General features: G+C 68.2%; 785 protein-coding genes, 8 tRNA genes, 3 rRNA genes, 1 pseudogene and 2 riboswitches (2 of these 799 cut by a window edge). Of the genes and pseudogenes, 425 read left to right on the forward strand and 372 right to left on the reverse strand.

Annotated elements, in window-relative coordinates:
• On the reverse strand, positions 1 to 552 hold the 5' portion of the coding sequence (locus tag ABL843_RS00145; protein WP_375792094.1) for an endonuclease/exonuclease/phosphatase family protein. 288 nt of this gene lie to the left of the window's left edge; only the first 552 of its 840 coding nucleotides appear in the window; it begins with the start codon at positions 550 to 552; its stop codon lies off the left edge, out of view.
• Positions 553 to 773: 221 nt separating this feature from the next.
• On the opposite strand from ABL843_RS00145, the gene ABL843_RS00150 reads away from it, so the two are divergent.
• Positions 774 to 1,205 carry a serine/threonine protein kinase gene (locus ABL843_RS00150; RefSeq protein WP_418118584.1) on the forward strand — a complete coding sequence of 144 codons (432 nt, stop codon included), beginning with the start codon at positions 774 to 776 and terminating at the stop codon, positions 1,203 to 1,205.
• A 90-nt stretch (positions 1,206 to 1,295) separates the two neighbouring features.
• Here ABL843_RS00150 and ABL843_RS00155 read toward each other — a convergent pair whose 3' ends face one another.
• The 8 genes from ABL843_RS00155 to ABL843_RS00190 form a co-directional block, all read right to left on the reverse strand.
• Positions 1,296 to 1,865, reverse strand: coding sequence for a Spy/CpxP family protein refolding chaperone (locus ABL843_RS00155; protein WP_369660211.1), 570 nt, complete (start codon positions 1,863 to 1,865; stop codon positions 1,296 to 1,298).
• 166 nt (positions 1,866 to 2,031) lie between these two features.
• Positions 2,032 to 3,105, reverse strand: a complete 1,074-nt coding sequence (locus ABL843_RS00160) for a flavodoxin family protein (protein ID WP_369660210.1) — start codon at positions 3,103 to 3,105, stop codon at positions 2,032 to 2,034.
• Between the two features lie 81 nt (positions 3,106 to 3,186).
• A complete protein-coding gene (locus ABL843_RS00165; RefSeq protein WP_126020784.1) occupies positions 3,187 to 4,083 on the reverse strand; it encodes a pirin family protein in 897 nt (298 codons plus the stop codon).
• A 75-nt stretch (positions 4,084 to 4,158) separates the two neighbouring features.
• Positions 4,159 to 4,932, reverse strand: a complete 774-nt coding sequence (locus tag ABL843_RS00170; protein ID WP_126020782.1) for a GNAT family N-acetyltransferase — start codon at positions 4,930 to 4,932, stop codon at positions 4,159 to 4,161.
• Positions 4,929 to 6,197: a biosynthetic peptidoglycan transglycosylase gene (locus tag ABL843_RS00175; protein WP_418118585.1), complete on the reverse strand. Its 1,269-nt coding sequence runs from the start codon at positions 6,195 to 6,197 to the stop codon at positions 4,929 to 4,931. The genes ABL843_RS00170 and ABL843_RS00175 overlap by 4 nt, the downstream gene beginning before the upstream one ends.
• An 11-nt stretch (positions 6,198 to 6,208) precedes the next feature.
• Positions 6,209 to 6,781 (reverse strand): hypothetical protein, encoded by a 573-nt coding sequence (locus ABL843_RS00180; RefSeq protein ID WP_418118586.1) that lies wholly within the window; start codon positions 6,779 to 6,781, stop codon positions 6,209 to 6,211.
• Positions 6,762 to 7,691 (reverse strand): exosortase Q, encoded by a 930-nt coding sequence (xrtQ, locus tag ABL843_RS00185; RefSeq protein WP_418118587.1) that lies wholly within the window; start codon positions 7,689 to 7,691, stop codon positions 6,762 to 6,764. The genes ABL843_RS00180 and xrtQ overlap by 20 nt, the downstream gene beginning before the upstream one ends.
• Before the next feature lie 22 nt (positions 7,692 to 7,713).
• Positions 7,714 to 9,774: a VIT and vWA domain-containing protein gene (locus ABL843_RS00190; RefSeq protein ID WP_418118588.1), complete on the reverse strand. Its 2,061-nt coding sequence runs from the start codon at positions 9,772 to 9,774 to the stop codon at positions 7,714 to 7,716.
• A gap of 204 nt (positions 9,775 to 9,978) precedes the next feature.
• Here ABL843_RS00190 and creD point away from each other — a divergent pair, with 204 nt between their 5' ends.
• The 4 genes from creD to ABL843_RS00210 all read left to right on the forward strand — a co-directional run bounded on the left by creD (position 9,979) and on the right by ABL843_RS00210 (position 15,908).
• Positions 9,979 to 11,469 carry a cell envelope integrity protein CreD gene (gene creD, locus ABL843_RS00195; protein WP_418118589.1) on the forward strand — a complete coding sequence of 497 codons (1,491 nt, stop codon included), beginning with the start codon at positions 9,979 to 9,981 and terminating at the stop codon, positions 11,467 to 11,469.
• A gap of 47 nt (positions 11,470 to 11,516) precedes the next feature.
• Positions 11,517 to 12,758 (forward strand): glycoside hydrolase family 3 N-terminal domain-containing protein, encoded by a 1,242-nt coding sequence (locus ABL843_RS00200; protein WP_418118590.1) that lies wholly within the window; start codon positions 11,517 to 11,519, stop codon positions 12,756 to 12,758.
• 17 nt (positions 12,759 to 12,775) lie between these two features.
• The gene (locus ABL843_RS00205) at positions 12,776 to 15,181 is read left to right on the forward strand and encodes a penicillin-binding protein 1A (RefSeq protein WP_418118591.1); all 2,406 of its coding nucleotides are present in this window, start codon (positions 12,776 to 12,778) and stop codon (positions 15,179 to 15,181) included.
• Between the two features lie 97 nt (positions 15,182 to 15,278).
• Positions 15,279 to 15,908 carry a hypothetical protein gene (locus ABL843_RS00210; protein ID WP_418118592.1) on the forward strand — a complete coding sequence of 210 codons (630 nt, stop codon included), beginning with the start codon at positions 15,279 to 15,281 and terminating at the stop codon, positions 15,906 to 15,908.
• Here ABL843_RS00210 and creC read toward each other — a convergent pair.
• Positions 15,894 to 17,336, reverse strand: a complete 1,443-nt coding sequence (gene creC, locus ABL843_RS00215) for a two-component system sensor histidine kinase CreC (RefSeq protein WP_126020762.1) — start codon at positions 17,334 to 17,336, stop codon at positions 15,894 to 15,896. The two genes, ABL843_RS00210 and creC, sit on opposite strands and share 15 nt — an antisense overlap.
• Positions 17,333 to 18,127, reverse strand: a complete 795-nt coding sequence (creB, locus tag ABL843_RS00220; protein WP_418118593.1) for a two-component system response regulator CreB — start codon at positions 18,125 to 18,127, stop codon at positions 17,333 to 17,335. Before creB ends, creC begins: the two co-directional genes overlap by 4 nt.
• Positions 18,128 to 18,693: 566 nt before the next feature.
• Here creB and ABL843_RS00225 point away from each other — a divergent pair.
• Positions 18,694 to 19,635, forward strand: coding sequence for a YcjF family protein (locus tag ABL843_RS00225; RefSeq protein ID WP_126020758.1), 942 nt, complete (start codon positions 18,694 to 18,696; stop codon positions 19,633 to 19,635).
• A gap of 108 nt (positions 19,636 to 19,743) precedes the next feature.
• Here ABL843_RS00225 and cueR read toward each other — a convergent pair whose 3' ends face one another.
• Together cueR and ABL843_RS00235 are read right to left on the reverse strand one after the other, a co-directional pair.
• The gene (gene cueR, locus ABL843_RS00230) at positions 19,744 to 20,145 is read right to left on the reverse strand and encodes a Cu(I)-responsive transcriptional regulator (protein WP_369660200.1); all 402 of its coding nucleotides are present in this window, start codon (positions 20,143 to 20,145) and stop codon (positions 19,744 to 19,746) included.
• On the reverse strand, positions 20,142 to 20,336 hold the full coding sequence (locus tag ABL843_RS00235; RefSeq protein WP_126020754.1) for a heavy-metal-associated domain-containing protein: 195 nt from the start codon (positions 20,334 to 20,336) through the stop codon (positions 20,142 to 20,144). Before ABL843_RS00235 ends, cueR begins: the two co-directional genes overlap by 4 nt.
• A gap of 156 nt (positions 20,337 to 20,492) precedes the next feature.
• On the opposite strand from ABL843_RS00235, the gene ABL843_RS00240 reads away from it, so the two are divergent.
• Positions 20,493 to 22,736, forward strand: a complete 2,244-nt coding sequence (locus tag ABL843_RS00240) for a heavy metal translocating P-type ATPase (protein ID WP_418118594.1) — start codon at positions 20,493 to 20,495, stop codon at positions 22,734 to 22,736.
• 18 nt (positions 22,737 to 22,754) lie between these two features.
• On the opposite strand, the gene ABL843_RS00245 is transcribed toward ABL843_RS00240, so the two are convergent.
• From ABL843_RS00245 to ABL843_RS00265, 5 genes are read right to left on the reverse strand one after another with little or no spacing between them, the layout of a single operon-like run.
• Positions 22,755 to 23,237: an N-acetyltransferase family protein gene (locus ABL843_RS00245; RefSeq protein ID WP_418118595.1), complete on the reverse strand. Its 483-nt coding sequence runs from the start codon at positions 23,235 to 23,237 to the stop codon at positions 22,755 to 22,757.
• Positions 23,238 to 23,295: 58 nt separating this feature from the next.
• On the reverse strand, positions 23,296 to 24,426 hold the full coding sequence (locus tag ABL843_RS00250; protein ID WP_418118596.1) for a sterol desaturase family protein: 1,131 nt from the start codon (positions 24,424 to 24,426) through the stop codon (positions 23,296 to 23,298).
• Positions 24,427 to 24,459: 33 nt separating this feature from the next.
• Entirely contained in the window at positions 24,460 to 25,743 is a 1,284-nt protein-coding gene (locus tag ABL843_RS00255; protein ID WP_418118597.1) for a beta-ketoacyl-[acyl-carrier-protein] synthase family protein, read from the reverse strand.
• Positions 25,740 to 26,036: a phosphopantetheine-binding protein gene (locus ABL843_RS00260; protein WP_126020746.1), complete on the reverse strand. Its 297-nt coding sequence runs from the start codon at positions 26,034 to 26,036 to the stop codon at positions 25,740 to 25,742. Before ABL843_RS00260 ends, ABL843_RS00255 begins: the two co-directional genes overlap by 4 nt.
• A 34-nt stretch (positions 26,037 to 26,070) precedes the next feature.
• Positions 26,071 to 26,931, reverse strand: a complete 861-nt coding sequence (locus ABL843_RS00265) for an alpha/beta hydrolase (protein WP_418118598.1) — start codon at positions 26,929 to 26,931, stop codon at positions 26,071 to 26,073.
• A 137-nt stretch (positions 26,932 to 27,068) separates the two neighbouring features.
• Between ABL843_RS00265 and ABL843_RS00270 the strand changes: the two genes are divergently transcribed.
• A complete protein-coding gene (locus ABL843_RS00270; RefSeq protein ID WP_126020743.1) occupies positions 27,069 to 27,758 on the forward strand; it encodes a response regulator transcription factor in 690 nt (229 codons plus the stop codon).
• Positions 27,759 to 27,799: 41 nt separating this feature from the next.
• A complete protein-coding gene (locus tag ABL843_RS00275; RefSeq protein ID WP_184639810.1) occupies positions 27,800 to 29,182 on the forward strand; it encodes a sensor histidine kinase in 1,383 nt (460 codons plus the stop codon).
• Positions 29,183 to 29,186: 4 nt separating this feature from the next.
• Here the strand turns inward: ABL843_RS00275 and ABL843_RS00280 are convergent, their stop codons facing one another.
• The 7 genes from ABL843_RS00280 to gstA all read right to left on the reverse strand — a co-directional run bounded on the left by ABL843_RS00280 (position 29,187) and on the right by gstA (position 35,538).
• Positions 29,187 to 29,939 carry a VOC family protein gene (locus tag ABL843_RS00280; RefSeq protein ID WP_126020741.1) on the reverse strand — a complete coding sequence of 251 codons (753 nt, stop codon included), beginning with the start codon at positions 29,937 to 29,939 and terminating at the stop codon, positions 29,187 to 29,189.
• Between the two features lie 11 nt (positions 29,940 to 29,950).
• Positions 29,951 to 30,412, reverse strand: coding sequence for a GNAT family N-acetyltransferase (locus ABL843_RS00285; protein ID WP_184639067.1), 462 nt, complete (start codon positions 30,410 to 30,412; stop codon positions 29,951 to 29,953).
• A complete protein-coding gene (locus ABL843_RS00290) occupies positions 30,409 to 30,894 on the reverse strand; it encodes a RidA family protein (RefSeq protein WP_418118599.1) in 486 nt (161 codons plus the stop codon). Before ABL843_RS00290 ends, ABL843_RS00285 begins: the two co-directional genes overlap by 4 nt.
• A 69-nt stretch (positions 30,895 to 30,963) precedes the next feature.
• On the reverse strand, positions 30,964 to 32,067 hold the full coding sequence (locus ABL843_RS00295) for an alkene reductase (RefSeq protein WP_418118600.1): 1,104 nt from the start codon (positions 32,065 to 32,067) through the stop codon (positions 30,964 to 30,966).
• A gap of 85 nt (positions 32,068 to 32,152) precedes the next feature.
• Complete coding sequence (locus ABL843_RS00300) at positions 32,153 to 33,982, reverse strand: acyclic terpene utilization AtuA family protein (RefSeq protein WP_418118601.1); 1,830 nt, start codon at positions 33,980 to 33,982, stop codon at positions 32,153 to 32,155.
• On the reverse strand, positions 33,979 to 34,761 hold the full coding sequence (locus ABL843_RS00305) for an enoyl-CoA hydratase/isomerase family protein (RefSeq protein WP_369660191.1): 783 nt from the start codon (positions 34,759 to 34,761) through the stop codon (positions 33,979 to 33,981). The genes ABL843_RS00300 and ABL843_RS00305 overlap by 4 nt, the downstream gene beginning before the upstream one ends.
• Before the next feature lie 168 nt (positions 34,762 to 34,929).
• Positions 34,930 to 35,538, reverse strand: coding sequence for a glutathione transferase GstA (gene gstA, locus ABL843_RS00310; RefSeq protein ID WP_418118602.1), 609 nt, complete (start codon positions 35,536 to 35,538; stop codon positions 34,930 to 34,932).
• A gap of 185 nt (positions 35,539 to 35,723) precedes the next feature.
• Here gstA and ABL843_RS00315 point away from each other — a divergent pair, with 185 nt between their 5' ends.
• The 9 genes from ABL843_RS00315 to ABL843_RS00355 all read left to right on the forward strand — a co-directional run bounded on the left by ABL843_RS00315 (position 35,724) and on the right by ABL843_RS00355 (position 43,822).
• Positions 35,724 to 35,909 (forward strand): DUF1328 family protein, encoded by a 186-nt coding sequence (locus tag ABL843_RS00315; RefSeq protein WP_126020728.1) that lies wholly within the window; start codon positions 35,724 to 35,726, stop codon positions 35,907 to 35,909.
• Positions 35,909 to 36,796 carry a transglutaminase-like domain-containing protein gene (locus tag ABL843_RS00320; protein ID WP_126020726.1) on the forward strand — a complete coding sequence of 296 codons (888 nt, stop codon included), beginning with the start codon at positions 35,909 to 35,911 and terminating at the stop codon, positions 36,794 to 36,796. Before ABL843_RS00315 ends, ABL843_RS00320 begins: the two co-directional genes overlap by 1 nt.
• A 175-nt stretch (positions 36,797 to 36,971) precedes the next feature.
• Positions 36,972 to 38,915 (forward strand): tRNA uridine-5-carboxymethylaminomethyl(34) synthesis enzyme MnmG, encoded by a 1,944-nt coding sequence (gene mnmG / locus ABL843_RS00325; RefSeq protein ID WP_418118603.1) that lies wholly within the window; start codon positions 36,972 to 36,974, stop codon positions 38,913 to 38,915.
• Positions 38,912 to 39,565: a 16S rRNA (guanine(527)-N(7))-methyltransferase RsmG gene (gene rsmG / locus ABL843_RS00330; RefSeq protein WP_418118604.1), complete on the forward strand. Its 654-nt coding sequence runs from the start codon at positions 38,912 to 38,914 to the stop codon at positions 39,563 to 39,565. Before mnmG ends, rsmG begins: the two co-directional genes overlap by 4 nt.
• Positions 39,566 to 39,690: 125 nt before the next feature.
• On the forward strand, positions 39,691 to 40,305 hold the full coding sequence (locus ABL843_RS00335) for a LysE family transporter (RefSeq protein ID WP_369660187.1): 615 nt from the start codon (positions 39,691 to 39,693) through the stop codon (positions 40,303 to 40,305).
• 22 nt (positions 40,306 to 40,327) lie between these two features.
• The gene (locus ABL843_RS00340; RefSeq protein WP_126020717.1) at positions 40,328 to 41,248 is read left to right on the forward strand and encodes a ParA family protein; all 921 of its coding nucleotides are present in this window, start codon (positions 40,328 to 40,330) and stop codon (positions 41,246 to 41,248) included.
• A 42-nt stretch (positions 41,249 to 41,290) separates the two neighbouring features.
• Positions 41,291 to 41,836, forward strand: a complete 546-nt coding sequence (locus tag ABL843_RS00345; RefSeq protein ID WP_184639051.1) for an RBBP9/YdeN family alpha/beta hydrolase — start codon at positions 41,291 to 41,293, stop codon at positions 41,834 to 41,836.
• A complete protein-coding gene (locus ABL843_RS00350; protein WP_418118605.1) occupies positions 41,836 to 42,807 on the forward strand; it encodes a ParB/RepB/Spo0J family partition protein in 972 nt (323 codons plus the stop codon). The genes ABL843_RS00345 and ABL843_RS00350 overlap by 1 nt, the downstream gene beginning before the upstream one ends.
• Before the next feature lie 118 nt (positions 42,808 to 42,925).
• Positions 42,926 to 43,822, forward strand: coding sequence for a CsgG/HfaB family protein (locus ABL843_RS00355; RefSeq protein ID WP_418118606.1), 897 nt, complete (start codon positions 42,926 to 42,928; stop codon positions 43,820 to 43,822).
• An 80-nt stretch (positions 43,823 to 43,902) separates the two neighbouring features.
• Here the strand turns inward: ABL843_RS00355 and ABL843_RS00360 are convergent, their stop codons facing one another.
• Positions 43,903 to 45,327, reverse strand: coding sequence for an FAD-binding oxidoreductase (locus ABL843_RS00360; protein ID WP_418118607.1), 1,425 nt, complete (start codon positions 45,325 to 45,327; stop codon positions 43,903 to 43,905).
• Between the two features lie 73 nt (positions 45,328 to 45,400).
• Here ABL843_RS00360 and ABL843_RS00365 point away from each other — a divergent pair, with 73 nt between their 5' ends.
• Genes ABL843_RS00365 through ABL843_RS00380 form a run of 4 tightly spaced genes read left to right on the forward strand, consistent with a single transcriptional unit; the run spans position 45,401 to position 47,414 of the window.
• A complete protein-coding gene (locus tag ABL843_RS00365) occupies positions 45,401 to 45,901 on the forward strand; it encodes a DinB family protein (protein WP_126020707.1) in 501 nt (166 codons plus the stop codon).
• Positions 45,902 to 45,920: 19 nt separating this feature from the next.
• Positions 45,921 to 46,520, forward strand: coding sequence for a cob(I)yrinic acid a,c-diamide adenosyltransferase (locus tag ABL843_RS00370; RefSeq protein ID WP_184639041.1), 600 nt, complete (start codon positions 45,921 to 45,923; stop codon positions 46,518 to 46,520).
• The gene (locus ABL843_RS00375; protein WP_418118608.1) at positions 46,517 to 46,876 is read left to right on the forward strand and encodes a hypothetical protein; all 360 of its coding nucleotides are present in this window, start codon (positions 46,517 to 46,519) and stop codon (positions 46,874 to 46,876) included. The genes ABL843_RS00370 and ABL843_RS00375 overlap by 4 nt, the downstream gene beginning before the upstream one ends.
• A 10-nt stretch (positions 46,877 to 46,886) precedes the next feature.
• Positions 46,887 to 47,414, forward strand: a complete 528-nt coding sequence (locus ABL843_RS00380; protein WP_418118609.1) for a class IV adenylate cyclase — start codon at positions 46,887 to 46,889, stop codon at positions 47,412 to 47,414.
• On the opposite strand, the gene ABL843_RS00385 is transcribed toward ABL843_RS00380, so the two are convergent.
• Positions 47,392 to 48,030, reverse strand: coding sequence for a GDSL-type esterase/lipase family protein (locus ABL843_RS00385; RefSeq protein ID WP_418118610.1), 639 nt, complete (start codon positions 48,028 to 48,030; stop codon positions 47,392 to 47,394). The two genes, ABL843_RS00380 and ABL843_RS00385, sit on opposite strands and share 23 nt — an antisense overlap.
• Positions 48,031 to 48,195: 165 nt before the next feature.
• Between ABL843_RS00385 and ABL843_RS00390 the strand changes: the two genes are divergently transcribed.
• The 6 genes from ABL843_RS00390 (at position 48,196) to ABL843_RS00415 (ending at position 54,552) form a co-directional block, all read left to right on the forward strand.
• Positions 48,196 to 49,380, forward strand: coding sequence for an ABC transporter substrate-binding protein (locus tag ABL843_RS00390; RefSeq protein ID WP_418118611.1), 1,185 nt, complete (start codon positions 48,196 to 48,198; stop codon positions 49,378 to 49,380).
• Positions 49,381 to 49,531: 151 nt separating this feature from the next.
• Complete coding sequence (locus tag ABL843_RS00395; protein WP_418118612.1) at positions 49,532 to 51,361, forward strand: ABC transporter permease; 1,830 nt, start codon at positions 49,532 to 49,534, stop codon at positions 51,359 to 51,361.
• A 14-nt stretch (positions 51,362 to 51,375) separates the two neighbouring features.
• Positions 51,376 to 51,945 carry an OsmC family protein gene (locus ABL843_RS00400; protein WP_418118613.1) on the forward strand — a complete coding sequence of 190 codons (570 nt, stop codon included), beginning with the start codon at positions 51,376 to 51,378 and terminating at the stop codon, positions 51,943 to 51,945.
• Complete coding sequence (locus tag ABL843_RS00405) at positions 51,929 to 52,789, forward strand: ABC transporter ATP-binding protein (protein WP_418118614.1); 861 nt, start codon at positions 51,929 to 51,931, stop codon at positions 52,787 to 52,789. The genes ABL843_RS00400 and ABL843_RS00405 overlap by 17 nt, the downstream gene beginning before the upstream one ends.
• On the forward strand, positions 52,786 to 53,637 hold the full coding sequence (locus ABL843_RS00410; RefSeq protein ID WP_418118615.1) for an ABC transporter ATP-binding protein: 852 nt from the start codon (positions 52,786 to 52,788) through the stop codon (positions 53,635 to 53,637). Before ABL843_RS00405 ends, ABL843_RS00410 begins: the two co-directional genes overlap by 4 nt.
• A gap of 27 nt (positions 53,638 to 53,664) precedes the next feature.
• Positions 53,665 to 54,552 (forward strand): VOC family protein, encoded by an 888-nt coding sequence (locus tag ABL843_RS00415; RefSeq protein ID WP_418118616.1) that lies wholly within the window; start codon positions 53,665 to 53,667, stop codon positions 54,550 to 54,552.
• 57 nt (positions 54,553 to 54,609) lie between these two features.
• On the opposite strand, the gene ABL843_RS00420 is transcribed toward ABL843_RS00415, so the two are convergent.
• The gene (locus tag ABL843_RS00420; RefSeq protein WP_126020691.1) at positions 54,610 to 55,032 is read right to left on the reverse strand and encodes a winged helix-turn-helix transcriptional regulator; all 423 of its coding nucleotides are present in this window, start codon (positions 55,030 to 55,032) and stop codon (positions 54,610 to 54,612) included.
• A gap of 114 nt (positions 55,033 to 55,146) precedes the next feature.
• On the opposite strand from ABL843_RS00420, the gene ABL843_RS00425 reads away from it, so the two are divergent.
• From ABL843_RS00425 to ABL843_RS00435, 3 genes are all read left to right on the forward strand, one after another.
• Positions 55,147 to 56,016 (forward strand): NmrA family NAD(P)-binding protein, encoded by an 870-nt coding sequence (locus tag ABL843_RS00425; protein WP_418118617.1) that lies wholly within the window; start codon positions 55,147 to 55,149, stop codon positions 56,014 to 56,016.
• Positions 56,013 to 56,609 (forward strand): dihydrofolate reductase family protein, encoded by a 597-nt coding sequence (locus ABL843_RS00430; protein WP_418118618.1) that lies wholly within the window; start codon positions 56,013 to 56,015, stop codon positions 56,607 to 56,609. Before ABL843_RS00425 ends, ABL843_RS00430 begins: the two co-directional genes overlap by 4 nt.
• Positions 56,610 to 56,733: 124 nt before the next feature.
• Entirely contained in the window at positions 56,734 to 57,159 is a 426-nt protein-coding gene (locus ABL843_RS00435) for an RcnB family protein (RefSeq protein WP_418118619.1), read from the forward strand.
• Positions 57,160 to 57,236: 77 nt separating this feature from the next.
• On the opposite strand, the gene ABL843_RS00440 is transcribed toward ABL843_RS00435, so the two are convergent.
• Positions 57,237 to 57,503 (reverse strand): hypothetical protein, encoded by a 267-nt coding sequence (locus tag ABL843_RS00440; RefSeq protein WP_184639026.1) that lies wholly within the window; start codon positions 57,501 to 57,503, stop codon positions 57,237 to 57,239.
• Positions 57,504 to 57,630: 127 nt separating this feature from the next.
• Entirely contained in the window at positions 57,631 to 58,575 is a 945-nt protein-coding gene (locus ABL843_RS00445; RefSeq protein ID WP_418118620.1) for a CysB family HTH-type transcriptional regulator, read from the reverse strand.
• Between the two features lie 181 nt (positions 58,576 to 58,756).
• Here ABL843_RS00445 and ABL843_RS00450 point away from each other — a divergent pair, with 181 nt between their 5' ends.
• Both ABL843_RS00450 and ABL843_RS00455 read left to right on the forward strand, forming a co-directional pair.
• The gene (locus tag ABL843_RS00450) at positions 58,757 to 59,359 is read left to right on the forward strand and encodes a TetR/AcrR family transcriptional regulator (RefSeq protein WP_126020681.1); all 603 of its coding nucleotides are present in this window, start codon (positions 58,757 to 58,759) and stop codon (positions 59,357 to 59,359) included.
• Between the two features lie 222 nt (positions 59,360 to 59,581).
• Positions 59,582 to 60,499, forward strand: a complete 918-nt coding sequence (locus ABL843_RS00455) for an alpha/beta fold hydrolase (RefSeq protein ID WP_126020679.1) — start codon at positions 59,582 to 59,584, stop codon at positions 60,497 to 60,499.
• A 36-nt stretch (positions 60,500 to 60,535) separates the two neighbouring features.
• Here ABL843_RS00455 and minE read toward each other — a convergent pair whose 3' ends face one another.
• From minE to ABL843_RS00480, 5 genes are all read right to left on the reverse strand, one after another.
• Entirely contained in the window at positions 60,536 to 60,814 is a 279-nt protein-coding gene (minE, locus tag ABL843_RS00460) for a cell division topological specificity factor MinE (protein WP_019653579.1), read from the reverse strand.
• A 3-nt stretch (positions 60,815 to 60,817) separates the two neighbouring features.
• A complete protein-coding gene (gene minD, locus ABL843_RS00465; protein WP_126020677.1) occupies positions 60,818 to 61,633 on the reverse strand; it encodes a septum site-determining protein MinD in 816 nt (271 codons plus the stop codon).
• A 72-nt stretch (positions 61,634 to 61,705) separates the two neighbouring features.
• The gene (gene minC, locus ABL843_RS00470; RefSeq protein WP_418118621.1) at positions 61,706 to 62,464 is read right to left on the reverse strand and encodes a septum site-determining protein MinC; all 759 of its coding nucleotides are present in this window, start codon (positions 62,462 to 62,464) and stop codon (positions 61,706 to 61,708) included.
• 229 nt (positions 62,465 to 62,693) lie between these two features.
• Positions 62,694 to 63,977 carry a solute carrier family 23 protein gene (locus tag ABL843_RS00475; protein WP_418118622.1) on the reverse strand — a complete coding sequence of 428 codons (1,284 nt, stop codon included), beginning with the start codon at positions 63,975 to 63,977 and terminating at the stop codon, positions 62,694 to 62,696.
• A gap of 136 nt (positions 63,978 to 64,113) precedes the next feature.
• A complete protein-coding gene (locus ABL843_RS00480) occupies positions 64,114 to 64,536 on the reverse strand; it encodes a hotdog fold thioesterase (RefSeq protein WP_418118623.1) in 423 nt (140 codons plus the stop codon).
• A gap of 102 nt (positions 64,537 to 64,638) precedes the next feature.
• Between ABL843_RS00480 and ABL843_RS00485 the strand changes: the two genes are divergently transcribed.
• Both ABL843_RS00485 and ABL843_RS00490 read left to right on the forward strand, forming a co-directional pair.
• On the forward strand, positions 64,639 to 65,985 hold the full coding sequence (locus tag ABL843_RS00485; protein WP_418118624.1) for a hypothetical protein: 1,347 nt from the start codon (positions 64,639 to 64,641) through the stop codon (positions 65,983 to 65,985).
• An 87-nt stretch (positions 65,986 to 66,072) separates the two neighbouring features.
• Positions 66,073 to 66,501, forward strand: a complete 429-nt coding sequence (locus ABL843_RS00490; protein WP_418118625.1) for a surface-adhesin E family protein — start codon at positions 66,073 to 66,075, stop codon at positions 66,499 to 66,501.
• 16 nt (positions 66,502 to 66,517) lie between these two features.
• Here ABL843_RS00490 and ABL843_RS00495 read toward each other — a convergent pair whose 3' ends face one another.
• The 3 genes from ABL843_RS00495 to ABL843_RS00505 all read right to left on the reverse strand — a co-directional run bounded on the left by ABL843_RS00495 (position 66,518) and on the right by ABL843_RS00505 (position 69,711).
• Entirely contained in the window at positions 66,518 to 67,906 is a 1,389-nt protein-coding gene (locus ABL843_RS00495) for a tripartite tricarboxylate transporter permease (protein WP_418118626.1), read from the reverse strand.
• Positions 67,903 to 68,355, reverse strand: coding sequence for a hypothetical protein (locus ABL843_RS00500; protein ID WP_418118627.1), 453 nt, complete (start codon positions 68,353 to 68,355; stop codon positions 67,903 to 67,905). The genes ABL843_RS00495 and ABL843_RS00500 overlap by 4 nt, the downstream gene beginning before the upstream one ends.
• Before the next feature lie 63 nt (positions 68,356 to 68,418).
• Positions 68,419 to 69,711 carry a hydroxymethylglutaryl-CoA reductase, degradative gene (locus ABL843_RS00505; RefSeq protein ID WP_418118628.1) on the reverse strand — a complete coding sequence of 431 codons (1,293 nt, stop codon included), beginning with the start codon at positions 69,709 to 69,711 and terminating at the stop codon, positions 68,419 to 68,421.
• Between the two features lie 137 nt (positions 69,712 to 69,848).
• Between ABL843_RS00505 and ABL843_RS00510 the strand changes: the two genes are divergently transcribed.
• Entirely contained in the window at positions 69,849 to 71,240 is a 1,392-nt protein-coding gene (locus ABL843_RS00510; RefSeq protein WP_184639011.1) for a PLP-dependent aminotransferase family protein, read from the forward strand.
• 9 nt (positions 71,241 to 71,249) lie between these two features.
• Here ABL843_RS00510 and ABL843_RS00515 read toward each other — a convergent pair whose 3' ends face one another.
• On the reverse strand, positions 71,250 to 72,032 hold the full coding sequence (locus ABL843_RS00515) for a crotonase/enoyl-CoA hydratase family protein (protein ID WP_369660163.1): 783 nt from the start codon (positions 72,030 to 72,032) through the stop codon (positions 71,250 to 71,252).
• Between the two features lie 77 nt (positions 72,033 to 72,109).
• Between ABL843_RS00515 and ABL843_RS00520 the strand changes: the two genes are divergently transcribed.
• Entirely contained in the window at positions 72,110 to 72,916 is an 807-nt protein-coding gene (locus ABL843_RS00520; RefSeq protein ID WP_418118629.1) for a PaaX family transcriptional regulator, read from the forward strand.
• Between the two features lie 9 nt (positions 72,917 to 72,925).
• On the opposite strand, the gene ABL843_RS00525 is transcribed toward ABL843_RS00520, so the two are convergent.
• The 3 genes from ABL843_RS00525 to ABL843_RS00535 are packed head-to-tail and all read right to left on the reverse strand — an operon-like array spanning position 72,926 to position 76,117.
• Positions 72,926 to 74,185, reverse strand: a complete 1,260-nt coding sequence (locus ABL843_RS00525; RefSeq protein WP_418118630.1) for an amidohydrolase family protein — start codon at positions 74,183 to 74,185, stop codon at positions 72,926 to 72,928.
• Between the two features lie 37 nt (positions 74,186 to 74,222).
• The gene (locus ABL843_RS00530) at positions 74,223 to 74,729 is read right to left on the reverse strand and encodes a GAF domain-containing protein (protein WP_184639003.1); all 507 of its coding nucleotides are present in this window, start codon (positions 74,727 to 74,729) and stop codon (positions 74,223 to 74,225) included.
• 20 nt (positions 74,730 to 74,749) lie between these two features.
• Complete coding sequence (locus ABL843_RS00535) at positions 74,750 to 76,117, reverse strand: MFS transporter (protein ID WP_418118631.1); 1,368 nt, start codon at positions 76,115 to 76,117, stop codon at positions 74,750 to 74,752.
• Between the two features lie 126 nt (positions 76,118 to 76,243).
• Between ABL843_RS00535 and ABL843_RS00540 the strand changes: the two genes are divergently transcribed.
• The gene (locus tag ABL843_RS00540) at positions 76,244 to 77,158 is read left to right on the forward strand and encodes a LysR substrate-binding domain-containing protein (RefSeq protein WP_418118632.1); all 915 of its coding nucleotides are present in this window, start codon (positions 76,244 to 76,246) and stop codon (positions 77,156 to 77,158) included.
• A 21-nt stretch (positions 77,159 to 77,179) separates the two neighbouring features.
• Here ABL843_RS00540 and ABL843_RS00545 read toward each other — a convergent pair whose 3' ends face one another.
• From ABL843_RS00545 to ABL843_RS00560, 4 genes are read right to left on the reverse strand one after another with little or no spacing between them, the layout of a single operon-like run.
• Complete coding sequence (locus ABL843_RS00545) at positions 77,180 to 78,991, reverse strand: feruloyl-CoA synthase (RefSeq protein WP_418118633.1); 1,812 nt, start codon at positions 78,989 to 78,991, stop codon at positions 77,180 to 77,182.
• A gap of 1 nt (position 78,992) precedes the next feature.
• Complete coding sequence (locus ABL843_RS00550; protein ID WP_418120541.1) at positions 78,993 to 79,964, reverse strand: 3-hydroxyacyl-CoA dehydrogenase NAD-binding domain-containing protein; 972 nt, start codon at positions 79,962 to 79,964, stop codon at positions 78,993 to 78,995.
• A gap of 2 nt (positions 79,965 to 79,966) precedes the next feature.
• The gene (locus tag ABL843_RS00555) at positions 79,967 to 81,181 is read right to left on the reverse strand and encodes an ABC transporter substrate-binding protein (RefSeq protein ID WP_418118634.1); all 1,215 of its coding nucleotides are present in this window, start codon (positions 81,179 to 81,181) and stop codon (positions 79,967 to 79,969) included.
• A 40-nt stretch (positions 81,182 to 81,221) separates the two neighbouring features.
• Positions 81,222 to 82,142, reverse strand: a complete 921-nt coding sequence (locus tag ABL843_RS00560; protein WP_126020649.1) for a 3-keto-5-aminohexanoate cleavage protein — start codon at positions 82,140 to 82,142, stop codon at positions 81,222 to 81,224.
• A 126-nt stretch (positions 82,143 to 82,268) separates the two neighbouring features.
• On the opposite strand from ABL843_RS00560, the gene ABL843_RS00565 reads away from it, so the two are divergent.
• Positions 82,269 to 82,979, forward strand: coding sequence for a Crp/Fnr family transcriptional regulator (locus ABL843_RS00565; protein WP_184638991.1), 711 nt, complete (start codon positions 82,269 to 82,271; stop codon positions 82,977 to 82,979).
• Between the two features lie 47 nt (positions 82,980 to 83,026).
• Here the strand turns inward: ABL843_RS00565 and ABL843_RS00570 are convergent, their stop codons facing one another.
• The 13 genes from ABL843_RS00570 to ABL843_RS00630 form a co-directional block, all read right to left on the reverse strand.
• Positions 83,027 to 84,829: an NAD(P)-binding domain-containing protein gene (locus tag ABL843_RS00570; protein ID WP_418118635.1), complete on the reverse strand. Its 1,803-nt coding sequence runs from the start codon at positions 84,827 to 84,829 to the stop codon at positions 83,027 to 83,029.
• A 185-nt stretch (positions 84,830 to 85,014) separates the two neighbouring features.
• Positions 85,015 to 86,979 carry a sigma-54-dependent Fis family transcriptional regulator gene (locus ABL843_RS00575; protein ID WP_418118636.1) on the reverse strand — a complete coding sequence of 655 codons (1,965 nt, stop codon included), beginning with the start codon at positions 86,977 to 86,979 and terminating at the stop codon, positions 85,015 to 85,017.
• Positions 86,980 to 87,128: 149 nt separating this feature from the next.
• Positions 87,129 to 89,021 (reverse strand): tannase/feruloyl esterase family alpha/beta hydrolase, encoded by a 1,893-nt coding sequence (locus ABL843_RS00580; RefSeq protein WP_418118637.1) that lies wholly within the window; start codon positions 89,019 to 89,021, stop codon positions 87,129 to 87,131.
• Between the two features lie 106 nt (positions 89,022 to 89,127).
• Positions 89,128 to 90,006, reverse strand: coding sequence for a helix-turn-helix domain-containing protein (locus tag ABL843_RS00585; RefSeq protein WP_126020630.1), 879 nt, complete (start codon positions 90,004 to 90,006; stop codon positions 89,128 to 89,130).
• A gap of 8 nt (positions 90,007 to 90,014) precedes the next feature.
• Entirely contained in the window at positions 90,015 to 90,716 is a 702-nt protein-coding gene (locus ABL843_RS00590; RefSeq protein WP_126020628.1) for an ABC transporter ATP-binding protein, read from the reverse strand.
• Between the two features lies 1 nt (position 90,717).
• Entirely contained in the window at positions 90,718 to 91,473 is a 756-nt protein-coding gene (locus ABL843_RS00595) for an ABC transporter ATP-binding protein (RefSeq protein ID WP_418118638.1), read from the reverse strand.
• Complete coding sequence (locus ABL843_RS00600; protein ID WP_126020624.1) at positions 91,470 to 92,429, reverse strand: branched-chain amino acid ABC transporter permease; 960 nt, start codon at positions 92,427 to 92,429, stop codon at positions 91,470 to 91,472. Before ABL843_RS00600 ends, ABL843_RS00595 begins: the two co-directional genes overlap by 4 nt.
• Positions 92,426 to 93,298 (reverse strand): branched-chain amino acid ABC transporter permease, encoded by an 873-nt coding sequence (locus ABL843_RS00605; protein ID WP_126020622.1) that lies wholly within the window; start codon positions 93,296 to 93,298, stop codon positions 92,426 to 92,428. Before ABL843_RS00605 ends, ABL843_RS00600 begins: the two co-directional genes overlap by 4 nt.
• 142 nt (positions 93,299 to 93,440) lie before the next feature.
• Complete coding sequence (locus ABL843_RS00610) at positions 93,441 to 94,616, reverse strand: ABC transporter substrate-binding protein (protein WP_184638979.1); 1,176 nt, start codon at positions 94,614 to 94,616, stop codon at positions 93,441 to 93,443.
• Entirely contained in the window at positions 94,613 to 95,416 is an 804-nt protein-coding gene (locus ABL843_RS00615) for an alpha/beta fold hydrolase (protein ID WP_418118639.1), read from the reverse strand. The genes ABL843_RS00610 and ABL843_RS00615 overlap by 4 nt, the downstream gene beginning before the upstream one ends.
• Positions 95,417 to 95,489: 73 nt before the next feature.
• Entirely contained in the window at positions 95,490 to 97,037 is a 1,548-nt protein-coding gene (locus ABL843_RS00620) for a benzoate-CoA ligase family protein (RefSeq protein ID WP_126020615.1), read from the reverse strand.
• A 29-nt stretch (positions 97,038 to 97,066) separates the two neighbouring features.
• On the reverse strand, positions 97,067 to 98,617 hold the full coding sequence (locus tag ABL843_RS00625) for a 3,4-dehydroadipyl-CoA semialdehyde dehydrogenase (RefSeq protein ID WP_418118640.1): 1,551 nt from the start codon (positions 98,615 to 98,617) through the stop codon (positions 97,067 to 97,069).
• Positions 98,614 to 99,102 (reverse strand): DUF4863 family protein, encoded by a 489-nt coding sequence (locus ABL843_RS00630; protein WP_418118641.1) that lies wholly within the window; start codon positions 99,100 to 99,102, stop codon positions 98,614 to 98,616. The genes ABL843_RS00625 and ABL843_RS00630 overlap by 4 nt, the downstream gene beginning before the upstream one ends.
• A gap of 163 nt (positions 99,103 to 99,265) precedes the next feature.
• Here ABL843_RS00630 and ABL843_RS00635 point away from each other — a divergent pair, with 163 nt between their 5' ends.
• The 5 genes from ABL843_RS00635 to ABL843_RS00655 all read left to right on the forward strand — a co-directional run bounded on the left by ABL843_RS00635 (position 99,266) and on the right by ABL843_RS00655 (position 105,554).
• The gene (locus ABL843_RS00635; RefSeq protein ID WP_184638973.1) at positions 99,266 to 100,210 is read left to right on the forward strand and encodes a helix-turn-helix transcriptional regulator; all 945 of its coding nucleotides are present in this window, start codon (positions 99,266 to 99,268) and stop codon (positions 100,208 to 100,210) included.
• 150 nt (positions 100,211 to 100,360) lie between these two features.
• Entirely contained in the window at positions 100,361 to 102,037 is a 1,677-nt protein-coding gene (gene boxC / locus ABL843_RS00640) for a 2,3-epoxybenzoyl-CoA dihydrolase (RefSeq protein ID WP_184638971.1), read from the forward strand.
• A gap of 184 nt (positions 102,038 to 102,221) precedes the next feature.
• Positions 102,222 to 103,649: a benzoyl-CoA 2,3-epoxidase subunit BoxB gene (gene boxB / locus ABL843_RS00645; RefSeq protein WP_418118642.1), complete on the forward strand. Its 1,428-nt coding sequence runs from the start codon at positions 102,222 to 102,224 to the stop codon at positions 103,647 to 103,649.
• Positions 103,650 to 103,780: 131 nt separating this feature from the next.
• Entirely contained in the window at positions 103,781 to 105,073 is a 1,293-nt protein-coding gene (gene boxA, locus ABL843_RS00650) for a benzoyl-CoA 2,3-epoxidase subunit BoxA (protein WP_418118643.1), read from the forward strand.
• Between the two features lie 10 nt (positions 105,074 to 105,083).
• Positions 105,084 to 105,554, forward strand: coding sequence for a MaoC family dehydratase (locus ABL843_RS00655; protein ID WP_418118644.1), 471 nt, complete (start codon positions 105,084 to 105,086; stop codon positions 105,552 to 105,554).
• A 55-nt stretch (positions 105,555 to 105,609) separates the two neighbouring features.
• Here the strand turns inward: ABL843_RS00655 and ABL843_RS00660 are convergent, their stop codons facing one another.
• Positions 105,610 to 106,065 (reverse strand): adhesin, encoded by a 456-nt coding sequence (locus tag ABL843_RS00660; protein WP_418118645.1) that lies wholly within the window; start codon positions 106,063 to 106,065, stop codon positions 105,610 to 105,612.
• 187 nt (positions 106,066 to 106,252) lie between these two features.
• Positions 106,253 to 107,230, reverse strand: a complete 978-nt coding sequence (locus ABL843_RS00665) for an alpha/beta hydrolase family protein (protein WP_418118646.1) — start codon at positions 107,228 to 107,230, stop codon at positions 106,253 to 106,255.
• 96 nt (positions 107,231 to 107,326) lie between these two features.
• Here ABL843_RS00665 and ABL843_RS00670 point away from each other — a divergent pair, with 96 nt between their 5' ends.
• The 3 genes from ABL843_RS00670 to ABL843_RS00680 all read left to right on the forward strand — a co-directional run bounded on the left by ABL843_RS00670 (position 107,327) and on the right by ABL843_RS00680 (position 108,851).
• A complete protein-coding gene (locus tag ABL843_RS00670; protein WP_184638957.1) occupies positions 107,327 to 107,788 on the forward strand; it encodes an RrF2 family transcriptional regulator in 462 nt (153 codons plus the stop codon).
• Positions 107,778 to 108,683 (forward strand): NAD(P)/FAD-dependent oxidoreductase, encoded by a 906-nt coding sequence (locus ABL843_RS00675; RefSeq protein WP_418118647.1) that lies wholly within the window; start codon positions 107,778 to 107,780, stop codon positions 108,681 to 108,683. The genes ABL843_RS00670 and ABL843_RS00675 overlap by 11 nt, the downstream gene beginning before the upstream one ends.
• A 92-nt stretch (positions 108,684 to 108,775) precedes the next feature.
• Positions 108,776 to 108,851, forward strand: a tRNA-Gly gene (locus tag ABL843_RS00680).
• Positions 108,852 to 108,903: 52 nt separating this feature from the next.
• Here ABL843_RS00680 and fahA (ABL843_RS00685) read toward each other — a convergent pair.
• Genes fahA (ABL843_RS00685) through ABL843_RS00715 form a run of 7 tightly spaced genes read right to left on the reverse strand, consistent with a single transcriptional unit; the run spans position 108,904 to position 115,174 of the window.
• Entirely contained in the window at positions 108,904 to 110,229 is a 1,326-nt protein-coding gene (gene fahA / locus ABL843_RS00685) for a fumarylacetoacetase (RefSeq protein ID WP_418118648.1), read from the reverse strand.
• Between the two features lie 10 nt (positions 110,230 to 110,239).
• Positions 110,240 to 111,046: a cyclase family protein gene (locus ABL843_RS00690; RefSeq protein WP_369660136.1), complete on the reverse strand. Its 807-nt coding sequence runs from the start codon at positions 111,044 to 111,046 to the stop codon at positions 110,240 to 110,242.
• A 44-nt stretch (positions 111,047 to 111,090) separates the two neighbouring features.
• Positions 111,091 to 111,876 carry an ABC transporter permease gene (locus ABL843_RS00695; RefSeq protein WP_418118649.1) on the reverse strand — a complete coding sequence of 262 codons (786 nt, stop codon included), beginning with the start codon at positions 111,874 to 111,876 and terminating at the stop codon, positions 111,091 to 111,093.
• Positions 111,873 to 112,643, reverse strand: a complete 771-nt coding sequence (locus ABL843_RS00700) for an ABC transporter permease (RefSeq protein WP_418118650.1) — start codon at positions 112,641 to 112,643, stop codon at positions 111,873 to 111,875. Before ABL843_RS00700 ends, ABL843_RS00695 begins: the two co-directional genes overlap by 4 nt.
• Entirely contained in the window at positions 112,636 to 113,493 is an 858-nt protein-coding gene (locus ABL843_RS00705) for an ABC transporter ATP-binding protein (RefSeq protein ID WP_418118651.1), read from the reverse strand. Before ABL843_RS00705 ends, ABL843_RS00700 begins: the two co-directional genes overlap by 8 nt.
• Complete coding sequence (locus ABL843_RS00710) at positions 113,490 to 114,434, reverse strand: ABC transporter substrate-binding protein (RefSeq protein ID WP_418118652.1); 945 nt, start codon at positions 114,432 to 114,434, stop codon at positions 113,490 to 113,492. Before ABL843_RS00710 ends, ABL843_RS00705 begins: the two co-directional genes overlap by 4 nt.
• A complete protein-coding gene (locus ABL843_RS00715) occupies positions 114,431 to 115,174 on the reverse strand; it encodes a TetR family transcriptional regulator (protein WP_369660132.1) in 744 nt (247 codons plus the stop codon). The genes ABL843_RS00710 and ABL843_RS00715 overlap by 4 nt, the downstream gene beginning before the upstream one ends.
• 101 nt (positions 115,175 to 115,275) lie before the next feature.
• On the opposite strand from ABL843_RS00715, the gene ABL843_RS00720 reads away from it, so the two are divergent.
• Positions 115,276 to 117,270 carry an acetoacetate--CoA ligase gene (locus ABL843_RS00720; RefSeq protein WP_418118653.1) on the forward strand — a complete coding sequence of 665 codons (1,995 nt, stop codon included), beginning with the start codon at positions 115,276 to 115,278 and terminating at the stop codon, positions 117,268 to 117,270.
• 7 nt (positions 117,271 to 117,277) lie between these two features.
• Complete coding sequence (locus tag ABL843_RS00725) at positions 117,278 to 117,721, forward strand: YbaY family lipoprotein (RefSeq protein WP_260319317.1); 444 nt, start codon at positions 117,278 to 117,280, stop codon at positions 117,719 to 117,721.
• On the opposite strand, the gene ABL843_RS00730 is transcribed toward ABL843_RS00725, so the two are convergent.
• Both ABL843_RS00730 and ABL843_RS00735 read right to left on the reverse strand, forming a co-directional pair.
• Positions 117,718 to 119,670 (reverse strand): adenylate/guanylate cyclase domain-containing protein, encoded by a 1,953-nt coding sequence (locus ABL843_RS00730; RefSeq protein WP_418118654.1) that lies wholly within the window; start codon positions 119,668 to 119,670, stop codon positions 117,718 to 117,720. The genes ABL843_RS00725 and ABL843_RS00730 overlap by 4 nt on opposite strands.
• Positions 119,671 to 119,893: 223 nt before the next feature.
• The gene (locus ABL843_RS00735) at positions 119,894 to 120,613 is read right to left on the reverse strand and encodes a 2OG-Fe(II) oxygenase (protein ID WP_418118655.1); all 720 of its coding nucleotides are present in this window, start codon (positions 120,611 to 120,613) and stop codon (positions 119,894 to 119,896) included.
• A 129-nt stretch (positions 120,614 to 120,742) separates the two neighbouring features.
• Between ABL843_RS00735 and ABL843_RS00740 the strand changes: the two genes are divergently transcribed.
• Genes ABL843_RS00740 through ABL843_RS00755 form a run of 4 tightly spaced genes read left to right on the forward strand, consistent with a single transcriptional unit; the run spans position 120,743 to position 123,241 of the window.
• On the forward strand, positions 120,743 to 121,090 hold the full coding sequence (locus tag ABL843_RS00740) for a hypothetical protein (RefSeq protein ID WP_221297555.1): 348 nt from the start codon (positions 120,743 to 120,745) through the stop codon (positions 121,088 to 121,090).
• Positions 121,087 to 121,908, forward strand: coding sequence for a zeta toxin family protein (locus ABL843_RS00745; RefSeq protein ID WP_418118656.1), 822 nt, complete (start codon positions 121,087 to 121,089; stop codon positions 121,906 to 121,908). The genes ABL843_RS00740 and ABL843_RS00745 overlap by 4 nt, the downstream gene beginning before the upstream one ends.
• Positions 121,909 to 121,920: 12 nt before the next feature.
• Positions 121,921 to 122,424: a GFA family protein gene (locus ABL843_RS00750; protein ID WP_418118657.1), complete on the forward strand. Its 504-nt coding sequence runs from the start codon at positions 121,921 to 121,923 to the stop codon at positions 122,422 to 122,424.
• Between the two features lie 16 nt (positions 122,425 to 122,440).
• Complete coding sequence (locus ABL843_RS00755; protein ID WP_418118658.1) at positions 122,441 to 123,241, forward strand: 2-keto-4-pentenoate hydratase; 801 nt, start codon at positions 122,441 to 122,443, stop codon at positions 123,239 to 123,241.
• On the opposite strand, the gene ABL843_RS00760 is transcribed toward ABL843_RS00755, so the two are convergent.
• Positions 123,228 to 124,142: a LysR substrate-binding domain-containing protein gene (locus ABL843_RS00760; protein WP_418118659.1), complete on the reverse strand. Its 915-nt coding sequence runs from the start codon at positions 124,140 to 124,142 to the stop codon at positions 123,228 to 123,230. The genes ABL843_RS00755 and ABL843_RS00760 overlap by 14 nt on opposite strands.
• A 187-nt stretch (positions 124,143 to 124,329) precedes the next feature.
• Here ABL843_RS00760 and ABL843_RS00765 point away from each other — a divergent pair, with 187 nt between their 5' ends.
• The 4 genes from ABL843_RS00765 (at position 124,330) to ABL843_RS00780 (ending at position 127,994) form a co-directional block, all read left to right on the forward strand.
• Positions 124,330 to 125,529, forward strand: a complete 1,200-nt coding sequence (locus ABL843_RS00765) for an acyl-CoA dehydrogenase (protein ID WP_093195687.1) — start codon at positions 124,330 to 124,332, stop codon at positions 125,527 to 125,529.
• Between the two features lie 148 nt (positions 125,530 to 125,677).
• Positions 125,678 to 126,913: a CaiB/BaiF CoA transferase family protein gene (locus ABL843_RS00770; protein ID WP_126020562.1), complete on the forward strand. Its 1,236-nt coding sequence runs from the start codon at positions 125,678 to 125,680 to the stop codon at positions 126,911 to 126,913.
• 16 nt (positions 126,914 to 126,929) lie between these two features.
• Positions 126,930 to 127,364: a VOC family protein gene (locus ABL843_RS00775; protein ID WP_418118660.1), complete on the forward strand. Its 435-nt coding sequence runs from the start codon at positions 126,930 to 126,932 to the stop codon at positions 127,362 to 127,364.
• Positions 127,365 to 127,580: 216 nt separating this feature from the next.
• Complete coding sequence (locus tag ABL843_RS00780; RefSeq protein WP_418118661.1) at positions 127,581 to 127,994, forward strand: organic hydroperoxide resistance protein; 414 nt, start codon at positions 127,581 to 127,583, stop codon at positions 127,992 to 127,994.
• Between the two features lie 42 nt (positions 127,995 to 128,036).
• Here ABL843_RS00780 and ABL843_RS00785 read toward each other — a convergent pair whose 3' ends face one another.
• The gene (locus ABL843_RS00785; RefSeq protein ID WP_418118662.1) at positions 128,037 to 128,498 is read right to left on the reverse strand and encodes a CopD family protein; all 462 of its coding nucleotides are present in this window, start codon (positions 128,496 to 128,498) and stop codon (positions 128,037 to 128,039) included.
• Positions 128,499 to 128,553: 55 nt separating this feature from the next.
• The gene (locus ABL843_RS00790; RefSeq protein ID WP_184638908.1) at positions 128,554 to 129,483 is read right to left on the reverse strand and encodes a LysR family transcriptional regulator; all 930 of its coding nucleotides are present in this window, start codon (positions 129,481 to 129,483) and stop codon (positions 128,554 to 128,556) included.
• A gap of 129 nt (positions 129,484 to 129,612) precedes the next feature.
• Between ABL843_RS00790 and ABL843_RS00795 the strand changes: the two genes are divergently transcribed.
• From ABL843_RS00795 to ABL843_RS00815, 5 genes are all read left to right on the forward strand, one after another.
• Positions 129,613 to 130,959 (forward strand): DUF3100 domain-containing protein, encoded by a 1,347-nt coding sequence (locus tag ABL843_RS00795; protein WP_418118663.1) that lies wholly within the window; start codon positions 129,613 to 129,615, stop codon positions 130,957 to 130,959.
• 29 nt (positions 130,960 to 130,988) lie between these two features.
• Positions 130,989 to 132,179, forward strand: a complete 1,191-nt coding sequence (locus ABL843_RS00800; protein WP_418118664.1) for a M20 aminoacylase family protein — start codon at positions 130,989 to 130,991, stop codon at positions 132,177 to 132,179.
• Positions 132,176 to 133,561 carry an L-serine ammonia-lyase gene (locus tag ABL843_RS00805; protein WP_418120542.1) on the forward strand — a complete coding sequence of 462 codons (1,386 nt, stop codon included), beginning with the start codon at positions 132,176 to 132,178 and terminating at the stop codon, positions 133,559 to 133,561. The genes ABL843_RS00800 and ABL843_RS00805 overlap by 4 nt, the downstream gene beginning before the upstream one ends.
• Positions 133,562 to 133,622: 61 nt before the next feature.
• Positions 133,623 to 134,450: an isocitrate lyase/PEP mutase family protein gene (locus tag ABL843_RS00810; protein WP_418118665.1), complete on the forward strand. Its 828-nt coding sequence runs from the start codon at positions 133,623 to 133,625 to the stop codon at positions 134,448 to 134,450.
• Between the two features lie 4 nt (positions 134,451 to 134,454).
• On the forward strand, positions 134,455 to 135,030 hold the full coding sequence (locus ABL843_RS00815) for a uracil-DNA glycosylase family protein (protein WP_126020545.1): 576 nt from the start codon (positions 134,455 to 134,457) through the stop codon (positions 135,028 to 135,030).
• A 7-nt stretch (positions 135,031 to 135,037) separates the two neighbouring features.
• Here ABL843_RS00815 and ABL843_RS00820 read toward each other — a convergent pair whose 3' ends face one another.
• The 7 genes from ABL843_RS00820 to ABL843_RS00850 form a co-directional block, all read right to left on the reverse strand.
• Entirely contained in the window at positions 135,038 to 136,801 is a 1,764-nt protein-coding gene (locus ABL843_RS00820; protein ID WP_418118666.1) for an amidohydrolase, read from the reverse strand.
• Positions 136,801 to 137,790, reverse strand: a complete 990-nt coding sequence (locus tag ABL843_RS00825) for a tripartite tricarboxylate transporter substrate binding protein (RefSeq protein WP_418118667.1) — start codon at positions 137,788 to 137,790, stop codon at positions 136,801 to 136,803. The genes ABL843_RS00820 and ABL843_RS00825 overlap by 1 nt, the downstream gene beginning before the upstream one ends.
• Before the next feature lie 62 nt (positions 137,791 to 137,852).
• Positions 137,853 to 138,209 (reverse strand): cupin domain-containing protein, encoded by a 357-nt coding sequence (locus ABL843_RS00830; RefSeq protein WP_369660115.1) that lies wholly within the window; start codon positions 138,207 to 138,209, stop codon positions 137,853 to 137,855.
• Between the two features lie 28 nt (positions 138,210 to 138,237).
• Complete coding sequence (locus ABL843_RS00835) at positions 138,238 to 139,236, reverse strand: quinone oxidoreductase family protein (protein ID WP_418118668.1); 999 nt, start codon at positions 139,234 to 139,236, stop codon at positions 138,238 to 138,240.
• Positions 139,237 to 139,239: 3 nt separating this feature from the next.
• Entirely contained in the window at positions 139,240 to 140,130 is an 891-nt protein-coding gene (locus tag ABL843_RS00840) for a 3-keto-5-aminohexanoate cleavage protein (RefSeq protein ID WP_418118669.1), read from the reverse strand.
• Positions 140,127 to 140,891 (reverse strand): SDR family NAD(P)-dependent oxidoreductase, encoded by a 765-nt coding sequence (locus tag ABL843_RS00845; RefSeq protein WP_418118670.1) that lies wholly within the window; start codon positions 140,889 to 140,891, stop codon positions 140,127 to 140,129. The genes ABL843_RS00840 and ABL843_RS00845 overlap by 4 nt, the downstream gene beginning before the upstream one ends.
• A gap of 19 nt (positions 140,892 to 140,910) precedes the next feature.
• On the reverse strand, positions 140,911 to 141,777 hold the full coding sequence (locus ABL843_RS00850) for a dioxygenase (protein WP_418118671.1): 867 nt from the start codon (positions 141,775 to 141,777) through the stop codon (positions 140,911 to 140,913).
• A gap of 130 nt (positions 141,778 to 141,907) precedes the next feature.
• Here ABL843_RS00850 and ABL843_RS00855 point away from each other — a divergent pair, with 130 nt between their 5' ends.
• Complete coding sequence (locus tag ABL843_RS00855) at positions 141,908 to 142,948, forward strand: LacI family DNA-binding transcriptional regulator (protein WP_369660111.1); 1,041 nt, start codon at positions 141,908 to 141,910, stop codon at positions 142,946 to 142,948.
• A 19-nt stretch (positions 142,949 to 142,967) separates the two neighbouring features.
• Here the strand turns inward: ABL843_RS00855 and ABL843_RS00860 are convergent, their stop codons facing one another.
• From ABL843_RS00860 to ABL843_RS00870, 3 genes are all read right to left on the reverse strand, one after another.
• On the reverse strand, positions 142,968 to 143,300 hold the full coding sequence (locus ABL843_RS00860; RefSeq protein WP_184638889.1) for a hypothetical protein: 333 nt from the start codon (positions 143,298 to 143,300) through the stop codon (positions 142,968 to 142,970).
• A 22-nt stretch (positions 143,301 to 143,322) separates the two neighbouring features.
• Complete coding sequence (locus ABL843_RS00865) at positions 143,323 to 145,014, reverse strand: hypothetical protein (protein WP_418118672.1); 1,692 nt, start codon at positions 145,012 to 145,014, stop codon at positions 143,323 to 143,325.
• Positions 145,015 to 145,085: 71 nt separating this feature from the next.
• Complete coding sequence (locus ABL843_RS00870; RefSeq protein ID WP_126021252.1) at positions 145,086 to 145,280, reverse strand: DUF1127 domain-containing protein; 195 nt, start codon at positions 145,278 to 145,280, stop codon at positions 145,086 to 145,088.
• A gap of 104 nt (positions 145,281 to 145,384) precedes the next feature.
• On the opposite strand from ABL843_RS00870, the gene ABL843_RS00875 reads away from it, so the two are divergent.
• The gene (locus ABL843_RS00875; RefSeq protein ID WP_126020525.1) at positions 145,385 to 146,278 is read left to right on the forward strand and encodes a LysR family transcriptional regulator; all 894 of its coding nucleotides are present in this window, start codon (positions 145,385 to 145,387) and stop codon (positions 146,276 to 146,278) included.
• Between the two features lie 19 nt (positions 146,279 to 146,297).
• On the opposite strand, the gene ABL843_RS00880 is transcribed toward ABL843_RS00875, so the two are convergent.
• The 12 genes from ABL843_RS00880 to ABL843_RS00935 all read right to left on the reverse strand — a co-directional run bounded on the left by ABL843_RS00880 (position 146,298) and on the right by ABL843_RS00935 (position 158,279).
• Positions 146,298 to 146,945 carry an ANTAR domain-containing response regulator gene (locus ABL843_RS00880; RefSeq protein ID WP_184638883.1) on the reverse strand — a complete coding sequence of 216 codons (648 nt, stop codon included), beginning with the start codon at positions 146,943 to 146,945 and terminating at the stop codon, positions 146,298 to 146,300.
• 88 nt (positions 146,946 to 147,033) lie between these two features.
• A complete protein-coding gene (locus ABL843_RS00885) occupies positions 147,034 to 148,188 on the reverse strand; it encodes a transporter substrate-binding domain-containing protein (RefSeq protein ID WP_184638881.1) in 1,155 nt (384 codons plus the stop codon).
• Between the two features lie 60 nt (positions 148,189 to 148,248).
• The gene (locus ABL843_RS00890) at positions 148,249 to 149,868 is read right to left on the reverse strand and encodes a nitric oxide reductase activation protein NorD (RefSeq protein ID WP_418118673.1); all 1,620 of its coding nucleotides are present in this window, start codon (positions 149,866 to 149,868) and stop codon (positions 148,249 to 148,251) included.
• Complete coding sequence (locus ABL843_RS00895) at positions 149,865 to 150,683, reverse strand: CbbQ/NirQ/NorQ/GpvN family protein (RefSeq protein WP_418118674.1); 819 nt, start codon at positions 150,681 to 150,683, stop codon at positions 149,865 to 149,867. The genes ABL843_RS00890 and ABL843_RS00895 overlap by 4 nt, the downstream gene beginning before the upstream one ends.
• A 17-nt stretch (positions 150,684 to 150,700) precedes the next feature.
• Positions 150,701 to 151,738 carry an aliphatic amidase gene (locus ABL843_RS00900; RefSeq protein WP_093195659.1) on the reverse strand — a complete coding sequence of 346 codons (1,038 nt, stop codon included), beginning with the start codon at positions 151,736 to 151,738 and terminating at the stop codon, positions 150,701 to 150,703.
• A gap of 41 nt (positions 151,739 to 151,779) precedes the next feature.
• Entirely contained in the window at positions 151,780 to 152,469 is a 690-nt protein-coding gene (urtE, locus tag ABL843_RS00905) for an urea ABC transporter ATP-binding subunit UrtE (RefSeq protein WP_418118675.1), read from the reverse strand.
• Positions 152,470 to 152,489: 20 nt separating this feature from the next.
• Positions 152,490 to 153,284, reverse strand: a complete 795-nt coding sequence (gene urtD, locus ABL843_RS00910; protein WP_418120543.1) for an urea ABC transporter ATP-binding protein UrtD — start codon at positions 153,282 to 153,284, stop codon at positions 152,490 to 152,492.
• Positions 153,285 to 153,298: 14 nt separating this feature from the next.
• A complete protein-coding gene (urtC, locus tag ABL843_RS00915) occupies positions 153,299 to 154,354 on the reverse strand; it encodes an urea ABC transporter permease subunit UrtC (protein ID WP_418118676.1) in 1,056 nt (351 codons plus the stop codon).
• Between the two features lie 2 nt (positions 154,355 to 154,356).
• The gene (gene urtB, locus ABL843_RS00920) at positions 154,357 to 155,259 is read right to left on the reverse strand and encodes an urea ABC transporter permease subunit UrtB (RefSeq protein ID WP_418118677.1); all 903 of its coding nucleotides are present in this window, start codon (positions 155,257 to 155,259) and stop codon (positions 154,357 to 154,359) included.
• A gap of 5 nt (positions 155,260 to 155,264) precedes the next feature.
• Positions 155,265 to 156,458 (reverse strand): urea ABC transporter substrate-binding protein, encoded by a 1,194-nt coding sequence (gene urtA / locus ABL843_RS00925; protein ID WP_418118678.1) that lies wholly within the window; start codon positions 156,456 to 156,458, stop codon positions 155,265 to 155,267.
• Positions 156,459 to 156,840: 382 nt separating this feature from the next.
• Entirely contained in the window at positions 156,841 to 157,335 is a 495-nt protein-coding gene (locus ABL843_RS00930) for a hypothetical protein (protein ID WP_418118679.1), read from the reverse strand.
• Positions 157,332 to 158,279: a LysR family transcriptional regulator gene (locus tag ABL843_RS00935; RefSeq protein ID WP_418118680.1), complete on the reverse strand. Its 948-nt coding sequence runs from the start codon at positions 158,277 to 158,279 to the stop codon at positions 157,332 to 157,334. The genes ABL843_RS00930 and ABL843_RS00935 overlap by 4 nt, the downstream gene beginning before the upstream one ends.
• 95 nt (positions 158,280 to 158,374) lie before the next feature.
• Here ABL843_RS00935 and ABL843_RS00940 point away from each other — a divergent pair, with 95 nt between their 5' ends.
• Positions 158,375 to 159,373 (forward strand): NAD-dependent epimerase/dehydratase family protein, encoded by a 999-nt coding sequence (locus ABL843_RS00940; protein ID WP_418118681.1) that lies wholly within the window; start codon positions 158,375 to 158,377, stop codon positions 159,371 to 159,373.
• Between the two features lie 7 nt (positions 159,374 to 159,380).
• Here ABL843_RS00940 and ABL843_RS00945 read toward each other — a convergent pair whose 3' ends face one another.
• From ABL843_RS00945 to ABL843_RS00965, 5 genes are all read right to left on the reverse strand, one after another.
• A complete protein-coding gene (locus ABL843_RS00945) occupies positions 159,381 to 160,325 on the reverse strand; it encodes a glutaminase (RefSeq protein WP_418118682.1) in 945 nt (314 codons plus the stop codon).
• Complete coding sequence (locus ABL843_RS00950) at positions 160,322 to 161,230, reverse strand: DMT family transporter (protein WP_126020513.1); 909 nt, start codon at positions 161,228 to 161,230, stop codon at positions 160,322 to 160,324. The genes ABL843_RS00945 and ABL843_RS00950 overlap by 4 nt, the downstream gene beginning before the upstream one ends.
• Before the next feature lie 94 nt (positions 161,231 to 161,324).
• Positions 161,325 to 161,828, reverse strand: coding sequence for a BON domain-containing protein (locus ABL843_RS00955; RefSeq protein ID WP_126020511.1), 504 nt, complete (start codon positions 161,826 to 161,828; stop codon positions 161,325 to 161,327).
• Entirely contained in the window at positions 161,825 to 162,334 is a 510-nt protein-coding gene (locus tag ABL843_RS00960; RefSeq protein ID WP_184638853.1) for a flavin reductase family protein, read from the reverse strand. The genes ABL843_RS00955 and ABL843_RS00960 overlap by 4 nt, the downstream gene beginning before the upstream one ends.
• A gap of 43 nt (positions 162,335 to 162,377) precedes the next feature.
• A complete protein-coding gene (locus ABL843_RS00965) occupies positions 162,378 to 163,298 on the reverse strand; it encodes a LysR family transcriptional regulator (protein WP_418118683.1) in 921 nt (306 codons plus the stop codon).
• A 73-nt stretch (positions 163,299 to 163,371) separates the two neighbouring features.
• On the opposite strand from ABL843_RS00965, the gene ABL843_RS00970 reads away from it, so the two are divergent.
• Positions 163,372 to 165,378 (forward strand): alkyl/aryl-sulfatase, encoded by a 2,007-nt coding sequence (locus tag ABL843_RS00970; RefSeq protein WP_418118684.1) that lies wholly within the window; start codon positions 163,372 to 163,374, stop codon positions 165,376 to 165,378.
• Here the strand turns inward: ABL843_RS00970 and ABL843_RS00975 are convergent.
• A complete protein-coding gene (locus ABL843_RS00975; protein ID WP_418118685.1) occupies positions 165,360 to 166,589 on the reverse strand; it encodes a nucleoside recognition domain-containing protein in 1,230 nt (409 codons plus the stop codon). The two genes, ABL843_RS00970 and ABL843_RS00975, sit on opposite strands and share 19 nt — an antisense overlap.
• A 72-nt stretch (positions 166,590 to 166,661) precedes the next feature.
• On the opposite strand from ABL843_RS00975, the gene ABL843_RS00980 reads away from it, so the two are divergent.
• From ABL843_RS00980 to ABL843_RS00995, 4 genes are all read left to right on the forward strand, one after another.
• On the forward strand, positions 166,662 to 168,239 hold the full coding sequence (locus ABL843_RS00980) for a phospholipase D family protein (RefSeq protein WP_184638846.1): 1,578 nt from the start codon (positions 166,662 to 166,664) through the stop codon (positions 168,237 to 168,239).
• Between the two features lie 113 nt (positions 168,240 to 168,352).
• Positions 168,353 to 169,930 (forward strand): metallophosphoesterase, encoded by a 1,578-nt coding sequence (locus tag ABL843_RS00985; protein WP_418118686.1) that lies wholly within the window; start codon positions 168,353 to 168,355, stop codon positions 169,928 to 169,930.
• 2 nt (positions 169,931 to 169,932) lie between these two features.
• Complete coding sequence (locus ABL843_RS00990; protein WP_418120544.1) at positions 169,933 to 171,234, forward strand: cytochrome-c peroxidase; 1,302 nt, start codon at positions 169,933 to 169,935, stop codon at positions 171,232 to 171,234.
• A gap of 96 nt (positions 171,235 to 171,330) precedes the next feature.
• The gene (locus ABL843_RS00995) at positions 171,331 to 172,491 is read left to right on the forward strand and encodes an ABC transporter substrate-binding protein (protein ID WP_184638842.1); all 1,161 of its coding nucleotides are present in this window, start codon (positions 171,331 to 171,333) and stop codon (positions 172,489 to 172,491) included.
• A gap of 157 nt (positions 172,492 to 172,648) precedes the next feature.
• Here the strand turns inward: ABL843_RS00995 and ABL843_RS01000 are convergent, their stop codons facing one another.
• The 8 genes from ABL843_RS01000 to ABL843_RS01035 form a co-directional block, all read right to left on the reverse strand.
• The gene (locus ABL843_RS01000) at positions 172,649 to 173,353 is read right to left on the reverse strand and encodes an ABC transporter ATP-binding protein (protein WP_184638841.1); all 705 of its coding nucleotides are present in this window, start codon (positions 173,351 to 173,353) and stop codon (positions 172,649 to 172,651) included.
• The gene (locus ABL843_RS01005; RefSeq protein ID WP_418118687.1) at positions 173,346 to 174,128 is read right to left on the reverse strand and encodes an ABC transporter ATP-binding protein; all 783 of its coding nucleotides are present in this window, start codon (positions 174,126 to 174,128) and stop codon (positions 173,346 to 173,348) included. Before ABL843_RS01005 ends, ABL843_RS01000 begins: the two co-directional genes overlap by 8 nt.
• Positions 174,125 to 175,087 carry a branched-chain amino acid ABC transporter permease gene (locus ABL843_RS01010; protein ID WP_418118688.1) on the reverse strand — a complete coding sequence of 321 codons (963 nt, stop codon included), beginning with the start codon at positions 175,085 to 175,087 and terminating at the stop codon, positions 174,125 to 174,127. Before ABL843_RS01010 ends, ABL843_RS01005 begins: the two co-directional genes overlap by 4 nt.
• Positions 175,084 to 175,944: a branched-chain amino acid ABC transporter permease gene (locus tag ABL843_RS01015; RefSeq protein ID WP_418118689.1), complete on the reverse strand. Its 861-nt coding sequence runs from the start codon at positions 175,942 to 175,944 to the stop codon at positions 175,084 to 175,086. The genes ABL843_RS01010 and ABL843_RS01015 overlap by 4 nt, the downstream gene beginning before the upstream one ends.
• A gap of 53 nt (positions 175,945 to 175,997) precedes the next feature.
• The gene (locus ABL843_RS01020) at positions 175,998 to 177,200 is read right to left on the reverse strand and encodes an ABC transporter substrate-binding protein (protein ID WP_184638833.1); all 1,203 of its coding nucleotides are present in this window, start codon (positions 177,198 to 177,200) and stop codon (positions 175,998 to 176,000) included.
• Between the two features lie 100 nt (positions 177,201 to 177,300).
• Positions 177,301 to 177,624, reverse strand: a complete 324-nt coding sequence (locus ABL843_RS01025; protein WP_184638831.1) for a 2Fe-2S iron-sulfur cluster-binding protein — start codon at positions 177,622 to 177,624, stop codon at positions 177,301 to 177,303.
• Positions 177,625 to 177,629: 5 nt separating this feature from the next.
• The gene (locus ABL843_RS01030; protein ID WP_184638829.1) at positions 177,630 to 179,078 is read right to left on the reverse strand and encodes a glutamine synthetase family protein; all 1,449 of its coding nucleotides are present in this window, start codon (positions 179,076 to 179,078) and stop codon (positions 177,630 to 177,632) included.
• A gap of 9 nt (positions 179,079 to 179,087) precedes the next feature.
• Entirely contained in the window at positions 179,088 to 180,425 is a 1,338-nt protein-coding gene (locus ABL843_RS01035) for an aromatic ring-hydroxylating dioxygenase subunit alpha (RefSeq protein WP_184638827.1), read from the reverse strand.
• Positions 180,426 to 180,687: 262 nt separating this feature from the next.
• On the opposite strand from ABL843_RS01035, the gene ABL843_RS01040 reads away from it, so the two are divergent.
• Complete coding sequence (locus tag ABL843_RS01040; protein WP_126020480.1) at positions 180,688 to 181,425, forward strand: GntR family transcriptional regulator; 738 nt, start codon at positions 180,688 to 180,690, stop codon at positions 181,423 to 181,425.
• Between the two features lie 26 nt (positions 181,426 to 181,451).
• Here the strand turns inward: ABL843_RS01040 and ABL843_RS01045 are convergent, their stop codons facing one another.
• Both ABL843_RS01045 and ABL843_RS01050 read right to left on the reverse strand, forming a co-directional pair.
• The gene (locus ABL843_RS01045; RefSeq protein ID WP_418118690.1) at positions 181,452 to 182,957 is read right to left on the reverse strand and encodes an amidase; all 1,506 of its coding nucleotides are present in this window, start codon (positions 182,955 to 182,957) and stop codon (positions 181,452 to 181,454) included.
• Positions 182,958 to 183,031: 74 nt separating this feature from the next.
• Positions 183,032 to 183,859, reverse strand: coding sequence for a metallophosphoesterase (locus ABL843_RS01050; RefSeq protein ID WP_418118691.1), 828 nt, complete (start codon positions 183,857 to 183,859; stop codon positions 183,032 to 183,034).
• A gap of 125 nt (positions 183,860 to 183,984) precedes the next feature.
• Between ABL843_RS01050 and ABL843_RS01055 the strand changes: the two genes are divergently transcribed.
• The gene (locus ABL843_RS01055; RefSeq protein WP_165909565.1) at positions 183,985 to 184,158 is read left to right on the forward strand and encodes a hypothetical protein; all 174 of its coding nucleotides are present in this window, start codon (positions 183,985 to 183,987) and stop codon (positions 184,156 to 184,158) included.
• Positions 184,159 to 184,182: 24 nt separating this feature from the next.
• Here the strand turns inward: ABL843_RS01055 and ABL843_RS01060 are convergent, their stop codons facing one another.
• Complete coding sequence (locus ABL843_RS01060; RefSeq protein ID WP_184638823.1) at positions 184,183 to 185,163, reverse strand: LysR family transcriptional regulator; 981 nt, start codon at positions 185,161 to 185,163, stop codon at positions 184,183 to 184,185.
• A gap of 121 nt (positions 185,164 to 185,284) precedes the next feature.
• Here ABL843_RS01060 and ABL843_RS01065 point away from each other — a divergent pair, with 121 nt between their 5' ends.
• From ABL843_RS01065 to rrf, 6 genes are all read left to right on the forward strand, one after another.
• On the forward strand, positions 185,285 to 185,827 hold the full coding sequence (locus ABL843_RS01065) for a hypothetical protein (protein ID WP_418118692.1): 543 nt from the start codon (positions 185,285 to 185,287) through the stop codon (positions 185,825 to 185,827).
• Between the two features lie 709 nt (positions 185,828 to 186,536).
• Positions 186,537 to 188,071 (forward strand): 16S ribosomal RNA (locus ABL843_RS01070).
• A gap of 79 nt (positions 188,072 to 188,150) precedes the next feature.
• Positions 188,151 to 188,227 (forward strand) — tRNA-Ile (locus ABL843_RS01075).
• Between the two features lie 29 nt (positions 188,228 to 188,256).
• Positions 188,257 to 188,332, forward strand: a tRNA-Ala gene (locus tag ABL843_RS01080).
• Positions 188,333 to 188,648: 316 nt separating this feature from the next.
• Positions 188,649 to 191,519: ribosomal RNA gene (locus ABL843_RS01085) — 23S ribosomal RNA — on the forward strand.
• A gap of 127 nt (positions 191,520 to 191,646) precedes the next feature.
• Positions 191,647 to 191,759 (forward strand): 5S ribosomal RNA (gene rrf / locus ABL843_RS01090).
• The 16S, 23S and 5S rRNA genes sit together here with 2 tRNA genes alongside, the layout of an rRNA operon.
• A gap of 258 nt (positions 191,760 to 192,017) precedes the next feature.
• On the opposite strand, the gene ABL843_RS01095 is transcribed toward rrf, so the two are convergent.
• The 3 genes from ABL843_RS01095 to ABL843_RS01105 form a co-directional block, all read right to left on the reverse strand.
• Positions 192,018 to 193,883 (reverse strand): phosphoenolpyruvate carboxykinase (GTP), encoded by a 1,866-nt coding sequence (locus ABL843_RS01095; RefSeq protein ID WP_418118693.1) that lies wholly within the window; start codon positions 193,881 to 193,883, stop codon positions 192,018 to 192,020.
• 153 nt (positions 193,884 to 194,036) lie between these two features.
• Positions 194,037 to 194,189: a hypothetical protein gene (locus ABL843_RS01100; protein WP_165909630.1), complete on the reverse strand. Its 153-nt coding sequence runs from the start codon at positions 194,187 to 194,189 to the stop codon at positions 194,037 to 194,039.
• Between the two features lie 119 nt (positions 194,190 to 194,308).
• Positions 194,309 to 195,508: a threonine ammonia-lyase gene (locus ABL843_RS01105; protein ID WP_184640548.1), complete on the reverse strand. Its 1,200-nt coding sequence runs from the start codon at positions 195,506 to 195,508 to the stop codon at positions 194,309 to 194,311.
• A 116-nt stretch (positions 195,509 to 195,624) separates the two neighbouring features.
• On the opposite strand from ABL843_RS01105, the gene ABL843_RS01110 reads away from it, so the two are divergent.
• The 5 genes from ABL843_RS01110 to ABL843_RS01130 all read left to right on the forward strand — a co-directional run bounded on the left by ABL843_RS01110 (position 195,625) and on the right by ABL843_RS01130 (position 203,023).
• A complete protein-coding gene (locus ABL843_RS01110) occupies positions 195,625 to 197,949 on the forward strand; it encodes an ATP-binding protein (protein ID WP_184640546.1) in 2,325 nt (774 codons plus the stop codon).
• 92 nt (positions 197,950 to 198,041) lie between these two features.
• Positions 198,042 to 199,664 carry a S41 family peptidase gene (locus ABL843_RS01115; protein WP_418118694.1) on the forward strand — a complete coding sequence of 541 codons (1,623 nt, stop codon included), beginning with the start codon at positions 198,042 to 198,044 and terminating at the stop codon, positions 199,662 to 199,664.
• 207 nt (positions 199,665 to 199,871) lie between these two features.
• Complete coding sequence (locus ABL843_RS01120; RefSeq protein ID WP_418118695.1) at positions 199,872 to 201,077, forward strand: nucleoside hydrolase; 1,206 nt, start codon at positions 199,872 to 199,874, stop codon at positions 201,075 to 201,077.
• A gap of 127 nt (positions 201,078 to 201,204) precedes the next feature.
• Entirely contained in the window at positions 201,205 to 202,041 is an 837-nt protein-coding gene (locus ABL843_RS01125) for an amidohydrolase family protein (RefSeq protein WP_418118696.1), read from the forward strand.
• The gene (locus ABL843_RS01130; RefSeq protein ID WP_418118697.1) at positions 202,031 to 203,023 is read left to right on the forward strand and encodes a tripartite tricarboxylate transporter substrate binding protein; all 993 of its coding nucleotides are present in this window, start codon (positions 202,031 to 202,033) and stop codon (positions 203,021 to 203,023) included. Before ABL843_RS01125 ends, ABL843_RS01130 begins: the two co-directional genes overlap by 11 nt.
• 10 nt (positions 203,024 to 203,033) lie before the next feature.
• Here ABL843_RS01130 and ABL843_RS01135 read toward each other — a convergent pair whose 3' ends face one another.
• Both ABL843_RS01135 and recQ read right to left on the reverse strand, forming a co-directional pair.
• The gene (locus tag ABL843_RS01135; protein ID WP_418118698.1) at positions 203,034 to 203,915 is read right to left on the reverse strand and encodes a LysR family transcriptional regulator; all 882 of its coding nucleotides are present in this window, start codon (positions 203,913 to 203,915) and stop codon (positions 203,034 to 203,036) included.
• Between the two features lie 31 nt (positions 203,916 to 203,946).
• Entirely contained in the window at positions 203,947 to 205,839 is a 1,893-nt protein-coding gene (recQ, locus tag ABL843_RS01140; RefSeq protein ID WP_418118699.1) for a DNA helicase RecQ, read from the reverse strand.
• A 295-nt stretch (positions 205,840 to 206,134) separates the two neighbouring features.
• On the opposite strand from recQ, the gene ABL843_RS01145 reads away from it, so the two are divergent.
• From ABL843_RS01145 to ABL843_RS01215, 15 genes are all read left to right on the forward strand, one after another.
• The gene (locus tag ABL843_RS01145; protein WP_126022527.1) at positions 206,135 to 207,106 is read left to right on the forward strand and encodes an ABC transporter substrate-binding protein; all 972 of its coding nucleotides are present in this window, start codon (positions 206,135 to 206,137) and stop codon (positions 207,104 to 207,106) included.
• A 19-nt stretch (positions 207,107 to 207,125) separates the two neighbouring features.
• Positions 207,126 to 207,980 carry an ABC transporter permease gene (locus ABL843_RS01150; RefSeq protein WP_418120425.1) on the forward strand — a complete coding sequence of 285 codons (855 nt, stop codon included), beginning with the start codon at positions 207,126 to 207,128 and terminating at the stop codon, positions 207,978 to 207,980.
• Positions 207,980 to 208,765 carry an ABC transporter ATP-binding protein gene (locus ABL843_RS01155; RefSeq protein WP_418118700.1) on the forward strand — a complete coding sequence of 262 codons (786 nt, stop codon included), beginning with the start codon at positions 207,980 to 207,982 and terminating at the stop codon, positions 208,763 to 208,765. Before ABL843_RS01150 ends, ABL843_RS01155 begins: the two co-directional genes overlap by 1 nt.
• A 10-nt stretch (positions 208,766 to 208,775) precedes the next feature.
• On the forward strand, positions 208,776 to 209,513 hold the full coding sequence (gene hutC / locus ABL843_RS01160; protein ID WP_126022525.1) for a histidine utilization repressor: 738 nt from the start codon (positions 208,776 to 208,778) through the stop codon (positions 209,511 to 209,513).
• A 181-nt stretch (positions 209,514 to 209,694) separates the two neighbouring features.
• Positions 209,695 to 211,254, forward strand: coding sequence for a histidine ammonia-lyase (gene hutH / locus ABL843_RS01165; RefSeq protein WP_418118701.1), 1,560 nt, complete (start codon positions 209,695 to 209,697; stop codon positions 211,252 to 211,254).
• A gap of 27 nt (positions 211,255 to 211,281) precedes the next feature.
• A complete protein-coding gene (hutU, locus tag ABL843_RS01170; RefSeq protein WP_126022523.1) occupies positions 211,282 to 213,003 on the forward strand; it encodes a urocanate hydratase in 1,722 nt (573 codons plus the stop codon).
• Positions 213,004 to 213,152: 149 nt separating this feature from the next.
• Positions 213,153 to 213,884: an IclR family transcriptional regulator gene (locus ABL843_RS01175; protein ID WP_126022522.1), complete on the forward strand. Its 732-nt coding sequence runs from the start codon at positions 213,153 to 213,155 to the stop codon at positions 213,882 to 213,884.
• 65 nt (positions 213,885 to 213,949) lie between these two features.
• On the forward strand, positions 213,950 to 214,702 hold the full coding sequence (locus tag ABL843_RS01180; RefSeq protein ID WP_418118702.1) for a transporter substrate-binding domain-containing protein: 753 nt from the start codon (positions 213,950 to 213,952) through the stop codon (positions 214,700 to 214,702).
• A 7-nt stretch (positions 214,703 to 214,709) separates the two neighbouring features.
• Entirely contained in the window at positions 214,710 to 215,378 is a 669-nt protein-coding gene (locus tag ABL843_RS01185; RefSeq protein ID WP_418118703.1) for an amino acid ABC transporter permease, read from the forward strand.
• Between the two features lie 5 nt (positions 215,379 to 215,383).
• On the forward strand, positions 215,384 to 215,950 hold the full coding sequence (locus ABL843_RS01190) for a HutD family protein (RefSeq protein WP_418120426.1): 567 nt from the start codon (positions 215,384 to 215,386) through the stop codon (positions 215,948 to 215,950).
• 27 nt (positions 215,951 to 215,977) lie between these two features.
• Complete coding sequence (gene hutI / locus ABL843_RS01195; protein WP_418118704.1) at positions 215,978 to 217,204, forward strand: imidazolonepropionase; 1,227 nt, start codon at positions 215,978 to 215,980, stop codon at positions 217,202 to 217,204.
• On the forward strand, positions 217,201 to 218,586 hold the full coding sequence (locus tag ABL843_RS01200; RefSeq protein WP_418118705.1) for a formimidoylglutamate deiminase: 1,386 nt from the start codon (positions 217,201 to 217,203) through the stop codon (positions 218,584 to 218,586). Before hutI ends, ABL843_RS01200 begins: the two co-directional genes overlap by 4 nt.
• 11 nt (positions 218,587 to 218,597) lie before the next feature.
• A complete protein-coding gene (gene hutG, locus ABL843_RS01205) occupies positions 218,598 to 219,422 on the forward strand; it encodes an N-formylglutamate deformylase (protein ID WP_418120427.1) in 825 nt (274 codons plus the stop codon).
• Between the two features lie 41 nt (positions 219,423 to 219,463).
• Entirely contained in the window at positions 219,464 to 220,516 is a 1,053-nt protein-coding gene (locus ABL843_RS01210; RefSeq protein WP_418118706.1) for a homocysteine S-methyltransferase family protein, read from the forward strand.
• Positions 220,517 to 220,590: 74 nt separating this feature from the next.
• Positions 220,591 to 221,295 (forward strand): SH3 domain-containing protein, encoded by a 705-nt coding sequence (locus tag ABL843_RS01215; protein ID WP_418118707.1) that lies wholly within the window; start codon positions 220,591 to 220,593, stop codon positions 221,293 to 221,295.
• 11 nt (positions 221,296 to 221,306) lie between these two features.
• Here the strand turns inward: ABL843_RS01215 and ABL843_RS01220 are convergent, their stop codons facing one another.
• From ABL843_RS01220 to ABL843_RS01230, 3 genes are all read right to left on the reverse strand, one after another.
• Entirely contained in the window at positions 221,307 to 222,356 is a 1,050-nt protein-coding gene (locus ABL843_RS01220) for an NADP-dependent oxidoreductase (protein ID WP_418118708.1), read from the reverse strand.
• 90 nt (positions 222,357 to 222,446) lie between these two features.
• On the reverse strand, positions 222,447 to 223,064 hold the full coding sequence (locus ABL843_RS01225; protein WP_126022513.1) for a TetR/AcrR family transcriptional regulator: 618 nt from the start codon (positions 223,062 to 223,064) through the stop codon (positions 222,447 to 222,449).
• A 33-nt stretch (positions 223,065 to 223,097) separates the two neighbouring features.
• Positions 223,098 to 224,039, reverse strand: coding sequence for a LysR family transcriptional regulator (locus tag ABL843_RS01230; protein ID WP_126022512.1), 942 nt, complete (start codon positions 224,037 to 224,039; stop codon positions 223,098 to 223,100).
• Positions 224,040 to 224,139: 100 nt separating this feature from the next.
• Between ABL843_RS01230 and ABL843_RS01235 the strand changes: the two genes are divergently transcribed.
• Positions 224,140 to 224,580 (forward strand): PACE efflux transporter, encoded by a 441-nt coding sequence (locus ABL843_RS01235; protein WP_126022511.1) that lies wholly within the window; start codon positions 224,140 to 224,142, stop codon positions 224,578 to 224,580.
• Between the two features lie 21 nt (positions 224,581 to 224,601).
• On the opposite strand, the gene ABL843_RS01240 is transcribed toward ABL843_RS01235, so the two are convergent.
• Both ABL843_RS01240 and ABL843_RS01245 read right to left on the reverse strand, forming a co-directional pair.
• Positions 224,602 to 225,534: a lipase secretion chaperone gene (locus ABL843_RS01240; protein ID WP_418118709.1), complete on the reverse strand. Its 933-nt coding sequence runs from the start codon at positions 225,532 to 225,534 to the stop codon at positions 224,602 to 224,604.
• A gap of 7 nt (positions 225,535 to 225,541) precedes the next feature.
• Positions 225,542 to 226,432, reverse strand: coding sequence for an esterase/lipase family protein (locus tag ABL843_RS01245; RefSeq protein WP_418120428.1), 891 nt, complete (start codon positions 226,430 to 226,432; stop codon positions 225,542 to 225,544).
• 334 nt (positions 226,433 to 226,766) lie between these two features.
• On the opposite strand from ABL843_RS01245, the gene metH reads away from it, so the two are divergent.
• The 4 genes from metH to ABL843_RS01265 are packed head-to-tail and all read left to right on the forward strand — an operon-like array spanning position 226,767 to position 232,765.
• Positions 226,767 to 229,481 (forward strand): methionine synthase, encoded by a 2,715-nt coding sequence (gene metH / locus ABL843_RS01250; RefSeq protein WP_418118710.1) that lies wholly within the window; start codon positions 226,767 to 226,769, stop codon positions 229,479 to 229,481.
• Positions 229,482 to 229,533: 52 nt separating this feature from the next.
• The gene (locus ABL843_RS01255) at positions 229,534 to 231,348 is read left to right on the forward strand and encodes an ArnT family glycosyltransferase (RefSeq protein ID WP_418118711.1); all 1,815 of its coding nucleotides are present in this window, start codon (positions 229,534 to 229,536) and stop codon (positions 231,346 to 231,348) included.
• Positions 231,345 to 232,367 (forward strand): glycosyltransferase family 2 protein, encoded by a 1,023-nt coding sequence (locus ABL843_RS01260; RefSeq protein ID WP_369660066.1) that lies wholly within the window; start codon positions 231,345 to 231,347, stop codon positions 232,365 to 232,367. Before ABL843_RS01255 ends, ABL843_RS01260 begins: the two co-directional genes overlap by 4 nt.
• Entirely contained in the window at positions 232,364 to 232,765 is a 402-nt protein-coding gene (locus tag ABL843_RS01265) for a GtrA family protein (protein WP_418118712.1), read from the forward strand. The genes ABL843_RS01260 and ABL843_RS01265 overlap by 4 nt, the downstream gene beginning before the upstream one ends.
• A gap of 19 nt (positions 232,766 to 232,784) precedes the next feature.
• Here ABL843_RS01265 and ABL843_RS01270 read toward each other — a convergent pair whose 3' ends face one another.
• The 3 genes from ABL843_RS01270 to ABL843_RS01280 all read right to left on the reverse strand — a co-directional run bounded on the left by ABL843_RS01270 (position 232,785) and on the right by ABL843_RS01280 (position 235,565).
• Positions 232,785 to 233,984 (reverse strand): amidohydrolase family protein, encoded by a 1,200-nt coding sequence (locus tag ABL843_RS01270; protein WP_126022506.1) that lies wholly within the window; start codon positions 233,982 to 233,984, stop codon positions 232,785 to 232,787.
• Positions 233,939 to 234,685, reverse strand: a complete 747-nt coding sequence (locus ABL843_RS01275; protein WP_418118713.1) for a TetR family transcriptional regulator — start codon at positions 234,683 to 234,685, stop codon at positions 233,939 to 233,941. Before ABL843_RS01275 ends, ABL843_RS01270 begins: the two co-directional genes overlap by 46 nt.
• Positions 234,686 to 234,791: 106 nt before the next feature.
• Positions 234,792 to 235,565, reverse strand: coding sequence for a ferredoxin--NADP reductase (locus ABL843_RS01280; RefSeq protein ID WP_126022504.1), 774 nt, complete (start codon positions 235,563 to 235,565; stop codon positions 234,792 to 234,794).
• A 323-nt stretch (positions 235,566 to 235,888) separates the two neighbouring features.
• On the opposite strand from ABL843_RS01280, the gene ABL843_RS01285 reads away from it, so the two are divergent.
• The 30 genes from ABL843_RS01285 to ABL843_RS01430 all read left to right on the forward strand — a co-directional run bounded on the left by ABL843_RS01285 (position 235,889) and on the right by ABL843_RS01430 (position 276,260).
• The gene (locus ABL843_RS01285) at positions 235,889 to 237,502 is read left to right on the forward strand and encodes a 6-hydroxynicotinate reductase (protein WP_184640495.1); all 1,614 of its coding nucleotides are present in this window, start codon (positions 235,889 to 235,891) and stop codon (positions 237,500 to 237,502) included.
• Positions 237,503 to 237,504: 2 nt separating this feature from the next.
• Positions 237,505 to 238,422 carry a UPF0280 family protein gene (locus tag ABL843_RS01290; RefSeq protein WP_418118714.1) on the forward strand — a complete coding sequence of 306 codons (918 nt, stop codon included), beginning with the start codon at positions 237,505 to 237,507 and terminating at the stop codon, positions 238,420 to 238,422.
• A 21-nt stretch (positions 238,423 to 238,443) separates the two neighbouring features.
• Positions 238,444 to 239,085: an amino acid synthesis family protein gene (locus tag ABL843_RS01295; protein ID WP_126022501.1), complete on the forward strand. Its 642-nt coding sequence runs from the start codon at positions 238,444 to 238,446 to the stop codon at positions 239,083 to 239,085.
• Between the two features lie 44 nt (positions 239,086 to 239,129).
• Positions 239,130 to 239,714, forward strand: coding sequence for an amino acid synthesis family protein (locus tag ABL843_RS01300; RefSeq protein WP_126022500.1), 585 nt, complete (start codon positions 239,130 to 239,132; stop codon positions 239,712 to 239,714).
• A 74-nt stretch (positions 239,715 to 239,788) separates the two neighbouring features.
• Complete coding sequence (locus tag ABL843_RS01305) at positions 239,789 to 240,994, forward strand: ABC transporter substrate-binding protein (RefSeq protein WP_369660063.1); 1,206 nt, start codon at positions 239,789 to 239,791, stop codon at positions 240,992 to 240,994.
• 145 nt (positions 240,995 to 241,139) lie between these two features.
• Positions 241,140 to 243,080, forward strand: coding sequence for an ABC transporter permease (locus ABL843_RS01310; RefSeq protein WP_126022498.1), 1,941 nt, complete (start codon positions 241,140 to 241,142; stop codon positions 243,078 to 243,080).
• Positions 243,077 to 243,877, forward strand: coding sequence for an ABC transporter ATP-binding protein (locus ABL843_RS01315; protein ID WP_126022497.1), 801 nt, complete (start codon positions 243,077 to 243,079; stop codon positions 243,875 to 243,877). The genes ABL843_RS01310 and ABL843_RS01315 overlap by 4 nt, the downstream gene beginning before the upstream one ends.
• Complete coding sequence (locus ABL843_RS01320) at positions 243,874 to 244,608, forward strand: ABC transporter ATP-binding protein (RefSeq protein ID WP_418118715.1); 735 nt, start codon at positions 243,874 to 243,876, stop codon at positions 244,606 to 244,608. The genes ABL843_RS01315 and ABL843_RS01320 overlap by 4 nt, the downstream gene beginning before the upstream one ends.
• Positions 244,609 to 244,771: 163 nt before the next feature.
• Positions 244,772 to 245,497: a bifunctional nicotinamidase/pyrazinamidase gene (gene pncA / locus ABL843_RS01325; protein ID WP_184640486.1), complete on the forward strand. Its 726-nt coding sequence runs from the start codon at positions 244,772 to 244,774 to the stop codon at positions 245,495 to 245,497.
• Between the two features lie 55 nt (positions 245,498 to 245,552).
• A complete protein-coding gene (locus ABL843_RS01330) occupies positions 245,553 to 246,713 on the forward strand; it encodes an ABC transporter substrate-binding protein (RefSeq protein WP_375792100.1) in 1,161 nt (386 codons plus the stop codon).
• Complete coding sequence (locus tag ABL843_RS01335) at positions 246,691 to 247,191, forward strand: (2Fe-2S)-binding protein (protein WP_126022494.1); 501 nt, start codon at positions 246,691 to 246,693, stop codon at positions 247,189 to 247,191. Before ABL843_RS01330 ends, ABL843_RS01335 begins: the two co-directional genes overlap by 23 nt.
• Entirely contained in the window at positions 247,188 to 250,958 is a 3,771-nt protein-coding gene (locus ABL843_RS01340) for a molybdopterin cofactor-binding domain-containing protein (protein ID WP_418118716.1), read from the forward strand. The genes ABL843_RS01335 and ABL843_RS01340 overlap by 4 nt, the downstream gene beginning before the upstream one ends.
• Before the next feature lie 101 nt (positions 250,959 to 251,059).
• Positions 251,060 to 252,247 carry a fumarylacetoacetate hydrolase family protein gene (locus ABL843_RS01345; RefSeq protein WP_418118717.1) on the forward strand — a complete coding sequence of 396 codons (1,188 nt, stop codon included), beginning with the start codon at positions 251,060 to 251,062 and terminating at the stop codon, positions 252,245 to 252,247.
• Positions 252,248 to 252,399: 152 nt separating this feature from the next.
• Positions 252,400 to 253,500 (forward strand): type VI secretion system protein TssA, encoded by a 1,101-nt coding sequence (gene tssA / locus ABL843_RS01350; RefSeq protein ID WP_418118718.1) that lies wholly within the window; start codon positions 252,400 to 252,402, stop codon positions 253,498 to 253,500.
• Positions 253,501 to 253,585: 85 nt separating this feature from the next.
• Positions 253,586 to 254,155 (forward strand): type VI secretion system contractile sheath small subunit, encoded by a 570-nt coding sequence (gene tssB / locus ABL843_RS01355; protein WP_184640478.1) that lies wholly within the window; start codon positions 253,586 to 253,588, stop codon positions 254,153 to 254,155.
• A 30-nt stretch (positions 254,156 to 254,185) separates the two neighbouring features.
• Entirely contained in the window at positions 254,186 to 255,694 is a 1,509-nt protein-coding gene (gene tssC, locus ABL843_RS01360; RefSeq protein WP_019658415.1) for a type VI secretion system contractile sheath large subunit, read from the forward strand.
• Between the two features lie 49 nt (positions 255,695 to 255,743).
• A complete protein-coding gene (locus ABL843_RS01365; protein ID WP_126022489.1) occupies positions 255,744 to 256,226 on the forward strand; it encodes an Hcp family type VI secretion system effector in 483 nt (160 codons plus the stop codon).
• 133 nt (positions 256,227 to 256,359) lie between these two features.
• Positions 256,360 to 257,223, forward strand: coding sequence for a type VI secretion system accessory protein TagJ (locus ABL843_RS01370; RefSeq protein ID WP_418118719.1), 864 nt, complete (start codon positions 256,360 to 256,362; stop codon positions 257,221 to 257,223).
• 8 nt (positions 257,224 to 257,231) lie between these two features.
• Positions 257,232 to 257,759: a type VI secretion system baseplate subunit TssE gene (gene tssE, locus ABL843_RS01375; protein ID WP_126022556.1), complete on the forward strand. Its 528-nt coding sequence runs from the start codon at positions 257,232 to 257,234 to the stop codon at positions 257,757 to 257,759.
• Positions 257,759 to 259,630: a type VI secretion system baseplate subunit TssF gene (gene tssF, locus ABL843_RS01380; protein ID WP_418118720.1), complete on the forward strand. Its 1,872-nt coding sequence runs from the start codon at positions 257,759 to 257,761 to the stop codon at positions 259,628 to 259,630. Before tssE (ABL843_RS01375) ends, tssF (ABL843_RS01380) begins: the two co-directional genes overlap by 1 nt.
• Positions 259,627 to 260,877 carry a type VI secretion system baseplate subunit TssG gene (gene tssG / locus ABL843_RS01385; RefSeq protein ID WP_418118721.1) on the forward strand — a complete coding sequence of 417 codons (1,251 nt, stop codon included), beginning with the start codon at positions 259,627 to 259,629 and terminating at the stop codon, positions 260,875 to 260,877. The genes tssF (ABL843_RS01380) and tssG (ABL843_RS01385) overlap by 4 nt, the downstream gene beginning before the upstream one ends.
• Positions 260,878 to 261,001: 124 nt before the next feature.
• Complete coding sequence (gene tssH, locus ABL843_RS01390; protein WP_418118722.1) at positions 261,002 to 263,752, forward strand: type VI secretion system ATPase TssH; 2,751 nt, start codon at positions 261,002 to 261,004, stop codon at positions 263,750 to 263,752.
• A 23-nt stretch (positions 263,753 to 263,775) separates the two neighbouring features.
• Positions 263,776 to 266,118, forward strand: a complete 2,343-nt coding sequence (locus ABL843_RS01395; protein WP_418118723.1) for a type VI secretion system Vgr family protein — start codon at positions 263,776 to 263,778, stop codon at positions 266,116 to 266,118.
• An 84-nt stretch (positions 266,119 to 266,202) separates the two neighbouring features.
• Positions 266,203 to 268,536 carry a type VI secretion system Vgr family protein gene (locus ABL843_RS01400; RefSeq protein WP_184640466.1) on the forward strand — a complete coding sequence of 778 codons (2,334 nt, stop codon included), beginning with the start codon at positions 266,203 to 266,205 and terminating at the stop codon, positions 268,534 to 268,536.
• A gap of 39 nt (positions 268,537 to 268,575) precedes the next feature.
• Entirely contained in the window at positions 268,576 to 270,903 is a 2,328-nt protein-coding gene (locus ABL843_RS01405; RefSeq protein ID WP_418118724.1) for a type VI secretion system Vgr family protein, read from the forward strand.
• Positions 270,904 to 270,952: 49 nt separating this feature from the next.
• Entirely contained in the window at positions 270,953 to 271,387 is a 435-nt protein-coding gene (locus tag ABL843_RS01410) for a hypothetical protein (protein ID WP_126022481.1), read from the forward strand.
• The gene (locus tag ABL843_RS01415) at positions 271,387 to 274,053 is read left to right on the forward strand and encodes a DUF2169 family type VI secretion system accessory protein (RefSeq protein ID WP_418118725.1); all 2,667 of its coding nucleotides are present in this window, start codon (positions 271,387 to 271,389) and stop codon (positions 274,051 to 274,053) included. The genes ABL843_RS01410 and ABL843_RS01415 overlap by 1 nt, the downstream gene beginning before the upstream one ends.
• Positions 274,050 to 275,138 carry a pentapeptide repeat-containing protein gene (locus ABL843_RS01420; protein ID WP_418118726.1) on the forward strand — a complete coding sequence of 363 codons (1,089 nt, stop codon included), beginning with the start codon at positions 274,050 to 274,052 and terminating at the stop codon, positions 275,136 to 275,138. The genes ABL843_RS01415 and ABL843_RS01420 overlap by 4 nt, the downstream gene beginning before the upstream one ends.
• A complete protein-coding gene (locus tag ABL843_RS01425) occupies positions 275,135 to 275,833 on the forward strand; it encodes a DUF3540 domain-containing protein (protein WP_418118727.1) in 699 nt (232 codons plus the stop codon). Before ABL843_RS01420 ends, ABL843_RS01425 begins: the two co-directional genes overlap by 4 nt.
• Positions 275,834 to 275,876: 43 nt before the next feature.
• Entirely contained in the window at positions 275,877 to 276,260 is a 384-nt protein-coding gene (locus ABL843_RS01430; RefSeq protein WP_126022479.1) for a DUF4150 domain-containing protein, read from the forward strand.
• Between the two features lie 10 nt (positions 276,261 to 276,270).
• Here ABL843_RS01430 and ABL843_RS01435 read toward each other — a convergent pair whose 3' ends face one another.
• The 3 genes from ABL843_RS01435 to ABL843_RS01445 are packed head-to-tail and all read right to left on the reverse strand — an operon-like array spanning position 276,271 to position 279,500.
• On the reverse strand, positions 276,271 to 277,095 hold the full coding sequence (locus tag ABL843_RS01435) for a PP2C family protein-serine/threonine phosphatase (RefSeq protein ID WP_126022478.1): 825 nt from the start codon (positions 277,093 to 277,095) through the stop codon (positions 276,271 to 276,273).
• On the reverse strand, positions 277,088 to 279,142 hold the full coding sequence (gene tagH, locus ABL843_RS01440; RefSeq protein ID WP_418118728.1) for a type VI secretion system-associated FHA domain protein TagH: 2,055 nt from the start codon (positions 279,140 to 279,142) through the stop codon (positions 277,088 to 277,090). Before tagH (ABL843_RS01440) ends, ABL843_RS01435 begins: the two co-directional genes overlap by 8 nt.
• A 58-nt stretch (positions 279,143 to 279,200) precedes the next feature.
• Positions 279,201 to 279,500 carry a TssQ family T6SS-associated lipoprotein gene (locus tag ABL843_RS01445; protein WP_311737037.1) on the reverse strand — a complete coding sequence of 100 codons (300 nt, stop codon included), beginning with the start codon at positions 279,498 to 279,500 and terminating at the stop codon, positions 279,201 to 279,203.
• A gap of 338 nt (positions 279,501 to 279,838) precedes the next feature.
• Here ABL843_RS01445 and tssJ (ABL843_RS01450) point away from each other — a divergent pair, with 338 nt between their 5' ends.
• The 6 genes from tssJ (ABL843_RS01450) (at position 279,839) to ABL843_RS01475 (ending at position 289,883) form a co-directional block, all read left to right on the forward strand.
• Entirely contained in the window at positions 279,839 to 280,267 is a 429-nt protein-coding gene (gene tssJ, locus ABL843_RS01450; protein ID WP_240650660.1) for a type VI secretion system lipoprotein TssJ, read from the forward strand.
• Between the two features lie 256 nt (positions 280,268 to 280,523).
• Positions 280,524 to 281,819: a type VI secretion system baseplate subunit TssK gene (gene tssK / locus ABL843_RS01455; protein WP_240650671.1), complete on the forward strand. Its 1,296-nt coding sequence runs from the start codon at positions 280,524 to 280,526 to the stop codon at positions 281,817 to 281,819.
• 8 nt (positions 281,820 to 281,827) lie between these two features.
• The gene (locus tag ABL843_RS01460; protein ID WP_418118729.1) at positions 281,828 to 283,213 is read left to right on the forward strand and encodes a DotU family type VI secretion system protein; all 1,386 of its coding nucleotides are present in this window, start codon (positions 281,828 to 281,830) and stop codon (positions 283,211 to 283,213) included.
• On the forward strand, positions 283,213 to 286,875 hold the full coding sequence (gene tssM / locus ABL843_RS01465) for a type VI secretion system membrane subunit TssM (RefSeq protein WP_418118730.1): 3,663 nt from the start codon (positions 283,213 to 283,215) through the stop codon (positions 286,873 to 286,875). The genes ABL843_RS01460 and tssM (ABL843_RS01465) overlap by 1 nt, the downstream gene beginning before the upstream one ends.
• Positions 286,876 to 287,005: 130 nt before the next feature.
• Positions 287,006 to 287,719, forward strand: a complete 714-nt coding sequence (tagF, locus tag ABL843_RS01470; protein ID WP_418118731.1) for a type VI secretion system-associated protein TagF — start codon at positions 287,006 to 287,008, stop codon at positions 287,717 to 287,719.
• Between the two features lie 100 nt (positions 287,720 to 287,819).
• Positions 287,820 to 289,883, forward strand: coding sequence for a serine/threonine protein kinase (locus ABL843_RS01475; RefSeq protein WP_418118732.1), 2,064 nt, complete (start codon positions 287,820 to 287,822; stop codon positions 289,881 to 289,883).
• Between the two features lie 88 nt (positions 289,884 to 289,971).
• Here ABL843_RS01475 and ABL843_RS01480 read toward each other — a convergent pair whose 3' ends face one another.
• Positions 289,972 to 291,516 carry a YifB family Mg chelatase-like AAA ATPase gene (locus ABL843_RS01480; protein WP_418118733.1) on the reverse strand — a complete coding sequence of 515 codons (1,545 nt, stop codon included), beginning with the start codon at positions 291,514 to 291,516 and terminating at the stop codon, positions 289,972 to 289,974.
• Positions 291,517 to 291,730: 214 nt separating this feature from the next.
• Here ABL843_RS01480 and ABL843_RS01485 point away from each other — a divergent pair, with 214 nt between their 5' ends.
• The 9 genes from ABL843_RS01485 (at position 291,731) to ABL843_RS01525 (ending at position 301,086) form a co-directional block, all read left to right on the forward strand.
• Entirely contained in the window at positions 291,731 to 292,609 is an 879-nt protein-coding gene (locus tag ABL843_RS01485) for a TorF family putative porin (protein ID WP_019657965.1), read from the forward strand.
• A gap of 67 nt (positions 292,610 to 292,676) precedes the next feature.
• Positions 292,677 to 293,015 carry a P-II family nitrogen regulator gene (gene glnK / locus ABL843_RS01490; RefSeq protein WP_007833403.1) on the forward strand — a complete coding sequence of 113 codons (339 nt, stop codon included), beginning with the start codon at positions 292,677 to 292,679 and terminating at the stop codon, positions 293,013 to 293,015.
• 29 nt (positions 293,016 to 293,044) lie between these two features.
• Positions 293,045 to 294,481: an ammonium transporter gene (locus tag ABL843_RS01495; protein WP_126022468.1), complete on the forward strand. Its 1,437-nt coding sequence runs from the start codon at positions 293,045 to 293,047 to the stop codon at positions 294,479 to 294,481.
• 190 nt (positions 294,482 to 294,671) lie between these two features.
• The gene (locus ABL843_RS01500; RefSeq protein ID WP_418118734.1) at positions 294,672 to 295,604 is read left to right on the forward strand and encodes an SMP-30/gluconolactonase/LRE family protein; all 933 of its coding nucleotides are present in this window, start codon (positions 294,672 to 294,674) and stop codon (positions 295,602 to 295,604) included.
• A 25-nt stretch (positions 295,605 to 295,629) separates the two neighbouring features.
• Entirely contained in the window at positions 295,630 to 296,514 is an 885-nt protein-coding gene (locus tag ABL843_RS01505; protein WP_369660040.1) for a LysR substrate-binding domain-containing protein, read from the forward strand.
• Positions 296,515 to 296,640: 126 nt separating this feature from the next.
• The gene (locus tag ABL843_RS01510) at positions 296,641 to 298,143 is read left to right on the forward strand and encodes an FAD-linked oxidase C-terminal domain-containing protein (protein WP_418118735.1); all 1,503 of its coding nucleotides are present in this window, start codon (positions 296,641 to 296,643) and stop codon (positions 298,141 to 298,143) included.
• 8 nt (positions 298,144 to 298,151) lie between these two features.
• Positions 298,152 to 299,276 (forward strand): glycolate oxidase subunit GlcE, encoded by a 1,125-nt coding sequence (glcE, locus tag ABL843_RS01515; RefSeq protein ID WP_418118736.1) that lies wholly within the window; start codon positions 298,152 to 298,154, stop codon positions 299,274 to 299,276.
• A 17-nt stretch (positions 299,277 to 299,293) separates the two neighbouring features.
• On the forward strand, positions 299,294 to 300,529 hold the full coding sequence (glcF, locus tag ABL843_RS01520; protein ID WP_418118737.1) for a glycolate oxidase subunit GlcF: 1,236 nt from the start codon (positions 299,294 to 299,296) through the stop codon (positions 300,527 to 300,529).
• 101 nt (positions 300,530 to 300,630) lie between these two features.
• A complete protein-coding gene (locus tag ABL843_RS01525) occupies positions 300,631 to 301,086 on the forward strand; it encodes a carboxypeptidase regulatory-like domain-containing protein (protein ID WP_418118738.1) in 456 nt (151 codons plus the stop codon).
• A 22-nt stretch (positions 301,087 to 301,108) separates the two neighbouring features.
• Here the strand turns inward: ABL843_RS01525 and ABL843_RS01530 are convergent, their stop codons facing one another.
• The 3 genes from ABL843_RS01530 to lplT form a co-directional block, all read right to left on the reverse strand.
• Complete coding sequence (locus ABL843_RS01530) at positions 301,109 to 301,597, reverse strand: glutathione peroxidase (protein WP_126022461.1); 489 nt, start codon at positions 301,595 to 301,597, stop codon at positions 301,109 to 301,111.
• 12 nt (positions 301,598 to 301,609) lie between these two features.
• Positions 301,610 to 302,503 (reverse strand): DMT family transporter, encoded by an 894-nt coding sequence (locus ABL843_RS01535; protein ID WP_418118739.1) that lies wholly within the window; start codon positions 302,501 to 302,503, stop codon positions 301,610 to 301,612.
• 110 nt (positions 302,504 to 302,613) lie between these two features.
• Complete coding sequence (gene lplT / locus ABL843_RS01540) at positions 302,614 to 303,918, reverse strand: lysophospholipid transporter LplT (protein WP_126022459.1); 1,305 nt, start codon at positions 303,916 to 303,918, stop codon at positions 302,614 to 302,616.
• Between the two features lie 199 nt (positions 303,919 to 304,117).
• Here lplT and alr point away from each other — a divergent pair, with 199 nt between their 5' ends.
• The 3 genes from alr to ABL843_RS01555 all read left to right on the forward strand — a co-directional run bounded on the left by alr (position 304,118) and on the right by ABL843_RS01555 (position 307,101).
• Positions 304,118 to 305,221: an alanine racemase gene (gene alr, locus ABL843_RS01545; protein ID WP_418118740.1), complete on the forward strand. Its 1,104-nt coding sequence runs from the start codon at positions 304,118 to 304,120 to the stop codon at positions 305,219 to 305,221.
• A 13-nt stretch (positions 305,222 to 305,234) separates the two neighbouring features.
• Positions 305,235 to 305,993 (forward strand): hypothetical protein, encoded by a 759-nt coding sequence (locus tag ABL843_RS01550; RefSeq protein ID WP_418118741.1) that lies wholly within the window; start codon positions 305,235 to 305,237, stop codon positions 305,991 to 305,993.
• 256 nt (positions 305,994 to 306,249) lie between these two features.
• The gene (locus tag ABL843_RS01555; RefSeq protein WP_418118742.1) at positions 306,250 to 307,101 is read left to right on the forward strand and encodes a hypothetical protein; all 852 of its coding nucleotides are present in this window, start codon (positions 306,250 to 306,252) and stop codon (positions 307,099 to 307,101) included.
• Positions 307,102 to 307,108: 7 nt separating this feature from the next.
• On the opposite strand, the gene ABL843_RS01560 is transcribed toward ABL843_RS01555, so the two are convergent.
• From ABL843_RS01560 to ABL843_RS01695, 28 genes are all read right to left on the reverse strand, one after another.
• Entirely contained in the window at positions 307,109 to 307,795 is a 687-nt protein-coding gene (locus ABL843_RS01560) for a phytanoyl-CoA dioxygenase family protein (protein ID WP_418118743.1), read from the reverse strand.
• Positions 307,796 to 307,830: 35 nt separating this feature from the next.
• Complete coding sequence (locus tag ABL843_RS01565; protein ID WP_418118744.1) at positions 307,831 to 309,087, reverse strand: lipopolysaccharide biosynthesis protein; 1,257 nt, start codon at positions 309,085 to 309,087, stop codon at positions 307,831 to 307,833.
• A 4-nt stretch (positions 309,088 to 309,091) separates the two neighbouring features.
• Complete coding sequence (locus ABL843_RS01570) at positions 309,092 to 310,363, reverse strand: hypothetical protein (RefSeq protein ID WP_418118745.1); 1,272 nt, start codon at positions 310,361 to 310,363, stop codon at positions 309,092 to 309,094.
• The gene (locus ABL843_RS01575; protein ID WP_369660025.1) at positions 310,360 to 311,442 is read right to left on the reverse strand and encodes a glycosyltransferase; all 1,083 of its coding nucleotides are present in this window, start codon (positions 311,440 to 311,442) and stop codon (positions 310,360 to 310,362) included. The genes ABL843_RS01570 and ABL843_RS01575 overlap by 4 nt, the downstream gene beginning before the upstream one ends.
• 21 nt (positions 311,443 to 311,463) lie before the next feature.
• Positions 311,464 to 312,612, reverse strand: coding sequence for a polysaccharide pyruvyl transferase family protein (locus tag ABL843_RS01580; RefSeq protein ID WP_126022452.1), 1,149 nt, complete (start codon positions 312,610 to 312,612; stop codon positions 311,464 to 311,466).
• Positions 312,609 to 313,709 (reverse strand): hypothetical protein, encoded by a 1,101-nt coding sequence (locus ABL843_RS01585; RefSeq protein ID WP_418118746.1) that lies wholly within the window; start codon positions 313,707 to 313,709, stop codon positions 312,609 to 312,611. The genes ABL843_RS01580 and ABL843_RS01585 overlap by 4 nt, the downstream gene beginning before the upstream one ends.
• A 131-nt stretch (positions 313,710 to 313,840) precedes the next feature.
• The gene (locus tag ABL843_RS01590; protein ID WP_276312254.1) at positions 313,841 to 314,620 is read right to left on the reverse strand and encodes a sugar transferase; all 780 of its coding nucleotides are present in this window, start codon (positions 314,618 to 314,620) and stop codon (positions 313,841 to 313,843) included.
• Positions 314,621 to 314,889: 269 nt separating this feature from the next.
• On the reverse strand, positions 314,890 to 317,151 hold the full coding sequence (locus ABL843_RS01595) for a polysaccharide biosynthesis tyrosine autokinase (RefSeq protein WP_418118747.1): 2,262 nt from the start codon (positions 317,149 to 317,151) through the stop codon (positions 314,890 to 314,892).
• Positions 317,148 to 317,603 (reverse strand): low molecular weight protein-tyrosine-phosphatase, encoded by a 456-nt coding sequence (locus ABL843_RS01600; protein WP_418118748.1) that lies wholly within the window; start codon positions 317,601 to 317,603, stop codon positions 317,148 to 317,150. The genes ABL843_RS01595 and ABL843_RS01600 overlap by 4 nt, the downstream gene beginning before the upstream one ends.
• The gene (locus ABL843_RS01605) at positions 317,600 to 318,784 is read right to left on the reverse strand and encodes a polysaccharide biosynthesis/export family protein (RefSeq protein ID WP_126022449.1); all 1,185 of its coding nucleotides are present in this window, start codon (positions 318,782 to 318,784) and stop codon (positions 317,600 to 317,602) included. The genes ABL843_RS01600 and ABL843_RS01605 overlap by 4 nt, the downstream gene beginning before the upstream one ends.
• 944 nt (positions 318,785 to 319,728) lie before the next feature.
• Positions 319,729 to 319,932 (reverse strand): hypothetical protein, encoded by a 204-nt coding sequence (locus tag ABL843_RS01610; RefSeq protein ID WP_026346788.1) that lies wholly within the window; start codon positions 319,930 to 319,932, stop codon positions 319,729 to 319,731.
• Positions 319,933 to 320,138: 206 nt separating this feature from the next.
• Complete coding sequence (locus tag ABL843_RS01615) at positions 320,139 to 321,128, reverse strand: 2-dehydropantoate 2-reductase (RefSeq protein ID WP_126022448.1); 990 nt, start codon at positions 321,126 to 321,128, stop codon at positions 320,139 to 320,141.
• An 18-nt stretch (positions 321,129 to 321,146) separates the two neighbouring features.
• A complete protein-coding gene (locus tag ABL843_RS01620) occupies positions 321,147 to 321,947 on the reverse strand; it encodes a class II aldolase/adducin family protein (RefSeq protein WP_418118749.1) in 801 nt (266 codons plus the stop codon).
• A 146-nt stretch (positions 321,948 to 322,093) separates the two neighbouring features.
• A complete protein-coding gene (locus tag ABL843_RS01625; RefSeq protein WP_418118750.1) occupies positions 322,094 to 323,089 on the reverse strand; it encodes a Bug family tripartite tricarboxylate transporter substrate binding protein in 996 nt (331 codons plus the stop codon).
• 37 nt (positions 323,090 to 323,126) lie between these two features.
• A complete protein-coding gene (gene ilvD, locus ABL843_RS01630) occupies positions 323,127 to 324,863 on the reverse strand; it encodes a dihydroxy-acid dehydratase (protein ID WP_418118751.1) in 1,737 nt (578 codons plus the stop codon).
• Between the two features lie 36 nt (positions 324,864 to 324,899).
• On the reverse strand, positions 324,900 to 325,370 hold the full coding sequence (locus ABL843_RS01635; protein ID WP_184640412.1) for an ester cyclase: 471 nt from the start codon (positions 325,368 to 325,370) through the stop codon (positions 324,900 to 324,902).
• A 25-nt stretch (positions 325,371 to 325,395) separates the two neighbouring features.
• Positions 325,396 to 326,217 carry a 4-hydroxy-2-oxoheptanedioate aldolase gene (gene hpaI / locus ABL843_RS01640; protein WP_418118752.1) on the reverse strand — a complete coding sequence of 274 codons (822 nt, stop codon included), beginning with the start codon at positions 326,215 to 326,217 and terminating at the stop codon, positions 325,396 to 325,398.
• A 12-nt stretch (positions 326,218 to 326,229) separates the two neighbouring features.
• Positions 326,230 to 327,033, reverse strand: coding sequence for a 2-oxo-hept-4-ene-1,7-dioate hydratase (gene hpaH, locus ABL843_RS01645; RefSeq protein WP_418118753.1), 804 nt, complete (start codon positions 327,031 to 327,033; stop codon positions 326,230 to 326,232).
• Positions 327,034 to 327,060: 27 nt separating this feature from the next.
• On the reverse strand, positions 327,061 to 327,468 hold the full coding sequence (locus tag ABL843_RS01650; RefSeq protein WP_369660017.1) for a 5-carboxymethyl-2-hydroxymuconate Delta-isomerase: 408 nt from the start codon (positions 327,466 to 327,468) through the stop codon (positions 327,061 to 327,063).
• Positions 327,469 to 327,481: 13 nt separating this feature from the next.
• Complete coding sequence (locus tag ABL843_RS01655; protein WP_418118754.1) at positions 327,482 to 328,309, reverse strand: extradiol ring-cleavage dioxygenase; 828 nt, start codon at positions 328,307 to 328,309, stop codon at positions 327,482 to 327,484.
• The gene (locus tag ABL843_RS01660) at positions 328,306 to 328,641 is read right to left on the reverse strand and encodes an aromatic ring-opening dioxygenase subunit LigA (protein ID WP_184640402.1); all 336 of its coding nucleotides are present in this window, start codon (positions 328,639 to 328,641) and stop codon (positions 328,306 to 328,308) included. The genes ABL843_RS01655 and ABL843_RS01660 overlap by 4 nt, the downstream gene beginning before the upstream one ends.
• Before the next feature lie 3 nt (positions 328,642 to 328,644).
• Positions 328,645 to 329,619, reverse strand: coding sequence for a Bug family tripartite tricarboxylate transporter substrate binding protein (locus ABL843_RS01665; RefSeq protein WP_418118755.1), 975 nt, complete (start codon positions 329,617 to 329,619; stop codon positions 328,645 to 328,647).
• Positions 329,616 to 331,082 (reverse strand): 5-carboxymethyl-2-hydroxymuconate semialdehyde dehydrogenase, encoded by a 1,467-nt coding sequence (hpaE, locus tag ABL843_RS01670; protein ID WP_418118756.1) that lies wholly within the window; start codon positions 331,080 to 331,082, stop codon positions 329,616 to 329,618. The genes ABL843_RS01665 and hpaE overlap by 4 nt, the downstream gene beginning before the upstream one ends.
• A 29-nt stretch (positions 331,083 to 331,111) precedes the next feature.
• The gene (locus ABL843_RS01675; protein ID WP_418118757.1) at positions 331,112 to 332,092 is read right to left on the reverse strand and encodes a Bug family tripartite tricarboxylate transporter substrate binding protein; all 981 of its coding nucleotides are present in this window, start codon (positions 332,090 to 332,092) and stop codon (positions 331,112 to 331,114) included.
• A gap of 69 nt (positions 332,093 to 332,161) precedes the next feature.
• Positions 332,162 to 332,932 carry a fumarylacetoacetate hydrolase family protein gene (locus ABL843_RS01680; RefSeq protein ID WP_418118758.1) on the reverse strand — a complete coding sequence of 257 codons (771 nt, stop codon included), beginning with the start codon at positions 332,930 to 332,932 and terminating at the stop codon, positions 332,162 to 332,164.
• Positions 332,929 to 333,567 carry a fumarylacetoacetate hydrolase family protein gene (locus ABL843_RS01685; RefSeq protein WP_418118759.1) on the reverse strand — a complete coding sequence of 213 codons (639 nt, stop codon included), beginning with the start codon at positions 333,565 to 333,567 and terminating at the stop codon, positions 332,929 to 332,931. The genes ABL843_RS01680 and ABL843_RS01685 overlap by 4 nt, the downstream gene beginning before the upstream one ends.
• Positions 333,564 to 334,001 (reverse strand): homoprotocatechuate degradation operon regulator HpaR, encoded by a 438-nt coding sequence (hpaR, locus tag ABL843_RS01690; protein WP_418118760.1) that lies wholly within the window; start codon positions 333,999 to 334,001, stop codon positions 333,564 to 333,566. The genes ABL843_RS01685 and hpaR overlap by 4 nt, the downstream gene beginning before the upstream one ends.
• 116 nt (positions 334,002 to 334,117) lie before the next feature.
• A complete protein-coding gene (locus tag ABL843_RS01695) occupies positions 334,118 to 334,630 on the reverse strand; it encodes a MarR family winged helix-turn-helix transcriptional regulator (protein ID WP_418118761.1) in 513 nt (170 codons plus the stop codon).
• Between the two features lie 105 nt (positions 334,631 to 334,735).
• On the opposite strand from ABL843_RS01695, the gene ABL843_RS01700 reads away from it, so the two are divergent.
• Together ABL843_RS01700 and radA are read left to right on the forward strand one after the other, a co-directional pair.
• A complete protein-coding gene (locus ABL843_RS01700; RefSeq protein ID WP_369660010.1) occupies positions 334,736 to 335,746 on the forward strand; it encodes a Bug family tripartite tricarboxylate transporter substrate binding protein in 1,011 nt (336 codons plus the stop codon).
• A 35-nt stretch (positions 335,747 to 335,781) separates the two neighbouring features.
• The gene (radA, locus tag ABL843_RS01705) at positions 335,782 to 337,173 is read left to right on the forward strand and encodes a DNA repair protein RadA (protein ID WP_126022430.1); all 1,392 of its coding nucleotides are present in this window, start codon (positions 335,782 to 335,784) and stop codon (positions 337,171 to 337,173) included.
• 52 nt (positions 337,174 to 337,225) lie between these two features.
• On the opposite strand, the gene ABL843_RS01710 is transcribed toward radA, so the two are convergent.
• Entirely contained in the window at positions 337,226 to 337,681 is a 456-nt protein-coding gene (locus ABL843_RS01710) for a hypothetical protein (RefSeq protein ID WP_418118762.1), read from the reverse strand.
• 175 nt (positions 337,682 to 337,856) lie between these two features.
• Here ABL843_RS01710 and ABL843_RS01715 point away from each other — a divergent pair, with 175 nt between their 5' ends.
• Both ABL843_RS01715 and ABL843_RS01720 read left to right on the forward strand, forming a co-directional pair.
• Positions 337,857 to 338,234 carry a VOC family protein gene (locus ABL843_RS01715; protein ID WP_221297599.1) on the forward strand — a complete coding sequence of 126 codons (378 nt, stop codon included), beginning with the start codon at positions 337,857 to 337,859 and terminating at the stop codon, positions 338,232 to 338,234.
• 35 nt (positions 338,235 to 338,269) lie between these two features.
• Positions 338,270 to 338,695, forward strand: a complete 426-nt coding sequence (locus ABL843_RS01720; protein ID WP_184640386.1) for a glycerate kinase — start codon at positions 338,270 to 338,272, stop codon at positions 338,693 to 338,695.
• Here ABL843_RS01720 and ABL843_RS01725 read toward each other — a convergent pair.
• The gene (locus ABL843_RS01725; protein WP_418118763.1) at positions 338,692 to 339,636 is read right to left on the reverse strand and encodes a LysR family transcriptional regulator; all 945 of its coding nucleotides are present in this window, start codon (positions 339,634 to 339,636) and stop codon (positions 338,692 to 338,694) included. The two genes, ABL843_RS01720 and ABL843_RS01725, sit on opposite strands and share 4 nt — an antisense overlap.
• Positions 339,637 to 339,837: 201 nt before the next feature.
• Here ABL843_RS01725 and ABL843_RS01730 point away from each other — a divergent pair, with 201 nt between their 5' ends.
• Positions 339,838 to 341,157, forward strand: coding sequence for an MFS transporter (locus tag ABL843_RS01730; RefSeq protein WP_418118765.1), 1,320 nt, complete (start codon positions 339,838 to 339,840; stop codon positions 341,155 to 341,157).
• 38 nt (positions 341,158 to 341,195) lie between these two features.
• Positions 341,196 to 342,407 (forward strand): M20 aminoacylase family protein, encoded by a 1,212-nt coding sequence (locus ABL843_RS01735; protein WP_418118766.1) that lies wholly within the window; start codon positions 341,196 to 341,198, stop codon positions 342,405 to 342,407.
• 165 nt (positions 342,408 to 342,572) lie between these two features.
• Here ABL843_RS01735 and ABL843_RS01740 read toward each other — a convergent pair whose 3' ends face one another.
• Complete coding sequence (locus ABL843_RS01740; RefSeq protein WP_418118767.1) at positions 342,573 to 343,562, reverse strand: recombination-associated protein RdgC; 990 nt, start codon at positions 343,560 to 343,562, stop codon at positions 342,573 to 342,575.
• 134 nt (positions 343,563 to 343,696) lie between these two features.
• On the opposite strand from ABL843_RS01740, the gene ABL843_RS01745 reads away from it, so the two are divergent.
• Together ABL843_RS01745 and ABL843_RS01750 are read left to right on the forward strand one after the other, a co-directional pair.
• Positions 343,697 to 344,650: a branched-chain amino acid transaminase gene (locus tag ABL843_RS01745; RefSeq protein WP_019658018.1), complete on the forward strand. Its 954-nt coding sequence runs from the start codon at positions 343,697 to 343,699 to the stop codon at positions 344,648 to 344,650.
• Positions 344,651 to 344,687: 37 nt separating this feature from the next.
• Entirely contained in the window at positions 344,688 to 344,897 is a 210-nt protein-coding gene (locus ABL843_RS01750) for a zinc-finger domain-containing protein (protein WP_013538728.1), read from the forward strand.
• Between the two features lie 41 nt (positions 344,898 to 344,938).
• On the opposite strand, the gene ABL843_RS01755 is transcribed toward ABL843_RS01750, so the two are convergent.
• From ABL843_RS01755 to ABL843_RS01780, 6 genes are all read right to left on the reverse strand, one after another.
• Positions 344,939 to 346,210 carry an O-antigen ligase family protein gene (locus ABL843_RS01755; RefSeq protein WP_240650658.1) on the reverse strand — a complete coding sequence of 424 codons (1,272 nt, stop codon included), beginning with the start codon at positions 346,208 to 346,210 and terminating at the stop codon, positions 344,939 to 344,941.
• A gap of 81 nt (positions 346,211 to 346,291) precedes the next feature.
• Complete coding sequence (locus tag ABL843_RS01760) at positions 346,292 to 347,491, reverse strand: ATP-binding protein (RefSeq protein WP_126022423.1); 1,200 nt, start codon at positions 347,489 to 347,491, stop codon at positions 346,292 to 346,294.
• A gap of 11 nt (positions 347,492 to 347,502) precedes the next feature.
• Positions 347,503 to 348,225, reverse strand: coding sequence for a response regulator (locus tag ABL843_RS01765; RefSeq protein WP_418118768.1), 723 nt, complete (start codon positions 348,223 to 348,225; stop codon positions 347,503 to 347,505).
• 117 nt (positions 348,226 to 348,342) lie between these two features.
• Complete coding sequence (locus tag ABL843_RS01770; protein ID WP_418118769.1) at positions 348,343 to 349,209, reverse strand: beta-ketoacyl synthase chain length factor; 867 nt, start codon at positions 349,207 to 349,209, stop codon at positions 348,343 to 348,345.
• The gene (locus ABL843_RS01775) at positions 349,206 to 350,408 is read right to left on the reverse strand and encodes a beta-ketoacyl-[acyl-carrier-protein] synthase family protein (RefSeq protein WP_418118771.1); all 1,203 of its coding nucleotides are present in this window, start codon (positions 350,406 to 350,408) and stop codon (positions 349,206 to 349,208) included. The genes ABL843_RS01770 and ABL843_RS01775 overlap by 4 nt, the downstream gene beginning before the upstream one ends.
• 162 nt (positions 350,409 to 350,570) lie before the next feature.
• Positions 350,571 to 351,956, reverse strand: coding sequence for an AmpG family muropeptide MFS transporter (locus ABL843_RS01780; RefSeq protein WP_126022420.1), 1,386 nt, complete (start codon positions 351,954 to 351,956; stop codon positions 350,571 to 350,573).
• Positions 351,957 to 352,015: 59 nt separating this feature from the next.
• Here ABL843_RS01780 and ABL843_RS01785 point away from each other — a divergent pair, with 59 nt between their 5' ends.
• The 15 genes from ABL843_RS01785 (at position 352,016) to ABL843_RS01855 (ending at position 366,614) form a co-directional block, all read left to right on the forward strand.
• Positions 352,016 to 352,879: a M48 family metallopeptidase gene (locus ABL843_RS01785; RefSeq protein WP_418118772.1), complete on the forward strand. Its 864-nt coding sequence runs from the start codon at positions 352,016 to 352,018 to the stop codon at positions 352,877 to 352,879.
• Positions 352,880 to 353,137: 258 nt separating this feature from the next.
• Positions 353,138 to 354,868: an allophanate hydrolase gene (gene atzF / locus ABL843_RS01790; RefSeq protein WP_418118773.1), complete on the forward strand. Its 1,731-nt coding sequence runs from the start codon at positions 353,138 to 353,140 to the stop codon at positions 354,866 to 354,868.
• 14 nt (positions 354,869 to 354,882) lie between these two features.
• Positions 354,883 to 355,890 (forward strand): ABC transporter substrate-binding protein, encoded by a 1,008-nt coding sequence (locus ABL843_RS01795; protein WP_126022417.1) that lies wholly within the window; start codon positions 354,883 to 354,885, stop codon positions 355,888 to 355,890.
• Between the two features lie 5 nt (positions 355,891 to 355,895).
• Positions 355,896 to 356,723, forward strand: a complete 828-nt coding sequence (locus ABL843_RS01800) for an ABC transporter permease (protein ID WP_418118774.1) — start codon at positions 355,896 to 355,898, stop codon at positions 356,721 to 356,723.
• On the forward strand, positions 356,720 to 357,553 hold the full coding sequence (locus tag ABL843_RS01805; protein WP_184640366.1) for an ABC transporter ATP-binding protein: 834 nt from the start codon (positions 356,720 to 356,722) through the stop codon (positions 357,551 to 357,553). The genes ABL843_RS01800 and ABL843_RS01805 overlap by 4 nt, the downstream gene beginning before the upstream one ends.
• Before the next feature lie 22 nt (positions 357,554 to 357,575).
• Positions 357,576 to 357,782: an AtzG-like protein gene (locus ABL843_RS01810; protein ID WP_126022414.1), complete on the forward strand. Its 207-nt coding sequence runs from the start codon at positions 357,576 to 357,578 to the stop codon at positions 357,780 to 357,782.
• On the forward strand, positions 357,779 to 359,254 hold the full coding sequence (locus tag ABL843_RS01815; RefSeq protein ID WP_418118775.1) for an AtzE family amidohydrolase: 1,476 nt from the start codon (positions 357,779 to 357,781) through the stop codon (positions 359,252 to 359,254). The genes ABL843_RS01810 and ABL843_RS01815 overlap by 4 nt, the downstream gene beginning before the upstream one ends.
• Positions 359,251 to 359,634: an oxalurate catabolism protein HpxZ gene (hpxZ, locus tag ABL843_RS01820; protein WP_369659997.1), complete on the forward strand. Its 384-nt coding sequence runs from the start codon at positions 359,251 to 359,253 to the stop codon at positions 359,632 to 359,634. Before ABL843_RS01815 ends, hpxZ begins: the two co-directional genes overlap by 4 nt.
• 61 nt (positions 359,635 to 359,695) lie before the next feature.
• Positions 359,696 to 360,820: a BMP family ABC transporter substrate-binding protein gene (locus ABL843_RS01825; RefSeq protein WP_418118776.1), complete on the forward strand. Its 1,125-nt coding sequence runs from the start codon at positions 359,696 to 359,698 to the stop codon at positions 360,818 to 360,820.
• A gap of 20 nt (positions 360,821 to 360,840) precedes the next feature.
• Positions 360,841 to 361,908, forward strand: a complete 1,068-nt coding sequence (locus tag ABL843_RS01830) for an ABC transporter permease (RefSeq protein ID WP_418118777.1) — start codon at positions 360,841 to 360,843, stop codon at positions 361,906 to 361,908.
• Positions 361,905 to 362,828: an ABC transporter permease gene (locus ABL843_RS01835; RefSeq protein ID WP_369659995.1), complete on the forward strand. Its 924-nt coding sequence runs from the start codon at positions 361,905 to 361,907 to the stop codon at positions 362,826 to 362,828. The genes ABL843_RS01830 and ABL843_RS01835 overlap by 4 nt, the downstream gene beginning before the upstream one ends.
• 5 nt (positions 362,829 to 362,833) lie before the next feature.
• Positions 362,834 to 363,535, forward strand: a complete 702-nt coding sequence (locus ABL843_RS01840; RefSeq protein ID WP_418118778.1) for a cysteine hydrolase family protein — start codon at positions 362,834 to 362,836, stop codon at positions 363,533 to 363,535.
• Between the two features lie 5 nt (positions 363,536 to 363,540).
• Positions 363,541 to 365,136: an ABC transporter ATP-binding protein gene (locus ABL843_RS01845; protein ID WP_418118779.1), complete on the forward strand. Its 1,596-nt coding sequence runs from the start codon at positions 363,541 to 363,543 to the stop codon at positions 365,134 to 365,136.
• Between the two features lie 36 nt (positions 365,137 to 365,172).
• Positions 365,173 to 365,844, forward strand: a complete 672-nt coding sequence (locus tag ABL843_RS01850) for a cysteine hydrolase family protein (RefSeq protein WP_184640350.1) — start codon at positions 365,173 to 365,175, stop codon at positions 365,842 to 365,844.
• A complete protein-coding gene (locus ABL843_RS01855) occupies positions 365,841 to 366,614 on the forward strand; it encodes a GntR family transcriptional regulator (protein ID WP_221297598.1) in 774 nt (257 codons plus the stop codon). The genes ABL843_RS01850 and ABL843_RS01855 overlap by 4 nt, the downstream gene beginning before the upstream one ends.
• 44 nt (positions 366,615 to 366,658) lie before the next feature.
• On the opposite strand, the gene ABL843_RS01860 is transcribed toward ABL843_RS01855, so the two are convergent.
• The 3 genes from ABL843_RS01860 to ABL843_RS01870 all read right to left on the reverse strand — a co-directional run bounded on the left by ABL843_RS01860 (position 366,659) and on the right by ABL843_RS01870 (position 370,726).
• On the reverse strand, positions 366,659 to 368,275 hold the full coding sequence (locus tag ABL843_RS01860; protein ID WP_418118780.1) for a hypothetical protein: 1,617 nt from the start codon (positions 368,273 to 368,275) through the stop codon (positions 366,659 to 366,661).
• Positions 368,276 to 368,475: 200 nt separating this feature from the next.
• Positions 368,476 to 369,444, reverse strand: coding sequence for a Bug family tripartite tricarboxylate transporter substrate binding protein (locus ABL843_RS01865; protein WP_418118781.1), 969 nt, complete (start codon positions 369,442 to 369,444; stop codon positions 368,476 to 368,478).
• Between the two features lie 43 nt (positions 369,445 to 369,487).
• Positions 369,488 to 370,726, reverse strand: a complete 1,239-nt coding sequence (locus ABL843_RS01870) for a flavin-dependent oxidoreductase (RefSeq protein WP_418118782.1) — start codon at positions 370,724 to 370,726, stop codon at positions 369,488 to 369,490.
• A gap of 104 nt (positions 370,727 to 370,830) precedes the next feature.
• Here ABL843_RS01870 and ABL843_RS01875 point away from each other — a divergent pair, with 104 nt between their 5' ends.
• A complete protein-coding gene (locus ABL843_RS01875) occupies positions 370,831 to 371,724 on the forward strand; it encodes a LysR family transcriptional regulator (protein WP_184640342.1) in 894 nt (297 codons plus the stop codon).
• Between the two features lie 15 nt (positions 371,725 to 371,739).
• Here the strand turns inward: ABL843_RS01875 and ABL843_RS01880 are convergent, their stop codons facing one another.
• The gene (locus ABL843_RS01880; protein ID WP_126022399.1) at positions 371,740 to 372,543 is read right to left on the reverse strand and encodes an exodeoxyribonuclease III; all 804 of its coding nucleotides are present in this window, start codon (positions 372,541 to 372,543) and stop codon (positions 371,740 to 371,742) included.
• A 12-nt stretch (positions 372,544 to 372,555) separates the two neighbouring features.
• On the opposite strand from ABL843_RS01880, the gene pyrE reads away from it, so the two are divergent.
• A complete protein-coding gene (pyrE, locus tag ABL843_RS01885; RefSeq protein WP_184640332.1) occupies positions 372,556 to 373,245 on the forward strand; it encodes an orotate phosphoribosyltransferase in 690 nt (229 codons plus the stop codon).
• 92 nt (positions 373,246 to 373,337) lie between these two features.
• Positions 373,338 to 373,967 carry a DUF4124 domain-containing protein gene (locus ABL843_RS01890; protein ID WP_260319358.1) on the forward strand — a complete coding sequence of 210 codons (630 nt, stop codon included), beginning with the start codon at positions 373,338 to 373,340 and terminating at the stop codon, positions 373,965 to 373,967.
• 101 nt (positions 373,968 to 374,068) lie between these two features.
• On the opposite strand, the gene gatB is transcribed toward ABL843_RS01890, so the two are convergent.
• Genes gatB through gatC form a run of 3 tightly spaced genes read right to left on the reverse strand, consistent with a single transcriptional unit; the run spans position 374,069 to position 377,374 of the window.
• Positions 374,069 to 375,559, reverse strand: a complete 1,491-nt coding sequence (gene gatB / locus ABL843_RS01895) for an Asp-tRNA(Asn)/Glu-tRNA(Gln) amidotransferase subunit GatB (protein ID WP_418118783.1) — start codon at positions 375,557 to 375,559, stop codon at positions 374,069 to 374,071.
• 1 nt (position 375,560) lies between these two features.
• Positions 375,561 to 377,075: an Asp-tRNA(Asn)/Glu-tRNA(Gln) amidotransferase subunit GatA gene (gatA, locus tag ABL843_RS01900; RefSeq protein ID WP_418118784.1), complete on the reverse strand. Its 1,515-nt coding sequence runs from the start codon at positions 377,073 to 377,075 to the stop codon at positions 375,561 to 375,563.
• Positions 377,075 to 377,374, reverse strand: coding sequence for an Asp-tRNA(Asn)/Glu-tRNA(Gln) amidotransferase subunit GatC (gene gatC, locus ABL843_RS01905; RefSeq protein ID WP_126022394.1), 300 nt, complete (start codon positions 377,372 to 377,374; stop codon positions 377,075 to 377,077). The genes gatA and gatC overlap by 1 nt, the downstream gene beginning before the upstream one ends.
• 215 nt (positions 377,375 to 377,589) lie before the next feature.
• Between gatC and ABL843_RS01910 the strand changes: the two genes are divergently transcribed.
• The 4 genes from ABL843_RS01910 (at position 377,590) to mrdA (ending at position 382,224) form a co-directional block, all read left to right on the forward strand.
• The gene (locus ABL843_RS01910) at positions 377,590 to 378,633 is read left to right on the forward strand and encodes a rod shape-determining protein (RefSeq protein ID WP_007833435.1); all 1,044 of its coding nucleotides are present in this window, start codon (positions 377,590 to 377,592) and stop codon (positions 378,631 to 378,633) included.
• Between the two features lie 86 nt (positions 378,634 to 378,719).
• Positions 378,720 to 379,679 carry a rod shape-determining protein MreC gene (mreC, locus tag ABL843_RS01915; protein WP_126022393.1) on the forward strand — a complete coding sequence of 320 codons (960 nt, stop codon included), beginning with the start codon at positions 378,720 to 378,722 and terminating at the stop codon, positions 379,677 to 379,679.
• Entirely contained in the window at positions 379,676 to 380,197 is a 522-nt protein-coding gene (gene mreD / locus ABL843_RS01920) for a rod shape-determining protein MreD (RefSeq protein WP_019655414.1), read from the forward strand. The genes mreC and mreD overlap by 4 nt, the downstream gene beginning before the upstream one ends.
• A 56-nt stretch (positions 380,198 to 380,253) precedes the next feature.
• Entirely contained in the window at positions 380,254 to 382,224 is a 1,971-nt protein-coding gene (gene mrdA, locus ABL843_RS01925; RefSeq protein WP_184640322.1) for a penicillin-binding protein 2, read from the forward strand.
• 131 nt (positions 382,225 to 382,355) lie between these two features.
• Here mrdA and fahA (ABL843_RS01930) read toward each other — a convergent pair whose 3' ends face one another.
• The 6 genes from fahA (ABL843_RS01930) to ABL843_RS01955 all read right to left on the reverse strand — a co-directional run bounded on the left by fahA (ABL843_RS01930) (position 382,356) and on the right by ABL843_RS01955 (position 389,062).
• Entirely contained in the window at positions 382,356 to 383,621 is a 1,266-nt protein-coding gene (gene fahA, locus ABL843_RS01930) for a fumarylacetoacetase (RefSeq protein WP_418118785.1), read from the reverse strand.
• A 31-nt stretch (positions 383,622 to 383,652) separates the two neighbouring features.
• Complete coding sequence (locus ABL843_RS01935) at positions 383,653 to 384,627, reverse strand: Bug family tripartite tricarboxylate transporter substrate binding protein (RefSeq protein ID WP_418118786.1); 975 nt, start codon at positions 384,625 to 384,627, stop codon at positions 383,653 to 383,655.
• Positions 384,624 to 385,937, reverse strand: coding sequence for a homogentisate 1,2-dioxygenase (gene hmgA / locus ABL843_RS01940; RefSeq protein WP_418118787.1), 1,314 nt, complete (start codon positions 385,935 to 385,937; stop codon positions 384,624 to 384,626). The genes ABL843_RS01935 and hmgA overlap by 4 nt, the downstream gene beginning before the upstream one ends.
• Before the next feature lie 173 nt (positions 385,938 to 386,110).
• Positions 386,111 to 386,308 (reverse strand): DUF2783 domain-containing protein, encoded by a 198-nt coding sequence (locus ABL843_RS01945; protein ID WP_126022388.1) that lies wholly within the window; start codon positions 386,306 to 386,308, stop codon positions 386,111 to 386,113.
• A gap of 12 nt (positions 386,309 to 386,320) precedes the next feature.
• Complete coding sequence (locus ABL843_RS01950; protein ID WP_418118788.1) at positions 386,321 to 387,958, reverse strand: FAD-dependent oxidoreductase; 1,638 nt, start codon at positions 387,956 to 387,958, stop codon at positions 386,321 to 386,323.
• 144 nt (positions 387,959 to 388,102) lie between these two features.
• Positions 388,103 to 389,062 (reverse strand): MBL fold metallo-hydrolase, encoded by a 960-nt coding sequence (locus ABL843_RS01955; RefSeq protein ID WP_184640311.1) that lies wholly within the window; start codon positions 389,060 to 389,062, stop codon positions 388,103 to 388,105.
• Between the two features lie 146 nt (positions 389,063 to 389,208).
• Between ABL843_RS01955 and ABL843_RS01960 the strand changes: the two genes are divergently transcribed.
• Both ABL843_RS01960 and ABL843_RS01965 read left to right on the forward strand, forming a co-directional pair.
• Positions 389,209 to 390,066: an IclR family transcriptional regulator gene (locus ABL843_RS01960; RefSeq protein ID WP_184640310.1), complete on the forward strand. Its 858-nt coding sequence runs from the start codon at positions 389,209 to 389,211 to the stop codon at positions 390,064 to 390,066.
• The gene (locus ABL843_RS01965; protein WP_369659977.1) at positions 390,063 to 390,830 is read left to right on the forward strand and encodes an SIR2 family NAD-dependent protein deacylase; all 768 of its coding nucleotides are present in this window, start codon (positions 390,063 to 390,065) and stop codon (positions 390,828 to 390,830) included. The genes ABL843_RS01960 and ABL843_RS01965 overlap by 4 nt, the downstream gene beginning before the upstream one ends.
• Before the next feature lie 5 nt (positions 390,831 to 390,835).
• On the opposite strand, the gene ABL843_RS01970 is transcribed toward ABL843_RS01965, so the two are convergent.
• From ABL843_RS01970 to ABL843_RS01995, 6 genes are all read right to left on the reverse strand, one after another.
• Complete coding sequence (locus tag ABL843_RS01970; protein ID WP_126022383.1) at positions 390,836 to 391,057, reverse strand: hypothetical protein; 222 nt, start codon at positions 391,055 to 391,057, stop codon at positions 390,836 to 390,838.
• A gap of 48 nt (positions 391,058 to 391,105) precedes the next feature.
• The gene (locus ABL843_RS01975) at positions 391,106 to 391,771 is read right to left on the reverse strand and encodes an ABC-type transport auxiliary lipoprotein family protein (RefSeq protein WP_418118789.1); all 666 of its coding nucleotides are present in this window, start codon (positions 391,769 to 391,771) and stop codon (positions 391,106 to 391,108) included.
• A 27-nt stretch (positions 391,772 to 391,798) separates the two neighbouring features.
• Positions 391,799 to 392,758, reverse strand: coding sequence for an MlaD family protein (locus tag ABL843_RS01980; RefSeq protein WP_126022381.1), 960 nt, complete (start codon positions 392,756 to 392,758; stop codon positions 391,799 to 391,801).
• Positions 392,759 to 392,767: 9 nt separating this feature from the next.
• Positions 392,768 to 393,592 (reverse strand): ABC transporter ATP-binding protein, encoded by an 825-nt coding sequence (locus ABL843_RS01985; protein ID WP_126022380.1) that lies wholly within the window; start codon positions 393,590 to 393,592, stop codon positions 392,768 to 392,770.
• 12 nt (positions 393,593 to 393,604) lie between these two features.
• On the reverse strand, positions 393,605 to 394,771 hold the full coding sequence (locus ABL843_RS01990) for an MlaE family ABC transporter permease (protein ID WP_184640303.1): 1,167 nt from the start codon (positions 394,769 to 394,771) through the stop codon (positions 393,605 to 393,607).
• Between the two features lie 148 nt (positions 394,772 to 394,919).
• Positions 394,920 to 395,849 (reverse strand): LysR family transcriptional regulator, encoded by a 930-nt coding sequence (locus tag ABL843_RS01995; RefSeq protein WP_418118790.1) that lies wholly within the window; start codon positions 395,847 to 395,849, stop codon positions 394,920 to 394,922.
• 120 nt (positions 395,850 to 395,969) lie between these two features.
• Between ABL843_RS01995 and ABL843_RS02000 the strand changes: the two genes are divergently transcribed.
• Together ABL843_RS02000 and ABL843_RS02005 are read left to right on the forward strand one after the other, a co-directional pair.
• A complete protein-coding gene (locus ABL843_RS02000) occupies positions 395,970 to 397,478 on the forward strand; it encodes a CoA-acylating methylmalonate-semialdehyde dehydrogenase (protein WP_184640299.1) in 1,509 nt (502 codons plus the stop codon).
• Positions 397,479 to 397,548: 70 nt separating this feature from the next.
• Complete coding sequence (locus ABL843_RS02005; protein ID WP_418118791.1) at positions 397,549 to 399,177, forward strand: GMC family oxidoreductase; 1,629 nt, start codon at positions 397,549 to 397,551, stop codon at positions 399,175 to 399,177.
• A 6-nt stretch (positions 399,178 to 399,183) separates the two neighbouring features.
• Here ABL843_RS02005 and tetR read toward each other — a convergent pair whose 3' ends face one another.
• Positions 399,184 to 399,858: a tetracycline resistance transcriptional repressor TetR gene (tetR, locus tag ABL843_RS02010; RefSeq protein ID WP_019655432.1), complete on the reverse strand. Its 675-nt coding sequence runs from the start codon at positions 399,856 to 399,858 to the stop codon at positions 399,184 to 399,186.
• Positions 399,859 to 399,953: 95 nt separating this feature from the next.
• On the opposite strand from tetR, the gene tet reads away from it, so the two are divergent.
• Positions 399,954 to 401,171, forward strand: coding sequence for a Tet(A)/Tet(B)/Tet(C) family tetracycline efflux MFS transporter (gene tet, locus ABL843_RS02015; protein ID WP_418118792.1), 1,218 nt, complete (start codon positions 399,954 to 399,956; stop codon positions 401,169 to 401,171).
• 123 nt (positions 401,172 to 401,294) lie between these two features.
• Here the strand turns inward: tet and ABL843_RS02020 are convergent, their stop codons facing one another.
• From ABL843_RS02020 to ABL843_RS02050, 7 genes are read right to left on the reverse strand one after another with little or no spacing between them, the layout of a single operon-like run.
• Positions 401,295 to 402,344, reverse strand: coding sequence for an ABC transporter substrate-binding protein (locus ABL843_RS02020; RefSeq protein ID WP_240650655.1), 1,050 nt, complete (start codon positions 402,342 to 402,344; stop codon positions 401,295 to 401,297).
• Positions 402,345 to 402,365: 21 nt separating this feature from the next.
• Positions 402,366 to 403,520, reverse strand: coding sequence for an NAD(P)/FAD-dependent oxidoreductase (locus tag ABL843_RS02025; RefSeq protein ID WP_418118793.1), 1,155 nt, complete (start codon positions 403,518 to 403,520; stop codon positions 402,366 to 402,368).
• Positions 403,517 to 404,938: an FAD-dependent oxidoreductase gene (locus ABL843_RS02030; RefSeq protein ID WP_418118794.1), complete on the reverse strand. Its 1,422-nt coding sequence runs from the start codon at positions 404,936 to 404,938 to the stop codon at positions 403,517 to 403,519. Before ABL843_RS02030 ends, ABL843_RS02025 begins: the two co-directional genes overlap by 4 nt.
• The gene (locus ABL843_RS02035; protein WP_418118795.1) at positions 404,935 to 405,234 is read right to left on the reverse strand and encodes a (2Fe-2S)-binding protein; all 300 of its coding nucleotides are present in this window, start codon (positions 405,232 to 405,234) and stop codon (positions 404,935 to 404,937) included. The genes ABL843_RS02030 and ABL843_RS02035 overlap by 4 nt, the downstream gene beginning before the upstream one ends.
• 6 nt (positions 405,235 to 405,240) lie before the next feature.
• On the reverse strand, positions 405,241 to 406,035 hold the full coding sequence (locus ABL843_RS02040; RefSeq protein ID WP_418118796.1) for an ABC transporter permease: 795 nt from the start codon (positions 406,033 to 406,035) through the stop codon (positions 405,241 to 405,243).
• Between the two features lie 4 nt (positions 406,036 to 406,039).
• Positions 406,040 to 406,903: an ABC transporter permease gene (locus tag ABL843_RS02045; RefSeq protein WP_184640282.1), complete on the reverse strand. Its 864-nt coding sequence runs from the start codon at positions 406,901 to 406,903 to the stop codon at positions 406,040 to 406,042.
• Complete coding sequence (locus tag ABL843_RS02050) at positions 406,900 to 407,973, reverse strand: ABC transporter ATP-binding protein (RefSeq protein WP_418118797.1); 1,074 nt, start codon at positions 407,971 to 407,973, stop codon at positions 406,900 to 406,902. Before ABL843_RS02050 ends, ABL843_RS02045 begins: the two co-directional genes overlap by 4 nt.
• Positions 407,974 to 408,190: 217 nt before the next feature.
• Here ABL843_RS02050 and ABL843_RS02055 point away from each other — a divergent pair, with 217 nt between their 5' ends.
• From ABL843_RS02055 to ABL843_RS02080, 6 genes are all read left to right on the forward strand, one after another.
• On the forward strand, positions 408,191 to 409,081 hold the full coding sequence (locus ABL843_RS02055; protein ID WP_418118798.1) for an IclR family transcriptional regulator: 891 nt from the start codon (positions 408,191 to 408,193) through the stop codon (positions 409,079 to 409,081).
• Between the two features lie 14 nt (positions 409,082 to 409,095).
• Positions 409,096 to 409,515, forward strand: coding sequence for an MAPEG family protein (locus ABL843_RS02060; protein WP_418118799.1), 420 nt, complete (start codon positions 409,096 to 409,098; stop codon positions 409,513 to 409,515).
• A gap of 156 nt (positions 409,516 to 409,671) precedes the next feature.
• Positions 409,672 to 411,210: an aldehyde dehydrogenase family protein gene (locus ABL843_RS02065; protein ID WP_418118800.1), complete on the forward strand. Its 1,539-nt coding sequence runs from the start codon at positions 409,672 to 409,674 to the stop codon at positions 411,208 to 411,210.
• Between the two features lie 171 nt (positions 411,211 to 411,381).
• Complete coding sequence (locus ABL843_RS02070; RefSeq protein ID WP_418118801.1) at positions 411,382 to 412,281, forward strand: amino acid ABC transporter substrate-binding protein; 900 nt, start codon at positions 411,382 to 411,384, stop codon at positions 412,279 to 412,281.
• Entirely contained in the window at positions 412,278 to 413,507 is a 1,230-nt protein-coding gene (locus ABL843_RS02075; RefSeq protein WP_418118802.1) for a pyridoxal phosphate-dependent aminotransferase, read from the forward strand. Before ABL843_RS02070 ends, ABL843_RS02075 begins: the two co-directional genes overlap by 4 nt.
• A 37-nt stretch (positions 413,508 to 413,544) precedes the next feature.
• Positions 413,545 to 415,215 (forward strand): thiamine pyrophosphate-binding protein, encoded by a 1,671-nt coding sequence (locus ABL843_RS02080; protein ID WP_418118803.1) that lies wholly within the window; start codon positions 413,545 to 413,547, stop codon positions 415,213 to 415,215.
• Positions 415,216 to 415,222: 7 nt separating this feature from the next.
• Here ABL843_RS02080 and ABL843_RS02085 read toward each other — a convergent pair whose 3' ends face one another.
• Positions 415,223 to 415,528 carry a hypothetical protein gene (locus tag ABL843_RS02085; protein WP_019655447.1) on the reverse strand — a complete coding sequence of 102 codons (306 nt, stop codon included), beginning with the start codon at positions 415,526 to 415,528 and terminating at the stop codon, positions 415,223 to 415,225.
• A gap of 23 nt (positions 415,529 to 415,551) precedes the next feature.
• Positions 415,552 to 416,808, reverse strand: coding sequence for an ammonium transporter (locus tag ABL843_RS02090; protein ID WP_418118804.1), 1,257 nt, complete (start codon positions 416,806 to 416,808; stop codon positions 415,552 to 415,554).
• A 356-nt stretch (positions 416,809 to 417,164) separates the two neighbouring features.
• On the opposite strand from ABL843_RS02090, the gene ABL843_RS02095 reads away from it, so the two are divergent.
• Both ABL843_RS02095 and chrA read left to right on the forward strand, forming a co-directional pair.
• Positions 417,165 to 417,923 (forward strand): sulfite exporter TauE/SafE family protein, encoded by a 759-nt coding sequence (locus tag ABL843_RS02095; RefSeq protein WP_093206951.1) that lies wholly within the window; start codon positions 417,165 to 417,167, stop codon positions 417,921 to 417,923.
• Between the two features lie 20 nt (positions 417,924 to 417,943).
• Positions 417,944 to 419,308: a chromate efflux transporter gene (gene chrA / locus ABL843_RS02100; protein WP_418118805.1), complete on the forward strand. Its 1,365-nt coding sequence runs from the start codon at positions 417,944 to 417,946 to the stop codon at positions 419,306 to 419,308.
• Positions 419,309 to 419,311: 3 nt separating this feature from the next.
• On the opposite strand, the gene ABL843_RS02105 is transcribed toward chrA, so the two are convergent.
• The 5 genes from ABL843_RS02105 to ABL843_RS02125 form a co-directional block, all read right to left on the reverse strand.
• Positions 419,312 to 420,823, reverse strand: a complete 1,512-nt coding sequence (locus tag ABL843_RS02105) for a tripartite tricarboxylate transporter permease (protein ID WP_126022357.1) — start codon at positions 420,821 to 420,823, stop codon at positions 419,312 to 419,314.
• A gap of 12 nt (positions 420,824 to 420,835) precedes the next feature.
• Positions 420,836 to 421,324 carry a tripartite tricarboxylate transporter TctB family protein gene (locus tag ABL843_RS02110; protein ID WP_126022356.1) on the reverse strand — a complete coding sequence of 163 codons (489 nt, stop codon included), beginning with the start codon at positions 421,322 to 421,324 and terminating at the stop codon, positions 420,836 to 420,838.
• 191 nt (positions 421,325 to 421,515) lie between these two features.
• The gene (locus tag ABL843_RS02115) at positions 421,516 to 421,959 is read right to left on the reverse strand and encodes an RNA recognition motif domain-containing protein (protein WP_418118806.1); all 444 of its coding nucleotides are present in this window, start codon (positions 421,957 to 421,959) and stop codon (positions 421,516 to 421,518) included.
• Between the two features lie 195 nt (positions 421,960 to 422,154).
• Positions 422,155 to 422,391 carry a DUF3820 family protein gene (locus ABL843_RS02120; protein ID WP_126022354.1) on the reverse strand — a complete coding sequence of 79 codons (237 nt, stop codon included), beginning with the start codon at positions 422,389 to 422,391 and terminating at the stop codon, positions 422,155 to 422,157.
• A 7-nt stretch (positions 422,392 to 422,398) separates the two neighbouring features.
• On the reverse strand, positions 422,399 to 422,794 hold the full coding sequence (locus tag ABL843_RS02125; protein ID WP_418118807.1) for a translation initiation factor Sui1: 396 nt from the start codon (positions 422,792 to 422,794) through the stop codon (positions 422,399 to 422,401).
• A 59-nt stretch (positions 422,795 to 422,853) separates the two neighbouring features.
• Between ABL843_RS02125 and ABL843_RS02130 the strand changes: the two genes are divergently transcribed.
• Positions 422,854 to 424,128, forward strand: a complete 1,275-nt coding sequence (locus tag ABL843_RS02130; RefSeq protein WP_126022352.1) for a DEAD/DEAH box helicase — start codon at positions 422,854 to 422,856, stop codon at positions 424,126 to 424,128.
• Positions 424,129 to 424,138: 10 nt separating this feature from the next.
• Here the strand turns inward: ABL843_RS02130 and ABL843_RS02135 are convergent, their stop codons facing one another.
• From ABL843_RS02135 to argE, 11 genes are all read right to left on the reverse strand, one after another.
• Positions 424,139 to 424,441: a Dabb family protein gene (locus ABL843_RS02135; protein ID WP_184640258.1), complete on the reverse strand. Its 303-nt coding sequence runs from the start codon at positions 424,439 to 424,441 to the stop codon at positions 424,139 to 424,141.
• Between the two features lie 171 nt (positions 424,442 to 424,612).
• On the reverse strand, positions 424,613 to 425,779 hold the full coding sequence (locus tag ABL843_RS02140) for an acyl-CoA dehydrogenase family protein (protein ID WP_418118808.1): 1,167 nt from the start codon (positions 425,777 to 425,779) through the stop codon (positions 424,613 to 424,615).
• Positions 425,780 to 425,794: 15 nt separating this feature from the next.
• Positions 425,795 to 426,955: an acyl-CoA dehydrogenase family protein gene (locus ABL843_RS02145; protein WP_418118809.1), complete on the reverse strand. Its 1,161-nt coding sequence runs from the start codon at positions 426,953 to 426,955 to the stop codon at positions 425,795 to 425,797.
• Between the two features lie 38 nt (positions 426,956 to 426,993).
• On the reverse strand, positions 426,994 to 428,304 hold the full coding sequence (locus ABL843_RS02150; RefSeq protein ID WP_418118811.1) for a hypothetical protein: 1,311 nt from the start codon (positions 428,302 to 428,304) through the stop codon (positions 426,994 to 426,996).
• On the reverse strand, positions 428,301 to 429,227 hold the full coding sequence (locus ABL843_RS02155) for an SDR family oxidoreductase (protein ID WP_418118812.1): 927 nt from the start codon (positions 429,225 to 429,227) through the stop codon (positions 428,301 to 428,303). Before ABL843_RS02155 ends, ABL843_RS02150 begins: the two co-directional genes overlap by 4 nt.
• A gap of 36 nt (positions 429,228 to 429,263) precedes the next feature.
• Entirely contained in the window at positions 429,264 to 431,225 is a 1,962-nt protein-coding gene (locus tag ABL843_RS02160; protein WP_418118813.1) for an acetyl/propionyl/methylcrotonyl-CoA carboxylase subunit alpha, read from the reverse strand.
• Positions 431,222 to 432,832, reverse strand: coding sequence for an acyl-CoA carboxylase subunit beta (locus ABL843_RS02165; protein ID WP_418118814.1), 1,611 nt, complete (start codon positions 432,830 to 432,832; stop codon positions 431,222 to 431,224). The genes ABL843_RS02160 and ABL843_RS02165 overlap by 4 nt, the downstream gene beginning before the upstream one ends.
• Before the next feature lie 75 nt (positions 432,833 to 432,907).
• Positions 432,908 to 433,681, reverse strand: a complete 774-nt coding sequence (locus tag ABL843_RS02170) for an MHYT domain-containing protein (RefSeq protein ID WP_126022345.1) — start codon at positions 433,679 to 433,681, stop codon at positions 432,908 to 432,910.
• Between the two features lie 136 nt (positions 433,682 to 433,817).
• On the reverse strand, positions 433,818 to 435,500 hold the full coding sequence (locus ABL843_RS02175) for a hypothetical protein (protein ID WP_418118815.1): 1,683 nt from the start codon (positions 435,498 to 435,500) through the stop codon (positions 433,818 to 433,820).
• A gap of 135 nt (positions 435,501 to 435,635) precedes the next feature.
• Positions 435,636 to 436,898, reverse strand: a complete 1,263-nt coding sequence (locus ABL843_RS02180) for a DUF445 domain-containing protein (RefSeq protein ID WP_418118816.1) — start codon at positions 436,896 to 436,898, stop codon at positions 435,636 to 435,638.
• The gene (gene argE, locus ABL843_RS02185) at positions 436,891 to 438,057 is read right to left on the reverse strand and encodes an acetylornithine deacetylase (protein ID WP_418118817.1); all 1,167 of its coding nucleotides are present in this window, start codon (positions 438,055 to 438,057) and stop codon (positions 436,891 to 436,893) included. The genes ABL843_RS02180 and argE overlap by 8 nt, the downstream gene beginning before the upstream one ends.
• Before the next feature lie 106 nt (positions 438,058 to 438,163).
• Here argE and ABL843_RS02190 point away from each other — a divergent pair, with 106 nt between their 5' ends.
• From ABL843_RS02190 to ABL843_RS02205, 4 genes are all read left to right on the forward strand, one after another.
• Complete coding sequence (locus ABL843_RS02190) at positions 438,164 to 439,363, forward strand: glycerophosphodiester phosphodiesterase (RefSeq protein ID WP_126022545.1); 1,200 nt, start codon at positions 438,164 to 438,166, stop codon at positions 439,361 to 439,363.
• Between the two features lie 22 nt (positions 439,364 to 439,385).
• Entirely contained in the window at positions 439,386 to 439,901 is a 516-nt protein-coding gene (locus tag ABL843_RS02195; RefSeq protein ID WP_418118818.1) for a nucleoside deaminase, read from the forward strand.
• Positions 439,902 to 440,004: 103 nt separating this feature from the next.
• Positions 440,005 to 441,207 (forward strand): M20 aminoacylase family protein, encoded by a 1,203-nt coding sequence (locus ABL843_RS02200; protein WP_184640240.1) that lies wholly within the window; start codon positions 440,005 to 440,007, stop codon positions 441,205 to 441,207.
• Between the two features lie 45 nt (positions 441,208 to 441,252).
• The gene (locus ABL843_RS02205) at positions 441,253 to 442,347 is read left to right on the forward strand and encodes a M14 family metallopeptidase (protein ID WP_418118819.1); all 1,095 of its coding nucleotides are present in this window, start codon (positions 441,253 to 441,255) and stop codon (positions 442,345 to 442,347) included.
• An 18-nt stretch (positions 442,348 to 442,365) separates the two neighbouring features.
• Here the strand turns inward: ABL843_RS02205 and ABL843_RS02210 are convergent, their stop codons facing one another.
• Positions 442,366 to 443,490, reverse strand: coding sequence for an ABC transporter substrate-binding protein (locus tag ABL843_RS02210; protein ID WP_165909629.1), 1,125 nt, complete (start codon positions 443,488 to 443,490; stop codon positions 442,366 to 442,368).
• 51 nt (positions 443,491 to 443,541) lie between these two features.
• Here ABL843_RS02210 and ABL843_RS02215 point away from each other — a divergent pair, with 51 nt between their 5' ends.
• The 3 genes from ABL843_RS02215 to ABL843_RS02225 are packed head-to-tail and all read left to right on the forward strand — an operon-like array spanning position 443,542 to position 447,060.
• A complete protein-coding gene (locus ABL843_RS02215; protein ID WP_418118820.1) occupies positions 443,542 to 445,605 on the forward strand; it encodes a molybdopterin-containing oxidoreductase family protein in 2,064 nt (687 codons plus the stop codon).
• Complete coding sequence (locus tag ABL843_RS02220) at positions 445,602 to 446,750, forward strand: aminopeptidase (RefSeq protein WP_418118821.1); 1,149 nt, start codon at positions 445,602 to 445,604, stop codon at positions 446,748 to 446,750. The genes ABL843_RS02215 and ABL843_RS02220 overlap by 4 nt, the downstream gene beginning before the upstream one ends.
• Positions 446,743 to 447,060 carry a polyhydroxyalkanoic acid system family protein gene (locus ABL843_RS02225; RefSeq protein ID WP_184640232.1) on the forward strand — a complete coding sequence of 106 codons (318 nt, stop codon included), beginning with the start codon at positions 446,743 to 446,745 and terminating at the stop codon, positions 447,058 to 447,060. The genes ABL843_RS02220 and ABL843_RS02225 overlap by 8 nt, the downstream gene beginning before the upstream one ends.
• A 12-nt stretch (positions 447,061 to 447,072) precedes the next feature.
• Here ABL843_RS02225 and ABL843_RS02230 read toward each other — a convergent pair whose 3' ends face one another.
• The 7 genes from ABL843_RS02230 to ABL843_RS02260 all read right to left on the reverse strand — a co-directional run bounded on the left by ABL843_RS02230 (position 447,073) and on the right by ABL843_RS02260 (position 455,010).
• Positions 447,073 to 447,810, reverse strand: coding sequence for an SDR family oxidoreductase (locus ABL843_RS02230; RefSeq protein WP_418118822.1), 738 nt, complete (start codon positions 447,808 to 447,810; stop codon positions 447,073 to 447,075).
• The gene (locus ABL843_RS02235; protein WP_418118824.1) at positions 447,807 to 449,333 is read right to left on the reverse strand and encodes an FGGY-family carbohydrate kinase; all 1,527 of its coding nucleotides are present in this window, start codon (positions 449,331 to 449,333) and stop codon (positions 447,807 to 447,809) included. The genes ABL843_RS02230 and ABL843_RS02235 overlap by 4 nt, the downstream gene beginning before the upstream one ends.
• Positions 449,330 to 450,430: an alcohol dehydrogenase catalytic domain-containing protein gene (locus ABL843_RS02240; RefSeq protein ID WP_418120429.1), complete on the reverse strand. Its 1,101-nt coding sequence runs from the start codon at positions 450,428 to 450,430 to the stop codon at positions 449,330 to 449,332. Before ABL843_RS02240 ends, ABL843_RS02235 begins: the two co-directional genes overlap by 4 nt.
• 121 nt (positions 450,431 to 450,551) lie before the next feature.
• Positions 450,552 to 451,535, reverse strand: coding sequence for an ABC transporter permease (locus ABL843_RS02245; protein ID WP_126022333.1), 984 nt, complete (start codon positions 451,533 to 451,535; stop codon positions 450,552 to 450,554).
• Positions 451,532 to 453,040, reverse strand: a complete 1,509-nt coding sequence (locus ABL843_RS02250; RefSeq protein ID WP_418118825.1) for a sugar ABC transporter ATP-binding protein — start codon at positions 453,038 to 453,040, stop codon at positions 451,532 to 451,534. The genes ABL843_RS02245 and ABL843_RS02250 overlap by 4 nt, the downstream gene beginning before the upstream one ends.
• A gap of 25 nt (positions 453,041 to 453,065) precedes the next feature.
• Complete coding sequence (locus tag ABL843_RS02255) at positions 453,066 to 453,995, reverse strand: substrate-binding domain-containing protein (RefSeq protein WP_184640223.1); 930 nt, start codon at positions 453,993 to 453,995, stop codon at positions 453,066 to 453,068.
• Between the two features lie 124 nt (positions 453,996 to 454,119).
• Positions 454,120 to 455,010, reverse strand: coding sequence for a helix-turn-helix domain-containing protein (locus tag ABL843_RS02260; RefSeq protein ID WP_418118826.1), 891 nt, complete (start codon positions 455,008 to 455,010; stop codon positions 454,120 to 454,122).
• A gap of 264 nt (positions 455,011 to 455,274) precedes the next feature.
• Between ABL843_RS02260 and ABL843_RS02265 the strand changes: the two genes are divergently transcribed.
• The 4 genes from ABL843_RS02265 to ABL843_RS02280 all read left to right on the forward strand — a co-directional run bounded on the left by ABL843_RS02265 (position 455,275) and on the right by ABL843_RS02280 (position 459,472).
• Positions 455,275 to 456,525: a CaiB/BaiF CoA transferase family protein gene (locus tag ABL843_RS02265; protein WP_418118827.1), complete on the forward strand. Its 1,251-nt coding sequence runs from the start codon at positions 455,275 to 455,277 to the stop codon at positions 456,523 to 456,525.
• Between the two features lie 67 nt (positions 456,526 to 456,592).
• On the forward strand, positions 456,593 to 458,224 hold the full coding sequence (locus tag ABL843_RS02270; RefSeq protein WP_418118828.1) for a S8 family peptidase: 1,632 nt from the start codon (positions 456,593 to 456,595) through the stop codon (positions 458,222 to 458,224).
• Entirely contained in the window at positions 458,221 to 458,472 is a 252-nt protein-coding gene (locus ABL843_RS02275) for a hypothetical protein (RefSeq protein WP_418118829.1), read from the forward strand. Before ABL843_RS02270 ends, ABL843_RS02275 begins: the two co-directional genes overlap by 4 nt.
• A gap of 85 nt (positions 458,473 to 458,557) precedes the next feature.
• On the forward strand, positions 458,558 to 459,472 hold the full coding sequence (locus tag ABL843_RS02280) for a DNA/RNA non-specific endonuclease (RefSeq protein WP_418118830.1): 915 nt from the start codon (positions 458,558 to 458,560) through the stop codon (positions 459,470 to 459,472).
• 19 nt (positions 459,473 to 459,491) lie between these two features.
• On the opposite strand, the gene ABL843_RS02285 is transcribed toward ABL843_RS02280, so the two are convergent.
• The 6 genes from ABL843_RS02285 to ABL843_RS02310 form a co-directional block, all read right to left on the reverse strand.
• Complete coding sequence (locus tag ABL843_RS02285; protein ID WP_184640215.1) at positions 459,492 to 459,749, reverse strand: acyl-CoA-binding protein; 258 nt, start codon at positions 459,747 to 459,749, stop codon at positions 459,492 to 459,494.
• A gap of 71 nt (positions 459,750 to 459,820) precedes the next feature.
• Positions 459,821 to 460,663, reverse strand: a complete 843-nt coding sequence (locus ABL843_RS02290; RefSeq protein ID WP_184640213.1) for a hypothetical protein — start codon at positions 460,661 to 460,663, stop codon at positions 459,821 to 459,823.
• A gap of 3 nt (positions 460,664 to 460,666) precedes the next feature.
• A complete protein-coding gene (locus tag ABL843_RS02295; protein WP_184640211.1) occupies positions 460,667 to 461,380 on the reverse strand; it encodes a TetR/AcrR family transcriptional regulator in 714 nt (237 codons plus the stop codon).
• A 148-nt stretch (positions 461,381 to 461,528) separates the two neighbouring features.
• Positions 461,529 to 462,017, reverse strand: coding sequence for a phasin family protein (locus tag ABL843_RS02300; protein ID WP_126022323.1), 489 nt, complete (start codon positions 462,015 to 462,017; stop codon positions 461,529 to 461,531).
• A gap of 108 nt (positions 462,018 to 462,125) precedes the next feature.
• Positions 462,126 to 462,575: an acyl-CoA thioesterase gene (locus ABL843_RS02305; RefSeq protein ID WP_369659931.1), complete on the reverse strand. Its 450-nt coding sequence runs from the start codon at positions 462,573 to 462,575 to the stop codon at positions 462,126 to 462,128.
• A gap of 106 nt (positions 462,576 to 462,681) precedes the next feature.
• A complete protein-coding gene (locus tag ABL843_RS02310; protein ID WP_126184069.1) occupies positions 462,682 to 463,578 on the reverse strand; it encodes a LysR family transcriptional regulator in 897 nt (298 codons plus the stop codon).
• A gap of 122 nt (positions 463,579 to 463,700) precedes the next feature.
• Between ABL843_RS02310 and gtdA the strand changes: the two genes are divergently transcribed.
• The 11 genes from gtdA to ABL843_RS02365 all read left to right on the forward strand — a co-directional run bounded on the left by gtdA (position 463,701) and on the right by ABL843_RS02365 (position 474,322).
• Entirely contained in the window at positions 463,701 to 464,762 is a 1,062-nt protein-coding gene (gtdA, locus tag ABL843_RS02315; RefSeq protein ID WP_369659930.1) for a gentisate 1,2-dioxygenase, read from the forward strand.
• Between the two features lie 64 nt (positions 464,763 to 464,826).
• Positions 464,827 to 465,531 (forward strand): fumarylacetoacetate hydrolase family protein, encoded by a 705-nt coding sequence (locus ABL843_RS02320; RefSeq protein ID WP_418118831.1) that lies wholly within the window; start codon positions 464,827 to 464,829, stop codon positions 465,529 to 465,531.
• Positions 465,532 to 465,558: 27 nt separating this feature from the next.
• Positions 465,559 to 466,824: a 3-hydroxybenzoate 6-monooxygenase gene (locus ABL843_RS02325; RefSeq protein WP_418118832.1), complete on the forward strand. Its 1,266-nt coding sequence runs from the start codon at positions 465,559 to 465,561 to the stop codon at positions 466,822 to 466,824.
• 57 nt (positions 466,825 to 466,881) lie between these two features.
• A complete protein-coding gene (locus tag ABL843_RS02330; protein ID WP_184640201.1) occupies positions 466,882 to 467,859 on the forward strand; it encodes a Bug family tripartite tricarboxylate transporter substrate binding protein in 978 nt (325 codons plus the stop codon).
• A 96-nt stretch (positions 467,860 to 467,955) separates the two neighbouring features.
• Positions 467,956 to 468,933 carry a Bug family tripartite tricarboxylate transporter substrate binding protein gene (locus ABL843_RS02335; RefSeq protein ID WP_369659927.1) on the forward strand — a complete coding sequence of 326 codons (978 nt, stop codon included), beginning with the start codon at positions 467,956 to 467,958 and terminating at the stop codon, positions 468,931 to 468,933.
• A 126-nt stretch (positions 468,934 to 469,059) separates the two neighbouring features.
• Positions 469,060 to 470,406: an FAD-dependent oxidoreductase gene (locus ABL843_RS02340; RefSeq protein ID WP_418118833.1), complete on the forward strand. Its 1,347-nt coding sequence runs from the start codon at positions 469,060 to 469,062 to the stop codon at positions 470,404 to 470,406.
• 41 nt (positions 470,407 to 470,447) lie between these two features.
• Positions 470,448 to 471,161: a hypothetical protein gene (locus ABL843_RS02345; RefSeq protein ID WP_418118834.1), complete on the forward strand. Its 714-nt coding sequence runs from the start codon at positions 470,448 to 470,450 to the stop codon at positions 471,159 to 471,161.
• Positions 471,162 to 471,273: 112 nt separating this feature from the next.
• Positions 471,274 to 472,173 carry an acyl-CoA thioesterase gene (locus ABL843_RS02350; protein ID WP_184640193.1) on the forward strand — a complete coding sequence of 300 codons (900 nt, stop codon included), beginning with the start codon at positions 471,274 to 471,276 and terminating at the stop codon, positions 472,171 to 472,173.
• A 37-nt stretch (positions 472,174 to 472,210) separates the two neighbouring features.
• Positions 472,211 to 472,819 carry a glutathione S-transferase gene (locus ABL843_RS02355; RefSeq protein ID WP_126022312.1) on the forward strand — a complete coding sequence of 203 codons (609 nt, stop codon included), beginning with the start codon at positions 472,211 to 472,213 and terminating at the stop codon, positions 472,817 to 472,819.
• Between the two features lie 164 nt (positions 472,820 to 472,983).
• Positions 472,984 to 473,697, forward strand: a complete 714-nt coding sequence (locus ABL843_RS02360) for an SDR family oxidoreductase (protein WP_418118835.1) — start codon at positions 472,984 to 472,986, stop codon at positions 473,695 to 473,697.
• Positions 473,698 to 473,704: 7 nt separating this feature from the next.
• The gene (locus tag ABL843_RS02365) at positions 473,705 to 474,322 is read left to right on the forward strand and encodes a class I SAM-dependent methyltransferase (protein ID WP_418118836.1); all 618 of its coding nucleotides are present in this window, start codon (positions 473,705 to 473,707) and stop codon (positions 474,320 to 474,322) included.
• 28 nt (positions 474,323 to 474,350) lie between these two features.
• Here the strand turns inward: ABL843_RS02365 and atpE are convergent, their stop codons facing one another.
• The 7 genes from atpE to ABL843_RS02400 form a co-directional block, all read right to left on the reverse strand.
• Positions 474,351 to 474,590, reverse strand: coding sequence for a F0F1 ATP synthase subunit C (atpE, locus tag ABL843_RS02370; RefSeq protein WP_012745530.1), 240 nt, complete (start codon positions 474,588 to 474,590; stop codon positions 474,351 to 474,353).
• 268 nt (positions 474,591 to 474,858) lie between these two features.
• Complete coding sequence (locus ABL843_RS02375; protein WP_418118837.1) at positions 474,859 to 479,565, reverse strand: RICIN domain-containing protein; 4,707 nt, start codon at positions 479,563 to 479,565, stop codon at positions 474,859 to 474,861.
• 229 nt (positions 479,566 to 479,794) lie between these two features.
• Complete coding sequence (locus tag ABL843_RS02380) at positions 479,795 to 480,646, reverse strand: class I fructose-bisphosphate aldolase (RefSeq protein WP_184640186.1); 852 nt, start codon at positions 480,644 to 480,646, stop codon at positions 479,795 to 479,797.
• A gap of 54 nt (positions 480,647 to 480,700) precedes the next feature.
• On the reverse strand, positions 480,701 to 481,714 hold the full coding sequence (locus ABL843_RS02385) for an aldo/keto reductase (protein ID WP_418118838.1): 1,014 nt from the start codon (positions 481,712 to 481,714) through the stop codon (positions 480,701 to 480,703).
• A complete protein-coding gene (locus tag ABL843_RS02390; protein ID WP_126022307.1) occupies positions 481,711 to 482,751 on the reverse strand; it encodes an ABC transporter permease in 1,041 nt (346 codons plus the stop codon). Before ABL843_RS02390 ends, ABL843_RS02385 begins: the two co-directional genes overlap by 4 nt.
• Positions 482,748 to 484,271 (reverse strand): sugar ABC transporter ATP-binding protein, encoded by a 1,524-nt coding sequence (locus ABL843_RS02395; RefSeq protein WP_418118839.1) that lies wholly within the window; start codon positions 484,269 to 484,271, stop codon positions 482,748 to 482,750. Before ABL843_RS02395 ends, ABL843_RS02390 begins: the two co-directional genes overlap by 4 nt.
• Positions 484,268 to 485,314, reverse strand: coding sequence for a substrate-binding domain-containing protein (locus tag ABL843_RS02400; RefSeq protein ID WP_126022306.1), 1,047 nt, complete (start codon positions 485,312 to 485,314; stop codon positions 484,268 to 484,270). Before ABL843_RS02400 ends, ABL843_RS02395 begins: the two co-directional genes overlap by 4 nt.
• Positions 485,315 to 485,494: 180 nt before the next feature.
• On the opposite strand from ABL843_RS02400, the gene ABL843_RS02405 reads away from it, so the two are divergent.
• From ABL843_RS02405 to ABL843_RS02415, 3 genes are read left to right on the forward strand one after another with little or no spacing between them, the layout of a single operon-like run.
• A complete protein-coding gene (locus ABL843_RS02405; protein WP_418118840.1) occupies positions 485,495 to 487,027 on the forward strand; it encodes an FGGY family carbohydrate kinase in 1,533 nt (510 codons plus the stop codon).
• Positions 487,024 to 488,793 (forward strand): glycerol-3-phosphate dehydrogenase/oxidase, encoded by a 1,770-nt coding sequence (locus ABL843_RS02410; protein WP_418118841.1) that lies wholly within the window; start codon positions 487,024 to 487,026, stop codon positions 488,791 to 488,793. Before ABL843_RS02405 ends, ABL843_RS02410 begins: the two co-directional genes overlap by 4 nt.
• Positions 488,790 to 489,545, forward strand: coding sequence for a GntR family transcriptional regulator (locus ABL843_RS02415; protein WP_126022303.1), 756 nt, complete (start codon positions 488,790 to 488,792; stop codon positions 489,543 to 489,545). Before ABL843_RS02410 ends, ABL843_RS02415 begins: the two co-directional genes overlap by 4 nt.
• A 15-nt stretch (positions 489,546 to 489,560) precedes the next feature.
• On the opposite strand, the gene ABL843_RS02420 is transcribed toward ABL843_RS02415, so the two are convergent.
• The 3 genes from ABL843_RS02420 to ABL843_RS02430 are packed head-to-tail and all read right to left on the reverse strand — an operon-like array spanning position 489,561 to position 495,025.
• Positions 489,561 to 490,451 carry a DMT family transporter gene (locus tag ABL843_RS02420; protein WP_418118842.1) on the reverse strand — a complete coding sequence of 297 codons (891 nt, stop codon included), beginning with the start codon at positions 490,449 to 490,451 and terminating at the stop codon, positions 489,561 to 489,563.
• Positions 490,452 to 490,500: 49 nt separating this feature from the next.
• On the reverse strand, positions 490,501 to 493,584 hold the full coding sequence (gene uvrA / locus ABL843_RS02425; protein WP_418118843.1) for an excinuclease ABC subunit UvrA: 3,084 nt from the start codon (positions 493,582 to 493,584) through the stop codon (positions 490,501 to 490,503).
• Positions 493,585 to 493,633: 49 nt separating this feature from the next.
• Positions 493,634 to 495,025, reverse strand: coding sequence for a chloride channel protein (locus ABL843_RS02430; protein WP_418118844.1), 1,392 nt, complete (start codon positions 495,023 to 495,025; stop codon positions 493,634 to 493,636).
• A 108-nt stretch (positions 495,026 to 495,133) separates the two neighbouring features.
• On the opposite strand from ABL843_RS02430, the gene ssb reads away from it, so the two are divergent.
• Positions 495,134 to 495,673: a single-stranded DNA-binding protein gene (ssb, locus tag ABL843_RS02435; RefSeq protein WP_126022297.1), complete on the forward strand. Its 540-nt coding sequence runs from the start codon at positions 495,134 to 495,136 to the stop codon at positions 495,671 to 495,673.
• A gap of 359 nt (positions 495,674 to 496,032) precedes the next feature.
• Here the strand turns inward: ssb and ABL843_RS02440 are convergent, their stop codons facing one another.
• Both ABL843_RS02440 and ABL843_RS02445 read right to left on the reverse strand, forming a co-directional pair.
• Entirely contained in the window at positions 496,033 to 496,686 is a 654-nt protein-coding gene (locus tag ABL843_RS02440; protein WP_418118845.1) for a hypothetical protein, read from the reverse strand.
• The gene (locus tag ABL843_RS02445; RefSeq protein ID WP_184640171.1) at positions 496,683 to 497,054 is read right to left on the reverse strand and encodes a phage integrase family protein; all 372 of its coding nucleotides are present in this window, start codon (positions 497,052 to 497,054) and stop codon (positions 496,683 to 496,685) included. The genes ABL843_RS02440 and ABL843_RS02445 overlap by 4 nt, the downstream gene beginning before the upstream one ends.
• Before the next feature lie 272 nt (positions 497,055 to 497,326).
• Here ABL843_RS02445 and ABL843_RS02450 point away from each other — a divergent pair, with 272 nt between their 5' ends.
• From ABL843_RS02450 to ABL843_RS02480, 7 genes are all read left to right on the forward strand, one after another.
• Entirely contained in the window at positions 497,327 to 498,328 is a 1,002-nt protein-coding gene (locus ABL843_RS02450; protein WP_418118846.1) for a LysR family transcriptional regulator, read from the forward strand.
• A gap of 224 nt (positions 498,329 to 498,552) precedes the next feature.
• Positions 498,553 to 500,034: an AMP-binding protein gene (locus tag ABL843_RS02455; RefSeq protein WP_418120430.1), complete on the forward strand. Its 1,482-nt coding sequence runs from the start codon at positions 498,553 to 498,555 to the stop codon at positions 500,032 to 500,034.
• A gap of 1 nt (position 500,035) precedes the next feature.
• A complete protein-coding gene (locus ABL843_RS02460; RefSeq protein ID WP_418118847.1) occupies positions 500,036 to 501,259 on the forward strand; it encodes an acyl-CoA dehydrogenase family protein in 1,224 nt (407 codons plus the stop codon).
• A 61-nt stretch (positions 501,260 to 501,320) separates the two neighbouring features.
• The gene (locus ABL843_RS02465; RefSeq protein WP_418118848.1) at positions 501,321 to 502,307 is read left to right on the forward strand and encodes a Bug family tripartite tricarboxylate transporter substrate binding protein; all 987 of its coding nucleotides are present in this window, start codon (positions 501,321 to 501,323) and stop codon (positions 502,305 to 502,307) included.
• Positions 502,308 to 502,375: 68 nt separating this feature from the next.
• Complete coding sequence (locus tag ABL843_RS02470) at positions 502,376 to 503,089, forward strand: response regulator transcription factor (RefSeq protein ID WP_418118849.1); 714 nt, start codon at positions 502,376 to 502,378, stop codon at positions 503,087 to 503,089.
• 61 nt (positions 503,090 to 503,150) lie between these two features.
• On the forward strand, positions 503,151 to 504,977 hold the full coding sequence (locus ABL843_RS02475) for a hybrid sensor histidine kinase/response regulator (RefSeq protein ID WP_418118850.1): 1,827 nt from the start codon (positions 503,151 to 503,153) through the stop codon (positions 504,975 to 504,977).
• Between the two features lie 209 nt (positions 504,978 to 505,186).
• Complete coding sequence (locus ABL843_RS02480; RefSeq protein ID WP_418118851.1) at positions 505,187 to 507,436, forward strand: LamG-like jellyroll fold domain-containing protein; 2,250 nt, start codon at positions 505,187 to 505,189, stop codon at positions 507,434 to 507,436.
• Positions 507,437 to 507,461: 25 nt separating this feature from the next.
• On the opposite strand, the gene ABL843_RS02485 is transcribed toward ABL843_RS02480, so the two are convergent.
• The gene (locus ABL843_RS02485; protein ID WP_369659905.1) at positions 507,462 to 508,493 is read right to left on the reverse strand and encodes a LacI family DNA-binding transcriptional regulator; all 1,032 of its coding nucleotides are present in this window, start codon (positions 508,491 to 508,493) and stop codon (positions 507,462 to 507,464) included.
• Between the two features lie 217 nt (positions 508,494 to 508,710).
• Between ABL843_RS02485 and ABL843_RS02490 the strand changes: the two genes are divergently transcribed.
• From ABL843_RS02490 to ABL843_RS02500, 3 genes are all read left to right on the forward strand, one after another.
• Positions 508,711 to 510,063: a GntP family permease gene (locus ABL843_RS02490; RefSeq protein WP_418118852.1), complete on the forward strand. Its 1,353-nt coding sequence runs from the start codon at positions 508,711 to 508,713 to the stop codon at positions 510,061 to 510,063.
• 11 nt (positions 510,064 to 510,074) lie between these two features.
• Positions 510,075 to 511,634, forward strand: coding sequence for a gluconokinase (gene gntK / locus ABL843_RS02495; protein ID WP_369659903.1), 1,560 nt, complete (start codon positions 510,075 to 510,077; stop codon positions 511,632 to 511,634).
• Positions 511,635 to 511,698: 64 nt separating this feature from the next.
• On the forward strand, positions 511,699 to 512,706 hold the full coding sequence (locus tag ABL843_RS02500) for a helix-turn-helix domain-containing protein (RefSeq protein ID WP_418118853.1): 1,008 nt from the start codon (positions 511,699 to 511,701) through the stop codon (positions 512,704 to 512,706).
• Positions 512,707 to 512,743: 37 nt separating this feature from the next.
• Here the strand turns inward: ABL843_RS02500 and ABL843_RS02505 are convergent, their stop codons facing one another.
• Both ABL843_RS02505 and ABL843_RS02510 read right to left on the reverse strand, forming a co-directional pair.
• On the reverse strand, positions 512,744 to 513,145 hold the full coding sequence (locus ABL843_RS02505; RefSeq protein ID WP_418118854.1) for a GFA family protein: 402 nt from the start codon (positions 513,143 to 513,145) through the stop codon (positions 512,744 to 512,746).
• Between the two features lie 5 nt (positions 513,146 to 513,150).
• Positions 513,151 to 513,864: a YebC/PmpR family DNA-binding transcriptional regulator gene (locus ABL843_RS02510; RefSeq protein ID WP_126022283.1), complete on the reverse strand. Its 714-nt coding sequence runs from the start codon at positions 513,862 to 513,864 to the stop codon at positions 513,151 to 513,153.
• A 104-nt stretch (positions 513,865 to 513,968) separates the two neighbouring features.
• Here ABL843_RS02510 and ABL843_RS02515 point away from each other — a divergent pair, with 104 nt between their 5' ends.
• On the forward strand, positions 513,969 to 515,675 hold the full coding sequence (locus ABL843_RS02515; RefSeq protein ID WP_418118855.1) for a M14 family zinc carboxypeptidase: 1,707 nt from the start codon (positions 513,969 to 513,971) through the stop codon (positions 515,673 to 515,675).
• A gap of 27 nt (positions 515,676 to 515,702) precedes the next feature.
• On the opposite strand, the gene ABL843_RS02520 is transcribed toward ABL843_RS02515, so the two are convergent.
• Positions 515,703 to 516,620, reverse strand: coding sequence for a LysR family transcriptional regulator (locus tag ABL843_RS02520; protein WP_126022281.1), 918 nt, complete (start codon positions 516,618 to 516,620; stop codon positions 515,703 to 515,705).
• A 96-nt stretch (positions 516,621 to 516,716) separates the two neighbouring features.
• Between ABL843_RS02520 and ABL843_RS02525 the strand changes: the two genes are divergently transcribed.
• The 7 genes from ABL843_RS02525 (at position 516,717) to ABL843_RS02555 (ending at position 524,685) form a co-directional block, all read left to right on the forward strand.
• On the forward strand, positions 516,717 to 518,129 hold the full coding sequence (locus ABL843_RS02525; RefSeq protein WP_418118856.1) for an aspartate aminotransferase family protein: 1,413 nt from the start codon (positions 516,717 to 516,719) through the stop codon (positions 518,127 to 518,129).
• Positions 518,126 to 520,465: a N,N-dimethylformamidase beta subunit family domain-containing protein gene (locus ABL843_RS02530; RefSeq protein WP_418118857.1), complete on the forward strand. Its 2,340-nt coding sequence runs from the start codon at positions 518,126 to 518,128 to the stop codon at positions 520,463 to 520,465. The genes ABL843_RS02525 and ABL843_RS02530 overlap by 4 nt, the downstream gene beginning before the upstream one ends.
• Positions 520,462 to 521,757 (forward strand): MFS transporter, encoded by a 1,296-nt coding sequence (locus ABL843_RS02535; RefSeq protein ID WP_418118858.1) that lies wholly within the window; start codon positions 520,462 to 520,464, stop codon positions 521,755 to 521,757. The genes ABL843_RS02530 and ABL843_RS02535 overlap by 4 nt, the downstream gene beginning before the upstream one ends.
• 83 nt (positions 521,758 to 521,840) lie before the next feature.
• A complete protein-coding gene (locus ABL843_RS02540; protein WP_418118859.1) occupies positions 521,841 to 522,677 on the forward strand; it encodes an isocitrate lyase/PEP mutase family protein in 837 nt (278 codons plus the stop codon).
• Positions 522,678 to 522,719: 42 nt separating this feature from the next.
• Positions 522,720 to 523,466 carry an energy-coupling factor ABC transporter ATP-binding protein gene (locus ABL843_RS02545; RefSeq protein WP_418118860.1) on the forward strand — a complete coding sequence of 249 codons (747 nt, stop codon included), beginning with the start codon at positions 522,720 to 522,722 and terminating at the stop codon, positions 523,464 to 523,466.
• Positions 523,459 to 524,052: an energy-coupling factor transporter transmembrane component T family protein gene (locus tag ABL843_RS02550; RefSeq protein WP_418118861.1), complete on the forward strand. Its 594-nt coding sequence runs from the start codon at positions 523,459 to 523,461 to the stop codon at positions 524,050 to 524,052. Before ABL843_RS02545 ends, ABL843_RS02550 begins: the two co-directional genes overlap by 8 nt.
• A 39-nt stretch (positions 524,053 to 524,091) precedes the next feature.
• The gene (locus ABL843_RS02555; protein WP_126022274.1) at positions 524,092 to 524,685 is read left to right on the forward strand and encodes a biotin transporter BioY; all 594 of its coding nucleotides are present in this window, start codon (positions 524,092 to 524,094) and stop codon (positions 524,683 to 524,685) included.
• 10 nt (positions 524,686 to 524,695) lie between these two features.
• On the opposite strand, the gene ABL843_RS02560 is transcribed toward ABL843_RS02555, so the two are convergent.
• Positions 524,696 to 525,175, reverse strand: a complete 480-nt coding sequence (locus ABL843_RS02560) for a DUF6314 family protein (protein WP_418118862.1) — start codon at positions 525,173 to 525,175, stop codon at positions 524,696 to 524,698.
• Positions 525,176 to 525,361: 186 nt separating this feature from the next.
• Here ABL843_RS02560 and ABL843_RS02565 point away from each other — a divergent pair, with 186 nt between their 5' ends.
• Positions 525,362 to 525,742 (forward strand): helicase SNF2, encoded by a 381-nt coding sequence (locus ABL843_RS02565; RefSeq protein WP_093203701.1) that lies wholly within the window; start codon positions 525,362 to 525,364, stop codon positions 525,740 to 525,742.
• A gap of 82 nt (positions 525,743 to 525,824) precedes the next feature.
• Here ABL843_RS02565 and ABL843_RS02570 read toward each other — a convergent pair whose 3' ends face one another.
• On the reverse strand, positions 525,825 to 526,481 hold the full coding sequence (locus tag ABL843_RS02570) for a hypothetical protein (protein WP_418118863.1): 657 nt from the start codon (positions 526,479 to 526,481) through the stop codon (positions 525,825 to 525,827).
• 244 nt (positions 526,482 to 526,725) lie between these two features.
• Between ABL843_RS02570 and ABL843_RS02575 the strand changes: the two genes are divergently transcribed.
• The 5 genes from ABL843_RS02575 to ABL843_RS02595 are packed head-to-tail and all read left to right on the forward strand — an operon-like array spanning position 526,726 to position 532,507.
• Positions 526,726 to 527,331: a DUF6891 domain-containing protein gene (locus ABL843_RS02575; protein ID WP_418118864.1), complete on the forward strand. Its 606-nt coding sequence runs from the start codon at positions 526,726 to 526,728 to the stop codon at positions 527,329 to 527,331.
• On the forward strand, positions 527,328 to 529,121 hold the full coding sequence (locus tag ABL843_RS02580) for a VanW family protein (protein WP_418118865.1): 1,794 nt from the start codon (positions 527,328 to 527,330) through the stop codon (positions 529,119 to 529,121). Before ABL843_RS02575 ends, ABL843_RS02580 begins: the two co-directional genes overlap by 4 nt.
• Positions 529,122 to 529,137: 16 nt before the next feature.
• Entirely contained in the window at positions 529,138 to 529,734 is a 597-nt protein-coding gene (locus ABL843_RS02585) for a hypothetical protein (RefSeq protein WP_418118866.1), read from the forward strand.
• A 49-nt stretch (positions 529,735 to 529,783) separates the two neighbouring features.
• A complete protein-coding gene (locus ABL843_RS02590; protein WP_418118867.1) occupies positions 529,784 to 531,469 on the forward strand; it encodes an FxLYD domain-containing protein in 1,686 nt (561 codons plus the stop codon).
• A 45-nt stretch (positions 531,470 to 531,514) separates the two neighbouring features.
• Entirely contained in the window at positions 531,515 to 532,507 is a 993-nt protein-coding gene (locus ABL843_RS02595; RefSeq protein WP_418120431.1) for an LLM class flavin-dependent oxidoreductase, read from the forward strand.
• 12 nt (positions 532,508 to 532,519) lie between these two features.
• Here ABL843_RS02595 and ABL843_RS02600 read toward each other — a convergent pair whose 3' ends face one another.
• Positions 532,520 to 534,250, reverse strand: coding sequence for a long-chain-fatty-acid--CoA ligase (locus ABL843_RS02600; protein ID WP_418118868.1), 1,731 nt, complete (start codon positions 534,248 to 534,250; stop codon positions 532,520 to 532,522).
• 187 nt (positions 534,251 to 534,437) lie between these two features.
• Here ABL843_RS02600 and mnmA point away from each other — a divergent pair, with 187 nt between their 5' ends.
• Positions 534,438 to 535,550, forward strand: coding sequence for a tRNA 2-thiouridine(34) synthase MnmA (mnmA, locus tag ABL843_RS02605; protein ID WP_418118869.1), 1,113 nt, complete (start codon positions 534,438 to 534,440; stop codon positions 535,548 to 535,550).
• A gap of 14 nt (positions 535,551 to 535,564) precedes the next feature.
• On the opposite strand, the gene ABL843_RS02610 is transcribed toward mnmA, so the two are convergent.
• The 3 genes from ABL843_RS02610 to ABL843_RS02620 form a co-directional block, all read right to left on the reverse strand.
• Positions 535,565 to 536,053, reverse strand: a complete 489-nt coding sequence (locus tag ABL843_RS02610) for an NUDIX hydrolase (protein WP_418118870.1) — start codon at positions 536,051 to 536,053, stop codon at positions 535,565 to 535,567.
• Positions 536,054 to 536,064: 11 nt separating this feature from the next.
• Positions 536,065 to 536,499, reverse strand: coding sequence for a DUF4019 domain-containing protein (locus ABL843_RS02615; protein WP_418118872.1), 435 nt, complete (start codon positions 536,497 to 536,499; stop codon positions 536,065 to 536,067).
• 78 nt (positions 536,500 to 536,577) lie between these two features.
• Complete coding sequence (locus tag ABL843_RS02620) at positions 536,578 to 537,294, reverse strand: response regulator transcription factor (RefSeq protein WP_126022262.1); 717 nt, start codon at positions 537,292 to 537,294, stop codon at positions 536,578 to 536,580.
• Positions 537,295 to 537,737: 443 nt separating this feature from the next.
• Between ABL843_RS02620 and ABL843_RS02625 the strand changes: the two genes are divergently transcribed.
• The 10 genes from ABL843_RS02625 to ABL843_RS02670 all read left to right on the forward strand — a co-directional run bounded on the left by ABL843_RS02625 (position 537,738) and on the right by ABL843_RS02670 (position 549,227).
• Positions 537,738 to 538,868, forward strand: coding sequence for a Re/Si-specific NAD(P)(+) transhydrogenase subunit alpha (locus ABL843_RS02625; protein WP_418118874.1), 1,131 nt, complete (start codon positions 537,738 to 537,740; stop codon positions 538,866 to 538,868).
• A gap of 32 nt (positions 538,869 to 538,900) precedes the next feature.
• Positions 538,901 to 539,233: an NAD(P) transhydrogenase subunit alpha gene (locus ABL843_RS02630; RefSeq protein WP_093203732.1), complete on the forward strand. Its 333-nt coding sequence runs from the start codon at positions 538,901 to 538,903 to the stop codon at positions 539,231 to 539,233.
• Positions 539,230 to 540,654 (forward strand): NAD(P)(+) transhydrogenase (Re/Si-specific) subunit beta, encoded by a 1,425-nt coding sequence (locus ABL843_RS02635; RefSeq protein ID WP_126022259.1) that lies wholly within the window; start codon positions 539,230 to 539,232, stop codon positions 540,652 to 540,654. Before ABL843_RS02630 ends, ABL843_RS02635 begins: the two co-directional genes overlap by 4 nt.
• Before the next feature lie 100 nt (positions 540,655 to 540,754).
• On the forward strand, positions 540,755 to 542,434 hold the full coding sequence (locus tag ABL843_RS02640; protein WP_418118875.1) for a long-chain-fatty-acid--CoA ligase: 1,680 nt from the start codon (positions 540,755 to 540,757) through the stop codon (positions 542,432 to 542,434).
• Between the two features lie 75 nt (positions 542,435 to 542,509).
• Entirely contained in the window at positions 542,510 to 543,514 is a 1,005-nt protein-coding gene (locus ABL843_RS02645; protein WP_184640114.1) for an ABC transporter permease subunit, read from the forward strand.
• An 8-nt stretch (positions 543,515 to 543,522) separates the two neighbouring features.
• Positions 543,523 to 544,437 carry an ABC transporter permease subunit gene (locus ABL843_RS02650; protein ID WP_126022256.1) on the forward strand — a complete coding sequence of 305 codons (915 nt, stop codon included), beginning with the start codon at positions 543,523 to 543,525 and terminating at the stop codon, positions 544,435 to 544,437.
• A 132-nt stretch (positions 544,438 to 544,569) separates the two neighbouring features.
• Positions 544,570 to 545,595: an ABC transporter ATP-binding protein gene (locus tag ABL843_RS02655; protein WP_418118876.1), complete on the forward strand. Its 1,026-nt coding sequence runs from the start codon at positions 544,570 to 544,572 to the stop codon at positions 545,593 to 545,595.
• Positions 545,592 to 546,629 (forward strand): dipeptide ABC transporter ATP-binding protein, encoded by a 1,038-nt coding sequence (locus tag ABL843_RS02660; protein ID WP_126022254.1) that lies wholly within the window; start codon positions 545,592 to 545,594, stop codon positions 546,627 to 546,629. The genes ABL843_RS02655 and ABL843_RS02660 overlap by 4 nt, the downstream gene beginning before the upstream one ends.
• A gap of 67 nt (positions 546,630 to 546,696) precedes the next feature.
• Positions 546,697 to 548,328, forward strand: coding sequence for an ABC transporter substrate-binding protein (locus tag ABL843_RS02665; RefSeq protein WP_126022253.1), 1,632 nt, complete (start codon positions 546,697 to 546,699; stop codon positions 548,326 to 548,328).
• A gap of 158 nt (positions 548,329 to 548,486) precedes the next feature.
• Entirely contained in the window at positions 548,487 to 549,227 is a 741-nt protein-coding gene (locus ABL843_RS02670; protein ID WP_240650669.1) for a 5'-methylthioadenosine/adenosylhomocysteine nucleosidase, read from the forward strand.
• Positions 549,228 to 549,229: 2 nt separating this feature from the next.
• Here ABL843_RS02670 and ABL843_RS02675 read toward each other — a convergent pair whose 3' ends face one another.
• Positions 549,230 to 549,994 (reverse strand): YoaK family protein, encoded by a 765-nt coding sequence (locus ABL843_RS02675; protein WP_369659879.1) that lies wholly within the window; start codon positions 549,992 to 549,994, stop codon positions 549,230 to 549,232.
• Positions 549,995 to 550,061: 67 nt separating this feature from the next.
• Entirely contained in the window at positions 550,062 to 551,048 is a 987-nt protein-coding gene (gene corA, locus ABL843_RS02680) for a magnesium/cobalt transporter CorA (RefSeq protein WP_057593823.1), read from the reverse strand.
• 239 nt (positions 551,049 to 551,287) lie between these two features.
• On the opposite strand from corA, the gene ABL843_RS02685 reads away from it, so the two are divergent.
• The 4 genes from ABL843_RS02685 to hprK all read left to right on the forward strand — a co-directional run bounded on the left by ABL843_RS02685 (position 551,288) and on the right by hprK (position 555,805).
• Positions 551,288 to 553,408, forward strand: coding sequence for an ATP-dependent helicase (locus ABL843_RS02685; RefSeq protein WP_418118877.1), 2,121 nt, complete (start codon positions 551,288 to 551,290; stop codon positions 553,406 to 553,408).
• Between the two features lie 350 nt (positions 553,409 to 553,758).
• The gene (gene hpf, locus ABL843_RS02690; protein ID WP_125948955.1) at positions 553,759 to 554,088 is read left to right on the forward strand and encodes a ribosome hibernation-promoting factor, HPF/YfiA family; all 330 of its coding nucleotides are present in this window, start codon (positions 553,759 to 553,761) and stop codon (positions 554,086 to 554,088) included.
• A gap of 191 nt (positions 554,089 to 554,279) precedes the next feature.
• Entirely contained in the window at positions 554,280 to 554,747 is a 468-nt protein-coding gene (locus tag ABL843_RS02695; protein ID WP_019655574.1) for a PTS sugar transporter subunit IIA, read from the forward strand.
• Positions 554,748 to 554,845: 98 nt separating this feature from the next.
• Positions 554,846 to 555,805 (forward strand): HPr(Ser) kinase/phosphatase, encoded by a 960-nt coding sequence (gene hprK, locus ABL843_RS02700; RefSeq protein WP_019655575.1) that lies wholly within the window; start codon positions 554,846 to 554,848, stop codon positions 555,803 to 555,805.
• A gap of 104 nt (positions 555,806 to 555,909) precedes the next feature.
• Here hprK and fur read toward each other — a convergent pair whose 3' ends face one another.
• Complete coding sequence (gene fur / locus ABL843_RS02705) at positions 555,910 to 556,329, reverse strand: ferric iron uptake transcriptional regulator (protein WP_126022248.1); 420 nt, start codon at positions 556,327 to 556,329, stop codon at positions 555,910 to 555,912.
• 95 nt (positions 556,330 to 556,424) lie between these two features.
• Between fur and ABL843_RS02710 the strand changes: the two genes are divergently transcribed.
• From ABL843_RS02710 to ABL843_RS02725, 4 genes are all read left to right on the forward strand, one after another.
• The gene (locus tag ABL843_RS02710; RefSeq protein ID WP_184640104.1) at positions 556,425 to 556,991 is read left to right on the forward strand and encodes an outer membrane protein assembly factor BamE; all 567 of its coding nucleotides are present in this window, start codon (positions 556,425 to 556,427) and stop codon (positions 556,989 to 556,991) included.
• Between the two features lie 224 nt (positions 556,992 to 557,215).
• On the forward strand, positions 557,216 to 557,980 hold the full coding sequence (dapB, locus tag ABL843_RS02715) for a 4-hydroxy-tetrahydrodipicolinate reductase (protein WP_418120432.1): 765 nt from the start codon (positions 557,216 to 557,218) through the stop codon (positions 557,978 to 557,980).
• A gap of 24 nt (positions 557,981 to 558,004) precedes the next feature.
• Positions 558,005 to 558,700, forward strand: coding sequence for a MotA/TolQ/ExbB proton channel family protein (locus ABL843_RS02720; protein ID WP_418118878.1), 696 nt, complete (start codon positions 558,005 to 558,007; stop codon positions 558,698 to 558,700).
• A 27-nt stretch (positions 558,701 to 558,727) separates the two neighbouring features.
• The gene (locus ABL843_RS02725; protein WP_184640097.1) at positions 558,728 to 559,198 is read left to right on the forward strand and encodes an ExbD/TolR family protein; all 471 of its coding nucleotides are present in this window, start codon (positions 558,728 to 558,730) and stop codon (positions 559,196 to 559,198) included.
• A 19-nt stretch (positions 559,199 to 559,217) separates the two neighbouring features.
• Here ABL843_RS02725 and ABL843_RS02730 read toward each other — a convergent pair whose 3' ends face one another.
• The 6 genes from ABL843_RS02730 to ABL843_RS02755 form a co-directional block, all read right to left on the reverse strand.
• On the reverse strand, positions 559,218 to 561,701 hold the full coding sequence (locus tag ABL843_RS02730; protein WP_418118879.1) for a glycogen/starch/alpha-glucan phosphorylase: 2,484 nt from the start codon (positions 561,699 to 561,701) through the stop codon (positions 559,218 to 559,220).
• Between the two features lie 24 nt (positions 561,702 to 561,725).
• Positions 561,726 to 563,195, reverse strand: a complete 1,470-nt coding sequence (gene glgA / locus ABL843_RS02735; protein WP_418118880.1) for a glycogen synthase GlgA — start codon at positions 563,193 to 563,195, stop codon at positions 561,726 to 561,728.
• A gap of 11 nt (positions 563,196 to 563,206) precedes the next feature.
• Positions 563,207 to 564,520 (reverse strand): glucose-1-phosphate adenylyltransferase, encoded by a 1,314-nt coding sequence (gene glgC / locus ABL843_RS02740; RefSeq protein ID WP_418118881.1) that lies wholly within the window; start codon positions 564,518 to 564,520, stop codon positions 563,207 to 563,209.
• Between the two features lie 92 nt (positions 564,521 to 564,612).
• Positions 564,613 to 566,718, reverse strand: coding sequence for a glycogen debranching protein GlgX (glgX, locus tag ABL843_RS02745; protein WP_418118882.1), 2,106 nt, complete (start codon positions 566,716 to 566,718; stop codon positions 564,613 to 564,615).
• Between the two features lie 685 nt (positions 566,719 to 567,403).
• Positions 567,404 to 569,575, reverse strand: coding sequence for a 1,4-alpha-glucan branching protein GlgB (gene glgB / locus ABL843_RS02750; protein WP_418118883.1), 2,172 nt, complete (start codon positions 569,573 to 569,575; stop codon positions 567,404 to 567,406).
• Between the two features lie 17 nt (positions 569,576 to 569,592).
• Positions 569,593 to 571,269 carry an alpha-amylase family glycosyl hydrolase gene (locus tag ABL843_RS02755; RefSeq protein ID WP_418118884.1) on the reverse strand — a complete coding sequence of 559 codons (1,677 nt, stop codon included), beginning with the start codon at positions 571,267 to 571,269 and terminating at the stop codon, positions 569,593 to 569,595.
• Between the two features lie 130 nt (positions 571,270 to 571,399).
• Here ABL843_RS02755 and ABL843_RS02760 point away from each other — a divergent pair, with 130 nt between their 5' ends.
• The 3 genes from ABL843_RS02760 to ABL843_RS02770 are packed head-to-tail and all read left to right on the forward strand — an operon-like array spanning position 571,400 to position 573,989.
• Positions 571,400 to 572,869 (forward strand): NAD(P)-binding domain-containing protein, encoded by a 1,470-nt coding sequence (locus ABL843_RS02760; protein WP_418118885.1) that lies wholly within the window; start codon positions 571,400 to 571,402, stop codon positions 572,867 to 572,869.
• Positions 572,870 to 572,883: 14 nt separating this feature from the next.
• Entirely contained in the window at positions 572,884 to 573,387 is a 504-nt protein-coding gene (locus ABL843_RS02765; protein ID WP_418118886.1) for a CMD domain-containing protein, read from the forward strand.
• A complete protein-coding gene (locus ABL843_RS02770; RefSeq protein WP_418118887.1) occupies positions 573,384 to 573,989 on the forward strand; it encodes a peroxidase-related enzyme in 606 nt (201 codons plus the stop codon). The genes ABL843_RS02765 and ABL843_RS02770 overlap by 4 nt, the downstream gene beginning before the upstream one ends.
• Here ABL843_RS02770 and ABL843_RS02775 read toward each other — a convergent pair.
• A complete protein-coding gene (locus ABL843_RS02775) occupies positions 573,984 to 575,069 on the reverse strand; it encodes an NAD/NADP octopine/nopaline dehydrogenase family protein (protein ID WP_418118888.1) in 1,086 nt (361 codons plus the stop codon). The two genes, ABL843_RS02770 and ABL843_RS02775, sit on opposite strands and share 6 nt — an antisense overlap.
• The gene (locus ABL843_RS02780) at positions 575,062 to 576,045 is read right to left on the reverse strand and encodes a Bug family tripartite tricarboxylate transporter substrate binding protein (RefSeq protein WP_418118889.1); all 984 of its coding nucleotides are present in this window, start codon (positions 576,043 to 576,045) and stop codon (positions 575,062 to 575,064) included. Before ABL843_RS02780 ends, ABL843_RS02775 begins: the two co-directional genes overlap by 8 nt.
• 208 nt (positions 576,046 to 576,253) lie before the next feature.
• Here ABL843_RS02780 and leuS point away from each other — a divergent pair, with 208 nt between their 5' ends.
• The 6 genes from leuS (at position 576,254) to ABL843_RS02810 (ending at position 585,416) form a co-directional block, all read left to right on the forward strand.
• Positions 576,254 to 578,884 carry a leucine--tRNA ligase gene (gene leuS / locus ABL843_RS02785; RefSeq protein WP_418118890.1) on the forward strand — a complete coding sequence of 877 codons (2,631 nt, stop codon included), beginning with the start codon at positions 576,254 to 576,256 and terminating at the stop codon, positions 578,882 to 578,884.
• Between the two features lie 35 nt (positions 578,885 to 578,919).
• A complete protein-coding gene (gene lptE, locus ABL843_RS02790) occupies positions 578,920 to 579,438 on the forward strand; it encodes an LPS assembly lipoprotein LptE (RefSeq protein WP_418118891.1) in 519 nt (172 codons plus the stop codon).
• Positions 579,439 to 579,456: 18 nt separating this feature from the next.
• Positions 579,457 to 580,530 (forward strand): DNA polymerase III subunit delta, encoded by a 1,074-nt coding sequence (gene holA / locus ABL843_RS02795; protein ID WP_418118892.1) that lies wholly within the window; start codon positions 579,457 to 579,459, stop codon positions 580,528 to 580,530.
• A gap of 87 nt (positions 580,531 to 580,617) precedes the next feature.
• Positions 580,618 to 581,919, forward strand: coding sequence for a glutamate-5-semialdehyde dehydrogenase (locus ABL843_RS02800; RefSeq protein WP_418118893.1), 1,302 nt, complete (start codon positions 580,618 to 580,620; stop codon positions 581,917 to 581,919).
• A gap of 119 nt (positions 581,920 to 582,038) precedes the next feature.
• Entirely contained in the window at positions 582,039 to 583,370 is a 1,332-nt protein-coding gene (gene gshA / locus ABL843_RS02805) for a glutamate--cysteine ligase (RefSeq protein ID WP_126022228.1), read from the forward strand.
• A 177-nt stretch (positions 583,371 to 583,547) separates the two neighbouring features.
• On the forward strand, positions 583,548 to 585,416 hold the full coding sequence (locus tag ABL843_RS02810; protein ID WP_126022227.1) for a potassium transporter Kup: 1,869 nt from the start codon (positions 583,548 to 583,550) through the stop codon (positions 585,414 to 585,416).
• A gap of 13 nt (positions 585,417 to 585,429) precedes the next feature.
• Here ABL843_RS02810 and ABL843_RS02815 read toward each other — a convergent pair whose 3' ends face one another.
• Both ABL843_RS02815 and ABL843_RS02820 read right to left on the reverse strand, forming a co-directional pair.
• Positions 585,430 to 586,350: a polysaccharide deacetylase family protein gene (locus ABL843_RS02815; RefSeq protein WP_418118894.1), complete on the reverse strand. Its 921-nt coding sequence runs from the start codon at positions 586,348 to 586,350 to the stop codon at positions 585,430 to 585,432.
• 13 nt (positions 586,351 to 586,363) lie between these two features.
• Complete coding sequence (locus ABL843_RS02820) at positions 586,364 to 586,792, reverse strand: nuclear transport factor 2 family protein (RefSeq protein WP_176665962.1); 429 nt, start codon at positions 586,790 to 586,792, stop codon at positions 586,364 to 586,366.
• Positions 586,793 to 587,067: 275 nt separating this feature from the next.
• Here ABL843_RS02820 and gshB point away from each other — a divergent pair, with 275 nt between their 5' ends.
• Positions 587,068 to 588,027, forward strand: a complete 960-nt coding sequence (gene gshB, locus ABL843_RS02825; RefSeq protein WP_126022224.1) for a glutathione synthase — start codon at positions 587,068 to 587,070, stop codon at positions 588,025 to 588,027.
• A gap of 18 nt (positions 588,028 to 588,045) precedes the next feature.
• Here the strand turns inward: gshB and ABL843_RS02830 are convergent, their stop codons facing one another.
• The 4 genes from ABL843_RS02830 to ABL843_RS02845 all read right to left on the reverse strand — a co-directional run bounded on the left by ABL843_RS02830 (position 588,046) and on the right by ABL843_RS02845 (position 593,893).
• Positions 588,046 to 590,262 (reverse strand): TonB-dependent receptor, encoded by a 2,217-nt coding sequence (locus ABL843_RS02830; RefSeq protein ID WP_418118896.1) that lies wholly within the window; start codon positions 590,260 to 590,262, stop codon positions 588,046 to 588,048.
• A 110-nt stretch (positions 590,263 to 590,372) separates the two neighbouring features.
• On the reverse strand, positions 590,373 to 591,140 hold the full coding sequence (locus ABL843_RS02835; RefSeq protein WP_126022222.1) for a class II glutamine amidotransferase: 768 nt from the start codon (positions 591,138 to 591,140) through the stop codon (positions 590,373 to 590,375).
• Between the two features lie 52 nt (positions 591,141 to 591,192).
• The gene (locus ABL843_RS02840; RefSeq protein ID WP_126022221.1) at positions 591,193 to 592,332 is read right to left on the reverse strand and encodes an ABC transporter substrate-binding protein; all 1,140 of its coding nucleotides are present in this window, start codon (positions 592,330 to 592,332) and stop codon (positions 591,193 to 591,195) included.
• A 73-nt stretch (positions 592,333 to 592,405) separates the two neighbouring features.
• A complete protein-coding gene (locus ABL843_RS02845; protein ID WP_126022220.1) occupies positions 592,406 to 593,893 on the reverse strand; it encodes a DHA2 family efflux MFS transporter permease subunit in 1,488 nt (495 codons plus the stop codon).
• A 134-nt stretch (positions 593,894 to 594,027) separates the two neighbouring features.
• Here ABL843_RS02845 and ABL843_RS02850 point away from each other — a divergent pair, with 134 nt between their 5' ends.
• Entirely contained in the window at positions 594,028 to 595,347 is a 1,320-nt protein-coding gene (locus ABL843_RS02850; RefSeq protein ID WP_418118897.1) for a zinc-binding metallopeptidase family protein, read from the forward strand.
• Here ABL843_RS02850 and ABL843_RS02855 read toward each other — a convergent pair.
• From ABL843_RS02855 to ABL843_RS02870, 4 genes are read right to left on the reverse strand one after another with little or no spacing between them, the layout of a single operon-like run.
• Entirely contained in the window at positions 595,338 to 595,595 is a 258-nt protein-coding gene (locus ABL843_RS02855) for a cysteine-rich CWC family protein (RefSeq protein ID WP_418118898.1), read from the reverse strand. The two genes, ABL843_RS02850 and ABL843_RS02855, sit on opposite strands and share 10 nt — an antisense overlap.
• Complete coding sequence (locus ABL843_RS02860; protein ID WP_418118899.1) at positions 595,592 to 596,848, reverse strand: 6-phosphofructokinase; 1,257 nt, start codon at positions 596,846 to 596,848, stop codon at positions 595,592 to 595,594. Before ABL843_RS02860 ends, ABL843_RS02855 begins: the two co-directional genes overlap by 4 nt.
• A 57-nt stretch (positions 596,849 to 596,905) precedes the next feature.
• A complete protein-coding gene (locus ABL843_RS02865) occupies positions 596,906 to 597,721 on the reverse strand; it encodes an enoyl-CoA hydratase-related protein (RefSeq protein WP_418118901.1) in 816 nt (271 codons plus the stop codon).
• A 32-nt stretch (positions 597,722 to 597,753) separates the two neighbouring features.
• Positions 597,754 to 598,113: a DUF2917 domain-containing protein gene (locus ABL843_RS02870; RefSeq protein ID WP_418118902.1), complete on the reverse strand. Its 360-nt coding sequence runs from the start codon at positions 598,111 to 598,113 to the stop codon at positions 597,754 to 597,756.
• A gap of 82 nt (positions 598,114 to 598,195) precedes the next feature.
• Between ABL843_RS02870 and ABL843_RS02875 the strand changes: the two genes are divergently transcribed.
• Positions 598,196 to 599,131 carry a LysR substrate-binding domain-containing protein gene (locus ABL843_RS02875; RefSeq protein WP_418118903.1) on the forward strand — a complete coding sequence of 312 codons (936 nt, stop codon included), beginning with the start codon at positions 598,196 to 598,198 and terminating at the stop codon, positions 599,129 to 599,131.
• A 16-nt stretch (positions 599,132 to 599,147) separates the two neighbouring features.
• Here the strand turns inward: ABL843_RS02875 and ABL843_RS02880 are convergent, their stop codons facing one another.
• Positions 599,148 to 599,720, reverse strand: coding sequence for a fasciclin domain-containing protein (locus tag ABL843_RS02880; protein ID WP_418118904.1), 573 nt, complete (start codon positions 599,718 to 599,720; stop codon positions 599,148 to 599,150).
• A gap of 408 nt (positions 599,721 to 600,128) precedes the next feature.
• Here ABL843_RS02880 and ABL843_RS02885 point away from each other — a divergent pair, with 408 nt between their 5' ends.
• The 3 genes from ABL843_RS02885 (at position 600,129) to ABL843_RS02895 (ending at position 601,626) form a co-directional block, all read left to right on the forward strand.
• Positions 600,129 to 600,347 (forward strand): hypothetical protein, encoded by a 219-nt coding sequence (locus ABL843_RS02885; RefSeq protein WP_126183986.1) that lies wholly within the window; start codon positions 600,129 to 600,131, stop codon positions 600,345 to 600,347.
• Between the two features lie 2 nt (positions 600,348 to 600,349).
• The gene (locus ABL843_RS02890) at positions 600,350 to 601,111 is read left to right on the forward strand and encodes a hypothetical protein (RefSeq protein WP_369659854.1); all 762 of its coding nucleotides are present in this window, start codon (positions 600,350 to 600,352) and stop codon (positions 601,109 to 601,111) included.
• A 77-nt stretch (positions 601,112 to 601,188) separates the two neighbouring features.
• Positions 601,189 to 601,626: an EamA family transporter gene (locus ABL843_RS02895; RefSeq protein WP_020723164.1), complete on the forward strand. Its 438-nt coding sequence runs from the start codon at positions 601,189 to 601,191 to the stop codon at positions 601,624 to 601,626.
• On the opposite strand, the gene ABL843_RS02900 is transcribed toward ABL843_RS02895, so the two are convergent.
• Positions 601,616 to 602,932: an MFS transporter gene (locus tag ABL843_RS02900; protein ID WP_418118905.1), complete on the reverse strand. Its 1,317-nt coding sequence runs from the start codon at positions 602,930 to 602,932 to the stop codon at positions 601,616 to 601,618. The genes ABL843_RS02895 and ABL843_RS02900 overlap by 11 nt on opposite strands.
• A 143-nt stretch (positions 602,933 to 603,075) precedes the next feature.
• On the opposite strand from ABL843_RS02900, the gene ABL843_RS02905 reads away from it, so the two are divergent.
• Positions 603,076 to 604,290, forward strand: a complete 1,215-nt coding sequence (locus ABL843_RS02905; RefSeq protein WP_221297595.1) for a PDDEXK nuclease domain-containing protein — start codon at positions 603,076 to 603,078, stop codon at positions 604,288 to 604,290.
• 56 nt (positions 604,291 to 604,346) lie between these two features.
• Here the strand turns inward: ABL843_RS02905 and ABL843_RS02910 are convergent, their stop codons facing one another.
• On the reverse strand, positions 604,347 to 606,521 hold the full coding sequence (locus ABL843_RS02910; RefSeq protein WP_369659852.1) for a malate synthase G: 2,175 nt from the start codon (positions 606,519 to 606,521) through the stop codon (positions 604,347 to 604,349).
• A gap of 213 nt (positions 606,522 to 606,734) precedes the next feature.
• Between ABL843_RS02910 and hisC the strand changes: the two are divergent.
• Positions 606,735 to 607,718: pseudogene (gene hisC / locus ABL843_RS02915) on the forward strand (histidinol-phosphate transaminase); the annotation flags it as partial.
• Between the two features lie 12 nt (positions 607,719 to 607,730).
• Here the strand turns inward: hisC and ABL843_RS02920 are convergent.
• Positions 607,731 to 608,471 carry an IclR family transcriptional regulator gene (locus ABL843_RS02920; protein ID WP_418118906.1) on the reverse strand — a complete coding sequence of 247 codons (741 nt, stop codon included), beginning with the start codon at positions 608,469 to 608,471 and terminating at the stop codon, positions 607,731 to 607,733.
• A 120-nt stretch (positions 608,472 to 608,591) separates the two neighbouring features.
• On the opposite strand from ABL843_RS02920, the gene ABL843_RS02925 reads away from it, so the two are divergent.
• The 8 genes from ABL843_RS02925 to ABL843_RS02960 all read left to right on the forward strand — a co-directional run bounded on the left by ABL843_RS02925 (position 608,592) and on the right by ABL843_RS02960 (position 617,208).
• On the forward strand, positions 608,592 to 609,527 hold the full coding sequence (locus ABL843_RS02925) for a hydroxymethylglutaryl-CoA lyase (RefSeq protein ID WP_418118907.1): 936 nt from the start codon (positions 608,592 to 608,594) through the stop codon (positions 609,525 to 609,527).
• On the forward strand, positions 609,520 to 610,722 hold the full coding sequence (locus ABL843_RS02930; protein WP_418118908.1) for a CaiB/BaiF CoA transferase family protein: 1,203 nt from the start codon (positions 609,520 to 609,522) through the stop codon (positions 610,720 to 610,722). Before ABL843_RS02925 ends, ABL843_RS02930 begins: the two co-directional genes overlap by 8 nt.
• Positions 610,723 to 610,726: 4 nt before the next feature.
• Positions 610,727 to 611,707 carry a Bug family tripartite tricarboxylate transporter substrate binding protein gene (locus tag ABL843_RS02935; protein ID WP_418118909.1) on the forward strand — a complete coding sequence of 327 codons (981 nt, stop codon included), beginning with the start codon at positions 610,727 to 610,729 and terminating at the stop codon, positions 611,705 to 611,707.
• A gap of 37 nt (positions 611,708 to 611,744) precedes the next feature.
• Positions 611,745 to 612,716, forward strand: coding sequence for a Bug family tripartite tricarboxylate transporter substrate binding protein (locus ABL843_RS02940; protein ID WP_418118911.1), 972 nt, complete (start codon positions 611,745 to 611,747; stop codon positions 612,714 to 612,716).
• An 8-nt stretch (positions 612,717 to 612,724) separates the two neighbouring features.
• Complete coding sequence (locus ABL843_RS02945) at positions 612,725 to 613,669, forward strand: SMP-30/gluconolactonase/LRE family protein (RefSeq protein ID WP_418118912.1); 945 nt, start codon at positions 612,725 to 612,727, stop codon at positions 613,667 to 613,669.
• Positions 613,670 to 613,717: 48 nt separating this feature from the next.
• Complete coding sequence (locus ABL843_RS02950; RefSeq protein ID WP_126022206.1) at positions 613,718 to 614,644, forward strand: LysR family transcriptional regulator; 927 nt, start codon at positions 613,718 to 613,720, stop codon at positions 614,642 to 614,644.
• Positions 614,645 to 614,705: 61 nt separating this feature from the next.
• On the forward strand, positions 614,706 to 615,158 hold the full coding sequence (locus ABL843_RS02955) for a DUF2214 family protein (RefSeq protein WP_093203932.1): 453 nt from the start codon (positions 614,706 to 614,708) through the stop codon (positions 615,156 to 615,158).
• Positions 615,159 to 615,165: 7 nt separating this feature from the next.
• Positions 615,166 to 617,208, forward strand: coding sequence for a spermidine synthase (locus ABL843_RS02960; RefSeq protein WP_418118913.1), 2,043 nt, complete (start codon positions 615,166 to 615,168; stop codon positions 617,206 to 617,208).
• 111 nt (positions 617,209 to 617,319) lie between these two features.
• On the opposite strand, the gene ABL843_RS02965 is transcribed toward ABL843_RS02960, so the two are convergent.
• Positions 617,320 to 618,765, reverse strand: a complete 1,446-nt coding sequence (locus ABL843_RS02965; RefSeq protein WP_418118384.1) for an IS1182 family transposase — start codon at positions 618,763 to 618,765, stop codon at positions 617,320 to 617,322.
• Positions 618,766 to 618,897: 132 nt separating this feature from the next.
• The gene (locus ABL843_RS02970; RefSeq protein ID WP_184640027.1) at positions 618,898 to 619,242 is read right to left on the reverse strand and encodes a hypothetical protein; all 345 of its coding nucleotides are present in this window, start codon (positions 619,240 to 619,242) and stop codon (positions 618,898 to 618,900) included.
• 131 nt (positions 619,243 to 619,373) lie between these two features.
• Here ABL843_RS02970 and argS point away from each other — a divergent pair, with 131 nt between their 5' ends.
• The 7 genes from argS to ABL843_RS03005 all read left to right on the forward strand — a co-directional run bounded on the left by argS (position 619,374) and on the right by ABL843_RS03005 (position 627,579).
• The gene (gene argS, locus ABL843_RS02975; RefSeq protein WP_418118914.1) at positions 619,374 to 621,059 is read left to right on the forward strand and encodes an arginine--tRNA ligase; all 1,686 of its coding nucleotides are present in this window, start codon (positions 619,374 to 619,376) and stop codon (positions 621,057 to 621,059) included.
• Between the two features lie 11 nt (positions 621,060 to 621,070).
• Complete coding sequence (locus ABL843_RS02980) at positions 621,071 to 621,850, forward strand: SPOR domain-containing protein (RefSeq protein ID WP_418118915.1); 780 nt, start codon at positions 621,071 to 621,073, stop codon at positions 621,848 to 621,850.
• Between the two features lie 175 nt (positions 621,851 to 622,025).
• Positions 622,026 to 622,673 (forward strand): thiol:disulfide interchange protein DsbA/DsbL, encoded by a 648-nt coding sequence (locus ABL843_RS02985; RefSeq protein WP_126022201.1) that lies wholly within the window; start codon positions 622,026 to 622,028, stop codon positions 622,671 to 622,673.
• A gap of 151 nt (positions 622,674 to 622,824) precedes the next feature.
• Positions 622,825 to 623,550, forward strand: a complete 726-nt coding sequence (lptA, locus tag ABL843_RS02990) for a lipopolysaccharide transport periplasmic protein LptA (protein WP_418118916.1) — start codon at positions 622,825 to 622,827, stop codon at positions 623,548 to 623,550.
• Positions 623,547 to 624,341, forward strand: coding sequence for an LPS export ABC transporter ATP-binding protein (gene lptB / locus ABL843_RS02995; RefSeq protein WP_184640021.1), 795 nt, complete (start codon positions 623,547 to 623,549; stop codon positions 624,339 to 624,341). The genes lptA and lptB overlap by 4 nt, the downstream gene beginning before the upstream one ends.
• Before the next feature lie 21 nt (positions 624,342 to 624,362).
• Complete coding sequence (gene rpoN / locus ABL843_RS03000; protein WP_418118917.1) at positions 624,363 to 625,964, forward strand: RNA polymerase factor sigma-54; 1,602 nt, start codon at positions 624,363 to 624,365, stop codon at positions 625,962 to 625,964.
• Positions 625,965 to 625,974: 10 nt separating this feature from the next.
• Complete coding sequence (locus tag ABL843_RS03005; protein WP_418118918.1) at positions 625,975 to 627,579, forward strand: phospholipase D family protein; 1,605 nt, start codon at positions 625,975 to 625,977, stop codon at positions 627,577 to 627,579.
• A 10-nt stretch (positions 627,580 to 627,589) separates the two neighbouring features.
• Here the strand turns inward: ABL843_RS03005 and ABL843_RS03010 are convergent, their stop codons facing one another.
• From ABL843_RS03010 to ABL843_RS03030, 5 genes are all read right to left on the reverse strand, one after another.
• The gene (locus ABL843_RS03010) at positions 627,590 to 628,237 is read right to left on the reverse strand and encodes a LysE family translocator (RefSeq protein ID WP_418118919.1); all 648 of its coding nucleotides are present in this window, start codon (positions 628,235 to 628,237) and stop codon (positions 627,590 to 627,592) included.
• Positions 628,238 to 628,253: 16 nt separating this feature from the next.
• Positions 628,254 to 628,901, reverse strand: a complete 648-nt coding sequence (locus ABL843_RS03015; protein ID WP_184640015.1) for a YceI family protein — start codon at positions 628,899 to 628,901, stop codon at positions 628,254 to 628,256.
• 79 nt (positions 628,902 to 628,980) lie between these two features.
• Entirely contained in the window at positions 628,981 to 629,586 is a 606-nt protein-coding gene (locus ABL843_RS03020) for a YceI family protein (protein ID WP_184640013.1), read from the reverse strand.
• Positions 629,583 to 630,179, reverse strand: coding sequence for a cytochrome b (locus ABL843_RS03025; RefSeq protein ID WP_418118920.1), 597 nt, complete (start codon positions 630,177 to 630,179; stop codon positions 629,583 to 629,585). Before ABL843_RS03025 ends, ABL843_RS03020 begins: the two co-directional genes overlap by 4 nt.
• Before the next feature lie 87 nt (positions 630,180 to 630,266).
• Positions 630,267 to 632,084 (reverse strand): hybrid sensor histidine kinase/response regulator, encoded by a 1,818-nt coding sequence (locus ABL843_RS03030; RefSeq protein WP_418118921.1) that lies wholly within the window; start codon positions 632,082 to 632,084, stop codon positions 630,267 to 630,269.
• Between the two features lie 91 nt (positions 632,085 to 632,175).
• Between ABL843_RS03030 and ABL843_RS03035 the strand changes: the two genes are divergently transcribed.
• Positions 632,176 to 633,420, forward strand: coding sequence for a THUMP domain-containing class I SAM-dependent RNA methyltransferase (locus ABL843_RS03035; protein WP_418118923.1), 1,245 nt, complete (start codon positions 632,176 to 632,178; stop codon positions 633,418 to 633,420).
• Here ABL843_RS03035 and ABL843_RS03040 read toward each other — a convergent pair.
• Positions 633,406 to 633,888 carry a surface-adhesin E family protein gene (locus tag ABL843_RS03040; RefSeq protein ID WP_418118924.1) on the reverse strand — a complete coding sequence of 161 codons (483 nt, stop codon included), beginning with the start codon at positions 633,886 to 633,888 and terminating at the stop codon, positions 633,406 to 633,408. The genes ABL843_RS03035 and ABL843_RS03040 overlap by 15 nt on opposite strands.
• 127 nt (positions 633,889 to 634,015) lie before the next feature.
• Here ABL843_RS03040 and ABL843_RS03045 point away from each other — a divergent pair, with 127 nt between their 5' ends.
• From ABL843_RS03045 to ABL843_RS03060, 4 genes are all read left to right on the forward strand, one after another.
• Positions 634,016 to 634,450 carry a PIN domain-containing protein gene (locus ABL843_RS03045; protein WP_418118925.1) on the forward strand — a complete coding sequence of 145 codons (435 nt, stop codon included), beginning with the start codon at positions 634,016 to 634,018 and terminating at the stop codon, positions 634,448 to 634,450.
• 145 nt (positions 634,451 to 634,595) lie between these two features.
• Positions 634,596 to 635,078, forward strand: a complete 483-nt coding sequence (locus ABL843_RS03050) for a T6SS effector amidase Tae4 family protein (protein WP_418118927.1) — start codon at positions 634,596 to 634,598, stop codon at positions 635,076 to 635,078.
• Positions 635,075 to 635,314, forward strand: a complete 240-nt coding sequence (locus ABL843_RS03055; RefSeq protein WP_418118928.1) for a hypothetical protein — start codon at positions 635,075 to 635,077, stop codon at positions 635,312 to 635,314. The genes ABL843_RS03050 and ABL843_RS03055 overlap by 4 nt, the downstream gene beginning before the upstream one ends.
• Positions 635,311 to 635,583 (forward strand): hypothetical protein, encoded by a 273-nt coding sequence (locus tag ABL843_RS03060; RefSeq protein WP_418118929.1) that lies wholly within the window; start codon positions 635,311 to 635,313, stop codon positions 635,581 to 635,583. Before ABL843_RS03055 ends, ABL843_RS03060 begins: the two co-directional genes overlap by 4 nt.
• Here ABL843_RS03060 and ABL843_RS03065 read toward each other — a convergent pair.
• Both ABL843_RS03065 and ABL843_RS03070 read right to left on the reverse strand, forming a co-directional pair.
• On the reverse strand, positions 635,580 to 636,500 hold the full coding sequence (locus ABL843_RS03065) for a hypothetical protein (RefSeq protein WP_369659834.1): 921 nt from the start codon (positions 636,498 to 636,500) through the stop codon (positions 635,580 to 635,582). The genes ABL843_RS03060 and ABL843_RS03065 overlap by 4 nt on opposite strands.
• Positions 636,497 to 638,194: an FMN-binding glutamate synthase family protein gene (locus tag ABL843_RS03070; protein ID WP_418118930.1), complete on the reverse strand. Its 1,698-nt coding sequence runs from the start codon at positions 638,192 to 638,194 to the stop codon at positions 636,497 to 636,499. The genes ABL843_RS03065 and ABL843_RS03070 overlap by 4 nt, the downstream gene beginning before the upstream one ends.
• Before the next feature lie 58 nt (positions 638,195 to 638,252).
• Between ABL843_RS03070 and ABL843_RS03075 the strand changes: the two genes are divergently transcribed.
• Positions 638,253 to 639,047 (forward strand): UPF0149 family protein, encoded by a 795-nt coding sequence (locus tag ABL843_RS03075; RefSeq protein ID WP_184639993.1) that lies wholly within the window; start codon positions 638,253 to 638,255, stop codon positions 639,045 to 639,047.
• Between the two features lie 52 nt (positions 639,048 to 639,099).
• Positions 639,100 to 640,284 carry an MFS transporter gene (locus ABL843_RS03080; protein WP_184640564.1) on the forward strand — a complete coding sequence of 395 codons (1,185 nt, stop codon included), beginning with the start codon at positions 639,100 to 639,102 and terminating at the stop codon, positions 640,282 to 640,284.
• 103 nt (positions 640,285 to 640,387) lie between these two features.
• Here the strand turns inward: ABL843_RS03080 and ABL843_RS03085 are convergent, their stop codons facing one another.
• Genes ABL843_RS03085 through ABL843_RS03095 form a run of 3 tightly spaced genes read right to left on the reverse strand, consistent with a single transcriptional unit; the run spans position 640,388 to position 642,137 of the window.
• A complete protein-coding gene (locus tag ABL843_RS03085) occupies positions 640,388 to 640,711 on the reverse strand; it encodes a GNAT family N-acetyltransferase (protein ID WP_126022184.1) in 324 nt (107 codons plus the stop codon).
• On the reverse strand, positions 640,708 to 641,202 hold the full coding sequence (locus tag ABL843_RS03090) for a nuclear transport factor 2 family protein (RefSeq protein WP_184639991.1): 495 nt from the start codon (positions 641,200 to 641,202) through the stop codon (positions 640,708 to 640,710). The genes ABL843_RS03085 and ABL843_RS03090 overlap by 4 nt, the downstream gene beginning before the upstream one ends.
• A gap of 38 nt (positions 641,203 to 641,240) precedes the next feature.
• The gene (locus tag ABL843_RS03095; protein ID WP_126022182.1) at positions 641,241 to 642,137 is read right to left on the reverse strand and encodes a LysR family transcriptional regulator; all 897 of its coding nucleotides are present in this window, start codon (positions 642,135 to 642,137) and stop codon (positions 641,241 to 641,243) included.
• A gap of 78 nt (positions 642,138 to 642,215) precedes the next feature.
• Here ABL843_RS03095 and ABL843_RS03100 point away from each other — a divergent pair, with 78 nt between their 5' ends.
• Positions 642,216 to 643,400: an Acg family FMN-binding oxidoreductase gene (locus ABL843_RS03100; RefSeq protein ID WP_418118931.1), complete on the forward strand. Its 1,185-nt coding sequence runs from the start codon at positions 642,216 to 642,218 to the stop codon at positions 643,398 to 643,400.
• A 9-nt stretch (positions 643,401 to 643,409) separates the two neighbouring features.
• On the opposite strand, the gene ABL843_RS03105 is transcribed toward ABL843_RS03100, so the two are convergent.
• Together ABL843_RS03105 and ABL843_RS03110 are read right to left on the reverse strand one after the other, a co-directional pair.
• Positions 643,410 to 643,922: a CinA family protein gene (locus ABL843_RS03105; RefSeq protein WP_418118933.1), complete on the reverse strand. Its 513-nt coding sequence runs from the start codon at positions 643,920 to 643,922 to the stop codon at positions 643,410 to 643,412.
• 37 nt (positions 643,923 to 643,959) lie between these two features.
• Positions 643,960 to 644,487 (reverse strand): phosphatidylglycerophosphatase A, encoded by a 528-nt coding sequence (locus ABL843_RS03110; protein WP_184639985.1) that lies wholly within the window; start codon positions 644,485 to 644,487, stop codon positions 643,960 to 643,962.
• Between the two features lie 203 nt (positions 644,488 to 644,690).
• Between ABL843_RS03110 and ABL843_RS03115 the strand changes: the two genes are divergently transcribed.
• On the forward strand, positions 644,691 to 646,166 hold the full coding sequence (locus tag ABL843_RS03115; protein ID WP_418118935.1) for an MFS transporter: 1,476 nt from the start codon (positions 644,691 to 644,693) through the stop codon (positions 646,164 to 646,166).
• 10 nt (positions 646,167 to 646,176) lie between these two features.
• On the opposite strand, the gene ABL843_RS03120 is transcribed toward ABL843_RS03115, so the two are convergent.
• A complete protein-coding gene (locus ABL843_RS03120; RefSeq protein ID WP_418118936.1) occupies positions 646,177 to 647,892 on the reverse strand; it encodes an FAD-dependent oxidoreductase in 1,716 nt (571 codons plus the stop codon).
• 18 nt (positions 647,893 to 647,910) lie between these two features.
• A complete protein-coding gene (locus ABL843_RS03125) occupies positions 647,911 to 648,954 on the reverse strand; it encodes a tripartite tricarboxylate transporter substrate binding protein (protein ID WP_418118937.1) in 1,044 nt (347 codons plus the stop codon).
• A gap of 97 nt (positions 648,955 to 649,051) precedes the next feature.
• On the opposite strand from ABL843_RS03125, the gene ABL843_RS03130 reads away from it, so the two are divergent.
• Positions 649,052 to 649,948, forward strand: a complete 897-nt coding sequence (locus ABL843_RS03130; protein WP_126022175.1) for a LysR family transcriptional regulator — start codon at positions 649,052 to 649,054, stop codon at positions 649,946 to 649,948.
• A 34-nt stretch (positions 649,949 to 649,982) separates the two neighbouring features.
• Entirely contained in the window at positions 649,983 to 650,693 is a 711-nt protein-coding gene (locus ABL843_RS03135; protein ID WP_418118938.1) for a DUF3053 domain-containing protein, read from the forward strand.
• A gap of 120 nt (positions 650,694 to 650,813) precedes the next feature.
• On the opposite strand, the gene thiL is transcribed toward ABL843_RS03135, so the two are convergent.
• From thiL to apaG, 5 genes are all read right to left on the reverse strand, one after another.
• Positions 650,814 to 651,770, reverse strand: coding sequence for a thiamine-phosphate kinase (gene thiL / locus ABL843_RS03140; protein WP_418118939.1), 957 nt, complete (start codon positions 651,768 to 651,770; stop codon positions 650,814 to 650,816).
• Between the two features lie 31 nt (positions 651,771 to 651,801).
• Complete coding sequence (locus ABL843_RS03145) at positions 651,802 to 653,010, reverse strand: YbdK family carboxylate-amine ligase (protein WP_184639976.1); 1,209 nt, start codon at positions 653,008 to 653,010, stop codon at positions 651,802 to 651,804.
• Entirely contained in the window at positions 653,007 to 654,278 is a 1,272-nt protein-coding gene (locus tag ABL843_RS03150; protein ID WP_126022169.1) for a cation:proton antiporter, read from the reverse strand. The genes ABL843_RS03145 and ABL843_RS03150 overlap by 4 nt, the downstream gene beginning before the upstream one ends.
• Positions 654,275 to 656,260 (reverse strand): site-specific recombinase, encoded by a 1,986-nt coding sequence (locus ABL843_RS03155; protein ID WP_418118940.1) that lies wholly within the window; start codon positions 656,258 to 656,260, stop codon positions 654,275 to 654,277. The genes ABL843_RS03150 and ABL843_RS03155 overlap by 4 nt, the downstream gene beginning before the upstream one ends.
• 128 nt (positions 656,261 to 656,388) lie before the next feature.
• Positions 656,389 to 656,784: a Co2+/Mg2+ efflux protein ApaG gene (apaG, locus tag ABL843_RS03160; protein ID WP_184639972.1), complete on the reverse strand. Its 396-nt coding sequence runs from the start codon at positions 656,782 to 656,784 to the stop codon at positions 656,389 to 656,391.
• A gap of 69 nt (positions 656,785 to 656,853) precedes the next feature.
• Here apaG and rpe point away from each other — a divergent pair, with 69 nt between their 5' ends.
• A complete protein-coding gene (gene rpe, locus ABL843_RS03165) occupies positions 656,854 to 657,549 on the forward strand; it encodes a ribulose-phosphate 3-epimerase (protein ID WP_418118941.1) in 696 nt (231 codons plus the stop codon).
• Here rpe and ABL843_RS03170 read toward each other — a convergent pair.
• Positions 657,539 to 657,805, reverse strand: coding sequence for a hypothetical protein (locus ABL843_RS03170; protein ID WP_418118942.1), 267 nt, complete (start codon positions 657,803 to 657,805; stop codon positions 657,539 to 657,541). The genes rpe and ABL843_RS03170 overlap by 11 nt on opposite strands.
• Positions 657,806 to 657,977: 172 nt before the next feature.
• Between ABL843_RS03170 and ABL843_RS03175 the strand changes: the two genes are divergently transcribed.
• The 3 genes from ABL843_RS03175 (at position 657,978) to ligD (ending at position 662,678) form a co-directional block, all read left to right on the forward strand.
• Positions 657,978 to 658,997, forward strand: a complete 1,020-nt coding sequence (locus ABL843_RS03175) for a succinylglutamate desuccinylase/aspartoacylase family protein (RefSeq protein ID WP_418118944.1) — start codon at positions 657,978 to 657,980, stop codon at positions 658,995 to 658,997.
• Positions 658,998 to 659,072: 75 nt separating this feature from the next.
• Positions 659,073 to 660,074, forward strand: coding sequence for a Ku protein (locus ABL843_RS03180; protein WP_418118945.1), 1,002 nt, complete (start codon positions 659,073 to 659,075; stop codon positions 660,072 to 660,074).
• A 21-nt stretch (positions 660,075 to 660,095) separates the two neighbouring features.
• Positions 660,096 to 662,678 carry a DNA ligase D gene (ligD, locus tag ABL843_RS03185; protein WP_418118946.1) on the forward strand — a complete coding sequence of 861 codons (2,583 nt, stop codon included), beginning with the start codon at positions 660,096 to 660,098 and terminating at the stop codon, positions 662,676 to 662,678.
• Between the two features lie 37 nt (positions 662,679 to 662,715).
• Here the strand turns inward: ligD and ABL843_RS03190 are convergent, their stop codons facing one another.
• The gene (locus tag ABL843_RS03190) at positions 662,716 to 663,534 is read right to left on the reverse strand and encodes a transglutaminase-like domain-containing protein (RefSeq protein ID WP_418118947.1); all 819 of its coding nucleotides are present in this window, start codon (positions 663,532 to 663,534) and stop codon (positions 662,716 to 662,718) included.
• A gap of 224 nt (positions 663,535 to 663,758) precedes the next feature.
• Between ABL843_RS03190 and ABL843_RS03195 the strand changes: the two genes are divergently transcribed.
• Both ABL843_RS03195 and katE read left to right on the forward strand, forming a co-directional pair.
• On the forward strand, positions 663,759 to 663,908 hold the full coding sequence (locus ABL843_RS03195) for a hypothetical protein (RefSeq protein WP_019655668.1): 150 nt from the start codon (positions 663,759 to 663,761) through the stop codon (positions 663,906 to 663,908).
• Positions 663,909 to 663,965: 57 nt separating this feature from the next.
• Positions 663,966 to 666,167, forward strand: a complete 2,202-nt coding sequence (gene katE / locus ABL843_RS03200; protein ID WP_418118948.1) for a catalase HPII — start codon at positions 663,966 to 663,968, stop codon at positions 666,165 to 666,167.
• Between the two features lie 12 nt (positions 666,168 to 666,179).
• Here the strand turns inward: katE and ABL843_RS03205 are convergent, their stop codons facing one another.
• Positions 666,180 to 666,407, reverse strand: coding sequence for a hypothetical protein (locus ABL843_RS03205; protein ID WP_184639960.1), 228 nt, complete (start codon positions 666,405 to 666,407; stop codon positions 666,180 to 666,182).
• Between the two features lie 434 nt (positions 666,408 to 666,841).
• On the opposite strand from ABL843_RS03205, the gene ABL843_RS03210 reads away from it, so the two are divergent.
• The 3 genes from ABL843_RS03210 (at position 666,842) to ABL843_RS03220 (ending at position 676,205) form a co-directional block, all read left to right on the forward strand.
• The gene (locus ABL843_RS03210; protein WP_369659818.1) at positions 666,842 to 668,896 is read left to right on the forward strand and encodes a CHAT domain-containing protein; all 2,055 of its coding nucleotides are present in this window, start codon (positions 666,842 to 666,844) and stop codon (positions 668,894 to 668,896) included.
• A gap of 1 nt (position 668,897) precedes the next feature.
• A complete protein-coding gene (locus ABL843_RS03215) occupies positions 668,898 to 670,637 on the forward strand; it encodes a ShlB/FhaC/HecB family hemolysin secretion/activation protein (RefSeq protein WP_418118950.1) in 1,740 nt (579 codons plus the stop codon).
• A gap of 162 nt (positions 670,638 to 670,799) precedes the next feature.
• Positions 670,800 to 676,205 (forward strand): filamentous hemagglutinin N-terminal domain-containing protein, encoded by a 5,406-nt coding sequence (locus tag ABL843_RS03220; protein WP_418118951.1) that lies wholly within the window; start codon positions 670,800 to 670,802, stop codon positions 676,203 to 676,205.
• A gap of 15 nt (positions 676,206 to 676,220) precedes the next feature.
• Here the strand turns inward: ABL843_RS03220 and ABL843_RS03225 are convergent, their stop codons facing one another.
• Positions 676,221 to 676,859, reverse strand: a complete 639-nt coding sequence (locus ABL843_RS03225; RefSeq protein WP_418118952.1) for a cysteine hydrolase family protein — start codon at positions 676,857 to 676,859, stop codon at positions 676,221 to 676,223.
• 100 nt (positions 676,860 to 676,959) lie between these two features.
• Between ABL843_RS03225 and ABL843_RS03230 the strand changes: the two genes are divergently transcribed.
• Positions 676,960 to 677,934 carry a GlxA family transcriptional regulator gene (locus ABL843_RS03230; RefSeq protein WP_126025711.1) on the forward strand — a complete coding sequence of 325 codons (975 nt, stop codon included), beginning with the start codon at positions 676,960 to 676,962 and terminating at the stop codon, positions 677,932 to 677,934.
• 13 nt (positions 677,935 to 677,947) lie between these two features.
• On the opposite strand, the gene ABL843_RS03235 is transcribed toward ABL843_RS03230, so the two are convergent.
• From ABL843_RS03235 to ABL843_RS03245, 3 genes are all read right to left on the reverse strand, one after another.
• Complete coding sequence (locus ABL843_RS03235; RefSeq protein WP_418118953.1) at positions 677,948 to 679,951, reverse strand: ATP-binding protein; 2,004 nt, start codon at positions 679,949 to 679,951, stop codon at positions 677,948 to 677,950.
• Positions 679,948 to 681,006, reverse strand: a complete 1,059-nt coding sequence (locus ABL843_RS03240; protein WP_418118954.1) for an ABC transporter substrate binding protein — start codon at positions 681,004 to 681,006, stop codon at positions 679,948 to 679,950. The genes ABL843_RS03235 and ABL843_RS03240 overlap by 4 nt, the downstream gene beginning before the upstream one ends.
• A 186-nt stretch (positions 681,007 to 681,192) precedes the next feature.
• A complete protein-coding gene (locus ABL843_RS03245; protein ID WP_126025713.1) occupies positions 681,193 to 683,082 on the reverse strand; it encodes a hybrid sensor histidine kinase/response regulator in 1,890 nt (629 codons plus the stop codon).
• Positions 683,083 to 683,243: 161 nt separating this feature from the next.
• Between ABL843_RS03245 and phnD (ABL843_RS03250) the strand changes: the two genes are divergently transcribed.
• The 32 genes from phnD (ABL843_RS03250) (at position 683,244) to ABL843_RS03405 (ending at position 727,938) form a co-directional block, all read left to right on the forward strand.
• A complete protein-coding gene (gene phnD / locus ABL843_RS03250) occupies positions 683,244 to 684,281 on the forward strand; it encodes a phosphate/phosphite/phosphonate ABC transporter substrate-binding protein (protein WP_369662489.1) in 1,038 nt (345 codons plus the stop codon).
• Positions 684,278 to 685,333, forward strand: coding sequence for a phosphate/phosphite/phosphonate ABC transporter substrate-binding protein (gene phnD / locus ABL843_RS03255; RefSeq protein ID WP_418118955.1), 1,056 nt, complete (start codon positions 684,278 to 684,280; stop codon positions 685,331 to 685,333). The genes phnD (ABL843_RS03250) and phnD (ABL843_RS03255) overlap by 4 nt, the downstream gene beginning before the upstream one ends.
• Positions 685,334 to 685,496: 163 nt before the next feature.
• Positions 685,497 to 686,828 carry a type VI secretion system baseplate subunit TssK gene (gene tssK, locus ABL843_RS03260; RefSeq protein ID WP_184639943.1) on the forward strand — a complete coding sequence of 444 codons (1,332 nt, stop codon included), beginning with the start codon at positions 685,497 to 685,499 and terminating at the stop codon, positions 686,826 to 686,828.
• Between the two features lie 31 nt (positions 686,829 to 686,859).
• Positions 686,860 to 688,224: a DotU family type VI secretion system protein gene (locus ABL843_RS03265; protein ID WP_418118956.1), complete on the forward strand. Its 1,365-nt coding sequence runs from the start codon at positions 686,860 to 686,862 to the stop codon at positions 688,222 to 688,224.
• Positions 688,221 to 691,823 (forward strand): type VI secretion system membrane subunit TssM, encoded by a 3,603-nt coding sequence (tssM, locus tag ABL843_RS03270; protein WP_418118957.1) that lies wholly within the window; start codon positions 688,221 to 688,223, stop codon positions 691,821 to 691,823. Before ABL843_RS03265 ends, tssM (ABL843_RS03270) begins: the two co-directional genes overlap by 4 nt.
• Positions 691,820 to 692,464, forward strand: a complete 645-nt coding sequence (gene tagF / locus ABL843_RS03275; RefSeq protein WP_418118958.1) for a type VI secretion system-associated protein TagF — start codon at positions 691,820 to 691,822, stop codon at positions 692,462 to 692,464. Before tssM (ABL843_RS03270) ends, tagF (ABL843_RS03275) begins: the two co-directional genes overlap by 4 nt.
• Positions 692,465 to 693,151: 687 nt before the next feature.
• Entirely contained in the window at positions 693,152 to 695,086 is a 1,935-nt protein-coding gene (locus ABL843_RS03280) for a protein kinase domain-containing protein (protein WP_418118959.1), read from the forward strand.
• Positions 695,087 to 695,140: 54 nt separating this feature from the next.
• The gene (locus ABL843_RS03285; RefSeq protein ID WP_418118960.1) at positions 695,141 to 696,769 is read left to right on the forward strand and encodes a murein transglycosylase A; all 1,629 of its coding nucleotides are present in this window, start codon (positions 695,141 to 695,143) and stop codon (positions 696,767 to 696,769) included.
• Positions 696,770 to 696,935: 166 nt separating this feature from the next.
• Positions 696,936 to 697,685 (forward strand): hypothetical protein, encoded by a 750-nt coding sequence (locus ABL843_RS03290; RefSeq protein ID WP_126025720.1) that lies wholly within the window; start codon positions 696,936 to 696,938, stop codon positions 697,683 to 697,685.
• Between the two features lie 27 nt (positions 697,686 to 697,712).
• Positions 697,713 to 698,894 carry a hypothetical protein gene (locus ABL843_RS03295; protein WP_418118961.1) on the forward strand — a complete coding sequence of 394 codons (1,182 nt, stop codon included), beginning with the start codon at positions 697,713 to 697,715 and terminating at the stop codon, positions 698,892 to 698,894.
• Positions 698,891 to 700,951 (forward strand): caspase family protein, encoded by a 2,061-nt coding sequence (locus tag ABL843_RS03300; protein WP_418118962.1) that lies wholly within the window; start codon positions 698,891 to 698,893, stop codon positions 700,949 to 700,951. The genes ABL843_RS03295 and ABL843_RS03300 overlap by 4 nt, the downstream gene beginning before the upstream one ends.
• A gap of 62 nt (positions 700,952 to 701,013) precedes the next feature.
• A complete protein-coding gene (locus ABL843_RS03305; protein WP_126025723.1) occupies positions 701,014 to 701,571 on the forward strand; it encodes a type VI secretion system tube protein Hcp in 558 nt (185 codons plus the stop codon).
• Between the two features lie 37 nt (positions 701,572 to 701,608).
• Positions 701,609 to 702,448, forward strand: a complete 840-nt coding sequence (locus ABL843_RS03310) for a type VI secretion system accessory protein TagJ (RefSeq protein WP_418118963.1) — start codon at positions 701,609 to 701,611, stop codon at positions 702,446 to 702,448.
• Positions 702,441 to 702,956, forward strand: a complete 516-nt coding sequence (gene tssE / locus ABL843_RS03315; RefSeq protein ID WP_126025725.1) for a type VI secretion system baseplate subunit TssE — start codon at positions 702,441 to 702,443, stop codon at positions 702,954 to 702,956. Before ABL843_RS03310 ends, tssE (ABL843_RS03315) begins: the two co-directional genes overlap by 8 nt.
• A 7-nt stretch (positions 702,957 to 702,963) precedes the next feature.
• A complete protein-coding gene (gene tssF, locus ABL843_RS03320) occupies positions 702,964 to 704,856 on the forward strand; it encodes a type VI secretion system baseplate subunit TssF (protein ID WP_418118964.1) in 1,893 nt (630 codons plus the stop codon).
• Complete coding sequence (gene tssG / locus ABL843_RS03325; protein ID WP_418118965.1) at positions 704,853 to 705,971, forward strand: type VI secretion system baseplate subunit TssG; 1,119 nt, start codon at positions 704,853 to 704,855, stop codon at positions 705,969 to 705,971. The genes tssF (ABL843_RS03320) and tssG (ABL843_RS03325) overlap by 4 nt, the downstream gene beginning before the upstream one ends.
• On the forward strand, positions 705,968 to 708,682 hold the full coding sequence (tssH, locus tag ABL843_RS03330) for a type VI secretion system ATPase TssH (RefSeq protein ID WP_418118966.1): 2,715 nt from the start codon (positions 705,968 to 705,970) through the stop codon (positions 708,680 to 708,682). Before tssG (ABL843_RS03325) ends, tssH (ABL843_RS03330) begins: the two co-directional genes overlap by 4 nt.
• A gap of 25 nt (positions 708,683 to 708,707) precedes the next feature.
• Complete coding sequence (locus ABL843_RS03335) at positions 708,708 to 711,827, forward strand: type VI secretion system Vgr family protein (protein ID WP_418118967.1); 3,120 nt, start codon at positions 708,708 to 708,710, stop codon at positions 711,825 to 711,827.
• Positions 711,828 to 711,846: 19 nt separating this feature from the next.
• Positions 711,847 to 714,441 (forward strand): DUF2169 family type VI secretion system accessory protein, encoded by a 2,595-nt coding sequence (locus tag ABL843_RS03340; RefSeq protein ID WP_418118968.1) that lies wholly within the window; start codon positions 711,847 to 711,849, stop codon positions 714,439 to 714,441.
• The gene (locus ABL843_RS03345; RefSeq protein WP_418118969.1) at positions 714,438 to 715,490 is read left to right on the forward strand and encodes a pentapeptide repeat-containing protein; all 1,053 of its coding nucleotides are present in this window, start codon (positions 714,438 to 714,440) and stop codon (positions 715,488 to 715,490) included. The genes ABL843_RS03340 and ABL843_RS03345 overlap by 4 nt, the downstream gene beginning before the upstream one ends.
• Positions 715,491 to 715,516: 26 nt before the next feature.
• Positions 715,517 to 716,161, forward strand: coding sequence for a DUF3540 domain-containing protein (locus ABL843_RS03350; protein ID WP_418118970.1), 645 nt, complete (start codon positions 715,517 to 715,519; stop codon positions 716,159 to 716,161).
• A gap of 21 nt (positions 716,162 to 716,182) precedes the next feature.
• Positions 716,183 to 716,578: a DUF4150 domain-containing protein gene (locus tag ABL843_RS03355; RefSeq protein WP_126025731.1), complete on the forward strand. Its 396-nt coding sequence runs from the start codon at positions 716,183 to 716,185 to the stop codon at positions 716,576 to 716,578.
• Between the two features lie 69 nt (positions 716,579 to 716,647).
• Complete coding sequence (locus ABL843_RS03360; RefSeq protein ID WP_418118971.1) at positions 716,648 to 719,026, forward strand: type VI secretion system Vgr family protein; 2,379 nt, start codon at positions 716,648 to 716,650, stop codon at positions 719,024 to 719,026.
• Positions 719,027 to 719,044: 18 nt separating this feature from the next.
• Positions 719,045 to 719,536, forward strand: a complete 492-nt coding sequence (locus ABL843_RS03365) for a DUF6484 domain-containing protein (protein ID WP_184639910.1) — start codon at positions 719,045 to 719,047, stop codon at positions 719,534 to 719,536.
• Between the two features lie 20 nt (positions 719,537 to 719,556).
• The gene (locus ABL843_RS03370) at positions 719,557 to 720,648 is read left to right on the forward strand and encodes a DUF2169 family type VI secretion system accessory protein (protein ID WP_184639908.1); all 1,092 of its coding nucleotides are present in this window, start codon (positions 719,557 to 719,559) and stop codon (positions 720,646 to 720,648) included.
• A gap of 2 nt (positions 720,649 to 720,650) precedes the next feature.
• Positions 720,651 to 721,703, forward strand: coding sequence for a hypothetical protein (locus tag ABL843_RS03375; RefSeq protein WP_184639907.1), 1,053 nt, complete (start codon positions 720,651 to 720,653; stop codon positions 721,701 to 721,703).
• 1 nt (position 721,704) lies between these two features.
• Complete coding sequence (locus ABL843_RS03380; protein WP_184639905.1) at positions 721,705 to 722,886, forward strand: PAAR-like domain-containing protein; 1,182 nt, start codon at positions 721,705 to 721,707, stop codon at positions 722,884 to 722,886.
• Positions 722,887 to 722,915: 29 nt separating this feature from the next.
• A complete protein-coding gene (locus ABL843_RS03385; RefSeq protein ID WP_221297593.1) occupies positions 722,916 to 723,842 on the forward strand; it encodes a hypothetical protein in 927 nt (308 codons plus the stop codon).
• Between the two features lie 12 nt (positions 723,843 to 723,854).
• Complete coding sequence (locus ABL843_RS03390; protein WP_418118972.1) at positions 723,855 to 725,129, forward strand: TIGR02270 family protein; 1,275 nt, start codon at positions 723,855 to 723,857, stop codon at positions 725,127 to 725,129.
• Between the two features lie 13 nt (positions 725,130 to 725,142).
• Entirely contained in the window at positions 725,143 to 725,310 is a 168-nt protein-coding gene (locus ABL843_RS03395) for a hypothetical protein (protein ID WP_184639903.1), read from the forward strand.
• An 89-nt stretch (positions 725,311 to 725,399) separates the two neighbouring features.
• A complete protein-coding gene (tagH, locus tag ABL843_RS03400) occupies positions 725,400 to 727,064 on the forward strand; it encodes a type VI secretion system-associated FHA domain protein TagH (RefSeq protein ID WP_418118973.1) in 1,665 nt (554 codons plus the stop codon).
• A 79-nt stretch (positions 727,065 to 727,143) separates the two neighbouring features.
• On the forward strand, positions 727,144 to 727,938 hold the full coding sequence (locus ABL843_RS03405) for a PP2C family protein-serine/threonine phosphatase (protein ID WP_126025739.1): 795 nt from the start codon (positions 727,144 to 727,146) through the stop codon (positions 727,936 to 727,938).
• 94 nt (positions 727,939 to 728,032) lie between these two features.
• Here ABL843_RS03405 and ABL843_RS03410 read toward each other — a convergent pair whose 3' ends face one another.
• The 5 genes from ABL843_RS03410 to tssA (ABL843_RS03430) form a co-directional block, all read right to left on the reverse strand.
• Positions 728,033 to 728,572, reverse strand: coding sequence for a peptidoglycan-binding domain-containing protein (locus ABL843_RS03410; RefSeq protein WP_126025740.1), 540 nt, complete (start codon positions 728,570 to 728,572; stop codon positions 728,033 to 728,035).
• An 81-nt stretch (positions 728,573 to 728,653) separates the two neighbouring features.
• A complete protein-coding gene (locus ABL843_RS03415; protein WP_126025741.1) occupies positions 728,654 to 729,133 on the reverse strand; it encodes an Hcp family type VI secretion system effector in 480 nt (159 codons plus the stop codon).
• A gap of 206 nt (positions 729,134 to 729,339) precedes the next feature.
• Complete coding sequence (gene tssC / locus ABL843_RS03420) at positions 729,340 to 730,833, reverse strand: type VI secretion system contractile sheath large subunit (protein ID WP_126025742.1); 1,494 nt, start codon at positions 730,831 to 730,833, stop codon at positions 729,340 to 729,342.
• A 37-nt stretch (positions 730,834 to 730,870) separates the two neighbouring features.
• Positions 730,871 to 731,386: a type VI secretion system contractile sheath small subunit gene (gene tssB / locus ABL843_RS03425; RefSeq protein WP_108142618.1), complete on the reverse strand. Its 516-nt coding sequence runs from the start codon at positions 731,384 to 731,386 to the stop codon at positions 730,871 to 730,873.
• Positions 731,387 to 731,440: 54 nt separating this feature from the next.
• The gene (tssA, locus tag ABL843_RS03430; protein ID WP_418118974.1) at positions 731,441 to 732,484 is read right to left on the reverse strand and encodes a type VI secretion system protein TssA; all 1,044 of its coding nucleotides are present in this window, start codon (positions 732,482 to 732,484) and stop codon (positions 731,441 to 731,443) included.
• Positions 732,485 to 732,555: 71 nt separating this feature from the next.
• Between tssA (ABL843_RS03430) and tssJ (ABL843_RS03435) the strand changes: the two genes are divergently transcribed.
• Positions 732,556 to 733,068: a type VI secretion system lipoprotein TssJ gene (gene tssJ / locus ABL843_RS03435; RefSeq protein WP_184639897.1), complete on the forward strand. Its 513-nt coding sequence runs from the start codon at positions 732,556 to 732,558 to the stop codon at positions 733,066 to 733,068.
• 15 nt (positions 733,069 to 733,083) lie between these two features.
• Here the strand turns inward: tssJ (ABL843_RS03435) and ABL843_RS03440 are convergent, their stop codons facing one another.
• A complete protein-coding gene (locus ABL843_RS03440; protein WP_418118975.1) occupies positions 733,084 to 734,184 on the reverse strand; it encodes a type VI secretion system protein in 1,101 nt (366 codons plus the stop codon).
• Positions 734,181 to 735,515: a DotU family type IV/VI secretion system protein gene (locus ABL843_RS03445; RefSeq protein WP_418118976.1), complete on the reverse strand. Its 1,335-nt coding sequence runs from the start codon at positions 735,513 to 735,515 to the stop codon at positions 734,181 to 734,183. Before ABL843_RS03445 ends, ABL843_RS03440 begins: the two co-directional genes overlap by 4 nt.
• A gap of 243 nt (positions 735,516 to 735,758) precedes the next feature.
• On the opposite strand from ABL843_RS03445, the gene ABL843_RS03450 reads away from it, so the two are divergent.
• Positions 735,759 to 736,460, forward strand: a complete 702-nt coding sequence (locus ABL843_RS03450) for a response regulator (protein WP_418118977.1) — start codon at positions 735,759 to 735,761, stop codon at positions 736,458 to 736,460.
• A 32-nt stretch (positions 736,461 to 736,492) separates the two neighbouring features.
• Here the strand turns inward: ABL843_RS03450 and ABL843_RS03455 are convergent, their stop codons facing one another.
• The 12 genes from ABL843_RS03455 to ABL843_RS03510 form a co-directional block, all read right to left on the reverse strand.
• Positions 736,493 to 739,477: a GH92 family glycosyl hydrolase gene (locus ABL843_RS03455; protein ID WP_418118978.1), complete on the reverse strand. Its 2,985-nt coding sequence runs from the start codon at positions 739,475 to 739,477 to the stop codon at positions 736,493 to 736,495.
• A 136-nt stretch (positions 739,478 to 739,613) separates the two neighbouring features.
• Positions 739,614 to 741,929, reverse strand: a complete 2,316-nt coding sequence (locus ABL843_RS03460; RefSeq protein WP_418118979.1) for a TonB-dependent siderophore receptor — start codon at positions 741,927 to 741,929, stop codon at positions 739,614 to 739,616.
• A gap of 107 nt (positions 741,930 to 742,036) precedes the next feature.
• Positions 742,037 to 743,086 (reverse strand): FecR family protein, encoded by a 1,050-nt coding sequence (locus tag ABL843_RS03465; protein WP_184639887.1) that lies wholly within the window; start codon positions 743,084 to 743,086, stop codon positions 742,037 to 742,039.
• Positions 743,087 to 743,246: 160 nt separating this feature from the next.
• The gene (locus ABL843_RS03470) at positions 743,247 to 743,750 is read right to left on the reverse strand and encodes a sigma-70 family RNA polymerase sigma factor (protein WP_184640552.1); all 504 of its coding nucleotides are present in this window, start codon (positions 743,748 to 743,750) and stop codon (positions 743,247 to 743,249) included.
• 60 nt (positions 743,751 to 743,810) lie between these two features.
• Entirely contained in the window at positions 743,811 to 744,044 is a 234-nt protein-coding gene (locus ABL843_RS03475; protein WP_418118980.1) for a hypothetical protein, read from the reverse strand.
• 32 nt (positions 744,045 to 744,076) lie between these two features.
• Positions 744,077 to 744,697, reverse strand: coding sequence for a hypothetical protein (locus ABL843_RS03480; RefSeq protein WP_418118981.1), 621 nt, complete (start codon positions 744,695 to 744,697; stop codon positions 744,077 to 744,079).
• Between the two features lie 164 nt (positions 744,698 to 744,861).
• Positions 744,862 to 745,602 (reverse strand): SGNH/GDSL hydrolase family protein, encoded by a 741-nt coding sequence (locus tag ABL843_RS03485; RefSeq protein WP_418118982.1) that lies wholly within the window; start codon positions 745,600 to 745,602, stop codon positions 744,862 to 744,864.
• Between the two features lie 99 nt (positions 745,603 to 745,701).
• The gene (locus ABL843_RS03490; protein WP_418118983.1) at positions 745,702 to 746,151 is read right to left on the reverse strand and encodes a hypothetical protein; all 450 of its coding nucleotides are present in this window, start codon (positions 746,149 to 746,151) and stop codon (positions 745,702 to 745,704) included.
• Complete coding sequence (locus ABL843_RS03495) at positions 746,148 to 746,303, reverse strand: hypothetical protein (protein WP_184639877.1); 156 nt, start codon at positions 746,301 to 746,303, stop codon at positions 746,148 to 746,150. Before ABL843_RS03495 ends, ABL843_RS03490 begins: the two co-directional genes overlap by 4 nt.
• Before the next feature lie 171 nt (positions 746,304 to 746,474).
• Positions 746,475 to 746,819, reverse strand: coding sequence for a hypothetical protein (locus ABL843_RS03500; RefSeq protein WP_418118984.1), 345 nt, complete (start codon positions 746,817 to 746,819; stop codon positions 746,475 to 746,477).
• A 28-nt stretch (positions 746,820 to 746,847) separates the two neighbouring features.
• On the reverse strand, positions 746,848 to 747,393 hold the full coding sequence (locus ABL843_RS03505) for an Rrf2 family transcriptional regulator (RefSeq protein WP_184639874.1): 546 nt from the start codon (positions 747,391 to 747,393) through the stop codon (positions 746,848 to 746,850).
• A 173-nt stretch (positions 747,394 to 747,566) separates the two neighbouring features.
• Positions 747,567 to 747,983 (reverse strand): MarR family winged helix-turn-helix transcriptional regulator, encoded by a 417-nt coding sequence (locus ABL843_RS03510; protein WP_369659777.1) that lies wholly within the window; start codon positions 747,981 to 747,983, stop codon positions 747,567 to 747,569.
• Here ABL843_RS03510 and ABL843_RS03515 point away from each other — a divergent pair.
• From ABL843_RS03515 to gph, 3 genes are all read left to right on the forward strand, one after another.
• Positions 747,961 to 748,443 (forward strand): tripartite tricarboxylate transporter TctB family protein, encoded by a 483-nt coding sequence (locus ABL843_RS03515; RefSeq protein WP_418118985.1) that lies wholly within the window; start codon positions 747,961 to 747,963, stop codon positions 748,441 to 748,443. The genes ABL843_RS03510 and ABL843_RS03515 overlap by 23 nt on opposite strands.
• 14 nt (positions 748,444 to 748,457) lie before the next feature.
• A complete protein-coding gene (locus ABL843_RS03520) occupies positions 748,458 to 749,978 on the forward strand; it encodes a tripartite tricarboxylate transporter permease (protein WP_126025758.1) in 1,521 nt (506 codons plus the stop codon).
• A gap of 190 nt (positions 749,979 to 750,168) precedes the next feature.
• Positions 750,169 to 750,822: a phosphoglycolate phosphatase gene (gene gph, locus ABL843_RS03525; RefSeq protein ID WP_418120433.1), complete on the forward strand. Its 654-nt coding sequence runs from the start codon at positions 750,169 to 750,171 to the stop codon at positions 750,820 to 750,822.
• Between the two features lie 9 nt (positions 750,823 to 750,831).
• Here the strand turns inward: gph and ABL843_RS03530 are convergent, their stop codons facing one another.
• Positions 750,832 to 751,434, reverse strand: coding sequence for a chalcone isomerase family protein (locus ABL843_RS03530; RefSeq protein WP_418118986.1), 603 nt, complete (start codon positions 751,432 to 751,434; stop codon positions 750,832 to 750,834).
• Positions 751,435 to 751,784: 350 nt separating this feature from the next.
• Here ABL843_RS03530 and trpE point away from each other — a divergent pair, with 350 nt between their 5' ends.
• The 27 genes from trpE (at position 751,785) to ABL843_RS03665 (ending at position 778,869) form a co-directional block, all read left to right on the forward strand.
• On the forward strand, positions 751,785 to 753,287 hold the full coding sequence (gene trpE / locus ABL843_RS03535) for an anthranilate synthase component I (RefSeq protein WP_418118987.1): 1,503 nt from the start codon (positions 751,785 to 751,787) through the stop codon (positions 753,285 to 753,287).
• Positions 753,284 to 753,736, forward strand: coding sequence for a GxxExxY protein (locus tag ABL843_RS03540; protein ID WP_369659772.1), 453 nt, complete (start codon positions 753,284 to 753,286; stop codon positions 753,734 to 753,736). The genes trpE and ABL843_RS03540 overlap by 4 nt, the downstream gene beginning before the upstream one ends.
• Positions 753,737 to 753,824: 88 nt before the next feature.
• Complete coding sequence (locus ABL843_RS03545; protein ID WP_418118988.1) at positions 753,825 to 754,409, forward strand: aminodeoxychorismate/anthranilate synthase component II; 585 nt, start codon at positions 753,825 to 753,827, stop codon at positions 754,407 to 754,409.
• Between the two features lie 8 nt (positions 754,410 to 754,417).
• A complete protein-coding gene (gene ltaE, locus ABL843_RS03550; protein WP_418118989.1) occupies positions 754,418 to 755,482 on the forward strand; it encodes a low-specificity L-threonine aldolase in 1,065 nt (354 codons plus the stop codon).
• Between the two features lie 16 nt (positions 755,483 to 755,498).
• Positions 755,499 to 756,164 carry a LysE family translocator gene (locus tag ABL843_RS03555; RefSeq protein WP_418118990.1) on the forward strand — a complete coding sequence of 222 codons (666 nt, stop codon included), beginning with the start codon at positions 755,499 to 755,501 and terminating at the stop codon, positions 756,162 to 756,164.
• A gap of 21 nt (positions 756,165 to 756,185) precedes the next feature.
• A complete protein-coding gene (trpD, locus tag ABL843_RS03560) occupies positions 756,186 to 757,208 on the forward strand; it encodes an anthranilate phosphoribosyltransferase (protein ID WP_126025765.1) in 1,023 nt (340 codons plus the stop codon).
• A gap of 29 nt (positions 757,209 to 757,237) precedes the next feature.
• Entirely contained in the window at positions 757,238 to 758,038 is an 801-nt protein-coding gene (trpC, locus tag ABL843_RS03565) for an indole-3-glycerol phosphate synthase TrpC (RefSeq protein WP_418118991.1), read from the forward strand.
• Positions 758,035 to 758,742 carry a uracil-DNA glycosylase gene (locus tag ABL843_RS03570; protein ID WP_418118992.1) on the forward strand — a complete coding sequence of 236 codons (708 nt, stop codon included), beginning with the start codon at positions 758,035 to 758,037 and terminating at the stop codon, positions 758,740 to 758,742. Before trpC ends, ABL843_RS03570 begins: the two co-directional genes overlap by 4 nt.
• A gap of 109 nt (positions 758,743 to 758,851) precedes the next feature.
• A tRNA-Tyr gene (locus tag ABL843_RS03575) sits at positions 758,852 to 758,937 on the forward strand.
• A 64-nt stretch (positions 758,938 to 759,001) separates the two neighbouring features.
• A tRNA-Gly gene (locus tag ABL843_RS03580) sits at positions 759,002 to 759,075 on the forward strand.
• 39 nt (positions 759,076 to 759,114) lie between these two features.
• A tRNA-Thr gene (locus ABL843_RS03585) sits at positions 759,115 to 759,189 on the forward strand.
• Positions 759,190 to 759,262: 73 nt separating this feature from the next.
• Complete coding sequence (tuf, locus tag ABL843_RS03590; protein WP_093210122.1) at positions 759,263 to 760,456, forward strand: elongation factor Tu; 1,194 nt, start codon at positions 759,263 to 759,265, stop codon at positions 760,454 to 760,456.
• A 24-nt stretch (positions 760,457 to 760,480) separates the two neighbouring features.
• Positions 760,481 to 760,556, forward strand: a tRNA-Trp gene (locus ABL843_RS03595).
• 103 nt (positions 760,557 to 760,659) lie between these two features.
• Positions 760,660 to 761,043 carry a preprotein translocase subunit SecE gene (gene secE, locus ABL843_RS03600; protein ID WP_126021694.1) on the forward strand — a complete coding sequence of 128 codons (384 nt, stop codon included), beginning with the start codon at positions 760,660 to 760,662 and terminating at the stop codon, positions 761,041 to 761,043.
• Positions 761,044 to 761,655, forward strand: coding sequence for a transcription termination/antitermination protein NusG (gene nusG, locus ABL843_RS03605; RefSeq protein WP_418118993.1), 612 nt, complete (start codon positions 761,044 to 761,046; stop codon positions 761,653 to 761,655).
• Positions 761,656 to 761,792: 137 nt separating this feature from the next.
• On the forward strand, positions 761,793 to 762,224 hold the full coding sequence (gene rplK, locus ABL843_RS03610) for a 50S ribosomal protein L11 (RefSeq protein WP_093206996.1): 432 nt from the start codon (positions 761,793 to 761,795) through the stop codon (positions 762,222 to 762,224).
• A complete protein-coding gene (gene rplA / locus ABL843_RS03615) occupies positions 762,225 to 762,923 on the forward strand; it encodes a 50S ribosomal protein L1 (RefSeq protein ID WP_126021692.1) in 699 nt (232 codons plus the stop codon). It begins immediately after the preceding gene.
• 253 nt (positions 762,924 to 763,176) lie between these two features.
• Positions 763,177 to 763,710, forward strand: coding sequence for a 50S ribosomal protein L10 (gene rplJ / locus ABL843_RS03620; RefSeq protein ID WP_126021691.1), 534 nt, complete (start codon positions 763,177 to 763,179; stop codon positions 763,708 to 763,710).
• Between the two features lie 45 nt (positions 763,711 to 763,755).
• The gene (rplL, locus tag ABL843_RS03625) at positions 763,756 to 764,133 is read left to right on the forward strand and encodes a 50S ribosomal protein L7/L12 (RefSeq protein ID WP_126021690.1); all 378 of its coding nucleotides are present in this window, start codon (positions 763,756 to 763,758) and stop codon (positions 764,131 to 764,133) included.
• Positions 764,134 to 764,429: 296 nt separating this feature from the next.
• Positions 764,430 to 768,554 carry a DNA-directed RNA polymerase subunit beta gene (gene rpoB, locus ABL843_RS03630; protein ID WP_418118994.1) on the forward strand — a complete coding sequence of 1,375 codons (4,125 nt, stop codon included), beginning with the start codon at positions 764,430 to 764,432 and terminating at the stop codon, positions 768,552 to 768,554.
• Between the two features lie 21 nt (positions 768,555 to 768,575).
• Positions 768,576 to 772,811 (forward strand): DNA-directed RNA polymerase subunit beta', encoded by a 4,236-nt coding sequence (gene rpoC / locus ABL843_RS03635; protein WP_184642748.1) that lies wholly within the window; start codon positions 768,576 to 768,578, stop codon positions 772,809 to 772,811.
• 112 nt (positions 772,812 to 772,923) lie between these two features.
• Complete coding sequence (locus ABL843_RS03640; RefSeq protein ID WP_184642749.1) at positions 772,924 to 773,532, forward strand: lema family protein; 609 nt, start codon at positions 772,924 to 772,926, stop codon at positions 773,530 to 773,532.
• Between the two features lie 110 nt (positions 773,533 to 773,642).
• Complete coding sequence (rsmB, locus tag ABL843_RS03645) at positions 773,643 to 775,025, forward strand: 16S rRNA (cytosine(967)-C(5))-methyltransferase RsmB (RefSeq protein WP_184642750.1); 1,383 nt, start codon at positions 773,643 to 773,645, stop codon at positions 775,023 to 775,025.
• Between the two features lie 58 nt (positions 775,026 to 775,083).
• Positions 775,084 to 775,650, forward strand: coding sequence for a DUF4390 domain-containing protein (locus tag ABL843_RS03650; protein WP_184642751.1), 567 nt, complete (start codon positions 775,084 to 775,086; stop codon positions 775,648 to 775,650).
• Entirely contained in the window at positions 775,647 to 777,980 is a 2,334-nt protein-coding gene (locus ABL843_RS03655; protein ID WP_418118995.1) for an ATP-binding protein, read from the forward strand. The genes ABL843_RS03650 and ABL843_RS03655 overlap by 4 nt, the downstream gene beginning before the upstream one ends.
• A gap of 90 nt (positions 777,981 to 778,070) precedes the next feature.
• Positions 778,071 to 778,772: a response regulator gene (locus ABL843_RS03660; protein WP_126021684.1), complete on the forward strand. Its 702-nt coding sequence runs from the start codon at positions 778,071 to 778,073 to the stop codon at positions 778,770 to 778,772.
• Between the two features lie 21 nt (positions 778,773 to 778,793).
• Positions 778,794 to 778,869: transfer RNA gene (locus ABL843_RS03665), tRNA-Phe, on the forward strand.
• A 104-nt stretch (positions 778,870 to 778,973) separates the two neighbouring features.
• On the opposite strand, the gene ABL843_RS03670 is transcribed toward ABL843_RS03665, so the two are convergent.
• The gene (locus ABL843_RS03670) at positions 778,974 to 779,354 is read right to left on the reverse strand and encodes a hypothetical protein (protein WP_418118996.1); all 381 of its coding nucleotides are present in this window, start codon (positions 779,352 to 779,354) and stop codon (positions 778,974 to 778,976) included.
• A gap of 95 nt (positions 779,355 to 779,449) precedes the next feature.
• Positions 779,450 to 779,803: a hypothetical protein gene (locus ABL843_RS03675; protein WP_418118997.1), complete on the reverse strand. Its 354-nt coding sequence runs from the start codon at positions 779,801 to 779,803 to the stop codon at positions 779,450 to 779,452.
• Between the two features lie 398 nt (positions 779,804 to 780,201).
• Here ABL843_RS03675 and ABL843_RS03680 point away from each other — a divergent pair, with 398 nt between their 5' ends.
• Positions 780,202 to 780,558 (forward strand): hypothetical protein, encoded by a 357-nt coding sequence (locus tag ABL843_RS03680; RefSeq protein ID WP_126021626.1) that lies wholly within the window; start codon positions 780,202 to 780,204, stop codon positions 780,556 to 780,558.
• A gap of 39 nt (positions 780,559 to 780,597) precedes the next feature.
• Here the strand turns inward: ABL843_RS03680 and ABL843_RS03685 are convergent, their stop codons facing one another.
• From ABL843_RS03685 to ABL843_RS03695, 3 genes are read right to left on the reverse strand one after another with little or no spacing between them, the layout of a single operon-like run.
• Complete coding sequence (locus ABL843_RS03685) at positions 780,598 to 780,999, reverse strand: PaaI family thioesterase (RefSeq protein ID WP_126021625.1); 402 nt, start codon at positions 780,997 to 780,999, stop codon at positions 780,598 to 780,600.
• A 34-nt stretch (positions 781,000 to 781,033) separates the two neighbouring features.
• Entirely contained in the window at positions 781,034 to 781,732 is a 699-nt protein-coding gene (locus tag ABL843_RS03690) for an aspartate/glutamate racemase family protein (protein WP_418118998.1), read from the reverse strand.
• 40 nt (positions 781,733 to 781,772) lie between these two features.
• A complete protein-coding gene (locus tag ABL843_RS03695; protein ID WP_418118999.1) occupies positions 781,773 to 783,191 on the reverse strand; it encodes an MFS transporter in 1,419 nt (472 codons plus the stop codon).
• Positions 783,192 to 783,452: 261 nt separating this feature from the next.
• Here ABL843_RS03695 and ABL843_RS03700 point away from each other — a divergent pair, with 261 nt between their 5' ends.
• The 3 genes from ABL843_RS03700 to ABL843_RS03710 all read left to right on the forward strand — a co-directional run bounded on the left by ABL843_RS03700 (position 783,453) and on the right by ABL843_RS03710 (position 788,123).
• Positions 783,453 to 784,805 carry a dicarboxylate/amino acid:cation symporter gene (locus ABL843_RS03700; RefSeq protein ID WP_126021728.1) on the forward strand — a complete coding sequence of 451 codons (1,353 nt, stop codon included), beginning with the start codon at positions 783,453 to 783,455 and terminating at the stop codon, positions 784,803 to 784,805.
• A gap of 86 nt (positions 784,806 to 784,891) precedes the next feature.
• Positions 784,892 to 786,754 (forward strand): sensor histidine kinase, encoded by a 1,863-nt coding sequence (locus tag ABL843_RS03705; protein ID WP_418119000.1) that lies wholly within the window; start codon positions 784,892 to 784,894, stop codon positions 786,752 to 786,754.
• A gap of 7 nt (positions 786,755 to 786,761) precedes the next feature.
• Complete coding sequence (locus ABL843_RS03710) at positions 786,762 to 788,123, forward strand: sigma-54-dependent transcriptional regulator (protein ID WP_184634370.1); 1,362 nt, start codon at positions 786,762 to 786,764, stop codon at positions 788,121 to 788,123.
• 38 nt (positions 788,124 to 788,161) lie between these two features.
• Here the strand turns inward: ABL843_RS03710 and ABL843_RS03715 are convergent, their stop codons facing one another.
• Positions 788,162 to 788,902 (reverse strand): response regulator transcription factor, encoded by a 741-nt coding sequence (locus tag ABL843_RS03715; RefSeq protein WP_418119001.1) that lies wholly within the window; start codon positions 788,900 to 788,902, stop codon positions 788,162 to 788,164.
• Between the two features lie 71 nt (positions 788,903 to 788,973).
• Between ABL843_RS03715 and ABL843_RS03720 the strand changes: the two genes are divergently transcribed.
• The 8 genes from ABL843_RS03720 (at position 788,974) to ABL843_RS03755 (ending at position 821,447) form a co-directional block, all read left to right on the forward strand.
• On the forward strand, positions 788,974 to 790,923 hold the full coding sequence (locus ABL843_RS03720; RefSeq protein ID WP_418119002.1) for an ATP-binding protein: 1,950 nt from the start codon (positions 788,974 to 788,976) through the stop codon (positions 790,921 to 790,923).
• 370 nt (positions 790,924 to 791,293) lie between these two features.
• Entirely contained in the window at positions 791,294 to 792,019 is a 726-nt protein-coding gene (locus ABL843_RS03725) for a winged helix-turn-helix domain-containing protein (protein WP_418119003.1), read from the forward strand.
• 156 nt (positions 792,020 to 792,175) lie between these two features.
• On the forward strand, positions 792,176 to 813,622 hold the full coding sequence (locus tag ABL843_RS03730; protein WP_418119004.1) for an Ig-like domain-containing protein: 21,447 nt from the start codon (positions 792,176 to 792,178) through the stop codon (positions 813,620 to 813,622).
• 75 nt (positions 813,623 to 813,697) lie between these two features.
• Entirely contained in the window at positions 813,698 to 815,233 is a 1,536-nt protein-coding gene (locus ABL843_RS03735) for a tryptophan halogenase family protein (protein WP_418119005.1), read from the forward strand.
• Positions 815,230 to 816,681, forward strand: a complete 1,452-nt coding sequence (locus ABL843_RS03740; RefSeq protein WP_418119006.1) for a TolC family outer membrane protein — start codon at positions 815,230 to 815,232, stop codon at positions 816,679 to 816,681. Before ABL843_RS03735 ends, ABL843_RS03740 begins: the two co-directional genes overlap by 4 nt.
• Positions 816,678 to 818,801 (forward strand): type I secretion system permease/ATPase, encoded by a 2,124-nt coding sequence (locus ABL843_RS03745; protein WP_418119007.1) that lies wholly within the window; start codon positions 816,678 to 816,680, stop codon positions 818,799 to 818,801. The genes ABL843_RS03740 and ABL843_RS03745 overlap by 4 nt, the downstream gene beginning before the upstream one ends.
• Positions 818,782 to 820,152: an HlyD family efflux transporter periplasmic adaptor subunit gene (locus ABL843_RS03750; protein WP_418119008.1), complete on the forward strand. Its 1,371-nt coding sequence runs from the start codon at positions 818,782 to 818,784 to the stop codon at positions 820,150 to 820,152. The genes ABL843_RS03745 and ABL843_RS03750 overlap by 20 nt, the downstream gene beginning before the upstream one ends.
• A 26-nt stretch (positions 820,153 to 820,178) precedes the next feature.
• Complete coding sequence (locus ABL843_RS03755) at positions 820,179 to 821,447, forward strand: tetratricopeptide repeat protein (protein ID WP_418119009.1); 1,269 nt, start codon at positions 820,179 to 820,181, stop codon at positions 821,445 to 821,447.
• A gap of 27 nt (positions 821,448 to 821,474) precedes the next feature.
• Here the strand turns inward: ABL843_RS03755 and nadE are convergent, their stop codons facing one another.
• From nadE to ABL843_RS03775, 4 genes are read right to left on the reverse strand one after another with little or no spacing between them, the layout of a single operon-like run.
• Entirely contained in the window at positions 821,475 to 822,314 is an 840-nt protein-coding gene (gene nadE, locus ABL843_RS03760; protein ID WP_418119010.1) for an ammonia-dependent NAD(+) synthetase, read from the reverse strand.
• A gap of 23 nt (positions 822,315 to 822,337) precedes the next feature.
• Entirely contained in the window at positions 822,338 to 823,525 is a 1,188-nt protein-coding gene (locus ABL843_RS03765; RefSeq protein ID WP_418119011.1) for a phospholipase A, read from the reverse strand.
• A complete protein-coding gene (locus ABL843_RS03770; RefSeq protein ID WP_418119012.1) occupies positions 823,522 to 824,025 on the reverse strand; it encodes a hypothetical protein in 504 nt (167 codons plus the stop codon). The genes ABL843_RS03765 and ABL843_RS03770 overlap by 4 nt, the downstream gene beginning before the upstream one ends.
• Complete coding sequence (locus ABL843_RS03775) at positions 824,022 to 826,130, reverse strand: ATP-dependent helicase (RefSeq protein ID WP_126021612.1); 2,109 nt, start codon at positions 826,128 to 826,130, stop codon at positions 824,022 to 824,024. The genes ABL843_RS03770 and ABL843_RS03775 overlap by 4 nt, the downstream gene beginning before the upstream one ends.
• A gap of 155 nt (positions 826,131 to 826,285) precedes the next feature.
• Here ABL843_RS03775 and ABL843_RS03780 point away from each other — a divergent pair, with 155 nt between their 5' ends.
• The gene (locus ABL843_RS03780) at positions 826,286 to 827,320 is read left to right on the forward strand and encodes an AEC family transporter (protein WP_418119013.1); all 1,035 of its coding nucleotides are present in this window, start codon (positions 826,286 to 826,288) and stop codon (positions 827,318 to 827,320) included.
• Here the strand turns inward: ABL843_RS03780 and ABL843_RS03785 are convergent.
• Positions 827,309 to 827,995 (reverse strand): hypothetical protein, encoded by a 687-nt coding sequence (locus ABL843_RS03785; RefSeq protein WP_418119014.1) that lies wholly within the window; start codon positions 827,993 to 827,995, stop codon positions 827,309 to 827,311. The two genes, ABL843_RS03780 and ABL843_RS03785, sit on opposite strands and share 12 nt — an antisense overlap.
• A gap of 238 nt (positions 827,996 to 828,233) precedes the next feature.
• On the opposite strand from ABL843_RS03785, the gene ABL843_RS03790 reads away from it, so the two are divergent.
• Positions 828,234 to 828,443 (forward strand): hypothetical protein, encoded by a 210-nt coding sequence (locus ABL843_RS03790; RefSeq protein ID WP_418119015.1) that lies wholly within the window; start codon positions 828,234 to 828,236, stop codon positions 828,441 to 828,443.
• A 34-nt stretch (positions 828,444 to 828,477) separates the two neighbouring features.
• On the opposite strand, the gene ABL843_RS03795 is transcribed toward ABL843_RS03790, so the two are convergent.
• The 4 genes from ABL843_RS03795 to ABL843_RS03810 all read right to left on the reverse strand — a co-directional run bounded on the left by ABL843_RS03795 (position 828,478) and on the right by ABL843_RS03810 (position 834,488).
• Entirely contained in the window at positions 828,478 to 830,553 is a 2,076-nt protein-coding gene (locus ABL843_RS03795) for a primosomal protein N' (RefSeq protein ID WP_418119016.1), read from the reverse strand.
• A gap of 477 nt (positions 830,554 to 831,030) precedes the next feature.
• The gene (hemE, locus tag ABL843_RS03800; protein ID WP_418119017.1) at positions 831,031 to 832,140 is read right to left on the reverse strand and encodes a uroporphyrinogen decarboxylase; all 1,110 of its coding nucleotides are present in this window, start codon (positions 832,138 to 832,140) and stop codon (positions 831,031 to 831,033) included.
• A gap of 64 nt (positions 832,141 to 832,204) precedes the next feature.
• Entirely contained in the window at positions 832,205 to 833,470 is a 1,266-nt protein-coding gene (locus ABL843_RS03805; protein ID WP_418119018.1) for a hypothetical protein, read from the reverse strand.
• Positions 833,471 to 833,492: 22 nt separating this feature from the next.
• A complete protein-coding gene (locus ABL843_RS03810; protein WP_418119019.1) occupies positions 833,493 to 834,488 on the reverse strand; it encodes a tripartite tricarboxylate transporter substrate binding protein in 996 nt (331 codons plus the stop codon).
• A 173-nt stretch (positions 834,489 to 834,661) separates the two neighbouring features.
• On the opposite strand from ABL843_RS03810, the gene ABL843_RS03815 reads away from it, so the two are divergent.
• Positions 834,662 to 835,573, forward strand: a complete 912-nt coding sequence (locus ABL843_RS03815) for a LysR substrate-binding domain-containing protein (RefSeq protein WP_418119020.1) — start codon at positions 834,662 to 834,664, stop codon at positions 835,571 to 835,573.
• A gap of 12 nt (positions 835,574 to 835,585) precedes the next feature.
• Here ABL843_RS03815 and ABL843_RS03820 read toward each other — a convergent pair whose 3' ends face one another.
• Positions 835,586 to 836,515, reverse strand: coding sequence for a LysR family transcriptional regulator (locus ABL843_RS03820; RefSeq protein ID WP_418119021.1), 930 nt, complete (start codon positions 836,513 to 836,515; stop codon positions 835,586 to 835,588).
• Positions 836,516 to 836,600: 85 nt separating this feature from the next.
• Between ABL843_RS03820 and ABL843_RS03825 the strand changes: the two genes are divergently transcribed.
• A complete protein-coding gene (locus ABL843_RS03825; RefSeq protein ID WP_418119022.1) occupies positions 836,601 to 837,323 on the forward strand; it encodes an SDR family oxidoreductase in 723 nt (240 codons plus the stop codon).
• 47 nt (positions 837,324 to 837,370) lie between these two features.
• On the opposite strand, the gene ABL843_RS03830 is transcribed toward ABL843_RS03825, so the two are convergent.
• From ABL843_RS03830 to ABL843_RS03850, 5 genes are read right to left on the reverse strand one after another with little or no spacing between them, the layout of a single operon-like run.
• Positions 837,371 to 838,381 carry a UDP-glucuronic acid decarboxylase family protein gene (locus tag ABL843_RS03830; protein WP_418119023.1) on the reverse strand — a complete coding sequence of 337 codons (1,011 nt, stop codon included), beginning with the start codon at positions 838,379 to 838,381 and terminating at the stop codon, positions 837,371 to 837,373.
• A 5-nt stretch (positions 838,382 to 838,386) separates the two neighbouring features.
• Entirely contained in the window at positions 838,387 to 839,772 is a 1,386-nt protein-coding gene (locus tag ABL843_RS03835; protein WP_418119024.1) for a UDP-glucose dehydrogenase family protein, read from the reverse strand.
• On the reverse strand, positions 839,769 to 840,590 hold the full coding sequence (locus ABL843_RS03840; protein WP_418119025.1) for a glycosyltransferase family 2 protein: 822 nt from the start codon (positions 840,588 to 840,590) through the stop codon (positions 839,769 to 839,771). Before ABL843_RS03840 ends, ABL843_RS03835 begins: the two co-directional genes overlap by 4 nt.
• Positions 840,591 to 840,642: 52 nt before the next feature.
• Positions 840,643 to 841,527, reverse strand: a complete 885-nt coding sequence (locus ABL843_RS03845; protein ID WP_418119026.1) for a UbiA family prenyltransferase — start codon at positions 841,525 to 841,527, stop codon at positions 840,643 to 840,645.
• A gap of 20 nt (positions 841,528 to 841,547) precedes the next feature.
• The gene (locus tag ABL843_RS03850; RefSeq protein ID WP_418119027.1) at positions 841,548 to 844,307 is read right to left on the reverse strand and encodes a hypothetical protein; all 2,760 of its coding nucleotides are present in this window, start codon (positions 844,305 to 844,307) and stop codon (positions 841,548 to 841,550) included.
• Positions 844,308 to 844,635: 328 nt separating this feature from the next.
• On the opposite strand from ABL843_RS03850, the gene ABL843_RS03855 reads away from it, so the two are divergent.
• From ABL843_RS03855 to ABL843_RS03875, 5 genes are all read left to right on the forward strand, one after another.
• Entirely contained in the window at positions 844,636 to 847,038 is a 2,403-nt protein-coding gene (locus ABL843_RS03855; RefSeq protein WP_418119028.1) for a glycosyltransferase, read from the forward strand.
• A gap of 83 nt (positions 847,039 to 847,121) precedes the next feature.
• Entirely contained in the window at positions 847,122 to 849,608 is a 2,487-nt protein-coding gene (locus ABL843_RS03860; protein ID WP_418119029.1) for a phytanoyl-CoA dioxygenase family protein, read from the forward strand.
• A gap of 274 nt (positions 849,609 to 849,882) precedes the next feature.
• Entirely contained in the window at positions 849,883 to 850,905 is a 1,023-nt protein-coding gene (locus ABL843_RS03865; protein ID WP_418119030.1) for an alpha/beta fold hydrolase, read from the forward strand.
• A gap of 28 nt (positions 850,906 to 850,933) precedes the next feature.
• The gene (locus tag ABL843_RS03870) at positions 850,934 to 852,361 is read left to right on the forward strand and encodes an aldehyde dehydrogenase family protein (RefSeq protein WP_418119031.1); all 1,428 of its coding nucleotides are present in this window, start codon (positions 850,934 to 850,936) and stop codon (positions 852,359 to 852,361) included.
• 79 nt (positions 852,362 to 852,440) lie between these two features.
• Complete coding sequence (locus ABL843_RS03875; RefSeq protein ID WP_418119032.1) at positions 852,441 to 853,928, forward strand: TPM domain-containing protein; 1,488 nt, start codon at positions 852,441 to 852,443, stop codon at positions 853,926 to 853,928.
• A 10-nt stretch (positions 853,929 to 853,938) separates the two neighbouring features.
• Here ABL843_RS03875 and ABL843_RS03880 read toward each other — a convergent pair whose 3' ends face one another.
• The 4 genes from ABL843_RS03880 to ABL843_RS03895 all read right to left on the reverse strand — a co-directional run bounded on the left by ABL843_RS03880 (position 853,939) and on the right by ABL843_RS03895 (position 859,294).
• Entirely contained in the window at positions 853,939 to 855,276 is a 1,338-nt protein-coding gene (locus ABL843_RS03880; RefSeq protein ID WP_418119033.1) for an MFS transporter, read from the reverse strand.
• Between the two features lie 131 nt (positions 855,277 to 855,407).
• Entirely contained in the window at positions 855,408 to 856,100 is a 693-nt protein-coding gene (locus ABL843_RS03885) for a thioredoxin family protein (RefSeq protein ID WP_184634398.1), read from the reverse strand.
• A gap of 133 nt (positions 856,101 to 856,233) precedes the next feature.
• Positions 856,234 to 858,474: a protein-disulfide reductase DsbD family protein gene (locus ABL843_RS03890; protein WP_418119034.1), complete on the reverse strand. Its 2,241-nt coding sequence runs from the start codon at positions 858,472 to 858,474 to the stop codon at positions 856,234 to 856,236.
• 46 nt (positions 858,475 to 858,520) lie between these two features.
• Entirely contained in the window at positions 858,521 to 859,294 is a 774-nt protein-coding gene (locus ABL843_RS03895) for an alanyl-tRNA editing protein (protein ID WP_418119035.1), read from the reverse strand.
• Between the two features lie 130 nt (positions 859,295 to 859,424).
• Here ABL843_RS03895 and ABL843_RS03900 point away from each other — a divergent pair, with 130 nt between their 5' ends.
• On the forward strand, positions 859,425 to 860,798 hold the full coding sequence (locus ABL843_RS03900; protein ID WP_418119036.1) for a PQQ-dependent sugar dehydrogenase: 1,374 nt from the start codon (positions 859,425 to 859,427) through the stop codon (positions 860,796 to 860,798).
• Positions 860,799 to 860,807: 9 nt separating this feature from the next.
• On the opposite strand, the gene ABL843_RS03905 is transcribed toward ABL843_RS03900, so the two are convergent.
• Positions 860,808 to 861,857 carry a LacI family DNA-binding transcriptional regulator gene (locus ABL843_RS03905; RefSeq protein ID WP_418119037.1) on the reverse strand — a complete coding sequence of 350 codons (1,050 nt, stop codon included), beginning with the start codon at positions 861,855 to 861,857 and terminating at the stop codon, positions 860,808 to 860,810.
• 146 nt (positions 861,858 to 862,003) lie between these two features.
• On the opposite strand from ABL843_RS03905, the gene ABL843_RS03910 reads away from it, so the two are divergent.
• Genes ABL843_RS03910 through ABL843_RS03920 form a run of 3 tightly spaced genes read left to right on the forward strand, consistent with a single transcriptional unit; the run spans position 862,004 to position 865,523 of the window.
• A complete protein-coding gene (locus ABL843_RS03910; protein ID WP_369659742.1) occupies positions 862,004 to 863,338 on the forward strand; it encodes a uracil-xanthine permease family protein in 1,335 nt (444 codons plus the stop codon).
• 41 nt (positions 863,339 to 863,379) lie between these two features.
• Entirely contained in the window at positions 863,380 to 864,813 is a 1,434-nt protein-coding gene (locus ABL843_RS03915) for an amidohydrolase family protein (RefSeq protein WP_418119038.1), read from the forward strand.
• Positions 864,810 to 865,523, forward strand: a complete 714-nt coding sequence (locus ABL843_RS03920) for a sulfite exporter TauE/SafE family protein (RefSeq protein ID WP_418119039.1) — start codon at positions 864,810 to 864,812, stop codon at positions 865,521 to 865,523. Before ABL843_RS03915 ends, ABL843_RS03920 begins: the two co-directional genes overlap by 4 nt.
• Here the strand turns inward: ABL843_RS03920 and ABL843_RS03925 are convergent.
• Positions 865,515 to 866,093, reverse strand: a complete 579-nt coding sequence (locus ABL843_RS03925) for a GNAT family N-acetyltransferase (protein ID WP_418119040.1) — start codon at positions 866,091 to 866,093, stop codon at positions 865,515 to 865,517. The two genes, ABL843_RS03920 and ABL843_RS03925, sit on opposite strands and share 9 nt — an antisense overlap.
• 73 nt (positions 866,094 to 866,166) lie before the next feature.
• Here ABL843_RS03925 and ABL843_RS03930 point away from each other — a divergent pair, with 73 nt between their 5' ends.
• Both ABL843_RS03930 and ABL843_RS03935 read left to right on the forward strand, forming a co-directional pair.
• Positions 866,167 to 866,592 (forward strand): MarR family winged helix-turn-helix transcriptional regulator, encoded by a 426-nt coding sequence (locus ABL843_RS03930; RefSeq protein ID WP_418119041.1) that lies wholly within the window; start codon positions 866,167 to 866,169, stop codon positions 866,590 to 866,592.
• Complete coding sequence (locus ABL843_RS03935) at positions 866,589 to 868,352, forward strand: chloride channel protein (RefSeq protein WP_418119042.1); 1,764 nt, start codon at positions 866,589 to 866,591, stop codon at positions 868,350 to 868,352. The genes ABL843_RS03930 and ABL843_RS03935 overlap by 4 nt, the downstream gene beginning before the upstream one ends.
• 4 nt (positions 868,353 to 868,356) lie before the next feature.
• Here ABL843_RS03935 and ABL843_RS03940 read toward each other — a convergent pair whose 3' ends face one another.
• Positions 868,357 to 869,367, reverse strand: a complete 1,011-nt coding sequence (locus ABL843_RS03940) for a zinc-binding alcohol dehydrogenase family protein (RefSeq protein ID WP_418119043.1) — start codon at positions 869,365 to 869,367, stop codon at positions 868,357 to 868,359.
• A gap of 85 nt (positions 869,368 to 869,452) precedes the next feature.
• Between ABL843_RS03940 and ABL843_RS03945 the strand changes: the two genes are divergently transcribed.
• The gene (locus tag ABL843_RS03945; RefSeq protein WP_418119044.1) at positions 869,453 to 870,361 is read left to right on the forward strand and encodes a LysR family transcriptional regulator; all 909 of its coding nucleotides are present in this window, start codon (positions 869,453 to 869,455) and stop codon (positions 870,359 to 870,361) included.
• Between the two features lie 344 nt (positions 870,362 to 870,705).
• On the opposite strand, the gene ABL843_RS03950 is transcribed toward ABL843_RS03945, so the two are convergent.
• The 5 genes from ABL843_RS03950 to pgaA all read right to left on the reverse strand — a co-directional run bounded on the left by ABL843_RS03950 (position 870,706) and on the right by pgaA (position 877,972).
• Complete coding sequence (locus ABL843_RS03950) at positions 870,706 to 871,503, reverse strand: SDR family oxidoreductase (RefSeq protein ID WP_418119045.1); 798 nt, start codon at positions 871,501 to 871,503, stop codon at positions 870,706 to 870,708.
• Positions 871,504 to 871,577: 74 nt separating this feature from the next.
• The gene (gene pgaD / locus ABL843_RS03955; protein ID WP_240650581.1) at positions 871,578 to 872,159 is read right to left on the reverse strand and encodes a poly-beta-1,6-N-acetyl-D-glucosamine biosynthesis protein PgaD; all 582 of its coding nucleotides are present in this window, start codon (positions 872,157 to 872,159) and stop codon (positions 871,578 to 871,580) included.
• Entirely contained in the window at positions 872,149 to 873,429 is a 1,281-nt protein-coding gene (pgaC, locus tag ABL843_RS03960; protein WP_184634419.1) for a poly-beta-1,6-N-acetyl-D-glucosamine synthase, read from the reverse strand. The genes pgaD and pgaC overlap by 11 nt, the downstream gene beginning before the upstream one ends.
• Entirely contained in the window at positions 873,426 to 875,507 is a 2,082-nt protein-coding gene (gene pgaB / locus ABL843_RS03965) for a poly-beta-1,6-N-acetyl-D-glucosamine N-deacetylase PgaB (RefSeq protein WP_418119046.1), read from the reverse strand. The genes pgaC and pgaB overlap by 4 nt, the downstream gene beginning before the upstream one ends.
• The gene (gene pgaA, locus ABL843_RS03970) at positions 875,507 to 877,972 is read right to left on the reverse strand and encodes a poly-beta-1,6 N-acetyl-D-glucosamine export porin PgaA (RefSeq protein ID WP_418119047.1); all 2,466 of its coding nucleotides are present in this window, start codon (positions 877,970 to 877,972) and stop codon (positions 875,507 to 875,509) included. The genes pgaB and pgaA overlap by 1 nt, the downstream gene beginning before the upstream one ends.
• 452 nt (positions 877,973 to 878,424) lie before the next feature.
• On the opposite strand from pgaA, the gene ABL843_RS03975 reads away from it, so the two are divergent.
• Entirely contained in the window at positions 878,425 to 879,273 is an 849-nt protein-coding gene (locus ABL843_RS03975; RefSeq protein ID WP_418119048.1) for a creatininase family protein, read from the forward strand.
• Positions 879,274 to 879,280: 7 nt separating this feature from the next.
• On the opposite strand, the gene ABL843_RS03980 is transcribed toward ABL843_RS03975, so the two are convergent.
• From ABL843_RS03980 to ABL843_RS04020, 9 genes are all read right to left on the reverse strand, one after another.
• Positions 879,281 to 880,243, reverse strand: a complete 963-nt coding sequence (locus ABL843_RS03980) for a threonine dehydratase (protein ID WP_418119049.1) — start codon at positions 880,241 to 880,243, stop codon at positions 879,281 to 879,283.
• 23 nt (positions 880,244 to 880,266) lie between these two features.
• The gene (locus ABL843_RS03985; protein WP_418119050.1) at positions 880,267 to 880,899 is read right to left on the reverse strand and encodes a LysE family translocator; all 633 of its coding nucleotides are present in this window, start codon (positions 880,897 to 880,899) and stop codon (positions 880,267 to 880,269) included.
• A 1-nt stretch (position 880,900) separates the two neighbouring features.
• Positions 880,901 to 881,593 (reverse strand): VOC family protein, encoded by a 693-nt coding sequence (locus tag ABL843_RS03990; protein ID WP_418119051.1) that lies wholly within the window; start codon positions 881,591 to 881,593, stop codon positions 880,901 to 880,903.
• Positions 881,594 to 881,607: 14 nt separating this feature from the next.
• Entirely contained in the window at positions 881,608 to 882,531 is a 924-nt protein-coding gene (locus ABL843_RS03995) for a PhzF family phenazine biosynthesis protein (RefSeq protein WP_418119052.1), read from the reverse strand.
• Between the two features lie 5 nt (positions 882,532 to 882,536).
• Positions 882,537 to 883,178 (reverse strand): glutathione S-transferase family protein, encoded by a 642-nt coding sequence (locus tag ABL843_RS04000; RefSeq protein WP_418119053.1) that lies wholly within the window; start codon positions 883,176 to 883,178, stop codon positions 882,537 to 882,539.
• A gap of 38 nt (positions 883,179 to 883,216) precedes the next feature.
• Positions 883,217 to 883,858, reverse strand: a complete 642-nt coding sequence (locus tag ABL843_RS04005; RefSeq protein ID WP_369659727.1) for a LysE family translocator — start codon at positions 883,856 to 883,858, stop codon at positions 883,217 to 883,219.
• A 39-nt stretch (positions 883,859 to 883,897) separates the two neighbouring features.
• A complete protein-coding gene (locus ABL843_RS04010) occupies positions 883,898 to 885,100 on the reverse strand; it encodes a PLP-dependent aminotransferase family protein (protein WP_418119054.1) in 1,203 nt (400 codons plus the stop codon).
• A gap of 62 nt (positions 885,101 to 885,162) precedes the next feature.
• Positions 885,163 to 886,128, reverse strand: a complete 966-nt coding sequence (locus ABL843_RS04015) for a DMT family transporter (protein WP_418119055.1) — start codon at positions 886,126 to 886,128, stop codon at positions 885,163 to 885,165.
• The gene (locus ABL843_RS04020; protein WP_418119056.1) at positions 886,125 to 886,724 is read right to left on the reverse strand and encodes a LysE family translocator; all 600 of its coding nucleotides are present in this window, start codon (positions 886,722 to 886,724) and stop codon (positions 886,125 to 886,127) included. The genes ABL843_RS04015 and ABL843_RS04020 overlap by 4 nt, the downstream gene beginning before the upstream one ends.
• Before the next feature lie 122 nt (positions 886,725 to 886,846).
• Here ABL843_RS04020 and ABL843_RS04025 point away from each other — a divergent pair, with 122 nt between their 5' ends.
• The 4 genes from ABL843_RS04025 to ABL843_RS04040 all read left to right on the forward strand — a co-directional run bounded on the left by ABL843_RS04025 (position 886,847) and on the right by ABL843_RS04040 (position 892,070).
• Positions 886,847 to 888,283, forward strand: a complete 1,437-nt coding sequence (locus ABL843_RS04025; protein ID WP_418119057.1) for a PLP-dependent aminotransferase family protein — start codon at positions 886,847 to 886,849, stop codon at positions 888,281 to 888,283.
• Between the two features lie 80 nt (positions 888,284 to 888,363).
• A complete protein-coding gene (locus ABL843_RS04030; RefSeq protein WP_418119058.1) occupies positions 888,364 to 889,128 on the forward strand; it encodes a PhaM family polyhydroxyalkanoate granule multifunctional regulatory protein in 765 nt (254 codons plus the stop codon).
• A 45-nt stretch (positions 889,129 to 889,173) separates the two neighbouring features.
• On the forward strand, positions 889,174 to 890,454 hold the full coding sequence (locus ABL843_RS04035) for an FIST signal transduction protein (protein ID WP_418119059.1): 1,281 nt from the start codon (positions 889,174 to 889,176) through the stop codon (positions 890,452 to 890,454).
• Positions 890,455 to 890,663: 209 nt separating this feature from the next.
• The gene (locus tag ABL843_RS04040; protein ID WP_418119060.1) at positions 890,664 to 892,070 is read left to right on the forward strand and encodes an RtcB family protein; all 1,407 of its coding nucleotides are present in this window, start codon (positions 890,664 to 890,666) and stop codon (positions 892,068 to 892,070) included.
• Between the two features lie 19 nt (positions 892,071 to 892,089).
• Here the strand turns inward: ABL843_RS04040 and ABL843_RS04045 are convergent, their stop codons facing one another.
• On the reverse strand, positions 892,090 to 893,397 hold the full coding sequence (locus tag ABL843_RS04045; RefSeq protein WP_418119061.1) for a D-amino acid dehydrogenase: 1,308 nt from the start codon (positions 893,395 to 893,397) through the stop codon (positions 892,090 to 892,092).
• Positions 893,398 to 893,489: 92 nt separating this feature from the next.
• Positions 893,490 to 893,595: riboswitch (glycine riboswitch) on the reverse strand.
• A gap of 3 nt (positions 893,596 to 893,598) precedes the next feature.
• Positions 893,599 to 893,696: riboswitch (glycine riboswitch) on the reverse strand.
• A gap of 117 nt (positions 893,697 to 893,813) precedes the next feature.
• Here ABL843_RS04045 and rfbB point away from each other — a divergent pair.
• The 10 genes from rfbB to ABL843_RS04095 are packed head-to-tail and all read left to right on the forward strand — an operon-like array spanning position 893,814 to position 903,623.
• The gene (rfbB, locus tag ABL843_RS04050; protein ID WP_418119062.1) at positions 893,814 to 894,890 is read left to right on the forward strand and encodes a dTDP-glucose 4,6-dehydratase; all 1,077 of its coding nucleotides are present in this window, start codon (positions 893,814 to 893,816) and stop codon (positions 894,888 to 894,890) included.
• Entirely contained in the window at positions 894,887 to 895,777 is an 891-nt protein-coding gene (rfbD, locus tag ABL843_RS04055) for a dTDP-4-dehydrorhamnose reductase (RefSeq protein ID WP_418119063.1), read from the forward strand. Before rfbB ends, rfbD begins: the two co-directional genes overlap by 4 nt.
• Positions 895,778 to 895,800: 23 nt before the next feature.
• Positions 895,801 to 896,697: a glucose-1-phosphate thymidylyltransferase RfbA gene (gene rfbA, locus ABL843_RS04060; RefSeq protein WP_418119064.1), complete on the forward strand. Its 897-nt coding sequence runs from the start codon at positions 895,801 to 895,803 to the stop codon at positions 896,695 to 896,697.
• Complete coding sequence (gene rfbC, locus ABL843_RS04065) at positions 896,694 to 897,245, forward strand: dTDP-4-dehydrorhamnose 3,5-epimerase (protein WP_418119065.1); 552 nt, start codon at positions 896,694 to 896,696, stop codon at positions 897,243 to 897,245. The genes rfbA and rfbC overlap by 4 nt, the downstream gene beginning before the upstream one ends.
• 49 nt (positions 897,246 to 897,294) lie before the next feature.
• Positions 897,295 to 898,389, forward strand: a complete 1,095-nt coding sequence (gene rfbG, locus ABL843_RS04070; RefSeq protein ID WP_418119066.1) for a CDP-glucose 4,6-dehydratase — start codon at positions 897,295 to 897,297, stop codon at positions 898,387 to 898,389.
• A complete protein-coding gene (locus ABL843_RS04075; RefSeq protein WP_418120434.1) occupies positions 898,389 to 899,219 on the forward strand; it encodes an NAD-dependent epimerase/dehydratase family protein in 831 nt (276 codons plus the stop codon). The genes rfbG and ABL843_RS04075 overlap by 1 nt, the downstream gene beginning before the upstream one ends.
• Positions 899,220 to 899,254: 35 nt before the next feature.
• Entirely contained in the window at positions 899,255 to 900,196 is a 942-nt protein-coding gene (locus ABL843_RS04080; RefSeq protein WP_418119067.1) for a glycosyltransferase family 2 protein, read from the forward strand.
• 14 nt (positions 900,197 to 900,210) lie between these two features.
• The gene (gene rfbF, locus ABL843_RS04085; RefSeq protein WP_418119068.1) at positions 900,211 to 900,984 is read left to right on the forward strand and encodes a glucose-1-phosphate cytidylyltransferase; all 774 of its coding nucleotides are present in this window, start codon (positions 900,211 to 900,213) and stop codon (positions 900,982 to 900,984) included.
• The gene (locus tag ABL843_RS04090; protein WP_418119069.1) at positions 900,981 to 901,373 is read left to right on the forward strand and encodes a GtrA family protein; all 393 of its coding nucleotides are present in this window, start codon (positions 900,981 to 900,983) and stop codon (positions 901,371 to 901,373) included. Before rfbF ends, ABL843_RS04090 begins: the two co-directional genes overlap by 4 nt.
• 39 nt (positions 901,374 to 901,412) lie before the next feature.
• Entirely contained in the window at positions 901,413 to 903,623 is a 2,211-nt protein-coding gene (locus tag ABL843_RS04095; RefSeq protein WP_418119070.1) for a hypothetical protein, read from the forward strand.
• Positions 903,624 to 903,653: 30 nt separating this feature from the next.
• On the opposite strand, the gene ABL843_RS04100 is transcribed toward ABL843_RS04095, so the two are convergent.
• From ABL843_RS04100 to ABL843_RS04115, 4 genes are all read right to left on the reverse strand, one after another.
• Positions 903,654 to 904,526 (reverse strand): GDP-mannose 4,6-dehydratase, encoded by an 873-nt coding sequence (locus tag ABL843_RS04100; RefSeq protein WP_418119071.1) that lies wholly within the window; start codon positions 904,524 to 904,526, stop codon positions 903,654 to 903,656.
• Positions 904,523 to 905,560: a GDP-mannose 4,6-dehydratase gene (gmd, locus tag ABL843_RS04105; protein ID WP_176667695.1), complete on the reverse strand. Its 1,038-nt coding sequence runs from the start codon at positions 905,558 to 905,560 to the stop codon at positions 904,523 to 904,525. Before gmd ends, ABL843_RS04100 begins: the two co-directional genes overlap by 4 nt.
• Positions 905,561 to 905,649: 89 nt before the next feature.
• Positions 905,650 to 908,637 carry a glycosyltransferase gene (locus tag ABL843_RS04110; protein ID WP_418119072.1) on the reverse strand — a complete coding sequence of 996 codons (2,988 nt, stop codon included), beginning with the start codon at positions 908,635 to 908,637 and terminating at the stop codon, positions 905,650 to 905,652.
• Complete coding sequence (locus ABL843_RS04115) at positions 908,637 to 909,899, reverse strand: class I SAM-dependent methyltransferase (RefSeq protein WP_418119073.1); 1,263 nt, start codon at positions 909,897 to 909,899, stop codon at positions 908,637 to 908,639. The genes ABL843_RS04110 and ABL843_RS04115 overlap by 1 nt, the downstream gene beginning before the upstream one ends.
• 535 nt (positions 909,900 to 910,434) lie before the next feature.
• Between ABL843_RS04115 and ABL843_RS04120 the strand changes: the two genes are divergently transcribed.
• Complete coding sequence (locus ABL843_RS04120) at positions 910,435 to 912,444, forward strand: glycosyltransferase family 4 protein (RefSeq protein ID WP_418119074.1); 2,010 nt, start codon at positions 910,435 to 910,437, stop codon at positions 912,442 to 912,444.
• Between the two features lie 44 nt (positions 912,445 to 912,488).
• Here ABL843_RS04120 and ABL843_RS04125 read toward each other — a convergent pair whose 3' ends face one another.
• Positions 912,489 to 913,115, reverse strand: the 3' portion of a protein-coding gene (locus tag ABL843_RS04125; RefSeq protein WP_418119075.1) for an ABC transporter ATP-binding protein. 75 nt of this gene lie beyond the right edge of the window; 627 of the gene's 702 nt are visible here — the last part of the coding sequence; its start codon lies beyond the right edge, outside the window — the gene reads right to left on this strand; it ends in the stop codon at positions 912,489 to 912,491.

Genomic DNA, 913,115 nt, shown 5'->3' on the forward strand with positions numbered 1-913,115 from the left:
GTGGCACAGCAACTCCAGCTGCTGCTGCCGGTGCGCCTCGGCCAGGCCGAGGTGGGTGCAGATCACGTGCACGTCGACCACGCGGCCCGGCAGCCGCAGCACGCAGTGCAGCAGGCCGCGCTTCTCGGGGCCGCTGACCGACACGTCGTGATTGCGGAAATGCACGATGGGGAATTTGGAAAGCACCGCATTGCCGTGGTGCCCCTTCGGATACACCGCGTTGCGGCCGTAGGCGAACTGCGGCCACATGGTGTCGGCCAGGAACTCGTAGTGCGGCGCCTCGGGCCAGTTGCTCACCCGGCGCGAATGGCGCGAGTGCGTGCCCAGCACCTCCTGCAGGAACACCACGTCCGCGCCCACGGTGCGCACGGCGTCGCGCAACTCGGGAAGGATGAACCTGCGGTTGAGCGCGGTGAAGCCCTTGTGGGTGTTCACCGTCATGACCTTGAGCGAGGTCGGCGTGACCTGCGCTGCCGGCTGGCCATTGGCGACATCGGCCGCGTCGGCGGCATCGGGCATGGTGGCGTCGGGAATGATGGGCGTGGAGGACATCGTCATGCACGTTGTACGTGGCCGCGCCCGTGCTGACTGTAGGAACGCGCCAACTTCTTCCCGCCGCCATCCCCCCGCCGCCTTCGTGCCCGGACGGCCGGCTCCTACAGGCACGCCTGCCGCACCCCCACACGGGCGGAATTTCGAGGCTTCTACGGTGAATTCACGGTTCGGAAAAAAGGCAGCCCGCCTTTCAAGGAACAAGCCACAAGGAGTACCCCATGAGACACCAGACAGCTTTCCACGCCACCGTTCTCGCCGCGCTGCTGGGCGCGGCGGGCATCGCGATGGCGCAGACCACGTCCATTCCCGCCCAGCCCGATCCCTCGGTCGGCGGCGAAGCCAGCACCATGACGCCGGCCGGCGTCGCCAATCCGCCGCAGCGGCCCGACAACTCGATGCCGCTGTCGCGTGAATCGGTGAAGGCAGAGGCCCGCGCGCACAACCGCAACAACGCCAACAACCCGGTGCCCAAGGGCGAGGTGACCACCACGGTCAACAGCCAGCCCAACGCCATGCCGCCGCCCACCGGCGAGATATCGCGCGCCGAAGTGAGCCAGACCGGGCGCAAGGTGAAGCCGCAGTTCGGCCAGAAGGGCGAGCGCCCCGACGTGGTGACGAACCCCACGGACAAGACGGGTACGCCGAAGTAGGCACAAAAGTCCATGAGCCCATGAGGCAAAAAGCCCGCAGCGCTTTTCGCGTTGCGGGCTTTTTTGTTGCTGCCTCCGGGCAGCGATCGATCAGCTCTTGGCGGGAGCCGGCGGCGCGCCGCGATGGCCGCCGTCATGGCCACGGTGACCGCGCGGGCCGCCGAAGTGGGCGGTCTCGGCGTCGAAGGTCTTCTGCTGGTCGGGAGACAGCGTGGCGTAGAAGGTCTTCGTGGCTTCGGCGCGCTTGGCGAACATCGCGCTGCGCTCGGCCTGGCGGGCCTGCATGCGTTCCAGGCGCTCCGGCGTGGTCAGCTTGGCGAACTCGGCGCGGTCCATGTGCGGACGCGGACCGGCGGGCGGCTGCGTCGCGCTGGTGAAGGTGCTCCATGCGCCTTCCTGGGCCGAGGTGAGCTTGAGCTTTTCCTTCAGGGCGGCAAGACGCTTGGCGCGGTGTTCCTTCATGCGCTCCATGCGCTGGGCCGGATCCATGCGCTTGTGCTGCGCCTTGGGCGCGGCGGCGTTGTCGGCCTGGGCCACCGCGGCGGTGGGCGCGGCTGCGGAGGGAACGGCAGCCGGCGCTTGAGCGAAGGCGCCCGAGGAGGCGAGGGCGGCCGAACCGAGCAGGCTGGCCCAGACGATGCGTTGGCGAAGAGAAATCATGAGAAGTGCTTCCTTTCGAAGAAGCCCGCCGCCGATGGGCAGCAGGTGAGAGGAAGTGTGGAAGAGCTCTGTATCGCATCCGTTAGCCCGGCGTGAGCTTGCGTAAAGAATGATGAACAGGGCCCGTGGAAGCCGCCTCCTGCGTGATTTATCGACTCTTTTCCTCCTACTTGGGCCGGGGCCGCTTCAGTCCGCGGTCGGGAGGCTGCAGCCTGCCCGCGCGCAGTTCGGCGACCGCGTTGACCATGGAGCGGGCCACCTGGCGCACTTCCTCCTGCACGTCGGCATCGGCGTCGAGCGCCTCATGGCTGGTGGCGTAGGGCTCGTAGTAGCCGATGTAGCGGTCCAGCCGCGATTGCGTGCCGGCCTCGATGAGGCCCATCCAGTCGAGCCAGTCGCAGAGATTGCGGCGCACGCTCTCCACGCCGGCCACGTCGCCGTGCACCACCACGCCGTAGGCGCGGCCGTCGAGGTGCCTGGGATAGCCCCAGCCCTCCAGCTCCAGCGCCTTGGCCTCATCGGGCTTCTTGCCGTGGGTGCTGGTGGGGTCGGGGTTGCCTCCGTCCGCGCACACCAGCCGGTCGATCATGAGCTTCAGCGGGCTCGCGGCCTGGTACCAGTGCGTGGGCGTGAGCAGGATCACGCCGTGCGCGGACACCCAGCGCTCGTAGATCTCGTTCATCCAGTCGCCGGTCTGGCGCAGCGAGTGGTTCGGATAGCAGCTGCAGGGCCAGTGGCACAAGGGCATGGCGGTGGAGACGCAGCCCTTGCACGGGTGGATCTGCCGGCCGTACTCGGAAGTCAGCAGGCTCAGGTCGAGCAGGTCGGTCTCGATGCCGCTGCCGTCCAGCACCTCGCGCGCGATCTGCGCCAGCCGCCAGGTCTTGGAAACCTCGCCGGGGCAGGTACCGTCATTGCGCGGCGAGCCGATCACCAGCAGCACTCGCGACGCCGTCTGCGGCTGGCTCCAGGCCGACTGCGCGGCGTCGATGCGCGCCTTGGCCTCGAGCCAGTCGACCGAAAGTTCGTACTCGGGGTCCGCATAGCCGGGCCCGGCCTTGCGGGTGACGGGCGACTTGCGGCCTTCCTCGTAGGCCTCCCAGGCGATGAGTTCGATGCGCCGCAGCGAATCGGCCTCGGCGCGGAAGGCCGGGTCTTGAAAGGGCTGCATGAAACGTTCATGGAACTCGGCGCGCTGCAGCGTCTTCGGCGCCTGTCCTTTCCGGATCGTGGGAGGCATGGTCGCAATCTAGGCTGCCCGCGCGACAACCGGAGCCCGTGCCCGATGCCGTCTTCCGGTAGGCGGGCGACTACAGCAGCCTCAGCCCAGCTTCCCGTTCTGGAAGTCGTGCACCGCCTGCCGGATCTGCTCGGGCGTGTTCATCACGAAGGGGCCGTACTGCGCGATGGGTTCGTTGAGCGGCCTGCCGGCAATGAGCAGCGCGCGCGCCGGGCTGTGGTTGGTCGCGCCGGCGCGCAGCACCACGCCGTCGCTGCCCGGGTCGTTGGCGAGGATGGCCATGCGCCGCGTCGGGATCTCGCTGCCCGCGATCCACAGCGATTCGCGGAACACGTAGACCAGGGCGTTGTGGTCCTGCGGCAGCGGCTGCGCGAATTCGGCGTTTGGCGGCAGCTCGATGTCCAGGTAGAGCGGCTCGGTGTGCTCGCGCCGCACGGCACCTTCGATGCCGTGGCTCGCGCCCGCGATCACGCGCACGCGCGCGCCGCCGGTGGTGGTGAATTCGGGAATCTCCGCGCTCTGGATGTCGCGATACCAGGGCTCGCGCATCTTGTCTTTCGCGGGCAGGTTCAGCCAGAGCTGGAAGCCTTCCATCAGCCCTTCTTCCTGCTCGGGCAGTTCGCTGTGCACGAGGCCGCGGCCGGCGGTCATCCACTGCACGCCGCCGTTTTCCAGCAGTCCTTCGTGGCCCGCACTGTCGCGGTGGCGCATGCGCCCGGCGATCATGTACGTGACGGTCTCGAAGCCGCGGTGCGGATGGTTGGGAAAGCCGCCGATGTAGTCGCCCGGGTTGTCGCTGCCGAAGGCGTCGAGCATGAGATACGGGTCGAGCCGCTTCTGCAGGGGCTGCTGCAGCACGCGGGTGAGCTTCACGCCGTCGCCATCGCTGGTGGAAACACCGGCCACGATGTGGTCGATGCCGCGCGGCGTGGCGACGGGATCGGTGGGGTGATTGGCGTGGTGGTTGGCGTTCGTCATGCGTCCATGGTGGCACTAACGCCCGCGCCGCGCCACCCGCGCGCTGTCAGCCGACGGCTCGTGCGGCCTGCAGCTTCAGGGCCATTGCTGGCGCTGCCAGTAGCTGTATTTCCACTGCGTCCCGAAGCCGGCGCGGCGGTACAGCGACAGCGCCGCCTGGTTGTTCGCATCGACCTGCAGGAACACGCGCTCGAAGCCCCGCTCCGACGCGGCCTGCGCCAGCCCGGCCAGCACGCGCCCCGCGAGGCCCCGGCCGCGCTGCGCCTGGTCGGTGCGCATGCCGTGCACGCTGGCCCAGCCGTGGCCGAAGGCCATCGCGCCGGCGGCCACGGTGCGGCCGCCCTCGCGCACGCTGGCGTAGAGCGTGCCCTTGGCGCGCGAGAGCATGCGCACGCGATGGGCGCCGTCCACGGGGTCGAAGCCCTCGCCGAGGAACAGGGCCGACCAGGCGTTGTCGGGCGCGCGGTCGACGTCGGCCAATGCGCCGCCCGGCGCGGCCACCTGCCGCATGCGCTGCACCGAGCCGATCTGCACGCAGGTGGGGCTGTCGGCCATGTAGTGCCTGCGCTCCAGCTCGGCGCGCAGGCTGTCGAAGCAGGATGCGTCGGCAAGCCGCAGCGCGGGCGCGGCCTTGCGGCTGTCGTAGCGGTCCTCGATGCGGTCGAGCGTGGCGGCCTCGACCGCGCCGCGATGCAGCGGCACGGCCGACTTGGCGCGCTTGACGGTGCCGCTGGCGAAAGGCAGCAGCCAGCCGTCGATTTCCTCGGTCAGGTCAGGCGACACCGCCGCGATGGTGGCGCGTTCGATGGCTTCGATATCGGTGGCGCCCAGCACGGCTGTGTTCGTCATTGCGTTGCGGCCTCCGGCGCCATGAATTTCGCCGCGGCCACGCTCTTGAGCAGGGCCTCGCGCTGGTTGCGGCTGATTCCGCGGATGCCTTCGGCGATCCATTTGACGCGGTCGGCGTCGATCTGGCCGTCGCGGCGCCATTGCTCGAGCACGGCCTGCGGCTTGTGCAGCATGGCGGCGAGCCACACGGCCTGTGCCGGCTCCAGCGTGCGCGCGCTGCGCTTGAAGTAGCGCCTGGCCGCAGCCTCGGCGCCGCAGAGATTGCCGCCCCAGGGCGCGTTGTCCAGGTACAGCTGCAGGATGCGGGCCTTGCCCAGCGTCTGCTCCATCTCGACCGCGTAGAGCAGCTCGCGCAGCTTGCGCTCGGCCGTGCGGTCGCTGCCCGTCACCAGCAGCTTGGCGAGCTGTTGCGTGAGCGTGCTGCCGCCGCGCCGCGTCTGGCCGGGCTTCTGGTTGTTGTCGATGGAGGCGAGGATTTCCGTGAGGTCGTAGCCGCCATGGGTGAAGAAGCGCTGGTCTTCGGCGGCGATGACGGCGCGCGCCAGCCAGCTGTCGTTGGCCAGCTTCGCCGAGGGGCCGCAGCTGGTGCGCGCGCCCAGCATGGCCTCGGTGCCCAGCCCTTCCACGGTGAACTGGCTGATGGCCGGCTGCACCGCGAAGGTGGCTTCGGGCAGCACGAGCTGGCCGCGCAGCGCCAGCGTGCCGCCGATGCGCGCGCGCTGCAGCTCCGGCAGGGCGGGCACCAGCACCGCGTACCAGCGGGCGATGGGCGCGTCCTGCACGCTGGCGTTGAGGTGGATGTTCTTCGGCATAAGCCTGCCGTCCCAGTGGCCTTGGAGCTGGCTCGCGTCGTTGCTCTGCGGCGTGGCCTCGAAGGTGCCGTTGAGCGTGTTGCCGTCGCGCTTCACCGTGGCGACCAGGCGATCGACGCGGATCGGCTGGGTGCCCAGCGCCGGCACCTCGGCGCTGCAGGGCGCGCACTGCATTTCCAGCAGTTCGCCGGCCGGCTTCCAAGCGAAGCGCACGGTGCCGAATCGGGTGCCGAACGAGCGGCCGTCGAGATACGGCGCGAACCATGTCGAGGTGGCCACGCGCACCGCCGTCGGCACGCCGATCTCGAAATTCAGCGGCCCCGCCTTCACCGTGGTGCTCCATTCGCCGGCCGCCGGCGCGAGCGCCAGCTTGACTATCAAAAAGATAGCTACACAGGCCGTAATGACCAGGGCCAGCAGGCCATAGAGCACGAATCGCAGGGTCTTCTTCACAGGCAGGTTTCTCAGATCGGTCTCGCTACGGTGACAGCTTGCCACGGCCCATGCGATTGGCCGCTGGCTGCTGCCCAGTACCAGCTTGAAGTGTCAGTGAAAGCCGTGCCCCGGGCGTCGACGATGCGCTCGCAGACGCGGATTTTTTGCGCTCCGTGCCGTTGAGCAACAAAACAGCGCCACATGCGCTCGCGCGCGTCGCGCTCCAGGCGCGCCTGCTCGATGCGGTAGCCCAGTGCGCGGTAGCAGTCGGCGGCCGGATGCAGCATGCGCGTGGGCTGGCTGACCTCGCGCATCACCAGCGTCTGGGTGCCGTCGGTCATGCGGCCGATGGCGCCGGGGAAGCGGTCCGCGAAACGCTGCTCCACGTCGCTGAGCGCCAGCGGGCGCAGCGCGGCGCCGTCCCATTCGCTGGGCCATTCGTGCGACACGACGGCGGGTGCCATCGGTTCGGCCGGCGTGCGCAGGGCCGCCGTGGCCGACCACAGCATGCACAGCAGCATCGCCAGCGCGAAAGCGGTCTTGTGGCCGATGCGGTTGATGAAATGGTTTGCGAACCAGCGCTCAAAGAACGGTGTCGACATGGCGGCCTCCGTGGGTGGTGATCAGGCCTGGAATGGGCAGTTCGGCGGCTTCGGGCTCGGGACGTGCGGGCACCATCAGCCGGGCGATGGAGCCGCAGACCACCGCCAGCACCACGAGGCCCAGCGTGTTGTGCGCCCACGGGGCGAGCGGATGGCCGGCGCCCTCGAAGGCGATCAGCACGCTATTGCGCACGATGTTCCCGGCAAGCACCAGCAGGCCGACCATCGGCAGCCGCGCCATGAAGTCCCGGCCGCTGCGCGATGCCCACAGCGCGACCGCGCAGGCCGTGAAGTAGCCCAGCCACACCATCTGCACGCCCGAGCAGGGCGCATCGACGATCACGAGGCGGCCGTCGACCGCAAGGCTCGCGCCTTCGCGCGCCACCTCGAAGCCCGGCGACAGCAGCCAGCGGCTGACCTCGGCCGTCACCACGCGCAGCGGGTAGCCCGCATAGAACTGCAGCGAGGAGAGCAGCGGCAGCGCGAGCACCGCGAGGCCGGCCACCGGCAGTGCCGCTACCTTGCGCGGCAGGAAGGCCAGCAGCCCGCAGGCCAGCGCCAGCACCGCGACCAGCCCGGCCGCGAGCGGCGGCAGCGCGGGCATGAGGCCGAGCCCCGTGCGCATCAGCGTCGCGAGCACGGTGCCCGCGCCGGCCAGCGCGAGCCAGCCCAGCCGGGGCGACGCGCGCAACTCGCGCCGGCGGCTCCAGGCCAGCGCCGCGAGCGCGACCAGCGCCAACAGGCCCAACGGATCGTCGGAGCCGTCGCGCATGCGCTGGGCCATCCAGACCCAGGTGGGCATCAGCGCGATGAACTGCAGGCCGATCCAGCCGGCAGCCGGCGTGCGGTCGATGTGGATGCCCCAGTCCACGATGCGCGGATGGCGGTGGGCAAGCATTGCCAAAGACATTCTTTTCTTTCTTATGGACAAGTCAGGCGGTGAAGCGGCGCGCGTCGTTGCGGCGCGCGCGGCGGCGCAGCATGGCGAGCATCGACAGCACCACGACGATGGCACCCAGCGATTCGGGCTCGGGCGTGCTCGGCACCTCGGCGCCGAGCGCCAGCTCGCTCACGCCTTGCGGCAGGGGCAGCGGCTGGTTCACGTCCACGCTGTCCTGCGGCGCCACGTTGCGCACCACCTTGTCGACGGCGATGAAGCTCGTGTATTGGGTGAGCAGGCTGTACCTCAGGCCCAGCTCGGTGATGCGGTCCTTCAGGGCCGTGCCGCCTTCCAGCGTCTCCTGGTCGCTCAGGCTCTGGATGCGGTGGCGCGCCCACAGCGTGCGCAGCGCGGCCGTGTCCTGGCGGGTGCTGCCATCGATGCGCACTTCCTGGCGGTAGGGGCCGCTGGCGCCCTGGCCTTCGATGATCACGCGGCCTTTTGCCTCGCCGCGCCACTTGCCGAACACGATCACCGGGCGCTCGCCCAGCACGTCGGGCAGCGCCTGCGGCTCCACGTCGTACACATCGAGGCCGCCGAAGGTGGCCTTCACGTTCGTGAGCACCGGCGACTCGACCATGCGGCGGAAGCGCGCGGCCTGCTCGGGGGCCTGGACCGGGTCGGTGATGATGAAGGGCTCGCCCATGCCGGCGCGCGCAATGCCTTCCATCAGGCTGCGGTTGACCGAGGAGCCGATGCCGAAGGCGAACACGTTGGCCTTCGACAGGTTGTTGCGCACCAGCTCGAAGGCTTCGCGCTCGACCGTCACGTAGCCGTCGGTCACCACTACCACGGTGCGCGACACGTTCTCTTCCTTGGGTTCTGCATACACGCGCTTGAGCGCCGGAATGAGCTCGGTGCTTCCGCTGCCGCTGTAGTTCTTGATGGTGGCCAGCGCCTGCTCGATGTTGGCGCGCGTGGCCGGCACCGATCTGGGCGACAGCATCTTGTTGCTGCCGGAAAAGAGCAGCACGTTGAAGGTATCGCTCGGGCGCAGGCCGCCGATCAGGCGTTCGAGCACCGTCTTCGCGGTGTCGAGCGGAAAGCCGTGCATCGAGCCCGAGATGTCGACCACGAAGATGTAGTCGCGCGGCGAGATCGCGCTGGCGGCCACGGCCTTGGGCGGCTCGACCATGGCGAGGAAGAAGTTCTCGGCGTTCTCCCCCTGGCCCTTGTAGAGCATCAGGCCCGATTCGATCTTCTCGCCTGCGAGGCGGTAGTCGAGCACGAAGTCGCGGTTGTCGGCGGGACGGCCGTCGGCGGCGAGTGCGATGTCGGCGTGCTGGTCCTCGTCGCTCTTCTTCACGTCGATGGTGTGCGTGGCCGAGCGGATCTCCTTGATGCCCATCGGCGTGTCGATGATGGCCTTGAGCCTGAAGCTGGTGCCGGCGGCGGTGCCCGCGGGCAGCGTGGGCTGCGCGACCCACTTGGCCTGCGCGTTCTCCGATTGCGGCGAGTTGTAGCGCGGGCCGACCACGGTCGGGAACACGAACTGGTAGTTGCCCGACTGCGGCACCAGCAGCTCGGTGTAGCGCAGCTCCACCTTCACGTCGTCGCCCGGCAGGATGTTGGCGACGTTCATCTGGAACACGTTGGGCAGGTGCTGCTCGAGCAGCGCGGCGGTCTTGCCTTCCTTCTTGGCCGTGTCGTACTCGATCTGCGCCTGCTGCTTCTCGCGGATCTGCGCGGTGATGAGCCGGTCGGCCAGCCGTACGTTGAGGCCGCTCACCGCGGCCTTGGTCGAGCCGGGGAACACGTACTTCGCCTCGATGGCGCGCTGGCCTTCGTTGCGGTAGGTCTGCGTGACCGTCACATCGGCAATCACGCCCGAGATCTTCACCGAGACCTCGGTGCCCTTGAGCGGCAGGCGGTCGACCGAAGGGTCGTCGCTCTTTACGAAGAAATAGGGGCTCTCGGTCTTCAGGCGCGGACCGGCGGGCGCTTCCTGAGCGTGCGCCGGGCGCACGCCCATGGCGATGAAGCCCGCGGTCGCCAGGCTCACGGTGGCGAGCCAGAGCCAGCGGCCGGGACGTGGGGTGGTTTGGGCATCCATGGCGGGGGTCCTTGTCCGTGCGAACTTGCACGGCCGCAACTTTCTCCAGCGCGCGAGAAGCCAGTTGGAAGGCGTCTTGAAGTCGCCGACAGCCCGCATCCGCTGTGTGAAGTCTGTGTGAAGCGAGGCGGCCCGGGCCCTTCACACGGCCTTCGGGTCGCGCGGCGAGCATCGCGGCCACCGCTACAGACGAGGAGAGAAAAAATGCTTCAGTTGCTCAGGGTCGTGATGAGTTCCATGCTGGCCAAGGTCGCCGGCCTGCTGTTCCTGCTGCTGCTGCTGTGCATTCCGCTGGGAGAGATCGATTCGATCAACCGCGCACGCGGCGAGAGCCAGCGAGAGGCGGCCAGCGAACTCGCCGCCACCTACGCCGGGCGCCAGACCATGGTCGGCCCGCTGCTGCTGGTGCCCTACGTGGAGCGCTGGATGGAACCGCTGCGCAACGCGCAAGGCAAGGTGATCGGCCAGGAACCGCGCAGCAAGGAAATGGCCCACGTGGTGTTCCCCGACAAGCTGCACATCGAGGGCACGATGGCGCCGCAGGAACGCTATCGCGGCATCTTCAGGATTCCCTTCTACACGCTCGACGCCACGCTCAGCGGCGGCTTTGCCGCCTTCGACCCGAAGGCCGTGTCGCACAGCGAGACCGACTCGAAGATCGAATTCAAGGCCCCGCTCATCGCCTTCAACGTGAGCGACCTGCGCGGCCTCGATGGCTCGCCGACCATGACCATGGGCAGCGAAGCCCTGCGCTTCAGGCAGCGCGTGCCCGGCCTGGATGACGATGCCTGGTTCGCCAACGGCATCCATGCCCCCGTCACCGGCGCCGCGCTCGCCGCGTGGCAGGCCGGCACGCCGATTCCCTTCGAGATGAAGCTGGGCCTGGTCGGACAGGACACGCTCGCCATCGCACCCATCGCCGAAGAAACGACCGCGCACCTGAGCTCGCCCTGGGCACACCCCAGCTTCGGCGGCCGCTTTCTCGCGGCCCAGCGCAGCGTGACGCCGCAGGGCTTCGATGCCCACTGGCGCGTTTCCTCGCTCGTGACCTCGGCGCGCGAACAGGTTCGCGCAGGCCTCTCGGGCCGTGGCGGCGCAGTGGATGTGGCCAGCAGCGCCGACGTGGCAGCGACGGCTGCCCCCGCTGTCCCGGCACGTCGCAACCTGGGCCCTTTGCAGACCTTCGACGTATCGCTCGCTCAGCCCATCAACGTCTATTCGATGAGCACGCGCGCGGGCAAGTACGGCGTGCTCTTCATCGGCCTGGTGCTGATGGCCGCCTTCATGTTCGAGTTGTTCCGCAAGCTGCGCCTGCATCCGATCCAGTACGGCCTGGTGGGCCTGTCGATCGCGCTCTTCTTCCTGCTGCTGCTGGCGCTGTCCGAGAAGTTCGCCTTCTGGATGGCGTACGCGGGCGCCGCCTCGGCAAGCGTCGCGCTGCTGGCCGTGTACTTCAGCGCGGTGCTCGGCGGCTGGCAGCGCGGCCTCTCGTTCGGCGCGTTCGTGGCGCTGCTGTATGGCGCGCTCTACGGCCTGCTGGCTTCGGAAAGCAATGCGCTGCTGCTGGGCGCGCTGCTGATCTTCGGCATGCTGGCCACCTTGATGCTCGTGACGCGCAAGGTCGACTGGTACGCGCTCTCGCGCCGCAGCGAAGCCGCGCCCGTGGCAGTGCCCGAGGCGCAGACGGCCGCATGAGGCTGCTGCGGGTCATCGCTGGTGCATCGGGCTGGCTGGCGCTGGCCGTGCTGTGGTTCTGGGCCTGGCACCTGAAGGACCCGCACCTGCGCTTCATGCGTGCCTGGGAACTGCCGCTGCTGCTGGCTTTTCTTCTTGCGGGCATCGCGCTCGCATGGCGCTACGCACGAGGCAGGCTGCGGCCCGTGGCACTGGGACTGGCATTCGCAGCCCTGCTCACGGCGCTGTGCAACGAAGCGATGTCGCGCCAGCATCGCGCCAAGGTGAATGCGATGGAGGGCCCGCTCGCGCAGGCGGTGGGTGCGCATTTCATCGTCGGCTATGACGACGCGAGGGATCTGCGCGAACTGGCACGCAAGGGGCTGATCGGCGGCATCTTCGTCACCGGCCGCAATGTCAGGGGCCGCACGGCCGAAGAACTGCGCGACGAGATCGCGGGCCTGCAGGCGCTGCGCCGTTCGGCCGGCCTGCCGCCGCTGGTCGTCGCGACCGACCAGGAAGGCGGCGCTGTCTCCCGCCTGTCCCCATTGATCGAACGCCAGCCCGCGCTCGCCTCGCTTCTCGATGCCGATCTGCCAGAAGACGAACTCGCCCAGCGCGCCCATGCCTACGGCGCGCAACAGGGCAGGGCCCTCGCCGCGCTGGGCGTCACGCTCAACTTCAGCCCGGTGGTGGACCTGCGCACCGGCCGTGCGCCGGGCCCCTGGGACTTCCACACCCGCATCGACGAACGCGCCATCTCGGCCGACCCGGCGGTCACCGCGCAGGTGGCGCTCGCTTACGAACTGGGCCTCGAATCGGCAGGCGTGCGAGGCACGCTCAAGCACTTTCCCGGCCTGGCCGGCGTGACCGAGGACACCCACCATTTCGCCGCCGAACTGCGCACGCCGGTCGCCCGGCTTGCGGCGCACGACTGGAAGCCGTTTCAAGACGTATCGAAACATTCGGATGCGGCCATCATGCTGGGCCATGTCATCCTTGAGGAACTCGACGCCGCTTATCCAGTCTCTTTCTCGCGCAAAATCGTACAGCGGGTGATCCGAGGCGAATGGGGCTACCAGGGCCTGCTCGTCACCGACGATCTCACGATGGCCGCGGCCTACAACCGCGGTCTTTGCGACGCCACCGTCCGTGCCCTCGACGCCGGGGTGGATCTTCTTCTTATCGCCTTCGACCACGACAAGTACTTCGACGCGATGCATTGCGCGCAGCGTGCTGCGCGGCAAGGCACGTTCGAGCTCCGGGAGCCGGAACGCGCAGGCGCGCCGCGGCTCCAACCCTTTCGCTAGCCAAACAGGCATTTCCCATGTTCAAACGCTCAAACTCCAAGGCCCCCGGCGACGACGGCGCGGCGCCGCGCGATTCCCGCCTCGACTGGAAGCGCATCGCCGGCTGGGGCGCCATCGGTGTCGGCTCCGGCGCGCTGGTGGTGCTGGTCGCGGCCATCGTCGCGGTCGTCACCATCTATCCGAAGCTGCCCGACGTCTCGGAGCTTTCCGACTACCGTCCCAAGCTGCCGCTTCGCGTGTACTCGACCGAAGGCCAGCTGATCGGCGAGTTCGGTGAGGAGCGCCGCAACCTCACGCCTTTCGCCAACATTCCCAAGGTGATGAAGGACGCCGTGCTGGCCGTGGAGGACGCGCGCTTCTACGACCACGGCGGCGTGGACTACAAGGGCTTCCTGCGTGCGGCGGTCGCCAGCCTGAAGGGCGGCCGCAAGCAGGGTGCCTCGACCATCACCATGCAGGTGGCGCGCAACGTGTACCTGACATCCGAGCGGACCATGAGCCGCAAGACCTACGAGATCCTGCTGGCCATGCGGCTGGAGCAGCAGCTCACGAAGGACCAGATCCTCGAGATCTACCTGAACCAGATCTACCTCGGCAACCGCGCCTACGGTTTCGCCGCCGCGGCCGAAACCTACTTCGGCAAGCCGCTGCAGAACATCACCATCGCCGAGGCCGCGATGCTCGCCGGCCTGCCGAAGGCGCCCGGTGCGAACAACCCGGTGGCCAACCCGCGCCGCGCGCGAGCGCGCCAGCTGTACGTGATCGACCGCATGCAGGAGACCGGCTTCATCACCGCCGAGCAGGCGGCGGCCGCGAAGAAGGAAGAGCTGCACCTGCGCGATGCGGCCGACCCCAACCGGCTGCATGCCGAGTACGTTGCCGAGACGGTGCGCCAGATGATGTACGCGCAGTACGGCGACAGCATCTACACCAGCGGCATGAAGGTCTACACCTCCATCGTGGCTGCCGACCAGGCTGCGGCGTACAGGTCGCTGCGCAAGGGCATCATGGACTACGAACGCCGCCAGCCTTACCGCGGGCCCGAGAAGTTCGTCGACCTGCCGAGCGAGCAGAAGGAAATCGACGAAGCGGTGGACGACGCGCTGGCCGAGCATCCCGACAACGGCGACGTGATCGCGGCCGTGGTGCTCGATGCGAGCGCGAAGGAAATCAGCGCGGTGCGCGCGAACGGCGAAACCATCCAGATCACGGGCGATGGTTTGAAACCGGCGCAGTCGGGCCTTGCCGCGAAAGCGCCGCCCAATATCAAGATCCGCCGCGGCGCGGTCATCCGCGTGGCGAAGACGCCGAAGAACACCTGGGAAATCACCCAGCTGCCCGAGGTGGAGGGCGCCTTCATCGGCATGGATCCGCGCAGCGGCGCCATCAAGGCGCTGGTGGGCGGCTTCGACTACGGCAAGAACAAGTTCAACCACGTGACGCAGGCCTGGCGCCAGCCGGGTTCGAGCTTCAAGCCCTTCATCTACTCGGCCGCGCTCGAGAAGGGCTTCACGCCCGCCACCGTGGTGAACGACGCGCCGCTGTACTTCGACGCCAGTGCCAACGGCGGCCAGGCCTGGGAACCCAAGAACTTCGAGGGCACCTACGAAGGCCCGATGCCGCTGCGCAACGCGCTGATGAAGTCGAAGAACCTCGTCACGCTGCGCGTGCTGCAGTCCATCGGCACTCCCTATGCGCAGGACTGGGTCACCAGGTTCGGCTTCGACAAGGACAAGCAGCCCGCCAACCTGCCGATGGGTCTGGGCGCGGGCTCGGTCACGCCGATGCAGATGGCGGTGGGCTACTCGGTGTTCGCCAACGGCGGCTACCGCGTCAATCCCTACCTCGTCACGCGCGTCACCGACCTGCGCGACAAGGTCATCATGGAGACCGAGCCGCCGGTGCTCGACGAATCGCGCCGCGCCATCCCGCAGCGCAACGCCTTCATCATGGATTCGCTGCTGCAGAGCGTGGTGCGAAACGGCACCGGCTTCAAGGCCTACCAGGCACTCAAGCGCGACGACCTCTACGGCAAGACCGGCACCACCAACGATTCCTTCGACACCTGGTTCGCCGGCTTCCAGCCGACGATGGTCGGCATCGCATGGGTCGGCTACGACACGCCGCGCCAGCTCGGCGTGCGCGGCGAGACCGGCGGCAGCCTGAGCCTGCCGATCTGGACCGGCTACATGCAGACCGCGCTGCAGGGCGTGCCGGTGACGCTGCCGGCCCAGCCCGCCGGCGTGGTGAGCATCGACGGCGAATGGTACTTCGACGATTTCACGCCGGGCCACAACGTGGCGAGCCTGGGCCTGGAGAGCAGCGACACGCTGCCGCCGCCGGTCGAGCAGCTCACCGGCGCGCCCGTCGGTGCGCCGCCCCCGCCGGAGGAACGCAACCGGATCCTCGATTTCTTCCGGTAGCCGGACTTCTTCGAGAAACCGGAAGCGAAGGCGGGTTCGCGGTGCCTACACTCGGTACCGCTTCCCGCCTTTTCCTTTTTCTCCTTCTCCCGCATCCATGGAAATCCTCACCCTGGTGGCCCTCGTCGCCGCCGGCTTCTACATCCTCAAGTCCAGGGAACAACGCCTGCGCATCGCCCTGCTGGCGAGCCACCTCGGCCGCTATCAGATCGAAAAACTGATGGAGAGCCTCACATCCGGCTACATGCGCTGCCTCGGCGAGGACGACGCCGAGCGCCGCCGCCAGATCTGGCAGATCCTGGACAGCACAGAAGAAAAACTCTCCGGCCAGATCGATGGCTTCGCAGCCGAGTTCTCGCGCATGCCCGAACCCGTCACCCGCGTGAGCAAGCTGCCCGTGGCCATTCCGCTCTTCACCCAGTTCTTTCCGTCGGCGGCCTTCGACATGCGCCAGGCGTTGCTCATCCACGCACGCGGCATCGCCGGCGTGATGCGCAACGAAGCAGGCCGCACACCCAAGTCCAAGGCCTACATGATGTCGGCCGAGTTGTTCCTGCTGCAGCACACCTGCCACTGGTATTGCCGATCGAAGACGGTGGCGTCGGCGCGCATGATCGGGCAGCACCAGACGCAGTACCTGCAGGCACTGCGCGCGGTGAGCCCGCAGACGCGCGAAGCCTATTGCGCGCTGATCGGCGCGGACCAGCTTTCCTCAGTGATGCGATGACGACAACGGCAACGTCAGCGTAGCCACCGCCCCGCCGCGCGATGCGTTGCCCAGGTCGATGCGGCCATGGTGCAAGGCCGCGATCTCCTTGACGAAGGCAAGGCCCAGCCCGGTGCTCTTCTTCTGGCTGTGCGGCCTGGCGAGCGAATAGAACTTCTCGAAGACTTTTTCCTGCGCGTAATCCGGAATGCCGGGGCCATGGTCGCGCACGCTCACGCGGGCCAGCTTGGAAGTGGTTTCGAGGGTGAGCAGCACCTCGCTGTCCAGCGGCGAGAAGTCGATGGCGTTGTCGAGCAGGTTGCTGATGGCGCGGCGCAGCAGGAAGGGGTCGCCTTCGGTGCGGGCTTCGTTGCGGATGTTCACGAGCAGCCTGATGTTGCGCTTCGCGGCCGCAGGCTGCGCGCTCGCGGCGATGTCTTCGATCAGCGCGGCGAGCGACACCGGCTCCGTGCGGTCGAGCGCGCGCCGGGTCTCCAGCGCGGTGAGCTCCATCATGCGGTCGACGATTTCCTGGATGCGTTGGGTCTCGCGCTCGATGTTCTTCAGGAACCGTTCGCGCTCGGCGTGCGGCATCGACGGCTCCTGCAGCAGCTCGGCCGCACCGCGGATGGCGGAGAGCGGGCTCTTCACTTCGTGCGTGAAGGTCTGGACGTAGTCGGCCACGTAGTTGCGGCCGGTGAGCGCGTCGCGCATTTCGCTGAAACCTGTGCGCACGCCGTCGATAGCGCGCCTCACCATGCGTGAAAGGCTCAGGCTGCGCTGTGCGCGCACCCAGGTCCAGTAGTCGCGGATCAGGCCGAAGGGCCGCACCAGCCAGACCGAGACGATCAAGGTGAGCAGCAGCAGCGCGAGCGCCGAACCCACGCCGACCCAGATGGTGCGCCCGCGCGCGTCTTCCACGAACTGGCCGAAGCTTTGCACCGGCTTGCCGACGCTGACCATGCCGACGATCTCGTTGTTCCAGCGGATCGGCGCGCCCACGTACATGACCGAGGTGCGCGGATCGCCGTCGACGTCGCGCGACGTGCGCGCGCCGTAAAGGCCGGCGAGCGTGCGGCTCACGTCGCTCCACTTCGAATAGTCGGCGCCGAGATGCCTGCCGAGCGAGTCGAACATGACGCGGCCGTTGCGGTCGGTGACGTACACGCGCAATTCGACGCGGCTCTTGTGCAGGTTGTAGATCTGCGCCGAGAACTCGCGCGCGTAGACGGTGCGGAACAAAGGCTCCAGCCGCGCGGTGTTGATGGCGCCGGCGATCACGTCCTGCTCGACCAGGCTGGCCACGAGCTGCGAGGTTTCTACCAGCGATTCCTCGGCGGATTCGCGATAGCGGGGATCGATATCGGAGACGACGCGATAGAGAAGGAAGGCGATGCCCGCCGTGTAGATCAGCAGGATCCCGATGAAGATGCGCGTGCGCCGTGTCACGACGCCTTGGCGGGCAGTTCTTCGTTCAGCGCGTAGCCGGTGCCGCGCAGCGTGCGGATCGGCTCCACTTCCGGCGCGATCGCCTTGAGCTTGGCGCGCAGGGTCTTGATGTGGGCGTCGACGGTGCGGTCGAAGCTGTCGCTGGAGTCGTCCCAGACGAGTTCGAGCATTTCATCGCGCGTGAAGACGCGGCCGGGGCGCTGCACCAGGAGTCTCAGCAGGCCGTATTCATAGCGCGAGAGTTCGAGCAGCCGGCCGTAGTAGCGGATCTGCATGCGCTCGGTATCCAGTGCGAAGGGCGATACGGGGGCCTGGGAGCCCGCAGGAGCGCCGTTCGCGGCTGTCTGATGCCCCCCCACGTGATTCGTGCCCGCGGCGCCTTGGGGGGTGCCTGAGCCGCTCCTGGCACTGCGTCGCAGGATGGTCCGCACGCGCGCGACCAGTTCCCTTGGAGAAAAGGGCTTGGCGATGTAGTCGTCGGCGCCCAGTTCGAGGCCCACCACGCGGTCTATTTCGTCGCTGCGGGCCGTGAGGAACACCATGGGCACCTCCGGTCCTCCCATGGACTGGTTGAGCGCCTGCAGGCGCTTGAAGAGCTCGAAACCGTTGAGATCGGGCAGTCCGATGTCCAGGATTGCCAGCGCCGGTGGTTCCTGCGCGAACTGGGCGATCGCTTCCTCGGCCGTGGCGCACCAGACAGGGATGAATCCGTCGCTTTTCAGGACGTATTGCAGCGTGTCGGCGATGCCCGACTCGTCTTCGGCGATCAGGATCCGGGGTTTGAAGCTCATCCACGGATGTTACCGAGGGGAGGACCGGCCGGGAGGGCCGGTTCGCCCCCGGCTTCCGGGACCGGCGCGGCCATTCGCGGCGTTTTTTTCGGGCGCGGCTTTTCCTCTTCTTGTCTTCTTGTTTTTCTTATTCAAATTAGTAGTAGTAGATAAGGGTCGCCCCCCTCTGTGGACATGCCCTTTTTTTCGTTATGCGACAAGCACTTGTCATGCCGCTGTCACTGTGTGCAGCCGCGCTTCCGGTTTGTACCCGCGACATGGACAACATTGGGTAACCCTTCGGGCCTGTGGATAAACCATGCCTTGTTCAAGAAATGTCCCCAGACTTGTCCTTTGACGGCACTTCAGAAATCTGCGAAAGACGGTTTTCGCCCGGAGAAATTCATTGCTGAAAATTTGTGCAAACCGTAGATTTCCATTTGAAATCAACGACTTGCAAGACCCCTACACAGAAGTGCCGACGTTATCCACAGAGTTGCCCAAGGTTTGTGGGGAGAACGCCCGACGGAACCTTCGGACCGCAGCCACGACCCCACCGGATCATTGAAATTGCGGAAATATCGAACATGACACCTTCTGAAACAAAGTCGATCGTTACCCTGAGCCTGCTGGCCGCCTTCGTGGACGGCGAGAAGCACGAGCGCGAGCGCGCCGAGATCAAGCGCATCGCGGAAGGCCTGTCGCAGGCCGACGGGCTGAACCTGCCGACGCTCTACCAGGACGTGCTGATGAAGCGGGTGTCGCTGGCGTCGGTGGCGGGCGAGCTCAAGAGTCCGGAAGCGAGGCAGCTCGCCTACGAAATGGCGGTGTGCGTCTGCGACGCGGACGGCACGCAGTCGGAGGCGGAGCGGATGTTCCTGGCGGACGTGCGCACCTCGCTGGGCCTGGACGCCTCGGCGGCCGCGTTCTCGCAGCAGGCGGAGGAAATCGCCGCGGTGCCGGTGGCCGCCACTGCGGCGGCCGCATCGGTGCCTGCAGCGCCGAAGAGTCCCGACACGGCGGAGCTGGACAAGTCGATCCTCAACGCCTCCATCCTCAACGGCGCGCTCGAGCTGCTGCCCGAGACGCTATCGACCATGGCGATCATTCCGCTGCAGATGAAGCTGGTCTACCGCATCGGCCAGGCCTACGGCTACCAGCTGGACAGCGGACACATCAAGGATTTCCTCGCGACCGTCGGCGTTGGCCTTACCTCGCAGTACCTGGAGCAGGCCGGGCGCAAGCTGCTCGGCGGCTTGCTCGGCAAGGTCGGCGGCGGCCTGCTGCGCGGCCTCGGCAACCAGGCGGTGAGCTCGGGGATGAGCTTCGCGTCGACCTACGCGCTGGGACACGTGGCAAAACGCTATTACGCCGGTGGCCGCACGCTCTCGGCGCAGATGCTGAAGGACGCGTTCTCGGGCGTGGTGAAGGAAGGGCAGAGCCTGCAGACGCAGTACCTGCCGGCGATCCAGGAAAAGGCCCGCACGCTGGATGCGGGCAAGGTCTTGTCCTTGGTGCGCGGCGCTTGAAGGACTTGTTCCAGGAACACCATGGAACCGGCTTCGCCGGGCCACAGGTGTTGCCCCCGGCGAGGGGGTAGGCGAAGCGACACGAAGTGCGCGAAGCCTGGGGGGTACCTAATTCGCCAGGTCGTCGAGGATCGGGCATTCGGGGCGCGCGTCCCCGTGGCAGCAGTGCACCAGGTGCGCCAGCGTGCTGCGCATGGACTGCATGTCGGCGATGCGCTGCTCCAGTTCGCCAAGGTGCTTCTCGGCGATGCGCTTCACGCTCGAGCTGGCGCGGCGCCGGTTGTTCCACAGCCCGACCAATTCGGCGATTTCCTCCATCGAGAAGCCGAGGTCGCGCGAGCGCTTGATGAAGCGCAGCGTGTGGATGTCGGCCTCGCCGTACTGGCGATAGCCGCTTTCGGTGCGCGCCACCGCCGGCAGCAGGCCCAGGCTCTCGTAGTGGCGGACCATGCGGGCCGACACGCCCGAGCGCTGCGCGGCTTCGCCGATGGAAACCTGGCTCATCGTCATTGAACCGCATACCCCGCGTTCTCGATCGCGGCCACGATGTCCTTGCGCGGCTGCTCGCTCAGCACGTCGACATGGCCCGTTTCCAGATCGACCGTGACCTGCGCTTCGGGATCCACCGTTTGCACCGCGTTCTGCACTGCGTTCGCGCAGTGGCCGCAGCTCATGCCCGTGACCTGGAATTTCTGGCTCATCGTGTTGCTCCTTGAAAGTAGCTGGTAAAGAGAAGTGGCCGGCCTGACGACCGGGGAACCCGCAGTTTGAACCCTCTCACGATGTCAATGTCCAGCGCAGGGGCTCTGAATTTTTCCGCTTGACCTTGACATGGTGTGAGGCTTTAGCCTCGGCACATGGAAAAACTTCAGCTCCAGCAAACCCCCGGTACCGCCACGCTCGACCTGTCCGTCGGCGGGATGACCTGCGCCTCCTGCGTCATGCGAGTCGAGCGTGCCTTGAAGAACGTGCCCGGCGTGCAGGACGTGAGCGTGAATCTCGCGACCGAATCGGCCCGCGTGGTGACGTCCGGCGACGATGACATGGATGTCCGGCTGCGCCGCGCCGTGCGCGCCGCCGGTTACGAGCCTCGAGCGGCGAGCGAGGCCGCGGACGAAGCAACGCTGTCGCCCTGGGCCGGCTTCGCCCCGGTCGCCATCGGCCTTGCGCTGTCGATTCCGCTGATGGCGCCGATGCTGGGCGACCTCATCGGGCTCGACTGGATGCTGCCGCCGTGGGTGCAACTGCTGCTCGCGACGCCGGTGCAGTTCTGGCTGGGCGCGCGCTTCTATCGCGCGGGCTGGCATGCAGTGAAGGCGCGCACCGGTAACATGGATCTGCTGGTCGCACTTGGCACCAGCGCGGCCTTCGGGCTTTCGCTATGGCTCTGGTGGCGTGCGACCACCGGCGAGCATGCGGGCCACGGCATGGTGCCGCACCTGTACTTCGAGGCTTCGGCGGTGGTGATCACGCTGGTTCTGCTCGGCAAGTGGCTGGAGGCGCGCGCCAAGCGCCAGGCCACGTCCGCGATCCGCGCGCTGCAGCAATTGCGGCCCGAGGTGGCGCACCTGCTCGACGCACGCGGCAAGGAAAGCGACGTGCCGCTGGCCGAGGTTATGGTGGGCGACCGTCTCGCGGTGCGTCCCGGCGAGCGCGTACCGGCCGACGCGAAGGTGGTCGAAGGACATTCCGAAGTCGACGAATCGATGCTCACCGGCGAGCCGCTGCCTGTGGCCAAGGGCCCGGGCGATGCGCTGACCGGTGGCGCGGTGAACGGTGACGGCCGCATGGTCGTCGAGGTGAGCGCGGTCGGCGCCGAGAGCGTGCTGGCGCGCATCATCCGCCTGGTCGAGGACGCGCAGGCCGCGAAGGCGCCCATCCAGCGCCTGGTGGACAAGGTCGCCGCCGTGTTCGTGCCGGTTGTGCTGCTGATCGCGCTGGCCACCTTCGCGGGCTGGATGCTGGCGGGTGCCAGCATCGAGACCGCGCTGATCCATGCGGTGGCGGTGCTCGTCATCGCCTGTCCATGTGCGCTGGGCCTTGCAACGCCCGTGGCTGTGATGGCGGGCACCGGCGTGGCGGCTCGGCATGGCGTTCTGATCAAGGATGCGCGTGCCCTGGAGATCGCCCACCGCGTCGATACCGTCGCCTTCGACAAGACCGGCACGCTGACCATCGGCCGTCCGGTGCTCACCGCGCTGGTGCCCGTGGCCGGCGCCTCGGCCTCGCAAGACCAGTTGCTGGCCACCGCCGCGAGCCTGCAAGGCGGCAGCGAGCATCCGCTGGCCAAGGCCGTGCTGTCGGCCGCCGCGCAGCGCAACCTGCAGGTGCCAGCGCTGGGTGCGATGCAGGCTTCGCCGGGCCGTGGCGTGCGCGGCGAAGTCGAGGGCGTCCAATGGGCCATCGCCAGCCTGCGCTGGTGCCGTGAGCTCGATGTGATGCCAAATGCCGAAGAAGTGGAGCGCCTGCAATCGCAAGGCGCGACGGTTTCCGCGCTGCTGCGCTTCGACGAAGCCGGTGCCGCGCAGGTGCAGGCCCTGCTCGCCTTCGCCGACGAGCCCAAGCCACAGGCCGCCGAAGCCATCCGCACGTTGCGGGCGCGCGGCCTGCGGGTGGTGATGATCTCGGGCGACAACCTGCGCGCGGCGCAGGCCATGGCTGCACGGCTGGGCATCGCGGCCGAGGATGTGCGCGCCGATGTGCTGCCTGCAGACAAGGCCGCGCAGGTCGCCGCGCTCAGGAGCAACGGACATGTCGTCGCGATGGTCGGCGATGGCGCCAACGATGCACCCGCACTGGCAGCGGCCGATGTCGGCATCGCGATGGCGCCTTCGGGCGGCGGCACCGACGTGGCGATGGAAGCAGCCGGCATCACGCTCATGCGTGGCGATCTCGCGCTGGTCGCGCAGGCCTTCGAGCTTTCGGGCCGCACGGTGGCGAAGATCAGGCAGAACCTGTTCTGGGCCTTCGCCTACAACGTCGCCGGCATTCCGCTCGCCGCCTTCGGCCTGCTGAGCCCGGTGGTGGCCGGCGCGGCGATGGCGCTGTCGAGCGTGAGCGTGATGGCGAATGCGCTGCTGCTGCGGCGCTGGAAGCCCTGAGCCTGTTGCGCCTGCCGCTCAGTCGAGCAGCAGCGCCATGATGTGGTCGTCGATGGCCTGTGCATCCGTGGCGCGCTTGTAGAACCTGCGCAGCGTGCCTTCGCGTTCGAAGCCGAGCTTTTCGTAGAAGCGCAGCGCCGGTGCGTTGTCGCTTTCCACGATGAGCTCGATGCGCCTGACGCCGTCCGCTTTCAGCCGCTCGATTGCATCCGTGACCATTGCCAGCGCGATGCCCTGGCCATGCAGTGCGGGGTTTACAGCCAGCGTGCCGAGGCTGGCCACGTGCCGCACACGGCCCGGGTAGCGCGAGGCGCGGTAGAAGCCGGCGATGTGGCCGTCGCGTTCGTAGACGAAGAAGTCGCCACCATCGAGCAGCTGCCGGTAGATCGGCTTGAAATCTTCCAGCGGCATCGGGTCGTAGCCCAGGTAGAGCACGACCTTCTCGTGCATGTAGAGGGCGAAGACGGTGTCGATGTCTTCGGAAGTGGCCAGCCTGCGCATGATGGGTGCCCCGCAACGGTGAAGGCGCCGAGCATAGCGGGCGGCGTATGCATGGCGGTCAGCCGAAGAGCAGTACCGCCGAGATGGCGAGAAGCGCTGCCTGCGCGCACCAGGCCCATCGCAGACGCAGCCGCGAATCGAGCACTGCGCCGATGGACCAGAAGCCGCCGACCGAGAGTGCAAGAAGCGTCAGCCCGGTGTGGAAGGCGAGATCGTCCGCGCGCCAGAGAAAGGCCAGCGTCACGCCGACCCAGCATGCGAAGTGGAGGGCGGCCGACGCGACCTGTGGACGCGTGAGCACGGGGGCGTGGATGTGCATGGCTTCTTCCAGCGAGAACGCGGGTTCCGGAAAGCGCGCAGCCACGTCGGCCGGCCGCCAGCCCGGCGGCTTGAACCACACGGCGATCTTGTCTTGCCAGCGCTTCGTGTGCCAGGCATCGCGCAGCAGCGGCATGTAGGGACCGAGGATCGCGCGCACCGGGTCGAAGCTCGCGAGCGCCTTGCGCGTGCCGTAGACGCAGCGTTCGGTTTCCTCTGCGAAGGTGCCGAACATGCGGTCCCACACCACGAGCATGCCGCCGTAGTTGCGGTCGATGTACTGGTCGTTCACCGCGTGATGCACGCGGTGGTTCGAAGGTGAGGAGAACACGCGGTCGAACCAGCCCAGCTTGCCGATGTGCTCGGTGTGGATCCAGAACTGGTAGACCAGCACGATCAGCCCCGCGAGCCCGAACTGCTCCGGCGGCACGCCGATCACCGCCATCGGCAGGTAGAAGGCCCAGCCGAGAAAGGCCACCGTGCTTTCCTGCCGCAGCGCGGTGGAGAAGTTGAAGTGCTGGCTCTGGTGGTGCACGGAGTGCGCGGCCCAGAAGACGGCCGACTCGTGCCCCGCGCGATGCAGCCAGTAGTCGAAGAAGTCGAACAGCAGCACCGCAGCGATCCAGCCCATGGCGCTGTCCCAGAAGGCGGGCCGCGTCCAGATCACGACCAGCGGATAGATCAGCGCGTAGAGGCCGATCTGGAAGAGCTGCGTGCACACCGAGAGCGCCTGGCTCAGCAGCCCCTGGCTCAGGCTGCCGATGGTGTCGCTGAAGCGGTAGGTGTTGCGCCGCTTCAGCCAGCCCCATGCGAACTCGCAGGCGATGAGCAGCGCGAACACCGGCACGACGAAAACAACCAGCCGGTGCACCGCGCGATTTTTCAGGAAGCGTTCAGTGAATCTTCAGCGATCGGACGCGCGGCCGGCCACGATGACGGCGTTGGTGCCGCCAAAAGCGAAGGAATTGGACAGTGCGTAACGCATGCCCTTGGCCTCGCGAGCCTCGCCTTGCACGAAGTCGAGATCGAAGGCGGCGTCGGGCGTCTGCAGATTGGCGATGGGCGGCAGCGCTTCGCGTGCCAGCGCGCGCAGCGTCGCGACGAGCTCGATCGCACCGCCGCCGCCGAGCACGTGGCCGTGGATCGCCTTGGTCGCGCTCACCGGCACGGTGTTGCCGAACACTTCGCGGATCGACGCGGCCTCGGCTGCATCGCCGGCCGAGGTGGCCGTGCCGTGCGCGTTGATGTGGCCGATCTCGGAAGGCTCGATGCCCGCGTCGCGCAGCGCGGCGCGCATCACGCGCACCTGGCCCGCCGTGTCGGGGTTGGTGATGTGCGTGCCGTCGCAGTTGGTGGCGTAGCCCGCGAGCACGAAGGGCGCGGCTCCGGCGCCGCGGGCGGCGGCGTGCGCTTCGGATTCGAGCACCAGCGCGGCGGCGCCCTCGCCGATGGCGAAGCCCGCGCGGTCGCCCGAGAAGGGGCGGCAGGCGGTCGAAGGCGCATCCGCCGGCGGCGGCGCCATCACGCGCATGGCGTGCCAGCTGGCCATCACGCCGGGCGTGAGCATGGCGTCGTGGCCGCCGACGATGGCGACGTCGATCCAGCCGCCGCGGATGGCGCGCATCGCTTCGCCGATGGCCACGGCCGAGGAGGCGCAGGCACAGGCATAGGCGATGGCCGAGCCGCGCGCGCCGAAGTGCAGGGCGAGCTCGGCCACGGCGGCGTTGGGCATCACGGTGAGCACGGTGGTCGGGCGCATGCGGCGCTGCTCGCCGTAGAGCGTGCTGGTGGTGTTGTCGAAGGTGCCGGCGCCCGCGAGCCCGCTGCCCCAGAAGATGCCGAGACGGTCGCGGTCGATGGTGTCGAGGTCGATCTTCGCTTCGCCGGCGGCGTCCTGCGCGGCGGCCAGTGCCATGGCGGTGCCGCGGTCCAGTGGCAGGCGGGAGGTGCTGCGTACGCCGTTCGAGTCGAAGTCGCAGGCCGCGACAGCCAGCGTCATCGGGTCCATGCCCTTGATCTCCAGCGTCTGCGCGCGCACGGCAGAGCGCCCCGCGAACAGGGCCTCGTCGAAGGCCTCCACGGTGCGGCCGATGGGCGTGACGAAGCCGATGCCGCTCACACGCACGGGTGCGGATGCGGCGCGCGCGGCGGAGGCCGCGAGCACGGAGTGAGCGGCGCCGCTGCTCATGCGGTTGCTTCGGCGGGCTGGGCCGCAACAGCGCCCGCGCTCTCCGCGTCGATCACTTCGCACAGGCGCTGCAGCGTGATGCCGGCTTCGCGCGGGTCGAGACGCTCTTCGGGAATGCGCAGGTGGAAAGCGTCCTCGACGGCGAAGACGAACTCCATCAGCGCGAGCGAGTCGAGGCCGAGGTCGGTCAGCGCGGTGGCGGGCGAGATGGCTGCGGGGTCGACGCGGAAGTCGGTCTGCAGGATCGCCGCGATGCTGTTGAAGGTGGGCGAGGAGAGATCGGAAGAAGACATGGAAATGCTTTCCTTTCGGACGTGGTCGAAGTTGTCAGGCGTACAGCGGATGCTCGGGCATCGTGCCATGCGCCACCGCGTCGACGAATGACACTGTTTCGCTCACGACCTGTTGACGATCGTTGTCGATGGTGATCATGTGGTAGCTGTTGGCGACCACGACGGCACGGAACGCGCGGCAGCGCAGGCCGCGCGCGAGGATGCCCAGGTTGGCCACGCTGGCCACCTCGTCCTGCTGGGCGTGCAGCGCCAGCACGTTGCCGCACTGCACGCCGTGCAGGTTGCGGCGCACATGGCGGATGAGCCTGTCGTGCTCGCGCAGGTGGCTCACGCCGATGACCGAGCTGCCTGCGCGCGAGATCTTGCGGTGGCGCAGCTCGCGCTCGATCCAGGCGCGCACGCGCTCGTTCTTCACGCCATAGGGCGGGCGCTCGCGGTATTGCCAGAGCCTGCCCAGCGGCGTGTAGAAGGCCAGCGGCAGCAGGAACTGCGTGCGCGGAATGGCCCAGCCGTCGAAGCGCAGCGTGGTCGACATGAGCACCAGCGCATCGACTTCGCTGCCGCAGCGGATGGCCGCGCCCAGTGCCAGCGAGGAGCCTGCCGAGATGCCGACCAGCATCACGCGGTCGTGCCGCTCGCGCAGCGACTTCACCTGTGCCTGGATCGCATCGAGCCAGCGTTCGTACGGCGCCGCGCGCTGCATCGGCGCGCTGGCGTCGAACGAGTAACCCTCGATCGACAGCGGATAGACCGGATAGCCCCGGCTGCGCAGTGCGGACTGCACGGTCAGCAACTCGTCAGGCGTGCTGCATAAACCATGCAGCAGGACCACGGCGGTGCGCTGCACCTCCGGAGGAACCAGGCTCAGCAGATCGGAGGGTTCGCGCGCACTCATCGTGTGGCGCAGGCCATGAAAGTGGCCCGTGATTCATCGTGCTGTCGTATGCTCATGTTGCGTTTATCGCTTGGAGCGACTGACCGGCCGCTGACCCGTCGTTCGCAAGGCAGATTACCCCCAACCATTCAAAGACCATGCGAATTCTGCTTGTCGAAGACGACACCGTTCTGCGCGACGTGATGGTGCGCAGCCTTGCCGATGCAGGCCACCGTGTCGACGTTTCCACCAACGTGGAAGACGCCGATCACCTGTGGCGCGTGCAGCCCTTCGATGCGGTGCTGCTCGACCTCAACCTGCCCGCTACGGCGAGCCCGACCAGCGGCCTTGCGAGCGGCCTCACCGCGCTTCGGCAGGCACGCGCGCGCGGCGACCGCACGCCCGTGCTCGTGCTCACGGCGCGAGGGCGCACCGAGGAACGCATCGCCGGCCTCGACGCGGGTGCCGACGACTACCTCGGCAAGCCCTTCGACCTGGCGGAGGTCGAAGCACGCCTTCGTGCACTGGTGCGCCGTGCCAAGGGCACGGAAGACATCGTGCTGCTGGGCCAGCTCAAGCTCGACCGCAAGGCACGCCGCTTCTCCACCGCGAGCGGGCCGCTCGACCTGCCCGCGCGCGAGTTCGAGGTGCTCTGGGAGCTCATGAGCCCGCCGGGCCGTACGGTGAGCAAGCGTGCGCTGTCCGACAAGCTGTCCAGCTTCGATGAGTCGCTCGGCGACAACGCGCTCGAGGCCTTCATCTCGCGCCTGCGCAAGAAGCTGCAGGGCACGGGCGCGAGCATCCGCACGCTGCGCGGCATCGGCTACCTGCTCGAAGCCGAGGTGTGATCGACGCCGGTCCGCGCGTGAACGGGCAGCAGCAACAGACCATCGCCGAATCGCAGCCGGCTGCGGTGCGCGCGCCTTCGCTCACGCAGCGCGTGCTGCGCAACGTGCTGGTGCCGCTGGCGCTCACGTGGATGGTGGGTGCGGTCATCGCGCTGGTCATCGCCAACTACTTCTCCGAACAGGCCTTCGACCGAGGCATGCTCGACGACGCCTATGCGCTGTCGGCCAACGTGCAGGCGGGCGAGCGCGGCATCGAGCTGATGCTCACGCCGCGCGAAGTGGCCACCGTGCTCTTCGACCAAGTCGACAAGGTGTACTTCGCGGTGCAGCGGCTCGACGGCTCGCTGATCTCCGGCCAGGCGGGCCTGCAGGCGCCGCTGCCGGTGGACGGCTCGCGCTACCGCTTCTCCGACGTGAACTACGAGGGCAGCACGCTGCGCGCGGTGGTGCTCGAGCATGACGCCGAGCCCGACATCAGCATGCCCTATCGCGTGATCATTGCGCAGACCACGCTGAGCCGCGCCGCGCTCGTGCGGCAGCTGCTGGGCTATGCGCTCGCGCCGCAGATCGTGCTGCTGATACTGCTCGCGATATGGCTCTGGTACGGCATCCGCAGCGACCTGCGGCCGCTGGGCGACCTGCAGCGCGCGCTCGACCGGCGCGACGTGCGCGACCTCTCTCCGGTGGCGGTGGCGCAGACTTCGCGCGAGATCCAGCGCCTGGGCAATGCGGTCAACTCGCTGTTCGAGCGCCTGGGCAACAGCGTGCAGGCGCAGCGCGAGTTCGTCGGCAACGTGGCGCATGAGCTGCGCACGCCGCTGGCGGGCATCCGCGCACTGGCCGAATACGGGCTGGCGCAGCAGGACACCCATGTGTGGCGCGAGCAGCTCGAGCGCGTGTCGGAGCGGCAGGCGCGCGCCAGCCACCTCATCGACCAGTTGCTGGCGCTCGCATTGGCCGAGGAGGCCCGCACCGAGCTCAAGCGCGTGCCTGTGCGGCTCGACGTGCTGGCCGAGCAGACGGTGCTTCGGCACCTGGGGCGTGCCGATGCGCGCGGCGTCGACCTGGGCGCGCGCGGCCTCGACGACGTCGTGGTGGTGCAGGCCAACGAGGCGCTGGTCGAGGGCATCCTCGACAACCTGATCGACAACGCGCTGCGCTATGGAGGCCGCACCATCACCGTAGAGCTCGCGGGCCACACGCTGAGCGTGATCGACGACGGGCCCGGCATTCCGCTCGAAGCCCAGCGCGCCTTGATGCAGCGGTGGGCGCAAGGCCCTGCAGGAGAGAAGCTGGGGCAAGGTTCCGGGCTGGGCCTGTCGATCGTCTCGCGCTATGCGGAGCTGCTGGGGGCCGAGCTGCGGCTCGAAGCGGCGGAGCCCACGGGCCTGCGGGTGAGCGTGGCGTTCGGTGAAGTCGCCTGAGCGCTCAGGCGAGCGGCGTGCCCTGGTGGAAGGCCATGCGCCAGCGGCCCGCGCGCCGCTTCCATAGCGAGCTGCGCAGGGAGTCGGCCGCCGGGCGCTGTGGAATGGCTTCCCGGTGCGCGCGGTAGGTGACCAGAGCCACATCGAGGGCCATGCGCAGCACGCGGAAGTCCGAGATCGTGCGTTCGGAGAAGGCTTCGTCGCGCAGCGCCTCGATGATGGCGGCGCGTGTCCATACAGTGCCCGAGACGCCGAGCTCGTGGAAGTCGTCGTCGAGCAGTTCTTCCAGCCGTGCAGCGCTCGCGCGCACCTCGCGCAGATGCAGCGCGCCTTCGAGCTCCAGCAGCAGCGCTTCGAGTTCCTTGCCCGGCGCGGCCTCGTAGAGTTCGAGCGGCAGCCCATCGGGATCGGCGAAGAAGGTGAAGCGCCGGCCGGTGTATTCGTCGATGCGCAAGGGCTCCACCGCAATGCCCTGCGCCGCGAGTTCGTCGGCGGCGGCTTGCACATCGTGCACTTCGAAGGACAGGTGCCGCAGTCCCTGTGCCTCGGGCCGGGTAGGCCGCGCGGGCGCGCCGGGGAAGGAGAAGAGCTCGATCTGCGAGCCGTCGGGCAGGGCGAGATCGAGCTTGTACGAATCGCGCGCGGCGCGGTAGTTCTCGGCCACCACGCGCAGGCCCAGCACCTCGGTGTAGAAGCGCTTCGACACCGCGTAGTCGGCGCAGATGATGGCGACGTGATGAATGCGTTCCAGCTGCATCGCAGAAGACCTCACTTCAACGGCTTGCGCATGAACACGCGGGTGCGCTGCGCGAGCGCGAGGCGCTTGTATTCGACGTAGCCGATGCGCTCGTAGAGCGCGCGGTTCTCGGTCATCTTCTCGTTGGTGAAGAGATGGATGGAGTCATGGCCCTGCCGCAGCGCCTCCTGTTCCGCCAGTTCGAGCAACGCGCGGCCCACGCCCGTGCCCTGCTGCGCGGGGCGCACCGCGATCACGTCGATCAGGAAGCCCTCTTCGGTGATGTCGAGCACCAGCGCTGCGACGATGCGCTTCTCCTGTTGCGCCACCCAGACCTGCGCGTTCGCGATTGCCGCGCCATAGTCCTTCGTCATCGGAATGGGCGTGAGGCCGAGGCGCGGAATGTAGTGGCGAAAGGCTTCCACGGCGCATTCGGTGATGGCCGTGGCATCAGCGGCATCGGCACGCCGCAGTGTCCAGGGCGTGGTGCTCATGCGTCGAACTCCACCTCGCCTTCGATCTCCACCGGAATGTTGAAAGGCAGCTCCGCCATGCCCACCGCGCTGCGCGAATGCGCTCCGATGTCGGGGCCGAAGACTTCGAGGATGAGATCGGAGAAGCCGTTGATGACGGCCGGCTGTTTGTCGAAGCCCGGTGCGCAGGCGACCATGCCGAACACGCGCGTCCATGCGGTGATGCGGTCCAGGTCGCCGAGGGCGCGCTGCAGGCTGCCCAGCATTGCGAGCGCGGTGAGCCGCGCGGCGGTGTAGTCCTGTTCGACGCTCAGCTCGCGGCCCAGCTTGCCCAGCGGCGCGGCGATGGTGCCGTCGGCATTGAGCGGGCCATGGCCCGAGATCAGTGCGCGCCGGCCGACGATGCGCACGAACCGGAAGGGCAGCACGACGCCGGGAGGCGGCGTGACTGCGGGTGGCAATACGAGGCCTGAATCGGCCAGTCGTTGCGCGATGCGGGCCATGGCATTTCTCCTTCCTTGCTAGCGGCGGACGAACGGGTCCGCCGCATCTTGCCATGGCCGCTTCCGGCTTCAGGCCAGCGCCGGATAGTCCGTGTAGCCCTTGGCGCCGCCGCCGTACATGGTGGCCTTGTCGAGCGGATTCAGCGGCGCGTTCTCGCGCAGGCGGCGCACGAGGTCGGGGTTGGAGATGAAGGGCTTTCCGAAGGCCACGAGGTCGTCGCCTTCCTTCAGCGCTTCCTCGGCCAGCGGCTTGTCGTAGCCGTTGTTGACCATCCATGCGCCCTTGCCGCCGGCTTCGCGGTACGCGGCCTTGAGGGCCTCGTAGTCGAAGGGGCGGTCCTCGATCTCGCGCGGGCCGCCGGTGGCGCCTTCGATGATGTGGATGTAGGCCAGGCCGAGCGTGGCGAGCTGCTTCACCACGTAGTTGAAGAGCGGCTGCGGGTCGCTGTCGTGCGCGTCGTTGGCGGGCGTGACGGGCGACAGGCGGATGCAGGTCTTGCCGCCGCCGACGGCGTCGACCACGGCGCGCGTGACCTCGAGCAGCAGGCGGGCGCGGTTCTCGATGCTGCCGCCGTAATCGTCGGTGCGCTTGTTGCTGCCGTCCTTCAGGAACTGGTCGAGCAGGTAGCCGTTGGCGCCGTGGACTTCCACGCCGTCGAAGCCTGCGGTTTCCACGGCGCTGCGGGCGGCAACCGCGTAGGAGTGGACGATGCCCGGCAGTTCGCCGGCGTCCAGCGCGCGCGGCTCGGAGGTGTCGACGAAGGTAGGCACGCCGTCCTTGATGAGCACGGTCTTGGTCTTGGCGGTGATGGCCGAGGGGGCGACGGGCTTTCCGCCACCGGGTTGCAGTTCGTTGTGCGAGACACGGCCCACGTGCCACAGCTGCACCACGATCTTGCCGCCCTTGGCGTGCACGGCTTCGGTCACGCGCTTCCAGCTGTCGAGCTGCTCGGTGCCGTAGAGGCCGGGCACGTCGGAGTAGCCCTGGCCCTGGTGGCTGATGGCGGTGGCTTCTGTGATGAGCAGGCCCGCGCTGGCGCGCTGCGCATAGTAGGTGGCGGCGATGTCGGGCGGAATGGCGTTCGGCGAGCGGTTGCGCGTGAGCGGCGCCATGACGATGCGGTTGGCGAGCTTCAGGTCGCCGGCCTGTACGGGGTCGAAAAGGGTGGACATCGTGCGATCGAAAGCAGAGTTGGTACGGGGCGCAAGGCTAAGCGCGCCGCCTCAACCCTGCTGTCGCACGGTTGACGGATTGGTGCTAGGCGAGCAGCGCCAGCAGTGCCGGGCTCACGCGCACCGGCATGGCCAGCAGGATCTGGCCCATGCCCTTGCCGAGCGGATCGTTGCGCAGCGAGGCCATGCCGCCGCCGCCCAGCGCCCGCTCGCAGACGAAGTTGTAGGCGTCGATGCCGGGCACCTCGTAGCGCGTGATTTGCCCCTTGACGAGGTGCGCGAGCCAATCGGCCACGCGTGCTTCGGTGAGTTGATCGCTCAACAGCGGTAGCAGGGCAGGGTGACGTGCGATGACGCCGATGTTCGAGGTGTCGCCCTTGTCGCCGCTGCGGGCCCAGGCCAGGCGCAGCAGCGGTACTTCGATGCTGTCGGCATCGGAAGCCGTGATCTCCGTCTTGATGGCTCTGGCAGGCGAAGAGGTGGGCTTGGCCACCTCGGCTGGCGATGGGACTTGGGCGCGGGGAACATCGATGCGCTTTCCATCGATGACCACCGATGCCTCGACCAGTGATTTGTCGAGCAGGAACGCGTACTGACGGATCGATGGGGAAACCGAGGCGCGTCCGCCACCCGCGCCGGTGGTGCCCGGGGCCCACGATGTACCGGCCGGAGCGACCTCACGCGCGAACAGTTCCAGAGCTTCTTTGCGCGGGTGCGTCACCGCAAGCCGCAGCACCGTTTCGCGCGTCTGCGATGCGCGCGCGTGCGGTCCGTAGCAGGACTCCGCGCCCAGCACTTCGAGCTGCGTGCCGCTGTAGGGGCCAAGGCCATGCTGCGAGAAAAGCGCGCCGGTGCGCGCGAGGATGGCTTCGCCCGTTCGCTTCGCCTTGGCCACCGCGTCGAAGCCCACGATGGTGAGCTGCGCCGCCGTCTTGAAGCCGTCGACGTAGGTGGCGCAGACCTTGTAGCTCGCAGTCGGTGCATGGCCGCGAGCGCCGTGCACGCGCACGCGGTGCTCGCCGGCCTGCTCGATGCGCACCTGCGTGAAGTCGGCCACCACGTCGGGCAGCAGGTAGGCGGCGGGGTCGCCGATCTCGTAGAGCATCTGCTCGCCCACCACCGCGGGCGTGACCTTGCCGCCGGTGCCCGCGGGCTTGGTGACGACGAAGCTGCCGTCGGCGCTGCATTCGACGATGGGGTAGCCGATGTCGGGCCAGTCGGGCACGGTGTCCCAGTCGGTGTGCAGGCCGCCGGTGGCCTGGCAGCCGCATTCGATGATGTGGCCGGCGAGGCTGCCGGCGGCGAGCAGGTCGAGATCGTCCGGCTGCCACTCGAATTCATGCATGAGCACGCCGAGCGTGACGGCCGAGTCGACACAGCGGCCGGTGATGACGACCTGCGCGCCCGCATCGAGCGCGGCCCTTATGGGCTGCGCGCCAAGGTAGGCGTTGGCGGTGAGCACGCGCTCGGGCAGCGCGGCGCCGCTCTGAAGTTCGCGCACCGGCGGTTGCGACTTGCGCAGCCCGGGCAGCAGCGGCGACACGTCGTCGCCGCTCACCACGGCGATCTTCAGCGCGATGCCCTGTTCGGCCGCGAGCGCGGCCAATGCATCGGCGCAGCCTTGCGGGTTGACGCCGCCCGCGTTGCTCACCACGCGGATGCCCTGTTCCACGACGTCTTTCAGCACGGCCTTCATCGCCACCGAGACGAAGTCGGTGGCGTAGCCGAGCTCCGGCTTCTTGAGCCGCGCGCCCGCGAGGATCGACATGGTGAGTTCGGCGAGGTAGTCGAACACGAGGTAGTCGATCCGGCCGCTGGCCACGAGCTGCGGCGCGCCCACGCTGCTGTCGCCCCAGAAGCCGGAGGCGCCGCCGATGCGGACGATGCGTTCGTCGATGTTGCCGCTGCCGCTCATCGTCCGCTCCACTGCGGCTTGCGTTTCTCGCGGAAGGCGAGCTGTCCTTCGGCCGCGTCCTCGGTGAGCGCGAACAGGCCGATCTGGCTTTCGGTGAAGGCCATCGATTCCTCGAAGGCCATGGCCTCGATCTTCTTCATGGTGTAGAGGCCGCGGCGGATGGCTGCGGGCGACTTGTCGAGCATGCGGCCGAGCAGCCAGTCGACGCTCTCGTCGACGTCGTCGCTTACGCGGTTGACGAGATTCAGTTCCAGCGCCTGTGCCGCGTCGATGGGCTCGCCGGTGATGCACATCTCGGCCAGCACGCGGCGCGGCAGCAGGCCGCCGAGCACGCTGAGCACCTGCGCGGGAAAGAGGCCGACCTTCACTTCGGGCAAGCCGAACACCGCGTGGCTGCTGGCCACCGCCATGTCGCACATCGCCATGAGGCCCATGCCGCCCGCCATGCAGGCGCCGTTGACGCGCGCGATCAGCGGCACGGTCGACTGCCGGGCCTGGCGGAAGAGATTGGCGAAGCCCTGGTAGGGCGCGGCGTAGTCGAACTTGAAGGAGGTGCCGCTCTGCAGGTCGGCGCCCGCGCAGAAGGCACGTGTGCCCGCGCCGGTGATGACTACCGCGCGCACCGCGCTGTCGTTGTTGGCACGTGCGATGGCATCGCCCAGGCCGGCGAGTACGGCGCCGCTGATGGCGTTGCGGCGCTCCTCGCGCTCGATGGTGAGCCACATGACGGGCCCGCGCATCTCTTCGCGCAGTTCGGTGGACGGAGGTGTTTCGGGCATGGCGCGGGTCCTTGTGCTTCGGTGTCCGGAGGCGTTGTTCTCTACTGCCTCTAGCGTGGCCCGAAAAAAAAGCCGCATCGTGCGGCTTGTGGCTGAAGCGGTTCGGGTTTTCCCTGAAAGAGCCAGATCCGCGCGCTGCTGCTTCTGCACGCTTTGGCGTGCTTCGGCTTACTTCAGAAGACCTTCGGCCTTCATCGCTTCCTGCACGGCGGGGCGGGCACCCACGCGGGCATGCCAGGCCAGCAGATTGGGGAAGTCGGAGATGTCCACGCCCGTGGGCTTGGTCCAGTTGGTCACGGTGAACAGGTAGCCGTCGGCCACGCTGAAGTGATCGCCCATCAGGTATTCCTTGCTGGCGAGTTCGCCGTCGAGCCACTGGAAGCGCGACTTGAGCTTGTCCTTGAAGATGGTCTTGGCTTCCTCGGGCATGTTCGGGTTGAACAGCGGGCTGAAGCCCTTGTGCACTTCGGTGCCGATGAAGGTCAGCCATTCCTGCAGGCGGTAGCGCTGCATGGTGCCGGCGGCCGGCGCGAGGTTCTTGGTGGGGGCGAGGTCGGCGATGTACTGGAGGATGGCGGGGCCTTCGCGCAGGCGGGTGCCGTCGTCGAGTTCGAGCATCGGCACGTAGCCCAGCGGGTTGATGCCGTAGTAGTCGGTGCCGTCCTGCAGCTTGTGGCTCTTGGTGCTGGCCAGCACGGGTTCGGCGGCGATGCCCGCTTCATGCAGCGCGATGTGGGGGGACAGCGAGCAGGCGCCGGGCGAGTAGTACAGCTTCATTCGAGAACTCCAGTGAATGTCGAGGTTGGTTGGATTCTTTGGGTAAACCGCAGCGGATGCTAGCGGGTTTGGAGGCGTCGCGTTTTTGTCCTACGGCCGCACGCGCGGGGCGACTATCGGGCTGGAAGACGGCGCTTCCTAAGCTGCGTTCCACGGCGGGCAGGGCCTGCTGCAAGGAGAAACGCATGTTGAAGTACGCCATCATTTTTGCAGTCATCTCGCTCGTGGCCGCGCTGCTCGGCTTCGGCGGCATCGCGGCGGGTGCGGCCGGCATCGCCAAGTTCCTGTTCGGCCTGTTCCTGGTGCTGGCGCTGCTGTTCGTGGTGCTGGCGGTCCTGGGCGTGGGCGCGGTGAAAAAAGCGATCGACTGATGCACCTCTCGCACATCGAGGCGCAGCTCGACTACGAAGTTGCCGCCCCGGCGCACATGCTGCTGAACATCGAAGCAGCGCGCTCGGGCATGCAGAGCGTGGTCGGGGAGGAACTGGTCGTGGAGCCGCCGACGCCTTTGCGGCTTTTCTGCGACGAGGGAAGCGGCAACCGCTTCGTCCGTTTCGATGCGAAGCCGGGGCCGCTGAAGATCGCCTACAAGGCCAGCGTGAGGCGCGCTCACGTGGTGGTGCCGAACGACCTGGCCGAGATGCCGGTGACCGAGGTGCCCGACGAGGTGCTGCACTACATGATGCCGACGCGCTACTGCGAATCGGACCTGATGTCGCGCTGTGCCCAGCAGCTCTTCGGCGACCTGCCGCCCGGCATCGGCCGGGTGCAGGCCATCGTCGACTGGATCCACGACAGCATCACCTACGAGCCGGGCAGCAGCGACTCGACCACTACCGCGCGCGAGGTGTTCGTGGAACGCGCGGGGGTGTGCCGCGACTTCGCGCACCTGGGCATCACCTTCTGCCGCGCGCTGAACATTCCGGCGCGGTTGGTGGTCGGCTACGTGTGGTTCGACGAGCCTCCGCAGGATTTCCATGCCGTGTTCGAGGCGTGGCTGGGCGGGCGCTGGGTGCTGTTCGATCCGACCCGCATGGCGCCGGTCGACCGGCTGGTGCGCGTGGGTACGGGGCGCGACGCGAAGGACGTGGCCTTCTGCACGATCTTCGGCGACGTGCGGATGACCGGGAAGAAGCTCGTCGTGCGCGAGCTGCAGGACGAGAGCCTGCAGCCGTCGATGCCGCCTTCGCCCACCGGCGAGGTGATGGGCATCGAGAAGCCGGTGCCTTTGGGACAGGTCGACGAAGCCGCGGCCTGACGGATTCATTTGCTATAAAAAATATAGCAAACTATCAAGCGACGGCCTTGGAAGCAGCCCTTAGGCGTCGCTCTCCAAGCTTATCCACACAAGGGACGCAAGAGGGTCGCGCCGATTAAAATTGGTGCCCCTTTTTGCGCCGCGCACGCGTCAGTTGTGCGCTCCCCATTTTCAAATGCTGTACCCCGAAGAATTCGACGTGATCGTCGTCGGCGGTGGCCATGCCGGCACCGAAGCCGCGCTCGCCGCTGCACGCATGGGCGCCAAGACGCTGCTGCTCTCCCACAACATCGAGACGCTGGGGCAGATGAGCTGCAACCCGTCGATCGGCGGCATCGGCAAGGGCCACCTGGTGAAGGAGGTGGACGCCCTCGGCGGTGCGATGGCGATCGCGACCGACGAGGCCGGCATCCAGTTCCGCATCCTCAATTCGAGCAAGGGCCCGGCCGTGCGCGCGACCCGCGCCCAGGCGGACCGTGTCCTGTACAAGGCGGCCATTCGCCGCAGGCTGGAGAACCAGCCGAACCTGAGCCTGTTCCAGCAGGCGGTCGACGACCTGATGGTGGAGGGCGATCGCGTGGTCGGCGCCGTCACGCAGGTCGGCATCGCTTTCCGTGCGCGGACCGTGGTGCTGACTGCGGGCACTTTCCTCGACGGGCGCATCCACGTCGGCCTCGACAACTACCAGGCCGGCCGCGCGGGCGATCCGCCGGCGGTCAGCCTTTCTGCGCGGCTCAAGGAACTGAAGCTGCCGCAGGGCCGGCTCAAGACCGGCACGCCGCCGCGGCTCGACGGGCGCAGCATCGATTTCTCCAAATGCACCGAGCAGCCGGGTGACGGCATGCCCGGTGGGGCAGGGCCGATGCCGGTCTTCAGCTTCATGGGGCGCGCCGACATGCACCCGCAGCAGATGCCCTGCTGGATCACCCATACCAATGCGCGCACGCACGAGATCATCCGTTCGGGCTTCGACCGCAGCCCGATGTTCACCGGCAAGATCGATGGCGTGGGGCCGCGCTACTGCCCGAGCGTGGAGGACAAGATCAACCGCTTCGCCGACAAGGAAAGCCACCAGATCTTCCTCGAGCCCGAAGGGCTGACGACCAACGAGTACTACCCGAACGGGATCTCGACCAGCCTGCCCTTCGACATCCAGTACCAGCTCGTGCGCTCGATGCCCGGGCTGGAGAACGCACACATCCTGCGGCCTGGCTATGCCATCGAATACGACTACTTCGATCCGCGCGAGCTCAAGAGCAGTTTCGAGACACGCTCGGTCAAGGGACTGTTCTTTGCCGGGCAGATCAACGGCACGACCGGCTACGAAGAGGCGGCGGCTCAGGGTCTGTTCGCCGGCATCAACGCCGCGCTGCAATGCCGCGGCGAAGACGCTTGGCTGCCGCGCCGCGACGAAGCCTATCTGGGCGTGCTTGTTGATGACCTCATCACCAAGGGAGTGACCGAGCCATACCGCATGTTCACCAGCCGCGCCGAGTTCCGGCTGCAGCTGCGCGAGGACAACGCCGATATGCGCCTGACGGAAATCGGACGAAAGCTGGGCCTGGTGGACGACGAGCGCTGGGACGCCTTCAGCCGAAAGCGCGACGCTGTTTCACGTGAAACAGAACGCCTCAAGTCGATCTGGGTGAACCCGCGCAACCTGCCGGCTTCGGAATCGGAGCGGGTGCTGGGCAAGGCCATCGACCACGAATACAACCTGGCTGACTTGTTGCGTCGGCCCGATGTGAGCTACGAAACGTTGATGACGCTCGATGGCGGCAAATACAGCGCCCAGGCTCCGCTGAGCGAGACCGAGATCGAGCAGATCGAGATCTCAGCCAAGTACTCCGGATACATCGAGCGCCAGCATGACGAAGTGGAGCGCGCGGCGCACTTCGAGAATCTGAAGCTCCCGGCCGATTTCGACTACAGCCAGGTCAAGGCGCTGAGCTTCGAGGTGCGACAGAAGCTCAACAAGCACCGGCCGGAAACGCTGGGACTGGCTTCGCGCATCTCCGGTGTGACGCCGGCTGCCATTTCCCTGCTGATGATCCATCTGCGAAAGGGCGGCCATAAGGCCTTTGCCCGCGACGCTGCAACGGAAGCTGCCGCCGAATGACGGCGCCGATCGACACGCTGCGCGCAGGCGCAGCCGACATGGGCGTGGCGCTGTCCGATTCCCAAGCCGAGCGGCTGCTGGCCTACGGCACGCTGATGCTCAAGTGGAACAAGGTCTACAACCTCACGGCACTGCGCGATCCGGCCAGCGTGCTGACGCACCACCTGCTCGACAGTCTCGCGGCGGTCGCGCCGCTGCGGCGCGAATGGGCAGGGAAGGGGAAGCTGCTGGATGTAGGTTCCGGTGGCGGCTTGCCTGGGGTGGTGATCGCGATCATGCGACCCGATCTTGAAGTGAGTTGCCTTGATGCGGTGGCCAAGAAGGCCGCCTTTGTCCAGCAGGTCGCAGCTGAACTGGAACTGCCGAACCTTCGCGGGCTGCATGCCCGGGTCGAATCGCTGGTCGGCAGCTATGAAATCATCAGTTCCCGCGCCTTCGCGTCGCTGCCCGATTTCTTCAACGGCTCGATGAATCTGCTCGCACCCGGCGGTGTTTGGCTCGCCATGAAGGGCAAGGTGCCGGTCGACGAACTCGCTGTATTGCCCAAGGGCGTGTCTGTGTTTCACGTGGAACAACTGACGGTTCCGGGCTTGGATGCCGAGCGCTGCATTGTCTGGGCACGCAAGGCTCCCGCCGAAATCAGCGCCTGATTCACGAAAAGAGGGGGCGACACCGGTAAAAGCCGGTGTCCGAACGATCTTCGCGGCAGTGTGCTCGCTTAGACTCGATGCCTCCCTCTGGTCTCCTTCCTGGCTCGCTTTTTCGAGGCAAACCCATGTTCGGCATCGCTGACTACGGCGCATTCGTCGCCGCCATCATCCTGTTCCTCTTGATTCCCGGCCCGGGCAATCTGGCGCTGATCACCTCGACGAGCAAGGGCGGCATCCGTGGCGGTCTCGCCGCGACGGCCGGAGTGATCGTCGGCGACCAGTTCCTCCTCTGGGCAGCGGTGGCCGGCGTGTCGGCCGTCATGGCTGCCTACCCGGCTGCGTTCAAGGCAGTGCAATGGCTGGGCGCAGCCTATCTGGCCTGGATGGGCATCAAGATGCTGATGGCGAAGCCCGGCTCGGCCCCGATCCTCAACATCAAGCCCAGCCACTTCATGCGCCAGGCATTCACGATCACGCTGCTGAATCCGAAGGCGATCGTGTTCTACATGGCCTTCTTCCCGCTGTTCGTGGACCCGGCCCGGCATCAGGGCGTGATCACTTTCGGCGCGATGGCCGTGACCATCGCCGCGCTGACCTTCCTGTACGGCCTGACCTCGACGTTGCTCACGCACTTCCTGGCCGAGCGCATCCGCGCGAATCCCCGCATTTCCACCACGCTCGAAAAGCTTGCCGGCAGCTTCCTGATCGCCTTCGGCGTCAAGCTCGCAATCTCGCGCTGATCGATCGACCCCCGGTACTCACATGGCCAAGATTTTCTGCATCGCCAACCAGAAGGGCGGCGTCGGCAAGACCACCACCACCGTCAATCTCGCCGCCGGTCTGGCAAAGGTAGGCCAGCGCGTGCTGATGATCGACCTCGACCCGCAGGGCAATGCCACCATGGGTTCGGGCATCGACAAGCGCGAGCTGGAGTTGACGGTGTACGACGTGCTGCTCGAATCGGCCTCGGTGGCCGAGGCGCGGGTCAAGGCCGACAAGCTGGTGGAAGGCGGTTGCGGCTACGACGTGCTGGGCGCCAACCGCGAGTTGGCAGGTGCCGAAGTCGAAATGGTTGCGCTCGACCGCCGCGAGAAGCGCCTGCGCACCGCGCTGGCAGCCGTCGGTGCCGAGTACGACTTCGTGCTGATCGACTGCCCGCCCAGCCTGAGCCTGCTGACGCTGAACGGGCTGTGCGCCGCTCACGGCGTGATCGTGCCGATGCAGTGCGAGTACTTCGCGCTCGAAGGCCTGACCGACCTGGTCAACACCATTAAGCAGGTGCACGCCAACCTCAACAAGAACCTGCAGATCATCGGCCTGCTGCGCGTGATGTTCGATCCGCGCATCACGCTGCAGCAGCAGGTGAGCGAGCAGCTCAAGTCCCACTTCGGCGACAAGGTGTTCGACACCGTCATCCCGCGCAACGTACGGCTGGCCGAGGCGCCAAGCTACGGGCTGCCCGGCGTGGTGTTCGACCCGGCCGCGCGCGGCAGCCAGGCCTTCATCGCCTTTGCGCAGGAACTGGTCGACAAGATGCCGCCCGCGAGCGCCTTTGCCTCCGGCGCGGTGGCTCCGCCGATCGCACCGGTTGCGCGGATTACGCCGGACCTGCCGATTCCCGACGACGTCATGGCGCCGGCAGCCGCGCCGGCTACCGACTCGACAAGTGAGAACAATGCCTGACGGCCGCATGCGACCCGCAGGATGCTATCAAATCCGTAGCAAATGACAGAGCCTCGCATCCTGCTGTTGCCCGGTTGGCAGAACAGCGGCCCCGGCCATTGGCAGACCCGCTGGGAATCGGTCCATGGCGATCACCGCGTCGAGCAGCACGAGTGGATGCGCCCGCTGCGTGGCGACTGGTCCGCGCGGCTCGAAGAAGAAGTGCTGGCGTCGCCCGGCCAGGTGGTCTTCGCGGCGCACAGCCTGGGCTGCATCCTCGTTGCCGCCTGGGCCGCGCATTCGCGCAACACGCACAAGGTGCGCGGCGCGCTGCTGGTCGCACCCGGAGACGTGGAGAGCGACAACCTGCGCCAGCAGATTCCCGGCTGGGCGCCCATCGTGCGCGAGCCGCTGCCGTTCCCGGCGGTGCTGATCGCCGCCAACGACGACCCTTACTGCGAAGCTTCGCGCTCCCGCCAGCTTGCCGCCGACTGGGGTGCGCGCTTCGTCGATGCCGGCGCGGGCGGTCATCTGAATGCCGAATCGGGCCTGGGCGACTGGCCCGAGGGCCGGAAACTCCTGAACGAAATCTCGAAAGAAAAGAACTGATGGCGACCAAGAAACCCAAGGGACTGGGCCGCGGCCTCGAAGCGCTGCTGGGCCCGACGGCCGCCCCATCCGCCGACAACACAAGCGGCGGCAGTGGCAGCGTCAACGATGCGGAGGAGGGCGGCGCGCAACGCAACCCGAGCACGCTGATGCTCGACCAGATGGTCGCCGGCGTCTACCAGCCGCGCACGCGCATGGACGAGGGCGCGCTCTACGAGCTGGCCGAGAGCATCAAGGTGCAGGGCATCATGCAGCCGATCCTGGTGCGCCGGCTCGATCCCGACTCGGCGGCGGCCAAGAACGCCGAGTACGAAATCATCGCGGGCGAGCGGCGCTTCCGTGCCGCGAAGCTCGCCGGCCTCGACAGCGTGCCGGTGCTGGTGCGCGACGTGCCCAACGAGGCCGCTGCGGCGATGTCGCTCATCGAGAACATCCAGCGCGAGGATCTCAATCCGCTCGAAGAGGCCCAAGGTTTGCAACGCCTGGTGACCGAGTTTGGGCTCACTCACGAGCAGGCCGCGCAAGCCGTGGGCCGCTCGCGCAGTGCGGCCAGCAACCTGCTGCGCCTGCTGAACCTGGCCGAGCCCGCGCAGCAGATGCTGATGGCCGGCGACATCGACATGGGCCACGCCCGCGCGTTGCTGTCGCTCGACCGCGGCACCCAGATCACGGCCGCCAACCAGATCGCGGCCAAGAAGATGTCGGTGCGCGAGGCCGAGTCGCTGGTGAAGAAGCTCGCGGCCGAGTTCACGCTCACGCCTTCGCGCCGCAGCAATGATGGCGAGAAGTCGCGCGACCTGCTGCGCGTGGAAGAAGAACTGGCCGACCTGCTCACGGCCGAGGTCGAGGTCCGCATCAAGAAGCGCACCAAGCGCGGCGGCCGCGTCGAGGAAAGCGGCGAGCTCGCGATCCACTTCGGCTCCATCGAGGCGCTCAACGGACTGATCGAACGCATCCGCCGAACGGCCTAGTGTTGTGAATCAGGGCTCCGGCATTCGTTTGATTGATTCCTGCAATCCTTTGCGCGTATCCTCGACCGCTGGTTTTTCCAACCCCAGTTCTCTGAACAAACAGAGGGAGTAGTCCACCATGCAGCTCACCAGGTTTCCGCTCGCGGCCATCGCCGCCGGCGCACTTCTTCTCACCGGTTGCGCCGCGACCGACATGCAAATGGGCAGCCAGTCGGCCAAGACCATGGCCACCGGCAGCGCGGCGGGTGGCGCCACCGACAACGCCAGCAGCCAGCTCGAGCGCTGCGAATCGCCGCTCGGCACCGTCTCCCTGATCGAGAACCAGAACGCGGGCTGGTACACCATCCTCACCGGCGAATACCGCCTGCCTCCCACTGCCAACCTGCTGCGCCTGCTGGTGCAGCAATCGAACTGCTTCATCGTGGTCGAACGCGGCGCTGCAGGCATGAATGCCATGACGCGCGAACGCGCGCTGATGCAGTCGGGCGAAATGCGCGGCGGCAGCAACTTCGGCCGCGGCCAGATGGTCGCTTCCGATTACGGCCTGTCGCCCGAAATCGTGTTCAGCAACAGCGACGCTGGCGGCGTCGGCGGCGCGCTCGGCGGCCTGGTGGGTGGCGGCCGTGGCCGTGCGCTCGCTGCCCTGGGCGGCAGCATGCAGACCAAGGAAGCCAGCGCGATGTTGACCCTGATCGACAACCGCTCCGGTGTGCAGGTCGCCGCTTCCGAAGGCAGCGCCTCCAAGACCGACTTCGGCGCCTTCGGTGCACTCGCTGGTCGCAGCGCGGGCGGCGGCCTCGGTGGCTACACCAACACCGCCCAGGGCAAGGTGATCGCCGCGGCCTTCATGGACGCCTTCAACCAGATGGTCCGCTCGCTGCGCAACTACAAGGCGCAGACCGTGCGCGGCCAGGGCCTCGGCGGCGGCGGCCGCCTGGGCGTGGACGGTGGTGCGGCACCCTCGCAGACCTACGTGCCGGCAGAGAAGGCACCAGCCCGTCGCCGCAGCAACTGATCGATCGATCGGTCATCGCACAACAAAAAGCCCGGCGGCTCGCAAGAGCCCCGGGCTTTTTCGTTGAGTGCTGAGCGGAATCAGAGGCTGAAGATCTTCCCCGGATTCATGATGTTCTTCGGGTCGAGCGCGCGCTTGATCGTGCGCATCATGTCGATGGCGCCCGCGCCAGCCTCGTTCACCAGGAACTCCATCTTGTGCAGTCCCACGCCGTGCTCGCCGGTGCAGGTGCCTTCGAGCGCCAGCGCGCGGCTCACCAGCGCGTGGTTCAGCTCCTCGGCCTTCACGCGCTCCTCGGGGATGTTCGGGTCGAGCAGGTAGCCGAAGTGGAAGTTGCCGTCGCCCACGTGGCCGACGAGGAAGTAGGGGATGCCGCTGGCATCGGCCTCGGCCACCGAGTCGAGCAGGCAGTCGGCCAGGCGCGAGATCGGCACGCAGGTGTCGGTCGAGATCACGCGGCAGCCGGGACGCGACTGCACCGCCGCGAAGTAACTGTTGTGCCGCGCCGTCCACAGGCGCGTGCGCTCTTCCGGCGTGCTCGCCCATTCGAAGGCATTGCCGCCATGGCCGCTCGCGATTTCCTGCACCGTCTCGGCCTGCTCCTTCACGCCGGCGGGCGAGCCGTGGAACTCCATCAGCAGCATCGGTTCCTCGCGCAGGTTGAGCTTGGCGTAGGCGTTCACCATGCGCACCGTGTTCACGTCGATCAGCTCCACGCGCGCGATCGGCACGCCGAGCTGGATGGTTTCGATGGTGGTGCGCACCGCGGCCTCGATGCTCGGGAACGAGCAGATCGCCGCGGACACCGCCTCAGGCAGCGGGTAGATGCGCAGCGTGATCTCGGTGACCACGCCCAGCGTGCCTTCGCTGCCCACCATGAGGCGCGTGAGGTCGTAGCCGGCCGACGACTTCTTCGCGCGCGTGCCGGTGCGGATGACGTCGCCCGCGGCCGTCACCACCTCGAGCGCCAGCACGTTCTCGCGCATCGTGCCGTAGCGCACCGCGTTCGTGCCGCTGGCGCGCGTGGCCGTCATGCCGCCGATGGATGCGTCGGCACCCGGGTCGATGGGGAAGAAAAGGCCCGTGCTCTTGATCTCTTCGTTGAGCTGCTTGCGCGTGACGCCGGGCTGCACCGTCACCGTGAGGTCGTCGGCATTCACCGACAGCACCTTGTTCATGCGCGAGACGTCGATGCTGATGCCGCCCTGCACCGCCAGCAGGTGGCCTTCGAGCGAGGAGCCCACGCCGAAGGGGATGACCGGCACGCTGTGCTCGCTCGCGAGCTTCACCGCGTCTGCAACATCCTGCGTGCTCTCGGCGAACACCACGGCGGAGGGGGGCGGCGCGTCGAAGGAAGACTCGTCGCGCCCGTGCTGCGTGCGCACCGCCATCGCCGTGGAACAGTTGGCGCCGAAGCGTGCCTTCAGCGCCTCGATCAGGCTGTCGGGCACGTCGCGCAGATGAAGCTCCGGCATCAGGTGCGAGGTTTGGGTCGGGGCGTTCATCGGCTGTCTCCTGGCGGGGTGGGGGTGATCGGCCATTCTACGGAGCGAGCACCATAATGCGCTTCGGAAAAACATGAACCCCACCACACTCAGCGCCCTTGCGGCCTTCCCCTCGCAGCTGGAGGCCCACTACGCGGCCATTCCCTTCGCCTTCAGGCACTGGACGCCGCCTTCATGGGAAGGCGTGCCCAGCGAGGCCTTCACCGCCATCGAGCAGCTCTGCCATGTGCGCGACATCGAGATCGAGGGCTACCACGTGCGCTTCCGGCGCACGCTGGCCGAATCGCATCCCACGCTCGCATCCATCGACAGCGAGCCGCTGGCCATCGAGCGCAACTACGGCGCGGCCGATGCGGCGCAGGTGCTGGCCGATTTCCGCATGGCGCGCGCGCAGACGATGGAGATCATCTCCAGCCTGAGCGACGCGCAGCTCGCGCGCACGGCAGTGTTCGAAGGCTACGGCCCGCTCACGATGCGCAGCCTCATCCACTACCTCTGCAGCCATGACCAGCAGCACCTCGCCGGTCTGCAATGGCTGGCGGGCAAGATCGACGCGTCGACCGTCGCGCAGTAAGAAAGAAGCAGGAGCGCCCATGGGCAACCGACTTTCCCAGATCGCCACCCGCACCGGCGACGACGGCACCACTGGCCTCGGCGACAACACGCGCGTGTCGAAGGACAACCTGCGCGTGCACGCGATGGGCGACGTGGACGAACTCAACTCGAACATCGGCGTGCTGCTGTGCGAGCCCATGCCGGAGCCCGTGCGCGAGCTGCTGGTCGACGTGCAGCACCAGCTCTTCAACCTCGGCGGCGAACTCTCCATGCCGGGCTTCACGCTGCTGAAGTCCGAGGCCCTGCTGCAGCTGGACAACGCACTTGCCGAACACAACGCAGCGCTGCCGCGCCTGGCCGAATTCATCCTTCCCGCCGGCACACGCGCGGCCTCGCTCGCGCATGTGTGCCGTACGGTGGCGCGCAGGGCCGAGCGTGCCGTGGTGGCGCTGGGCGCCGTCGAACAACTCAACGACGCGCTGCGCCAATACCTCAACCGGCTCAGCGACCTGCTCTTCGTGCTCGCGCGCGTGCTCAACCGCATGGACGGCGGCGACGACGTCTACTGGAAGAGCGAGCGCATGGCGCGTGCTGCCGCTGTGGCAGCGGAAGACACAGACACCAAGGAGGCTCCATGAAACTTTCCTTCTCTTTCCACGCGTCGCTTGCCGTGGCTATGTCCGCCATGCTGTGCCTGCCCGGTCTCGCGCAGGCCCAGAGTGCCGACAACCCGCCGAAGGCGCAGCGCGCCCATACGCTCAAGCAACCCTCGCGCGGCGGCAAGGTGGTGGGCAGCGTGCAGCGCGGCACCAACGCCGCCGGCCGCAGCATCGACCGCGCCGACGCGGCTACGCGGCGCGGCGTCAACAACGTGTCGGAAAAGGCCAGCCGGCCCGTGCGCCGGGTGGGCGAGGCCTTCGGGCGCAAGCTCTCGCCAGGATCGAGCGGACGCGCTGCACCGCCGTCCGTGGGCCCGCAAGGCAGCGCGCCTTGAGCTTCCCGAGATGTCTAGAAACATAGAGATCAAGGCCCGCATCGACAGCGTGGAACGCGTTGCAGCCATCGCTGCGACACTGGCCGACAAGGGCCCCATCGAGATCGCCCAGGACGACATCTTCTTCCGCTGCACCGACGGCGCCGACCGCCTCAAGCTGCGCACCTTCGCGCCCGACCGCGCGGAGCTGATCTTCTATCGTCGCGCCAACAGCAGCGGTCCGAAGGAATTGTTCTACCTGATCACGCCCTGCGCCACGCCCGACGTGCTGCGCGAATCGCTCACGCTCGCCTGGGGCCAGGCGGGCCGGGTGCGCAAGCAGCGCCGGCTGTTCCTCGCGGGCCGCACGCGCATCCACCTCGATCGCGTGGAAGGGCTTGGCGAATTCCTCGAGCTCGAAGTGGTGTTGGAGGAGGGCGAGTCGGCCGAGGCCGGCATCGCCGAGGCGCATGCACTCATGGCGCAATTGGGCGTGCGCACCGATCAGCTGGTGCAGGGCGCCTACGTCGACCTGCTCAACGCCAGCCAGCGGACTTGAGCTGATCCGCCAGGAGCTGCGCGACCGTCTCGTAGCCTCGCGCATTCGCATGGATGCGGTCGGAGCGCAGCGACGAATCCGAGAGCACGCTCGAATACACGTTGGCGACCAGCAGCGCCTGCTGCGCCTTCGCCACCTCTTCGTAGAACGGCGCATCGCTGAGCGACCCCACCGCCGCGCGCATCGCGTCGGGCGCGGGCGTCGCCAGCACGGCCACGTAGGGCGTGTGCGCGCGCGCCTGGGTGACGAGCTCCACGAGGTTGTCGCGCGTGGATGCGGCCGACACGCCACGCAGCATGTCGTTGCCGCCGATGCCGATCAGGATCGCGTCGTAGCTCGCGCCGCCCAGCAGACCTGGCAGGCGCTGCAGCGCGCCCGCCGAGGTGTCGCCGTTGACGCCCGCGTTCTCGACCTGCCAGCCAGTGAGCTCGCCCAGCTTCACCGGCCATGACGCCTCGGGCGGCGCGCCGTAGCCGAAGGTCAGGCTGTCGCCCAGGGCCAGCACGTGGGCTCCGGACTTCAGCGCCGCCGTCGAGGGCTTGCGCCTGCCGCATGCCGCCAGGAGGCTCGCAGCGGATACGCCCGCCAGCAGATGGAGAAGGTGTCGTCGCTTCATGTGGCGCGCAGCTTAAACGCAGCCCGAAGCCGCGCGAGCGCTTGTCCCTTTGCTCGGAAAGCGCATAAGCCTCCCCGTTTTTGTTCGTTCCCCGGTGTGGAGCGCGGGCGAAGAATGACTGGCTCCCCGCACCTCTCCCATCCATCACCGGACCCGAACGACACCATGCCGCTGCTCTTGAACCGCCACCGCTTCCTGCGTCATGTGACCGCACTCTCCATGGCCCTGCTGGTCGTGCCTTTTGCCGCATTGGCCGCACCTGCCACCGGCGAGCCGGTGTGGTTCGGCGTGAGCGGGCCCGTCACCGGACAGAACGCGCAGTACGGTGCGCAGTGGAAGGCCGGCTTCGACCTCGCGCTGGAGCACATCAACGCGCAGGGCGGCATCCACGGCCGTCCGCTGGCCTACAACTTCGAAGACAGCCAGAGCGACCCGCGCCAGTCGGTGGCCATCGCGCAGAAGCTGGTGAACGACAAGCGCGTGCTCATCGAGCTCGGCGACTTCTCCAGCCCGGCCTCGATGGCCGCCTCGCCCATCTACCAGCGCGCGGGCCTGGTGCAGCTGGGCTTCACCAACTCGCACCCCGACTTCACCAAGGGCGGCGACTACATCTGGAGCCCCTCCATCAGCCAGGCCGACGCGCAGCCACTGCTGGCCGAGCTCGCGGTGAAGACGCTGGGCTTCAAGCGCATCGCCGTGCTGTATCTGAACACCGACTGGGGCCGCACCAGCAAGGACGTGCTCGTGAAGGCCGCGCAGGAGCGCGGCGCGCAGGTCGCCATCGCCGAGGGCTACCAGCCCGACGAAAAAGACTTCCGCTCGACCCTGGTGCGCGTGCGCGACGCCAACCCCGACGGGCTGGTGCTCATCTCCTACTACCCCGACGGCGCTCTCATCGCGGGCCAGGTGCGCAGCGTGGGGCTGAAGCAGCCCATCGCCGCGGTGGGCTCGGTGTATTCGCCGAAGTTCATCGAGCTCGGCGGCGCGGCGGTGAACGGCATCTACACCAACACCGCGTTCTATCCCGACGAGCCGCGCGCCGAGGTGCAGGACTTCGTGAAGAGCTTCCGCGCCAAGTACGGCAAGGAGCCCGACGCCTTCAACGCCTACGCCTACGACGCGGTGGTGTACGCAGCCGCCGCGCTGCGCCAGGCAGGCCCCAATGCCGACCGCAAGGCCGTGCGCGATGCGTTCTACAAGATCAAGGACGTGCCCAGCGTGATCTTCGGCAAGGCCAGCTTCGATGCGCAGACGCGGCGGATCATCGGCGTGAAGAGCGTCAACCTCGTCGTGAAGGACGGCAGGTGGGCGCAGCTGGACGAGAGGGCGGCGGTGGCTGCATCGAAATGAGCAGTCTCGCGCGTCGTTCCCTCTCCCGCTTGCGGGAGAGGGCCAGGGTGAGGGCAGGGGCCTTCGCAAAACAGCAGTCCCTCGCATCGGCCGCTGCACCCTCACCCCAACCCTCTCCCGCACGCGGGAGAGGGGGCAAAGCCGGCATGCCATGAGCTTCACCTCATTCTTCGACTACACCGTCAACGGCCTGATCATCGGCAACATCTATGCGCTGCTGGCGGTGGGGCTCGCGCTGATCTTCGGCGTCTCGCATCTCATCAACTTCGCGCACGGCTCGGTGTACACCGTGGGCGCGTACATCGGCTGGGCGTCGATCACGTACCTGCACGCGCCGCTGCCCGTGACCATCGCGCTGGTGGTGATCGGCTCGGGCGCGCTCGGCATGCTGATCGAGCGCGTGGGCCTGCGGCCGCTGCAGGGCTCGGCGCGCATCGCGCCGCTGCTGGCCACCATCGGCATCAGCTTCGTGCTCGACATCCTGGTGCAGCTGGTGTTCAGCCCCGACCCGCGCTCGCTGCCCACGCAGCTGCCCGACTGGCGCCTGCAGATCGGCACCGGCACCATCGGCGCGCTCGACATCCTCATTGCCGGCATCGGCCTCGCGAGCGCGGCCGTGCTGTTCGGCTTCCTGCGTTTCACGAAACTCGGCTGGGCCGTGCGCGCCACCGCGCAAGATCGCGACGCGGCGCAGCAGATGGGCGTGGACGTGGATCGCGTGAACCAGACCGTGTTCGCCATCGCCGCCGCGCTGGGTGGGCTCTCGGGCCTGCTGGTGGGCATGTACTACAACAACATCAGCCCGGCGATGAGCTTCCAGGCCACGCTCAAGGGCGTGGTGGCTACCGTGGTCGGCGGCGTGGGCAACGTGCCCGGCGCCATCGCGGGCAGTTTGCTGCTGGGGCTGATCGAGAGCTACGGCGTGGCGATCCTCGGTACGCCGTACCGCAATCTCTTCGCCTTCGCGCTGCTGCTTGTGATCCTGCTGTGGAAGCCCAACGGGCTGTTCGGACGCAAGCGCGCGTTGCCGCCCGAGCCGCTCACAGGCACCTTCATCGCGCCGAGCAAACCTTGGCACGTGCCGCGCAGCCTGCTGCTCGCGCTGTTCGCAGCGGCGGTGGCGCTGCCACTGTTCGACCCGTCTCCGTACCTGCTGCAGACGCTCACCAACGCGTGGCTCTACGGCGCGCTCGCGCTGAGCCTCACGCTGGTGGCCGGCACCATCGGGCAGATCTCGCTGGGCCATGCGGGGCTGCTGGCCATCGGCGCCTATGCATCGTCGCTGCTGGTGCTCGACCTGCGCCTGCCGGTGGGAACGGGCATCGTGCTCGCGGGCCTTCTCACTTCGCTGATCGGCACGGCGCTGATCTTCCCGGCCTTCAGGCTGCGCGGCCACTACGTGTCGATCGCCACGCTGGGCATCGGCGAGATCGTGGCGCTCACCATCCTCAACTGGGAAAGCCTCACGCACGGGCCCATCGGCGTGTCGGGCATTCCGCCGCTGTCGCTCTTCGGGCGCGATGCCTCGTCGAACGAGGCGCTCTACTGGGCTTCGTTCGGCGCGATGGTGCTGCTCGCGCTGCTGCAGTGGCGCCTTCTGCGCTCGCACCTGGGCCGCACCTTCCGCGCGGTGCGCGAGGACGAGGTGGCCGCGCGCGCCTATGGCGTGAGCCCCGACCGCTACAAGGCGCTGGCCTTCGGCTTCGGCGGCTTCGCAGCCGGCGTGAGCGGCGCCTTCACCGCGCACATGTACTCGTACATCAACCACGAGACCTTCGGCTCGCAGATCTCGATCCTGGCGCTGACGATGGTCATCCTCGGCGGGCTCGGGAACATCAGCGGCGCGCTGCTGGGCGCGGTGGCGCTCGTGAGCCTGCCGGAGCTGTTCCGCGTGACGGCGGAGTACCGGATGCTGATCTACGGCGTCGCACTGCTTCTCCTGATCCGATTCCGCCCGCAGGGTTTGCTGGGCACTGTCTGAAGGAACACACCACCATGAGCCACCTCAACGACTACCTCGCCGAGAAGCGCGCCGCCGTGCTGGCGCGCAATGCCGCCATCGAAGCCGGCACAGCGCGGCCCGTGCAACTCAAAGCAAGCGTGAAAGCCGAGGGCCGCAGCGGCGTGCGCCGGCTGCGCATCCGCGAACATCAGGTCATCAGCGACAGCCCGCCGGACTTCGCCGGCTACGAACTCGGGCCCAGCTCGCCCGAGCTGCAGCTGGGCGTGCTGGGCACCTGCGTCACGCACATCTTCCTGATCCAGGCGGCCGAGCGGCAGGTTCCGCTCGAGAGCCTCGAGGTGGAGGTGACGGGCATCATCGATCCGCGCGGCGGCAAGCCGGGCCACGAGAAGACGCCCATCTGGCCGCACGAGATCGGCTACACGGTGCACATCGACTCGCCCGCGAGCCGCGAGGAGATCGATGCGCTTTTCGAGGCGGTGGAGCGCAACTGCCCCATCCTCAATCTGCTGCGCAATCCGCAGACCATCCGTGCCGAGGTGAAGCACGTCGACTCGAAGGCTAGGGCGGGGGAGAAAACGGTCGATGCCGTCGCTGCTTGAGATACGCAGCCTCGTGCGCCGCTTCGGCGGGCTCACGGCCGTCAACGCGGTCGACCTGCACGTGGGCGAGGGCGAGCTGCTGAGCGTGATCGGGCCGAACGGCGCGGGCAAGACCACGCTGTTCAACCTCGTCACCGGCCTCGACCGGCCCGACGAAGGGCTGGTGCTGTTCGACGGGAACGACATCACCGGCCTGCCTGCGCAGCAGCTCGCGCAACGCGGGCTCGCGCGCACCTTCCAGCATGGGCGCGTGTTCGCGAATCTGACTGTGCTCGACAACGTGCTGGTCGGCGCGCACACGCGGCTGCGCGCCGTGAAACCGCGCCTGGGCGGTGTGCCCGGGTTGGGCGCCATCGCCGAGCTGGCGCTCGCGCTGGCGCAGCCCGGCGCGGTGCGCCGCGAGGAAGATGCGCTGCGCGAGGAAGCGCGCGAGATCATCGCGCTCTTCGGCCAGCGCCTTGCCCCGCGCATCGACCACCCGGCCTACAGCCTCTCCTACGCCAACCGCCGCCGCGTGGAGATCGCACGCGCGCTCGCGCTGAAGCCGCGCCTGCTGCTGCTGGACGAGCCCACCGCCGGCATGAACGAGAGCGAGACGGCCGAGATGCTGGAGATCATCCGCGGCCTGAGGGCGCGCGGCCAGGCCATCCTGCTGATCGAGCACAAGCTCGACCTGGTGATGCAGCTGTCTGACCGCGTGGCTGTGCTCGACGATGGCCGCAAGATCGCCGAAGGGCTGCCGGACGAGGTGCGCAACGATCCGGCGGTGATCGAGGCGTATCTCGGCCATCGCCATGTGGGCTCGGTGGAAACACCGAATGAAGAAGAGGCGGTGCCCGCATGATCGCCACCGTCGCCCGCACAGGCCTCGCTCCCTCGCCCCTCTGGGGAGAGGGTCGAGATGAGGGGCAGCCCGAACGCAGCGCGGCACCTGCCTTCCATGAGCCGCAGCAGGAGCAAGCGCTGCTCCAGCTGCGCAAGATCAACAGCTTCTACGGCCCCGTGCAGGCGCACTTCGATCTCGACATCGAAGTGCGCAAGGGCCGGATCGTCAGCCTGCTCGGCGGCAACGCGAGCGGCAAGTCGACCACGATGAAGATCGTGCTGGGCCTGCTCAAGCCGCGCTCGGGCGAGGTGCTCTTCAACGGCGAATCGACGCTGGGCCTGAGCACGCCGCAGATCGTGCGCAAGGGCATAGGCTCGGTGCCCGAGGCGCGCCGCCTGTTCCCCGCGATGACGGTGCGCGAGAACCTGCTGATGGGCGCCTATGCGCGCAGCGACCGCAAGGCCGTGGCGCAGGACCTGGAGCGCATGCTGGAGCTGTTCCCGCGCGTGGCCGAGCGCATCGAGTTCCAGGCCGGCACGCTCTCGGGCGGCGAGCAGCAGATGGTGGCGATGGCGCGCGCGCTCATGGGCCGGCCGCAGCTCATCTGCATGGACGAGCCGACCATGGGCCTGTCGCCGCTGTACGTCGACAAGGTGCTGGAGCTCATCGCGCGCATCAACGCGCAGGGCGTGTCGGTGTTCATGGTCGAGCAGAACGCGAGCCTCGCGCTGCAGATCGCGCACCACGGCTACGTGCTGCAGACCGGGCGCATCGTGCTGTCGGGTCCGGCGCGCGAGCTGCTGGCCGACACGCGCATCCGCGACGCCTACCTCGGCGGCGGCGGCGCGGCGCGCACCGCATCCTGAACCCGGAAATCCACGGAGAACGCATTCATGGCACTCAGGCTCGACCACATCGTCGTCGCGGTCCACGACCTCGAACGCACCATCGCCGACTACGGCGCGCTCGGATTCCACGTGCTGCGCGGCGGCGAGCATCCGGGCCGCGCCACGCACAACGCGCTGGTGGTGTTCGGCGACGGCAGCTACCTCGAGCTGATCGCGTGGCGCGAGCCTTCGCCCGGCGAGCGCTGGTGGCAGCTGCTGCACAAGCACGGCGAAGGCATCGTCGACTTCGCATTGCTGCCGCGCGACACCGCCGCCACCGTGGACGATGCGAAGGGGCGGGGGCTCGTGCTCGAAGGTCCGCTCGACGGCGGCCGCGTGCGGCCCGACGGCGAACGCCTGCGCTGGCAGACCGCGCGCCCGCTTTCTGCCGACCTGCCTTTCCTGTGCGGCGATCTCACGCCGCGCGCCTTGCGAGTGCCTGAAGGCGAGGTGCGAGTGCACGCCAACGGCGCCCTGGGCGTTGCGAGCCTGGCGGTGGCGGTCGTCGACCTCGATGCCACGCTGGCGCGCTACCGCGCCCTGCTCGGCAGCAGCATCGCCGCCGATGCCGACACTCACGTCGGCGAACCCGTGGCCGTGCCCGGCAGCAACGTGCGCATGGCCGTCATCGCGCTGGGACGCAGCGTGCTGGTGCTCTCCTCGCCGAGAGAGAACGGCGGCGGCGGGGGCAGGCTCGGCCAGCGCCTCGCGGCGCGCGGCGAAGGTCCCTATGCGCTCGTGCTGCACACCGACAGGCCGCAGTCCACGGGCAGCTTCGACCTGGCGAAGGCGCACGGCGCGTTGATCGAACTCGACCTGCCGCCGGTGGACCGCGATGCGAGGCGCGGCAGCGGCTCGCGCGTGCACCAGGCCCACAACACGGTCGGCGGCTGAGTCTTCGCTCCACCAGCCAGGGCTGAGTGCCGGCCCGTTGGCCGCCGCGTTCTGGCTCTAGTGCGAGTCGAGGTGCGTCTTGCGCAACTCGGCCTGCATCTTCTTCTGCAGGGCGGCGCCGCCCTTTTCGAGGGCCACGGAAGGCGCTGCACTTTCCTCGGTCACCGGCCGGTACTTGCGGCCCCAGATGCCGATCTGCGTGACCACCGGCAGCAGGTCGATGCCCGTCGGCGTGAGGCTGTAGACGGCTTTCTGCTTGTGGCTGGGATCGTCGGCCTTCGAGAGCACGCCGTACTCGACCAGCTTGTTCAGCCGCTCCGCGAGGATGTTGGAGGAGATGCCTTCTTCCGACTGCAGGAACTCGCGGAAGTGCCGCTTGCCCGCGAACATCATGTCGCGAACGATCAGCAGGCTCCACCGGTCGCCGAAGACTTCGAGCGCGAGGTTGATCGGGCATGCCGACTTTTCGCTGGAGGCCATGGTCTTTCCGATCTCTTTCAAAAACTGCTTGCATTTTTGCATCATTCACCGAATACTGCAACTGCTTGCATTTGACAAGCAGTTATTCCAGCCCCAACCGAATGGAGAGACAAGATGCCAACGACTCGAAAGACAAGCACGTACGCGGTGGTCGGAGCGACGAGCGACGTGGGAAAAGCAGTAGTCCGGGGCCTGCAGGCCGCGGGTCATCATGTACGGCCGGTCTCGCGCAGCGCGGGCGTTTCGCTGGATGACGCCGCTGCGCTGAGGCAGGTGTTCGCCGGCGTGGACGGCGCGTTTCTCATGGTCCCGTTCGACCTGCAGGCGGCGGACCTGCATGCCCGCGAGCGCGAGATCGGCGCCAACCTGGCGCGGGCGGTGAAGGAAGCCTCGGTGCGCCGCGTGGTGCTGCTGAGTGGCCTCAGCGCGCATCTGCGCAAGGGCAGTTCGCTGGGCGCCGCGCTGCTGGAGCAGGGCCTCGACGAGCTGCACATTCCCGAACTGGTCCATCTGCGCGCCGGCTTCTTCATGGAGAACTTCCGAAAGGGCCTCGACTTCGCATCGCAGGCTGGCACCGGCTTCTTCGGCACGCTGTTTCGCGGCGACCTTCCGATGCCGATGGTCTCCGCCGCAGACGTCGGCGATCGCGCGGTGCGGCTGCTGACCGACGAAACCGCCACCCTCACGCGCGTGCACGAACTGCACGGCGGTGGCGACTACACGATGGCGCAAGCCACCGCCATCCTCGGCGCAGCCATCGGCAAGCCCAAGGTGCAGTACGTGCAGGTGCCTCACCAGGACGCACTGGCGAGCATGCTCGGCGCCGGCATGTCGCCGAGCTTTGCCGAAGCGGTGCTCGAAACCGCACGCAGCTTCAACGAACAGGAAGGATGGGCTCTGGAAGCCCGTTCGCCACGCAACACGTCGTCCACCACGCTGGAGCAATGGGCGAAGGCCATACTGCCCGAAGGAGAACGCGCATGACCAGAAAGCTCATCCTGCAAATGCAGATGTCGGTCGACGGCTATGTGTCGCCGGCCGATGGCAGCCTCGACTGGCAACTCTGGGGCTGGGGCGATCGCTGGGGTTGGGACGACAGGCTGAAGCGCGACTTCAACGCCGTCTTCGAAGGCATCGACACCATCCTGCTGAGCCGGCTCATCGTGCAGGAGGGCTACCTCGATCACTGGGGCCGTGCCGCGAAGAGATTCCCCGCGGATCCGCACTACGCCTTCGCGCAGAAGATCGTCGAGGCGCGCAAGGTCGTGCTCACCGACAAGCTCGAGTCTTCGCGGTGGGAGCGCACCGTCATCGCAAGGGGCGGCATGGCGGAAGAAGTGAACGCGCTGAAGCGCGAACAGGGCAAGGACATCATCACCATCGGTGGCGTGGGCTTCGCGTCGGCGCTCGTGGCGGCGGGGCTGGTCGACGAGTTCCAGTTCTTCGTGAACCCCACGGCCGTGGGCGCGGGGCGCTCGGTGTTCCACGATCCCCACAAGGGCCACAAGCTGCGGCTGCTGGGCTCGACGGCCTACGAGAGCGGCATGGTGGTCAACCGCTACGTGCCAGTCACATGAAGGACAAGGCGCCGCGCGGATACCAGCGCTTACCTGATTTCACCTGACCGCGACCTGAAGCGGCCGAATCGGACACACGCGCGGCACACAATGAACTCGTCATCAACGCATGAAGGAGTTCCGGATGAAGACCAACTCGAAGATCATGGCCATGGGCGCCGCGGCACTCGCGATGTGCATGGCCGCAGGGAGTGCCTTTGCGCAGGATCGGCGCTTCGACAACAACGGCCGTCCCGGCGATGGCCGCTATGAGCAGCGCGACCGCAATTTCGATCGGCGCGGCCCGCACGGCGACCACTACCGCGGCAACCAGGACTTCCGGGATGGCCGCCAGTTCGACCGCCGCGGCTTCCCGCAGCCGCATACGGAATGGCGTCGTGGCGGCCGCGTGCCGCCGGAGTACCGTGGCCGCAACTACGTGGTGCAGGACTGGCGCGCCTACAGGCTGCAGCAGCCGCCCCGCGGCTATCAGTGGGTGGGCGTGGGCGGCGACTTCGTGCTCGCGGCCATCGCCACGGGCGTGATCGCGAACATCATCGCCGGCCAGTAAGCGGAACCGGCACGTGTCGCAAGGCCGCCGCAAGCAACCGCGGCGGCTTTTTTCGTTTGCGCGGAGAAGGAAGGCCCTCAGGCCAATGCCGCGGGTATTGACTGGGCGCAGACGTTGCGCCCCGTGATGGTCAGGCGCAGGCCACCGCCGTGCCACTCGAGCCAGTTGAGGCTCACGTACGCGTCGATGTCGGCGTCGTCGATGCGGTCGGCCTGTCGGCTCTGCAGCAGTTCAACCGTGGCGGGCAGGTTCCGTCTCAGGCGTTCTCGCCGCTCCGCTGCATCGGCCGCCCTCCGGGAGGCCTTTGTTTGCTGTTGCTGCTGCTGCGAGGTCGACGATGCCATTGCTGATCCATTTCCAGGAAGCCAAGGAATTAACCCGAATGTACGCCGCCTGCGTGAAGCTTCAGACTTCTTTTTTAACCATTCTGTCGTCCCCGGTACACAACCGCTTCCAGCTTCTGGACAAAGCCTAGATTTCGTAGTGGGAGGCCTTCTCCTGGTCTCCCAGAGCCCCTTCGACGACCGCGCGTGTCAGCGTGGGCGCGAAAGATTCGATGAAAGCGTAGACATATTTGCGCAGGTAAGTGCCGCGCCGCACGGCCAGCTTGGTGAGGTTGATGCCGAAGAGCCGCCCTGCGTCGATCGCGCGCAGCTGCGTGTCGCGCTCGGCCTCGTAGGCCACGCCGGCCACGATGCCGATGCCCAGGCCCAGCTGCACGTAGGTCTTGATCACGTCGGCGTCCATCGCGGCCAGCACGATGTTGGGCTGCAGTCCGCGCTGCTCGAAGGCCTCGTCGATGCGCGAGCGGCCGGTGAAGCCCGTGTCGTAGGTGATGAGCGGATAGCGCGCGAGCGCCTCCAGCGTGAGCGGCGCGTCGAGCAGCGGATGCCCCGGCGGCACTATTACCGAGTGCGTCCAGCGGTAGCAGGGCAGGGCGACCAGCTGCGGATAGTCGCCCAGCGCCTCTGTGGCGATGCCCACGTCGGCCTCGCCGTCCAGCAGCATCTGCGCGATCTGCTTGGGCGAGCCCTGGTGCAGGTGCAGCTTCACGTTCGGGAAATGCGCGCGGAATTCCTGCACGGCCACCGGCATCGCGTAGCGCGCCTGCGAGTGCGTGGCCGCCACCGAGAGCAGGCCGCTTTGCTGCGCGACGAACTCCTGGCCCGCGTGCTTGAGGTTGCTGCTCTCCATCAGCATGCGCTCGATGATCGGCAGCACGTGCCCGCCAGGTTCGGTGAGCCCCGTGAGCCGCTTGCCGGCGCGCACGAAGAGTTCTATGCCGAGCTCTTCCTCGAGCTCGCGGATCTGCCGGCTCACGCCGGGCTGGGAGGTGTGTAGTGTGTGGGCGACTTCGGTCAGGTTGAAGCCGCAACGAACGGCCTCGCGTACCGAGCGCAGTTGTTGGAAGTTCATCTGGCGCGGAGGAGTCATCGAAGCCCCGGGCTGGGGCCGACCGGCGATTCTCGGCAGAAGCGCTTATTCGGGGAACGATGCGTTTGTTGGTTTCACATGAGCAAAACATCTTTAAGGCGCTCCAGCAGCGGCCTATCTCCGGGCACTTGTGATTTCGCACGGCTGTGCTAAAGTTCGCCGCATGGACGCCAAGACCCAGAAAAGCGAACTCACCCGCGCCGCCATCGTCGGCGCGGCAATGAACCTCGCGCTGGCAGAAGGCCTGGAAGCGATCACGCTGCAGGCGGTGGCCAGCAGGCTGGGCCTGTCCAAGAGCGGCGTGTTCTCGCGCGTGGGTTCGCGCGAGGCGCTGCAGAAGGCCGTCATCGAGGAGTACGGCCGCGGCTTCCTGGCCGATGTGTTCGTGCCCGCCATGCAGAAGCCCAAGGGCCTGGCCCGGCTCAACGATATCGTGTCGCGCTGGATCGCCCGCACGCGCGATGTCGAGATGCACACCGGCTGCCTCTACATGGCCGGCGCCTTCGAGTTCGACGACCGCGAGGGCGAGCTGCGCGACGTGCTGCTCGGCGAAATCACCCGCTGGCGCGCCGCGCTGCGCCGCACCGTGCTGCAGGCCATCGAGACGGGCGAGCTCAAGGCAGACACCGATCCGGCGCAGCTCGTGAGCGAGCTCAACGGCGTGACCATGACCCAGCTGCACGACGCGCGCTTCCTGCGCGACCCGCAGGCCGCCGACCGCGCCACCCAGACCTGGCAGCGGCTTCTTTCCAGCTACCTCGCCTGAGCGAGGCCCCTTCAAGAACCAGGCGGATTCCCTGCGTTCGATTTGCCAAAATTTCGCACAGCCGTGCGATAAACAGGAGAAGCACCATGCTGATCATTGCCCTCTTTCTAGCCGCCTACGCGGCCGTCCTTGGCATCAAGGGCCTTCGCGACACCCTGCGCAGCCTGCCGCGCAGCAACCGCGACTGGGTCTGGTACTGAAGCCCGGAAGGACCACCGACCCATGACAAGCACTTCCCCTCCGGCAGCCGGCCACGCCGCGCAGTCCAACTACTACCGGCCCAGCCGCACGATGCGCGCGCTGCGCTTCGGCCTCACCACCTCGCAGCGCTTCTGGCCGGCGCTGGCGGTGCGCGCCGCCTACCGCGTCTTCGGCACGCCGCTGCCGCCCAAGTGGCTCTATCGCGGGCAGGGCCCCGGTGCCGAATGGCGGCGCGAGGACTGGTCCTTCGAAGAGGCCAGCGTCGGCATCTACCACCTCGCCGCGCAGGACTCGGGCGCCGAGTCGGCACCGGTGGTGCTGCTTGTGCATGGCTGGGGCGGCCATGCGGGCCAGATGCTGCCGCTCGCGCAGGCCGTGGCCGCCGCAGGGCTGCGGCCCGTGCTGCTCGAGCTGCCGGCCCATGGCCGCAGCGCCGGCACGATGAGCAATTCGCCGCAGTTCGCGCGCGCCATCGCCTACGTCGCGGCCCGGCTGGCGGCCGATGGCCATGCACTGCGCGCCGCCGTCGCGCATTCGCTGGGCGCCAACGGGCTGGCCCTGGCTGCCGCACGCGGGCTACCGGCCGAGCGCCTCGTGCTGCTCGCTCCGCCCGCTTCGCCGCGCGAATACACGCGTTACTTCGCCCACACCTTCGGGCTGAGCGAAGCCACGCGCCTCGCGATGCAGCGGCGCTTCGAATCGCGCGAGGGCGTGCTGATGCCGCAGCTCGAACCGGCGGCGGTGGGCCCGCGCATCGCGCAGCCCACGCTGATCGTTCATGACCGCGACGACCGCGTGAACCGCTTCGCCGACGCGCAGGCGTATCGCGATGCGATCCGCGGTGCGCAGCTCGTCGCCACGCAGGGATGGGGACATCGCCGCATCCTCAAGGAAGCCGAGGTGCTGACGCAGGTGGCGCGCTTCGTGGCGCAGCGCTGAACGCGGGCCCGGCGCTGCGCTTCAGGTCCTTCGCGCTCAGCGCGCCGGCGTCGGAGCCGGGTCGGGCAGCTCGATCTTGATGTCGAGCACTTCGAGGTTGTCCTGGGTCTCCAGGTTGACCTTGATGTCGTCCGCGTTGATCGACACGTACTTGGAAATCACCGCCACCAGCTCGCGCTGGAGTTCGGGCAGGTAGTCGGGCCGCTTCTTGCCGCTGAGGCTCGAGCGCTCGTGGGCGAGGATGATCTGCAGCCGCTCTTTCGCGACGCTGGCAGTCTTCTTCTTTTCGCCCAGCAGGAACGAGAGGAAGGACATGGGCTACTTGCTCCCGAAGATTCGCTTGAAGAAGCCCGGCTTCTCCGCCTCGACGAAGCGCATCGGCCGGTCCTCGCCGAGGAAGCGGGCCACCACGTCGGTGTAGGCCTGGGCCACGTCGGTTTCCTTGTCGTGGATCGCCGGCACGCCCTGGTTGGAGGCGTGCAGCACGCTCTCCGACTCGGGGATCACGCCGATCAGCTTGATGCGCAGGATGTCCTGAATGTCCTCCAGCGAGAGCATCTGGCCGCCCGCCACCCGGTTGGGGTTGTAGCGGGTGATCAGCAGGTGCTCCTTGATGGGCTCGCCGCCTTCCTTGGCGCGCTTGGTCTTGCTGCTGAGCATGCCCAGGATGCGGTCGGAGTCGCGCACCGAGGACACCTCGGGGTTGGTCACCACCAGCGCCTCGTCGGCGAAGTGCATGGCCATCATGGCGCCGGTCTCGATGCCCGCGGGCGAGTCGCAGACGATGTATTCGAAGTCCATTGCGGCGAGGTCGGCCAGCACCTTCTCGACGCCTTCCTGCGTGAGCGCTTCCTTGTCGCGCGTCTGCGAGGCGGCCAGCACGAACAGGTTGTCGCACTGCTTGTCCTTGATGAGCGCCTGGCTCAGGTTGGCCTCGCCCTGGATGACGTTGATCAGGTCGTACACCACTCGGCGTTCGCAGCCCATGATCAGGTCGAGGTTGCGCAGGCCCACGTCGAAGTCGATCACCGCCGTCTTCTTGCCCGCGAGCGCGAGGCCCGACGCGAAGCTGGCGCTCGTCGTCGTCTTGCCGACGCCGCCCTTGCCCGAAGTCACCACCACAATTTTGGCCATGGCCATTCCTTCTTGTTTCGATTCAGTTGTTGCTTGTCAGGGTCGCCGCATTCCGTGATCGGGTTCGCCCGGTCAGGGAATAGGGTCGATGGAAATCTTCTTGCCGTCCAGGCGCACCTGGGCCGGCTTGCCCAGCACCGTGTCGGGCAGCGGCACCTCGTTGGTCCGGTAGATGCCGGCCACGGCTACCAGCTGGGCCTCCATGCAGGTCGAGAAGATCCGCGCCTCGGTGTTGCCGCGCGCGCCGGCAATGGCCTTGCCGCGCAGCGGCGCGTACACGTGCACGTTGCCGTCGGCGATGACTTCCGCGCCGAAACTCACGATGGCAGTCACCACCACGTCGCCGCCGCGGGCGTAGACCTGCTGGCCCGAGCGCAGCGGCTTGTCGATCAGCAGCGTGCCGTTGGTTGGCACCGGCACCTCGCGCACGATCTGCGGGGCCTCGGAGGCCGGGGGCTCGGCCGGCGGGGCCGGGGCGCGGGGCGCCGGGGCCGCGGGCATGGCCGCCACCGAGAGGCCGGCCGCGCGCGCTGCGGCGTGCTGGGTGTCGTTGCCGCCGCGCACCGCGATGGGCTGCGTCTGGTGGCGTGCCAGCAGGCCGCGCAGGGCGGCGAAGTCGATGTCGCCGTCATCCTGCGACTCCTGCAGCAGCGAGAGGTCGATCACCACCGGCTCCTGCTCGAAGAAGTCGGGCGAATCCGCCAGCTGGGCGTCGAGCGCCTCGGCCAGCACGTCCAGGTCGGACGTCTTGAGGATCACTGCGATCAGCGGCAGCGTGGCGCTCTTGAATTCGAAAACCGCCTTGGTGCGCGCGGCGGAGACATCGGCCATTGGGAAAACGTCGGTGCGAAAAGCGTTGGAGTCTAACGGGCGCGGGCCAAAGGCCGGTGAAGGGCCCCCGCCTCAGGCCCTCCGGCAAACACTTCTTTCATGAGGTTACCAAGCTAACCCCCAGGCTTCGCGGCACTTCGTGTCGCTTCGCCAACCCCCTTGCAGGGGGCGATACCGGTGGCCCGGCAAAGCCGGTTCCACGGTATCCCTGGAAGGGCTCGCTCGCAGTTCAATTCCTGGAGCGGCCCAGCAGCGCGTAAAGAATGATCGCGCCGAAGGTCGCGCAGCCGATGCCGCCCAGGGCGAAATCGCCGAACTTCAGCGTGAAGTCGCCCGTGCCGATGATCAGCGTGATGGCCGCCACGATCAGGTTCCTGTTCTGCGAGAAGTCGACCTTGTTGTCGACCCAGATCTTGGCGCCCGCGATGGCGATCAGGCCGAACACCACGATGCTCACGCCGCCCATCACCGGCAGCGGAATGGCCTGGATCAGCGCTCCGAACTTGGGGCTGAATCCCAGCACCAGCGCGATGACGGCGGCCACCACGAACACGGCGGTGGAATAGATGCGCGTGGCCGCCATCACGCCGATGTTCTCGGCATAGGTGGTCACGCCGGTGCCGCCTGCGGCGCCGCTCACCACGGTGGCGATGCCGTCGCCGATGAAGGCGCGGCCCATGTACGGGTCGAGGTTGCGGCCGGTCATGGCCGTCACCGCTTTCAGGTGGCCGAGGTTCTCGGCCACCAGGATGATCGCCACGGGCGCGATCAGCAGCATCGCGTTGGCCGTGAACACCGGCGCGGTGAAGGTCGGCATGCCGAACCAGGCCGCGTTGGCGATGCCGCTCAGGTCCACCGGCTTGCCCATGCCCATGCCATTGGTCAGCGCGGCGTAGACCAGCGTCGCCAGAATGAGCCCCACCAGGATCAGCAGGCGCTGCAGCATGCCGCGGGTGAACACCGCCACCAGGCCCACGCAGAGGAAGGTCACGGCCTGCATCCAGGCGTCGAAGTTGCCTGCCGCCATGTTCTTGACGGGCACGCCCGCCAGGTTGAGCCCGATCACCGCCACCACCGCGCCCGTGACCACGGGCGGCATGAAGCGCTCGATCCAGCCCGTGCCGATGGCCTGCACGATGGCCCCGATCAGGATGTACACCACCCCGCAGGCCACGATGCCCCCCAGCGCCACCGCGATGTTGGCGTTGGGCCCCTTGCCCGCGTAGCCGCTGGCGGCGATCACCACGCCGATGAAAGCGAAGCTCGAGCCCAGGTAGCTGGGCACCTTGCCGCCGGTGACGAAGTAGAAGATGAGCGTGCCGATGCCGCTCATCAGGATCGCGATGTTGGGGTTGAAGCCCATAAGGATCGGCGCCAGCACCGTGGCGCCGAACATCGCGATGACGTGCTGCACGCCCATCGCGCCGGTCTGCAGCCAGGGCAGCCGCTCGTCGGGCGCGATCACCGCGCCGTTGGCCAGCGCGGACGCGGGCCGTTCAGTCCAGTTGAACATTCTTCTATCTCCTCTTGTTGGATGTAGTGCTCGGTGGCCGGGACGTCCCGGCTTTCCCGGGGCGTGATTGTGGGTGATGAACCCCGCCCTGAACACCGGCATGCACCCTGCCGCAGGAGAAAGAAAGCCGCCGCCTTCAGCGCGCCTGCAGCACCGCCATCGTGATGCGCGATACGCAGGTCAGCTCGCCCGCCTCGTTGGTCAGGTCGATCTGCCAGACCTGCGTGGTGCGCCCCCGGTGCACCGGCCGCGCCGTGCCGATCACCCAGCCGCTGGTCACCGAGCGGATGTGGTTGGCGTTGATGTCCAGGCCCACGGCGCGGTCGCCCTCGGGGGCCGAGTAGTGGGCGCCGCAGGAGCCCAGCGTCTCGGCCAGCACCACCGACACGCCGCCGTGCAGGATGCCGTAGGGCTGGCGGGTGCGCTCGTCCACGGGGCAGCGGGCGCGGATGAAGTCGTCGCCCACCTCCAGGAACTCGATGCCCAGCGCGGAGACGGCGGTGCCCACGTGGTTGCTCGTCAGGGTCTCGACGGAGACCTCTTTCTTCCAGATACGCATTCGGTGCTTCCTTCTTTCTTTTCTCTTGCCTGTAACAGGTGGTCAAAACTATAGCGATGGCGGCTGACAAACCGAGTCGCCTTTGCGTGCTACCTTGCGCCGATGAAGCTCCCCCTGCGCCGCTGGCTCCTCGGCATCGCCGTTGCATTGCTGCTGGGCGTGGGCGCGCTGGTGTGGGTGGTGAGCGCGCGCCTGCCCACCGACGACGAGGTGGCCGCGAAGATCGCCGAGGCCTTCGAGAAGCGCTTCGGCGTGGCCCTGAAGGTGGGTGGCGCCCATTGGGCGCTGGTGCCGGTACCCGTGCTCGTGCTGTCCGACATCGCCACCGACCAGCCCCGCCCCATCACCCTGCGCCGCGTGAGCGTGCAGCTGCAGCTTGCGCCGCTGCTGCAGCGCGTCATTGCGGTGGACGAGATCGAGGTCGACGGCCTGGTGTTGCCGCGCGCCTCGGTGCGTGCCTTCCGGGGCAAGGGGCCCAAGCCGCGGGAGAGCGGGGAGGGCGTCATCGCGTTGCCGGCGCCATGGACGCTCGCGCCCGTCCCCGTGGAACAGCTGCGCTGGCGCGACGTGAGCTGGATCGACAGGCGCGACATCTCCCTGGCCTACGACGGCGACATCCGCTTCGACCCCGGCTGGCGCCCGCGTCAGGCCCGCATCGAGCGCGCCGGCACCCCTTCGCCCGTGCGCCTGCGGCTGGACCGCCAGGCCGGGCAGGACCGCTGGCGCACCCGCATCGACGTGGGCGGCGGCACCTGGAACGGCGTCTCCCGCCTCGAGACGCAGCCCGACGGCAAGCTCCAGCTCTCGGCCGACCTGGAGCCGCGCCAGATCGACATCGAGAGCCTGGTGCAGGCCTTCGGCCGCCGCACCTCGGTGGCCGGCAAGTTCTCGGGCACCACCACGCTCGCGGCCGAGGCGGCGAGCGCCGAGGATCTCGGCGCGCTCATCCGCAGCCTGCACACCCGCACCACCTTCTCGGTCCAACCGGCCACGCTCACCAGGCTGGACGTGGCCAAGGCCGTCACCACCGCAGGCATCAGCCGAGGAGGCACCACCGCACTGGACGAACTCACCGGCACCCTCGACACCCAGGGCACCGAGGACGGCGTGGTGATGCAGTACAGCAACCTCAAGGCCCGCTCGGGCGTGCTCACCGCCAGCGGCAACCTGAAGCTCTTCAACCGCAAGCTCGACGGCGAGATCGCGGTCGACCTCGTCGACGGCGTGGTCGGCGTGCCGCTGAAGGTGGGCGGCAGCATGAGCGACCCCGAACTCTCGCTGACCGGCGCCGCGCTCACCGGCGCGGCCATCGGCAGCGCGGTGCTGCCGGGTGTGGGCACCGCCATCGGGGCGCGCGTGGGGCAGCAGGTGGAAAAGCTGTTCGGCGGCGACAAGCCGAAGCCTGCGCCGAAGCCGACCCCGAAGAAGACCCAGCCGAAGCCGCGCTGAGCTGCCCTGGGCCTGCTTTGATATCTTCCGGCTGCCGGCCGGCGCCGGCCCATGCAGACATACAGAACCACACAGGGAGCCCGAGCCGTGAACCCGTTCCTTCGCCTGATCCCCGCCGTCGGCGTCCTTGCGCTGGTGGCCGCCGTCCCTTGTGTCTCCGCGCAGCCCCAGCCGAAACAGCAGGAGTGGACACAGCTCATGACCACGGCCCGCAAGAAGGTGTCGCTGAAGATCCCGTCGATCCGCCCCCACGGCGAATTCGTCGAGGCCTGGACCCGCTACGACTACTTCGAGCTCCAGAACGACGTGGGCAAGCAGCCCTTCCGCGCGTCCAACTACCTGGGCGACTACGACTGCAAGGGCCGCCGCGAGAAGATGCGCCGTGTTGTCAGCTACAACGGGCCGCTCGAGGTGCACGACCTCGACATCGGCCGCCACACCCAGTGGTCGCCCGTCGGCAAGCCCGAGACGGTGAGCGGCGCGGTGTTCGAGGCGGTCTGCGCGAAGATGCGCTGACCGCCTCTTTCTCCGATCAGCCGAAGGCCTTGACCACCGCAGGCACCGTCAGCACGGCCGTGTAGTAACCCATGAACTGCACGCCGGTGTTGAAGCCGATGGCGCGCGACAGCAGCCCGCCCAGCAGCCCCATCGTCAGGATCACCAGCAGCCCGAGCAACTGGCCTTCCCACACGCTGATCACCACGATCAGCCCCACGAAGGTCGCGATGATCGCCTCGTGGCTGACCTTGCGCGAGACGAAGAGCGCCGCGCGGCGCGCGAAGTTCATCGTGAACGGATAGGCCACCAGCGCCGCCAGCACCACCGCCAGCATCCCGTAGCCCAGGAACTCCCAGTGGCTCAGCAGGTTGTGCAGGTTGTGGGTCTGGCCGCTGGCCGCGTCGATGGTGAAGACCGGCGGCGCGTTGAAGAGCGGCGCGGCCGGCCCCGCGGCCACCGGGCTCAGCGGCAGGCCGATGGCGATCAGCGGAATCAGCGCCTCGGCGATGTAGGTGGCCTCGGTCACGCCGTTGCGCGCGGCCAGCGTGGTCGTGAGCCGGTGGTAGGCGTGCTTCACGCGCGAACCCACCAGCTCGCCGAGCACCACCGTCATCGCGACCGGGCTGAACACGAAGGTGGCGCTGGAGACGGCCGCCGTCGCGAAGGTCCACTTCACCTGCCCGCGGTCGAGCACCTTGAACGGGTTCGGGAAGTAGCCCGACCAGCCCTTCACGTCGGGCGCCAGCGAGAAGGTGCGCACCTTCTCGCGCTTCATGCGCCCACGCGCGGCCGGCGAGATCACCGAGAACAGGTCGGCCACCAGCGGCCCGATGGCGATGCCCAGGAAGTAGCTGATGCTGAGCTTCACGCCGTACTTGCCCGTGAGCGCCTGCAGCGCCACGATCACTACCACGAAGGGCACCAGCGTCGCCACCGAGGCCCAGCGCCCGCTCGAGAAATACGCGATGGCCACGGCCGCCACCACGAAGATCCACGGCGCCGCCTTGGTGATGGCTGCGCCGTAGGGCGCCAGCAGCACCGCGAACAGCACGGCCAGCGGCACTGCGATGAAGGCCGCGATGATCGCGCCCGACACCATCTTGCGCAGCGCGATGTGCGGCACGCCGAGGTTGCGCAGCACGTTGGCGTCCTGCAGCAGCGGCGTGGCCATGGTGTCGCCCGGGATGCCCAGCAGCGCCGTGGGCACCGCGTGCGTCATGTGCTTGGCCACGGCCGCGGCCAGGAAGAAGGTGAAGACGCCCTCGGGCGGCACGCCCAGCAGCACCACCAGCAGCGTCAGCGGCGCGAGCGTGGTGGTCTCGTCGGTGCCCGAGACGAGGCCGATGGCGGCGAACACCACGGCGCCGACGAGGCCCATGCCGGTGGCGACGAGGATCTGGTCGAGCAGCGATGCGTCGATCATGGCGCACCGCCTTCCTGCCGTGCGGCGCGCGGCCGGTACGAGGCGAACAGGTCGTGGATTTCGAGTTCCTTCATCTCGCGCACCACCGCGGGCGGCAGGTCGGCCATCGAGCCCAGGCCGCCGTGCTCGCCGGCCAGTTCGGCCAGCACTTCCTCGCGCCAGCGCGGATCGGCGCCCGTGCCCTCGATCACCTCGCGCTTGGGCGCGAAGAGCCAGGCGCAGATCAGGCCCGACAGCACGCAGCCGCCCAGGCCCGCGAGCATGGCGTAGGCCCGCGCCAGCTCGGGCGTGCCCACCGTGCTCGCGAGCACGCGGTTGGCCACCAGGAAGCCTGCGAGGCTCACGACGAGGCCGATGGCGATCGACCACGCGAGGTGGCCCAGGTCGGCGGTGTCGCCCCATATTTCAACCAGCCGCCATCTCGCGCGGCCTGCACTGTCCGTCTTCATGCTGTCGTCTCCGTCGTTGTTGTTGATGCGGGCGCGGCCCGCAACGCCTTCCTGTCTGCCTGCCTACTTCTTGTTCTTGCGCAGCGCTTCGAGCAGCGCCACCGCGCGGTCGGTGCGCACGTCGTGCTCGGCCGCCATCTGCTTCGCGACGGCGTCGATCTCCTCGCCGGCGGCACCGGCCACCAGCGCGATGTTGCGTGCGTGCAGTGCCATGTGGCCGCGCTGGATGCCTTCGGTGGCCAGCGCGCGCAGGGCGCCCAGGTTCTGTGCAAGGCCCACCGCAGCGGCCACTTCGCCGAGCTCCTGTGCCGACCGCACGCCGAGGACCTTCAGCGCCAGCCGCGCCAGCGGATGCGTCTTGGTGGCGCCGCCCACCAGCCCCACCGGCATCGGCAGCTCGATGGTGCCGACCAGCGCGCCGGTGTTGTCCTTCTCCCAGGTGGTGAGCGAGGTGTAGCGGCCATGGCGGCAGGCGTACGCGTGTGCGCCGGCTTCGACCGCGCGCCAGTCGTTGCCGGTGGCGACGATCACCGGGTCGATGCCGTTCATGATTCCCTTGTTGTGCGTGGCCGCTCGGTAGGGGTCGACGGCCGCGAAGGTGTAGGCGTCGATCACGCCTTCCACCACTTCCTCGCCGCTGCGCTCGCGCGTGGCCAGCACGGCCGGTGCGAGCCGCACTCGGGCGCGCGCCAGCCGCAGGTCCGCGAGGTTCGACAGGATGCGCAGCCGCACCGTGCCGCCGGTGAGCTCCTCGACCAGCGGCGACACCGCTTCGGCCATGGTGTTGACCGTGTTCGCGCCCATCGCGTCGCGCACGTCGACGATCAGGTGCATCACCACCATCGCGCCGCGTGGCGTGCTTTCGAAGACGTGCACCTCGATGTCGCGGCAGCCGCCGCCCAGGCCGATCAGCACCTTGTCGCGGCTGTTCGCCACCTCCAGGATGCGCTCGCGCGCCCGCAGCAGTGCGAGCCGTGCCCCCTGCGGATCGCCGATGCCCACCACCTGCACCTGCGCGCGCATCAGCGGTCCGGTGCTCGATGCCTCGAAGCCGCCGGCTTCGCGCGCCAGCTTGGCCATGAACGAGGCCGCGGCCACCACCGAGGGTTCTTCCACCACCATCGGCACCAGGTACTCGCGGCCGTTCACCACGAAATTGCCGGCTACGCCCAGCGGCAGCTCGAAGGTGCCGATGACGTTCTCGATCATGCCGTTGGCGCGGTCCATGCCCAGGGCGCCGGGCCGGGAGAGCAGGGCGGTCTCGTCGGCGGTGAGCGAGGCGATGCCCGCGATGTGTTCGAGGCGCTGCGCGGGTGTCAGTGCGCGGAAGTTGGGAAGGCGGGAATCGGCGACCATCGTTGCGTGTCTCTTCTGAATGCGAGTTCGGGAGCAGGCAATTTAGGTTGGCTGTACCGCCGCCGGAAGGCACAGTTTGGCGGGACAGTGAGGACAGTGGGTGGCCGTTCGCACCCGCTGTGTCACAGTCGCAGGTCATGACCACCATCGCCGATTCGCTCGCCAACGCCATCGAACGCCAGATCGCGAGCGGCGCCTACAAGGCCGGCGACAAGCTCCCCTCGCTGCGCGAACTGGCGCAGCTGCACGGCTATGCGAAGAACACCGTGGTCGCCGCCTTCGAGCTGCTGGTGTCGCGCGGGCTGGTCGAGCCCAGGCGCGGCTCGGGCTACTTCGTGTGCGCGCGGCCCTCGGCCCCCGGGCCCGCGGAGGAAGACGCCGGCAGCCTCGGCCGCGCGATGGACATCGTGTGGCTCATGCGCGAGCAGCTCAAGACCGAGCCCGACGCGATCGCCGTGGGCGACGGCTTTCCGCCGGTCGAGTGGCTGGCCGACGTGCGGCTCGACAAGTACCACCCCAAGGTCGTGCGCACGGGGCTCGGTGCGCTCTTTCGCTACGGCAGCCGCTTCGGCTACGCGCCGCTGCGCGATCACCTCGTGCGCAAGCTGGCCGACTTCGGCATCGGCGCCGAACCGCGGCAGATCGTGCTCACGCACGGCGCCAACGAGGCCATGGACATCGTCATCCGCTATTTCGTGCCGCCCGGCGGCAAGGTGCTGGTGGACGACCCCGGCTACTACCCGCTGTTCGGCAAGCTCAAGCTCGCGGGCGCGCAGGTGCTGGGCGTGCCGCGCCTGGCCGACGGGCCCGACCTGGAAGCGCTGGAGCGCCTGCTCGTTGCCGAGCGGCCGCGCCTCTTCTTCACCCAGTCGATCGCGCACAACCCCACCGGCTCCGACATCTCGCCCGCCAAGGCATTCCGAGTGCTCCAGCTCGCGCAGAAGCACGACCTGCTGATCGTCGAGAACGATCCGCTGGCCGACTTCAAGCCCACGGCGCTGCCCCGGCTGGCCGCGCTCGACCAGCTGGAACGCACGATCTACATCGGCAGCTTCTCCAAGTCGTTCTCGGCCGCGCTGCGCGTGGGCTTCATCGCATGCGGCGCCGATCTCGCGAGCGATCTCGCCGACCTGAAGGCGCTGATCCACGTGAGCAGTTCGGAGTACGCCGAGCGCACTGTCGACGTCATCCTCAGCGAGGGCCACTACCAGCGGCACCTGAACCGGCTGCAGACGCGGCTGGGCGAGGCCACGCGCAACGCCATCAAGCTGCTGGAGTCGGTCGACGCCGAAGTGTTCGCGCGCAGCCCGCAGTCGCTCTACGTGTGGGCCGCGCTGCCCGGCGTGGCCGACTCGCTGGCCTTCGCCAAGGAGCTGCTGCCGCGCAAGATCGTGATGGCGCCGGGGCGCATCTTCGCCGTCGATTCGACGCAGGTGTCGCGCTGGTCGCGCTTCAACGTCGGCGCCATGGCCGACCCGCGCTTCGCGAAGGCGCTGCGGACCACGCTGCGCCGCATCGGCCAGGGGTAGGCCGGGTTTTCAGCTTCCGAACTCGCCGTGGCGCCCGGCGCCGCCGGCAAAGCGCGCGGCGCCGGCCTGGCCCTCGGCGAAGACCACCGGCACGCCCAGCGCGCCTTCGCGGCGCAGGGCCTCGGCCAGCGGCATGTCCCATTGCTCGTAGGCGGAGCGCCGGTCGGCCAGCATGCAACGCTGCGGAAAGGCGGCGATCTCGCGCGCCAGCTGCTGCGCGGCGGCCAGCGCGCCGCCGGGCGGCGTCATGCGGTTGACCAGGCCCATCGTGAGCGCCTCGGGCGCGCCCACCGGACGGCCCGAGAGGATCATGTCGAGCGCTCGCCCCATGCCCACGATGCGCGGCAGCCGCACCGTGCCTCCGTCGATCAGCGGCACGCCCCAGCGGCGGCAGAACACGCCGAACACCGCGTCCTCGTCGGCCACGCGCAGGTCGGCCAGCAGCGCGAGCTCGAGGCCGCCGGCCACCGCGAAGCCGTTCACCGCCGCGATCAGCGGCTTCGACAGCGCCATGCGCGTGGGCCCCATCGGGCCGCTGCCGCCGCCTTCGGGGTCGAGCTCGTTGCGGCGGGCGGGGTCGCCCACGGCGGAGAGGTCGGCGCCCGCGCAGAAGTTGCCGCCCGCGCCGGTGAGCACCGCGACGCGCAGGGCCTCTTCGGCCTCGAACCGGCCGAAGGCCTCTCGCAGTTCGGCCGCTACCAGACCGTCGACCGCGTTGCGCTTGTCGGGCCGGTTCAGGGTGATGGTGCAGACGGCGCCGTCTGTATCGCAGCTCACGTATTGCATGGCCATGCGCGCATCCTTCCGGGCAAAATTACATGCTCGATCGCTCACGATGATCGTAGGAAATATTTCTCTCTCCTGCAAACATGGACAAAGTATGTAATGTGCCGGTCGCCGTCCCCAGCGCGCCCGACCTGATCCTCGACCTTTTGGTGGCCGACGGCGGCACGCTGAGCGCGCAGGCGCTGTGCCGTGCGGGCGCGCTCATGGGCATCGGCGAATCGACCCTGCGCGTGGGCCTGACGCGGCTCGCGGCCGAGGGCAAGATCGCGCGCGGCGAGCGCGGCAGCTACATGCTCGACCGCAAGGGCGCGGCGCTGTCGCGCACCGTCGATGCCTGGCGCAACCGGCAGGCGCAGACCGTCGCATGGCGCGGCGACTGGCTGGCGGTGCACGACGCCGGCGTGCCGCGCGCCGACAAGACCGCGTGGCGCCATCACGCGCTCGCGCTGTCGCTGCGCGGTTTCGCCGCGCTGCACCCGGGCCTGCACGTCCGGCCCGACAACCTCTCGGGCGGCCTCGCGGCCGAGCGCAAGCACCTGGCGGCACTGGGGCTGTCCTCCGACGCGCTGGTGTTCCGCATCGCCGACCTCGACGATGCGGCTCAGGCGGCCGCGCGCAAGCTGTGGAATGTGCGCGCCATGGAGGCCGACTACCGCCGCCTGCAGACGGGCGTGGAACGCAGCGAGAAGCGGCTCGCCACCCAGAAGCTCGAGACCGCGACGCGCGAGTCGCTGCTGCTGGGCCGTGCCGTGATCGCGCACATCATCCGCGACCCGCTGCTGCCGGCCGAGCTCATGTCGACCGCGCCGCGCACCGCGCTGCTCGCCGCCACCCGGCGCTACCAGGACAAGGCGCTGGTGCTGTGGCGCAAGTGGCTGGCGCAGCCGTAGCGTTCTCGTTCAGTGCAGGGTGGCGAGTTCGTCGAACTGCACCACGCCTTCCTTCATGACGATCGGAATGCGCTCGCCCTGGCCCAGCAGGCAGCCGATGTCGCGCAGCGGGTTGCCGTCCACCACCAGCAGGTCGGCCAGTGCGCCGGGCACCAGCCGGCCCAGGCGGTCGCTCATGCCCAGAATCTCGGCGCCCACCGTGGTCGCGCTGGCGATGGCCTCGGCCGGCGACAGCACCTCGGCGCGCAGGCGAAACTCGTCGCTCTGCAGCCGCTGCGATTCGCCCAGCAGGTCGGAGCCGTAGCCCATCTTCACGCCTGCCGCCTTGTAGATTTCCAGCGAGCGCAGGCCGGCCTCGCGCACGCTCGCCACCTTCGCCACGCTCTCGGCCGGCAGGCCCAGGCTCTCGCCCTCGGTGGCCAGCGCGTCGTAGGTGACGAGCGTGGGCACCACGTAGGCGCCCAGCTGCGCCATGAGCGTGGCGGTGGGCGCGTCGACGAGGTTGCCGTGCTCGATGGTGCGCACGCCGCAGCGCACGGCACGCGCGATGGCGGCTGCCGTGTAGGCGTGCGCCATCACGTAGGTGTCGCGCCCCTGTGCCTCGGCCACGATGGCGCGGATCTCGTCCTCGCTGTAGCCGAAGGCACCCACCGGGTCGGTGGGCGAGGCCACGCCGCCGGAGGCCATGATCTTGATCTGGTCCGCGCCCATCTGAAGCTCCTCGCGCACCGCCTTGCGCACCGCGTCCACGCCGTCGGCCACGCGCGCCAGCGCGCCTACGCGCACGCACGTGGCGCACACGCCGTCGCCGTTGCCCATGTAGTCGGAGCGCGCGCGCATGTCGCCGTGGCCACCGGTCTGGCTCAATGCGCGGCCCGAGACGAAGAGGCGCGGGCCCTGCGCCAGCCCCGAGTCGACTGCCTGCTTGAAGGCGAAGCCCGCGCCGCCCGCGTCGCGCACCGTGGTGAAGCCACGTCGCAGCATGCCGCGCAAAATCGGTACGCTGCGCAGCGTCACCAGCACGTTGGGCATGTGCACCTGCCGCGCGAGGTTGAGCTCCACCGCGATCACGTGCACGTGCAGGTCGATGAGGCCCGGCATCACCGTCTTGCCCTTCACGTCGATGGCGCGGGCCGAGGGGCTGTGGATCGGCTTGTCGGAAACCTCGCGCACCACGCCGTCCTCCACGAGGATGTGGTGGTCTTCCAGCAGCTCGGCGCGCTGCGGATCGAGCAGATTGGCGTTCTGGAACAGTACGGCGTTCGTCATGATGAAGGGTCTCCTGCGAAGGCGTTCATTCAGGCATTCAGTCGGCGGCGGCCATCAGGGCCGGCACCGCGAGTTGCGCGAACACGCGCGCGGTCTCGACGTGCTGCGTGCCGTACCAGTTCTCCTGGTGCAGCAGGTTCAGCGTGCCCAGCGTCTCGCCGCGCCAGCGCAGCGGAATGTTCAGCACGCTGCGGCAGCCCAGCGACTCGATGAGCGCGTGGTCGAAGAACACGTCGCGTATGTCGTCGGCCGTGCGGCCGATGTAGGGCTGGCCTTGGTGCATCACCTGCTGCATCCAGGGCGAATCTGTGATCGGCTTGCGCCCGCCCACCGGGTAGGCATCGCGCATGTTGGTGTAAATGCGCTCCGACTCGCGCGCCGCGCGGTGATGGACCAGGATGGTGAAGAGCCGGTGGCCCACGGTGGCGGCCAGCGCCTTGTCGATGGCGTCGAAGGTGGCCTGCGGCTGTTGCGTGTCGGCGTGCGCGCGCGCCACGGCCGAGAGCGATTCGTCGATGAGATGGCTGTTCGTGTTGGGTTGCATGGGTGTCTGGTCGATGTCTCTCAGGAAAGCTCCGCCGCCGCGATGTCTTCCAGCGAACGGCCGCGCGTGGGAATGCCCATGAAGGTGACGGCCGCCGCGCCCAGCAGCAGCACGGCGGTCGTCATGCCGAACACGCCCGCGAAGCCCAGCGACGGATAGATGAAGCCCACCAGGATCGGCGCCGTGATGCCGCCGATGCGCCCGATGGCCGAGGCCAGGCCGGAGCCTGTGGCGCGCACCTGCGTCGGGAACACTTCGGGCGTGTAGGCATAGACGCCCGCATAGGTGCCGTTCATGAAGAAGGAAAGCAGCACGCCCGCGGCCATGATCTGCGTGTCGCTGTGCGTGAAGGCCAGGCCCAGTGCCGCGATGCCGCCCAGCAGCATGTAGCCCACGATGGTGGCCTGCCGGCCGATCTTCTCGTTGAGCCATGCGGCGGAGAAGTAGCCCGGGATCTGCGCGAGGTACATCACCAGCGAATAGCCGAAGCTCTTGGTGATGGTCATGCCGTTCTGTATCAGCAGGCTCGGAATCCACGTGAAGAAGGAGTAGTAGCTGAAGGTGATCGACAGCCACATCAGCCACGTCATGACGCTGATGCGCATCAGCTTGCGCGAGACCAGCGTGGCGTAGTTCTTCAGCAGGCCGCCGCGGCTGTTGCTGGGCGGCGGCGCGGCCACGTCTTCCTCGTTGAGCGCGGGCAGCGCGAGGCCTCGGCGAACGGTGTCGGATTCCATCGCGTCCACGATCGCGCCGGCTTCGGCCTGCCGCCCTTGGCTTTCGAGCCAGCGCGGCGACTCGGGCAGCGCACGGCGCCACCACAGGAGCAGCAGCACCGGCATCGCGGTGATGAAGATCACGATGCGCCAACCTTGTGCATGCGCCGGCACGATGAAGTAGCCCAGCAGCGCGGCGGCCACGAAGCCGAAGGAGAAGAAGCCCGCGAGCGCGCCGGTGAAGGTGCCGCGATAGCGGCGCGCGACGAACTCCGAGAGGTAGGGCGCGATGATCGCGCTCTCGGCGCCGGCGCCGAAGCCGGCCACGATGCGCAGGCCGAGGAACAGCGTCCAGCTGTCGACCATGCCGCTGAAGAGCGAGGCCACGCAGTAGATGGCAAGGGCCGACATCATCACCCTGCGCCGCCCGAACAGGTCGCCGCAGGTGCCGGCCGCGAGCGCGCCGAAGAAGAAGCCGATGAAATTCGCGCTGGCCAGCACGCCGATCTGCACGCTGCTGAGCCCCCATTCGGTGCGCAGCACCGGCAGCACGAAGGCGATCACGGCCGCGTCCATCGCGTCGAAGGTGTAGCCCAACCCTCCCATGAAGAGCAGGCGCCGATGGAAACCGGAGAACGGCAGGCGCTCGATGCGGCCCGACAGCATGGTCATGTGAATCCCTCGACTTCGGTGGTGCGGAGAAGCGGCAGATCGTAGGATCGCTGGGATATCACGACAAATTTATATGCGTGATTGTGTTTATTGACCTTGTGAATGAATGGACGAAGAGGAAGTGCGATGAACTACCGCAATGCCGACCTCAACCTGCTGAAGGTGTTCGAGGCCCTCATGACCGAGGGCAACGTCACGCGCGCGGCCAGCAAGCTGTCGCTGACGCAGCCCGCGGTGAGCAATGCGCTGCGCCGGCTGCGCGACACCTTCGACGATCCGCTCTTCGTGCGCAGCGGCGCGGGCGTCAACCCGACGCGGCGCGCCATCGACCTGTGGGAGTCGCTGTCGATGGCGCTGCATGCGATCCGCGCGACGATGGACGTCGAGCAGTTCGACGCGCTGCGCAGCACGGCGAGCGTGAGCATCGCGATGTCCGACTACGTGTCGTCCATCGTGGTGCCGCGGCTGGCGCAACGGCTCGGCAAGGTCGCGCCGTCGATGCAGGTCCATGCCATTCCCAACACGCTGGTCGACTTCGGCCCGGTGCTGGCAGACAACAAGGCCGACTTCGCGATCAGCGTCTACAACGAGGAAGTGCGGCGGCCGGCGTTCCTCAAGTCACGGGCGCTGTGGTCGCCGGACTTCGTCTGCATCATGCGTGCCGGCCATCCGCTGGCGCGGGCCGAGAGAATTCCGCTGAAGAAATTCCTTGCCGCACGCCACGTGGACGTGAGCCTGGTCGGCAAGACCACGCCGACCTACGACCTGTTCCTGCGCAGCCGCGGATTGCAGCGCAACCTGGTCGCGACGGTCAACCACTACGGCGCGGCATACGAGGTGGTGCGCCGCTCCGACCTGATCGCGGTGCTGCCCTGGTCCGAGAAGTTCGAGCCCCCGCGCCTGACGGGCCTGCGCAAGATGCCCGTGCCGCTGGAGGCGCCACCGCGCATCATCGAACTCTTCTGGCACCAGCGCCACGAGACCTCGGGGCTGCACCGGTGGCTCAAGAACACGCTGCTGGAGCTGTTCGAGCAGGCCTGAGCGCCCGAGGGGAAGGAAGCGTCAGCCTTCCAGCCGCACCACCTGCGCATCGCCTGGCGTGCGCGCATGCAGCCGCTGCACCTCGGCGGCGCGGCGCGTCAGCACCGCGCGCTGGTTGATGTAGCCCTTGTCGGTGATCTCGCCCGCGTCGAGGCTGGGCGGCTCGGCGAGCACCAGCGCGCAGGCGGGGCACTGCGAGGAGCCCGCGCCCTCGTCGCGCAGCGCGCGCAGCACGCCGGCGATGCGTTCGCCCATGGCCTGCGGCGCGAGCGCGGCGCCCTGGGGGCTCGCGAACACCAGCATGCCGATCTCGTCGCGGTCGTGGCCGGTGAGCACGATGTCCTGCACGTGCGGCGCGAGCATCGACACCAGCTTCACGCGCAGCGTGCCCACCGACACCCAGGTGCCGGTGGAAAGCTTGAAGTCCTCCGCCACGCGGCCGTTGAAGATCACGCCCTGCGCAGGCTGCGCCGGGTCGGCCAGGAAGCCGGCGTCGCCGATGCGGTAGTAGCCTTCTTCGTCGAAGGCCTGCGCGGTCTCGCGCGGCGCATCGCGATAGCCGGGGAACACCGAGACGCCCTTGACGCGCATCTCCAGCTTCTCGCCGTTGGGCACGAACTTCAGCTCCAGCCCCGGCAGCGGCGCACCGATGCAGCCGGCGCCATCGAGCTTCCAGTGCGCGGAGGTAATGGCGGGCGATGTCTCCGTCGCGCCCCACGAGGTGGTGAGCCACAGCGGCCGCGCAGGGCGCACGCGCACGGCCACCGCCTCGAGCCGCTTCCACGTGGAGGGCGCGAGTGCCGCCGCCGCGTAGAAGGCCAGCCGCAGGCGCGAGAGCACGTCGGCGGCCAGCGCCTCGTCGGCCTCCAGGAAGGGCAGCAGCATGTCGAAGCCGCGCGGCACGTTGAACAGCAGCGTGGGCTTCACCTCGCGCAGGTTGCGCACCGTCTTCTCGATCAGCCCCGGGGCGGGCCGGCCCTCGTCGATGTAGAGCGCGCCGCCGTGGCACAGCACCATGTGCAGGTTGTGATTCGCGCCGAAGGTGTGGCTCCAGGGCAGCCAGTCGACCAGCACCGGCTTCTCTTGTGCGAGGAAGCGCCAGGTCTGCGCGATCATCTGCTGGTTGGCGCACAGCATGCGGTGCGTGTTGATGACCACCTTGGGCCTGCCGGTGGAGCCGGAGGTCAGCAGGTACTTGGCGTGCGTGTCGGGCAGCACGCTCGCGAAGGCTTCCATGACGGCGGGCGTTTCCTTCGCCGCGAGCAGGCTGTCGAAGGCGATGGCGCCCGGGTGCGCGTCGGCATTGCGGCTGAACACCGCGACGGCCTCCACCCCGCTGCCCCCGAGCGAGCCGCCGTACACCTTCGCGTCGGAGGCGTAGATCAGCGCGGGCCTCAGCGCCTGCAGCATGCCGTGGAGCCGCGATGTGTCCTTCGCCATGCGCGAATACGCACTCGAAAGCGAGCAGGCGGCGCGCCCGATGTGCATGGCCGCGAGCATCAGCACCACGTGGTCGATGGCGTTGTCCGAAAGAATCACCACCGGCTGGCCCGCCGGCAGCTTCATGTCGAGCAACGCCTGCGCCACCGAGCCCACGGCCTGGCGCAGCGCGCGGTAGTCCAGCTTGCGCCAGCCTTCGCCGCTCTCGTCGCGCTCCGCGAAGGCCAGCGCGTCGGGCGTCTCGCGCGCCCAGCGCTCCAGCCATTCGCCGATGCAGCGTGCATAGGGCTTCAGCGCCATCGGAGAACGCAGCGCGAAGGAGCCGTCGTCGAAGTCGATGCGCACCGTGCGGGGCGGGGCGATCAGGTTTTCATCGAGGAGGAAGTCGGTCATTTCAGTCGAGTCTGCCGGTGTCGGATTTGGCGCGAATCAGGTTTAACAGCAGGGTGTCGCGGGCGGATTCGAGGCCGCCGGTGCGACGATCGCCCAGTTCCTCATCGACGCCATCCTTCACCTTCCGCTTGAGCTCCGCCGTCATCGACGGCACTCCGAGGTCCTTCCACCAGTCCTCGATCGGCCCGCCCAGATGCGCGAGCACATGCTCGATTCCACCGTCACCGCCCGACAGATGCAGGTTCATGAACGGCCCCATCACCGCCCAGCGCAGACCGGGCCCGTGCGCGATGGCCGCGTCGATGTCGGCCACGCTCGCCACGCCCTGGTCGACGAGGTGGAAGGCTTCGCGCCACAGTGCCGCCTGCAGCCGGTTCGCGATGTGGCCTTTCACCTCGCGCTTCACGTGGATCGGCCGCTTGCCGATGGCCGCGTAGAACGCCATCGTGCGTTCGATGACATCGGCCGAGGTCTGCTCGCCGCCGATCACTTCCACCAGCGGAATCAGGTGCGGCGGGTTGAACGGATGCCCCAGCACCACGCGCTGCGGATGCGCGCAGCCCGACTGCATGCCGCTGATCGCGAGGCCGGAGGAGCTGGAGGCGAGGATGGTGTTCGGCGGCGCCGCTGCGTCCATGCGGCGGAACAGGTCGATCTTGAAGTCCATGCGCTCGGGGCCGTTCTCCTGAACGAAGTCGGCCACCGAGACGGCGTCTTCCAGGCTGTCGTGGAAGCGCAGGCGGTCGACGGACGCACCGGGCGCGAGGCCGAAGCGCTCCAGCGTGGGCCAGTGCTTCACCACGGCTTCGCGCAGCCGCTCTTCCGCGCCGGGCGAGGGGTCGGTCGCGTTCACGTCGAGTCCATGCGCGAGGAAGTGCGCGACCCAACTCGCACCGATCACGCCGGTGCCGACCACCGCCACGCGTTTCACGCCGGTCGAGGAAGACGAGGAAGAAGATGCAGATGCGTTCATGCTCATGACGATTTCCACCGCGCGCAGCGGCTCTCGGCCCTGGTCGTCCATGCGGCCTCGCCGCGGATCGGCTCGACCACCTTGTAGTAGTCCCAGGGTTCCTTCGATTCGGCCGGCGTCTTCACCTGCATCAGGTGCATGTCGTGCACCATCAGCCCGTCGTCGCGCAGCCAGCCGCCCTTGACGAACATGTCATTGAACTTCGTCTTGCGCAACTGGGCCATCACCTTGTCGGCGTCGTCGCTGCCCGCGGCCTTCACCGCCTGCAGGTACTGCAGCGCGGCCGAGTAGTCGCCGGCATGGAACGAGGAGGGCTTGCGCTTGTGCCTGTCGAAGAAGCGGCGCGCCCATTCGCGCGACTCGGGGCTCTGGTTCCAGTACCAGCTGTCGGTGAGGTACATGCCCTGCGATGCCTTCAGGCCCAGCGCGTGCACGTCGTTGATGGTGATGATCATGCCGGCCAGCTTCATGTTCTTGCCGACGCCGAACTCCGCCGCCGACTTGATGGCGTTGACCGTGTCGCCGCCCGCGTTGGCCAGTGCCAGCACCTGCGCCTTGGAGCCCTGCGCCTGCAGCATGAACGACGAGAAGTCGCTCGCGCCCAGCGGATGCTTGACCGAGCCCGCCACCGTGCCGCCCGCGGCCTGCACCGTCCTGGTGGCGTCGTTCTGCAGCGCCGCGCCGAAGGCGTAGTCGGCCGTCACGAAGTACCAGCTCTTGCCGCCGGCCTTGACCACCGCGCTCGCGGTGCCGCGCGCCATGGCCACCGTGTCGTAGGCGTAGTGCACCGTGTAGGGCGAGCAGTATTCGTTGGTGAGGCCCGAGGCGCCCGAGCCCACCACGAAGTACGGTTTCTTCTTGTCGGCCGCCACGCCCGCCATGGCGATGGCCGCGCCCGAGTTGACGCCGGCGACCAGCATGTCGACCTTCTGCACGTCGAACCACTCGCGCGCCTTGGCGGCGGCGATGTCGGGCTTGTTCTGGTGGTCGGCCGTGACCAGTTCGATCTTCCTGCCGCCGATGGCGCCGCCCATGTCGGCGATCGCCATGCGGATGGCCTCGGCTCCGCCCGGGCCGTCGTAGTCGCGGTAGATGCCCGACATGTCGCTGATGAAGCCGATGCGGATCACGTCATCGGACACCTGCGCCGATGCGCCCGTTGCTGCGAATGCCGCGCCGAGCGCGGCGGCCAGGGCGGTGCGGGAAAGCTTGCTCATGTATTCGTCTCCGTTCGTCTTTTCCTGCTGCGTGCCGCTGTCAGCCCAATGCGAACTCGGGCCTCGGCGTGCCCACCCGCGGCAGGCCCATCATCTGCCGCGCCTCGGCGGGCGTCGCCACTTCCATGTCGAGTTCGCGGATCACGCGCACGATGCGCTCGGTGAGCTGCACGTTGGTGGCCAGCTCGCCCTGGCGGAAGTAGAGGTTGTCTTCCAGGCCCACGCGCGCATGGCCACCCAGCAGCAGCGCCGCGACGTTGGCCTCCAGCTGCGAGGGGCCGATGCCGCTCACGCAGAAGATGCTGCCCTTGGGCAGGGTGTCGACCATCATCTGCAGGAAGCGCGGCGAGTACGGCATCGCATTCTGGAAGTTGCGGTGCACGTTCATCACCAGGTTGATGAAGTAGGGCTCGTCGTCGTGGCCCTCGCCGATCAGCGTGGTCGTGTCCTGCAGGATGTGCGTGGGGCTAAACACTTCCCACTCGGGCTTGATGCCGCGCGCCTTCATGCCGGCGGCCAGCTCTCGGCCACGGGTGATGGGCGTGTCCATCAGGATCTGCTTGCCCTCGAAGCTCAGGTTGAGCGTGGTGGCGTCGAGCGTGCACATCTCGGCGCCGGCGTCCATGCCCTTGATGCGCTCCTCCCAGGCGATCTCCCAGCGGTCGCCGGCCAGCGGCTTCACCATGTCGCCATGCACGCCGCCGCCGGTGGAGTTGTTGATGACGATGTCGCAGCCGCCTGCGCGGATGCGGCTGTTGATGTCGCGGTACACGTCGGCGTCGCAGGTGGCGCCGTCGTCCGGGCGGCGCGCGTGGATGGCGACCACGCTGGCGCCGGCGTTCCAGCAGCGCAGCACGTCGGCCGCGATCTCGGCGGGTTGGGTGGGGAGGTGGGGGTTCTGCGACTTGTGCGCCATGCCGCCGGTGGGGGCGATGGTCACGATCACTTTGCGCTTCGACATGGTCGGGGCTCCTGGTGTCTTTCAAGGGGGCCGCGCTATTATTTTTGGGTGCGCAGGCACACTCAGTCATCGCGACGACATTTGGGCTCAGGGTTTACGCACCCGGCCTTCAGGAGCTTTCATTCCATGCCCACGACGAAGCCGGCCCCCAGAGCGGCATCGCTGACGATCCCGCAACTGCTGCAAGGTTCGGCCTGGTTCCCCCTGCTCGACGTGAGCGCGGGCGAGCGCGTGCTCGACGAGATGCGCGAGGTGGAGGTGGCGGCGGGCGCCGCGCTGTGCCGGCGCGGCGACACGCCGATGCACTGGTACGGCACCCTCGAGGGGCTGCTCAAGTGGTCGATCACCTCCAGCGATGGCCGCTCCGTGACCTTCGGCGGGCTCTCGGTGGGCAGCTGGTTCGGCGAAGGCACGCTGTTGCGCGCTCTCCCGCGCTCGGCCGACATCATCGCCCTGCGGCCGAGCAGGGTGGCGGCGCTGCCGCTGGAAACCTTCGAGTGGCTGCACCGCACGCAGCGCGGCTTCGATCACTTCCTTCTGCAGCAGATCAACGAGCGGCTGCACTGGTTCATGGGCAACTACGCGGCGCATCGCCTGCTCGATGCCGACAGCCAGGTGGCGCGGGCGCTGGCGGGGCTATTCCATCCCTGGCTGCACCCGGGCAGCGAGCCGCATCTTCAGACCTCGCAGGAGGAGATCGCGAACCTTTCGGGCGTGTCACGCCAGCGGTGCAATGCGGCGTTGAACCGGCTGAAGGAAGCCGGCTTCCTGCGCATCGAGTACGGCGGCATCACCGTGATCGACCTGGAAGGGCTGCGGCGGTTCATCAGCGAGTGAGCGGACTCGCTCCCTCTCCCGCTTGCGGGAGAGGGGACAACACCAAGTCAGCGCACGTGGTGCGACGCGGCCCGCTCGTACACGGGCGTGTCGATCCCTTCCATGCGCGCCTTCAACTGCAGCGCCAGGAACTGCGAGTAGTGCCGCGACTGGTGCAGGTTGCCGCCGTGGAACCACAGGTTGTCCACCTGCGTGGGCTTCCACATGTTGCGCAGCTCGCCTTCCCACGGCCCCGGGTCCTTCGGCGTGTCGGAGCCCAGGCCCCAGCACTTGCCGACCTTGTCGGCGATCTCGGGCGAGATCAGGTCTGCCAGCCAGCCGTTCATCGAGCCGTAGCCGGTGGCGTACACCAGCAGGTCGGCCGGCAGCTCGGTGCCATCGGTGAGCGTCACCGAGCGCTCGTTCACCCGCTCGATGTTCACGCCGCTCTTCAGGTGGATGCTGCCGTTGGCCACCAGCTCCGAGGCGCCGACGTCGATGTAGTAGCCCGAACCGCGGCGCAGGTACTTCATGAAGAGCCCTGATCCGTCGGCGCCGAAGTCGAGCATGAAGCCTGCCTTTTCGAGCCGCGCGTACAGGTCGGCGTCGCGCTTCTTCATCTCCTCGTACACCGGGATGTGGAAGGTGTGCATGATCCTGTAGGGCACCGACGCGAAGATCAGGTCGGCCTTGTGGTGGTCGATGCCGTTCTTCATCGCCTGCTCCGAATAGAGCCCGCCCAGCGCCAATTCCATCAGCGACTGGGAGGGCGCGATGTGCGTCGACGAGCGCTGGATCATCGTCACGTCGGCGCCGTGCTCCCACAGGGCGGCGCAGATGTCGTGCGCCGAGTTGTTGGAGCCCAGCACCACGCACTTCTTGCCGGCATAGGCCTCGGGCCCGGGGTGCTGGCTGGAGTGGTGCTGGTCGCCCTTGAAGTTCTCCGCGCCAGCCACCTTCGGCACATTCGGGTAGCCCGACACGCCCAGCGCGAAAACCAGTTGCCTCGGTCGCAGCACCACCGGCTTGCCCTCGCGCTCAACCGTCACCTCCCAGCGCTGCGCGGCTTCGTCGAAGCGTGCCTTCTTCGCGGTGGTGGAGCTCCAGTAGTTGAGCTCCATGATCTTGGTGTACATCTCCAGCCAGTCGCCGATCTTGTCCTTGGGCGCGAACACCGGCCAGTCGTCGGGGAAGGGCATGTAGGGCAGGTGGTCGTACCAGACCGGGTCGTGCAGGCACAGCGACTTGTAGCGCTTGCGCCAGGAGTCGCCGGCCTTTGCGTTGCGCTCCACGATGATGGTCGGCACGCCCAGCCGCCGCAGCCGCGCGCCGAGCGCGATGCCGCCCTGGCCGCCGCCGATGATCACCACCTCGGGCTGCTCGGTGTAGCCCAGCGACGCTTCTTCGTCGCGGCGCTTCTCCAGCCAGTTCTTGCGGCCCTTGTGCACGCCGTGCTCGGCGCCCTTGATGCGGTTGTCGCCCGTCTTCTCCTCGAAGCCCTTCAGCTCCGTCATGGTGGTGAGCAGCGTCCAGGCCTTGCCGTTGCGCAGCCGCAGATGGCCGCGTCCGCGCGCCACGCGCGTCTCGAAGGTGAACCACGCATCGACCACGCCATCGGCCTCGGTCGCCTCGCCCTCCACCGCGAAGGCCGTGGGCTGCACGTCGGCCAGCCGCGCCTGCAGCATCGCGCGGATGGCATCGGGGCCTTCCTGCGTGCGGATGTTCCAGGTGAAGGCGACGAGGTCGCGCCAGAAGCTGTCGGCCTCGAACAGCGAGACGGCCGCGTCTATGTCGTTGCGCGCGAGCGCGGCGGCGAAGTCGGCGAGCCATTGAGCCGCGGCCCGGGTAGGGGCGGTGGTGGGGTCTGTCATTGCGTGTCTCCGTTGCGTCGTTGATGGATGCGCGGCGCCTTGGGGGCGGCGCGGCATGCGTTGCGCAGCTTTCGTGCCGCGCGCGGGGCGACGATGGATCAATGACTTGGGCGGGCTTTTGTCGCAGCGCAAGCGTTTGTCGCACGCTGCATGCGACGAAGCCGAGACAACTGTCGCAGCGCGTCTCAGTCGTCCGCCAACGGCCGGCTGCGCGGCGGCGCGATGCCGTGGCGCTTCATGTGCCGGTACACCGTGGCACGGCTCAGGCCAAGTTCGTCGGCCGCGCGTGCCACGTGCCATCGGTGGCGCCTGAGCAGTTCGACCAGCTCGGTGGCGGCGATGCCATCTGGGTCGTCGGCCGAAGAAGCGGCGACACGGGCCACGTTGGCCGGGGTGACGTGGCCCGATCGTGCGGGCAGCTGTAGCTGGATGTCTTCCACGCCAACCCGGCCGTCGCTGCACAGCGCCAACGCCAGCCTCAACACATTGCGCAGCTCCCGCAGATTCCCCGGCCAGTCGTGCGCCAGCAGTTTCTGCATCGCCTCTCCCGACAGCCGCGCCGGCGAAGACATCGCCGCGGCTTCCTCGTTGAACATTCCCTCGATCAGGTAGCGCATGTCGCCGCGTTCGCGCAGCGGCGGCAGCTTCAGCACCGCGCCGCACAGGCGGTAGTAGAGGTCCTCGCGAAAGCGACCCGAGGCCACGAGCCCGGGCAGGTGGCGGTGCGTGGCCGCCACCACCGCGATGTCCACGCGCTGCGGCGACTCAGCGCCCAGAGGCAGAACCTCGCCCTCGGAGAGCACGCGCAGCAGCCGCGTCTGCAGCGCCATCGGCATGTCGCCGATCTCGTCGAGGAACAGCGTGCCCCGGTCGGCCTGCGCGATCAGGCCCTTCATGCCCTTGGCGCGGCCGCCGGTGAAGCTGCCGGGCGTGTAGCCGAACAGCTCGCTCTCGATCAGCGAATCGGGAATGGCCGCGCAGTTCACCGCCACGAAGGGCATCGCCGCGCGGCCGCTGGCGCCGTGCAGTGCGCGGGCAAGCACTTCCTTTCCGCTGCCGGTCTCGCCCTCGACCAGCACGTGGATGCCGCGGTCCACCAGCCGGCGCGCCTGCGCAAGCAGTTTCTGCATCTGCGGATCGTCGCCCGCGATGCGTTCCAGCGGCGGCAGGCGGTCGTTCGGGCGTGCGGCGGGCGCCGCAGGGGTTGCGACCGAAGGCCTGCGCACGCGCGGCGCCAGCAGCGACGCGTGGTACTCGCCGCCACCGGGCAGCAGCACCGTGTGGGCAAAGGGCATGGCCGACGCGCCGCCGTTGCCGATGCGCCAGATCGCATCCATCGGCATGTGCAGCCATTCGGAGATCGCGCCGCCCAGCGCACGCCCCGCAAAGGCCTGCCGCGCGCCGCCGTTCGCGCCCACCACCGTGCCGCCTTCGTCGAAGGCCAGCATCACCTCGCCCGCCACGTCGACCAGTCCGAAGGCGCTGCCCAGCCGCAGGATCCAGTGGCCGCGGAAGCTGCGCAGGAAGTCGGCGTCCTCGATCATCCGCGCGTAGATGGCCACCAGGTGCCGCACGAGATGCTGGCTCTCCCTGGCTTCTGGCGAGCGCAGGGCAGACACGTCGAGGATGGCCGTGAGCTTGCCGCTGTGGTCGAACAGCGGCGCGGTGGTGCAGGTGAGCGCGATGTGCGTGGCGTCGAAGTGCTCGGTCTGGTGGCAGGTCATCGGCTGGCGCTCGACCAGGCAGGTGCCCACGCCGCAGGTGCCCGCGTGCGCCTCGTTCCAGTCGGCGCCGAGGTAGAGGCCGGCCTTGCGCAGCTGGTCGTCCCACGCGGGGTTGCCGATGTAGTCGACCGTGATGCCTTCCGCGTCGGTCAGCAGCACCATGTAGCCCAGGTCGGCCACGCGGCGGTAGATGTCTTCCATGCCCGAGCGCGCGGCGCGCAGGAAATGCTCCAGCTGCTGCTGGTGCGCGCGCACTTCCTGCGCCGGCAGGATGCGCGCGGGGCTCGGCCTCGACGGATCGAGCCCGTGGTCGCGCACGCAGCGCGCCCACGACTTGTGGACCAGGCTCGCCGCCGGATCGGCCAGCGCCGCGCCGGTGGTGATGGAGTAGACGTTGTCGATGTGACGCGATTGCAGGGACGTCATGCGCAGCCTCGCGGATGGGTGGGCACGGCCACGCCGGGCCGTGCAGCCGACCATCATTCGGCTGTCGCGCTGTCGCAGCACAGAGGTGAAACCCGGTGAAGTCCGAAGACCGCCTTCGTGCTTTGCAACAGAGTGTGCCGCCGGTTCGCTCAGCGGCAGGCGAAGCTCTCGGCCTTGCTCACGTCGCCGCCGAGGTAGGCGATCTTCTTCGGGTAGGTGCACAGCGGCCGCGCGAGCGACCTGTCGGCGTTCTGCATCACCATGCTGTCGGGCGCGATGCCTTTCTCGACCCAGTCGGTCAGCGCCGCGAACAGCTGGTTCTGCGCCGGCAGCGGCGGGTTGGCCGTGGGGCTGGTGCCGGCGAGGCCGTTGACAGAGCCCACGCCCGCGCAGTGGCCCATCGCCGGGATCTCCACGTAGCGGTAGAACTTCTGCAGTGCATCGATGCCGCCCATCGCCTTTGCCGCGCGCTCGTAGTAGTTGGCGGTACCCGAGCTCGGAATCAGCTGGTCGGCCAACCCGTGGTACGTCAGCAGCTTGGCGCCGCGGTCGCGGAAGCGCGCGAGGTCGGGGTTGTCGGCGTTGATGTTCGCGAAGGCCGTCTGCAACGCCTTGCCGCGGTCGCTCGCGTTGGCGAGCTGGGCGTAAGACAGGCCCTTCCACTTGTCCGCGCCGTTGCCCGTGGCGTTGATGAAGTCCGGCGTTGCGATCGTCGGGTCCTGCAGGTTCAGCGCCACCTGGTGCGCGGCGATGTGGAAGGGCATGGGCACGCCGGCCACCGAGTCGGCCAGCGAGAAGCCTGGCGCGCCGGGGCTGTTGAGCGCGGTGCCGCGCGTGAGGCCGTACCAGAGCTGGTTCGATGCCAGCGTGGCGCCGTAGCCGATGTCGCTGGCGGGCGCGGGCGCGCTGCCGTCGCGTGTCTGGCCGTACCAGATCTTGTTGACGGCCTGCGCCTGCGCGGTGCTCAGGCATGCGGCGGTGGCGTTGGTGCCGCCGCTGGCGGTGCAAAGCACGGTCTTGTCCTGAGCGGGGTCGTACTTGCAGGCGGCGGGGTCGCTGATGAAGCCGTCGTGCTGGCCCGTGAGCGCGCTGTCGCAGGCGCTCACCGCCGACGAGGACACCAGCGAAAGCTGGTCGGCCGTGAGCGGCGTGCCGCCAAGGTCGCGCTGCATCACCACCTGCGGATACAGCTCGGCGGTGATGAAGCTGGTCCAGTTGATCGCGCTGTTGCCGGCCAGGATGCCGTCGAAGTCGTCGGGGTTCACCTGCGCCTGCATGTGGCCCTGGCGGCCGCCGGTGGAGCAGCCGTCCCAGTAGGCGTACTTCGCGTCGCGCTGGTAGAAGCCGGCGGCGAGTGCCTTGGCCTTGACGGCCATCTGGTGAATGCCGCGGCTCGCGAAGTCGGTCCACAGCGTGGTATTGACGGTGCCGTCGGGGTTCATCGCGAACGAGCCGTCCACCGAAGGCAGCGGCGCCTTCGATGCATGCCCGGCGTCGGTCACGGCGCTCACCGAGCCTTCGCCCGCCGCGATGGCGGCTGCATTCGCCCCACCGATCTGCGTCTTCGCGCCGATGCCCGCGTCGCCGACGAAGCCGCCGCCGCCGAGCACGCGGATGCGGCTGTTCCACGAGGCCTGCGAAGGCAGCCACACCTCGATGCCGATGCCTGGCGAGGTCGATGGCGCATCGGCCGGGCCCGCATGGCCGGGTCCCACGTTGAGCTTGACCATGCACACGTCGCTGGCCGCCACCGTGCCCGAGGCCTTGCCGTCGAGGTTCAGGTCGTCGCCTTTCCTGAACTGTTTCACCACCGTCACGGTGGTGTCGGCGTCGGGCTTGAACGCGGTCTTCAGGCTTTCATCGCAGGCCAGGGCCAGCGGCGCGCCGGCGGGTGGAGCCGTGGCTGGCGCCGGAACGAGAGGCAGCACGGCAGGGCCTGAGGAGCTGCTGCCGCCGCAGGCCGTGAGCACGGCTGCCGCGGCGAGGCTCAGGCAGAGGACGGCGGAAATGGGGATCGGCGGGGTAGGCAATGGCTTGGGCATCTTCTCGTCTCCTGTTGTGTAGAGACATGAATTTGCCCGCGCCCCCCGCCGCGGTATATCGACATGCGATCACCGCTTGCAGGATTCCTTCACCCTCCACCGGGACTTACCCGCGCCGCGCGCGCGCCGGCGTGGTGCCGACCAGCTGGCGGAACACCTGCGTGAAATGCGCCTGGCTCGAAAAGCCCACGGCCTGCGCGATCTCCGCGAGCGACTGGTTGCCGCGCAGCAGCGACAGCGCGTGGCGCACGCGCTGCTCCATCACGTAGCGGTACGGCGTCGCGCCGGTGCTGGCGCGGAAGAGCCGCGTGAAATGCACCGCGCTCAGGTGCAGCTCGGCCGCGAGTTCGTCGATGCCGAAGTCCTCGGACAGATGCTGCATGACCCAGTCGTACACCCTGCGCAGGTCGTTCTGCGAGAGCCGTCCGCGCGGGCGCCGGGTGTTGCCCGTGGCTCCGTAGCGGTTGCGCAGGTAGCTCGCGAGCGCCATCGACAGGCCCTGCGCATGCAGGCGGCCCGAGCTGCAGCCGCGCTCCACCTCGTCGCGCATGGCGATGACCAGGGCCGACAGCGTCGCGTCGGTGGTCGACAGATGCGTCTGCAGGTGCAGCTCGCCGTCGCCCTCGGGCATGAGGCTGCGCAGTGCCTCGGGGCGGATCTCCAGCACGATGGTCTCGGCGAGCTCGCCGGTCCAGGTTGCGCGCTCGACCTCGTAGCCCTGCTCGAAGATGAAGATCCCGCCGGCGTTCGACTCGAAGGGATGCTGGCGCCGCCCCCGCGTCATCGCGCCTTTCACATGGCCGCGCACGCACAGGCCGATCAGCGGATGCGGGTTGTAGCAGGCGGGGTTCTCGCCATCGCCGGACATCGCGCGCACCTCCAGCGCGAAGCCCTGCCACGCCGTGGCCTGCGCGTTCATCAGCATCCTGCCGTCGAAGGGCAGGGGCTTGCCCGATGTGTCGAGGAGGCTGATCTCGCGCGTCATCGCGTGGCCTACACGCCGAGCAGTTCCTCCAGCGCGTGCGGCTCGGCCAGCAGGTCGGCCGAGGCACCGTGCCGCACGATCTGTCCCTTCTCCATCACCACCGCGAGGTCGGTGTGCGCGAGCACCTTGCGGTAGTCGCGGTCGACGATCAGCGTGGCGATGCCGGTGGCGCGGATCTCGCCGATCACGCGCCAGATCTCGGCCACGATCAGCGGCGCGAGGCCTTCGGTGGCCTCGTCGAGGATCAGCAGGCGCGGGTTGGTCATGAGCGCGCGGCCGATGGAGAGCATCTGCTGCTCGCCGCCCGACAGCTGCTGGCCGCCGTTCGACAGGCGCTCCGCCAGGCGCGGGAAGGTGGCCATCACGCGGTCGAAGGTCCATTCGCGCCGGCCGTCGATGCCCGCGCGCTCGCTCATCACGAGGTTCTCGCGCACCGACAGGTTCGGGAAGATGCCGCGCCCCTCGGGCACGTAGCCGATGCCCAGGCGCGCCATCTTCTCGGGCGGCAAGCCGGTGACGGTGCGGCCGTCGACCTGCACTTCGCCCGACGCGGGGCGCACGTAGCCCATCATGGTGCGGATCAGCGTGGTCTTGCCCATGCCGTTGCGCCCGAGCAGGCCGACCGAGGTGGCCGCGGGAATGCCGGCATGCACGCCGCGCAGGATGTGGCTGTTGCCGTAGTAGGTGTTGAGGTCGCGCACGAGCAGCATGTCAGTGGTCTCCGAGATAGGCCGTGCGCACTTCCGGGTTCTCGCGGATTTCCTGAGGCGTGCCCGTGGCGATGACCGCACCGTTCACCATCACGGTGATGCGGTCGGCGATGCGGAACACGGCGTCCATGTCGTGCTCCACCAGCAGGATCGCGTGCGTGGCCTTCAGCCGCGCGAGCAGCGTGAGCATGCGGTCGGTTTCCTCGGCGCCCATGCCGGCGAGGGGTTCGTCGAGCAGCAGCACGCGCGGGTTGGTGGCCAGGCACATCGCCACTTCGAGCTGGCGCTGCGCACCGTGGCTCATGGTGCCGGCGATGCGCTGCGCCTCGTGCGCGAGGCCGGCGGCCTCCAGCGCAGCGTCGGCCGGGGCACTACTGGTCGCGCAGCCGCGCGACGACTCCCAGATGGCCCAGGGCTTCGGCGTGGCGGCCTGCGCGGCGAGCCGGCAGTTCTCGTGCACGCTGAACTCCGGGAAGATGGTGGTGCGCTGGTAGCTGCGGCCCACGCCGTCGCGCGCGCGCTTCCATTGCGCGCGGCCGGTGATGTCCGTGCCGTCGAGCGTGATGCGGCCCTCGCTGGCCTCGATCTCGCCCGAGAGCATGTTGATGAGCGTGGACTTGCCGGCGCCGTTGGTGCCGATCACGGCATGCACCTCGCCCACGTGCAGGTCGAGCGTGACGCCGTTGACGGCCGTGAGGCCGCCGAAGCGGCGCGTGAGCTTCTCGACGGAGAGCAGTGCGTTGGTGGTCGTCGTCATGCGGCTCCCTTCGGCGACAAACGTTGCACCAGGCCGATCAGGCCCTTGGGCAGCAGCGCCACGAACACGATGATCGTGAGCCCCAGCGTCAGCTGCCAGTGGTCGGCCAGCGGGCCCATCACCGCGTGCGTGGAGAAGATTTCCTTCAGCAGCGTGAACGCCACGGCACCGATCACCGCGCCGCGCAGGTGACCGAGACCGCCGAGGATCACCATCAGCAGCACCTCGCCCGAGTTGTGCCAGGCCATCAGCTCGGGGTTGACCACGCCGTCGCGCGAGGCGAGCAGGAAGCCCGCGAGCCCGGCCAGCGCGCCCGCCAGCACGAAGGCCGCGAGCTTGTAGCCGTACACAGCGAAGCCGGCGGCGCGCATGCGCTGCTCGTTCACGCGGATGCCCGCCAGCGCCGCGCCGAAGCGCGATCGCCGGATGAGCGCCAGCAGGGCGTAGGTGAACACCAGCGAGGCCAGCACCACGTAGAACAGCACCGTGCGGTTCTCCATGTCGAGCGCGCCGATGGCGGGCCGCACGTACATGTAGATGCCGTCGCTGCCGCCGCCCACCTTGGTGTCGTGGAACACGAAGAAGGCCATCTGCGCGAAGGCGAGCGTCACCATGATGAAGTACACGCCGCGCGTGCGCAGGCTCAGGGCGCCGACGAAGAGCGCATAGAGCGCCGCAACGCCCATGGCGGCCGGCAGCAGCAGCGCGAAGTTGCCACCCTCGTTGCCCGAGGCCAGCACCGTCACGTAGGCACCGATGCCGTAGAAGGCCGCGTGGCCCAGGCTCACGAGGCCGGTCATGCCCACCAGCAGCTCCAGGCTCAGCGCGAAGATCGAGAGGATCATCACCTTCACGATGAAGTCCGATGCGTAGTTGCCCATGAACGGGCCGGCGATGCCGACGGCGACCGCGCAAGCCACGGGCAGCAGGAAGGCGCTTTTCTTCATGGCTGTCATGGCCGCCTCCCCATCAGCCCCTCGGGCTTCCAGATGAGCACGATGGCCATCAGCAGGTAGATGCCGATGCCGCTCAAGTCGGCGAAGAACACCTTGCCGAAGGTGTCGACGAAGCCCACCAGCAGCGAGGCCACCAGCGCGCCGGTGATGGAGCCGATGCCGCCGATCACCACCAGCACGAAGCAGATGATGAGCACGCTCGCTCCCATGTTCGGATACACCGAGGACATCGGCGCGGCGATCATGCCGGCCAGCGCGGCGAGCGCCACACCGGCGGCGAACACGATGCGGTAGAGCCGCTTCACGTCGATGCCCAGGCCGCGCACCATGTCGCGGTTGCTCGCGCCGGCGCGGATCATCATGCCCAGGCGCGTGCGGTTCACCACCCAGTACAGGCCCACGGCCAGCACGATGCAAGCGGCCGACGCGAAGAGCCGGTACCACGGGTAGCTCATGACGCTGCCCAGCGCGAAGCTGCCGTCGAGCCACGCGGGCACCTTCACGCCATGCACGTCGTTGCCCACGAGGATGGAGCGCAGCTCCTCGAACACCAGGATCAGGCCGTAGGTCATGAGCACCTGCTGCAGGTGGTCACGCTGGTAGAGGTAGCTGAAGAAGGCCCATTCGAGCAGGTAGCCGAACACGGCCGCCAGCACCACGCCGGCCACCAGCATCAGCAGGAACTGGTCGCCGAACAGTGGCGCGAGCGAGAACGCCATGTACGCGCCGATCATGTAGAAGCTCCCGTGGGCGAGGTTGATGACGCCCATGATCCCGAAGATCAGCGTCAGCCCCGAGGCCACGAGGAAGAGAAGCAGTCCGTACTGAACCGAGTTCAGGCACTGGACCAGGAAGGTTCCGAAATCCACGAGGGGGTTCTCTCTGGGCGGGATCGTTGTTCAATAGGCGTGCGTTGCGCGGGACACCGCGGAACCGGCTTGGCCGGGCCGCAGGTGTCGCCCCCAGCAAGGGGGTTGGCGCAGCACACGAAGTGCGCGAAGCCTGGGGTGCTTACATCCTGCAGCCGCGGGCCGGATCGGCGAGGCCCTTGATGGCCGTGCTCACCAGCTTGTTCTCCTTGCCCTCCACCTTGCGCAGGTAGATGTCCTGCACCGGGTTGTGCGACTTGCTCACGGTGAACGCGCCGCGCGGGCTGTCGATCTTGGCCTTCTCGACGGCGGCCGCGAACTCGGCCTTCTTCGAGATGTCGCCCTTGGTCGCGTTCAGGCCAACGCCCAGCATCTGGGCGGCGTCGTAGCCCTGCACGGCGTACACGTCGGGCTGCAGCTTGAACGACTTGGCATACGCCACGCGGAAGGCGTTGTCGCGAGCGGTGTTCAGGCCGTCGGCGTAGTGCAGCGTGGTCAGCATGCCCTGGGCCGAGTCGCCCTGCGCGTCGAGCGTGCCGTCGGTCAGGAAGCCGGGGCCGTACAGCGGGATGGTCTTGTTCAGGCCGGCGGCCTGGTAGTCCTTGACGAACTTCACCGCGCCGCCGCCCGCGAAGAAGGCGTACACCGCATCGGGCTTGGCGGCCGCGATCTCGGTCAGCAGCGCCTGGAACTCCACGTTGGGGAAGGGCAGGGTGAGCTGCTTGTCGACCTTGCCGCCGTTCTTCTCGAAGCCTTCCTTGAAGCCGTTGACCGACTCGTCGCCCGCGGCGTACTTCCAGGTGATGGTCATCGCCTTCTTCTTGCCCTGCTGCTTGGCCGCCACCTCGCCCATGGCGTAGGCCGGCTGCCAGTTGCTGAACGAGCTGCGGAAGATGTTGGGCGCGCACATCGGGCCCGTCACTGCGTCGGCGCCGGCATTGGGCACGATCAGCACGGTGCCGCTTTCCTTGGCGGCCTTGGCCATGGCCATGGCCACGCCGGAGTGCACGGTGCCGACGATCACGTCGACGTTGTCGCGCTTGATGAGCTTGTTGACGTTGTCGGTGGCCTTGGCCGGGTCGGACTCGTCGTCGACCTTGAAGTATTCGATCTCGCGGCCGGCGAGCTTGCCGCCCTGCTCGTCGACGTACAGCTTGAAGCCGTTCTCGATGGCCACGCCCAGGGCGGTGTAGGTGCCGCTGTAGGGCAGCATCAGGCCGACCTTGAGCTTGCCCGTGCCCTGGGCGCCGGCGGCCGCCGCCAGCGAGGCGAGGGCGATGGCCGTGAAGGCGAGGCGGGCGGTGCTGCGAATGGTCATGGTGTCTCTCTCCGATTTCTGGTGATGAAGGAAGTGGCCGCGACGATGACACGATCCGGCTGATCGCGATGCGGGGAATGCCCGCATTGAGGGATTTCCAGCAGCTCGCATCCATCCACGCGCGCGGCGATGCCGCGGATCTGCGCGAGGGTGCCGTACTCGTCGTCGATGCCCTGCACGGCGAGCACGGGGCAGCGGATGGTGTCGAGTTCGCTCTCGATGTTCCAGTCGCGGAATGGCGGGTGCAGCCAGATGCGGTTCCAGCCCCAGAAGGCGGAGTCGGCGCTGTCGTGGTAGCGGCCCAGCTTCTGCGGCAGGTCGGTGCCGAGATAGGCGGTGCGCGCGTTCTCGATGTTCGCCACCGTCACGTCCTCCACGAAGATGTGCGGCGCTAGCACGACGAGGCCCGCCACCTTTTCGGGAAAGCGCGAGGCATGCAGCAGCGAGATCGAGCCGCCGTCGCTGTGGCCGAAGAGCCAGGGTTTCTGGTCGCCGAGGCCGAGCGCGGCGAAGAGGGCGGGCAGCACCTCGTGCGCCTGGCGGTGCATGAAGTCGACGTCCCAGATCTCGTCGTCCGCGCGCGGCGTGGAGCGGCCGTAGCCGGGGCGCGAGAACACGAGGCCGCGCACGCCGGCGGCTTCGCACAGCCGCGCGGGAAAGTCTTTCCACATCGCGACCGAGCCCAGGCCCTCGTGCAGGAACACGACGAGCGGCGCAGTGGTGCGCTCGGGCGCGATCCACTGGCATTCGATGCGCACCTCGCGGTTGCGCCAGGTGATGGTGGCGAAGTCGGTGCTCATGGTTGCTGCGCCTTCCCCCTTTGGAGGAAGGTCGGGATGGGGGCAGGCTGCGCCTGCAAAGGCCGTGCCCGCATCACGCCTGCTTTTCCTTCTCGCGCAGCCGGAAGCGCTGGATCTTCCCCGTCGCCGTCTTGGGCAGCTCGCCCACGAATTCGAGAAAACGCGGGTACTTGTAGGGCGCCAGGCGTTCCTTGACGAAGGCCTTGAGCTCGTCCTCGGTGGCCGCGCTCCCGTCCTTCAGCACCACGAAGGCCTTGGTCTTGGTCAGGCCGTCGGCGTCTTCCTTGCCGATCACCGCCGCCTCGAGCACGGCCGGGTGCTGCATCAGCGTGGCCTCGACCTCGAAGGGCGAGACGTAGATGCCGCTGACCTTGAGCATGTCGTCGCTGCGCCCGGCGTAGGTGAAATAGCCGTCGGCGTCGCGGGTGTACTTGTCGCCGCTCTTGGTCCAGCCGCCCTGGAAGGTCTCGCGCGACTTCTCGCGGTTGGCCCAGTACATCAGCGCCGAACTCGGGCCGCGGATGTAGAGGTCGCCTACCTCGCCGTCGGGCACGGGGCGGCCGTCCTCGCCGCGCAGCTCGACCTCGTAGCCTTCCACCGGCCGGCCGGTGGTGCCGTAGCGCACGTCGCCTGGGCGGTTGGAGATGAAGATGTGCAGCATCTCGGTGGAGCCGATGCCGTCGATGATCTCGCAGCCGAAGTGCTGCTTGAAGCGCTGCGCGATCTCGCCCGGCAGCGCCTCGCCGGCCGAGGAGCACATGCGCAGCGCCACCGCCTCGCGCGCGGGCAGCCTGGGCGAGGCGAGCATGCCGGCGAAGCCCGTGGGTGCGCCGAAGAACACGGTCGGCTTGTGTTCCACCCAGCGGCGGAAGGTGGCGTCGGGCGTGGGGCGCTCGGCCATCAGCACCACGGTGGCGCCCACCGAGAGCGGAAAGGTCAGCGCATTGCCCAGGCCGTAGGCGAAGTACATCTTGGCGGCCGAGAAGCAGACGTCGTCCTCGGTGAGGCCGAGCACCGGCTTGCCGTAGAGCTCGGCCGTCCACCACAGGTTGGCGTGCGTGTGGACCGTGCCCTTCGGCTTGCCGGTGGAGCCGGAGGAATACAGCCAGAAGCCCGGGTCGTCCGAAGCCGTGGTCACCGGCGCCGCGAGCGGTTCGACGGCGGCGAGCGCGGCGTCGAATTCCTGTGCGCCTTCGGGCAGCGCGCCGGCGGGCTGCGACACGAAGAGCGCGCGCACCTCGTGCCCGCCGCGCGACATCGCCTCCTGCAGCGTGGGCAGTAGCGCGCCCGACACCAGCACCGCCTGCGCGCGGCTGTGGTCGAGCATGTAGGCGTAGTCGTCGGGCGTGAGCAGGGTGTTGACCGCCACCGGCACCGCGCCGGCATAGAGGCTGCCGAGGAAGCTCACGGGCCAGTCGTTGCCGTCGAGCATGAGCAGCAGCACGCGCTCTTCGCGCCGGATGCCGGCGGCCTGCAGCGCGGCGGCCAGGCGGCGCGAGCGCTCCTCGAGCTGGCCGTAGCTCAGCGTGCCGCGGTCGTCGATGTAGGCGGTGCGCGCGGCGCGTTCGCGGTTGAGGTCGAACAGGTGTCCGGCGAAGTTGAATCGTGGGGGCGGGGTCATGGTCTTGTCTCCTTCGGCCGTGTTCTTTTCTAGAGGCCGAGCGCGGCGATCACGCCGGGGCTCGCCTGCACCGCGGCGCGGCGGTGATAGAAGTCGAGCGCGCGCAGCCCGCCCAGCTCGGCGCCGCCGCCCGCGCGGCCGGGGCCGCCGTGCAGCGACATCGGCATCACGTTGCCGTGGCCGGTGTGGGCCTGCGCCACTTCGGGGCTGACGACGTGCACGCGGCCGTGGCTAGGGGCCACCGCGAGCGCGGCCTGCGCCAGCGCCGCGTCGTCGCTTCCATATATGGAGGTGACGAGCGAGCCCTGGCCGCGATGCGCCAGTGCGATGCCGTGCGCGAGGTCGCGGTAGGGCAGCAGCGTGGCGACGGGGCCGAACACTTCCACGTCGTGCACCTGCTGCGCTGCGTCGGCGTCGCGCGCGCCCAGCAGCACGGGGCCGATGCAGGCGGCAATGGCCGGGTCGGCGTCGACCAGGGGCTTGTCGCGGCCGTCGTGCAGCACGGTGGCCTGCGCGGACAGCGCAGCCAGTCCTTCACGCACCGAATCCAGCTGCGCGCGGCTCACCAGCGAACCCATGCGCACGCTCTCGTTGCGCGGATTGCCGACGGTGATGCCCGCGAGCCTGGCGCCGATGGCCTCGGCCGCCGCGTCATAGAGCTCCGCCGGCACCAGGATGCGGCGGATGGCGGTGCACTTCTGGCCCGACTTCACCGTCATCTCGCGCACCACTTCGCGCACGAGCAGGTTGAAGGCGTCGCTGCCGGGCGCGGCGCCGGGCAGCAGCAGGGCGCTGTTGAGGCTGTCGGCCTCGATGTTCACGCGCGCCGAGCGCTGGGCCACGGCCGGGTGCGAGCGGATCACCGCCGCCGTTTCAGCCGAGCCGGTGAAGGAGGCCACGTCGAAGGGCTGCAGCGCATCCATCAGGCCGGCCGAGCTGCCGCACACGATGGAAAGCGCGCCGGCCGGCAGCACGCCCGCGTCGACCACGTCCTTCACCATGCGCTGCGTGAGCCAGGCGGTGGCCGTGGCGGGCTTCACGATCACCGGCACGCCGGAGAGCAGCGCGGGCGCGGCCTTCTCCCACAGGCCCCAGGAGGGGAAGTTGAATGCGTTGATGAAGAGCGCCACGCCCCGCGTCGGCACCTGCAGGTGCTGCGACTGGAACACCGGCTCCTTGCCGAGCTTCACCGCGTCGCCGTCGCGCAGCGCGCGCACGTCGCCGAGCGCATCGCCCCACTTGGCGTACTGGCCGAGCGTGAAGATCGCGCCGTCGATGTCCACGGCCGAGTCGTTCTTCACCGTGCCGGAGTTGGCGGTGGCGATCTCGTAATACGCGTCGCGGTTGGCCTGCAGCACCTTCACCACGGCCACAAGCAGCCCCGCGCGCTGGCGGTAGGTGAGGGCGCGCAACGCGCTGCCGCCCTGTTCGCGTGCGAAGGCGAAGGCGGCCGGCAGGTCCAGGCCGGTGGCATCGACGCGCGCGAGCTCGGTGCCCAGCACCGGGTCGAACAGGGGCGTGCCGGCCCCCGATCCGCTTTGCCAGCGGCCGGAGACGTAGTTGGGAAGAAGCTCGGTCATTGGGTGAACCTGATCTGCCCCTCGGGCAGGAGATATAGAACGAGCGCGCGGCCGCTGGCCACGGTCGGGCGATGCGCGGTGCCGGGGCCGTAGACGCACCAGCCCGCGGGCCGTCCGTCGAAGGTGGCGGCGCCGTCGAGCGGCATGATCAGGTCGATCTCACCGTTGGGATGCGTGTGGTGCGGGCCGGCGATGTCCTGCATGTCGACCACGTCGACCGAGAAGCGGTGCAGCGCGTCTTCGGCCTTGAAGACGCGGCCGTACCTGATGCCGCCGCCTTCGCGCTCGCAGAGCCAGCCTTCGGCGACGCCGCCGATGCAGGCCTGGCGCAGCTGCTCGAAGCTGGCGCTGCCGGCGCCGTGGTGGGTGTTGAGCCACCGGTCGAGCTCGCCGTCGAGCGGTTTGCCGGCGATCTGGGCGGTCAGGCCGGCGATCAGCTGGTGAAATGCTTCCTTGCCGGTGGCGGGAGTGCTGCTGTCGGACATCGTGGGGCCTCGAACTTTGGAACTACCTTGCAGGATCACTGAGTGTGCAGTATCTTGCGTGTGGCCGAACAATAAGCATCGAGACAATGAGTGTCAAGCAATATAGTGCATCTATGGTGTTTACCCTGAGCGCGCACAATCCCGGCGAAGAACGAGGAATTGCATGAACGAGCATGTAGACGCGGCGCTGGCCGCCGCGCCTGAAAGCGGCAACGGCGCGCCGGGCCAGGCCGTCGCCGGGGAGGCGAAGAATCCGCTGCTGTCGGCGCTGGGCGACCGCGTGCGCAACCTGCGCGCGCAGCGCGGGCTCACGCGCAAGGCGGTGGCTGTCGCGGCCGACGTGTCGGAGCGCCATCTGGCCAATCTCGAATACGGCATCGGCAACGCGTCGATCCTGGTGTTGCAACAGGTGGCTGGCGCGCTGCACTGCTCGCTGGCCGAGCTGGTGGGCGACGTGACCACCAGCTCGCCAGAGTGGCTGCTCATCCGGGAACTGCTCGAAAACCGCAGCGAGGCCGACCTGCGCCGCGTGCGCGTGGCCATCGGCGAGCTGCTGGGCACCGCCTCGGTCGACCCGGCGCGGCACCGGCGCATCGCGCTCGTGGGCCTGCGCGGCGCGGGCAAGTCGACGCTGGGGCAGATGCTGGCGGAAGACCTGGAAATCCCGTTCATCGAGCTCAGCCGCGAGATCGAAAAGCTCGCCGGCTGCAGCGTGCGCGAGATCCACGACCTGTACGGCACCAACGCCTACCGCCGCTACGAGCGCCGCGCGCTCGAAGAAGCGGTGCAGATCTACAGCGAGGTGGTGATCGCCACGCCCGGCGGCATCGTCTCCGACCCGGCCACCTTCAACGAGCTGCTCGCGCACTGCACCACCGTGTGGCTGCAGGCCGCGCCGGAGGAGCACATGGGCCGCGTGGCCGCGCAGGGCGACACCCGCCCGATGGCCGCCAGCAAGGAAGCGATGGAAGACCTGCGCCGCATCCTGAACGGCCGCGCCGCCTTCTATTCGAAGGCCGACCTGTCGGTGGACACCAGCGGCAAGACGCTCCCGCAGAGCTTCCAGGCCCTGCGTGCGGCCGTCCGCCAGTCCATGGGACTGGTCTAGGCGCCTTCCGGACTCCTCAAATCTGAAAAAAAGTGCAGCAGGCATTGACTTGCCTGTGTGCATGCAGCATGATGCATGTCATCGGAGCAAGAAAGTGCATTATCTTTCCTGTTCACGGTTTCCGAACACTGCCCCACAGGAGACTTCCGCATGACCGACACCACCACGCTCCAGGCGCCCCAGCGCGTCGACTACCGCACCGAACCCGGCCAGTACCGCCACTGGTCGCTGAGCTTCGACGGCGCCATCGCGCGCCTCGTGCTCGACATCGCGGAAGACGGCGGCATCCGCCCCGGCTACAAGCTCAAGCTCAACAGCTACGACCTGGGCGTGGACGTGGAGCTGAACGACGCGCTCAACCGCGTGCGCTTCGAGCACCCCGAGGTGCGCAGCGTGATCGTCACCAGCGGCAAGGACCGCATCTTCTGCTCCGGCGCCAACATCTTCATGCTGGGCGTTTCCAGCCACGCCTGGAAGGTGAACTTCTGCAAGTTCACCAACGAGACGCGCAACGGCATCGAAGACTCGTCGAAGCACTCGGGCCTGAAGTTCCTGGCGGCCGTCAACGGCGCCTGCGCGGGTGGCGGCTACGAGCTGGCGCTGGCCTGCGACGAGATCCTGCTGGTGGACGACCGCTCCTCCGCCGTCTCGCTGCCCGAAGTGCCGCTGCTGGGCGTGCTGCCCGGCACCGGCGGCCTGACCCGCGTGACCGACAAGCGCCACGTGCGCCATGACCTCGCCGACATCTTCTGCACCAGCGTCGAAGGCGTGCGCGGCCAGCGCGCGGTCGACTGGCGCCTGGTCGACGCCGTGGCCAAGCCCGCGCAGTTCGCGGCAGCCGTGCAGGAGCGCGCTTCGCAGCTCGCCGCCGGCAGCGACCGCCCGGCCAACGGCAAGGGCGTGGCGCTGACCCGCCTGGAGCGCACCGACAGCGCCGACGGCATCTCGTACGCGAACGTCGATGTGCGGATCGACCGCAGCAAGCGCACCGCCACCATCACAGTGAAGGCGCCCACCGGCGCGCAGCCGTCGGACATCGCCGCCATCGAGGCAGCCGGCGCCGCATGGTGGCCGCTGGCGATGTGCCGCGAACTCGACGACGCCATCCTGAACCTGCGCACCAACGAGCTCGACATCGGCACCTGGCTGCTCAAGACCGAGGGCGACGCTGCCGCCGTGCTCGCGTCGGACGCCGTGATGCTCGCCAACAAGGACCACTGGCTGGTGCGCGAGACCATCGGCGCGCTGCGCCGCACGCTGGCGCGCCTGGACGTGTCCTCGCGCAGCCTGTTCGCGCTGATCGAAGCCGGCTCCTGCTTCGCCGGCACGCTGGCCGAACTGGCCTTCGCGGCCGACCGCGCCTACATGCTCGCGCTGCCCGACGATGCCGAGCGCGCGCCCAGGCTCACGCTGGACGAGTTCAACTTCGGCTTCTTCCCGATGGTGAACGACCAGAGCCGCCTGCAGCGCCGCTTCTATGAAGAGGCCGCGCCGCTGGAAGCCGCTCGCGCCGCCGCCGGCAAGGCGCTCGATGCCGACGAGGCGCTGAAGCTGGGCCTGGTGACCGCCGCGCCCGACGACATCGACTGGGACGACGAAATCCGCATCGCCATCGAGGAACGCGCCGCGATGTCGCCCGACTCCCTGACCGGCCTGGAAGCCAACCTGCGCTTCGCGAGCAAGGAGAACATGGTCACCCGCATCTTCGGCCGCCTCTCGGCCTGGCAGAACTGGATCTTCAACCGCCCCAACGCCGTCGGCGAGAAGGGCGCGCTGAAGGTCTACGGCACCGGCCAGAAAGCCGGCTTCGATTTGAACCGGGTCTGAGGCAAATACAGGACCACAGGAAGAGACAAGAACAGCCGAACGCAGAAGGAAGACAAAAGCTACGCAGAAGCCGCAGAAGAAGAATCACGAGAACCTTCCCTGGTTTTTCTTCTGCGGCTTCTGCGAAACCTTCGCGACTTCTGCGTTCGGTCCCGAGTTTGTGTGTATTCGGAAGGAACCCCCCATGAGCACGATCAACTACAGCGAGAAGATCCCCAACAACGTCAACCTCGGCGAAGACCGCACGCTGCAGCGTGCGCTCGAAGGCTGGCAGCCGAACTTCATCAACTGGTGGGACGACGTGGGCCCCGAGGGCTCCACCAACCACGAGGTGTACCTGCGCACGGCGGTGAGCGTCGATCCGCAGGGCTGGGCGCAGTTCGGCCACGTGAAGATGCGCGACTACCGCTGGGGCATCTTCCTGAACCCGGGCGACGCCAACCGCGAGATCCACTTCGGCGACCACAAGGGCGAGAAGGCCTGGCAGGACGTGCCCGGCGAGCACCGCGCCAACCTGCGCCGCATCATCGTGACGCAGGGCGACACCGAGCCCGCGTCGGTGGAGCAGCAGCGCCACCTGGGCCTCACCGCGCCCAGCATGTACGACCTGCGCAACCTGTTCCAGATCAACGTGGAAGAGGGCCGCCACCTGTGGGCCATGGTCTACCTGCTGCACAAGCACTTCGGCCGCGATGGCCGCGAGGAAGCCGAGGCGCTGCTGCAGCGCACCTCGGGCGACGAGAACAACCCGCGCATCCTGGGCGCCTTCAACGAGCGCACGCCCGACTGGCTCGCGTTCTTCATGTTCACGTACTTCACCGACCGCGACGGCAAGTTCCAGCTGTCGGCGCTGGCCGAGAGCGCCTTCGACCCGCTGGCGCGCACTACGAAGTTCATGCTGACCGAGGAAGCGCACCACATGTTCGTGGGCGAGAGCGGCGTGTCGCGCGTCATCGCACGCACCGCGCAGGTCATGAACGAGCTGAAGACCGACGACCCGCAGAAGGTGCGCGCGGCCGGCTGCATCGACCTGGGCACCATCCAGCGCTACCTGAACTTCCACTACAGCGTGACCATCGACCTGTTCGGCGCCGACCAGTCGAGCAACGCCGCCATCTTCTACAGCTCGGGCCTGAAGGGCCGCTACGAAGAAGGCAAGCGCACCGACGACCACGTGCTCAAGGGCCAGACCTACAAGGTGCTCGAGGTGAAGGACGGCCAGTTCGTCGAGAAGGAAGTGCCGATGCTCAACGCGCTGAACGAAGTGCTGCGCGACGACTTCATCAAGGACTCGGTGGCCGGCGTGGGCCGCTGGAACAAGGTGCTGGAAAAAGCTGGCATCCCGACCCGCCTGGTGGTGCCGCACAAGGCGTTCAACCGCCAGATCGGCGCGCTCGCCGGCATCAAGATGTCGCCCGAGGGCCGCGTGGTGAACGACGTGGAATGGGCCGCCAAGCGCGACGAGTGGTTGCCCAGTGCCGAAGACTTCGCTTTCGTGGCATCGTTGATGGGCCGCGTGGTGGAGCCGGGCAAGTTCGCCGGCTGGATCTCGCCGCCGGTGATGGGCATCAACCGCCAGCCGGTGGATTTCGAGTACGTGCGGTTCGGTTGATCTGCAATTGGGGTATGACTCCCTCTCCCCTCGGGGAGAGGGCGGGGGTGAGGGTGGCAGCGTCCCCACGACAAGCTGCTGCCCCCTCACCCTGACCCTCTCCCCAAGGGGAGAGGGAAAGGAGAAAGAACATGGACATGGCCGTCGAAGCCGGAGTCATCAAGCAGCACCTGATCGACCCCGAGATCTGCATCCGCTGCAACACCTGCGAGGCCACCTGCCCGGTCAACGCGATCACGCACGACGACAACAACTACGTCGTGCGCGCCGACGTCTGCAATGGCTGCATGGCCTGCATCTCGCCGTGCCCCACGGGCTCGATCGACAACTGGCGCACCATGCCGCTGGTGCGCGCGTACTCCATCGAGGAGCAGTTCACCTGGGAATCGCTGCCCGCCGAACTCTCGCCCGAGGAGCTCGAAGCGGCCGGCGTGTCGGCCGAGGTCGCCGGCGGCGCCGAGGCTGCCGTGCCCGCGCAGACCCAGGCGCAGGCCCAGGCAGCGGTCGAGTCGCTGGAGCCGGCCTTCAACTCCGCGCAGTACGGCGCCACCGTGCCGCCCTGGTCGGCCGCGCACGCCTACACCAACCTCTTTCCGCCGAAGACACCGACCACCGCCACCGTGGTGGGCAACTACAACTGCACCGAGGCTGGCTTCGACAGCGAGACGCACCACATCGTGCTCGACTTCGGCGCGCTGCCGTTCCCGGTGCTCGAAGGCCAGTCGATCGGCATCGTGCCGCCCGGCACCGACGCCATGGGCAAGCGCCACCATGCGCGCCAATACTCGGTGGCCAGCCCGCGCAACGGCGAGCGGCCCGGCTACAACAACGTCTCGCTCACCGTGAAACGCGTCACCGAAGACCACGACGGAACGCCCGTGCGCGGCGTGTGCTCCAACTACGTGTGCGACCTGAAGGTGGGCGACACGGTGCAGGTGGTGGGGCCCTTCGGCGCCTCGTTCCTGATGCCGAACCATCCGAAGTCGCACATCGTGATGATCTGCACCGGCACCGGCAGCGCCCCGATGCGCGCCATGACCGAGTGGCGCCGCCGGCTGCGCAAGAGCGGCAAGTTCGAAGGCGGCAAGCTGATGCTGTTCTTCGGCGCGCGCACGCAGCAGGAGCTGCCGTACTTCGGCCCGCTGCAGTCGCTGCCCAAGGACTTCATCGACATCAACCTCGCGTTCTCGCGCACGCCGGGGCAACCCAAGCGCTACGTGCAGGACCTGATGCGCGAGCGCGCCGCCGACCTGGCCGCGCTGCTGAAGGATGGCGCCAGCCACTTCTACGTGTGCGGGCTCAAGAGCATGGAAGAAGGCGTGGTGCTCGCGCTGCGCGACGTGGCGAAGGAAGCCGGACTCGACTGGGACACGGTGGGCGCGGCGCTCAAGCGCGAAGGCCGCCTGCACCTCGAGACCTACTGAGCCCCGGCGGATGAAGTTCGCCGACTTCCATGCGGGCCAGGTCATCGAGGCCGGGCCCTATGTGCTCACAGAGGCCGAGCTTCTGCAGTTCGCGCGGGCCTACGACCCGCAGTGGTTCCACACCGATGCGCAAGCGGCGGCCGACAGCCCCTTCGGCGGGCTCATCGCAAGCGGCTGGCATACCTGCTCCATCGCGATGCGGCTGGTGGTGGAGGCGGCGTTGGCCGGTTCCGAATCTTTCGCGTCACCTGGGCTGGAGCATGTGCGCTGGCCCAACCCGGTCCGCCCGGGAGACGCGCTGCGGCTGGTGGCCGACGTGATCGAGGTGCGCCGCTCAGAGAAGCGCCCGACGTTGGGCATCCTGCGCTGGCGCTGGCGGCTCTTCAACCAGCGCGAGCTGATGGTGCTCGACGCCGGAGTCACGAGCCTGTTCAAGCTCAAGCCGGCCGACCAGGCGACGGAATCAGGCGACAGAACGTGAAAAGGCCCGCGGCGCTCCGGCGCCGCGGGCCTTTGTCATCGGGCTGCCGCCGTCGTTACTTCTTGATGTCGACAGCGCCCGAACCCTGGGCCTTGCCGTGAGCCTTCGCGCCTACGGCAGGTGCCTTCACCGCGCCGCCGGCCGAGCCGACAGCCCCTGTCGCGCCTTCGAGCGTACCGCCCACCGTGTTGGTCACGCCGCCCACGGCGTTCGTCGCTCCGCCGACCGCGTTCGTGGCGCCGCCCAGAACGCCGCCGACAGCATTGCCGGCCGTGCCCGTGGCGCCGCTCGCCGCGCCGCCGGCATTGGTGTTCGCGCCGGCACCGGCGTTGGCACCGGTTGCCGCACCCGCACCGCCGCGTGTGCCTGCGGTGGAGCCCGAGGCATTCACGTCGGCATTGACCCCTACGCCCACCCCGACGCCTTGCGCCTGGGCGACGCCGCCGATGGCCAGCATGCCTGCGAGCAGGGTGCCGAGGACGATGCGCTTGTGTTGATGCTGTTGCTTCATGGGTGACTGTTCCTTTCGTTGCATGGTCACGGTTTCATGGATCGATCGGGTTCGATCGATCCGGGTGCAACCATGGCTGTGCCGCGATCTGTCGCCATGTGCGCCGCTTTCGCCCGCTCGCGTGGGAATCGGCCGTCGGCGAAATCGGGGGCTCGTGCGTTAGGCCCCCGGATCGACGTTCGGCCCATCAAGGCAACAGATGCTTACGGAAGAAAGCCGTTGTCTTCGTGTTCACATCCGGCAACACGTTCTGGCGGTCGAAGCCCGGTGGGTCGTCGAGCATGTCGCTGATCAGCCCGCTCAGTCCTGGCGGGGGTGGCGAGAGCAGCGCGCCGTGGCCGCCGGTGGGCATGCCGGCGATCAGCACGCAGCGCGGCAGGCAGGCCGCGAGCACGCGGTCGCTGTGAAAGCGCGGGATCAGCCAGCGGTCCTGCCGGGCGGTGATGAGGCCCAGCGGCATGCGCGGATCGGCCAGCGAGGCCATGTCGAAATCGGCCGAGGAAGGCACGCCCGCCACGATGGCCGCGATTCGTGGATCGGTGTGCTCGCGCGGCGCGGCGTCATCGCCGAAGCGGTGGCGGATGACGAAGAGCGCCGCCCATTTCCTGACGCCGTCGAGCGGGCCACCGGTCAGCCGCGTGATGAGGCCGACGCAGGACTGGAAGTCGTCCACCAGGTTCGCCTCGCAATGCCGCGCGAAGGCGGCCGGCGACCAGCGCCCGCCGGCCAGGCTCAGGGCCGTGTGGCCGCCCGCCGACATGCCGTACATCCCGACCTTGTCGAGCCGCAGCATCGGCGCGAAGCGCGGGTCGCGTGCCACCGCGTCGATGGCGCGCGAAACCTCGGCTGGGCGCATCGTCCAGCTGTCGGGGCCGGGGGCACTGTCGTCCTTGTAGTTGTCGGCCTTGTGCTCGGGCATGGCGACGACGAAGCCGGCCTCGACCAGGCTGCGCGCGATGTCCGCATGCACCCACGGCGCACCGCCCGAGCCGTGAGAGACGATCACCAGCCGGCCATTGCCGGGCACTGGCGCGCCTTGCACGGCCAAGTCGAGCGTGAAGCGGGCGCGCTGGGTCGGTCGGGCTGCGTCGGCCGAGGGATAGAACACCGTGACCGGGCCGTCGCCGGGCGCGGCGTCGAGCAGGGTGATCGGGGCGGGTGTCATGGCAGGGGGCAGTGCAGCCGGGCCGATTCTCGCCGCCCGGGGCGATGCAAGACCCTTTCGCTCGTCATGGCAAACACACGCAACTCATAATGTTGCATGAAACGCGACAGCAAGCTCTCCGCCGTTCTCCACGTGCTGTTGCACATGGCCGAAATGAAGACGCCCGTCACCTCCGAGTCGCTCGCGGTTGCGATGCAGACCAACCCGGTGGTCGTGCGCCGACTCATGGCCGGCCTGCGGCAGGCGGGGTTCGTGAGTTCGGCCAAGGGGCATGGCGGCGGGTGGGTGCTGTCGTGCACCTTGTCGGCGGTGACGCTGGGCGACGTCCACAACGCGGTGGGCGCGCCCGCGCTGCTGGCCATGGGCAACCGCACCGAGAGCCCGGGGTGCATCGTCGAGCAGGCGGTGAACGCGGCGCTCGACGGCGTCTGCGACGAGGCCGAGGCGCTGCTGCTCAGGCGCTTCAACAGCATCACGCTGGCCGATCTTTCCAGGGACTTTCATCGTCGCATGACAGGCGGCGGCTTCACATCGAAGGACATCGAACATGCGTCATGACGCTCTGATCGTGGGCGGCAGCTTTGCCGGCCTTTCCGCTGCGATGCAGCTTGCACGGGCGCGGCGCAAGGTCTGCGTCGTCGACACCGGCGCGCCGCGCAACCGCTTCGCGGCCGCGTCGCACGGCTTCTTCGGGCAGGACGGCGTGCCGCCCCTGAAGATGATTGCGGATGCGCGCGAGAAGCTGCTTGCGTATCCCAGCGTCGAGTTCGTCGAGGCGGCCGTGGTGGATGCGGGTGCCGAGGAGGCAGGTGGATTCACCGTATCGCTGAGCAACGGCGAGCGCCGCTCGGCCGGCAAGCTGCTGCTGGCCTATGGCGTGCAGGACGGCCTGCCGGAGATTTCCGGCATCGGCGAACGCTGGGGCTCGAGCGTGCTGCACTGTCCCTATTGCCACGGCTACGAGTTCAGCGGGCGCCAACTGGGCGTGCTCTATCACCACGGCGCGCAGCCGCCGGACCATGCGCTGCTGATCGCCGAATGGGGCCCGACCACGCTCTTCCTGCATGGCGGCGAAGGGCCCGATGCCGAGGCGCGCGCGAAGCTGCAGGCGCGTGGCGTGATCATCGAACCCGGGCGCATCGCCGGCTTTGAAGGCGAGGGGCAAGAATTGACCGGTGCGCGCATCGGTGACGGCAGGCTGGTGCCCATCGAGGCGCTCTACGTGGCGCCGCGCACGCGGCCCGCGAGTCCGCTGGCCGAGCGGCTGGGCTGCGCCTTCGACAACGGCCCGCTCGGCAAGGTGCTGCGCGTCGACGCGATGAAGATGACGACCGTGCCCGGCGTCTACGGCGCGGGCGATCTGGCGATGATGTTCTCCAACGCCACGATGGCATCGGCGGACGGGCTGATGGCGGGCGTGTCGATGCACCGCTCGATGGTGTTCGACGCCTGAAATCACTCCGGCAAGGGAAAAAGGGGAAAAAAGAACTTTTTTCCGGGACCCAGGCAAATCCGTCAAAGATCGCTATATAATCTGAGGCTCACGCGGGAATAGCTCAGTTGGTAGAGCGCAACCTTGCCAAGGTTGAGGTCGAGAGTTCGAGACTCTTTTCCCGCTCCAGATCGCAGAAAAGGCCACCTCATCAGGTGGCCTTTTTCTTTGGCGCTTCAGCTCAGCCTTTTGCCGCCAACACCATCCCCCGGCTCTCCCCGAACCCGATGCGCGCATGCCCCGGCTTCTCGCACCAGCCGCGCAGCAGCACCGCGTCGCCGTCTTCCAGGAAGCCGCGCTGTTCGCCGTTGGCCAGCTTCACCGGGCTTTGCCCAGCGCGCGTCAGCTCGATGATCGCGCCGGCTTCGCCCTCACCGGGACCGGAGATCGTGCCGCTGCCGAACAGGTCGCCGGGGTTCAGGCTGCAGCCGCCCATGGTGTGGTGCGCCACCATCTGGGCGACGGTCCAGTACTGATGCCTGAAGCTGGTGGAGGACAGGCGCGAGGGCCCGGTCTTCTCCCTGCGTGCCTTTTCGCTTTCGAGCCACACCTCCAGCCGGATGTCGAGCGCGCCGCTCTCGCGGTTCGTCGCGTGCTCCAGGTAGGCCAGCGGCTGGGGCTCGTTCGACGGGCGGGTCCATGCCTGGCGGTAGGGCGCGAGCGCTTCCATGGTCACGATCCACGGCGAAATGGTGGTGGCGAAGTTCTTTGCGAGGAAGGGCCCGAGCGGCGCCATTTCCCAGAACTGGATGTCGCGCGCCGACCAGTCGTTGAGCAGGCAGATGCCGAAGATGTGTTCGTCCGCGTGTTCGAGCGCAATCGCGTCGCCCTGTGCGTTGCCCTTGCCGATCCACACGCCGAGTTCCAGTTCGTAGTCGAGCCGCGCGCATGCCTGACAGGTGGGCGCTTTCGCGCCGGGCGCCATCGCCTGCCCCATCGGCCGATGGAAGCGCTGGCCGCTCACGCCGATGGTCGACACGCGCCCGTGGTACGCGATCGGAATCCATCGGAAGTTGGGCGTCACATCGCCGTCCGGGTTCATCAGGCGGCTGATGTTCAGCGCGTGGTCGATCGAGGTGTAGAAGTCGGTGTAGTCGCCGATGCGCGCGGGCACGGTGTATTCGGCTTCGGCCTGCGGCACGAGGCATTCGCGCACGGCCTGCACTGCGGCGATGGGCGCGTCGTTCTTCAGCAGATCGAAGAGCGCGTGGCGCAGCGCCTTCCATGCGGGGTTGCCGAGCGCGAAGAAGTCGTTGAGCGCCGGCAGTGCGGCCGCCTCCGCAGCGTCGAGCGCGAGGTCGTCGAGCTGCTGCTTGGTGACGAGCGCGGCCAGGTCCAGCACCTGGTCGCCGATCGCGACGCCGCCGCGAAATGCCTCGGTGGCGCCTGCGCGGCGGAACACCGCATGCGGCAGGTTCTGGATCGGAAAGTCGCTGTCCGTCGCATTGGCCGATTCGACCCAGCTGCGCGCGTGAACGTCGTGCGTGTGGTTGAGTGCAATGCTCATGAGCCGTGCCTCATGCCGACGCCATCAGCGCGTCGTCGAAGATGGCGACCGCGCGCGTCCATCCGGCCGAAGCGCCGCGGATCTTGTGTGGAAAGCAGCTGATGTAGAAGCCCGTGGGCGGCAGCGCCTCCAGGTTGTGCAGCTTCTCGATGTGGCAGTAGCCGATGTCGCGGCCGGCCTTGTGGCCTTCCCAGATCAGCGAGGCGTCCTGCGTCTCGCCGTACTTCTTCGCGGTGTGCACGAAGGGTGCGTCCCAGCTCCATGCGTCGGTTCCCGTGAGGCGAACGCCGCGCTCCAGCAGGTACATCGTCGCCTCGTAGCCCATGCCGGCGCCGGCCGACACGTAGTCGGGGTGGCCGTAGCGCGAGCCCGCGCGGGTGTTGACCACTACGATCTCCAGCGGGCTCAGCGTGTGGCCGATGCGCTTGAGTTCGGCCTCGACGTCGGCGGCCGTCACTACATAGCCGTCGGCGAAGTGGCGGAAGTCGAGCTTCACGCCGGGCTGGAAGCACCACTCGAGCGGCACGTCGTGGATCGCGATGGCGGGCTTCTTCTCGCCCAGCGCCTTGTCCATGGTCGAGTGGAAGTGATAGGGCGCGTCGAGGTGCGTGCCGTTGTGTGTCGACAGCTGCACCAGCTCCACGGCCCAGCCTTCGCCGTCGGGCAGGTCTTCCTTTTTCAGGCCGGGAAAGAAGGGCTCGATCTGCTCGTAGGTCTGCTCGTGCGTGAAGTACTGGATCTTCGGCGCGAAGGCCGGTGGGTCGGAGAGCACATCGTTCTCGAGAAAGATCGAGAGATCGACGAATTTGCGTGGCATGGGAACTCCTTGTGGGGTGTACGTGTTGGAAGAAGACGAAGGAATCAGGGGCGCTGCCAGCGCAGCAGGCGTTGTTCCGCGAAGGCCAGCAGCGCATTGCTCACGAAGCCGATGAGGCCGAGCAGCACGATGCCGGCGAACAGGTCGCTTGCGCGGAAGGCGCGCGCGGCCAGCAGGATGGCCTGGCCCAGGCCGCTTTGCGAGGCGATCATCTCGCCCACCACCGCGACGATCAGCGCGATGGTCAGCGCCAGCCGCATGCCGGCCAGGATGTCGGGCATCGCGTTGGGAAGGCCCATCTTCCAGATGTACGCCGCGCGCGACATCTGCAGGCAGCGCGCCACTTCCGCGAGGCGCGGCTCCACGGCCGCGAAGCCGTGCACCGTGGCCAGCAGCACCGGCCACATCGCGCCGAAAGCCACCACGAAGAGCACCATGCCGGGGTTCAGCCCGAAGATGGAGATGGCCAGCGGCAGCAGCGCGGAGGCGGGCAGGGGGCGGATGAACTCGAGCGTCGGCTGCACCCACGCGCGCACCTGGGGCGACACGCCGATGGCCGCGCCCAGCAGCACGCCGAAGAGCGAGGCGAGCAGCCAGCCTTCGATCATCCGGCCCACCGTGGCGCGCGTGAAGCCGAGCAGCTCGCCGCCGCCATCGCCGCTTCCCGAGAGATTCAGTCCTTCGAGCAGGCTCGCGAAGGTGGCCTGCGGCGTCGGCAGGAACACGCGGCTCACCCAGCCGGCATTGCTCGCGACCCACCACAGCGCGACCAGCCCCAGCAGCACGCCCAGTGAGCCAAACCTGTACAGGCCGATGCGGTTGTCGTTCATGACGGCACCCCCATGCGCCGCGACACCGCGCGCTGCAGCATCAGCATGCCCGCGTTGACCGCGAAGCCCACGACGCCGATCCAGCCCAGCCAGGCGAGCATCAGCGCGGGGTCGAAGCTCTGCTGCGCGATCATCATCGCGTAGCCCATGCCGTTGGGGTTGGCCGCGATCTCCACCGTCACGGCCACCACCAGCGCCACCGCCACACCCAGCCGCAGCGCGACGAAAAGGCGCGGCACGATGGCCGGCAGCACGATCTTGAACGCGCGCTCGCGCGCCGAAAGCCCCAGCACGCGGCTGACCTCGAGCAGCCGCGGCTCGACCTGCTGCACCGCCGCCTGCACCAGCACCAGCAGCGGCCAGAAGGTGGCGAAGGCGACGATGGCCAGTTCCATGCGCACGCCGAAGCCGAAGCCCAGCATCGCGAGCGGAATCAGCGCGACGGATGGCACGGGCCGCAGCACTTCGATGGAGACGGAGCCCAACTGCGCCGCGCGGCGCGAGAGCCCGAGCACCACCCCCAATGCGATGCCGAGCACCGCGCCCAGCAGCAGCCCGAGCGCGGCAGTGCCCAGCGTGAAGCCGGTGGCGGTCCAGAGCGAGCCGTCCATGGCCGCACCCACGAAAGCCTTTGCCGCTGCGCTGGGCGGCGCGAGCGCGTCGCTGCCGAGAGCGGCCGCGCGCCGCGCGTACCACTCGAAGGCGCCGATCAGCACGATGGGAAATACCCACGGCCGTAGCCAACGGAAGAGGCGGCCGTCAGTCATGGCCCTGCTCGATGAAGGCGAAGAGTTCGCGGCGCAGGTGCAGGTATTCCGGATGCTCCTTGGTCGAGAGCTGGTCGCGCGGGCGCGGGATCTTCACGTCGATCATCCGCGCGAGGCTGGGCCGGCCCGGCCCCGGGTTGGCCTGCAGCGCGATCACGCGGTCGCCGAGGTAGATGGCCTCTTCGAGATCGTGCGTGACGAAGAGGACGGTGAGCCCGTCCTCGCGCACCAGCCGCGCGAGCTCGTCCTGCAGGCTCTGGCGGGTGAGCGCGTCCAGCGCGCCGAAGGGCTCGTCCATCATCATCAGCTCGGGCTTCTGCGCGAGGCAGCGGGCGATCTGCGCGCGCTGCTGCATGCCGCCCGACAGCTGCACCGGGAACTTGTGCGCATGCTTCGCGAGGCCGACCTTGCCGAGCACGTCGGCGATGCGTGGCGCGCGCTGCGCGGCGGGCACGCCGGCCGCTTCCAGCGCCAGGCTCACGTTGCCCTCGACCGTGCGCCAGGGCAGCAGGGCGCGTCCGTAGTCCTGGAACACGAAGGCCACCTCGCGCGAGGGCTCGGTCATCTTCACGCCGTTGCGCCGCACCTCGCCAGCGCTGGCCGTGACCAGCCCGCTGGCCGCGCGCAGCAGCGTGGTCTTGCCGCAGCCGCTGGGGCCGACGATGCAGACGAACTCGCCGCGCGCCACGTCGAACGAGGTGGGCGAAAGAATCTCACGCCCGCCGAGGCGGATGGTCACGCCGTCGAAGCGCAGGAAGGGCACGGCCTGCGCCGCGGTGCCGGCCGGTGCGCGAAAGGCGCCCGCCTGCAATGCGGCACGCGCGGTGACTGGAGCGGGTGCTGCGATCACTTCGCCACCAGCTTCGCCACGTCGATGTTCGTCTTGAGCATCTCCTGCTCCTTCATCAGCCCGGTCCAGTAGGACAGTTGTTTGTCCGTCACCACGGGGCCGGGCGGCGAGACCTGCACCTTGGCGAGCACGTCGGGCGGCAGCTTGATGTACTTGCCGATGGATGCGCGCACCTTGGCGTCGTTCTTCGGCTGCTGCATGAACGCGGCGGCTTCCACCAGCGCTTCGCGGAAGGCGCGCGCCGCCGCCGGGTTCTTCGCCACCCACTCGCGCTTGGCCGCGTGCACGATGGTCTGGTTGTTCTCGGGCAGGAAGGTCGAGTAGTACGAGGCCACGTAGCCCGCGCCGCTCTCGGTGATGCGGCTCATGAACGGATCGGCCGACACCACCGCGTCGACCGAGCCACCGCGCAGCAGGTCGGCATGCTGCGGGAACGCGGCTTCGACGAAGTTGACCTTGCGGTAGTCCACGCCGCTGTCCTTCAGCCATGCGCGGAAGGTCACGTGCAGGAATGCGCCCAGGCCCGGCACGCCGATCTTCTTGCCCACGCAGTCCTGCGCGCTCTTGATGCCCGAGCCCGCACGCGCCACCAGCCCGAAGCCGGTGATGGTCTTCGAGGTGAGGCCGCCGCCGGCCACCAGCACCAGGTCCAGTCCGCCGTCCACCGCCTGCAGGAACACCGAGGGCGTGGGGCCGCCGATCTGCAGCGAATCGGACTGCAGCGCGGCCGGAATCGTCGAGTTCAGCGGGATGAACTTGAACTCCACGTCGAGGCCGCGCTTCTTGAAGTAGCCCTCCTCGGCGGCCACGAACACCGATGCGAAGTCGGTCACGGCCGTGTAGCCGAACACGATCTTCGTGGTGGACTGGGCGCGCGAAGGCAGCGCCGCGGCAGCCGACGCCGCGGCGAGCGCCGACAGCAGGGTGCGTCGTTTCATCATGTCTTCTGTCTCCTGGGAGTGGTTTTCTTGCGTGGGGTCTTGGGCCGCGGCAGGGCAGCGCGCAGGCCGCCGACGATGAAGCTCACCAGCATCGGTGCCACGGCCGGGTCGGCGCGCGTGTTCTCGCCGCGCGAGAGCCGTTCGATGCGGCTGTCGTTCAGGTGGTGCAACAGCGAGCCCAGCGCGAACTGGTAGCCCCAGGCGGCCTGGCTGCGCGTGGCGTGCGGCATCGCGAGATGCAGCGCGTCGATGTAGGCCTCGGCCAGCGGATCGAAGTAGGCGCGCAGCACGCGGTCGGCTTCCTCGGTGGCGTGGTAGAGCTCGCGCGCCACCAGCAGCGCGTAGTACTCGCCCTCGGCGCTCGCGCGCAGCGCCAGCACGGGTGCGGTGAAGGCGTCGATGATGCGCGGCAGCGTGCGTGCGTCGTCGGGGTCGATGTCGACCGCGGCCAGGCCGGCCAGCCGCGCCTCGATGGAATGGCCCCAGTGCTCGAAGATCGCGTGGAAGAGCTCGTGCTTCTGCCCGTAGTAGTAGCCCACTAGCGCCAGCGGCACGCCGGCCTCCTCGGCGATCTGGCGGATCGTCACCACGTGGTAGCCGTGCTGCGAAAAAAGCTTCTCGGCCGCCAACAGGATCGCCTGCTTGCGGTCGGGCCGCGCAGTCTCGATGGCGACTGCTGCCGCGGCCTGTGCCGGGGCGCGCGAGACCTGGCGCTTTGCGGTGGGTGTGCGGGTACTCATCGGGGCCGTATTGAACGCTTGTACAAAAACATTGAACACGCGTACAAACCCTGAGGTCAACCCTCATTGAGCACGGTCGTTCGCGGCGCTACGCTCGTGCAATGCCCGCTCCCAACATCCCCCAGATCCGCCTCTACCAGGACTGGCTGCGCGAGACGCGCGGCCTCGCATTCGACAGCTACGACGCCCTGTGGCGCTGGTCCGTCACCGAGCTCGATGCCTTCTGGCAGAGCATCTGGGACTACGCCCGCATCGAGTCGCCCACGCCGCACACGGCGGTGCTCGCCGAATCGCGCATGCCCGGCGCGCGCTGGTTCCCCGGTGCACAGGTCAACTACGCGCGCGAGGTGCTGCGCCACGTCGACGCGGCCCATGCGGCAGGCATGCCCGCCATCGTGAGCGACAACGAACTGGGCCAGGTGCGCGAGATGTCGTGGCCCGAGATGCGCCGCCAGGTGGCATCGGTGGCGCTCACGCTGAAGTCGCTCGGCGTGAAGCGCGGCGACCGCGTCGCGGCCTACATGCCCAACGTGCCCGAGACCATGGTGGCCTTTCTCGCATGCTCCAGCATCGGCGCGATCTGGAGCGTGTGCGCGCCCGACATGGGCACGGCCGCCGTGGCCGACCGCTTCAGGCAGATCGAGCCTAAGGTGCTGATCGCCGTCGATGGCGTGCACTACGGCGGCAAGCCGTTGGACCGCAGCGCGGTGCTTGGGGAGCTGCGCGGGCAGCTGCCCAGCGCGCAGAAGCTGCTGCTCGTGAAGTCGCCCTATGCCGCGAGCTCGGTGCCGCACGACGTCGAATGGACGCAGGCCATCGCGCGCGACGACGCCGAGGTCGCCGCCTTCGAGCCCGAATGGCTGCCCTTCGACCACCCGATCTGGATCGTCTATTCGAGCGGCACCACCGGCCTGCCCAAGCCCATCGTGCACGGGCAGGGCGGCATCATCCTCACCATGCATGCCTGCGGGCTGCACAACGACGTGGGCGCGAGCTACGGCGCCAACAACTTCGGCGAGCGCTACCACTGGTTCAGCTCCACCGGCTGGGTGATGTGGAACTCGCAGCTCTCGGGCATGGCCTTCGGCGCCACCATCTGCATCTACGACGGCAACCCGGCGGGCAGCAAGGAGAAGCCCGACTGGGGCGTGCTGTGGCGCTTCGTGGCGCGCCACAAGGTCACCTTCTTCGGCGCGGGCGCGGCCTACTTCACCAACTGCATGAAGGCCGGGCTCGTCGCGAAGGAGTGCGGCGATCTCTCGCGCGTGCGCGCCCTGGGCAGCACCGGCTCGCCACTGCCAGAGGAAGTGCAGCGCTGGGGCTCGAGGCAGATCCTCGACGCGGGTTCGAAGGAGGTGTGGTGGTGCAACATTTCGGGCGGCACCGATTTCTGCGGCGCCTTCGTCGGCGGCAACCGCGACCTGCCCGAAGTGCCGGGCCAGATGCAGTGCCGCGAGCTCGGCCACGCGGTCGAAGCCTGGAACGAACAGGGCCAGCCCGTGATCGGCGAGGTCGGCGAGCTGGTCTGCACCCGGCCCATTCCGTCGATGCCCCTGTACTTCTGGGGCGACGAGGGCAACGCGCGCTACGTGTCGAGCTACTTCGACACCTACCCCGGCGTCTGGCGCCACGGCGACTGGATCAGGATCGGCACCGATGGCGGCTGCATCATCTACGGCCGCAGCGACGCCACCATCAACCGCCAGGGCCTGCGCATGGGCACCAGCGAGATATACAGCGCCGTCGAGGGGCTGCCCGAGGTGCTCGACTCGATGGTGGTCGACCTCGAATACCTGGGCCGCGACAGCTACATGCCGCTGTTCGTGGTGCTGCGCCCCGGCGTGGCGCTCGACGACGCCATGCGCGCGAGGATCAACAACGCCATCAAGACATCGCTGTCGCCCCGCTTCGTGCCCAACGACATCTTCCAGGTGGCCGAGATACCGCGCACGCTCTCGGGCAAGAAGCAGGAGCTGCCGATCAAGAAGCTGCTGCTGGGCCAGCCTATAGAAAAGGTTGTCAACCGTGAAGCAATGGCGAACCCCGGCAGCCTCGACTGGTACGTGGCCTTTGCCGCGCAGCGTGCCTCCGCATAATGGGCGGATGAAAAGACGCACCAGCCTCCTCATGTTCTCCGCCATCGCGGGCGCCTCGCTGCTGAGCGCCTGCGCAGTGCCTTCTTCTCCCGCAGCGGGCGGCACCGCGCAGCTGCGCGTGACCGGTACCGTCACCTACCGCGAACGCATCGCGCTCGACCCCGCGGCCGACATCGTGGTGCAGCTGCTCGACGTGTCGCTCATGGACGCGCCCTCGAAGGTTCTCGCCGAGCAGCGCATCAAGGCCAACGGCAGGCAGGTGCCTTTCGCCTACGAGTTGAAGGTGGATGCCGCGCGCATCGAACCGCGCATGCGCTACGCGGTATCGGCGCGCATCACGCGCGGCGACCAGCTCCTCTTCATCAACGACACGCAGTACCCGGTGCTCACCCAGGGCGGTGCCACCAGCGCCGATCTCGTGCTGGTGCGCGTCACCCAGGCTCCCCGCTAGGACATCACCAGCTCGTAGAGCACCATGCGCGTCTGCCGGCCGCGCAGTTCCACCTGTTCCTCGATGCGCCGCGCATGCAGCCGGCCGTCGAGGCCGGCAAAAGTGGTTTCCGAGATCAGCGCCAGCGTGCCCAGCTGCTTGTTGATGCCCTCGATGCGGCTCGCCACGTTGATCGCATCGCCGAACGCGGTGTACGAGAGCCGGTCGTTCGAGCCCAGCACCCCCGCGATCACCGTGCCCGTGTGAATGCCCACGCGCGTGCGGAACTCGGGCAGGCCCTGCTCGGCCCACTTGCGGTTGAGCTCGTCCATCTCCACGTGCAGCTCCAGCGTGGCCAGGCAGGCCTTGTACTCCGCGTCCTTGAGGTCGGAGGGCGCGCCCCACAGCACCATGATGCCGTCGCCGATGAACTTGTCGATCACGCCGCCGTGCCGCGAGAAAACGCCGGTCGCGAGGTTGAAGTATTCGGTGAGCATGCCCACCAGAACGTCGGTGTCCAGCGACTCCGAGATCGAGGTGAAGCCTTCCACGTCGGTGAACATCACCGTCACGCGGCGCGGCGAACCCGAAGGAGCGAGCGCGTGGCCTTCGTCGATGAGCTGGTTGATCACGTCCACCGGCACGAACTTGCTGAAGGCCTTGAGGCTGCGCGCCGAATCGTCCAGCGCCTGGTCCAGGTGCTGTATCTCGAGCACGCGGCTAGGTTCGCGCGGCAGGTTGTCGAGCTCCAGCAGGCCGATGCGGCGCGCGATGTGCGAGAGGTTCTCCACCGGCGCGGTCACCAGCTTCGAGAGCTTCAGCGACATGAACAGCGCGATCACCAGGAAGGCCGTCGCCAGCCCGAGGCCCCAGAGCACGGCGCGGCGCAAGTCGCCCAGCAGCACGTCTTCGGGCACCCAGCTCACCAGCTGCCAGCCGGTGCTCGGGATGAGCGAGGTCTGTACCAGGTAGCGGCGGCCTTCGTAGGTGAAGGAGAACGCCGTGTCGCTGCCGCTGCCCGCGGTGCCGGCAGTGAGCATGTGGGCATGCAGCGCGCCCAGCACGCCGCTGGGCGGCTCCAGCTTGTGAAGCACGCCGGGCATGTCGCTGCGCGCGAGCACCCGGAAGTCGGCGCTCAGCAGCGCGCTGTCGCCGTAGCCGTCGCTGTTGAACTGGCGCACGAATTCCGAGAGCCGGCCGAGCGAAACGTCGCCCGCCACCACCAGCTTCTGCGCACCGCCCGGGTAGCTGCGCTGGCTGGGCAGCGCGTATGTCACACCGAGTTCCTGCGCGGCGGCGAACACATAGGGCTGCGTCCAGACCGGGCCGCCCGCCTTCGAGGCCTGCAGGTACCAGCTGCGCCTGGTCGGGTCGTAGTCGCTGCGGAATGCGCCCAGGCGCTGGGTGGCGTAGCGCTGCTGCACGTTGGCCTCGGCGCCCAGCGGCAGCTTGTACTGCCAGGTCTCGGTGGTGAAGCCTTCGTCGAGCTCGATGTGGCGCATGGCCGGCACCGGGTAGCGCAGGGCCATCAGCATCTGGCCCCTCTCGTTGCTCACGTAGATGCTGTCGAGCTCGGGCGACTGCTGCAGCAGTGTCCAGAGCAGCTCCGCCGTCTTCTCCGATTGTTCGCCCGCTGGGCGCAGGCTGGGCGCGGAGCCCACTGCGTTGATGACCGATTCCGCCTTCTGCAGGAAGGCCAGCACCTTGTCCTCGGTGCGGTCGTGGTTCGACTTGTGCGCCGACACGCCGATGCGCGACACCAGCCTCTGCGAGCCCCAGTAGCCCAGCGACACCAGCAGCAGCGACTGCGCCAGCGCCACCGCGCTCACGATGGTGCCCACGTCCACCCGAAAGCGGCGCGAGCGCCCGGGAGGTGCGACGAGCGCCGGCGTGGGGGGCGACGCTCCCGTGACAGATTTGACCGGCGGCTTTCCAGCCGCTTCCGGATTTCCGGACGAGTTCTTGTTCATACAGCTCCCTGACAACCACTCGACGCCACAAGGCCGAAGCCGCGGGCCGGCTTCCGTCAGGCCCGCGGCGCCGATCGTTGGTGTCGGGGTCCGTGGCTGCGCGGAAGCGGGCGTGATTTTCGCTCGACTTCGGCTTGCCGTGCGGTATTGCACGGCGCGGCGGTGGCTCGAACCTGTCTAGACCAGTCCGGGGAAGATGCTGAAAAAAGAGGCGGCTCGTCCGTCAGCGCGCGTCGTGGAAGATGATGCCCAGCGTATGCCGGCGCCCCGAGCGTACGCGGCTCACCCCGTGGCGCATCGTCACGCGATAGCTGCCGCGCGTGCCGGCCACCGGCCGCTGGTTGACCGCGAAGATCACCGCCTCGCCCCGCGAGAGCGACACCACCTCGGCGCGCGACTGCATGCGCGGGCGCTGTTCGGTCAGCACGAACTCGCCGCCGGCGAATTCGCTGCCGGGCTCGCTCAGCAGCACCGTGAGCTGCAACGGGAATTGCAGGTCGCCGTACAGGTCCTGGTGCAGGCAGTTGTAGTCGCCCTCGCCGTAGCGCAGCAGCAGCGGGGTGGGGCGCTCCTGGCCGGCGGCGTGGCAGCGCGCCAGGTACGCGGCGTGTTCCGCCGGATAGTCGGCCGGCTGGCCCATTGCCGCCGCCCACGCGTTGGCCAGCGGCGCGAGGCGCTCGTACAGCGCGGCGCGCCACGCCGCCAGCTTCGGCGGCAGCGGATAGGCGAAGTACTGGTACTCGCCCTGGCCGAAGCCGTGGCGCTGCATCACCACGCGGCTGCGGAAATGACGGGGCCGGTCGTACATCGCCACGAGCGCGGCGCATTCCGTCGGGGTGAAAAGCGGTGTGCCGGTGGTGGCGCAGCCGCGGGCGGCGATGTCGGCTTCGATGCGGGGCCAGTCGAGGGCTTCGACCAGGGAGGCTGGGGTTGCTGCTGTCATGCGTGCAGTGTCCCGTCTTCGGCGCCGAGCGGCTGGCCGTTTCCGGACGCGGCTTTCCGCACCGGTTCGCATCGCGGGCTTTGGAGGGCCAAGCGGAGGCTGTCCGGGGTTTTGAGCGATCATCCCCTCATGGCAAGAGAAAAAACCACCTCGCGCGAAGGCTCCACGGGGCAGCTGGTGCAAGGCCGGCCGGTGGCCGTGCTGGGGCGCGGCATGGCGCTGGTCAAGGTCGGCAAGGCGCCGCGTCCGCAGGTGCGGCCCGAGGACAACACCACGGCGCTGATGAAGAAGGCGGCCCGTGCGCTGGGCAAGCCCGGCATCGACAGGTCGGTGGTCTTCCGCGGACCCAACGCGGCCAAGGTGTACGCCTACTCGGCCTATCCGCCGGACCCGAGCAAGATCGTGCGCGAAGCGGCCGACGGCACCAAGGTCATCGGCCGCATGGTCGACGGCAGGTTCCGCGCGAGCAAGGCGTGAGCATCAGCCGCCCGCCGAAGCTCGAGAAACTGCTGGAGCAGACGCAGGGCCCGCGTCCCGTGGCCTTCGTGCTGGCCGGCCACAACGGCTCCGGCAAATCCACCCTCTGGTATTCGCGCCTGGCGCCCTCGCTGCGCCTGCCGCTGGTCAATGCCGACCGGATGATGATGTCCATCCTGCCCGACGCAGACCCCGCCACCGGACACATCCCCGCCTGGGCCCAGCGCCTGCGCGACGACGACGAGCGCTGGCAGATCCTTTCGCAGAAGGGCGTGCGCGCCTTCAAGAGCCTGGTGATGGACCAGCGCATGCCCTTCGCCTTCGAGACCGTCTTCTCGCACTGGAAGCCGCTGCCCGGCGGCGGCCACGAGTCGAAGGCCGACGACATCCGCGCGATGCAGGAAGCCGGCTACTTCGTCGTGCTGCTCTTCGTGGGGCTGGTGTCGGTGGACATGTCGGTCTTCCGCGTGAGCACGCGCAGGCAGCAGGGCGGCCACGGCGTGGACCGCAAGAAGCTCATCGAGCGCTTTCCCCGCACGCAGGCGGCGGTCGGCCACGCGGCGCAGATCGCGAACATGACGCTCATGTTCGACAACAGCCGCTCGGAAAAGGACGCCTTCTCGCTGGTGCGCGCGCAGGCGAAGAAGTCGGTGCTGTTCGACGCGCGCGACCCGCAGTTCGACGTCGACCCGCAGCTGCGCGCCGTCTGCGACCCGTGGCTGGAGAAGGTCACGGGGCCGTTCAGGCCGCCGCGCGCTTCGCCGCCGAAGAAGAACAGCGCGGCATCGGCAGCGCCGGCGACCACATCGACAACCTGAGCGGAGACCTTTGTGAGCACCTCGAATCCATCCCCCGATCAAGCCGGCGACTGGCAACTTCCCTGGACCGGCGGCTGCCGCTGCGGCCGAGTGCGCCTGCGCATCAGCGCGCCGCCGCTGCTGTCGATGGCTTGCCACTGCACCGGCTGCCAGACCATGAGCGCGAGCGCCTTCTCGCTCTCCATCGCCATTCCCACGCAGGGCTTCGAGGTGGTGTCGGGCGAGCCCGTCATCGGCGGGCTGCACGGCGCCGATTCGCATCACTACTTCTGCCCGCACTGCAAGAGCTGGATATTCACGCGCGCCGAAGGCCTCGACCAGTTCGTCAACCTCCGGCCGTCGATGCTCGACAGCCACGCATGGGTCGAGCCCTTCGTCGAGACCTGGACCGACGAGAAGCTGCCCTGGGCCAATACGCCCGCGAAGCACAGCTTCGGCGCCCTGCCCGAGATGGACGCCTTCCCGGCGCTCATCGAAGCCTATGCCCGGGAAGGCTCCCGGCCCCCGAAGCGCTGACGGAAGGGCTGGCGCCATGACGCCCCAGGCCGTTCTCGACCACTACGACCAGGGCCTGCTGTGGCCCGCCGATCGCCCGCTCCCGATCGCCGCCGACCTGGACGCCGCCTACCAGCAGGCACTGGCCCTGCGCGCGCTTCGCGCCGCTCGCGGCGAACGCGCAGTGGGCTACAAGATCGGCTTCACCAACCGCACGATCTGGCCCCGCTACGAGGTCTACGCGCCCATCTGGGGCACCGTGTGGAACACCACGCTCACGCGCAGCAGCGGCGGCACCGGCGAAGTGAGCCTCGACAGGCTGTGCCAGCCGCGCCTCGAACCGGAGATCGTGTTCGGCATGGCCGCCACCCCGCCGCGCGACGCCACGCTGGAAGACCTCTTCGGCTGCATCGCGTGGCTCGCGCCGGGTTTCGAGATCGTGCAGTCGCACCTGCCCGGCTGGAAATTCAGCGCCGCTGACACCGTGGCCGACGGCGGCCTGCACGCGCGCCTGCTGATCGGGCGCGAAACGCCCGTCGGCCACTTCGCCACCAGCGCCCATGCGCTCGACGAACTGCTCGGCCGCACGCGCGTGAGGCTCCGTCGCGGCGATGAACTCGTCGAGGAAGGCAAGGGTGCCAACGTGCTCGACGGCCCGCTGCATGCCTTGCACCACTTCAACCATGAGCTCCAGCGCTGCGCCGGCGCACCGGCCTTGATGCCCGGCGACGTGGTCACCACCGGCACATGGACTGACGCCTGGCCGCTGGAGCCCGGCCAGTCGTGGCGCGCCGAATTCGACGCGCCCTTCGATTCGCTCGGGATCACGCTGCGCTAGCGGCGGCCCGCGCCTGCTCCAGCAGCCACTCGCTGAAGAACTTCAACAACGGCCGCTGGTCGGCCCGTTCGGGCGTCACGAGGTAGTAGTTGCGCTCGCCCGAGAGCGGCCGCGCGCAGGCCACCACCAGTTCGCCGCGCGCGAGCTCGTCGGCCACCAGCATGGTCGGCATCAGCGCCACGCCGAGCCCGTGCGACGCGGCAGCGGCGAGGATGGAGAACAGCTCGTAGCGCGGGCCGCCGCGTGCGTTGGGCGCGTCGATCTGCTGCGCGTCGAACCACTGGCGCCAGCCGTCGGGGCGCGTGCTCTGCTGCAGCAGCGGCATCCTGACGATGGCAGCGGGCGTCACGGCCTTGCCGCGCGGAAGAAGGGCGGGGCTGCACACCGGCACCACGTCCTCGTGCATCAGCAGCAGCGCGCGCGTGCCGGCCCAGTTCTCGACTTGCGCGGGCGTGCCGGCATAGAGCGCGGCGTCGAACTCCGCGTCGGCGAAGAGAAAGGGGCGGGTGCGCGTCTCGATGTGCACCACCACGTCGGGCTGCAGCGCCGCGAAGCCCTTCAGGCGCGGCATCAGCCAGCGGGTGGCGAAGGTGGGCACGGCAGCGAGCGAGAGCGAGCCGCCCTCGCCCTGGTGCGCCATGGCGTCGAGCGTGTCGCGCTCCATCGCTTCGAGCCGTTTGCTGATCTGCCGCGCATAGGCCGCGCCGCTGGCCGTGAGCGCCACGCCGTGCCGCGTGCGGCGGAACAGCGCCACGCCCAGGAAGGTCTCGAGCGTGCCTATCTGGCGCGACACCGCGCTCTGCGTGAGGGCCAGTTCCTGCGCGGCGCGGGTGTAGCTCTCGTGGCGCGCGGCGGCGTCGAAGCACACCAGGGTCTGCAGGGGTGGGATCTTGCGGCGCATGTATGCCTCGGCTGTATGTATGGATCCGATGGCTCGTCAATGGAGAAGCCGCTCGAACATCTTGCAAGACATTCTACGAACGCATATCTGGGTGCGGAATCATCGTTTGCGTCATGGCCCCCGCGTGGCTAGCATCGGCCGATCCCCCTCGTTTTTCTTTCTTCCCCCCTTTTCCGGAGACAGCCACATGGCCGCCAAAGCGCAATTCCACTGGGACGACCCCCTTCTTCTCGACCAGCAGCTGACCGACGAAGAACGCATGATCCGCGACGCGGCCAATGCCTACTGCCAGGAGCGCCTCGCACCCCGCGTGCTCGAAGGCTTCCGCACCGGCGAGACCGACCCCGCCATCTTTCGCGAAATGGGCGCCCTCGGCCTGCTGGGCCCGACCATCCCCGAGCAGTACGGCGGCCCCGGCCTCAACTACGTGGCCTACGGCCTGATCGCCCGCGAAGTCGAGCGCGTCGATTCGGGCTACCGCTCGATGGCCAGCGTGCAGAGCTCGCTGGTGATGGTGCCGATCTTCGAATTCGGCTCCGAGGGCCAGAAGCAGAAGTTCCTGCCCAAGCTCGCCACCGGCGAATGGATCGGCTGCTTCGGCCTGACCGAACCCGACCACGGCTCCGACCCCGGCAGCATGGCCACGCGCGCCAAGAAGGTGCCGGGCGGCTACTCGCTCACCGGCTCGAAGATGTGGATCAGCAACTCGCCCATCGCCGACGTGTTCGTGGTGTGGGCCAAGGAAGTCAGCGAGAGCGGCGCCGTCGGCCCGATCCGCGGCTTCGTGCTCGAGAAGGGCATGAAGGGCCTGAGCGCTCCCGCCATCCACGGCAAGGTCGGCCTGCGCGCCAGCATCACCGGCGAGATCGTGATGGACGGCGTGTTCTGCCCCGAAGAGAACGCCTTCCCCGAAGTGCAAGGTCTCAAGGGCCCCTTCACCTGCCTCAACAGCGCCCGCTACGGCATCTCGTGGGGCGCGCTCGGCGCCGCCGAAGACTGCTGGCACCGCGCCCGCCAGTACACGCTGGACCGCAAGCAGTTCGGCCGCCCGCTGGCCGCCAACCAGCTCATCCAGAAGAAGCTGGCCGACATGCAGACCGAGATCACGCTGGGCCTGCAGGGCAGCCTGCGCCTGGGCCGCATGAAGGACGAAGGCATCGCCGCGGTGGAAATCACCTCGATCATGAAGCGCAACAACTGCGGCAAGTCGCTCGACATCGCCCGCATGGCGCGCGACATGATGGGCGGCAACGGCATCAGCGACGAATTCGGCGTGGCCCGCCACCTGGTGAACCTCGAAGTGGTCAACACCTACGAAGGCACGCACGACATCCATGCGCTGATCCTGGGCCGCGCGATCACGGGCATCGCGGCGTTCTCGAACTGAAAGCGGACAGCCGAACGCAGAAGAAATACAAAAGGCACGCAGAAGTCGCAGAAGGAAACCGAAGCAATTCCTGGGTTTTACTTCTGCGACCTTTGCGTGGCCTTCGCGACTTCTGCGTTCTGTCCCCGTATTCCTTCTCGATAGACCCATGACCCCTCAAGCAGCCCTGGACGGCATCAAAGTCCTCGATCTCTCCCGCGTGCTCGCCGGCCCGTGGTGCACGCAGATCCTCGCGGACCTGGGCGCCGACGTCGTCAAGATCGAGCGCCCCGGCGTCGGCGACGACACGCGCACCTGGGGCCCGCCCTTCATCAAGGACGCGGACGGCAACGACACCGACCAGGCCAGCTACTTCACCGCCTGCAACCGCAACAAGCGCTCCGTCACGGTCGACATGGCCACGCCCGACGGGCAGGCGCTGCTCAGGCAGATGGCGGCGCAGGCCGACATCGTGGTGGAGAACTTCAAGACCGGCGGCCTGAAGCAGTACGGCCTCGACCACGAGAGCCTGCGCGCGGCCAACCCGCGCCTCATCTACTGCAGCGTGACCGGCTTCGGCCACGACGGCCCGTACGCCGAGCGCGCGGGCTACGACCTGATGATCCAGGCCATGACCGGCATGATGAGCATCACCGGCCGTCCCGACGACGTGCCCGGCGGCGGCCCGCTGCGCGTGGGCGTGGCGCTGACCGACCTGTTCACCGGCGTCTACGCCAGCACCGCGATCCTCGCGGCGCTGCAGGTGCGCGAGCGCACCGGCGAAGGCCAGCACATCGACATGGCGCTGCTCGACGTGGGCATGGCCATCCTCGCCAACCAGGCCAGCGCCTTCCTCAATACCGGCAAGGCGCCCGGACGCCAGGGCAACACGCACCCCAGCCTCGCGCCGTACCAGGACTTTCCGACGCAGGACGGCGCGATGCTGCTGGCCATCGGCAACAACGGCCAGTTCGCGCGCTTCTGCGAGGCCGGCGGCCACCCCGAGTGGGCGACCGACGCGCGCTTCGCCACCAACACCCTGCGCGTGAAGCACCGCGGCGTGCTCATTCCGATGATGGAAGAGCTCACCCGCACCCGCACCACCGCCGCGTGGGTCACGCTGCTCGAAGACAAGGCCGTGCCCTGCGGCCCGATCAACGACATCGCGCAGGCCTTCGACGACGCGCAGGTCAAGGCGCGCGGCCTCGCGGTCACGCTGCCGCGCGATGCGGGTGACGGCATCGCCAGCATCACCGGCGTGGCGAGCCCGTTGCGCCTGTCGGCCACGCCGCCCGTGCTTCGCCACGCGCCCCCGGCGCTGGGCCAGCACACGCAGGAGGTGCTGGCGGAAATGGGCATCGACGCCGCCCGCTTCGAGGCGCTGCGTTCGGCCGGCGTGGTCTGACGAAGAGGCAAGCGGCATGACGAAACCGATGCGCCGGCCGCCGTTCTCGGTGCTGCGCATCGACCACGTCGTGCTGCGCGTGAAGGACGCCGAACGCGCCATCGCCTTCTACTGCGGCGTGCTGGGCTGCACCGTCGAGAAGCGCCGCGACGACCTGGGGCTCGTGCACCTGCGCGCGGGCGCCAGCCTGATCGACCTCGTCACGCCCGACGGCCCGCTGGGCAGGCAGGGCGGGGCGCTCGCCGGTACCGAGGGCCGCAACGTCGATCACTTCTGCCTGCGCATCGAGCCTTTCGACGAAGCCGCCATCCGCGTGTTGATGGCGGCGAATGGCGTGACGGTGCACGGCGATGTACAGAACAACTTCGGCGCCGAGGGCAACGGCCCCTCGATCTACATCGCCGACCCCGACGGCAACAGCGTCGAGCTCAAGGGCCCCGCGGCGGCCTGAGCGTTCCTCTCTTTCTTCTTTCTCCGCCGATTTGTACGCCACTGTGTCTGCCCGACGCAGTGAACACACGCGCATGCAAATCGGCAGGTGGTTCGACACATCGCGGATACAGCCCGCCGATGTAATTCCTGCATCGCTTCAGATGCACGTCACACGAGGCGATGGGGCCCGAGACGGGGCCTCATTCCGAACCACCTTCCATCCAAAGGAACCACCATGACCGACAAGCAAGTCCTCTACACCGGCAAGACCCACACCACCGGCGGCCGCCTCGGCGCATCGCGCAGCAGCGACGGCCACCTCGACATCCAGCTGTCGCCCCCCGGCGGCAATGGCACCGGCACCAATCCCGAGCAGCTGTTCGCCGCCGGCTGGTCGGCCTGCTTCATCGGCGCCATGGGCAAGGCCGCGGGCACGCTGAAGGTCAAGCTGCCGGCCGACCTTTCGGTGGATGCCGAGGTCGACCTGGTCCTGCAGGAAGGCCAGTATTTCCTGCAGGCCCGACTGGACGTGAGCCTGCCCGGCCTCGACCGCGAGACTGCTCGCGCCGTGGTCGATACCGCGCACCAGACCTGCCCGTACTCCAAGCTCACGCGGGGCAACATCGAGGTGGAGTTGAATCTGGTCTGACAGGCGCGGCGGCCGTCAGCCGGATCAAAGACGCGGGCTCGTTCAGCCCGCGCGCCCGATGGTCGCCACGCCGAACACGATCACGCCCAGCGCCAGGTTCACCGTCACCAGCTTGCGCACCGTGTTCAGCCGCGCGGCAGCCATCGGCCAGGCGCTTTCATCCACCGCGCGGCGCATCGCCCTGAACACCGAGGCGCGGATGTAGGTGTAGATGGCGGCCATCACGATCGCGATGCTCATCATGGCCTCGATGCGCCAGTGCAGGCCGCGGAAGCCGCCGCCAGCCAGGATCATCGCCACGCCGGTCGCGAAGAGCAGCGTGACCGATGCGTCCACCCCCACGAAGAAGCGCCTGAGCGCCGCGGCCATCATGCGCAGGCGCTGCGGCGGTTGTTCGAGCGCGGCGACGGCCGAAGGGCGCACCGCGAAGTGCATGGTGGCCATGCCGCCGACCCAGAAGGCGGCGCACAGCAGGTGGATGAAGAGGGCGGTGACGTAGAGCATGTTGGGCCCGATCAGAACACCGAAGGGCCCCGGCGCGCAACGAAGCCCTTCATCGTCATCCGGAGGGCTTGGTTTCCGCGAAACGCCGCATGTCCACCACCACCTGCCGCAGCAACTCCGATGCGGCCGGCGAGAGCATGCGCCCGTGTCGCGAGACGATGTGCGAGCGGCCCTGCGACAGCAGCGGGTTCTTCATCGGCAGTTCCACCAGTTCGGGGTTGCTCGCGTTCGGCGTGAGCGAGATGCGCGTGCCCAGCGCATAGCCCAGCCCCGCCGACACGAAGTGCCCGAGCGCGCTGAAGGAGGTGGTGGTCAGGAGCGAGGCCAGGCGAACGCCCTCGCTGATCTCGGCGGCCTCGATGTGCTGGCGCACGCCGAAATTGCGGTGCAGCGTGGCGCCCGGGTAGGGCTGCAGGTCGGCGAGCGTCAGAGGGCGGTCGAGCTGCGCGAGCGGGTGCGAGCGCAGCACCATTGCCTGGATCGGCTGCGGGTGGGAATGGTGCGAGGTCAGCCGCTCGTCCTTCGGCGGCTGGAACAGCAGGCCGACGTGGGCGCGCTCCTCCACCACCCGCTGCACGATCTCGTCGGTGCTGGCCACGTCGAGATCGATCGTGATCTTCGGGTGCGAGATCATGAAGTCGCGCAGGCTGTGGCGCATTAGCCAGTCCACGTAGCCCTCGCCGGCCACGATGTCGATGTGGCCGCGCTCGATCTTGCGGATGCTGTCGAGCTGCGCCATCAGGTGCTGCTTCTGGCTGTGCTGGCGCCGCACGTAGCCGGCCAGCATCTGGCCCGCGTCGGTGGGCACCACGCCGCGCCCGTGGCGCTCCAGCAGCGGCAGGCCGCACTCCTGCTCCAGGATGCCGATGGCGCGGCTGACGGCCGAGGGGTCCATGTCGAGCACCTCGGCGGCGCCGCGCACGGAGCCGCTGTCCAGCACCTGCATGAAGTAGCGCACGCGGCGCGTGTCGAGCCTGTCGTCCATGGCCCTGTCTCCTGAGTGTTGCATCCAATGCAACAAATATGTCAATTCGCGGTCATTGATGCAAGAGGCGGGCGATCCGAAACTCCCCGGCACCCCGCAGCCGCTGCTGCGCCACACGATGCCCACCCGATGACATCCGCCGCCTCAACCACCTCCACGCTGCCCTCCGTCGCTTCTTCCTCGGCTTCCGGAAAACTCAGGCTCCTGCTCGTCACCCTGGCCGTCGTGGCCGCCGCCGAGCTCATCGGCCCGGTGCAGTTCAGCGTCGGTCCGGGCAAGGTGGCGCTGCTGCCGATGCTGTGGGCGCTGCTGATCGCGGCCGCATGGGGCATCGCGCATCGCCGCCTGCCGGGCGCGGTGCGCGTGGCGACGGCCGAGCAGTCCTTCGCGGGCGGCCTGCTGAACGCGGGCCTGCTGCTGTTCGTGGTGAAGCTGGGCCTCACGGTGGGTGCCGCGCTGCCGCAGGTCAAGCAGGCGGGCTGGGCGCTGCTCTTCCAGGAGTTCGGCCATGCGCTGGGCACCCTGGCGCTGGGCCTGCCGCTGGCGCTGCTGCTGGGCATCAAGCGCGAGGCAGTGGGCGCCACCTTCTCGGTGGGGCGCGAGGGCAACCTGGTGATCATCGGAGAGAAGTACGGCATGGCCTCGCCAGAAGGCCGCGGCGTGCTGGCCGAGTACATCACCGGCACGGTGCTGGGTGCGCTCTTCATCGCGGTGCTGGCGGGCTTCATCGCCAGCCTGCACATCTTCGACCCGCGCTCGCTGGCCATGGGCGCCGGCGTGGGCTCGGGCAGCCTGATGGCGGCGGCACTGGGTGCCATCGCGGCGCAGCAGCCGGCCGAGATGCTGCCGCAGCTCACCGCCATCGCCGCCGCGTCGAACCTGCTGACGACGGTGGTGGGCTTCTATTTCACGCTGTTCCTGTCGCTGCCGCTGTGCTCGTGGCTCTACGGCAAGCTGGAGCCGGTTCTGGGCCGCTTCTCGAAGCGCGGCGCGCAGGACGCCGGCACGGGCGCCGTGTCGCAGGTCAGCGTCGGCCACGGCGGGGCGCTGCCGCTGCGCGACACGCTCATCGCCTGGGCGGTGGTCAGCGGCGGCGTGCTCATCGGCAACTCGCTGACCTACAAGGTGCCGGTGCTGGTGTCGCTCGAAGGCCTGGCGGCTGTCGCGTTGATCGCGCTGATCGTCGAGGGCATCAAGCGCCTGGTGCCGCGCCTGCCGATGGTGCTGGTGCTGTCGGTGGTGGCCACGGTGGCCGGCATCCCGGGGCTGTTCCCGTTCTCCGACGCGCTGATCGCGATCACCGCCAAGCTCAACTTCCTGGCCTTCACCACCCCCGTGCTCGCGCTGGCCGGCTTCTCGGTCGCGAAGGACCTGCCGGTGTTCCGCCAGCTCGGGTGGCGCATCGTGGTGGTGTCGCTCACCGCGACCGCCGGCACTTTCCTCGGCGCCACCGTGATCGCAGAATTCTTCCACTGAACCCGTCCCACGAGAGAACCCCAAAAGCCATGTACCGCGACCCCGAAATCGCCGAAGACACCCGCGCCCGCATGCTGGCCTGGCGCCGCGACATCCACGCCAACCCCGAGACCGCCTTCGAGGAGCACCGCACCGCCAACGTCGTCGCCAACGCGCTGATGCTGATGGGCCTGCCGGTGCATCGCGGCCTGGCCGGCACCGGCGTGGTGGGCACGCTGAAGAACGGCGAGGGCCCGAGCATCGCGTTGCGTGCCGACCTCGACGCGCTCAACATGCAGGAGCTGGGCACCCAGCCGCACGCCTCGAAGTGCGCCGGCAAGATGCACGCCTGCGGCCACGACGGCCACACTGCCATGCTGTTGGGCGCGGCCGAGCATCTCTCGCGCCACAGGCCCTTCAAGGGCACGGTGCACTTCGTGTTCCAGCCCGCCGAGGAGAACGAGGGCGGCGGCCGCGTGATGGTGGACGAGGGCCTGTTCGAGCAGTTCCCGGCCGACGCCGTCTACGGCATGCACAACTTCCCCAGCCTGCCGCGCGGCCAGTTCGCGATCCGCAAGGGCACGATGACGGCCTTTCTCGACACCTTCGAGATCGTCGTCACCGGCAAGGGCAGCCATGGCGCGATGCCCGAGACCGGCATCGACTCGGTGGTGGTCTCGGCCCAACTGGTCAACGCGCTGCAGACCATCGTGAGCCGCCGCACCGGCGCCACCGATTCGGCGGTGGTGAGCGTCACGCAGATCCATGGCGGCGACACCTGGAACGTGATCCCCGAGACCGTGGTGCTGCGCGGCACCGTGCGCACGCTGGACCCGGCCATCCAGGACAAGACCCAGGCCGCCATGCAGCAGATCTGCGACGGCGTGGCCGCCACACACGGTGCGAAGGTGGCGCTGGACTACCGCCGCGGCTACCCCGGCGTGGTCAACACCCCCGCCGAGACCGACGCCGCCATCGCCGCCGCCGCCAGCCTGGTCGAGCGCGCGCAGGTGCACACCGACATCCCGCCCGCCATGGGCTCGGAAGACTTCGCCTTCATGCTGCAGAAGCGCCCGGGCGCCTACATCGGCATCGGCGCGGGCGAGGGCCCGAACGACCCGAACGTGCACAACCCGTACTACGACTTCAACGACAACATCCTGCCGCTGGGCGCCGCCTACTGGGTGGCACTGGTCAAACAGCAGCTTCCTGCATCGAGAGATGAGAGCATGATGCGCTGATGCTCTCCGCCTTCGACATCTTCAAGATCGGCATCGGCCCATCCAGCTCGCACACCGTGGGGCCGATGCGCGCCGCGCTCATGTTCGCGCGCTCGCTCGAAGCGCGCGGCCTGCTCGCGCAGGTGGCGCGGCTGCGCGTTGACCTTTTCGGCTCGCTCGGCGCCACCGGCCACGGCCACGCGACCGACCAGGGCGTGATCCTCGGCCTCTTCGGCGACGCGCCCGACACCGTGCGGCCCGAGACCGTGCAGCCCCGGCTGGAGGCGCTGCGCCGCACCGGCCGCCTCGAGCTGCTGGGCACCACGCCCATCGCCTTCGACCGCGTGCGAGACATCGCCTTCAGGGGCGAGGAATCGCTGGCCGAGCATCCCAACGCGATGCGCTTCACTGCCTTCGCGGCCGATGGCGGCACGCTGGCCGAGGGCACGTATTTCTCGGTCGGCGGCGGCTTCGTCGTCGAGGGCGGGCAGGCCGTGGCCCAGACGGCTGCGGCGACATCCGCCGTGCCGCATCCCTTCAGCACCGGCGACGAGCTCATGGCGCAGTGCCGCGACCACTGCCTCTCGGTCGCCGCGCTCGTCATGCGCAACGAATGCGCGTGGCGGCCCGAGGCCGAGGTGCGCGCCGGCCTGCTGCGCGTCTGGCAGGTGATGCAGCAGTGCGTGCAGCGCGGATTCGGCATCGACAACCCGCTGGCCGCGCAGGCGCTTCCCGGCCCGCTGCGCATGCGCCGCCGCGCGCCCGAGCTGCACCGCGAGCTGCTCGCGCAGGCCGGCGCGGCCGATCCGCTCGCGGCCATGGACTGGGTTAACGCCTTCGCGATGGCGGTGAACGAGGAGAACGCCGCCGGCGGCCGCGTGGTCACCGCACCCACCAACGGCGCGGCCGGCGTGGTGCCCGCGGTGATGCACTACTACCAGCGCTTCGTGCCGCAGGCGAGCGACGAAGGCATCGTCGACTTCCTGCTCACCGCCGCGGCCATCGGCATGCTCTACAAGACCAATGCCTCCATCTCGGGCGCCGAGGTCGGCTGCCAGGGCGAGGTGGGCGTGGCCTGCTCGATGGCGGCCGGCGCGCTGGCCGCCGTGCTCGGCGCCACGCCGGCGCAGGTCGAGAACGCGGCCGAGATCGGCATGGAGCACAACCTCGGCCTCACCTGCGACCCGGTCGGCGGCATGGTGCAGATTCCCTGCGTGGAGCGCAACGCGATGGGCGCCGTGAAGGCCATCAACGCGGCGCGCATGGCGCTGCGCGGCGACGGCAGCCACTATGTGTCGCTCGATGCCGTGATCCGCACCATGAAGCAGACCGGCGAGGACATGAAGGCCACCTACAAGGAAACCTCGCTGGGCGGACTGGCAGTGAACGTCGTGGAGTGCTGAGGGCGCGAGGCTGCGTCAGAATGGCCGGCCCACCGTCTTGAACATTCAAAGCCGAGGCCCCATGATCCGCACCATCGCCGAAAAACGCGCCGATTTCCGCGCGCTCCATCAACAAGGCTGCTTCGTCATTCCGAACCCGTGGGACACGGGCAGCGCGCGTTATCTCGAAGGCCTGGGCTTCAAGGCGCTGGCCACCACCAGCTCCGGCTTCGCCTGGTCGCAGGGGCAGGCGGACGGCGCGATGTCGCGCGAGCACATCCTCGCGCACCTGCGCGAACTGGTGGAAGCCACCGACCTGCCGGTGAACGCCGACTTCGAGAACGGCTTCGCCGCCGATGCGCAGGGCGTGGCCGAAAGCGTGAGCCTGGCCATCGAGATGGGCGTGGCGGGCCTGTCCATCGAGGACTCGACGGGCAATGCCGACGATCCGCTCTTTCCGCTCGACATGGCGGTCGAGCGCCTGCGTGCCGCGCGCAAGGCCATCGACGCATCGGGCGCCGACGTGCTGCTGGTCGGCCGCGCCGAGAACTTCTTCGCCGGCCGCCCCGACCTGGACGATGCCGTCGCGCGCATCAAGGCGTATGCGAATGCGGGCGCCGACTGCCTCTACGCCCCCGGCATCAAGACCCGCGAGCAGATCGCCGCCGTGGTCGCCGCCGCGGGAGGCAAGCCGGTCAACCTGCTGGTGGGTGCGCCCAGCGAACTCACGTTGAAGGACATCGCCGAACTCGGCGTGCGCCGCGTCAGCGTGGGCGGCGGGCTGGCGCGCGCGGCGTGGGGCGGCTTCATCCGGGCCGCGCGCACGCTGGCCGACGGGCGCTTCGACGGCTTTGCCGATGCCGCGCCGGGTGCCGAGCTCAACGCCTTCTTCAAACCCTTCGCAGACTGAGGCCGTGGAGGCGCTGCTCGCCGAGGTCCGCGCCTGCCGTGCGTGCGCGGTGCACCTGCCGCTGGGCCCCAGGCCGGTGGTGCAGGCCAGCGCGAGCGCGAGGCTGCTCATCGTCGGCCAGGCGCCCAGCCTCACGGTGCACCAGACCGGCGTACCGTGGAACGACCGCAGCGGCGACCAGCTGCGCCGCTGGCTCGGCATCGAGCGCGAGGTGTTCTACGACGCCGCGCGCGTGGCGATCGTGCCGATGGGCTACTGCTACCCCGGCCGAGGCAAGAGCGGCGACCTGCCGCCGCGCAGGGAATGCGCCGAGTTGTGGCACGAGAAGCTGTTCGCGCAGATGAAGCAGGTGGAGCTGACATTACTCATCGGCCAGTACGCGCAGCGCCATTTCCTCGGCAGGAAGGCGCACGCGGGCGTCACCGAGACCGTGCAGGCCTTCGCCGACTATGCGCCGCGCTTCGTTCCGCTGCCGCATCCGTCGCCGCGAAACACGGGCTGGCTCAAGCACCACCCGTGGTTCGAGAGCGACGTGCTGCCGGTGCTGCGCGAGCGCGTGCGGCACGCGCTCGGGCTCTGAGTGGGTTTCAGGGCGCCGAGGCGACCGAAGCACCCGTGGCGTTGAAGGGCCGCGCCGCATACACGATGCGCCCGCCCACCACCGTCATCAGCGATGTTGTCTTGCCTATGCGCTCCAGCGGCACGCTGAAGAAGTCCTGGTCGAGCACGGCGAAGTCGGCGAGCTTGCCCACCTCCAGCGTGCCGCGTCTGCCCTCGTCGAAGCTGAACCACGCGCTGCCCTGCGTGTACAGGCGCAGCGCCTGCTCGCGCGTGGGCGTCTCGTCGGCGCCGCGCATGGCCTTGCCGCTCACCGTCCTGCCGTCGAGCATCCACTGCAGCGCAACGAAGGGGTTGTAAGAGGCCACGCGGTGCGCGTCTGTGCCCGCGCCCACGTTCACGCCGGTGCGCAGCGCGGTGCCGATGGGCGGCATGCGTCGCGCCGCGTCGCCGCGCACGGCGAGCGCGCGGTCGCCCTGGAAGTACATCGCGTCCTGCATGGTCCAGCCGATGCCCAGCGCCTTCATGCGCGCGAGCGTCTCGGGCGAGGCGTCGTCCAGGTGGGCGATGGACCAGCGCAGGTCCTTGATCGGCACCTCGGCGTTCAGCTTCTCGTACAGCCCGAGCAGGTGGTCGACCGAGCCGTTCTCCTGCCAGTGGATGGTGACGGCCATCTTCTTCGTGGCGGCCCACTTGACGAGTTCGTAGAACTTCGCCTTCGCGGCCTCGTCGGGGAAGTTGTTGTTGTACATGGCGAGCGTCACGCGTTCGCCCAATCCGTTGAACTTGAGCATGTCGTCGCCGAAGCCCATCGGCAGCATCTGCGTGAGGTCGCGGAACTCCTGCAGCTCCGCACCGGGCTTCTGCGCGAACACGCTGTAGGCCACGCGCAGCGTCAGCGCCTTCTCGCGCCACAGCTGGAAGAGCGCGGCGTACTGCGAGGGCGCGATGCTGAAGCCGCCCGGGTCCACCAGCCCGGTGATGCCCAGGCGGTTGAGCTCGGTGAAGAAGGCGCGCGTGCCGGCGACGTTGTCGTCGTAGGTGGGCTTGGGCAGCTTGTCGAAGAGCGCCGAGATGCCGACGATGTCGCCGCTCATCCAGCCGGGTGCGCCGTCGGGTGTCGGCTTCATGCCGGCGGGCAGCGTGCCGGGTGCGACGCCCAGCGCTTCCAGCGCCTTGGGCGTCATCACCACCGCCTCGTAGAAGAGCTGCACGTACACCGGGTTGTTCGGCGCCGCTTCCTGCAGCTCGGCCAGCGTGGGGCGGCGGCGCTCGGCGAACTGCTGCTCGGTCCAGCCGCCGGCCACGATCAGCCAGCCGCCGGGCCGCGCATTGGCGGCGGCGGAGCGGATGCGCGCCATCGCCTCGGCGATGGTGCCTGCGCCGATCCAGTTGACCTCGGTGGAGTAGCTCAGCGCGGCGCGCACCGCGTGCATATGGGAGTCGATCAGGCCGGGAACGACGGTGCGTCCGCCCGCGTCGACAGTGCGCGTGGCGGGGCTCGTGAAAGCGCCCATCTGCGCCGCGCTGCCGACGGCCACGATGCGGCCATCGCGCACAGCGATCGCCTGGGCCATGGTGCCGGCGGCGTCGAGCGTGGCGATCTTCGCGTTGGTGACGACGAGGTCGGCCGGTTGCGCCTGCGCGGCAAAGCTCAGGGCGAAGAGGCTGGTAAGCAGCAGCGCTCTGCCAGGGACACCGCGGAACCGGCTTTGCCGGGCCGCAGGTGTCGCCCCCGGAGAAGGGGTTGGCGAAGCGACACGAAGTGCGCGAAGACTGGGGGTGAGTTTCATCAGTCGACCTTGATGCTGGCGGCCTTCACGACCTGTTGAGCCTTCGCCGTCTCGTCGACGATGAACTTGTTGAACTGAGCCGAAGGCATGGTGAACGGCTCCGCACCCAGCTTCTCCAGCCGCTCCTTCAGCTCTGGCGACACCATGATCTTCGCGACCTCGGCCTGCAGCCGGTCGACCACCGGCTGCGGCGTCTTCGCCGGCGCGAACAGGCCGACCCAGAACAGGTACTCCGAGCCCGGCACGCCGGCCTCCACCGTGGTGGGTGCACTGGGCAGTGCCGACGAGCGCTTGCCCGTGCCCACCGCGAGCGCCTGCAGCTTGCCGGTCTGTATCAGCGGCAGGGCAGACACCATGGGCGCGAAGAACCAGTCGACGCGCCCGGCCATCACCTCGGTCATCGCCTCGGGCGTGCCGCGGAAGGGAACATGCTGGGCATCGACGCCGGCCGCGAGCCGGAACACCTCGGCGTTCATGTGCGTGGCCGATCCGTTGCCGGCCGAGCCGTAGTTCAGGCCACCGGGCTTGGCCTTCGCCTTGGCCACCAGGTCCTTCACGTCGGCGAAGCGCGAGGGCGCGGTCACCAGCACGTTGGGCAGGCTGGCCATCGGCGTGATGCCGGTGAAGTCCTTGAGGGTGTCGTACGACAGGCCCTTGTAGATCCACGGGTTCACGAGGTGGCCGGCCGAGTGCACCAGCAGCGTGTAGCCGTCGGCCGGCGACTTGGCCACGATGGCCGCGCCCAGCGTGCCGCCCGCGCCGGGCTTGTTGTCCACGATCACGCTGGTGCCCAGCGCCGGCCCGAGCTTCTCGGCCACCAGGCGCGCGACGATGTCGGTGCCGCTGCCGGCCGTGAAGGGCACGACCAGCCGCACCGCCTGCGTGCCGGGCCAGTTGCCCTGCGCGTGGGCGCCCGTGAGCGCGCAGGCCGCGAGGGCCGCCGCCGCGGCGAGCGTCTGCCGGCGGCTCCAGTTGAAAGTCTTCTTCATGCGTCTTGTCTCCGTCGATTTAATTGGTTGAGCGATGAATGACTGAAAAGAGGGAAGGGGCGCTACGCGGGTGGCGCGTTCGGCATCACCAGCGCCACAAGCACCGGCCGGTTGCCGCGGTTCTCCAGCTGGCGCTTCTCGCCGGGCGCGAAGCGGCAGCTGTCGTAAGGGCCGAGCACTTCTTCCTGGTGCGCGCCGTCGATTTCGCCGACCACATGCAACTGGCCTTCGAGCACGAGGTAGAGCTTTTCCATCGGCGAGCCGTCGAGGCCGGTGCGCCCGCCGGGCAGGATCTGGCTCATGCCCATCCACATCTGCGTGGAAGGGCCTGCCTCCTTGCCCTGAAGGCGCAGGCAGCGCATGTCGAAATGGTTGGGCGCCTCGTAGTGCGGCGCCTCGGTGAAACGGGTGACGTGCATGGATGTGCTCCGGAAAATAGAAGCAGGCTCAGGGCCGCAGCACGACGCGGTCGGTGCTGCCCGAGAGCACCAGCCGGTAGGCCTCGTGCGCCTCGTCGAGCGTGAAGTGGCGCGCCACAGGGAAGGGCTTCAGCGTGCCGCGCTCGAAGCCCTCGCGCATCGCGTCGAGCTGTGCGGTGCTGGCGACGCAGTCCATCGCCAGCGAGTCGATGCCCACGTAGGTGTGCATGCCGCGGTAGAACGCGAAGATGTCGAAGGGCACCGCGCGGTCGTGCGTGGCGATGAAGATCTGCGTCGCGCCCTTGGCCATCGCCTTGTTGGCCGCCTCGAAGTAGGCGCTGCCCACGGTGTTGTAGACGATGTTCGCGCCGCGCCCGTCGGTGAGCTCGCGCACCCGCGCGCCCACGTCGGCGTGGTGGCGCGCGTCGATCGTGTCCACCGGCCCGCTTGCGAAGCCCTGGAAGGGCCCTGCGTGCCGCTGCACCGCGATCACGCGCGCGCCGGCCTGCGAGGCGAGCTGCACCGCCGCCTGCCCGACCTTGCCGTTGGCTCCCAGCACCAGCACCGTCTGCCCGGCCTGCGGCATGCCGCTGCGGCGGAAGCCCTCGTAGGCGGTGACGAAGGGCACGCCCACCGCGCCGGCCTCGTCCATCGAGATGCCGCGCGGCTTGGCGCGCAGCGCCTGCTCGGGCAGCACCAGGTAGCGCGCATGGGAGCCGTCGCGGGTGATGCCCACGTCGCCGCCGGAACCGTAGACCTCGCGGCCGATCCATTCGGAAGGCCCGCTGACGACGGTGCCCGCGAAGTCGCGGCCGGGGGTTCTGGGCCACACGGCCTGCGGCATGATGCCCAGCGTCGCTTTCACGTCGCTGGGGTTCACCGCGGCGGCGGCGATGCGCACCACGGCGTGGCCGGGTGGAGGCACAGGTTCGGGTTGCGGCGCGGCTTCGAGCCTCAGCGCGTCGAGGTCGGCGGCCTTCTCGTTCACGCGAAGTGCGCGCGGGCTGTGCATGGCTGTGTCGCTCATCGTTCAGCTCCTCGCATCGGGCAGGCCCAGCATGGCGCGCGCCTCGCGCGGGTTGGCGACTTCGCCGCCCAGGCTCACGAGGATGTCGCGTGCCTTCGCCACGAGCTGGGCATTGCTCTCGGCGAGCACGCCCTTCTCCAGGTAGATGTTGTCCTCCATGCCCACGCGCACATGGCCACCCAGCAGCCAAGCCTGCGCGACGATCGGAAACTCCATGCGGCCGATGCCGAAGGCGCTCCAGAAGGCGCCGCGCGGCAGCATGTTGCGCGCGTAGAGCAGCGTCTCGGGCGTGGGCGCGAAGCCGTACTTCACGCCGAGCACGAAGGTCCACATGGCCGGCCCGTCGAGCGTGCCGTCGGCGATCAGGTCGAGCGCGAGGTTGATGTCGCCCGAGTCGAAGATCTCCAGCTCGGGCTTCACGCCCGCCTCGCGCATCACCTTCGCCATGCGCCGCACGTTCTTCGGCGTGTTGATGACCACGTCGGGGCCGGAGCTCATGGTGTTCAGGTCGAGCGAGCACACGTCGGGCCGGATCAGCGCGATGTGCTCCACGCGCTTCTCCGGCGGCAGCAGCGTGGTGCCGGGCGCGGCGATCTTCGGATCGTCCTCGCTGGGAATGAAGCGCCCGCCCGGGCCAGTCGTGAGGTTCACGATCAGCTCGCGGTTGCCGCGGCGGATGCGGTCGACCACCTCGCGGTAGAGCTCGACTTCCATCGAGGGCCTGCCGGTCTCGGGGTTGCGCACGTGGATGTGCACCTGGCTCGCGCCGGCCTCGGCCGCGGCCAGGCATTCGTCGGCGATCTGCACCGGCGTGATCGGCAGGTGCGGCGTCTGCTCCGGCTTCACGAGGTTGCCCGTGACGGCGCAGGTGATGAGGGTCTTGGCGGTGCTCACAGGTGGCGCCCTCCGTCGACCACGATGCGCGTGCCGGTCACGAAGCGCATGGTGGTGGCGAGCGCCTCGACCGTGGCGGCCACATCCTCCGGCTGGCCGATGCGTCCCAGCGGCGTGGTGCTGGCCATCTTGCTGGCGAACTCCGCGCCGCGCCCGGGCACGAAGCCCGATTCCACCGCGCCCGGCGACACCGACACCACGCGAACAGCGGGCGCCAGCGCCTTGGCCAGCGCGTCGCCCACCACGTCGAGCCCGGCCTTGGCCGCCACGTAGGCGAGGTTGCTGCCCACGCCCGTGAAGCCCGCGATCGACGAGATGTTGGCCACGAGGCCGTCGCCGCTCGCCTTCAGCAGCGGCGCGAAGGCGCGGATGGTGGCGAACACGCCGCGGAAGTTGGAACGCACGATGTCGTCGATCAGCTCATCCGTCAGCGCGTCGAGATCGCCGGCCGGCACCGGCTTGGTGTGGCCCGCGCTGTTGACGAGGATGTCGCAGCGCCCGAGCGTGGCCTTCACCTCGGCGGCCGCGGCCACGAGGCTGGGCGTATCGACGATGTCGGCGCGGATCGCCGCATGGCGCTGGCCTTGGGCCGAGGGCAGGGCGGCTGCGCGGGCCGCGGCATCGTCGCCCTTGCGATGCAGCAGCACGCAGGTGGCGCCCAGCGCGGCAAGGCGCCTGGCGGTGGCATAGCCGATGGCGCCGAGGCCGCCGGTGATGACGGCAACCTTGCCGTCGAGTCTGGAGACTGGGTCGAAGCTCATGTCGGTGTGGGAAGTGGAGTCAGGGAATGGGTGGACGGGGGAACTTCATCTCGCCGGGTTCGAGCTCGAAGTCGTGGTGGAGTGACGCACTCTTGCCGTCAGGAGCCAGCGCGAAGCGGCCGATGAGCCTGCGCGTCACGCCGAAGGTCGGGTCGCTTTCCAGGTTCTCGTCGTCATCGGCGAAGACCTGCGTGATCAGCACCTTGTGGCCCGGCTTGCTCACCATGAAGTGCAGGTGCGCGGGCCGGTTCGGGTGGCGCTTCTGCGCGCGCAGCAGCACGCCGCAGGGGCCGTCGGTCGGCACCGGATAGCCGGCGGGGCGCACGCTGCGGAAGTGGAAGCGGCCCTCGGCGTCGGTGGCAAAGCGTCCGCGCAGGTTCATGTTCTCCTGCGACGGGTCCTGGTTCTCGTAGAGGCCGACGGGCGAGGCCTGCCACACGTCGACGGTGGCGCCTTCCACGGGCCGGCCTTCGTGGTCGCGCACCGTGCCTGTCACTTCGAGCGGAGTGCCTGGCGTACCCGAGCGCGCGATGTTCTCGCCCTGCGCGCAGGCCGGTGCATTGGCGCGCCAGAAGGGGCCGAGCAGCGCGGCCGGCGACTCGCCCTGCGGGTCCTGGTTGTTCTGCAGCGCGACCACGGTCGATACCCCCAGGATGTCGGCAGCCAGCACGACTTCGTTCTTGGTCTCGCCGGTGGCCTGGCCGATGGCGACGATGAATTCGAGCGCCTGCTCGAACTCCTCTTCCGTCAGCTTCACTTCCTGCACCAGTGCGTGAAGGTGGCGCGTGACCGCTTCCATCACGGTGCGCAGCCGCGGGTCGGGCGTGTGCCGCATGGCGTCGAGCACATGGCCCAGCACCGATTGGGGGGAGGTGGCGATGTTCATGGCGGGTTTTTGCAATCGTTTGCACGATATTAGTCCAAATCGCCGAAAAGTAAAATGGAGGGAATCCGGGCTTCAGGAATGAGGGAAAGCCACCCGAAGCCATGCAGCCCGGCGACAATCGTTTGCACCAATGAGCGCCAATCAACCTTCCACACCAGCCACAGTGACCATCCGCGACGTCGCCCGCGCCGCCGGCGTGCACGTGTCCACCGTCTCGCGCGCGCTGAGCCCCGAGAAGCGCTCGCTCATCAGCGACGAGGTGCTGCGCGTGGTCGAGGAGGCGGCGCAGCGCCTGGGCTACCGGCCCAACCGCGCGGCCTCGGCGCTGCGCACGGGCCGCACCCACACCATCGGCGTGCTGGTGCCCGACATCACCAACGCGGTGTTCCCGCCGATCCTGCAGGGCATCGAGGCCAGCGCTGCCGCGCGCGGCTACTTCGTGTTCGTCACCAACGTGGTCGACCACGCGCTGGCGCGGCCGGTGCTGGAGCGCATGCTGGCGCAGCGCGTGGACGGCGTGGTCATGGCCACTGCCACGCGCGACGATCCGCTGGTCGACTTCGTCACCAAAGCCGGCATGACGGCCGTGCTGGTCAACCGCGCCGACGAAACCGGGCGCCTGCCGGCCGTGGTGAGCGACGACCGGCTCGCGATGAAGCTCGCGGTCGACCATCTCGTGGGCCTGGGCCACAAGCGCATCGCGCACCTCGCGGGCCCGCAGACCATTCCCACCGGCGTGGGCCGCCGCCTCGGTGTGGAGCAGGCATTGCGCGACCACCGCATGAAGCCCTTCCGCGTGGTGGAGTGCGCGAGCTACAGCCGCGAAGCCGGCGCCGCAGCGATGAAGCAGATGCTCGAGGCGGGTGCCGCGCCGCAGGCGGTGGTGTGCTGCAACGACCTGGTTGCGCTGGGCGCCTACGACGCGTTGCGCGAGGCGGGCCTGCGCGTGCCGCAGGACATTTCAGTCACCGGCCATAACGACATGCCCCTGGTCGACATGGTCGACCCGCCGCTCACCACCATCCGGCTGCCGCACCGCGAGCTGGGCTGGCGCGCGGCCGAGATGCTGTTCGAGGAGATCGACGGCCATTCGATGTCGGCCTCGACCGTGGTGCTGCGCCCCGAGCTGGTGGTGCGCCAGTCGACCGCCGCGCCGGCAGGCACGCGCTGAGCCTTCGCCGCTGCTGCCGCTACCACCACCAGCGGGCGATGTCGTCGCTCAGGCCCATGTAGAGCAGCACCAGCGTGACCAGCACGACGATGCACTTGCTGCGCAGCGACATCTTCGGCTTCGGCGCGAAGACCGCGGCACCGCCCAGAAAGTGCACGCCGCAGTGCGGGCACTGCCGCACCTTGCCGTAGATGAGCTCCCCGCACCGGGCACAGGGCACGTCGTCGGGGCCAGGCTCCGGCGGCGGCGTGCCGGCGTCGCGCCGCCCGTCCCGCTGGCGCTGCTGCTGCAGCCGCGCGCGGCGTTCGCGGTGCGCGGCCAGGTCGATGGGGTCGTTGGGCTTGTCGGACATGCTCTGGTGAGAACGTATCCGGCTAGCGTGCCACACCTGCGCGCGACGTGGGTTTCCTGCGCGCGGCGGGCCGGCGCGGCGGCTTCGCCTCCAGCACCAGCTCGGCCGGCAGCTGGTCGTTCCACGATTCGGTGAAGTAGGCGCGGTCGCTGGGCACCAACTGGGGCAGCGCCTCGCGCAGCAGCGCCAGCGACTGCTCGGCCGCTTTCAGCTCGCCCGCATGCGCCGCGTACCAGGCGTGCTCGAAGAGCAGGCTGCAGTGCTGCAGGCCCGGGTAGCGGCGGCGTCCGGCCTGGTGGTCGGCCAGCCGCGCCTGCGCCACCTGCACCCAGCGCGCGGGCCAGTTGGCCGCGTCGAAGGCATCCGCGAGCGGGCCGGCCAGCTTCGAGATGGCGGCCGGGTCCAGCGGCTTCTGCGCGCGGAATTGCACGAGCGTGGGCTGCCGCTCCGGCCGGCAGTGGCCGCGCGCGATGCGCATCAGGTAGATCGCGTTCCATGCCGAGCGGCCCTGGCCGTCGGTGTGGCCGCAGAGCCATTCGCTGAAGGCGATCCATTGCACCGCGCGGCGGGTGGTGTCGGCGTTGCCGTCGTGCGCCAGTGCCGGCAGGTCGGCCAGGCCCACGCGGTCGAAGAGCCATGCGGCCATGCCCATGTTGGCGGCCACGTGCTGCGCGGCGTCGAAAGAGTGCGATTCGAAGGCGGCCGCCAGCGCCTCGCCGAAGCGCTGCAGCGATTCCTCGGCCAGCGCGGCGGCGGCGGGCTTGTCGTCGGCCGCGAGCGCCAGCGCGCGCGAGCGGCAGGCCAGCGCCCACAGGTTGCACCACTCGAAGCGCACGTCGGGATGGTGGCGCAGCACCAGGGCGCGCACCGCGTCTTCGGCCATGCCGCTCAGCAGCGACTGCGCCAGCGGCAGGTCGCGCGCGGTGTAGGCGCACCATGCGGAAACGATGCACTCCATCGCGCCCAGGTAGTCGTTGCCCGCCACGTGGTGCGCGAGCCGCTGCTTCTTGAGCGCCTGCAGCCGGCGCCGTGCCTGCTCGTTGTCGCCGAGGCGGCGCCACAACATGGCCTCGTTGAGCGTGACCAGCGCGCGCTGGAAGTCGGTGGCCGCCAGCGTGCCGGCGAGGCGGATCGATTCGAGGGCGTTGCCCCCTGCGTTCTCGCCGGCCTTCTCGCCCGCGACGGGCGCCATCAGCCGCCCCTGCCGCGCCGCCTGCTGCGAGGCGACGAGCTGCTTCCAGAACGCCGCGTCCTGCAGGTGCACCGCGTCGGGCGGCGGCGAGCCAGCGGCCTGGCGCGAGGCGCGCGAGCGCAGGCCGAGGAAGGACGCCACTTCTGCCGCGGTGGCCGCGCGGCCTTCCACCAGCACGCGCACGCGCTTCGCCTCGGCGGCGGGCAGCCAGAAGGGGCCCTGGCTGCGCCGCTCGGCATTCAGGAAGCGGGGCTCGCGCTGCGTGTCCTCGCCCCAGCCGGCGTCGATGCCCCAGGCCTTGAAGTCGCGGAACGCGCGGCTCACCACCATGCGCAGGGTGCTGGCGTCGGAGACCTCGCCGCGCAGGTCGGCCAGCCGCACGACATCGGCGCCGGCCTCGTGGGCATGCTGCATGCGTACCAGCAGCCACAGCGACTGGAAGGCCGCGCGCCGGCCGTTCACCGACTGCGGCGAGGTGAGTTCGATGGAAACCTGGTTGGCGTGTGGGGCTGGCTTGGGCACGCCCCCGATTTGAACCTCAAAACGGGGCGCTACCTGAAGATGACGCCGCAGAAGAAGGCTCGGCCCCGCCTTCAGTACCGGTGCTCGTCCAGCAGCCCCGGCACTTCGCTGCGTCCGATGCCCAGGTCGCGCAGATCGTGCTCGCTCATGCCGGCGAGGTGCCGCGAATCGGCGCGGGCGCGGCGGCGATTCACCACGCGGCGGCGCCAGCCGCGCAGGGCATGGATCAGGCGTTGATGAAAGGACGTTGGCTTAGGCGCATTCACGATGGGCTCCTTGGTTGGTGCGCTCATCTTCCCGCCGGGCGTGGTATTGTGGAAGTTGAGAATTCTGAGCCTGGCAATCAGGCTTCCTGATACCGGCACAGCCCATGCGACAGCTCAACCTCGATCAACTGCGCACCCTCATCGCCATCGTCGACCTCGGCACCTTCTCTGCGGCCGCCCAGGCGCTGCACCTTGCCCAGCCCACGGTGAGCCTGCACATCAGCGAACTCGAATCGCGCCTGGGCGCGGCGCTGGTGGTGCGCGGCAACCGCCGCATCACGCCGACAGCGGCCGGCTCGGCGCTGGTCGAGCGCGGGCGAAAGCTGCTGCGCGACACCGACGACGCGGTCGAGGCGGTCAAGCGGCAGGCCGAGGGGCGGGTGGGCCGCGTGCGTCTCGGTACTTCCACCGGTGTCCTGGTCGACCTGCTGCCGCAGGTTCTGGAGGCGCTGGGCGCGGAGCATTCGGGCATCGACGTGGAGGTGAGCATCCGCGGCTCCTTCGAGGCCATGGAGCGGCTGGCCGCGGGCACGCTCGACATCGGCCTGGTCGCCATTCCGCAGCCGCCGTTGCGCGGCATCGTCGTCACGCCCTGGTGCGAGCAGCCCATGATGGCCTTCGTGCCGCGCCGCTGGAAGGCGCCGAAGCGCGTCACGCCGGCATGGCTGGCGGCGCAGCCGCTGATCTTCAACGAGGCGACCACGCACATGTACCGCCTCACCATGGAGTGGTTCGCCGCCGCCGGCTTCGCGCCGCGCGCGCGCATCGAGCTCAACTACGACGCCGCCATGCGCAGCCTGGTGGCCGCCGGCTACGGCGCCGCACTGCTGCCGCTGCAGCAGTCCACCGATACCTTGCCGAGCAACGACCGCATGCAGATCCTGCCGGTGAGCCCGAAGCTCACGCGCCGCGTGGGCATCGCGCACCGCCAGCATGCGCTGCTCGACGGCGCGACGCTGAGCGTGCTCGAGGTGCTGAAGACCTTCAGCCAGGCCTGAAAGAACGCGCCGCCCCGGCTCAAGCCGCGTCGGGCTTGCGCATGCCCAGCGAGAGGATCTCGTTGGCGTTCACGATGGCCGTCGCTATCTCCTCGGTGGTGGTGCGCTTGCTCATGGCCTGGTCGCGGATCAGGTCGTAGGCCTGGCCCTCCGACACGTCGTGCGTCTTCATCAGGATCGCCTTGGCCTCCGTGATGCGGCGCTGGCCCAGCAGCTTGGCCTCCACCTTGCGCAGCCGCTTGGCCAGCGAGCGCGCCTCCTTGTGCGCCTCGCGCGCCACCACCAGCGCCGAGAACAGCCCGAAGGAGCGCACGGGGGAGGGCAGCACCGCCTTGGCGCCGATCTCCAGTACGGCCTCGATGATGGTCGGGTTCTCGTAGGTCACGACGGCGATGATGGCCGGCGCGTCCTCGCTCTTCGTCCACTCGAAGCGCAGGTTGATGAAGTCCGGCCGCACCGCCATGAAGGCCACGTCAATGCCCTCGGGCAGCACCTGCACCGGCGGCCAGAAGGCCTGCACCTGGCAGCCGATGCGCTGCAGCTGCTGCGTGAGCTGGCGGCCGTCGCTGTCGTCGGGGTGGATCACGGCGATCTTCAGCAGCCGCAGCTCCTTGAGCTGCGGCGGGGTCACGCGCAGGGTGTGCCGTTTCGGGGCGGGGCTGTCCACTCAGGCCTCCCGCCGGGCCGCCCCAAGGGAGGCCGGCACCCCCTCGGGGGGCAGCGAATACACGCAGTGATGAGCGTGGGGGCACATTTCAGGTCTCCAGCGTGTCGAGCCTGGCGGTCCAGTCGCCCAGCGAGTGGGTGACCAGATAAGGGTCCGGATACACCGCCCGCGTCGCCTGTCGCACGATGGTGAAGCGGCCGTGCGCATCGACCCGGCCGATGCGCGGATACAGGCAGGTGTGGTGGTTGGTCGGGTCGATCTTCACCAGCCCCTGCGGCGCGTCGAACTCGCTGCCCAGGATGTGCGGCAGGATCTCCGCGATGCCGTCGCTGCCCGCCTGCCGGTAGGCGTTGGCGAAGATGTGCATCTGGAAGTAGGACGCTTCCCAGCACAGGTTGGGCACGCAGCCGTCGCCGAAGCGCGCGCGCAGCATCGCCAGGCAGCGCCGGTTGGCGGCCGAGTCGATCGACTGGAAATACGGCGCCGCCGTGAAGTGCCCTGTCGCCACGCCGTGGCCCATCTGCGAGATCTCGGCCTCCGAGGTCGTGAGGCTGGCGATGGGCATGGTCTTCGGGTCGAAGCCGGCCTCGGCGTAGGCGCGGTACAGGCTCGCGGTGGAATCGCCCACCACGGTCGAGAAGATGAAGTCGGGCCGCTTGTCGCGGATGTCGTCCATGATGGCCCGGTAGTCGCGCTCGTCCGCGTCCAGTGCCACATAGCGCTCGCCGAGCTTTTCGCTGCCGGGGCGCTGCATCACCAGCTCGCCCATGATGCGGTTCGACTCGTAGGGGTAGATGTAGTCGGAGCCGATCAGGTACACGCGCGCGCCGAAGTTCGTGGTCATGAACTCGGCCAGCTGCACGCTGTTCTGGTTGGGCGCCGCGCCGGTGTAGATCACGTTGCCCGAGTACTCGAAGCCCTCGTAGAGCGTCGGGTAGAAGAGCAGCTTGTTCCACTTCTCGATCACCGGGATCACGGCCTTGCGGCTGCTCGACATGTAGCAGCCGAAGATCACGTTCACCCGGTCCTGCACGATCAGCTTCTCGGCCAGCTGGGCGTAGCGCGCGGGGTTGGACTGCGGGTCGTAGCGCACGGCCACGACCTCGCGGCCGTCCACGCCGCCGGCCGCGTTGATCTCCTCGATGCCGAGCAGCGCGCCCTGCAGCTGCGAGAGTCCGATGGTCGATGTGACGCCGGTTTCCGAATAGAGGATGCCGACGCGAATGGGGTCCTTGTCAGCCACGCTGAAGTCTCCTGGGGTGTCGGATCATCATAGTCTTAGCTCGGTGCTCTGCAGTGGGCTTCAGTGCGCCGCCGCGAGCCGCGCGCTCATACGCGCCAGCCGCGCCGGCAGGCTGCGCGCATCGTCGGCGATGCAATAGTTGCGCCAGCCGAAGATGCGCCGCACATAGGCGTCGGCCGCGCCGTCCACCGCGATGCAGGCCGCGCGCACGCCGGCCTCTCGCGCCTCGGCCACGGCCTGGCGGGCGTCCTCGATCAGGTAGCGCGGGTCGTGCACGTCGATGTCCGAAGGCGCACCGTCGGTCACCAGCAGCACCGCGCGCTGGCCCGGCGGCTCGTCGCGCATCAGCGCGGCTGCATGGCGCAGCGCGGCGCCCATGCGGGTCGAGTAGCGCCCTCGCACCGCGCCGATCATGGCGCGCGCGGGCGCGTCCAGCGGCCGGCCCGATTCGAGCAGGCGGTAGTAGTACACCTCGGCGCGCGTGTTCGACGAGAAGCCGTGGATCGCGAGCCGGTCGATGCCGCGTGCGTTCGACGCCGCCAGCAGCAGCGCCGCCTGTTTCTCGATGTCCAGCAGCGAGGCGGCATTCGCGCCGGGGTCGTTGGCCGAGGCCGAGAGGTCGAGCAGCACCAGCACGCTCGACGGGCGCGGCCCCTTGCCCGCGCGCATGAAGAGCCGCGCGTCGGGCCGCAGCCGCAGTCGCCGGTCGACCAGCACCTCGATGGCGGCGTTCAGGTCGATGTCGTCGCCTTCCCACTGGCGGCGCAGGCGATGCGTGCGGTCGAGATGGCGCGCGCGGGGCAGGGCGAGCGGCTGGATGCGCTCGCGGTTGAGCGCGGCCTCTTCGCGCGCGGGCGAGAGCCCCTGCCATGTCGGCAGCTTCTCGATCACCGTGCACCAGTCGGGGCGCAGGCGTTCGAGCTTGCGGTCCCACTCGGGATAGGTGTAGCGGCCGATTTCCATGTCGCTCCCGGCTTCGAGGGGCGGTGCATCGCCCGCATCGGACGGAGGGGGCGGGCGCGCGCCTGCCTGCTGCAAAGCGATGGCCTCGTCGGGCGGCACGTCGGCCTCGCCGAAATCCCACAGGTAGCTGTTGTCGTCGCGCCAGGGTGCGGGCACGGTGTAGTCGCGGGGCTCGAAGCGCACGCGCATCTGGCCGAGGTCGTTTGCGAGAACCGAGGCGATGGCGCGGAAGGCGTCGTAGTCCTCCAGCCCTGCGTTGGCTGCGGTCTCATCGAACAGGCGGCATGCCTTGTTCACCCAGTGGTTGTCGTCCTGCGACGCGGGCAGAAGAAGCAGGCGGTCCATGCGCGAGACGAGTGCCGCGAAGCCCAGGTCGAGCAGATCGGGTGCTGGCGGCAGCGACGCGGCGAACCAGCCGTGCAGGCCGGGAAAGTCGCGGCACAACAGCCGCTCGACGCGCGCATCTTCGATGGCCGAGACGATGGCGATGCCCATGGGCCCGAGCGTGTGCGCCGGCCGCGCGGCCCGCGAATGGCGCAGGTGCGCGACCGCATGCGCGACCATGGCGCGGCGAAGTCCGGGCCCGCCAGCGCTTTCCGGCAAGAGCAGCTTGCGACCGGTGAGCACGGCGCGCGCGCCCGGCAGCGTCTGCACTTCCACGTCGATGCCGGCCAGTCCGCGCGCCAGCAGCGCCAGCGCGGCGAGTCCATCCTTCATCCGAACTGCGCCTCGACGAAGCCCTGCAGCGCGCTCGCCATGTCGGGGTCATCGGTCAGCGCCCGCGTCATCGTCATCTCGCAGCTCTCGCGCGGCGTCACGCCGTCGCGGATCAGCACGCCCGCATAGATCAGCATGCGTGTCGACACGCCCTCGTCGAGCCCGCGATGCTTGAGCTCCCGCGAGCAGTGCGCGATGGCCACCAGCTTCGAGGCCAGGTCGAGCCCGACCCCGGCCTCGTGCGCGACGATCTCCGCCTCCAGCGTGCTCGCCGGGTAGTCGAACTCCAGCGCTGCGAAGCGCTGGCGCGTCGACGGCTTCATGTCCTTGGCGCTGCTCTGGTAACCGGGGTTGTATGAAACGACAAGCTGGAAGTCGGGGTGCGCATGCACCAGCTCGCCCTTCTTGTCGAGCGGCAGGATGCGCCGCGCATCCGTCAGCGGGTGGATCACCACCGTCGTGTCCTGCCGCGCCTCCACCACCTCATCGAGGTAGCAGATGCCGCCATGCCGCACCGCGAGCGTGAGCGGCCCGTCGTGCCAGGCGGTGCCGTTGGCGTCGAGCAGGTAGCGCCCGACGAGGTCCGAGGCCGTCATGTCCTCGTTGCAGGCCAGCGTCACCAGCGGCCGGCCCAGCGACCAGGCCATGTGCTCCACGAAGCGCGTCTTGCCGCAGCCGGTCGGCCCCTTCAGGATCAGCGGCATGCGGTGGCGGTACGCCTGCTGGTAGAGCGCCACCTCGTTGCCGGCGGGCCGGTAGAAGGGCTCGGTCTCGATGCGGTAGCTGGCCAGCGGATCGTGGACGGGTGCGTTCATCGTGCGTCGCGGCTCTCTCAGCGGTGCTTGGCCGGTTCGTTCGGAATGCCCTCGATCGGGCACTCGGGCGTGCCCACCGTGCTGCGCGTGAACGACTCCACCATCTCGCGCGTGCCCTCGGGGTCGTTGATCCACTTCGTGTAGAAGTTGTAGGGGCAGGCCGCCACGCCTTTGTCGCCGTCGCCGGAGTTGATGGTGCCGGTGTAGCCGCGGTGCACCAGCTTGAACAAATGGTTCTGCGACTGGCCGTTGCGGCGCGCGTCGCGGATCAGGCCCATCGAGAGCTCGGCGTAGTTGATGCCCATCTCCTCCTCGCCGCATTCGCCCAGCGTGCGGCCGTCGAAGCCGATGAGTGCCGAATGGCCGAAGTACGAGTAGACGCCGTCGAAGCCGGCCGCGTTGGCCACCGCCACGTAGGTGTTGTTCATGAAGGCCATGGCCTTCGACACCATGATCTGCTGCTCCTTGGCCGGGTACATGTAGCCCTGGCAGCGGATGATGAGTTCGGCGCCGCGCATCGCGCAGTCGCGCCAGATCTCGGGGTAGTTGCCGTCGTCGCAGATGATCAGGCTGATCTTCATGCCCTTGGGGCCTTCGCTCACGTAGGTGCAGTCGCCCGGATACCAGCCCTCGATCGGCACCCACGGCATGATCTTGCGGTACTTCTGGACGATCTCGCCCTTGTTGTTCATGAGGATCAGGGTGTTGTAGGGCGCCTTGTTCGGGTGCTCCTCGTGGCGCTCGCCTGTCAGCGAGAACACGCCCCACACGTTGGCGCGCCGGCAGGCGTCGGCGAAGATGGCCGTCTCCTCGCCGGGCACGGTGGCGGCGGTGTCGTACATCTCCTTGGCGTCGTACATGATCCCGTGCGTGGAGTACTCGGGGAACACCACCAAGTCCATGCCCGGCAGGCCCTTCTTCATGCCGACCAGCATCTCGCCGATCTTGCGTGCGTTGTCCAGCACCTCGGCCTTGGTGTGCAGGCGGGGCATCTTGTAGTTGACGACCGCGACGCCCACGCAATCGTTGCTGCTCGAAATATCACCGTGTCTCATGGGACTGCTCCTGGAAAAAGGGTTGAGGAAAAAAAGGAGGGCTACACGGTCAGGAAGGACCTGACCTTGTCCTGGTCGAGCGTGGCGCGTGCCTCGTCGTGCACGAGCCGGCCGCGGTCGATGACGAGGAAGCGGTCGGCCAGGTCGAGCGCGAAGCTCAGCACCTGCTCCGACACCACGACCGCGAAGCCGCGCTCGGCGCGCAGCACGTTCAGCGTCTGCGCGATCTCCTTGATGATCGAAGGCTGGATGCCCTCGGTCGGCTCGTCGAGGATCAGCACCTTCGGCTCGGAGATCAGCGCGCGCGCTATGGCCAGCATCTGCTGCTGGCCGCCCGAGAGGTTGCCGGCCTTGCGCTGCCGCATGTCCTTGAGCACCGGGAAGAACCGGTAGAGGTACTCGGGCACCGTGCGGTGGCCCGACTTCGCGGCGCCCGAGAGGATGTTCTGCTCCACCGTGAGGAAGGGGAACACCATGCGCCCCTGCGGCACGAAGGCCAGGCCCTGCGCCACGCGCCGGTGGCTGGGCAGCGCCGTGATGTCGGCGCCGCCCAGGCGGATGTGGCCGCTGCGCGCGGGCAGCAGGCCGATGAGCGACTTCAGCAGCGTGGTCTTGCCCATGCCGTTGCGGCCCATGACGGCGACCGCCTCGTCGGGCGCGACATGCAGCGACACGTCGCGGATGACGTGCGATTCGCCGTACGCCACGTTGAGTCCGGAAACTTCGAGCATCTGCGTTCTTCCTTCCGTGCTCAGTGGCCGAGGTACACGTCGATCACGCGCGGGTCGGCCTGCACCTCGGCGGCCGTGCCTTCGCTCAGCAGGCGGCCCTGGTGCAGCACGGTCACGCGGTGCGCGATGCGCTTGACGAAATCCATGTCGTGCTCGATCACCACCAGCGACTTGCCCGAGGCGATGCGCCGCAGCAGGTCGCCGGTCTGCTCGCGCTCGCGCGGGCTCATGCCGGCCACCGGTTCGTCCAGCAGGAGCAGCTCGGGCTCCTGCATCAGCAGCATGCCGATCTCCAGCCACTGCTTCTGGCCGTGGCTGAGCTGGCCCGCGCGGCGGTCGAGCTGGTCGAGCAGGAACACGTCGGCCGCCATCGCATCGATGCGCTCGCGCAGCGCGGCCGTGCGGCGGAATGTCAGCGACTGCAGCAGGCCGTGCATGCGCGGCAGCGAGATCTCGAAGTTCTCCAGCACCGTGAGGTCTTCGTAGACCGAGGGCGTCTGGAACTTGCGGCCCACGCCGGCGCGCACGATCTCGTGCTCGTTCATGCGCCCGAGGTCTGCGTCGTTGAAGAGCACGCGGCCCGAGCTCGGCTTCGTCTTGCCGCACACCATGTCCAGCAGCGTGGTCTTGCCCGCGCCGTTGGGGCCGATGATCACGCGCAGCTCGTTGCGCTCCACCGCGAGGCTCAGGCCGTCCACAGCCTTGAAGCCGTCGAAGGACACGGTGAGGTCTTCCACGCGCAGGATCTGCTCGCTGGAGGGCGGCACCGCCGAAGCGGCGCGCGGCAAGCCGCCGTTGGAGTTGGCATTGGGCATCGTCATCGTCGCGTTCATGGCGCCGCCTCCGCGCCGCGCCGGCGCAGCAGCTTCTCGCCCAGCCCCGCGAGGCCGTTGGGCATGGCCCAGACCACGAGGATGAACACGGCACCGAGGAAGTACAGCCAGCCTTCGGGAAAGGTCTCGGACAGGTACGACTTGAGAAAGCCGATCAGCAGTGCGCCGACCACCGCGCCCGGAATCGACAGCCGCCCGCCGACTGCCGCGTAGATCACCATCTCCACCGATGCCACCACGCCGATCACGCCCGGCGCGATCAGGCCCACCTGCAGGCTGTAGAAGGCCCCGCCGATCGACGACAGCACCGCGGCCACCGCGAAGACGAAGGCCTTCATGTGCGCCGTGTTGTAGCCGCTGAAGCGCACGCGGTCTTCGCGGTCGCGGATGGCGATGAGGATCTTGCCGAAGCGGCTGCGCACGACGAGCAGCGACAGCGCCATCACCAGCGCGATGGCCAGCACTTCCACGAAGTAGATCGTGCGCTTGGCCTCGTCGCTTGCGATGTCCAGGCCCAGCAGCGTGCGGAAGTCGGTGATGCCGTTGGCGCCGCCGGTGTCGCCCTGCTGGCCGATGACCACCACGGTGAGCGTGAGCGCCAGCGACAGCGTGACGATCGCGAAATACACGCCGCTCACGCGCCGTTTGAAGATCGCGTACGAGAACACGTAGGCCAGCACCGCCGGCACCACGAGGATGCCCGCCACGGTCCAGCCCAGCGAGTGGAAGGGAATCCACCACGAAGGCAGCTGGTCCACGCTGCTCCACACCATGAAGTCCGGCAGCTCGGGCGCCGAGGCTTCGAGCTTGAGGAACATGGCCATCATGTAGCCGCCCAGGCCGAAGAACATGCCCTGGCCCAGGCTCAGCACGCCGCCGTAGCCCCAGGTGAGCACCACGCCAATGGCGACGAAAGCGAAGGCCAGGTACTTGCCCACGAGGTTCAGGCGGAAGGCGTCGAGCGCGAGCGGCAGCACCAGGGCCAGCAGAACGAGGACGGCGGCCATCGAGCCGATGTCGCTCCTGCGTTGGGGAGAGAGCTTGGACAGCATGCTCAGCTCCTCGAACGGATCGCGAACAGCCCGTTGGGGCGGAAGTACAGCACCACGATCACCAGCAGCAGGATCGTCGCCTTGGCCATCGAGCCGCTCATCAGGTACTCGAGCCAGGTCTGGGACTGCGCGATCGAGAAGCCCGAGAGCGCGGTGCCCACCAGGCTCTGCACGCCGCCGAACACCACCACGATGAACGAGTCGACGATGTAGAGCTGCCCCGTGCCCGGGTTGGTCGAGCCGATCATGGTGAACACCGAGCCCGCGATGCCCGCGAGGCCGGAGCCCAGCGCGAAGGTCATGGCGTCGACGCGGTGCGTGTCGATGCCCACCGCGCCCGCAATGGCGCGGTTCTGTGTCACCGCGCGCACCTTGAGTCCCCAGGGCGTGCGGTACAGCAGCAGGTACACGCCGGTCGCCACCAGCGCGGTGAGCCCCACGATGAAGATGCGGTTCAGCGGCAGCTGGATGCCCGCCGTCGGCTCCCACGCTCCTGCGAGCCAGGAGGCCAGCGGCACGCTCACCTCCTGCGCGCCGAAGATCGAGCGGTAGGCCTGCTGCAGCATCAGGCTCAGGCCCCAGGTGGCGAGCAGGGTGTCCAGCGGCCGGTCGTAGAAGAAGCGGATGAAGCCGCGCTCCAGCAGGTAGCCGAACGCGAAGGTCACGGCGAACGCGAATGGAATCGCGGCGAACAGGTACAGGTTCATGAGGCCCGGCGCGAAGTGCTCGAAGAAACGCGCCGCCAGGTAGGTCATGTAGGCGCCGAGGGCCATGAGTTCGCCGTGCGCCATGTTGATGACGCCCATCAGGCCGAACACGATGGCCAGCCCGATCGCCATCAGCAGCAGGATGGTGAACAGGCTCACGCCGTTGAACACCTGCATCACCGCGATGTCGAAGTTCATCGCGCTCAGACCTTCGGGAAGGGGTTGGGCTCGACGAGCTGGGGCGATTCCCACACGATGTCGAACTGCCCGTCGGGCCGCGCGCGGCCCACGCGCACCTTCTTCCACACATGGTGGTTGGTGGCGTGCACGCGCACCGTGCCTTCGGGAGCCTCGATCTCCACGCCGGCGGCGGCGGCAGTGACCTTGTCGACGTCGAAGGACTTGGCCTTCTCCACCGCCAGCTTCCAGAGGTACACGCTGTTGTAGGCCACCTCCATCGGGTCGCCGATCACGCGGTCCTGTCCGTACTTCGCCTTGAAGGCCTTCACGAACTTCTCGTTGGCCGGCGACTTGATGCTCTGGAAGTAGCCCATGCAGGCGTAGTAGCCCGCGGCGTTGTCCTTGCCGATGCCGTCGATCTCGTTCTCCGACACCACGGTCGACAGCAGCACCTGCTTGGCGCCATCGAGCCCCGCCGCGCGCAGCTGCTTGTAGAACGCCACGTTGGAGCCGCCCACCACGGTGCTGTAGATGCAGTCGGGCTTGGCGGCCTTGATCTTGTTGATGATCGAGGAGAACTCGGTGTGGCCCAGCGGCGCGTACTCCTCGCCGAGCACCTTGCCGCCGGCCTTGGCGATGGCGGGCTTGGCGATCTTGTTGCAGGTGCGCGGGTAGATGTAGTCGGAGCCCACGAGGAAGAAGCTCTTGCCCTTCTCGCGCGCCATCCACTCGACCGCCGCGATCACCGACTGCGTGGCTTCCTGCGAGGGGTAGAACACGCGCTTGTCCTGCTCCTGGCCCTCGTAGTAGGTCGGGTAGAACAGCAGCCCCTTGACCTGGTTGAGCACCGGCAGAAGTGCCTTGCGCGAGGCCGAGGTGTAGCAGCCGATGATGGCCGCGACCTTGTCGCGCTCCAGCAGCTTGCGCGCCTTCTCGGCGAACACCGGGTTCTCGCTGGCGCCGTCCTCCACCACGGCCTCGATCTTCCGGCCCATCACGCCGCCGGCCGCGTTGATCTCCTCGATGGCCAGCTTCTCGGCATCGACCAGCGAAGCCTCGGCGATGGCGATGGTGCCCGAGAGCGAATGCAGCAGCCCCAGCTTCACGGGGCCGCTGTCCTGCGCCGAGGCGATGCCGGTCACGCCGCCCGCGGCGCCCAGCACGATCATCGAGCCGCCGGTCTTCACGATCTGGCGGCGGTTGAAAAGCTTCGTCATGTCAAATTCCTTCGTGTATTTGTGCGAGTCATCAGGAAGATCCGACCTTCGGCAACCGCGCGTTGGGTGTCTCCTCCCGCGGCGCGGCCCTGCAAACGAACGCTGCATTGCCAGTGCATCTTTTTCCGGGCAAGGCTCCGCCACCGGATGCGGCGCATCCGTTTCGAAAAAGCACTCTTGCGGCCGAAAAAGCAAAAAAGCCCGAACCGGTGGTTAGACCGATTCGGGCTTTGTTGCCCGACGCCTCGCTGGCAGCACTGGCAGCGGGTGTCGTATGACTGGTAACGATTGCTCGTTGGGGCGGATTCTTCTCAACTCACCCCGGCATGAACATACGCTGTTTCGCTAATTGGCGAAAACGCGGCGCCTGTGTTATTCGCGCTCAGCGCGGGCGCGCGTAGCCCGACTCGATCCAGGCGCTCGCGCTGCTCGCCGTGAGCCTGAACCCGGGCGACACGCTCACGCTGGCGAGTTCGGAGTCGTCGGCATCGTCGTAGGCGCTGAGCGTGGCCGTGGGGTTGTCCTCGTCGGGAACAATGGCAAGCGCCACGCGCACGCGCCTGTCGTCGCGCGCGGTGACGGTCACGCTCTTGTTGAGCGTGGCGTGCAGCTGCTGCTCGTGGCGGCGGATGACTTCGGCGGCGGTCTTCACCAGCGTGGAGAAGGCGGGCGCGTCGAGCGGCTTCGGGTTCTTCTTGTCGCGGCCCATGGTCCAGGGGCCGACAAGTGCGGGCTCGGGGTCGCCGTGGCGGGTCATCTCGACGGCCCAGCCGTCGTCTTCCTCGTTCTTGATGATGCGGGCGGTCCAGCGGTCGTCGCGCCAGAGGCGGTCTTCCTGCAGGGGGAGGGTGTCGGAGTCTGTGGTCGTATCGGTCATTCGGATGCTTGCTGTCTGGCGCGTGGCATTTTCGCCTGTGCCGTATCCGCTTCGGCGTTGCCCACGTAGCGCGAGAGCCCCTCGACCAGCGCGTCGAAGGCCACGCGGCAGCGCGGGCTGTTGCGCAGGTCCTCATGCATCGTGACCCAGGTGTCCAGCTTCAGCGAGAAGGCGCGCGGCATCAGCCGCACCAGCGCGGGGTCGCGCTTCGCGAGGCCCACCTGGCAGACGCCGATGCCCGCGCCCGCGCGGATCAGCGCGAGCTGGGCGAGGTCGCTGTCGGCGCGCAGCGAGAAGGTGTCACGCGTGAAGTTCCTGATCGACTTTCCCGCCGCGCGCACGAAGGCCGGCGGCTGGTCGTAGCCGATGACGGTGTGCGCCGGCAGGTCGTCGAGGTTGCGCGGCGTGCCGTGGCGCGCGATGTAGTCGCGATGCGCGTGAAAGCCCAGCTCGATGTTGCCGATGCGGCGCGCGACCAGCTGCTCCTGCCGGGGCCGCACCATGCGCACCGCGATGTCGGCCTCGCGCCTGAGCAGGTCCTGCACGCGGTTGGTCGACACCAGCTCGACCTTCAGCGCCGGATGCGCCTCGCGCAGCTGCGTGATGATGGGCGGCAGCACCTCCGTGCCCACCACCTCGCTGGCCGATACGCGTACCACGCCGCGCACGCCTTCGCCCTGGCTGGTGGCGGCGCGCTCCATCGAGGCCGCGATGCTCTCCATGGCCTCCGCGTGCGTACGCAGCGCCAGCGCGACCTCGGTGGGCAGCAGGCCGGTCTGCGAGCGTGTGAAGAGCACTACACCCAGCGCCTCTTCGAGCGCGGCCACGTGGCGGCCCGCCGTGGGTTGGGTGATGCCGAGCGCGCGCGCCGCGCCCGACAGGGAGCCCTCGCGCAGCACGCCGAGGAAGGAGCGGTAAAGCTCCCAGCCGATGTTCCAGGTCATGCATAAATGTATGGCTGATGGCTCATGTTCGGCAATTCCAATGCAACCCCGTCGAAACCAGAATTCTTCCATCGACAACTGTTCTGGAGCATTTCATGGCACACGAAACGGCACGCAACGACAAGGTTCTGGTTCTCGGCGCAACGGGCGGCATCGGCGGCGAGGTGGCCCGCCAGCTGCGCGATGCGGGCTGGGATGTGCGGGCGCTCAAGCGCGGCGCAACAGAGGGAAAGAGCGACGGAATCGCCTGGCTGGCGGGCGACGCGATGGACGAGCAGTCGGTGCGCCGCGCCGCGAAGGGCTGCTCGGTCATCGTGCATGCGGTCAACCCGCCGGGCTATCGCGGCTGGTCGGAGCTGGTGCTGCCGATGCTCGACAGCACCATCGCCGCAGCCAAGGCCGAGGGCGCGACCATCGTGCTGCCGGGCACGGTCTACAACTTCGGTCCCGATGCCTTTCCGCTGCTCGCGGAGGATTCGCCGCAGCATCCGCTCACCAGCAAGGGCGCGATCCGCGTCGAGCTGGAGCGGCGCCTCGAGGAGGCCAGCCGGCAGGGCGCGCGCGTGCTGATCGTGCGCGCCGGCGATTTCTTCGGGCCGAAGGCCGGCAACAACTGGTTCTCGCAGGGCCTGGTGAAGGCGGGCCAGCCCGTGCGGGCCGTGAGCCAGCCCGGCAGCCCCGGTGTAGGCCACCAGTGGTCTTACCTGCCGGACGTGGCGCGCACCATGGTCGAGCTGCTCGCGCGGCGCGACAGGCTGGAGCCCTTCGCGCGCTTCCACATGGCGGGCCACTGGGATCCGGACGGCACGCGCATGAGCGAGGCCATCCGCAAGGTGGTGGCGCGGCGCACCGGCGCGAAGGTCCGCGTGTCGGCCTTTCCGTGGTGGCTGCTGGCGCTGGCCTCGCCCTTCGTCGTGACCTTCCGGGAACTGCGCGAGATGCGCTACCTGTGGCGCACGCCCGTGGCGATGGACAACGCGAAGCTGGTGGCCTTTCTCGGTCGCGAGCCGCACACGCCGCTCGAAGAGGCCGTGGAGACGGCGCTGGACGGCATGGGCTGCCTGACCACGGCGCCGGTGGCTGCCGCCGCCTGAGGCAGGTTCAGAAAACCGACAGACCCGTGCGCGCCACGAACATTTCGAGCGCCTTCATGCCCAGCAGCGAATTGCCGGTGGCGTCGAGCGCGGGTGACCACACGCACAGCGTGAGCCTGTCGGGCACCACCGCGACGATGCCGCCGCCCACGCCGCTCTTGCAGGGCAGGCCGATGGAGAAGGCCACGTCGCCCGCCGCGTCGTAGGTGCCGCAGGTGAGCATCAGCGCGTTGATGCGGCGCGTCTGCCGCTCGCCCGTGACCTCGGGCTCGCCGTCGATGGGGTGTGCCCCGTCGCGGCACAGGAAGGCGGCGGCGCGCGCCAGCTGGCGGCAGCTCATGCGCAGCGCGCATTGGTGGAAGTAGGTGTCCAGCACGGTCTCGACGTCGTTGTCGATCTTGCCGAAGCTCTTCATGAAGTTGGCCAGCGCGATGTTGCGAAAGCCCGTGTCGGCCTCCGATTGCGCCACTTCGTCGTCGAAGGCGATGGGCTCGCCGCACAGGCTGCGCATGAGCGCGAGGATGTCGGCCTTGGCGCTGCCGCCGCTGGCTTTGGCCTGGCTCACCAGCCGGTCGGCCACCGCGATGGCGCCGGCATTGATGAAGGGATTGCGCGGCTTGCCCTGTTCGTTTTCCAGCTGCACCAGCGAGTTGAACGGGTTGCCCGAGGGCTCGCGGCCGATGCGCTCCCACAGCGCGTCGCCCATGCGCTGCATGGCGAGCGTGAGCGTGAAGAGCTTGGAAACGCTCTGGATGGAGAAGGGCGTCTCGAAGTCGCCCGCGCCGGCTTCCTCGCCCTCGCAGGTGCGCAGCGCGATGCCGAACTGCCGGGCATCGACGCGCGCGAGCGCCGGAATGTAGCTGGCGACCTTGCCGCCCTGGCCGAGCTGCGGGCGCAGCGTGGCGACGATCTCGTCGAGGACGGGCTGGAATCGGGTGATGTTGCTGCTCATGCGCTGCGTTGTACCGCAGGCCGCCGGTTCACCAGCACGATGCCCAGCGCCACGCCGATGAGCGCCACGATCAGTTGCGCAGTGAGCGGCTCCTTCAGCAGCGCCACGCCGAACACCAGCGCGAAGAGCGGCGTGAGAAAGGTGAAGGACGACATCTGCGTGGCGGGGTAGTGCCGCAGCAACCACATCCATGCGAGATAGCTGGCGAAGGCGCCGACCACCGTCTGCAGCCCGATGGAGGTCCAGGCCCAGGCCGAGTACGAGAAGCTCCAGTGCTCGCCGAGCACCAGCGACAGCACCGGGCACATCGCCGCGGTGACCGCCACCTGGTAGAACAGCGTCTTCTCGGCGCTGGCCGTGGCCAGGCGCGTGGTGCGCAGCGTGAGCGTGGTCAGGCCCCAGAGCATGCCGGCCGCCAGCGCCATGCCGTCGCCGATGAGCTGCGACGAGCTCATGTGGGCGAAGCCCTCGCTGAAGGCCAGCACCACGCCCGAGAACGCGATGAAGAGCCCCAGCCACTGGAAGCCGCGCAGCCGCTCCGCAGGCACCCACCGCGGCAGCAGCAGCGAAACCCAGAACGGCGCGGTGTAGAGGAACACCGTGAGCCGCGATGCGCTGGTGTGCTGCAGCCCCAGGTAGATGCCGGCGAACTCGCCCGCGAACAGCATGCCCGCCAGAAGCCCGGGCCACAGCGTGCCGTCGCGCTCGAAGAGCGGCACGCGCCGCCACACGCACCACAGCCACAGCAGCACAGTGGCGCCGACCATGCGGATCGAGGCCTGCCACATCGGCGGCACCTCCGCCACGGTGGTCTTGATGAGGATCTGCTGCAGGCCCCAGAAGGCACAGCAGGCGATGAGCAGGCCGATGGCGAGGCCGTCGAGGTGGGTCTTGCGCTGGATCATTCGGATCGGGTCGTTCGCGGCGAGGAGCCGCCGGATTCATCCGATGATCGTATCGCGGCGGCGTGTTCGGCGTGCGCGCGAGGCTTCCCGGCCCCTATCTCGGCGGGGCCACCGGATAGGGCGGCTTGCCCCGCGTGCCCGTCATCAGGTCGGGCACCACGGTTTCCACGTCGGCCACCGCGCGCGCGGCGCGCTCCAGCTTCCTGGCGAGCGCCGCGTCCGGCACGCAGCCCTGCAGGTACACCCAGCGGCGCTGGATGATGACCCAGACGCTGCTTTTCTTCACCCCCGGCACGGCCAGCAGCGCGGCGCGCACCTTGGGCGCGAGCGGCTTGTCGTAGCGGTAGGCGTTGCTGTCGGCGCACTTGCCGGCCAGCCAGCATGTGGTGCCGCGCTCCAGCCTCGAATGGGTCTGCAGGCGACGCTCTTGCGCCGTGTAGAACGGGCCCTCGGGCACGGCGCAGGCCGGCAGGCCCGAGGAGAGCTGGAAGAACGGGTCGTCGAACCAGTTCTGCTTGACCGGCCCGTTCGCTTCCTGCGCCGTGCCGGCCTGCGCGGCGAGCAGCAGGACAAGCAGGAGCGCAGGACGATGAGTCACAAGGGATGCTCCGTGTAGAAGCGACCGCCGTGGAAGAGCAGCGGCGATGCGCCCGCGTCGTGCGAGCAGCGCTCCACCTCGCCGACGAAGATCACGTGGTCGCCTTCGTCGTAGCGGCTGCGGTTGAAGCACTCGAAGCTGGCCGCCGCGCCCACGAGCACCGGCGCGCCGCCCAGGCCCTCGGTGAAGGCCACGTCGGCCCAGCGGTCGATGTTCTTGGTGGCGAAGCGCTCGGCCAGCGCCTTCTGGTTGGCCGCGAGGATGTTCACCGTGTAGTGCGAGCCGGCGCTGAGCGCGGGCATCGAGCCGGCCGCGCGCGACAGGCTCCACAGCACCAGCGGCGGCGTCAGCGACACCGAGTTGAAGGAGTTGGCCGTGAGGCCGACCAGCGTGCCGTTCGCCGCGCGCGCGGTCACGACGGTGACGCCGGTGGCGAACATGCCGAGGGCTTCACGGAACTCGTCGGACGAAAAGGAGGGCGGCTGGGCCCGGCGGGGAGTGGTCACTGAAAAAAGACGCAAAGGCTTGAAGGCGGAGGGCCATTTTGGCTCAGTGCCCGCCGGCCTGCCCGAGCGGGTCCATCAACTCGTCGACCAGCCGGGTATAGACGGCGGCCGCCGGCGAAGGCGTGCGCGCCGCCAGCGTGACGAGGCTGTAGTGCGTCTGCATGCGCTCCAGGCCCGCCACCGGCAGGGGAACGAGGGTGTCGGTGTCGTGGCCCGGCACGGGGGCGACCGGCGCGAGGATCACCGCGTCGGCGGTGAGCGCCAGGTGCCGCAGCGTGCCGGCGTCGTCGCAGGTCACGTTGAACACGCCGCGGTCGCCGCGCGGCGCCACCCGGTCGAACTGCGCCGCGACCTCCGCCGGCAGGCGCGGGCCGGCGACGGGGTAGGCCATGAGCTTGTCGAGCGGCACGGGCCGGGGCTTGAGCTTCAGCAGCGGGTGCTTAGGTCGCACGAAGAAGGACACCGGCAGGTTGGGCAGCCGCGAGAGCTTCAGCCCGGGCTGAAGCTTCGTCAGGTCTCGCGTGTCGGCGACGAACAGATCGAGCTCGCGGCGGTGCAGGCGCTCGCACAGCGTGGCGGTGTCGGCCACTTCCATGCGCATCTGCAACTGCGGGTGGCGCTGCGTCATGAGTGACAGGGCGGCGCGCCCGAGCGTGCCGGCGGCGAAGGGGCCGAAGCCGACCGCGAGGCTGCCGATGGCAAGGCCTTCGAGCTGCAACACGTCGCGCGCGATCTGCTGCGCGTCGGCCAGCAGCTCGCGGGCGCGCGCCAGCACCAGCTCGCCGGCCTGGGTGAAGCGCACGCTGCCATAGGCGCGGTCGACCAGGCGCGCCTGCAGGTTCTCTTCGAGGTTCTCGATGCTGCGCGAAAGCGCCGGCTGCGAGAGATGCACCGCCTGGGCCGCGCGGCCGAAGCTGCCCTGGTCGGCGAGGGCGACGAGATGCTGGAGCTGGCGCAGCTGCATTTTGCGTTTTGCTTCAAAAGGAAGCGCATATTTTGCATTTGCCAATGGTTCTGGCGCTTCGCATCATTGCCGGATGAAATCTTCCTCGCCCGCTCCTTCTTCCTTCTCCGTTGCGCTCGTCGCCCTTGCATGCGCGCTGGGCGCGCCGTCGGCCTCCTTTGGGCAGACCGAGCCCAAGGCGCCCGAGCCCTCCACGCTGCAGGCCAACGCCGAGATGGCGAAGACGCTGCCCTTTGCCAACCGGCAGGACTTCGAGGACGCGATGCACGGCTTCGTCGGCACCGTGCCCGACGCGCTGGTGCCGGGCTCCGGCGCGCGCCCGGTGTGGAACATGAAGCCCTACGACTTCCTCAAGGCCGGGGCGCCGGCCGACACCGTCAATCCGAGCCTGTGGCGCCAGGCGCAGCTCAACGCGATCCACGGGCTCTTCAAGGTGACCGATCGCGTCTACCAGGTGCGCGGCTTCGATCTCGCGAACATGACCATCGTCGAAGGCGACAGCTCGCTGATCGTCATCGATCCGCTCCTGGCCGCCGAGACCGCGCGCGCCGCGCTGGAGCTCTACTACCAGCACCGTCCGCGCAAGCCGGTGGGCACGGTGATCTACACGCACGGCCATGCCGACCACTTCGGCGGCGTGAAGGGCGTGATCGACGAGGCCGACGTGAAGGCTGGCCGCGTGCAGGTGCTCGCGCCCTCGGGCTTCATGGAAACGGCGGTGGCCGAGAACATCCTCGCGGGCAACGCGATGAGCCGGCGCTCGCAGTACCAGTTCGGCACGCTGCTGCCGCCGGGCCCGCGCGGGCAGGTGGACACCGGCCTGGGCAAGGCGCTGGCGCGCGGCACCATGTCGCTGATCGCGCCCACGTCCACCATCGACAAGCCCACGGAGGAGCGCACCATCGATGGCGTGCAGTTCGTCTTCAGGCTGGTGCCGGGCTCCGAGGCGCCGTCGGAAATGCTCATGTACCTGCCGCAGTTCCGCGTGCTCAACATGGCGGAGGACGTGACGCACAACATGCACAACCTCTACACCATCCGCGGCGCGGAGGTGCGCGACGGCAACCTGTGGTCGAAGTACATCGACGAGGCACGCGTGGCCTTCGGCGGCAAGGCCGAGGTGCTGATCGCCCAGCACCACTGGCCCACCTTCGGGCAGGACCGCATCGTCGACCTGCTGAAGAAGCAGCGCGACATGTACAAGTTCATCAACGACCAGTCGCTGCGCCTGCTCAACCAGGGCTACACGGCGGCCGACATCGCCGAGATGCTGCGCATGCCCGCGAGCCTGGAGCAGGAGTGGTCGGCGCGCGGCTACTACGGCACGCTGCGGCACAACGCCAAGGCCGTGTACCAGAAGTACCTGGGCTGGTACGACGCCAACCCCGCCAACCTGAACCCGCTGCCGCCTGTGGCCTATGCGAAGAAGACGGTCGAGTACATGGGCGGCGCCGACGCGGTGCTGGCGCGCGCCCGCGAAGATTTCAGGAAGGGCGAGTTCCGCTGGGTGGCCAGCGCGATGAGCCAGGTGGTGTACGCCGACCCCGCCAACCGCGCGGCCCGCGAACTGGGCGCCGACGCCCTGGAGCAGATGGGCTACCAGTCGGAGGCCGGCACCTGGCGCAGCGCCTATCTGGTGGGCGCGATGGAGCTGCGCAACGGCGTGCCGAAGATCGCGGGCGGCAACAGCGCCAACGCTGATTCGCTCAAGGCCGTGAGCAACGACCTGTTCTTCGACTTCCTCGGCGTGCGGCTGAACGCGGCCAGGGCCGAGGGCAGGAAGATGGCCATCAACTGGAACTTCACCGATTCGAACCAGCAGTTCGTGCTGACGCTGGAGAACTCCGCGCTCACGCACATCGCGGGCCGCCAGCCGGATGCCGACGCCACCGTGACGCTGAGCCGCGCCACGCTGGACGCGATCACACTGAAGGAAACCAGCTTCCCGGCGGCGGTGCTCGCGGGCAAGGTGAAGATCGACGGCGACCGCACGAAGCTGGCGGAGCTGATGTCGATGCTCGACACCTTCGAGCCGATGTTCCCGGTCGTCGAGCCCCGCGCTCAGCCGAAGAACCAATAGCAGACAGCGATGGCGGCCACCACACCCGCCAGCTCGGCCAGCAGCGCGCACGACACCGCGTGCCGCGTGCGCTGGATGCCCACCGCGCCGAAGTACACCGCAAGCACGTAGAAGGTGGTCTCGGTGCTGCCCTGGATGGTGGCGGCCACCAGCGCGGGGAAGCTGTCGACGCCGTGGCTCTTCATGGTCTCGATCAGCATCGCGCGCGCCGCGCTGCCCGAGAAGGGCTTGACCAGCGCGGTGGGCATGGCGTCGACGAAACGCGCGTCGAAGCCCACCGCCGTCACCAGCCAGCGCAGGCCGTCCAATGCGAAATCGAGCGCGCCCGAGGCGCGCAGCACGCCGATGGCGCACAGCATCGCCACCAGGTAGGGCAGCAGGTTCTTCGCGATGTCGAAACCTTCCTTCGCGCCCTCGATGAAGCATTCGTACACCTTGATGCGGCGGATGGCGCCCGCCAGCAGGAACACGACGATCACGCCGAACAGCGTCAGATTGCCCAGCAGCGACGACAGTGAGGCGATGGCCGTCGCCGACAGCGTGCCCAGCAGGGCCATGAATCCGCCCAGCAGCAGCGCGCCCGGCACCAGGTAGGCCAGCACCACCGGGTCCCACAGCCGCAGGCGCTGCGCCACCGCCACCGACAGCAGCCCGACCAGCGTGGAGGCGCTGGTGGCCAGCAGGACAGGCAGGAACACCAGCGTCGGGTCGCCCGCGCCCTGCTGCGCGCGGTACATGAAGATGGTGACCGGCAGCAGCGTCAGCGACGAGGCGTTGAGCACCAAAAAGAGGATCTGCGCGTTGGTGGCCGTCACCGGGTCGGGGTTCAGGCGCTGCAGCTCGCGCATCGCCTTCAGGCCGATGGGCGTGGCGGCGTTGTCCAGCCCCAGCGCGTTGGCCGCGAAGTTCATGGTGATCAGCCCGAGCGCCGGATGCCCCGCCGGCACGCCCGGCATGAGCCGCCGGAAGAGCGGCCCCAGCAGCCGCGCGAGCCAGCCCACCAGCCCCGCCGCCTCGGCGATGCGCAGGAAGCCCAGCCACAGCGTGAGCGTGCCGAACAGCAACACCATCACCTCGACCGCCAGCCGCGCCATCGCGAACAGGCTTTCGACCAGCGCCGCGAACACGGTCGGATCGCCCCCCACCAGCCAGCGCACCAGCGCTGCCAATGCCGCCACCCCGAAGAAACCCAGCCACAAGCCGTTGAGCACGCTTCTTTTCCTTTTGTTTCGCTTCGATGATAGGCCCGCCATCCGGGCCCGCCGCGAGCTACAGTTCGGCCCATGCGCGCCTCCACCGTCCGCCGATTCGCCGCTCTCGTCCTGGGCGCCGCCGCCCTCTGGCTGGCGGGTTGCGCGAGCCTGCCGCCGCCGCAGCCGCGTCCGGTGGTCACGGCTGTTACCGACGTGTCGCAGACAGAACTGGGGCAGCTGGCGGCCAAGGGCACGCCGGGCGGTTCGACCTCGCTTTCGGGTTTCCGGCTGCTGCCGGAGGCCGCCTTCGCCTTCGACGCGCGCATCTCGCTCGCGCGGCATGCCGAGAAGTCGCTCGACGTGCAGTACTACCTGATCCAGAAGGACGACGTCGGCCTGCTGTTCCTCAAGGAGCTGCGCGAGGCCGCGGCGCGCGGCGTGCGCGTGCGGCTGCTGGTGGACGACCTCTACACGGGCGGCGAGGACGAGGTGTTCAGCACGCTGTCGGCCTTCCCGAACATCGAGGTGCGGCTGTTCAACCCGCTGCCGTCGCGCGCGAGTTCGCTGGCCACGCGGCTGCTGTTCTCGCTGACCGATTTCGGCCGCATCAACCACCGCATGCACAACAAGCTTCTGGTGGCCGACAACAGCTTCGCGGTCTCGGGCGGCCGCAACATCGCCAACGAATACTTCATGCGCAGCACGGCCGCGAACTTCATCGACATGGACGTGCTGTCCAGCGGCCCGGTGGTGCGCCAGATGTCCGAGGGCTTCGACCGCTACTGGAACAGCGAGCACGTGCGCCCCATCGAGCAGATCGCGCCGCTGCGCATGCCCGTTGCGCAGGCGCAGAAGCGCTTCGACGAGATCGCGCGTACCGCGGTGCCCGACGTGGCCATGCACCAGCGCGACGTGCTCGACAAGTCGCCGGTGGGGCAGCAGCTCATCGCCGGCAACGTCGAGCGCTACTGGGCGCCGTCGACGCTGTTCGTGGACGACCCCGAGAAGATCACGCGCAAGGCCGAGGCCGCCTATGAGGGAAGCGTGACCGAGGGGGCGCTGAGCGTCATCAATTCGGCCAGACGCGAGGTGAAGATCGGCTCGCCGTACTTCATCCCGGGTGCGCGCGGCATGGCGATGATGAAGAAGGCCATCGAGCGCGGCGGGCGCATCACGGTGGTGACGAACTCGCTGGGCGCCACCGACGAGCCCCTGGCCTATGCGGGCTACGAGCGCTACCGCGCCGACATGCTGAAGATCGGCGTCACCATCTACGAGATCGCGCCCACGCTCACCGGCAAGTCGGGGCGTTTCGGCGACTTCGGCAAGTCGATCAGCCGGCTGCACGCCAAGCTGGCGATCGTCGACGATGAGCGCTTCTTCATCGGCTCGATGAATCTCGACCACCGCTCGGCCGCGGTCAATACCGAGATGGGGCTGGTCATCGACAGCCCCGAGCTGGTGAAGGACTACGACAGGCTCATGAGCGGCGAGCGCGTGAACCTCGGCTACCGGCTGCGGCTCGCGCCCAACGGCCGGCGCGTGCAGTGGCTGGAGTACGACGACGCCGGCGGCGACATCGTCCACGAGGACGAGCCCGGCGAATTCCTCTGGCTGCGCTTCAAGAACTGGCTGCTGCTGCCGATCGTGGGCGAAGAGCTGCTGTAGCGGTTCCTTCGTCGATGCGCGCCCGCGGCGCGCCTGCGGCCATGTAATACGGCTTGCACACTGGCCCTCTAGATTGCGGCGTCCCACGACACAACAACCAGAGGGATTCCCAGATGCGCACCACACTCACCCCGGCCCCCGCGCCGCGCGCCATGCGCGACCTGCGCTGGCTGGCCGGCCTGGCCTGCACCGCCATCCTGCTGCAGGGCTGCAACGGCGGCGGCAACAACCAGTCGATCGTCCTGGGGCCGCCGGCGGCCCCGGCCCCGGCACCCGCTCCGGCCCCAGCGCCGGCTCCCGCCCCGCAACCCGACGCCGCCTCGGCCGACGCCAACCTGCAGGCCACCTGGGTGGAGATCGGCGACAACAACGCGGCCATCGCGCGCGCCATCACCAGCTACGCCGCACCGTCGGCCGACACGACGGCCGACGCCAGCGCCGTGTGCCCGCAGATCACGATCGACGGCAAGGTCACGCGAATGACCCTGCGCGTGGGCGCCGGCACCATGGCGCTGCGCACCACGGCCAGCGACCCGGCCGATTCGAAGCCTTCCGCCTTTCCCGTCTCGGCCTGCGAGACCACGCTGCCGGCCGACGCGAAGCAGGCCGCCATCGGCAGCCGCACGCTGCCGATGCCCAAGGCCGAGCCGCAACGTGTTCTGGTGCTGGCCGACACCGGCTGCCGCCTGAAGAAGGCCGACAAGGCCTACCAGCCCTGCAACGACAGCACCGTGTGGCCCTTCGCTCCGCTCGCGGCCACCGGCGCGGGCTTCAACCCCGACCTGGTGCTGCACATCGGCGACTACCACTACCGCGAGAACACCTGCCCCGACGACATCGCCGGCTGCAAGGACAGCCCCTGGGGCTATGGCTGGGACACCTGGCAGGCCGACTTCTTCAAGCCGGCCGCGCCGCTGCTGGCCAAGGCGCCGTGGATCGTGGTGCGCGGCAACCACGAGGAATGCGCGCGCGGCGGCCAGGGCTGGATCCGCTTCCTCGATCCGCGCCCGTACTCCGACAAGCGCTCGTGCAACGACCCGGCCAACGACAGCACCGGCAACTATTCCGAGCCATACGCGGTGCAGCTGGGCACCGGCTCGCAGATCATCGTGTTCGACTCGGCCAAGGCCGGCAAGGCGGCGCTGGCGACCAACGATCCGCAGTTCATCGCCTACCAGAAGCAGTTCCAAACCGTCGCGACGCTGGCCGCCAAGCCTGGCATCACGACCACGATGTTCACCAACCACCACCCGATCCTGGCCTTCGCGCCGGTCGCGGGCCAGACCCCGGCGCCGGGCAACCTCGCGCTGCAGTCGGTGATGAGCAACCTCAACCCCAAGGCCTACTACCCGAGCGGCGTGCACGTCGCGCTGCACGGCCATGTGCACGACTTCCAGGCGCTGAACTTCGCCACCGACCATCCCGCGACGCTGGTGTCGGGCAACGGCGGCGACAACCTCGACGTGGCGCTGCCCGATCCGCTGGCACCCGGCACCACGCCCGCGCCGGACGTGACGGTCGACCGCATCACGCACCATGCCAGCTTCGGCTTCATGCTGATGGAGCGCAAGGCCTCGCCCGGCGTGGGCTGGACCTTCAAGGCCTACACCGTGGCCGGCAAGCTGCTCGCCACCTGCGTGCAGACCGGGCGCACGCTGGCTTGCGACAAGACGGGCTTCCTGACGCCGTGACGATGCGTGCCGCGCTGGCGATGGCGGCCGCCTGCCTGGGCTGGCCGGGCGTGGCTGCCGCCGCCACCACCGTGGAGATCAACCCGGGCGGCCCGCCGAGCATGGTCGTCGAACGCATCGGCGCCACGCCGAAGGTCTCAGCGCGCATCGATCCCACCGAGGCCACCTTCAGGCCCGACCCGGCGCTGGCCGCGCTGGGCAAGCGCATCTTCTTCGACACGCGGCTGTCGCAGCCGCAGGGCACCTCCTGCGCGAGCTGCCACGATCCGCTGCGCGCCTTCACCTCGACGCTGAACGCGCCTTCGCTGGCCGGCCCGCGCACGCCGCAGGGCAGCCGGCCGGGGCGCTTCAGCCCGCGCACGGCGCCGTCGCTGCTGTACGTGCGCTACGTGCCGCGGCGCCACTTCTACCAGGACGACGACGCGCCTTTCGCCTCGCCGTTCGGCGGCCTCTTCGCCGACGGCCGCGCCGATACGCTGGCCGAGCAGGCGCGCGGCCCGCTGTTCGACCCCGACGAGATGAACAACGCCTCGCCGCAGAGCCTGCTGCGCAAGCTGCGCGGCACCGACCTGGCTCCCGCGATGTCGCTGGCCTTCGGGCCGCGCGTGCTGCGCGACCCCGAACAGGCGGTGAAGGGCATCGGCCAGGCTTTGCAGGCCTACCTGCAGAGCGACGAAATGGCGCCCTTCAGCTCGCGCTTCGACGACTACCTGCGCAAGCGCACGCCGCTGAGCCCGCAGGAGATGCGCGGCCTCGCGCTGTTCAAGAACCCCGACAAGGGCAACTGCATGTCGTGCCACACGCTGTCGGACACGGCGAGCCGGCCCGAGCGTTCGCTCTTCACCGACTTCGGCTACGACGCCATCGCCGTGCCGCGAAACCTCTCGCTGCCGGCCAACCGCGATCCGCGCCGCTTCGACAACGGCCTGTGCCGCACCGCGGCGCAGCTGCGCTGGCCGGAGCCGAACCAGTGGTGCGGCTACTTCCGCACGCCGGGGCTGCGCAACGTGGCGGTGCGCCAGAGCTTCATGCACAACGGCGTGTTCACCACGCTGCGCGACGCGGTCGCGTTCTATGCCACGCGCTCCACCGACCCTGCGAAGTGGTACCACGGCAGGCCGACCTTCGACGACGTGCCCGCCGCCTACCGGGGCAACATCAACGTCAACTCCACGCCGATGAACCGTCGCCCCGGCACCACGCCCGCGCTGACCGACGAGGAGATCGACGAGATCAGCGCCTTCCTCGGCACCCTGACCGACGCACGCTATGTGGCGGCCATGCCGAAGCCGGCCATGAAGTAGCAGCCAAGGTCATCTCCGGCACGGCAAGGTGCGTTACATTTCTCGCAAGAGTGTGAACTTTTGTCACAGACGCATTCATTTCCGGAGACTTCGACCATGACCGTTCCCGTGCCGCGCGAGTCGATTGCGCCGCTTTCCAACAGCCGTCGGCGTGCGCTGACCGGGCTGGCCGCCGCCACTGCCGCCGCCGGCCTCGGCTTTCCGGCGCTCGCGCAGAACCGGCCGCTGCGCGTGGGAACGACCTTCGACAACAGCAGCGTCGAGAAGGCCAACGGCCAGGGCCTGTACCAGGGCTCCAGCGCCTTCTTCAATGCGCTGAACAAGGCTGGCGGCATCAACGGCTCCAAGGTCGAGCTCGTGATGGCCGACGACACCTTCAAGCCCGACGTGGCCAAGGCCAACGCGCTGGCCTTCGAGAAGGACAGCTCCGTGCTCGCGCTGGTGCACCCCCTGGGCACGCGCCAGACGGCCGAGGTGATGGATGCGGTGCCCGGCATGGCCGTGGTGGGCCCCATCACCGGCACGATCTCGCTGCGCAAGAAGAATTCGCCCAACACCTTCTGGGTGCGCGCCAACTACGACCAGGAAGTCGAGAAGCTGGTGAGCACCGCCGCCGTGCTGGGCCAGAGCCGCATCGGCCTCGTGCATTCGAACGATCCGCTGGGGCAGTCGGTGCTGGCCGCCTTCAAGGCCGCGCTGGCGAAGGCGAAGCTGGAGCCGGCGGTGATCGCGACCACGCCCAACACCACCAGCATGGAAGTGGGCCCCGCCGCCGAAGCCATCGCCAAGGCCAAGCCTCAGGTGGTGGTGGTCGGTCTGGCCGGCACGGCGCCGGTGTTCCTGAAGGCGCTGCGCGAGGCGGGCAACAGCAGCTCGGCCTACGGCCTGTCGATCACCGCCAGCGCGCTGTCGGCCATGGGCGACCTGGCCAAGGGCCTGGGCTTCGTGATCGTGGTGCCCTCGCCGTACTCGACCAAGTTCGAGATCGTGCGCCGCTACCAGGCCGACATGGTGGCCAACGGCGTCAAGGACTTCTCGCTCACCAGCCTGGAGGGCTACCTGAACGCGGCGGTGCTCGCAGAGGGCATGCGCCGCGCGGGCGGCTCGCTCACCCGCGCATCGGTGATGTCGGGGCTCGCGAGCATCGAGAACTTCGACCTGGGCGGCGTGAAGATCAACTACGGGCGCACCAACCGCGAAGGCGGCCAGTTCGTGGACGTGGCCGTCATCGGCAGCCGCGGCCAGATGCTCAGCTAGGCCGCCGGGCGCGAAAGCGGGAACGGACAGCCGAACGCAGAAGGAATACGAAAACTACGCAGAAGTCGCAGAAGAAATCGAAAACTTTTTTGGTTTTCCTTTTGCGACCTTCGCGAAACCTTCGCGCCCTCTGCGTCCGGCTGCCCGCTTCCGAATTTCAGACCCCGACCCCGAGCAGCCCCTCGAGCAGCGACGCGTCCTCCGCCAGCTCCGCACTGAGCCCCGCGTGCACCACGGTGCCGCGCTCCAGCACGATCGCCTTGTGCGTCATCTCCAGCGCGAGCACCGGGTGCTGCTCCACCACGATCGACGCGAGCCCCTCCGACTCGCACAGCCGGCGGATCGCCGTCGCCAGTTCCTCCACGATGATCGGCGCGAGGCCCTCCATGGGCTCGTCGAGCAGCAGCAGCTTCGGGTTGGTCATGAGCGCGCGGCCGATGGCGAGCATCTGCTGCTCGCCGCCCGACAGCTGGTTGCCGTAGTTGCCGCGACGCTCGCGCAGGCGCGGGAAGAAGTCGTAGACGCGCTTGAGGTTCCAGCCGCCGAGCCGCGAGATGACGGTGAGGTTCTCTTCGACCGTGAGCGAGGGGAACACCTCGCGCTCCTGCGGCACCCAGCCCAGCCCCGCGCGCACGCGCTGGTGCGAGGGCCAGCGCACGATGTCCGTGCCCTGCCAGCGGATCGCGCCCTGCATCACGCGGGTGTTGCCCATCAGCGTCTCGAGCAGCGTGGTCTTGCCCACGCCGTTGCGCCCGAGGATGGCGAGGCTCTCGCCCTGCTGCAGGGAGAAATCGAGCCGGTCGAGCACCACGGCGTTGCCATAGCCGGCGGTGACGTTGTCGAAGGCGAGTGCTTCAGGCATGGGTGTGTGGGTGGTGATGGAGGTGCGAGCTGCCCAGGTAGACCTCGCGCACGCGCGGATCGGCGCCGATGTCCGACGGCGTGCCCTCGGTGAGGATGCGTCCGCCCACCAGCACCGAGATGCGGCGCGCGAAGCGGAAGACCAGCTTCATGTCGTGCTCGATGAAGAGCACGCTGATGTCAGACGGTAGAGCCGCGATGGCTTCGAACAGCTCGCCGCTCTCGTCCTCGGGCACGCCGGCGGCGGGCTCGTCGAGCAGCAGGATGCGGGGTTTGGCCGCCAGCGCGAGCGCGATTTCGAGCAGCCGCTGCTTGCCGTAGGCCAGCTCGGCCACGGGCACGTCGGCCAGGCTGTCGAGCTTGAGCGTGCCCAGCAGCGCATGCGCCTCGTCGAACACGGCCGTGCAGCCCTTCAGCGGCCGCCACCAGGTGGCGCCCAGCCCTTCGCGCTCGCTGATCGCCAGCACCACCGACAGCAGCGGCGTGAGGCTGGGAAAGAGCGTGTTGATCTGGAAGGTGCGCGCCAGGCCCATTCGGGCGCGCTTGTCGCCGGGCAGCCGCGTGATGTCGGTCCCGCCCATGTGGATGCTGCCGCTGGTGGGCTTGAGCACGCCGGTCAGCAGGTTGATGAGCGTGGTCTTGCCGGCGCCGTTGGGACCGATCAGCGCCTGCCGCGCGCCGGGTTCGAGCGAGAGGTTCACCTCGGCCACGGCCTGGAAGGCGCCGAAGCGCACGCCGAGGTCCTGCGTGCGCAGGGTGTGCGTGGTGTTCGTCATCGCGCCTTCCCCGTGCGAACGAAGCGCGAGAGCGCGCCCATGATGCCGCCGCGCCCCAGCATGACCGCCGCGATCAGGAAGATGCCGAGCCAGAACATCCAGTACTGCGGGTTCATGTCGGCGAACCAGTCGTGCACCAGCATGTAGACGATGGCGCCGATCATCCCGCCATAGAGCCGCCCCGTGCCGCCGAGCACCAGGATGATGAGCACCTCGGCCGAGCGGTTGAAGCCGATCGATTCGATGCCGACGAACTGCGTGGTCTGCGCCAGCAGCGCGCCCGCCACGCCCGCCACCGCGGCCGAGAAGGCGTAGGCCATGCGCAGCCGCGCCTCCACCGGCGAGCCGATGGCCGTCATGCGCTTGCGGCTGTCGTGGATGCCGCGCAGCGCCAGCCCGAAGGGCGAGCGCAGCACCAGCCGCACCAGCAGAAACATTGCGAGCACCACGCCGAAGGCGTAGCCGAACGCGGTCTTGCCGTAGAGGTCGAATTCGAAGAAGCCGAGCACCGGCGCGATGGCCACGCCCTGCAGTCCGTCGGTGCCGCCGGTGATGCCCGAGAGCCGGTTGGCCAGCTCGTAGAGCAGCACGCACACGCCGATGGTGATCATCAGCCGCGTGAGGTCGGCGCCGCGCACCACCAGGTAGCTCAGCGCATAGCCCAGCGCGCCGCACACCGCGAGCGCGAACACGAGGCCGCTGAAGGGCTCGCTCCAGCCGTACTTGGCGAGCAGCCCGGCCGCGTAGGCGCCCGCGCCGAAGAAGGCCGCGTGGCCCACGGTAAGGATGCCCGCGTAGCCCAGCGCCATGTCGAGCGACACCGCGAACAGGCCGAAGATCAGCACCTGGCTCATCAGCGTGAGCTTGTCGGGCAGCAGGAAGAAGCTCGACGCCAGCGCGAGCCAGAAGGCCGCTTCGGCGATGCGCAGCTGCGCGGGGGACAGGTTCAGGGCTTTCATGCGAGCCCCTTCTTCGCGACGATGCCGTTCGGACGCACCAGCAGCATGGCGATCATGAAGACGTAGATGAGGAATGCGCCGGTCTCCGGCAGATAGTACTTGCCCGCCACGTCGACGATGCCGACCAGCAGCGCCGCGATGAAAGGCCCCGTGACGGTGCCCGCGCCGCCGACGCAGACCACCATCAGGAAATAGACGAGGTACTTGAGCGGGAACGAGGGCTCCAGCCCCAGCATGCCCAGGCTCAGCGCGCCGCCCAGGCCCGCGAGGCCGCAGCCCAGCGAGAAGGTCAGGAAGAAGAGCCGCTGCACGTGGATGCCGGTGCCGCCGGCCACGCGCTGGTTGTCGACCGCCGCGCGCACCATCGCGCCGTAGCGCGTCTTGCCCAGGCCCAGCAGCAGGGCAGCCAGCACGAGCACGCCGCAGACGATCAGGAAGAGCCGGTAGCGGCCTACTTCCAGGCCCGCCAGCGACACCTGCCCGTCGAGCGCCGGCGGCAGCGTGAAGGGCTGCATCGTCGGGCCGAAGAAGTAGGTGAAGGCGGCGATGGACACGAACACCACGCCGATCGACAGCAGCACCTGGTCCAGCGGATGCGCGCGGTACAGGCGCCGGTAGAACACGAACTCCAGCACCGCGCCCACCAGTGCCGCCGCCACGAAGGCGGCCGCCAGCGAGAGGCCGAAGCCGAGCCCGAAGCGGTTCATCAGCACGGCGGCTGCGTAGCCGCCCACCATCGCGAAGCTGCCATGCGCGAGGTTGACGAAATTCATGAGCCCCATCGTGATGGACAGGCCCACGCCGATGAGGAAGAGGAGCATGCCGTAGGCCACTCCGTCGAAGATCACGATGCCCATGAATTTCCCGCTTGCTGACTCGCTGGCTGAACGATGGATACGACGAGCAATGCCTACTTGGCGGCCGCGCCTTCCTTCGCCGGGTCCTTCACGCGCTCGAACTTGTCGAACTCGACGTTCACCAGCTGGCCGTTCACGCGCTCGGTCTTGCGGATGTAGACGGTCTGCACGATGTCGCGCGTGGCCGGGTCGATCTCCACCGGGCCGCGCGGGCTCTCGAAGCTCAGGCCCTTGAGCGCGTCCATGAACTTGTCGCCGGCGGTGTCGCCCTTGGTCCTGGCCAGCGCGAGGTCGATGGCGGCCATGGCGTCGTAGGCGGTCACGGCGAAGTAGCTCGGGCGCAGCTTGGCGCCGTTGTCGGCGGCGAAGTCGCGCACGAACTTCTGGTTCTTCGGCGAGGGGTGAGCGAAGGAGTAGTGGTGGCTGGTGACCAGGCCCAGCGCCACGTCGCCGGTGGCGTCGAGGTAGCTGTCGTCGGTGGCTTCGCCGGTGGCGTAGAGCTTGATGCCGGCCTGCTCCATGCCGCGCTCCTTCCACACCTTCAGGAAGGCCGGCGGCATCACGCCCGAGGGGAAGAAGAAGAACACGGCCTGGGGCTTGGCGTCCTTGATGCGCTGCACGTAGGCCGAGAAGTCGGGGTTGTTCATCGGCGTGCGCACCTCGCCCGACACCTTGCCGCCGCCGGCGGTGAAGGTCTTCTTGAAGGCGGTCTCGGCGTCGACGCCCGAGGCGTAGTCGGCGACCACGGTGTAGGCGTCCTTGATGCCTTCCTTGAGCATGTAGCGCGCCATCGGGTCCGTCACCTGCTGCACGGTGAACGACAGCCGCGCTACGTACGGCGAGCTGGTGGTGATGGCCGAGGAGGCCGCGTTCATCACGATGGTCGGGATCTTCGCCTGCGTGGCGATGGCGCCCACGGCGTAGGCGTTGGGGCTGAAGTCCAGGCCGGTGAGCACGCTCACCTTGTCGCGCACGATGAGCTCCTGCGCGATGCGCTTGGCGGCGTCGGGCGCGGGGCCGGCGGTGTCCTTCTTGATGATCTCGACCGTGCGGCCGCCCACCTTGCCGCCGTGCTCCTTCAGGTAGAGCGCGATGCCGGCGTCGAACTGGCGGCCGTAGTCGGCGTAGGGGCCCGAGTAGGTGGCGATGAGGCCGATGCGCAGCGGCTCGCCGGCGGCCTGCGCGGTCGCTCCCAGCAGGCCGAAGCCGGCCAGCAGCAGGGTCGAGAGGATGGTTCTCTTGGTCATCGTCGTCATGGGAAAACGCCTTTCAGGTGGAGTGGATGCGCCCCTTCGGGCGCCGCTGTCATGTAACCGGATGTGCAAACAAAGCGGGCGATGATGCCCGAGCCAGGCGTCAGACCTGCGTATCGGGCACGCGCACCGTGAGGCCATCGAAGGCCGCGGTGATGCCGAGCTGGCAGCTCAGGCGCGAGCCGGGCCGGCGCTCGGACGCCACGGCATCGAGCAGCGCGCTCTCCATGTCGTCGGGCGGCGGCAGCAGGTCGATGAAGGCGTCGTCCACGTAGACGTGGCAGGTGGCGCAGGAGCAGCAGCCGCCGCACTCGGCGTCGATGCCGCGCACGTTGCCGCGGATGGCGGTCTCCATCACGCTGGCGCCGACCTTGGCGTCGACCGAACGCGTGGTGCCGTCCTTGAGGATGTAGTGGATCGTGGGCATGGGTTCTAGAACATGTCGAAGTACTCGCGGTGTTCCCACTCGCTGACTTCGAGGTTGAAACGGGCGATCTCCGCTTCCTTGATGTGGCAGAGGTAGTCGACGAAGGTCTTGCCCATCTGCGCGTTGAGCATCTCGTCCTGGCGCAGGCAGGCGAGGGCGTCGCTCAACGAGCGGGGCAGCTGCTCCGCCGGCGTTTCGTACGGTGCGTCGGCAGAGGGGCCGGGGTCGATCCTGTTGCGGATGCCGTCCAGGCCCGAGAACAGCTGCGACGCCAGGTACAGGTACGGATTGGCCGTCGGCTCGCCCACGCGGTTCTCGATGCGCGTGGCCGCCTGGCCCGGGCCGCCGAGCACGCGCAGCATCGCGCCGCGGTTGTCCTTGGCCCAGATCGCGCGGTCGGGCGCGAGCGAGAAGGGGCGGTAGCGGCGGTAGCCGTTGATGGTGGGGCTCGCCAGCGCCGCGGCGCCGCAGGCGTGCGCCTTGAGGCCGCCGAGGTAGTGCATGCCGGTCTCGCTCAGCGGCTGGCCGCTCGAGGCCTCCGGCATGAAGGCGTTGACGCCGTCGCTCCTGCGGCGCAGCGACTGATGCAGGTGCCAGCCGCTGGACATCACGTTCGGGATCTTCGGCCGGCACATGAAGGTGGCGTGCAGCCCGTGGCGCTGGCAGACCTGCTTGATGGCGCTGCGCAGCAGCACCATGGTGTCGGCGGGCATGACGCCGGCGGTGGGGCCGAAGGTGAGCTCGAACTGGCTGGGGCCGAATTCGATTTCGAGCGAGCGCAGCGGCAGGCCCAGCGCCATGAGCTGCGAGCGCAGCAGCTCCATCAGGTCGTCGACGCGGTCGTAGCGCAGCTCGGTGAGGTACTGGTGGCCGTGCGACAGCAGTGACACGCGCGGCGGCTCGCCGGGCTGGCCGGAGTCGGCCAGGCCCATGCGGGCGTCGTCGAGCCTGAAGACGTGGAACTCCACCTCCAGGCCGGCGATGAAGTCCAGCCCCAGCTCGTCGAGCTGGCGCACCGCGCGCTGCAGGATCTGCCGCGTGGCGAAGGGGCAGGGCTTGCCGTCGGCCATGTAGGCGTCGCACATCACCCAGCCGGTGCGCGGCGACCACGGCAGGACCTTGAAGGTGGCGGGGTCGGCCACGATGGTGAAGTCGGCGCCGCCCTGCAGGCCCTCCATGGCGAAGCCGCCGCCCTGGGTGAACACCGGGAACACGGTCTTGTGCGAGGTGTCCTTGGCCAGCAGGGTGGAGGTGAGGTTCACGCCTTCCCAGAGGGCCGAGCGCGCCTCGGCGGCGACCAGCGTCTTGCCGCGCAGGATGCCGTGCTGGTCGGGCCAGGCGAAGCGGACGAGGTCGACTTCGCCGCCGTCGATGCGGCGCACCAGTTCCCTGGCCTGCGCGTGCTGGTCTTCGCTCCAGAGGCCGAAGCGGTCGACGAATGTGTGGCTCGTCATGGCGTGTGCTCAGGCTGCGGCCAGGCGTGCGGAGGCCCAGTCCGACTTCAGTCGCCGCGCGCGGTCGGCGTCCTGCCAGTAGGCCTCGGTGGCGGCCTCGTCGGCGACGTTGCGGCCGATGCCGTCGATGGACGGCGGGCCGGTCATGGCGCTGGCCTGCGCGGCGTCGATGACCATCGGCGCGCCTTCGCCGGCCAGCGTGGCCTCGATCGCCTTCACCAGCACGCGGCGGTAGGCAATGATCCCCTTGTCGGTGCTGCCCAGGTGCTCGCGCGTGCGGTCTTGAATAGGGCCCTGCGACTCCACCGCCCACTGGTCGTGCACGTTGATGTCGTCGCCCATGCCGGTGTAGGTCTCGGTGAGCTGTTCCTCGATGCTGTAGCCGTAGTTGTTGCGCTTGTTCTTGCGCGAGGTGTAGTCGGGCAGCTCGTAGAGCTTCAGGCGCTGCTCGCGCATCTGCTGCTTGTCGACCGGGCCGGTGAAGCTGGTGAAGATGGCGTACCAGTAGCAGTGTGTGTCGTCCACCGGCACGTGCCACTGCGAGATGGTCATCTCGGAGCTCATCGGGATCACGAAGGCCTGCGGAAACACGAGGTTGGTCACGCGCACGTGGGTGGTGTCCTCCGACAGCTTGCGCAGCGCCTTCAGGCGGAAGCCGTAGTTGGTGGGCTCGACGCTGATGTCGGGCCGGTCGTATTCGCGCAGCACCTTGGTGATGGGCATGTCGGAGTCGGCCGAGGCGCCGCGGAACTGCTTGCCGTAGCTTTCGGAGGTGTCCTCGTCCTCGAAGAAGCGGTGCAGGTACGAGGCGTGCGCTGGGTCGATGCCCACTTCGAGCGCCTGCAGCCAGTTGCACTCGAACAGGCCCTTGAACGCGAAGGTGTGGCTGTCGGGCGCGACGAAGCAGTCGAACTCGGGGAAGGCTGGGGGCTCGCCCTCGCCGATGTAGGCAAAGACCACGCCGCTCTTCTCGACCACCGGATAGGCCGACTGCTTGATGCGGCTGCACAGCTTGCTGGAGGCGGGTTCGGCCGGGGTCTCTAGGCAGTTGCCCCTGGCGTCGAACAGCCAGCCGTGGAAGGCGCAGCGGATGCCGCCGTTCTCGAGCCGGCCGAAGGCGAGGTCGGCGCCGCGGTGGGGGCAGTCGCGGTCGAGCATGCCGAGCTGGCCGCTCTCGTCGCGGAAGAGGACGAAGTCCTGCCCCATGAGTTTCACCGGCTTGACCGGGCGCGGGCCCGCCAGTTCGTCGGCCAGGGCCACCGGCTGCCAGTAGCGGCGCAGCAGCTTGCCGGCGGGCGCGCCGGGTCCGACGCGGGTGATGAAATCGTTCTGCTCTGCGCTGATCATCGTGCGGGCTCCATCGTGGGGACTGTGGAAAGAGGCTTGCAGCCATTGCATGCAACTGTATGCATTGTCTTGGTGATCCTCGATCCGGGTCAAACTTTCATCTGCCAAATTGCCCCAATCTGGGGCCTGCAAACGCCAAAATCAGGGTAAACGCTGAGCGTATCGTCGGTTTTTGACACTTCTTGTGAAGAGATGCATGCAACAACCGAGCCAGAGTAAATACGCTGCGTGCAATGTGGGGCCCGTCTCCTAGAATCCGCCCATGGACTCCCAACAATCCCGCGTGCTCGTGCAATTGCGCGACATGATCCTCAAGGGCGAATTCGGGCCCGGAGAGCGGCTGGCCGAGATCCCGCTGGCCGAGAAGCTCGAGGCTTCGCGCACGCCGGTGCGGCTGGCGCTGGCCAGCCTGGAGCACGAAGGGCTGATCGAACAGTCGCCCAGCGGCGGCTACCAGATGCGCCGCTTCACCTCGCAGGAGGTGGCCGACGCCATCCGCGTACGCGGCGTGATCGAAGGCTTCGCCGCGCGCCTGCTTGCCGAGGACGGCGCCTCGCGCCAGCTGCTGCGCGACCTGAAGGAATGCCTGGAAGACGGCGACCGCGCCGTGAACAAGCCCAGCATGGAGATCGACGACTACGCGGCCTACGTCGAGATGAACGACCGCTTCCACAAGCTGATCATCGAAGGCTGCGGCAATCTCGCGCTCAAGCGGGTGATGGACATGCTCGGCGGCCAGCCCTTCGCCGCTCCGAGCGCCATGCTGCCGATGCAGTCGTCGATGGAAGAGGGCCAGCAGTGGATGCGGCAGGCGCATCGCACGCACCATGCGATGGTGCAGGCCATCGAGCGCGGCCAGGGCTCGCGGGCACAGGCGCTGGGCGAGGAGCATGTCGAGATCGCACGCATGAACCTCGACTACGCGCTGGAACGGCCGGAGCTGGCGGCCGAGCTGATGCCGGGCATCAAGCTGGTGGCGAAGGGCCGCGGCGGCGCCTGAATCTCCGACGCTGGCGGTGCGGCAGCTCAGCTGCTGAGCGCACGCCTCGGCGTTACCACCGCCTCCACCGCCGCGCCCACCGCCAGCAGGCGGTGATCGGTGTTGCCGATGCTGGCCACCATCAGCCCCACCGGCGCGGTGCCCGCGTCATGGCAGGGCACCGAGAGCGCGCAGCCGTCGAACAGGTTCACCACCGCGGGGTTGCGCAGCATGCGGCCGTTGATCCGGTAATAGGTGTCATCGTCCTTCAGCACTTCGGCGATCGGCGGCGCGATGTCGGGCGTGGTGGGCATCAGCATTGCGTCGTAGCTCGCGGCCACGGTGTTGATCGAGCGGATGAACTGCCGGCGCAGCGCCTGCAGCTGCAGGTAGTCGGGCGCGGTGATGGTCTCGCCGGTCCTGATGCGGGCCAGCACGCGCGGGTCGTACCTGGCGGCGCCGGCCTTGATGAGCTCGCGGTGCCAGGTGAAGGCTTCGGCGGCGGTGATCATCCCGCGCGGGTTGATGGTCGGCGCCTTCGCGAACTCGGCCATCGGTAGCTCGGTGATCGTCGCGCCCGCGGCGGAGAGCTTGGCCAGCGCCGAGGCGAAGGCCGCAGCCACGGGCGGCGAGAGTTCGTCGAGGAAGAAGGTCCTGGGCACCGCGAAGCGCAGGCCGCGCATCGGCAGCACGCGCAGCGGGCGCGGCAGCTCGGCGGCGAGCACGGAATCCAGCAGGGCGCAGTCTTCCACCGTCCACGCCATCGGACCGGCCGAGTCGAAGGAGGTCGACAGCGGCAGCACGCCGTCCAGCGGAACGCGCCGCTGCGTCGGCTTGAAGCCCACCAGGCCGTTGAGGGCGGCCGGAATGCGCAGCGAGCCGCCGGTGTCGGTACCGATGGCGCCGGCTGCCATGCCATCGGTCAGCGAGATCGCGCCGCCGGAGGTCGAGCCGCCGGGAATGCGGCCGGTCGCGCGGTCGTAGGCGTTCTTCGGCGTGCCGTAGTGCGGGTTGATGCCCAGGCCGGTGTAGGCGAACTCGACCGTGTTGGAACGCCCGATGACGATCGCGCCCGCGCGCCGCAGCCGCTCGACCACGATGGCGTCGCGCGCGGCCGGCGGCTGGCCGGCCAGCACCACCGAGCCGCCGAGCGTGGTGACGCCGGCCTCGTCGAACAGGTCCTTCAGCGAGATGGGGATGCCGGCGATGGGCGAGGCGGCGGGGCGGCCGCCCTTGCGTTCGGCGTCGAGCCGCGCGGCGGCGGCGCGTGCCGAATCGGCATGCACGCGGATGAAGGTGCGGGCGCCTTCGCCGGCGGGGTTCTGGATGGCGGCCAGTGCTTCCTCCACCAGCTGGCTGCTGCTGAGGCTGCCGGCGGCGAGGCGGCGCGACATCTCGGCGATCGAGAGCTGCCCCATGGCCCTGCCTCCGGTCGCCTCGGCCGGCTTCTGGGCGAAAGCCCGCGGCCAGAAGGAGGACAGCCCGGCGGTCGCGGCTGCGCCGGCGGCCTGCTGCAGGAAGTGGCGACGTCGTTGTTGTTGCTGCTGCGTCATGGCACGCTCCCCCATCCGGTCGGATGGAATCGGGCCAGTCTACACAGCCATGGCGGCGAACGCGTTGCCGGCCGTTACCGCTGCTGGTGCCGGGCGCCGGGCACCTCGATCAGCAGCTGGGGCTTGTAGCCTTCCTGTTCGCCGTTGCGCGAGTAGCCCAGGGGGTTGGCAACCACGCGGCAGCCGTTCTTCACGTAGTCGGACGGGCAGTGCAGGTGGCCGTGCAGCCAGAGCTGTGCATGGGGCAGCAACTCGTCGAGCGCGTTGCAAAAACCTGCGGTGCCGGGTGTCAATCCGTAGCGCGGATCGCCGCTCTCGAGGCTGGGCGCGAAGTGGGTGATGGCGACCGTGGTCCCGTCGAACGGCTCGGCCAGCGCCTGCTTGAGCCAGTCCTGGCAGGCCAGCCCCTGGTCGCGCAGCTGCGCGGCGAGGAACAGCTCGCCGTTACGCATGGTGGCTGCTTTTTCAAGATAGAAATCGGCCGCGCGCATGGCCTTGCCGCGCTTCTTGAGTGCTTCGGCGAGGCTGTCTGTCGGCTCGGCGAGCGCGTCGAAATCGGCCCAGAGCGTGGTGCCGACGAAGCGGACGCCTTCGATTACCCGGGTTTCGCGCTCCAGCCAGATGATGTTGAGCTCGTCGCAGAGGGCGCGCAGGCGCTGGTGGGTCTCGTCGAAGTCGACGTTGTCGTATTCATGGTTGCCCGGCACGTAGATCACCGGCACCGGCCAGCCCTTGCGGGGGGAGAAGCGGCCCAGGCCGAAGTCGGTGTCGGTCAGGCGGGAGCCCTGCTGGTAGGAGCCGATGTCGCCCGCCAGGATCAGCATGTCGGCGCCGGGCAGGGGCTCGGCTCGGAAGCGGGGATGGGACTCCAGGTGCAGGTCGGACAGCAGTTGCAGCTTCATCGTCGAGCCAGTCTAGGTGAATTGCCCCATGCGTGACACGCATAAGGTTTGGCTTGATCTTTTAGGGTTAACCCTTATTCTTGGAGCATCAACCACTCCAGCGCAGCCACGAGCCGCGCACCATCATGTTCAGCCTCATCGCCCAAGTGGCCCGTTTCTTCCGTTCTTCCAGCGCCAATGCCCCGGCCAGCCACGCCGCCGCACTGATGGAAAGCGCCGACATGCGCGCCGGCCGCGGAGCCCATCACGCCCAGGAGCTGCGTGCCGCAGCCAGCGCCTGGCTCAGCGTCGTCCGCTGATCCACATATAGATAGCGCAACAGGTCAGTCGGGCACCTTCTGTCCGAGGACCGAGCCGGCGAAAGCCGCGGCTGCCGAGCGCAACAGCGCATTTCGCAGCCATTCGTGAGAATGCCCGTGCTGGGCGCGCCGATGCCAGATCGCATCCACGTGTACCGGCGGCTGGTCGAAGGGCAGGTCGCGCAGTACCAGCTGGTCGTCGATGCCGGTCACGGTCACGAAGTGGCGGGGCAGCACGGTCAGCAGATCCGAATTGGCGACCACCCTGCCTGCGGTGAAGAACTGGTTCACCGTCACCACGATGCGCCGCTCGCGGCCCATGGCGCCCAGCGTCTGGTCGATGAAGCCGTAGGGCCGGCCCGAGAAGCTCACCAGCAGATGGCGGGCGGCACAGTAGTCGTCCAGCGTGAGGGGCGCATCCGCCAGCGGATGGCCCCGCCGCATCACGCATACATATTGGCCCAGGTAGAGCCGCTGGGTCTCGAACGGAACCCCCACCCCCGACTGCCCCCGCGCCGCGAGGCTCGCGATCACCGCCGGGAAGTAGCCGACCGCCATGTCGACCTCTTCCTGTTCCAGCATGCGGCGCGGATCGCGCGTGGTCAGCGGCAGCACGCGCAGGGAAATGGCCGGGGCTTCCTTTTCGGCGATCTGGACCAGGCCCGGGATGAGCTCCGCCGCGGTGGCATCGGCCATCGCCAAGAGGAACGTCGTGTCGGCCGTGCCGGCATCGAATTCGCCGGGGGCCAGCGTGTGCTGCAACTGGCGCAGGGCGTCCCGCACGGTCGGCCAGAGGGCGAGCGCGCGAGGGGTGGGCTCGACGCCTGCGCCGGAGCGGCGCACCAGCTCGTCGCCCAGGACTTCGCGCAGGCGCCGCAGCGCATTGCTTACCGCCGGCTGGGTGATCGACAGGTTGCGAGCGGCTCGTGTGAGGTTGCGTTCGGCCATCACCTCGTCGAAGACGCGGAGCAGATTGAGGTCGAGCGTGCGAAAGTTGACGTCCATCAGTCTTGTGAATGATAAACATCAGAAAGATAAAGTGGATAAACACTGGGGTAATCCCTAATATCACCCCATCGGCCTTGTTCGCCACCACTGATTACCAATGTCCCAGGAGGGATGCATCATGACCAGCTTCGTTCACGTTGACCAACCCACCGTCCACCCCGGCGTCCGTCGCGCCGAGGTCCTGTTCGGCCAGATCCAGGCCGCACGCGCAGGCGCCAATGGCGCCCGCCCGCTGATCGCCCTGTTGATCGTCGCCATCGCGGCGGCCGTCCTTGTGGTGACCGAGTCGCTCGTTTCCAACTGGAACGACGGCGGCCTGCTTGCTGCCTGGACGGTGTTCTGCATTGCAGCCATCGCCTTGTTCGCGCTGTTCGCCGGCTCGGTCCGCCAGAGCAGCCTCGCCGCCGCGTGGCGCGCAGCTGCCGAACGCCGTGCCGCAGCGCGTGCCGACGCCCGCTTCCTCGCCACCGCTCAAAGCGACCCGCGCGTGATGCAGGAACTGCAGGCCGCCATGTGGCGCCAGCAATCGGAAGGCACCATGCCCGCAGCCGAAGCCGCCAAGATCGATGCACTGGCCCGCATGAGCGCCCGCTCGCAGGAAGTGCGCATGCCCACGCTGTACGAAGCGATGCGCCGCATGAACAGTTCGCGCTACTACTAAGCAGCAGCGATTCGCCAATAAAGAAAGCCGCCTTCGGGCGGCTTTCTTTATTTATGAGGGGAGGCGCACAGCCGCTGCGCAAAAAGTGCGAAAGAGTAGACAGAGTCTCAAAATCTGTCATATACTCGTGGGCTTCGCTGCTAAATGCCTCCTGGTGTTCAGGTCTTGCAGGTTCTTAGGGGCTGGTTGGATGGGGTGAAGAAAAGTCTTCGAAAAAAGTTGACGCGGTTTGAAAAAACAGTGCATAATCGGAGGCTTCGCTGAAACGAACTGCTTCGGCGACTTGCGATGAGAGTTGCGGGTTGCGAGAAAAGTTGGCGGATGCGAAAAGCCAAAATGGTTTGGTTGATTTGAAAAATCGTGCTAGACTGCAAGGCTGCGCTGAAATGACTTCGGCGGCTGACAATGAGAGTTGTGAGCTGCGAATAACGAAGAAATGGAAAGCGAAAAAAGTTTGGCGATTCTTTAAAAATCGTGCTAGACTACAAGGCTTCGCTGATCGCAGCAAGCAAACGAAGTAAACGACAAGTTGCTTCGGTGATCGTTAAAAAATTACAGCCGATAAGCGTGGGCGTTTGAAGGTAATTGCACAAGTTCTTCGGAACAAGTCGCAAGACTTAAAACGCTCATGAGAATAGAAGTGAAGTTCACTTCAATTCCGTTTTTGTGAGTTTTGCTCCATCGCGAGATGGGGCGCAAAATCAAGATCGAACTATAGAGTTTGATCCTGGCTCAGATTGAACGCTGGCGGCATGCCTTACACATGCAAGTCGAACGGCAGCGCGGGAGCAATCCTGGCGGCGAGTGGCGAACGGGTGAGTAATACATCGGAACGTGCCCAATCGTGGGGGATAACGCAGCGAAAGCTGTGCTAATACCGCATACGATCTACGGATGAAAGCAGGGGATCGCAAGACCTTGCGCGAATGGAGCGGCCGATGGCAGATTAGGTAGTTGGTGAGGTAAAGGCTCACCAAGCCTTCGATCTGTAGCTGGTCTGAGAGGACGACCAGCCACACTGGGACTGAGACACGGCCCAGACTCCTACGGGAGGCAGCAGTGGGGAATTTTGGACAATGGGCGCAAGCCTGATCCAGCCATGCCGCGTGCAGGATGAAGGCCTTCGGGTTGTAAACTGCTTTTGTACGGAACGAAACGGCTCTTTCTAATAAAGAGGGCTAATGACGGTACCGTAAGAATAAGCACCGGCTAACTACGTGCCAGCAGCCGCGGTAATACGTAGGGTGCAAGCGTTAATCGGAATTACTGGGCGTAAAGCGTGCGCAGGCGGTGATGTAAGACAGTTGTGAAATCCCCGGGCTCAACCTGGGAACTGCATCTGTGACTGCATTGCTGGAGTACGGCAGAGGGGGATGGAATTCCGCGTGTAGCAGTGAAATGCGTAGATATGCGGAGGAACACCGATGGCGAAGGCAATCCCCTGGGCCTGTACTGACGCTCATGCACGAAAGCGTGGGGAGCAAACAGGATTAGATACCCTGGTAGTCCACGCCCTAAACGATGTCAACTGGTTGTTGGGTCTTCACTGACTCAGTAACGAAGCTAACGCGTGAAGTTGACCGCCTGGGGAGTACGGCCGCAAGGTTGAAACTCAAAGGAATTGACGGGGACCCGCACAAGCGGTGGATGATGTGGTTTAATTCGATGCAACGCGAAAAACCTTACCCACCTTTGACATGTACGGAATTTGCCAGAGATGGCTTAGTGCTCGAAAGAGAGCCGTAACACAGGTGCTGCATGGCTGTCGTCAGCTCGTGTCGTGAGATGTTGGGTTAAGTCCCGCAACGAGCGCAACCCTTGTCATTAGTTGCTACATTCAGTTGGGCACTCTAATGAGACTGCCGGTGACAAACCGGAGGAAGGTGGGGATGACGTCAAGTCCTCATGGCCCTTATAGGTGGGGCTACACACGTCATACAATGGCTGGTACAAAGGGTTGCCAACCCGCGAGGGGGAGCTAATCCCATAAAACCAGTCGTAGTCCGGATCGCAGTCTGCAACTCGACTGCGTGAAGTCGGAATCGCTAGTAATCGTGGATCAGAATGTCACGGTGAATACGTTCCCGGGTCTTGTACACACCGCCCGTCACACCATGGGAGCGGGTTCTGCCAGAAGTAGTTAGCTTAACCGCAAGGAGGGCGATTACCACGGCAGGGTTCGTGACTGGGGTGAAGTCGTAACAAGGTAGCCGTATCGGAAGGTGCGGCTGGATCACCTCCTTTCTGGAAACAGGCAATTTAATTTAAACGCCCACACTTATCGGTTGTTGGAAGAAGTCGAGATCGTCAAGGTCATCGATATGGGTCTGTAGCTCAGCTGGTTAGAGCACCGTCTTGATAAGGCGGGGGTCGTTGGTTCGAGCCCAACTAGACCCACCAAATCTTCTGATATCTCGTGTGAGAGTTGAGGGGGATTAGCTCAGCTGGGAGAGCACCTGCTTTGCAAGCAGGGGGTCGTCGGTTCGATCCCGTCATCCTCCACCAACAACTCGATGCTTACTCAACACCAAAGCGGCTTCCTGCGAAAGCATGAGGCTTCTTTGTTGTTGATCAGGATCTCTTGATCAATCGGCTGTTCTTTAAAAATTCATAGAGTCGAATCAGCGCTGCTGATGGAAACCGTACATTCGTAAAGGTTTAGTGCGGACCGTGCCATCAGCAGCAAGAATTTTTGATTGCGTCAAAAGAAACTTCAATTTCGAATCAAATCGATTTTTGAAGACGGCATAACGCGTCAGGTGAAAGACCTGGCAATTCCTTGATTGACTTTGGTTTCCGTGAGGAAACGTCAAAGTTATAGGGTCAAGTGAATAAGAGCACGTGGTGGATGCCTTGGCAATGATAGGCGACGAAGGACGTGATAGCCTGCGATAAGCTTCGGGGAGCTGGCAAATTAGCTTTGATCCGGAGATTTCCGAATGGGGAAACCCACCGAAAGGTATCGTTATCTGAATACATAGGGTAACGAGGCGAACCGGGTGAACTGAAACATCTCAGTAGCTCGAGGAAAAGACATCAACCGAGATTCCGAAAGTAGTGGCGAGCGAAATCGGAGAAGCCTGTTAGTGATAGCACAAGACATAACGGAACAGCTTGGAAAGGCTGGCCATAGCGGGTGATAGCCCCGTACGTGAAATGACCTGTGTGGTACTGAGCTAACGACAAGTAGGGCGGGACACGAGAAATCCTGTCTGAATATGGGGGGACCATCCTCCAAGGCTAAATACTCATCATTGACCGATAGTGAACTAGTACCGTGAGGGAAAGGCGAAAAGAACCCCGGGAGGGGAGTGAAATAGATCCTGAAACCGCGTGCTTACAAAAAGTAGGAGCCCGCAAGGGTGACTGCGTACCTTTTGTATAATGGGTCAGCGACTTACATTCAGTGGCAAGGTTAACCGAATAGGGAAGCCGTAGAGAAATCGAGTCCGAATAGGGCGATCAGTCGCTGGGTGTAGACCCGAAACCAAGTGATCTATCCATGGCCAGGATGAAGGTGCCGTAACAGGTACTGGAGGTCCGAACCGACTAGTGTTGCAAAACTAGCGGATGAGCTGTGGATAGGGGTGAAAGGCTAAACAAACTTGGAAATAGCTGGTTCTCTCCGAAAACTATTTAGGTAGTGCCTCAAGTATTACCTTCGGGGGTAGAGCACTGTTTTGGCTAGGGGGTCATGGCGACTTACCAAACCAAGGCAAACTCCGAATACCGAAGAGTACAGCTTGGGAGACAGAGCACCGGGTGCTAACGTCCGGACTCAAGAGGGAAACAACCCAGACCGCCAGCTAAGGTCCCTAAAATTGGCTAAGTGGGAAACGAAGTGGGAAGGCTAAAACAGTCAGGATGTTGGCTTAGAAGCAGCCATCATTTAAAGAAAGCGTAATAGCTCACTGATCGAGTCGTCCTGCGCGGAAGATGTAACGGGGCTAAGCCAGTTACCGAAGCTGCGGATTTGCAATTTATTGCAAGTGGTAGGAGAGCGTTCTGTAAGCCTGTGAAGGTGCGTTGTAAAGCGTGCTGGAGGTATCAGAAGTGCGAATGCTGACATGAGTAGCGTTAAAGGGGGTGAAAAGCCCCCTCGCCGTAAGCGCAAGGTTTTCTACGCAACGTTCATCGGCGTAGAGTGAGTCGGCCCCTAAGGCGAGGCAGAGATGCGTAGCTGATGGGAAACAGGTCAATATTCCTGTACCGATTGTTAGTGCGATGTGGGGACGGATCTTAATAGGTCATCCGGGTGTTGGATATCCCGGTTTAGATGGATGTAGGCGTGCATTAGGCAAATCCGGTGCACATATACCGAGGCCATCGATCGAGCCAGCTTGCTGGTGAAGTGATTGAACGAGGTTCCAGGAAAAGCCACTAAGCTTCAGCTAACAACGACCGTACCGCAAACCGACACTGGTGCGCGAGATGAGTATTCTAAGGCGCTTGAGAGAACTCAGGAGAAGGAACTCGGCAAATTGACACCGTAACTTCGGAAGAAGGTGTGCCCTATTAGTGTGAAGTGAACAACGGAGCATGAACGGGTTGCAAAAAATCGGTGGCTGCGACTGTTTATTAAAAACACAGCACTCTGCAAACACGAAAGTGGACGTATAGGGTGTGACGCCTGCCCGGTGCTGGAAGATTAAATGATGGGGTGCAAGCTCTTGATTGAAGTCCCAGTAAACGGCGGCCGTAACTATAACGGTCCTAAGGTAGCGAAATTCCTTGTCGGGTAAGTTCCGACCTGCACGAATGGCGTAACGATGGCCACACTGTCTCCTCCTGAGACTCAGCGAAGTTGAAATGTTTGTGATGATGCAATCTCCCCGCGGAAAGACGGAAAGACCCCATGAACCTTTACTGTAGCTTTGTATTGGACTTTGAACAGATCTGTGTAGGATAGGTGGGAGGCTTTGAAGCAGGGTCGCTAGATCTTGTGGAGCCAACGTTGAAATACCACCCTGGTGTGTTTGAGGTTCTAACCTAGGTCCATTATCTGGATCGGGGACAGTGCATGGTAGGCAGTTTGACTGGGGCGGTCTCCTCCCAAAGCGTAACGGAGGAGTTCGAAGGTACGCTAGTTACGGTCGGACATCGTGACGATAGTGCAATGGCATAAGCGTGCTTAACTGCGAGACTGACAAGTCGAGCAGATGCGAAAGCAGGACATAGTGATCCGGTGGTTCTGTATGGAAGGGCCATCGCTCAACGGATAAAAGGTACTCTGGGGATAACAGGCTGATACCGCCCAAGAGTTCATATCGACGGCGGTGTTTGGCACCTCGATGTCGGCTCATCTCATCCTGGGGCTGTAGCCGGTCCCAAGGGTATGGCTGTTCGCCATTTAAAGAGGTACGTGAGCTGGGTTTAAAACGTCGTGAGACAGTTTGGTCCCTATCTTCCGTGGGCGCTGCAGATTTGAGGAAGCCTGCTCCTAGTACGAGAGGACCGGAGTGGACACACCTCTGGTGTATCGGTTGTCACGCCAGTGGCATTGCCGAGTAGCTAAGTGTGGAAGAGATAACCGCTGAAAGCATCTAAGCGGGAAACTCGTTTCAAGATGAGATCTGCCGGGGCCTTGAGCCCCCTGAAGAGTCGTTCAAGACCAGGACGTTGATAGGTCAGGTGTGGAAGCGCAGTAATGCGTTAAGCTAACTGATACTAATTGCTCGTGCGGCTTGACCCTATAACTTTGATCAGTCAGATCAAGGTGTTATGCCAAGTTGACGCATTCAAAACAATTCGCCAAAACTGATTCCAAACTCTATGAATTCGTTTGGTTGATCGCGTGATCAACCAGACAACCCTTTATGCCTGATGACCATAGCGAGTTGGTCCCACTCCTTCCCATCCCGAACAGGACAGTGAAACGACTCAGCGCCGATGATAGTGCGGGTTCCCGTGTGAAAGTAGGTCATCGTCAGGCTCTTACAGCCCCAAAAGCCCCCGGTCCATCGCGATCGGGGGTTTTTGCTTTGCACAGCACAAACAAGAAAAAACGCCAGGAGACGGACTAAAACGGGCTACACAGCGACTGCGAGAACTGAATTACTCGCGGCGCTAACTGCACCAACCCTGCAGTCAACCGACTGATAGCCTATGCCGCTCTGCTGAGAAGTGCGCACAAATAAAAAAGCCCGATGGATTTCCATCGGGCCTTTGCTTTTTTGGAAGCAGCTTGCTATCAAGCAGCCAAGCGCTGCTCAATCGCAGCCTTCGTCTCCGGAAGCTCCTTCGGGAGATGATGCTCAAGCTGCTTGAACAGCTCCGCATGCAGCTTCAACTCGGCTTGCCATGCGGCTTTGTCGATACTCGTAACAGTAGCGAATTGCTCCGCGCTGAAATTCAAGCCAGTCCAGTTCAGATCCTCATAGCGCGGACTCACACCAGTGATGTGATCCACGCCTTCGGTCTTGTTACCTTCGACACGATCGATCATCCATTTCAGCACACGCATGTTCTCGCCATAGCCTGGCCAGACGAACTTGCCATCAGCTCCCTTGCGGAACCAGTTGGTCGTGTAGATCTTCGGCAACTTCGCGCCAGCAGCTTCCAGCTTCTTGCCCAGATCGAGCCAATGCTGGAAGTAGTCGCTCATGTTGTAGCCCATGAAGGGCAGCATCGCGAACGGGTCGCGGCGCACCACGCCTTGCTGGCCGGCTGCTGCAGCGGTGGTCTCCGAACCCATGGTCGCTGCCATGTAGACACCCTCGACCCAGTTGCGGGCCTCGGTCACCAGCGGCACGGTGGTCGACCGGCGGCCACCGAAGATGAACGCGTCGATCGCCACACCCTTCGGGTCGTCCCAAGCATCGTCCAGCGCGGGGTTGTTCGTCGCGGCCACGGTGAAACGCGAGTTCGGGTGCGCAGCCTTGGCGCCGGTTTCCTTCGCGATCTGCGGGGTCCAGTCCTTGCCTTGCCAGTCGGTGAGATGCTCGGGCAGCGTCTTGGTGTCCTGCTCCATGCCTTCCCACCACACGTCGCCATCATCGGTGAGTGCCACGTTCGTGAAGATCACGTCGTGGTGCAGGCTGTCCATGCAGTTCGGATTGGTCAGCATGTTGGTGCCGGGCGCCACGCCGAAATAACCAGCTTCCGGGTTGATCGCATAGAGGCGACCGTCCTTGCCGGGCTTGATCCAGGCGATGTCGTCGCCGATGGTCGTAACCTTCCAGCCTTCGAAGCCCGCAGGCGGCACCAGCATCGAGAAATTCGTCTTGCCGCAGGCGCTGGGGAAAGCCGCCGCCACGTGGTATTTCTTGCCCTCGGGACTCGTCACGCCGAGGATGAGCATGTGCTCGGCCAGCCAGCCTTCATCGCGGCCCATGTTGGAGGCGATGCGCAGCGCGAAACACTTCTTGCCCAGCAGCGCGTTGCCGCCGTAGCCCGAGCCGTAGCTCCAGATCTCGCGCGTCTCGGGGTAGTGAACGATGTACTTGGTCTTGTTGCACGGCCAGGACACGTCCTTCTGGCCAGGCTCGAGCGGTGCACCCACGGTATGCACGCAGGGCACGAACTCGCCGTCGGCGCCCAGCACGTCGTAAACGGCCTTGCCCATGCGGGTCATGATGCGCATGTTGACCGCCACGTAGGGGGAGTCGGAGAGCTCGATGCCAATGTGCGCGATCGGCGAACCCAGAGGGCCCATGCTGAACGGCACGACGTACATCGTGCGGCCCTTCATGCAGCCGTCGAACAGCGGCTGCAGGGTCGCGCGCATCTCGGCGGGAGCCATCCAGTTGTTGGTGGGGCCGGCGTTTTCCTTCTGCTCGGAGCAGATGTAGGTGCGATCTTCCACGCGCGCGACGTCGCTCGGGTCGGACACCGCGAGGAAGGAATTGGGCCGCTTGGCGGGGTTGAGCTTCTTGAAGGTGCCGGCGTCGACCAGTTGCTGGCACAGGCGGTCGTACTCTTCCTTGCTTCCGTCGCACCAGTGGATGGCTTCGGGTTTGCACAGCGCGGCCATGTCGGCCACCCAGGCAATCAGTTTCGCGTTCTTGACGTATGAGGGCGCCTGAATGGTGAGGCCCTTCATCGTGGGTGCGTTCATCGGAAAATCTCCTAAGTTGAAAAATCGTCTTTCCGAACGGGACGCCGCGCCAGCTCAGGCACGGAGGTCCGTTTGAGAAAACGTTTCGCTTCGGGAGATTGCGTCAGCGCGGGCCGCACCGCCCGCGGACAAAGGCGCTAACGCCTGTCAGCGTCAGGCCATGTAGACGGCGATGGATGCCAGCAGCAGCATCAGCACGCCGCCAGCCAGCGGAAGCACCAGCGGCATCAGGTGAACGACCGACTCGACAGCGTCATGTTCGACGGCCGCGCTGTGGCTCGGCTCGACGGGAGTGGGATTGGACATCGGGAAATTCCTCGAATACGCAATTGACAAACTGATGGCATTTTACCGGCGGGCCGTCCGGAGCCGTTCTAGGGGGATGCGAGCCCCCAAACAGCGCCTTGCGGGCTTGATCTTGCAGCTCAATGCTGCTCTTCGGCCTCGAAGCCGGCGTCCTTCAGCGCGGACAGCACGCTGGCCAGGTGGGCCCGTCCGCGGGTCTGCAGGACCAGCTCGACATCGACATTCTGCGCCGCCAGCATGGTGAAGGCGCGTTGGTGATGAACCTCGTCGACGTTAGCGCCCGCTTCGGCCACAGTGGCCGTGATGTGGGCCAGCGAGCCCGGCACGTCGCGTGCGCTCACCCGGATGCGCGCCAGCCGCCCCGCCCGAACCATGCCGCGCTCGATGATGGCCGCCAGCAGCAGCGGATCGATGTTGCCACCCGACAGCACCAGACCCACGCGCTTGCCCCGGAAGCGCTCGGGGTGCCGTATCAGCGCCGCCAGTCCGGCGGCACCCGCACCCTCGACCAGGGTCTTTTCGATCTCCAGCAGCATCAGCACGCCCTGCTCGATATCGCCTTCATCCACCAGCAGCAGGTCGTCGACCTTGCTCGCGATGATCTGCTGCGTCAGCACACCGGGTGTACCGACCGCGATGCCTTCGGCGATGGTGCTCGAGCCCTGCGCATGGTGGGTACCCTTGACGGCGTTGACCATCGCCGGAAAGCGCGTGGTCTGCACGCCGACGATCTCGATGTCCGGCTTGCGTTCGCGCGCGGCCACTGCCATGCCCGCGATCAGCCCGCCGCCACCGACCGACACCACCAGCGCGTCGAGATCGGGAACGGCGTCGAGCATCTCCAGCGCCACGGTGCCCTGGCCGGCGATGATCGCCTCGTCGTCGTAGGGATGCACGAAGGTCAGCCCCTCGCGCTGCGCAAGCTCGAAAGCATGGGTGCGCGCCGCTTCCAGCGTGTCGCCGTGCAGCACCACCTCGGCGCCGAAGCCGCGCGTGCGTTCAATCTTCACGCCTGGGGTGAACCGCGGCATCACGATCAGCGCCCGAAGCCCGAGGCGTTGCGCGTGATAGGCCACACCCTGCGCATGGTTGCCGGCAGACATGGCGATCACTCCGCGTGTACCGTTCTCGGAAAGATCCACCAGCTTGTTGCATGCCCCCCGCTCCTTGAACGAGGATGTGAACTGCAGGTTCTCGAATTTCAGGAACACCTGAGCGCCGACGATTTCCGAAAGGGTGCGCGACTCCACGCACGGCGTGTTGAGCACCTGCCCCTGGAGCCGCGCCGCGGCGCGTTCGATTTCCTGGATTCCGACCATGGCGCGCATTGTGGCTGGAATCGCACCCATCAGGGTTTTTCCCGTTTCACGGTCTTCCCGAAGCCAAAAGTCTGCGTTATGGTCTCTCCGAAATTGTCCTCGTTGGAGGTTGCCTGATGGTCAAGCGTGCGGGTGTCGATGTCGTGGCTGCTGCGGTACGCGGGCAGGCATTGCCGTCGCCCGGACTCAAGGAGGCACCGGTGCTCGAGCTCATGTGCTCGCACTTCGTGCTCACGCTCGCAGCCAAGCAGGGGCCGCGCTTCAACGTGCGGCGCGATATCAACGGGCTGCTCTCGCTCACCGGGCGGCATCTCGTGTGGCCCGCCGCGGTACTGCAGCGGCTGCGCGAATTCCTCGGCCGACGCTGTGCCGGCAACGAAGCCTGGAAGGGCGTCGAAGATTTCGACGGCCGCACGCTGCTGGAGCGTCACGGCGTGTGGCGCGGCCCGTACGAGGAAGGCACGCTCTTCTTCTATCTCGACGAATACGCGAAGGACCAGCCCAAGGACCTGCTTTCGGTGCTGGCCGTCACGCGCGACTGGCTCACGCACGCGCTGCGCAAGCAATCGACGCTGGTCGAGAAGAACATCGACGCGCTCGCGGGCCTGCTGCAGCTCAACAAGGCCGAGCGTGCGCTGCTGCTGTACGGCACGCTCGCGCGCTACCAGCGCGACCTGCGCTCGCTGCTGGTCGAGTTCAAGGTCAACAACGCGCCCGAGGCCTATGCCGCCATCGCCGACATCGCCGGCGTGAACGCGAGCGACGTGGGCGAGGCACTGCGCGCCGGTTCGCGGCTCGAGCGCATCGGGCTCGTCGAGAACCTCATCTCCGAGCACAACATCACCGACCTCGCCGACCTCATGAAGGTCAGCGAGAAGCTGCCGCCGGTGCTCATGCGCGAGTACCGCGACCACAACGAGCTGATGGCCGTGTTCACCCGTCCCTCGGCCAAGAGCGCGCTCACGCCGCAGGACTTCTCCTTCGTGCAGGAAGACGCGCAGATGCTCGTCACGCTGCTGCGTGCCGCCGTCGCGCGCAAGGAGCCGGGCGTCAATGTGCTGCTCTACGGCCCGCCAGGCACCGGAAAGACTGAGCTCGCGAAGGTCGTGGCGCAGGCCGCCGGGCTCGAGCTCTTCGAAGTCGAGTACGCCGACCGCGACGGCAACTCGCTCAGCGGCCGCGACCGCTACCGCTCTCTGCAGATCGCGCAGGTGTTCCTCAAGGGCAGCGCACAGGCGGCGCTGCTGTTCGACGAGGTCGAGGACGTGTTCCCGCCCATCAGCACCGAGGCCGCCCAGTTCATGGCACGCGCCGAGCAGATTCCCGCGCCCACCAGCGGCAGCGTGAGCGGCAAGGCCTGGGTCAACCAGATCCTGGAAGCCAACCCGGTGCCCACGCTGTGGGTCACCAACCGCATCGAGCAGATCGACCCGGCCTTCCGCCGGCGCTTCGCCTATCACCTCGAGCTCAAGTCGCCGCCGCCCGGCGCGCGCGAGCAGCTCGTGAAGAAGACGCTCGAAGGCGTGGTCGTGTCCGAAGCCTTCACCGCCAAGCTCGCGGGGCGCAAGGGCCTCACGCCCGCGCAGATCCGTACGGCGGTGCGCTTCGCCGGACTGGCCGGCGCCGAAGGCGCCTCGATGGAAGCGCTCATCGAACGCCAGCTGCGCAATGCCGACCTCGCGCTCGGCACCGCCGATGCCGCGCGCGGCGAACGCCGCAGCGTCACCACCTACGACCTCGACATGCTCAACGTCGAGACCCGCTTCGAGATCCCGCGCATCGTCGAGGCGCTGAAGGCGCGTGGCCACGGCACGCTGTGCTTCTACGGCGCGCCGGGCACCGGCAAGACGGCGCTGGCAGAGCACATCGCCCGCTCGATCGGCCGCCCGCTCATCGTGAAGCAGGCCAGCGACCTCATGAGCAAGTACGTCGGCGAAACCGAGCAGAACATGGCCGCCATGTTCCGCGAGGCCGAGGCCGAAAAGGCGGTGCTGCTGCTCGACGAGGCCGACAGCTTCCTGCAGGACCGGCGCGGCGCGCAGCGCACCTACGAGGTCACCGAGGTCAACGAGATGCTGCAGGGCATGGAGCGCTTCAACGGCGTCTTCGTCTGCACCACCAACCTGCTCGACCGGCTCGACCAGGCGGCGCTGCGGCGCTTCACCTTCAAGATCAAGTTCATGCCGCTCACCGCGGCGCAGCGCGAGCGCATGTTCGTCACCGAGGCGCTCGCGGGCGACGCCGAGCTCATGACGGCTGCCATGCGTTCGCGCCTCGCAGCGCTGGGGCAGCTGTGCCCGGGCGATTTCGCGGCGGTGAAAAGGCAGACCGATATCCTGGCCACGGAGTTCTCCGCGAGCGAGTTCCTGGACCAGCTCGAAGCCGAGCACCGCATCAAGCCCGAAGTGCGCGAATCGCGCGGCATGGGCTTCGTGCAGTAGCTCAGGCTCCAGCGGCAAGCCGAAGGCGCGGGCGGCCGTCGCCGCGCAGAACGAAAACATCCGCCCGCCATCGCGGGCACGAGGAGGAGCGCATGGTGGGATCTCGCAAGGTCGACGACGCGCGGCGGCTGCCGCTTCCAGGTGCATGGGCTGCCGCCGGCGCGGCGCTCGCTGCCGCGTTCCTTCTGGCGGGCTGCGGTGGCGGTGGAGGAGGCGGCGGCGGCGGTGGCTTGCCGATCGGCCTGATCCCCGGCGCCACGACACCACCGGCAACAACTCCCCCGAGCAGCGGCGACGGCATCGTCGCCTCGGCCACCGTCGCGGGACTGTGCGCATCGCCGCGCAGCGGCATCAACCCGGACACCAATGCGGCCTACCCCGACCGCGGCGGCACGCTCGACAATGAAAAAAGCTGGGTGCGCGGCTGGATCGACGAAACCTACCTCTGGTACGGCGAAGTGCCCACCACCCTCAAGGCCGCCGACTACGCCACGCCCATCACCTGGTTCAATGTGCTCAAGACGACGGCCACCACGCCCTCGGGCCGCGCCAAGGACCGCTTCCACTTCACCTACGACACCGAGGTGTACCGCCAGCTCACGCAGGGCGGCGTCTCCGCCGGCTACGGCATGGAGACGGCCGCGATACGCAGCTCGCCGCCGCGCGACATCCGCATCGCCTTCGTCGAGCCGAACTCGCCCGCCACCAATGCTGGCCTGCTGCGCGGCGCGAAGATCCTCACCATCGACGGCATCAACGTCGTCAGCAGCACCGGCACGGCCAACGTCAACGCGATCAACGGGGCGCTTTCGCCCAAGGCCATCGGCGAATCGCACACCTTCACCTTCGAGGTGAACGGCGTCGCGCAGTCGCCGGTGCAGCTGACGGCCGCGAAGATCACCAGCACGCCGGTGCAGAACGTGCAGGTCATCGACACCGGCAGCGGCCGCGTGGGCTATCTGCTGTTCAACGACCACATCACCACGTCCGAGACCCAGCTCATCAATGCGGTGAACACCTTCAAGCAGGGCGCTGGCATCCAGGACCTGGTGCTCGACATGCGCTACAACGGCGGCGGCCAGTTGCTCATCGCCAGCCGGCTGGCCTACATGATCGCGTCGCCGTCGGTGACCGCCGGCAAGACCTTCGAGCAACTGGTCTTCAACGACAAGAACCCGTTCCACCTCACGGTCGCGCAGACGCTCACGCCCTTCACGGCCACCAGCCGCAGCGGCCAGGCGCTGCCCACGCTGGGCCTCTCGCGCGTGACCGTGCTCACCGGTCCCGACACCTGCTCGGCGAGCGAGTCGGTCGTCAACAGCCTGCGCGGCGTGGGCGTCACCGTCAATCTCGTCGGCGGCACCACCTGCGGCAAGCCCTATGGCTTCTATCCGCAGGACAACTGCGGCACCACCTACTTCGCGATCCAGTTCAAGGGGGTGAACCAGAAGGGCGAGGGCGACTACGGCGACGGCATGGCGCCCAATGCCGGCTGTGTCGTGGCCGACGACTTCAATCACCAGCTCGGCGACAAGGCCGAGGCGCGGCTCGCTGCCGCACTCGCGCTGCGCAGCTCGGGCTCCTGTTCCGTCTCCGCCAAGACGACCGTGCAGGGCCTGGAGAAGGCGGCCGAGCCTGAAGCGGAGCAGCCCTATCTGCGAGGCCGCTCGCCGCTGCGCGAGAACCGCCTGGTCGGCGTGCCCGATCCGGCCTGAGACACCGCGCCGCCCGAGCAGTTCTGAGCGCTGCCAGGGCCTCCTTCGGCTCGCGGAAAACCCCTAGCGCTGGCGCTTGCCACCCCCGTCGCTCGCGCCGTAGAGTGGGTGAAACGTTTGCGCAAAGCTTTGCGCAAACGTTTGTATCTCGGAGCGGCAGGACTTGGCCCACCTGAGAACCAACTTCCTAGTACCAGGAGAGACACGATGCGCAAATGGATCGGGGCGATGTTGATCGCCGTCATCACGACGTTGGCGGGCTGCGGAGGCGGCGGGAACGGAGGCTCGGGCATCGGCCTCGGTCCGGGCTGGGGCGCTGGGGGCGGTGGTGGATCGGGCGGCGGCAGCGCCGGTCCGCAGAAGATCATCATCGACAGCGACTACAACACCATGAGCGACGACGGCCAGCTCGGCGTGATGGCCGCGCAGCTGCAGGCCGAGGGCAAGGTGCGGGTCATGGGCATCAGCGTGGTCTCGGGCAACCAGTGGCTCAAGCAGGGCGTGGCCGACGCGCTGATGTCGGTGGAGCGCCTGGGCGTGGGCGACCGCATCGGCATCTACTCGGGCGCGAACTACGCGCTGAACCACACCTTTGCCGACGTCGAGGCCGAGATGGCCGCCGGTGCCGGCGGCGATGGCTACCTCGGCGCCTGGGGCGGCCCCGAGCCCAAGACCGACGCCGACCTCAAGCCCTCGCCCGACGGCTTCGCGAAGCACACGGTGGTGCAGCGCAAGACGGCTGTCGACTTCATCGTCGACACCGTGAAGGCCAACCCCGGCGAGATCACCATCCTGGCCATCGGCCCGCTCACCAACGTCGCGCTCGCGGTGAAGCAGAACCCCGAGATCGTCCCGCTCATCAAGAAGATCATCTACATGGGCGGCGCCATCGACGTGCCCGGCAACACCACCAAGGCGGCCGAGTTCAACTGGTGGTTCGACCCCGACGCGGCGCAGTTCGTGGTGCGGCTGCCCATTCCGCAGGTGGTGGTGCCGCTGGATGTGACCGACACCGTGTTCCTCACCAAGCCCATCTTCGACCGCGTCGCGCACCCGGCCAAGCCCACGGCCGTGACCGACGTGTTCCAGAAGCTCAACGGCTACGGCTTCGACGGCAAGAACGGCTTCGAGACCAACCCGAACTACACGCAGAACATCTGGGACACGCTCACGCTGGCCTACCTGATCGACCCGAGCTACGCCACGCAGACGGTGGACCGCTACGTCGACGTCATCGCCAAGCCGGGCGCGGCGGACAACGGCCGCTCCATCGGCTATTCCTCGCAGCCCGCGGGGCCGACGCTGCAGAAGATGACGGTGGTGAAGAAGTTCGACAACGCGCGCTTCTTCGAGCTCTACGTCGACCTGCTCACGCGGCCCGTGCCCGTGGTGTTGCCCCTGACGTCGAACTGAGCGGCGTCATAAGCCGCGCTTATCCAAACGCAACCGGGAGACCCGTTCCCGGCAGGCGCCGTCCTTCGGATACTCGCCCACGTCCGCTTTCCCGCGGACGCACAACGATTCCGACAGAGACGCCGCCGTGCCTTCCCCCATCACCGCCATCGACAGCCACGCCCATGTGTTCGCGCGTGGCCTGCCCCTGGCGGCGACGCGCCGGCACGCGCCTGACTACGAGGCGACGCTGGCCGAGTACCTCTCGCTGCTCGATGCGCACGACGTCTCGCACGGGGTGCTGGTGCAGCCCAGCTTCCTCGGCACCGACAACGGCTTCCTGATCGACGCGCTGCGCGCGGCCCCCGCCCGCCTGCGCGGCGTCGCGGTGGTCGATCCGCTGGTGGACGACGCCACGCTGCAGGCCATGGCCGAGTCCGGCATCGTCGGCATCCGCCTCAATATCGTGGGCATGCCGCTGCCCGATCTCGCCCGGCCCGACTGGCAACGGCTCTTCACCCGCGTGAATGCGCTGGGCTGGCATGTGGAGCTGCATCGCGAATCGCGCGACCTCGCGCTGGCCGCGCAGCCTGTGCTCGATGCCGGATGCGCACTGGTCGTCGACCATTTCGGCCGTCCCGCATCGGCGCCCGCCGACGATGAAGGCTTCGCCTGGCTGCTCGGCGCCGCGGACTGCGGGCGCATCTGGGTCAAGCTCTCGGCCGCCTACCGCAACTGGCCCGCGTCCACCGATGCCTGCGCGCATGACGCCGCGCAGGCGCTGCTGAAAGCCTTCGGCCCCGAGCGGCTGATGTGGGGCAGCGACTGGCCCCACACCCAGCACCGCGAGATCGCCGACTACACAACCGCCCACGCGACGCTCGCCGGCTGGGTGCCCGACGCCGCCGTGCGCCGACGCATCCTGGTCGACACGCCGGCGCTGCTTTTCAAGTTCAAGACAGGAGACATCAGAGATGACCAATGAAATCACCCGCGCGCGGCTCTTGCGCGCCGTTCCGCTCGCGCTCGCCGGCGCAGCCCTGCTGATGGGCAGCCTGGGTGCGCATGCCCAGGCGTGGCCGTCCAAGCCCGTGCGGCTGGTCGTGAGCTATCCGCCGGGCGGTACGGTCGACGCGGTGGCGCGCATCGTGGCGCCCAGGCTCTCGGCGAAGCTGGGCCAGCCGGTGGTGATCGACAACCGCGGCGGCGCGGGTGGCGCCATCGGCGGCGACCTCGTGGCCAAGAGCGCGCCCGACGGCTACACCGTGCTGCTCGACGCCTCCAACCATGCGCAGAACCCGGCGCTGCGCAAGATGCCCTTTGACACGCTGCGCGAACTGGCGCCGGTGTCGCTGCTGGTGAAGGTGCCCAACGTGCTGGTGGTGAACCCGTCGGCGCCGTTCAAGAGCGTTGCCGACCTGATCGCCCAGGCCAAGGCGAAGCCGGGCGGCATCAACTACGCGTCTTCGGGCAACGGCTCGGCGCAGCACCTCGCGGGCGAACTGTTCGCATCGATGGCGGGCGTGCAGATGACGCACGTGGCCTACAAGGGCGGCGGCCCGGCGCTCACCGACGTGATGTCGGGGCATGTGCCGGTGTTCTTCGCCAGCCTGGCTTCGAGCATGCCCTTCATCAAGGACGGCAAGCTGCGCCCGCTGGCCGTGACCGGCAAGGCGCATGCGCCCGCGCTGCCGCAGCTGCCCACCGTGGCCGAGGCCGGACTGCCCGGCTACGAGGTCTACGAATGGAACGCGGTGTTCGTGCCGGCCGGCACGCCCGCGCCGTTGGCGGAGCGCCTGTCGAAGGAATTCGCCGCCGCGCTCAAGGACCCGGAAGTGCGCAGCCGGCTCGAAGCGCTGGGCGCCGAGGTGATCGGCTCCAGCCCCGCCGAGCTCGACAGCTTTCGCCGCGCCGAGATCGCCAAGTGGACCAAGCTCGCGAAGGACAACAAGATCCAGCTCGATTGAGGCCGCAGCCTCAGCCGCGCAGCATGGCCGCGAACGCGTCGGCGAAGGTGGGCCGAGAGCGCGCCAGCCACAGCGCCGACAGCTCGAAGGCCGGCAGCCCCGCGCCGTCGCGCACCTCGGCGTAGCGCACGCCTTCGTGCCGCAGCGCGCGCACCGAGCGCGGCAGCAGCGACCAGCCCAGCCCGGCCGCCACGCAGGCCAGCACCGTCAGCGTGCGATTGGCGTCCTGCACCACCCGCGTCTCGTGGCCGGCGCGGCGCAGCGCGCCCAGCAGCTGTGCGCGCAGGGCGGGAATCTGCTGCTCCGGGAACCACACCAGGCCGTGCCGCGCGACATCGGCGAGCGACACGCAGCCGTCCGCATCCAAGGGCCACGCGGCGGGCAGCGCGGCGATCAGCGGCTCCTCGCCCAGCCGCAGCTCGTGCACCCGCGCCGTGACCGACACCGGCGGATGCAGCAGCGCGATGTCGATGCGCCCGCCTTCCAGCGCCGCCACCTGCTCGGCGTTGCTCATCTCGCGCAGCACCACGTCGAGCTGCGGATGCTCGGCGCGCAGCCGGCGCAGCGCATTCGGCAGCACCTCGTAGACCGCATGCGTGACGAAGCCGATCGTGAGCCGTCCCGCGCGGCCCGCGCCCATCGCGCGGGCACGCTCGGTGGCGGCGTCGCCATAGGCCAGGCTGGCGCGCAGGTCGTCGATGACGGCCCGGCCCGCATCGGTGAGCAGGGCGCCGCGGCGCGTGCGCGTGAAGAGCGGCGTGCCGAGCTCCTTCTCGAGCCGGTTCAGCGTCTGCGTGAGCGCCGGCTGCGCCAGGCCCAGCCGCTCGGCCGCCTTGGTGAGGCTGCCCGCCTCGGCGATCGCGACGACGCAGCGCATCTGGCGGGTGTCCACGGCGGCGCCCCTGTTCTCTTCTTTCAGGCCGTCAGAAGGCTTCGCAGACGCGCAGCACCTCGCTGCCGTAGGCCTCGAGCTTCTTGGTGCCGATGCCGCTGATGCCCTGCAGGTCCTCCAGCGAGGCGGGCGCGCGCTCGGCGATGGCCGCCAGCGTGGCGTCGTGGAAGATCACGTAGGCCGGCAGGTTGTGCTCCTTCGCCACCTCGGCGCGCCAGGCCTTGAGCGCGTCGAAGCGCTTGCGGCCCGTCTCGTCGAGCTTGGCGGCGGCCGGCGGCGGCGCGCCCTTGGCGGCCTTCTCGCGCCGGGGCTTGCGCTCGGCGGGCGACGACACCGATTCGCGCAGCGTCACCGGCGTCTCGCCCCTGAGCACGGCGCGCGAGCCCTCGGTGAGCTTCAGCGTGTTGAAGGCCTCCGCGTCCACCGCCAGCGCGCCGGTGGCGATCAGCTGGCGCAGCACGCCGCGCAGCGCCACCTCGCTGAACTCGGCGCCGATGCCGAAGGTGCTGATGCGCTCGTGGCCGAACTGCTTGACCTTCTCGGTCGGCTTGCCGCGCAGGATGTCCATGATGTGCCCGGCACCGAAGCTGATGCCGCTCAACTGCTGCACGCGGTAGATGGTGCTCAGCAGCTTGCGCGCGGCATCGGTGCCGTCCCACACCTGCGGCGGGTTCAGGCAGTTGTCGCAGTTGCCGCAGGGCGTGCTCTTCTCGCCGAAGTAGCCCAAGAGGCGCACGCGCCGGCAGTCGCTCGCCTCGGCCAGCGAGAGCAGGGCGTCGAGCTTGCCGCGCATCACCTGCTTGAATTCTTCGCCGGCGGGGCTCTCGTCGATCATGCGGCGCTGGTTGACCACGTCCTGCAGGCCGTAGGCCATCCAGGCGTCGGCGGGGCCGCCGTCGCGGCCGGCGCGGCCGGTTTCCTGGTAGTAGCCCTCGATGTTCTTGGGCATGTCGAGATGGCCGACGAAGCGCACGTCGGGCTTGTCGATGCCCATGCCGAAAGCGATGGTGGCCACCATCACGATGCCTTCCTCGCGCAGGAAGCGGTCCTGGTGCTGCTGGCGCACCGCGGCGTCGAGGCCCGCGTGGTAGGGCAGGGCGTTGATGCCCGCGTCGCGCAATTGCACCGCCACGTCTTCCACCCGTTTGCGCGACTGGCAATAGACCACGCCCGCGTCGCCCTCGTGCTCGCGCTCGATGAAGCGCAGCAGCTGCGTGGTGGCGTCCTTCTTCTCGACGATGGTGTAGCGGATGTTCGGCCGGTCGAAGCTGGAGACGAACTGGCGCGCGTCCTCCAGCTGCAGCCGCTCGACGATGTCGGCCCGCGTGAGCGCGTCGGCCGTGGCGGTGAGCGCGATGCGCGGCACGCCGGCATAGCGCTCGTGCAGCACGGTGAGCGCGCGGTACTCGGGGCGGAAGTCGTGGCCCCACTGGCTCACGCAATGCGCCTCGTCGATGGCGAAGAGCGACAGCTTGCCGCGCTCCTTCAGCGAATCGAGCTGCGACAGGAAGCGCGGCGTGTTCACGCGCTCGGGCGCCGCGTACAACAGCGTGATCTCGCCGCGCAGCATGCGGCGTTCGACGTCCTGCGTCTCTTCCCAGTCGAGCGTGGAGTTGAGGAAGGCCGCGCTCACCCCGGCCTCGTGCAGCGCGCCCACCTGGTCGTGCATCAGCGCGATCAGCGGCGACACCACGATCGCCACGCCCTTGCCCGCGCGCTGCCGGGCGATGGCCGGGATCTGGTAGCACAGCGACTTGCCGCCGCCCGTGGGCATCAGCACCAGCGCGTCGCCGCCGGCCACCACGTGGGCGACGATGTCCTGCTGGGCCCCCCGGAACTGCGCATAGCCGAAGACCTCGTGGAGGATGTCGGAGGGGGCGCTGCTGCCGGAGATGTCGATGGGTTGGGGGGCGAGAGAGGACACGGGCGGCGGGCGGGGGCAGGTCGGAAGGGAGGGGAAAGAGGGCGGCCGTCGATTGTCCCCCAGCGCCACAGATATGACTGTGGCACGAGGTTTGCAATGGTTGCTGCCGTCCTGCGTCCCTCCTGTCTAGACAGCAAAAAGGTGCATTTCCCAAGCAAATGCACCAGAAATGGCCTTTCGGGTTATCCTGTATATACAAGTTGGGGCGCCTAGCAACAATGCGAGGCGTGCGTTACCCGGCCATCGGGCCCGCCGCCGAGCCTTTTTCCCTCAAAGAACAGACCCAGGAGTACCCATGGTCAAGACGGTAGTTGTGAAGTTCGCCTCGCTGGTTGCAGCGGGCGCATGTGCGGCAGGCATGGCCGGAACGGCCGCCGCCCAGGATCTGACGAAGATCTCGCTCGGCATGTCCGGCTGGACCGGCTTCGCGCCGCTCTCGCTGGCGGACAAGGCCGGCATCTTCAAGAAGAACGGCCTGGACGTCGAGCTCAAGATGATCCCGCAGAAGGACCGCCACCTCGCGCTGGCCTCCGGCGCCATCCAGTGCGCGGCCACCACCGTCGAGACGCACGTGGCCTGGAACGCCAACGGCGTGCCGATCGTGCAGATCTTCCAGATGGACAAGTCCTACGGCGCCGACGGCCTCGCGGTGCGCGGCGACGTCAGCAAGTTCTCCGACCTCAAGGGCAAGACCATCGGCGTGGACGCGCCCGGCACCGCGCCCTACTTCGGCCTGGCCTGGATGCTCAGCAAGAACGGCATGTCGCTGAAGGACGTGAAGACCACCACGCTGTCGCCGCAGGCCTCGGCCCAGGCCTTCGTGGCCGGCCAGAACGACGCCGCCATGACCTACGAGCCGTATCTCTCGACCGTGCGCGCCAACCCAGCCGCCGGCAAGATCCTGGCCACCACGCTCGACTACCCGATGGTGATGGACACCGTCGGCTGCGCGCCCACCTGGCTCAAGGCCAACGCCAAGGCCGCCGCCGCGCTCACCAAGTCGTACTTCGACGCGCTGGACATGATCAAGGCCGAGCCCGAGAAGTCGAACGAACTGATGGGCTCCGCCGTGAAGCAGAGCGGCGAGCAGTTCGCCAAGTCGTCGGCCTTCCTGCGCTGGCAGGACAAGGCGGCCAACCAGAAGTTCTTCGCGGGCGAACTCACCAGCTTCATGAAGGAAGCCACGCCCATCCTTCTGGAAGCCGGCGTGATCCGCAAAGCGCCGGAAGATCTCTCGGCCACCTTCGATGCAAGTTTCGTCAAGTAAGGCCTGTCAGATGTCGCAGATGCCGTCCGCCATGGTGGCCGCAGCGCCAGCCTCGAGGCCCGCAGCGGTGCCTGTCGTCGCGCCCGCGCGCCGCCGCGCGCTCGCGCCACTGGAGCCCATCGGCACGCGCGCCCGCGTGCTGCTGGGGCTCGCCTTCTTCGTCGTCTTCGTGCTCGTGTGGGCCATCGCCACGCTCGGCGGCTTCGTGCCGCCGACCTTCCTCGCGAGTCCGCCGACCATGGTCAAGGAAGGCTGGCTGCTCTTCACCGAGTACGGCTTCATCGGCGACATCGGCATGACCGTGTGGCGCGTGTTCGGCGGCTTCCTGCTGGCGGCCGTGTTCGCCGTGCCGCTGGGCATCGCCATGGGCACATGGAAGGCCGTGGAAGCCTTCTTCGAGCCCTTCGTCTCCTTCTGCCGCTACCTGCCGGCCTCGGCCTTCATTCCGCTGCTCATCCTGTGGGCGGGCCTGGGCGAGATGCAGAAGCTGCTCGTGATCTTCATCGGCTCCTTCTTCCAGATCGTGCTGATGGTGGCCGTCACCGTGGGCGGCGCGCGGCGCGACCTCGTGGAGGCTGCCTACACGCTGGGCGCCAACAGCCGCGGCATCGTGGCGCGCGTGCTCATTCCGGGCGCGGCGCCGGGCATCGCCGAAACGCTGCGCCTCGTGCTCGGCTGGGCATGGACCTACGTGATCGTGGCGGAGCTGATCGGCTCCTCCTCGGGCATCGGCCACATGATCACCGACAGCCAGGCGCTGCTGAACACCGGCCAGATCATCTTCGGGATCATCGTGATCGGCGTCATCGGCCTTTTGTCCGACTTCGCCTTCAAGGCAATCAACCGCCGTCTCTTCGCGTGGGCAGCACTGTGATGTCGCAGAACCAACTTTCCATCCAGGGCGTCTCTCGCGTCTTCACCGGCGCCAAAGGCCAGCGCACGCAGGCGCTGCAGCCGATCGACTTCGAGGTGAAGGAGAACGACTTCGTCACCATCCTTGGCCCCTCGGGCTGCGGCAAGTCGACGCTGCTGCGCATCGTGGCGGGGCTCGATTTCCCGACCACCGGCCAGGTGCTGCTCGACGGCCAGCGCATCGAAGGCCCCGGCGCCGACCGCGGCGTGGTGTTCCAGAGCTACACGCTCTTTCCGTGGCTCACGGTGGCGCAGAACATCCGCTTCGGCCTGCGCGAGCGCGGCATGAGCGAGGCAGAGCAAAAGGAGCGCAGCGAATTCTTCATCGCCAAGGTCGGCCTGCGCGGCTTCGAGAACCACTTCCCGAAGCAGCTCTCGGGCGGCATGCAGCAGCGCACGGCCATCGCGCGCGCGCTGGCCAACGACCCCAAGATGCTGCTGCTGGACGAACCCTTCGGCGCGCTCGACAACCAGACCCGCGTGCTCATGCAGGAGCTGCTGCTGGGCATCTGGGAATCGGCGCAGAAGACGGTGCTGTTCGTCACGCACGACATCGACGAGGCGATCTTCATGGCCAACCGCGTGGCGGTGTTCAGCGCGCGGCCCGGGCGCATCAAGACCGAGATCGCGGTCGACTTCCCGCACCCACGCAGCTACACCATCAAGACCTCGCCGGAGTTCATGGAGATCAAGGCGCGCCTGACAGAAGAAATCCGCGCCGAATCGATGGCCGCGGCGGAGCATTGACGAAGACACGATGAAACGCGACCTGCCGACCCTCGCGCTCTACGCGCAAGTCATGGATCACATCTCCCGCAAGATCCAGGACGGGACGTGGCCGCCCGGCCACCGCCTGCCGTCGGAGCACGAACTGGTCGCGCAGTTCGGCATGGCGCGCATGACGGTGAACCGCGCGCTGCGCGAGCTGGTGGAGCAGGGCCGCATCGTGCGCGTGGCGGGCGTCGGCAGCTTCGTGGCGGAGAACAAGCCGCAGTCCACGCTGCTGCAGATCGCGAACATCGCCAGCGAGATCCGCCAGCGCGGGCACGACTACCGCTGCGAGATGATCGCCGTCGAGCGCCTCGCCGCCTCGCCCGACGTGGCCGCCTGGCTCGACAAGCGCGCCGGCGACTCGGTGTTCCACAGCGTGTGCCTGCACCTGGAGAACGGCACCCCGGTGCAGCTGGAGGAGCGCTTCGTCAACCCGCAGGTGGTGCCCGACTACCTCGAGCAGGACTTCTCGGCGACGCCGCCCAGCGAGTACCTGGTGCGCAACGTGCCCTTCGACCAGATCGAGCACGTGGTCGACGCAGTGCTGCCCAACGCCGAACAGGCCGAGCGCCTCGCGATGACGCCCACCGACCCCTGCCTGCTGCTCACGCGCCGCACCTGGTCGCGCAACGTCCCTGTGACCTGGGTGCGCTGCCTGCACCCCGGTTCACGCTACAGCCTGGGAAGCCGCTTCAAGGCCGACGGCAACCCCAGCTTCGGCTGAAGCAATGAACTCTCCCCCAGTCTTCGCGCACTTCGTGTCGCTTCGCCAACCCCCTCGCCGGGGGCAACACCTGCGGCCCGGCAAAGCCGGTTCCGCGGTGTTCCGCGAAGGGCCGTAGGTCTTTTTTAACGTCGTCATCGGCTTCGATTTCACTCGCAACTACTTGTATAGACAGGTTCACATGACAAGCAAACATACCGCCAACCCAGAAGCCTCCCTGATCCTCACGCCCGGCAAGGTCGACCTCGCCACGCTGCGTCGCATCCAGGCCGGCGGCGTGCGCCTGTCGCTCGATGCGTCGGTGCGCGAGGGTATGCAGCGCGCCGAGGCCGCCGTGCGCCACATCGTCGAGAACGACCAGGTGGTCTACGGCATCAACACCGGCTTCGGCAAGCTCGCGAGCACGCGCATCGGCAACGACCACCTGGCCGAGCTGCAGCGCAACCTGGTGCTCTCGCACAGCGTGGGCACCGGCGAGCCGCTGGCCGCGCCTGTCGTGCGCATGATCCTCGCGACCAAGGCGGTGAGCCTGGCGCGCGGTCACTCGGGCGTGCGGCCCGCGCTGGCCGACGCGCTGCTGGCGCTGTTCAATGCGGGCGTGATGCCGCGCATCCCGGCCAAGGGCTCGGTCGGCGCCTCGGGCGACCTCGCGCCGCTCGCGCACCTGGCCTGCGTGCTGATCGGCGAGGGCGAGGCCACGCTGGCCGACGGCACCGTGGTCAGCGGCGCCGAGGCGATGAAGCGCATCGGCCTCGAGCCTTTCGTGCTCGGCCCCAAGGAAGGCCTCGCGCTGCTCAACGGCACGCAGGTGTCGACCGCGCTGGCGCTGGCCGGCCTCTTCGGCGCGGAAGACGTATTCGCCTCGGCGCTGATGTCGGGCGCGCTGTCGCTCGAAGCCATCCAGGGCTCCATCAAGCCCTTCGACGCGCGCATCCACGCAGCGCGCGGCCAGCCGGGCCAGATCGCGGTGGCGGGTGCGGTGCGCACGCTGCTCGAAGGCAGCGAGATCGTTCCCTCGCACGCCGACTGCGGTCGCGTGCAGGACCCGTATTCCGTGCGCTGCATCCCGCAGGTGATGGGCGCCTGCCTCGACAACCTCGCGCACGCCGCGCGCGTGCTGGTCATCGAGGCCAATGCCGCGTCGGACAACCCGCTGGTCTTCACGGACACGGGCGAGGTCATCTCGGGCGGCAACTTCCACGCCGAGCCCGTCGCGTTCGCGGCCGACATCGTGGCGCTGGCCGTGAGCGAAGTCGGCGCGATCTCCGAGCGCCGCCTCGCGCTGCTGCTGGACAGCGGCCTGTCGGGCCTGCCGCCCTTCCTGGTGCGCGACGGCGGCCTGAACTCCGGCTTCATGATCGCGCAGGTCACGGCCGCGGCGCTCGCCTCGGAGAACAAGTCGCTCGCGCACCCCGCCAGCGTCGACAGCCTGCCGACCTCCGCCAACCAGGAAGACCACGTGTCGATGGCCACCTTCGCGGGCCGCCGCCTGGCCGACATGGTCGACAACACCGCAGTGGTGGTCGGCATAGAAGCGATGGCCGCCGCGCAGGGCATCGAACTCAAACGCAAGCTCAAGAGCTCGCCCCTCGTGGAGGCCGAATTCGCCGCCATCCGCCAGAAGGTCGCCTTCCTCGAGACCGACCGCTATCTCGCCCCCGACATCGAAGCCATGCGCCAGTGGGTGCTGAAGGCCGAGCTGCCGGCCGCGCTGCTCGACATCCTGCCCAGCCACTCGTAAAACACACCTCGATTAGGAGAACCCGCCATGAACGCTCCCGACAAATTCGCCCTGAACACCGCCACCGACCCGCGCCACGACCCCACGCGCGTGATCCGCGCCCCGCGCGGCAGCGAGCTCAACTGCAAGAGCTGGCTCACCGAGGCTCCCTTCCGCATGCTGCAGAACAACCTCGACGCCGAGGTGGCAGAGCGCCCGCAGGACCTGGTGGTGTACGGCGGCATCGGCCGCGCCGCGCGCGACTGGGCGTGCTTCGACCAGATCCTCGCCTCGCTGAAGGAGCTGAACGACGACGAGACGCTGCTCATCCAGTCGGGCAAACCCGTCGGCGTCTTCAAGACGCACGAGAACGCGCCGCGCGTGCTGCTGGCCAATTCGAACCTCGTTCCGAAGTGGGCCAACTGGGAGCACTTCAACGAACTCGACCGCAAGGGCCTCTTCATGTACGGCCAGATGACGGCCGGCAGCTGGATCTACATCGGCAGCCAGGGCATCGTGCAGGGCACCTTCGAGACCTTCGTGGAGGCCGGCCGCCAGCACTACAACAACAGCCTCGCAGGCAAGTGGATCCTCACGGCCGGCCTGGGCGGCATGGGCGGCGCGCAGCCGCTGGCCGCCACGCTGGCGGGCGCTGTGTCGCTCAACATCGAGTGCCAGCAGTCGAGCATCGACTTCCGCCTGCGCACCCGCTACGTCGACAAGCAGGCGCGCGACATCGACCACGCCTTCGAGCTCATCAAGCAGCACTGCGACGCGAAGGAAGCCGTGTCGATCGCGCTGCTGGGCAACGCGGCCGAAATCCTGCCCGAGCTGGTGAAGCGTGCGAAGGCCGGCGGCCTGAAGCCCGACCTCGTGACCGACCAGACCTCCGCGCACGACCTGATCAACGGCTATCTGCCGGCCGGCTGGACCGTGCCGCAATGGCAGGCCGCCATGAAGGACGCCTCGCAGCATGACGCACTGAAGAAGGCGGCAGCCAGGTCGTGCGCGGTGCACGTGCAGGCGATGCTCGACTTCCAGGCCATGGGCATTCCCACGGTCGACTACGGCAACAACATCCGCCAGGTGGCTTTCGACGAGGGCGTGAAGAACGCCTTCGACTTCCCCGGCTTCGTGCCGGCCTACATCCGTCCGCTCTTCTGCGAGGGCAAGGGCCCGTTCCGCTGGGTGGCACTCTCGGGCGACCCGGAAGACATCTACAAGACCGACGCCAAGATCAAGGAGCTATTCCCCGAGAACAGGCACACGCACCGCTGGCTCGACATGGCGCGCGAGCGCATCGCGTTCCAGGGCCTGCCGGCGCGCATCTGCTGGCTGGGCCTGGGCGAGCGCCACATCGCGGGCCTGGCGTTCAACGAGATGGTGAAGAACGGCGAGCTGAAGGCGCCCATCGTCATCGGCCGCGACCACCTCGACACCGGCTCGGTGGCCAGCCCCAACCGCGAGACCGAGGCGATGAAAGACGGCACCGACGCGGTGAGCGACTGGCCGCTGCTCAACGCGCTGCTCAACACCGCAGGCGGCGCCACCTGGGTCAGCCTGCACCACGGCGGCGGCGTGGGCATGGGCTACTCGCAGCACTCGGGCGTGGTGATCGTGTGCGACGGCACCGACGCGGCCGCCAGGCGCATCGAGCGCGTGCTCTTCAACGACCCGGCCACGGGCGTGATGCGCCATGCCGACGCGGGCTACGACATTGCCGTCGCCACCGCGAAGAAGCAGGGCCTGAAGCTGCCGATGGTGAAGTGAGGGCGGGCGCCGCCGCGAAGAACGGCGGCACCTTAAGCCGAAGGTAGAAAGAAAAAGCAGGCCCATTCCCACTCGATGGGAATACGGGCTTGGAAGTGGGAACGGCGGGCAAGATACTGCACGCCGGTTCCATTCATCCGATCGACCGCATGACGACCCCGACCGACGCCCCCGCCAACGACCGCGCGCTCTTCGTGCTGTCGGTGCTGGCGCAGAGCAAGGCGTCGATGACGGCGGCCGAGCTGGTGCGGGCCACGGGCCTCTCGCAAAGCACGCTGTACCGGCAGATCGCCACCTTGCGCCGCTGGGGCTTCGTGATGGAGTCCGACGGCCGCTACTCGCCAGGCCCGGTCAGCGTGCAGCTGGCCACCGGCTTCGACGGCAACTCCGACCTCGTGATCGCGGCTCGCGCCGACATGCGCGCGCTGGCACAGCAGTCGCACGAGAGCGTGGCGCTGGTCACGGCCGTCAACGAGCGCGTCGTGTGCCTGGAGATGATCGACAGCGAGCAGTCGCTGCGCTGCTCCTTCGACCGCGGCCGCAGCGTGCCCGCGCGCGACGGCGCCAGCGCCAAGTGCCTGCTGGCCCACATGCCGATCGACCAGCGCGACGCCCTGCTCGACGGCCTCGGCGAAAGCCCCGAGCGCCGCGCCGAGCGCGCCGCCGAACTCGACGCCATCCGCGAAGCCGGCCATGCCGTGACCCACGGCGAGGTCGACGCCGGCGTGTGGGGCGCGAGCGCGCCGGTGCTGGCCCCGGGCCGCCGCCTGCGCGGCGCAATCACGCTGATGGCACCGCTCACGCGCGTCGAGGGCATGGAAGCTGCATTGCTGCACATGACCGTCGTCACGGCGGCGCGCATCTCGCGGGCGCTGCAGTAGCCACGCCGGCTCTTCTTTCTTTTCTTTCCCTCCCACCTCCACTCACACCACGAAAGCCCATCGCCATGAACACCCGCCGTTCCATCGTCGCCGCCGCACTCTCCGGCCTTGCCATCTTCGGTTTCGCGGGTGCCGCGCATGCGCAGGGCGAGCCGCTGCGCGTGGCCACCGACGCCACCTTCCCGCCGATGGAGTTCGTGGAGAACGGCAAGCGCACCGGCTTCGACGTGGAACTGGTCGAGGCCATCGGCAAGACGCTGGGCCGAAAGATCGAGTGGATCGACATCGACTTCAAGGGCCTCGTGCCGGGCCTGATCTCCAAGCGCTTCGACATGGCCGTCTCTGGCATCTACATCACCGACGAGCGCAAGAAGGTGGTCGACTTCACCGTGCCCTATTACGCGGGCGGCCTCGTGGTGATGGTGAAGGACGGCAACACGGCCATCAAGACGCCGGCCGACATCAACGGCAAGAAGGTCAGCGTGCAGGTGGGCACCAAGTCGGTGAGCTTCACGAAGGAGAAATTCCCGCAGGTGCAGCTGATGGAAGTCGAGAAGAACCAGGAGATGTTCAACCTCGTCGACATCGGCCGCGCCGACGCCGCCGTGACAGGCAAGCCCGCCGCCTACCAGTACGTGCGCACGCGCGGCGGCCTGAAGGTGCTGCCCGAGCAGATCACCACCGAGGAATACGGCATGGCCATCCGCAAGGACACGCCCGAGCTGACCAAGGCGGTGAACGGTGCCATCGAGAAGCTCAAGGCCGACGGCACCTACGACCAGATCGTCAAGAAGTGGTTCAGCACGGCTGCCAAGTAAGCCCGCCATGGATCTCGATTTCTCGCCCGTCTGGGAAGGCTGGCACGACCTGCTGCGCGGCGCGCTGGTCACGGTGGAAATCACCGCCTGCGCGCTGGCGCTGGGCTGCGTGCTGGGCCTGATGGTCGGCATCGGCCGGCTGAACCCGAAGCGGCGCTGGCTCTACGGCATCTGCACCGCCTATGTCGCGGCCATTCGCGGCACGCCGCTGCTGGTGCAGCTGTTCATCCTGTTCTTCGGCCTGCCGCACTTCGGCATCCTGCTGCCGGCCTTCGTGTGCGGCGTGCTGGGGCTCGGCGTGTATTCGGGCGCCTACGTGTCGGAGATCGTGCGCGGCGCGATCCAGTCGATCGACAAGGGCCAGACCATGGCGGCGCAGTCGCTGGGCATGACGCCCGGCCTCGCGATGCGCCACATCGTGCTGCCGCAGGCGGTGGTGCGCATGATTCCGCCGCTGGGCAACGAGTTCATCGCGCTCATCAAGAACTCGGCGCTGGTGTCGTTGCTGACCATCCACGACGTGATGCACGAGGGGCAGAAGATCATCAGCGTGTCGTACCGCTCGCTGGAGGTGTACCTGGCCATCGCGGTCGTGTACTTCGTGCTCACCGGCACGATGACGCTGGTGCTGCGGCATTTCGAACAGCGACTGCGCCAGGGCGGGATGGTGCGATGACGGGCATGCTTCGTCGCTTCTCGCGCGCCTCGCTGCCCGCCACGCCGTGGAAGAACGGCGGCGGCACCACGCAGGAGATCGCCAGCTGGCCGCAGGGCGCGGGGCTCGACAGCTTCGGCTGGCGCGTGAGCATCGCCACCATCGCGGCGGCGGGGCCGTTCTCGGTGTTCGCGGGCGTGGACCGCAGCATCACGCTGCTCGAAGGCGACGGCGTGCGGCTCTTCACGCACGACGGGCGCATCGAACACCGGCTCGACGCTCCGCTGCAGCCCTTCGCCTTCAGCGGCGACGAGCCCATCGACTGCACCTTGCTCGGCGGCGCCTCGAACGACTTCAACGTGATGACGCGGCGTGGCCAGTGGCGTGCCGAAGTTCGCGTGCTGGACGGCGCCACGGCCATCGAGTCCGCGCCGCACGGCGTGCTGCTGGCGCTGCGCGGTGCGTGGCGCCTGGACGACGAAGCCTGCGGCGAGGGCGAAGGCCTGCAGTGGGCCGATGCCGCGCGCGGCTGGCAGGCGCTGCCCGAGAGCGCCGGCGCACGGCTGCTCGCGGTGCGCATCCTGCCGGCCTGAGCCGCCGACGCAACAACAGGAACAACGATGAAACCCGTCAACGAATTTCCCTCGGCCGACGGCCTCTGGACCGGCATCCGCCTTGCCGCCGATGCGGGCGTGGAAGCCGCCATCGTGGTGGAGCAGGGCGCGGTCCGCTGGGTCGGCGCCCGAAGCGCGCTGCCGGCTGAATTCGCCGGGCTCGTGCCGCACGATGGCGGCGGTGCGCTCGTCACCCCGGGGCTGGTCGATTGCCACACGCACCTCGTCTACGGCGGCCAGCGCGCCAACGAGTTCGCGATGCGGCTCGCGGGCGCCACGTATGAAGAAGTGGCGAAGGCCGGCGGCGGCATCGTCTCGTCGGTGCGCGCCACGCGCGAGGCCGACGAGGACACGCTGTTAGCGCAGGCCGCCGCCCGGCTCGAACAGCTGCTGGCCGACGGCGTGTGCGCCATCGAGATCAAGTCGGGCTACGGCCTCTCGCTGGAGCACGAGCGCAAGCAGCTGCGCGTGGCGCGGCGCCTGGGCGAGGCCTACGGCGTGACGGTGCGCACCACTTTTCTCGGCGCGCATGCGCTGCCGCCCGAGTACGCGGGCCGCAGCGGTGAGTACATCGATCTCGTGTGCAACGAGATGCTGCCCGCGCTCGCGGCCGAAGGCCTGGTCGACGCGGTGGACGTGTTCTGCGAGCGCATCGCCTTCTCGCTCGCCGAGACCGAGCAGGTCTTCAAGGCCGCGAAGGCGCTGGGCCTGCCGGTGAAGCTGCATGCGGAGCAGCTCTCTGACATGGGCGGCGCCGCATTGGCCGCGAGCTACGGCGCGCTCTCGTGCGACCACATCGAGCACCTGTCGGCCGAGGGCATCGCGGCGATGCGCAGATCCGGCACCGTGGCCGTGCTGCTGCCGGGCGCCTACTACACGCTGCGCGACACGCACCTGCCGCCCATCGCCGCGCTGCGCGCCGCGGGCGTGCCGATGGCGGTGTCGACCGACCACAACCCCGGCACCTCGCCCGCGCTGAGCCTGCTGCTGATGGTGAACATGGCCTGCACGCTGTTCCGCCTCACGGTGCCCGAGGCGCTCGACGGCGTCACCGTGCACGCGGCACGCGCGCTGGGCCTGCAGGACACGCACGGCGCCATAGCGCCCGGCATGCCCGCCAACTTCGTGCTGTGGAACGTGCGCGAAGCGGCCGAGCTCGCCTACTGGTTCGGACAGCAGCCCGTGCGCACGGTGGTGCGGCAAGGGTGCATCGCCATTGGAGCCAACGCATGACGACAAACACCCTTTTCGCTGCCGACGCGCTGCTGCCCGAAGGCTGGGCCCGCAACGTGCTGCTGGCGTGGGACGACGCGGGCCGGCTCACGCAGGCGCAGGCCGGCGCGCAGCGGCCCGTCGATACGGCGGCCGCCAGTGGCCCCGTGATCCCCGGCATGCCCAACCTGCATTCGCACGCCTTCCAGCGCGCCTTCGCGGGCCTCACGGAACACCGCGCCGAGCAGCACGACAGCTTCTGGAGCTGGCGCACGCTGATGTACCGCTTTGCCGCGCGCCTGGGCCCGCAGCACATGGAAGCCATCGCGACCTGGCTCTATGCCGAGATGCTCGAAGCGGGCTACACCGGTGTGTGCGAGTTCCAGTACGTGCACCACGACGTGGACGGCCGCCCCTATGCCGACGACGCCACACTGAGCCTCGCGCTGCTGCGCGCGGCGAAGAAGGTGGGCATCGGCTTCACGCTGCTGCCGGTGCTCTACCAGACCGGCGGCTTCGGCGAGCAGCCGCCCACCGAAGGGCAGCGGCGCTTCGTCCGTTCCACCGAATCGATGCTGCGCCTGCTCGAAACGCTCAAGCCGCAGTGCGATGCGCAGGGTGCGCGCCTGGGCCTGGCGCCGCACTCGTTGCGCGCCGTTCCGCCGGAAGGCCTGCGCGATGCCATCGCGGGGCTCGAAGCCATCGACCGCGCGGCGCCCATCCACATCCACATTGCCGAGCAGACCAAGGAAGTGGACGACTGCGTGGCCTGGAGCGGCCTGCGCCCCGTCGAATGGCTGCTCGACCACGCCCCGGTGGACGAGCGCTGGTGCCTGGTGCACGCCACGCACATGAACGACGCCGAGTACGAATACGCGGCCCGCAGCGGCGCCGTGGCGGGCCTGTGCCCGACCACCGAGGCCAACCTGGGCGACGGCATCTTCGACTTCGCCAAGTGGCGCAGCCACGGCGGCGCATGGGGCGTGGGTTCCGACAGCCACGCCAGCGTGAACGCAGCGGAAGAGCTGCTGATGCTCGAATACAGCCAGCGCCTGGCCCGGCGCCAGCGCAACGTCGGCGCCAGCGCGGCGCAGCTGCATGTGGCCAGCGCGCTGACGCTGGAGGCGGTGCAGGGCGGGGCGCGGGCCTCGGGCCGCGCCACGGCCGGCCTCGCGGCGGGGCAGCAGGCCGACTTCGCGGTGCTCGATGCCTCGCACATCGCGCTGCAGGGCCTGCCCGCGCCCGATATGCTTTCCGCCCACGTCTTCGCGAGCCATCGCACCTCGGCCATCGAGGGCGTCTGGGTCGCGGGCCGGCCGCGCGTCTCGGCCGGGCGCCACGCGCTGCACGACGAAGCCGCCACCGCCTTCGTGGCCGCGCGCACCCAACTGCTACAGGATTGATCGACCCCACCATGGCCTTCACCACCGCCGAACCTCCTTTCCGCTTCCGCCAGGGCACGCGCCCGTTGCTGATCTCGATGCCGCACGTCGGCACCCACGTGCCGCCGGCGCTCGCCGCACGCCTCACCGAAGAGGCGCGCCATGTGCCCGACACCGACTGGCACCTCGAGCGGCTCTACGACTTCGCCGACGAGCTCGGCGCCTCTGTGCTGGTGGCGACGCACTCGCGCTACGTGATCGACCTGAACCGTCCGCCGGACGGCGCGAGCCTCTACCCCGGCCAGAGCGTGACGGGCCTGTGCCCGGTCGACACCTTCGACGACACGCCGCTGTACGCCGACGCCGCCGACGTGCCGGGCGATGCCGAAGTCGCCGAGCGCCGCGACGCCATCTGGCAGCCCTACCACGCCAAGCTCGCCGAGGAGCTCGCCCGCATCCGCGCGCACCACGGCGTGGCCGCGCTGTGGGACGCGCACTCCATCCGCTCGGTGCTGCCGCGCTTCTTCGACGGCAAGCTGCCCGACCTGAACCTGGGCACCGGCAAGGGCATCAGCTGCGACCCGGCGCTGGCGCAGACGCTGCTGGGCATCGCCGAAAGCGCCACCGGCTACACGGGCGTGCTCAACGGCCGCTTCACCGGCGGCTACATCACGCGCAACTACGGCAACCCCGCACAGAACGTGCACGCGGTGCAGCTGGAGATGACCCAGTCGAGCTACATGCAGGAGAAGCTGCCCTTCGACTACCTGCCCGAGGTGGCGGCGGGCGTGCAGCCGCACGTGCGGCGGATGATCGAGGCGGTGCTCGCGTTCGTGGAAGGCCGCGCAAAGGGCTGACCGCGGGCAGGGGCAGGCCCCCTTCCTACAATCGGGGGTCTATGAAGCCCGTCACCTACACCCGCGGCCAGGCCCTGCCCGGCATCCTCGCCCAGCGCATCGCCATCCTCGACGGCGCCATGGGCACGATGATCCAGCGCTTCAAGCTGACGGAGGAGCAGTACCGCGGCGAGCGCTTCAAGGACTTCGAGCGCGACGTGAGGGGCAACAACGAGCTGCTCTCGCTCACGCGGCCCGACGTGATCCGCGACATCCACGAGGGCTACCTCGCGGCGGGCGCCGACCTCATCGAGACCAACACCTTCGGCGCGACCACCATCGCGCAGGAGGACTACAAGATGGCGCACCTCGCGCGCGAGATGAATCTCGAATCGGCCAAGCTGGCGCGCGCGGCCTGCGACAAGTTCAGCACGCCCGACAAGCCGCGCTTCGTGGCCGGCGCCCTCGGCCCGACGCCCAAGACGGCGAGCATCAGCCCCGACGTGAACGACCCGGGCGCGCGCAACGTCAACTTCGAGGAACTGCGCGCTGCCTACTACGAGCAGACCGAGGCGCTGGTCGAGGGCGGCGCCGACGTGATCCTGGTCGAGACCATCTTCGACACGCTCAATGCCAAGGCCGCGCTGTTCGCGGTCGACGAGTACTTCGACAACAGCGGGCAGCGCCTGCCGCTCATCATCAGCGGCACGGTGACCGATGCCTCGGGCCGCATCCTCAGCGGCCAGACCGTTACCGCCTTCTGGCACAGCGTGCGCCATTCGCAGCCGCTGGCCATCGGCCTGAACTGCGCGCTGGGCGCGGCGCTGATGCGCCCCTACATCCAGGAGCTGGCGCGCGTGGCCGGCGACACCTTCATCAGCTGCTACCCGAACGCCGGCCTGCCCAACCCGATGAGCGACACCGGCTTCGACGAGACGCCCGAGGTCACCTCGCGCCTGCTGCACGAGTTCGCCTCCGAGGGGCTGGTAAACATCGTGGGCGGCTGCTGCGGCACCACGCCGGACCACATCGCGGCGATCGGCAAGGCGGTCGCGCCGATGGCCGGCCGGGTGCTGGGCACCAACAACGCCGGCTTCTACAAAGAGGCAGCTTGAGCGCTCCGGCCGCGTCCGCGGCCGATTGACGGGCCCCAGCCCCCGGCCTACGCTGGGGCGCAAGGAGCCTTGCCATGAACTCATCACTCACCTGGCGCTGGGCCGCCGTCGGCGCGCTGGCCCTGGCGCTGCCGCTCGCCGCGCAGGCGCAGCAGGCCTTCACGCGCGGCGCGGTCAACCTGCGCGCGGGGCCTTCGGGCGACTATCCGCTGGTGGCGCGGCTCGGGCCCGGCCAGCCGCTCGAAGTGGTGGGCTGCACCAGCGGCTACGGCTGGTGCGACGTGGTGCTGCCCGACGGCGGGCGCGGCTGGATCTGGGCGCGCAACCTCGATTACGCCTACCAGGAGCAGCGCGTGCCGCTGGCCACGTACGGCGCGCTGATCGGCGTGCCGATCATCGACTTCGCCATCGGCAGCTACTGGGCCGACTACTACCGCGACAGGCCCTGGTACGGCGACCGGCGCTGGTGGGGCGGCCGGCCGCCTCCGCCCGTGGCGGGCTGGCGTCCGCCGCCGCCGGTACGGCCCGGATGGCAACCGCATCCGTGGCAGCCGGGGCCGGGGTTGCGGCCACCCGCGCCGGGCTTCAGGCCACCGCCCGCGCCGGGCATCCGTCCGCCGGTGGACCCGGGAATCAGGCCGCCACGGCCGCAGGCGGGTTTCCGGCCCGGGCCGCCGCCGGGCAAGCCGCATCCGCATCCCGGAGGGGGCGGTGGGCATCGTGGGGGAGGCCGTGGCGGTGACCATGGCGGAGGTCACGGCGGCGGGCACCGGCACTGAGGGCCGGTGCCTCAGGCTTCCGCGACGCGCACCACGCGCTTGCCGAAGTTGCGGCCCTGAAGCAGGCCGATGAACGCGTCCGGCGCGTTCTCCAGGCCGTCGATGCGGTCCTCGCGCAGCGTGATCCTGCCGGCCTCGACCCACTCGTCCATCTCGCGCCGGAACGCATCGAAGCGCTCGCCATAGTGGTCGAGGATGACGAAGCCCTGCATGCGGATGCGCTTCTGCAGCAGCGCCGCCGTCAGCAGCGGCAGCCGGTTCGGGCCCGGGGGCAGTGCCTCGCTGTTGTAGTCGGCGATGTGCCCGCACACCGGCACGCGCGCGCCGATGTTGAGCAGCGGCAGCACCGCGTCGAACACCTCGCCTCCGACGTTCTCGAAGTAGACGTCGATGCCCGTGGGGCAGGCGGCCGCGAGGCGCGCTGCGAACGCCGGGTCGTGGCGGTCGATGCAGGCGTCGAAGCCCAGCACCTCGACTGCGTGGCGGCACTTGTCCGCACCGCCCGCGATGCCGACCACGCGCGCGCCCTTGAGCCTGGCGATCTGCCCGACCACCGAGCCGACGGCGCCGGTCGCGGCCGCCACCACCACCGTCTCGCCCGGCTTGGGCTGGCCGATGTCGAGCAGGCCGACGTGCGCGGTGAAGGCCGGCATGCCGAGCCCGCCGAGCGCCAGCGAGGGCTGCGCCATCCGGCCCAGCGGCATCAGGTCCTGGCCGTCGGACAGCGCGTAGTCCTGCCAGCCGGCGTTGCCGAGCACGAGATCGCCGGGGCTGAACTGCGCGTTGCGCGAGTCGACGACGCGGCTGACCGTGCCGCCCGGCATCGGCTCGCCCACTTGCACCGAGGCGGGCGCATAGAGCGGCGGCACCTCGTCCATCAACTGGCGCATGTACGGATCGAGCGACAGGTGCAGCGTGCGCAGCAGCACCTGGCCCTCGCCGGGCACGGGGACGGCGGCTTCCTCCAGCCGGAAGTTCTCCGGCGTCGGCAGGCCGCGCGGCCGGGCGGCGAGGACGATGCGGCGGTTGACGGTATCGACGGCGTTGCTGTTCTGGGACATGGGGCGTGGCTCCTTGGTTAATAGACCAGTCGTCTAGTGCGTGGGCGAAAAAAAGCGGGAGCGCGTTCGCCTCCCGCCGGGTGATTTCCTTCAGTGGTCCGAAGACAGGCCCAACTGCTGCCGGGTGTCGCGCATCGCCGCGTCCAGCGACGAGCGGTCGCGCGTGATCTTGGCCAGCAGGCTGGCGCCGAGCCAGCGCTGGTAGAGCGCGACGGCGACGCCCTGGGCGTCCTGCCCCTGCGGCATCGCCTTGATCGAGCCGTCGGCCCGGCCGGCCTCGATGCAGCCGGCGAGCCGGTCGGTGATGCCGCGGGTGCCGCGCGCCAGCGCCGCGCGCATGCTCTCGGACAGGTCGCAGACCTCGGCGCCAAGCTTGACGACGAGGCAGCGGCTCTGCGCCTCCTCGCCGGTCTGGGAGTCGAGCCAGTCGTCGAAGTAGGCGATCAGGCGCTGGGCGGCGGTGCCGGATCCCTCGGTCAGCAGGGCGTCGGTGCGCCCGAGGTACTCGCTGAAGTAGGCCTCCAGCACCGCCTCGCCGAAGACTTCCTTGGAGCCGAAGTAGTGATAGAACGAGCCTTTCGGCACCTTCGCCGCCGCCAGCACCTCGGCCAGCCCGACGCCGGTGAAACCCTTTCGCAGCAGCAGCGGATGGGCCACGTCGAGGATGTGCTGGCGGACGTCGGTGATGGGTGCGGCTGCGGCGTTCATGGGCCGCACTCTAGCGGCAATTAGACCAGTCGTCTAGTCTTGTGAGCCAGTGGTGTCGCAGCTGACTTTGGGGCTGCATTCGCCCGCCGCGGCCCGCCCCTTGGCGATCAGATTCACGAAATGCTGGGCTCCCAGGCCGAGTGGGCGCTCACGTGACCACACTACGTCCACCCACAGGTCGAGCCCGTTGCTGAGGTTCTCGAACGGAATCTCGACCAGCGCACCCGCCGCCACATGCGGCCGCGCGAAGTTGCGCGGCAGCCAGCCCCAGCCCAGCCCGGCGGTGATCAGGCTCAGCGCGGCCAGCGCGTTGTCGGAGCGCCAGACGTGGCGTGCGAACACGAAGCGCGGGTCGCTGGTGGCGAGGTCGCGCCCGGCCACGACGATCTGGCGGGTGTTGGTCAGGTGGTCCTCGCGCAGCCGGCCGCCGTTGGCGGCGAGCACGGGATGGTCGGGCGCCATCACCGCCACCATGAGCTCGCTGCCGACTTCCTGGAAGCCTTCGCGCCCGTCGAGGCTGGGTCGCTCGAAGACCAGTGCCAGCTGCGCCCGCCCGCTGTGCAGCAGCGCCAGCGCGTCGGCCTGTGGGGCGGCCAGCACCTCCACCTGCAGCAGCGGATGCTCCCGCGCCAGTTCCGACAGCGGGCCGGTCCACGGTGCGGCCAGCAGTTCGGGCGCGATGGCCAGCGTGAGCCGGTCTTCCAGTCCCTGCGTGAGCGCCAGCGCTTGAACCTGAAGCTGCTTCAGCTGGGCCGCCAGCAGCCGCGCCTGCGGCTCCAGCGAGCGCGCTGCGGCCGTGGGCTGGGGCTCGCGGCCGCTGCGGTCGAACAGCTGCAGGTCGAGCTCGGCCTCGAGGTTGGCGACAGCCATGCTCACCGCCGACGGCACCCGGCGCAGCGCCCGCGCGGCGGCAGAGAAGGAGCCGTGGTCAATCACGGCCAGGAAGACTTCGACGTTGTCGCTGGAAAAGGCCATGGCGCCGATCTTTCAATAAAACTGAAACAAGTTAACTTTTTATATCAGCCCGGGACAAATAAAGTCCAGTCATCGCATCAACGAACACAGAGAGAAAGCCATGCAAGGGATTCAGCGTCGCATCGTCTACATCAGCCTCTACGAAGGCATCGCCATCGTGGCCGCCAGCGCGGGCCTGGCCCTGATGACGGATGCCGGCCTGGGCCATTCGGGCGCGATGGCGGTGGCGGCCTCGGTCATCGCGGTGATCTGGAACCTGGTCTTCAACTCGCTCTTCGAGCGCTGGGAGTCGCGCCAGGTCGTGCGCGGACGCAGCCTGCGCCGCCGCATCGCGCACGCCATCGGCTTCGAGGGAGGCCTGATCGCCTTCCTGGTGCCGATGTTCGCCTGGGGCCTGGGCGTCACGCTCTGGCAGGCGCTGGTGATGGACCTGGGGCTGGTGGTGTTCTTCCTGGTCTACACCTTCGTCTTCAACTGGGCCTTCGATCGCGTGTTCGGCCTGCCGGCTTCGGCCGCGGCGAAGGTGCCGGTGGCGGCCTGAGGGCCGCCCGGGCAGAGACGATCAAGGCGGCGTGGCCGCCTTTTTCTTTTGCTCGGCCGCCCGCATCTCGAGCGCGGCCTGCAGTCGCAGCGCCTCCTGCGGCGTGAAGAGTTCCGCCTGCAGCTGTGCCCGCGCGGCTTCGTCGGCCGCGGCGTAGCGCGACAGGCGGCTCTGCCAGTCCTGCTCCTGCCGGTCGAGCGTCGCGAGACGCTGCGCCGCCTCGTAGCCATACTGCTTGGAGCGCTCCTCGAAACGCTCCTGCGGACTGGCGCCGCGTGCTTCCAGTGCGGCGGTCTGCTCGCCCACGGCCAGTTGCGCGACGGAGGCGACGCGATCGGCGCGCTGCTCCGGCGTGAGCCATGTCTCCTCGGTCTTCGCCAGCGCCTGGCGCTTCTGCTGGGCGGTGAGGCTGCCGTTGCGCTCGATCTCCAGCTTCTCGACGCTGAAGCGGTCGAACTTCTCGTCGGCGGCGAACAGGCCCTCGACTTCCTCGGGCGCGAAGTAGCGCGAGCGGATGCCGGCGCGCGCATCGAGGATCCGGCGCAGCCCCGCCGGGTCGCCGATGTTGGCTGCCGGCAGCGCCTCCAGCGCGTTGCGGTAGTCGATGTAGCGCTCCAGCAGGCCGAGCGCGCGCACGCGCCATTCGGGCGGCAGGTACCTGTCGATCCTGGCGCGCATCTCGGCCATCAGGCCTTCCTTGTCGCGAGCCTGGCTGCCGTCGAGCATCTGCTCGAAGGTGCGCAGCAGGGCGGGCGTCAGCAGCGGATCGGGGGCGTGGGGGCTTGCGTCTGGCGCGGATCTGGAGACATCGGGAAGGTCCGACGAGGTGGCCGGCAGGGCTGCCGATACGACCGCGGGAGCCGGAGCCCCCTCGCCGCCGGCCAGCCACCACGCGGTGCCCGCGGCCAGCACCGCCGCGGCCGCCGCGAGCGGCAGCAGGAGCTTGCGGGGCATCGTCTCCTCAGAGGCCGAGTTGCTTCAGTCTCGCCGCCTGGTTCACGTACAGCGTCACCGGGCTCACCGAGAAAAGGTCGCGCAGGCCGAGCATCTGGTTGACCTCGTCCAGGTGGTTCTGCCTGTAGCTGCCGAGGTACGTGCCCAGGTGCGAGCTGCAGGCCGATGCGAGCCCGTCGTTGGGCTCGCCGTGCACCACGCTCGTCAGCGACAGCGCGTAGTCGGAGGCGTCGAACACGTTGGTCAGCGGCTGGGTGCCCGACCAGGAGAAGTAGCGCACCCCGTTGACCAGCTCGGTGCCGTTGCCGCAGGCGCTGGTGGGCACGCCGTCGGGGAACTTGGCGTTGAACTTCGCCGAGCCGACGGTGTTGAGCGAATCCAGCGCACCCAGCCCGTTCTGCGGCGTGTTGTTGCCCGAAAGAATGCCGATGAGGCTGGAGAACGCGTTGACCACGCTCACCACCACGGCGCGACTGATGCTGCCGTCCGGCAGCGTGTTGCCGAGCACGTCGGCCACCTTGCTGCCCTTGTGCGGGCTGCCCACTGTGGTGACGGAGGCCACCAGCTGCGGCGCCACGCCCGAGACGTAGCGCGCCGTGGGGCCGCCGTGCGAATGGCCGATCAGGTTGACCTTGCTCGCGCCGGTCAGCGCCAGCACGTCCTTGACCTGCTTGAGCAACTGCTCGCCGCGCACCTCGCTGCTGTTGGTGGCCGCCACCTCGGCGACGAAGACCTTCGCGCCCTGCGCGCGCAGCTCGCCCGGAATGCCGTACCAGTAGTCGATGCCGGCGATGGTGTCGAAACCCAGCATGCCGTGCACCAGCACGATCGGATAGGCCGTCTGCGCGCTGGTGTTGGCCGCTTGTGCCGTCTGCGCCAGGGGCGCGAGCGCCAGCATGCCGCACACCAGCAGCGCGCCGCCCGCCCGCCGGGCCGCGCCGCCCTGTTTGCTGCCCGTCGCCTCGGTCCTCGAAGCCGCATTCCTCTTCATTCGAATCATCGGAACTCCCTGTGTCGGTTGGTAGGGTGGGGGCACGCAAAAACGAACGAGCGTGCACTTTTCATTCTGCGAAACCGACCGGGTCGGATCGATCCGGACTTTCCCTTTCATGATTCGGACTTACTCCTGCAGCTCCTGCGGCGTATGGGAGGGCGATAGACTCCCCCAACCCGCGCACGAATAACCGCTTTTGCCTCCGAGTCCAACCATGTCTTCCCCAATGCCGCCTCCCATGAAGCTTTCAGGCCTGGAGCCGGTCTCCATCGGCGAAGGCACGCTGTTCGTCAACATCGGCGAGCGCACCAACGTCACGGGCTCCAAGGCCTTCGCGCGCATGATCCTCAACGGCCAGTTCGAAGAAGCGCTGGCGGTGGCACGCCAGCAGGTCGAGAACGGTGCGCAGGTGATCGACGTGAACATGGACGAGGCCATGCTCGACAGCAAGGCCGCGATGGTGCGCTTTCTCAACCTCATCGCCAGCGAGCCCGACATCGCGCGCGTGCCGGTGATGGTCGACAGCTCGAAGTGGGAGGTCATCGAGGCGGGCCTGCGCTGCATCCAGGGCAAGGGCATCGTCAACTCGATCTCCATGAAGGAAGGCGTCGACAAGTTCAAGCACGAAGCCAAGCTGGTGAAGCGCTACGGCGCCGCCGCCGTGGTGATGGCCTTCGACGAGAAGGGCCAGGCCGACACCTACGCGCGCAAGATCGAGATCTGCGAGCGCGCCTACCGCATCCTGGTGGACGAGGTGGGCTTCCCGCCCGAGGACATCATCTTCGACCCGAACATCTTCGCCATCGCCACCGGCATCGAGGAGCATGACAACTACGCGGTCGACTTCATCGAGGCCACGCGCTGGATCAAGCAGAACCTGCCGGGCGCGAAGGTGTCGGGCGGCGTGTCGAACGTGAGCTTCAGCTTCCGCGGCAACGACCCGGTGCGCGAGGCGATCCACACCGTGTTCCTGTACCACGCGATCAAGGCGGGCATGGACATGGGCATCGTCAATGCCGGCATGGTCGGCGTGTACGACGAGGTCGAGCCGAATCTGCGCGAGCGCGTGGAGGACGTGGTGCTCAACCGCCGCCCCGACGCCGGCGAGCGCCTGGTCGAGATCGCCGAGAGCGCCAAGGGCGCGGCCAAGGACGACAGCAAGAAGCTCGAATGGCGCGGCACGCCCGAGCAGCCCGTGCCGGTGGCGCAGCGCCTGTCGCACGCGCTGGTGCACGGCATCACCGAGTTCATCACCGAAGACACCGAAGAGGCCTACCGCGCGATCCTCGCGAGGGGCGGCCGTCCGCTGCACGTGATCGAAGGTCCGCTGATGGACGGCATGAACGTGGTCGGCGACCTGTTCGGGCAGGGCAAGATGTTCCTGCCGCAGGTGGTGAAGTCGGCCCGCGTGATGAAGCAGGCCGTGGCGCACCTCATTCCCTATATCGAGGAAGAGAAGCGCCAGGACGAGGCGGCCGGGCGCGACGTGCGCTCCAAGGGCAAGATCATCATCGCCACCGTGAAGGGCGACGTGCACGACATCGGCAAGAACATCGTCACCGTCGTGCTCCAGTGCAACAACTTCGAAGTGGTGAACATGGGCGTGATGGTCCCGTGCCACGAGATCCTCGCGAAGGCGAAGGTCGAGGGCGCGGACATCGTGGGCCTGTCGGGCCTCATCACGCCGAGCCTCGAAGAAATGCAGTACGTGGCCGGCGAGATGCAGAAGGACGACCACTTCCGCATCCGCAAGATCCCCCTCTTGATCGGCGGCGCCACCACCAGCCGCGTGCACACGGCCGTGAAGATCGCGCCGCACTACGAGGGGCCGGTGGTCTACGTGCCCGACGCCTCGCGCAGCGTGAGCGTGGCGCAGAGCCTGCTGAGCGACCAGGCGGCCGCGTACATCGAGGAGATCAACGCCGACTACGTCAAGGTGCGCGAGCAGCACGCCAACAAGAAGCAGGTGCCGCTGTGGCCGCTGGCCAAGGCGCGCGCCAACAAGACGCCCGTCGATTTCGCCAGCTACCTGCCGCCGGTGCCGAAGTTCATCGGCCGGCGCGTGTTCAGGAACTTCGACCTCACCGAGCTCGCGAAGTACATCGACTGGGGCCCGTTCTTCCAGACCTGGGACCTCGCCGGCCCGTTCCCGGCCATCCTGAAGGACGAGATCGTCGGCACCGAGGCCGTGCGCGTATATGCCGACGGCCAGCGCATGCTCAAGCGCCTCATCGAGGGCCGCTGGCTCAGCGCGAGCGGCGTGGTGGGCTTCTGGCCCGCCAACACCGTGAACGACGACGACATCGAGCTCTACACCGACGAATCGCGCAGCGAGGTGGCGCTCACCTGGTACGGCATGCGCCAGCAGACCGAGAAGCACGAGATCGACGGCGTGATGCGCCCGAGCCGCTGCCTGGCCGACTTCGTCGCGCCCAGGGACAGCGGCGTGAAGGACTACGTCGGCATGTTCGCCGTGACCGCAGGCCTGGGCGTGGAGAAGAAGGAGAAGTACTTCGTCGACGACCTCGACGACTACTCCGCCATCATGCTCAAGGCCCTTGCCGACCGGCTGGCCGAGGCCTTCGCCGAGGCGCTGCACCATCGCGTGCGCACCGACCTGTGGGGCTACGCGAGCGACGAGAGCCTGAGCAACGACGAGATGATCGCGGAGAAGTACCGCGGCATCCGCCCCGCGCCCGGCTACCCGGCCTGCCCCGACCACAGCGTGAAGAAGCCCATGTTCGACCTTCTGAACTGCGCGGACATTGGCATGAGCCTGACGGAAAGCCTCGCTATGATGCCCGCCGCCAGCGTGAGCGGGTTCTACCTGAGCCACCCCGATTCGACGTACTTCAACGTCGGCAAGATCGGACACGACCAGTTACAGGACCAGGCCGCGCGGCGCAAGGAAAGCGAAGCCGACCTCGAACGCCTGCTCGCGCCCAACCTTTGAACCTGCCGGCCGGCGCGGCCGGCCGGCACCGGGAGTCGTTATTCAGAAGCTGATGTTTGCAGCCGCGCACTACGCGGCCCTGGCGATTTTCGTGACGGGCTGCTGGGGCTATGGACGCGCGCTGCTGGGCCGCCTCGCGCCTCCCCCGCGCCGCGACGCGGGGCTCGAAGCCGCCATGGCCGTGGCCCTGGGCGTGGGAATCTTCATCTGCGCCTTCCAGGCCCTGGCCATCTTCGGAGCCTTCAGGCCTGGCGCGACCGCGGCGATCGTCGCCGTGGGCGTGGCAGCCGCGGCGCTCCAGCTGCCCTCATGGCTGCGCGAGCGGCGCACGCTGTTGCTCGCGAACCCGCCCGCGGCGCCGTGGAGCTACGTCGAGCGCGTCGCGGCGATCGCGCTGGCGCTGGTCGTGCTGCCCGCGCTGGCCGCCCCGCTCGCGCCGCCCATTGCCTTCGACGAGCTGATGTACCACCTGCCCTATGCGCGGCAGGTCGCCGAGCAAGGCTCGCTGGGCATCCACGACTGGCTGCGCTACCCCTGGTTCCCGTACAACTACAACCTGCTGTATGCCGGTGCGCTGCAGCTGGGCGACGACGTGCTGCCGCACTTCCTGAACGGCCTGGCCGGAGCGCTGTCGGTGGTCATGGTCTACCGCCTGGGCATGCTGCATGCCGGCCGGCTCACCGCGTGCATCGGCGCGGCCATCTGGCTGGGGCTCGGCGACTACTCCAACGCGCTGATCGACATGGGCGTTGCGCTCTTCGTGCTCTCGGCCTGCGTGGCGCTGTGGTGGTGGCGCGAGTCCGAGATCGGCAAGCCTGTGCACGGTGGCATCCGCTGGCTCGGCCTGGCGGCCTTCTGCCTGGGCGTGGCCGCGGGCTCGAAGTACCAGGCGCTGGTCTTCCTGCCGCTGGTGGCGCCCTTCGTCTTCCGCCACGAGCGCAGCCTCAAGGCCTGGGCGCTGATGTTCGCCTGCTTCCTGATTCCCTGCGTGTACTGGTACGCACGCAACGCCATCATGACCGGCGACCCCTTCAACCCCATCGGCGCGCGCGTGTTCGGCTTCACCGAATGGACGCCGGCCGACTACGTGCAGCAGGTGGCCGACGTGCGCGTGCATGCCGAGCTGCCCAACGCGCTGCTGTGGTCGGTGTTCTTCGCGCCGTTCAGCCCGCTGTGGAAGCGCTCCGCGGCGGTGCGCGCGGCCGGCTGGTTCTGCCTGTACTCGGTGATCGTCTGGGTCGCGACCTCGCGCTATCCGCGCTACCTGACGGCCTCGTTCCCGCTGCTGGCGGCCATCGCGGCCATCGGCTGGCAGGTGGTGTTCGGCTGGATCGCCGCGGGCTTTCGCCGCTTGGCCGGGGGCAAGGGGGCGGCAGCCGACGTTCCGCCCGCCGCCGTCACCGCGCGTACCCCGGCCCGCGTGGGCGACTGGGCGATCGTGCTGCTGCTGGCGGTGCTGGCCGCGGTTTCCGTGCGCCAGACGGCCACCAAGGTCGCGCTGATCGCCACCACGCCGGAGGCCCGTGAAGCCGTGCTGCGCAAGCACGTGCCGGGCTACGCGGCCATGGACTACCTGCGGCGCAACGCCAAGGGCCGTGTCTACCAGATCGCGCTGAACGAGGCGATCTACTACGGCCCCAACCCCATCTGGGGCGACACCCTCGGGCCCTGGCGCTACACCGACTTCGGGCGCCTGTCGGGCGGCGATCTCGCGCGCAAGCTCTCGGGCATGGGCTTCGTTGCCATCGTGCTGCCCGACTCGGTGGTGCCGGTCTTCACCGCGCGCATCGACTTCGACAAGTACTTCGCCGTGGAATACCAGAAGGACGGCAGCCGCGTCTACCGTATCCTTCCCGTCGCACCATGAACGACGCGGCAGACATCTCCACCAGTACCCGGCAAGGCCTCGGAGGCAGCGGCGGCCGCGGCCTGCGCGTCGCCGTGGTCATCCCCTGCTACAACGAGGCGCTGGCCATCGAACAGGTGGTTCGGGGCTTTCGCGCCGCGCTGCCGGAAGCCGACATCCACGTTTTCGACAACAACTCCAGCGACGACACGGCCGCCGTGGCGCGCGCGGCCGGCGCCACCGTCACCCACGTGGCCCTGCGAGGCAAGGGCAACGTGGTGCGGCGCATGTTCGCCGACGTCGACGCCGACGTGTACGTGATGACCGACGGCGACGCCACCTACGACGCGGGCGCCGCGCCGCGCCTCGTCGAACGTCTGGTGAACGACAACCTCGACATGGTGGTCGGCAGCCGCGTGGACGACGGCCAGGACGTGCACACCTACCGCGCGGGCCACCGCTTCGGCAACCGCATGCTCACGGGCGCGGTGGCGCAGCTCTTCGGCGGCGGGCTCACCGACATGCTCTCGGGCTATCGCGTGTTCTCGCGGCGCTATGCCAAGTCGTTCCCGGCGCTGTCGCGGGGCTTCGAGACGGAGACCGAGCTCACCGTGCACGCGCTCGAACTGCGCATGCCCTATGCGGAGGAAGCCACCGCCTACAGCACGCGTCCCGAAGGCTCGGTGAGCAAGCTCTCGACCTACCGCGACGGCTGGCGCATCCTCAAGACCATCTGCAAGCTGTTCGTGAGCGAACGGCCGCTGCAGTTCTTTTCGATCATCGGCGCGCTGCTGGCGCTGATGTCGGTCGCGCTGGTCGTGCCGGTCTTCATGACCTACGTGCAGACCGGGCTGGTGCCCCGCTTGCCCACCGCGGTGCTGGCCACCGGGGCGATGCTGGCGGCGATGCTGTCCTTCGTGTGCGGCGTCATCATGCAAGCCATCACCTTGGGCCGACGTGAGGCCAAGCGGCTGAGCTACCTCGCGATTCCGAGCGTGCGCGAACGGGTGTCGCGCGGCTTGGCGGCCGGCCCACGATGAAGATAGGCCGCGAGTTCCTCGTCTTCGCCGCCGTCGGCGTGATTGGGCTCGTGGTCGACGTGGTGGTGCTGTACCTGCTGGCGCCGCTGCTGGGCTGGTACGCGGCGCGCGTGGTGTCGTTCTTTGCGGCGGCGACCACCACCTGGGCCTTCAACCGCCGCTACACCTTCGCGGCCAGCGCGGCGGCCGGCCGTTCCATCTGGCGCGAATACCTGGGCTATCTCGCGACCATGACCGCGGGCGCGGTGCTCAACTACGGTGCCTACGTGCTCACGCTGCACTGGGTGGAAGGCCGCTGGGCCGCGGCGCTCGGCGTGGCGCTGGGCAGCCTCGCGGGCATGAGCGCCAACTTCCTGTCGGCGCGCTATCTCGTCTTCCGGTCTCACCGCAACGGCTGAGGCCGGCGGTGCGGCGCGCTCAGTGCGCGCCCGAGACGACGACCGGAATCTCCGTTGCCGGCGGCGTGTTGCGGCTGCGGCCGCAGCGCACGATGCCGTCGATCATCACCATGCCCACGCCCGGGATGTCGCCCAGCTGCACGCTCTCGAGCAGGCCCGGCGCGGGCGAATGTTGCGCGCGGTCCATGAAGACGAAGTCGGCGGCACGGCCCACCTCGACGAGGCCGCAGTTGAGCTTGCGGATCTTCGCGGTGTTGCCCGTCGCGAAGCAGAACACCAGCTCGGCCGGGATGTTCGCGATGGACGACAGCATCGCCACCATGCGCAGGATGCCCAGCGGCTGGACGCCCGAGCCTGCCGGGCCGTCGGTGCCGAGGATCACGCGGTGCGGGCACTTGAGCTCCAGCGCGGCCTTCGCCGCCGCGATGGCGACCTTCTCGTTGCCGTTGTGCACGATCTCGATGGCGCGCGAGCTCTTCTCGCAGAGCTCGCACACGTGCGCCTCGGGCAGCGAGGTGTGGCCGCCGTTGATGTGGCCGATGACGTCGGCGTCGGCCTCGAGCACCACGTCCTTGTCGATCAGCCCCGAGCCGGGAATGGACGGGCCCCCAGTGTGGATGGTGCTCTGGATGCCGTACTTGCGCGCCCAGGCCACCATCTCCTTGGCCTCGTAGCCGGCCTTGACCGAGCCCAGGCCCACTTCGCCGAGCAGGCCCACGCCGGCCTCGGCGAGTTCCTTGAAGTCGCTCTCGACCATGCCCTTCTCGATGACGGGCGCGCCTGCCAGCACCTTCACGCCGCCGGGGCGGAAGTTGTCGAAGGCGCGCTGCGCGGTGATGGCCAGGGCCTTCAGGCCGACGATGTCCTTGGGGCGGCCGGGCAGGTGCACCTCGCCGGCGGAAATCATGGTGGTCACGCCGCCGTGCATGGTGGAGTCGATCCAGCCGAGCTGGCCCTGGCGCGGGGTCCAGTCGCCGAACACCGGGTGCACGTGGCTGTCGATCAGGCCGGGCGCCACGCAGGTCTTCTTCGCGTCGATGACGGTGACGGCGCCTTCGAGGTCGCAGTCCTTTTCCTTGCCGATCGCGACGATCAGGCCGTCGTTCACGACGATGGTGTCGGCATCGAGGATGGGCTTGTCGATGTCGCCCGAGAGCAGCAGCCCGATGTTCCTTATGACGACCTTGCCCGACTTGCCGCCGGCTGCGATTTCTGCCATTTCGTGTTTTCCTCGTGGGGTGGGGTGTTGTCTTGCACTTCGTCCGCGCGCACGGTACGCAGCACGGTCTCGATCACGAAGTCTTCCCAGTGCGTGATCGCCTCGGGCGACTCCAGCGGCTCGCCGAGGAAGGCGGTGAGCGTGTGCCGGTTGGAGGTGTAGAAGTAGCCGGTGGAGGCAATCAGCAGGTAGATGTCGCGCGCCACCAGGTCCTTGCGGAACAGGCCCTGCGCGGCGCCGCTCGCCAGGATCTCCTCGATGATCGCCACCGCGCGCGACGAGTATTCGCGTGCGCGCAGCGACTTCGAAATGTGCCGGCCCTTGTGCAGGTTCTCGGTGTTCAGCAGCGTGACGAACTCGGGATTCTTGCGGTAATAGCCCAGCACGAAGCGGATGACTTCGGTGAGCGCGTCCACCGGCCGCGAGGCGTCGAGCGCGATGGCGGCCTCGGCGTCGTCCATGCGCTGGTAGATGCCTTCGAGCACTGCGATGAAGAGGCCTTCCTTGCTGCCGAAGTAGTAGTAGATCATCCGGTCGTACGACTTCGCGGCCTTGGAGATCTTCTCCACGCTGCCGCCGTCGTAGCCGTACCTGGCGAAGACCTTGGTCGCGGCCTTCAGGATGCTGTCGCGCGTGGCCTGGGCAGCCGCCTCGCGCACGCCCGTGCGGCGCTGCGGCTTGGTGACTGCCTTGCGTTCCATCAGCGGCCGGAATGAAGGGCGAGGCGGTCGCCGCCGGGCCGCCCCAAGGCGGACCGCGCCTCCCCCATGGGGGGTGGAGTTACACGAGGGAAAAGCCGGGGGGCTTTCATTTCTCTGCGAAGGCGCGCTCGACGACGTAGTCGCCGGGGGTCGACGTGTTGCCTTCCTTAAAGCCGCGAGCCTCCAGGATGTGCTTCAGATCGACCAGCAGGCCGGGGCTGCCGCACAGCATGACGCGGTCTTCCTCGACGTTCAGCGGCGGCAGGCCGAGGTCGTCGGTGAGCTTGTTGCTCTCGATCAGGTCGGTGATGCGGCCCTGGTTGCGGAACTCCTCGCGCGTGACCGTGGGGTAGTACAGCAGCTGCTTGGCGATCATCTCGCCCAGGAACTCGTGCTTGGGCAGGTGGTCGGTCACGAGGTCGTGGTAGGCCAGTTCGTCGACCTGGCGCACGCCATGTACCAGGATGACCTGCTCGAACTTCTCGTAGGTGTCCGGGTCGCGGATGATGCTCATGAACGGTGCGAGGCCGGTGCCGGTGCCGAAGAGGTACAGGCGCTTGGCAGGCAGCGTGTAGTCGATCAGCAGCGTGCCGGTGGGCTTGCGGCCCACGATGATGGTGTCGCCCACCTGGATGTGCTGCAGGCGCGAGGTCAGCGGGCCGTCTTCCACCTTGATGCTCAGGAACTCGAGATGCTCCTCGTAGTTCGGGCTCACGATGCTGTACGCGCGCAGCAGGGGCTTGTTGTTGACCTTCAGGCCGATCATCGTGAAATGACCGTTGGAGAAGCGAAGCGCCGGGTCGCGCGTGGTGGTGAAGGTGAACAGGCGATCGGTCCAGTGGTGGACGCTCAGGACGCGTTCTTCGCTGAATGCACTCATACGGAACTCAAGAGTTGGTTGGTAACAGGGGAGGTTGGCTGAGCCTGCGTGCACGCCTTTGGGGCGCAAGCCGCCGGCCGGCTCCGAACCCTCCATTGTCGTTGGTCGGAGAAACCCCGATGAACACCGCGAGAAAACACCATTGCAAGCATCGGGCCCGTTTGCTACATTGACCTTTGATGTAGTGAATGCAACATGAAAGTGTAGGGAATGCTACACAAACGGAAGTCGATGCACAAGCGGGCGGACGGCACGTTTGTTGCAAACCCCGGCAGCCTGGATTTGCCTTTCGCTCACCACCGAACGCCCACGAGATCGCCCCGATGACAGAACACACCAAGACAGATGGCCTCCCCGGCATGGACATGCCCGTGGTGGCCGAAGCCGGCAGCAGCGCCTTCGGCAAGGCGCCGCTGCGCAACGAGCGCATGAGCACGGCCAAGGTCGAGTGCAACGCCTGCCCGGTGCTCTGCCAGATCTCCGACGGCCGCACCGGCGCCTGCGACCGCTACGCCAACAAGGAGGGCGTGCTGGTGCGCGTCGATCCCGTGGTGCTGCTGCGCCGCACGGTCGAGAGCGAGAAGCCCGCGCTGGTGCCCTTCAACCGGCCCGGCGCCGAAGAGGCCCCCGCCAGCCCCGACTGGAACGGCGACCTGCTGCACGCCGACGAAGTCTTCGTCACCGGCGTGGGCTCCTCCACCACCTATCCCGACTACAAGCCTGCCCCTTTCATCGTGGCCTCCAAGGCCCAGGGCGTGGACATGGTCACCGTCGTCACCGAAGGCATCTTCAGCTACTGCAGCTTCAAGGTGAAGATCGATACCGACCGCTTCCTCGGCCCCGAGCAGGCCAACGTGCGCTACCGCGGCGAGGTCGTGGGCCACGTCACCACCGCCGAATACGGCTCGCAGATGCTCTCGCTGGGCGGCGTGCACCACCTCACCGGCGGCAGCAAGAAGGAAGGCCGCATGACGGCCGAGCTGATGCAGCTGCTGGGCAACAAGAAGGCGGTGGAGTGCACCATCGACGGCGGCTCCACCCTCGTCATCCAGGCCGGCAAGGCGCCCATCGTCAACGGCGTGGAAGAGCAGCGCATGCGCGTGGGCTGCGGCTCGGCCGCGGTCGGCATCTTCGCGCGCCAGTTCGCCGGCGTGGCCGACGAGGTGGTCGTGGTCGACGACCACATCACCGGCGTGCTCACCGAGCACCAGGCCGGACGCTGCCTCGACATGGCGCCCTCGGGCATCCAGATGCTGGGGCGCAAGTCCACGCCGGGGCGCTACTTCCAGGTGGCGAACCCGGGCAACGGCTGGGGCGGCACCGACATCGCCGATCCGCTCGCGATCATCGAGGGCTGGGAAGAGGGCGTCGCCCGCCCCGGCCTGCGCCTGCTCATGACATCGACCACCGGCGAGCACGCGCAGTGGTACGTGCTCGACGACGCGCTCAAGCCCGTCGAGCAGCCGATGCCGCCCGAAGTGAAGCGCATCGTCGACCGCATCGGCGAGAACTGCGAACCGTCGCTGTGCACGGTGCTGTTCCTCGGCGGTGCGGGCGGAAGCCTGCGCGCGGGCGTCACCGAGAACCCTGTGCTGCTCACGCGCGCCATCAAGCGCGCGCTGGTCAACGTCACCTGCGGCGGCGCGCCGGCCTATGTGTGGCCCGGCGGCGGCATCACGGTGATGGCCGACGTCATGCGCATGCCCGACAACAGCTTCGGCACCGTGCCCACGCCGGCCATCGTCGCGCCCATCGAATTCAGCATGCGGCGAGACGACTACGAGGCGCTCGGCGGCCACGTCGAACACATCTTCCCGCTCGAGCAGGCGCTCGCTCGCGGTGCATGGCAGGAAGACGGCGCACCGCTCGCGCGCCAATGGCTAGCGGTGGACGACGCCAACCCGTGGCCCCTGGGCCACGCCCCGATGCTGGGCTGATCATGTCCGCCCAACGCACAGCGCTCGACAAGAGCCGCTGGCATTTCAACCACGGCCCGATCGATATCGTGGCCGAGGCGCATGGCGACCCGTACGCCGTGGCCGCCGCGCACGACGCGGCGTGGGCGCGCTTCGTCCACGTGCTCGACGAGCTCGTGCGTGAGCTGCCGCTGCTGCGCCTGCCCGTCGTGGACAAGATGCGCCCGCGCAACGTGGTGGCACGCCGCATGTGGGATGCCTGCGCCGCTTTTTCGCCGATGTTCATCACACCGATGGCGGCGGTGGCCGGCTCGGTTGCGCAGGAACTCATCGCGTTCTACGAGCGCCCCGGCGTGGAGCGCGCGTGGATCAACAACGGCGGCGACATCGCGCTGCATCTTGCGCCGGGGCAGTCCGCGTGCGTGGGCGTGTTCGCCGACATCGCGCGCTTCGACCTGCGCGGCCATCTGGCCGGCGAAGGCGGCGTCCTCACCACCGACGGCCAGTTCGAGCTGCGCGCCGACCAGCCCGTGCGCGGCGTCGCCACCAGCGGCTGGCGCGGGCGCAGTTTCTCGCTGGGCATCGCCGACAGCGTGACGGTGCTGGCCGCCACCGCAGCGCAGGCCGATGCCGCCGCGACAGTGATCGCCAACGCCGTCGACGTGGACGACGAGGCCATCGCGCGCCGCCCGGCGAGCGAGTGCAAGGACGACAGCGACCTCGGCGACACACTCGTCACCGTCGACGTGCCCGCGCTGGCTCCGGGGCAGGTGCGCAGCGCACTCGATACGGGCGCGATATGCGCCAAGGTCCTGCAAAAAGGAGGGCTCGTATGGGCCGCTCTACTCGTTTGCCAGGGGCAGTGGAGACTTGTCGAACCCTTATGCTCGAAGGCGCTCGATGCAGAGTCGCCGAAATCCGTTGGTTCAGTATTTGCTTAACGAAAAGCAAGGTTCTTTTTCATGATCGAAATCCGCCGCGTCTTCACCCAGGTCGAGCACATCCACCACGAGTTCGGACCGCGCGCCGACACCCCGCTGGTGCGTGGTGCCATCGGCGCGGTGCTGACCAATCCGTTCGCGGGCCGCTACGAGCCCGACATCCTGCCGATGATGGCGCTGCTCGACCCGGTGGGCGTCGACATGGCGCACCGGCTGCATGCCGCCATGGACGTGCCGCTCGAGCAGATCGCCACCTACGGCAAGGGCGCCATCGTCGGCGCCGATGGCGAACTGGAGCATGGCGCGCTGTGGCACGTGCCCGGCGGCTACGCGATGCGGGAACTGCTCGGCTGGAAGGGCAGCCGCGCCGCCTACACCGCTGGCAAGGCCGAGGAAAAAACCGGCCAGCCCGGCAACGCGCTCTCGATCGTGCCTTCGACCAAGAAGGTCGGCCCGCCCGGCGCCACGCTCGACGTGCCGCTGACCAACATCAACGCCAGCTACGTGCGCGGCCAATTCGACGCCATCGAGGTGCGCGTGCCCGGCGCGCCTGCGGCCGACGAGATCGTCTTCATCCTCGCGATGAGCACCGGCTACCGCATCCATGCCCGCGTGGGCGGGCTGCTCGCGAAAGACATCAGCAAGTGGGACGGCCTGCGCTGACCCGCGAAGACCCGCACAGAGACAAGACAAGGAACACACAGAACATGACCGCCAACATCCGCAAGCTCGTCGTCCAGGTCGATGAAACCCGCAAGGAAATGGGCAAGGACATCACGCCGCCCACGCGCCGCGCCGTCGCCATCGCCGTCATCGAGAACCCTTACGCGGGCCGCTACAGCGAGAACCTCGACGAGCTCATCGCCATCGGCGAGGAACTCGGCGCGCTGCTGGGCCAGAAGGCCGTGAAGGCGCTGGGCATCGAGCCCGGCCAGGCGCAGAGCTACGGCAAGGCCGCCATCGTCGGCGAGCGCGGCGAGCTCGAGCATGCCGCCGCCATCCTGCATCCCAAGCTGGGCGCGCCGCTGCGCGTTGCAGTGGAGAAGGGCGCCGCGCTCGTGCCATCGGCCAAGAAGCAGGGCACGCTGGGCACCGCCATCGACGTGCCGCTGGGCCACAAGGACGCCGCCTTCGTGCGCAGCCACTTCGACGCGGTGGAAGCCCGCGTGAGCGACGCACCGCGCGCCAACGAGATCGTGGTGGCCGTGGCCGTCACCGACAGCGGCCGTCCGCTGCCGCGCATCGGCGGCCTGCAGGTTTCTGAAATCAAGGGCGAAGACGGCCTGCGCTGAAAACAGACGCACCGCACAGCCCCCGCGTCCGCACAACTCGAATTCTTTCTGCCTTAACCCCTAGGAGCTTCTCGATGAATCCATTGCGCCATGTTTTCTGCGCCGCTTCCGTCGTCACGCTGGCTTCGGCCCTCGTTCCCGCGCACGCGCAGGGCGTGATCAAGATCGGCGAAATCAACAGCTACAAGGCGCAGCCCGCCTTCCTCGAGCCCTACAAGAAGGGCATGGAGCTCGCGGTCGACGAGATCAACGCCAAGGGCGGCATCAACGGCAAGAAGATCGAGCTCATCAGTCGCGACGACAACGCCAACCCCGGCGACGCCGTGCGCGTGGCCGAGGAGCTCATCTCGCGCGAGAAGATCGACGTGCTGGCCGGCGCCTTCCTGTCGAACACCGGCCTGGCGCTGACCGACTTCGCCAAGCAGAAGAAGTTCTTCTACCTCGCCGCCGAGCCGCTCACCGATAAGATCGTCTGGAGCAACGGCAACAAGTACACCTACCGCCTGCGTCCCTCGACCTACATGCAGGTCGCGATGCTGGTGCCCGAGGCCGCCAAGCTCAAGAAGAAGCGCTGGGCGCTCGTGTATCCCAACTACGAATATGGCCAGTCGTCGGTCGCCACCTTCAAGACGCTGCTGAAGGCCGCGCAGCCCGATGTCGAGTTCGTCGCCGAGCAGGCGCCGCCGCTGGGCAAGGTCGACTCGGGCAGCGTGGTGCAGGCCCTGGCCGATGCCAAGCCCGACGCCATCTTCAACGTGCTCTTCGGTGCCGACCTCTCCAAGTTCGTGCGCGAAGGCAACACGCGCGGCCTCTTCAAGGACCGCGAGGTGGTGAGCGTGCTGACAGGCGAGCCCGAGTACCTCGACCCGCTGAAGGACGAGGCGCCCAACGGCTGGATCGTCACCGGCTACCCGTGGAGCGGCGTGAAGACGCCCGAGCACAAGGCCTTCCTCGATGCCTACCAGGCCAAGTTCAAGGACTATCCGCGACTGGGCTCGGTGGTCGGCTACAGCGCCATCCACTCGATCGCGGCCGGCATCAAGAAGGCCGGCGGCACCGACACCGAGAAGCTCGTGGCAGCCTTCAAGGGCCTGCAGGTCGACACGCCCTTCGGCAAGATCAGCTACCGCGCGCAGGACAACCAGTCCACCATGGGCGCCTACGTTGGCAAGACCAAGAACGACGGCGGCAAGGGCGTGATGGTCGACTACGTCTACCTCGACGGCGCGAAGTTCCAGCCGTCGGATGACGAAGTGAAGAAGATGCGCCCGGCAGACTGAGCGCAAGCCAACCCCTGACACCTATACCAAAGCGGACCATTCCAGGAATACCGCGGAACCGGCTTCGCCGGGCCGCCGGTATTGCCCCCGGTAGGGGGGCGGCCACACGAAGTGGGCAAGCCTGGGGGCGAGCAAAGGATCCTTGATGAGTTTTTCAGGTTTTGTTGTTCAGTTGCTCAACGGTTTGGCCGGCGCGTCCTCGCTCTTCTTCGTGGCGGCCGGTCTCTCGTTGATCTTCGGCGTGACGCGCATCGTCAACTTCGCCCATGGTTCGTTCTTCATGGTGGGCATCTATCTCGCGTACACGCTCGTCGACAAGCTGGGCTCGAGCCTGGGCTTCTGGCCTGCGCTGCTGATCGCCGCGCTGGCGGTCGGCGTGCTCGGTGCGCTGATCGAGGTGCTGCTGCTGCGCCGCATCTACAAGGCGCCGGAGCTGTTCCAACTGCTGGCCACGTTCGCGCTGGTGCTCGTCATCAAGGACGCGGTGCTGTGGCTCTGGGGCCCCGACGAACTGCTCGGTCCGCGCGCGCCCGGCCTCAAGGGCTCGGTCGAGATCCTCGGGCGGCAGTTTCCTTCCTACGACCTGTTCCTGATCGTCATCGGCCCGGTGGTGCTGGGCCTCGTGTGGCTGCTGCTCACCCGCACGCGCTTCGGCACGCTGGTGCGCGCCGCCACGCAGGACCGCGAGATGGTCAGTGCGCTGGGCGTCAACCAGGCCTGGCTCTTCACGGCAGTGTTCGCGCTCGGCGCGCTGCTCGCGGGCCTCGGCGGCGCGCTGCAGCTGCCGCGCGAACCCGCCACGCTGGAGATGGACCTGAACACCATCGGCGCCGCCTTCGTGGTCGTGGTGGTCGGCGGCATGGGCTCGCTGCCCGGCGCCTACATGGCCGCGCTGCTCATCGCCGAGATCAAGGCGGTGTGCATCTGGCTCGGCGTGGTGCAGATCTTCGGCATCGACGTCTCGTTCTCCAAGCTCACGCTGATGGTCGATTTCCTCGTGATGGCCATCGTGCTGGTGTGGCGCCCCTGGGGCCTGTTCGGCCGTCCGCAGGCACCCAGCCGCTACGTGGGCATGCAGGAAGAGCCGCTGCGCCGCCCGGGCAGGGCCTATGTGGTGGCGGCCGCAGTCTTCGCGCTGGTGCTGGCGGTGCTGCCGTTCCTGACGGTGAACTCGCCCTACACCACGGTGCTGATGATCGACCTGATGATCGCGGCCCTCTTCGCCACCAGCCTGCACTTCATCATGGGGCCGGCCGGCATGCATTCCTTCGGCCATGCGGCGTACTTCGGCCTCGGCGCCTACGGTGCGGCGCTGCTGGTGCGCGCGCTGCACCTGCCGATGGAACTCGCGCTGATCGTCGCGCCGCTGGTGGCGGCGCTCGGCGCCTTCGTCTACGGCTGGTTCGCGGTGCGGCTGTCGGGTGTGTACCTGGCGATGCTCACGCTCGCCTTCGCGCAGATCACCTGGGCCATCACCTATCAGTGGGACAGCTTCACCGGCGGCAGCAACGGCCTGACCGGCGTGTGGCCTTCCGAGTGGCTTTCCGACAAGCAGGCCTACTACTGGCTCACACTGGTGCTCGTGGGCCTCGGCGTGTGGTGGCTGCGGCGCGTGCTGTTCTCGCCCTTCGGCTACGCGATGCGCGCGGGCCGCGACTCGGTGCTGCGCGCCGACGCCATCGGCATCGACGTCAAGCGCATGCAGTGGGTGGCGTTCATCATCGCGGGCACCGTGGCGGGCCTGGCGGGTGCGCTCTTCGCCTTCTCCAAGGGCAGCATCTCACCGGAGACGCTGTCGGTCGGCAAGTCGGTCGACGGCCTCGTGATGGTGCTGCTCGGCGGCATCCAGACGCTCGCGGGCCCGGTGGTCGGTGCCGTCACCTTCACCTGGCTGCACGACACCGTGGCGCGCAACACAGACTACTGGCGCGCGATGCTCGGCGCCATCATCCTGATCCTGGTGCTGCTGTTCCCGCAGGGCATCGCGGGCTCCATCAAGCAGCTTGCGGACCGCTGGCGCGCGCCGAAGGAAGGCGAAGCCGAAAAGACCGAAGCCAAGGCCAAGCTCGAGGAGGTGAAGGCATGAGCAACACGCTCCTCAAGGTCGAGAACCTCGGCAAGTCCTTCGGCGGCGTGAAGGCCGTGGACGGCATCAGCTTCGAGCTGCCGCCCGGCGAGCTGCTCGCGCTCATCGGGCCCAACGGCGCGGGCAAGTCGACCACCTTCAACATGGTCAACGGCCAGCTGAAGGCCGACCAGGGCTCCATCACGCTCGATGGCCAGGAACTCGTGGGCCGCAAGCCGCGCGAGATCTGGCGCATGGGCGTGGGCCGCACCTTCCAGATCGCCGAGACCTTCGCCTCGCTCACCGTGGTCGAGAACGTGCAGATGGCGCTGCTGTCGCACGACCGCAAGCTCTTTTCCACATGGCGCCGTGCCGCCGACCACAAGCGCGAGGAGGCTCTGGCGCTGCTCGACCAGGTCGGCATGAAGTCGCAGGCCGACCGGCCCTGCAGCGTGCTGGCATACGGCGACGTGAAGCGCGTCGAGCTCGCCATCGCAATGGCCAACTCGCCCAAGCTGCTGCTGATGGATGAGCCCACCGCCGGCATGGCGCCCAAGGAGCGCAACTCGCTCATGGCGCTGACCAAGGAACTCGTCATCCAGCGCGGCATGGCCGTGCTCTTCACCGAGCACAGCATGGACGTGGTGTTCGCGTACGCCGACCGCATGATCGTGCTGGCGCGCGGGCGCCTCATCGCCCAGGGCAAGCCGCTGGAGATCCGCGACCATCCCAAGGTGCAGGAGGTGTACTTCGGCACCGGCAAGACGTTCGAGAAGAAGATCGCCGAGAAGGCCGCAGCCATTGGAGAAGCAGTATGAGCACGCATGAACCTCTCCTGCAGGCCAAGGCACTGTGCGCCTGGTACGGCGCCGCGCAGATCCTCTACGACGTCGATCTCGAAGTGCGTCGCGGCGAAGTGGTCGCGCTCATGGGCCGCAACGGCGCGGGCAAGTCGACCACGCTCAAGGCGCTGATCGGCATGCTCACCAAGCGCCGCGGCGCGGTGCGCTTCCTGGGTCACGACATCTCGAAGAGCGAGCCGCATCATGCGGCGCGCCTGGGCCTGGGCTTCGTGCCCGAAGACCGGCGCGTGTTCACCGATCTCACGGTGATGGAGAACCTCGAGGTCGGCCGGCAGCCCGCGCGCCGCTGGGCCGACGGCAGCGACGCGCCGCTGTGGACGCCCGAGCGCCTGTTCAAGCTCTTCCCCAACCTCGGCGAGATGCCCAACCGCCCGGGCGGGCGCATGAGCGGCGGCGAGCAGCAGATGCTGACCGTGGCGCGCACGCTGATGGGCAACCCGTACCTCGTGCTGCTCGACGAGCCTTCCGAAGGCGTGGCGCCGGTGATCGTCGAGCAGATGGCCAACATGATCCTGGAGCTCAAGGCGCAGGGCGTGAGCATCCTGCTGTCGGAGCAGAACATGCACTTCGCCGAGCTGGTGTCCGACCGCGCCTATGTGCTCGAGAAGGGGCAGATCCGCTATCACGCCACCATGGCCGAGCTTGCGGCCAACGACGAAGTCCGCCGCGCTTACCTGAGTGTCTAGCATGAAGCACACCCCCAGTCTTCGCGCACTTCGTGTCGCTTCGCCAACCCCCTTGCAGGGGGCAACACCGACGGCCCGGCAAAGCCGGTGCCGTGGTGTTCCTGGAAAGTTTCTCTTGTCCTGATTCAAGTTCCCGCTTCCAGTCCTACCAGGAGTCCACGCCATGCATCGCAGAACCCTCGTGAAATCCGCCGCCGGCCTCGGGCTGGCCAGCGGCCTCGGCAGTCTCGGCTTCAACGCCTTCGCGGCCGGCAAGATCAAGCCCGGCGCCAAGGCGGCGCTGATCGTGGTCGACGTGCAGAACTGCTTTCTCGACGGCGGCACGCTCGCGGTGAAGGGCGGCAACGAAGTCATCCCGGTGATCAACGCGCTCGCGCCGGCGTTCGAGAACATCGTGGTCACGCAGGACTGGCACACGGCGGGCCACGCATCTTTCGCCAGCACCTACAGCGGCAAGAAGCCCTTCGAGACCACCAAGCTCAGCTACGGCACGCAGGTGCTGTGGCCCGACCACTGCGTGCAGGGCACCGACGACGCCGCGCTCGGCAAGGACCTGAAGGTGCCCACCGCGCAGCTCGTCATCCGCAAGGGCTTCCACAAGGACATGGACAGCTACTCGGCCTTCGAGGAGGCCGACCACAAGACGGCCACGGGCCTCGCCGGCTACCTTAAGGCGCGCGGCATCAAGACCGTGTTCGTCACCGGCCTGGCCACCGACTTCTGCGTGGCCTGGACCGCGATGGACGCGCGCAAGGCCGGCTTCGAGGCCTACGTGATCGAGGACGCCACGCGCGGCATCGACCTCAACGGCTCGCTGGCGGCGGCCTGGAAGCAGATGACGGCCAAGGGCGTCAAGCGCATCCAGTCGGCCGACATCCAGACCGCCTGAGCGCGCCGCCGTGAAGAAGAACGACAAGAACGGGCAACACACGGATCCACGACGCATGAAGCTTTCCATCACCAGGCGCGCCATGGTCGCGGGCGGCGCCGCCCTTGCATTCGGCCCCGGCCTGCTGCGCACGGCGCGCGCGGACAACGGTGTGAGCGACACCACCATCCGCATCGGCCAGTCGGCCGTGTTCAGCGGACCGGCGAAGGACTTCGGCATCGACTACCGCGCGGGCATCAAGCTGTACTTCGACCGCGTCAACAAGTCGGGCGGCGTGAACGGCCGCAAGATCGAGCTCGTCACCTACGACGATGCCTACGATCCCGCGAAGACGGCCGTCAACACCGCCAAGCTGATCGACGAGGACAAGGTGTTCGCGCTCACCGGCTACGTGGCCACCGGCAACCTCGCGGCGGCAATGCCGCTGGCCGAGAAGGCCGGCGTGCCTATGTTCGCGCCGCTGGTGGGCACCACGTCGTTCCGCACCAAGGTCAACCGCTACCTGTTCCACGTGCGCGCGGGCTACGACCTGGAGCTGCGCAAGATCATCAGCCACCTCTCGACCATCGGCATCCAGTCGATCGCGGTGGTCTACCAGGACAGCGCCTTCGGCAAGTCGAACCTCGCCACCTGCGAGGAGCTGGCGGCCGACTACAAGGTGAAGGTGCTCAAGACCTTCCCGCTGGCCATAACAGCTGAAGACGCCAGGCAGGTCGTCACCGGCCTGGCCGACGCGAAGCCGGGCGCGGTCGTGATGATCATGGCCGGGCGCATGGTCGAAGTGTTCATGCGCGACTACCGCGCCAACGCCGTGGGCGCACCGCTGTACACGCTCTCCGTCGGCATCACCGACGCGGCCGGCTCGGCCAAGCGGCTCGAAGGCAAGCTCGCGGGCCTGGTCACGGCCAGCATCGTGCCGCCGCCGCAGGCGCTGCGGGTGCCGATCGTGGCCGACTACCAGCGCGACCGCGCCGAGTTCGGCGAGAAGATCGACAGCTACACCGCGCTGGAAGGCTACATCGTCGCGCGCGTGATGGTCGAGGGCCTGCGCCGCGCCGGCAAGACGCCCACGCGCGACAGCTTCATCGCCGGCCTCGAGAGCATCGGCAGCACGCGCTTCGGCGACTTCCCCATCGAGTACAGCGCGAAGAACCACAACGGCTCGACCTTCGTCGATCTGGAGATATACGCCCGTGACGGCCAGTTGCGGCGCTGAGCCGCTGCGCCTGCTGGTCAACGGCCGGGCGCAATCGATAGCAGGAGTTCCGCGCGAGGCGACGCTGCTGCACCTGCTGCGCAACGACCTGGGGCTGAACGGTCCCAAGTACGGCTGCGGGCTGGGGCAGTGCGGCGCATGCACCGTGCACGTCGATGGCGTGGCCGCGCGCTCGTGCGTGATTCCGGCGCACGGCGTGGCGGGGCGCGCCATCACCACGCTCGAAGGACTGGGTTCGCGCGGCAGCTGGCATCCGGTGCAGGCCGCCTTCGAGGATGCGCAGGCCGCGCAGTGCGGCTACTGCCTCAACGGCATGGTGATGCAGGCGGCTGCGCTGCTGGCGCGCGACCCGCAGGCCAGCGAGGCGCGCATCCGCGGCGAGCTTTCTGGCAACCTATGCCGCTGCGGCACGCACATCGAGATTCTTGATGCGGTGCAGCGCGCGGCGGTGCGCATGCGCGAGCAACCCGCCACATGACGCGCCGCGCCGATCTTCCGCGCACGCGCGCCGAATTCCTCGCCTCCGACGGCGTGCTGCTGGTGGTACGCGAGACGCCGGCCGCGCCGGTGCCCGCCAAGGGACAGCCGGCCTTCGTCGCCGGCAACCCCGTCGAGGGCGACGAGATCCTTCTTGCGGTATGGGACGACGGCAGCGCCTCGGCGCTCAACGGCCACGTCGACCTGGGCACCGGCATACAGACCGCACTGGGCCAGATCGTGGCCGAGGAACTCGACCTCGGCATGCCCTGCGTGTGCGTGATGCTCGGCGACACCGCGCGCGCGCCCAACCAGGGCGCGACCATCGCCAGCGCGTCGATCCAGATTCATGCGCAGCCCTTGCGGCTGGCGGCGGCACAGGCGCGTGCATGGCTGCTGGCGCGTGCTGCCGAGCGCTTGGGCGTGGCCGTGGATGCGCTGCAGATGCGCAATGGCGTGGTGCGCGTCGCCGAACTGCCCGACCGGCACGTCAGCTATGCCGAACTCGTCGCCGGCCAGCGCACCGTGCTGCGGCTCGATCCGCAGGCGAAGCCCAAGGACCCGGCCGACTACCGCGTGGTCGGCACGCGGCAGGCGCGCGTCGACATTCCGGCCAAGCTTGCGGGAGAGCTCGTGTTCGTGCACGACATGCGGGTGCCTGGCATGCTGCACGGCCGTGTGGTGCGCCCGCCGTATGCCGGCGCGGACCACGGCGAGTTCATCGGCAACACGCTGGAGTCGGTCGACGAATCGTCGATCGCGCACATTCCCGGCATTCGCGCGGTGGTCGTCATCCGCGACTTCGTCGGCATCGTGGCCGAGCGCGAGGAACACGCCGAGCAGGCCCTTCGCGAGCTGCGCGTGAAGTGGAAGCCGTGGCCCGGCATGCCCGACCTGGGCGACCTCGCCCAGGCCCTGCGCGACAACCCCTCGACGCAGCGTCTGCTGGTCGACGAAGGCGACGTGGACGGCGCCATCGCATCGGCCGCGAAGCCCATGCGCCGCACCTACGTGTGGCCCTACCAGATGCATGCCTCCATCGGCCCCTCGTGCGCGCTGGCCGACTGGCAGCCCGCCGACGGCAGCGGCATGCAACTGCGCTGCTGGACCGGCTCGCAGAACCCGCACGTGCTGCGCGCCGATCTCGCGAAGCTCATGGGCGTGGACGACGTGCAGGTCGACGTGGTCCGCATGGAGGCGGCGGGCTGCTACGGCCGCAACGGCGCCGACGACGTGGCCGCCGATGCCGCGCTGCTCGCGCGCGCCGTCGGCGCGCCGGTGCGAGTGCAGCTCACGCGCGAGCAGGAACACGCGTGGGAGCCCAAGGGCGCGGCGCAGCTCATGGAGATCGACGGCGGCCTCATGCCCGACGGCAACGTCGCCGCCTACGATTTCGAAACCTCGTATCCCTCGAACGGCGCGCCCACGCTGGCGTTGCTGCTCACTCGCACCATCGAGCCGGTGGCGCAGGCCTTCGAGATGGGCGACCGCACCGCCCGCCCGCCCTACAGCTACGACAACCTGCGCGTGAAGGTCAACGACATGGCGCCGATCGTGCGCGCCTCGTGGCTGCGCGGCGTGTCGGCGCTGCCGAGTTCGTTCGCGCACGAGTCGTACATCGACGAGCTGGCGACGGCTGCGGGTGTCGACCCGGTGCAGTTCAGGCTGCGGCACCTGCAGGACCCGCGCGCCGTCGAGCTCGTGCAGGCCACCGCGCAGAAGGCCGGCTGGCGCATGCGCACCGGGCCGCAGGAGAACGCCGACGGCGGGCTCGGCGAGGGCGGCGACATTCTCTTCGGCCAGGGCTTTGCGTACGCACGCTACATCCACAGCAAGTGGCCGGGCTTCGGCGCGGCGTGGGCCGCGTGGGTGGCCGACGTGGAGGTCAACCGCAAGACGGGCGAGGTGCATGTGCGCCGCGTGGTGGTGGGGCACGACGCGGGGTTGCTGGTAAACCCGGCGGGCGTCGAGCACCAGGTGCACGGCAACGTGATCCAGACGACGAGCCGCGCGCTGAAGGAGCGCGTGGAATTCGCGCCGCAGCAACAGCAACAGCAGCAGCAGCAGCAGCAGGATGCGGCGACGGGTGCGCAGCTGCCTGGCGTCCTGCCTTCCGGCGTGGTCGCCAGCCGCGAGTGGGGCGGCTACCCGATCATCAACTTCCGCGAAGTGCCGGTGATCGAGGTGATGCACATGCCGCGGCCCGGCGAGCCTTCGCTGGGCGCGGGCGAGTCGTCGTCGGTGCCGGGCACTGCGGCGATCGCGAATGCGATCTTCGATGCGACGGGCGTGCGCTTCAGGGCGCCGCCGTTCACGCCGGAGACGGTGCTCGCGGAATTGAACAAGGGCTTGCTGCCTCCGGCTCCTCCGGGAGATGGCGGCGGAGGCGAACTGCGTGGGAATGGTGATGCCGTCGTGCCCCCATCCGGGCCTTCACCCGGTGCCGGAAGGAGCAATGCGGTCTGGCCTCGGCGCAAGGGGCGGTGGGCCACTGGTGCTGCATTGGTTGTCGGTGGCATCGGCGTCATCGCCGGCCTGCTCGGCTGGCGATCGGCCATCGCGCCGGTGTCGCTCACCGCGCCGGTCTACAGCCAGGCCACCATCGAGCGTGGCCGGGTGCTCGCCTCGGTCGGCGATTGCGCCGTGTGCCACACGGCACCCGGCGGCATGGCCAACGCGGGTGGCCGCGCCATGGACACACCCTTCGGCACGCTCTACACCACGAACCTCACGCCGGATGCCGAGACGGGCCTGGGCCGCTGGTCCTTCAGCGCTTTCCAGCGTGCGATGCGCGAGGGCGTCTCGCGCGACGGGCACTATCTGTATCCCGCATTCCCCTACACCGCTTTCGCGAAGACCAGCGACGACGATCTGCAGGCGCTGTATGCGTACTTCATGTCGCTGCCCGCCGTGCGGGCGGAAACGCCGAAGTCCGAGCTCAAGTTTCCGTTCAGCATTCGCCCGCTGATGGCCGGCTGGAACGCGCTCTTCCATGACCCGGCGCCGATGCAGCCCGTGTCCACGCAGAGCGCGGAGTGGAATCGCGGTGCCTATCTGGTCAACGGCCTGGGGCATTGCGGCGCCTGTCATACCCCGCGCAATGCGCTGGGCGCGGAGCAGGGCGGCAGTGCCTTCCTGTCGGGCGCGATGGTCGATGGCTGGGAGGCGCCGGCGCTCACGCAGCTGGCATCGAAGTCGGCGGTGCCGTGGGATGCCGACGAGTTGTATCGCTACCTGCGTAACGGCCACACGCAGCGGCACGGCGTCGCGGGCGGGCCGATGGCCGAGGTTGTGCGCGAGCTCGCGCAGGTGCCGGACGAGGACATTCGCGCGATGGCCACGTATCTGGGCTCGTTCAACCCCGCGCCGGCCGCGGATCCTGCCGCTGTCGCGCAACAGGTTGTGGGCAACGCGGCGCGCACGCAGGGGCGACTGCTGGGCCCCGCACAGCGCATGTTCGACAGTGCCTGCGCCTCTTGCCACCACGACGGCAACGGGCCCACGCTGCTCGGCGTCAACACGCCGCTCGCGCTCAACAGCAACCTCACGAGCGCGCGGCCCGACAACCTGCTGCGCACCATCCTCGACGGCGTGCGCGAGCCGGCGAGCCGCGACATCGGCTTCATGCCCGGCTTCCGCGATGTGCTCGACGACCGGCAGATCGCCGAGCTTGCCGGCTACATGCGCGCACGCTTCGCGCCGCAGGAGCCCGCGTGGACCGACCTGCCTGCCGAGGTGGCGCGCGTGCGCGCGACGCCGGGGCACTGAGGCCGTAGACAAGGAGGGCCGAGCCGGCCGAGTGGGCTGTTTTCTGCGTGCGCCGCTACGATGCAACGTAGCAGCCACATTCATCACGGAGACACCACGCCATGCCGCTCGATCTTTCCACTTCTTCCAGCCTGCCCCGCGACGCCGGACGCGCCACGCTCGTCGGCCGCCTCTGGCACCCGGGCGTGGGCCCCGTGCTGGTCGCAGTTCACGAAGGTGGCCTGCACGACCTGTCGAAGCTCGCTCCCACCATGAGCGATCTGCTCGAAGGCAACACACCACCTGCGGGAGCGGTTCGCGCCGCACTCAAGAGCAAGAACGCGCCGCGCATCGCCGCGCTCGACGAAGCCCTTGCCAACAGCGACGAGGCCGCGCGCGACACGGGCAAGCCCTGGCTGCTCGCGCCATGCGACCTGCAGGCCATCAAGGCGAGCGGCGTCACATTTGTTGCGAGCCTGCTCGAGCGCGTGATCGAGGAGCAGGCGCGCGGCGATGCATCGAAGGCGGAAGCCACGCGAGCGGCCATCGGCAGCGTGCTCGGCGACAACCTCGCGGACATCGTGCCCGGCTCGCCCGAGGCGATGAAGGTCAAGGAAGTGCTGATAGCGCAGGGCGCTTGGTCGCAGTATCTGGAGGTCGGCATCGGGCCCGACGCGGAGATCTTTACCAAGGCGCCCGTACTTTCAGCCGTCGGTACCGGGGCCGATGTAGGCATTCATCCGGGCTCCGCATGGAACAACCCGGAGCCCGAGGTCGTGCTCGCGGTGAACAGCCGCGGCGAAACATTGGGCGCGGCGCTGGGCAACGATGTGAACCTTCGCGACTTCGAAGGCCGAAGCGCGCTGCTGCTGGGCAAGGCGAAGGACAACAACGCGTCGTGCGCGATCGGCCCGTTCATTCGCCTGTTCGATGAACACTTCGGTATTGCTGACGTGAGGCGCATCACCGTCGAGCTGGAAGTGACGGGGCCCGAAGGCTTCACCCTGGAGGGCTCGAGTTCGCTGTCGAAGATCAGCCGCGACCCGCTCGACCTCGTGGCGCAGACGATAGGAGCCAATCACGCTTATCCGGACGGCTTCATGTTGTTTCTCGGAACGATGTTCGCGCCGACACAAGATCGTCACGGGCCTGGGCAAGGATTCACGCACGTCGTGGGGGACCGCGTGCGCATTGCCGCACCGGAACTCGGTGCCTTGGTGAATCGCGTGATGCATTCGGACAAGGCGCCGATGTGGACTTTTGGTATCAGTGCGTTGATGCGCAATCTGGCTGCGCGCGGTTTGCTCTGATTGGCATGTAGGCGTTCTGTATGAGTTTCAAAAAGGGGTGTACTCCTTAGTAATTCATACGAGTCGTGTTGCAATCTGTTGCTGTTGACCGCATCACTTGTTCCCCTCAAGATTGCTGCTGTTAAGAAACGTTTGAACAAGGGGAGTAGAGGTTGGCGCAGAGCGAGATCGATCTATTGCAGGAGCCCGTCGAGGGCCCGCTACCTTGCGGTGAAGACCTGGAATACGACCCCGATTTCATGGCGTTGCACCAGGCGACGGCGGGCAAGCGCGAACAGCAGTTCGGCTCGACCATCATCCCCGCCGAGCCGCCCGATTGGGCCCGTGTGGAACGCATCGCGAAGCAGCTGTGCTCGCGTACGCGAGACCTGCGCGTGCTGGTGCCTCTCACGCTGGCCTGGACCGAGAGCCGAGGCTTGCCCGGGTATGTAGAAGGTCTGCAACTCGTCGACGTCGTGCTTCAGAGATTCTGGGACGACGTGCATCCACGCGTCGTCGACGACGGCTTCGAAGACCCGCTGCCGCGCATGAATGCGCTGGCCGCATTGGCCGAAGCCGAAGGACTGGGACGCAGCGTGCGCGATGCGCGGCTGCTCGACGAAGGCGCAGGCGCGTCGATGAGCCTGCGCCAGGTCGAGGCCTTGCTCGATTCGAGCAAGACCGATCATCAGATCGATTACCCCGGCGGTATCGGCCGGTTGAAGGACGCGGTGCGGCGCGCGCAGGACAAGGCGGCGCCACCTGTGGTGGCATTGCGCGCGGCGCTGGAGTTGCTGCAGCGAATTCGCGAGACCTGCGAGCGCGCGCTGGGACAGAGCTGGGCGCCCGATTTCTCGCGGCTCGAGCGTTCGTTGCGCACCGTTGCCCAACTGTTGCCGGAGCAGGCGCATGTCGAGGCGGCAGTGGCCGGCGAAACCCACGCCGAAGCCGTTGCGCAAGAGGGCGGTGCGGCCGGGACCGTGGCGAATGGTGCTGTTGGCGGTACTGCGGCAAATGTCGGTACCGGCCTACGTCAGGTATTTATTAAGGATATTGAAATATCGAGCCGTGAAGATGTGCAGGTGCTGCTCGAGAAGGCTTGCCAGTTCATGGAACGCACGGAGCCCAGCCATCCGGCGCCCATGCTCATACGCAGGGCGCAGCGGCTGCTGGATCTCAACTTCTTCCAGATCATCGAAGAGCTCGTGCCAGAGGGATTGCAAAAGATAGAGAGCCTTGCAGGACGTCCGTTGAACGGGGGCAGCGCGGAGTAACAGGCGGAGGCCGTCGCGGGCCCCGCGAGCCGAGAGGCCGGCCGGGGGTCGTACCCACACGCATTACAGATTCAAGAGGAAGCTTATGGCAGACAACCGTGTCAGAAACAGTGGTCAGAAGTTCATTGCGCGCAACCGCGCGCCGCGTGTGCAGATCGAGTACGACGTCGAGATCTACGGCAGCGAGCGCAAGATCCAGCTGCCCTTCGTGATGGGCGTGATCGCCGATCTCGCGGGCAAGCAGATCGACCCGATGCCCGACCTCGCCGAGCGAGAGTTCATGGCAGTGGACATCGACAACTTCGACGAGCGCATGAAGGCCATCAAGCCGCGCGTTGCCTTCCAGGTGCCCAACACGCTCACCGGCGACGGCCAGATGAACGTCGACATCACCTTCGACAGCATGGACGACTTCTCGCCCGCGCGCATCGCCCGCCAGGTCGGCGCGCTGCAGCAGCTGCTCGAGGCGCGTACCGAACTGTCGAACCTGTTGTCGTACATGGACGGCAAGAACGGCGCCGAACAGCTGATCGCGCAGGCGCTGCAGAACCCGGCACTGCTGAAGTCGCTGGCATCGGCCCCGAACCCCGCCGTTGCAAAGGCAGTGGAAGCCGCGAACGAAAAGGCCGGCACGCCCGGCACGTCTTCCGAATAAGCGCGAGCAGCAGCAAGGACCGCCATCATCATGAGCACCGCCCCCAAACAGACCACCGCGCGCGCACCGGCTTCCGTCGAGACGCTGGAGCCGAACGAGTTCTCGAACCTGCTGCAGCGCGAGTTCAAGCCCAAGACCGACCAGGCCCGCGAGGCGGTGGAAAACGCCGTCAAGACGCTGGCCGTGCAGGCGCTGGAAAGCACCGTCACGGTCTCCAACGATGCGTACCGCACCGTTCAGGCCATCATTACCGAGATCGACCGCAAGCTCTCGGAGCAGATCAACCAGATCCTGCACCACGAGGAGTTCCAGCAGCTCGAAGGCGCATGGCGCGGCCTGCACTATCTGGTGAACAACACCGAGACCGACGAGCAGCTGAAGATCCGCGTGATGTGCGCATCCAAGCGTGAAGTCGCTCGCTCGCTCAAGCGCCACAAGGGCATCGGCTGGGACCAGAGTCCGCTCTTCAAGAAGATCTACGAAGCCGAGTACGGCCAGTTCGGCGGCGAGCCTTTCGGCGCACTGATCGGCGACTTCCACTTCGACCACAGCCCGCCCGACGTCGAGATGCTCGGCGAAATGGCCAAGATCGCCGCGGCCGCGCACTGCCCCTTCATCGCCGGCGCTTCGCCCACCGTGATGCAGATGGATTCGTGGCAGGAGCTTTCGAACCCGCGCGACCTGACCAAGATCTTCCAGAACACCGAACACACCGCATGGCGCTCGCTGCGCGACTCGGAAGACGCGCGCTACATCGGCCTGGCCATGCCGCGCTTCCTGGCTCGCCTGCCGTATGGTGCGCGCACCAACCCGGTCGACGAGTTCGAGTTCGAGGAAGAGACCGACTCCGCAGCCCACAACCGCTACACCTGGGCCAACTCGGCCTATGCGATGGGCGTGAACATCAACCGCTCGTTCAAGCAGTATGGCTGGTGCACGTCGATCCGTGGCGTGGAATCGGGCGGCGCTGTCGAGAACCTGCCCACGCACACCTTCCCGACCGACGACGGTGGCGTGGACATGAAGTGCCCGACCGAGATCGCCATCAGCGACCGCCGCGAGGCCGAGCTCGCCAAGAACGGCTTCATGCCGCTGGTGCACCGCAAGAACTCCGACTTCGCGGCCTTCATCGGCGCGCAGTCGCTGCAGTTGCCGGCCGAGTACTACGACGCCGACGCCACGGCCAACGCGAACCTCGCGGCACGCCTGCCGTACCTGTTCGCCTGCTGCCGCTTCGCGCACTACCTGAAGTGCATCGTGCGGGACAAGATCGGTTCGTTCCGCGAGCGCGAGGACATGGAGCGCTGGCTCAACGACTGGATCATGAACTACGTCGACGGCAGCCCCGGCACCTCGTCGCAGGACACGAAGGCAATGAAGCCGCTGGCGGCGGCGGAAGTCCAGGTGGAAGCCATCGAGGACAACCCCGGCTACTACGCCGCCAAGTTTTTTCTCCGGCCGCACTATCAGCTCGAAGGGCTGACGGTGTCGTTGCGGCTGGTTTCGAAGCTGCCATCCAACAAGAAGGACAGCAGCTAATTCAACGGCGTCCCGGAATCGGGCGCAAATAACTCTGGGGGTTTAAATCATGGCAGTAGACATGTTCATGCGCGTTGAAGGCGCAAACGGCGAATCGAAGGACTCGAACCACAAGGAGTGGACGGACATCAAGTCGTTTGCGTGGGGAGCAACGCAGCCTGGCAACATGGTCAGCGGCGGTGGCGGTGGCGTTGGCAAGGCCAGCTTCAACGACCTGCAGGTTCTGGCGCGCATCGACAAGGCGGCACCGTCCGTCATGAAGAACTGCGCAAGCGGCAAGCACCTGGGCAAGGTGGAAGTGTCGGTGTGCAAGGCCGGTGGTTCGCAGATCGAGTACACGCGCGTCACGCTCGAAGAAGTGCTGGTGACCTCGGTGCAGTACACCGCCGAACAGGGCTCGGACGCCGTGTTCGTGCAGTACGCCTTCCAGGCCGCCAAGGTGAAGCAGCAGTACTGGGAACAGACCGACAAGGGCGGCAAGGGCGCCGAGACGGTGCTGGCCTGGAACATCAAGGAAAACAAGGAGTCCTGATCTCCTTTTCCGATGCGCGGCCGGCCTTTCGGGCCGGCCGCGACGTTTTTCCCGACGGCCTCCACGGCCGTCCTTCGCACGGCGGCATTCTCAACGTTCGCGCCGCGTGCCAGCAAGTCAGCGAGGAAGCTTCATGGGCGATGGGTTTGCAGTACTGGGCGAGCGCTCAGTGGCCGAGCACACCGAATGGGTACAGCGGCAGATCCGCTCCAATCCCCAGAATGCAGGCTTGCGTCTTGCCTTGTGCCACTTTCTCGCATTGCGTGGAGAGTGGCAGCGGGCCGAAGACCAGCTCAAGCTCGCCACCAAGCTGGATCCCACTTTCACGCCCGCCAGCGTCACCTGCTCGATGGCGCTTTCGGGTGAACGCCACCGCAGCGAGTTCTGGTCGGGCGGACGCGCTCCGGCCATCGTCGGCGGCAATGCCGAATGGGTCGAGCAGCTGATCGCCGCCGCAGCCCTGCCAGCGGATCGTGCCGAGGAAGCCGCGGCCCTGCGCGAAAGCGCGCGGCAGGCCGCGCCCGCACTGAATGGCAGGCTCACCAGCGTCGACCGCTCCGATTCGCGTGCCGCGCAGGCACTTGATGGCGAGCCGGTGCAGCACAGCGATTTCGAATGGCTCTGCGACGGCGACGTGCGCATCGGTACCGTGTTCGAGTTGCTCACGCCCTCGGGCTACGCATGGCTGCCGCTGACGGAAGTGCGCCGCGTCAAGTTTTCCCGGCCGCAGCACCTCGTCGACCTGCTGTGGGCCCCCACCGAATTCGAACTGCACGACGGCCGCGCGCTCAACGGCCTGGTGCCGGTGCGCTATCCGGGCCAGCTCGAGGGCCTCGACGACGAGGCCGCGCTGGGCCGCCGCACCGACTGGCTGCCGCTGGCCGGCGAAGAGCAGTACGCAGGCCTGGGCCAGCGCACGCTGATCAGCGAGGCCGGCGACCATTCGCTGCTCGACCTGCGCCTCATCGAGATCTCGCGCGAGGGCAGCGCCGGATGAGCGGAATGATGGACACCGACGGCGACCAGCAGGAAAGCGTCGCGCGCGACCGCCTGCAGCCGGTGCTGCTCGACCGCCTCACCGACAAGGCGCCGCAGACCCGACAGGAGCGCGCGGGGGCCTTCCTCATGAGCGGCAGGCTGCTGCGCGACTCGGTGCTGCGCGACCTGCAGTGGCTGCTCAACACCACCAACTTCGGCGCCGAGCACAACATCAACACCATGCCGCGCGCGCGCCGCTCGGTGCTGAACTTCGGCGTTCGCGGCTGGGCCGGCGGGCGCATGTCCGAAGTCGACTTCGCCGATGTCGAGGCCGCCATCCGCGCGGCCATCATCGACTTCGAGCCGCGCATCATGAAAGACAGCATCGACGTGCGCTGCGTGACCGATGCGACCGACCTCGAGCACCACAACCTGCTCGCGCTGGAGATCCGCGGCACCTTGTGGTCGGTGCCGTATCCCATCGAATTCATCCTGCGTTCCGAACTCGATCTCGAAAGCGGGCACATGGTCCTTCGGCCTACCGGAGGCCTCTGATGGATGCCCGGCTGCTGGACTACTACAACCGCGAGCTCACCTACATGCACGAGCTCGGGGCCGAGTTCGCGCAGCGCTACCCGAAGATCGCGGGCCGCCTCGGCATGCGAGGCATCGAGGTCAGCGACCCGTACGTGGAGCGGCTGCTCGAAGGCTTCAGCTTCCTCACCGCGCGCATCCAGCTCAAGATGGACGCCGAGTTCCCGCGCTTCTCGCAGCGGCTGCTCGAAGTGGTGTACCCCAACTTCCTCGCACCGCTGCCCGCCATGGCGGTGGTGCAGATCGACGGCAACCTCAACGAAGGCTCGCTGAAGGCCGGCTACGAACTGCCGCGCCACACCATCCTGCGCGGCCGGATGATCAAGGGCGAGCAGACGGCCTGCGAGTTCCGCACCGGCCATGCCGTCACGCTGTGGCCCATCCGCATCGCCGAGGCCGGCATCGGGCCGGTGCCGGCGGAGATCGCGCATGCGATGCCCATGGTCGCCCGGCAGGCGAAGAGCGCCATCACCATCAAGCTCGAAGCAGTGGGCGGCGCGCGCTTTGCCGACATGCCGCTGGACCGGCTCGAATTCTTCCTCTCGGGCGCGGAGCTGCATGCGCTGCGCATGCTCGAACTCTCGACGCACCACAGCGTCGGCGTGGTGTGCCGCAGCGGGCCCGGCACCACGGCGCGCATCGTGCCGCTGGGTGACGATGCCATCAGGCACGAGGGCTTCGAGCCCGACCAGGCGCTGCTGCCCTATGACGCGCGTTCGTTCCAGGGCTACCGCCTGCTGCACGAGTACTTCGCCTTCCCCGACCGCTACCTGTTCTTCAGCGTGAACAAGCTGCGTGCGGCGGTCGCGGCCATGGGCGGCACGACGATGGAAATTGTGATCCTGCTCGACCGCGCGGATGCCGACCTCGAACGCCTGGTCGACGCCAAGCATTTCTCGCTGTTCTGCACGCCCATCATCAACCTCGTGCCGCGCCGCAGCGACCGCATTCCGGTGGGGCCGGGCCAGCACGAGCACCATGCGGTGATCGACCGCACGCGTCCGCGCGACTTCGAGATCTTCACGGTAGAGCGCGTCACCGGCCACATGGCCAACGGCTCGGAGGAGCGCGAATTCCGGCCCTTCCTCGGCTCCTTCGCGGCCGACGATGGCGACTTCGGCGCCTACTTCTCGCTGCGCCGCGAACCGCGCCTCGTGTCGGACCGCGCGCGCGCGCAGGGTACGCGCACCAGCTACACCGGCAGCGAGGTCTATGTGTCGCTCGTCGACCAGCACGACGCGCCGTTCCCGCACAGCCTGCGCCACATCACGCTCGACGCGCTGTGCACCAACCGCGACCTGCCGCTGCTGCTGCCGACCGGGCTCGAATCCGACTTCACGCTGCGCGTGTCCGCGCCCGTTCGCTCCATACGCATCCTGCGCGGGCCTTCGCGGCCCTACCCGGCGCTGGCCGAGGGCGCGCTCACCTGGCGCCTCATCAGCCACCTGGGCCTCAATTACCTGAGCCTCACAGACGTCGACCCCACGCAGGGCGCGGCCGCGCTGCGCGAGATGCTCGACCTGTACGGCAACCTCGCCGACCCCTCGGTGCGCCGCCAGATCCAGGGCGTGCGCTCGATGGCGCTGGCGCCGGTGTTCCGCCGCCTGCCCGAGCCCGGCCCGATCGTGTTCGGCCGCGGCGTGGAGATCGCGCTCAAGATCGACGAGGTCGCGTTCTCGGGCGCGAGCCCGTATCTCTTCGGCGCGGTGCTGGAGCAGTTCTTCAGCCGCCACGTGTCGCTCAACGCGTTCACGGAATTCGCGCTGGCCAGCCTGCAGCGCGGCGAAATCGCGCGCTGGACCCCGCGCGTGGGACGTCGCCCCGCCGTATGAGCGAAACGGGCTTCACCGACGCGGTGCAGCAGCACCAGGAGCAGCAGGAAGCCGCTTCGGCCGGACATGCGCAGGGCGTGGTGCCGGACGCGGCAGAGATCGCCGTCGATCACGAGGTCCTCCAAGCGTCCGCGCAAGGAGCAGGCCTGCCCCCCGCGCGCGGGATCGCGCAGGCCGACCCGGAGCTCTGGGCCAGGCTGCTCGAGCAGCCCTTCGAGCACGACCTTTTCATGCTGCTGCGCCGCCTGGACGCGCAGGACGACCATCCGCTGCTGGGCCGCGCGCCACGCCCGCTCGACGAGCCGCTGCGCCTCGGGCAGGAGCCCTCGATGGCCTTCGCGCCATCGAACGTCTCGGGCGTCGAGGCCGACAGCGACGGGCCGCCGCGCATCTCGATCTACGGCTTCGGCCTGTTCGGCCCCAACGGCCCGCTGCCGCTGCACCTGACGGAGTACGCGCGCGAGCGCAAGCGGCACCACGCCGACAACACCATCAGCGCGTTCGCCGACCTGTTCCACCACAGGCTCATCCTGCTGTTCTACCGGGCCTGGGCCGACGCCCAGTCGGTCAACAGCCTGGACCGCACCGATGGCCACCGCTTCGTCGACTACGTCGCGAGCCTCATGAACATGGGCCAGCCCGGCCTCAAGGAGCGCGACCGCATCGCCGACCATGCGCGCACCTTCATGGCGGGCCACCTCGTTCGCCAGACGCGCAACCCCGAAGGGCTGATCCAGATCATGCGGCTCTACTTCGACGTGCCGGTGCGCATCGACGAGTTCGTGAGCGACTGGGTGATGATCGACGAGCGCCAGGTCAGCCGCATCGGCACGCTCGGGCGCAACCACCGGCTCGGAGGCGGCGCCACCATCGGCCTCGCGGTGCGCGACGCGCAGAGCAAGTTCCGCCTCGAACTCGGTCCGCTCTCGCAGGAGCAGTACCGCGAGTTCCTGCCGGGCAGCAAGCGGCTGCAGCAGGTGGTCGACTGGGTGCGCCAGTACGTCGGCATCGAGTTCGCGTGGGAGCTGCGGCTCGTGCTCAAGAAGCAGGACGCGCACGGCATGCGGCTCAACAGCAACCAGCGGCTGGGCTGGGGCAGCTGGCTGGGCACGCGCATGTCCGACACCGACGCTGGCGACATGCTGTTCCAGCCCGAAGCATTGTTTTCCCGTTCCGCATCGGCGGCTCCTACCGATGCATTCCTTACCCGCTCTTCCGCAACTTCGCGCGAGACGCCGACGACATGACCACATCACGGTCTTTTCGCGAAACACCGTGGAACCGGCTCTGCCGGGCCACAGGTGTTGCCCCCTGCAAGGGGGTTGGCGTAGCGACACGAAGTGCGCGAAGACTGGGGGTTAGCTTTAATCCATGACCGACATCCGCCGCGTCTCCCTGTTCTCGAAGCTCAATCCGATGCTCTACAAGGCATTGGAGACCGCCACCGCCTTCGCCAAGCTGCGCGGCAACGCCTACGTCGAGCTGGTGCACTGGTTGCACCAGATCCTGCAGCAGCAGGACAGCGACATGCTGCGCATCATCAGGCGCGCGGGGCTCAATCTCGACGCGGTCGAGCAGGACCTGGTGCGCGCCCTCGACCGGCTGCCGCATGGCGCCACGTCGATCAGCGACATCTCCGAGCACGTCGACAACGCCGTGGAGCGCGCGTGGGTCTATGCGAGCCTGCGCTTCGAGGCCACCTCGATCCGCGGCGCCTACCTGCTCGCGGGCATCATCAAGACGCCGGGGCTGCGGCAGGTGCTCTCGGGCATCTCGCGCGAGTTCGACAAGATCGTGCCCGACGTGCTGGTGGCGCAGCTGGCCGCATGGACCGAAGGCTCGCCCGAGGACGACTTCGATGCCGCAGCGGCCAGCGCAGCAGGCGGCGCGCCGGCCGCGGCGCACCAGCAGGGCGACGGCCCCGCAGCCGGTGGTTCCGCGCTCGCCAAGTACGCGAGCGACCTCACCGCCAAGGCGCGCGCGGGCGAGCTCGATCCGGTCTATGGCCGCGACGACGAGATCCGCCAGATCATCGACATCCTGATGCGCCGCCGCCAGAACAACCCGCTGCTCACAGGCGAGGCCGGCGTCGGCAAGACGGCGGTGGTCGAAGGCCTGGCCTCGCGCCTCGCCGCGGGCGACGTGCCGCCCTCGCTGAAGGACGTGTCGCTGTGGGTGCTCGACCCCACGCTGCTGCAGGCCGGCGCGGGCGTGAAGGGCGAGTTCGAACAGCGGCTGCGCCAGGTGATCGACGAAGTCGAGAAGAGTCCGAAGCCGATCGTGCTCTTCGTCGACGAGGTGCACACGCTGGTGGGCGCGGGCGGCCAGGCCGGCACCGGCGACGCGGCCAACCTGCTCAAGCCCGCGCTCGCGCGCGGGCGGCTGCGCACCATCGGCGCGACCACCTGGTCGGAGTACAAGAAGTACATCGAGAAAGACCCGGCGCTCACGCGGCGCTTCCAGACCATCCAGGTGCACGAGCCCACCGAGCCCAAGGCGGTGCTGATGCTGCGCGGCATCTCTGCCGAGCTCGAGAAGCATCACGGCGTGCTCATCCTCGACGCCGCGCTCGAGGCGGCCGTGAGCCTGTCGCACCGCTACATTCCCGCGCGCCAGCTGCCCGACAAGGCCGTGAGCCTGCTCGACACCGCATGCGCGCGCGTGGCGCTGAGCCAGCACGCGCTGCCCGCCGCCATCGAAGACCTGCAGCGCCGCATCGAGGTGCTGGGCATCGAGTCGGGCATCGCGGGGCGCGAGGCCGCCATCGGCGTGGGCGAGCACCAGCGCGTGGAAGACATCGCGGCGCAGGTCGAGCAGGCGAAGGCCGAGCTCGAGGTGCTGGAGAAGCGGCGCGTGGAAGAAAGCGCGCTGGTCGAGCGCATCGTCGCGCTGCGCAAGCAGCTCTCGCCGGCGGCAGTGCCGCAAGCTCAGGCCGAGGCATCGGACGCGGAAGGCGCCGAGGATGTCGAAGCCGCGGCCAATGCTGACGTGGACCCCGATACGCCTCCCGCCGAACCCCAGCGCACGCCCGACGAAATTCGCGCCGAACTCAACGAAGCGCAGGACAGGCTTTCGCAGCTGCAGGGCGAGTCGCCGCTCATCCTCGCCGCCGTCGATGCGCAGGCTGTCGCCACCGTGGTGGCCGACTGGACTGGCATTCCCATCGGCCGCATGGTGCGCGACGACGCGCAATCGGTGCTCAAGCTCGGCGAGATCCTCTCGGCGCGCGTGGTCGCGCAGCCCGATGCGCTGGAAACCATCTCGCGCCGCATCCGCACCGCGCGCGCGCGGCTGGACAACCCCAACAAGCCCGTCGGCGTGTTCCTGCTGTGCGGCCCCTCGGGCGTCGGCAAGACCGAGACGGCGCTGGCGCTCTCCGAAGCGCTGTACGGGGGCGAGCAGAACCTCGTCACCATCAACATGAGCGAGTTCCAGGAGTCGCACACCGTCTCCACGCTGAAGGGCGCGCCGCCCGGCTACGTGGGCTATGGCGAAGGCGGCGTGCTTACCGAAGCCGTGCGCCGCAGGCCCTACAGCGTGGTGCTGCTCGACGAGATCGAGAAGGCGCACACCGACGTGCACGAGATCTTCTTCCAGGTCTTCGACAAGGGCTGGATGGAAGACGGCGAAGGCCGCCACATCGACTTCCGCAACACCGTGATCATCATGACCTCGAACGTCGGCACCGACCTGGTCATGCAGCTGTGCGAAGACCCGACCCTGCGCCCCGACCCCGAGCCGCTGGCCGCCGCGCTGCGCGAGCCGCTGCTCAAGGTGTTCGCGCCCGCGCTGCTGGGCCGCCTCGTTGTAGTGCCTTATTACCCGTTGCACGCAGAGGCGTTGCATCGCATCATCCGCCTCCAGCTCGATCGCATCGCGACGCGCCTGCAGGCGAACCACGGCATCGCACTGGCCTACGACGACAGCGCCGTCGAGCTCGTCGCACGCCGCTGCACCGCCATCGAATCGGGCGGCCGGATGATCGACGCGATCCTCACGCACACCATCCTTCCGCGCCTGAGCGAGGAAGTCATCGGTGCCACCGTCAGTGCGCGCAAGCTGAGCGGCGTGCAGCTCAGCGCCGCGGACGACGACTTCCGCTACGAATTTTCCGAAGCGTAAAAAAATAGAAGGAGACAACCCCCATGGCCAGAGTCGTTCGAGCCCACACGCCACTGGACGAGAGCCAGCTGCTGTTCCGCTCGATGCGGGGCACGGAGGGTTTGTCGCAGCTTTTCGAGTTCGAGGTCGACCTGCTGAGTCCGAGCGCGTCGCTGGATCTGAAGGCAATGCTCGGCAAGCCGCTCGCGCTCGAGATCCAGACGGCGGTGGCCGGTTCGCCGCGCTTTCTCAATGGCCAGGTGGTGCGCTTCGCCGCGGTGGGGCGCGAAGGCGGCACCTCGCGTCACACGGTCTACCGCGCCACCGTGCGCCCGTGGCTCTGGTACCTGACGCGGTCGAGCGACAACAAGATCTTCCAGGGCAAGTCGGTGGTCGAAGTCATCGAGGAGGTGCTCTCCGACTACGGCTTCGCCTACGAGAACAAGCTCTGCGAGAACTACCGGCAGTGGGAGTACTGTGTGCAGTACAACGAGAGCGACTTCGCCTTCGTGAGCCGGCTCATGGAACTCGAGGGCATCTACTACTACTTCAAGCACGACAGGAACCAGCACACGCTGGTGCTTGCCGACGACCTGAGCGCGCACCAGCCGATGCCTGGGTACGAGACCATCGATTACTTCGCGGCCGACCGCGACATCGACGAGGACCTGGAGGTCATCCGCGAATGGCAGCCGAGCGAGGAGATCCGCTCGGGCAGCTACACCGTGAACGACTTCAACTTCACCACGCCCAAGGGCGACCTGTCGAACGTGCGGGCCCTGCCGAGGCAGCACGATCACGCCGACCACGAGATCTACGAATGGCTGGGCGACTATCCGTCGCCCGGCGACGGCGAGCACTACGCGCGAGTGCGGCTTGAAGAAGTGCAGGCCCTGGCGCAGCGCAGCGCCGGCCATGCCACCGTGCGCGGCATGGCCCCCGGCTACAGCTTCAAGATGCGCAATTCGCCGCGCGGTGAGGACAACCGGGAACACCTGATCGTTGCCGTGTCCTATGCCTTGCGCGAAGGCGGCTACGCAACCGGCGCCGAATCGGGCGGGTACGACTTCAACTTCGTGGTGCAGCCCACCACGCTGCCGTTCAGGGCGCCACGCCAGACGCCGCTGCCACGCACTGGCGGGCCGCAGACCGCAACGGTGGTGGGGCCCGAGGGAGAAGAGATCTGGACGGACGAATACGGTCGAGTGAAGGTGCAGTTCCACTGGGACCGCTACGGGCAGCGCAACGAGAACAGCTCGCGCTTCGTGCGGGTGTCGCACATCTGGGCGGGGGAGCGTTTCGGGGGCGTGTTCACGCCGCGCATCGGCCAGGAGGTGGTGGTGGACTTCATCGGGGGGCGGGTCGACCGGCCGGTGATCGTGGGGCGCGTGTACAACGCCGACCAGATGCCGCCGTTCTCGCTGCCAGGCGAGGCGACGAAGAGCGGTGTGGTGACGCGCTCGAGCAAGGGCGGTTCACCGGCGAACGCGAATGCGCTGGTGTTCGAGGACGCAATGGGCGCCGAGCAGGTGCTGCTGCATGCCGAGCGCAACCTGGACACCGAGGTGGAGGCGGACGAGACGCACACCACGGGCGCGACGCGCACCACGCTGATCAAGGGCCATGAGTCGGCGACCTACGAGTCGGGCGAGGAGCGGCACATCACCGCGGGTGCGGTGGAGACCATCGACGGCGGCGAGGAGCGCACGGTGACGGGGGGTGCGACGGAGACGGTGAGCGACGGCGAGAAGCGCACCATCACCGGCGGCGCGACGGAGATCATCACGGGCGGCGAGACCCGCACGGTGAACGACGGCATCGTCGAGACCGTCAACGGCAGCGTGCAGCTGACGGTGAACGGCAGCACGATCCGGCTCGTGAGCGGTTCGGACATCCGCATCGTGGGCGGCGGGCGCATCGAGATCGTCAATGCCGTCGACACCAAGATCGTGCTCGGTCCCGATACCACGGTGGTCACCGGGCCCAAGATCGTGGACGCCCCCACGATCGTGCACAACTCGACCAACTACACGCTCAACACGAGCAACTACACGCTGAACGCCAACGTGATCGTCTACAACGTGCCGGACCACACGGTGAACACGGATGACCACTTCCACTGGCGAGAGACCAACTATCACGCGTCGTGGGTCAAGAAGTCCCAGTTCACGGCGCAGGCCTACGACTTCTATGCCGTCAAGGTGATGCTGTCGGTGGGGACCTTCACTTCGATCAACGGGCTCTTCGTCAACATGGCGGTGGTCAACTCCAACGAGAACATCTGGCAGAAGAAGATCGCGTTCGCCGACCTGAAGATCGTGGGCAAGCACCTGTCGAAAGGCGCCCTGCGCCTGGCCTACGGGGCATTCTGGGTCCGCACGAACTGAGGCGCGGGGCGCTCTAAGAAGAATCCGCCGGCAGCTTCCGGCGTAAGGGCAGGGCAGGAGCAGAAAGAGGACAAGGAGACATTCATGGCCAGAGTCGTACGCGCGCATACCCCCCTGGGGGACGATCAGCTGCTGTTCCGCTCGATGCGGGGCACCGAGGGGTTGTCGCAGCTGTACGAGTTCGAGGTGGATCTTCTGAGCCGGAATCCCACGGTCGACCTCAGGTCGATGCTGGGAAAGCCGTTGACGCTCGAGATCCTCACCGCCGGGCAGGAGCCGCGGTTCCTGGACGGCCATGTGGTGCAGTTCTCCGCGATCGGCCGCGAGGGCGACACCGAGCGCCATACCATCTACCGGGCGTCGGTGCGGCCCTGGCTGTGGTATCTCACGCGTTCGAGCGACTGCAAGATCTTCCAGGACAGGACGGTGGTGGAGATCCTCGAGGAGGTGCTCGGCGGCTACGGCTTTCCGGTCGAGAACAAGCTGTGCGGCAGCTACCGCCAGTGGGAGTACTGCGCGCAGTACAACGAGAGCGACTTCGCCTTCGTGAGCCGGCTCATGGAGCTCGAGGGCATCTACTACTACTTCAGGCACGAGAACGGCCGGCACACGCTGGTGCTCGCCGACGACCTGAGCGCGCACGAGCCGCTGCCCGACTACGACTGCATCGACCATTTCGCCACCGACCGCGACATCACCGAAGACATGGAAGTGATCCGCGAGTGGCAGCCCGCCGAGGACCTGCGAAGCGGCCGCTACGTGGTGGACGACTACAACTTCACCACGCCCAAGGGCGACCTCATCAACGTGCGCAGCCAGCCTGGCGACTACGATAACGCCGACCACGAGATGTACGAATGGCTCGGCGACTACCCGTCCGCCGGCGACGGCGAGCACTATGCGCGCATGCGCCTGGAAGAGGCGCAATCGCTGGCAGTGCGGAGCGCGGGCCGCTCCACGGTGCGCGGCATGGCGCCGGGCGGCAGGTTCACGCTGCGCAACGCCCCGCGCGGCGACGACAACCAGGACTACTTGGTCGTGGCCGTGTCGTACGCGCTGCGCGAAGGCGGCTATGCGAGCGGTGCGCAGCAGGGCAATTACGACTTCGACTTCGTCGTGCAGCCGGCGGACAAGCCCTTTCGCGCGCCACGCCAGACGCCGCTGCCGCGCATGGCCGGGCCGCAGACCGCAACGGTGGTGGGGCCCGAGGGAGAAGAGATCTGGACGGACGAATACGGTCGAGTGAAGGTGCAGTTCCACTGGGACCGCTACGGGCAGCGCAACGAGAACAGCTCGCGCTTCGTGCGGGTGTCGCACATCTGGGCGGGGGAGCGTTTCGGGGGCGTGTTCACGCCGCGCATCGGCCAGGAGGTGGTGGTGGACTTCATCGGGGGGCGGGTCGACCGGCCGGTGATCGTGGGGCGCGTGTACAACGCCGACCAGATGCCGCCGTTCTCGCTGCCAGGCGAGGCGACGAAGAGCGGTGTGGTGACGCGCTCGAGCAAGGGCGGTTCGCCGGCGAACGCGAATGCGCTGGTGTTCGAGGACGCGATGGGCGCCGAGCAGGTGCTGCTGCATGCCGAGCGCAACCTGGACACCGAGGTGGAGGCGGACGAGACGCATACCACGGGTGCGACGCGCACCACGCTGATCAAGGGGCACGAGTCGGCGACCTACGAGTCGGGCGAGGAGCGGCACATCACCGCGGGTGCGGTGGAGACCATCGACGGCGGCGAGGAGCGCACGGTGACGGGGGGTGCGACGGAGACGGTGAGCGACGGCGAGAAGCGCACCATCACCGGCGGCGCGACGGAGATCATCACGGGCGGCGAGACCCGCACGGTGAACGACGGCATCGTCGAGACCGTCAACGGCGACGTGCTGCTGGTGGTCAACGGCACGGCCGTGCGGCTGGTCACGGGTGCGGACATCCGCATCACGGGCAGCGGGCGGCTGGAGATCATCAATGCCCTCGACGGCAAGCTAGTGATAGGGCCGCACCTGACGACGGTGACCGGCACCAAGACCGTGTCCGCGCCGACGATGACCTACAACGCCACCAACTACATCATCAACACCACCAACTACACGTTGAATGCGAACGTGTCGGTGTTCAACACGCCGAGCCAGACCAGCAATGCGGCGGACCAGTCGTGGCTCTACAAGCTGTGGAACGGCATCACCTACAAGCGCTTCCGGCTCTTCCTGCGGGCGACCGACGTCTATGGCGCGAAGGTGCAGCTCTCGGCGGCCAACACCATGCTCAACGTCGTGTTCGCGAACTGGTCCCTCCAGTTCATCATCGACGCGCCGATCGCGATGAAGACCCTCACGAAGGAGCGCCACATCTTCGGGCTGAAGATCGCACAGCCGTCGGGCATCAAGTTCACCCTCAACAAGGCCACGAACCGGAAGTGAAGAGCCGATCCGCCGAAGCCGCAGGAAAGGAAAGCCGCCATGGACAGAATCGTCCGCGCCCATACCCCGCTGGGTGACGACCAGCTGCTGTTTCGCTCGATGCGAGGCAGCGAGGGACTGTCGCAGCTCTTCGAGTTCGAGGTCGAGTTGCTGAGCGCCAACGCCTCGATCGATGCGAAGTCCCTGCTGGGCAAGCCGCTCGCGCTCGAGATACGGACCGCGGGCGCCCCGCGCTTCCTGCACGGCCATGTCTCACGCTTCACCGTGGTGGGGCGCGAGGGCGGAAGGACTCGCCACACCATCTACCGCGCGACGGTGCGTCCGTGGCTCTGGTATCTAACCCGGGCGAGCAACAGCCGCGTGTTCCAGGGCAAGAGCGCGGTGCAGATCATTGCAGAGGTGCTGGACGCCTACGGCTTCGTGTTCGAGAACCGGCTCTGCGGCGACTACCGCGCCTGGGACTACTGCGCGCAGTTCAACGAGACCGACTTCGCGTTCGTCAGCCGGTTGATGGAGCTCGAAGGAATCTACTACTACTTCAAGCACGAGAGGAACCAGCACACGCTGGTGATGGCCGACGACATCTCCGGCCATGACGAGTTGCCCGACTACGGCTGCATCGACTTCTTCGCGGCCGACCGTCCGATCGGGGACGACCTCGAGGTCGTCGATGCCTGGCAGCCCAGCGCCGAGCTGCGCACCGGCAGCTATGCGGTGGGCGACTTCAACTTCACCATGCCCAGGGCCGACATGTTCAGCGTGCGGAAGTTGCCGATCGGCGCGAGCCAGGATGGCCACGACATGTACGAGTGGATGGGCGATTACGCAGCGCCGGGCCAGGGCGAGCATTACGCGCGCGTGCGGCTCGAGGAGGCGCAGGCGCTGTCGGAGCGCAGCGACGGCCATGCCACCGTGCGCGGCATGGCGCCCGGCTGGCGCTTCACGATGCGCGGCGCGCCGCGCGATGCCGACAACCGCGAATACCTGCTGGTGTCGGTGGCGTACGACCTTCGCGAGGCCGGCTATGCGAGCGACGAGGGCCGGGGCCGCTACAGCTTCGGATTCGTGGCGCAGCCCGCGGCCCTGCCTTTCCGTGCGCCGCGTGGCACGCCGATGCCCCTAGCCACCGGGCCGCAGACTGCCACCGTGGTCGGCCCGGCCGGACAGGAAATCTGGACCGACGAGTACGGCCGCGTGAAGCTGCAGTTCCGCTGGGACCGCCAGGGGCAGTCCAACAAGGACAGCTCTGCCTGGGTGCGCGTGTCGCAGGCTTGGGCCGGGGACGGCTTCGGCACGGTGCACGTGCCGCGCGTGGGCCAGGAGGTGGTGGTCGACTTCATCGGCGGGCGCGTGGACCGGCCCATCGTGATCGGGCGTGTCTACAACACCGATTGCATGCCGCCCTTCGACCTGCCAGCGGAAGCCACCAAGAGCGGCATCGTGTCGCGCTCGACCCCCGGCGGCACACCCGCGGACGCCAACGCCATCGTGTTCGAGGACAGGATGGGCGCCGAGCAGGTGCTGCTGCATGCGCAGCGCAACCTCGACACCGAGGTCGAGGCCGACGAGACCCACACCACCGGCGGCACGCGCACCACGCTGATCAAGGGTCACGAGTCTTCCACCTTCGAGTCCGGCGAGGAGCGCCACATCACGCAGGGCGCAGTGGAGACCATCGATGGCGGAGAGACGCGCACCGTGACCGGCGGCGCGATCGAAAGCGTATCGGACGGCGAGAAGCGCACCATCACCGGCGGCGCCACCGAGATCATCAGCGGCGGCGAGCGGCGCACGGTCACCGGCGGCATCGACGAGACCGTCAACGGCGACGTGATCGTCACCGTCAATGGCGCGGTGCTGCGCCTCGTGACAGGTGCCGACATCCGCATCACGTGCGCGGGCCGCGTGGAGATCATCAATGCCATCGACGGCAAGCTGGTGCTCGGTCCCGACAACACGGTGGTCACCGGCCCCAAGACGGTTACCGCTCCCGACATCACCTACAACAGCACGACGTCCGAGATCAACGTGACGAACTTCAAGCTCAACGCGACCGTGAGCGTCTACAACACGCCCACCCAGATCATGAAGGGCGACACCGACAACTGGTGGCAGCGCATGCTGATGGAGGGCACCAAGCGCCAGGCGCTCGCCTATGCCTGGAGCTTCGACCGGTATGGCAACAAGATGCAGTTCTCGGGCATCAACTGGCTGATCCAGAGCCTGTTCGTGAACATCTCCGGGGTCAACTGGCTGGAGGCCAAGTACAGGCCCAAGCTCAAGGCGCTGAAGAGGAAGAAGAGCGTCGTCACCGCCAACGCCGGCGGAACCGAATCGACCAGCACCGGGCTGGAGAACAACACATGAGGCGCGCGCCCCCCGGCTGCGCAATGCCCCGGATCGAAAGGATGCTCGCATGCAGTGGGCCGACATCCTCGGCATGAGCGTCGGGGACCTCGTGGCGCTGGCCGCCGTCGTGCTGGCCGTGCTGCTCATCGGCGGCAGCGTGGTCACCAGCGCGCGCTTTCGCGGCGAGGAGAAGCTGTGGGAGCAGCTGCGCGCCCATGGGCGGCGCACCGAGGCCGAGATCCTCGGCATCGCGCGCCCGCCCGACCGCCTCATCATGCGCGGGCGTCATGCGGCCGACATGGCCGCCGCGGAGCTGCGGCTGACGTTCAGCGACGCCGCCGGCCAGCGCCGCGACGCCAGCGTGCGCACCTTCATCGACACCGAGCTGATCGCCAACTTCACTGCGGGGCGCAAGGTCCACGTGGTCCATTCCGACGACGAGCCGCCTCAGGTGGCGATCGACCGAGATCGCACGCAACTCGAGATACCCAGTACCGACTGATGAAGATCATCAAGCCGCTGCGCGTCAGCATGCTCACCCGCCCCTTTCCGAAGGACCAGCGCCACTGGCTTTCGATGACCGCGATCGCCATGGCGGACGGCCTCGCCGCCGACGCGCGCCTGGTGCCTGAGCCCGAGATCTGGAAGACCCTCGCCGCGGAGCTCGGCAACGACTTCGCCTTCGATGCGGGCATGCCCAAGGCCGGACCCGAATTCCTCGTCACGGGCAACGCCTACACGCACCACCAGCAGGACAAGACCCAGTGCGCAGTCTCGGTGCAGCTGCAGGGCCGGCGCAAGACGCTGCACGTATCGGGCGACCGGTTCTGGCTCGACGGCCGGGCTACCGCGCCGCAGCCCTTCGATGCGATGCCCATCGACTGGCGCCATGCCTTCGGCGGACCCGGGCATGCGGAAAACCCCGTCGGCATCGGTCTGCACGACGAGGTCGTCAACGGGCTTCGCACGCGGCGCCTGCCGAACATCGAACTGCCTGCGCAGCGCCTGAACCGGCCCGACGAGGTCCGCGCGCCCGCGGGCTTCGGTGCCCTGGACGAAACCCGTCCCTCGAGGGCGGTGCGCCTCGGGCGCAACTACGACGAGCATTGGAAGCAGCACCTGTTTCCCGGCTATGCCTCCGACATGGATTGGCGCTACTTCAACGTCGCGCCCGAAGACCAGTGGCTCACCCCGGCGGAAGGCGGCCTCGAGGGCGCCGCGTTCGAGATCGTCAACATGCACCCGGTGCATCCCGTGCTGTCGGGACGCCTGCCCGACTGGCGCGTGCGCGGCTTCGTGGTCCGCGGCGCGCATCATCCGCGCCCGTTGGACGGCGCGGCGCTGGAGGACTTTCCGCTCGCCTTGAGCACGGCCTGGTTCTTTCCGCACTTGGAACGCGTGGCCCTGATCTTTCACGGCGTGACGCCGATCGCCGAGGACGACGCGGCCGACATCAGCCATGCGATGGTTGCGCTCGAGGAGGGCGTCGAGGCGCCGCTTCCGCTCGAAGGCTACCGGGAGACGCTGGTCACGCGCTGCGAGTCGGAAGACCGCGCGCTCTATTTCATGCGCGACGAGCAGCTGATGCCGGAGCGCATCATCGGCCCGTGGCCGGATCTCGACGCGGCGATGCCGCCGCCGAGTCCGCTCAAGCGCAACATGCAGGCACGCGCGAAGCAGCTGAGTGCCGAGCTGGACGCGAAGGCCCGCGCGGCCGGCGTGGACACTTCCGAATACGAGAAGGCCGTGCCCGCCGACCCAGCCTTGCCGACGCTGCGCGAGCTGCCCGCCTTCATCGCGAAGATGCGCCAGTCGATCGCCGACCAGCGCCGCAAGCTCGACGAGGCCCGCGAGGAAATCGACCGTGCGGCAAAGGCCAATGCCCCCGAGTCGCGCAAGGCCGGCTTCGACACATCCACGTTCGTCGCCGAGGCCGCCTCGACGAAGCCCAAGGGCCCGCCGCGCTTCGACATGTGGCCGCGCGTCGAGCGAATGGCGAGCGACAACCATGCGGGCGGGGCGACCCCGATGACGGCCGAAGCCAGGGCGCAGATGAAGCGGATGATCGAGGGGGCGGACGAGAAGCTGCTCGCGAACTACCGGCGCACGGCCCAATACCAGGACGCCGCCGACCCCATGCCCTCGGAAGCGGCGCGACGGGTGCGCGAGCAGGTCGCCTCCATCCTTGCGGGCTCGCGCGATTTTTCGGGCATGGACCTGACAGGTGCCGATCTCTCCGGCATGGACCTGCGGGGCACGCGCTGGCACGAGACCCTGCTCGAAAGCGCGGACTTCACCGGCAGCTGCCTCGACGACGCCGACATGTCGCAGGCGCTGCTCGTGCGTGCCAGGTTCGTGCGCACTTCGCTGCAGGGCGCGAACTTCGCCAAGGCCAACATGGCGCTTGTGCATGCCGAATCGGCCGACTTCAGCCGGTCCCGCTTCGACGGAGCCACGCTCGACCAGCTCCATGCGAGCGGCTGCGATTTTGCGGAAGCGGCCATGGACAACCTGGTGCTGAGCCAGGCGCGCATCGAGGGCTGCAGCTTCGAGGATGCCAGGCTCTCGGCCGTCGATTTCGACGACGGCACCGAACTGCGGGTGGTGCGCTTCGACCGCGCGCGCCTGTACAAGGCATCGTGGATCGAATGCGCGGTACAGGAGCTGAGCTTCATCGGCGCACAGCTCGAGACCTGCGACTGGACCGACACCCGCTGCGATGGCGGCATCGACTTCTCGGCAGCGCGGATCGACAGCACCTGCTTCGTGGGCGAGGCGGTGCTGCGGCATGCCTGCTTCCGCGATGCTTCGCTGGTCGACTGCAGCCTGCGCGACGCGCGGCTCGACGAAGCCGACTTCACGCAGGCGAAGCTGGACAACAGCGACTTCTCGAACGCATCGATGCGCGGCGCCGTGCTGCACCGTGCGGACGCCATGAACTGCATGTTCGTTCGTACCGACCTCACCGCGGCTTCGCTGGTGGACATCAACCTCATTGCCGCGAACCTCGACAAGGCCGTGCTGGTTTCGGCCGACTTCCTTCGGGCCAACCTGTTCCAGGCCGACCTCGGGCAGTGCCTGATCGACGATACGACCCGCTTCGACGAGGCCTACACCGAGCAGGTCAAGACGGTGCCACGGCGCAAGCCCGAAGAGAAGACCGCATGACACCCACGCGATTGCAGGCCATGGTCAAGGGCGGACAGGAGATCAGGGAGCGGTCGCTGCGCGGCCTCGACCTGCGCGGGCTCGACCTCTCCGGCGGATTGTTCGCGCACAGCGACTTCACCGGCGTCGAACTGGAGGGCGCCAATCTGGAGGGGAGCGTGTTCGACGAATGCCGGTTCGAGGGCGCCGCCCTCGGCTCCTCCAACTTGGCCGACTGCGTCTTCAATGCCTGCGAGGCGGCGGACGCCGGGCTGGACGATGCCGTGCTCCGGGACGTGACCTTCCATCGCTGCGACCTGTCGGGCGCGAGCATGCAGCGCGTGGATGCCGGCGTTGCCAGCTTCGATCACTGCGCGCTCGATGGCGCGTCCTTGCGCGGTGCCGTGTCGGAATCGCTGATCTTCTACGGCTGCACGCTCGAGCGAACCGATTTCACGGGCACTGCGCTGCCGAAGGCGACCTTCTACCAGGCCGACCTGCGCACCGCTGTGTTCGCCGGCTGCGACTTCGACAAGGCCATCTTCACGGAGTGCGACCTGTCGGGGCAGGTGCTGCGCGGGCTGCGCTTCGAGTCATGCCAGTTCACCGACGCCGATCTTCGGCACTGCGACTTCGAAGGCGCATCGCTCGCGCGCTGCAACTTCAAAGGTGCCCTGATGGAAGGCGCCAACCTGCGGCGCGTCCAGGCGCAGCAGTGCCTCTTTCCGTTCGTGCAGTTCGCGGGCGCGGCCTGCACGGCCGGCGTCTTCACGCAGAGCATCTGGATCGACGCAAAGCTGGAGAAGGCCGATTTCTCCTCGGCCGACCTGGAGCAATGCATCTTCCACCGCGCGCGCTGCGGCGAGGCCCGCTTCACGCAGGCCCGGCTCACGTATGCGGATTTCTCCTACGCGGACCTGCACGACGCCGACTTCCACGGTGCTACGCTGATGCGCACCAAGGTGCACCGTGCGCTGCTCGAAGGCACGCGCATTCCCGACCCGGGCGGCCTGCTGGCGAATGAGCCCGAACTCTTCGCGGCCGAGGAGTTTTCCGCGCGCCGCCGCTTCGAACCATTGACGACGACGAAACGAGGTTCCTCATGACAGTCGCTTCGCTGAGAACAACACACAGGCCCGCCGCGGCCGTCGAGGGCCCGCCGCCTGCGGCTGCGGCGGGCGGGGTGGTCAACGCGCTGGGCGTGGTCGCCTCGGTGCTGCCGGGCGGCATCTACGGCGTCGAGAGCGACGGCCGGGTGCTGCGCTGCCTGCGCGCTGCCAGCTGCCTGCTGCGTCCGGAGATCGGCGACATGGTGCTGGTCAGCGGGCCCGACGAACGCCGCCTTTATCTCACCGCGGTGGCCGAGCAGGCCCAGCCCGGCGTGGCGCGCGTCGAAGTCGATGGCGACCTGATGCTCGCCTCGGCCCGTGGGGCGGTCAGCATGGAAAGCGCCACGCAGCTGAGCCTGCGGGCAGGCCATGGCACCACATTGAGCGGGCCGCAACTCGAGATCGACGCGGACGAGGCGCGCTGCCGCATCGGCCGGCTCGACTACAGCGGCGAGGAAGCACGGGCGACCGTGTTCAGCATGCGGGTGATCGGGCGTGTGTACGAGGTCGTGGTTGACCGCCTGGTGCAGCTGAGCAAGAGCGCCTTCCGCATGACCGAAGGCATCGACCAGGTGCAGGCCGGCCAGATCGACTACCGCGCCAGCGAGATGACCCGGCTGCACGGCAAGAACACCGTGATCACGGCGCGCGATCTCGTCAAGGCAGACGCCAAGCAGATCCACATGGGCTGACCGCATTCCGGAAGCCGCAAAGAACCCGCAAAGGAGAATCCGCATGTTTGCCAACTGCCAGCTCATGGGCATCGACATCGCATTTCCCGATGTCTGCAAATCGCCCGTAGTTCCCATTCCGTGGCCGAACTTCGCGCTGGGATGCACCGCCATTCCGAAGGCCTGGAACATCCTCTACCTGTGCACGCCCGCGCACAACCTCGCGACCACAACCCCGCTGACCAACGGCGACAACGCCGGCGTGGGCCTGGGCGTCGTGGTGCCGCGCGTGATGTCGGAGTCGCGGCACACCATCGGCGCGTTCACGCTGCGCATCAAGGGCTCGCCGCAGACACGCGTGACCAGCCTCACGCGCCAGAACGGCGGCAACGCCTTCGGCATGCGCATCGTGCCGAGCCAGCCCAAGATCCTCGTGCTGGCGGCCTGAGGCGAGAGGCTCAGCCGTTGCGCGGCGACGCTGCGCCCGCCAGCGTCACCTGCTGCGGAAACCCCACCCACACCGCCAGCGCCGAATAGTTGTCCTGCGAATCATCGGCCTTGGCTTCCGCCGCGCGGCGGATCAGTGCCAGCCATTCCTCCGCGCTGTCGGCCAGCTGCAGCGAGCGCTCCATCACCTGCTGCGAGATCAGCTGCCAAAGCCCATCGGTGCAAAGCAGGAATGCATCACCATCGGCCAGCCGCTGCGGCGCGGTGATGGTGGCCTCGGCGGTCGCGCGCGCACCGAGCGCGCGGTACAGCAGATTGGTTTTCACCAGCCGCTCGCCGCCGTTCTGATGGCTCGCGGCCGCATCGCCCGAGCGTTCCGACAGGCTGTGGTCCTCCGTGCGCTGCATCAGCGCGCCGCGGCGGAACCAGTAGAGGCGGCTGTCGCCCACGTGCGCCCAGCAGGCCTGGTTGGTGATGCGGTCGACGAACAGCGACACGAAGGTCGCGCTCATGCGGCTCTGCTCGGTCAGCTCGCGCTGCTTGGCAAGGATGGCGTCGTTCGCCGCCTTCACGCAGCGCTGGATGTTGTCGGCCGCCAGCGAGGGCGCAGCGACGAAGGTGTCGAGTGCGGTGTCGACCGCGATGCGCGAGGCCAGCTCGCCGCCCGCGTTGCCGCCGACACCGTCGCTCACCACGAAGCAGCCGTTGCGTTCGTCGAGGTGGTAGCCGATGGCGTCCTGGTTGCCGCTGCGCTCGCCGACGCAGGAGAACTGCGAGGTCGAGATCGGCACGGCGAACGAGGAGGAGGACGAGGAAGAGCGTGTGGCTTCAAGCACGGCGCATCTCCTTCAGCCGTTCCATCTCCTTGTCGTAGGCCTGCTGGAAGGCCCGGCCGAACACGGCCTGGAAGTCGTCCTCGACGGCCGCCGTGGTCTCGGTGTGCAGCTGCTGCAGCTCGCGCCACAGGCGCGCTTCGCGGCCGCCAGGCAGCAGCTTCTCGCCGAGGCTGCCGTCGTGAGGGGTGTCGCGGCTGAGAGCGGCGGGGTCGAAGCGCTTGAGCAGCGTGAGCAGCGCGGCGCGCATGCCCGCGACCATGCCGAGCTGGTGCGACTGCAGGTCGCCAAGCGCGTCGTGCACGGCGGCCTCGGGCGGCAGGAAGCCGGGCATGCGCGCACCGAACATCTGCATCAGCACGGCGCGGCCATTGGGCAGGATCTTGAAGGGGTTGTTCTCCTCGTCCACGATCATCGTGATCTCGGCGCGCACCTCGCGCTTGAGCATGGCGCGCGAAGACAGCAGTTCGATGGTGCCGTCGGTGAAGGCACGCATGATGCGGCCGAGCCGCTGCATGGCTTCGATGTCGAGCGGCTGCTGGCCGGCGACTTCCGGAACGCCGGCGCCCTCGAGGAAAGCCCTGAAGAGGGCTTCCGATGACGACGATGGAAGCGCTGCTGTCCCGGGCTGCGGCGTGCTTGCTGGCGAGGGTGCTGACGTCGCCGCTTCGGGTGCCGGGACAGGTTCTGCCACCGGCGGCGGCTCCGTAAAGAGGGGCGGCTCGGGTCTTGTCTCCTGCATCACGGGCGCAGGCGGTGGCGCGGGAGGAGAGGGCGGCGGAGGTGGTGGGGGCGGAACCGGCGCGGGCGGAGGCGAGGGAGGCGGGGGCGTTGCTTCCACTCGCGGCGGCTCGACGACAGGTGCCGGCGCAGGTGCCGGCATCGCCACAGGATTCGGCGGACGGAACTGCGCCGCCACTTCGCGCGCATGGTTCGAATGACTGTAGCCCGGTGGGGCCGGCCTGTTGTTGTGCAGCAGGTCGACCGCCGGGTGCGTGTCGCCCGGCAGCAGCGGATCGGTATGGGTCAGTGCCGTGGGGCGCGGGTCGGAGAGCGGCGAATGCGCGCTCTCGTCGGACGCGAAGAAGGACAGTGGATCGACGCCGCGCTTGAGCGCAACGTCAGACATGTCCCTGGTCGCGTCGGGATTCAGCTCGGCGAGCGGGTCGACCGGATTGCGGCGTGCCTGCGACGGCAGCTCGAAGGGCTCGTGCGCCATCGGGTCGGGCATCGGCGCGGGCGTTGTGTCGACACGGCGCGGTGCGTTGGCGAGGATGGCGTCCCAGTCGGCCGCGGAGGGCATCTGCGACGAGCTGGCGTTCGTGCCCGGGCTCTGCGTGGGCGGAGTCGATTGCGAAAGCGTCGCCCAGGGATCGGGCTGAGGCGCGGGTGCGGGCGCAGGCGGCTGCTGGTATTGCTGCTGCAGCGGTGGAACAAAAGCCGGGCTGGGTGGCGACGGGGCGAAAGCAGCAGGTGGCGGCGGCGCCGGCACCGCCTGGCGCGGCGGCGATGGCATTGCCACCGTGGGCTGCGTGTCTCCGATGGGCAGGGCCCCTTCGCCGAACAGGTCGGAGAAGACGTCGGATGCGCCGGAAGACGGAAGCAGCGCGTCGATGGGGCCTGCTGCCGATATCGGTGGCGCGGCCATCGGCGGCGGTGGCATGTACTGAGCCGGCGCCGCTGCCGGTGGCGGGGGAAAGGGCGGGGGTGGTGGTGCAACAGGGCGTGCGGCATGCTGAGCGCTCGAGGCCTCCAGCACATAGCTGCCGATCGTCACCCGGTCGCCATCGGCCACGCGCGATTCCTGCTCGTGCGCGAGCGGGCGTCCGTTCACGCTGATGGGCAGCACCGCGCTCATGTTGCGCAGCACCGCGGCGCCATCGTCGTCGAAGCGCACGGTGGCCTGCAGGCGCGAGATCTGGCGCTGCTCGTCAGGCAGCACAAGATTGTTGTCGGGGCTGCGTCCGATCGTTCCTCCGGGCGCGGCGAGCAATGCCGAGGGGCCCGTGGCCACCGGCCTGCCTGCGTGTTCGATCACTGTCCAACGCATGGCTTCTCCGTGTTGGTCTTCTCGCGCCGCAGTGCCGGTGCGGCCGCGATGTTCTTCATCAACGCTTCATTCGCTTGGCGGCCTCGAACGCGGGGCCCCACACCGGATGCTTGCGCTCCGCCACGTTGAGCTCGAAGGTCGGGAACGCATCGAGGATCTTGCGGAACTGCAGCCGGCATTCGGGGATCTGGTTGGCCACGCAGTAGCTGAAGGCCTCGAGCTTCATCGCATCGAGGCGTGTGGCCGGCTCCGCGGCTTCGAACACCGAGACGCCGCCGCTCTTGAGCGTGCTGAGTGCCTTGGCATAGTCGCCTTCGTCATACGCCTGTTGCGCCTTCTCGAGCGTGGTGCGCGCCACTTGCTGGCTCAGTCGTTCGGGTTGGGGCGCGGGCTCCGGCGGCGGTGTGGTCGTGCAACCGGCGACCGCAAGAAGAGCTAACGCCAGAGCAGGCAGACATGACTTCAATCTTCTCTCCTACCTTGCAAAGGGCAATGAAAAGGCAATGCTTGAGATAGTGTGCCGCTCAGTCGCGACATGCACGCCATGCGCCATCGTAAGGGCGCATGACTTCGATAATATAAGCCGCGAACCCTCGGGAGATTTCAATGCATCGACGAAGCTTGCTACAAGGCGCACTCGCAACCACACCGTTGTTTGCGGGCCTCATCAGCGGATGCGCATCGACGGCCAAGTCAATGCCCACGCCCTACGCTGTCACCATCAGGATCGACGACGGCGTCAATCCGGACGGACGAGGACAGGCCGCTCCCATCCTGGTGAAAGTCTTCGAATTGAAATCTTCCGGTAACTTCGAGACAGCAGACTACTTCGCATTACAAGACCGTGACAGGGAAACGCTGAGCACGGAACTGGTCAACGCCGACCAGGCGATCATGCGCAGCGGCGAGGAGCGGGTGTTCAAGCGCGAGGCCGGTCTGGACTCGCGCGCCATAGGCATCATCGCCGGTTATCGCAAGCTGGAGGCCGCTCGCTGGCGCATCGTGCTGCCGCTGAAGGAGCCCAAGCAAACCAACCTGTACAAGGTGTGGCAGTTCTCGCCGAGCGAGCAGGCCGTGCATGTCGCTGTGCGCAAGACAGGCATAGAGCTGCTACCAAGTCGTTAACTTTGGACCGAAGGTATTGATTCGCTAGTACCAAAGTGCGAGAAATTCATAAGCGAAATGCGGTGCAAAACGTAAGACTCGACGTGTAGCATCGAGAGCAAAACAAGTGGACCGGGAGGCCGCTCTCCAGCGCATCTCCCGCTCCGGCGTGAGCACTCCCCAGGAGGACTTTTTGGTGACAGTTCGCAATCGGGGCGCCGCAAAGAACGGCGCTCATCCGCAGGCATTGGCGAATCGCGTTGTGTGGTCCGAGGGCATGTACCTGCGCCCGCAGCACTTCCAGCAAATGGAACGCTATGTCGAGCAGTACGTGACCCGGCGCACCGCGGGCCTGCAAGGCGCCTACTGGGGCTGGCTGCACCTGGACATCGATCGCGACGCCTACGCGCTGGGCCGCGTGTCGCTGCTCGGCGGCGCGGGCGTGATGCCCGACGGCACGCCCTTCTCGTTCGGCGCCGAAGACGCGCCGCTTCCTTATGAAGTGCCCAGCGATCTCACCGACGAACTCATCGTTCTCGCGCTGCCCTTGCGCAGGCCCGGCAGCGAGGAAGTCATCTTTTCGGAAGACGAAGGCTCCGCCGCGCGCTTCGGCGTGATCGAACGCGAGGTGAACGACGGCAATGCCGTCGCCTTGGGCCCGGCCGTGCTGCAGCTCGCGTCACCACGCCTGCGCCTTGCGCGTGCGTCTTCCCTCACTGCCGAATGGCAGGCCATCGGCGCGGTCCGCGTGATCGAGCGCCGCACCGACCACAAGCTGGTGGTCGACGCCAACTACATCCCGCCGGTGCTCGACGCCTCCGCGCACGCCATGCTGCGCAGCATGATCGCGGAGCTGCACGGCCTGCTCACGCAGCGCTCGGAGGCACTGGCCTCGCGCCTCTCGCAACCCGGCCGCGGCGGCGTGAGCGAAGTCTCCGATTTCCTTCTGCTCGAACTGGTCAATCGCTATCTCGCGCTCACCTGGCATGCGCAGCAGGCCGTGCAGGTGCACCCCGAGGAGCTCTTCGTCGACTGGCTCAAGCTGGCCTGCCACCTCGCCACGCACACTTCGCCCACGCGCCGGCCGGTGCTGTGGCCGATCTACGACCACGATAACCTCAACGAATGCATTCGCCCGCTGCTCGAAGAGCTCCGGCGATCGCTCTCCGCCGTGCTCGAGCAGAGCGCGATCGCCATCGAGCTCGAGGAGCGCAGCCACGGCGTGCGCGTGGGCCGCATGCCCGACCCGGTGCTGGTGCGCAACGCCGGCTTCGTGCTCGCGGTGCATGCCGACCTGCCGGCCGACGCCATCCAGCAGCGCTTCCCCACGCAGGTGAAGATCGGCTCGGTCGAGCGCATCCGCGACCTCGTGCAGCTGCAGCTGCCGGGCGTGGTGGTGCGTCCGCTGCCGGTGGCGCCGCGGCAGATTCCGTACAACGCGGGCTACCACTATTTCGAACTCGACAAGAGCGGCGACATGTGGCGCCAGCTCGAGAAATCGGGCGGCGTCGCGATGCACCTGGCCGGTGACTTTCCCGGTCTGGCCATGGAGTTCTGGGCCATCCGTCCGTGAGGGACTCTATGAACGGTGTCAACGACATGGCCGTCGGCCCGGGGGGCTTCGTGCCCCCGAACCCGGGTGGCGGCAACGCCGACGCGGGCGGCATGCCCGCCGCGCATCGCGGACTCGGTGCGCAACCCGACTCCTTCACCGCATGGCATGACGCGCGGCGCCCGCATGCGGGCGACACGGCGCTCGCGGGCAACAACCCGCTGGTGGCCGCGGCCAACCCGCTGCTCGACCTGATCCCGCAGATCCGCGCCACCGGCCACCATCCCGCGCCCTCGCAGCTGCGCGAGCACCTCGTCGACGAGGTGCGCCGCTTCGAGACGCGCGCGCAGCAGGCGGGCATCTCGCCCGAGGTGATCATCGGCGCGCGTTATTGCCTGTGCACCGCGGTCGACGAGGCCGCGGCGCTCACGCCGTGGGGCGGCAGCATCTGGTCGTCGCAGAGCCTGCTGGTGATGTTCCACAACGAGACCTGGGGCGGCGAGAAGTTCTTCCAGCTCCTGTCGCGCCTGGTGCAGAACCCGCAGCAGCACCTGCACCTGATCGAGCTCATCTACTTCTGCCTGGCCATGGGCTTCGAGGGGCGCTTCCGCGTCATCGATAACGGCCGCTCGCAGCTCGAGACGCTCAAGCAGCGGCTGCTGCAGATCATCCGGCAGACGCGCGGCGAGATCCCGGTGCCGCTGTCGCCGCACTGGCAGGACGGCAGCGCCCCGGTGCGCCGTTCGCGCAACTGGCTGCCCGTGTGGGCCGTGGGCGCGGTCGCAGCGGTGCTGCTGGTGGGCGTGTTCGCGTTTCTCACCTTCAACCTCGCGGGCCACTCCGACGGCGCCTTCGCTGCCGTCAATGCGGTGCGCCTGCCGCAGGCCGAGCGTGCCGTCGTCATGCCGGCGCCGGTGCCGCGCCTGCAGCGCTTCCTCGAGCCTGAAATTCGCGAAGGACTGCTCACCGTGCGCGACGAGGCGGATCGCAGTGTCGTGGTGCTGCGCGGCGACGGCCTCTTCGCCTCGGGTTCCGACCGCGTGCTCGACCGCTACGCGCCGGTGCTCGCGCGCGTGGCCGACGCGCTCAATTCCGTGGAAGGCAATGTGCTGGTCAGCGGCTTCAGCGACGACCAGCCGATCCGCAGCGTGCGCTTCCCCTCCAACTGGCAACTCTCGCAGGCCCGCGCCGACGCGGTGAAGAAGATGATCGCAGCGCGCATTGCGCGGCCCGAGCGCCTGCGGGCCGAAGGCCGCGGTGACGCCGACCCGCTGGTGCCCAACGACTCGCCCGCCAACCGCGCCCGCAACCGCCGCGTCGAGGTGACGCTGCTGGTGGCGCCGGTGGCTCCTGTGCCGCTCGTTGCCCCCGCGCCCGTACCTGCCCCCGCACCGCGCTCCGGAGGCACCCGCTGATGCTGCGCGCCATCTTCCGTTTTCTCATCAGCCGCGACCTGTGGGTCTTCCTGGGCCTGGTCGCGCTCGCCTTCCTGATCTGGGTCATCGGCCCGGCCATCGCGGTCGGCCGCTACCGTCCGCTCGAAGACGAGATCGTGCGCATCGTGGTCATCGTGCTGATGTTCGCGATCTGGCTCGTGCGCGTCATCTACCGAAAATGGCGCGAGCGCCGGCTCAACGCGCAGCTGCTCAACCAGCTGCGCACGCCTTCCAAGAGCGAGAAAGAGGCCAAGCCCGAGGACGCGCCCGAGATCAAGGAGCTGCAAAGCGGCTTCACCGACGCCACCAACATCCTGAAGAACATGCGCTTCGGCGCGGATGCCGACGGCAAGCCCGCGAGCCGCTTCTCGCTGTTCGACCGGCAGTACCTGTACCAGTTGCCCTGGTACATCTTCATCGGCGCGCCGGGCTCGGGCAAGACCACCGCGCTGGTCAACTCCGACCTCGACTTCCCGCTGGCCGACCAGCTCGGCAAGGCGGCGGTGCGAGGCATCGGCGGCACGCGCAACTGCGACTGGTGGTTCACCAACGAGGCGGTGCTGATCGACACCGCCGGGCGCTACACCACGCACGAGAGCAACCGCGAGACCGACGAGGGCGAGTGGAAGGGCTTCATCGAGCTGCTGAAGAAGTTCAGGCCGCGCCAGCCGATCAACGGCGCGATCCTCACCATCAGCATCGCCGACCTGCCGCTGGCCGACGACGCACAGCGCGCGCGCCACGCGATGGCGCTGCGCAAGCGGTTGCTGGAACTGCGCAACGACCTTGGCATCGATTTCCCGGTGTACGTGCTGGTCACCAAGACCGACCTGCTGGCCGGCTTCAACGAGTACTTCGGCTCGCTGGGCCGCGCGGAGCGCCAGCAGGTGTGGGGCTTCACCTTCCCGATCCAGGGCAACCCGGCGAAGGCCGGCAAGGGCAACAAGGGCGCGGCGCCCGTCGGTGCCGACCTGCGCGAGCGCTTCCACCAGGAATACAAGCTGCTGCACCAGCGCCTGGACGAACGTCTGCCCGAGCTGCTCGCGGCCGAGTCCGACCCGATGCGCCGCGCGCAGGCCTACCTGCTGCCGCAGCAGTTCGCGAGCTTCGAGGACATCCTCGGCACCTTCCTGGCCGACGTGTTCAACCCGTCGAAGTTCGAGGCCGCGTCGATGCTGCGCGGCGTGTACTTCACCAGCGGCACGCAGGAAGGCACGGCCTTCGACCGCGTGATGGGCGCCATCAAGCGCTACCTGCAGGTCAATGCGCCGCCGGCGCCGCCGCCGGGTCCGGGCAAGAGCTACTTCCTGAAGGACCTGCTGCAGCAGGTGATCTTCCGCGACGCGGGCGTGGCCGGCACCAACCTGCGCTGGTACCGGCGCAAGCGGGCCATCGACATCGCGGGCTACAGCGTGATCGGCGTGCTGCTGGTGCTGCTGCTGGGCGCCTGTGTGAACAGCTGGCGCAACAACAAGGAGTACGTGGCCGAGGTCGACACCAACGCCAAGGCCTTCAACAAGGCCGCCGCGCGCGGCGAGCTGCCCACGGTGGTCGACACCAGCGGCGACATCGCCAGTTCTCTGCTCATCCTCGACAGGCTGCGCGACCTGCCGAAGTCCAGCCACTTCGACATCGGCGATCCGCCCACCTCCTACCGCTTCGGCCTGTACCAGGGCGAGAAGCTGCAGGCGGCGACCGACGGCGTCTACCAGCGCGCGCTCGAGACCGTGCTGCTGCCGCAGGCCGCGCAGCGCGTGGAGCAGTCGCTGCGCGAAGCCGCCAAGAACGACGCCGAATACAGCTACGAGGCGCTCAAGGCCTACCTCATGCTGTACGACGCCGAGCGCTACGACGCCGACTTCCTGCAGGCCTGGCTGCTCACCGACGTGGACCGCAAGATCGGCGCCTCGCTCACGCGCGAGCAGCGCGCCAACCTGGAGTCGCACCTGAAGGCGCTGTTCTCGGGCCGCGTGGTGACCTCGCCCTTCGCGAAGGACGACAGGCTCATCACGCAGACGCGCGAGCGCCTGGCCGGCGTGCCGCTGGCGCAGCGCTCGTATGCGCGGCTGCGCCGCATCCTGCTGCAGACCAGCCAGCCCAATGCCTTCACCATCGCCGAGGCGGGCGGCGCCGAGTCTGCGCTGGTCATCCGGCGCGCGAGCGGCAAGCCGCTGACCGACGGCATCCCGACGCTCTTCACCTACCGGGGCTACTGGGACATCTTCGACAAGCGCATGGCCGAGACCGCGCTGTCGCTCGAGCAGGAAGACCGCTGGGTGCTGCAGATCCGCGCGCCCGGCATCGCCGACATCACCTCGCGCGAGCTGCTGCTGCGCGAGGTGCGCCGGCTCTACCTCACCGACTACATCAAGGTGTGGGACGACTACCTCGTCGACATCCGCCTGGCCGACAGCCGCTCGCTGCTGCAGAGCATCCAGATGACGCGCGTGCTCTCGACCGCCGAGTCGCCGATGTCGCGCATCATCCGCGGCGCCGCGCGCGAGACCGACCTCCTGCGCAACCACGACGAGGCCGCGCGCAGCCTGCTCGACCAGGCGCAGAACCGCGTGCAGAGCACGCGCGAGCGCATCGAGCAGCTCATCGGCCAGCCTGACGGCAGCCAGCGCCGCAACACGCGCGTGGACCGCCCCGAGTCGCTGGTGGACAACCACTTCGAGCCGCTGCGCCGCATGGTCACCGCGCCCAAGCAGGGCGGGCAGGCGCCCATCGACGCGACGGCCGCACTCATCAACGAGCTCTACAACTTCCTCACCGCCACCGACACGGCGCTGCGCAGCGGCAACATCCCGCCGACCAGCGACGCGGTCACCAAGGTGCAGGCAGAGGCGGGGCGCCTGCCGGTGCCCTTCCAGGGCATGCTGAACGACCTCTCGGCCACCGCCTCTTCGAAGGCGGCTGCGGTCACGCGGCAGAACATCGGGCAGAGCGCGGCGGCCAGCATCGGCTCGTTCTGCAATCAGGCGATCGCGGGGCGCTATCCGTTCACGCGCGGCTCCAGCCGCGACGTGGCTTCGGGCGACTTCGCGCAGCTGTTCGCGCCGGGCGGGATGATGGACGACTTCTTCCAGAAGAACCTCATCACGCAGGTCGACACATCGGTCAACCCGTGGGCCTTCAAGCGCGGCGTGGACGGCAGCGCGGCGGGACGCTCGGCCTACCTCGATTCCTTCCAGAAGGCGCAGGCCATCCGCGACGTGTTCTTCTCGGGCATGGCGGGCGGGCGCACGCCCTCGTTCACCATCGATATCCGGCCCGAGGACATGGACGCGGCGCTCACGCAGTTCACGCTCGACGTCGACGGCCAGACGGTTCGCTACGCTCACGGCCCGCAGGCGCCCAGCACCATCAAGTGGCCGGGCCCGCGCAACAGCAACCAGGTGCGCCTGCAGGTGACCACCGCCAACGGCACGCCGGCCGGCGGCATCGTGACCGAAGGGCCGTGGGCGCTGCACCGGCTCTTCGACAAGGCTTCCATCTCGGCGGGCAGCTCGCCCGAATCCTTCAACGCCAGCTTCGACCTGCAGGGCAAGAAGGTGGTGCTCGCGGTCACCGCCAACAGCGTCTACAACCCGCTGCGCCTGCCGCAGATGAACAGCTTCTCGTGCCCCGGGAAATCATGAACACCCCCAGGCTTCGCGCACTTCGTGTCGCTTCTCCAACCCCCTTGCAGGGGGCAACACCTGCGGCCCGGCAAAGCCGGTTCCGCGGTGTTCCTGGCATATGCCGCGATGTTGTTTCGAGGCACATGCAATGAACAGCAGCCTTCCCCCGCAAGCCTGGGTGCCGGTCGACGAGCAGATCGGCTGGTACGGCAAGCTGCCCTCCGCCGGCGACTTCCTCTATCGCCGCATGCCGCGCGAGCTGCAGGCCTGGTGGGACCGCTGGATGCAGAACGGCCTGGGCAGCTTCAAGCGCTGGCCCGACGCGATGACGCGCCACTACGCGGTGGCGCCGGTGTGGAACTTCGCGATTCCCGCCACGCAGGGCGTCGACGCGGTGCAGTTCGGCTGCATCGCACCCAGCTGCGACCGGGTGGGCCGCTATTACCCCGTGTGCATCACCCTGCAGGTGGCCGCGCGCAATTACCGCCCCTCGGTGCTCGAAGGCTCGGCCGAGTGGTACTGGCAGTGCGGCAGCGCGATGCTGCAGGCCATCCGCCACGGCGTGGCGCCCGACCAGTTCGACAGCCAGGTGCTGGCGGCCGGCCGCGCGGGCTTCCAGACGGCCAGCGGCGGTTCGGACGACATCCTTTCGATCCTCGGGCCTACGGCCGGTGGCGCCAGCGCCCAGCAGCGCCTGGGCTGGCCAGAGCTTCCACTGTGCTTCGACCCTTTCGGCAGCACCAGCTACTGGTGGACCAACCAGGCCGACGGGTCTCCGTTGCGCACCGCGGCCCATGGCGGCGGGCTCAACACGCCGCTGTTTTCCAAGTTGTTTTCGCAGGGACATGTGCCATGGGCATGAACAAGAAGAGCCATATCGGCCGGCAGGCCCGGAGGGGCCAAGAGGGTCATGGGGGCCGTGAGGATCATGTGGGCGGCCGTCCCGCAGGAGGAACAGAAGCATGACGACCATGCACGGCATCGGAAGCCCGGCGGCCGACGCGCAGGACGAGCGCCCGCATCCCCTGGGCGCCAACCACCGCCTCGACGAGTTCGAGCTGCTCGAGGTGATCGGCGAGGGCGGCTTCGGCATCGTCTACCGCGCCTACGACCACTCCCTGCAGCGCGAGGTCGCCATCAAGGAATACATGCCCGCGATGCTCGCGCGCCGCGTGGGTGACAACAGCGTGCACGTGCGCTCCGAGCGGCTCACGGCCACCTTCCAGGCGGGCCTGCGCAGCTTCATCAACGAGGCGCGCACGCTCGCGCAGTTCAGCCACCCGGCGCTGGTGCGGGTACACCGCTTCTGGGAGGCGAACTCCACCGCCTACATGGCGATCCAGCTCTACAAGGGCCGCACGCTGCGCCGCCTGGCGGAAGACGAGCCCGGCAAGGTCACCGAGCCCTGGCTGCTGGGCATGCTGGGGCCGCTGCTGGGTGCGCTGGAGACGCTGCACCGCAGCCAGTGCTTCCACCGCGACATCGCGCCCGACAACATCTTCATCCAGCAGGACGACCTGCCGGTGCTGCTCGACTTCGGCGCGGCGCGCAAGTCCATCGCCGATCTCGTCGACGAGGTGGCGGTGATGGTGAAGTCGGGCTACTCGCCCATCGAGCAGTACGCCGACGACAACACCCTGCTGCAGGGCGCATGGACCGACCTGTACGCGCTGGGCGCTGTGCTGTACCGCGCGGTCACCGGCCATCCGCCGCCTTCGGCCGTGGTGCGCAGCGTGCAGGATGCCTACGTGCCGCTGTCGTCCATGGGCCGCGACGACCTGAGCCCGGCCTTCTGCGCCGCCATCGACCACACGCTGGCCGTGCACAGCAAGGACCGCACGCAGACCGTGGCCGCCTTCGCCGCCGAGCTCGGGCTGGTGAAGCTGGGCGACATCTACGTGAGCGGCATGGGCGTGCCGGCGGTGATCATTCCCGCCGCGCCCGTTTCGGCCACGCCGCCGCCTCCGCAGCTCACGCCGCAGCAGTTCTCGCCGGTGTCGGCGCCGGCGCCGCTGGAACCGATGTCGATGCCCATGCCGGTGGCCGCGCCCGAACCGGTGCGCGCTCCCGCGCCGGCGCCCGCACCGCGCGCGGCGCAGGACGAGCGCGACAGCCCCGCCAAGGCCCGCAAGGCCGTGGCTGCCGCGCCCGCGCAGAAACAGAAGCTCAAGCGCCCGCCCTGGGGCATGGTCGGCGTGCTGCTGATCGCGCTCGTCGCCGTTGGCGCGTGGATCGGCCTGCGCCTCACTTCGGGCATGCAGCCGCAGGAGCCCAAGACCGCGATGGTGCCGGTGCCGCCGCCCAGCGATCCGATGTCGACCAGCACAGCGCCGCCGGCAGCGATGCCGCCAGCGGCCACGACCGGTACCGCCACGTCGCCCGCCACCGACGGCGTGCCGCCGGCCGTGGCCGGCGGTGCCGCGGCGCAGCCCCCGGCCGCGGCGGCCAGCGCGCCCGCAGCATCCACCGGGCCTCTGGCGCCGCTCGAGAACGTTCCGGTCACCACGCCCGGGACTGCGCCGGCGACGCCCGCAACACCGGCCACGCCGCCCGAATCCGCATTGGCCACCGCCGAAGCCGAGGACTGGAACCTCGCGCAGAGCGAGAACACGCGCGAAGGCTACGAGGCCTACCTGCGCCGCTACCGCCGCGGCCTGCACGCCCGGGAGGCGCGCAACGCCATTGCCGAGATCAACCGCGTCTCGCCGCCTTCGGTGCCCGTTGCCCCCGGCACACAGCCGCCCGGAACCACGGTCGCCGGCGCCACGCCCGGCACGCCTGGCGCCACCGCCACTCCGCCCGCGGCGGCGCCCGGCATGGGCCGCGTGCTGTTCAACGTGCGGCCTTGGGGCCAGGTGTTCGTCGACGGCGCCGATCGTGGCGTCAGTCCGCCGCTGAAGTCGCTGTCGCTGCGCCCCGGCATCTACAACATCGAAGTGCGCAACGGCGACCTCGAGGTGTACCGGCAGCGCGTGACGGTGCAGGACAGCAAGTCGGCGCCCGTGGTGAGCCACGAGTTCAAGTAGCCGGATCCTGCGGCCCTGCCGGCTCCGGGCCGCGACCCGCCTCGGGGTTACGTGCGCGATGCGGGAGCGCGCTCTTGCATATCTCGCTTTAGGCGGCCCCGCGCAACGCCCTTCGATACTGCACCGCCTCCGCCAGGTGCCCGACCTGCACGGCCTGGGACCCGGCCAGGTCCGCGATCGTGCGCGCCACCTTCAGCGCCCGGTGCGTGCTGCGCGCCGACCAGCCGAGCTTGGCGGCCGCGTTGAACATGAACGCGCGCGCCGCGTCGTCGAGTGCCGCATGACGGTCGATGGCCGCGCCTTGCAGCGACTGGTTGGCATGGCCCTGGCGCAGCATCGCGCGCTCGCGCGCGGCGACGACGCGTTCGCGGATGCTGTCGGTCGATTCGCCCGCGGGCGCCTCGAGCAGCAGCTGCGCGGACACCGGAGGCACTTCGATGTGCAGGTCGATCCGGTCGAGCAGCGGGCCGCTGAGCTTGCCCTGATAGCGCGAGACTTGCTCGTGCGTGCAGCGGCAGGGCCTGGATGACGAGCCGAGATAGCCGCAGGGACATGGGTTCATCGCGGCGACGAGCTGGAAGCGCGCCGGGAATTCGGCGCGCCGCGCGGCGCGGGCTATGGTGATGGTGCCGGTCTCCAGCGGCTCGCGCAGCGCTTCGAGGGCGGATCTGGCGAACTCGGGAAATTCGTCGAGAAAAAGGACTCCATGGTGCGCGCGAGAGATTTCACCGGGCCGTGGCGGGGAGCCCCCGCCGACCAGTGCCACCGCGCTCGCCGTATGGTGCGGCGAGCATGTCGGCCGCACCCGCCACCGCTCGGTCGCGAAGCGCCCACCCAGGCTGGCCACGGCCGCGCTCTCCAGTGCCTCGTCGATGTGCATCGACGGCAGCAGCCCCGCGAAGCGCTGGGCGAGCATCGACTTGCCCGAGCCAGGCTCGCCCACCATCAGCAGGCTGTGGCCGCCCGCCGCGGCGATTTCGAGCACGCGCTTGACGCCCGTGTGTCCCTTCACTTCCGCAAGATCGGCGTAGCGGGGCGGGTTCGTGTCGGGCGCGGCCCGGATGCGCGCCCAGCCGTCGTCCGTGGTGTCGGGCAACTGTGAAGCTTCGTCATCGGTGGCCACGAACTGGCGCACCACGTCCAGCAGATGCCTGGCGCCGTACACCTCGCCGCCTGGTACCAGCGCCGCCTCCTGCGCACTTTCCAGGGGCAGCACCAGCCGGGTAGCGACGCCGCGCGTGTGCAGCGCGAGCGCCATGGCCAGCGCGCCGCGCACCGGCCGCAGCTCGCCCGACAGCGAGAGCTCGCCGGCGAACTCGTGGCCGGCGAGCTTCGCGTTGTCTATCTGGCCGCTGGCCGCGAGGATGCCCAGCGCGATGGGCAGATCGAAGCGTCCGGAGTCCTTCGGCAGGTCGGCCGGCGCGAGGTTGACCGTGATGCGCTTGTTGTTGGGGAACTCCAGCCCCGCGTTCTGCAGCGCCGAGCGCACGCGCTCTCGCGCCTCCTTGACCTCGGTTTCGACCAGGCCGACCAGCGTGAAGCTGGGCAGGCCGTTCGCCAGATGCACCTCAACCGTGACACTGGCCGCTTCAAGACCCAGCAAGGCGCGGCTTTGCACCAAAGACAGTCCCATTTCTCTCCCTCTCCCCAAGATGGTGCGCGTTTTTTGAGCATTCCCGCGGTGGTGCGGCGCACCGTGCATCTGCAACCACTCGCAACAGCTGTTGTAACGATTTGGCTCTCAACCGCGCCGCGGACACGGCTGCAAGGGGCGGCATTCGTGCACTTTGGCACGCTCCCTGCTTTGAGCCTTCCGGTCCAACCACACACTTGCGAGGAGTTTCCTGATGACGCACCGTACCGCCGCCCAGGCGCTGATCGTTCTGGCCACCGCATTGACCGCGTCCGGCGCGGCCCTGGCGCAGACTGCAACGACCGACGCCGCAGCAGCGCCTGCGGCAGCTCCCGCCCCGAATCTGACCGGCAACGTGTCCATCACCACGAACTACAAGTTCCGTGGCCAGGACCAGGACATGATCGGCAAGAACGACTACGCCAAGACCAAGGGCTTCAAGCCCGCGATCCAGGGCGGCCTCGACTACGCCTTCGGCGACAGCGGCTTCTACGTGGGCAACTGGAACTCGAGCGTCAACTGGCTCAAGGGCAACAGCATCGAGATGGACGTGTACGGCGGCTACAAGTTCAAGGCCGGCCCGCTGGACATGGACGTCGGTGCGCTCACCTACATCTACCCGGGCAACTCCTCGGGCAACACCACCGAGCTGTACGTCGGCGCCACCTACGCGAACGACAGCTTCGGCTCCTTCACCGCCAAGTACTCGCACACCGTGTCGAAGGATTACTTCGGCTACGCCGGCAACAAGGCCGGCTCGGGCCTGAAGGGCACGAACACGGGCTACCTGAACCTGTCGTACAGCAAGGAGATCGTGCCCAAGGTCACGCTGAAGGCCGCGGTGGGCTTCACCAACATGTCCAGCGACATCCGCAGCCTGGGCTACAAGAGCTACGTCGACTACAACATCGGCGCGAGCTACGACTTCGGCAACGGCCTGTCGCTGACGGGCTCGGTGCAGGGCGCCAACAAGAAGAACTCGTACCTCGCGGTGAGCAACCCGGGCGTCGACTTCGGCTTCGGCACCTTCGGCACGACCTACTACTCGCCGAACAAGGCCCGCTTCATCGTCACGCTGACGAAGACGCTGTAAGCCACACAACAACGAGGTGCGGCCCAAGCTGCCGCGCCACTTCATTTCCATCCGAAGGAGAAAACTCATGAAGCTGGTCACAGCCATCATCAAACCGTTCAAGCTCGACGAAGTGCGCGAAGCGCTGTCGGCCATCGGCGTGCAGGGGATCACCGTCACCGAGGTGAAGGGTTTCGGCCGCCAGAAGGGCCACACGGAGCTCTACCGCGGCGCTGAATACGTGGTCGACTTCCTGCCCAAGGTCAAGATCGAAGCGGCCGTCTCCGACGACCTCGTCGATCGCGTGATCGAGGCGGTGGAAGGCGCTGCGCGCACCGGCAAGATCGGCGACGGCAAGATCTTCGTCTACAACCTCGAACAGGTCGTTCGCATCCGCACCGGCGAAACGGGCCGCGAAGCCCTCTGATCGAGTCCTGGCCCGAAAGAACAACGACTATGAAAAAACTGCTTGTCTCTCTTGCGCTCGGCTTGAGCGTGCTGGCTGCCGGTACCACCGGCTTCGCGCAGACTCCCGCCGCGGCCACGGCCGAGGCTCCGGCCGCGTCGGCACCCGCTGCCGCCGCGCCCGCCCCGGCGGCTGCTCCTGCAGCAGCAGCACCGGCCGCCGCCGATGCAGCCCCGGCTGCGCCCGCCGCGGCCCCCGCTCCGAAGATCGACTCCGGCGACACCGCCTGGATGCTGACTTCGACCCTTCTCGTGATCCTGATGACCATCCCCGGCCTCGCGCTGTTCTATGGCGGCCTGGGCCGCTCGAAGAACATGCTGTCGGTGCTGATGCAGGTCTTCGTGATCTTCTCGCTGATCAGCATCCTGTGGGCCGTCTACGGCTACAGCCTGGCCTTCTCGGGTGACGGCAACTTCTTCGGAGGGTTCGACAAGATCTTCATGAAGGGCATCACGCAGGAGACCTTCGGCGCGCTGACCACGATTCCCGAATACGTGTTCGTCGCCTTCCAGGGCACCTTCGCGGCCATCACCGTGGCGCTGATCGTCGGCGCCTTCGCCGAACGCGCCAAGTTCTCGGCCGTGCTGCTGTTCTCGGTGCTGTGGTTCACCTTCAGCTATGTGCCGATCGCCCACATCGTGTGGGGCGGCGGCCTGCTGGGCAAGGACGGCGCGCTCGACTTCGCCGGCGGTACCGTGGTGCACATCAACGCCGGTGTGGCCGGCCTGGTCGGTGCCTACATGGTCGGCAAGCGCGTGGGCTACGGCAAGGAAGCCTTCACGCCTCACTCGCTCACGCTCACCATGGTCGGCGCATCGCTGCTGTGGGTCGGCTGGTTCGGCTTCAACGCCGGCTCGGCCGGTGCTGCCAACGCCGTCGCCGGCCTGGCCTTCGTGAACACGGTGCTCGCCACCGCCGCCGCGGCCCTGTCGTGGATCCTGGGCGAGAGCCTGCACAAGGGCAAGGCCTCGATGCTGGGTGCGGCATCCGGTGCCGTCGCCGGCCTGGTGGCCGTCACGCCCGCCGCCGGCTTCGTCGGCCCGATGGGTTCGATCGTGCTGGGCCTGCTGGCCGGCCTGGTCTGCCTGTGGGGCGTGGGTGGCCTGAAGCGCATGCTCGGCGCCGACGACGCATTCGACGTGTTCGGCGTGCACGGCGTGGGCGGTATCCTGGGTGCCATCCTGACCGGCGTGTTCGCTGCCAAGGGCCTGGGCGGCACCGGCGGCGCGACCCCCGACACCTTCGCGATGGGCGCACAGGTCTGGATCCAGATCAAGAGCGTGCTGCTCACCGTCGTGTGGTCCGGCATCGTGGCCTTCATCGCCTACAAGATCGCCGACCTGACCCTCGGCCTGCGTGTGTCGGAAGAAGAAGAGCGCGAAGGCCTCGACATCTCCTCGCACGGCGAAACCGCATACAACCGCTGATCCGCTCTGGCGGGCTCGCCTGCGGGCAGCCCGCCATTGCATGAATGACCACCATCTACAACAAGAAGAATTCCGCGTAACGAGTTTTTCAAGCGAGGTCTCCTTTGGATGTTCAGCCCGCCAGCGCTCACGCGCCAGCGGGCATTTTTTTGTCCAGAGCCCCGGTGGCCGGGAGCACAATCTCGCCACCATGTGGACCTCCATCGAAGACAGCCTCTGCGAGCTCGGCGAATCGCCGTTCTGGCATCCCGAAGAACGATCGCTCTACTGGCTCGACATTCCCGGCCGCGCCGTGCTGCGAACACGCGGCGAGATCGGATCGCCCGATGCGAGGGTCGAGCGCTGGCCCCTGCCCACCGAGCCCGGCTGCATGGCGCCCGCGCGCAGCGGCGGCCTGGTGATCGCGTTGCGCGACGGCATCTACCGTGCGCGCGAATGGGGTGGCGAACTCGCCGCGATGGCGCGCGTTGAGCACGACGTGCGCACCATGCGCTTCAACGACGGCAAGTGCGACCCGCTGGGCCGCTTCTGGGGCGGCTCGCTCAACGAGGCGAAGGACCGCGCCAATGCCGCGCTCTACTGCTTCGACGCGCGCCCCGGCACCGGCGTCTCGCCCACGCTCACGCAGATGGCCAATGAGTCCACCACCGCCAACGGCCTGGCCTTCTCGCCCGATGCGCGCACCCTCTACTGGGCCGACACGGCCGCGCACGTGGTCTGCGCATGGGACTGGGACGCCGAGGCCAACTCGCTCTCGCGCGCGCGCGTGTTCCACCAGTTCGGCGCCAAGCCCGCGGGCTGGAGCGTCGATGCGCCCCAGGGCTACCAGGGCCGCCCCGACGGCGCCACCGTCGACGCGCAGGGCCACTACTGGGTGGCCATGTTCGAGGGCGCGCAGCTGCTGCGCTTCGCTCCCTCGGGCGAGATCGTCGCCTCGGTGCCCGTGCCCGTGCAGTGCCCGACCATGCCCTGCTTCGGCGGCGACGACCTGAAGACGCTGTTCGTCACCAGCGGCCGCAAGGGCCGGCCCGCAGGCGAGATCGCGCAGCGGCCGGCATCGGGCACGGTGATCTCGATGCGCGTCGACACGCCCGGCCTTCCGGTCAACTTCTTCGAAGACTGAAGAGAAGCCGGAGACCCGGGCGCGCATGGCCCTGCAGCACATCCCGCCGATCCAGTGCCTGCTGACCTTCGAGGCCGTGGCGCGGCTGCGGCATGCGGGCCGCGCGGCCGACGAGCTGTGCGTGACGCCCAGCGCCGTGAGCCACCGCATCCGGCAGCTCGAATCGCACGTCGGCTTCAAGCTCTTCGGGCGCGGCGACTTCAGCCTCACGGCCGACGGCGCGGCCTACCTCGCGAACGTGCGCACGGGGCTCGCCGCGCTGCAGGCGACGCCTCTGGGCGGCAGTGCCGCGCAGCGCGCCACGCGGCTGCGTATCGCGGTCACGCCCACCTTCAGCCGGCAGTTCCTCATGCCGAGGCTCGAGCTGTTCCGCAACATCTACCCCGACATCGAACTCGTGCTGCAGGTGTCGATTCCGCTGCTCGACGTGACGGCAGAGCAGGCCGATCTCGAAGTGCGCTACGGCCCCGGCGGCTATGCCGACTGCGAGCACCGGCTGCTGATCGGCGAGCAGGTGGTGCCGGCCTGCAGCCCGAGCTACCTCAACGAGTTCGGCCCCTTCACGGGTTTCCGCAGCGCGGCCGAGATCGCCGCCGCGCGGCTGATCCGAAGCCCGCTCGAGCCCTGGGGCACCTGGTTCGCGAGCTGCGGCATCGACCAGCCCGAGCCCGCCATCGGCTCGCAGTTCAACGACCTGGGGCTGATGTACGACGCGGCCGCGAGCGGCTTCGGCGTGGCGCTGGTGCGGCAGAAGCTGGGCGCGGAGTGGTTCGAATCGGGGCGGCTGGTGGCGCTGTCCGATCAGGCGGTGACTTCGCCGCACCGGCACTACATCTGCTGGCAGACCGGCACGCTCGAGCGCTGGGAATGCGCAGCTTTTGCCGACTGGCTGGAACAGAGCCTGCGCTGAACCGGACGGCCTGGCGCGAAGTTCTTTCAAGCAGCCGGCAAAAATCCATCAACCCGGGGCTGCCGCAATGCCCGTAGAGTGCGGTACACCCGAGATATCCGCGAACAGAAGAAAAGAGGCCGCCGCATGAACGCGCCGCTGACCCCCACGCAACACGATTCGCTACAGAAAACGCAGCGCCAGGCGCAGATCGTGCGCGCGCTGCAGCCGCACCTGCCGGCCCACGCGCTGATCTGGCACGACGAGGACACGACTCCCTACGAGTGCGACGGTCTCACCGCCTACCGCGCCCGCCCGCTCGTGGTGGCCCTGCCCGAGACCGAGGCGCAGGTCGCCGCCGTGCTCAAGACCTGCCACCAGCTCGGCGTGCCGGTGGTCGCGCGCGGCGCGGGCACCGGACTCTCGGGCGGCGCCATGCCGCACACCATGGGCGTGACCCTGTCGCTCGCCAGGTTCAACCGCATCCTGAAGATCGATCCGGTGAGCCGCACGGCCGTGGTGCAGTGCGGCGTGCGCAACCTCGCCATCAGCGAGGCGGCCGCGCCCTTCAACCTCTACTACGCGCCCGATCCGTCGAGCCAGATCGCGTGCACCATCGGCGGCAACGTGGCCGAGAACTCGGGCGGCGTGCACTGCCTCAAGTACGGGCTCACGCTGCACAACGTGATGCGCGTGCGCGGCTTCACGGCAGAGGGAGAGCCCATCGAGTTCGGCGGCGAGGCGCTCGACGCGCCGGGGCTCGACCTGCTCGCGCTGGTCATCGGCAGCGAGGGCATGCTGGCCGTGACCACCGAGGTCACCGTCAAGCTGGTGCCCAAGCCGCAGCTCGCGCGCTGCATCATGGCCAGCTTCGACGACGTGCGGAAAGCCGGCGACGCGGTGGCCGCGGTGATCGCAGCCGGCATCATCCCGGCCGGACTGGAGATGATGGACAAGCCCATGACCGCCGCGGTCGAAGACTTCGTGCGCGCGGGCTACGATCTCGACGCCGCCGCCATCCTGCTGTGCGAGTCCGACGGCACGCCCGAGGAGGTGGAGGAAGAAATCGGCCGCATGACCGCCGTGCTGCGCGCCTCGGGTGCCACCGCCATCGCCTGCAGCAACAGCGAGGAGGAGCGCATGCGGTTCTGGAGCGGGCGCAAGAACGCCTTCCCCGCCTCGGGCCGCATCAGCCCCGACTACATGTGCCTGGACTCCACCATCCCGCGCAAGCGCCTGGCCGACATCCTGCTGGCCATCCAGGAGATGGAGAAGAAATACAACCTGCGCTGCTGCAACGTGTTCCACGCAGGCGACGGCAACCTGCATCCGCTGGTGCTGTTCGACGCCAACGACCCCGACGAGCTGCACCGCTGCGAGCTCTTCGGCGCCGACATCCTGGAGACCAGCGTCGCGATGGGCGGCACCGTCTCGGGCGAGCACGGCGTGGGCGTAGAGAAGCTCAACAGCATGTGCGTGCAGTTCACGGCGGCCGAGAACGAGCAGATGTTCGGCGTGAAGCGCGCCTTCGACCCCGAGGGCATGCTGAACCCCGGCAAGGTGATACCGACGCTGCAGCGCTGCGCCGAGTACGGCAAGCAGGTGGTGCGCGGCGGCAGGCTGCCGCATTCCGATCTGCCGAGGTTCTGAGGATGGCGATGGACAACAACGACAACGCCCTCCGCCAGACCGTCGAGCGCATCCGCACCGCTGCAGCCGACGCTACCCCGCTGTGCATCCGGGGCGGCGGCACCAAGGATTTCTACGGCGAGGCGCCGCAGGGCGAGTTGCTCGACATGCGGGCGCTCGCCGGCATCACGAGCTACGAGCCGAGCGAGCTGGTCGTCACCGTGCGCGCGGGCACGCCGCTGGCCGAGCTCGAAGCGGCGCTCGCCGAGAAGGGCCAGTGCCTGCCTTTCGAGCCGCCGTGCTTCGCAAGCGGCGGCACGGTGGGCGGCACCGTCGGCGGCATGGTCGCCGCGGGCCTCAGCGGTCCGGCGCGCGCCAGCGTCGGCTCGGTGCGCGACTACGTGCTCGGCGCCACGCTGGTCAACGGCCGCGGCGAGCTGCTGACCTTCGGTGGCCAGGTGATGAAGAACGTGGCGGGCTACGACGTCTCGCGCGTGCTCGCCGGCTCGCTCGGCACGCTGGGCGTGATCGCGGAGGTCAGCCTCAAGGTGCTGCCGGTGCCGCCCGCCGAGGCCACGCTCGAATTCGCCTGCAGCCAGGCCGATGCGCTGCGGCTGCTCAACGAGTGGGGCGGCCGGCCGCTGCCGCTGAACGCGAGCTGCTGGTTCGAATATGCCGGTGCTGGCGCGCTCTACCTGCGGCTGCGCGGTGCGGTCGCCGCCGTCGAAGCCGCGTGCGAACACCTGGGCGGCGAGCGCAAGGACAACACGCGCGCCGCCGCCGACTGGCAATCGCTGCGCGACCAGCAGCTGCCCTGGTTCGCCATAGGCGAGGGGCCCGACGCGCTGTGGCGCGTGTCGGTGCCGCAGACCGCGCCCGTGCTCTCCATCGACGGTGCCGCGCCGCTGATCGAATGGCACGGCGGCCAGCGCTGGTACAAGGCGCCGCCCTCGCAGGCTGCGCGCATCCGCGAGATCGCGCGCGCGGCGGGCGGCCACGCCACGCTGTTCCGGCTGCCGGGTTCGGGCATGCACGAAGGGGTGCCGCGCTTCGATGCGCTGAGCGCGCCGGTCGAGCGCATCCAGCGCGCGCTGATGCGCGAGTTCGATCCGCATGGCATCTTCAATCGCGGCCGCCTGCTGAGCGCCAACTGAGAACAAGAACGCAAGACATGCAAACCGAGCTCGCTCCCGAATTCAAAGGCACCGACGAAGGCCGCGAGGCCGAGGCCATCCTGCGCAAGTGCGTGCACTGCGGCTTCTGCACCGCCACCTGCCCGACCTACCAGCTGCTCGGCGACGAGCTCGACGGCCCGCGCGGACGCATCTACCTCATCAAGCAGGTGCTCGAAGGCAAGGAGCCCACGCGCAGCACCCAGCTGCACCTGGACCGCTGCCTCACCTGCCGCAACTGCGAGAGCACCTGCCCGAGCGGCGTGCAGTACGGGCACCTGGTCGACATCGGCCGAAAAATCGTCGACGAGAAGGTGCCGCGCCCCGCGATGGAATCGGCCCAGCGCTGGGTGCTGAAGGAAGGTCTGCCGTCGCCGCTCTTCGGCCCTGCGATGAAGCTGGGCCAGTCGGTGCGCGGCCTGCTGCCCGATGCGCTGAAGGCCAAGGTGCCCGTGAAGCAGGAAGCCGGCGCTTGGCCCACCGCCACGCATGCGCGCAAGGTGCTGATGCTCGCGGGCTGCGTGCAGCCGTCGATGATGCCCAACATCAACAGCGCCACCGCGCGCGTGCTCGACGCGGCCGGTATCCAGGCCGTGATCGCGCCCGAGGCCGGCTGCTGCGGCGCGGTGAAGTTCCACCTGAACGACCAGGAGGGCGGCAAGGCGCAGATGCGCGCCAACATCGACGCGTGGTGGCCCTACGTGGAGCGCAACGAGGTCGAGGGTATCGTCATGAATGCATCCGGCTGCGGCGTCACCGTGCGCGAGTACGGGCATATCCTGCAGCACGACCCGGCCTATGCGCTGAAGGCCGCGCGCATCAGCGAGCTCACGCGTGACCTCAGCGAGCTGCTGCCCGACCTCGTGCCCGCGCTCAAGGCCCGCGTGAAGGCGCCAGAGGGCCTGGTGGCATACCACCCGCCGTGCACGCTGCAGCATGGCCAGAAGCTGCGCGGCGGCGTCGAGACGCACCTGCGCGCGCTGGGCTTCGACATGCGCGTGGCGATGAACGAATCGCACCTGTGCTGCGGCTCGGCCGGCACGTACTCGGTGCTGCAGCCCGAGCTGGCCTATCCGCTGCGCGACCGCAAGCTGGGCCACCTGAAGCAGCTGCGCCCGGTGGCGATCGCCTCGGCCAACATCGGCTGCATCACGCACCTGCAAAGCGGTAGCGACGACACGCCGGTACGGCATTGGGTCGAGCTGCTGGACGCTGCACTGCGGCAAAAGGCCTGAACGCAGGCGCCATCGGACAAGCAGGAGGGGGTTGGTCCGACTCGCGCGGGGCCGGTTCGGGGCGCATCATGGCTGCATCGAACCTGCAAGGAGCCAGTGCCATGCCTCGTGTTCTCGCACCTTCCATTCCTTACATTCCTTCCATTTCCGCCTCGCTGCGGGTCGTGCTGCTGGCCTGCGCCTGCGCGGCCGGCGCCACCGCCGCGCAGGCCCAGGGCGCCATGCCGCCCTGGCAGGGCGCGGGCCCGGCGCGCTACGTGTGCGGCGGCATCGGCTCCGACGAATCGACGGCCATGCGCGCCGCGATGAAGGAACATCCGCTCGCGCTGCTGTTCGCTCGCGCCGATGGCGCTTACCTGGCGAACGTCGACGTGACGATCAAGGGCGGCGACGCCGGCAATGCCGCCGCGCTGGCGTTCCGCGCGAGCGGCCCGGTCTGCCTGGTCGACGTGCCGAACGGACGCTACGTGATCGACGTCGCGGCGCCCGGCGGCGCCACCATGAGCCAGGCCGTGACGGTGGGCGGCGGGCCGAAGACGGCCGATTTCAGGTTCTGAACAGGCCGGAGATCGAAGGCGCTCAGGCGGCGGCCAGCGCTGCCTCGACGTCGCGCTCGAGCGAGGCCGGCGTGTCCAGCGGCGCGTAGCGCTTGAGCACCGTGCCGTCGCGGCCGATGAGGAACTTCGTGAAGTTCCACTTGATGGCCGTGCTGCCCAGCAGGCCCGGCTTTTCCTTCGTGAGCCACTGGTAGAGCGGCGCGGCGTTGCTGCCGTTCACGTCGATCTTCTCCATCATCGGAAAGCTCACGCCGTAGTTCGTGGTGCAGAAGGCGCCGATCTCCTCGTTGGTGCCCGGGTCCTGCCCGCCGAACTGGTTCGAGGGAAAGCCCAGCACGGTGAGGCCCTTGCCGGCGTACTTCTCGTGCAGCGCCTCCAGCCCCGCGAACTGCGGCGTGAAGCCGCACTTGCTGGCGGTGTTGACGATCAGCAGCACCTTGCCCTTGAAGGTGGAAAGCTTGACCGGCTTGCCGTCGATCAGGTTGGCTTCGAAGTCGTAGACGCTGGTCATGCTGTGTCCTCGTCAGGAAGGAGAAGAAGAGGCGCGATCATCGCGCCGTGCGGGCGTTCGCGCAAACGCCGCCCAGACGGCGCCCAGCACGATCAGTGCACCGCCCACGAGGATGCGCGGGTCCATCTCGGCTGCGCCCAGCGCCACCGAAGACACGCTTGCGAACAGCACCTCCGACAGCATGATCACCGAGGTCGCGGAGGCCGTGAGCCGCGCCGCGCCGTACTGCAGGCACACGTTGGCGAAGACGAAGGCCGTGCCCAGCAGCGCGGCCCAGCCGAGCCAGCCCGGCGAGGCGCGCAGCGGCGAATCGAACACGCCCAGCGCGGTACCGATCAGCGCCGCGACGCCGGCCACGAAGGTGCAGCCGCAGAACATCGCCAGCGCGCGCGATTCGCCCGGCGCCTCGCGCAGGTGGCGCAGCGCGATGTTGGTGACGGCGAAGCCGAAGCCCGCTGCCACGCCCAGCCAGTCGGGCAGGCTCGAAGGCACGGGCCAGTCGGTGCCGGGCGCCTTCAGCACCACCGCCACGCCGGTGAGCGCGAGCGCCACGCGCGCCAGCGCGCCGCCGGTGGGCCGCTCGCCGAGCAGCAGCCAGGCCAGCAGCACGCTCCACAGCGGCATCAGGTAGAACAGCAGCACAACGCGCACCACATCGCCCTGCGTCACGGCCCAGTTGAAGCCCACATTGGTGAAGCCGGCCGCCAGGCCCAGCACCAACAGCATCGGAAAGGCCGCGAAGCCCTTCCACGCATGCCGGCGCAGCATGCCCATCAGCACGGCGATGGCCAGGTAGATCAGGCAGGTGGTCCACAGCGGATGCAGCCCGTGGCCCGCGATCTGGCGGAAGGGGAACCAGGAGACGCCCCAGACGAAGGCGTTCAGCAGCAGGGCGAGTGCGGGCATTGGGGCGCGAGTTCTTCAAGGGACACCGAGGAACCGGCTTTGCCGGGCCTCCGGTGTCGCCACGGCGAGGGGGGTGGCGTAGCGACACGAAGTGCGCGAAGCCGGGGAAGTCAGTGGTGTTTGTCGCTACGGGCAATAGCCAGCAGGTGCTCCACTTCCTCGGGATATTTCTTGAGGTTGTTCTCGTGCCAGCGCTTGATGATCCACATGCAGCCGGCCACCACGAGGCCGAAGGCGCTGATGGCACCGTAGGCCGAGAGGCCGAGGCCCGTGCACACGCTGTAGAAGCCGCCCAGCAGAAGGATGCAGGCCTGCTCGTTGAAGTTCTGCACCGCGATGGAGCGGCCCGCGCCCATCAGGTTGTGGCCGCGGTGCTGCAGCAGCGCGTTCATCGGCACCACCAGGAAGCCGCCCAGGCCGCCCAGCAGGATGAGGAAGGGCACCGCCAGCCACACGTTGCCGATGAAGTTCATGCAGATCACCATCAGGCCCATCGCGATGCCCATGGGGATCACGCGAGTGGCCATGTCCAGGCGCATGCGCATCGAGGCGACGATGGCGCCCACGGCGGTGCCGATGGTCACCACGCCCGTCAGCGCCGAGGCCTGCGTGGTGTTGTAGCCCAGCGCCAGCGAGGCCCATGCCAGCACGATGTACTTGAGGTTGCCGCCCGCGCCCCAGAAGAGGGTGGTGGTGGCCAGCGAGATCTGGCCGAGGCGATCGCGCCACAGGCGCGCGTTGCAGTGCCAGAAGTCGGGCAGCAGCGCCGCGACATTGCGCAGCAGGCCTTGTTCGGGGTTGGCGCGCAGCGGGCGCATCTCGACGCCGGTGTGCGGGATGCGCGTGTTGAACCAGGCCGCCAGCATGTAGACGAAGATCAGCACCGCGAGGGCTGCTTCGGCCGGCGTGTCGATGCCGGTGTCGATGAGCGGGAGGTCGAAGGCCAGCAGCTTGCTGGAGACCGCATGCCCCACCAGCGCGCCGCCAAGCACGATGCCCAGCAGGATCGACGCGATGGTCAGGCCCTCGATCCAGCCGTTGGCCTTGACCAGTTGCGAGGCCGGCAGCAGTTCGGTGAGGATGCCGTACTTGGCCGGCGAATAGGCCGCGGCGCCCAGGCCGACGATCGAATAAGAAAGCAGCGGGTGCGAGCCGAAGAGCATCATCACGCAGCCCAGCACCTTGATGGCATTGCTGATGAACATCACCTTGCCCTTGGGCAGGGCGTCGGCGAAGGCGCCCACCAGCGGGGCCAGCACCACATAGAAGACGGCGAAGATGGGCACCAGCGCCGCGCGTTGCCATTCGGGCGCGCCCGAACTGCGCATGAGGTCGACCGCAACAACGAAAAGCGCTTGGTCGGCCAGCGACGAAAAGAACTGGGCCGACATGATCGTGTAGAAACCGCGCTTCATCGATGGGCTGGCTGGCCAGAGGAATAGGTCTGCTGGCGGTAGTGAAAAAGTGTCGCGTAGAGGGCGAATGGGCGGTTATAGCACGGGGGTGCGACGCGCAATCCCGCATCCCCACCGTGTTCGACCCCATTCCCGAAGATGCTAAAACGTGGTCTGCATTGTCCCCGAGCTCCCACCGAGCCTTCTCCGGAAACCCTTCATGCCGCGCCCGATCCTCGCCACCGTCCACACCGAAGCCCTGCGCCACAACCTCGAGCGGGCGCGCCGCTCGGCCCTCGAAGCCCGCGTCTGGGCCGTCGTCAAGGCCAACGCCTACGGCCATGGCATCGAGCGGGTCTATGAGGGTTTGCGAGGCGCAGATGGCTTCGCGATGCTCGACCTGGCAGAGGCCGAGCGCGTGCGCGCCCTCGGCTGGCGCGGCCCGGTGCTGCTGCTGGAGGGCGTTTTCGAGGCCCGCGACCTGGAGCTGTGCTCGCGCCTCGATCTCTGGCACACCGTGCACTGCGACGAGCAGATCGACATGCTCGCCGCCCACAAGACCCTCAAGCCGCAACGCGTGTTCCTGAAGATGAACTCGGGCATGAACCGCCTGGGCTTCACCCCCGAGCGCTTCGGCTCTGCCTGGACCCGCCTCAACGCGCTCACCCAGGTCGACGAGATCTCGCTCATGACCCATTTCAGCGACGCCGACGGCGAACGCGGCATTGCCCACCAGTTGGAGGCCTTCGAGCGCGCCACCCGCGACCTGCCGGGCGAGCGCTCCATCGCCAACAGCGCGGCCACGCTGCGCCATGCCGACCTCACGCGCGGCGACTGGGTGCGCCCCGGCGTCATGCTCTACGGCGGCGCGCCCGACTTTCCCCAGCATGACGCGGCGCACTGGCAGCTGCAGTCCACCATGACGCTGTCGACCCAGCTCCTGTCGGTGCAGACGCTGCAGGCAGGAGATACCGTCGGCTATGGCTCCAACTTCACCGCCGAGGGCCCCATGACCATCGGCGTGGCGGCGGTCGGCTATGCCGACGGCTATCCGCGCCACTGCGGCACCGGCACGCCGGTGCTGGTGAACGGCGTGCGCACCCGCATGGTCGGACGCGTGAGCATGGACATGATCACCGTCGACCTCACCGGCGTGCCCGACGCGAAGTTCGGCAGCGAGGTCACGCTGTGGGGCAGGTCGGCGAAGACCGGCGCCGTGCTGCCCATCGACGAGGTCGCCAGGGCCGGCGGCACCATCGGCTACGAGCTGATGTGCGCGGTGGCGCAGCGCGTGCCGTTCGCAGACATGGCGGACGCTGCCTGAACACCCTGAAGCCGTGAAGATCCTTTCCAACTGGCGCTCCGTGCGTCTTTGGGAAACGCAGGTCGAGCGCGAGCTCCACCGCGAGTACAGCCTGCGCACGCACGGCATCCTCATCGGCAGCTTCACGCTGCTGCTCATGTGGGGCGTGTCGGCGCTGCAGATGCACCTGCTGCACGTCGATTCGCTCGCGGTGCGCTACTTCCTCACGCTGGGCGTGGGGTACCTGGGCTACCTGCTGGTGCTGCGCTGGTGGGCGAAGCGGCTGGTCGAGGAACGCGGGCTCGATCTCAACGTCGATGCGCCCGACTTCGAGTTCGGCGGCGGACGAGGCGGCAGCGGCTCGCACGGCCACACGGGCATCGGCGAAGCCCCGGGCGACGGTGGCGGCGGCAGCGGCCTCTCGGACATCGCCAGCGGCGCGCTCGACGTGGCCGGCGGCGCCGACGAGGGGGCGGTCGTCGTCATCCCGGTGATCGCCATCTTCCTGATCTGCGCCGCCATCCTGTTCGGCGCGGGCTCGCTGGTGTTGCTGTATTTCAGCTGGGACGCGCTGCTGGCCGTGGCCATCGAGATCGCCTTCTCCTACGTCTCGGCCCGCGCCGCGGTGCGCGTGGCGCGCGAGGGCTGGCTCATGGCCGCCGTGCGGCTCACCTGGAAGCCGCTGCTTGGCGCGGTAATCTGCGCGGTGGCGCTGGGCGCGCTGCTCGACCACTTCATGCCGCAGGTCAACTCCCTGCCCGAGGCCGTGCGCGTCCTGCTGAAGAAGCACTGAGCGCGCCCATCAGGTGATCGACCAGCGCCCTGCACTTGGGCGCCATGGAGCGGTTGTTGGGCGGGTGGAGGACGTGTGTGCGTGCGCCCGGTCGTTGGCGCATTACGAGGTCGTGCGGCTCGAAGGCGCTGAGCACAAGCTGCACGACCGGCTCCAGCTCCGTCCGCGGGACCATGAGCGTGTGCTCGATGCCGTGCTGTGGACGCTGGCCCCCGGGGGTTCGGAGACAATCCGCGCCGGGAGGAATTTCATTCACATGATCTCGAAGAAACAGGGAGCGCGCGCCGCATGGCGCGCATGCGGCATCGCGCTGGCGGTCGCCGCCATATCGGCGCATGCCGAATCCGATGCAGCGGCGGCGGACCCGCAGCGATCGCAAGCCACGGAGGCCGTCGCAGATGCGCCCATCGTGCCGGCCGCACCGATGGAACCGGCCGCACCCACACCGGCCGCCGCCGCCGCGCCGCCGGCACCCCAGACCCGCGTGCGCTTCGCCCGCGGCAACTACAAGCCCGGCATCGAACAGCTTCGGGTGGTCCGTCGCGAGAACACGATGAACAACGTCGCGGGGCAGGTGGCGCTGAACATCGCGCTGTCGGTCATCGCGGGCGGCGTGAGCGTCGGTGCGCAGGGCTTCTCGAAGGACGACCTCGGCGGCGCCACGCTGGAGGCGCTCAAGGACGACCCGCTGGGCGTCAACCCCGCCATCGGCGAGCTGAGCGATGCGCTCAGCAAGGTCGCCACCGGCATCTACCGCAAGCGTGCCGAGGCCGCCTACGACACGGCCCTGACCGACGGCTCCACGCCCGAGGAGATCGAGGAGGCGCGCAAGGTGCAGGCGGTGGCGGACACGCCGCTGCTTCCGGGCGCCTGGCATCTGGTCTACGAGAACCTGACGGGCTCGGACGAGCTGTTCCGCTTGAAGTTCGGTGCCGAGCTCGGCCGCGCGGGCTTCATGCGTCCGCCGGCCTCGTGCTTCTATCAGTCGGAGCCGGTCGCGTGGAGCGAATGGCAGGCCGACAACTGGCAGCGGCTGCGTGAGGAGCGCGCCAAGGCCGTGATCCGCTGCACCGAGACGCTTTCGGCCACGCCCGAGAAGTTCTGGTAAACGCGTCCTAGGCCGCGCGGAACGCCGGCATGGCCGCGGGCCGCCGGTTCAGCCCCAGCGCCAGCGCCAGCAGCTCGTCGTCGGCGCACAGGATCGCGAAGGCGCGGTGCTTCTCTCCGAAGCTCATGACGGGCCCCGAGTGGTGCAGCGCCCGGTGGTTGAAGGCCACCACGTCGCCCGGGTCGACCTCGTAGCCCACGATGTCGAAGGCGCCGCGGTTGGATTCGATGTCGGGCAGCTCGGGCGCGAGCGCTTCGCTGTCCTGCGGTCCGATCCAGCCGCCGCGCCGGTAGCCCGTCTTCCACAGGTGCGAGCCGCGCACCACTTCCGGCGCGGTTTCGCGCGGCATGTGGTCCACGGGCATCCACAGGTGGACGATGCGGTGGCTGTCGGCCAGGCCGCAGGACATGTCCTGGTGCCAGGGTGTTGCGGTCGCGGCGCTCACGTCCTTGTCGAACAGCAGCTGGTCGCAGATCCAGCGCAGCCGCCGGGTCACGGTGAGCTGGCCGGCGATCTCGCTGGCACCCGATTCGGACACCACGCGCTGCAGCAGGCCGTCGCGGCGCTGCTCGATGCCGTCGCGCGCCAGCTCTATCCACTCGGGCGAGACGATCCCGCGCAGGCACACGACGCCGTCCCGCAGGAACCGGAGGCGCTCGTCGAAGCTCACGCCGCGAAGCAGTGGGTTGCTCATCAGGATCTCCTCGTCCGGCGCCGGCCCTTCGGGCATCAGGCGCGTTGCTCCCCTTTGTTCCCATCCACCCCGCTCGCCCGCACCAGGAAGAGCAGCCAGCCGACCATCAGCGCGGCCATGCAGGCGAAGCCCCAGGTCATGGCGTGGATGGTCTGGATGTAGGAGACGGGCCGTCCGGCAGCGAGCATCGCGGCAGCGAACACCACGGCACCGACCACCGAGCACAGCAGCAGGGCGCCGGGTTTCGAAGCGGCCCTGAAGCCGGTGCGCAGGCACATGGTCAGGCCGAAGATCGCGGGCGCGTAGAAAAAGGGCGAGAAGTCCATGTCCCTGTAGTTCGCGCCGAAGGCCAGCACCACGAGGTGCGGCCCCAGCATGCCCAGCGCCACGCCCACAGCCTCGGCGACCAGGAAGCCGAGCAGCACGAAGCCGGTGAAGTCGCGAAAGGACTTCTTCCTCTGCGCTGCGTCCGCCGACTTCCAGCTGGCCGCCAGCTGCGGCAGCAGGTAGTAGCCCAGCGCCGACAGCACGTACTGCATCGGCAGCAGGAAGGTGATGTAGATCTTGAGCAGGCCGCCCTGCTCGGCATCGGCCGAGGAGCCCAGCAGCAGGATGGCGCCGCCGGTCATGATCCAGCTCATGAACTGCGAGAGGCTGGCCTTCCAGCCGTAGGCCATCGATTCGCGCGCCGTCAGGCCCCGGTCGTCCTTCGCGGCCGGCAGCGGAAGAACCGTGTGGCGCGTGTTCGCGAGCACCAGGTAGAGAAACGGAAGCTGCAGCACGGAAACCAGCAGCAGGGCCTCCTTCCAGCTCGCGGGCCGTTCGGCGTTCAGCACGACGACATAGCCGATCGCGATCAGCGCGCCCGAAACGCAGAGCACGCCATAGCGCCGCCCCGCGAGCAGCAGGCTGCGCGAGATCCAGAAGATCTCGTAGCCCACGATCAGCGCCACGCCCACCCACTGCAGCTGCCCCGGGAACGCGGCGATCTGCCACGCGAGGAAGCCCAGCAGCGAGAACAGCACAACCAGCGCCCACGTCAGCCACGCCGTGGAGCGGTCGGCGTAGTAGCGCCGGATGAGCAGGGGCTCGTGCACCATGGCCATGTGCAGGATGTACTGGAAGCTGATCACCGCGAGGAATGCGGAGGCCACGCCGAAGTCGGCGGGCGAGAGCACGCGCGCCAGCGCGAAGCTGAGCAGCAGCTGGCTCGCGCTGTAGATGCACTGGTCGGCAACGGCATAGATGGGACCGCCGAGGCGTTTCCTGAGTCCTGACAGTCGCTGCTTCATCCACCTAGCCCGAGATGGAAAGCAGGACCGGACTGGAGGTCGCCTTCACGGTGAAGCCCTCGCCCGAACGGCTGCCGCAGCTGCCTTCGCGCATCTGCGGGAAGAAGTCGACGCGGGTGCACTTCGCGCCGGCGCCCGCGGGCACCGACACGCTCTGCTGCGCGCCCTGCGTCCAGACCACGTGCAGCATCGATTCGCCACGGCGCAGCACCAGCCGGCTCGCGCCGCGCGCGTCGTCGTAGGACACCTTCTGCGAGTGCCGCGCGATCTTCAGGAACTCGGTGAGTGCCGAGTAGGCCTCCTTCTTCTCGCCGGCCTTCGACTTGATGCCGAAGTTGTCTTCCTTCGAGAAGTACGACTGGCCGCGGTCGCGCCACGAATAGAGGTTCAGCAGCTTGATGCCGGCCGCGGCGTTGATCAGGTACTCCCTGAAGATCAGCGACGCCTGCGCGCCCTGGTTGCGCACGGGCATGTACGAGGCGTAACCCCATTCGGAGGCGACGATGCCGGTCTTGTTCAGCTGGCGGCGGTCGAGCTGCGCGCGCAGCTTCTGGTAGTCGGCCAGTGCGGTCTCGGGCACGGAGCGGTAGGGGTGGATGGAGATGTCCGTCAGGCAGTCGCTGCGCGCGGCCGAGACGAAGGCATCTTCCAGCTCCGAGGGCACCTTCCCCGCACTGCCGCCGACGAAGGGCAGCTTCGCGAAGCCGAAGCCGACGATGATGTCCGGGCGGATCTGCTGCTGCGCGAGCTTCTCGCACAGCGCCGACGAGGCGGCGCCGAAGTCCGGCACCAGGGCGGGCTGCAGGAAGGTCTTGTTGTCGGGCTCGTTCCACACTTCCCAGACCGCGACGTCGGCCGAGTGCGCCTTGATGAACCCGGCCGCGAAGTCGGCGAAGCGGCTCTCCTTGCTGGCGGTGTCGCTGCCCGCGCCGCTGCGCATGTCGCCGGGCTCGTGGCCCCAGATCTCCTTGCCGCCGAAGAGCGTCACGATGGCGTTGAGCTTCGCCTTGCGCACACGCTGGATCAGCTTCGGATAGTCGGTCATCGCGGGGTTCACGCTCTTGATCGGCGGACGCACGCCGAAGCGCACGAACTCGAAGCCGGCGGCGCGGATCTCGTGCAGGTCCTCGTCGATGATGGTCGCGGGGTCGATCTGCACGCTCAGCGAAACCGGGTATTCGGAGCTCAGGGTGCCGATGCCTCGCGCGTGGGCCGGGCCGATCGGCGCTGCGGCGAAGAGCAGGGCGCCCAGCAGGCTGGTGATGGTCTTCTTCATGGCAGTACCGACTCCTTGTACAGATCGACGATGGCGGTGTTCATGCGCTGCGAAGTGAACTTCTCCTCGAAGATCCTTCGCCCGGTCCGGCCCATCTGGCGCAGGGTCTCGACGGGCATGCGGTCGATCTCGCGCAGCATCTGGTCGATGTGCTCCAGCTCGAAGAGCCGGCCGCTGCGATCGTTCTCGACGATGTCCACGAGGCCGCCGACTGCGGACGCGAAGACGGCCTTGCTCCTGGCCATGGCCTCGACCGCGACGAGGCCGAAGCCCTCCCAGCGCGAGGGCACGACGATGGCGTCGCAGGACTGGTAGACCGCGTCCAGCGCGTCCTTCTCGAGCCACCCCTTGAACTCGACCCGCTCGGGCTGCGCGAGCTGCAGGTCCTTGCGCACCGCGTCGCCGACCACGATCAGCCTGAAGTCGGGCCGCACGCGGGCGTAGGCGTCGAGCAGCAGGTCGATGCCCTTCTGGCGGTCGAGCCGGCCGACGAACAGGATGGTCCGCGGCGCGGGCTTGCCGGCATCCGCAGGCGGCGGCTCGAAAGCGGGGGCTGGCGCCGGGTTCACCGAATCGATGCCGTTGGGAATGCAGGTGCAGCGCCTGATGCCCGATTCGGCCGCGATCCGCACCTCGTGGCGGCTGATGCAGATGATGGCGTCGCTGCGCGAGGACAGCAGCCGCTCGATCCAGCGGTAGGCCGACTTCTTGTAGCTCGACGCCGCCTGGTCGAAGGCCCAGCCGTGCGAGCAGTAGACGATCTTCACCTCGCGCGGTATCTGGCCCAGCAGCGCCATCGAGCGCACGATGCCGCCGGCGATCGAGCTGTGCAGGTGCAGCACCGAGGGCCGCTCCGACTCGATGATCTTCTTCACCCGCTTCGCATAGCCCACCAGCGAGAGCGGGCTGCGTGCGGTGGGCACCACGTGCGCGCTCTCGGGGCCCAGCCAGTCGACCTGCCCGGGCAGGATGAACTTCACCTGGCTGATCTCCGGCGAGTTGCGCTGGAAGTTCGAGACGATCCGGAGATAGGTCTCCAGCCCGCCCTTGAGCGTTTCCGCGACGTGCAGGACTTTCATGGCTTCTTCGCTCCTGGCTGCTCAGATCATTGCGTGGGTGCCGGCGATGACTTCGGCCTGGAGCTCGTCCAGCCGGCGCGGATCGTTGCGTTCCCGAAGCAGGTTCAGGACGGATGCCTTCAGCTCGTCGTGGCGCGGCGATAGGCCGAACAGGAACTCGGTGCGGTTCGTGAGCCGGAAGAAGGACTCGACCTTCTTGTCCCAGTTCATGCCGATGGACGGGATGCTCAGGCTGTAGGCGACGATGTTCGCGTGCAGCCGGTGCGCCGCGATGCAGGAGCAGGCACTGATCAGCGTGACCAGGTCGTCGGGGCGCTTCGGCACGGCGAAGGAGAAGTCGTCCGCGGCGGCGGTGCGCTCGGAGATCTCGGCGAGCACCCGGTTGTCTTCCGCCGCGCCGTTCGTGAAGTACAGCACCCGCGCGCCCTCGGCCCGCAATGCCTGCGCGAGGCCCGAGAAGAATTCGGCCGAACCGCCGGCTCGCTTGCCCCCGTATTCGGAATTCATCACCAGCGCGTCGAGGCTGCTGACGCAGATGCCCACGTCCCACTTCTTCTCGGGGGAGAGTTCTTCCGAGAAGGCGCTCGCGCAGACCAGCGCCGGATCGGGCACCACGTTGATGCGGCTGCGCGGAATGCGGAAGAAGGCGTGCAGGTTGTTCGCCGAATCCACGTCGCGCGTCGCGTAGAAGACCGGCGCGGCGTTCTGGAGGAACTTGCCGACGAGCCACTGTCCCCAGTAAGACCATTTGCCGGTGACGCCGACCGACACCACGGCCACCCTCTTTCCGCGCAGCAGCCGGCCCAGGAAGAAGAGTTTCGACGGGAAATTCAGCGCCACGTCGCAGAAGAGCTGCCCGCCGCCGATCAGCACCAGGTCGGCATCGGCCACCGCCGCCTGCCATTGCCTGCGCCAGCTCAGCAGGTAGTTCTTCAGGCAGTAGGCGAAAACGATTGCCGAACGCAGCAGCGAAGGCAGCTTCTGGAAAACGCCGAAGGCGCCGCCGCCGCGCAGGTTGGATTCGTCGAAGGCCACGCGCCCGGCGATGTCGAGGAACTCGACCTTCGCGTCGGGATACTTCATGGCCGCGATATGGGCCAGCGAGGCCGCGATGACCCCGTCGCCGAGGTTGTCGCTGAACGGCACCGCGCAGATCAGGATCTTTTTCATCTTTGAATACCCGGAATAAGCCTTTTATTTCCCGCGACCTTGATGGCGATCAGATAAAGCATCACGGAGGTCAGATGCCGGGTGAAACTGCCGAGGTCCGGTTCGAAAATCAATTGAACGAGGATGTGCGCGACGAAAAGACTTCCGAAGAAGCGTGGCTCGAATTGCGTCGGATCGCGCTTCGACCATCGCCGTGCCTTGTAGAGGATGATCAGCATCGCTGCGATCATCAATTGCATGAATGCGTCGCTGGGTGTCTGGAAATAGAGAACGGGCGTGATCAGCACCGTCGCGGCGTACACGTAATTCACTAGAAAGCCCGGGCCGGTGGCGGGCGAGGCGATATTGGTGAAGGCCGTGCGGTTGTCGCTGCCGATCTGCTCCGCATAGGCATTGGAGGTGTCGCGCGGCGACTGCAGCGTCTGCAGGATATTGGAGGGGGCCGCCATGATCGCGCCGGCAGCCAGGATTGCCGCCAGGAAATGGTATTTGAGCGGCCGCCGCCAGAGATAATGAACGGCGAAGAATGCGCCGACGATCAGCAAATAATAATTCCGGACGAAAACTCCGTAGATTGCGTAGAGGCCGAGAAATGCGCCGACGGTGAGGAATCTGGAGGTGCGGAAATAGATCGTCGTCACCGTGATGCACATGGTCATGATGAGCACCACCGTCTCCTTCGACGGTGCGAACATGTTCAGCATGATGCAAGGCGCGATCAGCAGCAGCCTGGAGAAGAAATCGCCGGTCCGGCGGATATTGCGTGTCGCGAAGAAAAGAAATATCGCGCTGCTGATGCAGGTGAAAACGTCGAGATTGTCCGACCCGATGATGCTGAAAAGCGCGGCCGTGACGGCGAACGAATTGTCCATTTCGTCCGTTCCGCCGTAATTCAGGATCTCGAGGATCTTCGCCGAGTCCACGCTCCATTTTTCGGGGAGCATTTCCCGGAAATACGCATAGATGATCACGTAGACGAACACGATCAGCACCCCGGCAACGGAGTACTGGTTGAAGCGGCGCGTGCCCCTTCTTCCTGTCGTTGTCGTCGCGGGTGCCCGTGCCGGCGCCGCCGGAGCGGGAATGGCGTGGCTCATCGGCATGTGGATTCCGATCCGATCAATTCCAAAGCGAAAGAAGTTCTGTCCGGCCCTGAGGCGTGGACTTCGTGAAAGGCGTACTCCGGCCGGCGCGGCCGGAGCAGGTCACCCGGGACCGGCGGTGGAATTCACCGCGACCCGTGACCGGCGGCAACCACCCAGATGGTTCTGAAGAAGATGTCCACGTCCTTCCCGACGGAAAGGGTTTCGACATACCTCACGTCGAGCGCGACGCGCGCGTTGTAGGTCAGCTGGTTGCGCCCGCTGACCTGCCAGAGGCCGGTGATGCCGGGCCGCACGGCGCAGTAGTGCGACCAGCTGTGGCCGTAGAGCTCCTTCTGCTCCAGCATGCAGGGGCGAGGGCCGATCAGGCTCATGTCGCCCACCAGCACGTTCCAGAATTGCGGCAATTCGTCGAGGCTGGTCTTGCGGATGAATTTGCCGAAACGGGTGATGCGCGGATCGTCGTCCAGTTTCTGGTATTCGTCCCATTGGCGGCGCGCCTCGGGATTGTTCTTCAGGTGCTCTTCCAGCACCTGCGCCGAATTGGCGATCATCGAGCGGAATTTGTAGAAGCGGAATACGCGTCCGTTCTTCCCGTACCGCGGCTGGTAATAAAGCACCGGTGCTCCCGAACTCGCGAAGACGCAAAGTCCGAGCAATACGAAAAGCCAGCCGAATGCGATGAAGAAAAAAAGAGCGGCGCCGATGTCCACCGATCTTTTTGCGACCTTCAGCAATGGGGAATGGTTGATTCCGGATTGCGATCCGCCGCGGGACATTTCGGCACCTGCGTCGGCAAGGTCCCAGCCCTGCGGTACGAGCGATTCTTCGGGATGGAGATTTCCCATGGGATTCTTCCATCCGGGTTTGAAGCGCGACAAGATTTCCCGTCGAAATGCTTTCATTTTTGACGCACCTTTCCTCATGCGGGCAATTGCCCGCAGATCCTCGGTTATGGCCCTGTGTTTTTGGCCGACACTACCCGCACAAATGCCTCTTTAGCGTCTGCAATGCAGAAACTATTGCGCGGCCAAATGACTCGATGAAGGCAGTACCAATGAATTAAAGATCATTTGTAGTGCCTTTTTATGCTGAATACTATTTGAGTATTTAATCGATGCGGGAGGTTGGAGGCTCACCGCATGATTTTGAATTTAACTCCAATTCAGGCGGTCTAAGTGGAATCCCTGTTGGTATTGTATGTGTATTGCAACTGCTTGTAAGCGCCGTATTTGTAACCCCCGCTTCCAGCGTGGCGGCGGCTTAAATCAATAGCATTCAGAATTACGCCATTTACCGTTCTGCCCGCATGGGCGAGCCTTCTGACGGTTTCATTCAATTCGCCGAGCTGGGTTTTCTCGGCGCGCGCCACCAGCAGCAGGGTGCTCGCCAGCGGCGCCACCGAGGCGGTGTCGGCGGCCACCAGCACCGGGGCGGTGTCGATGACGACCAAGTCGTACAGCGGCGAGAGCTGTTCCAGCACCTGAACGAAGGACTCGCTGGTGAGCAGCTCCGCCGGATTCGGCGGCAGCACCCCCGTCGTCATGATGTCCAGGTTGGGCAGCACGCCAGGGCGGATGGCCTGTTTGAAGTCCAGCGTGCCGGCGATCAGCTCCGACAGGCCGGATGAGCGCGGAATCGAGAAGAACTGGCTGACCCGGCCCTTGCGCAGGTCGGCGTCGATCAGCAGCACCCGCTTGCCGGTGGCCGCGGTGATCGCCGCGAAGTTGACCGAGACGAAGGTCTTGCCAACGCCGGGTGTCGCGCCCGAGATGAGCAGCCGGTTGTTGGTCGCCTCCAGCATCGCGAACTGCAGCGCGGTGCGCAGGCTGCGCAGGCTTTCCACCGCCGGGTCTTCCGGCTGCAGGTGCGCCAGCACGTGCTTGCCGGCCACCTTGTTCTCGATGTTCCTGTCGATGGTGCGCTGCGCGGCGCTCAGCGGAACGCTGCTGTAGACGTTGAGGCCGGTATGGCTCTCGATCTCGGCCGGATTGCGGATGCCGCCGAAGAAGGAACTCCGCGCGACCGCCGCGCCGAAGCCGGCGGCCAGCCCGAGGATCGCCGCCAGCGCGATCACCAGCGGCCGCTTCGGCCACACCGGCTCTTCCGGAACGATGGCCTCGTCGAGCAGGCGCACGTTGCCGACCTTGCCTTCCTTGGCCAGCCGCATCTGCAGCGAGCTGTTGAGCAGCGACACGTAGAGGTCGGTGTTGACCTTGATGTCGCGCTGCATGCGCACCGTGTTCTGCTGCAGCTCGGGCATCTTGCGGATGCGCGCGTCGACTGTGGCGAGCGCGCTCTTCCATGCGGCGACCTGCGCGTCGAGCGTCTGCACGTTGGGGTGCTCGTTCGTGAAGCGCGACGTGAGCTCGCGCCGCTTCTGCTCGGCCTCCAGCAGCTTGGACTGCAGGTCGACCGTCTGCGTCAGCGCGTTCTTCGCCTCGTCGTCGAGGCTGACGGTGCCGTTCTGGTTGCGGTAGCGGTTGTAGATGTCTTCCGACTGCTCCAGCTGCTTCTTGAACTGCGGCAGCGCGCCGTCGAGGAAGCCCAGCGTCTTCTCGGCCTCGGCGGCCTTGCGCTCCATGTTCTGGCGCACGTAGAGCCGGCCGATCTCGTTGAGCAGCTGCGTGAGCTTCTCGGGGTCGGGGTTCTTCCAGCTCACGTCGAGCACGCCCGACTGCTTGCCCTTCTCGACGACCTTGAGCGCGTCCTGCAGCGCCAGCAGCGTGAGCTGGCTGGACGAGCGCACGAGCACGAACTGCGCGCCGGGCCTGGCCTCGATGCTGGTGACCATCAGGCTCAGGCTGCCGTTGGGAACGCCCGGCACCTTGGCCTCGAGCAGCGTGCCGACCCGGCCCTTCATCGGCGTGTCGATGTCGGGGTTGCTCAGCTCGTACTGGCCGTCGGTGCCCAGGGTCAGCGTGAACTGCTTGTCCTCGAAGTCGGCGGGCACGTCGAACCTGGGCACGAGGATCTTCTCGGTGCCCGTCACGTAGCCGGACAGGCCCATGAAGCCGGGGTCGGACAGCTCGGTGGCGCGGCGTGCGAGCCAGCTCCCCACGAAGGGCGCGTAGCGCGGCCGCGCGCTGATGTAGAGCTTGGTGTTCTCCACCGCCTTGCCGAGGATGGCGCGCGAGCGCAGGATCTCGATTTCGCCCGCGGCCGGCGTCTTCACGCTCAGCAGGGAGGAGGCTGCGTCGCCCAGGAAGCTTCCGGCCGAGTTGCCGGTGTCTTCCACCTGCACGGCGACGTTGCCTTCGTAGACCGGCTTGCCGAGAAAGGCGTACGCCGTGCCCAGCAGCACGGCGACGAGCGCGATGGCCGCGACCAGCCAGCGGTTGTCGATCAGGATGTCCAGGTACTCGGCCAGGTTGATGCCATCGCCATCCTCTTCCATGGCTTGCAGCGGCAGCGCGGCTTGCTGGGGTGCGTTCATGTCGGTTGCTGCTCGGGTTTCGTGATTTTCAGAATGCGGTCGATCCACGCGCGCGCGCCGGCATCGATCAGCGCCAGGGCGTGCTCGAACGCGGCCTCGTCCTTTCCGTAGGGGTCGGGCACGTCGTGCCCCTCGAACTCGGCGATGCGGAACACCTTGCCGCGCACGAAGGGATAGGTCGACTCGAGGTAGCGGCGCTGGTCGCGGTCCATCACCAGGATCAGGTCGGCCTGCCGGCACAGCAGCTGGCTCACCTGCTGCGCGACGTGGCCCGAGATGTCGACGCCGCGGTCATGCATGAGCTTGCGCGCGGTGGCGTCCGCAGGCCGGCCGACGAGCGCGCCGGTGCCCGCGGAGAACACGCGCAGCCCCGGCAGTCCTGCTGCGAGCAGGCCTTCGGCCATGGGGCTTCGGCAGATGTTGCCGATGCAGACGGTCAGCACGGATCTCATCGGTGGTTCATGTAGACCTGGTCGGTGTTGTAGAGCGCCTGCGTCGCCGGCAGGATCAGGCTGGCCACGCGGTTCCAGGTGACCAGCGGCACGGAGTCGATGTAGACCACGTCGCGCGGCTGCAGCGGAAAGCGGTCGGCCAGCGCGAGCGCGGCGGGGTTCTTCGCGTTGAGATGGAAGATGGCCGGCGTGCTCCTGGCACTGCCGGCGTCATTGCTGCCGCCGCCGGTGTTGCGTACGACATAGATCTGCCCCGTGTTGGCGGTGCCCAGGTTCGCGCCGCCGGCTTCGCCCAGCGCCTCGCTGAGGCTGAGCCTGCCGTTGTGCATGGTCAGCGCGGAAGGCTTGAGCACTTCGCCGGTCACGAACACCTTGCTCTCGTCGCGGTTGCGCACCTGCACCACGTCGCCGCTGTGCAAGGGGATGCGGCTGGCGCCGACGCCGATGTCCTGCAGCTTCGGCAGGTCGATGAGCGTGGTCTTGTCGCCGCGCGTGAGCGTGATGAACGAGCGGTCGCCGGCGGCCGTGATGCCGCCCGCGCGGTTGAGTGCCTCGGCCAGCGTCATCGGCACGTCGGTGAAGATCTGCAGCCCCGGCGAGTTCACCTCGCCTTCGACGAAGGCGCGGCGGCTCCTGAAGGACTGGATGCGCACCGTCACCTGCGGGTCCTTGATGTACCTGGCGATCTGCCTGGCGATGAGGTCGGAGGCCTCGATCTCGGTCAGGCCCTGCATCTTCACGCGCCCGATGTACGGGAAGCTGATCTGCCCCGAGGCGTCGACGATGAAGCCGGGCGCCACGCTGATGCCGGTGGGATCCACCTGCTGGGAGATCACCGCACCGGCGTGGGGCAGCAGCTCCGGATGGTCGTAGACGACGACGCCCACCACGTCGCCGGGCCCGATCGTGTAGACCGGCGCCTCGCCGAACAGCGCCTTCACGTCCGGCGGCACCGCCGTCGGCCGCGCATCGGCCATCGCCCGGATGAGACCAGGCGAGATCGGCACCAGCCCCCCTTCGGCCGGCATGCCGTCGGCCGACAGGGCCGGCGCCGGACTCTGGTCGGGCTCGTAGGCCACCACCGAGCCGAAGCCCGGCGCGCAGCCCTGAAGCGCCAACGCCCCGGCGAGGGCGGCACTCCAACCCGTCAGGTACAGGTAGCGTGACAAATGGAACTCCATTGCGAACTTGGTTATTTCAATAACTGCGATTGCCCATGCAAAGCCCGAGCCTGATTTGCGTCGATTGCGCCGGTTAATTCTTTTTATTGAGGAAGAGTTAATCCGGGCATCGGCGATTTATCGGCGAGCCAGCGAGAGCGCGAATTGTCGCTGCCTTCGCAAGGCGACTTTTTGGTGGAGTAGACGCAAATGACGTGTCTATTCGTGCGTCGACCACGCCATGCACAGGGTTATGCGGAGGCGAGTTGCCCGCAGCCCTGTTTTCACTGGGGAAAGGGGGTGCGGAATGCCTGTTTTTCAGGCACTCCGGAAAGCCGAAACTTGCGACCTATTTATTACCCCGGACAGCCGGGAGATTGTGGTTTTCGCTCCACAAAGTCAGGTTCCATAGGGTTTTTGATATTGCGTTCAATTTTGTAAAGAAATGTGTCCCGGTAGGAGATGACTGACAAGCCGTGGGGCGGGAGCATCAATGTGCCTGCCGGAGGCAACAAACTACTTCGAAACGGCTTCGCGGCCGTACATAATTCGGAGGCAGGCGCGGAAGTACGTTTTTCTGATTAATCCTGAAATCGGGCGCCCTGCGCCGGGGCTCCAGGCACCAAGTACGTGCAATGCCGTTCCACCGGGCCCGGAATGATTTCAGGTTAATTGGGCGCGTATTCCGCGCAGGTTCCGATTTGCTCGGAGACAGGCAAGACTTTCGTATTGCCCTGCAATTTCAGGAATTCCGGGTGACGGAGAATGTTTCATATTTCGATCATTGAAACCGGCCCGGATTGCCGCAAAGATCGGAATAAATCAGAAAAAAGAGTTCATGAGCGGCCGGGCAGGGCCGCACAAAGGTGCGAGCCAGGGAGAAATATTGTGCCGAGCGTCGGCGAATTGAATGCGAATGTTTCTGTGCCGCCGGTGCGGCGGGCAGGCCCGTTGCAGGCCCGCGTTCATTCTTCGCGGTCGTCGCCCGGGTGGCCGAGCTGCTTCTTGGCGGAGCGCACGCCCCGCACCACCAGATAGAGAGCGCCGCCGGCAACCACCACGAAGCCAGCCACCGCGAGGCCGCCCATGCCGAAGGCCCACCACCAGAACAGGCCGCTGATGGGCAGCAGCACCAGCGCCACCAGCAGCTCGATGAAGATCAAACGCATCCGTCTCCCCTTGTTCTCGGACATGCAGGCAGCCTTGGTGGTGTGTAATAAATCGCTACGTGCATTTTGAGTGGCGAGAGGATAGCCCAAGAAGAAAAGCGGGGGTACAGGGTTTGCGGCCCCCGCAACCCCACCCCCGTCTCTTCTTCAGTCTGCGGGCCGAACCTGTGCGCGGCCTGACTCTGGCCGGCGGACCGGCTCGGTACTCAGTACAGCCCGAGCTTGCGCGTGCGCAGCCGCGCCAGGCCCAGCAGCGCATCGGTGAAGGGCGTGGCCACCGCCGTCAGCTCGCCCAGTTCGCGCACCACCGTGACCAGCGCGTCCAGTTCCACCGAGCGCCCGGCCTCCACGTCCTGCAGCATGGAAGTCTTGAACGCGCCCAGCTTCTTCGTGATCTCGTGCCGGTCTTCGGGGCTCTGCGTGATCTCGATCCCGATGCGCCGGCCGATTTCCTTGGCTTCCAGCATCACCGCCGAGATGAAGCCGCGCACGTAGTCGTCGCCCATGATCAGGTCGGTGGTGCAGCCGGTGAGCGCGCTGATCGGGTTCACCGTCATGTTGCCCCACAGCTTGAACCACACGTCCTTCTGGATCTGCGGCGACAGCGTGGTCTCGATGCCGGTGCTCTTCAGCAGCGCCAGCAGTTTCTGCACGCGCGGCGTGGCCTCGCCCGAAGGCTCGCCGATGATCAGCCCGTTGCCGAAGTGGTGCCGCACCACGCCCGGCCCGTCGAGCGAGCAGCTCGCATGCACCACGCAGCCGATCACGTTGCGCGACGGGATCGCGCGCGCGATGGCCCCGTCGGGGTCCACGGCGGCGAGCCGGTGGCCGGTGATCTCGCCGCCGAAGCCGCCTTCCAGGAACCACCACGGCACGCCGTTCATCGCCACCAGCACGACGGTGTCGGCGCCGATCAGCGGCCCGATGCGCTCGGCCACGCCGGCCAGCGCGGGCGCCTTCACGGCGATGACCACCAGGTCCTGCACGCCGAGCGCCTCGGGGTCGGCCACCGCGTTGACCGGCACGCGCGTGCGCACCTCCCCACCCGCGCTGCCGCGCATCAGCGACAGGCCGTCGCGCTGCAGTGCTTCCAGGGTGGCGCCGCGCGCCACCACGTTCAGCCGTTCGCCCGCCTGGGCGAGGCCGACGCCGATCCATCCGCCGATCGCGCCGGCGCCGTAGATGCAGATCTTCATGAGCTAAGCCGTTCCGGTTCAGTTGCGGTAGGAGGGATCGATGCGGTCCACCTGCCGCACCAGCGCGTTGAACACGTCCTGCCCCGCGCCGTGCTCGGGGCTGAACTGCAGCGCGTCGCGCGTGCAGCGCCGGGCGATCTCCTCGCTCACCGGAATGGCCTGGCCCATGGAGAAGGTCGCCATCTGGATCTCGCAGGCGCGCTGCAGCGTCCACAAAATCGCGAAGGTCTGCGGCAGCGTCTGCCCCCAGGCCAGCAGGCCGTGGTTGCGCAGGATCACCGCGTTGCGCTCGCCGATGCTCTTGAGCAGGCGCGGCCCCTCGTCGGCATGGATCGTGATGCCCTCGAAGTCGTGGTACGCCACCATGTCGTGCAACTGCGCCGTATAGAAATTGGTCTGCTGCAAGCCGCCCTGCAGGCAGGCCACGGCCACGCCGGCCGTGGTGTGCGTGTGCATCACGCAGTGCGCGCCTTCCAGCCCGTCGTGGATCGCGGCATGCACCGTGAAGCCGGCCGGGTTCACCGGGTACGGCGAACCGTCGAGCACCTTGCCCTGCAGGTCGATCTTCACCAGGTTGCTGGCCGTGACCTCGCTGTAGTGCAGGCCGAAGGGGTTGATGAGGAACTGCTTCTCGCCGCCAGTCACGCTGTCGGGCAGCCGCACCGTGATGTGGTTGTAGATCATCTCCGTCCAGCCCAGCATTGCGAACACGCGATAGCAGGCCGCGAGCTCCTCGCGTGCGGCGCGCTCGTCGGGGTGGATCGAGGGATGGACCAGCGCAGACGTGGAAGACGGCGCGGTGGTGGCGATTGCATTCATGGCAGTTCCTTCTATCTAGATGGCTTGCCCACCGCGCCGGCCGGCGCCCTTCGCGGGAAACACCGCGGAACCGGCTTTGCCGGGCCGCCGGTGTTGCCCCTTCAGGGGGATTCGGCTACACGAAGCGGGCAAGAAACGGGGTGGTCCTATCCCTCCGCCGTGAAGCCGACTTCCTTGACGATCGGCGCCCACTTGGCGGTGTCCTTCTTCAGCAGTTCCAGCAGCTCGGCCGGCGTGGAAGACATCGCTTCCAGGCCGAAGGTGCCGAGGCCGTCGATCACGTCCTTCTGCGCGAGCGCGTTCTTCATCGCGGTGTTCAGCTTCGCCACCAGCTCGGGCGAGGCCTTGGCCGGCAGGAAGAAGGCGAACCACTCGCTGTGCGCCATGTCCTTCAGGCCCTGTTCGCCGAAGGTGGGCACTTCGGGCGCGAAGCGGCTGCGCTTGGCGCCCGACACGCCCAGGATGCGCACCTTGCCCGTGGGCAGGTGCTGCGTGATGTCGCCGATCGGGCCCGAGACGGCCGAGATGTTGCCGCCCAGCAGGTCGAGCATGGCCGGCTGCGTGCCGCGGTAGGCCGCGTGCTTGAGCTCGACGCCGCCCTTCTTGCCCAGCAGCGCGCCGATGAAGTGCGGCGTGGAGCCCGCGGCCGGGGAGCCGTAGTTGGCGCCGGCCGGGTTCGCCTTGGCCCAGGCCAGGAACTCGGGCACGGTCTTCACGCTGGCCGGCACCGCCGGGCCCACCGCGAAGCCGAAGTCGAAGATGCAGGCCAGGCTCACCGGCGTGATGTCGACCATCGGGTCGTACGGCAGCTTCTTGTAGATGTGGGGGTAGATCGTGAGGATCGAGGTCGGCGTCTGCAGGATGGTGCTGCCGTCGGCCGGCTTGCCCTTCACGTAGCCCACGGCGATCTGGCCGCCGGCGCCGGTGCGGTTCTCCACCACCACCGTCTTCGCGTAGTCGCCGCCGAGCTTGGTCGCCAGGCGCCGGCAGGTGGTGTCGGAAGTGCCGCCGGCCGCGAAGCCGGTGACGATGGCGGCGGTCTCGATGTTCGTCGTCGCCTGCGCGAAGACGTTCTGGCCGATGCTTGCCAGCAAGGCGGATGCGCTGGTGGTCTGCAGGATCTGGCGGCGCGTGAAGCTCATGGTGTCTCTCTCCGGACTGTGGTTGTGGAGGGTTCGATCAAGACTCGTCGCGCAGCCAGGTGACCGCGCCCGAGTGGGTCACGGCGCCCTGGTGGGCAGGGCGCACGGTGAGCGCATATTTTTCCAGCAGGCCGCCGCGCGCGACCCCCGCGTTTACCTCACGTCCGGCAAGCCGCGACGCGATTTCCCCGGCCGTCAGGTCGACCGTGATGGAGCGTGCTTCCGCCCGTGCGTCGATGGACACCATGTCGCCGTCGCGCAGCGCCGCGATCGGGCCGCCGTCCGCTGCCTCCGGGCCCGCGTAGCCGATGCACAGGCCGCGCGTCGCGCCCGAGAAACGCCCGTCGGTCAAGAGCGCCACCTTGTCGCCCATGCCCTGGCCGTAGAGCAGGGCGGTGATGCCCAGCATCTCGCGCATGCCGGGGCTGCCCTTGGGTCCCTCGTTGCGGATCACGATCACGTCGCCCGCCTCGTAGCGGCGGTTCTGCACGGCCGTCTGCGCTTCTTCCTCGGAATTGAAGACGCGCGCCGGGCCGCGATGCACCAGCGTCTTCAGCCCCGCGGTCTTCAGCAGCGCGCCGTCGGGGCACAGGTTGCCCTTGAGCACAGCCAGCCCGCCGTCGCGCGTGATCGGGTTGCCGGCCTCGCGCACCACGCGGCCGTCGGGTGCGAGCGCGCCGGCCAGCTCCTCGGCCATCGTGCGGCCGGTGAAGGTGAGGGCGTCGCCGTGCAGGAAGCCCTGCTCCAGCAGCGTGCGCAGGATCACGCCCGCACCGCCGATGTAGAACACGTCGCGCGCCAGGTACTTGCCGCCCGGGCGCAGGTCGGCGATGAGCGGCGTGCGCGCGAAGATCTCGGCCACGTCGTCGAGATGGAACCTGATGCCCGCCTCGTGCGCGATGGCCGGCAGGTGCAGCGCGGCATTCGTCGAGCCGCCCGTGGCCGAGACCACGGCGCAGGCGTTCTCCAGCGCCTTGCGCGTGACGATGTCGCGCGGCAGCGGCCCGTCGCCCATGACCGCCTTCATGAGCTGCTTCGCGGCGCGGCGCATCAGCGGCGCCCGCTCGCTGAACACGGCCGGCACCATGCTGGAGCCGATGGGCGCGAGGCCCAGCGCTTCCGAAACCATGCCCATGGTGTTGGCCGTGAACTGCCCCGCGCAGGCACCGGCCGTGGGCAGGCAGGCGCGGCTCATGGCGTCGAGTTCGTCGTGCGTGGCGGTGCCGGCCAGCACCTTGCCGATGGTCTCGTAGGTGTCGACCACGTTCAGGTCCTGCCCGTCGGGGCCCGGCATCTGGCCCGGCAGCGCCGAGCCGCCGTGCACGAACACGCTGGGCACGTTGCAGCGGACCATGCCCATCATCAGCCCCGGCAGGTTCTTGTCGCAGGCGCCGATGGCGAAGATGCCGTCCCACTGGTGGCCGCGCGTGGAGGCTTCCACGCTGTCGGCGATGAGCTCGCGCGAAATCAGCGAGAAGCGCATGCCCGAGTGCGCCATCGTCAGCCCGTCGCTGATCGACACCACCGGGCACTCGTGGGGCGTGCCGCCGCCGGCGTAGATGCCGGTCTTGGCGTGCTGCGCCTGCTCGCGCAGGTTGAGGTTGCACGGGCTCATCTCGCCGCCCGTGTGGAACACGCCGACGTGCGGTCGCGCGATGTCCTCGTCGTCCTGGCCCAGCGCGTGCAGGAAGCTGCGGGTGGTCGCGCGGATCGTGCCCTCGCGGATGGTGGCGGAGCGGAAGCGCTTGCTGTTCGGGTCGGTCGGCGTGGTCATCGGCTGGCGTGGGGCTGGCTGGGTTTCAGGAGGAGGTCAGAACATGCCGTTCTTGTTCGCGGCGGTCTCTGGCACCGGCTGCACCACGTCCCAGTGCTCGACGATCTTCCCGTTCTCCAGCTTGAAGATGTCGACGATGGCGCTGCCGCGCGTGCCCGGCTCGCGGATCGCGTTGACGTGCAGGATCACGTAGTCGCCATCGACGAAGCTGCGCTTGATCTCGCTGCGCGAATTCGGGAACTTCTCGCGCAGGAAGGCGATGAACTTGCGGAAGCCCTCGGGGCCGTCGGCCGCCGTCGGGTTGTGCTGCACGTAGCGGTTGCCCACGTACTGCAGCGCCGCGTCGGCGTCCTTCTGGTTCAGGCCCTTCTCGTAGAAGGCGAGCACCGCACGGCGGTTGGCCTCCTGCTGGGCGGTGGCGTCCTGCCTGCCGGAGCCCATGGGCGCGCAGGCGGCGAGGAACAGGGTGGCTGCCGCGGCCAGGGCCGCGAGGGTGGTGCGTTGCATGGCGAGTGCTCCCGGGTGAAGAAGATCAATAACCGTTGGGTGTGGCCGCGCCCGGCGCTGCCTTGTACTTCGCCAGCAGCTGCTTCGCCGCCGCCGCCAGCACGATGGTGTCCACGCCTACCGCCACGAACAGCGCGCCGGCCGCGAGCCACTTGCGCGCCTGTTCCTCGGTGGTCGAGAGGATGCCCGGCGCCTTGCCGGCCTTGCGGATGCGCTCGATGGCGTCGGCGATCACCGCCTGCACCTCGGGATGGTTGGGCTGGCCCACGAAGCCCATCGAGGCCGACAGATCGGCCGGGCCGATGAACACGCCGTCCACGCCGGGCGTGGCTGCGATGGCGTCGAGGTTCTTCATCGCCTCCACCGTCTCGGCCTGCACCAGCAGGCAGGTCTGCGCGTTGGCTTCGTGCAGGTAGTTGGGGTAGGCCTGCCAGCGCGAGGCACGCGCCAGCGCGCTGCCCATGCCGCGGATGCCTTCGGGCGGATAGCGCATGCCCTGCACCAGGCGCGCGGCCTGCTCGGCGGTGTCGACCATCGGCACCAGCAGCGTCTGCGCGCCGATGTCGAGGTACTGCTTGATCAGCGTGGTGTCGCCCACCGGGATGCGCACGATGGGGTGCGAACGGTCGGCCTCGGCCTGCGCCGACCATGCGCTGGAAATGCCCTGCAATTGCGCGAGCACCGAGCGCACGTCGTTGGGCGCGTGCTCGCCGTCGACCAGCAGCCAGTCGTAGCCGGTGCCGGCCAGGATCTCGGCCGCGTAGCCGTCGGCCAGCCCGACCCACAGGCCGATCTGGGGCTTGCCGGCCGCGAGGGCCTGCTTGAAGGTGTTGATGGGGGTGTGCATGGTGTTCTCTTCTCAGGCGAGACGGAAGGAGATGGAGCCGAGGGGGCCATAGTCGGCGTGGAAGGTGTCGCCGGGCACGGCCGTCGTGGGCCGCGTGAACGAGCCGCCCAGCACCACCTCGCCGGCCTCCAGGCACTCGTCCCACGGCGCGAGCTTGTTCGCGAGCCAGGCCACGCCGGTGGCCGGGTGGTTGAGCACGGCGGCGGCCACGCCCGATTCCTCGATCACGCCGTTCTTGAACAGCAGCGCGCTCACCCAGCGCAGGTCCACCGCGTCGGGCTTCACGGGGCGCCCGCCCATGACGATGCCGGCGTTGGCCGCGTTGTCGGAGATGGTGTCGAACACCTTGCGCGGCGCCTTCGTGTGGCGGTCGAACTGCTCGATGCGCGCGTCGATGATCTCGATGGCGGGCACCACATAGTCGGTGGCGGCGAGCACGTCGAACATGGTCACGTTCGGGCCCTGCAGCTTCCTGCCGAGGATGAAGGCCAGCTCGACCTCGATGCGCGGCGCGATGAAGCGGTTGAAGGGGATGTCGCCGCCCTGCTCGAAGAACATGTCGTCCAGCAGCGTGCCGTAGTCGGGCTCGTCGATCTGGCTGGACTGCTGCATGGCGCGCGAGGTGAGGCCGATCTTGTGGCCCTTGACGGTGCGGCCCTCGGCGATCTTGGTCTTGACCCACTCGCGCGAGATGGCGTAGCCGTCCTCGATGGTCATCTCGGGAAAGCGCTTGGAGAAGTGCTCGACCTGCACGCGCGACTTCTCGCTTTCGTGCAGCTCGGCGGCCAGTTGGGCGATGGTGGCTTGGGAGAGCATGTGGGTCCGTTTTTCTCTTGTCGTCGTTCAGCTCTTGTTGAACAGCGGATGCAGGTTGCTGTGCTTGCCGTCGTACACCTGCCCGGGGCTTTCGTCGATCTGCAGGGTGATGCCGATGTGGCGCTTGTCGAAGATCGGCGCGAAGTGCGCGCGCACGGCCGCCAGCAGGTCGTCGCCGGCCCTCTTCTTCACGGCCTCCGAGCGCCCCGCGGCCATGCGCAGGTTGAGGTACACGAAGGCGTAGTCGGCCTCGCCGTCGGCCACCGCGTAGTGCGCGGCGGGGTAGGCCAGCACGCGCGTGCCGCCGGTGGGGTACACCGGCTTGTCCGCTTCGTCGCGCTGCGCGAGCATGGTGTCGGCCAGCGAGCGGCACAGGGCCTGCATGTCGGTCTCGGCCTCGATGTTCGGCGTGTAGAGGATCACCAGGTGCGGCATCGTCTTTGCTCTTTCATTCGACGGACATCACGGCGGCCGTGCAGGTCACCGCGAAGATCGGGATCGCCTTCATGTGGAAGATCTCGCCCTTGCCGCGCGCGGCCGCTGCCACGCTGATGAAGGTGCGGATCTCGAAGCCGCCCTGGCCCGCCTCGCGGTAGGTGGCCTCGTCGCCGTAGTCGTCCTGCGAGAGCAGGGCGCCGCGGTCGTTGGCGCACCAGCGGCGCATGAACTCGGCGTCCCACTCGGCGTTGACCTTGCCCGAATCGGGCGTGGCCGGCCAGTGCGAGATGCCGCCCGTGCCCACCAGCGCGATGCGCTCGGGCACCTTGTCGCAGGCGCGGCGCAAGGCCTCGCCGAAGGCCCAGGCGCGGTGCAGCGGTGTGAGCGGCGGGCCTTGGCAGTTGATGTTCACGGGGATGACCTTGGTGTCGAACTTCGGCGTGAGGAAGTTCAGCGGCACCATGATGCCGTGGTCGAACTTCCATTCCTCCGCGTAGGCCACGTCCACCGTCTGCATCACTTCGCGGATCAGCCGCTGCGAGAGCGCGGCGTCGCCGGGAATACGGTGCTTCTCGATGCCCAGCCACTTGGGATCCTCGATGGGGCCTTCGTAGCTGTCGGCCATGCCGATCGCATAGGCCGGCATGTTGTTCATGAAGAAGTTCGCGAAGTGCTCGGCGGCGATCACGATCACCGCGTCGGGCTTCGTCGCGCGCATCGCCTCGCCGAAACGATGGAACTGCGCGTGGAACTCGTCCTTCACGGCAGGGTCGGCCAGGTGCGCGCGGCCGGTGATGCCGGGGGCGTGGCTGCACACGCCTGCGAATACGAGACTCATACGCCCGCCACCTTTTCGTCTGTGCCTGTCGTCATTGCGTAGATGCCGGCGCGCACGGGACCGTACTTGCGCACGCCCTCGCGCATGGCTTCGAGGTAGTCGGCCCACGGAATGCCCAGCAGCGGCGCGAAGTGCATCAGCAGCTGCCCGTTGCAGCCGAGCACGTAGAGCTTGCCGATGTCGCCGGCGTCGATGGCCTCGCGTTCCTCCTCGGTGAAGTCGTAGGCGCCCAGCAGCGCCGCGCGCGTTTCGCCGCCTTCGGCATAGCGGCGCTGCACCTCGGGCTCGCGGTTGAGCGCGAAGAGGAATTTCTGCATCGCATAGAGGCTCATGGTTCAGCCCTCGATCTGGATGTTGGCCTTGCGGATCACCTCGGCGTACTTCGCGATCTCGCTCTGGATGAAGGCCGCGAAGCGCTCGGGCGTGCCCGACAGCGACGCGATGCCTCCCTTCTGGAAGGCCTCGGTCACCGCGGGGCTCGCGAGCGCGCGGTTCACCTCGGCGTTCATGCGCTGCACGATGGCGTCGGGCGTACCGGCGGGCGCCAGCAGGCCGTTCCACGAATTGGACTCGATGGGCACGCCCTGTTCGGCCAGTGTGGGTATGGCGCTCGCGTACTGCGAGCGCTGCGCGGTCGCCATGCCCAGCGCCACGAGCTTGCCGCTCTGGATGTGGCCGCGGAACTCGGGCCAGTTGCCGAACATCATCGTCACCTGCCCGCCGAGCAGGTCGGTGAGCGCGGGGCCCTGGCCCTTGTACGGCACGTGCACGATGTCCAGGCCCATCTGCAGCCTGAGCATCTCGCCCGAGAGATGGGCCGAGGTGCCGTTGCCGAAGGAGGCGAAGCTCAGCGTGCCCGGCTTGGCCTTGGCGGCGTTGCGCAGGTCGGCCAGCGTCTTCAGGCCGCTGCCCGGATGCGTGGCGAGCACGTGCTCCGACATGCCCATGAGCGCGACCGGGCGCAGGTCCTTCTGCGTGTCGTAGGGCAGCTTGCGGATCAGCGTCTGGTTGGCCGTGAAGCTGTTGGCCACGCAGACGAAGGTGTAGCCGTCGGGCGCTGCCTTGGCAGCGGCATCGACGCCGATCACCGTGCCCGCGCCGGGCTTGTTGTCGACGATCACCGGCTGGCCCAGCGTCTTCGAAAGCTCCGTGCCGACGAGGCGCGCGACGAAGTCGGTGGTGCCGCCGGGCGTGAAGGGCACGATCACGCGGACCGGCTTGGCGGGCCAGCTGCCCTGCGCGCGTGCGAGCGAAGGCAGGGCCACCAGGGCGGCGGCGCCTTGCAGCAGCGCGCGGCGGCTCGCGTTCACGCCACGCCCCAGTGCGGAATGTGATGCGAACCCAGCGACACCGCCACGTTCTTCGGCTCGCAGAACACTTCGTAGCTCCAGGTGCCGCCTTCGCGGCCGGTGCCTGAGGCCTTGGTGCCGCCGAATGGCTGGCGCAGGTCGCGCACGTTCTGGCTGTTGACGAAGCACATGCCGGCCTCTACTGCGGCGGCCACGCGGTGCGCCTTGCCGATGTTCTCGGTCCACACGTAGCTGCTGAGGCCGTACTGGATGTCGTTGGCCAGTTCGATGGCGTGCGCCTCGTCCTTGAACGGAATGAGGCAGGCGACGGGGCCGAAGATCTCGTCCTGCGCGATCTTCATGCGGTTGTCCACGTCGGCGAACACGGTGGGTGCCACGTAGTTGCCCTTCTTCACGCGCTCGGGCAGGTTCGAGGGCGCTTCCAGCCCGCCGCACAGCAGCGTCGCGCCTTCCTTCGGGCCCAGCTCGATGTAGCTGCGCACCTTGGCCAAGTGGGCCTGCGAGATCATCGGGCCGACGATGGTCTTCTCGTCCAGCGGGTCGCCCACCGTGATGCGCTTCGCGCGCTCGGCGAACTTGGCGGCGAAGTCGGCGTAAATCGACTGCTGCACCAGGATGCGCGAGCCTGCGGTGCAGCGCTCGCCGTTGTTGCTGAAGATCATGAACACGGCCGCGTCGAGCGCGCGGTCGAGGTCGGCGTCCTCGAAGATCACGAAGGGGCTCTTGCCGCCGAGCTCCATGCTGAACTTCTTGAGGCCCGCGCTCTTCACGATGCGGTTGCCGGTGGCGGTGGAGCCGGTGAACGAAATGGCGCGCACGTCGGGGTGCGCCACCAGCGGCTCGCCGGCTTCCTTGCCGTAGCCGTGCACCAGGTTCAGCACGCCCGGCGGAATGCCGGCTTCCAGCGCCAGTTCGCCCAGGCGCGCGGCCGTCAGCGGCGAGAGTTCGCTCATCTTCAGTACCGCGGTGTTGCCGAAGGCCAGGCAGGGCGCGACTTTCCAGGTGGCCGTCATGAATGGCACGTTCCACGGGCTGATGAGCGCGCACACGCCCACCGGATGGAACAGCGTGTAGTTCAGGTGCGTGGGCGTGGGGTAGGTGTGGCCGTCGACGCGCGTGCACATCTCGGCGAAGTAATAGAAGTTGTCGGCCGCGCGCGGCACCAGCTGCTTGCCGGTCTGCGCGATGACCTGGCCGCAGTCGTTGGTCTCGGTCTGCGCGATCTCGGGCACGTTCTTCGCGATCAGGTCGCCGAGCTTGCGGATGAGCTTGGCGCGCTCGGGCGCGGGCATGCCGGCCCACTTGGGAAAGGCTTCCTTGGCGGCAGCCACGGCGGCGTTGACTTCGGCCTCGCCGCCCGAGGCGACTTCGGCCAGCACTTCCTGCGTGGCGGGGTTGACGGTCTCGAAGTAGTCCGAGCCCTTGACGGACTTGCCGCCGATGAGATGGTCGATCTGTTGCATGGAAAAAAGTCCAAAAGGGTCCGGTTCACTCAGTCCAGTTTGATGTCGCGCGCCTTGATGAGCGCGTGCCATTTCTTGCGCTCCGAGTCGGTGTAGCGCGTCATTTCGGTGGCATCGGCGGGGCGTGCCTCCCAGCCGGCGTCGTAGAGCTTCTGCTTCACGCTGGCGTCGGCCATGGCCTTCTGCAGCTCGCTGCCCAGCTTCGCCTGCACTTCCTTCGGCGTGGCCGCGGGCGTCACGAGGCCCTGCCATGTGTAGGCCTCGACGTTGGCGAAGCCGAGCTCCTTGGCCGTGGGAACGTTGGGCAGCTGCGGCACGCGCTCGCCCGACATGGCCAGCAGCGGGATCACCTTGCCGGCCTTGACGGCGCTCACGCCACTGGGCAGGTCGAGCATCATCAGCGCGACCTGGCCGCCCATCAGGTCCTGCAGCGCCGGGGCGCCGCCCTTGTAGGGCACGTGCAGCATCGACACGCCGGCTTCGCGCTGGAACAGTTCGTAGGCGAGGTGGTGCGGGCTGCCGGTGCCCGGCGTCGCGATGCTGTACTTGCCGGGCGAGGCCTTCAGAGCGGCCAGCAGTGCCTTCGCATCGGCGATGCCCGCGTTGGGCGCGGCGGTGATGATGAGCGGCGAGCGCCCCATCATGCCGACGAGGGCGAAGTCTTTCTCGGCGTCGTAGGGCAGCTTCCTGTAGAGCGCGGGGTTGTAGACCAGCACGCCGTTGTCGGCGGAGAACACGGTGTAGCCGTCGCCCGGCGAGCGGGCCACGTTCTCCGACGCGATGATCGCGCCCGCGCCGGGGCGGTTGTCCACCAGCACCGGCTGGCCCATCTGCTGCGAGACCTGTGCGCCCACGGTGCGCGCGAGGAAGTCGGTGCCGCCGCCGGCCGGGTAGCCGACCACCCAGCGCACGGGCTTGGCGGGGTAGGCGTTCTGCGCGAGGGCTGGGGCCGAGACGGCCAGCGCCAGGGCGGCCGCGGTGAACTGGAGGAGCTTTCTGCCGGTGATCATGTCGTGTCGTCTCCGCTGATCTGGTTTTGGATATGGCAAGGAAAAGGTGCGCTGCGACGGCGCGCCGGCTCAGGCCGCCGCGATGGTGTTGACCAGCGCACCGATGCCTTCGATCTCGGTGACGACCACGTCGCCCGGCTTGCAGTCGACCACGCCGTCGGGCGTGCCGGTGAGGATCAGGTCGCCCGGCGAGAGCGTCATGAAGCGGCTGAAGTACTCGATGAGGAAGGGCGCGTCGAAGATCATGTCGCGCGTGTTGCCTTCCTGCGTGACGGTGTCGTTCACCGTGGTGCGCAGCGCGAGCGCCATCGGGTCGGCGATGTCGGCCGCGTCCACGAACCACGGGCCCAGCGGCGTGCAGGTGTCGCGGTTCTTCACGCGCAGGTTGGGGCGGTACCAGTTCTCCAGGTAGTCGCGGATGGCGTAGTCGTTGGCCACCGTGTAGCCGCCGATGAAGTCGTAGGCGTCGTCGCGCTTCACGTTCCTCGCGGTCTTGCCGACCACGATGGCGAGCTCGCACTCGTAGTGCATGAACTGCACGCCGGCCGGGCGCTGCGTGTGCTGGCGGTGGCCGATGAGCGCGCTCTGGCCCTTGACGAAAACCAGCGGCTCCTCGGGTGCCTTGAACTCGAGCTCCTTGGCGTGGTCGGCGTAGTTCAGGCCCAGCGCGAGGATGGTGCGCGGGCGCGCAGTCGGTGCGAGCGGCGGCAGCCACACGAGCTGCTCCTGCGGCACGACGCGGCCGTCGTCCAGCCGCACGGCTGCATCGGGCTGGCCGTTGAACTCGTGGCTCGTGCCGGTGTGCTCGCGGCCTTCGAAGATGACGCGTGCGTGCTTCATGCCGTGGCTTCCTTCACCAGCGTGTTGCTCAGGGTCTCGAAGCCCTGCGCGGAGATGTCGATGCGGTCGCCCGCGCGGGCCAGCGGACGGCCGGCGCCGCAGCCGAGCATCAGCACGTCGCCGTGCGCGAGCGTCATGAATTCGCCGACGTCGGCGAGCAGCTGCCGCGCGGGGCGCACGAGCTGCGAGAAGTCGAGCGACTGCCTGAGCTCGCCGTTGATGCGCACCTCGGCGCGGAAATCCGCGGGGTCGGCCACTTCCTGCGCGTCGCGCAGCACGGGGCCGATGCCGAGGAAGCCGTCGACGCACTTGAACTTGACCGGCGGGCGGAAGAAGCTCGCGTGGGGAATCGACAGGTCGTTCATCAGCACGAAGCCTTCGACGTCGCCCTCGGCGCCGATCACCATGCCGATGCTCGCGCCGACTTCGACCTCGGGTACACCGGCCGGCACCGTGATGGCGCTGCCATGCGGGCTCCATGTGTTGGCCGTCTTCACGTAGAGCACGGGCGCCTTCGGCGGAGCCTTGTAGGGCGGCTGCGTCATCTGCGGCGCGAGCGCCTCCACCTCCGCGCGGAAGTTGAGCAGGGTGCCGTACACCGTGCCCGTGGGCAGGAAATGGGGAGTGCTGCTCATGGCGAGGGTTGCTCCAGTGCGATGAGTTCGTCGAGCAGCCCGTAGAGCTGCGCGAGCTTGGCCTTGCCGAGGGACTGTTCCATCCAGTCGTAGTGGGCCTCGATGCTGCTGCCCAGCCGCTTCACCAGCTTCATGCCGTGCGGCGTGGCCTCGACCACGGTGCGGCGCTGGTCGGCCGGATCGCGCGCGCGGGTGATGAGGTTGTCGCGCTCCATGCGCGCGAGCACGCCGGTGAGGCTGGGCCCGAGGATGAAGGCCTCGCGCGCCACGCGGCCGGTGTCGACCGCGCCGTGCTCGCCCAGCACGCGCAGCACGCGCCATTGCTGGTCGGACAGCGCGTGCTCCCGCAGGCTGGGCCGCGTGTGGGCCATCACGGCCTCGCGTGCCTGCAGCAGCAGGCGCGGCAGGTTGCGATGAGTGAATGTGGTGTTCAAGGCTTGTCTCTTCCGAAATTACTTAACATGTTAAATGAATCGTCGCGGCTTTCCTAGCCGATTGCCGGGTCGATTCGCAAACCTAGGGTATGCACGGATACGCCGTGCGGTGCGCTTCAGCGCGCGGCGGGTGCTTCACGGCGGCGCCGGTCGGCCTTGGGCAGGTCGGCTGCGGCAGCCACCATCGCCTCGCCGCGCGCATGCAGGCGCTGCAGCATGTCGTCGAGCAGCGCCACTTCGTCGGTCTTCAGCGCACCCAGCAGCTCGGTGTTGATCGCGCAGACCAGCGGATAAAGCTCCGCATGCAGCTTCGTGCCTCGCGCGGTCAGTCGCAGGAGCACATGGCGCCGGTCGCCCGCGGGCTGCTCGCGCGAGATCAGATCCTTCTCGACCAGCGAGCTCACGGCGCGCGACGTACGCGCCCGGTCGAGCTGCGCGTGCTCCGCCAGCTGCGACGAGCCCAGCGCGCCGTGCCCCGCGAGCGTGGCGATGAGCCGCCATTCACGCCGCGTGATGCCGAAGCGCCCCTCGCACAGCCGGATGACCATGCTGCCCGCGACCGACAGCAGCCGGCTGGTGCGGTAGAGCAGCAGGTCGTCGAGCGTGCGGGGCTGCGCTTGCATCGGCATAGGGTTTGCCCGGGCAATGATTGATTAGATGAACCAATTGTCGGCGCTCTACAGTGGCCGCGACCCATCGCGCTGCGCAGACAGCAAGCAACGGAGACAAGACAGATGACGACAGACCCGCAGTTCCTGCATCTTCACAGGCGCCGCCGCATGCTGGCCGCGCTCGGCGGCATGGCCCTCGCGCCGCTGGCGACGGCCGTGCGGGCGCAGCCGGCAATCGCGCCGGGAACCCCCATCCGCGTGCTGATCGGCGTGCCCGCCGGCGGCACGCAGGACGTGCTCACCCGCGCCATCGCGCAGGAAGTGCGCGAGTCGCTCGGCCCGCTCATCGTGGACAACCGTTCCGGCGCCGCGGGGCGCATCGCGGTCGACGTGGTGAAGACCGCCGCGCCCGACGGCCACACGCTGCTGCTGGGCACCGCGAGCATGATGACCATGTTCCCGAGCGCCTACAGGAACCTGACCTACGACCCGGTCAAGGATTTCCAGCCGATCATCAACGCGGCCCGCTTCGAGCTCGCGCTGGTGGTGCACAAGGACGTGCCGGCCAACACGGTCGCCGAATTCATCGCCTGGGCCAAAAAGCAGCCCGGCGGCGTGAGCTTCGCGTCGTACGGCGCGGGCACGCCCTCGCACTTTCTCGGCGAGATGCTCAACCGATCGGCGGGGCTGTCGATGGTGCACGTGCCCTATCGCGGCTCCACGCCGGCGCGCCAGGACGTGATGGGCGGCATCGTTCCCGCCTACTTCGACACCGTCGGCGGCGCGCTGCAGCTGCTGCCCACCGGCCGCGTGAAGGTCATCGCCACCAGCGGCGAGAAGCGCTCGCCGCTGATGCCCAGCCTGCCCACTTTCGTGGAGAGCGGCCTGAAGGACGTGGTGGCGACCGCCTGGTTCGCCTACTACGCGCCGCTGAAGACGCCCAAGCCTGTGGTCGACCAGCTGCGCGCCGAGTTCACGCGCGCGGTGAATTCCCGCGAGGTGCGCCAGCAGCTGCTGCAGAACGGCATGTACCCGGTCGGCGATGGCCCCGAGGCGCTGCTGAAGACCATGCGCGAGGACACCGCGCGATGGGCGGCGATCATGAAGGCGGTGAACTTCCAGGCCAACGACTGAAGAAGCAGCATCGCCCGGCCACCTAAACTCGAAGGATGGCCAAGGACAAATCACTTTTCGTCTGCAGCGAATGCGGCGGCACCAGCCCGAAGTGGCTGGGCAAATGCCCCAGCTGCGGCGCATGGAACACGCTCGTCGAGCAGGTCGCGGGCGCCGGCAGCGGGCCCGCCAACAACCGCTTCGGCACACAGTTCGCGTCGCTTGCGGGCGCATCGGAGCTCGCGACGCTCTCGGAGATCGAGGCGACCGACGTCGCGCGCACGCCCACCGGCATCGACGAGCTCGACCGCGTGCTGGGCGGCGGCATCGTCTCCGGCGGCGTCACGCTGATCGGCGGCGACCCGGGCATCGGCAAGTCGACGCTGCTGCTGCAGGCGGTCGACGCGCTGCAGCACGCCGGGCAGAACGCGCTCTACGTCACCGGCGAGGAAAGCGGCTCGCAGGTGGCGCTGCGCTCCCGGCGGCTGGGCCTGGACCACTCGCAGGTGCAGGTGCTGGCGGAGATCCAGCTCGAGAAGATCATCGCCACGCTCGACGCCACGCGCCCGGCCATCGCGGTGATCGACTCGATCCAGACCGTCTACTCCGACCAGCTCACCTCGGCCCCGGGCTCGGTGGCGCAGGTGCGCGAATGCGCCGCGCACCTCACGCGCTTCGCCAAGACCAGCGGCACGGCGGTGGTGCTGGTGGGCCACGTCACGAAGGAGGGCGCGCTCGCCGGTCCGCGCGTGCTTGAGCACATGGTCGACACGGTGCTGTACTTCGAGGGCGACACGCATTCGAGCTTCCGCCTCGTGCGCGCCATCAAGAACCGCTTCGGCGCGGTCAACGAGATCGGCGTGTTCGCCATGACCGAGCGCGGCCTGAAGGGCGTGACCAATCCGAGTGCGATCTTCCTGAGCCAGCATGCCGAGCCCGTGCCTGGCAGCGTGGTGCTCGTCACGCTCGAAGGCACGCGGCCGATGCTGGTGGAAATCCAGGCGCTGGTCGACAACGGCGGGCCCAGCCCGCGCCGCCTGTCGGTGGGCCTGGACCGCGACCGCCTCGCGATGCTGCTGGCGGTGCTGCACCGCCACGCCGGCGTGGCATGCATGGACCAGGACGTGTTCGTGAACGCGGTGGGCGGCGTGCGCATCAGCGAGCCCGCGGCCGACCTGGCCGTGATGCTGGCCATCACCTCCAGCCTGCGCGGCAAGCCCATGCCCAAGGGCTTCATCGCCTTCGGCGAAGTGGGCCTGGCCGGGGAGGTACGCCCCGCGCCGCGCGGGCAGGAGCGCCTGCGCGAGGCCGCCAAGCTGGGCTTCAGCGTGGCGGTGGTGCCGAAGGCGAACGCGCCCAAGAAGGGCGCGAAGGAAATCGAAGGGCTGACGATCCACGCGGTGGACCGCATCGAGGAGGCGATGGACGTCGTCCGCCGCCTCGACTGAAACCGGGAAAAAATGACCCGGCGCGCACGCTGTCGCGCCGGGCCTACCCTCCCTATCCCCCGATGTGCATCGTGAACGCCGGTCCGCTGTTGAGCACGCATTGGCCGCTGCCCAGCGTGGCCGAGTTCATCGAATACTGGCAACTCAGGTTGCCGCCGCGGCTGCCCGTGGCGTTCGCCACGCCGTTGGCACGCGAGCTGGCGACCCGGGTTGCCTCTCCCTGGAACTGTTCTCCGCCGATCTGTGCGTTGAAGTGGCCGCGGCCGTTCATGTCGTTGGTCACGGTGCCGGCGACGACGCCGTAGCGCGAGGCCTCGGCATTCGACGGGTACAGCCGCGCGTTGAAGGTCTGTGCGACCGGGCCCGGCGTGACGGCGTAAGCCTGCGAAGGCGGCGCCGAGGGAGCGGGTTGCCCGAGCGGCACGACGTAGCAGCCGCTGAGCGCGGCGGCCGTGAGCGTGGCGGCGAGGGTGAGACGAACGAATGTGACGGAGCGCGGAATGGTCATACGCTTTTCGGTGGCCCGGGCGGATGCCCGTGCGGCGAAATGTGCCGCCTCTCGCCGCCGCCGTACGTGCCTTTCGCTGCGAGTACCGCCTTGCGCGCCCGGCGGTAGCCACGGCCGCTACCGCGATCGCTGCGGATGGGCCGGCACAATCACGCCCCTACCAACCGTTCGCCGAATGAAGCCGATGCCGTTCCCGATTGCCGCCGTCATGGTCCATGTCGCTGACGTGGAGGCGGCGCTGCGCTGGTACGAAGCGGCATTCGGGGGCGAGGCCGTTCGCGTCCGCATCGGGACGCCGGTGTTCGAATGCCTGTCGGTGCAAGGGGTCCTGCTCGAGATCGTGCCGAGCGACGGGAAGGTCGATTCGGGCGCTTCGGGCTCGGTCGTGTACTGGAGCGTCGACCGCTTCGATGCCGCGCTGCGCGGCTTCGAATCGGCCGGTGCTGTGCTGTACCGGGGGCCGCTGCGGCTGGACGACGCGCAGGGCGTGCAGTACATGTGCCAGGTGCGCGACCCCTGGGGCAACTGCATCGGCCTGCGCGGCCCGGCCTGAGGTCTTTGCCGGCCGCGATGTGCCGGGCGGCGACAATGCACGCCATGAATTTCAAGAACTTTCTGCTGCCCGTGGGCGCCATCGTCGTCATGGCGCTGGCCTGGCGCGCTGGCGGATGGGGCGGTGTCGCCCTGGCCGGTGGCGCGATCGTGATGTTCCTGCTGCTGCACTTCAACCGCGCCATGCAGGTGCTCAAGCGCGCGGCCGAGCGGCCGGTGGGCTACGTGGCCAGCGCGGTGATGCTCAACGCCAAGCTCAAGCCGGGCGTGACGCTGATGCATGTGATCGCGATGACGCGCGCCCTCGGCGAACTGCGCTCGCCCAAGGACGAGCAGCCCGAGCACTACCGCTGGACCGACGGCGGCGGCTCGTATGTCGATACCGTGTTCAACGGCGGCAAGCTGCAGAGCTGGACGATGACGCGGCCCGAGACGCCGGCCGACGAAGACAGCGCAGCCTAGGACGCACTCCCCTTGCGCCGGGGCTGCCGCCACGGCGGATTGGCCTTCGCCTGGTGGCGCGCCTCCTTCGCGAATTCGGCGCATGCATGCGTCATCAGGTCGGCCGAGCGGTAGACCAGGAACACGTCGAAGTCCGGCAGTTCGTCGGTGATCGGCAGCTTCTCCAGCAGATGGGGCTGCAGCCGCAACGGCCCCGCGCCGTGGAACACGAAGTCCGACCACATGCTGATCAGGTCGGTCTGCGTGGCCAGCTGCAGGCCCAGCAGATTCGAGGCGCTGTGCACCATGCGCCTGGGCATCTCCAGCCCGTGCATGTTCATCATGCTCACCAGCGGGCTGCCCGCGTCGTCGATGGGGTCGAGCACGAGCCAGTCGGCGTCCACCAGCGGCTGCAGCCTGCGCACGCGCCTAAGCGGATGGCCGGCGCGCACCGACAGGTGCATGGCCACCGAGAACAGCGGCTCCCACTGGAATGCGTTGGTTCCCGGCCCGTTGCAGGTGGAGACCATCCCCAGGTCGAGCCGGCCTTCGCGCAGGCCCTCGAAGATCTGCTGCGGCCGCAGCTCGAAGCCGCGCAGCGCCACGTTGGGAAAGCGCCTGCGGAAAGACGCCATCGCATCGGGCAGCGGCCCGCTCGATGCCACGGCGGTGAAGCCGATGTTGAGCTGCGCCTCGTCGTGCCCGCGTATCGCCTCGATGTCTTCCAGCGCGTGGCGCAGCTCCTGCTCGACCACGCTCGCGCGCTTGACCAGCGCCGTGCCGTAGGCCGTGAGGCTCACGCCGCGCGTGGAGCGCGACATCAGCGTCACGCCGAGTTCGCGCTCCAGCTCCGAGATGGTCTTCGACAGCGCGGGCTGGGTGGTGTGCAGGCTGCGCGAGGCCTCGTGGATGCTGCCGTGCTGCGCCACGGCCAGCAGTACGCGCAACTGTTGCAGCTTCATCGTGGTGCGCCGCTCCCGGAAAGAGGCCTCTTGGGGGTTGTCCCGATGGCCTCCGGCGCCTGTTTATGACGGGGATGCCGTTTGGTTATCAGCATGAAAATTTGTGATTCTTCGCCGCAGCGCTTTGCCTGAATACTCCGCCGCGAACGGGCCCGCAGTCGATGCACGCCCCCTCGCAACCTGTACGTGGAGTGACATTAGATGAGCGAAGCCGCATTGCCCGCAAGCCCGATCGGGGCCTCTTCACCGGCTGCCGTGGTGCAGCACGGCAAGGGAAAGAAGCAGAGCCAGTTCCGCCTGATCGCCGCCTGTTCGCTGGGCAATGCGCTGGAGATGTACGACTTCACCGTCTACAGCTTCTTCGCGCTGCTGATCGGCAAGCTGTTCTTTCCCTCCGACAGCCCCTACGGCTCGCTGCTGCTGGCGGTAGCCACCTTCGGCATCGGCTTCGTGATGCGTCCGCTGGGCGGTGTGATCATCGGCAACTACGCCGACCGCAAGGGCCGCAAGGCGGCGATGACGCTGACCATCGGCCTCATGGTGCTGGGCACGCTGTGCATCGCCTTCGCGCCCACCTATGCGTCGGCTGGCGTCTTCGGCTCGCTGATGATCGTGCTGGGCCGGCTGCTGCAGGGCTTCTCGCTCGGCGGCGAGGTGGGGGCCGCCACGTCGATGCTGATGGAAGCGGGCGGTGTGAAGGGCCGGGGCTTTCGCGTGAGCTGGCAGCTTGCGAGCCAGGGCGTTTCGGCATTGCTGGGCGCGCTCACCGGCGCCGCGCTGTATGCCGCGTTGCCGCAAGCCTCGCTGGAGAGTTGGGGCTGGCGCCTGCCGTTCCTGCTCGGGCTGCTGATCGCGCCGGTCGGGCTCTACATCCGCGCGCACCTGGAAGAGACGCACGTCGCCGAGAGCCACGAGTCCAGTCCCATCGGCCGGCTGCTGCGCGAGCACGGCGGACTGGTGCTCAAGGGCATCCTGGCCACCACCGCCGGCACGGCCACGATGTACCTCGTGGTGTTCTTCATGCCCACCTACATGATCCGCGTGCTGCACATGCCGCCGTCGCTGTCGCTGCTGTCGGGCTGCGTCACGGGCATCACGCTGTTCGTGGTGTCGCTCGTCGCGGGGCGGCTCGCGGACCGCTTGCCGAACCGCAAGCCGCTGGTGATCGGCTCGCTGCTCTTCAGCGTGATCGCGGTGTACCCGGTGTTCTGGCTCATCGGCCAGTACCCGAGCGTGCCGCTGGTGCTGGCGCTGTCTGCGCTGCTCACCGCGAGCGTGAACATCGGCACCACGCCCATGTTCCTGATGCTGCTGGAGATGCTGCCAGCCGGCGTGCGCGCCAGCGGCATCTCGGTGATCTACAGCGTGGGCGTGACGGTGTTTGGCGGTTCCTCGCAGTTCATCGTGACCTGGCTGCTCGCGAAGACCGGCAACCCGATGTCGCCTGCTTTCTACATGATGGTCTGCGGCGTGCTGAGCCTCGGCGCGCTGCTGAGCCTGCGCGAACGCAAGGCGGCCTGAACGCCATCCGCAGACGACGAAAGGAAAAGATTTCCCAGATGACCCGCCAACTCAGCCCCCAGACCACCAAGCTCCTGTCGCGCCTGCTGCCGCAGGCCGACGTCGACACGCAAGCCTTCGTCGACATCCGCAGGCAGATCCACGCGAACCCCGAGCTCGGCTTCGAGGTGAACGCCACCAGCGAGCTGGTCGCGAACCTGCTGCGCAGCTGGGGCTACGAGGTGCACACCGGCATCGGCCGCACCGGCATCGTGGCGCAGCTCAGGCTCGGCAGCGGCACGCGCCGCATGGGCATCCGCGCCGACATGGACGCGCTGCCCATCACCGAGGCCACCGGCCTGCCGTACGCGAGCCGCAACGCGGGGCGCATGCACGCCTGCGGGCACGACGGCCACACGGCCATCCTGCTGGCGGCCGCCAAGGCGCTGGCGAAGGCGCGCGACTTCGACGGCACGCTGAACCTGATCTTCCAGCCCGACGAAGAAAACCTCTGCGGCGCGCGCGCCATGATCGAGGACGGCCTGTTCGAGCGCTTCCCCTGCGATGCGGTGTACGCGCTGCACAACGCGCCGGGCGTGCCGGTGGGCACGATGATGGCGATCGAAGGCCCGGTCACGCTGTCGTCCGACGTGGCCGACGTCACCATCAAGGGCGTGGGCGGGCACGGCGCCATGCCGCACCGCGCGCGCGATCCGGTCGCGGCCGCCGCGGCGGTGGTGACGGCCCTGCAGACGGTGGTGGCGCGCAACGTGGCGCCCGACGACACGGCGGTGGTGTCGGTGGGCTTCATCCGCGGCGGCGCCACGCACAACGTGATCCCGCAGTCGGTGTCGCTGGGCCTGAACGTGCGCGCGGCGCGACCCGAGACGCGCGCGCTGGTCGAGCAGCGCATCCGCGAGATCGTGAACCTCACCGCGCAGGCGCACGGCGTGGAAGCCGAGATCGACTATCGCCAGCTCGTGCCGCCAGTGGTCAACACCGCCGCCGAGACCGAGCTTGCGGCGCAGGTGTGCGCCGAGCTGGTGGGCGAGGAGAACGTCGTCAGGCAGGCGCCCAAGGGTTTCTCGGGCAGCGAGGACTTCGCCTGGATGCTCTCCGAACTGCCGGGCTGCTACCTGCTGCTGGGCAACGGCGAGGGCGAATTCGGCGGCTGCATGGTCCACAACCCCGGCTATGACTTCAACGACGAAGTGCTGCCGCTTGGGGCCGCCTGTTGGGTGCGGCTGGCGCAGACCTATCTGGTGGCCTGATCGCAAGCTGCTGGAATGCGGGAGTGGGCAGCCGGACGCAGAGGACGCGAAGGTTTCGCAAAGATCGCGAAAGGAAAACCAGAAATTTTTTCCTTGGTTTCTTTTGCGACCTTTGCGTAGTTTTTGTATTTCTTCTGCGTTCGGTTGTCCGTGTTCCTGACGGCCTCAGAACGGCGCGTCTTCCGTTTCGGCCCCTGCCGTAGCCTCGGATTGGGCGGCAACAGGCTTGGCCGGTTCGTCCTGCGGCGCGGCGGTGAAGGCTGCTTCGCCGCCCAGCGCGTCGAGCAGCGCGGGCACCAGCTGGCCCAGTTCGCCGGTGGCGATGGCCACGTCGGCGTCGAAGTTGTCTTCCTTCTTGCCGCCGGCCGCGCCATCGCCCGTGCCTTCGAGGAAGGCGATCTTGCGGATCAGCAGGCCGTGCGTGAGCTCGAAGGACACGCGGTCGTCCCAGGTCAGCGCGAGGCGGGTGGGGCGCTTGCCGTCGGTGATGTGTTGCTTGACCTCGTCGATGTCCAGCGGATGCTTGGCGTAGCGCACCACGGCCTTGGAGTCGTCGCTGGCCTTGAGCTCGCACTCGCGGTCGATGGTGAAGCCGGCCGGTGGCTCCTGCGTGAGCAGCCAGTTGGCCATGGCGGCGGCGGGCTCGACCTGGGTGTTGATGAGCGCCACCGCGAAGCCGTCGAGCGACTTCACGAGGCTGGTGATCACTTCGTCGGCGCGAGAGGCGTTGCCGGTGTTGATCACCAGGCGGTTCTCGGCCTTGTCGATCCACACCGTCACGCGCGCGCTGCGGGTGAAGGCCATCGGCAGCAGCTCGAGGGTGATGTCTTCCTTGAGCTCCTTCTTTTCCTTCTTGCCGGGCTTGCGGCCGGTGGTGGCCTCGATGTGGGCGCAGCGCTCGTCGACCTTGCGGCGAACCACCGAGCCGGGCACCTGCTTGCTTTCGATCATGTATTCGACCAGCCACTGGCCGTCGATGGACTCCACCAGCGGGCCGTTGGCCTCGCCGCGCGGCTCGATCCAGCCGGCGGACTTTTCCTGCGAGGGGCCGCAGGGCTCGAAGCGCTGCCTGCCCAGGCCTTCCTCCGCCTCGGCCAGTGTCTGGGACCAGGCGGGTTCGATGCGATAGACGATGACGTTCTTGAATACGGACACGGAAACCCTTTTTCCAACGGTTTGGACAGCCGGCCATTGTCGGGCAGGCCGTTCGGCCCGGCGCCGTAAAATCGCAAGCTTTTGCGACTTCCCTTCCTGTCGCACCCCCACACCGATCCCAAAGGAATCAGGAAATGAGCTCGATCCCCCCCTCGCTGGACGACCGTGACGGCAAGATCTGGATGGACGGCGAACTCGTGGACTGGCGCGACGCCAAGATCCACGTGCTGAGCCACACGCTGCACTACGGCTGCGGCGCCTTCGAGGGCGTGCGCGCCTACAAGACGGCCGACGGCAGCACCGCCATCTTCCGCCTGGCCGAGCACACCGAGCGCCTGTTCAACAGCGCCAAGATCCTGCGCATGAAGATCCCCTTCACCCAGGAGCAGCTCAACGAGGCCCAGAAGCAGGTGGTGCGCGAGAACAAGCTCGAGAGTTGCTACCTGCGGCCCCTCATCTGGATCGGCTCCGAGAAGCTGGGCGTGAGCCCCAAGGGCAACAAGGTGCACGCCATGGTCGCGGCCTGGTCCTGGGGCGCCTACCTGGGCGAAGAGGGCATGAAGCGCGGCATCCGCGTGAAGACTTCGAGCTACACCCGCCACCACGTCAACATCACGATGACGCAGGCCAAGACGGTGAGCAACTACACCAACTCGATCCTGGCCAACATGGAAGCGCTGGACGACGGCTACGACGAGGCACTGCTGCTCGACGCGAGCGGCTTCGTGTCCGAAGGCGCGGGCGAGAACATCTTCGTGGTCAAGGGCGGCGTGGTCTACACGCCCGACCTGTCGGCCGGCGCGCTCAACGGCATCACCCGCAACACCATCCTGCACGTGTGCAAGGACCTGGGCCTGGAACTGGTGCAAAAGCGCATCACGCGCGACGAGGTCTACGTCGCCGACGAAGCCTTCTTCACCGGCACGGCCGCCGAAGTCACGCCGATCCGCGAGCTCGACCGCATCGAGATCGGCAACCGCGGCGACGGCGGCGCGCGCGGCCCGATCACCGAGAAGATCCAGGCGGCCTTCTTCGACATCGTGAACGGCAAGAATCCCAAGTACGCCCACTGGCTCACGAAAGTCTGAGCAGAAGAAGAGAACGAGAGAACGAGAGAACGACCCCATGTCCACCAATGCAGTAGTCGAACTCCTGGCCAAGGAGCTCAATCATCAGGGCGGCGTGTTCTGCCCCAGTCCCAAGGCCGACATGAAGCTCTGGAACAGCCACCCGAAGGTGTACCTCGACGTGGCGCGCACCGGCGAGGCCAAGTGCCCGTATTGCGGCACGGTGTACCGGCTGAAGGCCGGCGAGGCGGTGTCGGCGCGGCACTGAGCCACGGCTGAACCACCCGGCCCCGGCCGCCAGGTGCCTCTTCAGGCAGCCGGGCGGGCGGGGTCTTTTTCCAGGCTCTCCAGGCCTTTCAGGCGCGAGGACAGCAGTCCGCGCCACGGATTCGGGTCGTTCTTCTCCTGCGCGAGCCGCAGGTAGACCATCGCGATGAACAGCAGCGCCAGGCCGATCTGCGCGTCGCGCATGGCCGAGTTCACGCTCGAGGCGATCAGCGCGATCAGCGTGGCCGCCAGCGCGTAGCGGCCCGCGATGTCGGGCCTCTTCCATGCCTGCCAGACGGCGGCGACCATGATGAAGAGCAGGCTCAGCAGCGCGGGCAGGCCGCCCTGGGCGCCGACCCAGAGGAAGTCGTTGTGGGGCATGTTCGAGTCGGCCAGCAGCGCCGGGCCGCGCTTGTGCCACTGGTCGGTCCAGCCGCCGATGCCCCAGCCGGTGAACGGGCGGTCGGCGATCATGAGGCCGGTGTCGCGGTACATGTAGTAGCGGATGGCCCAGCTGCCCTTGAAGACCGCGCCGGCCTGCGCCTCCTCGAGTTCCTGCACGCCCACTTCCACCTTGTGCTGCAGTTGCGGCAACTGGTAGAGCCCGGCGCCCATCACCACGGCACCCAGCACCAGTGCGCCCACCAGCATCTTCAGGTGGCTGCGCCACTGATGGATGCACACCACCGGGACCACCAGCAGCAGCGCGAGCACCGAGGTGCGCGAGGTCAGCGGCAGCGCCACCACCAGGCCCAGCCCGAGCATCAGCACGAAGGCGGGAACGGCGCGCAGCGGCTTGTGGGCGGCGATCTGCGCGATGCCCCACACGGCGGCGGTGGAAGCCACCACGCTGAACAGCAGCGCGTTGCTGATCGACTTGTTGCCCACTTCCATCACCACCGCACGCAGCGGAGACCAGATGTTGAAGCCGCCGACCGCGTAGAAGACGATGACCAGCACGATGTTGAGCGCCGCCACCAGCAGGAAGCCGCGCAGCGCCCAGATGGCCTCCTCGCGCGTGAGCGCCATCGCCATGAGCATCGTGAGGCCGATGCGGATGCCGTGGAAGAGGTTGGAGCCGGTCTCGGGATAGTGCTGCCCGATGGCCAGCACGATGAAGGTCCAGGCGAAGTAGGCCATCACCGGCCACCACAGCGGGTTGGCGCGCAGCCGCGCATAGCGCTCGCCCAGGCCGCCGGCCACCAGCATGGCGAGCAGCAGCACGATGGCCGAAAGATAGGTGACGCCGACCGGCATGAACACCACCAGCCCCCAGAACATGGCCGCGGGCCGAACGATGTGCGATCTCTGCATAGGGGCGGGATTTTAGGTTGGCGCTCCCAGGCCAACCTGACCACGACCCCGCGCGGGCGGGGGGGGGTGGACAGTGCGCGCTCAGTGGCTGCGTGCGGCGGCCGGCAGGCGGATCACGAAGCTCGCGCCGCCGCCGGGGCGGTCCTCGCAGCGCACGGTGCCGCCGTGCCGCTCGGCGATCGACTTCACCAGCGCCAGCCCCAGGCCCACGCCGCCGTTGCGCTCGCTGGCGCCGGGCAGGCGATAGAAGGGCTCGAAGATGCGCTCGCGCAGGGCGGGCGGCACGCCCGGGCCCCGGTCGTTCACACGCACGGTGGCGTAGCCGTTGGCGCTGCCCAGCTCCACCGCGATCTCGCCGGCGCCGTAGCGGCGCGCGTTCTCCAGCAGGTTGCGGATGGCGCGGCGCAGCAGGCGCGACACGCCCGGCACGGTGAGGGTGGCGTTGTCGGTGCCGTCGGCCAGGTCGAGCTCGGCGTTCACCTGCGAGCATTCCTCGGCTGCGAGCCCAGTCAGGTCGACCGGCTCGATGGTGCCCATGTCGGCCTCGCTGGCGTCGAGCCGGCTTGCCAGCAGGATCTCGTCGATGAGCTGGTCGAGCTCGCCGATGTTGCGCGATATCTCCTCGCGCGCCGACTGGCTCGGGTGCTCGCCCATCAGCTCCAGGCCCATGCGGATGCGGGTGAGCGGCGAACGCAGCTCGTGAGAGGCGTTGGCCAGCAGCGACTTGTGCGAGCGCACCAGCTGCTCGATGCGCTCGGCCGACGCGTTGAATCGTTTGGATAGATCAGCCACTTCGTCCTGCCCTTCTTCTGTCACGCGCACCGAGAGATCGCCCTCGCCCCACCGCTGCACGCCGCGCTGCAGCGATTCCAGCCGCTGCGTGATGCGCCGCACGATCGGGTACACACCCAGCGCCACCGCCACGCCCACCAGCGCGATCATCCAGCCCAGCCCGAAGGGCGTGCGCCACGGCGCGAAACCGCCGGTGCCGGTGGGCCGCTCGCGCGGCGCCACGCGCAGCGTGATGGCCTTGCCGTCGCTGAGCGTCACGTCGAACTCCAGGCCCTGGCCCGGCACGCGCAGCGCGGTGCCCGCGCCTATCGGCTTGTCCTGTGCGTCCAGCACCACCACGTTGCGCGGCACCGGCGCCAGCCGTTCGCGCTCGGCCTCGGCGGCCTCGCGCACGATCCAGTTGGCCATCAGCGTGAGGATGACGACCCCGCCCACCACCGCGAGCCAGATGCGGACGTAGAGGTGGCGCGAATAGAGACTGCGCAGCATCGGCGGTCAGCCTAGTCTTGCTGCTTGGCGAAGACGTACCCGACGCCGCGTACCGTGAGGATGCGCTTCGGATTCTTCGCGTCGACCTCGATGGCGGCGCGGATGCGGCCCATGTGCACGTCGATGGAGCGGTCGAAGGCTTCGAGCTCGCGGCCGCGCACGGCCTCCATGATCTGGTCGCGCGTGAGCACGCGGCCCGCGCGCTCGGCCATCGCCGTCAGCAGGTCGAACTGGTAGGAGGTGAGGTCGGCCACCGCGCCGCCCACCGACACGGTGCGCGCGTTGCGGTCGATCTCCAGCGTGCCGAAGCGCATCACCGACGAGGCCTCGGCCTCGGTGGCGCTCTCGGCGCGGCGGCGCAGCACGGCGCGGATGCGCGCGAGCAGCTCGCGCGGCTCGAAGGGCTTGGGCAGGTAGTCGTCGGCGCCGATCTCCAGGCCGATGATGCGGTCCATCGGGTCGCCCTTGGCCGTGAGCATCAGCACCGACACCTTCGACAGCGGACCGGGCAGCGCGCGGATGCGGCGGCAGACTTCGAGGCCATCGGTGTCGGGCAGCATCAGGTCGAGGATCACCAGGTCGGGCGCGTGCTGCTGCAGCTGCTCGAGCCCGGTGGCGCCGTCGCCGGCATGGTTGAACGCGAAGCCCGACTGCGTCAGGTATTCGCCCACCATCTGCGCCAGGCGGGCGTCGTCTTCGATCATCAGGAGTTGGGGGGTGCTCATGCGCTTCATGGTCGTCCACCGGGAGCAAGAGGGCTTGAACGCTCCGTAAAGTTGGGTAAACCTCGGCAACCCCTGTCAACCGGCCATGCTGCGAAAAGCATAGCGCCGGTTGCAGTGGCCGTGGGCTCAGCCCCGTGCGAACGGCCGCAACTGCAGCCGCAGCGACAGGGTGGCGGAAAGCGGCAGGTCGACCGGCGAGCCCACGCCGCCGACATTGCCGTCATCCAGATGTGCCAGCGCTTCGAAGAGGCCCAGCGACTGGGCCATGGGGTTGATCTCGGCCAGCGACTTCGCGGCTTCGGAGCGCGGCGGCGTGGCTGCCACAGCCTTGCCGTCTTCGCTGACGAGCGACCAGTCGAGCGCCGCCACGGTGCGCTCGCCGGGTTCGCTTGCGATCACCAGCGCCACCGCGAGCAGGCCGCGGCTGTCGGTGACGGAAGTCAGCGCGCCCAGCGTGGGGGTGTCGTAGCCCACCAGCAGAACAGGCTCCTGGTCGCAGGCGGACTGCACGGCCGCCTCCAGCAGGCCCGAGGCGAAGCTGTGCTCGTAGGCCGAGACCGCGTTGCTTGCCGCCATGCAGCCGGTGCCGATGGTCCAGTAGCCCACGGCCGCGTTGTGCACCGAGTTGTGGAACTTGGTGGGCGACAGCCCTTTCGGATCGCTCGCGAGCGTGCTGCACATGTAGTCGTTGATCGACAGGTCGCCGTGCGCCGACGTGAACACGCAGGGCACGTCGGCCGCGTTGCGGCCCGAGCCGGCGAGGGCGGCGGCGGCCACTTCGAGCGCCAGTGCCACGGTGTCGGGCGCGCGGCGGCGCTCGGCAGGGGCCAGCACCTGCGGCGAGGGCCGCTTGGCGGGCGGATCGGCCAGCGCGCCTTCGCCGCGGAAGGCGGCACGGGCGGCGTCCCAGCCAGGCAGCGTGGGAGTCCAGAAGGCCGGGCCTTCGATGTAGAGGGTGGGGGGCTTGGGTGCGGCCTGGTTCATGTGGTTCATGCCGCCTTGCCGAAAACGAGGGAGCAGTTGTTGCCGCCGAAGCCGAAGGAGTTGCTCAGCGCATAGCGCACTTCGCCGCGCGCGGGCTCCAGCCGGATCTGCGGGCCGAAGCCCTCGTCCAGCGTGTGCGTGTTGACCGTGCCCGGCATCAGGCCGCGCTCGATCGCCAGCAGGCTGATGACCGCCTCGACGATGCCCGCCGCACCCAGCGTGTGGCCCATGAAGCCCTTGGTCGAGCTGGCGTGCGTGCGTGCCGGGAAGCGGCGCGCCACCAGCGCGCCCTCGACCTCGTCGTTCTTCTGGCTCGCGGTGCCGTGCATGTTGATGTAGTCGATCGCCTCGGGTGCGAGGCCGGCGCGCGCCAGCGCCTCGTCGAGCGCGCGCTCGGCGCCCAGGCCCTCGGGGTGGGGCGTCGACATGTGGTGCGCGTCACTGGCTTCGCCGTAACCCAGCAAATGCAGCGGCGCGGCATCGGCGCCGGTCTGCACGCGCTCGACCAGCGCGAAACCCGCGGCCTCGCCCAGGCTGATGCCCTTGCGCGCGGCGTCGAAGGGCCGGCACGGCTCGCTCGATACAAGTTCGAGCGAGTTGAAGCCGAACAGCACGCTGCCGCACAGCGTGTCGGCCCCGCCGACCACGGCCGCGTCGGCCAGGCCCAGGCGAATGAGCCGCTCGGCCGAGGCGAACACCTTGGCGCTGGACGAGCAGGCGGTGGAAATCGTTTCGCTGGGTCCGCTGATGCCCAGCAGCTGCTGCGCGAACATGGCAAGCGAATGCGGTGTGTGCACCTCGGGGCGGCGCTGTCCGGGCGGGAACATGCCCTGCGCGTCGAGCTGCGTGTAGGCCAGCTCGGTCTCGCCGATGCTCGCGGTGGAGGTGCCCAGCACCAGCGCGATGCGCGATGCGCCGTATTTCTCGCGCGCCGCGGCCACGGCATCGATGAAGCCGTCGGCCTGCAGGCCCATCCAGGCCAGCCGGTTGTTGCGGCAGTCCCACTGCGCGAGCGATTCGGGGAGCCGGACCTCCTCGACGCCTTCGACGCGGCCGATCCAGGTGGGCAGCGGCGCGTCGCCGAAATCGTTGGCGCGCAGCCCGCTGCGCGACTGCGCGAGCGCGTCGGCCAGCGCTTCCTTGCCGACACCGACGGCGCTGGTGGCCGTGTAGGCACTTATCTGAAGAGGAGAAATTCGGGACGGCACGATCTTGTAGGTGTTGGGCTGTCGGTCAGGCGGACGATGGACGCCGGCAGGAAGCGAAGCGCGCGGCGGGGAAAGAAAATTGAAAGAAACGAATGTATACCGGCACAGCCTACCAGTTGCGCGGCCCGCGCACCGTCGGCCGTTTCCTATAAGGCCCAGGCCCTATTGACGGCCCTGTGGGCTTGTGGTCGCCGTCAGCCGCGAGGCCAGCGCCACCAGCAACAGCACCGGCGCGCCCAGCAGGGCGGTGCCGACGAAGAAGCTGCTGTAGCCGTAGGCGTCGACGAAGGCACCCGAGTAGCCGGCCAGGAACTTCGGCAGCAGCAGCATCAGCGAGCTGAAAAGGGCGTACTGCGTGGCCGAGTAGCTGATGTTGGTGAGGCTCGACAGGTAGGCGATGAACGCCGCCGAGGCGATGCCGCCGGCCAGGTTGTCGGCCGAGACCACCGCGATCAGCGCAGTCAGGTCGTGCCCGCGCGTGGCCAGCCAGGCGAAGAGCAGGTTGCTGGCGGCGCTGAGCACGGCGCCGAGCATCAGCACGCGCATCACGCCCAGGCGCATCGACAGCACGCCGCCGACGAAGGCGCCCGCCAGCGTCATGATCACGCCGTAGATCTTGCTGACCGAGGCCACCTGGTCCTTGGTGAAGCCCATGTCCACGTAGAACGGGTTGGCCATGATGCCCATCACCACGTCGCTGATGCGGTAGATGGCGATCAGCGAGAGGATCAGCACCGCCTGCCATTTGTAGCGGCGGATGAAATCGGCAAAGGGCTCGATCAGCACGTTGCGCAGCCATTCGGCGGCGGTCCGGGCCTTGGGCATGGCGCCCGGCACCGGCTCGGGCGAAAGCAGCACCGTGACCACGCCGATGGCCATCGATGCCGCCATGACCAGGTAGGCCGTCTTCCAGGCGCCGTTCTGATAGGCCGCCGCGCCCGTGGCCGCTGCAGCGGGCGCCACCTCCGCCCAGGCCGCGACCCACAGCACGCCGGCGCCGGCCCAGATCATCGCGAGCCGGTAGCCTGTCTGGTAGGCGGCGGCCAGCGCGGCCTGCTTGCGCGCCTCGGCCGATTCGATGCGGAAGGCGTCGAGCGCGATGTCCTGCGTGGCCGAGCCGAAGGCCACCAGCAGCGCACACCAAACCAGCGGCGTGAGCCCGTGGCGCGGATCGTTGACCGCCATGCCCGCCAGCCCTGCGATGACCATGCACTGCGCCAGCAGCAGCCAGCCCCGGCGGCGTCCCAGCAAGGTGGTGAGCGGCGGCAGCGGCAGCCGGTCGACCAGCGGCGCCCAGACCCACTTGAAGCCGTAGGCCAGCCCGACCCAGCTCAAATAGCCGATGGTGGTGCGGTCGATGCCCGCTTCGCGCAGCCGGAAGCTCAGCGTGCCCAGCACCAGCAGCAGCGGCAGCCCGGCCGAGAAGCCCAGCGCCAGCATGCGCAGGGTGGCGGGCTCCAGGTAGACCTTCAGCGCGTCGCGCCAGGGCGGTGAGGTGGGCGTGGGGGTTTCTGCGGGCGAGGCGGACATGTGCCCTGGATTGTCCATGAGCGACGGCCCGGGTTCCCGGGCTTCTTGTCTTCATTTGTTCCTATCATCCCGCTCCTATGTGCACACGATGCGATCGCCCCTTCACCGACGTTCCCGCCCCCTCCGCAGCTTCCGCGTGGCATCCGCGGCGAGCCTTCCTGCTGGCGGCGGCCGGCGCGGTCCTCGCGAAGCCGGCCCTGGCGCAGGTCGACGTGGGCAAGGCCTCGGTGGCCCGGAACATCGTGCCGGTCGAGCAGATCGAGACGGCCGGCGTGCAGCAGTACGGCCAGCTGCTCGAGCAGGCACGCGCCAAGGGGGCGCTCGCGGGCGAGAGCAATCCGCAGCTGCAGCGCCTGCGGGCCATCGCCAGGCGGCTCATTCCGTTCGCGATGCCGTGGAATTCGCGCGCCCGAGACTGGAAGTGGGAGGTCAACCTGATCGGCAGCAAGCAGATCAACGCCTTCTGCATGCCCGGCGGCAAGATCGCCTTCTTCACTGGCATCCTCGACCAGCTGAAGCTCACCGACGACGAGGTCGCGATGGTGATGGGCCACGAGATGGCCCACGCCCTGCGCGAGCATGCACGCTCCCGCCTGGCCAAGAGCGCGGGCACGGGCGCCGCGCTCTCCATCGGTGCGCAGCTGCTCGGCTGGGGGCAGGTAGGCGACCTGGCCGCGCGCGCCGGCACGCAGCTCATCACCCTCAAGTTCAGCCGCAGCGACGAGACAGAGGCCGATCTCGTGGGGCTCGAACTGGCGGCGCGGGCGGGCTATGACCCGAAGGCGTCGGTCTCGCTGTGGCAGAAGATGGCCACGGCGTCCAGGAATCAGGGCGGCCTGAGCTTCCTCTCGACGCACCCGAGCGGTCCGGACCGCATCTCGAAGCTCGAAGCGAACCTGCCGAAGGTCGAGAAGCTCTACCGCGACGCAAGGAAGAGCTGACTTGCATGACTCCCTCTCCCCGTGGGGAGAGGGCGGGGGTGAGGGCTACGGCCTCTAGATAAGAGTCGCGCTTCATCTTCCGCACCTGCCCTCACCCCAACCCTCTCCCCCAGGGGAGAGGGAGCCAAGCCCGGGGGAGGGAGCCCAAAGCCCGAGGGGAGCGGGCCAATCCCCGCACGATTCCGATCTGCGCCACGGTGCGCTTGCGCTGGCATGCCGCTTGCATCTCAACTTGTACACATGTTTGGATGCCTGAAGATGGTGCACGAAGAAAACCCGAAGAGCGGAACGCCAGAAGCGGCCTGGATCGCCAGGTTCGCCTCGCCTGTGGCACACACGCACGCCGCCGTGGCGCTGGATTTCGCCCTGCCGCTCGCGGGCCTGCGCTTCGCTGTCAAGGACAACATCGACGTGGCCGGCGTGCCCACCACCGCCGCCTGCCCGGCCTTCGAGCGCCTGCCCGAGGTGCACGCGACCGTGGTGCAGCGCCTGCTCGAAGCCGGTGCATTGCTGGCCGGCAAGACCAATCTCGACCAGTTCGCCTGCGGCCTGAACGGCACCCGCTCTCCTTATGGCGAGGTGCCCAACGCTTTCGACGCGCGCTATGTATCGGGCGGCTCCAGTTCGGGCTCGGCCTACGTGGTGGCCACGGGCGAGGCCGACTTCGCCCTGGGCACCGACACCGCCGGCTCCGGTCGCGTGCCGGCCGGGCTCAACAACATCGTCGGCCTGAAGCCTTCGCGCGGACTGCTGAGCGCCTTCGGCGTGGTGCCCGCGGCGCAGAGCGCCGACTGCGTCTCCATCTTCGCGCGCACCGTCGCCACCGCGGTCGACGTGCTGCTCGCAGCCGCCGGCCACGACGCGCGCGATCCGTACTCCCGCGAGATCGACTTGCGCCGCGAGCCGCTGCCCGCGCGCTTCCGCTTCGGCGTGCCCGACCGGCTGAGCTTCTTCGGCGATGCCGCCGCCGAGCAGGCCTTCGGCGACGCGGTCGCGCGGCTGCTCGCCATGGGCGGCACGCCCGTCACCATCGCCTACGCGCCGCTCGCGGAAGCGGCCGCCATGCTCTACGAAAGCGCACTCGTCGCCGAGCGCTACGCCGCGGTGCGCGAGTTCTTCGACGCGCATGCCGACGACGTGATCGAACCCGTGCGCGGCATCCTCGCGAGCGGCCGGGGCTACAGCGCCGCCGACCTGTTCGACGCACAGACCAGGCTGCGCGCCATCGCGCAGAAGGTCGAGCCGATGTGGCGCGACATCGACCTGCTGCTCGTGCCCACCGCGCCCACGCACTACACGCGCGAGCAGATGCGCGCCGATCCGGTGGTGCTCAACCGCAACCTCGGCGCCTACACCAACTTCGTCAACCTGCTCGACTACGCCGCGCTCTCGGTGCCCAGCAGCCTGCGCGCGGACGGCCTGCCTTTCGGCATCACGCTGATCGGCCCCTGCGGCAGCGATCTCGCGCTGGCCGAGCTGGGCCAGCGCTATCACCACGCCACCGGGCTTGCCCAGGGCGCGACCGGCCAGCCGCTGCCGCCGCCGCGCGCCGTCCCGGGGCTCGCGTTGCCGGGCGCCGGCATGCTGCCCATCGCAGTCGTCGGCGCGCACCTCTCCAGCATGCCGCTCAACAGCCAGCTCACCGAGCGCGGCGCCACATTGATGCACGCCACCACCACCTCGCCGGCCTACAGGCTGCACGCACTGCCCGGCACCGTGCCGCCCAAGCCCGGACTGCGGCGCGTGGCAGAAGGCGAGGAGGGCACCGCCATCGCGCTTGAAGTGTGGGCCGTGCCGCTGGCGCAGGTCGGCAGCTTCCTTGCGTTGATCCCGCCACCGCTGGGCCTCGGCAGCGTTGAACTGGCCGACGGCAGCTGGGTGAAGGGCTTCATCTGCGAAGGCCACGCGCTGGCCGGTGCGCCGGACGTGAGCCATCACGGCGGCTGGCGCGCATACGTCGCGAGCCGCGCCACCCCGAGTTCCAACTGATCAGAGGAGTTCCGATGAGCATCCAACAACACTCTCCCGCCGCACGCCGGCGACGCCAGCTGCTGCAAGCCGGCGCCGCGGGCATGGCAGTGCTGGCCGCGCCCGCCATCGTGCGCGCGCAGGGCGCGGCTGCGAAGCTGCGCATCGGCTTCTGGCCGGTGGCTGCCGGCCTGCCGTTCTTCGCGGCGGTCGACAAGGGCTACTTCAAGGAAGCCGGCCTGGACGTGGAGCCGCTGAAGTTCGCCGGCGCGCAGCAGGTGATGGAAGGCATGCTCGCGGGCCGCTGCGACGGCAGCGCCAACGGCACGGGCTCCGCCAATCTCGCGATCGGCGAGATCGCGCAGCCAGGGCTGTTCAAGATCTTCTGCACCAATCCGAGCAACGCGAAGTACGTGCTCGACGAATTCATCGTCGCCAAGGACAGCCCCGTCAAGTCGGTGGCCGAGCTGGCCGGCAAGAAGGTCGCATCGGGCCCCGGCATCCAGAACGTCACGCTGTGCAAGACCATGCTGGAGCGCGCGGGCGCCAAGGGCGCGACCGTGAGCGAGCTGCCCATCGGCCAGCACGTGGCCGCGCTGGTCGCGGGCCAGGTCGATGCCTGCTACACGTTGGAGCCCACCGGCACCGTGGGCCGCATGAACGGCACCACGCGCGTCGTCGAGGCCGGCGTGGTCGCGAAGTACATCCTCGGCGACCCGATGGCGCCGTGGCACGGCGGCGCGGCCAGCCTCACCAGCGACTTCATCAGGAAGAACCCCGAGGTCGCGAAGAAGTACATAGCCGCCTACGCACGCGGCGTGGAGCTGGTGCGCAGCAAGCCCGACGAGGCACGCCAGTTCATGAAGGGCTACACCGCCATCGAAGGCAAGCTCACCGCCGAGGTGCCGCTCGCGTCGTACATGCTTTACAACGAGTTCAAGCCCAGCGACGTCGCGTACTTCCAGAAGTTCTACGACCTGTTCACCGAGAAAGGCATCTTCGAGAAGAAGGTCGCGGTGGACACGCTGCTCTACAAGGCCTGAAGACCATGGCCGAAGCAAGCTCGACCACGGCCGCGCCGTGGACCCCGCCGGCCAGCGCGGCCACCGCCGCGCCGAAGCCGCCGCTGCGCGACCGCCTGCTGCCCTTCATCGGACCGGTGGTGCTGTTCATCGTGTGGGACCTGGCGGTGCGGCTCGGCTTCATCAAGCCGATCCTGCTGCCCACGCCAGCCGACACCGTCGCGGCACTCATCACCGGCCTGGCCGGCGGCCCGCTGCTCACCGACTTCGCCATGACCGTGTGGCGCACCGTGCAGGCCTTCGTCATCGCGGCGGCCATCGGCGTGCCGCTGGGCGTGCTGCTGGGCAGCAACGAGCGCGCCTACCGCAGCGTGGAGTTCCTGATCGACTTCTTCCGCTCCACGCCGTCGTCCGCGCTCATCCCGCTGTTCCTGCTGATCTTCGGCGTGAGCGACGTCAACAAGGTGGCCATCGCCGCCTTCGGCGCGCTGCTCATCGTGGTGTTCAACAGCGCCTACGGCGTGATGAACGCGCGCAAGCAGCGCGTGATGGCGGCGCGCGTCATGGGCGCATCGCGCTGGCAGATCTTCAAGGACGTGCTGGTGTGGGAAAGCCTGCAGCCCAGTTTCGTGGGCCTGCGCTCGGCGGTGTCGATGGCGCTGGTGATCGTCATCGTGGCCGAGATGTTCATCGGCTCCGACACGGGGCTCGGCCACCGGATCATCGACGCGCAGCAGGTGCTCAACGTGAAGAGCATGTACGCGGCGATTCTGGCGGCGGGTGCGCTGGGCTATGCGCTGAACGTCCTCTTCCTGGTCGCCGAGCGCCGCATCGTCCACTGGAGCGGAAGATGAAAGTCACGCAGGACATCGTCGTCAACGGCCCGGTGTATGCCGACGTGCCCAGGCCCGTGTTCAAACCCGGCCCGGCAGGCACGCACATCACCATCCGAGGGCTCACCAAGTACTTCGCGGGCTGGCCGCTGTACGAGAACTTCGACCTCGACATCCCGAAGCACGCGATCGTCTCGGTGTTCGGCCCCAACGGCTGCGGCAAGTCCACGCTGATCAACATGATCGCGGGGCTCATTCCCATCGACTCTGGCGAGATCCTGTTCGACGGCAAGCGGCGCTCGGACACCAAGATCGGCTACGTGTTCCAGAACTATCGCGAGGCGATGTTCCCGTGGATGCGCACCATCGACAACATCGCCTATCCGCTGAAGCTCGAAGGGCGCAGCAAGGCCGAGGTCGACCGGCGCATGGAAGAGCTGGTGGCCTCCTTCGACGTGAAGTTCGACCTCGCGCGCTACCCGTACGAACTCTCGGGCGGCCAGCAGCAGACGGCGTCGATCATGCGCGCGCTCGCGCCCAACCCGGAGGTGCTGTTTCTCGACGAGCCCTTCTCCGCGCTCGACTTCGAGATGACGCTCTTCATCCGCGAGAAGCTGCAGGAGGTGTTCATGCAGACCGGCACCACGATGCTGCTGGTGTCGCACGACCTCGAGGAGGCGGTGTACCTCGCCGACGAGGTGCTGCTCCTGACCAAGCGGCCCACCAAGGTCGCGGAGATCCTGCGCTACGGCGATGCGCGCCCCCGCACGGTGGAAACGCTCAGCACCGGGAGTTTCGTCGCCATGAAGAAGCTCAGCCTCGACATCTTCCAGCGCGAAGTCCGCCGCTAGGCATCGACCCGAGGAACCGTCCATGACACCCACGCAGATCGAGAGCTACGTCGACGCCGCCGCGGCGGCGCTCGCGTTGCCCCTGTCGCCCGCGCACCGCCCCGGCGTGCTGCGTTACTTCGCGCTCGCGGCCGAGTTCGCCGCGCTGGTGGAGTCGGTACCACTGGCCATGTCGGCCGAGCCGGCGGTGCATTTCGCTCCGGTGGCGCCCGAGGAGAAGGACGCATGAGCGCCGCGGACCTGCTCCTGCGCGACGCGACCGCCATGGCCGAAGCGGTGCGCGCGGGCGCCGCGAGCGCCTCCGCGCTGGTGCAGGCCAGCCTCGAGCGCGTGGACGCTACCGACGGCCGGGTCAACGCATTCACTGCCGTGCTGGGGGAACGTGCGTTGCGCCGCGCGGCGCAGGTCGATGCCTCGCTGGCTTCGGCGAACGGCGCGCGCACCCGCGAACTGCCGCTGCTCGGCGTGCCGTTCGCGGTGAAGAACCTGTTCGACATCGCCGGCCTGCCCACGCTCGCGGGCTCGAAGATCGAGCGCCAGACCGCGCCCGCGCGCGCCGACGCCGCGCTGGTGCGAAGGCTGGAGCGTGCGGGCGCCGTGCTGGTGGGCGCGCTCAACATGGACGAGTACGCCTACGGCTTCACCACCGAGAACAGCCATGAAGGCCCCACGCGCAACCCGCACGACCTCCGGCGCATCGCGGGCGGCTCGTCGGGCGGCTCGGGTGCCGCGGTGGCCGCGGGGCAGGTGCCGCTCGCGCTGGGCTCCGACACCAACGGATCGATCCGCGTGCCCGCGTCGCTGTGCGGCGTGTTCGGCCTCAAGCCCACGTTCGGGCGGCTGCCGCGCACCGGGAGCTTCCCGTTCGTGTCCAGCCTGGACCACCTCGGCCCCTTCGCCCGTTCGGCGCGCGACCTGGCGCTGGTCTACGACGCGCTGCAGGGCCCAGAAGACGCTGGCCACCCGCATGACCCCGGCTGCGCGCAGCGGGCCGTCGAACCTGTGTCGGGCGTCCTGGCGCAGGGTGTGCGCGGCCTGCGCATCGGCGTGCTCGGCGGCTACTTCCACCAGCGCGCCGGCGCCCAGGCGCTGGCCGCCGTCGATCTGGTCGCCGATGCGCTGGGCTCGGGCGTCTCGCGGGCCAGCGTGGAACTGCCGCTGGTCGAGGCCGGGCGGGCCGCCGCCTTCCTCATCACCAACGCCGAAGGCGCCGCGCTGCATCTGGATGACCTGCGCCGCCGCGCGCAAGACTTCGAGCCGCTGTCGCGCGACCGCTTCCTGGCCGGAGCGCTGCTGCCGGCCGCCTGGGTGGCGCGCGCGCAGCGCGTGCGCCGTGTGTATGCCGAGGCGGTGGCGCGCCTGTTCGCGCGCTACGACATCCTGCTGGCCCCGGCCACGCCCAGCGCGGCCACGCCCGTCGGCGCGGAAAGCTTCGAGGTCAACGGCCAGGTGCTGCCGGTACGGCCCAACATGGGCCTGCTGACCCAGCCCTTCTCGTGCATCGGCCTGCCGGTGTGCGCCGTGCCGGTATGGGGCACGCACGCCAGCCAGCCGAACCAGCCCGACCTGCCGGTCGGCGTGCAGGTGATCGCCGCGCCGTGGCGCGAAGACCTCGTGCTGCGCGTGGCCGCGGCACTCGAAGCCGCGGGCGTGGCGCATGCGCCGGTCGCCGCACTCAGTTCGGAGGAAACACCCGCATGAACGCAAGCGACATCAACCTGCCCGACGTGCTGTCCGAAGTGCAGGCCGCCTTCGCCCGTTACGAGGACGCGCTGGTGAACAACAAGGTCGAGGTGCTCGACGAGCTGTTCTGGAACAGCCCGACCACGCTGCGCTATGGCGCCACCGAAAACCTCTACGGCTACGACGAGATCCGGGCCTTTCGCGCATCGCGCCCTTCGCAGGGCTTGGCGCGCGAGCTGCTCGTGACCGTCATCACCACCTACGGGCGCGACTTCGCCACCGCGAACTGCGAGTTCCGCCGCGAAGGCGCCGAGCGAAGCGGCCGCCAGAGCCAGACCTGGATGCGCACGCCCGAGGGCTGGCGCGTGGTCTCGGCGCACGTCAGCCTGCTCGGCTGAGCGCCCAGGCTCTTCTTTTTCCTTCAGTCCTTCAACCTGTTTTCCAGCAACGGAGTACGTCATGACCAGCCAATTCAATCGCCGCGATTCCCTCAAGACCCTGGCCGCGCTCGGCGCGGTGGGCGGCCTCGGAAGCTGGAGCGCGCTTGCCGCCGCCCAGGCCAAGCCCAAGCCGCTCACCGTCGGCGTGATCTACGTCGGCGCGCGCGACGACTACGGCTACAACCAGGCGCACGCCATGGCCGCCGCCGAGATCAAGAAGCTGCCCGGCGTGAAGGTGGTGGAGGAAGAGAACGTGCCCGAGACGGCGGCCGTGCAGAAGACCATGACCGGCATGATTTCGCAGGACGGCGCGGGCCTGCTCTTTCCCACCTCGTTCGGCTACTTCGATCCGCACATCCTCGCGGTCGCGCCCAAGAACCCCGACGTGCGCTTCTCGCACTGCGGCGGCCTCTGGACCGAGGGCAAGCACCCCAAGAACGTCGGCAGCTTCTTCGGCTACATCGACGAGTGCCAGTACCTCAACGGCGTGATCGCCGCGCACATGACGAAGAGCAACAAGATCGCCTTCGTCGCCGCCAAGCCCATTCCGCAGGTGCTGCGCAACATCAACGCCTTCACGCTCGGCGCGCGCTCGGTCAAGCCGAACATCACCTGCAGCGTGATCTTCACGGGCGACTGGTCGATGGCGGTGAAGGAGGCCGAAGCCACCAACAGCCTGGCCGACCAGGGCTGCGACGTGTTCACCATGCACGTGGACGGCCCCAAGGTGGTGGTCGAGACGGCCGCCAAACGCGGCAAGATGGTCTGCGGCTACCACGCCAGCCAGGCCAAGCTCGCGCCCAATGCGTACCTCACCGGCGCCGAGTGGAACTGGCTCACCGCCTACAAGACCGCCATCGAGGCCGCGCAGGCCGGCAAGCCGCACCCCAACTTCCTGCGCGGCGGCCTGAAGGAAGGCTACGTGAAGATGTCGGCCTACGGCCCCATGGTGCCGGACGCCGCGAAGAAGCACGCCGACGAGATCAAGGCAAAGATGATCGCGGGCAGCTTCGACATCTTCAAGGACGGCATCAAGGACAACAAGGGCGCCGTGGTGGTGCCGGCGGGCAAGGTCCTGAAGCAGACCGACCTGGAGCTCGAGAAGATGAACTACCTCGTCGAAGGCGTCGTCGGAAGCGTCTGACCGACACCCCCGATACCGTCATGCTGCGCCCCGCGCTCTTCAAGGAACTGGCCCTGCCGGTGTTCGCCATCGCGGCGGCGCTGCTGCTGTTCGGGCTGGTGGTGGCCTTCGCCGGTATCGACGCGGTGGAGGTGTGGGCCACGCTTTTCAAGGGCGCGTTCGGCGACTGGTTCTCGTGGCAGAACACGCTGCAGCGCGCAGCGCCGCTGATGCTCACCGCGCTGTGCGTGGCGCTGCCCGCGCGCGCGGGGCTCATCGTGATCGGCGGCGAGGGCGCGCTGGTGCTGGGCGGGCTGGCCTGCGCGGCGCTGGCGCATGCGGTGCCGCTGCCGGGCAACCTCGTCGGCACCGTGGCCGTGTGCATTGCCGGCGCGCTCGCGGGCGCGTTGTGGATCGTGCTCGCGGGCTGGCTGCGCCAGTATCGAGGCATCAACGAGACCATCAGCAGCCTGCTGCTGGCCTACATCGCCATCGGCATCTTCAAGCACCTGGTCGAAGGGCCGCTGCGCGACCCGGCCAGCCTCAACAAGCCCTCGACCTACGCGCTGGGTGACGGGCTGCTGATCGGCGGCATCGGCGGTTCCGACGTGCACTGGGGCCTGGTGGTGGGCGTGGTGGCCTGCCTCGGGCTCGGCTGGTGGCTGCGCGCCACGGCCTCGGGTTTTTCGGTGCGGGTGGTGGGCGGCAATCCGCGCACCGCGCAGCTCGTCGGCTTGCCGGCCACGCGGCTCATTCTTTCGGCCTGCGGGCTCGGTGGCGCATGCGCGGGGCTCGCTGGCGCCATCGAGGTTGCGGCGGTGCACACCAACGCGAACGCATCGCTGATCGCGGGCTACGGCTACGCGGGCATCCTGGTGTCGTTCATCGCGCGGCACAACCCGGTGGCCATCGTGCCGGTGGCGATCCTGTTCGGCGGCTTCGGCGCGGCGGGCAGCCTGCTGCAACGGCGGCTGGGCCTGCCCGATGCATCGGTGCTGGTGCTGCAGGGCATCGCCTTCGTGCTGATCCTCGCGAGCGAAGGCCTGCGCACGGTCGACTGGAAGAAGTTCGGCGACCGCATGCTTCCGGAAGCAAGGAGCTACACATGACGGCCGACCAATGGATCGCGCTGGTCGCCGGCATCATCGGCGGCGCATTGCGCGTGGGCGCGCCCTTTCTCTTCGTGAGCCTGGGCGAGTGCCTCACCGAGAAGTCGGGCCGCATCAATCTCGGGCTGGAAGGCGTGCTGGTGCTGTCGGCCATGGCGGCCTTCGGCGGCGCCTATCTCACCGACTCCGCATGGCTCGGCGTGCTGATCGGCGCGCTGGCCGGTGCCGCGCTCGCGCTGCTGCACGGGCTGCTGTGTTCGCTCGACCGCGTGAACGACGTGGCGACCGGCATCGCGCTGATGCTGCTGGGCACGGGGCTCGCGTTCTACCTGGGCAAGCCGCTGATCCAGCCGCAGGCGCCGCAGATCCCGGCGATCCCGCTGGGCTTCTGGAGCGGCAACCCCGTCGTGCGCTCGGCCCTGCAGCTCAACGCGCTGGTGCCCGTCGGCGTGGCGCTCGCGGTGCTGTTGTGGTGGGGCTTTGCGCGCACGCGTGCAGGGCTGCTGGTGCGCATGGCGGGCGACTCGGCGCAGGCCACGCGCGCGCTCGGCTATTCGGTCTCGGGCCTGCGCATCGCGGCCACCACGGCGGGCGGCTTCATCGCCGGGCTGGGCGGCGCGTCGCTCACGCTCTTCTATCCGGGCAGCTGGAACGAAGGCATCTCCAGCGGCCAGGGCCTGATCGCGGTTGCGCTGGTGATTTTCGCTCGCTGGAGCCCGCTGCGCTGCGTGGGCGCGGCGCTGCTCTTCGGCGGCGCTGGCGCCATCGGCCCGGCGCTGCAGTCCATCGGCATCGGCTGGGGCTACCACCTCTTCAACACGGTGCCCTATGTGCTCACGCTGGTGATCCTGGTGTTCACCTGCAGGCCGGGAAGCGCCGCCGCAGGCAGCCCCGGCGAACTCTCATCGACAAGGAACTGAACGCCATGACGACAACGACAACAAAGACCGTCGCCGCCGAGCCCTACGCCTGGCCCTACAACGCGAACATGCGCCCCGACAACACGGCGCTCGTCGTCATCGACATGCAGACCGACTTCTGCGGCAAGGGCGGCTACGTGGACGTGATGGGCTACGACCTCTCCCTGGTGCAGGCGCCCATCCAGCCGATCGCGCGCACGCTGGCGGCGCTGCGTCCGCTGGGCTATCACGTCATCCACACGCGCGAGGGCCACCGGCCCGACCTCGGCGACCTGCCGGCCAACAAGCGCTGGCGCTCGCGGCAGATCGGCGCGAACGGCGTGGGCATCGGCGACGACGGGCCGTGCGGGCGCATCCTGGTGCGCGGCGAGCCGGGCTGGGAAATCATTCCCGAGCTGGCGCCGCTGCCGGGCGAAGTGATCATCGACAAGCCCGGCAAGGGCTCGTTCTATGCGACCGACCTCGAGCTGATCCTGCGCACGCGCGGCATCGAGAACATCATCCTCGCGGGCATCACCACCGACGTGTGCGTGCACACCACGATGCGCGATGCCAACGACCGCGGTTTCGAATGCCTGCTGCTGTCGGACTGCACGGCGGCCACCGACTACGGCAACCACCTCGCCGCGCTGAAGATGATCACGATGCAGGGCGGCGTGTTCGGCGCGCACGCCACCTCGCAGGCGCTGCTGGCGGCGCTCGGCTGACCGCCATGGGCGCCGCGTCTTCTTCCTCTCACGCCATCGGTGGCCTGCCGGCGGGCAGCGGCGCGCTCGCGCTCGACACCTACGAGCTCACCAAGCGCTTCGGCGACTTCACCGCGATGGACCGCGTGACGATGCGCGTCGAGCCCGGCACGGTGCATGCGCTGCTCGGCGAGAACGGCGCGGGCAAGAGCACGCTGGTGAAGTGCGTGGCAGGTTTTCAGCGCGCGGAGGAGGGCAGCATCCTCATCGACGGGCGCGAGCAGGACATCGCCAACCCCATCGTGGCGCGCGTCCTGGGCATCGGCATGGTCTACCAGCACTTCACGCTGGCGCCGGGCATGACGGTGGCCGAGAACCTGCTGCTCGCCGGCGGCAAGACGCCCGCCGTCATCGACTGGAAGAGCAAGCGCGCGGAGCTGGAGGCCTTCCTGGCGACCACGCCGTTCAGCCTCGACCTCGACGCGCGGCCTGCCGAACTTGCGGCGGGCGAGAAGCAGAAGCTCGAACTGCTCAAGCAGCTCTACCTGAAGCCGCGCCTGCTGATCCTCGACGAGCCGACCTCGGTGCTCACGCCGCCGGAGGCCGACGAAGTGCTGGGACATGTGCGCGAGTTCGCGCGCAGCGGGCTGTGCACGGTGCTAATCATCACGCACAAGTTCCGCGAGGTGATGGCGTACGCCGACAGCGTGACGGTGCTCAGGCGCGGCAAGGCGGTGCACCATTGCCGCGTGGCCGACACCAGCCCGGCGCAACTGGCGCAGGCCATGATGGGGGGCGAACAGGTGGCTGCCTCGCCTGCGGCGCAGGCTTGCGTTGCAAGAACGCCCATGCCCGCCGGCGCGCCGGTCGCGCTGGAGGTCCAAGGACTGAAGGCGCAGGGCGATCGCGGAACGCTGGCGCTGCACGAGCTGAGCCTTTCGGTGCGTGCGGGGGAAATCCTCGGCGTGGCCGGCGTCTCGGGCAACGGGCAGCGCGAGCTGGTCGAAGCGCTGATGGGGCAGCGCCCGCGCCTTGCAGGCAAGGTCACGGTGATGGGTCAACCATACGCTGCACGCCGCGCCGAGAACCACGAGCTCAAGGTGCGCAGCCTGCCGGAGGAGCCGCTGCGCAACGCATGCGTCGGCGACCTGAGCGTCGCGGAGAACATGGCGCTGCGCGACTTCGACCTGCCGCCGCTGTCGCGAGCCGGCGTGCTGAGCTTTCCGTACTGGCGCAGCAGGGCGCGCGAGTGGATCGCCGAATACGGCGTGAAGACGCGGGGCGAGGGCGCGCCGATCCGCAGCCTCTCGGGCGGCAATGTGCAGCGTGCGGTGCTGGCGCGCGAGCTGGCGGGCGACATCAATGTGCTGATCGCGGCGAATCCGGTGTTCGGGCTGGACTTTGCCGCGGTCGCGGAGATCCATTCGCGCATCGTGCAGGTGCGGGAGAAGGGCGGGGCTGTGCTGCTCATCAGCGAGGACCTCGACGAGTTGCTCGAGCTGGCGGACCGCATCGTCGTGATGAGCGAGGGCCGGATCGTGTTCGAGACATCGGCTGCTGGAGCGCAGCGGCATGTGATCGGGGCGCACATGGGCGGTGGGCATCACGAAGGTGCGGCCTAGCCGCTGGCCCGATCCGGAACATTCTTGAGAACCAGCATGCACATCGACGAAGCCAACCCCTTTCCCTATGAGTTCGACGTTTCACGCACGGCGCTCGTGCTGATCGACATGCAGCGCGACTTCATCGAGCCCGGTGGCTTCGGCGAAACGCTTGGCAACGACGTGTCCCTGCTCGAAGCCATCGTTCCCGCGACGAAGGCTGTGCTGCACGCATGGCGGCAGGCGGGCGGGCTTGTCGTGCACACGCGCGAGGCCCACAAGGCCGATCTTTCCGATTGCCCGCCGGCCAAGCGCAATCGCGGCAACCCCACGCTGCGCATCGGCGACGAAGGGCCGATGGGGCGCATCCTCGTGGCGGGGGAGCCGGGCAACCAGATCGTCGAGGCGCTCGCACCCGTCGACGGCGAGATCGTGATCGACAAGCCGGGCAAGGGCGCGTTCTACGCCACCGGCCTGCACGAGCTGCTGCAGGCGCGCGGCATCACGCATTTGCTGTTCGGCGGCGTCACCACCGAGGTCTGCGTGCAGACCAGCATGCGCGAAGCCAACGACCGGGGCTACGACTGCCTGCTGCTGGAGGACTGCACCGAAAGCTACTTTCCCGCGTTCAAGGCGGCCACGCTCGACATGGTGCGCGCGCAGGGCGGAATCGTCGGCTGGACGGCGCCGGGCACGGCGTTGCTTTCCGCGCTGAAGAGCCTTCGATGAAGCCGGCGCCTGCGACTAACATTCCAGCCGTGTCCACAGCCCGATCCAGCCCAGAAACTCCCGTTGCCGCTCCCGACGCGGCGGTCTTCCGCACACGGGCCGACGAGGTCTACGCGCAGCTCAAGCGCGACGTGGCCGATTTCATCCTGGTGCCGGGCGACCGCTTCACCGAGAGCGAGATCAGCGACCGGCTCGGCGTGTCGCGCACGCCGGTGCGGCAGGCGCTGTTCAGGCTGCAGCAGGAGGGGTTCGTCGAGGTGCTCTTCCGCAGCGGATGGCGCGTGCTGCCCTTCGACTTCGACCAGTTCGAGCAGCTCTACGACTTGCGCATGGTGCTGGAGACCACCGCCGTGCACCGCCTGTGCGAGACCGACCGCCATATCGACCGCCGCCTGCTGGAGACGCTGGCCGACATCTGGCTGGTGCCCGCGGCGCAGCGCAGCACCGACATGGCGCAGGTCGCGCAGTGGGATGAAGCCTTCCACTGCTCGCTGGTGGCCGCCGCCGGCAATGCCGAGATGGCGCGCGTGCACGGCGACGTGACCGATCGCATCCGCATCATCCGTCGCCTCGACTTCACCAAGCAGCCGCGCATCGACGCCACCTACGACGAGCACGCCAAGATATTGAAGGCGGTGCGCGCGAACCGCGGCGACCAGGCCGCGATGCTGCTGCGCGCGCACATCGAGACCAGCCAGGCGGAGGTGCGCAAGATCACGCTGCACCAGGTGCATCTGGCGCGGCATGCGGGGAAGGTGGCGCCGCGTTGAAGACCACGCGCCGTACAGCGCCGTGATGCATGCAAGTGAAATTGCTACGGAGAACCGATGGGAACGAATGCTATTTTTGGATCGTTCGTCAGACCTACAGCCATGGTTCCCTCCGGCGTAACAACTAGCTGGCGTTCGAGAAGTCCCTTTGTGTAATCCGCAAACTTGAAGGTTTTCAATGTTGTTCTATCGGGCGCGTAAACGCTGATATCAGCGATTGAATACCTGCCACTGCTGCCGCAGAGCACACGACCATCCTTGGTTACTTCGACGTTGTTGGTCCCGAAATATATGTCTGGAGCCGAAAGTTCCGCAATGAAGGCCAAGGTTCCAGGATTCAGGGAATAACAACTCCAACCCGCTGTTATGTAGAGCGCGGTCCCGTCTGCATTCGCTGCGATATCTCTCCCGATCGTGCGGCTAACGCCCCACATTTCTGCGGTGAGTTTCGCTCTCAGCGTTTGGTTTGTCATTGACCCGTAGTCGAGGTCGTACGCACGACCGCTGGCCGGACTGAGGCCATTGTTTTGTGCGAAGACTTTCCGACCGTCGGATGACGCGGTGAAATCCCAGTGGGCATAGGATGACAACGTAGCAGTGTGCTTGCCGTCCACGTATGCGTCTCCGTCGCTTGCCAGGACGATGTTCTTTCCATTGGTTCGGATCGCCAACAAGCTGCGCGGCGCGCCGACGCTGACCCCTCCTATCTGTGTTTTCAAAGGCCAGGTTTCCGTCTTCGACATGCTTGTCAGGTCAACGACAACGATGGTCTTGCTCGGCAAATACTCGCTCTCGGTGTCTTTGTCGAGCGCGTACAGCAAGCTGCCATCAGGTGCAACGGTCATCTCCGACAGGGCCGCCCCAACGTTTTTGATCGTGCCGACCTTCGTGCCCAGGTGCGCGTTGTAGATATCGATGGAAGTGCCGCCGTTGTGCGCATAGACGTAGGGCCGAATCTTGTCGGCCACGATACTTGTATAGTCCGTCGGCAATGTGGTGGTGGTAGTCAGGCCTTGATTGGAGCGCCACAGCCCAACACGGATGACAGCAGCCTCTACATCAAGATTGGACGTCTTCAGCGTGACGGTCGCATAGCTGATCGCATCCATCGTCGCCAACTGGGGATTCGCGGTGAGCACCAGGCCCGCGCCGGTGGTTCCGCCGCTCGTCACGGAAAGCCAGGACGCGCTGGAGGTGGCGGTCCACGGCAAGGCGCCGCCCCAGTTGTCGGTGACCCGCAGCGTTCTCGTGAGTACCGCTCCGCCGGGCGCGCTTGCAAAGCCGACGCCCCATTCGGAAGAAAGAAGCCGACGCTTGACTTTCAGTGCGGCCAGGGCCGCCAAGGAGGCCGGATCGAAAGGCGGTCCCGACGACGCGGCGTTGGCCACCAAGCCAACGATCGTCTCGGAATCCGAAGCCTGCGGGTAAGCGGTTGCACCGGCACTGCTCGCTTCCTTGAAAGAGAAAGCCTTTGTACCGTCCAGCGACTGCTCAGGTGGCACTTCGGGCGTGAGCCCGACCTTGGCCTGCTGGCCATTCGTGCCGGCAGCACCTGCACCCGCAAGGCCGGAAGAACCTCCGGCTCCACCGCTATCTTCACTCCCACCACATGCAGCCAGCGCTAGACAAAAGCCAACGATGGCCGTGAATTTCAGCGTCATCTCCCTTTTCCCTCGTCATCTCAATCGCTAGGAGCCGCACAGCGTTGCGATGCAGGGTGCATGCTCGGCGGTTAATACTTACCGCAAAAGTATCGCAGCTTCGTGTGACGAGTGGTTTGACCGCTGTGTGACGAGCGATGCTCATGCGCCGGGCGACCCGCCGCGGCGCAGCGGCCAAGGAGGAACCAGGGCCGGTGCATTCAGTCCGCGGTGATATTCCCTTGCCTGACCACCGTGGCCCAGCGGTCCGCATCCTTCTTCAGCAGCGTGCCGAACTCCGCCGGCGTCGAGCTCGCCGGCACCATGCCCTGCGACTCGAACGACTTCGCCACGTCGGGCTGCTTCAGCACCGCCGCGATCTCCTTGTTCAGCCGCGCCACCACGTCCGTGGGCGTTCCCTTGGGCGCGAGCACGCCGTACCACATGTCGACGTTGTCGGCGGTCACGCCGGCCTCGGCGAGGGTGGGCACGTCGGGCAGCTGCGGCAGGCGCTTGCCGCTGCCGGTGGCGATGGCCTTGAGCTTGCCGGCCTGGATGTGCTGCAGCGCCACGTGCACCGGCAGGAACATGTAGTCGATGCGCCCGCCCAGCAGGTCGGTCACCGCGCCAGCCGTGCCCTTGTACGGCACGTGCAGCAGATCGGTGCCGGTGCCTTGCATGAGCAGCGCCATCGACAGGTGGTGCGGCGTGCCCACGCCCGGGGTGGCGTAGGTCAGCTTGCCGGGCTCGGCCTTGGCCGCGCTCACCATCTGCTGCACCGACGACACCTTCTGCACGTTCGGGTTGGTCACCAGCAGCAGCGTGCCCCACGAGGTGAGCGACACGGGCGCGAAGTCGGCCACCGGGTCGTAGCTCAGCGAGCGATACAGGCTGCGGTTCATCACCAGCGTGTTGACCTGCACCAGCAGCGTGTAGCCGTCGGGCTTGGCGCGCGCCACGCGCTCGCTGCCGATGTTGCCGCTGGCGCCGGCCACGTTCTCCACGATCACCGGCTGCCCCAGTTTCGCGGGCAGGCGTGCCGAGAGCTGGCGGGCGATCAGGTCGATGCCGGTGCCGGGGGTGTAGGGCACCACCAGCGTGATGGCCTGGTCGGGCCAGGCGAATGCGGTGGTAGCGGTGCCTGCCATGACGAGCAGGGCGGCGAGGGTCTTCTTGATCAGCGATCGCATGGTCTTTTCAGTCTCCGTGTTCTTCCGGGGTTGCCTGTCGGGTTCAAAGGTAGGAGGCGCGCGCCTTCAGGGCGGCAGGGTCGTAGCCCGCCACGCGCTTGTAGTTGTCCGAGATGGCCTGCAGCTCGGCAACGGGCACGACCTGCTCGATGCTCTCGAAGCGCTTTCCGCCCGAGCGCTCGAACACTTCGCGCAGGATGGCGTCGGGCGGATTGCTGCGGTTGGTCAGCACCACGTCGGTGGTGGCCTTGACGCGCACGCGGTCGTAGTCTTCGAGCGCGGCCGCTCCGACGCCCATCTTCTTCAGAGCACCCGCGAGGTAGCGCGCGTCGATGATGGCTTGCCCCGCGCCGTTGGAGCCGCGCGGAACCATCGGGTGCGCGGCGTCGCCCAGCAGCGTGAGGCGGCCGTGCGTCCAGCGCGGCAGCGGGTCCTGGTCGACCATCGGATATTCGAGGATGGTGTCGGAGGCGAGGATCAGCGCGGGCACGTCGAGCCAGTCGAAATGCCAGTCGGCGAAGGCCGGCAGGAAGTCTTCGAGCCGGCCCGCGCGGCTCCAGTCGCGCATGGCGGGCTGCGGCGCGTGGATCTCGGCGACCCAGTTCACCAGCTGGCGGCCCTCGGCGTCGATGTTGTCGCGGATCGGGTAGATCACCATCTTGCCGACCGACAGCCAGCCCGCGCGCACCATGCTGCCGCCGGAGAGGAAAGGCTTCCAGCGCGCGGTGCCCCGCCACATGTTGATGCCCGAGTAGCGCGGCGCGCCTTCGTCCGGATAGAGCTGCTTGCGCAGCGCCGAGTGGATGCCGTCGCAGCCCACGGCGACTGCGCCGCGCACAGGCGGCACATCGGCGAAATGCACGGTGACGCCGTCCGCGTCCTGCTCCACGTGCGTGCAGCGGCGGCCGCACACCACGCTGTCGGGGCCGAGGCGCTTGAGCGTCTCTTCGTACAGCACCGTCTGCAGGTCGCCGCGGTGGATGGAGAACTGGGGCCAGTCGTAGCCCGCATGCCGGCCCGCCGCCTCGCGGAACACCAGCTGGCCGTGCTCGGTGAAGAACACGGCTTCCTTCGTGCGTACGCCCACCTTGTCGAGGGCCTCCAGCAGCCCGAGTTCGGTGAGTTCGCGCACCGCGTGCGGCAGCAGGTTGATGCCCACGCCCAGCGGCTTGAGTTCGGGCACGGCTTCGTACACGCGGCAGGGAATGCCGGCCTGGTGCAGGCTCAGCGCGAGGGTGAGGCCGCCGATGCCGGCGCCCAGGATGATGACTTCGTTGCTCATGATGATCGGTCGTTGCGACGCGTTGCTTTGTCTCGGCCCGCATTAGGAACGCAGACGGATCATTTGGGAAATTTAGATGTGATATGGATTTATCATGAATCAATATGAATCTATCGACCCGCCAGCTGCGCGCTTTCCTCCAGGTGGCGCGCGTGGGCAACTTCACTCGCGCGGCCGAGCAGGCGCACATCACGCAGGCCGGGCTCAGCATCCTGATCCGCGAGATGGAAAAGCAGCTGGGCTGCCGGCTCTTCGACCGCACCACGCGCGTGGTGAGCCTCACGCCCGCGGGCCGGCGCCTGCTGCCGGTGGTGGAGCGCATGGTGACCGACCTCGACGACGTGGCCGCCGAGCTGGGCGCCGAGGGCGACGCGGCACGCCAGACGCTGCGCATCGCGGCCACGCCGCTGGTGTCGTCGAACCTTTTGCCGCAGGTGTTCGCCAGCTTCCGCGCCGCGCATCCGCAGGTGAGCCTGCGCCTCTTCGACGCCGACCTGCGCGACGTGGAGGCGATGGTGGCCGCCGGCGAGGCCGACGTGGGCCTGGGCTTCTTCTTCAAGGCCGCGCCGGGGCTGTCGCGCGAGCCGGTGGGGCGCTTTCACCTGATGCGCGTGGAGGCCGGAGAGCCGCAGGCCACAGGCACCGCGCCCTGGTCGGCATTGCGGGGCGCCGAGCTCGTCGGGCTGCCGCCGGGCAACCCGATCCAGAAGGTGATCGACCAGCATCTCGCCGCCATCGGCCGCGCCGATGCGCAGCGCACCGCATTCAACTTCTTCGGCACGCTGATCTCGATGGTGGAGGCCGGCTTCGGCACCGCCGTGATGCCGACCTTCGCGCTCGCCGCCTGCCGCCGCCACCGCGTGCGCACCGACGTGCTGACCAAGCCGAAGGTGGGGCTCGACTTCTACCGCATCACCAAGCGCGGCGCGTACGAGACGGAGGCCATGCAGGCCTTCGTCGCCACGCTGGAGAAGGCGCTGCCCGAGCTGTCGCGCTGAGGAGCGCGGGCCGGCCTACAGCTTGAAGTCGTAGTCCACCGTGATCGGCGCATGGTCCGAAAACTTCACGGTTTTGTAGATTTGCTCGGTGCGCGCCAGCGCCGCGATCTTCGGCGTGGCCAGGTGGTAGTCCAGCCGCCATCCCACGTTGTTCGCATAGGCCTGCCCGCGGTTGCTCCACCATGTGTAGGCCTCGGCCGTGGTGTCGGGCTTGAGCATGCGGTAGACGTCCACCAGGCCCGCGCCCTCGGCGCCGGCATCGAGCAGCTTCGTCATCCAGGCGCGCTCCTCGGGCAGGAAGCCGCTGTTCTTCTGGTTGCCGCGCCAGTTCTTCAGGTCGATCTCCTTATGGGCGATGTTGATGTCGCCGCACAGCACGAACTCGCGCTCCTTCTTCAGGGCCACCAGGTGCGGGAAGAAGCCCTTGAGGAAGCGGAACTTGGCTTCCTGTCGTTCCTCGCCCGAGCTGCCGCTCGGGAAGTAGCAGCTGATCACGGAGAACTTGCGTTTGGGCGTGTCGAAGCGCAGTTCGAGGTAGCGGCCCTCGGCGTCGAATTCGGCGTCGCCCCAGCCCACCACGACCTGGCTCGGAGCATGCTTGGTGTAGACCGCGGTGCCGGCGTAGCCCTTCTTCTCGGCGAAGTGGAAATGGCCCTTGAGGCCGGCCATTTCCTCGAACCGGCCCTCGATGTCGCTGGCCTGGACGCGGATCTCCTGCATGCAAATACAATCCGGCGCAAGTTCGGCCACCCAGTCGGCCACGCCTTTGGTTGCGGCCGAACGCAGGCCATTGAGATTGAGACTGGTCAGTTTGAACACAAGGAATTTCCGATGGCTGTAGATGGTGAGAAAAGCAAAAGCAGCGCGATCGCCCAGGATTTCGTCCAGTTCGCCCTGGACGCCGGCGTACTGCGCTTCGGGGAGTTCAAGACCAAGGCCGGTCGGATGAGCCCCTACTTCTTCAACTCGGGGCTCTTCGACGACGGCGGCAAGATCGCCCGGCTCGCCGGATTCTATGCAGACCGCCTGATCGAGAGCGGCCTCGAGTTCGACATGATCTTCGGCCCCGCCTACAAGGGCATTCCGCTGGGCGCCACGGTGGCGGCCGAGCTTGCCCGCCGGGGCCGCAACTATCCCTTTGCCTACAACCGCAAGGAAGCCAAGGCGCATGGCGAAGGCGGCAACCTCGTGGGCGCGCCGCTCAAAGGACGCGTGCTGATCGTCGACGACGTGATGTCCGCCGGCACCGCGGTGCGCGAATCCATCGCCGCCATCGAGGCTGCGGGCGCCACGCCGCATGCCGTGGCCATCGCGCTCGACCGGCAGGAGAAGGCCACCGAGAACGGCGTCGACGTGGACCACAGCGCCGTGCAGTACGTGCGCAACCAGCTGGGCCTGTCGGTGATCGCCATCGCCACGCTGGACGACCTGCTGAGTTATCTCTCCGGCGACGCCGCGGCCGACCTGGGTGCTCACCGCGAGCGCGTGCTGGCCTACCGCGCGCGCTACGGCGCCAGCTGAAGACGCAGGGCCGCCGAATGCACCATCCTCATCCCGCACGCGACGCTCACGGTTCACCGGCCCGCCTGCTGGCGGCGGCATCATTTCTTCTAATGGCTTCCTCGTTTTGCGGCGCGCTGCAGGCGCAACCGCAGAAAGTGGAAGGCGCCTCTCCCGGCATCTACACCTGCACCGACGCCCGTGGCCGCACCCTGACGGCCGACCGGCCCATCGCCGAGTGCAGCGACCGCGAGCAGCGGGAGCTCAATCCGAGCGGCTCGACCCGCCGCAAGCTGGAACCCACCTACACCGCGCGCGAACTGCAGGAGCGCGAAGACCGCGCCCGCGAGGCCGCCATCGTGGCGGCGCGCCAGACCGACGAGCGGCGCCGCGAGCGGGCGCTGCTGGTGCGCTACCCCAACAGCGCCACGCACGACCGTGAACGCGCCGAGGCGCTGTCGCAGATCGATGCCGTGTCGGAGGCCGCGAAGAAACGCATCTCCGAGCTCAGTGAAGACCGCAAGAAGATCGACGAGGAGATGGAGTTCTACAAGCAGGACCCCACCAAGGCCCCGGCCGCGCTGCGCCGCAGGATCGACGAGAACACGAAGAGCGTGGCGGTGCAGAACCGCTTCATCGCGGAGCAGGAAGACGAGAAGAAGCGGGTGAATGCGCGCTTCGACGAGGAGCGCATTCGCTTGAAGGCGCTGTGGACTCCGCAGAACGGCGGAAATCCCAGGTAACCCGCCAGGCTGCGCGCACTTCGTGTCGCTTCGCCAACCCCCTGCGGGGGACAACACCTGGGGCCCAGCAAAACCGGTTCCGCGGTGTTCCCCGAAAAGACTTAGCTGAGCTTGGCCTTCAGCAACTCGGTGACCTGCGCCGGGTTCGCCTTGCCGCCGCTGGCCTTCATGACTTGGCCGACGAGGGCGTTGAGGGCCTTCTCTTTGCCACCGCGGTATTCCTCGACGTTCTTCGCGTTCTTCGCGATCACCTCGTCGAGGATCTTGTCGAGGGCGCCGGCGTCGTTCATCGGCTTGAGGTCTTTCGCCTCGATGATCGCGTCGACGTCGCTGCCTTCGCCGGTCCACAGGGCCTCGAACACCTGGCGCGCGGCGTTGTTGGGCAAGGTGCCGTCGGCGATGCGCTTGACCAGCTGCGCGAGTTGCTGCGCCTTCACCGGCGCGGCCTCGATGCCGATCTCGGCGGCGTTCAGGCGGCGTGCCATCTCGCCGGTGATCCAGTTGCTCGCGAGCTTGGGCGTGGCGCCCGCCTTCACGGCTTCGTCGAAATAGCCGGCGAGCGCGGCGCTCTGCGTGAGCTGCGCTGCGTCGTATTCCGAAAGGCCATGGTCGCGCACATAGCGCTCGGCCATCGCGCGCGGCAGCTCGGGCATTTCGGCCTTCACGCGCTCGATCCAGTCGGCGGCGATGACCAGCGGGGGAAGGTCCGGATCGGGGAAGTAGCGGTAGTCGGCCGAGTCTTCCTTGGCGCGCATGGCGCGCGTCTCGCCGGTGTCGGGGTCGAAGAGCACCGTGGCCTGCTCGATGGCACGGCCGTCCTCGATCTCGTCGATCTGCCAGCGGATCTCGTAGTCGATCGCCTGCTGCATGAACTTGAAGCTGTTCAGGTTCTTGATCTCGCGGCGCGTGCCGAGCTTCTCGCCGGGGCGGCGCACCGACACGTTGGCGTCGCAGCGGAAACTGCCTTCCTGCATGTTGCCGTCGCAGATGCCGATCCAGGTGACGATCTTGTGCAGCTCCTTCGCATAGGCCACGGCCTCGGCGGTCGAGCGCATGTCGGGCTCGGTCACGATCTCCAGCAGCGGCGTGCCGGCGCGGTTCAGGTCGATGCCGCTCTGGCCGACGAAGTCCTCGTGCAGCGACTTGCCTGCGTCTTCCTCGAGGTGGGCGCGCACCAGGCGCACCGTCTTCTGCTCTTCGCCGACGAAGAACGTCACCGCGCCGCCCTGCACCACGGGAATCTCGAACTGGCTGATCTGGTAGCCCTTGGGCAGGTCGGGATAGAAGTAGTTCTTGCGCGCGAACACGCTGCGCGGCGCGATGTGCGAGCCCAGCGCCAGGCCGAGCTTGATGGCGCGTTCGACCGCGCCCTTGTTCATCACGGGCAGCGTGCCGGGCAGCGCCAGGTCGACCGCGCAAGCCTGCGTGTTGGGCTCGGCGCCGAAGGCTGTGGAGGCGCGGCTGAAGATCTTGCTCGCGGTGGAGAGCTGCGCGTGCGTCTCGAAGCCGATGATGACTTCATAGCCGCGCACCAGCGGGCCGGTCGGGCGGCCCTGTTGTTGTGCTTCGAAGGTGTTCACTGTCTCGCTCATTTCAGAAGCCCTCCGGCGTGCGGGCGTGCCAGTCGGTGGCCTGCTGGAAGCGGTGGGCCGCGTTCAGCAGCTTCGCTTCGCCGAAGTAGTTGCCGATCAGCTGCAGGCCCACGGGCATGCCGCCGTCGAAGCCCGCGGGCACGCTCATGCCGGGCAGGCCGGCCAGCGATGCGGGCAGCGTGAAGATGTCGGCGAGGTAGTCGGCTACGGGGTCGTCGCCGTGCTCGCCGATCTTCCAGGCGGTGGTGGGCGCGGCGGGGCCGGCGATCACGTCGCACTGCTTGAAGGCCTGCTGGAAGTCGTCGGCGATCATGCGGCGCACTTTTTGCGCCTGCAGGTAGTAGGCGTCGTAGTAGCCGTGCGACAGCACGTAGGTGCCGATCATGATGCGGCGCTTCACTTCGTCGCCGAAGCCTTCGGCGCGGGTGCGTTCGTACATCTGCGTGAGCGCGCTCTTCCTGCTCGGGGGGTCGATGAAGTCCTTGGCGCGGTGGCCGAACTTCACGCCGTCGAAGCGGCTCAGGTTGCTCGAGGCCTCGGCCGCGGCGAGGATGTAGTACACCGGAATCGACAGCTCGGTGCGCGGCAGCGTGACCTCGACGCGCTTCGCGCCGAGCTTCTCGTACTGCGCGAGCGCCGCGTCGATGGCCGCGCGCACGCCGGGCGCCACGCCCTCGCCGAAGAACTCCTTCGGCACGCCGATGCGCAGGCCTTCGAGCGAGTCGTTCAGCGAGCGGCCGAAGTTCTCGGCGGGCTTGTCGAGCGAGGTGGAGTCGCGGTCGAGGTCGGGGCCGCAGAAGGCCGACAGCAGCAGCGCGCAGTCTTCCGCCGAGCGGGCCATCGGGCCGGCCTGGTCGAGGCTCGATGCGAAGGCCACCATGCCGTAGCGCGAGGCGCGGCCGTAGGTGGGCTTGATGCCGGTGATGCCGCAGAAGGAGGCGGGCTGGCGGATCGAGCCGCCGGTGTCGGTGCCGGTGGCCGCGGGGGCCAGCCGTGCAGCCACCGCAGCCGCGCTGGCGCCGGAGGAGCCGCCCGGAATGCGCTCGGTGTTCCACGGGTTGCGCACAGGCACGGCCTTGTCGTGGCCCACGGCGGGCACGGCGACGTTCTCGTTGGCCGAGCCCATGGCGAACTCGTCGCAGCTCAGCTTGCCCAGCGTGACCGCGCCGGCCTCGGCCAGGCGGCGCACCACGGTGGCGTCGAAGGGCGAGCGGTAGCCCGCGAGCATCTTCGAGCCGGCGGTGGTGGCGAAGTCGGTGGTGACGAAGATGTCCTTGTGCGCGATCGGCACGCCGGCCAGCGCGGGGGCGTCGCCCTTGGCGATGAGGGCATCGGCAGCGCGGGCCTGCGCCAGCGTGGCTTCCTCGTTCACGTCGAGGAAAGTGCCCAGCGCCTCGTGCGCCTTCATGCGGCCCAGGAAGACCTGCGAGGCCTCGACGGCCGATACCTTGCGCTCGGCCAGCGCCTTCGCCAGCTCGACAACGCTCAATTGGTGCAATTCACCGCTGCTGCTCATCATTCGATTACCTTGGGCACGAGGAAAAGGCCGGCTTCGACGGCCGGGGCGCTCTTCTGGTTGGCTTCGCGGTTATTGGGTTCGCTCACCACGTCGTCGCGCAGGCGCAGCGTGATGTCTTCGAGGGCGGCCACCGGATGGGCCAGCGGTTCGACGCCGGTGGTGTCGACGGAACGCATACGTTCGACTAAGTCGAAAAAGCCGTTGATCTGGCTGAGCATGCGCTCGCTTTCATCGGGAGCCAGCTGCAGCCTCGCCAGCGAGGCGATGCGCGCAATATCGGAAGCGGAGAGAGACATAGGTCGGAACGGCCCAAAAAAGCGGAGGTATTCGCACGCGGGAGCCGGTGCTAATACGGGAATCAGAGGGGATTCGGGTATTATCCCGCCTTTGCCGCAACCCCCGCGAACGCGCCGGCTTTTGCGCCAAAAACGATCAATTCACCCCGTCAAACGACCCAAAAAATAGAGCGACGACCTGCCGATGCGCAGGCCGTGCTCAGAGGATTCCGCACATGTTTGGAGCTTTCCGTCGGTACTTCTCCACCGACCTTGCGATCGACCTCGGCACCGCCAACACCCTGATATTCGCCCGCAACAAGGGCATCGTGCTCGATGAGCCCTCGGTCGTCGCAATCCGCCACGAAGGCGGTCCGCATGGCAAGAAGGTGATCCAGGCCGTCGGCCGAGAAGCCAAGGCCATGCTGGGCAAGGTGCCCGGCAACATCGAGGCGATCCGCCCGATGAAGGACGGCGTGATCGCCGACTTCGTGATCACCGAGCAGATGATCAAGCAGTTCATCAAGATGGTGCACCCGCGCACGCTGCTCACGCCGAGCCCGCGCATCATCATCTGCGTGCCCTGCGGCTCGACCCAGGTCGAGCGCCGCGCCATCAAGGACGCGGCCGAAGCGGCCGGCGCCACCTCCGTCTACCTCATCGAGGAGCCCATGGCCGCGGCCATCGGCGCCGGCCTGCCCGTCAGCGAAGCCTCGGGCTCGATGGTGGTGGACATCGGCGGCGGCACCACCGAGGTGGGCGTCATCAGCCTGGGCGGCATGGTCTACAAGGGCTCCGTGCGCGTGGGCGGCGACCGCTTCGACGAAGCCATCATCAACTACATCCGCCGCAACTACGGCATGCTGATCGGCGAGCCGACGGCCGAAGTCATCAAGAAGAACATCGGCTCGGCTTTCCCGGGCTCCGAAGTCAAGGAAATGGAAGTCAAGGGCCGCAACCTCTCCGAAGGCGTGCCGCGCAGCTTCACCATCAGCAGCAATGAAGTGCTGGAAGCCCTGACCGATCCGTTGAACAACATCGTCTCGGCCGTGAAGAACGCGCTGGAGCAGACGCCGCCCGAACTGGGCGCCGACATCGCCGAGCGCGGCATGATGCTGACCGGCGGCGGCGCGCTGCTGCGCGACCTCGACCGCCTGCTGGCCGAGGAAACCGGCCTGCCGGTGCTGGTGGCCGAAGATCCGCTGACCTGCGTGGTGCGAGGCTGTGGCATCGCTCTCGAGCGCATGGACCGCCTGGGCAGCATCTTCACGAGCGAGTAAGGGGCGAAAGCCATCATCGGCCGGCCTCTGCTTGCGCAGGCCGGCTTTTTGTTATTTGATTCCGCACCACCGCCGAGTCTGAATTCATGCCCCTGGGCACGCTCGATCGCACAGCGCCACCCCTGTTCAACCAGGGCCAGTCGGCACTCAGCAAGCTGATCTTCTTCGGCGCGCTCTCCCTGTTCCTCATGGTGGCCGATGCGCGCTTCCACATCGTGCAGCCGATCCGGGCCGCTGTCGGGGCCGTGCTCTATCCGGTGCAGTGGGTGGCGCTGAAGCCGGTGCAGGCGGTGCTGGGCGGCGGGCGCTATTTCGAAGACCTGCAGACCGCACAGCGCAACGAGGAAGACGCCCGCAAGGCGCTGATGGCGCAGGCCGAGCGCGCGGCCCAGGCCGACACGCTGGCGCAGGACAACGCCCGCCTGCGCGAACTGCTCGAACTGCGCCAGACCACCACCACGCCGGGCCGCGCCGCCGAGGTGCTCTACGACGCTGCAGACCCCTACACCCGCAAGATCGTCATCGACCAGGGCATGGCCCAGGGCGTGCAGCCCGGCTCGCCGGTGATCGACGCGCGCGGCGTGCTCGGGCAGGTCACGCAGGTGCTGCCCTTCACGAGCGAGGTCACGCTGGTGATCGACCGCGACCTTTCCATTCCCGTGCAGAACACCCGCACCGGCGTGCGCAGCGTGGCCTTCGGCGACGCTTCGGCGCACGGCGGCGGGCTGGAGCTGCGCTTCATGGCCGCCAACGCCGACCTGCAAGAGGGCGACCTGCTTTCCACCAGCGGCGTCGACGGCATCTACCCCGCCGGCCTGCCGGTGGCGAAGATCGAGCGCATCGAGCGGCGTGCCGACTCCGCCTTCGCCCGCATCTACTGCCTGCCGCTGGCCCACGTGACGGCCGCGCGCTACGTGCTGGTGCTCGAACCCACCGGCACGCCCGCCGCGCCGCCGCCCCCGGCACCCGCCGTCACCCAGCGCAAGCGCCCCGAGGGCAAGCCCGGCGCCGGCAAGAACGAGAAGAAACCGGGAGCGCGCCCATGATCAAGCGTCCAGGCCAGCAGCAACTGCTGCTGCCCGTCAGCCCGGTCTTCATGTGGAGCAGCCTCGTGGTGGCGCTGCTCATCAACATGATCCCGATCGGCCGCGCTGTCTGGATGCCCGACCTGCTGGCGCTCGTCATCGTTTTCTGGGGCGTGCACCAGCCCGCGCGCGTGGGTATCGGCGCGGCCTTCGTGTTCGGCCTGTGCATGGACGTGCACCAGTCGTCGATGCTGGGGCAGCACGCGCTCTCCTACACCACGCTGGGCTTCTTCGCGATCACCATCCACCGGCGGCTGTTGTGGTATCCGGTGGCCTCGCAGGCGCTGCAGGTGCTGCCGCTCTTCGCACTCTCGCAGCTGATCGAGGTGGTCACGCGGATGATCGGCGGCGGCGTGTTCCCGGGCTGGACGGTGCTGGCCTCGCCGGCCATCGAGGCGGCGCTGTGGCCCCTTGCGACCGCACTGCTGCTGGCCCCCCAGCGCAGAACGCCGGAACCGGACGAGAACCGCCCCCTCTAAGCCCAGCCCCTCCCGCATTTGCCTTCGCACCTGCGCGCGCCTAAGCTCCCATCGCCATGACCGAAATCCGCAACGTCGCCGCCGATCTTGCGCGCTTCAAGCGCCGCGTGATCGTCATCGGCCTGGCGGTGCTCTTCGCGTTCGGGCTGCTGTGCGCGCGGCTGGTCTACCTGCAGGTCACGCGCCACGAGGACCTGGCCGAGCAGGCCGAGAGCAACCGCACGGCGGTGGTGCCGGTGGTGCCGAACCGGGGGCTCATCCTCGACCGCAACGGCATCGTGCTGGCCTCCAACTACTCGGCCTACACGCTGGAGATCACGCCCTCGAAGGTGGGCGACGTGGAGGAGACCATCGACAGCCTCACGCAGGTGCTCGAAGTCTCTCCGCGCGACCGCCGCCGCTTCAAGCGCCTGCGCGAAGACTCGCGCAGCTTCGACTCCATTCCCATCCGCACCCGCCTGAGCGACGAGGAAGTCGCCCGCTTCGCCGCCCAGCGCTACCGCTTCCCGGGCGTGGAGATCAAGGCGCGCCTCTTTCGCAACTATCCGCAGGGCGAGTTGGCCTCGCACGTGCTCGGCTACATCGGCCGCATCAACCAGCGCGAGAAGACCGCGATGGAGGACTGGGACGAGGAAGACCAGGCCAACTACAAGGGCACCGACTACATCGGCAAGCTGGGCATCGAGCAGAGCTACGAGAAGACGCTGCACGGCCAGACCGGCGTGGAGCAGATGGAGACCTCCGCCGGCGGCCGCGCCGTGCGCCGGCTGGCCAGCCACCCGGCCACGCCGGGCAACACGGTGATGCTGTCGCTCGACATCAAGCTGCAGAAGCTGGTGGAGGACATGTACGGCGAGCGCCGCGGTGCGCTGGTGGCCATCGACCCGAAGACCGGCGAGATCCTCGCCTTCGTGAGCAAGCCCACCTTCGACCCCAACCTCTTCGTCGAGGGCATCGACAACGAGAGCTGGGCGGCGCTCACCGAATCCATCGACAAGCCGCTCTTGAACCGCGCCCTGCGCGGCACCTACCCGCCGGGCTCCACCTACAAGCCCTTCATGGCGCTGGCGGCGCTGCAGACCGGCAAGCGCGGCCCCAGCGTGGTGGTGAACGACCCCGGCTACTTCAACTTCGGCGGCCACCGCTTCGGCAGCCCCGAGGGCAACCTCGGCGGCGTCGACATGCGCCGATCGATCCAGCTGTCGAGCAATATCTACTACTACTCGCTGGCCAACGAGATGGGCGTGGACATGATCCACGACTTCATGAAGCCGCTGGGCTTCGGCCAGATCACCGGCATCGACCTCGGCGGCGAGGTGCGCGGTGTGCTGCCCAGCACCGAGTGGAAGCGCAACACTTACAAGCGCCCCGAGCAGAAGAAGTGGTATGCGGGCGAGACCATCTCGCTGGGCATCGGCCAGGGCTACAACAACTTCACCATGCTGCAGCTGGCGCAGGCCACCGCCACCATCGCCAACGGCGGCCTCAAGCACAAGCCTCACCTCGCGCTGGCCACGCGCGACACCGTCAGCGGCAACGTGGTGCCACTGCCGCAGCCCGCGGCGGAGAACCTTGGCTTCACGGCCGCCAACATCGCGGTGATCCGCGAGGGCCTGACCAGCGTGGTCACCAGCGGCACCGCGCGCGGCGTGTTCGCGGGCGCCAGCTACCAGGCGGCCGGCAAGACGGGTACGGCGCAGGCGGTGTCGATGGGCCAGAACACCAAGTACAACGCGCGCGCGCTCGAGGAGCACCAGCGCGACCACGCCCTCTTCATGGCCTACGCGCCGGTGAACGACCCGAAGATCGCCGTGGCGGTGATCGTCGAGAACGCCGGTTGGGGCGCAGGCGCTGCAGCCCCCATCGCTCGCCGGGTCTTCGACTACTGGCTCGCGGACCAGTACCCGAGCGAAGCCGACATGGCCGCCATCAAGATCGGCAAGGCGACCGCGCCGATCGGCAAGCCGCGCGTGGCGAGCGAAGTGGCCTGGCCGGCCGCTTCGGCCACGCCCGCCACCGCGCCCTGATGCCTTGCTCCCTCTCCCCTTGGGGAGAGGGGTGGGGTGAGGGCATCGGCGGCGGATTCGATGCGGCGCTTCATTGGAGGCACCTTGCCCTCACCCTGGCCCTCTCCCCAAGGGGAGAGGGAAGAAGACTCTCAGACCACCGTTCCGCTGACCTCACCTAGCCCGATCCGCACCGCGCCCGGTCGCTCGCAGTAACCGCGAATGGTCAGCGTGTCCCCGTCCTCCAGGAACGTCCGCTTCTCGCCGTTAGGCAGCGTGATCGGCTGCTTGCCGCCCTGCGTCAGCTCGATCAGCGAGCCGGCTTCGTCGGGCTTCGGGCCCGAGAGGGTGCCCGAGCCCAGCATGTCGCCCGGCTGCAGGTTGCAGCCGTTGACCGTGTGGTGCGCGACGAGCTGCGCTGCCGTCCAGTAGGCCGCCTCGGTGGTGTTGCCGCGCGTCAGGCGCACGGGCGCCACGCCCTCGGCGCGCATCTTCGCGGTCTGCAGCAGCACTTCGAGCGTGATGTCGAGCGCGCCGCGCTCGCGGTTGGAGGCCGAGTCGAGGTACGGCAGCGGCTGCGGGTCGCCGGCGGGGCGCTCGAACTTCGAGCGGAAGGGCGCCAGCGCCTCCATCGTCACGAGCCACGGCGACAGCGTGCTCGCGAAGTTCTTCGACAGGAAGGGGCCGAGCGGCTGGTATTCCCAGGCCTGCAGGTCGCGCGCCGACCAGTCGTTGAGCAGCGTCACGCCGAACAGGTGCTCCTCGGCGTCGGCGATGGCGATGGGTTCGCCCTGCGCGTTGCCGCGGCCGATGAAGAAGCCCAGCTCCAGCTCGTAGTCCAGCCGCTTCGACGGCCCGAATGTCGGCTCGGCCGCGTCGGGCGCCTTGGTCTGGCCGTTCGGGCGCTTGAAGACCTGGCCGCTCACGCCGATGGACGAGGCGCGGCCGTGGTAGCCGATGGGCACCCACTTGTAGTTGGGCATCAGCGGCTGGTCGGGGCGGAACAGCTTGCCGATGGTGGTGGCGTGGTGGATGCCCGTGTAGAAGTCGGTGTAGTCGCCGATGCGGCAGGGCACGGTCATCTCGGCCTGGGCCTGCGGCAGCAGCGCCTTCGACCAGGCGGCCTGCTTGTCGCTGCCTTCGGCCAGGCCGGCCGAGATGGCGGCGCGCAGCGCCTGGCGTTCCTTCGTGCCGGCGTTCATCAGCCCGTTCATGTCGTCGGTGTCGACCAGGCCCGTGGCGCGCAGGTCCAGCACCTGGTCGCCGATGGCGACGCCGATGCGGAAGGCCTCGCTGCTGCCGGCGGTGCGGAAGCGGCCGAAGGGCAGGTTCTGGATCGGGAAGTCGGTGCCGGCCTCGTTGGCCGATGCGACCCAGCTGCGCAGCTTCGGGTCATGGGTGGCGTTCAGTGCGGTCATGGATGTCTTTCTGTACTTGATCTGTCTGTGTTCAGTCTGCGGTCATTCCGGCCTTCTTCGCCACATCGCCCAGGCGCTGGTATTCGGTCTCGGTCAGCGTGGTGAGCTCCTGCGGCGTGGAGCCGCGCGGCGAGAAGCCGGCTTGCGCCAGCTTGGCCTTCACATCGGGCATCGCGAGCGCTTCCACGAAGGCCTCGTTCAGCGCCTTCACCACCGGCGCCGGCAGCTTCGCCGGTCCGTACACGCCGAACCACGGCTCCAGCGCGTAGCCCTTCAGGCCCGCCTCGGCTATGGTCGGCACATCGGGCAGCGAGGGCGAGCGCGCCGGGCCGGCCACCGCCAGCGCGCGCAGCTTGCCGGCCTGGATGTGCGGCAGCGAGGCCGGCAGGTTGTCGAACATCACGCCGATGTTGTTGCCCAGCATGTCGGTGATGGCCGGGCCGCTGCCCTTGTAGGCGACGTGGACGAGCTCGGTGCCGGTCATCTGCGCGAACATCACGCCCGCCAGGTTCATCGAGGTGCCGGCGCCCGCGGTGGCGTAGGGCAGGCCGGGGTTCTTCTTCGCGGCGGCGATCAGCTCGGGCACCGACTTCACGGCCGAGGCCGCCGGCACTTCGAGCACGATGGTCGAGGTGCCAAGCAGGCTGATGGCGGTGAAGTCCTTGCGCGGATCGAAGGCCATCGACTTGTAGATGTGCGGGTTCAACGCATTGGTGGAGATCGCGCCGAAGCCGATGGTGTAGCCGTCGGGCGCGGCCTTGGCCACCGCGTCCATGCCGATGTTGCCGCCAGCGCCGCCGCGGTTGTCGATCAGCACCGGCTGGCCCAGCTTCTCCGACACCTTCTGGCCCACTGTGCGCGCCACCAGGTCGGTGGTGCCGCCGGGCGTGTAGGGCACGATGAAGCGGATGGGCTTCGAGGGGTAGTCGGCCGCGTGCGCGAGGAAGGGAGCGGCGAGCAGCGCCATGGCCGCAGCGCGGCGCGTGAGGGTGAACACGGTCTTCATGCCTTGAATTGATCCTTGAGGCCCGCCCAGCAGTCGGCGTAGTCGGTGTCCAGCGCGGGGCTCTTCAGCGCGAAGTTCGTCGGAATGAAGCGATAGCGGCTCTCGAACATGAAGGCCAGCGTGTTGTCCAGCTTGTGCGGCTTGAGGTCGGCGTGGGTGGCCTTGTCGAAGGCTTCCTCGTCGGGGCCGTGCGGCACCATGCAGTTGTGCAGGCTCGCGCCGCCGGGCTTGAAGCCGCCCGGCTTGGCGTCGTACTCGCCCAGCACCAGGCCCATGAACTCGCTCATCAGGTTGCGATGGAACCACGGCGGACGGAAGGTGTTCTCCATGACCATCCAGCGCGGCGGGAAGATCACGAAGTCGCAGTTGGCCGTGCCGGGCGTGTCGCTGGGCGAGGTCAGCACGGTGAAGATCGACGGATCGGGATGGTCGAAGCTGATCGAGCCGATCACCATGAAGTGCGCCGTGTCGTACTTCACCGGCGACAGGTTGCCGTGCCAGGCCACCACGTTGAAGGGCGACTGCTTCATCGGCGCCTGCCAGAAACGGCCGCCGAACTTCTTGACGATCTCGTAGCCGCCTTCCTCCGTCTCGAAGGCCGCCACCGGTGCCTGGAAGTCGCGCGCGTTGGCCAGGCCGTTCGAGCCGATCGGGCCCAGCTCCGGCAGGCGGAAGTGCGCGCCGTAGTTCTCGCAGACGTAGCCGCGCGAGAGGCCGTCGGGCAAGGCGACCTTGAAGGCCATGCCGCGCGGCAGCACCGCGATCTCGCCGGGCTTCACGTCGAGCACGCCCAGCTCGGTCGTGATGACGAGGCGGCCCTGCTGCGGCACCACCAGCATCTCGCCGTCGGCGTTGACGAAGGCGCGGCGCTCCATCGAGCGGCCCGCGAGGTACATCAGCGAGCCGATGCCGACCTGCGACTCGGCATCGCCGTTGGCCGCGATGGTGCGCATGCCGTCGATGAAGTCGGCCTTGGCCGCCGCTTCGTCCAGCGGCTGCGGGTGCCAGCGCAGCGGCTCGGGCGGCAGCGCGATCTCGCGGTCGGCGCCGGTGGTCCACAGCGGCTGCGCATAGGGCTGGTAGCGGCCCGACACCACCGAGGGCTGGCGGCGATAGAGCCACGTGCGGCGGTTCTCGTGGCGCGGTGCGGTGAAGGCGGTGCCGGAGAGCAGCTCGGTGTAGAGGTCGAGAGGTCCGCGCTGCGGATTGTTGCGGCCCTGCGGCAGCGCGCCGGGCATGGCCTCGGAGGCGTATTCGTTGCCGAAGCCGCTCTGGTAGCGGCGCTCGGTGGAAGAGGTTGCGGCGGTCATGTGGTCCTCATGGATTGACTTGAATGGGGGGTGGAAGGCGGGGTCGGGACGCGGAGGACGCGAAGGCTTCGCGAAGAGCGCGAAAGAGACAAGGAAAGAAATTTTGAAATTCTTTTCTGCGTCCTTCGCGAAACCTTCGCGTCCTCTGCGTTCGGCTGTCCGCATCCGAGTGCCTACTTCGCAGCCGCGAGCGCTTCGCGCAGCACGGCGAGCGAGCCGATGTGGTTGGCCAGCACCAGCACGAGGCGCGCGTTGTACGCGTTGCTCTCGTCGGTGCTCAGGCCCTGGTGCGCGTCGATCAGCGCTTCATAGAAATCGTCGGGCGCCTCGAGGTGCGCTTCGGTGATCAGCTTGGGGGTGGATGCGGTCATGGGTTCGTTCCCTCAGTGTTTGCCGAGCGCACGATCGACGGCGTTGCGCACCTGCGCCGCCGACGGGGCGCGCCAGCGCGCGCACACGTGCTGGTCGGGGCGCAGCAGGTACACGGTGCCGGGGCGGGCGTCGTAACGCTGCGCGGCGAACTCGCTGCCGCGGGCGCCGTCGTCCATGCGCACCACGTGCAGCGGCCGGTCGCTGGCCCTCAGCGCCGCCAGGCTGCGCTCGGCCGCCTCGCCCTGGCCGAATATCAGCGCGGTGAACTGCGCGACATGGCATTCGCGCAGCAGCCAGCCGGTGCTGCCGTCGGCATGCACCACGGGCGCGTCGGCCGCGGCGGCGCCGGGCACCATCGCGCCCGTAAAGGCGTCGGCGTCGGGCGTGTTCAGCGGCGAGTCGCGCAGCACCGAGGGCACCGACAGCCGGCCGCTGTTGACCAGCGTGCGCGCGAAGGCGTGGCGCTTCGTCAGCTCCAGCACCGCGTCGCGGAAGAGGCGGCTCACCTCGCTCTTGGGCGTGATGAAGTCGGTGGCGCGGGTGGAGTTGCGGATGTTCTCGTCGGCGGCGTACTCGCGCTCGCTGGCGTAGCTGTCGAGCAGCGCGTCGGGCGCGTCGCCCTGCACCACGGCGGCGAGCTTCCAGGCGAGGTTGTCGGCGTCCTGCACGCCCGAATTGGCGCCGCGCGCGCCGAAGGGCGACACGCCGTGGGCCGAGTCGCCCGCGAACAGCACGCGGCCGTGGCGGAAGCGCTCCATGCGCTGGCAGGCGAAGGTGTAGACGCTGGCCCAGCCGATGCGGAACTGCACGCCCTCGAAGCCGATGCTGTCGAGCAGGGCGCGCACGCGCGGCGTGATGTTCTCGGGCTTGCGCTCCTCCACCGGGTCGGCGTCCCAGCCGAGCTGGAAGTCCACGCGCCACATGCCGTCGGCCTGCTTGTGCAGCAGCACGCTCTGGCCGGGGTGGAACGAGGGGTCGAACCAGAAGCGGCGCTCGGTCGGCAGGTCAGCGTCCATCGTGATGTCGGCGATCAGGAAGCGGTCGCGGAACACGCGGCCCTTGGCTTCCAGGCCCAGCATCTGGCGCGTGCTGGAGCGCGAGCCGTCGCAGGCGGCCACGTAGTCGGCCTGCAGCCGGTAGCTGCCCTCGGGCGTTTCCACCGTCAGCACCGCGCCGCCGTCGCTTTGCTCGATGCCGGTGACCTTGTTGTTCCAGCGCAGGTCGACCAGCGGCAGCGCCGCCGCGCGCTCGACGAGGTAGCCCTCGACGTAGTACTGCTGCAGGTTGATGAAGGCCGGGCGCTCGTGGCCGGGCTCGGGCAGCAGGTCGAAGCGGTAGACCTGCTCGTCATGGAAGAACACCTTGCCCACGTTCCACGACACGCCCTTGTCGACCATGCGGTCGCCGCAGCCCAGGCGGTCGAACACCTCCAGCGTGCGCTTGGCGAAGCAGATCGCGCGCGAGCCGCTGGAGAGCGTGTTGTCGTTGTCGAGCAGCACCACGGGCACCTGCCGCAGCGCGAGGTCGATGGCCAGCGTGAGGCCCACGGGGCCCGCGCCGACGATCACGACGGGATGGCGCGCCGGTGCCGCCGCGTCCTGGTCGGCGTGGCGCTTGTAGTCGAAGCGCAGGCTCTGATAGTCGATCACGTGTTGTCTCCGTGTCTTTGGTCTTGTCTTGCTCCTTCCCCCGCTGGGGGAAGGCCGGGATGGGGGCACGACGGCGTTCACTTCGGGCGCTCTGCCTGCCCCCACCCCAACCCTCCCCCCAGCGGGGGAGGGAGCAATGCGGAATCAGCCTTCGAGGGCCTTCCACATCTCGACGTCGCGCTCGGCCGTCCAGATGCGCGGGTCGGCGTGGCCCGAGGCCTCGTCGTAGGCGCGGCTCACGTCGAAGGGCATGCAGTGGTCGAAGATCACCCACTGGCTGTATTTGGGCTTGAGCTTCTCGTAGGTCTCCTTGTAGACCGCGTTCAGGTCGCGCCCGGCCTTCACGCCTGCCTGCACGCTGGCGTACACGTCGGAGATGAAGTCGCGCGTACCGGTGAGGCCCTCGGCCACCGCCTCGGGGGTGGTCAGCGCGGCGCCGCGGCCGGGCACCAGGGCCACGGGCTTGAGCGCGGCGATGTTGTCCAGCGTCTGCGGCCAGTCCTTGAAGTAGGCGTCGCCCGCGTACGGCGTAGCGCCGAACTCGACCAGGTCGCCCGACAGCAGCGTGCGCTCCTGCGGCAGCCAGACGACGGTGTCGCCCTTGGTGTGGCCGCGCCCGAGCTGGATCAGCTGCACCTCGAGCTTGCCCAGCCACAGGGTCATCTTGCCGGTGAAGGTCATGGTGGGCCAGGTCAGGCCAGGCGGCACGGTCTCGACGTTCTGGAACAGGCGGGGGAAGCGGCCGATCTCGCTGGCCTTGTCCTGCTCGCCGCGCTCGACGATCAGGTCGCGCGTGTCCTGGCTGGCCAGGATGTGCTCGGCACCGTAGCCGGCCGCGCCCAGCACGCGCACCGCGTGGTAGTGGGTGAGCACCACGTACTTGATGGGCTTGTCGGTCACCTCGCGGATGCGGCGCACCACGTCGGCCGCCATGGCGGGCGTGGCCTGGGTGTCGGCCACCAGCACGCAGTCGTCGCCGATCACGATGCCGGTGTTGGGGTCGCCCTCGGCGGTGTAGGCCCAGGCATGTTCCGAGATCTGGCTGAAGGTGACCTTCTTCTCTTCCATGTCGGCCTGGCTGGCGAATTTCTTGGCTTGGCTCATCGGGGTGTCTCCGTCGGTGGGGTGGAATTTGAAATTCGTCTAAGTCGAACGAATTTGCAGTTAACGAATTGGCGCAGTGTAAGCCGCAGATCAGTTAATGTCTAATCCCTTCTTCATGAACGAACGACCAGAAGGCGAGGCCGGCCATGGCAGCCAGTGACAGCGACCGCGCCCAGCGCGGCATCCAGAGCATCGAAGTCGGTGGCCAGCTGCTGCGCGCGCTGGTGCATCACGGCCGGCCCATGGCGCTGAAGGACCTGGCGCGCGAGGCCGACATGACGGCGGCCAAGGCGCATCCGTACATGGTCAGCTTCGGGCGGCTGGGCCTCATCGAGCAGGACCGCGCCAGCGGCCACTATCTGCTCGGCCCGCTCGCCTTGCAACTGGGCCTCATCAGCCTGCAGCAGGCCGACCCGGTGCACATCGCCACCCCGCTGATCGGCCAGCTCGCGCAGCAGATCGGCCACACCGTGGCGCTGGCCGTGTGGGGCGCGCGCGGCGCGACCATCGTGCGCACGGCCGAGTCGCCCTCGCCGGTGCACGTGAACATGCGGCACGGCACGGTGTTCTCGCTGACCAACACGGCCTCGGGGCGGGTGTTCGCGGCTTATCTCGACGAGGACGCGGTGCGCAGCCTGCTCGAGGAAGAACGCCAGCGCCAGAAGCAGCGCAAGGGCGGCGAGCCCACGCCCCCGGCCGGCATGCCGCCGGTGCAGCCGCTGCCCTCCTGGGGCGACTTCGAGCGCCAGCTGCAGGAGGTGCGCGGGCACGGCATCAGCCGTTCCGACGGCGAGGTCATCGAGGGCGTGAGCGCCATGGCCGCGCCCGTCTTCGACCACACTGGCGCCATCGTGCTGGCCGTCACCGCCATCGGCCCGGCCGGCATCTTCGACACCGCGTGGGACGGCGAGATTTCCCGTGCGCTCAAGGCCTGCGCCGATACCGTGTCGCAGCGCCTGGGCGCCGCAGCCGCCGCGCCAGCTTCCCCCAGAACAGAGAGATGACGACGCCAGTCACACCGGATATTTCTTCTTCCTTTTCCTCCCCTGTTCACGCGGCCACCGAACTGCTGGCCAACGCCCGCCGCATCGTCGTCTTCTCGGGTGCCGGCCTCTCTCGCGCTTCGGGCATTCCCACCTACCGCGATGCCGACGGCCTCTGGAAGAGCCAGAACGCCCTGCAGTTCTCCCACGCCGAAGACCTGGCGCGCGACCCGTCGGGCTTCACGAAGTTCTGGGGGCAGCGCCAGTCGGTGATCGAGTCGGCCCAGCCCAACCCGGGCCACACCGCGCTCGCGCTGCTGCAGCGGCTGCGCCCCGCCACGCGGCTGGTGACGCAGAACGTCGACGGCCTGCTCACGCTGGCCGGCGGCCAGGACGTGCTGGAGCTGCACGGCTCGCTGCGCCGCTGGCGCTGCGACCGCTGCGGCAACAGAAGCGGCCCCTGGCCTTTCCACCGCTGCCTGCGCTGCGGCTCGCACGCGCGGCCCGACGTGGTGATGTTCGGCGAGATGCTGAATGCCGGCGTGCTGCTCGACGCGCAGGTGGCGGCGCAGGAGTGCGACCTGTTCATGGTGGTGGGCAGCACCACCATCGTTTATCCGGCGGCCGAGCTGCCGCAGACCGCCCTCGCGCACGGCGCGCGGCTCATTACGCTGAACCTGGAGCCGCTGCCGCACCTGGACGACGCGGCGGCCGTGGTGCTGCGCGGTCTTTCCGAAGACCTGCTGCCGCAGCTGCTGGCGGGTGTGCCGGGCTCCAGAAGCTGAGGGGCTCAGCCCTTCCGGCCCCCCAACAGCACCAGCGCCCCGCCCACCACGATCACGGCCACGCCGGCCCACACGGGCAGGTTGACCGTTTCCTTCTCCTTCACCGAGAACTCCAGCGGCCCGAGCTTGGCCTGGTGGGTTTCCTTGGTGAAGCTGAAGCTGCCCATGGCCAGCACGGCGATGCCGGCCACGATCAGCAGGATGCCGACGATGCGTGTTGCGTTCATGGGGCGATGCTCCTTGCTTCCAGATGTCTTCCTTGTGGGGGCCGCAGATTACTGCCGCGGCTGTTGCTGCTGCAACTGATCGACCCACTGCACCACCTCGGCCACGGCCGCGTCGCTGGCGGCGATGAGCGCCTTCACGCCGCCGGGTGCGTCGGCGCTGGGCGCGGGGCTGCGCACGGTGAACAGGCGCTGGCCCAGCACGCGGTCGCCGGCGGCGGTGCTGCGCACGAGCGTGGCGCGCAGGCGCACCAGGCCCGCGCTGGCGCTCGCAGATTCGAAGTAGTGGCTGAACTCGTCCAGCGAGATGCGCAGCGTGTCCGGCGCCTGGCCCCGGCCGCGCGAGATGGTGGCCGCCTCTTCGGGGCCGAGCACCATGCGGCGCTCCGAGAGCGTGTCGCGCAGCCGCTGGCGCAGCAGCTGCGAGGGCGGCAGGCTCCAGCGCGACTGGCCGTAGGGCCGCAGCTCGTTGGCGTCGGCATAGCCTAGGCGATAGAGGATCTGCGTGCCTTCGAGGCGGGTGTTGCTCTCGAACTCGGCCAGCGAGAGCGTCGGGAGGCTGGCCGGTGCGGCGGCCGGGGCCGGCATCGCCGGGCCGGGGCCGAAGTCGTAGAGCGTGGCGCGCGCGGGCTTGTCGGGCAGCGCGCCGCAGCCCGCGGCCAGCAGCAGGGCGCAGCCGAGCGCGAGGGCGGCGGGGGTCTTGCGAATGGCGTTCATGGTCGGTGATCCTCCCTCGGTCGGGAATCAGGGCCGCGTCGCGGCCGGCGCCTGGAAGCCCGGCTCGCCCGGGCCCGCGGCCGCGCCGCCGTTGCCGAACAGCAGCGATTGCGGGTTGTCGTTGATGCTGTCCGCCGCGCGGCCCAGCCGGCGTACGGCGTGCGAGGTGTCGTCGGCCACGCGGTTCACGCGCGGCAGCGTGGCGGCGTTGAACGAATCGACCGCCTGCGCCAGCGCCTTGGTGCCGTCGCTCAGCCGCTCGACCGGGCCGTCGGGCGCGTTCAGGCGGCCCACGGTGGTGTTGAAGTTGTTGGCCACGCGCGAGACGTCGCCGGCGGCCTTCTTCACGGAGGCCATGGTGTCGGGCAGCTTCGTCAGCGCCGGATTCAGGCCGGTCTTCACGGTGTTGTCGAGCGTCTTGAGCAGCGTGTTGGCGCTGGCCGAAGCGGCCGCGATGTTCTCCAGCGCGTCGGCCGCGCGCTTCTGGTTGGGGTCGCTCAGCAGCTGGTTGGCGCGTTTGGTCACTTCCTCGACCTGGTTGATGATGGCCTCGCCGCGGTCCTGCAACTGCGCCAGCATCGAGGGCTTGAGCGGGATGCGCGGCGGGTCGTCGTTGTTGGGCTTGAGCGCGACGGTCGATTCGCCCTTGTCGTCCAGCGCGATGAAGGCCAGGCCGGTCACGCCCTGGTAGCTCAGCGTGGCGAAGCTGGAGGTGGTGAGCGGCACGCGCTCGTCGACCGTGATGCGCACGCGCACGTTGCCCTTGACCTTCGGGTCGAAGTCGATCGATGCCACCTTGCCCACCGCGATGCCGCGGTAGCGCACCATGGCCTGCGGCTGCAGGCCGCTGACCGCGTCGCGGGTGGAGAGCTCGTAGATGTTGCGCACGGTGTTGTCGCGCGTGAACCAGACCACCAGCGCGACGAGCGCGGCGATCAGTCCGAGCACGAAGGCGCCGGCGGCGAGTGCGTGGGCCTTGTTTTCCATGGTGGCTACCTACCTTTCAGCGGCCCGCTCGGGGGCCGGCTTGTCATGCAGCGCTTCGAGGGCGCGCTGGCCGCGCCCGCCGAGAAAGTATTCGTGGATGAAGGGATGCGGATACGCGATGACATCGCGCGCCGCGCCCGTGACGATCACCTTCTGGTCGGCCAGCACCGCGATGCGGGTGCTCAGGTCGAACAGCGTGTCCAGATCGTGCGTGACCATCACCACCGTGAGGCCCAGTTCGCGGTGCAGGCCGCGCAGCAGGTCGCAGAAGCTGTCGGAGGCCTCGGGGTCGAGGCCGGCCGTGGGTTCGTCCAGCAGCAGCAGCGGCGGGTCCATGATGAGCGCGCGCGCCAGCGCCACGCGCTTGATCATGCCGCCCGAGAGATCGGCCGGGCTCTTGTTGGCGTGCTGCGGGCCCAGGCCCACCATCTGCAGCTTCACCAGCGCCGCGTGGCGTATGAGCTCGTCGGGCAGCAGCTTCAGCTCGCGCAGCGGAAAGGCGATGTTCTCCAGCACGCTGAAGGCCGAGAACAGCGCGCCGTGCTGGAACAGCATGCCCACGTTGGCCGCGCCCGAGGCGCTGAGCTCGCCGGGCTCCTGGCCCAGCACCTCCACGTGGCCGCGCGTGGGCTTCTCCAGCCCGAGAATCTGGCGCAGCAGCACCGTCTTGCCCGTGCCCGAGCCGCCGACCAGCGAGAGCACCTCGCCGCGGTCGATGTGCAGCTGCAGGTCGCGGTGCACCACCTGCTCGCCGTCGGCGCTCTGGAACACGGTCCACAGCCCGCGGATGTCCACCACGGTGGCGTCGGTGTCGGGGCGCACGGGCATGCTCATGGTTTCACGCCCTCATGCCCGGAAGCCGATACCTTTGAAGAGCACGGCGAAGAGGGCGTCGACCAGGATCACCGCGGTGATCGACGTGACCACCGACGAGGTCGTGCCGCGCCCGAGGCTCTCGGTGTTCGGCTTCACCTTCATGCCGAAGTGGCAGCCGATCAGCGCGATCAGGATGCCGAACACCGCCGACTTGGCCATGGCCAGCCACAGGTTCGAGATCGGCACCGCGCGCGGCAGGGCCGAGAGGAAATAGGCCGGCGAAATGTCGAGCGCGGCGTCGGCCGCGAGCATGCCGCCCGCGAGCGCGGCCATCGAAGTCCACAGGCTGATCAGCGGCATTGCGATGGCCAGCGCCAGCACGCGAGGCATCACCAGGCGAAAGCCGTGTGGAATGCCCATCACGCGCATCGCGTCGAGCTCCTCGGTCACGCGCATCACGCCGATCTGCGCCGTGATGGCCGAGCCCGAGCGGCCGGCGATCAGCACGGCGGCCAGCACCGGCCCCAGTTCGCGGATCAGCGAGAGCCCGAGGATGTTCACCACGAAGGTCTCGGCGCCGTACTGGCGCAGCTGCTGCGAGATCAGGTAGGCCAGCACCACCCCGATCAGCAGGCCGACCAGCGCCGTGATGTGCAGCGCCGTCGCGCCGAACTGATACAGGTGCCCGGAGAAATCGCGCCACGGTCCGCGGTGCGGCGCGCGTGCCAGCCGGCACAGGTCGAGCGCGAGCTGGCCGATCAGCGCGGTGAAGTCGCGCACCACGTACATCACGCGCGGCCCGTTGTGCGAGAACGCGCGGATGCGGTCGTTCAGCGTGGGCGAGGGCTCGTCGGGCGTCGCGACGGTGTACTGCGCCACCTGGTCGAGCACGGCCTTGTGCTGCGGCGACAACTCGATGGTGGCGGGCCACTCATGGCGCCAGTGCTCCCACAGCAGCTGCGCGCCGATGTGGTCGAGTTGCTCGATGGGCCGCAGGTCCCAGGCACGGTCGTCGGCCGGCGGGGCCGCCTTCAGGCTCTGGTCCAGCGCCTGCCATGCCGGCTTGGACGACATCGCCAGCGTGGTCCAGCGGCCGCTGGCCACCGTCCATTGGCGGCCCTCCTGCTCACGTTGCCCGACGCGGGGCCACGCGCTGTCGGCGGCGGAGGCGTCGGCAGGCGATGGAGCGGGAGACATGGCTGGATGAGAAATAAGTGAGGCGGGTGAGAGGGAAAGTTAACAAAACCCGTGCCGGGTGCGCGCATCGTAACCGCGTGCATCCGCGGTCAAGGTGCGCCAGACCCTTCGTTCGCGTAGGGCACCACGCCGTTTCTTCATGATTTCCTCAGGGCGCGAAGCCATCGGTGAGCGCCTCGCGCAGCCAGCCCACGAAGGCCGTCACCGCCTGCGGCACGTGCGTGGCGTAGGGGCGTATTGCATACAGGCGCTCGCCGAAGGCGCCCACCGAGCGCCATTGCGGCAGCACCTGCTGCAGCTTGCCCGACTGCAGCGCCGCCTGCGCGCTGAAGTCGGGCACCAGCGCGATGCCCAGGCCGCTCAGGGCCGCGTCGCGCAGCGCCTCGCTGTTGTTGGCGACCAGCGGCCCCGACACCGGCACCGTGATGCGCGGCGCCGAAGACTTGGTCTCGAAGTGCCAGGTCGGTGTTTCCTGGGCGCGGGGGTAGTGCAGGCAGTCGTGGCCGGCCAGCGCCTGGGGCTCGCGCGGCGTGCCGCGGCGGCGCAGGTAGGCGCGGCTGGCCACCAGCACCGAACGCGTTTCGCACAGCGTCCAGGCCACGTGCGTGTCGGGCGGCGCGGCGGTGTGGCGGATCGCGAGGTCGAAACCTTCCATCGCCAGCGAGCTGAGCCGATCGGACAGGTCGAGTTCGATGCGCACCTCGGGCTGCGCGCGCAGGAACTCGGCCAGCCTGGGCACCAGCTGCTGGCGCGCGAAGGCCACCGGCGCGGTCACCCGCACCAGCCCGCGCGGCACGCCCGCGAGGTCGCGCACGCCGGCGAAGCTGTGGGCGATCTGCTCGAAGGGGCCGCGCATGTCTTCCACCAGCCGCTGGCCGGCCTCGGTGAGCCGCACGCTGCGCGTGGTGCGCTGCACCAACGGCGCGCCGGCCGCGCGTTCGAGCTCGGCGATGCGCTGGCTCATGGCCGCCTTGCTCACGCCCAGGCGCAGCGCGGCGGCGGTGAAGCTGCCCTGCTGCGCCAGCACGGTGAGCCAGTGCAGGTGCGTCCAGAGCGACTCGATATTTTGGGGTTTCATGCCTGCATTGTTCGCCAATGCGAACAATAAGTTCAAGCATCGTGACTAGGCGGGGAACAACGCGCTGCCTAAACTGGCCGCACTCCTCCTCCCGACACCGCCTCCATCAGGGTTCTCCCCATGCCTACTTCCATCGACCACTTCATCGCCGGCAAGCCCGCCGCCAACACCTCCGGCCGCACGCAGGACGTGACCAACCCCGCCACCGGCGCCGTCACCGGCAAGGTCGGCCTGGCCAATGCGGACCAGGTCTCGGCCGCCGTCGCAGCCGCGCAGGCCGCCTTCCCGGCCTGGGCCGACACGCCGCCGATCCGCCGCGCGCGCGTGATGTTCAAGTTCCTGCAGCTGCTCAACGAGCACAAGGACGAGCTGGCCCACATGATCACCGCCGAGCACGGCAAGGTCTTCACCGACGCGCAGGGCGAAGTCAGCCGCGGCATCGACATCGTCGAGTTCGCCTGCGGCATCCCGCAGCTGCTCAAGGGCGACTACACCGACCAGGTCAGCACCGGCATCGACAACTGGACGCTGCGCCAGCCCCTGGGCGTGGTCGCCGGCATCACGCCCTTCAACTTCCCGGTGATGGTGCCGATGTGGATGTTCCCGGTGGCCATCGCCGCGGGCAACACCTTCATCCTCAAGCCCAGCCCGACCGACCCGACGCCCTCGCTGCGCATCGCCGAGCTGCTGAAGGAAGCCGGCCTGCCCGACGGCGTGTTCAACGTGGTGCAGGGCGACAAGGCCGCGGTCGACGCGCTGCTGGAGCACCCCGACGTCAAGGCCATCAGCTTCGTCGGCTCCACGCCCATCGCCAACTACATCTACGAGACCGGCGCCCGCCACGGCAAGCGCGTGCAGGCCCTGGGCGGCGCGAAGAACCACATGGTGGTGATGCCCGATGCCGACATCGACCAGACCGTGGACGCGCTGATCGGCGCCGGCTACGGCTCGGCCGGCGAGCGCTGCATGGCCATCAGCGTGGCGGTGCTGGTGGGCGACGTGGCCGACAAGATCATTCCCAAGCTCATCGAGCGCACGAAGACGCTGCAGGTGCTCAACGGCGAGAACCTCGCGGCCGAGATGGGCCCGATCGTCACCCGCGCCGCGCACGAGCGCATCACCGGCTACATCGACCTGGGCGAGAAGGAAGGCGCGAAGCTGCTGGTCGACGGCCGCAAGTTCGACGGCAACCAGGCGGGCGAAGGCTGCGGCGATGGCTTCTGGATGGGCGGCACGCTCTTCGACCACGTCACGCCCGAGATGCGCATCTACAAGGAAGAGATCTTCGGCCCGGTGCTCAGCTGCGTGCGCGTGGCCAACTTCAAGGACGCGATCGACCTCGTCAACGCGCACGAGTTCGGCAACGGCGTGAGCTGCTTCACCCGCGACGGCAACGTGGCGCGCGAATTCAGCCGCCGCATCCAGGTGGGCATGGTCGGCATCAACGTGCCGATCCCGGTGCCGATGGCCTGGCACGGCTTCGGTGGCTGGAAGCGATCGCTCTTCGGCGACATGCACGCCTACGGCGAAGAGGGCGTGCGCTTCTACACGAAGCAGAAGTCGGTGATGCAGCGCTGGCCGGAAAGCATCGGCAAGGGGGCCGAGTTCGTCATGCCCACTGCGAAGTAGCATGCAGGGCGGCGCGAGGGGCGCCGCTTTTTTTCGTCGAACAAAACAAAGAGAGACAAGGCAGCACGCCATGAGCGACACCCAATTCGACTACATCGTCATCGGCGCCGGCACCGCCGGCTCGCTCATGGCGAACCGCCTGAGCGCCGACAAGAGCAGGCGCGTGCTGCTCATCGAGGCGGGCCGCAAGGACGACTACCACTGGATCCACATTCCGGTCGGCTACCTGTACTGCATCGGCAACCCCCGCACCGACTGGCTCTACAGCACCGAGCCCGACGCGGGCCTCAACGGCCGGGTGCTGCGCTATCCGCGCGGCAAGACGCTGGGCGGCTGCTCCAGCATCAACGGCATGATCTACATGCGCGGCCAGTCGCGCGACTATGAGCACTGGGCCGACCTCACCGGCGACGACGGCTGGCGCTGGCGGAACGTGCTGCCGGCCTTCAAAAAGCACGAAGACCACTACCTGGGCGCCGACGAGATGCATGGCGCGGGGGGCGAGTGGCGCGTAGAGAAGCAGCGCCTGCGCTGGGACATCCTCGACGCCTTCGCCGCGGCCGCGGAGCAGGCCGGCGTGCCGCACTCCACCGACTTCAACCGCGGCAACAACGAGGGCGTGGGCTACTTCCAGGTCAACCAGAAGAACGGCTGGCGCTGGAACACCGCCAAGGCCTTCCTGCGCCCGACCTGCTACGGCAGGCCCAACTTCGAGCTCTGGACCGGCGCGCAGGTCTCGCGCCTGATCTTCGAGACGCAGCCCGACGGCACCCGCCGGTGCACCGGCGCCGAGGTGTGGAACGGCAGCGAGAAGGTCACGGTGCGCGCCACGCGCGAGGTGGTGCTGAGCGCCGGCGCCATCGGCTCGCCGCAGATCCTGCAGCTCTCGGGCGTGGGCCCTTCCGAGCTGCTGAGGCAGCACGGCATCGACGTGGTGCTCGACGCGCCCGGCGTGGGCGCCAACCTGCAGGACCATCTGCAGATCCGCGCCGTCTACAAGATCGCGGGCGCACCCACCCTCAACGTGATGGCCTCGTCGATGATCGGCAAGGCGAAGATCGGCCTCGAATACGTGCTCAAGCGCAGCGGCCCGATGAGCATGGCGCCCTCGCAGCTCGGCGCCTTCACGCGCAGCTCGCCCGATCGCGAGTGGCCCAACCTGCAGTACCACGTGCAGCCGCTGTCGCTCGACGCCTTCGGCGATCCGCTGCACAGCTTTCCGGCCTTCACCGCGAGCGTGTGCAACCTCAACCCGACGAGCCGGGGCTCGGTGCGCATCCGCAGCAACCGCTTCGAGGACGCGCCGGCCATCGCGCCCAACTACCTGAGCACCGACGAAGACCGCAAGGTGGCGGCCGAGTCGCTGCGCGTCACGCGCCGCATCGCGCAGCAGCCCGCGCTCGCCAAGTACAAGCCCGAGGAATGGAAGCCCGGCGTGCAGTACCAGACCGACGAGGACCTGGCGCGCCTGGCCGGCGACATCGCCACCACCATCTTCCATCCGGTGGGCACCACCAAGATGGGCGCCGACAACGACCCGGCGGCGGTGCTCGATTCGCGCCTGCGCGTGCGCGGCGTGCAGGGCCTGCGCGTGGTGGATGCGGGCGCGATGCCCACCATCACCAGCGGCAACACCAACAGCCCGACGCTCATGATGGCCGAGAAGGCCGCCGGCTGGATCGTCGAGGACAACCGCTGAGCGGCTTCAGCGACGCGGTGCTGCGGGCGGCTTGTCCGCCATCGCGCGGCGGCGCGCGGCCGGGGCATTGCCCGCCATGCGCGCCTTCGCGCCTTCCAGCATGAGGTCGACGCCGATCTCGAACAGCGCGTCGGGCCCGGCCTTGCGGTAGTTGGCGAAGGCCTCGGCCAGCAGCGGGCGTGAGGCCGCTGCGGCGTCGAGCGCCTGCTGCTGCTCGGCCGCGTCGGGCGGCGTCGCCTGCTGTTCCAGCACGCAGCCCACGGTGTAGCGGCCCAGGGCGATCAGCAGCGTCATCGCCTGCGGCGCGGGCAGGCCCAGGCGGACCACGGAGGCGAGCTGCGCCTCGACCATGTCGAGGTCGGCCGGATCGGGCTCCGAGCCCGCATGCAGCCGCGCGCCGTCGCGCCGCGCCAGCAGCGCACGGCGGAAGCTGCGTGCGTTCTCGCGCAGGAAGGCGTCCCAGGTCTCGCCGGGCTCCGGCAGCTTGCGCTCGTGGGTGCGGCGCAGGATCTCGCCGTTCATCGCATCGAGCAGCGCACGCTTGTTCTTGAAGTGCCAGTACAGCGCGGGCTGCTGCACGCCGAGCCGCTCGGCCAGGAGCCGCGTGCTGAGCTTGTCCATTCCCACCTCGTCGAGCAGCGTGAGGGCTGTCTCGAGGATCACTTCGCGGTCCAGTTTCATTCTTCCGATGTGCGCGCGTGCGTGCGTGTGTGTGCCGATGTCGATCGGGGAGGGTACTTCACGCCCAGGAATTTATCGCTGATAATTCCTTATCGATGATAAATGCAGACGCACTTCCAAACCCCCTCGCGAGCGGCCGCCATGCGCAGGCCGTGATCCTCGCGATCGTCACGCTCGACGCGATCGGCATCAGCCTGGTCATGCCGATCGTGCCCAGCCTGCTGCGCGAAGTCGGCCACACGGGCGACCTCGGCTGGCGCTTCGGCGCATTCCTCTCGCTCTACGCTCTGATGCAGTTCCTCTGCGCGCCGGTGCTCGGTGCGCTCAGCGACCGCTTCGGCCGCCGTCCGGTGCTGCTGGTCTCGGTGGCGGGTGCGGCCGTCGACGCGCTCTTCATGGCCTTCGCGCCCTCGCTGTGGATGCTGTTCGTGGGCCGCGCGATCGCCGGCATGACGGGCGCGAACATGGCGGTGGCCTCGGCAGCCATCGCCGACCTCACGCCCGAGAACCAGCGCGCGCGCTGGTTCGGCCGCATGGGCGCGTGCTTCGGCCTCGGCTTCATCGCAGGGCCGGCGCTCGGCGGCGTGCTCGGCGACCACGGCGTGCGGCTGCCGTTCATCGCCGCCGCCGTGCTCAACGGACTGACCTTCCTCGCGGCCCTGCTGCTGCTGCGCGAGTCGCGCCCCGCGAAGCTCGCCACGCAGCCCTTCGACCGAGGCGTGCTGCATCCGCTCGCGCCGCTGCGCTGGGCGAAGAGCTTTCCCGCGCTGCTGCCCATCCTCGGCGTGTTCACCGTGCTGATGCTGGTGGGCGAGGTCGCGGGCACCACCTGGGTGCTCTACGGCGAGGACAAGTTCGCGTGGAACGGCACCATGGTCGGCGTCTCGCTCGCGGTCTTCGGGCTGATCCAGGCGCTGATGCAGGGCTTCGTCGCGGGCCCGCTGGTCGAGCGCTGGGGCGAGCGCGCGGCCATCGCCATCGGCACCGCGGCCGACTGCACCGCCTATGCGCTGCTGGCCTTCGCCACGCAGGGCTGGATGGCGCTCGCACTGCTGCCGCTACTGTGCACGGGCGGCATCGGCGCGCCCGCGCTGCAGTCGATGCTCTCGGCCCGCGTGGGCGAGTCCGAGCAGGGACGGCTGCAGGGCGTGCTCGCGAGCCTGTCCAGCCTGGCCTCGGTGTTCGGGCCGCTGCTCATCAGCCAGCTCTACTTCGCCTTTCGCCTGCGCTTTCCCGGCATCGCGTGGCTGGTGGGCGCGGTGGTCTACCTGCTGTGCATGCCGGTGCTGCTGCGCAAGACTCCCAAGCCATAGCTTCGGTCTGACTTCGGTCCGATGCCAGAAACACCGAGGAACCGGCTTTGCCGGGCCTCAGGTGTTGCCCCCGGTAGGGGGTTGGCGAAGCGACACGAAGTGCGCGCAGCCTGGGGGCGAGCTTTATTTTTCTATCGTCTTGTTCCAGCGCGCGTTCCACGCCGGGCGGTTCGCGTTGATGCTTTCCCAGTCGATGGTCACGGCGGTCTTCATCCACTTGTTGATGTCGGCCACTTGGGCCACGCCGTCGCCCACCACCGGCGCCTTCGGGTTGGTGGGAATCTGCGCGCCGTACTGCAGCACGTTGGCCTGCGCCAGCGGGCTCAGCAGGAACTCCGCGAGCTTCTGCGAGAGCTCGGGCTCGGTGTTGTTGGCGATCACGCACTGGCCGACCATGAGCACCACCGCGCCTTCCTTGGGCGGTGCGTATTCCACCGGAATGCCCTTGCTCTTCATCGCGGCCACGGCCGTGGGCGTGAGCGGGAAGATCGCGGCCTCGCCGGTCTGCACCATCTCCGAGAGCTTGGCCGAGCTCGGGATGTACTCCAGCACGTTCGGCCCGATGGTGGTGGGCCAGGCCTTGAAGCCGGGCTCCACGTTCTTGTCGTTGCCGCCCTGGATGCGGTTGAACATCAGGAAGCCGTGCAGCCCGAAGGAGGACGACGACACCGACTGGAACACCACCTTGCCCTTGTATTTCGCATCGGCCAGGTCCATCCAGGAGGTGGGCGGCGCCCAGCCCTTCTCCTTGAACATCTTCGCGTTGTAGGCCAGGCCCGTCATGCCCAGGCTCACGCCGCTGGCCATATCGTCCTTGAAGCGCGCGGCCGGGTAGATTTCGCTGAGCGACTGGCTGGGCTTCTGCTTCTGGCACAGGCCCATGCCGATGGCGCGCACCATCACGCCGTCGTCGAGGAACATCACGTGCATCTGCGGCTTGTCCTTGTTGGCCTGTGCCTTGGCGAGGATGTCGGACGAGGTGCCCGGCACCACCACCACCTTCGCGCCGTAGGCCTTCTCGAAGGCCGGGAAGACGTACTGCGTGTACGCCTTCTCCATGGTGCCGCCGTTCATGCCGATGTAGAGGGTCTTGGTCTGCGCACCGGCGATGCCGGCGGCCGCGAGCAGCGCGGCCAGCAGCGGGAGGGTTCTGATCGATGACTTCTTGGACATGGCGATGCTCTCCATTCAGGTTCAGGTGGGGGATGCGGATGCGGTGAGGGATTCGTCGGCGCCGTCGAAGCGCTCGATGGCGAAGGCGTCGATGGGGGTGTCGGTGCGGCCGTCGCGCGCCAGCTCGGCCAGCACCTCGCCGGCGGCCGGGCCGATCTGGAAGCCCGCGCCCGCGAAGCCGAAGCCGTGGAACAGGCCCGGCGTGGTGTGGCTCGGGCCCAGCACCGGTTCGCGGTCGGGCAGGTAGCCCTCGGTGCCGCCCCAGGTGCGGATGATGTGCGCGTGGCGCAGCACCGGCAGCAGTTCGATCGCCTGCACCGCGAGCGTGGCGATGCCCTCGCGTTCTGCACGCGAGCGTTCGGCATCCAGCGTGATGCCGGAGCCGCCGCCCAGCACCACGTTGCCGCGCTCCACCTGCCGGCAGTAGATGCCGCCGCCTTCCACGCCCAGGCTCCATTTCATGAAATGCGGCACCGGCTCGGTCACCGCCATCAGCGGGCTGCGCGAATACATCGGCGGTGTCTCGCCGAACTGGCTGGCGATGGCGCCGGCCCACGCGCCCGCGCAGTTCAGCAGCACCGGCGCCTGCACTTCGAGCGCGTTGCCGCTGCGCACCATGAACATGGCGCCGTCGTGCGCCACCTCGTCGACCCGGTGCCGCTCGAAGACCTGCGCGCCCGCGCGCTGCGCCGCCAGCGCGAAGGCGGGCGACACCAGGCGCGGATTGGCCTGCCCGTCTTCCGCGCAGAGCGAGCCACCCACCGCGCGCGTACCCAGCCACGGGCACTGCTCGCGCAGTCGCGCGCCGGAGATCAGCTCCAGGCCCAGGTCGAAATCGCTGCTCAGCGCGCGGTAGCGCTCGAGCGAAGCCATGTCGGATTCGCTGCGCGCGATCTTGAAGTGGCCCGAGCGGATGTATTCGCCGTCGGTGCCCAGCAGCCCGGCAAGACCGCCCCAGATGCGGTGTGCACGCTGCGCCAGCGGCAATTGGCTCACCGGCCGGCCCTGGCGGCGTACGCCGCCGTAGTTCACGCCGCTGGAACGTGAGCCGCAGAGGTCGCGCTCCAGCAGCACCACGCCGACGCCCATGCGGCGCAGCGCCAGCGCGGCGGAAGAGCCGACGATGCCGCCGCCGACGATGGCGACGTCGGTGCGAAGCTTCCTGATCGAACTCATGCGCAGTTCCCTTCGGCCGGCACGAGCCGGATCGGGATCGGCTTGATCGGCGCCTGCCCGCGCAGCCGGCCTACCTGCTGCAGCGGCTGCCGCGTCGCATGCGCGAGGATCTCGGCCGCGGCCGCGCCGCACATGCGCCCCTGGCAGCGGCCCATGCCGACGCGCGACAGGGCCTTCAGGCGATTCATCTCGTCGGCGCCGGTGCTGGCGATGGTCTGGCGCAACGTGCCGGCGGTGACGTTCTCGCAGCGGCAGATGACGAGGTCGTCGGCCGCGTTCTCCGCCCAGTCCTGCGGCATGGGAAAGGCGCGCTCCAGGCCCTGGCGGAAGCCGGCGAGCTTTTCGAGCTTGCGTTCGAGCTCCGACGCACGCGCGGTGTCGATGGCGATGCCGGCATCCTGCAGCAGCGCCAGCGCCGCGCGCTCGCCAGCCCACTCGGCCGCATCCGCGCCCATGATGCCGGCGCCGTCGCCCGCGAGGTACACGCCCTGCACGCTGGAGCGCCCCGCCGCATCGCGCACCGGCAGGTGCGCGCGGTGCAGCGGTGCGTAGTCGAAGCGGCAGCCGAGCAGGTCGGCGAGTTGCGTCTCCGAGCGCAGCGCGTAGCCGAAGCCGATCGCATCGCATTCGATCGTGCGCTCGTTCCCGCCGTCGAGCCAGGCCACGCCGGTGACGCGGCCCTGCGCCTCGTCGCCGAGCACGCGCAGCGGGCGCACGCCGCCATGCAGCGCAATGCCGTGCGCGCGCAGCCAGCCCACGTAGTACATGCCCTTCGCGAGCACGGCCGGCTGCGCCAGCATCGCGGGCGCGGCGGCGATCTGGTCGGCCAGGCGCGCCGTGTCGAGCACCGCGGCCACGTCCACGCCGGCCTTCGCATATTGATATGCCACCAGGTAGAGCAGCGGCCCCGTGCCCATGAACACCACGCGCCGCCCGATGGCGCAGCCCTGGAACTTGAGCGCCACCTGCGCGCCGCCCAGCGTGTAGACGCCCGGCAGCGTCCAGCCCGGCAGCGGCAGCACGCGGTCGGTGGCGCCGGTCGCGACGATGAGGTGGCTGTAGGGCACGCGGCGGTTGTTGCGCGTGGGGTTGTGCATCACGTCGAGCACCTGGTCCTGCGCGTTCCACGCGAGGCTGTCGGCATGGTGTTCGATGCGGCCCTGCAGCGCCTCGAAGGCGTTGTGCACAGCGTCGGCGCGCTTCGACTCGAAGCCGTAGAGCGTCTGCTTGTCGCGCGCCGTCAGGCCGGGAGGAGGGCGGCGGTAGATCTGGCCGCCGGCGCGCGAGGCCTCGTCGATCACCACCGGCTTCAGGCCGTGCGCCACGAGCGTTTGCGCGGCGCGCACGCCGGCCGGACCTGCGCCGACGATCACCGGGCGGACTTCGCCTGTCGCTGCCGGTGTTGCTGTCGCGGTCATGCGCCGTCCTTTCCCGTGACCAGCGCCATGCCCGGCGCGATGAAGGTCGAGCAGGCGCGAAGGCGTTCGCCTTCATCGGTGGAGATCCAGCAGTCCTGGCAGGCGCCCATCATGCAGAAGCCCGCGCGCGGCAGGCCGCTGAACTCGTTGCGGCGCAGTTGGCCGCAATGGGTGAGCACGGCGGTCAGCACGGTGTCGCCGGCCAGGGCGCTCGCGGGTTCGCCGTCGAGCGTGAAGGGCACAGTCGCGCGGCCGGTCTTCTCGGCCACGCGGTGGAGCAGGGCGTGTGTTTTCATGGTCATCTATCTGCGCCCCACCAGCACGCGGTCGAGTCCGTAGACGCGATCGAGCAGCACCATCGCGAAGGCCGTCACCGCCACCATCAGCGCCGACACGGCGGCCATCAGCGGGTCGATGGATTCGGTCGCGTACATGTACATGCGCACCGGCAGCGTCACCGTGCTCGGCGAGGTGACGAAGATGGACATCGTCACTTCGTCGAAGCTGTTGATGAACGACAGCATCCAGCCGCCGGTCACGCCCGGCAGGATCATCGGCAGCGTGATGCGGCGGAACACGGTGGCCTGGTTCGCGCCCAGCGAGAGCGCGGCCTGCTCGGCGCTGCGGTCGAAGCCCACCAGCGCCGCCACCACCAGTCGCAGCGTGTAGGGCGTGACGATGAGCGCATGCGCCAGCACCAGCCAGGCGAAGCTGCCCGTGCCGCCCACCAGCGAGAACAGGCGCAGCAGCGCCACGCCCAGCACCAGGTGCGGCACGATCAGCGGCGAGAGGAACAGGCCGTTGAGGAAGTCGCGCCCCGGAAACTCGTAGCGCGTGATCGCCATGCCGGCCGGCACCGCGAGCAGCGTCGCGATGGTGGCCGAGCTCAGCGCGAGCCACAGGCTGTTCCAGAACGACTGCATGAAGTCGGGGTGCGCGAACACCGCCTCGAACCAGCGCAGCGAGAAATGCGTGGTGGGGATCGTCAGCGTGTTCTCGGGCGTGAACGCCACCACGCACACCACCACCAGCGGTGCCAGCATGAAGACGATGACGAGCGCGTTGAACGCGAGGGCAATGGGGCCGTTCTTGTTCATCGGATCACCCCAGCGCTTTCTTGTAGCGGCCTTCGACGAGGCGGTTGTAGCTCAGCATCACCGCGAGATTGGCGACGAGAAGCACCAGCGCCACCGCCGCGCCCAGCGGCCAGTTGAGTTCGCTCAGGTACTCGTCGTAGACGATGGTCGCGACCATCTTCAGCCGGCGTCCGCCCAGCAGCCCCGGAATGGCGAAGGAACTCGCCGCCAGCCCGAACACGATCAGGCTGCCCGAGAGAATGCCCGGCATCACCTGCGGCAGCACGATGCGCCGCAGCGTGGTGAAGGGCGTGGCGTTGAGCGAGAGGGCGGCGTTCTCCACGCCGGGGTCGAGCTTCTGCAGCGAGGTCCACACCGGGATCACCATGAAGGGCAGCATCACGTGCACCAGCGCGATGACCACTGCCGCGCTGGTGTAGAGGATCTTCACCGGCCCGATGCCCAGCAGCTGCAGCAGCGCGTTCACCGCGCCCTCGGGGCCGAGCAGCATGCTCCAGCCGAAGGCCCGCACCACCACCGAGACCAGCAGCGGCGCGAGCACCACCAGCAGCAGCGCCGAGCGCCACGGGTTGCGCATGCGGCTGAGCACATACGCCTCTGGCGCGCCGATCAGCACGCAGATCAGCGTGACCAGGGCCGAGACCCAGAAGGTGCGCCAGAAGATGCCGAGGTAGTAGGAGTCGGAGAACACCAGCGCGTAGTGCGCGAGCGTGAACTCGCCCGACTTCGGCCCCGTGGCCGGGTCGTAGACGTTGAACGACAGCACTGCGGTGAGCCCGAGCGGCACCACCAGCAGCACCGTGAACAGCAGCAGCGCGGGGCCGGAGAGCCACCATGCGGTGGCCTTGCTTTTCGATGCGCTGCTCATGCCGCGACAACCCTTTCATCGGCCGGCAGAAGCCGCATGCAATGCGCCGGCCAGTCGATGCCCGTACGGCTGCCTTCGGCGAGGGCCTCGCGCCCGTCGTTGGGGCTCAGCACCATGAGCTCGCCCACCGAAGTCGCCACGCGGTAGAGCCACTGGCTGCCGAGGAAGAAGCGCTCCAGCACCTCGCCGTCGATGCGGCCGCCGCCCGGCGGCACCAGCTGCAGCTTCTCGGGCCGCACGCTCAGCAGCGCGGCGGCGTCGACACTGAAGCCGGTGTCGTCCACGTCCAGCGAGAGCGCGCCCACCTCCACGCAGGTGCGCCCGGGGCCGCTGCCCGACACGCGGCAGTCCAGCAGGTTGGCCTTGCCCACGAAGGTGGAGATGAAGCGCGTGCCCGGATGCTCGTACACGCGCTGCGGATGATCGATCTGCGTGGCGCGCCCGCCCTCCATCACCACCACGCGGTCGCTGATCGACATCGCCTCGCTCTGGTCGTGCGTGACCATCACCGTTGTGGTGCCGACCTTGCGCTGGATCTGGCGCAGCTCGAACTGCATCTCCTCGCGCAGCTTGGCGTCGAGGTTGGACAGCGGCTCGTCCAGCAGCAGCACCGGCGGCTCGATTACCAGCGCGCGCGCCAGCGCCACCCGCTGCCGCTGGCCGCCCGAAAGCTCGCGCGGGTAGCGCGCGGCATGCTGCTCGAGGTGCACCAGCGCCAGCGCCTGCTTCACCCGTTCGGTGCGCTCGGCCTTCGGCATCTTGCGCATCTCCAGGCCGAAGCTCACGTTGTCGGCCACCGTCATGTGCGGGAAGAGGGCGTAGGTCTGGAACACGATGCCCAGCCCGCGCGTGTTGGCCTTGGCGTGCGTGATGTCCTTGCCCGCGAGTTCGATGCGGCCGCTGCTCACCGCCTCGAAGCCCGCGATCATCTGCAGCGTGGTCGTCTTGCCGCAGCCCGAGGGACCGAGCAGCGAGACGAACTCGCCCTTTTCCACCGAGAGATTCATGGCCGACACCGCGCGGGTGGCGCCATAGAACTTGGTCACGTCGGTGAGCCGTAGGAATGACATGGAACGGGCCTTTCTGCGGGGCGAAAAAGATGGCTTCGGGCACCTTGCTTCGGCTTGGTGCAGGCCATGGACAGCTTGCTGCTTTCAATTCACTCTATTGCAACGATTGCGCCAGATCGCCTCGGGTATTCCATTAATCAGAATATTTCTTCAAATTATTCCGTTGAATGGAATATGATGGCCGCGACTGATGAATCGGATTCCACAGGAGGAAGGTATGGAGAGCACTTCGGCGAACGCCCCGGCCGGCGCAGGGGCGGGCGCGGCGGCCAGCGGCGGCGTGCCGCGCGTCTTTTCGGTGATCCGCGCGCTCGCAGCGGTGCAGGCCGAGGGCGGCCGCGTGACCCAGATCGCACGTTCCGTAGGCCTCACCCAGGCCACCACGCACCGGCTGCTGCAGTCGCTCATGGCCGAAGGCATGGTCGAGCAGGACGAGCGCAGCAAGCTCTACCGTCTGAGCATCGATTTCTTCGCGCTCGCCGCCAGCGCGGGCAACCCGGGCGACCTGCGCTCCATCTGCCGGCCCGTGCTGCTGCGCCTGTGCGCGAGCCTCGGCGACAGCATCTTCCTGCTGGCGCGCAGCGGCTTCGACGCCGTGTGCCTGGACAGGAGCGAAGGCCCTTTTCCCATCCGCTCCTTCACCGGCGATATCGGCGGGCGCATCGCCCTGGGCGTGGGGCAGGGCGCGCTCGCGATCCTCGCCTTCCTGCCGGAGGCCGAGCGCGAGGAGGTGATCCGCTTCAACCTGTCGCGCGTGCGCGAATACGGCGTGTACGACGAGGTCTACCTGCGCACCGAGATCGAGCGTGTGCGCCAGGCCGGCTACGCGGGCCGCAACACCGGCCTGCTCGAAGGCATGGCCGGCGTGGCCGTGCCCATCCTCGACCGCGAAGGCCGCGCGGTGGCGGCGCTGAGCGTGGGCACCATCGCCGACCGGCTCAATGCCGACCGCATGCCGACGGTGGTGGAGCTGCTGAAACGCGAGGCGGCGGCGATCGGGCCGAGGATCAATCCCTTCGATGCGACGCTGAGGCGGCCGGCGCAGAGCCTGGCGAGTTCGCCGGCGGGGCAGAAGATTCCGTTGCCCGAGGCCTCGGGGCCGGGCTGAGCAAGGAGCCGACCATGAACAACCCCTCGATCCTCTACCCCGTCTTCGCCCTCGCGGCTCTCACCGGCCTGGTGCTGCTGCTCATCCCCTTCACGCGCGTGCGCGCCGTGCTGCGGCGCGAGATCCGGGCGGCGGATTTCAGGCTGGGCGAGTCGGCTGCGGTGCCGGACGCGGTGCGCATACCCAACCGCAACTACATGAACCTGCTGGAGCTGCCGGTGCTGTTCTACGTGGTGTGCCTGGTCTTCTACGTGGCGGCGCAGCCGACGCCCGCGGCGGTCTGGCTGGCTTGGGGTTACGTCGGGCTGCGGGCGCTGCACAGCGCGGTGCACCTGACCTACAACCACGTGCTGCACCGGCTGGGCGTGTTCGCGGCGAGCAATGTGGTGCTGGTCGCGCTGTGGATCTTGGCGGCGACCCGGCTTGTGCGTTAGCCGCACGTCGAAGCGCTCAGATCCTTCCTGAAACGCATCAGGTCCTTCCATATTTTCATTAGGCAATCGCGCGGGATTCGCTGATATTGGCCGGATCAGGCCTCCCGTTGCCTTCCCGTTTTCTTCCCGTCCTTCATCTGCCCCCGGAGCGCGTCCATGTCCGAAGCCCAAACCTCCCTTCCCGTCGCCACCGAAGTCGAACAGCTGCTGCAGCGCCTGGGTGTGCCCCGCGCGGCCCACACCGGCGGCGAGCTGACGGTGCGTTCGCCCGTCAGCGGCGAGGTGGTGGCGCAGGTGCCGCAGACCTCGCCGGCCGAGGCGACGGCGGTGATCGGCCGCGCGCACGAAGCCTTCAAGGCCTGGCGCAACGTGCCGGCGCCGCGCCGCGGCGAGCTGGTTCGGCTGCTGGGCGAGGAGCTGCGTGCCGCCAAGGGCGACCTGGGCCGCCTCGTGACGCTGGAGGCCGGCAAGATTCCGTCCGAGGGCGCGGGCGAGGTGCAGGAAATGATCGACATCTGCGACTTCGCGGTCGGCCTCTCACGCCAGATCTACGGCCTCACCCTGGCCACCGAGCGCGCCGAGCACCGCATGATGGAAACCTGGCATCCGCTGGGCGTGTGCGGCGTGATCTCGGCCTTCAACTTCCCGGTGGCCGTGTGGTCGTGGAACGCGGCGCTGGCGCTGGTGTGCGGCGATCCGGTGGTGTGGAAGCCTTCCGAAAAAACGCCGCTGACCGCGCTGGCCGTGCATGCCATCGCGCAGCGCGCCATCGAGCGCTTCGGCGACGCGCCCGAGGGCCTGCTGGGCCTGCTGCTGGGCCAGCGCGACATCGGCGAGGTGCTGGTGGACGATCACCGCGTGCCCGTTCTCTCGGCCACCGGCTCGACCGCCATGGGCCGCCAGGTGGGCCCGAAGCTGGCCGCGCGCTTCGCACGTGCCATCCTCGAACTCGGCGGCAACAACGCCGCCATCGTCACGCCCTCGGCCGACCTCGACCTCGCGCTGCGCGGCATCGCCTTCGCGGCCATGGGCACGGCCGGCCAGCGCTGCACCACGCTGCGCCGCCTGTTCGTGCACGAGAGCGTCTACGACGCGCTGGTGCCCAAGCTCGCGAAGGTCTACGGCAACGTGCAGGTGGGCGATCCGCGCGAGGCCGGCACGCTGGTCGGTCCGCTGATCGACCGCGCCGCCTTCGACGGCATGCAGAAGGCGCTCGGCGAAAGCCGCGAGGCAGGCGCGACGGTGCATGGCGGCCAGCGCGTGGACGGCATCGGCACGAAGGACGCGTACTACGTGCGCCCGGCGCTGGTCGAGCTGAAGTCGCATGAAGGCCCGGTGCTGCGCGAGACCTTTGCGCCCATCCTGTACGTGGTGCGCTACAGCTCGCTCGACGAGGCCATCGAGCAGCACAACGCGGTGGGCGCGGGCCTGTCGTCGTCGATCTTCACGCTGAACATGCGCGAGGCCGAGCGCTTCATGTCGAGCTCGGGCTCCGACTGCGGCATCGCCAACGTCAACATCGGCCCGAGCGGTGCCGAGATCGGCGGCGCCTTCGGCGGCGAGAAGGAAACCGGTGGCGGCCGCGAAGCCGGCTCCGACAGCTGGAAGGCGTACATGCGCCGAGCCACCAACACCATCAACTACTCGACCGCCCTGCCGCTCGCGCAAGGCGTGACCTTCGACATCGGGGACTAGGACTCTCCCCCAGGCTTCGCGCACTTCGTGTCGCTACGCCAACCCCCTCACCGGGGGCGACATCGGCGGCCCGGCAAAGCCGGTTCCGCGATGTCTCGCGAAAGGACCGTGGGAGGTTCAAGGACAGTCTTCGCCTTCCATATCAAGAACAACCACCAGGAGACAGAGAACATGAACATCGCCTTCAAGACCATTGCCGCGGCCGCGCTGATCGCGCTTTCTTTCGGCGCCGCCGCGCAGACCGCCGCGGGCGGCACGCTCGACAAGATCAAGTCCAGCGGCAAGGTGGTGCTCGGCGTGCGCGAGGCCTCGCCGCCCATGGCCTACATGCTGGGCGCGGGCGAGAAGTACGTGGGCTACCACGTCGAGCTGTGCGAGCGCGTGCTGAAGGACATCGCGCCGCAGGCGAAGCTCGAATACATGGCCGTGACCGCGCAGAACACCATCCCGCTGGTGCAGAACGGCACGCTCGACATCGGCTGCGGCCCCACCACCAACAACACGGCGCGCCAGCAGCAGGTGGCCTTCGCGCTCACCACCTACGTGAGCGAGGTGCGCATGGCCACCAAGGTCGACTCGGGCATCACCAATCTCGACCAGCTCGCGGGCCGCAACGTGTCGGCCTCCACCGGCACCACCGCGGTGCAGCTGCTGCGCAAGCGCGAGCGCGCGCAGAACGTCTCGTACAACACCATGCTCGGCAAGGACCACCTGGAGAGCTTCCTGCTGATGGAGTCGGGCCGCGCCGATGCCTTCGTGCTCGACGACAACCTGCTGGCCGGGATCATCGCGAACTCCAAGAACCCCTCGGCCTACCGCATCGTGGGCGAGCCGCTGGGCTCGGAGCCGATCGCGCTGCTGTTCCGCAAGGACGACCCCGCCTTCAAGGCGGCGGTGGACGACTCGCTGCGCCGCATGATGAAGAGCGGCGAGCTCGAGAAAATCTACGGCAAGTGGTTCGTCGCGGCCATCCCGCCGAAGAACACCAGCCTGAACCTGCCGATGAGCGCGACGCTGAAGCAGCTCATCGCCGAGCCCAACGACAAGCCGCTGGAGGCCTACGCCAAGTGACAGCAGACACCGCCGCCCCGACCGTGTTCCAGCCCGCGCAGCGCGTGCGCGCCATCGGCGTCTCGGAGATCCTGCGCATCACCGACCACGCCAACGCGCTCAAGCGCGCGGGCCGTCCGGTGATCGTGCTGGGCGCGGGCGAGCCCGACTTCGACACGCCGCAGAACGTGCGCGATGCGGCCGTGCGCGCCATCGGCCGGGGCGATACGCGCTACACCGTGCTCGACGGCAGCCCGGCGATGAAGGCGGCGGTGCAGCTCAAGTTCAAGCGCGACAACGCGCTCGACTTCGCGCTCGACGAGATCAGCGTGAGCGCCGGCGCCAAGCAGGTGATCTTCAACGCGCTGATGGCCAGCCTGGATGCGGGCGACGAAGTCATCCTGCCCGCGCCGTACTGGACTTCGTATGCCGACATCGTGCAGGTCTGCGGCGGCGTGCCGGTGCCGGTGGCCTGCACCGAGGCGAACGGCTTCAGGCTCGACGCCGCGCAGCTGGAGGCGGCCATCACGCCGCGCACGCGCTGGCTCTTCCTGAACTCGCCCTCGAACCCGAGCGGCGCGGCCTACGGCGCGGCGCAGCTCAAGCCGCTGTGCGATGTGCTGCTGCGCCATCCGCAGGTCTGGGTGCTGGCGGACGACATCTACGAACACATCCTCTACGACGGACTGGCCTTCGCCACGCCGGCGGCGGTGGAGCCGCGCCTGCGCGAGCGCACGCTGACGGTGAACGGCGTGTCCAAGGCCTATGCGATGACCGGCTGGCGCGTGGGCTACGGCGCGGGGCCGCGTGCCCTGATTGCAGCAATGGCGGTGGTGCAGAGCCAGACCACGTCGTGCCCCTCGTCGATCAGCCAGGCAGCAGCCATCGAGGCGCTGACCGGGCCGCAGGACATCGTGGCCGAGCGCTGCGCCGACTTCCAGGCGCGGCGCGACTTCGTGGTCGCCGCGCTGAACCGCGCGCCGGGGCTGCGCTGCCGTGTGCCCGAGGGCGCGTTCTACACATTCGCGAGCTGCGCGGGCGTGCTCGGCAGGCGCACGCGCGGCGGCGCGCTGCTGCGCAGCGACAGCGACTTCTGCCGCTACCTGCTGCAGGACTTCGAGGTGGCGGTGGTGCCGGGCAGCGTGTTCGGGCTGGCGCCGTACTTCCGCATCTCGTACGCGACTTCGATGGCGCAGCTGCAGGAGGCCTGCGAGCGCATCGCTGCCGCCTGCGCCGCGCTCGAGTGAGCGACCCATCGGCCTCTTTCATTTCATCGGGAACCCCATGACCACACCCCGCACCGGCGGCCAGATCCTGGTCGACCAGCTCGTCACCCACGGCGTCGAGCAGCTCTTCTGCGTGCCCGGCGAGAGCTTTCTCGCCGTGCTCGACGCGCTGCACGACGCATCCATCGACGTGACCGTGTGCCGCCAGGAAGGCGGCGCGACGATGATGGCCGAGGCGCAGGGCAAGCTCACCGGCAGGCCGGGCGTGTGCTTCGTCACGCGCGGGCCGGGCGCCACCAATGCGTCGGCGGGCGTGCACATCGCGCACCAGGATTCGACGCCGCTGCTGCTCTTCGTCGGCCAGGTCGCGCGCGACGCGATGGGCCGCGAGGCCTTCCAGGAGCTGGATTACGGCGCGGTGTTCGGCACCATGGCCAAGTGGGTGGTGCAGATCGACGACCCGGCGCGCGTGCCCGAGCTGGTGTCGCGCGCCTTCCATGTCGCGACCTCGGGCCGCCCCGGTCCGGTGGTGATCGCGCTGCCGGAAGACATGCTGACCGAGGCCGCGACGGTGGCCGATGCGCAGCCCTACGCCGTCACCGAGACCCATCCCGGCGCGGCGCAGCTCGCCGAGCTGCAGCAACGCCTGTCGCAGGCGCAGCGGCCGGTGGTCATCGTGGGCGGCAGCCGCTGGTCGGAGAAGGCGGCGCGGCAGTTCGCGGACTTCGCGGCGGCGTTCTCGCTGCCCGTGTACTGCTCGTTCCGCCGCCAGATGCTGATGTCTGCCGAGCACCCCTGCTACGCGGGCGACCTCGGGCTGGGCGTCAATCCGAAGATGCTGGAGCGCATCCGCAACGCCGACCTGATCCTGCTGGCCGGCGGGCGCCTGTCGGAGGTGCCGTCGCAGGGCTATGAGCTGCTGTCCATCCCGCAGCCGAAGCAGGCGCTGGTGCACGTGCATGCCGACGCCGACGAGCTGGGCAAGCTGTATCGCCCGGCGCTGGGCATCCATGCCACGCCGCAGGCATTCGCCGAAGCCGTTTCCACGCTGCGCCCCGCGCAGGTTCCGGCCTGGGTGGCGGAAACGAAGACCGCGCGCCAAGACTTCCTGCGCTGGAGCGACCCGTCGCCGATCCGCATTCCGGGCGCGCTGCAGATGGGCGAGGTCATGCAGCACCTGCGCGAGGTGCTGCCGGCCGACACCATCTTCTGCAACGGCGCGGGCAACTTCGCCACCTGGGTGCACCGCTTCTGGCCGTTCCGCGCGTACGCGAGCCAGCTCGCTCCCACCAGCGGCTCCATGGGCTACGGCCTGCCGGCCGGCGTCGGCGCCAAGCGCCTGTGGCCGCAGCGCGAGGTGGTGGTGTTCGCGGGCGACGGCGACTTCATGATGCACGGCCAGGAATTCGCCACCGCCGTGCAGTACGGGCTGCCGATCATCGTGGTGCTGCTGGACAACGCCATGTACGGCACCATCCGCATGCACCAGGAAAAGCACTACCCCGGCCGCATCAGCGCCACGCAGCTGAAGAACCCGGACTTCCGTGGTTACGCGGAGGTGTTCGGCGGGCACGGCGAGCGCGTCGAGAGCACCGAAGAGTTCGGCCCCGCGCTGGCCCGTGCGCGCGCCAGCGGCAAGCCGGCGATCCTGCACTGCCTGCTGGACCCGGAGGCCATCACGCCGGGCAGCACGCTGCAGTCGATTCGCAAGGCTGCGCTGGAGGGCTGAGCAAGCCTCAGCGCAGGCCGCCTACGTACCGGGGTGGGGGCGTGGGCGGCTGGCCGTCGGGCTGGCGCGCCGCCAGGCGCGCGGCGCGTGCCAGCGGTTCCATCGCCTGCTCCAGGCGGGTGGCGAGCAGGTAGAGCTCCTCGTCCTTGGTGTCGGCGGCGTGCGCGCGCGTCATGCGCACGATCTCGGCGGCGTACTCGGCATTGGTCGCCATCCATTCGGTGTCGGTCACGCGGCCGTGCTTTCGCCGCAGCGCCACGTGGAGGCGCGCGGCGAGGGCGATGCGTTCGCTTTCTGACATGGATGGGGACATGGCTTGTTTCCTCCGGCGGTGGGTCAACTGCTCCCGAGATGTTCCCTGTGCTGTGCAAGATCGAGGCCCAGCTGCTCGCTGTCGGCATCGACGCGCAGGCCGACGATGACGTGCACCAGGAACAGCACCACCGCCGTGCCCGCCGCACTGAAGATGGCCACGCTGCCGACCGCGATCGCCTGCGTCAGCACGTCGCCGGTGGCGCCCGAGATGCGTGCGTCGGCGAACACGCCCGTCAGCAGCGCACCCACGATGCCGCCGATGCCGTGCACGCCGAACACGTCGAGCGAGTCGTCCGCCCCCAGCAGGTGCTTCAGGCCGGTGGCGCCCCAATAGCAGGCCAGCCCCGCGATGGCGCCGATGGCCAGCGCGGCCGGCGGCGTGACGAAGCCGGCCGCCGGCGTGATGGCCACCAGCCCGGCCACGAGGCCCGAGCACAGGCCCAGCAGCGAGGGGCTGCGCCGCACGATCCATTCGCCGAGCATCCAGCTCATGGCGCCGGCAGCCGCCGCGATGTGCGTGACCAGCATCGCCAGCCCCGCGCGGCCGTCGGCCGCCACCGCCGAGCCGGCATTGAAGCCGAACCAGCCCACCCACAGCAGGCCGGCGCCGGTCATGGTGAAAGCCAGGTTGTAGGGCTCGAAGGCCTCGCGGCCGTAGCCCTTGCGCGAGCCCAGCGCGTAAGCGCATACCAGCCCCGCGATGCCGGCGTTGACGTGCACCACCGAGCCGCCCGCGAAGTCGAGCGCGCCCATCTGCGCGAGCCAGCCGCCCGGCTCCCACACCCAGTGCGCGACGGGCGCATACACCAGCACGCTCCACAGCAGCGCGAACCAAAGGATCGCCGAGAAGCGCATGCGCTCGACGAAGGCGCCGAGCACCAGCGCCGTGGTGATGATCGCGAAGGTCAGCTGGAACATCGCGTAGACCGACTCGGGCACGTTGGGCGCCATGTGGCTCACCGCGAGCTGGCCGGCCTCCTTCAGGTAGTCGAAGCCCGAGAACCAGAAGCGCCCGGAGCCGCCGAGCCAGGGCCAGCCCTCGGTGAAAGCCAGCGAATAGCCCACCGCGAACCAGGTCAGCGAGACCGTCGAGGCGATCGCCACCACCGCGGCCATGGTGGCCAGCACGTTCTTGCGGCGCACCATGCCCGCGTAGAAGAGAGCGATGCCGGGCAGCGTCATCAGCAGCACCAGCGCAGTCGAGGTCATCATCCATGCGGTGTCTGCCGCGTTGATGGAGGCTTGCGGTGCCAGGGCCATGGTCGCTTTCTTCTTCATGTGGTGGACTCAGGCGCCCCGTGCACAAGTCGTGCCACGTCGTTAACTATCAGAAACACTTTGGTTTGCAAATCGGGCTTCCCGCGTAAGGCAAAGCGGGTAATTCCCTATGCACTGAGGCGGTGCGTGCCCCTAAAGTCTGCGCACTCGCGAACGGGCCCTGCTCGTGTGCCGAGGGTCCGAGGAGACAATCCCCCCTAGCAACAATAAAAATTCTTCAAAGGCTCCGTACGAGATGCCTGTTCGACTTTGGAAGGCGCCGCTGGTCGGCGCCTTTTTTATTTCCGCGAAGGCTTGAGGCCCGGGCCTTTTCAGCTACTTTTTCGATAGCGCCCGGGTGAGACAATCCAGCCCCTATGGAAATGCTGGTGGTGACAGGCGCCTCTGCGCTCGCGGGTTTTGTCGATTCGATCGTTGGCGGAGGCGGGTTGATCCTGGTGCCCGCGCTGTTCGCCGTTTTTCCGGGCGCACCGCCCGCGACCCTGCTGGGCACCAACAAGAGCGCGTCCATCTGGGGCACGGCCGCCGCCGCGGCCCAGTTCAGCCAGCGGGTGCAGATGCGCTGGGGCGCGCTGTGGCCGGCCGCGCTGCTCGGCTTTGCCGGCTCGATGCTGGGCGCCTGGGGCGTCACCATGTTTCCGGGCGACTTCCTGCGCAAGGCGCTGCCGCTCATCCTGCTGGGCGTGCTGCTGTACACGCTGGCGCGCAAGGACATGGGCCGCATGCACGCGCCGCGCTTCTCCGGACGCGCCGAGACGCTGGCGGCCTGCACCATCGGCCTGTCGATCGGGCTGTACGACGGCTTCTTCGGGCCGGGTGCGGGCAGCTTCCTGGTGTTCCTCTTCGTGCGCTGGATGGGCTACGACTTCCTCAACGCCTCGGCTTCGGCCAAGATCATCAACACGCTGACCAACGCCGCCGCGCTGATCCTGCTGGCGGCCAAGGGCCACGTCTGGTGGCACTACGGGCTGGTGATGGCTGTGGCCAACGTGGCCGGCAGCGTGCTGGGCACGCGGGTTGCACTGAAGCACGGCGCGGGCTTCGTGCGGGTGGTGTTCATCGTGGTGGTGAGCGCGCTGATACTGAAGACCGCCTACGACGCATTCCTGAAATAGCGCAACACGAAAGTCGCCCGATGTCCTCTCCCCAAGATCCCGTCGAGCGGCCCGTTCCCGTCAGCTTCTGGCAGGCCTTCGGCTACTGGCTCAAGCTGGGCTTCATCAGCTTCGGCGGGCCGGCCGGGCAGATCGCGCTGATGCACCAGGAGCTGGTGGAGCGCAGGCGCTGGATCTCGGAGAAGCGATTCCTCCACGCCCTCAACTACTGCATGCTGCTGCCCGGCCCCGAGGCCCAGCAGCTCGCCACCTACATCGGCTGGCTCATGCACCGCACCTGGGGCGGCATCGCGGCGGGGGCGCTGTTCGTGCTGCCCTCGCTCTTCATCCTGATCGCGCTGTCGTGGGTCTACATGGCCTACGGGCAGGTGCCGGCGGTGGCGGGGCTGCTGTACGGCGTGAAGCCTGCCGTGACGGCCATCGTGCTGTTCGCGGCCTGGCGCATCGGCTCGCGGGTGCTGAAGAACGCATGGCTCTGGACGATCGCGGCGGCGGCCTTCGCGGCGATCTTCGCGCTGAGCGTGCCCTTTCCGCTGATCGTGCTGGCGGCCGCAGCCATCGGCTATTTCGGCAGTCGGGTGGCGCCGGAGCGCTTCGCGCCCGGCGGCGGGCATGGCGCGGCGGTGGCTTCCGCCGGCCCGGCGCTCATCGACGACGACACCCCCACGCCCGCGCATGCTCGCTTCGGCTGGGGCCGCTTCTGGCGCGTGCTGGGCGTGTTCCTCGCGCTGTGGCTGGGCGCCATGGGCGCGCTCACCGCGCTCTACGGCTGGCACGGCACGCTCACGCAGATGGGATGGTTCTTCACCAAGGCCGCGCTGCTGACTTTCGGCGGTGCCTACGCGGTGCTGCCCTACGTGTTCCAGGGCGCGGTCGACCACTACGGCTGGCTGGGCGCCACGCAGATGATCGACGGCCTCGCGCTGGGCGAGACCACGCCGGGGCCGCTGATCATGGTGGTGTCCTTCGTGGGCTTCGTCGGCGGCTGGAACCAGGCGCTGTTCGGCGGCAATTCGCTCTTCGCCGCGGGCGCGGTGGCGGCGACGGTGGTGTGCTTCTTCACCTTCCTGCCGTCGTTCCTCTTCATCCTGCTGGGCGGGCCCTTCATCGAGTCGACGCACGGCAACCTGAAGCTCACCGCGCCGCTCACGGCCATCACCGCGGCGGTGGTGGGCGTGATCGTCAACCTGGCGGTGTTCTTCGCCTGGCACGTGCTGTGGCCGAAGGGGGCGGGCGGCGGCTTCGACGCGGCATCGGCGGCGATCGGGCTGATCGCCGCCGTGGCGCTGTTCCGCTTCAAGGCCGGTGTGATCCCGGTGGTGCTCGCCTCGGCCCTGCTGGGGCTGGCGTGGCAGCTGTTGTTGCTGCCTTTGCTCGTGCGCTGAGGCTCAATCCTCTACAAACGCCTCTTCGCGCTTGGCCTTGATGGCCGGGAGAAGCACGATGCCCAGCAGCAGGACAGCAGCGATCAGGAGCCCCGCCGACAGCGGCCGCGTGACGAACACGCTCCACGCGCCGCGCGACAGCAGCAGCGCCCGGCGCAGGTTCTCTTCCATCATCGGCCCCAGGATGAAGCCCAGCAGCAGCGGCGCGGGCTCGGTGCGCAGCTTGATGAAGAGGTAGCCGATGAAGCCGAAGGCCGCCACCATCCACACGTCGAAGGTGTTGTTGTTGGTCGAGTACACGCCGATCGCGCAGAACAGCACGATGGCCGGGAACAGGAACTTGTAGGGCACCGTCAGCAGCTTGATCCACATGCCGATCAGCGGCAGGTTCAGGATGATCAGCATCGCGTTGCCGATCCACATGGAGGCGATCAGGCCCCAGAAGAGCTCCGGGTTGCTGGTCATCACCTGCGGTCCCGGCTGGATGTTGTGGATGGTCATCGCGCCCACCATCAGCGCCATCACCGCGTTGGGCGGAATGCCAAGCGTCAGCAGCGGGATGAAGGAGGTCTGCGCGCCGGCGTTGTTGGCCGACTCCGGCGATGCGACGCCGCGGATGTTGCCCTTGCCGAAGGCCACTTCGCCGGGGCGCATGCGGATCTTCTTCTCCAGCGCGTAGGAGGCGAAGGAGGCCAGCAGCGCGCCGCCGCCCGGCAGGATGCCCAGGGCCGAGCCGAGGGCCGTGCCGCGCAGCACCGCGGGCAGCATGCGCTTGAAGTCGTCCTTGGTGGGCCATAGGCCCTTGACCTTGTGCGTGAACACCTCGCGCTCGTCGTCGGGCTGCGAGAGGTTGCCGATGATCTCGCCGTAGCCGAACACGCCCATGGCGATGACCACGAAGCCGATGCCGTCGGTGAGCTCCGGAATGTCGAAGCTGTAGCGCGCCACGCCGGAGTTGACGTCGGTGCCCACGATGCCCAGCAGCAGGCCCAGCACGATCATCGCCACCGCCTTCAGCAGCGAGCCCGAAGCCAGCACCACCGCGCCGATCAGGCCCAGCACCATCAGCGAGAAATACTCGGCCGGACCGAACTTGAAGGCCAACTCGGTCAGCGGCGGCGCGAAGGCGGCCAGGATCAGCGTGCCCACGCAGCCCGCGAAGAACGAGCCCAGGCCGGCGGCGGCGAGTGCCGGGCCCGCGCGGCCCTGCCTTGCCATCTGGTAGCCGTCGATGCAGGTGACCACCGACGAGGACTCGCCCGGCAGGTTCACCAGGATGGCGGTGGTGGAGCCCCCGTACTGGGCGCCGTAGTAGATGCCGGCCAGCATGATCAGCGCCGACACGGGCGGCAGCGCATAGGTGGCCGGCAGCAGCATCGCGATGGTCGCGACGGGGCCGATGCCCGGGAGCACGCCGATCAGCGTGCCCAGGATGCAGCCGATCAGGCAGTACAGCAGGTTGGTGAAGGTGAACGCGACGCCGAAGCCGGTCGCGAGGTTGTTGAAGAGTTCCATGGCGTGTGCTCCTCAACCTGCGATGAAGGTCGGCCAGACCTGGATCTGCAGCTTCAGCGCCCAGATGAACGCCACGTAGCTGCCGGCCGCCAGGATGGTCGCGAGGATCAGCACGTCGCGCAGCCTGAAGTGCTCGCCCGCCATGCTGGAGATGATGGTGAGCGCGTAGATCGCGATGATCATGCCCATGGCCGGCAGCCCGATGCTGGGCAGGCCGCCCAGCAGCACGCCGAAGGCGAGGTTGGCGCCGAGCACGAAGGCCAGCGGCTTCCAGGCCCACTTGCCGATCGGGTCGCCGTCGGTGGTCTCGACCACCATCGCCTGGAACATGATGATCGCGCCCAGCACCGCCAGCAGGATGCCCAGCATGAGCGGGAAGTAGCCCGGCCCCATGCGCGCGCCGTCGCCGATGGTGTAGGTGGTTGCGCCGATGGCGAAGGCGCCTCCCACGGTGGTGAACATGACTCCCGAAAAGAAGTCCGCCTGGCTCTTTATCCGCATGTCTCGCTCCTCTTGTATTGGGGAAACGAGGGTCGATCTGCGCGCCTGACCGTTGGCTGACCGGTGCGGTACGAACAAATGCGTACCGCAGGGCAAGGGTTCTCCCCGGGGCCGGTGTGTCCCGGAAACGAAAAAAGCTCCCGGAGGAGCTTTTTCATTCAGAGGCCCGAGGGCCCTGGAGGGGGTTCGACTCAGTAGCCGCCGCGGCCGCCGCCGCCGTAGCCACCACCGCCGCCACCGTAGCCGCCGCCACCGCTGCGGTCGCCACCGTAGCCACCGCGGTCGCCGCGGTCGCCGCCGTAACCACCGCCACCGCTGCGGCCGCCGCCGCCGTAGCCGCCACCACCACCGCCGTAGCCGCCGCCACCGCTGCGGGGGGGACGGGCTTCCATCGGACGGGCTTCGTTCACCGTCAGGGCGCGGCCCTGCAGGGGTTGGCCGTTCATGGCTTCGATGGCTGCGAGCGCTTCGGCATCCGTGCCCATTTCGACGAAGCCGAAGCCCTTCGAACGGCCGGTGTCACGTTCCATCATGACCTTGGCACTGACGATCGAGCCGAATTCGCCGAAGGCTTGTTCGAGATCGTTGTCGCGGATCGAGTAGGCGAGGTTGCCCACGTAAAGTTTCTTGCCCATTGAGGGACTCCTGATTCAAACCAACAAAAAAACAAAAAAGCGATGGAGTCCCAGAATCACAACAAACAAGAACTGCGCTGTGGCGCGAAACTGACCGATCACCAAATTACGTGCACGGGAGCCGCAATGCGACTCACTGACACGTAGCGGGCATTATCCAGCCCGATTTCGAAAAAGATGTGGCGAAATCGCGCCTTATCGGGAAACTCCCCGTTCCGGAGGGCGGTTTCGCAACGGTTTCAGCAGCCCGGAAAGCCCGTTGTGGTCTATTTCATGCATCAGGGCGAGCAGCCGGCCGATTTCTCCCGAGGGAAAACCCTCGCGTGCGAACCAGCTCAGGTAGTTGCCGGGCAGGTCCGCAATCAGCGTGCCCTTGTGCTTGCCGAAGGGCATTTCGAGCGTTACCAGCCGTTGCAGGTCTTCGGGGTTCATGGAGCGCTCAGCCTCCCGCGCGCTTGACCGTGTGGCCCTGCTTCACCAGCGCTGCGATCACCGTTTCGCGGTGGTCGCCCTGGATCTCGATGGTGCCGTCCTTCACCGTGCCGCCCGTGCCGCAGGCCGTCTTGAGTTGCTTGCCCAGCGCCAGCAGGGCCGCCGCATCGAGCGCCATGCCCTTCACTACCGTCACGCCCTTGCCTTTGCGGCCCTTTGTCTCGTGCGACACGCGCACAATGCCGTCGGTGGCCGGCGTGCCGCGCGCCTTTTCGAGCTCCTTGCAGCGGCAACGGGCCACGGGCTCGCCGCAACCGGGGCACATGCGTCCGCCCCCGTCGGTGGAATACACCAGGGTGCTGCCGCCGGACTGGCCGGTGCGCTGCTGTTTCATCGTCGACATCCGATACGCCTCTTTCTGCTTTCGATCTTTCTCTCTCTTCGCCCGCCGCGCTCATACACATGCCATTCGACTCACTGGGCCTGGCCCCCGCGCTCGTGCAGGCCGCCGCCCGAAGCGGCTTTTCCACGCCGACGCCCATCCAGGCCGCGGCCATTCCCGCCATTCTGCAAGGCCGCGACCTGCGGGGCTCGGCACAGACCGGCTCCGGCAAGACCGCCGCATTCTCCCTGCCCCTGCTGCAGCGCCTGACCGAGCAGCGTGAAGGCCCGCGCCGCGTTCGCGCGCTCGTGCTGGTGCCCACGCGCGAACTCGCGGGCCAGGTCGGCGACACCATGCACGACCTGGCGCAGCACCTGCCCGAGCGCCTGAAGATAGTCACCGCTTTCGGCGGCGTGTCGATCAACCCGCAGATGATGAGCCTGCGCGGCGGCGCCGACATCGTCGTCGCCACCCCCGGGCGGCTGCTGGACCTGGTGGAGCACAACGCGCTCAGGCTGGACGCGGTCGCCATGCTCGTGCTCGACGAGGCCGACCGCCTTTTCGACCTGGGTTTCGCCGAGGAACTCGGACGCATCCTCGAACTGCTGCCGAAGCGGCGCCAGAACCTGTTCTTCTCCGCCACCTTCCCGCCGGCCATCCAGGCGCTGGCCGACGGCATGCTGCGCGACCCCGCCATCGTCGACGTGCAGGGCGAGCCGGGCACCGCGCCCGACATCGTGCAGCGCGTGATCGAGGTCGACGCGAGCCGCCGCACCCAGCTGCTGCGCCACCTGCTCGAGCAGCACGAGAACGAGTGGGACCGCGTGCTGGTCTTCGTCGCCACGCAGCACGCGGCGCAGACCGTGGCCGAGAAGCTCTACCGCAACGGCATCTACGCCGTGCCCTTCCACGGCGACATCGCGCAGGGCACCCGCAGCAACATCCTCTCGCAGTTCAAGCAGAGCCGGTGGGACGTGGTGATCGCCACCGACCTCGCCGCGCGCGGCATCGACATCGCGCAGCTGCCCGTGGTCGTCAACTACGACCTGCCGCGCTCGCCGACCGACTACATCCACCGCATCGGCAGGACCGGGCGCGCGGGAGAGCGCGGCCTGGCGATCAGCTTCGTGAGCGCGGCCACCGAGGCCCATTTCCGCCTGATCGAGAAACGCAACGGCCTGCGGCTGCCGCGCGAGCGCGTCGAGGGCTTCGAGCCGACGGAAACCGCGCCGCCGGTGGTGGACGCCTCGGGCACGGGGGGGATCAAGGGGAAGAGGCCGAGCAAGAAGGACAAGCTGCGGGCGGCTGCTGCGCTTGCTGCCGCGCGGGGAGACGCCCCCGAGGCGAGCGACTGACCGCGGCCGATCAGCCCACCGCGTAATCCACCTGATGCCGCGCGATCCGCAGATCGCCCAGCTCTTCACGCACGCGCAGGTGCGCCGGATGCGTGGCATAGCCGTCGAGCGAAGCCTGGCTGTCGAACTCGCTGTAGAGCACCACGTCGCAGGCGTAGCCCACGCGGCTCGAATCGACGCCGACCTCGATGTGCAGCAGGCCGGGTATCTGCCCGCGCAGCGATTCGAACTTGCGCTTGAGCAGCTGCGTGGCCCGCGCCTTTTCTTCGGGCGTGTCTGCGCGCAGGTCCCACATCACGATGTGCTTCAGCATGGCGCTCGCGTGCCCGTGGCGGGCTCGCCGAAAGAAAGATGGGGAATGAAGGTCACACGGGCTCCTGCTGCCTGGCTTGGCGCGACCGATGGTAAGCACGGCATCGCGCCCGGCGAGCCGCGCCTGTGAAGAACAGTTTTCCGCTTTCCCCGCTTCTTCCTTCTGTTGCCTCTACAGCCAGCCCAGCTGCTTCGCCGCCAGCTCCTTCATGACTTCCTCGGCTCCGCCGCCGATCATCATCACCTTCACTTCGCGGTAGATGCGCTCGCTCACGGTGCCGCGCATGAAGCCCATGCCGCCGAGGATCTGCACCGCCTGGTCGGCGCAGAACTGCATGGTCTGGGTCGCGTGGTTCTTCAGCATGCATATCTGCGCCACCCATTCGGGGGCGTTGTGGCAGCCTGCGGCTTCCAGCGCATCGCCTTGCGCCGACACCGCTTCGATCCACGCCTCGGCGGAGGCGATGCGCATCTGCATGTCGACGAGCTTGTGGCGCACGGCCTGGTGCCCGATGAGCGGGGCGCCGAAGGCCTTTCGCTCGCGCGCCCAGGCCAGCGCCTCGTCGAGGCAGGCCTGCGAGAAGCCCAGCGCGCCCGCGGCGAGGCCGATGCGCTCGCCGTTGAAGTTGCCCATGATCATGCGGAAACCTTCGCCTTCGTTGCCGAGCAGGTAGCGCGCGGGCACGCGCACGTTGTCGAAGTGCAGGGTGGCGGTGTCGGAGCACAGCCAGCCCATTTTCGACAGCCGCGTGCGCGTGAGGCCGACCGCGTCGCCCGGCACCAGCAGCATCGAGATGCCGCCCGCACCGCGGCCTTCGCCGGTGCGCACGGCCACGGTGATCCAGTCGGCGCGCATGCCCGAGGTGATGAAGGTCTTCTCGCCGTTGACCACGTAGTGATCTCCGTCGCGCCTTGCCGTGGTGCGCAGCGCCGCCACGTCGGAGCCGCCGCCGGGCTCCGTGATGGCGAGCGCCGCGATCTTCTCGCCGCGCAGCACCGGCGGCACGACCTCGCGGCGCACCGCGTCGCTGGCATGCAGCACCACGGGCGGCAGGCCGATGTTGTGCGAGAACAGGCTGGCGAGCACGCCGCCGCTCTTGCCATGGCGCGCGAGCGCGACCCAGGCCGGCAGCTTGAGCGAATACGAGGCCGGCGTGCCGCCGAGTTCTTCGGGATAGCCCAGGCCCAGCAGGCCCAGTTCGGCGGCGCGTGCATAAAGCGCGCGCGGAAACTCGCCCGCATCGTCCCAGGCCTGCACGTTCGGCGCGATCTCGCTTTCGGCAAAGCGCCGCACCGTGTCGGCGAGCGCGGCGCGGTCGGCTTGCAGCTCGGCGTCCATGCGACCGGCTTCCTGCTAGCCGCGCGGCGGGCGCTTGGCGATGCCCATGGTCTTGGCGAGGATGCCCAGCATCACCTCGTCGGCGCCGCCGCCGATGGAGCCCAGCCGGCCGTCGCGGTACAGGCGCGAGACGCGGTTCTCCAGCGTGAATCCCATGCCGCCCCAGAACTGCAGGCAGGTGTCGGCCACCTGCCGTGTGAGGCGGCCGGTCTTGAGCTTGGCCATCGAGGCGAGCTCGAGCACGTCCTCGCCCTTCACGTGCAGGTCGCAGGCGCGGTAGGTGAGCGCGCGCAGCGCCTCCACCTCGGTCTTGAGCTCGGCGAGCTTGAACTGCACCCACTGCTGGTCGGCCAGCGTGGAGCCGAACATCTGGCGCTGCTGCGCCCACTCGATGGTCTGGGCGATGCAGTCTTCCATGGGCTCCAGCGAGCTCGCGGCAGCCCACAGGCGCTCTTCCTGGAACTGCTGCATCTGGTAGACGAAGCCCTGGCCCTCCTCGCCGATGCGGTAGCGCTGCGGCACGCGCACGTTGTCGAAGTAGATGAGGCCGGTGTCGCTCGAATTCATGCCGATCTTGCGCAGCTTCTTCGCCTTCTCGATGCCGGGGCTGTCCATCGGCACCATCACGAGCGACTTGTTTCGGTGCACGGGCCCGTCGCCGGTGTTGACCAGCATGCACATCCAGTCGGCCTGAAGGCTGTTGGTGATCCACATCTTCTGGCCGCTGATGAGGTAGTCGCCGCCGTCCTTGCGCGCATGGCTCTTCAGGCCCGCCACGTCGCTGCCCGCGCCGGGCTCGCTCACGCCGATGCAGCCGACCATGTCGCCCGCGATGGCGGGCGCCAGGAACTCGCGGCGCAGCTCGTCGCTGCCGAAGCGCGCGAGCGCGGGCGTGCACATGTCGGTCTGCACGCCGATGGCCATGGGCACGCCGCCGCAGGAGATGTGGCCCAGGGCCTCGGCCATGGCCATCGCGTACGAATAGTCCAGGCCCGCGCCGCCAAAGGCCTCTGGCTTGTTCAGGCCCAGCATGCCGAGGTTGCCGAGCTTCTTGAAGACCTCGTGCGCGGGAAAGATCTCCGCCTCTTCCCACTCGTCCACGTGCGGGTTGATCTCGTCGTCGATGAAGCGGCGCAGGGTCTTCTGGATCTCGAGGTGTTCGTGGCTGTACTGCATGAGAGGTTTCCTTGATGAGGCCTGGTGTTCGTCGGATGTCAGGGGCTCGCGAGGCGCGACAGGCGGAAAGCGCCATCGGGTTCCACCGACAGGAAGGTGCGGTCAGTGGCGTGATAGGCACGCGGCTTCAGTGCGGTATCGCGATGAAGGCAGGCGCCGTCCGCGATGTCCCAGACGGATGTTCCGAAGCGATCGGAGCAGGCGAACAGGTGTTGATCGAACACCAGCGCGCCGCCCGGCCGAGCGATCGCGGCACGCCAGTCGGTGTTTTCTGCGGCCGCGGTTTCAGGTCCTGCGAAGCGGTGAAGCGCCTCGCCGCTGCGCACGTCGTAGAGCGTCACGGCAGGGATCATCCATTGGTCGTCTTCGCCGTAGCCCCACACGGCGAGGGTGTGGTCGGCCGTCCAGCACATGGGACTGGCCCAGCGGTAGGCTCGCCACGGCAGCTGTCTCACCGATGCGCCGTCTTCGGATTCCCACGGATTGCCGGCCACCCAATCGTGCAGATTCCACGTCCTCGGAAATCCTGTGGGCGACCAAACCCATCCGTCCTCGGCCACCCAACGGTCATCGGGCGAAACAAGGAGGCGACCATGGAAGTAGTCGAGGAAATGGGCGTCGCCGTTGCGGGGAGCGGCACGTGCAGTCAGCAGCTCGCCGGTGGCCGGGTCACTGACATCGAGCCGGTTCCAGTCGGTGGCATGTGCGAGCAAGGTGCGCCCCTCGTGGGTGAGCAAGGCAATGCCGAACGGCGAAACGTCGCAGTGGTAGTCGCCGCGCGCCAGCCGCATCGTGATCGGCGAAGGAGCGTCGCCGGCCAGATCGAAAACGATACCGTGACTGCCGATGCACTGCACGATCGCGACGAAGCGGCCGTCGGCCGATGCATGCAGTTCAAGTATTTCCTCCGGGCCGATATCTTCGGGCCAGCTTGCGCGCAGCAAGCTGGCTTCCTGGTGTTGGAAGTTCACGCGCCAGAGTTGTCCCCGGACATCGAGTGCGATCCAATTGCCTGGTGCCGCGAGGGCCCTGATATCGAGTACCTCTTCGGAGCGCAAGCCTGGCAGAGAAACTATGGTGCGCGAGAAGGTAAGTCCGCTGACTCGCTCGACGACTTCAGGCCGACCTTCGATGCCGTCCCAGCAGCTCTTCTCTTCGATACCCTGGAGGCATGTCGCGCAACTGCTGCGCCACGGCGGTACATCGGCCCTGCGACATGCCGTGCAGCACAAACGATAGTGCCAGCCTTCTCCGGTGAAACAGCGGATGTAGCTGTCGAGCGGCTTTGCCAGCAGATGCTCGCAGACGTCGCCTGCCGTGACGTCTTCGTGGCCACAGCCCAGCGTCATCCCTTGCCCTCCTGCGATTTCTCTTCGCTGCTGAACACGCGCGGCTGCTGCGCGAGGTGGAAGCCGTCGAAGGGCTTCACAGCGCGGCGCTGCTGCGCCTGCGCATCGGGAGTCGCCATCGGCCAGCCCATGCGCACCTGCGGGCGCGCGCCGTCCACGCGCAGCACGCTGCCGCTGATGAAGCTCGCGGCCGGGCCCAGCAGGAAGACGATGGCGGCGGAGGTCTCGGCCTCGTTGCCGAAGCGCCCGGCCGGTACGGTCTTGCGCATGGCGCGCAGCATGTCGCCGGCCTCGGGCGGGTAGTGGTCCATGCCGCTGGAGGCGATGTAGCCCGGCGCCACCGCGTTCACGCGCACGCCGCTCGCGGCCCATTCGAGCGCGGCCGTCTCGGTGAAGCTCACCATGCCCGCGCGCGCCGCGCCACTGTGTCCCATGTTGGGCATGGAGCCCCACATGTCGGCCACGATGTTGACGATGGCGCCGCCGTTGGCCTGCATGCTCTGCAGGTAGCACTCGCGCGCGACCAGGAAGCCGCCCGTGAGGTTGGTGTGGATCACCGCCTCCCAGCCCTTGGCCGAGATCGCATGCAGCGGCGTGATGTACTGGCCGCCCGCGTTGTTGACCAGCCCGTCGACGCGGCCGTGCGCGGCGACGACGGCGGCGATGGCCGAGCGCACCGCGTCCTCGTTGCGGATGTCGAAGGCCTGCGTGGAGGCCTTGCCGCCGGCGGCCTCGATCTCGGCGCGCACCGCGTCGAGCTTCTCGGGCTTGCGGCCGACCAGCACCACCTGCGCGCCCAGCGAGGCTAGCTCGTGCGCGGTGCAGCGGCCGATGCCGGAGCCGCCGCCTGTGACGACGATGACCTGCCCGTCGAACAGGCCGGGGGCGAAGACGGAGCGATAGTGGGAGGAGGGAGCGTTCATGTGAATGGTTTTCGCAAAGACGTGGGCTGGTTCCCGTCATGCATCGGCGACCTGCGCGACCACATGCCGCGCCGCCACCTGCGCGCCCACCGCGACATGCAGGGCGACCTTGCCGGCGCGCGGCGCGCAGTGCACGTGCTCCATCTTCATCGCCTCCAGCGTGACCAGCGGCTGGCCCGCCGCGACGGCCTCGCCCTCGGCCACCAGCAGCGCGATCACGCGGCCGTTCATGGAGGCGCGCAGCAGGCCGTCGCCGCCATCGGCGCCTGCTCGGGTGGCCGGCACGTGAGTGAGGTCGTCGAGGCGGTGAGCCTGTCCGTCGTGGTGGAAGAACACACGGCCGTCGTGCCTCGCGACGAAGGCTTGCGCGGAAAGCCTGTCGCACGAGAAGCGCAGGCTGCCGTCGCCGGGCATGTCGAGCAGCGAGAGCTGCATCGGCGCCTGGCCGTCCAGCGCGATGTCGAAGCGGCCGGCGCCGCGCGGCGTCACGCGTGCGGCGTGCACCGTGCCGTCGAGCTCGAAGCGCAGGGCGTTGGGCAGCGTGTGCGCCAGCGGCGAAGGCCAGCCGCGTTCGCCGAGCTGCAGCCGCAGTGCGGCGAGCAGCGCGGCGCGGTTGCGGCCTGCTTCGTCGGTGGCGAGCAGCGTGTCGATGTGGTCGGCCACGAAGGCGGTCGTCGCCTTGCCGCCGGCGAACACCGTATGCGACAGCGTGCGCTCCAGCAGCTGCTGGTTGGTCGGAATGCCGAGCGCGACGGTGTCGTGCAGGCCGGCCAGGAGCCGCTGCCTCGCGTCCTCTCGCGTGCCGCCGTGGGCGACCAGCTTGGCGATCATCGAGTCGTAGAAGGGCGGTACCTCGGCGCCGTCGCGCAGGGCGTGCTCGGTGCGCAGCGCGGCGCTGGGGCGCCATGCGGCCAGCGTGCCGCTCTGCGGCATGAAGCCCTGCCGCGGATCTTCGGCGCACAGGCGCACCTCGATCGCGTGGCCGGAGAAGCGCACGTCCTGCTGCGCGATCGGCAGCGGCTCGCCGGCCGCGACGCGCAATTGCAGCTCGACCAGGTCGAGGCCCGTCACCGCTTCCGTCACCGGGTGCTCGACCTGCAGGCGCGTGTTCATTTCCATGAACCAGTAGCGGCCCTCGGCATCGAGCAGGAATTCGAGCGTGCCCGCGCCTTCGTAGGCGATGGCCTTCGCCGCGGCGACGGCGGTGGCGCCCATGCGTTCGCGCAGCGCTTGCGAGACGGCGGGCGAGGGCGCTTCCTCCACCACCTTCTGGTGCCTGCGCTGCACCGAGCAGTCGCGTTCGCCGAGGTGGATGGCGTTGCCGTGCCTGTCCGCGAACACCTGCACCTCGACATGGCGCGGCGCGACGATGGCGCGCTCCAGGATCACGGTGGCGTCGCCGAATGCATTGAGCGCTTCCGACTGCGCGCTGCGCAGCTGCTCGGCGAAATTCGCGGCCGAGGTGACGAGCCGCATGCCGCGCCCGCCGCCGCCGGCGGTGGCCTTGATCATCACCGGCCAGCCGATGCGCGCGGCTTCGGCGGCCAGCGTCTTCTCGCTCTGGTCTTCGCCCTGGTAGCCCGGAATGCAGGGCACGCCCGCCGCCTGCATCAGCCGCTTGGCGCCGGCCTTGTCGCCCATCGCGCGAATGGCTTCGGGCGAGGGGCCGATGAAGACCAGGCCGGCATCGCGGCAGGCCTGCGCGAAGGCCGCGTTCTCGGCTAGGAAGCCGTAGCCGGGGTGCACCGCGTCGGCGCCGCTGGTGCGCGCGGCCTCGACGATCGCGGCGATGTTCAGGTAGCTCTGCGTGGGCAGCGGCTCGCCGATGTGCACCGCCTCGTCGGCGAAGCGCACGTGCTCCGAACCGGCGTCGGCGGTGGAGTACACGGCCACGGTGCGATAGCCCATGGCACGGGCGGTGCGCATCACGCGCACCGCGATCTCGCCGCGGTTGGCGACGAGGATCTTGCGGAATCCGGTAGTGGTGCTGTTGCTCATGGCCGTGCCACCCCGAACTGCATGGGCTGGGTCGCACGGGCATCGGCGTCGCGGCACACCGAGAGAACCTCGGCCAGCACGGCGCGCGTGTCACGCGGGTCGATCACGCCGTCGTCCAGCAGCAGCGCGCTGGTGGTGAACACGCTCATCTGCCGGTCGAAGCGCTCGATGACCTGCTGCTGCATCGCGTCGATCTTCGCCTGGTCGACCGCGCCCTTTCGTGCCATGCCGGCCTCCATCACGATGGCCATGGTCTTCGCCGCCTGCTCGCCGCCCATCACGGCGGTGCGCGCGTTGGGCCAGCTGAAGCAGAAGCGCGGCGCGAAGCCCCGGCCGCACATGCCGTAGTTGCCCGCGCCATACGAGGCGCCGCACAGCAGCGTGACCTGCGGCACGGTGGCGTTCGACACCGCCTGGATCATCTTCGCGCCGTGCTTGATGATGCCGGCCTCCTCGTGCGCGCGGCCCACCATGTAGCCGGTGATGTTCTGCAGGTAGACGATGGGCGTACGCGACTGGCAGCAGGCCTGGATGAAGTGCGTGGCCTTGGTGGCGCCGTCGGAGTCGATGGGGCCGTTGTTGGTGATGATGCCCACCGCATGCCCTTCGAGCCGGATGTGGCCGCAGACGGTGGCGCTGCCGTAGTGCTCGCTGAACTCCAGGAACTCGGAGCCGTCGGCGATGCGCGCGACGACCTCGCGCATGTCCACCGGGCGTCGGCCGTCGCTGGGCATGATGCCCAGCAGGTCCTCGGCGTCGTAGCGCGGCGGCGCGAACCGGCGCGGCGCCTCGTCGCGCGCCCAGTCGATGCCGCCGAGGATCGTGCGCGCGATGCGGATGGCGTCGCGGTCGTCCTCCGCGAGGTAGTCGCCCAGGCCCGAGATGTGCGTGTGCATCACCGCGCCGCCTAGTTCTTCCTCGGTGGCGATCTCGCCGGTGGCCGCCTTCAGCAGCGGCGGTCCCGCGAGGAATGCGCGCGTGCGGTCGCGCACCATCACGATGTAGTCGGAAAGACCGGTCTGGTAGGCCCCCCCGGCGGTCGAGGAGCCGTGCGTCACCGTCACCACCGGCAGCCCCGCGGCCGACAGCCGCGCGAGATTGCGGAAGATGTTGCCGCCGCGCACGAAGTCCTGCACGCGGTAGTGCATGAGGTTGGCGCCGGCGCTTTCCACCAGCTGCACGTAGGGCAGCCTGTTCTCCAGTGCGATCTCCTGCACGCGCAGCTGCTTGTCCAGGCCCATGGGCTGCAGCGCGCCGGCGTCGATGCCGGAGTCGGAGGCGTTGACCATGCAGCGCACGCCCGCGACGTAGCCGATGCCGGAGATCAGGCCGCCGCCGGGCACGCTCTTCGAGAGGTCTGGGTTGTCCTGCCCGAGCCCGGCCAGCGAGGCCAGCGGCAGGAAGGGCGCGCCGGTGTCCAGCAGCAGCGCGATGCGCTCGCGCGGCAGCAGCTGCCCGCGCCTGGCGAAACGCTCGGCCGATGCGCCGGAGGCCGCGACGGCGCGGGCCTCGTGCTCGCGCAACTGGCCGAGCAGCGCCAGCATGCTGGCCCGGTTGGCCTGGAAGGTGTCGCCGGCCGTTTGCAGCCGGGATTCGATGACTGGCATGTGAGAGTCCGTGCAGATCGTTTTTTTCGCTCTGCACGGACTCTAGGATGCGGGCGCCGCGCCCGCTTGCGCTTACTAGCTGGCGCGCACCCGGCGGCCGGCGACCGGCGCGTCGAGGCTGCTGCCGGTGACCACCCAGTAGATGAAGATCAGCACCGCGCCGGCCGTGCCGAACACCGTGAGGCCCATGTAGCTGCCGCCGATGGCCAGCGCGTCGACCGGCGCGGCGGCGGTGCAGACCATGCTGGCCGCGCTCATGCCCACGTAGTGCATGGTGCATACCGCCACGCCCATCACGGCGGCGGCCGCGACCTTGTGCGTGAACTTGCGCAGGTTGAAAGCCAGCCACAGGGCCGCCGCGGCGGCGGTGACGGCGATGAGCACCGACAGGCCCACCGTCGTCAGGTCGAAATTCATCGAGGCGCGCATGTTCATCGCGAACATGCCCATGTAGTGCATCACGCACACGCCGATGCCCGCCAGCAGGCTGCCGCCGAGCCAGCCCGAGCGGCTGAACTTGCGCCGCCCGCCGGCCATGTACAGCGCGATGCCTGAAATCAGGATGGCCGCCACCAGCGACACCACCGTGAGCGGCATGTTGTACGAAATGGCTATCGGCAGCCGGTACGCCAGCATGCCGATGAAGTGCATCGACCAGATGCCGATGCCGCCCAGCGCCACCGCCGCGCAGGTCACGACGGCGAGGTTGGGCTTGCCGTCCGCGCCGACCATCCGCCCGGCGCAGATCAGGGCCACCAGCGAGCCCGCGAAGGAAATGAGGAAGGAGAGCGCCACCATGCCCAGGGAGTACTCGGGCGACAGGATCTGGCCTACGACGAGCGGAGTCATGCGATGTCCCTTTCAGGTCAAAAGAGCGCCTCGCGGACCCCCCGCCGCCGGATGCGGACGGGACGCCACAAGACGTCCCGCGCAGTCTGTAATGTTTGTTTGTAAAAGTAAACTGAAATTTACACTTATTGTTACCCTACCTTACGGGGCGAATCCGATAGATCGCATTGTTGCGGTCGGCCGCCATGTAGATCGAGCCGTCGCGGCCCACCGCGACGCCCGTCACCACGTAGGGCGGAGGCAGCCCGGGCCCGGGCGCGAGGCCGATCGGCAGGTTCTCGGCGACGGTACGGCGGCTGCCGGCGGGCACGATTTCGACCAGCCGGCGCGCCGCGCTCTCGGCCACGATGAAACTGCCCCAGGGCGTCTGCGCCAGGCCTTCGGGCAGGGCCAGCCCCTCGGCCACCGCGCGCAGCGGAGCGCTGGCGTCCAGCGGAATGCGCAGCAGCCGGCCGGCCGCCTCGGTCACGTAGAGCGCGCCGTCCTGGCCGACGATCATCTGCACCGGGCCGTTCAGGCCGCTGGCGAGCACTGACTTCTGCGCGAACTTCGGCCCGCTCGCGCGTGTGATGCTGCCGGTGGCGATCTCGGCGTAGATCACGCTGCCGTCCGGCATGGGAATGGCGTCGAACGGCGCCTTCAGCCCGTGGATGGTCTCGACCGTCTTCAGCGTCTGCCGGTCGACCAGCTGCACCGTGCCGGTGAACCACGAGCTCAGCGCGAAGAGCTTCGGCGACAGGCCGACGGCGAAGGGGTAGTCCAGCTCCGGGTCGCGCTGCATGCGGAAGATGTCGCGCACCTCGCCGGTGCGCACGTCGACCTGGCGGAAGCCGAAGACGTCGGCCACCCAGAGGTCGTTGCCGTCGATCTTCATGCCGGCCGGCGCCGCCACCTTGCCGCTGGTGAGCGTGCGCAGCTCGCCGGTGGCGGGGTTGAAGGCCTGCACCTCGTTGTTCGCCATGTTCGAGACATAGATCGTCCCGTCGGGAGCGATCGCCAGGTTGTCGAGCGAGGGCCGCAGCTGCTTCGCGACCGTCTTGCGGCCGGTGGCCAGCTCCACCCGCACCAGCTCTCCGCTGCGCGCGTCGACCACCCAGAGGTTGCCCTTGCCGTCGAGGTTGGCGGCGGCCGGAATCTTGAAGCCGTCGGCGATCACGGTCATGTTGCCGTTGGCCGGGTCGATCTTCACCACCTGGCCCTTGAACCACAGCGGCCCGTAGAGCATGCCGTCGGGCCCCACTTCGAAGCCGTTGAAGCCGCCCATGTCCTTCCTGATGAGCCGCGGCGGCTTCTGGCCCTCGCGGTCGATCTCCCACAGCGTGTCGCCCAGGAACACCTGCGAGGCGTAGAGCCTGCCGTTGCGGCGGTCGAAGTCCAGCGAGTTGAGGCCGGGTAGGTCCTTGGCCAGCACGCGCATGGGCGCGGTGTCGCTCTCGCGGTAGCGCAGCATGCCCATCAGGTAGTTGGTCCAGGCGAGCTCGCCCTTCGGGCCCACGGCGATGTCGTCCGCCTGGCCTTCGGGCGCATCGATGAACACCCTGGCCGCGCCGGTGCTGCGGTCGACCTCCCACATCGTGTTGCCCAGCACCGAGCCCGCGAGCAGCCGGCCCTTGGCGTCGACGGCCAGCCCATGCACCCCGGCGAAGGCCGAGGGCGCGACCAGCGCCTCGGGCGCGGCCCACGAGGCGGGCCGCGTGGTCGGGGCGGACTGCGTGGGCGAGGGTGGGGCGGAGGCCGGTGGCGAGAGGCTGCTGCAGGCGCCCAGCAGGGCGAGGGTGGCGGTCAGCGCGATGGCGCCGAGGCTGCTTCGACGTGGCATGGTTGGCGTCTCCTCTTGTTGATGCGCGCAGCAGTCTAGGAGCGCGGCGGGGCCGCGGAGTCCCCACGGGGACAGGATGCGGACTTTCGTCCGCTGTGGATTACCCGCGGCCTTCAGCTGCGGTTCAGCCGCAACTCAGCCGCGCAGCATCTGCGTCGCCGTGTGGATCAGCAGCCCCACCAGCCCGCCCACCAGCGTGCCGTTGATGCGGATGAACTGCAGGTCGCGCCCGATGTGGCGCTCGAGCTCGACCGTCATCTCCTGCGCGTTCCACTCGCCCACGCGCTCCTCGATGTAGCGGCGGATGTCCTCGCGGTAGCGCTCGATGGCCAGCGGCGCGGCGGCCTCGATCTGCTCGTTGATCCAGCGGCGGATGGCCTCGTCGCCCTGCAGCCGCGTGCCCAGCGCGCCGGCCATCGACGCGATGCGCCGGCGGATGCTCGAGTCGCTGCGGCCCAGGTCGTCGTGCAGCCACGCGAGCATCTCGCCCCACAGCCCGTGCAGGTAGTCGCCCAGGGCGGGGTGCGCAACCAGCTCCGCGCGGATCTGCTCGCCGCGTTGCTGGAACTCGGGGTCGAGCTTCAGGCGCACCACGAAGTCGTCGACGAACTGGTCGAAGCGCCTGCGCATCGGATGCTCGGGCTCGGCCGCGAGCTCGCCGATGGTGCGCGCCACGGCAGCGACGATCTTGCGCGTGGCCAGCTTGGCCGCCACCTGGTCGAGGCCCACGTAGCGCAGCGTCCTGATCTCGCGCGCGATGGCCTCGGTGATGTGCGCCTGCACCTCCTCGCCTTCGAGCAGGCCGGCCACCTGCTGCAGCACGTCGTCGAGCAGTGCCTGGTGGCGCCCGCCGGCCGTGAGCGCGTCGAGCGCCTGGCCCGTCAGGCGCGAGAGGTCGATCTTCTGCAGCCCGGCCGCGGCGGCGCGGCCCATGAAGTCGCGCACGCGCTCGTCGTCGAAGGCCGAAAGGCCATAGCGCGTGGCGGCCACGCCCCATTCGCCGAGCTTCTCGCCGCTCGCGGGGCGCGCCAGCCAGTCGGCGATGCGCCCGGCCGCGTCGAACTGCCGCAGCTTGCCGAGCACCTGGGCGGTGCTCAGGAAGTTGTCGCAGATGAATCCCGCGAGCTTGGCGCCGATGCGGTCCTTGTTGCTCGGGATGATGGCGGTGTGCGGAATCGGCAGGCCCAGCGGATGGCGGAACAGCGCCACCACCGCGAACCAGTCGGCGATGGCGCCCACCATCGCCGCCTCGGCGAAGGCCGCCACGTAGCCCCAGGCCGGGTGCCGCGCATGCAGCACGCTCGCCACCGCATAGAGCAGTGCGGCGCCGCACAGCAGGCCGAGCGCGACGCGCTTCATGCGCCGCGACGCGTCGATGCTGGCGGCGCTCTCAGCCAATGCTCGGCGTGGATGCCAGGCGCTCCATGAACAGCTCGCAGCGCGCGAGCTGCTCGAGGCTCACGTACTCGTCGGGCTGGTGCGCCTGCTCGATGCTGCCGGGTCCGCACACCACGGTGGGGATGCCGGCGTTCTTGAAAAGACCCGCTTCGGTGCCGAAGGCCACCAGCGTGGTGCGCTCCTCGCTCGCCAGGCGCTGGGCCAGCAGCGTGATGGGGTCGTTGGCGGAGCCCAGGAAGCTCGGGATCTCGCAGATGGTCTCGAAGCTGAAGCCCGCGTCGGGCGCCACCTTCTTCATCGCGGGTTCGAGGCTGCCCGCGTAGGCGACCACCTCGGCCTGCATCTTCCCGGCGTCGGCGGTGGGAAGGTCGCGGAATTCATAGCGGAACTCGGCGTCGCGCGGCACCACGTTGTCGGCGATGCCGCCGTGGAACTGTCCCACGCTCGCGGTGCTGAAGGGCACGTCGAAGCCCTCGTAGCGGGGCTCGCTGCGCTCGAAGCCCTCGGCCATGTCGCGCACCTTGCCGATCACGCGCGCGGCCATCTCGATGGCGTTGACCGACTTCGGCGTGAGCGAGGAGTGCGCCTCCTTGCCGCGCACGCAGCACTTGTAGCGGTACACGCCCTTGTGCGCGATGGCGGGCACCATGCTGGTGGGTTCGCCCACGATGCAGGCCAGGGGCTTGATGCCGGCGTCGCGCATGTCGGCGATGAGCTCCTTCACGCCGAAGCAGCCGATCTCCTCCTCGTAGCTGAAGGCGAAGTGCACCGCGAAGGGAGAGTCGCTCTCCAGGAAGCGCTTCGCGTTCGACAGCGCGACGGCGATGAAGCTCTTCATGTCGGCCGAGCCGCGCCCGTAGAGGCGCTCGTTTTGCACCACGGCCGAGAGCGGATCGACGCTCCAGTCCTGCCCGTCCCAGGGCACCGTGTCGGTGTGGCCCGAGACGATCACCCCGGCCGGCTTGCCCTCGCCCAGCGTGGCGAAGAGGTTCGCCTTGGTGCGTTCGGCGTTGTAGGTGATGCGGCTCTTCACGCCCAGCGCCGCGAGGTGGCTCTGGGCGAAGTCGATCAGTTCGAGGTTGCTGTTGGCGCTGATGGTGTTCATGCGCACCAGCGTCTGGGCCATCAGCAGGCTTTGGGGGGAAAGCGTATGGGGCATGCAACACATTCTCCCGGAAGTCGGCGCCGCGCGTGCATGGATGTCGAAGCTGTCACGCGAAACGGGTACCCTGCGCCTCTTCATTCCGGACGGAGAAACCTCGACCATGCGCACCTCTCTTCAGATCGCCCTGACCGCCACCGCAGCCCTCGCACTGGCCGCCTGCAGCAGCACCGGACCTTCCGGCGGCAGCAGCAAGCTGCTCACGCTGGACGGCAACCCGCCGCTGGTCATCGCCCATCGTGGTGCATCGGGCTATCTGCCGGAGGAAACCCTCGAAGCCTACGCCCGCGCCATCGAGCTCGGCGCCGACGTGATCGAGATGGACCTGATCTCCACCAAGGACGGCGTGCTCATCGCCCGCCACGACCCCAATCTCGCCATCAGCACCGACGTGGCCAGGCACCCCCGCTTCGCCTCGCGCAAGAAGACCATCAAGGTCGACGGCGAAACCCAGACCGGCTGGTTCAGCAACGACTTCACGCTGGCCGAGATCAAGACCCTGGGCGCCATCTCCACCGACGCCGAGCGTCCGCAGGAATTCAACGGCAAGTACAAGGTGCCGACCTTCCAGGAGATCATCGACTTCGCCAAGGCCAAGTCGAAGGAAACCGGCCGCACCATCGCCATCTACCCCGAGACCAAGAACCCGACCTACTTCCGCGACCTGGGCCTGCCGATGGAGGACAAGGTCATCGCCGCCATCAACGCGGCCGGCTGGAACAGCAAGACCGCGCCCATCTACGTGCAGTCCTTCGAGCCGGGCAGCCTCAAGTACATGAAGAGCAAGGGCCTGAATACGAAGCTCATCCAGCTCATCGACGGCGACAGCGTCGACCTGAAGACCGGCGCCGTGACCTTCGCCGTGCCCAGCGACCGCCCCTACGACTGGACCAAGGCCGGCGACAAGCGCAACTTCGACGCCATGGTCACGCCCGCGGGCCTGGCAGAGATCAAGAAGTACGCCGACGGCATCGGTCCCTGGAAGCGCTACATCGTGAGCATCAAGGGCACCATCGGTGCCGATGGCAAGCCGGTGGACGTCAACAAGGACGGCAAGATCAACGACGCCGACGCCACCTCCACGGCGCCCACCTCGCTGATCGCCGACGCGCACAAGGCGGGCCTGTTCGTGCACCCCTTCACCTTCCGCAACGAGTCGCGCCGCCTGGCCTCCGACTACAACAAGGACGGCAAGAACGAATACGGCGTGTACTACAAGCTCGGCGTGGACGGCGTGTTCACCGACTTCACCGACACCGCGCTGGCCGCGCGCGCCGACTACCTCAAGAGCATCGGCCGCTGATCGACCGGGTTATCGTCCGAGCATGGCCACAGACGACACCTCCTCGCCCGACCTCTCCCCGCGCGACCTCGAACTGCTTCGCATGGCCATCCGCCTGTCGGACGAATCGAAGGCGCGCGGGCGCCATCCCTTCGCCGCGCTGGTGGCGAACGAGCGCGGCGAGGTCGTCGTCACCGCGGGCAACAACTCGATGCCGCCCGAGGGCGATCCCACGCAGCACGCCGAGCTGGTGGCCGCCGCGCAGGCCGCGAAGCTGCTCACCCCCGAGGAGCTCGCGCGCTGCACGCTCTTCACCAGCGCCGAGCCCTGCTGCATGTGCGCGGGCGCGATCTACTGGACCAACATCGGGCGCGTGGTGTACGCGCTTTCCGAACACGCGCTGCTGGGCCTGACGGGCGACCATCCCGAGAACCCGACCTTTTCGCTTCCCTGCCGCGAAGTCTTCGCGCGCGGGCAGCGGCGCGTCGAGGTGGTGGGGCCGCTGCTCGAGCAGGAAGCCGCCGCGCCGCACGTGGGCTTCTGGACCGGCGCGCACTGAGGAACTGAGGAAAGGCCCCGGCAACCCGCTGGGGCTGCGTGTTTCCCGAGGTGCCCCGAAATGCCAGAGTGGATAGACTGGCGTTTTGAGACGGTCTATCCCCATGAAACTCATCGACTCGATCGTCACGCAGGCGGCTGGCATCGCCGCCGTCCGACGTGACCTGCACGCACACCCCGAACTCTGCTTCGAAGAAGTCCGCACCGCCGACGTGGTGGCAGGCAAGCTCACCGAATGGGGCATCCCCATCCACCGCGGCCTGGGCACCACCGGCGTGGTGGGCATCGTCAAGAACGGCACCAGCAACCGCGCGGTGGGCCTTCGCGCCGACATGGACGCACTGCCCGTCACCGAGCTCAACACCTTCGCCCACGCCAGCAAGCACCACGGCAAGATGCACGCCTGCGGCCACGACGGCCACACGGCCATGCTGCTCGCGGCCGCGCAGCACCTGGCGAAGCACCGCAACTTCGACGGCACCGTCTACCTGATCTTCCAGCCCGCCGAAGAAGGCGGTGGCGGCGCCCGCGAGATGATCAAGGAAGGGCTCTTCGAGAAATTCCCGATGGATGCCGTCTTCGGCATGCACAACTGGCCCGGCATGAAGGCCGGCCAGTTCGCGGTGAGCCCGGGCCCGGTGATGGCCTCGGGCAACAAGTTCTTCGTCAACGTGGTGGGCAAGGGCGGCCACGCGGCGCTGCCGCAGACCGGCATCGACCCGGTGCCGATCGCCTGCGAGATCGTGCAGGCCTTCCAGACCATCCTCACGCGCAAGATGAAGCCGACCGATTCGGCCGTCATCTCCGTCACCACCATCCATGCCGGCGAAACCAACAACGTGATTCCCGACAACTGCGAACTGTCGGGCACGGTGCGCACCTTCTCCATCGAAGTGCTCGACATGATCGAGGCGCGCATGAAGCAGATCTGCGACCACATCTGCGCCGCGCACGATGCCACCTGCGAGTTCCGCTTCGAGCGCTACTACCCGCCCACCATCAATACCGAGGCCGAGGCCGACTTCGCGCGCCGCGTGATGGGCGGCGTGGTCGGCCCCGAGAACGTGCTGAAGCAGGAAGCCGCCATGACCTCGGAAGACTTCGCCTTCATGCTGCAGGCCAAGCCCGGCGCCTACGCCTTCATCGGCAACGGCGACGGCTCGCACCGCGACGTGCACCATGGCGAGGGCCCCTGCACGCTGCACAACGCGAGCTACGACTTCAACGACGACCTGATCCCGCTGGGTGCCACCTGCTGGGTGCAGATCGCGGAGCAGTTCCTCAAGCCCGGCGGCAGCGCCGCCTGACCGTCTTCCTGGTCGCCTGATTCACCGAGAGAGGTCCAGCGCCACATGATCGGAATCGCCGAAGCCTTTTCGCCGCGCTACGCACAGGCGCGCCAGAAGTTCCTGCAGGGCTGCGTGAGCGCCGGCCTCACGGTCGAGCCGCATGCGCACCCGCTCAAGGGGCGCGAGGGCGAGGAGCTCTCGATGGACGTGGCGCTCGACGGCGAGCCCGATGCGCCGAACCTGCTGGTCGTCAGCAGCGCGTGCCACGGCGTCGAAGGCCACTGCGGCAGCGGCGTGCAGGTGTTCGCGCTGCACGACGCCGAGTGGCGCGAGAAAGCGAAGGCGCAGGGCGTGTCGGTGCTGTACGTGCATGCGCTCAATCCGCACGGTTTCTCGCACGGCCGGCGCGTGACGCACGAGAACGTCGACCTCAACCGCAACTTCATCGATTTCTCGAAGCCGGTGCCGGTCAACGAGGCCTACGCCAAGCTGCACGAGCTGCTGCTGCCCGACACCTGGCCGCCCACGCCCGAGAACCAGGCGGCCATCGAGAAATGGATCGGCAAGCACGGCACCACCGCCTACCAGGCGGCCGTGACCAGCGGCCAGTACCAGTTCGAAGACGGCCTCTTCTACGGTGGCAAGGCGCCGACCTGGAGCAACAGGACCATCCGCGAGGTGTTGCGCCGCCATGCGGGCCAGGCCAAGCGCATCGCGTGGATCGACCTGCACACCGGGCTGGGCCCGAACGGCCTGGGCGAACGCATCTTCGCCTGCCGCGACGACAAGGCCGCCTACGCGCGGGCCAACGCGTGGTGGGGCACGCCCGCGGCGCCCGTCACCTCCATCTACGACGGTTCATCCACCTCGGCGCTGCTGCGCGGGCTGATGTGGGATTCGGTGTACCAGGAGTGCCCGCAGGCCGAGTACACCGGTATCGCGCTCGAATACGGCACGCTGCCCATCCTCGAAGTGACCGGCGCCCTGCGCGCCGACCACTGGCTGCACAAGCACCCCGAGGCGCCGGCCGAGCTGGCGGATGGCATCCGCGCGCGCATGGTGGAAGCGTTCTACACGGACACCGACGCCTGGCGCGGGCAGATCGTCAGCCAGGCGCGCCAGGCGATGTTCCAGGCCGTCGACGGCTTGACGGGCTGACGCCGCGGCCGGAGAACCTCAGGTCCTGACGCGGCCGTCGCCCGTCAGCATCGAGAGCTCGACGAACTTCGAGCCCACGTGGTTCCTGGCCGAGAACGACACCTCGAAGCCGCCGAACTGCTGGCGGTCGATGCTTTCCAGGCCCGCGATCAGGCTCTCGCGCGTGGGCTTGCCCGGCGCCTTGCGCAGGCCTTCGACCAGCACCTTCGCGGCCAGGTAGCCCTCCAGGCTCGAGAAGTTGACGCTCGCGCCGTTGACCTTGCGCGCCGCCTCGGCGAACTCGCGGGCCAGCGCGTTGGCTTGGTTGTAGGGCGAGGGCACCACCTGCGTGATCATCACGCCGGCGCCGTCCTTGCCCAGCTCGTCCGCCAGCGCCTGCGTGCCGACGAAGGACATGTTGAAGAAGGTGCCGCCATAGCCTGCCTTGCGCGCTTCGCGGATGAAGGCCGCGCAGGCCTTGTACGCGCCCACCTGCACCACGGCGTCGGGCCGCGCCGCGACGATGGCCTTCACCGCCTGCGCCACGTCGGCCGAGTTGCGCTCCACGGTAGCCAGCGCGACCGGCTTGAGCTGCTGCTCGCCGAGCGCCAGCGTCACGCCGTCGAGGCCGGCCTTGCCGTAGGCATCGTTCTGATAGAAGACCGCGATCTTCTTCAGGCCCAGGTGGGTGAGCTGCTTCACCATCAGCGCCGTCTCGTCGTTGTACGAGGCGCGCAGGTGGAACACGTTCTTCTGGAAGGGTTCGCGCAGCGACATTGCGCCGGTGAAGGGCGCCACGAAGGGCACCTTGTCCTTCACCGCCAGCGGCAGCGCGGCCAGGCTGGTCGGGGTGCCGATGTAGCCGAAGAGCGCGAAGACGTCTTCCTCGATCAGCTTCTGCGTGTTGGCCGCGCAGCGGTCGGGTTCATAGCCGTCGTCCAGGTTCTTGATGACCACGTTGCGGCGGCCCGGCTGGGCGTTGTACTGGTCCAGGAACAGCTTGGCGCCCTGGTGGAACTGGATGCCCAGCTGCGCCGCCGGGCCGGTGAATGCCGCCGACTGGCCCAGCACCAGCGGCGTGTCCTGCGCCCGGGCGAGGCCGAAGCCGCCCAGCGTGGCGGCCGCGCCCGCGGCCAGAGAAAAACGACGTCGATTCAACAACATGATGAAAACCCACTCCTGCGCTCTGAATCGCGCACAAATTAGACTTGCCCGATGGCCCACGCACCGGATACCTCGCTCGAAGAAGCGCCCTCCCAGCCCGCAACGACCACCGTGCTGGGCGCATGCCCGCACGACTGTCCGGACACCTGCGCGCTGGTCACCACCGTCAGGGACGGCGTTGCCGTGAAGCTGCAGGGCAACCCCGCCCATTCGCACACGGGCGGGGTGCTGTGCACCAAGGTGTCGCGCTACATCGAGCGCAACGACCATGCGGAACGGCTGGTTCAGCCCCTGAAGCGGGTGGGCCCCAAGGGAAGCGGCCAGTTCGAGCCGGTGAGCTGGGACGCCGCCCTGGACGACATCGCGGCGAATCTTCAAGTATTACAGGGAAAACCCGAAGCTATTGTCCCCTATAGCTATGCGGGCACCATGGGCCTGGTGCAGGGCGAGTCGATGGACCGGCGCTTCTTCCACAAGCTGGGCGCCAGCCTGCTGGACCGCACGATCTGCTCCATGGCCGGCGGCGAGGCCATGCTCTACACGCTGGGCGGCAAGGTCGGCATGCGCATCGAGTTCTTCGCCGAGGCGAAGCTGATCCTGATCTGGGGCAGCAACTCCATCGCCAGCAACCTGCATTTCTGGCGCCACGCCCAGGCCGCCAAGCGCGCCGGCGCGCGGCTGGTGTGCATCGACCCGCGCAAGACCGAGACCGCCGACAAGTGCGACGAGCACATCGCGCTGCTGCCCGGCACCGACGCCGCGCTGGCGCTGGCACTGATGCACGAGCTGATCGTGAACGACTGGCTCGACCACGACTACATCGCGAACCACACGCTGGGCTGGGAGCAGCTGCGCGAGCGCGCGCTGCAATGGCCGCCGTCGCGCGCGGCGCAGGTCTGCGGCATTCCCGAGGAACAGATCGTCTCGCTCGCGAAGGCCTACGGCACCACGAAGCCGGCCGCGATCCGCCTGAACTACGGCATGCAGCGCGTGCGCGGCGGCGGCAACGCGGCGCGCGCCGTCGCCTGCCTGCCGGCGCTGGTGGGCGCCTGGCGCGACCGCGCGGGCGGCCTGCTCTTGAGCAGTTCGGGCCACTACCCGGTGGACCGCGCCGCGCTGCAGCGCCCCGACCTGCTGGCCGGGCGCAAGCCGCGCACCATCAACATGAGCACCATCGGCGATGCGCTGCTCGACACCGCCAACCCGGTGAAGGCCATCGTGGTCTACAACAGCAACCCGGTGGCGGTGGCGCCCGAGTCGGCCAAGGTGGCAGCGGGCTTCGCGCGCGAAGACCTCTTCACCGTGGTGCTGGAGCAGTTCCGCACCGACACCGCCGACTACGCCGACTACCTTCTGCCCGCCACCACGCAGCTGGAGCACTGGGACATCCACTGCAGCTACGGCCACACCGACGTGCTGCTGAACCGCCCGGCCGTGGCGCCGCGCGGCGAGGCCCGCAGCAACGCCTGGGTGTTCCGCGAACTGGCGAAGCGCATGGGCTTCACCGAACCCTGCTTCTCCGATTCCGACGAGACGCTGTGCCGCACCGCCTTCGCCGAGCGCAACATCGATTTCTCCGAACTGATGGCGCAGGGCTTCAGCAGCCTGAAGCTGCCCGAGGCGCCTTTCGCCGAAGGCGGCTTCCCCACACCCTCGGGCCGCTGCGAATTCTTCAGCGACCGCCTGCAGGCCATGGGCGTGGACGGCCTGCCCGACCACGTGCCCAACTGGGAGCCGGCAGGCAGCTCGACCGAGTTCCCGCTGGCCATGATCTCGCCGCCGGCGCGCAACTTCCTCAACTCGACCTTCGTCAACGTGACGAGCCTGCGCGCCATCGAGGTCGAGCCGCTGCTGGAGATCCACGAGGCCGACGCCGCCGCGCGCGGCATCGAGGACGGCGCCACGGTGCGCGTGTTCAACAAGCGCGGCGAGCACCGCTGCCGCGCCGAGATCTCGCGCCGCGCGCGGCAGGGCGTGGTGCACGGCATGGGCATCTGGTGGCGCAAGCTCGGCATGGACGGCACCAACGTCAACGAGCTCACCAGCCAGCGCCTGACCGACATCGGCCGCGGGCCGACCTTCTACGACTGCCTGGTCGAAGTCGAGAAGGTGTGAGGCGCTTTCGCTTTCTTCCGGCCCTTCCGGCCCTCGCGCTGGCCGGCTCGCTGCTTCTGCTCACCGGCTGCGCCGACCTCGGCTACTACTGGCAGTCCGCCAGCGGCCACATCGGCATCATGCGCGCCGCCAAGCCGGTGCCCGAATGGCTGGCCGATCCATCGGTGTCGTCGGCGCTGAAGGCCAAGCTCGAACTCACGCAGCGCATCCGCCGCTTCGCCTCGGCCGAACTCGGGCTGCCCGACAACGCCAGCTACAAGTCGTACGCCGACCTGCATCGCGCCGCGGCCGTCTGGAACGTGGTGGCGGCGCCGCACTATTCGCTCACGCTCAAGAGCTGGTGCTTTCCGGTGGCGGGCTGCGTGGGCTACCGCGGCTACTACACCGAGGAAGCGGCCAAGGCCGAGGCCGAGGAGCAGAAGAAGCAGGACCTGGAAGTGGCCGTTTACCCGGTGCCCGCGTACTCCACGCTGGGCTGGATGAACTGGGCCGGCGGCGATCCGCTGCTGTCGACCTTCATCGGCTATCCAGAGGGCGAGCTCGCGCGCATCGTGTTCCACGAGCTCGCGCACCAGGTGCTCTACGTGGCGGGCGACACGGTCTTCAACGAGTCCTATGCCACCGCGGTCGAGCGCATCGGCGGCGCGATGTGGCTGCAGCGCGAGGCCGGCGATGCGGCGCGGCGCGAGTACGCGCAGTTCGACGCGCAGCGACAGGAGTTTCGCGCGCTGGCGCTCGACACCCGCCGCGCGCTGACGAAGGTGTACGAGTCGCCCGAAGCCAAGGCCAAGGACTGGACGAAGGTGGAAGCCATGAAGCAGGCCGCCATGGCCGACTTCCGCGAGCGCTACGCGAAGCTGAAGGAGGGCTGGACCGGCCCGCGCCAGAACGCCTACGACGCCTGGGTGGCGCGCGCCAACAACGCGGCCTTCGGCGCGCAGGGAGCGTACGACGATCTCGTGCCCAGCTTCGAGAAACTCTTCGAGCGCGAAGGCCGCGACTGGCCGCGCTTCTATGCCGAGGTGCGGCGCATCGCGAAGCTGCCGACCTCCGAGGAACGCCGCGTCGCCCTGCAGGCAGCGACGGGTATCCTCCAGACCCAGACCACACCTGAACACGACAAGACCGGAGATCGCGGTGCCTGACATCCACATCGAACGCAACCACACACTGGGCATCGCACGCGCGCGCGTCGTCGCGCGCAAGTGGATCCAGCAGGCCGAGCAGGAGTTCGGCCTCGAATGCGTCTACACGCAGGGCGAGGGCTGCGACACTGCCACCTTCACGCGCGCCGGCATCGACGGCACCGTCGAAGTCACCGACACCACCTTCAAGCTCGACGCGACGCTGGGCTTCCTTTTCAGCAGCTTCAGCGAAATGATCGAGGCCAAGATCACGCGCAACCTCGACGCGATGCTCGATGCGCCGCGAGGCGGCGGCACGCGTCTCGCCTGAGCGCGCCGAAGTTCAGACGATGGTGTAGCCGCCGTCCACCGGCAGCGCCGCGCCGCTCACCATCGAAGCGCCATCGCCCAGCAGGAAGAGGACGGGCGCCACCACTTCCTCGACCTGCGCGAAGCGGCCCAGCGGAATGTTCTTCAATGCGGCCGCACTCTTGGCCGGATCGGACCAGGCCTGCTCGGCCATCGGCGTGAGCGTGACGGTCGGGTTCACGCTGTTCACACGGATGCCGTGCGGCCCGAACTCCAGGCACAGCGAACGCGTGATGGCATCCATCGCCGCCTTCGAGGCGCAATAGCAAAGATGCGCGTCGAGCGCCACCAGCGCAGCCTGGCTCGAAACGTTGACGATGCTGCCGCGCACGCCGGCCGCGATCATGGCCTTGCCGCAGCGCGAGGCCACCAATGCCGCCGCGCGTGCGTTGACGGCCATCACAGCGTCGAAGCTCTCGGCCTGCATCTCGATGGCCGATTCGAGCAGCGCGATGCCGGCGCAATTCACCACCAGGTCGAAGGCGGGCAGGGGCGCGAGCGCGCGTTCCAGCGCGGGCGCGTCGGCCACGTCGAGCACCAGCGGCGTGCAGCCGGCTTCGGTGTGCAGCGCCGCCAGTGCCGCGGCATTGCGCCCGACGGCCGTGACCTGCGCGCCTGCCTGCGCGAGCCGCGCCGCCACCGCGCGGCCGATGCCGCTGCTCGCGCCGGTCACGAGGGCGCGGCGCCCGGAGAAATCGAAGGAAGTGGTCATTTCAGCCGCTGCATCGCATCGCGCAGCGCGGGGTAGAGCGATTTGTAGATTTCGAAGCGCTCGCGGTACGCGGCCTGTGCGCGGGGCTCGGGCCGCGCCCGCTCCACCAGCGTGACCCAGCCGCGTTCGGCGGTGGCCGCATCGACCAGCCCGGCGCCGAGCGCCGCGAGCATGGCCGCGCCCAGTGCCGCTTCCACTTCCTGCTCGATGGTGAACACCGGATAGCCCGTGATGTCCGCCACGATCTGCATCCAGAGGTCGGAGTGCGCCGCGCCGCCGACCACGATCAGGCGCTCGTCCAGCGGCTGGCCGCTCTGGCGCCCGGCCTCGATGTTGTGCTGCAGCGCGAAGCTCACGCCCTCGAGCACCGCGCGGTACAGGTGGGCGCGGCTGTGCGCCAGCGAAAGCCCGATGAAGGCGCCCTTGGCCTGCGCGTCCCAGATCGGGCTGCGTTCGCCCATGAGGTAGGGCAGGAACACCAGGCCCTCGGCGCCGGGCGGCACGTCGACCGCCTTGCGCTCGATCAGCGCGTGCGCGTCCTCGCCGGTGCGCGCGGCCTCGGCGATCTCCGCCTGGCAGAAGGCTTCACGGAACCAGGTGACCGCGGCGCCCGCCGTGATCGCGCCGCCGAACACATAGCTGCGGTCCGCGCCGCGGTACACGTGGGGCATGGTGATGAGCCGGTGCCGCGCATCGACAGTGGGGCTCACGAAACCCCAGCACATGCTGGTGCCGATCATCGCCACGTGGTCGCCGCTGCCGGTGACGCCCGCGCAGAAGGTGGCCACCGCCGCATCGACGCCGCCCGCCATCAGCGGCATGCCCTCGGCGAGGCCCAGCTTCGCGGCCCATTCGGCGCTCAGCCCGCCGACCACGTCGCTCGACTCGACCAGGCGCGGCGGCATCATGCGCGACGGAATGCCGAGCATCTCCATTGCCTCTTGCGACCACTGCCGACGCGCCGCGTCGTACACGCCGCCGATGTTGCCGGCCGAGCTGTGGTCGACGGCGAGCTCACCCGTGAGCCGCCAGTTGATGTAGCTGTTGGGCGGCAGGAAGTGGCGCGTTTTCGCCCACACCTCGGGCAGGTGCTCGCGCACCCACAGGATCTTGGTGAAGCCGTAGTAGCTGTCCACGCCGTTGCCGGTGATGGCCTGCAGCCGCGCCACGTCGACGTTCGCGTTCACCGAGTCGACCTCGGCGGTGGCGCGGCGGTCCATCCAGATCAGGCAGGGGTGCAGCGGGCGCATGGCCTCGTCGACCGGGATGCCCGCGCCGCCGTAGAGGCTGCTCACGCACATCGCGGCAATGTCGGCCGGCGCGACGCCGCTTTTCGCCACGCAGGCGCGCACGCTCTCGCACACCGCGTCGAACCACACCTCGCAGTCCTGCTGCGCCCACAGCGGCTTCGGCGTCTCGGGCTGGTAGGCCACGCTCGCCTGAGCATGCACATTGCCGTCGATGCCGACCAGCAGGCACTTGGTGCTTTGCGTGCCGATGTCGACGCCGATCACGTATTTCATGTTGTCCCCTGGCTGGTTGTCTCTCGGGATCGGGGCTGCGGTTTCAGCAGCACCTTGATGGAATCCAGCGAGTTTGCCAGCGCGAAGGCGCGCTCCCATTCGGTCAGCGGAAAGTCGTGCGTGACGATGCCCTTCGAGGTGACCAGCCCGCGCGCCAGCAGGTCGATGGCCACGGGGTAGCAGTACGGCCCCAGGTGCGCGCCGCGCACGTCGAGCTCCTTGCGGTCGCCGATGATCGACCAGTCGGCGCTGGTCTCGGAGCCGAACACGCTGAACTCCACGAAGCGGCCGAGCTTGCGGATCATCTCCAGCCCTTGCGTCACGCCGATGGGCGCGCCGGTGGTCTCGATGTACACGTCGCAGCCGTAGCCTTCGGTCAGCCCCTTGACGATGGCGTCGGCGTTCTCCGTCTTCGGGTTGATGACGACGTCGGCGCCGTACTGCTTCGCGAGCGCGAGGCGCTCGGGCACGAGGTCGATCACCACCAGCTTCCTCGGCGTCTTCAGCGCCGCCACCTGCACCATCATCAGCCCCAGCGGGCCGGCGCCCGCGATCACCACCACGTCGTCGAGCTGGATGTCGCCGCGGTTCACCGTGTGGATCGCGCAAGAGAGCGGCTCGATGATGGCCGCGTCCTCCAGCGAGATGCCGTCGGGAATCCTGTGCACGCGCGCGGTGGGCGGCAGGCGCATGTAGTCGGCCATGCCGCCGTCGGCCACGATGCGCTGGAAGCCGAAGATGTTGTGCACCTCGCACATCCAGTACTTGCCCGAGGTGCAGAAGCGGCACTTGCCGCAGGGCACGATCTGCTCGGCGATCACGCGGTCGCCTTTCTCCACGCCGAAGTGTTCGGCCGCGCCTTCGCCCAGCGCCTCGACGTAGCCGAAGAACTCATGGCCCGGGATGACGGGCGCCTTCACCCACGAGGGCTGGCCGTCGCCGCCCCAGAACATCTTCGCGCCCGAATGGCACTTGCAGTCGGAGGCGCAGATGCCGCAGGCGGCGATGGAGATCAGCAGCTCGTTGGCGCCGATGACCGGCATGTCGACGGTCTCCAGCCGGTAGTCCTTGGGGCCGTGGCACACCACGGCCTGCATGGAGGCGAGCTGGGAGATGGCGCCCGAGGTGCCGGGCTGGAGCTTTTGATAGGACACGGGATTCCTTGGGATCGTGGAAGGGGGAAGACGAAGAGAGGAAAGGGAACGAGGGCCGGGAAACTCAGCGCTTCGCTTCTCGGCTGATGAAGATGGCGAGCAGCACGATGCCGCCCTTGATGATCAGCTGCAGGTACGGCGACACGCCGATCATGTTCAGCCCGTTGTTCAGCACGCCCAGCAGCAGCGCGCCGACCAGCGTGCCCACGATGGCGCCGCGTCCGCCAGCGATGGAGGTGCCGCCCATCACCACGGCCGCGATGGCGTCGAGCTCGAAGCCCACGCCCACGCCGGGCTGCCCGCTGGTCACGCGCGAGGCCTGCACGATGCCGGCCACCGCGGCGGTGAAGCCGCTGAGCGCATACACCAGCAGCTTGTAGCGCGACACCCGAACGCCCGAGAGCCGCGTGGCCTCCTCGTTGCCGCCGATGGCGTACACGTAGCGGCCGAAGGGCGCCATGTTCAGCAGCACGTAGGCTGCCAGATACGTCGCCAGCATGATGAGGATCGGCACCTTGATGCCCGCCAGCACGCCGCCGCCGAGGAAGGCGAAGGAATCGGGCAGCCCGTCGATGGGGTAGCCGCCGGTGTAGATCAGCGCGATGCCGCGCGCGATGCCCATGGTGGCCAGCGTCACGATGATGGGCGGCATGCGCAGGTAGGCCACGCAGTAGCCGTTGAACAGGCCGATCACCACGCCCACGCCAAGGCCGAGAGGCACCGCCAGCACTGGCGGCAGGCCGAACTGCACCATCAGCCCCGAGGCCAGCGTGCCCGACAGCGCCACCACCGCGCCCACCGAAAGATCGATGCCGCCGGTGAGGATCGCGGCCGTCATGCCCACCGCGATGATCGCGTTGATGGACGACTGCAGCGCGATGTTCTGCAGGTTGCTCCACGAGAGGAAGTTGTCGGTCGCGACGATCATGAAGACCGAGATCGCGACCAGCCCCACCAGCGGCAGGAAGGCCGTGGAGCGGCGCAGCTGGGTGAAGAGGCCGCCCGCGGGAACCGGAGGCACGGGGTGATGGCTGGCGGTGGCGTTCATTGCAGGCCCCCTTTGGTTGCGTGGCGCATGATGTCGCCGGAGTTGATGGAGTCGCCCTCGAGCGTGGCGACGATGGAGCCGCCGGAGAACACCGCGACGCGGTCGCACATGCCGACGATCTCGGGCAGCTCGCTCGAAATCATCACGATCGACTTGCCCTGCCGCGTGAGCTCGCGCATGAGCCCGTAGATCTCGGCCTTGGCGCCCACGTCGATGCCGCGCGTGGGCTCGTCGAAGATCAGCACTTCGCAGTCATGACCGAGCCAGCGCGCGATCACCACCTTCTGCTGGTTGCCGCCCGAGAGCGTGGCCACGCGCGTCTCGATGCCTGGCGCCTTCACGCCCACGCGGCGCGAGAGTTCGTTCGCCGAGCGCTCCTCCGAGGCCCGGCCGACCAGTCCCGCGCGGCGGTGCCTGCCGAGGTTGTTCAGCGAGATGTTGAAGCGGATCGTGAAGTCGGTGATGAGCCCCTCGACCTTGCGGCTCTCGGGCAGCAGGCCGATGCCGTTGTCCAGCGCCTGCGTCGGGTCGTTCAGCCGTACGGGCACGCCGTTGCGCAGCACCGTCTTGCGATGGGCGCGGTCGGCGCCCATCATGCCCAGCGCCAGCTCGGTGCGGCCCGATCCGACCAGCCCGGCGAAGCCCAGGATCTCGCCCTCGTGCAGCTCGAAGGCGTTGACCGGCCCGCCCCTGGCGAGCTGGATGTGCGGCACCTCCAGCACCTTGCGCCCGCGCGGCGCGGGCTGCGGTTTCGGCGGAAAGCTGTGCTCGATGCGCCGGCCCACCATCATCTCGACCAGCGCGTCCACGTTCGTCTCGCCCACCTCGGCATGGCCCGCGTTGGCGCCGTCGCGCAGCACGCTGATGCGGTCGCACACCTCGAAGATCTCGTCGAGGTGGTGCGAGATGAAGATCATCGCCACGCCCCTGGCGCGCAGCTCCCGCATGATCTTGAACAGGTGCCCGGCCTCGTTCGGCGTGAGCGTGGCGGTCGGCTCGTCGAGCACCAGCAGCCGCGCCTTCAGCGACAGCGCCTTGCCGATCTCCACGAACTGCTGCTGCGCCACCGAGAGCCGGCAGATCGGCGCGTCGAGGTCGATCTGCACGCCCAGTTCGTCGAAGAGCTCGCGCGCCGAGCGCTTCATCGCCGCCTTGTCCATCAGCCCGAAGCGGTTCCTGAGGTAGCGGCCCAGGAAGATGTTCTCCACCGCGTTCAGGTACGGAACGAGGCTGAATTCCTGGAAGATGATGCCGATGCCCGCCGCGATCGCGTCGTTGTAGCCCGCGAACCTGCATTCGCCGCCGTCGATGAAGATGCGTCCCTCGTCGGCCTGGTGGATGCCGCCGAGGATCTTCATCAGCGTCGACTTGCCCGCGCCGTTCTCGCCGAGCAGCGCGTGCACCTCGCCCTTGTGGATCGACAGGTCGATGCCCGAGAGCGCCTTCACGCCGGGAAAGCTCTTCGAAACGCCTTCGAGCCGGAGGATTTCGGCGGTGTCGTTCATGGCCGTGCGCTGCTTCGGGCGTGGGTTACCAAGTGAAGGTCTTCGCGCCTTCGGCGTCGATCAGCTTCACGTCCACCGGCACGGCAGCCGGCACGTTGGCACCCCACTTCTTCGCCAGCGCGATGCCGATGGCCAGGCGGATCTGGTCGCGCGGGTACTGCGCGGTGGTCGCGATGAACTTCGAGCCCGGCTTCTGCATCGCCTTGATGGCCTCGGGCGCGCCGTCCACGCTGGCGAGCTTCACGTCCTTGCCGCTCGCCTCGATGGCCGCGAGCGCGCCCATCGAGCCGCCGTCGTTCACGCTGAAGATGCCCTTCAGGTCCTTGTTGGCCTGCAGGATGTTCTCGGTCACGGTGAGCGCGGTGGCGCGCTCCTGCTTGCCGTTCTGCGTGCTCACCACCTTGATGCCGGGGTACCTGGCAAGCGCCTCGCGGCAGCCCTTCACGCGCTCCAGGATGGGCACCACCGGAATGCCGTCGAGGATGGCCACGTCGCCCTTCTCGCCGATGTTCTTCGCGAGGTAGTCGCAGGCCAGGCGGCCGGCGTCGGTGTTCTTGGAGCCCACGAAGGAATCGACCGGGCCCTGCGCATTGGCGTCGACCGCCACCACCACCACGTTCGCCTTCTTGGCCGAGCGCACGGCCGACTGCACGCCGGTGGAGTCGGTCGGGTTCAGCAGGAGGATGTCGACCTTCTTCTGGATCATGTCCTCCACGTCGCCGATCTGCTTGGCCACGTCGTGCCGCGCGTCGGTGGTGACCACGGTCGCGCCGATGCTGGCGGCGGCTTCCTCCAGCGCCTGCTTCATGGTCACGAAGTAGGGGTTGTTGAGCTCCTGGAAGGTCATGCCGATGCGCAGCGGCTGCTTCGCCGACTGGGCCTGCGCGGCCGAAGTGCCGCAGACCAGCGCGGCGATGCATGCGGCGAGGGCGGTGGCTTTGAGAAGTTTCGTCATGGTGGCTGTCTCCTTGAGGTTGTCTCGCTGTTTGAAAAAACGCTGGCAAAGGGCCGCCCCGCGCGGCGCCTTTCTTGCGCCGCGCCGGAAACGACGCGGGGGGAACTCGGTGAGGTGCCGTGCGCTACGGCGGGCTGGCGGCACGCGAGGCGGCTGCCTGCATGCGGTGGAACTTGCGGAACTTGGTCGGCGGCATGCGCTTGTGCAGCAGGAACTGCCGGTTGAAGTTCGACACGTTGTTGAAGCCCACGTCCATGCAGACGTCGAGCACGGGCTTCTCGCTGTTGGTGAGCAGCTCGCAGGCGCGGCTGATGCGCAGCCGGTTCACGTAGCGCACGAAGGACTGGCCCGTGTGCTTGCGGAAGGAGCGCGAGAACGCGCTCGGGCTCTGGCCCACCAGCTCGGCCAGCATCGGCTCGCGCAGCTCGTCGCCCAGATTGGCGGCGATGTGCGCCAGCACGTTGTTGATGGCATGCGACATGAAGGCCTTCGGGTCGGGCTTGAAGGCAGGGCTCGCGAGGCGCTGGCGGTCCTGGCCGTCGGCCAGCAGCTCGAGCAGCGACAGCAGCAGGATCACCCGGCGCAGGCCGCGCGCCTCCAGCAGCGATTCCATGATGGGCTTGGCCGCCGCGGCGGTCTCGGCCGAGAACAGCAGGCCCGAGCCCGATTCGGCCAGCAGCGGCGCGACGCGCTCGAATTCGGGGAAGGCCGCGGCCATGCCCTGCACCAGCGAGGCCGGGAACTGGATCACGATGCCGCGCCGCTCCACGCTCTGCCCGGCGGGCACGTCGCTGATCCAGTTGTGGGGCAGGTCGGGGCCCATCAGCACCAGGTTGCCCGGCTCGAAGTGGCCGACGTGGTCGCCCACGAAATACACGCCCTCGGTCTCGACGATCAGCTGGATCTCGTACTCGGGATGGAAGTGCCAGCGCACGGTGCGGTACGGGTAGCCGTGGGCCCAGCAAGTGAACGATTCGTCACCGCGGACTTCGACGATTTCCAGGTCGGGTTGCATGGGGCGGACTGTACGAATCGCTCCCGATGCCAACAACCAGAGATAGCGCCCTGAATTGATACTTTCTTGACCCTGGAAGGGCCGCTGGAGGCCGCCCCGCTGGCCCTCATTGCGCCGCAGCAAGGGCCTTTCTCCCCGGGGGAGCGGGCCGGACGGGGCTGTCGTTGCTGCACTGCGGAATCGGCGGGGCCTGCGGTGTCAAGAATTCATAGGTGTTTTCCCGCCCCGGCGGGGTGGCTGCGGCGGCGCGGCACACTCGGGCGCATGACGACGACCGCTTCAACCAACACCGCATCCGCTTCGCCGGCCGGCCCGCTGGCCGGCCTCAAGGTCATCGAGCTCGGGCAGCTCATCGCCGGGCCTTTCGCCGCGCGCACGCTGGCCGACTTCGGTGCCGAGGTCATCAAGATCGAGCCGCCGGGCGCGGGCGACCCGCTGCGCACCTGGCGGCTGCTGAAGGACGGCACCTCCGTCTGGTGGCAGGTGCAGTCGCGCAACAAGCGCTCGCTGGCGTTGGACCTGCGCGAGGCGGAGGCGCAGGCCATCGTGCGGCAGCTCGCTGCCGAGGCCGACGTGCTGATCGAGAACTTCCGCCCCGGTGCGATGGAAGGCTGGGGCCTCGGCCCCGACGAGCTGCTGGCCGCCAACCCCGCGCTGGTGATGCTGCGCATCAGCGGCTACGGCCAGACCGGGCCCTACCGCGACCGCCCCGGCTTCGGCGTGGTGGCCGAGGCCATGGGCGGGCTGCGCCACCTCACCGGCGAGCCGGGCCGGGTGCCGGTGCGCGTGGGCGTCTCGATCGGCGACACGCTGGCCTCGCTGCACGGCGTGATCGGCGTGCTGATGGCGATGCAGCACCGGCATGCCACGGTGAGCGCGGAATTCCCCAAAGGGCGCGGGCAGGTGGTCGACGTGGCGCTGTACGAGGCGGTCTTCAACTGCATGGAAAGCCTGCTGCCCGAGTACGGCGCCTTCGGCGCGGTGCGCGAAGCGGCCGGCAGCGCCTTGCCGGGCATCGCACCGACCAATGCCTACCGCTGCGCGGACGGCGGCTACGCCATCGTCGCGGGCAACGGCGACAGCATCTTCCGCCGGCTCATGGAATGCATCGGCCGGCCCGACCTGGCCGCCGACCCGGCGCTGGCGGGCAACACGGGCCGTGTCGCGCAGGTGGAAATGCTGGACGCCGCCATCGGCGACTGGGCCGCGCAGCGCACGGTGAGCCAGGTGCTGGCCGCGCTCGACGCGGCGCACGTGCCGGCCGGGCGCATCTACACCATCGCCGACATCGCGGCCGATCCGCACTACGCCGCGCGCGGCATGCTGCAGCAGGTGCGCATGTCCGATGGCAGCGATCTCGCGGTGCCCGGCTTCGTACCGAAGCTGTCGCTCACGCCGGCCAGCCACCGGCGCAACGCGCCCGCGCTGGGGGCGGACACCGACGCGGTACTGAAGGAGATCGGGTTGAGCACGCAGCAGATCGCGGCGCTGCACGAGCGGGGCATCGTGGGCTAGTTCGCCACGGGGCGATTCACGGGCGCGAAACCGTCCTCGTGCGATAAAGCGGCAAAGGAGAGAGTCCATGGCTGCAGCAGCGAACGAGCGACGGGAAGTCCACAGGCGCGACAACAACGGCAATCTTCCGTCCATGAAGAGCGAGCTTTCGGAATCGGACGAAAAGAAGCTGGAGCGCTTGCTGCAGGAGCTTCGCCTGCGCCGCATGGCGCTGGAGCCGAAGTTCTCCGACGACGTGATCGTCTGGCCGCCCCGCACGGCGGAGGCCGGTGGCGCGGAGCTGGCGACGCTGAGCGCGATCAACCTCGGCAACGCGGCGGATGCGATAGGCGAGGGCGTGCGCGGCCGCGGCGCGCCGAGGATGAAGCTGCTCAAGCAGGTCGAGGGCGTGTCGGTGATGCGCGCCAATTCGTCGGCCCTGCTGGCCATGCGCCGCAACACGCCGGGGTTGCGGATCGCGCCGGCGGCGTGGGCCTATTTGCAATACATCCGCCCGCTGGGCGACGAACTGGAGGCGAGCGCGATTCAGGTCGCCGCGGGCACCAAGGTCAAGCGCTTCGAAGTGCGTTTTGCCGACGCGCAGGGAAAGCCGGTGGCGGGCGTGCGGGTGAAGGCGCTGGTGGACTGGGACGGCGCGCACGTGCCGGCCGTGACCGACGGCGACGGCATCGCGAGCCTGGGGATTCCGGTGCTCTACCGGCGCGTGGAAATGATCCTGGTCGAGCCGGAGCACACGCACTGGTCGGTGTTCGTGAAGGGTTTCGAGCGGGTCGATGCGCCCAAGCGCCTGAACGTGCTGGCCGCGCCGCTGGCGCCCGACAGTTTTCAGCTGCTGGCGAACTACGCGCCCTACGATGCGCAGGCGGGCGAGGGCGTGACGGTGGGCGTGATCGACAGCGGCGTCGGGCCGCACGCCGGCATCACGGTGGCGGGCGGAGGCTGCTTCGTCACCGGCGAGAACCCGGCGGATTTCCTGGACAACGGCATCGGGCACGGCACCCATGTCGCCGGCATCATCGCGGGCCGGATGGCGGCGGACACCGGCATCTACGGCCTCGCGCCCGCCTGCCGGCTGATGGCCTACCGCGTCTGTCCGAAGAGCGGCGAGCGCGGGCGCGCCAAGTCGACCGACATCGCCAGCGCGCTCGACCGGGCGATCGCCGACGGCTGCCACATCGTCAACATCAGCATGGGCAGCCTGGAGCCGATGCCGGAGATGCCCGACATCCTCGAGAAGGCGCGCAACGCGGGCGTGGTGGTGTTCGCCGCCACCGGCAACGACGGCCAGTCGCTTCTGCGCTATCCCGCCCGCTACAGCCACACCCTGGCGGTGGGCGCGCTGGGGCGCGACGGGACCTTTCCGGCGGACTGCCCCGAGAGCTTCCAGGAAAGCGAGATTCGCCGCCGCAAGGAATTCGTCGCCGAGTTCTCGAACTACGGGCTTTCCACCGATTTCATCGGCCCCGGCGTGGCGGTGCTGTCGGCTTTTCCGGGCGACCGTTACGCCATGATGTCCGGAACTTCGATGGCCACGCCGTACTCCTCGGGAATGGCGGCCCGTTTGTTGTCAGGGGATAACAAGCTGCTTAACATGCCGGGAGGCCCTGAAAAGGCCGACGCCATCGTCAGGATGCTGTCCAAGGCAGCGAAAAAGGTGGGTTGGCCGGCCGAGTACGAAGGTTTTGGAGTTCTGAAGTGACCAGCATCGTGTTGACCTACACAGGCAGTCCCCGCAAGAAATTGTCGGCGGAAGCACGGCTGCGCCGCTGCGTGCCCGGTGTGGTGCTCACGGCCAAGACCAGCACGCTGATGGAAGCCCAGGTCGACGACGAGCAGCTCGCCGCGCTCGAGCAGAACCCGGAATGGGCCGTCTCCCAGCCTACCTTCGCGGAAATCCGCAAGCCTGTCTTCAATCTGAAAAACGCCAGGGCCAAGCTCGCGAAGTAGTCGCGCAGCGCGCTGCGCGCAGCGCGCAGCAAGCAATCACTGGGGCCGCAGATGGCCCCGGCGCTTTTCTGGAGGGAGCTTTTCCATGTCCGATGCAGACATCCAGGTCGTGAGCAGTTCGTGGGCCGGCATCCAGCGCGTCGCCGCGACGCCGAAGCCGCCGGAGTTCTTCAAGGGCCGCAAGGGCTATGCGCCTGGCTTCCTGGGGGATGACTGGCACGTGGAACTGCCGGCCATCGGCGAATCCATTTCCACGGACGACATCGCCACGCTCGAGGACGGCTCCTTCGAGCTCAAGTATCAGCACTTCAGCACGGTGCAGTGCATCTCGCGGCGCGTGCCGCTCTACTCTGCCTGCAACATCGACGGCTCGAAGTCGAAGAACGTCCCCCGCCACGACACCTGGAACTACGATGGCCGCATCAAAAAGGAATACCAGATGCTGCGCGAGGCCTACGGCCCCGGGCAGGAAGGCAAGTTCTCGCGCGGCCACATGACGCGCAGGCAGGACCCGAACTGGGGCGCGCTGGCGACGGCGCAGAGGGCCAACATCGACACCTTCTTCGCCACCAACGCCTGCCCCCAGTGGCAGCCCTTCAACGACGGGCTCTGGGGCGACCTGGAGGACTACGTCCTCGGCAACGCCCAGGGCGACGACAAGCGAATCAGCGTCTTCACCGGCCCGATCCTGCGGCAGGACGACCCGGAGAGATTCGGCATCCGCATTCCGCGCGACTTCTGGAAGGTGGTCGCCTTCATCAGCGAAGCGACCGGCGAGCTCAGCGCCATCGCCTACCTGATGAGCCAGGGCACTTACCTGGATTCGGGCGTGGCCCGCGACCTGGAAGACTTCGGCACCTCGCAGCGCCCGCTGGCCTTCATCGAGGCCGAAACCGGGCTGCGCTTCGAAAGCCTGGAAGGCCGCGACGTGCTCGACGGCGCGGACCTCGCCTTCGTGCAGCCCATCCGGCGCTTCGCCGATACGAAGCTGCCGGGCTGAGCGGGCCGCGAGTCGGCGTTCAGCCGCGCAGCGATTCGATCAGGTCGATGTACTTCTGCTTGGCTTCGTCGGCGCTCAGGCCCTTCTGGGCCGTCCACGCGTCCCACTTGGCACGGGCGACGATGTCGCTGAAGCTGGGCTTCTTGGCGGTGTTGTCGCCCTCGGTGGCCTGCTTGAACAGGGCGTAGATCTTCAGCAGCGTCGGGTTGTCGGGACGCTCGGCGAGCAGCTTGGAATTGGCCTGGGCGGCTTCGAACAGGGCGTTGAGGTCGGACATGTCGGTCAGGGGGATGTGAAGCGGAAAGCCCGCATCTTAAATCCTGCGGTACACGACCGTACCGACGCGGTTCAGTCCCGCAGCCCGGCCCTTGCCAGTTCCACGTCCAGCCGCTCCCGCGCATCCGCGGGCTTCAGCGCCGCCGCCTTTTCGTACAGCCGCGTCGCCTCGCCCATGCGCGATTCGCCGTGGAGCATCAGCTGCGCGCGGGCGTATTCCATCATTCCGGCGGCCGAATGGGGATGCAGTTCGAGCCCGCGCTCGAACAGCTCCAGCGAGGTTTCGGAGCGCACGCCGTAGGTCATGCGCCCGACCAGTGCGCCGACCTTGTCGATCACTTCGGCGTGGAACGAGGCCAGTGCGAGGTGCGCGTCCGCATGCCGGGGCTGCAGCTCGATCACCCGCTCCAGCGCGCCCTTGAGCTTGCTGCCCAGGCCCTGCGCCAACGCGCGCGCCACGCTGATGCCCTGGCTGTAGCGGCCCAGCGCATATGACTGCCAGTAGAGCGCCTGGCAGTTGTCGGGCTCGGAGTCGGCCTGCGCGCCGGCGCGTTCGATGACCTGGCGGAACATCGCGAGCCGCACCGATTCGCGCGGCTCCAGGTAGTTGGCGTAGATCGCGGTCGCCTGGTTGGCCAGCGCCATTCCCTCGGCGCCCTGCAGCAGCCCGATGGCCGCGGCGCGCTCGAACTCGCCGCTGTGATACAGCGCCCAGCCCTCGGCGAGCGCCGAGCCCTCGGCCGGCACCGGCAGTTCGTGGCCGGCATGCAGGCGCGCCCAGTGAGGCAGAACGCTGCGCGCGTCGTAGCGGGGAGAGTCGGCCCAGGGCAGGGGAGTCCAGGGTTCGGTGCCGGCATTGGTGCCGGGGGCGCCGGCGGACATCAGCGAAAGCGGTTTGAAATCGTGGTGGGGCATGTTCTAGACCGCCATATCGACAGGAGAAGCCGAGGCGCCGGCAGCGTTTGCGCCGCCGGGGTCTTCGCCGTTGTAGGCATTGCCGAGCGCCAGCAGGTGGCGCCGCTGTTCGGGCCCGAGGTAGGGCGCGAGCAGGTGCAATGCATGGAGGCCGCCGCGCATCAGCGCGCCCTGCGCATGTTCGGGTTCCAGTGCCTCGCGCGGGTTGCGCACGTATTCGTAGCTCAGCCAGTAGGTCAGCACCACCACCATGCTCTGCGCGAGCGTGTCGACCTCGTGCACGTCGATCTCCAGGTGGCCGGCGCGGCTCAGGCCGGCGATGAGCTGGCGGATGGCGCGCGCCTTGTTCTTCAGCACCAGCTGGAACTGGGTCTCCAGCCTGCGGTTCTTGCTGAGCAGGTCGTTGAGGTCGCGGTAGAGAAAGCGGTAGCGCCAGATCAGCTCGAACAGGCTGTGCATGAAGAACCAGGCGTCCTCCACGTCGTGCACGCCCTCGCTGGCGTGCAGCAGCTCGTCGAGCTCGGCTTCGTAGGCCTCGTAGAGCTTGTTGATCAGCTCTTCCTTGGCCGGGTAGTGGTAGTAGAGATTGCCCGGGCTGATGTTGAGCTCGCTCGCCACCAGCGTGGTCGAGACGTTCGGCTCCCCGAAGCGGTTGAACAGGTCCAATGCGGCTTCGAGGATGCGTTGCGCGGTGCGGCGTGGCGCCTTCTTTGCCATGTCGTGCCCCCGATGTCTCGTTCGTCTCTCTTGGGGACACTCTAGCGTATGTGCACCGCACCATGAAGGCACGGGCCATGTTTTGCCGCACCGGCTTTCTTGTGCAGTGCCGCAATCGCGGCCGCCCGGCGCGGCGGCCTGCGCGGGGTCAGCCGGCCTTGCTGCGGCGCAAGGTTTTCTTGGCGGCGGGCGCGGCCGCCTTGCGGGCCGCGGTCTTGCGCGCGGCGGTGGCGGTAGCGGTGCCCTGCTGCGCCTTTTTCAGTTGGGCTTCGAGCGCCTCGACGCGCGCCTGCAGCGCGGCCATGTCGGCGGCGCTGGGCGCGCCCAGCTTCTCCATCGCGCGCGCCACGCGCTCCTCGAAGATGTTCTCCAGCTTGCCCCACTGGCCGGCGGCCTTGGTGCCGAACTCGCTGGCGAAGCCCGCCATGCGCTGCTGTGCCTGGGCCAGGGTCTCCTCGGCGGCCTGCTGGGTCTTCTTCTGCATGCCGGCGCCGTCGCGCACCAGCGCCTCGAAGGCCTTGCTGCCTTCCTGCTGCATCTTGGCGAAGGCACCGAGGCCGGCAAGCCAGATCTGCTGGGCGGAATCCTTGATGCGGTCGGCGGCCTTGCCGTTGCTGTCGTCGTCCTGGGTAGCCATGCGATTCGTTCCTTTTCCTTTGCCTGCAAACAATCGCCTGACTCTAGCCGCCCGGCGGCCTCTTCATTAGAGCTTCGCGTCTATGGGGTGAAGCTCCCCGGCAGAGGCTCAGGCCGAGATGCCGGCCGCGCGGCTCGCGTCCAGGTGGGCCTTGGCGCGCTCGGCCAGCGCCATTTCGCCGGGGGTGCCGGGCACGTAGGGTACGACGGGCAGCGGACGGCCGTGCGAATCGACCGAGACGAACACGATCAGGCATTCGGTGGTCTTCTCCATCGAGCCGCCCTTCATGTCGCCGCTGCGCACCTCGACCGAGATGTTCATGCTGGTATTGCCGGTGTAGGCGAGGCGGGCCTCCACCTCGACGAGGTCGCCGATCATGATCGGCCGGTGGAAGCGGATGCTGCCGATGAAGGCGGTGACGCAGTAGCGCTTGGCCCAGCTCGTCGCGCAGGCGTAGCCTGCCTCGTCGATCCACTTCATGACGGTGCCGCCGTGGACCTTGCCGCCGAAGTTGACGGTGCTGGGCTCGGCGAGAAAACGCAGGGTGATCGAGGACATGGGAGGCCGCCTTTGGTGAATGTGGCTGTGACTATGGAGTGGGGAGCCGCGATTATGCGAGCGGGCGCCCGCTTGCGGACGCCGCCGGTCGTCCCGGCGCGCACGCTCAGCTGCCGCTGAACAGCTGCGCCAGCGTGCGCCTCAGCCAGGCATTGCCCGGGTCGGCATGGAAGCGCTCGTGCCAGTGCTGCTTCACCGCGTAGTCCGACAGCGCGAAGGGCGGCTCCAGCAGCTTCACCGGCTCCTGCGTGGCCAGCACCTTGCCGAGGATGCGCGGCACCACCACCAGCAGCTCGGTCTGCGCCACGATGCGCGCCACGCTCAGGAAGCTCGACAGCCGCACCACCACGTTGCGCTTCAGGCCCAGCCGCGCGAGCGTGGTGTCGACGATGGCGTGCCCCGTGCCCGAGGTCGACACCACCGCGTGCGCCTCCGCCTCGAAGCGCCTGCGCGTGAGCTTCGTGCCGATGCGCGGGTGGTTCCTCGCCGCCAGGCAGACGAAGTTCTGCATGAAGAGCGTCTGCTGGTAGAAGCCCGCGTCCAGCTGCGGCATGAAGCCCACGGCCAGGTCGACCTCGCCGTCCTGCAGCCGGCGGCCGCTGAGCGTGGAGATGATCTCCGTCTCGATGTGCACCCCCGGCGCCGCTTGCCGCAGGTGGTCGAGCAGGCCGGGCAGCAGCACCACCTCGCTGATGTCGGTCATGCAGATGCGGAAGCGCCGCTGCGCCTGCGCGGGATCGAAGCTGCTGCGGTTGCCCTGCGCCTGCGCGATCTGCGCCAGCGCCTCGCGCAGGTTCGGGTAGATGCGCTCGGCATGCGGCGTAGGCTGCATGCCCTGCGCGGTGCGGGTGAACAGGCGGTCGTCGAAGTGCGCGCGCAGCTTGTTCAGCGCGGTGCTGGCGGCGGCCTGCGCCATGCCCAGGCGCTCGGCCGCCTTCGACACGTTGCCGGTCTTGTAGACCTCGTCGAACACGGCGAGCCATTCGAGATCGAGCTTCGACATGGGGGCTCCTGCTTACGGCGAAAGGCACCATTATCGAAATTTCGAATTCCGTGTATTGGCTGCCGGTCTTGAGGAAATAGTGGTGCGGGCCAACAATGCCCGCCAACGGAGACAACCGCCCCATGAAACCAGCCCCCTCGAATGCGGCCGAGCGCCGCGACTACTACGACCGCATCCGCCCGCTGCATCTCACGCCGCTGTGGGAGTCGCTGCACGCGCTGGTGCCGCGCGAGCCGCAGACGCCGTGCGTGCCCGCCCTGTGGCGCTACGACGAGATCCGCCCGCTGCTGATGGAGTCGGCCGACCTCATCACCGCCGAGGAGGCCGTGCGCCGCGTGCTGGTGCTGGAGAACCCGGCGCTGCCCGGCAATTCGTCGATCACCCAGTCGCTCTACGCCGGGCTGCAGCTCATCATGCCGGGCGAGGTCGCGCCTTCGCACCGCCATGTGCAGTCGGCGCTGCGCTTCATCGTCGACGGCAAGGGCGCCTACACCACGGTGGGCGGCGAGCGCACCACCATGTACCCGGGCGACTTCATCATCACGCCCTCGTGGGCCTGGCACGACCATGGCAACGAGGGCATCGGCGGCAGCGTGGAGCCGGTGGTGTGGCTCGACGGCCTCGACATCCCGATGCTGCGCTTCTTCGACGCCGGCTTCGCCGAGAACGACGACTCCAAGGTGCAGCATGTCTCGCGCCCCGAGGGCAACAGCCTCGCGCGCTTCGGCCACAACATGGTGCCGGTGCGGCACGACCACGCATCGGCCACCTCGCCGATCTTCAACTACCCCTATGCGCGCAGCCGCGAGGCGCTGGTGCAGCTGCAGAAGCAGGAAGCGCCCGATGCCTGGCTGGGCCACAAGCTGCGCTACATCAACCCGCTGACCGGCGGCTCGCCGATGCCGACCATCGCCACCAACCTGCAGCTGCTGCCCAAGGGCTTCGCCGGCAAGGCGCACCGCGCGACCGACGGCGCGGTGTACAGCGTGGTCGAGGGCCACGGCACGGCCGAGATCGCCGGCCAGCGCTTCGTGTTCGGCCCGCGCGACACCTTCGTGGTGCCCTCGTGGGCAACGCTGAAGCTGTCGTCGCCGGCCGAAGACGCCGTGCTCTTCAGCTTCTCCGACCGCCCCGTGCAGCAGGCCATGGGCATCCTGCGCGAAGCCTTTCTCGAAGACGCCTGAAGCCACAGGCGATCGTCCCGTTTTCCGTCTGACCAAGTGCCGCCCCGAGCGGCAGGAGCTTCCCATGTCCTTCGCCTTCACGCCTCCTTCCATCGTCGGCCTGCCCATCGTGGGTTCCGACCAGCAGTTCCCCGTGCGCCGCGTCTACTGCGTGGGCCGCAACTACGCCGCCCATGCGCGCGAGATGGGCTTCGACCCCGACCGCGAGCCGCCTTTCTTCTTCTGCAAGCCCAACGACGACGCCTCGGTGGTGCCGGTGGCCGACGGCAAGGGCGTCTCGATTCCCTACCCGCCGCTCACCAGCAACTACCACTACGAGGCCGAGCTGGTGGTCGCCATCGGCAAGGGCGGCGCCAACATTCCGGTCGAGCAGGCCTCCAGCCACATCCACAGCTACGCCGTGGGCCTGGACATGACCCGCCGCGACCTGCAGATGAAGATGCGCGAGCAGGGCCGTCCGTGGGAGATCGGCAAGGCCTTCGACTTCTCCGCGCCCATCGCGCCGCTGCGCACCCTGGCCGACGTGGGCGAGATCAACGCCGGCGCCATCGTGCTGGAAGTCGACGGCGAAGTGCGCCAGAAGAGCGACATCACGCACCTGATCTGGTCGGTGAACGAAGTCATCGCCAACCTCTCGACGCTCTTCACGCTGCAGCCCGGCGACCTGATCTTCACCGGCACGCCCGAGGGCGTGGGCGCGGTGAAGCCGGGCCAGACCATCAAGGTGAGCATCGAGCGACTGCCGTCGTTGACGGTGCACATCGAGTAAGTTTTTTCCGACCGCACAGGCCGCGCCATGACCCTTTCGAAGAATCCTCCCACAGTGCTGCTGGTCGGCGGCGGCATCGGCGGCATGGCCGCCGCGCTGGCGCTCGCGCGGCTGGGTGTTTCCATCGACCTGCTCGAGCAGAGCGCCACCATCGGCGAGATCGGCGCCGGCCTGCAGCTCGGCCCCAATGCCTTCGCGGCGCTGGACGCGCTGGGCGTGGGCGAGGCGGTGCGCCGGGGTTCGGTGTTCACCGACCGGCTCGTGATGATGGACGCGGTCGACTGCGGCGAAGTAGCCTCGGTGCCGGTGGGCGAGGCCTTCCGCGCGCGCTTCGGAAATCCTTATGCGGTGAGCCACCGCGCCGACCTGCATGGCGCGATTCACGAGGCGGTGAAGCAGCATCCGCTGATCCGCTTCCACACCTCGGCGCAGGTCGAATCCATCGACCTGGGCGGCCAGGGAGTCACCGCCGTCACCCGCGACGGCCGCAGCTTCAAGGCCGACGCCATCGTCGGCTGCGACGGCGTGAAGTCGGTGGTGCGCGGCAGGCTCATCGGCGACGCGCCGCGCGTCTCGGGCCACGTGGTGTACCGCGCCGTGGTGCCGGCGGCCGACATGCCCGCCGACCTGCGCTGGAACGCGCCCGTGGTCTGGGCCGGCCCCGACTGCCACCTGGTGCACTACCCGCTGCGCCATGGCGAGCAATACAACCTGGTCGTCACCTTCCACAGCCGCGAAAAGGAAGAATGGGGCGTGACCGACGGCAGCAAGGAAGAAGTGCTCTCGTACTTCGAGGGCGTGCACGCGCGCCCGCGCCAGCTGCTCGACCGTCCGACCTCGTGGCGTCGCTGGAGCACCGCCGACCGCGACCCGGTCGAGCGCTGGAGCGAAGGCGCCGCCACGCTGCTGGGCGACGCTGCGCATCCCATGATGCAGTACCTCGCGCAGGGCGCGTGCATGGCGCTGGAAGACGCCGTAACGCTCGGCGAGGCAGTGAAGGCCTGCGGCTTCGACATGCCCGCCGCCTTCAAGCTCTACGAGGCGGCGCGCGTAGCCCGCACCGCGCGCGTGGTGCTGTCGGTGCGCGAGATGGGGCGGCTCTATCACGCCAAGGGCGTGGAGCGCCTGGTGCGCAACAGCCTGTGGCCGGGCCGCACGCCCGAGCGCTTCTACGATGCGGTCGAGTGGCTCTACGCCTGGCGGCCCGAGCGCTGCCTGGACGACGCCCCGGAGGCGCTGCGGCCTTCGCCCGTGATCCGGGCCGAGGGCGCCGCCGTGCTTTCGCCGCTCTGAGATCCGTTTCTTTCATCATTCATAACCATCGAGGCCGAAGGCCCAGGAGACAAAGACATGAATTTTTCGCGCGCCCTGCTCGCAGGCGTCCTCGCCCTCACGGCCGCTTCAGGCGTGCTGGCCCAGTCCGGCGACTACCCGAGCAAGCCCGTGACCCTGGTCACGCCCTTCGCCGCCGGCAGCGGCCCCGACGCGGTGCTGCGCCTCGTCTCCGACAAGCTCTCGCGCCTGTGGAACCAGCGCGTGGTCATCGACAACCGGCCCGGCGGCGGTGGCTTCATCGCCATCGACCAGGCCCGCCGCGCCGCGCCCGACGGCTACACGCTGCTGCAGCTCGACAGCGAGCACGTCGCCGCGCTGCCGCACCTGTACAAGTCGCGCAACTTCGTGACGCTGCAGCATTTCGATCCGGTGGCATCGCTCTTCCGCACGCCCTTCTTCGTGGCGGTGGGCACCGACTCGAAATGGAAGAACATGAGCGACCTGATCGCCGCCGCCAAGGCCAACCCCGACGGCATCGTCTACGGCTCGTGGGGCGTGGGCAGCCCGGGCCACCTGGGCGCGCAGCAGCTCGAGGCGCTCACCGGCATCCGCATGCGCCACGCGCCGTACCGCGAGGTGTCGCAGCTCTATTCCAACGTAGGCACCGGCGAGGTGCCGTGGGCCTTCGCGAGCATCCCGTCGAGCCAGGGCATCTACAAGGCCGGCAAACTGCGCTACATCGCGGTGGCGGCCAGCAAGCGCATTCCGCAGATGCCCGACGTGCCGACGATGGCCGAGGCGGGCGGCCCGGCCTCGCTGGAGGTCAATTCATTCGTGTCGCTGCTCGCGCCCAAGGGCGTGCCTGCGGCCATCAAGGCGAAGATCAATGCCGACGTGGCCAAGGTCATCGCCGATCCCGAGATCCGCGCCCGCTTCGACACCTTCGCCTTCGAGCCGCTGGCCTGGTCGCCCGAGGAAATCGAGCGCAATGCCGAGGCCAAGTCGAAGGTGTACGGCGAGCTGGTGCGCAGGGGCAACATCAGCCTCGAATAGCGAGGGCGCGCCAGGCCCCGGCCTTGCCCGGTGTCTTGCTCGGCAGTTAAGCTGGCCCTCTTTGGTTTTTTGACGACTTTTTCACACTTTTTCTCCATGCACGCCACCAAGAGAGCCCTTCTGATCGCCTGCGGCCTGGCCGCCGCCGCCATGCTGCCCCTGAGCGCCAACGCAGACAACGCCGCCTGGCCGACCAAGCCGATCCGCCTGCTCGTGGGCTTCCCGGGCGGCTCCACGCCCGACATCGCCGCGCGCACCATCGCCGAGCCGCTGTCGAAGGCGCTGGGCCAGCCGATCGTGGTCGACAACAAGGCCGGTGCCTCGGGCAACATCGCGGCCGACCAGGTGGCCAAGGCCACCGACGACCACACGCTGGGCATCGTCATCAACGGCAATCTCACGTCGTCGAAGATGCTGTACCCCAAGCTGCCCTACGACCCGGTCAAGGACTTCACGTACCTCTCGCTGATCGCGACCGCGCCGCTGGTGCTGGTGGCGCAGAACAACCTGCCCTCGGGCGCGGCCTTCTTCGACGAAGGCCGCAAGGCTGGCGACAAGTGGAACTACGGCTCGGTGGGCATCGGCTCCGTCGGCCACCTGGGCATGGAACTGCTCAAGACCCGCGTGCCCGGCTTCAAGCCCGAGCACGTGCCCTACCAGGGCAACCCGCAGGTCATCACCGCGATGCTGGGCGACCAGGTACAGATGGGCCTGATCCCGCCGGGCGTGGCCATGCCGCAGATCAAGGCCGGCAAGCTCAAGGCCATCGGCCTCACCGGCGGGCGCAGCGCGCTGGTGCCCGAGATCCCGCCGCTCGCCGACGCCGGCGTGAAGGATTTCAACCTCGAGGTTTGGGTGGCGCTGCTGGGCCCGTCCAACCTGTCGAAGGTGGCGCAGGCGCGCATCAGCCGCGAACTCGAGACCGTGATGAAGAACCCCGACGTGCGCCGCAAGCTCTTCGAGCAGGGCTGGCAGGCCGTGGGCACCTCGCCGGACGGCATGCGCACGCGCGTCAATGAAGAGGCCGCGATCATGACCAAGATCATCTCGGCCCGCGGCATCAAGTTGCAATAACCACACCCCCCAGACTGCGCGCACTTCGTGTCGCGCGCGCCTTCCCCCTTGCAGGGGGCAACACCGACGGACCGGCAAAGCCGGATCCGCGGTGTTTCCCGAACAGACATCCATGGACCTATTTGAATGACTTCCACATTGCATGAACCGGCGCGCGCGCTGCCGGTGTTCGGCGAGTACGACGTGGTGGTGGTCGGCGGCGGCCCCGCCGGCATCGCGGCCGCCGTGAGCGCCGCGCGCCACGGTGCGAACACGCTGCTGGTGGAACGCTACGGCTTCCTCGGCGGCATGGGCACGGCCGGCGGCGTCACCAACTTCGCGGGCCTGTACGGCAAGCGCAAGGGCGAGATGACGCAGCTGGTGCGCGGCGTGGTCGACGAGCTCATCGAGCGCATCGCCGCGCTCAACGGCATGAACCAGCCGCAGAACGGCATGGGCGGGCGCATCTGCGTGCGCTCGTACGACACCTCGGCCTACAAGCTGGCCGCCGACCAGCTGCTGGGCGATGCGAGCGTGAAGCTGCTGTTCCATGCGCTGGCCGCGGCCGTCGTGCTCGACGGCAAGCGCATCGCGGCGCTGGTGGTCGAGACCAAGTCGGGCCGCCAGGCGATCCGCGCCAACGCCTTCATCGACGCCAGCGGCGACGCCGACGTGGCCGCCTTCGCGGGCGTGCCCTTCGAGGTGGGCGACGGCCACGGCAGCGGGCTCTTTCCGACCACCATGTTCCGCATCGGCCAGGTGGATGCGCCGGCCGCACTGGAGGCGGTGGGCGAGTTCAAGGCCATCAACGACTTCATGGCGCGCGCCGAGCAGCAGAAGCCGGGCGTCTACAGGTTCCCGCGCGAGGGTGCGATCCTGCGGCCCAACAAGGACCCGCGCGAGTGGCGCGCCAACGTCACGCAGATCCGCAACTCGCAGGGCCGCGCGATGAACGGCGTCGACGCGCGCGAGTTGACCGAGGGCGAGCTCGAGGGCCGCCGCCAGATCACCGAGTACTTCAGGTTCCTGAAGGCCGAGGTGCCGGGCTTCGCCCAGTCGGCCATCGTGGAGATCGCGCCGCAGGTCGGCATCCGCGAGACGCGGCGCATCCAGGGGCTCTACGCGCTCGGGCGCGAGGACATCCTGGGCTCGGCGAAGTTCGACGACAACATCGGCCTGAACGCCTGGCCGATGGAGATGCATGCCGACGGCCGCATCGAATGGGCCTTCCCGCGCGACGAGGACAATGCCTACAACCACCTGCCCTGGCGCATGCTGGTGCCGCAGACGCTCGACAACCTGCTGGTGGCAGGCCGCTGCGCGTCGATGACGCACGAGGGCCAGTCGGCCGCGCGCGCCAGCGGCGGCTGCTTCGTCATGGGGCAGGCCGCGGGCACGGCGGCGGCGTCGGTGGGCGCAGGCAGCTTCGCGGCGGTCGACATCCCGGCGCTGCAGAAAAAGCTGGCGGCCGACGGCGTCGACCTCGACCGCTGAAGGCCCGCGGCGTGCGGGATGGCGCTAGAGTCCGGGGCTTGATGAACTCGAACCTCGGACCCAACGTGCATTTCCCTTCGCTGTCGACACCCGCGCGTCGCACCCTCCTGGCGCTGTCCTGCGCCGCCATCGGCCTCTCGCTGGCCGGCTGCGCCAGTACCCCCGAAGGCGAACCCGTCCACGGCAAGGACCGGCTGCTGAGCTTCCTGGCAGCCAAGGATGGCCGCAAGGTCGCCATCGTCGGCGAGAACTACCACTACGTGTTCGACGGCGATCCCTCCGTGGCTGCGCTGCTGCGCTGGGACGGGCGCACCAAGGTCACGCCCGCGCTGCTCGGCGAGTTCAGGGTGGCGCGCAACCAGAGCTTCGAGGGCCAGTACGTGCTGGTGGCCTTCGACGCCGACCTGACACCAGAGGACCGCACCTTCCTCATCCAGACCGGCTTCGCGAAGACCGAGGTGAAGTACGGCGACCGTACGGGCCCCGCGCTGCGCTACTTCGGCACCGTCTACGGCAAGCGCTACGAGGCGGTGCCGCTGAAGTCGGGCGACAAGGTCGATTTCTCCAGGCGCCAGTACCTGAACTACGTCGAGCAGGAAACGCTCAGCGCTCCTTTCAGCAAGGCCGCGCCCTCGCCGCTGGTGTATGCCGACGACGGCTCGATGCTGCTGGGCGGCGTGCCGGTGCGCGTCGTGCAGGGCGGTACGGACTACAGCTGCCGTGCGGGCTTCATGGGCATGTGCTTCTACAAGTAGAAGAAGAGGGAGAAGAGGGAGAAGAGGGGGGCCTGCTGACAGGCCCGCGACAGCCGGCGGGCGCGGGCTTTGCTATGGTCGAGGGTCGCTTTCCGACCGCTTTTCCCCTCCGATGACCACCGATCCCGCCACCGCCGCCCGCCTCGTCAACGAACTCGTCGCGCTCATGCAGCTCGAGCCCCTGGGCGGCGACCGCTTCCGTGCCCAGAGCGAGGACATCGGCACGCCGGCCGTGTTCGGCGGCCAGGTGCTGGGCCAGTCGCTGATGGCCGCGAGCCTCACGGTGGGGGCCGAGCGCCCGGTGCATTCGATGCACGCCTACTTCCTGCTGCCGGGCGAGCATGCGCCCATCGAGTACAGCGTCGACCGCGTGCGCGACGGCCGCAGCTTCACCACCCGCCACGTGGTGGCGCGCCAGCAGGAGCGCATCATCTTCGAGATGTCGGCCTCCTTCCAGACCGTGGACGAAGGCGTCGAGCACCAGTTCGACATGCCCGAGGTGGATGGCCCCGACGGGCTCATCAGCGAGCTCGACCAGCGCATCGCGCTCGGCGACCGCCTGCCCGAACCCTGGCGCACCAAGGCGATCCAGCCGCACGGCATCGAATACCGCCGCGTCGACCCCGAGGACCTGATCGCGCCGCAGGTGCGCCCGACCTCGGCGCAGAGCGCCATCTGGATGCGCGCCATCGCGCCGCTGCCCGACGACCCGATGGTGCACCGCGCGCTGCTGGCCTACGCCTCCGACCACGGACTGCTGCGCGCCGCCATGCTGCCGCACGGCCTGAGCTTCATGAGCGGGCAGGTGCGCCCCGCGAGCCTCGACCACGCGATGTGGTTCCACCGCGATTTCCGCATGGACGACTGGCTGCTGTACGTGCTCGACTCGCCCAGCGCGGGCGGCGCGCGCGGCCTGTGCCGTGGCAGCCTCTACGCGCGCGACGGGCGGCTCGTGGCCTCGGCTGCGCAGGAAGGCATGCTGCGCATCAGGAAGCCGGCGGCTCGCGCATAGTGCGTTCTGGCGATTCAGCTGAAACAAGGCCTCCACCATGAAAATCTTCTTCTCCCCCGCTTCCCCCTTCGTGCGCAAGTGCATGGTCGTGGCGCACGAGCTTGGCGTTGCCGACCGCATCGAGAAGCTGCCCAGCGCGGCCGGCCCGGTGAAGCGCGACGCCACCATCATCCCGAAGAACCCGCTGGGCCAGGTGCCCACCTTCATCACCGACGATGGCCAGGTGCTGTTCGACAGCCGCGTGATCTGCGAGTACCTCGATGCCATGCAGTCGGGCAAGCTCTTCCCGTCCGGCGGCAAGGAGCGCTGGGCCCGCCTCACCGAACTGGCGCTGGCCGACGGCATGACCGGAGCCGCGCTGCTCGCGCGCTACGAGAACGTGCTGCGCCCCGAGGAACTGCGCTGGTCCGACTGGACCGACGGCCAGCTCGCCAAGGTGCGCACCGGCCTCGAATGGCTGGAAACCGCCGCGCCGTCCTTCGGCGACCGCGTGGACATCGGCACCATCGCCTTCGGTTGCGCGCTGGGCTACATGGACTTCCGCTTTCCCTCGGTGGACTGGCGCGCCGAAGCACCGAACAGCGCGAAGTGGTTCAAGGCTTTCAACCAGCGGGCTTCCATGCAGGCGACCCTGCCCACTGCCTGAGTCTTTTTTCGCTCGGGGTGCGATCACGCCGACGGCGGACATTCGCGCAGGGGAGTATCCGGCGGCCTGCGCATGTACCCCGGACATGGCCGCAAGTCTCCACTTGGCAGGAGATCCGAATCCTTGGCTAAATGCGAGCTCTCGCATGAACCAAGGAATCCCGAATGTCTTCTGAAGACCAGAAAAAAGTAGCCATCGTCACCGCCGGCGGCAGCGGCATGGGTGCCGCCGCGGCACGCAAGCTCGCGGAGGACGGCTTCCGCGTGGCCATCCTCTCGTCGTCGGGCAAGGGGGAGGCGCTCGCGGCCGAGCTCGGCGGCATCGGCGTGACGGGCTCGAACCAGTCGAACGACGACCTGAAGCGCCTCGTCGACAAGGTGGTGGCCCGGTGGGGCCGTGTCGACGTGCTGGTCAACAGCGCCGGCCACGGTCCGCGCGCGCCCATCCTCGACATCACCGACGAAGACTGGCACCGCGGCATGGACGTGTACCTGCTGAGCGCGGTGCGTCCGGCGCGGCTGGTCGCGCCGCTGATGGTGCAGCAAGGCGGTGGCGCCATCATCAACATCTCCACCTTCGCGGCCTTCGAGCCCGATCCGGTGTTCCCCACGTCGGGCGTGTTCCGTGCCGGGCTCGCGGCCTTCACCAAGCTCTTCGCCGACACCTACGCGGCGAAGAACGTGCGCATGAACAACGTGCTGCCCGGCTTCATCGACAGCCTGCCCGAGAAGGCCGAGTTCCGCTCGCGCATTCCGATGGGCCGCTACGGCAAGAGCAGCGAGATCGCAGCCGTCATCGGCTTCCTCGCGTCGGAAGGCGCGGGCTACATCACCGGACAGAACCTGCGCGTGGATGGTGGCATCACGCGGTCGGTGTGAGGCCTCCATGAAGACCCCGGCGCAGGCGCTGGAGAATTCGCGCCGCACAGTCCAGTCCTACGACGCGCATGCCCGCGAGTACAACGCGATCGTGGCCGGGCACCCGCTGCAGCCCGAAATCGCGGATTCGATGCGGCGGATGATGGAGTACGTGCCCGCGGGCGGCAGCGTGCTCGAGGTCGGTTCCGGTCCGGGGCGCGACGCCGACTTCGTCGAGTCCCTGGGCGGCGTGGTCCGGCGCACCGACGCGGCGCAGGCATTTCTCGATCTGCAGGCGCAGCGAGGCAAGAAGGGCGAGCTGCTCGACGTCGTGACCGATGCGCTGGGCGGGCCCTACGACGCCGTCCTCGCGATGTGCGTGCTGATCCATGTCGATCGCGCGCAGATCGCCGCGGTGCTGCGCAAGATCTTCGACGCGCTCCGGCCCGGCGGCGTCTTCCTGGTGTCAATGCGCGTCGGCGAAGGCGAGAAGAACGGCGACTACCACACGGTGTGCTGGGAGAAGGACCGGTTCGCCGCGGAGCTCGTGGCGGCCGGCCTGCGCCCCTGCTGGGAGATGGAGCGCATCGGCCGCAACGACGAGGCGTGGGCCTACTTCCTCGCACGCCGCCTGCAGCAGCCCTGAACCGGCGAGCGCGTCGTCTCGTTCCCGCTCAGCCGAAGGGATTGGCCGTCGCGAACCACAGGCCGATGCCGGTCGCGATGATGAACGCCCCGTCGGTCACGCCCGCCACCAGGAAGAACTTGGTCTGAAGCGTGTCGACCAGCTCGGGCTGGCGCGCCGTGCTCTCCAGGAACTTCTGCCCGACCAGTCCGATGCCGAGGCAGGAGCCGAGGGCGGCGACGCCGATCAGCAGGGCCACTGCGAGGGGAAGGATGTTGAAGCCGGTCATGGTGTTTTCTCCTGGTTGGTTGGTGAATCGAGGCACTGATCGCTTCCTCGATGAACGTACTTTCCCAGAGCGGCTGCGCACGGTCCATGACGTGTGAGGTCATGGGGTGGGTGCAACCTATGCAAGACAAAGAAAAAAAGCCGCCCGTGAAACGGGCGGCTCCTTCGCGGAACACCGCGGAACCGGCTTCGCCGGGCCGCAGGTGTTGCCCCCTGCAAGGGGGTTGGCGCAGCGACACGAAGTGCGCGAAGCCTGGGGGTTTGCCTAGTTACTGCAGCTGTGTCCAGTTCTGGTTGTTGCCGCCGTTGCAGGTCCAGGTGATCAGCGCCGTGTCCTGCGCGGTCGCATTGTTCGGCACGTCCAGGCACGAACCCGAGGCCCGGTTGCGCAGGGCCGCGCCGACCAGGCTCCACTGCGTCGTGTCGCCAGCCGTGCAGGCCAGTTGAACCACGGGCGCATTGGTCGTCGCGGTGCCGCTCTGCGCGAGGCACAGGCCGCTGTGCTCCGCCTTGAACTGCACGAAGCCGCCGCCGAGCTGCGTCACGGTGAAGCGCTCGTTGCCGGCGTTGCCGCACGGCCACTGCACCACCGTCGTGCCGCTCGTGGTCGCCGCGCCCTTGACGTTCACGCACAGGTTGCTGTGGTTGGAGCGGATGCGCGTGACCACGGGCGTCGGGTCGTTGTCGAGCGAGCGCACGTACTCGCGCAGCGCCACCACGTCGTTGGCCGGCAGGCTGGAGGCGTTGCCGTGGCCGCCGGTGAGAACGTCCTGCAGCGTGGCCGCCTGGCCGTTGTGGAAGAACGCAGTGGTGTTCCACGTGCCCAGCAGGGTCGGCGTGTCGAAGCCCACGCCCGCCAGCGGCTGGTTCATGCCCTTGCCCGAGGAGGCCTGGATCGTGCCCACGTCGTGCCGCACGCCGTCGCGGAAGGTGGCGCCGGTGTGGCAGGTCGCGCACTGGGCCGTGTTGAACACGGTCTGGCCGCGCGCCGCGTCCACGCTGAGGCTGCCGTCCGCCGCACGCGCCGGGCTGCGCATGTACTTGGTCAGCGAGGTCAGGTAGGCCGCCAGGTCGTCGAGCTGCGCGCTCTTGCCGGCCTTGGGCGCGCCCAGCGGGTCGGAAGTGGCCGCGAAGTCCGCGTTGGTCAGGAAGCCGGTGCCGCCGAACTCGTTGCGGATGTCGTTCTCGAAATCCTGCACCTCGTCGAAGTTGGCCGTCCAGTGCAGCTTGCCGTGGCCCAGGCCGCGCCGGCCCTGCAGGCTGATGGTGCGGCGCAGGCCTTCGCCGCGCTGGGTGAAGTCCCACACCATGCCGTCGTCGCCGCCGTCCGCATGGCAGCTCGCGCAGGAGATGTAGTTGTCCTTGCTCATGCGGCGATCCGACGCGTTGTAGAACACCTGCTTGCCGCGCAGCGCGGCCGGCGACATGGGCTCCGCCGCCACCGTCGACACGGTCTGAAGGAAGGTCGGCACGTTGGTCTCCGACGACAGCACCGTCGCCACGTCGTGCACCGTCACCGAGCGCGCCAGGAAGTTGTTGACGAACAGGCGCTTGCGCACCGTGTCGAGGTACAGGCCGTGCGGCGCGCTGCTGGCGTTGATCTCGCCGCGCACCGCGCGGCTGTACGGATCGACGATGGCGACGCGGTTGCCTTCCATCTGCGCGACGAACAGGTAGTCGCCCGAGGGAGAGAAGAGCGCTGCGCGTGCCGGCGCCCGGTCGTCGAAGTCGATCTGCTCGCCGAACTCCTCCGCCGCCGTCTGCAGGTTGACCTGCGACAGGATGGAGCGCACCGTCTGGTCGTGCACCAGGTTGTTGCCGTCGCGGAATTTGCCGCGCACGATGTTGTCCTTCTTCGAGGGCAGCACGGCGCGCGCGCCGTCGGGCGAGATCACCACCTGGCTCAGGTAGTTGGCCACGCCGCGCGCGCGGTTCTCGGTGTCGATGGTTGTGGTGTCGACCGGCAGCGCGATGGTGCTCATGGCGCTCATGCTCTGCAGGTTCACCTTGTGCAGCTGGCCGCCCGTCATCTTCGACTTGAAGCGCGTGACGTAGGCCACCTGCGAGCCCGACTCGACCGCGATGCCGCGCAGCGCGCCGTCGAGCGCGACCGCGCCGGTGGTGGTGCCGTTGCTCGGGTTGAAGCTCATCAGCACCGACTTGCTCTCCATCGTCAGCAGGCCCTTGGTGCCGTCGGGCGTGAAGGCCACGCCGTAGGGGCCGCTGCCGTAGGCCAGCGGCACGGTGGCCGAGAGACTGCCGTCGGCGGCGTTGAGCACCACCAGCTTGTCCTCGCCCTGCACCGCGACCCAGATTCGCCCGTCGGGGCCGACGGCCAGCGTCTTCGGTTCGTCGCCCACGCGCACTTCCCAGCGCTTGACCAGGCTCTGCGAGTCGATGGCGGCGACTGTGCCGCTGTCGGGGTTGACCGAGTACACCGAGTTCGCGTCGCCCGCGATGTTGGTGGTGTGCGTGGGCGCCTTCGCCGTCACCGGCATGATCACCGTGAGGTTGTAGGTGTAGAAGGTCTCGCGGCCGTTGGCGTCCTTCACCGTCAGCGTCACCGTGAAGTGGCCGGGGCGCGTGTAGGTGTAGGTGTAGTTCGGCTGGTTCGAGTAGGCGGTCTGCGTGCCGTCGCCGAAGTTCCAGCGGTACTGCGCGCCGCTGCTGCCCAGCGTGGCCGGGTTGAACACCAGCTGGCCGTTGACCAGCTTGGGCCCGCCGCCGATGCCGGGGTCGCCGATGATGGCCTGGCTGCGCAGCGTGCTCACGTCGGTGTCGCTGAGCACGCGGCCGTAGACGCGCACTTCCGCCAGCGTGCCCTTGAAGAGCGCCGCGTTGCCCTGGATCTGGCCCAGCAGCGCGAACTTGTTCGACAGGCCCTTGTTGCCTGTGGGGCCGGTGGATGTGGTCTTGGCTCCGTCGACGTACACGGCCTGCGCCCCGGAGGCTGCGTCGCGCGTCATCACGACGTGGTGCCAGGTGCCGTCGTTCACCGCCGCCGTGGAGGTGGTGCCGCCGTCGTTGCCCACCGAGAGCTTGATGCGCCCGCCGTTGTCGAGCCAACCCCAGAACACGTCGTCGGTGCCGGAGGCCTGGTCGCGGCCGAAGATGCCGGGCGCCGTCCAGGAGTTGCCGCCGCCGGTCTGCGTGGTCTTCATGTAGAAGCTCACCGAGGCGCTGCCGCCGAGCACGGTGGCCACGGTGTCGCTCTTGAGCGTCACGCCGGCGGTGCGGTTCGCGAAGTTCAGGCCGATGCTCTCGAAGGCGTCGCCGGTGGCGGGCGTGCCGTTGTTGGCGCCGATCTGGTCGGAGAGGTTGCCCGCCAGCGTCCAGTAGTGCATCAGGCCGATCTCGGCGGCGTTGCCGGTGTGGAACACCGACTTGTAGTCCGCGCCGATGGCGTTGCCCGCATAGTCCTTCACGCCGTTGGCCGGCAGGAACACTTCATAGCTGGTACCCGGCTGCAGCGGCTGCGCGGGGTGGAAGTTGATGATGCCCAGCTGCACGCTGTAGGTGCCCGCCAGCGTGTTGCCGCCCACTGGGCGCACGATGAAGGTGTTGGAATTCACGCTCTCGGGCAGGATGCTGTCGCTCATGCCCAGGCCGATGCGCGAGGTCAGCGCCTGCTGCTTGGCGTTGTTGGCGGGCGAGACCTGCCGCACCTCCGGCTTGGTGGTGTCGGGGTCGACCTGGTGCACGACGAAGCCGCTGCCCGAGCCGTGGTCGTTGCCCACGAAGATCAGATTGCCGAAGGCGGCGACCTGCCCGTTGTCGGAGTGCGAGAAATTCGGGTCGTCTTCGCGCAGGATGCTGCCGCGGCCCACCTCGACGTGGTTCAGCGGATTGCTCACGTCGACCTTGTGGATGTAGGTCTGCGCGCCCTGGATGACGTAGTTGTCCTGCGTGGCGCAGTAGAGCTGCTCGTCGATGACGAGGCGGTTGTCCTCGGCCACGAAGTTGGAGCGGTCGCTCAGGTCGTAGCTGTACATCTTCGCCCCGCCGCCGCGCGCCGAGGCATGCAGCGTCTTGCCATCGAAGCAGGTGGCGTAGTAGTTGGGGTTGGAGCTCACGGTGTCCAGCACCTTGGGGTTCAGCGGGTCGGATATGTCGAGGCTGGAGAAGCCCGCGGTGTTGTCCATCGAGGTCAGCACCATGTGGTTGCCCATCGTGAAGATCGGGCCGATGCGAAAGCCGCCGAGTTCCCCGGTGGGCACCGGGTTCGGCTTGCCTGCGCCGCGGTTCGCCACCACGGCGTTCGCGGGGTCGGTGGCATCGACGATGAAGATGCCGCGGCCGGCCGAGGCCACGTACAGGTAGGGTGCCTGCCACCAGAGCTGCCAGGCCACGTTCTCGTAGTCGCCGCCGTTGACGCCGGGCAGCGCGAGCTTCTTGACCTGCTTGATGTCGTTGACGTCGGTGAAGTCCCAGAACTCCACGCCGTTGATGCTGGGCAGCACCACGTACGTCTTGCCGCCGATCTTCGCGGTGCCGAAGGAGTGGGTCTCGCGGAACTCCTGCGTGCGGCCTTCGGGCTCGTAGATCTTCTTCACGAGCTTGATCTGCCGCGGGTTCGAGATGTCGTACAGCAGGAAGCCGCCCGGGCCGAGGCCGCTGTCCGGCGCGAAGGAGGTCAGGAAGTAGCCGTTGACCATGATGCCGGCGTTCATGCCGTAGTCCTTGCGGCCCGGGTAGGTGGCGGGCACCTCGCGCGACTCATAGGCGCTGCTGTGCGCGGGGTCGAGCGGGTGCGCGGCGCTGGTGATCATCGAGACCGGCTTGAACAGCTCGGCCGATGTGTAGGTGAGATTGCCCAGGCCCGGCCCCTGCAGCGGCAGCGGGTCGGCCACGGCTTCGGCCACTGCCGTCGCCATGTTGTTCAGGGTCGTCATCGGACTGACCCCGGTGATTGCCGCGTGCGTCAACAGCGTGACGAACGGCAGCAGGAACGCCATCAAGTAATACCGGATTTTCATCGTCGCCTCCAGGTTGTTTGAAGTCCGCAGGGGAACCGTTTTCTTCTTGGCCAGCTAACTCCGTGTTTGTCTTGTCTCGTTGTCTCTCTCGTCTCTTCCTTGCCCGCCTGCGCGCGTGGCAGGAAAACGCGCGCGCAGGACGCACCCCGGCGGGCGACGCATCCGTCGCCCGCCGTGAGCTCTCTTCCTTCTTTTTTCTTCCTCCTAAAGAGGGCGCGTCTTCGTCATGTCATTTCGCGCCACCCGATTCGTAGATGTCCCATGCCTCCTTGGCGCTGGCGCCCCGGTGGATCATGGCCATCAGCGCGTCCACCACCGCCGACGGATTGCCGTGCTGGTAGACGTTGCGCCCGTAAACCATGCCGACGGCGCCTTCGTCCATCAGCACGCGCGAGCGCGCGAACACCTGTTGCAGGTCCTCGCGCCCGCCGCCGCGCACGAGCACGGGGCAGCGCGCGGCCTGCACCACGCGGTGGAAGTCCGCGGGGTCGGTGGTGGGGTCGGCCTTGATGATGTCGGCGCCCATGTCGCGCGCCAGGCGCACGAGCGTGACGATCTTCTCGGCATCGCCGTCCACCGAGTAGCGGCTGCCGGCGGAGGGCGCCTGCATCACCAGCGGCTCGATCATCAGCGGCATGCCGTAGCGGTCGCAGTCGGCGCGCACGCGGGCGATGTTCTGCACGCACTGGCGGAACAGGTCGGGTTCGTCGGGCAGCATGAAGAGGTTGACCACCACGCAGGCGGCGTCCTGCTGCACCGCCGGCAGCACCGGGTCGTGCTCGTTCTGCAGCACCGCCCACATCACGCGATGCCGCGTGGCGTTGTAGGGGTTGCCCATGTCGATGCGCATCACGAGGGCAGGCTTGTCGCGGCCCGGGCGGTCCTGCAGCAGGTCGGACTGGCCGTAGTTGAGCTGGATCGCGTCGGGGCCGGCGGCCAGCAGACGCTCCATCACCGAGGGCATGTCTTCCAGCCCGTCGAGGAAGCTGGGCTCGTTGCACACGCCATGGTCGAGCGCGATGTCCAGGCAGCGCCCGTTGTTGAGCAGCCGGTTCAGGCGTGCGGTCTTGTCCTTCGACATACGAAAAGAGTCCTTGCTTGTTGGTGTGTGACAGAAAAGAGGGAGGAGGGCTGCTCAGCCGAGCGAGCCCAGGTGCCTGCTCGCTGCGCTGTCGATCAGCTGCAGCGCAGCGTCGTGCAGGCGCACCGAGCCGGCGCCTGCGTTCTCGATGGCCTGCTTGCTGGCGCGCGCGCCGCACAGCGCGACCGACACGCTGCCGCGCGCCAGCGTCCACGCGATCATGAGCTGGCCGAAGGAGCATTCGAGCTGCCTGCGCAGCGGCTCCAGTTCCTCGAAGAAGGCCGCGAGCTTCGCGCGGTTCTGCGCGCTGAAGCGCGGGTTGGTGGCGCGCTGGTCGTCGCCGGTGAATTTGCGCTCGGGGTCGATGGGGCCGGCGAGCAGGCCCAGCGCGAGCGAGGAGTAGCCCAGCACCGCCACGTCGTGCTCGGTGCACAGCGGCACCAGCGTCTGCTCGATCTCGCGGTCGATCAGGCTGTAGCGCTCCTGCGCCGCGTCGACGGGGCCGTAGCGAAGGTACTCGGCCAGCGTCTCGGGGCTCACGTTGCTCACGCCGATGGCACGGATCTTTCCCTGCTTCTTGAGCTCGAGCAGCGCGTCCATGGTCTCGGCCACGGGCGTGGTGGCGTCCTGCCAGTGCGTGATGTAGAGGTCGATGTAGTCGGTCTGCAGGCGCTTCAGGCTCTCTTCGGCCTCATGGATGATCGACTCGCGCCCGAGGTAGCGGTACACCGGGTGGCCGTCTTCTTCGAAGAAGTGCGTTCCCTTCTGGGTGTGCCACACCAGCCCGCACTTGGTGGCGATCACCGCCTCGTGGCGGCGGCCCTTGAGCGCGGTGCCGACGATGCTCTCGGAGCGGCCCAGGCCGTAGGCCGGCGCGGTGTCGATCAGGTTCACGCCCGCGTCCAGCGAGGCCTGGATGGCGAGCACGGCGGCCGCGTTGTCGCCGCCGCCCCACATCCATCCACCCATGGCCCAGGTGCCCAGGCCGATGGCCGAGCATTCGATGCCCGAGGGGCCGAGAACGGTCTTCTTCATGTCCGATGCGTTGATGGTGCTGCTGTTGCTCATCGCTTGGTCTTTCTCGTGTTCATGAGGTGGTCGATGGTCACGGCCGCGAGCAGGATCAGGCCCTTGATCACGTCCTGCCAGTAGGGCGACACGTCCAGCAGGATCAGCGAGCTGGTCACCACCGACAGCAGCGCCAGGCCCAGCACCGCGCCGAGCACCGTGCCCGAGCCGCCCTTCAGGCTGGCGCCGCCGATCACCGCGGCTGCGATCACGTTGAGCTCCATGCCCACGCCGAAGGTGGGCGTGGCGGCGCCGAAGCGCGCGGTGTAGATCACGCCCGCGAGCCCGGCCGACGCGGCGCACAGCACCGTGACCCAGAACTTGACGTGGCCCACGCGGATGCCGGAGTAAAGCGCCGCCTTCTCGTTGCTGCCGGTGTAGAACACCCGGCGCAGCAGCGAGGAACGGCGCAGCACGAAGTCGCTCACCACCACGATGGCCAGGAAGATCAGGATCACCGCCGGAACGCCGAAGAGCGTGCCCTGGCCGATGAACTTGAACTCCGCCGGCAGCGAGAACAGCGACTGCGGCGTGCCCTGCGTGAGCGCCAGGCACAGGCCGCGCACGATCACCATGAAGGCCAGCGAGGCGATGAAATGGTTCAGCCCGATGCGCGTGACGCAGCCGCCGATCATCGCGCCGATCATGGCGCTGGCCGCGATGGCGATGAGCCCCGCCGTCCACGGGTCGAATCCCATGAGGAAGAGCTTGCCGGTGACCACCATCGCGAAGCACACCACCGAGCCCACCGAGAGGTCGATGCCGCCCACGATCAGCAGGATGGTCATGCCCACCACCACGATGCCCTCGATGGAGAACGACAGCAGCATCGCGCGCACGTTGTCCCAGGTGAGGAAGTAGGGCGACGCGAAGCTCATGCCCACGCACAGCGCCGCGATGATGATCAACAGGCCCAGCTCGCGCATGCTGGCGAGCTTGCTGGCGGGTTTCACGGGGCCTCCCTTTCCTCCTCCCTCGGTCGTCTGTCGTGGCGCAAGGCCGGCGGCTCCCGCGTCCAGTTGTGCTGGGTAGTTCATGCTGTCGTTTCCTCTTCGCAAAGTCCCGAGGCCAGCCGCAGCAGGGCCTCTTCCGTCATGTCCTTGTCTTGCACCTCGCCGGCGAGCCGGCCGTCGCGGATCACCAGTGCGCGGTCGCACAGCCCGATGATCTCGGGCAGCTCCGAGGAGATCACGATCACGCCCACGCCCTGGCTGGCCAGGTCGCGCAGGATGTGGTGGATCTCCGACTTGGCGCCCACGTCCACGCCGCGCGTGGGCTCGTCCATCAGCAGCACCGAGGGATTGGTGGCCAGCAGCTTGGCGATGGCCACCTTCTGCTGGTTGCCGCCGGAGAGGCTGGCCACGTCGATGTCCACGCCGTCCGACTTGAGCTTGAGCCTCGCGCCAAGGCTCACCGCCAGCTTGTGCTCGGCCGCGCGCTGCAGCAGGCCGAAGCGCGAGCTGACGCGCGCGAGCGCCATCGAGGCGATGTTCTGCGCGATGGGCAGATCGAGGTACACGCCCGCCGCCTTGCGGTCCTCGCTGAGGTAGGCGATGCCTTCGCGCAGCGCGTCGCTGTACTTGCGGATGGCGAGCGGCCTGCCGCGCAGCCGCACGCTGCCGCCGCGCGCCGTGCGCAGGCCGCAGATGGTCTCGGCGAGCTCGCTGCGGCCGGCGCCCATGAGGCCCGCGATGCCGAGGATCTCGCCGCGCTTCAGCCTGAACGACACGCCGTGCACGCGTTCGCCGTCGGCGATGTCGGTCACCTCGAGCACGTGCTCGCCCGATGCGGGCTCTTCCTGTTTCGGCGGGTAGTAATTGCCCAGGTCGCGCCCGACCATGCGGCGCACCAGGCCGTCGGCGTCGAGCTCGGCCAGCGGGCCCGTGTGTACGTTGCGGCCGTCGCGCAGCACCGTGACGCTGTCGCAGTTCGCGAAGATCTCCGCCATGCGGTGGCTGATGTAGATGATGCCGATGCCCTGCGCCTTGAGGTCGTGCAGCACCCTGAAGAGCGCGGCCGATTCGTTGTCGGTGAGCGCGGCGGTGGGCTCGTCGAGGATCAGCACCTTGCAGTCGAGCGTGAGCGCCTTCGCGATCTCGATGAGCTGCTGCGTGGAGATGCTCAGGTCTTTCACCAGCGCGGCGGGATCGACGTCCTGCCCCAGCCGCTCAAGCACCCTGGCGGCGCGTTCGTTGAGGTTCGCGTAGTTCATCCACGCGCTCCTGCCGGCGTTGATCTCCGGCATGAAGATGTTCTCGGCCACCGTGGCGTCGCCGCACAGGGCGATCTCCTGGTGCACCAGGCCGATGCCCAGGCGCATCGCATGCGCGGGGCCGTCGATGACAACCGCCTGGCCGTCCAGCGAGATGGTGCCTTCGTCCGGCTGGTGGATGCCGTCGATGATGTTCATCAGCGTGGACTTGCCCGCGCCGTTCTCGCCGCAAAGGGCGTGGATCTCGCCGCGGCGCAGCGAGAAGTCCACGCCCGTGAGCGCGCGCGAAGCGCCGAAGCGCTTGCTGATGCCGCGCAGTTCGAGCAATGCGCCCACTGCGTTCACTCGCCGATTCCCTTGGTGCCGCGGCGGGCGAGGTACTTGTCCCAGTAGAAGTCGTCGGCGTTGGCCTTGCTGACCACCGACAGGCCGTTGTCCAGGAAGGGCACGGCCATCGGGTTGGTGCCATTGCGCTTGGCGTCGTTCATCGGGTCGATGAGGCCGGGGTTCTTGGCCAGGAACAGCATCATCATGCCCATGTAGCCCTGCATGCCCTGGTTGGGGTTGATGGCGCCGAACACGTCGCCCGACTTGATCATGTCGAGGATCTTGGCGTTCACGTCGCAGCACATCACCTTGATGTTCTTCTTGGTCTCCACCTTGGCCTGCGCCGCGCCCAGGGCCGAGTTGGCCTCGGGCATGAAGAGGGCGCCCAGGTTCGGGTTGGCCTGCGCGAGGCTCAGCACCGCCTGGTAGGCCTTGTTCGGGTCCTGGTTGCTGGCGGCGCGGCCCACCAGCTTCATGCCGGGGTGCTTGGCCTTCATGCGGTTGACGAAGGCGGCGATGCGGCGGTCGTGGTTGTCCTGACCCGGGTTCTCCAGCACCGCGTATTCGCCCTTGCCGCCCAGCGATGCAGCGATGGCGTCGGCCGCCTGGTTGCCCTCGCGGTCGTTGTCGGAAGTGACGAAGGAGGTGCGCTTGGAGTTGGGCGAGTCGGCCGCGAAGGTGACGACGGGGATGCCCATCGCCGCCGCGCGGTTGATCGGCTCGATGAACGGGTCGGGGTTCATCGGGTGCAGCAGGATGCCCGCGGGCTTGCGCGCCAGTTCCTGCTCGAAGGACGCCAGCTGCTTGTTCACGTCGTACTCGGGCGTGCCGGTGTAGCGCGTCTTCACGCCCAGCGTGCGGCCGAGCTGCTTCATCATTTCGTAGACCGGAAACCAGTACTCGACCCCCGACACCATCACGTTCATCACGTAGACGTCGCTGGGGTTGCCGCGCAGGCCGCCGCCGGCTGCGGGGGCAGCCGCCTGCTGCTGCGCGAACGCGCTCGCGCCGGCCAGGCCGATGCCGGCTGCGGCGGCGGACTTCAGGAAATTACGCCTCATTCTTTGTCTCCTCACATTGGGTGCACAGCTTGTGGATGCCGCTTTTCAGGGCAGCTCTCGGAACCTTGTTGTCACATCAGTTGTTATGACAGGCTAGAATGTACGCGCTGGCCATTTGAAGGGATAACTAGGGGAAACGCTACTGGCAGGCCGCTTTTATTCAGCCGAAGCTGTTATGACATGAAGCCAAACATACTGATCGGCATCGACATGGGGTCGAGCAGCCTGAAAGCCCTGGCCCTGGAAGCCGGGAGTGGCCGCAGCGTCGCCCTGTCACGAATGCCATTGCCGCACGACCGGCTGCCCGGAGGGGGATGCGAAGTGGGGGCCGCGGCCATCCGTGCCGCATTGACCCACGTGCTGCGCGACGTCGCCCACCAACTCGGAGACCGCGCCTCGGAGGTCCGCGCCATCGGCTGCACCGGCCACGGCGCGGGGCTCTACGCGCTCGATGCACGCAACGAGCTCGTGGGCGGACGCGCCATCGCCTCCACCGACCAGCGCGCCGACGCGCGCGCCCGCTCGCTCGCTCTGAGCCACGGCCCGGCGCTCTTCGCCGACGTGGGCTGCCAGCCCTGGCCCGGCCAGCCCACCGTGATCGCGGCCGAGTTGCTGGGCACCGACGCCGTGCAGCGCGGCGCGGTGCGCCGGCTGCTGTTCGCGAAGGACTACCTCGGCTTCCTGCTGACCGGTGAGATCGCCACCGATGCCAGCGATGCGAGCACGGCCGGGCTGGTGTCGATCGCGACGGGCACGTGGTCGCAGGCGGCCTTCGATGCTTCGGGCATCGCCGATCTCGGCCCTCGCGTCTTCGGCCCGCTGGTGCCCAGCGGCGAACTCCTCGGCAGGCTGCGGCCTTCCGAAGCCGCGCTGTGCGGCCTGCCAGCGGGCATTCCGGTGGCGATGGGCGCCATCGACCTGCTTGCATCGATGACCGCGATCTGCGCCGAAGGGCGTTCGCGCGCGGTGTCGGTCTTCGGCACCTGGTGCGTCAACGCCGTCATCGGGCCGGTGATCGAGCCCAAGCCCGCGGTGGCCGCCGTCGTGAATTTCGGCCGCGAGGACAAGCGGCTCTACATGGAGAACAGCCCCTCGTCGATGGCCAACATCGCCTGGCTGGCCGGCGTGCTGGGCCTGCCCGATGCGCGCGCGGTGGTCGACCTCGCGATGTCGGTGCCGCTCGGCGCGGGCGGCCTGCGCTTCCTGCCTTTCGTCAACGGCGGTGGCGGAGTGACGGCGGGCTTCGTCGGTCTCAAGAGCCATCACACGCGCGGCGACATGGCGCGCGCGGTGGTCGATGCGGTCGCTGCACTGCATGCGCGCCACCTCGGGCGGCTCGCGGCCTGCGGACTGCCGGTGTCGGCGTGCACCGTGCTCGGCGGCGGCGCGAGCGACACGCGCCTCGTGCGCCTGCTCGCGGGCCTTCTCGGCCACCCGGTCGAGCGCTGCGCCGACGACGAGACCGGCGCGCGCGGCGCCGCCATCCATGCCGCCATGTCGCAGGGCATCGACCGCGCGGAGCAGGGCAGCGCCTTGCTCGCGCCCTGCGACACCGTCGAACCCGACACCGCCCTGGCGCGCGCCCACGCCGACTTCAGCGCCGGCTTCAACGAACTGATCGACACCATGTCTCCTGTGTTTTCCCATCTGGCGGGCGGCGTGACGGCCGCCGCCGACAGCACCGCAGCGCGCAGCGCGGAGGTTTCCCGATGAGCGCGTGGCAACTGCCCTTCGTGCGCCCTGCATCGCTCGCGGATCGTCATTTCTCCACCGTCATCATTGGTGCCGGCATCAACGGCGTGGGCGTGTTCCGCGACCTGTGCCTGCAGCGCGTGGACTGCCTCATCGTCGACAAGGGCGACTTCAGCGCGGGCGCCAGCAGCGCGCCCTCGCGCATGATCCACGGTGGCCTGCGCTACCTGGAGAACGGCAGCTTCTCGCTGGTGGCCGAGGCCACGCGCGAGCGCAACCTGCTGCTGCGCAACGCGCCGCACCTGGTGCAGCCGCTGAAGACGGTGGTGCCGCTGTCGAGCTTCTTCGGCGGCCTCATGAGCAGCGCGCTCAAGTTCTTCGGCCGCACGCCGCCGCAGCGCACGCGCGGCCTGCTGGCGGTGGCCGCGGGCCTGCGCCTGTACGACCTGCTGGGCCGCCGACAGCGCGTGATGCCCAACCACCGCATCAGCCGCGTGCCCCCTGGCGACCGCAGCCTGTTCCGCTCTGCGGTGCGCTGGACGGCCACCTTCTTCGACGCATGGATCAGCCACCCCGAGTGGCTCATCCTCGAACTCATCGGCGACGCCTGCCGCGACCAGCCGCGCTCGGCCGCGGCCAACTACTGCCGCGTGATGGGCTGCGCGGGCAACATCATCACGCTGCGCGACGAGATCACCGGCGCGCTGGTGCGCGTGACGGCCGACACCGTGGTCAACGCCAGCGGCGCGTGGCTGGACCGCAGCACGGCAGTGCTCGGCGGCGCCGGCCCGCGCGTGATGGGCACCAAGGGCTCGCACCTCGTGCTCGACCATCCCGCGCTGCGCGATGCGCTGCAGGGCCGCATGGCCTACTTCGAGGCGGTGGACGGGCGCGTGTGCATCGTCTATCCCTTCCTCGACCGCGTGCTCGTGGGCTCCACCGACATCCCGGTGGACGACCCCGACAGGATCGAGACCGAGCCCGAGGAGGTCGACTACCTGCTCGAAGTGCTGGCCGAGGTGTTCCCCAACCTGCGCTTCGGACGTGGCGACGTGGTCTACACCTACGTCGGCGTGCGGCCCCTTGCGCGCTCCGACGCCGACAAGCCGGGGCAGATCTCGCGCGACCATTCGGTGGTGCTCGATCCGCCCAGCGCCACGCGCGACATTCCGGTGGTCGGCCTGGTCGGCGGCAAGTGGACGACCTTCCGCGCGCTCGCGGAAGAGGCGGTCAATGAAGTGCTGAAGCAACTTGGCCGTCCCCGCACAGCCTCGACCGACATGCTGCCCATCGGCGGCGGCGCCGAGCTGCCGGTGGATGCGCAGGCCGTCGAGCGTTTTCTCGATCGCCTGGTCGCCGCCTCGGGCATGAGCCGCACGCGCGCGCAGGTGCTGCTGAAGCGCTACGGATCGAAGGCCCTGCCGCTGGCGCAGCGCCTCGCCGCATCGGGCGACATGCCGCTGCGCCACGCGCCGGGCTATTCGGTGGCCGAGCTTTCGTACCTCTGCCTCGAGACCGGCGTGGTGCATCTCGACGACCTCGTGATCCGCCGCACGCTGCTGGCCATCCGCGGGCTGGTCACCGATGCCGCGCTCGCCGAGATCGCAGGCATCGCCGCCGATGCGCTGGGCTGGGACGCCGCGCAGCAGCACGCGGAGCTGCAGGCCTGTGCCACCGCCCTGCGCGAACGCCACGGCGTGCGGCTTTCGCCGGTGGCCGCGGATGCGCCCGCATCTTTCGATGCATCATTGATGACTCCTCAGGCCCTGGGCCAAGCTTCGACGTGAACTCTCCGACCGAAATTTCGACCGTGCTCGACCGCGACTCCGAGTCCCCGCTGTGGGCCCAGTTCCGCGACGCGCTTCGCATGCAGATCCTGCAGGGCGTGCTGCCCATCGGCGCCAAGCTGCCGTCCGAGGCCGAGCTGGGCGAACAGTTCGGCATCTCGCGCATCGTGGTGCGCGAGGCGCTGGCCGACCTGGTGCGCAACAACCTCATCTACAAGATCAAGGGCCGCGGCGCCTTCGTGTCGGCGCGCGAGCGCGACGAAGACTTCGTTTCCACCGTGCTCGGCTTCTCCGACGAGATGGAGCGCAAGGGCCGCTCGGTGCGCACGCAGATCCTCACGCAGGAGCTGCGCGCGCCCACCGAGCAGGAAGCCGCCTCGCTCGGGCTGACCGACGACACGCAGGTGGTGGCGCTCAAGCGCCTGCGCAGCGTCGACGGCGAACTGCGCCTGCTGGTCGAAACCGTGGTGCCCGCCGACCTCGCGCCCGGCCTGCACCGCACGCGCCTGGACGACCGCTCGCTCTACGACGTGCTACGCCGCCAGTACGGGCTGCGCCTCGTGCGCGCCGAACGCTGGATCGACGCCGTGCTGCCCGATGCCGATACCTGCGAGCTGCTCAACCTGCCGCAGCCGGAGCCGCTGCTGCGCATCGAGTCGATCGCCTACGGCGCCAACGGCAGGCCGCTGGAGCACTACCGGGCGTTGCACCGCTGCAAGACCAGCCGCCTGCACGTGCAGACGACGACCTGAAAAAAGAAGGCGCGCTCAGGCCTTCGCCGCGCTGCGCGAGGGCCAGAGCACCGAGGCGATGGCGACCACCATCAGCGCGACCGCCACCCCGTCCTGCCAGTGCACGACCTCGCCCAGCCACACCGCGCCGCTGAACACGCCGAGCACCGGAATGAACATCACGCTCAGCGTCGAAGCGATGGGCGGCAGGCCTCGTGCGAGGTAGAACCATGCGGCGTGCGCGAAGCCGAAGATGAGAACCGCGTTGTAGCCGATGGAAGCCCACGTCACGTCGTTGGGCCAGTAGAGCTGGTCGCGCTCGAAGAGCAGCGACAGCACCGTCATCACCACCGCAGTCATCGCCGTCATCCAGAACGAGAGCGTGAGCGTAGGCAGGCCGATGCGCGTGTGGCGCAGAAGCTGCGTGCCCAGCGCCCATGTGGCTGCGGCCACCAGTGCCAGGGCCACGTAGCCGGGCCGGCCCGAGAGGTTCGTGAGCTCGTGCCATAGCAAGAGCCCCACGCCGATCGCGCAGGCGCCCACGCCCAGCCATGCGCGCCGCGTGAGCGCCGCAGAGAAGAGCAGCGCACCGATGACGGCGGAAAACACCGGCATCGTGTAGCCCAGGATCGCCGCGCGCCCGCCCGAGAGCGCCTTCACCGCGAGGATGATGCAGGCGTGCCAGACGAACATGTTGGTGGCGCCTAGCCACACCAGCTCGGGCCATGCGCTGCGAGGCACGCGGAACGGCACCTTGAGCCACACCAGCGCGACGGCCAGCACCGGCAGCCCGAGCCAGATCGAGATCGCGCGGAAACCCAGCGGCGGATAGTCGGCCACGCCGAGCTTCATCACCGGCCAGTTGAAACCCCAGGCGAGGGTCAGGAGAACGAGGATGACGAACTGGCGCGGGGTGAAGGAGGGCATGGGCCGCGATTGTGGCGCGGCCCGGCCATTCGTGCAGGGAGCGGCCTGGCTACAGCAGCCGCTTCAGATACCGCCCCGTATGGCTCGCCTCGTTCGCCGCGATCTCCTCCGGCGTGCCCTGGCCCACCACCGTGCCGCCGCCGGCGCCGCCTTCGGGGCCCATGTCGATGAGCCAGTCGGCGGTCTTGATGACGTCGAGGTTGTGCTCGATGACGACGATGGTGTTGCCCGCGTCGCGCAGCTGGTGGAGCACCTTCAGCAGCAGCTCGATGTCGGCGAAGTGCAGGCCGGTGGTCGGCTCGTCGAGGATGTAGAGGGTGCGGCCGGTGTCGCGCTTGCTGAGTTCCAGCGCGAGCTTCACGCGCTGAGCCTCGCCGCCCGAGAGCGTGGTGGCCGACTGGCCCAGCTTGATGTAGCTCAGGCCCACGTCGAGCAGGGTGCGCAGCTTGCGTTCGATGGTCGGCACGGCCTTCAGGAAGTCGTGCGCGGCCTCGACCGTCATCTCCAGGATCTGCGCGATGTTCTTGCCCTTGTAGAGCACTTCCAGCGTCTCGCGGTTGTAGCGCTGGCCGTGGCAGACCTCGCAGGCCACGTACACGTCGGGCAGGAAGTGCATCTCGACCTTGACCACGCCGTCGCCCTGGCAGGCCTCGCAGCGCCCGCCCGCCACGTTGAAGCTGAAGCGGCCCGGGCCGTAGCCGCGCTCGCGCGCGGTGTTGGTCTCGGCCATGAGCTCGCGGATGGGCGTGAACAGGCCGGTGTAGGTGGCCGGGTTGCTGCGCGGCGTGCGGCCGATGGGGCTCTGGTCGACGTTGATGACCTTGTCGAAGTACTCGATGCCTTCCACCGACTCGTGCGCCGCCGGTTCTTCGTGCGCGCGGTAGAGCGTGCGCGCCACCGACGTATAGAGCGTGTCGTTCACCAGCGTGGACTTGCCCGAGCCCGACACGCCCGTCACGCAGGTCAGCAGGCCGACGGGGAAGGCGACGCTCACGTTCTTCAGGTTGTTGCCCGTGGCGCCGACCACGCGGATTTCCTGCAGGTCGGTCTGCGTGGCGAGATGCGCGGCCTCGCGCGCGGCGCGGCGCTCGGCGGCGGGGCTTGGCGGGAAGCGCGGGGGCTTCCTGCCTTCGTGGAAGGCGGGCTGCTTCGTCGACGGCAGCCATGCGGTCCGATGCTTCGGCACCTCGATCCTGCGAGCGCCCGAGAGGTACTGGCCGGTGAGCGAGTCGGGGTTGGACGAGACCTCGGCGTACGTGCCCTGCGCCATCACGCGCCCGCCGTGCACGCCGGCGCCGGGGCCCATGTCGATCACGTGGTCGGCGGCGTGGATCATGTCCTCGTCGTGCTCGACCACGATCACGCTGTTGCCGATGTCGCGCAGGTGTTTCAGCGTGCCGATCAGGCGGTCGTTGTCGCGCTGGTGCAGGCCGATGCTGGGCTCGTCGAGCACGTACATCACGCCGGTGAGGCCCGAGCCGATCTGCGAGGCGAGCCGGATGCGCTGCGCCTCGCCGCCCGACAGCGTCTCGGCGCTGCGGTCGAGGCTCAGGTAGTTCAGGCCCACGTCGTTGAGGAACTTCAGGCGCAGGCCGATCTCGCGCACCACCTTGTCGGCGATCTCTGCCCTGGCGCCGCGCAGCTTGAGCTTCTGGAACCAGTCGAGGGAGTCGCGCAGCGTGAGGCGGCTGAGCTCGAAGATCGCCATGCGCGGGCGCTCGGCGCCGTTTTCCGCGCCGCTCTCGTCGACCAGGAAAACGTTGCGCGCCTCGGGGCGAAGGCGCGAGCCGCCGCAGTCGGGGCAGGGCTGCATGTTGCGGAAGCGCGCGAGGTCCTCGCGCACCATCACCGAGTCGGTCTCGCGGTAGCGCCGCGTCATGTTCGGGATGATCCCTTCGAAGGGATGCTTCTTCGTGAGCTTCTTGCCCGCGAAGTTGCCCGACTCCATGGTGTAGTTGAACTTGATCTCCTCGGCTGCCGAGCCGTGCAGCAGCACCTGCTGCACCGAGGCCGGCAGCGATTCGAAGGGCGCGTCGACGTCGAACTTGTAGTGCCTGGCGACGCTCTCGATCATGCTGAAGTAGTAGCCGTTGCGGCGGTCCCAGCCCTTGATGGCGCCGCTGGCCAGCGACAGCGAGGGAAACGCCACCACGCGCGCCGGATCGAACACCTCGCGGCTGCCCAGGCCGTCGCAGGTCGGGCACGCGCCCACGGGCGAGTTGAACGAGAACAGGCGCGGCTCCAGCTCCGACAGCGAGTAGTGGCAGATCGGGCAGGCGAACTTGGCGTTGAACAGGTGCTCCCTGTCGGGCGCTCCCTCGGCGCCCAACTCCAGCGCGATGGCGCGGCTCTCGGCCAGCCGCAGCGCGGCCTCGAAGCTCTCGGCCAGGCGCTGCTGCATGTCGGGGCGCGCGCGAAGGCGGTCGATGACGACGTCGATGTCGTGCTTCTCGGTCTTCTTGAGCTTGGGCAGGTCGTTGTATTCGTAGATCTGCCCGTCGACGCGGAAACGCACGTAACCGGAGGCCTGCATCTCGGCGAAGAGCTCGACGAACTCGCCCTTCTTCTCGCGCGCCACGGGCGCCAGGATCATCAGGCGCGGCTCGTCGGGAATCGCCAGCACTGCGTCGACCATCTGCGACACGGTCTGCGCCTGCAAGGGCAGGTGATGGTCGGGGCAGTAGGGCGTGCCGGCGCGCGCGTACAGCAGGCGCAGGTAGTCGTGGATCTCGGTCACCGTGCCCACGGTGGAGCGCGGGTTGTGGCTGGTGGCCTTCTGCTCGATGCTGATCGCGGGCGAGAGGCCCTCGATCACGTCGACGTCGGGCTTGTCCATGAGCTGCAGGAACTGCCGCGCATAGGCCGACAGGCTCTCGACGTAGCGCCGCTGCCCTTCGGCATAGAGCGTGTCGAAGGCCAGGCTCGACTTGCCCGAGCCCGACAGGCCGGTGATGACCACCAGCTTGTTGCGCGGGATGTCGAGATCGACGTTCTTCAGGTTGTGCGTGCGCGCACCCCGGATGCTGATGCGCTGCTGCGCCAGCACCGCGCCGAGGTAGGTGTTTCGTTCGAGTTCAGCGTCGCGAGCGCTTTCCGCGTCGGCTGCGGTGTGGGCTGTGGCTTTTGAATTCAAGGGAGGCGATCGTCCGAGGGCAACCGGACATGATAGACCGCCGACGATTTCATGGCGAGCCGGAGGGAACCGGCGGTTCGGACTTCGGGGTTTCTGCCGGCGGCGGGTGCACCGCTTCGGTGCCGGCGGAGGTGCTGATCGCACGGCTCACCATGTGCTCGGCCAGCGTGTCGTACAGCGGCCGGCTGATCATGCGCGAGACTAGGCTGGCCAGCATCGCGGCGGCCATCAGGCTCAGCACCATCGAGTGGCCGTCGACCATCTCCATCACGATGATGAAGGCGGTCAGCGGCGCCTGCGTCACCGCCGCGAGGAAGCCGGCCATGCCCATGGCGATGAGCGCCGGCCCCTGCTCGCTGCTTGCGAACCGGGCCACCGCGTCGCCGATGCCCGCGCCGATGGACAGCGACGGCGCGAAGATCCCGCCCGGCACGCCGCACCACGCCGTGAGCCAAGTGGCGACGAACTTGAGCACGGTGTACAGCGGCGTCAGCTCGTCGTGGCCCTGCAGCATCTGCTTGACTGCCTCCGAGCCCGCGCCGAAGGTGACGCCGCCCGTGACCAGCCCGATGACGGCCACAGCCAGCCCGCCGACCGCCGCGAAGCGCACCGGAAAGCGCGCCCGCCAGCGATTGAAGCGCCCGGCCGTGCCGGTGAGCGAGGCGATCAGCAGCCGCGCGAAGAGGCCGCCCGCGGCGCCGCTCAGCAGCGTGACCAGCAGGCCTGGCCCGAGCACGTCCCAGCCCAGCCGCGGCACACGGATCACGCCGAAATAGCTGACGTTGCCGAAGGCGGACACAGCCACCAGGCCCGCCAGCACGATGGCCGTGATGATCAGCCCGCTGGAGCGCGCCTCCAGCCGGCCCGACAACTCCTCGATGGCGAACACCACGCCCGCCAGCGGCGCATTGAAGGCCGCCGCGATGCCGGCCGCGCCGCCGGCCACCAGCAGCGCGCGCCCGTCGATGGACGTGTTGGGCGACAGCCAGCGCCGCGCATGCTGCATCACGCCCGCCGCCACCTGCACCGAAGGCCCCTCGCGGCCGATCGACAGGCCGGCTGCGAAGCCCGCCACGCCCAGCCCGATCTTGGCGACCGTCAACCGCAGCGAGGCGAACACGAAGCGCCGCTCCCCGGGCAGGGCCGGGTGGAGCGCGGCCTTGATCTGGGGAATGCCGGAGCCTCCAGCTCCGGGGAAGAAACGCAGGGTGAACCAGACGATGCCGGCCGTGAGCATCGGCGTGGTCAGCAGCACCGCCCAGGGCCAGGCGCGGTAGAAGCGGTGGAACTGGCCGAAGACCCAGTCGCTGGCCAGCGTGAAGCCCACCACGAAGAGGCCCGCCGCGATGGCGTAGCCCAGCACGATGGCGCGGTCGAGCCAGACGCGGCCGCTGGACAGCTCGGCGCGCAGATGCTCGAAAAAGTCAGGTTCCCGGTTCATCGCAAGCGCCCATTCTGGCACCGGGGGAGAAAGAGAGAGGTCGCCTTGGGGCACAATCGAGGGTTCTTCTCAACCTTCTCCTCCATCTACTTATCAGGGGCAGTGCATATGGCATCGGTCAATAAAGTCATCGTCGTCGGCAATCTGGGGCGCGACCCCGAGATGCGTACATTCCCGAGCGGCGACCAGGTCGCGAACGTCACAGTGGCCACCACCGATCGCTGGAAGGACAAGCAAAGCGGCGAAATGCGCGAAGCCACCGAGTGGCACCGCATCGTCTTCAACGGCCGCCTGGCCGAAATCGCCGGCCAGTACCTGCGCAAGGGCTCGCAGGTGTATGTCGAAGGCAGCCTGCGCACGCGCAAGTGGACCGACAAGGACGGCATCGAAAAGTACACCACCGAGATCCGCGCCGACCAGATGCAGATGCTCGGCAGCCGCCAGGGCCAGGGCGGCCCGTCGGGTCCCAGCGACGACGACGGCTACGGCGGTGGCGGCGGCTACTCGCAAGGCGGCGGTGGTGGTGGTGGCGGCTACGCCCCGCGCGCACCCGCGGCCGCACCGCGCGCTCCGGCGCCGGCTCCGCGCCAGGCACCGGCCAAGTCGTCGTCGGGCTTCGATGACATGGACGACGACATTCCGTTCTGAAGCCGGACAGTTTTTGTAAATAGAGAGCCGCTTTCCCTTGGGGGAAAGCGGCTCTTTCTATTTCGGAGTCCGGCGGGTGCCGTCGTGCATTGGCTCGCGTGAAGTTCGCGCGAGGTGCGCGTGGAAGTGCGCCTACCCCGCCGTCCGTCCTTTTCCGTCTCGGCGCCAGCCAGGCGCTCGCTAAGGTTGCCGCTCCAATGAACAGGAGACCCCCATGAAAAGCATCATCCTCTGGCTGTGCGGCGTACCGATCGGCGTGATCATCTTGCTGAAGGTTTTCGGCGTGTTCTGATTGCAGCCCCGCCCGGCGGCAGGCCGGGTTGCCTGCCATCTTGCTGGTGTCGTCCTTCTCCTGGGGATCAGGCTGCCGGTCTGCCCAGCGTCGCCAGCCTCTTCCTCGCCGCCTGCAGCAGCCCGCCACGTTCCACGGGGAGCGCCGCCTTGGTGTCCCCCAGCGCGATGATCTCGTGCACCGTGGCCGCGGCGAGCTTCGACGCCAGCGGATCGCGCGGCGGCATGCCGTTGAGCCGCGTGAGCGGAACGACGTGCACCTTCAGATGCCTGCCCATGGATTTCGACAGTTTCTGGCAGGCCGCCGCCATGGCGGCTTCGTCGGGCACCAGCTGGCCGTGCGCGACCAGCAGTTCCAAGGTGCCCTGCTCGTCTTCGCCCAGCACGAAGGCGCGCACGACGGAGTCCTTGAACCTGGACCGCAGCATGGAGCGGATCGGCTCCGCCGCGGCGAAGGAGCGCAGCGCGATGCTGCGCAGCTGGTCGTGGAAGACGAAGGAGCGGTCGATCCGGATGGTCTCGGGCTGCTCGGCCTTCGCTGCCTGGCGCTTCACGATGCCGCTGCTGACCAGGTGCCCGACGGTGGCCGTGGCTTCGGGTTCCGCCAGCCTGGCGCGCCGCGCGAGTTCGGCGGTCGGGAACTGCTCGTCGGCCGGTGCCGCGTACAAGACCGTGAGCAGCTTCTGTACTTCGGGAGAAAAAAGAAAATCCGCGGCGCTCATCCTTGCCTTGTTGCTGCTGACACGAAGCCCGCATTATCCGAGCCGCACTCCACCGCAGCCTGCGCGCCTGCGCATGACGACGACCGCGCCCGCCCGTGTTCGCGCAGGCCGCGCAGGTTCACCTCCATGCCCGTGCTCTGCTGCTGCTCGTGCAGCCATTGCACGACGCGCTCGGCGCGCCTCACGCCGATGCCCCGCACCGGATACCACCAGGTCACGCCTGCATCGTTGATGCGTTGCGCCAGTTGCTCCAGCGTGCCGAAGCCGGCCTGCGCGAGCCTTTCGGACAGCAGCGGGTCGAACCACGCGGCGACGCTGTCGTGCGCCTGGGGCGCGTCCGCGCGAGATTGAAGAAGAAGGGTGTCCATGGTGTCTCCAGGCGCGAAACGGGAAGAGCGGCGGCCCGCGATGATTCCGCGCGTGTTGTGGATCGGATCGGCTGTGCTTTGCATGGGGCATGCCAGTGCGCCTGCGCGTTGATCCACAAGAGATTTCCCGATCCGTCGATCGTATGGTGTCGTCGATTCAGACAAATGGCGTGTCTGATTTTCAAGCATATGTCTGATGACCGATCAGGGTTTGCCAGACCCGCAAGTCCATCGCCGGAGCCGCTGCGGCGCCGCGAGGCATAGTAGCCAGCATGGACCTGCGCACACTCCGCTATTTCATCGCCGTGCTCGAAGCCGGCAGCCTCTCTCGCGCGGCCGGGGCGCTCTACGTGGCGCAGCCGGCGCTCACGGCGCAGATCAAGAAGCTGGAAAGCGAGCTCGGCGTGCAGCTCTTCGAACGCTCGCATGCCGGCGTCACGCCCACGTCGGCCGGCCTGCGGCTGTATGACGACGCCCGCCGCCTGCTGAGCGATGCCGAGGCCATGCGCGAGCGCATCCAGCGCCTGCCGCAGGGGCCAGAAGGCTCGGTCACGCTGGCCATTCCGTTCCTGCTCGCCTCGCTGCTGATGGGGCCGGTGCTGGCCGCGCTCAAGGAGTCGCACCCGCGCGTGCGCGTCTTCGTGCTCGACGGCCTGAGCCTGACGGTGTGCAAGGCCGTGCTCGAGCGCCGCGCCGACGTGGGCATCCTGGTCGATACGCCGCCTCTCGAAGGCTTGCGCTGCAGGCCGATGGCGCAGGAGGGCATGTACTTCTGCGGACGCGATACCGATGGCCGCGTCGCCCGGCTGCTGCGCGCGGCGCCCGCGGGCCGCCGGCGCTCCGCGACGAAGCCGGATGCCGGTGCGCCCGCCTATCCGCTGATCGACCTCGCCGACGCCGCCGCTCAACCGCTGGTGCTGCAGTCGCGCCGATTCGCGATCCGGCAGGCAGTGGAGGGTGCGGCGAGCGCCCGCGGCATGCCGCTGAACATCGTCCACGAGCACGATTCCGCGCGTGTGATCCGCTCGCTCTACCTCAGCGGCGCCGGCTTCACCTTCGTGCCGGCCTGTGCGCTGAACGACAGCCCGGCGCCGCGCGAAGGCTGGCTGGTCGCGCGCGTGGTGAACCCGGAGCTTTCGCGCGCATACACGCTGGTCACCGCCGAGCGGCCGCTCGATGCCGTCACGCAGGTGGTGGTGGATGCGCTGACCTCCGAGGCACGGAGCCTGATCAGGCAGCGCAAGTGGATGGCCGAGTGGATGATGCGCGGCTGAGCTCACGCCGAGGCACAACGGGCCATCAATTCCGTTGATGGCCGCGGATCAGCAAACAGTATTTCTCCTGCGGCGCCGCTTCTGGAACAGTGCCGTGAACCGCAAAGGGCGGCACCCAGGAGACAAGCATCAATCCCCCATCCATTCCCCCAAGGCGCGTGGTCGCCAATGTCGGCGCTCTCGTGGCGCGCAGCGCGCGTTCCAACGGCCGGCGCATCGCGGTGATGAGCCCCGCGCGCACGCTCAGCTATGCCGAACTGGAACAGCGCAGCAACCGCCTCGCCAACGCGCTGCTGGGCCTCGGCCTCGCGCGCGGCGACCGCGTGGGCATCTACCTGGCCAACTGCGCCGAGATCGTCGAGATCGAGATCGCCTGCTACAAGGCCGGCCTGGTGAAGGCGCCGTTCAACTCGCGCCTCTCGCCGAGCGAGGTGGGCGAGATCGCCGCCAACAGCGAGGCCGCGATCATCGTCACCACCAGCGAGCGCGCCGAGAGCTTCCGGGCGCACATCCGCGGCGAGATGCCCCGCCTGCTGCTGCTGGACGGCGATGCCGCGACGAACTACGACGCCGCGCTCGCCCGCGCCAGCGATGTCTTCGCGCCGGTGGAAGTGCATGCCGACGAGCTCGCGGTGCTGCACTACACCTCGGGCTCATCGGGCGTGCTGAAGGCCGCGATGCAGACCTTCGGCAACCGGCTCGCGCAGCTGCGCAAGTTCCTGATCCGCTCCGAGGGCATGCACGAAGGGCACATCCTCGGCCTGGTGGGGCCGGTCACGCACGCCTCGGGCATGCAGATCGTGCCGGCGCTGTGCAGCGGCGTGACGATTCGCCTGTTCTCGGGCTTCGAGCCGGCGCGCTTCATCGCAGACATGCGCGCCGACCGCGTGACGCACACCTTCATGGTGCCGACCATGATCAACATGCTGCTGGGCGAGCTCGAGGGCCAATACCGCCCGCTGCCCGACCTGCAGCGCCTGGGCTACGGCGCCGCGCCGATGGCGCCGGCGCGCATCCTCAAGGCCATGGACGTGTTCGGCCCCGTGCTGTCGCAAGGCTACGGCGCGGGCGAGACCACCTCGGGCGTGTGCGCGCTGACCACGCACGACCACCTTCATGCCCGCGCCGCGCGGCCCGAGCGCCTGGCCTCGTGCGGGCGCCCATTGCTCGAATGCGACGTGCGCATCCTCGACGACGAGGGCCAGCCGGTGGCCACCGGCGAGATCGGCGAGATCGTGGTCGGCGGCGAGGACATCTTCGCCGGCTACTGGCGCGCGCCCGAGCTCACGGCCGAGGTGCTGAAGAACGGCCGCTACCACACTGGCGACCTCGCGCGCATGGACGAGGAGGGCTACGTCTACATAGTCGACCGCAAGAAGGACATGGTCATCAGCGGCGGCTTCAACGTCTATCCCTCCGAGGTAGAGGCGGTGCTGTTCCAGCACGAAGCGGTGCAGGAAGCCTGCGTGTTCGCCATTCCCGACGACAAGTGGGGCGAGTCGGTGGCGGCGCACGTGGTGCTCAAGCCCGGCCGCGCGGCCGAGGGCACGGCCATCGACGCTTTCTGCGGCGAGCGGCTGGCGGGCTTCAAGCGCCCGCGCCACATCGAGTTCGTGGCCTCGCTGCCGAAGAACCCCAACGGCAAGGTGATGCGCAAGGCGGTGCAGGCGCCGTACTGGGCAGGCCAGGAGAGGATGGTGAACTGAGATGGATGCAATGACGACACCCGCCATCAACAACATGGCACCGATCTTCGCGGGCCCCTTCGAGGGCTCGGAGCGCGCCGCCGAAGTCATCGGCCGCGTGCAGGCCTTCCTCAACGGCGAGCTGGCCGACTTGGCGCGCGAGCACGACATCGACAGCGAGCGCGGCGCGCCGCGCGAGCTGCTGCAGCGTGTGTGGAAGCGCTCGCGCGAGCTGGGCTTCTATGGCATGACACTGCCCGAAAAAATGGGCGGCATGGGCCTCTCGGTGCTCGACCACGCGCTCATCAAGGAGGCGATCTACGCCACCGGCTCGCCCTTCGCGCCGCATGTGTTCGGCGAGCTGAGCGGCCCGCCGCGCGTGGGCGCGCTGGCACGCTTCGCGACGCCGTGGCAGATGCGGAACTTCATCGTGCCGGTGGCCGAGGCCGAGAAGGCCATCTGCTTCGCGTTGACGGAAGAGCAGGCCGGCTCCGACGCCGGCGCCGTGCAGACGCACGCGGTGCTCGACGGCGACGATTACGTCGTCAACGGCCGCAAGCGCTTCATCTCGGGCGCGCCCTTCGCCGATTTCGCGGTGCTGGTCGCCTCCACCGCCACCGACCCCGCGCAGCGCGAGGTGTCGGCCTTCTTCGTCGACCTGAAGGCGCCCGGCGTGCGCGTGGAGTCGGGCTACAAGACCATGGCCGGCCAGTCGGGCACCGGCAACATCGTGTTCGAGAACGCGCGCGTGCCGGCCGCCAACCTGATCGGCGAGCAGGGCCGGGGCCTGGCGCTGGCGCTGGGCCGCATCACCGTCAACCGGCTGCTGCATTGCCCGGCGATGGTCGGGCTGGCCCAGGTGGCGCTGCGCGACGCGCGCGACTACGCGCTGCAGCGCAAGCAGTTCGGCCGCGCCATCGGCCAGTTCCAGGCCATCCAGCACATGCTGGCCGACATGGCGACCGAACTCGCGGCGGCGCGCGCGCTGATGATCAACACCGCCCGCCAGATCGACGCAGGCTCGGACGCACGCGCCGAGGCCTCCATGGCCAAGCTGTTCTGCTCCGAGACCGCCTTCCGCGTGGCCGACCGCGCGGTGCAGATCCACGGCGGCGAAGGCATCGTGCAGGGCCGGCGCGTGGAGTTCCTCTTCCGCGTGCTGCGCATGTACCGCGTGCTCACCGGCACCAGCGAGATCCAGCGCAACACCATCGCCAAGGAACTGCTGGCGTCCGAGGCGGGTTGAGAACGCCTTGCGCGTTCCGAAGAAGAAGCAGACAAAGAGACAAGCGACAGGAGACAAGACAATGACCGATCCGCATCGCCGCAAGCTGCTTGGGCACGCCCTGGCCGCCATGCTGCTGCCCCTGGGCACGGGCCTCGCGCGGGCCGAAGAGGCCTACCCCAGCCGTCCCATCAAGTGGGTGCTGCCCTACCTGGCCGGCACCGGCCCCGACATCACCGCGCGCATCCTCGCCGAGGCGGTGGCGCCGGTCATCGGCCAGCCGGTGGTGATCGAGAACAAGCCCGGCGCGGCCGGCAACATCGGCGCGCGCATCGTCGCCAAGTCTCCGGCGGACGGCTACACCTGGATCTACTCGGCCGCGCCCATGGCCGCCAACATGCGCATGTACCGCAACCCGGGCTACGACGCGCTGAAGGACTTCCGCCACGTGATGCGGCTGGCCAGCTCCGACGTGGTGCTGGTCGTGAACGCCAGCTCCGACGTCCGCAGCCTGGCCGACCTCGTGGCCAGGGCCAAGGCGCAGCCCGGGCAGCTGGCTTATGCCTCGGGCGGCGTGGGCACGCCTTCGCACCTGGGCGTGGAGATGCTGCTCTCGGCCGAGAACGTCACCGCGCTGCATGCGCCCTACAAGGGCGCCTCCGAGCTGGTCAACGCGGTGCTCGGCGACCAGGTCGCGTTCGGCATGCCGATCTTCAGCGTGGCCTATCCGCAGATCGTGGCCGGCAAGCTGCGTCCGCTGGCGGTGGCGGGAGCGAAGCGCAACCCCGTGCTGCCGCAGGTGCCCACGCTGGCCGAGCTGGGCGTGAAGGGGGCCGAGCTCACCTCGTGGGGCGGCATCTCGGTGCCGGCTGGCACACCCGACGCCATCGTGCAGCGCATCCGCACCGCCTTCGAAAAGGCGCTGGCGCAGCCCAGGGTGGTCGCGGCGCTGCAGGAGCAGGGCGGCAGGGTCGACATGCAGGACGGTTCGGCCTACACCACGGGCTTCACTAAAGAGATGGTATTCACCGAGGCCATGATGAAGAAGGTGGGGCTGGAGCCGCTCTGAGCCTGCCGGGCGCGGCCATGACTTTGGGCACTTACGGTGCCCCACGGGTCGCAAATAGCATCCGGGGGATGACAGAGATCGACAGGCCCGCATCCCCGGCCGAGGAGACCCGGCGACAGCGAGACCCCGCGCGGTCGCGCGCCATCCTGGTCGTGGACGATCACGACCTCGTGCGCATGGGCGTGTGCGCGCTGCTGGAGGCCAACGTGTCGGCCACGCCCATCGAGGTGCTAGAGGCCGGCAACCTGGCCGAGGCCATGGCGGTCTTCGAGGACAACCAGGAAGCGATCGAACTGGTGCTGCTCGACCTGGCGCTGCCCGACACGCAGGGCCTGAGCGGGCTCATGGAATTCCGATCGCGCTATCCCGAGGCGCGCATCGTGGTGCTCTCGGGCACCGGCAACACGACGCTCGCGCAAGACACGCTCGCGCAGGGAGCGATGACGCTGGGCGCCTTCGCGTACCTGCCGAAGTCGGCCACGCTGCGCGAAGTCGTGAGCTTCATCCGCGCCTGCGGCCTGCTGGGCGGCGACGCGGTGAACTACCAGCCTCCCGCCATGCCCGCGCCGTCCGATGCCGTGGCGCCTTCGTCCAGCAACGCCCGGCACAAGCTCACGAAGCGGCAGCTGCAGGTGCTCAACTGGCTGCTGGAGGGAAAGAGCAACCACGAGATCGCCTTGCTGGCCGAGATCAGCGAAGGCACGGTCAAGAACTATGTCGCGGGCATCCTGCTGCAGTTCGGCATGCGCTCGCGCGCGCAGTTGATCAGCAGCCTGCGCTGAGCCGGACCCTGCCGCGGCAGGCAACGGGGCGCGATGAAGGCCTCGAAGGGAGACAAGGGAAATGAAGAAGAACGATCCGGCCCCGGGGCGCTTGCCCGTCGACGCCACGCTCGAGTTGCGCGTGCTGCGCGAGCACGTCGCCTCGCTGTACGCGGGCCACACCACGGCCATCGTCGCGCACATGGGCTTCGCCATCGGCATCGGGTGCTTCGGCTACTTCTTCGTCGATCCGGCCTTCAGGCTGCTGATCGTGGCGCTGATCACCGCGATCGTGCTGGTGGACCTGTACGCCATCGTCACGCCGCGCTGGACGCCGCAGGTGCCGCTGTCGGAAACGCCCGCGTGGGCGAAGAAGTACACCCGCATCGTCACAGCGGTCAGCACCGTGACCGCGCCCAGCAGCCTCTTCCTCGTGAGCATCCAGGACTCGATGCTGACCACTTTCGTCACGGTGGTCATCATGGGCAGCTGGACCCGCGCGGTGCAGGCGCGATGGCCGCTGCGCACCGCGATGTTCGGCTACGGCATTCCGATGATGAGCGGGCTCATCATCTCGCTGGCCTGGTATGGCGGCGCGCTCAACTGGTTCCTGGCCGGCTTCGCCTTCGTCAACCTCGTGCTGACGCTGAGCGAGGGCGTCAAGCAGAACAAGCGGCTGACGGCCACGCTGATCCTGCAGTTCGAGAACGAGGCGCTCGCCGCGCAGCTGCGAGAGCAGATCGCCGCCACCGAGCGCGCCAGCGCCGAGAAGACCCACTTCCTCGCCGCCGCCAGCCACGACCTGCGCCAGCCCATGCATGCCATCGCGCTGTTCGGCGCCGCTTTGGGCAACACGCTGCGCCACCGGCCCGAGGAGCGAAACGTCGAGCGGCTGATGCGCGCGGTGAACGCGCTCGGCGCATCGCTGGACACCATGCTCGACATCTCCCGGCTCGACGCCGGCGTGGTGCAGCCCGTGCCGATCGCGCTGGGGCTCGACGAGCTGCTGCTGCCTCTGCACAACACCTTTTCCGTGCAGGCCGAGCGCAAGCGGCTGCAGCTGCGCGTGCGCGCCAGCGGCCTGTGGGTGCGCAGCGACCCGCAGCTGCTGTACCGCATGCTCTCCAACCTCGTGGACAACGCGCTGAAGTACACGCGCCAGGGCGGCGTGACCGTGATGGCGCGCAGGCGCGGCGAGCACGTGTGGATCGAGGTGCGCGACACCGGCATCGGCATCGCCCCCGAGCAGGCGGAGCGCATCTTCGAGGAGTTCTACCAGGTGAACAACCCGGGGCGCGACCGCTCGCGCGGCCTGGGCATCGGGCTGTCGATCGTGCGGCGCCTCGGCCGCCTGCTCGGCCACGGGGTCGAGCTGCGCTCGCGCCCCGGGCGCGGCACGCGCTTCCGTCTCGTGCTGCCGCTGGCCGAACCCTCGGAGGCATCGCAGGACAGCCTGCCGCTGCAGGAATTCGAATCGCCGGTTCGCCACTTCTTCCAGGTGCCGGAACTCGGCGGGCGCGTACTGCTGATCGACGACGAGGAGGACATCCGCGAGGCGATGACCGAGCTCATGCGCGCCTACGGCATCGACGTCGTGGCGGTGGCCGACGAGGCCGAGGCAGTGGAAGTCCTTGCGCAGCCCGACGCGGACCTGAATCCGGTCGCATTGCTGATGTGCGACTACCGCCTGGGCGACGGTGCCGAGGGCCTGCAGGTGGGACTGCGGCTGCGCGAGCGCTTCAGGCTCGATGCGCCGATGCTGCTCATCACCGGCGAGACCGCGCCCGAGCGCCTGCAGCGCGTGCGCGAGTGGGGCGTGCCGGTGCTGTTCAAGCCGGTCAGCGCGGCCACGCTGATGCAGGCCATCATCGAGCTCGTGCATATGGATGCGCGCATGGAGGACGCCTGAACCCGCCACGCGTCCGGCGAACCGGCTGGCGCTGACATTCCTGGGCGCGCCGCTTGCGGGAGTGACAGCGAATGTCACGCCACTGCATGCATTTGCGACGCAATGCAAGGCCATTGCATTCACCGCTGCGCGCAATGGCACGCCGCGCGGCGGCGCGGGCGCGCGGGCATGCCGATTGCTGAATCGACTCCTTACAGGTTTCTGCAAGGATGCACGCGTTGGACGACGACAAGAACGGCTTCTCCCTGGATCGCCGCGTTTTCTTTCTGGGCACGGCAAGTGCCCTGACCCTCGGGACCACGGCTTGCGGAGGAGGGGGAGGCAGCTTCTTCTTTCCGGCAGCGGGCACCGGCACGCAGGGCTCCCCCACTGCCACCACCGGGCAGCCGCAGACGACGGTCACGGCCACCGACGCGGTCGACACGACAACAGCACCAACAACGGCAGAGCCGGTCACGCAGACACGAAAGTTCGTACACCCCGGCCTGCTGCACACCGAGGCCGACTTCGAGCGCATGCGCCAGAAGGTCGCGGCGCAGGCACAGCCCTGGCTCGACGGCTGGAAAGCGCTGACCTCCAGCGGCCGCTCGCAGCTCGGCGCCACGCCGCGGCCGCTGGCCACGGTGATTCGCGGCGGGGACGGCCAGAACTTCGCGCAGATGTACATCGACATCGCGCGCGCCTACCAGCTCGCATTGCGCTGGAAGGTCTCGCAGGACAAGCGCTATGCCGACCTCGCGGTCGTCTTCCTGAACGCATGGTCGTCCACGCTGACGCTGGTCACCGGCAACTCCGACCGCTTCCTCGCCGCCGGCATCTACGGCTACCAGTTCGCGAACGCGGGCGAGATCATGCGCAGCTACGAGGGCTGGGCCGCGAGCGATTTCGCGCGTTTCCAGAACATGATGCTCACGCTGTTCTACCCGCTCAACCACAGCTTTCTGATCAACCACAACGGCTCCGAAATCACCAACTACTGGGCCAACTGGGACCTGTGCAACATCGCGTCGATGCTGGCCATCGGCGTGCTGTGCGACCGTACCGACATCTACGACGAGGCGATGGGCTACTTCAAGGCCGGCCAGGGCAATGGCGCGGGCCTGCAGGCGGTCTACCAGGTGCATCCGGGCTACCTCGGCCAGTGGCAGGAAAGCGGCCGCGACCAGGGCCACTGCACGCTGGGCATCGGCCTGGCGGCCGCGTTCCACGAGATGGCGTGGAACCAGGGCGACGACACCTACGGCTACGAGAACAACCGCTTCCTCGCGGGCGCCGAGTACGTCGCCAGATCGAACCTCGTCGACAGCAGCACCGGCACCTTCTACACCGTGCCCTTCTTCACCAACGTCAACAGGCAGGGCACGCAGTCGGTGCTGGCGACCGGGGGGCAGGGGCACCGGCGCCCCGTCTGGGAGAGCGTCTACAACCACTACGCGAACCGCCTGGGCGTCGCCGCGCCCTACACCTCGCTGCAGGCGATACAGATGCGCCCCGAGTCCGACGGCGGCAACGGCGACCAGCTGGGCTTCGGCACGCTGACTTTCACGCGCGATCCGTTCGCGGCGCCGGGCAAGCCGAGCGGGCTCACGGCGCACGTGCGCGGCACGCAGGTGGTGCTGTCGTGGTGGGGCTGCCCCGATGCGCAGAGCTACACCGTCAGGCGAGCGAGCACCGCGGGCGGGCCCTACAGCGACATCGCATCGGGCATCACCGACACGCTGACCTTCACCGACGCCGGTGTCGGGGCCGACGATGTCTGGTACTACGTGGTCGTCGCGGTCGGCGCATCAGGCGAGAGCGCCGCCTCCAACGAAGAGCGCGCGGCGATCAGGGCCGAACTGCTGCTGCAGCTGAAGTTCGACGAATCCGCGGGCACGCAGGCTGCCGACGCCACCGGGCGGTTCGCGGCCGGCGAACTGCAGGGCGACGCGACCTGGACCGCCGGACGCAAGGGCAACGCGCTCGCCCTTGGCGGCACCAACGGCTGCGTGGCGCTGCCTGCCGGCGCGGCGAAGAACATCGCCGACTTCAGCATCGCGGCCTGGCTCTACATCGACACGCTCGCGACTTGGTCGCGCGTCTTCGACTTCGGCTCCGGCACTCGCCGCTACATGATGCTGACGGTGCGCAACGGCAGCGGCGTGCCGCGTTTCTCCATCACCACCGAGCACGGCTACAACGAACAGGTGATCGACGGCTCGGCGGCGATGCCCACCGGCCGGTGGGTGCATGTGGCGGTGACCGTGTCGGACACGCTGGGCACCCTGTACGTGGACGGCGTCGAAGCCGGCTCCAACGCGCAGATGAGCCTCGCGCCCGCCGACCTCGGCGCTACCACGCAGAACTGGCTGGGCCGCTCGCAGTATTCGAGCGATGCCTTCCTGAAGGGCCGCATCGACGACTTCCGCATCTACGGCGGTGCGCTGGGCAGCGCGGAGGTGGCGGCGCTGGCGCTGTAGGCCGCGCGCCTTCGGTTGCCTGGCCTCAGCTGCTTTGCCGGGCCATCAGCTCGAAGCCCAGGTCCACCGTTCGCTCGGCCACGGTCTCCCCGCGCATCAGCGCCAGCAGCATCGCGGCCGCGCGTTCGCCGATCTCGCGGCGCGGCGTGCGCACGGTGGTCAGCGGCGGCAGCATCTGGTCGCTGCCGCCCAGATCGTTGAAGCCGGCGATCGCCACGCGCCGCGGCACCTCGACGCCGTTGCGCAGCGCGGCCAGCAGCGCGCCCTGGGCGAGGTCGTCGTTGCAATAGAAGATGGCGTCCACGTCGGGGTGGCGCGCGAGCAGGTCCTCGAACTGGCGGCCGCCCAGCGCCATGGAAGTCGGCCCCGGCACCAGCAGTTCGAGCGCGGGGTCGTGGCAGCCCGCCGCGCGCAGCGCCTCGCGATAGCCTTCCAGGCGCATCATCACGCGCGGATCGAGCTGGCCGGCGGCATAGGCGATGCGCCGGCGGCCGCCTTGCAGCAGGTGCTGCACGATGGCGCGCCCCGCGTCGCGCTGCGAGAAGCCCACGCTGTGCACGCCCGCGTCGGCCGAGGTTTCCATCAGGTACACGCAGGGCGCGTTGCTGCGCTCCAGCATCTGCACGGCCGCGTCGCTCCGGTCGAAGCCTGTCAGCAGCACGCCTGCCGGGCGCTGCGAGAGGTAGCTGCGCAGCAGCGCCTCTTCCTGCCTCGGGTCGTAGTGCGTCACGCCGATGAGCGACTGGAAACCGTGCGGCGACAGCGCGTCCTGCACCGCCTCGAGCAGCTCCACGAAGAGCTGGTTGGTCAGCGATGGGATCAGCACCGCCACGTGGGAGCTGCGCGCCGAGGCCAGCGCGCGCGCCGCCACGTTGGGCACGTAGCCGAGCTGGTCGACCGCCGCCTGCACGCGGGCCTGCAGCTCGGGCGCCACGTTGCGCGCGCCGCGCAGCGCCCGCGACACGGTGATCGGGCTCACCCCGCAGGCGCGCGCCACGTCGTCGAGGGTGACGTGGCTGGAAGAGCGGGAGCGCGGGCGGTCGGGGGTGTCGGCCATGGTCGGGCGTGTCTCAGGGTTAATACCAATCCGGATTTGGATAGCGCTGTCCTAGGATAGCGCTATCCCAGCCCCTGGCCGATTCGGAAAAACCCGAGCGCCCACCAGAGCGGGCTTTTTTTGAATCGTGCAGGATAGCGCTGTCCCGAAGCTGTCCAGCCCACCGGGCCGCCGCCTTGCCTTGTTTTCGCAAAGGCCCGGTTCCAGGAGACAACCCATGTTCGGAATGAGCCAAGAGATCTTCCTGCTCGTCGACGCCCTGGTGGCGATCCTCGGGCTGATCCTTCTGATCACGCGCTGGCGCGTGCACCCCTTCATCGCGCTGACGCTGGCCGCGGGCTTCCTGGGCCTGACCTCGGGCATGCCGGTGGACAAGGTGATGAAGTCCTTCCAGGACGGCTTCGGCGGCGTGCTGGGCTTCGTGGGCATCGTGCTCGGCCTGGGCACCATGCTCGGCAAGATGATGGCGGAGTCGGGCGGCGCCGACCGCATCGCGCGCACGCTGATCGACGCCTTCGGCCGCGAGCGCGTGCACTGGGCAATGATGTTCGCGGCCTTCCTGGTCGGCATCCCGCTGTTCTTCGAGATCGGCTTCGTGCTGCTGATCCCGCTGGTGTTCATCGTGGCGCGGCGCACCGGCGTGTCGCTCATCCGCATCGGCATCCCGCTGCTGGCGGGCCTGTCGGTGGTGCACGGCCTGGTGCCGCCGCATCCGGGGCCGCTGCTGGCCATCGGCGTGTTCAACGCCGACATCGGCAAGACCATCTTCTATGGCCTGATCGTCGGCCTGCCCACCGCGATGATCGCGGGCCCGGTCTTCGGCAAGTTCATCTCGAAGTACGTCCCTGGCGAGGCCTCGCCCGAGCTGATGGAACAGCTGGCGCGCGAGCCCGAGGCGCGCGAGCTGCCCGGCTTCGGGATCACGCTCGTCACCGTGCTGCTGCCGGTGGCGCTGATGCTGCTGAAGACCTTCGCCGACGTGGCGCTGGACGAGAAGAACATCGTGCGCCAGTGGATGGACTTCATCGGCCACCCGATCACCGCGCTGCTGGCGGCGCTGCTGCTGTCGCTCTACACCTTCGGCACCGCGCGCGGCTTCACGGCCAGGCAGATCATGAAGTTCGTCGACGACAGCCTCGCGCCCACCGCGGTCATCGTGCTGATCATCGGCGCGGGCGGCGGCTTCAAGCAGATGCTGGTGGCCAGCGGCGTGGGCAACGCGATCGGGCAGATGGCGCTGCATGCGCAGGTCTCGCCGATCCTGCTGGCCTGGCTGGTGGCGGGCTTGATCCGCATCGCCACCGGCTCGGCCACGGTCGCGACCATCACCGGCGCTGGCATCGTCGCGCCGCTGGCGACCATGGTGCCGGGCGTGAACCGCGAGCTGCTGGTGCTGGCCACCGGCGCAGGTTCGCTGATTCTTTCGCACGTCAACGACGCGGGCTTCTGGCTGGTGAAGCAATACTTCAACATGAGCGTGGCCGAGACCTTCAAGACCTGGACCGTGATGGAAACGCTGATCTCGGTCGTGGCCATCGTCTTCATCATGCTGCTGAACATGGTCGTCTGAGGAGAAAAAGCATGGGTCGCATCGTCATCGGCGTCGACATCGGAACCACCAGCACGAAGGCCGTGGCCTTCACGCCCGCCGGGCGCGTGCTGGCGCACGACGCGACCGAATACCCGCTGCTGCAGCCAGAGGCTGGCGCCGCCGAGCAGGACCCGCAGCAGATCTTCCAGGCCGTGCTCTCGGCCATCGCCAGCTGCGTGAAGCAGGCCAAGGCTTTGCCTGCCGACGTGCTCGCCGTGTCCTTCAGCGCGGCGATGCACAGCCTGATCCTGGTCGACGACGCGGGCGTGCCGCTCACGAACAGCATCACCTGGGCCGACCACCGCGCCTCGGCCTGGGCCACGCGCATCCGCGACGAGTGGGATGGCCTCGCGATCTATCGCCGTACGGGCACGCCGATCCATCCGATGTCGCCGCTTGCCAAGCTGGTGTGGCTGCGCCACGAGCGCGCCGAACTCTTCTCGCGCGCCGCGCGCTTTGTCGGCATCAAGGAGTACGTGTTCTTCCGGCTCTTCGGCCAGTGGCAGGTCGACCATTCGATCGCTTCCGCCACCGGCCTCTTCGACATCGAACGGCTCGAGTGGGACGAGGCAGCGCTCGCGCTCGCCGGTGTGCACGCCGAACAGCTTTCGCGCCCGGTGCCGACCACCTGGCACGTCGAGGGCCTCGCGAGCGACGTGGCGAAGCAGCTGGGGCTGGCGCGCGACACGCCCTTCGTCATCGGCGCGAACGACGGCGTGCTCTCCAACCTGGGCGTGAACGCGGTGGCGCCCGGCGAGGTGGCCGTGACCATCGGCACCAGCGGCGCGATGCGCACCGTGGTCGACCACCCGATGACCGACCCCGAGGGCCGCACCTTCTGCTACGCGCTCGCCGAGCGGCGCTGGGTGGTGGGTGGGCCGGTGAACAACGGCGGCATCATCCTGCGCTGGGTGCGCGACGAGTTCGCCTCGGCCGAGGCCGAGACCGCCAAGCGCCTGGGCATCGACACCTACGAGGTGCTCACGCGCATCGCCGAGCGCGTGTCGGCCGGCTCCGAAGGACTGGTGTTCCACCCCTTCCTCACCGGCGAGCGAGCGCCCTACTGGAACGCCGACCTGCGCGGCTCCTTCTTCGGGCTGGGCATCCACCACCGCAAGGAGCACATGATCCGCGCGGTGCTCGAGGGCGTGATCTTCAACCTGCACAGCATCCTGCCGGCGGTGGAATCCATCGCCGGGCGCAGTGCACGCATCAAGGCCACCGGCGGCTTCGCGCGCTCGGGCATGTGGCGCCAGATGATGGCCGACGTGTTCGACCGCGAGGTGGTCGTGCCCGAGAGCTTCGAGAGCTCCTGCCTCGGCGCCGCGGTGCTCGGGCTCTACGCGCTGGGCCATGTCGATTCGCTCGACGCGGTCGCGGGCATGGTCGGCGCCACCCATCGCCACACGCCCAACGCCAAGAACGCCGCGCTCTACCGGCAGCTGCTGCCGGTGTACCACTCGCTGCCGCGCAAGCTCGGCGAGGAATACCGGCTGCTCGCCGCATTCCAGCAGCAGACGGCGGTGCCACCGTCGCAGCGGCGAAGCTGACGGCCTGCCGGTCGTCGTTGTCCATCGGAGATTTGCTGAAGGAAAACCGGTCTTGCTGAACACGATGACACCCGCTTCCGTTTCCCACGCGCATCCGCACGCGAAAGCCGCGCGACCCCTGTCGCCGGCACGGCGGCATGGCGCGCGCGGCATCGAGGCGGCCGCATGGCGCAAGGCGGCGTTCCCCGCGCCGGTTCGCGCTGGCGAAACGGGCGACATCTGCGCCACGGTCCGGTGCGAGCCGGCCTCCGGGCCCGCGGCCCACGAGAGCGCAACGCGCTGCATGCACGACCACGAGCTGCACCTGATCGGCGCCGCGCCGGCACGCCTGCGCATCGGCAGCGGCGGGGACGAAGAGGTCCACAGCTTCGCACCCGGCACCGTCGTGCTGCTCGGGCCCCGGCTGCCGCGCAGCCTCGCGTTCGAGCATCGCGCGCTGCCGGGCAGCGGCTCCACGGATGGATTGGTGCTGCGCTTCGGCGACGAGCCGCTCAAGCGCGGCATGGCGCTCTTCCCGGAACTCGCCGACGCCGGGCCGCTGCTGGCCCGGGCGCGGCTGGGCGTGCGGTTCGTCGGCCTGGAAGCGGGCACCATCGCGCGTCTGCGCCGCGTGGAGGCGTCGAGCGGGCTCGCGCGCTTTGCCGAATTCGCCGCGCTGCTGAACGAACTCGCGCAGTGGCGCGACTACCGCGTGCTCTCCGGCGTCGCCCTGGCCGGCGAAGGCCTGGGCGAGGACGCCCGCGCGCTGCGCATGTGCAAGGCGATCGACCACATCCGCGACAACTACGCCGAAGACCTTTCGCTTGCCGATGTTGGCGCGATCGTGGGCATGCGCGAGAACGCCTTCTCGCGCAGCTTTCGCCGCACCACCGGGCAGACCTTCACCGACTTCGTGATCGGCCTGCGCGTGGCCAGGGCCTGCCGGCTGCTGGCAACGACGCGCCAGCACGTGAGCAGCATCTGCTACGAGGTGGGCTTCAACAACGTCTCGAACTTCAACCGGCACTTCCGGCGGATCGAGGGAATGACGCCGGGCGAGTTTCGCGCTCGCCATCCGGGAACCGCCGGCTGAAGCGCGCGGGTGGCAGCACGAAGCGCGATGCCCGGCTTCAGCCGACGTGGCCCTGGTACTGCGGCAGGTCGTCCGTGATCGTGAACCATGGCGCCTTCGAACCCACGAAGATGTGCGCGTCCGGCCGGATCGCGGGCACGTCGACCAGCGTGCCCAGCGTGACGTGCACGTACTGCCCGTCGCGCACCACCGAGCACAGCAGCGAGCCGCATTTCGCGCAGTGCAGGTCGCCCGCGTCGGGCTTGCCGTAGACCGTGATGCCGTCTTCGCCCTGCGTGATCGCGAACTTGCTTCGCTCGATGCCCGCGAAGGGCTTGAAGGCCGAGCCGGTCGCGCGGCGGCAATCGGCGCAGTGGCAGTTGAGCGAATAGGTGAACTCGTCTGCCACCGCGTAGTGGACGGCGCCGCACAGGCACCTGCCGGAAAGCATGCGCGGCATGGGGCTCAGCCCGCCAGCCCCACGTACACGTTCTGCACGTCGTCGTTCGCGTCGATGGCAGCGAGGAAGGTTTCGACTTCCTCCAGCGCCTCGGCGCTCAGGCTCGCCGGATCGACGGGGTTCTTCGGCTTGTAGCCCAGCTTGGCCGACAGCACGGTGAAGCCTTGCGCGGGCAGGGCGCGGCTCACGAGGTCGAGGTCGGTGGGGTCGGTGAGGAAGACGGCGGGGTGGTCCTCGCCGGCCGGTTCGAAGTCCTGCGCGCCGGCTTCGATGGCGGCCACTTCGGGGTCGGCGTCGGGGCGGGCGGGCTCGGCCTCGATCATGCCGACGTGGTCGAAGTCCCAGGACACCGAGCCCGAGGTGCCGAGCTGGCCCTTGCGGAAGAGCACGCGCATCTCGGGCGCTGTGCGGTTCACGTTGTCGGTGAGGCATTCGACCATCACCGCCACGCGGTGCGGCGCGAAGCCTTCGTAGATCACGTGCTCGTAGTTGACCGATTCACCCGTCAGGCCCGCGCCCTTCTTGATGGCGCGGTCGAGCGTTTCCTTGGGCATCGAGGCCTTGCGGGCCTGCTCCACCGCCAGCCGCAGGCGCGAGTTGGAGGCAGGATCGGCTCCGTTGCGCGCGGCCACCACGATTTCCTTGACGAGCTTGCCGAACAGCCGGCCCTTGGCGTTGGCGGCGATGTCCTTGTGCTTGGCTTTCCACTGGGCGCCCATGTCGTTTCCTTGAATGAATATGTATTGCTTGCGGCCTTGTCTGGCTCTTTTGAAGAAAGAAGGGCTCGATGACCGGGAGGGGCGACTACTGTAGCCTTCTTCCCATGACCGCTCCACAGGACACCTCGTACGTCACGCCGTTCGAAGCAGGCAACGGCAACCAGACCACCACCTGGGCCGAATGCATCGCCTTCTACGAGCGGCTGGCCAGTGATTTCCCCGGCGTGCTGCGCTGGGGCGAGATAGGCACCTCGGACACCGGCGCCCCGATCCATGCGGGCGTGGTCACCGCCGACGGCGTGTTCGACCGCGAGACGCTCAAGCGCCAGGGCCGCCCGGTGTTCTTCAACAACAACGGCATCCACCCCGGCGAGCCCGAGGGCATCGACACCTGCATGGCGCTGGTGCGCGACTTCTGCACGCAGCTCGGCAGGCTGGCGGCACTGGGCGACACGGTGTTCCTCTTCATCCCGGTCTACAACGTGGACGGCTGCATCGACCGGCAGAGCACTTCGCGCGTGAACCAGCTCGGGCCCGAGTCCTTCGGCTTCCGCGGCAACGGCCGGCACCTGGACCTGAACCGCGACTTCATCAAGTGCGACAGCCTCGCCGCGCAGGTGTTCAACCGCTTCTTCACCGCCTGGGACCCGGACGTGATGGTCGACACCCACACCTCCAACGGCGCGGACTACAGCTACACCATGACGCTGATTCCGACCCAGCCCGACAAGCTCGGCGGCGGGCTCGGCGCCTTCCTGCGCGAGAACATGCTGCCCGCCGTCTACGCCGGCATGGCGCGGCGCGGCTGGCCTACCTGTCCGTACATGAACCTGCTGGCCGAGACGCCCGACGACGGCATCGAGGACTTCCTCGACACGCCGCGCTTTTCCACCGGCTATGCCGCGCTGCACCACACCATCGGCTTCATGCCGGAGACCCACATGCTCAAGCCCTTCGCCGACCGCGTGGCCTCGATGCGGGCGCTGGTGGAGACGGTGCTCGACTTCAGCATCGCGAATGCGGCGCGCATCCAGGAACTGCGCCGCGAGGCAAAGGCTGAAGCCGCACGGCAGGCGCGCTGGCCGCTGACCTGGCGCAACGACCGCAGCCGGCCCGCGAGCCTGCGCTTCAAGGGCTACAGCGCGGTCCGCACGCCCAGCCTGCTGGGCAGCTACGAGCGCCTGGCCTACGACCGCAGCCGGCCGTGGGAGAAGGACATCGTGCATTTCGACCGCTGCGTCGAGGAAGCGACGGCCGCCGCGCCGAAGGCCTATCTCGTGCCCCAGGCATGGCGCGAGGCGATCGAGCGGCTGGCGTGGAACGGCGTCGAGTTGCAGCGGCTCGAGGAAGACCGGCTCTTCGACGCGGCGCGCGTCTACCGCATCCGCGACGTGACCTCGCGCCCCGGTGCCTACGAAGGCCACATGTTCCACGACGAGGTGGTGCTGTCGGAAAGCACCGAGCCCTTCCAGGCGCGCGCGGGCGACGTCCTCGTTTCGCTGGACCAGCCGCGTGCCCGCTACGTGGTCGAGACGCTGGAGCCGCTCGCGCACGACAGCTTCTTCCGCTGGGGCTTCTTCAACAGCGTTCTGGAGAAGAAGGAGAACTTCTCGGCCTACGTCTTCGAGGACACCGCGCTGCGCATGCTGGAGGAAGAAGCCGGGCTCAGGCAGCGCTTCGAGCAATGGAAAGCGGAGAACCCCGCTCTGCTGTCCGACCCGAAGGCGGTGCTGGGCTTCATCTTCACGCACGGGCGGCGCCATGCGGAGGCGGGGTGGCGGCGCTATCCGGTCGTCGCGCTGATGCGATAGCAGGGATTTGGGGCCTGTGAACTGGCCCTAGTCCGCTGGCCGGAACCCCGGCAGCGCATGCATGCGCCGTCGCAGCGCCTCGACGAAGGCCGTGACCCGCGCCGGCCGGTACAGCCCCGGCGGCAGCGCGACGTGCACGCCGATGGGCTCCAGCCACCAGTTGGGCAGCACGCGCTTCAGGCGGCCGGCCTGCATGTCCTCGTGGCACATCCATGGCGCCGCCGCGCCGATGCCGGCGCTGTTGAGGATCGCGCGGTAGCTCGCGAGCAGGCTGTCGGTGCGGATGGGCGTATCGAGCGCCACGATGCGTGAGCGGCCCCTGCGGTCGATGAGCCGCACGTTGCCCGTCACGTACGGGATCAGGCCCACGCACGGCACCTGCGGCAGCCGTGCCAGCGTGACGGGGCCTGTGCGCTCGAGCAGCTCGGGCGTGGCGATCAGCACCCGCTCCATGCGGCCCACGGTGCGGCATACGAGGCCCGGGTCGCGCACCTCGCCCACGCACACCCAGCATTCGGCGCCCGAGGCCGCCAGGTCGACCACGCGGTCGGTCAGCGTGAGCTCCACGCGCAGCTGCGGATGCGCGGCGCGCAGGTCGGTCACCGCGTCGGTGAGGAAGCCCGTGCCGTAGCCGGAGGGGCCGATCACGCGCAGAGTGCCCTCGGGCCGGCTCTGGCCGCCGCGCAGCCGTTGCGAGAGGCCCGACCAGCGGTCGGTCAGGTCGTGCGCCTCGGCCAGCAGCGAGCGGCCTTCGTCGGTGAGCGAGAAATTGGCCGTGTTGCGGATCGCCAGCTTGCAGCCCAGCAGCCGCTCCAGCTCCAGCAGGCGGCGGCTCACCGTGGGCTGCGTGGTGTCGAGCAATCGCGCCGCCTTGCTGAGCGATCCGCTCTCGCCGATGCGGATGAAGGTCTGGAGCAGGTCGAGCCGGTCGTGGGCGTTCTTCATGCGCCAGACGTATAGCACTTCATCGGGCCATACGTCTACCCGCAAAGGCCTGTCATGCCTATCGTCCGGGGCTGCGAACGAATGGATTGCCCACCGATGAGTGCCTCGACCGAAGACAAAACCCCCCGTACCGTGGGCGACACGCCCAAGGGCGGTTCCGTGCTCGGCTTCTATGCCGCCAAGGGCTCCCCCCGGCCGCCGCGCATCGCGCGCGGCGAGGGCGTCTACCTGTGGGACGAGGGCGGGCACCGCTTTCTGGATGCAACGGCCGGCGCGGTGGTCGCCAACATCGGCCACGGCAATCCGCGCGTGCTGGCCGCCATGCAGGAGCAGGCGGCGCGCGTCACCTTCGCCTATCCGCGCTTCTTCGAGAGCGAGCAGAGCATCGAGCTGGCCGACCGCGTCTGCGCGCTGGCGGGCGAGGGCTTCGACCGCGCCTTCTTCGTCTCGGGCGGTTCCGAGGCCAACGAGTCAGCGATCAAGCTGGCGCGGCAGTACGCGGTGGTCACGGGCCAGCCCAAGCGCGCCAAGGTCATCTCGCGCAATCCGAGCTACCACGGCTCCACGCTGGGCGCGCTGGCCGTGACGGGCGATGCGCACACGCAGTCGATCTACGGGCCGATGGTGCGCGAGATGCCGAAGGTGAGCGCGCCGCTGTCCTACCGCGTGCCCGCGGGCCACACCGCCGAGAGCCATGCGCTGGCCTGCGCCGACGAGCTGGAGACCACCATCGTGCGCGAGGGCGCCGACACGGTGCTGGCCTTCATCATAGAGCCCATCGGCGGGCTCTCGACCGGCGCGGCGGTGGCGCCAGCCGCGTACTTCGAGCGCGTGCGTTCCATCTGCGACCGGCACGGCGTGCTGCTGATCTACGACGAGATCATGAGCGGTGCGGGCCGCACCGGCGCCTTCCTCGCGGCGCACCACTGGGCCGGCGCGCGGCCCGACCTCGTCACGCTGGCCAAGGGGCTGGCCGCGGGCTACACGCCGCTGGGCGCGCTGCTGGCGCCCGAGCGCATCGTCGATGCGGTGGCGGGCAGCGGCGGCTTCGTGCACGGCCACACCTACTTCACCAACCCGCTGTCGTGCGCGGTGGCGAACGCGGTGCTCGGCGAGGTGATCGAGCAAGACCTCGTGAGCCGTGCACGCGACATGGGCGAGCTGCTGATGGCGCGACTGCGCGAGGTGGCGGAGCGCTCGCCCATCGTGGGCGACGTTCGCGGCAAGGGGCTCTTCACCGCCATCGAGATCGTGGCCGACAAGGCGACCAAGCGGCAGCTGCCGGCAAGCTTCAACGCGCCGGCGCGGCTCACCGAGCACGGCCTGAAGCACGGCATCGCGCTGTACAACCGGCGCGCCAACCTGGGCGCCTTCGGCGACTTCCAGATGATCACGCCGCCGCTGACCATCACGCCCGCCGAGATCGACGAACTCGCGGAGCTGCTCGAACGCTCGCTGCGCGGACTGGCCGACGAGATCGCGGCCAAGGGCCTGGCCACCGCGGCATGACGATGCGGCAGCAGAAGACCCTTCCGCCCCACCGCAGCCTGCGGGTGCCCGGCGTGCACGGCTACACCGACCGCAAGAGCGTGGCCGCCGGCGAGGTGGTGCGCTTCCACATCAGCAGCGACGTGCCCTACACGCTCTCGGTATGCCGGCTGGGCCCCGACACCGAGGGCCGCACCGCCGACACGGTGCTGCACAGCTTCGAGCCTTCCGCGCCGCGCGTGCATCCGATCCACCCCGGCTCCTATGTGCGCATCGAGCGCGGCCTCGACCAGCCGCTGCGCTCGCTCGCGCTCGAGTGCTGGGTGCAGGTGTGGAGCGTGGGCACGCGCCAGAGCGTGATCGGGCAGTTCGACCTGCCGGGCGCCTGCGGCTACGGGCTCTTCGTCGACGAAGACGGACGCGCGGTGTTCTATCTGGGCGATGGCGCGGCGTTCCGGACCGAGGGTCAGCTCTCGGGCGGCACGCTGCAGCCGAGGCGCTGGCACCACATCGTCGCGACGTGGGACGGCAGCGAGACGGTGCTGTGGCTCGACGGCGAGGCGGTCGCGCGCGGCCGCTTCGACGGCCCGCTGCAGCCGGGTCGTGCGCCGCTGCGCCTGGGCAGCAGCGGCATCGACGGCCTGGCGGACGCGTTCCTCGAAGGCGACATCGCCATGCCCGCGATCTACTCTCAGGCGCTGCGGCCGGAGGAGGTGCGCGCGCGCTTCGCCGACCGCGGCCTGCACACGCCGCGCGGCCGCGCCGTGCTCGCCTGCTGGCCCTTGCGCGAGGAGCGCGGCGAGGTGGTGGCCGATGCCAGCGGCCACCAGCGCACCGGCCGCATCGTCAACCACGGCACCTGGATGATCGTCGGCCCGGCTTTCGAGCCGAGTCGCGTGAACGAGTTTTCCGACGAGGGCTACGACCCGCTCACCGACCCCACGCGCGGCCACGGCCTGCGGTTGGCGAGCGACGATCTCTACGACTGCCGCTGGCCCGAGAGCCATGCCTTCCGCATGCCGGCGGATGCGAAGTCCGGCGTGTACGTGGGCCGCGTGCGCTTCCTGCTCGACGGCCGGAGCGCCGAATACGACATCGCCTTCATCGTGCGCCGCGCCCCGCACCGGGCCCCCGCGCCGGTGCTGGTGCTGTGCGCCACCAACAGCTGGCTGGCCTACGCGGCCACGCCCTTCGCGAAGAACGTCGCGAGCGACCCGGTGTGGCCGCGCCGCTCGGCGGGCCTGGAGAACAGCCACCCCGAGGCGCCGGCCTTCTGCAGCTACACCTACCACCGCGGCGGCCAGCCCACCTACCAGGTCGGCCTGCGCATGCCCTGGCCCAACGCCAGCCCCAATGCGCTGTACGACCCGGCCGATGCGGGCTTCAGCCAGTGGACCCGGTTGGAGCGCCGGCTGCACGTGTGGCTCGATCGCTGCGGCTACGACTACGACGTGGCGAGCGACCTCGACCTGCACCGCGATCCGGGCCTGCTGAAGGCCTACAAGACGGTCTTCATCAACGGCCACAGCGAATACTGGTCGCTGCCGGCGTGCGACGGGCTCGACGACTACCTGTCGAACGGCGGTACCGCCATCGTGCTGTCGGGCAACACCATGTACCTGCGCGTGAGCTACGACGAGGAATGCACGGTGATGGAGCAGCGCAAGGTGCGCGGCCCCGGCGACGAGGACGGCGCGGAGTCGGTCGAGTTGCGCCCGCCCGCCGGCCCCTACGGCGAGCAGTACCACTCGCAGGACTGGGCGCGCGGCGGCCAGTTCAGGCAGGCCGGGCGCTCGTGCGCCGAGCTCATCGGGCTGGAATCGGCGGGCTGGGCCTTTGCCGACTGCGACGACTTCGGCGTGTACCACGCGACGCAGCCGGGGCACTTCCTGTTCACGCAGCCGCATCCGCTGGGGCTGACTGAAGGCGCCACTTTCGGCCACGCGCCGGGCGGGGGGCTGCCGAGAGCCATCGGCCACGAATGGGACCTGAGCGTCGCGACGCTGAACCGCATGACGCGCAGGCTGCCCGCCGGTGAAAGGCTGCCCGAGCCGCAGCGCGGCATCCAGGTCATCGCCGAGGGGCGCAGGCAGCGCCCCGGGCGCCTCGATGCCTACCTCGACTACTACTCGCAGCCGACCGATTCGCTTGGCGGGCTCTCGGCCGAGATGATCTATTGGGAGCGCCCGCAAGGCGGCCGCGTGTTCAACGCAGGCGCCGTCGGCGCGAGCTGGGTGCTCGGCGCCGACCCCTCGTTCGAAGGGCTGCTGCGCAACGTGCTGCACCACTTCGGCGTCCGGCCCTCGACAGGCGCGGACCTTGCAGTTCAACCATCCCTGGAGCACGCAGCATCATGAGCACCATCGCCCCACGCACCGCCGACCTCTCGGAACCCGCCGCGCCGGCCTCCCGGCAGAGCACGCTGAGGGTCATCACCGCCATCTCCATCGGCAATGCGCTGGAGTGGTTCGAGATCGTGATCTACGGCTTCCTGGCTGTCACCATCTCCAAGCTCTTCTTCCCGGCCGAGAACGACACCGTGTCGCTGCTCATCACGCTGGGCACCTTCGGCGTGACCTTCGTGATGCGGCCCGTCGGCTCGCTGGTGCTGGGCGCGTACGCCGACGCCAGGGGGCGCAAGAACGCGCTGACGCTGTCGATGGCGCTGATGCTGTGCGGCACGCTGCTGATCGCGGTGGCGCCCACCTTCGCGCAGATCGGGCTGTGGGCGCCGGGCCTGGTGATCCTCGCGCGGCTGCTGCAGGGCTTCGCGGCGGGCGGCGAGTTCGGCAGCGCCACCGCGCTGCTGGCGGAGCAGGACCCGCGCCGCCGTGGCTTCTTCTCGAGCTGGCAGTTCGCGAGCCAGGGCGTCACCACCTTCCTGGCTGCCGGCTTCGGCATGGGGCTCAACGCGCTGCTCACGCCCGAGCAGCTGCTGTCGTGGGGCTGGCGCATCCCGTTCTTCTTCGGGCTGCTGATCGGGCCGGCGGGGCTGTACATCCGCCGCCATCTCGACGAGGGCATGGAGTTCAAGCGCGCCGCGCAGGAAGCCGCGCCGGTGCGCGCCACGCTGGTCGACCAGCGCGGCCGCACGCTGGCGGCGATGGGGCTCATCATCCTCGCGACCATCGTGGCCTACACGGGGCTCTTCATGCCCACCTTCGCGGTGCGGCAGCTGGGCCTGCCGCCTTCGATGGCCTTCGCGGGCACATTCTGGTTCGGCGTGCTGCAGTTCGCGCTGGTGCCGCTGTTCGGCAGCATGTCGGACCGCGTGGGCCGCATTCCCGTGATGCGCGCCGCGGCGCTGGTCATGCTGGTGATGATCGTGCCGCTCTTCTACCTGCTGGTGAACCATCCTTCGGTGCCGGCGCTGATGCTGGCGCTCACGGCGATGGGCGTGGTGGCCTCGGCCTACTGGGGGCCGATCTCGGCGGCGATGTCGGAGCTGTTCCCGGCGGCCACGCGCGGCACGGGGCTGTCGGTGAGCTACAGCTTCGGCGTGGCGATTTTCGGCGGATTCGCGCCCTTCATCAGCGCCTGGCTCATCACCGCCACGGGCAGCAAGATCGCGCCGGCGTTCTACGTGGGCTTCGGCGTGGTGGTGAGCTTGATCGCGCTGCGGGCGGCGCGCGGCTACGGCGTGAAGTGAAATGAAATAGCAGTTTTTTCCAAGCCGGCGCGCCGCGCCGTTCCTAAGCTGCGGTCATTCCTCAACTTGCCGAACGGATGACCATGCGAGCCAGCGACGCGCAGCAAAAGACAGAAACATTCTACCGACTCCACGAGGGCCCCGCGCCGCTGGTGCTCGTCAACGCATGGGACGCCGCGAGCGCCCGCATCGTCGAGCGCGCCGGGGCCGGCGCCATCGGCACCACCAGCGCGGGCATGGCCTGGTCGCTGGGCTATGCCGACGGCGAGCGCATGCCGGTCGATGAACTGCTCGCGGCCTGCGCGCGCATCTGCCGCGTGGCGGGTGTGCCGGTGAGCGTGGACATCGAAAGCGGCTTCGGCGACAGCGCGCAGGCGGTGCGCGAAGTTGTGGCCGAACTGATCGGCATGGGCGCGGCCGGCATCAACATCGAGGACGGCACCCGGCCCGGCACGCGCGAGCTGGCGTCGCCCGAGGTGCTGCGCGAGCGCATCGCGGCCATCCGCGGGCTGGATGCGCGCTTCTTCATCAACGCGCGCACCGACGTGTACTTCGTGCCATGGGACGACCCGGTGGCGCGCTTCGAGGAGGCGCTGCGCCGCGCGAAGCTCTACGCGGCGGCGGGCGCGGACGGCATCTTCGTGCCGGGCATGTCCGACTCCGACGAGATCGCGCGGCTGGCCGGCGCGCTGGAACTGCCGCTCAACGTGTACGCGGGCTATGCGGGGGCGCCGTCGGCCGATGCCTTCGCGAAGGCCGGCGCGCGGCGCATCAGCCTGGGCTGCGGGCCGCTGCAGTCGGCGCTGGGCCTGGTGAACCGCATCGCTGCCGAGGCCTTCGGGCAGGGCCGCTTCGGCAAGATGGGCGAGGGGATGCTGTCGGTGGGCGAGCTCAACGCGCTCTTTCCCGCCACGGCCTGAGCCCCGCGCCGCCAGAGCGGCTTCGGGTACAGTGGGCGCCCCTTGCCGCAGCCCAGCCCGTCAGAAACCGTCTCTTCGCACAGCATCCGCCTCGATGCGGTGACGCTGGTGCGCGGCAGCCACCGCGTGTTCGAGGGGCTGACGCTCGACCTGCAGGAGATGCGCATCGGCCTCGTCGGCGACAACGGCGCGGGCAAGAGCAGCCTGTTCCGCCTCATCAGCGGGCTCGACCAGCCCGAGCAAGGGCGCGTGGTGGTGCATGGCTGCGACACGCAGGCCGACCGCGGCCAGCTCGCGAAGCATGTCGGCCTGATGTTCCAGAACCCCGACGACCAGATCATCTTTCCGACCGTGGCCGAGGAACTGGCCTTCAGCCTCACCGCGCGCGGCGAGACGCGGCAGGCGGCGCGCCAGCAGGCGCGCGACTTCCTCGCGCGGCGCGGGCTCGAAGCCTGGGCTGGGCGCGCGGTGAGCGAGCTGAGCCAGGGCCAGCGCCAGCAGGTATGCCTGCTGGCCCTGCAGATCAGCGAGCCGGCCACGCTGCTGCTCGACGAGCCCTTCGCCAGCCTCGACCTGCTGAGCCAGGCGCGGCTGGCCGCGCAGCTGCAGGAGAGCGATCACCAGATCCTCGTGTCCACGCACCTGCTGGAGCATGTGTACGACTTCGAGCGCGTGCTGTGGCTCGAGCAGGGCAGGGTGCGCGCCGACGGGCCGGGCCGGGAGATCTGCGAAGCCTATGCCGAAGACGTGCGCGAGCGCGCGGCGGCCGAGCGGGGGCGCCATGCGTAGCCTCTATTCGGAACAGCCGACGTGGCTGCATGCGATTGCGGCGTGGCTGAAGCTCGCGGTGCTGTCGATGTGCGGCACTCTGCTGGTGCTGGTCGAGCGGCCTGTCTATCTGGCGGTGGCCTGCGCGGTGGTGCTGCTGGGGTTCGCGTCGCTCGGCCGGCCGGCGTGGCGGCGCATACGCATGCTGCTCGGCGTGGCCATCGCGGGCGGGCTGATCGTCGCCTTCCACTGGGCAATGGGCACCACGCTGCTCGGCGCGGCGAGTGCGCTGCGGCTGGCCAGCGCGGCCACGCTCGCGCTGATGCTCACGCTCACCACGCGCTTCGAGGACCTGCTGGCGGTGCTCGAAGCCGTGCTGCATCCGCTGCAGCGCTTCGGCGTGCCCACGGAGCGCATCGCGCTCGGCCTTGGCCTGATGCTGCGCTTCGCCGAAAATTTCTATGTGCAGTGGCAGCGCCTGGACGACGCCTACCGTGCGCGCTCGGGCCATGGCGGCGGGCTGCGGCTGCTGGCGCCGCTGACCATCCGCACGTTGCAGACGGCCGAGCGCGTGGCCGATGCGTTGGCCGCACGGCTCGGGCGCTGAGCCTCTTTTTTCGTTTTTTTCTTCTCGATTGCCATCGCCATGACCACCACTTCAGGCTCCCTCGCTTCCTCCCGTTCGCTGGCGTACATCGCGCTCTTCGCGGCGCTGATGGCGGTGTTCGGCCTGATCCCCAAGATCGACCTGCCTTTCGGCGTGCCGATCACGCTGCAGTCGCTGGGTGTGATGCTCGCCGGTTGCCTGCTCGGGCCTCGCCGGGGCTTCCTGGCCATCGCGTTGTTCCTGCTGGCGGTGGCGCTGGGGCTGCCGCTCTTGCCCGGCGGCCGTGGCGGCTTGAGCGTGTTCGTGGCGCCGGCCGGCGGCTTCCTGTTCGGCTGGATGTTCGGCGCCTTCGCCTGCGGCCTGCTGATGCGCCTGGCCGTGCGCCGCATCGGCGGCGCGACGGGCCTTCCGCTGCTGGCGGCTGCCTTCCTCTCGGCGCTGGTCGGCGGGATCGGCGTGGTCTACGCCTTCGGCATCGTCGGGCTCTCGTTGATCGCGCACATGTCGCTGTCGCAGGCTGCGCTGGCCATGCTGGTGTTCATTCCGGGCGACCTCATCAAGTGCGGCATCTGCGCGATGCTCGTGCAGACGGTGATGCGCGGCATGCCGGGCTGGCGGCTGGACCGCGACTGAATGGCCTCGTTCAGCCCAGGCGGCTGAAGACCGTGTCCGAGAGGTAGTCCTTGCGCGGGCCGTGTACCACGTGGCGGATGCCGAAGGAGCCGTCGGGCAGGAAGCGGTAGCTGCTGTCGTAGGTGTCGGGCGTGCACAGGTGCGTGGCCGAACCGGCGAGCGTGCCGCCGTCGCGCACGATGGCGATGGCGTGGAAGAGGCGCGGCGGCGTTTCGGCGAAGTGCACGACGAAGCCGTTCGGCGCACGCTCGAAGACGTATTCGCGGTGCCCGTCGAACTCCTTGCCGTCGGCCAGGCGGATGCGGCCTTCCTCGCGGTACTTCAGCATGTCGGGCGTTTCGAGCGGCGTGAAGGAGGCGACGCCGCTCATGGTGGCCTGGCCCTCGATGTTGCGCCGCAGGCTCCATTCGCCCGCGAGCCGGTCGAACACGGTCCCGGGGCTGCCCCAGGGGGACGAAATCGGTGAAAGGGCGGGGGCCGGGTCGCTCATGCGGGGACTCTACGACAGGCGGTGATCTGCGTTCCTGGCGGTTGATTGTTTCCGTGGCGTGAACACCGCGGTTCCATTGTCTAAGGGTTTTTACTTAGATAACGGCGCACAATTCTTCCCATGGACCAGCCCTTCAGCTGATCCAGACCAAGAACCAGAACCGAACCAATTGAAGGACCCATCCAAATGACCGCCTCGAAGCTCCTCTCCGCCGTTTCTCTCGCCCTGCTGGCCGCCGCTGGCGTTGCCCACGCCGAAACCTATGAAGGCGTGCACCAGCTGACCTCGGCCGCCAGCCGCGCCGACGTCGCCAGCCAGGCCGTGGTTGCCGCGCACAGCGCCAACCCGTACGCCACCGGTGCCAACGCCGGCCCGGCCCAGGCGATCGTCTCGACGGCCAGCCGTTCCGCCGTTCGCGCCGAAGCCGTGGCTGCCGCCCGCAGCGGTGACCCGTACGCCGAAGGCGCTTCGTCCGGCGTGGCCCCGATCGTGGCCAGCTCGGTGGACCGCGCCGCAGTTCGCGCCGCAGCCCGCGCTGCCGCTCACGGCGACGCACTGCCGCTGTAATCCGCTGCAGAGCTGAGGACAGACAGAGAAGGCCGGGCCATGCGGAATGCATGGCCCGGCCTTTTTGCGTCCGTGTTCAGAATTAGCGCGCGGGCAGCAGTCGCAGCGCGGCGGTGAGTATGGGCACGCCGGTGTCGTCAGTCGCGTCGCGCAGCTCGACCGACCACAGCGGGGCATCGAGCCCAGGGGCCGTGCGCAGTTCGCAGGCGTAGAGAACCCGGCCGTCACGCGTTTCCTCGCGCGAGGCGATGGCCTCGCAGCAGCATTCGCCAACAGCATCGAGCGTGCGGTGCAGCATCAGTCGCATGGCGATGCGCTGCGGCGCCACCGTGCGCTCGCCTTCCTGCGCAGCGGGTACCGTTGCGCGCAGGCGCAGCTCCAGCGGCTCGCCGACGCGCAAGCCTTCCCCGCGCTCCAGCGACATGTTCTCCAGCGCCACCCGCACCCGGCGGCGCTCGCGCAGCCTCGCGGCGACGGCCGTCACGGCCAGCACAGAGAAGACGCCGAAGAACGGCAGCCCCACCAGCATCCAGAGCCAATGCCAGCCGCCTGCCAGCGACCAGCGCATCGCCTGCAGGCCGAACACCGCCATGAAGACCAGCACCGCCAGTGCGACCAGCCACGCGAGCCAGTCGGCGGCCGGCTTCGGCGCGCGCTCCGTGGCCTGCGGCATGGCGGAGGTCCACGCGGTGGGCGACTGTGCGTCGAACGGCGAGGCTGGAAAGGAGGGCTGGGGCATGAAGAGCCGACGAGCATAGCCAGTCGCGCAGCGCAGGCCATCCGGCCGGGCAGCCTTCGCCTAAAGGCGCATTGCCTTGCCCTGAGGCATCCTTCATGATGGTGCGGTGCGAAAGGGTGACCCAGGACATCATGCTTTCGCATTACTGCGCCATGGTGGTGCGCCCGGGTGAAAATACCAGCACGCTTCCGCCAGGAAAAAAGAAAGCATGACCCGTTGCCGCCGAGGCGGCAGCACAACACGCATGGCACTTACTCTCGACCCAGAAGACACGCGCGGACGCATCCACGACCTGGTGTGGAGCGGCTTCCATCCCGATGCCGATGTCGAGTGGATGATCACCGACGAGTACCTCGATCCCGACGAGATCACCTACGAGGACCGCGCCTGGGTCAAGGCCGAGGCCGCGAGCGCATGCGCCGCCAAGCGCGCCGCCGAGGCCGGCTGGCCCGAACAGACCGAATACGACCGGCTCGAAGCTGTGTTCGAGCAACTGCGCAGCGAGAAGATCATCGCGCTGCACCGCGCGGGCAACACGCTCGCCGACGGCCACGACGACGTGCGCGAGCAATGGCGTGCCGCGGGCCGCATGGAATCCGGCATCCGCGGCTGCTGCTTCTATCACGCACAGGATCTCGAACGGGCGGTGCGCACCGGCCGCCTCCACCTGGCCTTCAGCGGCGGGATGATTCCCGAGATCGAGCAGCGCGAAGCCAACACCATGGCCGTGGGCCGCCGCATCGTCGAGCTGCTGCGCGCGGCCGGATTCGGCGTGCAGTGGAGCGGCAACATCGACGAGCGCATCGAAGCCGACCTCGGCCAATGGCGCAAGCGAGGCCCCTCCGCGTGAGCGTGCAGGCCTGGCAGCCGCCGCGCCGCATCGACGCGATCGATTTCTGGCTGCGCTCGCGGCTGCTGGCCACGGCCCACGCGCTGCGCGAGACGCTGCGGCCATCGGCCCGCCGGTGGACCGCCGGCACAAGCCACGCACTGGCCGACGCGCCCGTGCTCGCCCAATACCGCACGCCCCTGTGGACTGACGGCCGCGCGGACGAATTCCCCCTCGTGGCCGGCAAGGTGCAGAACCTGCGCGTGGCGCGCGGCGCCTTCGATGCCGTCGAGGTCCCGGCCGGTGAGGTGCTGAGCTTCTGGCGCCAACTGGGCAGGCCGGGCGCATGGCGCGGCTTCGTGCAGGGCCGCGAGCTGCGCGGCGGCTGCGTGGTGCCGACGCTGGCTGGCGGGCTGTGCCAGCTGTCGAATGCGCTCGCCACCGTGGCGTCGCGCGCGGGCTTCGAGCTGGTGGAGCGGCACGGGCACACGGCGCGCATCGAACAGGCCGGCGAGCCGGGCTCGGATGCCGTCGACGCGACCGTGTTCTGGAACTACATCGATCTCAAGGTGCGCGCCAGGCATGCATGGCGGCTCGAAGTGGAGCTGACCGGGTCGGAACTGGTGCTGCGCATCCGCAGCCGTGGTGCATCTTCTGCGCCATTTGTGCCCGTCACCATGCGCCGCGCGAACGAAGAAACCGCAGCCGCATTGCCGGTGGCGCGCGGCTGCCTCAGCTGCGACCAGACCGCCTGCTTCCGCCATCGTCCGCAGGTCGATGTGGGGCCGCAGGGGCTCACCGTCGCGCTGCTCGACGCATGGACGCCGGAGTTCGCGCGCTACCTGCGCGAAGAGCATCCACGCGCGCAGCGCATGCAGCCGGTGCCGATGCGGCTCGCCTTCTGGCGCCGCAGCGCGACGGGCTGGCATCGCGAGCCCGCGGCCGCGGCTTCACAAGCACCGTGGGCCACGAGCCTGCGCCGTGCGCTGTGGCTGCGGCTGTGGGCGCGGCAGGCGGGGCGGCGGCAGGCCAGCCTGATCGACGGCCAGCGCTGGCTCGCGCAGGCCTTCGCGGCGCGGCTGAAGCCGCAGCACACGCAGCTGGTGGTCGAGCAGTCGCTGCTGCCGCACCTGCAGCGCCTTGGTGCGCTCGATGGCCGCAACGTCGTCGTGCTGGCCAGCGCGCTGCCGATGGCGGAGATCGAGCAGCGGCTGGACGAGGCCTCCCGGCGCTGGCCCGACGACGCCACCCTGCGCGACTTCCGTGCCGATCCTTCGCTGGTGCGTGCGGAGTCGATGGCGCTGGCCCGCGCTTCGGTCATCGTCACGCCGCATGCCGAAGTTGCACGGCAATTGGCGGCGCTGGCTCCGCTGGCGGTGCTGCGGAAGCTGGAATGGGCGCTGCCTCGGGCCAAGGCCGTTGCCCGCACGAATCCAGATCTTCCGCTCGTCGTCTTCGCCGCGAGCGCGCTGGCACGCAAGGGCGCGCGCGAACTCGCCGCGGCGCTGCAAGGCTGGCCGTGCCGCCTGCGTGTGCTGGGCTCGGCCTCGGACGATGCGCGGCTCTGGCAGGGCATCGGCCACGTCGAGCACATGAACTGGCAGGGCGACTGGCTGGCCGGCGCCGATGTGGTGGTGCTGCCCGCGCATGTGGAGCACGCACCGCGCGCGCTGCTGCGGGCCGTGGCAGCGGGCGTTCCGGTCGTTGCATCGACGGCCTGCGGCCTTGGCGCTCCGAGCGGCGTGCGCGAGATCGCGCCCGGCGACGTGGAGGTGCTTCGCACCGCGCTGCGTGCGGCCTGCGCTTCCTGAACGAAGAGGAACACGGGTGGCATCGACAGAACAGGCTCGCGCGGCACTGGCTCCGCACGGCGCGCTGGCGCCGCAGCTCGCCGCCGACCACTGGCACGGCGAGATCCCGCTGCCAGAAGCCATCTCGGCCTTCTACGAGCAGGTCGGCCCGCTGGGCAACTGGGTCAACGAGCGCGTGGGCCACGCGGGCCTCACCGTATCCACCGCGGGCAACCCGTTCAGCATTCCTCCGTTGGCGCGCCTGTGGTCGCAGCAAGCCGGCTATCGCTGGCATGGCATCACCGGCGAACGCCTCGCTTCATGGCCCGACCACTGGCTGGTGGTGGCCGACCAGGGCGCCGATCCTTTCATCTTCGACCTGCGCAGCGGCGCGATACAGTTCGCCCGGCATGGCGCGGGCGCGTGGGAAGACGACGGGCCGCTCTTCGCAGACATCTTCGAAATGGCCGCGTGCCTCGGCACCATCGGCCAGGTGTGGGACGAGGCGGGCGACGACATCTTCATGGACGACTTCTCGGTCAACCCGCTGCACCGCGCGCGCCTGATCGAGCGGCTCGCGCCGCTGGTCGGCGCAGGCCGGGCCGACGATCTCGCGGACCTCTTCGACTGGTAGAGAGCCGCGGGGACCGCGGCAAAAGAAAAACGGGAGCAGCATTTCAGACATGACCATCGATCTCCAGACGCTCAAGTGCGGCGAGTGCGGCAGCAGCGTGCTCAAGCGCACGGGCCTCAACGAATACACCTGCGAGCACTGCGGCTCCGTCACGCTGGTGGAAGACAACGTCTCCGACCGGCTGGAGCGCGTGCTCAACCAGGTGAAGAACGAGGCCGGCCGCCGGCTCGCGGCCGAGGAGGCGCGCAGGCAGGCGCTCATGATGCGCAAGGTCGGCATCGGTGTGGGCATTGCGGTGGGCGCGGTGCTGCTCTTCAGCGTGGTGGGCGTGTTCCTCGGCAGCCGCAATGCCGACACGCGCGCTGCATCGGGCTCGCAGCGTGTGGTGGCTGCGGTCGACCGCACCATTCCCGTCGACGGACTCAAGCTCGACGAGCCGCGCCAGGTGCTCGTGGGCAGCGGCAGCTCTGCCAGCCCCAAGCTGCTGGTAGTGGCGCGCAACGAAACCGGCAAGCCGCTGTCGCGCGCCGGCATCCGCGCCGTGTACTTCGACGGCGAGAGCAAGCTCGACGAGCGCAGCGAGATGCTGCCCGTGGCTGTGCTGGAACCCGGCGAGAGCGCCCCCGCGCTGATCGACATGCCCAGCGGCAAGAACGTGACGCGCCAGGAACTGCGCGTGCAGAAGCTGGCCGAGCCCTACAGCGCGGTGAAGGGGCCGCGAATGGCGTTCTCGCGCGTGCGGCTGGTGCAGCAGGGCGACCGCGTCCGGCTGGTGGGCCGCATCGTCAACGACCGCAAGGACGCCACCGTGCTCGGCGGCTTCGAGGTGCTGGCGACGCTGTACGACGACGCGGGGCAGGTGATCGGCTTCGGCCACGGCTATGGGCAGGCCAACGAGATCCAGCCCGGCGCACGCACCTCGGTGGACGTGAGCATCGCGCGCTTCGGCCGCGCGGCAGCCATCGCGGCGTGGGACTACCGCATCGGCTACAGCACCGTCGAGGCCTCGGGCGGGCGCACGCCGGTGCTCAATGCCGACCGCGTGATCCGCACCGCGGGCGGCCCGGAAAGCTTCAACCCCGAACTGCGCCTGGGCACCGACGACCTGCTGGCCGACGACAGCGAGCGCTTCGACGACAAGCTGCTCGAGCTGCTGCCGCTGGTGGACGGGCGCAACAACATCCAGCAGCGGCTCTTCCTGGGCGAACTGGTCAACCGCAGCACCGATGCCGTGGTGCTCGCGCCGGGCGGCGTGATCTCGCGCTTCAGCGGCAGCAAGGCGCACGGCACGACCACGATCTCGGGGCTGGCCTACCTGTATCCCGGGGAGCGCTTTCCCATCTACCTGGAGCCGCAGGACATGGAGCGCATCACCGACACGCGCATCGAATGGAAGCCGATGCGCCGCGCAGCGCTGCCCGGCCCGCGCAAGCCGCTGGAGGTGAAGGTGACGGGCACCAAGGCCGAGATCGGCAGCGTGCTGCTCAACTTCAGCCAGCGCTTTTCGTACAAGTACGTGGTGGTCAGCGGCAGCGTGAAGAACCCGGGCACGGGCATCGTCGGCAAGGTGCGGCTGTGGGTGAGCCTGCGCGACCGCAACGGGCAGCTCACGGGCTTCAAGCTGGTGGACAACCTGCCGGCCATCGCGCCGGGCGAGAGCGTGCCCTTCCAGGCGAGCGTGGAGCAGAACGGCCGCGACTTCGCGAGCGTGACCACGCTATACCAAACCGAATAGCCCCTGGGGCGACGGAATTGAGCGGTTCGCGCCATGATCGCGCCCATGATTCCGTTCTCCATCCTCGACCTTTCCCCGATCACCGAGGGCAGCGACGCCGCGCAGTCGTTCCGCAACTCGCTCTCGCTGGCGCAGCATGGTGAGAAACTGGGCTACACGCGCTACTGGCTGGCCGAGCACCACGGCATGCCGGGCATCGCGAGCGCGGCCACCGCCGTGCTGCTGGCCTACGTGGGGGCGGGCACTTCCACCATCCGCATCGGCGCCGGCGGCGTGATGCTGCCGAACCACTCGCCGCTGGTGATCGCCGAGCAGTTCGGTACGCTGGAGTCGCTCTACCCCGGGCGTGTCGACCTCGGCCTGGGACGCGCGCCGGGTTCCGACCAGCGCACCGCGCGGGCCCTGCGGCGCAACCTGGAGTCGGACGCCGACCAGTTCCCGCAGGACGTGATCGAGCTGATGGACTTCATGTCGAAGAATCCGCAGCAGCCGGTGCGCGCCGTGCCCGGCGCGGGGCTGGAGGTGCCGGTGTGGATCCTGGGCTCCAGCACCTTCGGCGCGCAGCTCGCGGCGCACCTGGGGCTGCCCTATGCCTTCGCCTCGCACTTCGCGCCGCAGCAGATCATGCAGGCTATCCAGATCTACCGCGAGACCTTCAAGCCCTCGGCGCAGCTGCAGAAGCCGTACGTGATGCTGGGCTTCAACGTGTTCGCGGCCGACACCGACGAGGAGGCCGAGTTCCGCGCCACCTCATGGCAGCAGGCCTTCGTGAACCTGCGCAGCGGCCGTCCGGGGCGCCTGCCGCCGCCGGTGGAGGGCTACCGCCAGAAGGTCGGGCCGGCGGAGAACGCGCTGCTCGACTCGGTGCTGTCGTGCTCGGCAGTGGGTTCGGTCGAGACGGTGAAGAAGGGCGTGGAAGCCTTCGTCGCGCGCACCGGCGCCGACGAGCTCATGATCACCTCGCAGGTGTTCGACCACGCGGCCCGGCTGCGCTCCTACGAACTGCTCGCCGAGGCTTTCGGCCAGCAGAAGAAGTAGCCCTAGCCTGGCTCACACCGCCCGCTTGCGGGCTTCCTCGTCGACGAGGTCCTTCTTCGAGAGCTTGCCCACGGGCGTCTTGGGCAACTCTGCGCGGATCTCCAGCGCGCCGATCATCTCGTGCTTGCCGAGGCGGTCCTTCAGGAAGGCTTTCAGCGCGTCGAGCGTCAGCTCGGGCGCGCCTTCCTTGAGCTTCACGAAGGCCTTGGGCGACTGGCCGCGGTACTCGTCGGGGATGCCAATCACGCAGACCTCGGCCACCGATGGGTGCTCGTACACCGCCTCCTCCAGCACGCGCGGATAGACGTTGTAGCCGCCGCACAGCAGCATGTCCTTGGTGCGGTCGACGATGTAGAGGTAGCCGTCGGAATCCATCTTCGCGACGTCGCCGCTGCGGAAGTAGCCGTCGGCCGTCATCGAATCGGCCGTGGCCTTGGGGTTGTTCCAGTAGCCCTTCATCACGTTCGGGCCCTTGATGCAGAGCTCGCCCGCTTCGCCGAAGGTGGTGATGTCCTTCGCCGGATCGTCCAGGCTCACCAGCTTGATGCGAACCTGCGGCAGCGGCATGCCGCACGAGCCCGCCTTGCGCAGGCCGCGCGCGGGCGTGAAGGTGCCTACGGGCGAGGTCTCGGTCATGCCCCAGCCTTCGTTGAGATGGCAGCCTGTGAGTTCGAAGAAGCGCTGCTCCACCTCCACCGGCAGCGGCGCGCCGCCCGAGCCGCAGAACTTGAGCGAGCGCAGGTCCATTTCCTTCGCCTTGGGGTGCGAGAGGATGGCGGTGTACATCGTCGGCACGCCGGGGAACACGCTGATGCGGCTGGCGGCGAGCTCGTTCATCACCGCGTCGACGTCGAAGCGCGTGTGCAGCACCAGCGCCGCGCCCAGGCGCACGCCGAGCAGCATCGCTGCGCTGAGCGCGAAGATGTGGAAGAGCGGCAGCACCACCAGGAAGCGCTCCTTGCCTTCCTCCAGGATCGGCGGCTCGCCCCGGGTCGATTCGTAGTACTGCGCCGAGGCCGACGTGAGGTTGGCGTGGGTGAGCATCGCGCCCTTGGGCAGGCCGGTGGTGCCACCGGTGTATTGCAGCACCACGATCTCTTCCGTGAGGTCCCCCAGCGGATAGGTCTTGTGCGTGCCTTCGCTCTTCAGAAGGTCGGTGAAGGGCACGTGCCGGTCGTCCACGGGCACGGGGGCGATCTGGCCGGCGCCCTGCAGCTGGGCCTGCACCTTGTCGCCCATGGCGCCATAGTCGCCGAGGCTGCCGACCACCAGCTTCTTCAGGCGCGAGTTGTCGAGCAGGCGCGCCATCTGCGGGTAGAGGTTGACGAGGTCGAGCGTGACGAGGATGTCGGTGCGGCTGTCCTCGATCTTGTGGGCCAGCACGCGCTCGGCGTCCAGCGGCGAGTAATTGACCACCGTGCCGCCAGCTTTGAGCACCGCGAAGAAGGCGATCGGGTAGTGCGGCGTATTCGGCAGGTAGAGGCCGACATGCACGCCGGGCTTCACGCCCAGGTCCTGCAGGCCCTTGGCGGCGCGATCGACGGCGGCGCCAAGCTCGCGATAAGTAATGGCCTGGCCCATGAATTCGACAGCAGACCGCTCGGGCCAGCGCTCCACGGCTTCGTCGAGCATCTGCTGCACCGGCTTCACGGGCAGTTCGGCGTCCCAGCGCATGCCTTCGGGGTAGGCGCGTGTCCAGGGGAGGGTATCGCCGGCATTGGCGGCGGTGGAAGGTGTGGCCATGCGTCTTGTCTCCGCTTGCGGTTGTCTCGTGAATGGCGTGGCGGGTCTTGCTGCCGCCTTCGTCGGAATCACTTTAGCGCCGGCCTTCCCGTCGATGGCCTTCGGGCTGACAAACCGGCGACACGGGTTTTCCCGATTTCCCACACGCCGGAAGCCCCTTGCGCGGGGCTGGGACAATAGGGGGCTTATGGCAAAGCATCGGATCGTTGTGGGACTGAGCGGCGGAGTGGATTCCGCGGTGACGGCGCACCTGCTCAAGCAGCAGGGGCACGAGGTGGTCGGCATCTTCATGAAGAACTGGGAAGACGACGACGACAGCGAGTACTGCTCGTCGAACATCGACTTCGTGGACGCCGCCAGCGTGGCCGACGTGCTGGGCATCGAGATCGAGCACGTCAACTTCGCGGCCGACTACAAGGACCGCGTGTTCGCCGAGTTCCTGCGCGAGTACAAGGCCGGCCGCACGCCCAACCCCGACGTGCTGTGCAACGCCGAGATCAAGTTCAAGGCCTTCCTCGACCACGCCATGCGCCTGGGCGCCGAGAAGATCGCCACCGGCCACTACGCCCGCGTGCGGCTGGACGGGGCCACCGGCAGGCACGAGCTGCTCAAGGGGCTCGATCCGGCGAAGGACCAGAGCTACTTCCTGCACCGCCTGAACCAGGCTCAGCTGTCGAAGACGATGTTCCCGGTGGGCGAGCTGCACAAGACCGAGGTGCGCCGCATCGCCGAGGAAATCGGCCTTCCTAATGCGAAGAAGAAGGACTCGACCGGCATCTGCTTCATCGGCGAGCGGCCGTTCCGCGAATTCCTGAACCGCTACATCTCCAAGGAACCGGGGCCCATCAAGGACGACCGCGGCCGCAAGCTGGGCGAGCACCAGGGGCTGAGCTTCTACACGCTGGGGCAGCGGCAGGGGCTGGGCATCGGCGGCGTGAAGGAAAAGGGTGCGCAGCGCGGCTCGGGCGACCATTCGCCATGGTTCGTGGCGCGCAAGGACGTCGAGAAGAACACGCTGTGGGTGGTGCAGGGGCACGACCATCCCTGGCTGCTGTCGTCGGAGCTGAAGGCGGACGACGCGAGCTGGATTTCCGGCGAGGCGCCGGTGCCGGGCGCTTACGGTTCCAAGGCGCGCTATCGGCAGGCCGATGCGGCTTGCGAGATGGAGGCGGTGGAGGGCGGCGTGAATCCGGCCGCCTTCGGACTGCGCTTCGGCGACGCGCAGTGGGCGGTGACGCCGGGGCAGTCGGCCGTGCTCTATGACGGTGAACGCTGCCTTGGCGGCGGCGTCATCGTCTGACGAAGCTTTTCAACTCAGGGCACTGATCGCATCGATTCGTCGACGTGGATCAGGTCGAGCGGGTATCGCTTGCCGGCCAGATGGTCTTCCACGCACTGCAGCAGCAACGGGCTGCGGTGCCGCGCGACGCTCGCGCGGATCTCGTCGGCCGTCATCCAGACGGTGCGAACGATGCCTTTGTCGAGCGGGCGGCCTTCCTCGAACCTGCCAAGCGTGCCCATGAAAGCAAAGCGCATGTAGGTGATGTCTTCGCCGCCCTCCGCGAGCGGACGGGAACGTGCCATGTAGATGCCGATGAGCGCAGTTGGCATGAAATGATGGGCAGTTTCTTCCAGGGTCTCGCGGGCGCAGCCTTCGGCGGGTGATTCGCCGGGGTCGAGATGGCCTGCCGGCGTGTTGAGGCGCAGGCCGTCGGGAGTCTGCTCCTCGACCAGCAGGAAGCGCCCGTCGCGCTCGATCACCGCGGCGACGGTGACATTGGGCTTCCAGCGTTGAGTTGGCATCGTTTGGCCTTTTATTTCAATACATAGCCGCTGAAGCGCCAGACGCGGTCCTGGTCCAGGTGGAAACTGACGAGTTCGCGAACGGTCCCGTCAGGCTTGCCCGTGAAGCGGGTTTCATATTCGATGCTGATGTACTGGCCAGCAATGCCGGCATCAGCGTCGGCGACGACCTGTCGGTTGACCGCGACCCAGGTGCGCATCTGGGGCACGCTGATGGGCGCCCGGCTTCGGCTGACCTGGCTGGTGAAGTCGGCGCGCGTCACGCGATTGCGGGTCGCCGGCGTGGCGCCGTCCCAGAGTTCGGCGGCGCGGCCCTGGTCGATCATCTGGATCGCCATCAGGCCGCCGCGCACCATGTCGCTTGCTTCGACCTCTTCCGCGGTGGCGGGCCCCAGCCAGCTCCAGAGCAATGCGGTGGCGAGCAGCAGCCGGATCATCGGATTCATTCGTCTCGTTCCTTGGTGCGGCGCGCGCAGGGCGCAGGCCGTTGGAGAGACTACTGTAGCTCGCCCGGAATTCCGGGCTCAGCGCGCGCCGACCACTCCAGGCAGCGCGTCGGCCTCGATGGTTTCGAGCCGGTAGCCCAGCCCGTAGATGGCCAGCAGCAGGAAGCCGTTGGCCGGGCGCAGGTCGAGCTTGGTCCGCAGGCGGGAGATGTGGGTGTCGAGCGAGCGCGACAACGCCTCGATGCCCAGACCCCAGACGGCCTCGTGCAGATGCTCGCGCGAAAGCAGGCGGCCGAGGTTCTGGAACAGGAAGAGTGCGAGCTCGTATTCCCGATTCTTCAGTTCGACCTGTACGCCACGCACCTTGAGCACGCGCGAAGGTGGATAGAAGTGGTAGGGGCCGAAGATCAGCTCGTTTTCGTGCTGGGCCGGGTAGGAGCGGCGCAGCAGCGCATTGACGCGGGCTTCGAGCTCGCCGGCGCGGGCGGGCTTGGCCATGAAGTCGTCGGCGCCGGCATTGAGGCCCTCGACCATGTCGGCCTCGCCGGGCTTGTCGGAGACGAAAAGAATGGGAAGGCGGCTGTTGAGATCCCGGCGGATGGTCGCCACCACCTCCGAGCCCTTCATGTCGGGAAGATTCCAGCCGAGTATCAGCAGGTCGAAGGTCTGGCGGCGCATGGCCTGCAGCAGCGCCCTGCCTTCCGTATACGGGTGGCACTCGTGTTCGAGTGCAGTCATGGTTCGATTGATCTGCTTGATCTGATCAACACCGTCGTCGAGTACCGCGATTCGCATTCGAGCCCCTTTTTCCTCCCTTCGTCAGCTTCCGTGAACTGGCGATTGATGAGGGGAAGTGTATCTATCTGCGACTAAGGTAAAGTTTTTGGAATTGCAACTAATGCACGCAATTCGCCGATTTCTGAGGGCTTGTTAACGAAGTTGAATGCAGTTGGATACAAATGGGGATTTCGGTCGGCGAACCTCTTTCGGTTGCCGTCAATGCCGTCGCCGGAGCAGACCGCCTGGAATGTAGATCAAAGGCATTCATTTCCTTGCTGGCCGTCTCTATCGAATACCCGAATTCGCTATCAATTGAATAGCTGAAGTTATAGTATCCATAAGCTCCTCAACGCTTTGGGATGAAAACGACAGAGCGCTCCGGCGACAGCGATCGGCTGTAATCTTGCTGTAAGCTGCCGGCACATTCCCCCTGTGCCCCTTGCTCTGAGGAGATCTCTATGCTGATAGGCGTGCCCGCCGAGACACTGGCAGGCGAAACCCGCGTGGCTGTTACACCTGAGACGGTGAAGAAACTGGTGGCCTCCGGGCATACCGTAAGGGTGCAGTCGGGAGCGGGCGTGGCCGCCAGCGCCACCGATGCGGCCTACCAGACCGCAGGCGCGGAGATCACCGACCAGGCAGGCGCCTTCTCCGCCGACATGGTCCTGAAGGTGCGCACGCCCACCGAGGCCGAGACCGCGCTGCTGAAGTCCGGCGCCGTCGTGATCGGCATGCTCAACCCCTTCGACGCGGCCGGCCTGCAGCGCCTGGCCGCCGCCGGCGTCACCGGCTTCGCGCTCGAGGCCGCCCCCCGCACCACCCGCGCCCAGAGCATGGACGTGCTCTCCTCGCAGGCCAACATCGCCGGCTACAAGGCCGTGATGATCGCGGCCGACAAGTACCAGCGCTTCTTCCCCATGCTCATGACGGCAGCCGGCACGGTGAAGGCCGCGCGCGTCGTCATCCTCGGCGTGGGCGTGGCGGGCCTGCAGGCCATCGCCACCGCCAAGCGCCTGGGCGCCGTCATCGAGGCGTCCGACGTGCGCCCCAGCGTCAAGGAGCAGATCGAGTCGCTGGGCGGCAAGTTCATCGACGTGCCCTACGAGACCCAGGAAGAGAAAGACGCGGCCGAAGGCGTCGGCGGCTACGCGCGGCCAATGCCCGCGAGCTGGCTCAGCCGACAGCAGGCCGAGGTCGCCAAGCGCGTGGCGCTGGCCGACGTGGTCATCAGCACCGCGCTCATTCCGGGGCGCGCCGCGCCGACCCTCATCACCGAGGACATGGTCAAGTCCATGAAGCCGGGCTCCGTCATCGTCGACATCGCGGCCGGTAAAGGCCCGGATGGGGTGGGCGGCAACTGCCCGCTGTCCGAAGCCGACAAGACCGTCGTGAAGCACGGCGTGACCATCGTCGGGGAAACGAACCTCGCCGCGCTGGTGGCGGCCGACGCCTCGGCGCTGTATGCGCGCAACGTGCTCGACTTCCTCAAGCTCATCGTCACCAAGGAGGGCGCGCTGAAGATCGACCTCGAGGACGACATCGTCGCCGCCTGCCGCGTCACGCACGACGGCCAGGTCACGAAGAAGTAACGCAACAAGCAACGTCCGTCGAGGAGAAGAACATGGACATCGTCTCTCACACAGTCATCAACCTGATCATCTTCGTGCTGGCCATCTACGTGGGCTACCACGTCGTGTGGACCGTCACGCCCGCGCTGCATACGCCGCTGATGGCGGTGACCAACGCCATCTCGGCCATCGTGATCGTGGGCGCCATGCTGGCGGCCGCGCTCACCGACACGCCCCTGGGCAAGACCATGGGCGTGCTGGCCGTGGCCCTGGCCGCGGTGAACGTCTTCGGCGGCTTCCTCGTCACGAGGCGCATGCTGGAAATGTTCAAGAAGAAGGACAAGAAGGCCGCACCCGCAGCCAACGCCGAGGGAGCTGCCAAGTGAGCATGAACCTCGTCACGCTGCTGTACCTCGTCGCCAGCATCTGCTTCATCCAGGCCCTGAAGGGCCTGAGCCATCCCACCACCTCCATCCGCGGCAACATCTTCGGCATGACTGGCATGGCCATCGCCGTGCTGACCACCGGGGCGTTGATCTACAAGCTCGCCAGCGGCAACCTCGCCGGCCTGGGCTACGTGCTGGTCGCGCTGGTCGTCGGCGGCGGCCTGGGCGCCTACATGGCCAACAAGGTCGAGATGACCAAGATGCCCGAACTGGTCGCTTTCATGCACAGCATGATCGGCCTGGCGGCGGTGTTCATCGCGGTGGCCGCCGTGGCCGAGCCGCATGCCTTCGGCATCGCGCTCAAGGGCGATCCGATCCCGAGTGGCAACCGGCTGGAGCTCTTCCTGGGCGCGGCCATCGGTGCCATCACCTTCAGCGGCTCGGTCATCGCCTTCGGCAAGCTTTCGGGCAAGTACAAGTTCCGCCTGTTCCAGGGCGCACCCGTGCAGTTCTCGGGCCAGCACATGCTCAATCTCGTGCTGGGCCTGGCGACCATCGGCCTGGGGCTGGTGTTCGTCTTCACCGAAAGCTGGCCGGCCTTCTTCGCGATGCTGGCGCTGGCCTTCGTGATGGGCGTGCTCATCATCATCCCCATCGGCGGCGCCGACATGCCGGTGGTGGTGTCGATGCTCAACAGCTACTCCGGCTGGGCGGCCGCGGGCATCGGCTTCAGCCTGAACAACGCGATGCTGATCGTGGCCGGTTCGCTGGTGGGCTCCTCGGGTGCGATCCTGAGCTACATCATGTGCAAGGCCATGAACCGCTCGTTCTTCAACGTGATCCTGGGCGGCTTCGGCGGCGACGCGGCCGCGGCCACGGGCGGCGCGAAGGAGCAGCGTCCGGTGAAGAGCGGCAGCGCCGACGACGCGGCCTTCGTGCTCGGCAACGCCGAGACGGTGGTGATCGTGCCCGGCTACGGCCTCGCCGTGGCCCGCGCCCAGCACGCGGTGAAGGAGCTCGCGCAGAAGCTGGTGGAGAAGGGCATCACGGTGAAGTACGCCATCCACCCGGTGGCAGGCCGCATGCCCGGCCACATGAACGTGCTGCTGGCCGAGGCCGAGGTGCCTTACGACCAGGTGTTCGAAATGGAGGACATCAACGGCGAGTTCGGCCAGGCCGACGTGGCGATCATCCTGGGCGCCAACGACGTGGTGAACCCGGCCGCGCACACCAAGGGCAGCCCGATCTACGGCATGCCGATCCTGGAGGCCTACAAGGCCAAGACCGTCATCGTCAACAAGCGCTCCATGGCCGCGGGTTATGCCGGCCTGGACAACGAGCTCTTCTACATGGACAAGACGATGATGGTCTTTGGCGATGCTAAAAAAGTAGTGGAAGATATGGGCAAGGCCATCGAATAGGCCGAAGGTCCCCGTCCGCGCAGCGGACGAGTTCTTCGCGGCGCCATCAAGTGCGCCGTTTTCGTTTTCAACAGTCCGACTCCCGGAGGAGACAAATCCAATGACCGATCGTCCCTGGCTCAGCAGCTATCCGCAGGGCGTGCCCGCCGATATCGATGCTTCGCAGTACCCCTCGCTGGTCGCGCTCATGGAGGAGAGCTTTAGGAAGTACGCCGACCGCACGGCCTACAGCTTCATGGGCAAGGACATCAGCTATGGCGAGACCGACAGGCAGAGCAAGTCGTTCGCGGGCTACCTGCAGAGCCTGGGCCTCGCCAAGGGCGACCGCGTGGCGGTGATGATGCCCAACTGCCCGCAGTACCCCATTGCGGTCGCGGGCATCCTGCGCGCCGGCCTCATCCTGGTCAACGTCAATCCGCTGTACACGCCGCGCGAGCTGGAGCACCAGCTCAAGGACTCGGGCGCGAAAGCCATCGTCATCATGGAGAACTTCGGCACCACGCTGCAGCAATGCATCGCGAGCACGCCGGTCAAGCACATCGTGCTGGCTTCCATGGGCGACCGCCTCGGCTTCCTCAAGGGCGCGCTCGTCAACTACGTGGTGCGCAACGTCAAGAAGATGGTGCCCACCTTCAGCCTGCCGGGCGCGGTGCGCTTCAACGACGCGCTCGACAAGGGCGCGAGCGCTTCGCTCAAGCCCGTGGCCATCGGACCCGACGACGTGGCGGTGCTGCAGTACACCGGCGGCACCACCGGCGTGTCCAAGGGCGCGGTGCTCCTGCACCGCAACGTGATCGCCAACGTGCTGCAGTCCGAGGCGTGGAACGAGCCGGTCATGAACAAGGTGCCGGCCAACGAGCAGCCCACGGGCGTGTGCGCGCTGCCGCTGTATCACATCTTCGCGTTCACGGTCGGCATGATGCTGAGCATGCGCACGGGCGGCAAGCTGATCCTGATCCCGAATCCGCGCGACATTCCCGGCGTGCTGAAGGAGCTGTCGAAGCACACGATCCACAGCTTCCCGGCCGTCAACACGCTCTTCAACGGGCTGGCGAACCACCCCGACTTCAACACCGTCAACTGGAAGAACCTGAAGGTCTCGGTGGGCGGGGGCATGGCGGTGCAGGCCGCGGTGGCGAAGCTGTGGCTCGAGAAGACCGGCTGCCCGATCTGCGAGGGCTACGGCCTTTCCGAAACCTCGCCCTCGGCCACCTGCAACCCGACCAACAGCACGGCCTACACCGGCACCATCGGCCTGCCGCTGCCGAGCACCTGGCTCAGGCTGCTCGACGACGAAGGCAACGAGGTGCCCGCCGGCGAGCGCGGCGAGATCGCCATCAAGGGCCCGCAGGTGATGGCCGGCTACTGGCAGCGCCCCGACGAGACCGCGAAGGTCATGACGGCCGACGGCTACTTCAAGAGCGGCGACATCGGCGTGGTCGACGAGCGCGGCTACTTCAAGGTGGTCGACCGCAAGAAGGACATGATCCTGGTGTCGGGTTTCAACGTGTACCCGAACGAGGTCGAGGATGTGGTCGCACTCATTCCGGGCGTGCTCGAGTGCGCCGCGGTCGGCGTGCCCGACGACAAGACGGGCGAGGCCGTGAAGCTCGTGATCGTCAAGAAAGACCCTTCGCTCACGGAGGCGCAGGTGCGCGAGTACTGCAGAGCAAACCTTACGGGTTACAAGCAGCCGCGCATCGTAGAGTTTCGTACCGACATGCCGAAGACGCCGGTCGGCAAGATCCTTCGCCGCGAGCTGCGCGACACCAAAAAGTAAGTGCGCGAGCACGCGCTGGAGTAAGGGTTCGGCCCGGGTGGGGCCGAGGCATCGATCTTGCATATTCGCGGGTCGATGCTCAGGTTTGTCTTTACCCGTTTGAGTCTGTTGGTGCCGACCTTCTTCGGCATGACACTGCTCGCCTTCTTTCTCATCCGGCTGGTGCCGGGCGACCCCATTGAAACCATGGCCGGCGAGCGCGGGATCGACCCCGCGCGCCATGCCGAACTGCGCACCGCCTACGGCTTCGACAAGCCGGTGATCGTGCAGTACGGCATCTACATCGCCCGCGTGCTGCACGGCGATCTCGGCAAGTCGCTCATCACGCAGGACACGGTGATGAGCGAGTTCCTCTCGCTCTTCCCGGCCACGGTCGAGCTCGCGGTGTGCGCCATTCTTTTCGCGCTGCTGCTCGGGCTGCCGGCGGGCATCCTCGCGGCGGTGCGGCGCAACTCCATCTTCGACCACGGCGTGATGGCCACCTCGCTCACCGGCTACTCGATGCCGATCTTCTGGTGGGGGCTGCTGCTGATCCTGTTCTTCTCGGTGCAGCTCGGATGGACGCCCGTATCGGGCCGCATCGCGGTGCAGTACTACGTGGAGCCCGACACCGGCTTCCTGCTTGTCGACGCGCTGCGCGCCGGCGAGACCGACGCCTTCTGGTCGGCGCTGCACCACCTCGTGCTGCCGGCCGTGGTGCTCGGCACGGTGCCGCTCGCGGTCATCGCGCGCATGACGCGCTCGGCCATGCTCGAGGTGCTGGGCGAGGACTACATCCGCACCGCGCGTGCCAAGGGGCTTTCGCGCTTTCGCGTGGTGGGGCTGCATGCGCTGCGCAACGCGCTCATTCCGGTGGTGACGGTCATCGGGCTGCAGGTGGGCGTGCTGTTCACGGGCGCGATCCTCACCGAGACCATCTTCTCCTGGCCCGGCGTCGGCAAGTGGCTCATCGAGGCCATCGGCCGGCGTGACTACCCGGTGCTGCAGGGTGGCATGCTGCTGCTCGGCGGCATCGTGATGCTGGTCAACCTTCTCGTAGACGTGGCGTACGGCGTCATCAACCCACGCATCAGGCGCTGAGCTTCCCCATGGCGACAACCACGCAGATCACCGTTTCCGACGGTGCGGGCAAGAGCACCGCACCCCCCGGCCCCTGGCGCGAATTCTGGACGGCCTTCTCGGCCAACCGCGGCGCGGTCATCGGGCTCGCCACCATCGTCGTGCTGCTGCTGGTCGCGCTGTTCGCGCCGTGGATCGCGCCGCACGCACCGAACGAGACCAACAGCGCCGTCTTCCTGCAGCCGCCGGCGTGGCAGAAGGGCGGCTCCATGAGCTACCTGCTGGGCACCGACGCCATCGGCCGCGACATTCTTTCGCGGCTCATGTACGGCGCGCGGCTGTCGCTTTCGATCGGCGTCGCGGTGGTGGCGCTGTCGGTGGTCGCGGGCGTGGTGCTCGGGCTCATCGCGGGCTTCTTCCGCGGCGTGCTCGAGATCGCGATCATGCGGCTGATGGACATCGTGCTCACGCTGCCCAGCCTGCTGCTGGCCATCGTGATCGTCGCGATCCTCGGGCCGGGCCTCGTCAACGCGATGCTCGCGGTGGCCATCGTGGTGCTGCCGCACTACGTGCGCATCACGCGCGCCGCCGTCATCGCCGAGGTCTCGCGCGACTACGTCACCGCCGCGCGCGTGAGCGGCGCCGGCACGCTGCGGCTGATGTTCCGCGAGGTGCTGCCCAACTGCGCCGCGCCGCTGATCGTGCAGGCCTCGCTCGGAATCTCCACCGCCATCCTCGACGCGGCGGCGCTCGGCTTCCTGGGCCTCGGGGCGCAGCCGCCGTCGCCCGAGTGGGGAACCATGCTGGCCGACGCGCGCGAGTTCGTGCTGCGTGCGTGGTGGGTCGTCACCTTCCCGGGAATGGCGATCCTGGCGGCCGTGCTCGCATTCAATCTCCTGGGCGACGGGCTGCGCGATGCGCTCGACCCCAAGCTGAAACGCTAGCATGAAGCACACCCCCAGGCTTGCCCACTTCGTGTGGCCTCCTACCCCCCTTGCAGGGGGCAACACCAGCGGCCCGGCAAAGCCGGTTCCGCGGTGTTCCTGGAACAGGCCGTTCGGGCCGGAGTCACTGATATGCCTTTGCTTGAAATAGAGGACCTGCACGTCGAGTTTCCGACTCAAGGCGGCGTGCTGCATGCGGTAGACGGCGTGAGCCTCAGCCTCGAAGAGGGCGAGGTGCTCGGCATCGTCGGCGAATCGGGCTCCGGCAAGAGCGTCACCATGATGGCGCTGATGGGCCTCGTCGGCTTTCCAGGCCGGGTGCGTGCGGAGCACATGCGCTTCGCGGGCAAGGACCTGCTCGGCATTTCCGACAAGGCGCGCCGTGCGCTGGTCGGCAAGGAAGTCGCGATGATCTTCCAGGAGCCGACCACCAGCCTCAACCCTTGCTTCACCATCGGCTTCCAGCTGATGGAAACGCTGCGGCTGCACCTGAAGCTCGACAAGCGCGAAGCGAAGAAGCGCGCGACCGAGCTGCTGGAGCAGGTGGGCATTCCGGCCGCGTCCTCGCGCCTGGGGAGCTTTCCGCACCAGCTCTCGGGCGGCATGAACCAGCGCGTGATGATCGCGATGGCCATCGCCTGCAATCCGCGCCTGCTGATCGCCGACGAGCCGACCACCGCGCTCGACGTGACCATCCAGGCGCAGATCCTCGACCTGCTGCGCGACCTGCAGAAGGAGCGCGGCATGGCGCTGGTGCTCATCACGCACAACATGGGCGTGGTCAGCGAGATGGCGCAGCGCATCGCCGTGATGTACGCGGGCCAGGTGATGGAGCACCAGCGCGTCGACCGCCTCTTCGCACAGCCGCAGCACCCCTACACCGAGGCGCTGCTCGCGGCACTGCCCGAACGCGCCGCGCCCGAGGGGCGCCTCGCCACCATCAGCGGCGTGGTGCCCGGCGTGCACGACCGGCCCGCCGGCTGCCTGTTCGCGCCGCGCTGCGGCTACGTCACCGAGCGCGCCTGCCAGGTGCGGCCGGCGCTGCGCGAGTCGCACGGCGCCGAGGTGCGCTGCCACTTTCCGCTCGGCGATCCGGGGCGAGGAGAGGCCATCGCGGGCGATCCGCCGAAGCAGCGGGTCGTGGAGGTCGAGGCATGAGCGAGGCATCGACTGAAGTGGTGGTCGAGGCCAAGAACCTCCAGCGCACCTACGACATCCGCCGCGGGCTGTTCCGCGCGCCTTCGCACTTGCGCGCCGTGGGCGACATCTCCTTCCGGATCGAGCGCGGCCGCACGCTGGCCGTGGTCGGCGAATCGGGCTGCGGCAAGTCGACGCTGGCGCGCATGGTCGCGCTGATCGAGAAGCCGACGGCGGGCCAGCTCACGCTGGTCGGCGCCGACGCGGTGAGCCCGCCGCCCGAGCGCAGGCGCGAGCTGCGCCAGGCCGTGCAGCTGGTGTTCCAGAACCCCTACGGCTCGCTCAATCCGCGCAAGAAGATCGCGACGGTGCTCGAAGACCCGCTGGCCATCAACACCACCCTCGGCAAGCAGGAGCGCGCTGCAAAAGCGCGCGACATGCTCGCGCGCGTGGGCCTGCGGCCCGAGTACGCCAACCGCTATCCGCACATGTTCTCGGGCGGCCAGCGCCAGCGCATTGCGATCGCGCGTGCGCTGATGCTGAGCCCGCGCCTGCTGGTGGCCGACGAGCCGGTGTCGGCGCTCGACGTGTCGATCCAGGCGCAGGTGCTGAACCTTCTGGCCGACCTGCAGGCCGAGCTGGGCCTGGCGTATCTCTTCATCTCGCACGACCTCGGCGTGGTGCGGCACATCGCGCACGAAGTGCTGGTGATGTACCTCGGCCATGCGGTGGAGCAGGGGCCGAAGTCGCGCATCTTCTCGCGGCCGCTGCATCCGTACACGCAGGCGCTGCTGGCTTCCACGCCGGGGCTCAGCAGCCAGCGCATCGTGCTCAAGGGCGAGCTGCCGTCGCCGCTGAATCCGCCTTCTGGCTGCGTGTTCAGCACGCGCTGCCCGCATGTGGAGCAGCGCTGCCGCGAAGAGCGGCCGCTGCTGCGCATGCTCGACGAGCGGCAGGTGGCCTGTCACTTCTCCGAGAAGTTCCTGGAAGGCGCGCCGCTCGTGCGCGCCGATGTTCCCTCCGCCGCCTCCATCGCGATGGCGACGAATCCCTAGCGTTCCTTCGGTTCCTGTTTCCGTTCCCGTTCTCGCCGTTCTTTCAACCGTGTATCAAGGAGTCCAAATGAAGACCCAGCCCACCGTTTCGCGCCGCTCACGAAGCCTGGCGCTCCTGGCACCTGCAGCGCTCGCAGCCCTTACCCTGGCCTGCGGCGCGGTGTCCGCCAAGACGCTGGTGTATTGCTCGGAAGGCAGCCCGGAGAATTTCTATCCGGGCATGAACACCACCGGCACCTCTTTCGACGTGACCACGCAGGTCTACAACACGATCGTCGAGTTCGAGCGCGGCGGCACCAAGGTCGTGCCCGGCCTTGCCGAGAAATGGGAGATCTCCCCCGACGGTACCGTCTACACCTTCCACCTGCGCAAGGGCGTGAAGTGGCACACCACGAGCAAGAGCTTCAAGCCCACGCGCGACTTCAACGCCGACGACTTCATCTTCATGATCGAGCGCCAGTGGAAGGAGAGCGACCCCTTCTTCAAGGTCACGAGCCAGAACCACTCCTACTTCAACGACATGGGCATGCCCAAGCTGCTGAAGTCTGTGGACCGCATCGACGACTACACCGTGAAGATCACGCTCAACCAGGCCGAGGCACCGTTCCTCGCGAACCTGGCGATGCAGTACGCGGGCATCCAGTCGAAGGAATACGCCATCGCGATGCTCAAGGCCGGCACGCCCGAGAAGGTCGACCAGGACCCGATCGGCACCGGCCCCTTCTACCTCGTGCAGTACCAGAAGGACGCGATCATCCGCTTCAAGGCCTTCCCGCAATACTGGGGCGGCAAGGCCAAGATCGACGACCTCGTGTTCGCGATCACGCCTGACGCGTCGGTGCGCTGGGCCAAGCTGCAGAAGGGCGAGTGCCACGTCATGCCCTACCCGAACCCGGCCGACCTCGACGCGATCCGCAAGGACCCGAACGTGCAGCTGCTGGAGCAGCCGGGCCTGAACGTGGGATACCTCTCGTACAACACGACGAAGAAGCCTTTCGACGACGTGCGCGTGCGCAAGGCCATCAACATGGCGATCAACAAGAAGGCCATCATCGACGGCGTGTATCTGTCGACCGGCGTGGCCGCGAAGAACCCGATCCCGCCGACCATGTGGTCCTACAACGACGCGGTGAAGGACGATCCGTACGACCCCGAAGCCGCGAAGAAGCTGCTGGCGCAGGCCGGCTTCCCCGACGGCTTCTCCACCGACCTGTGGGCCATGCCGGTGCAGCGCCCGTACAACCCGAACGCCAAGCGCATCGCCGAGCTGATGCAGGCCGACCTCGCCAAGATCAACGTCAAGGCCGAGATCAAGAGCTTCGAGTGGGGCGAGTACCGCAAGCGCCTGCAGGCCGGCGAGCACCAGATGGGCATGCTGGGCTGGACCGGCGACAACGGTGACCCGGACAACTTCCTCTACACGCTGCTGGGCTGCGCCTCGGCGAAGTCGGCCAGCGGCAGCAACATCTCGAAGTTCTGCTACCAGCCGTACGAAGACCTGGTGGTGAAGGCCAAGAGCGCGACCAAGCAGGCCGACCGCGACGCGCTCTACAAGAAGGCGCAGCTGATCTTCAAGGAGCAGGCGCCGTGGTTCACCATCGCGCACGCGGTGCAGCTGAAGCCGGTGCGCAAGGAAGTCGTCGACTTCAAGCTGAGCCCGTTCGGCCGCCACACCTTCTACGGTGTGGACATCAAGTGAACGAGTAAACCCCCAGGCTCCGCGCACTTCGTGTCGCTTCGCCAACCCCCTTGCAGGGGGCAACACCTGCGGCCCGGCAAAGCCGGTTCCGCGGTGTTCCTGGAAAGAGAAATACAGTGAGTTCCCTGTCGCGTCCGCCTGTTGCCATCGTCGCTGCGATGCACGAGGAACTGGGCGCGCTCCTCGCGCTGATGCCCGACGAGCAGCGCGTGCGCGTCGCGGGCCGCGACTTCTGGGTGGGCCATCTGCATGGCCGGCCGGTGGTCGCGGTGCTGTCGCGCATCGGCAAGGTCGCGGCGGCGATCACGGCCACGGTGCTGCTGGAGCGCTTCGGCGTGCGGGCCATCGTGTTCACTGGCGTCGCGGGCGGGCTGGCGCCGGGCGTGAACGTCGGCGACGTGGTGGTCGCGACGCAGTTGCTGCAGCACGACCTCGATGCCTCGCCGATCTTTCCAAAATACGAAGTGCCGCTGATGGGGCTGTCGCGCTTCGCGGCCGATGCAGCCATCGGCGATGCGCTGGCTGCGGTTGCGCGGGAGACGCTGCGCGACCCAGTGGCGCTGGTGGGGCAGGAGGCCGTCGCCGAATTCGGCCTTCATTCGCCGAAGGTGCATCGCGGCCTGCTGGTGAGCGGCGACAGGTTCGTCTCGACCACCGCCGAGAGCGAGGCGCTGCAGCGCGCCTTGCCCGACGCACTCGCGGTCGAGATGGAAGGCGCCCCGGTGGCGCAGGTGTGTCACGACTACGGCGTGCCTTTTGCGGCGATGCGCACGATTTCCGACCGGGCCGACGATGCCGCGCACGGCGACTTCTCGCGCTTCGTCGCCGCGGTGGCGAGCCGCTACAGCCTCGCGCTGGTCGATGCGTGGCTGGCTTCGCTGCCGGCCGAGATCAGCTGAATTCAGCCGAGCGAGGGCGTGCGGCGGCGCGGGATGTCGCGCAGCAGCGGCGGGATCGACAGCGCCAGCAGCAGCGCCGCCAGCGGCACCACGCAGACGAAGCCCACGTACTTGAAGCCCAGCGCCCCCGCCGCGCCGCCGAGCACGAACATGCCGACCAGCCCGCCGGCGCGGCGCATGCGGCTGCGGTCGTGGCGTACGGGCAGGGCGTGCGCCGGCGCCGATTTCGAGCGGCGGTTCCAGTAGAGCATCTTGCCGATCTCGATGCCCATGTCGGTGATGTTGCCGGTCATGTGGGTGGTGCGGATGCTGCCGCCCGAGGTCTTGGAGGCCACCGCGTTCTGCAGGCCCATGATGAAGGACAGCAGCAGCACGGTGAGCGGCACCGCGAAGGGCGTGGCCCAGGTCAGCGTGATGGCGCCCATGAGCCCGAAGGGAAACATCAGCGCCGCCTCCAGCATCAGCGGCAGTGCGTACACGCCGTGCATGCGGTGCTGGCGGGCCCAGTTGACGAGCACCGCGCACACGGCTGCGCCGGTCAGGAAGGCCAGGATCGCGCCCAGTGCGTTCAAGAGCAGCTTGACGTTGCCCAGCACCATGCCGTCGGCCAGCTGCGAGGCGAAGCCGGTCATGTGCGAGGTGTACATGTGCAGCACGAGAAAGCCGCCCGCGTTGATGGCGCCGGCATTGAAGGCCAGCAGGAGGCCCAGCGCGGTGTTGGTCGACGGCGCGCGGTGGCGGTTGGTGAGAAAGCGAATTCTGCGCAAGATGGCTCTCCGGTCGGCGCTTGGGGCCGGAGCCACTCTAGCACCGGGGCCGCCCGGGGAGGCTCTGCTACTTGAGCCAGCCGCGCCGGCGGAAGTACCACATCGGCACCAGCGCGCTCGCCGCCATGAGCACGATGGCGTAGGGGTAGCCCATGGCCCAGTCGAGCTCGGGCATGAACTTGAAGTTCATGCCGTAGATGCTGGCGATCAGCGTCGGCGGCAGCAGCGCCACGCTGGCCACCGAGAAGATCTTGATGGTCTTGTTCTGGTTGATGTTGATGAAACCGACGGTCGCATCCATCAGGAAGTTGATCTTGTCGAAGAGGAAGGCCGTGTGGTTGTCCAGCGACTCGATGTCGCGCAGGATCTGGCGGGCCTCCTCGAACTGCTCGGCGTTGAGCATCTTGCTGCGCATCATGAAGCTGACGGCGCGGCGCGTGTCCATCACGTTGCGGCGGATGCGCCCGTTCAGGTCTTCCTGCCGCGCGATGGCGCCGAGCACCTCGCCGGCCAGCTCGTCGCTGACGTTGCCCGACAGCACCTTCTTGCTCGCGGCCTCGAGCTCGTCGTAGATGTTCTCCAGCGAGTCGGCCGAGTATTCGGCGTCGGCGTCGAAGAGCTTGAGCATCACTTCCTTGGCGTCCTCGATCAGCCCCGGCGCGCGCCTCGCGCGCATGCGCAGCAGGCGGAACACGGGCACGTCCTCGTCGTGGATCGAGAACAGCACGCCGCGGCTGCGCAGGTCGGTGTTGTGCTGGTTGAGGATGAAGGCCACGCGCACGGCGCGCGGGGCTTCGTCGTCGTCGATCAGGAAGTCGGAGCGGATGTGCAGCTCGCCGTTGTCTTCCTCGTAGAAGCGCGCCGATTCCTCGATGTCCTCGTCCATCGCGTCTTCGGGGATGGACAGGCCGTAGTACTGCTTGATCCAGCGCTTCTCTTCGAGCGTGGGCGACTCGAGGTCGACCCAGATCGGCTGGAATCTGGAGAGCTCTTCGAGGGCCTCGATTTCTTCCTGGACTAGGCGGCCGTTGGCGAGCGTGAAGATGTTGAGCATGGGGCTCACTCCCGGGAATGACTGACTGGACGGTGGGCGAGGGGAGGGGCGCTTTCAATTCCCCGGCCCGACGTGCGCAGGAAGCGCGAAAAAAGCGTCAGCGAAAGGGAGTTGAAAGCTGCCGAGACGGGGCGGTTTCCATAGGAAAAATCTCCGGTTGCAGCGTGGCCCGATTATGTCACCGGCCACATGTCGGCGAGGTGGCCGGACTGGACGGGCATACAGTAAAGTCACGGTCCATGCAGAGCACTGCGCTTCCCGTTTTTTCCGCCGCGCCGAAGACCCAGGCCGAACGCCTGGCGCAGGCACTGGCCTCGCTCAACGAGGCGCAGCGCTCGGCGGTGGAGCACGGTGTGGCCGCGGCCACCGCCGGCCCGGACGAACGGCCGCTGCTCGTCATCGCCGGTGCCGGCTCGGGCAAGACCAGTACGCTGGCGCATCGGGTGGCCAGCCTCATCGCCGGCGGCGTCGATCCGCAGCGCCTGCTGCTGCTGACCTTCTCGCGCCGCGCCGCGCAGGAAATGGAGCGCCGCGCCGGCCGCGTGCTCGCGCAGGTGCTGGGGCTTAAGTCGGAGGCGCCGCCCGCGCTGCCGTGGGCCGGCACCTTCCATGGCATCGGCGCGCGGCTGCTGCGCGAGTACGCGCCGCAGATCGGGCTCGACGAGAACTTCACCATCCACGACCGCGGCGACGCCGAAGACCTGATGGGGCTGGTGCGCCACGAGCTCGGGCTTTCTTCCACCGTCAACCGCTTCCCGCGAAAGGGCACCTGCCTGTCGATCTACTCGCGCTGCGTGAACACCCGCGCGCCGCTGGCCCATGTGCTCAAGGAAGCCTTTCCCTGGTGCGACGAATGGGAGGCCGAGCTGAAGAAGCTGTTCGGCGCGTACGTCGAGGCCAAGCAGCGGCAGAACGTGCTCGACTACGACGACCTGCTGCTCTACTGGGCCGAGATGGCGGCCGAGCCCGCGCTGGCCGCGCACATCGGCGCGCGCTTCGACCATGTGCTGGTCGACGAATACCAGGACACCAACCTGCTGCAGGCGTCGATCCTGCTGGCGCTCAAGCCCGACGGGCGCGGCGTGACGGTGGTGGGGGACGACGCGCAGTCGATCTATTCCTTCCGCGGCGCAACGGTACGCAACATCCTCGACTTTCCCTCGCAGTTCACGCAGCCTGCGCGCGTGGTCACGCTGGAGCGCAACTATCGCTCGACGCAGCCGATCCTCGACGTGTCTAACCGCGTCATCGCGCAGGCCGCCGAGCGGCACGCCAAGACGCTGTGGACCGACAAGCCTTCGGCCGGCAAGCCGCTGCTCGTGCTCGTGCCCGACGAGGCGGGGCAGGCGCGCTGGGTGGCCGACAAGGTGCTGGCGCACCGCGAGGGCGGGCTGGCGCTGAAGTCGCAGGCGGTGCTGTTCCGCACCTCGTCGCACAGCGCCGCGCTCGAACTCGAGCTGGCGCGGCGCAACATCCCGTTCGTGAAGTTCGGCGGGCTCAAGTTTCTGGAGGCCTCGCATGTGAAGGACCTGCTCGCGGTGCTGCGCTTCGCGCAGAACCCACGCGGGCGCATGGCGGGCTTTCGCGTGACGCAGCTCATCCCCGGTATCGGGCCCGCCACGAGCGCGCGCCTGCTCGATGCGATGGAGCAGGCGGCCGACCCGGCCCAGGCGGTGCGCGAGTTCGTGCCGCCTTCCGCTGCGCGCGCGCAATGGGCCGACTTCGCGAAGGCCTACGAGGCGCTGCGGGAGCCTGCGCTGAAGTGGCCGGCCGACGTCGAGCTGGCGATGGACTGGTATCTGCCGCATCTGGAGCGCCTGTACGAAGACACCTCCGGCGTGCGGCGCGCCGACGTGGAGCAGCTCGCGCGGCTCGCGGCCGGTTACGCCTCGCGCGAACGCTTCCTCACCGAACTCACGCTCGATCCGCCCGAAGCCACCAGCGACCGACCGGGGCCGCCGCTGCTGGACGAGGACTACCTGATCCTCTCGACCATCCATTCGGCCAAGGGGCAGGAATGGAATTCGGTTCACGTGCTCAATGTGGTCGACGGCTGCCTGCCGGCCGATGTCGCGCAGAGCGCGCAAGAACTGGAGGAGGAGCGGCGCCTGCTCTATGTGGCGATGACACGGGCGCGCGACCACCTGCACCTGCTGGTGCCGCAGCGCTTCCATGTCACGCAGCAGGCGGCGCGCGGCGACCGGCACCTGTATGCCAACCGCACACGCTTCATCGCCGATGCCGACCTGGAAGGCTTCGAGCAGCAGACCTGGCCGCCCCCGCCGGAGCGTCCGCCGGCGGTGCCGCCGCCCAGCTCGGTGATCGATCTGCGCAACAGGATGCGGGCCGCCTGGCGCTGAGCCGGAGACGGCATGGACAGGCCCTTGTGCCGGCATGGTCACCGGCGGGCCGGCATTGAAACACTTGTTTCCAAATCGCGGTATCGCCAGCCCCGCGCGTGCCCGCAGCTATCGATTCGCTAGCGTGTGAAAAGCTGCTCACGAAGCTGCAAAACCCCGGGCAACTCAGGTATTGCAATACCGTGACAGCTTGGGCATAGTGAATCGACCTTCCCCTCTTTCTCACCTCTTCCCACCTCCCTCTTTTCTTTCTCAAGACCCCCAGAGAGAACTCCCGTTTCGTTTCGCCGGCCAAACCGCATCCCGCGGCGCGGTCATTTCCCCCAACCGTCAATTCCAGGAGGTCATTCATGAATTTGACGATCAGCGGTCATCACCTCGACGTCACACCTGCCTTGCGCACCTACGTCACGAGCAAGCTGGACCGGGTCATCCGACATTTCGACCAGGTGGTCGATGTGAAGGTGATCCTCACGGTGGAAAAGCAGAAGGAAAAGGAACGCCGCCAAAGGGCGGAATGCAACATCCACGTCAAGGGCAATGACATGTTCGCGGAGTCGAGCCACGCTGATCTCTACGCTGCGGTCGATGAACTGGTCGACAAGCTCGACCGCCAGGTGGTGCGCCACAAGGACCGCCTGCAGGACCACCATCACGCGGCGCCCAAGCGCGTGATGTAAGTAGCCCCCGGGGCTCGCATATCAAGGCCGCCTTCGGGCGGCTTTTTGTTTTCCGACTGTCACGGTCGGGCTTTTGGCAGTCGCCCAGAGGAGAGCGAGAGGCCTCTGGGCAACATGTAGACAGAAAGTAAATAGGGGGACTGGGGGTTTTTACCAAGCGGGTGCATAATCGCCCCCGCTCTGCACCCACCATGAATCGACTCGCGTCCATCCTGCCGCCCGCTCAAGTGCTTGTGAGCGTTGACGCTACCAGCAAGAAGCGTGCTTTCGAAGAAGCCGGCCTGCTGTTCGAAAGCCTTCACGGTCTGGGCCGTGCCCTCATCACCGACAGCCTCTTCGCGCGCGAGCGCCTCGGCTCCACCGGGCTGGGCCATGGCGTTGCCATTCCGCATGGCCGCATCAAGGGCCTCAAGTCGCCGATGGCCGCTGTGTTCCAGCTGGCCAATCCGATCGGCTTCGACGCCCCCGACGAGCAACCCGTCGCACTGCTGATCTTCCTGCTGGTTCCCGAAGCGGCCACGCAGAAGCATCTCGAAATCCTCTCCGAAATCGCCGAACTGCTGAGCGACGCCAGCCTGCGCGAGCAGATCAAGTCCAGCACGGACGCCACGGCCCTGCACGACCTGATCGCCGGCTGGCAATCGACGCAAGTCGCCTGAGCGCATGCGTTGGCGCGCGCGGCTGCTGATAAGCTGCGCGGCTTCTTCTTCCCTCATTCCAACGCAAAGCCGGCGCCCGCGCGCCGTCTCCTGAACGCATGAAGCCGACCGTCATCAGCGCCGATGCCATGTTCGAGGAGTTCCGTGGCTCGCTCCGCTGGGAATGGCTGGCGGGGCTGGGGGCATCGGAGCGTCAGTTCGATGCGGAGGTCATCAGCCGCGCGCAGTCGGCGGCGGACCTCGTCGGCTACCTCAACTACATCCACCCGTACCGGGTGCAGATCCTCGGCGCCCGCGAGGTCGCCTACCTGACGCGCGGCAGCGAGGAAGACTGCGCCCGGCGCATCGCCCGCATCGTCACGCTGGAGCCGCCGATGCTGGTGCTGGCCGACGGCCAAGCCGCGCCCGACGAGCTGCTGTCGATCTGCGAGCGCGCCCAGTTGCCGCTCTTTGCCACGCGCGAGTCGTCGGCCTTCGTGATCGACCTGCTGCGCGCCTACCTGTCCAAGCACTTCGCCGAGCGCACCTCGATGCATGGCGTGTTCATGGACATCCTGGGCATGGGCGTGATGATCACGGGCGAGTCGGGTCTGGGCAAGAGCGAACTGGGGCTGGAACTGATCTCGCGCGGAAACGGCCTGGTGGCCGACGACGCGGTCGACCTCTACCGCATCAACCAGAACACCATCGAGGGCCGCTGTCCCGACTTGCTGCTGAACCTGCTCGAAGTGCGCGGCATCGGCCTGCTGGACATCCGCGCCATCTTCGGCGAGACGGCGGTGCGCCGGAAGATGCGGCTCAAGCTGATCGTGCACCTGGTGCGGCGCGACAGCTTCGAGCGCGACTACGAGCGCATGCCCTCGGCGCCGCTCACGCAGGACGTGCTGGGCATTCCAGTGCGCAAGGTCATCATCCAGGTGGTGGCTGGGCGCAACATCGCCGTGCTGGTGGAGGCCGCGGTGCGCAATTCGATCCTGCAGCTGCGCGGCATCGACACGTACGCCGATTTCGTGGCGCGGCACCACAAGGCGATGGAGAACTCCCGCGACGGCGATTGATTGATCGCAGAGTGCGGCCGCCGCCGGGCCGCCTCAAGGCGGGCCGCGCCTCCCCCTCGGGGGGTGGAGTTACACGCAGCGAAGCGAAGTGAGAAGCCGGGGGGTCAACGCTTCTTCGCGCAGTCTCCGCACAAGCCGTAGAGCGACATGGCGTGGTCCTGCAGGATCCAGCCCTTGTCCTTGGCAATCATCTGCTGGCGGCGCTCGATCTCGGCGTCGTAGAACTCCTCGACCTTGCCGCAGGAGGTGCAGATCAGGTGGTCGTGGTGGGTGCCTTCGTTCAGCTCGTAGACGGCCTTGCCGCTTTCGAAGTGGCTGCGTTCCAGGATGCCGGCCTGCTCGAACTGGGTGAGCACCCGGTAGACCGTGGCCAGACCGATGTCGGAGTGCTCGTTGAGCAGCACGCGGAACACGTCTTCCGCCGTCATGTGCCGCTGGGCGCCGGTCTGGAAGATCTCCAGGATCTTCAGGCGCGGCAGGGTGGCCTTGAGGCCGGTATTCTTGAGTTCGTCGATGTTGGCCATGTTGGTTCCTGCGCCCCTGGCGGGGCCGCGGCGAAAGGCCCCGAAAAGGCCAGCCGCTACAATGGCCGATCATATCGCTACCCCCTTTTCCTCCCATGCCTGCCATCTTCCAACGCCGGCCCTGGCTGCTGGCTGCCGCCGTCGCGGCAACGCTCGCCCTCGGTGCCTGCAGCGGTTTCACCGAGCGCACGCGTGGTGCGCTGGCCGCCGTAACTCCCTACAAAGTCGAGGTGGTCCAGGGCAATTTCGTGTCGAAGGAACAGGTTGCGGCGCTCAAGCCGGGCATGTCCCGCCAGCAGGTGCGTGAAATCCTCGGAACCTCGCTGCTGAACGACGTCTTCCATTCCAACCGCTGGGACTACGTCTTCACCATCCGCCGCCAGGGCGTCGACCCGCAGGAACGCCACCTCACGGTGTTCTTCAACGGCGAGCTGCTCGACCGCTTCGAGGGCGACGAGATGCCCAGCGAGGAAGAATTCGTCGCCACGCTCGACACCCGCAAGAAATCCGGCAAGGTGCCCACGCTCGAGGCCTCGGAAGACGAGCTCAAGAAATACGCGCCCAAGGACGGCGACAAAAAGGCCGATGCCGACAAGGCCTCGCCGTCGGCCTCCCTGCCGCCGCTGCCGGCCGCCTACCCCCCGCTCGAAGCCGCGCGCTGAGCGCTCGCTGGAGCATCGGCGGCAACGGGGAGGCCGCCGAGCCGAGAGGCCAGGCGGCCGTCCTTTTCGTGTCGATCCATGTTCCCGGCCGTTCCTGACCGCCTCGGGCCGTTTCGAAAACCTCGAAGACTGACTGAATCCGCGTGACTGAATCCATCTCCACTTCCTCCGCCAATTCCGCCTCCGCGCCGCGCCGCGTTGGCATCGCCGGGGCTTCGGGCCGCATGGGCCACATGCTGATCGAGGCCGTGCGCAATGCGCCCGACCTGCGCCTGGCCGGCGCTCTCGACATCGCCGGCAGCCCGGCCCTGGGCTCCGATGCCGGCGCCTTCCTGGGTTTCGCCAGCGGCGTGTCCATCGTGTCCGACCTGCGCGCAGGCCTGAAGGACGCGCAGGTGCTCATCGACTTCACCCGGCCCGAGGGCACGCTCGCGCACCTCGCGGTCTGCCGCGAGCTGGGCGTGCAGGCCGTGATCGGCACCACCGGCTTCAGCGACGCGCAGAAGGCCGAGATCGCCGAGATCGCCAAGGACATCGCGATCATGATGGCGCCCAACATGAGCGTGGGCGTCAACGTCACCTTCAAGCTGCTCGAAATGGCGGCCAAGGCCATGGCGACCGGCTACGACATCGAGATCATCGAGGCGCACCACCGCCACAAGGTCGACGCACCCTCGGGCACCGCGCTCAAGATGGGCGAGGTCATCGCCGACGCGCTGGGCCGCGACCTCAAGGACTGCGCCGTGTACGCCCGCGAAGGCATCACCGGCGAGCGCGACCCGTCCACCATCGGCTTCTCGGCCATCCGCGGCGGCGACATCGTGGGCGACCACACCGTGCTGTTCGCCGGCACCGGCGAGCGCATCGAGATCACCCACAAGTCGTCCAGCCGCGTCACCTACGCCCAGGGCAGCCTGCGCGCGGTGCGCTTCCTGGCCGGACAGCGCGCGGGCCTGTTCGACATGTACGATGTGCTCGGCCTTCGCTGACCAAGCGACGAAGAAGGACCGCCGATGAGCGTGCTCGAACTGCTGGCCCACGGTGACGGTGTCAGCCGTTCGGTGGCCGCGCTGCTGCTTGCGATGTCGATCGCGAGCTGGGTCATCATCCTCTGGAAGGCATGGCTGCTGCGCGGCGGCACGCGCGACGTGCTGCGCAGCATCGCGGCGTTCTGGCAGTCGTCCACGCTGGCCGATGCCGAGCAGAAGCTCAGGGCCTTCGACCGGGCGACGCTCGTGTCTCCCGCCGTCTCGGCCATCCGCAGCGTGGCCGCGGGCGAACCGGCCGGCACGCTGGGCGCCACGGTCGACCGCAACCAGCGCCTCACGCGCGTGCTGCGCGACGCCCTGCATGGCGCCCTGCGGCGGCTGCAGGCGGGGCAGATCCTGCTGGCCACCGTTGGCGCCACCGCGCCCTTCGTCGGGCTGCTGGGCACGGTCTGGGGCATCTACGGCGCGCTGACGGGCATCGCCGGCCAGACCGGCGGCTTCACCATCGACAAGGTGGCCGGCCCGGTCGGCGAGGCGCTCATCATGACGGCCTTCGGCCTGGCGGTGGCCATTCCGGCCGTGCTGGCCTACAACGTCTTCGGCCGCGTCATCGGCCGCATCGAAGCCGAGCTCGAAGGCTTCGCGCACGACCTGCTGGGCAGCTTCGGCGCCCCGCCGGCATCCGCCGCGCCGCCGCCCGCGCGGCCGATGCCGGTCTAGCCACATACCGAGAGGCACAACACCGCCATGGCCTTCGGTCGCACATCACTGGGCAGCGCTGCCGGCGGCGGCGGGCGCGCCATGGGTGGCGGGGCGCAGCGGCCGCTGTCCGACATCAACGTCACGCCGCTGGTCGACGTGATGCTGGTGCTGCTGGTGATCTTCATCATCACAGCGCCGCTGATGGCCAGCTCGATCAAGCTCGACCTGCCGCAGACCGACGCCGGCCAGCCCAACGACGCGCCGAAGTTCGTGAGCCTTTCGGTCGACGCCTCGGGCAAGGTCTTCCTCAACGACAAGGCCGTGACCGACGAGGAACTGGCGCAGCAGCTCGAAAAGGCTGCCGCCGACAGCAAGGACACCGAGGTGCAGCTGCGTGCGGACCAGACCGTGCCCTACGGCAAGGTGGTCGCGCTCATGGGCATCGCGAACAAGGCGGGGCTGAGCCGCATCGGCTTCGTGACCGAGGCCGAGCCGGCGAAGAAGCCCGGCAGCTAGCCCCTGTAGCCGGGCCGGGTCAGCCCAGCACCACTGGCTTGGTGTGCCAGATCTCGTGCGCATACTGCGCGATCGTGCGATCCGACGAGAACACCCCCATCCCCGCCACGTTGAGGATCGCCATCCGCGTCCACGCGTCCGAGTCGCGATACAGCGCGTCGACCTCCGCCTGCTTCGCCACGTAGCTCGCGTAGTCGGCCAGCAGCAGGTAGTGGTCGCCCCAGTTCACCAATGCGTCGTAGATGCCCTGGTAGCGCGAGGGCTCGTCCGGCGAGAAGGCGCCGTCGCGGATCGCGTCTAGCACGCGCTTGAGTTCGGCGTTGCCTTCGTAGATCTCGCGCGGCTGGTAGCCCCGGGCACGGATGTCGGCCACCTCGGGCGTGGTGTTGCCGAAGATGAAGATGTTCTCGGGCCCCACGCTCTCGCGCATCTCGACGTTCGCGCCGTCCAGCGTGCCGATGGTGAGCGCGCCGTTGAGCGCGAACTTCATGTTGCCGGTGCCCGAGGCTTCCGTGCCCGCCGTGGAGATCTGCTCCGACAGGTCGGCCGCCGGCATGATGATCTCCGCCAGGCTCACGCTGTAGTTCGGCAGGAACACCACCTTCAGCAGCTTGCCCACGCGCGCGTCGGCGTTGATGGTGGCCGCCACGTCGTTGATGAGCCGGATCACCAGCTTGGCCATCGCGTACGCCGACGCCGCCTTGCCCGCGAATACCACCACGCGCGGCACCATGTCCAGCGGCGTGCCAGCGGCCTGTGCGTCGAGGATGCGGTGGTAGCGCGTCACCACGTGCAGCACGTTGAGCAGTTGCCGCTTGTATTCGTGGATGCGCTTGACCTGCACGTCGAACATCGCGTCGGTGTCGATGTCGATCTTCAGGTGCTGCTCCACCCAGTTGGCCAGCCGCAGCTTGTTCTCGCGCTTGGCATGGCGGAAGGCGCGCACGAAGGCCGGCTGCGCGGCCATGGGCCTGAGCGCCTCCAGCTGCGAGAGGTCGCGCCGCCAGCCCTTGCCGATGCGCTGGTCGAGCAGCGCCGCCAGCGGCGGGTTGGCCTGCGCCAGCCAGCGCCGGGGCGTGACGCCGTTGGTCTTGTTGTTGAAGCGCTCGGGAAAGATCTTCGCGAAGTCCGAGAAGATCGACTGCTTCATCAGCTCCGAGTGCAGCCCCGACACGCCGTTGACCGAGTGGCTCGCGAGCACCGCCACGTAGGCCATGCGCACGCGGCGCTCCCCGGTCTCGTCGACCAGCGAGAGGCGGCGCATCAGTTCCACGTCGTTGCCTACCTTCTGCGTCACCGTGGCGAGGAACTTCGCGTTGATGTCGTAGATGATCTGCAGGTGCCGCGGCAGGATGCGCCCGAGCATTTCCACCGGCCAGGTCTCCAGCGCCTCGTGCATCAGCGTGTGGTTGGTGTAGCTGAACACCTTCTGCGTGTGCGCCCAGGCCACGTCCCACGAGAGCCCGTGCTCGTCGAGCAGCAGGCGCATGAGCTCGGGCACCGCCAGCACCGGGTGCGTGTCGTTCAGGTGGATGCTGACCTTCTCGGAGAGCTGGTCGAATGTCTTGTGGTTGCGCAGGTAGCGGCGCAACAGGTCCTGCACGCTGGCGCTGCAGAAGAAGTATTCCTGGTGCAGGCGCAGCTCTCGGCCCGAAGGCGTGGAGTCGTCGGGGTAGAGCACGCGCGAGACGTTCTCCGAGTGGTTCTTGCTCTCCACCGCCTGCATGTAGTTGCCGCGGTTGAAGGCCGAGAGGTCGATCTCCTCGGTGGCGCGCGCCGACCACAGCCGCAGCGTGTTGGTGGCCTGCGTGCCGTAGCCCGGGATGATGGTGTCGTAGGCCACGGCGAGCACGTCGTGCGTGTCGACCCAGTCGGCCGCGCCGCTGGGCGCGCCGGCTCCCTCGCGCTTCTGCACATGGCCGCCGAAGCGCACGCGGTAGTTCACCTCGGGCCGCTGGAACTCCCATGGGTTGCCGCGCGTGAGCCAGTAGTCGGGCGTCTCCACCTGCTGGCCGTCGACGATGCGCTGGCGGAACATGCCGTACTCGTAGCGGATGCCGTAGCCCATGCCCGGTACGCCTAGCGTGGCCATCGAGTCGAGAAAGCAGGCCGCCAGCCGGCCCAGGCCGCCGTTGCCCAGCGCCGCGTCGGGCTCGCGCTCGGACAGCGCTGCCATGTCCACGCCGAAGTCGGCCAGCGCCTCGCGCACCGTGTCGTACAGGTCCACCGCCAGCAGCGCGTTGGTGAAGGTGCGCCCGATCAGGAACTCCATCGACAGGTAATAAACGCGCTTCAGGTCCTGCGCGTAGTTGGCACGCGTGGTCATCATCCAGCGCTCGACCAGCTGGTCGCGCACCGCCTGCGAGGTGGCGTTGAGCCAGTCGTCCTGGCTGGCGGCGACAGGGTCCTTGCCGACCGCGTAGATCAGCTTGTTGGCCACGGCTCGCTTGAAGGCCGCGACGTCGCGGTCGGGGTGGTCGTAAGCGAAGTCCTTGATCGTCATGGGGCACTCCCGGAAGAGGGTTGTCTATTTCAGGCTTTGCCGGTACACGTCGATGTACTGCGCGGCCGCGGTAGCCCAGTCGGCCGGCCGGCGCATGGCGTTGCCGCGCACGCGGCGCCAGTCGGGCGCGCGCTCGTAGAGCGCGAAGGCGCGGCGCAGCGCGCGTTCGTAGTCGGCGGCCTCGAAGCGGTCGAACACGAAGCCGGTGGCCTCGCCGCTGGCCAGGTCTTCCAGCGAGCTGTCGACCACCGTGTCGGCCAGCCCGCCGACGTGGCGCACCAGCGGCAGGCTGCCGTACTTGAGGCCGTACATCTGGGTGAGGCCGCAGGGCTCGAAGAGCGAGGGCACCAGCGTCACGTCGCCGGCGCCGAAGAGCTGGTGGGCCAGCGTCTCGTTGTAGCCGATGGTCACGGCCACCGACTGCGGCGCGGCCGCCGCACGCTGGCGGAAGGCTTCCTCCAGCCAGGCTTCGCCGCTGCCCAGCAGCGCGAGCTGGCCGCCCTGGGCGAGCAGCGCGTCGAGCCCGCCGAGCACCAGGTGCAGGCCCTTCTGCTCGGTGAGGCGGCTCACGACGATGAAGAGCGGCGCATCCGGCCGTTCGGCCAGCCCCAGCTGGTGCTGCAGCACCGACTTGCAGCGCGCCTTGCCCGCCATGTGGCGGCCTTCGGGCGTGTGATAGCCCTGCACCAGCGCACTGTCGCCGGCCGGGTTCCAGACCTGGTCGTCGACCGCGTTGAGGATGCCGCTCAGCACCGCGCTGCGCTGGCGCAAGAGGCCGTCGAGCCCGCAGCCCTGCTCGGGCGTCTGGATCTCCAGCGCGTAAGTGGGGCTGACGGTGGTGAGCCGGTCGGCGAAGCACAGGCCGCCCTTCATGAACGAGACCTGCCCGTGGTACTCGAGGCCGTTCATCTGGAACGCGGCACCCGGCAGGCCCAGCTCCATGAAGTGCCAGGGCGCGAAGATGCCCTGGTAGGCCAGGTTGTGCACGGTGAAGACGCTGCCCACGTGCGGGGCGCCGGACTGCCGCGCGAAGTGCAGGTAGGCAGGCGCGAGCGCGGCATGCCAGTCGTGCGCGTGCACCACCTCGGGCTGCCATGCCGGGTCCAGCCCCTGCACCAGCCGCGCCGCGGCCCAGCCAAGCAAGGCGAAGCGGCGGTGGTTGTCGCCGTAGGGCTGGCGCGAGCTGTCTTCGTAGGGATTGCCGGGCCGGTCGTACAGCGCCGGCGCGTCGATCACGTAGGCCGGGATGCCCGGCGCACCCTCGATGTCGATGTGTCCCAGCCGCAACCCGAAGCGCTCGCCCCATGGTGCGTCGAAGCCGGCCACGGGCGCGAGGTCGCGCACGCCGGCCACGATGGCCGGAAAACCCGGCAGCAGCACGCGCGCGTCCTGCCCGGCCGCCATGAGCGCCAGGGGAAGTGCGCCGGCGATGTCCGCCAGTCCGCCGGTCTTGAGGAGGGGAAAGAGTTCTGCGCTGACCTGGAGGATTCGCATCGTGGGGTGGATCAGGCCGGGGTCAGCCGTTTCAGCATCTCGCGGGTGACGAGCACGACGCCGTTCTCGGTGCGCTCGAAGCGCGCGGCGTCCGCCTCGGCATCTTCGCCGATCACCATGTCCTCGGGGATGACGCAGGCGCGGTCGATCACCACGCGGTTCAGCCGCGCGCCGCGGCCGACTTCCACGTCGGGCAGCAGCACGGCCTCGTTGATCTCGCAGAAGGAATGCACGCGCACACCCGAGAACAGCACCGAGCTGCTGACCTTGGAGCCCGAGACGATGCAGCCGCCCGAGACGATGGTGTTGACCGTCATGCCGTGGTGGCCGTTGCGGTCGAGCACGAACTTGGCCGGAGGCAGTTGCCGCTGGTAGGTCCAGATGGGCCAGTCCGTGTCATAGATGTCGAGTTCCGGGGTGATGGAGGCCAGGTCGAGGTTGGCTGCCCAGAATGCATCAATCGTGCCCACGTCGCGCCAGTAGGTCTTGGCTTCCGGCCCGCGCGAGGCCCGCGTGACGCACGACATGCTGAACGGGTGCGCCAGCGCACGGCCCTGGGCCACGGCGCGGGGAATGATGTCCTTGCCGAAGTCGTGGCTCGAATCCGGGTTGGCGTTGTCTTCCTCGAGCAGCTGGTAGAGGTACTCGGAGTCGAACACGTAGATGCCCATGCTCGCCAGCGCCGTGTCGGGCTTGCCGGGCATGGCGGGCGGGTCGGCGGGCTTCTCGAGGAAGTCGGTGATCTGGCGGCCGTCGTCCACTGCCATCACGCCGAAGGCCGTGGCCTCCATGCGCGGCACCTCGATGCAGCCGACCGTGCAGCCCAGGCCGTGCTCGGCATGGTCCTTCACCATCAGCGAGTAGTCCATCTTGTAGATGTGGTCGCCGGCCAGCACCACCACGTAGTCGTGCTTGGTCGAACGGGTCTGGATGATGTCCAGGTTCTGGAACACCGCGTCGGCCGTGCCGCGGTACCAGTGCTCGTCGCCCATGCGCTGCTGGGCGGGCAGCACGTCGACCATCTCGTTGAGTTCCGCGCGCAGGAAGCTCCAGCCGCGCTGCAGGTGGCGCATGAGCGAGTGCGACTTGTACTGCGTGACCACCGCCATGCGCCGGATGCCGGAGTTCAGGCAGTTCGACAGCGCGAAATCGATGATGCGGAACTTGCCGCCGAAGTACACGGCCGGCTTGGCGCGCCGGTCGGTCAGCTGCTTGAGGCGGGAGCCCCGTCCGCCGGCCAGCACCAGGGCGATGGTGCGGCGTACCAGTTGATGGGCCTGCAGCTCGTGCTGCGGCAGCTGCGCTTGCGGTGTGGGGTTGTCCATCCTGAGTCTCCGTCTTGTTGGTCGTTCGCCTGGCTGGAATACGCCGTCAGAGTTTCTGCATCGAGACTAGCACCGCGCCGGGCGGCTGGCTTCTACGTTCTTGCAATCCCGATGCTCGAAAACGGCACTTGTGCCGTGCCTTCCAACGCCCGGGGGGCGTCGTCCGTGTCGGCCTCCGGATCGGTGCTCAGGCAGAGGAGCCACGCGCCCGGCGGCAGCGTGAACGACACGGCCTGCGCTCCCGCGTTCACCATCACCAGCCATGAACTGCTCCCCTCGCCTTCCTTTGCCGTTGTCCCATGCCCGAAGTGGATTGCAAGGGCCGTGCCCGTGTCGTTCCAGTCGGCGGGCGTCATCGGCTCGCCGTCGGGGCGCAGCCAGCGGATGCCGGGGGACGACGAGTCGTCGGGCGCCGGTTCGGCCGGCCACCAGCGCGTGCTGCGCAGGGCAGGGGCCTCGCGGCGCAGCGCGGCGAGGCGCGCGATGAAGGCGCCCAGGCGCGCCGCGTCGCTGCCGGGGGCGGAGGTGCCGATCCATGCAAGCCAGGTGGTGTCGTTGTCCTGGCAGTAGGCGTTGTTGTTGCCCTGCTGGCTGTGGCCGAGCTCGTCGCCGGCCAGCAGCATCGGCGTGCCCTGGGACAGCATCAGCGTGGCGAGCAGCGCGCGCTGCAGCCGGGTGCGCAGGGCCAGCACGGCAGGGTCGTCGCTCGGCCCTTCCGCGCCGCAGTTGTTGCTGAGGTTGTGGCCGTGGCCATCGCGGTTGTTCTCGCCGTTGGCGAGGTTGTGGCGCTCGTCGTAGCTCACCAGGTCGCGCAGCGTGAAGCCGTCGTGCGCGGTGATGAAGTTGACGCTCGCCGTCGGCGCCCGGCCCCGGTGTGCGAACTCGGTGCTGGAGGCCGCGAAGCGATGGGCGAAATCGCCGAGGCCGGCCTTGTCGTCGTGGCCCTGCCTCAGCCAGAAGCCGCGCTGCGTGTCGCGATAGCGGTCGTTCCATTCGAGCCAGCCGGGCGGGAACTCGCCGAGACGGTAGCCGCCGGGGCCGATGTCCCAGGGCTCGGCGATGAGCAGCGTGCGCGAGAGCACCGGGTCCTGCGCGATCGCGGCGAAGAAGGGCGCGCGTGGGTCGAAGCCGCGCTGCGCGTCGGCGCGCCCGAGCACCGGCGCGAGATCGAAGCGGAACCCGTCGACGCCCATCTCGCAGGCCCAGAAGCGCAGGCTGTCCATCACCAGCTGCAACACGCGCGGCTCGCCGAGGTTCAGGCAGTTGCCGGTGCCGGCCCAGTTCTCGTAGAGCGAGCGGTCGTCGGTGCGCAGGTGGTAGTAGAGCGCGTTGTCGATGCCGCGCATCGACAGCGTCGGGCCGAGTTCGTCGCTCTCGGCGCTGTGGTTGTAGACCACGTCGATCACCAGCTCCATGCCGCGCGCGTGGATCGCGTCGGCCATCGCGCGGAACTCGCTGGCGGGCGTGGTGCCGGGGCGGCCGCTCCAGTAGCGGGCCTCCGGAGCGAACCAGCCGATGGTGTTGTAGCCCCAGTAGTTGCTCAGGCCCATGCGCAACAGGCGGGGCTCGTCGGCGCGGTGCTGCACGGGCATGAGGCTCAGGGTGGTGACGCCCAGGTGCTGGAGGTGGTCGAGCACGGCGGGCTCGGCGAGGCCGGCGTAGGTGCCGCGCAGCGGTGCGGGGACCGCGGGGTTGAGCTTGGTCTGGCCCTTGACGTGGAGTTCGTAGAGGACGCGGTCGCCTGGTGCGATGCGGGCGTGGCCTGCTGTTGCTGCCGGGGCTAGAGGGGTTGCTACCCGGGCCTTGAGGGCGACTGCTGCGTTGTCTCGAGGGTCTCTTTTTTCCGGGTTCGCGGGGTCGTGGCCTAGGAAGAGGTCGCTGCCGTCGTAGGTGCCTGTGATTTCGCGGGCGTAGGGGTCGAGGAGGAGCTTCGATGGGTTGAAGCGGTGGCCTGTTTTCGGATTCCAGGGGCCGTGGACTCGGTAGGCGTAGACGAGGCCCGGCTTGCCGCTGGGGAGGTGGCCGTGCCAGATGCCGTCTGTTTGTTCTTTCAGGCTCAGGCGTTGTTGTTCGTTGTTGCCTGTGGTGTCGAAGATGCACAGGTCTACGGCTTCTGCCGTCGGAGCTGCGAGAGCGAAGTTGACGCCTTGTTGCGACGCGGTTGCGCCTAAGGGGTAGGGCTTGCCTGGGCTCAGCATGCTGTTGGCTCCTCAGGGCGGTTGCTTCCCGAAGCCGGGACTCGCCCCGGCGGGCGACCTACTTTCTTTTGCTTCGCCAAAAGAAAGTAGGCAAAGAAAAGGCGACCCCGCTGTCTGCGACCCCTTCGCTGCGCTACGGGGCAACCTGCGGTGCTCGCGTTTCGCGGGGTCTCGCAGAACTCGCTTCGCTCAAACAGCTGCGAGCCCTGATCCGCGAAACGCTGCGCTCCTCGGCGCAGCCAGAGGGGAGGGGAGACGCACGGGCCTTTGCTTCGCTCGGCCACCAAGGCACAGCAAGCGCTTCGCGCTTGCTGTGCTTGGAACGGATCGTCAAGTTTGGTGAAGCCGCAGGGGTTCGATGCGTGGCCGAGCGAAGCGAAGGCCAGTCCGTGCTGTTCAAGGGCCGAGCGCAGCGATGGCCTGTTTGGTCCCCAACTCCCTTCTGGCTGCGCCGAGGAGCGCAGACGTAGGAGGGATAAGGGCCGCAGCTGTTTGAGCGTAACGAAGTGGAGCGAGTTCTGCGGACCCCCTCCTACGTCGAGCACCGCAGGTTGCCCGTAGCGAAGCGGAGGGACGCGGACAGTAGGGTCGCCTTTTCTTTGCTTACTTTCTTTTGGCGAAGCAAAAGAAAGTGAGTCGGCCGCCGGGCCGAGACCCGGCCCCGGAAAGCAACCCACCCAAGTCATCAAACCAGCACCCACATCAAGGTACCCAACGGAGGCACATCGATCGAAATCGAATCCGCCTTCCCATGCCAGGCAACAGGAGAGCTGTCAACCACCCCGTTCCCCACACCACTCCCCCCATAAACAACCCCATCGGTATTGATGACCTCCCGATAGGAACCGGCAGAAGGAACCCCCAAGCGATACCCCATCCGAGGCACAGGCGTGAAGTTGCAGACCACGACAACAAAGGCCCCATCGCGAGCCCGCCGCACAAACGCAAACACCGACTGATCCGAGTCGTCATGCACAACCCACTCGAACCCCCGAGCCTCATGGTCGAGCTCATGCAGCGCCGGAAAGTGCCGATAAACATTGTTCAGATCCCGCACCAGCCTCCGCACCCCCTGGTGCGACGCATGCTCCAGCAGATGCCAGTCCAGGCTGCGATCCGCATTCCACTCCGCGTACTGCGCAAACTCCCCACCCATGAAGAGCAGCTTCTTCCCCGGATAAGCCCAGAGGTACCCATACAGGTTGCGCAAGCCCGCGAACTTCTGCCATTCGTCGCCGGGCATGCGCCCGATCATCGACCCCTTGCCGTGCACAACTTCGTCGTGCGACAGCGGCAGCACGAAGTTCTCGCTGTGCGCGTACATCAGGCCGAAAGTGATCTGCCGGTGATGGTGCTTGCGGTAGACCGGGTCGGTGCCGGCATACGCCAGCGTGTCGTTCATCCAGCCCATGTTCCACTTGTAGTGGAAGCCCAGGCCGCCGTCCTCGGGCGGGCGGGTCACGCCGGGAAAGCTGGTCGACTCCTCGGCGATGGTCACCGTGCCGGGCCGCTCGACGCCGACCACGCGGTTCATGCGGCGCAGGAATTCGATGGCTTCCAGGTTCTCTCGGCCGCCCAGTGCGTTGGGAATCCACTCGCCCGACTTGCGGCTGTAGTCGCGGTAGAGCATGGAAGCCACGGCGTCGACGCGCAGGCCGTCGACGCCGTAGCGCTCCAGCCAGTACAGCGCGTTGCCGACGAGGTAGTTGCGGACTTCCGTGCGCGCGTAGTTGAAGATCAGCGTCTGCCAGTCGTTGTGGAAGCCTTCGCGCGGGTCGGCGTACTCATAAAGTGCGGTGCCGTCGAAGCGGCCCAGGCCGTGCGAATCGGTCGGGAAGTGCGCGGGCACCCAGTCCAGGATCACGCCCAGCCCGGCCGCATGCGCGGCTTCGACGAAATGGCGGAAGTCGCCCGGCGTGCCGAAGCGGGAGGTTGGCGCATAGAGGCCGATGGGCTGGTAGCCCCACGAGCCGTCGAAGGGGTGCTCGCTCACGGGCAGCAGCTCGATGTGGGTGAAGCCCATGTCGCGCGCGTACGGCACGAGGGTGTCGGCCAGCTCGCGGTAGTCCAGCCACTCGTGGCCGTTCTTGCGGCGCCACGAGCCCAGGTGCACTTCGTAGATGCTGATGGGCGCGTCGCGGCCATTGGCGGCGGCGCGGCCTTCGGGCATCTTCACCGGCGCGGGCAGGGGCTGCACCACGCAGGCGGTGTCGGGGCGCAGCTGCGCGGAGAAGGCGAAGGGGTCGGCCTTGCGCAGCACCTCGCCTTGCGCCGACAGGATCTCGAAATCGTAGCTGTCGCCCACGGACACGTGCGGCGCGAAGATCTCCCACACGCCGCACTCGCGGCGCAGCCGCATCATGTGGCGCCGGCCGTCCCAGTTGTTGAAGCTGCCGACCACCGACACGCGCTTCGCATTCGGCGCCCAGACCGCGAAGGCCACGCCCTTCACGCCGTCCATCTCGCGCAGGTGCGCGCCCAGCCGCTCCCACGGCCGCAGGTGCGTGCCCTCGGCCAGCAGCCACACGTCGGTCTCGCCGAGCACGAACGGAAAGCGGTAGGGGTCTTCGAGCCGCGAGGTGTGCGTATCCCAGTCGACCTGGAACGAATAGCCCATGCGCGCCTCGGCGGCGGGCACGAGTCCGCTGAACAGGTCGGACTCCGGATGGCGCGTGAGTATCGACAGCGGCCAGCCGGTGCGCGAATGCACCACCGCCACATGCTGGGCGCCGGGCAGCAGCGCGCGCACGACCAGGCCCTCGGGCGTCTCGTGCGGGCCGAGCACGGCGAAGGCATCGCCATGCTCCGCGCGCATCAGCGCGTGGATTTCGGACTCTGGCAGCGGCTTCAAGGGCATGGTGATCGGGCTCGGCTTCATCCTTCCCCGGCGGACGCGCCGAAGAAGACGCCGTACGGCGCCAGTTGCAGCATGCGCTTTCCGTCCGAGGTGTGGATGACGGAGGTCGCCGCCAGCGGCTGTCCGACAAGAGGTGTCAGTCCGTCCGGCAGCGGCATCGACACGGGCTCGCCGCAGAAGTTGAAGATCGCCTGCAGCGGCGAAGCGCCGTGGCCGTACCGCTCGAAGTGCAGCAGCCGCGGCTCCTGCGTGTCGAAGAAGCGGATGCCGCCGGTGCGCAGCAGTGGCTGGGTGCGCCGCCAGTGCAGCAGGGTGCGGCTGAAGGCGAGCATCGAATCGGGGTCGGTGGCCTGGCGTTCGATGGCCAGCGGCAGGTGCGGGCCGTATGCCGGCAGCCAGGGGGTGCCGGTGGTGAAGCCGCCGTTGGGCGCCTCGCCGGTCCAGGGCATCGGCGTGCGGCAGCCGTCGCGGCCCTTGAACTCGGGCCAGAAGGCGCGGCCGTACGGGTCCTGCAGCAGCTCGAAAGGCACCTCGGCCTCGGGCAGGCCCAGTTCCTCGCCCTGGTAGATGCTGGCGCTGCCGCGCAGTGAGAGCAGCAGCGCGAGCCAGAGCCGGTCGCGGCGCGTGTCGGGCGCGGCGCCGCCGCTCCAGCGGGTGGCGACGCGCGGCACGTCGTGGTTCGACACTGCCCAGCAGCCCCAGCCGCCGGTGGGCGCCAGCGCGCTGTCGAGCGCCTCGACCTGGTGGCGCAGGTGCGCGGGGCTGTGGTCGGCCGTCAGGAGGCTGAAGCTGTAGGCCAGGTGCAGGCGCTTGCCGAGTTCGGTGTACTGGGCCATGACCGGCGGCGCGTTCTCGTCGCCGACCTCGCCCAGCGCCACTGCGCCGTACTCGTCGAGGAGCCGGCGCAGCCCTTCGAGGAACGCCAGGTTCTCGTGCTGGCTCTTGTCGTACAGGTGCTGCTGCATCGCGTATGGGTTGTCGGCGCGCACCGTGCTGACCTCGCCGATGGAGGCCAGCGAGGCCGGCGGGTTGTCGCGCAGCAGCGCGTCGTGGAACTGGTGGTTGCAGGCGTCGAAGCGGAAGCCGTCCACCCCCCGCCCGCACCAGAAGCGCACCTCGCCCAGCAGCGCCTGCTGCACCTCGGCGCAGTGGAAGTTCAGGTCGGGCTGCTCGGCCAGGAAGCTGTGCAGGTAGTACTGGCGCCGGCGCGAGTCCCACTGCCAGGCCGGGCCGCCGAAGACCGACAGCCAGTTGTTCGGCGGCGTGCCGTCGGGCTTCGGGTCGGCCCACACGTACCAGTCGGCCTTGGGGTTGTCGCGGGAGCTGCGGCTTTCGGCGAACCAGGCGTGCTGGTCGGAGGTGTGCGAGAGCACCTGGTCGATGATGAGCTTCAGGCCCAGCGCGTGCATGCGCGCCAGCATGGCGTCGAAGTCGGCCAGCGTGCCGAAGAGCGGATCGACCGCGCGGTAGTCGGACACGTCGTAGCCGAAGTCCTTCATCGGCGAGCGGAAGAAGGGCGAGACCCAGATGGCGTCGACGCCGAGGCCGGCCACGTGCTCCAGCCGGGACGTGATGCCCGGCAGGTCGCCGATGCCGTCGCCGTTGCTGTCCATGAAGCTGCGCGGGTAGATCTGGTAGATCACCGCGCCGCGCCACCATTCGCTGTCGCTGCCGTCGGTTTTGCTGCTGGCCATGCCGGTCCCTGTGGTCTGAAAATCATTGTGGCATGCGAAATCCGGGCCAGTGATACGGTCATGCGAGCGTCGGAGCACGGCATGGGGGGCGTGAAGCTTTCTACACTGAGCGCCGTTCCCGGTTTTGAAAATGACGATTCCAGATCCCGCTTCCCCTTCTTCCTCCCTGGCCGCGCTCGAGGCCCGGCTCGCCCAGGACCTTTCCTACCTCGGCTGGCCCGCCCGCAACTGGATGCCGCCGCGGCAGGCCGCCAATGGCGAGGCCATGATCGACGTGGCCATCATCGGCGGCGGGCAGGCCGGGCTGGCCGCCTCGGTGGCGCTGGCACAGCTGGGCATCCGCGCCGTGGTGTTCGATCGTTCGCCCGCCGGCAGCGAAGGCCCGTGGGCCACCACCGCCCGCATGGAGACGCTGCGCTCGCCCAAGGAGCTCACCGGTCCCGCGCTGGGCCTGCCCGCGCTCACCTTCCGTGCCTGGTTCGAGGCCCAGTTCGGGCTGGAGGCCTGGGTGGCGATGGACAAGATCCCGCGCCTGCAGTGGATGGACTACCTCGTCTGGTACCGCCGCGTGATGAACGTGGACGTGCGCAATGGCATGACCGTCACGGCGATCCATCCCCTGCCCGACGCGACCGGCGTGCGCCTCGACCTGCGCTCGAGCGAAGGCGAAGTCAGCAGCGTGCTGGCCCGTCGCCTGGTGCTGGCCACCGGGCGCGATGGCCTCGGCGGCCCGGCCGTGCCGGCCTTCGTGGACGCCCTGCCGCGCTCGAAGTGGGCGCATTCCTCCGACGAGATGGACTACGGCAAGCTCAAGGGCCTGCGCGTCGGCGTGATCGGCGCGGGCTCCTCGGCCATGGACAGCGCCGCCACCGCGCTGGAGGCCGGCGCGCGCAGCGTCGAGCTGCTGATCCGCCGCCCCGACCTGCCGCGCGTCAACAAGGGCAAGGGCGCCGGCGTGCCAGGGCTCACGCAGGGGCACTACGACCTGCCGGACGAGCTCAAGTGGCGCATCCGCCACTACATCAACGTGCTGAACGTGCCGCCGCCGCACGGCAGCACGCTGCGGGTGTCGCGCCACGCCAATGCGTTCTTCAACTTCGGCTGCCCGGTGCTCTCGGTCGAGCCGAAGGGCGACGCGATGGTGGTTAGCACGCCCAGGGGCGATTTCGAGTTCGACTTCCTGATCGTCTCGACCGGCTTCAAGGTCGACTGGCCGAACCGCCCCGAGTTCGCCGCCATCGCACCCCACGTGCGAACCTGGAAGGACCGTTTCACGCCCGCCCCGGGCGATGAAGACCAGGAACTGGCCGACTCGCCCGACCTAGGCCCGGCTTTCGAGTTCAAGGAGCGCGCGCCCGGCGAATGCCCGGGGCTCGGCCGCATCCACTGCTTCTGCTACCCGGCGGCGCTGTCGCACGGCACGGTGTCGGGCGACATCCCGGCCATCAGCGACGGCGCCAGGCGGCTGGCCGGCGGCATCGCCAGCCTGTTCTACCGCGAGGACTTCGACCAGCACTGGGCCTACCTGCAGGAGTTCGCGGAGCCGGAACTCTTCGGCGACGAATGGACGCCCGCGCTGCCGCCCAAGGAAAGAAACTGAGAAAAGAACGAACCATGACAAGCACTACCGATGTGATCGATGCCGTCGTCCCCCTGGCGCCGGACCAGCCCACCTGGACGCTGCGCCGCCAGCGCGAAAAGGTGCTCGCCGCGACGCAGGGCAGCTACGACGCGATGTTTTCCCCCGCCGTCGAGGGCATCTCGGTGATCGAGCGGCTGCTGGTGGCGCTGCACGCCTGCCGCGTGTCGAAGGCCGACAGCCTGGCCGCGCACTACCGCGACCGGCTCCTGGCCGAAGGCGCCGACGCGGCCGCGGTCGCGTCGGTCGATGCCGGCAAGCCCGTGGCCGACGCGCGCCTGCAGGCCATGCTGGCCTTCACCGGAAAGCTGATCGAGCGCCCCATCGAAGGCGATGAGGCCGCCGTGCAGTCGCTGGCCGAAAGCGGCCTGTCGACGCCGGCCATCGTGGCGATGAGCCAGCTGATCGCCTTCCTCTCGTACCAGATCCGCGTCGCGGCGGGCCTGAAGGCGCTGGCCGCGCTGGAGGTGTCGGCATGAACGCCCCGATCCGCATCAAGGGCTTCACCAACGAAGTGCTCAAGTGGAAGCCGTGGCTGGACACGGTGAACGTGGATACCGCCACGCCCGAGCAGCTCGCGGCGCTGGACGAGATGAGCCCGCAGGCGCGCACCTCGCCCTATTTCCTGGTGCTGGCGCACCAGCCCGAGATACTGCTGCAGCGCTCCATCGCCTTCAACGCGATCATGTTCGCGCCGGGCGGCATGCCGCGCGCCGAGCGCGAGCTGGGCGCCACGGTGGAATCGCGCGTCAACGGCTGCGTGTACTGCGCCTCGGTGCACGCCCAGCGCTTCGAGCAGCTGGCCAGGCGCAACGACGTGATCTCGCAGGTGTTCGAGGAGCCCGAGGGCGCCGGCACCACGGCGCGCGAGAAGGCCATCGTCGAGTTCTCGATCCGCCTGGGCGCCGAGCCCGACAAGGTCACGGCCGACGACATGCGCAAGCTCAAGGACGTAGGGCTGGGCGAGCTGGAGATCCTCGACCTGATCCACTCGGTGGCCATCTTCGCCTGGGCCAACCGGCTGATGCTCAACCTCGGGGAGCCGGTGTTTCCCGAGGCCGAGGCCTCCGACGCCTCATAGGCGGGCGAGCAGGCCGGCGACGGTTTCGTCGGCCAGGCCCAGCGGCCCGACCAGGTCGTTCTCGCGGCGGTAGTCGATGCCGTTGACCAGCGAGGCCGCATCCACGATGGTGCGGGTCGCGGGCGTCGGCACTCCGGCGATGGCGCCCAGCGCCTCGACGAAGGCCAGGCCGTAGGGCATGTCCTCGCTCACATAGCGCGTGTCCGTCTGCGTGGGGCCGGGCGGGCCGCCGCGCTTGGCGTGCAGTTCGGCGGCGATGTCGGCGAGCTTCTCGGCGGTGGTGCCGAAGGAGCGCGCGAAATGCGCCTCGATGGGGCCGAGCTCGATGCCGAAGGCGGCCGCCACGGCGCGGCGCTCGGCATCGAGCGCCTCGATCGCGCGCGACACGCCGGGCGTCATGCAGTGGTACTGCGGCCAGTTCTCGGCGCGTTCGATGCGCGTCCAGTTGAAGACCGCGAGCGGCCCGTGCGACTGCGGGTTGACGTTGCCCAGGGCACTGGCGAGCGCGCTGCCCTGCGCGGAGAAGCCCTCGCCGAAGAGCTCCGTGCACAGCGCGACAGCTTCGTCGACCCGGTCGGCGGGCAGGGCGGAGACGCCGACCGCCTTGCGCCGCGTCATCACGCGGACCTGCGTGCCGGACTCGCGGCGCGCTGTCAGCACCGTGGTGCCGAAGCTGGCGACGGTGAGCCGCTGCAAACCCGCGCGCACCGCGGCCTCGTGCAGGTAGAGCGAGGACAGCGAGGCCATCGAGCCGACGATCACCGCCTGGCCGTCGCGCAGGAAGGGCAGCAGCGCGTCCATCACGCGCCTGTGGCCGTTGACCGGCAGGGCGATCAGCAGCACGTCGGAGGCGGCGCAGAGCCCGGCTGCGTCGTCTGCGACCTCGACGTTCACCGAGAAAGACTCGATGCCGCCGGCTTCCAGCGGCTGCGTGCGCAGGGCATCCGCGCCCCGGCCGCCCGGCGACCAGATCGTGACGCCATGGCCTGCCCGCCGCAGCCAAGCTGCGCTGGCCAGCGCGATCGCTCCGGCACCGGCGATGCCGACGCGGTACTTCTTGCCTGCAGCGGCCTCAGTCAACCTTGATTCCGCCCTGCTTGATGACCTTGGCCCAGCGCTGGCTGTCCTCCGTGACCACCTTGCCCAGTGCCGCCGGGCCGCCGCAGGTGTTGACTGCGCCCAGTTGGGCGAAGCGCTGCTTCGTCTCCGGCAGGTTGCACACCTCGACCAGCGCCGCGGAAAGCTTCTCGACGCTCGCCGCCGGCATGCGCGCGGGCGCCATCACGCCGACCCAGACCGGCACTTCCATGCCCGGCAGGCCCGTCGCCTCGCCGATGGTCGGGGCAGAGCCCATGCTCGGCAGTGCGGCGCGCGAGAAGGTGCCCAGCACGCGGGCCTTGCCGCTGGCGACCATGGGCTCGATCGAGGCCACGCTGGTCACGATGGTCGCGACCTGCCCGCCGAGCAGGTCGGTGAGGGCCGGCGCGGCGCCGCGGTAGGGCACGTGCAGCAGGTTCACGCCGCTGGCCTGGGCCAGCAGCGCACCGGTAAGGTGCGAGACGGTGCCGTTGCCGGTCGAGGCGTAGGTCACCTGGCCCGGCCTGGCCTTGGCGTCGCGCAGCACGTCTGCCACCGTCTTGTAGGGGCTTTCGGCGCGCACCGAGAGCGTCATGGGCGTGTCGGCCACCAGGGCCACCGGCACCAGCTCGTGGACCGGGTCGTAGGGCAGCCTGGCCTGCAGGTGCGGCGCGATGGTTACCGCGCCGCCCGTGGCCAGCAGCACCGTGGCCCCGTCGGTCGCCTTGGCCACCGCGTCGGCGGCCACGATGCCTCCGGCGCCGGCCTTGTTGTCGATGATGACCGGCTGGCCGAGCTTGTCGGTGAGCTTGGCGCCCAGGTAGCGGGCGATGACGTCCTGCGCGCCGCCGGTGGCGAAGGGCACGACGATGCGCAGGGGTTTGTCGTTCTGCTGGGCCCAGGCGGGGGTGGTGAGAGCGGTGGCAAGGCTGGCGGCGGCCGCGAGGGCCAGGGCGAGGTGTTTGAGGCGCAGTTTCATGGTGTGTTTTTCGTCCGCGTCAGGTAACGGGCAGGCATGCATTCTTCGCGAAACACCGCGGAACCGGCTTCGCCGGGCCGCAGGTGTTGCCCCCCGGAAGGGGGTTGGCGAAGCGACACGAAGTGCGCGCAGCCTGGGGGCGAGTCTAGTCCGGCGCGATAATCCCGCGTTCCCGGCCGCTTCCTAGCCGGGCTCTTGCCGAACCGCCATGAATCCCAGCTACAAACCCAGCGACGTCGAGTCCGCTGCCCAGGCGCAATGGAGCGCCGCCGATGCCTACCGCGTCACCGAGGACGCGAGCCGCAAGAAGTACTACGCCTGCTCGATGCTGCCGTACCCCAGCGGCAAGCTGCACATGGGCCACGTGCGCAACTACACGATCAACGACATGCTCACGCGCTACCTGCGCATGAGCGGCTACAACGTGCTGATGCCGATGGGCTGGGACGCCTTCGGCCTGCCGGCCGAGAACGCGGCGCTGAAGAACGGCGTGCCGCCGGCCAAGTGGACCTACGAGAACATCGCCTACATGAAGGGCCAGCTCCAGGCCATGGGCCTGGCCATCGACTGGAGCCGCGAGATCGCCACCTGCGACCCCAGCTACTACAAGTGGAACCAGTGGCTGTTCCTGAAGATGCTCGAAAAGGGCATCGCCTACCGCAAGACCCAGGTCGTCAACTGGGACCCGGTCGACCAGACCGTGCTGGCCAACGAGCAGGTGATCGACGGCAAGGGCTGGCGCACCGGCGCCACGGTCGAGCGCCGCGAGATCCCGGGCTACTACCTGAAGATCAGCGACTACGCCGAGGAACTGCTCGAGCACACCCAGCACAAGCTGCCGGGCTGGCCCGAGCGCGTCAAGCTGATGCAGGAGAACTGGATCGGCAAGAGCGAGGGCGTGCGCTTCGCCTTCACGCACGACATCAAGGGCGCCGACGGCAAGCTGATCCAGGACGGCCGCATGTACGTGTTCACCACGCGTGCCGACACCATCATGGGCGTGACCTTCTGCGCTGTCGCGCCCGAGCACCCGCTGGCCGCGCATGCCGCCACGCTCGACCCCAAGGTCGCGGCCTTCATCGAGGAGTGCAAGAGCGGCGGCACCACAGAGGCCGAGCTCGCCACGCAGGAGAAGAAGGGCGTGCCCACCGGTCTCACGGTGACGCACCCGATCACCGACGAGCAGGTGCCGGTGTGGGTCGGCAACTATGTGCTCATCAGCTACGGCGACGGCGCCGTGATGGGCGTGCCCGCCCATGACGAGCGCGACTTCGCCTTCGCCAACAAGTACGGCATCGAGATCATCCAGGTCGTGCTGGTCGACGACGAGCCGCACTTCGACTATCACAAGTGGCAGGACTGGTACGCCGACAAGCAGCGTGGCGTGACCATCAACTCCGACAACTTCAGCGGCATGAGCTACAAGGAAGCCGTCGCCGCCGTGGCGCACGCGCTGAGCCAGAAGGACCTGGGCGAGATGCAGACCACCTGGCGCCTGCGCGACTGGGGCGTGAGCCGCCAGCGCTACTGGGGCACGCCGATCCCGATCATCCATTGCGAAGAACACGGCGCGGTGCCGGTCCCCGAGAAGGACCTGCCGGTGGTGCTGCCCACCGACTGCGTGCCCGACGGCTCGGGCAACCCACTGCACAAGCACGAAGGCTTCCACGCCGGCGTGGTCTGCCCCGTCTGCGGCAAGCCCGCGCGGCGCGAGACCGACACGATGGACACCTTCGTCGACTCGTCGTGGTACTTCATGCGCTACTGCGACCCGAAGAACGACGACGCCATGGTGGCCGGCGGCGCCGACTACTGGATGCCGATGGACCAGTACATCGGTGGCATCGAGCACGCCATTCTTCACCTGCTGTACGCGCGCTTCTGGACCAAGGTGATGCGCGACCTCGGCCTGGTGAAGGCCGACGAGCCCTTCAGCAAGCTGCTGACGCAGGGGATGGTGCTCAACCACATCTTCTACTCGCGCAACGCGAAGGGCGGCAAGGACTACTTCCCGCCCTCCGAAGTCACACCCGTGCTCGACGCCCAGGGCCGCATCGTCGGCGGCACCGCGGCCGACGGCACGAAGGTGGAATACGGCGGCGTCGGCAAGATGGGCAAGAGCGAGCGCAACGGTGTCGACCCGCAGGACCTCATCGAGAAATACGGCGCCGACACCGCGCGCCTGTACACCATGTTCACTGCGCCGCCCGAGGCCACGCTCGAGTGGAACGACGCGGCCGTCGAAGGCAGCTTCCGCTTCCTGCGCCGCGTGTGGAACTTCGGCGTGGCGCAGGCCGACGTGGCGCCCGTCGCACTCGCTGGCCAGGCCTTCGGCAAGAACGCCCAGGCACTGCGCCGCGAGGTCCACACCGTGCTGCGCCAGGTCGACTACGACTACCAGCGCATGCAATACAACACGGTGGTGTCGGGCGCGATGAAGCTGCTCAACGCGCTGGAAGGCTTCAAGCCCGACGGCAGTGCTGGCGACGCCGCGGCACTGCGCGAGGGCTTCGGCATCCTGCTGCGCTGCCTCTATCCGGCCACGCCGCACATCGCCCAGCAGCTGTGGAGCGAGCTCGGCTACGACAAGGACCTGGGCGGCCTGCTCGACGCGCCCTGGCCCGTGGTCGACGTGGGCGCGCTGGTGCAGGACGAGATCGAGCTCATGCTGCAGGTCAACGGCAAGCTGCGCGGCAAGCTCAGCGTGCCGGCAGGCGCCTCGAAGGACGAGATCGAGAAGCTCGCGCTGGCCTGCGACGACTTCGTGGCCTTCGCCGAAGGGGCGTCCGCCAAGCGCGTGATCGTGGTTCCGGGCCGCCTGGTCAACGTGGTCATCTGAAACGCCGCACGAACGGCTCAACCATCCAAGCAAGCATGAACACTCGCAACGTCTCGCTGCCGCGCCGCGGCCTCCTCCTCGGGCTGGCGGCCGGCGCCTCGCTGGGCTTGACCGGCTGCGGCTTCGAGCTGCGCAAGGCGCCGGTCTTCGCGTTCAAGTCGCTGTCGGTGTCGGGCAACTCGGCCATGATCAACCAGATCCGGCGCGAGCTGCGGGCTGCGGGCACCGTGACGGTGATGTCGGCCGAGGATGCGTCCAAGGCCGACGTCGTGCTCGAGATCCTGAGCGAGGACCGCAACCGCATCGTTATCTCGACCAACTCGGCCGGCCTGGTGCGCGAGCTGCAGCTTCAGCTGCGTGTGCGCTTCAAGCTGCGCACGCCCGGCGGCAAGGACCTGCTGCCGCCCACCGACGTCTCGCAGACGCGCGACCTGAGCTTCAACGAGACCAACGCGCTGGCCAAGGAAGGCGAGGCCGACCTGCTGTTCCGCGACATGCAGTCGGACATCGCGCAGCAGCTGATGCGCCGGCTTGCGGCGCTCAAGGAAATCTGAGGCGGGTCCTTCGTTTCCATGCAACTTGCCAGCGCCCAGCTCGGGGCCCATCTGCAGAAGGGCCTGAAGCCGCTCTACACGATCCACGGCGACGAGCCGCTGCTCGCGCAGGAGGCGGCCGACGCAATCCGAGCGGCGGCGCGCGCGAAGGGCTACACCGAGCGCAGCTCTTACACGGTGGCTGGCGCGCACTTCGACTGGAGCGCGGTGCTCGCGGCCGGGGGCTCGCTGTCGCTCTTCGCGGACAAGCAGATCGTCGAGATCCGCATTCCCTCGGGCAAGCCCGGCAAGGACGGTAGTGCTGCCCTGCAGCAGCTGGCGGAGGCGGCGCCCGGCAACGACAGCACGCTCACGCTGGTGATGCTGCCGCGGCTGGACAAGGCCACGCGCACCGGCGCCTGGTTCTCGGCGCTGGAGAACAACGGCGCGAGCATCCAGGTCGACCCCATCGAGCGCAACGCGCTGCCGCAGTGGATCGCACAACGCCTGGGCCAGCAGGGCCAGCGCGTGATGCCCGGCGACGAGGGCCAGCGCACGCTGCAGTTCTTCGCCGATCGCGTGGAAGGCAACCTGCTGGCCGCGCACCAGGAGATCCAGAAGCTCGCGCTGCTGCATCCGGCCGGCGAGCTGAGCTGGGAGCAGGTGGAAGGCGCGGTCAACAACGTGGCGCGCTACGACGTGTTCAAGCTCTCCGAGGCCGTGCTGGCGGGCAATCCGCAGCGCGTGGCGCGCATGCTCGACGGCCTGCAGGCCGAGGGCGAGGCCGAAGTACTGGTGCACTACGCGATCGCCGAGGACATCCGCGCCCTCAAGCGCGTGAAGGACGCCATGGCCGCCGGCCGCCCGCTGCCGATGGCGCTGCGCGAGAACCGCATCTGGGGCCCGCGCGAGCGCGCCTTCGAGCGCGTGCTGCCGCGCCTGGACGACCGCATGCTGGCGCGCCTGCTGCGCGCCGCGCACGTGGTGGACGGCATCGTGAAGGGGCTGAAGCAGCCCGACTGGCCCGCCAGCGGCTGGCAGGCGCTGCAGCGGCTGGCGCTGATGCTGTGCCGCGCCTGCGGCAGCGCGGGCGGCACGCCGCGGCGCGCCTGAAGGCTGCCCGGCGAAGCGGGCTGGCGGCTCCAGCCGCCAAAAGGCCTGCGCCAGCCGGGCGGCGGGTCGGCGTGGGAAAATAGCCCGATGAACGCGTTCAACGTAAGCGAACACATGCAGACCCTGGGCCTGCAAGCCAAGACCGCTGCATTCCTCATGGCCCGTGCCGATGCGGCCAGCAAGAACAAGGCGCTGAAGGCGCTGGCCCGCCGCCTGCGCGAAGCCGGCCCGGCGCTCGCGGTCGCCAACCAGAAGGACCTGGAGCGCGCCACCGCCGCCGGCCTGCCTGCCCCGATGGTCGATCGCCTGAAGCTCACGCCCAAGGTCATCGAGACCGTCGCCCAGGGCTGCGAGCAGCTCGCCGGCATGGCCGACGTCATCGGCGAGATCATCGGCATGAAGCAGCAGCCCAGCGGCATCCGCGTGGGGCAGATGCGCGTGCCGATCGGCGTGTTCGGCATGATCTACGAGAGCCGGCCCAACGTGACCATCGAGGCCGCGAGCCTGGCGATCAAGAGCGGCAACGCCGCCATCCTGCGCGGCGGCTCGGAGGCCATCGACTCGAACAAGGCGCTGGCGGTCCTGGTGTCCGAGGCGCTAGCCGAGGCCGGGCTGCCGGTCGAGGCGGTGCAGCTGGTGCAGACCACCGACCGCGAGGCCGTCGGCCAGCTGATCGCCATGCCGGAATTCGTCGACGTGATCATTCCGCGCGGCGGCAAGGGCCTGATCGAGCGCATCAGCCGCGACGCCAAGGTGCCGGTCATCAAGCACCTGGACGGCAACTGCCACGTCTACGTGGACGACACGGCCGAGTTCGAGATGGCGCTGCGCATCGTCGACAACGCCAAGACCCAGAAGTACAGCCCCTGCAACGCCGCCGAAGGCCTGCTGGTGTCGGCTTCGGTTGCCGAAGACTTCCTGCCCGAGATCGCCGCCATCTTCGCGGCCAAGGGCGTGGAAATGCGCTGCGACCCGGCGGCCGCTGCCATCCTGCGCGAGAGCGAGGCGCTGGGCGCGGTGAACCCGCCGGCGAAGATCGTCGACGCGGTGGAGTCCGACTGGTACGAGGAGTACCTCGCCGCGGTCATCAGCATCAGGGTGGTGGCCGGCGTGGACGAGGCCATCGCGCACATCAACCGCTACTCGAGCCACCACACCGACGCCATCGTCACGCGCGACCACGTGCATGCACAGCGCTTCCTGCGCGAGGTCGATTCGGCCAGCGTGATGGTCAATGCGAGCACACGCTTCGCGGACGGCTTCGAGTTCGGGCTGGGTGCCGAAATCGGCATCAGCACCGACAAGTTCCATGCGCGCGGCCCGGTGGGCATCGAAGGACTGACCTCGCTCAAGTACGTGGTGCTGGGGCAAGGCGAAGTCCGGACCTGATGAGCCGCACGGGAGCGGTCGATCCGATGCGTCCGCGCGCGGTCTTGTCATTGGGGCGACCAGCCCCAAATCCTACAATTCCACTCCACCTTTAAGCACAAAACCAACAAGGCCGCTGCATGGTTCCGCATCTAGTCACCGCCCTGACCGGCCCGATCAACGAACTGGAGCAGCGGGTGCTCGACTCGATGCCCGCCATCGAGCGCTGGTTCCGGCTCGAATGGATGGAGCACACGCCGCCGTTCTACAGCGCCGTCGACATCCGCAACGCGGGCTTCAAGCTGGCGCCGGTCGACACCAACCTCTTTCCGGGCGGCTGGAACAACCTCACCAAGGAAATGCTGCCGCTGGCGGTGCAGGCCGCGCAGGCGGCCATCGAGAAGATCTGTCCGGAGGCGCGCAACCTGCTCGTCATTCCGGAAAACCATTCCAAGAACACCTTTTATCTCGCCAACGTCGCGCAACTCGTGCGCATCTTCCACATGGCGGGGCTCAACGTGCGCATCGGGTCGATCGATCCGGCCATCAAGTCGCCCAAGAAGATCGAACTGCCCAATGGCGAGACCGTGACGCTGGAGCCGGTGGTGCGCACCAAGCGACGTCTGGGGCTCAAGAACTTCGATCCGTGCACAATTCTCCTTAACAACGAGCTTTCTGCGGGAACTCCCGGCATCCTCGAAGATTTGCACGAGCAGTACCTGTTGCCACCGCTGCATGCGGGCTGGTCGGTGCGCCGCAAGAGCAATCACCTGCACAGCTACGAGGAGCTGTCCAAGCGCTTCGGCAAGCTGCTGGGCATCGACCCGTGGCTCATCAACCCGATCTATGCGCGCGCCGAGGGCGTCGACGTGGCCGAGGGCCGCGGCATCGACGTGCTCACCAGCCATGTGGATGCGGTGCTGACCAAGGTGCGCCGCAAGTACAAGGAATACGGCATCAACGAGAAGCCCTTCGTGGTCGTCAAGGGCGGCCACAGCGGGAGCGGCAGCCCCGGCGTGGTGACGGTTCGCGACGCCAAGGACGTGGAGTCGCTGATCGGCAAGCCGCGCGGCGGTGCCAGCGCCAGCGTTCCGGCGGCATCCGCGAGGAACGCCGCCGGCCGCGACCTGCGCGAGCCGACGGAGCTGATCGTCCAGGAAGGCGTGCTCACCAACGAGCGCGTGCACAACGGCGTGGCCGAACCGGTGGTCTACATGATGGACCGCTACGTGGTCGGCGGCTTCTACCGGGTGCACGCCGAGCGCGCCGCCGACGAGAACCTGAAGCTGCCGGGGGCGAGCTTCGTGCCGCTTGCCTTCTCTGAAAGTGCGCACTTGCCACAGCCGGGCGCCAAGCCTGGCGCCAGCGCGCCCAACCGCTTCTACATGTACGGCGTGGTCGGCCGGCTGGCCATGGTGGCCGCCAGCTACGAGATGGAAGCGACCGATCCGGACGCCGAAATCTACGAGTGATTGGCCGGGGGCTCCCCGCCTCGGCTTGCACCGAGCGCAGGCGGCGGCAAAATAGCGGCCCCACAGCAACGGAAACAAAAGGGCGGGAGGGCGATCCGGGTGAACTAAAGTTCGCCGTTCGCACCCGGCGTGCCTGACGCGTCGATTCCAGCAGCCTGCCCTTTTCCCATCGACTTCGTGTCAGCCCCCAAAAATCTCTCAGCCGGCCTGATCGTCGGCGCCATCGGCGTCGTCTATGGCGACATCGGCACCAGCGTGCTGTACGCCGTCAAGGAAGTGTTCGGCCACGGCCACGTGCCTTTCACCGTCGAGAACGTCTACGGCATCCTGTCGATGTTCTTCTGGACGCTCACCGTCATCGTCTCCATCAAGTACGTCGTGCTCGTGCTGCGGGCCGACAACGAAGGCGAGGGCGGCCTGGTCGCCATGCTGGCGCTGGCCTCCCGAGCGGTGGCCGACAAGCCCAGGCTGCGCCACCTGCTGCTGGTGGTAGGCATCTTCGGCACCTCGCTCTTCTATGGCGACGGGGTCATCACCCCGGCCATCTCGGTGCTCTCGGCGGTCGAGGGCCTGGAGGTGGTGTCGCCGCACTTCACGCACTACGTCATTCCGCTCACGCTGGTCGTGCTGTTCTGCCTGTTCGTGGTGCAGAAGCGCGGCACCGCCGGCATCGGCAAGTTCTTCGGGCCGGTGACGCTGACCTGGTTCATCGCGATCGCGGTGCTCGGCGTGTCGCAGATCCTGCACCACCCCGAGATCCTGAAGGCGCTGAACCCGTTCTACGCGCTGAAGTTCATGTGGGACAACCCCGGCACCAGCTTCATCCTGCTGGGCGCGACCGTGCTGTGCGTGACCGGCGCCGAGGCGCTGTACGCCGACCTCGGCCACTTCGGCAAGAGCCCGATCCGCATCGCGTGGTTCTCGGTGGTGATGCCCGCCCTCACGCTCAACTACTTCGGCCAGGGCGCGCTGCTGCTGGAGAACCCCGAGGCGGTGAAGAACCCGTTCTTCATGATGGCGCCCGAGTGGGCGCTCATTCCGCTGGTGCTGCTTGCTACCGCAGCCACGGTGATCGCGTCGCAGGCACTCATCACCGGCGCCTTCAGCGTGACGCGCCAGGTGATCCAGCTGGGCTACCTGCCGCGCCTGAACATCGAACACACCAGCGTGCGCACGGCGGGCCAGATCTACATTCCGCTGGTCAACTGGGGCCTGTTCGTGGCCATCGTGCTGGCGGTGGTCATGTTCCGCTCGTCGAGCAGCCTGGCCGCGGCCTACGGCATCGCCGTGACTACCGACATGCTGATCACCACGGTGCTCACTTTCTTCGTGATCCGCTATGCGTGGAAGCTTCCCCTGGCGCTGTGCATCGCCTCCACCGCGGTCTTCTTCGTGGTCGACTTCCTGTTCTTCGCGTCGAACCTGCTCAAGCTCTTCGAGGGCGGCTGGTTCCCGCTCTTGATCGGCGGCTTCGTCTTCACGCTGATGATTACCTGGAAGGAAGGCCGCCGCCTGATGGGCGAGGCGCAGCACGCCGACGCCATCGACCTGAAGTCCTTCCTCGATTCCGTGTTCGTGAGCCCGCCCGCGCGCGTCGACGGCACGGCGGTGTTCCTCACGGCCGAGCCGGGCGTGGTGCCCAACGCGCTGCTGCACAACCTGAAGCACAACAAGGTGCTGCACGAGCAGAACATGTTCGTCACCGTGCGCAACCACGAGGTGCCGTGGATTCCGATGGACAAGCGCATCGAGATCGAGGCGCTGGGCCACCACTGCTGGCAGATCATCGTCCACTACGGCTTCAAGAACGACATCGACCTGCCGCGCGCCCTCGAGAACGCGCGCATGCGCGGCTGCCAGCTCGAGCAGATGACGACCAGCTACTTCCTGTCGCGCGACGTCGTCATCCCGACGCTGGGCAGCGGCATGGCGCCGTGGCGCGAGAAGCTGTTCGCGCAGATGCACCACAACGCGAGCGGTGCGGCGGCCTTCCTGGGGCTGCCGAACAACGCGGTGGTGGAGCTGGGGTCGAAGATCGAGATCTGAGTCCGAGCGCGGCTCAGTCGAATTCTCCCGGTCGCTCCTTTTCGAGCCCGGCCACGTGCGAGGCGATCGCACCGGGCGTGGTGAACCAGATCTCGCCCCGGTCGCGCGCCTGCGCCAGCCGCTCCAGCGCGCTGCGAAGGTGCCTCAGCCGGTAGGGCTGCCCCACGATGTACGGATGCAGCGCCAGCCCCATCACCAGCGGCTGCGCGCGCGACTGATCGAGCATTTCCTCGAAGTTGTCGATCACCATCGCGCTGAAATCCTTCGCGTCCATCAGGCGGCCGACGATCATCGGGATGTCGTTGAGCTCCTGCGGATACGGCACCGACCACAGCGAGCCGCCGCGCGTGCGCATGCGCAGCGGCTGGTCGTCGTGGCACCAGTTGAGCGTGTAGCCGTAGCCGGTCTCGGCCAGCAGGTCGGGCGTGAGGGCGCTTTCGGAAATCCACGGCGAGAGCCAGCCCGCGGGCGCCTGCCCGCTTTCGCGCAGCATGCGCTCGCGGCAGCGCAGCAGCAGGGTGCGCTCGTGTTCCTCGTCGAGCACGCCCTGGCGTTCGGCGTTGCTGTGGCCGTGGCCGATGAGCTCGTCGCCGCGCGCCACCAGGGCCTGGACCAGCTCCGGGCAGTGGTCATACAGCGCGGTGTTGACGAGTGCGCCGGTCGGCAGCGCGAGCGAATCGAACAGTTCGAGACAACGCCAAGCACCCACGCGGTTGCCATATTCGCGCCAGCCGTGGTTGAGCACGTCCGGCTGCGGCGAGGCCGGGCCGATGCATGCGCCCAGTCCGTCGCCGAAGGCGAAATGCTCGACGTTGAAGCCGATGTACACCGCCAGCCGCGCGCCGTTCGGCCACGCGTAATCGGGCCGCCGCGTGATCGGCCGGTAGTCGAAGCGGTCGTGCGTGGGGAGCCGGTCGGGCCAGCGCGTCGTCATGCCGCCGGCCTCATCACAGCACGGCGAGCCCGGCGCGCACCAGCAGCCATTCGGCGCTGTCGTTCCAGACGTCCATCTGCACGATCAGGCCGTGGCGCACCACGTAGCGGTCGACGTACCGGTTGCCTTCGAAGGCCGTGCCGTCGGGCCACGCACCGTAAAGCGTGCCGAGGCTGTAGACCACCGTTTCCTCGGGCGTGCCGCCGGCCACCGTTTCGGTGCGCTCGATCTTCTTCTTGACCCAGGCGTAGCGCCGGGCGTTGAAGGCCGAGGTGTCGGCTGGCGCATGCATCGGGCGGTTGCCGGTGAAGCGGATGCGGATGTCGGGCGCGGTGAAGCGCGAGGCCGACTGCGGGTCCGGGATCATCACCAGGCGCAGGAATTCGTCGACCACGGCGGCGGGATCGAGCGCAGGGCCGCCCTGCGAAATGGATGTGTCCACGAGGTTCTCCGGGAGTTGTCGGAGGTGGAGACACGCAATTCCCGTGCCGGATGGTTGACTTTATCGGAGTCAGATTGTTGACCATCCTGCGCCCTTGGGCGCCCGGCACAATCGCCCGGATGCGCGCTGCGCGACAAGGCCGGACACGGCGGGCCGAAGAGAAAAAAGCCCCCGCCGGCAAGGACATCGCCGCTTCCGGCAACATCGCGCCCCGTACCAACGCAATGCCAACGCCAATGGCCGCCGCGCCCCGGCAACGCAAGAAAGAACGCCTGATGAAAAACATCCTCTTCGTCGCCGATCCGCTCGATCACTTCAAGATCTACAAGGACACGACCTTCTCGATGATGCGCGAGGCGCAGCGCCGCGGCTACCGCATCGCGGCCTGCCTGCCGCAGGACATCCAGTGGAAGTCGGGCGGTGTGGTCACGGCCACGGTGCAGCAGATCACGCTGACCGGCGACGCGAGGGACTGGTACCGCGTCGACATCTCCGAGGCCAAGGCGCTGAAGGATTTCGACGCCGTGCTCATGCGCAAGGACCCGCCCTTCGATGCCGAGTACATCTACGCCACGCACCTGCTGGAGCAGGCCGAACGCGAGGGCGCCCAGGTAATCAACAAGCCGCGCGCGCTGCGCGACCACCCCGAGAAGCTCGCGATCATGGAGTTTCCGCAGTTCACCACGCCCACGCTGGTGACGCGCAGTGCGCAGGCGGTGCGCGACTTCCATGCCGAGCACGGCGACATCATCCTCAAGCCGCTCGACGGCATGGGCGGCATGGGCATCTTCCGCGTGAAGCAGGACGCGCTGAACCTCGGCTCCATCGTCGAGACGCTCAACAAGGATGGCGCCGAAACCATCATGGTGCAGCGCTTCGTGCCCGAGATCTCGCAGGGCGACAAGCGCATCCTCATCATCGCGGGCGAGCCGGCGCCCTTCGTGCTGGCGCGCATCCCCCAGGGCACCGAGGTGCGCGGCAACCTGGCAGCGGGCGGCAAGGGCGTGGCCCAGCCGCTCACGCCGCGCAACCGCGAGATCGCCGAGACCGTGGGCCGCGCGCTGGCGCCGCGCGGGCTGCTGCTGATCGGGCTCGACGTGATCGGCGACTCGGTCACCGAGATCAACGTGACCAGCCCGACCTGCTTCCAGGAAATCACCGAACAGACCGGCTTCGACGTGCCGGCGATGTTCATCGACGCGCTCGAGGCGAACCTGCGCGAGCAGGGCCGCTGAGCGCGCCGCGGCGGTCAATCAGAAGTCGATCGTGCCGCTCACCGCGAAGGTGCGCGGCGCACCCAGCACCAGGTAGTTGCTGCCCTGCGTGCCGCCCACCGAGGCCCAGTACGACTTGTTGAAGAGGTTGTCGATGCGCGCGCGCAGCGTGAGCAGGCGTCCGTTGCCCAGGTCGACCAGGTAGCGCGCGCCCACGTCGAAGCGCGTCCACGACGGCACCGACTGCGTGTTGGCGGCGTTGGCGTACTGCTTCGAGGTGTAGAGCAAGCGGGCGTTCAGCGACAGGTTGCGCACGCCGGGCACGTCCCACTCGGCGCCGAGGTTGGCCTGCTGCTTGGCCACGCCGATGGCGGTTAGGCCATCGGTGGCGCCGCCCTGGGTGTTCTTCTGCTTGGCGTCGAGCAGCGTCAGCCCGCCGAGCAGGCGCAGGCCCTTGGCGGGCTGGCCGAACACCGACAACTCCAGCCCTTGGTTGCGCTGCTTGCCGTAGAGGCCGTAGGTCTGGCCCGCGTAGTAGTAGGTGGGCTGGTCGGTGGTGAAGAACGCCGCGCTCGCGCCCAGCGTGCCGCCGTCGTACTTGACGCCGATCTCCTTCTGCCTGGCCTGGTACGGCGCGAATATCTCGCCAGCATTGGCGACGGGCAGGCCGTTGACCGTACCCGGTGCCACGTTGCCCTTGACGAGGCCTTCGATGTAGTTGGCGTAGGCCGAGACGGTCGGCGTGATCTTGAACACGACGCCGGCTACCGGCGTGGTCTTGCTCTTGTCGTAGGTGCTCGACTGCTTGAGCGTGGTGTAGGCGTAGCTGGTCTGCTCGATGGTCTGGCGGCGCGCGCCGAGCGTGACGAGCAGGCGGTCGTCCATGAACGACATGGTGTCGGCAATGGCCACGCTCGACGTGTCTATCTTGTCGGTCAGGCGCGGGTCTTCCAGTGTGTTGCCGGTGAAGGAATTGGCGACGGGGTAGGGCGACGCGTAGGGCGCGTAGATGTTGTTGCGGATGGTGCCGCGCGAGATCGTGTAGGCGTTGTCGCGGTCGTTGCTGTACTTGGCCGCCGACACCACCACGGCGTGCTTCACCGGGCCGGTCGCGAAGTTGCCGCGCACGCCGATCTCGGCCGTGCCGATGCGGTCCTTGCGGGTGTTGCTGAAGCGGGTGTTGCTGGTGTTGCCGAAGGCGTCGGCGAGCGTGGGGTTCGACAGCACGTTGTCCTCGTCGCTGCGGCGCACGCCGCCGGCGGCCCAGGCCGTGATGTTGTCGGTGATGTCGACCTCGCCGCGGAAGGTGGCGAACTTGTCCTTTTCCTTCGAATAGGTCCAGGGCTGGGCGAAGTTGGTGCGGGCGTCGGGCGCGCGCGGGATCGGCAGCGTCGACGAAGGCGTCAGGCTCGGGCGGCCGTCCTTCAGGTCGTAGTCTTGATAGCCGAAGTCGGCCGACAGGCGCACGTTGCGGTTGTGCCAGTCGAGGCCGACGTTGAAGGCGCTGAGCTGCTGGCTCTCGTTCTTCACGCCGGTGCCGCCTTCGCGGCGCACCGCGTTCACGCGCACGCCCAGGCTGTCGTCGGGGCCGAAGCGGCGTGCCAGGTCGAGGTTGACGTAGCCCTGTCCGCCTGTCTGCACGCCGAAGCCGACGCGGGTGAGCGGCTCGTTGGGCGCGCGCTTGGGCAGCAGGTTGATCGCACCGCCGATGCCGCTGCCGCCGGGAGCTGCGCCGTTCAGGAAGGTGTTGGCGCCGCGGAAGACTTCCACGCGCTCGAAGAACTCGGAGGCGATGTACTGGCGCGGCAGCATGCCGTACAGGCCGTTGTAGGCGACGTCGTCGGAGTACACGGGGAAGCCGCGCACCACGTACAGCTCCTGGAAGTTGCCGAAGCCGCGAGCCTGGCGCACCGACGGATCGTTGAGCAGCACGTCGGCCACGCTCTTGGCCTGCTGGTCCTGGATCAGCTCGTTGGTGTAGTTGGTGCTGGAAAACGGCGTGCTCATCATGTCCTGGTTGCCCAGGATGCCGACCCGGCCGCCGCGCGACACCTGTCCGCCGGCGTAGGGCTTGGTCAGGCCCTCGGCCGAGGCGTCAGCGCTGGCTTCGACGGTCACGGTGGACAGCGTGCCGACGCTCGAAACCACCGGAGCCGCCGGCTGCGTTGCGGTGGTCTGGGCCAGAGCTACCGCGGCATTCAGCGCAAGCAGCGTTGCGACCACGGTCGGCCGGAGATGGAAGAAGGAAGCGGGCATGAACGGTTCAATTTGCAAATGAGAACCGTTATTGTTTACTCGTATGCGCCCACCCGTCGATACTTTCTTGCAATGTTGCGAAAAAGTGTCAGTCGAAAGACTGACTCGCCTCAGTTTCCGACGCGCTGCCCGTCCACGAACACCTGCAGCTCGCCCGGCGCGAACTGTGTCCATGTCTCGTTGGTGGTCAGCGGCGAGGTCACGACCACGGCCACGCGGTCGTTGGGCGTGGTGTGCTGTGCGAAGTCGATCTCCAGGTCTTCGTCCGACAGCTGCGCCGTCACGAAGGGATGGCGGCGCTCCACGTACCAGAGGTTGGTCGAGGCGTGTGCCCACAGCGCCTGCCCGTTGGACAGCATGAAGTTGAAGGTGCCGTGGCTCGCCAGCTGCGGGGCCAGCTCGCGCAGCGTGAGCGTGAGCTCCTCGATGCTCGGCACGCCCGCGTGCGACTTGGCCAGCTCCTGCATGATCCAGCAGAAGGCGTGCTCGCTGTCTGTGTTGCCCACCGGGTGGAAGTTGCCGTGCAGGCGCGGGCGGAACTCCTTCAGGTCGCCGTTGTGGGCGAACACCCAGTAGCGCCCCCACAGCTCGCGCACGAACGGGTGGCAGTTCTGCAGGTTGACCTCGCCCTGCGTCGCCTTGCGGATGTGCGCGATGACGTTGCGGCTCTGTATGGGGTAGCGCCGGATCAAATCTGCCACCGGCGATTCGCAGGCTGGCTGGTGGTCGACGAAGTGCCGCAGCCCGCGATCCTCGAAGAATGCGATGCCCCAGCCGTCGGCATGGTGGTCGGTGCGGCCGCCGCGCTGCGCGAACCCCGTGAAGCTGAAGGTCACGTCGGTCGGCGTGTTGCAGTTCATTCCTAGCAATTGGCACATGGCGCTATTAGACGCGAGTGCCGGCCGGCCGTGCGGCGGATCCGCTCGCCGCTCAGCGCACGAAGCGGCCCTCGGGCGTGACGCGCACCATTTCGATGAAGCGCGAGCCGGTGGTGTTGCCGGTCGAGAAATCGATGTCCATGCCGGCCAGGCGGAACTTGAGCGCGCGCAGCGTCGCATGCAGGCGTGCGCGCGTCAGGTCGCGGCCGGTGCGCTTGAGCGCCTCGATCATCACCAGCCCGTTCAGGTAGCCCTCGAAGCTGCCGTAACCCACCGGCACCTGTGCCCGCTCCGCCAGCCGGCGATAGTCGCGCGTCACGGTCTCCACTTCGCCCCAGGGATAGGGCATGACTTGCGAGATCGCGAGGCCGCCTGCCTGCAGGGCCACCACCTTGGCCGTGACTTCGCCCGGCACGATCGACATGCCGTAGAACATCGGCTTGCTGCCGGCGGCGTAGGTGGCCTTGATCACCTCGCCGGCCACGGTGCCGGCCAGGTACATCAGGATGGCCTGCGATTGGCTGTCGGCCAGCGCCTTGCCGGCGGCGGCGGCGTCGGAGCCGTCGCCCTTGGCGACCACCTTGGCAGTCGGCACCAGCTTGTGCGGGACCATGGCCGCCTCGATCAGCTTGACCGCCTCGGCGCCGCCGGGGTTGTCGAGGTGGACGATCGCGATCTTGTTCACGCCGATGGTCGCCAGGTGCTCGACCAGGGCCTGCGCTTCACGGGCGTTGCTGGCGCGCACGAAGTAGGCCGAGCCCGCGACGCGTTCGCGCGCGCTGTCGCCCACCCCGTAGCCGCCCACGCTGGGCGCGCCGCTCTGCTGCAGCAGCTTCGCCGCGGCGGCCGTGGTGCCCGAGCCCACGCAGCCGAAGAAGGCGAACACGCGATGGTCGTTCAGCAGCTTGGTGTAGTTCTCCAGCGCCTTCTCGGGCTTCAGCTCGTCGTCCAGCGCCACCATCTTGATCTTGCGCCCGTTCACGCCGCCCTGTTCGTTGACGGCATCGAACGCCAGCGCGGCACCGTTGTGCACGACCTTGATCTGCGATCCGAGCGGACCGCTCAGGACAGCCGAACTGCCGAGCACGACTTCGCTGTCGCTCACCCCCGTTTCGGCGGCTTGCGCGCAGGAGAGCCGAGCGAGCCCGGCGGCGGCCACGGCCGTCGATGCGATAAAACTTCTGCGTTGCATGTAAGACCCATCCCAACTGATTTAACAAATTCTCACAATTAGAGACGATGGGTTCTTTCGTATTACTCGGTGCTTACCCTGACTGTGGCGGGCGACGCAACTGCCACGCCGCGCAAATGGCCAGCGCGCAAAGGCCGGCGAGCATCGCGAACACCTCGTCGAAGGCCGCGAGCCGCGCCGGGCTGGTCATCGGGTTGGCCAGCGAATCGCCGTGCGCCGCGAGCCGCCACTCCAGCACGATCGCGCACAGGCTCACGCCGGCCGCGCCGCCGAGCATGCGCACGAAGTTGATCGCGCTCGCGCCCTGCGGGATCAGCGGCTTGGCCAGCGGGCGCATCGAGCCCAGGTTGAGCGAGGGCAGGATGAAGCCCAGCCCGATGCGCCCGATGATCGCGAAGGCCACCAGCAGCCACAGCGCGCTGTCCAGCCGCAGCACCATCATCAGCGCGAACGAGGCCGCCAGCAGCGCGAGGCCGATGGTCACCAGCACCCAGGTCGGATGCTTGTCGGCCAGCCGGCCCACGCCGGCGATGGTGAGCGCCAGCACGATGCCCGCCGGCAGCAGGATGGTGCCCACGTGGGAAGCGGAGAGATGCAGCCCCACCTGCATGTACACCGGCAGCAGGTAGGTCGAGCCGAAGAGCGCCGTGCCGTAGATGAATGCGACCACGCTGCCCATCGCGAACTGCCGGTAGCGGAAGAGCGCGAGGTTCATCAGCGGCGTGCCGCCCGAGGCCGCGAGCCGCCGCTGCCACCACACGAAGACGCCGAACGAGGCCAGCGCGCCCGCCAGCAGCAGGGCCGCCTGCAGCGGCGAATCGCCGCGCAGCGCCACCAGGCCGTTGAGCAGGCACAGCGTGCCGACCGTGCCCAGCGCCAGTCCGCGTGCGTCCAGCCCGTCGCCGCGCGCGGCCGCCACGCCGCCGGGCGCGGTCTTGGGCACGAACTTGTAGGCCAGCCACAGCGATGCGAGGCAGAACGGCACCACCATGAAGAAGATCGAGCGCCAGCCGAACAGGTCGACCAGCACGCCGCCGATGCTCGGCCCGATGGCCGGCGCCAGCACCACGCCCATGCCGAAGATGCCGCTGGCGCGCCCCTGCTCGTGCGGCTCGAAGGCGCGCAGGATGATGATGGCCGGAATGGGCTGAACCACGCCCGCGGCCAGCCCCTCGGCCACGCGCGCGAACAGCACCAGCGAGAAGTCGTTGGCCACACCGCCCACGATGCCGCCGATCAGCAGCAGGAGCATCGTGCCCACGTAGGTGCGGCGGTAGCCGTAGCGCGACAGCAGCCATGGCGTGGTGAGCATCGACACCGTCATCGCCACCATGAAGCCCGAGCTCACCCATTGCGCGCGCTCCTGTCCGAGCGAGAAGTGGTGGCTCATGCCGGGGATGGCCACGTTGACGATGGTCGAGGACATGATCGACGCCATCGTCCCCACCATCACCGACAGCAGCAGGTACCAGCGGTAGCGTTCGCCGTAGCGCTGGCGCATCGTGCCGATGGAGGGCGGGGCCGGCGTGCTCGCGGCTTCTTGGGGCGGTGGGGAGGTCATGGGGCGGCGGAATGTCTCGGGTCCGTCGTCCTACAAGCATATCGGGCTTTGCGCGGCGGCAAATGAAAGGGGCGACCGCAAAATGCACCCGCTGTCCCTTCCGCGTCAGGAAGATCAATCAAGACAACTGCCGCATGAATGCTCCATCCGACGATCAAGCCAACGCCCAGCCGGTTGCCTCCGGCGAAGCGCAAGGGGAAGGCGCGCCCACCCTCGCCGCCGAGCTGGCCGCGCCCACCCTCGCCGCCGAGCTGGCCGCGCCCACCGTCAGCCGCGCCTACCGATGCCAGTGCGAGCGCCCCGTGTTCCTGCGCAACAGCGAATGCCTGGCATGCCACACGCCGCTGGGCTACGTGATCGAGCGGCTCGGCGTGATGCCGCTCGCGCCCGCGGAAGGCGCGGGCGCGCAGCCCGACACCTTCACTGTGTTCGGCGATCCGCACGGCAAGACCTACAGCCGCTGCGTGAACTTCATGACGCCGGCCGGCTGCAACTGGATGGTGCCCGCCGCGCGTGAAGGCGAGCAGCAGCCGCCCGACACGCATGGCCTCGCGCCCGGCTACTGCCTGGCCTGCAGCGTCACGCGCACCATTCCCGATCTCTCGGTGGAAGGCAACGGCGAACTCTGGCGCAAGCTCGAGACCGCCAAGCGCCGGCTGCTCTCGCAACTGCTCGCGCTGGGCCTGCCGGTGGTGAGCCGCCACGCCGATCCCGAGCACGGGCTGGCCTTCGACTTCCTCAGCAACACGCCGGGCGGCCCGCACGTGATGACCGGCCACCAGCACGGCGTGATCACCCTCAACGCCGAGGAGGCCGAGGACGCCGTGCGCGAGCGCATCCGCGCCGAGATGCGCGAGCCCTACCGCACCCTGCTGGGCCACTTCCGCCACGAGATCGGCCACTACTACTGGGACCTGCTGGTACAGCCCACGCAGTGGATCGACGACTTCCGCGCCCTCTTCGGCGACGAGCGCGCCGACTACGCCGCCGCGCTGCAGACGCACTACGAGCAGGGCCCGCCGCCCGACTGGGCCGACCGCTTCGTGAGCAGCTACGCCAGCACCCACCCGTGGGAGGACTGGGCCGAGACCTGGGCCCACTACCTGCACATGGCCGACACGGCCGACACCGCGATGAGCTTCGGCGTCGACGCGACCAACGTCGAGCTCGCGAGCGACCTCTTCACGCCTGCCGACCTGTGGCAGCCCGACGACCCCGACGCCGGCAGGTTCCTCGACTTCATCAACGGCTGGGTGCTGCTCACCAACGTGCTCAACGAGTTGTCGCGCAGCATGGGCCAGCCCGACTACTACCCCTTCGTGCTGCCGCGCGTGGCGGTGGGCAAGCTGCAGTTCATCCACCGCGTGGTCACGCAGCAGCGGCCGGGCGACGCGCCCTCGATGGTGGTGGCCGGCGACATCGAGCCGGCCCAGGAGAGCCCCGCTCAGTCCTGAGGAGAGCGCGGAGGTGGGGGCGGCTGGCCGGCCGCGCAGCGCATGCAGATGCACGCGAGCCCGCGCATTTCTTCCGGCAGGTTGGTGAGAGGCGCCTTGCTGAAGTCGACCTGCATGCACCAGCAGGGCGGCTGCGCCTGGCCCGTCTCGCGCTCCATCTCCATCGCGCAGCGGTTCGCCTCGCCGCACAGCGGGCAGCGCGTGGCGTCGATCAGGCCGGCCGGAGCCTCTGCAGTGGTGGACATCATGAAATCCCGAAGGCCGGCAGCTTCTTCGCGACGACGTCGTTGCGCAGCGTCGCGTACACCGGCAGCCCGCCGCTGTAGGCGGGGTAGTCCTCGCCCTCGATCAGCGGCAGCAGGTAGCGGCGGCACTTCTCGGTGATGCCGTAGCCGTCGTCGGAGATGAAGTCGCGCGGCATCGGCTTCTCGACGTTGGCGACCGATTCGAGCGGCGCGCTGCCCAGGCGGTAGGCGTAGGGCGCGTCGGAGATGCGTTCGATGGTCGGCATCACCGCGTTGCGGCCTTCCAGCGCGAGCTCGACCGCACGCTGCCCCAGCTCGTAGGCCTGCCGCACGTCGGTGGCCGATGCGATGTGCCGCGCCGCGCGCTGCAGGTAGTCGGCCACGGCCCAGTGGAACTTGTGGCCCAGCGCGTCCTTGACCATCTGCGCCACCACCGGCGCCGCGCCGCCGAGCTGCGCATGGCCGAAGGCGTCGCGCGTGCCCTGTTCGGCAAGGAATGTTCCGTCGGGGTGGTGGCAGCCTTCGGACACCACCACCGAGCAGTAGCCGTGCTGCTTCACCAGCTCGTCCACGCGCGCGAGGAAGCGTGCCTTGTCGAACTCGATCTCGGGGAACAGCACCACCACCGGAATGCCCTGGTCCGCCGCGAGCCCGCCGGCCGCCGCGATCCACCCCGCATGCCGGCCCATCACCTCGAGCACGAACACCTTGGTTGAGGTGGCGGCCATCGAGCGCACGTCGAACGAAGCCTCGATGGTCGACACTGCCACGTACTTCGCGACCGAGCCGAAGCCGGGGCAGCAGTCGGTCAGCGGCAGGTCGTTGTCGATGGTCTTGGGCACGTGGATGGCTTGCAGCGCATAGCCCATCGACTGCGAGAGCTGGCCTACCTTGAAGCAGGTGTCGGCCGAATCGCCGCCGCCGTTGTAGAAGAAATAGCCGATGCCGTGCGCCTTGAAGACCTCGATCAGCCGCTCGTACTCGCGCCGGTTCTTCTCCAGCGACTTGAGCTTGTAGCGGCACGAGCCAAAGGCGCCGGAAGGCGTGGTGCGCAGCGCCGCGATGGCTTCGGCCGATTCGGCGCCGGTGTCGATCAGCTCTTCGGCCAGCGCGCCGATGATGCCGTTGCGCCCGGCGTAGAGCTTGCCGATGCGGTCGGGGTGGCGGCGCGCCGTCTCGATCACGCCGCAGGCCGAGGCGTTGATGACCGATGTGACGCCGCCCGACTGGGCGTAGAAGGCGTTGGGGATGGACATGCGCGGCATTGTCCTGCAGCCCCCCGGGCGGCGCCAGTGGACGCCGGTGTCCGGATGTCAGCGGCTCTCGAACACCGGCGCGCGCTTCTGCAGAAACGCGCTCACGCCCTCGCGGAAGCTGGGCTTGTCGATCAGCTCGCGCTGGCGCTCGCTCTCGTAGTGCAGCTGTTCCTTCAGCGTGTGGTGCTCGGAGGCTTCGAAGGCTGCTCGCGCTTCCAGCACCGCGTGCGCGGGCAGGCGGGCCAGGCGTCGGGCGATGCCCTTGGCCTCTTCGAGCAGTTGCTCGTCGTCCACGCAGGCCCAGATCAGGCCCCACTGCACCGCACGTCCGGCGCCCACGCGCTCGTCGAGCAGCGCCATGCCCATGGCGCGCGCACGGCCCGCGCGGCGCGGAATGGCCCAGGTGCAGCCCAGGTCCGGAACGATGCCGAGCTTCGGCAGGAAGGGCAGGTAGAAATAGGCGCTGCGCGCCGCGATGGTCACGTCGGCCGCGAGCGCCAGGCCCACGCCCGCACCGGCGGCCGGGCCGTTCACCGCCGCGACCACCGGCACCGGCAGCGTGCGCAGCGTCTCGATCAGCGGGTTGCTCAGGCTCTGCATCCACTCGGCGGTCTGCGTGCCGAGCGACTTGCCCTCTTCGGGCGGCGCCATCGCGCTCAGGTCGGCGCCCACGCAGAAGGCCTTGCCGGCGCCGGTGAGGATCACGGCGCGCACCGAGCGGTCGTCGCGGATGTGCTCCAGCGCGTCGCGCAGCTCGATTTGCAGGTCGCGCGCGATGGGGTTCAACTTGGCGGGCAGGTTCAGCGTCAGCGTCGCAATGCCGTCGGCCTGCTCCTGGAGGATGAAGGGTTGTGCAGCGGTGTCGGAACTCATGGCATCGATGGTTCGACGCGCATGGAGACCGGTCAAGCCGGGGACAACCCGTGGGAGCGAAGTCGCCATTGCGACCATGCGCTGGCATCCCGCGAACGCAGCGGCATCGCGGCCGGCTGCGCGTCGGACACGGTGATGCACGACGACTCCAGCGCCGACACCAGCACGCGCCGGTGGTCGGTGCTCTCGAAGCGCTCGCCGGGCTCCAGCACGATGTCGCGCGTGTCGCTGTCGATCGTCACCCACACCGAGCCGCTGCGGCATTCGATGCCCACGCCCGCGCCGTCGGGCACGGTGAAGACCGAGCGCTTCGGCAGGCTCACGTGGAAGCGGGAAGTGCTGGACGAGAAGGTCACGGCGGGAGAAGAAGGGTTCGAAGAAGAGGTGCTCATGGCAAGCTCCATTGCATTCACTATGCGAATGAATATAGTGAACCGAAGCCCTCCTTACACACGGTCATTAAGAACTCGTTGCATGCGCCCAGAGAATGTGAAAGCCGCCAATGCCACCGGCGGCGAGCTTCCCCCGCTAGAACTGCTGCGCAGCTTCGAGGCGGCTGCGCGCCGGCTGAGCTTCACGCTGGCGGCCTCGGAGCTGCACCTCACGCAGTCGGCCGTGAGCCGGCAGATCCAGCAGCTGGAAGCCAGCCTGGGCGTGCTGCTTTTCGAGCGGCGCCACCGCGCGCTGTCGCTCACCGAGGCCGGCGGCGTGCTGCAGCGCGCCGTCACCGACAGCCTGGAGCGCCTGCGCGACGCCACGGCGCGGGTGCGCGCGAGTTCCGCGCCCCGGCAGGTGGCGATCACTACCACGCCGGGCTTCGCGTCGATCTGGCTCATTCCGAAGCTGGCGCGCTTCACGGGCAGCCATCCGCAGGTCGACGTGCGGGTGTCGGCCACGCTCGACGTGCTCGACCTGGAAAGCAGCCGCATCGACCTGGCGGTGCGCTTCGTGCCCGTCGGCCGCGGCGTGGGGCCGGCGCTGTTCGAGGAGTCGGTGATCCCGCTGTGCTCGCCGCAGGTGGCTGCGTCGCTGCGCGAGCTTTCCGATTTCTCCAAGCTCACGCTGCTCACCGTCGAGTACCCCGACCACAGCGAGGCGCCCACTGCCGATTGGGAACCCTGGCTCAAGGTCATGGGGCTGGAAGACCTGCGCATGAAGAGCACGCTGCGCTTCACGCAGTACGCCGATGCCGTGTCCGCCGCTGTGGCGGGGCAGGGCGTGGTGATCGGCCGGCTGCCGCTGCTGAGCGAACTGGTGCGCGATGGCCGGCTCGTGGCGCCGCTGGGCGAGGGCGCTGCCTCGCATCGCGGCTATTTCATCGAGATGTCCAGGCGCGCCGCAGGCAATCGCGACGCGCAGGAGTTCGCGCAGTGGCTGCGCGACGAGGCCGAGGCCGCGCAGCGCAGCTGACGCACAACGATGTCGATCAACCTGGCAGCAGCACCTTGTTCACGACATGGATCACGCCGTTGGACTGGTAGACGTTGGCGATCGTCACCGTTGCCGTGCCGCCCTTGGCGTCGGTCACCAGCACGTTGCCGCCGCTCATCGTCGCGGTGAGCGTGCCGCCGCTTGCGGTCTTCAGCATGGCCTTGCCGCCGCCTGCGTTGATCGCGCTCATGAGCGCCGCGCTATCGAGCTTGCCGGGTACCACGTGATAGGTCAGCACCTTGGTCAGCGTGGGCTTGTTCTCGGGCTTGAGCAGCGTGTCGACGGTGCCGGCGGGCAGTGCCGCGAAGGCGGCGTTGGTCGGCGCGAACACGGTGAACGGGCCGGGGCTCTTCAGCGTGCCGACGAGGTCCGCGGCCTTCACGGCGGCGACAAGCGTGGTGTGGTCCTTCGAGTTCACCGCGTTGTCGACGATGTCCTTCGTCGGGTACATCGGCGCGCCGCCGACCATCGGGTTCGATGCCCCGCTGCCGTTGCCGCTCATGCCCATGCCGCCCGCGCAGGCTGCGAGGAGGACAGAGACACTGGCTGCGATCACGAGTTTCTTCATTGAAGTCTCCTGGAAAGATGATGGATGGTTCTCGAGGCTCTCTGTGGAAACCGCCAGCAGATCGGAGGCGCAATGCGCTTGAACCTGATACGCCGCCTGCGCGCGATTGGATTCATCGGCCCTCCACGTAGGCTTTGCGCCACACAGGCGATGCGCGACGCTTGCGCATCGAACGCGCGAGCTACAGAATCCGCGCTTCGTTTTTCAGCAACAGTTTTTGCTCCCCGCGCGCCCGGCGACGATCGACCTCCCTGGCGACACACCCATCCAATGAACCGTTACCTGAACACCTGACCCGCACACCGACCGCCCCGGCCGGATGTGCATCCACGCATCCGCCGAGGCCCATCGACAAAGGCCCCGCGCAGCCATTCGCCGGGGCCTTTTTGTTTTTCGGAGTGTGTGCACATGAGTGCTCAACGAAGGGCCCGCGACGACGACAAGCGTCTGGGCCGGTTCTATTTTTCGGTGCCGAACGCGGCACCCCGCAACCCTGTGGTGGCAGCGCTGGCGCGCCGCGAAGCAAGCCAGAAGGCGGGCCGCCACCTGCGCACCCACAGCGCCGAGCGGCGCGCGCAGAAGGTGGCGCTGCAGAAGGCAGCGCGCAACATCGTGCAGGAGGACTGACCGTGCGTGAAGACATGGACAAGGTCATCGTCGAACGGCCGCGCCGCGGTGGCGGCGTGCAGGGCGATGGACGCAAGTGGCGCAACAGCAAGGAGCGCGGCTCGCGACTGGGCATGAAGCAGGGCTACGAATACCCCAAGGGGCTCAACGAGAACCTCGCGCCGCTCAAGCGCTGGCTGCACAAGCAGGTGCACCGGCCTTGGGACAAGGTGTATTCGGAGCTTTGCAGCACCATCGATCGACGCAGCGTCGTGCAGGCGCATATCTTCGAGCACATCGACGACTTCGTCGAACGCGATGCGGTGATGCACGACGGGCAAGTGCTGGTGCGTGCAGGATGGTGGGGCCGCGGTGAGCGCGTGCCGCTGGAGGAGGCTTCGCGGGTAAAGCTTTTCGTGCACCCCGCCACCGGCATCCTTCTGCCCAACCGCCGGTTTTCACAGGCTCGACGGCGTGAGCGCGGCGGCACGAAGGCAGAGCTGTCGTTCGTCGTGATCGACGAACTCACGCAATGGCACCGCGTGAACGGCGACTGGTTCGAGATCACCTTGGCAGCCACGCCGCCCATGAAGGCCCCGGGTGTCTGGGACAAGCGTTTCGACGTGTTGCGGCGCTGCTTCGTCAGGACCACGTGTGCGTGGGGCCGGCCGGAGTTCGGCGTGTCGAGCAACCGGGCCATGTACGGGCGCGACGACGTCTATGCCGCAACCAAGCGCCAGCTCAGCCGCAAGGAGATCCGCGCGCGCCTGGGCGAAGACGTCTGAAGCCGTTCGTCAGGTAGAGGCAAAGCCGCATCGCGCATGATGCAGGCGCCGCGCCGTCCGCGATGAAAGAGAGCACGATGAATCTCACCGCCTCCAACTGGTTCCTCTGGGCCGCCCTGTCGGCCGTCTTCGCCGCATTGACGGCTATCCTCGCCAAGCTGGGCCTGGCCGGTGTCGATTCCGACATGGCGACGCTGGTGCGCACCGTGGTCATCTTCGCGGTGCTGCTCGTGTTCGTGAACGCCACCGGCAAGTGGACGAACCCGCTGCAGCTCTCGCCGCGCACCTGGCTCTTTCTCGTGCTCTCGGGGCTCGCGACGGGCGCGTCGTGGGTCTGCTACTTCCGCGCGCTCAAGGTGGGCGATGCCTCGCGTGTCGCGCCGGTGGACAAGCTCAGCGTGGTGCTGGTCGTGCTGTTCGCCGTGATGTTCCTCGGCGAGCGACCCTCCGGCCGCGAATGGGCGGGCGTGGCGATGATCGCGGGCGGCGTGCTGATGCTTGCGATCAAGCGCTGAGCTGCGCCGCCGGCCGTGCTGCCGCGCGCGGCAGAAGAAAGAATGCCAGGTTGCCCGCAGCCAGCATGCCGGCCACCGTGAAGAACACCGCGCGGAATGGCTCGACGCCATTCGCCACGGCCCACGACGCGGCCACGCCGGTGGTCCACTGCATCAGCGAGACGCCGAGGAACATCGCCATGTTCATCAGCGCCATCGCGCGCCCCGTCATGGCTGCCGGGTAGGCGTTCTTGGTGTAGGCGTACTGCAGCACGCTGTAGCCCGAGAGAAGGCCGTAGACGATCGGCAGGCCGATGTCGATCGCGCGCGAATGCGTCAGCGCCATCGCGCCGAACATCAGCGAGCCCGCGAGCGCGCAGCCCATCATCCAGCGCGTGCGCCGCGCGCCGCCCGGGTCCATGCGGCCGAAGAGCGTCGGGCTGATCATGCCGGCGACGGTCATCACCAGCGCGACGTTGCCGCTGGCCACCAGCGAGAGGCCGTGCCGCTCGTGCAGCACCGGGCCGAGCCACAGGCCGCGCAGCGTGATGAAGGCGGCATACGACACGCATGCGAAGCACAGCAGGCCCAGCGTGTGCGGCATCGCGAACAGCGGCAGCAGTTCGCGCACGGCCTTGCGCAGCGTCTGGCGCTCCGCCCGTTCCGGCAGCGCGATATCGGCGGCACCTGCAGGCTCGCGCACGCGCCAGAAGATGATCAGCCACGACAGCACCGCGAACGTCCCCAGCACCGCATAGCCCACGCGCCACGACGAAGCCTCGATCAGCAGCGCCAGCGGCGTGCCCGTGAACAGGATGCCCATGCCGGCCAGGCTCATCACCAGCCCCGACATCGCGGTGAAGCGCGAGGCATCGAAGTGCCGCGCGATGAACACCGTGCACGCCAGGAAGGCCGGCGCGCAGCCCACGCCGATCAGCGCCTGCCCCAGCAGCAGCGCATGGAAGTCCGGCGCCATCGCGCACAGCACCGCACCCGCGATCGCCAGCGGAAAGGCGGTCAGCACCGTGCGGCGCACGCCGAAGATGTCGATCGATACGCCCATCGCGAGCTGCATGATCCCGAACATGAAATGGAAGGTGCCCGCCCAGGTGCCCAGCTGCTGCGGCGTAAGCCCGAAGTGGCTGCCGAGCGGCGTGGCCATCATGGCGCCGACGGTGCGGAAAGCCTGGCTCAGGGCGAAGGCGGTGGCCAGGGCCATGAGCATGGCGGCCGCGGAGGAGGACCAGCGGGAAGAGCGAGTAAGGCGTGAGCCGGGGCCGGCGTTGCCGGATTGCTCCGCGGGCTTGGGTGCCGCGTTCGGATTCATTGGGAGCGAGAGGCCAGGAAGGTTGGGGCGGTCATGATGCTAGTTGATCATCTTGCGCATGGTCACAGCGGCGACGCTTGCGAGGACTCGCCCCCGCGAAGAAGGCTGCCTCCATAATTTCCGGACAACCCCAGAGTCGCGCATTGCCCAAGACTGACACCCCCTCCCGCTCCAGCTCCCGTGCAGCCAAGCCGGAAGCCAAGAAAGCCATCCGGCCGCTTTTCAGCCGCGTGCGCGAGATCCTCGATGCTGCGCGCGCCCGCGTGGTCCGCACGGTCAACACCACACAGGTGGCGGCCAACTGGCTGATCGGGCGCGAGATCGTCGAGGAGGAGCAGCGAGGTCAGCGTCGGGCGGGCTATGGCGCCAAGCTGCTCGCCGATCTGTCGACGCGCCTGACGGCCGAGTTCGGCCGAGGCTATTCCGCCGACAACCTCGAAGCGTTCAGGCAGTTCTACCTGGACTATCCGCAGTTGATTTCCGAGACGCTGTCTCGGAAATCGACCGCAGCGGCGGCGCTGCCTCTTCAGGCCAATTCCGAGACGGCGTCTCGGGAATCCGGTGACCCTTCGGGCTGGCATCCTGGGACGTTGCATCCGTCTCTCTCGTGGAGCCATTACCGCCAGCTCCTGCGCGCAGCGCGGCCGGAGGCGCGAGCCTTCTACGAGATCGAAGCCATCCGCAGCGCGTGGTCGGTGCGCGAACTGCAGCGCCAGATGGCCAGCCTGCTGTACGACCGCCTGGCCAAGAGCAAGGACAAGAAGGGCCTGTTGCGTCTGGCGACGCACGGCCAGGAGGTGATGCAGCCTCTCGATGTCCTGAAGGACCCGGTGGTGATCGAATTCCTGGACTTGCCGGAATCGCCGAAGCTGGTCGAGTCGAGGCTGGAGCAGGCGCTCATCGAGAACCTGCAGAACTTCCTGCTCGAACTGGGCAAGGGCTTTGCATTCGTGTCGCGCCAGGAGCGCATCACCATCGATGGCGACCACTTCTACATCGATCTGGTCTTCTATCACACGGTGCTCAAGTGCTACGTGCTCATCGATCTCAAGGTCGGCAAGCTCACGCATGGCGACCTCGGCCAGATCCAGTTCTATGTGAACTACTACGACCGCGAGCGTCGCACCGAAGGCGACAACCCGACACTGGGCGTCATCCTTTGTCCGGACAAGAACGACGCCGTGGTGAAGTACACCCTGGGCGAGCAGCAGGAGCGCAACATCTTCACCAGCCGCTATCAGCTGCACCTGCCGACCGAGAAGGAGCTGGAACGCGAACTGCGCCGCGAACTCCGCCAGCTGTCGATGGACGACGTGCCGCTCAAGGCGGCTGCCAGGAAGACCAGGTCGCGCGCATAAAAAACGGCACCCGGAGGCGCCGTTCTGGTGATGGAGCCTTGCCCCCGGCGGGCCGATCAGGCCTCGCCCTTCACCTTCAACCGCCACGCATGCAGCAGCGGCTCCGTATACCCGCTCGGCTGCTCGATGCCCTTGAACACCAGGTCCTGCGCCGCCTTGTAGGCCGCCGAGGTCGTGAAGTTGCCGGCCATCGGCTTGTAGAGCGGGTCGCCTGCGTTCTGCTCGTCGACCACCTTGGCCATGCGCTGGAAGGTCTCGTCGACCTGGGCCTTGGTGACCACGCCGTGCAGCAGCCAGTTGGCGATGTGCTGGCTGGAGATGCGCAGGGTGGCGCGGTCTTCCATCAGGCCGACGTTGTGGATGTCGGGCACCTTGGAGCAGCCCACGCCCTGGTCGATCCAGCGCACCACGTAGCCGAGGATGCCCTGCACGTTGTTGTCGATTTCCTGCTGGCGCTCTTCGGCGGTCCACTTGGCCTCCGCCGCGATCGGCACCTGCAGCAGGGCGTTGAGGATGTTGTCGCGCTCGGCGTCGGCGTCGATCTTCTCCAGTTCCTGCTGCACCGCGGTCACGCTGACCTGGTGGTAGTGCAGCGCGTGCAGCGTGGCGGCGGTGGGCGAGGGCACCCAGGCGGTGTTGGCGCCGGCCTTGGGGTGGCCGATCTTCTGCTCGAGCATGGCGGCCATCAGGTCGGGCATGGCCCACATGCCCTTGCCGATCTGCGCCTTGCCGCGCAGGCCGCTCGAGAGGCCGACCAGCACGTTGTTCTTCTCGTAGGCGCCGATCCACGCGCTGGACTTCATGTCGCCCTTGCGGATCATCGGGCCGCCCTGCATGGCCGTGTGCATCTCGTCGCCGGTGCGGTCGAGGAAGCCGGTGTTGATGAAGGCCACGCGCGCGGCGGCCTCGGCGATGCAGGCCTTGAGGTTGACGCTGGTGCGGCGCTCCTCGTCCATGATGCCCAGCTTCACGGTGTTGGCGGGCAGGCCCAGCAGCTGCTCGACGCGGCCGAAAAGTTCGCTGGCGAAGGCCACTTCGGCCGGGCCGTGCATCTTCGGCTTGACGATGTAGATGCTGCCGGTGCGCGAGTTGCCCTTGCGCTTGAGGTCGATGGTGGCGATGGTGGTGGTCACCACGGCATCGAGGATGCCCTCGGGGATTTCCTTGCCATCTGCGTACAGCACGGCCGGGTTGGTCATCAGGTGGCCCACGTTGCGCAGGAACATGAGCGAGCGGCCGTGCAGCTTCACGGGCTTGCCGTCGGCGCCGGTGTATTCGCGGTCGGCGTTCAGGCCGCGCGTGAAGGTCTTGTCGCCCTTGGTGACCTCTTCCGTGAGCGTGCCTTCGACGATGCCCAGCCAGTTCGAGTACGCCACCACCTTGTCGGCGGCGTCGACCACGGCCACCGAGTCTTCCAGGTCGAGGATGGTGGAGAGCGCGGCTTCGAGCACCAGGTCGCTCACGCCGGCGGCATCGCTCTTGCCGATGGGCGTGGAGCGGTCGATGCGGATGTCCAGGTGGATGCCGTTGTGCTTGAGCAGCACCGACGACGGCGAGGCGGCGTCGCCCTGGAAGCCGACGAATTGCGATGCATCGGCCAGGCCGGTGCTGCTGCTTTGCAGCGCGACGACGAGCTTGCCGTCCTTCACGCTGTAGCCGGTGGCGTTCTTGTGCGAGCCGTTGATCAGCGGCGCGGCCTGGTCGAGCACGTTGCGCGCGAACTCGATGACCTTGGCGCCGCGCACCGGGTTGTAGCCCTTGCCCTTCTCGGCGCCGCCGGTCTCGGGAATCGCGTCGGTGCCGTAGAGCGCGTCGTACAGCGAGCCCCAGCGCGCGTTGGCCGCGTTCAGCGCATAGCGCGCATTGAGGATGGGCACCACCAGCTGCGGACCGGCCTGCAGCGCGAGTTCGGAGTCGACGTTCGCGGTGGTGGCCTTCACGCCCTTGGGCTGGGGCAGCAGGTAGCCGATCTTCTCGAGGAAGGCGCGGTACGCCGGCATGTCGGCGATGGGGCCGGGGTTCTTCCTGTGCCAGGCGTCGAGCTCGCTCTGCAGGCGGTCGCGCTCGGCCAGCAGGGCGATGTTCTTCGGCGCGAGGTCGCTGACGATGGCGTCGAAGCCCTTCCAGAAGACGTCGCTGGCCACGCCGCTGGCGGGGAGGACCTTCTCTTCGATGAAGCGGTGCAGTTCGGTCGCGACCTGGAGTCCGTGGGCGGTGGTGCGGGCGGTCATGTGGGTTTCTCCTTGAGAAAAATGCAATCCTGGGACGGACTTTATTCGATACTTTGCTGGCGAGTAAGAGCCTGAATCGGGATTTATCCGTGACAAAAATAGAGGTAATGGATGCGCGGCCCTCAGGAGCGCAAAGGGTAGGCACTGATAAGAAGGCCGCAGGCGCCGGATATATTTAACTTCTTAAATAAATCCGTCATCTTCAGCACGTCAGCTTCCATGATCCTCCTGGCCTCCAACGAAAACCCCCTGGGCATGCCCGAGTCGGCCCGCCGCGCCGCTGCCGAAGCGCTCGCGGGCGCCGGCAACTACCCCGACAACAACGGCACCGCGCTGAAGAACGCGCTGGCCGCCCGGCTCGACGTGCCCGCCGATTGGCTCACGCTGGGCAGCGGTTCGAGCGAGATCCTCGAACTCGCGGCGCAGGTGAGCCTGAAGCCGGGCGAGGGCGTCGTGTATTCGCAGTACGGCTTCATCGTCTACGCGCAGGCCGCGGCCCATGCCCATGCGCACGCAACTGTCGTGCCGTCGCGCGACTTCGGCCACGACCTCGACGCGATGCGCGCGGCCATCCGCGACGACACGAAGCTGGTATTCGTCGCCAACCCGAACAACCCGACCGGCACCTTCATCGAAGCCGCGCCGCTGCTGGCCTTCCTGCAGTCGGTGCCCGCGCACGTGACGGTGCTGCTGGACGAGGCCTACACCGAATACCTCGCGCCCGCGCAGCGCTACGACAGCATCGAATGGGTGCGGCGCCTGCCCAACCTGATCGTGGCGCGCACCTTCTCCAAGGCCTTCGGGCTGGCGGGGCTGCGCATCGGCTACGGCGTGTCGCAACCGGCGCTCACGGCGCGCATGAACGCGCAGCGTCCGCGCTTCAACGTGACGACGCCGGCACAGGCCGCCGCGGTGACCGCGCTGGGCGACACGGACTTCCTCGCCCGTACCTACGAGGTCAACACGGCCGGGCGCGACCAGCTCGCCGCCGGTTTCAAGGCGCTGGACCTCGAATACGTGCCCTCGTCCGGCAACTTCCTGATGGTGCGGGTCGGCGACGCGCAGGCCGTGCACGCGCGCCTGCTGGCCGCGGGCATCGAGGTCTCGCTGCTCGGACCCTACGGCCTGCCCGAGTGGCTGCGCGTCAGCATCGGGCTGCCCGAGCAGAACCGCGCGGTGCTGGCCGCGCTGCGTTGACCGGTCGCTTGCTCAGACCTGCCCGCTGAGTTCCTTCGCTGCCGCACGCACCGGCTCGATGTAGCGCTCGTCATAGCGGTGCGTGGGCATCGTCAGCGTGACCGCGGCCGCGAGGCTGCCGTCGGCGTGGAGCACCGGCGCCGAGATGCCGGCCAGTTCGGCAGTGCGGTCGCCCACCAGCGCGCACCAGCCCTGCGCACGGATGGTGTCGTAGAGCTTGCGTTCCTTCGCGCCGCGCGGCAGTTCGGCTTCGGGGCCGAAGGCGATCAGCACGCGCGCGCCCGCGCCGCGGTCATTGGGCAGCAGGTCGCCGGCGCGCACGTGGTCGCGCACCACGTGCGGCGAATCGATGCGGAACTGGCACAGCCGCACCCAGCTGTCGCCCTGGGGCTGCCGCACGTGGTACGCCGCGCTCTCGCCGGTGATTGCGACCAGCGCGCGCAGCACCGGCAGCACGATGCGGTCGAGCGACTGCGAGGCCGCGTAGAGGCCGTGCAGCCGCGCGATCTCCATGCCCAGCGCGTAGCGGCCGTCGTCCTGCCGGCGGATCAGCCGCGCGTGTTCCAGCGAGGCCAGCAGCCGCAGCACTGTGCTCTTGTACAGCTGGGTGCGCTCGGCGAACTGCGCGAGCGACAGCGCCTCGTCGCCCGGCTGGAAGGCCGAGAGCAGGCTCAGCGCGCGGTCGACCGCGGCGGCGCCGCCGGGGGCGGCGTTGAGATCGGAGACGGATTCGGTCTGGGCTTTTCGGGGCATGGCTGGGGAGGGGCAGCGAATGGCGCGGCTTGACAGTCGGGGCGGATCGACGGTCTAATTCTGTTTAACGGAATGTAGTTCTGTAAGACAGAACAGTCAAGCGCAAGGAGACAGAATCCGATGACAACCCCCGACGTCCTCATCAGCGAGGTCGGCCCGCGCGACGGCCTGCAGTCGGTCAAGGCCACCATGCCCACCGCCGACAAGCTGCGCTGGATCGACGCGCTCTACGCCGCCGGCGTGCGCGAGATCGAGGTCGCCTCCTTCGTGCCCGCGAAGCTGCTGCCGCAGATGGCCGATGCCGCCGAGGTGGTGCGCCACGCCGTCACGCTGCCGGGCCTCGTGGTGATGGCCCTGGTGCCCAACCGCAAGGGCGCGCAGGCCGCGCTCGAAGCCGGCGCGCACAAGCTCACCATGCCGGTGTCGGCCAGCGTGGCGCATTCGCTGGCCAACGTGCGCAAGACGCCCACCGAGATGGTCGAGGAGGTGCGCGCCATCTCCGACCTGCGCCGCGAGATCGCGCCAAAGGCGAAGCTGGAGGCCGGCATCTCCACCGCCTTCGGCTGCACGCTGCAGGGCCTGGTGCCCGAGGACGACGTGATCCGCCTCGCCGCGCAGTGCATCGAAGCCGGCGCCGACGAATCGGGCCTGTCCGACACCGTGGGCTATGCCAACCCCGCGCAGGTGCGCCGCCTCTTCAGGCGCCTGCGCGCGGAGATCGGCAGGCACGCCGGCGCGGCCCACATGCACAACACGCGCGGCCTCGGCCTGGCCAACTGCCTCGCCGCGTGGGACGAGGGCGTGCGCACCTTCGACGCGTCGCTGGGCGGCCTGGGCGGCTGCCCCTATGCGCCGGGCGCCTCGGGCAACGCAGTCACCGAAGACCTGGTCTTCATGTTCGAGGCCATGGGTGTGCGCACCGGCATCGACATCCAGAAACTCATCGCGGCGCGCGCGCCGCTCATGGCCGGCCTGCCCGGCGAACCGGTGTACGGCATGACGCCCGAGGCCGGTCTGCCGAAAGGCTTTGTCCAGGAACCCGTCGCTCATGCCTGAAGCCAATCCCCCGTCGAATCCGTTGCCCTACGCGGGTGTTCGCGTCGTCGAGTTCACCCACATGGTCATGGGGCCGACCTGTGGCCTGCTGCTGGCCGACCTCGGCGCCGAGGTCATCAAGGTCGAGCCCATCGAGGGCGACAGCACGCGGCGCCTGCTGGGCTCGGGCTCGGGCTTCTTCCCGACCTTCAACCGCAACAAGAAGAGCATCGCGCTCGACCTCAAGAAGCCCGAGGGCGTGGAGGCCGCGCTGCGGCTGATCGCCACCGCCGACATCGTGAGCGAGAACTTCAAGCCCGGCACCATGAAGAAGCTGGGGCTCGACTACGACACGTTGGCCAAGCTCAACCCGCGCCTCATCTACGTGAGCCACAAAGGCTTCCTGCCCGGCCCCTACGACCACCGCACCGCGCTCGACGAGGTGGTGCAGATGATGGGCGGCCTCGCCTACATGACCGGCCGCTCGGGCGACCCACTGCGCGCGGGCACCAGCGTGAACGACATCATGGGCGGCATGTTCGGCGCCATCGGCGCGATGGCCGCGCTGCGCCAGCGCGACATCACCGGCAAGGGCTGCGAGGTGCAGTCGGCGCTGTTCGAGAACAACGTGTTCCTGGTCGCGCAGCACATGATGCAGTTCGCCGCCACCGGCAAGGCGGCCGACCCGATGCCCAGCCGCATCTCGGCCTGGGCGGTGTACGACGTGTTCACCGTGAAGGACGGCGAGCAGATCTTCCTGGCGGCCGTGAGCGACAAGCAGTGGGCCATCTTCTGCAAGGCCTTCGGCCTCGACGAGATGCTGGCCGACCCGCGCCTGAAGACCAACAACGACCGCGTGCTGGCGCGCGAATGGATGATGCCCATCCTGCGCTCGCACCTCGCCAACCACAGCGCGGCCGAGCTCGCCGCGGTGTTCGAGAAGAACGAGCTGCCCTTCGCGCCCATCACCCGGCCGCAGGAGCTGTTCGACGACCCGCACCTCAACGCCACCGGCGGCCTCGCGCCGGTGCGCATGAACGACGGCAGCATGGCGAAGGTGCCGCTCATGCCGTTCACGCTCGACGGCGAACGCCCGGGCATCCGCCTGCAGCCCCCGCGCACGGGCGAGCACGGCCGCGAGCTGCTGAAAGAAGTGGGCTACAGCGACGAGGAAATCGCCGCGCTCGAAACACAACACATCACCCTCGGAGACTGAACTCATGTTTTCCAATGCACGGCGCGCCTTGCTGGCGTGCGCCGCGGCCGCCGCATGGCTGAACGCCGCACCCGTCGTCGCCGACACCGCCTGGCCCGACAAGCCGGTGCGGCTCATCGTGCCCTACACGCCCGGCGGAGCCACCGACATCGTGGCGCGGCTCATCGCGCAGAAGCTCGCCGACGACACCAAGTGGACCTTCATCGTCGACAACCGCGCGGGCGGCAACGGCAACATCGGCATGGACGTGGTGGCGAAAGCCAAGCCCGACGGCTACACCATCGGCCTGGGCCAGACGGCGAACCTCGCGATAAACCCGACGCTCTTCCCGAAGATGCCTTACGACGCATTGAAGGACCTGGCGCCGGTGTCGGTCGTGGCCTCGCAACCCGTGGTGCTCGTGGTACGCGCCGACGCACCGTTCAAGTCGCTGGCCGACCTGGTCGCCGCCGCCAAGGCCAAGCCGGGCGAGATCCGCCAGGCGCTCGCGGGCACCGGCACGCTGGGCCACATGGCCGGCGAGGTGCTCGCCAAGCGCGCGGGCTTCAAGGTGCTCAACGTGCCGTACAAGGGCGCCGCGCCGGCCATCACCGACCTGCTCGGCGGCCAGACCGACTACATGTTCGCCACGCCGCAGGGCGCGCTCTCGATGGTGAAGGGCGGCCGCCTGCGCGCGCTGGCCGTCACGTCGGCCAAGCGCCTGCCGGTGATGCCCGACGTGCCCACCGTGGCAGAGAGCTACAAGGGCTTCGAGGCGGTGGACTGGAAGGCGCTGGTCGCGCCAGCAGGCACCAGCCCCGAGATCGTGAAGAAGCTCAGTGCCGCCGTCGACAAGGCGCTGGCCAAGCCCGCGACCATCTCGCAGCTGCTGGCCGAAGGCAGCACGCCCGTGGGCGGTACGCCGGAGCAGGCGGCGCAGTACATCAAGGCCGAGCACGCGCGCTGGGGCGCGGCGGTGCGCGACGCGGGCGTGCGGCCCGAATAAGCGGGCCCTGCCCAGAAGAACAAACGAAGGAAGACAAATGATGAAGCTGCACTCCTGGCTCGCCGCCATCGCGCTCGCGGTTCCATTCATCGCCCAGGCGCAGTCACCCGCCGGCAGCTGGCCTTCGAGGCCGGTGCGCCTCGTGGTTCCGTACGCGCCCGGCGGCACCACCGACTACGCGGCGCGCCAGATCGCGCAGAAGCTCACCGAGCAGACGGGTGTGTCCTTCTACGTCGACAACCGCGCCGGCGCGAGCGGCACCATCGGCTCCAACTTCGTGGCCAAGGCGACGCCGGACGGCGGCAGCTTCCTCATCAACGACACCACCTACGCGATGCTGCCGCATCTGTTCAAGAAGCTGCCATGGGAGCCTGCGGACCTCGTGCCGGTGACGGCCATCGTCGACGCGCCGCTGGTGCTGGTGGTGGGCGCGAACTCGCCCTACAAGACGGTGCAGGCGCTGATCGACGACGCACGCGCGAACCCGGGCAAGCTGACCTTCGGCTCGGGTGGCGTGGGCAGTTCAACCCACCTGGGCGGCGAGCTGCTCAAGCAGAACGGCAAGCTCGCGCTGACGCACGTGCCCTACAAGGGCGCGGGCGAGGCAATGCTGGGCGTGGTGTCGGGGCAGGTCGACGTGTTGGTCACCGCTGCGCCCACGGCCATTCCGCAGGTCAAGGGCGGCAAGGTGCGCGCGCTGCTGGTGACCTCGCCGCAGCGCCTGGGCGCGCTGCCCGATGTGCCGACCAGCGCCGAAGCCGGCCTGAAGGAGTTCACCGCCACCAACTGGTTCGGCATTGCCGCGCCCAAGGGCACGCCGCAGCCCATCGTCGAGAAGCTGCAGGCCGAGGTGAAGAAGGCACTGGCCTCGCCCGACCTGGCGAAGCGCTTCGCCGAGCAGGGCGCCAGCCCCGGCGGCGCTTCGACGGCGGACTTCGGCAAGTTCGTGCAAGGCCAGACGCAGAGCTGGGGCGCGGTCATCAAGGCTGCCGGCGTGCAGCCCGACTGAGCGACACCATGTGGAACCTGGACTTCCAGCCGCCCGAGGTGATCGAGGCGCGCGTGCTCACCCGCTTGCCCGACGCCTTCCGCAAGCCGCGGCGCACCGACTGGGTCGACGCCAACAAGCCCGGCCACGTGATGGACAGCTTTCTCGAAGGCCCGGTGTTCGACCGGGCTGGCAACCTGTACCTCACCGACATTCCCTACGGCCGCATCTTCAGGATCGCACCTTCGTCGCTCGAATGGGAACTCGTCGAGGCCTACGACGGCTGGCCCAACGGCATGGCGATCCATGCCGACGGCAGCCTCTGGATCGCCGACTACCGGCGCGGCATCCTGCGGCGCGACGCGGGCGGCGGCCCGATCGAGACGGTGCTCGGGCATCGCAACAGCGAATCCTTCAAGGGCGTGAACGACCTGAGCTTCGACCTCGAAGGGCGCCTCTATTTCACCGACCAGGGCCAGACCGGCCTGCACGACCCCACCGGGCGCGTGTACCGGCTGCATGCCGACGGCCGGCTCGATCTGCTCCTGTCCAACGCGCCGAGCCCCAACGGCGTGGCGGCGAGCGCCGACGGCAAGGTGCTGTTCGTGGCCGTCACGCGCGGCAACCAGGTCTGGCGCGCGCCGCTGCTGCCCGACGGCAGCCTCTCGAAGGTGGGCGCGCTGCAGACCTTCTTCGGCACCAGCGGCCCCGACGGGCTGGCGGTCACGGCCGACGGCGGGCTGGTGGTGGCGCATGCCAGCCTGGGCGGCGCCTTCCTGCTCAACGCGCGCGGCGAGGTCACGCACGTGGTCCGCAGCCCGGCAGGGCAGACCGTGACCAACATCGCCTTCCGGCCCGGCACCCGGCAGTTGGTGCTCACCGATTCGGCCACCGGAAGCGTGCTGGAGGCGGAACTGCCCGTGGGCGGCGCGCCGCTCTTCTCGCACGCCACCGACTCCCGGCATCAAGCCTAGAACCGGAAGGGCCGGTGCGGCAGGGAGCGGGGCTATAGTTCCCGCCCCATGGACCGCCTGAAGCAACTCGAATCCTTCGTCTCGGTCGCGACCCGCGGCAGCCTGACTGCCGCGGCCAAGGCCGAGGGCGTGGCGCCCGCGATCATGGGGCGCCGGCTCGACGCGCTGGAGGAGCGCCTGGGCGTCAAGCTGCTGGTGCGCACCACGCGGCGCATTACCCTCACCCACGAAGGCAGCGCCTTCCTCGAAGACTGTCAGCGCCTGCTGGCCGAGTTCGCGAACGCCGAGGCCAGCGTGAGCGCCGGCGGCCTCAAGGCCAGCGGCCATCTGCGCGTGACGGCGCCGGCCGGCTTCGGCCGCCGCCACGTCGCGCCGCTGGTGCCGCGCTTCCATGCGCTGCACCCGGAAGTGACCATTTCGCTGAACCTCAGCGACCGCGTGGTCGACGTCACCGGCGAGAGCTTCGACTGCGCGGTGCGCGTGGGCGACCTGCCCGATTCGTCGCTGGTGAGCGTGCGGCTGGCCGACAACCGCCGCCGCTGCGTCGCCACGCCGGAATTCGTGCGCCGCCACGGCAAGCCCAGGCACCCAAGCGAGCTCTCGCGCTTTGCCTGCCTCACGCTGTCGAGCGACGCCTCGCAGACGCGCGGCTGGGCCTTCCGCGTCGTCAACGAAGAAGGCAACCAGGAGCTGATCCACCTGCGCCCGAGCGGCCCGCTCGACTGCTCCGACGGCCAGGTGTTGCACGACTGGTGCCTCGCCGGCCACGGCATCGCGTGGCGCAGCACCTGGGAGGTCGAGGCCGAGATCGACGCCGGCCTGCTGGTGCCGCTGCTCGAGGAGTTCGCCGCACCGCCCAACGGCATCTACGCGGTGTTCGCGGGCGCCAAGCACATGCCGCTGCGGGTGCGACTGTGGCTTGATTTCCTCAAGGAGCAATACGGCAACCCGGATTTCTGGGGCGGGAGGGCCTGAGGCGCACCGTCGGCGTCACAATCTGTTTGCATTTGCAACCCACGAGTAGAAAGCTCCACCGATGACGCTAGAAGCCATCCTTGCGTACCTTCACCTGCTCGCCATCCTCACGATGGTCGTCTTCATTTCCAGCGAGGCCGCGCTGTGCCGCGTGCAGTGGCTCAACGCGGCGGTGGTCGAACGGCTGGCCAAGGTCGACATGGTCTACGGCATCGCCGCCATCGCGGTGCTCGCCACCGGCATCGCGCGCACCTGGTGGGGCGTGAAGGGCACGGCCTGGTACTGGACCAACCCGCTGCTGCACGTGAAGCTGGGGCTGTTCATCATCGTGGGGGTGGTGTCGATCTTCCCGACGCTGACCTACTTCCGCTGGCGCAAGACGCTGCGCGCCACCGGCAAGCTGCCGGCCGAGGCCGAGATCCTCAAGACCCGCAAGCTGGTGATGATCCAGGCGCACCTGATCGCGCTGATCCCGCTGGTGGCGGTGTTCCTCGCACGCGGCTTCGGCAAGTAGGCGCGGCATGGGGCGCGCCGGCATCCAGCTCCTGTTTGCCGGAACCATCTTCAGCAGCGCGTTCCTGCTGTTCCTGGTCCAGCCGCTGATCGCGAAGCAGATCCTTCCGTGGTTCGGCGGCTCGGCCGCGGTGTGGTCGATCTGCATGGTGTTCTTCCAGGTCGTGCTGCTCGCGGGCTACGCGTATTCCGACTGGGTCGCGCGCCACCTGCGCATGCGCGCGCAGGCCGTGCTGCATGTCGGGCTGCTGCTCGCGAGCCTGGCCTTCCTGCCGATCGTGGTGAGCGCCCACTGGAAGCCGGTGGGCACCGAGGACCCGGCCTGGCGCATCCTCGGGCTGCTGGCCTGCACCATCGGCCTGCCTTACTTCCTGCTCTCGACCACCGGGCCGCTGGTGCAGTCGTGGGTGGCGCGCACGCCGTGGGGCGCGCAGGTGTACCGGTATTTCTCGCTGTCGAACCTGGCCTCGCTGCTGTCGCTGCTGAGCTACCCGGTGCTGATCGAGCCGCGCAGCACGCTGCTGCAGCAGGCGCACGGATGGTCGTGGGGGTACGGCGCGTTCGCGCTGCTGTGCGCGGGCACCACGCTGTACATGGCGCGGCGCTGGCCGCAAGACGTCCGGCAGCAGGCCGCGCCGGAGTCCGCCGACGCGCCGGCGGAAGAAAGGCCGCCGCGCGCGCTCGACTGCTTCCTGTGGCTCGCGCTGCCGGCGCTGGCGTCGTGGCTGCTGCTGGCGGTGACCAACCACATCACGCAGAACGTCGCGGCCGTGCCCTTCCTGTGGGTGCTGCCGCTGTCGCTGTACCTGCTGACCTTCGTGCTGTGCTTCGAGAGCGACCGCTGGTACCGGCGCGGCGTGTTCCTGCCGCTGGGGGCCGCCATGCTGCTGCTGTGCGCCTTCGGGCTGCAGCACTCCATCGGCGCCAACGTGCGGATCGCGCTGCCGCTGTACGTGTCGGGGCTGTTCGTGCTGTGCATGTTCCTGCACGGCGAGACCGCCCGGCTGCGGCCGGGGCCGCGTTATCTCACGCGTTTCTACCTGATGCTCTCGCTCGGCGGCGCGCTGGGCGGGGTGATGGTGGGGCTGGTCGCGCCGCATGTTCTGGCGGCGTACTACGAGCTGGGGCTCGGCCTGATGCTGACCGCGCTGGCGGCGGCGGCCGTGCTGCGCCGGCGGGCATGGCTGCGGGTGGGCTGCGTGGCGCTGGCCGCCGGCTGCACTTTCTTCCTGCTGCGGCAGATCGCCAGCGACAACCTGGGCGCGCGCAGCCTGCAGCGCAATTTCTACGGGGTGCTGCAGGTGTACGACATGAAGCGCGATCCGCCCTCGGACAGCACGCGCCAGCTGGCGCACGGATCGGTCAAGCACGGCTCGCAGTTCACCGACCCCGCACGCCGGCGCGAGCTCACCACCTACTACGGCCAGACCTCGGGCATCGGCCGCGCCATCGCCGCGGCGCCGGCCGGGCCGCGCCGCGTGGGCCTGATCGGGCTGGGCGCCGGCACGCTCGCGGTCTACGGGCGCAGCGGCGACGTCTACCGCTTCTACGAGATCAATCCGCTGGTGTTCGCGCTGGCGGACAAGGAATTCAGCTTCCTGCGCGACAGCGCCGCGCGCATCGAGCGCGTTTCGGGCGACGCCCGGCTGGCGCTGGAGCGCGAACCGGCGCAGGGCTTCGACGTGCTCGCGGTCGATGCCTTCTCGGGGGATTCGGTGCCGGTGCACCTGCTCACCGTGGAGGCGATGGACGTCTACCTGCGCCACATGCGGCCCGATGGCGTGATCGCCTTCCACGTCACCAACCGCTTCCTGGCGCTGGCGCCCGTGATCGCCAGGGTGGCCGCCGCGCGCGGCCTGCACGCGGTGCTGGTGCACGACCTGGCGGAGCAGTCCGACTGGCTGCATCGCACCGACTGGGTGCTGGTCTCGCGCGACCCCCAGGCGCTGGCGCGCGAGCCCATACGCGCGGGCGCGGCCCCGATCGCCACGGAGCCGGGGCAGATGCCCTGGACCGACGATTTCAACAATCTGCTGGGCGCGCTGAAGTAAAAGAAAAAGGCCCGCGGACCAGTCTGTGTAAATAGTCAACTGGCCGCTTAAATCGAGAAGCCCCGCGAGAGCGGGGCATTTTTCATTGGGCGAGCGATTGCCCCAGGGGCCTCAGCCCCGCAGCGCCTGATGCATCCAGGGCGCGCCCTTCATGTTGAACACCCGCTTCAGGTTGTAGGCCATCACCGCCAGAGCGAACTCGGCGCGCGCGCCGCTCGTGTGCCTCATCAGCAGCCTGGCATTGCCCAGGATCAGGTGCTTGATGCTGGCGAAGGGGTGCTCCACCGTCTGGCGCCTGAGTGCCATCATCCAGGGCTTGGCTGCCAGCCGGCTCGCATTGGCCTCAAGCGCCTCTTCGTACAGGTGGCGCGTCACGAAGCGCTGCCTGGCCGTGGTGCATTCGGGCTTGCGCGCGCATCGAGCGCAGTCGCCAGGCTGTGCAGCGTAGATCACCGTCTTGTCCTTGCGCGAGAGCTGCTTGCGCCTCAAGGCGTTGCCCGCCGGGCAGGTGAAGCTGTCGCTGGCCGCTTCGTAGGTAAAGGCGCTGCGCTCGTACAGGCTGCCGTCGCCTTGGTTGTTCACGGCCCGGTTGGGCGCCACGTAGCTCGTGATGCCTTGAGCCTGCAAGGCCGCGATTTGCTCCCCATTGGCATAGCCCGCATCGGCCACCACCGTGCACGGCTGCTGCAGCGCCCGGCTGGCCGCCTCGGCCATGGGCTGCAACTGACGCTGATCGTTCACCTCGCACACCACCTCGTGCGCCACGATCAGGTGGCTTTGTGTCTCCACTGCCGTTTGCAGGTTGTAGCCCGGCTGGCTGTTCAGGCTGCGCATCGGGCGTGCCTCGGGCTCGCCGTTGACGATGGCATTGGCACCGCTGCGCATGAGTTGCTGGGCTTGGTTGGCAATGGCACGGCCTTGCGTCTTCAGGCGTTCCAAGGCGCCGCGTACTTCATCTGACGTGCCTGTTGCACCCCCAGGCCCTTGGCGGCCTTGCTCGTCGTCACTGTCCTGGCTGTCCAGCAGCCGTAGATAGGCGGCGATCTCCTGCGCGTTGCGCTGCGCCTGCGCGGCCAGCTCACGCTGGCCCACCACCGCCTTGCGCGAGGCCACCGCCTGCACCTTCGAGCCATCGATGGCCACTGTCGAGCCGCGGATCAACCGGCTGGCCCGCGCGAACTGCACAAAAGCTGCACAACTGGCCACCAGGGCCGCCGTGTTCTGGCGCCTGAACTCCGCAATGGTCTTGTGATCCGGCGCCAGGCGCCCCAGCAGCCACATGCACTCCACGTTGTGCCGGCACTCCCGCTCCAGAGCCCGCGAGGAGCGGATCGCGCTCAGATACCCCCAGATGTACAGCCCCAGCAGATCGCCCGGGTCGTAGGGCGGCGCGCCCAACCGCTGCGCCTGCGCCTTGGCAAAGCCCAGCTCCTTCAGATCCAGCGCCTGCACCCAGGCGTCCACCACCCGTACCAGTGCGTCCTGGCTCACCAGCTCATCGAGCATCAGGGGGAATAACGTCGCCTGCCCTCGCGCCTGCCCGTGTCGATGTCCCATTGGCCTGCCTCCAATGAAAAATGCCCCTCAGACAAACGCCTGAGGGGCATATCTCGCAGACTCAGCGCAGACTATTTACACAGACTGGGACGCGGGCCTTTTTCACAGTTGTGAGCTCAGCGCGGTGCCGTTTCAGGCCTTGGCTGCGTCAGCGGTGCACTTCTTGATGAAGCTGTTCTTGGCGGCACCGGCGAGGGCCTTGCCGTTCTTGTCCACGGCCTTGGCCGCGCATGCGGGACCTGCGGCCGCCTTGGCTTCCTTCTCGCACTTCTTGATGGAGCTGGCCTTGGCGGCACCGGCGAGGGCCTTGCCGTTCTTGTCCACGGCCTTGGCTTCGCAGCTTGCGCCGGCGGCGGGGGCTGCTGCGGGGGCGGCAGCCGCGGGTGCCGCGGCCGGAGCGGGAGCCTTGTCTTGAGCCTGTGCTGCGCCGAAGGAAAGGCAGGCGCCCAGTGCGACCAGGGAAAGGAGCTTCTTCATGGTGATATGTCCTCGCTAGGTTGATTTGTGACAGGTTCCCCGCCTCGGGGCCGACCATCGTAACGGGCCAGCTCAACGATCGGATGACGATCGTCAACTGCGCCCGGGTTTGCCCCCGGTAAAATTTCCGGATGCTATTGGTCAAACAGGAGCTGCTCGCGGCGCTCGCGAACACGCTCGAATCCCTCTCGCCCGGCGCCGGCTCCAAGGCCGCGTTCGAGTCGCCCAAGATGGCCGCGCACGGCGATTTCGCCTGCACGGCAGCGATGCAGCTCGCCAAGCCGCTGGGGCGCAAGCCTCGCGAACTGGGCGAGGAACTGAGCGCGGCGCTGCTCGCCACCCCTGCGTTCGCCCAGTGGGTCGACGCCATCGAGATCGCCGGGCCCGGCTTCCTCAACATCCGCCTGAAGACGGCTGCCAAGCAGCAGATCGTGCGCGAGGTGCTGTCGGCCGGGAATACTTTCGGCCAGCAGCCGGCCACCGGCGAGAAGGTGCTGGTCGAGTTCGTCTCGGCCAACCCGACCGGCCCGCTGCACGTCGGCCACGGCCGCCAGGCGGCGCTGGGCGACGCCATCTGCAACCTGCGCGCCTCGCAGGGCGAGAGCGTGTGGCGCGAGTACTACTACAACGACGCCGGCGTGCAGATCCAGACGCTGGCCAACAGCACGCAGCTGCGCGCGCGCGGCTTCAAGCCCGGCGACGCCGAATGGCCCAGCGGCGAGAAGGCGCCTGCATACAACGGCGACTACATCGCCGACATCGCGGCCGACTTCAAGGCGAAGAAGACCGTCAAGTCGGAAGACCGCGAAGTCACCGCCAGCGGCGACATCGAGGACATCGACGCCATCCGCGAGTTCGCCGTGGCCTACCTGCGCCGCGAGCAGGACCTGGACCTGCAGGCCTTCCGCGTTCGCTTCGACCAGTACTACCTGGAATCCAGCCTCTACACCAGCGGCCGCGTCGAGGCCGCGGTGCGCAAGCTCGTGGCCGCGGGCAAGACCTACGAGCAGGACGGCGCGCTGTGGCTGAAGTCGACGGACTACGGCGACGACAAGGACCGCGTGATGAAGAAGCAGGACGGCACGTACACCTATTTCGTGCCCGACGTCGCTTACCACATCGCCAAGTGGGAGCGCGGCTTCCACAAGGTCATCAACATCCAGGGCACCGACCACCACGGCACCATCGCGCGCGTGCGCGCCGGCCTGCAGGCGGCGGGCGAAGGCATTCCCGAGGGCTACCCCGACTACGTGCTGCACACCATGGTGCGCGTGATGAAGGGCGGCGAGGAGGTCAAGATCAGCAAGCGCGCCGGCAGCTACGTCACGCTGCGCGACCTGATCGAGTGGACCAGCACCGACGCTGTGCGCTTCTTCCTGCTGAGCCGCAAGCCCGACACCGAATTCCTGTTTGACATCGATCTGGCGCTAGCTCAGAACAATGACAACCCGGTCTACTACGTGCAGATGGCGCACGCGCGTATCTGCAAGATGATTCGGGATTGGGGCGGTGACGTTGCCTCGCTGAGTTCCGTGGATCTGTCGTCGCTGGAAGCACCGCAGGCTCAGACGCTGATGCTGCAACTGGCCAAGTACCCCGAGATGCTTACGGCCGCAGCCAAGGATTTTGCGCCGCACGATGTGACTTTCTATCTGCGTGAACTCGCGGCGAATCTCCATAGTTACTACGACGCGGAGCGCGTGCTGGTCGACGATGAGACCTTGAAGAAGGCTCGTCTGGCTCTTGTCGCCGCCTGCGCGCAGGTGCTGCACAATGGCCTCGCGATTCTCGGCGTCAGTGCGCCGAGCAAGATGTGAACTCCCTCACCATGAAGAAGACAAGAAGTCAACGCGGCAACATCGTCATCGGCCTGATCATCGGGCTGGTGCTCGGCCTGGGCGTCGCGCTGGGCATCGCGGTCTACGTGACCAAGGTGCCGATCCCGTTCGTGACCAAGACGCAGCGCGGCGGCGCCGAGCAGGACGAGGCCGAGGCCCGCAAGAACCGCGACTGGGACCCGAACGCGCCGCTGGCCGGCAAGGCGGGCGCTCCCAAGCCGGCGACGCCGGCGGCCCCGACCGGCCCGGTCAACCCCATCACCGGCGAGCCCGCCACCGGCAACACCGCCGCCGCTCCGGCCACCGCTTCGCCCAACGCCGCGCCGCCGGTGCCTGTGGTGGTGGCGCCCAAGCCGCCGCGCACCGCGCCGGTGCCGGCCGAGGCCAACGCCCTGCCGCAACAATCGAACGACCCGCTGGGCGATCTGGCCCGTGCGCGTTCGGGCCAGGTCTCCGGCTCTGGCAGCACTACCACCGCGTCGGCCGCGCCGAGCAGCAGCAACAGCAATGCTGGCAGCAGTTCGGGCCCCGATCCCTTCATGTATTTCGTGCAGGCCGGCGCCTTCCGCACCACCGAGGACGCCGAGGCGCAGCGCGCCAAGCTGTCGCTGATGGGCGTCGAGGCCAAGGTCACCGAGCGCGAGCAGGCGGGCCGCACCGTCTACCGCGTGCGCGCCGGCCCGTTCAGCAAGAAGGACGACGCCGACCGCCTGAAGGAACGTCTGGACGGCGGCGGCATGGATTCCGCGCTGGTCCGCGTGCAGCGCTGAGCGCCGCACACAACAGCCGGAATAGCCCTCAAGCCCCGCCGGGCGGCGTTTGCCGCCACCATTCGTCGCCTTTCATATCGCCTTTCGTAGCTTCGGGCGCGCCGTCGAGCAGGGGAGTGGAACTCCCCGCCGCGCGCCGGCTCAGTCTGCCGTACCAACTGGAGAACCCTTTCAAATGAAACGTCGTGACTTTTCGCTGGCCGCCACTTCGCTCGGGCTGATGTCCCTGGGTGTCAGCACGGCCCACGCCCAGGCGCGCGCGCCCAAGGCCGGTTCCGAGTACCTGGTGCTCGACAAGCGCGTGCCGGTCGACGCCCCCGCGGGCAAGGTCGAGGTGGTCGAGTTCTTCTCGTACAACTGCCCGCACTGCAACGACTTCGAGCCGACGCTGGAAGCCTGGCTCAAGACCATCCCGAAGGAGGTCTCCTTCCGCCGCATTCCCGTTCCCTTCGTGGGCAACGACGTCGAGGCCAAGCAGCGCCTCTACTACGCGCTCGAAGCCATGGGCAAGGTCGACGAGTTCCAGCCCAAGGTGTTCAACGCGATCCACGCCCAGCGCCAGAACGTGAACGGCGACGCCAACATCATTGCCTGGGCCACCGCCAACGGCCTGGACGCCACCAAGTTCAAGGAAACCTTCACCTCGTTCGGCGTGGCCAGCAAGGCCAAGCGCGCTTCGCAGCTGACCGATGCCTACAAGGTGGCCGGCGTGCCCGCGATGGCCGTGGCCGGCCGCTGGTATGTCGACGGTGAAACCGCAGGCAACATGACCAAGGTGCTTCAGGTCGTGAACTATCTCATCGGTGAAGCAAAGAAGGGCTGAGCGCCAAAAGCCGAGCCGTACCGCGCGGTTGCGCGTGTTTCTGGGGGAAAACCGGAAAGAAAGTCAAGCCCGCCTAGGCGGGCTTTTTCATCTGTGCGTGCGGGGCTGGAGCACTCAGCCGCATACAATGCCGAGCAAGTTTCGTGCCTCTATGACATTGCACTCTTACCCCACAACCCCCTTCCTGCGTCGCATCGGCCGCCTGGCCGCCGGCGCGCTGTTGCTGGCAGGCCTCGCATCGGGAGCCGTGGCGGAGACCGCCGACCGCTCCAAGCCGATGAACATCGAGTCCGACTCGATGCGCTACGACGACCTGAAGCAGACCAGCGTGTTCACCGGCAACGTTTTGGTGACAAAGGGCACGATCATCATCCGCGGCGCCCGCCTCGACGTGCGCCAGGACGCCGAGGGCTACCAGTACGGCGTGGTCACGGCGGCGCCGGGCAAGCGGGCCTACTACAAGCAGAAGCGCAACGCGCCCGACGAGTGGATAGAGGGCGAGTCGGAAGTCATCGAGTACGACAGCCGCGCCGACAACGTCAAGTTCATCCGCAATGCCGTCATGCGCCGCCTGCTGGGCGCCACGCCGAACGACGAGAGCCAGGGCGCCCTGATCGTCTACGACCAGAGCAACGACACCTACACCGTCAACGGCTCGACCGTGCCCCCGAACACCGCCGTGAACGCCTCGGCACCGGGCGGACGCGTCAGGACCATCCTCACCCCCAAGGCAGCAACCGCCACCGCGCCGGCCGCGGGCGCCTCGGCCCCGGCCGGTGGTGCCAAGGCACCGCCCCCGGCAGTCACCCCGGCACCCGGCAAGGGCCTGCGCCCGAGCACCACGCTCGGAAGTGACCAGGGAGACACGCGCAAGTGATCGAATCCGCAGGAACGCAGGACGCCAACGGCGCACCGGGCAGCCGCCTGGTCGCGCGCGGCCTGAAGAAGAGCTACGGCAGCCGCACGGTGGTGAAGGACGTCTCGCTCGACGTGCAGAAGGGCGAAGTCGTCGGGCTGCTCGGGCCGAACGGCGCCGGCAAGACCACCTCGTTCTACATGATCGTGGGGCTGGTGCGCGCCGATGCCGGCGACATCACCATCGACGGCGAGCCGATCGCCCACATGCCGATCCACCGCCGCGCCCGCATGGGCCTGAGCTACCTGCCGCAGGAAGCTTCCATCTTCCGCAAGCTCACGGTCGAGGAAAACGTGCGCGCCGTGCTCGAGCTGCAGAGCGAGCCCGACGCGAAGGGCAAGATGGTGCCGCTGTCGAAGGAGCACATCGAGGAGCGCCTGAGCGACCTGCTGGCCGACCTGCGCGTAGACCACCTGCGCGATTCGCCCGCGCTGGCGCTGTCGGGCGGCGAGCGCCGCCGCGTCGAGATCGCGCGCGCGCTGGCCACGCAGCCGCGCTTCATCCTGCTGGACGAGCCCTTCGCCGGCATCGACCCGATCGCGGTGATCGAGATCCAGCGCATCATCAGCTTCCTGAAGGAGCGCGGCATCGGCGTGCTCATCACCGACCACAACGTGCGCGAGACGCTGGGCATCTGCGACCACGCATTCATCATCAGCGACGGGCACGTGCTGGCACAAGGCACGCCTTCGGAGATCGTCGACAACGCCGAGGTACGCAGGGTGTACCTGGGCGAGCACTTCCGCATGTAAGGCGCGGGGGCGGTTTCCATCATGAAGCAAGGGCTGTCCCTTCGCGTTTCGCAGCATCTGGCGCTCACGCCGCAGCTGCAGCAGTCGATCAGGCTGCTGCAGCTCTCCACGCTCGAGCTGAGCCAGGAGGTGGAGCAGATGCTCGACGAGAACCCGTTCCTCGAGCGCACAGCCGAAGAAGCGGTGCGCGAGGAATTCGGGCTCGACACAGCCGACGCGCCGGTCCCCCGCGACGACGGCGGTGAAGGCGGCGAAGGCGAGAGCGACTTCACCCCCTCGGCCGCGAGCAGCAGCACCACCAGTTCGTCCACGGAAAGCACCGCGGCCGCCGACTCCGACGGCCCCGCCGCCGAAGTCGCCGAGCGCGAGCCCGACTGGGAAGGCGACGGCACCGTCGACATGGCGCCCGACGACAGCGAATGGGGCGGCGACGCGCCTGCGCGCCAGAACAACGCCGGCGACGACGAGCGCGCCGATGCCACCGAGCTCGCGCGCAGCCAGGAGTCGCTGCAGTCCTTTTTGCACCGCCAGGCGCTGAGCCTGCGGCTCAACGAGAGCGACAGCGCCGCGCTGCGCTTTCTCATCGAATCGCTCAACGACGACGGCTACCTCGAAGACTCGCTGCCCGCGCTGGCCTCGGGCCTGGCCGGCGACGACAACGACGAGTTCGACGACCTCGTGCACCACTTCCAGGTGGCGCTCGGCCTGCTGCAGAGCCTGGAGCCCGCCGGCGTCGGCGCGCGCGACCTCGGCGAGTGCCTGAGCATCCAGCTGCGTGCCATGGCCAGCGACGAGGAGACCGAGGAAGAAGAGCTGGTCCGCAAGACCGCGCTGGCCATCTGCAAGCAGCCCATGGAGCTGCTCGCGCGACGCGACTTCAAGCGCCTGGCCACGCTCACCCGCAGCAGCGAGGAGCTGGTGCGCTCGGCGCTGCAGGTCATCGCGCGGCTGGAGCCCAAGCCGGGCCGCAGCTTCGTCGACGTGGAACGCAACGTCGTCATTCCCGACGTGATCGTCACCAAGACCGGGCGCGGCACCAACGTGAAGTTCCGCGTCATGCTCAACCCCGACGTGATGCCGCGGCTGCGCGTGCACGACATCTACGCCGGCGCGCTCAAGTCGCACAAGGGCGAGGGCAGCCAGGCGCTGTCGCAGCGGCTGCAGGAGGCGCGCTGGTTCATCAAGAACATCCAGCAGCGCTTCGACACCATCCTGCGCGTGAGCAACGCCATCGTCGAACGGCAGAAGAGCTACTTCGTGCACGGCGAGCTCGCCATGCGCCCGCTGGTGCTGCGCGAGATCGCCGACGAGCTGGGCCTGCACGAGTCCACCATCTCGCGCGTGACCACCGCCAAGTACATGGCCACGCCCTTCGGCACGGTCGAGCTCAAGTACTTCTTCGGCTCGGCGCTGGGCACCGAGACCGGCGGCAACGCGTCGAGCACCGCGGTGCGCGCGCTCATCAAGCAGTTCGTCGGCTCGGAGAGCGTGAAGAAGCCGCTGTCGGACAGCCAGATCTCCGAGATGCTGAAGGAGCAGGGCATCGAGTGCGCGCGCCGCACCGTCGCCAAGTACCGCGAAGCATTGCGCATCGCCCCTGCCAACCTGCGCAAGGCACTCTAGAAAGAAGCCGATGAGCCATGGCCTGATGTCGCGCGCCGGGCATTGGGTCTTCGCCATGGCGGCGGTGCTGCTGTTCGCCGGCTGCGCCACCCTGCCTGACGAGGCCCCGCGCCCGCCGACCAAGACCATCGCCGTCTCGGCCGACACCGCCCTGGGCAAGATCGCGCTGGCCTCCCAGCCCGACCCCGACCTCAGCGGCTTCCGCCTGATGCCCGGCGGCGATTTCGCCTTCGACACGCGCATCCAGCTCGCGCGCCGCGCGCAGCGCACGCTCGACGTGCAGTACTACCAGATAGAGAACGACGAGACCGGCCGCTACCTGCTGCGCACCCTGCGCGACGCCGCCCAGCGCGGCGTGCGCGTGCGGTTGCTGATGGACGACCTCTACACCTCCGGCGAGGACGAGCTGCTGCTGGGCCTGGCCGCCACGCCCAACGTGGAGCTGCGCCTGTTCAACCCCTTCCCGGCCGGCCGCGGCAGCCTGCTGAAGCGCTTCACCGCCTCGCTCTTCGACTTCAGCCGCGTCAACCGCCGCATGCACAACAAGCTGTTCATCGCCGATGGCGCGATGGCGGTGGCGGGCGGGCGCAACATCGGCAACCAGTACTTCAGGCGCACCTCGGGCGAGAACTTCATCGACCTCGACACCTTCGTCACCGGCGCGCTGGTCCCGCGCCTGGGCAGCCTGTTCGACCAGTACTGGAACAGCGTCTACGTGCGGCCGATCCAGTCCGTGGTGGCCAGCGACCTGCCGCGCGAGGAACTGCAGAAACGCTTCGAACTGGCCACCGGCCCCGACACCACGCCGCCGCCGCCGAAGCCCGCGCCCAACGACCTGCTCGGCTACAGCCCGATGGCGGAAGACCTGGACGCCGGCAAGCTCGGCCTGATCTGGACCACCGCCGAGGCGTACGCCGATTCGCCCGAGCGCGTGATCGGCAAGACGGCCTCCTACGGCGGCGTGCCGCTGCTGGACGTCGACAGCGTGCGCTACAACGTGGTCGAGCAGATGCGCCGCGCCCGCTCGGAAGTGACCATCGTCTCGCCCTACCTGATCCCGGGCGCCTCGGGGCTCGAGGTGATGCGCGAGATCCGCGGGCGCAACGTGAAGATCAGCGTGGTCACCAACTCGCTGGCCGCCACCGACGAGCCGCTGGTGCACACCGCCTACCGCCGCTACCGGCCCGACATGCTCAAGCTCGGCGCCGACCTCTACGAGCTGAGCACCAAGCGCACCCGCAGCAGCGTGCGCCTGGGCCTCTTCGGTACTTCGGTGGGCCGGCTGCATGCCAAGTCGGCGGTGATCGACCAGCGCATTCTTTTCGTCGGCTCGATGAACTTCGATCCGCGCTCGGAAACGCACAACACCGAGATCGGCCTGTTCATTCGCAGCCCCGAGATGGCGCAGCAGGCGCTGAAGCTCATCGACGTGCTCAAGCAGCAGGGTGCCTACAGGCTGCGCTTCGCCGAGGGCAGCAACGAGTCGCGCATCGAATGGGTCAGCGACGAGGGCGGCGGCAAGGTCACCGTGTTGACCGAGGAGCCCGACTCCGGCTTCTGGGACCGGACCATGCTCGAGATCCTGGCGCCGCTGACGCCCGAGAGCCTGCTGTAGCTCTGCAGCCTCAGGTGCCGCGAACTGCCGACCACACGAGCCGCAGCCCCAGCAGCCCCATCACGCCGCCGGCTGCGCGGTCGATCCAGACCTTGTAGCGCAGGTAGGCCGAGCGCGGCGCCGCCGAGGACAGCGCCAGTGCCACGATCGAATACCAGCCCGTCTCGATGCAGAAGATGACCGCCGGCACCGCGAGCGCCAGCACCAGCGGCACCTCGCGCGGCAGGAAGGCCGCGAAGATGCTCGCGTAGACCACGGCCGTCTTCGGGTTGCTCACCTGCGTGGCCAGGCCCAGCAGGAAGGTGCGCTTTCCCCGACCCTGCGGGCGCTGTGCCGGATCGCCGGCTTCCTGCGCCACCGCCAGCGGCTGCCGCGCGCCGCGCCAGATGCGCAAACCCAGGTACACGAGGTACGCACCGCCCAGCCCCTTGATCGCCAGGTACAGCGCTGGCACCGCGAGGAATGCCGCCTGCAGCCCCGCCAGCGCGGCGATCGCGAAGACCAGCCCGCCCGCGCCCATGCCCAGCGCGGCGGCGAGGCCGTCGGCGCGCGAAGTCACGGCGGTGCGCGCCACCATCACGAAGCTGGGGCCGGGGCTCATCGCGCCCACGGCCATGGCGCCGGCGATGCCGAGCAGGGCGAGGGTGGTGTCCATCATGGTGTCGCCTCCGGTGTCACTGCACGTTGACCGCCTCGACCTGCACCAGCAGCTTCACCTTGTTCTCGAAGCCGAAGTTCAGGCCCCAGGTGATGCCCCAGTCGCTGCGCTCCACGGTGGTCTCGAAGTCGCCGCCGCACACCTGGCGGTTGATCAGCGGGCTCAGGTAGCAGTTGAAGCGCACGGCCTTCAGTGTCACCGGGCGGGTCTGGCCCATCAGCGTGAGCTTGCCGGGCACGTCGACCACCTTGTCGCCGGAGATGTCGATGCGGTCGGCCACGAAGCGGCCGGTCGGAAACTCGGCCACGTTGAAGAAGTCCTTGCTCTGCACGTGGCGGTTGAGCAGGTCGACGCCGGTGTTGATGGAGCTGATGTCCATCGTGATGTCGACCTTGCCGCTGGCGCCGGTGCCGTCGATCTGCACCGAGCCGTCCTTGGTGCTGAAGCGGCCGCGGTTGGTGGTGGTGCCGTAGTGGCCCATCTCGTACATCACGAAGGTGTGGGTCGGGTCGATCACGTAGTTGGCGTTCCTGGCCGGCCCGCCCGCGGGCTTGGCGGCGGCCGCCGGCGCGAATTCCGAGGGCAGCTGCGCTTGTTGTTGCGCCGTCACGCTGCCGGTGAACGCGGCGGCCGACAGGGCCGCGGCGAGAAGAAGCTTTTTCATGGCTTTGTCTGCCTGTGTCATGAAAGAGAGGAAAGAAGAAATTCGGGATGTCCGTGTGAGGAAGGAAGGGGCTGCGGCCTCACAGGGGACCGAGCCCCGCGAGTGTGAACCTGAAGCGCACCTGCACCTCGTTGCCGACTACCGAGGTGTCGGTCCATTCGCCTTCGCCAACCTTGTAGTCGAGCCGCTGGATCGTAAGGCTTCCGGTGGCCACCGAGTAGTTGCTCCCCTGCGCCGGTGCGATGCTGACCGGCACCGTCACCTGCCTGGCGATGCCCTTGATGGTGAGCTTGCCCGCCATCTCGAACCTGCCTTCGCCCAGCGCCTTGATTGCGCTCGACTGGAAGCTCGCCTGCGGAAAGTGCGCGGCGTCGAACCACGGCTGCCTGGGCAGCTCGGCGTCGCTCATCGGCACGCCGAAGCCGGCGCTGGCCGTGTCGATCTGCAGCGCGACGCTGCCGCCCTCGGGCTTCTTCGGATCGAAGGCCACCTGCGCGTCGAACTTCCTGAAGCTGCCTTCCACCGGCACGCCCATCTGCCTGGTGACGAACACGATCTGGCTCTTGTCGGCGACGAGCTTCGCGCCGGGCGGCGTCGCCGGGCCTGCAGCGGCCGGCAATACGGTTGCAAGCGCGAGCAGCGGCGGGAGAAATCGGGAAGGAAGGCGAGAAGTAAGTGAACTCATGATCCGGCAGATTCCTGGCGTGGCCCGGGCCACATGCGTTTGAGCAGATCGTCGCGGTCGATCCAGTGGTGCTTGAGTGCAGCCGCCACGTGCAGCAGCGTGATGCCCGCCAGCGCGAAGGCGCAGTTGCGGTGCAGCGGCTGCAGCACCGCCTCGGCGAAATCATGGTCGGTGGACACGAAGTCGGGCAGCGCCAGCATGCCGAACCACGAGACCGGCATGCCCATGGCCGAGCTGTAGGCCCAGCCGGACAGCGGCACCGCGAAGAACAGCAGGTACATCAGCGTGTGGCTGACGCGGGCGCCCGCCTTCTGCAGGCCCGAAGTGCCCGGCGGCAGCGCCGGCGGCCGATGCCCCAGCCGCCACAGCAGCCGCAGCGCCGACAGCGCGAGGATGGTCACGCCCGCCCATTTGTGCCAGTTGTAGACCTTCAGCCGCAGCGGCGAGAACGGCAACCCCGTCATGTAGAGCCCTACACCGAAGGAGCCGACGATCAGCACCGCGAGCAGCCAGTGCAGCGCGATGGCGAACGGGTCGTAGCGCAGGCCGCGCGAGCCGGCGGCAGGAAGGGTGGAAGGCGTGTCGGTGGACATCGGAGGCAGGGCGGCGGCCTGTGCGCGGAGCATATCCCGGAAGCGATGTCAGCACGGGCCGTGCCAGGTCGATCCCCGGCGCCGGTGTCAGCTGCGCGTCCGTTGCTGCTGCGCGCCCAGCAGCAGCCGGCGCAGCTCTTCCGGCTGCACCGGCTTGCGCAGCGCATGCCAGCCGCGCTCGGCGGCCAGCCGCTGCGTGGCCTCGTTGATGTCGGCCGAGATCAGCGCGATCGCCAGCGAAGGCTTCTGCCGCTGCAGCCGCTCGGCCAGCGCGATGCCGTCGAGCGCGCCCGGCAGGCGGATGTCGCACAGCGCCGCGTCGAGCGCATGCAGGTCGGCCAGCGCCAGCGCCTCGGCCGCGCTGCCGTAGACGCGCGGTTCCACCTCCCATTGCCGCAGCAGGGCCGTGAGGCTGTCGGCCACCACCGCGTTGTCTTCCACCACGAGCACCGCGAGGCCGGGGCGCAGCGTGCGCGCAGCGTCGGTGCCGTCGTCCTGCCCTGCGGCCGGCGTGGCGGGCGGCGGAGACACCGTCGCCCCCATCGCTCCCTCGGGCGCGGCAGGCAGCTCGAAGGCGAACACGGAGCCCCGCCCCGGCGCCGAGCGCAGAGTCACCTCGATGCCCAACTGCGCCGCCAGCCGCCGCACGATCGCCAGGCCCAGCCCGTGGCCGCGCTGCAGGTTGCGCTCCACGTTGCCGATCTGCTCGAAGTCGTCGAACACGCGCTGCTGCGCTTCGGGGGCGATGCCGATGCCGCTGTCGCGCACTTCCACCCGCCAGGCCTGTCCGGTGCCGCGCCGGCGGGCCCGCACCGCCAGCAGCACGCGCCCGCGCGGCGTGAACTTGACCGCGTTGTCGACCAGGTTGGCGAGCACGCGGCGCAGCGAGACCGTATCGCTCCAGGCAATGGCATCCGGCGGGCAGCGCACCAGCACGCGGCCGTGGCCCGCCTGCCGCGCCAGTTCGTGCAGCAGCGGCGCCAGCGCCACGCTGGTCGGCCGCAGCGGATCGACGGCTGCCTCGATGCGGCCGATTTCCAGCAGCTGGTTGGTCAGCCCCTCCAGCGCCTGCTGGGCGCGGGCCAGCGAGCCCACCGTGTGCTGCACCGCCTCCATGCTCGCGCCGTCGTTCAGCTGCTGGCGCAGCACCTCGGCCTGCAGGCCGATGGCCATCACCGGCTGGCGCAGGTCGTGGTTGGCGGCCGAGAAGAAGCGCAGCCGCTCTGCCTGCGCCTGCTCGGAGGCGCGAAGGCCGACCAGGGCCTGTTCGCGCAGGCGGTGTTCGTTCAGGCGCAGGCCGATGTTTTCCTCGAGCTGGCGCGACCGCTCGGCCACCAGCTTCCACATCATCGCGGTCAGGCCGATGCCGATGACCGCCACTGCCGCCATCACCGGCGCGCCCAGCCAGAGGCCGGTGACGATGATCGGCGCCAGCAGCAGCGTGATGGCGAGCTGCGTGGCCGGCGTGTAGAACGACACCGAGAAGGCCGACGACAGCGTCATGCCCATGATGATCAGGCCCAGCAGCAGCTGCAGGTCGGCCCTGGCCGGGTCGAACAGCAGCACGCCGGCCAGGCCGTGCGCCAGCTCCCAGACGGCGGTGCGCAGCGTGTGCGTGCGCTGGGCCTCGCGCAGTGAGGCGGGCGTGAAGGGCTCGGGCAGGCGCTGCGGGAAGAAGCCGCGCATCACCGTCACCCCGGTGATGAGCGCGATCCACGCCAGCGCGCGCGCCAGCGACACCTGCCAGGCGAAGAGCGCCGCCACGCCGCAGTTCAGCAGGTACTGGGCCAGCAGCACCGGCCCGATGGGGCGGATCGACAGCCGCAGCACCTCGCACTGGATCGCGAAGCGGTCGCCGTTGCCGGCGGCGGCCGGTGCGGGCGGAGATGCGGGCGTGGGGGTCATCGGCAAAATTGACTATATAGAGGAAGGTTCGCGTCGCGGCGACAATGGAGTCCCCTAGTCGGGCTTCGGGCTTACCGGTAGCCAGTTTTCCGTGAACGATCTCTCCTTTTTCCTGCCTTGCGCCGCCGGCGTCGAGGAATTCCTGGCCCAGGAGGTGCACGCCCTGACCGGCCGCGCCGGGCAAGACCTGCTCTCCCTGCGCGGTGGCGTGCGCGTGCGCGCCGGCTGGCGCGACGGCCTGAAGCTCAACCTGCACAGCCGCTTGGCACAGCGCGTGCTGGTCGAGCTGGCCCACGCCCCCTACCGCAACGAGAACGACCTCTACGCCATTGCCAGCGGCGTGGCCTGGGAGATCTGGTTCACACCGAAGCAGACCTTCAAGATCGAGACCACCGCCCAGCACAGCCCGCTGCAGAGCCTGAACTTCGCCACCCTGCGCATCAAGGACGCCATTGCCGACCGCTTCCGCGCCAAGGCCAACGGCGTGCGCCCGAGCATCGAGACCCAGTGGCCCGACTGCCGCGTGTTCGCCCACCTGACCACAGACACCTGCACGCTCTACATCGACACCAGCGGCGAGCCGCTTTTCAAGCGCGGCTGGCGCCAGGACAAGGGCGACGCCCCGCTGAAGGAAACCCTGGCAGCCGCCATGCTGGCCGCCAGTGGCTGGTGGAACCCCGAGACCGGCGAGGTGTCGGGCCAGCCGCTGTACGACCCCTGCTGCGGCAGCGGCACCATCGCCATCGAGGCGGCGCAGATCGCGAGCGGCATCGCCGCCGGATCGCTGCGGCGCTTCGGCTTCGAGAAGCTGCTGCCGTTCCAGGCGCACGTGTGGTCGGCGATCAGGCAGGAGGCCAAGGACGCCGAGGCGGCCGTGGCCGGTGACGGCGCCCCGGCGGTTTTCGGCTCCGACGTGTCGCACCGCATGGTCGATTTCGCCCAGCGTAATGCCGAGCGCGCCGGCGTGGCGCGGGCCGTCGAGTTCCGCGGCGGCGACGCGCTGCAGCGCATGCCGCCCGTGGAGGGCGGTGGCGTGATCATGCTCAACCCGCCGTACGGCGAGCGCATCGCCGTGGGCGGCGTGGCAGGCGCGGGCCGTCCCGGCGCGCGCGAGACGGCGCAGTCTTCCGAAGAGGACGGCAGCGATTTCTTCCCCCAGCTCGCCGCCCACTGGAAGAAGAACTACGCCGGCTGGACCGCCTGGGTGCTCACGCCCGACCTGAAGCTGCCCAGGCAGATGCGCCTGAAGGAGTCGCGCCGCGTGCCGATGTGGAACGGCCCGATCGAATGCCGGCTGTTCCGCTTCGACATGGTCGCGGGTTCAGCGCGCAGGTAGCGCGGGCTCGCCCTCGGGCCTGGGCTGCTGCTGCGGCGGTTCCTTGGGCTCCTTCGGCCGCACGGCGCAGGCCGCGTTGATGGTGCGCGTGACGAGGTCCAGCGCGCCGGCCAGCGTCACGGGCCGCACGTCGCCGTCCTCGAAATGCCGCACCGCGATCGGTTCGCCGACGAAGTTCGGATGCCCGTAGTAGGTGGCGCTCACATAGCGCGCGCTGCGGGTCTCGCAGTCCACCTTGGCCTGGGCCTGGAAAGAGCGGTATTTGATGCCCTCGCGGCCCGTGTGGTCCTGCGGCAGGCTCATGCGAAGGCTCACCGCGCGCTTCGAGCCGTCGGCCTCCACGCTGGTCGGATCGACCTGAACGTAGCTGCCGCTGTCGTCGCCGGGCGTGCCCGCCAGCGTCAGCCACTCGGCCCGCACGCCCACGGATGCGAGCAGGGCAAGGCACAGCAGCGGGAGGCGTTTCATGAAGGAGGGATGGGTGAGAAGGATGGCGGAAGCCCCGATTGTCGTCTGCCAGGCTGGCGGCGTGCTAACGGCGTGCTGACCGCAGCATCGCATGGTGCAACATCGGCGCTGTTTTCCCGCACATTCCATGACATTGACAGATCCCACCATCGGCCTTGTCGTCATTGACACCAACATCGCGCTCGACCTGCTGGTCTTCGAAGACCCCGCGTGGGGCCCGCTGACCGAGCGGCTCGCCGCCGGCGAACTGAGCTGGCTGGCCACCGCCGCCATGCGCACGGAGTTGCAGCGCGTGCTGGGCTACCCGCTGATCGCCCGGCGCATGGCCCAGCGCGAACTGCAGCCGCCCGCGGTGCTCGCCGACTTCGACACACGCGTGCGCATGCTCGACGGCACGCCGCCGCGCGCGCCCTGCGTGTGCAGCGACCCCGACGACCAGATCTTCATCGACCTTGCCGTGGCGCACAGGGCGCTGCTGCTGAGCAAGGACCGGGCGGTGCTGTCGATGAAGAAGAGGCTGGCGCTGCGCGGGGTGGTGGTGCAGGCGGCGTACGCGGGCTAGCGGCGATGTTGGTTCCTGGCGTCAGGAATCAATTGACAACCTTTTCATCACCGAATTTGCTGGAAGCGGCTCTACATTTTCAGCAGGGCGAGGGGTTGCGGTGACGGCATCGCGGGGTTCCGCTTGCCTCGAGCAACTGGAAATCATGCAGCCATCCTTCGCGGCCCTCTGGGCAAACCACCCGACGATCAAGGGCGATGATGCCTTGCTGGACAAGAACATCTACAAGGATCAATGTGCCATCAACGTTGGAGCGGCATTCATCCGCTCCAGCCTGAGCCTCGGCAGCTTTCCGGGCGTCTACTCGTGGCAGAAGGACAGCCCGAAGTACCCGATCAGGGCCCAGGAGCTGGCGAACTGGCTGGACTCGGGCAAGGCCGGTCTGATGTCTCGCACCGAGAAGTACTCGGGCAAGGACGGGTTCGAGAAAATCGCGGGGCGCACGGGTATCGTGTTCGTCCAGAACTATTGGGGCGAGGGGCGGCAGGGTGACCACATTGATCTCTGGAGCGGTTCCCGGATGACGCCCTTTTCATCGTGGTTTCGCATACAGCTGCATCTGTCCTGGGAGGGCTTCATGACCGACTACCGAAAGGCCTCAGCCATCTGGTTCTGGTACGTGCCATGAGACTCGTCGCCCGCATTCTTTCCATCGTGGTGGGAGCCCTTGCGCTTGGCTTCGTTGTCTACAAGGTCATTGGACCTGTAGGGCACTGGTACGAGATCAACTTCGCACAGAACGATGACGACCTGGGCCGAGCGTACATGGTTGCACTTGCTGTCCAACTTGCTGCATTGATTGTTGGAGGTTGGCTCGGTGATTGGCTGTTTCGCAAGTGGCGACAGAAGCGGCATCTGCCGTGAGCGCGGCGGGCCCGACGAGGTTGCTCGGCCAGTTGTTCTGTATCCTGGTCGGAGCTCTGGGGCTCGGCCTCTTGGTGACTAAGGGCGTGCTCGTCCCCATCGGCCAGTGGTACGAGATGCACAAAGCCCGCAGTGAGAGCGATCTGTCGCAGGCTTTCGCCATCGCTCTTGCGGTACAGGCCCTTTGCGCAGTCATCGGCGGCTGGCTCGGCAACCGACTGTTCCGCAGATGCCGCCGCAAGCGCCTCGCCGCGTCCAGTCGCCGCTAGTGCTGCACCCCATTGCCAGGCTGCAGATGCCACCGCCCCAGCAGCCGCGCCACGGCCCGCACACGCTGCGTATCGCGCCCCCAGCGCCGGCTGGCCGGCAGCTTCTGTGCCCACTTCATGCGGCGCGCGGCATTCGCGATGCGCTCGCGCACCTCTTCGCCCACGCCGGCCAGGGCCGCGTGCCAGTGCTGGCCTGCGGCCTGCGGCGCGGCGGCCTCGAGCATCATGGCGGTGGAGTGCAGGTAGCTGAGCCAGTCGCGGGCCTGGCATTCGGCCAGGGTCATGACCTCGGCGGGGTCGTCCTCGAAGTCGATGTAGCCGATCACGCCGTCGGGGCACTGCACGAGGTTGCGGTCGAAGGCCTGGCTCAGGTGCTGGCCGCGCACGTGCACGGCGGCGATGGCGGCGAGGCCTTCGCGCCATACCGACAGCAGCGCGGCGGGGCCGGCGGCCGCGGCCTGGTCGAGCCGCTCCTGCAGCACGACGGTCGCGCGGCCGCTTTCGCCGAGGTCGGAAATCAGCAGGCCGTCGGGCTGCTGCGCCAGCACCACCGGCACGCGCAGGCCGGCGGCGGCGAGCTGCTTGAGCCGGCGCGCCTCGGTGGCGATGGCGGCCTCGCCGCCGGGGTTGGGCACGGGCTTGATGATGTCCAGCCGCGCCATGCGCGCGACTGCCGCCATCACGCGGTAGCCCCACTTGCCGTGGCGCGGGCCGGCCTTCTTGAGCCACACGCGCTCGCTGCCGAAGCGGTGGCTGGCCACGTTCTTCTGCTGCTGCGGCAGGGTCGCGCGCAGGAACTCGGCGTAGTCGCCGGGCGCGGGCGGGCTGGGAGAAATCGCGTCAAGGGGCGCGGGCGCCGAAGCTGCGCCCTTGCGCGTTTGCGGGCGCCGGCTGGCGCCTCTACTCAGTGGGTTCATGCGGCCATTGCGAAACCCGCCACCAGCCCCTGCGGGCCCTGCGTGACGGGCTGGAAACTCTCTGCACTGGCCAGCGGCCAGTAGGTACGGAAGACATTGTGCTGCTCGTCGAGCGGGCCGAGCAGGGCGCCCGGCTGCACCTGCATCACCAGGTTGCTCAACAGGCGCACCTCGGTGTCGGAAATGCGGCGCACGATGTGGTGCGCGGTGATCTGCTGCGGATGGTCCAGGCCCGCGGCCTGCACCAGCTCCTGCAGCGCGTGCAGCGTGCTGCGATGGAAGTTCTGCACCCGCTCGGCCTTGGTCGGCACCACCAGCGCCTTCTGGCGCAGCGGGTCCTGCGTGGTCACGCCCGTGGGGCAGTGGCCGGTGTGGCAGCTCTGCGCCTGGATGCAGCCCAGGGCCATCATGAAGCCGCGCGCCGCGTTGCACCAGTCGGCGCCCAGCGCCATCATGCGCGCCACGTCGAAGGCGGTGATCACCTTGGCGGCGCAGCCGATCTTGATGCGGTGGCGCAGGTTCACGCCCACCAGCGTGTTGTGCACCAGCAGCAGCCCTTCCTGCAGCGGCGCGCCCACGTGGTCGCTGAACTCGACCGGTGCCGCGCCGGTGCCGCCCTCGGCGCCGTCGACCACGATGAAGTCGGGCGTGATGCCGGTGGCCTGCATCGCCTTGACGATGCCGAACCATTCCCACGGATGGCCCAGGCAGAACTTGAAGCCGGTGGGCTTGCCGCCCGAGAGTTCGCGCAGCCGGGCGACGAAATGCATCATTTCCGTAGGCGTGGAAAAGGCGCTGTGCGAGGCGGGCGAGATGCAGTCCACGCCCACCGGCACGCCGCGCGCTGCCGCGATCTCGGGCGTGACCTTGGGGGCCGGCAGTACGCCGCCGTGGCCGGGCTTGGCGCCCTGGCTCAGCTTGATCTCGATCATCTTCACCTGCGGGTCGCGCGCGTTGGCGGTGAAGCGCTCCTCGCTGAAGCTGCCGTCGTCGTTGCGGCAGCCGAAGTAGCCCGAGCCGATCTCCCAGATCAGGTCGCCGCCGTGCACGCGATGGTGCTGCGAAATCGAGCCTTCCCCGGTATCGTGCGCGAAGCCGCCCAACTTGGCGCCCTTGTTGAGCGCGAGGATCGCGTTGGCCGACAGGGCGCCGAAACTCATGGCCGAGATGTTGAACACGCTGGCGCTGTACGGCTGCGTGCAGATCTGCGCCGGGTTCGCGCCGGCCGGCTGCGGCGTGCCGCCGATCACGATGCGGAAATCGTGGCCGGCCAGTTTGGTCGGCCGCATCGAGTGGTTGATCCACTCGTAGCCCGCGATGGTCACGTTGATCTGCGTGCCGAAGGGGCGGTTGTCGGGGTCGCCCTTGGCGCGCTGGTACACCAGCGAGCGCTGGGCGCGCGAGAAGGGCGCGGCCTCGGAGTCGCTCTCGATGAAGTATTGCCGCATTTCGGGGCGGATGAACTCCAGCAGGAAGCGCAGGTGGCCGATCACCGGGTAGTTGCGCAGGATGGCGTGCCGGGCCTGCCGAAGGTCGTGTACGCCGGTACCTGTGAGTACCGCGAAAACCGCCACCCCGATCCAGGCCAGCCACAGGTGCGGCGAAACCAGCACGAAGGCCAGGCAGGCCACCAGACCGACCACGCACAGGGCGAAGGCGCTGTAGCGCGTCGGAAACGGAATAATCGTGGGCATAGAAGAAATAGTCTCGACCGTGGCCTGCTGCATCATAGAGGGCTGCCTCGAACTTGCCATGACGACCATTCCCGACCCCATTTCGCCCTCCGACAGCACCCCCGCCGCCCGCACCCCCCTCGGTCCCGACGACTTCGACGCCCTCGACCAGGCCCTCGACGCCATGCGCGAGCACGACGAGGAAATCCCCCAGTGGGAGTTCTGCGAGGGCTTCATGGCCGCCCTGATCTGCACCCGCCGGCCCATCATGCCCTCCGAATACTGGCCCGTTTTGCTGGGCGACAGCTTCTCGTCCGCCCAGCACATGGAGTTCGTCTGGAACTGGAAGCGCCGCTGGATCGAGATCGAGGAGGGCCTCGACGCCCCCGTTGAAACCCTCGACGACGAACGCAGCTGGCAGCCCGAGGTGCTCGACACCCGCGGCGCCATCGCCTCCCTGCCCGAGGAAGAGCGCGCAGAAGTGGCCGGCGAGGCCATTCCCTCCTTCGCCCAGGTCTGGGCGCTGGGCTTCATGTACGCCGTGGAGAACTGGCCCGAGGACTGGGCCGAGCCGCGCGACAAGGACGCCGCGCGCATGCTGAACGACGCGCTGGACAACATCGTCGCCCTCACCGAGGACGACACCGGCAAGCCCGTGCTGTCGATGTACAGCGACGAGGCACCGCCCAGCGTGAGCCAGCAGCGGCTCGATGACTTCGGCGCCGCCATCTGGGCGGTGTACGACCTGCGCCAGCTCTGGAAGAGCCTCGGGCCGAAGGCCGAGACCATCCGCAAGGAAGCAACCCCTGGCCGCAACGATCCATGCCCCTGCGGCAGCGGCAAAAAGTACAAGAAGTGCCACGGTGCCACCTGACAGCGGCACCGCCGGCGATGCTGCGCCCCTGACGCCGCGCGCGGCCTGGGCGATGGTCCTGGCGCTGTGCGCCGGGGTCGCGCTGAGCCAGGCGTTCCGCACGGTGGGCGCCATCATGGCGAGCCCGCTGCAGGCCGATTTCCATCTTTCCGCACAGGCCCTCGGGATCTTCTCGGGGGCTTTTCATTTTGCGTTCGGCGCGATGCAGCTCTTCATGGGCATCGGCATCGACCTGCACGGCGTGCGCCGCACGGTGCTGGTTGCCTTTCCTGTCGCGATCGCGGGGGCGCTGCTGTCGGCGGTGTCGTCCAGCTACCTGGTGCTGGTGGCGGGGCAGGCGCTGATCGGCGTGGGCTGCGCGCCGGCTTTCCTGGTGTGCACGGTGTTCATCGCGCGGCACTTTCCGCCGGCGCGCTTCGCGACCGTGTCGGGCATGGTGCTGGCCATCGGCGGCGTGGGCATGCTGGTCACCGGCACGCCTCTGGCTTGGCTGGTGCAGGCGTATTCATGGCGCGCGGGTTTCCTGGTGCTGGCTCTCGCCGCGGCGCTGGCGTGGCTGGCGATCTGGTTCTGGGTGCACGAGCCCGCCACGGCCTCGGCGGGCAAGCGCGAGTCGGTCCCCGAGGCCATCCGCCAGTTCGGCGCGCTCTTCGCCATGCCGCACACGCTGGGCATCATGGTGCTGGGCGCCGTCACCTACGCCGCCTTCATCTCGCTGCGCGGCCTCTGGCTGGGCCCGCTGATGATGGAGCGCCACGGCTACTCGCTGGTGCAGAGCGGCAACGTGGCGCTGGCGGTGTCGGTGATCTCGCTCGTCGGCGCGCCGCTGTTCGGCCGGCTCGACCGCAGCGACGCCGTCTCGCGCCGCCGCTGGATCCTGGTCTGCGGCCTGGGCTACGCGGGCCTCTTCGCGCTCATCGCGGTGCTGCACTCGGCCTGGCTCGACATCGCCGGCATGGTGCTGATCGGCGTGCTCTCGGGCTTCATCGTCTGGCAGTACGCCGACGTGCGCGGCGCCTATCCCGCCACGCTCACCGGCCGCGCGATGGCCGTCTTCACGATGGCGATGTTCCTCGGCGTGGCATTGATGCAGTGGGGCACGGGCGTGGCCGCATCGATTGCGGCGGCGCATGGCGCCGATCCGCTCACGGCCGTGCTGGCGACCATCGCCGCGCTGCTGGTCGCGGGCATCGCGGCGTTCGCGTGGCTGCCCGCGCCGAAGAATTCTTCGGCCTGATCAGGGAACACCGCGGAACCGGCTCTGCCGGGCCACAGGCGTTGCCCCCGGTAGGGGGTGGCGTAGCGACACGAAGTGCGCGCAGCCTGGGGGCGAGCCCTGTTCAAATCTTGAAGGCGCGCTGGATGTCGGGGCGCACCAGGTCGACATAGTCGCGGTGCTTGCGGATGTAGCCCGCGATGAACTGGCACACCGGAATCACATGCAGCCCCTTGGCGCGCGCCTCTCCGAGCACGTGCTTCGCGATGCCCGAGCCCACGCCCTTGCCCTCGAACTCGGGCAGCACTTCGGTGTGGGTGAACATGATCGCGTCGGTCAGCAGGTTGTATTCGGCATAGCCGGCCAGCTTGCCGTCGAGCGTGGCCTCGTAGCGGTGCTGGGCTTCGTTGTTGGAGAAGGCGAGGGCGGTGTCGTTGGTGTTGCTCATGGCTGTCGTGCGAGAAAGGTTGCGAGGTTGGCTGCGGCGGTGGCGCGCACCTTCTTGCGCAGCATGGGCGACCAGCCGAGCAGCAGGCCCGGCGTGCCGAGCGCCTGGCGCGACCAGGTCCAGAAGGGGAAGCTGTCGCGGTGCGTGGCGATCAGCCCGTCGGGCGTGAAGGTGAAGCGCGCGTCGATGCTGTTGTCCACGATGCGGCCGGTGGCGGTGAAGCGGTAGTGCGCGTCCCAGTGTGCGCTGCCGGTGCTGTCGTCGGCCTTCACGTCGCGCCAGGTCAGCTTCCACACGTCGGCGCCCTTGGCCCTGGTGCCGCCGGCCAGCATGCGCCACATGCCGCCCACCTCGCGGCGCCCGCGCAGCGAAAAGGCCTCGTCGTCGAACACCGCGTCGGGTGCGTAGCAGGCTTCCATGGTGGGGGCGTCCAGCTTGGCGAAGGCGCTGTAGAAGCGCTCGATGGTCTGGGCATTGGTGGCTGCGGTCATGAGGCCTCTTGGCGTTGGTTGTGGGCGTGGCGCGGCGTCTAGATGGACGCGGGGATGTTGCGCGCCAGGAAATCATAGACGGCGCGGATGCGGCGGTCGGTGCGGATCTCGCGGTGCACCGCGAGCCACACCGGCAGCGACCTGATCTTCAGCTGCGGCAGCACCCGCACCACGGCGCTGTCGGTGCGCGCCAGCGATTCGCTGACGAAGCCGATGCCCATGCCCTGCCGCAGCGCCTCCCAGTAGGCGCCCATGTCGTCGGTGCGGAAGCAGAAATGCTCGCGCTGCAGCGGCGTGCCCAGTTGGGCCGACATCCGGATGATGGTGTCGATGCTGTCGTAGCCCAGCACGTCGTGCCGGTACAGATCGGAGGTCTGCCGTGGCGTGCCCCGGCGGCGCAGGTAGTCGGAATGGGCGAAGGCGCCCAGCGCGAAGCTGCCGATGCGGCGCGCCACCAGCGTGGCCGTCGTGGGCTGCGACATGCGGATGGCGATGTCGGCCTCGCGCTGCAGCAGGTTGCTGTTTTCGCTGGTCGACACCAGGTCGACCTGGATCTCGGGCAGTTCCTGGCGCATGCGCACCAGCAGGCTCGGCAGCATCTGGCGCGCGGTGGCCTGGCTGGCCGAGATGCGCACCGAGCCCGCCGTCTGCGCGCTGGCGCCCGACACGCTGCGCGACAGCGCCTGCGCGCCGCTTTCCATGGCGCGGGCCGAGTCCGCCAGTCGCTCGGCCATGGCTGTCGGCTGCAGGCCGCGGCCGGTGCGCTCGAACAGCATCACGCCCAGCTGCGACTCCAGTTCCGCGATGTGGCGCCCCAGCGTCGGCTGGCTGGTACCCGTCGCGCGCGCAGCCTTCAGCAGACTGCCGTGGTCGAGCGCGGCCAGGAATGCGCGCACCAGCCGCCAGTCGAAGCCCAGGTCGTTGTCCGCTCTCATCGGGTATTCAGTTCTGCATAGCAGTTATGGAAGCTTAAGCCATTGTTAACCGGTGGCCCGCTTTCGATAATCCGCGCAATGGATGAGCGTAGAAACTTTGTCCGGCTGCTGGGAGGCGGCGTTGTCGTGGCGGCGGGTGCGGCCGCGCTGGCGACCTGGTGGCTGAACTCGGAAGTGCCGGCCGCCGCGCTGGAGATATGGAACGGCCCCGGCGACGAGCCCGACCTGCGCAAGCGCGCGGTCGCCTACGCCGTCACCGCCCCCACCGCCTACAACCGCCAGCCCTGGCTGGTAGACCTGCGCGAGCCCGACGCCATCGTGGTGTATTGCGACCGGGAGCGCGTGCAGCCCGAGACCGACCCTTTCGGCCGCCAGGTGCTTATCGGCCATGGCGCCTTCATCGAGCTGCTGGTGATGGCGCTCGCCCAGCACGGCCTGCAGGCCAGCGTGCAGCTGTGGCCGCAGGGCGAGCTGAGCGGCGAGCCGCTGCGCTGGCCGCACATTCCGGTGGCGCGGCTGCGGCTGGCGGGCGGCGGCGTGCCCGATCCGCTCTTCGCGCAGGTGCTGCGGCGGCGCACGCCCAAGCAGCGCTTCGACCTCACGCGGCCGGTGTCGGCCGACATCCTGCAGGGCCTGGCCTCGATGGTGCCCACGGGCGGCATGGTGAGCTCGGCCGGCACGGTGGACATGGCGCGGGTGCTGCCGCTGCGCAAGCTCTGCGCCGAGGCCGCGCGGGTGGAGCTCACCACCCCCGGCACGGCGATGGAAAACCTGAGGCTGCTGCGCGTCGGGCCTCAGGAAATCCTCGCGCACCGCGACGGCTTCTCGCTGAACGACCCGGCACTGCGCATCGCCGTCGCGCTGGGCCAGTTCGACCGCCGCACGCCGGCTTCCGAGGAGAGCCTGTCGTTCCGCCAGACCCTGCAGCTCTTCGAGGACCAGGCCAACACCGCGATGGGCTTCATCTGGCTCAGCACGCGCGGCAACAGCCGAACCGAGCAGATCGCGGCAGGCCGCGCCTACGTGCGCCAGCAGTTGCGCGCCACCGACCTGGGCCTGGGCATGCACCCGATGAGCCAGCCGCTGGAGGAATTCGCCGAAATGGCGCCGCACCACGCCGCCGCGCACGACATGCTGCTGGGCACCGCGCCGCCGCGCGACAGGCGCAGCCCCACGGTGCAGATGATGTGCCGCCTCGGCTATCCGATGGCGCCGGTGCCGCCCGCGCCGCGCCGGCCGCTGGCCGACTTCATGACGGCCTGAATTCCAGGCTCAGCGCGCGAGCAGCAGCTCGACCAGCGTCTGCAGCGAGTGGTGCACCGTCGCCGCGCGCACCGTGGCCCGGTCACCATCGAAACGGCGGCGCTCGGCGCGCACCGCGCCATCGACCGACCAGCCGAACCACACCGTGCCCACCGGCTTGTCCGGCGTGCCGCCCGTGGGGCCGGCCACGCCGGTTACGGCCAGCGCCACGCGCGAGGGCGGGGAATGCGCGATTGCGCCTGTGGCCATGGCCCGCGCCACCGGCTCGCTGACCGCGCCGTTCGCGGCGATCACGCCGGCGTCCACGCCAAGCAGCTCGGTCTTGGCCTCGTTGGAATAGGTGATGAAGCCGCGCTCGAACCACGCGCTCGAGCCCGCCAGGTCGGTGCAGGCCGCGCCGATCAGCCCGCCGGTGCAGCTCTCGGCGGTGGCCAGCATCCAGCCCTTTTTCTGCAGCAGCTCGGCCAGCACCACGACGAGTTCGGGCGTGTCGTGGTCCGCGAGGGCTTTCTTCAGTTGCATGGGAGAGGAGAAGGGGAAGAAGAGGAATCGATGATGCTCACCACGCGCGCCACAGCGCGATGACCAGCAGCGTGCAGAAGGCCGCCACCAGGTCGTCCAGGATGATGCCGAAGCCCGCGCGCCACCAGCTCACGCGCACGGCGTCGCGCTGCTTGAAGAGCGCATCGGCCCAGGCCACCGGGCCGGGCTTGGCGGCATCGAAGTAGCGGAAGAGCAGGAAGGCGACGGTCTGCGCGAGCAGGCCTGCGGGGGTCACCAGCCACAGCACGATCCAGAAGGCGATCACCTCGTCCCACACCACGGGGCTGGGGTCGGCCACGTTCATGTCGCGCGCGGTCACGGTGCAGGCCCACCAGCCGATGGGCAGCGAGGCCGCGATGATCCAGCCGATGGTGGCCGTCGTGAACCACAGCTGCATCACCGAGAACGCCACCCAGGCCCACAGCGTGCCCACCGTGCCGGGTGCCAGGCGCGAGAGGCCCGAACCGAAGCCCAGCGCGATGAAGTGCGCGGGGTGGGACAGCAGGAAGCGCAGCGTGGCGCGGCGCATCGGTGGTCGGGGCATGGCGCCGGAAGTCGTGGTGGACGAGGAGGAAGACGGGGACGAAGTATTGGGGGAAGCGGCTTGCATCGGGAAAGGAGTGTCGCGCATCCGGAGGTGGGTCGGTCCGGTGATGTTTTATTTATCAAAGCAATAGCTTGTTTAATTTGTTGGCGGCGCCTAGTATCCGGGCTCGTTCCGCTTCTTCTGGCCTTCCGGCCTGCGCCATGGCTTCCGCGTCTTCTCCTTCTTCCTCCTCCTCTTCTTCCGCCGCCCTGCATCCCCCGTCCTCCACCGCCGCCTGGAGCGAGCTCTTCAGCGGCCGCAACGGCTGGCGCGCGCTGGCGCTCACGGGCGGTGTCGCGCTGCATGCAGTCAACGTCCACATCGTGACCACCGTGCTGCCCTCGGTGGTGCGCGAGATCGGCGGGCTCGACTGGTACGCCTGGAGCACCACGCTCTTCGTGATCGGCTCGATCCTCGGCGCCACGCTGTCGGTGCGGCTGCTCGCGGTGCTGGGCCCGCGCGGCGCCTGCCTGGCGGCACTGGCGGTGTTCGGCGCCGGCTCGGTCGGCTGCGCGCTCGCGCCGGCCATGCCGTGGATGCTGGCCGGCCGCACGGTGCAGGGGCTGGGCGGCGGGCTGCTCGCGGCGCTGAGCTACGGGCTGATCCAGCTGGTGTTCGAGCAGCGGCTGTGGCCGCGCGCAGTGGCGCTGGTGTCGGGCATGTGGGGCGTGGCCACGCTGTGCGGGCCGGCCGTGGGCGGGCTCTTCGCGCAGGCCGGGCATTGGCGCTGGGCCTTCTGGTTCCTGCTGCCGGTGGCGGCGGGGCAGGCGCTGCTGGTGCTCGTGCAGCTGCGGCCGTCGATGGGCGTGAAGCACGAGCGGCCCGCCGCCGCGCCGCGCGTGCCGGCATTGCAGATCGGCCTGCTCGCGGCCTCGGTGCTCGCCATCGCGGCCAGCGGCCTCGTGCCCGACCTGCGCTGGCAGGCCGCCGGCGTGGCGGCGGGGCTGGCCATCGGCTTCGCTGCCACCCGCATCGACAGCCGCGCCGCCGTGCGCGTGCTGCCGCACGGCGCCTACGCCGTGAGCGCGCCGCTGGGCGCCATCTACGCCAGCGTGGCGCTGCTGCTGATCGGCAGCACCACCGAAATCTTCGTGCCGTACTTCCTGCAGCTGCTGCACAGCCACTCGCCGCTGGCGGCGGGCTATCTCACGGCCGCGATGGCGGGCGGCTGGAGCGCGGGCTCGCTGCTGTCTTCGGGCCGCACCGGCGCGGGCGCCGACCGCATGCTGCGCGCCGGACCGGTGGCCTGCACGCTGGGGCTGCTGGCGCTCGCATGGCTGCTGCCTTCGCCGGGTGAGATGGACGCGGGATTCGAGACCGTGCTGATCGCCATCGCGCTGGCGGCCGTGGGGCTCGGCGTGGGCATCGGCTGGCCGCACCTGATCACGCGCGTGATGTCGCTGGCGCCGAAGGGCGAGCAGGGGCTGGCCTCGGCCTCGATCACCACCGTGCAGCTCTACGGCATGGCCGTGGGCGCGGCGGTGGCGGGGCTGGTGGCGAACGCGGCGGGGCTCAGCGTGCCGGGCGGCGCTGAAGGGGCGAAATCGGCGGCCGTGTGGCTGTTCGCGGGATTCGCGTTCGCGCCGGCCGCCGCGGCATGGCTCGCGTACCGCGTCGTCGCGCGGCGCAGCTGGTGAAAGCAGTAGCTCAGGCCACCACGCCTTCCCAGGCCAGCGCCTTGCGGCGCGCGCGGATGCGTTTGCCCTCGCCGCGCAGCATGCCCACCAGGTCGTAGACCTCGGCCGGCAGGTGCGCGCCGCGCCAGGCCACGTGCTGGTCGGCGCGGCACAGCACGAGGCGGTGGGTGTAGGCCTTGGGCACCTCTTCCGTCTCGATGTCGAGCACGGTGAGCGGCATGTTGTAGGCGGCGGCGGCGCGTTCCAGCGGGCGCACGTCCACGCTGCGGTCGAAGCGCAGCATGGTGTAGCCGGGGCCGAAGGCGTCGTAGAGCGAGCGGCCGTCGGCCAGCCAGAAGTGCGGCGCGCGGCAGCCGGGCACGGTGGAAGGCGTGAACTCGCCCATGGAGTAGGGCGGCGCCATGTGCTCGCCGTCCGCGATGATGATCGGCGAGCCGCTGTAGAAGTAGCCGAAGTTCAGGCCCCCGCAGCAGAACTGCTGCACGTTCAGCTCGTAGGCCTCGTGGCCGATCTCGGCGCGCAGCGCGTCGCCGGCGGGGCCGGGTTCCTCTATGTTGTGCGGCACGGCGCGGCGCGCGCGGATCATCTTCTGCGCGTGGTTCATCGCGAAGTTCGACACCTGCTCGGTGATCGGCAGGCGCTCGGCCTCGTAGGCGTCGAGCATGGCTTCGTCGCCCCAGCCCTGCACCACGGCGCCCAGCAGCCACGAGAGATTCAGCGCGTCGGCGATGCCCGCGTTCATGCCGTAGCCCGCGTAGGGCACCCACAGGTGCGCCGCGTCGCCCGCGAGGAATACGCGGCCCTCGCGGAAGCGGTTGGCCACGAGGCGGCGGCCGATCCAGTCTTCCTTGCTGATGATCTCGTACTCGAAGTCGGGGCCCACGCCGAGGATCTCGCGCAGCGAGCGGTCGCGATCGACCGAATCGAACTCGGGCTCCTCGGCGTTCAGGTGGTTGTGCACCAGCCAGGTCTCCCGCCCGTCGATGGCGAACATCGTGCCGCAGCGGCGCGGGTTCATCGCGTAGTACGACCACGCCGGCTTGCCCGGAATCAGCGCGCGCAACCCCGGCGCGCGGATGAATGTGGACTGCACGCGCTGGATCACCGCCGTGCCCTCGAGCTTCGCGCCGATCTGCTTGCGCACGGCCGATGAGCCGCCGTCGCAGCCCACCATGTAGCGGCAGCGAATGCTGCGCGTGACGCCGCTGTCCATGTCGGTGGCGATCGCGGTCACGCCCGTGTCGTCCTGCGTGAAGCCCGCGAACTGCGTGCGGTTGAGCAGCTGCACGCCAGGCAGCGCGGCCGTGTGCTTCAACAGGATGGGCTCCAGGTAGATCTGGTTGATGCGGTGCGGCGGCTCGGGCGTGGGCCACCATGCGTCGGGGCCCTCGGTCTCGGTGTAGCGGTCGCGCCGGCACGGAATGGGAATGCGCGTGAGCTCCGTGCCGGTGACGCTGGTGCGGAACACCACGTCGTTCGGGTAGTCGGCAGGCAGGCCCGCATCGCGCAGCTTCTGCGCCACGCCCAGGCGGCGGAACTGCTCCATGGTGCGCGAGGCCACGTGGTTGCACTTCACGTTCGGCGGCTCTGCGAAGCGGCGCGTCTCGCAGATCGCGACCGAGACGCCGCGCGAGGCGAGGTCCATGGCCAGCGTGAGGCCCACCGGGCCGGCGCCGATGATCAGTACGTCGGCTTGCAGTGCGCGGGTGTGGTCGAGGTCGGTCATGTTCTGGCGGCGGTGTCGTCAGTCGAGCCGGATGCGGGCGGTCTGGATCACCTTCGCCCACTTCTTCGTCTCGGATCGGATGTAGGCCTCGAAGGCCTCGGGCGAGGTCGGCGCTGGCTCGGCACCGAGGTTGCGCATCGTGGCCTTGATCTGCTCGTCGCCCAGCGCCGCGTTGATCTCGGCGTTCAGCCGCGCGACGATGGGCGCCGGCGTGCCTGCGGGCGCGACCACGCCGAACCAGCCGGTGGAGTCGTAGCCGGGCAGGCCGGCCTCGGCCACCGTGGGCACCTCGGGCAGCATCGGCACGCGCTGCGCGCTGGTCACCGAGAAGGCGATCAGCTTGCCGGCCCTGATCTGCTGCAGCGAGGCGGGCAGGTCGACCAGCGCGAGCGGAATCTGCCCCGCGATGGCGTCGAGCGCCGCCGGGCCCGAGCCGCGGTAGGGCACCTCGACGAACTTCACCTCGGCCATCTGCGCGAAGAGCGCCGCCGACAGGTGCATGGCCGTGCCGTTGCCGCCATGGCCGATCGAGAGCGTGCTGGGGCTGGCCTTGGCCAGCGCGATCAGCTCGCGCTGCGTGCGCGCGGCGATGGAAGGATGTCCCACGATCACGAAGGGCGTGGCCGCGACCATGCCCACGGGCTTGAAGTCCTTCACCGGGTCGAAGGGCATCTGCGGATAGAGGCTCACGTTGGCCGTCAGCGCGCCCGCCGCGCCAAGCCCCAGCGTGTAGCCGTCGGCGGGCGTCTTTGCCACCAGAGAGAGGCCGACGTTGCCGCCCGCGCCGGGCTTGTTGTCGATGACCACGGGCTGGCCCAGCTTCTCGTTGAGCCGGGGCACCAAGAGGCGCATCACCGCGTCGGCGCTGCCGCCGGGCGGGAAGGTCACGACGAGGCGGATGGGCTTGTTCGGGAAGTCCCCAGCGGGAGGCTGGGATGGCGGTGGCGAGGACGAAAGCGTTTGCGCGAAGCTCCTGCCGCCGGTCAGCGCCGCGCCCGCCGCGGTGAGCAGCAGCTGCCGGCGAAGCGCGCTCTTCCCGGGGGCAAGAGGTGCAGCGGCCATCAGGACTCCTTGAATGTGATGTGTCTTTTCGATGATTGAACGATGGGCGGATTCATTCGTAAATCAAGAAATTTCTAATGAAATATCATCTTTGCTGATGAATGCGAACTTCAGTCCTACGATCCGCCAGCTGCGCGCGTTCCTCGCCGTCTACCAGCTGAAACAGCTCAGCGCGGCGGCCCAGCGGCTGTTCGTCACGCAGTCGGCGGTGAGCATGCTGATCCGCCAGCTCGAGGAGGGGCTGGACACCCGCCTCTTCGACCGCACCACGCGTTCGCTCAAGGCCACGGCGGCGGCCGAGCAGATGGTGTCGACGGTCGAGCGCATCCTGCGCGACGTGGATTCGCTGTCGAACGACTTCCGCGAGCTGGCCGCGCTCGAACGCGGCCGCGTCACGCTCGCCATCACGCCCACGCTCGCGGCCCTGCTGCTGCCCGATGCCATGCGCGCCTTCAACGAGCAGCACCCCGGCGTGCGCGTGCTGGTGAACGACTGCGCGCCCGACCAGTTCATCTCGCGCATCATCGGCGAGCACGTGGACTTCGGCATCGGCACGCCCGAGCGCCCCGGCGCGGAGGTCGAGGTGCAGCGCCTCATGCGCGACCACCTCGCCGTGGTCTGCCGCGAAGACCACCCGCTGGCCAAGCCCCGCGTGGTGCGCTGGAGCGACCTGCGCGGCCACCCCGTCATCACCGTGCGCCCCGGCTACGGCGTGCGCCCGCTCATCGACGGCACCGCCGCCGAGGCGGGCGTGGCGCTCGACGTGGTGAACGAGGTGTCGTTCCTCTCCACCGCCATCTGGATGACGGCAGCCGGCATGGGCGCGTCGATCATGCCCTCGGCCTTCGCGCGCGCGGAGGCCGACTCCTCGCTGGTCATCAAGGTACTGAGCTCGCCGCGCGTGGCGCGCGACATCTCCATCGTCACCAAGCGCGGCCACTCGCTCTCGGCTGCCGCGCGCGCATTCATCGACGCGCTGAAGCGCTCCCTATAATTTTTCCGGAACAACTACAGAGGGGGCCCGGCCCATGAGAACTTTCATTCAACGTCTCGGGGCCATGTCGCTCCTCGTCGCCTTCAGCCTCGCGCTGGTGGCCTGCGGCAACAAGGAGGCCGAGCAGCGCAAGGCCTTCATCTCCTTCCTGCAGACCCGAGTGCTCGACAAGCCCGGCCTGCGCGTGCCGGTGCCCACGGCCGAAGAGAAGGCCTCGTTCGGCGACTACGCGCAGCACTACGCGGTGATCACCGACTTCAACGAAGGCATGAACAAGTCGGTGAGCCAGCCCATGACGCAGATCATGGCCAAGGGCGCGCTTCGCTCCATCGCCGACCTGCCCGCGCGCCGCGACGACCTCAAGGCCGCCAAGGACGGCCTCGGCGGCCTGCGCACCGCGCTCGACCAGCAGTCCGCCAGGGCCGACGCCGCGCACGCGCAGCTCAAGCAGCCCGACGACCTGAAGCAGGTCTACGACAAGGCCTACGCCAAGACCGTGACCACGCCCTCGGCCACCTTCAAGGAAGTGTTCCCCGCGCTCGACACCGTGTTCGACAGCGCGCTGGCCATCGGCGACTTCATGGAGAAGAACAAGTCGAAGATCCAGATCAGCGGCAGCAGCGTCGCCGTGACCGACCCGACGGTGCAGGCCGAGCTCAACAAGATGCTGCAGCAGCTCAACGGGCAGTCGGCGGCCATCAACGCGGCTCAGCAGAAGATGCAGGCCGTGGTGCGCGGAGGATAGGCTCTCCCCCAGGCTGCGCGCACTTCGTGTCGCTTCGCCAACCCCCTTCCGGGGGCAACACCTGAGGCCCGGCAAAGCCGGTTCCTCGGTGTTTCCCGAAAGAGAGGGATTGCAGGAAAACTAGACGAAATGATCGAACGAGCCGAAGCGCTGTGACACCGGCGCGCCGGCCGCGTCGACGATGCGCAGGCCGGCGTCGGCCTCGATGCGGCCGATGCGCGTGACGCGCGTTGAACTGTCCATGCCTGCCTGCCCGACCGCGTTGCGCGCCGAGGCGGGCGCGGTGAAGACCAGCTCGTAGTCGTCGCCGCCCGAAAGCGCGCAGGTGCGGCGCAGCTCCTCGCCCAGGTTGCCGGTGTCGACCGAGATCAGCGCGGTGGCCGCGTCCACGTCGAGCGTGGCGCCCACGCCGCTCGACGCGAGGATGTGGCCCAGGTCGCCGATCAGCCCGTCGCTCACGTCCACCGCCGAAGTGGCGATGCCGCGCAGGGCCTGCCCGAGCGCCACGCGCGGCGTAGGCTGCTCCATGCGCCTGCGCGCCGTATCGAAGGCGTCCGCCGGCAGCACGATCGTGCCCCGGAACACTTCGAGCGCCAGCCGAGCCTCGCCTGGCGTGCCGCTCACCCAGATGTCGTCGCCCGCGCGCGCGCCCGAGCGCAGCAGCGCCGCGCCGGCCGGCACTTCGCCGAACACCGTGATGCAGATGTTGAGCGGGCCGCGCGTGGTGTCGCCGCCTACCAGCTCGCAGCCGTGCGCGTCGGCCAGCGCGAGCAGGCCGCGCGAGAAGCCTTCGAGCCACGGCTCGTCCACGCCGGGCAGCGCCAGCGCGAGCGTGAAGGCCAGTGGCTTCGCACCGCAGGCGGCCAGGTCGCTGAGGTTCACCGCCAGCGCCTTGTGGCCCAGCCGGGCCGGCTCGACGGTGGAAAGAAAGTGCCGTCCCTCGACCAGCATGTCCGAGGAAACGGCGAGCTGCATGCCCGCGGCCGGCGCGAGCAATGCGCAGTCGTCGCCCACGCCCAGCGGGGAGCGCTTGGCGGGGCGCTTGAAGTAGCGTGCGATCAGGTCGAATTCACCCATGGGGGTGAGAGCATAAGCGCTGCGGCGCGGCTCAGCCCTGCCCGCGGAACCGCAGCGCCGCCTGCCGCACCACCTCCGCCAGCAGCCGTTCCTTGCCCTGCTTCTCGCGCAGCCAGCGCGCGTCGTTGCGGTTCGACTCCACGCTGGTGCGCAGCTCGCCCAGCGCCTTGGTGGCGTTGAGCGCCTCGCTGTGCCATTCGAGCTGGGTCATCGTCATCAGGATGTGGTCGCGCAGCGGCATGTGCTGGCCGGTGGCCGGGTCGACGTACACGGCGTCGAGGCCGAAGCGGCAGGCCTGGAAGCGGTTGTAGGTGTAGACGAGGTAGTCGTCTTCCGTCGGCTCGAAGGGCTGCTCCTGCAGGAACCACGCGGCCAGCGACTGCACGTAGCCGGCGAGCGCGGCGGCGCGCTCCACCGTGAGCGGCGTGTCGAACACGCGGATCTCGATGGTGCCGAACTCGGGCTTGGGGCGGATGTCCCAGTAGAAGTCCTTCATGCTGCGCACGACGCCGGTGCGGGTCATGCGCTCGAAATACGCCTCGAACTCCTTCCAGCTCAGCGTGAAGGGCGCACGGCCCGAGAGCGGGAATGCGAACACCGAGTTCAGCCGCGCCGAGTCGAACTGCGTGTCCTGCCCCTGCACGAAGGGCGACGACGCCGACAGCGCGATGAAGTGCGGGATGTAGCGCGACATGCGGTGCAGCATCAGCAGCGCCGCGTCGGCGTCGGGGCAGCCGATGTGCACGTGCTGGCCGAAGATGGTGAACTGCTTGCTCAGGTAGCCGTACAGCTCCGAGAGCTCGCGAAAGCGCGGCTTGTCGTAGATGCGCCGCTCGTGCCACTGCTGGAAGGCATGCGTGCCGCCGCCCACCACCGCGATGTTGAGCTTGTCGGCGTTGCGGATCAGCGCCTCGCGGATCGGCGAGAGCTGCGTGATCACGTCCTGCGCGGAGTGGCAGATGCCGGTCGAGATCTCGATCATGCTCGAGGTCATCTCGGGCACCACGCTGCCGGGCAACGGGGTCTGGGCCATCAGGCGCAGCATGTCCTCGGCGTAGGGGGCGAGGTCGTAATCGTGCGTGTTCACCAGCTGGAGCTCGAGTTCCACGCCGAGCGAGAGCGCCTCCGATTTGTTGAAGGGCTCCAGCTTGACCGCGCGGCTCGCGGGGTCGGCAGGCAGCGGCGCCGAGCGCACGTCGTCGCTGTCCGGGTCGATGGGGGTGGTTGCGGTGGTGCTCATCGCTGCGTGTCCTCGGTGATGCTGAAGGCCCGTGGCGCCCAGGGCACCGAACTTTCTCCCACCGCGTGGATGGCCAGCGTGGCGAGCACCGCGCCCACTACCTCCATCAGCAGGATCGAGGGCAGCGCCACCTGCGTGATCATCGTGCCCAGCAGCGGCGAGGCGGTGGCGAAGTTGGAGGCGATCAGCAGTGCGATGGAGGACAGCGGCGACATCGCGCAGCCGACCCAGAAAGCCTGCTTCCAGCTCGCGCCGCTGCCGGGGTTGGCCACGGCCACGCCGGCGATCTTGGTCAGCAGGCGGATGCCGATGACGGCCAGCACCACGCTGGCCACCGGCAGGGTCCAGTCGGCCTGCGCCGCGACGATGGACACCAGCACGAACATCAGCATGGTCAGCAGCGAGGAGGCCGTGCCCAGCTGCCGCTGCCAGGCCCAGGGCTTGGGGTTGAGCGTCTTGAGCAGCACGCCGCCGATCAGCGCCGCCAGCGGCGCGGAGCCGCCCACGTGCGCGGTGAGCGCCGCGCCGGCCGCGATGATCGCCAGCAGCAGGATGGAGGTGTTCTCGCTCGACGGGCTCATCACCCGCAGCGCCGAGCGCAGCGCCAGCGCCATGATCGCGCCCACCACGAACGACAGGCCCAGCACCACCGCCACCGGGTAGAGCTTCTGCAGCATGGTCTGCGGTGCGCGCTCGATCAGCCCGGCCTGCGCGTAGCCCAGCGCCAGGGCATAGAAGGTGTTGAGCGTGGCCAGCGTCATCGCGCGCTCGGTCACGGGGCCGGCGGCGCGGGTGTCGATGATCACGCGGCTGAGCACCGCCGGCGAGGCGACGATGGCCATCAGCGCGATCGGATTGGCCACCGGTTCGGGCAGGCCCAGCAGCGTGAGCATCCAGTAAACGCCGAAATAGGTGAGCGTGGCTTCGAGCAGGCTCTGCACCAGCACCATCGGGTTGTGGCGGAACCAGCGCAGCGGCAGCCGCCCGCCGGCTTCGAACAGCACCACGGCCGCGCCGAGCTCGAGCAGGAAGAGGCTGATGCCGCGCAGCGGCCAGATCGCGCCCTCGAAGCCGGCGAAGCCCACCACCGCCCCGACCAGCGAGTAGCCGATCACCTTGGGCAGCCCGAGGTAGCGTTGCACGAGATGGCCGGAGGCCGCCGCCGCCGCCAGCAGCAGCGACCACAGCACGGTGGGCAGGCCGGCCGAGGGGCGCACCCACTCGGACCAGAAACCCAGCAGATCGTTGAAGAAGCTCGTCAAATTCATCCAGGAAGGAAAAAGCTCACCGGACGGCTGCGCCAGCGGGCCCAGATCGCGCTGCGGATGCGCGCGCGGTCACCGAGGCTCACGCTGTGCGCGCGCAGCGCCAGGCGGAAAGCGAAGTAGAAACTCACGCTCACATTGAGCGCGCCAATGACCGGGATCGCCGCCACCGCCCACCACAGCGCAGGCTGCTGCAACACAGCCAGGCCGGTGGATGCCGCCGCGGCGGCGATCTGTCCGGCCGACAGTGTCACGTGTCGCACGTCCAGCCCGAGCCCGAAGAAACCCGCGAACGCGGGCAGCAGCCCGAGCATGAGTCCCAGCGAGATGTTGGAGGCGAAGCCTGAAATGTTGGTGCGCATGAAATCGGCCCAGCGACGAGCCCGTGCGGCGCCGAGAAAAGCGCCGATGCGGGGGTTGTAACGCATTGCAGAGTCCAGTCGATGCAGGACAAAGGCGTTTTCTGTCCATCCGGCGATGATGCTGGCCGAAAACAGCAGGATGCCGGTGATTGCCGCATAAAGCGCGGTCGGCCCGGCCAGTGAAAGCGATTTCAGCGTGGCCGCCGCATGGGCCGCGTCCAGCAGGGGCCGTTCCAGCGCGAACTGGAACAGCAGCGTGACAGCCGCCATCGCCGGCACCACCACCAGCACGTTGCCCAGCACCGCCGCCACCTGCGAGCGCACCAGGTTGGCGACCTCGTCGACGAAATCGTCCACGCCCGCGTCCGACCTGATGTGGCGAAGCCGCGCCGCCATGGCCGGCGCCGTCATCGCGGGCTGCTTGGTGGCCAGCGTCAGGTGCAGCAGCTGGATGGCGACGAAGCTGGCCGCGTACATCAGCCCCGCGCTCAGGCCGCTCCAGAAGGCCGACAGCCCCAGCGCGTAGATGCCGAACTTCAGCAGCACCGTGAGGGCGGTGAAAGCGCCGCCGCCAGCCGCCTTCTTCACCATCTGCAGGTAGCTGGCACGGTCGCGGGTGATGTAGTGCTCGCCGGTCTCGGCGCTGCGCTCGGTCACCTTGGCGGCCAGCATAGAGGAGTTGGAGGCGATCAGCGCCCGGATGCTGTTGCGCTCGCCGCCGGCCAGCACCAGCCGGCCGACCAGCCGCGCCACGCTGGGCCCGGGGTTGGCCGCCATCAGGCAGTCGAGCAGCTCGCGGATGCGCAGCACCCGCTCGCGCAGCTGGCGCAGCCGGAACACCAGGCCGACGGAGATGCCGTTGTCTTCCAGGTGCGTGTAGACCGAGGCGGCGGCCGCGCGGCAGGCGTCCAGCCGGTCGCGGAAGACCACGAAGGCGGCCTGCAGCGCCTCTTCGTCGCGCGGCTCGCCGGGGCGGTCGAACATCTGCTCGCGCAGTTCGTCGAGGTCGGCCATCAGCGCGTGGAAGGGGCGCGTTTCACCGACCGCGTCGGTGCTCATGCGCAGGCGCAGCTCGGGCGAGAAGCCGGCGGCCACGACCTGGCTGCTGCAGTAGGTGACGGCGTCCATCACCGTGTGGCGCCAGCGCGGCGCGCCGTCTTCATCGAGTGCGGCGTCGGCCAGCAGGGCGCCGATGCGGCCGAGCTGCGTCTCGTCGAGCAGGGCGATCCAGCCCGCGTCGAACACGCCGGGCAGCACCATGCGGAACAGGTCCGATGCGTCGGTGGTCTCGGGCGTGCCGGGCAGGATCTTGCGGCGCAGCCGCTCGCTCAGCTCGCTGGCGAAGGCGGTGCGCGGGGCGAAGCCGTAGTCGGCCAGGAGCGTGGTGAGGTCGACCGTCTGCGTGAAGACGCGCCACCAGGCGCGCAGCCGCTCGCGCAGCTCGGGCCGCGCCTCGACGGCGTCCAGCAGCAGTTGCACGCGGCCGACGGCCGCCTGCGGCGAGGCGCGGTCGCCGCGCACCCAGTCGAAGATGTCGATGAGCCAGATGTGGCGCTGCGCCACGTCGGCCGAGGGATCGAGGCCGGCAAGCAGCCCCTGCAAGTCGCGCGATGCGGCTGCCATGGAAAGGATCGGGTCAAGTCAGGTAAGGGCCGGGAACAGCGCGGAACTGGCTTTGCCAGGCCGCAGGTGTTGCCCCCGGCGAGGGGGGTGGCGCAGCGGCACGAAGTGCGCGAAGCCTGGGAGCGTACCTAGTGCAACACCCGCGAAACGGGCGCACCGCCGATGTCGGCCTCGAGCACGAACATCGGAATGGGCACGTCGAAGCGTTCGCCTTCCTCGGTCACCACGAAGTAGCTGCCGTGCATCGTGCCGCTCGAAGCCTGCAGGCGGCATCCGCTGGTGTAGCGGAAGGTCTCGCCGGGCGCCAGCAGCGGCTGCTGGCCGATCACGCCCAGCCCTTTCACCTCCTGCGAATGCCCCGAGGCGTCGTTGATCAGCCAGTGGCGGGCAATCAGCTGGGCGGACACCGGACCGGTGTTCGTGATGGTGACGGTGTACGAGAAAGTGTAGATGTTGTCCTTGGCCGAGGACTGGTCGGCAAGGTAGCGGGGTTCGACCTGTACGCTGAAGGGGCTGTGTGACATGGGGCGGATGGTAACGGAGGCTAACGCAGGCCTTTTGTCGGGCTTGCGCCGGCTGCGAGAATGGGGTCCATGAGCACCCCGTTCCGCATCGCGCCTTCCATCCTGTCCGCCGACTTCGCGCACCTCGGCCAAGAACTGACCGACGTGATCGCGGCCGGCGCCGACTGGATCCATTTCGACGTGATGGACAACCATTACGTGCCGAACCTGACCTTCGGCCCGATGATCTGCCAGGCGCTCAAGCCCTACGCCAAGACCGCCGACGGTACCGCGGTGCCGATCGACGTGCACCTCATGATCCAGCCGGTCGACGCCCTGGCGGCCTCCTTCGCGCAAGCGGGCGCCGACTACATCAGTTTCCACCCCGACGCCTCGCCCCACACGCACCGCAGCATCCAGGCCATCAAGGCGGCCGGCTGCAAGGCCGGGCTGGTGTTCAACCCGGGGCTGGGCCTGGAGGCGCTGGACTGGGCCATCGACGACATCGACCTCATCCTGATCATGAGTGTCAACCCCGGCTTCGGCGGCCAGAGCTTCATCGACTCGGCCCTGCGCAAGATCGAACAGGCCCGCAAGCGCATCGAGCAGAGCGGGCGCGACATCCGCCTGGAGGTGGACGGTGGTATCAAGGCCGACAACATCGCGCGCGTGGCCTCCGCCGGCGCCGACACCTTCGTGGCCGGCAGCGCGATCTTCAACGCCAAGGACTACGGCGCCGTCATTTCCGAGATGCGCAAGCAGCTCGCGGGCGTCGTCAGCGCTTGAGCTTCTCGTTGTAGACGCGGTCGCTGGGCGGGCCGCGGTCGGTGTCGACCACGCCGCGCTCCACGTCGTCATGGGCCTTGCGGCCCATCTCGGGCTGGCTGCCTTCCCTGGCCTGCTGGCTGTCCGAGGACTGGTCGCGCTCGTGCGGCAGGCGCGGCGACGACTCGCCGCCCTGCTCCACCTTGGTGTTGCCGCCGCCGGCATCCTTCAGCGGATCGTTGGGCTGCGCCTTGCCGGGGTTGCTCTTGCTGTTCATGCATGGACTCCTTTCGACAGCCACAGAGCCTGCGCCGGCGCTTCGGCCTGCCCGGTAGGACGGCCGAGGCACTCCCTGTAGGCCTTGCCTCGGCCTTTGCGGGTCGCAGCCTGCTGCTATCGAACGCATAGCGCTTTTGCCTGCGGGCGAGGGGCTCCGCAATAATCCCCGGATGTCTTCCGATCCTTTCGCCGACGCGGCAACCGACAGCCTGCGCATCCATTCGTTCGCCTCGCTGAACGCCGGTCCCCGGCTGCTCGTGATGGGCGGCGTGCATGGCGACGAAATCTCCGGTACCCTGGGCATCGAGCGCGTGCTGGGCGAATTCGAGTCCGGCTCGTTGCGGCTCTTGCGCGGCGAACTCACCATGGTGCCGGTGGCCAACCCGCTCGCGCGGCGCCGCCTGCAGCGCGAGGGCGAGCGCAACCTCAACCGCATGTTCCGGCCGACCGGGTCGCCGGCCGACTACGAAGCCCGCGTGACCAACGTGCTGGCCCCGATCATCGAGCGCCACGAGGTGTTGCTCGACCTGCATTCCTTCCAGAGCGAGGGCGAGGCCTTCGCGATGATCGGCCCGCGCGACAACGCCGGCACGCTGGAGCCTTTCGCCCGCTCCTACGAGGAAGGCCAGCTCGCGCTGCACATCGGCACGCCCATCGTGGTGGAGGGCTGGCTCGACATCTACGCCGCCGGCCTCGCGCAGCGCGCGGGCGGCACACCGGCCAGCGAGGCCGAGCTCGACTTCGGCCGCGGCACCAACGAATACATCCGCAGCCGCGGCGGCTATGGCGTGACGCTCGAATGCGGCCAGCACCTCGACCCGCAGGCGCCCGAGGTGGCGTGGCGCGCCATCCGCCGCACCCTGGCACTGCTGGGCATGGCCGCGCTGCCCGAGGGCCTGTCGGGCGGCCCCGCGCAGCCGCCGAAGCTGCTGCGCCTTGCCAGCGTGACCGACCGGCTGCACGAGGAAGACAGCTTCGTGCGCGACTGGGCCACCTTCGACGAAGTGCAGCGCGGCGAGCCCATCGGCATGCGCCACGACGGCACGCTGCTGAGCGCGCCGGACGACGGCTTCATCGTGTTCCCCAACGCGATGGCGCTGCCGGGGGCGGAGTGGTTCTACTTCGCGCGCCCCAGCGAACGCCAGCTCGGACCTGTCGCCAGGGCCGCCGGAGCCACCGGCGCGGCCTGACGGCGCCTGGGGCCGCGCTCCTACATCGCGCGCGCCGGGGCGGCGCACATTCGAGGGGGAAGGAGTGTGCAGCACATGCCCGTCTCGAAAAAAGCACCCGCGCCGCGCGTCCTGTGGAAGGGCGCCATCAGCTTCGGCCTCGTCCACATACCGGTGGCGCTGTATTCGGCCACCGTCGACCACGGCATCGACTTCGACTGGCTCGACAAGAGGACCATGGACCCCGTCGGCTACAAGCGCATCAACAAGAAGACCGGCCGCGAGATCGCGCGCGAGCAGATCGTGAAAGGCATCGAGTACGAGAGCGGCGAGTACGTGGTGCTCAGCGACAAGGAGATCGCCGCCGCCTACCCGAAGACCACGCAGACCATCGAGATCGAGAGCTTCGTGCCGGCCAACGGCATTCCCTTCGTGTACCTGGAGCGCCCCTACTACGTGGCGCCCATCAACCGAGGCGCCAAGGTGTATGCGCTGTTGCGCGAGACCCTGCAGCGCAGCGGACGCGTGGGCGTGGCCCGCGTCGTCATCCAGACCAAGCAGCATCTGGCCGCCCTGGTGCCCGTGGGCCCCGGCCTCGTGCTGAACCTGCTGCGCTGGGGCGCCGACATCCGCCCGTGGACCGACCTGCCGCTGCCCTCCGAAGACGCGAAGAAGGCCGGCCTGCGCCCGCGCGAACTCGAGATGGCGAAGGAACTGGTCGAGGACATGAGCGCCGAGTGGGACCCGGAGGAATTCCGCGACGAATTCAAGGACGAGATCCTGCGGCTGGTCGAAAAGAAGGTGAAGGCCGGCCAGACCGAGACCGTGACGCAGCCTGAGCCGGAAGAAGGCGAACAGGCCGAAGGCCGCGGCGCCAAGGTCATCGACCTGACCGAGCTGCTCAAGCGCAGCCTGCGCAAGGGCGGAGGTGCCAGGGCCAGGAGCGAGGATGCCGAAGAAGAAGAGGAGGAGCAGGAGGAGGAGCCGCGACCCAGGCGCCCCGCCGCGAAGAAACCCAAGACCGGCAAGACCGCCGCGAGAAGCACCGGCGGCACCACGCGCAGCAGGGCGCCGGCGCGCCACCGCCGCGCCGCCTGAGCCCGCCGAGGACCGCACGCCATGGCACGCACCCCATCCTCCTCGTCTTCGTCCACCGCTCGCAAGGCGCTCGCGCGCTACCACGGCAAGCGCGATTTCTCCCGCACGCCGGAGCCCAGGTCCGGTGGCCGGCGCGGCAAGGGCGCGCTGGGCTTCGTCATCCAGAAGCACCACGCGAGCCACCTGCACTACGACTTCAGGCTGGAACTCGACGGCACGCTCAAGAGCTGGGCGGTGCCCAAGGGGCCGTGTCTCGATCCCGGCGTGAAGCGCATGGCGGTGCATGTCGAGGACCATCCCATCTCGTATGCCGACTTCGAGGGCACCATTCCGCCCAAGCAGTACGGCGCGGGCACCGTCATCGTCTGGGATCGCGGCGACTGGCTGCCCGACGGCGACGCGCGCAAGGCGCTGGCGGCCGGCAAGCTCAAGTTCGAGCTGCGCGGCGAGAAGCTGCATGGCCACTGGACGCTGGTGCGCATGCATGGCAAGGGCGACGAATCGCACGAGCCCTGGCTGCTCATCAAGGAGCGCGACGGCGAGGCGCGCGCGCTCGACGACTACGACGTGGTGGAGGCAGAGCCCGCGAGCGTGATCACCGGCCTCGGCGTGGACGAAGTGGGGCAGGCGCCGAGGAAGAAAGCCAAGGCGAAGACAGGAAGCAGCGCGCCGGCGAAGAACGCGGAGCCCAAAAGGAAGAAGGCGGCGCTGCCCGCCACCCTCGAACCCCAGCTCGCCACCCTCGCGTCCTCCCCGCCTTCGTCGCCCGGCGAATGGCTCTACGAGCTCAAGTTCGATGGCTACCGCCTGCTGGCGCGCATCGAGGGCAAGGGAAAAGTGCGCTGCTTCACCCGCAACGGCCACGACTGGAGCGCGAAGCTGCCCGCGCTCGTCGAGGCGCTTTCCAGGCTGCCCACCAGTTCGGCCTGGCTCGACGGCGAGATCACCGTCGACGGTCCCAATGGCGCGCCCGACTTCCAGGCGCTGCAGAACGCCTTCGACCGCGGCGCCACCTCGTCCATCGTCTACTGGCTCTTCGACGCGCCCTTCATCGACGCCGAGGACCTGCGCGACCTGCCGGTCGAGGAGCGCCGCGCGAGGCTGGCCGCGCTGCTCGGCGCAAAGCCGCCCGCGCCGCTGCGCCTGAGCGATGCCTTCGACGCCTCGCCCCGCGACCTGCTCGCGTCGTCCGCGCGCATCGGCTTCGAGGGCATCGTCGCCAAGCGCAAGGGCTCGCCGTACGTGTCGCGGCGCTCGCCGGACTGGATCAAGCTCAAGAATCAGCAGCGCCAGGAATTCGTGATCGGCGGCTACACCGCGCCCAAGGGCACGCGCGCCGGCTTCGGCTCGCTGCTGCTGGGCGTGTACGACGAGGCGGGCGGCCGGCTGCGCTACTGCGGCAACGTGGGCACCGGCTTCGACGCGAACCGCCTCGCCGACATCAAGGCGAAGCTGGACAAACTGGCCACCGACGACTGCCCCTTCGAACCCGTGCCGCGCGGCGTGAAGGCGCAATGGGTCAGGCCTTCGCTGGTGGCCGAGATATCGTTCGGCGAATGGACGCGCGAACACCGCGTGCGCCAGGCCGTGTTCCAGGGCCTGCGCAGCGACAAGCCCGCGCGCGAGATCCGGCGCGAGCGGCCGCAGCGGGTGCGCGTGATCGAGGCCGAAGCTGCCAGGTCGCAGCCCGCGAAGAGCCGCAGTGAAGGAAAGAGCAAGTCCATGTCCCTGAAGATCACCCACGCCGACCGCGTGATCGACAAGCACAGCGGCATCACCAAGGGCGAGCTCGCCGCCTATTACGACAGCGTGGCCAAGCTCATGCTGCCGCACCTGCGCGGCCGGCCGGTGTCGCTGGTGCGCGCGCCCGACGGTGTGGGCGGCGAGCTGTTCTTCCAGAAGCATCTGCAGGCCCGCGAGATTCCCGGCGTGAACCAGCTCGACCCTGCGCTGGACCCGGGCCACGAGCCGCTGCTGCAGATCGACACCAAGGAAGGCCTGCTCGGTGCTTCGCAGATGAACGTCATCGAGCTGCACACCTGGAACGCCACCTCCGACGACATCGGCAGGCCCGACCGCATGACCTTCGACCTCGACCCCGGCGAGGGCGTGGAATGGCCGCAGGTGCAGGAGGCCGCGATGCTGGTGCGCACGCTGCTCGACGAACTGGGCCTGCCGTCCTTCCTGAAGACCAGCGGCGGCAAGGGGCTGCACGTGGTGGTGCCGGTGCGGCGGCAGCACGACTGGGATACCGTCAAGGGCTTCTCGCAGGCCGTCGTGGCGCATCTCGCGCAGACCATTCCGGCGCGCTTCGTCGCCAAGAGCGGGCCGCGCAACCGCGTGGGCAAGGTCTTCGTCGACTACCTGCGCAACGGCTTCGGCGCGACGACAGTGAGCGCATGGTCGGCGCGCTCGCGCCCGGGGCTCGGCATATCGGTGCCGCTCGCGTGGGACGAACTGCCCTCGCTCACCGGCCCCGCGCAGTGGACCGTCGCCAACGCCGCCGAGCGCTTCGAAACCGGCAACAAGCCATGGGCCGGCATGGAGCGCAGCCGCAAGAGCCTCGCTGCCGCGATGAAGCTGCTCGGCTACGGCGGCAAGTAAGGTATTTCTCCCTCCCCCCTTCCGGGGAGGGCAACGCCTACCGCGGCACTTCCTCCGTCGTCACCTCGAAGCGCTTCAGCGTGTTCGCGCCGAACACCATGGTGATCGGCACGTCCGCCGCGTCGCGTCCGCGCGCGATCACCACGCGGCCGATGCGCGGCGTGTTGTGCCGCGCGTCGAAGGTGTACCAGCGGTCGCCCAGGTAGACCTCGAACCATGCGCTGAAGTCCATCGGGTAGGGCGCGGGCGGAACGCCGATGTCGCCGAGGTAGCCCGTCACGTAGCGCGCCGGAATGTTCATCGCGCGGCACAGCGTGATCGCCAGGTGCGCGAAGTCGCGGCACACGCCCGTGCCTTCGCGCAAGCCTTCGAGCGCGGTGCGCGTGGGCCGGGCGTTTCCGTAGTCGAAGCGCAGGTGCCGGTGCACGAAGTCGCAGATCGCCTGCACGCGCGGCCAGCCCGGCGCCGTGTGCGCGAAACTGGCCCACGCGAACGCCAGCAGGTCGCTGTCGACCTCGCAGTAGCGGCTGGGCAGCACGAAGGGAAGCGTTTCCACCGGCAGGTCGGCCGCCATGTGCTGGAGCGCGTCGAAGTCCACCGGGTCGGGCTGGCCGGTGTCGTAGATGAGTGCATGGTTGCGCAGCCGCACGCTGGTCACGCCCTGCGGAACGTGCACGCGGGCGCAGCGGTTGCCGAAGCCGTCGAGGTAGTTGTCGGTGGACAACGAGGGGCTGAGCACGAGGTTCTCGCCGCCCTGCAGATCGCCTTCGCGCGAGGGGTGCACCTGCAGCATGTGGATCAGCGCCGTGGGGGCCGTCACCTCCAGTTCGATGTCGAAGCCGATTCTGATCAACATGGTCAGGCCATGGTAGGCACCCGCACGCGCGGCTCCCACGGGCGGGACCCGCGAAGCTTCGTAGGCGGGCGCGATGCGCTGTCGGCGGGCTCCTACCGCGCCCACGCGTTTTCTCCCACAGCGGGGAAAGGGGCGCCACTACGGGGCGCGCACCGCCTGAAACATAACCTTCGGATTCTTGCAAGTGAGTTCGCCAACAGAGGGGCGAAATACGGAGGGGAACCATGGAGTTTTCGACACTTTTCGACTCGTTCACCAGCACCTGGGGCGACGAGATCCTCGTATGGGGCGTGGCCGCGGTCGCAGGCTGCATCTGCCTGATCGCCCTGGTCAACGTGCTCGACATGTTCCTGGACAACGGCGAAGCGGGCTGATGAACCCGCCTTCCTTTGCATGAACCATCAGCGATGAAAGATCCGAGCAAGTCCACGATGTCACCTCAGAACAAGGCCGCCGCGGGCCGCCGCGCCAGCGCCGTGAAGGCGGGCGCCGCCGATGCCGCGAACCCCAAGCAGCAGCAGCTCGAAGGCTTCACCGTCGAGCACCCCACGACCCTCACCACCAACCAGGGGCTGCAGCTCCCGGACAACCACAACTCGCTGAAGGCGGGCGTGCGCGGTCCCACGCTGCTCGAAGACTTCATCCTGCGCGAGAAGATCACTCACTTCGACCACGAGCGCATTCCCGAACGCGCCGTGCATGCGCGCGGCTCGGCGGCGCACGGCTTCTTCCAGGTCTACAAGTCGATGTCGCAGTTCACCTGCGCCGACTTCCTGCAGGACCCGGACGCGAAGACGCCGGTGTTCGTGCGCTTCTCCACCGTGGCGGGCTCGCGCGGCTCGGCCGACACCGTGCGCGACGTGCGCGGCTTCGCCGTCAAGTTCTATACCCGCGAGGGCAACTACGACCTGGTGGGCAACAACATCCCGGTGTTCTTCATCCAGGACGCGATCAAGTTCCCCGACCTCATCCACGCCGTCAAGCCCGAGCCGCACCACGAGATGCCGCAGGCCGCGAGCGCGCACGACACCTTCTGGGACTTCGTCTCGCTGATGCCCGAGAGCACCCACATGCTGATGTGGGCCATGAGCGATCGTGCCATCCCGCGCAGTCTTCGCATGATGGAAGGCTTCGGCGTGCACACCTTCCGCTTCATCAACAGCCGCGGCGAGAGCCACTTCGTGAAGTTCCACTGGAAGCCCAAGCTCGGCGTGCACGGGCTGGCGTGGGACGAGGCGCAGAAGATCGCCGGCAAGGACCCCGACTTCCATCGCCGCGACCTGTGGGAAGCCATCGAGAACGGCGACTTCCCCGAGTGGGAGCTCGGCGTCCAGCTCATACCGCAGGACAAGGAACACTCGCTGGGCTTCGACCTGCTCGACCCCACCAAGCTGATTCCCGAAGAGATGGTGCCGGTGCAGAAGATCGGCCGGCTGGTGCTCAACCGCAACCCCGACAACTTCTTCGCCGAGACCGAGCAGGTGGCCTTCCATCCCGGGCACCTCGTGCCGGGCATCGACTTCACCAACGACCCGCTGCTGCAGGGGCGCCTGTTCTCGTACACCGACACGCAGATCTCGCGGCTGGGCGGCGCCAACTTCCACGAGCTGCCCATCAACAAGGGGGTGTGCCCCTTCCACAACTTCCAGCGCGACGGCATGCACCGCCAGACCATCGCGCGCGGCCAGGTGGCCTACGAGCCGAATACCCTGGGCAGCGGCACCGAGTTCCGGGTGGACGGCGGCAGCCACGGCTTCCAGTCCTTTCCCGAGGAGATCGACCCGCCCAAGGTGCGGCGGCGCAGCGCCTCCTTCGACGACCACTTCACGCAGGCGCGCCTGTTCTTCGAGAGCCAGAGCGCGGCCGAGAAGGAGCACATCATCGCGGCCTTCCGCTTCGAGTTGTCGAAGCTGGATGTGCCCGCCATCCGCCAGCGCATGGTCGACAACCTCGCGCACGTGGACGAGAAGCTCGCGCGCCGCGTCGCCGAGCCTCTGGGCATCGGCGAGCCCGATGCCAGGGCGGCCGCGGGGCGGGCGGGCTTCCGCGACCACCGCATGTCGCTGCCCATCGACGAGTCGCCCGCGCTGAGCATGGCCGACACCGGCGACGGCTCCATCCGCACGCGCAAGATCGCGATCCTGGTTGCCGACGGCGTCGACTCGGCCTCGCTCAAGCCGATCCGCGACGCGCTCGAGCAGGCCGGCGCGCAGTGCAAGGTGGTGGGGCCGCGCCTGGGCACCGTCGCCAGCGCATCCAGGCGGCAGATCGAGGTGGACGCGACCTTCGTCAATACGCCCTCGGTGATGTTCGACGCGGTGCTGGTGCCCGCCGGTGCCGAGGGCGCAGCGGCGCTCGCGGGCATGGGCGATGCGGTGCACTTCGTGCTTGAGGCCTACAAGCACTGCAAGGCGATCTGCACGGTGGGCGAGGGCGCACGGCTGCTGGCCACGCTGGGCATCGACGAGCAGACCTCGCCCGATGACGCGCCCGCCGGCGTGGTGGTGGCCGAAACGCCGGTCACCAACCTGGGCGACAGCACGGCCGCCTCGGGCATCGCGCAGCGCTTCGCCGCCGCCATCGCGAAGCACCGGCACTGGGACCGCGCGAACATTGACGCCGTGCCCGCCTGACCGCAATCTCGGCTAGCCGCCGCCCGCGGCCTGCTGCCGCGGCGGCCATTCGATGCGCTCGGCAGGCATCGCCGGCGGCCGGTTCTTCCAGATCTTCAGGCAGGACTTCGAGCAGCACGGCCACCAGCCGAGCGGTCCGCATTCGACAGCCTGGCCGCACCCCGCCATGCACAGGCTCGACCTGCGGCGAAGCTTGCGTGCATCGGTGGGCGGGGGTGTGGCTTCGTTGCGCCGCTTCATGCGTATGCGCGGGCGCGCGCAAGCGCCCGACCGGCCCGGCTGTGATGTGACATGGAACCTCCCTGATGCGGCCCGCTGCGTTCATGCGCGGGCTCTGAGGCGCGCATTATGTAAGCCGATGTGTATTCGCCGCGATGCCCCCCGCACCCTTTGCGGCGCGCCGTGACCGAATGCGCAGGGCAGGCCCTTCGGCTGCCTGTTAGTTCTTTAGCCCTAGACCGTATTGCGAATAGGCGCGCCTGGGGGCCGCTCCTAGACTTTCTCCCCGAGGCCTGAACGGCGCGCACTCCCGCGACGTCGATGGTCCGCCGCGGCGGGCCCACAGGGCCAGACGCGGGGGTCCAATGGCGTGGTTTTCGAGATGGGGAAGGGAGCGCCCTGCACGTCATCGTGCTGGCATCGCAGGTGCGCTCGGTCTGGCTGGCGTTCTTCTGATGGGCTGGAGCCTTCCGGCACCGGCGCAGCAGGCGACGAGCGCCGAAGCCGCCGCCAGCAAGGCGGAGCAGGCCCGCCTTGCGGACACCGACACTCTGCTGGCGCTGACCAGCGAAGGCGCGGTGCTCTACGGGCAGGACTCGGTCAAGCTCTCGGGCTATCAGTACTGCAGCCAGGCCGTCGCGCTGGCCGAGGCGGGCGAGTTCCGCCAGAGCGTGCGCGCCGCGAGCAAGGCGCTGCACCTGGCCAACGCCACCAACGATCCGAACCTGATGGCCATGGCCAACCGCGACCTGGCCATCGTCTACAGCTACTCGGGCCAGCTCGAGAAGGCCGAGGAGTTCGCACGCGAGGCTCTCAAGCATCAGGCGCGCGATCCCAAGCTGGTGGTCGGCCCGGTGCAGAAGGTGATCGGCGACGTGCGCTCGCGCCGCGGCGACTATTCGGGTGCCGTGCTCAGCTATGACGAGGCGCTGGCCAACAGCTCGCAGCGCTATGCGCCGCTGGTGCAGGCATCGCTGGTCAATGCGCTCATCGAATCGGGCGACCCCGCCCGGGCGCGCGAGGTGCTCGGCAGCATGGCGCCGCCCAAGGATGCACCGCTGACCGCGCAGCTCGACCGCACCCGCGCCCGGCTGCTGCTGGCCGAGAACAAGCCGGCCGAGGCGCGCGATGCCTACCGCGCGCTCACCGCGCGGCAGGTGGGTGCCGACACCGAGTATTACCGCCTATGGGCCTGGGACGGCGTGGCGCGCAGCGAACTCGCGCTGGGCCAGAAGCAGGCGGCCGCAGAGGCCGTGGGCCGCGCGCTGGGCGACGTGGACAAGGTCCGCGCGCGCTTTCGCAGCGAGGAATTCAAGATGGGCCTGTTCTCGGACCTGCAGACGGTGTTCGAGCGCGGCGTGTCCATCTACAGCGACGCGGGCGATGCGCGCCAGGCCTTCGAGGTGAGCGAGCACAGCCGCTCGCGCGCGCTGCTCGACGCGGTGCGCGGGCGCGCGAAGATCAACGAGCAGGCCGCCAACACCGTCGACCTCGCCACGCTGCAGCGCACGCTGGCGGCCGACGAGCGCGTGGTGCAGTTCCACTCGCTGCCCGACCGCCTCGTGGTGTGGGTGGTGAGCCCCGACAGCATCGCGGAGAAGACGGTGGCGGTGAAGCGCGACGAGCTCAACGAACTGGTCGAGACCTTCCGCAATTCCATCGTGCGCGGCCGCCGCGCCGCCATCACCAACGCTGACAAACTGGGCGCCGCGCTGCTCGGGCCGCTGGGCCTCGCGCCGGGGCAGCGGCTGGTGGTGGTGCCGCACGGGCCGCTGCACTACCTGCCGTTCCAGGCGCTGCGGCTGGACGGGCGCTACATCATCGAGACGCATCCGGTGGCCGTGGCGCCGTCGATGAGCATCGCGGTGCAGCTGGCGCAGCGCACGCCGCGCGTGAACGCATCGCTCACCGCCTTCGGCAATCCTCGCATCGAGGACAAGTACGACCTGCCCGGCGCCGAGACCGAGGTGAAGCAGCTCGCGCGGCTCTTCCCGCGCAACACGGTGTACATGGGCGCGGCCGCCACCAAGACCCAGTTCCGCGACGTGGCCGCGCGCTCGCCGCTGATGCACGTGGCGGCGCACGCCGAGGCCGACGCGGTCGATCCGCTGTATTCGCGCATCCTGCTGGCCAACGAGGGCGGCAAGCAGAACTTCCTGGAGGCGCACGAGATCCTCGGGCTGCCGATGGACGGCACCGCGCTGGTCACGCTCTCGGCCTGCGAGTCGGGCCTCGGGCGCATCGCGCAGGGCGACGAGGTGCTGGGCTTCACGCGCTCGTTCCTCTCGGCCGGCAGTTCCAGCCTGATCGCATCGCTGTGGCCGGTGTCGGACGACGCCACCGCCGTGCTCATGAGCACGCTCTACGGCGAACTCTCCAAGGGCCGCGACATCCAGAAGGCCATGCAGGCGGGGCAGCTCGCGGTGCTGAAGGATCCCAAGATGTCCCATCCCTTCTTCTGGGCGCCGTTCAACCTGATCGGCAACTGGCGTTTGACGGTGGGAGGCTGAAATGAAATCCTGCCAACGCCCCACGCCGATCACGCCGATCGCCTTCGCGGTCACGGCCCTGGTCAGCGCGACGCTGCTCGTCGCGGCCCAGCGCACGCATGCCGCCGAAGCGGACGGCAACGGCACACAGCTGCTGCCGACCAAGGACCCTTGCGGAGGCTGTGATCGCCCCATCGCGCAGGCACCCACGGGGGCAGTAGCCCCGCAGAGCCTGCCCGCGCCGCCGCGCAACACGGGCGGCGCCGCCGGCGCGACCTTCAAGCTCAACGACCTGCGCCTCAACGGCGTGAAGGCGCTGAGCAACGAGGAACTGCAGGCCATCACCGGCCCCTACATCGGCCGCGACGTCACGCTCTCCGACCTGGAGGAGCTCGCCAAGGCCATCACCGCGCGCTACAAGGAGCGCGGCTACTTCCTCGCGCAGGCCGTGGTGCCGGTGCAGACCGTGCGCGACGGGATCGTCGAGATCAGCGTGATCGAGGGTCGCCTGGGCAAGGTCGACGTGACCGTCGCTCCCGATGCGCCCATTGCCGAGTCGCGCGTGCGCGGCTTCCTCGCGCCGCTGCAGCCCGGTGCGGCGGTGAGCGCGCCGGACTATGAACGCGCGATGCTGCTGCTGTCGGACCAGCCGGGCATCAAGGTGTCCTCGGGCCTGCAGGAGGGCACGCAGCCCGGCACCACCGACCTCTCGGTCGAGGTGGCCGCCGCGCCGCGCTGGGCCTTCACCGCCGAGGGCGACAACCACGGCACCAGGGAGTCGGGCCGCTACCGCGTGGGCGGCACGGCGCGCTGGCTCAGCCCCTTCGGCATCGGCGACAACCTCGACATGCGGCTGATGGTTTCCAACAGCAACGCGCTGCAGTTCGGCCGCATCGCCTACGAGGCGCCCATCGGCACCAGCGGGCTGCGCGCGGGCGTGGGCCTTTCGCGCGTGAGCTACGAGCTGGGCGGGCAGTTCGCCGACCTCGACGCGCGCGGGCGCGCCAACGTGCTCGACTTCTCGCTGAGCTATCCGCTGATCCGCCAGCGCCAGCAGAACCTGTTCCTGCGCCTGGGCGTGGACGTGAAGGACCTCACCGACGAGTTGCGCGCGGCCGACTTCAACTCCAAGAAGCGCGTCAACGGCCTGAGCCTGGGCTGGACCTGGGAACGCCGCGACGAGCTCCTCGGCGGCGGCTACTGGGCCAGCTCCGGCACCCTGTACCACGGCAACCTCTCCATTCGCGACCCGGAGAGCCGCGACTTCGACCGCGGCATCACCGGCCACCGCACCGAAGGCGGCTTCACCAAGCTGAGCTTCCAGTTCTCGCGCCTGCAGTCGATCGTGCCGCGCCATTCGCTGTACCTGTCGGTCGGAGGCCAGTGGGCCAGCAAGAACCTCGACGCGTCCGAGAAGCTCGCGCTCGGCGGCGCACGCGCTGTGCGTGCCTACCCTTCCGGCGAACTGCTGGTGGACCAGGGCGTGATCGGCACCGTCGAGTGGCGCTGGTCGCTCAACGAGGAGATCACGCCCTTCCTGTTCTACGACGCCGCGCACGGAAAGATCGTGCGCAACCCGACGCCCTACGACGGCGTCAACAGCCACAGCCTGCGCGGCTACGGGGTGGGCCTGAGCTGGTCGCGCCCGGGCAATTTCTCGATCAATGCCACGCTGGCCTGGCGCGCCGGCACGCCGCCGGCGCAGACCGACGGTGGCGGGCGCAACCCGCGCCTTTTCGTGCAGCTCATCAAGGCGTTCTGAAATGGCACTCCCCCAGGCCTCGCGCACTTCGTGTCGCTTCGCCAACCCCCTCGCCGGGGGCGACACCGGCGGCCCGGCAGAGCCGGTTGCGCGGTGTCCCGCGAATCGTCCGGGCCGGTTTCAAGCATTGCGGGTCACGCGAAAGCGTGGTGGAACACTGAAATGAAGCAACGCAACCCATCCTCGCGCGCGCAATTCCGGCGCCTGCAACTGCGGCCCATCGCGCTGTCGCTGATCTGCGCGGGCGCCGCGCCGGCCATGGCGCAGGTGCTGCCTACCGGCTTCAACTCCATTGCCGGCGGCGTCACCATGACGCAGAACGGCAGCGTGATGAACATCAACCAGCCGTCGCTGCGCGGCATCGCGAGCTGGCAGACCTTCTCCATCGGCGCGGGCGGCACGGTCAACATCGCGCAGCCGAGCACGCGCGCGGTGCTGCTCAACCGCGTGGTGGGCGACGGCATGAGCATCCAGGCCTCGCGCATCGACGGAACGCTGCGGACCTCGCTGATCGGCAACCCGAACCTGCCGGGCGGCAGCGTATTCCTCATCAACCCGAGCGGCATCGTGTTCGGCAAGGGCGCGTCGGTCAACGTGGGTGGGCTGGTGGCTTCCACGCTGGACATCGCCAACGACAACTTCATGCCCGCCGGTTCGGAGAACAAGGCCTTCGACAAGAGCGAGCCGCTGGTCTTCGCCGGCCCGGCCAACAGCCTGGCGCAGGTGCGGCTGGAGCAGGGCGCGTCGATCACCGCGGGCCCGGGCGGTACCGTGGCGCTGGTGGGCGGTTCGGTGCGCAACGACGGCGAGATCAACGTCGCGCGCGGTTCGGTGGGCCTGGTGTCGGCCAGCAAGCTCACCATGAACCTGGACTTCGACGGCGACGGCCTCACCACCTTCAAGGTGCCGCTGGACGGGCAGACCACCTTCAAGCTCGCCGACCTGCAGGCCACCGACAAGACCACCACCGCGCAACTGATGAACACCGGCAACGTCGCGGCCGACGGCGGCCGCGTGGTGCTGATGGCCGCCGCGGCCGACGTGGATGCGCGCCAGCTGGTGGTGAGCCAGACCGGCGTGATCCGTGCCCGCTCGCTGAGTTCCCGCAACGGCGAGATCGTGCTCGACGGCGGCCAGTCGGGCGCGCGCAGCAACGAGATGCTGCTGGGCGGAACCATCGACGCGAGCGGCACCGAGGCCGGCGTGGCAGGCGGATCGATCACCGCGAGCGCGGACTACGTGCGGCTGTCGGGCCTGGCGGCGGACGCCAGCGGCAGCAACGGCGGCAGCATCCAGGTGACGGGAAACGCCGCGGTGAGCATGTCTGCCGACTCGGTGCTGCGCAGCAACGCCACCGGCGCGAACGGGCAGGGCGGCACGGTGGACCTGAGCGCCGGCTACGTCCACGTTTCCGGCCAGATCCAGGCGCGCGGCGCCGGCAGCGGCGCGGGCGGCACCATCACCACCACCGCGCGGCAGGTGGAGGTGACGGAGCTCGCGCAGATCGATGCGGCCGGCGGCGCGAGCGGCGCCAACGGCAAGTGGGTGGTCGAGTCGAAGGGCACGCTCAACGTCGACAACACCGTGCCGGTCTACGACCCCGCGGACTACGGACTGAACACCGCCGACACGCGCGTGAGTTCCGTCGCCATCGGCAACGCGCTGGGCCGCGCGACCGACGTGACGCTGCGCACCGGCTCCAACGACGGCGAGTCGAACGACGTGGTGTTCCAGGACGGCGCGGGCATCGTCAAGACCGAGGGGCGCGACGCGCGGCTCACGGTCGATTCGCTGCGCGACATCCAGATGTTCAGCGGCTCGTCGATCCGCTCGGAAAGCGGTGCGCTGCACGTCGACTTCAACGCCAACGCGACCGGCGGCTCCGACGGCGGCGTGATCGAACTCAACAACGCGAGCATCGCCACCAACGGCGGCAACATCCGCTTCTACGGCCAGGGCGACGCGGCCAACGGCTACGCGGTCGGCGGCATCGCGCCCACGGACGGCGGACCGAATGTCGGACGCGCGGGCGTCTCGCTGTTCGACAGCTCGCTGAACACCTGCGCGATGGCCTCCGGCAACTGCGGCGGCAGCGGCTCGATCGTGCTGCGCGGGCAGGGCACCAGCAGTTCGGCCGGCGACCCGAACTACTACGTGAGTTCGGACGGCGTGCAGGTCTCGGGCACCAGCCTGACCACCGGCGGCGGCAACATCGCCATCACCGGCGTGGGCGGTATCGGCGCGGGCGGCGTGCTGCTCGACAACACCGAAGGCAACGGCACGGTGCTGCGCACCGGCACCGGCGACGTGAGCATCACCGGCAGCTCGCGCAGCTGGACCGCCACCGATCCGGTCGCCGTGTACGGCGGCACGGTGGACTTCGTCGACAGCTCCTTCCCCGACGTGACGACGAGCAACATCGGCGGCATCTCGATGCGCAGCGCGACCATCGACTCCGGCGGGCGCGTGGCCATCGACGGCACCGGCGGCGACATGCAGGGCCTGACCGCGAACAGCGCCTTTCTGACCTCGGCATCGGCCGCCAACGGCGGTGGCGGCGTGTCCTACGCCGCGGGCAACGGCGTGACCATCTTCGGCGGCAGCATCACGGCCGGCGCGGGGCGCGACATAACGATCTCCGGCACGGCTGGGGGCAAGAGCTTCACGGTGGATGGCGCAGTCGCGACCCTCGGCGCAGACGCATCGGCGGTGGCGCTCGCGATGGAGGCCGGCGGCACCGTGCGCGCCGAGGGCGGGCGCATCGCCATCGACGGTCGCGGCGGCGACGTGCTGGTGGGGCGCGTGAACGTTCGCGACGTGCCGTCGGGCACCGTCTTCGTGCCGGTGCTCGACGTGTCGAGCAGCACCGGCGCGGGCGGCACCGTCAGTCTCGCCGGGCGCAACGTGCTCGTGATCGATGCGTTCGACGACGTGACCACCATCGACGCCGGCGGCGCGGGCCAGTCCGGCACCATCGACGTGCGAGCCACCAACAGCATCGCCATCAGCGACCAGGCCAGCCTGCGCGCCGACGCGAAATCGGCCTCCGGCAATGGCGGCACGATCAACGTGATCGCCGGCGACACGCTGCGCGGCTACGGCAGCATCTCGGCGCGCGGCGGCGCGAGCGGAGGCAATGGCGGCAGCATCGAGACCTCGGCACCGCACTTCGACCTGACGGGGCTGCGCGTGGATGCGTCGGCGCCGGTGGGTACGGCGGGTACCTGGACCATCGACCCGTACAACGTCAACATCGCGCACGGCACCGCATCGGGCAGCCTCACGGGCAACCCCTTCGACCCGCTCGCCAACTCGACCATCCAGGACGGCGACATCAACAACGCACTGGACGGCGGCACCAGCGTCACGATCACGACGGGCACCGGCGGCCTCGCGACCGACGGCAACATCACCTTCGCCACCGATGCGGCCATCGTGCGCAGCAAGGGCTCGGCGCCGCTCACCTTCGAGCTCGACGCGGCGCACAACATCAGCGCCTTCAACAACAACTCGATCCAGTCCAACTCGGGTGCGCTCAACGTGGTGCTCAACGCGGGCGTGGGCGGGCAGAACGGAGCGATCTTCCTGAGCGGCGCGAAGATCGCCACCAACGGCGGCGACGTCGTGATGACGGCCGATACCAGCCCCACGGGCAACCAGGCGATCGGCATCACCAACACCACGATCGATACGCGCACCACCGCGCTGGGCGACGCTGGCCCCGGCGGCGCGGTGCAGATCACGGGCAAGCGCGGCACGCCCACTTTCTCGGGCTTCACCGCCACGGTGCAGCTGAGCGGCGCCACCATCCAGAGCAGTACTGGCGACGTGACCATCTCGGGCACGGCGCCCGGAGGCACCGGGGTGCGCATCGGCGCGAGCACCGGGCCGGGCCAGATCCTCACCACCAGCGGCGACATCTCCATCGTGGGCATCGGCAGCGGCGTGACGGACCCGAGCACCGGGCCGCTGGCCGTGCAGGCGGTCGACCTGAGCAACGTCACGGTGCGCAGCGTTGACGGCAACATCGGCATCAAGGGCCTGGTGACGCCGGGCGTTTCCAGCGACAAGTCGGGCGGCGTGCTGATCGCCAACAACGCGTTGGTCACCACGCTGGGCACCGGCGACATCGACGTGGCGGGCGAGTCGCAGGCCAACGGCACGGGCATCACGCTCGGCACCGGAGGCCGCATCGACGGCAACCGCAACGTGGTGCTGCGCGCGAGCAACGACGGCAGCACGGACGCGGTGGTGCTGACCGGCACGGTCCGCGCCGGCAGCGTGCTGAACCTGCGCTCCGGCGGTGTCGACGCCGCAGGCAACGCAGTCGACCGTACAGCCAACCCCATCACGCTGGGCGGCACCGCGGCCAACGGCTTCGCGGTGTCGGCCGACGAGTTCACGCGGCTGGACGCGCCCGCCATCGTGGCCGGCAGCAATGCGCACGCGGGCGGCATCAACGTGGTGGGTCCGCTCACCGTGCCCGGCGCGCTGACGCTGCAGAACACCGGCGGTGGAGGCGGCATCCAGCTCGGCGGCGCGCTCACGGCCGCGACCGTGGGGCTGATCTCGGGCGGCAACATCACGCAGACCGCGTCGGCACCGATCACCGCCGGCACGCTGCTGGCACGTTCCACCGGCGGCAGCGTGCTGCTGGATCAGGCCGCGAACAACGTCAGCGCCGACACGCTCGGCGGCAGCGCGGCCGGCGCCTTCCGCTACGTGGACGTCGACACCGTCAAGCTCGGCTCGGTGAGCGTCACCGGCTACGACGCGGCGGGCAACCTGCCGCAGATCGTGTCGGCCAGCTCGATGGCGGCCGATACCGTGGCGGTGCGCACGCTCAGCGGCGACCTGCTGCTGGGCACCAACGTGAGCAGCACCGGCGGGGTCGACCTCGTGGCGGGATCGCGCTTCCAGAACACCGGCGGCTACACCATCGCCGGCGCGCCGTGGCGCGTGTGGGCCGACACCTGGGTGGGAGAAACGCGCGGAGGCCTCGCGGGCTCGGGGCTGTACCCCAACCTGTACCACTGCTCCTACTCGGGCCTGTGCGCGGTGAGCATCCCGGCGGGCGCCAACCACTTCATCTACGCGCAGCAGCCGGTGGCCACGGTGCTCATCGGCAATGCGAGCAGGCCCTTCGGCTATCCGAACCCGCTCTTCAGCTACCTCGTCACGGGGTTGATCCTGGGCGACACGGGCGCAGGCTTCTCGGGCTTCATGTTCTCGCCCGCGCTGCAGGCGAGCCCGCCGGGCGTGTATCCGATCAACGGCGCCTTCACCTCGGCCGAGGGCTATGCGGTCAACGTGGTGCCGGGCAACCTGTTCGTCAACCAGATGCCCGACCTGCCGCGCCCCGACGCGCTGCGCGACCTGCCCGCCACCTGGGTGTACGACCGCAACATCGGCCCGCCGCCGATCTGCTTCGCCACCGGCCCGCTCGACGGCGACCGCGCGACGCAGGGCGGCGACGTGCTGGCGCGCGAATGGTCGCGCGTGCGCTCGCGGCCCAACCTGTCGAGCTGCGTCGATACCGAGAAGCGCAACGGCTGCGCCGATTTCTGAGGCAGCGCGCCGGCCTCAGGCGACGCCTCGTGCGCGCCGGTTCGACATCACGACGTTGTCCTTCGGGATGACCTGGCCTTCGCGCATCGCCGTGATCCATGCATCGGTGGAAGTCACGGCCGCGAAGTTGCTGTGGAACACCACACTGAAGACGCGGTGGATCTCCTCGGCCGTCACCTTGCCCGCCGCGTTCTCGTAAGGCAGCGCGCCGCTGGCGTCCGCGAGGAACTCCACGGCCAGGCCCCGGTGCATGGCTTCGTACACGGTGGAGGCGTCGCAGTTCTGCGTCATGTAGCCGGCCACGCTCAGCGTGTCGATCTCGTTGCGCGCGAGCCAGTCGGCGAAGTCGGTGCCGGTGAACACGCTCGGAAAGCTCTTGGTGACCAGGTGGTCGTGCGGCCGCTTCGCGATCTCGGGGTGCAGCTGGCCGTTGTGCGCGTCGGCCTGGAACACCGGCGCGCCCTTGGGCGCATGGTGGCGCACCACTACCACCGGCGTGCCGGCGGCGCGCGCGGCGTCCATGGCCTTCGTCACGTTCGGCAGCGTGTCCAGGATGGGCGGGTACTCGATCGGCAGGCCGCCGCCTTCGAAGTATTCGTTCTGCACGTCGATCACGACGAGGGCGCGGCGCGGCCTGGTTGTGTTGCTGCTCATGATGGGCTCCTTCTCTTGTGTGGTTCGGATGACTGGATTCTTCCCGTGGGCCCCATTCCCCGAAAGTGGCCCGAAAGCCATTCATCGATAAGATCGGGCCATGAGCACCGCTGCCACCGAAACCGTCGCGGTCGTCGCCTTCGACGGCATCAGCCCCTTCCACCTGTCCGTGCCCTGCATGGTCTTCGGCGAGGACCGCACCGAGGCCGGCGCGCCGCGCTTCCGCGTGCAGGTGTGCGCGCCCGAGCCCGGCGAGCTGCGCACCAACGCGGGCTTCTCGCTGGTGGTGCCGCACGGGCTGGAGGCGATACGCCGCGCGCGCATCGTGGTGGTGCCCTCATGGCGCGACGACTGCAGCGCGGCGCCGCCCGAGCTCGTTCGCGCGCTGCAGGCCGCGCACCGGCGCGGCGCCACCGTGATGGGCCTGTGCCTGGGCGCCTTCGTGCTGGCCGAGGCCGGCCTGCTCGACGGCCGCCCGGCCACCACGCACTGGAAGCTGGCGCCCGCCTTCGCCAGGCAGTACCCGAAGGTGAAGCTGCAGCCCGAGGTGCTCTACGTGGAAGACGGCAACGTGCTCACCTCCGCCGGCACCGCGGCCGGCATCGACTGCTGCCTGCACCTGCTGCGCGTGCGCTACGGCGCCGAGACGGCCAACCGCGCCGCGCGGCGCATGGTGGTGGCGCCGCACCGGCAGGGCGGGCAGGCGCAGTACATCGAGCAGCCGGTGCCCGCCACCGCCGAGCGCGACCGGCTCGCGCCGCTGCTCGAATGGCTGGGCCGGCACCTCGACAGGCCTCACGAGCTCGACGACCTCGCGCGGCGCGCGCTCATGAGCCGGCGCAACTTCACGCGGCGCTTCCGCGAATCCACCGGCACCACCGTCGGCCAGTGGATGCAGAACCAGCGCCTGGCGCTCGCGCAGCGCCTGCTCGAAACCACCGACCATCCGGTGGAGCGCGTGGCCACCGGCGCCGGCTTCGGCTCGGCGGTGTCGCTGCGCAAGCATTTCCTCTCGGCCTTCAAGGTGTCGCCGACGGCGTACCGGCAGCAGTTCTCGCGGGCCGGTATCGACTGACCGGCGCCTGCGCTCAGTGCGCCGGCACCTGTCGACGCGTGGTGAGCAGCGCGCGCAGCTTGGCCGGCGCGACCGGCTTGGTCAGCAGCATCACGCCGCCGTGACGCAGCCGCTGCAGCACCTCGGGCCCGGTGGCGCCCGAGACCAGCACCGCCAGCGCCTCGGGCTGCAGCCGCCTGGCGGCGTCGATCACGTCCACGCCGTCGCCCTCGCCCGCGAGCTGCAGGTCGCACAGCACCGCGTCGTAGTGGATGTCGCCGGTGCCCAGCCGCGCGATGGCCTCGGCGCCGGTGCTCACGCACTCCACCTGGCAGCCCCATTGCTCCAGCAGCGCGCGGCTGCCGTCGAGGATGGCGGGGTCGTCGTCCACCACCAGGCAGCGCAGGCCCACCAGCGGCGCGGGCGCCATCGGCGCCGGCTGCGGTGGCGCCACGTCGGCCAGCCGCGCGGCCGGCAGCGTGAAGGCGAATGTGCTGCCCGCCTGCAGCGCCGAGCGCACCGTGATGCGCGTGCCCAGCAGCGCGGCGATGCGCGCGCAGATCGCCAGCCCCAGCCCGAAGCCGCGGCGCCGGTCGCGCTCGGTGTTGGCCACCTGGTAGAACTCCTCGAAGATTCGGCCCTGGTGGATGGGCGCGATGCCCACGCCGTTGTCGCGTACCTCGATGCGCACGCCGCCCGCGCTGCGCCGCGCCGCCACCAGCACCGTGCCGCCCTCGGGCGCGTGGCGCAGCGCGTTGGTGACGAGATTGCCGACGATGCGCCGCAGCATCGCCGCGTCGGTGCGCACCGCCAGGCCCCGGTCGCTCCAGCGCAGCCGCACGCGGGCTTCGACGGCGGCCGCGGCGTGTTGCGCGTCGAGCTGGTCGAAGAGTTCCGCGAGCGGCACCTTCGCGATCGCCGGCGTGAGCACCTGCGCGTCGAGCCGCGAGATCTCGAGCAGGTCGTCGAGCAGCACGCCCATGAACTCGGTGCTTTCCTGCAGCCGCAGCACGGCCGGGCGCTGCGCGGGCGTGGCGCCGGGCAGCAGGCCGTCGATGAAGAGGCCCATGGCATGCAGCGGCTGGCGCAGGTCGTGGCTCGCGGCCGCGAGGAAGCGCGCGCGCGAAAGAGCTGCCTGCTCCGCCTCGGCCATGCGCTGCAGCGCGACGGCGGTGGCCTCGCGCACGCGCTCTTCGCTGATCTGGCGGTTGCGCTGCAGGCGCTCGGCCAGGCGGTCGATGTCGTGCGCGAGCACCGCGAGCTCGTGCGTGCCGCGCGTGCCGCCTTCCACGACGTCGCAGCGCACCTCGAAATGTCCGGCCTCCAGCGCCGCGACCGTGCGCGACACGCGCCGCAGCGGCCGCGCCACCGTGCGCGCCATGTGGCGTACCGAGGCCCATGCCGCCATCAGCGCCACCAGCGCGATGCCGATGCCGGCGATGAGCGAGCGGCTGCGCTCGCGCGTGTAGGCGGTGGTGTCGCGGAAGGTCTGCACCAGGCCGATGGGCGTGTCGCCCGCCGCGGTGGAGCCGGCCGGTGCGAAGGCGCTGGCGCGCGAGGCCTCGCGCAGCGTGACCGGCGAGGTGAACATGCGCAACTGCGCGAGCGACGCAGTCTTCGGCCCGGCCGTCACGTAGATGCCCGCGCTGTTGCTGATTTCCACACGAGTGACCTGCCCGCCGCGCAGCGCGGCATTGGCCACGTTCTGCAGCGCCGGCACGTCGCCCGCGTAGAGGCTCAGGTCGGACATGGCCGCGACCTGCCGCGCCACGGCCTGGCCCTCGGCGTCGAAGGCGGCTTCGAGGGTCTGCAGCCGGTTGTGCGTGAACCAGCCGGTGAGCGCCAGCGCCACCGCCGCGCACGGCACCACGCCAAGGCGAAACAGGTCGCGCTGCAGGTTGCCGCGCACGACCAGCGTGTGGGGCGACTGGAAGGATGCGGGCGGCGGGGATGGCGATGACGGGGATTGCGATGGCGTGCCCGCGCCCTCCGTCCCCGAGGGCCCAGCCGGGTCGTGGGAGGGCGGAACGCTGCTCATCGCGGGGCCGCGAGCCGGTCGGTCAGTTCCCGTTCCTCCGGCAGGCGCAGGCCGAGTCCGCGTGCCACGGTCGCGTTGACGCGCACGGTGGCGGGCGTCGCAGCTTCCACCAGCGGTGCGTTGTTGCTGTTGCCGCTGCCCGTGCCGGCGCTCGCGACCTTCTGGCCGAGCTGCCGCGCCTGCTGGGCGAGCTGCGAGGGCGTGGAGACCGCCGCCGCCAGGCCGCCCGAGCGCACCAGCCCCTCGCTGGCGCCGAACACCGGCAGGCCGGCGGTCGCGGCGGCGCGCAGCACCGAGAGCGTGGCGGCCTGGTTGTCGCCGATCAGGTCGGGCAGCACCATCAGCGCGTCGCTCTGCGGCACCACCTGGCGCAGGGCCGAGGCGATCGACCGCGCGTCGGGCGCGTATTCCACGCGCAGGTCCCACGCCGGGTTCGCGCCCTGCGCTGCGCGCTGAAGCTCGCGCACCAGCGGCTCCGACTCGGGCGTGGCGACCACGCCAACGCGGTGCTTCTGCGGCAGCACCGCGTTGACCAGCGCGAGCTGGTCGGCCATGGCCGGGTCGCGCAGCAGCACGCCCACGCGGCGGTCGCCGCGCCGCAGCGCCGGGCTGGAGGCCTTCAGGGTTTCGTATTCGAGGCGGCTGAGCATCGCCAGCACCAGCGGCTCCTGGCCCGGGCGCTCGACCGCGGCGCGCGCGGCGGCGGGCCCCACGGCCATGGTGAGCGGCGTGTCGGCGGCGCTGGGGCGCAGGCCGCGCGTGCGCACACCCGCGTTGGCGGCGCGTTCGGTGTCGGGAGCCGCGGCCGCCTCGGGTTGCGCCGCGCCGGGTGCGCCGGGCGAGACGCGCACCAGCTCGAACCTGCCGCCCGGCTCCTGGTCCGCGCGCAGCTGCTGCACGAACTCCGAAGACGCAGCCATGTCGTCGCCCATCAGTACCGTGAGGCTGGCGGCCGCGACACTGCCGCCAGCCGCGGCCCACGCGAGCGCCGCCACCAGCGCGCTGCGGGCGGCGCGCCACAGCCTTCTCGAGGAGGGCGGGAGAACGGAGATCACGGCAACAAACATGGACTGCTTCCGCAGCGAGGAGCGATGATCCAATGTAAGGACGACCCCCTCTTCGCGCGATAAGGCGGAGGGCTTATGTCAGCGTCGACGGTGGCCTGCCCGCGTGACGAATTCCACGCGGCGATGGCCGCACGGCCTATGCCCGATGGAGTACCCAGGCGCTTACCGCAGGCCCTATGCCCCCACCGCCTGCGCCGCCGCCGCACGCTGCGCCTGTATCGCCTGGCGCAGCACGCGCGGCGACACCGGCTTGTAGAGCACCGTGATGCCGGCGCTCGCCACCTCGCGCAGGCGGTCGGGCTTGGTCTCGCCGGTCACCAGCAGGCGCGCGGTGCCCGCGCCGATGCCGCGCGGATGGCGCTCCAGCGCGGCGATCACGTCCAGGCCGTTGTCGCCGCCCTGCAGCAGCAGGTCGCTGATGACCACGTCGGGCGGTTGCGCCCAGCCGTCGGCCATGGTCAGCGCCTCGGCGCGGGTCTGCGCGGGCAGCACCTCGGCGCCCCAGTTGGAGAGCACCACCGTCAGGCCCTCGAGGATGGTGCGCTCGTCGTCGATCACCATGATGCGCACGCCGGCCAGGCTTTCCTCCTCCTCGATGGCGGCGACGGCGGGCGACGCCGCGGGCGCCGGCAGCGCGGCCGGCGCCGAGCGCACCAGCACCCGCACGCAGGTGCCCTTGTGCAGCTTCGAACTCAGCTCCACGCGCGTGTTGAGCAGCTCGGCCAGCCGCTGCACCGTGGCCAGGCCCAGCCCCATGCCGCGCGTGCCGCGCGATGCCTGCCGGCTCGCGGGCTCGACCTGGTAGAACTCCTCGAACACCCGCGCCTGGTGGTGCGCGGCGATGCCCACGCCGGTGTCGACCACGTCGATGCGCACGCCCCGGCCGCGCCGCCTGGCGCCGATGAGCACGCCGCCCTCGATGGTGTGGCGCAGCGAGTTCGACACCAGGTTGTTCAGGATGCGCGAGAGCATCACGTAGTCGCAGCGCACCCACACGTCGGTCTTGCGCACCACCAGCCGCAGGCCCTGCTGCTCGGCCACCGGGCGGAAGTTGCGGCTGATCTCCTCGAACAGCCGGTCGAGCGGAAAGTCGATCCACTGCGGCTGCAGCACGCCCGCGTCGAGCTGCGACAGGTTCAGCAGCTCGGAGAAGAGGCGGTCCAGCGAATCCACGCACTCGCGGATGTGGCCGATGCGCTGCAGCTTCACCGGGTCGCTCTCGCCGTTGGCCAGCCCGTCGGAGAAGAGCGTGAGCGCATGCAGCGGCTGGCGCAGGTCGTGGCTGGCGGCTGCCAGCAGCCGGGTCTTGGCCTGGCTGGCCACTTCGAGCAGCTGGTTCTTGCGCGCCAGCTCGGCCGTGGCCTCGTTGATGCGGCTCTGCAGCAGCCGGTGGCTCTCGGCGAGCGCGCGCGCGGCCTCGTTGAAACCCTGCTGCAGGTGCCGCACCTCGGCCGTGCCCTCGATGGCCACGCTCGCGTCCTCGCCCGCGCCCAGCCGGTCGACCGCCTTGCCCAGCGCGCGGATGGGCTCGCTGATGCGCCGCGCCGCCCACCAGCCCGCCAGGCCCACCCCGAAGAGGCTGATCGCCAGCACCAGCCCCACGTTGAACCACACCGAGCGCCGCGCGCTCTGCACGGCCGCCAGGCTCATCTCGACCATCACCTTGCCGTTGTGGCGGCCGTCGTCGCTCACGATGGGCACCACCACCTGCAGGCCCTCGGCGCGGGCGCGGTCGATGGTCTCGGAGTTGGCGACGATCTCGCCGTCCTCGGTCCAGATCTGCACCTGCTGCACGTTGGGCTGGTAGGTGCCCGACTGGGCGGTGCGCGCCAGCGCGCGGCGGTCCATGCGCGCCAGCGGCGCCTGCGCCACGGTGGCCACCTGCAGTGCCACGGTCTGCGCGTTGGCCCGCATCAGCTCGGTGAGGTTGCCCAGGTGCTGGCGCGTCAGCACGGCGATCGCCGCCAGCGTGGCCAGGGCCGCCGGCACCATCGCCAGCAGGATCAGCTGCTGGGCGAAGGTCAGGCGGGCCAGGCCTCGGATGACGCGGAAATTCCAGTTCATGGGCGCATCGGACGCATGGGGGCCGAGCTTATTGGGGCCGTCCGGAGCGGGAAAGCTAGGTAAAACATCACAAAAAATGCTTGTAATTGATATTTAATGACGTCCGCGCTGCCATGTTAGACCCGCCGATGCGCGCCGGCCCTATGTCTTTCGCTCCAGAAATGCTGGCTTCCATGCGCCGATTCGCCGAGTTTCCAGCCGCCTGGCTCCGCGCGGCCGCCTTGGCGCTGCTGGCGGTGCTGCCCCTGGCGGCGCCGGCGCAGGGCCATCCGCTGGACGGCCCGGTGCGCTTCGGCATCCTGCCGCTGGGGGGCGCCTTTGAGTCGCGCAGCGACTGGGACCCCCTGCTGGCCGAGCTCAGCCGCGCCATCAACCGGCCGGTGAGCGTGCTTTCGGTCAATTCATATGAAGCGCTGGAGCAGGCCATCCAGCGCGACGAGGTCGACATGGCCTTCCTCTCGGGAAAGATGGCGCTCGACGCCGTCACCCAGCGCCGCATGAAGGTGGTGGCGCAGGTGGTGCGCCACGACGGCCTGCCCGGCTACCGGGCACTGCTGCTGTCGCGCAAGGCGCCGCCCTTCAATTCGCTGAAGAACCTGCTCGACCAGCCCGATCGCTGGCGGCTCGCGCGCGGCGAGAAGCAGTCGGTGTCGGGCTTCATCGTGCCGCAGCTGCAGCTCTTCCTGCCGAACCACATCGCGATGGAGACGCGCTTTCGCAGCGAGATCGTGGGCACCCACCAGGCCAACGCGCTGGCCGTGGCCAACAACGAGGCCGACGTGGCCACCAACAACACGGCCGACTTCGAGCGCTTCAAGACGCGCTTTCCGGCCGAGACCGAGCGGCTGCAGGTGCTGTGGGAGTCCGAGCTGATCCCGCACGCGCAGATCGTGGTGCGGCGCGAATACACGCCCGAGCTGCGCAAGCGCGTGCAGGCCTTCCTGGTCGCCTACGGCCGTGCCAAGGGCCCGCGCGGCGACGCCGAGCGCGTGGTGCTGAAGTCGCTGCACGACCTGGCCGGCTTCGTGGCCGCCGACAACAGCTCGCTGCAGCCGGCCGCCAGGCTGGCCTACCAGCTGGCGAAGCAGAACGCCATGACCGCGCAATGGGTGAACGACGCCGCGCGCGAAGCCCGCCTGCAGCGCATCGAGAGCAGCTACGCCGACCAGGTCAGCGTGCTCAAGGACGTGTCGCCATGAGCGTGGGAGCCGGGTTCAGGCGAGCGGCCGCTGTGCTGCTGGCTTTCTTCATAGTCCTGCCTGCCGTGGCCCAGCAGGCGCCCGCGGCCGCCGTTTCGCCTGCCGAGAAGGGCGCCTCTGCGCCGGCCATCCGGATGATCCGCTTCGGCGTGCTGCCGCTGGGCGGCACCGTCGAGTCGCGTGCGCTGTGGACTCCGCTCATGAACGACATGGGCCGTTCGCTCGGCATGCCGGTCAGCATGTATTCGGTGCCGACCTATGAAGAACTCGACCGCGCCATCGGCCGCGACGAGATCGACATGGCTTTTCTCTCCGGCAAGATGGCTCTCGACGCCGTGATGCAGCGGCGCATGAAGGTGGTGGCGCAGATCGCGCGGCACCCGGGGCTGCCCGAACACCGCGCGGTACTGCTGGTGCGCAAGGCCGGTCCGCTCAACACGCTCGAGGGCCTGCTCGCGCAGCCCGAGAAGTGGCGGCTCGCGCGCGGCGACAGCCGCTCCGTCACCGGCTTCATCGTGCCGCAGAGCCAGCTCTTCCTGCCGAACAACATCGAGATGGAGACGCGCTTTCGCAGCGAGTTCGTCGGTACCCACCAGGCCACCGCGCTGGCCGTGGCGAATGGCGATGCCGACGTGGCCACCAACAACACCACCGACTTCGAGCGCTTCCGCCAGCAGTTCCCCATCGAGGCCGAGCGGCTGCAGGTCGTGTGGGAGTCGCAGCCGCCACCCGGCGCGCAGATGGTGGTGCGGCGCGACTTCCCGCCAGAGTTCCAGGCGCGGCTGCAGAACTTCCTGACCGGCTACGGCAAGGCCAAGGGCGCGCGCGGCGACGCCGAGCGCGAAGTGCTCAAGAGCCTGCGCGCGGCCTACGGCTATGTCGCGGCCGACGACAGCGCGCTGCTGCCGCAGGCGCTGCTGGAGCGCCAGCTCGGCAGGCAGCACGCCATGGCCGCGTCGTGGGTCAACGAGGCCGCGCGCGAGCAGCGGCTGCAGCGCATCGAGAAGACCTACGCCGAGCAGGTCGAGACGCTGCGTTCCGCCGCGCGCTGAGCGGACAGGCCCCGCGCGCCGGGCGAATCTCTACTCCCTTCGCCGTAGCTCCAGAACCCCCGCCTAGGCCATTAGCTAGGCCTTAAGGCGGATTTGCCACCAGCCCCCCGAGCCGGAAACTTCGTGTTTCTTTCAGGCAACCCTTGCCGTTGACGGAGTGCGGATGAGTTGGCGAACAAAAGTGGTCTGGAGCGAGGGGATGCTGTTGCAGCCTCAGCACCTGCAGCAGAGCGAGCGTCATGCCGATCACGCGCGGCACGTGCTGCTGCGTTCCACGACGCCCTACGCATGGGGCTTCGCCGAACTGGAGATCGACCCCGCCGCGCTCACGCTGGGCAAGCTGGCGCTGGTGCGCGCGGTCGGCGTGTTCGGCGACGGCACCGTCTTCGACATGCCGGCGGTCGACCCGCTGCCCGAGCCCATCGACATTCCCGCCGCCATGCGCGACGAGGCCGTGGTGCTCGCGCTGCCGCTGCGTCGCGCGGGGGCGCGCGAGGCCGACGCGGAAGAATATGAAGAACTGGTGCGCCACCGCGTGCTCGAGTCGGAAGTGCCCGACTCCAACACCGCCGGCGAGCGCACCGCGATGCTGCAGCTGGGCCAGCTCCACACGCGCCTGATGCGTGCGAGCGAGGCCACCGACGCCTGGACCACCATCGGCGTGGCCCGCGTGGTGGAGCGCCGCGTCGACAACCAGGTGCAGCTCGACCGCGCCATGCTGCCGCCGCTGCTCGACGTGGCCGGCCATGCCGTCATCCGCGCCTGGCTCGACGAACTGCTGGGCCTGCTGCGCCAGCGCGGTGAGGCGCTGGCGGGCCGGCTCACGCAGGGCGGCACCGGCGGCGTGGCCGAGATCGCCGACTTCATGCTGCTGCAGGCCGTCAATCGCAACGAGGCCATCTTCGCGCACCTCGCGAAGAGCGCGATGCTGCATCCGCAGCACTTCTTCGAGCATGCGCTGGGGCTGGCGGGCGACCTCGCGAGCTTTCGCGACTCGCGCCGCGTGTCGCGCTTCGGCCCCTACATCCACGACGACCTCGCCATGAGCTTCCGCCCGCTCATGGACGACCTGCGCCGCAGCCTGTCGATGGTGTTCGAGCAGTCGGCCATCCGCATCGACCTGCACGACCGCAAGCACGGCGTGCGCGTGGCGGTGGTCACCGACGTGGAACTGCAGCGCAAGGCCACCTTCGTGCTCGCGGTGAGCGCCAGCATGCCCAGCGAGGCGCTGCGCGCGCGCTTTCCCACGCAGGTCAAGATCGGCCCGGTCGAGCGCATCCGCGATCTCGTGAATCTCGCGCTGCCGGGCGTCACGCTCACGCCGATGCCGGTGGCGCCGAGGCAGATTCCCTTCCACACGGGCGCCAGCTACTTCGAGCTGGAGACGCGCAACAGCGACCTGTGGCGGCAGCTCGAGCAGTCGGGCGGCATCGCGATGCACATCGCGGGGGACTTCCCCGGCCTCGATCTCCAGTTCTGGGCGATACGAGCATGACCCCCAGTGGCACCGTCAGCGTGGAGCCATCATGAGCACACCTCCCGATCCTTTTGCCGCCTTCGAGTCGGAGCGCACGGTCATCAAGCCCAAGCCGCGCACGCCGGCCGGCACACCTGCCGCGCCCGCTGCGGCGTCTTTCTTCGGCGGGGCCGATCCGACGCCGGTCGCCGATGTCGGCGAACTCGGCTTGCTCAACCCGCTGGTGTCGGCCGCCGGCAAGCTGCTGGTGCTGATCGGAAAGCTGCGCAACCTCGCGCAGCCGCCCAACGTGCCGGCGCTGCGCGCATCGACCGCCGATGCGGTGAACCAGTTCGATGCCAGCGCGAGGCGCGCGGGCGTGGGCAATGAATCCGTGCTCGCCGCGCGCTACGTGCTGTGCACCGCGCTCGACGAGGCCGTGGCCAACACGCCCTGGGGCGTGCAGGCCGGATGGAACAAGCAGAGCCTGCTGGTGCAGTTCCACAACGAGACATGGGGCGGCGAAAAGGTCTTCCAGCTTCTCGCCAAGCTCGCGCAGGACGTGCCCACGCACCGCCAGCTGCTGGAGCTGATCTACAGCGTGCTCGCGCTCGGCTTCGAGGGCCGCTACCGCGTGATCGACAACGGCCGCGCGCAGCTCGACTCTGTGCGCCAGCGCCTGGCCGACCTCATCGCGAAAGACCGTCCGCCGGTGGAAGCCGAGCTCTCGCCGCACTGGCGCGGGCAGGGCGCGGGCACGGTGCGGCTGCGCGAGTCGCTGCCGCTGTGGGTGTTCGCGGCCGGCTTCGCGCTGCTGCTGGCGCTCGCGTGGTTCGGGCTGCGGCTCACGCTCAATTACCGCTCCGACACCACGTACGCCGCGGTGTCCAGCCTGCGCGCGCCCAACATCCAGATCGCGCCGCCCGCGCTGCCTGCGAAGACGCCGCGCCTCGCGCGCTTCCTGGAGCCCGAGGTGAAGCAGGGTCTCGTCACCGTGACCGACGAGGCCGACCGCAGCGTGGTGCGCCTGCGCGGCGACTCCTTCTTCGGCTCCGGCAGCGCCGAGCCGATGCCGCAGTCGCTGCCGGTGCTGCGCCGCATCGGCCAGGCGCTGGCCGAGGTGAAGGGCGAGGTGCTGATCACCGGCCATTCCGACAACCAGCCGATCCGCTCGCTGCGCTATCCGTCGAACTGGCACCTGTCGGCCGCGCGCGCCGACGCGGTGAAGGGCGCGCTCTCCACGCTGGTCGACCCCGCGCGCATGCGCGCCGACGGCAAGGCCGACGCCGAGCCGGTGGCGCCCAACGACACGCCGGCCAACCGCGCGCGCAACCGCCGCGTGGAAGTGGTGCTGCTGACCGGGCCCGAAGGCGTCGTCGCCACCGCTCCCGCAGCCGCGCCGGCCGCTGCTCCAGCCACGGGAGCGACGAAATGATCAAGAAAATCTTCGGCTTCCTTTTCAGCCCGCTGCTGCTCACGCTGCTGGCGCTGATCGTCGTCGCGCTGCTGATCTGGTGGATCGGCCCGCTGGTGAAGATCGGCTCGCTCGCGCCGCTCGAAAGCGAGACCACGCGCGCCATCGTCATCGGCGTCATCGTGCTCGTCGTGGTGCTGCGCGCGCTGTACCGCCGCTGGCGCGCCCGCCGTGCGAGCCAGCACCTGACCGATGGCTTGATGAAGGCGCCCGCCGCCAAGGCCGATGCGCCGGTCAACGGCGAGCAGAAGATCCTCGACACCCGCTTCAGCGAAGCCGTCGCCACGCTCAAGCAGATGCGCATGCACGCCGCCGGCAAGAAGCCGGGCTGGCGCGACTGGCTTTCCATCTCCGGCGGCAGCTATCTCTACGACCTGCCCTGGTACGTCTTCATCGGCGCGCCGGGCGCGGGCAAGACCACCGCGCTGGTCAACTCTGGCCTGAGCTTCCCGCTGGCCGAGAAGTTCGGCCCCGGCGCCATCCGCGGCGTGGGCGGCACGCGCAACTGCGACTGGTGGTTCACCGACGAGGCGGTGCTCATCGACACCGCCGGGCGCTACACCACGCAGGACAGCCACCAGTCGGAAGACAAGAGCGCGTGGGAAGGCTTCCTGGGGCTGCTGAAGAAGGTGCGCCCGCGCAGGCCGCTCAACGGCGTGTTCCTCACCGTCAGCGTGGCCGACCTGCTGAGCCAGGGCCCCGAGGCGCGTACCCAGCTCGCGGCATCGATCCGCGCGCGCCTGCTGGAGCTCGACGGCAAGCTCACCACGCGGCTGCCGGTGTACGTGCTCGTCACCAAGAGCGACCTGCTCTACGGCTTCACCGACTACTTCGACGACCTCGGCAAGGAACAGCGCGCGCAGGTCTTCGGCTTCACGCTGCCGGCCGACGAGAACCTGCAGGTGGAGGAGAAGGGGCTTTCCGCTGCCTTCAACCGCGAGTTCGCGCTGCTGCACAACCGCGTGAACGACGGCCTCATCGCGCGCATGCAGCGCGAGACCGACGGCAACCGGCGCGCGGCGATCTTCGGCTTTCCGGCGCAATTCGGCTCCATCGGACCGCTGCTGTCGGACCTGCTGGAGCAGGTGTTCACCGGCTCGCGCTTCGCGCAGCCGCCATGGGTGCGCGGCGTGTACTTCACCAGCGGCACGCAGGAGGGCAGCCCCATCGACCGCGTGATGGGCAGCCTCGCGCGCAGCTTCGGCATCGAGCGCGCCATGCTCGCGCCGCAGAAGTCCAGCGGGCGCAGCTACTTCCTCACTTCGCTGCTGCGCGAAGTGGTGTTCCCCGAGCAGCGCCTGGCCGGCGCCGACGTGAAGCTGGAGCGCCGCCGCCACACGCTGCGCTTGATCGGCGTGACGGCCATGACGCTCGTCACCGTCGGCCTGCTCGCGGCCTGGGGCTACAGCACGCTGCAGAACATGAACTACCTGAAGTCGGTAGAGGCCCGCGTGGAGCCCGCCCGGCAGAACCTCGCGGCGCTGCCCGCGCGCGTGCAGAACCTGGTCGAAGTGGCGCCCGTGCTGCAGAGCCTGCGCGACATCTGGAAGACGCCCGACAACCGCCAGGGCGACGAGCCGCTGTCGATGACGCTGGGCCTCTACCAGGGCGACAAGCTCGACGCGGCCGCCATGCTCACGCACCAGCGCGCGCTGAACGACGCGTTCCTGCCGCAGATCGCCAAGCGCATCGAGGACCAGCTGCGCACCGCGCAGAAGGACAACCTCGAATTCACCTACGAGGCGCTCAAGAGCTACCTGATGCTCTACCAGCCCGAGCACTTCGACGCCGAGGCGCTGAAGGCCTGGATCACCCTCGACTGGTCGCGCAACCTCGACCGCGGCATTCCGGAAGACCAGCGCAAGCAGCTCGAAGACCAGCTCGACGTGCTCATCGCCCAGGGCCCGCCACGCTCGCCGCTGAAGATGGACGAGAACCTGGTGCGCAGCGTGCGCGCGGTGCTCGCGAGCTATCCGCTGGAGCAGCGCGTGTTCAGCCGCCTGAAGCGCCAGCGCGCCAGCAAGGACATCCCGGCCTTCAGCGTGGCCACGGCTACGGGCCCCTCGGGCCCGCTGGTGTTCGAGCGCATCAGCGGCAAGCCGCTGTCCGAGGGCGTGCCGGGCATGTTCACCTACGACGGCTACCACAAGCGCTTCCAGAACGAGGTGGTGGTGCTCACCGGCCTGCTCGCCAACGAAGACCCGTGGGTGCTCGGACAGGACCGCAACGCCGCCGACCGCCTGCGCGACGCCGCCGCGCTCGGCGCGCTGACCGACCGCGTGCGCCGCCTCTACCTGGAGGAATACGTCAAGCAGTGGGAAGCGCTGCTCGCCGACGTGCGCCTGATCCGAGTGAACGGCCTCGAGAAGAACATCGAGACCGCGCGCATCCTCTCGGGCGTCGATTCGCCGCTCGCCAACTTCCTGCGCGCCGTCGTCAAGCAGACCACGCTCATCCCCGCCGCCGACGCCAACAAGGACGTCGTCAGCAAGGCCACCGAGACCGTGCGCAACACCCGCAAGGGCCTGGAAGACCTGTTCGGCGGCGATCCCGGCCGGCAGGTGGCTCCGGGCAAGCGCATCGAGAGCATCGTGGACGACCGCTTCGAGGCGCTGCGCCGCCTCGTCACCGCGGGCGGCCCCAACCAGCCCGCGCCCATCGACGACGCGCTGAAGCTCTTCAACGAGGTGTACGTGTACCTCAACGCCGTCGACACGGCCGTGAAGGGGCGCACCTCGCCGCCGCCCGGCGACGTGGCCGGCAAGCTCAAGTCCGACGCCGGCCGTCTGCCCGAGCCCGTGCGATCCATGATCGAGAACCTGAGCCAGGCCGGCGCCGCGCAGGCCCAGGTGGCCGAACGCGGCAACCTGAGCCAGGACCTGCGCCCCGTCACCGAGTTCTGCGCGCGCGCCATCGCCGGCCGCTACCCCTTCGTGCAGAGCAGCAAGCGCGACGTGCTGCCCGAGGACTTCGGCCAGATGTTCGGCCCCGGCGGCCTGATGGACGACTTCTTCCAGAAGCGCCTGGCCGCCATCGTCGACACCAGCACGCGGCCGTGGCGCTACAAGCCCGTGGCCGAGCGCGGCGCCATCACCACCCAGGCGATCGCCCAGTTCGAGCGCGCCGCGCGCATCAAGGAAATCTTCTTCCGCGGCGGCGGCAGGGGCCCCTCGATGCGGCTGGACTTCAAGCCTGTGGAAATGGACGCGGGCATCACCCAGTTCATCCTCGACGTCGACGGCCAGCTCGTGAAATACGCGCACGGCCCCGTCGTGCCCATGGCCGTGCAGTGGCCGGGCCCGAAGGGCAGCAACCAGGTGCGCATCCAGGTCAGCCCGCCATCGACCACCGGCAGCTCCGGCGCAGCCGTGGACGGGCCGTGGGCCCTGTTCCGCGCGCTCGACGACGGGCAGCTCGAAGCGGGGGACGCGCCCGAGAAGTTCTTCATCACCTTCCAGATCGGGGCGCGCAAGACGCGCTTCGAGGTGACGACCAACAGCGTGCAGCATCCCATTCGCTTGCGCGAGCTGCGCGAGTTCTCATGTCCGGAGGGGCTGTGAGCATCGAGCCTTCCCCGCTTCTTGCCGCCACCGCCGTGCTGCCCGGGTGGTTCGGGAAATTGCCGGGCATGGGGGACTTCGCGCATCGGCGGCTGCCTGAGCCGTTCCGTGCGGTGTGGGACCAGTGGCTGCAGCGGGGCATGTCGCGGCTGCGGGATCGGGCCGATTGGACCGAGCGGTATCTGGAGGCGCCTATCTGGTGCTTCGCGCTGGGACGGCAGGTGGCTGGCGACCGAGCCTGGATCGGGGTGCTGATGCCTTCCGTGGATGGGGTGGGGCGGTACTTTCCGTTTGCCATCGCGGTGGAGCTGGAGGCGGATTCGCCCGGGACCCTGCGAGGCGAGGCGCTGGCTGCTGCGTTGCGGTGGTGGGCTCATGCGACGCAGGCTGCGTTGGAGGGGCTGGATGGGGATCTGGATGCGGTGCGGTTCGATGCTGTGCTGCAGAGGCTTTTTGTCGAAGAGGCTTCTTTGTCCGATGAGCGGGTTATTGCTGTCGAGTCGCTTGATCTGCCGCTGGCGGGGGCTTCGCTTTGGTTGAGTGATCCTTCTGCGGAGGCGGGGATTCGGATGTTGAGTACCGGGTTGCCTCGGGATGAGCAGTTTGATGCGCTGTTTCTTGGGTTTGCGGAGGAGGGGTGAGATGAATGCCTCTTGCCGTGTTGCTTCCCGAGGCCGGGTCTCGCCCCGGCGGGCGACCTACTTTCTTTTGCTTCGCCAAAAGAAAGTAGGCAAAGAAAAGGCGACCCTGCTGTCTGTGTCCCTTCGCTTCGCTACGGGCAACCTGCGGTGCTCGGCGCAGGAGGGGGTCCGCAGAACTCGCTTCGCTCAAACAGCTGCGGCCCTGATCCCTCCTGCGCCTGCGCTCCTCGGCACAGCCAGAAGGGAGCGATCCGCGCCATCGCTTCGCTCGGCTTCTGAACAGACTCCTCGGGCCTTCGCTTTGCTCGGCGGTGCCTTTCGTTCCCATGGCCTGAGCAACCCCAACGGCCCATTCCAAGCCCAGCAGGCGCAAAGCGCCTGCTGGGCACCCGCAGCCGAGCGCAGCGATGGCCCGCAGGTTTGCAATCCCCTCTGGCTGCGCCGAGGAGCGCAGCGTTTCGCGGATCAGGGCTCGCCCTTGTCTGAGCGAAGCGAGTTTGGGCGAGACCCCGCGAAACGCGAGCACCGCAGGTTGCCCCGTAGCGCAGCGAAGGGGTCGCAGACAGTGGGGTCGCCTTTCTTTTGCCTACTTTTCTTTGGCGAAGCAAAGAAAAGTAGGTCGGCCGCCGGGCCGAGACCCGGCCTCGGGAAACAAACCATCAGCACCCTCAAAGAAGGAGCCAGTCAATGACCGACTCCAACGAAGACGACCGCACCCGCGTAGTCCCCAAGTCAACTCCGCCATCGCAGCCCACGACGACAGGCGACACCTCCGCCACGGTAATCACGGCAGGTGCCCCCACGAGCATGTCCGGCACAAACCCCGTAACAAGCCCCGCCACCGGCGCAACGGAAGCCGGCCTCCTCCCCGTAGGCAGCCGCCTCGCAGAATTCGAGATCACAAGAGTCATAGGCCAGGGCGGCTTCGGAGTCGTCTACGAAGCCTGGGATCACACGCTGGAGCGCGTGGTGGCGATCAAGGAGTACCTCCCGACATCGCTCTCGGCGAGGCAGCAGGACGGCACGGTCATCCCGCTGTCGGAGAAGCACCGCGAAACCTTCGACCTCGGCATGCGCAGCTTCATCAACGAAGCCCGCCTGCTCGCCCAGTTCGACCACCCGTCGTTACTCAAGGTCTACCGCTTCTGGCAGGAAAAGGGCACCACCTACATGGTCATGCCCTTCTACAGGGGCGAGACGCTGCGTGAGGCCCTGGTGTCGATCCCCGCCGGCGTGGACGAGTCCTGGCTGATCCGCATCATGGACGGCGTCACGCAGGCGCTGGCTGTGATGCACAACGCCAACTGCTATCACCGCGACATCGCCCCCGACAACATCATCCTGCTCGAAGGCTCGGGCCGCCCGGTGGTGCTGGACTTCGGCGCCGCGCGCCGCGTGATCACCGACAAGACGCAGGCGATCACGGTCATCCTGAAGCCCGGCTACGCGCCGATCGAGCAGTACGCCGAGATGCCCGACATGTCGCAGGGCGCGTGGACCGACGTGTACGCGCTCGCGGCGGTGATGCACGTGGCGGTGTGCGGCCGCGCGCCGCCGCCTTCGGTGGCGCGGCTGCTGTCCGACAGCTATGTGCCGCTCGCGGGCAACGAGATCCTGCGCAAGCGCTACAGCCCGCGGCTGCTGGAGGCGATCGACGCGGGGCTGGGCGTGCGGCCCGAGCAGCGGCCGCAGTCGATGGCGGAACTGCGCTCGGCGCTCGACCTGGAAGTGGGGCACAGCATCGCGCCGGTGCCGCGCACGCAGCCGCCTTCGTCGTCCGGCGCGCGCACGTCGATGGGCACGAATGCGGACGCCGCCACGGTCATCGCAGGCAAGGCAGGCGGCGGTGCGAAGGCGCCTGCGCCCGCGCCCGCTCCGACGGGCAACAAGGGGGCAGGAAGTGGCGGCGGCAACAAGACCGCCGTCGCCCTCGCTTCCATCGCCGTGCTCGCGGCAGCAGCCGGTGGTGGCTGGTGGTGGTTCCAGGGGCGCGGCGGTGCAGACGACAAGCAGGTCGTCAGCACCACGCCGGCTCCGCCGCCCGACACCAAGGTCGCTGAGGCCCCACCGCCCCCGCCGCCTCCACCACCACCGCCTCCTCCTCCGGCGCCGCGCACGCCGGCCGAGTCGCTGCAGTCGCTCGCCACCGGCGCGACGCCCGGCTTCGACGTGACGGCCACGCCGAAGAAAGCCGAGGTCGCCATCGGCAAGGACCGGCTCGCCTTCGAGGTCCGCAGCAAGCGGGAGGGGTTCGTGTACGTGTTCCTGCTGTCCAGCGGCGGCGAGATGTTCCTGCTCTTCCCGAACCTGCTGGACAAGTACAACAAGATCACCGCGGGCGGCACGCTCTCGCTGCCGCGCGCCTCGTGGCCGATGGACGCGGGCGGGCCGGCCGGCACCGACCAGTTCGCGGTGCTGGTGAGCGAGCACGAGCGCGACTTCAGCGCCGCCGGCGTGCAGAACGACGGCGTGTTCCCGGTGTTCCCGCTGCCCGTGCTGGCCGCGCTGGAGGCCACGCGCGGCACCGGTCCGTCGCCTCTCCTGGGCAAGCCGGTGTGCGCGCCCAACACCCCGTGCAACGACGTCTACGGCGTCGGCAATTTCAAAATCGTCGAGAAGTAATCGTCTGCAGAGCGTCGGCCTACGGGCCGTGACTCTCAGGACAAGGAGGCTTTCATGATGACCGCATCGCAACCGCAGCAGAAGCAGCAACTCCAGGCACGCAGAAGGCCGGAGACCGGCTGGAGCGCTCTCGCAACCGGCGCCGCCATCGCCGTGCTGGCAGGCTGCACCACGCCGCCGCCGGCCGCCACGGACACCGGCGCAGCCACGGCCGACACCAGCGCGAGCAGCACCGCCGCCTCGCGCCCGGCGCCCACCGGCGCCAGCGTGGCCGGCCAGGCCCGCACTTTCTCGACGCAGCTGGCCACCTACACATCGGTGAGCTTCGACTCGGTGCCGGGCTGGTCGCGCGACGATTTCTCGGAGAGCTGGCCTGCCTTTCTCGGCAGCTGCAAGGTGCTCAACGGCCGCGGCGCCGAATGGAAATCGGTGTGCGACCGCGCGCTGAAGGTCGACAGCAAGAACAACAACGCGATCCGGGGCTTCTTCGAGGGCGAGTTCTCGGCCTACCAGATCCGCGACGACGACCGCCGCCCCGACGGCGTGGTCACCGGCTACTTCGAGCCGGAGATCGCGGGCGCGCGCCAGTACGGCGCGCCCTTCATCTATCCGGTGTACGGCCAGCCAGAAGACATGCTCTTTGCCGACGCGCGCAAGCTGCCGCCGGGCAACGGCACGGTGGCGGCCCGCGTGGAAGGCCGCAACGTGGTGGTGCAGACGGGCCTGAGCACGCGCGACATGGGCGCGCCGGGTCTCTATGCGCTGGACCTTTCGGGCATCTCGCGCGACACGCTGGACCGCAAGGTGCGCCTGCGCGTCGAGGGCAAGCAGCTGCTGCCGTACTACACGCGCGAAGAGATCGAGACCAAGGGTGCGCCCAACGCCAAGGTGCTTGCGTTCGTGAGCAGCGCCACCGCGCTGTACGAGATGCAGATCCAGGGCTCGGGCCGCATCCGCATGGCCAACGGCGACATCGTGCGCGTGGCCTACGCCGAGCAGAACGGCCAGCCCTTCCGTCCGACGCTGGCGCAGGCCGCCAACGGCAAGCCGCGCAGTCCGGTGAAGGTGCGCGGCTCGTCCATCGAACTGCAGCTGGACGACGGCGACGACGACGACAGCGACACCGGGGCCGTGGCCAACGGCACCATCCGCACGCGTGGCTTCACGCTGGCACGACCGGTGGCCAGCGGCCCGGTGGTGGTGCCGGGTCGGCGGCCGACGGGTGGCGCGGTGACGGGCTCGGGCATCAAGGACCCGAGCTACGTGTTCTTCAAGGAGTCGCCATCGCCGGTGGGCGGACCGGTGGGCGCCTTCGGCGTGCCGCTGTCGGCGGGGCGCTCCATTGCGGTCGATCCGCGCAGCACGCCGCTGGGCTACCCGGTGTTCGTTTCCACGCGCACGCCCGGCAGCGGCGCGCCGATGCAGCGCCTGACCATCGCGCAGGACACCGGCGGCGCCATCCGTGGCGCGGTGCGGGCCGACTACTTCTTCGGCAACGGCCAGCAGGCCGCGACCAACGCGCGCCGCATGAAGGAGCGCGGCCAGCTCTGGATCTTGCTGCCGCGCGGCCTCGCCGTGGCGCAGGCGGCCACGTCCTCGGCCATCCGCACGCGCGGCGGGCCGGTGGGCGCGAACCTGCCGCAGTGCCTGGTGCCTTCGGAGGGCACCTGCGTCGACGACTGAAGGATCGAGAGATGCGAGACCCCGGGCCCATGGCCATCCCGCCGGCCCGCGAAGCGGGGCCCGTTCGGGGAACACCGCGGAACCGGCTTTGCCGGGCCGCCGGTGTTGCCCCCTGCAAGGGGGTGGGCGAAGCGACACGAAGTGCGCGCAGCCTGGGGGTGAGCCAATGATCGAGACGCTGTCGTCCGCGGAAAGCAGTGAACTCGTTCGCCTTTGGCGACGGCGCCAGACGCTGTCCCCGGGCGAGATGGGCGCCATGTACCGCATCGTCGGCGACGCGCTGGTGGCCTGCAATCCGCCCGAGCTGCAGGTGCTGGGCGAGGGCCGGCAGGAGCTGGTGGCGCAGTTCATCTACGTGAAGGTGCTGCGGCTCGACGCCGACCCCGACGAGGCCGACGAACGCGCGGGCCACAGCGCACCATCCACTGCCTTCGCGCTGTGCGCGTATTTCCGCCGCTATCTCATCGACTGCACGCGCGCCAGTTCCTTCCGCCGCAAGCTCTCCATCGGCGACCAGATCACCGAGGCGCAGCTGGAAGACGAGATCGGCGCCGACGAGGACCTCGAAGGCTGCCTGGCCGAGCACGGCCTGAGCATGCAGGCGGTGCAGCAGGCCGCGCGCGAGTTCATCGCGGGGCTGCCCGAGCCCGAGCGCCTGCTGCTGTGCGAGGGCTTCGGCAAGGAGGCCGAAGGCGGGCTCTCGGGCATCGCCTCCCGCCACGCCATCGCTTCCTATCACTACCGCGCGGGCCGGCTGGGCCTGGTGCACAAGCGCGAAGGGCTCACGGCGGACTACGCCAGGACCCGGCTCGGCGGCTGGCTCCAGCAGACGCTGGGCATCGCCATCGAGCCCGACAACATGGCGGCGATCCTGCAGGTTTTCAAAATCCTCGGTGCTGAAGCGTCTTACGCCTGAAGACATAGCCATTCAGGAACAGACGCCATGACCCACGACCTCTGGCCCCCGCTCAGCGTGATACGCCACGCGCTGGAAACGACCGGCGCGGCCGCGATGCCGGACACCGGGCCCGAAGGCGAGCCCGGCACGGCCACCGTGGCCATGCCCGGATCACCGCCAGGAACGCCGGCCACGCCCGTCGTTGCCGCGTCCGACCTGTTGATGCCTCTCACCGAATTGGCCCGGCGCCGCGAGGCTGTCGCCCAGCGAGCCTTCCCGGCCCGCTGGGCGCCGGGCCGCCTCGTCAGCGTGGTCTACAGCGGGCGGCTGCTCGGCGTGCTGCTAGACCGCTGCATCCACGACGACCTCTGGCAGGGGTGGATGGCCGTCGGCGAGGCCGACTGGGCCGGTGCATTCGACGTGCTGCTCGAGCCCGAGGACGAGCCCTTCGAGCCGATGTTCGGTGTCGTCCAGACGTGGAACGTGCTCACGCTCGAACCCAGCCCGCAGCTCTGCGCGCGCGTGCTGGGCGAAGTCTCCGCCACGCGGCTCGCGGCCATCCGCGCGGTGCACGACGAGTGGGCCGCGCGCACCGCGTTGGCCATCGCGCCGCAGCCGGGGCGCATCGCGCTGCGCGGCGTGGGCGGCGGCGTCTTCTCGGTGCTGTCGGGCACGCCGCTCGGGCCGGAAGACCCGCGCACCGACTACCAGGATCTGTACCGCGACGTGGGCCTGGAACTTGGCGCCGCGCTGACGCGGCCGCAGAGCGACGAGGCCGCCCCTTCTTCTTCTTCTCTTTCTTCATCCCCATCGCGCGCGCGGCCGCAGCCCGGCCCCGAGGGCGGCTGGTGGGGCAGCATCCGCCGCTGGTTCGGCGCCGAAGGCTGGGCGCGCCCGGCCTTTGCCGTGCTGGCGCTGGTCGTGGTGGTCCAGAACGTCGGGCTCATCGGCGGCCGTGGCGCGCCGGAGGACGACGAAGTGCGCTTCCGCGCCGTGCCCACCGCACCGGCGCCCACGCGCGCAGACCTCGTCGTGCGCTGGAAGCCCGGCGTGCGCATGGACGAGGCCGACAGGCTGCTGCAGTCGATCTCGGCCGACGTGGTGGGCGGGCCGGGCGGCGATGGCGCATGGCACTTGCGCGTGCCGGAGCCCGTCGAGGCGCTGGCAGTGCTCGCGGCCTCGCCGCTGGTGGAATCGGCCGGGCCGGCCAGCGAGCGGCGGCCATGACCGCGCATGCCGCCCGCCTGTATCCGCACCTGCGGCCCAAGGGCAGGGGCCTCACGCAGCTGCGCTTTCTTCAGGTGCTGCTGGTGCTGTGGCTGCTGGCCTGCTGCAGCCTTGCCCTCGCCACGCAACGCGCGCTGCTTGTCGGCGTATCCGAACTCGTCAACCAGCCGCAGGCGCTGTGGCTGCAGGCGCCGCGCAACGACGTGATGCTGATGCGCGACGCGCTGCTCAGGCAGGGCTTTGCCGCGCCCGACATCGCCGTGCTCGCCGACGGCGTGAGCGGCGCGGCGCTGCCCGAGTCGCAGGCCATCCACGAGGCGCTGGCGAAGCTGCTCGCGCAGTCGAGGAGCGGCGACTTCGTGCTGCTGTATTTCTCGGGCCACGGCACTCGGCTGCGCGACATCGTCAAGCGCTACCAGGAGCCCGACGGGCTCTCGGAGAACTTCCTCGCGCGCGACGTGCGCGGCACGCTGGGCAGCGACAACGCGCTCGCGGGCGACCTGCGCGACGTGGATTTCGATGCGTGGATCCAGTCCTTCCTCGCGAAGAACGTGTTCGTGGCCTCGGTGTTCGACACCTGCTCCGCCAACTCCATGACGCGCGGCACGGCGGACGCACCCGCCACCGCCGAAGGCCCGCCCGACGACGAGGTGCGCTGGCGCGGACTGCGCGCCACGCAGCTCACGGGCGGCGCGCCGCCCGCCCGGCAGCCGGCGCCACCCGCGCCGGCCGAAGCCGTTCCGCGTGCCCGCTACGTCGCCTTCTTCGCATCGGAAAGCCACCAGATCACGCCCGAGCTGCGGCTGCCGCGCAAGGCGCGAAACGCGAGGCCGCAGGGCCTGCTGACATGGGCGATGGTCGAAGCCCTTTCGCGAAAACCCGCCACCTGGCGGGAATTGTTCGATGGCGTGCTCGCGCTGTACCCGCCCGTCATCGACGAACTTGCCCAGCGTTTTCCGACACGCGAGCTGCCGTCCCCGGTGGCCGAAGGCAACCTCGATGCGCCGCTGTTCGCCAACAGCGGCGCTCCCGCATCCACGCGCCCCGTGTGGCGCGCGCAGCGCAGTGGCGACAGCCTGGCCATCAAGGCGGGCCTGCTCGACGGACTCGCGCAGCAGCAGGAGCTGCGCGTGCTCGCCACGCTGGACGACGGCACCGTGCGCGGCGCGCCGGCCGCCGTGTCGCAGATCAAGCTCGGCAACGCATGGCTGGCCGTGCCGGCAGCGCTGAAGGACGTGCCGGGCAGCGCCTTCTGGAGCGTCACGCCGATGGCCGAGCCGGCCGCCACCGCGTTGCGCGTGCGCGCCGAAAAGCCGCTGCCAATTGGCCTGAGCCTCGACTACCCGGCCGCGATTCGCGCGGCGGACGACACGGCCACGGCCGACGTGCGCTGGACCGACCTCGGCGCCTCGGGCCAGCGCCTCGAACTGCTCGCGCCGCTCTTCGGCGCGAACGTCTCCACCGTGGTGCTGCCCGACACCGCCGCGCTGCGCCGCCGCCTGCAGGCATTGGCGCAGCTGAAGTGGCTCTCTCAACTGCAGGGCTACGGCAAGGACGGCCAGCTCGACGGCTTCGACGCTGCGCTGGAGGTGTGGAGCGGCGAGCGCATGCTGCGCAGCGTGCCCGTTTCCCAGGCCGCCAACGGGCTGCCCGCGACGCGCGCCGGCGAGCGGGTGCGCCTGAACGTGCGCAACACCAGCGGCCGTTCGCTCGACCTCGTCATCGCGGGCATCGATGCTCGAGGCAACCTGCAGCCGGTCTATCCCGACGAGTCCGGCGAAACCAACCGCTTCAAGCGGGGCACGCCCGAGCAGCCCTCGGTGAAGCGCTTCGACCTGCCCTGGCTCGATGCGGCGGGCGACGCGCGCCTGCTGGTCATGGCCGTGCCCGCCACGCCCTACAGCGCGCCGCGCCTCTTCGGCGTGGGCTATGCGCAGGCCGACGTGTCGGAAGTGCGCGTGCGCGGCGGACAGCCGCCGGCCGAGAGCGCCGAGCGCCAGGTGTTCACGGCCCTGCTGCGCAGGAGCGGCACGGCGGACGCGGGGGCCAGGCCATGACGGTTCCAGTTTCCCTTTTTCTTTTTTTTTGTTCCTGTTCCATCGATTTCCGGAGGTGAGAAATGGCATTCCTAGACGACGGCTCCTGGAGCCCTGAAGACGCCCGCCAGTTCTACGAACTGATCGGCACCGGCTCGTCCGAGACCGACCTGGTCATGCTGATCGAGAACAAGGGCGCGCCGGTCGAAGGCGAGCTGGAGCGCAGCTTCGACGACGGCAAGGCGCGGCTGAACATCGGCGGCTACTACTGGTCGGTGCAGGTGCCCGAGTCTTCCAGCCAGAACCAGGTGGTGCCCAACAACCTGATCGTCGCGCGCCGCAGCGACGCCGCCACCGCCACCATCGCCAGCCTGCTGCGCGCGCAGGAGAAAGACCTGAAGGTGATGATCAGCGCCTTCAAGTCCGGCGGCGACGAGCGCTCGCCCGATGCGCAGTCGACCTTCGAGCTGGTGCTGGAGAACGCGCGCATCTGCCGGCTGGTGCTGAGCTCGGGCGGCCACTGGGGCGTGCCCTCGGAGCTGATCTCCATCAGCTACCGCACGGTGAAGGTGCGCTCGGCGCCGCAGAAGACCACCGGCCTGCGCGGCGCGGTGCGCGAATGCCAGTTCACGCGCGCATGAGCCGCGCACTCAGTCCAGCCACAAGGAGCCGCACACCATGACCACCGCCGCCGAATTCCTCAAGGCCGCCGACCCCGCTGCAGCCCTCAAGGCCCTGAGCGACGACGTGCGCGCCAAGCCTTCCGACAGCAAGCACCGCGTGTTCATGGCGCAGCTGCTGTGCGTGCTGGGGCAGTGGGAGCGCGCGCTCAACCAGCTCACCGTGGCCGCCGAGCTCGACGCGCTGGCCGTGCCCATGAAGCAGGTCTACGGCGAGGCCGTGCGCTGCGAGGGCCTGCGCGCCGAAGTGTTCGCCGGCACGCGCACGCCGATGATCTTCGGCCAGCCCGACGAGTGGCTGGCGCTGCTCATCGAGTCGCTGCTGCGCCAGGGCCGCGGCGAGAGCGAGCTGGCGGAAGACCTGCGCCAGCGCGCCTTCGACGGCGCCCCCGCCATTGGCGGCACCGTCGACGGCAAGCCCTTCGAATGGCTCTCTGACGCCGACATGCGGCTGGGCCCTGTGCTCGAGGCCTTCGTCAACGGCAAGTACTACTGGATTCCGTACGCGCGCCTCGCGCACATCAAGATCGAGCCGCCCGAGGACCTGCGCGACTGCGTATGGATGCCCGCGCACCTGCAGTTCGAGAACGGCGGCGAGACGCTCGCGCTCATTCCCACGCGCTACGAAGGCACCGAGAAGCAGGAAGACGGCGAGCTGCGCCTGGCACGCAAGACCGAGTGGCGCGAGCTGCGCCCGGAGGTCTGGGCGGGCTTCGGCCAGCGCGTGCTCAGCAGCAGCGACGGCAATGAGTACGCGCTGATGGACGTGCGCGAGATCCTCTTCACGCCGGCCGAAGCCGAGGAGCAGGCGCCGGCCGAAGGTGCCGTCGATGGCTGAGCTCACCGCGCAGGAGCGGCTGCAGCCCTCGCTGCTCGACCGCCTCGTCGACAACGCGCCCGACGAGAAGCGCGAGAGCGACGACAAGCGCACGCTGACCAAGCAGGCGCTGCGCCAGGCCGTGCTGCGCGACCTGGGCTGGCTCTTCAACGCCACCGGCTACGGCCTCTCGATGGACGACAGGCAGTACCCCAACGCGGCGCGTTCGGTCATCAACTACGGATTGCCTATGCTGTCTGGCCAGTTCACCTCGTCGGTGCAGCGTGTCAGCATGGAACAGGCTTTGAAGAACGCAATCCTGCAGTTCGAGCCACGCATCCTGTCCCGAACACTCGAAGTCGAACTCATCATGGAGGGCCCGGCACTTGACTCGCACAACAGCATCGGCCTGCAGATCCGCGGCATGCTGTGGGCGCAGCCCGTGCCGCTGGAGTTCCTGATGCGAAGCCGCGTAGACCTGGAAGAAGGTCGCATCGAGATAGTGGACATGGCGCAAAACCCGAGATGAGTCCGCCATGGACCCCAGGCTGCTGAGTCTGTACGAACAGGAACTGCGCTACTTCCGCGAAAGCTCTTCAGAGTTCGCACGCGCATTTCCAAAGATTGCGCATCGACTTGGCATCGAAGGCCAGGAGGTCGCCGATCCGTACGTGGAGCGGCTCATCGAGGCCACCGCATTCCTCTCGGCGCGCGTGGGCCTGAAGCTCGACGCCGAATACCCGCGCTTCACCGGGCACCTGCTCGACATCGTCTATCCGCACTTCCTCGCGCCGACGCCGGCGATGGTGGTGGTGTCGTTCGCGCCGGATCCCGACGACGCCAACCTCGCCACCGGCCCGAGCTTGCCGCGCGGCAGCGGCCTGCGCGCGCGGCAGGCGGTGGGGCAGAACACGCACTGCGAGTTCCGCACAGCCAGCGCATTGCGCATCTGGCCCGTCGAGTTGCAGCGCGCGCAGTACTTCACCTACGCGCCCGACCTCCCGCTGAACACGCATCCGCAGTCGCGCGCGATCCGCGGCGGCCTGCGCATCGTGCTGCGCGCCACGGCCGGGCTGGACTTCAGCCAGATCGCGCTCGACGATCTCGTGCTGCACTTCGGCGGCGCGGAAGACGTGGCCTGGCAGCTGCACGAATGCGCGCTGGGCCAGCCCATCGGCGTGCTGGTGCGGCCGCTTGGGCCGGGCGGCGCCCTGCAGGGCACGCCGCGCAGCCTGCCGCCGAGCGCCATCGGTGCGGTCGGCTTCGAGGACGACGAGGCGCTGCTGCCCGTCACGGCCACCGGCTTCTCGGGCTTCAGGCTGCTGCAGGAGTACTTCGCCTTTCCCCAGCGCTTCCAGTTCGTGCGCATCGGCGGGCTGAAGGCGCTGCTGGCCCAGATGCCGGTGGGCGAGGTCGAGATCGTGCTGCTGTTCTCGCGCGGCGACGCGGCTCTCGAAAAGCTCGTGAGCGCCGACAACGTGCTGCTGCACTGCGTGCCCGCGGTGAACCTCTTCAGCAAGCGGCTCGACCGCGTGCCGCTGAACGAGGGCGTGAGCCAGTTCCACCTGGTGCCCGACCGCACGCGGCCGCAGGACTTCGAGGTGCACACCGTGACCGAGGTCATCGGCCACGGCACGCCGGGCGCCGACGCGGCGGCGGCCGAGCAGCCGTTCCGGCCCTTCTACTCGGCCTTCCACGGCAGCCGGATGAGCCATCCGGCCTACTTCACGGTCACGCGCGAGCCGCGCATGCTGTCGGTGCGCCAGCGCACCGAGGGCAACCGCAGCAGCCACATCGGCTCCGAGGTCTACATGCAGATCGTCGATCCGCAGCAGGCGCCTTACGCGGCCACGCTGCGGCAGCTGGCGGTGACCGCGATGTGCACCAACCGCGACCTGCCCCTCTTGATGCCGCTGGGCCGCGAGAACGACTTCGACTGCGTCGACTCCTTCCCTGTGCAGCGCGTGCGCATGGTGCGCGGTCCCTCGCGGCCGGTGTCGCCGGTGGTGAGCCAGGGGCTGGGCTGGCGCGTGGTCGACCATCTCGCGCTCAACTACCTGTCGTTGTCCGACAGCACGCCGGAGCAGGGCGCGGCCGCGCTGCGCGAGACGCTGATGCTCTACGCGGTGCATGCCGACGAGATGCGCCAGGGCCAGGTGCGCGGGCTGCTTTCGGTGAAGTGCAAGCCGGTGGCGCGTCGCCTGCCGCTGAAGGGGCCGATCGCCTTCGGCCGCGGGCTGGAGGTGACGCTGGAAGTCGACAAGGATGCCTTCCACGGCCACAGCAGCTTCCTCTTCGGTGCCGTGCTGGCGCGCTTTCTCTCGCGCCACGTGGAGGTGAACCATTTCGTCGAGACCGTGCTGCGCATCGCGGGCAAGGGCGAGACCATGCGCTGGAGGCCGCTGTGCGGGACGCGGCAGATCCTGTGACCGGCAACTCGGCCAGCGCTGCCCGCGCGCCCGGGCAGGGCGCGGGCACCGTGCAGGCCCGCGTCGATGCCGCGCTGCGCGGCTGGTCGGCCGAGCCCTGGGCCTTCGACTACTTCGCGGTGATGCGCCGGCTGGAGTCGGTCGCGAAGACCACGCCGCGCTGGGGCCGCGCGCTGCTGCCCGGTGCCGAGCCGGTGCGCGTGGGGCAGGAGCCTTCGCTCTCGTTCGCGCCCGCGAGCTTCAGCCGCTTCGAGCCCGCCACCGTGCATTCGCCGCCGCGCCTGCGCCAGCAGTTCTTCGGCTACATCGGCCCCAACGGGCCGCTGCCGGTGCACCTGAGCGACTTCATCCGCGAGCGCAGCCTGAACCACGGCGACCCGACCTGGCTGGCCTTTCTCGACAGTTTTTCGCACCGCTTCTCGCTGCACTTCTACCGCGCGTGGGCGCAGTCGCGTCCGGCCGTGGCGCTGGACCGGCCGGGCGAGGACCGCTTCCGCCTGCAGATCGGCGCGCTGGTGGGCATCGGCGCGCCGGGCCGCGTGGAGCGCGACGAGATCCATGACGACGCGCGGCTGCACTTCTCGGGCTGGCTCGCGCGACGCGTGCACAACGTGGAGAGCGTGGAGTCGGTGCTGTGCTGCTACTTCGGCGTGCCGGTGAAGCTGGAGCGCTGGGTCGGCCACTGGATGAGCCTGCCCGCCGGCGAACTCACGCGGCTGGGGCAGGGAGAGAGTTCGCGATCGATGGGCATGGGCGCCATGCTCGGCACCCGGGCGTGGGACCGCCAGCACCGCGTGCGCCTGCATCTAGGCCCGCTCACGCTCGAGCAGTACCGCATGTTCCTGCCCATCGGCGATGCCCGCCCCGTGCTGCAGCGCTGGATGCAGCAGCTGCTCGGCGACGAGCTCGAGTGGGACGCAGAACTCGTGCTCGAGAAGGCGCAGGTGCCGCTCACGCGACTTGGCGACGCGAAGGGCAGCGCGCCCCGCCTCGGCTGGGTGTCGTGGCTCGGCCAGCGCCCGCGCTCGCGCGACGCGGCCGACGTGCGCATCGGCAGCCAGTCTTTCAACAAGCCCACCTTCATTCGTTCAGAAGAGATACGGAGTCCCTCATGAGTGAAATCAGCCGCACCGCCCTTTTCGGCAAGCTCAACTCGCTGGCCTACAAGGCCATCGAAGGCGCCACCGTGTTCTGCAAGATGCGGGGCAATCCGTACGTGGAGCTGGAGCACTGGTTCGCGCAGCTGCTGCAGGCGCAGGACTCCGACCTGCACCGCGTGATCCAGCACTACGGCCTCGACGTGTCGGTCATCGCCAAGGACATGACCACCGCGCTCGACCGCCTGCCGCGGGGCGCCACCGCCATCAGCGACTTCTCGCCGCACATCGAGAACGCCATCGAGCGCGCATGGACCTACGCCACGTTGCAGTTCGGCGAGGCGCAGGTGCGCACCGGCTACCTGCTGGTGGGCATGCTGAAGACGCAGAGCCTGCGCAACCCCCTGTTCGGCCTGTCGAAGCAATTCGAGAAGGTCAAGGTCGAGGACCTGGCCGACAACTTCGCGAAGATCTGCGATGCCTCGCCCGAGGCGCAGATGCGTGCGCAGGACGGCACGGGCATGGGCAGCGGCGCGCCCGGCGAGGACTCCGGCGCGATGGCGCCGGCCGCCATGGGCAAGGGCGATGCGCTGAAGAAGTTCGCGGTCGACCTCACCGAGAAGGCGAAGAAGGGCGAGATGGACCCGGTGACGGGCCGCGACGAGGAGATCCGCCAGATCGTCGACATCCTCATGCGCCGCCGCCAGAACAACCCGCTGCTCACCGGCGAGGCCGGTGTCGGCAAGACGGCCGTGGTCGAAGGCTTCGCGCAGCGCCTGGCGCGCGGCGACGTGCCGCCGCAGCTGAAGGACGTGAAGCTGCTCACGCTGGACATCGGCCTGCTGCAGGCCGGCGCGAGCATGAAGGGCGAGTTCGAGCAGCGCCTGCGCCAGGTGATCGACGAGGTGCAGAGCTCGCCCACGCCCATCATCCTTTTCATCGACGAGATCCACACGCTGGTGGGCGCGGGCGGCGCGGCCGGCACCGGCGATGCGGCCAACCTGCTGAAGCCCGCACTCGCGCGCGGCAACCTGCGCACCATCGGCGCCACCACCTGGGCCGAGTACAAGAAGTACATCGAGAAGGACCCGGCGCTCACCCGCCGCTTCCAGGTGGTGCAGGTGCCGGAGCCCGACGAGACCAAGGCCATCCTCATGCTGCGCGGCGTGGCCAGCGTGCTCGAGAAGCACCACCGCGTGCAGTTGCTCGACGAGGCCATCGAGGCGGCCGTGAAGCTGAGCCATCGCTACATTCCCGCGCGCCAGCTGCCCGACAAGGCCGTGAGCCTGCTCGACACCGCCTGCGCGCGCGTGGCCGTGTCGCAGCACGCGACGCCGCCCGAGGTGGAAGACTGCATGCGCCGCATCGAGGGGCTGACGGTGGAGCAGGAGATCATCGGGCGCGAAGAGGCCATCGGCATCGACGTGACCAGGCGCGCCGCGCAGGTGGCCGCGCTGCTGGCCGAATCGAAGGTGCAGCTCGATGCGCTCAACGCCCGCTGGCAGGAAGAGAAGGGGCTGGTCGACCGGCTGCTGGAGCTGCGAAGCAAGCTGCGCGCGGGCAACAAGCCGGTGGATACGCCCGCTGCCGCCAATGCCGATGCGACCGCACCCGCTGCCGCCGCCGAAGCCGCACCCGACCGTGCCGCGCTGCTGGCCGAACTGCACGAGCTGCAGGCGAAGATCCACGCGGTGCAGGGCGAGTCGCCGCTGATCCTGCCTTCGGTCGACGAGCAGGCCGTGGCCTCGGTTGTTGCCGACTGGACCGGCATTCCCGTCGGCCGCATGGTCAAGAACGAGGTGGAGGCGGTGCTCAAGCTCGCCGACACGCTCAACCAGCGCGTGATCGGACAGAAGCACGGCCTGGAGATGATCGCGCGGCGCATCCAGACCTCGCGCGCGCGGCTGGACAACCCGCAGAAGCCCATCGGCGTGTTCATGCTGTGCGGCACCTCCGGCGTGGGCAAGACCGAGACCGCGCTCGCGCTGGCCGAGGCGCTGTACGGCGGCGAGCAGAACATCATCACCATCAACATGAGCGAGTTCCAGGAGGCGCACACCGTCTCCACGCTCAAGGGCGCGCCTCCGGGCTACGTGGGCTACGGCGAGGGCGGCATCCTGACCGAGGCGGTGCGTCGCCGCCCGTACAGCGTGGTGCTGCTCGACGAGGTGGAGAAGGCCCACCCCGACGTGCACGAGATCTTCTTCCAGGTCTTCGACAAGGGCTGGATGGAAGACGGCGAGGGCCGGATGATCGACTTCAAGAACACCATCATCCTGCTGACCACCAACGCCGGCAGCGAGCTGGTGATGAGCATGTGCCGCGACCCCGAGCTGCTGCCCGACCCCAACGCGCTGGCCGATGCGCTGAAGGCGCCGCTGATGAAGGTGTTCCCGCCCGCGCTGCTGGGCCGCATCGTCACCATTCCCTACTACCCGCTGTCGCCCGAGATGATGAAGAAGATCGTGCGGCTGCAGCTGGGCCGCATCAAGAAGCGCGTGGAAACCAACCACGGCGTGCCTTTCGAGTACAGCGACGCGGTGGTCGACCAAGTGGTCGCGCGCTGCCAGGACCCGGAGTCGGGCGGGCGCGTGATCGACGCGATCCTGACCAACACCGTGCTGCCGACGATCTCGGTCGAGTACCTGCAGCGGCTGGCCTCGGGCGGCGAGATCCGCCGGGTCGCGCTCGACGTGAAGGACGCGGACTTCACCTACGCCTTCGACTGACAAGCCTCCACCCCAAGAGAAAAAGATGGCCGACAACGAGTTCCGCATCGAGAGCGATTCACCCGCCAAGGACGACCTGATGTTCTGGCGCATCGTGGGGCACGAGGCGCTGGCGCGCCCGTCGGCCTACGAGCTCACGGTGATCTCGACGAACAAGGCCATCGACGCCAAGGACATCCTCGGGCATGCCTTCGACGTGGTGATCGGGTTCAAGGACGCCGATGGCGCAACGCACGAGCGCCACTGCCAGGGCCATGCGGTGCGCTTCGTGCGCGCGGGCCACATGGGGCGGCACTACGAATACCGCATCACTCTGCGCTCGTGGTTCTGGCTGCTCACCAAGCGCGCCAACTCCCGCATCCTGCAGGAGAAGAAGGTGCTCGAAGTGCTCGACGCGGTGTTCGAGGACAGCCCCATCAAGCGCTTCAAGAAGACCAAGGCCGACAACGTGGTCGGCACGCACAACCCTCGCCGCTACTGCGTGCAGCACCAGGAAAGCGACTACAGCTTTCTCTCGCGCCTGCTGGAGGACGAAGGCATCTACTACTGGTTCGACGCGCACGACGCGCCCGGCACCATGCATCTTTCGGACGCCAGCGACATGGCGCACGAGAAGCTGCCGGCGGCCGACACCCTGCGCCACATGGCCGTCAACGCCGCCGAACCGCGCTTCAACGAGATCTCGCGCTGGGTGAGCGGACGCCAGTTCGACACCGGCAAGCACGCCTCGCGCGACAGCGACTTCAAGGCCATCAAGAAGAAACTGGGCGCCGACATCGATGCGTCGGACGACCACGAGCTCGCGAGCCTGGAGCTCTTCGAGTTCCCTGGCGGCTACTTCAGCGGCGACGACGCCGAGACCCGCGCCAAGCTGCGCGGCGACGAACTCAACGCGCGCCGCGACCGCCACTGGGCAGTGACGCCGTGGCCCGACGTCACGGCCGGGCGCGGCTTCAAGTACGAAGGCGACCCCGACGGCACGCGCAACGGCGACTACGTGATCGCGGCCTGCACCTTCGTCGCCAGCCATCGCGGCTACGAGGGCGTCAGCGGCAACACCCTGGCGCAGCCCGTGCATGCCGCGCTGGCCGACGTGCTGCGCGACGACGCGGTGAACGCCGACACGCTGCCGGTGCTCGAAGAGATCATCGCGGCCACGCCCGCGCTCTCGGCCGCGCAGACCGGCAGCAGCATCTTCCTGCTCACCGTGATGCCGGTCGAGCGCCTGTTCCGCACGCCCCGCCTCACGCCACGCGTGACCATGCCGGGCCCGCAGACCGCCATCGTCGTCGGCCCCAAGGGCGACGAGCTGCACGTGGATGACCACGGCCGCGTGAAGGTGCACTTCCACTGGGATCGCTACGACGAGAGCAACGAGAAGTCGACCTGCTGGATCCGCGTGTCGCAACCCTGGGGCGGCAAGGGCTGGGGCGGCTACTTCATTCCGCGCATCGGCCAGGAGGTGATCGTCGACTTCCTCAACGGCGATCCCGACCGGCCCATCATCATGGGCCGCGTCTACAACGACGACCAGCCCATTCCCTACAAGTCGCCCACGCAGAGCGGCTTCAAGACCCGCTCCACGCCTGGCGGCGGCTCTTCGAACTACAACGAGATCATGTTCGAGGACAAGAAGGGCGAGGAAAAGATCAGCATCCACGCCGAACTCGACATGAGCCGCAGCGTGGAGCGCGACGACTCCACCACCATCGACCGCGACCAGAGCGTCACCGTCAAGCGCGACCAGACCAACCACGTGGACCGCGACCGCAAGAGCACGGTGACGCGCAACGACACGAACATGGTGGTGGTCGACCAGAAGAACACGGTCAAGGGGAAGCAGAACAACCAGGTGGTGGGCGACCGCACCACTTTTGTCGACAGCAACGACAAGACCATGGTGACCGGCACCAGCCTGAGCGACGTGACCGGTGCGCGCACCGACACCTCGCGCGCGGGCGAGACCCGCAACGTGATCGGCAACCAGACCATCACCGTCAGCGGCAACGTCACCTACAAGGCCGCGAAGATGAGCTTCGAGGCCGGGCACATCGACTGGATGGTGACGGGGTCGAGTTCGAAGTACATCACGGTGCCTACCGGGCCGCTGCACCTGATGGCCAACAAGATCAAGCTGATGAGCAACACCGGCATCGAGATGATGGCGGTGGGCAGCATCGACGCGACCTCGGTCGGCTCCAACACGACCATCCTGGGGCCGAACACCAGCGGCTACATCGGCACCAACAGCGAAGCCAACCTGGGCATAGCGCGCTCGACCTTCATGGGCATGAGCATCGACAACGCGCTGGCCATTGCCATCTCCAACTTCGGGGGCGTGGCGATCGATACCGCGCTGGGTGTCAAGCTGTCGTCCGGTGTTGCGCCGGAGATCCAGGCGTTTCCGATCGACGTGGAGCAGGCTGCGCTGCATACCTTCACGCCGGGCGCGGGTGCCGGTGGCGCGGGCGGCGCGGCTATCGCCGGTGCGCTGGGAGCAGTCGCGGGCCTGGCCAGCGCGGACGCGGATATTGCCGCGACGCTGAAGCAGTACGCGGACGCCGCCAATGCGCTGGACAACGCCGCCAATGAAGCCGATGCCGCGCACCTGCCCGGGCTTGCTGGCCGCTTGCGCTCTCTCGGTGCGATCACGCGCAACCGTCGCATGGAAGGTGTGATCGGCAGCATTCCGGTGATCGGTGCTGTCGCCATCGCTGGCGGCGAACTGATCGTCGGCGCCTTGGGCGCCGCCGGTGTCGGCACAGGCGGCGAACGCCTGGCGGCCGACGAATCGGTCAATGCGGACGGTTCCGCCGCGCCGCCCCCGCCTCCGCCGGCTCCACCCGCGCCGCCTCCGGCGCCCGGGGTGGGCGCGCCCGCGGAGCCGACACAGGAGTGGAGCCCGACGCCCCCGGCGCCGCCCCCTGCGCCGCGGCCGCCACCACCGCCGCCACCACCACCGCCGCCGCCGCCGCCGCCGCCGCCGCCGCCGCCACCGCCACCGCCACCGCCACCGCCACCGCCACCGCCACCGCCACCGCCACCGCCACCGCCACCGCCACCGCCACCGCCGCCGCCACCGCCGCCGCCGCCGTCATCCGATCCGCTGGACGGAGGGGTGCCGCCGAACGACGACTGGGAATAGGGATCGGCGCCAAGCGACCATGCAAGTCCTCAAACCCCAGGCGCTCGGCCTGTCGACGCGCCCCATCGAATTCCGCAAGCGCTTCGGGCTCAGCATCAGCGCCTGCCTGCACCTGCCGTTCGCACAGGGCGAGCGCGGAACGCTGTGGGCGGAGCAGTCGATGTGGTCCTTCCTCGGGAAGGAAATGGCGCAACCCCTTATCGACGAGGGCGTGGCCAAGCTCACGCCGGAGTTCCTGGTGCATGGCAAGGCCTTCCCGCCGCCGGACCGCACTGACGGTTGCGCCGTGCGGGCCCGGTTCGGCACGCAGGAGAAAACCCTGCTGGTGCTCGGGGACCGCTACTGGGATGGCTCTAACCCGAGCAAGGCCCGGCCTTTCCCGGAGATGCCGCTGGACTGGTCCAGGGCCTACGGCGGCGCGGACTTTCCCCTCAACCCAGGCGGGCGGGGCAGGCAGAAGATCGATGGCGTGGCATGGCTGCCGAACATCGAACTGCCTCATGACCGCCTGCTGCGCCCCGACCAGGCCATCGCACCGGCCGGCATGGGAGCGCTGGACGTGATGCACCCGCAGCGTGTGCAATACCGTGGCACCTACGACGCCGACTACCTGAAGCAGCATGCGCCGGGGTTCGCGCCCGACACCGACTGGCGCTACTTCAACCTGGCGCCGCCCGACCAGTGGATGGGCGCGGCGCTCACCGGCGACGAGCCGTTCTCATTCGAGAACATGCACCCGCAGAAGCGCCTGATCGAAGGCCGCCTGCCGGGCATGCGGGCGCGCGTGTTCGTCGGCTACAGGATGGCCGTGGGCGAGCCCAAGGTGCGGGAGGTGCCGCTGCGGCTGACCACCGTGTGGTTCTTCCCGCATGCCGAACGCTGCATCGCGATCTTCCAGGGGCTCGCCGAGGTCGGCACCGACGACGGCTCCGACGTGGTCAGCCTCATGGGCGCGGTCGAGCGCATCGGAGAAATCCGCTCCGACGCGCACTACCTCGACGCCGCAGCGAAGCGGGCCGACCCGAAGCTGGGCCCGATCTATGCCATCGTCGACAGCGACCTGCTCCCGGAAGGCGTGAGCACCGCCGATCCGGACGTGGAGGCCGCGAAGGCGCCCTTCGGAACCGAGGGCCTGCAGGGCGAAGCCCAGCGGCGTCGCGCCGAGATGGATGTGGCGTTCGCGCGCGAGAAGGCCATCGCCATGGGCAAGGACCCGGATGCGCTGGGAATCCGCATGCCGCCGCGGGAGAAGGTTCCGGTCGGCGACGAGCTTCCGCCCTACCTGGAGAAGAAGATGAAGGAGGCCGAGGCCCAGCGGTGGGCGGCGGTCGAGGATGCGGTCACGGTCGTCGAGCGGGCGCTGGCGATGTCGCAGGAGCAGAAGATCGATCTCGCCAAACTGCAGCACCGCGGTCCGCCGAAGTACGACCCCGACAGGCACATGGCGGAAATGCAGGCACAGGCGGCCGTGGGAACGCGGCCTGTCAACCTGGCGCCGATCTACCCGAAGCTGTGCCAGATCGAGGACGCGCATCGCGCCGGCTATCTGCAGTCCGCGCACATGCAGCCGCCAGCCTTCCCGATGCCGGCGCGCGAGGCCGCGAAGCTGCGCGGCGAGATGGCGCGTGCCAGCGCGGCGGGCATCAAGTTCTTCGCCGGCATTGATCTCACCGGCGCCGATCTCTCGGGCCTCGACCTTCGGGAGGTGAACCTGGAAGGCGCGTGGCTGGAAAGCGCGAACCTGGCCAATACCAATCTCTCCGGCGCCAACCTGACGGGCGCGGTGCTGGCGCATGCGAACCTGGAAGGCGCGATCGCCATCGGCGCGAAATTCGCCAGGGCCAATCTCGGCAAGGCGCGGCTGGCTCGCGGTGTCTTCGACGACGCCGACTTCAGCGGGGCGACGCTCATGTACTGCGCGTTCGCCGGCACCCAGATGCGACGCGCGAAATTCGCCAAGGCGAATCTGCTGCAGACCACATGGGGCGATGCCGACTGGGCCGGTGCAGACCTGAGCGGGCAGGTCTTCCACAAGCTGGACCTCAAGGGCATGCGGTGGCCGGAGGCGAACCTGTCCGTCTGCAACTTCATCGAGTCCGACCTCTCGGGCGTCGACATGCATGCCGCGAAGATCGAGAACGCGACCTTCGTGACCAGCAAGCTCGACGGCGCGAAGCTGATGGCGGCGCGCTGCGCCGGCACCGTGGCGGTCAAGGGAAGCAGCCTGGCCGGTGCGGACATGAGCCAGGCCGACCTGCGCAACTTCAATTTCGGGGCCTCCGATGCGCGGGAGGCCAGGCTGATCCGTGCGGTGCTCGATGGCGCCAACCTCTGCGAAGCCCGGCTCGAAGGCGCGGACCTGCGGCTCGCCAGTGCCAAGGGCGTCCTGATGCGCAAGGCCGTCTGCTCGAACGCGCTGCTGTCGGGCGTGAACTTCAGCGACGCGATCTTCCAGTCGGCGGACCTGCGGGGGGCCGACCTGCGGCGCAGCAATCTCTTCGGTGCCGACCTCGGACGGGTGCGGCTCGACGGTTCGACGAACTTCGACGGGGCGTTGCTCAGGCGGGCGCGCACCTGGCCCCGGCTCACCCCGGAACAGCAGGCGGCGGCATGAGCCCGAACCTCCTGTCCATTGCAATCAGCGTCGGCGAGGCGCTGGAAGGCCTCGACCTGCACAAGGGACGCTACGCAGGCCTTGCGCTCGGCGGCGGGATCTTCTCGCGAGTCAATTTCGCCGAAGCGGATTTCCGGGGGACCGATCTGCGCGAAGCCGTATTCGACTGCTGCGACCTGCGCGGCGCCATCGCATCCGGCGCCAATCTCCGCAAGGCCGTCTTCAACCGCTGCAAGCTCGATCACGTGGACCTGCGCGAGGCCAACCTGCACGGCGCCGTGTTCACGGAGTGCGACCTGACGCATGCGCAGATGGCGCAGTCGGCGATGACGATGGCCACCGTCACTCGCTGCAGGCTGGACCATGCCGTGCTGCGCGGCGTGCCGCTCGACTCCGCGGTGATCAGCCAGTCGGTACTGCTCGACGTCTGCGCCGACGACACCAGCTGGCAATACACCACTGTCAACGAATGCGATCTCTCGCACCTGACGTGGGCCGGCGCGCGCATGCTGCGCAACGTGTTCTTCAAGACCTCGCTCAAGGGCATGTCGTTCGCCGGGCTGGAGCTGAACGGCTGCCAGTTCTCGTCCGCCGACCTGAGCGGCGCCGACTTCAGCGGCGTCACGCTGCAGCAGTGCAACTTCCAGGGCGCGACGCTCGATGGCGCGAAGTTCGTGAAGGCCGTCGCGCCGTCGGCGATCTTCTGCGCGGCCAGCGGCAAGGCTGCAGACTTCTCTGGCGCAAGGCTGCGTCAGGCGCTTTTCACTGGTGCCATCCTGCTGCAAGCCAACTTTGCCGGCTGCGACCTGTACCAGACCCATTTCGCGGGCGCGAAAGTACAAGGCGCCAACTTCACCGGCGCCGAGCTGACGTACGCCGACTTCCGCCACGCCGACCTCACCACGGCAGACCTGCGCCGCGCCACCATGGTGCGCACCGTGCTGCATGCCGCCGTCACCGAAAACGCCCAGATGACCGACCGCGCGCGTGCGCTCGAGACCGACTCGGAGCTGTCCGAATCGGAGCGCTGGCAGCCGCTGGTCGCCTGACACACGAACACAGAGGGACCGCCATCATGAACAACGAAACGACGACGCTGACGAAAGCGCGCACCGGCAGGAAGAGCCAGGCCGCGAAGGCCATTCCCGCCGAATGGTGCGTAGGCATTCTCGGCTCCGGGGCAAAGGGCCGGCTGGTGGTCGCCAGCGGCGAGCTGAAGCTGCGCGCACGCCGCGCGGCGAGCTGCCTGCTGGAGCCGGCGGCAGGCGACAGCGTGGCCTGCCTGCGCATCGCGCCCGATGAAGTCTGGATCATGGCCGTGCTGCAGCGCGAGGAAGGCACGGCCAACGTCGTGAGCTGCGAGGGCGGCACCGGCATGCGCATCGCTGCCGAGGGTGGACGCATCGAACTGGCTGCCGAAGAACTCGACGTCGCCACCCAGCGCACGCGCATTGCCACCGACACCGCCGACGTCGTCGGCCGCCAGCTCAGCGTGGTCGGCACCAGCCTCAAGCTCGTGGGCTCGGTGCTCTCCTCGGTGATGGACCGGGTGCAGCACTTCAGCAGGCACTACCTGCGCACCACCGATGGCATCGACCGCGTGGCGGCCACGCACGTCGAGTGCGAGGCGAAGCAGCTGATGCGGATCGAAGGCGAACACACGCTGGTCAACGGCCGCGAGCTGGTGAAGGCGCGCGGCGCGCAGATCCATTTCGGCTGAGGCGACAGGGGAGACGAAAAAATGTTCGCCAACTGCCAGCTGATGGGCACGGACATGGGCTTTCCCGATGTCTGCATCACGCCCGCCGCGCCGTCGCCCATTCCGGTGCCGTACCCGAACATCGCCATGGGCCCCATGGCGATTCCGAACTGCCCCACGATCCTCATCATGGGCGGCCCGGCCCACAACCTCGGCACCACCATTCCGATGACCAACGGCGACAACTCCGGCGTGCTGCTGGGCGTGGCCTCGGGAACGGTGATGGGGCCGAGCCGGCACCTCACGGGGGCCTTCACCGTCCTGATGATGGGCATGCCTGCGTCGCGGCTGACCAGCGTGTCGCTGCAGAACAGCACCAATTGCCCGGGCGTGCGCACCGTGCCGAGCCAGCCGCTGGTGTTGCTGCTGGCGCCGTAGAGCGCATCGCAGATGCCTAGGTGGCGCGGAAAGAGCGCCGCTCGTACAGAACAAGGGGAGTAGCCATTCATGGCAGACCAGGAGTTCCGCATCGAGAGCGACTCGCCCGTCAAGGACGAGCTCATGTTCTGGCGCATCGTGGGGCACGAGGCACTGGCGCGTCCATCGACATACGAACTCACGGTGCTGTCGGAGAACAAGGCCATCGATGCGAAGGACATCCTGGGGCGCGCCTTCGACGTCGTCATCGGCTTCGAGGACGCAGATGGGGGCAGCCATGAACGCCATTGCCAGGGCCACGCGGTGCGCTTCGTGCGCGCGGGCCATGCGGGGCGCTACTTCGAATACCGCTTCACCCTGCGCTCGTGGTTCTGGCTGCTCACCAAGCGCAGCAATTCGCGCATCCATCAGGAAAAGCCCGTGCTCGACGTGCTCGATGCGGTGTTCGAGGACAGCCCGATCAAGCGCTTCAAGAAGACCCGCACCGACAACGTGGTCGGCACCCACAAGCCGCGCCGCTACTGCGTGCAGCACCAGGAAAGCGACTATCAGTTCCTATCGCGCCTGTTGGAAGACGAAGGTATCTATTACTGGTTCGACGCGCACGATGCGCCGGGCACCATGCACATGTCGGACGCGAGCGACATGGCGCACGACAAGCTGCCGGCCGCGGACACCCTGCGCTACGTGTCGAGCGACGCCGCCGAAGCGCGCTTCAACGAGATCTCGCGCTGGGTGAGCGAGCGGCAGTTCGACACCGGCAAGTACGCATCGACCGACAGCGACTTCAAGGCGATCAAGAAGAAGCTGGAGGCCGCCGGCGGCACGCCCGACAAGCACGAGCTGGCCGAGTTCGAGGCCTTCGAGTTCGCGGGTGGGTACTTCAACGGTGGCGATGCCGACGACAAGGGCAAGCTGCGCGGCGAGGAGATCGGCGCGCGCCGCCAGCGCCACTGGGCGCTCACGCCCTGGCCCGACGTGGCGGCGGGCCGCAGCTTCAAGTTCGAGAACGACCCTGACGGCACGCGCGACAGCGACTACGTGATCGCCGCCTGCACCTTCGTCGCCAGCCACCCGGGCTACGAAGGCGCGGACATCGAGGAGCCACCGGCCCCGCCGACACGGCTTCTGAGAGAAGCTCTCGCGGACGACGCCGTGCTGGCCGACACCTTGCCGGCCTTCGAGGCGGTCGCCGCCCGGATGCCGTCGCTCGATGCGAGCCGCCCCGGCGCAAGCGCTTTCCTGTTGACGGTGTTTCCGGTCGACATGCCTTTCCACCCGCCGCGCCTCACGCCGCGCGTGGTCATGCCGGGCCCGCAATCGGCCATCGTCGTCGGGCCCTCGGGTGAGGAGATCCATGCCGACGACTTCGGCCGCGTGAAGGTGCACTTCCACTGGGATCGCTACGACAAGAGCAACGAGAAGTCGACCTGCTGGGTGCGCGTGTCGCAGCCCTGGGCGGGCAAGGGATGGGGCGGCTACTTCTGCCCGCGCATCGGCCAGGAGGTGATCGTCGACTTCCTCAACGGCGACCCCGACCGCCCGCTGATCGTGGGCCGCGTCTACAACGACGACCAGCCCATTCCCTTCGGAACCCACACCCAGAGCGGTTTTCGCACGCGCTCCACGCCCAAGGGCAGCGCGGCCAACTGCAACGAATTCCGCTTCGAGGACAAGAAGGGATCGGAGCAGGTGTACCTGCACGCCGAGAAGAACCAGGACATCGAGGTCGAGAACGACGAGACGCACTGGGTGGGCCACGACCGCGCCAAGACCATCGACCACGACGAGACCACGCACGTGAAGCACGACCGCACCGAGACGGTCGACAACAACGAGACCATCACCGTGCACGGCCAGCGCACCGAGACGGTGGACAAGAACGAGACCATCACCATCCACCAGAACCGCACCGAGACGGTGGACCTGAACGAGACGATCTCCATCGGGCAGAACCGGACCATCACGGTAGGCGCGAGCGAGAGCGCCACGGTGGCGCTGCAGCGCACGCACACGGTGGGCATCAACGAGACTATCACCGTGGGCGCGGCGCAGGAGATCACCGTGGGGGCGATGCAGGCGGTGACGGTGGGGGCGAGCCAGACGATCAGCGTGGGGGCGAACCAGTCGAGCAGCATCGGGGCCAATCGGTCGGTGGATGTTGGGGCGAACCTGTCGACCAACGTGGGCGCAGATGAATCGCGAAGCGTGAGTTCGGGACGGACCACCAGCGTGAGCAAGGACGACTCGCTTTCCGTGGGCAAGAACCTCGTCATCACGGCTGGCGACTCGGTCTCGATCACCACGGGCAGCGCCAGCATCACGATGAAGAAGGACGGGACCATCGTGATCAAGGGCAAGGACATCACGATCGATGCCTCCGGGAAGATCAACGCGAAGGCGAGCAGCGACATCGTGATGAAGGGTTCGAAGATTCTGCAGAACTGATTCACTACGGAGATGACCATGAGCGGCAGAGATCTGATCGAGGCACAACTTGCGGCGGACACGGGCATACAGCCGTGGCACGCCGTCGTCACGGGCGAACTCGCGGCCCTCGCCGACGACGGGGGAACGCCGCTCGTCGTCTTCGAGGGCCAGCCGGGCACAGCGGCCCTGCGCGCGCGCAGCGTCGTGGACCTGCACGGCGCGCACATCGGGCGCGGCGTGGTGCTGATGTTCGAGCGGGCCGATCCGTCGAGGCCGATCGTCATGGGCGTGTTGTGCGGCGGGCCGAAGGGGTGGCCAGAGGCGCTGGTCGCGGCGCCGGCGCAGGTGGAGGTCGACGCTGACGGTGAGCGCCTGCTGGTCAGCGCGCGCAGCCAGATGGTGCTGCGCTGCGGAAAGGCGAGCATCACGCTGACGCGCGCCGGCAAGGTGCTGATCCAGGGCAGCTACGTGTCGAGTCGCTCCGCCGGCGTGAACCGCGTCAAGGGCGGCTCGGTGCAGCTGAATTGAGGCGCGGACGGCACGAAGGCATGGAGATCATCAACGCCACCCGCATGGTCGCGGGCTTCAACATGGCCCAGGCGCCTGATGGCCGGGAGATGCTGGTCGTGGTCGTCAAGGGCACTTTCCGGCTGCCGGCGCCCGACGAACCAGTGGGGAGCTTCTCGTTGCATGACGAGCAGTTGCCGCTCGCGATGGCCGATACCTTCACCGGGGAACCGGGTTACTCGGCGCCTGTGTACGAGGCTGATTTCGCGCCGCGCAAGCCGCGCTGCGACATCCTGCTGCTCGGCAGTGCCCATGCGCCCCGAGGCAGTCCCGCCGCGCGTGTCGAGGTGGGCGTGCGGGTCGGCACCTGGCAGAAGACGATGGCCGTCGTGGGGCCACGGCGCTGGGAGCGCGGTCTTTCCGGTCTTTCCGTCACGCCGCCGGAGGCGTTCGTGTGCCAGCCGATCTCCTACGACGTCGCGTTCGGGGGCACCGACCGACGTCATGAAGATCCTTCGCAGCACTCCACCTTCATGCCGAACCCGGTGGGCCGGGGTTTTCATCGTCACGCCGGGGCCGCGTGGATCGAAGGTGCACAACTGCCGGCCACGGAGGAAATCGACAACCCTGTTCGCGATCCTGGCGATGCCTATCGCCCGATGGCATTCGGGCCCGTCGGCAGGGGATGGGAGCCGCGGCTGCAACTGGCGGGCACCTACGACGAAGCCTGGCTCGCGAACACCTTTCCTTTCTTGCCTTCCGATTTCGACCCGCGGTACTTCCAGGCTGCGCCGACGGACCAGCAACTACCGGTTGCCGCTTTCGAGGCCGGCCCCGTCGAGGTGATGCTCGCCAACCTGACGCCCGAAGGCCTGACTCGCTTCACCATCCCGCACCTGGTCGCGCCGGTCATCGTGTTTCCACGCCGTGGCGAGCGCGAGGACTTCACCGCGACGCTCGATACGGTCGTGATCGAACCCGATGCGGGGCGTTTCAGCCTGGCGTGGCGCATGGTCCGTCCGCTGAAGAAGAACATCTTCGAGATATCGCAGGTGCTGGTTGGCAGGCAGGGGCGAGCATGGTGGCAGCGGCGAGACGCCACCACGTTCCCCATTCCGGTGGTGGCGGCATAGCCATGTCTCCCATTGCGATCGTCGACGCGGGGCTTGTTACGAGCGTCGGTCTGTCCGCCGAGGCGACCTGCGCTGCGATTCGAGCCAGCGTGACAAATCCGACCGAGACGCGCTTCGTCGGCGGCGATGGCAAATGGCTGCTGGCGCAGCAGGTGCCGATGCCTGAGCCCTGGCGTGGCCGAGCGCGCCTCGTCGAGATGGCGTCGATGGCCGCGGCGCAGGTGCTCGCGCCGCGCATGCAGGTGGCCTCGCAAGCCCTTCAAGCACCGCTGCCCCTGCTGCTGTGCGTGGCCGAGCAGGACAGGCCCGGTCGTCTGGAGGGGCTGGACGACGCGCTGTTCGCGGAGCTGGAAGTGGTGCTGGGCGTGCCGCTCCATCCCTCGTTGTCGGGCGTGGTTCCGCAGGGGCGAGTCGGTGTCGCGCTGGCCCTGGCGCAGGCGCACCGGTTGATGGCCGCGCGTGAGGCATCGCAGGTGCTGATCGTGGCGGTGGACAGTCTGCTTGTCGCTGCCACGCTCGACGCCTATGGCGCGAAAGACCGATTGCTGGGTGACGCCAATTCGAACGGTTTCGTGCCGGGCGAGGCTGCGGGAGCGCTGCTGGTCGCCGCGCCAGCGGCCCGGCACGACTGGCCCATACCTCAGATCGCCTGCCTGGGGATCGGCTACGGCAACGAGCCCGCATCGATCGACACGGATCTGCCGCTGCGAGGCGAGGGCCTGATGCAGGCGATGAAGGGTGCTCTGGACATGGCGGGCCTCGCGATGGCGCAGGTCGGCTACCGTATCGCCACCCTGAACGGCGAGCAGTACGGGTTCAAGGAGTTCGATTTGGCGACCAGCCGCCTGTTGCGCGGCCGGCACGAGTTCATGGACCTGTGGCATCCGGCGGATTGCGTGGGCGAAGTCGGCGCGGCACAGCTGGCGGTCTGCATGGCGATGGCGCTCGCGGCCGCGCGCAAGGGCTTCGCGCCGGGTGATCCTGTGTTGATTGCCGCGAGTAACGACGACGGACGCCGCGTGGCGATGGTGGTCAGCGCGCAGGGAGACGCGTGACATGTCGAACCAGGTCTATGCCAACAACCAGGAGGTCGCGTGCAAGGCGGGTGCGGGCAAGTCCATCTGCGCGTTTCCCGACGTGTGCTTCACACCGCCCGAGAACCCCGCGACGCCACCCGGTGTACCGGTGCCTTACCCGAACACGGGCATGGACTCGGACACCACCGACGGCAGCCGCACGGTGCAGGTCAACGGGCAGGAGGTCATGCTCAAGAACAAGAGCTACTTCAAGCAGAGCATGGGCGATGAAGCGGGGTGCGCAGCCAAGAAGGGCGTGGTCACCTCGGTGAACCGTGGCAAGGTCTACTTCATCGCGTGGTCCATGGATGTGAAGTTCGAGGGCGAGAACGTCGTGCGCAATCTGGACATGACGACGCACAACCATGCCTCGCCCACCTCCAACACGCCGCCGCAGATCTTTGCGGCGCGCATGGCCATGGCGAAAGGTCTCAAGTCCTGCAACGACGAGAAGCAGGCGGTGGCCGACAACTGCCCCGATGGCTCGGATCCGAACGAGACCTGCCCGGACCACGAGAAGGCGAAGAACGCGGAGGCCGCGCGCAAGCGGGTCAAGGACGACCGCGGCAAGGACGACCCGCAATGGAAGCGCTTCAACACCATCGCGGACCAGGAATGGAACAACTATGCCGAGGCCGTGAAGAAGAATGACTGCCAGAAGGCACTGCGCTGCTTCCTGTCACCCTATGACCCGAGCAAGTGCTGCAAGGGACAGACGCCCCATCATGTCGTCGACGCGGCGTCGTTCCTGAAAGGGCCGGAGTTTCCGAAGCAGCCGCGCAACGAACAGCCGCGCGAGACGGGCTGGGCAAAGTACGACGTGGATGCTGCGCCTTGCATCTGCGTGGAGGGCCCCAACCAGACCACCGCCACGCACGGCGAGATGCACACGCGACAGGGGGTGGTCGCCGCGACCCATCCGAGCGGCAAGTGGACACTGACGGAGGCCACCTCCGCGGGCGTAGCCGCCGTGCAGAAGACCTTCCCCGAATCCAACTGCTCGCCCGGCTGCCTGGAAGCGCAGCTCAACCGCTATCACGAGAACGCGCAGACGACAGCGGACCGGCGCCAGATCAACGCGAACGTCGAGATGACCTCGGACGTGGCCGAGAGAAACCGCATCGCCGCGGAGATGGGCGTCCCGTCCGTCTCGACGCGCTGACGCACGCATGACCAGCTAGGAGCCTGAAGATGCTGACCGACATTGCGCAACTCGATACCGCCCGCCTGGCGATCAGCACAGGCTGTGTGCGGTATGCGGACCTTGCCTACCTTGTGGTGACCGATCGGAAGCTGGCCAAGGAAAAAGTGCCGCACTCGACCATCCTGTCCATCGACGGCGGCAAGGTCGGTGGCATCGACCTGCACTGGGCGGTAGCCTCCGTTGCGGTATGCCATCAGCCGCAGGAGCGCCTGATCGCGGTGGGACAGTGGGGGCAGGTGCGTGTGCTGGGCGGGGGCGAAAACGCCGAAGAGCCACCGATCCACGACGGCAAGCTCGATCCTTCGCATCGAGGCCCGTTGCGCGAGGTGCGCGCCGTGGCGCGGGGGCGGGCCTATGCGGTGGGTACCGGGCGGCAGTGCTATCTGCGCGAGGGCCCGGGCCACTGGCGCTGCATCGACGCGACGGCGCAGGCCGCCGACGGCAAGCCGCTCACCGACAAGTCGTTCGAATCGATCGACGGATTTTCGGACCAGGAGGTATATGCCGTCGGCTGGGACGGCGAGATCTGGGGCTGGAACGGAACCCGCTGGCAGCAGTTCCAAAGCCCCACCAACGTGGCATTGCACAAGGTGATCTGCGCACCCGACGGCCATGTCTATGCATGCGGAAAGATGGGCGTCGTGGTGAAGGGGCGGGGCACGAACTGGGAGATCGTCGAGCACGCGGTCACCGAGGAAACTTTCTGGGGCATGGCGGCATTCGAGGATCGCATCTATCTGTCGACCACCCACCTCCTGTATGTGATCGATGCACGGGGATTGCAGCCGTTCCAGCCTGCGGAAGACCCGCCCACGAGCTGTTACCACTTGAGCGCGGCCGACGGCGTGATGTGGTCGATCGGCTTCACCGAGGTCTTCGAGATGGCCGCGCATCGCTGGACGCGACTGCTCTGAACGGCCGACGCGATGCACATGCCGTCCGCGACACCGATTCCCGTCGTTGTGCAGCAGCATGCGGATGAGAGTGCCGTGCTGGCCCAGATCCGGCTGTCGCTGTCGAGCGCGCCGCATGTCAGGCTGCATCATCTGCGCCGTCTCGACGAACGCCTTGCGGCGCATCTCGACGGCCTGGTGGTCGCGGGCGGCCATGGAGTGCGATGTGTGGAGGCTGCACTCGCCGAGCCTGGTGTCGGCGCGGTCTTTGCCACGACCTGGCTCGCCATCGCCCACAGTGCGACAGACGTCCTGGCAAGGTTGTTCGCATTAGCCGAGGCTGAGCCGTCCGTGCAGCCCGGCGTGGCGGGCGCCTTCGGCTGGACGTCGGGCGCGTCGCTTCGGGGTCTGGTTGCGCAGCTGCAGGCGTCGCCGCGCACATTCGCGCGTCGCATCGGCATTGCGGCTTGCGAAGCGCACGGCGTGGACCCCGGCGAGGCACTGGCCGTGGCCATCGCCTGCGGCGAGGATGCCGCGCTGCGTGCCCAGGGGCTGGGTGCCGCCGGCCGTTGTGCACGCACTGATCTGCTCGGCGAATGCCTGGCGGCGCTCGGGGATCCGGACGATCGATGCCGCTTCCAGGCGGCTCGCACGGCCCTGTGGCTGGGCGACCGGCATGCCGCGGTAGAAGCGCTGGGCGGCATCGCGTGCATGCCCGGCCCGGATCTCGATGCCGCAGTGGCGGCGCTCTTCAAATGGATCGAGCCCGGCCAGGCGGCACCGGTCCTGAAGGCGTTGCTCGATAGCCCCGATACCCTGCGCCAGGCCGTGCGCGCGGCGGGCGTTCTGGGTGACCCGCAGGCCGTACCCTGGCTGATTCGCCAGATGGACGACCCTGTGCTGTCGCGCCTAGCGGGCGAATCCTTCAGTCTGATCACGGGAGCCGATCTCGCGGCGCTGGATCTTGAGCGCGCGCCGGTCGCGGGCACATTCGCCGGAGCCGACGATGAAGCGGCGCACGAAGATGTCGAGATGGACGAGGACGAAGGCCTGCCCTGGCCCGACCCTGAGCGGGTGCAACGCTGGTGGTCGCGCAACGCGGAAGGCTTCGTGCCCGGTGCGCGCTACTTCATGGGCGCGCCACCATCGTGGACGCATTGCGTCCAGGTACTACGCAGCGGCTTCCAGCGGCAGCGCATCGCCGCGGCCGAGTACCTGTGCCTTCTGCATCCGGGAACCCGGCTTTTTCCCACGGGCGCGCCGGCCTGGCGCCAGCGCCGGTGGCTCGACCACCTGGCACCTGCCTGAACACGCCTCCGCCATGGCTGCAGCCTTCATCCTGGCCGTGCTGGCCATCGTGTTCTTCGCCGCGGCGGCGGTGCGGTATATGAGAAGGGGCGGCGCGAAGGACCCCGCCACCCGCACCTGGCTCCTCATCGCCGCCATCTTCACAACCGTAGCAGCCTGGCTGCAATGGCATACCTCTTAAGGTGAGATTGCCAACATGTCCCACGGAATGAATACTCCCTGCGAGTTTGTTCGGGTGCATTCAGGCACAGAGCCTTCGGGGGCCGATTCATGATCCATATCGCTGTCATCACCCGGCAAGGCGCTCCGGCGGGGCAGTCCATCTCTGCGGACTTCGGCCCCAATGGCGGCACCATCGGCCGGGCCGATACCAACACGCTGGTGCTCGACGATCCCGACCGCACGGTCTCGCGCGTGCATGCGCAGGTGCTGTGCCGCGACGGGCAGTACTTCGTCATCGACCGGGGCAGCAACCCGATGCAGTGCAACGGCGTGTCGCTGGGCTCGGGCAAGGAGGCGGCGCTGACCGATGGCGCGCGGCTGGTGGTCGGGAGCTTCGAGCTCACGGTGCGCGCGACGGCCGCCGCCGCGCCGCCGCCTTCGCTGGCCATTCCCAACACGGTGATCGGGGCGCCCGCGGGCGCGCCTGCCGCTGCCGCGTCGTCGAGCGACGATCCCTTCGCCGACCTGCTCGCGGGCCTCGCTCCTGCGCCGGCACCGGCTGCGCCTGCAGTGGCGGCTCCCGCGGCCGCGCTGCCCGATTCGCTGCTCTTTCCCGACCCGATGGAAAGCGGCTCGCGCAACGTGCAGGCCGCGCAGGTCGATCCTTTCGCAAACCTGCTCGGGCCCACGCCTTCGTCGACGCCGGCGGCCGGCCTCGGGGCGCTCGATGATTTCTCCGACCTCGGTGCGCCGCCCGCGCATGGCAAGGCGGCGAACATCGACGAGCTTTTCGGCGGTGTGGGCGGTGGCGGCGGCATCGGCGGCGATCCGCTCGCGCTGTCGCCGCTGGCCGATCCGCTGCTGCAGCCGAACACCGCATCGAACGCCGATCCGCTGGCGGCCCTGCAGCAGGCGGCGCCGGCCACGCCCGTGCCGCGGCCGGACCATCTGCCGATCGACCAGTTCGGCTTCACTCCGCCCAAGGCCGTCGAGCCGCCAAAGCCGCCCGCACCGGTGCCCGTGCCTGCACCGTCGCCGGCACAGTTCGACGACATGACCGGCCAGCCGATCCGCATCAGCGGGCCGGAAGGCTCGGGCAGGCCGCTGGAACCGCTGAGGCCTCCGGCGCCGGCGCCGGTTCCACGCCCCGCCGCACCCGCACCGGAGCGCATGGCCAGCGACGACGAATTGCTCGCCGCCTTCCTGCGCGGCCTCGCGAGCACGCACCAGCCGCCCGAGATGCTCACGCCGGGCCTGATGGAGCGCATCGGCTCGATGCTGCGCAGCGCCACCGAGGGCACGCTGCAGCTGCTGCTCACGCGCCAGGAGTTCAAGCGCGAGGTGCGCGCCGAGGTCACGATGATCGCGGCGCAGGCCAACAACCCGCTGAAGTTCTCGCCCACTGTCGAGGTGGCGCTGGCGCACCTGCTGGGCCCCGGCGTGCGCGGCTTCATGCCGCCCGAGGCCGCGATGCGCGATGCCTTCAACGACCTGCGCGCCCACCAGTTCGGCGTGATGGTGGGCATGCGCGCCGCGCTGGCCCATGTCATCGCGCGCTTCGAGCCTGCGGAGCTGGAGAAGAAGATCAGTGCGAAGACGGCGCTCGACGCGCTCTTCAGCGCCAACCGCAAGGCCAAGCTGTGGGACCAGTTCGTGTCGCTCTACGGCGGCATCGCGAGCGAGGCGGAGGACGACTTCCACAGCCTCTTCGGCAAGGCCTTCCTCGAGGCCTACGAGGAGCAGATGGCGCGCCTGAAGTCCGACGGTCAGTAGGTACAAGAGCCGGAACAGGAAGAACGACGACCCCGGTCGAAGCCACCACAACAACACCAGCCATCGCGAGGCACCCCGCTTGGAAATCGAAATCGTCACGCTCTCCCGGCAAGGAGGCCGCACCTACAACGAGGACGTGCACGGCCATTGGCACGATGAGCGCTACGTTGCCTGCCTGGTGGCCGACGGTGCGGGCGGCCATGGCGGCGGCGACGTGGCGGCGGCCACCGCGCGCGCCAGCATGCTCGGCGGCTTCTCGGCCGCGCCGGGGCTGGACGAAGCCACGCTGCGCGGCCTGGTGGAACAGGCCAACCGCGACGTGGTGGCGCGCCAGGCGGAAGGCGGCAAGCTCGCGGGCATGCGCTCGACCATCGTGTTCGCGGCCATCGACCTCGAAAGCCAGGCGCTCGCCTGGGTGCACAGCGGCGACAGCCGCGCCTACCTGTTCCGTGGCGGTGCCATCGTGGCGCGCACCACCGACCACAGCCTGGTGCAGCAGATGGTGGCCGGCGGCATGCTCGACGAGGAGGGCGCGCGGCTGCATCCGCAGCGCAACATGCTGCTGTCGGCGCTGGGCTCGATCGAGGAGGCGCCCGACATCGCGGTGTCGGAGCGCATGCGCCTGCTGCCCGGCGACGTGCTTCTGCTGTGCAGCGACGGCGTATGGGAGCCCTTGGGCGACGAATGCCTGATCGACACGCTGCACGCCTCGCGCACGCCCAGCCAGTGGACCGAGCTGATCGACGCGCAGGTCAAGGCCAATGCCAAGCCGGGCCACGACAACTACACGGCGCTCACGCTGTGGGTGATCGAGGACGACGGCGACGACGTGACGCGGCTGATGCCGGAGAACGTTGCGTCCACGGATTGCTGAGGATTTCCGTCTCGAGGCAAGGAAAGAGGCAAGGAAGAAGGGCCCGAAGCGATCGCTCCGGGCCCTTGTCGTTCCAGCCGGGTCGGCTGTCCGTTCAGGCGCCGCCCGTGCTCGGCACGGTTTGGGGCGCGACGTAGGTGTACTTGCTCGCCGTCTTCTTCACCTTCTTCAGCGCGTTGCGCAGCTGCGCCGGCATGTCGCTGCGATTGGGCAGGTTGGTGTAGTTGTCGATGCCCTGTTCCTTGCAGCAGTTGGCGCAGCCGTTGTTGAGCAGGTCGAGCGCATAGCGCGTCTTGCTCAGCGTGCTGGAGGCGCCGGGCTCGCGGAACGGATCGAAGATGCCGTCGGGCAGTACCTTCTGTCCCAGCGCGATCGCCTGCGTCTGGAAGTGCGTGATGTGCTTCTGCGTGACCGGCCCGTAGTAGCCGTCCACGACGATCACTTCGGTCTGGCCCGGGGGCGGGTCCAGGTCGTGGTTGAAGCCCAGCAGCTCGTAGTAGAAGATCTTGAACAGCGCCTGCACCAGCATCACGTCTTCACGCGTGTTGGAGCCGATCCGGCCTACCGACCAGTCGATGTTGTAGGCGGTGAGCAGAGCGCCGCTTTTGCCGATGAGTGGGGTGCTGAATGCCATTGCATTGCTCCGGTGAGGACGCGTGGGAACCGCACCGGGCACTGGCGCGCCCGATGCCGTGCCCGGCGGGTCCGTCGTCCGTCAGCGGGTCTCGGTGGTCGCGACGTTCCAGCCGAACTTGACTTCGCCGCCGGCCGCGCCCTTGTCGTCCTGGGCCTTGTAGGCGAACTCGATATCCTTGAACGAGCACGACACCTGCTCCTGCACGTCGCCGCCCTGGGCGCCGCCGGGGCCGACCATGGAGATGAACACTTCCTTGAGCGTGACCTTCAGGTACTCCTGCTGGCCTTCGCCCGATTTGCGGCAGGTCAGGACCATGTCCTTGAAGTGCTTGCCGCTCACGCAGTTCTTGGCCAGCACCGGGGAGGCCTTGTCGTAGACGTGCGTGAAGTGGAACTCGCCGGGCGTGGCCTTGCCCTTGCCCGAGCCGCCGCCGGAGCCTGCGCCCGAGGAATTGCTCACGTTCCAGGTCCACGACGAGATCTCGATCTCGTCCTTGTGGTCCTTGTGGGAAGACTCGCCCTTGACGCCGTCGAGCTTGATGTGAAAGTCAGAAGACATGTTCCTACTCCTTGGAACCCGATTGCGTTCGGGCAGTTGCTGTTGATGATCGAGACGGATGCTTGTGCTGCCGGAGGCTTGTCGGCGGGGCCGGCCCCCGGCAGCTGTGGATAGAACGAAACGGGATCGGGAATTTCAAGAAAAAACCGGCCCGTTCCGAGCTTTCTTTTCTTCTTTCTCTTCTTCCTCTTCTTCCTTCCGGTGCCTCAGGCGCCGCCCTTGGCCGAGGGAAGCTTCGACACCAGGCGCAGCGAGACGGTGAGGCCCTCCAGCTGGTAGTGCGGGCGCAGGAAGAACTTGGAGGTGTAGTAGCCCGGGTTGCCTTCCACTTCCTCCACGACCACCTCGGCGGCGGCCAGCGGCTTCTGGGCCTTGGTGATCTCCGAGGAGTTGGCGGGGTCGCCGTCCACGTAGTTCATGATCCACTTGTTGAGCCAGCGCTGCATGTCCTCGCGCTCCTTGAAGCTGCCGATCTTGTCCCGCACGATGCACTTCAGGTAGTGCGCGAAGCGGTTGCAGGCGAAGAGGTAGGGCAGGCGCGCCGCCAGGTTGGCGTTGGCGGTGGCGTCGGGGTCGTCGTACTCGGCCGGCTTGTTCAGCGACTGGGCGCCGATGAAGGCCGCGAAGTCGGAATTCTTGCGGTGGATCATCGACAGCAGCCCCGCCTTCGAGAGCTCGGCCTCGCGGCGGTCGCTGATGGCGATCTCGGTGGGACACTTCTGGTCCACGCCGCCGTCGTCGCTCGGGAAGGTGTGCAGCGGCAGGTTCTCCACCGCGCCGCCCGACTCGATGCCGCGGATGCGCGAGCCCCAGCCGTAGAGCTTGTACGAGCGGTTGATGTTGGTCGCCATCGCGTAGGCCGCGTTGGCCCAGGCGTACTTGTTGTGGTCGGCGCCGGCGGTGTCTTCCTCGAAGTCGAATTCCTCCACCGGGTTGGTGTTGGCGCCGTACGGCGTGCGCGCCAGGAAGCGCGGCATGCACAGGCCGATGTACTTGGAGTCGTCCGACTCGCGCAGGCTGCGCCATCCGGCGTACTCGGGGGTGGAGAAGATCTTGGTCAGGTCGCGCGGGTTCGCGAGTTCCTGCCACGACTCCATCTGCATAAGGTTGGGGCTGGCGCCGGTGATGAAGGGCGCGTGCGCCGAGGCGGCGATCTTCGCCATCTCGCCGAGCAGCTCCACGTCGGGCGGGCTCTGGTCGAAGTGGTAGTCGCCCACCAGCGCGCCGAAGGGCTCGCCGCCGAACTGGCCGTATTCCTGCTCGTAGATCTTCTTGAACATCGGGCTCTGGTCCCAGGCCGCGCCCTTGAACTTCTTGAGGTTCTTGGCCAGTTCCTGCTTGGAGATGTCCATCACGCGGATCTTGAGGTTCTCGTCGGTCTCGGTGTTGTTCACCATGTAGTGCAGGCCGCGCCACGCACTCTCGAGCTTCTGGTAGTCGGGGTGATGGATGATCTTGTTGACCTGGTCGGTCAGCTTGGCGTCGATCGCGGCGATCATGGCCTGGATCGACTTGGTCACGTCCTTGCCGATGATGGTGCTGTTGGCCAGCGCCTGCTGTGCCAGCGTGAGCACGGCGGCTTCGACGGCGCTCTTGGCTTCGTCGCTGCGCGGCTTGAATTCCTTCTGCAGCAGCGACGAAAAGTCGCTGCCAGCGTACGCGACATCTTTCAGCGCGCTCTGTTCGAGTGCTTCGGCCATGGTGATCTACTCCTCGTGTGCTCTGATGGTTGTCGACTCAGGCGGCGGGGGCGCTGCCGTCCTCGGGTTTCTTGCTCGCGGCCAGCGTCTGCAGCAGGGCCGGGTCTTCCAGCACCTTGGCCAGCAGTTCTTCCGCGCCGCCCTTGCCGTCCATGTAGGTGACGAGGTTCGAAAGCTGCGTGCGCGCCTCCAGCAGCTTGTTGAGCGCGCCGACCTTGCGCGCCACCGCGGCGGGCGAAAAGTCTTCCATGTTCTCGAAGGTGAGCTCCACCTTCAGGTCGCCCTCGCCGGTGAGCGAGTTCTCCACCGCGAAGGCCGCGCGCGGCTTCATGGCCTTCATGCGCGAGTCGAAGTTGTCGACGTCGATCTCCAGGAACTTGCGGTCTGCCACCGGCGCGAGCGGGTCGGCCGGCTTGCCGGAGAGGTCCGCCAGCACGCCCATGACGAAGGGCAGCTGCACCTTCTTCTCCGCCCCGTAGAGCTCCACGTCGTACTCGATCTGGACCCGGGGCGCCCGGTTGCGGGCGATGAATTTCTGACTGCTCTTGGCCATGGAGATGCTCCTTGCGGGTGTGAATGGGGACGGATGCGGGGTGGTGGTCGGGGCTTACTCGGAAGGACGGCGGCCCGTGACCGTTTCAATGGTGTCCATCGCGTTCGGCGCGAGGTTGGCCATGATCTCGAGGAAGCTCACTCCGATGAGCTTCTTGGCGCGCTCGATCAGAAGCGGCGCGGGGTTGCCCGGCTCGGCCTGCTCCAGGTAGCGGATCACGCGGTCGAGCATCTGCACGGCGTCCTGCCGGTTCTGTATCTCGCCGCGCGCGGCGGCGGGACGCGCGGCCGCGGCACCGTTGGCTTGTGCATCCGCCGCGGCGCCGCCGGAGTCCTGCGCGGCGGCGGCATCTGCCGGGGAGCCGCTGGCGGAGGCGCAGGCCTTCTGCAGCACACGCGCGATGGAGCGCAGCGGGTCGAGGTCGAATGCATCGGCGCGGCCTGTGCGCTCGGCGATGAGCTTCTTCAGTTGCTCCACCAGCGCGGGCACGCCCAACGCTGCCTGGATGGCATCGGGCCGCTCGGACTGGATGGCCTCCAGCCCGCCCTGCACCTGTGCCATCGAGTAGGTGGCTTCGCCGCCCACGGCGGTGAGCGCGTTGTGCGCGATGGCGATGTCGCGCACGCGGATCGGCCCCACGCCGCGCGCGACGCCGACCTGCGCCTCGTAGAGGTCGCGCAGGCCCATGGTCTCGTCGGTCAGCGGCGCGAGCGCGTTCAGGCGCATCGTCGGGTCGTTGTCGTCGTCGGCATCCAGCTTTGGATGTATGCCGTCCCAGAAGGTGTCGAGCAATCCGTTGAGCAGCCGCAGGCCGGCGGCGAAGCCTTCCACGCCCTGCAGGCGGGTGGAGGCGCGCAGCAGCAGCACGGCGGCACGCACGTCCTTGCTGCGCCGCAGGATGTTCCCGGCCTTCTCGCCCACCTCGCGCCACTCGGGCTCGACCGCGGGGATCACCGTGTCGCCGAACTGCTGCTCGGGCTTGCCCTGCGCGTCCGCGACCAGCGCCATGAAGTCCGCGTCGTACTCGAGATCGTCGCCGCACGGCGATGCATCGCCGATGGGCGCGAGCAGTGTTGCAGCGAGTTCGTTGTTCAGCATGTTGCCTATCGGAGTTCGCTGGTGATAATCAAAGATGCGTCTTGACCGGTCAATGCAACGAAGGGAATAGCATGCGCACGCTGGGTACACACCATTCGTCCTATGAGGGCTTCCTTGCCGCGGCAACGCGGCGCCACATCGCCGTTCTTGGCCTTGCTGGAGCCGGTCTTCTGCTTGCGGGCTGTGCGGCGAAGCCCGTGGTCACCACGGTGGCCGTCACGCTCACCGCGGGCGCCGACGCCAACCCCGATGCGCGCGGCCGCGCATCTCCGCTCACGGTGCGCGTGTATGCATTGAAGTCGCCCGGCCCCTTCGAAGGCGCCGACTTCTTCTCGCTCTTCGAGAAGGACCAGGCCACGCTCGGCGCCGAGCTCGTGCAGCGCGAAGAGGTGCTGCTGCGGCCCGGCGAGACGAAGAAGCTCGACTTCAACCTGCCGCCCGATGCGAAGTCGATGGGCGTGATGGCGGCCTACCGCGACCTCGACCGCGCACGCTGGCGCGAGGTGCGCCCGGTGGTCACCGGCAAGGCGCAGTCGCTCGATGTGACCTTCGGCGCGCGTGCGATGCGCGTGGACGCCAGGTAGCCCGTGCGCTACCGGTCATGACGGCCTTCCCGGCCGCACCAAAGGCTGGTCGACGGGAAGGAAGTGCTCGAACAGGTCATGCACGAAGGCGCCGCCGGCCGCGTCCGACGCGGATGCCGTGAGATAGAAGCCGCGCCAGCGCGGCGCGCGCGGCCCGCGGCCGTGGTTCTCGAACAGCACCTGCGCGAACTGGCGCAGCCCCGGCTGCAGGGCGCGCACCGCTTCCACGAACTCATGAATGGCGAGCCGGCCGGTGGGGCCGGGCTGCTCGCGCAGCAGCGACATGCGCAGCGCGTGCAGCTGCTGCGCGATGGGCTCGAACACGGTGTCCAGCCGCTCGCCAGCCGGAGTCTCGATGAAGGCTGAAGGATCGGTCAGCCTGTGTCCCAGCGCCTGCGCAAGCACTTCGGGCGGCAGCGCTCCGCGCAGGGTCGCATAGCCCGGCAGCCGTTCGAGGCCGGTCACGACGAGGTAGGTGGGCATCTGCAGCCGCAGGCCGTCGCTGGCTTCGCCGAGCAGGCGGCGCGTTCGCGCGGCGAGCGACTTCAGCGCGGTGGTGTCGGCATCCAGAAGGTCGCCGGCGGCCACGGCCACCACGAGGCCGTTGAGCGGCAGGCGGTCGCGTCGCTCGGCCAGCGCAAGCAGTGAGTGAAGCCAGAGGCTGCGCGACTGCGGCGTGCCCGCCTTGTCGCCGACCGCGCCCGCATCGATCTCGATAGCCACCAGCCGATGGGTCAGCCACCAGTGCCACCAGGCGGCACCGGATGCGGCGTCCGTGCGTTCGGCGTGCGCGGTCGCGAGCAGCCCCGCGAGGTTGGCCGGTGCATCGCCGAAGAAGAGGAACCACGGCACCGGCGCCGAGGGCCTGGCCCATGGCGCGCGGCGCATGGCCTGCTGCGCCCGCGTCATGCTTTCCTTCAGCGTGTCGACGGCCAGTGCGGTTCCGCCGGCATCGGCCGCCGGTTCGGCCAGCGCGGCGAGGCGCTTGCGCAGCCCGCGCCGGCGCGCGCCACGGCCGGCATCGCGCACCACCGCGTACAGCAGGCCGAAGCCCAGCAGGCACAGCGCCAGCAGCAGCCAGAAGCGGTGGACGGGCGACAGCAGCAGGCCGGTCATCGCGAGACGGTCTCCAGGAAGACGAAGTCGGCGATCAGCCGGTCGCTGTTCTTGCTGGCCGCGAGCGACTCGCGCAACCTCAGCAGGTAGGCGGAGGCGAGCTCGAAGGGCGGCCGGTCGGCGGTTTCGGTGAGGGGCGTGGGCGACGAAAGCACTGTGATCAGCACGCTGCCGAAGGGCGGACTCACCAGCCAGCTGGAAGGAATGTCGCGGCCTATCTCCAGGACCTCGCCCGCGTGCAGCCGCGTGGGCTGCTGCCCGGCGTTGAGATGCATGACGGAGCCGTCGGCCGTGTAGTAGTCGACCCAGATGTAGCTGTCGTGGCGCGGCGCGGTCACCTGCACGCGCACGTTGTCGCCCTCGCGCAGGCGGCCGTCGCGGGCCGTGGGCGCGCTCACGTCGAGGCCGTAGGCCTTCTCGGTGTTGCGCGCCTGGTAGGGCTTGAGGATGGCGAACACCTCGCAATGCGGCCACACGCGCAGTCCGATGTCGAAGCGCGGCGACTTCACGCCGGGCAGGGCGCTCACTTCGTGCTCGACGCGCGGCAGGTCTCCGGGCTGCGAGACGAAGCCGGTGACCCGCGTGCGGCCCTCGTGGTCGACGCTGGCCGTGAGGTCGGCGCAGGCGAAAGCCTGCAGGTGCTGCTCGACGCGCTGGGCCAGGCCGGTGGCGGCTGCGGGCGGGCCGCCGGACCACAGCCACGGCGTGTACAGCAGCGGCAGCGCCAAGGCCAGGGCGGCGGCGCCGAGCAGCAGGGTGCGGTCGCGCCGGCGCGTGTCGTTGGGGCCGCGCGGGTCGGGCGCCTCGTAGGGTTGCGGCGCGATGTGGTCCTGCAGCAGGCTGCCCATGGACAGCGGGCGCAGCAGCAGCTGGCGGCCGTGCAGGTCCTTCAGCTTGCCGAGTTCGCCCTGGTCGCCGTCCTCGAAGTAGTACTGTCCCCTGAAGCCGAGCGCCAGCGCGTGCCAGTACACCTCGCGCACCGCGTCGTCGTCGGGGCCCAGGGCCGAGAGGTGGTGGAAGAACTCGCTGTGGGCGTTGTTGGAGTTGAATAGCTGCACCTGCAGGGGAGCGGCCGTGCCTGTCGCGCCGGCCGCGTCCGGGTGCCGCGCAAGGATCTCGTCGATCCAGGCCACCATGGCGAAGGAGGCCGACTCGATCTGCGCGGCGGGCGTGCCGGCGGCCTCGGCGGCGGCGCGCGCCGCGTCGAGCAGCTGGCGGGCCCGTTGCTGCGCCGCGTCGTGCGGCAGCAGTGGCGCGCCGGACGCGATGGACGCATCCAGCGCGAGGCCGGATGAGATGAAGCTGGAGAAACAGTCGAGAAGGCGGGCCATGGGCGGGCCCGCTCATTCATGCGTTGCGAAGGATGCCTTGCACCGGCGTCTGCAGCGATGGCACATGCCCATGTCCCCGGTTCCTTCGAGTAGGCGGCCATTCTTCCAAAGGGCTTGCAAGGGGCGCCATACCGCTTGGGGTCTATGCCGTTGGTGGGGCCGCCGGCCTTGCTGCGCGGGGCTTTCGCCGGTATCTTCAGCGTCTGCCGTGCTTCGCACGCTGGGATACGGGGAAAAGACATCATGAAAATACTGATCGCCGACGACCACCGGCTCGTCATCGAGGCGGTCAAAGCCAAGCTGTCGGAGCTGGAGCCCGGCATCGAATTCGTCCTGGCGATGAGCGTCGACGAATTGCTTGCCGGAGCCACCGACGACCTCGACCTGGCCCTGATCGACCTCAACATGCCCGGCGCCGACGGCCAGGCCCACATCGACGAGATCCGCCAGCGCCATCCGGCCGTGCCGGTGATCGTGCTGTCGGGCTACGAAGACCCGGCCATCATGCGCAGCGCGCTCGAGCGCGGCGTGCTCGGATTCATACCCAAGGCCTACTCTCCCGACGTGATGCTCTCGGCCGTGCGGCTGGTGCTGGCCGGCGGCGTGTACGTGCCGCCGATGATGCTGACGGCAGTGCCCCCCGGCATCGTGGCCGGCATGGCGCAGCAGGCGGGCTCCGAGGCGATGGTGCGCGGCACCGGTGGTGGCGGTGGTGGCGGCACCCAGACGCTGGAGCACCTGCGCAGCGTGCTCACCGAGCGGCAGGTCGAGGTGCTGCAGCTGCTGTCGCAGGGCAAGCCCAACAAGCTGATCGGGCGCAGCCTTGGCATCAGCGAGGGCACGGTGAAGATCCACCTGGCGGCGATCTTCCGCGCGCTCAACGTGCGCAACCGCACCGAGGCGGTGGTGGCCGCCCAGGCGCTGACCGAGGCGCAGCAGGCCTGAGCGGAGCCGCGCCTTGCGGCTCCTTTCTCCTTTCATTGCACCAGCAGTTCGAACTCGGCCACGGTCATCGTGCCGGTGTTGTCGAACTCGATGCGGTACTTGCTGTAAGACTCGGTGCCCGCCTTCAGCGCGAAGGGGCGGGTCTGCTGGCGCCATGCGAAGCTCTCGTTGCTGCGCTCGTCGAGCGTGACCCAGGCGACGCCGTCCTTCGATGCCTTGAGCTTCCAGCTTCTCGGGTCCTGCCCTGCGTCCTGCGTGCCGGAGGTCAGGGTGTAGATCTTCGGCACGCTGGCGGGCTGGCCCGTGGCGGCGTCGGCCTCGATCCATGCGTTGGCCGACGTGCTCCGCCAGGCGGTGTCGGAGTTGCGGTCGTACACGTTCGCCAGCTGGCCGGCTGCACTGGACGACACCGTGTAGGCCCCGGTGGGCAGCAGCGACTTCAGCGGCGAGGGCCTCGCGCTGCCCTGCGTGATCGAGCTCGGCACGTCGTTCTCGCCCGTGCCCCACGAGGAGGGCTGCGCACCCATGACGAACTCCAGCGTCGCGCCGTCGGCGATCTCGCTGTGCAGCAGGTAGCTGCGCGTGACCGGCTGGCCGTTCAGGCGCAGGCTCTGCACATAGCGGTTGGTGTCGCTCACGCCGGGGGCGGTGATGACGATGCGCTTGCCGTTCTCCAGGCTAACCACCATCTTCGGGAAGTAGGGCGCACCGATCGCGTACTCGGGCCGGCCCATGCTCACCGGGTAGAAGCCCATGGCGCCGAACACGTACCAGGCCGACTGCTCGCCGTTGTCCTCGTCGCCGATGTAGCCGCTGCCGTCGGACAGGCCGTTGGCATCGAATCCGGATGTGTAGAGCTTGCTCATCACGTCGCGCAGGTACTTCTGGCCCTGCGAAGGCGCGCCCGCGTAGTTGTACATGTAGATCGAGTGGTGCACCGGCTGGTTGGAGTGCTGGTACTGGCCGACGCCCGCCAGCTGGCTGACCACGTGGGCCTCCTTGATCTCGTGGATCACCGTCCAGTAGCTGCCGGGCTGCAGGTAGGTCGGCGCGGAGAAGAAGGTGTCGAGGCTGGCCTTGAGCTGCGCGCGCCCGCCGTGCAGGTTGGCCAGGCCCTGGCCGTCCTGCGGCGCGAGGAACTGGTACGACCAGGCGTTGCCCTCGGTGTAGCCGTAGCCCCAGTCGTCGGGCGTGGTGCCGTCGTCGGTCCATTGGCCGGTGCTGTCCTTCTCGCGGAACCACTTGCCGGCCCAGGCGCCCGCGCCCTTGTCCGAGAAGAGGCGGGTGTAGTTCAGCGCGCGGTCCATGTAGTAGGCATGGTCGTCGGGCTTGTTCAGCGCCTGGGCCATCTGGGCGATGCCGAAGTCGTTGAGGTCGGCCTCCAGCGACCAGGCCACGCTCTCGCGCGACATCGTGTCCGAGGGCACGTAGCCGTAGAAGACGGATTTGTTCATGCCCTTGCGGCCCTTGGCGCCGTCGGTGCTGTTGACCGAGGCGTTGCGCAGCATCGAGGCGTAGGCCGCGTCGGCGTCGAAGTTGCGCACGCCCTTGAGGTAGGCGTCGGCGAAGATCACGTCGGAGCTGGTGGCGACCATGCTGTCGCGGTAGTCGGGGCCCGACCAGCGCGGCACCCAGCCGCCGTCCTTGTAGGCGTTGACGAAGCCGTCCAGCATCTCGCCCGCCTGGCGTGGAACGAGCAGCGTATAGAGCGGCCAGGTGGTGCGGTAGGTGTCCCAGAAGCCGTTGTTGACCCAGATCTTTCCCTGCCTTTTCGGCGTGCCGGGGAGGTAGGGGCTCATGTAGGTCGGCGAGCCCTTGCCGGTCGCCGCATCGCGCACGTTCTCCCAGGCGGAGTTCGGGTACAGGAAGGCCCGGTACATGTTCGAGTAGAGCGTGATCTTCTTCTGCTCGAAGGCCTTGGCATCTTCCGTGCCGCCTTCCACCTGGACCGTGTTGAGCTTGTCGTCCCACGCCGCGGCCGCCAGCTGCCGGACGTCGTCGAAGCTCCTGTCGCCGATCTCCTGCGCGAGGTTGTCCTTCGCCTGGTCGACGCTGATGAAGGAGGTGGCGATCTTCATGCCCACGACCTTCGCACCGTCCGGCGTCGCGAACTGCACCCAGGTCTTGATGCTGCCGGTATCGATGTTCTTCGACGCGGTGATGGGCGCGTCGAACTTCGCGTAGAAGTACATGAGCGGCGCGTTCTTGTCGCCGTTGTTGTCCACCGTGCCCGATACCGCATTGGCGGCCGTGTCGACCGAGAGGTTGCCGGAGCCCTCGCCGGCGAAGCGGTCGAACAATACCGTGGAAGTCGACATGGCGGCAGGCGCGGTGAAGCGGAAGTAGGCCGCATGGTCCGTGGGCGTGATCTCGGTGCGGATGCCGTTGTCGAAGATCACGCTGTAGTAGTGGGCGTGCGCGACTTCCTTGGCCCGCGAGTAGGTCTGTGCGCGGTTGTCCGGATTGAGCCTGCCCAGGTCGCCGATGGGCATGATCGCGAGCGACTGCCTGTTGCCGATCCACGGGCTGGGTTCGTGCACCGCGGCGAAGGACTGGATCGTCTTGATGAGCGCGCCGTCGGAGGTTTCGCCGGTGCTGGTGTGAAATTGATAGAACCAGTTGTTGTCGTTGCGATTGATCGGTGTCCAGAAGTTGAAGCCGAAGGGCACCGCGATGGCGGGGAAGGTGTTGCCCCGCGTGAAGTCGCCGCTCGAATTGGCGCCGCGCATGATGTTGACGTAGTTCGCCAGCGGTTGCCTGGCGAAGGCGGCGGGCCCGGAAGGATTCGATCCGTCGGAGCCCGTGGTCGACGCCGTCGTCGTTGTTGCCGTGGTTCCTGCGCTACCACCGGACGCGTCGCCGGCGGTGCCCCCCGTCGTCGATGAAGGCGCCGTTCCCGCGCCCGTTCCGGGCAAGGGCAGGAACGAGCCGTTCGACCCGCCACCACCGCCGCCGCAAGCGGCAAGCGATGCAAGTCTCATGGCCAGCGCGAGCTGGCGCAGTCTTCGAGTGCTCATCTGTTTGCTCCCTTTCGAAATCGCAGCACGCTGCGCGATTCAGTCTAGGGACGGGGCGCGCAAGCGGCGCCTGTGCTTTCCCGCAAGCAATGCAGCGTTGCGAACGCAACAAGGGAACGGCGAGCTGCGGCCGTTGCTACCAGCGGTAGCTGAACTTCGCCTGCACCGCGCGCCGCTGGCCGAAGTACTGGCCGTTGCCCGCGACGTAGCTCCTGTCGGTGAGGTTGGTGGCGTTCAGCGCGAAGCTGTAGGGGCCCTGCTCGTAGCGCAGCGCCGCGTCCACCAGCGTGTAGGGCGGGTTGTAGCTGCTGTTGTCGGTGCTGGCCGGCACCTTGCCGACGTGGCGTATGCCGCCGCCCACACTCCAGCCTTTCAGCGCGGGACTGCCGAAGCGGTAGTCCAGCCACAGCGAGGCGGTCTGGCGCGCCGTGTTCAGCGGCTGCTTGCCGATCTCCGCCGGGTTCAGGCTCTGCGTGACCTTGGCGTCGAGCAGCGTGTAGCTGGCTACCAGCTTGAGCTGCTTCGTGAGCGCGGCGCGCGCCTCGAACTCGGGGCCGCGCGTGCGCACCTCGCCGATCTGCGAGACCGGGCCGATGACGAACGGGTCGAAGACGGGCGAGTTGCTCTTGCGCAGGTCGAAGACCGACACGGTGAAGAGCGCGTCGATGCCGGGCGGCCGGTACTTCAGGCCCGCCTCGAACTGGCGGCCCAGCTCGGGCTTGAGCAGGGTGCCGTTGGGGATGGCGCCCGGCAGCGGCGTGAACGAGGTCGCGTAGCTGAAGTAGGGCGCCAGCCCGTTCGGCGCCAGGTACAGCAGGCCCGCGTTGTAGGTGGTCTTGGTGTTGGTGTCGATGCCGAAGGACGAGCTCACCAGCCGGTTGACGCTGCTGCGCGCGCGGTCCTGCCGCACCGTGAGACCCAGCGACCACGGCCCCTTGCGCATCTGGTCCTGCACGTAGAAGCCGCGCTGCGCGATGCTGTTGTCGCCCAGTCCGTTCACCGGTGGGTCTGATAGAGGCTGGCCGTACACCGGCGCGAAGGCATCGATGGAGGGCGCCGGGCCGATGCCGCCTTGCTGCGAGCTGGCCTGCCGCTGGTACTCCATGCCCATCAGCAGCGTGTGCGAGACGGCGCCGGTGCTGAAGCGGCCTTCGACCTGGGTGTCGAGCGTGCTGGTGCGGTTTCTCTCGTCGACCCGCATCACCATGCGGTCGAGCGTGCGCAGGTCGCTCTGGAAGCCGGTGCCGTAGACCTGCCGGTAGTCGATGTCGAGCCTGGCGTGGCGCGCGTTGTGCCGCAGCGTCCAGTTGTCGCTGAGCTGGTGTTCGAAGAGGTAGGTGAGCGAGAAGGCGTCGCGGTTGTAGCGGTCGTAGCCGGGCTCGCCGATGTAGCGCTCGCGCGGAATGCTGCCCCAGGGGTTGGGCGTGATGAGCGCGCCCTGCGGCCAGATGCTCTTGGGCGTGGTGCGGTCGCGCGTGGCCTCCGCCATCAGCGTGACCTTGGTGCGCGCGGAGGGCATCCACGTGAGCGAGGGCGCGATGAAGCTGCGGTCGTCGCGGGAGTAGTCGGTCTGGCCGTCGCTGTTGCGCAGCACGCCGTTGAGCCTGAAGAGCAGGCTGCCGTCGGCGTTCATCGCGCCGCCGATGTCGAAGCTGCCCTGCCGGCGGTTGCGGTTGCCCAACGAGACGCTCACCTCGCGCACCGCCTCCGCCGAGGGCCGCTTGGACACCATGTTGATGGCCCCCCCGGGCGCCGACGGGTCGTACACCGCGCCCGGCCCCTTCAGCAGCTCGACGCGCTCCAGCGCCTGCGGCTCCACCAGCCAGCGCGTGGCGAAGCTGTTGGTGGGGAGCTTGAAGCCGTCGAGGTACTCGGCCGGCGCGAAGCCGCGCACCGTGAGCGAGGCGAAGCGCGTGTCGTAGCCCGCGACTTCGGTAAGCACGCCGGCCGAGTAGCGCAGCGACTGCTCGACGGTGTGCACGGCCTGGTCGTCCATCTGCGCGCGCGTGACCACGGTGACGGCGCGCGGGGTTTCCAGCAGCGGCGTGTCGGTGCGCGTGGCCGTGGCGCTGCGCTGCGCCACGTAGCCTTCGACCTGGCCGTCGGCGCGCTCGCCCGGCGCGTTGACGGTGAGCGTGGGCAGGATGGCGTTGGGCCCGGAGACCGCTGCGGGCGTGCCCGTGGCCTGGCGCACCGCATAGGCGCCGCTGGTGCCGGGCACGGCTTCGAGCCGGTGCGGCGAGAGCAGCTCGGCCAGGCCCTCTGCCACGGTGCGGCGGCCCTGTATGGCGGAGGCATTCTTTCCGCGCACCAGAGCCGGATCGAAGGAGAGCGTGATGCCGGCCTGCCGCGCGAAGCTGCTGAGCGCGTCTTCCAGCGCGCCGGCCGGAATGTCGAAGCTGGCGCGCGCCGGAACATCCGCCGGCTGCGCCTGCGCGCGCGCGGAATTCATGGGCGCAGCCCATCCCGCCGCGATACCCAGCAGCAGCGCGGAGAGCAGGGTGGGCCTTGTCTGCCGGAACCGCCAGAACCCGGGATGGCGGTCCGGAGAAAGGCGTCTCAACGTCGCGCGACAGTCAATGTGCCTCCAGTGCCGCGGTCGAGCCGGACCGGCAGTGTGCGTACCAGCGCCTCCAGCGCGCGGCCGACGGGGTCGGGGCCGCTGAGCTGGAAGACGCCCGACACGCGCAGCGATGCCGCATCCGCGTCGCAGAGCAGCGGTGTGGCGTGGTAGCGCGCCAGCTCGGCGATGAAGGCATCGAGCCTCATCTGCCGCGCCACCAGCGCGCCGTCGGTCCAGGCGTCGGGCTCGAAGCTGCGGTCCACGATGCGCTGGGGCGGTTGTGCCGCGCCGCCGCGCACGATGTAGCCGTCTCCCGCCTGGGCGACTACCGGCTGTGCGTCGACGGTGGTGTGGATGGCCACGCGGCCCTCGGTCATCGACAGCCGCGTCTGGTCGTCCTGCTCGCGCACGCCGAAGCGCGTGCCCAGCGCCTCGAAGCGCGCGTGCGGCGTCTCGACCCAGAATGCGCGGTGGCCGAGCAGCGAGCCGTCGTCCGCGCCGGTGCGCACGAAGAGCTCGCCGCGCCGCAGCAAGATGCGGCGGCGGCGCGGCGAGAAGATCACCTGCACCTCGGAGCCGGTGTTGAGGTTCAGCTCGGTGCCGTCGGCCAGCGTCACGCGCTTGCGTTCGCCCACGGCGGTGGCGTAGTCGGTGCGGCTCTCCCATGGCTGCTCGCGCCAGACGAAGAGGCCGGCCATGCCGCCCGTGACGGCCAGCCCCATCACGCCCAGAACCCCGAGCGCGCGGCGGCGGCCCTGCTGGGCCCGCAGGCGGGTGGCCGCCTGCAGCGCGCCGTGCGCCAGCGCACCGCCGGCCTCGCCCATGCGCGGCACCTGGCGGAAGGTGTCTTCCACGGCCTGCACCTGCTGCCAGGCCTGCTCGTGCGAGGGATGCGCGGCGCGCCATGCGCCGCATTCGTCATGGGTCTTCTCGTCGGCGCTGCCGGAGCCCAGCCGCACGGCCCAGGCGATGGCCTGGTCGAGCAGCTCGGCGGCCGTGGCCGTGCCGTCGCCGGTCAGCGGGGTGGAAGGAAATGCGGCTTTCATTCTGGATGGCTCTGCGCACTTCCCGTGATCCCGGTCGCACGAAATAGCCTCGGCCAGAGCCAGGAACACCGCGGAACCGGCTTTGCCGGGCCGCCGGTGTTGCCCCCGGCGAGGCGGGGGGAGAAGCGACACGAAGTGCGCGAAGCCTGGGGGAGTTTCATCATTTCAGCGCCAGGCAGTGACGGATGGCGGTGGCCATGTATTTTTCTACGGAGCTCAGGCTCACATCGAGGCGCTGCGCGATCTCGGCATAGCCGAGGCCGTCGAGCCGCGAGAGCAAGAAGGCGCTGCGCGCCTTGGACGGCAGCCCGTCGAGCATCGCGTCGATGCGCACCAGCGATTCGACCAGCAGCATCTGCGCCTCGGGCGAGGGCGCCTGCGGCTCGGGCAGCGCGGCGATCGCCTCCAGGCAGGCGCGCTCCAGCGTTCGGCGGCGCACGTGGTCGACCACCAGCCCGTGCGCGATGGTGGTGAGCCAGGCGCGGGGCTCGCGGACCTCGTCGATGTCGCGCGGGCGGCCCAGCACGCGCACGAAGGTGTCCTGCGCCAGGTCGGCGGCGTCGCCCGGGTGGCCCAGCTTGCGGCGCAGCCAGCCGAGCAGCCAGCCGTGGTGGTCGCCGTAGAGGCTTTCCACGCTGCGCGAAGGAGGACGGTCGTCCGGCATGGAGGAGGGCGAGGAAAAGTCGTTCGGGAACGCGACGAGTGCGGCAGGCATGAATCTATCTCACTGCGTTGGCGCTGGCGAACGGCGTTTCGCCCCGGCAGGGCAGCCCGTCTGGAGCCGGTGGCTGCGGGTCTGCATGATGGGCGCGAGCGTGGACAGGGCCGTGGCGCCCGCGCGGCCCTGCTCGCAGCGGCCGAAGCCGACCGAGAGCGCGAGGCCGGCCACGGCCGCGCCGAGGCAGCAGCCGTCGAAGAGCCGGGAGCGCGCGGTGCCGCCGGCGTCCCGCGAGCGCAAGCTCTCCCGGACGAAGAGCCGGCGGGTGGCCATCACAGCAGCCCCTTCGGCGCACGCGCGGCGCGGACGCCGTGCAGCGGAAACCGCAGCGTGAGGCAACCGTCGCCCAGCGGCGAGGGTGCGGTGTAGATGCGCGCACCGTGGCGCGCGGCGATGGCCTGGCAGGCATGGGCCAGGGACGACGTGGGTCGGCCGATGCCGGTCTCGAAGGCCTGCGAGAGGCGGGGCGCGGTGCCGGTGGAAATGTCGGCTTCGCGCAGGTTCACCACCGCCTGGTGTCTTTCGGCGCGCGCCAGCACATGCAGCGTGGCGCCCCGCGGCAAGGTCGCGGCCGCGGCGTTGGCGATGTGAGACACGAGCAGCGGCAGGTCGCCGGCGATGGCCGCCACCGTGAGCGCAGCGTCCGGCACGGCGAGGTCGAGCCCGATGCCGTGCTGCGCCAGGGTTTCGCCCTGCGTGGTGGGCGTTGCGGCGAGCGCGCGCAGCGGCTGGCGCAGGTCGATGCGTTCGCGCGCGGCGGCGGCTTCCTGCCGGGCGGCGAACTGGGGCATCGGCGTGCCGGTGGCGCGGGTCGAGAGCGTCTTGCCGGCGAGCCAGGCGGCGCCGAGGGCGAAGCAGGCGGCGACCACGAGGCCGAGGCTGCCGGTGCTCATCGGACGCTCTCCCGGGGGCACGCCGAGGGCGGCGGTGGCTGAAAGCGATGACGGGGGGTCTGAAGCATGGGGAGGCGGCTCCTCTTTTCGGTCTCGGGTGAATGCACTCCCTTGCCGGACGAGGCCCGCAAAACCCGTAATGGCGGGCCAAAAAAATCCGGGCGTCAGGCCCGGCATTCGGGCGCGGCCTTGTCCAGCATGAGCACGATGCGCCCGACCAGCCGTTCGCTGTAGGCAGGCGCGGGATGCAGCACGTCGGCCATCTCGGCGGGCTTGAAGGTCACGGCGCCCCAGTCGGCGAAGAGCGCCCCCGTCTCGCCGGCCACCCTGCGGGCGATGGCGTCGGCCTCGTCCCTGCCCGTCGCGGTGAGCGGCTGCCGGCTGAGCCCGGTGATGACCGGGGTGCGCCCCTCGGCCTGCACATGCGCGACCATGCGGCGCAGCGCGGGCTCGTAGGGCTGGCCGGACATCGCGTCGTTGATGCCGTGCTGCAGCACCACGAAATGCGTGGTGAGCGGCGCCGTGGAGAACGCCGGCGCGCGCCGGGTGGCGGTGGCGCCCGGCTCGCTGTTGTCGATCACCGTGTAGGCGGGGCGCAGGCGCTTGAGCATCGCGGCGGGCGGCTCGTCGAAGCGCCTGTTGGCGGCGTAGCCGCCGTGCAGGATCGAGTCGCCCTCGAAGGTGACGGTGCAGTCACGTGGGGCCTGCGGGTCCGGCTGGGCTGTCGAAGAGACCGCGTGCGCCGGCTGTCGCACGGAGGCCTTGTTGTTGCCGGTGTTGTGGTTGTGGCTGTTGCCCCCGCAGGCGGGGACCAGCGCGCCGATCGCCAGGATGGCGAGCAGCGTGAATGCGATGTCGGACAGGCGGACGCAGGCCGCGCGGCGGTGAGCGGGAAGGAAAACCAAGGCAATCTCCGGATGGCGCCACTGGCAATTCAGTGGCGTTCATCCGGTTGCCGAACGAGATGCGCAAACCCGCAATGCGCATCGCAAGGAAATCCCGCTTCAGTCCTTCGACGCCACGCAGGCCATCTGCAACTGCTGCAGGTGCGAGCGGAACGCGACCGCGTCCTGCCAGCCGTCCACCACGAACCGGTGGTCGCGCGCGGCCGGCAGGTTGGCGGCCGGGGCCAGGCTCACCCGGTAGCGCTCGTCCACCGAAAAGGCGATGTGCAGCGTCTCCAGCCGCAGCGAGGCGGTGGATTCGTGCGCGCCGGGCGCGGTGGTCGCGAGCCGCAGGATGCACGGCGTCGCCAGCGTCAGCCTCGCGTCCACGCGGCGCGCCTCATGGCGCAGCATGTCGTTGAGCGCGTGGACGTGCTCCGCGGCGCTCATGTCGCCGGCGGCGGGCGCGTCCCTGGTGGGATAGCCGTCGGTGCAGGCGCCTGCCGCTGCCGCGACGGCGAGCCCGGCGGCGATCCAGCGTCGCCGCCGGGCAGCTTGCGGCGCCGTCACACCGCCAGCGACACGATGCCCGCCACGCCCGCGAAGGCGGCCACGCCGGCGAGCAGGCCGGCATCGCGGTGGTTCGAGACGAGGCGTTCGCGCCAAGCCAGGTAAAGCAGCAGGAGGCAGGCGCCGAAGATGATCAGTGAGAGTTCGCTCATGAATGACAGGAATCGATTGGGTGAATGGGGTTGGATGCCCGCGCCGGACACGCCCGCGCGGGACGACGACGAACGCGACGCGCGGGCACAGTGGCCCGCACGTCGCGCATCGCGAGGATTCGTGAAAGTGGAAAAGGAAAGAGATGCGGGCGGACCCGCACCCTCTCTCGCCTAGGCGGCGATGCGCATGCGCGGCGGTTTCAGTGGAACCGGTGGCATGCGGGATGCGGGCGTGTGAGAGTGCTGCGGCGGTGGCGCGTCACGCCACGCGGTGTGGTACAACGTGGCGTTGCGCAGTCCGCAGATTTCGGAGAGGTCCGGCGCGAGTTCGGTGGCCGGCGAGCGCTCTTCCAGCGTGGTGAACGGCTCGGCCGGTGCCTCGCAATGGGGGCTCGACGACAGATGGAGCCCGGCGACGACCGGCGCCATCGCCGCCTCGTGCGACTGGGCCAGAGCGGCAAAGCTCTGGCAGCCCAGTGCGAGCACGAGCAGCAGCGACAGCAGCCAGCGGGGCATCGTCAGGAGAGCGTTGTTGCAGTGTTCTTCAGCGCTTGGCGAAGACGCCGTTCCACGCGAACACCGAATTGGGTGCGTTCACGCGCAGCGGCAATGCGGCGGGGCTCAGTGGGGCTTCCTTCCTCTTCGGCTGCGACGGCTCGTGCTCCACGCGCACACCCTTGGCGAGCTGGTCTTCGACCAGGCTCTGCAGCGTGACCGAGCCCAGGAACTCCATCACGTGATGCTTGGCGGAGGCCCACAGCGCCTCGGTGGAATAGCAGCCCTTGCCGCCGGCCTCGCCCTTCTTCGACGAGTCTTCGGCGTCGGACAGCGGCTGGCCGTCGACCGAGGCAAGGATGTCCGCCACCGTGATTTCGGATGCCCTGCGCGTCAAGGTGTAGCCGCCGCCCGGTCCGCGTGTCGCCTTGATCAGCGCATGCTGGCGCAGCTTGCTGAACAGGAGTTCGAGCGACGAGCGGGCAATGTGCTGGCGCTTGCTGATCGACGCCAGTGGCACCGGGCCATCCTGCTCGCGCATCGCGACATCGATCATGGCCGTCAAGGCGAAGCCGCCCTTCGTCGTGAGACGCATGGAGTGTTCCTCGTTGTTGGGTTTTTCAAACAATGCGTCATAGGTGTGCAAAAGGCCCCGAAAAGTTTCCGAGGCATGGCAACTACGGTTTTTGAAACAGTTTGAAAACCCCGGCGAGGCACGATCGCCGCACGACAGCTGAACTCGGACTCCGCTGAAAACGGATGCCGAGGCTATTTACGGGCTTTTCCAACAAGCGCAACGACCTCCGTGAGATCGGCAATCTGCCCCTGGTGCAGAAGCGCGAGCTTTTCCAGCTTCCTGCGCCCGGCTACCAGCAGATGAACCTCGACCTGGCGCCGGTCGGTGGTGCTGGGCTTTCGCTTGACAAGGCCGGCTTCCTCGCAGCGCGAGACGAGCGCGACCACGCCGTGAAGCTGAGCCTGCAGGCGCTCGGCGATCTCGCTGACCGTCGCCCATTCCCGGCCCGGGAAGGCCTGGGTGTGGAGCATCAGCTGGTACTGCAGCACGGTGATGCCCTCGGCGCGCGCGGCGTCCTCGCTGAAGCGCAGGAAGCTGCGCAGCCTGAATCTGAAGTCGGAGAGCGCCTCGAGCTGGTGCTTCTCGATGCTGCGCGGTTGGCTGGCCATTGACGTCTTGTTGGTGTCATGTGTCGAAGCGGCCTTCGCGATCGGGGCCAACAACTACAACGTCGGCAGCGCGGCCCGCATGGGCCCCGGCTATTTCCCGCTGATCATCGGCACGCTGCTGACGGTGCTGGGGCTGGTGGTGGTCGCGAGCGCATTCACCATGAAGACCGCCGATGGAGATCCCGTCGGAAAGATCGCATGGAAGCCGCTGGGCTTCATCATCGGCGCGAACCTGTTGTTCGGAGTCCTGCTGGCGGGCCTGCACAACATCGGGCTGCCGGCCATGGGTCTGATCGTCGCGATCTACGCGCTCGTCGTCGTCGCCTGCATGGCGGGGGCGAACTTCTCGATGAAGCTTTCGCTGATCCTCGCGACCGTGCTGGCCGTGGGCAGCTACCTCACCTTCATCGTCGGGCTGAAGCTGCAGTTTCAGGTCTGGCCGACCTTCATCAGCGGCTGAAGGAGGAAGGCGCCATGACCGACCTGATCAACAACCTCTCGCTCGGCTTCGCAACGGCCGTATCGCTGCAGAACATCCTGTACGCATTCATCGGCTGCCTGCTGGGCACGCTGATCGGCGTGCTGCCCGGCATCGGCCCGACGGCCACCATCGCCATGCTGCTGCCCGCCACCTATGCGCTGCCGCCGGTGGCGGCGCTGATCATGCTCGCCGGCATCTACTACGGCTCGCAGTACGGCGGCTCGACCACCGCGATCCTGGTGAACCTGCCGGGCGAATCGTCTTCCGTGGTCACGGTGATCGACGGCCATCAGATGGCCAAGCAGGGCAGGGGAGGGCCGGCGCTTGCCGCGGCCGGCCTGGGGTCGTTCTTCGCAGGCTGCGTGGGCACTCTGATCCTGGCCGCGTTCGCGCCTCCGCTGACGGAGATCGCCTTCAAGTTCGGCCCGGCCGAATACTTCTCGCTGATGATCCTGGGCCTCATCGGCGCCGTGGTGCTGGCCTCGGGCTCGCTGCTCAAGGCGATCTGCATGATCATGGTGGGTCTGCTGCTCGGACTCGTGGGCACCGACGTCAACTCCGGCGTTGCGCGCTACAGCTTCGACATCCCCGAACTCACGGACGGCCTGGGGTTCATCGCCATCGCGATGGGCGTGTTCGGCTACGGCGAGATCATCGCCAACCTGGCCAGGCCGGAGGACGAGCGGGAGGTGTTCACGGCGAAGGTCTCGGGCCTGATGCCGACGAAGGAAGACTTCCGGCGCATGCTCCCCGCGGTGCTGCGCGGCACGGCGCTGGGCTCCTCCCTGGGCATCCTGCCAGGCGGCGGTGCGCTGCTGTCGGCCTTCGCCGCGTATACGCTGGAGAAGAAGATCAAGCTCAAGCCGGGCGAGGTCACCTTCGGCAAAGGCAACATCCGCGGCGTTGCGGGCCCTGAAGCCGCCAACAACGCGGGCGCGCAGACTTCGTTCATTCCGATGCTCACGCTGGGCATTCCGCCCAATCCGGTGATGGCGTTGATGGTCGGTGCGATGACCATCCACAACATCCAGCCCGGCCCGCAGGTCATGACCAGCAATCCGGAGCTCTTCTGGGGCCTGATCGCCTCGATGTGGATCGGCAACCTGATGCTGGTGATCCTGAACCTGCCGCTCATCGGGCTGTGGATCAAGCTGCTGACGATTCCCTACCGGTGGCTGTTTCCGGCCATCGTGCTGTTCTGCGCCATCGGCGTCTACTCGACCAACAACAACGTCTTCGACATCTGGCTGGTGGCGATCTTTGGTGTAGTGGGCTACACCTTCATCAAGCTGGGCTGCGAGCCGGCGCCATTGCTGCTGGGGCTGATCCTCGGGCCGATGATGGAGGAGAACCTGCGCCGCGCACTGCTGCTGTCGCGCGGCGACTGGAGCGTGTTCGTGTCGCGGCCGATCTCGGCGGGCCTGCTGGTCGCCGCGCTCATCCTGCTGCTGATCGTGCTGCTGCCGTCCATACGCTCCAAACGCGAGGAGGCTTTCGTCGAGGAGGGCGGCTGAGGCGGAGGCCGCCTTCGACCACACCGGGAGGCGGGCAGTCGTTGCGGGCTGGATTCCGGCGGCACTGAGGTTTGGGTGCTGCTCGGATAGAGTGCCGGGAATCCCTCGAAACTCTGCTCGCGCGTCCTTGAACTCCATCAGCTTCTCCCGCACCCGCTTCGACGCCGCCATCGTCGACCTCGACGGCACCATGGTCGACACGCTGGGCGACTTCGCCGCCTCGCTCAACCGCATGCTCGACGATCTCTCGCTGCCGCACGTGGCGCCTTCCGCCATCGAGACGATGGTGGGCAAGGGCTCGGAGCACCTGATCCATTCCGCGCTCGTGCACGTGATGGGGCCGGCCGTCGCCGATGCCGCGGAGGCCGACGCGAAGGCGCGTGCGCTGTTCGACCGGGCCTGGGAGCGTTACCAGCATCACTACCTCGCCATCAACGGGCGGCATTCGGCGGTGTACCCCGGCGTGATCGAAGGGCTGAAAGCGCTGCGCGCACAGGGCCTGAGGCTGGCGTGCCTCACCAACAAGCCGACCTCGTTCGCCAAGCCGCTGCTGGCCGACAAGGGGCTCGACGGCTTCTTCGAGCTTGTGTTCGGCGGCGACGCCTTCGAGCGCAAGAAGCCCGATCCGCTGCCGCTACTGAAGACCTGCGAGGCGATGGGCACGGCACCTGAGCGCACGCTGATGGTCGGCGACTCGAGCAACGACGCGCGCGCCGCGCGTGCGGCGGGTTGTCCCGTGGTGCTGGTGACCTACGGCTACAACCACGGCGAGCCGGTGCGCGGCGTGGATGCCGACGGTTTCGTCGATTCGCTGGCCGAGTTGGCGCCGGCCGCCGCGCGGTAGCAGCACCAGCTACTGCTTGCCGAGCAGCGCGTCCTTCAGCTTCCAGTCGGCCGGGTTCGGGCCCAGCCAGATGCGCAACAGCGCGTTGAAGAAGGCCTGCTCCTTGATCGGATCGGGCTGGGGCACGCCGCGCACGGTGATCAGCGTGCCTGTGCCGGGCAGCCAGTCGATGGTGAAGGTGTCGCCGGTCTTCAACTGTTTCTGGTCGGCGAACATCTGGCCCATGCGCAGCAGGCCCGGAATGAGGTTGACCATCTCGCTCTTGGGCGAGTTGTCTTCCACGCCCTTGGTGAAGAGCTTGCCGAGCTCGTTCGCGTCGATGTCGCGCAGCATCGTGATGGCCACGCGCTTGGGTCCGGGCGCGGCCAGTGCTTCCTCGGGCGTCGACACCTTCTTGCCCACGTAGAGGCCGGCCGCGTAGACCTTGAAGATGGCCTTGTAGCGGATGCCCGCGCCATTGAGCACGAGGGGCGCGCCACGCAGATCCATCTGGTCTTCGAGCTTGACGCCACCTACGTCGACCTGTGCGGCCGGCACACCGAGGCTGGCGGCGGCGAGGCAGGCGGCCAGGACGAGGCGAGGGAACACGGTCGTGAGCGGAAGGGCGGTCAACGCTGTCTCCTTGGAAATTTGCGAACGATCGTTCGAATGTATCTTTTTGTTCTACTCCTTCGGCTTCGGGGGAACCCTGAAAGCCACCGCCGATGCGCCCGGTTGCACGCTCGGGCGTTTTCGTGGGCTAAACTCCGCAGCTCATATGTTCGTTCATCACGTCATTCAAACAGGTGAAGGCAGCCGGGGAGCCTGGCCCTGGCGTCGCCATACTTCGCTGACTGTTTGATTGCGCGGCGCACGCCGTGCGCCCGCGGTTCCGGACCGGCACGCTCGCCGGCACCGGGCCAACCCGTGAATGACCTTGCCGCCGGCCGAAGGAGCGCCGCAGGCAACTGGAGAACGAATCCGTGATCACCGAACTTGAATTCAAGAGCCTCAGCGCCCAGGGCTACAACCGCATTCCGCTGATGGCCGAGGCCTTCGCCGACCTCGAGACCCCTCTTTCCCTCTATCTCAAGCTGGCCCATTCGCAAGGCGGCGGCAAGCACAGCTTCCTGCTCGAATCGGTGGTGGGCGGCGAGCGCTTCGGGCGCTACAGCTTCATCGGGCTGCCGGCGCGCACGCTGCTGCGCGCCAGCGGCTTCGGCGCCGAAGCCGTCACCGAGGTGGTGACCGACGGGCAGGTGGTCGAGACCGTCCGCGGCAATCCGCTCGATTTCGTCGCCGAGTACCAGAAGCGCTTCAAGGTGGCGCTGCGGCCGGGCCTGCCGCGTTTCTGCGGCGGCCTTGCCGGCTACTTCGGCTACGACACCGTGCGCCACATCGAGCGCAAGCTCGAGAAGAGCTGCCCGCCCGACGCGCTGGGCTGCCCCGACATCCTGCTGCTGCAGTGCGAGGAACTGGCGGTCATCGACAACCTCTCGGGCAAGCTGTACCTCATCGTCTATGCCGATCCGAAGCAGCCCGAGGCCTATGCGGTGGGCAAGCGCCGCCTGCGCGAGCTGAAGGAAAAGCTCAAGTACTCGGTGAGCGCGCCCATCGTGAAGCCCACGCAGCCGCACCCACCCGAGCGCAGCTTCGCCAAGGCCGACTACCTCGCGGCCGTGGAGCGCGCCAAGGAAATGATTGCCGCCGGCGACTTCATGCAGGTGCAGGTGGGCCAGCGCATCAGCAAGCGCTACACGGAGTCGCCGCTGTCGCTGTATCGCGCGCTGCGTTCGCTGAACCCGTCGCCCTACATGTACTACTACAACCTCGGCGACTTCCACGTGGTGGGCGCGTCGCCCGAGATCCTGGTGCGCCAGGAGAACACCGGCGAGGGCGAGCAGAAGATCACCATCCGCCCGCTGGCCGGCACCCGCCCGCGCGGCGCGTCGCTGGAGCTCGATAAGGCGGCCGAGGTGGAGCTCATCAACGACCCGAAGGAACGCGCCGAGCACGTGATGCTGATCGACCTCGCGCGCAACGACATCGGCCGCATCGCCAAGACCGGCACCGTGAAGGTGACCGAGGCCTTCGCGGTAGAACGCTACAGCCACGTGATGCACATCGTGAGCAACGTCGAAGGCACGCTGAAGGACGGCATGACCGCCATCGACGTGCTCAAGGCCACCTTCCCGGCCGGCACACTGACCGGCGCGCCGAAGGTGCATGCGATGGAGCTCATCGACGAGCTGGAGCCCACCAAGCGCGGCCTGTACGGCGGCGCTTGCGGCTACATCAGCTACGCGGGCGACATGGACGTGGCCATCGCGATCCGCACCGGCATCGTGAAGGACCAGATGCTGCACGTGCAGGCCGCGGCCGGCGTGGTGGCCGACTCGGTGCCCGAGCTGGAGTGGAAGGAAACCGAGGCCAAGGCTCGGGCGCTGCTGCGGGCGGCGGAACTGGTCGAGGAGGGGTTGGAATGAGTGGCGTGGGATACGGGCAGCCGAACGCAGAGGGCGCGAAGGTTTCGCAGAGGTCGCAGAAGGAACCGCCAGGTTTTGAAAATGACTGTTCGCACGATGTCATCGGCGCGGCGGTCGAGGTTCAACGTGTGCTTGGCACGGGGCTTCTGGAAAGCGCCTATGCGGCTGCGATGGCGATCGAACTGCATGAGCGCGAGTTGGCGTTCGAACGCGAAGTCCCGATCGAGGCGGTCTACAAGGGGCGCCCGCTGGGCATCGCATACCGCGCAGACTTCGTGATCGAGGGCAGCGTGCTGCTCGAACTCAGGGCCATGGATGCCGTCAGCGAGGCGCATCGTGCGCAGTTGCTGTCGTATCTGCGCGTCTCCGGCATGAAGCTGGGCCTGCTGATCAACTTCCATACCTTCCCCGTCGTCAAGGGAATCCATCGGGTGGTGAACAAGCTATGAAGACCTTCTTTTTGAATTCCTTCTGCGATTTCTGCGAAACCTTCGCGACTTCTGCGTTCGGAAGTCCGGATTCGGAGGGCCTCGAAAAATGAAGCTCCTGATGATCGACAACTACGACAGCTTCACCTACAACATCGTCCAGTACTTCGGCGAGCTGGGTGCGGACGTGCAGGTGCATCGCAACGACGAGATCACGGTCGAGCAGATCGGCGAGCTGATCGCTTCGGGCGTGACGCGGCTGGTGGTGTCGCCGGGGCCTTGCTCGCCGGCGGAGGCGGGCGTGTCGGTGGCGGCCATCGAGGCCTTCGCCGGCAAGCTGCCCATCCTGGGGGTGTGCCTGGGGCACCAGGCCATCGGCGCGGCCTTCGGCGGCAAGATCGTGCGCGCGCAGCAGCTCATGCACGGCAAGACCAGCGAGATCGCGACCACGCAGGAAGGCGTGTTCGCAGGGCTGCCCCAGAGGTTCGTCGTCAACCGCTACCACTCGCTTTCCATCGAGCGCGAGAGCTGCCCCAAGACATTGGCTGTCACCGCCTGGACCGACGACGGCGAGATCATGGGCGTGCGTCACACCGGCTTCGCGCACGATGTGCGCATCGAGGGCGTGCAGTTCCATCCGGAATCGATCTTGACGGAGCACGGTCACGCCATGCTCAAGAACTTTCTGGATTGACCACCACCATGACCACCGATCGCACTTCCTTCGTCGACCTTCGCAGCGACACCGTCACCCAACCCACGCCCGCGATGCGCGAGGCCATGATGGCGGCGCCCTTGGGCGACGACGTCTTCGGTACCGATCCGAGCGTGAATGCGCTGCAGGAAAAGATCGCGGCCATGCTGGGTTTCGAGGCGGCGCTGTTCGTGCCCACCGGCACGCAGAGCAATCTGTGCGCGATCCTGTCGCACTGCGGCCGCGGCGACGAGTACATCGTCGGCCAGCAGGCGCATTGCTACCGCTGGGAAGGCGGTGGCGCGGCGGTGTTCGGCAGCGTGCAGCCGCAACCGCTCGACCACGCGCCTGACGGCACGCTGCCGCTCGCGCAGATCGAGGCGGCCATCAAGCCCGACGACGCGCACTTCGCTCGCACGCGGCTGCTGGCGCTGGAGAACACGCTGGGCGGCAAGCTGCTGCCATTCGAATACGTGCAGGCGGCGACCGATCTCGCGAAGAGCAAGGGATTGCAGCGGCACCTGGACGGTGCGCGGCTCTTCAACGCCGCGACCGCGCAGGCCGCGCTGAACAAGCGCGGCGACATCCGGGCCGAAGCCCGCCGCATCGCGCAGTGCTTCGACAGCGTGTCGGTGTGCTTCAGCAAGGGGCTTGGTGCGCCGATCGGCTCGGCGCTGGTCGGTTCGCGCGAGTTCATCGCCCGCGCGCACCGCATCCGAAAGATGGCTGGCGGCGGCATGCGGCAGGCCGGCCTGCTGGCCGCGGCGGCGTCGCATGCGCTCGACCACCATGTCGACCGCCTTGCTGACGACCACGCGCTGGCACAGCGCCTGGCGCAGGGGCTCGAAGGCATCGAGGGGCTGAAGGTGGAGGCACCGCACACGAACATCGTGTTCGTCGATCTCACCGGTGCTGCGCAGGCGCGCTCTTCGGAGCTGCTGGCGAGCCTCAATTCGCAGGGCATTCTTGCGACGGGCCTCTACCGGCTGCGCTTCGTGACGCACCTCGATGTCGACGTCGCCGGCGTGGACCGGGCCGTTGCCGCGATCCGCGCCTTCTTCGCCAAATCCTGAAAACGGCGAGAACGCGATGCCCGATCTTCCGCATCTGCTCGCATTCATCGCCGCCGGCTGGCTGCTGAACCTCACGCCGGGGCCCGACGTGCTGTACGTGGTCACGAATTCGCTGCGTTCGGGCGCGCGCGCCGGCATCGTGGCCGGGCTGGGCATCACGACAGGGTGCTTCGTGCACATCTTCGCTGTCGCCGTCGGCGTGGGCACGCTGATGGCGACTTCCGCCGGGGCCTTCACCGTGCTCAAGTACATCGGCGCGGCCTACCTGCTGTACCTTGGCGTGCGCATGCTGATGTCGCGCGCCACGCCGCCCGCCGATCTCGACGCTGCCGCCGCGGCGGTGAGCGGGGAGCGCAGCCTCAAGGCGATCTTCGTGGGCGGCTTCTGGACCAACGTACTCAACCCGAAGGTCGCGCTGTTCTTCCTGGCCTTCGTGCCGCAGTTCATTGCGCCGGGCACCGGCAACACGGCGCTGGCCTTCGTGCTGCTGGGCGTGCTGTTCAATCTCAACGCCGTTCCCGTCAACGTGGGATGGGCGCTGGCGGCGGGCTGGATGGCGCGCCGCAGTGCTGTGCGCAAGGGCATGCACTGGCTCGACCGCGCCGCCGGCGTGCTGTTCATCGGCTTCGGTCTCAAGCTCGCGTTCACCGACGCGCCCGCCGCCGTTCGCGTCGGCCGCTGATTCTTTTCGAGGAGACTTTCCATGATCACCCCCCAGGAAGCGCTGCAGCGCACCATCGAGCACCGCGAGGTCTTCCACGACGAGATGCTGCACATCGTGCGCCTCATCATGAGCGGCGAGTGCTCGCCCGTGATGATGGCCGCGCTGATCACCGGCCTGCGCGTGAAGAAGGAAACCATCGGCGAGATCACCGCCGCCGCGCAGGTGATGCGCGAGGTGTCGACCAAGGTGCCGGTGAAGGACACGACGAACCTCGTGGACATCGTGGGCACGGGCGGCGACGGCTCGCACACCTTCAACATCTCGACCTGCTCGATGTTCGTGGCCGCCGCCGCGGGCGCCAAGGTGAGCAAGCACGGCGGGCGCAGCGTGTCGAGCAAGTCGGGCAGCGCCGACGTGCTGGAGTCGCTGGGGGTGAACATCAACCTCAAGCCCGAGCAGATCGCGCGCTCCATCGAGGAGTGCGGCATCGGCTTCATGTTCGCGCCGAACCATCATCCGGCGATGAAGAACGTCGCGCCGGTTCGCAAGGAGCTGGGCATCAAGACCATCTTCAATATCCTCGGGCCGCTGACCAACCCGGCCGGCGCTCCGAACATCCTGATGGGCGTGTTCCACCCCGACCTCGTGGGCATCCAGGTGCGTGCGCTGCAGCGGCTCGGTGCCGAACATGCGGTGGTGGTCTACGGGCGCGACGGCATGGACGAGATCTCGCTCGGCGCGGCGACCATGGTGGGCGAGCTGAAGGATGGTGAGATCCGCGAATACGAGCTGCATCCCGAGGACTTCGGCTTCCAGATGTCGAGCAACCGTGCCCTGCGCGTGGAAACGCCTGAACAGTCGAAGGCGATGCTGCTGGCCGTGCTCGACAATCAGGCCGGCCCGGCGCTAGACATCGTGCTGCTGAACGCCGGGGCGGCGCTTTACGCGGCGAACGTGGTCGACTCGGTGCAGGCGGGCGTGGAGCGCTCGCGCGCCGCCATCGCCTCGGGCGCGGCAAAGGCCAAGCTGGCGGAGCTGGTCAAGGCCTCCTCGACCGTCTGAGCTTCAAGAGAACAGGAAACCCAGAAGTCATGTCCGACATCCTCGACAAGATCGTTGCCGTCAAGCGCCAGGAAGTGGCCGCGGCACTGAAGCGCACGCCGCTCGAAGCCGTGCGCTTCGACGCCGAGAGCCGCGTGCTGACGCGCGACTTCGAAGGCGCGCTGCGAGCCAAGATCGCGGCAGGCCAGGCCGCGGTGATCGCCGAAGTCAAGAAGGCCAGCCCGAGCAAGGGTGTGCTGCGCGCGGACTTCATTCCGGCCGACATCGCGCAAAGCTACGCCGAGGGCGATGGCGAGATCAGCGCGGCCTGCCTCTCGGTGCTGACCGACAAGCAGTTCTTCCAGGGCGGCGTGGACTATCTCAAGCAGGCGCGCGCCTCGTGCGAGCTGCCGGTGCTGCGCAAGGATTTCATCGTCGATGCGTACCAGGTGTACGAGTCGCGCGCGATAGGCGCCGACGCGATCCTGTTGATTGCCGCCTGCCTCGACGACGCGCAGATGAAGGACTACGAAGCCATCGCGCGCGGGCTGGGCATGGCGGTGTTGGTGGAGGTGCACGACGCGGCTGAACTGGACCGCGCGCTCGAGCTGAAGACGGCGCTGATCGGGATCAACAACCGCAATCTGCGCAACTTCGAGGTGTCGATACAGGCGACCATCGATCTGCTGCCGAAGCTGCCCGCCGATCGCCTGCCGGTGACTGAGTCGGGCATCGGCACGCGCGAGGACGTGGCCACCTTGCGCGCGGCCGGCGTCAACGCCTTCCTGGTCGGCGAGGCTTTCATGCGCGCCAAGGAACCCGGCGAGGCCCTCGCTTCATTGTTCAAATGAGCCGGCCCGATCAGCTGTCGAGCAGCAATCCGGCCGACTGGCCGGTGGCCCCGGGCTGGCAGCCGCTGGTCGACGAGTTCTTCGGCAGTGCCGTGGGGCAGAAGCTGCAAGACTTCCTGCGCGAGCGGCTTGACGCTGGCGCCGTGATCTTTCCGCCGCAGCCGTTGAGGGCGCTGGAACTCACGCCGCCGGAAGACGTGCGCGTGGTGATCCTGGGGCAGGACCCGTATCACGGGCGCGGCCAGGCCGAGGGACTTGCGTTTTCCGTGGCGCCCGGCGTGGCGCTGCCGCCGTCGCTGCGCAACATCTTCAAGGAATTGCAGCGCGACCTGGGGACTGCGCCGCCGCCGTTTCCGAATCCGGGTGGCAGCCTGGTGAAGTGGGCCACGCATGGCGTGCTGCTGCTGAACACCTGCCTGACGGTCGAGGAGGCCCAGCCAGCCAGCCATTCCGGGCGTGGCTGGGAGGTGCTGACGGATGCCGTCATTCGGCATGTTTCAAACGGCGCCAAACCTGTTGTTTTTATGCTGTGGGGCTCTCATGCTCAGAGTAAGCGGGCGTTGATCGACGTTAGGCGCCATAAGGTGCTGATGTCGAATCATCCGTCGCCTCTTTCGGCTCAACGGCCGCCCGTGCCGTTCATCGGCTGCGGTCATTTCGGCGAAGCGCGCGCTTGGCGGGAGGCGCAGCGGTCGGAGGGGTGAAAACTTAGGCGATAATCGTGGGCTAACGCCTCGAGCGGTTTTCCTGCATCTTTGTTGATGCATGGGTTTCCGGGTAGTCACAAAACCGTGCTATATTTCGAGGTTCGCCGGAGAGGTGGCCGAGTGGTTAATGGCAGCAGACTGTAAATCTGCCCTCTTACGAGTACGCTGGTTCGAATCCAGCCCTCTCCACCAGCGATGAATTTGGTTTCTAAGAGCGTTTGGATTTCGCGCTTTGGGTGCCTCGAGTGCTCCTGATGCGGGAGTAGTTCAATGGTAGAACCCCAGCCTTCCAAGCTGATGACGCGGGTTCGATTCCCGTCTCCCGCTCCAGAGACCCGGTTCGGCGCCGGAAGCGAATGGTTAGATAAAGCCCTTTTGGCTCAGTGGTAGAGCACTCCCTTGGTAAGGGAGAGGTCGCGGGTCCGATTCCCGCAAAGGGCACCAGTTTTTGGGGGTTGCAAAAGCTGCATTGCAACCCATCTGCATACGTTGGAAACGTTTTTTTCGGAGTCGAAAAATGGCAAAAGGTAAATTCACCCGCACCAAGCCGCACGTGAATGTGGGCACGATCGGTCACGTCGACCACGGCAAGACCACGCTGACGGCTGCGATCGCAACGGTGCTGTCGTCGAAGTTCGGCGGCGAAGCCAAGGCCTACGACCAGATCGACGCTGCGCCTGAAGAAAAGGCACGCGGCATCACGATCAACACCGCGCACGTCGAGTACGAAACGGCCAACCGCCACTACGCACACGTCGACTGCCCCGGCCACGCCGACTACGTGAAGAACATGATCACCGGCGCCGCCCAGATGGACGGCGCGATCCTGGTGTGCTCGGCCGCCGACGGCCCGATGCCCCAGACCCGTGAACACATCCTGCTGGCTCGCCAGGTGGGCGTGGGCTACATCATCGTGTTCCTGAACAAGTGCGACATGGTCGACGACAAGGAACTGCTCGAGCTGGTCGAGATGGAAGTCCGCGAACTCCTCGACAAGTACGAATTCCCCGGCGACGACACCCCCATCATCCACGGCTCGGCCAAGCTGGCCCTGGAAGGCGACAAGGGCGAACTCGGCGAAGGCTCGATCATGAAGCTGGCCGAAGCCCTGGACACGTACATCCCGACGCCCGAGCGCGCCGTGGACGGCACGTTCCTGATGCCCGTGGAAGACGTGTTCTCGATCTCGGGTCGCGGCACGGTGGTGACCGGCGCCGTCGAGCGCGGCGTGATCAAGGTCGGTGAAGAAATCGAAATCGTGGGCATCCGCCCGACGGTCAAGACCACCTGCACCGGCGTGGAAATGTTCCGCAAGCTGCTGGACCAGGGTCAAGCCGGCGACAACGTGGGCGTGCTGCTGCGCGGCACGAAGCGCGAAGAAGTCGAGCGCGGCCAGGTGCTGTGCAAGCCCGGCTCGATCAAGCCGCACACGCACTTCACCGCCGAGGTGTACGTTCTGTCGAAGGACGAAGGCGGCCGTCACACGCCGTTCTTCAACAACTACCGTCCGCAGTTCTACTTCCGCACGACGGACGTGACCGGCGCGATCGAGCTGCCCAAGGACAAGGAAATGGTCATGCCCGGCGACAACGTCAGCATCACCGTGAAGCTGATCGCCCCGATCGCCATGGAAGAAGGCCTGCGCTTCGCCATCCGCGAAGGCGGCCGCACCGTGGGTTCGGGCGTCGTGGCGAAGATCCTCGACCTGTAATACAGCGGGCGCGAAGAGTACCGGAGGGGTATAGCTCAATTGGCAGAGCGTCGGTCTCCAAAACCGAAGGTTGTAGGTTCGATTCCTACTGCCCCTGCCACTTAAGGTGGCACTCCGAAAAGCCCGTCGCGTCCCGACGGGCTTCGGCGTCTCAAGAGGCGCATTGAATTGAAGGCCTCAGGGCCACAGGAAATCAGCCGAACATGGCCACTTCTCAAATCGAAACGGTGAGCACCGGCGCCGACAAGGCCAAACTGGCTGCGGCGGTGGTGCTGGCAGTGGGCGCCATCGTGGCGTTCTATCTGCTGGCGCGCCAGGGCTCGCTGGTGCAATGGGCTGCGCTGCTGGTCGGTCTGGCGGCGGCTGTGGTTGTTTTCGGTAGTTCGGAGAATGGCCGCCAGCTTTGGGCGTTCGGCCGCGATTCGTGGCGCGAAGTCAGGAAGGTCGTCTGGCCGACCCGCAAGGAGGCGATGCAGATGACGGCCTACGTGTTCGCCTTCGTGGCGATCATGTCCGTCTTTCTCTGGCTGACCGACAAGACGCTCGAGTGGGTATTTTTCGACCTCATTCTGGGCTGGAGAAAGTAAATGACTGACGACGCAGTTGAAACCACGCCGGGCGCGCCGGAGGAAGAAGGCTCCTCCGTGCTGGCTCCTGCCGCCAACCCTGATCTGCGTTGGTATGTGGTGCATGCCTATTCGGGCATGGAAAAGGCCGTCGAGCGCAACATCACCGAGCGCATCAACCGCGCCGGCATGCAGGACAAGTTCGGCCGCATCCTGGTCCCGACCGAAGAAGTGGTCGAGATCAAGAATGGCCAGAAGCGCACCACCGAGCGTCGCTTCTTCCCGGGCTACGTTCTGGTCGAAATGATCATGGACGACGAGAGCTGGCACCTGGTGAAGCACACCAACAAGGTGACGGGTTTCGTGGGCGGCGCCAAGAACCGGCCGGCCCCGATCTCGCAGAAAGAGGTCGAAGACATCGTCAGCCAGATGCAGCAGGGCACGGAGAAGCCGCGCCACAAGATCGAATTCACCGTCGGCGAATTCGTGCGCGTCAAGGAAGGCCCGTTCACCGACTTCAACGGCACCGTCGAGGAAGTCAACTACGAGAAGAGCAAGGTCAGCGTGTCGGTCATGATCTTCGGCCGCGCGACGCCTGTGGAACTCGAATTCGGCCAGGTCGAGAAGACCTGAGCCCCGGACCGCGAGGTCCGAACCATTCCCGGCTGCGCGTTGTCCGACTCGGCGCGCGGCCTTGATCGAAGAGTCGTTTAACCCCGGGGAGCCTCGGCCGCAAGCCGAAGCGATATCACCCGCAAGGAGCAAAAAGCATGGCGAAGAAAATCGTCGGCTTCATCAAGCTGCAAGTGCCAGCTGGTAAGGCCAACCCGTCCCCGCCGATCGGTCCCGCACTCGGTCAGCGCGGTCTGAACATCATGGAATTCTGCAAGGCGTTCAACGCCCAGACGCAGAGCTACGAGCCGGGTCTGGCGCTGCCGGTGGTCATCACCGCTTTCGCCGACAAAAGCTTCACCTTCATCATCAAGTCGCCGCCCGCTGGCGTGCTGATCAAGAAGGCGATCAAGCTCGAGAAGGGTTCCGCACGTCCGCACACCGACAAGGTCGGCAAGATCACGCGCGCGCAGCTCGAAGAGATCGCAAAGACCAAGATGAAGGACCTGACCGCCGCCGACATGGACGCCGCGGTTCGCACCATCGCCGGTACGGCCCGTTCGATGGGCGTGAATGTGGAGGGCGTGTAAATGGCCAAGATCACCAAGAAGCAGAAGTCGCTCGAAGGCAAGGTCGACAGCACCAAGCTGTACCCGCTGGCTGACGCGATCACCATCGTCAAGGAAGCCGCCACCGCCAAGTTCGACGAATCGATCGACGTGGCCGTGCAGCTCGGCATCGACGCCAAGAAGTCGGACCAGGTCGTGCGCGGCGCCGTCGTGCTGCCCAACGGCACCGGCAAGACCAAGCGCGTCGCCGTGTTCGCCCAAGGCGCCAAGGCAGAAGAAGCCAAGGCCGCCGGCGCCGACATCGTCGGCATGGACGACCTGGCTGCCATGGTCAAGGCTGGCGACATGCCTTTCGACGTCGTGATCGCCGCACCGGACGCCATGCGCGTCGTCGGTACGCTCGGTCAGGTGCTGGGCCCGCGCGGCCTGATGCCGAACCCGAAGGTCGGCACCGTGACCCCGGACGTCGCCACGGCCGTGAAGAACGCCAAGGCCGGCCAGGTCCAGTTCCGCGTCGACAAGGCCGGTATCGTGCACGGCACGATCGGTCGCCGTTCGTTCGACAACGACAAGCTGCAGGGCAACCTCGCTGCGCTGATCGAAGCTCTGGTCAAGGCCAAGCCCGCGACCAGCAAGGGCGTGTACCTGCGCAAGGTGGCTGTGTCGTCGACCATGGGTCTGGGTGTTCGCGTGGACACGCAAACCATCTCGGCGAGCTAAAGAGATTTGCTCCACCTCGCAAGGGTGGGGCGGATGTGGTGGGTCGCGGCGGCTTCGGTTGCCGCGGGCCATCCAAGACCGCTGGTGTGCAGGGTGCTGCACTTAAACGCCGGACCTTCCCGTCCGGTATCCAGCGCAGATGGCGACCCCACTGCAAGGAATCGAGAAAGTTGATTTTTTGTTCCCGACAGTTGGTCGCTGCATGAAGCGCGATCCAGGCCCCGGCCGAAGATCGCATTTAAAGGAGTAGACCTTGAGTCTGAATCGCAGTGAGAAAGAAGCGGTCATCAACGATGTGACCAGCCTCGCCGCAAAAGCTCAAACGCTCGTGATGGCGGAATACCGTGGCATCACGGTTGCCGATATGACCAAACTGCGCAACGAAGCGCGCAGCAAGGGTGTGAGCCTGAGTGTTCTGAAGAACACGCTGGCCCGCCGTGCTGTCGCCGGTAGCGCGTTCGAGGTCGTCGGCGACCAGATGACCGGTCCGCTGATCTACGGCTTCTCCGAAGACGCTGTGGCCGCCGCCAAGGTGGTGGCCGATTTCGCGAAGACCAACGACAAGCTGGTCATTCGCGGTGGCGCATTCGGTGGCAAGGCCCTGGACGTCGAAGGCGTGAAGCAACTGGCCAACATCCCTTCGAAGGAAGTGCTGCTGGCTCAACTGCTGGGCTTGATGCAATCCCCGATCTCTCGTACCGCCCGCGTTCTCGCGGCGCTGGCCGAGAAGCGTGGTGGTGGCGAAGCTGCACCCGCCGATGCCCCGGCAGAAGCACAGGCAGCCTGAGCTGCTTGCGTTTGAAACATTCAACCCAATTGTTAGGAAACAAAAATGGCATTCGATAAAGACGCATTTCTGACCGCGCTCGACAGCATGACGGTCCTGGAACTCAACGACCTGGTCAAGGCCATCGAAGAGAAGTTCGGCGTGAGCGCCGCTGCAATGGCTGCTCCGGCTCAAGGTGGTGGCGGTGGCGCTGCTGCTGCAGTCGAAGAGAAGACCGAGTTCAACGTCATGCTGATGGATGCTGGCGCGAACAAGGTTTCGGCGATCAAGGCAGTGCGCGAAATCACCGGCCTGGGCCTGAAGGAAGCCAAGGACCTGGTGGAAGCCGCTCCCAAGGCTGTCAAGGAAGGCCTGTCGAAGGCTGACGCTGAAGCCGCCAAGAAGAAGCTGGAAGAAGCCGGCGCCAAGGTGGAACTGAAGTAATTCAGACCCCCTGGAGGGCTGGAGGTGCCTGAAAAGGCCCTCCAGCCTTTGCCGCTTTCAGAGCGCACTCAAAAGCCGGCTCGTTGCCGGCTTTCCCGGGGGCCCAAAGGGCTCCGGAAAAGCCAAAACGAGTCGGGATTTTTGAGTGTCTTCTGACCCCGACTGCAGAAGACCCCTTGGTTCGGGCGATGTGCAACGCATCGCTGTCCGCCAACGGCTGGTAGTGGCCAGCCGCCAAGCAGTGGTGCCCAGGCACTGCTGACAAGTCGCTGAAGATCTCAAGCACCGGAGCTCTCATGGCCCAATCGTCCGCGTACAGTTACACCGAACGCAAGCGCATCCGAAAAAGTTTCGGCAATCGCGACAGCGTCGTCGAAATCCCCTACCTGCTGCAGATGCAGAAAGACGCATACACCGCGTTCCTGCAAGCCGGCATCCCCCCGAAACAACGTACCGTCGAAGGCCTGCAGGCCGCGTTCGACGCTGCCTTCCCGATCGTCTCGCACAACGGTTTCGTCGAGATGAAGTTCCTCGAGTACAACCTGGCGAAGCCGGCGTTCGACGTGCGCGAATGCCAGACCCGCGGCCTGACCTTCGCGTCGGCCGTGCGCGCCAAGGTGCAGCTCATCATCTATGACCGCGAGTCGTCGACCTCGCAGTCGAAGGTGGTCAAGGAAGTGAAGGAACAAGAGGTCTACATGGGCGAAGTGCCGCTCATGACGGACAAGGGTTCGTTCATCATCAACGGTACCGAGCGCGTGATCGTGTCGCAGCTGCACCGTTCGCCGGGCGTGTTCTTCGAGCACGACAAGGGCAAGACGCACAGCTCGGGCAAGCTGCTGTTCTCCGCCCGCGTGATTCCCTACCGCGGTTCGTGGCTCGACTTCGAGTTCGACCCGAAGGACATGCTGTACTTCCGCGTGGACCGTCGCCGCAAGATGCCGGTGACGATCCTGCTGAAGGCCATCGGCCTGAACCCGGAATCGATCCTCGCGAACTTCTTCGTGAACGACAACTTCCGCCTGATGGACAGCGGCGCGCAGATGGAGTTCGTCTCCGAACGCCTGCGCGGCGAAGTTGCGCGCTTCGACATCACCGACAAGTCGGGCAAGGTCGTGGTCGCCAAGGACAAGCGCGTCACCGCGCGCCATACGCGCGAGCTCGAGCAGGGCGGCACCACGCACATCAGCGTGCCGGAAGACTTCCTGATCGGCCGCGTGATCGCCCGCAACATCGTCGATGCCGATTCCGGCGAGATCCTGGCCAAGGCCAACGACGAGCTGACCGAGTCGCTGCTGAAGAAGCTGCGCACGGCCGGCGTGCAGGACGTGCAGGTCATCTACACGAACGAACTCGACCAGGGCGCGTACATCTCGCAGACCCTGCGCATCGACGAAACCGTGGACGAGTTCGCCGCCCGCGTGGCCATCTACCGCATGATGCGCCCCGGCGAGCCGCCGACGGAAGACGCCGTGCAGGCCCTGTTCCAGCGCCTGTTCTACAACCCGGACACGTACGACCTGTCGCGCGTCGGCCGCATGAAGTTCAACGCCAAGGTCGGCCGCGACGAGTCGACCGGCCCGATGGTGCTGACCAACGAGGACATCCTGGCCGTGGTCAAGATCCTCGTGGACCTGCGCAACGGCAACGGCGAAGTCGACGACATCGACCACCTGGGCAACCGTCGCGTGCGCTGCGTGGGCGAACTGGCCGAGAACCAGTACCGCACCGGCCTGGCCCGCATCGAGAAGGCCGTGAAGGAGCGTCTGGGCCAGGCGGAGCAAGAGCCGCTGATGCCGCACGACCTGATCAACAGCAAGCCGATCTCGGCCGCCCTGAAGGAATTCTTCGGCGCCTCGCAGCTGTCGCAGTTCATGGACCAGACGAACCCGCTGTCCGAGATCACCCACAAGCGCCGCGTGTCGGCCCTTGGCCCGGGTGGTCTGACGCGCGAACGCGCCGGCTTCGAAGTGCGCGACGTGCACGTGACCCACTACGGCCGCGTGTGCCCGATCGAAACGCCTGAAGGCCCGAACATCGGCCTGATCAACTCGCTGGCCCTGTACGCCCGCCTGAACGAATACGGCTTCATCGAGACGCCGTACCGCCGCGTGGTCGACGGCAAGGTCACCAACGAGATCGACTACCTGTCGGCCATCGAGGAAGGCAAGTACGTCATCGCCCAGGCCAACGCGGCCCTGGACAAGGACGGCAAGCTGACCGGCGACCTGGTCTCCGCCCGCGAAGCCGGCGAATCGATCCTGGTGGGTGCAGAGCGCATCCAGTACATGGACGTTTCGCCCGCGCAGATCGTGTCGGTGGCCGCATCGCTCGTGCCGTTCCTCGAGCACGACGACGCGAACCGCGCGCTGATGGGCGCCAACATGCAGCGCCAGGCCGTGCCAGTGCTGCGTCCGGAGAAGCCGATGGTCGGTACCGGCATCGAGCGCGTCTCCGCGGTCGATTCGGGCACCGTGGTCACGGCCACCCGCGGCGGTATCGTCGACTATGTCGACGCGACCCGTGTCGTGGTGCGCGTGAACGACGCCGAAGCGGCTGCCGGTGAAGTCGGTGTGGACATCTACAACCTGATCAAGTATCAGCGTTCGAACCAGAACACCAACATCCACCAGCGCCCCATCGTCAAGCGCGGCGACAAGATCGCCAAGGGCGACGTGGTGGCCGACGGCGCATCGACCGACCTCGGTGAACTGGCCCTCGGCCAGAACATGCTGATCGCGTTCATGCCCTGGAACGGCTACAACTTCGAAGACTCGATCCTGATCTCGGAACGCGTCGTCGCCGAAGACCGCTACACCTCGATCCACATCGAGGAACTGGTGGTGATGGCCCGCGACACGAAGCTGGGCGCCGAAGAAATCACGCGCGACATCCCGAACCTGGCCGAGCAGCAGCTCAACCGCCTCGACGAGTCCGGCATCATCTATGTCGGCGCCGAAGTGCAGCCGGGCGACACGCTGGTGGGCAAGGTCACGCCGAAGGGCGAGACCACGCTGACGCCTGAAGAGAAGCTGCTCCGCGCCATCTTCGGCGAGAAGGCTTCCGACGTGAAGGACACCTCGCTGCGCGTGGACCAGGGCTCGCAGGGCACCGTGATCGACGTGCAGGTGTTCACCCGCGAAGGCATCCAGCGCGACAAGCGCGCCCAGCAGATCATCGACGACGAACTCAAGCGCTTCCGCCTCGACCTGAACGACCAGCTTCGCATCGTCGAAGCCGACGCGTTCGACCGTATCGAGAAGCTGCTGACCGGCAAGGTCGCCAACGGCGGCCCGAACAAGCTGGCCAAGGGCACCAAGCTCGACAAGGCCTACCTGTCGTCGGTCGAGAAGTTCCACTGGTTCGACATCCGCCCGGCGGAAGACGAAGTGGCGACGCAGCTCGAGTCGATCAAGAACTCGCTGGAGCAGACGCGCCACAGCTTCGACCTCGCGTTCGAAGAAAAGCGCAAGAAGCTCACGCAGGGCGACGAGTTGCCCGCTGGCGTGCTCAAGATGGTCAAGGTCTACCTGGCCGTCAAGCGCCGCCTGCAGCCCGGCGACAAGATGGCCGGCCGCCACGGCAACAAGGGTGTGGTGTCGAAGATCGTTCCGGTCGAGGACATGCCCCACATGGCCGACGGCACGCCGTGCGACATCTGCCTGAACCCGCTGGGCGTGCCCTCGCGGATGAACGTGGGCCAGGTTCTCGAAGTGCACCTGGGCTGGGCCGGCAAGGGCGTGGGCCAGCGCATCGGCGACCTGCTGCAGCAGGAGGCCAAGGTGGCCGAGCTGCGCAAGTTCATGGAGCAGCTGTACAACGGCTCGGGCCGCAAGGAAGACATCGCCTCGCTGAGCGACACCGAGCTGCTCGAAATGGCGGGCAACCTGCAGAACGGCGCGACCTTCGCGACGCCGGTGTTCGACGGTGCCTCGGAAGAGGAAATCCGCGGCATGCTGAAGCTGGCCTATCCGGACGACATCGCCAAGGCCAAGGGCCTGACCGAGAGCCGCACGCAGGCCTACCTGTTCGACGGCCGCACCGGCGACCAGTTCGAGCGTCCCGTCACCGTCGGCTACATGCACTTCCTGAAGCTGCATCACCTGGTGGACGACAAGATGCACGCCCGCTCGACCGGCCCGTACTCGCTGGTGACGCAGCAGCCCCTGGGCGGCAAGGCGCAGTTCGGCGGCCAGCGTTTCGGGGAAATGGAAGTGTGGGCGCTCGAAGCCTACGGCGCTTCCTACGTCCTGCAGGAAATGCTGACCGTGAAGTCCGACGACGTGCAAGGCCGTACCAAGGTGTACGAGAGCATCGTCAAGGGCGAACACTCGATCGAGGCCGGCATGCCGGAATCGTTCAACGTGCTGGTCAAGGAAATCCGTTCGCTGGGTCTCGACATCGAGCTCGAGCGTTCCTAATTTGAAAAGGGAAAGAGTCTTATGAAATCGCTACTCGACCTGTTCAAGCAATTCACGCCCGATGAGCATTTCGATGCCATCAAGATCGGCATGGCTTCGCCCGAGAAGATCCGTTCGTGGTCCTTCGGCGAGGTGAAGAAGCCCGAGACGATCAACTACCGCACGTTCAAGCCCGAGCGCGACGGCCTCTTCTGCGCGAAGATCTTCGGCCCCATCAAGGACTACGAGTGCCTGTGCGGCAAGTACAAGCGCCTGAAGCACCGCGGCGTGATCTGCGAGAAGTGCGGCGTCGAAGTCACGCAGACCAAGGTGCGCCGCGAGCGCATGGGTCACATCGACCTGGCCGCGCCCTGCGCCCACATCTGGTTCCTCAAGTCGCTGCCGTCGCGCCTGGGCCTCGTGCTCGACATGACGCTGCGCGACATCGAGCGCGTGCTGTACTTCGAAGCCTACGTGATCACCGACCCCGGCATGACCCCGCTGAAGAAGTTCGGCATCATGTCCGAGGACGACTACGACGCGAAGCGCAAGGAATACGGTGACGAGTTCGTCGCCAAGATGGGCGCCGAAGGCATCAAGGACCTGCTGGAAGGCATCGAGCTCGACAGCGAGATCGAACGCCTGCGCGGCGACCTGACCGGCTCCGAAGTCAAGGTCAAGAAGAATTCCAAGCGCCTGAAGGTGCTGGAAGCCTTCCGCAAGTCGGGCATCAAGCCCGAGTGGATGGTGCTCGACGTGCTGCCCGTGCTGCCGCCGGACCTGCGTCCGCTGGTGCCGCTGGACGGCGGCCGCTTCGCGACCTCCGACCTGAACGACCTGTACCGCCGCGTCATCAACCGCAACTCGCGCCTGCGCCGCCTGCTGGAGCTGAAGGCTCCGGAAATCATCGCGCGCAACGAGAAGCGGATGCTGCAGGAAGCCGTCGACTCGCTGCTGGACAACGGCCGCCGCGGCAAGGCCATGACGGGCGCCAACAAGCGCGCGCTGAAGTCGCTGGCCGACATGATCAAGGGCAAGAGCGGCCGCTTCCGCCAGAACCTGCTGGGCAAGCGCGTCGACTACTCGGGCCGTTCGGTCATCGTGGTGGGCCCGACGCTCAAGCTGCACCAGTGCGGCCTGCCGAAGCTGATGGCGCTCGAGCTGTTCAAGCCCTTCATCTTCTCGCGCCTCGAAGCCATGGGCATCGCCACCACGATCAAGGCTGCCAAGAAGGAAGTCGAATCGGGTACGCCGGTGGTCTGGGACATCCTGGAAGAGGTCATCAAGGAGCACCCGGTCATGCTGAACCGCGCTCCGACGCTGCACCGCCTGGGCATCCAGGCCTTCGAGCCGATCCTGATCGAAGGCAAGGCGATCCAGCTGCACCCGCTGGTTTGCGCGGCTTTCAACGCCGACTTCGACGGCGACCAGATGGCCGTCCACGTGCCGCTGTCGGTGGAAGCGCAGATGGAAGCCCGCACGCTGATGCTGGCGTCCAACAACGTGCTGTTCCCGGCTTCGGGCGAACCGTCGATCGTTCCCTCGCAGGACGTGGTGCTGGGCCTGTACTACACGACCCGCGACCGCATCAACGGCAAGGGCGAAGGCCTGGTCTTCTCCGACATCGGTGAAGTCCAGCGCGCGCTCGACGCCAACGAAGTCGAACTCACCGCCAAGGTGGCGGTGCGCATCACGGAGTACACCAAGAACAAGGAAACCGGCGAATTCGTGCCGTCGACCTCGCTCGTGGACACCACCGTGGGCCGCGCGCTGCTGTCCGAGATCCTGCCGAAGGGCCTGCCGTTCTCGAACATCAACAAGGCGCTGAAGAAGAAGGAAATCTCCAAGCTCATCAACGTCTCGTTCCGCAAGTGCGGCCTGAAGGAGACCGTCGTCTTCGCAGACAAGCTGCTGCAGAACGGCTTCCGCCTGGCAACCAAGGCCGGCATCTCGATCGCCATCGACGACATGCTGGTGCCTTCGGAGAAGCACGGCATCATCGAGCGCTCGGCCAAGGAAGTGAAGGAGATCGAGCAGCAGTACGTCTCCGGTCTCGTGACCTCCGGCGAGCGCTACAACAAGGTGGTGGACATCTGGGGCAAGGCCGGCGACGAAGTGTCGAAGGTGATGATGGCCAAGCTGTCGAAGCAGAAGGTCATCGACCGCAACGGCAAGGAAGTCGAGCAGGAGTCCTTCAACTCGATCTACATGATGGCCGACTCGGGCGCCCGCGGTTCCGCGGCCCAGATCCGCCAGGTGGCCGGCATGCGCGGCCTGATGGCCAAGCCTGACGGCTCGATCATCGAGACGCCCATTACCGCGAACTTCCGCGAAGGCCTGAACGTGCTGGAGTACTTCATCTCCACCCACGGTGCCCGTAAGGGTCTGGCCGACACGGCGCTGAAGACGGCGAACTCGGGCTACCTGACCCGTCGTCTGGTCGACGTGACGCAGGACCTGGTCGTGACCGAGCAGGACTGCGGCACGCACGGCGGCTACCTGATGCGCGCCATCGTCGAAGGCGGTGAAGTCATCGAATCGCTGCGCGACCGTATCCTCGGCCGTACCGCTGCCGACGACGTGCTGCACCCGGAAAACCGCGCCGTGCTGCTGAAGGCCGGCGAGATGTTCGACGAGGACACCATCGAGTCGCTGGAAGCGCAAGGCGTCGACGAGGTCAAGGTGCGCACCGCGCTGACCTGCGAGACCCGCTTCGGCATCTGCTCGACCTGCTACGGCCGCGACCTGGGCCGCGGCGGCCTGATCAACATCGGCGAAGCCGTCGGTGTGATCGCCGCCCAGTCCATCGGCGAACCCGGCACGCAGCTGACGATGCGTACCTTCCACATCGGTGGTGCCGCTTCGCGCGCCGCCATCGCTTCGAGCGTGGAAGCCAAGTCGAACGGCTCGATCGGCTTCAACGCCACGATGCGCTACGTGACCAACAGCAAGGGCGAGCTGGTCGTGATCTCGCGTTCGGGTGAAATCATCATCCACGACGAGCACGGCCGCGAGCGCGAGCGCCACAAGGTGCCGTACGGCGCGACCCTGACGGTCAAGGCCGACCAGCAGATCAAGGCTGGCCACGTCCTGGCCAACTGGGACCCGCTGACCCGCCCGATCATCACGGAATTCGCCGGCAAGACGCAGTTCGAGAACGTCGAGGAAGGCCTCACGGTCGCCAAGCAGGTGGACGAAGTGACCGGTCTGTCGACCCTGGTCGTGATCGACCCGAAGCGCCGCGGCGCCGCCAAGGTCGTGCGTCCGCAGGTGAAGCTCATCGACGCCTCCGGCGCCGAAGTGAAGATCCCGGGCACCGACCACTCGGTGACGATCGGCTTCCCGATCGGCGCCCTGGTGCAGGTGCGTGACGGCCAGGACGTGGGCCCCGGCGAAGTGCTGGCGCGTATTCCGGTCGAAGGCCAGAAGACCCGCGACATCACCGGCGGTCTGCCGCGCGTTGCCGAGCTGTTCGAAGCCCGTTCGCCGAAGGACAAGGGCATGCTGGCCGAAATGACCGGCACCGTGTCGTTCGGCAAGGAAACGAAGGGCAAGATCCGCCTGCAGATCACCGATCCGGAAGGCACGGTCTGGGAAGACCTCGTGCCGAAGGAAAAGAACATCCTGGTGCACGAAGGCCAGGTGGTGAACAAGGGCGAATCGGTGGTCGACGGCCCGGCTGACCCGCAGGACATCCTGCGCCTGCTGGGTTCGGAAGAACTGGCGCGCTACATCGTGGACGAAGTGCAGGACGTGTACCGCCTGCAGGGCGTGAAGATCAACGACAAGCACATCGAGGTGATCGTTCGCCAGATGCTGCGCCGCGTCGTGGTCGACAACCCGGGCGACACCAGCTACATCGCCGGCGAACAGATCGAACGCAGCGAGATGCTCAACACCAACGACGCCCTGCGCGCCGAAGGCAAGATCCCCGCGACGTTCACCAACCTGCTGCTGGGTATCACGAAGGCATCGCTGTCGACGGACTCGTTCATCTCGGCCGCTTCGTTCCAGGAAACGACGCGCGTGCTGACCGAAGCCGCGATCATGGGCAAGCGCGACGAGCTGCGCGGCCTGAAGGAAAACGTCATCGTCGGCCGCCTGATCCCCGCGGGCACCGGCATGGCGTACCACCAGGCACGCAAGGTCAAGGACGCCATGGACGAGGCCGAGCGCCGCGCCATCGCCGAATCGGAAGCGGCTGAACTGGCCGGTTCCGGTGAAGCCGATGCTGCCGCCAGCACGGCGGACGCCAGCGAAGGCGCTGCGACCGAATAACTGGTTAGCATCACCGGCCATGACCGGTACACCACGCCCCCCGACCGGCCCCGGTCGGGGGGCGTTTTCATTTGTTCCCTGTGATTGATTGCTTGATGAGGCCTTGTCGTCGATGAGCGTATTGCCCGAATCGCTGGCCGGCTGGATCGCGGTCGCGGTCCTGCTCTTCTGGTTTGTCGGCGCCTACAACCGGCTGGTGCGCTTGCGCGCGGCCGTGCTGCAGGCCTATGGCCAGCTCGATGCGGCGCTGGGCAAGCAGCTCGACTTCGTGCAGGCCAGCATCGCGGCCGGCCCGCAGACCGAGGCGGCGCCGACCGGCGAATCGCTGTCGTCCATCGCGCCGCTGCAGGCCGCAACGGCGCAGCTCGCGACCCTGCTGGGCGCAACCCGGCTGCGCCCGCTCGACGTCGGCGGCATGGCGGCGCTGGCGACCGCGCTGCAGGTCTGGATCGGCGCCTGGCAGCGGCAGCATCCCGACCAGGTGACCGTGTTCGACGCCGACGGCACGTTGTCGCGGCCCGCGCAGCTGCTGCCCGGCGCGACAAGCATGGTGCCCGGCACGGCGGAGCCCATCGGCTGGCCCGAACCCTCCGCCGCGGCGGAGATCGCGCGCAGCCAGTTCAACCAGGCGGTGGCGCAATACAACGCCGCCATCGCCCAGTTTCCGGCCTTGCTGGTGGCATGGGCCGTGCGTCTGCGTCCGGCGGCACCGCTGCTTTGAGCGGCGCCGGCCTGTGATCCGGGCCGCAACGGCCGCAGTGGTATTTCCTGTCGCTCTCTTTCCATGTACGAAGTCCGGCTTTTGGCCGGCCCGTTACCATCGCCTCCAACTTGTCAGAACTACCCTCCGACCCCTCTCGCAGAGGCCCTGGCGACACGCCGCCCCTGCAACAACCCCCGCTCTGGCGCCAGCTGCAACTGACGGCGGCGGCGCTGGCGTCGATCCGCGCCGGCACGTCGGGCTCCGTGGCCTTCGAGGCCGTCGAGCCCGCGCTGCGGCCCGGCGTGCAATCGCTCGGCTTCCAGGTGCTGCGCTGGCTCGGCCGCGCCGAGGCGCTGCGCCGCCACCTGGCCAAGCGCACGCCGCCGCCCCTGCCCGATGCGCTGCTGTGCACCGCGTTGGCACTCGCCTGGAATGCGGAGCACGCTCCCTACGAGCCGTTCACCCTGGTCGACCAGGCCGTCGAGGCCGCCAAGCGCAATCCCGCCACGCGGGCGCAGGCCAGCTTCATCAACGCCTGCCTGCGGCGCTTCCTGCGCGAACGCGACGAGCTCGTGGCCGCCACCGACTCGGAACCCGTCGCGCAGTGGAACCACCCGCGCTGGTGGATCGAGCGCCTCAAGCGCGACCATCCGCGCGACTGGCAGCGGGTGCTGGCCGCCGACAACGCGCAGGCGCCGATGACGTTGCGGGTCAATGTCCTCAGGACGACAGCGGCCTCCTACCTGACCGAACTCGAAACCGCCGGCCTGGCCGCGACGCGCGTGGGCCCGAGCGGCCTGCAACTGGCGCGCGCCCGGCCCGTGCAGCAACTGCCCGGTTTTGCCGACGGTGCCTGCTCGGTGCAGGACGCGGCCGCGCAGATGGCCGCACCGCTGCTGCTCGAGGGCCTGCTGCCGGAGAAAGCGCAGCCCCTGCGCGTGCTCGACGCCTGCGCCGCCCCCGGAGGCAAGACCGCGCATCTGCTCGAAATGGCGGGCACCGGCGCCATCGAGGTCACCGCCCTGGAAGTCGATGCCGCCCGCAGCCGCCGCATCGACGACACCCTGGCCCGCCTCGGGCTTCAGGCCAAGGTGCTCGTCGCCGACGCCGCCCGGACCGACCAGTGGTGGGACGGCACGCCTTTCGACGCCATCCTGCTCGACGCGCCGTGCACGGCGTCCGGCATCGTGAGGCGCCATCCCGACGTGCGCTGGCTGCGCCGCGAGAGCGACACGGCCCAGCTCGCCGCCCAGCAGGCGACGCTCCTGGCCGCCCTGTGGCCGCTGGTGCGACCCGGCGGGCGACTTCTTTACTGCACTTGCTCCGTGTTTCGCGAAGAGGGCTCGCAACAAATTGATGCGTTTCTTGTACACAACACCAACGCACGATTGCTGCCGTCGCCGGGCCATTTGCTGCCCCAAAGCGGGTCGAATGCTCGTGGCGTCCCGGACAATGCCTCTGGTGACCACGACGGCTTTTTCTACGCCCTGCTTGAAAAGCGTCCTCGTTGAGCGACGGCGCTGGCTGTTCCTGTCGCTGCCCGTCCTGCTCTGGATCTGGGCGATCTGCATGTCCCTCCTGCCGGCTGCGGCCTTCGCCCAGGGGCGCAGCGGCGCCACCATCACCCAGATGCGGCTGGAGCAGGCCGACGATGGCGTCTACTTCAGCGCCGCCGTGCAGTTCGAGCTGCCCTCGCTGGTCGAGGAGGTGCTCGACAAGGGCATCGCCATCTATTTCGTGGCCGAGGCCGAGCTCTTCCAGGAGCGCTGGTACTGGACCGACCGCAAGGTCGCGCAGGTCACGCGCCACATGCGGCTGGCCTACCAGCCGCTCACGCGCCGCTGGCGGCTCAACGTGTCGGCGGCGCCCATGACCGGTGCAGCAGGCCTGGGCATCTCGCTGAACCAGAACTTCGACACCCTCGGCGACGCGCTCGACGCCATCAAGCGCGTCGGCCGCCTGCGCATGGGCGACCTGGCCGAGATCGGCGACGACCCGCAGCACCAGGTCACCTTCCGCTTCAGGCTCGACACCTCGCAGCTGCCGCGTCCGTTCCAGATCGGCGTGGTCGGCCAGGCCGACTGGAACATCGCCGTCGAGCGCACGGCCAAGCTTCCGCTGGAGAAGCAGAAGTGAGCACTCCGGCGCGCAGCGGCACGGCGGCCTCGTCCGCCGCGAGCCGCGCGCGGGCCAGGCGCTGGGCCATCGGCGTCGGCGCCGCGCTGGTCACCGCAATCGGTCTCGTGCTGATGTTCCTGCTGGCGCAGGCCACCAACAACCGCGCGCTGTACGAGCGCTACTACGTGCGCCTCTTCGGCATCAACGTCGTGGTGGCGGTGCTGTTGGTGCTGGTGATCGGCTGGGTCGCCTTTCGCCTGCTGCGGCGGCTGCGGCAGGGCAAGTTCGGCAGCCGGCTGCTCATCAAGCTGGCGGCCATCTTCGCGCTGGTGGGGGTGGTGCCGGGGGCGCTGGTCTACGTGGTGTCTTACCAGTTCGTCGCGCGCTCGATCGAGAGCTGGTTCGACGTCAAGGTGGAAGGCGCGCTCGATGCCGGCCTGAACCTCGGACGGGCCACGCTCGATTCGCTGTCCGTTGACCTTGCCGTCAAGACGCGCAGCGCCAGCGCGCAACTGGCGCAGGTGCCCGACGCGAGCGCCGGCCTGGTGCTCGAGCGCATCCGCGACCAGCTCGAGGCCAGCGACGTGATCCTCTGGACCGGCTCCGGGCAGCTCGTGGCCAGCGCCGGCACCTCGCGGTTCCAGCTCAACCCCGACCGGCCGACACAGCAGCAGTTTCGGCAGGTGCGTCCCGAGCGTGCCGTCGCGCACGTCGAGGGGCTGGACGAAACTACCGCGCCGGGCGCGACCCCGCCGGCCGCGAGCGTGCGTGCGCTCGCGATGGTGCAGCGGCCCGGCTTCGACTTCGATACCGCGCCGCGTTACCTGCAGGTCACGCGTCCGCTGCCGCCGGCCGTGGTCGCCAACGCGCTGGCCGTGCAGGAGGCCAACCGTGAATACCAGGAACGGGCGCTGGCGCGCGAAGGGCTGCGGCGCATGTACATCGGCACGCTCACGCTGAGTCTGTTCCTCGCCGTGTTCGGCGCGGTGCTGCTGGCCGTGCTCTTCGGCAACCAGCTCGCGCGGCCGCTGCTCGTGCTGGCCGAAGGCGTGCGGCAGGTGGCGGCCGGCGACCTGCGGCCCACGGCTGTGCTGCAGGGCAAGGACGAGCTCGGCGGCCTCACGCGCTCCTTCGCCGTCATGACGCAGCAGTTGGCCGACGCCCGCGGCGCGGTCGAGAAGACCATGGGCCAGCTCGACGCGGCGCGCGCCAACCTGCAGACCATCCTCGACAACCTGACCTCGGGTGTGATCGTGCTCGATGCCAAGGGCACCGTGCTGTCCACCAACCCGGGCGCGACCCGCGTGCTGCGCGCGCCGCTCGCGGCCTACGAGGGCCGGCCGCTCATCGAGGTTCCGGGGCTGGGCGAATTCGGCGCCAAGGTGCAGCAGCAGTTCGAGGACTTTCTCGTCGAGCGCATGCAGCACGGCCTCGACCACTGGCAGCACGCTTTCGAGCTGCATGCCTCCGGCGCCGATCTGCCGCAGCAGGACGGCGCCATCAACATCGTCGCGCGCGGCGCGGAGCTGCCCGGCGCCGCGCGGCTGCTGGTGTTCGACGACATCTCCGAGATCGTCTCGGCCCAGCGCGCGCAGGCCTGGGGCGAGGTTGCGCGCCGGCTCGCGCACGAGATCAAGAACCCGCTCACGCCGATCCAGCTCTCGGCCGAACGGCTCGAGATGAAGCTCTCGGGCAAGGTCCAGCCGCCCGAACAGGCCGTGCTCGTGAAGTCGGTGAAGACCATCGTCGACCAGGTCGACGCGATGAAGCGGCTGGTGAACGAATTCCGCGACTACGCGCGCCTGCCCGCAGCCGACCTCAAGCCGGTCGACCTGAACGCCCTGCTGACCGACGTGCTGCAGCTCTACAGCGCGGAGAACCTGCCGATCACGCTGCGCTCCGAACTCGACGAGCGCTGCCCGCCCATCAGGGGCGACGCGCAGCAGATCCGCCAGGTCATACACAACCTGTTGCAAAACGCGCAGGACGCTGCGGAGGCCGCTGCGAGCGGAACGGGCAAGGCGGGCGAGGTCACCATCCGGACGCGGCTGGGCGACTCGGGGCAGCGCGTGCGCCTGACCGTGCAGGACAGTGGCCCGGGCTTCGCCGAGAACATCCTCAAGCGCGCGTTCGAGCCCTACGTCACCACGAAAACAAAAGGTACAGGTTTGGGACTCGCCGTCGTCAAGAAGATCGCCGACGAGCACGGCGCGCGCATCGAGCTTTCGAACCGCGTCGTCGATGGGGCTGTAGCAGGGGCACAAGTCTCGCTATCATTCGCGCTGGCAAGCGAGCCGCGGGCAGCGGCCGCTCACACCGAAGATTCGTCGAAGTCTTCCGCCGCCTGAGCCGCACGAATGTCCGTCGCACAGGCGATGGATGGGCCAGAGGACTCAACATACCATTGCGGACACCAGCGCACACAACAAGCAGCACTCATGGCAAACATTCTCGTGGTCGATGACGAGCTGGGCATCCGGGACCTGCTCTTCGAAATTCTCAATGACGAGGGCCACAACGTGGAACTCGCGGAGAACGCGGCCGAAGCGCGCGCTGCGCGCCAGCGCGCACGACCCGATCTCGTGCTGCTCGACATCTGGATGCCCGATACCGACGGCGTCACGCTGCTCAAGGAGTGGTCCACCGCCGGCCTCCTGAGCATGCCCGTCATCATGATGAGCGGGCACGCCACCATCGACACGGCAGTCGACGCCACGCGCATCGGCGCATTCGCCTTTCTCGAAAAGCCCATCACCATGCAGAAGCTGCTCAAGGCGGTGGAGCAGGGGCTGGCCCGCGAGAGCGCGCGCCGCGCGGCAGCAGGCGTGGTGCCCGCGCCGATCACCGGCAGCCAGGCCACCGCCATCACGACCACCGGCGACAGCCTGCTGATGGCCTCGCTGGCTTCCGTGCCCGTGGCCGACACAGGCCCGCAGTCGACCCAGAGCTTCGACCTCGACCGCCCGCTGCGCGACGCGCGCGACGGCTTCGAGAAGGCGTACTTCGAGTTCCACCTGGCGATGGAGAACGGCTCCATGACCCGCGTCGCCGAGAAAACCGGCCTCGAACGCACTCATCTTTACAGAAAGCTCAAACAACTTGGCGTTGATCTTTCAAGAGGGCGCAGAAGCGCTGTATAATCTGAGGCTGCACACAGCAACGGCCCGGTAGCTCAGTTGGTAGAGCAGCGGATTGAAAATCCGCGTGTCGGTGGTTCGATTCCGCCCCAGGCCACCAATCCAAGCCCCTGATTCTTCACGGAATCAGGGGCTTTTCAGTTTGTGATGCTTCGGCAGCGCGGCCAGATCGCCAGATGTTCGCCCGCGCGGGCTTTTCTTCAACTAACTGTTGGCGAAGATGTCCCCATACCCCTGGAAGACCCAGCGATCTCCGCTTTGCGTACAGATCCCGGTGAACTCGTTGTTGACCCCGCGCGACCAGAAGTGGAGCCCGAGTCGCCCGCGATACAAGATGATCTGTGCCAGATCGGCATCGATCTCACCGAGCCGGGCGACCATCTCGTCGATCTGCGGCAGCACAGCCTCCAGTATTGGCATGACCTCGCGTTCAAGCGCCTCCTGATCGACGGCGTACACCTGGATCGTGAGCTCGTCCGCTGTACCGCGGTACAGATCGCAATCGAACTGCACGCGGCCTTCATCGTCTCGATGGCCGTCCGCCTGGTGGAAGCCTTGAAGTCGCAGTTCGGCGAGATAGTCCATCGGCGGTTGCAGGGTTCGTTCATGAAACCGCTGACGGAGCGGTGGATGCGGGAGCATATCCAAGGGCTGGAGCTTTCGCCGGAGCCGATCCATATCTAGGTCGAACAACTCTCCCGCAGAACCTCACGCAGAGAGCTGATCGTGCCGTCCGCAACGTCGATGCGCCGATGCAGCGCTTCGTTGATCAGCCGGACCAGCGCGCCGAGTTCGGAGCGCGTTGGGTAGACATCTTCGCAGTCATTCACCTGCAGCGGCACGATGAGCTTTTCGAGGCACGCGTATGCGCTGTGCACGTCGCGAATGCTTGTGATGTCGTCGCCTACTTGGAGCGCGAATGATTCGGGGCTGTGCTGAAGAGGGGGCGACTTTGACGCTGCGTCGGGCGCCGCAACGGGTTCTTCGGCGGAGTGAGGGGGCGTGCGCGTGAATGCGCGAGCGGATTTAGCCATGACGGCCTCCAAGAGCTTCGGTTTGCTAAAACCGCCGCTCCCGAGACCAATCGAGGGCGGCGACTCGACGGGTTGGTCTACCGGGAAGCTCTTGCGAGAACCGGCCGGGCTTGCGCCCGCCCATCGAGCCGCCAAAACTGGAGGCACGAACGACAAAGCCGCAGACCCTGCGGGGAAATTGCGGCTTTCGTCGCAGAGCTTCAACGGGAGACCAATCCCGGTCACACCTTCTTGCGGCATGACGGGCGCAGTATAGCCAGCAGGCCTTTCGTCCCTGCAGATCACAGCCCAGCGTGACATTTAGGAACGTTCTTCACCGTCCCGATGTGCGCCACACCGCGCAGCCAGGCGTTGGAAGCGCATCAGGGCAGCTTCTTGCCCTTCAGGAGATGAAAGAAATGGCTTTCCCCAAATCCACGCTCAAGCTGGTCGCCGCAGGTTTCCTCGCCGCCGGCGCCTTGTTCGCCGCCGCATCCGCCAACGCGGGCACGAGCTGGTCTGTTGGCATCAACGTACCCGGCGTGGTCGTGACCGAGCCCGCACCGGTTTACTACGAGCCGGCACCCGTGTACTCGCGGCCGGCACCGACCTACTACCAGCCGGCCCCGGTGTATTCCGCTCCGGCGCCTGTCTATTACGAGTCCGGACCCAGCTGGGAAGAGCGTCGTGCGCAGCGCTGGGAAGAGCGCCGCGAGTGGCGCCGCCGCCAGTGGGAGCGCGAGCAGCATCGCCGCTACTACGAAGACCGCTATTGAGATCGAGCGAATGCGCAGCCGCTGGCGCGGCAGTGCGCCTCAGTCGAGCACCAGCTGCGTCTGCGTGACGACAGCGCACAGCTTGCCGTCCGCGTTGGTCACCGAGGTCTGCCACACCTGGGTCGTGCGCCCGCGATGCAGTGCCACGCTGGTGCCGGTGACCGTGGTGCCCACGCGCGCTCCGGCGATGAACTTGGTGCTCGAATCGGTCGTCGTCGTTCGCTTGCCTTCGGGCAGGTTGACGATGGTGCCGACCGCGCCCAGCGTGTCCGCGAAGGCCATGTAGGCGCCGCCGTGGAGGATGCCGCCGGCGGTGCACAGGTCGGGCCGCACTTCCATTAGCGCGACCACGCGCTCGGGCGCCAGCTCGGTGAGCCGCACGCCCATGAGGCCGGGGAAGATGGTGTCCAGCAGCTTCTGCATCGCGGCGATGTCTGGCATGAATGTCTCCTTGCTTGTATCTAGGAGCGAAGGCTCAGCCGGTGGTAGTAGCGCGCCGCAGCGCCGCGCGGGCCAGCAGACGTGTCGAGTCCAGCGTGGGCAGTGGTGAGTTGCCGTCGTTCAGCACCAGCGGCAACTCGGTGCAGCCCAGCACCACGGCATCGCAGCCGCGTGCCTTCAGCCCGTCGATCATCCGCCGCAGCACGTCGGTGGACTCCGGCTTCATCACGCCGCGCACCAGCTCGTCCATGATGATGCGGCCCATCGTCGCGCGCTCCTCGGTGCCTGGCCGCACGGCCTCGAGCCCGGCTGCCGACAGCGCCTGCGGATAGACCTCGCTGTTCACCAGCCAGTGCGTGCCCAGCACGCCCACGCTGCGGAAGCCGCGCGACACGGCCTCGGCCGCAACGACTTGGGCGATGTGCAGCCAAGGCCGTGGCGACTTCGGAAGCACCAGGTGCATCGCCTGGTGGATGGTGTTGTCGGGGCAGATAAGAAAGTCGGCGCCGGCCGCCGCGAGCTTGCCCGCCGACGACAGCATCAGCTGCGCGACGCCGCCCAGGTCGCCGCGGTCCAGGCAGTCCACGTACGCCGCGAGCGAATGCGTGTGCATCGAGACCTCGGGGTGGGCATGCGCGTGGCCCATGTGGCTCGCGCCTTCGACGCACAGCGTGCGATAGCAGAGCGCAGCGCCTTCGGCCGAGCAGCCGACGATGCCGATGTGAAGTTGCATGAAGCGAATCTCCGTCAAGGAAAGGCAGCGGACGATGTTCTCACGCTCTGCGCGACACCGCCACGCCCGCATGGCGGTCGAGCCGCAGCATCATCAGCGTCGCGATGGCCATCAGCAGGCCGACCACGTACCAGGCGTGGTGGAAATCGACCAGCTCCACGGCCGCCGCGCCGCGCAGCGCCTGCGATGCGCCGAGCACCATCGCGCCCAGCGCCACGCCGAGCGCGAGCGACACCTGCTGCAGCATGGTGCCGAGCGTGCTGGCGCCCGCGCGGGTCTCGTCGGGCACGTCGGCAAAGGCCAGCGTGTTGATGGCGGTGAAGTTCATCGAACGCGCCATGCCCGCCACGAAGAGCAGCACGCACATCCACGGCAGCGGATCGCCGGGCGACAGCAGCGCGCAGCCGAACAGCGTGGCGGCGCAGATCGCGCCGTTCACCGTCAGCACGCGGCGAAAGCCGAAGCGCCGCAGCACCGCGGTGGTGGCGCTCTTCATCACGAGGTTGCCGGCCATGTAGACCAGCAGCATCGAGCCGGCCTGGAAGGCGCTCATGCCGAAGCCGATCTGGAACATCAGCGGCAGCAGGAAGGGCGATGCGTTGATCGCGACGCGCGAGATGAAGCCGGCCGTCGCGGTGGCCAGCGCATAGGTCGGCACCGCCAGCGCGCGAAGGTCGAGCAGGGGCGTCGCCACGCGGCGTGCATGGTGCACGGCGGCCATGGTGGCCACCACGCCGGCGGCCAGCAGGCCGAGCGTGGCGGCCGAGCCCGGCTGTGGCCCGCCCAGCCGCGTGAGGCCCTCGACCAGCGCGGCCAGCGCGATGGCGGTGAGCACGAAGCCGGTGGCGTCGAAGCGCACCGGCGCCGTGTCGGCCCGGCGCGGAAAGAGCCGCATGATCAGCCACAGGCCGGCGAGGCCCAGCGGCACGTTCAGCAGGAAGATCCAGTGCCACGAGGCATGCGTGGCGATCAGCCCGCCCAGCGGCGGCCCGATCACCGGCGCGATGAGCCCCGGCCAGGTGATGGTGCCGATGGCCTCGATCAGCCGGTGCTTCGGCGTCTCGCGCAGCACCACCAGCCGGCCCACCGGCGACATGAAGGCGGCCGCCGCGCCCTGCAGCACGCGCGCCGCGACGAAGAACTCGAAGCTCGGCGCGAGCCCGCAGGCCAGCGAGGCGAGGGTGAAGGTGCCGACCGCCAGCGCGAACACACGCCGCGCGCCGAAGCGCCCCGCGCACCAGCCGGCGGCAGGCACCAGCGCCGCCATCGCGATCAGGTAGACCGTCACGCCCAGGCTCGCGTCCAGAGCGCCGATGCCGAAGGCCGCCCCGATGGCCGGCAGCGCCGTGACGATGACGGTGGCGTCCAGCGTCTCCATGAAGAAGGCGGCCGCAACGGTGAGCGCGATGCGCCTGGAGGCGCTTTCCGTGGCCGCGGCAGGCTGGGCGTTGTCGTTCATGCGCCGAGTCTGACACCGCCGGGTGTTTAGGGTTTACCCGGAGTTAACGATCCGGAAGGTCGGACGGGGCCGGTCGGCGGCATCCGGATCGTCGGCGGGGCGCCTCGCGCCGCATGAAGAAAAGCCCCGTGAAATCAAGGACTTAGGGCGCGCCCCAGCCCTTGCCGGCCGTGGCATGTCGATTGCTGAACCACCGGCCGGCCGTGCGCCCCTGATGCGGGGCTCGGTCACGAACCTGGAGACAAACCAATGAGCACCCCCATGGAACACCAGACCGCCCCCAAACCCTTCTACAAATCCCTGTACTTCCAGGTCATCACGGCCATCGTGCTGGGGGTGCTCCTGGGCCACTTCTATCCCGACACCGGCGCTTCGATGAAGCCGCTGGGCGACGGCTTCATCAAGCTGATCAAGATGATCATCGCGCCGATCATCTTCTGCACGGTGGTGGTGGGCATCGCCGGCATGGAGGACATGAAGAAGGTCGGCAAGACCGGCGGCATGGCGCTGCTGTATTTCGAGATCGTCAGCAGCATCGCGCTCATCGTGGGCCTGGTGCTGGTGAACGTGCTCAAGCCCGGCGCGGGCATGAACGTCGACGTGAGCCTGCTCGACACCAAGAGCATCGCGGCCTACACCGGCCCGGGCAAGATGCAGAGCACCACCGACTTCCTGCTCAACATCATTCCCAACACCGTGGTTGACGCCTTCGCCAAGGGCGAGATCCTGCAGGTGCTGCTGATCGCCGTGATGTTCGGCTTCGCGCTGCACCGCTTCGGCGGCCGCGGCACGCTGGTGTTCGACGTGATCGAGAAGGGCTCGCACGTGCTCTTCGTGATCGTCGGCTACATCATGAAGGTCGCGCCCATCGGCGCTTTCGGTGCCATGGCCTTCACCATCGGCAAGTACGGCGTGAGCTCGCTGCTGCAGCTCGGCCAGCTGATGGCCACCTTCTACGCCACCTGCCTGCTCTTCATCTTCGTGGTGCTGGGGCTCATTGCGCGCTTCCACGGCTTCAGCATCTGGAAGTTCATCAAGTACATCAAGGAAGAGCTGCTGATCGTGCTGGGCACCTCGTCCAGCGAATCGGTGCTGCCGCGCATGATGGCCAAGATGGAGAACCTGGGCGCGAAGAAGTCGGTGGTCGGCCTCGTGATTCCGACCGGCTACTCGTTCAACCTCGACGGCACCTCCATCTACCTGACGATGGCGGCGGTGTTCATCGCGCAGGCCACCAACACCGACATGACGCTGACGCAGCAGCTCACGCTGCTGGCGGTGCTGCTGCTGACCTCGAAGGGCGCGGCCGGAGTCACAGGCAGCGGCTTCATCGTGCTGGCGGCCACGCTGTCGGCGGTGGGGCACGTGCCGGTGGCGGGGCTGGCGCTCATCCTGGGCATCGACCGCTTCATGTCGGAAGCCCGCGCGCTCACCAACCTGATCGGCAACGGTGTCGCCACCCTCGTGGTCGCCAAGTGGACGGGCGACCTCGACACCGTGCGCATGAACCAGCACCTGAACCAGGAAAGCACGGCCGAGGCCGACGAGCCCGAGCGCGTGCTCGACGCCACCGAGACGCACATGCCTGCCAGCGGCGCGCGCCAGGCTTCCTGATCTTTTTTCCGCTCCCTCCGGCCCCGCCCTGGGGCCATCGGGCTGCCACTAATGCGGGCGGCCCGGCCTTGTGCAATAACGGGCCCATGAATCCAAGGGAGCCGGCCCGGCGTCTAGACCCACACTCCGACCAGGCGACGAGAGGATGGCGCGGCCTGCCCCGATGGGGCGGCGCGCTGGCCCTGGTGGCCGTGGCCGCCTTCGCGGGCTATCAGGTCGCGATGCAGACCGGCCTGGCCCGGCTGCGCGAAGCGGCCGACCACCGGCTCGACATGCTCGCCACCGGCCTGGACGCCGACCTCGCCCGCTTCGACTACCTGCCCGCGCTGCTGGAGATGACGCCCCTGGTGCCGGCCCTGCTCGGCACGCCGTCGGACATGCGGCTGCGCGATTCGGTCAACCGCTACCTCGACGGCGTCAACGCCGCGGCCGGAGCGGAAATGCTCTACGTGCTCGACGCCTCCGGCACCTCGCTGGCGGCTTCCGACTGGGACAAGCCCGGCACCACCGTGGGCCAGGACCTGTCGTTCCGGCCCTACGTGATCGACGCGCTGGGGCAGGGCAGGGGCCGCTTCTACGGCGTGGGCATCACCAGCAAGAAGCCGGGCTACTACCTGTCGTATGCGCTGCGACGCGGGCAGGCCTCGCGCGGCGTGGTGGCGGTGAAGATCAACCTCGAAGAAGCCGAGCGCGCCTGGCGCAAGCTGCCGGGCGACGTGGCGCTGATCGACCAGCGCGGCGTGGTTATTCTCTCGACGCGCGAGGACATCAAGTTCAGGCCGCTGCTGCCGCTGGACGCACTGCAGCGCGCCGAGGTGCTGCGCTCGCGGCCCTACGGCGAGGCCGCGCTGCAGCCGCTGCAGTGGACGCAGAAGGAAGCGCTGGACCGCGACGTGCAGGTGATCTCGCTCGACGGCGTCGATCAGCTCGCCTCTGCCCGCACCCTGCGCGGCGCGCCGTGGCAGCTGGTGGTGCTCGACAACCTCGCGCCGCTGCATGTGGCGGCGCGCAACGCGGCCATCACCGCCGGCCTCGCGATGACGGTGCTGCTGCTGGTGGCCGTGGCGCTGTGGCAGCGGCGCCGCGCCGTGCGCCAGAAGCTTGCGAACCAGGCTGCGCTGCAGGCGGCGCACGACACGCTCGAATCGACCGTGGCCGCGCGCACCGCGCAGCTTCGCGCGGCGCAAGGCGAGCTGGTGCATGCCGGCAAGATGGCGGCGCTGGGGCAGATGTCGGCCGGCGTGGTGCATGAGCTCAACCAGCCGCTCACCGCGATGCGCACGCTCTCGGAAAGCGCGTCCATCCTGCTCGACAAGAACCGCCTCGAGGACGTGCGCGGCAACCTCGAGCGCATCCGCGGCATGGTCGACCGGCTCGCGCGGCTGACCTCGCAGCTGCGCACCTTCGCCTACAAGAGCGAGTTGCCGCTGGCGCCGGTGCTGTTGTCGCATGCGATCGCCGACGCGCAGGTGATCGTGGCCGAGGCTTCGCGCAAGCAGCGCGTCGCCATCGAGGTCGACGTGCAGCCGCCCGCGCTGAGCGTGATGGCGGAGGAGGCCGCGCTCGGCAGCGTGCTCGCCAACCTGATGCGCAACGCCATCGACGCGATGCAGGACGCGCCGGTACGCAAGCTGCGCCTGGAAGCACGGCCGAAGGAGGGCCGTGTGCTGCTGTCGGTGACCGACACCGGCCCGGGCATCCGCCCGGACATCCTGCAGCGGCTGTTCGAACCCTTCGTCACCGGCAAGGCGGCGGGGTCGGGGCTGGGACTGGGGCTCGTGATCTCGGCACAATTGGTGCGGTCCATGGACGGCACGCTGCGCGCGGCCAACCTGGACGGCGGCGGGGCATGCTTCGTCGTCGACCTGCCGGCGGCGATTGCCGTGATCCACGACAGCAGCAGCAACCCGCCGGTTGCCGACGCCCTTTCCATTGCACAACAGGAGTGATCCCCAAGTGAGCGAAGCCCCTGCCATCCGGGTGATGCTGATCGAGGACGACGAAGACGTCCGCGTCAGCACCACCCAGGTGCTGACCCTGGCCGGTTTCGAAGTCGAGTCCTTCCCGAGCGCCGAGCGCGCGCGGGCGCACATCTCGTTCGGCGTGCCGGCCGTCGTCATCAGCGACGTGCGCCTGCCGGGCCTGAGCGGCACCGAGTGGCTGCCCGAGCTGCGCGGCGTCGACCCCGAGCTGCCGGTGATCCTGGTCACCGGCCACGGCCACATCGCGATGGCCGTGCAGGCCATGCGCGAGGGCGCCTACGACTTCATCGAGAAACCCTTCAGCTCCGAGCGGCTGGTGGCCATCGTTCGCCACGCCATCGAGCGGCGGCAGCTCAGCCTGCAGGTGCGCGCATTGCGCGACGCGCTGGAGAACTGGCAGGGCATCCAGTCGGTGCTGATAGGCCGTTCGGCGCAGATGCAGCAGGTGCGCCAGACGGTGAAGACGCTGGCCGAGACGTCGGCCGACGTGCTGGTCTACGGCGAGACCGGCACCGGCAAGGAACTGGTCGCGCGCTGCCTGCACGACCACAGCGCGCGCCGGCGCCAGCATTTCGTGCCGCTGAACTGCGGCGGGCTGCCCGAGTCGCTGGCCGAGAGCGAGCTCTTCGGCCACGAGGCCGGCGCCTTCACCGGCGCGAGCCGCATGCGCGTGGGCAAGTTCGAATACGCCAGCGGCGGCACGCTCTTCCTCGACGAGATCGAGAGCATGCCTATGGCGGTGCAGATCAAGCTGCTGCGCGCGCTGCAGGAGCGCAGCATCGAGCGCATCGGCTCCAACAAGACCATTCCCTTCGACTGCCGCGTGGTGGCCGCGAGCAAGGACGACCTCAAGGCCATGAGCGACCAGCAGAAGTTCAGGGCCGACCTGTACTACCGCCTGGGCGTGGCCTTCATCGAGCTGCCGCCGCTGCGCGAGCGTCGGGAAGATATCCCGCTGCTGTTCGAGCATTTCACGCTCCAGGCCGCGACCCGCTACGACCGGCCCGCGCCGCTGCTGAGCAACGCGCAGCTGGCCGACCTGATGGCCTACGCCTGGCCCGGCAATGTGCGCGAGCTGCGCAACGTGGCCGACCGCTTCGTGCTGGGGCTCCTGGGGGAGCGCCTGACGCAGACGCATGGCAGCGCGCAGGGTGTGCCGGCTTTGCCGCGGGGTCTGCCCCAGCAGGTGGAATCGTTCGAGCGCGCGGTGATCGTCGAGGAACTGCGGCGCCAGCGCGGCGACCAGCCCGCCACGGCCGCCGCCCTGGGCATCGCGCGGCAGACGTTGCACGACAAGGTGCGCAAGCTCGGCCTGACGGTCGACGAGTTCAAGTAGGGCTGCAGCCGCATCCTGCGGGCGGCCCGCTCTTGAGCTCAGGTCTGGAATTGGTAGCCGGTGCCTCTCACTGCATGCAGCGGCAGTGAAATGCCCGCCGCCGTCGCCTTGCGCCGCAGCCGGCTGACCACGGCATCGACGCGCTGCAGGTCGAAGTTCTCGAGATCGCCGCCGCCCAGCGCGGCTGCGAGCTGCGTCCGGTCGACGGGCTTGTTGCGCTGCTTGAACAGGCTGGTGACGATGGCGCGCTCCGACATCGTGAGGCGCAGCGCCCGGCCATCGGGGGCGTACAGGATCCAGTCGCCTTCCTTGAGCACCCAGCGCCCCGTGCCGCGCGGCGTCTCGGGTTGATGCGGCTGCAGCGCCCGGCCGGCGCTCGCCTCGGCTGCCTTGATGCGTCGGTAGATGGCTTCGATCGAGGCCGCGAGCTCCTCGGCATGCACCGGCTTCACGAAATAGGCATCGGCGCCGCCGCGCAGGCCGCGCACCCGGTCGCTGAGGTCGCCGCGCGCGGTTGCGAAGACGATCCCGACATTGCTGGCGGAACGCAGGTGCTGGGCGATCGAAAAACCGTTCTCGTCCGGCAGTTCGATGTCGATCACTACCACGTCGCATCGATTGACCGCGTAGGCCCTGTAGAACTCCGCCGCCGTCGAGAAGCCGGAGGCCTTGAAACCCAGTTGCTCGAGGCTGTAGACCAGTGCTTCCTGAAGGTCTTCTTCGTCCTCGATCAGGTAGACGGTTATCTTTTTATCGGTATTGGAGTTCGGAATATTCATGATGCACCTCTCCTCGGTCTCGGCTGCGACGCGCTGCTGGCGCCGAAGATTCGCCGGACAATATCAACAACATGAAAAGAAATAGATGTCTTGTTTTGATCGCGGGGATGGCGCTGTGGCTGATTTCGCTTTGTTCACATGCTCTTGTGCTTCGCAGCGATCAAGGGCTGAAAGAACCCGTCTCGTTGCTCGGCCAAGAGGAAATATTCATTGATACATCCGGAAATACTTCCATCGAGGACATTATTTCAGCCCGCGGCGGCGTGGAGTTTATAGCCGGAGATACCCGCCTCGGCCGACTTCGGGCGGGCGAGATTTACTGGATCAGGTTTTCCTTGCAGCAGGAGCCCGGCGCGCTTTCGCAATGGGCCATCCAGATATTCCCCAACTGGGTCGACGACGTGGAGGTCTACCGACGCGATGCCTCCGGCAGGATTTCGGTCGACCGGCTGGGCGACCAGCAGCCCTTCGTCGACCGGGCCATCCGCAGCAGCATGATGGCCTTCCCCGTCGTGGTGGGCTCATCGCCCGAAACCTATTACGTGCGGGTGAAGACGCATGGCCTGGCTCCCCTGTGCCTGCACGTCTGGCAACGGGCCGGGCTGGAGCGGGCGGAGGCGAGCCGGATTGCTTTCCTCTCGGCGTTCGCCGGTGCCATCGGCGTGATGGTGCTGATGAACCTGATCTTCTGGGTCTGGCTGCGCAACGGCATCTACCCGGTCTACGCGCTCTTCCTGTTCTCCATGCTGGTGGCCGTCGCCTCCATGCTCGGCTACGCGAGCTCGCTGATGTTTCCCGATGCGCCGCTGGTGGCCGACCGCTTCGTCGATGCGAGCTCGGGTGCACTGATGTCGATCGCCGCCGTGTTCGCGTGGCGGTTCTTCGACTACGACAGCTACTCGCCGCGGGCGGCCTGGTTCATGAAGGCCGCGGCGCTGGCTTTCGCGGCCATGGCGGTACTTTCGGCGGGCGGGGTGGACGCCGCCATCCATGCGGCGGCCTACCTGCAGATCACGGTCGGCTTCTTCAACCTCGGGTTCGTCGTCTGGCTGATGGTCCGCCACCGGGCGTTCCACTACCTGCTGGCGGCCGTCGTCTTCACCTGCGTGAACCTGTCCTGGACCTTCTACCTGCTGGTGCTGCTGGGGTTCGTGACCATGAAGAAGCCGTTCATCCTCGAGTTCTGGATTCCCATGCTTCAGCTCGCGAACCTGGCAATGCTCAACTTCGCGGTGGCCAGCCGTTCACGGCGGGCGGAACTTGCGCTGCGCGCGGAGCGCAAGCGCGCCTTCGATTCGATGAAAGTCGCCAAGACGGCGCTGGAGGAACGGGTGCGCCAGCGCGAATTCGTCGCTGTCGTCTCGCACGAGTTCCGCACGCCGCTCGCCGTTGTCGACGCTGTGGCGCATGCCCTGGAACTGTCGCCCTCAGGCCGGGACGAGGCGGTCAAGCGCGCCGTCGGCAAGATCCGCAAGGCGACCCGCCGCCTCGCCGTGCTCATCGAGAACATCCTGCAGGACGACGCGCTGGAGACCGGTTCCCCCAGGCCCGCCGCACGCAGCTTCGATTTGCGCGAGGTGATCGAAAGCGTCCGGGGCGTCGGGCTGCCCGAAGAAAACGCCCGCCTCGGCGTCGAGGCGCCAGCGCAGCGGACGATGTGCGAGGGCGACCCGGCAAGAATCGAAATGGCGATCCGCAACCTGGTTCACAACGCCCTGAAGTACTCGCCTGCCGATTCGGCGGTCACGGTGCGATGCGAATCCGGGGCAGGGCTTTTCAGTGTGACGGTCTGCAATCAGGGAGAACCGATCCCCGACGGCGAGCGAGGCAGCCTCTTCGAGCGCTACTTCAGGGGAGTCACGTCGACCCAGGTGCCCGGCTCGGGGCTGGGGCTCCACATCTCGCGGACCATCGCCCGCCAGCACGGCGGAGACGTGGTGCTGCTCTCCAGCGATGCCGAGGGCACGGTGTTCCGTCTGACGATTCCGCTGCAACCGACTCCCATCGGGCTGCCGCGCTGAAATCGGCGGGCTTCCCCGACGGCGTGGAGGCCTTCGGCACGCCGTGGCGAAGCGTGAATTTTTCGATGCCAGAAAGAAAACGTTTTCAGCGTCTTTGGCAGCATTTGATGACATTCATCGTCATTAATGCGCATTGACTTTAGGCCAGGACAAGAAGTTTTCTGGCTCCTCCCCCAACTTTGTGATTTTCTTCCATCCATTACACAAAAGTTTTATGCATGCATGAATTGGTCAATGTAGGTCATTTGAAGTCAATGACCGACATTGTCTGATCCGATTGTAAATAGATACATTCCCCAGCCCGAAAGGGATCATGGGGATGCGGTGAACGCGCTCTCCATGAAATCCAACGTTGAACGGAGAGTTTGGAATGGTTTCGCCGGAGTCTCGCGCCCAGGTCCTGAGCCTGGACAAATCCCAGCTGATTTATCTGCCGCCGCACCAGCGTGAGCAGTCCCACGCCGACGGCTTCGATCTGCTGGGCGATTTCATCGGCTCGCTTCAGGCAGGGCAGCGCTCGGGGCTGGTCCTGCTGCCGTTGCCCGTGGACGCCACCGTGCAGTGGCTGGACTCGGTCCGCGCCCTGATAGACGCGCCGCTGCTGTTCGCCGTCAACAGCGACAGCGTCGCTGCACAACAGGGCATCGAACGTGAGTTTTCGGGCGAGAGGAATTTCGATTTCGTGCTTCATCCCTTCGATCTGGACGAGGTCAGATCGAAAGCCCAGGGCCTGCTTCACCGCACCACTCTCGCTGCATATGGCGCGGGAAGAAACGAGCTCCTGATCTACCGGGGCTACCGTTTCCAGATCAGCGAACGCCGTGTGTTCCACGAAGAGCGGGAAATGTACCTGCAGCCTCGTGAATTCGACCTCGCCCTCGAATTGTTCAGGAACAGGGATTGCCTTTTGAGCCGCGAGCAGCTCTATGGCCTTTTCTGGCGGGACACCGTCAGCCTGCGCTCTCGCGCATTGGATGTCTGCGTTTTCAAGATTCGCAGGAAGCTCAATATAGAACCGGCCAATGGATTGATGCTGCGCGCCGTATTCGGCCAGGGATACAAGCTGCACACCGTCTCGCCGATGTTCCTCAGATGAATTGAGGGTTGCCTGCATCGCGGGCAATTGTTGGGCCAGCGCTTGTAATTCGGGCGCCGGCCATCCTTTTGTTTTTTACTTTTCGGGATGCATCCGAGCAACATAGCCGGAGCTCCCGGGAATTCACTTTTAGATCGAAAAATCAGGGAGCAGTAAATGATTTCGTTGAAGGTAGTCAGCAAACGCAGTGGAGACGGTACGCCCGTCTCGGTGAACGAGGTGTTCCTGAAGGAAGCGGCGGTCGTCCGGGTAGGGCTGTCCAGGGAACAGGTCAAGGGAATGCGCCGCGTCGGCAATGACCTGGTCATCACCTCCATCTCGGGCGAGGTCGTCACCATCCGCGAGTTCTTCTCGTCCTTCGATGGCCACAAGAGCGACCTCGTGCTCGACGACGAGAAGGGCGGCCTGTGGCTGACCGGCTTCGGCGAAGGGCAGGGCGAACTGGCGCTCAATTATTCGGGCATCGACGCGATCGAGCCCCTGCTGCTGGAGCAGGACTTCAACTTCGGCGTGCTGCCCTGGCTGCTGGGCGGCGGACTGGCAGCCGCCGGTGCTGCCGGAGGCGGAGGAGGTGGTGGGGCGGGCGCCGGTTCAGCGATGGCGCTCATACCTTCGCCTTCCACGCCGCTCACTTCCCCCTCCGACGCGTCGCCGCCGGGCCGGCCCACCGTAAACCCGACCAATGCCAGGCTGATCACCGGCACGGCCCAGCCCGGCACCACCGTCCGCGTCACCGACAACACGGGCAAGGAAATCGGCAGCGCGACCGTCGAGGCCGATGGCCGCTACGTGGTCCAGCCGTCCTCGCCTCCGCCGCACGGCACGGAGATCCGCGTCGTCGCGGTGGACTCGGCCGGAAACACCAGCCCCGAGGCGCGCACGACCGTCGACAGCGTGGCGCCCCCGGCCCCCACCATCGTTCCCACCAACGGCACGACCATCGCCGGGAGCGCCGAGCCCGGCGCCGTGGTCACCGCCACCGACGGACGCGGCAACGTGATCGGCCGCACCACGGCGGCCCAGGACGGCAGCTACAGCATCAAGCCGCCGACGCCGCTGGCCGACCACACCGCCATCAACGTCGTGGCCACCGACGCCGCCGGCAATGCGAGCGCACCCGCCAGCACCACGGCCGACAGCACCGCGCCGTCGCGACCCACGGTCAACCCGTCCAACGGCAGCCTGATCACGGGCAATGCCGAGGCCGGCGCGGTCGTCACCGTCAAGGACGGCTCGGGCAAGGTCATCGGCAGCGCGACCGCCGCTTCCAACGGCGCGTTCAGCGTCACCCCCACGACGCCTCCCGCGGACGGCGCGACGATCAGCGTCGTGGCGATCGACCCCGCCGGCAACGCGAGCCAGCCGGCCACCGCCACCATCGATGCGACGCCGCCCGCCACGCCCAAGGTGAACCCGACCGACGGCAGCCCCATCACCGGCACAGCGGAGGCCGGCGCGGTGGTCACGATCACCGACGACAAGGGCGTCCTCATCGGCAGCACGACCGCCGCGTCCAATGGTGTGTACAGCTTCACGCCGACCAGGCCGCCGGCCAACGGCGTGGTGATCAAGGTCGTCGCCTCCGATGCCGCCGGCAACACCAGCAAGCCCGCCACGGCCGTCGTCGACGGCACGCTGCCGACGCCCACGGTCAACCTGACGAACGGCAGCCCTATCACGGGCACCTCCGAGCCCGATTCCGTGGTCACCGTCACGGACAGCAAGGGCAACCTCATCGGCAGCACGACCACCGCGGCCGACGGCACCTACTCCCTCGTTCCCGCGAACCCGCCGTCGGACGGCACCGTGATCTACGTCGTCGCGAAGGACCTCGCCGGCAACGTGGGCCGGCCCGCGACCACCACGGTCGACAGCAGGCCGCCGGATGCGCCACTGGTCAACGCGACGAACGGCAGCGTGGTCGCAGGCACGGCGGAGGCCAACTCCGTCGTCACGGTCAAGGACGCAACGGGCAAGCTCATCGGCAGCACCACCGCCGACGCCGCCGGCAAGTTCAGCGTCGCACCCGCGGCACAGCTGGCGGACGGCACGGTATTGCACGTCACCGCGGCGGACGCCGTCGGCAACGTGAGTGCCGAAGGCCTGGCCACGGTGGACCGCGTGCCGCCGGCCGCGCCGTCTGTCGACCCCACGCACGGCAGTGCGATCACGGGCCGTGCGGAGCCTGGCTCGGTCGTCACCGTCAGGGATGTTTCCGCCAATGTCATCGGCAGTGCGACCGTCGGCTCCAACGGCTTCTACAGCGTGGTGCCGAAGACGCCGCCTGCCGACGGCGCGGTTCTGCGCGTCACCGCGACCGACGCCGCCGGCAATACCGGCCCCGAAACCAGGACCACGGTCGACGGCGTTCCTCCGGCAAGGCCCACGGTCGATCCGACCGCCGGCAGCCTGATCACCGGCAGCGCCGAGCCCGGCTCCGTCGTCACCGCCAGGGACGGTGCCGGCACTTTGCTCGGCAGCGCGACCGCCGATTCGAACGGCCGCTACAGCATCAAGCCCGCGGCCGTGCCGTCGCACAACACCGTGCTGCGCGTCGTCGCGACCGACCCCGCGGGCAACGACAGCCCCGAAGCCAGGACCACCGTCGACAGCCTGCCGCCGTCGGCGCCCACCGTCGATCCGAGTTCCGGCCGCACGATCAGCGGCACGGCCGAGTCCGGCTCCGTCGTCACCGTCAAGGATGGCGCGGGCAAGCTGGTCGGCAGCGCGACGGCCGATGCGAACGGCAAGTTCAGCCTCGTTCCCGCCACGCCGCTGGCCGATGGCGCCCAGGTCAGCGTCGTCGCAACAGACGCCGCCGGCAATGCGAGCTCGCCCGCCACGATGGTGGTCGACGGCGCCGCCCCGCTCGCACCGGTCCTCAATCCCACAGACGGCAACCGAATCACCGGCACGGCCGAATCCGGCTCGGTCGTCACCGTCAAGGACGGGGCCGGCAAGCTCATTGGCAGCGCTACGACCGATGCGAACGGCAAGTTCGGCATCACGCCCGCAACGCCCGTGGCGGATGGCACCACCATCACCGCTGTCGCGACCGACCGGGCAGGCAACGCCAGCCAGCCCGCCACCGCCACGGTGGACAGCACGCCGCCTTCCAGGCCCTCCGTCGATGCGACCAACGGCAGCCTGATCACCGGCTCGGCCGAGCAGGGCTCGATCGTCACCGTCCGTGATGGCGCCGGCAATCTCGTCGGCAGCGCCGCCGCCGATTCGAACGGCCGCTACAGCATCAAGCCCGCGGCCGTTCCCTCGCACAACACCGTGCTGCGCGCAACCGCCACCGACGCGGCCGGCAACACCAGCCCCGAGACGCGCGCCACGGTCGACAGCGAACTGCCCGGCGCTCCCAAGGTCGACCCGACGAACGGCAGCTCGATCACGGGCACGGCCGAGGCCGGCACGGTGGTCGTCGCCAAGGACGGCGCCGGCAAGCTGATCGGCAGCGCGACGGCCGATGGCAACGGCAACTACAGCATCAAGCCGACGACACAGCTGCCGCACGACACGGAACTGAACGTCACCGCCACCGATGCGGCCGGTAACACGAGCCAGCCTGCGCGCAGCACCGTCGACGGCAAGGCGCCCGACGCGCCCAAGGTCAATCCGAGCAACGGCGGTGCGATCACCGGTACGTCCGAAGCAGGCTCGGTGGTCACCGTCAAGGACGGCGCCGGCAAGCTCATCGGCAGCGCGACGGCCGATGCGAACGGCAAGTTCAGCATCGTCCCCACGACGCCTGCTGCGGATGGCACCACCATCACCGCCGTGGCGACCGACCGGGCGGGCAACGCCAGCCAGCCCGCCACCACCACGGTGGACGGTACGCCACCTTCCAAGCCCTCTGTCGATGCGACCAACGGCAGCCTGATCACCGGCTCGGCCGAGCAGGGCTCGATCGTCGCCATCCGCGACGGCGCCGGTAACCTCGTCGGCAGCGCGGCTGTCGATTCGAACGGCCGCTACAGCATCAAGCCTGCGACCGTTCCGCCGCACAACACCGTGCTGCGCGCAACCGCCACCGACGCGGCCGGCAACACCAGCCCCGAGACACGCGCCACGGTCGACAGCGAACTGCCCGCCGCGCCGAAGGTCGACCCGACGAACGGCGGCTCGATCACGGGCACGGCCGAGGCCGGCGCGGTGGTCGCCGCCAAGGACGGCGCCGGCACGCCGATCGGCAGCGCGACGGCCGATGCCAACGGCAACTACAGCATCAAGCCGACGACACCGCTGGCCCACGACACGCAGTTGAACGTCACTGCCACCGATGCGGCCGGCAACACCAGCCAGCCCGCGCACGCCACGGTCGATGGCCAGGCGCCCGGCGCGCCCACGGTCAAGCCGACGAATGGCGGCCTGATCGCCGGCACGGCCGAGGCCGGCTCGGTGGTCACCGTCAAGGACGGCGCCGGCAAGCTCATCGGCAGCGCGACCGCGGACGGCGGCGGTGCCTACGCCATCCGACCTGCCGTGCCGCCCTCCGACGGCACGGTGCTTCAGGTCAGCGCCACCGACGCAGCCGGCAACACCGGCCCGAGCGCGAACGCCACGGTCGATGCCGTGCCGCCCGGGCAGCCCTCGATCGATCCGACCAACGGCAAGCTGATCTCGGGCTTCGCCGAGGCCCTTTCCGTCGTCACGGTCCGCGACGGCGCCGGCAATGTCATCGGCAGCACGACGGCGGCCGCGAACGGTGCCTACAGCATCAAGCCCGCGCTCGTCCTGGCCGACGGCACCGTGCTGCGCGCCTTCGCCACCGACGCGGCCGGCAACGCGAGTTCCGAAGCACGCGGCACGGTGGACGGCGTCGTGCCCGTCACGCCGACCATCAGCCCGACCAACGGAAACCGCATCTCGGGCAAGGCCGAGGCCGGCTCGATCGTCACGGTGAAGGACGACGCGGGCAACCTCATCGGCAGCGCTGCCGCCGAATCCAACGGCACCTACACCGTGACGCCGGCGACGCCGCCGGCGCACGGCACCGTGCTGCACGTTGCCTCCACAGATGCCGCTGGCAACACCAGCCCGGAGGCACGGGCCACGGTCGACCGCACGGCGCTGCCGGCGGCCACCATCAACCCGACCGATGGCAGCCCCATCACCGGCACGGCGGAACCCGGTTCGGTGGTCACCGTCAGGGACGACGCAGGCAAGCTGATCGGCAGCACGACGGCCGATTCGCTCGGTGCCTACAGCATCACGCCGGCCGTCACTCCGCCGAATGGCACGGTGCTGCACGTCGTGACCACCAATGCAGCAGGCAACGCGAGCCCGGAAGCCACCGCGACGGTCGACAGCGTCCCACCCCCCGCACCGATCATCGAGCCGAGCAACGGCAACATGATCACCGGCACGGCCGAGGCCGGCTCGGTGGTTCGCGTCACCGATGACACCGACAAGCTCATCGGCAGCGCGATCGCCGCGCCCAACGGCGCCTACAGCATCAAGCCCGCCGCCGTTCCGGCGCACGGCACGGTGCTGCGCGCTGTCGCCACCGACGCTGCCGGCAATGCCAGCCCCGAAGCCAGGACGACCGTCGACCGCGTGCTGCCTGCGGCACCGAAGGTCGATCCTTCGCAAGGCGGCGTCGTCACGGGTACCGCGGAAGTCGGCTCCGTCGTCCGGATCACCGACGACGCGGGCAATCTCATCGGCAGCGCGACCGCCGGCAACGACGGCACCTACAGCATCAAGCTGTCGGCTACCCTGCCGAACGGTGCGGTGATACGCGTGACCGCGACCGATGCCGCGGGCAACGTCAGTCCCGAAACACGAGCGGCGGTCGACAGCGTCGCTCCTGCCGCACCGACCGTGAAGCCCACCAACGGCAACACCGTCACCGGCACGGCCGAGGCGGGTTCGCTCGTCACCGTGAAGGACGGTGCCGGCAACGCCCTCGGCAGCGCGACGGCCGACGGCAGCGGCAACTACAGCATCAAGCCCGCGACCGCTCCCGCGCACGACACCGTGCTGCAGGTCACCGCGACCGACGCGGCCGGCAACATCAGCTCGCCTGCGACGGCCAAGGTCGACGCCAAGGCGCCCGACGCGCCGACGATCGACCCCACCCACGGCGACCCGATCACCGGCCGCGCCGAGGCTGGCTCGGTGGTCACGGTCAAGGACGGCGCGGGCAAGGTGGTCGGAAGCGCGACCGCCGCAACCGACGGCACCTACACCGTCACCCCGGCCAAGCCGTTGGAAGACGGCGCGAAGATCACCGCGGTGGCCACCGATGCAGCCGGCAACGCCAGCGCTGCGGCCACCGCCACCGTGGATGCGGTGGCCCCGGGCAGGCCCACGGTCGAGCCGACCAACGGCAGCACCATTACCGGCAAGGCCGAAGCCGGCTCCGTCGTCACGGTGCAGGACCAGGCCGGCAAGCCGATCGGCAGCGCCACGGCCGATGCCAACGGCAACTACGCCATCAAGCCCGCGACCCCTCTGGCGCATGGCACGACCCTCGGCGTCTCGGCCACCGACGCGGCGGGCAACACCGGCCCTGCGACCACGGCCACGGTCGACAGCGCCGCTCCGAACGCGCCCACCGTCAAGCCCACGAGCGGCGACACCATCTCCGGTACGGCCGAAGCAGGCTCCGTCGTGACCGTCAAGGACGCCGCGGGCAATCTCATCGGCAGCGCGACGGCGGACGGCAACGGCAACTACGCCGTCAAGCCTGCAACGCCGCCGGCGCACGACACCGCGCTGAGCGTGACTGCCACCGACGCGGCCGGCAACAGCAGCGCACCCGCCACGGCCAAGGTCGACAACAAGGCCCCCGATGCACCCACGGTCAAGCCGACCTCGGGCAGCACCATCGCCGGCACGGCCGAAGCAGGCTCGCTGGTCACCGTCAGGGACGGCACCGGCAACCTCGTCGGCAGCGCGACCGCGGGCAGCAACGGCGAATACGCCGTCACGCCGGCACGCTCGCTGCAGGACGGCGTGAAGATCAGCGTGGTCGCGACCGACGCGGCCGGCAACACCAGCCAGCCCGCCACGGCCACGGTCGACAACGATCCGCCGGCCAGGCCCACCGTCGATCCGACCAACGGGAGCCTCGTCACCGGCAAGGCCGAGGCCGGCTTGGTGGTCACCATCACGGACGACGCGGGCAAGCTCATCGGCAGCACGACCGCCACGACCGGTGGTGCGTACAGCTTCAAGCCGACGACGCCTCCCGCCCACGGCACGGTCCTGCACGTGGCCGTGACGGACGCCGCCGGCAACAGCAGCCCTGAAGCCAGGACGACCGTCAATGCCGTGTCTCCGTCGGCGCCGGCCGTCAACCCGACGAACGGCACCACGATCACCGGCACGGCCCAGGCCGGCTCGCTCGTCACCGTGAAGGACGGTGCCGGCAACACCATCGGCAGCGCGACGGCCGACGGCAGCGGCAACTACAGCGTCAAGCCCGCGACCGCTCCCGCGCACGACACCGTGCTGCAGGTCACCGCGACCGATGCGGCCGGCAACACCAGCGCGCCTGCAACGGCCAAGGTCGACGCCAAGGCGCCCGACGCGCCGACGATCGACCCCACCCACGGCGACCCGATCACCGGCCGCGCCGAGGCCGGCTCGGTGGTCACCGTCAAGGACGGCGCGGGCAAGGTGGTCGGAAGCGCGACCGCCGCCACCGACGGCACCTACGCCGTCACCCCGGCCAAGCCGCTGGAGGACGGCGCGAAGATCTCCGCGGTGGCCACCGATGCAGCCGGCAACGCCAGCGCTGCGGCCACCGCCACCGTGGATGCCGTTGCCCCGGGCAGACCCACGGTCGCCCCGACCAACGGCGCGTCGATCACCGGCACGGCCGAATCCGGCTCGGTGGTCACCGTCAAGGACAGTGCCGGCAAGCCGATCGGCAGCGCGACAGCGGACGCCAACGGCAACTACACCGTGAAGCCCGCGACCCCCGTGCCGCACGGAACGGCGCTCGGCGTCTCGGCCACCGACGCGGCGGGCAACACCGGCCCTGCGGCCACGGCCACGGTCGACAGCGCCGCCCCGAACGCGCCCACCGTGAAGCCCACGAGCGGCAGCACCATCACCGGCACGGCGGAGGCGGGCTCGCTCGTCCTCGTCAAGGACGGCTCCGGCAACAGCGTCGGCAGCGCAACGGCCGACGGCAACGGCAACTACGTCGTCAAGCCCGCGATGCCACTGGTGCACGACACATCGCTGAGCGTGACCGCCACCGACGCGGCTGGCAACACCAGCGCGCCCGCCACGGCCAAGGTCGACAGCAAGGCGCCCGACGCGCCGACCGTCAAGCCCACCTCGGGCGGCACGATCGCCGGCACGGCGGAAGCAGGCTCGGTCGTCACCGTGAGGGACGACACCGGCAACCTCGTCGGCAGCGCGACCGCCGGCAGCAACGGCGAATACAGCATCTCGCCCACGACCCTGTTGCCTCACGGCACGCAGCTGCGCGTGGTTGCCACCGACGCCACCGGCAACACCAGCCAGGCCGCCACGGCCACGGTCGACAGCGTGGCGCCCGTCATCTCCGTCGCCATTGTCGAGGACGTCAACAACGACGGCTTCATCAACGCCAGCGAGAAAAAAGCCGACGTGACGGTGAAGGTCACCCTCGTGTCCGGCGCCGCGGTGGGCGATGAAATCAGCCTCACCGACGGCACCCGCACGCTCAGCGTGAAGCTCGTCGCCGCGGACGTCTCCAACGGTTTCGTCAACGTCTCGTTCCCGAACCCCACCGAGGGTGCGGCGATCCGCGTCAGCGCGACCAGCCAGGACCTCGCCGGCAACACTTCGAGGCCGGCGGCGACCGACAGCGCGATCCTCGACACCACGGCGCCGGCCACCCCGGCCAGCGTGTCGGCCACCGACGACGCAGGCCCGGTGCAGGGCGCGATCGGCAACGGCGGCTCCACCGACGACGCGACGCCCACTTTCGCAGGCAGCGGCGCGACGCCTGGCGACATCGTCAGGGTGTACGACGGCGCCGCGCTGATCGGCAGCGCCACGGTCAAGGCCGATGGCAGCTGGGCATTCACGCCGACGGGGCTGGGGCAGGGCGCACACAGCATCACGCACACCATCAGCGACGCGGCCGGCAACACCAGCGCAGCCAGCGCGCCGCTGGGCATCACGGTCGACACCGCGGCGGTGTCGGTGACCGTCACCAAGGCGGGCGAGACCCGGCAGGGGCAGCAGATCAAGACGCGTCCCGCCGGCTTCACCGACGATGTCACGCCCACGATCGTCGGCACCGCCACGGCGGGCGCCGTCGTGACCATCAAGGAAGGCTCCAAGGCCATCGCCTCCACCACGGCGGATGGGTCCGGCAACTGGAACCTCGTGCTGCCCACGCAGGCCGAAGGCGCGCACAGCTACAAGGCCACGGCGGTGAACGCCGCAGGCACGAGCAGCGAGACCTCGTTCTCGCTGACCATCGACACCACGCCGCCGGCCGTTCCGGTGATCGCCTCGGTCGTCGACGACACCGGTTCGGTGCAAGGCGCGCTTGCCAGCGGTGCCGCTAGTGACGACACCCGACCCACGCTCAGCGGAAGCGGCGCGACGCCGGGCGACCTCATCACCGTCTTCGACAACGGCAGCGCCATCGGCAGCACCACGGTGCAATCCGACGGACGCTGGAGCTTCACCACGGCCAGCCCGACCTCGCCGCTGGGCGAGGGCGAGCACAAGCTCACCGTCACGGCCACAGATCCGGTGGGCAACCAGAGCCAGCACTCGGCCGCCTTCGTTGTCAACGTCGACACCACGGCGCCGGTGCGTCCGGACGCCGTGGCCGGCTACGTCGACAACGCCGGCGCGGTCCAGAACGCGGCCAGCACCGCGACCTTCACCGACGACACCACGCCGGGGTTCAAGATCGCCTCCATCGCAGCCGGCCTGACGCCGTCGCTGTACGTCGACGGCAACAAGGTCGCAGCCACCTACGACCCGGCCACCGGCACGCTCACGCCCGTGTCCCCGCTCGCCGAGGGCGCGCACAGCATCGGCTACACGCTGACTGACCCCGCAGGCAACGAGAGCCCGCGCTCGAACGACTTCAGGCTCACCGTCGACCTGACGCCGCCGCCCGCGCTCGACTCGTCCCTCATCCAGGTGCTGGACGACGTGGGCCCGGTGCAGGGCCCCCTGGCCGCCGGCGCGAAGACCGACGACAGCAAGCCCGAGTACACCGGCAAGACCGACCCGGCGCAGGTGTCGGTCATCAACGTCTACGACAACGGCACGCTCATAGGCAGCACGGCGGTGAACGCCGACGGCAGCTGGCGCTTCACGCCCGACCTGCCGCTGGCCCTGGGCGCGCACAGCCTCACGGCGCGCGCCGTGGACGCGGCGGGCAACATCGGCGCCGCCACGCCGGCATCGACCTTCACGCTGGTGGGCGATCCGCCCGCGGCGCCGGCCATCATCGGCGTGATCGACGACAGGGGCAGCGTCACGGGCAACGTCGCCCGCGACGCCAGCACCGACGACACCACGCTCACGCTCAACGGCACCGGTACGGCCGGCACCGTGGTCACCGTGTATGCCGACGGCGTGGCCGTGGGCTCCACCAGCGTGGCTTCCAACGGCACCTGGAGCGTCACCACCAGTCCGCTGAGCGGCGACGGCGTCAAGAACCTGAGCGCACAGGCAGTCGACGGCGCGGGGCAGGCGAGCCCGCGCACGGGCCTCTATCCGGTCGTGCTCGACACCACGGCTCCGGCCACGCCCGACACGGCCGTCGCCTCCGACGACCAGGGCCCGGTGCAGGGCGCTATCGCGGCCGGCGCCACCACCGACGACACCACGCCCACCTTCAGCGGCAGCGGCCTGAAGGCCGGCGACACCGTGCGCCTGTACGACGGCGGCGCGCTCATCGGCAGCTTCACCGCCGCCACCGACGGCGCCTGGAGCATCACGCCCAGCACGCCGCTGGGGCGCGGCACGCACCGCATCACGCACACAGTCACCGACGCCGCGGGCAACACCAGCGCCGCCAGCGCGGTGCTCGACTTCACGGTCGACCCGAGCGACGTCGTCGTCAGCATCGAACAGGTCGCCGACGACCAGGGCGGCATCAAGGGCAACCTCGCGCCCGGCGCGCGTACCGACGACACCACGCCCTCGCTCGTGGGCAAGGCCACGGCCGGCGCGATCGTGACCGTCAAGGAAGGCTCGACCGTCCTCGGCTCCACCACGGCGGACGCGGGCGGCAACTGGCGCTTCACGCTTCCCCTGCAGAAGGAAGGCACGCACAGCTACACCGCCACCGCGGTGAACGCCGCGGGCAAGCAGGGCGACGCCACCATCGCGCTGACCATCGACACCACCGCGCCCGAGGTGCCGTCCATCGCCGGCGCCGCCGACGACGTCGGCCTGGTGCAGGGCCCGATCGCCAACGGCGGTCCTACCGACGACGCCACGCCCACGCTCACGGGCAGCGGCGCCACGCCGGGCGACGCGATCAAGGTCTACGACAACGGCAGCGTCCTCGGCAGCACGACCGTCAAGGCCGACGGCAGCTGGAGCTTCACGCCGACCACGCCGCTGACCGAGGGCACGCACCGCCTCGGCGTCACGGCCGTCGACCCCGTGGGCAACGAGAGCCCGCAGTCGGGCTCCTTCACCGTCAACGTGGACACCACTGCGCCCACCACCAAGGCCACGCTCGCCGCCATCGGCGACGACACCGGCTCGAGCGGCGGCGACTTCGTCACCAGCGACCGCACCCTGGTGTTCACCATCAAGGTCGATTCGGCCGTGGAGGCCGGCGCCACGGTGCAGGTCTCGCTGGACAACGGCAAGACCTGGAACGACGCGACCCCCTCGGGCGGCGGCAGCTACCAGTTCGACAACACGGCCGTCCCGCTGGCCGACGGCAGCTACACCGTGCTGACGCGCGTGGTGGATGCGGCCGGCAACACGACCCAGCCGAGCTCGCAACTCGTGGTGATCGACACAAGCGGCCCAACCACCGGCAACGCCGTCGACATCACGGCCTACACCGACGATGTCGCGCCCAACCTGGGCGACTACGGCAGCGGCACCAGCACGAACGACACCACGCCGGTGCTCAAGGGCACCGTCTCGGGCCTGAAGGCGGGCGACGTCGTGCAGATCTTCGAAGGCTCGGCGCTGCTGGGCACGGCCGCCGTGAACGGCACCGCCTGGACCTTCGCATTGCCGACGCTGGCCAACGGCAGCAGGCACACCTACGTCGCCGTGATCGCCGATGCGGCGGGCAACAAGGGCACGGCCTCGGCCGACTTCTCGCTGGCCGTAAACACCGCCGCGCCCTCGCAGTCGGTCGCGATCGTCAGCTGCGCCGACGACCAGGCACCCCAGACTGGCACCTTCGCCTCGGGCAGCACCATCAACGACACCTCGCCGCTGCTGAACGGCACGATCGGCGGAACGCTCAATGCCGGCGACACCGTGGTGATCTACCGCGACGGCGTGCGCCTGGGCACCGCCACCTTGGGTGGCGGCACTGCCTGGACCTTCCAGGACGCCGGCCTCGTCGACGGCAAGAGCTACAGCTACACGGCCCGCATCGAGGATGCCGCGGGCAACCAGAGCGGGGCGTCGGCGGCCTTCGCGCTCACGATCGACCAGCGCGCACCCACCACGGCGCCGGTCGTCGAGAGCTTCGTGGACGACGTGGCGCCAGTCACCGGGTCCATCGCCCAGGGCGGCACCACCAACGACGCGCGCCCCGAACTCAAGGGCTCCGGCGCAGAGCCCGACGGCACCGTCAGGGTCTACGACAACGGCGCGCTGATCGGCACCGCGACGGCGGACGCCGCCGGCAAGTGGAGCTTCACGCCCGAGGCCGGCAAGGAGCTCGCCAACGGCGCCCACAGCCTCACGACGAGCAGCGTCGACGCGGCCGGCAACGAAGGCCCGCAGTCCGCGGCGCTGGCGTTCACGGTCGACACCCTCGCGCCTTCGCAATCGACGGCGATCGTCTCCATCAACGACGACCGCGGCGCGCTGCAGGGCGCCGTGGCCGACGGCGGCTTCACCGACGACGCCGCGCCGCAGGTGGCGGGCACCGTTTCGGCACCGCTGCAGGCCGGCGAGAAGGTCGTCGTGCTGCGCGACGGTGCCGTCATCGGCACCGCGAAGATGACCGACGCCACCCACTGGAGCTTCGACGATACCGGCCTGAGCGACGGCCGCACCTACACCTACACCGCGCGCGTCGAGGACGCGGCCGGCAACCGGGGCGCCGTCTCGGGCAGCTACGCCATCACCGTCGACACCTCGGTGCCGACGCAGGCGGCCACGATCTCGACCGTGTTCGACAACGCGGACCCGGTGCAGGGCGACGTCGCCAGCGGCGGCACCACCAACGACTCCCAGCCGGAGTTGAGGGGCACCGTGTCGGGCAGCCTGGCCGGCAACGAGTTCGTCGCCGTGTATCGCGACGGCGTCAGGATCGGCACCGCATCCATCTCGGGCACGAGCTGGTCCTACACCGACACCAGCGGCCTCGCCAACGCCTCGACCTACAGCTACACCGTGCGCGTCGAGGACGCCGCGGGCGGCGGCGGCACCGCCTCGTCGCCCTACGTCATCACGCTGAAGCTCTCGGGTCCGTCCACCAAGGCCAGCATCACGGCCGTGAACGACGACGTCGATCCGCAACAGGGCTCGGTGCCGAACGACGGCTACACCAACGACACCGCGCCGCAGGTCACCGGCACCATCTCGGCCGCGCTGCAGGCCGGCGAGAAGGTCGTGGTGCTGCGCGACGGCAAGGAGATCGGCTTCGCGACCATGACGGACGCCACGCACTGGAGCTATGCCGACGGCGGCCTCTCCGACGGCGCCACCTACGTCTACACGGCGCGTGTGCAGGACGCGGCCTCCAACCCGGGCGCCGAATCGAACGCGCATGCGATCCGCATCGACACCGCAGCACCGGCGGCGACGGTGAAGCTGGTGCGTGCCGTCGACAACGTCGACCCGGTCTCGGGCGACATTCCCGCCGGCGGCACCACCAACGACGACACGCCGACGCTGGAGGGCACCCTCTCGGCGCCGCTGAGCGGCACCGAGCGGCTGAACGTGTTCCGCAACGGCCTGCTCGCCGGCGTCGCGAAGGTTACCGGCACCAGCTGGACCTTCGAGGACGCGGGCCTCGCCAGCGGCACCACCTACACCTACGAGGCGAGGGTCATGGACGCGGCCGGCAATGCCGGCGCCGCCTCCAACAGCCTGCGCTTCACGGTCAACACCTCGGGCGTCACGCAGACCGTCCAGATCCTCCGGGTGGACGACCAGGCCGCCCCGGTGAAGGGCAACGTGCCCGACGGTGGAACGACCAACGACACCGCGCCGACGCTCGGCGGCTCGATCTCCACCGCGCTGAATACGGGCGACGTGGTCCAGGTGCTGCGCGACGGCAAGGTGGTCGGCAACGCCACCGTCACGGGCACGACCTGGAGCTTCCGCGACAGCGGCCTCTCTGACGGCACGACCTACAGCTACGCCGCGCGGGTGGTCAATTCCGGCGGCAACGAGGGTGCGAAGAGCGCGGCCTACGCGATCACGCTCGACCTCGTCGCACCGGGCCAGACGGCGGCAATCACCGGCTACACCGACGACCAGGCCCCGCAGCAGGGCAGCTTCGCATCCGGCAGCGTCACCAACGACACCACGCCGCAGCTCGACGGCACCTTGAGCGCTGCGCTCGCGACCGGCGAGGCCGTGGTGATCTACAGGGACGGCAAGCGCATCGGCACCGCCACCATGTCCGGCGCCACGGCCTGGAGCTTCCAGGATTCAGGCCTGGCCGATGGCGCCATCTACAGCTACACCGCCAAGGTCGAGGATGCGGCAGGCAACGAAGGCCAGGCCTCGGCCGCCTTCACGCTGACCATCGACCGGACCGCGCCCGCCGCGGCACCTTCGATCGACAGCGTCATGGATGCAAAGGCGCCGGTCGTCGGCCCGATCACCTCCGGCAGCACGACCAACGAAACCCGTCCCCAGATGAAGGGGGCGGGGGCCGAGCCCAACGGCACGGTGAAGGTCTACGACAACGACACGCTGATCGGCACTGCGGTCGCCGACGGCTCGGGCAAGTGGAGCTTCACGCCCGAGGCCGGCAAGCCGCTGGCCAACGGCGCGCACAGCCTGAGCGCGAGCAGCGTCGATGCAGCCGGCAACGAGGGACCGAGGTCGGCGCCGCTGGCCTTCACGGTCGGCACCACCGCGCCGACGCAGGCGGCAACGATCACCGCCATCAGCGACGACACCGGCGCCAGCGCGAACGACTTCATCACCAGCGACACCACCCTCGTCGTGACGGTGACGCTGGACGCCGCGGCCGGCACCAGCGAGAAGGTGCAGCTCTCGCTCGACAACGGCACGAGCTGGCGCGATGCGACGCTGGTCTCGGGCAACACCTACCGGCTGGACAACACCGCCGTGCCGCTCGCGGCGGGCGACTACGTCTTCCAGGCGCGCGTCGTCGATGCCGCCGGCAATGCCGGCAAGTCGACCAGCCAGCGCGTGGTGATCGACATCCAACACTCGGCGGGCATCGCCATCGATATCGCGTCGATCAGCACCGACACCGGCGTCGCGGGCGACTTCATCACCAGCGACACCAGCCTGACCCTCAACGGCAGGCTGACCGGCACGCTGGCTTCCGACGAAACCGCGCAGATCAGCCTCGACGGCGGCGCCACCTGGGCCAACCTGATCGTCAGCGGCGGCAGCTGGAGCTACGTCGACGGCCGTGTGCTCACCGACGGCAGCCATGAGTACAGGGTGCGCGTGGTGGACACCGCCGGCAATCTTGCGGCGTTCGATGCCCGCACCGTGGTCATCGACACCTCGACGCCGACCGCCGGCAATGCGGTGGCCATCACCGCATACGCCGACGACGTCGAGCCGAATGCCGGCGACTACGCCAGCGGCACGAGCACCAACGACACCACGCCGGTGCTCAAGGGCACCGTCTCGGGCCTGAAGACCGGCGAGGTCGTGCAGATCGTGGAAGGTGGCGTGCTGCTCGGCACCGCCACCGTGCAAGGCACGTCGTGGGAGTTCAAGCTGCCGACGCTGGCCGACGCAAGCACGCACACCTACACCGCGGCCATCGCGAGCGCTGCCGGCACCCGGGGCTCCACCTCGGCGAACTTCACGCTGACGGTCGATGCCACCGCGCCGACGGACGCACCGGTCATCGACAGCGTCATCGATAACGTCGACCCGGTCCAGGGCCCGATCGCCCAGGGCGACACGAGCAACGACGCGCGCCCGGAACTCAAGGGCTCGGGCGCCGAACCCAACGGCACGGTGAACGTCTACGACAACGGCGTGCTGATCGGCAGCACCAAGGCCGACGCCTCCGGAAAGTGGAGCTTCGAGCCTGCTTCCGGCAAGGAACTGGCCGACGGCGTGCACAGCCTCAGGGTGAGCAGCGTCGACGCGGCGGGCAACGAAGGGCCGAAGTCGGCGCCGCTGGTCTTCAGCATCGACACGGTTGCGCCTTCGCAGACCGTGACGCTCTCGCGCGCCATCGACAACGTCGACCCGGTCTCGGGCAGCATTCCGGCCAACGGAAGCACCAACGACGACTCGCCCAGGCTGGAGGGCACCCTCTCCGCCGCGCTGGGCAGGTCGGAGCAGCTGCGCGTGTTCCGCAACGGCGTGCACGTGGGCAACGCGACCGTGAGCGGTACCGACTGGGTCTTCAACGACATCGGCCTTGCGAACGGCACCACCTATACCTACGAGGCCAGGGTCATGGACATGGCCGGCAACGCCGGCGCCGCCTCGAACAGCCTGCGCTTCACCGTCATCACTTCCACGGTCACGCAGGCGGTGCAGATCGTGCGTGTGCAGGACAACGTCGAACCGGGCCGCGGTGCCGTGGCCGACGGCGGGACGACCAACGACGCCGACCCGGTGCTCATCGGTTCGATCTCCGCCGCCCTGAACACGGGCGAGGTGGTCGAGGTGCTGCGCAACGGCGCCGTGATCGGTACCGCGACGGTGACAAACACCAGCTGGCGTTTCTTCGACAAGGGCCTCACGGACGGCGCGACCTACAAGTACACCGCCCGAGTCGTGAGTGCCGGCGGCAACCAGGGGGCGGAGAGCCTGGCCCATTCCATCACGGTCGACCTGACGGCACCAGCCCAGAAGGTGGCCATCACCGACTTCACCGACGACCGCGATCCGCAGACGGGCAACTTCGCATCCGGCACCACGACCAACGATGCGACGCCCCAGCTCAACGGCACGCTCTCGGCGCCGCTCGCGGCCAACGAGGTGGTGGCGGTCTACCGCAACGGCACGCGCATCGGCGTCGCCGCTGTGAGCGGCAACGCCTGGAGCTTCGAGGACAAGGGCCTCGACGACGGCAACACCTACCGCTACACCGCCCGCGTGGAGGACGCGGCGGGCAACCAGGGCAGCGCTTCGGCGGAGTTCACGCTCACCGTCGACAGGACCGCGCCCGCGACGACGCCTTCCATCGACAGTGCCATGGACGACGTCGCGCCGGTCACTGGCGCCATCGCATCGCGCGGCACGACCAACGATGCACGTCCCGAACTGAAGGGCTCGGGCGCGGAGCCGAACGGCACCGTCCACATCTACGACAACGGTACGCTGATCGGTACCGCGACGGCGGATGCATCGGGCAACTGGAGCTTCACGCCCGCGGCGGGCAAGGAGCTCGCCGATGGCCTGCACAGGCTCACGGCGAGGAACGTCGATGCGGCGGGCAACGAGGGCTCGCAATCGACGGCGGTGGTCTTCACGGTCGACACGATCGCGCCGACGGGCGCGCCTTCCATCGACCGCGCCGTCGACGACGTCGCACCGGTCACCGGCACCATCGCGTCCGGGGGCATGACCAACGATGCCCGCCCCGAACTGAAGGGAGCGGGAACCGAGCCCAACGGCATGGTGAACATCTACGACAACGGCAAGCTGATCGGATCCACCACGGCGGACAGTTCCGGCAAGTGGAGCTTCACGCCCGAAGCCGGCAAGGAACTGGCCGACGGCGCCCACAGCCTGACGGCGAGCAACGTGGATGCAGCCGGCAACGAAGGCCCCGCGTCGGCAGCGCTCGCCTTCACCGTCGATACGGTCGCTCCCTCGACCGCGCCTTCCATCGACCGCGCCGTCGATGACGTCGCCCCCATCGTCGGCGGCATCGCCTCCGGCGGTGCAACCAACGACGCGCGCCCCGACCTTGGCGGCAGCGGTGCCGAGCCCAACGGCGTGGTGAAGGTCTATGACAACGGCACGCTGATCGGCTCCACGACGGCGGATGGCTCGGGCAAGTGGAGCTTCACGCCCGACGCCGACAAGAAGCTGGCCGACGGCGCTCACAGCCTGACGGTGAGCAGCGTCGACAGCGCCGGCAATGAAGGCCCGAAATCGGCGCAGCTGAGCTTCACGGTCGACACGAAGGTGCCGGCCACCGAAGCGAAGATAACCGGCTACATCGACGATGCGGGCCCGTCCAGGGGTACCTTCGACAGCGGCACCACCACCGACGACGCCAACCCGGTGCTCACGGGTACGCTGACGGCCGCGCTCGGCACTGGCGACACCGTGAATGTCTACGAAGGCAGCACGCTGCTTGGAACGGCGACGGTGAGCGGCACCACCTGGACCTACGACCTCGGCGTTCTCGCGGACGGATCGACCCATACCTATCGCGCCGCAGTGGCGACCGGCGCGGGCACCCAGGGCAGCCTGTCCGGCAATTTCAGCCTGAGCGTCGACTACGCCGTCACGGTCAACCGCCAAACGACCGTCGACACCACGCCGCTCGTCTCGGGCGGCATCCCCTTCAAGCTGGTCAACGGCCAGTATCTGGAGGTCACGATCGCCGGCAAGACCTACAGCTCGGCCGATGGTTCGGTGGTGGTCGATTCGCAGCATGAAACCTGGTATGTGCAGGTCTCCTCCGCCGTCGCGGTGGGAACCTACGACGTCCGCGCAGTGGTCAGGAACGCTGCCGGAGCCCAGGTCACCGACGACGCGACCACCGGCGAACTCATCGTCGCCGCGGCGCCGACGGTGACCGTCGGGTCGGTGTCCAGCGATCCGAACCAGAAGGCGACCGCGTACACGCTCGGAGAGAACGGCATGTGGCGCATCCACAGCAACCAGACGATGCTCGATGCCAACGGGAGCGACAGCGCTTCGCTGGGCAGCTTCAAGCAGACCTCCCTCTTCAGCAACTACGGCAGCCCCTATGCCGGCCGCAACTACGTCCAGAACGCGACTTTCATGGACTTCAACCGCGACGGGTACATGGACCTGTTCGCGGAAGACAGCACCTATGACGACGGCCAGCAGGCGTTCATCTTCGATGGCAGCAGGTACACGGCGCTGCAGGTAGGTGCACCGTCTGCGGCAGGCGGCGACAAGCTCACGGCCGGCAGCGCGAACACCTACAGCTGGTTCGGCGGCGTGGTGGCCTTCGACAAGACCGGCGACGGCTTCGTCGACATGGCGTACGGCGACCAGACGCCGAACGACGCCACCAGCGGCGGCGGCTACGACTCGCAGATCGTGCTGAACATGGACGGCAGCATCCTGGGCATGGTGAAGGATGGCGGCTATACCGACGACAAGGCCTCCACGTCAGGCGCGCCGTACTCGAGCAACTACTACAACACCACCTTCGACATGGAACTGTCGGGCGTCGACCTGAACAACGACGGCAAGATCGATCTGGTCTATCACGCCACCGCAGGCCTTACGAAGCTCGGCGGGCCCTATGACGACCCGGCTACCAATGCCTATCTGGCCAGGAGCTCGAGTCCGTACCGTCTGGTCGTCGCCACCAACAAGGGCGATGGCACGTGGGAGAACACGCAGATCATCGAGAAGACCTTCCAGCGCGCGGACGACGATCCGGGCTACGGCAACGGCATCTCCATGACCTGGGCCGACTTCAACGGCGACGGCTACATGGACCTGTTCCTCAGCCGAGGCTACGGCACCACGACCGATGCGCAGTACCAGAGCCGCATCCTCTTCAACGATGGCGCCGGCAAGCTGAAGATGGACTACGGCTCGAAATATGCCGGTGTCGGCGAACAGCCGTCGGGCATGTACCTGCTCAACGACTCCTACTTCGGCTGGAATGGCACCACCCCGGCGATGAAGCGACTGCAAGGCGGACCTTCGATCGCGGTGGACTGGAACGGCGACGGCAAGATGGATGCCATCGAGCTGCCAGGCTTCGGCCCTACCGGTGGCCAGACGATCTATGGCATGTCGGGACCGATCAATCTCTACACGAACACGAGTTCGGCGAGCCAGGTGAAGTTCGACACCACCAACCTGCTCGGCGGGCAGAACGAGATTGGCTTCTGGAACGGCAGCGTGGCGAACAGCAACCTGGTCACCGGCGCCGTGGCGGTGGACATCGACTGGGACGGGGACCGGGACCTGCTTGCATTCACGCAGCTGGGCACCACGAAGTTCATCACCAATACCAACACGGTGGCCGACGGCACGTCGCTGCACTTCCGCATCCTGGATGCGCAGGGCATCAACGCGCTGTACGGAAACACGGTGCAGCTCTTCGATTCGAAGGGCAAGCTGGTGAGCACGCAGATGGTCAACCCGCAGTCCGGCAACCAGACCAACGACAGCTCGGCGATCGTCGATTTCTACGGGCTCGATGCGAGCGAGACCTACACCCTCGCACTCCTGCGCATCGTCAACGGCAAGGCGGCGGACGTGGGAGGCGCGGACAGCCTCGGAGGCAACACGATCGAGAACGTCAACAACGCCTGGACCGGCCTGAAGACCGGCGCGGCCAACCACGCCTTCGTGCTGACCGCCGAGTCCGGGACCAACGTCACCAATGCCGACATCGGCAACGGCATCGTCGGTACCGGCTACAACGACACCTTCTTCGCCACGCTCGGCAACGACAAGTACGAGGGCGGCGGGGGCACGGTGACGGTGTCTGGCGTCAGGGCCTGGAGCAACACCGGCGGCCTCGACGTCGTCGACTACAAGCTCGCCGGCAGCACGGCGCTGACGATCGACCTGAGCAAGGGCGGCGCGCAGAACACCGGCTTCGGCACTGCGAGTTTCCGCGATATCGAGGGCCTTGCCGGTGGAAGCGGCGCGGACGTCTTCACCGACAACGCGGCAGACAACCAGTTCGAGGGGCGTGGCGGCAACGATGTCTTCAACCTCACGGGCGGAGGCCGCGACACGCTGCTCTACAAGCTGCTCGCCTCCAGCGATGCCACCGGCGGCAACGGTGCCGACTCGGCGAACTCGTTCACGGTCGGGACCTTCGAGGCTACGGCGAACGCGGACCGCATCGACCTTCGGGAACTGCTGGTGGGCTATCAGGCGGATGCCGATGGCGCGGCGCGCTACATCAACGGCGTGGCCACGATCGACGCGGGCGAGACCATCGGCAACTACCTCCGCGTGGACGTCAGTGGCGGCAATACCACGCTGTACATCGATCGCGACGGATCGGGCGCCGCCTACTCGGCGACGCAGCTGATCACGCTCAACGGCGTGACCACCGACCTCGCAACGCTGCTGGCCAACCACCAGCTCGTGCTGGCCTGAGGCTTCTTGCCGGATCGGAGAAGGGTGCGCCCCGGCGCGCCCTTCTTCTCCGGACGAGCCCATGAAACCACGCATATGCTGAATCTTCGCAACATCTCCCGCGCCGTCGTCATCGGCGGCGGGACCGCAGGCTGGTTCTCGGCACTCACGCTGCGCCGCCTGTTCGCGCCGCAGGTCGAGGTGCGCGTGATCGAGTCGCCTGCCATCGGCATCGTCGGCGTCGGCGAGGGCGGCCTGCTCAACCTGATCGATGCGCTGCGCCGCAACGGCATCGGGCTCAACGAATTCGTGCGCGAGACCGGCGCCGCCTTCAAGCTGGGTTTCTGCTACGAAGGCTGGCGCACCGGGGAAGACGACGACCGCTACTACCACCTCTTCGGCCGGCCCGGCCTGCAGGAAATCGACTGGATGGAAGCCGGCTTCCATCCGCTGCTCTCGGGCATGGTGCACGAGGGCATGGAGCTTCACCGCTACATACCGGGCTTCGCGTCGATCGCGATCAATGCGTCGCAGCAGCAGGCCGCGGCGATGCTCCAGCTCGGCGCGAGCTCGGGCCTGTCGGCGTCCTTCCATTTCGACAGCCACAAGCTTGCCGACTACCTGCGCCGCGTGGCCGTCTCGCGCGGCGTGGTGCACCAGCAGGCCCGCGTCGAGGAACTCGTTTGCGACGCGCAGGGCATGGCGCGGGCGGTGCGGCTCGAAGGCGCCGAGGAGACCGTCGGGCTCGACCTGCTGGTCGATGCGTCCGGGCTGGCGCGGCTGGGCATCGGCGGCAAGCTGGGCGTGCGCTGGCGCTCGTTCTCCGGGTACCTGCTTCTCGATCGCGCCGTGCCCTTCCACATGCCGCACCCGCAGCCGAATCCTTCGCTGGTCACGCGGGCGATCGCGATGCCCGCGGGCTGGATGTGGCAGATACCGCTGGTGGAACGCGTGGGCGCCGGGTACGTCTTCAGCAGCGCGCATGCCGACGAGGCACAGGTCGTCGAGGAGATCCATCGCCGCATCGGCCCAGGGATCGAGCCGATGCGCACGCTCAGGTTCGAGCCGGGCCATTTCGAACAGGTTTGGGTCGGCAACGTCATGGCAGTGGGGCTGGCCTCGGGCTTCGTCGAGCCGCTGGAAGCGACTTCCATCGGCCAGATGCTGGAGCAGCTGCGCAACTTCGAGCGCATCGTCGCGGCCGGCGACGGCGTGGTGGCGGGGCACCTGATCGACGACTTCAACGAAGCCAATGCGCGGTGCTGGTCGGGCATCCGCGACTTCCTGCGCATGCACTACGACTGCCCTCGGCGCGACACCGCCTTCTGGCGCGACGTGGCCGAACTGCCGCTGCCGCCCAGCTACGCGGAACTGTGGGCGTGCTTCCAGCAGCGCACGCCGCGGATGGTGGACGTGCAGAACTACGCAATCAACGGATGGCAGGGAATCTTCCACGCCATCAATTGGCTCTTCGTGGCCGCGCCGCTGGGCGTCGTGCCGCGCAAGGCAGCCGCAGCCGAACTGCAGGGCCTGCCGTCCGCCAGCCGTGCGCGCGTGGCTGCCTACATCACCCGGATGCGCGAACTCGGCGCAGCCGGCGACTTTTCTTCGAAGGGGGACCGATCCGCGTGAAACCAGGCACACACCTCTGCGCAGCCGCATGGCTGGCCCTTGCGGGCCTGCCCGCGGCGGCGCAGGAATCCGTCGAACTGAAGGCGTCGCGGCGGCTCGCGCCGAGCGCGCTGGCACGGGAGCTGGGGGCGCGGTCCGGCGCTGCGCTGCCCTCCACGCTGCAGGCCCCGCAGGCTCTGCAGGCCGGGCAGGACTCGAAACCCCTGGAGCTGGCCGATGCCGTGCGCCGCGCGGTGGCGCGCCATCCCTCGATCACCGATGCCATCGCCACGCTGGCGCAGCAGTCGGGCGGCGTCGAGGTGGCGCGCGCCGGCTACTACCCGCAGGTGAAGCTGGGCATGGGCGCCGGCCTCAACAACAGCGGCAGTTCGGGCGCGGGCCGGGGCCGCGGCAACGGTGTTCTGGCGAGTGCTTCGCTGTCGCAGATGCTCTACGACTTCGGCAAGGTCTCGGGGGCGGTGGACCAGTCCGAGGCGCAGGTGCGGCGCCAGCAGGCCATCGTGCTGCGGCAGATCGACGCCGTTGCGCAGCAGACCGCCGAGGCCGTGGTCAGGGCACACCGCTATCAGTCGCTCGCCGCGATCGCGCAGGAGCAGGTCAAGGCCGTCGAGAGGGTGCTCGAAACCGCGCGGCTGCGCGCGAAGTCGGGCCTGAGCACCAAGGCCGATCCGCTGCAGGCGGAGTCGCGCGTCGAGAGTGCGCGCGCCAACCTGCTGCAGGTGAAGTCGCTGCTCGCGCAGTCGCGCGAGCGCCTGGCGACGCTGCTGGGTGGTGCGGCCCCGGCGCTGGTCGCGCCGCTTCCGCAACAGCTGGCCAGCGAGCTGCGCATCGACCAGGCGCCGGACGCCAGCCTGCTTCCCGACGTGCTGACCGCCGAGGCCGACCGGCGCGTGGCCGCCGCCCAGCTCGAGATCGCGAAGGCGCAGCGCTATCCGACGCTGAGCCTCGACGTCTCCGCCAACAAGGCCATGGGCGGCGTCAATCCCGCCACGATGGAGCGCAACGGCATGCACCACACGGTGATGTTCAACCTCTCCAGCGCGATCTTCCAGGGCGGCGCGATGGATGCACAGGTGCGCTCGGCCACCGCCGCCGAGGAGGCCGCGCGCATGCGCATCGATACCGCCCGCCTGAATGCGGGCGACCAGATACGCAGCTTCCGCGAGCAGGTCGCCGGCGCGCAGGCGCGGCTGGGCGTGCTGGCCGAACGCCGCCGCAGCATCGGCGAGGCGCGCGACCTCTACCGCGAGCAGTACACGCTGGGCACACGCTCCATCCTCGACCTGCTCAACGCCGAGCAGGAGATCCACCAGGCCGCGGCCGACCAGGAGGCCGTGCTGCACGACCTCTGGGAGAGCCGCATCGGCTACATCGGCGCGACCGGGCAGGGCCGCGCCTTCTACGGTCTCGACAACACCACCGTCCAGGGAATGGAACTGCTTCCATGAAACTGCCTCCGCAGTACACCAGCTGGCTCGACGCCATGCTCTATGTCGCACGCCACTACGGCATCGGCGCCTCGCAGGAACGCGTGCGCGTCTCGCTGGCCTGGGAGCGCGGCGCACCGATGGACACGCTGCTCGAGCACATGGCGCGGCACCTGGGCCTCTCGTTGCGGCTCGATGCCTTTTCCAGCGCGCAGCTCGACCCATGGCGGCTGCCGCTGGTGGTGGAGTTCGACAACGGCGAAGTCGGCGTGGTGCGGGCGGCCGATGGCAACGGCAAGCTGGGCGTGCTGCTCGGCGGCGACCACGGGCTCGAAACCGCGCTGTCCGCCGAGGAGCTGCAGCGGCGCGCAAGGCGCTCCGCCATCCTGCGACCCAACACCGCGGTTCCCGACGCGCGCGTGGACGGCTACGTCAAGCCCTACCGTTCCAACTGGTTCTGGGCCATCGCGCTGCGCGACTGGCGCCGCTACGGCGACATCGTGCTGGCCTCGGTTTTCGCCAACGTGCTGGCACTGGCCTCGACGATCTTCTCGATGCAGATCTACGACCGCGTGGTGCCCGCTCAGTCGGAATCATCGCTCTGGGTACTGTTCGGCGGCGTCATGCTCGCCGTGGCCTTCGAGTTCCTGCTGCGCATGTCGCGCACGCACATCTCCGACGTGATCGGCAAGCGGGCCGACCTCAAGGTGTCGGACATCGTCTTCGGCCACGCGCTGCGGGTGCGCACCGATGCACGCTCCAAGTCCACAGGCTCCTTCATCGCGCAGGTGCGCGAGGTCGAGCAGGTGCGTGAGCTGCTCACTTCCACCACGATCGGCGCCGTGGCCGACCTGCCGTTCTTCGTGCTCTTCCTGGTCGTGCTGTGGCTGGTGGCCGGGCCGCTCGCGCTGGTGGCGCTGGCGGCCGTGCCGCTGCTGGTGATTCCGGGGCTGCTGATCCAGAAGCCGCTCGCGCGGCTGGCCAGCGAGGGCATGCGCGAATCGGCGCTGCGCAACGCGCTGCTGGTCGAGGCCGTCGAGGGCCTGGAAGACATCAAGCTCCTGCGTGCGGAGCCGCGCTTCCAGAACCAGTGGAACCACGCCAACGATGTCTCGGCCGGCGTCAGCATGCGCCAGCGATTTCTCACGGGATTGCTCATGACCTGGACGCAGGAGTTGCAGACCATCGTCTACGCCGTGGTGCTGCTGGCGGGCTGCTTCCTCGTGATGAGAGGCGAAATGACCACCGGCGCGCTGGTCGGTTCGTCGATCCTCGCATCGCGCATGATCGCGCCGCTCGCGCAGCTCTCGGGCGTGTTCGCGCGCTGGCAGCAGGCCAAGGTGGCGCGCGCCGGGCTCGACCAGCTCATGCAGCGCCCCGTTGATCAGCCCGAGCGCGCGCGGCTGGTGCATGCGGCGGCACTGCAGGGGCGCTACAACGTCACGGGCATCGAATTCCGCTACGGCAAGGACGACAGGAGCCCGGCGTTCGCGGCCGCGCAGCTGCAGATACAGCCCGGCGAGAAGATCGCGCTGCTGGGACGCATGGGCGCCGGCAAATCCACGCTGCTGCAGCTGCTGGCCGGCCTGCAGGCGCCGCAGCGCGGCAACGTGTCGCTGGATTCGCTCGACATCTCGCTGATCGATCCGTCCGACCTGCGCCGCGACGTGGGGCTGCTGACGCAGAACGCGCGGCTCTTCCACGGCTCGATCCGCGAGAACATCACCATGGGCATGCCACTGGCGACCGACGAGCAGGTGCTGGAGGCCCTCGCCATGGCCGGCGCCTTGCCCTTCGTGCAGTCGCGCCCCGAAGGGCTGGCCGAGATGGTCCACGAAGGCGGCCTCGGCCTCTCGGGTGGCCAGCGGCAGGCGCTGCTGCTCGCGCGCACGCTGATACGCCAGCCTTCGGTCGTGCTGCTGGACGAGCCCACCGCGCACTTCGACGAAGTGACCGAACGCCAGGTCATCGATTCGCTGGGCGACTGGCTGGCGCCTCGCACGCTGGTGGTGGCTACGCACCGCATGCCGGTGCTGCACTGGGTGGACCGGATCATCGTGGTCGATGGCGGACGCCTGGTGATGGATGGTCCGAGGGACCGCGTGATTGGAGAGCTTTCCCATGGCAACAGCAACGCCTGAGGCAGGCCGCCCCCATGCGGGCGGCGGTGCGGTGGTGGTGGCCGACGCCGCGCAGACGGCACAGGCGGCACAGGCTGCGCAGAAGACGGTCGCCGAGCTGCCCGCGCGGCCGGCCCCGGCCACGCCCGCCGCACCGGCAGGCACGGCTGCGCCGAACAAGCCGCCGGCCCGGTATCCGGTGGCGTCCACCGCCGCGCGCTACTCGCCGCCGGAGCCGCCGCTGCCGCGTTCGTCGCTGGTCGTCTGGATCGTCAGCGCGGCGCTGCTCGCGCTGCTGGCGTGGGCCTGGTGCTTCGAGCTGGACGAGGTGTCCACCGGCACCGGAAAGGTGGTGCCTTCGTCGAAGGAGCAGATGGTGCAGTCGCTCGAAGGCGGCATCCTGGTCGAGCTGAAGGTGCGCGAGGGCGACATCGTCGAGGAGGGCCAGGTGCTCGCGCAGCTCGACAGGACCAAGACCGAGTCGACCGTGCAGGAGAGCGCGTCCCGCGTGCGCGCGGCGCTGGCCATGTCGGCGCGGCTGACGGCGGAGGTGGGCGGCTCGCCGCTGGAGTTCCCGCCCGAGGTGCGGGCCGACCCCGACCTCGTGCGCACCGAGACCGCGCTCTACCGTTCGCGCCGCGAGCAGCTCTCCAGCAGCCTCGCCGGCGTGACGCAGGCGCTGGCCCTGATGCGCAGCGAGCTCGCGCTGACCGAGCCGCTGGTGTCGCGCGGCGCCGCGAGCGACGTGGAGGTGCTGCGGCTGAAGCGCCAGATCAACGAGGCCGAGAGCAAGGCGGTCGACATCCGCAGCCAGTACTACGTGAAGGCGCGCGAGGAGCTCGCCAGGGCCAACGCCGAGATCGAGGCGCAGCGCTCGGTGACGCGCGGGCGCTCCGATTCGCTCACGCGCCTGACCTTCGTCTCGCCGGTGCGCGGCATCGTCAAGGACACCGCGTTGACAACGGTGGGCGGCGTGCTGCCGCCGGGCGGCAAGCTCATGGAGATCGTGCCGCTCGACGAGAAGCTGCTGGTGGAGGCGCGCATCTCGCCGCGCGACGTGGCCTTCATCCATCCGGGGCAGGAGGCGACGGTGAAGGTCACGGCCTACGACTACGCCATATTCGGAGGCCTGCCGGGCAAGGTGACGACGATCTCGCCCGACACCATCCAGGACGACGTGAAGCGCGACGTGTACTACTACCGCGTGTACATCCGCACCGATGCCGACCACCTGATGAACAGGAGCGGCAGGAGCTTCCCGATCGTGCCCGGGATGATCGCCTCGGTGGACATCCACACCGGCAGCAAATCGGTGCTCGACTACCTGATCAAGCCGCTCAACAAGGCGCGCGAAGCGCTTCGCGAGCGCTGAAGCCAAGCGACAACAGGAGGGCGACAATGGCCAGGAAGGGCTCGACCAGGACGAAGGCACCGGTTCCGGCGCGCAGGCCGGCGATCACGCAGCAGGCGCTCGATGCGCTGGGCACGCGCTTCCGCACGGCCTTTGCGCAGGCAGACTACGAGAAGGCGCGGGGCTTCGCGGCGCAGGCGTGGGAGGCCACGCACAGCCCGCAGCCGCTGGCCGACGTGGCGCTGTGCCTGCTGCGGCTCGGCCAGCCGCAGCAGGCCTACCACCTCTACCTGCGCATCGTCGGCGAACTCGGGACCGCCAATACCTGCGACGGCCTGGCCGAGGCGGCCGGGCAGCTCGGCAAGCGCGACGAGGTGCGCAGGTTCGGCTCCGAGTCGCTGCGCCTGAAGATGCTGGAGGCCGACAAGGAGCAGGCCGCCGCCACGGTGGGCCTGCCTGCGCCGCGCTGCTTCGACGAGCGCAACCGCCATCGCAACCTCATCGCCTTCAGTCTCTTCGGCGGCGACCCGCGCTACTGCGAGATGGCGGTGCTCAACGTGCGGGCCGCGCGCGAGTTCTTCCCGGCGTGGCTGTGCCGCTTCTACGTCGACGACTCGGTGCCGGCCGACGTCTGCGGCCGGCTGATGCGAGAGGGCGCCGCGGTGATCGACGTGCGCTCCATCGGCGGCCAGGACCTGCCGGGGACCATGTGGCGCTTCCTCGCGCTCGACGATCCCGCGGTCGACCGGGTGCAGTTCCGCGATGCCGATTCGCTGCTGTCCACGCGCGACCAGGCGGCTGTGCGCGCGTGGTGCGCGTCCGACCGCTGGTTCCATGTGATGCGCGACTATCACTCGCACACCGAGCTGATGCTCGCCGGCATGTGGGGCGCGTGCGCGGGCGTGCTCTGGGACATGGCGGGCGACATGCGCGCGTACCTGCGCAGCCGGCCTTTTTCGTCGCGTTATGCAGACCAGCATTTCCTGCGCCACCGGGTGTGGAAGGTCGCCCAGCGCAGCCTGCTCATGCACGACGAGTGGTTCGACCTGCCGGGCAGCCAGCCTTTTCCGCCCCACTTGCCGATGACGGTGGACGCGCGCTACGCCCACGTGGGCGCCAATATCGGCGCGCCCTCGATGCATGTGCTGCACGATGCACCCGACGGCACGCAGGTGCGCTGGACCCTGTACGACGCCGCGGGCCAGGCCGTCTGCAGCTACGACGCCGTCGTGCGCGGCAACGGCTACGAGGCCAGCATTCCGGCACCCTACGCCGCCGAGATCTCGGCCGGGCGCTGGAAGGTTGTCACGCGCTGATGCGGCGCGGCGAGGAGGGCGCCGCGGTCAGAAAGGCTCGACCGGCAGCGCGCGCTTGTGCGCGCTCTTGCGATGCGTGGCGAGGATGATGCGCCGCGCCTCGGCCGACACCGGCTTGCCTTCGAGGAAGTCGTCGATCTGCTCGTAGGTCACGCCGAAGGCGTCCTCGTCGGGCTTGCCCGGCACCAGCGATTCGAGGTCGGCCGTGGGCACCTTGTAGACCAGCGCGTCGGGCGCGCCCAGCAGCTGGGCCACGGCGCGCACGCGGCGCTTGTTGAGGCCGGTCAGCGGCGTGATGTCGGCCGCGCCGTCGCCGAACTTGGTGAAGAAGCCCATCAGCGCCTCGGCCGCATGGTCGGTACCGATGACGATGCCGTCGTGAGCGCCCGCCACCGCGAACTGCGCGATCATGCGCTGGCGCGCCTTGATGTTGCCAAGCACGAAGTCTTCGTGCACCGCGTCGCGGAACTTCAGGTCGCCTGCCTTCAGCGCCGCGAGCATGGCATCGGCGGCGGGGCGGATGTCTACCGTGACCGTGCGGTCGGGCTTCATCACCACGAGCGAGGCCTGCGCCTCGGCCTCGTCCTTCTGCACGCCGTAGGGCAGCCGCATCGCGATGAAGCTCGCGTCGTAGCCGGTGGCGCGCAGCTTCTCGACCGCGCGCTGCGCGAGGCAGCCGGCGGTCAGCGAATCGACGCCGCCGCTGATGCCCAGCACCAGCGTCTTCAGGCCGGTCTGCTTCAGGTAGTCCGCGAGAAAGTCGACGCGCCGCTCCAGTTCGCGGGCTGCGTCGAAGACGGGCGCGACATGCAGCGCCGCGATGATTTCGCGCTGTGTGTCGTCGACGGGAGACAGATCTGCACTCATGGGGTTTGCTCGTGTGAAGGGGATCAGAAGTCCACAAGGCTGAGGCCGATGCTCAGCACGGTGCGCTTGCGGTTGTAGTCCACCAGCGTGTCGCCGTAGCCCGAGAACAGCTGCGTGTGGAAGCGCAGGTTGCTCTTGGTCGGGTCGCCGATGGCCTTGAGCCACTCGAGGCGGATCGAGCCTCGGCCGCTGTCGCGCAGGTTGTTGCGCACGGTCACGGCGAGCTGGTTGTCGCGGTTGAGGTTCCAGCGGCCGGTGATCTCGGCGCGGCCGTAGTAGTCGGCGATGTCGGGGTTGTCGTCCTTCGCGGCGCTCTCGGAGATGCGCTTCCAGATGCGGCCGGTGATGGTGAAGCGGTCGTCCAGCTCGGCGCCGCCCATCAGGTACACGCGGTTCCAGCTGCGCGACAGCGGCAGGCTCTGGCCGTTCGACTGGTGCACGATGCCCAGCCCCGAATAGCGCCAGCGCCAGCCGCCCGGCAGCTTGAAGTCGGTCGGGTAGACGTACATCAGCTCGGGCTCGTGGTCGGTGGTGCGGAAGGGGCGCGAGATGGAGCCGTTGAAGAGTTGCCAGGTCGACTGCTGGCTGTAGGCGAACCACAGCGAGTCCTTTTTCACCGGGTCGTTCTGCGTGAGCATGCCCTGCGCGAGCTTGGTGCGCACCGACAGGCCGATGCGCATCTCGTTGGCCTGATAGGCCACCGGGTCGGCGGTGTGGCCGGCCGAAGGCGAGGTGGGCGTGTCGGGCTTCCTGGTGGCGGCCGATGCCGACACGTTGAGCGGGCGATAGCCGCGGAAGCCGAAGGTGCCGCAGTCGGTGGCGTTCTCCAGTTCCCAGAAGCGCGAGAGCGCCGAGTACTGGCGGTCGCGGCAGCCCTCGGTGGTGGCCACCGAGACCACGCGCGTGGCGGGAACCGTTCCATCGACCGGCGGCTGCGTGCTCGCGAGCACCGGCGGGGCGGCCGGCACCGCCGCGGCGGGCAGCGTCTGCTGCTGCGCCCATCGGTCGAAGCAGGCCAGTCGCGCCTCGTTGTTGGCGCCCAGCGCGGCGCACTGTTGCCAGGTGAGCTGCGAATCCGCCAGCGGGCTCGCAGGCTTGTCCACCGCCTGCGCATGGGCCATGCCCGTCGCGCCGCCGAGGCATGCGGCCACGGCCGCGAGCGTGTTGAACCTGAAGCGAGATCGCGGCGAGATGGTGGTCGTCTTCGTCATTGCTTCTTTCCTTCCTGTGACGCCGGCGGCGCCGTCTTGCTGAGCACGAACGGGTGCGTGCTCTCGTCGGCCGCATTGCGCCACGTGCCCCTGAATTCGCGACCGCACGATCCGGTCTGCAGCTTGCCCGACCACACGCCGCTGATGGCGCGGCCGTCCTGCGACTCGTCGATGGAAAGCGCGCCTTCGTCGTCCACGTCGCCCGCGAGCTGCGCGACCGTGGCCTTCGCCGCGTTGGCGCCGTTGCGCGTGATGGTGCCGCGCACGCCGTCGTAGTCGGGGTGCTTGCCCAATTGCACGACGGCCACGGCGGGCAGGTTGTCGAAGCGCGCTTCCCATTGGCCGTAGAGCGATTCCAGCGGCAGGTCGCGAGCGTCCGCGGGGCAGTCGGCGCTGCCGCCGCGCATCGAGGCGCAGCCGGCCAGCGCGATGAGCGCGCCGGCCAGCAGCGCGGCGGTTGCGGTGGTCTTCTTCGTCGTCATCGTCTTCATCGTCGTCATGACCCAGCCGCCGCGGCGGCGGCCTTGGCCGCGCTGTCCTGCGCCTTGCGCGCGAACTCGGCGCGCAGTGCCTTGAGCTTCTCGCGCGGGTCTTCCTTGGTGGTGGTCTTGTCCAGGCCCATCTCGGCGATGAAGCGGCTGGGCACGCAGGGCACCATCTCGCGGCCCTGCTTGCGCTTCTTGGTCCAGCTCACGGCCAGGCTGCGCTGCGCGCGGGTGATGCCCACGTACATCAGGCGGCGCTCTTCCTGCAGGCGCTGCAGCGTGTCCTCGCTCACCTGCTGCTGGCGGCCGTTGTCGTCGTCGAGCTTGAAGGGCAGCAGGCCCTCGCTCACGCCGATGAGCATCACGTGCGGCCATTCGAGGCCCTTGGAGGCGTGCAGCGTGGAGAGCGTGACCACGTCCTGGTCCTGCTCGCGCTCGCTGATGGTGGACAGCAGCGAGATGGTCTGCGCCACCTCGAGCAGGCTCTTGCGCTCGCTCTCGATGCCGCCGCTGTCGGCGCCCGAGGCGTCGTCGAGCGTGCCGCCGGCGCGCTGCGACATCCAGTCGACGAACTCCAGCACGTTGGTCCAGCGCGAGGCCGCGGCGGCTTCGCTGTCCTCGCCGTCGTACAGGTGCTTCTCGTAGTCGATCTCCTTGAGCCAGTCGAGCATGAAGGTGCGCGAGTCTTCCGCGCCCATGGTGCGGCGCGCGCGGTATTCGAGGTCGTTGATGTAGCGGCCGAACTCATGGATGCCCTCCAGCGTGCGCTTGGGCATCACGCTGGGCAGCGAGGGGCTGAAGAGCGCCTCGAACAGGCTCAGCTTGTACTGGCTCGCGAAGGTGCCGAGGCTGGCGAGCGTGGTGTGGCCGATGCCGCGCTTGGGCGTGGTGATGGCGCGCAGGAACGCCGGGTCGTCGTCGTTGTTGACCCACAGGCGGAACCAGCCGCACAGGTCCTTGATCTCGGCACGGTCGAAGAAGCTCTGGCCGCCGGAGACCTTGTACGGGATCTGCGCCTTGCGCAGCGCCTGCTCGAACACGCGCGCCTGGTGGTTTGCGCGGTAGAGGATGGCGAAGTCGCGGTACTCCTTGTACTGCTTGCCCTGCGTGGTGGCCTCGCCCGCGCGGATGCTCACGATGCGCGCCACTGCGCGCTCGGCCTCGTGCACCTCACTGTCGGCGTCGACGATGCGCACCGGCTCGCCTTCGCCGAGCTCGGAGAACAGCGTCTTCGGAAAGAGCTTGGGGTTGGGCCCGATCACGTTGTTGGCCGCGCGCAGGATGGCGCTGGTGGAGCGGTAGTTCTGCTCCAGCTTGATGACCTTGAGCGCCGGGTAGTCGACCGGCAGCTTGCGCAGGTTGTCCAGCGTGGCGCCGCGCCAGCCGTAGATGGACTGGTCGTCGTCACCCACCGCGGTGAAGTGGCCGCGCTCGCCGGCCAGGGCCCTGAGCACGTCGTACTGCGTGGCGTTGGTGTCCTGGTATTCGTCGACCAGGATGTGGCCCATCATCGCCTGCCACTTGGCGCGCACTTCCGGGAATTCGTAGAGCAGCTTCAGCGGCATGCCGATGAGGTCGTCGAAGTCCACGCTCTGGTAGGCCAGCAGGCGCTCCTCGTAGCGGGCCATGATCTTCGCGGTGATGCGCTCGTTGTCGTCGGCGGCCTGGGCCTCGGCCTGCGCCGAGGTCAGGCCCATGTTCTTCCACTTGCTGATGGTCCACTGCCAGATGCGGGCGGTGGCCGCGTCGGTGGTGCCGCCGGCGTCCTTCAGGATCTTCGTCACGTCGTCGGCGTCGAGGATGCTGAACGCGTTCTTCAGGCCCAGCACGCCGCCGTCCTCGCGCATCATGCGCACGCCCAGTGCGTGGAAGGTGCACACCACCACCTTGCGCGCGTCCTTGCCGATGAGGTCTTTCGCGCGCTCGCGCATTTCGGCCGCGGCCTTGTTGGTGAAGGTGATGGCCGCGATGCGCTGCGGCTCGATGCCCGACTGGATCAGCCGGCCGATCTTGTGGGTGATGACCCGCGTCTTGCCCGAGCCCGCGCCCGCGAGCACCAGGCAGGGACCGCTCATGTAGTTGACCGCTTCGAGCTGCGCGGGATTGAGTCCGTGAGACATGGGAGAAAAAGAGAACCGAGGGAACCGGGAGAGCCGAGAAAAACGCCGTGGGGAACGGCTGGCGCAAAGCGGCCAATGATACGGGGCCGGCCCTACCGGGGTTGTAGGCCGGCGGCGCCGATCCGGCCAACCGGCGGTGGCAACGACAATGGGGCGTGCTGCCTGTATTCCTTGTTACTTTCCCTTTCTTCGCGCTGATCGCGGCCGGCTACGGCGCTGCGCGCGCCCGCATCCTGCCGCTGGACGCCATTCCCGGCCTCAACACCTTCGTGCTGTATTTCGCGCTGCCGTGCATGCTGCTGCGCTTCGGCGCGGGCACGCCCATCGGGCAACTGCTGGACGGCAGCGTCGCACTGGTTTGGGGCATCTGCGCGCTGGCGGTGGTTGCGGGCGTCGTGGCCTTCACACGCAACGCGCGCGTGGGCTGGAACGACGCCGCGTTCGGCGCGCTGGTGGCGGCGTTTCCGAACACCGGTTTCATGGGTGTGCCGCTGCTGGTGGCCATCCTCGGCGCGCAGGCGGCGGGGCCGATCATCATCACAATCGCGTTCGACCTGGTCGTCACTTCGTCGCTGTGCATCGCGCTGTCGCGGCTCGACGGGGCCGGTGGCGCCGGGCGGCACGGCGCCATGCTGGCCGCGCGCAAGGCGCTGCGCGGAATTCTCGTGAACCCGATGCCGTGGTCGATCCTGCTGGGCGTGCTGCTGTCGGCCGCGCGCTGGCCGCTGCCGGGGCCCGTCGAGCGCACCATCGCCATGCTGGCCGACGCGGCCTCGCCGGTGGCGCTCTTCACCATCGGCGCGGTGCTGGCCCGCTCGGCGCTGCTGGCGCGCGAGCACGACGCCAGCGCGGCGGTGGCCGAGGCCATGGGCGCCACGGGCCGCGTGTCTGCGTCCAGGGCGCCCAAGGCGCCGTGGAGCGACGTGCTGCCGGTGGTGGCGGTGAAGCTGCTCGCGCATCCGCTGCTGGTGTGGGCCCTGGGGCTGGGCGCCATCGCGCTGAGGCTGCCGCTTTCGCAGCCGGCGCTCGTCACCATCGTGCTGGTCGCGGCGCTGCCGAGCGCGAGCAACGTGTCGATGCTGGCCGAGCGCTTCGGCGCGGACAACGGGCGCATCGCCCGCATCATCCTGTGGACGACGGTGATTGCCTTCCCGAGCTTCCCGCTCGCCGTGAGCGCGCTACGGGGTTAGCACGCCGAGCTTGAAGGGGTCGGCATCGGCGAGCCGCTCGCACTTCGAGAAATCGCGGCCTTGCGTGCCGTCGCAGTAATAGGTGTTGTAGACGCGGCCGAAGAGCGTGGGGCTCGCGGTGAAGAGCACGCCGTGGTCGGGCTGCCAGTTGTCCCTGGCCGCCGCTGACGCCGCGCTGGTCTCCATGGCCTTGGCGGAAGCCGACGTGGGCGTGAACTCGGCCAGCGTCTTGTGGGCCTCGTCGCCGCGCCAGCGTATTGCCAGCTCGGCGGGGGTGGGGCGCTGCGCCACAGGCAGCAGGATGCCGTTGACCTGCAGGCCGTAGCCGAAGCGGTGGGTCCTGCCGGCCAGGAAGGCGTAGGCGCAGGCCGCCATGCACTGGCCGCGCACCTCGGTCTGCACGCCGCTCGCGCGGATGGCGTCGGCGAATGCGCCGGCTGCTTCGGCGGTACCGCCGAAAGAGTCCTCGAAGACCACGGTATGGACTGTTCCGCTGCCGAGCTGCTCGGTGAACTCCTTGATCATGGTGCCGTCGAGCATGCCCGACACCACGAGGCGGCTGCCCTGCAGCTCCAGCTCGGCGGCAGGGGCCGCTGGCACGGCGAAGGCAAGGACGAGGCCGGCAAGGCCCGATGCCAGCGAGAGGGACCAACCAGGGAGGAACGGCGGTTTCACGGTGACCTACCTTTGCAACCAGTGAGCGAGGCAGTTTGGAGTTCGCAATCCGCAGCGGGTTCGCGTCTTTACAGCTTGAGCAGCGCCGGGGTGCGCCGTCAACTCTTTTTTCACAAATTTGCGGTAGTTCCGGGCATGTCGTAAGACATAGCTATCCGCTACCACTTCAGATGAATGCTTGGGTTTGCAGGTGCGCTGCTACAGTGCTTCCAAGTCAAAGATGTGAATGGGGCGCGCGATGGCAATTCTGGTTCGCATCCTTCTGTGGCTGGCCTGGCTCTCGGCGGTCGGCTGGTTCTGGCATGCCGGCAAGTTCGGCACCGCCACGGCGATCGCGTTCGCCGCGCTGAGCCTTGTGGTGTTCGCATGGCCCGTGAGCGTCGCGCGGCGCAGGCACAACGAACTTCGCTACGTGGACATGGGCAAGGAGCCGACCGGCTACCACTGAAACCGCGGTCTGAGGGCCGACCGCGCCCGCACGCTCAGATGCTGTGCGGATCGACGTCGATCAGCCAGCGGATCACGCCCTTGCCCTGCGGCGTTCGCCTCAGTTCGTGCAGCAGCGGCTGCCACGCCGCAAGCAGCTTCTGCAGCGCGGCGCGCGAGGGGCTTTCGATCAGCATCTGCGCGCGCTCCACGTTCGCCACGCGCTGTATCGCCAGCGGCACCGCCGGATAGCGTGTGACCACGTCCGCGCCCGGCAGCGACTCGGCCTGGTCGGCCGCCGTGTTCAGGAAACCCTGTGCCACCGACTGTTCGCGCGCGTCGGCCCGCAGCAGCGCCTGGAACGCGAAGGGCGGCATTCCGGCGGCGCGGCGCTCGTCGAGCTGCTGCGCGGCGAAGGCGGTGTAGTCGTGCCTGCGCAGCGCCATGAAGAGCGGGTGCTGCGCGTGGTGCGTCTGGATCCACATCTCGGCCGTCGCGCCCTGCGCCGCGAGGTACGCGGCGTCGCGGCCCGCGCGGCCGGCCGACTGCATCAGCAGGCTGAAGAGCCGCTCCGGCGCGCGGAAGTCGCTGGAGAACAGCGCGCCGTCGGGGTTCACCGCGGCCACCAGCGTGATGCGGCGGAAGTCGTGGCCCTTGGCGATCATCTGCGTGCCCACCAGCACGTCGACCTCGCCCGCGTGCACGGCCGCGAGCTGAGATTCGAGCGCGCCCTGCTTCTTGGTGCTGTCGGCGTCGATGCGCGCGATGCGAACCGCGCCGCCGTCGGGCCGCTTCACCGACGAGAACAGCTCTGCCAGATGCTCCTCGAGCCGCTCGGTGCCGCGGCCCACGGGCGCGATGTCGGGGTTGCCGCAGGCTGGGCAGGCGCGCGGCACGCGCTCGGTGAAGCCGCAGTGGTGGCAGCGCAGCGTGCGGTCGATCTTGTGGAACACGCGGTATGCGCTGCAGTGCGGGCATTCGCTCTTCCAGCCGCAGTCGCCGCAGGCCAGCACCGGCGCATAGCCGCGCCGGTTGAGGAAGATCATGCTCTGCTCGCCGCGCGCGATGCGCTGGCCGATGGCGTCGAGCAGCGCGCCCGAGATCACCGTCTTCGGCGGCTGCAGGTTCATGTCGACCAGCCGCACGGCCGGCAGCTCGCCCGCGCCGATGCGCGAGGGCATGGCCAGCCGCACATAGCGCCCGCCGGGGTCTTCGCCCTCGGCGGGGCGGCTCTGGTGCCAGCTTTCGAGCGAGGGCGTGGCCGAGCCCAGGATCACCTGGGCCTTCTCGCGCTGGCCGCGCCACACGGCGAGGTCGCGCGCGGAATAGCGCGCGCCTTCCTGCTGCTTGTAGCTGGGGTCGTGTTCCTCGTCGACCACGATGAGCTTCAACGCCGGTATCGACGCGAACACCGCCATGCGCGTGCCCAGCACGATGCGCGCCGCGCCGCTGTGCGCCGCGAGCCAGCTCGCCAGGCGCTGCGGGTTGGTCATGCCGCTGTGCAGCGACACCACCGCCTCCTCGCCGAAGCGCGCCTTGAAGCGGGCTTCGAGCTGCGGCGTGAGGTTGATCTCGGGCACCATCACCAGCGCCTGAGCCTCGGGCTCGCGCGCGAGCAGGTCGGCCACGCAGCGCAGGTACACCTCCGTCTTGCCGCTGCCGGTGCTGCCGGCCAGCAGGAAGGTGCCTGTTCCCTCCTCGATGCGCGCCAGCACGGCGGTCTGCTCGGCGCTCAGCGCCACCGGGTTCGACGACTCGGCCGTCTGCGCCACCGGCCCGGCCGCGCTCTTGCGCTTGAGCCGGCGCGCGAGCTGCGCCGTCGACAGGTCGCGCAGCTGCGGCGGCAGGGCGGCCAGCGCGATCTCGCCGATGGAGCGCTGGTAGTAGCGCGCGGCGAAAGCCACGAGGTCGCGCCAGCCCTCTCCCAGCGGCGCGAGCGCGTCGAGCGCCGCGCCCACCGGCTTGAGCGCCATGTCGGGCTCGGCGCCCACGAGCGATACCGGCTCGTTCCAGACCACGCCCAGCACCTCCCGCTTGCCCAGCGGCACCCGCACCAGCGTGCCGGGCGGCATCGGCTCGGCGCCGGCGTAGCTCAGCAGGTCGCCGAGCGCGGCGTGCGCGGGCGTCTGCACGGCGATGTCGAGCCGCCACGGCAGCGCCGGCGGGGCGCCGTTCGTCGGCTTGAGGGGCTCGTCGAGAGGCAGTCCGGCGGTGGAGATGGGAAGTCCTTCTTGGGGCGGTTTGTTAAAAAGTCTTCGAGCAAGGGCGCTTAAGTCGTTGATTTTTCAGCGCTTTGGGCCTCATCCAGAGTTCCTGTGGATAACTTTGTTGACAAGCGGGCTGGACTCGCTGCCAAGCCTTGAAAATCAAGGCTCCGGCTGGATTGCCCGGAAAAAAAGCAAAGTTCAAACTCTATATAAATCAACGACTTAGCTTTGCTATCTCTTTGGAAGCAAGGAAGATGGGTAACCCGGAAATCTTGCGCACTGCAACACGTGTTTTGTGCATAAGTGCGGATGCATATACCGTTTTTGCGCTTGACAAACGGCCGCGGGCCGACTTCTCAAGGCTGCTGCGCCTGCGCCGACCGGTTCAGGCCGATAACAATTTCAGCCACGCATCGCCCGCGACTTCGCGTGCACCGCGGCCACCAGCGCCGCCACGTGCTCCGGCGGCGTGAACTGGCTGATGCCGTGGCCCAGGTTGAAGATGTGCGTCGGACCCTGGGTCGTGCGGTCGGCATGCGGCTTGCCGAAGGCTTCCAGCACCTTGGCCACTTCGGCCTCGATCTGCGCGGGCGGCGCGAACAGCACGTTCGGGTCGATGTTGCCCTGCAGCGCCTTGGCCGTGCCGTCCGTGCCCTCTGCGACCCTGCGGCGCGCGGCGCCCAGGTTGACGGTCCAGTCCACGCCCAGCACCTCGCAGTCGAGCGCGCGCATGTCGTCCAGCCACAGGCCGCCGCCCTTGGTGAAGACGATGCGCGGCACCGGCTGGCCGTCGGCGCCGGTGCGCTTGAGGCCGGCCAGTACGCGGGCGGTGTAGGCGAGGCTGAACTCCTGGAACGCGCCGTCGGCCAGCACGCCGCCCCAGCTGTCGAACACCATCACGGCCTGCGCGCCGGCGTCGATCTGGGCGTTGAGATACGCGGCCACCGAGTCGGCGTTGACCGCGAGGATGCGGTGCATCAGGTCGGGGCGGCCGTAGAGCATGCTCTTGACCAGCCGGTAGTCGCTGGAGCTCGCGCCTTCCACCATGTAGCAGGCCAGCGTCCACGGGCTGCCCGTGAAGCCGATCAGCGGCACCCGGCCGTTCAGAGCCTTGCGGATCGAGGCGACGGCGTCGAACACATAGCGCAGCTTTTCCATGTCGGGCACCTCTAGCGCCCCCACCGCCGCCTCGTCGCGCACCGGGCGCGCGAAGCGAGGGCCCTCGCCGGCCTCGAACGACAGGCCGAGGCCCATCGCGTCGGGCACCGTCAGGATGTCGGAGAAAAGAATGGCAGCGTCCAGCGGATAGCGCTCCAGCGGCTGCAGCGTGACCTCGGTGGCGTAGCCGGTGTTGGTGGCAAGCCCCATGAAGCTGCCCGCCTTGGCGCGGGTGGCCACGTACTCCGGCAGGTAGCGGCCGGCCTGGCGCATCAGCCAGACGGGCGTGTGGTCGGTGGCCTGGCGCCAGCAGGCTCGCAGGAAAGTGTCGTTTTGCAGGGGGGCGAAGGGCATTGGGCGATTGTCGCAGGCCCTCCCGGGCGCGGCGCGGCGACGCCGGCCGACCCCGTGCGCTGCCTCACACGATTGCCGACACGTCGACGATGTACATCTGCCGCTGCGACTCATGCACGGAGTCGATGCAGACCTGCCTGCCGTCGCGGCTCCATCTCGGATGCAGGTCGCACCGGTTCTCCTTGCCCAGCGCGGGCGTGGCGTAGAAACTGCCGAGGTCGTGGCGCCGGCCGGTTTCCATGTCGAACAGGAAAAGCACGCGCTCATGCGTCCGCGCGTCGGGATAGGTGTCGCTCAGCAGCCAGCGCGGGTTCACGGGCGAGAAGCTCATGTGGCCGTTCTCCACCAGCACGCCTTCGCCGATCGCCTTCACTTCGCCGCCGACGCTGTCTTGGTAGAGGTGGTAGCCGATCTTCCCGGCGTGAGGCCCCCAGACGACGATGTGCTCGTCGTCCCGCCACAGCGGATGCGAGATCTGGTACTCCGACTTCTCGTAGTCGAAGGTGCCGACAGCGTTCGGGTCGAAGTCGTCCGCGAGCTGCGGCAGCGGATGGTCGGAGCACTCCAGCAGGCGCATGTCGGAGCCGTCGGGATTCATCGTGACGAGCCGGTGCAGGAAGCAGGTCTCGTCCTCCACCCGCTCGGTCCAGCGGTGCAGGAACAGCACCCGCGAGGACGAGGGGTTGATCTCGATGTGACTAACCCAGTGGATGGCCTTGTCCATCGACGCGCGGGGATGGAAACGCCGCAGGTCCTGGTAGCTGACGAGCAGGCGCGTAGCGCCCGTGGCGAGGTCGATGGCGTGGACGCCGTCGTCGTCCGGCGCCAGCGGCAGCTGGAAGGGGCCGCTGGCTTCGCTGTAGCCGATGGTCCTGTGCGTGACGTAGAGACGCCGGTAGTCCACGCTCAAGGCATAGCGGCTGCTTGGCGCGACCACGTAGACCGGCATCGGCAGCACGCGGCGCGCGCCGGAGTCGAGGTCGACGATGGTGGATCCGAATCCGGGGTAGAGCGCATCGGCATCGTCCGTGCGGCAGTTGTAGATCAGCTGGCGCCCCGGTGCGCCGTCGAGCCATTGCAGCTGGCTTCCCATCTGCCAGTTCCAGGCCGTGGTGGCGTCCAGCAGGTGGAAGCGGTCGTTGTCGCGCAGGTCGAAGTAGCCGATGCGGGCGGTGGATGCCGGCTGGAGCTCGGTGTCCATCCAGGGCACCTGCTGCGCGAGCAGGTAGCGGCCGCTGCGGTCCCAGGTGCTCTTGTTGTAGTAGCCGAAGAAGTGGTGGTTGGGGTTGTCCGCTCCCACGCGGCGGCATGGGGTGGGCCGGGTGTTCATGGAAAGCACGTCCTGCATCGGCTCACTCCGCGGCAATGTGGCCTTGCTGGATCACCTTGTCCCAGCGCACTTTCTCTGACGCGACGAAGCGCGTCGCGACATCCCGCGTGTTGGCCACCGGCGTCATTCCCTGGTCCGCGAGGCCCTGGCGGAACTCCGGCGACGTGACGATCTTGCGGATGTCGGCGTTGAGCCTGTCGGCGATGGCGTCGGGCACCTTCGCGCCCACCGCCACCGTGGTCCACGAGGTGGCCTCGAATGCGGGGAAGCCGGCCTCGATCGCCGTCGGCACATCGGGCAGCGCCGGCAGGCGAGTCTTGCCGGTAACGGCCAGCGCCTTGAGCTTGCCGCCGCGGATGTGGGCCAGCGTGGTTGGCGGGTTCTCGAACATCAGCTGGATCTGCCCGGCCAGCAGGTCGTTGAGGGCGGCCGAGCTGCCCTTGTAGGGCACGTGCGTGATCGGCGCTTCGGCGGTGATCTTGAACAGCTCGCCGATCATGTGCACCGACGAGCCCACGCCGGCGGAGCCGAAGTTGATGCTGTCCGGCGCCTTGCGCGCCAGCGCCACCAGTTGCTTCAGGTCGTTGGCGGGCAGCGAGGGCGTGGCGACCACCACGTGCGGCATCTCGGCGAGCACGGTGACCACCTTCAGGTCTCGCGCGGGGTCGTAGTTGAGCTTCTTGAAGACGCCGTAGGTCGCGTGCAGCCCGATCGATCCGAGCAGCAGCGTGTAGCCGTCGGCTGGCGCGTCGGCGACGAACTTGCCGCCGATGTGGCCGCCGGCCCCGGGTCGGTTCTCGACCACCACGGGCTGCCTGTAGAGCTTGCCTAGGCGGTCGGCGAGCATGCGGGCCTGCACGTCGGAGCTGCCGCCGGCGGTGAAGGGAACCACGAGGCGGATCATCTGCTCGGGCCAGGCCTTCGGCTCCGATGCGGTCGAGGCTGCCGAAGCAAGGCCGAGGGCCAGTCCCAGAAGGCCGAGTCCGAAGGCCCTGCGCGGCCGTTGCTCCTGTTTCATGCGTGTTCCTTGCGGCGACCCCCTGGGGGCTTGTGGTTGCGGTGAGTGGTGGGGCATGGGCGCAGTCTAGGAACGCGGCATCATTCTGGAAAATTCAGTTTTGTCGCCAGGCTATGCAGAAACGATATGGCCTGGCGGATGCGTGAACGAGCGCGTGCAAGGAGAGTCCGGGGATGTCGCGACCATTGAACTTCCGCCAGATCGAGGCGTTCCGCGCGGTCATGCAGACCGGCACCACCACGGCGGCCGCGGCCATGCTCCACACCACGCAGCCTTCGGTGAGCCGCCTGCTGGCGCAGGTACAGAACGCCACGCAGCTCAAGCTGTTCGACATCCACAAGGGGCGGCTGAGGCCCACGCACGAGGCGCGGCAGCTGTTCGACACGGTGCAGCGCCACTTCCTCGGGCTCGACCGCATCGAGCAGAGCGTGGCGGTCATGCGCAAGTCGGGCACGGGTTCGCTGCGCCTGGGCTGCACGCCGGCGCTCGGTCTGAGCGTGATGCCCAGGGTGATCCATGCGTTCTCGAAGCTGCATCCCGAGGTGCACGTCAACCTGCAGACCGTGGGCTCGCATCCGCTGCGCGAAGGGCTGCTCTACGGCCTGTACGACGTGGCGCTGACCACTTCGGAGATCAACGACCCGCAGATCGAGCCGGTCTCGCTGCACCGGGCCAACGCGGTGTGCGTGGTGCATCCGGGGCATCCGCTGGCGGCCCGCGCGGGGCTGCACGTGCGCGACCTGAAGGACCAGGTGCTGCTCACCCTCAATGCCGACGACGAGATCCACCAGCAGTTCCTGGGAACGCTGCAGCGGCACCGCATCGAGGCGGCGGCGACGGTCGAGACGACCTACTCGGTCACGATCTGCATGATGGCCGCGCAGGGCACCGGCATCGGCATCGTCAACCCTTATGTCGCCTCGGTATTCGCGCGCGACCTGAAGGTGCTGCCCCTGATGCCGCGCTGCCCGGTCGAGGTCTCGATGGCCTTCTCGCCGCAGTCGGCGCCCTCGGCCATCGCGGAGGAGTTCGTGAGGCTGCTGAAGGCGTACTTCCGCGAGTTCGGGCGCCCGAAGGAAGCCTAGCGCCCGTCCGCACTACGATTTGCCGCCGAACACATCGGCCATGAGCCCGCCCAGCCACTGCAACCCCGGATCGCCGTCGTGCGTGGCCGCCCACAGCAGCGACACCTCGTAGGCCGGCGACTCGAAGGGCAGCGGGCTCACGGCCAGCCCGAGCTCGTCGCGCCAGGTGGAGGCGGCGAATGTGGGCACGGTGGTGATGGCGGGCATCTGCCGCACGATGAAGGGACTGGTCGCGAAGTTGCGGCTGGAGAAGACGACTTTGCGCGTGTGGCCCTGCTCGCGCAGCAGCTCGTCGACGAGGCCGCTGAGGTCGGCGCTGAACGAGGTCAGCAGATGAGGGTGGCGCAGGTACTCCTGCAGCGTGATGCGCTTGCCGCGCACCTTCACCAGCGCGGGGTTGTAGACGCAGACGAAGTGCCAGCCGAACAGCGCGCGCTGCCGGTGCCATGCGGCGCAGTCGGTGAACACGCCCACCGCCAGTTCGATCTCGGCCGCGTCGAGCATGGCCGGCGCATTGGTGCGCTCGGCTGCGCGCGCCACCAGCCGCACGCCCGGTGCTTCCTCGGCCAGCCGCTGCATCAGCCGCGGCATCAGCGCCACTTCGAGCGCGTCGCTCAGGCCGACGCGGAACACGCGCTCGGCCCTGGCCGGGTCGAACGCCGGCCGCGCATGCAGCGCCTGCTGCAGCGACAGCAGCAGCGGCTCGATGACGCGCGCGAGCTCCAGCGCGCGCGGCGTGGGCGTCATCCCGTGCGAGGTGCGAACGAAGAGCTCGTCACCCAGCGCGGCGCGCAGGCGCTTGAGCGCGCCGCTCAGTGCGGGCTGGCCGATGAACAGGCGCTGCGCCGCGCGCGTGACGCTGCGTTCGTGCAGCAGCGCGTGGAACACCAGCAGCAGGTTCAGGTCGAGCCGCCTGAAATCACTTTCGTTGATGTATTCCATGGATCCAAACGATTTGAATGATAGTGCCGCGCTCCCTAACCTGAGCTTGTCTTTCTTTCATCGGACATTCAAAAAAGGAGTCGTCATGGCTTTGGAACAGCAGCAGACAGTGGTGGTGGTCGGTGGCTCGTCGGGCGTGGGCCTCGAGACCGTGCGGCGCATGGCGGCCTCCGGCGCGCGCGTGATCGCGACCGGCCGCGACAACGGCAAGCTGCAGGAAGCGATAGCCGGCCTGGGCGCGAATGTGAGCGGCCAGGCCTTCGACGCCTGCGACTGCGGCGCGCTCGATGCCTTCTTCGACAAGACCGGCCCCGTCGATCACCTGGTGCTGACGCTCAGCGGCGGCGAGGGCGCGGGCGAATTCGCGAAGCTCGACCTGCAGTCGCTGCGCCGCGGCTTCGAGGCCAAGTTCTGGCCGCAGCTCGAAGCGGCGCAGGCCGGCGCGCGCGTGCTGCGCAAGGGCGGCAGCCTGACCTTCGTGACGGCGATCTCCGCGCGCAACTCGCTGCCCGGCACCTCGGGGCTGGCGGCTATCAACGGCGCCATCGAGGCGATGGTGGGCAGCCTGGCGCGCGAGCTGGCGCCGAGCCGCGTGAATGCGGTGTCGCCGGGCCTGGTCGACACGCCCTGGTGGAACCGCGTGCCCGCCGCGATGAAGGACGACCTGTTCCGCCAGCAGGTCGAGATGCTGCCCGTCGGCCGAGTGGGGCGGCCGCAGGACGTGGCGCATGCGATCCAGTTCCTGATCGAGAACGGCTACACCACGGGGACGGTCGTCGAGTGCGATGGGGGGCTGCGGCTGGTGTGAAGAAGGCACGCATCACGCGTTGCGTCAGCGTCCATAGGAGGACGGCGTCATCGAACGCGTTCGCGTCGGAGCGGCAGGAATTCGCCAGCCGATAGCAATCCGTCGAAATACGCGATCGTCTTGCGCAGGCCATCTCTCAGCTGCACGCCTGGCTGCCAGCCGAACATCTGCGCTGCAGCACTCACATCAGGCCGGCGCTGCGTCGGATCGTCAGGCGGCAGCGGTGCGAAGACCAGCTTCGACGAAGACCCCGTGAGATCGATGATGAGCTGCGCAAGATCGCGCACCGTGACCTCAGCGGGATTGCCGATGTTCACGGGCCCGGGTCCGCCAGGATTGGCCTCCATGAACCTGCCGAGTCCTTCGACAAGATCATCGACAAAGCAGAAACTTCGTGTCTGGAGGCCATTGCCGTAGATGGTGATGGGGTTTCCGCGCAGAGCCTGCACGACGAAGTTCGGCACCACGCGTCCGTCCTCGGGATGCATCCGGGGGCCGTAGGTGTTGAATATCCGAGCCACGCGGATGTCCACGCCGTGCTGCCGGTGGTAGTCGAAGAACAAAGTCTCGGCGCAGCGTTTGCCCTCGTCGTAACAGCTTCGAACGCCAACCGGGTTGACATTGCCCCAATAGCTCTCCGGCTGCGGATGCACGCCGGGATCTCCATACACCTCGCTGGTCGATGCCTGCAGGATGCGTGCGCCCTGTCGCTTGGCGAGGTCCAGCATGTTGAAGGCTCCCAGGACGATGGTCTTGGTGGTGTACACCGGGTCCCGCTGATAGTGAACCGGAGAGGCGGGGCAGGCGAGGTTGTAGATCCGGTCGACTTCAACATCGAGCGGCTGGATCACGTCGTGGCTGATCAGTTCGAAGTGCGGATCACTCAGCAGGTGCTCCACATTGCGACGAGTTCCGGTGAAGAAATTGTCCGCGCACAGTACGTCGTGTCCTAGGGCGAGAAGCTGCTCGCAAAGGTGGCTGCCCAGGAACCCCGCGCCGCCGGTCACCAGAATCCGGTGCTGGTCTCCAGGGGCGCGTGAGGGGCGTTCTTCCAGCATGTTTTTCAGCGGCCGATGGCCTGATAGTCGAAACCCTGCAGCCGGATCTCGGGGTTGTAGAGGTTGCGACCGTCGAAGATCAGCGGTTGCCTGAGCAGCGTCTTCAGCGTGCTGAAGTCCGGGTTCTTGAATGTCTTCCAATCCGTGAGGATCACCAATGCATCGGCGCCGTTCGCCGCCTGCATGGCTTCGTCGGCGTAATCCAGCCGGCGCGCCAGATCGGGCAGTGCCCGCAGGTCGCTCGCAAGCGCCTTGCGAGCTTCGGAAGCGGCGACAGGATCGTGCGCTACCACTTCCGCTCCGCGCGCGAGCAGGCCTTTCACCACGACGCGGCTCGGCGCATCGCGCATGTCGTCGGTGCCGGGCTTGAACGCCAGGCCCCAGACAGCGAAGCGACGCCCTCGCAGATCCTCGCCGAACCGGCGGACTATCTTTTCTATCAGCACCTGCCTCTGCGCGTCGTTAGCCGCGCGCACTGCCTCCAGTACCTGCAAGCGCTGGCCGTGGGTGGCCGCGGTATGCACGAGCGCTTGCACGTCCTTGGGGAAGCAACTGCCACCATAGCCAAGGCCCGCATGCAGGAAGCCGTAGCCTATGCGCGGATCCGAACCGATGCCGCAGCGCACCTGCTCGATGTCGGCGCCTACCTTCTCCGCGAGGTTCGCGAGTTCGTTCATGAAGCTGATGCGGGTGGCAAGCATCGCGTTGGCGGCGTACTTCGTGAACTCTGCCGACTCGACGCTCATGTGGACCATCCGGTCGCGCTGGCGATTGAAGGGGGCATAGAGCCGGGTGATGACCTCGCGGGCCCACCGCCCCGATTCGCCGGGCTCGCTGCCGAGCACGATGCGATCAGGCTGCATGAAGTCTGCGACAGCGGCACCTTGCTTCAGGAACTCGGGATTCGAAACCACAGCAAATGAGAGGCTCGTCGAGCCGCTGTCGGCCTCATGGTTGGCGCTCGAGCGTCGCCGCGAGAGTTCTTCCTCGATGACTGCGCGCAGCCTGCTTGCAGTACCCACGGGGACGGTGGATTTCATCACCACCACCTTGGGCTCCCGCATATGCCGGCCGATGCTGCTTCCCGCGGCGAGCACGTATTGCAGGTCGGCGCTGCCATCTTCACCGGCTGGCGTTCCGGTAGCGATGAAGATCACCTCTCCATGCTGTACGGTACGCGCCGCATCGGTCGTGAAGTCGAGCCGGCCGGCGCGCACGTTGCGCGCCATGAGTTGTGGCAGTCCGTCCTCATGGATCGGAATACCGCCAGCGCGCAGCAATTCCGTCTTGCTTTCGTCGATGTCGAAGCAGAGGACTTCGTTGCCGATTTCCGCAAGGCAACTGCTTGTGGTAAGGCCCACATAGCCGGCACCAAGGACCGAGATCTTCATGAAGCGGGCCGCTGGATGCCGCTGCCCGGCGATAGCCCCGGGCTGCAGAAGCGGAAGCGAAGGAGGTACCAGAGCGCCTTGATTCCATCGCGCCAGTTGATCTTCTTGCCCTCTTCGGAGGTGCGGCCCCGATAACCGATAGGTACTTCGCAGATCTTCCATCGGCGGGCGCGAACGATCTGTGCACTCATCTGAATCTCGCATCCGAAATCGGCGCAGGTGACGTTCAGCGTGTTCTTCACCTCCTTGGTGAACATCTTGTAGCAGACCTCGATGTCGGAAAGCCGCTTCCAATAGAAGAGCGCGAACAGCGTCGAGATGAGCCAGTTCGCTGCTACCTGGGGAACGGAAATGAAGCGTGCGCGCCCGATGCGCCTGCCCTTGAAACGCGATCCATAGACCACTTGCGCGACTTTTCGATTGACGATGAGGTCGTACATGACGGCCCAGTCCGTTGGGTCGTACTCGAGGTCGGCATCCTGGATGACGACGACTTCTCCGGTTGCTGCCCTCAGCCCGGTGTTCAGGCCCGCTCCCTTGCCCTGGTTGCGCTCGTGAAAGAACGCTCGTACGGTGATCGGAGCCGCCGTCGATGCACTTCCAGGGACAAGACTTCCATCTTTCCCCAGTTCCAGGGGCGACGCCTGGCGCCATTCGCCGGGAAAGCAGGCCTTGATCCACTCGCGGGTTCCATCCACGGAGCCATCGTCCACCAGGAGAATTTCCTTCTCCACCGCGGGAAGAACCTTCGAGACGGCAACGAGGACGCTCGGAAGCGTGTGGACCTCGTTCAGGACGGGAATCACGATGGAAAGCATGAAGTTCGAAGTGCGAAGAGTGCCGTGGGTTCGTTGAAGCATGCCAATGCAGTTACCACGGCGGAACAGTGGCCAGCAGCACCAGTCCAATGACCGCGTGGATGTTCCTGTAGACCGTCTGCAGCCGGCGGATGTTCGGATAAGTAAGACCGTCCCGCAAGGTTCGCCAGACAGCACGCAGATGAATGGCGTACGGCACGATAACCAACACCAGCACGCGGGGGACCAGACCGAGCAGTGCGAGTGCGGTCAGCAACATGTAAGCGGCGCTGAACAGGAGCAGGCTGGCAAAGAAGGTTTTTTTCCTGCCGAATGCGACAGCGTTCGTCCGGATGCCATTGCGCAGATCACCATCGTGATCACGGGTCTCGTGAGTCAGATGCCCTGCGGCGAATACGAGTCCGAAGTAGCAGCCGATGGCTGCGCCGTGCAGTGAATTCGAAGACAGCGCGGCGTACCCGAGAAGAAAGTGGAGCGTGCCGCCGCAAAGATGAAGCAGCGAACTCAGCAGCGGCACGCCCTTGCCATGGACTCCCTTCACCGAGTAGATGGCGCTCAGGGCGGCGATGGTCGATGCGATGACCAGTGAACTCCGATTGATAAGTGCAAAGACCAGCAGGCTGAGAGCAAGCAGAACCAGCGCCAGGCCGCCGATCCTGGCGGAATCCTCACCCTTGGCCACATAGGTCCAGGTGGCGCGTGTCGGATCCCTGAGATCGCCTTGTATGCCCGACCAATCGTTGAGCACGAAGACGTGCGCGACCAGCAGGAGATTGCCGAGAACCAGTGCGGCAACCGTGAGCAAGGTCGAGACATTGAAGTCAGTCATTGCAAAGCACGCGCCGATCACCGGCGCTCCCTGCAGGACGCAGACTTCGTCGATGCGGATGCACGACAGCAGGCGCCGCAGCGAAGCGAGGCGTGCCGGTGCGGGCATGGGCTTGACCTCCGGTCGGGTCATCGGCCCGCGGCTCCGGCGGTCTTGTGCAAAGGCTCCGGAAGCAAGCCGACTCCTCGGGTCGCGTAATGGAGCCTCAGCCAGAGTGCGTAACCGACCTCCTGCGACCAGTAGTACCGACGGACCGTGGCAGTCAGGTCGTTGTGATACAGCAGTGGGGGATTGCTGCGCAGCGCTGCGAAATCGTTGGATGCGAGCTTCAGCAAGAGCTGTGTCGCTTCGGCTTGCACTGCCGGGCTTTGCGGCTTGTCGTTCATCTGATTGATGAGCGAAGCCGCACGTACCCACGTTGCCTGGGCAGGATCGGTGGGTTGCAGGCGGGAGGCCGGCAATTCCAATGGGCAGCCTGCGCGGTGCAGGTCCCCGAGCCGCAGCACGGCCATGGGTGGTGCTCCCGAGTAGTAGACCCAGATGCCTGCGTCGTCGGAGCGTCGCATGAGCGCCTGGCACAGCGCGCGAGCTGCCGGCGGATCCTCCTGGGCCAGCATCAGGTACACGTGCATCTGGATGCCGATGTCCGCCGGATTGGGGTCCGAGCCGGGGTCCAGACACTGGAAGTCGGAGCGCTGCGCGAGCCATGTGCGATACAGCCCGTCACTGGTACGGAACTGCTTGATGGCGCGAAGCGCTGCTGTCAGCCGGGTCCGGTCTTCGCCCGGCGCCACGCGCCACGTCAGGGCGGTGTCGTCCGAGTCGGGTGTGATGGCGCATCCGAGCACGCCGATGGTCGGGGCATCGGGCCTGCCGTGATAGCGCACGAGGCCGTCGGCCTCTATCTGGCTGCTGAGATAGCTCCTTGCTCTTGCGAGCATCTCCTGCATCTGAGCTGCGGCAGCGATCGGCGTCGCGATGTCGAGCATGATCGCGTTGAGGTAGGTATTGAGCTCGGGCTCGGGGGAGTCGAAGCGTGCCGCCTTGGTGAATGAAGTCAGCCAGTAGCCTTGCGTCTGCTGCCCCTGAGCAATGCGCTCGACCGCTACCCGGGAGGCATGAGCGAGGAAACGTTCCCGCGGTTCGGCGGTGCTCTCGGCGGGCAACTCGAAGGTGCGTTCGCGCAGAACGCGGACGTCGCCGCCGGCGCGTGCGCGAACCACGGCGGACAGCAGGTGCTTGCCTGGCTGCAGCTGGCTCACGGGAGCGCGCAGCCGCCACCCGGCAGGGCTTTCCACGCCTACCGTCGCCCGTACATCGGGGCGCTCGAAGAAGTGACTCGTTCCCGCCGCTTCGATGCCATCGATCAGCACTGCGACATCATGGGGCGAACTCGAATCCACGAGTGCCCATCCGGCGACGTCGAGTTGCCGTTCCACCCGCTCCCCGTCGACGGGATGGGGGACGACAGCCTCGACAATGTCGATCAGGTCCACATTGCCGCGCATGTCGACGAAAAGATCCGCCGGAGCGCGCGGATGCTTCAACTCGGCGATGAAGGGGGCGTTGCGCAGTTCCCACATGGGTTTCATGCGGCCTTCGTCCTGCCCGGCGAGCATCGCCGCATCGGCGGTACCGGTGTACCAGAAGGCCCCGACGATCTGGATGGCGATGGAAAGAACGCATGTCGCGGCGAACAGTGCGCGTCCGGCCCGCGATATGGCGGCCAGGATGGGAGGGAGCATCCAGATGAGCAATGGAACCATGTCCGAGAGCCACCTCGGCCCCCATGCGATGCCTTGGCGCCAATCGACCACCGCGTAGCCTGCGACCAGTGCCACCATGGCCACGCACAGCGCGATCGTCAGGTCCCGCACGCTGCGGTCCCGGAGTGCATGGACGATCAGGCAAGGCACGAACAACAGGAAGGGCGAGAAGACGAACAGCCCGCGCGTCGGGCTGAATAGCAGGCCGGCAACGCCCTCCGCTACGTTGTCGTTGATGTCCTTGATGTGGACGCTCAGGCCATAGGAGCCCGCCACATGCCCCACCGTTCCCAGGTTGTAGACCAAGGTCAGGATGAAGGGGACGGCGCCCGAAAGGACAAACCATGGCCATCTCTTCCCGGCCCATCGCAGCCCCAGGAGACCTATCGCTGCGGCCAGCAAGGCATCAGGCTGCCGGTTTGCGCCGATCAGCGCGCACAGGAAACCGGCCAGCATCACGCGAGTCAGCGTGCTCGGCCCGGTGATCAGCCACATCGTCGTGATGATGAGGAACTGGGCAAGGCCATGCATCCACAGCGCCTGGCTGCTGATCACCCAGGCCGTGGTACCGAATGCAAAGACGATGCTGAGGGCGGCCGCGGTGCGGGGAGAACTGCGCCTGCGCAGCAGCAGATAGAGAAAGGCCACCGATGTAGCGGTGATCAGGGAGGCGCACAGCTTCTCCATGACACGGGCTATCTTGTCGAAGACGTGCGGATCCCATCCGATGCTCTCGAGATAGCTCACAGCCGGCAGGTAGAGCGGGGAGACGACCACCGGGACGACGAGCGGAAACCTGGAGACGAGCCGTCCGTCGCGTCCTTTCATGATCCAGAACGCCGTGCCGTCGTCAACTTCGGCTTTGGGGAGTGATCGGCCCTGCGCAACGATGCGGGCGACCGGGTCCAGCAATACGCTGTGATTTGTCAGGATCGAGAACGGCAGATACCGTGCCGGGTATGTGTCGCCGGCCGAGATCAGGCGGCCGTTGGAGTTGAAGATCAGGAACGACACGGCCGCCAGCAGCAATGCAATCACGATGTCTCGAAAGGACGATGCGGCCCGCCTCTGCCGTTCTGCATCGCCCTCCGGCCGCCTGGGCACCAATCCGCTCATCGCCATGTTTTCTTCTTGCTGCCAGTTCCGCCCGATAGCGGCGGTTTCATTGCAGGGGGCGGATTATGCAACTGCGTTCCAGGAGTACGGGATTCCTCGGGGTCACCTCAAGAGGTGATTGCGCAGTTCCAATTCATATGGCAAGAGACTCCAACAGAGGGAGATGCCAGCGAAAGACGGGCTGCTGAAGTGGCATCGGGCGATTGGATTCATGTCACATTCAAGTAACATTCTTAGACTCGCCCCCTGATTCCAGTGCCGATCAGACGCAGTTGCTGCCGATGTCCCATGCGACCTGCATCGAGCCCGGGAGGCGCAAAGCACAAAGTGTCCGATGGCCTGCCCCCGCGCGTTTTTCACCGTCTGTTCGAACAACTACCTTCCCATGGCGCGGGTACTGCTCGAAAGCGCTAGGCGGCACCATCCGGAAGCCGCGATCTACTTGTGCCTTGCAGACGAGAAGCTGGTGGATGCCGGGTTCTACCCGGGTATCTGCGAAGTGGTCACGGCCGACGCTCTGGGCATTCCGGACTTCCGCGAATTCGCGTTTCGCTACGACATCATGGAGTTCAACACGGCCGTCAAGCCGTTCATGTTCACGCACCTTGTCGAGCGCGGCCACGAACACATCGTCTACCTTGACCCGGACATTGAAGTATTCGCGCCGCTCGAAGGTGTGTTCGAGCTGCTCGATGCGGGAGCGTCCTTTGTTCTCACGCCGCACCTGACTCAGCCCTCGGAGCAGGAGGCATTCCCGAACGACATTGGAATCATGCGGGCAGGCGTCTACAACCTCGGCTTCCTCGGCGTGGGAGCGTGCGAGGAGGCGGATCGCATTCTTGGGTGGTGGTCCCGGCGCCTCCTGCACGAATGCGTCAACGAGCCAGAGCGCGGCATCTTCGTGGACCAGAAGTTCATGGACCTCGTGCCCGGCTTTGCAGGCGGTGCCCGCATCCTCCGGGATACCGCCTACAACGTAGCGTACTGGAACCTCCAGCAGCGAACGCTCGGCGGCGGCCCCGGCGAATGGCTTGTGGACGGGGCACCACTGCGGTTCTTTCATTTCAGCGGCATCGATCCGACCGATCTCCGGCGCTTGTCCAGGCACACCGATGCATTCCGCGACGAGGCTGTCTCGTCCTTGCTGCTCGCATTGATACGCGGCTACACGCAACGGGTACTGGCCAACGGGCACGGCCGCGTGCCCAAGGCCACCTATGCCTATGGCCGATTCACTTCCGGCACACTGATACCCGACACGGTGCGGCGAATGTTCCGCGAACGGCATTTGCGATGGTCGGGCGGCGACCCGTTCGAAACCTATGAGGAATACCTGCAGCTGCCATGTGCGCAAAGCTGTGCATCGAACTCGGGCTATGTGACACAGCTGATGGCCTATCTGCACCAGCGTGAGCCCTGGCTGCGGTCCACCTTCGATCTGAGCAGACAGGAGGGCGTCGCCGACTACCTCGACTGGTACATCCGCCATGGCCGCAGCGTGCTGATGGATGGGCGCCTGATCGAACCCGTGGCGCTGCGTGCCGGGGTCAAATCTTTCGCCGGCAGGCGTCTGCCGCCGGCAAGGCGCGGGCAGCCGGCGCCGGAGGTCTCCGTGGTCGGCTATCTGCGCCTTGCCCTGGGCGTGGGCGAGGCCGGCCGGCAGGTCCTGCGCGCTTTGCGGCACGCAGGCTTCGACGCTCGCGGCCTGCCCATTCGCCTGAACTCGCTGTCCGCGGCGGTGGACTATTCGCTGGAAGCCTGCCTCGACGAAAGCACCGCTGCGCCGGTACAGATCTTCAATGTGAATGCCGACCAGTTGCCAGCGGTCATAGAGCATCTGGGCTCGTCGGTACGACCGGACGCCTATCGTGCGGTCATGCCGTTCTGGGAGCTCGAGGGCTTTCCTGCGCCGTGGCTTCAGGCATTCGACCTGGTCGACGAGGTCTGGGCGCCGACGCGCTTCATCCAGACCATGCTGGCGCGCAAGCTCGGCAAGCCAGTGCTGCATATGCCTCTGCCACTGGCGTTCGACGCGCCGCCGCCTGTCGGCAGAGCGCGCTTCGGTCTGCCGGAAGACACATTCCTGTTCTTCTTCTCCTTCGACTTTCTTTCATTCATGGAGCGCAAGAACCCGATGGCATTGGTGCGCGCGTTCCGGCAGGCCTTTCGCCGCGATGGTGCGCACCCCAAGGTGGCGCTGGTCATCAAGACGCTCAATGCGGAGGCTGTTGCAGAGCATGGTCGCGCCTTGCGCGAGTCGCTGCGCGACGACCCCGACATCGTGCTGATCGAACGCACCCTGGAGCGCGAAGAAACCTTGCAGCTGATCGCCTGCTGCGATGCCGTGGCCTCATTGCACCGCAGTGAAGGGCTGGGGCTGCTCATCGCCGAAGCGATGGTGCTGGGCAAGCCGGTGATTGCCACGGACTACTCGGCCACGACCGAACTGGTCTCTCGGCATACCGGCTGGCCGGTGGATTTCAAGCTGGTGCCTGTGCCAGAAGGCCACTATCCATTCCACGAGGGGCAGGTCTGGGCGGAGCCGGACGAAGGCCATGCTGCGTGGCAGATGCGCCAGGTGTTCCACCATCGAGACGAAGCCGAGCAGCGTGCCCACGCCGCGCGCGAGCAACTGCGCGCCCGGTTCGGCACTGAAGCCTGCGCGCAAAGGATGCGCCAACGGCTGGACGAAATCTCATCGCCGGTCGTCGCTGCAAGGGAAATCGCTGCATGTTGAACGAGAGCCTCGTGCTCGCCCGCGCTAGCCGTCGCACGATCCCGGGACCGCGGCGGTGGACTCTGATTGGAGACATCGGAGGCATGGGGAGCTATCACGCCGGCGATGAAGCCATGCTCGAGAGCAATGTGAATCTGTTGCGAGCCGTGGCTTCGGATGCTGAACTGTGTGCCGTGTCCGCCGATCCGGCATTTACCGCGGAAACCTACGGCATTCGTGCTCTCCCCCGCCTGGGGTTCGAGAACTGCGCTTCCGAGGAGGAGCGCGAAGAGCTGCTCGCACGGCTCTCGCACAGCCACTGGACAGGGGCCACGCCGCCGGCCTTTTCGGCGCTGCTGGATGCTTCGGATGGCCTGATCATCTCCGGCGGCGGCAACCTCCGAAGCAACTGGCCGGCGTGCATCTACGAACGTCTGGCACTCTGCCGCAGGGCCGTCGCCAACGGCGCACCGGTGATCCTTCTCGGACAGACCCTCGGCCCGGAGCTGACGCCGAGGCATCGAGAGATGGTGTCGGAGATTCTGGATGCCGCCTCATGGATCGGGCTTCGAGAGGCGCCGAGCTTCGAGCTTGCGCTGGAACTTGGTGCACCGTTGGGCCGTCTTTCGTATCAGCTAGATGATGCGCACGATCTCGCGCGCGAGGCTGAAGGCATTGTGCCGCCGTTGCCGTTTCCCGAAAGCGAGTCCTGGATCGGCGTGACCTTTCATCCGCTGGTCGGCCCCGACGGCGACGATGCCGTGCTGGATCAACTGGCAACGCAGCTGGAGCAGGCGGCGCTGCGCACGAAATGCCACTTGGTGTTCATTCCGCATGCCAGGGCTTCCGCCGCGATGGGGGCACCCTGGTCGGACGAGGACATCGGCCGGTCGCTGGCCCGTCGCATGCGCACGGTCACGCTGCATCTTCTGCCGGTGCTGCCCGCCAGCCACGTCGCGCGGTTGACTGCGCAGGCGCAGCTGATCGTGAGCTCTCGTTATCACCCCCTCGTCTTCGGTCTTGCGGGTGGTGTCCCGTGCATGGGCGTCTGGGTCGACGAGTACACCCGCACGAAGCTGCAGGGTGCATTGGATCACTTCGAGTGCGCTGATGCCGCGTGCGGCATCAGCGAGGTCCTGCAGGGACAACTCACCTCCCGGCTGATCGACCTGTGGAGGCGCCGCGCTGAAAGCCGCGCAGCCATCGAAGCGCACGCTCGACTCAATGTCGATGAAGAGCAACTGCGCCGACAGGCATTGGCCCGGTTGATCACCTCGGGTGTGGCGGTGCCGCCGCCTCGTCCGGCCCGCCTCGCACGGGCAAGAGCCGCCGCTGCGCCGACGCAATCTGCCGCGCACTCCGGCCGAGCATCCAGCAGCAACCCTCCCTCCGTTGTCGAGGACGAAAGAAACCGAATGATGCTGACCGAAGCCGACTGGCAGAAATTCTGGCGCGATGGCTACCTGCATCTGGGGCAGGTGCTCGATGCGCAGCAGGTTCAGGCCTTGCAGGAGCGTGCGGATGCGCTGGCACTTGGCCACGTCGTCAACCCGGCGATCCAGATGCAGCACGACACTGGTGGCGAGTACGAAGCCTTGCCGGACGCAGTGGCTCGCTTCGACCATGGCACGCATCTCTATCGCAAGATCCAGGGACTGGAATCCGATGATCTGTTCGCCGCACTGATCGACCGGCCGCTGTTCCGCGAGATCTGTGCACAGATGTACGGCCGGCACGCCGCCGTGTCGATCTTCCGCGCCATGATCATGAACAAACCCGCGGGCCAGGGAACTCACTTGCCCTGGCACCAGGACGGCGGAACGGTGTGGCAACTCGACCGCGACCCCCTGGTGACGATCTGGGTGGCGCTGGATGCGGCGACGCAAGCCAATGGCTGCATGCACGCCATCCCGGGGTCTCATCGGCTTGGCCTCCTGAGCCTGCAGGGCAGCACGCTGACCGATGCGCAGGCGCAGCGGCATTGCCCTCCTGAAGCGGTGATGCCGCTCGAGGTTCCCTCGGGACACGCAGTACTTCTGCACAACTGGCTGATCCACCGTTCCGGCATCAATCCCTCGCCCGTGCCGCGGCGCGCGTTCACGATGTGCTGCATGGATGCACGAACGCGAGGCATCCTCACCGGAAATCGTTTTCCGGTCGTCTACGGCGAACTTGATGCGACGCCGGACCCTTTCGTGCAGCAGATGCGCGTGGAGCAGGCTGCCCAGACGGAAAAGGCCAACGAGGCCGAGAAATACGCCTTGAGCCTGAGCGATGCGCATGATCGGCTGCAAGGGTCGCTCAACGAAGCGACCATTTATGCCAGGAGCCTCGAAGCGGAAGTGACCAAACTGCGCCAGGGTGATTCGCGCGAGGAAAATAGGCGACTGGTCGCCGCGACAACCCAGATGCGATCGGAAATCCTGACGCTCAATCGGGCGTTGGGTGAAACGAAAGAGCAGCTGCAAGGGCTGCATATGCGCGCGTCGCATCTCGCGTCGACCATTGAAGCCATCCACGCATCGAACTCCTGGCGGATCACCCGTCCGCTTCGTAGCCTTGTCGACGCATTGCGTGGGCGCAGGCGCTGACTGGCCGGAACTCGACCCACTCCAGCTGGGATGAGTGAGGTGGCCGCGCGGTGCCTGCCTCGAATGACGATCCTCCGAATCGAGCGGATTGGCTTTGGCTTGACAGTCCTTTTGGCGAACTGCGCGTCGGCACATCAGCTCGCACAACGAAATGTTTTGTTGAAAAAGCGGCGGCAGATACAGAGCGATACGCTGGACCGGGTGAATGGCGGTTCGAGGGGCGACATTGGAACCTGTCAGCCCTTCCACCACCCTCAGTCACTCAGGAAATCCAATGACATCGTCGTTCCAACTGCCCCGCAGAAGCTTTCTCGCCGCAACGGCCCTCGGTGCCGCGGCCGCGCAGCTCGCAGCGCTCACGCCGGCCTTCGCGCAGGCGGCCACAGGCTCGTCTTCCAGGCGCCTCGAGCCGCTCAAGAGCATCGATGCCGGCACGCTCAGCATCGGCTACTACGAGGCGGGTCCGGCCGACGGCGCGCCGGTGATCCTGCTGCATGGCTGGCCCTACGACATCCACATGTTCGTCGACGTGGCTCCGGCGCTCGCGGCGGCGGGCTTCCGGGTCATCGTGCCGTACCTGCGCGGCTACGGCACCACGCGCTTCCTGTCGGCGGACACGCCGCGCAACGGGCAGCAGTCGGTGGTCGCGGTGGACATCATCGCGCTGATGGACGCGCTGAAGATCCAGGTCGCCACCGTCGCCGGCTGCGACTGGGGCGCGCGCACGGCCTGCATCATGGCCGCGCTGTGGCCGCAGCGCGTGAAGGCGCTGGTGTCGGTGAGCGGCTACCTGATCGGCAGCCAGGAGGCCGGCAAGGTGCCGCTGCCGCCGCAGGCCGAGCTGCAGTGGTGGTACCAGTACTACTTCGCGACCGAGCGCGGCCGCGCGGGCTACGAGAAGAACCGCCACGACTTCGCCAGGCTGATCTGGCAGACGGCGTCGCCCAAGTGGAACTTCGACGCGGCCACCTTCGAACGCAGCGCCGTGGCGCTGGACAACCCCGACCACGTGGCGATCACGGTCCACAACTATCGCTGGCGACTCGGCCTCGTCGAAGGCGAGGCGAAGTACCAGGCGCTGGAGGACCGCCTCGCCAAGGCGCCGGTGATCGGCGTGCCCACCATCACGCTCGAAGGCGACGCCAACGGCGCGCCGCATCCGGAACCCAGCGCCTATGCGAAGAAGTTCTCGGGGCGCTACGAGCATCGGCTGGTCAGCGGCGGCATCGGCCACAACCTGCCGCAGGAAGCGCCCGAGGCCTTCACGAAGGCCGTGATCGATGCCGCGCGAGGCTGATGAAGCCTGGAGCTCAGGAGCAATCGCCATGTGGAACATCCATCAGGCCTACATCGACGGCGCCTTCGTGCCCGTGCAGGGCAGCGAGCGGCTGGAGATCGTCAGCCCGGCCACCGGCCAGCCTATCGGCACCGTGACGCTGGCGAACCGCGACGACGCGAAGCGCGCGATCGAAGCCGCGAGCCGGGCGCTGCCAGTGTTGGCGGCCAGTACCAAGGCGCAGCGCATCGACATGCTCAGGCGCCTCGAAGCCGCCGTGCTCGCGCGCACCGAGCAGATCTGCGAAGCCACCATCGAGGAGTACGGCGGCCCGCTGGCGCGCTCGCGCTGGGTCAGCAACTACGCCTCGCAATGCTTTGCCGACACGGCGCGGATGCTGGAGGGCTACGAGTTCGAGCGCCGCATGGGCGACGCCATCGTGCGCATGGAGCCGGTCGGGGTGGCCGGCCTCATCGCGCCCTGGAACAGCACCGCCGGGAGCATCTGCAGCAAGCTGGCCTCGGCCGTCGCCGCGGGCTGCGCATCGGTGATCAAGCCCAGCGAGTTCAGTGCGCTGCAGGCACAGGTCGTGACCGAGGCGCTGCACGAGGCCGGCCTGCCGGCGGGCGCGGTCAACGTGCTGCTCGGGCGCGGCGGCGACGTGGGCGACGAGATCGCCACCCATCCGGCCATCGCCAAGATTTCGTTCACCGGCTCCACGGCCACCGGCAAGCTCATCGCACGCGCGGGCCTGGACACGCTCAAGCGCGTGAGCCTCGCGCTCTCGGGCAAGTCGGCCACCGTGGTGCTGGACGATGCCGACCTGCCGGCGGTGCTGCCCATGGCGCTGGGCGCGGCCTTCATGAACAACGGCCAGGCCTGCGTGGCGGGTACGCGCCTGCTGATTCCGAACGCGCAGATGGCGCAGGCCATCGAGATCCTGCGCGCGGCGGCTGCGGCCATGCGCGTGGGCGATCCGCGCGACCCCGCCACCGCGGTCGGGCCGCTGGCGAGCAAGGCGCAGTTCGAGCGGGTGCAGCGCTACATCCGCCGCGGGCTCGAACAGGGTGCGACGCTCGTGGCCGGCGGCGAGGGCCGCCCGGATGGCTTCGACAAGGGCTGGTTCGTGCGTCCCACCGTGTTCGCGAACGTGCGCAACGACATGGACATCGCGCGCGAGGAGATCTTCGGGCCGGTGCTCTCGGTGATCGGCTACGACGGCGAGGACGAAGCGGTGGAGATCGCCAACGACTCGCCGTACGGCCTGCAGGCGTATGTCTTCTCGTCGCAGCCGCACCGCGCGCTGGATGTGGCTTCTCGGCTGCGCGCCGGCACGGTGCTGGTCAACCGCGTCACGCCCGAACTCAGCGCGCCGTTCGGCGGCGTGAAGCAGTCGGGCATCGGCAGGGAATTCGGGCTCTTCGGCATGGAGGCCTTCCTGGAGCCGAAGACGGTGGCTGTCGCGCAGCCGGGCTGAAGCTGGGCGGGGCCGGCAAGGAGGGGTGGGGCAGGCGCTATCCTGCCTCATGCTTTCTACAGAATCCGCTTCCGCCGCCTTGGACGCCGGCAGGAGGCAATCGGGGGCCTGGGCGCGGCTCTTCTGCGTCCTGATCTTGCTGTGCATCGCGCTGGGCTCATGCCCGGCGTTCGCGCAGACGAAGACGACCCTGGTGCCCGTGCCGCCGATGAAGACGCGCGTGGTCGATCTCACGAACACGCTGGGCGCGCAAGAGGCCGATGCGCTGCGCCAGGAGATTTCGGAGCTCGAGAGCAGCACGCAGGCGCAGCTCGCGGTGCTGATCGTGCCGACGACCGGCCGGGAGGCGATCGAACAGTACGCCACGCGCGTGTTCGCGAACTGGAAGCTGGGCCGCAAGGACGAGGACGACGGCGTGCTGGTGCTCGTCGCGCTGAAGGACCGCAGGATGCGCATCGAGGTCGGCAAGGGCCTCGAGGGCGCGATCACCGACATCCAGGCCGCCGCGATCATCGACCGTGAGATGGCGCCGCGCTTTCGCAGCGGCGACTACGCGGGCGGCGTGCAGGCCGCGGTGCGTGCGCTGTCGCAGCTGATCGGCGCGCCGGCGGCGGCGCAGTCCTGGCCCGACACGCTCGCGTCGGATACAGCGTCCGCGCCGCCGCCGGTGGATGAAGAGGCCGTGCGCGAGCCGACGTCATCCGGCGGAGGCCTCACGAGCGAAGGAAAGGCCTTCCTCGGCGTCATGCTGTGGAGCATCGGCGTGGGGGCGTGGCATGGCCTCGGCGCGGGGCCGCTCGTCGCCACGCGCCGCCGCAGCTCGCGGCAATCCTCGCGCGGCAAGCGTTCGGGCAAGCGAGGGCGGCGCCTGCAGCGGCCAGAGCCCTGGGCCGAGGCGCTGCAGGAGATCGAGCCCGAAGCCCCCCGAAAGCCGCGCGACTGGCGGCTCGTGCTCGGCCTCGTCGGCGCGGGTCCGCTGGGCGGGGCGGCCGTGCTGCTGAATCCCTTCATGGCGTGGGTCCTCGCCATTCCCGCGCTCTTCCTCTATGGCCTCGGCTACCTGTGCGGGCGCGTGAAGGAAGTTGCCTATGTGCTGGGCAGCATCGCCGCGGTGATCGCCACGCTGGTGTGCGTCGCCTTCGTGGTCGGGGCCGAGGCTTTCTGGCCAGGCTTTCTTTGGGCGCTGGCGCTCGGCGGCGCGGGCCTGCTGCTCACGGTCATCGCCTTTGGCATCCGCAACACCTGGCGGGACGGCAGCGTGCTCGGGTTCGTGGTTCGCTGGATCGTCGTGCTGGGCGCGGTGGCCGCGGCGGTGGTGATCACCAAGCCCGGACCGTTCTACGACGAGACGTGGATCCCGGTGGCCGTTGTGAGCGTCCTCGCGCTGCTGTTCATGTTCGTGTTCCCGATCTTCGGTTCGGGCAGCAGCGATGGCGACAACTCCGACAGCGGCTGGAGCAGCGGCTCGTCGAGCAGTTCTTCGAGCAGCAGTAGCAGTTCTTCGGACAGCTCCTCGTCCGGCGGTGGCGGCTCCAGCAGCGGAGGCGGGGCCTCCGGCAGCTGGTAGCCGCCCGGGCTCAGACCACCGGCACGCGCCGCGCGTCGGCCGGGTTTACGTTGCGCCTGTAAAGCACCAGCGTCGCGATCAGCCCGCAGACGGCGGCAGCCGTCATCCACAGACCCGGCGCGCCCTTGTCGCCGGTCATCTCGATCAGCCCCGTGGCGATGGCCGGCGTGAAGCCGCCGAAGAGCGCGGTGGCCAGGCTGTAGGCCAGCGAGAAGCCGGCGGTACGCACGCTCACGGGCATCACTTCGGTGAGCGCGACCACCATCGCGCCGTTGTAGCTGGCGTAGAGGAAGGAAAGCCACAGCTCGACCGCGAGCATGCGCGCGAAGCTGGGCTCGCCGACCAGCCACTTGAGCGCCGGGTAGGCCGTGAGGATGGTCAGCACCGTGAACAGGATCAGCAGCGGCTTGCGGCCCACGCGGTCGGACAGCGCGCCCATGACCGGCAGCCAGATGAAGTTGGAGATGGCCACGCACAGCGTGACGATCAGCGCGTCGGTGGTGCTCAGGTGCAGCACGGCCTTGCCGAAGGTGGGGGTGTAGACGGTGATCAGGTAGAACGACACGGTGGTCATCGACACCAGCATCATCCCGGCGATGACCAGGCCCCAGTTGGCGACCATCGAGCGGAAGATCTCGCGCGCGTCGGGGCGGTGCTTGCGCGCCATGAACTCCTCGGTCTCCTGCAGCGAGCGGCGGATGATGAACAGCACCGGCACGATCAGGCAGCCCACGAAGAAGGGAATGCGCCAGTAGAAGTCGCCGATCTCCTGCGGCGTGAAGGTCACGTTGAGCCAGTAGCCCAGCGCGGCCGCCACGACGATGGCCACCTGCTGGCTGGCCGACTGCCAGCTCACGTAGAAGCCCTTGTGGCCCGGCGTCGCCATCTCCGACAGATACACCGACACGCCGCCGAGCTCCACGCCGGCCGAGAAGCCCTGCAGCAGCCGCCCGATCAGCACCAGCACCGGGGCCGCGAGGCCGATGGTCGCGTAGGCCGGCACGCAGGCGATCAGCAGCGTGCCCAGCGCCATCAGCGCGAGCGTGACGATCAGGCCCTGGCGGCGGCCCACGCGGTCGACGTAGGCGCCCAGGAAGATCGCGCCCAGCGGCCGCATCAGGAAGCCGGCGCCGAAGGTCATGAAGGTCAGCATCAGCGAGGCGAACTCGTTGCCGGCCGGGAAGAAGGCCTTCGAGATCTGCGTGGCGTAGAAGCCGAACAGGAAGAAGTCGAACATCTCCATGAAGTTGCCGCCCGTCACGCGCAGGACGGTGGCGAACTTGGAGGAGGAAGCGGTGGAGGCGCGGGCAGCGTTGCCCTTTTGCGCGGCGCTGGGCGCAGGATTCATCTTGTTGTCCCCTTGGGCAGTACTGGCGATGTGCTCGCCCAAGGGTAGTAGCGGCTCCCCGACCGCTACCTGACTGCGGCGGTCAGGTAGCTGTCACCGCCGCGCGGCGGGTGTGGCCAATTGCCCGGCCGTCAGGTCTTGTACTTGATCGAGCAGCCGTAGGGCCGCGTGGCGGCAGCCGAGATCGGCCTGCCGCCGAAGGCCTCGCCCAGGGCCTGGTTCACGTAGTTGGTCGCGGTCTTGATGTCGTCCACCCGCGCCGAGGCGATGCTGTCGATGCCGCCCGCGTACACCAGCGTGCCCTTGGGGTCGATGATGAAGATGTGCGGCGTGGTGCGCGCGCCGTAGACCTGACCGATGAGGCCGTCCTCGTCCATCAGCACGGCGGTGGGCGCGGCCTTCTGCGACTTCATCCAGGCGTCGAGCGCCTCGGGCTTGAGGTAGTCGGTGGCGGCGCGCTCGGTGGAATTGATGGCCAGCCACACCACGCCCTTGTCGGTGGCGGCCTTCTGCGTGGCGGGCATGTTGCCGCTGCCGTAGTGCTTGCGCACGAAGGGGCAGCCGGGGTTGGTCCATTCGAGCACCACGAACTTGCCCGCGAAATCGGACAGCTTGTGCTTGGCGCCGGTGGTGTCGACGGCCACGAAATCGGGCGCCTGCTGGCCCACTGCGGGCGCTGCGGCGGCATTGCCGCCCATCAGGAAGGTGGCGCCCAGCGCCACGGCGGCGGCGACGACGGCACGGCGGGAGGCCCGGCTCAGGGCGGCGCGGGCGTTGCGCGCGGCGCGGAAGGAACGCGAGTCGGCGGTTGGCGAGAGAGACATGGCCAGCTTGAACTCCAAGACAAAATTCCAAACAACAACTGCAGCTTAGAACGGTTTCTTCAAGTGCTTGTGACAACCCATGTCAGGCCGGTGGTCAAAGCGCGGCGTCAAAGGGCGGCGTCAAAGGGCGGCGTCAAAGGGCGGCGATAGCGGCGCGGACCTCGTCCTTGCCCAGTATCTCCGTCAGCACGACCGGCGGCTTGCCCGGCGCCTGCAGCACGTACACCGGCACGCCGCTGCGGCCCAGCGCGGTGAGCGCGGCGGTGATGGCGGGGTCGCGGCGGGTCCAGTCGGCGCGCAGCATCGCGACCTTCTTGGCGTCGAAGTCGGCCAGCACCTGCTCGTCGGACAGGGTGCTCTTCTTGTTGTACTGGCAGGTCACGCACCATGCGGCGGTGAAGTCGATGAAGACCGGCCGGCCCGCATCCGACAACTGCGCCACGCGCTCGGCGGACCAGGGCTGCCAGCGCTGGCCGGCCCCGTCTTTCGTGGCGGCCGATGCCAGCTTCGCGGGCTCCACCACCTGCAGCACGTTGCGGCCGATGGCGGCGGTGAGCACGGCGGTGAAGGCGATCAGCACGCCCGCGATCACCAGCCGCGTGCGCCCGCGCAGCGTGAGCGCCCAGACGACGGCGGCCATGCACACCAGCAGCGCCAGCAGCGTGCCCGCGCCGTCGATGCCGCTTTGCTGGCCGAGCACCCACACCAGCCAGGCCACGGTGGCGAACATCGGGAAGGCCAGCAGGCGGCGCAGCGTGCCCATCCACGGGCCGGGCTTGGGCAGCAGGTAGGCCACGGCAGGCACGAAACCGGCCACCAGGTACGGCAGCGCCAGCCCGAAGCCCAGCGCCACGAACAGCAGCAGCGCCTGCGCCGCCGGCAGGCCGATGGCGAAACCGAGCGAGGCCCCCATGAACGGCGCGGAGCAGGGCGATGCGATGACCACGGCGAGCACGCCCGAAAGGAAGTCGTTGGCCAGCGGATGCCTGGCCTGCGCGCTGCACACCGAAGAGGGCGCGGCGCGGCCGAATTCGAAAACGCCCGCGAGGTTCAGCCCGATCAGCGTGAAAAGTGCGGCAAGAGCAGCCACCACGCCCGGCGACTGCAGCTGGAAGCCCCAGCCCAGCCCGGCGCCGGCCGCGCGCAGCGCCAGCATGCCGCCGCCCAGCGCGAGGAATGAAAGCATCACGCCGCCCGTGTAGGCCAGCCCGGCCTTGCGGTGCGCGCTGGCGTTGCCGGCCTGCCGCGCGAAGCCCAGCACCTTGATCGCGAGGATCGGGAACACGCAGGGCATCAGGTTCAGCAGCAGGCCGCCGAGCAGGGCGCCCAGCAGCGCGGCCATGAAGGTGGTGGAAGAAGGCGCAGGCAGTTCGGCAGCCTTGGCCGCCCCGGCATTCGCGGCATTGGCCGCGAGCGCCGCCTGCAGCGCCGGCGACACCTCGGCTGCGCGCGGTGCGGCAGCCGCAGGCCAGGCGCCGGAGACTGGCGCCTCGGCGCGCCATGCGATCGGCTGGCCGGCCTGCCGGTCGGCCTCGGGCAGCGTCACCACCACCGGCATGACGGTGGGGCTGGCGCTGCGCTGATCGGCCAGCGGCATCGTGGCGGTCCAGGTGTCGCCTTGCCAGGATTGGGTCCAGTCCTTGCCGGAGACGGCCGCGGTGCGGATCACCTCGGGTGTCTCGGGGAAGAACTCCAGCGTCTTGCCCTGCGCGGCGGCGGGCAGGCCCTCGAGCCGCACCTTCAGGCTGTGGCCGTCGACCTCGACGGCGCCCGGCCTGGCCAGCGGCTGCGGGCGGGCGGCGAGGGCGGTGTCGAACTCGGCCTTGTGCAGCGCGGTCGAGCCCTGCAGCGGCAGCGCCAGCGTGAAGGTGCCCTCCTCGGGAATGCATTCCTTGCGGCAGACCAGCCAGGAGGCCTTGAGCTGGATGTCCATCGCCGGGGTGCCGCCCAGCGCCACCGGCGGCTTGTAGAGCGTGGACACCTCCAGCGGCACTGGCAGCAGCACGGTGTTCTCGTAACCGTAGTTGGCGAGGCTGCCGACCGGGATCTTCTTCGGCGCCGGCCATGCGATCTCGCCGGTGGACACGCCCGCCGGCAGCGTCCACGTCATCTCGGTGGGCAGGCCGGAATCGCCGGCGTTCTTCCAGTAGGTGTGCCACTCGGGCTGGTGCGCGATCTGCAGACCGACCCAGACCGGGGCGCCGGGTGTCACGCCGTCGGGAGCATGGGCGACGAGTTCGGCGCGCACATGGGGAGTGGTGACCACGGCGCCCGGTTTGGACGCCAGTTCGGGCGTCGATTGCGCCAGCGCCGGCATGCTGGCTGCGGCTGTTGCTATCAGAAGCGTAGCGAATTGGATGCGCGGGAAGATCATGCCGTCAGTCGGAGCAATCGGTGGGGGCGAAGTTCCGGGGCTTGGTTCAGGCCGCCGTGGCGGCTTGCGAGCCCCAGCCCAGCACCACGCGTCGGCTGTTGGCGCTCTTCTTCTCTATCTTGGTGACCACCACCGCCCCGATCTCGGCGGTGTTTGCAACATGCGTGCCGCCGCAGGGCTGGAAGTCGATAGCCGTCTGGCCTTCGCCAGTTCCGCCGATGCGGATGGTGCGCACCGTGCCCGTGCCGCGCGGCGGCTGCACGCTCATGCTCTTGACCAGCGCCGGGTTGGCGTCGAGCTCCTCGTCGGTGATGGCGCCGACCGTCAGCGGATGGGCCGCCTCGACCAGCCGGGCCAGGCCGGCCGTCAGCGAGTCCTTGTCGAGCGGATCGGTCATGTGGAAGTCGAGCCGCGCGTACTCGGGCGTGATGGAGCAGCCGTTCACCGGCTGCGGCACCAGGTGGCACAGCAGGTGGGTGGCGGTGTGGAAGCGCATCAGGCGGTGGCGGCGCTCCCAGTCGATGCGGGCGGTGAGCGCGTCGCCGGGCTTCAGCGCGGCCAGCAGTTCGTCCTGCCCCGGGGCCGGCACGTGGATGAACTCGTCGGTCGGCTGGCCTTCCGCGTCCTTGGCCTTGCGGGTGTCGGCAACGACGACTTCGCGCCCGTTGGCCAGGGCCAGCACGCCGCTGTCTCCGGCCTGTCCGCCGCCCAGCGGGTAGAACACGGTGCGGTCCAGCACGATGCCGGTGTCGTCGATTCGCACGATGCGGGCGTCGCAGCTGCGCAGGTAGGCGTCGGCGCGGAACAGGTCGTCGGTCATCCGGCGATGGTAGCGGCGATGCGCGAATGAGGTGCGCCCACGCCAGAAAGCGCCCACGGCCGACACTCCCGGGCCCGCCGGGCTGGGGAAGATGGCGATGTGCGGCATGCCGTCGCGCGAAGGATCACGCATGGAAAAACAGCAGCAAGCACCCACCCGCATGCCGTCTTCATGGCCGCAGGCCGGCGCCCTGGCCCTGGCGGCCGCGTTGCTCGTGGCCGGCTGCGGCGAGGCCGCCAAGCTCTCGCCCGAGCTGACGACCGGTCCCCGCCCGCAGCTGGTCGAGCCGAACAAGACCCTGATTCCCACCGTCAATGTCGCCCCCGCAGTCGGCTGGACCGACACCGCGACGCCCGTTCCCGCCGAAGGCCTGAAGGTGACGGCGCTGGCGCGCGGCCTCGACCACCCGCGCTGGGTCTACACGCTGCCCAACGGCGACATCCTCGTGGCCGAGAGCAACAAGCCGCCCAAGCCCGCCGACAGCAACGACGGCGGCAGCGGCCCCGTCGCCAAGATCCGCAACTGGGTCATGGGCAAGGTCATGGGCCGCGCCGGCGCGGGCGTGCCCAGCGCCAACCGCATCACCCTCCTGCGCGACGCCGATGGCGACGGCGTCGCCGAGGTGAAGCAGGTGTTCATGGCCAACCTCCGCTCCCCCTACGGCATGGTGTTGGTGGGCAACGAACTCTTCGTCGCCAACGCCGATTCGCTGGTGAAGGTGCCCTACACCGAGGGCCAGACCTCCATCACCGCCAGCCCGACGTTGGTGACCCAACTGCCCGCCGGCATCAACCACCACTGGACCAAGAACGTCATCGCCAGCGCCGACGGCAGCAAGCTCTACGTGACGGTCGGCTCCAACAGCAACATCGGCGAGAACGGCCTGCCGGCCGAGGAGGGCCGCGCCGCCATCTGGGAGGTCGACACGAAGTCGGGCGAGAAGCGCCTCTTCGCCAGCGGCCTGCGCAACCCCAACGGCATGGGCTGGGAGCCCGACACCCAGGTACTGTGGACCGTGGTGAACGAGCGCGACGAGATCGGCAGCGACCTCGTGCCCGACTACCTCACCTCGGTGAAGGACGGCGCCTTCTATGGCTGGCCCTGGAGCTACTACGGCGGCGTGGTCGACGCGCGCGTGCAGCCGCAGAACCCGCAGATGGTCGCCAAGGCCATCGCACCCGACTACGCGCTGGGCTCGCACGTCGCGCCGCTGGGCATGGCCTTCTCGCGCCCGGGCGGCATGCCCGAGCAGTTCGCCAGCGGCGCCTTCATCGGCGAGCACGGCTCGTGGAACCGCAAGCCCAAGTCGGGCTACAAGGTGGTGTTCGTGCCCTTCATCGGCGGCAAGCCCAGCGGGCCGCCGATCGATGTGCTGACCGGTTTCCTGAGCGCCGACGAGAAGGCGCACGGCCGGCCGGTGGGGGTGGCGCTTGACAAGGCCGGCGCGCTGATCGTGGCGGACGACGTGGGCAACACCGTGTGGCGGGTGTCGAAGGCCAAGTAGCCTTCAAGCTCACCCCCGGCGGGCCGACGACAGCCGCGGCACGAGCTGCGCCGCCGGCCCGTCGACCTTGCGCGTCGCCGTGTCTCCGCGCAGGTGGTCGAAGAGCAGCGCGATGGCCTGCTGCGCCACCTCGTCCAGGTGCAGGTCCACGGCCGTGAGCGGCGGCACGCTGGTGCGAGCGCGCAAGCCGTCGTAGCGGGTGGCGACCATCACGTCCTCGGGAATGCGCCGGCCGGTCTCCAGAACCGCCGCGACCGCGCCCGTGGCGAACGCATCCACCGGCACGCAGAAGGCGTCGATGTCGGGGTGGGCCGCCAGCAGCGCCAGCGCGGCGTCGCGGCCGCCGCTTTCGCCCTTCGCCTCGTCGACCAGCGACAGCAGCGGCGCCTGCCGGTGCGCGGCGGCGAACGCGAGGTAGGCGGCCTGGCCCTCCACGTAGGAGTTGCGCTGCGCCGAGCCCAGGATCATCGCGATCCTGCGCGCGCCCTGCGCATGCAGATGCTCCAGCAGCAGCCGGGTGGTGTCGCCCGAATGGATGTCGACGTAGGGCGGCAGGGCCGTCCCGCTTTCGGCGCCTCCGGCCGCCTCGGCGGGCTTGCCGATCGCGACCACCGGCAGGCCGCGCCGCAGCAGGTAGTCCATGTTCGGGTCTCCGGCGGAGGGCTCGATGACCAGCGCTCCGTCCACGTCGAGCAGTTCCATCGGCACGCTCCCCGTTTCCATGGGTGGCGCCAGCACCAGGGCCAGGTTCCGGTCGAGCGCGGCCGAAGCCGCCACGGCCGCCACTTCCATGAGGAAGCCGAGCCTCGAAGGGCCGCCCGCCACGGCAAACGGCATCGACGACAACAGCACGATCATGTGCGCCTCGCCCGTGCGCAGCCGCTGCGCGTTGCGGTTGGGCCGGTAGCCGAGCTTCAGGGCGGCCTTCTCGACGCGCGCGCGGGTTTCGGCGTCCACCTGGCCGCGGGCGTTGAGCGCATGCGAGACGGTGGTGGGCGATACACCCGCTTCGCGCGCCACGTCCTTGATGTTCGCTCGCGGCGATGGCTCGGTACTCATCCCGTTGACCTTTTCAAAAACCGGTGCTTCAATTCCCAAATCGTTTTGGGCGCGTTGTCCCGGAATGTACTTCACCCGCCTCGGCGGATTTTTTTGCGAGCACGCCCAAATCGATTTGGGCGCCAATCCGGTCAAAGGATTCGATCATGTCCCGTGTATCCGACGCTCCTGCCGTCGACGCCGTGCTGCCCGTTTCGCAACTGCTCCTGTTCGGCCTGCAGCATGTGCTGGTGATGGCTGCCGTGCCCATCACCTCCGTTTTCCTGGTGGCCAAGGCGTTGGGCCTGACCGCCGCCCTCACGGTCAACCTGATCAGCGCCACCTTTCTGCTGTGCGGCGTGGGCACGCTGCTGCAATCCTTCGGACCGTGGAAGTTCGGGGCGCGGCTGCCCTTCGTCATGGTGCCGGGCGGGGCGCCCATCGTGATGTTCGTGACCATCGCGCAGCAGCGCGACCTGCAGACCGCCTCCGGCGCGGTGATCCTCACCGCGCTGTTCTATTTCCTGGTGCTGCCGGTGTTCGCGCGCTGCCTGCGCTACTTTCCGAAGATCGTCATCGGCACCTTGCTGCTGCTGGTGTCCATCAACCTGGTGAAGGTGTACGGCGGCATCATCGCGGGCAAGGCCGGCTCGCCCACTTTCGCCGATCCCGCGAACATCGGGCTGGCTTTGGCGACCATCGGCTTCACGGTGCTGTTCGCGCGGCTTTTCAAGGGCATGCTCGGCCAACTGGCGGTGCTGCTGGGGCTGCTGGCGGGCACCTTGCTGGCGGCGGCCTGCGGGCTGATGGATTTCGGCTCCGTCGCGGCCGGCCCGCTCTGGAGCGCCCCGACGCTGCTGCCCTTCGGCATGCCGCATTTCGACGTGGTGGCGGCCGTGCCGCTGCTGATCTTCAGCGTGATCTCGATGGTCGAGGCCACGGGCCAGACGGTGGCGGTGGCCGAGGTGGTCGGCCGCAGGATCGATCCGCGCGAAGCCGTGCCGCGCACCATCCGCGGCGATGCGCTGGTGTCGCTGGCGGGCGGGCTGTTCGGCACGTCGATGATCATCACCAGCGGCGAGAACATCGGCATCGTGCGCGCCACCAATGTGCGCTCGCGCTACGTCACTGCCACGGCGGGTGCGATCCTGATCCTCATCGCGCTGTCGGCGCCGCTGGGCCGGCTGGCCAGCGCCATTCCCTCGGCCGTGGTGGGCGGCACCGCGATGGTGGTGTTCGCGATCATCGGCACGATGGGCATCGACATGCTGCGCAAGGTCGACCTGCACGAGCGCGGCAACATGTTCGTGCTGGCCGGCGCGTTGACCATGGGCCTGCTGCCCATCGTCGTGCCGGGGCTCTACAGCCGCTTTCCCGACACGCTGCAGCTGGTGCTGGGCAACGGCCTGGCGATGGGCTCGCTCACGGCGGTGGTGCTCAACATGGTCTTCAACCGCGTCCACGCGGAGCGCACCGAGATGGCGCCTGCTTCGCAGGCATGAGCCGGGCCACGTTTCCTCTTTCTCTTTCTCCTCTCTTCACCATGTCTCCTGAACTCGATGCCGCGATGCTCGCGGCCGACGAGCTGCTGCTCGTTCCCGACCACCTGATGCTGCGCGACGGCCCGGCCACCGGCCATGCCGTGCTGGTGGCCGGCGGACTGTTCCGCGATGTCGGCCCCGCTGGCGTCCTTGCCGCGCGCCACCCTCATCTCACGCCGCTGGCCCTTCCCGGCAAGCTGCTCATGCCCGGCATGATCGACGCGCACCATCACCTGACGCAGTCCTTCGGCAAGTCGCTGGCCTATGGCGAGCCGTCCGAGATCTTCCGCCGCGTGTGGGTGCCGCTCGAATCCAGCCTGGACGACGAGTTCGTCTACCTGGCCTCCAAGCTCGCGGCGCTCGAATCGCTGCGCGGCGGCTTCACCACGGTCTGCGACGCGGGCACGCGTGCGCCGGGCGACATCGGCGCGATCGCGGCCGCCGTGCAGGAAGCGGGGCTGCGCTGCGTGCTCGGCCTGATCTGCAACGACGGCGGCAACGACAGCAGCGCCGGCGAGCGCCGGGAGATCCTGGCGCGGGCCGGACACTTCCTGGGCCGCTGGCCGCGCGAGGGGCTGGTCCATCCGTCGCTCGCCATCTCGGTGCCCGAGGCTGCCTCCGACGAGATGCTCGCCGGCGTCTCGTCCCTGTGCGCCGAAGCGCGCGCCATCTTCCAGACGCACGTCAACGAGCACCTCGCGTCGGTCGAGCGCTCGGTGGTCCAGCGCGGCTGCCGGCCGCTCGAGTTGCTCGCCCGGCTGGGCGCGCTGGGCCCGCAGGTGCTGATCGCGCACGGCACGCTCGTCACGCCGTCCGAACTCGTGCTGCTGCGCGACACCGACACCGCCGTGAGCTACAACCCCGTCGCCAGCCAGTGGAAGGGCAACGCCGTGGCGCCCGCGAACCTGATGGCGGCCATGGGCATCCGCTTCGGCCTCGGCACCGATGCCACGCGCAGCGACGCCTTCCGCCTGATGGACGCGGCCGAGGCCGCGCAGAAGCTGGCCTTCGGCCTGGCCGTCGGCGATGCGTCGAGCGGGGGCGGCTGGACCTGGTTCGACCACGCCACGCACGAAGGCGCGCGCGCCGTGGGCCTGGACCACCTGACCGGCGAGATCGCGGCGGGCAAGCACGCCGACTTCCTGATCGTCGACGTCGACACGCCCGAAATGTGCACTTCCGTCGATCTCACCTGGGACCTGGTGCGCCTGGGCAACCGCGACCAGATCAGCGCCGTATTCGTGGCCGGCCGCCTGCGCCTGTGGGAGGGATGGCCGCCCGACTGGGACGCCCGGGCGCTGCAGCGCCGGCTTGCGGAGATCGCGCATGCGGCGATGGACCGCGCGCCCATCCTGCGCCTGCATCCGACGGCGGCCGAGCATCGGCGCCTTTGCCGCGCGCGCGCCGAAGGTGGGCTTGGGCTGGGTCTGCAGTGAGCGCGCAGCACCTTCTTCTCGTCTCCGCAGCCGTGCTGTTCGCCGCCTTCGTGCAGGGCGCGACCGGCGTCGGCTTCGCGCTGATCGCCGCACCGGTGATCGGCATCGTGCGCCCCGACCTGCTGCCGGTGTGCGTGCTGGTGCTGATGCTTCCGCTGAATTTCTACGTGATGTGGCGCGAACGCGGCGCGATCGACCGTGTCGGCGCCGGCTGGATCAGCGGGGGGCGCCTGCTTGGCACCGCCGGCGGGCTCTGGGTGCTGGCGGCGTTGAGCGCGAGCCATCTGTCGCTGTTCGTCGGCGTATCGACCATCGCGGCAGCGCTGGTGACGCTGCTGATGCCGGCCTTCTCGCCGGGGCGCGGCGCCTTCGTGGCGGCCGGCCTCGTCACCGGCATCACCGAAACCGCGACCGGCATCGGCGGTCCGCCGCTAGCGCTGGTCTACCAGCACCAGCCGGCGCCCTCCATGCGCTCGACCATCGCGCTGTGCTTTCTCGTCGGCGAGCTGGTGTCGCTGGTCACACTGATGGCAGCGGGACGCATCGACGGCTCCCAACTGCAGGCTGCCGCGCAACTGCTGCCCGCACTGGTGGTGGGCGCCGTGCTCAGCCGCGTGGTGCACCGGCACATCAACGGGCGGGTGCTGCGCGTCTTCGTGCAGGTGTTCGCGATCGTGTCGGGCGCGGCACTGCTGCTGCATTCATTCTGAATCGCCGTGCGCGGCCCGCCAGGCTGCGCGGCCCAGCCTGTAGAGCCTGTGCCGACGCAGCGCGTGCCCCTCGGGCACCAGCGGATGGTCGAAGGCGCCGTCCGCGTCCTCCGTCATGCCGATGCGCTGCATCACCGCCGCCGAGCGGGTGTTGTTCCAGGCGGTGAAGGCGACGATCTCCTCCAGCCCGAGCCGCTCGAAGCCCACCTGCAGCGCGGCGCGCGCCGCCTCGCTCGCGTAGCCATGGCCCCACCACTTGCGCGCGAAGCGCCAGCCGATCTCCACGCAGGGCGAGAAGGGCAGCTTGGCCGACGGCGAGTTGAGCCCGGTGAAGCCCATGAACTCGCCCGACTCCCTGTGCTCCACCGCCCAGAAGCCCCAGCCGTTCTCGTCGATGCGCGAGCGCGTGCGCGCGACCGCCGCGTCGCTGTCGGCGCGCGTGGGCAGCGGCAGCAGGAACTCCATCACCAGCGGGTCGCCCGCGAGTTCGAAGAAGGGGGCCAGGTCGCTGTCGCGCCATTGGCGCAGACGCAGGCGGGGCATGTCGGTTTCGATGATGTCCGTGGTCATGCGGCCGATTGTGTCGCACGGCATTTATGTCATGACGTGATATATTCGCGGCCGTTCCGCCAACCGCACCGCCATGGCTCCCACACCCCGCAAGCTCGCCAAGAAGGACTTCGAGGCGCTCTCCCAGTTCCGCTACCAGATGCGCCGCTTCGAGCGCTTTTCCGAGCGCGCCGCGCAGGGCGAGGGCCTCACGCCGCAGCAGTACCTGGTGCTGCTTCACATCAAGGGCGTGCCGGGGCGCGACTGGGCTTCGGTGGGCGAGATCGCCGAGCGCCTGCAGCTGCAGCCGCACGGCGCGGTCGCGCTGGTCACGCGCTGCGAGGCGCTCGAACTGGTGCAGCGCAGGCCCAGCGAAACCGACCGCCGGCAGGTGGAAGTGCATCTCCTCGCCAAGGGCGAGAAGCTGCTGTCGAGGCTGGCTGAACTCCACCGCGCGGAGTTGCGCTCGCTGAAAGGCGTGTTCGACGTGCCGCAGATCGATCTTCCGGAAAATCCATGAGCTCCAAGGCCACCTCCCATCCGCCGCGCGGCGACTTCGCGCTCAACACGCGTCTGATGCGCATCACCGTCATGGCCGCCCTCATCGGCGCCGTGAGCACGGTGGCCGCGCGCGTGCTGCTCGACCTGATCCGCTTCTTCACCAACCTGTTCTTCTTCCAGACCTTCTCGCTGGCCGACCGCTCGCCGGCCACGCACACGCTGGGCGCCTGGGTCATCGTGGTGCCGGTGATCGGCGGGCTCATCGTCGGGCTGGTGGCGCGCTACGGCTCCGACAAGATCCGCGGCCATGGCATTCCCGAGGCCATCGAGGCGATCCTGTTCGGCAAGAGCCGCATGTCGCCGAAGGTGGCGCTGCTCAAGCCGCTCTCTTCGGGCATCGTCATCGGCAGCGGCGGGCCCTTCGGCGCGGAGGGGCCGATCATCATGACCGGCGGCGCCATCGGCTCGCTGATCGCGCAGCACTTCCACCTCACCGCGGCCGAGCGCAAGGCGCTGCTGGTGGCGGGCGCCACCGCGGGCATGACGGCGGTGTTCGGCACGCCGGTGGCGGCCGTGCTGCTGGCCGTGGAGCTGCTGCTCTTCGAGCTGCGCCCGCGCAGCCTGCTGCCGGTGGCCGTGGCCTGCGCGGTGGCGGGCTTCGCGCGGCCGCTGCTGATGGACCCGGGCCCGCTCTTTCCGCTGCAGACGGCCGCGCCCGGCCCGCTCGCCATGCTGTCGTGCGTGATCGCGGGCGTGCTGTGCGGCGCGCTCGCGGCATCGCTGTCGATCTCGCTCTACAAGGTGGAAGACTGGTTCGGCAAGCTGCCGGTGCACTGGATGTGGTGGCCCGCCATCGGCGGCCTCGCGGTGGGCATCGGCGGCTGGCTGCAGCCGCGCGCGCTGGGCGTGGGCTACGACGTGATCGGCGACCTGCTGCACAACCACCTGGCGCTCGGCGTGGTGGTCGCGCTGCTGGCGGTGAAGGCCGTGATCTGGGTCATCTCGCTGGGCTCGGGCACCTCGGGTGGCGTGCTCGCGCCGCTGCTGATGATGGGCGCGGGTCTCGGCGTGGTGCTGTCGCATGTGCTGCCCGGCAACGACCCGATGCTGTGGCCGCTGGTCTGCATGGCGGCCACGCTGGGCGGCGTGATGCGCGCGCCGCTCACCGCCACCATCTTCGCCTTCGGGCTCACGCACGACAGCAACGCGCTGCTGCCGCTGCTGGCCACCTCGGCCGTGGCCTACGGCTTCACCGTGCTGACGATGCGCCGCTCGATCCTCACCGAGAAGATCGCGCGCCGCGGCTATCACATCTACCGCGAGTACGGCATCGATCCGCTGGAGCGGCATTCGGTGGAAGAGGTGATGACGCGCGAGGTGCGCAGCATCGACGCCGCCATGCCGCTGGCGCAGGCGATGTTCGAATACTTCGGCGAGGGGCAGGCGCACCGCGCCTTCCCGGTGCTGCGCAATGGCGCGGTGATCGGCGTGGCCGATCGCGCCATGCTCGCCGCGCGCGGCACGCGCGACCCCATCGCCACGGTGGGCGACGCCTGCGCCGACGTGCCGCTCTATTTCGCGCTGCCCGGCGAGAACTGCCGGGCCGTCGCCACGCGGCTCGCGCGGCACCGGCTGGAGCGCCTGCCGGTGGTGAAGGACGCGCAGTCGTTCGCGCTGGTGGGCATCGTGGCGCGCAGCGACCTCATCAAGCCGTCGCTCGTGCACTTCGACGAAGAGGAAAAGCGCGAGCGCATGCGCGGGCTGCCCTGGCAGTCCTAGTTCATCAGAACCCCGCCAGCACCACCTTGCCCTGCGCCTTGCCGCTCTCGATGAGCGCGTGGGCGCGGCGCAGGTTCGCGGCGTTGATGGTGCCGAAGCTCGCGTTGGCCGTGGTGCGGATGCGGCCCGCGTCCACCAGCGCTGCCACCTCGGCCAGCAGCGCGCCCTGCTCGGCGATGTCGGGCGTCTCGAAGCGCGAGCGCGCGAACATCATTTCCCAGTGCAGCGAGATGCACTTGGTCTTCAGCGGCATCGCGTCGAGCACCTTCATGTCGTCGATCACCGCGAGCTGGCCCTGGGGCTTGAGGCTTTCGATGATCTGCGCGTAGTGCTGGTCGGTCTGCGTGAGGCTGGCGACCATGTCGACCTCGCCGATGCCGGCGGCCTTCAGCTCGGCGGCCAGCGGCTTCGAGTGGTCGATGACCGCGTGCGCGCCCAGTTCCAGGCACCAGGCGCGCGTCTCGGCGCGCGAGGCGGTGGCGACGACGCGCAGCTTCGTCAGCTGGCGCGCGAGCTGGATGAGGATGGAGCCCACGCCGCCGGCACCGCCGGTGACCAGCAGCGTCTGGCCTTCGCCCCCGCCCTTGGGTACGCGCAGGCGGTCGAACAGCAGCTCGTACGCGGTGATGGTGGTCAGCGGCAGCGCGGCGGCCTGCGCGTCGTCGAGGCTCTTTGGGGCGAGGGCGGCGATGCGCTCGTCCACCGCGTGCAGTTCGGCATTGGTGCCGGGGCGGATGATCGAGCCCGAGTAGTACACGCGGTCGCCGGGCTTGAAGTTCTTCACGCCGGCGCCGACGGCCTCGACCGTGCCGACCGCATCCCAGCCCAGCACCTTGGCCTGGCCGGCCTCGGGCGCGGCGTTCTTGCGGACCTTGGTGTCCACGGGGTTGACCGACACCGCCTTCACGCGCACCAGCAGGTCGCGCGCGCCGGGCACGGGTGCGGGCAGCTCGATGTCCTGCAGCGATTCGGGGTTCTCGATGGGGAGGGACTGGTAGTAGCTGATGGCTTTCATGGGAGGGGCCTTTCTGTGACGATGATCGAACTGTAGGATCGCAAGGCTGGTTTGATAAGTAGGCTGAAATCAGCAACAGTTTCAAATGAAGATTGAAAATATCTCCGATCTGCAGGTGCTGGTGCATACGGCGCGGGCGGGCACGCTCACGGCTGCAGCGCATGCGCTGGGGATCACGCCGGCTGCGGCCAGCGCGACGCTCAAGCGGCTGGAGGCGCAGCTCGGGGCGCGGCTGTTCGAGCGGTCGACGCGGGCGATGCGGCTCACGCCTCAAGGGCAGACGCTGCTCGACTACGCGGTTCGGGCCTTCGAGCTGCTCGACGAGGGGGAATCGCTGGTCACGGCCGATCGCGGGGAGCTGGTCGGCACCCTGCGCGTGGCTTCGCCTTCGGACCTGACGCGCAGCACGCTGCTGCCTTGGTTCGACGAATTCCTGGCGCTGCATCCGGGCGTGCAACTGTCGCTGTCGGTGGGCGACCGGCCGCTGGACGTGATGCGCGACGAGGTCGACGTGGCGCTGCGGTACGGGGCGCTGGCGGATTCGCGGCTGGTGGCGCGGCCGTTCGCGCTCACCAATCCGCTGCTCACGGCTTCACCCGACTACCTGCGGAGGCATCCGGCGCCTCGGGTGCCGCAGGATCTGGTGCATCACAACTGCCTGATCTTCAATCGCTCCGGACGTCGGCACAGGGTCTGGCGGTTTGCGCAGAACGGGCAGTGGACGGAGGTGCGGGTGAATGGGAACCGCAGCGTGGACGATGCTTCGCTGGCGCGGGAGTGGACTGTGGCGGGGTATGGGATTTCTCTGAAGTCTGCGCTGGATGTGCGCGAAGACATTCGCGAGGGGCGGCTTGTTCGGTTGCTGGCGGATTGGGAGACTGAGCCTTATCCGTTGCATGCGTTGTTGCCTAGTGGGAGGTTTGTGCCGGCTCGGGTTCGGGCTTTTGTCGAATTTCTTGCTGTGAAGTTCGAGGCTTTGTTGGCTTTGTCTTGAGGTTTTTTCCCGGGGCCGGGACTCGCCCCGGCAGGCGACCTACGTTTCTTTGTCTCGCCAAAGAAACGTAGGCAAAAGAAAGGCGACCCCACTGTCTGCGTCCCTCCGCTTCGCTGCGGGCAACCTGCGGTGCTCGCGTTTCGCGGGGTCTCGCAGAACTCGCTTCGCTCAAACAGCTGCGAGCCCTGATCCGCGAAACGCTGCGCTCCTCGGCGCAGCCAGAGGGGAGGGGGAGCCACACGGGCCTTTGCTTCGCCCGGCCTCGTTTTTCTCCCTCTCCCGCTTGCGGGAGAGGGTTGGGGTGAGGGCCGCGGCGCCCGATGTCGCCGTGCTTTCTCGTTCCCTCAGATCATCGGCGTCACCGCACCATCCATCGCCACGATCGCGCCCGTCACATAACTCGCCTTCGGCGACGCCAGGAACAGCACCGTGTTCGCCACTTCCTCCGGCGTCGCGATGCGGCCCAGCGGCAGCCTTGCCTTGGCTCGCTCCAGGGCCTCGTCGGTGCCGATGCCCTGCAGCCTGGCGTCGGCCTTCATGCCTTCCTGCAGGCGTTCGGTGAGGGTGAGGCCGGGGTTCACGGCGTTCACGCGCACGCCCTTGGCGGCGTAGGCGGCGGCCATGCCGGCGCTCACGAGCATGAGGGCGGCGTTGGCGGCGCCGCCTGCCATGTGGACGGGGCTGGCGACCTTGCCGCCCTGGCCGATGACGTTGACGATGGCGCCGCGGCCGCGCTGGCCCATGCGCTTCACGACGGGGTCGATCATGTGGATGTAGGTGAAGTACTTGGCGTCCATCGCGTCGTGCCATGACGCGGGCGTGAGATCGTCGGGCGGGGTGCGGCGCGCGGCGCCGGCGGAGTTGACGAGCACGTCGACGGGGCCGAAGACCTGTTCGGCGGCATCGAGCGCGGCGAGCGCGCCGGCCGGGTCCTTGAGGTCGGCTGCGTGGACGGACACGCGGGCGTCGGCCTGCGGGAACGACTCGGCCAGCGTCCTGCGGCCCTGTTCGAGGTTGGCGAGGTCGCGCGAGACGAGGCTGACGCGCGCGCCTTCGCGCAGGAAGCCGAGCGCGCAGGCCAGGCCGATGCCCTTGCTGCCGCCGGTGACGAGTACGTGCTGGTCCTGGAGCTGGAGGTCCATGAAACGGGTCCTTGGTGGGAGATTGCAGGATGGGTGCGGCGATTCAATCACCACCGCGAAACCCCTGCACGCGCTCAGCGCTTCTTCCTTGCTGGACGTGGCTCGGGTTCGAGGGCGGCCGGCGTGGTATCGATGGCTTCGCGCAGATGGCCGTTGTTGTCGTGGTGCACCAGCAACTGGCGCGTGCGCTGCCAGGTCGACAGGCGCGCGGGGGGCACCTCGATGTAGGTGGCCAGGGCGGAGAGGGAGGATTTCTCCTTCACCGGAGCCGGCTCGCGGCGATGCTGCCGGCGGCGCCACGGCGCGATCACCAGCATCGACAGCAGGATGCCGCAGATCACCAGGCCGTACAGGCTCAGCAGGTGCATCACCTCGGGCTGCGAGCGCGCGCCCAGCACGTAGGGCCATGCGTACCAGAGCGCGCAGAACCAGATCGCGATGGTGACGGCGGGGCGCAGCAGGCGCAGCCACAGGTACATGGCCAGCGCGCGCTGCGGGGAGCGGCCGCTGCCGAAGGCGCGCAGCGGGATGCGTGCGGCGTCGATGATGGGCTCCTCCACCGCAGGCTGCCCCCAGGAGCGGCGGCGGCTGGGCGGCGCCGCGTCGGTGTGCATGTCTGGCGGATAGCTGGAGGGGAACACGGACTCATGGGACATCGGAAACTCCTCGGTCGGGGCTTGTCCACACCGCGCGTTTGCCCCGGCGGCGTATCAGGGCTTTGGGAAAGGCGATCACGGTGGTGGCCATCGTGATGGTCCAGAAGGCGATCGGGTACCAGATCGTTCCTGCGAAGTAGCGCATCAGGTCGCGGTCGTAACGGCGGTCGATCCACAGGCTCAGCAGCATCTGCAGGATGCAGGTCATCGCCAGCAGCGTGCCCTGCCAGTGCGGCAGCAGCGCCGAGTGCCAGGAGGAGTCGGACGGCAGGAAGGGCCGCACCAGGCTGACGACGAGCACCAGGGCCATGGCGTAGGCCCAGAAGATGCTCGTCATGTACTCGATGTAGACGGGCCACATGCGCCAGTGGCGCGGCCGCAGGATGTGCGAGCTGCAGCGCAGCATGGTCTGGATGCCGCCCATGGCCCAGCGCAGGCGCTGCTTCCAGAGACCACGCAAGGTCTCGGGCATCAGGATCCAGCACAGCGCGCGCGGCTCGAAGCGCAGCTGCCAGCCGGCGATCTGCAGCTTCCAGCTCATGTCGATGTCCTCGGTGAGCACGTCGGGGCTCCAGAAGCCCACGTCGATCACCGCGCGACGGCGGAACATGGCGATCACGCCCGACACCGTGAAGAGCGTTCCCACCAGCTGCTGCGAGCGCTTGATGAGGCCGATGATCGAGGAGAACTCGCCCACCTGCATGCGCCCCAGCAGCGTGGTGCGGGTGCGGATGCGCGGGTTGCCGGTGACCGCGCCGATGCGCTCGGAGGCCAGCATCGGCAGCAGCATCCACGCAATGGCGTCCTCGTCGATCAGCGCGTCGCCGTCGATGCCCAGGATGTACTCGCCGCGCGCGAGCTGGCAGGCGGTGTTCAGGCCCACGGCCTTGCCCTGGTTGCTGGCGTTGTGGATCACGCGCAGGCGGCCGTATTCCTTGGTCATCTCGTCGAGCAGTTCGCCGGTGCCGTCGGTGCTGCCGTCGTTCACCGCGATGACTTCGCAGTACGGGTAGCGCGTGCGCATCAGCTGCTCGATCACCTCGCGCAGGTGCGGCGCCTCGTTGAAGCAGGGCACCACCACCGTGACCAGCGGGCGCGAGGGAAGCAGGTCGAGCGGGTTGACGTCCACGTCCTGCCTGCGCTCGAACACCCACGCATGCGAGAGGCCGCCGGCCATCCAGACATAGGCCATGAAGAACGGGTAGTAGAAGACGAAGCCGAACAGCAGCGAGGGCAGCGTCTGCGCGAGGAACTGCATGGCGGGGCTCATGGCGAACGCTCTCCTTGCGCCGGACGCGGCGGGGTTTCGGTCTCGGCCGGCGTGCGCAGCGCGCGCGGCAGCAGGGTGCGCACCGAGATCGCGCGGCGCACGGTGTCCAGCCCCGGCTGGTCGTTGAGGAAGTCGTCGGGGTAGTAGCCCAGGTGGCGCACGCCGGCGCGCTGCAGCAGCGTCCACTGGCGCGAGAGTTCGGCATCGGGCACGGGCTTGCCGGTGCGCCAGTCGCGCGCCTGCAGTTCGAAGACCGTGCCGTCGAGCCCGCGAGGCGTGTCGGCGGCGCGTTTGGCCAGGCGCGCGAGCCAACCCTGCGCATCGGCCTCTCGCTCCATGCGCGGCATGGCCATGAGCGCGACGTAGTCGTAGGCGGCTAGCGAGGCCTCGTAGTTCTGCGCGAACCACTGCTCGGCCTGGGGCTCGAGCACCGGCCGGGCGTAGAGGTTGCGCGCGGTCTCCAGCATCGGCCGCCAGGCGCCGGTGCGCGCGGCGAGCTCCTGCGTGAAATCGATCAGGTAGCGCGTCCTGGCCGCGGTCCAGCGCGCCATCAGTTCCGGGCTCGCGCGGATCGCGGCCACGTCGGCAGGCAGGCCCCATCCGGCATACGTGGCCAGCGCGGCGGGGCTCGCGTCCTCGTCGTCGGAGAGCATCGCGTCGTCGTGGAACAGCAGCCCCTCGAAGAAGGCGTGGCGGCCCAGGTCCTCGTAGATGTCGCCGACCAGCGCGCGCACCGCGGGGTCGAAGGGCGTGAGGCGGTGGTAGCGGTCGGCGTGCGTTGCGCCGTCCTGCGCCGTCACCGTGTGCGTGGCGAGCGGGTTCGACGCAGGCAGCCTGAAGGCCATGACCGGCATCCAGGCGTAGACCTTCACGCCGGCGCGGCTGCGCAGCTGCCAGGCCGCGCGCCCGAACAGGTCGGCGCGCACCGGCAGGTGGCGGTTGGGAAAGTACAGCGCGTCGGCCACGCCGTCGCCGTCGGGGTCGGCGTACGCCTGCAGGAACACCGCGCGCGGACGCACGGCGGCCACGCGGTCGATCAGCATCGAGAGGTTGCGCTCCTGCTGGGCGGGATCGGGGTCGTACACGTAGTCGAGGTCCACGTGCATCACGCGGTTGACCGGCCGCACCTCGCCGCCCACGGGGCTGCGCAGCATGCGGTCGAAAGCCGGTGCCTCGTTGTCGTAGGCGGCCAGTGCGCGGCGAATGCGCGCCAGCGGCACGGCGGGCGCGTTGGGGCCGTCGTCGAGCGTGAAGGTGATGGGCATGCCCGCGCGCTTCGATGCCTCGATGGCCGCGCTGTTGTAGGCACCGTAGGGCCACACCATCGACCGCACCTTGGCGCCGGTGCGCTGCTCGATGATCTCGCGGCTGCGGCGCAGGTCGGTCTCGATGCGCCGCACGTAGGCCGCGTCGTCCTCGTAGCGGCCGGTCTTCGGGTCGTAGCGGTGCGTGGCCGCGGCCGGCAGCAGGTTGCCCTGCGGGTTGGCGAGGATGCCGGTGTGCATCGCGTCGCTGTGGCTCGCGAACTCGACCAGGCCCGAGCGCGCCATCTCGGCGGCTTCGCTCCACAGCAGGAAGTTCTCGCGCGGCGCGGGCCTGTCGCCCCAGTGCACCTGCTGTCCTTCGGGCACTTCGAGCCAGCTCGTGACCAGCGCCATCACCGCCGGATAGTTGTAGCGCCTGAGCAGCGGAAACACCTTGGTGTAGGCGCTGCGGTAGCCGTCGTCGAAGGTCAGCAGCACCGGCTTGGGCGGCAGCGGCTTGCCGCCCGCGCGCGCGTCGACGATCTGCTGCAGGCTCACCGGGTGGTAGCCGTTGTACTGCAGCCAGGCGAGGGTGCCGGCGAAGGTGCGCTCGTCCACCGCGGTCTCGTCGGGCGATGCCTCGAAGCTCTCGCGCACGTTGGCGCGCACGTCGTGGAAGGAGATCACCCGGAAGCTCAGGCCGTCGTCGGGGTCGGCAGGCGGCAGCGGCTGCGCGAGGGCCGGCAGCGAGCAGGCCGCCAGCAGCGCCAGCAGCCAGGGCAGCGCCGCGCGCAGGAAGGCGAGGGGAGGGGGCTTCGTCGTCGTTCTTCTCATCACGGCAGGGGAGTCGAGAGGTTCAGGAAGACGCCGCGCTGTCGCTCGCGCACGCCGTCGTAGGGATGGCCGCCGACCAGCAGCCCGTAGCGCAGCGTGAGCTTCGGCCCGAGGTTCCAGCGATGCTCGTAGCGCAGGCTCCAGGTCGGGCCGCTGCCGAAGCCGGCCTGCCGGTAGCTGCCTCCGCCGAGCTCGACGACCTGGAAGAACTGCCGGTCGTCGCGCTTCCAGTTGAGCCACTGCGCGCGCACGCTGAACTGCACGCTGGAGTCGCTCGACGGGTTGAAGTAGGGTGCGTCGATGGCACGGCCGCGGCTCGCGTCGGCGCCGAGCCGGGTCTCGAGCTGGAAGGCCGGCGTGCTGATCCAGCGCTCGCGCCAGCCGATGTCGACGCCGTCGCGCCGGTTGCCGTCGCTGAAGTCCAGCCGCTGCCACTTCAGGTCGAAGCGGCGCGATTCGTCGACCACGTAGCCCACGCTCGCGCCGAACTCGTGCGCGCCGATACCGGCCGCGCGTGCCTTCCACGGCAGCTCCCGGCTGTCGCCGTCGTAGGTGGCCGACAGCCGCCACGCATCGCCCGCTCGGTAGTCGAGCCGGCCGGCCACGCTGTTGCGGTAGGGGCCGGTGTTCGCGTGCTGCACGATGCCCTCGGCCAGCCAGCGGCCCTGCTCCCAGCCGATGCCGATGCCGCCGCGCGCCCAGTTCGCGTTGCCGATGTCGGTGCTGCCGCGTCCCAGCGTCTGCTCGTAGAACACGCGCCAGCGATCGTCGATCAGGCCCGAGCTGAGGCGGCTGTCGATGCGCCATTCATGGTTGGCGATGGCTGCGCCGCCGGAGGAGGCTTCGGCGTCCACGTCGAGCCTGCGGCCGACCAGGGCGCGCCGCTTGCGTTCCATCTCGCGTACCGGCACCGAGTCGGGCATGTCGGCGTAAAGCGATTCGGCGCGCCGGCGGGCCTGCGCGAACTCGGACGCATCGAGCAGCGCCTCGACGTGGCCGATGCGCGCGCCGCTGTCGTAGGGCGAATCGGCGGCCAGCGCCTCGTAGCGCGCCAGCGAAGCCTCGGGGTGCTCGCGCAGCCGCTCGGTGAGGGCCGCGCCGTGCACATAGCCGGCGTTGAGCGGCGCTTCCCGCGTCAGCACCGAGAAGCTCTGCTGCGCGAGCGCCGGGCGGTCGGAGTAAAGCTGCACCAGGCCGCGCAGCCCGCTGACATCGCTGTACTCGCCGTTCGGGCGGCCGGCCTCGGGCGCGAGCCGCAGATGCGCGGGCGTGGCGGCCTCGATGCGCTGCAGCAGCGCATCGGCGTCCGCGAAGCGACCCACGTCCAGGTAGGCGTAGACCAGCCCGAACCAGGTCTCGTCGGGCATCGGCATGTCGGCGCCGCGCCAGGCGAGGGCCGCTTCGTAGACTGGCACGGCCTCGATGGAGCGGCGCTCCTGCGCGAGCGCGCGGCCCACGGCTGCCAGCCCATAGGCGGGGATGTTCGTGTCGGTGCCGCGCAGCGTGTCGTAGAGCGCGATGGCCTCGGCCGGGCGGCCGCGTTCGACCAGCGCCAAGAGGCGGTCGGACTGCAGCCTCGCCCGCACGGTGCGCCATGCGTCGGCGTCCACGGGCTCGGCCTGCGGGGCGGCGGCGTCGACGCGGGCGAGCGCGGCTTCCTGGTCGGCCAGCACGCGATCGAGCGCGGCGACGCGCTCCATGCCAAGGCGCTGGTCGCGTGCGCGTATCGCCCAGCGCAGCCGCTGCGCCAGCGCCTCCTGCTGCAGGGTGGAGAGCGCCAGCGGCGAGAAGCTGCCGGGATCGGCGCGCTGCGCGGCCTCCGCGCTCTCGAGGGCGCTCGACGCGGCGCCGCTGGCCGCGAGCAGGAAGTCGGCCTCGCGGCGCAGGTCCACGCGCCCGGGCCGCAGCGCGCCGGCCTCGGTGTAGGCGCCGAGCGCCTGCAGCGTGTCTTTACGGGCGCGCGCGAGGGCGCCGCGCAGTTCGAGCAGCGCGACGCGGTCCTCGATCCGCGTCGGGGCCGGCTGCGACAGTTCGCTGTACAGGGCCTGTGCGGCGGCAAGGTCGCCACTTTCGAGGCGCCACCAGGCTTCGTGGACGCGCGGTTCGCGTGCAGCGGGCTGCCGCGCGCGCCAGACGCCGATGACTTCGCCCCGCAGGTCGGAGTCATGGGCGCGCCGCGCGGCCACCGCGAGCGGGCCCAGGGCATAGGTGTCCAGCGTCGAGGGCGCGAACTGTCGGCCCAGCGCCACCGCCTCGGCGTACTGGCCATCGGCGGATGCGATCGCGATGGCGTCGGAGGCCACGCGCCGGCGGGCCTCGCCGTCGTCGATCGGCGAGGCGAGCCATGCCTTCAGCCGGCGCATCGCCTCGGCGCCGGTGACGCGGCCTTCGCGGCGCGCGACGATCAGCGCGTCGTGCTGGCGCGCGTCGTAGGGCGACGCGCTCTGGCCGGCTGCGACCGGCAAGGCAGGTGCCGGATGCGGCTGTGCAAGCGCCACCGGTGCAGCGAAGGTCAGCGTGCACGCCAGAGGCAAAGGGGGAAATCTCTGCGCGGTCTGCGCGAATCGACGAAGCAACGAACAGGTCGGCGCGGGGCTGCGCATGACCATGGCCGTGCCTCCAGTTTTTTTCTGGATGAACACCTTGCTCCCTTGGAAATCCGGAAAAGAAACCCCGGCACCCATGACGGCGCCGCAAGGACCGGGGTTGCCGATGTGACAGGCCGGCAGCCCCGATCAGGAATTCAGATCTGGAATCACTTTAGACATCATTGTTAACAGGCGCAAACAAAAGACCGAGGAATTGGTTATATGTGTGAACAGATTCGCGTTTTGGACGTTCGCGGCTATCGCTTTTGTCGGACGGACTCCCAAGCGACCGACGGGCGCCAGGCTCCGCCCCGGCCTAAGATCGCGTGATGAACGCACCTCAGGCCTCCCCGGCGACTCCGCTGCCGCCGCTCCCTCGCTTCTGGTCGCAGCTCACCACGCGCGACTTCGCCGCGCTCGGCGCGGCGGCCACCGTCGCGGTGCTGCCGCTGGGCGCGACCGAGCAGCACGGACCGCACCTGCCGCTGGGCGTGGACACCGTGCTGGCCGACGGCATCGTCGCCGCCTCGCTGCCGCTGCTGCCGGCCGCGCTGCCGGTGCTCTTCCTGCCGACCCAGCAGATCGGCCTGAGCCCGGAGCACGCGCGCTTCGCGGGCACGCTCACGCTGTCGGCCGAAACGCTGATCCGCATGTGGAAGGAAATCGGCGCGTGCGTGGCGCGTGCCGGGGTGAAGAAGCTGGTGCTCTTCAACGCGCACGGCGGCCACGTGGGCGCGATGGACATCGTGGCGCGCGAGCTGCGCGCCGAGCACGGGCTCATCGTCTACAGCGTGAGCTGGTTCAACCTGCCGCTGGGCGACGCGGGCGCGCAGTTCAGCGCGCAGGAGCACCGCTTCGGCGTGCACGCGGGCGAGATCGAAACTTCGATGATGCTGGCGCTCTCACCGCAGCTGGTGCGCATGGGCGAGGCGCGGGATTTCGATTCCACCTCGCGCCAGCGCGCCGCCGACTACGCGATCCTGGGCAACGGCAGGAGCGCCAAGCTCGGCTGGGCCATCGAGGACTACAACCCGCACGGCGCCGCCGGCAACGCGGCAGCCGCCACGGCAGCGCACGGGCAGGCGGTGGTCGACGAGGCAGCTCGTCAGCTCGCGCTGCTGCTGGAAGAGGTGTCGCGGCTGCCGCTGGAAACGGCCAACACCGGCCCTCTTCCCTGATTGACGATCAGGCGGCCAGTACCCCGGCGAACATGCCGGAGTCGACATTGCCGCCGCTCACGCACACCCCCACCGTCGTCCCGCGCCAGCGCTCCTGCTGCTGGAGCGCCGCGGCCAGCGCGGCCGCGCCGGCGCCTTCGGCCACGTTGTGCGTGTCGCTGAAGAGGATGCGCATCGCCTGCGCGATCTCGTCGTCGGTGACCGTCACCACGTCGTCGGCCTCGCGCAGCATCACCTCCACCGATTCGGGCACCGGCGTGCGGCAGGCCATGCCGTCGGCCAGCCGCGTGGTCACGGGCGACTCGACCGGTTTGCCCGCGCGGAAGGAATCGCGGTAGGCCGTCGCATGCGCCGACACCACGCCGATGAGCTTCGTCGACACGCCGCAATGCGCACGCGCCGCCGCAGCGGCCGCGAAGCCCGAGCCCAGGCCGATGGGCACGAACAGCACGTCGGGCGGCTCTGCCGAGAGCGCCTCGAAGAATTCGACATACGCCGTCGAGACGCCGCGCACCAGCTCGCGGTGGAACGAGGGCACGCGGTGCAGGCCGTCGCGCTCGGCCAGCGCGGCCGCATGCTCGGAGGCTGCCTGGAAGTCGTCGCCGTGCTCGATCAGCGTGACGCCGAGCGCACGCATCGCGGCATTCTTCTCGGTCGAGTTGCCGTGCGGCACGACGATGGTCGCGCCCAGCCCGTGGCGCCGCGCCGCGAAGCCGACCGACTGGCCGTGGTTACCGCGCGTGGCGCTGATGGCGTGGCGCACGCCCGGGTGCTCGCGCGCCAGGGTCTCGAAGTAGGTCAGCCCGCCGCGGATCTTGAAGGCGCCCGCCGGCGTGTGGTTCTCGTGCTTCGCCCACACGGTTGCGCCCAGGCGTTGGGACAGGAGCGGCCAGGCGTACTGCGGCGTGGGTGGCATGGCTGCGCGCACGGTGCGCTGCGCCGATTCGATCTCTTCGCGGGTGAATCTCATGGGGTATCTCTCTTCTTGTCTTTCTACTTGCGCTCGGTCAGCGCCACCCGCACGGCCAGGGCGGCGAGCACGCTGCCCATCACGTAGCGCTGCGCGCGCAGCCAGCCGGCGCTCTGCGACAGCACGGCGGTGATGCCGGCGGCGCCGACGATCATCACGGTGTTGACCGCTGCGCTGGCCGTCATCTGCGCGATGCCCAGCTGCATGCTCTGCAGCAGCACCGAGCCGCGCTCGGGGTGGATGAACTGCGGGAAGAACGAGAGATAGAACATCGCCACCTTCGGGTTCAGCAGGTTCGTGAGAAAGCCCATGCGAAACAGCTTGCCCGGCGGATCGGCCGGCAGCGCGCGTGCCTCGAAGGGCGCGCTGCCGCCCGGCTTCACCGCCTGCCATGCGAGCCACAGCAGGTAGGCCGCGCCCGCGATGCGGATCGCATCGAAGGCCAGCGGCACCGCCAGCAGCAGCGCGGTGAGCCCGAGCGCCGCCGCGAACAGGTGCACCAGGAAGGCCAGCAGCACGCCGCCCAGCGAGATGAGCCCCGCGCGCCGGCCCTGCACCAGCGTGCGCGAGACGCAATAGATCATGTTCGGCCCCGGCGTGAGCGCCAGCAGCAGCGAGGCGAAGGCGAAGAGGGCGATCTCGGCGAGGCTCAGCATGTCAGAGTCCTTGTGATTCGAGGGTGACGCTGCCGCGCGGCGTGTCGAGCACGGCAACCAGGTTGGGCGCGCCGGCATCGATGTCGATGCCCGTCATGCCGATGGCCGCGAGCGCCGCGGCCAGCGCGGGGGCGCGCGGATGCGTGGCGCGCAGCGAGCGCAGCACGAGGCCCGACGCCGGCATGGCGTCGGTGGGATGCACGGCGCCCCACTGGATCAGCGTGGGCAGCGCGCCGTAGAACAGCCGCTGGCCGTCGTCGCGCACGGTGATCTGCCATTCGAGCCGGCCGGCGGGCGTATCGCGCGAGGCTTCGAGAAGCTGGCCGCGGTCGATGTGCGCGTGCTCCTCGCGCGCCAGCGCGCGTGTCGCCGCATGCGCGTCGGGCACGCGCGCGACGAAGTGGATCAGCCGCGGGCCATGCCGCGCGATGCTCGCCTGCAGCGTGGCATCGTCCATGTCGAACCAGCGGCGCGTCCTGGGCCGCGAGGGATGCTTGCCGGGCTCGATCGCGATGATCTCCGCATACGCCGCCGGAAAGGCATCGCCCGAGACGTTCAGCAGCCGGTTGTGCGTGCCCATCAGCGGATGCGAGCCGCCGGGCGCCGGCGTGACGCCGAGCGTGGCCTCGCACCACGCCACGCCCTCGGCGAGCGAGGCTGCGGCGATCACCAGGTGGTCGAGTTGCGCGTGCATGGCGGGCGGCCCGTTCAGAGCGAGACGCTGCCGTCCACGCAGGTCACGGCGTCGCCGCCGACCCAGATCCGGCCTTCGGCGTCGCGCTCGATGTGGACGCGGCCCGCGCGCCCCAGGCACTGGCCTTGGGCGGCAAGGTAGCGCTCGGGCATGTGGCCGTCGGCGATCAGCCATTCGGCCAGGCTCGCGTTGAGGCTGCCGGTGACGGGGTCTTCCTGCACGCCGATGGGCTCGGCGAAGGCGCGCACCTCGAGGTCGATCTTCGCGCCGTTCGCGTTGGGAACCGCGGGCCGGTTGCCGAAGGCACGCGCCTCGCGGTTGGAGCGGCCGATGAGCAGCGAGGTGTCGTGCGCCGCGGGCACGCCCGCCACGCCGGCCTTCACGCCCAGCTCCTTCAGCGCGCGGTGGTCGGGCTGCAGCGCCAGCACCGCGTCGGCGTCGTTGACCAGCAGGCCGAACCAGACGGGGCCGTTGTCCAGCACCTGCGCCGCGACCACCTGCTGCGCCTTCAGGCCCAGCGCGCCCGCCACCTTGGCCAGCAGCGCGGGGCTGGGCGCGCTGCGCCTGAGCGGCGGGGCGGCGAAGGCCAGGCGGCTGCCGTCGCGGCGCAGCGGCACCAGGCCCGCGCCGCACTGTTGCACCACCATGCCCGCAGCCTTGGGCTTGCCGCCGGCCTGCAGCCACGCATGGCAGCTGCCGATGGTCGGGTGGCCGGCGAAGGGCAGCTCGCCGCCGGGGGTGAAGATGCGCACGCGGTAATCGGCCGCCGGGTCGGTGGGCGGCAGCAGGAAGGTGGTTTCGGACAGGTTCGTCCACTGCGCGAAGCGCTGCATGGCGGTGTCGTCGAGGTCCTGGCCGTCGATCACCACCGCGAGCGGGTTGCCGTAGTAGGCGGTGGCGGTGAAGACGTCGACTTGCTTGAAGGGGCGGGATTTCATCGGGTTCATTCGAGGGATAAATCGAGCACGCCACGCGTGCCCGGGCGGGAGAGCAGTTCGGAGTACCAGCGCTCCACGTTCGGCCAGCTCGGCCGGCGGTATTCGGCGCCGGGCAGGCCGAACCAGCGGTGCGCTTCGCAGCCCACCGGGATGTCGGCCATGGTGAAGCGCTGGCCGGCCATGTAGGGCTGGCGCGCGAGGTGCGCGTCGAGCATCGCGAAGAGCGCTTCGCTCGCGCTCACCGAGGCCTCGATGAGCGCCGGCTGGCGCTCCGAGGGCGGCGTGCGCACCCACTGGACGAAGGCGTCGCGGCTCGCGCGGTTGAGCGTGGTCTGCTGCCAGTCCATCCAGCGCTCGGCGTCGAAGCGCGCGGGCAACTCGGCCGGATAGAGGTTGCCGTGCGAGTGCTTCGCGCAGAGGTAGCGCACGATCACGTTCGATTCCCACAGCGTCACGCGCTCGGCGCCCTCGCCGTCGTCGATGGTGGGCACCATCGCGTTCGGATTGAGCGCGAGGTACTCGGGCGTCTGCACCACGCCGAACCTGCCGCCGGCCTCGGTGCGCTGGAAGTCGAGCCCGAGCTCCTGCGCGCACCACACCACCTTGCGGACATTGATCGAGCTGATGCGGCCCCAGATGTTGAGCATGTCTTTTCTTTCCTGGTTGTCGTTGCTTTGCCCGCCGGTCAGCGCGGCGAAGGACGATCGAGAAAAAGCAGCCGCACCGCCAGCCCCAGCATCACGGCCGCCAGCAGGCTGTTCTGGATGCGCGCCGCGCCGGGGCGCTTTTGCAGCCAGCGTCCGATCTGGCCGCTGCACGCGCCCAGCAGCGTGTTGAAGGCCAGCGCCGCCGCCGACAGCAGCACGCCGAGCTGCAGCAGCTGCAGCGTCACGCTGCCGCGCGCCGGGTCGACGAACTGCGGCAGGAACACCATGAAGAACAGCAGCGCCTTCGGATTGACGAGGTTGTTCAGCAGCGCCATGCGCACGATGCGGCCGAAGCTGGCGGGCCTGGCCCGGGCGCCCATGCGAAGCCCGATGCCGCCGCTGCGCAGCGCCTGCACCGCGAGCCACACCAGGTAGAGCGCGCCCGCGTAGCGCAGCAGGTCGAACGAAGGCGGCCATGCCGCCACCAGCGCGGTGACGCCGGTGGCCGCCGAGAGCGTGTGCACCAGGTCGGCCGCCGAGATGCCCAGCGCCGCGGCGAAGCCGCCGCGCGGGCCGTGGGCCACGCCGTGCGAAAGCACGAAGGCCATGTTCGGGCCCGGCGACAGGAACAGCGCCAGCACCGCGAGCATGAAGAGCGAAAGTGTCGCGAGGCCGATCAACGCGGGCTCCTTCGGGCTCGGGTGCTGGCGCGGCCGGCCTCAGGCCGGCGTGGCGGCCAGCTTCCTGTCGCCCAGCAGCACCAGTTCCTCGCGCAGCGTCTGCGCGAGCGCGGCGATGGCGGTGTCGATCTCCTCCACGCTGGCCGTCACGAACGACAGGCGCAGCGTGCGCGGATCGCCTTCGCCGGCGTAGAAGGGCGCGCCGGGCACGAAGGCCACGTTGCGCTCCACCGCCTTGGGCAGCAGCTTCACGGTGTCCACGCCCTCGGGCAGGCGCGCCCACAGGAACATGCCGCCCTTGGGCGCGTTGAACTTCACGTCCATGCCGGCCATCTCGCGCGTGAGCGCGGCCATCATCGCGTCGCGCTGGCGCTTGTAGAGGGCGCGGATGGTGGGCACGTGGGTGTCGAGGAACCTGTCCTTCATCACCGCCGAGACCATGCGCTGCGTGAAGATGGGTGTGTGCAGGTCGACGGCCTGCTTGGCCTGCAGCAGCTTCGGGTAGATGGACTTGGGCGCCACCAGGAAGCCCAGGCGCAGGCCTGGGGCCAGCACCTTCGAGAACGAGCCCAGGTAGATCACGCCCTCGGGGTTGCGCGCGGCCAGCGGCAGCGGCGGGGCTTCGTCGAACCAGAGTTCGCCGTAGGGGTTGTCCTCCACGATGGGCAGGCCGGCGGCGGCAGCGGCTGCCGACACGGCGGCGCGGCGCTCCTCGGTCATGGTGCGGCCGGTGGGGTTCTGGAAGTTGGGCAGCAGGTAGATGAAGCGCGCGTCCTTGGCCTTGGCCACGAGGTCGTCGACGATCACGCCGTCGTCGTCGCTGGCCACGCCCACGGGGTGCGGCTCCATCGGGCCGAAGGCCTGCAGCGCGCCGAGGTAGGTGGGCGTTTCCACCAGCACCTTGCTGCCCGGATCGATCAGCACCTTGGCCACAAGGTCGAGGCCCTGCTGCGAGCCGGTGGTGATGAGCACCTGCGAGGCATCGACGTCCCACGGCAGCATGTCGGCCACCGCCTGGCGCAGCGGCGCGTAGCCTTCGCTCGCGGCGTACTGCAGCGCGGCCTGGCCGTCGTTGTGCAGCACCTCGGCGCAGGCGTCGGCGAAGGCCTGGATCGGGAAGGTCTTGGGCGAGGGCAGGCCGCCGGCCAGGCTGATGATGCCGGGGCGCTCGGTGACCTTGAGGATTTCACGCAGCACCGAGGGATTCATCTTGGCGGCGCGGGCGGCGAGTTTCCAGTTCATGGCTTTCTTCTTTCAGGCGGTGAGGTGAGATTCGGATGTTCGGGAGGGCGCAACGGCGCGGATCAGTCACGGTACACGACATGGGCCCGCTTGTCGTCCGGGCCGCGTGTGGGCGCCAGGGCAGGCGCCGCCGGCTGCGACAGCCGCTTGCCGATGACCACCGTGGCAACCACGGCGACCGCGAAGGCCAGCGTGACCACGTCCAGCGGCTCGCCCAGGATCGGGATCGACGCGAGGATCGAAAGGAAAGGCTGCAGCAGCTGCGTCTGGCTCACGCGCAGCGCGCCGCCAAGGGCCAGGCCGCGGTACCAGGCGAAGAAGCCGATCCACATCGAGAAAGTGCCGACGTAGACGAAGCCCAGCCAGGAGGCGGTGGCGACCGGCTGCGTGGGCCACAGCATCAGCGTGGCCGGCAGGGTGACGGGCAGCGCCATCACGCACACCCAGCAGATCACGCGCTCGGCGCCCAGCGAGGGCGTGACCTGCGCGCCGTAGATGTAGCCCAGCGAGGCCGCGATGACCGCGCCCACCAGCAGCAGGTCGGCCCATTCGAAGCCGAAGCCGTGTCCGCCCTGGCTGGCGCGCAGCACCGAGAACACCACCACCAGCAGGCTGCCCGCGATAGCGCAGAGCCAGAAGCCCAGCCGAGCGCGCTGATGCAGCACCCAGGCCGCGACGGCGGCCGTGACCAGCGGCAGCAGCGCCGTCACCACCGCCGCATGGCTGGCCGTGACCACGCGCAGCGCATAAGCCAGCAGCAGCGGGAACCCGATGGCGTTGCCCAGCACCGCCATGCCCAGCGGCTTCCACTGGTGCGGGGCCGGGCGCGGCGAGCGCGTCACCAGCAGGAAGACGGCCGACAGCACGCCCGCCAGCGCCGCGCGCCCGAGGGTGACGAACCACGGCGAGAGCTGCGGCGCCTCCTGCGGGCCGGTGGCCAGGCGCGTCATCGGCAGCGTGACGGCGAACATCGCAACGCCCAGCACGCCCAGCCACATGCCGAGCGTCTCGTCCTTGATGCTCCTCATACGCCCACCATCCACCAGGCGGTGAGCACCAGTACCAGGCCCATTGCACGGTTGAACCACAGCAGGCGCGAGCCCTTGGCCAGCCAGTCGCGCAGCATGGCGCCGACCAGCGCATACGCGAAGTTGCTGACGAAGGCATAGGCCAGCATCACCGGCGCCACGATCGCGAAGCGGTGCAGCGCGTCGGGCTGCCCGGCGATCCAGCCGGCCACCAGCGTGAGCGCCAGCAGCCAGGCCTTGATGTTCACGAGCTGCAGCATCACGCCCTGGCCGAAGCCCACCGAGAGGCTCTTGCCATCGGCCTTGCCGAGCGTGGCGCTGCCGCTGAGCTTCCAAGCCAGCCACAGCAGGTAGCCGATGCCCAGCGCCTTGATGGCCAGCCGCAGCGAGGGCATTGCCACCACCAGCGCGCCGATGCCGGCGGCGCACAGCGCCAGCAGCAGGGTCCAGCCGACCGGCACTGCGACCACGAAGCGCATGGCGCGCGACAGGCCGCCATTGGCCGCCAGGGCGGTGGAAAGCGTGGTGTTGGGACCGGGCGAGAAGCTCATCGCCGTGGCCAGCACCAGCAGCGCGGTGAATTCTTGCCAGTTCATGACACACACTCTAAACTTGCGACCATTACAGTTCCAGTACAGATGATCGAACAATAAGGCAATCTGTATTGGTCACCCCTTCGACACAGAAGCCAGGGAAACCGGCACAGCCCGGACGACGCATGCTCACACGCACCTCCACACAGTCGCTGACGGGGCAGCTCGCCGACCGCCTGGCCGAGCGCATCCGCACGCGGCTGCTGCCGCCGGGCGCGCGGCTGCCCTCGGTGCGCGAATGCGCGCGGCAGCAGGGCGTGAGCCCCTACACCGTGGTCGCGGCCTACGACCAGCTGCTGGCGCAGGGGCTGGTCGAGGCCCGGCGCCAGCGCGGCTTCTACGTTCGCGACTCGGCCCCGGCGCAGGACGCCCGCTCGGCCGACGCCAACGGCGCGATGGGCGTGCCCGCCGCAATCGCAGTGCAGATGATGGCCTCGCGCGTGCCGGCCGACGCCAGTTCGCTGATCCGCAGCATGTTCCACCGCCCGAGCGACAAGCCGCAGCCGGGCATGGGCGTGTTTCCGCCCGACTGGATGGCCTCCACCTTCATGCCCACGGCCGTGCGGCGCATGACCAATACAGCCGCGCTGCAGGAGCTGTCGCTCCAGTACGGCGAGCCCGCCGGCGACATGAGCCTGCGGCGCAGCCTCTCGCAGAAGCTGGTGGGCATCAACGTGCCGGCCTCGCCCGACCAGATCGTGACCACCGTCGGCGCCACCCACGCGCTGGACATCGTGAGCCGCACCCTGCTGCGCCCGGGTGACCCGGTGATGGTCGAGGAGCCCGGCTGGGCGCTGGAGTTCGCGCGGCTGGAGGCGCTGGGCATGCGCATCCTGCCGGTGCCGCGCCGCGCCGACGGGCCCGACCTGGAAGTGATGGCGCAGTATTGCAAGCTGCACAGCCCCAAGCTCTTCGTCAGCGTGAGCGTGCTGCACAACCCCACCGGCTACAGCCTCACGCCGGGCAGCGCGCACCGCGTACTCAAGCTGGCCAACGAGCACGGCTTCCACATCGTCGAGGACGACACCTACAGCCACCTCGCGCCAGAGCACGCCACGCGGCTGAGCGCGCTCGACGGGCTGCAGCGCACCATCTACGTCAGCGGCTTCGCGAAGATCCTGGCGCCCAACTGGCGCATCGGCTTCCTGGCCGCGCCGCCCGAGCTGAAGGAGCGGCTGCTCGAGACCAAGCTGCTGGCCACGCTGACCTCGCCGACGCTCTTCGAGCGGGCCTTGTCGTGGTGCATCGACCAGGGGCAGCTGCGCCGGCACTCCGAGCGCGTGCGCATCCGGCTCGACGGGGCGCGGGGGAGGGCGGTGAAGCTGGCGATGGCGCACGGCTGCACCTTCGCCTCGGAGCCCGCGGGGCTCTTCGGCTGGGTCGACACCGGCGTGGACACCGACGCGCTCACGCAGCGCATGCTCGACCAGGGCTACCTGCTGGCGCCGGGGTCGCTCTTCCATGCGCGCCGGCCGCCGAGCACCATGATGCGGATCAACTTCGCGACCTCGCAGGACGCCGCCTTCTGGAAAGTCTTCAGCAAGGTCAGAAGCGAGCTCTGACGGACGCTAAAAGCCCGGAGGCTTGGAGTAAGCTGGCAGCACAAGAAAACCCATACCCGGCACCCCAGGAGACCTCCCGCATGAGCAACGCCAGCAAGCCCTTCGACTTCAGCCAGTTCGTTCCCGGATTCGATTTCCTGAAAAACCTCGCCGGCGGCGCGGCCTCGGGCAACGGTTCGGTGCCGGGCATCCCGAGCCTGGCGAGCTGGGTGGCGCCCACGCTGAGCGTGGAGGAGGTCGACAAGCGCATCCAGGAACTCAAGACGGTGCAGTACTGGCTGGAGCAGAACGGCCATGCTCTGAAGGCCACCATCCAGGCGCTGGAAGTGCAGAAGATGACGCTGTCGACCTTGCGCGGCATGAATGTGCGCATGGAAGACATCGCCAGCGCTTTCACCCGGCAGGCGACCGCCGCCGCGGCTGCCGTAACGCCCGCTCCCGCCAAGGCCGCGCCGGAGCCCGAACCCGAGGACATCGAGGACGAGGAGGCGCCCGAGGAGGAAGTCGAAGAAGCCGCTCCCCCGCCCAAGAAGGCCAGCCGCAAGCCGGCCGCCTCCAGGGCGAAAGCCGCGGCCGCCCAGGGCGCTGGCGTGGTCGACCCGATGCAGTGGTGGGGCTCGCTGACCGAGCAGTTCCAGCAGATCGCCAGCACGGCGCTGCAGGATGCGGCCCAGCTGAAGGTGCCGGCCATGGCCCAGCCGCTGGCCGATGCGGTCGGCTCGGTCATCGGCAGCAAGCCGGCGGCGGCCCGCAAGCCCGCCCCTGCAGCAAAGAAGGCTGTGGCACCGGCCGCGAAGAAGAAGGCGTCGACCGCCGCGCGCAAGCGAACCTCCGCGCGACGCTGACGTCCTGCACACATCCATCTATTTCAGAACGGGTTGGCACGCATCATGAAATTGTTTCCCTCCGGCCATGCCACCCATCCGCAATGGCGAATGGCGGCGGGCCTCGTGCTCGCCCAGCTGCGGGCGCAGATGGCGCTGCCCGACTACGCCTCCGCGCCCACGCTCGGGCTGCTCTACATCACCGACCACTACGCGAACGACGCGCAGGACATCCTCGATCACCTGAGCGCCGAACTGCCCGAGGTGACCGACTGGTCCGGCACGGTCGGCATCGGCGTGTCGGCCAACAACGCCGAGTACTTCGACGAACCCGGCATGACGCTGATGCTCTGCGCCCTGCCGAGCGACCAGTACCGCGTGTTCTCCGGCGTCGCGCCTTTGGGCAATTCGGAAATGAGCGGCTTCGAGGCGCACACGGCGCTGGTGCACGCCGACCCCGCCACGCCCGACCTGGCCGAGCTGATCGGGGAAATGGCCGGGCGCACCGACACCGGCTACCTGTTCGGCGGACTCTCGTCGGGACGCGGCGGCGCGCTGCAGTTCGCGGTCGGCGGCAACGGCAACATCCGCGGCCACGGTGCCGCCGGCGGCGTGTTCTCGGGCGGGCTCTCGGGCGTGGTCTTCGGCGAGGGCGTGCGGCTGGTGTCGCGCGTCACCCAGGGCTGCCAGCCGCTGCGCTCGGGCGCGGTGCGCGAACGCGAGATCACCGAGGCCGACGGCAACCTGCTGCTCAAGCTCGACGGCGAGCCCGCCCTCGACGTGCTGCTGGCCGACCTGCAGGTGTCGCTCGAACGTCCGCAGGAGGCCATCGACGCGGTGCGCAACACGCTGGTCGGCTTGGCCGATGCGGGCAGCGACGGCATCCGCCGCACCGGCGACCTGGGCGCCGACGTGCTCGTGCGCCACATCATCGGACTCGACCCCACGCGGCGCGGCATCGCCATCGCCGACACCGCGGAGGCCGGCATGCGCCTGACCTTCTGCCGCCGCAACGCCCAGGCCGCGCGCGCCGACCTGATGCGCATCTGCGCGGAGATCCGCGAGGAACTGGAGCCCGAGGAACAGACGCTGGCCACCGCGCGCGCCGTGGCGGCAGGTGAGGCCGAAGCCGCGCCGCATCCGGCGCGCCGCATCGCTGGGGCCGTGTACGTGAGCTGCTCCGGCCGCGGCGGCCCGCACTTCGGCGCGCCGGGGGCGGAGCTGCAGATCGTGCGCCACGCGCTGGGCGATGTGCCGCTGGTGGGCTTCTTCGCCGCGGGGGAGATCGCGCGGCACCATCTGTATGGGTATACGGGAGTGTTGACGGTTTTCACTGCGCCCGACTGACCCGGCGCCCGACGCGAAAAAGCGACGGGCGAGTTTTCGGCGGGAGGATGCGTCGCTAGAATCCGCCCGCTTTCTTGAATCTCTGCTGCTGCAAGAAAGAGCCAGCCGCGCATCGCGTCTCCCGCGAGCGCGGCCGATCTTTTTCGCCTCGCCACGCAAAGTGCGACGAGGCAGGAAACCGACATGGTTTCCCGAATGGAACAGCAGCCATGAGCGATCCTCGTTTCTCGAGACTCCAGCGTGCCTTCTCGCGCGCCGGCATTGCCGTCGACTACCGCGACGGCGTCTATCACCTGCACCATGAGGCCTCGCAGGCCACGGTGCTCCTGCCGCCCAGCCTTCCGCTGGAAGAGAAGGCGGTGAACCAGTTGCTGGCATTCGCCAGCGTGCGCTCGCCCAACGGTGGGAAGGGAGTGTGCAAGGCCTGCGCGACGCCCGACTTCCACCCGGGCTCCGTCGCGCCCGTCGGCAGCGTCGTCGCGACCGATCCCGACTTCGTCATTCCGGCGGCGGTGGGCACCGACATCAACTGCGGCATGCGGCTGCTGACCACCGGGCTCACGCTCGACCAGGTGGCTCCGCACAAGACGCGGCTGGTCGAGCGGCTCACGCGCAGCCTGCTCGACAACGGCCGCGACGTGCCGGTGCACACGGCGGCGTTCAGGGCGTTGTTCGACGTGGGCCCCTCGGCCTTCCTGGAGGCGGTGCGCAGCGGCGGGCTGTGGTCGTCGTGCGACCGCGACCGGATGCAGGCCGAGCTCGATGCCTGCATCGGCCTCGCAAACTTCGGCGGCAGTGCGCGGCACGCACCCGAGGCCTACACCGGCGGCCGCCACGAGGTGTTCCGCGACCCCTGCCTCGGCACACCGGGCAGCGGCAACCATTTCGTGGAGCTGCAGGTGGTCGACCATGTCCTGGACCGCCACGAGGCCTACCGTGCGGGCCTGAAGACAGGAGATGTGGTCGTGATGATCCACAGCGGCTCGCGCGACATCGGGTTCCATGTGGGTGGCCGCTGGATGGACCGTGCCCGCGACGAATGGCCCAAGGGCTTGCGCCATCCGAAGAGCGGTCTCTATGGTCTGGCGGGGCCGCTGGCCGACGAATACCTGGAGGCCATGGGCGTGGCGGCGCGCTACGCGTGGGCCAACCGGGTCGTGCTGGCCGAGCTGGTGCGGAAGGATTTCGCCGAACTGCTCGGCGCCGCGTCGTCGAAGCTGGTGGTGGACGTGCCGCACAACGTCGTGCTGCGGGAACACGGCATGAACATCCACCGCAAGGGAGCGACGCCGGCGAACGCGGGCGACTTGGCGCTCATTCCGGGCTCGATGGGCGACTACTCTTATCTGGCCTCCGGGCTCGGGCACGAGGACTGGCTCTGGTCGTGCAGCCACGGTGCCGGCCGACGGATGCGCCGGCAACAGGTGCGCGCGATGCGGCCAGCGCCCGCCGACCCCCAGGCCAGCTGGCAATGCGTGACCTTGCGCGAGGAGCGCCGGATCGAGGAGGCTCCGCAGGCCTACAAGCCGATCGGCGAGGTGATCGACGCACAGGAGCGCGCCGGGCTGATTCGATGCGCGGTGCGGCTCAGGCCCTGGATCACCTTCAAGGCGTGATCCGGGGCCTGCCGGCTCGTCAGCTCAGGGCGGGCTGCGGAACGCGCAGCTTGGGCGCAGGCATCCCCGTGAACGCGAAATCCACCTCCGGCTCCAGCCCGCTCACGATCCGCGCGATCGACTTGCCCGAGCCGCAGGCGTGCGTCCAGCCCAGGGTGCCGTGGCCGGTGTTCAGGAACAGGTTCGGCAGCTTCGTCTTGCCGATCAGCGGGACATTGCTCGGCGTGGCGGGGCGCAGGCCGGTCCAGAACTGGGCCTGGGTGGTGTCGCCGGCGCCGGGGAAGAGTTCTTCGACGCGGCGCACGATGGCCTCGCAGCGCACGCGGTTGAGGTCGCGGTCGTAGCCGTTGAGCTCGGCGGTGCCGGCGATGCGCAAGCGGTCGCCCGAAGCCGAGGTGTAGCGCGAGAAGACGAGCTTGAATTCGTCATCCGTCAGCGAGACCTGATGGGCCTTGGAGGCGTCCCTGACGGGCAGCGTCACCGAGTAGCCCTTGGCCGGGTAGATCGGCAGCCGGATGCCGAGGGGCGCGGCGTAGAGCGGGCTCAGCGAGCCCATCGCTAGCACGAAGGCGTCGCCGCGGATGCGCTGGAAGCGGCCTTCGCTGTCGGTGGCCTCGACGTGGTCGATGCTGCCGCCGGCCTCGCGCAGCGCGGTGACGGTGTGGCTCATCAGGAACTTCACGCCCGCGGCGGCGGCCAGCCCGACGAGTTCGCGCGCGAAGCGGTTGGCGTCGCCGGATTCGTCCTCGGCCGTGTAGGTGGCGCCGGCCAGCTTGGGGCGGATGTGGGCGAGGGCGGGCTCGATCTTCACGGCCTCGTCGGCCGAGATGACGCGGCGCTCGCAGCCCAGGGTGCGCATCTGCTCGGCGGGCTCGAGAGCACCGTCGAACTCCTTCTGCGTCGTGTAGAAGTGGAGGATGCCCTGGGTGCGCTGGTCGTAGCTGAGGCCGGTGTCGCGGCGCAACTGTTGCAACATCGAACGGCTGTATGTGCCCAGACGAACGATCTGTTCGATGTTGTGGCGGGTGCGCGCCGGCGTGCATTCGCGCAGGAACTGCAGGCCCCAGAGCCACTGACGCATGTCGGCGCGCATGCGGAAGAGCAGCGGGGCGTCTTCCTTGCCCAGCCATTGCAGCACCTTCAGCGGCGCGCTGGGGTTGGCCCAGGGTTCGGCATGGCTGACGGAGATCTGCCCGCCGTTGGCGAAGCTGGTTTCGGCGGCCGGGGTGGCCTGCCGGTCGATCACGGTCACTTCGTGGCCGAGTTGCTGGAGGTAGTAAGCCGAAGTCACGCCGAGCAGGCCGGCGCCGAGGACGATCACGCGCATTTCAAGTACCTTGAGGTTGCAGCGCTTGAACGGCGGGCGTGGATTGCTATTGAATGAATAGCAAAAACAACCGGACGACCGCAGTCCAAGTTGCCGCTCCCCCTGTCCTCGGTACCTGAGAGATTCACCCGCTGCGCCCGCAGAGGGTTTGCTCCTTCGGTGCGCCACATGGCGTGGCGGCTCTCCAGACGGCGTTTCAGTTGTTGCAGTACAGGCCCTTGCGAGGCCGACCTGAGCGTTTATGGGAGTTTGCGCCTTCGGTAGGGCCACCGGGTGGCCCGCTCTCCTGCAGTGGAGGCGATTGTAGGCGGAGCCTGCTCGGGCGCCAACCTCTGGATTCTCTCCCTTGGGCCAATGGGATAATCACCTGTTGATCTGCCGGACGGCGATCGTTCCACATAACTGCAGGGGACTTCATGATCCTGGTTACCGGCGGCGCCGGCTTCATTGGCGCCAACTTCGTACTCGACTGGATCGCGAACAGCGACGAGCCCGTCGTTAATCTCGACAAGCTGACCTACGCCGGCAACCTCGAGACCCTCGCGTCTCTCAAGGGCAACCCCAAGCACATCTTCGTGCAGGGCGACATCGGCGACAGCGCCCTGATCGACCGCCTGCTCGCCGAGCACAAGCCCCGCGCCGTGGTCAACTTCGCCGCCGAGTCGCATGTGGACCGCTCGATCCACGGCCCCGAGGACTTCGTGCAGACCAACGTGCTCGGCACCTTCCGCCTGCTTGAATCGGTGCGCGGCTTCTGGGGCGCACTGCCGGCCGAGCAGAAGTCGGCCTTCCGCTTCCTGCACGTCTCGACCGACGAGGTCTACGGTTCGCTCTCCAAGACCGACCCGGCCTTCACCGAAGAGAACAAGTACGAGCCCAACAGCCCCTATTCGGCCAGCAAGGCCGCCAGCGACCACCTCGTGCGCGCCTGGCACCACACCTACGGCCTGCCGGTGCTCACCACCAACTGCTCGAACAACTACGGCCCGTTCCATTTCCCCGAGAAGCTGATCCCGCTGATGATCGTCAACGCGCTGGCCGGCAAGAACCTGCCCGTGTACGGCGACGGCATGCAGGTGCGCGACTGGCTCTACGTGAAGGACCACTGCAGCGCCATCCGCCGCGTTCTCGAAGCCGGCAAGCTCGGCGAGACCTACAACGTCGGCGGCTGGAACGAGAAGCCCAACATCGAGATCGTCAACACAGTCTGCGCCCTGCTCGACGAACTGCGCCCCCGCGCCGACGGCAAGCCGTACAAGGAACAGATCACCTACGTCACCGACCGTCCCGGCCACGACCGCCGCTACGCCATCGACGCGCGCAAGCTCGAGCGCGAACTCGGCTGGAAGCCCGCCGAAACCTTCGACACCGGCATCCGCAAGACCGTCGAGTGGTATCTCGCGAACAGCGAATGGGTGCGCAACGTGCAAAGCGGCGCGTACCGCGAATGGGTCGAGAAGCAGTACGACAACAACGCGAAGGCCGTGGCATGAAGCTGCTGCTGCTGGGCAAGGGCGGCCAGGTCGGCTGGGAACTGCAGCGCAGCCTGGCGCCGCTCGGTGAACTGGTCGCGCTCGACTTCGACAGCACCGATTTCCATGCGGATTTCTGCCGGCCCGAGGAACTCGCCGACACGGTGCTCAAGGTGCGCCCCGACGTGATCGTCAATGCAGCGGCACACACCGCCGTCGACAAGGCCGAGAGCGAACCCGAGTTAGCGCGCAAGCTCAACGCCACGTCGCCCGGCGTGGTGGCCGAGGCGGCCCAGAAGATCGGCGCGCTGATGGTCCACTACTCGACCGACTACGTCTTCGATGGCAGCGGCACCATGCCGTGGAAGGAAGGCGATGCGACCGGCCCCCTCAGCGTGTACGGCAGCACCAAGCTCGAAGGCGAACAACTGGTGGCCCGGCACTGCGCCAGGCACCTGATCTTCCGCACCAGCTGGGTGTACGCCGCGCGCGGCGGCAACTTCGCCAAGACCATGCTGCGCTTGGCGAAGGAGCGCGACAAGCTGACTGTCATCGACGACCAGTTCGGTGCGCCCACCGGCGCGGAGCTATTGGCCGACGTCACGGCGCACGCTATCCGCGCGACGCTGCAGGAGCCCTCCAAGGTCGGCCTCTATCACGCGATCGCCGGCGGCGAAACGACGTGGTACGGCTACGCGCGCTTCGTGCTCGAAATGGCGCAGCAGGCCGGCGTCGAACTCAAGGCCGGGCCCGACGCCGTCGAGCCCGTGCCGACCAGCGCATTCCCGACGCCCGCGAAGCGCCCGCACAACTCGCGCCTCGATACCAGCAAGCTGCAGACCACGTTCGGCCTGCGCCTGCCCCCATGGCAGGAAGGCGTCGCGCGCATGCTGCGCGAGATCCTTTGAAGAATCCCACGAGAAGAAAGAGCATGACCAAGACGACGCAACGCAAGGGCATCATCCTGGCCGGTGGTTCGGGCACGCGCCTGCATCCGGCCACGCTGGCGATGAGCAAGCAACTCCTGCCCGTGTACGACAAGCCGATGATCTACTACCCGCTCACCACCTTGATGCTCGGCGGCATGCGCGACATCCTGATCATCAGCACGCCGCAGGACACACCGCGCTTCCAGCAACTGCTAGGGGATGGCAGCCAGTGGGGTATCAACCTGCAGTACGCAGTGCAGCCGAGCCCGGACGGGCTCGCGCAAGCCTTCATCATCGGCGACGAGTTCGTCGGGAACTCGCCGAGTGCGCTGGTGCTGGGCGACAACATCTATTACGGGCACGACTTCGTGCACCTGCTGGCCGATGCGGATGCGAAGACTTCCGGTGCCACCGTGTTCGCCTATCACGTCCAGGATCCGGAGCGCTACGGCGTCGTTGCGTTCGACGGCAATGGCAAGGCGAGCAGCATCGAAGAGAAGCCGCTGAAGCCCAAGAGCAGCTATGCGGTCACCGGTCTGTACTTCTATGACAACCAGGTGGTGGACATCGCGAAGGCGGTGAAGCCGAGCGCGCGCGGCGAGCTCGAGATCACCGCCGTCAACCAGGCGTACCTGGACCGCGATCAGCTCAATGTGCAGATCATGCAGCGCGGTTACGCTTGGCTCGATACCGGGACGCACGACAGCCTGCTGGAAGCGGGGCAGTTCATTGCGACGCTGGAGCATCGGCAGGGGTTGAAGATTGCGTGTCCGGAAGAGATCGCGTGGCGCAATGGGTTCATCACGGGCGAACAGCTCGAGAAGCTTGCGGCACCGTTGGCCAAGAGTGGGTACGGAAAGTACCTGAAGCATCTACTCGGTGAGGAGGTCCGTTCGTGAAGGCGATACCGACCGCGATTCCTGATGTGCTGGTCATCGAGCCGAAGGTTTTCGGCGATGCACGAGGTTTCTTCTACGAGAGTTTCAACGGCAAGGCCTTCGACGAGGCTGTGGGTCGGCATGTCGAGTTCGTCCAGGACAATCACTCGCGTTCGGCCAAGGGTGTCTTGCGCGGATTGCACTATCAGCTGGCGCAAACACAGGGCAAGCTGGTGCGCGTAGCGCGTGGCGCCGTGTTCGACGTGGCCGTGGACATTCGCCGCTCCTCATCGACTTTCGGCCAGTGGGTGGGCGTCGAACTCACGGAAGACAACCACAAGCAATTGTGGGTGCCCGAAGGTTTTGCGCACGGTTTCCTGGTACTTAGCGAATCAGCGGATTTCCTCTACAAGACTACTGACTACTACGCGCCCGCGCACGAACGGGCCATCCGATGGGACGACAAGACCATAGGTATCCGGTGGCCCGATATCGGGATTGCACCGATCCTCTCCGCGAAGGATCTGGCGGGGCATTCGATAGACCAGGCGGAGCTTTTCGAGAACTGATGTCCTTGCCGCGCGTTGCATGCTGATTGAATGAGCTTGTTGATGGGGAATGAACAAAAAAATGACTGATATGGCGGAATTTGAGAAAGATTTACGTGGCCGCCGGGTTTTTGTGACGGGCCACACCGGTTTCACGGGTGGATGGGCCTGCCTGTGGCTGCAGTCGATCGGGGCTATCGTCGAAGGCTATTCGCTGCCGCCGGAGACAACGCCCTCGCTGTTTGCCGCAGCCGGGCTTGAGAAAGATGTGCCGGGTACGCTGGGCGACATCGTCGACTACGAACGGCTCCTCGCCGCGATGCAGGCTTTCAAACCCGAGCTGGTCCTTCACCTCGCCGCGCAACCGCTGGTGCGTCGTTCGTATCGCGAGCCGCTGAGGACGTTCCTGGTCAACGCTCAGGGCACAGCGCATGTGCTTGAAGCGGCCCGTGTCACGGGCGGTGTGCGTGGCGTGGTCTGCGTGACCACGGACAAGGTTTATCGCAACAACGAGTGGCCGTGGCCCTATCGGGAGAACGACCCGCTGGGAGGCAAGGACCCCTATAGCGCTTCGAAGGCTTCCGCCGAGATGGTGATCCAGAGCTATGCCGCGTCCTACCCCTTCGCCGAGGGCAAGGGGCCTGCGATCGCCACGGCGCGTGGCGGCAACATAGTCGGCGGTGGCGACTGGTCCGAGGATCGGCTCATTCCCGATTTCGTTCGCAGCGTCGTGAGCGCGACGCCGCTCACGCTGCGCTACCCGCAGGCCACGAGGCCATGGCAGCACGTATTGGCGCTTGTCCATGGCTATCTGCTGTTGATGTCCAAGCTGATCGGCCCGAATCCACAGGACGTCGCGCGGGCCTGGAACCTCGGGCCGCACGATCCGAAGCAGTATTCGGTACGCGAAGTCCTGGAGTTGATGAGCGATGAGTGGCAGCGTCCGCCGCTCGAGTTCATGGACAACCCGCTTCCCGAAGCCGGTGCGTTGGCGCTCGATAGTTCGCTTGCCCATAACCTCCTTGGCTGGGTGCCGGCATGGGACACGCATCGCGTGGTGCGGGAGACGGCCGCCTGGTACCGCAAGTACTACGAAGCACCACACGCCGCGAAAGACATCACTCTCGCTCAGATCGATGCCTGGCGCGGGGACATTCGCGAATGATGTATCTCGTCGGTGGGCGAGGACGCCTGGGGCAGGCGGTCTGCGCGTCCCGGCCGTCTGGTGAGTCCACGTTGCTGGATCGCACTGTCTATGAAGGCTGGTGGCGGCCTGGGGCCGCCGATCTGGTGGAGCGGTTCTTCAGTGCGGTTCCGTCGAAGTCGGTGGTGCTGGTCTCCGCGGGACTGCTGGACCCGGCGCTGTCCGCAACCGAGCATCGCCAGGTTAACGTCGATCTGCCCAAGCGGATCATCGAGGGCGCATGCAGGGCGGGCATGCGTGTCGTGACATGCGGCACCGTGATGGAGCGATTGACTCGGCATCCGAACCCGTACATCGCAAGCAAGGCAGAACTGGGATTGTTTGCGCAAGAGCGCGCGACAGCCGGTGACGACGTGCTGCATCTGCAAATCCATACGCTCTATGGCGGCGGGGCGCCTGCACCATTCATGTTTCTGGGGCAACTCTTTGATGCATTGCGTCACGATCACCCTTTCGAGATGTCGCCGGGCCGGCAATTGCGCGAGTACCATCATGTCGAAGACGAGGCGGCTGCCTTGAATGCCTTGCTCGATGCGGGTGTGACGGGCGTGGTGCCGTTGAGCCATGGCGCGCCGGTTACGCTGGCCGAGCTGGCCACTCATGTATTCGATGCCGTGGGCCGGCCGGATCTGTTACGCATCGGAGCACGCCCCGAGCCACCCGATGACAACTACGCCACGATCCTGCCGAGGCCGCGATTGCTCGAACAGGTCGATTTCCGGCCGGCATTGCAGGGCGTGGCAGCCTATGTTCAGGCCCAACTATCAGAATTGCAGAAGAAGCAAGCATGAACGGAGGTAATCATTTGTCCGCAACGAGACCTCTCGTGTCCATTGCCATTCCGGTCCTCAACGAGGCGGGCAACCTCGAGGCTTTGTACGCCCGATTGGTCGTTCTCGGGGAGCGCATGGCCGACCGATGCGACCTCGAGTTCGTCTTCACCGACAACCACTCGGAAGACGACACCTGGCCAATGCTTGCGAAACTGGCTGAAAAGGACAGTCGCGTACGGGCATTGAGGTTTTCGCGCAATTTCGGATTCCAGAGTTCGATCCTCGCCAACTACCTGCACGCGCGTGGCGATGCTGTCATGCAGATCGACGCCGACCTGCAGGATCCCCCTGAGATGCTGGAGGAGTTCTTCGCACTCTGGCAGCAGGGGTTCCATGTGATCTATGGCATCCGGCGCAAGCGGCGCGAGGGCATGCTGATGAACCTGATCCGCAAATGCGGCTACTGGGTCATCGACAGGGTCAGCGAGCATCCAATTCCTCGCGATGCAGGGGACTTCCGCCTGGTCGATCGCGCGGTGATCGAGGCCATAGCGAAATCGCGCACCAGCAATCCCTACCTTCGCGGGATGATCGCCGGCATGGGCTTCAACCAGACCGGCATTGCGTACGATCGCGATGCGCGCACTGTCGGTGAGAGCAAGTTCAACGTCATGCGCTTGATGCGCCTGGGGTTGACGGCCGTCTTCAATCATTCGACGGTGCCGCTTCGGATGGCGTCCTTCCTGGGCGTCGTCATCCTTCTCGGATGCCTTGCGGCATCGGTGTATTACATTGCCCTGAGGTTGCTGCAACCAGACCTTCCCCGCGGATTCGTCAGCATCCAGTTGCTGGTCCTTTTTGGCATCGGACTCAACGCGTTCCTGCTCGGGATCATCGGCGAGTACATCCTGCGGATCTATCGCATCCTCCGCGCGGACCCGATCGCCATCGTCGAGCGCAGCCTTAACATGCAACCCAACGATCTCAAGCTTTAAGAACAGATACCCATATGAAAGCAGTCATCCTCGCGGGCGGTCTCGGCACTCGCATTGCAGAAGAATCCGACACCAAGCCGAAGCCGATGGTCGAAATTGGCGGGCGGCCGCTGCTTTGGCACATCATGAAGATCTATGCGCACCACGGCATCAAGGATTTCGTGGTGTGCCTTGGCTACAAAGGCTATGTGATCAAGGAGTTCTTCTTCAACTACTACCGGCACATGTCGGACATGAGCATTGACCTGCGCAACGGCGATCACCAGATCCTCAACAGCCAGGCCGAAGACTGGCGCATCACGCTCGTCGATACCGGTGCGGAAACGATGACCGGCGGTCGCCTCAAGCGGGTTGCGAAGTACCTCGACAACGAGACCTTCTGCTTGACTTATGGCGACGGACTCTCCGATGTTGACATCGGCGCAGAGGTCGAGTTCCACAAACGCCATGGCAAGCTCGCGACGGTGCTGGCGGTGCAACCTCCCGGGCGCTTTGGTGTCCTGAACATCGACGCCGATCAAAAGGTGTCGAGCTTCGAGGAAAAGCCCAGCGATGAAATCGGCTGGATCAATGGCGGCTTCTTCGTCTTGGAACCCAAGGCCATTGATTACGTTGCCGACGACACCACTTCGTGGGAGCGTGCTCCGCTCATGAACATCGCTCGCGATGGTGAACTGGCCGGTTTCCAGCATCACGGATTCTGGCAACCTTGCGATACGCTGCGCGACAAGCGCGAACTCGAAGCCCTCTGGCACAGCGGCAAGGCGCCCTGGCGCACCTGGGAGTGAAGCAACTCCTTCGATTCGCGGCCGTCGGTGTACTGAACACCGCGGTCGGGTACGCCGTGATCTTCGCCTGCATGTATCTGGCAGGCTTAAGCCCGGTAGCCAGCAACGTCGTTGGCTATGCCTGCGGTCTGGTGGTTTCCTATACCCTCAACAGGACGTTCACGTTCCGCAGCGTTGCGGGCAAGAAGCGGGAGATCGTCCGTTTCCTGTCGATCTTCATGGTGGCCTATCTGGCCAACATTGGAGCACTGATGCTTTTGATCGACCACGTGGGCATGCACAAGGGGTGGGCGCAACTGGTGGCAGGGGCGGTCTACACCGGGCTCTTCTACCTGTTGAGCAAGTACTACGTTTTCGCCGAATCGCATTCGCGGGCAGCTGGCCGTTGAGGGTTGCCCCGAAGCTAAAGAGAGCAAAGATCCCATCGGATGATAGTAGAGAAAAACAGATATTCGTTCTTCAATCGCGCATGTGTCTTGCTGCTGCCGTCGCTTGCCATTGTGCTTGCGTTGTGGCTTCCCTTTGGGTTCTCCATGGGAGGGCTGGTTGAAGAGTGGGATCTGCTCGGCCTGTTCACGGAACATGGCCCGTTTCTCATGGTGCATCTCGATGGCCCACTGCCTGCGCACGCCATCCGGCCGCTCATGCCGTTGAGCTTTGCGCTCTCCTATCTTGCCGACCGTGACTCGTTCGATGTCTGGCATTGGCTGACGATCGCATCGCTTCTGGCAAAGGGCGGTGCAATGAGCTATCTGGTAAGCCGAGCCACGGGTTCACGCGGCTGGGGTGTCGTGGCTGCGGCGTTGCTGATCCTGTACCCCGCCGACACGATGCAGATGTCGCTGCGCAGCATCCACATCAACATCGCGATCGCGCTGATGCTTACAGGGAGCACTTTGCTTGTGGTCGCTTTCGAGACGCGCGGCTTGTTCCGCGCCGTCGTCGCAGCCCTTGCCGCGGCGTTCCTCTATCTTGTGAGCCTTGGCATCTATGAGGCCGGACTGGTGCTGATTGCATTGCCCCTGGCCGTGCCGTTCGCGCGTTACGGATTGAACAGGTTTCTGCACTTTCGCAGGCGTGAACTGGGACTGGCTGCGATCTGGATCGCCAGCGTCTGCCTGTATCTGGCATATGCTGCCTGGGCCTCGCACAAGGTCGCCAGCTATCAGGCCCAGGTGACTGGCGGGGGTAATGGACCGTTGGCCACAGCGATTGCGGCGCTGCCAAAGCTGTTCACGATCGGCGGCCTGCGCGCCCTCGTGGGGGGCTGGGTCGATGCGTGGCACATGGTTGCCACTGAGTACACGAGTTATCTGTACCTGGGATGTGCTGCTGCCGCGATTGCTGCCGTTGCACTTGTTGCCGTTACCATGGGGCGGGGCAGAAGTTCGGTGATGGGAGACGATGATTTCTCATCCTGGCGGGTGCCTTTGCGGCTGGTGTTGGCTGGTCTCGTGCTGATGCTTGCAGGCTATGCGCCCTTTCTCACTTCGCCGTATCACATCATCGTGAGCCAGCGGACTTTTCTGTGGGCCACTCCCGGTGCGGCGATGGCCTGGACAGGACTGCTCATGCTGGTGTGGCATTGGGCACGCATTCCAGCCGTTGCCACGGCGTGTTTGCTGCTCGTGCTTGGCTTCGGTGCCCAGCTTTTCCAGTTTCATCACTACACTGAGTTGATGCAGCGACAGCGTGCCGTGTTGCGAGACATCGTCGAAGCCGCCGATGTGCCGGCAGGCAAGTCCGTGTTGGTTCTCGACGGAAGCAGCCAGATTGGCCATTCGTGGTTTTTCGTGAATGGCGACATGGTGCGAAATGCGCTCAACTATCTGTATGGCCGGTCACTGGGAAAAGTCGAGGTTTGCCGATCGCCGAGCATGGAATGGGAGCGTGCCGATCAATTCGGGCGCAAGGGGCGTTGCATAAGGAATGATGCCGGATGGACTTTCGAGTACGCGCCTTCCGTGAGTGGGCCCGGCAGTCCGCCTTCGACAGTAGAAGCACCCAAGCATTTTTCAAAGAACGACACCGTGGTCGTCTCTGTTCGGGAAGACGGCGTGGCCGCTGCTTCGACGCAGGAGCAGTCTGAGCGCAAGCAGGAGCTGCAAACGGGCGATGATGTTGTTGCCCGCCGCTATCGGGGGGTGCTGTCGGCGCGTTCTTCAGATCGGTTCGCTCCGATGTTTCGCGATGAAGCTGTTGGAGCCAGCTATCGCTGGAGTTTCGGCGACTGGTGGAATCTCGACCTGCCAACGCGCGGCTCAGGCTGGCGTGAAGCGGAGTGGACGGTTCCAAACGGTTTGGAACAGTATGCGGCCGCATGGATGATGAACTCGACGGCGGACGTGCTCTTCGAATTGGCGCCTTCGGCGGGCGGCTATCGTGTTCAAGGAGTGTTCGATCAATTTGCCAGCGATGCCGTGCGTGAGCGCATGAGCCTGCGAATCAATGGCAAGCCGGTAGCGATGCGATGGGTATCCCCAGCCCGATTCGAAGCGGATGTCCCCTCCGGTGCACTGATTAGTGGCACGAATCGCATCGGCTTCGTGACCGAAACCGATGACAAGTACTTCGGTCTGGCGGGGCGGCTCGACTGGTTCGAGGTCACGCCCATGAGCGCCGCGAGAACCAGCCGCTGAACTGGCTGGGCGTCGCTGCCCATAAACAGCTCATCGCTGTACTTCGTACGTGGCGAGCATGCTTTGCAGGGTTTCCTGCAGGGACGGGGCCTCCAGCGGTATGCCGTTAGCCGATGCGACGCGATTGAGCTTGCCGGGGTCGCCGCACAGGCGATGGACCTCGTTAGGGCGGACAAAGCGCGGATCCACCTCGACTTTCATCCGATGCCCAGTCAGCTGCTCGAACGTCTCGATGACGTAGCGCAGTGTGTAGGGCCGACCGGTGCACACGTTGTACGCCTCGCCGGGTTCCCCGTGCGCAAGCAGCAGCAGGTAGGCTGCGCATACCAGCCGGATATCGTTGAATTCCCGCTCGACATCGAGATTGCCGAGTGACACAGACGGTGCTCGCGCGGCAAAGTGCTTGGCGAGCTTCGGGATCACGAAATTGGGATCCTGGCCCGGGCCCGTGTAGTTGAACGGGCGCGTGATGATCAGGTTCAGTCGACCGATGTACGTGCGTGCCATGTGCTCCATGGCCAGCTTGCTCATCGCATAGTGGTTGACCGGCGCAGGCGGCTGAGTTTCCTGCAATGGAGACTGGTCGCTATTCCCATAGATGTTCGCACTGCTCGCCAGCAGCACGCGCCGTGGCGGGCGCGGTAGCTGTACCAGTGCGTCGAGCAGGTTGGTCGTCCCGAGCACGTTCACGGAATAGAACGCCAGTTCGTCCGCATGGCCGACAAAGCTTATTGCTGCGAGATGAACCACAGCCTCGGGCTCGACGGTCATGACTTCATCGAGCACGGCGGCTTCGTCGGTCAGATCGGCGCGCGAGGCGACGACCACATGGCCTGCTGCATTGGCCTGCTTGGCAAAAGGGCGGCCGGTAAAGCCGTCCGCGCCCGTCAACAGGATCTTCAAAACGAGAAGCCTTGAGTATTTCGCCGCAGATCAGCCTCGACCATCATTTGGCACAGCTGCTCCAGCGTGGTGTGCGGTTCCCAGCCCAGCTTAGCCTTGGCGCGCGCGGGATTGCCAATGAGCAGTTCCACTTCGGCCGGACGATAGAACTTCGGGTTGATCCGCATCACGGTCTTGCCGGTCGCGGTGTCCACCGCGAGTTCATTCTCGGCCGAGCCCGTGAAGTCGACCTCGATGCCTGCGCCCTTGAAGGCCATCCGCACGAAATCGCGCACAGTCTCGGTGCGGTTGGTCGCCAGAACGAAAGTGTCGGGCTCGTCGGCTTGCAGCATCCGCCACATCCCTTCGACATACTCCTTGGCAAAGCCCCAGTCCCGCTTTGCGTCGAGATTGCCCAACTCCAGGACATCGAGCTGGCCGAGCTTGATCTTTGCCACCGAATCGGTGATTTTGCGAGTGACGAATTCGCGGCCTCGTAGCGGGCTCTCATGGTTGAAGAGGATGCCGCTGCTGCCGAAGATGCCGTAGCTTTCGCGGTAGTTCACCGTCATCCAGTGCGCGTAAAGCTTTGCCACACCATATGGGCTGCGTGGATAGAACGGCGTGTCCTCGATTTGGGGGATCGCCTGGACTTTGCCGAACATTTCGGAAGTCGAGGCTTGGTAGAAACGGATCTTCGGGTTGACGAGCCGGATGGCTTCCAGAAGGTGCAGCGCGCCGATGCCGGTGATCTGGGCAGTTGCCGCTGGCTGGTTGAAACTCACGCCCACAAAGCTCTGGGCCGCCAAGTTGTAGATTTCGTCCGGCTCTGCATCGCGAACGAGCGTGAGGGAGCTGCCGAGGTCGGTCAGGTCGTATTCGACCAGATGCAGATCGGGGTTCTTTTGGATTCCGAGTTCCTCGATGCGCCAGAAATTGACGGAACTGGTTCGGCGGTACGTCCCATAGACAACGTACCCTTTGCTCAGGAGCAACTCAGCCAAATAGGCGCCGTCCTGGCCCGTGATGCCGGTGACGATAGCGCGTTTCTTCATAAATATCCTTCCCGATAAACTTAACTTGTGACTTGGTGTGGATGGGTATTGTGCCGCGAGCCGCTGAGGGCAGTCCCGAGGCAGCGGCTTCAGCCGGCGGGGGGGAACTCCCAGAAGGCCGCTTCGATGAAGCGTCGGGCGCTCTGCCGCCAGTTGAGGTAGTGCAGGTCCTCCGAACGGATCTGCGTTCCCTCCTGCGCCCAAACCAGCCACTGGCGCACCGCGTCGGACAGTGCTTGTGCGTCGCCAGAGAAATAGAGAGCGCAGTCGCCGCAGACCTCGCGAAAGACCGGCAGATCTCGGGCGATCAGGGGCAACCCGCGCTGCGCGCCTTCGATCAAGGGCAGGCCGAAACCCTCGCCTTCCGAGGCGGTGATCAGGCAGGAGGAGGCCGAATAGACCAGTTCGAGGTATTCATCGCTCGCTTTCTCCACCCATATCAGTCGTTCTCCCTGCTCGGGATGCTTGCGCAACCGCTCCGCCAGTTCTTCAACCATCCAGCCTTGCTTGCCGACGATGACCAGATTGACGTTAAGGCCTTCCGCCCAGAGGTTTTCGAATGCATCCAGGGCAACCGAGTGACCCTTGCGAGGCTCGACGGTGCCGACCATCAGGAAACTTGTTCGTGCTGCGATCGAGCGCATCGCCGGGCCGGCACTCGGCGGAAGGCCTTTCGAGGCGACGGTGCTGAGGTCTGCGCCGAGTGGAAAGGACCGCACCTGCAATTCGTTTGAGCGATGAGGCGCATTGTCTGCCACCCATTCCTTCAGTTCGTTGGCGACGGCCTGCGAGATGCAAAGCGCGCCGTCGAATTCGGCAATCGTGCGAAGCCAGCGTGCGTGCAGGGCCGCGCTCCCTTCCGGGAAGCGATGCTTCATCAGGACAGGCAGAAGGTCGTAGACGACGAACTGGACGCGCACTCCAGCGTTGCGCATCTGGCGGAAATACGGTGCCTGGAAGTAGACGGGATCGTGCATCAGGTCCAGCCCGATGAAATGATCTCCTTCGCCGAAGCTGATTGGCGTGTCTTCGAGCGTGTCCTCGGGGCAGCCAAGGAACCTCAGGGTGTAGCGCCGTGCGTATCGATAGCCCAGCTGTTGGGCGTCCCCATATACGGGCTCTATACGAAAGCCTTCGGGCGGCGACTCGATCAGTTCGCGAAGCAGCGACTTCACGACTCGCTGAATACCAGTATGAAGATCCTGGTAGACCATGGACGACACATCGAGAAGCAACTGCTTTGCCGGTCTCGGGGAAGGGAAGTTGGTCGCAACCGCCGATGCAATCGCACTCTTCTCTTCGGCGTTCAATCCCGGCGCGATCTTTGCCAGCCTGGCGACCAAGGCGTCGCGCCCGTGGCTGTGACTGCGTGCAAATTGTTCGATGGCTTCGACGTACTGCTGGCCACAGCGCTGCGGCGAGTGATGCTCGTTGATGTACTGCCGGGCCCTTGCGCCGAGGGCCCGGCGGCCTTCGACGTCTTGCCAGAGGTGCTGCAATGCTTCGGTCAATTGGACGTCCGTGAACTCGTCCTCGAGCATGCAGAGACTGTCCTTGGGAAGCCAAGCCATCGCTCCATGTGCATTCGCGATCGTTGCGACACCGTGATTCATTGTGTCAAGGACGGCGGCGGACGTTTCGCCTCGTGACCTGCCGCGCAGTTGCACCGCGACGTCCGTTGCTCGCAGATAGCGGCGAAACGTCGCCTCGTCTGCCCAGCCGGTGATATGCACGTTGGGCAAAGGAAGCTCGCTGATCGCTGACCGGATGGCATCCCCATAGGCATCATGGCCGTTGTCTCCGACAAAGACCAGCCGGCAGCGGGGATCGGTTCCGAGCGGCGAGTTCTTCCATGCTCGCAAAAGACGGTCGTTCAGCTTCGTGATACCCAGCAGCCCGAATGCGCAGACCAGAAAGTCGTCTTCCGCTAAGCCCAGTGCGAGACGATCTTCTTCGCGCGATGCGGGATCATGGCTTTCGGCAGGTCGGCGCAGCAGAGGGATCAGCATGGTCTGCGGAGCGGATGTGGCTCCATACCAATGCCTCATCAACCCCAGGGAGTAGTTGGAATGAAAGATGATGCCTTGGGCTTGCCGGATGACCTCGAAGCTGCACGGATACTGCGAAACCACCGTGGAAACATCCCCGATCCGGCCGCGATCGGCCAGCGCCTTGTAGCCATGCGAGTCGTAGAGTGCGCGCTCAAGGCCCCGGTATCTGCCACAGAGAAATTCGAGGTGCCACTGTGCATCGCCGAGGAAGAAGTCATGCAGGACCACGGTGCCCGGCACCATCTCCAGCAGTTCGAACATGTACTCATGGAACTCGGAGTTTCCGATGTGATAAAGCACGCGGTCGTAGCTGTGGGCATGGGCGACCAAGTACGCGCCGTCGCGGACTGGAAAGGCCTGTGGTAGCTCTGGCGACTTCAGTCTCCGCGTATCGACGATGAGTTCCAGGTCATAGTGCTTCGCGAGTTCGGGCAGCAGTTCCGCGCTATAGTCCGCGATGCCGCTGCGTTGAGGTGGCAGTGGAGAGACATAGGCAAGCTTGGGTCGCTGTCCGGACGGTATCGGAAGCGATATGGCGTCGGAGGCCGCCTTCTCGATGTCCTCGACCGCGAGGCGGATCGCTTCTATCAGTTCGGTTGAGGCGACAGGAGCGCGCGCCACCAACGCTTCTTGCGGCAGCGCTCTGGCGGTCACGACCGGTATCGCGAGTTCGGTAGTCCGCTGGGGCGCTGTAGCTGAAGCCAAGGCATAGACGACATCGGGACGCAAGCGAGTGATGACGGCTTCACTCAAGTATTCCGACGCCTCGTAAGCCGCTGCAGTTTGCAGGCTTTCCATAGGCAGTGACTGCCAGACGTGAATGGACGTAGATGGAAGAATCTCGATGAGCTTGCTGCGTACTTCGTCAACGCTTTCGGAAAACCGTCCGTCGAGCAGTACATGGGTGTCGTGTTTTTCATGAAGTGCCTGCGCAAGCGCCTTCGAGAATGTCAACACCAACGCCCGTCGCGCATCAGAATCATCCGCTGCAGATTTCGAAATCCGAAGATCCAGCAACACCCGCATCAATTAACCCCCTTTTTTTTCTTACCGTGAACGTTTAACTGATTCCAGACCGAACGTGCGTCATCTGACAGCTCGTCGGAAGGTCTGTCTGGTGGTGCCGCTTTTGGAACGTGCGCCGGTTGAGGTTCGGCGGCCGGACGCATCCGAGCTAGCGCAAAGCTGCGCATGCGTAGATAGACAGCCCGCATCGGGGCATGAATGCCCAGTTTTCTCGCAACCTTCGAAATCCGCCTGACGATGGGACCTGGCCGCGGATGTCGCAAGAATGCCTTGATCGCCACAAGCCGCTCTCGCAGGCCCGCGCTGCGAACCGCAAATCCGCGCCTGTCCAGTTCCTGTAGCTTGTCCGCAGTCTGTACACCTTGTTGCTCCAGGATTGCAATCCTGGCTTCCAATGCAGCTGCCGTTGCCCTGGCTTGCCGGGCCTGTGCCTCGACAATTGCTAGCAGCTTGCGCAGCTGCCTCTCACGGGATTCTGCCCGGGCTTCCGCTTCGCTCAGTTGCTGCTGCACGACTGTGTGATGCTTGTCGTGCCGCCGAGCCAGTTCGGGGAGCGACAGACCATACTCTTTCGAAAATGCCTGATCTTGGGCATGTAGCGCCGCGAGCTCTCCGTTCTTCTGGGCCACCACTGCATAGTCAGGACTGACGCCCGCGAGGACCGAGATCAGCGATACAGGCGCGGCGCCATGCAGGGAAGCGGCTTCCTGGAGCCGCAGGATCTTTTGCCGCTGGAATCCCGCGTGTTCGACTACGAAAGCCAACAACTGAGAGGGAAGCGGCTTCACGTGCGAGGGATCCAGATAAAAGCTGGACGTGCCTACTTCCAGGTTCTCGGGATTTGGCGTTTCGAGAATGAGCAGCCCCCCCGGAACGAGGACGCGCAGGGCCTCTGCCACGATCGCCTGTAAGTCCTCGAAACGAATGTGTTCGACTACATGGAACGCCGAGACGAGGACCAGACTGTCCGAAGGTGTCTGCCTGAGGGTTGCAAGACCTTCCGAGCAGGCAACATCAAGGCCTCGTTCCCGGCAGGCTTCGAGCATGCCTTCGTCCAGATCGACGCCTCGCCCCTTCAGGCCAAGTTTGGAAAGCAGCTCAAGCCATTCGCCCCGGCCGCACCCGATGTCCAACGCGGAAGCGGGCGTTTTCAAATCTAATAAAGGCTGAACGAAGGGAACGTAGATTTCAAGCCGGGATCGAATGAGTTCGCGCGAGCCGCGGTATTTGTCTTCGAAGGCGCGATAAAAAAGGGCGCTCATTTGTCTTGTTGCCTTCTGGGTGGGGGATGCGTCGTTGTAATGCTGCAGCGGACATTGCCAACCTGAGGCAGGATTCGAGGCAGTTCCGATACAAAAAAGATACAAATTCTAGTGGCGACATTCATTCCGCCCTATCGACGCGTCGACCTGTGCCAGTCCTGGAATCTCGCTCGTGATGCCGAGGCAGAAGTACGGCACACGCCTCAGGATGGCTTGGCGCTCATCCTTTGCCAGCTTCGGTCCCTAACCCGATGAAAACAGAATCTTAACTTCCGCATCGGCCTTTCTTTAGGCTTCGTGCAGCAAAGGAGCTACAGCATGTGAAGGACTCCCTATGGGTGTATCTCAAACGCGTGTGAGGACCAGAACGAGGACTAGAGCACGTTTCATTAAGTAAACTCGAGCGGTGATTCGAGTCCGATTGCTGGCCAAGGGCCTATGGTGGTTGATGACGCCTTGGCTATTGCCGAGGCGAGTTCGAGTGCGCCGCGCAAATATGGAAGCAGCGCAGGCTGCGGCATTCCGTGATGCGCAAATGCAGCAAGGCCTGCAATTGGTTCGGGATAGCTTGGCTCGCACAGCCGTTTCTACTGAGACGTTGAACGCGAGCGGAACGGACAAGCTGGCCGAATTGAACAGAGCCGCAGGCGGCGATGCGGCATTCCTGTCACCCTGGCCTCGCCAGGATCAAGCAGAAATCGAGGACGTCTGGTCGGCCGCCAGGTGGTGCATCGACTTGGCGAGATTGCACCCGGAGTTTCATGGGGTACTGCCTCGCAGGGTCGCAGGTCCGGGGAGAGAGGGGCTCCAGTGGACGCCAGAGGGCGAAAAGGCGTTGGCTTCGCTTTCGCCACGCGCTTTTTCCTGCGTGACGGAGTTGCTCGAGAATGACCCTTCGTCCCGTGCCAGGCAGGTCTTCCTGTTTCAACAAGAACTCCGGTCGCTGGTGCCGCACGGCTTGACTCCGGCAGGTTGGCCGCACCTATTGCCTTGGTTCATGCGCTATGGCTTGGCGGCTGGCAAATTGCGCGTCGAGGAAATCTGGTGGCTTTTTCTTGAAGCGGCTCGAGACCCCCGACGTGAACTTATGCTGGCTCATGCGTTCACGCCTGCATGGCAGCAGAGGCACCCGGGGGGGGCGACTGTATTCGGGCGCGAGAAGTTTGTCGCTTGGTTCGCCGCTGAATATGCGGCCTCCGGAGAGTGGCTGAATACCGCGACCTGGCCGGAGTGGGAGAACCCTGCTTCACAGATTAGGACCGCCTATGTCGCCACGGAGTCATGGAGGACAGCTCAGCCCAATGCATTCGCCGATGCTTCGCGGGCCAGTGCGCTGGTTGCTTGGTTGGCGTCGCCAGCAAGCCCGTTGTCCGAGGCGCTGCGCGCATGGTGCGCCAAGTTCGATCCGTCGATCCTCGGTGCGGAGCTGGCCAAGCCGGGCGTCAACGTCATCGGTCATTTCTGCTACCCCTCCGGCCTTCGGGTGTCTGTCGAATCGCTGGTGACGGCGTTGGGCTTGAACGAGGTGGCAACTTCATTGCGCGACATCAGGACCGACGCGAAAGACGATCCCTGCCACGCCGACTTCCATGGTCTGGAAAGCCATGACATCACTGTCGTTCACGTGCAGCCCGAGCCATTGCTCGATACGGCTTACGAGCGTGCGGATCTCTTCGAGCGGTTGCCGCGTCCATATCGGATCGGTTACTGGTATTGGGAGTTCGATTCCATTCCCGACTCATGGGTCACGCACGCTCAGAAGGTGGATGAAGTCTGGGCGGCCACCGAGTTCGTCGCGCGCGGCCTGCGCGAACGCATCTCCGTTCCGGTTCGTACCCTGTTCCCCGGCGTGCAACTGGCGCCTTATGCGCGACGCGGCAAATCGCACTTCGGCCTGAGTGAGAAGCCCTATACCTTTCTCTTCGTGTTCCACATGATGAGCGTGATGGAGCGAAAGAACCCGCTGGGATTGATCCGTGCATTCAAATCGGCCTTTGGTGAAGACGAGGGCGCTCGCCTTGTGCTCAAGACGTCCTTTGGCGATCGACACCCTGAGCAGTTCGATGTTTTGAAGAAGGCCGCGGTCGGCGCCAACATCGTCCTCATCAATGAGGTCTACACTCCCGACAACCTCCTGTCGCTGATGGACGCGTGCGATGCCTACGTGTCGCTCCATCGAAGCGAGGGCCTTGGGTTGACGATGGCTGAAGCGATGCTCATGGGCAAGCCGGTGATCGCGACCAACTTCTCCGGCAACGTCGACTTCATGGATGAGAGCAACAGCCTGCCTGTTTCATACAAGCTCGTGAAGCTGGGGCAGGCCATTCCGCCCTACGACGCCGATCTGGAATGGGCTGAGCCCTCTGTGGAACATGCCGCCCAGCTCATGCGGCGCGTCTACGACGATCAGGGTTGGGCGCGTGAACTTGGAGCGCGGGCCAAGGAAAGTGCCGAAACCAATCTGTCGCTGCAAAGAGCTGGGAGGAAGATCAGGCATCGCCTTGAAGAGATCAAGGCAATGCGAGGGAAATCGCAGGCGGACTGAAGCGCGTGGGTGCTTGCCCGCTATCGGCGCGGGACACGCGCTCGTTACTGCTCCACGATCCGCCCGTGCTCCAGGTGGATCACCCGGTTGCACTCCTTGGCGATCAGCTCGGGCGAATGTGACGCGAGCACCAGGATGCCGGATTTCGAGACCACATCCCGCATCCGCTTCTCGGCCTTCTCGGTGAATTCCGCGTCGCCCACGGAGAGCCATTCATCCATCAGCAGGATGTCGGCCTCGACGCTGGTGGATATCGAGAATGCGAGTCGCATCATCATGCCGGTCGAGTAGGTCCGCACCGGCATGTTCACGTACTCGCCGAGGCCGCTGAATTCGCAGATCTCTGGAGTCAGACGGTCGATGTCCTTCTTGCTCATGCCCATCACAAGGCCGCGCAGCATGATGTTCTCCACGCCCGTGGCGTCCATCTCGATGCCCAGCGAAGGGTCGATCAGGCTGGCCACCGTGCCCTGGCGCGCGAATTCGCCTGAAGACGGCTCGTAGACTCCGGCAAGCGTGCGCAGCAGCGTCGACTTGCCCGCCCCGTTGTGGCCGACGAGGCCGAGCCGGTCTCCGCTCTTCAGCTCGAGGTTGATGCCGCTGAGCGCCTGCACGACAGTCACGCCCGTTTCCTTGCCGAATCGGCCACCGGTCACAGAAGCTGCAAGGGT

This window comes from Variovorax sp. 350MFTsu5.1 (assembly GCF_048302515.1).
GTDB lineage: Bacteria > Pseudomonadota > Gammaproteobacteria > Burkholderiales > Burkholderiaceae_C > Variovorax > Variovorax guangxiensis.

Coding starts and splice junctions, on each gene's coding strand:
- ABL843_RS02115 (WP_418118806.1), bottom strand. CDS start 421,959: ATGGGCAAGAAACTTTACGTGGGCAACCTCGCCTACTCGATCCGCGAC.
- ABL843_RS01695 (WP_418118761.1), bottom strand. CDS start 334,630: ATGCCGATGCAAGCGCAGCCCCGCACGCTCGACGACCTGCTGCTCTAC.
- ABL843_RS01460 (WP_418118729.1), top strand. CDS start 281,828: ATGAACGGTGTCAACGACATGGCCGTCGGCCCGGGGGGCTTCGTGCCC.
- ABL843_RS01425 (WP_418118727.1), top strand. CDS start 275,135: ATGACAGTCGCTTCGCTGAGAACAACACACAGGCCCGCCGCGGCCGTC.
- ABL843_RS00825 (WP_418118667.1), bottom strand. CDS start 137,790: ATGAAGAAGACTTTCAACTGGAGCCGCCGGCAGACGCTCGCCGCGGCG.
- ABL843_RS01055 (WP_165909565.1), top strand. CDS start 183,985: ATGTTCAGCCTCATCGCCCAAGTGGCCCGTTTCTTCCGTTCTTCCAGC.
- ABL843_RS03835 (WP_418119024.1), bottom strand. CDS start 839,772: ATGAAGATCTCGGTCCTTGGTGCCGGCTATGTGGGCCTTACCACAAGC.
- ABL843_RS00305 (WP_369660191.1), bottom strand. CDS start 34,761: ATGCCCGAAACACCTCCGTCCACCGAACTGCGCGAAGAGATGCGCGGG.
- ABL843_RS00600 (WP_126020624.1), bottom strand. CDS start 92,429: ATGACAGCCATGAAGAAAAGCGCCTTCCTGCTGCCCGTGGCTTGCGCG.
- ABL843_RS01945 (WP_126022388.1), bottom strand. CDS start 386,308: ATGACCGCATCCACCCCCAAGCTGATCACCGAAGCGCACCTCGAGGCG.
- holA (WP_418118892.1), top strand. CDS start 579,457: ATGCAACTTGCCAGCGCCCAGCTCGGGGCCCATCTGCAGAAGGGCCTG.
- ABL843_RS01400 (WP_184640466.1), top strand. CDS start 266,203: ATGGCCAGAGTCGTACGCGCGCATACCCCCCTGGGGGACGATCAGCTG.
- ABL843_RS03195 (WP_019655668.1), top strand. CDS start 663,759: ATGGAGTTTTCGACACTTTTCGACTCGTTCACCAGCACCTGGGGCGAC.
- ABL843_RS03100 (WP_418118931.1), top strand. CDS start 642,216: ATGGATGAGCGTAGAAACTTTGTCCGGCTGCTGGGAGGCGGCGTTGTC.
- ABL843_RS01595 (WP_418118747.1), bottom strand. CDS start 317,151: ATGAACGCACCCCAGCAAGCCGCGCTGCCGCTGCAAGCCATGGAAGAG.
- ABL843_RS01475 (WP_418118732.1), top strand. CDS start 287,820: ATGACGACCATGCACGGCATCGGAAGCCCGGCGGCCGACGCGCAGGAC.
- ABL843_RS00380 (WP_418118609.1), top strand. CDS start 46,887: ATGTCTAGAAACATAGAGATCAAGGCCCGCATCGACAGCGTGGAACGC.
- ABL843_RS03830 (WP_418119023.1), bottom strand. CDS start 838,381: ATGCTGGAAGAACGCCCCTCACGCGCCCCTGGAGACCAGCACCGGATT.
- ABL843_RS00980 (WP_184638846.1), top strand. CDS start 166,662: ATGCGCGCCTCCACCGTCCGCCGATTCGCCGCTCTCGTCCTGGGCGCC.
- ABL843_RS04030 (WP_418119058.1), top strand. CDS start 888,364: ATGAGCAACGCCAGCAAGCCCTTCGACTTCAGCCAGTTCGTTCCCGGA.
- atpE (WP_012745530.1), bottom strand. CDS start 474,590: ATGACCGGCTTCAACATCCTTCCCCTCGCAGTGGCCCTGCTGATCGGC.
- ABL843_RS03135 (WP_418118938.1), top strand. CDS start 649,983: ATGAGAACTTTCATTCAACGTCTCGGGGCCATGTCGCTCCTCGTCGCC.
- dapB (WP_418120432.1), top strand. CDS start 557,216: ATGGGCCACATGCTGATCGAGGCCGTGCGCAATGCGCCCGACCTGCGC.
- ABL843_RS03640 (WP_184642749.1), top strand. CDS start 772,924: ATGAGCGTATTGCCCGAATCGCTGGCCGGCTGGATCGCGGTCGCGGTC.
- ABL843_RS01045 (WP_418118690.1), bottom strand. CDS start 182,957: ATGACGCAGCAGCAACAACAACGACGTCGCCACTTCCTGCAGCAGGCC.
- ABL843_RS03770 (WP_418119012.1), bottom strand. CDS start 824,025: ATGACGACGATGAAGACGATGACGACGAAGAAGACCACCGCAACCGCC.
- ABL843_RS03735 (WP_418119005.1), top strand. CDS start 813,698: ATGCTGAATCTTCGCAACATCTCCCGCGCCGTCGTCATCGGCGGCGGG.
- ABL843_RS02875 (WP_418118903.1), top strand. CDS start 598,196: ATGCGCCCAGAGAATGTGAAAGCCGCCAATGCCACCGGCGGCGAGCTT.
- ABL843_RS02020 (WP_240650655.1), bottom strand. CDS start 402,344: ATGTCCAAGAAGTCATCGATCAGAACCCTCCCGCTGCTGGCCGCGCTG.
- ABL843_RS02960 (WP_418118913.1), top strand. CDS start 615,166: ATGGGGCGCGCCGGCATCCAGCTCCTGTTTGCCGGAACCATCTTCAGC.
- ABL843_RS01745 (WP_019658018.1), top strand. CDS start 343,697: ATGAGCTCGATCCCCCCCTCGCTGGACGACCGTGACGGCAAGATCTGG.
- ABL843_RS00615 (WP_418118639.1), bottom strand. CDS start 95,416: ATGAGCACCGACTTCGCCACCATCACCTGGCGCAACCGCGAGGTGCGC.
- ABL843_RS02480 (WP_418118851.1), top strand. CDS start 505,187: ATGCACGCGTTGGACGACGACAAGAACGGCTTCTCCCTGGATCGCCGC.
- ABL843_RS02360 (WP_418118835.1), top strand. CDS start 472,984: ATGTCTTCTGAAGACCAGAAAAAAGTAGCCATCGTCACCGCCGGCGGC.
- ABL843_RS03545 (WP_418118988.1), top strand. CDS start 753,825: ATGAAGCTCCTGATGATCGACAACTACGACAGCTTCACCTACAACATC.
- cueR (WP_369660200.1), bottom strand. CDS start 20,145: ATGACGATGAGCCAGGTTTCCATCGGCGAAGCCGCGCAGCGCTCGGGC.
- ABL843_RS03210 (WP_369659818.1), top strand. CDS start 666,842: ATGGGCTGGAGCCTTCCGGCACCGGCGCAGCAGGCGACGAGCGCCGAA.
- ABL843_RS00170 (WP_126020782.1), bottom strand. CDS start 4,932: ATGACGAACACAGCCGTGCTGGGCGCCACCGATATCGAAGCCATCGAA.
- rfbG (WP_418119066.1), top strand. CDS start 897,295: ATGAACAAAAAAATGACTGATATGGCGGAATTTGAGAAAGATTTACGT.
- ABL843_RS00285 (WP_184639067.1), bottom strand. CDS start 30,412: ATGAGCACCACGCCCTGGACACTGCGGCGTGCCGATGCCGCTGATGCC.
- ABL843_RS01715 (WP_221297599.1), top strand. CDS start 337,857: ATGAAGCCGATGCCGTTCCCGATTGCCGCCGTCATGGTCCATGTCGCT.
- ABL843_RS01840 (WP_418118778.1), top strand. CDS start 362,834: ATGACGACAACGACAACAAAGACCGTCGCCGCCGAGCCCTACGCCTGG.
- ABL843_RS00965 (WP_418118683.1), bottom strand. CDS start 163,298: ATGCAGCTGCGCCAGCTCCAGCATCTCGTCGCCCTCGCCGACCAGGGC.
- ABL843_RS01935 (WP_418118786.1), bottom strand. CDS start 384,627: ATGAAGACCGTGTTCACCCTCACGCGCCGCGCTGCGGCCATGGCGCTG.
- ABL843_RS01095 (WP_418118693.1), bottom strand. CDS start 193,883: ATGAACGCACCCACGATGAAGGGCCTCACCATTCAGGCGCCCTCATAC.
- ABL843_RS01825 (WP_418118776.1), top strand. CDS start 359,696: ATGACCAGCCAATTCAATCGCCGCGATTCCCTCAAGACCCTGGCCGCG.
- ABL843_RS02215 (WP_418118820.1), top strand. CDS start 443,542: ATGGCCCACGCACCGGATACCTCGCTCGAAGAAGCGCCCTCCCAGCCC.
- ABL843_RS01035 (WP_184638827.1), bottom strand. CDS start 180,425: ATGATCAGCGCAGAGCAGAACGATTTCATCACCCGCGTCGGACCCGGC.
- ABL843_RS00155 (WP_369660211.1), bottom strand. CDS start 1,865: ATGATTTCTCTTCGCCAACGCATCGTCTGGGCCAGCCTGCTCGGTTCG.
- ABL843_RS01200 (WP_418118705.1), top strand. CDS start 217,201: ATGACGACAAACACCCTTTTCGCTGCCGACGCGCTGCTGCCCGAAGGC.
- ABL843_RS03070 (WP_418118930.1), bottom strand. CDS start 638,194: ATGCCCACGATTATTCCGTTTCCGACGCGCTACAGCGCCTTCGCCCTG.
- ABL843_RS03350 (WP_418118970.1), top strand. CDS start 715,517: ATGAACAACGAAACGACGACGCTGACGAAAGCGCGCACCGGCAGGAAG.
- urtB (WP_418118677.1), bottom strand. CDS start 155,259: ATGAACTTCGACATCGCGGTGATGCAGGTGTTCAACGGCGTGAGCCTG.
- tssC (WP_019658415.1), top strand. CDS start 254,186: ATGAGCACCGCCCCCAAACAGACCACCGCGCGCGCACCGGCTTCCGTC.
- ABL843_RS00770 (WP_126020562.1), top strand. CDS start 125,678: ATGACCCCTCAAGCAGCCCTGGACGGCATCAAAGTCCTCGATCTCTCC.
- ABL843_RS03110 (WP_184639985.1), bottom strand. CDS start 644,487: ATGCCCCGACCACCGATGCGCCGCGCCACGCTGCGCTTCCTGCTGTCC.
- ABL843_RS01310 (WP_126022498.1), top strand. CDS start 241,140: ATGAGTTTTTCAGGTTTTGTTGTTCAGTTGCTCAACGGTTTGGCCGGC.
- ABL843_RS02050 (WP_418118797.1), bottom strand. CDS start 407,973: ATGTCATTCCTACGGCTCACCGACGTGACCAAGTTCTATGGCGCCACC.
- ABL843_RS02865 (WP_418118901.1), bottom strand. CDS start 597,721: ATGAGTTCCGACACCGCTGCACAACCCTTCATCCTCCAGGAGCAGGCC.
- ABL843_RS03505 (WP_184639874.1), bottom strand. CDS start 747,393: ATGCGTCTCACGACGAAGGGCGGCTTCGCCTTGACGGCCATGATCGAT.
- ABL843_RS02385 (WP_418118838.1), bottom strand. CDS start 481,714: ATGAGCAACAGCAGCACCATCAACGCATCGGACATGAAGAAGACCGTT.
- ABL843_RS02255 (WP_184640223.1), bottom strand. CDS start 453,995: ATGACGAAACTTCTCAAAGCCACCGCCCTCGCCGCATGCATCGCCGCG.
- ABL843_RS03555 (WP_418118990.1), top strand. CDS start 755,499: ATGCCCGATCTTCCGCATCTGCTCGCATTCATCGCCGCCGGCTGGCTG.
- argE (WP_418118817.1), bottom strand. CDS start 438,057: ATGCCCCATACGCTTTCCCCCCAAAGCCTGCTGATGGCCCAGACGCTG.
- ABL843_RS03910 (WP_369659742.1), top strand. CDS start 862,004: ATGTCCCGTGTATCCGACGCTCCTGCCGTCGACGCCGTGCTGCCCGTT.
- ABL843_RS03540 (WP_369659772.1), top strand. CDS start 753,284: ATGAGTGGCGTGGGATACGGGCAGCCGAACGCAGAGGGCGCGAAGGTT.
- ABL843_RS00545 (WP_418118633.1), bottom strand. CDS start 78,991: ATGACCGACTTCCTCCTCGATGAAAACCTGATCGCCCCGCCCCGCACG.
- ABL843_RS01525 (WP_418118738.1), top strand. CDS start 300,631: ATGCCTCGTGTTCTCGCACCTTCCATTCCTTACATTCCTTCCATTTCC.
- glcE (WP_418118736.1), top strand. CDS start 298,152: ATGGACAACAACGACAACGCCCTCCGCCAGACCGTCGAGCGCATCCGC.
- ABL843_RS02500 (WP_418118853.1), top strand. CDS start 511,699: ATGACACCCGCTTCCGTTTCCCACGCGCATCCGCACGCGAAAGCCGCG.
- ABL843_RS01685 (WP_418118759.1), bottom strand. CDS start 333,567: ATGAGCAGCACTCCCCATTTCCTGCCCACGGGCACGGTGTACGGCACC.
- ABL843_RS00375 (WP_418118608.1), top strand. CDS start 46,517: ATGAAACTTTCCTTCTCTTTCCACGCGTCGCTTGCCGTGGCTATGTCC.
- ABL843_RS02835 (WP_126022222.1), bottom strand. CDS start 591,140: ATGTGCCAATTGCTAGGAATGAACTGCAACACGCCGACCGACGTGACC.
- ABL843_RS01890 (WP_260319358.1), top strand. CDS start 373,338: ATGGCTTCCTCGTTTTGCGGCGCGCTGCAGGCGCAACCGCAGAAAGTG.
- ABL843_RS01255 (WP_418118711.1), top strand. CDS start 229,534: ATGTTTGCAGCCGCGCACTACGCGGCCCTGGCGATTTTCGTGACGGGC.
- ABL843_RS01725 (WP_418118763.1), bottom strand. CDS start 339,636: ATGAAGCTGCAACAGTTGCGCGTACTGCTGGCCGTGGCGCAGCACGGC.
- ABL843_RS01855 (WP_221297598.1), top strand. CDS start 365,841: ATGAAGCCGGCGCCTGCGACTAACATTCCAGCCGTGTCCACAGCCCGA.
- ABL843_RS01150 (WP_418120425.1), top strand. CDS start 207,126: ATGCCGTCCGCCATGGTGGCCGCAGCGCCAGCCTCGAGGCCCGCAGCG.
- ABL843_RS02885 (WP_126183986.1), top strand. CDS start 600,129: ATGAGTGCTCAACGAAGGGCCCGCGACGACGACAAGCGTCTGGGCCGG.
- ABL843_RS02590 (WP_418118867.1), top strand. CDS start 529,784: ATGACCATCGATCTCCAGACGCTCAAGTGCGGCGAGTGCGGCAGCAGC.
- ABL843_RS02295 (WP_184640211.1), bottom strand. CDS start 461,380: ATGGCAAAGAAGGCGCCACGCCGCACCGCGCAACGCATCCTCGAAGCC.
- ABL843_RS01570 (WP_418118745.1), bottom strand. CDS start 310,363: ATGAAGAAGACCATCACCAGCCTGCTGGGCGCCCTGCTCTTCGCCGCA.
- ABL843_RS01110 (WP_184640546.1), top strand. CDS start 195,625: ATGGTCAAGCGTGCGGGTGTCGATGTCGTGGCTGCTGCGGTACGCGGG.
- ABL843_RS03980 (WP_418119049.1), bottom strand. CDS start 880,243: ATGAGATTCACCCGCGAAGAGATCGAATCGGCGCAGCGCACCGTGCGC.
- ABL843_RS01240 (WP_418118709.1), bottom strand. CDS start 225,534: ATGCCCCGCAAGCTCCTGCTGCCGCTCGCGGCGGCCGCGGCGGTGCTG.
- radA (WP_126022430.1), top strand. CDS start 335,782: ATGGCCAAGGACAAATCACTTTTCGTCTGCAGCGAATGCGGCGGCACC.
- hutG (WP_418120427.1), top strand. CDS start 218,598: ATGGCCTTCACCACCGCCGAACCTCCTTTCCGCTTCCGCCAGGGCACG.
- ABL843_RS00455 (WP_126020679.1), top strand. CDS start 59,582: ATGACAAGCACTTCCCCTCCGGCAGCCGGCCACGCCGCGCAGTCCAAC.
- phnD (WP_369662489.1), top strand. CDS start 683,244: ATGCTGGCTTCCATGCGCCGATTCGCCGAGTTTCCAGCCGCCTGGCTC.
- hemE (WP_418119017.1), bottom strand. CDS start 832,140: ATGCCCTTCGCCCCCCTGCAAAACGACACTTTCCTGCGAGCCTGCTGG.
- ABL843_RS03120 (WP_418118936.1), bottom strand. CDS start 647,892: ATGACCGACCTCGACCACACCCGCGCACTGCAAGCCGACGTACTGATC.
- ABL843_RS03730 (WP_418119004.1), top strand. CDS start 792,176: ATGATTTCGTTGAAGGTAGTCAGCAAACGCAGTGGAGACGGTACGCCC.
- ABL843_RS03685 (WP_126021625.1), bottom strand. CDS start 780,999: ATGCCAGACATCGCCGCGATGCAGAAGCTGCTGGACACCATCTTCCCC.
- ABL843_RS02965 (WP_418118384.1), bottom strand. CDS start 618,765: ATGGGACATCGACACGGGCAGGCGCGAGGGCAGGCGACGTTATTCCCC.
- pgaB (WP_418119046.1), bottom strand. CDS start 875,507: ATGAGAAGAACGACGACGAAGCCCCCTCCCCTCGCCTTCCTGCGCGCG.
- ABL843_RS01605 (WP_126022449.1), bottom strand. CDS start 318,784: ATGGAGTTCCATTTGTCACGCTACCTGTACCTGACGGGTTGGAGTGCC.
- ABL843_RS02355 (WP_126022312.1), top strand. CDS start 472,211: ATGAAAATCTTCTTCTCCCCCGCTTCCCCCTTCGTGCGCAAGTGCATG.
- chrA (WP_418118805.1), top strand. CDS start 417,944: ATGTCCTCTCCCCAAGATCCCGTCGAGCGGCCCGTTCCCGTCAGCTTC.
- ABL843_RS01410 (WP_126022481.1), top strand. CDS start 270,953: ATGCAGTGGGCCGACATCCTCGGCATGAGCGTCGGGGACCTCGTGGCG.
- ABL843_RS02530 (WP_418118857.1), top strand. CDS start 518,126: ATGACGATGCGGCAGCAGAAGACCCTTCCGCCCCACCGCAGCCTGCGG.
- ABL843_RS00415 (WP_418118616.1), top strand. CDS start 53,665: ATGGCACTCAGGCTCGACCACATCGTCGTCGCGGTCCACGACCTCGAA.
- ABL843_RS02870 (WP_418118902.1), bottom strand. CDS start 598,113: ATGAGCACCTCTTCTTCGAACCCTTCTTCTCCCGCCGTGACCTTCTCG.
- ABL843_RS00180 (WP_418118586.1), bottom strand. CDS start 6,781: ATGTCGACACCGTTCTTTGAGCGCTGGTTCGCAAACCATTTCATCAAC.
- ABL843_RS03295 (WP_418118961.1), top strand. CDS start 697,713: ATGACCCACGACCTCTGGCCCCCGCTCAGCGTGATACGCCACGCGCTG.
- ABL843_RS03940 (WP_418119043.1), bottom strand. CDS start 869,367: ATGAAAGCCATCAGCTACTACCAGTCCCTCCCCATCGAGAACCCCGAA.
- ABL843_RS02265 (WP_418118827.1), top strand. CDS start 455,275: ATGACGACGACCGCTTCAACCAACACCGCATCCGCTTCGCCGGCCGGC.
- ABL843_RS02430 (WP_418118844.1), bottom strand. CDS start 495,025: ATGAACCGGGAACCTGACTTTTTCGAGCATCTGCGCGCCGAGCTGTCC.
- tssG (WP_418118721.1), top strand. CDS start 259,627: ATGAGCGAAACGGGCTTCACCGACGCGGTGCAGCAGCACCAGGAGCAG.
- ABL843_RS02520 (WP_126022281.1), bottom strand. CDS start 516,620: ATGAAGAACGCCCACGACCGGCTCGACCTGCTCCAGACCTTCATCCGC.
- ABL843_RS03990 (WP_418119051.1), bottom strand. CDS start 881,593: ATGCACGCGCAACTCGACCACCTGGTGATCGCCGCAGCCTCGCTCGCC.
- ABL843_RS03570 (WP_418118992.1), top strand. CDS start 758,035: ATGAGCCGGCCCGATCAGCTGTCGAGCAGCAATCCGGCCGACTGGCCG.
- gntK (WP_369659903.1), top strand. CDS start 510,075: ATGGGTCGCATCGTCATCGGCGTCGACATCGGAACCACCAGCACGAAG.
- ABL843_RS00700 (WP_418118650.1), bottom strand. CDS start 112,643: ATGACTGACGGCCGCCTCTTCCGTTGGCTACGGCCGTGGGTATTTCCC.
- ABL843_RS03810 (WP_418119019.1), bottom strand. CDS start 834,488: ATGAAACAGGAGCAACGGCCGCGCAGGGCCTTCGGACTCGGCCTTCTG.
- gatC (WP_126022394.1), bottom strand. CDS start 377,374: ATGTCTCTCTCCGCTTCCGATATTGCGCGCATCGCCTCGCTGGCGAGG.
- tssF (WP_418118964.1), top strand. CDS start 702,964: ATGGACCCCAGGCTGCTGAGTCTGTACGAACAGGAACTGCGCTACTTC.
- tssM (WP_418118730.1), top strand. CDS start 283,213: ATGCTGCGCGCCATCTTCCGTTTTCTCATCAGCCGCGACCTGTGGGTC.
- ABL843_RS03480 (WP_418118981.1), bottom strand. CDS start 744,697: ATGAGCACCGGCAGCCTCGGCCTCGTGGTCGCCGCCTGCTTCGCCCTC.
- apaG (WP_184639972.1), bottom strand. CDS start 656,784: ATGTCACACAGCCCCTTCAGCGTACAGGTCGAACCCCGCTACCTTGCC.
- ABL843_RS03225 (WP_418118952.1), bottom strand. CDS start 676,859: ATGAGCAGCAACACAACCAGGCCGCGCCGCGCCCTCGTCGTGATCGAC.
- ABL843_RS01710 (WP_418118762.1), bottom strand. CDS start 337,681: ATGACCATTCCGCGCTCCGTCACATTCGTTCGTCTCACCCTCGCCGCC.
- ABL843_RS03390 (WP_418118972.1), top strand. CDS start 723,855: ATGCACATGCCGTCCGCGACACCGATTCCCGTCGTTGTGCAGCAGCAT.
- ABL843_RS02350 (WP_184640193.1), top strand. CDS start 471,274: ATGACCACCGATCCCGCCACCGCCGCCCGCCTCGTCAACGAACTCGTC.
- ABL843_RS01800 (WP_418118774.1), top strand. CDS start 355,896: ATGGCCGAAGCAAGCTCGACCACGGCCGCGCCGTGGACCCCGCCGGCC.
- ABL843_RS03030 (WP_418118921.1), bottom strand. CDS start 632,084: ATGACCCCCACGCCCGCATCTCCGCCCGCACCGGCCGCCGCCGGCAAC.
- ABL843_RS02095 (WP_093206951.1), top strand. CDS start 417,165: ATGGAAATGCTGGTGGTGACAGGCGCCTCTGCGCTCGCGGGTTTTGTC.
- ABL843_RS00495 (WP_418118626.1), bottom strand. CDS start 67,906: ATGATCGACGCATCGCTGCTCGACCAGATCCTCGTCGCCACCGGCATG.
- rplL (WP_126021690.1), top strand. CDS start 763,756: ATGGCATTCGATAAAGACGCATTTCTGACCGCGCTCGACAGCATGACG.
- ABL843_RS00830 (WP_369660115.1), bottom strand. CDS start 138,209: ATGCACGTCACCCGTTTCACCGAGGCGCCGCACTACGAGGCGCCCAAC.
- ABL843_RS02030 (WP_418118794.1), bottom strand. CDS start 404,938: ATGACCGCGACAGCAACACCGGCAGCGACAGGCGAAGTCCGCCCGGTG.
- ABL843_RS01300 (WP_126022500.1), top strand. CDS start 239,130: ATGACCGCCAACATCCGCAAGCTCGTCGTCCAGGTCGATGAAACCCGC.
- ABL843_RS01795 (WP_126022417.1), top strand. CDS start 354,883: ATGAGCATCCAACAACACTCTCCCGCCGCACGCCGGCGACGCCAGCTG.
- ABL843_RS04045 (WP_418119061.1), bottom strand. CDS start 893,397: ATGCGCGTGATCGTCCTCGGCGCCGGCCTGCTCGGCGTGACTTCGGCT.
- ABL843_RS01030 (WP_184638829.1), bottom strand. CDS start 179,078: ATGACGAGCCACACATTCGTCGACCGCTTCGGCCTCTGGAGCGAAGAC.
- ABL843_RS01130 (WP_418118697.1), top strand. CDS start 202,031: ATGACCAATGAAATCACCCGCGCGCGGCTCTTGCGCGCCGTTCCGCTC.
- ABL843_RS02110 (WP_126022356.1), bottom strand. CDS start 421,324: ATGCGGATAAAGAGCCAGGCGGACTTCTTTTCGGGAGTCATGTTCACC.
- ABL843_RS01980 (WP_126022381.1), bottom strand. CDS start 392,758: ATGGAAAACAAGGCCCACGCACTCGCCGCCGGCGCCTTCGTGCTCGGA.
- phnD (WP_418118955.1), top strand. CDS start 684,278: ATGAGCGTGGGAGCCGGGTTCAGGCGAGCGGCCGCTGTGCTGCTGGCT.
- ABL843_RS01040 (WP_126020480.1), top strand. CDS start 180,688: ATGGACTCCCAACAATCCCGCGTGCTCGTGCAATTGCGCGACATGATC.
- ABL843_RS00435 (WP_418118619.1), top strand. CDS start 56,734: ATGAAGACCAACTCGAAGATCATGGCCATGGGCGCCGCGGCACTCGCG.
- ABL843_RS02535 (WP_418118858.1), top strand. CDS start 520,462: ATGAGCACCATCGCCCCACGCACCGCCGACCTCTCGGAACCCGCCGCG.
- ABL843_RS03715 (WP_418119001.1), bottom strand. CDS start 788,902: ATGAATATTCCGAACTCCAATACCGATAAAAAGATAACCGTCTACCTG.
- ABL843_RS02210 (WP_165909629.1), bottom strand. CDS start 443,490: ATGTTGTTGAATCGACGTCGTTTTTCTCTGGCCGCGGGCGCGGCCGCC.
- ABL843_RS02190 (WP_126022545.1), top strand. CDS start 438,164: ATGCGCACCTCTCTTCAGATCGCCCTGACCGCCACCGCAGCCCTCGCA.
- ABL843_RS01755 (WP_240650658.1), bottom strand. CDS start 346,210: ATGCAGAGATCGCACATCGTTCGGCCCGCGGCCATGTTCTGGGGGCTG.
- ABL843_RS00335 (WP_369660187.1), top strand. CDS start 39,691: ATGTTCGGCATCGCTGACTACGGCGCATTCGTCGCCGCCATCATCCTG.
- ABL843_RS02725 (WP_184640097.1), top strand. CDS start 558,728: ATGGCCTTCGGTCGCACATCACTGGGCAGCGCTGCCGGCGGCGGCGGG.
- ABL843_RS02380 (WP_184640186.1), bottom strand. CDS start 480,646: ATGTCGAAGGACAAGACCGCACGCCTGAACCGGCTGCTCAACAACGGG.
- ABL843_RS02170 (WP_126022345.1), bottom strand. CDS start 433,681: ATGACTCCGCTCGTCGTAGGCCAGATCCTGTCGCCCGAGTACTCCCTG.
- ABL843_RS03155 (WP_418118940.1), bottom strand. CDS start 656,260: ATGGCAGCCGCATCGCGCGACTTGCAGGGGCTGCTTGCCGGCCTCGAT.
- tssH (WP_418118722.1), top strand. CDS start 261,002: ATGACCGACATCCGCCGCGTCTCCCTGTTCTCGAAGCTCAATCCGATG.
- ABL843_RS00935 (WP_418118680.1), bottom strand. CDS start 158,279: ATGACCTGGAACATCGGCTGGGAGCTTTACCGCTCCTTCCTCGGCGTG.
- ABL843_RS02390 (WP_126022307.1), bottom strand. CDS start 482,751: ATGAACTACCCAGCACAACTGGACGCGGGAGCCGCCGGCCTTGCGCCA.
- ABL843_RS02330 (WP_184640201.1), top strand. CDS start 466,882: ATGAATTTTTCGCGCGCCCTGCTCGCAGGCGTCCTCGCCCTCACGGCC.
- pncA (WP_184640486.1), top strand. CDS start 244,772: ATGCATCGCAGAACCCTCGTGAAATCCGCCGCCGGCCTCGGGCTGGCC.
- ABL843_RS01590 (WP_276312254.1), bottom strand. CDS start 314,620: ATGAAAGCATTTCGACGGGAAATCTTGTCGCGCTTCAAACCCGGATGG.
- ABL843_RS02445 (WP_184640171.1), bottom strand. CDS start 497,054: ATGGACACCCTTCTTCTTCAATCTCGCGCGGACGCGCCCCAGGCGCAC.
- ABL843_RS01245 (WP_418120428.1), bottom strand. CDS start 226,432: ATGCTGGCGCTCGCGCCCCTGGCGCAGACGGCACAAGCGGCCAACACC.
- ABL843_RS03360 (WP_418118971.1), top strand. CDS start 716,648: ATGGCAGACCAGGAGTTCCGCATCGAGAGCGACTCGCCCGTCAAGGAC.
- ABL843_RS00635 (WP_184638973.1), top strand. CDS start 99,266: ATGAACGAGCATGTAGACGCGGCGCTGGCCGCCGCGCCTGAAAGCGGC.
- ABL843_RS03145 (WP_184639976.1), bottom strand. CDS start 653,010: ATGAGCACCACCGCAACCACCCCCATCGACCCGGACAGCGACGACGTG.
- katE (WP_418118948.1), top strand. CDS start 663,966: ATGTCACCTCAGAACAAGGCCGCCGCGGGCCGCCGCGCCAGCGCCGTG.
- ABL843_RS00290 (WP_418118599.1), bottom strand. CDS start 30,894: ATGGCCCGCATCGCGCAACGACTGGCCGATTCAGGCCTCGTATTGCCA.
- ABL843_RS03265 (WP_418118956.1), top strand. CDS start 686,860: ATGAGCACACCTCCCGATCCTTTTGCCGCCTTCGAGTCGGAGCGCACG.
- tssJ (WP_184639897.1), top strand. CDS start 732,556: ATGCGCACGCTGGGTACACACCATTCGTCCTATGAGGGCTTCCTTGCC.
- ABL843_RS00710 (WP_418118652.1), bottom strand. CDS start 114,434: ATGATGAAACGACGCACCCTGCTGTCGGCGCTCGCCGCGGCGTCGGCT.
- ABL843_RS00990 (WP_418120544.1), top strand. CDS start 169,933: ATGCGTGCCGCGCTGGCGATGGCGGCCGCCTGCCTGGGCTGGCCGGGC.
- atzF (WP_418118773.1), top strand. CDS start 353,138: ATGGTGCACGAAGAAAACCCGAAGAGCGGAACGCCAGAAGCGGCCTGG.
- ABL843_RS00610 (WP_184638979.1), bottom strand. CDS start 94,616: ATGACCATTCGCAGCACCGCCCGCCTCGCCTTCACGGCCATCGCCCTC.
- ABL843_RS03680 (WP_126021626.1), top strand. CDS start 780,202: ATGGCTTTCCCCAAATCCACGCTCAAGCTGGTCGCCGCAGGTTTCCTC.
- ABL843_RS01575 (WP_369660025.1), bottom strand. CDS start 311,442: ATGAAAGTCCTGCACGTCGCGGAAACGCTCAAGGGCGGGCTGGAGACC.
- ABL843_RS00300 (WP_418118601.1), bottom strand. CDS start 33,982: ATGAGCGGCAGCGGCAACATCGACGAACGCATCGTCCGCATCGGCGGC.
- ABL843_RS00370 (WP_184639041.1), top strand. CDS start 45,921: ATGGGCAACCGACTTTCCCAGATCGCCACCCGCACCGGCGACGACGGC.
- ABL843_RS02780 (WP_418118889.1), bottom strand. CDS start 576,045: ATGAAACTGCGCCTCAAACACCTCGCCCTGGCCCTCGCGGCCGCCGCC.
- mreC (WP_126022393.1), top strand. CDS start 378,720: ATGCCCCTGGGCACGCTCGATCGCACAGCGCCACCCCTGTTCAACCAG.
- ABL843_RS00900 (WP_093195659.1), bottom strand. CDS start 151,738: ATGAGACACGGTGATATTTCGAGCAGCAACGATTGCGTGGGCGTCGCG.
- ABL843_RS01340 (WP_418118716.1), top strand. CDS start 247,188: ATGACGCGCCGCGCCGATCTTCCGCGCACGCGCGCCGAATTCCTCGCC.
- ABL843_RS03415 (WP_126025741.1), bottom strand. CDS start 729,133: ATGTCTTCTGACTTTCACATCAAGCTCGACGGCGTCAAGGGCGAGTCT.
- ABL843_RS03870 (WP_418119031.1), top strand. CDS start 850,934: ATGTGGAACATCCATCAGGCCTACATCGACGGCGCCTTCGTGCCCGTG.
- ABL843_RS01225 (WP_126022513.1), bottom strand. CDS start 223,064: ATGAACGCCGCAGCCGCACCCATCACCGACGTCCGCCAGCACATCCTC.
- boxC (WP_184638971.1), top strand. CDS start 100,361: ATGACCGACACCACCACGCTCCAGGCGCCCCAGCGCGTCGACTACCGC.
- ABL843_RS00595 (WP_418118638.1), bottom strand. CDS start 91,473: ATGACGACGACCACCAACGCACTGCTCTCCGTCGAGAAGCTCACGCGC.
- ABL843_RS00430 (WP_418118618.1), top strand. CDS start 56,013: ATGACCAGAAAGCTCATCCTGCAAATGCAGATGTCGGTCGACGGCTAT.
- ABL843_RS02005 (WP_418118791.1), top strand. CDS start 397,549: ATGAGCGACACCCAATTCGACTACATCGTCATCGGCGCCGGCACCGCC.
- ABL843_RS03340 (WP_418118968.1), top strand. CDS start 711,847: ATGCAAGTCCTCAAACCCCAGGCGCTCGGCCTGTCGACGCGCCCCATC.
- ABL843_RS02710 (WP_184640104.1), top strand. CDS start 556,425: ATGCCTGCCATCTTCCAACGCCGGCCCTGGCTGCTGGCTGCCGCCGTC.
- ABL843_RS02630 (WP_093203732.1), top strand. CDS start 538,901: ATGGACATCGTCTCTCACACAGTCATCAACCTGATCATCTTCGTGCTG.
- ABL843_RS03860 (WP_418119029.1), top strand. CDS start 847,122: ATGGGGAGCTATCACGCCGGCGATGAAGCCATGCTCGAGAGCAATGTG.
- ABL843_RS03395 (WP_184639903.1), top strand. CDS start 725,143: ATGGCTGCAGCCTTCATCCTGGCCGTGCTGGCCATCGTGTTCTTCGCC.
- ABL843_RS03850 (WP_418119027.1), bottom strand. CDS start 844,307: ATGGCGATGAGCGGATTGGTGCCCAGGCGGCCGGAGGGCGATGCAGAA.
- ABL843_RS01315 (WP_126022497.1), top strand. CDS start 243,077: ATGAGCAACACGCTCCTCAAGGTCGAGAACCTCGGCAAGTCCTTCGGC.
- ABL843_RS01850 (WP_184640350.1), top strand. CDS start 365,173: ATGCACATCGACGAAGCCAACCCCTTTCCCTATGAGTTCGACGTTTCA.
- ABL843_RS01965 (WP_369659977.1), top strand. CDS start 390,063: ATGACGACGCCAGTCACACCGGATATTTCTTCTTCCTTTTCCTCCCCT.
- ABL843_RS00480 (WP_418118623.1), bottom strand. CDS start 64,536: ATGCGTATCTGGAAGAAAGAGGTCTCCGTCGAGACCCTGACGAGCAAC.
- ABL843_RS02460 (WP_418118847.1), top strand. CDS start 500,036: ATGGATGCAATGACGACACCCGCCATCAACAACATGGCACCGATCTTC.
- ABL843_RS01505 (WP_369660040.1), top strand. CDS start 295,630: ATGGCCCTGCAGCACATCCCGCCGATCCAGTGCCTGCTGACCTTCGAG.
- ABL843_RS02060 (WP_418118799.1), top strand. CDS start 409,096: ATGAACAACCCCTCGATCCTCTACCCCGTCTTCGCCCTCGCGGCTCTC.
- ABL843_RS02260 (WP_418118826.1), bottom strand. CDS start 455,010: ATGCAACCCGACCTGGAAATCGTCGAAGTCCGCGGTGACGAATCGTTC.
- ABL843_RS02485 (WP_369659905.1), bottom strand. CDS start 508,493: ATGGCCGACACCCCCGACCGCCCGCGCTCCCGCTCTTCCAGCCACGTC.
- ABL843_RS03945 (WP_418119044.1), top strand. CDS start 869,453: ATGAAGATTGAAAATATCTCCGATCTGCAGGTGCTGGTGCATACGGCG.
- gstA (WP_418118602.1), bottom strand. CDS start 35,538: ATGAAGCTGTACTACTCGCCCGGCGCCTGCTCGCTGTCCCCCCACATC.
- ABL843_RS00735 (WP_418118655.1), bottom strand. CDS start 120,613: ATGACAGCAGCAACCCCAGCCTCCCTGGTCGAAGCCCTCGACTGGCCC.
- ABL843_RS02920 (WP_418118906.1), bottom strand. CDS start 608,471: ATGCCCCGAAAAGCCCAGACCGAATCCGTCTCCGATCTCAACGCCGCC.
- ABL843_RS02320 (WP_418118831.1), top strand. CDS start 464,827: ATGTCCTTCGCCTTCACGCCTCCTTCCATCGTCGGCCTGCCCATCGTG.
- ABL843_RS02655 (WP_418118876.1), top strand. CDS start 544,570: ATGCCTTTGCTTGAAATAGAGGACCTGCACGTCGAGTTTCCGACTCAA.
- ABL843_RS01430 (WP_126022479.1), top strand. CDS start 275,877: ATGTTTGCCAACTGCCAGCTCATGGGCATCGACATCGCATTTCCCGAT.
- ABL843_RS01680 (WP_418118758.1), bottom strand. CDS start 332,932: ATGAAGCACGCACGCGTCATCTTCGAAGGCCGCGAGCACACCGGCACG.
- ABL843_RS03190 (WP_418118947.1), bottom strand. CDS start 663,534: ATGTTGATCAGAATCGGCTTCGACATCGAACTGGAGGTGACGGCCCCC.
- ABL843_RS03750 (WP_418119008.1), top strand. CDS start 818,782: ATGGCAACAGCAACGCCTGAGGCAGGCCGCCCCCATGCGGGCGGCGGT.
- ABL843_RS01230 (WP_126022512.1), bottom strand. CDS start 224,039: ATGGCCTTTTCCAGCGACAACGTCGAAGTCTTCCTGGCCGTGATTGAC.
- glgC (WP_418118881.1), bottom strand. CDS start 564,520: ATGGACAACCCCACACCGCAAGCGCAGCTGCCGCAGCACGAGCTGCAG.
- glnK (WP_007833403.1), top strand. CDS start 292,677: ATGAAGCTGGTCACAGCCATCATCAAACCGTTCAAGCTCGACGAAGTG.
- hmgA (WP_418118787.1), bottom strand. CDS start 385,937: ATGACCGCCGCAACCTCTTCCACCGAGCGCCGCTACCAGAGCGGCTTC.
- ABL843_RS03335 (WP_418118967.1), top strand. CDS start 708,708: ATGGCCGACAACGAGTTCCGCATCGAGAGCGATTCACCCGCCAAGGAC.
- ABL843_RS02235 (WP_418118824.1), bottom strand. CDS start 449,333: ATGAAATACGTGATCGGCGTCGACATCGGCACGCAAAGCACCAAGTGC.
- ABL843_RS03020 (WP_184640013.1), bottom strand. CDS start 629,586: ATGAGTTCACTTACTTCTCGCCTTCCTTCCCGATTTCTCCCGCCGCTG.
- ABL843_RS01675 (WP_418118757.1), bottom strand. CDS start 332,092: ATGATCACCGGCAGAAAGCTCCTCCAGTTCACCGCGGCCGCCCTGGCG.
- argS (WP_418118914.1), top strand. CDS start 619,374: ATGCTATTGGTCAAACAGGAGCTGCTCGCGGCGCTCGCGAACACGCTC.
- gtdA (WP_369659930.1), top strand. CDS start 463,701: ATGAAACCAGCCCCCTCGAATGCGGCCGAGCGCCGCGACTACTACGAC.
- ABL843_RS02135 (WP_184640258.1), bottom strand. CDS start 424,441: ATGCTGAAGCACATCGTGATGTGGGACCTGCGCGCAGACACGCCCGAA.
- ABL843_RS01830 (WP_418118777.1), top strand. CDS start 360,841: ATGCTGCGCCCCGCGCTCTTCAAGGAACTGGCCCTGCCGGTGTTCGCC.
- rfbB (WP_418119062.1), top strand. CDS start 893,814: ATGATCCTGGTTACCGGCGGCGCCGGCTTCATTGGCGCCAACTTCGTA.
- ABL843_RS02770 (WP_418118887.1), top strand. CDS start 573,384: ATGAACGCCCCGATCCGCATCAAGGGCTTCACCAACGAAGTGCTCAAG.
- ABL843_RS02045 (WP_184640282.1), bottom strand. CDS start 406,903: ATGAGCAGCGCATCGAAAAGCAAGGCCACCGCATGGTGGCTCTCCGGC.
- ssb (WP_126022297.1), top strand. CDS start 495,134: ATGGCATCGGTCAATAAAGTCATCGTCGTCGGCAATCTGGGGCGCGAC.
- ABL843_RS00235 (WP_126020754.1), bottom strand. CDS start 20,336: ATGAGCCAGAAATTCCAGGTCACGGGCATGAGCTGCGGCCACTGCGCG.
- ltaE (WP_418118989.1), top strand. CDS start 754,418: ATGACCACCGATCGCACTTCCTTCGTCGACCTTCGCAGCGACACCGTC.
- ABL843_RS03040 (WP_418118924.1), bottom strand. CDS start 633,888: ATGAAACGCCTCCCGCTGCTGTGCCTTGCCCTGCTCGCATCCGTGGGC.
- ABL843_RS03865 (WP_418119030.1), top strand. CDS start 849,883: ATGACATCGTCGTTCCAACTGCCCCGCAGAAGCTTTCTCGCCGCAACG.
- ABL843_RS00665 (WP_418118646.1), bottom strand. CDS start 107,230: ATGACACCCGCCCCGATCACCCTGCTCGACGCCGCGCCCGGCGACGGC.
- ABL843_RS01215 (WP_418118707.1), top strand. CDS start 220,591: ATGAACTCATCACTCACCTGGCGCTGGGCCGCCGTCGGCGCGCTGGCC.
- ABL843_RS00940 (WP_418118681.1), top strand. CDS start 158,375: ATGGCACACGAAACGGCACGCAACGACAAGGTTCTGGTTCTCGGCGCA.
- ABL843_RS00255 (WP_418118597.1), bottom strand. CDS start 25,743: ATGAGCAGCGGCGCCGCTCACTCCGTGCTCGCGGCCTCCGCCGCGCGC.
- ABL843_RS03905 (WP_418119037.1), bottom strand. CDS start 861,857: ATGAGTACCGAGCCATCGCCGCGAGCGAACATCAAGGACGTGGCGCGC.
- ABL843_RS02955 (WP_093203932.1), top strand. CDS start 614,706: ATGACGCTAGAAGCCATCCTTGCGTACCTTCACCTGCTCGCCATCCTC.
- ABL843_RS01565 (WP_418118744.1), bottom strand. CDS start 309,087: ATGAAGCAGCGACTGTCAGGACTCAGGAAACGCCTCGGCGGTCCCATC.
- ABL843_RS03025 (WP_418118920.1), bottom strand. CDS start 630,179: ATGTCCACCGACACGCCTTCCACCCTTCCTGCCGCCGGCTCGCGCGGC.
- ABL843_RS00620 (WP_126020615.1), bottom strand. CDS start 97,037: ATGACCCCGCCCCCACGATTCAACTTCGCCGGACACCTGTTCGACCTC.
- ABL843_RS03130 (WP_126022175.1), top strand. CDS start 649,052: ATGAATGCGAACTTCAGTCCTACGATCCGCCAGCTGCGCGCGTTCCTC.
- ABL843_RS01320 (WP_418118715.1), top strand. CDS start 243,874: ATGAGCACGCATGAACCTCTCCTGCAGGCCAAGGCACTGTGCGCCTGG.
- ABL843_RS02450 (WP_418118846.1), top strand. CDS start 497,327: ATGGACCTGCGCACACTCCGCTATTTCATCGCCGTGCTCGAAGCCGGC.
- ABL843_RS02900 (WP_418118905.1), bottom strand. CDS start 602,932: ATGAATCCGAACGCGGCACCCAAGCCCGCGGAGCAATCCGGCAACGCC.
- ABL843_RS01295 (WP_126022501.1), top strand. CDS start 238,444: ATGATCGAAATCCGCCGCGTCTTCACCCAGGTCGAGCACATCCACCAC.
- tssH (WP_418118966.1), top strand. CDS start 705,968: ATGAGTGAAATCAGCCGCACCGCCCTTTTCGGCAAGCTCAACTCGCTG.
- hpf (WP_125948955.1), top strand. CDS start 553,759: ATGAATTTGACGATCAGCGGTCATCACCTCGACGTCACACCTGCCTTG.
- ABL843_RS01815 (WP_418118775.1), top strand. CDS start 357,779: ATGAGCGCCGCGGACCTGCTCCTGCGCGACGCGACCGCCATGGCCGAA.
- ABL843_RS00625 (WP_418118640.1), bottom strand. CDS start 98,617: ATGACCGAGCTTCTTCCCAACTACGTCTCCGGCCGCTGGCAAAGCGGA.
- ABL843_RS01860 (WP_418118780.1), bottom strand. CDS start 368,275: ATGACGCTGAAATTCACGGCCATCGTTGGCTTTTGTCTAGCGCTGGCT.
- ABL843_RS02305 (WP_369659931.1), bottom strand. CDS start 462,575: ATGTCCTCGATCACCCTGCGTTTTCTCGCCGAGCCCAGCACCGTCAAC.
- tssC (WP_126025742.1), bottom strand. CDS start 730,833: ATGGCCGAAGCACTCGAACAGAGCGCGCTGAAAGATGTCGCGTACGCT.
- ABL843_RS02120 (WP_126022354.1), bottom strand. CDS start 422,391: ATGAACCCCGAAGACCTGCAACGGCTGGTAACGCTCGAAATGCCCTTC.
- ABL843_RS00345 (WP_184639051.1), top strand. CDS start 41,291: ATGACAGAGCCTCGCATCCTGCTGTTGCCCGGTTGGCAGAACAGCGGC.
- ABL843_RS01530 (WP_126022461.1), bottom strand. CDS start 301,597: ATGACCAGCGTCTACGACTTCGAAGCCAACCTGATCGACGGCAAGCCG.
- ABL843_RS02440 (WP_418118845.1), bottom strand. CDS start 496,686: ATGAGCGCCGCGGATTTTCTTTTTTCTCCCGAAGTACAGAAGCTGCTC.
- ABL843_RS00555 (WP_418118634.1), bottom strand. CDS start 81,181: ATGAGCAAGCTTTCCCGCACCGCCCTGGCCGCCGCGCTCGGCGCGGCA.
- gph (WP_418120433.1), top strand. CDS start 750,169: ATGGTCGACACGCTGGGCGACTTCGCCGCCTCGCTCAACCGCATGCTC.
- ABL843_RS02980 (WP_418118915.1), top strand. CDS start 621,071: ATGAAGAAGACAAGAAGTCAACGCGGCAACATCGTCATCGGCCTGATC.
- ABL843_RS00510 (WP_184639011.1), top strand. CDS start 69,849: ATGACCACCATCGCCGATTCGCTCGCCAACGCCATCGAACGCCAGATC.
- ABL843_RS02815 (WP_418118894.1), bottom strand. CDS start 586,350: ATGACGACGCGCTGGCCCGACCGGCTCCCCACGCACGACCGCTTCGAC.
- tet (WP_418118792.1), top strand. CDS start 399,954: ATGATAAATGCAGACGCACTTCCAAACCCCCTCGCGAGCGGCCGCCAT.
- ABL843_RS03380 (WP_184639905.1), top strand. CDS start 721,705: ATGTCGAACCAGGTCTATGCCAACAACCAGGAGGTCGCGTGCAAGGCG.
- ABL843_RS01060 (WP_184638823.1), bottom strand. CDS start 185,163: ATGGACGTCAACTTTCGCACGCTCGACCTCAATCTGCTCCGCGTCTTC.
- ABL843_RS00660 (WP_418118645.1), bottom strand. CDS start 106,065: ATGAAGCAACAGCATCAACACAAGCGCATCGTCCTCGGCACCCTGCTC.
- ABL843_RS00550 (WP_418120541.1), bottom strand. CDS start 79,964: ATGAACGCATCTGCATCTTCTTCCTCGTCTTCCTCGACCGGCGTGAAA.
- ABL843_RS02730 (WP_418118879.1), bottom strand. CDS start 561,701: ATGACGATCAAGGACTTCGCTTACGACCACCCCGACCGCGACGTCGCG.
- xrtQ (WP_418118587.1), bottom strand. CDS start 7,691: ATGTCTTTGGCAATGCTTGCCCACCGCCATCCGCGCATCGTGGACTGG.
- ABL843_RS01970 (WP_126022383.1), bottom strand. CDS start 391,057: ATGAACGCAACACGCATCGTCGGCATCCTGCTGATCGTGGCCGGCATC.
- ABL843_RS02155 (WP_418118812.1), bottom strand. CDS start 429,227: ATGAACGCTCCCTCCTCCCACTATCGCTCCGTCTTCGCCCCCGGCCTG.
- hutC (WP_126022525.1), top strand. CDS start 208,776: ATGAAACGCGACCTGCCGACCCTCGCGCTCTACGCGCAAGTCATGGAT.
- ABL843_RS02175 (WP_418118815.1), bottom strand. CDS start 435,500: ATGCCACGTCGAAGCAGCCTCGGCGCCATCGCGCTGACCGCCACCCTC.
- ABL843_RS01365 (WP_126022489.1), top strand. CDS start 255,744: ATGGCAGTAGACATGTTCATGCGCGTTGAAGGCGCAAACGGCGAATCG.
- ABL843_RS03175 (WP_418118944.1), top strand. CDS start 657,978: ATGTCTTCCGATCCTTTCGCCGACGCGGCAACCGACAGCCTGCGCATC.
- ABL843_RS00385 (WP_418118610.1), bottom strand. CDS start 48,030: ATGAAGCGACGACACCTTCTCCATCTGCTGGCGGGCGTATCCGCTGCG.
- ABL843_RS03220 (WP_418118951.1), top strand. CDS start 670,800: ATGAAGCAACGCAACCCATCCTCGCGCGCGCAATTCCGGCGCCTGCAA.
- ABL843_RS01050 (WP_418118691.1), bottom strand. CDS start 183,859: ATGAAGCTGCAACTGCTGTCCGACCTGCACCTGGAGTCCCATCCCCGC.
- rpe (WP_418118941.1), top strand. CDS start 656,854: ATGAGCACCCCGTTCCGCATCGCGCCTTCCATCCTGTCCGCCGACTTC.
- ABL843_RS01270 (WP_126022506.1), bottom strand. CDS start 233,984: ATGGCAGAAATCGCAGCCGGCGGCAAGTCGGGCAAGGTCGTCATAAGG.
- ABL843_RS01235 (WP_126022511.1), top strand. CDS start 224,140: ATGCAAGGGATTCAGCGTCGCATCGTCTACATCAGCCTCTACGAAGGC.
- ABL843_RS01015 (WP_418118689.1), bottom strand. CDS start 175,944: ATGGGCATCGTGATCTTCGACGGAGTGGCCTACGGCATGCTCCTCTTC.
- ilvD (WP_418118751.1), bottom strand. CDS start 324,863: ATGACCACGCCGACCGACCCGAACAGCAAGCGCTTCCGCTCCGCCACC.
- ABL843_RS02985 (WP_126022201.1), top strand. CDS start 622,026: ATGAAACGTCGTGACTTTTCGCTGGCCGCCACTTCGCTCGGGCTGATG.
- ABL843_RS03450 (WP_418118977.1), top strand. CDS start 735,759: ATGAAAATACTGATCGCCGACGACCACCGGCTCGTCATCGAGGCGGTC.
- ABL843_RS03930 (WP_418119041.1), top strand. CDS start 866,167: ATGGCTCCCACACCCCGCAAGCTCGCCAAGAAGGACTTCGAGGCGCTC.
- ABL843_RS01345 (WP_418118717.1), top strand. CDS start 251,060: ATGCCGCTCGATCTTTCCACTTCTTCCAGCCTGCCCCGCGACGCCGGA.
- ABL843_RS00500 (WP_418118627.1), bottom strand. CDS start 68,355: ATGAAGACGGACAGTGCAGGCCGCGCGAGATGGCGGCTGGTTGAAATA.
- ABL843_RS04000 (WP_418119053.1), bottom strand. CDS start 883,178: ATGCTCAACATCTGGGGCCGCATCAGCTCGATCAATGTCCGCAAGGTG.
- ABL843_RS02845 (WP_126022220.1), bottom strand. CDS start 593,893: ATGACCTCCCCACCGCCCCAAGAAGCCGCGAGCACGCCGGCCCCGCCC.
- ABL843_RS01000 (WP_184638841.1), bottom strand. CDS start 173,353: ATGCCTGAAGCACTCGCCTTCGACAACGTCACCGCCGGCTATGGCAAC.
- ABL843_RS03495 (WP_184639877.1), bottom strand. CDS start 746,303: ATGAGCGAACTCTCACTGATCATCTTCGGCGCCTGCCTCCTGCTGCTT.
- ABL843_RS00365 (WP_126020707.1), top strand. CDS start 45,401: ATGAACCCCACCACACTCAGCGCCCTTGCGGCCTTCCCCTCGCAGCTG.
- fur (WP_126022248.1), bottom strand. CDS start 556,329: ATGGCCAACATCGACGAACTCAAGAATACCGGCCTCAAGGCCACCCTG.
- ABL843_RS02375 (WP_418118837.1), bottom strand. CDS start 479,565: ATGAAAATCCGGTATTACTTGATGGCGTTCCTGCTGCCGTTCGTCACG.
- ABL843_RS04120 (WP_418119074.1), top strand. CDS start 910,435: ATGCAGCAAGGCCTGCAATTGGTTCGGGATAGCTTGGCTCGCACAGCC.
- ABL843_RS03895 (WP_418119035.1), bottom strand. CDS start 859,294: ATGACCGACGACCTGTTCCGCGCCGACGCCTACCTGCGCAGCTGCGAC.
- ABL843_RS02140 (WP_418118808.1), bottom strand. CDS start 425,779: ATGGACGCCGAGCTGCAAGCCGACCGCGCCGCGCTCGCCGACACGGTG.
- boxA (WP_418118643.1), top strand. CDS start 103,781: ATGGACATGGCCGTCGAAGCCGGAGTCATCAAGCAGCACCTGATCGAC.
- ABL843_RS03705 (WP_418119000.1), top strand. CDS start 784,892: ATGAATCCAAGGGAGCCGGCCCGGCGTCTAGACCCACACTCCGACCAG.
- ABL843_RS00420 (WP_126020691.1), bottom strand. CDS start 55,032: ATGGCCTCCAGCGAAAAGTCGGCATGCCCGATCAACCTCGCGCTCGAA.
- ABL843_RS04020 (WP_418119056.1), bottom strand. CDS start 886,724: ATGAACTGGCAAGAATTCACCGCGCTGCTGGTGCTGGCCACGGCGATG.
- tssK (WP_240650671.1), top strand. CDS start 280,524: ATGTACCTGCGCCCGCAGCACTTCCAGCAAATGGAACGCTATGTCGAG.
- ABL843_RS04010 (WP_418119054.1), bottom strand. CDS start 885,100: ATGAACTGGAAACTCGCCGCCCGCGCCGCCAAGATGAATCCCTCGGTG.
- ABL843_RS01635 (WP_184640412.1), bottom strand. CDS start 325,370: ATGCAACGCACCACCCTCGCGGCCCTGGCCGCGGCAGCCACCCTGTTC.
- ABL843_RS03885 (WP_184634398.1), bottom strand. CDS start 856,100: ATGTCTCTCTCGCCAACCGCCGACTCGCGTTCCTTCCGCGCCGCGCGC.
- ABL843_RS01265 (WP_418118712.1), top strand. CDS start 232,364: ATGAAGATAGGCCGCGAGTTCCTCGTCTTCGCCGCCGTCGGCGTGATT.
- leuS (WP_418118890.1), top strand. CDS start 576,254: ATGAATCCCAGCTACAAACCCAGCGACGTCGAGTCCGCTGCCCAGGCG.
- ABL843_RS01535 (WP_418118739.1), bottom strand. CDS start 302,503: ATGCCCGCACTCGCCCTGCTGCTGAACGCCTTCGTCTGGGGCGTCTCC.
- ABL843_RS00440 (WP_184639026.1), bottom strand. CDS start 57,503: ATGGCATCGTCGACCTCGCAGCAGCAGCAACAGCAAACAAAGGCCTCC.
- ABL843_RS03925 (WP_418119040.1), bottom strand. CDS start 866,093: ATGACCACGGACATCATCGAAACCGACATGCCCCGCCTGCGTCTGCGC.
- ABL843_RS01650 (WP_369660017.1), bottom strand. CDS start 327,468: ATGCCGCACCTGGTGATCCTCTACACGCCGAACATCGAGGCCGAGACC.
- ABL843_RS00695 (WP_418118649.1), bottom strand. CDS start 111,876: ATGAACGACAACCGCATCGGCCTGTACAGGTTTGGCTCACTGGGCGTG.
- ABL843_RS02035 (WP_418118795.1), bottom strand. CDS start 405,234: ATGAAAACACACGCCCTGCTCCACCGCGTGGCCGAGAAGACCGGCCGC.
- ABL843_RS02280 (WP_418118830.1), top strand. CDS start 458,558: ATGTCCGATGCAGACATCCAGGTCGTGAGCAGTTCGTGGGCCGGCATC.
- ABL843_RS03465 (WP_184639887.1), bottom strand. CDS start 743,086: ATGAAAGCCGCATTTCCTTCCACCCCGCTGACCGGCGACGGCACGGCC.
- ABL843_RS02600 (WP_418118868.1), bottom strand. CDS start 534,250: ATGGCCACACCTTCCACCGCCGCCAATGCCGGCGATACCCTCCCCTGG.
- ABL843_RS02930 (WP_418118908.1), top strand. CDS start 609,520: ATGCCTGAAGCCAATCCCCCGTCGAATCCGTTGCCCTACGCGGGTGTT.
- ABL843_RS03385 (WP_221297593.1), top strand. CDS start 722,916: ATGCTGACCGACATTGCGCAACTCGATACCGCCCGCCTGGCGATCAGC.
- ABL843_RS00590 (WP_126020628.1), bottom strand. CDS start 90,716: ATGCTGCTCGTGCGCGACCTCAACACCTACTACGGCAACAGCCACATC.
- ABL843_RS01415 (WP_418118725.1), top strand. CDS start 271,387: ATGAAGATCATCAAGCCGCTGCGCGTCAGCATGCTCACCCGCCCCTTT.
- ABL843_RS02575 (WP_418118864.1), top strand. CDS start 526,726: ATGGCACTTACTCTCGACCCAGAAGACACGCGCGGACGCATCCACGAC.
- ABL843_RS03280 (WP_418118959.1), top strand. CDS start 693,152: ATGACCGACTCCAACGAAGACGACCGCACCCGCGTAGTCCCCAAGTCA.
- ABL843_RS02055 (WP_418118798.1), top strand. CDS start 408,191: ATGGAGAGCACTTCGGCGAACGCCCCGGCCGGCGCAGGGGCGGGCGCG.
- ABL843_RS02970 (WP_184640027.1), bottom strand. CDS start 619,242: ATGAAGAAGCTCCTTTCCCTGGTCGCACTGGGCGCCTGCCTTTCCTTC.
- glcF (WP_418118737.1), top strand. CDS start 299,294: ATGCAAACCGAGCTCGCTCCCGAATTCAAAGGCACCGACGAAGGCCGC.
- ABL843_RS03445 (WP_418118976.1), bottom strand. CDS start 735,515: ATGGCCCGCCTTCTCGACTGTTTCTCCAGCTTCATCTCATCCGGCCTC.
- ABL843_RS03440 (WP_418118975.1), bottom strand. CDS start 734,184: ATGACCGGCCTGCTGCTGTCGCCCGTCCACCGCTTCTGGCTGCTGCTG.
- rplA (WP_126021692.1), top strand. CDS start 762,225: ATGGCCAAGATCACCAAGAAGCAGAAGTCGCTCGAAGGCAAGGTCGAC.
- tssB (WP_108142618.1), bottom strand. CDS start 731,386: ATGGCCAAGAGCAGTCAGAAATTCATCGCCCGCAACCGGGCGCCCCGG.
- ABL843_RS00790 (WP_184638908.1), bottom strand. CDS start 129,483: ATGGACGACAGGCTCGACACGCGCCGCGTGCGCTACTTCATGCAGGTG.
- ABL843_RS03900 (WP_418119036.1), top strand. CDS start 859,425: ATGGAAAAACAGCAGCAAGCACCCACCCGCATGCCGTCTTCATGGCCG.
- ABL843_RS03825 (WP_418119022.1), top strand. CDS start 836,601: ATGGCTTTGGAACAGCAGCAGACAGTGGTGGTGGTCGGTGGCTCGTCG.
- ABL843_RS01290 (WP_418118714.1), top strand. CDS start 237,505: ATGTCCGCCCAACGCACAGCGCTCGACAAGAGCCGCTGGCATTTCAAC.
- ABL843_RS00260 (WP_126020746.1), bottom strand. CDS start 26,036: ATGTCTTCTTCCGATCTCTCCTCGCCCACCTTCAACAGCATCGCGGCG.
- ABL843_RS01555 (WP_418118742.1), top strand. CDS start 306,250: ATGATCTCGAAGAAACAGGGAGCGCGCGCCGCATGGCGCGCATGCGGC.
- ABL843_RS02345 (WP_418118834.1), top strand. CDS start 470,448: ATGAACTCGAACCTCGGACCCAACGTGCATTTCCCTTCGCTGTCGACA.
- ABL843_RS00775 (WP_418118660.1), top strand. CDS start 126,930: ATGACGAAACCGATGCGCCGGCCGCCGTTCTCGGTGCTGCGCATCGAC.
- mnmA (WP_418118869.1), top strand. CDS start 534,438: ATGGCAAAGCATCGGATCGTTGTGGGACTGAGCGGCGGAGTGGATTCC.
- ABL843_RS01770 (WP_418118769.1), bottom strand. CDS start 349,209: ATGAACCACATGAACCAGGCCGCACCCAAGCCCCCCACCCTCTACATC.
- hprK (WP_019655575.1), top strand. CDS start 554,846: ATGAAGCCGACCGTCATCAGCGCCGATGCCATGTTCGAGGAGTTCCGT.
- ABL843_RS03975 (WP_418119048.1), top strand. CDS start 878,425: ATGAACGCACCTCAGGCCTCCCCGGCGACTCCGCTGCCGCCGCTCCCT.
- ABL843_RS03410 (WP_126025740.1), bottom strand. CDS start 728,572: ATGGCATTCAGCACCCCACTCATCGGCAAAAGCGGCGCTCTGCTCACC.
- ABL843_RS00520 (WP_418118629.1), top strand. CDS start 72,110: ATGGACAAAGTATGTAATGTGCCGGTCGCCGTCCCCAGCGCGCCCGAC.
- ABL843_RS03305 (WP_126025723.1), top strand. CDS start 701,014: ATGGCATTCCTAGACGACGGCTCCTGGAGCCCTGAAGACGCCCGCCAG.
- ABL843_RS02510 (WP_126022283.1), bottom strand. CDS start 513,864: ATGGGCGCCCAGTGGAAAGCCAAGCACAAGGACATCGCCGCCAACGCC.
- ABL843_RS01615 (WP_126022448.1), bottom strand. CDS start 321,128: ATGAAGATCTGCATCTACGGCGCCGGCGCGATCGGCGGATGGATCGGC.
- ABL843_RS00720 (WP_418118653.1), top strand. CDS start 115,276: ATGCCCGCTCCCAACATCCCCCAGATCCGCCTCTACCAGGACTGGCTG.
- ABL843_RS01330 (WP_375792100.1), top strand. CDS start 245,553: ATGAAGCTTTCCATCACCAGGCGCGCCATGGTCGCGGGCGGCGCCGCC.
- metH (WP_418118710.1), top strand. CDS start 226,767: ATGAAGCTTTCAGGCCTGGAGCCGGTCTCCATCGGCGAAGGCACGCTG.
- ABL843_RS00355 (WP_418118606.1), top strand. CDS start 42,926: ATGCAGCTCACCAGGTTTCCGCTCGCGGCCATCGCCGCCGGCGCACTT.
- ABL843_RS03075 (WP_184639993.1), top strand. CDS start 638,253: ATGACGACCATTCCCGACCCCATTTCGCCCTCCGACAGCACCCCCGCC.
- ABL843_RS00475 (WP_418118622.1), bottom strand. CDS start 63,977: ATGTTCAACTGGACTGAACGGCCCGCGTCCGCGCTGGCCAACGGCGCG.
- ABL843_RS00540 (WP_418118632.1), top strand. CDS start 76,244: ATGAACTACCGCAATGCCGACCTCAACCTGCTGAAGGTGTTCGAGGCC.
- ABL843_RS00565 (WP_184638991.1), top strand. CDS start 82,269: ATGCCCACGACGAAGCCGGCCCCCAGAGCGGCATCGCTGACGATCCCG.
- ABL843_RS00450 (WP_126020681.1), top strand. CDS start 58,757: ATGGACGCCAAGACCCAGAAAAGCGAACTCACCCGCGCCGCCATCGTC.
- ABL843_RS01985 (WP_126022380.1), bottom strand. CDS start 393,592: ATGAGCATGCCCGTGCGCCCCGACACCGACGCCACCGTGGTGGACATC.
- ABL843_RS02470 (WP_418118849.1), top strand. CDS start 502,376: ATGACAGAGATCGACAGGCCCGCATCCCCGGCCGAGGAGACCCGGCGA.
- ABL843_RS01600 (WP_418118748.1), bottom strand. CDS start 317,603: ATGAGATCCGTGCTGACCGTCTGCATCGGCAACATCTGCCGAAGCCCC.
- rpoC (WP_184642748.1), top strand. CDS start 768,576: ATGAAATCGCTACTCGACCTGTTCAAGCAATTCACGCCCGATGAGCAT.
- ABL843_RS02205 (WP_418118819.1), top strand. CDS start 441,253: ATGATCGGAATCGCCGAAGCCTTTTCGCCGCGCTACGCACAGGCGCGC.
- ABL843_RS02950 (WP_126022206.1), top strand. CDS start 613,718: ATGGACCGCCTGAAGCAACTCGAATCCTTCGTCTCGGTCGCGACCCGC.
- ABL843_RS00270 (WP_126020743.1), top strand. CDS start 27,069: ATGCGAATTCTGCTTGTCGAAGACGACACCGTTCTGCGCGACGTGATG.
- ABL843_RS00785 (WP_418118662.1), bottom strand. CDS start 128,498: ATGCTCTACGTCACCGCCCTCTTCATCCACCTGCTGTGCGCCGCCTTC.
- ABL843_RS03745 (WP_418119007.1), top strand. CDS start 816,678: ATGAAACTGCCTCCGCAGTACACCAGCTGGCTCGACGCCATGCTCTAT.
- ABL843_RS01750 (WP_013538728.1), top strand. CDS start 344,688: ATGTCCACCAATGCAGTAGTCGAACTCCTGGCCAAGGAGCTCAATCAT.
- glgX (WP_418118882.1), bottom strand. CDS start 566,718: ATGCTGAGCCCAGGCAAGCCCTACCCCTTAGGCGCAACCGCGTCGCAA.
- tagH (WP_418118973.1), top strand. CDS start 725,400: ATGATCCATATCGCTGTCATCACCCGGCAAGGCGCTCCGGCGGGGCAG.
- rpoB (WP_418118994.1), top strand. CDS start 764,430: ATGGCCCAATCGTCCGCGTACAGTTACACCGAACGCAAGCGCATCCGA.
- ABL843_RS03790 (WP_418119015.1), top strand. CDS start 828,234: ATGGCAATTCTGGTTCGCATCCTTCTGTGGCTGGCCTGGCTCTCGGCG.
- ABL843_RS03375 (WP_184639907.1), top strand. CDS start 720,651: ATGTCTCCCATTGCGATCGTCGACGCGGGGCTTGTTACGAGCGTCGGT.
- ABL843_RS01185 (WP_418118703.1), top strand. CDS start 214,710: ATGGATCTCGATTTCTCGCCCGTCTGGGAAGGCTGGCACGACCTGCTG.
- ABL843_RS03355 (WP_126025731.1), top strand. CDS start 716,183: ATGTTCGCCAACTGCCAGCTGATGGGCACGGACATGGGCTTTCCCGAT.
- ABL843_RS02490 (WP_418118852.1), top strand. CDS start 508,711: ATGTTCGGAATGAGCCAAGAGATCTTCCTGCTCGTCGACGCCCTGGTG.
- ABL843_RS00655 (WP_418118644.1), top strand. CDS start 105,084: ATGAAGTTCGCCGACTTCCATGCGGGCCAGGTCATCGAGGCCGGGCCC.
- ABL843_RS02565 (WP_093203701.1), top strand. CDS start 525,362: ATGACCGCCTCGAAGCTCCTCTCCGCCGTTTCTCTCGCCCTGCTGGCC.
- ABL843_RS03150 (WP_126022169.1), bottom strand. CDS start 654,278: ATGAATTTGACGAGCTTCTTCAACGATCTGCTGGGTTTCTGGTCCGAG.
- ABL843_RS02130 (WP_126022352.1), top strand. CDS start 422,854: ATGCCATTCGACTCACTGGGCCTGGCCCCCGCGCTCGTGCAGGCCGCC.
- ABL843_RS02620 (WP_126022262.1), bottom strand. CDS start 537,294: ATGCGAATCGCGGTACTCGACGACGGTGTTGATCAGATCAAGCAGATC.
- ABL843_RS02670 (WP_240650669.1), top strand. CDS start 548,487: ATGCACGAGGAACTGGGCGCGCTCCTCGCGCTGATGCCCGACGAGCAG.
- ABL843_RS00395 (WP_418118612.1), top strand. CDS start 49,532: ATGAGCTTCACCTCATTCTTCGACTACACCGTCAACGGCCTGATCATC.
- ABL843_RS03755 (WP_418119009.1), top strand. CDS start 820,179: ATGGCCAGGAAGGGCTCGACCAGGACGAAGGCACCGGTTCCGGCGCGC.
- ABL843_RS03125 (WP_418118937.1), bottom strand. CDS start 648,954: ATGGCCGCTGCACCTCTTGCCCCCGGGAAGAGCGCGCTTCGCCGGCAG.
- ABL843_RS04035 (WP_418119059.1), top strand. CDS start 889,174: ATGAAATTGTTTCCCTCCGGCCATGCCACCCATCCGCAATGGCGAATG.
- ABL843_RS01305 (WP_369660063.1), top strand. CDS start 239,789: ATGAATCCATTGCGCCATGTTTTCTGCGCCGCTTCCGTCGTCACGCTG.
- ABL843_RS02945 (WP_418118912.1), top strand. CDS start 612,725: ATGTGGAACCTGGACTTCCAGCCGCCCGAGGTGATCGAGGCGCGCGTG.
- ABL843_RS03820 (WP_418119021.1), bottom strand. CDS start 836,515: ATGGAATACATCAACGAAAGTGATTTCAGGCGGCTCGACCTGAACCTG.
- ABL843_RS03670 (WP_418118996.1), bottom strand. CDS start 779,354: ATGGACTATCTCGCCGAACTGCGACTTCAAGGCTTCCACCAGGCGGAC.
- ABL843_RS02570 (WP_418118863.1), bottom strand. CDS start 526,481: ATGCCCCAGCCCTCCTTTCCAGCCTCGCCGTTCGACGCACAGTCGCCC.
- urtD (WP_418120543.1), bottom strand. CDS start 153,284: ATGCCCAATGCCAACTCCAACGGCGGCTTGCCGCGCGCCGCTTCGGCG.
- ABL843_RS03725 (WP_418119003.1), top strand. CDS start 791,294: ATGGTTTCGCCGGAGTCTCGCGCCCAGGTCCTGAGCCTGGACAAATCC.
- thiL (WP_418118939.1), bottom strand. CDS start 651,770: ATGGGTGAATTCGACCTGATCGCACGCTACTTCAAGCGCCCCGCCAAG.
- ABL843_RS01700 (WP_369660010.1), top strand. CDS start 334,736: ATGACGACAGACCCGCAGTTCCTGCATCTTCACAGGCGCCGCCGCATG.
- ABL843_RS03695 (WP_418118999.1), bottom strand. CDS start 783,191: ATGAACGACAACGCCCAGCCTGCCGCGGCCACGGAAAGCGCCTCCAGG.
- ABL843_RS03650 (WP_184642751.1), top strand. CDS start 775,084: ATGTCCCTCCTGCCGGCTGCGGCCTTCGCCCAGGGGCGCAGCGGCGCC.
- ABL843_RS03455 (WP_418118978.1), bottom strand. CDS start 739,477: ATGAGCACTCGAAGACTGCGCCAGCTCGCGCTGGCCATGAGACTTGCA.
- ABL843_RS03300 (WP_418118962.1), top strand. CDS start 698,891: ATGACCGCGCATGCCGCCCGCCTGTATCCGCACCTGCGGCCCAAGGGC.
- ABL843_RS02000 (WP_184640299.1), top strand. CDS start 395,970: ATGCCTACTTCCATCGACCACTTCATCGCCGGCAAGCCCGCCGCCAAC.
- ABL843_RS02465 (WP_418118848.1), top strand. CDS start 501,321: ATGACCGATCCGCATCGCCGCAAGCTGCTTGGGCACGCCCTGGCCGCC.
- pgaD (WP_240650581.1), bottom strand. CDS start 872,159: ATGTCCCATGAGTCCGTGTTCCCCTCCAGCTATCCGCCAGACATGCAC.
- gshB (WP_126022224.1), top strand. CDS start 587,068: ATGAAAAACATCCTCTTCGTCGCCGATCCGCTCGATCACTTCAAGATC.
- ABL843_RS00835 (WP_418118668.1), bottom strand. CDS start 139,236: ATGAGCGACACAGCCATGCACAGCCCGCGCGCACTTCGCGTGAACGAG.
- ABL843_RS00715 (WP_369660132.1), bottom strand. CDS start 115,174: ATGAGTACCCGCACACCCACCGCAAAGCGCCAGGTCTCGCGCGCCCCG.
- tssB (WP_184640478.1), top strand. CDS start 253,586: ATGGCAGACAACCGTGTCAGAAACAGTGGTCAGAAGTTCATTGCGCGC.
- ABL843_RS02830 (WP_418118896.1), bottom strand. CDS start 590,262: ATGCCCGCTTCCTTCTTCCATCTCCGGCCGACCGTGGTCGCAACGCTG.
- ABL843_RS00525 (WP_418118630.1), bottom strand. CDS start 74,185: ATGACGAACGCCGTACTGTTCCAGAACGCCAATCTGCTCGATCCGCAG.
- ABL843_RS01190 (WP_418120426.1), top strand. CDS start 215,384: ATGCTTCGTCGCTTCTCGCGCGCCTCGCTGCCCGCCACGCCGTGGAAG.
- ABL843_RS00765 (WP_093195687.1), top strand. CDS start 124,330: ATGGCCGCCAAAGCGCAATTCCACTGGGACGACCCCCTTCTTCTCGAC.
- ABL843_RS03365 (WP_184639910.1), top strand. CDS start 719,045: ATGAGCGGCAGAGATCTGATCGAGGCACAACTTGCGGCGGACACGGGC.
- ABL843_RS03660 (WP_126021684.1), top strand. CDS start 778,071: ATGGCAAACATTCTCGTGGTCGATGACGAGCTGGGCATCCGGGACCTG.
- ABL843_RS02400 (WP_126022306.1), bottom strand. CDS start 485,314: ATGAGGCGTAATTTCCTGAAGTCCGCCGCCGCAGCCGGCATCGGCCTG.
- ABL843_RS01480 (WP_418118733.1), bottom strand. CDS start 291,516: ATGGGACTGTCTTTGGTGCAAAGCCGCGCCTTGCTGGGTCTTGAAGCG.
- tssM (WP_418118957.1), top strand. CDS start 688,221: ATGATCAAGAAAATCTTCGGCTTCCTTTTCAGCCCGCTGCTGCTCACG.
- tssJ (WP_240650660.1), top strand. CDS start 279,839: ATGCCCACGCCCTACGCTGTCACCATCAGGATCGACGACGGCGTCAAT.
- ABL843_RS02105 (WP_126022357.1), bottom strand. CDS start 420,823: ATGGAACTCTTCAACAACCTCGCGACCGGCTTCGGCGTCGCGTTCACC.
- ABL843_RS02625 (WP_418118874.1), top strand. CDS start 537,738: ATGCTGATAGGCGTGCCCGCCGAGACACTGGCAGGCGAAACCCGCGTG.
- creB (WP_418118593.1), bottom strand. CDS start 18,127: ATGAGCTTCAAACCCCGGATCCTGATCGCCGAAGACGAGTCGGGCATC.
- ABL843_RS00190 (WP_418118588.1), bottom strand. CDS start 9,774: ATGGATGCCCAAACCACCCCACGTCCCGGCCGCTGGCTCTGGCTCGCC.
- ABL843_RS02475 (WP_418118850.1), top strand. CDS start 503,151: ATGAAGAAGAACGATCCGGCCCCGGGGCGCTTGCCCGTCGACGCCACG.
- creD (WP_418118589.1), top strand. CDS start 9,979: ATGCTTCAGTTGCTCAGGGTCGTGATGAGTTCCATGCTGGCCAAGGTC.
- ABL843_RS02325 (WP_418118832.1), top strand. CDS start 465,559: ATGACCCTTTCGAAGAATCCTCCCACAGTGCTGCTGGTCGGCGGCGGC.
- ABL843_RS01910 (WP_007833435.1), top strand. CDS start 377,590: ATGTTTGGAGCTTTCCGTCGGTACTTCTCCACCGACCTTGCGATCGAC.
- ABL843_RS00930 (WP_418118679.1), bottom strand. CDS start 157,335: ATGACCGATACGACCACAGACTCCGACACCCTCCCCCTGCAGGAAGAC.
- hpxZ (WP_369659997.1), top strand. CDS start 359,251: ATGAACGCAAGCGACATCAACCTGCCCGACGTGCTGTCCGAAGTGCAG.
- gshA (WP_126022228.1), top strand. CDS start 582,039: ATGGTTCCGCATCTAGTCACCGCCCTGACCGGCCCGATCAACGAACTG.
- ABL843_RS01625 (WP_418118750.1), bottom strand. CDS start 323,089: ATGAGCTTCACGCGCCGCCAGATCCTGCAGACCACCAGCGCATCCGCC.
- ABL843_RS02940 (WP_418118911.1), top strand. CDS start 611,745: ATGATGAAGCTGCACTCCTGGCTCGCCGCCATCGCGCTCGCGGTTCCA.
- ABL843_RS00210 (WP_418118592.1), top strand. CDS start 15,279: ATGGAAATCCTCACCCTGGTGGCCCTCGTCGCCGCCGGCTTCTACATC.
- hpaH (WP_418118753.1), bottom strand. CDS start 327,033: ATGCTCTCCCAAGCCACCATCGCCCAACTGGCCGCCGAGCTGCACGAA.
- hpaI (WP_418118752.1), bottom strand. CDS start 326,217: ATGCACACCCCCATCAACACCTTCAAGCAGGCCCTCGCGGCCGGCAAG.
- ABL843_RS02145 (WP_418118809.1), bottom strand. CDS start 426,955: ATGCAGTACAGCCACGAACACCTCGAGATCCAGAAGACCCTGCGCCGC.
- pgaC (WP_184634419.1), bottom strand. CDS start 873,429: ATGAGCCCCGCCATGCAGTTCCTCGCGCAGACGCTGCCCTCGCTGCTG.
- ABL843_RS01760 (WP_126022423.1), bottom strand. CDS start 347,491: ATGCTGCGCAGTCTCTATTCGCGCCACCTCTACGTCCGCATCTGGCTC.
- ABL843_RS00800 (WP_418118664.1), top strand. CDS start 130,989: ATGTACCGCGACCCCGAAATCGCCGAAGACACCCGCGCCCGCATGCTG.
- ABL843_RS02335 (WP_369659927.1), top strand. CDS start 467,956: ATGCACGCCACCAAGAGAGCCCTTCTGATCGCCTGCGGCCTGGCCGCC.
- ABL843_RS00675 (WP_418118647.1), top strand. CDS start 107,778: ATGCGTCATGACGCTCTGATCGTGGGCGGCAGCTTTGCCGGCCTTTCC.
- hutI (WP_418118704.1), top strand. CDS start 215,978: ATGAAACCCGTCAACGAATTTCCCTCGGCCGACGGCCTCTGGACCGGC.
- ABL843_RS02245 (WP_126022333.1), bottom strand. CDS start 451,535: ATGAACGCCACCGCCAGCCATCACCCCGTGCCTCCGGTTCCCGCGGGC.
- ABL843_RS02300 (WP_126022323.1), bottom strand. CDS start 462,017: ATGGCTACCCAGGACGACGACAGCAACGGCAAGGCCGCCGACCGCATC.
- minC (WP_418118621.1), bottom strand. CDS start 62,464: ATGGCCGATGTCTCCGCCGCGCGCACCAAGGCGGTTTTCGAATTCAAG.
- ABL843_RS03985 (WP_418119050.1), bottom strand. CDS start 880,899: ATGCTGAGCCTCGCCGAGATCGCCCTCTTCGCCTTCGCCTCGCTGCTG.
- ABL843_RS00265 (WP_418118598.1), bottom strand. CDS start 26,931: ATGAGTGCGCGCGAACCCTCCGATCTGCTGAGCCTGGTTCCTCCGGAG.
- ABL843_RS01005 (WP_418118687.1), bottom strand. CDS start 174,128: ATGACGAACACCACGCACACCCTGCGCACGCAGGACCTCGGCGTGCGC.
- ABL843_RS03460 (WP_418118979.1), bottom strand. CDS start 741,929: ATGAATTCCGCGCGCGCGCAGGCGCAGCCGGCGGATGTTCCGGCGCGC.
- ABL843_RS01120 (WP_418118695.1), top strand. CDS start 199,872: ATGCGCAAATGGATCGGGGCGATGTTGATCGCCGTCATCACGACGTTG.
- ABL843_RS02855 (WP_418118898.1), bottom strand. CDS start 595,595: ATGATGTCCACCACTGCAGAGGCTCCGGCCGGCCTGATCGACGCCACG.
- trpC (WP_418118991.1), top strand. CDS start 757,238: ATGTCCGACATCCTCGACAAGATCGTTGCCGTCAAGCGCCAGGAAGTG.
- ABL843_RS02065 (WP_418118800.1), top strand. CDS start 409,672: ATGTCCGAAGCCCAAACCTCCCTTCCCGTCGCCACCGAAGTCGAACAG.
- ABL843_RS03915 (WP_418119038.1), top strand. CDS start 863,380: ATGTCTCCTGAACTCGATGCCGCGATGCTCGCGGCCGACGAGCTGCTG.
- ABL843_RS02615 (WP_418118872.1), bottom strand. CDS start 536,499: ATGAATCCGATGATCCGGCTGCTGCTCGCCACCGCATTGCTCTGGAGC.
- rfbF (WP_418119068.1), top strand. CDS start 900,211: ATGAAAGCAGTCATCCTCGCGGGCGGTCTCGGCACTCGCATTGCAGAA.
- ABL843_RS02080 (WP_418118803.1), top strand. CDS start 413,545: ATGACCACACCCCGCACCGGCGGCCAGATCCTGGTCGACCAGCTCGTC.
- mnmG (WP_418118603.1), top strand. CDS start 36,972: ATGCTGTACCCCGAAGAATTCGACGTGATCGTCGTCGGCGGTGGCCAT.
- ABL843_RS00315 (WP_126020728.1), top strand. CDS start 35,724: ATGTTGAAGTACGCCATCATTTTTGCAGTCATCTCGCTCGTGGCCGCG.
- ABL843_RS02070 (WP_418118801.1), top strand. CDS start 411,382: ATGAACATCGCCTTCAAGACCATTGCCGCGGCCGCGCTGATCGCGCTT.
- ABL843_RS02150 (WP_418118811.1), bottom strand. CDS start 428,304: ATGACGCTGGGCTGTGGCCACGAAGACGTCACGGCAGGCGACGTCTGC.
- ABL843_RS02310 (WP_126184069.1), bottom strand. CDS start 463,578: ATGTCGAAGCTCGATCTCGAATGGCTCGCCGTGTTCGACGAGGTCTAC.
- ABL843_RS02505 (WP_418118854.1), bottom strand. CDS start 513,145: ATGCCGCGCATGCTTTCCGGCAGGTGCCTGTGCGGCGCCGTCCACTAC.
- ABL843_RS03090 (WP_184639991.1), bottom strand. CDS start 641,202: ATGACCGCAGCCACCAATGCCCAGACCATCGAGCGCTTCTACAGCGCC.
- ABL843_RS01175 (WP_126022522.1), top strand. CDS start 213,153: ATGACGACCCCGACCGACGCCCCCGCCAACGACCGCGCGCTCTTCGTG.
- ABL843_RS01105 (WP_184640548.1), bottom strand. CDS start 195,508: ATGGTCGGAATCCAGGAAATCGAACGCGCCGCGGCGCGGCTCCAGGGG.
- ABL843_RS02760 (WP_418118885.1), top strand. CDS start 571,400: ATGACGATTCCAGATCCCGCTTCCCCTTCTTCCTCCCTGGCCGCGCTC.
- ABL843_RS01810 (WP_126022414.1), top strand. CDS start 357,576: ATGACACCCACGCAGATCGAGAGCTACGTCGACGCCGCCGCGGCGGCG.
- nusG (WP_418118993.1), top strand. CDS start 761,044: ATGACTGACGACGCAGTTGAAACCACGCCGGGCGCGCCGGAGGAAGAA.
- ABL843_RS03520 (WP_126025758.1), top strand. CDS start 748,458: ATGACCGACCTGATCAACAACCTCTCGCTCGGCTTCGCAACGGCCGTA.
- ABL843_RS01730 (WP_418118765.1), top strand. CDS start 339,838: ATGAGCGAAGCCGCATTGCCCGCAAGCCCGATCGGGGCCTCTTCACCG.
- ABL843_RS01500 (WP_418118734.1), top strand. CDS start 294,672: ATGTGGACCTCCATCGAAGACAGCCTCTGCGAGCTCGGCGAATCGCCG.
- ABL843_RS00320 (WP_126020726.1), top strand. CDS start 35,909: ATGCACCTCTCGCACATCGAGGCGCAGCTCGACTACGAAGTTGCCGCC.
- tetR (WP_019655432.1), bottom strand. CDS start 399,858: ATGAAACTGGACCGCGAAGTGATCCTCGAGACAGCCCTCACGCTGCTC.
- ABL843_RS02525 (WP_418118856.1), top strand. CDS start 516,717: ATGAGTGCCTCGACCGAAGACAAAACCCCCCGTACCGTGGGCGACACG.
- ABL843_RS01955 (WP_184640311.1), bottom strand. CDS start 389,062: ATGAGCCAAGCCAAGAAATTCGCCAGCCAGGCCGACATGGAAGAGAAG.
- ABL843_RS00505 (WP_418118628.1), bottom strand. CDS start 69,711: ATGGTCGCCGATTCCCGCCTTCCCAACTTCCGCGCACTGACACCCGCG.
- ABL843_RS01100 (WP_165909630.1), bottom strand. CDS start 194,189: ATGTCCAATCCCACTCCCGTCGAGCCGAGCCACAGCGCGGCCGTCGAA.
- trpD (WP_126025765.1), top strand. CDS start 756,186: ATGATCACCCCCCAGGAAGCGCTGCAGCGCACCATCGAGCACCGCGAG.
- ABL843_RS02880 (WP_418118904.1), bottom strand. CDS start 599,720: ATGAAGAAACTCGTGATCGCAGCCAGTGTCTCTGTCCTCCTCGCAGCC.
- ABL843_RS00245 (WP_418118595.1), bottom strand. CDS start 23,237: ATGCGCAGGCTGGCCACTTCCGAAGACATCGACACCGTCTTCGCCCTC.
- ABL843_RS02850 (WP_418118897.1), top strand. CDS start 594,028: ATGAATGCTCCATCCGACGATCAAGCCAACGCCCAGCCGGTTGCCTCC.
- ABL843_RS03285 (WP_418118960.1), top strand. CDS start 695,141: ATGATGACCGCATCGCAACCGCAGCAGAAGCAGCAACTCCAGGCACGC.
- ABL843_RS00400 (WP_418118613.1), top strand. CDS start 51,376: ATGAGCCACCTCAACGACTACCTCGCCGAGAAGCGCGCCGCCGTGCTG.
- ABL843_RS02340 (WP_418118833.1), top strand. CDS start 469,060: ATGACTTCCACATTGCATGAACCGGCGCGCGCGCTGCCGGTGTTCGGC.
- fahA (WP_418118785.1), bottom strand. CDS start 383,621: ATGACCGCACTGAACGCCACCCATGACCCGAAGCTGCGCAGCTGGGTC.
- glgA (WP_418118880.1), bottom strand. CDS start 563,195: ATGCGAATCCTCCAGGTCAGCGCAGAACTCTTTCCCCTCCTCAAGACC.
- ABL843_RS00725 (WP_260319317.1), top strand. CDS start 117,278: ATGAAAAGACGCACCAGCCTCCTCATGTTCTCCGCCATCGCGGGCGCC.
- ABL843_RS00390 (WP_418118611.1), top strand. CDS start 48,196: ATGCCGCTGCTCTTGAACCGCCACCGCTTCCTGCGTCATGTGACCGCA.
- ABL843_RS03045 (WP_418118925.1), top strand. CDS start 634,016: ATGACATTGACAGATCCCACCATCGGCCTTGTCGTCATTGACACCAAC.
- ABL843_RS00350 (WP_418118605.1), top strand. CDS start 41,836: ATGGCGACCAAGAAACCCAAGGGACTGGGCCGCGGCCTCGAAGCGCTG.
- ABL843_RS00150 (WP_418118584.1), top strand. CDS start 774: ATGAGACACCAGACAGCTTTCCACGCCACCGTTCTCGCCGCGCTGCTG.
- ABL843_RS00845 (WP_418118670.1), bottom strand. CDS start 140,891: ATGAGCTTCGACCCAGTCTCCAGACTCGACGGCAAGGTTGCCGTCATC.
- ABL843_RS02250 (WP_418118825.1), bottom strand. CDS start 453,040: ATGAACGACACCGCCGAAATCCTCCGGCTCGAAGGCGTTTCGAAGAGC.
- lptA (WP_418118916.1), top strand. CDS start 622,825: ATGACATTGCACTCTTACCCCACAACCCCCTTCCTGCGTCGCATCGGC.
- tssK (WP_184639943.1), top strand. CDS start 685,497: ATGAGTTGGCGAACAAAAGTGGTCTGGAGCGAGGGGATGCTGTTGCAG.
- ABL843_RS03515 (WP_418118985.1), top strand. CDS start 747,961: ATGCTGCGCGGTTGGCTGGCCATTGACGTCTTGTTGGTGTCATGTGTC.
- ABL843_RS02650 (WP_126022256.1), top strand. CDS start 543,523: ATGGCGACAACCACGCAGATCACCGTTTCCGACGGTGCGGGCAAGAGC.
- ABL843_RS01485 (WP_019657965.1), top strand. CDS start 291,731: ATGACGCACCGTACCGCCGCCCAGGCGCTGATCGTTCTGGCCACCGCA.
- ABL843_RS00690 (WP_369660136.1), bottom strand. CDS start 111,046: ATGCCACGCAAATTCGTCGATCTCTCGATCTTTCTCGAGAACGATGTG.
- ABL843_RS01780 (WP_126022420.1), bottom strand. CDS start 351,956: ATGGACAATCCAGGGCACATGTCCGCCTCGCCCGCAGAAACCCCCACG.
- urtC (WP_418118676.1), bottom strand. CDS start 154,354: ATGCTGTCCAAGCTCTCTCCCCAACGCAGGAGCGACATCGGCTCGATG.
- rsmG (WP_418118604.1), top strand. CDS start 38,912: ATGACGGCGCCGATCGACACGCTGCGCGCAGGCGCAGCCGACATGGGC.
- ABL843_RS02160 (WP_418118813.1), bottom strand. CDS start 431,225: ATGAGCAACAGCACCACTACCGGATTCCGCAAGATCCTCGTCGCCAAC.
- ABL843_RS02595 (WP_418120431.1), top strand. CDS start 531,515: ATGATTCCGTTCTCCATCCTCGACCTTTCCCCGATCACCGAGGGCAGC.
- ABL843_RS02640 (WP_418118875.1), top strand. CDS start 540,755: ATGACCGATCGTCCCTGGCTCAGCAGCTATCCGCAGGGCGTGCCCGCC.
- ABL843_RS01620 (WP_418118749.1), bottom strand. CDS start 321,947: ATGAATGCAATCGCCACCACCGCGCCGTCTTCCACGTCTGCGCTGGTC.
- ABL843_RS01805 (WP_184640366.1), top strand. CDS start 356,720: ATGAAAGTCACGCAGGACATCGTCGTCAACGGCCCGGTGTATGCCGAC.
- ABL843_RS02840 (WP_126022221.1), bottom strand. CDS start 592,332: ATGCAACGCAGAAGTTTTATCGCATCGACGGCCGTGGCCGCCGCCGGG.
- ABL843_RS01495 (WP_126022468.1), top strand. CDS start 293,045: ATGAAAAAACTGCTTGTCTCTCTTGCGCTCGGCTTGAGCGTGCTGGCT.
- ABL843_RS00165 (WP_126020784.1), bottom strand. CDS start 4,083: ATGACGAACGCCAACCACCACGCCAATCACCCCACCGATCCCGTCGCC.
- ABL843_RS03890 (WP_418119034.1), bottom strand. CDS start 858,474: ATGATCTTCCCGCGCATCCAATTCGCTACGCTTCTGATAGCAACAGCC.
- ABL843_RS04040 (WP_418119060.1), top strand. CDS start 890,664: ATGAGCGATCCTCGTTTCTCGAGACTCCAGCGTGCCTTCTCGCGCGCC.
- ABL843_RS00760 (WP_418118659.1), bottom strand. CDS start 124,142: ATGCGCCGCAAGATCCCACCCCTGCAGACCCTGGTGTGCTTCGACGCC.
- ABL843_RS00360 (WP_418118607.1), bottom strand. CDS start 45,327: ATGAACGCCCCGACCCAAACCTCGCACCTGATGCCGGAGCTTCATCTG.
- ABL843_RS03805 (WP_418119018.1), bottom strand. CDS start 833,470: ATGAACACCCGGCCCACCCCATGCCGCCGCGTGGGAGCGGACAACCCC.
- hpaE (WP_418118756.1), bottom strand. CDS start 331,082: ATGCAACAGATCGACCATCTCATCGGCGGCAAGTCCGTCAAGGGCTCG.
- minE (WP_019653579.1), bottom strand. CDS start 60,814: ATGTCCTTCCTCTCGTTCCTGCTGGGCGAAAAGAAGAAGACTGCCAGC.
- ABL843_RS00425 (WP_418118617.1), top strand. CDS start 55,147: ATGCCAACGACTCGAAAGACAAGCACGTACGCGGTGGTCGGAGCGACG.
- ABL843_RS03180 (WP_418118945.1), top strand. CDS start 659,073: ATGCCCGTCTCGAAAAAAGCACCCGCGCCGCGCGTCCTGTGGAAGGGC.
- ABL843_RS03050 (WP_418118927.1), top strand. CDS start 634,596: ATGCAGCCATCCTTCGCGGCCCTCTGGGCAAACCACCCGACGATCAAG.
- ABL843_RS02365 (WP_418118836.1), top strand. CDS start 473,705: ATGAAGACCCCGGCGCAGGCGCTGGAGAATTCGCGCCGCACAGTCCAG.
- ABL843_RS04025 (WP_418119057.1), top strand. CDS start 886,847: ATGCTCACACGCACCTCCACACAGTCGCTGACGGGGCAGCTCGCCGAC.
- ABL843_RS00795 (WP_418118663.1), top strand. CDS start 129,613: ATGACATCCGCCGCCTCAACCACCTCCACGCTGCCCTCCGTCGCTTCT.
- ABL843_RS03170 (WP_418118942.1), bottom strand. CDS start 657,805: ATGAACAGCAAGAGCAACCCCGGCAAGGCGCAGCCCAACGATCCGCTG.
- ABL843_RS02925 (WP_418118907.1), top strand. CDS start 608,592: ATGACAACCCCCGACGTCCTCATCAGCGAGGTCGGCCCGCGCGACGGC.
- ABL843_RS01660 (WP_184640402.1), bottom strand. CDS start 328,641: ATGAGCCTCTATGCGATGCAGAAATTCCTCTTCGCGCTCAACCGCGAG.
- ABL843_RS02645 (WP_184640114.1), top strand. CDS start 542,510: ATGCTCAGGTTTGTCTTTACCCGTTTGAGTCTGTTGGTGCCGACCTTC.
- ABL843_RS01995 (WP_418118790.1), bottom strand. CDS start 395,849: ATGAAACCCCAAAATATCGAGTCGCTCTGGACGCACCTGCACTGGCTC.
- ABL843_RS02665 (WP_126022253.1), top strand. CDS start 546,697: ATGAAGACCCAGCCCACCGTTTCGCGCCGCTCACGAAGCCTGGCGCTC.
- ABL843_RS03500 (WP_418118984.1), bottom strand. CDS start 746,819: ATGCCCCGCTGGCTGCTGTCGCTGCTGCTCGTGCTCGCACTGGGCTGC.
- ABL843_RS00740 (WP_221297555.1), top strand. CDS start 120,743: ATGGCAAGAGAAAAAACCACCTCGCGCGAAGGCTCCACGGGGCAGCTG.
- ABL843_RS00535 (WP_418118631.1), bottom strand. CDS start 76,117: ATGACCATGCTGTCGGGCCGCATCGAGCGCCTGCCGTTCTCCGGTTTC.
- ABL843_RS00850 (WP_418118671.1), bottom strand. CDS start 141,777: ATGAACATCGCCACCTCCCCCCAATCGGTGCTGGGCCATGTGCTCGAC.
- ABL843_RS03845 (WP_418119026.1), bottom strand. CDS start 841,527: ATGCCCGCACCGGCACGCCTCGCTTCGCTGCGGCGCCTGCTGTCGTGC.
- ABL843_RS04015 (WP_418119055.1), bottom strand. CDS start 886,128: ATGAGGAGCATCAAGGACGAGACGCTCGGCATGTGGCTGGGCGTGCTG.
- ABL843_RS01010 (WP_418118688.1), bottom strand. CDS start 175,087: ATGAAAGCCCTGAACCTGTCCCCCGCGCAGCTGCGCATCGCCGAAGCG.
- ABL843_RS03230 (WP_126025711.1), top strand. CDS start 676,960: ATGAGCACCGCTGCCACCGAAACCGTCGCGGTCGTCGCCTTCGACGGC.
- ABL843_RS00730 (WP_418118654.1), bottom strand. CDS start 119,670: ATGAACAAGAACTCGTCCGGAAATCCGGAAGCGGCTGGAAAGCCGCCG.
- ABL843_RS00280 (WP_126020741.1), bottom strand. CDS start 29,939: ATGCAGCTGGAACGCATTCATCACGTCGCCATCATCTGCGCCGACTAC.
- ABL843_RS03935 (WP_418119042.1), top strand. CDS start 866,589: ATGAGCTCCAAGGCCACCTCCCATCCGCCGCGCGGCGACTTCGCGCTC.
- ABL843_RS03510 (WP_369659777.1), bottom strand. CDS start 747,983: ATGGCCAGCCAACCGCGCAGCATCGAGAAGCACCAGCTCGAGGCGCTC.
- ABL843_RS02935 (WP_418118909.1), top strand. CDS start 610,727: ATGTTTTCCAATGCACGGCGCGCCTTGCTGGCGTGCGCCGCGGCCGCC.
- ABL843_RS01370 (WP_418118719.1), top strand. CDS start 256,360: ATGGGCGATGGGTTTGCAGTACTGGGCGAGCGCTCAGTGGCCGAGCAC.
- ABL843_RS03065 (WP_369659834.1), bottom strand. CDS start 636,500: ATGAACCCACTGAGTAGAGGCGCCAGCCGGCGCCCGCAAACGCGCAAG.
- ABL843_RS02555 (WP_126022274.1), top strand. CDS start 524,092: ATGACCACCACTTCAGGCTCCCTCGCTTCCTCCCGTTCGCTGGCGTAC.
- ABL843_RS02755 (WP_418118884.1), bottom strand. CDS start 571,269: ATGGCCAGCAGCAAAACCGACGGCAGCGACAGCGAATGGTGGCGCGGC.
- ABL843_RS00995 (WP_184638842.1), top strand. CDS start 171,331: ATGACCGTTCCCGTGCCGCGCGAGTCGATTGCGCCGCTTTCCAACAGC.
- ABL843_RS00820 (WP_418118666.1), bottom strand. CDS start 136,801: ATGAAACTCACCCCCAGTCTTCGCGCACTTCGTGTCGCTTCGCCAACC.
- ABL843_RS03215 (WP_418118950.1), top strand. CDS start 668,898: ATGAAATCCTGCCAACGCCCCACGCCGATCACGCCGATCGCCTTCGCG.
- ABL843_RS00560 (WP_126020649.1), bottom strand. CDS start 82,142: ATGTCGAAGCGCAAAGTGATCGTGACCATCGCCCCCACCGGCGGCATG.
- ABL843_RS02200 (WP_184640240.1), top strand. CDS start 440,005: ATGAAACTCATCGACTCGATCGTCACGCAGGCGGCTGGCATCGCCGCC.
- ABL843_RS01975 (WP_418118789.1), bottom strand. CDS start 391,771: ATGAACGCCATTCGCAAGACCCCCGCCGCCCTCGCGCTCGGCTGCGCC.
- ABL843_RS03115 (WP_418118935.1), top strand. CDS start 644,691: ATGGCTTCCGCGTCTTCTCCTTCTTCCTCCTCCTCTTCTTCCGCCGCC.
- ABL843_RS00160 (WP_369660210.1), bottom strand. CDS start 3,105: ATGCCTCCCACGATCCGGAAAGGACAGGCGCCGAAGACGCTGCAGCGC.
- ABL843_RS00205 (WP_418118591.1), top strand. CDS start 12,776: ATGTTCAAACGCTCAAACTCCAAGGCCCCCGGCGACGACGGCGCGGCG.
- ABL843_RS02720 (WP_418118878.1), top strand. CDS start 558,005: ATGAGCGTGCTCGAACTGCTGGCCCACGGTGACGGTGTCAGCCGTTCG.
- ABL843_RS03055 (WP_418118928.1), top strand. CDS start 635,075: ATGAGACTCGTCGCCCGCATTCTTTCCATCGTGGTGGGAGCCCTTGCG.
- rpoN (WP_418118917.1), top strand. CDS start 624,363: ATGAAGCAAGGGCTGTCCCTTCGCGTTTCGCAGCATCTGGCGCTCACG.
- ABL843_RS02800 (WP_418118893.1), top strand. CDS start 580,618: ATGAACGCGTTCAACGTAAGCGAACACATGCAGACCCTGGGCCTGCAA.
- tssF (WP_418118720.1), top strand. CDS start 257,759: ATGGATGCCCGGCTGCTGGACTACTACAACCGCGAGCTCACCTACATG.
- ABL843_RS02090 (WP_418118804.1), bottom strand. CDS start 416,808: ATGAAGAAGAAAGCGACCATGGCCCTGGCACCGCAAGCCTCCATCAAC.
- hutU (WP_126022523.1), top strand. CDS start 211,282: ATGAACGCTCCCGACAAATTCGCCCTGAACACCGCCACCGACCCGCGC.
- ABL843_RS03840 (WP_418119025.1), bottom strand. CDS start 840,590: ATGCTTTCCATCGTGATTCCCGTCCTGAACGAGGTCCACACGCTTCCG.
- ligD (WP_418118946.1), top strand. CDS start 660,096: ATGGCACGCACCCCATCCTCCTCGTCTTCGTCCACCGCTCGCAAGGCG.
- ABL843_RS00780 (WP_418118661.1), top strand. CDS start 127,581: ATGACCGACAAGCAAGTCCTCTACACCGGCAAGACCCACACCACCGGC.
- ABL843_RS03105 (WP_418118933.1), bottom strand. CDS start 643,922: ATGCAACTGAAGAAAGCCCTCGCGGACCACGACACGCCCGAACTCGTC.
- boxB (WP_418118642.1), top strand. CDS start 102,222: ATGAGCACGATCAACTACAGCGAGAAGATCCCCAACAACGTCAACCTC.
- ABL843_RS00530 (WP_184639003.1), bottom strand. CDS start 74,729: ATGCAACCCAACACGAACAGCCATCTCATCGACGAATCGCTCTCGGCC.
- pyrE (WP_184640332.1), top strand. CDS start 372,556: ATGGCTGTAGATGGTGAGAAAAGCAAAAGCAGCGCGATCGCCCAGGAT.
- ABL843_RS00855 (WP_369660111.1), top strand. CDS start 141,908: ATGAGCGCCAATCAACCTTCCACACCAGCCACAGTGACCATCCGCGAC.
- ABL843_RS01405 (WP_418118724.1), top strand. CDS start 268,576: ATGGACAGAATCGTCCGCGCCCATACCCCGCTGGGTGACGACCAGCTG.
- ABL843_RS03470 (WP_184640552.1), bottom strand. CDS start 743,750: ATGCCGGACGACCGTCCTCCTTCGCGCAGCGTGGAAAGCCTCTACGGC.
- ABL843_RS01735 (WP_418118766.1), top strand. CDS start 341,196: ATGACCCGCCAACTCAGCCCCCAGACCACCAAGCTCCTGTCGCGCCTG.
- hutH (WP_418118701.1), top strand. CDS start 209,695: ATGACAAGCAAACATACCGCCAACCCAGAAGCCTCCCTGATCCTCACG.
- ABL843_RS00340 (WP_126020717.1), top strand. CDS start 40,328: ATGGCCAAGATTTTCTGCATCGCCAACCAGAAGGGCGGCGTCGGCAAG.
- ABL843_RS02860 (WP_418118899.1), bottom strand. CDS start 596,848: ATGTCCATCCCCAACGCCTTCTACGCCCAGTCGGGCGGCGTCACATCG.
- ABL843_RS01785 (WP_418118772.1), top strand. CDS start 352,016: ATGTGCACACGATGCGATCGCCCCTTCACCGACGTTCCCGCCCCCTCC.
- ABL843_RS03290 (WP_126025720.1), top strand. CDS start 696,936: ATGATCGAGACGCTGTCGTCCGCGGAAAGCAGTGAACTCGTTCGCCTT.
- urtA (WP_418118678.1), bottom strand. CDS start 156,458: ATGACGAAGCTTTTCAACCGCCGCCAGATCGTGAAGACCGGCGGCTCG.
- ABL843_RS01720 (WP_184640386.1), top strand. CDS start 338,270: ATGCACGCCATGAATTTCAAGAACTTTCTGCTGCCCGTGGGCGCCATC.
- ABL843_RS03235 (WP_418118953.1), bottom strand. CDS start 679,951: ATGAGCAGCGTTCCGCCCTCCCACGACCCGGCTGGGCCCTCGGGGACG.
- tagH (WP_418118728.1), bottom strand. CDS start 279,142: ATGCGTTGGACAGTGATCGAACACGCAGGCAGGCCGGTGGCCACGGGC.
- ABL843_RS04095 (WP_418119070.1), top strand. CDS start 901,413: ATGATAGTAGAGAAAAACAGATATTCGTTCTTCAATCGCGCATGTGTC.
- ABL843_RS01875 (WP_184640342.1), top strand. CDS start 370,831: ATGAATCTATCGACCCGCCAGCTGCGCGCTTTCCTCCAGGTGGCGCGC.
- ABL843_RS01870 (WP_418118782.1), bottom strand. CDS start 370,726: ATGAGCAACGAAGTCATCATCCTGGGCGCCGGCATCGGCGGCCTCACC.
- ABL843_RS01765 (WP_418118768.1), bottom strand. CDS start 348,225: ATGAAGCGCATGAGCACCCCCCAACTCCTGATGATCGAAGACGACGCC.
- ABL843_RS00225 (WP_126020758.1), top strand. CDS start 18,694: ATGACACCTTCTGAAACAAAGTCGATCGTTACCCTGAGCCTGCTGGCC.
- ABL843_RS03765 (WP_418119011.1), bottom strand. CDS start 823,525: ATGACGAAGACGACCACCATCTCGCCGCGATCTCGCTTCAGGTTCAAC.
- ABL843_RS00810 (WP_418118665.1), top strand. CDS start 133,623: ATGATCCGCACCATCGCCGAAAAACGCGCCGATTTCCGCGCGCTCCAT.
- ABL843_RS00405 (WP_418118614.1), top strand. CDS start 51,929: ATGCCGTCGCTGCTTGAGATACGCAGCCTCGTGCGCCGCTTCGGCGGG.
- glgB (WP_418118883.1), bottom strand. CDS start 569,575: ATGCCCTTGAAGCCGCTGCCAGAGTCCGAAATCCACGCGCTGATGCGC.
- ABL843_RS00950 (WP_126020513.1), bottom strand. CDS start 161,230: ATGATCCAGCGCAAGACCCACCTCGACGGCCTCGCCATCGGCCTGCTC.
- ABL843_RS03815 (WP_418119020.1), top strand. CDS start 834,662: ATGTCGCGACCATTGAACTTCCGCCAGATCGAGGCGTTCCGCGCGGTC.
- ABL843_RS00755 (WP_418118658.1), top strand. CDS start 122,441: ATGACGCCCCAGGCCGTTCTCGACCACTACGACCAGGGCCTGCTGTGG.
- ABL843_RS01025 (WP_184638831.1), bottom strand. CDS start 177,624: ATGCCCACGATCCACTACATCCTCAAGGACGGCACCACGCGTTCGGTC.
- ABL843_RS01420 (WP_418118726.1), top strand. CDS start 274,050: ATGACACCCACGCGATTGCAGGCCATGGTCAAGGGCGGACAGGAGATC.
- lptE (WP_418118891.1), top strand. CDS start 578,920: ATGAACACTCGCAACGTCTCGCTGCCGCGCCGCGGCCTCCTCCTCGGG.
- ABL843_RS01510 (WP_418118735.1), top strand. CDS start 296,641: ATGAACGCGCCGCTGACCCCCACGCAACACGATTCGCTACAGAAAACG.
- ABL843_RS03085 (WP_126022184.1), bottom strand. CDS start 640,711: ATGAGCAACACCAACGACACCGCCCTCGCCTTCTCCAACAACGAAGCC.
- ABL843_RS02270 (WP_418118828.1), top strand. CDS start 456,593: ATGGCTGCAGCAGCGAACGAGCGACGGGAAGTCCACAGGCGCGACAAC.
- ABL843_RS04115 (WP_418119073.1), bottom strand. CDS start 909,899: ATGAGCGCCCTTTTTTATCGCGCCTTCGAAGACAAATACCGCGGCTCG.
- ABL843_RS02085 (WP_019655447.1), bottom strand. CDS start 415,528: ATGTCCCCATCCATGTCAGAAAGCGAACGCATCGCCCTCGCCGCGCGC.
- ABL843_RS02560 (WP_418118862.1), bottom strand. CDS start 525,175: ATGAGCGACCCGGCCCCCGCCCTTTCACCGATTTCGTCCCCCTGGGGC.
- ABL843_RS00860 (WP_184638889.1), bottom strand. CDS start 143,300: ATGTCCGACAAGCCCAACGACCCCATCGACCTGGCCGCGCACCGCGAA.
- ABL843_RS02695 (WP_019655574.1), top strand. CDS start 554,280: ATGAATCGACTCGCGTCCATCCTGCCGCCCGCTCAAGTGCTTGTGAGC.
- ABL843_RS03775 (WP_126021612.1), bottom strand. CDS start 826,130: ATGTCTCACGGACTCAATCCCGCGCAGCTCGAAGCGGTCAACTACATG.
- tssE (WP_126025725.1), top strand. CDS start 702,441: ATGGCTGAGCTCACCGCGCAGGAGCGGCTGCAGCCCTCGCTGCTCGAC.
- tssA (WP_418118974.1), bottom strand. CDS start 732,484: ATGCTGAACAACGAACTCGCTGCAACACTGCTCGCGCCCATCGGCGAT.
- ABL843_RS03950 (WP_418119045.1), bottom strand. CDS start 871,503: ATGGACCTCCAGCTCCAGGACCAGCACGTACTCGTCACCGGCGGCAGC.
- ABL843_RS01610 (WP_026346788.1), bottom strand. CDS start 319,932: ATGCGTTTGATCTTCATCGAGCTGCTGGTGGCGCTGGTGCTGCTGCCC.
- ABL843_RS02290 (WP_184640213.1), bottom strand. CDS start 460,663: ATGCCCCACCACGATTTCAAACCGCTTTCGCTGATGTCCGCCGGCGCC.
- ABL843_RS00575 (WP_418118636.1), bottom strand. CDS start 86,979: ATGACGTCCCTGCAATCGCGTCACATCGACAACGTCTACTCCATCACC.
- ABL843_RS03675 (WP_418118997.1), bottom strand. CDS start 779,803: ATGGCTAAATCCGCTCGCGCATTCACGCGCACGCCCCCTCACTCCGCC.
- ABL843_RS00630 (WP_418118641.1), bottom strand. CDS start 99,102: ATGTCCGACAGCAGCACTCCCGCCACCGGCAAGGAAGCATTTCACCAG.
- ABL843_RS03345 (WP_418118969.1), top strand. CDS start 714,438: ATGAGCCCGAACCTCCTGTCCATTGCAATCAGCGTCGGCGAGGCGCTG.
- ABL843_RS01115 (WP_418118694.1), top strand. CDS start 198,042: ATGGTGGGATCTCGCAAGGTCGACGACGCGCGGCGGCTGCCGCTTCCA.
- ABL843_RS04110 (WP_418119072.1), bottom strand. CDS start 908,637: ATGCGGGTGTTGCTGGATCTTCGGATTTCGAAATCTGCAGCGGATGAT.
- ABL843_RS03005 (WP_418118918.1), top strand. CDS start 625,975: ATGAGCCATGGCCTGATGTCGCGCGCCGGGCATTGGGTCTTCGCCATG.
- ABL843_RS02515 (WP_418118855.1), top strand. CDS start 513,969: ATGACCGCTCCACAGGACACCTCGTACGTCACGCCGTTCGAAGCAGGC.
- ABL843_RS02240 (WP_418120429.1), bottom strand. CDS start 450,430: ATGCAGGCCGTGGTGTGCCACGGCCCCAAGGACTACCGGCTGGAGACC.
- ABL843_RS01990 (WP_184640303.1), bottom strand. CDS start 394,771: ATGTCTCCCGCTCCATCGCCTGCCGACGCCTCCGCCGCCGACAGCGCG.
- ABL843_RS02685 (WP_418118877.1), top strand. CDS start 551,288: ATGCAGAGCACTGCGCTTCCCGTTTTTTCCGCCGCGCCGAAGACCCAG.
- ABL843_RS00985 (WP_418118686.1), top strand. CDS start 168,353: ATGCGCACCACACTCACCCCGGCCCCCGCGCCGCGCGCCATGCGCGAC.
- ABL843_RS01655 (WP_418118754.1), bottom strand. CDS start 328,309: ATGAGTCTCGTATTCGCAGGCGTGTGCAGCCACGCCCCCGGCATCACC.
- lplT (WP_126022459.1), bottom strand. CDS start 303,918: ATGAAGCGCGGTTTCTACACGATCATGTCGGCCCAGTTCTTTTCGTCG.
- ABL843_RS00580 (WP_418118637.1), bottom strand. CDS start 89,021: ATGCCCAAGCCATTGCCTACCCCGCCGATCCCCATTTCCGCCGTCCTC.
- mrdA (WP_184640322.1), top strand. CDS start 380,254: ATGACCGAAATCCGCAACGTCGCCGCCGATCTTGCGCGCTTCAAGCGC.
- ABL843_RS00585 (WP_126020630.1), bottom strand. CDS start 90,006: ATGACGCGCGAGATCAGCCTCCTCGACACATCGGGCAAGCCCCTGCCC.
- nadE (WP_418119010.1), bottom strand. CDS start 822,314: ATGAGTGCAGATCTGTCTCCCGTCGACGACACACAGCGCGAAATCATC.
- alr (WP_418118740.1), top strand. CDS start 304,118: ATGCCGCGCCCGATCCTCGCCACCGTCCACACCGAAGCCCTGCGCCAC.
- ABL843_RS01220 (WP_418118708.1), bottom strand. CDS start 222,356: ATGTCCCAGAACAGCAACGCCGTCGATACCGTCAACCGCCGCATCGTC.
- ABL843_RS03310 (WP_418118963.1), top strand. CDS start 701,609: ATGACCACCGCCGCCGAATTCCTCAAGGCCGCCGACCCCGCTGCAGCC.
- ABL843_RS01280 (WP_126022504.1), bottom strand. CDS start 235,565: ATGAGTGCATTCAGCGAAGAACGCGTCCTGAGCGTCCACCACTGGACC.
- ABL843_RS00410 (WP_418118615.1), top strand. CDS start 52,786: ATGATCGCCACCGTCGCCCGCACAGGCCTCGCTCCCTCGCCCCTCTGG.
- minD (WP_126020677.1), bottom strand. CDS start 61,633: ATGGCCAAAATTGTGGTGGTGACTTCGGGCAAGGGCGGCGTCGGCAAG.
- ABL843_RS01260 (WP_369660066.1), top strand. CDS start 231,345: ATGAACGACGCGGCAGACATCTCCACCAGTACCCGGCAAGGCCTCGGA.
- ABL843_RS03880 (WP_418119033.1), bottom strand. CDS start 855,276: ATGAATCCTGCGCCCAGCGCCGCGCAAAAGGGCAACGCTGCCCGCGCC.
- ABL843_RS00970 (WP_418118684.1), top strand. CDS start 163,372: ATGAAATCTTCCTCGCCCGCTCCTTCTTCCTTCTCCGTTGCGCTCGTC.
- ABL843_RS03995 (WP_418119052.1), bottom strand. CDS start 882,531: ATGAAATCCCGCCCCTTCAAGCAAGTCGACGTCTTCACCGCCACCGCC.
- ABL843_RS00295 (WP_418118600.1), bottom strand. CDS start 32,067: ATGTCCACCCTTTTCGACCCCGTACAGGCCGGCGACCTGAAGCTCGCC.
- ABL843_RS02285 (WP_184640215.1), bottom strand. CDS start 459,749: ATGTCCGACCTCAACGCCCTGTTCGAAGCCGCCCAGGCCAATTCCAAG.
- ABL843_RS03015 (WP_184640015.1), bottom strand. CDS start 628,901: ATGAAAAAGCTTCTTCTCGCCGCGGCCCTGTCGGCCGCCGCGTTCACC.
- gatA (WP_418118784.1), bottom strand. CDS start 377,075: ATGAGCAGCAGCGGTGAATTGCACCAATTGAGCGTTGTCGAGCTGGCG.
- ABL843_RS00240 (WP_418118594.1), top strand. CDS start 20,493: ATGGAAAAACTTCAGCTCCAGCAAACCCCCGGTACCGCCACGCTCGAC.
- ABL843_RS01395 (WP_418118723.1), top strand. CDS start 263,776: ATGGCCAGAGTCGTTCGAGCCCACACGCCACTGGACGAGAGCCAGCTG.
- rfbD (WP_418119063.1), top strand. CDS start 894,887: ATGAAGCTGCTGCTGCTGGGCAAGGGCGGCCAGGTCGGCTGGGAACTG.
- ABL843_RS03700 (WP_126021728.1), top strand. CDS start 783,453: ATGGAACACCAGACCGCCCCCAAACCCTTCTACAAATCCCTGTACTTC.
- ABL843_RS03095 (WP_126022182.1), bottom strand. CDS start 642,137: ATGAGAGCGGACAACGACCTGGGCTTCGACTGGCGGCTGGTGCGCGCA.
- ABL843_RS02895 (WP_020723164.1), top strand. CDS start 601,189: ATGAATCTCACCGCCTCCAACTGGTTCCTCTGGGCCGCCCTGTCGGCC.
- ABL843_RS01865 (WP_418118781.1), bottom strand. CDS start 369,444: ATGCGATCGCTGATCAAGAAGACCCTCGCCGCCCTGCTCGTCATGGCA.
- ABL843_RS02910 (WP_369659852.1), bottom strand. CDS start 606,521: ATGACCGCCCGCACCACCGCCCACGGACTCCAGGTCGCGACCGAACTG.
- ABL843_RS04075 (WP_418120434.1), top strand. CDS start 898,389: ATGTATCTCGTCGGTGGGCGAGGACGCCTGGGGCAGGCGGTCTGCGCG.
- ABL843_RS00670 (WP_184638957.1), top strand. CDS start 107,327: ATGAAACGCGACAGCAAGCTCTCCGCCGTTCTCCACGTGCTGTTGCAC.
- tuf (WP_093210122.1), top strand. CDS start 759,263: ATGGCAAAAGGTAAATTCACCCGCACCAAGCCGCACGTGAATGTGGGC.
- ABL843_RS03245 (WP_126025713.1), bottom strand. CDS start 683,082: ATGAACTGGAATTTCCGCGTCATCCGAGGCCTGGCCCGCCTGACCTTC.
- ABL843_RS03010 (WP_418118919.1), bottom strand. CDS start 628,237: ATGATGGACACCACCCTCGCCCTGCTCGGCATCGCCGGCGCCATGGCC.
- ABL843_RS01560 (WP_418118743.1), bottom strand. CDS start 307,795: ATGAGCAACCCACTGCTTCGCGGCGTGAGCTTCGACGAGCGCCTCCGG.
- ABL843_RS02410 (WP_418118841.1), top strand. CDS start 487,024: ATGAGCGCGTGGCAACTGCCCTTCGTGCGCCCTGCATCGCTCGCGGAT.
- ABL843_RS00570 (WP_418118635.1), bottom strand. CDS start 84,829: ATGACAGACCCCACCACCGCCCCTACCCGGGCCGCGGCTCAATGGCTC.
- tagF (WP_418118731.1), top strand. CDS start 287,006: ATGAACAGCAGCCTTCCCCCGCAAGCCTGGGTGCCGGTCGACGAGCAG.
- ABL843_RS00515 (WP_369660163.1), bottom strand. CDS start 72,032: ATGGCCATGCAATACGTGAGCTGCGATACAGACGGCGCCGTCTGCACC.
- ABL843_RS02765 (WP_418118886.1), top strand. CDS start 572,884: ATGACAAGCACTACCGATGTGATCGATGCCGTCGTCCCCCTGGCGCCG.
- corA (WP_057593823.1), bottom strand. CDS start 551,048: ATGCTCAACATCTTCACGCTCGCCAACGGCCGCCTAGTCCAGGAAGAA.
- ABL843_RS02195 (WP_418118818.1), top strand. CDS start 439,386: ATGGCCACAGACGACACCTCCTCGCCCGACCTCTCCCCGCGCGACCTC.
- ABL843_RS02040 (WP_418118796.1), bottom strand. CDS start 406,035: ATGAACAAGAACGGCCCCATTGCCCTCGCGTTCAACGCGCTCGTCATC.
- ABL843_RS01580 (WP_126022452.1), bottom strand. CDS start 312,612: ATGAAAAAGATCCTGATCTGCGCGGTGCCGTTCAGCGACAACCTCGGC.
- ABL843_RS01845 (WP_418118779.1), top strand. CDS start 363,541: ATGGGCGCCGCGTCTTCTTCCTCTCACGCCATCGGTGGCCTGCCGGCG.
- fahA (WP_418118648.1), bottom strand. CDS start 110,229: ATGAGCATTGCACTCAACCACACGCACGACGTTCACGCGCGCAGCTGG.
- ABL843_RS00890 (WP_418118673.1), bottom strand. CDS start 149,868: ATGAAGGATGGACTCGCCGCGCTGGCGCTGCTGGCGCGCGGACTGGCC.
- ABL843_RS03205 (WP_184639960.1), bottom strand. CDS start 666,407: ATGAAGCGGCGCAACGAAGCCACACCCCCGCCCACCGATGCACGCAAG.
- gmd (WP_176667695.1), bottom strand. CDS start 905,560: ATGAAGAAACGCGCTATCGTCACCGGCATCACGGGCCAGGACGGCGCC.
- ABL843_RS01020 (WP_184638833.1), bottom strand. CDS start 177,200: ATGACGACGATGACCAAGAGAACCATCCTCTCGACCCTGCTGCTGGCC.
- ABL843_RS01145 (WP_126022527.1), top strand. CDS start 206,135: ATGGTCAAGACGGTAGTTGTGAAGTTCGCCTCGCTGGTTGCAGCGGGC.
- ABL843_RS02230 (WP_418118822.1), bottom strand. CDS start 447,810: ATGACCACTTCCTTCGATTTCTCCGGGCGCCGCGCCCTCGTGACCGGC.
- ABL843_RS01960 (WP_184640310.1), top strand. CDS start 389,209: ATGGCAGCCAGTGACAGCGACCGCGCCCAGCGCGGCATCCAGAGCATC.
- ABL843_RS00875 (WP_126020525.1), top strand. CDS start 145,385: ATGCGACAGCTCAACCTCGATCAACTGCGCACCCTCATCGCCATCGTC.
- ABL843_RS00945 (WP_418118682.1), bottom strand. CDS start 160,325: ATGAGCAGCAACATCACCCGATTCCAGCCCGTCCTCGACGAGATCGTC.
- ABL843_RS00895 (WP_418118674.1), bottom strand. CDS start 150,683: ATGAACGCACCCGTCCACGATCCGCTGGCCAGCTACCGCATCGAGACC.
- ABL843_RS02420 (WP_418118842.1), bottom strand. CDS start 490,451: ATGCCCTCCTTCACCCCGCGCCAGTTCGTCATCCTCGTTCTCCTGACC.
- ABL843_RS02125 (WP_418118807.1), bottom strand. CDS start 422,794: ATGTCGACGATGAAACAGCAGCGCACCGGCCAGTCCGGCGGCAGCACC.
- ABL843_RS03370 (WP_184639908.1), top strand. CDS start 719,557: ATGGAGATCATCAACGCCACCCGCATGGTCGCGGGCTTCAACATGGCC.
- tssE (WP_126022556.1), top strand. CDS start 257,232: ATGGACACCGACGGCGACCAGCAGGAAAGCGTCGCGCGCGACCGCCTG.
- ABL843_RS01180 (WP_418118702.1), top strand. CDS start 213,950: ATGAACACCCGCCGTTCCATCGTCGCCGCCGCACTCTCCGGCCTTGCC.
- ABL843_RS03855 (WP_418119028.1), top strand. CDS start 844,636: ATGGCCTGCCCCCGCGCGTTTTTCACCGTCTGTTCGAACAACTACCTT.
- ABL843_RS02455 (WP_418120430.1), top strand. CDS start 498,553: ATGAGCCCCGCGCGCACGCTCAGCTATGCCGAACTGGAACAGCGCAGC.
- ABL843_RS01275 (WP_418118713.1), bottom strand. CDS start 234,685: ATGGAACGCAAGGCAGTCACCAAGCCGCAGCGCCGCACGGGCGTGCGC.
- rplK (WP_093206996.1), top strand. CDS start 761,793: ATGGCGAAGAAAATCGTCGGCTTCATCAAGCTGCAAGTGCCAGCTGGT.
- ABL843_RS02165 (WP_418118814.1), bottom strand. CDS start 432,832: ATGCCAGTCATCGAATCCCGGCTGCAAACGGCCGGCGACACCTTCCAG.
- ABL843_RS01155 (WP_418118700.1), top strand. CDS start 207,980: ATGTCGCAGAACCAACTTTCCATCCAGGGCGTCTCTCGCGTCTTCACC.
- ABL843_RS01585 (WP_418118746.1), bottom strand. CDS start 313,709: ATGAGCCACGCCATTCCCGCTCCGGCGGCGCCGGCACGGGCACCCGCG.
- secE (WP_126021694.1), top strand. CDS start 760,660: ATGGCCACTTCTCAAATCGAAACGGTGAGCACCGGCGCCGACAAGGCC.
- gatB (WP_418118783.1), bottom strand. CDS start 375,559: ATGAGCGAGACAGTGAACACCTTCGAAGCACAACAACAGGGCCGCCCG.
- ABL843_RS02550 (WP_418118861.1), top strand. CDS start 523,459: ATGCGTAGCCTCTATTCGGAACAGCCGACGTGGCTGCATGCGATTGCG.
- urtE (WP_418118675.1), bottom strand. CDS start 152,469: ATGCTCGAAGTTTCCGGACTCAACGTGGCGTACGGCGAATCGCACGTC.
- ABL843_RS02660 (WP_126022254.1), top strand. CDS start 545,592: ATGAGCGAGGCATCGACTGAAGTGGTGGTCGAGGCCAAGAACCTCCAG.
- mreD (WP_019655414.1), top strand. CDS start 379,676: ATGATCAAGCGTCCAGGCCAGCAGCAACTGCTGCTGCCCGTCAGCCCG.
- ABL843_RS02540 (WP_418118859.1), top strand. CDS start 521,841: ATGCGAGCCAGCGACGCGCAGCAAAAGACAGAAACATTCTACCGACTC.
- ABL843_RS03690 (WP_418118998.1), bottom strand. CDS start 781,732: ATGCAACTTCACATCGGCATCGTCGGCTGCTCGGCCGAAGGCGCTGCG.
- ABL843_RS02610 (WP_418118870.1), bottom strand. CDS start 536,053: ATGCCAACTCAACGCTGGAAGCCCAATGTCACCGTCGCCGCGGTGATC.
- ABL843_RS02405 (WP_418118840.1), top strand. CDS start 485,495: ATGAAGCCAAACATACTGATCGGCATCGACATGGGGTCGAGCAGCCTG.
- ABL843_RS02025 (WP_418118793.1), bottom strand. CDS start 403,520: ATGAGTTCGATCAGGAAGCTTCGCACCGACGTCGCCATCGTCGGCGGC.
- ABL843_RS01835 (WP_369659995.1), top strand. CDS start 361,905: ATGACGGCCGACCAATGGATCGCGCTGGTCGCCGGCATCATCGGCGGC.
- ABL843_RS00445 (WP_418118620.1), bottom strand. CDS start 58,575: ATGAACTTCCAACAACTGCGCTCGGTACGCGAGGCCGTTCGTTGCGGC.
- ABL843_RS00485 (WP_418118624.1), top strand. CDS start 64,639: ATGAAGCTCCCCCTGCGCCGCTGGCTCCTCGGCATCGCCGTTGCATTG.
- ABL843_RS03080 (WP_184640564.1), top strand. CDS start 639,100: ATGGTCCTGGCGCTGTGCGCCGGGGTCGCGCTGAGCCAGGCGTTCCGC.
- ABL843_RS01210 (WP_418118706.1), top strand. CDS start 219,464: ATGAAGCCCGTCACCTACACCCGCGGCCAGGCCCTGCCCGGCATCCTC.
- ABL843_RS01065 (WP_418118692.1), top strand. CDS start 185,285: ATGACCAGCTTCGTTCACGTTGACCAACCCACCGTCCACCCCGGCGTC.
- ABL843_RS03720 (WP_418119002.1), top strand. CDS start 788,974: ATGAAAAGAAATAGATGTCTTGTTTTGATCGCGGGGATGGCGCTGTGG.
- rfbA (WP_418119064.1), top strand. CDS start 895,801: ATGACCAAGACGACGCAACGCAAGGGCATCATCCTGGCCGGTGGTTCG.
- ABL843_RS01285 (WP_184640495.1), top strand. CDS start 235,889: ATGACAGAACACACCAAGACAGATGGCCTCCCCGGCATGGACATGCCC.